At 65.8% G+C, this 922,746-nt stretch carries 809 protein-coding genes, 7 tRNA genes, 7 rRNA genes, 1 other RNA gene, 10 pseudogenes and 1 riboswitch (1 of these 835 running past the window's edge); of the genes and pseudogenes, 373 read left to right on the forward strand and 461 right to left on the reverse strand.

The window, feature by feature from the left end:
• Positions 1–9: 9 nt before the first annotated feature.
• Both BJ997_RS13930 and BJ997_RS13935 read right to left on the reverse strand, forming a co-directional pair.
• Positions 10–993 carry a Gfo/Idh/MocA family protein gene (locus tag BJ997_RS13930; protein WP_035840095.1) on the reverse strand — a complete coding sequence of 328 codons (984 nt, stop codon included), beginning with the start codon at positions 991–993 and terminating at the stop codon, positions 10–12.
• Between the two features lie 134 nt (positions 994–1,127).
• Positions 1,128–2,519, reverse strand: a complete 1,392-nt coding sequence (locus BJ997_RS13935) for a DHA2 family efflux MFS transporter permease subunit (RefSeq protein ID WP_183323533.1) — start codon at positions 2,517–2,519, stop codon at positions 1,128–1,130.
• Positions 2,520–2,624: 105 nt separating this feature from the next.
• Here BJ997_RS13935 and BJ997_RS13940 point away from each other — a divergent pair.
• The 4 genes and pseudogenes from BJ997_RS13940 to BJ997_RS13955 all read left to right on the forward strand — a co-directional run bounded on the left by BJ997_RS13940 (position 2,625) and on the right by BJ997_RS13955 (position 5,359).
• Positions 2,625–3,374, forward strand: a pseudogene (locus BJ997_RS13940) (SDR family NAD(P)-dependent oxidoreductase).
• A gap of 43 nt (positions 3,375–3,417) precedes the next feature.
• Positions 3,418–4,293 (forward strand): class I SAM-dependent methyltransferase, encoded by an 876-nt coding sequence (locus BJ997_RS13945; protein ID WP_084141804.1) that lies wholly within the window; start codon positions 3,418–3,420, stop codon positions 4,291–4,293.
• Between the two features lie 107 nt (positions 4,294–4,400).
• Positions 4,401–5,051 carry a DedA family protein gene (locus BJ997_RS13950; RefSeq protein WP_035840490.1) on the forward strand — a complete coding sequence of 217 codons (651 nt, stop codon included), beginning with the start codon at positions 4,401–4,403 and terminating at the stop codon, positions 5,049–5,051.
• Between the two features lie 38 nt (positions 5,052–5,089).
• A complete protein-coding gene (locus BJ997_RS13955; RefSeq protein ID WP_035840488.1) occupies positions 5,090–5,359 on the forward strand; it encodes a hypothetical protein in 270 nt (89 codons plus the stop codon).
• On the opposite strand, the gene BJ997_RS13960 is transcribed toward BJ997_RS13955, so the two are convergent.
• The gene (locus BJ997_RS13960) at positions 5,319–6,218 is read right to left on the reverse strand and encodes an EamA family transporter (RefSeq protein WP_052542777.1); all 900 of its coding nucleotides are present in this window, start codon (positions 6,216–6,218) and stop codon (positions 5,319–5,321) included. The genes BJ997_RS13955 and BJ997_RS13960 overlap by 41 nt on opposite strands.
• A 44-nt stretch (positions 6,219–6,262) precedes the next feature.
• Here BJ997_RS13960 and BJ997_RS13965 point away from each other — a divergent pair, with 44 nt between their 5' ends.
• On the forward strand, positions 6,263–6,754 hold the full coding sequence (locus tag BJ997_RS13965; RefSeq protein ID WP_035840484.1) for a MarR family winged helix-turn-helix transcriptional regulator: 492 nt from the start codon (positions 6,263–6,265) through the stop codon (positions 6,752–6,754).
• A 35-nt stretch (positions 6,755–6,789) separates the two neighbouring features.
• Here BJ997_RS13965 and BJ997_RS13970 read toward each other — a convergent pair whose 3' ends face one another.
• From BJ997_RS13970 to pdhA, 3 genes are read right to left on the reverse strand one after another with little or no spacing between them, the layout of a single operon-like run.
• Complete coding sequence (locus tag BJ997_RS13970) at positions 6,790–8,070, reverse strand: dihydrolipoamide acetyltransferase family protein (protein ID WP_183323535.1); 1,281 nt, start codon at positions 8,068–8,070, stop codon at positions 6,790–6,792.
• Positions 8,067–9,083 carry an alpha-ketoacid dehydrogenase subunit beta gene (locus BJ997_RS13975; RefSeq protein ID WP_035840527.1) on the reverse strand — a complete coding sequence of 339 codons (1,017 nt, stop codon included), beginning with the start codon at positions 9,081–9,083 and terminating at the stop codon, positions 8,067–8,069. The genes BJ997_RS13970 and BJ997_RS13975 overlap by 4 nt, the downstream gene beginning before the upstream one ends.
• The gene (pdhA, locus tag BJ997_RS13980; RefSeq protein WP_084141814.1) at positions 9,080–10,162 is read right to left on the reverse strand and encodes a pyruvate dehydrogenase (acetyl-transferring) E1 component subunit alpha; all 1,083 of its coding nucleotides are present in this window, start codon (positions 10,160–10,162) and stop codon (positions 9,080–9,082) included. The genes BJ997_RS13975 and pdhA overlap by 4 nt, the downstream gene beginning before the upstream one ends.
• A 129-nt stretch (positions 10,163–10,291) precedes the next feature.
• Here pdhA and BJ997_RS13985 point away from each other — a divergent pair, with 129 nt between their 5' ends.
• Positions 10,292–10,906 (forward strand): TetR/AcrR family transcriptional regulator, encoded by a 615-nt coding sequence (locus tag BJ997_RS13985; protein WP_236629169.1) that lies wholly within the window; start codon positions 10,292–10,294, stop codon positions 10,904–10,906.
• A 175-nt stretch (positions 10,907–11,081) separates the two neighbouring features.
• Positions 11,082–11,474, forward strand: a complete 393-nt coding sequence (locus tag BJ997_RS13990) for a VOC family protein (protein ID WP_035840529.1) — start codon at positions 11,082–11,084, stop codon at positions 11,472–11,474.
• Positions 11,475–11,483: 9 nt separating this feature from the next.
• Here BJ997_RS13990 and BJ997_RS13995 read toward each other — a convergent pair whose 3' ends face one another.
• Together BJ997_RS13995 and BJ997_RS21560 are read right to left on the reverse strand one after the other, a co-directional pair.
• A complete protein-coding gene (locus tag BJ997_RS13995) occupies positions 11,484–11,774 on the reverse strand; it encodes a DUF4287 domain-containing protein (protein ID WP_035840531.1) in 291 nt (96 codons plus the stop codon).
• An 83-nt stretch (positions 11,775–11,857) separates the two neighbouring features.
• Positions 11,858–12,304: pseudogene (locus tag BJ997_RS21560) on the reverse strand (amino acid permease); the annotation flags it as partial.
• Positions 12,305–12,822: 518 nt separating this feature from the next.
• Here BJ997_RS21560 and BJ997_RS14005 point away from each other — a divergent pair.
• Both BJ997_RS14005 and BJ997_RS14010 read left to right on the forward strand, forming a co-directional pair.
• Complete coding sequence (locus BJ997_RS14005) at positions 12,823–14,289, forward strand: HNH endonuclease signature motif containing protein (RefSeq protein WP_183323539.1); 1,467 nt, start codon at positions 12,823–12,825, stop codon at positions 14,287–14,289.
• A gap of 401 nt (positions 14,290–14,690) precedes the next feature.
• The gene (locus BJ997_RS14010; protein WP_244962821.1) at positions 14,691–15,731 is read left to right on the forward strand and encodes an IS110 family RNA-guided transposase; all 1,041 of its coding nucleotides are present in this window, start codon (positions 14,691–14,693) and stop codon (positions 15,729–15,731) included.
• Positions 15,732–16,063: 332 nt separating this feature from the next.
• On the opposite strand, the gene BJ997_RS14015 is transcribed toward BJ997_RS14010, so the two are convergent.
• The 4 genes from BJ997_RS14015 to BJ997_RS14030 form a co-directional block, all read right to left on the reverse strand.
• A tRNA-Thr gene (locus BJ997_RS14015) sits at positions 16,064–16,136 on the reverse strand.
• A 46-nt stretch (positions 16,137–16,182) separates the two neighbouring features.
• Positions 16,183–16,818 carry a TetR/AcrR family transcriptional regulator gene (locus BJ997_RS14020; RefSeq protein WP_183323543.1) on the reverse strand — a complete coding sequence of 212 codons (636 nt, stop codon included), beginning with the start codon at positions 16,816–16,818 and terminating at the stop codon, positions 16,183–16,185.
• Between the two features lie 65 nt (positions 16,819–16,883).
• Positions 16,884–18,419 (reverse strand): alpha/beta hydrolase, encoded by a 1,536-nt coding sequence (locus tag BJ997_RS14025; protein WP_035837576.1) that lies wholly within the window; start codon positions 18,417–18,419, stop codon positions 16,884–16,886.
• A gap of 21 nt (positions 18,420–18,440) precedes the next feature.
• Positions 18,441–19,592 (reverse strand): DNA polymerase III subunit delta', encoded by a 1,152-nt coding sequence (locus BJ997_RS14030; protein ID WP_035837574.1) that lies wholly within the window; start codon positions 19,590–19,592, stop codon positions 18,441–18,443.
• Between the two features lie 108 nt (positions 19,593–19,700).
• Here BJ997_RS14030 and BJ997_RS14035 point away from each other — a divergent pair, with 108 nt between their 5' ends.
• The 3 genes from BJ997_RS14035 to BJ997_RS14045 all read left to right on the forward strand — a co-directional run bounded on the left by BJ997_RS14035 (position 19,701) and on the right by BJ997_RS14045 (position 21,787).
• A complete protein-coding gene (locus tag BJ997_RS14035) occupies positions 19,701–20,006 on the forward strand; it encodes a hypothetical protein (RefSeq protein WP_035837572.1) in 306 nt (101 codons plus the stop codon).
• Positions 19,951–21,228 (forward strand): phosphotransferase family protein, encoded by a 1,278-nt coding sequence (locus BJ997_RS14040; protein WP_084141336.1) that lies wholly within the window; start codon positions 19,951–19,953, stop codon positions 21,226–21,228. The genes BJ997_RS14035 and BJ997_RS14040 overlap by 56 nt, the downstream gene beginning before the upstream one ends.
• A gap of 103 nt (positions 21,229–21,331) precedes the next feature.
• Positions 21,332–21,787, forward strand: a complete 456-nt coding sequence (locus BJ997_RS14045; protein WP_035837568.1) for a hypothetical protein — start codon at positions 21,332–21,334, stop codon at positions 21,785–21,787.
• Positions 21,788–21,860: 73 nt separating this feature from the next.
• Here BJ997_RS14045 and BJ997_RS14050 read toward each other — a convergent pair whose 3' ends face one another.
• The 4 genes from BJ997_RS14050 to topA all read right to left on the reverse strand — a co-directional run bounded on the left by BJ997_RS14050 (position 21,861) and on the right by topA (position 27,828).
• Positions 21,861–22,517, reverse strand: coding sequence for a response regulator transcription factor (locus tag BJ997_RS14050; RefSeq protein WP_035837567.1), 657 nt, complete (start codon positions 22,515–22,517; stop codon positions 21,861–21,863).
• The gene (locus BJ997_RS14055) at positions 22,514–24,016 is read right to left on the reverse strand and encodes a sensor histidine kinase (protein WP_035837566.1); all 1,503 of its coding nucleotides are present in this window, start codon (positions 24,014–24,016) and stop codon (positions 22,514–22,516) included. Before BJ997_RS14055 ends, BJ997_RS14050 begins: the two co-directional genes overlap by 4 nt.
• Before the next feature lie 183 nt (positions 24,017–24,199).
• The gene (gene tmk / locus BJ997_RS14060; RefSeq protein WP_035837565.1) at positions 24,200–24,817 is read right to left on the reverse strand and encodes a dTMP kinase; all 618 of its coding nucleotides are present in this window, start codon (positions 24,815–24,817) and stop codon (positions 24,200–24,202) included.
• On the reverse strand, positions 24,814–27,828 hold the full coding sequence (gene topA / locus BJ997_RS14065; protein WP_035837563.1) for a type I DNA topoisomerase: 3,015 nt from the start codon (positions 27,826–27,828) through the stop codon (positions 24,814–24,816). Before topA ends, tmk begins: the two co-directional genes overlap by 4 nt.
• A 195-nt stretch (positions 27,829–28,023) precedes the next feature.
• Between topA and BJ997_RS14070 the strand changes: the two genes are divergently transcribed.
• Entirely contained in the window at positions 28,024–28,260 is a 237-nt protein-coding gene (locus BJ997_RS14070) for a hypothetical protein (protein ID WP_035837561.1), read from the forward strand.
• Between the two features lie 19 nt (positions 28,261–28,279).
• On the opposite strand, the gene BJ997_RS14075 is transcribed toward BJ997_RS14070, so the two are convergent.
• From BJ997_RS14075 to BJ997_RS14085, 3 genes are read right to left on the reverse strand one after another with little or no spacing between them, the layout of a single operon-like run.
• Positions 28,280–28,633 (reverse strand): Rv3654c family TadE-like protein, encoded by a 354-nt coding sequence (locus tag BJ997_RS14075; RefSeq protein ID WP_035837559.1) that lies wholly within the window; start codon positions 28,631–28,633, stop codon positions 28,280–28,282.
• Positions 28,633–28,950 (reverse strand): TadE family type IV pilus minor pilin, encoded by a 318-nt coding sequence (locus BJ997_RS14080; RefSeq protein WP_236629046.1) that lies wholly within the window; start codon positions 28,948–28,950, stop codon positions 28,633–28,635. Before BJ997_RS14080 ends, BJ997_RS14075 begins: the two co-directional genes overlap by 1 nt.
• Positions 28,951–28,972: 22 nt before the next feature.
• Entirely contained in the window at positions 28,973–29,179 is a 207-nt protein-coding gene (locus BJ997_RS14085) for a DUF4244 domain-containing protein (RefSeq protein ID WP_052542405.1), read from the reverse strand.
• A gap of 145 nt (positions 29,180–29,324) precedes the next feature.
• On the opposite strand from BJ997_RS14085, the gene BJ997_RS14090 reads away from it, so the two are divergent.
• Positions 29,325–29,972, forward strand: a complete 648-nt coding sequence (locus BJ997_RS14090) for a hypothetical protein (RefSeq protein ID WP_152602255.1) — start codon at positions 29,325–29,327, stop codon at positions 29,970–29,972.
• Here the strand turns inward: BJ997_RS14090 and BJ997_RS14095 are convergent.
• Positions 29,969–31,021, reverse strand: a complete 1,053-nt coding sequence (locus tag BJ997_RS14095) for a type II secretion system F family protein (protein ID WP_035837555.1) — start codon at positions 31,019–31,021, stop codon at positions 29,969–29,971. The two genes, BJ997_RS14090 and BJ997_RS14095, sit on opposite strands and share 4 nt — an antisense overlap.
• A complete protein-coding gene (locus BJ997_RS14100; RefSeq protein WP_338080928.1) occupies positions 31,022–32,116 on the reverse strand; it encodes a TadA family conjugal transfer-associated ATPase in 1,095 nt (364 codons plus the stop codon).
• Positions 32,117–32,597: 481 nt separating this feature from the next.
• Here BJ997_RS14100 and acs (BJ997_RS14105) point away from each other — a divergent pair, with 481 nt between their 5' ends.
• Positions 32,598–34,574 (forward strand): acetate--CoA ligase, encoded by a 1,977-nt coding sequence (acs, locus tag BJ997_RS14105; protein ID WP_035837553.1) that lies wholly within the window; start codon positions 32,598–32,600, stop codon positions 34,572–34,574.
• 61 nt (positions 34,575–34,635) lie between these two features.
• Here acs (BJ997_RS14105) and BJ997_RS14110 read toward each other — a convergent pair whose 3' ends face one another.
• Together BJ997_RS14110 and BJ997_RS14115 are read right to left on the reverse strand one after the other, a co-directional pair.
• On the reverse strand, positions 34,636–35,106 hold the full coding sequence (locus BJ997_RS14110; protein WP_035837551.1) for a RidA family protein: 471 nt from the start codon (positions 35,104–35,106) through the stop codon (positions 34,636–34,638).
• Positions 35,107–35,108: 2 nt separating this feature from the next.
• Positions 35,109–35,282, reverse strand: a complete 174-nt coding sequence (locus BJ997_RS14115) for a Sp36 family protein (RefSeq protein WP_169743175.1) — start codon at positions 35,280–35,282, stop codon at positions 35,109–35,111.
• Positions 35,283–35,332: 50 nt separating this feature from the next.
• On the opposite strand from BJ997_RS14115, the gene BJ997_RS14120 reads away from it, so the two are divergent.
• The 4 genes from BJ997_RS14120 to BJ997_RS14135 all read left to right on the forward strand — a co-directional run bounded on the left by BJ997_RS14120 (position 35,333) and on the right by BJ997_RS14135 (position 42,154).
• Complete coding sequence (locus tag BJ997_RS14120) at positions 35,333–37,906, forward strand: transglycosylase domain-containing protein (protein ID WP_052542404.1); 2,574 nt, start codon at positions 35,333–35,335, stop codon at positions 37,904–37,906.
• Positions 37,903–38,961 carry a metallophosphoesterase gene (locus BJ997_RS14125; RefSeq protein ID WP_084141334.1) on the forward strand — a complete coding sequence of 353 codons (1,059 nt, stop codon included), beginning with the start codon at positions 37,903–37,905 and terminating at the stop codon, positions 38,959–38,961. Before BJ997_RS14120 ends, BJ997_RS14125 begins: the two co-directional genes overlap by 4 nt.
• A 99-nt stretch (positions 38,962–39,060) precedes the next feature.
• Positions 39,061–39,537: a hypothetical protein gene (locus tag BJ997_RS14130; RefSeq protein ID WP_152602254.1), complete on the forward strand. Its 477-nt coding sequence runs from the start codon at positions 39,061–39,063 to the stop codon at positions 39,535–39,537.
• A gap of 280 nt (positions 39,538–39,817) precedes the next feature.
• Positions 39,818–42,154 (forward strand): glycoside hydrolase domain-containing protein, encoded by a 2,337-nt coding sequence (locus BJ997_RS14135; RefSeq protein WP_183323545.1) that lies wholly within the window; start codon positions 39,818–39,820, stop codon positions 42,152–42,154.
• 95 nt (positions 42,155–42,249) lie between these two features.
• Here BJ997_RS14135 and BJ997_RS14140 read toward each other — a convergent pair whose 3' ends face one another.
• Positions 42,250–43,062 carry an ExeA family protein gene (locus BJ997_RS14140; RefSeq protein ID WP_183323330.1) on the reverse strand — a complete coding sequence of 271 codons (813 nt, stop codon included), beginning with the start codon at positions 43,060–43,062 and terminating at the stop codon, positions 42,250–42,252.
• Positions 43,059–44,585, reverse strand: a complete 1,527-nt coding sequence (locus BJ997_RS14145; protein ID WP_221243938.1) for a DDE-type integrase/transposase/recombinase — start codon at positions 44,583–44,585, stop codon at positions 43,059–43,061. The genes BJ997_RS14140 and BJ997_RS14145 overlap by 4 nt, the downstream gene beginning before the upstream one ends.
• 179 nt (positions 44,586–44,764) lie before the next feature.
• On the opposite strand from BJ997_RS14145, the gene BJ997_RS21215 reads away from it, so the two are divergent.
• From BJ997_RS21215 to BJ997_RS14170, 5 genes are all read left to right on the forward strand, one after another.
• Positions 44,765–45,001 (forward strand): hypothetical protein, encoded by a 237-nt coding sequence (locus tag BJ997_RS21215; RefSeq protein ID WP_035840832.1) that lies wholly within the window; start codon positions 44,765–44,767, stop codon positions 44,999–45,001.
• Positions 45,002–45,606: 605 nt separating this feature from the next.
• A complete protein-coding gene (locus BJ997_RS14155) occupies positions 45,607–45,954 on the forward strand; it encodes a hypothetical protein (RefSeq protein WP_152602375.1) in 348 nt (115 codons plus the stop codon).
• A complete protein-coding gene (locus BJ997_RS14160) occupies positions 45,941–46,558 on the forward strand; it encodes a hypothetical protein (protein WP_035840973.1) in 618 nt (205 codons plus the stop codon). Before BJ997_RS14155 ends, BJ997_RS14160 begins: the two co-directional genes overlap by 14 nt.
• Positions 46,559–46,660: 102 nt before the next feature.
• Positions 46,661–46,734 (forward strand) — tRNA-Pro (locus BJ997_RS14165).
• A gap of 83 nt (positions 46,735–46,817) precedes the next feature.
• Positions 46,818–48,323, forward strand: coding sequence for an MFS transporter (locus BJ997_RS14170; RefSeq protein WP_183323547.1), 1,506 nt, complete (start codon positions 46,818–46,820; stop codon positions 48,321–48,323).
• Positions 48,324–48,562: 239 nt separating this feature from the next.
• On the opposite strand, the gene BJ997_RS14175 is transcribed toward BJ997_RS14170, so the two are convergent.
• Positions 48,563–49,744: a hypothetical protein gene (locus BJ997_RS14175; RefSeq protein ID WP_183323549.1), complete on the reverse strand. Its 1,182-nt coding sequence runs from the start codon at positions 49,742–49,744 to the stop codon at positions 48,563–48,565.
• 285 nt (positions 49,745–50,029) lie between these two features.
• Between BJ997_RS14175 and BJ997_RS14180 the strand changes: the two genes are divergently transcribed.
• On the forward strand, positions 50,030–50,521 hold the full coding sequence (locus tag BJ997_RS14180; protein WP_052542512.1) for a VanZ family protein: 492 nt from the start codon (positions 50,030–50,032) through the stop codon (positions 50,519–50,521).
• A gap of 197 nt (positions 50,522–50,718) precedes the next feature.
• On the opposite strand, the gene BJ997_RS14185 is transcribed toward BJ997_RS14180, so the two are convergent.
• The 3 genes from BJ997_RS14185 to BJ997_RS14195 form a co-directional block, all read right to left on the reverse strand.
• The gene (locus BJ997_RS14185) at positions 50,719–51,498 is read right to left on the reverse strand and encodes an HAD-IIB family hydrolase (RefSeq protein WP_035838277.1); all 780 of its coding nucleotides are present in this window, start codon (positions 51,496–51,498) and stop codon (positions 50,719–50,721) included.
• Between the two features lie 276 nt (positions 51,499–51,774).
• On the reverse strand, positions 51,775–52,809 hold the full coding sequence (locus tag BJ997_RS14190; RefSeq protein WP_035838279.1) for an ABC transporter permease: 1,035 nt from the start codon (positions 52,807–52,809) through the stop codon (positions 51,775–51,777).
• Positions 52,806–54,320, reverse strand: coding sequence for a sugar ABC transporter ATP-binding protein (locus BJ997_RS14195; RefSeq protein ID WP_035838281.1), 1,515 nt, complete (start codon positions 54,318–54,320; stop codon positions 52,806–52,808). The genes BJ997_RS14190 and BJ997_RS14195 overlap by 4 nt, the downstream gene beginning before the upstream one ends.
• Positions 54,321–54,529: 209 nt before the next feature.
• Here BJ997_RS14195 and BJ997_RS14200 point away from each other — a divergent pair, with 209 nt between their 5' ends.
• The 3 genes from BJ997_RS14200 to BJ997_RS14210 all read left to right on the forward strand — a co-directional run bounded on the left by BJ997_RS14200 (position 54,530) and on the right by BJ997_RS14210 (position 57,852).
• Entirely contained in the window at positions 54,530–55,576 is a 1,047-nt protein-coding gene (locus BJ997_RS14200; RefSeq protein WP_035838283.1) for a substrate-binding domain-containing protein, read from the forward strand.
• Between the two features lie 66 nt (positions 55,577–55,642).
• On the forward strand, positions 55,643–56,842 hold the full coding sequence (locus tag BJ997_RS14205; RefSeq protein ID WP_183323551.1) for a Gfo/Idh/MocA family protein: 1,200 nt from the start codon (positions 55,643–55,645) through the stop codon (positions 56,840–56,842).
• Between the two features lie 8 nt (positions 56,843–56,850).
• A complete protein-coding gene (locus BJ997_RS14210; protein ID WP_035838285.1) occupies positions 56,851–57,852 on the forward strand; it encodes a sugar phosphate isomerase/epimerase family protein in 1,002 nt (333 codons plus the stop codon).
• A gap of 260 nt (positions 57,853–58,112) precedes the next feature.
• Here BJ997_RS14210 and BJ997_RS14215 read toward each other — a convergent pair whose 3' ends face one another.
• Both BJ997_RS14215 and BJ997_RS14220 read right to left on the reverse strand, forming a co-directional pair.
• Complete coding sequence (locus BJ997_RS14215) at positions 58,113–59,309, reverse strand: ROK family transcriptional regulator (protein ID WP_035838288.1); 1,197 nt, start codon at positions 59,307–59,309, stop codon at positions 58,113–58,115.
• Positions 59,310–59,525: 216 nt separating this feature from the next.
• The gene (locus BJ997_RS14220; protein WP_052542513.1) at positions 59,526–60,533 is read right to left on the reverse strand and encodes an IS1595 family transposase; all 1,008 of its coding nucleotides are present in this window, start codon (positions 60,531–60,533) and stop codon (positions 59,526–59,528) included.
• Between the two features lie 248 nt (positions 60,534–60,781).
• On the opposite strand from BJ997_RS14220, the gene BJ997_RS14225 reads away from it, so the two are divergent.
• Positions 60,782–62,944 (forward strand): PQQ-dependent sugar dehydrogenase, encoded by a 2,163-nt coding sequence (locus BJ997_RS14225; RefSeq protein ID WP_201771743.1) that lies wholly within the window; start codon positions 60,782–60,784, stop codon positions 62,942–62,944.
• A 35-nt stretch (positions 62,945–62,979) separates the two neighbouring features.
• On the forward strand, positions 62,980–63,960 hold the full coding sequence (locus BJ997_RS14230) for a sugar phosphate isomerase/epimerase family protein (protein WP_035838290.1): 981 nt from the start codon (positions 62,980–62,982) through the stop codon (positions 63,958–63,960).
• A gap of 272 nt (positions 63,961–64,232) precedes the next feature.
• On the opposite strand, the gene BJ997_RS14235 is transcribed toward BJ997_RS14230, so the two are convergent.
• The 6 genes from BJ997_RS14235 to BJ997_RS14260 all read right to left on the reverse strand — a co-directional run bounded on the left by BJ997_RS14235 (position 64,233) and on the right by BJ997_RS14260 (position 70,893).
• Positions 64,233–65,630: an alkaline phosphatase family protein gene (locus BJ997_RS14235; RefSeq protein ID WP_035838292.1), complete on the reverse strand. Its 1,398-nt coding sequence runs from the start codon at positions 65,628–65,630 to the stop codon at positions 64,233–64,235.
• Positions 65,627–66,493, reverse strand: a complete 867-nt coding sequence (locus BJ997_RS14240; protein ID WP_035838294.1) for a TatD family hydrolase — start codon at positions 66,491–66,493, stop codon at positions 65,627–65,629. The genes BJ997_RS14235 and BJ997_RS14240 overlap by 4 nt, the downstream gene beginning before the upstream one ends.
• Before the next feature lie 2 nt (positions 66,494–66,495).
• Entirely contained in the window at positions 66,496–67,230 is a 735-nt protein-coding gene (locus tag BJ997_RS14245) for an EboA domain-containing protein (protein ID WP_052542514.1), read from the reverse strand.
• 46 nt (positions 67,231–67,276) lie between these two features.
• Positions 67,277–68,155 carry an SCO3242 family prenyltransferase gene (locus BJ997_RS14250; RefSeq protein ID WP_221243972.1) on the reverse strand — a complete coding sequence of 293 codons (879 nt, stop codon included), beginning with the start codon at positions 68,153–68,155 and terminating at the stop codon, positions 67,277–67,279.
• 215 nt (positions 68,156–68,370) lie between these two features.
• Positions 68,371–69,006 carry a hypothetical protein gene (locus BJ997_RS21565; protein WP_236629072.1) on the reverse strand — a complete coding sequence of 212 codons (636 nt, stop codon included), beginning with the start codon at positions 69,004–69,006 and terminating at the stop codon, positions 68,371–68,373.
• Positions 69,007–69,069: 63 nt separating this feature from the next.
• Complete coding sequence (locus BJ997_RS14260) at positions 69,070–70,893, reverse strand: FAD-dependent oxidoreductase (RefSeq protein ID WP_052542485.1); 1,824 nt, start codon at positions 70,891–70,893, stop codon at positions 69,070–69,072.
• A 231-nt stretch (positions 70,894–71,124) separates the two neighbouring features.
• Between BJ997_RS14260 and BJ997_RS14265 the strand changes: the two genes are divergently transcribed.
• From BJ997_RS14265 to nagA, 12 genes are all read left to right on the forward strand, one after another.
• Positions 71,125–72,093, forward strand: coding sequence for an ROK family protein (locus BJ997_RS14265; protein ID WP_052542484.1), 969 nt, complete (start codon positions 71,125–71,127; stop codon positions 72,091–72,093).
• A 76-nt stretch (positions 72,094–72,169) separates the two neighbouring features.
• Entirely contained in the window at positions 72,170–73,201 is a 1,032-nt protein-coding gene (locus BJ997_RS14270; RefSeq protein WP_152602281.1) for an ROK family protein, read from the forward strand.
• Positions 73,202–73,373: 172 nt separating this feature from the next.
• Complete coding sequence (locus BJ997_RS14275; RefSeq protein WP_035838055.1) at positions 73,374–74,654, forward strand: sugar ABC transporter substrate-binding protein; 1,281 nt, start codon at positions 73,374–73,376, stop codon at positions 74,652–74,654.
• A 5-nt stretch (positions 74,655–74,659) separates the two neighbouring features.
• Positions 74,660–75,637: a carbohydrate ABC transporter permease gene (locus BJ997_RS14280; RefSeq protein ID WP_035838054.1), complete on the forward strand. Its 978-nt coding sequence runs from the start codon at positions 74,660–74,662 to the stop codon at positions 75,635–75,637.
• On the forward strand, positions 75,634–76,458 hold the full coding sequence (locus BJ997_RS14285) for a carbohydrate ABC transporter permease (RefSeq protein WP_035838052.1): 825 nt from the start codon (positions 75,634–75,636) through the stop codon (positions 76,456–76,458). The genes BJ997_RS14280 and BJ997_RS14285 overlap by 4 nt, the downstream gene beginning before the upstream one ends.
• Positions 76,455–77,996, forward strand: coding sequence for a glycoside hydrolase family 3 N-terminal domain-containing protein (locus tag BJ997_RS14290; protein ID WP_183323553.1), 1,542 nt, complete (start codon positions 76,455–76,457; stop codon positions 77,994–77,996). Before BJ997_RS14285 ends, BJ997_RS14290 begins: the two co-directional genes overlap by 4 nt.
• Entirely contained in the window at positions 77,993–79,252 is a 1,260-nt protein-coding gene (locus tag BJ997_RS14295) for an anhydro-N-acetylmuramic acid kinase (RefSeq protein ID WP_052542482.1), read from the forward strand. Before BJ997_RS14290 ends, BJ997_RS14295 begins: the two co-directional genes overlap by 4 nt.
• Positions 79,249–80,163 (forward strand): N-acetylglucosamine kinase, encoded by a 915-nt coding sequence (locus BJ997_RS14300; protein ID WP_035838048.1) that lies wholly within the window; start codon positions 79,249–79,251, stop codon positions 80,161–80,163. Before BJ997_RS14295 ends, BJ997_RS14300 begins: the two co-directional genes overlap by 4 nt.
• Positions 80,156–81,121 (forward strand): N-acetylmuramic acid 6-phosphate etherase, encoded by a 966-nt coding sequence (gene murQ / locus BJ997_RS14305; protein WP_035838046.1) that lies wholly within the window; start codon positions 80,156–80,158, stop codon positions 81,119–81,121. Before BJ997_RS14300 ends, murQ begins: the two co-directional genes overlap by 8 nt.
• On the forward strand, positions 81,111–81,992 hold the full coding sequence (locus BJ997_RS14310) for a MurR/RpiR family transcriptional regulator (RefSeq protein ID WP_052542481.1): 882 nt from the start codon (positions 81,111–81,113) through the stop codon (positions 81,990–81,992). Before murQ ends, BJ997_RS14310 begins: the two co-directional genes overlap by 11 nt.
• A 46-nt stretch (positions 81,993–82,038) precedes the next feature.
• Positions 82,039–82,824, forward strand: a complete 786-nt coding sequence (locus BJ997_RS14315) for a DeoR/GlpR family DNA-binding transcription regulator (RefSeq protein WP_035838042.1) — start codon at positions 82,039–82,041, stop codon at positions 82,822–82,824.
• Positions 82,821–84,008 carry an N-acetylglucosamine-6-phosphate deacetylase gene (gene nagA, locus BJ997_RS14320; RefSeq protein ID WP_035838040.1) on the forward strand — a complete coding sequence of 396 codons (1,188 nt, stop codon included), beginning with the start codon at positions 82,821–82,823 and terminating at the stop codon, positions 84,006–84,008. The genes BJ997_RS14315 and nagA overlap by 4 nt, the downstream gene beginning before the upstream one ends.
• A gap of 87 nt (positions 84,009–84,095) precedes the next feature.
• On the opposite strand, the gene BJ997_RS14325 is transcribed toward nagA, so the two are convergent.
• Both BJ997_RS14325 and BJ997_RS14330 read right to left on the reverse strand, forming a co-directional pair.
• Positions 84,096–84,503, reverse strand: coding sequence for a hypothetical protein (locus BJ997_RS14325; RefSeq protein WP_152602280.1), 408 nt, complete (start codon positions 84,501–84,503; stop codon positions 84,096–84,098).
• 25 nt (positions 84,504–84,528) lie between these two features.
• Complete coding sequence (locus tag BJ997_RS14330) at positions 84,529–85,047, reverse strand: hypothetical protein (RefSeq protein WP_035838036.1); 519 nt, start codon at positions 85,045–85,047, stop codon at positions 84,529–84,531.
• 246 nt (positions 85,048–85,293) lie between these two features.
• On the opposite strand from BJ997_RS14330, the gene BJ997_RS14335 reads away from it, so the two are divergent.
• The 5 genes from BJ997_RS14335 to hutI are packed head-to-tail and all read left to right on the forward strand — an operon-like array spanning position 85,294 to position 91,518.
• Positions 85,294–85,947: an IclR family transcriptional regulator gene (locus BJ997_RS14335; protein WP_035838034.1), complete on the forward strand. Its 654-nt coding sequence runs from the start codon at positions 85,294–85,296 to the stop codon at positions 85,945–85,947.
• A gap of 27 nt (positions 85,948–85,974) precedes the next feature.
• Positions 85,975–87,675, forward strand: coding sequence for a urocanate hydratase (gene hutU, locus BJ997_RS14340; RefSeq protein WP_052542480.1), 1,701 nt, complete (start codon positions 85,975–85,977; stop codon positions 87,673–87,675).
• A complete protein-coding gene (locus tag BJ997_RS14345) occupies positions 87,672–88,934 on the forward strand; it encodes an allantoate amidohydrolase (RefSeq protein WP_152602279.1) in 1,263 nt (420 codons plus the stop codon). Before hutU ends, BJ997_RS14345 begins: the two co-directional genes overlap by 4 nt.
• Positions 88,931–90,349, forward strand: coding sequence for a formimidoylglutamate deiminase (locus tag BJ997_RS14350; protein ID WP_183323555.1), 1,419 nt, complete (start codon positions 88,931–88,933; stop codon positions 90,347–90,349). Before BJ997_RS14345 ends, BJ997_RS14350 begins: the two co-directional genes overlap by 4 nt.
• Entirely contained in the window at positions 90,346–91,518 is a 1,173-nt protein-coding gene (gene hutI / locus BJ997_RS14355; protein WP_183323556.1) for an imidazolonepropionase, read from the forward strand. The genes BJ997_RS14350 and hutI overlap by 4 nt, the downstream gene beginning before the upstream one ends.
• A gap of 276 nt (positions 91,519–91,794) precedes the next feature.
• On the opposite strand, the gene BJ997_RS14360 is transcribed toward hutI, so the two are convergent.
• Together BJ997_RS14360 and BJ997_RS14365 are read right to left on the reverse strand one after the other, a co-directional pair.
• Positions 91,795–92,049, reverse strand: a complete 255-nt coding sequence (locus BJ997_RS14360; protein WP_035838588.1) for a hypothetical protein — start codon at positions 92,047–92,049, stop codon at positions 91,795–91,797.
• 78 nt (positions 92,050–92,127) lie between these two features.
• On the reverse strand, positions 92,128–93,927 hold the full coding sequence (locus tag BJ997_RS14365) for a DUF4012 domain-containing protein (protein ID WP_084141546.1): 1,800 nt from the start codon (positions 93,925–93,927) through the stop codon (positions 92,128–92,130).
• A 174-nt stretch (positions 93,928–94,101) separates the two neighbouring features.
• Between BJ997_RS14365 and BJ997_RS14370 the strand changes: the two genes are divergently transcribed.
• From BJ997_RS14370 to BJ997_RS14390, 5 genes are read left to right on the forward strand one after another with little or no spacing between them, the layout of a single operon-like run.
• Complete coding sequence (locus tag BJ997_RS14370; RefSeq protein WP_035838585.1) at positions 94,102–95,370, forward strand: nucleotide sugar dehydrogenase; 1,269 nt, start codon at positions 94,102–94,104, stop codon at positions 95,368–95,370.
• Positions 95,371–95,385: 15 nt separating this feature from the next.
• Positions 95,386–96,315: an NAD-dependent epimerase/dehydratase family protein gene (locus BJ997_RS14375; protein WP_035838582.1), complete on the forward strand. Its 930-nt coding sequence runs from the start codon at positions 95,386–95,388 to the stop codon at positions 96,313–96,315.
• 4 nt (positions 96,316–96,319) lie between these two features.
• Positions 96,320–97,666, forward strand: coding sequence for a lipopolysaccharide biosynthesis protein (locus BJ997_RS14380; protein ID WP_183323558.1), 1,347 nt, complete (start codon positions 96,320–96,322; stop codon positions 97,664–97,666).
• On the forward strand, positions 97,663–98,916 hold the full coding sequence (locus tag BJ997_RS14385; RefSeq protein ID WP_035838577.1) for a glycosyltransferase: 1,254 nt from the start codon (positions 97,663–97,665) through the stop codon (positions 98,914–98,916). Before BJ997_RS14380 ends, BJ997_RS14385 begins: the two co-directional genes overlap by 4 nt.
• Positions 98,906–100,939 (forward strand): acyltransferase family protein, encoded by a 2,034-nt coding sequence (locus tag BJ997_RS14390; RefSeq protein WP_035838574.1) that lies wholly within the window; start codon positions 98,906–98,908, stop codon positions 100,937–100,939. Before BJ997_RS14385 ends, BJ997_RS14390 begins: the two co-directional genes overlap by 11 nt.
• On the opposite strand, the gene BJ997_RS21800 is transcribed toward BJ997_RS14390, so the two are convergent.
• Both BJ997_RS21800 and BJ997_RS14400 read right to left on the reverse strand, forming a co-directional pair.
• Complete coding sequence (locus tag BJ997_RS21800; RefSeq protein ID WP_052542545.1) at positions 100,936–101,568, reverse strand: acyltransferase; 633 nt, start codon at positions 101,566–101,568, stop codon at positions 100,936–100,938. The genes BJ997_RS14390 and BJ997_RS21800 overlap by 4 nt on opposite strands.
• Positions 101,558–103,957: a glycosyltransferase family 4 protein gene (locus tag BJ997_RS14400; RefSeq protein WP_052542544.1), complete on the reverse strand. Its 2,400-nt coding sequence runs from the start codon at positions 103,955–103,957 to the stop codon at positions 101,558–101,560. The genes BJ997_RS21800 and BJ997_RS14400 overlap by 11 nt, the downstream gene beginning before the upstream one ends.
• A gap of 209 nt (positions 103,958–104,166) precedes the next feature.
• Between BJ997_RS14400 and BJ997_RS14405 the strand changes: the two genes are divergently transcribed.
• Positions 104,167–105,378, forward strand: a complete 1,212-nt coding sequence (locus tag BJ997_RS14405) for an O-antigen ligase family protein (protein ID WP_160175906.1) — start codon at positions 104,167–104,169, stop codon at positions 105,376–105,378.
• 8 nt (positions 105,379–105,386) lie between these two features.
• Here the strand turns inward: BJ997_RS14405 and BJ997_RS14410 are convergent, their stop codons facing one another.
• The 17 genes from BJ997_RS14410 to gmd all read right to left on the reverse strand — a co-directional run bounded on the left by BJ997_RS14410 (position 105,387) and on the right by gmd (position 126,012).
• Positions 105,387–106,895, reverse strand: coding sequence for a hypothetical protein (locus tag BJ997_RS14410; protein ID WP_035838568.1), 1,509 nt, complete (start codon positions 106,893–106,895; stop codon positions 105,387–105,389).
• Between the two features lie 11 nt (positions 106,896–106,906).
• Positions 106,907–108,043 carry a non-hydrolyzing UDP-N-acetylglucosamine 2-epimerase gene (gene wecB / locus BJ997_RS14415; RefSeq protein ID WP_035838590.1) on the reverse strand — a complete coding sequence of 379 codons (1,137 nt, stop codon included), beginning with the start codon at positions 108,041–108,043 and terminating at the stop codon, positions 106,907–106,909.
• Positions 108,044–108,048: 5 nt separating this feature from the next.
• Positions 108,049–109,161, reverse strand: a complete 1,113-nt coding sequence (locus BJ997_RS14420; protein WP_183323562.1) for a polysaccharide biosynthesis C-terminal domain-containing protein — start codon at positions 109,159–109,161, stop codon at positions 108,049–108,051.
• The gene (locus BJ997_RS14425; RefSeq protein WP_035838077.1) at positions 109,158–110,213 is read right to left on the reverse strand and encodes a polysaccharide biosynthesis protein; all 1,056 of its coding nucleotides are present in this window, start codon (positions 110,211–110,213) and stop codon (positions 109,158–109,160) included. The genes BJ997_RS14420 and BJ997_RS14425 overlap by 4 nt, the downstream gene beginning before the upstream one ends.
• Positions 110,206–111,474 carry a glycosyltransferase family 4 protein gene (locus BJ997_RS14430; RefSeq protein WP_052542486.1) on the reverse strand — a complete coding sequence of 423 codons (1,269 nt, stop codon included), beginning with the start codon at positions 111,472–111,474 and terminating at the stop codon, positions 110,206–110,208. The genes BJ997_RS14425 and BJ997_RS14430 overlap by 8 nt, the downstream gene beginning before the upstream one ends.
• Positions 111,471–112,115, reverse strand: coding sequence for a NeuD/PglB/VioB family sugar acetyltransferase (locus BJ997_RS14435; protein ID WP_035838079.1), 645 nt, complete (start codon positions 112,113–112,115; stop codon positions 111,471–111,473). The genes BJ997_RS14430 and BJ997_RS14435 overlap by 4 nt, the downstream gene beginning before the upstream one ends.
• Positions 112,112–112,735, reverse strand: coding sequence for a sugar transferase (locus tag BJ997_RS14440; RefSeq protein WP_035838081.1), 624 nt, complete (start codon positions 112,733–112,735; stop codon positions 112,112–112,114). The genes BJ997_RS14435 and BJ997_RS14440 overlap by 4 nt, the downstream gene beginning before the upstream one ends.
• Positions 112,732–113,865: an aminotransferase class I/II-fold pyridoxal phosphate-dependent enzyme gene (locus BJ997_RS14445; RefSeq protein ID WP_035838084.1), complete on the reverse strand. Its 1,134-nt coding sequence runs from the start codon at positions 113,863–113,865 to the stop codon at positions 112,732–112,734. The genes BJ997_RS14440 and BJ997_RS14445 overlap by 4 nt, the downstream gene beginning before the upstream one ends.
• Positions 113,862–115,703, reverse strand: coding sequence for a polysaccharide biosynthesis protein (locus BJ997_RS14450; protein WP_236629074.1), 1,842 nt, complete (start codon positions 115,701–115,703; stop codon positions 113,862–113,864). The genes BJ997_RS14445 and BJ997_RS14450 overlap by 4 nt, the downstream gene beginning before the upstream one ends.
• Positions 115,694–116,626 (reverse strand): hypothetical protein, encoded by a 933-nt coding sequence (locus BJ997_RS14455; RefSeq protein WP_035838086.1) that lies wholly within the window; start codon positions 116,624–116,626, stop codon positions 115,694–115,696. The genes BJ997_RS14450 and BJ997_RS14455 overlap by 10 nt, the downstream gene beginning before the upstream one ends.
• 170 nt (positions 116,627–116,796) lie before the next feature.
• Positions 116,797–117,342, reverse strand: coding sequence for a hypothetical protein (locus BJ997_RS14460; protein ID WP_035838088.1), 546 nt, complete (start codon positions 117,340–117,342; stop codon positions 116,797–116,799).
• Between the two features lie 55 nt (positions 117,343–117,397).
• A complete protein-coding gene (locus BJ997_RS14465) occupies positions 117,398–119,221 on the reverse strand; it encodes a DUF4012 domain-containing protein (protein WP_052542487.1) in 1,824 nt (607 codons plus the stop codon).
• Positions 119,222–119,576: 355 nt separating this feature from the next.
• Entirely contained in the window at positions 119,577–120,890 is a 1,314-nt protein-coding gene (locus tag BJ997_RS14470) for a UDP-glucose dehydrogenase family protein (RefSeq protein ID WP_035838091.1), read from the reverse strand.
• 220 nt (positions 120,891–121,110) lie between these two features.
• A complete protein-coding gene (locus BJ997_RS14475; RefSeq protein ID WP_035838093.1) occupies positions 121,111–121,641 on the reverse strand; it encodes a hypothetical protein in 531 nt (176 codons plus the stop codon).
• Between the two features lie 462 nt (positions 121,642–122,103).
• Positions 122,104–123,897, reverse strand: coding sequence for a DUF4012 domain-containing protein (locus tag BJ997_RS14480; RefSeq protein WP_035838095.1), 1,794 nt, complete (start codon positions 123,895–123,897; stop codon positions 122,104–122,106).
• A gap of 46 nt (positions 123,898–123,943) precedes the next feature.
• Positions 123,944–124,945 carry a GDP-L-fucose synthase family protein gene (locus BJ997_RS14485; protein WP_035838097.1) on the reverse strand — a complete coding sequence of 334 codons (1,002 nt, stop codon included), beginning with the start codon at positions 124,943–124,945 and terminating at the stop codon, positions 123,944–123,946.
• Positions 124,942–126,012 carry a GDP-mannose 4,6-dehydratase gene (gene gmd, locus BJ997_RS14490; RefSeq protein ID WP_035838100.1) on the reverse strand — a complete coding sequence of 357 codons (1,071 nt, stop codon included), beginning with the start codon at positions 126,010–126,012 and terminating at the stop codon, positions 124,942–124,944. Before gmd ends, BJ997_RS14485 begins: the two co-directional genes overlap by 4 nt.
• 344 nt (positions 126,013–126,356) lie before the next feature.
• Between gmd and BJ997_RS14495 the strand changes: the two genes are divergently transcribed.
• The 8 genes and pseudogenes from BJ997_RS14495 (at position 126,357) to BJ997_RS14535 (ending at position 136,453) form a co-directional block, all read left to right on the forward strand.
• Entirely contained in the window at positions 126,357–127,793 is a 1,437-nt protein-coding gene (locus BJ997_RS14495) for an oligosaccharide flippase family protein (protein ID WP_084141451.1), read from the forward strand.
• A gap of 46 nt (positions 127,794–127,839) precedes the next feature.
• Entirely contained in the window at positions 127,840–128,820 is a 981-nt protein-coding gene (locus tag BJ997_RS14500; protein ID WP_035838103.1) for a polysaccharide pyruvyl transferase family protein, read from the forward strand.
• A 214-nt stretch (positions 128,821–129,034) separates the two neighbouring features.
• Positions 129,035–131,161, forward strand: a complete 2,127-nt coding sequence (locus tag BJ997_RS14505) for an acyltransferase family protein (protein WP_084141454.1) — start codon at positions 129,035–129,037, stop codon at positions 131,159–131,161.
• Between the two features lie 86 nt (positions 131,162–131,247).
• The gene (locus BJ997_RS14510; protein WP_221244209.1) at positions 131,248–131,547 is read left to right on the forward strand and encodes an acyltransferase family protein; all 300 of its coding nucleotides are present in this window, start codon (positions 131,248–131,250) and stop codon (positions 131,545–131,547) included.
• Positions 131,548–131,617: 70 nt separating this feature from the next.
• Positions 131,618–132,792, forward strand: a pseudogene (locus tag BJ997_RS14520) (DDE-type integrase/transposase/recombinase); the annotation flags it as partial.
• A gap of 153 nt (positions 132,793–132,945) precedes the next feature.
• Positions 132,946–134,499: an IS21 family transposase gene (gene istA / locus BJ997_RS14525; RefSeq protein WP_183323570.1), complete on the forward strand. Its 1,554-nt coding sequence runs from the start codon at positions 132,946–132,948 to the stop codon at positions 134,497–134,499.
• The gene (locus BJ997_RS14530; RefSeq protein WP_035840942.1) at positions 134,496–135,245 is read left to right on the forward strand and encodes an ATP-binding protein; all 750 of its coding nucleotides are present in this window, start codon (positions 134,496–134,498) and stop codon (positions 135,243–135,245) included. The genes istA (BJ997_RS14525) and BJ997_RS14530 overlap by 4 nt, the downstream gene beginning before the upstream one ends.
• 425 nt (positions 135,246–135,670) lie before the next feature.
• Entirely contained in the window at positions 135,671–136,453 is a 783-nt protein-coding gene (locus tag BJ997_RS14535; protein WP_221243973.1) for an acyltransferase family protein, read from the forward strand.
• A 32-nt stretch (positions 136,454–136,485) separates the two neighbouring features.
• Here BJ997_RS14535 and BJ997_RS14540 read toward each other — a convergent pair whose 3' ends face one another.
• From BJ997_RS14540 to BJ997_RS14600, 13 genes are all read right to left on the reverse strand, one after another.
• Positions 136,486–137,472, reverse strand: coding sequence for an acyltransferase family protein (locus BJ997_RS14540; RefSeq protein ID WP_052541870.1), 987 nt, complete (start codon positions 137,470–137,472; stop codon positions 136,486–136,488).
• A 104-nt stretch (positions 137,473–137,576) separates the two neighbouring features.
• The gene (locus BJ997_RS14545; RefSeq protein WP_035834741.1) at positions 137,577–138,389 is read right to left on the reverse strand and encodes an alpha-1,2-fucosyltransferase; all 813 of its coding nucleotides are present in this window, start codon (positions 138,387–138,389) and stop codon (positions 137,577–137,579) included.
• Positions 138,390–138,421: 32 nt separating this feature from the next.
• On the reverse strand, positions 138,422–139,129 hold the full coding sequence (locus BJ997_RS14550) for a glycosyltransferase family protein (protein WP_420827199.1): 708 nt from the start codon (positions 139,127–139,129) through the stop codon (positions 138,422–138,424).
• 377 nt (positions 139,130–139,506) lie between these two features.
• The gene (locus BJ997_RS14555) at positions 139,507–140,706 is read right to left on the reverse strand and encodes a glycosyltransferase family 4 protein (protein WP_152602047.1); all 1,200 of its coding nucleotides are present in this window, start codon (positions 140,704–140,706) and stop codon (positions 139,507–139,509) included.
• Positions 140,707–140,709: 3 nt separating this feature from the next.
• Positions 140,710–141,858, reverse strand: coding sequence for a glycosyltransferase (locus BJ997_RS14560; RefSeq protein ID WP_084140984.1), 1,149 nt, complete (start codon positions 141,856–141,858; stop codon positions 140,710–140,712).
• Complete coding sequence (locus BJ997_RS14565; protein WP_035834735.1) at positions 141,855–143,177, reverse strand: O-antigen ligase family protein; 1,323 nt, start codon at positions 143,175–143,177, stop codon at positions 141,855–141,857. Before BJ997_RS14565 ends, BJ997_RS14560 begins: the two co-directional genes overlap by 4 nt.
• Before the next feature lie 102 nt (positions 143,178–143,279).
• A complete protein-coding gene (locus BJ997_RS14570; RefSeq protein WP_052541868.1) occupies positions 143,280–144,143 on the reverse strand; it encodes a glycosyltransferase family 2 protein in 864 nt (287 codons plus the stop codon).
• Positions 144,140–145,267 carry a glycosyltransferase family 4 protein gene (locus BJ997_RS14575; RefSeq protein ID WP_052541867.1) on the reverse strand — a complete coding sequence of 376 codons (1,128 nt, stop codon included), beginning with the start codon at positions 145,265–145,267 and terminating at the stop codon, positions 144,140–144,142. Before BJ997_RS14575 ends, BJ997_RS14570 begins: the two co-directional genes overlap by 4 nt.
• On the reverse strand, positions 145,260–146,420 hold the full coding sequence (locus BJ997_RS14580; protein ID WP_152602046.1) for a glycosyltransferase family 4 protein: 1,161 nt from the start codon (positions 146,418–146,420) through the stop codon (positions 145,260–145,262). The genes BJ997_RS14575 and BJ997_RS14580 overlap by 8 nt, the downstream gene beginning before the upstream one ends.
• A gap of 9 nt (positions 146,421–146,429) precedes the next feature.
• Positions 146,430–147,218, reverse strand: coding sequence for a WecB/TagA/CpsF family glycosyltransferase (locus BJ997_RS21805; RefSeq protein WP_221243974.1), 789 nt, complete (start codon positions 147,216–147,218; stop codon positions 146,430–146,432).
• Between the two features lie 287 nt (positions 147,219–147,505).
• Entirely contained in the window at positions 147,506–148,432 is a 927-nt protein-coding gene (locus tag BJ997_RS14590; protein ID WP_035834734.1) for a beta-1,6-N-acetylglucosaminyltransferase, read from the reverse strand.
• A complete protein-coding gene (locus BJ997_RS14595; protein WP_052541864.1) occupies positions 148,432–149,925 on the reverse strand; it encodes a sugar transferase in 1,494 nt (497 codons plus the stop codon). Before BJ997_RS14595 ends, BJ997_RS14590 begins: the two co-directional genes overlap by 1 nt.
• A gap of 302 nt (positions 149,926–150,227) precedes the next feature.
• Positions 150,228–151,487 carry a pentapeptide repeat-containing protein gene (locus BJ997_RS14600; protein WP_183323576.1) on the reverse strand — a complete coding sequence of 420 codons (1,260 nt, stop codon included), beginning with the start codon at positions 151,485–151,487 and terminating at the stop codon, positions 150,228–150,230.
• Between the two features lie 379 nt (positions 151,488–151,866).
• On the opposite strand from BJ997_RS14600, the gene BJ997_RS14605 reads away from it, so the two are divergent.
• On the forward strand, positions 151,867–152,337 hold the full coding sequence (locus BJ997_RS14605; protein WP_183323578.1) for a hypothetical protein: 471 nt from the start codon (positions 151,867–151,869) through the stop codon (positions 152,335–152,337).
• Between the two features lie 59 nt (positions 152,338–152,396).
• Here BJ997_RS14605 and BJ997_RS14610 read toward each other — a convergent pair whose 3' ends face one another.
• From BJ997_RS14610 to BJ997_RS14625, 4 genes are all read right to left on the reverse strand, one after another.
• Positions 152,397–153,236 (reverse strand): hypothetical protein, encoded by an 840-nt coding sequence (locus BJ997_RS14610; RefSeq protein ID WP_035834729.1) that lies wholly within the window; start codon positions 153,234–153,236, stop codon positions 152,397–152,399.
• Positions 153,237–153,674: 438 nt separating this feature from the next.
• Positions 153,675–154,646 carry a RodZ family helix-turn-helix domain-containing protein gene (locus BJ997_RS14615; protein WP_035834728.1) on the reverse strand — a complete coding sequence of 324 codons (972 nt, stop codon included), beginning with the start codon at positions 154,644–154,646 and terminating at the stop codon, positions 153,675–153,677.
• Positions 154,647–154,648: 2 nt separating this feature from the next.
• Entirely contained in the window at positions 154,649–155,500 is an 852-nt protein-coding gene (locus tag BJ997_RS21575) for an arsenate reductase/protein-tyrosine-phosphatase family protein (protein WP_052541863.1), read from the reverse strand.
• Complete coding sequence (locus BJ997_RS14625; protein WP_035834727.1) at positions 155,497–156,921, reverse strand: tyrosine-protein kinase domain-containing protein; 1,425 nt, start codon at positions 156,919–156,921, stop codon at positions 155,497–155,499. Before BJ997_RS14625 ends, BJ997_RS21575 begins: the two co-directional genes overlap by 4 nt.
• A gap of 391 nt (positions 156,922–157,312) precedes the next feature.
• On the opposite strand from BJ997_RS14625, the gene BJ997_RS14630 reads away from it, so the two are divergent.
• The 5 genes from BJ997_RS14630 to BJ997_RS14650 are packed head-to-tail and all read left to right on the forward strand — an operon-like array spanning position 157,313 to position 160,836.
• Positions 157,313–157,555: a hypothetical protein gene (locus BJ997_RS14630; protein ID WP_035834726.1), complete on the forward strand. Its 243-nt coding sequence runs from the start codon at positions 157,313–157,315 to the stop codon at positions 157,553–157,555.
• A 33-nt stretch (positions 157,556–157,588) separates the two neighbouring features.
• A complete protein-coding gene (locus tag BJ997_RS14635) occupies positions 157,589–158,371 on the forward strand; it encodes an ABC transporter ATP-binding protein (protein WP_052541862.1) in 783 nt (260 codons plus the stop codon).
• Entirely contained in the window at positions 158,368–158,658 is a 291-nt protein-coding gene (locus BJ997_RS14640) for a hypothetical protein (RefSeq protein ID WP_035834725.1), read from the forward strand. The genes BJ997_RS14635 and BJ997_RS14640 overlap by 4 nt, the downstream gene beginning before the upstream one ends.
• A complete protein-coding gene (locus BJ997_RS14645; RefSeq protein ID WP_035834724.1) occupies positions 158,655–160,151 on the forward strand; it encodes a hypothetical protein in 1,497 nt (498 codons plus the stop codon). Before BJ997_RS14640 ends, BJ997_RS14645 begins: the two co-directional genes overlap by 4 nt.
• On the forward strand, positions 160,144–160,836 hold the full coding sequence (locus tag BJ997_RS14650) for a zinc metalloprotease (protein WP_035834723.1): 693 nt from the start codon (positions 160,144–160,146) through the stop codon (positions 160,834–160,836). Before BJ997_RS14645 ends, BJ997_RS14650 begins: the two co-directional genes overlap by 8 nt.
• Positions 160,837–160,896: 60 nt before the next feature.
• On the opposite strand, the gene BJ997_RS14655 is transcribed toward BJ997_RS14650, so the two are convergent.
• Together BJ997_RS14655 and BJ997_RS14660 are read right to left on the reverse strand one after the other, a co-directional pair.
• Positions 160,897–161,136, reverse strand: coding sequence for a zf-TFIIB domain-containing protein (locus BJ997_RS14655; RefSeq protein ID WP_035834722.1), 240 nt, complete (start codon positions 161,134–161,136; stop codon positions 160,897–160,899).
• Between the two features lie 95 nt (positions 161,137–161,231).
• Positions 161,232–162,908 (reverse strand): DUF4012 domain-containing protein, encoded by a 1,677-nt coding sequence (locus tag BJ997_RS14660; RefSeq protein ID WP_160175831.1) that lies wholly within the window; start codon positions 162,906–162,908, stop codon positions 161,232–161,234.
• A 214-nt stretch (positions 162,909–163,122) separates the two neighbouring features.
• Between BJ997_RS14660 and BJ997_RS14665 the strand changes: the two genes are divergently transcribed.
• Genes BJ997_RS14665 through BJ997_RS14680 form a run of 4 tightly spaced genes read left to right on the forward strand, consistent with a single transcriptional unit; the run spans position 163,123 to position 167,146 of the window.
• Positions 163,123–163,710: an acyltransferase gene (locus BJ997_RS14665; RefSeq protein ID WP_035834721.1), complete on the forward strand. Its 588-nt coding sequence runs from the start codon at positions 163,123–163,125 to the stop codon at positions 163,708–163,710.
• Entirely contained in the window at positions 163,707–164,810 is a 1,104-nt protein-coding gene (locus tag BJ997_RS14670; RefSeq protein ID WP_236628704.1) for a DegT/DnrJ/EryC1/StrS family aminotransferase, read from the forward strand. The genes BJ997_RS14665 and BJ997_RS14670 overlap by 4 nt, the downstream gene beginning before the upstream one ends.
• Positions 164,810–165,796: a Gfo/Idh/MocA family protein gene (locus BJ997_RS14675; RefSeq protein ID WP_035834720.1), complete on the forward strand. Its 987-nt coding sequence runs from the start codon at positions 164,810–164,812 to the stop codon at positions 165,794–165,796. The genes BJ997_RS14670 and BJ997_RS14675 overlap by 1 nt, the downstream gene beginning before the upstream one ends.
• A gap of 51 nt (positions 165,797–165,847) precedes the next feature.
• On the forward strand, positions 165,848–167,146 hold the full coding sequence (locus tag BJ997_RS14680) for a nucleotide sugar dehydrogenase (RefSeq protein WP_035834719.1): 1,299 nt from the start codon (positions 165,848–165,850) through the stop codon (positions 167,144–167,146).
• Positions 167,147–167,186: 40 nt separating this feature from the next.
• On the opposite strand, the gene BJ997_RS14685 is transcribed toward BJ997_RS14680, so the two are convergent.
• The 7 genes from BJ997_RS14685 to BJ997_RS14715 form a co-directional block, all read right to left on the reverse strand.
• Positions 167,187–168,263 (reverse strand): glycosyltransferase, encoded by a 1,077-nt coding sequence (locus tag BJ997_RS14685; protein WP_152602044.1) that lies wholly within the window; start codon positions 168,261–168,263, stop codon positions 167,187–167,189.
• On the reverse strand, positions 168,256–169,668 hold the full coding sequence (locus BJ997_RS14690) for an O-antigen ligase family protein (RefSeq protein WP_084140980.1): 1,413 nt from the start codon (positions 169,666–169,668) through the stop codon (positions 168,256–168,258). The genes BJ997_RS14685 and BJ997_RS14690 overlap by 8 nt, the downstream gene beginning before the upstream one ends.
• Positions 169,665–170,525: a lipid II flippase MurJ gene (locus BJ997_RS14695; RefSeq protein WP_183323580.1), complete on the reverse strand. Its 861-nt coding sequence runs from the start codon at positions 170,523–170,525 to the stop codon at positions 169,665–169,667. The genes BJ997_RS14690 and BJ997_RS14695 overlap by 4 nt, the downstream gene beginning before the upstream one ends.
• An 834-nt stretch (positions 170,526–171,359) precedes the next feature.
• Positions 171,360–172,445 (reverse strand): glycosyltransferase, encoded by a 1,086-nt coding sequence (locus BJ997_RS14700; protein ID WP_160175829.1) that lies wholly within the window; start codon positions 172,443–172,445, stop codon positions 171,360–171,362.
• A gap of 143 nt (positions 172,446–172,588) precedes the next feature.
• Complete coding sequence (locus BJ997_RS14705; protein WP_084140978.1) at positions 172,589–174,994, reverse strand: glycosyltransferase; 2,406 nt, start codon at positions 174,992–174,994, stop codon at positions 172,589–172,591.
• A gap of 2 nt (positions 174,995–174,996) precedes the next feature.
• Positions 174,997–176,793, reverse strand: coding sequence for a polysaccharide biosynthesis protein (locus tag BJ997_RS14710; protein WP_338042541.1), 1,797 nt, complete (start codon positions 176,791–176,793; stop codon positions 174,997–174,999).
• A 292-nt stretch (positions 176,794–177,085) separates the two neighbouring features.
• Entirely contained in the window at positions 177,086–177,613 is a 528-nt protein-coding gene (locus tag BJ997_RS14715) for a hypothetical protein (protein ID WP_035834772.1), read from the reverse strand.
• 423 nt (positions 177,614–178,036) lie between these two features.
• Between BJ997_RS14715 and BJ997_RS14720 the strand changes: the two genes are divergently transcribed.
• A complete protein-coding gene (locus tag BJ997_RS14720; RefSeq protein WP_035834714.1) occupies positions 178,037–179,080 on the forward strand; it encodes an acyltransferase family protein in 1,044 nt (347 codons plus the stop codon).
• Between the two features lie 14 nt (positions 179,081–179,094).
• Here the strand turns inward: BJ997_RS14720 and BJ997_RS21580 are convergent.
• Together BJ997_RS21580 and BJ997_RS14725 are read right to left on the reverse strand one after the other, a co-directional pair.
• Positions 179,095–179,214: pseudogene (locus BJ997_RS21580) on the reverse strand (fumarylacetoacetate hydrolase family protein); the annotation flags it as partial.
• A 103-nt stretch (positions 179,215–179,317) separates the two neighbouring features.
• On the reverse strand, positions 179,318–180,118 hold the full coding sequence (locus BJ997_RS14725) for a hypothetical protein (RefSeq protein ID WP_035834713.1): 801 nt from the start codon (positions 180,116–180,118) through the stop codon (positions 179,318–179,320).
• Positions 180,119–180,209: 91 nt separating this feature from the next.
• Here BJ997_RS14725 and BJ997_RS14730 point away from each other — a divergent pair, with 91 nt between their 5' ends.
• The gene (locus BJ997_RS14730; protein ID WP_035834712.1) at positions 180,210–181,046 is read left to right on the forward strand and encodes a hypothetical protein; all 837 of its coding nucleotides are present in this window, start codon (positions 180,210–180,212) and stop codon (positions 181,044–181,046) included.
• Positions 181,047–181,064: 18 nt separating this feature from the next.
• Positions 181,065–181,448, forward strand: coding sequence for a hypothetical protein (locus tag BJ997_RS14735; protein ID WP_035834710.1), 384 nt, complete (start codon positions 181,065–181,067; stop codon positions 181,446–181,448).
• 159 nt (positions 181,449–181,607) lie between these two features.
• On the opposite strand, the gene BJ997_RS14740 is transcribed toward BJ997_RS14735, so the two are convergent.
• The 3 genes from BJ997_RS14740 to BJ997_RS14750 all read right to left on the reverse strand — a co-directional run bounded on the left by BJ997_RS14740 (position 181,608) and on the right by BJ997_RS14750 (position 184,828).
• Complete coding sequence (locus tag BJ997_RS14740) at positions 181,608–182,369, reverse strand: SGNH/GDSL hydrolase family protein (protein ID WP_160175828.1); 762 nt, start codon at positions 182,367–182,369, stop codon at positions 181,608–181,610.
• Between the two features lie 175 nt (positions 182,370–182,544).
• Positions 182,545–183,666 carry an OpgC domain-containing protein gene (gene opgC / locus BJ997_RS14745; protein WP_035834709.1) on the reverse strand — a complete coding sequence of 374 codons (1,122 nt, stop codon included), beginning with the start codon at positions 183,664–183,666 and terminating at the stop codon, positions 182,545–182,547.
• 205 nt (positions 183,667–183,871) lie between these two features.
• A complete protein-coding gene (locus tag BJ997_RS14750; protein ID WP_160175827.1) occupies positions 183,872–184,828 on the reverse strand; it encodes an FRG domain-containing protein in 957 nt (318 codons plus the stop codon).
• Between the two features lie 327 nt (positions 184,829–185,155).
• On the opposite strand from BJ997_RS14750, the gene BJ997_RS14755 reads away from it, so the two are divergent.
• The gene (locus BJ997_RS14755; protein ID WP_052541857.1) at positions 185,156–186,622 is read left to right on the forward strand and encodes an HNH endonuclease signature motif containing protein; all 1,467 of its coding nucleotides are present in this window, start codon (positions 185,156–185,158) and stop codon (positions 186,620–186,622) included.
• 166 nt (positions 186,623–186,788) lie between these two features.
• Positions 186,789–187,565 (forward strand): SDR family NAD(P)-dependent oxidoreductase, encoded by a 777-nt coding sequence (locus tag BJ997_RS14760; protein ID WP_035834707.1) that lies wholly within the window; start codon positions 186,789–186,791, stop codon positions 187,563–187,565.
• Between the two features lie 131 nt (positions 187,566–187,696).
• Here the strand turns inward: BJ997_RS14760 and BJ997_RS14765 are convergent, their stop codons facing one another.
• The 7 genes from BJ997_RS14765 to BJ997_RS14795 form a co-directional block, all read right to left on the reverse strand.
• Positions 187,697–188,497, reverse strand: coding sequence for a DeoR/GlpR family DNA-binding transcription regulator (locus tag BJ997_RS14765; RefSeq protein WP_052541856.1), 801 nt, complete (start codon positions 188,495–188,497; stop codon positions 187,697–187,699).
• A 3-nt stretch (positions 188,498–188,500) separates the two neighbouring features.
• Complete coding sequence (locus BJ997_RS14770; protein WP_035834706.1) at positions 188,501–189,991, reverse strand: GntP family permease; 1,491 nt, start codon at positions 189,989–189,991, stop codon at positions 188,501–188,503.
• Between the two features lie 298 nt (positions 189,992–190,289).
• The gene (locus BJ997_RS14775) at positions 190,290–191,015 is read right to left on the reverse strand and encodes a 4'-phosphopantetheinyl transferase family protein (protein ID WP_052541855.1); all 726 of its coding nucleotides are present in this window, start codon (positions 191,013–191,015) and stop codon (positions 190,290–190,292) included.
• Positions 191,012–191,488: an anthrone oxygenase family protein gene (locus BJ997_RS14780; RefSeq protein ID WP_035834705.1), complete on the reverse strand. Its 477-nt coding sequence runs from the start codon at positions 191,486–191,488 to the stop codon at positions 191,012–191,014. The genes BJ997_RS14775 and BJ997_RS14780 overlap by 4 nt, the downstream gene beginning before the upstream one ends.
• Positions 191,489–191,576: 88 nt before the next feature.
• Positions 191,577–192,329, reverse strand: a complete 753-nt coding sequence (locus BJ997_RS14785) for a 3-oxoacyl-ACP reductase family protein (RefSeq protein ID WP_035834704.1) — start codon at positions 192,327–192,329, stop codon at positions 191,577–191,579.
• The gene (locus BJ997_RS14790) at positions 192,326–193,318 is read right to left on the reverse strand and encodes a 3-oxoacyl-ACP synthase III family protein (protein WP_035834703.1); all 993 of its coding nucleotides are present in this window, start codon (positions 193,316–193,318) and stop codon (positions 192,326–192,328) included. The genes BJ997_RS14785 and BJ997_RS14790 overlap by 4 nt, the downstream gene beginning before the upstream one ends.
• Positions 193,319–193,321: 3 nt before the next feature.
• Positions 193,322–193,579: a hypothetical protein gene (locus BJ997_RS14795; RefSeq protein WP_201771683.1), complete on the reverse strand. Its 258-nt coding sequence runs from the start codon at positions 193,577–193,579 to the stop codon at positions 193,322–193,324.
• A 220-nt stretch (positions 193,580–193,799) separates the two neighbouring features.
• On the opposite strand from BJ997_RS14795, the gene BJ997_RS14800 reads away from it, so the two are divergent.
• The 5 genes from BJ997_RS14800 to BJ997_RS14820 all read left to right on the forward strand — a co-directional run bounded on the left by BJ997_RS14800 (position 193,800) and on the right by BJ997_RS14820 (position 200,447).
• Complete coding sequence (locus BJ997_RS14800; RefSeq protein WP_201771682.1) at positions 193,800–195,371, forward strand: flavin-containing monooxygenase; 1,572 nt, start codon at positions 193,800–193,802, stop codon at positions 195,369–195,371.
• On the forward strand, positions 195,368–196,930 hold the full coding sequence (locus tag BJ997_RS14805; RefSeq protein WP_052541854.1) for an FAD-binding protein: 1,563 nt from the start codon (positions 195,368–195,370) through the stop codon (positions 196,928–196,930). The genes BJ997_RS14800 and BJ997_RS14805 overlap by 4 nt, the downstream gene beginning before the upstream one ends.
• Entirely contained in the window at positions 196,927–198,270 is a 1,344-nt protein-coding gene (locus tag BJ997_RS14810) for an alpha/beta fold hydrolase (RefSeq protein ID WP_052541853.1), read from the forward strand. The genes BJ997_RS14805 and BJ997_RS14810 overlap by 4 nt, the downstream gene beginning before the upstream one ends.
• Before the next feature lie 139 nt (positions 198,271–198,409).
• The gene (locus BJ997_RS14815) at positions 198,410–199,204 is read left to right on the forward strand and encodes an NAD(P)H-binding protein (protein ID WP_035834702.1); all 795 of its coding nucleotides are present in this window, start codon (positions 198,410–198,412) and stop codon (positions 199,202–199,204) included.
• Between the two features lie 7 nt (positions 199,205–199,211).
• The gene (locus BJ997_RS14820; RefSeq protein WP_035834701.1) at positions 199,212–200,447 is read left to right on the forward strand and encodes a hypothetical protein; all 1,236 of its coding nucleotides are present in this window, start codon (positions 199,212–199,214) and stop codon (positions 200,445–200,447) included.
• Here BJ997_RS14820 and BJ997_RS14825 read toward each other — a convergent pair.
• Entirely contained in the window at positions 200,401–203,784 is a 3,384-nt protein-coding gene (locus BJ997_RS14825) for an ATP-binding protein (protein WP_052541852.1), read from the reverse strand. The two genes, BJ997_RS14820 and BJ997_RS14825, sit on opposite strands and share 47 nt — an antisense overlap.
• A gap of 47 nt (positions 203,785–203,831) precedes the next feature.
• Positions 203,832–204,359: an anthrone oxygenase family protein gene (locus BJ997_RS14830; protein WP_052541851.1), complete on the reverse strand. Its 528-nt coding sequence runs from the start codon at positions 204,357–204,359 to the stop codon at positions 203,832–203,834.
• A 110-nt stretch (positions 204,360–204,469) separates the two neighbouring features.
• Here BJ997_RS14830 and BJ997_RS14835 point away from each other — a divergent pair, with 110 nt between their 5' ends.
• The 16 genes from BJ997_RS14835 (at position 204,470) to fmdA (ending at position 218,729) form a co-directional block, all read left to right on the forward strand.
• On the forward strand, positions 204,470–205,393 hold the full coding sequence (locus BJ997_RS14835; RefSeq protein ID WP_035834700.1) for an AraC family transcriptional regulator: 924 nt from the start codon (positions 204,470–204,472) through the stop codon (positions 205,391–205,393).
• 130 nt (positions 205,394–205,523) lie between these two features.
• Positions 205,524–206,789, forward strand: a complete 1,266-nt coding sequence (locus tag BJ997_RS14840) for an aminotransferase class I/II-fold pyridoxal phosphate-dependent enzyme (protein WP_084140974.1) — start codon at positions 205,524–205,526, stop codon at positions 206,787–206,789.
• A complete protein-coding gene (locus BJ997_RS14845; protein ID WP_035834698.1) occupies positions 206,786–208,009 on the forward strand; it encodes a beta-ketoacyl-[acyl-carrier-protein] synthase family protein in 1,224 nt (407 codons plus the stop codon). Before BJ997_RS14840 ends, BJ997_RS14845 begins: the two co-directional genes overlap by 4 nt.
• A complete protein-coding gene (locus tag BJ997_RS14850) occupies positions 208,006–208,884 on the forward strand; it encodes a MaoC family dehydratase (RefSeq protein ID WP_084140973.1) in 879 nt (292 codons plus the stop codon). Before BJ997_RS14845 ends, BJ997_RS14850 begins: the two co-directional genes overlap by 4 nt.
• Complete coding sequence (locus tag BJ997_RS14855) at positions 208,881–210,395, forward strand: AMP-binding protein (protein WP_052541850.1); 1,515 nt, start codon at positions 208,881–208,883, stop codon at positions 210,393–210,395. Before BJ997_RS14850 ends, BJ997_RS14855 begins: the two co-directional genes overlap by 4 nt.
• Before the next feature lies 1 nt (position 210,396).
• Positions 210,397–210,732, forward strand: coding sequence for an acyl carrier protein (locus tag BJ997_RS14860; RefSeq protein WP_084140972.1), 336 nt, complete (start codon positions 210,397–210,399; stop codon positions 210,730–210,732).
• A complete protein-coding gene (locus BJ997_RS14865; RefSeq protein ID WP_052541849.1) occupies positions 210,729–211,766 on the forward strand; it encodes a hypothetical protein in 1,038 nt (345 codons plus the stop codon). Before BJ997_RS14860 ends, BJ997_RS14865 begins: the two co-directional genes overlap by 4 nt.
• Entirely contained in the window at positions 211,753–212,649 is an 897-nt protein-coding gene (gene trpA / locus BJ997_RS14870) for a tryptophan synthase subunit alpha (protein WP_221243976.1), read from the forward strand. Before BJ997_RS14865 ends, trpA begins: the two co-directional genes overlap by 14 nt.
• 15 nt (positions 212,650–212,664) lie before the next feature.
• Complete coding sequence (locus tag BJ997_RS14875; RefSeq protein WP_035834696.1) at positions 212,665–213,039, forward strand: ectoine synthase; 375 nt, start codon at positions 212,665–212,667, stop codon at positions 213,037–213,039.
• A 13-nt stretch (positions 213,040–213,052) separates the two neighbouring features.
• Positions 213,053–214,198: an acyl-CoA dehydrogenase family protein gene (locus tag BJ997_RS14880; protein ID WP_052541848.1), complete on the forward strand. Its 1,146-nt coding sequence runs from the start codon at positions 213,053–213,055 to the stop codon at positions 214,196–214,198.
• Entirely contained in the window at positions 214,195–214,971 is a 777-nt protein-coding gene (locus BJ997_RS14885; protein ID WP_052541847.1) for a phosphoribosylanthranilate isomerase, read from the forward strand. The genes BJ997_RS14880 and BJ997_RS14885 overlap by 4 nt, the downstream gene beginning before the upstream one ends.
• Complete coding sequence (locus BJ997_RS14890) at positions 214,968–215,696, forward strand: beta/alpha barrel domain-containing protein (protein ID WP_035834695.1); 729 nt, start codon at positions 214,968–214,970, stop codon at positions 215,694–215,696. Before BJ997_RS14885 ends, BJ997_RS14890 begins: the two co-directional genes overlap by 4 nt.
• Positions 215,693–216,433 (forward strand): thioesterase II family protein, encoded by a 741-nt coding sequence (locus tag BJ997_RS14895; protein WP_035834694.1) that lies wholly within the window; start codon positions 215,693–215,695, stop codon positions 216,431–216,433. Before BJ997_RS14890 ends, BJ997_RS14895 begins: the two co-directional genes overlap by 4 nt.
• Positions 216,434–216,511: 78 nt before the next feature.
• On the forward strand, positions 216,512–217,144 hold the full coding sequence (locus tag BJ997_RS14900) for an AmiS/UreI family transporter (RefSeq protein ID WP_035834693.1): 633 nt from the start codon (positions 216,512–216,514) through the stop codon (positions 217,142–217,144).
• Positions 217,145–217,153: 9 nt separating this feature from the next.
• A complete protein-coding gene (locus BJ997_RS14905) occupies positions 217,154–217,444 on the forward strand; it encodes an FmdB family zinc ribbon protein (protein WP_035834692.1) in 291 nt (96 codons plus the stop codon).
• A gap of 28 nt (positions 217,445–217,472) precedes the next feature.
• Positions 217,473–218,729: a formamidase gene (gene fmdA / locus BJ997_RS14910; protein WP_035834691.1), complete on the forward strand. Its 1,257-nt coding sequence runs from the start codon at positions 217,473–217,475 to the stop codon at positions 218,727–218,729.
• Between the two features lie 62 nt (positions 218,730–218,791).
• On the opposite strand, the gene BJ997_RS14915 is transcribed toward fmdA, so the two are convergent.
• From BJ997_RS14915 to BJ997_RS14950, 8 genes are all read right to left on the reverse strand, one after another.
• Positions 218,792–219,427, reverse strand: coding sequence for a hypothetical protein (locus BJ997_RS14915; RefSeq protein ID WP_052541846.1), 636 nt, complete (start codon positions 219,425–219,427; stop codon positions 218,792–218,794).
• Entirely contained in the window at positions 219,424–220,008 is a 585-nt protein-coding gene (locus tag BJ997_RS21960; protein WP_052541845.1) for a DUF6286 domain-containing protein, read from the reverse strand. The genes BJ997_RS14915 and BJ997_RS21960 overlap by 4 nt, the downstream gene beginning before the upstream one ends.
• Positions 220,005–220,355, reverse strand: coding sequence for a hypothetical protein (locus BJ997_RS21965; RefSeq protein WP_035834690.1), 351 nt, complete (start codon positions 220,353–220,355; stop codon positions 220,005–220,007). Before BJ997_RS21965 ends, BJ997_RS21960 begins: the two co-directional genes overlap by 4 nt.
• Positions 220,352–220,543, reverse strand: coding sequence for a DUF2273 domain-containing protein (locus tag BJ997_RS14930; RefSeq protein WP_035834689.1), 192 nt, complete (start codon positions 220,541–220,543; stop codon positions 220,352–220,354). The genes BJ997_RS21965 and BJ997_RS14930 overlap by 4 nt, the downstream gene beginning before the upstream one ends.
• On the reverse strand, positions 220,540–220,965 hold the full coding sequence (locus BJ997_RS14935; RefSeq protein WP_035834688.1) for an Asp23/Gls24 family envelope stress response protein: 426 nt from the start codon (positions 220,963–220,965) through the stop codon (positions 220,540–220,542). The genes BJ997_RS14930 and BJ997_RS14935 overlap by 4 nt, the downstream gene beginning before the upstream one ends.
• 143 nt (positions 220,966–221,108) lie before the next feature.
• A complete protein-coding gene (locus BJ997_RS14940) occupies positions 221,109–221,438 on the reverse strand; it encodes a hypothetical protein (protein ID WP_035834687.1) in 330 nt (109 codons plus the stop codon).
• Positions 221,431–222,090, reverse strand: coding sequence for an Asp23/Gls24 family envelope stress response protein (locus tag BJ997_RS14945; RefSeq protein ID WP_052541844.1), 660 nt, complete (start codon positions 222,088–222,090; stop codon positions 221,431–221,433). The genes BJ997_RS14940 and BJ997_RS14945 overlap by 8 nt, the downstream gene beginning before the upstream one ends.
• Positions 222,081–222,656, reverse strand: coding sequence for an RNA polymerase sigma factor (locus tag BJ997_RS14950; RefSeq protein WP_035834686.1), 576 nt, complete (start codon positions 222,654–222,656; stop codon positions 222,081–222,083). The genes BJ997_RS14945 and BJ997_RS14950 overlap by 10 nt, the downstream gene beginning before the upstream one ends.
• A 120-nt stretch (positions 222,657–222,776) precedes the next feature.
• On the opposite strand from BJ997_RS14950, the gene BJ997_RS14955 reads away from it, so the two are divergent.
• On the forward strand, positions 222,777–222,950 hold the full coding sequence (locus BJ997_RS14955; protein WP_084140971.1) for a CsbD family protein: 174 nt from the start codon (positions 222,777–222,779) through the stop codon (positions 222,948–222,950).
• On the opposite strand, the gene BJ997_RS14960 is transcribed toward BJ997_RS14955, so the two are convergent.
• Complete coding sequence (locus tag BJ997_RS14960; protein ID WP_035834684.1) at positions 222,940–223,812, reverse strand: hypothetical protein; 873 nt, start codon at positions 223,810–223,812, stop codon at positions 222,940–222,942. The two genes, BJ997_RS14955 and BJ997_RS14960, sit on opposite strands and share 11 nt — an antisense overlap.
• Before the next feature lie 182 nt (positions 223,813–223,994).
• Between BJ997_RS14960 and BJ997_RS14965 the strand changes: the two genes are divergently transcribed.
• Positions 223,995–224,735, forward strand: coding sequence for a response regulator transcription factor (locus tag BJ997_RS14965; protein ID WP_035834682.1), 741 nt, complete (start codon positions 223,995–223,997; stop codon positions 224,733–224,735).
• A 130-nt stretch (positions 224,736–224,865) separates the two neighbouring features.
• A complete protein-coding gene (locus BJ997_RS14970) occupies positions 224,866–225,165 on the forward strand; it encodes a GIY-YIG nuclease family protein (RefSeq protein WP_035834681.1) in 300 nt (99 codons plus the stop codon).
• Positions 225,166–225,307: 142 nt separating this feature from the next.
• On the opposite strand, the gene BJ997_RS14975 is transcribed toward BJ997_RS14970, so the two are convergent.
• From BJ997_RS14975 to BJ997_RS14990, 4 genes are all read right to left on the reverse strand, one after another.
• Entirely contained in the window at positions 225,308–225,943 is a 636-nt protein-coding gene (locus BJ997_RS14975) for a nucleoside/nucleotide kinase family protein (protein WP_035834679.1), read from the reverse strand.
• Between the two features lie 155 nt (positions 225,944–226,098).
• Positions 226,099–226,356, reverse strand: coding sequence for a hypothetical protein (locus BJ997_RS14980; protein ID WP_035834677.1), 258 nt, complete (start codon positions 226,354–226,356; stop codon positions 226,099–226,101).
• Positions 226,357–226,366: 10 nt separating this feature from the next.
• Positions 226,367–226,741 carry a hypothetical protein gene (locus BJ997_RS14985; RefSeq protein WP_035834675.1) on the reverse strand — a complete coding sequence of 125 codons (375 nt, stop codon included), beginning with the start codon at positions 226,739–226,741 and terminating at the stop codon, positions 226,367–226,369.
• A gap of 36 nt (positions 226,742–226,777) precedes the next feature.
• On the reverse strand, positions 226,778–228,232 hold the full coding sequence (locus tag BJ997_RS14990; RefSeq protein ID WP_035834674.1) for a tyrosine-protein kinase domain-containing protein: 1,455 nt from the start codon (positions 228,230–228,232) through the stop codon (positions 226,778–226,780).
• Between the two features lie 164 nt (positions 228,233–228,396).
• Between BJ997_RS14990 and BJ997_RS14995 the strand changes: the two genes are divergently transcribed.
• Both BJ997_RS14995 and BJ997_RS15000 read left to right on the forward strand, forming a co-directional pair.
• On the forward strand, positions 228,397–229,116 hold the full coding sequence (locus BJ997_RS14995) for a CPBP family intramembrane glutamic endopeptidase (protein WP_035834672.1): 720 nt from the start codon (positions 228,397–228,399) through the stop codon (positions 229,114–229,116).
• A 226-nt stretch (positions 229,117–229,342) separates the two neighbouring features.
• The gene (locus BJ997_RS15000; protein WP_035834671.1) at positions 229,343–229,663 is read left to right on the forward strand and encodes a DUF7882 family protein; all 321 of its coding nucleotides are present in this window, start codon (positions 229,343–229,345) and stop codon (positions 229,661–229,663) included.
• A gap of 18 nt (positions 229,664–229,681) precedes the next feature.
• On the opposite strand, the gene BJ997_RS15005 is transcribed toward BJ997_RS15000, so the two are convergent.
• Positions 229,682–230,752, reverse strand: coding sequence for an acyltransferase family protein (locus tag BJ997_RS15005; protein WP_052541843.1), 1,071 nt, complete (start codon positions 230,750–230,752; stop codon positions 229,682–229,684).
• 194 nt (positions 230,753–230,946) lie between these two features.
• On the reverse strand, positions 230,947–231,537 hold the full coding sequence (locus tag BJ997_RS15010) for a hypothetical protein (protein WP_035834670.1): 591 nt from the start codon (positions 231,535–231,537) through the stop codon (positions 230,947–230,949).
• A 147-nt stretch (positions 231,538–231,684) separates the two neighbouring features.
• On the opposite strand from BJ997_RS15010, the gene BJ997_RS15015 reads away from it, so the two are divergent.
• Together BJ997_RS15015 and BJ997_RS15020 are read left to right on the forward strand one after the other, a co-directional pair.
• Positions 231,685–232,143, forward strand: a complete 459-nt coding sequence (locus BJ997_RS15015; protein WP_035834669.1) for a DUF6325 family protein — start codon at positions 231,685–231,687, stop codon at positions 232,141–232,143.
• Positions 232,144–232,154: 11 nt separating this feature from the next.
• Positions 232,155–232,316, forward strand: a complete 162-nt coding sequence (locus BJ997_RS15020; RefSeq protein WP_169743158.1) for a hypothetical protein — start codon at positions 232,155–232,157, stop codon at positions 232,314–232,316.
• A gap of 200 nt (positions 232,317–232,516) precedes the next feature.
• Here BJ997_RS15020 and BJ997_RS15025 read toward each other — a convergent pair whose 3' ends face one another.
• Positions 232,517–232,966, reverse strand: coding sequence for a hypothetical protein (locus BJ997_RS15025; RefSeq protein ID WP_183323582.1), 450 nt, complete (start codon positions 232,964–232,966; stop codon positions 232,517–232,519).
• Between the two features lie 160 nt (positions 232,967–233,126).
• Between BJ997_RS15025 and istA (BJ997_RS15030) the strand changes: the two genes are divergently transcribed.
• Together istA (BJ997_RS15030) and BJ997_RS15035 are read left to right on the forward strand one after the other, a co-directional pair.
• Entirely contained in the window at positions 233,127–234,716 is a 1,590-nt protein-coding gene (istA, locus tag BJ997_RS15030; RefSeq protein WP_035840902.1) for an IS21 family transposase, read from the forward strand.
• Positions 234,716–235,483, forward strand: coding sequence for an ATP-binding protein (locus BJ997_RS15035; protein WP_183323584.1), 768 nt, complete (start codon positions 234,716–234,718; stop codon positions 235,481–235,483). The genes istA (BJ997_RS15030) and BJ997_RS15035 overlap by 1 nt, the downstream gene beginning before the upstream one ends.
• Positions 235,484–235,536: 53 nt before the next feature.
• Here the strand turns inward: BJ997_RS15035 and BJ997_RS15040 are convergent, their stop codons facing one another.
• The 26 genes from BJ997_RS15040 to BJ997_RS15165 form a co-directional block, all read right to left on the reverse strand.
• Entirely contained in the window at positions 235,537–236,127 is a 591-nt protein-coding gene (locus BJ997_RS15040; protein WP_183323586.1) for a hypothetical protein, read from the reverse strand.
• A 78-nt stretch (positions 236,128–236,205) separates the two neighbouring features.
• Complete coding sequence (locus BJ997_RS15045) at positions 236,206–236,469, reverse strand: WXG100 family type VII secretion target (protein WP_035835432.1); 264 nt, start codon at positions 236,467–236,469, stop codon at positions 236,206–236,208.
• A 132-nt stretch (positions 236,470–236,601) separates the two neighbouring features.
• On the reverse strand, positions 236,602–241,068 hold the full coding sequence (locus BJ997_RS15050; protein ID WP_035835433.1) for an FtsK/SpoIIIE domain-containing protein: 4,467 nt from the start codon (positions 241,066–241,068) through the stop codon (positions 236,602–236,604).
• 1 nt (position 241,069) lies between these two features.
• Positions 241,070–241,810 (reverse strand): FHA domain-containing protein, encoded by a 741-nt coding sequence (locus tag BJ997_RS15055; RefSeq protein ID WP_221244213.1) that lies wholly within the window; start codon positions 241,808–241,810, stop codon positions 241,070–241,072.
• Between the two features lie 5 nt (positions 241,811–241,815).
• Positions 241,816–243,420: a serine/threonine-protein kinase gene (locus BJ997_RS15060; RefSeq protein WP_035835434.1), complete on the reverse strand. Its 1,605-nt coding sequence runs from the start codon at positions 243,418–243,420 to the stop codon at positions 241,816–241,818.
• Positions 243,417–244,742: an FHA domain-containing protein gene (locus BJ997_RS15065; RefSeq protein ID WP_035835435.1), complete on the reverse strand. Its 1,326-nt coding sequence runs from the start codon at positions 244,740–244,742 to the stop codon at positions 243,417–243,419. Before BJ997_RS15065 ends, BJ997_RS15060 begins: the two co-directional genes overlap by 4 nt.
• Positions 244,739–245,623, reverse strand: a complete 885-nt coding sequence (locus BJ997_RS15070; RefSeq protein WP_052541965.1) for a PP2C family protein-serine/threonine phosphatase — start codon at positions 245,621–245,623, stop codon at positions 244,739–244,741. The genes BJ997_RS15065 and BJ997_RS15070 overlap by 4 nt, the downstream gene beginning before the upstream one ends.
• A complete protein-coding gene (locus tag BJ997_RS15075) occupies positions 245,620–246,927 on the reverse strand; it encodes an RDD family protein (protein ID WP_052541966.1) in 1,308 nt (435 codons plus the stop codon). The genes BJ997_RS15070 and BJ997_RS15075 overlap by 4 nt, the downstream gene beginning before the upstream one ends.
• Complete coding sequence (locus BJ997_RS15080; RefSeq protein WP_052541967.1) at positions 246,924–249,239, reverse strand: transglutaminase-like domain-containing protein; 2,316 nt, start codon at positions 249,237–249,239, stop codon at positions 246,924–246,926. The genes BJ997_RS15075 and BJ997_RS15080 overlap by 4 nt, the downstream gene beginning before the upstream one ends.
• On the reverse strand, positions 249,236–250,543 hold the full coding sequence (locus BJ997_RS15085; protein WP_052541968.1) for a DUF58 domain-containing protein: 1,308 nt from the start codon (positions 250,541–250,543) through the stop codon (positions 249,236–249,238). Before BJ997_RS15085 ends, BJ997_RS15080 begins: the two co-directional genes overlap by 4 nt.
• Positions 250,540–251,514 (reverse strand): AAA family ATPase, encoded by a 975-nt coding sequence (locus BJ997_RS15090; RefSeq protein ID WP_035835437.1) that lies wholly within the window; start codon positions 251,512–251,514, stop codon positions 250,540–250,542. Before BJ997_RS15090 ends, BJ997_RS15085 begins: the two co-directional genes overlap by 4 nt.
• 25 nt (positions 251,515–251,539) lie before the next feature.
• The gene (locus tag BJ997_RS15095) at positions 251,540–257,533 is read right to left on the reverse strand and encodes an Ig-like domain-containing protein (protein WP_035835438.1); all 5,994 of its coding nucleotides are present in this window, start codon (positions 257,531–257,533) and stop codon (positions 251,540–251,542) included.
• A gap of 296 nt (positions 257,534–257,829) precedes the next feature.
• Positions 257,830–260,346: a sensor histidine kinase gene (locus tag BJ997_RS15100; RefSeq protein WP_035835439.1), complete on the reverse strand. Its 2,517-nt coding sequence runs from the start codon at positions 260,344–260,346 to the stop codon at positions 257,830–257,832.
• A 33-nt stretch (positions 260,347–260,379) separates the two neighbouring features.
• Complete coding sequence (locus tag BJ997_RS15105) at positions 260,380–261,033, reverse strand: response regulator transcription factor (RefSeq protein ID WP_035835440.1); 654 nt, start codon at positions 261,031–261,033, stop codon at positions 260,380–260,382.
• A gap of 292 nt (positions 261,034–261,325) precedes the next feature.
• A complete protein-coding gene (locus BJ997_RS15110; protein WP_035835441.1) occupies positions 261,326–261,946 on the reverse strand; it encodes a thymidine kinase in 621 nt (206 codons plus the stop codon).
• Positions 261,946–263,184: a hypothetical protein gene (locus BJ997_RS15115; RefSeq protein WP_035835442.1), complete on the reverse strand. Its 1,239-nt coding sequence runs from the start codon at positions 263,182–263,184 to the stop codon at positions 261,946–261,948. The genes BJ997_RS15110 and BJ997_RS15115 overlap by 1 nt, the downstream gene beginning before the upstream one ends.
• Complete coding sequence (locus tag BJ997_RS15120) at positions 263,181–264,401, reverse strand: sensor histidine kinase (RefSeq protein WP_052541969.1); 1,221 nt, start codon at positions 264,399–264,401, stop codon at positions 263,181–263,183. The genes BJ997_RS15115 and BJ997_RS15120 overlap by 4 nt, the downstream gene beginning before the upstream one ends.
• A gap of 192 nt (positions 264,402–264,593) precedes the next feature.
• On the reverse strand, positions 264,594–265,649 hold the full coding sequence (locus BJ997_RS15125) for an Rv2578c family radical SAM protein (protein ID WP_035835443.1): 1,056 nt from the start codon (positions 265,647–265,649) through the stop codon (positions 264,594–264,596).
• 104 nt (positions 265,650–265,753) lie between these two features.
• Positions 265,754–266,515 (reverse strand): SDR family NAD(P)-dependent oxidoreductase, encoded by a 762-nt coding sequence (locus BJ997_RS15130; RefSeq protein ID WP_035835444.1) that lies wholly within the window; start codon positions 266,513–266,515, stop codon positions 265,754–265,756.
• A 114-nt stretch (positions 266,516–266,629) separates the two neighbouring features.
• On the reverse strand, positions 266,630–267,628 hold the full coding sequence (locus BJ997_RS15135) for an acetamidase/formamidase family protein (protein ID WP_035835445.1): 999 nt from the start codon (positions 267,626–267,628) through the stop codon (positions 266,630–266,632).
• 152 nt (positions 267,629–267,780) lie between these two features.
• The gene (locus BJ997_RS15140; protein ID WP_035835466.1) at positions 267,781–269,259 is read right to left on the reverse strand and encodes a malate:quinone oxidoreductase; all 1,479 of its coding nucleotides are present in this window, start codon (positions 269,257–269,259) and stop codon (positions 267,781–267,783) included.
• Between the two features lie 59 nt (positions 269,260–269,318).
• Positions 269,319–270,611, reverse strand: coding sequence for a PP2C family protein-serine/threonine phosphatase (locus BJ997_RS15145; protein ID WP_236628815.1), 1,293 nt, complete (start codon positions 270,609–270,611; stop codon positions 269,319–269,321).
• Complete coding sequence (locus BJ997_RS15150) at positions 270,584–270,991, reverse strand: ATP-binding protein (RefSeq protein WP_035835446.1); 408 nt, start codon at positions 270,989–270,991, stop codon at positions 270,584–270,586. The genes BJ997_RS15145 and BJ997_RS15150 overlap by 28 nt, the downstream gene beginning before the upstream one ends.
• Position 270,992: 1 nt before the next feature.
• Entirely contained in the window at positions 270,993–271,325 is a 333-nt protein-coding gene (locus BJ997_RS15155) for an STAS domain-containing protein (protein WP_035835447.1), read from the reverse strand.
• A complete protein-coding gene (locus BJ997_RS15160; RefSeq protein ID WP_035835448.1) occupies positions 271,310–273,265 on the reverse strand; it encodes a glycosyltransferase in 1,956 nt (651 codons plus the stop codon). Before BJ997_RS15160 ends, BJ997_RS15155 begins: the two co-directional genes overlap by 16 nt.
• A 169-nt stretch (positions 273,266–273,434) precedes the next feature.
• Complete coding sequence (locus BJ997_RS15165) at positions 273,435–273,887, reverse strand: DUF1801 domain-containing protein (protein ID WP_201771691.1); 453 nt, start codon at positions 273,885–273,887, stop codon at positions 273,435–273,437.
• Positions 273,888–273,973: 86 nt separating this feature from the next.
• Here BJ997_RS15165 and BJ997_RS15170 point away from each other — a divergent pair, with 86 nt between their 5' ends.
• A complete protein-coding gene (locus BJ997_RS15170; RefSeq protein ID WP_035835449.1) occupies positions 273,974–274,789 on the forward strand; it encodes a response regulator transcription factor in 816 nt (271 codons plus the stop codon).
• Positions 274,790–274,801: 12 nt separating this feature from the next.
• Here the strand turns inward: BJ997_RS15170 and BJ997_RS15175 are convergent, their stop codons facing one another.
• The 10 genes from BJ997_RS15175 to BJ997_RS15220 all read right to left on the reverse strand — a co-directional run bounded on the left by BJ997_RS15175 (position 274,802) and on the right by BJ997_RS15220 (position 291,451).
• Positions 274,802–275,152 (reverse strand): hypothetical protein, encoded by a 351-nt coding sequence (locus tag BJ997_RS15175; RefSeq protein WP_035835450.1) that lies wholly within the window; start codon positions 275,150–275,152, stop codon positions 274,802–274,804.
• Positions 275,149–275,346 (reverse strand): hypothetical protein, encoded by a 198-nt coding sequence (locus tag BJ997_RS15180; RefSeq protein WP_035835451.1) that lies wholly within the window; start codon positions 275,344–275,346, stop codon positions 275,149–275,151. Before BJ997_RS15180 ends, BJ997_RS15175 begins: the two co-directional genes overlap by 4 nt.
• A 105-nt stretch (positions 275,347–275,451) precedes the next feature.
• Complete coding sequence (locus BJ997_RS15185; RefSeq protein WP_035835452.1) at positions 275,452–276,621, reverse strand: GGDEF domain-containing protein; 1,170 nt, start codon at positions 276,619–276,621, stop codon at positions 275,452–275,454.
• A complete protein-coding gene (locus BJ997_RS15190) occupies positions 276,621–278,273 on the reverse strand; it encodes a sensor histidine kinase (protein WP_052541971.1) in 1,653 nt (550 codons plus the stop codon). The genes BJ997_RS15185 and BJ997_RS15190 overlap by 1 nt, the downstream gene beginning before the upstream one ends.
• Entirely contained in the window at positions 278,270–280,783 is a 2,514-nt protein-coding gene (locus BJ997_RS21970; protein ID WP_152602078.1) for a GGDEF domain-containing phosphodiesterase, read from the reverse strand. Before BJ997_RS21970 ends, BJ997_RS15190 begins: the two co-directional genes overlap by 4 nt.
• 201 nt (positions 280,784–280,984) lie before the next feature.
• Positions 280,985–282,049 carry an aspartate-semialdehyde dehydrogenase gene (locus BJ997_RS15200; protein WP_035835453.1) on the reverse strand — a complete coding sequence of 355 codons (1,065 nt, stop codon included), beginning with the start codon at positions 282,047–282,049 and terminating at the stop codon, positions 280,985–280,987.
• Positions 282,050–282,288: 239 nt separating this feature from the next.
• On the reverse strand, positions 282,289–283,566 hold the full coding sequence (locus BJ997_RS15205) for an aspartate kinase (RefSeq protein WP_035835454.1): 1,278 nt from the start codon (positions 283,564–283,566) through the stop codon (positions 282,289–282,291).
• A gap of 190 nt (positions 283,567–283,756) precedes the next feature.
• Complete coding sequence (gene recR / locus BJ997_RS15210) at positions 283,757–284,356, reverse strand: recombination mediator RecR (RefSeq protein ID WP_035835455.1); 600 nt, start codon at positions 284,354–284,356, stop codon at positions 283,757–283,759.
• A gap of 3 nt (positions 284,357–284,359) precedes the next feature.
• On the reverse strand, positions 284,360–286,873 hold the full coding sequence (locus tag BJ997_RS15215) for a DNA polymerase III subunit gamma and tau (protein WP_035835456.1): 2,514 nt from the start codon (positions 286,871–286,873) through the stop codon (positions 284,360–284,362).
• Positions 286,874–287,053: 180 nt separating this feature from the next.
• Positions 287,054–291,451 (reverse strand): IPT/TIG domain-containing protein, encoded by a 4,398-nt coding sequence (locus BJ997_RS15220; protein ID WP_160175840.1) that lies wholly within the window; start codon positions 291,449–291,451, stop codon positions 287,054–287,056.
• 397 nt (positions 291,452–291,848) lie between these two features.
• Here BJ997_RS15220 and BJ997_RS15225 point away from each other — a divergent pair, with 397 nt between their 5' ends.
• The 5 genes from BJ997_RS15225 (at position 291,849) to BJ997_RS15245 (ending at position 295,475) form a co-directional block, all read left to right on the forward strand.
• Positions 291,849–292,475 carry a SipW-dependent-type signal peptide-containing protein gene (locus tag BJ997_RS15225; RefSeq protein WP_052541974.1) on the forward strand — a complete coding sequence of 209 codons (627 nt, stop codon included), beginning with the start codon at positions 291,849–291,851 and terminating at the stop codon, positions 292,473–292,475.
• A gap of 5 nt (positions 292,476–292,480) precedes the next feature.
• Positions 292,481–293,125: a hypothetical protein gene (locus tag BJ997_RS15230; protein ID WP_236628817.1), complete on the forward strand. Its 645-nt coding sequence runs from the start codon at positions 292,481–292,483 to the stop codon at positions 293,123–293,125.
• 24 nt (positions 293,126–293,149) lie between these two features.
• On the forward strand, positions 293,150–294,472 hold the full coding sequence (locus BJ997_RS15235) for a signal peptidase I (RefSeq protein WP_084141065.1): 1,323 nt from the start codon (positions 293,150–293,152) through the stop codon (positions 294,470–294,472).
• Positions 294,469–294,975 carry a hypothetical protein gene (locus tag BJ997_RS15240; protein WP_035835457.1) on the forward strand — a complete coding sequence of 169 codons (507 nt, stop codon included), beginning with the start codon at positions 294,469–294,471 and terminating at the stop codon, positions 294,973–294,975. Before BJ997_RS15235 ends, BJ997_RS15240 begins: the two co-directional genes overlap by 4 nt.
• Before the next feature lie 131 nt (positions 294,976–295,106).
• Complete coding sequence (locus BJ997_RS15245; protein WP_035835458.1) at positions 295,107–295,475, forward strand: VOC family protein; 369 nt, start codon at positions 295,107–295,109, stop codon at positions 295,473–295,475.
• 1 nt (position 295,476) lies between these two features.
• On the opposite strand, the gene BJ997_RS15250 is transcribed toward BJ997_RS15245, so the two are convergent.
• The 6 genes from BJ997_RS15250 to ffs all read right to left on the reverse strand — a co-directional run bounded on the left by BJ997_RS15250 (position 295,477) and on the right by ffs (position 304,305).
• Positions 295,477–295,923 (reverse strand): flavodoxin family protein, encoded by a 447-nt coding sequence (locus BJ997_RS15250; protein WP_035835459.1) that lies wholly within the window; start codon positions 295,921–295,923, stop codon positions 295,477–295,479.
• A 95-nt stretch (positions 295,924–296,018) separates the two neighbouring features.
• Positions 296,019–297,320, reverse strand: a complete 1,302-nt coding sequence (locus BJ997_RS15255) for an acetate/propionate family kinase (RefSeq protein ID WP_035835460.1) — start codon at positions 297,318–297,320, stop codon at positions 296,019–296,021.
• Positions 297,317–299,533: a phosphate acetyltransferase gene (gene pta / locus BJ997_RS15260; RefSeq protein ID WP_035835475.1), complete on the reverse strand. Its 2,217-nt coding sequence runs from the start codon at positions 299,531–299,533 to the stop codon at positions 297,317–297,319. Before pta ends, BJ997_RS15255 begins: the two co-directional genes overlap by 4 nt.
• A 513-nt stretch (positions 299,534–300,046) precedes the next feature.
• A complete protein-coding gene (locus tag BJ997_RS15265) occupies positions 300,047–301,462 on the reverse strand; it encodes an IS1182 family transposase (RefSeq protein WP_152602377.1) in 1,416 nt (471 codons plus the stop codon).
• 166 nt (positions 301,463–301,628) lie between these two features.
• Entirely contained in the window at positions 301,629–304,088 is a 2,460-nt protein-coding gene (locus tag BJ997_RS15270; protein WP_052542834.1) for a phosphoketolase family protein, read from the reverse strand.
• A gap of 120 nt (positions 304,089–304,208) precedes the next feature.
• Positions 304,209–304,305: signal recognition particle sRNA small type (ffs, locus tag BJ997_RS15275), an RNA gene on the reverse strand.
• Between the two features lie 77 nt (positions 304,306–304,382).
• On the opposite strand from ffs, the gene BJ997_RS15280 reads away from it, so the two are divergent.
• From BJ997_RS15280 to BJ997_RS15290, 3 genes are all read left to right on the forward strand, one after another.
• Positions 304,383–304,958, forward strand: coding sequence for a hypothetical protein (locus BJ997_RS15280; protein ID WP_035840786.1), 576 nt, complete (start codon positions 304,383–304,385; stop codon positions 304,956–304,958).
• A gap of 37 nt (positions 304,959–304,995) precedes the next feature.
• Positions 304,996–305,083: transfer RNA gene (locus BJ997_RS15285), tRNA-Ser, on the forward strand.
• Positions 305,084–305,834: 751 nt separating this feature from the next.
• On the forward strand, positions 305,835–306,875 hold the full coding sequence (locus tag BJ997_RS15290) for an IS110 family RNA-guided transposase (protein WP_244962821.1): 1,041 nt from the start codon (positions 305,835–305,837) through the stop codon (positions 306,873–306,875).
• A gap of 286 nt (positions 306,876–307,161) precedes the next feature.
• On the opposite strand, the gene BJ997_RS15295 is transcribed toward BJ997_RS15290, so the two are convergent.
• The 10 genes from BJ997_RS15295 to BJ997_RS15340 all read right to left on the reverse strand — a co-directional run bounded on the left by BJ997_RS15295 (position 307,162) and on the right by BJ997_RS15340 (position 313,722).
• Complete coding sequence (locus tag BJ997_RS15295; RefSeq protein ID WP_052542773.1) at positions 307,162–307,590, reverse strand: DUF805 domain-containing protein; 429 nt, start codon at positions 307,588–307,590, stop codon at positions 307,162–307,164.
• 84 nt (positions 307,591–307,674) lie between these two features.
• The gene (locus BJ997_RS15300; protein ID WP_035840410.1) at positions 307,675–308,025 is read right to left on the reverse strand and encodes a hypothetical protein; all 351 of its coding nucleotides are present in this window, start codon (positions 308,023–308,025) and stop codon (positions 307,675–307,677) included.
• Complete coding sequence (locus tag BJ997_RS15305; RefSeq protein WP_152602361.1) at positions 308,022–309,080, reverse strand: DUF6177 family protein; 1,059 nt, start codon at positions 309,078–309,080, stop codon at positions 308,022–308,024. Before BJ997_RS15305 ends, BJ997_RS15300 begins: the two co-directional genes overlap by 4 nt.
• Before the next feature lie 26 nt (positions 309,081–309,106).
• On the reverse strand, positions 309,107–309,424 hold the full coding sequence (locus tag BJ997_RS15310; RefSeq protein WP_035840416.1) for a hypothetical protein: 318 nt from the start codon (positions 309,422–309,424) through the stop codon (positions 309,107–309,109).
• Positions 309,421–309,735 (reverse strand): hypothetical protein, encoded by a 315-nt coding sequence (locus BJ997_RS15315; RefSeq protein WP_152602362.1) that lies wholly within the window; start codon positions 309,733–309,735, stop codon positions 309,421–309,423. Before BJ997_RS15315 ends, BJ997_RS15310 begins: the two co-directional genes overlap by 4 nt.
• Before the next feature lie 2 nt (positions 309,736–309,737).
• On the reverse strand, positions 309,738–310,475 hold the full coding sequence (locus BJ997_RS15320) for a hypothetical protein (protein WP_035840424.1): 738 nt from the start codon (positions 310,473–310,475) through the stop codon (positions 309,738–309,740).
• Between the two features lie 8 nt (positions 310,476–310,483).
• Positions 310,484–312,625, reverse strand: a complete 2,142-nt coding sequence (locus BJ997_RS15325) for a hypothetical protein (protein ID WP_035840427.1) — start codon at positions 312,623–312,625, stop codon at positions 310,484–310,486.
• Entirely contained in the window at positions 312,625–312,984 is a 360-nt protein-coding gene (locus tag BJ997_RS15330; RefSeq protein ID WP_035840430.1) for a DUF6507 family protein, read from the reverse strand. Before BJ997_RS15330 ends, BJ997_RS15325 begins: the two co-directional genes overlap by 1 nt.
• A 60-nt stretch (positions 312,985–313,044) precedes the next feature.
• The gene (locus BJ997_RS15335; protein ID WP_183323587.1) at positions 313,045–313,365 is read right to left on the reverse strand and encodes a pore-forming ESAT-6 family protein; all 321 of its coding nucleotides are present in this window, start codon (positions 313,363–313,365) and stop codon (positions 313,045–313,047) included.
• Between the two features lie 12 nt (positions 313,366–313,377).
• Entirely contained in the window at positions 313,378–313,722 is a 345-nt protein-coding gene (locus BJ997_RS15340) for a hypothetical protein (protein ID WP_420827186.1), read from the reverse strand.
• A gap of 158 nt (positions 313,723–313,880) precedes the next feature.
• On the opposite strand from BJ997_RS15340, the gene BJ997_RS15345 reads away from it, so the two are divergent.
• The 7 genes from BJ997_RS15345 to BJ997_RS15375 all read left to right on the forward strand — a co-directional run bounded on the left by BJ997_RS15345 (position 313,881) and on the right by BJ997_RS15375 (position 322,724).
• Complete coding sequence (locus BJ997_RS15345; protein WP_035836132.1) at positions 313,881–314,963, forward strand: RDD family protein; 1,083 nt, start codon at positions 313,881–313,883, stop codon at positions 314,961–314,963.
• On the forward strand, positions 314,953–315,246 hold the full coding sequence (locus BJ997_RS15350) for a hypothetical protein (RefSeq protein ID WP_035836133.1): 294 nt from the start codon (positions 314,953–314,955) through the stop codon (positions 315,244–315,246). Before BJ997_RS15345 ends, BJ997_RS15350 begins: the two co-directional genes overlap by 11 nt.
• Entirely contained in the window at positions 315,243–316,559 is a 1,317-nt protein-coding gene (locus BJ997_RS15355; protein ID WP_035836134.1) for an EsaB/YukD family protein, read from the forward strand. Before BJ997_RS15350 ends, BJ997_RS15355 begins: the two co-directional genes overlap by 4 nt.
• Entirely contained in the window at positions 316,560–317,456 is an 897-nt protein-coding gene (locus tag BJ997_RS15360; protein WP_035836135.1) for a P-loop NTPase family protein, read from the forward strand.
• Complete coding sequence (locus BJ997_RS15365; RefSeq protein ID WP_035836136.1) at positions 317,453–321,385, forward strand: type VII secretion protein EccC; 3,933 nt, start codon at positions 317,453–317,455, stop codon at positions 321,383–321,385. Before BJ997_RS15360 ends, BJ997_RS15365 begins: the two co-directional genes overlap by 4 nt.
• Positions 321,382–321,966, forward strand: coding sequence for a hypothetical protein (locus BJ997_RS15370; protein ID WP_035836137.1), 585 nt, complete (start codon positions 321,382–321,384; stop codon positions 321,964–321,966). Before BJ997_RS15365 ends, BJ997_RS15370 begins: the two co-directional genes overlap by 4 nt.
• Before the next feature lie 89 nt (positions 321,967–322,055).
• A complete protein-coding gene (locus BJ997_RS15375) occupies positions 322,056–322,724 on the forward strand; it encodes a dihydrofolate reductase family protein (RefSeq protein ID WP_084141140.1) in 669 nt (222 codons plus the stop codon).
• Positions 322,725–322,812: 88 nt separating this feature from the next.
• Here the strand turns inward: BJ997_RS15375 and BJ997_RS15380 are convergent, their stop codons facing one another.
• From BJ997_RS15380 to BJ997_RS15395, 4 genes are all read right to left on the reverse strand, one after another.
• Positions 322,813–323,874, reverse strand: a complete 1,062-nt coding sequence (locus tag BJ997_RS15380; protein WP_052542123.1) for a sulfate/molybdate ABC transporter ATP-binding protein — start codon at positions 323,872–323,874, stop codon at positions 322,813–322,815.
• A complete protein-coding gene (locus tag BJ997_RS15385; RefSeq protein WP_052542124.1) occupies positions 323,874–324,704 on the reverse strand; it encodes an ABC transporter permease in 831 nt (276 codons plus the stop codon). The genes BJ997_RS15380 and BJ997_RS15385 overlap by 1 nt, the downstream gene beginning before the upstream one ends.
• Positions 324,705–324,813: 109 nt before the next feature.
• Entirely contained in the window at positions 324,814–325,569 is a 756-nt protein-coding gene (gene modA / locus BJ997_RS15390; protein ID WP_035836138.1) for a molybdate ABC transporter substrate-binding protein, read from the reverse strand.
• Positions 325,566–325,970 (reverse strand): TOBE domain-containing protein, encoded by a 405-nt coding sequence (locus tag BJ997_RS15395; protein ID WP_035836139.1) that lies wholly within the window; start codon positions 325,968–325,970, stop codon positions 325,566–325,568. Before BJ997_RS15395 ends, modA begins: the two co-directional genes overlap by 4 nt.
• 135 nt (positions 325,971–326,105) lie before the next feature.
• On the opposite strand from BJ997_RS15395, the gene BJ997_RS15400 reads away from it, so the two are divergent.
• The 14 genes from BJ997_RS15400 to BJ997_RS15465 all read left to right on the forward strand — a co-directional run bounded on the left by BJ997_RS15400 (position 326,106) and on the right by BJ997_RS15465 (position 337,900).
• Complete coding sequence (locus BJ997_RS15400) at positions 326,106–327,317, forward strand: ThiF family adenylyltransferase (protein WP_084141141.1); 1,212 nt, start codon at positions 326,106–326,108, stop codon at positions 327,315–327,317.
• 3 nt (positions 327,318–327,320) lie between these two features.
• Positions 327,321–328,745, forward strand: coding sequence for a molybdopterin molybdotransferase MoeA (locus BJ997_RS15405; protein ID WP_084141142.1), 1,425 nt, complete (start codon positions 327,321–327,323; stop codon positions 328,743–328,745).
• On the forward strand, positions 328,742–329,254 hold the full coding sequence (gene moaC / locus BJ997_RS15410; RefSeq protein ID WP_035836140.1) for a cyclic pyranopterin monophosphate synthase MoaC: 513 nt from the start codon (positions 328,742–328,744) through the stop codon (positions 329,252–329,254). The genes BJ997_RS15405 and moaC overlap by 4 nt, the downstream gene beginning before the upstream one ends.
• Before the next feature lie 221 nt (positions 329,255–329,475).
• Positions 329,476–330,111 carry a molybdenum cofactor guanylyltransferase gene (gene mobA, locus BJ997_RS15415; RefSeq protein ID WP_035836141.1) on the forward strand — a complete coding sequence of 212 codons (636 nt, stop codon included), beginning with the start codon at positions 329,476–329,478 and terminating at the stop codon, positions 330,109–330,111.
• Positions 330,108–330,383 carry a DUF6457 domain-containing protein gene (locus tag BJ997_RS15420; protein WP_035836142.1) on the forward strand — a complete coding sequence of 92 codons (276 nt, stop codon included), beginning with the start codon at positions 330,108–330,110 and terminating at the stop codon, positions 330,381–330,383. Before mobA ends, BJ997_RS15420 begins: the two co-directional genes overlap by 4 nt.
• A complete protein-coding gene (locus tag BJ997_RS15425; RefSeq protein WP_035836143.1) occupies positions 330,383–330,622 on the forward strand; it encodes a MoaD/ThiS family protein in 240 nt (79 codons plus the stop codon). Before BJ997_RS15420 ends, BJ997_RS15425 begins: the two co-directional genes overlap by 1 nt.
• 147 nt (positions 330,623–330,769) lie before the next feature.
• Positions 330,770–330,875: riboswitch (TPP riboswitch) on the forward strand.
• A 47-nt stretch (positions 330,876–330,922) separates the two neighbouring features.
• The gene (locus BJ997_RS15430) at positions 330,923–331,729 is read left to right on the forward strand and encodes a 3-oxoacyl-ACP reductase (RefSeq protein ID WP_052542125.1); all 807 of its coding nucleotides are present in this window, start codon (positions 330,923–330,925) and stop codon (positions 331,727–331,729) included.
• Positions 331,726–333,102: an LLM class flavin-dependent oxidoreductase gene (locus tag BJ997_RS15435; RefSeq protein WP_052542126.1), complete on the forward strand. Its 1,377-nt coding sequence runs from the start codon at positions 331,726–331,728 to the stop codon at positions 333,100–333,102. The genes BJ997_RS15430 and BJ997_RS15435 overlap by 4 nt, the downstream gene beginning before the upstream one ends.
• Positions 333,095–334,261: a glycine oxidase ThiO gene (gene thiO / locus BJ997_RS15440; protein ID WP_035836144.1), complete on the forward strand. Its 1,167-nt coding sequence runs from the start codon at positions 333,095–333,097 to the stop codon at positions 334,259–334,261. The genes BJ997_RS15435 and thiO overlap by 8 nt, the downstream gene beginning before the upstream one ends.
• On the forward strand, positions 334,254–334,478 hold the full coding sequence (thiS, locus tag BJ997_RS15445; protein WP_035836145.1) for a sulfur carrier protein ThiS: 225 nt from the start codon (positions 334,254–334,256) through the stop codon (positions 334,476–334,478). Before thiO ends, thiS begins: the two co-directional genes overlap by 8 nt.
• A gap of 2 nt (positions 334,479–334,480) precedes the next feature.
• On the forward strand, positions 334,481–335,281 hold the full coding sequence (locus BJ997_RS15450) for a thiazole synthase (protein WP_035836146.1): 801 nt from the start codon (positions 334,481–334,483) through the stop codon (positions 335,279–335,281).
• Positions 335,278–336,438 (forward strand): molybdopterin-synthase adenylyltransferase MoeB, encoded by a 1,161-nt coding sequence (gene moeB, locus BJ997_RS15455; RefSeq protein WP_035836147.1) that lies wholly within the window; start codon positions 335,278–335,280, stop codon positions 336,436–336,438. Before BJ997_RS15450 ends, moeB begins: the two co-directional genes overlap by 4 nt.
• Positions 336,435–337,094: an ECF transporter S component gene (locus BJ997_RS15460; RefSeq protein ID WP_084141144.1), complete on the forward strand. Its 660-nt coding sequence runs from the start codon at positions 336,435–336,437 to the stop codon at positions 337,092–337,094. The genes moeB and BJ997_RS15460 overlap by 4 nt, the downstream gene beginning before the upstream one ends.
• A complete protein-coding gene (locus BJ997_RS15465; protein WP_035836165.1) occupies positions 337,091–337,900 on the forward strand; it encodes an energy-coupling factor transporter transmembrane component T family protein in 810 nt (269 codons plus the stop codon). Before BJ997_RS15460 ends, BJ997_RS15465 begins: the two co-directional genes overlap by 4 nt.
• Here the strand turns inward: BJ997_RS15465 and BJ997_RS15470 are convergent.
• Together BJ997_RS15470 and BJ997_RS15475 are read right to left on the reverse strand one after the other, a co-directional pair.
• Positions 337,897–338,328, reverse strand: a complete 432-nt coding sequence (locus BJ997_RS15470) for a molybdenum cofactor biosynthesis protein MoaE (RefSeq protein ID WP_035836148.1) — start codon at positions 338,326–338,328, stop codon at positions 337,897–337,899. The genes BJ997_RS15465 and BJ997_RS15470 overlap by 4 nt on opposite strands.
• On the reverse strand, positions 338,328–338,843 hold the full coding sequence (locus BJ997_RS15475; RefSeq protein WP_236628897.1) for a MogA/MoaB family molybdenum cofactor biosynthesis protein: 516 nt from the start codon (positions 338,841–338,843) through the stop codon (positions 338,328–338,330). The genes BJ997_RS15470 and BJ997_RS15475 overlap by 1 nt, the downstream gene beginning before the upstream one ends.
• A gap of 297 nt (positions 338,844–339,140) precedes the next feature.
• Between BJ997_RS15475 and BJ997_RS15480 the strand changes: the two genes are divergently transcribed.
• Positions 339,141–340,466 (forward strand): MFS transporter, encoded by a 1,326-nt coding sequence (locus BJ997_RS15480; protein WP_052542128.1) that lies wholly within the window; start codon positions 339,141–339,143, stop codon positions 340,464–340,466.
• 85 nt (positions 340,467–340,551) lie between these two features.
• Positions 340,552–340,695, forward strand: a complete 144-nt coding sequence (locus BJ997_RS15485) for a hypothetical protein (protein WP_160175856.1) — start codon at positions 340,552–340,554, stop codon at positions 340,693–340,695.
• A 5-nt stretch (positions 340,696–340,700) separates the two neighbouring features.
• Here BJ997_RS15485 and BJ997_RS15490 read toward each other — a convergent pair whose 3' ends face one another.
• The 11 genes from BJ997_RS15490 to BJ997_RS15540 all read right to left on the reverse strand — a co-directional run bounded on the left by BJ997_RS15490 (position 340,701) and on the right by BJ997_RS15540 (position 355,335).
• Positions 340,701–342,698: an acyl-CoA dehydrogenase family protein gene (locus BJ997_RS15490; protein ID WP_183323591.1), complete on the reverse strand. Its 1,998-nt coding sequence runs from the start codon at positions 342,696–342,698 to the stop codon at positions 340,701–340,703.
• Positions 342,699–342,815: 117 nt separating this feature from the next.
• Entirely contained in the window at positions 342,816–343,178 is a 363-nt protein-coding gene (locus tag BJ997_RS15495) for a DUF488 domain-containing protein (RefSeq protein WP_035836149.1), read from the reverse strand.
• 221 nt (positions 343,179–343,399) lie between these two features.
• The gene (gene narI, locus BJ997_RS15500) at positions 343,400–344,158 is read right to left on the reverse strand and encodes a respiratory nitrate reductase subunit gamma (RefSeq protein ID WP_035836150.1); all 759 of its coding nucleotides are present in this window, start codon (positions 344,156–344,158) and stop codon (positions 343,400–343,402) included.
• A complete protein-coding gene (gene narJ, locus BJ997_RS15505) occupies positions 344,155–344,874 on the reverse strand; it encodes a nitrate reductase molybdenum cofactor assembly chaperone (protein ID WP_236628899.1) in 720 nt (239 codons plus the stop codon). The genes narI and narJ overlap by 4 nt, the downstream gene beginning before the upstream one ends.
• Positions 344,875–345,010: 136 nt before the next feature.
• The gene (narH, locus tag BJ997_RS15510; RefSeq protein WP_052542129.1) at positions 345,011–346,714 is read right to left on the reverse strand and encodes a nitrate reductase subunit beta; all 1,704 of its coding nucleotides are present in this window, start codon (positions 346,712–346,714) and stop codon (positions 345,011–345,013) included.
• Positions 346,715–350,464, reverse strand: a complete 3,750-nt coding sequence (locus BJ997_RS15515; RefSeq protein ID WP_052542130.1) for a nitrate reductase subunit alpha — start codon at positions 350,462–350,464, stop codon at positions 346,715–346,717. It lies immediately after the preceding gene.
• 75 nt (positions 350,465–350,539) lie between these two features.
• Complete coding sequence (locus tag BJ997_RS15520; RefSeq protein ID WP_052542131.1) at positions 350,540–351,241, reverse strand: helix-turn-helix transcriptional regulator; 702 nt, start codon at positions 351,239–351,241, stop codon at positions 350,540–350,542.
• A gap of 58 nt (positions 351,242–351,299) precedes the next feature.
• Positions 351,300–351,527, reverse strand: coding sequence for a putative acetyltransferase (locus BJ997_RS15525; RefSeq protein ID WP_035836151.1), 228 nt, complete (start codon positions 351,525–351,527; stop codon positions 351,300–351,302).
• A gap of 66 nt (positions 351,528–351,593) precedes the next feature.
• Positions 351,594–353,132 (reverse strand): M20/M25/M40 family metallo-hydrolase, encoded by a 1,539-nt coding sequence (locus BJ997_RS15530; protein WP_035836152.1) that lies wholly within the window; start codon positions 353,130–353,132, stop codon positions 351,594–351,596.
• A 144-nt stretch (positions 353,133–353,276) separates the two neighbouring features.
• Complete coding sequence (locus BJ997_RS15535) at positions 353,277–353,975, reverse strand: potassium channel family protein (protein WP_052542132.1); 699 nt, start codon at positions 353,973–353,975, stop codon at positions 353,277–353,279.
• The gene (locus BJ997_RS15540) at positions 353,968–355,335 is read right to left on the reverse strand and encodes a TrkH family potassium uptake protein (RefSeq protein ID WP_052542133.1); all 1,368 of its coding nucleotides are present in this window, start codon (positions 355,333–355,335) and stop codon (positions 353,968–353,970) included. The genes BJ997_RS15535 and BJ997_RS15540 overlap by 8 nt, the downstream gene beginning before the upstream one ends.
• A gap of 296 nt (positions 355,336–355,631) precedes the next feature.
• Here BJ997_RS15540 and BJ997_RS15545 point away from each other — a divergent pair, with 296 nt between their 5' ends.
• The 3 genes from BJ997_RS15545 (at position 355,632) to BJ997_RS15555 (ending at position 357,621) form a co-directional block, all read left to right on the forward strand.
• Complete coding sequence (locus tag BJ997_RS15545) at positions 355,632–356,177, forward strand: hypothetical protein (protein ID WP_052542134.1); 546 nt, start codon at positions 355,632–355,634, stop codon at positions 356,175–356,177.
• 112 nt (positions 356,178–356,289) lie between these two features.
• Positions 356,290–356,823 carry a hypothetical protein gene (locus BJ997_RS15550; RefSeq protein WP_035836154.1) on the forward strand — a complete coding sequence of 178 codons (534 nt, stop codon included), beginning with the start codon at positions 356,290–356,292 and terminating at the stop codon, positions 356,821–356,823.
• Between the two features lie 198 nt (positions 356,824–357,021).
• A complete protein-coding gene (locus tag BJ997_RS15555) occupies positions 357,022–357,621 on the forward strand; it encodes a hypothetical protein (RefSeq protein WP_183323593.1) in 600 nt (199 codons plus the stop codon).
• On the opposite strand, the gene BJ997_RS15560 is transcribed toward BJ997_RS15555, so the two are convergent.
• From BJ997_RS15560 to BJ997_RS15585, 6 genes are all read right to left on the reverse strand, one after another.
• Entirely contained in the window at positions 357,618–358,409 is a 792-nt protein-coding gene (locus BJ997_RS15560) for a hypothetical protein (RefSeq protein ID WP_052542136.1), read from the reverse strand. The two genes, BJ997_RS15555 and BJ997_RS15560, sit on opposite strands and share 4 nt — an antisense overlap.
• Positions 358,410–358,450: 41 nt before the next feature.
• On the reverse strand, positions 358,451–359,164 hold the full coding sequence (locus BJ997_RS15565) for a phosphatase PAP2 family protein (RefSeq protein ID WP_035836155.1): 714 nt from the start codon (positions 359,162–359,164) through the stop codon (positions 358,451–358,453).
• A 269-nt stretch (positions 359,165–359,433) separates the two neighbouring features.
• Positions 359,434–360,672: a multidrug effflux MFS transporter gene (locus tag BJ997_RS15570; protein WP_244962852.1), complete on the reverse strand. Its 1,239-nt coding sequence runs from the start codon at positions 360,670–360,672 to the stop codon at positions 359,434–359,436.
• Positions 360,673–360,863: 191 nt separating this feature from the next.
• A complete protein-coding gene (locus BJ997_RS15575; RefSeq protein WP_152602323.1) occupies positions 360,864–361,292 on the reverse strand; it encodes a hypothetical protein in 429 nt (142 codons plus the stop codon).
• 148 nt (positions 361,293–361,440) lie between these two features.
• The gene (locus BJ997_RS15580; protein ID WP_035839213.1) at positions 361,441–362,844 is read right to left on the reverse strand and encodes a dihydrolipoyl dehydrogenase family protein; all 1,404 of its coding nucleotides are present in this window, start codon (positions 362,842–362,844) and stop codon (positions 361,441–361,443) included.
• 325 nt (positions 362,845–363,169) lie between these two features.
• A complete protein-coding gene (locus BJ997_RS15585; protein ID WP_183323595.1) occupies positions 363,170–364,507 on the reverse strand; it encodes an ROK family protein in 1,338 nt (445 codons plus the stop codon).
• A 111-nt stretch (positions 364,508–364,618) separates the two neighbouring features.
• Between BJ997_RS15585 and BJ997_RS15590 the strand changes: the two genes are divergently transcribed.
• Entirely contained in the window at positions 364,619–365,623 is a 1,005-nt protein-coding gene (locus tag BJ997_RS15590) for an aldo/keto reductase family protein (RefSeq protein WP_035839190.1), read from the forward strand.
• 147 nt (positions 365,624–365,770) lie between these two features.
• Entirely contained in the window at positions 365,771–366,616 is an 846-nt protein-coding gene (locus BJ997_RS15595) for an NAD-dependent epimerase/dehydratase family protein (RefSeq protein ID WP_035839193.1), read from the forward strand.
• 124 nt (positions 366,617–366,740) lie between these two features.
• On the opposite strand, the gene BJ997_RS15600 is transcribed toward BJ997_RS15595, so the two are convergent.
• Genes BJ997_RS15600 through BJ997_RS15610 form a run of 3 tightly spaced genes read right to left on the reverse strand, consistent with a single transcriptional unit; the run spans position 366,741 to position 369,396 of the window.
• Positions 366,741–367,703, reverse strand: a complete 963-nt coding sequence (locus tag BJ997_RS15600) for a sugar kinase (RefSeq protein ID WP_035839197.1) — start codon at positions 367,701–367,703, stop codon at positions 366,741–366,743.
• Positions 367,700–368,365, reverse strand: coding sequence for a bifunctional 4-hydroxy-2-oxoglutarate aldolase/2-dehydro-3-deoxy-phosphogluconate aldolase (locus BJ997_RS15605; RefSeq protein ID WP_084141628.1), 666 nt, complete (start codon positions 368,363–368,365; stop codon positions 367,700–367,702). The genes BJ997_RS15600 and BJ997_RS15605 overlap by 4 nt, the downstream gene beginning before the upstream one ends.
• Positions 368,362–369,396 (reverse strand): LacI family DNA-binding transcriptional regulator, encoded by a 1,035-nt coding sequence (locus tag BJ997_RS15610; protein ID WP_052542603.1) that lies wholly within the window; start codon positions 369,394–369,396, stop codon positions 368,362–368,364. The genes BJ997_RS15605 and BJ997_RS15610 overlap by 4 nt, the downstream gene beginning before the upstream one ends.
• Positions 369,397–369,478: 82 nt before the next feature.
• On the opposite strand from BJ997_RS15610, the gene BJ997_RS15615 reads away from it, so the two are divergent.
• Positions 369,479–371,038 (forward strand): UxaA family hydrolase, encoded by a 1,560-nt coding sequence (locus tag BJ997_RS15615; protein ID WP_035839200.1) that lies wholly within the window; start codon positions 369,479–369,481, stop codon positions 371,036–371,038.
• Between the two features lie 139 nt (positions 371,039–371,177).
• On the opposite strand, the gene manD is transcribed toward BJ997_RS15615, so the two are convergent.
• Both manD and uxaC read right to left on the reverse strand, forming a co-directional pair.
• Complete coding sequence (manD, locus tag BJ997_RS15620) at positions 371,178–372,410, reverse strand: D-mannonate dehydratase ManD (RefSeq protein ID WP_035839203.1); 1,233 nt, start codon at positions 372,408–372,410, stop codon at positions 371,178–371,180.
• On the reverse strand, positions 372,407–373,891 hold the full coding sequence (uxaC, locus tag BJ997_RS15625; protein ID WP_035839206.1) for a glucuronate isomerase: 1,485 nt from the start codon (positions 373,889–373,891) through the stop codon (positions 372,407–372,409). The genes manD and uxaC overlap by 4 nt, the downstream gene beginning before the upstream one ends.
• 245 nt (positions 373,892–374,136) lie before the next feature.
• On the opposite strand from uxaC, the gene BJ997_RS15630 reads away from it, so the two are divergent.
• The 6 genes from BJ997_RS15630 to BJ997_RS15655 all read left to right on the forward strand — a co-directional run bounded on the left by BJ997_RS15630 (position 374,137) and on the right by BJ997_RS15655 (position 380,988).
• Positions 374,137–375,147, forward strand: coding sequence for a LacI family DNA-binding transcriptional regulator (locus BJ997_RS15630; RefSeq protein WP_183323597.1), 1,011 nt, complete (start codon positions 374,137–374,139; stop codon positions 375,145–375,147).
• Positions 375,148–375,220: 73 nt separating this feature from the next.
• A complete protein-coding gene (locus BJ997_RS15635) occupies positions 375,221–376,447 on the forward strand; it encodes an extracellular solute-binding protein (RefSeq protein WP_035838392.1) in 1,227 nt (408 codons plus the stop codon).
• A 3-nt stretch (positions 376,448–376,450) separates the two neighbouring features.
• Entirely contained in the window at positions 376,451–377,578 is a 1,128-nt protein-coding gene (locus BJ997_RS15640; RefSeq protein WP_035838390.1) for an ABC transporter ATP-binding protein, read from the forward strand.
• Positions 377,575–378,507, forward strand: a complete 933-nt coding sequence (locus BJ997_RS15645; protein ID WP_035838388.1) for an ABC transporter permease — start codon at positions 377,575–377,577, stop codon at positions 378,505–378,507. Before BJ997_RS15640 ends, BJ997_RS15645 begins: the two co-directional genes overlap by 4 nt.
• Complete coding sequence (locus tag BJ997_RS15650; protein WP_084141509.1) at positions 378,507–379,448, forward strand: ABC transporter permease; 942 nt, start codon at positions 378,507–378,509, stop codon at positions 379,446–379,448. The genes BJ997_RS15645 and BJ997_RS15650 overlap by 1 nt, the downstream gene beginning before the upstream one ends.
• Positions 379,438–380,988 (forward strand): mannitol dehydrogenase family protein, encoded by a 1,551-nt coding sequence (locus BJ997_RS15655; protein WP_236629083.1) that lies wholly within the window; start codon positions 379,438–379,440, stop codon positions 380,986–380,988. Before BJ997_RS15650 ends, BJ997_RS15655 begins: the two co-directional genes overlap by 11 nt.
• Positions 380,989–381,096: 108 nt before the next feature.
• Here BJ997_RS15655 and BJ997_RS15660 read toward each other — a convergent pair whose 3' ends face one another.
• Complete coding sequence (locus BJ997_RS15660) at positions 381,097–382,356, reverse strand: FAD-binding protein (RefSeq protein WP_035838386.1); 1,260 nt, start codon at positions 382,354–382,356, stop codon at positions 381,097–381,099.
• A gap of 121 nt (positions 382,357–382,477) precedes the next feature.
• Here BJ997_RS15660 and xylA point away from each other — a divergent pair, with 121 nt between their 5' ends.
• On the forward strand, positions 382,478–383,668 hold the full coding sequence (gene xylA, locus BJ997_RS15665) for a xylose isomerase (RefSeq protein WP_035838384.1): 1,191 nt from the start codon (positions 382,478–382,480) through the stop codon (positions 383,666–383,668).
• Between the two features lie 74 nt (positions 383,669–383,742).
• Here the strand turns inward: xylA and BJ997_RS15670 are convergent, their stop codons facing one another.
• From BJ997_RS15670 to BJ997_RS15700, 7 genes are all read right to left on the reverse strand, one after another.
• A complete protein-coding gene (locus BJ997_RS15670; protein WP_035838382.1) occupies positions 383,743–384,441 on the reverse strand; it encodes a response regulator in 699 nt (232 codons plus the stop codon).
• Entirely contained in the window at positions 384,438–386,936 is a 2,499-nt protein-coding gene (locus BJ997_RS15675) for a sensor histidine kinase (protein WP_035838380.1), read from the reverse strand. Before BJ997_RS15675 ends, BJ997_RS15670 begins: the two co-directional genes overlap by 4 nt.
• Positions 386,937–386,939: 3 nt before the next feature.
• Positions 386,940–387,548, reverse strand: a complete 609-nt coding sequence (gene kdpC, locus BJ997_RS15680; protein ID WP_035838378.1) for a potassium-transporting ATPase subunit KdpC — start codon at positions 387,546–387,548, stop codon at positions 386,940–386,942.
• Positions 387,549–387,590: 42 nt separating this feature from the next.
• Positions 387,591–389,753 carry a potassium-transporting ATPase subunit KdpB gene (kdpB, locus tag BJ997_RS15685; protein ID WP_035838376.1) on the reverse strand — a complete coding sequence of 721 codons (2,163 nt, stop codon included), beginning with the start codon at positions 389,751–389,753 and terminating at the stop codon, positions 387,591–387,593.
• 5 nt (positions 389,754–389,758) lie between these two features.
• Positions 389,759–391,432 (reverse strand): potassium-transporting ATPase subunit KdpA, encoded by a 1,674-nt coding sequence (gene kdpA / locus BJ997_RS15690; RefSeq protein ID WP_035838374.1) that lies wholly within the window; start codon positions 391,430–391,432, stop codon positions 389,759–389,761.
• Complete coding sequence (gene kdpF / locus BJ997_RS21975; protein ID WP_152602300.1) at positions 391,432–391,521, reverse strand: K(+)-transporting ATPase subunit F; 90 nt, start codon at positions 391,519–391,521, stop codon at positions 391,432–391,434. The genes kdpA and kdpF overlap by 1 nt, the downstream gene beginning before the upstream one ends.
• A 539-nt stretch (positions 391,522–392,060) precedes the next feature.
• Positions 392,061–393,488: an HNH endonuclease signature motif containing protein gene (locus BJ997_RS15700; protein WP_183323599.1), complete on the reverse strand. Its 1,428-nt coding sequence runs from the start codon at positions 393,486–393,488 to the stop codon at positions 392,061–392,063.
• Between the two features lie 290 nt (positions 393,489–393,778).
• Between BJ997_RS15700 and BJ997_RS15705 the strand changes: the two genes are divergently transcribed.
• Together BJ997_RS15705 and BJ997_RS15710 are read left to right on the forward strand one after the other, a co-directional pair.
• The gene (locus BJ997_RS15705) at positions 393,779–395,095 is read left to right on the forward strand and encodes a GNAT family N-acetyltransferase (protein WP_035837638.1); all 1,317 of its coding nucleotides are present in this window, start codon (positions 393,779–393,781) and stop codon (positions 395,093–395,095) included.
• Between the two features lie 112 nt (positions 395,096–395,207).
• Positions 395,208–396,089, forward strand: coding sequence for a thioredoxin domain-containing protein (locus tag BJ997_RS15710; RefSeq protein WP_052542414.1), 882 nt, complete (start codon positions 395,208–395,210; stop codon positions 396,087–396,089).
• A gap of 31 nt (positions 396,090–396,120) precedes the next feature.
• Here the strand turns inward: BJ997_RS15710 and BJ997_RS15715 are convergent, their stop codons facing one another.
• Positions 396,121–397,098, reverse strand: coding sequence for a CPBP family intramembrane glutamic endopeptidase (locus tag BJ997_RS15715; protein WP_052542415.1), 978 nt, complete (start codon positions 397,096–397,098; stop codon positions 396,121–396,123).
• Positions 397,099–397,214: 116 nt separating this feature from the next.
• On the opposite strand from BJ997_RS15715, the gene BJ997_RS15720 reads away from it, so the two are divergent.
• Positions 397,215–397,565 carry a CHY zinc finger protein gene (locus BJ997_RS15720; RefSeq protein ID WP_183323601.1) on the forward strand — a complete coding sequence of 117 codons (351 nt, stop codon included), beginning with the start codon at positions 397,215–397,217 and terminating at the stop codon, positions 397,563–397,565.
• A gap of 62 nt (positions 397,566–397,627) precedes the next feature.
• Here BJ997_RS15720 and crcB read toward each other — a convergent pair whose 3' ends face one another.
• The 4 genes from crcB to BJ997_RS15740 form a co-directional block, all read right to left on the reverse strand.
• Positions 397,628–398,005 (reverse strand): fluoride efflux transporter CrcB, encoded by a 378-nt coding sequence (crcB, locus tag BJ997_RS15725; RefSeq protein ID WP_035837640.1) that lies wholly within the window; start codon positions 398,003–398,005, stop codon positions 397,628–397,630.
• Positions 398,002–398,445: a fluoride efflux transporter FluC gene (locus BJ997_RS15730; RefSeq protein WP_152602259.1), complete on the reverse strand. Its 444-nt coding sequence runs from the start codon at positions 398,443–398,445 to the stop codon at positions 398,002–398,004. The genes crcB and BJ997_RS15730 overlap by 4 nt, the downstream gene beginning before the upstream one ends.
• Positions 398,446–398,556: 111 nt before the next feature.
• Positions 398,557–399,066: a universal stress protein gene (locus BJ997_RS15735; protein WP_035837642.1), complete on the reverse strand. Its 510-nt coding sequence runs from the start codon at positions 399,064–399,066 to the stop codon at positions 398,557–398,559.
• A gap of 151 nt (positions 399,067–399,217) precedes the next feature.
• Complete coding sequence (locus BJ997_RS15740) at positions 399,218–399,589, reverse strand: ArsR/SmtB family transcription factor (RefSeq protein ID WP_084141351.1); 372 nt, start codon at positions 399,587–399,589, stop codon at positions 399,218–399,220.
• A gap of 85 nt (positions 399,590–399,674) precedes the next feature.
• Between BJ997_RS15740 and arsB the strand changes: the two genes are divergently transcribed.
• From arsB to BJ997_RS15760, 4 genes are read left to right on the forward strand one after another with little or no spacing between them, the layout of a single operon-like run.
• A complete protein-coding gene (arsB, locus tag BJ997_RS15745) occupies positions 399,675–400,793 on the forward strand; it encodes an ACR3 family arsenite efflux transporter (RefSeq protein WP_052542416.1) in 1,119 nt (372 codons plus the stop codon).
• On the forward strand, positions 400,790–401,200 hold the full coding sequence (locus BJ997_RS15750; protein WP_035837644.1) for an arsenate reductase ArsC: 411 nt from the start codon (positions 400,790–400,792) through the stop codon (positions 401,198–401,200). The genes arsB and BJ997_RS15750 overlap by 4 nt, the downstream gene beginning before the upstream one ends.
• Positions 401,201–401,202: 2 nt before the next feature.
• Entirely contained in the window at positions 401,203–401,874 is a 672-nt protein-coding gene (locus BJ997_RS15755; RefSeq protein ID WP_035837646.1) for an arsenate reductase ArsC, read from the forward strand.
• Between the two features lie 12 nt (positions 401,875–401,886).
• Positions 401,887–403,206, forward strand: coding sequence for an FAD-dependent oxidoreductase (locus tag BJ997_RS15760; protein WP_035837648.1), 1,320 nt, complete (start codon positions 401,887–401,889; stop codon positions 403,204–403,206).
• Positions 403,207–403,450: 244 nt separating this feature from the next.
• Here BJ997_RS15760 and BJ997_RS15765 read toward each other — a convergent pair whose 3' ends face one another.
• The 3 genes from BJ997_RS15765 to BJ997_RS15775 are packed head-to-tail and all read right to left on the reverse strand — an operon-like array spanning position 403,451 to position 405,727.
• A complete protein-coding gene (locus BJ997_RS15765; RefSeq protein WP_035837650.1) occupies positions 403,451–403,729 on the reverse strand; it encodes a metal-sensitive transcriptional regulator in 279 nt (92 codons plus the stop codon).
• A 1-nt stretch (position 403,730) separates the two neighbouring features.
• Positions 403,731–404,033: a rhodanese-like domain-containing protein gene (locus BJ997_RS15770; protein WP_035837652.1), complete on the reverse strand. Its 303-nt coding sequence runs from the start codon at positions 404,031–404,033 to the stop codon at positions 403,731–403,733.
• A complete protein-coding gene (locus tag BJ997_RS15775; RefSeq protein WP_183323602.1) occupies positions 404,030–405,727 on the reverse strand; it encodes an FAD-dependent oxidoreductase in 1,698 nt (565 codons plus the stop codon). The genes BJ997_RS15770 and BJ997_RS15775 overlap by 4 nt, the downstream gene beginning before the upstream one ends.
• A gap of 239 nt (positions 405,728–405,966) precedes the next feature.
• On the opposite strand from BJ997_RS15775, the gene BJ997_RS15780 reads away from it, so the two are divergent.
• Positions 405,967–408,087: a heavy metal translocating P-type ATPase gene (locus BJ997_RS15780; protein ID WP_420827200.1), complete on the forward strand. Its 2,121-nt coding sequence runs from the start codon at positions 405,967–405,969 to the stop codon at positions 408,085–408,087.
• A gap of 24 nt (positions 408,088–408,111) precedes the next feature.
• On the opposite strand, the gene BJ997_RS15785 is transcribed toward BJ997_RS15780, so the two are convergent.
• A complete protein-coding gene (locus tag BJ997_RS15785; RefSeq protein WP_035837653.1) occupies positions 408,112–410,367 on the reverse strand; it encodes a heavy metal translocating P-type ATPase in 2,256 nt (751 codons plus the stop codon).
• Positions 410,364–410,588, reverse strand: a complete 225-nt coding sequence (locus tag BJ997_RS15790) for a heavy-metal-associated domain-containing protein (protein WP_035837656.1) — start codon at positions 410,586–410,588, stop codon at positions 410,364–410,366. The genes BJ997_RS15785 and BJ997_RS15790 overlap by 4 nt, the downstream gene beginning before the upstream one ends.
• A 90-nt stretch (positions 410,589–410,678) precedes the next feature.
• Between BJ997_RS15790 and BJ997_RS15795 the strand changes: the two genes are divergently transcribed.
• Positions 410,679–410,993, forward strand: a complete 315-nt coding sequence (locus BJ997_RS15795; RefSeq protein ID WP_052542418.1) for a metal-sensitive transcriptional regulator — start codon at positions 410,679–410,681, stop codon at positions 410,991–410,993.
• Positions 410,994–411,098: 105 nt separating this feature from the next.
• Complete coding sequence (locus BJ997_RS15800) at positions 411,099–411,752, forward strand: response regulator (protein ID WP_035837658.1); 654 nt, start codon at positions 411,099–411,101, stop codon at positions 411,750–411,752.
• A 60-nt stretch (positions 411,753–411,812) separates the two neighbouring features.
• On the opposite strand, the gene BJ997_RS15805 is transcribed toward BJ997_RS15800, so the two are convergent.
• The gene (locus BJ997_RS15805; protein WP_035837660.1) at positions 411,813–412,673 is read right to left on the reverse strand and encodes a universal stress protein; all 861 of its coding nucleotides are present in this window, start codon (positions 412,671–412,673) and stop codon (positions 411,813–411,815) included.
• 220 nt (positions 412,674–412,893) lie between these two features.
• On the opposite strand from BJ997_RS15805, the gene BJ997_RS15810 reads away from it, so the two are divergent.
• From BJ997_RS15810 to BJ997_RS15825, 4 genes are all read left to right on the forward strand, one after another.
• Entirely contained in the window at positions 412,894–413,949 is a 1,056-nt protein-coding gene (locus BJ997_RS15810) for a zinc-dependent alcohol dehydrogenase family protein (protein ID WP_035837662.1), read from the forward strand.
• 51 nt (positions 413,950–414,000) lie between these two features.
• Positions 414,001–414,852: a universal stress protein gene (locus BJ997_RS15815; RefSeq protein WP_035837664.1), complete on the forward strand. Its 852-nt coding sequence runs from the start codon at positions 414,001–414,003 to the stop codon at positions 414,850–414,852.
• Between the two features lie 184 nt (positions 414,853–415,036).
• Complete coding sequence (locus BJ997_RS15820; RefSeq protein ID WP_052542419.1) at positions 415,037–415,549, forward strand: hypothetical protein; 513 nt, start codon at positions 415,037–415,039, stop codon at positions 415,547–415,549.
• A gap of 89 nt (positions 415,550–415,638) precedes the next feature.
• Positions 415,639–416,547, forward strand: a complete 909-nt coding sequence (locus BJ997_RS15825; protein ID WP_052542420.1) for a hypothetical protein — start codon at positions 415,639–415,641, stop codon at positions 416,545–416,547.
• Positions 416,548–416,575: 28 nt separating this feature from the next.
• On the opposite strand, the gene BJ997_RS15830 is transcribed toward BJ997_RS15825, so the two are convergent.
• Together BJ997_RS15830 and BJ997_RS15835 are read right to left on the reverse strand one after the other, a co-directional pair.
• Positions 416,576–418,147, reverse strand: coding sequence for a hypothetical protein (locus BJ997_RS15830; protein ID WP_035837667.1), 1,572 nt, complete (start codon positions 418,145–418,147; stop codon positions 416,576–416,578).
• Complete coding sequence (locus BJ997_RS15835) at positions 418,129–418,965, reverse strand: ABC transporter ATP-binding protein (protein WP_084141349.1); 837 nt, start codon at positions 418,963–418,965, stop codon at positions 418,129–418,131. Before BJ997_RS15835 ends, BJ997_RS15830 begins: the two co-directional genes overlap by 19 nt.
• Positions 418,966–419,215: 250 nt before the next feature.
• On the opposite strand from BJ997_RS15835, the gene BJ997_RS15840 reads away from it, so the two are divergent.
• Positions 419,216–420,631, forward strand: coding sequence for an IS1182 family transposase (locus tag BJ997_RS15840; RefSeq protein ID WP_152602377.1), 1,416 nt, complete (start codon positions 419,216–419,218; stop codon positions 420,629–420,631).
• A 341-nt stretch (positions 420,632–420,972) separates the two neighbouring features.
• Positions 420,973–422,127, forward strand: coding sequence for a coiled-coil domain-containing protein (locus tag BJ997_RS21220; RefSeq protein ID WP_201771740.1), 1,155 nt, complete (start codon positions 420,973–420,975; stop codon positions 422,125–422,127).
• A 6-nt stretch (positions 422,128–422,133) separates the two neighbouring features.
• On the opposite strand, the gene BJ997_RS15850 is transcribed toward BJ997_RS21220, so the two are convergent.
• Positions 422,134–422,871: an NUDIX hydrolase gene (locus BJ997_RS15850; protein ID WP_035838188.1), complete on the reverse strand. Its 738-nt coding sequence runs from the start codon at positions 422,869–422,871 to the stop codon at positions 422,134–422,136.
• A 320-nt stretch (positions 422,872–423,191) separates the two neighbouring features.
• On the opposite strand from BJ997_RS15850, the gene BJ997_RS15855 reads away from it, so the two are divergent.
• The 6 genes from BJ997_RS15855 to BJ997_RS15880 all read left to right on the forward strand — a co-directional run bounded on the left by BJ997_RS15855 (position 423,192) and on the right by BJ997_RS15880 (position 429,221).
• On the forward strand, positions 423,192–423,959 hold the full coding sequence (locus BJ997_RS15855; protein ID WP_035838194.1) for an MBL fold metallo-hydrolase: 768 nt from the start codon (positions 423,192–423,194) through the stop codon (positions 423,957–423,959).
• 57 nt (positions 423,960–424,016) lie between these two features.
• Positions 424,017–424,445, forward strand: a complete 429-nt coding sequence (locus BJ997_RS15860; protein ID WP_035838186.1) for a DUF1801 domain-containing protein — start codon at positions 424,017–424,019, stop codon at positions 424,443–424,445.
• Between the two features lie 188 nt (positions 424,446–424,633).
• Positions 424,634–425,596 carry a hypothetical protein gene (locus tag BJ997_RS15865; protein WP_035838184.1) on the forward strand — a complete coding sequence of 321 codons (963 nt, stop codon included), beginning with the start codon at positions 424,634–424,636 and terminating at the stop codon, positions 425,594–425,596.
• Positions 425,597–427,192 (forward strand): efflux RND transporter periplasmic adaptor subunit, encoded by a 1,596-nt coding sequence (locus BJ997_RS15870; protein WP_052542499.1) that lies wholly within the window; start codon positions 425,597–425,599, stop codon positions 427,190–427,192. It abuts the gene before it with no gap.
• On the forward strand, positions 427,189–427,869 hold the full coding sequence (locus BJ997_RS15875) for an ABC transporter ATP-binding protein (RefSeq protein ID WP_035838182.1): 681 nt from the start codon (positions 427,189–427,191) through the stop codon (positions 427,867–427,869). Before BJ997_RS15870 ends, BJ997_RS15875 begins: the two co-directional genes overlap by 4 nt.
• The gene (locus BJ997_RS15880; RefSeq protein ID WP_236629075.1) at positions 427,866–429,221 is read left to right on the forward strand and encodes an ABC transporter permease; all 1,356 of its coding nucleotides are present in this window, start codon (positions 427,866–427,868) and stop codon (positions 429,219–429,221) included. Before BJ997_RS15875 ends, BJ997_RS15880 begins: the two co-directional genes overlap by 4 nt.
• A 66-nt stretch (positions 429,222–429,287) precedes the next feature.
• On the opposite strand, the gene nrdF is transcribed toward BJ997_RS15880, so the two are convergent.
• From nrdF to BJ997_RS15945, 13 genes and pseudogenes are all read right to left on the reverse strand, one after another.
• On the reverse strand, positions 429,288–430,265 hold the full coding sequence (gene nrdF / locus BJ997_RS15885) for a class 1b ribonucleoside-diphosphate reductase subunit beta (protein ID WP_035838180.1): 978 nt from the start codon (positions 430,263–430,265) through the stop codon (positions 429,288–429,290).
• A 37-nt stretch (positions 430,266–430,302) separates the two neighbouring features.
• Positions 430,303–432,408 carry a class 1b ribonucleoside-diphosphate reductase subunit alpha gene (gene nrdE, locus BJ997_RS15890; protein WP_183323820.1) on the reverse strand — a complete coding sequence of 702 codons (2,106 nt, stop codon included), beginning with the start codon at positions 432,406–432,408 and terminating at the stop codon, positions 430,303–430,305.
• A 26-nt stretch (positions 432,409–432,434) separates the two neighbouring features.
• Complete coding sequence (gene nrdI / locus BJ997_RS15895; protein ID WP_035838176.1) at positions 432,435–432,839, reverse strand: class Ib ribonucleoside-diphosphate reductase assembly flavoprotein NrdI; 405 nt, start codon at positions 432,837–432,839, stop codon at positions 432,435–432,437.
• A 30-nt stretch (positions 432,840–432,869) separates the two neighbouring features.
• The gene (nrdH, locus tag BJ997_RS15900) at positions 432,870–433,103 is read right to left on the reverse strand and encodes a glutaredoxin-like protein NrdH (RefSeq protein ID WP_035838174.1); all 234 of its coding nucleotides are present in this window, start codon (positions 433,101–433,103) and stop codon (positions 432,870–432,872) included.
• A gap of 417 nt (positions 433,104–433,520) precedes the next feature.
• The gene (gene mmsB / locus BJ997_RS15905) at positions 433,521–434,759 is read right to left on the reverse strand and encodes a multiple monosaccharide ABC transporter permease (protein ID WP_035838172.1); all 1,239 of its coding nucleotides are present in this window, start codon (positions 434,757–434,759) and stop codon (positions 433,521–433,523) included.
• Between the two features lie 30 nt (positions 434,760–434,789).
• Positions 434,790–436,319, reverse strand: a complete 1,530-nt coding sequence (mmsA, locus tag BJ997_RS15910; protein ID WP_035838170.1) for a multiple monosaccharide ABC transporter ATP-binding protein — start codon at positions 436,317–436,319, stop codon at positions 434,790–434,792.
• Positions 436,320–436,422: 103 nt separating this feature from the next.
• The gene (gene chvE / locus BJ997_RS15915) at positions 436,423–437,568 is read right to left on the reverse strand and encodes a multiple monosaccharide ABC transporter substrate-binding protein (RefSeq protein WP_035838168.1); all 1,146 of its coding nucleotides are present in this window, start codon (positions 437,566–437,568) and stop codon (positions 436,423–436,425) included.
• A gap of 43 nt (positions 437,569–437,611) precedes the next feature.
• Positions 437,612–439,129 (reverse strand): annotated as a pseudogene (gene araA, locus BJ997_RS15920) (L-arabinose isomerase).
• The gene (locus tag BJ997_RS15925) at positions 439,129–439,839 is read right to left on the reverse strand and encodes an L-ribulose-5-phosphate 4-epimerase (RefSeq protein WP_035838165.1); all 711 of its coding nucleotides are present in this window, start codon (positions 439,837–439,839) and stop codon (positions 439,129–439,131) included. Before BJ997_RS15925 ends, araA begins: the two are co-directional and overlap by 1 nt.
• Positions 439,836–441,529 (reverse strand): annotated as a pseudogene (gene araB, locus BJ997_RS15930) (ribulokinase). Before araB ends, BJ997_RS15925 begins: the two are co-directional and overlap by 4 nt.
• Positions 441,530–441,789: 260 nt before the next feature.
• The gene (locus tag BJ997_RS15935; RefSeq protein ID WP_183323822.1) at positions 441,790–442,797 is read right to left on the reverse strand and encodes a LacI family DNA-binding transcriptional regulator; all 1,008 of its coding nucleotides are present in this window, start codon (positions 442,795–442,797) and stop codon (positions 441,790–441,792) included.
• A 219-nt stretch (positions 442,798–443,016) separates the two neighbouring features.
• The gene (locus BJ997_RS15940) at positions 443,017–444,171 is read right to left on the reverse strand and encodes a cystathionine gamma-synthase (RefSeq protein WP_035835369.1); all 1,155 of its coding nucleotides are present in this window, start codon (positions 444,169–444,171) and stop codon (positions 443,017–443,019) included.
• Between the two features lie 37 nt (positions 444,172–444,208).
• On the reverse strand, positions 444,209–445,573 hold the full coding sequence (locus BJ997_RS15945; RefSeq protein WP_035835370.1) for a cystathionine beta-synthase: 1,365 nt from the start codon (positions 445,571–445,573) through the stop codon (positions 444,209–444,211).
• A gap of 279 nt (positions 445,574–445,852) precedes the next feature.
• Between BJ997_RS15945 and BJ997_RS15950 the strand changes: the two genes are divergently transcribed.
• A complete protein-coding gene (locus BJ997_RS15950; protein ID WP_035835371.1) occupies positions 445,853–446,524 on the forward strand; it encodes a DUF3105 domain-containing protein in 672 nt (223 codons plus the stop codon).
• A gap of 5 nt (positions 446,525–446,529) precedes the next feature.
• Positions 446,530–447,204: a DUF305 domain-containing protein gene (locus BJ997_RS15955; protein WP_035835417.1), complete on the forward strand. Its 675-nt coding sequence runs from the start codon at positions 446,530–446,532 to the stop codon at positions 447,202–447,204.
• Between the two features lie 183 nt (positions 447,205–447,387).
• Here the strand turns inward: BJ997_RS15955 and BJ997_RS15960 are convergent, their stop codons facing one another.
• From BJ997_RS15960 to BJ997_RS15975, 4 genes are all read right to left on the reverse strand, one after another.
• The gene (locus BJ997_RS15960) at positions 447,388–449,286 is read right to left on the reverse strand and encodes an ABC transporter ATP-binding protein (RefSeq protein WP_201771690.1); all 1,899 of its coding nucleotides are present in this window, start codon (positions 449,284–449,286) and stop codon (positions 447,388–447,390) included.
• 85 nt (positions 449,287–449,371) lie between these two features.
• Positions 449,372–450,340, reverse strand: coding sequence for a carbohydrate ABC transporter permease (locus tag BJ997_RS15965; protein WP_035835373.1), 969 nt, complete (start codon positions 450,338–450,340; stop codon positions 449,372–449,374).
• The gene (locus tag BJ997_RS15970) at positions 450,337–451,470 is read right to left on the reverse strand and encodes a carbohydrate ABC transporter permease (RefSeq protein WP_183323604.1); all 1,134 of its coding nucleotides are present in this window, start codon (positions 451,468–451,470) and stop codon (positions 450,337–450,339) included. Before BJ997_RS15970 ends, BJ997_RS15965 begins: the two co-directional genes overlap by 4 nt.
• Before the next feature lie 155 nt (positions 451,471–451,625).
• Positions 451,626–452,945 carry an ABC transporter substrate-binding protein gene (locus BJ997_RS15975; protein WP_035835374.1) on the reverse strand — a complete coding sequence of 440 codons (1,320 nt, stop codon included), beginning with the start codon at positions 452,943–452,945 and terminating at the stop codon, positions 451,626–451,628.
• Between the two features lie 297 nt (positions 452,946–453,242).
• Here BJ997_RS15975 and BJ997_RS15980 point away from each other — a divergent pair, with 297 nt between their 5' ends.
• Complete coding sequence (locus BJ997_RS15980; protein ID WP_035835375.1) at positions 453,243–454,265, forward strand: LacI family DNA-binding transcriptional regulator; 1,023 nt, start codon at positions 453,243–453,245, stop codon at positions 454,263–454,265.
• 134 nt (positions 454,266–454,399) lie between these two features.
• On the opposite strand, the gene rplL is transcribed toward BJ997_RS15980, so the two are convergent.
• A complete protein-coding gene (gene rplL, locus BJ997_RS15985) occupies positions 454,400–454,783 on the reverse strand; it encodes a 50S ribosomal protein L7/L12 (protein ID WP_035835376.1) in 384 nt (127 codons plus the stop codon).
• Positions 454,784–454,852: 69 nt separating this feature from the next.
• Positions 454,853–455,368 carry a 50S ribosomal protein L10 gene (gene rplJ / locus BJ997_RS15990; RefSeq protein WP_035835377.1) on the reverse strand — a complete coding sequence of 172 codons (516 nt, stop codon included), beginning with the start codon at positions 455,366–455,368 and terminating at the stop codon, positions 454,853–454,855.
• A 383-nt stretch (positions 455,369–455,751) separates the two neighbouring features.
• Here rplJ and BJ997_RS15995 point away from each other — a divergent pair, with 383 nt between their 5' ends.
• Entirely contained in the window at positions 455,752–457,449 is a 1,698-nt protein-coding gene (locus BJ997_RS15995; protein WP_035835378.1) for an MFS transporter, read from the forward strand.
• Positions 457,446–457,898, forward strand: coding sequence for a MarR family winged helix-turn-helix transcriptional regulator (locus tag BJ997_RS16000; protein ID WP_052541956.1), 453 nt, complete (start codon positions 457,446–457,448; stop codon positions 457,896–457,898). Before BJ997_RS15995 ends, BJ997_RS16000 begins: the two co-directional genes overlap by 4 nt.
• Positions 457,899–457,910: 12 nt before the next feature.
• On the opposite strand, the gene BJ997_RS16005 is transcribed toward BJ997_RS16000, so the two are convergent.
• A complete protein-coding gene (locus tag BJ997_RS16005) occupies positions 457,911–459,416 on the reverse strand; it encodes a sensor histidine kinase (protein ID WP_035835379.1) in 1,506 nt (501 codons plus the stop codon).
• A complete protein-coding gene (locus tag BJ997_RS16010) occupies positions 459,413–460,162 on the reverse strand; it encodes a response regulator transcription factor (RefSeq protein WP_035835380.1) in 750 nt (249 codons plus the stop codon). Before BJ997_RS16010 ends, BJ997_RS16005 begins: the two co-directional genes overlap by 4 nt.
• Positions 460,163–460,342: 180 nt before the next feature.
• On the opposite strand from BJ997_RS16010, the gene BJ997_RS16015 reads away from it, so the two are divergent.
• On the forward strand, positions 460,343–461,824 hold the full coding sequence (locus BJ997_RS16015) for an ABC transporter permease (RefSeq protein WP_035835381.1): 1,482 nt from the start codon (positions 460,343–460,345) through the stop codon (positions 461,822–461,824).
• 24 nt (positions 461,825–461,848) lie between these two features.
• Entirely contained in the window at positions 461,849–462,520 is a 672-nt protein-coding gene (locus BJ997_RS16020) for an ABC transporter ATP-binding protein (protein WP_035835382.1), read from the forward strand.
• A 130-nt stretch (positions 462,521–462,650) separates the two neighbouring features.
• On the opposite strand, the gene BJ997_RS16025 is transcribed toward BJ997_RS16020, so the two are convergent.
• Positions 462,651–463,451 (reverse strand): hypothetical protein, encoded by an 801-nt coding sequence (locus tag BJ997_RS16025; RefSeq protein ID WP_035835383.1) that lies wholly within the window; start codon positions 463,449–463,451, stop codon positions 462,651–462,653.
• 126 nt (positions 463,452–463,577) lie between these two features.
• Here BJ997_RS16025 and BJ997_RS16030 point away from each other — a divergent pair, with 126 nt between their 5' ends.
• From BJ997_RS16030 to BJ997_RS16040, 3 genes are all read left to right on the forward strand, one after another.
• Positions 463,578–463,814 carry a hypothetical protein gene (locus BJ997_RS16030; protein ID WP_152602072.1) on the forward strand — a complete coding sequence of 79 codons (237 nt, stop codon included), beginning with the start codon at positions 463,578–463,580 and terminating at the stop codon, positions 463,812–463,814.
• Positions 463,815–463,978: 164 nt separating this feature from the next.
• Entirely contained in the window at positions 463,979–464,635 is a 657-nt protein-coding gene (locus tag BJ997_RS16035; protein WP_420827187.1) for a YqaJ viral recombinase family protein, read from the forward strand.
• A 37-nt stretch (positions 464,636–464,672) separates the two neighbouring features.
• Positions 464,673–465,647, forward strand: a complete 975-nt coding sequence (locus tag BJ997_RS16040) for an NADP-dependent oxidoreductase (RefSeq protein WP_236628809.1) — start codon at positions 464,673–464,675, stop codon at positions 465,645–465,647.
• A gap of 15 nt (positions 465,648–465,662) precedes the next feature.
• Here BJ997_RS16040 and BJ997_RS16045 read toward each other — a convergent pair whose 3' ends face one another.
• The 6 genes from BJ997_RS16045 to BJ997_RS16070 all read right to left on the reverse strand — a co-directional run bounded on the left by BJ997_RS16045 (position 465,663) and on the right by BJ997_RS16070 (position 470,333).
• Complete coding sequence (locus BJ997_RS16045; RefSeq protein ID WP_052541957.1) at positions 465,663–466,268, reverse strand: signal peptidase I; 606 nt, start codon at positions 466,266–466,268, stop codon at positions 465,663–465,665.
• Positions 466,265–466,936 carry a hypothetical protein gene (locus BJ997_RS16050; protein WP_035835384.1) on the reverse strand — a complete coding sequence of 224 codons (672 nt, stop codon included), beginning with the start codon at positions 466,934–466,936 and terminating at the stop codon, positions 466,265–466,267. Before BJ997_RS16050 ends, BJ997_RS16045 begins: the two co-directional genes overlap by 4 nt.
• A gap of 402 nt (positions 466,937–467,338) precedes the next feature.
• Positions 467,339–468,070 carry a hypothetical protein gene (locus BJ997_RS16055; RefSeq protein ID WP_035835385.1) on the reverse strand — a complete coding sequence of 244 codons (732 nt, stop codon included), beginning with the start codon at positions 468,068–468,070 and terminating at the stop codon, positions 467,339–467,341.
• Entirely contained in the window at positions 468,067–469,068 is a 1,002-nt protein-coding gene (locus BJ997_RS16060; protein WP_035835386.1) for a fibronectin type III domain-containing protein, read from the reverse strand. The genes BJ997_RS16055 and BJ997_RS16060 overlap by 4 nt, the downstream gene beginning before the upstream one ends.
• Positions 469,065–469,652: a hypothetical protein gene (locus BJ997_RS16065; RefSeq protein ID WP_152602073.1), complete on the reverse strand. Its 588-nt coding sequence runs from the start codon at positions 469,650–469,652 to the stop codon at positions 469,065–469,067. Before BJ997_RS16065 ends, BJ997_RS16060 begins: the two co-directional genes overlap by 4 nt.
• Before the next feature lie 42 nt (positions 469,653–469,694).
• Positions 469,695–470,333: an alternate-type signal peptide domain-containing protein gene (locus tag BJ997_RS16070; RefSeq protein ID WP_035835387.1), complete on the reverse strand. Its 639-nt coding sequence runs from the start codon at positions 470,331–470,333 to the stop codon at positions 469,695–469,697.
• 384 nt (positions 470,334–470,717) lie between these two features.
• Between BJ997_RS16070 and BJ997_RS16075 the strand changes: the two genes are divergently transcribed.
• A complete protein-coding gene (locus BJ997_RS16075) occupies positions 470,718–472,127 on the forward strand; it encodes a cryptochrome/photolyase family protein (RefSeq protein ID WP_035835388.1) in 1,410 nt (469 codons plus the stop codon).
• Between the two features lie 15 nt (positions 472,128–472,142).
• On the opposite strand, the gene BJ997_RS16080 is transcribed toward BJ997_RS16075, so the two are convergent.
• The 4 genes from BJ997_RS16080 to aceB form a co-directional block, all read right to left on the reverse strand.
• On the reverse strand, positions 472,143–472,670 hold the full coding sequence (locus BJ997_RS16080; protein WP_035835423.1) for a GNAT family N-acetyltransferase: 528 nt from the start codon (positions 472,668–472,670) through the stop codon (positions 472,143–472,145).
• 10 nt (positions 472,671–472,680) lie between these two features.
• Complete coding sequence (locus tag BJ997_RS16085; RefSeq protein WP_183323606.1) at positions 472,681–473,166, reverse strand: signal peptidase I; 486 nt, start codon at positions 473,164–473,166, stop codon at positions 472,681–472,683.
• A gap of 81 nt (positions 473,167–473,247) precedes the next feature.
• Complete coding sequence (locus BJ997_RS16090; protein WP_152602074.1) at positions 473,248–473,934, reverse strand: hypothetical protein; 687 nt, start codon at positions 473,932–473,934, stop codon at positions 473,248–473,250.
• A gap of 253 nt (positions 473,935–474,187) precedes the next feature.
• A complete protein-coding gene (aceB, locus tag BJ997_RS16095; RefSeq protein ID WP_084141059.1) occupies positions 474,188–475,864 on the reverse strand; it encodes a malate synthase A in 1,677 nt (558 codons plus the stop codon).
• Between the two features lie 153 nt (positions 475,865–476,017).
• Here aceB and BJ997_RS16100 point away from each other — a divergent pair, with 153 nt between their 5' ends.
• Entirely contained in the window at positions 476,018–477,505 is a 1,488-nt protein-coding gene (locus BJ997_RS16100; protein ID WP_052541959.1) for a helix-turn-helix domain-containing protein, read from the forward strand.
• Positions 477,506–477,638: 133 nt separating this feature from the next.
• On the opposite strand, the gene BJ997_RS16105 is transcribed toward BJ997_RS16100, so the two are convergent.
• Genes BJ997_RS16105 through BJ997_RS16115 form a run of 3 tightly spaced genes read right to left on the reverse strand, consistent with a single transcriptional unit; the run spans position 477,639 to position 481,080 of the window.
• Positions 477,639–478,484, reverse strand: coding sequence for a transglutaminase family protein (locus BJ997_RS16105; protein ID WP_035835391.1), 846 nt, complete (start codon positions 478,482–478,484; stop codon positions 477,639–477,641).
• A complete protein-coding gene (locus BJ997_RS16110; protein ID WP_035835392.1) occupies positions 478,481–479,410 on the reverse strand; it encodes an alpha-E domain-containing protein in 930 nt (309 codons plus the stop codon). The genes BJ997_RS16105 and BJ997_RS16110 overlap by 4 nt, the downstream gene beginning before the upstream one ends.
• On the reverse strand, positions 479,410–481,080 hold the full coding sequence (locus BJ997_RS16115; RefSeq protein ID WP_035835426.1) for a circularly permuted type 2 ATP-grasp protein: 1,671 nt from the start codon (positions 481,078–481,080) through the stop codon (positions 479,410–479,412). The genes BJ997_RS16110 and BJ997_RS16115 overlap by 1 nt, the downstream gene beginning before the upstream one ends.
• Before the next feature lie 256 nt (positions 481,081–481,336).
• Between BJ997_RS16115 and BJ997_RS16120 the strand changes: the two genes are divergently transcribed.
• Complete coding sequence (locus tag BJ997_RS16120) at positions 481,337–482,155, forward strand: ABC transporter permease subunit (RefSeq protein WP_160175837.1); 819 nt, start codon at positions 481,337–481,339, stop codon at positions 482,153–482,155.
• A 14-nt stretch (positions 482,156–482,169) separates the two neighbouring features.
• Entirely contained in the window at positions 482,170–483,789 is a 1,620-nt protein-coding gene (locus BJ997_RS16125) for an ATP-binding cassette domain-containing protein (RefSeq protein WP_152602075.1), read from the forward strand.
• Here BJ997_RS16125 and BJ997_RS16130 read toward each other — a convergent pair.
• Positions 483,779–484,477, reverse strand: a complete 699-nt coding sequence (locus tag BJ997_RS16130) for a GntR family transcriptional regulator (RefSeq protein WP_084141061.1) — start codon at positions 484,475–484,477, stop codon at positions 483,779–483,781. The two genes, BJ997_RS16125 and BJ997_RS16130, sit on opposite strands and share 11 nt — an antisense overlap.
• A gap of 257 nt (positions 484,478–484,734) precedes the next feature.
• On the opposite strand from BJ997_RS16130, the gene BJ997_RS16135 reads away from it, so the two are divergent.
• The gene (locus BJ997_RS16135; RefSeq protein WP_035835396.1) at positions 484,735–486,168 is read left to right on the forward strand and encodes a gamma-aminobutyraldehyde dehydrogenase; all 1,434 of its coding nucleotides are present in this window, start codon (positions 484,735–484,737) and stop codon (positions 486,166–486,168) included.
• A gap of 176 nt (positions 486,169–486,344) precedes the next feature.
• Here BJ997_RS16135 and rplA read toward each other — a convergent pair whose 3' ends face one another.
• The 5 genes from rplA to BJ997_RS16160 form a co-directional block, all read right to left on the reverse strand.
• Positions 486,345–487,034: a 50S ribosomal protein L1 gene (gene rplA / locus BJ997_RS16140; protein WP_035835397.1), complete on the reverse strand. Its 690-nt coding sequence runs from the start codon at positions 487,032–487,034 to the stop codon at positions 486,345–486,347.
• A 92-nt stretch (positions 487,035–487,126) separates the two neighbouring features.
• Complete coding sequence (gene rplK / locus BJ997_RS16145; protein ID WP_035835398.1) at positions 487,127–487,558, reverse strand: 50S ribosomal protein L11; 432 nt, start codon at positions 487,556–487,558, stop codon at positions 487,127–487,129.
• Between the two features lie 89 nt (positions 487,559–487,647).
• Positions 487,648–488,604 (reverse strand): transcription termination/antitermination protein NusG, encoded by a 957-nt coding sequence (gene nusG / locus BJ997_RS16150; RefSeq protein ID WP_035835399.1) that lies wholly within the window; start codon positions 488,602–488,604, stop codon positions 487,648–487,650.
• 79 nt (positions 488,605–488,683) lie between these two features.
• Positions 488,684–488,953 carry a preprotein translocase subunit SecE gene (secE, locus tag BJ997_RS16155; RefSeq protein ID WP_035835400.1) on the reverse strand — a complete coding sequence of 90 codons (270 nt, stop codon included), beginning with the start codon at positions 488,951–488,953 and terminating at the stop codon, positions 488,684–488,686.
• A 42-nt stretch (positions 488,954–488,995) separates the two neighbouring features.
• Positions 488,996–489,068 (reverse strand) — tRNA-Trp (locus BJ997_RS16160).
• Positions 489,069–489,257: 189 nt separating this feature from the next.
• Here BJ997_RS16160 and BJ997_RS16165 point away from each other — a divergent pair.
• The 3 genes from BJ997_RS16165 to BJ997_RS16175 all read left to right on the forward strand — a co-directional run bounded on the left by BJ997_RS16165 (position 489,258) and on the right by BJ997_RS16175 (position 492,192).
• Positions 489,258–490,460, forward strand: coding sequence for a pyridoxal phosphate-dependent aminotransferase (locus BJ997_RS16165; RefSeq protein ID WP_035835401.1), 1,203 nt, complete (start codon positions 489,258–489,260; stop codon positions 490,458–490,460).
• 242 nt (positions 490,461–490,702) lie between these two features.
• Positions 490,703–491,965 carry a PspC domain-containing protein gene (locus BJ997_RS16170; protein WP_268871349.1) on the forward strand — a complete coding sequence of 421 codons (1,263 nt, stop codon included), beginning with the start codon at positions 490,703–490,705 and terminating at the stop codon, positions 491,963–491,965.
• A complete protein-coding gene (locus tag BJ997_RS16175) occupies positions 491,962–492,192 on the forward strand; it encodes a hypothetical protein (RefSeq protein ID WP_035835403.1) in 231 nt (76 codons plus the stop codon). The genes BJ997_RS16170 and BJ997_RS16175 overlap by 4 nt, the downstream gene beginning before the upstream one ends.
• On the opposite strand, the gene BJ997_RS16180 is transcribed toward BJ997_RS16175, so the two are convergent.
• Together BJ997_RS16180 and BJ997_RS16185 are read right to left on the reverse strand one after the other, a co-directional pair.
• On the reverse strand, positions 492,189–492,866 hold the full coding sequence (locus tag BJ997_RS16180) for a LuxR C-terminal-related transcriptional regulator (protein WP_035835404.1): 678 nt from the start codon (positions 492,864–492,866) through the stop codon (positions 492,189–492,191). The genes BJ997_RS16175 and BJ997_RS16180 overlap by 4 nt on opposite strands.
• Positions 492,863–494,125, reverse strand: coding sequence for an ATP-binding protein (locus tag BJ997_RS16185; protein WP_035835405.1), 1,263 nt, complete (start codon positions 494,123–494,125; stop codon positions 492,863–492,865). The genes BJ997_RS16180 and BJ997_RS16185 overlap by 4 nt, the downstream gene beginning before the upstream one ends.
• Positions 494,126–494,253: 128 nt before the next feature.
• Between BJ997_RS16185 and BJ997_RS16190 the strand changes: the two genes are divergently transcribed.
• From BJ997_RS16190 to BJ997_RS16200, 3 genes are read left to right on the forward strand one after another with little or no spacing between them, the layout of a single operon-like run.
• Positions 494,254–495,723, forward strand: a complete 1,470-nt coding sequence (locus BJ997_RS16190) for a PspC domain-containing protein (RefSeq protein ID WP_035835406.1) — start codon at positions 494,254–494,256, stop codon at positions 495,721–495,723.
• A 12-nt stretch (positions 495,724–495,735) separates the two neighbouring features.
• Positions 495,736–496,026 carry a hypothetical protein gene (locus BJ997_RS16195; RefSeq protein ID WP_035835407.1) on the forward strand — a complete coding sequence of 97 codons (291 nt, stop codon included), beginning with the start codon at positions 495,736–495,738 and terminating at the stop codon, positions 496,024–496,026.
• Between the two features lie 22 nt (positions 496,027–496,048).
• Positions 496,049–496,687: a DUF6518 family protein gene (locus tag BJ997_RS16200; RefSeq protein ID WP_052541960.1), complete on the forward strand. Its 639-nt coding sequence runs from the start codon at positions 496,049–496,051 to the stop codon at positions 496,685–496,687.
• A gap of 125 nt (positions 496,688–496,812) precedes the next feature.
• On the opposite strand, the gene BJ997_RS16205 is transcribed toward BJ997_RS16200, so the two are convergent.
• From BJ997_RS16205 to BJ997_RS16220, 4 genes are all read right to left on the reverse strand, one after another.
• On the reverse strand, positions 496,813–497,769 hold the full coding sequence (locus BJ997_RS16205) for a hypothetical protein (RefSeq protein WP_052541961.1): 957 nt from the start codon (positions 497,767–497,769) through the stop codon (positions 496,813–496,815).
• Between the two features lie 61 nt (positions 497,770–497,830).
• On the reverse strand, positions 497,831–498,967 hold the full coding sequence (locus BJ997_RS16210; protein ID WP_035835408.1) for a UDP-N-acetylmuramate dehydrogenase: 1,137 nt from the start codon (positions 498,965–498,967) through the stop codon (positions 497,831–497,833).
• Complete coding sequence (locus BJ997_RS16215; protein ID WP_035835409.1) at positions 498,964–499,386, reverse strand: MaoC family dehydratase; 423 nt, start codon at positions 499,384–499,386, stop codon at positions 498,964–498,966. Before BJ997_RS16215 ends, BJ997_RS16210 begins: the two co-directional genes overlap by 4 nt.
• On the reverse strand, positions 499,383–499,829 hold the full coding sequence (locus BJ997_RS16220) for an FAS1-like dehydratase domain-containing protein (protein WP_084141063.1): 447 nt from the start codon (positions 499,827–499,829) through the stop codon (positions 499,383–499,385). Before BJ997_RS16220 ends, BJ997_RS16215 begins: the two co-directional genes overlap by 4 nt.
• 90 nt (positions 499,830–499,919) lie before the next feature.
• Between BJ997_RS16220 and BJ997_RS16225 the strand changes: the two genes are divergently transcribed.
• The 3 genes and pseudogenes from BJ997_RS16225 to BJ997_RS16235 all read left to right on the forward strand — a co-directional run.
• The gene (locus BJ997_RS16225) at positions 499,920–500,420 is read left to right on the forward strand and encodes a GNAT family N-acetyltransferase (protein ID WP_160175838.1); all 501 of its coding nucleotides are present in this window, start codon (positions 499,920–499,922) and stop codon (positions 500,418–500,420) included.
• Between the two features lie 98 nt (positions 500,421–500,518).
• Positions 500,519–501,166, forward strand: a complete 648-nt coding sequence (locus BJ997_RS16230) for a HEAT repeat domain-containing protein (protein WP_052541962.1) — start codon at positions 500,519–500,521, stop codon at positions 501,164–501,166.
• Between the two features lie 22 nt (positions 501,167–501,188).
• Positions 501,189–501,938 (forward strand): annotated as a pseudogene (locus tag BJ997_RS16235) (SGNH/GDSL hydrolase family protein); the annotation flags it as partial.
• A gap of 23 nt (positions 501,939–501,961) precedes the next feature.
• Here the strand turns inward: BJ997_RS16235 and BJ997_RS16240 are convergent.
• Positions 501,962–502,897, reverse strand: coding sequence for a DMT family transporter (locus BJ997_RS16240; protein WP_035835412.1), 936 nt, complete (start codon positions 502,895–502,897; stop codon positions 501,962–501,964).
• A gap of 72 nt (positions 502,898–502,969) precedes the next feature.
• Here BJ997_RS16240 and BJ997_RS16245 point away from each other — a divergent pair, with 72 nt between their 5' ends.
• Entirely contained in the window at positions 502,970–503,869 is a 900-nt protein-coding gene (locus BJ997_RS16245; protein WP_035835414.1) for a LysR family transcriptional regulator, read from the forward strand.
• A 94-nt stretch (positions 503,870–503,963) separates the two neighbouring features.
• Here the strand turns inward: BJ997_RS16245 and BJ997_RS16250 are convergent, their stop codons facing one another.
• Together BJ997_RS16250 and BJ997_RS16255 are read right to left on the reverse strand one after the other, a co-directional pair.
• A complete protein-coding gene (locus BJ997_RS16250) occupies positions 503,964–504,311 on the reverse strand; it encodes a CU044_2847 family protein (protein ID WP_035835415.1) in 348 nt (115 codons plus the stop codon).
• 10 nt (positions 504,312–504,321) lie between these two features.
• Positions 504,322–507,138 carry a CHAT domain-containing protein gene (locus BJ997_RS16255; protein WP_183323608.1) on the reverse strand — a complete coding sequence of 939 codons (2,817 nt, stop codon included), beginning with the start codon at positions 507,136–507,138 and terminating at the stop codon, positions 504,322–504,324.
• A gap of 243 nt (positions 507,139–507,381) precedes the next feature.
• Between BJ997_RS16255 and BJ997_RS16260 the strand changes: the two genes are divergently transcribed.
• The 10 genes from BJ997_RS16260 to BJ997_RS16305 all read left to right on the forward strand — a co-directional run bounded on the left by BJ997_RS16260 (position 507,382) and on the right by BJ997_RS16305 (position 517,745).
• Positions 507,382–507,636, forward strand: coding sequence for a hypothetical protein (locus BJ997_RS16260; RefSeq protein WP_152602325.1), 255 nt, complete (start codon positions 507,382–507,384; stop codon positions 507,634–507,636).
• 197 nt (positions 507,637–507,833) lie between these two features.
• Positions 507,834–508,976: an ATP-binding protein gene (locus tag BJ997_RS16265; protein WP_052542606.1), complete on the forward strand. Its 1,143-nt coding sequence runs from the start codon at positions 507,834–507,836 to the stop codon at positions 508,974–508,976.
• Positions 508,977–510,232: 1,256 nt separating this feature from the next.
• A complete protein-coding gene (locus BJ997_RS16270) occupies positions 510,233–511,039 on the forward strand; it encodes a hypothetical protein (protein WP_035839233.1) in 807 nt (268 codons plus the stop codon).
• Positions 511,040–511,295: 256 nt separating this feature from the next.
• A complete protein-coding gene (locus tag BJ997_RS16275; protein ID WP_160175913.1) occupies positions 511,296–511,442 on the forward strand; it encodes a hypothetical protein in 147 nt (48 codons plus the stop codon).
• 241 nt (positions 511,443–511,683) lie between these two features.
• The gene (locus tag BJ997_RS16280) at positions 511,684–511,902 is read left to right on the forward strand and encodes a hypothetical protein (protein ID WP_052542607.1); all 219 of its coding nucleotides are present in this window, start codon (positions 511,684–511,686) and stop codon (positions 511,900–511,902) included.
• Between the two features lie 334 nt (positions 511,903–512,236).
• Positions 512,237–513,910, forward strand: coding sequence for a Mu transposase C-terminal domain-containing protein (locus tag BJ997_RS16285; RefSeq protein ID WP_476695899.1), 1,674 nt, complete (start codon positions 512,237–512,239; stop codon positions 513,908–513,910).
• 2 nt (positions 513,911–513,912) lie between these two features.
• Positions 513,913–514,821 (forward strand): TniB family NTP-binding protein, encoded by a 909-nt coding sequence (locus tag BJ997_RS16290; protein WP_035839261.1) that lies wholly within the window; start codon positions 513,913–513,915, stop codon positions 514,819–514,821.
• Entirely contained in the window at positions 514,818–516,017 is a 1,200-nt protein-coding gene (locus tag BJ997_RS16295; protein WP_052542608.1) for a TniQ family protein, read from the forward strand. Before BJ997_RS16290 ends, BJ997_RS16295 begins: the two co-directional genes overlap by 4 nt.
• A gap of 89 nt (positions 516,018–516,106) precedes the next feature.
• Entirely contained in the window at positions 516,107–516,748 is a 642-nt protein-coding gene (locus BJ997_RS16300; protein ID WP_035839236.1) for a recombinase family protein, read from the forward strand.
• Positions 516,749–517,154: 406 nt separating this feature from the next.
• Positions 517,155–517,745 (forward strand): hypothetical protein, encoded by a 591-nt coding sequence (locus BJ997_RS16305; protein WP_152602328.1) that lies wholly within the window; start codon positions 517,155–517,157, stop codon positions 517,743–517,745.
• Between the two features lie 190 nt (positions 517,746–517,935).
• Here the strand turns inward: BJ997_RS16305 and BJ997_RS16310 are convergent, their stop codons facing one another.
• Positions 517,936–518,163: a helix-turn-helix domain-containing protein gene (locus BJ997_RS16310; protein WP_035839246.1), complete on the reverse strand. Its 228-nt coding sequence runs from the start codon at positions 518,161–518,163 to the stop codon at positions 517,936–517,938.
• Positions 518,163–518,759, reverse strand: a complete 597-nt coding sequence (locus tag BJ997_RS16315) for a DUF2975 domain-containing protein (RefSeq protein ID WP_160175916.1) — start codon at positions 518,757–518,759, stop codon at positions 518,163–518,165. Before BJ997_RS16315 ends, BJ997_RS16310 begins: the two co-directional genes overlap by 1 nt.
• A 1,103-nt stretch (positions 518,760–519,862) precedes the next feature.
• Here BJ997_RS16315 and istA (BJ997_RS16320) point away from each other — a divergent pair.
• From istA (BJ997_RS16320) to BJ997_RS16340, 5 genes and pseudogenes are all read left to right on the forward strand, one after another.
• Positions 519,863–520,918: pseudogene (gene istA / locus BJ997_RS16320) on the forward strand (IS21 family transposase); the annotation flags it as partial.
• Between the two features lie 142 nt (positions 520,919–521,060).
• Entirely contained in the window at positions 521,061–522,650 is a 1,590-nt protein-coding gene (gene istA / locus BJ997_RS16325; RefSeq protein WP_035840902.1) for an IS21 family transposase, read from the forward strand.
• Complete coding sequence (locus BJ997_RS16330; RefSeq protein WP_035840905.1) at positions 522,650–523,417, forward strand: ATP-binding protein; 768 nt, start codon at positions 522,650–522,652, stop codon at positions 523,415–523,417. The genes istA (BJ997_RS16325) and BJ997_RS16330 overlap by 1 nt, the downstream gene beginning before the upstream one ends.
• A gap of 78 nt (positions 523,418–523,495) precedes the next feature.
• Positions 523,496–524,065: pseudogene (locus BJ997_RS16335) on the forward strand (AAA family ATPase); the annotation flags it as partial.
• A gap of 112 nt (positions 524,066–524,177) precedes the next feature.
• The gene (locus tag BJ997_RS16340; RefSeq protein ID WP_035835647.1) at positions 524,178–524,768 is read left to right on the forward strand and encodes a recombinase family protein; all 591 of its coding nucleotides are present in this window, start codon (positions 524,178–524,180) and stop codon (positions 524,766–524,768) included.
• A 3-nt stretch (positions 524,769–524,771) separates the two neighbouring features.
• Here the strand turns inward: BJ997_RS16340 and BJ997_RS16345 are convergent, their stop codons facing one another.
• Positions 524,772–528,314, reverse strand: a complete 3,543-nt coding sequence (locus tag BJ997_RS16345) for an SIR2 family protein (RefSeq protein ID WP_035835648.1) — start codon at positions 528,312–528,314, stop codon at positions 524,772–524,774.
• Positions 528,315–528,674: 360 nt separating this feature from the next.
• Here BJ997_RS16345 and BJ997_RS16350 point away from each other — a divergent pair, with 360 nt between their 5' ends.
• The 3 genes from BJ997_RS16350 (at position 528,675) to BJ997_RS16360 (ending at position 530,468) form a co-directional block, all read left to right on the forward strand.
• A complete protein-coding gene (locus BJ997_RS16350; RefSeq protein WP_052542013.1) occupies positions 528,675–529,208 on the forward strand; it encodes a DUF1643 domain-containing protein in 534 nt (177 codons plus the stop codon).
• A 119-nt stretch (positions 529,209–529,327) separates the two neighbouring features.
• The gene (locus tag BJ997_RS16355) at positions 529,328–529,759 is read left to right on the forward strand and encodes an Abi family protein (RefSeq protein WP_052542014.1); all 432 of its coding nucleotides are present in this window, start codon (positions 529,328–529,330) and stop codon (positions 529,757–529,759) included.
• 88 nt (positions 529,760–529,847) lie between these two features.
• Positions 529,848–530,468 (forward strand): Abi family protein, encoded by a 621-nt coding sequence (locus tag BJ997_RS16360; protein WP_052542015.1) that lies wholly within the window; start codon positions 529,848–529,850, stop codon positions 530,466–530,468.
• Between the two features lie 53 nt (positions 530,469–530,521).
• Here BJ997_RS16360 and BJ997_RS16365 read toward each other — a convergent pair whose 3' ends face one another.
• From BJ997_RS16365 to BJ997_RS16385, 5 genes are all read right to left on the reverse strand, one after another.
• A complete protein-coding gene (locus BJ997_RS16365; protein WP_152602092.1) occupies positions 530,522–531,517 on the reverse strand; it encodes a hypothetical protein in 996 nt (331 codons plus the stop codon).
• A 171-nt stretch (positions 531,518–531,688) separates the two neighbouring features.
• Positions 531,689–534,763, reverse strand: coding sequence for a hypothetical protein (locus BJ997_RS16370; RefSeq protein WP_152602093.1), 3,075 nt, complete (start codon positions 534,761–534,763; stop codon positions 531,689–531,691).
• An 871-nt stretch (positions 534,764–535,634) separates the two neighbouring features.
• Complete coding sequence (locus BJ997_RS16375; RefSeq protein WP_338080929.1) at positions 535,635–536,561, reverse strand: carbohydrate kinase family protein; 927 nt, start codon at positions 536,559–536,561, stop codon at positions 535,635–535,637.
• 60 nt (positions 536,562–536,621) lie between these two features.
• Positions 536,622–536,924, reverse strand: coding sequence for a putative quinol monooxygenase (locus tag BJ997_RS16380; protein WP_035835650.1), 303 nt, complete (start codon positions 536,922–536,924; stop codon positions 536,622–536,624).
• Positions 536,925–536,946: 22 nt separating this feature from the next.
• The gene (locus BJ997_RS16385; protein ID WP_035835651.1) at positions 536,947–538,035 is read right to left on the reverse strand and encodes a LacI family DNA-binding transcriptional regulator; all 1,089 of its coding nucleotides are present in this window, start codon (positions 538,033–538,035) and stop codon (positions 536,947–536,949) included.
• 203 nt (positions 538,036–538,238) lie between these two features.
• On the opposite strand from BJ997_RS16385, the gene BJ997_RS16390 reads away from it, so the two are divergent.
• The 3 genes from BJ997_RS16390 to BJ997_RS16400 all read left to right on the forward strand — a co-directional run bounded on the left by BJ997_RS16390 (position 538,239) and on the right by BJ997_RS16400 (position 541,248).
• On the forward strand, positions 538,239–539,255 hold the full coding sequence (locus BJ997_RS16390) for a substrate-binding domain-containing protein (RefSeq protein ID WP_052542017.1): 1,017 nt from the start codon (positions 538,239–538,241) through the stop codon (positions 539,253–539,255).
• 230 nt (positions 539,256–539,485) lie between these two features.
• Positions 539,486–540,475 carry an ABC transporter permease gene (locus tag BJ997_RS16395; RefSeq protein ID WP_052542018.1) on the forward strand — a complete coding sequence of 330 codons (990 nt, stop codon included), beginning with the start codon at positions 539,486–539,488 and terminating at the stop codon, positions 540,473–540,475.
• Positions 540,472–541,248: an ATP-binding cassette domain-containing protein gene (locus BJ997_RS16400; RefSeq protein WP_035835652.1), complete on the forward strand. Its 777-nt coding sequence runs from the start codon at positions 540,472–540,474 to the stop codon at positions 541,246–541,248. Before BJ997_RS16395 ends, BJ997_RS16400 begins: the two co-directional genes overlap by 4 nt.
• A 64-nt stretch (positions 541,249–541,312) precedes the next feature.
• Here BJ997_RS16400 and BJ997_RS16405 read toward each other — a convergent pair whose 3' ends face one another.
• A complete protein-coding gene (locus BJ997_RS16405; protein WP_052542019.1) occupies positions 541,313–542,317 on the reverse strand; it encodes a TolB family protein in 1,005 nt (334 codons plus the stop codon).
• A 361-nt stretch (positions 542,318–542,678) separates the two neighbouring features.
• On the opposite strand from BJ997_RS16405, the gene BJ997_RS16410 reads away from it, so the two are divergent.
• The 8 genes from BJ997_RS16410 to BJ997_RS16445 are packed head-to-tail and all read left to right on the forward strand — an operon-like array spanning position 542,679 to position 551,995.
• Positions 542,679–544,247, forward strand: a complete 1,569-nt coding sequence (locus BJ997_RS16410; protein WP_236628836.1) for a sugar transferase — start codon at positions 542,679–542,681, stop codon at positions 544,245–544,247.
• Positions 544,247–544,897: an acyltransferase gene (locus tag BJ997_RS16415; RefSeq protein WP_084141086.1), complete on the forward strand. Its 651-nt coding sequence runs from the start codon at positions 544,247–544,249 to the stop codon at positions 544,895–544,897. The genes BJ997_RS16410 and BJ997_RS16415 overlap by 1 nt, the downstream gene beginning before the upstream one ends.
• Complete coding sequence (locus BJ997_RS16420; RefSeq protein WP_084141087.1) at positions 544,894–546,309, forward strand: glycosyltransferase family 4 protein; 1,416 nt, start codon at positions 544,894–544,896, stop codon at positions 546,307–546,309. Before BJ997_RS16415 ends, BJ997_RS16420 begins: the two co-directional genes overlap by 4 nt.
• A 6-nt stretch (positions 546,310–546,315) precedes the next feature.
• Positions 546,316–548,202: an asparagine synthase (glutamine-hydrolyzing) gene (asnB, locus tag BJ997_RS16425; protein ID WP_035835654.1), complete on the forward strand. Its 1,887-nt coding sequence runs from the start codon at positions 546,316–546,318 to the stop codon at positions 548,200–548,202.
• 5 nt (positions 548,203–548,207) lie between these two features.
• Positions 548,208–548,888: a hypothetical protein gene (locus BJ997_RS16430; RefSeq protein WP_152602095.1), complete on the forward strand. Its 681-nt coding sequence runs from the start codon at positions 548,208–548,210 to the stop codon at positions 548,886–548,888.
• Between the two features lie 13 nt (positions 548,889–548,901).
• The gene (locus BJ997_RS16435) at positions 548,902–550,245 is read left to right on the forward strand and encodes an O-antigen ligase family protein (protein ID WP_160175846.1); all 1,344 of its coding nucleotides are present in this window, start codon (positions 548,902–548,904) and stop codon (positions 550,243–550,245) included.
• A complete protein-coding gene (locus BJ997_RS16440; protein WP_052542022.1) occupies positions 550,242–551,141 on the forward strand; it encodes a glycosyltransferase family 2 protein in 900 nt (299 codons plus the stop codon). The genes BJ997_RS16435 and BJ997_RS16440 overlap by 4 nt, the downstream gene beginning before the upstream one ends.
• Positions 551,138–551,995: a glycosyltransferase gene (locus BJ997_RS16445; protein WP_035835656.1), complete on the forward strand. Its 858-nt coding sequence runs from the start codon at positions 551,138–551,140 to the stop codon at positions 551,993–551,995. Before BJ997_RS16440 ends, BJ997_RS16445 begins: the two co-directional genes overlap by 4 nt.
• Positions 551,996–552,005: 10 nt before the next feature.
• On the opposite strand, the gene BJ997_RS16450 is transcribed toward BJ997_RS16445, so the two are convergent.
• The gene (locus BJ997_RS16450; protein WP_183323612.1) at positions 552,006–555,458 is read right to left on the reverse strand and encodes a DUF4082 domain-containing protein; all 3,453 of its coding nucleotides are present in this window, start codon (positions 555,456–555,458) and stop codon (positions 552,006–552,008) included.
• A gap of 41 nt (positions 555,459–555,499) precedes the next feature.
• The gene (locus BJ997_RS16455) at positions 555,500–556,162 is read right to left on the reverse strand and encodes a hypothetical protein (RefSeq protein ID WP_152602096.1); all 663 of its coding nucleotides are present in this window, start codon (positions 556,160–556,162) and stop codon (positions 555,500–555,502) included.
• Positions 556,163–556,401: 239 nt separating this feature from the next.
• Here BJ997_RS16455 and BJ997_RS16460 point away from each other — a divergent pair, with 239 nt between their 5' ends.
• The gene (locus BJ997_RS16460) at positions 556,402–557,841 is read left to right on the forward strand and encodes a DUF4082 domain-containing protein (RefSeq protein ID WP_236628838.1); all 1,440 of its coding nucleotides are present in this window, start codon (positions 556,402–556,404) and stop codon (positions 557,839–557,841) included.
• Between the two features lie 68 nt (positions 557,842–557,909).
• Here BJ997_RS16460 and BJ997_RS16465 read toward each other — a convergent pair whose 3' ends face one another.
• The 10 genes from BJ997_RS16465 to BJ997_RS16510 all read right to left on the reverse strand — a co-directional run bounded on the left by BJ997_RS16465 (position 557,910) and on the right by BJ997_RS16510 (position 569,775).
• A complete protein-coding gene (locus tag BJ997_RS16465) occupies positions 557,910–559,124 on the reverse strand; it encodes a glycosyltransferase family protein (RefSeq protein ID WP_084141091.1) in 1,215 nt (404 codons plus the stop codon).
• Entirely contained in the window at positions 559,121–560,293 is a 1,173-nt protein-coding gene (locus tag BJ997_RS16470; protein WP_052542027.1) for a glycosyltransferase family 4 protein, read from the reverse strand. The genes BJ997_RS16465 and BJ997_RS16470 overlap by 4 nt, the downstream gene beginning before the upstream one ends.
• Positions 560,294–560,444: 151 nt before the next feature.
• The gene (locus BJ997_RS16475; protein WP_052542029.1) at positions 560,445–561,893 is read right to left on the reverse strand and encodes a glycosyltransferase family 4 protein; all 1,449 of its coding nucleotides are present in this window, start codon (positions 561,891–561,893) and stop codon (positions 560,445–560,447) included.
• The gene (locus BJ997_RS16480; RefSeq protein WP_236628840.1) at positions 561,890–563,371 is read right to left on the reverse strand and encodes a lipopolysaccharide biosynthesis protein; all 1,482 of its coding nucleotides are present in this window, start codon (positions 563,369–563,371) and stop codon (positions 561,890–561,892) included. The genes BJ997_RS16475 and BJ997_RS16480 overlap by 4 nt, the downstream gene beginning before the upstream one ends.
• 107 nt (positions 563,372–563,478) lie before the next feature.
• Entirely contained in the window at positions 563,479–564,666 is a 1,188-nt protein-coding gene (locus BJ997_RS16485) for a glycosyltransferase (protein WP_160175847.1), read from the reverse strand.
• A 26-nt stretch (positions 564,667–564,692) separates the two neighbouring features.
• Positions 564,693–565,850 (reverse strand): DegT/DnrJ/EryC1/StrS family aminotransferase, encoded by a 1,158-nt coding sequence (locus BJ997_RS16490; RefSeq protein WP_236628842.1) that lies wholly within the window; start codon positions 565,848–565,850, stop codon positions 564,693–564,695.
• Positions 565,847–566,491: a NeuD/PglB/VioB family sugar acetyltransferase gene (locus BJ997_RS16495; RefSeq protein ID WP_035835659.1), complete on the reverse strand. Its 645-nt coding sequence runs from the start codon at positions 566,489–566,491 to the stop codon at positions 565,847–565,849. Before BJ997_RS16495 ends, BJ997_RS16490 begins: the two co-directional genes overlap by 4 nt.
• Positions 566,484–567,632: a DegT/DnrJ/EryC1/StrS family aminotransferase gene (locus BJ997_RS16500; RefSeq protein ID WP_035835660.1), complete on the reverse strand. Its 1,149-nt coding sequence runs from the start codon at positions 567,630–567,632 to the stop codon at positions 566,484–566,486. The genes BJ997_RS16495 and BJ997_RS16500 overlap by 8 nt, the downstream gene beginning before the upstream one ends.
• Positions 567,632–568,678, reverse strand: a complete 1,047-nt coding sequence (locus tag BJ997_RS16505) for a dTDP-glucose 4,6-dehydratase (protein ID WP_035835662.1) — start codon at positions 568,676–568,678, stop codon at positions 567,632–567,634. The genes BJ997_RS16500 and BJ997_RS16505 overlap by 1 nt, the downstream gene beginning before the upstream one ends.
• Positions 568,675–569,775: a Gfo/Idh/MocA family protein gene (locus BJ997_RS16510; RefSeq protein ID WP_183323614.1), complete on the reverse strand. Its 1,101-nt coding sequence runs from the start codon at positions 569,773–569,775 to the stop codon at positions 568,675–568,677. The genes BJ997_RS16505 and BJ997_RS16510 overlap by 4 nt, the downstream gene beginning before the upstream one ends.
• 619 nt (positions 569,776–570,394) lie before the next feature.
• Between BJ997_RS16510 and BJ997_RS16515 the strand changes: the two genes are divergently transcribed.
• From BJ997_RS16515 to BJ997_RS16540, 6 genes are all read left to right on the forward strand, one after another.
• Positions 570,395–571,927 (forward strand): sugar transferase, encoded by a 1,533-nt coding sequence (locus tag BJ997_RS16515; protein ID WP_035835663.1) that lies wholly within the window; start codon positions 570,395–570,397, stop codon positions 571,925–571,927.
• Positions 571,928–571,989: 62 nt separating this feature from the next.
• Complete coding sequence (locus BJ997_RS16520; protein ID WP_052542031.1) at positions 571,990–573,189, forward strand: DUF1972 domain-containing protein; 1,200 nt, start codon at positions 571,990–571,992, stop codon at positions 573,187–573,189.
• On the forward strand, positions 573,186–578,240 hold the full coding sequence (locus tag BJ997_RS21815) for a PKD domain-containing protein (protein WP_183323616.1): 5,055 nt from the start codon (positions 573,186–573,188) through the stop codon (positions 578,238–578,240). Before BJ997_RS16520 ends, BJ997_RS21815 begins: the two co-directional genes overlap by 4 nt.
• 80 nt (positions 578,241–578,320) lie before the next feature.
• Entirely contained in the window at positions 578,321–579,427 is a 1,107-nt protein-coding gene (locus BJ997_RS21980; RefSeq protein WP_052542786.1) for a glycosyltransferase family 4 protein, read from the forward strand.
• On the forward strand, positions 579,424–580,815 hold the full coding sequence (locus BJ997_RS16535) for a hypothetical protein (RefSeq protein WP_052542784.1): 1,392 nt from the start codon (positions 579,424–579,426) through the stop codon (positions 580,813–580,815). Before BJ997_RS21980 ends, BJ997_RS16535 begins: the two co-directional genes overlap by 4 nt.
• The gene (locus BJ997_RS16540; protein WP_084141809.1) at positions 580,812–582,257 is read left to right on the forward strand and encodes a tyrosine-protein kinase domain-containing protein; all 1,446 of its coding nucleotides are present in this window, start codon (positions 580,812–580,814) and stop codon (positions 582,255–582,257) included. The genes BJ997_RS16535 and BJ997_RS16540 overlap by 4 nt, the downstream gene beginning before the upstream one ends.
• Positions 582,258–582,264: 7 nt before the next feature.
• On the opposite strand, the gene BJ997_RS16545 is transcribed toward BJ997_RS16540, so the two are convergent.
• A complete protein-coding gene (locus tag BJ997_RS16545; protein ID WP_152602365.1) occupies positions 582,265–582,927 on the reverse strand; it encodes a hypothetical protein in 663 nt (220 codons plus the stop codon).
• Positions 582,924–583,751, reverse strand: a complete 828-nt coding sequence (locus tag BJ997_RS16550) for a CDP-alcohol phosphatidyltransferase family protein (RefSeq protein WP_084141807.1) — start codon at positions 583,749–583,751, stop codon at positions 582,924–582,926. Before BJ997_RS16550 ends, BJ997_RS16545 begins: the two co-directional genes overlap by 4 nt.
• A gap of 259 nt (positions 583,752–584,010) precedes the next feature.
• Between BJ997_RS16550 and BJ997_RS16555 the strand changes: the two genes are divergently transcribed.
• Positions 584,011–585,312, forward strand: coding sequence for an ISL3 family transposase (locus BJ997_RS16555; RefSeq protein ID WP_183323618.1), 1,302 nt, complete (start codon positions 584,011–584,013; stop codon positions 585,310–585,312).
• A gap of 35 nt (positions 585,313–585,347) precedes the next feature.
• Here BJ997_RS16555 and BJ997_RS16560 read toward each other — a convergent pair whose 3' ends face one another.
• Positions 585,348–586,313: a glycosyltransferase family 2 protein gene (locus tag BJ997_RS16560; protein ID WP_338080930.1), complete on the reverse strand. Its 966-nt coding sequence runs from the start codon at positions 586,311–586,313 to the stop codon at positions 585,348–585,350.
• A 54-nt stretch (positions 586,314–586,367) separates the two neighbouring features.
• Here BJ997_RS16560 and BJ997_RS16565 point away from each other — a divergent pair, with 54 nt between their 5' ends.
• On the forward strand, positions 586,368–587,459 hold the full coding sequence (locus tag BJ997_RS16565; RefSeq protein ID WP_236629112.1) for a glycosyltransferase: 1,092 nt from the start codon (positions 586,368–586,370) through the stop codon (positions 587,457–587,459).
• On the forward strand, positions 587,446–588,432 hold the full coding sequence (locus BJ997_RS16570; RefSeq protein WP_052542633.1) for a glycosyltransferase family 2 protein: 987 nt from the start codon (positions 587,446–587,448) through the stop codon (positions 588,430–588,432). The genes BJ997_RS16565 and BJ997_RS16570 overlap by 14 nt, the downstream gene beginning before the upstream one ends.
• A 40-nt stretch (positions 588,433–588,472) precedes the next feature.
• On the opposite strand, the gene BJ997_RS21820 is transcribed toward BJ997_RS16570, so the two are convergent.
• Positions 588,473–588,994, reverse strand: a complete 522-nt coding sequence (locus tag BJ997_RS21820) for an acyltransferase (RefSeq protein WP_035839491.1) — start codon at positions 588,992–588,994, stop codon at positions 588,473–588,475.
• A gap of 149 nt (positions 588,995–589,143) precedes the next feature.
• Between BJ997_RS21820 and BJ997_RS16580 the strand changes: the two genes are divergently transcribed.
• From BJ997_RS16580 to BJ997_RS16590, 3 genes are read left to right on the forward strand one after another with little or no spacing between them, the layout of a single operon-like run.
• Entirely contained in the window at positions 589,144–590,307 is a 1,164-nt protein-coding gene (locus BJ997_RS16580; protein ID WP_152602338.1) for a polysaccharide pyruvyl transferase family protein, read from the forward strand.
• Complete coding sequence (locus tag BJ997_RS16585; RefSeq protein ID WP_152602337.1) at positions 590,304–591,533, forward strand: Coenzyme F420 hydrogenase/dehydrogenase, beta subunit C-terminal domain; 1,230 nt, start codon at positions 590,304–590,306, stop codon at positions 591,531–591,533. The genes BJ997_RS16580 and BJ997_RS16585 overlap by 4 nt, the downstream gene beginning before the upstream one ends.
• The gene (locus tag BJ997_RS16590) at positions 591,530–593,053 is read left to right on the forward strand and encodes a lipopolysaccharide biosynthesis protein (RefSeq protein ID WP_084141676.1); all 1,524 of its coding nucleotides are present in this window, start codon (positions 591,530–591,532) and stop codon (positions 593,051–593,053) included. Before BJ997_RS16585 ends, BJ997_RS16590 begins: the two co-directional genes overlap by 4 nt.
• A 71-nt stretch (positions 593,054–593,124) precedes the next feature.
• Here the strand turns inward: BJ997_RS16590 and BJ997_RS21985 are convergent, their stop codons facing one another.
• Positions 593,125–595,575 (reverse strand): right-handed parallel beta-helix repeat-containing protein, encoded by a 2,451-nt coding sequence (locus BJ997_RS21985; RefSeq protein ID WP_152602336.1) that lies wholly within the window; start codon positions 595,573–595,575, stop codon positions 593,125–593,127.
• A gap of 400 nt (positions 595,576–595,975) precedes the next feature.
• On the opposite strand from BJ997_RS21985, the gene BJ997_RS16600 reads away from it, so the two are divergent.
• Positions 595,976–596,488, forward strand: coding sequence for an FAD synthase family protein (locus tag BJ997_RS16600; RefSeq protein WP_084141670.1), 513 nt, complete (start codon positions 595,976–595,978; stop codon positions 596,486–596,488).
• Between the two features lie 34 nt (positions 596,489–596,522).
• Here the strand turns inward: BJ997_RS16600 and pip (BJ997_RS16605) are convergent, their stop codons facing one another.
• The 15 genes from pip (BJ997_RS16605) to pip (BJ997_RS16675) all read right to left on the reverse strand — a co-directional run bounded on the left by pip (BJ997_RS16605) (position 596,523) and on the right by pip (BJ997_RS16675) (position 614,521).
• On the reverse strand, positions 596,523–597,479 hold the full coding sequence (gene pip, locus BJ997_RS16605; RefSeq protein ID WP_035839486.1) for a prolyl aminopeptidase: 957 nt from the start codon (positions 597,477–597,479) through the stop codon (positions 596,523–596,525).
• Between the two features lie 9 nt (positions 597,480–597,488).
• The gene (locus BJ997_RS16610; RefSeq protein WP_035839484.1) at positions 597,489–598,166 is read right to left on the reverse strand and encodes a response regulator; all 678 of its coding nucleotides are present in this window, start codon (positions 598,164–598,166) and stop codon (positions 597,489–597,491) included.
• Complete coding sequence (locus tag BJ997_RS16615) at positions 598,163–599,446, reverse strand: sensor histidine kinase (protein ID WP_183323620.1); 1,284 nt, start codon at positions 599,444–599,446, stop codon at positions 598,163–598,165. Before BJ997_RS16615 ends, BJ997_RS16610 begins: the two co-directional genes overlap by 4 nt.
• A gap of 10 nt (positions 599,447–599,456) precedes the next feature.
• Positions 599,457–600,311 carry an ABC-2 transporter permease gene (locus tag BJ997_RS16620; RefSeq protein ID WP_035840853.1) on the reverse strand — a complete coding sequence of 285 codons (855 nt, stop codon included), beginning with the start codon at positions 600,309–600,311 and terminating at the stop codon, positions 599,457–599,459.
• Entirely contained in the window at positions 600,308–601,267 is a 960-nt protein-coding gene (locus BJ997_RS16625; protein WP_035840851.1) for an ABC transporter ATP-binding protein, read from the reverse strand. Before BJ997_RS16625 ends, BJ997_RS16620 begins: the two co-directional genes overlap by 4 nt.
• A 158-nt stretch (positions 601,268–601,425) precedes the next feature.
• Positions 601,426–602,853, reverse strand: a complete 1,428-nt coding sequence (locus BJ997_RS16630) for an HNH endonuclease signature motif containing protein (RefSeq protein ID WP_183323622.1) — start codon at positions 602,851–602,853, stop codon at positions 601,426–601,428.
• A 289-nt stretch (positions 602,854–603,142) separates the two neighbouring features.
• A complete protein-coding gene (locus tag BJ997_RS16635) occupies positions 603,143–605,239 on the reverse strand; it encodes an acyl-CoA dehydrogenase family protein (protein ID WP_035837845.1) in 2,097 nt (698 codons plus the stop codon).
• A 284-nt stretch (positions 605,240–605,523) separates the two neighbouring features.
• Complete coding sequence (locus tag BJ997_RS16640) at positions 605,524–606,123, reverse strand: class I SAM-dependent methyltransferase (protein WP_236629057.1); 600 nt, start codon at positions 606,121–606,123, stop codon at positions 605,524–605,526.
• A 2-nt stretch (positions 606,124–606,125) separates the two neighbouring features.
• On the reverse strand, positions 606,126–608,147 hold the full coding sequence (gene recQ, locus BJ997_RS16645) for a DNA helicase RecQ (RefSeq protein ID WP_035837843.1): 2,022 nt from the start codon (positions 608,145–608,147) through the stop codon (positions 606,126–606,128).
• A 9-nt stretch (positions 608,148–608,156) separates the two neighbouring features.
• Entirely contained in the window at positions 608,157–609,230 is a 1,074-nt protein-coding gene (locus BJ997_RS16650) for an acyltransferase family protein (RefSeq protein WP_052542451.1), read from the reverse strand.
• A 107-nt stretch (positions 609,231–609,337) separates the two neighbouring features.
• Positions 609,338–609,976 (reverse strand): copper resistance CopC family protein, encoded by a 639-nt coding sequence (locus BJ997_RS16655; protein WP_160175895.1) that lies wholly within the window; start codon positions 609,974–609,976, stop codon positions 609,338–609,340.
• 7 nt (positions 609,977–609,983) lie between these two features.
• Positions 609,984–610,784 carry a YcnI family copper-binding membrane protein gene (locus BJ997_RS16660; protein ID WP_084141390.1) on the reverse strand — a complete coding sequence of 267 codons (801 nt, stop codon included), beginning with the start codon at positions 610,782–610,784 and terminating at the stop codon, positions 609,984–609,986.
• 65 nt (positions 610,785–610,849) lie between these two features.
• On the reverse strand, positions 610,850–611,476 hold the full coding sequence (locus BJ997_RS16665) for a hypothetical protein (RefSeq protein ID WP_052542449.1): 627 nt from the start codon (positions 611,474–611,476) through the stop codon (positions 610,850–610,852).
• A gap of 42 nt (positions 611,477–611,518) precedes the next feature.
• Positions 611,519–613,387, reverse strand: a complete 1,869-nt coding sequence (locus BJ997_RS16670) for an ExeM/NucH family extracellular endonuclease (RefSeq protein ID WP_052542448.1) — start codon at positions 613,385–613,387, stop codon at positions 611,519–611,521.
• Positions 613,388–613,561: 174 nt separating this feature from the next.
• A complete protein-coding gene (gene pip / locus BJ997_RS16675; RefSeq protein WP_035837839.1) occupies positions 613,562–614,521 on the reverse strand; it encodes a prolyl aminopeptidase in 960 nt (319 codons plus the stop codon).
• A gap of 122 nt (positions 614,522–614,643) precedes the next feature.
• Between pip (BJ997_RS16675) and BJ997_RS16680 the strand changes: the two genes are divergently transcribed.
• From BJ997_RS16680 to BJ997_RS16690, 3 genes are all read left to right on the forward strand, one after another.
• On the forward strand, positions 614,644–615,768 hold the full coding sequence (locus BJ997_RS16680) for a DUF3558 domain-containing protein (RefSeq protein WP_152602269.1): 1,125 nt from the start codon (positions 614,644–614,646) through the stop codon (positions 615,766–615,768).
• Between the two features lie 36 nt (positions 615,769–615,804).
• A complete protein-coding gene (locus BJ997_RS16685; RefSeq protein ID WP_052542447.1) occupies positions 615,805–617,007 on the forward strand; it encodes an LCP family protein in 1,203 nt (400 codons plus the stop codon).
• A gap of 199 nt (positions 617,008–617,206) precedes the next feature.
• On the forward strand, positions 617,207–617,743 hold the full coding sequence (locus BJ997_RS16690) for a DUF7010 family protein (RefSeq protein WP_152602268.1): 537 nt from the start codon (positions 617,207–617,209) through the stop codon (positions 617,741–617,743).
• Positions 617,744–617,762: 19 nt separating this feature from the next.
• Here the strand turns inward: BJ997_RS16690 and BJ997_RS16695 are convergent, their stop codons facing one another.
• The 8 genes from BJ997_RS16695 to paaA all read right to left on the reverse strand — a co-directional run bounded on the left by BJ997_RS16695 (position 617,763) and on the right by paaA (position 623,306).
• On the reverse strand, positions 617,763–618,152 hold the full coding sequence (locus BJ997_RS16695) for a type II toxin-antitoxin system VapC family toxin (protein WP_035837834.1): 390 nt from the start codon (positions 618,150–618,152) through the stop codon (positions 617,763–617,765).
• Positions 618,149–618,406, reverse strand: a complete 258-nt coding sequence (locus BJ997_RS16700; RefSeq protein ID WP_035837832.1) for a FitA-like ribbon-helix-helix domain-containing protein — start codon at positions 618,404–618,406, stop codon at positions 618,149–618,151. Before BJ997_RS16700 ends, BJ997_RS16695 begins: the two co-directional genes overlap by 4 nt.
• 286 nt (positions 618,407–618,692) lie before the next feature.
• Positions 618,693–619,466, reverse strand: coding sequence for an enoyl-CoA hydratase/isomerase family protein (locus BJ997_RS16705; RefSeq protein WP_035837855.1), 774 nt, complete (start codon positions 619,464–619,466; stop codon positions 618,693–618,695).
• A gap of 43 nt (positions 619,467–619,509) precedes the next feature.
• On the reverse strand, positions 619,510–620,640 hold the full coding sequence (gene paaE, locus BJ997_RS16710) for a 1,2-phenylacetyl-CoA epoxidase subunit PaaE (protein ID WP_052542445.1): 1,131 nt from the start codon (positions 620,638–620,640) through the stop codon (positions 619,510–619,512).
• 2 nt (positions 620,641–620,642) lie between these two features.
• On the reverse strand, positions 620,643–621,182 hold the full coding sequence (paaD, locus tag BJ997_RS16715; RefSeq protein ID WP_052542444.1) for a 1,2-phenylacetyl-CoA epoxidase subunit PaaD: 540 nt from the start codon (positions 621,180–621,182) through the stop codon (positions 620,643–620,645).
• Positions 621,176–622,003, reverse strand: coding sequence for a 1,2-phenylacetyl-CoA epoxidase subunit PaaC (gene paaC, locus BJ997_RS16720; RefSeq protein ID WP_035837828.1), 828 nt, complete (start codon positions 622,001–622,003; stop codon positions 621,176–621,178). The genes paaD and paaC overlap by 7 nt, the downstream gene beginning before the upstream one ends.
• The gene (paaB, locus tag BJ997_RS16725; protein ID WP_035837826.1) at positions 622,000–622,305 is read right to left on the reverse strand and encodes a 1,2-phenylacetyl-CoA epoxidase subunit PaaB; all 306 of its coding nucleotides are present in this window, start codon (positions 622,303–622,305) and stop codon (positions 622,000–622,002) included. Before paaB ends, paaC begins: the two co-directional genes overlap by 4 nt.
• Positions 622,302–623,306, reverse strand: a complete 1,005-nt coding sequence (gene paaA / locus BJ997_RS16730; protein ID WP_084141388.1) for a 1,2-phenylacetyl-CoA epoxidase subunit PaaA — start codon at positions 623,304–623,306, stop codon at positions 622,302–622,304. Before paaA ends, paaB begins: the two co-directional genes overlap by 4 nt.
• A gap of 221 nt (positions 623,307–623,527) precedes the next feature.
• Between paaA and paaI the strand changes: the two genes are divergently transcribed.
• The 3 genes from paaI to BJ997_RS16745 are packed head-to-tail and all read left to right on the forward strand — an operon-like array spanning position 623,528 to position 625,901.
• The gene (gene paaI / locus BJ997_RS16735; RefSeq protein ID WP_035837823.1) at positions 623,528–623,923 is read left to right on the forward strand and encodes a hydroxyphenylacetyl-CoA thioesterase PaaI; all 396 of its coding nucleotides are present in this window, start codon (positions 623,528–623,530) and stop codon (positions 623,921–623,923) included.
• Between the two features lie 18 nt (positions 623,924–623,941).
• The gene (gene paaK / locus BJ997_RS16740; protein ID WP_152602267.1) at positions 623,942–625,261 is read left to right on the forward strand and encodes a phenylacetate--CoA ligase PaaK; all 1,320 of its coding nucleotides are present in this window, start codon (positions 623,942–623,944) and stop codon (positions 625,259–625,261) included.
• Between the two features lie 37 nt (positions 625,262–625,298).
• The gene (locus BJ997_RS16745; protein WP_035837821.1) at positions 625,299–625,901 is read left to right on the forward strand and encodes a TetR/AcrR family transcriptional regulator; all 603 of its coding nucleotides are present in this window, start codon (positions 625,299–625,301) and stop codon (positions 625,899–625,901) included.
• A 190-nt stretch (positions 625,902–626,091) separates the two neighbouring features.
• Here the strand turns inward: BJ997_RS16745 and rrf (BJ997_RS16750) are convergent.
• The 3 genes from rrf (BJ997_RS16750) to BJ997_RS16760 all read right to left on the reverse strand — a co-directional run bounded on the left by rrf (BJ997_RS16750) (position 626,092) and on the right by BJ997_RS16760 (position 631,433).
• A 5S ribosomal RNA gene (gene rrf / locus BJ997_RS16750) occupies positions 626,092–626,208 on the reverse strand.
• A gap of 125 nt (positions 626,209–626,333) precedes the next feature.
• Positions 626,334–629,461, reverse strand: a 23S ribosomal RNA gene (locus tag BJ997_RS16755).
• 438 nt (positions 629,462–629,899) lie between these two features.
• Positions 629,900–631,433, reverse strand: a 16S ribosomal RNA gene (locus BJ997_RS16760).
• The 16S, 23S and 5S rRNA genes sit together here, the layout of an rRNA operon.
• 1,215 nt (positions 631,434–632,648) lie before the next feature.
• Here BJ997_RS16760 and BJ997_RS16765 point away from each other — a divergent pair.
• Entirely contained in the window at positions 632,649–633,224 is a 576-nt protein-coding gene (locus tag BJ997_RS16765) for a hypothetical protein (RefSeq protein ID WP_035838460.1), read from the forward strand.
• 54 nt (positions 633,225–633,278) lie between these two features.
• The gene (locus tag BJ997_RS16770; RefSeq protein ID WP_201771745.1) at positions 633,279–634,511 is read left to right on the forward strand and encodes a low temperature requirement protein A; all 1,233 of its coding nucleotides are present in this window, start codon (positions 633,279–633,281) and stop codon (positions 634,509–634,511) included.
• Positions 634,512–634,516: 5 nt separating this feature from the next.
• Here BJ997_RS16770 and BJ997_RS16775 read toward each other — a convergent pair whose 3' ends face one another.
• Both BJ997_RS16775 and BJ997_RS16780 read right to left on the reverse strand, forming a co-directional pair.
• Complete coding sequence (locus BJ997_RS16775; RefSeq protein ID WP_035838462.1) at positions 634,517–634,828, reverse strand: protealysin inhibitor emfourin; 312 nt, start codon at positions 634,826–634,828, stop codon at positions 634,517–634,519.
• Positions 634,825–635,934, reverse strand: coding sequence for a M4 family metallopeptidase (locus tag BJ997_RS16780; protein WP_084141530.1), 1,110 nt, complete (start codon positions 635,932–635,934; stop codon positions 634,825–634,827). Before BJ997_RS16780 ends, BJ997_RS16775 begins: the two co-directional genes overlap by 4 nt.
• Before the next feature lie 154 nt (positions 635,935–636,088).
• On the opposite strand from BJ997_RS16780, the gene BJ997_RS16785 reads away from it, so the two are divergent.
• Genes BJ997_RS16785 through BJ997_RS21630 form a run of 3 tightly spaced genes read left to right on the forward strand, consistent with a single transcriptional unit; the run spans position 636,089 to position 638,751 of the window.
• Complete coding sequence (locus tag BJ997_RS16785) at positions 636,089–637,069, forward strand: M43 family zinc metalloprotease (protein ID WP_052542533.1); 981 nt, start codon at positions 636,089–636,091, stop codon at positions 637,067–637,069.
• Positions 637,070–637,111: 42 nt separating this feature from the next.
• Positions 637,112–637,423 carry a hypothetical protein gene (locus tag BJ997_RS16790; protein ID WP_035838463.1) on the forward strand — a complete coding sequence of 104 codons (312 nt, stop codon included), beginning with the start codon at positions 637,112–637,114 and terminating at the stop codon, positions 637,421–637,423.
• A 35-nt stretch (positions 637,424–637,458) separates the two neighbouring features.
• The gene (locus BJ997_RS21630; RefSeq protein ID WP_052542534.1) at positions 637,459–638,751 is read left to right on the forward strand and encodes a M28 family metallopeptidase; all 1,293 of its coding nucleotides are present in this window, start codon (positions 637,459–637,461) and stop codon (positions 638,749–638,751) included.
• Between the two features lie 66 nt (positions 638,752–638,817).
• Here BJ997_RS21630 and BJ997_RS16800 read toward each other — a convergent pair whose 3' ends face one another.
• The 4 genes from BJ997_RS16800 to BJ997_RS16815 form a co-directional block, all read right to left on the reverse strand.
• Positions 638,818–639,324, reverse strand: coding sequence for a hypothetical protein (locus tag BJ997_RS16800; RefSeq protein ID WP_152602306.1), 507 nt, complete (start codon positions 639,322–639,324; stop codon positions 638,818–638,820).
• Positions 639,325–639,589: 265 nt separating this feature from the next.
• Entirely contained in the window at positions 639,590–641,644 is a 2,055-nt protein-coding gene (gene paaZ, locus BJ997_RS16805) for a phenylacetic acid degradation bifunctional protein PaaZ (RefSeq protein WP_035838466.1), read from the reverse strand.
• 52 nt (positions 641,645–641,696) lie between these two features.
• A complete protein-coding gene (locus tag BJ997_RS16810) occupies positions 641,697–642,587 on the reverse strand; it encodes a 3-hydroxyacyl-CoA dehydrogenase family protein (protein WP_052542535.1) in 891 nt (296 codons plus the stop codon).
• Positions 642,587–643,771, reverse strand: coding sequence for a thiolase family protein (locus tag BJ997_RS16815; RefSeq protein ID WP_035838469.1), 1,185 nt, complete (start codon positions 643,769–643,771; stop codon positions 642,587–642,589). The genes BJ997_RS16810 and BJ997_RS16815 overlap by 1 nt, the downstream gene beginning before the upstream one ends.
• A gap of 220 nt (positions 643,772–643,991) precedes the next feature.
• Between BJ997_RS16815 and BJ997_RS16820 the strand changes: the two genes are divergently transcribed.
• Positions 643,992–644,717: a P-loop nucleotide/nucleoside kinase family protein gene (locus BJ997_RS16820; protein ID WP_035838471.1), complete on the forward strand. Its 726-nt coding sequence runs from the start codon at positions 643,992–643,994 to the stop codon at positions 644,715–644,717.
• On the opposite strand, the gene BJ997_RS16825 is transcribed toward BJ997_RS16820, so the two are convergent.
• The 5 genes from BJ997_RS16825 to BJ997_RS16845 form a co-directional block, all read right to left on the reverse strand.
• On the reverse strand, positions 644,659–645,909 hold the full coding sequence (locus BJ997_RS16825; protein ID WP_035838472.1) for a hypothetical protein: 1,251 nt from the start codon (positions 645,907–645,909) through the stop codon (positions 644,659–644,661). The two genes, BJ997_RS16820 and BJ997_RS16825, sit on opposite strands and share 59 nt — an antisense overlap.
• Before the next feature lie 32 nt (positions 645,910–645,941).
• Positions 645,942–647,186, reverse strand: coding sequence for a metal-dependent hydrolase family protein (locus BJ997_RS16830; protein WP_035838473.1), 1,245 nt, complete (start codon positions 647,184–647,186; stop codon positions 645,942–645,944).
• Positions 647,183–648,268: a DUF2891 family protein gene (locus BJ997_RS16835; RefSeq protein WP_035838485.1), complete on the reverse strand. Its 1,086-nt coding sequence runs from the start codon at positions 648,266–648,268 to the stop codon at positions 647,183–647,185. Before BJ997_RS16835 ends, BJ997_RS16830 begins: the two co-directional genes overlap by 4 nt.
• A gap of 151 nt (positions 648,269–648,419) precedes the next feature.
• Positions 648,420–650,666, reverse strand: coding sequence for a DEAD/DEAH box helicase (locus BJ997_RS16840; protein ID WP_183323624.1), 2,247 nt, complete (start codon positions 650,664–650,666; stop codon positions 648,420–648,422).
• 275 nt (positions 650,667–650,941) lie between these two features.
• Complete coding sequence (locus BJ997_RS16845) at positions 650,942–651,997, reverse strand: GTP-binding protein (protein WP_052542693.1); 1,056 nt, start codon at positions 651,995–651,997, stop codon at positions 650,942–650,944.
• Positions 651,998–652,044: 47 nt separating this feature from the next.
• On the opposite strand from BJ997_RS16845, the gene ykgO reads away from it, so the two are divergent.
• From ykgO to BJ997_RS16860, 4 genes are all read left to right on the forward strand, one after another.
• Entirely contained in the window at positions 652,045–652,167 is a 123-nt protein-coding gene (ykgO, locus tag BJ997_RS16850; protein WP_035839829.1) for a type B 50S ribosomal protein L36, read from the forward strand.
• A 192-nt stretch (positions 652,168–652,359) separates the two neighbouring features.
• Complete coding sequence (locus BJ997_RS16855; RefSeq protein ID WP_201771753.1) at positions 652,360–653,613, forward strand: MFS transporter; 1,254 nt, start codon at positions 652,360–652,362, stop codon at positions 653,611–653,613.
• On the forward strand, positions 653,583–653,801 hold the full coding sequence (locus tag BJ997_RS21225; RefSeq protein WP_201771754.1) for a hypothetical protein: 219 nt from the start codon (positions 653,583–653,585) through the stop codon (positions 653,799–653,801). The genes BJ997_RS16855 and BJ997_RS21225 overlap by 31 nt, the downstream gene beginning before the upstream one ends.
• 183 nt (positions 653,802–653,984) lie before the next feature.
• Positions 653,985–654,974 carry an alpha/beta hydrolase gene (locus BJ997_RS16860; protein ID WP_052542695.1) on the forward strand — a complete coding sequence of 330 codons (990 nt, stop codon included), beginning with the start codon at positions 653,985–653,987 and terminating at the stop codon, positions 654,972–654,974.
• Between the two features lie 40 nt (positions 654,975–655,014).
• Here the strand turns inward: BJ997_RS16860 and BJ997_RS16865 are convergent, their stop codons facing one another.
• A complete protein-coding gene (locus BJ997_RS16865) occupies positions 655,015–655,800 on the reverse strand; it encodes an IclR family transcriptional regulator (RefSeq protein WP_035839832.1) in 786 nt (261 codons plus the stop codon).
• 90 nt (positions 655,801–655,890) lie between these two features.
• On the opposite strand from BJ997_RS16865, the gene hutH reads away from it, so the two are divergent.
• Both hutH and BJ997_RS16875 read left to right on the forward strand, forming a co-directional pair.
• Positions 655,891–657,474: a histidine ammonia-lyase gene (hutH, locus tag BJ997_RS16870; RefSeq protein WP_183323626.1), complete on the forward strand. Its 1,584-nt coding sequence runs from the start codon at positions 655,891–655,893 to the stop codon at positions 657,472–657,474.
• Positions 657,475–657,651: 177 nt separating this feature from the next.
• Entirely contained in the window at positions 657,652–659,208 is a 1,557-nt protein-coding gene (locus BJ997_RS16875; RefSeq protein WP_152602346.1) for a M23 family metallopeptidase, read from the forward strand.
• Between the two features lie 14 nt (positions 659,209–659,222).
• Here the strand turns inward: BJ997_RS16875 and BJ997_RS16880 are convergent, their stop codons facing one another.
• Entirely contained in the window at positions 659,223–659,717 is a 495-nt protein-coding gene (locus BJ997_RS16880) for an NUDIX hydrolase (protein ID WP_035839835.1), read from the reverse strand.
• 22 nt (positions 659,718–659,739) lie between these two features.
• Here BJ997_RS16880 and BJ997_RS16885 point away from each other — a divergent pair, with 22 nt between their 5' ends.
• A complete protein-coding gene (locus tag BJ997_RS16885) occupies positions 659,740–660,060 on the forward strand; it encodes a DUF1905 domain-containing protein (RefSeq protein ID WP_236629125.1) in 321 nt (106 codons plus the stop codon).
• A gap of 238 nt (positions 660,061–660,298) precedes the next feature.
• Here the strand turns inward: BJ997_RS16885 and BJ997_RS16890 are convergent, their stop codons facing one another.
• On the reverse strand, positions 660,299–660,946 hold the full coding sequence (locus BJ997_RS16890) for a dihydrofolate reductase family protein (RefSeq protein WP_035839838.1): 648 nt from the start codon (positions 660,944–660,946) through the stop codon (positions 660,299–660,301).
• Positions 660,947–660,997: 51 nt separating this feature from the next.
• The gene (locus BJ997_RS16895; RefSeq protein ID WP_035839841.1) at positions 660,998–661,444 is read right to left on the reverse strand and encodes a GNAT family N-acetyltransferase; all 447 of its coding nucleotides are present in this window, start codon (positions 661,442–661,444) and stop codon (positions 660,998–661,000) included.
• Between the two features lie 234 nt (positions 661,445–661,678).
• On the opposite strand from BJ997_RS16895, the gene BJ997_RS16900 reads away from it, so the two are divergent.
• Positions 661,679–663,094, forward strand: coding sequence for an IS1182 family transposase (locus tag BJ997_RS16900; protein ID WP_152602377.1), 1,416 nt, complete (start codon positions 661,679–661,681; stop codon positions 663,092–663,094).
• Positions 663,095–663,343: 249 nt separating this feature from the next.
• Here BJ997_RS16900 and BJ997_RS16905 read toward each other — a convergent pair whose 3' ends face one another.
• Together BJ997_RS16905 and yczR are read right to left on the reverse strand one after the other, a co-directional pair.
• The gene (locus tag BJ997_RS16905; RefSeq protein ID WP_183323628.1) at positions 663,344–666,577 is read right to left on the reverse strand and encodes an efflux RND transporter permease subunit; all 3,234 of its coding nucleotides are present in this window, start codon (positions 666,575–666,577) and stop codon (positions 663,344–663,346) included.
• Positions 666,578–666,637: 60 nt separating this feature from the next.
• A complete protein-coding gene (gene yczR, locus BJ997_RS16910) occupies positions 666,638–668,098 on the reverse strand; it encodes a MocR-like transcription factor YczR (protein WP_035837137.1) in 1,461 nt (486 codons plus the stop codon).
• Positions 668,099–668,161: 63 nt separating this feature from the next.
• On the opposite strand from yczR, the gene yczE reads away from it, so the two are divergent.
• Both yczE and BJ997_RS16920 read left to right on the forward strand, forming a co-directional pair.
• Positions 668,162–668,788, forward strand: a complete 627-nt coding sequence (gene yczE, locus BJ997_RS16915) for a membrane protein YczE (RefSeq protein ID WP_035837136.1) — start codon at positions 668,162–668,164, stop codon at positions 668,786–668,788.
• A gap of 26 nt (positions 668,789–668,814) precedes the next feature.
• A complete protein-coding gene (locus tag BJ997_RS16920; protein WP_035837135.1) occupies positions 668,815–669,288 on the forward strand; it encodes a pyridoxamine 5'-phosphate oxidase family protein in 474 nt (157 codons plus the stop codon).
• Between the two features lie 4 nt (positions 669,289–669,292).
• Here BJ997_RS16920 and BJ997_RS16925 read toward each other — a convergent pair whose 3' ends face one another.
• A complete protein-coding gene (locus BJ997_RS16925; RefSeq protein WP_052542341.1) occupies positions 669,293–670,462 on the reverse strand; it encodes an ArgE/DapE family deacylase in 1,170 nt (389 codons plus the stop codon).
• 80 nt (positions 670,463–670,542) lie between these two features.
• Here BJ997_RS16925 and BJ997_RS16930 point away from each other — a divergent pair, with 80 nt between their 5' ends.
• From BJ997_RS16930 to BJ997_RS16940, 3 genes are all read left to right on the forward strand, one after another.
• Complete coding sequence (locus BJ997_RS16930) at positions 670,543–671,352, forward strand: CPBP family intramembrane glutamic endopeptidase (RefSeq protein WP_035837134.1); 810 nt, start codon at positions 670,543–670,545, stop codon at positions 671,350–671,352.
• Positions 671,353–671,463: 111 nt separating this feature from the next.
• The gene (locus tag BJ997_RS16935; protein WP_035837133.1) at positions 671,464–672,315 is read left to right on the forward strand and encodes a DUF4097 family beta strand repeat-containing protein; all 852 of its coding nucleotides are present in this window, start codon (positions 671,464–671,466) and stop codon (positions 672,313–672,315) included.
• Complete coding sequence (locus tag BJ997_RS16940) at positions 672,312–672,935, forward strand: PadR family transcriptional regulator (protein WP_035837132.1); 624 nt, start codon at positions 672,312–672,314, stop codon at positions 672,933–672,935. The genes BJ997_RS16935 and BJ997_RS16940 overlap by 4 nt, the downstream gene beginning before the upstream one ends.
• A gap of 92 nt (positions 672,936–673,027) precedes the next feature.
• On the opposite strand, the gene BJ997_RS16945 is transcribed toward BJ997_RS16940, so the two are convergent.
• Complete coding sequence (locus tag BJ997_RS16945) at positions 673,028–673,294, reverse strand: hypothetical protein (RefSeq protein WP_152602220.1); 267 nt, start codon at positions 673,292–673,294, stop codon at positions 673,028–673,030.
• A gap of 55 nt (positions 673,295–673,349) precedes the next feature.
• On the opposite strand from BJ997_RS16945, the gene BJ997_RS16950 reads away from it, so the two are divergent.
• Positions 673,350–673,799, forward strand: a complete 450-nt coding sequence (locus tag BJ997_RS16950; RefSeq protein WP_035837131.1) for a MarR family winged helix-turn-helix transcriptional regulator — start codon at positions 673,350–673,352, stop codon at positions 673,797–673,799.
• 58 nt (positions 673,800–673,857) lie between these two features.
• Positions 673,858–675,996: an APC family permease gene (locus BJ997_RS16955; protein ID WP_084141279.1), complete on the forward strand. Its 2,139-nt coding sequence runs from the start codon at positions 673,858–673,860 to the stop codon at positions 675,994–675,996.
• Positions 675,997–676,119: 123 nt separating this feature from the next.
• On the opposite strand, the gene BJ997_RS16960 is transcribed toward BJ997_RS16955, so the two are convergent.
• Complete coding sequence (locus BJ997_RS16960; RefSeq protein WP_035837130.1) at positions 676,120–677,247, reverse strand: NAD(P)-binding domain-containing protein; 1,128 nt, start codon at positions 677,245–677,247, stop codon at positions 676,120–676,122.
• A 162-nt stretch (positions 677,248–677,409) separates the two neighbouring features.
• On the opposite strand from BJ997_RS16960, the gene BJ997_RS16965 reads away from it, so the two are divergent.
• The gene (locus BJ997_RS16965) at positions 677,410–677,670 is read left to right on the forward strand and encodes a DUF3073 domain-containing protein (RefSeq protein ID WP_035837129.1); all 261 of its coding nucleotides are present in this window, start codon (positions 677,410–677,412) and stop codon (positions 677,668–677,670) included.
• Positions 677,671–677,936: 266 nt separating this feature from the next.
• On the opposite strand, the gene purM is transcribed toward BJ997_RS16965, so the two are convergent.
• The 3 genes from purM to BJ997_RS16980 are packed head-to-tail and all read right to left on the reverse strand — an operon-like array spanning position 677,937 to position 681,049.
• On the reverse strand, positions 677,937–679,040 hold the full coding sequence (purM, locus tag BJ997_RS16970; protein WP_035837128.1) for a phosphoribosylformylglycinamidine cyclo-ligase: 1,104 nt from the start codon (positions 679,038–679,040) through the stop codon (positions 677,937–677,939).
• Positions 679,037–680,626 carry an amidophosphoribosyltransferase gene (gene purF, locus BJ997_RS16975; protein ID WP_052542340.1) on the reverse strand — a complete coding sequence of 530 codons (1,590 nt, stop codon included), beginning with the start codon at positions 680,624–680,626 and terminating at the stop codon, positions 679,037–679,039. Before purF ends, purM begins: the two co-directional genes overlap by 4 nt.
• A gap of 12 nt (positions 680,627–680,638) precedes the next feature.
• Positions 680,639–681,049 carry a hypothetical protein gene (locus BJ997_RS16980; RefSeq protein WP_152602219.1) on the reverse strand — a complete coding sequence of 137 codons (411 nt, stop codon included), beginning with the start codon at positions 681,047–681,049 and terminating at the stop codon, positions 680,639–680,641.
• 30 nt (positions 681,050–681,079) lie between these two features.
• Here BJ997_RS16980 and BJ997_RS16985 point away from each other — a divergent pair, with 30 nt between their 5' ends.
• The gene (locus BJ997_RS16985) at positions 681,080–681,988 is read left to right on the forward strand and encodes a ribokinase (RefSeq protein WP_084141277.1); all 909 of its coding nucleotides are present in this window, start codon (positions 681,080–681,082) and stop codon (positions 681,986–681,988) included.
• Positions 681,989–682,144: 156 nt separating this feature from the next.
• Here BJ997_RS16985 and BJ997_RS16990 read toward each other — a convergent pair whose 3' ends face one another.
• The 5 genes from BJ997_RS16990 to BJ997_RS17010 all read right to left on the reverse strand — a co-directional run bounded on the left by BJ997_RS16990 (position 682,145) and on the right by BJ997_RS17010 (position 690,682).
• Entirely contained in the window at positions 682,145–686,722 is a 4,578-nt protein-coding gene (locus BJ997_RS16990; protein ID WP_052542338.1) for a metallophosphoesterase, read from the reverse strand.
• Between the two features lie 364 nt (positions 686,723–687,086).
• Positions 687,087–687,446 carry a sterol carrier family protein gene (locus BJ997_RS16995; protein ID WP_035837126.1) on the reverse strand — a complete coding sequence of 120 codons (360 nt, stop codon included), beginning with the start codon at positions 687,444–687,446 and terminating at the stop codon, positions 687,087–687,089.
• Between the two features lie 17 nt (positions 687,447–687,463).
• On the reverse strand, positions 687,464–688,933 hold the full coding sequence (locus tag BJ997_RS17000) for a sugar porter family MFS transporter (RefSeq protein WP_035837125.1): 1,470 nt from the start codon (positions 688,931–688,933) through the stop codon (positions 687,464–687,466).
• A gap of 154 nt (positions 688,934–689,087) precedes the next feature.
• A complete protein-coding gene (locus BJ997_RS17005; protein ID WP_052542337.1) occupies positions 689,088–689,900 on the reverse strand; it encodes an IclR family transcriptional regulator in 813 nt (270 codons plus the stop codon).
• Complete coding sequence (locus tag BJ997_RS17010; protein WP_035837139.1) at positions 689,897–690,682, reverse strand: IclR family transcriptional regulator; 786 nt, start codon at positions 690,680–690,682, stop codon at positions 689,897–689,899. The genes BJ997_RS17005 and BJ997_RS17010 overlap by 4 nt, the downstream gene beginning before the upstream one ends.
• A 152-nt stretch (positions 690,683–690,834) precedes the next feature.
• Between BJ997_RS17010 and BJ997_RS17015 the strand changes: the two genes are divergently transcribed.
• The 4 genes from BJ997_RS17015 to BJ997_RS17030 are packed head-to-tail and all read left to right on the forward strand — an operon-like array spanning position 690,835 to position 694,907.
• Positions 690,835–691,728 carry a transketolase gene (locus BJ997_RS17015; RefSeq protein ID WP_035837124.1) on the forward strand — a complete coding sequence of 298 codons (894 nt, stop codon included), beginning with the start codon at positions 690,835–690,837 and terminating at the stop codon, positions 691,726–691,728.
• A complete protein-coding gene (locus BJ997_RS17020) occupies positions 691,725–692,657 on the forward strand; it encodes a transketolase family protein (RefSeq protein WP_035837123.1) in 933 nt (310 codons plus the stop codon). Before BJ997_RS17015 ends, BJ997_RS17020 begins: the two co-directional genes overlap by 4 nt.
• Before the next feature lie 17 nt (positions 692,658–692,674).
• On the forward strand, positions 692,675–693,622 hold the full coding sequence (locus BJ997_RS17025; protein ID WP_183323630.1) for a 1-phosphofructokinase family hexose kinase: 948 nt from the start codon (positions 692,675–692,677) through the stop codon (positions 693,620–693,622).
• 46 nt (positions 693,623–693,668) lie between these two features.
• The gene (locus BJ997_RS17030) at positions 693,669–694,907 is read left to right on the forward strand and encodes an MFS transporter (protein WP_035837504.1); all 1,239 of its coding nucleotides are present in this window, start codon (positions 693,669–693,671) and stop codon (positions 694,905–694,907) included.
• A 32-nt stretch (positions 694,908–694,939) separates the two neighbouring features.
• On the opposite strand, the gene BJ997_RS17035 is transcribed toward BJ997_RS17030, so the two are convergent.
• From BJ997_RS17035 to BJ997_RS17075, 9 genes are all read right to left on the reverse strand, one after another.
• Positions 694,940–696,412: an NAD-dependent succinate-semialdehyde dehydrogenase gene (locus tag BJ997_RS17035; RefSeq protein WP_035837505.1), complete on the reverse strand. Its 1,473-nt coding sequence runs from the start codon at positions 696,410–696,412 to the stop codon at positions 694,940–694,942.
• Between the two features lie 100 nt (positions 696,413–696,512).
• Positions 696,513–698,393 (reverse strand): 3D-(3,5/4)-trihydroxycyclohexane-1,2-dione acylhydrolase (decyclizing), encoded by a 1,881-nt coding sequence (iolD, locus tag BJ997_RS17040; protein ID WP_035837506.1) that lies wholly within the window; start codon positions 698,391–698,393, stop codon positions 696,513–696,515.
• 32 nt (positions 698,394–698,425) lie between these two features.
• The gene (gene iolB, locus BJ997_RS17045) at positions 698,426–699,268 is read right to left on the reverse strand and encodes a 5-deoxy-glucuronate isomerase (protein WP_035837507.1); all 843 of its coding nucleotides are present in this window, start codon (positions 699,266–699,268) and stop codon (positions 698,426–698,428) included.
• 92 nt (positions 699,269–699,360) lie between these two features.
• Positions 699,361–700,227: a sugar phosphate isomerase/epimerase family protein gene (locus BJ997_RS17050; protein ID WP_035837509.1), complete on the reverse strand. Its 867-nt coding sequence runs from the start codon at positions 700,225–700,227 to the stop codon at positions 699,361–699,363.
• Positions 700,224–701,234: an inositol 2-dehydrogenase gene (iolG, locus tag BJ997_RS17055; protein WP_035837511.1), complete on the reverse strand. Its 1,011-nt coding sequence runs from the start codon at positions 701,232–701,234 to the stop codon at positions 700,224–700,226. Before iolG ends, BJ997_RS17050 begins: the two co-directional genes overlap by 4 nt.
• 53 nt (positions 701,235–701,287) lie before the next feature.
• On the reverse strand, positions 701,288–702,355 hold the full coding sequence (locus BJ997_RS17060; RefSeq protein ID WP_035837513.1) for a Gfo/Idh/MocA family protein: 1,068 nt from the start codon (positions 702,353–702,355) through the stop codon (positions 701,288–701,290).
• Between the two features lie 5 nt (positions 702,356–702,360).
• Positions 702,361–703,248, reverse strand: a complete 888-nt coding sequence (locus BJ997_RS17065) for a sugar phosphate isomerase/epimerase family protein (RefSeq protein WP_035837515.1) — start codon at positions 703,246–703,248, stop codon at positions 702,361–702,363.
• A 52-nt stretch (positions 703,249–703,300) separates the two neighbouring features.
• The gene (locus BJ997_RS17070; RefSeq protein WP_035837517.1) at positions 703,301–704,497 is read right to left on the reverse strand and encodes a Gfo/Idh/MocA family protein; all 1,197 of its coding nucleotides are present in this window, start codon (positions 704,495–704,497) and stop codon (positions 703,301–703,303) included.
• A 290-nt stretch (positions 704,498–704,787) separates the two neighbouring features.
• Positions 704,788–705,804, reverse strand: coding sequence for a LacI family DNA-binding transcriptional regulator (locus BJ997_RS17075; RefSeq protein WP_052542401.1), 1,017 nt, complete (start codon positions 705,802–705,804; stop codon positions 704,788–704,790).
• Positions 705,805–706,026: 222 nt separating this feature from the next.
• Between BJ997_RS17075 and BJ997_RS17080 the strand changes: the two genes are divergently transcribed.
• The 3 genes from BJ997_RS17080 (at position 706,027) to BJ997_RS17090 (ending at position 709,078) form a co-directional block, all read left to right on the forward strand.
• A complete protein-coding gene (locus BJ997_RS17080) occupies positions 706,027–707,022 on the forward strand; it encodes a substrate-binding domain-containing protein (RefSeq protein WP_338042577.1) in 996 nt (331 codons plus the stop codon).
• Between the two features lie 62 nt (positions 707,023–707,084).
• Positions 707,085–708,164: an ABC transporter permease gene (locus tag BJ997_RS17085; RefSeq protein ID WP_035837520.1), complete on the forward strand. Its 1,080-nt coding sequence runs from the start codon at positions 707,085–707,087 to the stop codon at positions 708,162–708,164.
• Positions 708,161–709,078 carry an ATP-binding cassette domain-containing protein gene (locus BJ997_RS17090; protein WP_035837522.1) on the forward strand — a complete coding sequence of 306 codons (918 nt, stop codon included), beginning with the start codon at positions 708,161–708,163 and terminating at the stop codon, positions 709,076–709,078. Before BJ997_RS17085 ends, BJ997_RS17090 begins: the two co-directional genes overlap by 4 nt.
• A gap of 133 nt (positions 709,079–709,211) precedes the next feature.
• On the opposite strand, the gene BJ997_RS17095 is transcribed toward BJ997_RS17090, so the two are convergent.
• Entirely contained in the window at positions 709,212–709,415 is a 204-nt protein-coding gene (locus tag BJ997_RS17095) for a hypothetical protein (RefSeq protein ID WP_152602252.1), read from the reverse strand.
• A 56-nt stretch (positions 709,416–709,471) separates the two neighbouring features.
• On the opposite strand from BJ997_RS17095, the gene purD reads away from it, so the two are divergent.
• The gene (gene purD, locus BJ997_RS17100) at positions 709,472–710,737 is read left to right on the forward strand and encodes a phosphoribosylamine--glycine ligase (RefSeq protein ID WP_035837542.1); all 1,266 of its coding nucleotides are present in this window, start codon (positions 709,472–709,474) and stop codon (positions 710,735–710,737) included.
• A gap of 130 nt (positions 710,738–710,867) precedes the next feature.
• Here purD and BJ997_RS17105 read toward each other — a convergent pair whose 3' ends face one another.
• From BJ997_RS17105 to BJ997_RS17115, 3 genes are read right to left on the reverse strand one after another with little or no spacing between them, the layout of a single operon-like run.
• Complete coding sequence (locus tag BJ997_RS17105; protein WP_035837526.1) at positions 710,868–712,373, reverse strand: carboxyl transferase domain-containing protein; 1,506 nt, start codon at positions 712,371–712,373, stop codon at positions 710,868–710,870.
• Positions 712,370–713,602, reverse strand: a complete 1,233-nt coding sequence (locus BJ997_RS17110; RefSeq protein ID WP_035837528.1) for a CaiB/BaiF CoA transferase family protein — start codon at positions 713,600–713,602, stop codon at positions 712,370–712,372. The genes BJ997_RS17105 and BJ997_RS17110 overlap by 4 nt, the downstream gene beginning before the upstream one ends.
• A 38-nt stretch (positions 713,603–713,640) precedes the next feature.
• A complete protein-coding gene (locus tag BJ997_RS17115) occupies positions 713,641–715,008 on the reverse strand; it encodes an SLC13 family permease (RefSeq protein ID WP_035837530.1) in 1,368 nt (455 codons plus the stop codon).
• Between the two features lie 123 nt (positions 715,009–715,131).
• Here BJ997_RS17115 and BJ997_RS17120 point away from each other — a divergent pair, with 123 nt between their 5' ends.
• The 3 genes from BJ997_RS17120 to BJ997_RS17130 are packed head-to-tail and all read left to right on the forward strand — an operon-like array spanning position 715,132 to position 717,230.
• Positions 715,132–715,833, forward strand: a complete 702-nt coding sequence (locus BJ997_RS17120; protein WP_035837532.1) for a FadR/GntR family transcriptional regulator — start codon at positions 715,132–715,134, stop codon at positions 715,831–715,833.
• 14 nt (positions 715,834–715,847) lie between these two features.
• Complete coding sequence (locus tag BJ997_RS17125; protein WP_052542402.1) at positions 715,848–716,798, forward strand: phosphoribosylaminoimidazolesuccinocarboxamide synthase; 951 nt, start codon at positions 715,848–715,850, stop codon at positions 716,796–716,798.
• Between the two features lie 42 nt (positions 716,799–716,840).
• Complete coding sequence (locus BJ997_RS17130) at positions 716,841–717,230, forward strand: VOC family protein (RefSeq protein ID WP_035837534.1); 390 nt, start codon at positions 716,841–716,843, stop codon at positions 717,228–717,230.
• Between the two features lie 58 nt (positions 717,231–717,288).
• Here the strand turns inward: BJ997_RS17130 and BJ997_RS17135 are convergent, their stop codons facing one another.
• Positions 717,289–718,833 carry a family 10 glycosylhydrolase gene (locus BJ997_RS17135; protein ID WP_035837536.1) on the reverse strand — a complete coding sequence of 515 codons (1,545 nt, stop codon included), beginning with the start codon at positions 718,831–718,833 and terminating at the stop codon, positions 717,289–717,291.
• A gap of 246 nt (positions 718,834–719,079) precedes the next feature.
• Positions 719,080–719,784 carry a TetR/AcrR family transcriptional regulator gene (locus tag BJ997_RS17140; protein WP_183323632.1) on the reverse strand — a complete coding sequence of 235 codons (705 nt, stop codon included), beginning with the start codon at positions 719,782–719,784 and terminating at the stop codon, positions 719,080–719,082.
• A 166-nt stretch (positions 719,785–719,950) separates the two neighbouring features.
• Here BJ997_RS17140 and kynA point away from each other — a divergent pair, with 166 nt between their 5' ends.
• The 6 genes from kynA (at position 719,951) to panD (ending at position 724,529) form a co-directional block, all read left to right on the forward strand.
• Positions 719,951–720,805 carry a tryptophan 2,3-dioxygenase gene (gene kynA / locus BJ997_RS17145; RefSeq protein WP_035837691.1) on the forward strand — a complete coding sequence of 285 codons (855 nt, stop codon included), beginning with the start codon at positions 719,951–719,953 and terminating at the stop codon, positions 720,803–720,805.
• A gap of 35 nt (positions 720,806–720,840) precedes the next feature.
• Positions 720,841–721,668, forward strand: a complete 828-nt coding sequence (locus tag BJ997_RS17150; RefSeq protein WP_160175894.1) for an amidohydrolase family protein — start codon at positions 720,841–720,843, stop codon at positions 721,666–721,668.
• Complete coding sequence (locus BJ997_RS17155; protein ID WP_035837693.1) at positions 721,665–722,951, forward strand: kynureninase; 1,287 nt, start codon at positions 721,665–721,667, stop codon at positions 722,949–722,951. The genes BJ997_RS17150 and BJ997_RS17155 overlap by 4 nt, the downstream gene beginning before the upstream one ends.
• Before the next feature lie 55 nt (positions 722,952–723,006).
• A complete protein-coding gene (gene purS, locus BJ997_RS17160) occupies positions 723,007–723,264 on the forward strand; it encodes a phosphoribosylformylglycinamidine synthase subunit PurS (protein WP_035837695.1) in 258 nt (85 codons plus the stop codon).
• The gene (gene purQ / locus BJ997_RS17165) at positions 723,264–723,959 is read left to right on the forward strand and encodes a phosphoribosylformylglycinamidine synthase subunit PurQ (protein ID WP_035837698.1); all 696 of its coding nucleotides are present in this window, start codon (positions 723,264–723,266) and stop codon (positions 723,957–723,959) included. Before purS ends, purQ begins: the two co-directional genes overlap by 1 nt.
• A gap of 156 nt (positions 723,960–724,115) precedes the next feature.
• The gene (gene panD, locus BJ997_RS17170; RefSeq protein ID WP_035837700.1) at positions 724,116–724,529 is read left to right on the forward strand and encodes an aspartate 1-decarboxylase; all 414 of its coding nucleotides are present in this window, start codon (positions 724,116–724,118) and stop codon (positions 724,527–724,529) included.
• A gap of 3 nt (positions 724,530–724,532) precedes the next feature.
• On the opposite strand, the gene BJ997_RS17175 is transcribed toward panD, so the two are convergent.
• From BJ997_RS17175 to BJ997_RS17210, 8 genes are all read right to left on the reverse strand, one after another.
• Positions 724,533–726,056: a tripartite tricarboxylate transporter permease gene (locus BJ997_RS17175; RefSeq protein WP_035837702.1), complete on the reverse strand. Its 1,524-nt coding sequence runs from the start codon at positions 726,054–726,056 to the stop codon at positions 724,533–724,535.
• 1 nt (position 726,057) lies between these two features.
• Positions 726,058–726,588: a tripartite tricarboxylate transporter TctB family protein gene (locus tag BJ997_RS17180; RefSeq protein ID WP_084141364.1), complete on the reverse strand. Its 531-nt coding sequence runs from the start codon at positions 726,586–726,588 to the stop codon at positions 726,058–726,060.
• A complete protein-coding gene (locus tag BJ997_RS17185) occupies positions 726,585–727,571 on the reverse strand; it encodes a tripartite tricarboxylate transporter substrate binding protein (RefSeq protein ID WP_035837704.1) in 987 nt (328 codons plus the stop codon). The genes BJ997_RS17180 and BJ997_RS17185 overlap by 4 nt, the downstream gene beginning before the upstream one ends.
• Positions 727,572–727,715: 144 nt before the next feature.
• Positions 727,716–728,894, reverse strand: coding sequence for a thiolase family protein (locus tag BJ997_RS17190; protein ID WP_035837726.1), 1,179 nt, complete (start codon positions 728,892–728,894; stop codon positions 727,716–727,718).
• The gene (gene fabG / locus BJ997_RS17195) at positions 728,894–729,691 is read right to left on the reverse strand and encodes a 3-oxoacyl-ACP reductase FabG (protein WP_236629050.1); all 798 of its coding nucleotides are present in this window, start codon (positions 729,689–729,691) and stop codon (positions 728,894–728,896) included. The genes BJ997_RS17190 and fabG overlap by 1 nt, the downstream gene beginning before the upstream one ends.
• Positions 729,692–729,717: 26 nt before the next feature.
• Positions 729,718–730,926, reverse strand: coding sequence for an acyl-CoA dehydrogenase family protein (locus tag BJ997_RS17200; RefSeq protein ID WP_035837706.1), 1,209 nt, complete (start codon positions 730,924–730,926; stop codon positions 729,718–729,720).
• Entirely contained in the window at positions 730,923–731,363 is a 441-nt protein-coding gene (locus tag BJ997_RS17205) for an acyl-CoA thioesterase (RefSeq protein ID WP_052542425.1), read from the reverse strand. The genes BJ997_RS17200 and BJ997_RS17205 overlap by 4 nt, the downstream gene beginning before the upstream one ends.
• Positions 731,356–732,564, reverse strand: a complete 1,209-nt coding sequence (locus BJ997_RS17210) for a CaiB/BaiF CoA transferase family protein (protein WP_052542426.1) — start codon at positions 732,562–732,564, stop codon at positions 731,356–731,358. Before BJ997_RS17210 ends, BJ997_RS17205 begins: the two co-directional genes overlap by 8 nt.
• A 149-nt stretch (positions 732,565–732,713) precedes the next feature.
• Here BJ997_RS17210 and BJ997_RS17215 point away from each other — a divergent pair, with 149 nt between their 5' ends.
• From BJ997_RS17215 to BJ997_RS17230, 4 genes are all read left to right on the forward strand, one after another.
• Entirely contained in the window at positions 732,714–733,637 is a 924-nt protein-coding gene (locus BJ997_RS17215; protein ID WP_035837710.1) for a LysR substrate-binding domain-containing protein, read from the forward strand.
• 113 nt (positions 733,638–733,750) lie between these two features.
• Positions 733,751–734,917, forward strand: a complete 1,167-nt coding sequence (locus tag BJ997_RS17220; RefSeq protein WP_035837712.1) for an acyl-CoA dehydrogenase family protein — start codon at positions 733,751–733,753, stop codon at positions 734,915–734,917.
• Positions 734,918–734,926: 9 nt separating this feature from the next.
• A complete protein-coding gene (locus BJ997_RS17225) occupies positions 734,927–735,907 on the forward strand; it encodes a Bug family tripartite tricarboxylate transporter substrate binding protein (protein WP_052542427.1) in 981 nt (326 codons plus the stop codon).
• 3 nt (positions 735,908–735,910) lie between these two features.
• A complete protein-coding gene (locus BJ997_RS17230; RefSeq protein ID WP_035837714.1) occupies positions 735,911–736,363 on the forward strand; it encodes a MaoC family dehydratase in 453 nt (150 codons plus the stop codon).
• 117 nt (positions 736,364–736,480) lie between these two features.
• Here the strand turns inward: BJ997_RS17230 and BJ997_RS17235 are convergent, their stop codons facing one another.
• From BJ997_RS17235 to BJ997_RS17250, 4 genes are all read right to left on the reverse strand, one after another.
• A complete protein-coding gene (locus tag BJ997_RS17235; RefSeq protein ID WP_052542428.1) occupies positions 736,481–737,971 on the reverse strand; it encodes a S8 family serine peptidase in 1,491 nt (496 codons plus the stop codon).
• A gap of 268 nt (positions 737,972–738,239) precedes the next feature.
• Positions 738,240–739,106, reverse strand: coding sequence for a DMT family transporter (locus tag BJ997_RS17240; RefSeq protein WP_052542429.1), 867 nt, complete (start codon positions 739,104–739,106; stop codon positions 738,240–738,242).
• Positions 739,107–739,222: 116 nt separating this feature from the next.
• A complete protein-coding gene (locus BJ997_RS17245; RefSeq protein WP_084141368.1) occupies positions 739,223–740,884 on the reverse strand; it encodes an MDR family MFS transporter in 1,662 nt (553 codons plus the stop codon).
• Entirely contained in the window at positions 740,881–741,411 is a 531-nt protein-coding gene (locus BJ997_RS17250) for a hypothetical protein (protein WP_052542430.1), read from the reverse strand. The genes BJ997_RS17245 and BJ997_RS17250 overlap by 4 nt, the downstream gene beginning before the upstream one ends.
• A 254-nt stretch (positions 741,412–741,665) precedes the next feature.
• Between BJ997_RS17250 and BJ997_RS17255 the strand changes: the two genes are divergently transcribed.
• The gene (locus BJ997_RS17255) at positions 741,666–743,147 is read left to right on the forward strand and encodes an integrase core domain-containing protein (protein ID WP_052542431.1); all 1,482 of its coding nucleotides are present in this window, start codon (positions 741,666–741,668) and stop codon (positions 743,145–743,147) included.
• 248 nt (positions 743,148–743,395) lie between these two features.
• On the opposite strand, the gene BJ997_RS17260 is transcribed toward BJ997_RS17255, so the two are convergent.
• Positions 743,396–743,902: a SixA phosphatase family protein gene (locus tag BJ997_RS17260; protein ID WP_035837716.1), complete on the reverse strand. Its 507-nt coding sequence runs from the start codon at positions 743,900–743,902 to the stop codon at positions 743,396–743,398.
• Between the two features lie 120 nt (positions 743,903–744,022).
• Here BJ997_RS17260 and BJ997_RS17265 point away from each other — a divergent pair, with 120 nt between their 5' ends.
• Both BJ997_RS17265 and BJ997_RS17270 read left to right on the forward strand, forming a co-directional pair.
• On the forward strand, positions 744,023–744,484 hold the full coding sequence (locus tag BJ997_RS17265; RefSeq protein ID WP_035837718.1) for a DUF3817 domain-containing protein: 462 nt from the start codon (positions 744,023–744,025) through the stop codon (positions 744,482–744,484).
• 346 nt (positions 744,485–744,830) lie between these two features.
• The gene (locus tag BJ997_RS17270) at positions 744,831–746,246 is read left to right on the forward strand and encodes an IS1182 family transposase (protein WP_420827197.1); all 1,416 of its coding nucleotides are present in this window, start codon (positions 744,831–744,833) and stop codon (positions 746,244–746,246) included.
• Positions 746,247–746,451: 205 nt separating this feature from the next.
• On the opposite strand, the gene BJ997_RS17275 is transcribed toward BJ997_RS17270, so the two are convergent.
• Genes BJ997_RS17275 through BJ997_RS17295 form a run of 5 tightly spaced genes read right to left on the reverse strand, consistent with a single transcriptional unit; the run spans position 746,452 to position 752,045 of the window.
• On the reverse strand, positions 746,452–747,303 hold the full coding sequence (locus BJ997_RS17275; protein ID WP_183323634.1) for a phosphonatase-like hydrolase: 852 nt from the start codon (positions 747,301–747,303) through the stop codon (positions 746,452–746,454).
• On the reverse strand, positions 747,300–748,502 hold the full coding sequence (locus BJ997_RS17280; RefSeq protein WP_035836561.1) for a TIGR03364 family FAD-dependent oxidoreductase: 1,203 nt from the start codon (positions 748,500–748,502) through the stop codon (positions 747,300–747,302). Before BJ997_RS17280 ends, BJ997_RS17275 begins: the two co-directional genes overlap by 4 nt.
• A complete protein-coding gene (gene phnE / locus BJ997_RS17285) occupies positions 748,499–750,187 on the reverse strand; it encodes a phosphonate ABC transporter, permease protein PhnE (protein ID WP_035836562.1) in 1,689 nt (562 codons plus the stop codon). The genes BJ997_RS17280 and phnE overlap by 4 nt, the downstream gene beginning before the upstream one ends.
• Positions 750,184–751,050 (reverse strand): phosphonate ABC transporter ATP-binding protein, encoded by an 867-nt coding sequence (phnC, locus tag BJ997_RS17290; RefSeq protein ID WP_052542225.1) that lies wholly within the window; start codon positions 751,048–751,050, stop codon positions 750,184–750,186. Before phnC ends, phnE begins: the two co-directional genes overlap by 4 nt.
• Positions 751,051–751,085: 35 nt before the next feature.
• Complete coding sequence (locus BJ997_RS17295; protein ID WP_236628942.1) at positions 751,086–752,045, reverse strand: phosphate/phosphite/phosphonate ABC transporter substrate-binding protein; 960 nt, start codon at positions 752,043–752,045, stop codon at positions 751,086–751,088.
• A gap of 226 nt (positions 752,046–752,271) precedes the next feature.
• Between BJ997_RS17295 and BJ997_RS17300 the strand changes: the two genes are divergently transcribed.
• On the forward strand, positions 752,272–753,102 hold the full coding sequence (locus tag BJ997_RS17300) for a thioesterase family protein (protein ID WP_052542220.1): 831 nt from the start codon (positions 752,272–752,274) through the stop codon (positions 753,100–753,102).
• Between the two features lie 99 nt (positions 753,103–753,201).
• Here BJ997_RS17300 and BJ997_RS17305 read toward each other — a convergent pair whose 3' ends face one another.
• Positions 753,202–753,945, reverse strand: a complete 744-nt coding sequence (locus BJ997_RS17305) for a phosphonatase-like hydrolase (RefSeq protein WP_169743169.1) — start codon at positions 753,943–753,945, stop codon at positions 753,202–753,204.
• A gap of 152 nt (positions 753,946–754,097) precedes the next feature.
• Here BJ997_RS17305 and BJ997_RS17310 point away from each other — a divergent pair, with 152 nt between their 5' ends.
• Positions 754,098–755,687: an AMP-binding protein gene (locus tag BJ997_RS17310; protein WP_035836563.1), complete on the forward strand. Its 1,590-nt coding sequence runs from the start codon at positions 754,098–754,100 to the stop codon at positions 755,685–755,687.
• A gap of 134 nt (positions 755,688–755,821) precedes the next feature.
• Here the strand turns inward: BJ997_RS17310 and BJ997_RS17315 are convergent, their stop codons facing one another.
• Positions 755,822–756,187 carry a DUF4190 domain-containing protein gene (locus BJ997_RS17315; protein WP_052542221.1) on the reverse strand — a complete coding sequence of 122 codons (366 nt, stop codon included), beginning with the start codon at positions 756,185–756,187 and terminating at the stop codon, positions 755,822–755,824.
• Positions 756,188–756,312: 125 nt separating this feature from the next.
• Here BJ997_RS17315 and BJ997_RS17320 point away from each other — a divergent pair, with 125 nt between their 5' ends.
• Entirely contained in the window at positions 756,313–756,999 is a 687-nt protein-coding gene (locus BJ997_RS17320; protein ID WP_152602172.1) for a hypothetical protein, read from the forward strand.
• 201 nt (positions 757,000–757,200) lie between these two features.
• Positions 757,201–759,507, forward strand: coding sequence for a phosphoribosylformylglycinamidine synthase subunit PurL (gene purL / locus BJ997_RS17325; protein WP_035836565.1), 2,307 nt, complete (start codon positions 757,201–757,203; stop codon positions 759,505–759,507).
• 161 nt (positions 759,508–759,668) lie between these two features.
• On the opposite strand, the gene BJ997_RS17330 is transcribed toward purL, so the two are convergent.
• Complete coding sequence (locus tag BJ997_RS17330; protein WP_236628943.1) at positions 759,669–760,286, reverse strand: TetR/AcrR family transcriptional regulator; 618 nt, start codon at positions 760,284–760,286, stop codon at positions 759,669–759,671.
• 161 nt (positions 760,287–760,447) lie between these two features.
• Between BJ997_RS17330 and BJ997_RS17335 the strand changes: the two genes are divergently transcribed.
• The 5 genes from BJ997_RS17335 (at position 760,448) to BJ997_RS17355 (ending at position 766,675) form a co-directional block, all read left to right on the forward strand.
• Positions 760,448–762,064: an AMP-binding protein gene (locus tag BJ997_RS17335; protein WP_221243986.1), complete on the forward strand. Its 1,617-nt coding sequence runs from the start codon at positions 760,448–760,450 to the stop codon at positions 762,062–762,064.
• The gene (locus BJ997_RS17340) at positions 762,061–762,834 is read left to right on the forward strand and encodes an SDR family oxidoreductase (RefSeq protein ID WP_035836567.1); all 774 of its coding nucleotides are present in this window, start codon (positions 762,061–762,063) and stop codon (positions 762,832–762,834) included. The genes BJ997_RS17335 and BJ997_RS17340 overlap by 4 nt, the downstream gene beginning before the upstream one ends.
• Positions 762,835–762,861: 27 nt before the next feature.
• The gene (locus BJ997_RS17345; protein ID WP_035836568.1) at positions 762,862–764,097 is read left to right on the forward strand and encodes an acyl-CoA dehydrogenase family protein; all 1,236 of its coding nucleotides are present in this window, start codon (positions 762,862–762,864) and stop codon (positions 764,095–764,097) included.
• Positions 764,097–765,197: a phosphotransferase family protein gene (locus BJ997_RS17350; protein WP_236628944.1), complete on the forward strand. Its 1,101-nt coding sequence runs from the start codon at positions 764,097–764,099 to the stop codon at positions 765,195–765,197. Before BJ997_RS17345 ends, BJ997_RS17350 begins: the two co-directional genes overlap by 1 nt.
• 89 nt (positions 765,198–765,286) lie before the next feature.
• Positions 765,287–766,675: an MFS transporter gene (locus BJ997_RS17355; RefSeq protein ID WP_084141201.1), complete on the forward strand. Its 1,389-nt coding sequence runs from the start codon at positions 765,287–765,289 to the stop codon at positions 766,673–766,675.
• Between the two features lie 203 nt (positions 766,676–766,878).
• Here the strand turns inward: BJ997_RS17355 and BJ997_RS17360 are convergent, their stop codons facing one another.
• The 9 genes from BJ997_RS17360 to BJ997_RS17400 all read right to left on the reverse strand — a co-directional run bounded on the left by BJ997_RS17360 (position 766,879) and on the right by BJ997_RS17400 (position 773,898).
• Positions 766,879–767,832 carry an endonuclease/exonuclease/phosphatase family protein gene (locus BJ997_RS17360; RefSeq protein WP_035836569.1) on the reverse strand — a complete coding sequence of 318 codons (954 nt, stop codon included), beginning with the start codon at positions 767,830–767,832 and terminating at the stop codon, positions 766,879–766,881.
• 32 nt (positions 767,833–767,864) lie between these two features.
• Entirely contained in the window at positions 767,865–768,788 is a 924-nt protein-coding gene (locus tag BJ997_RS17365; protein WP_183323636.1) for an SDR family NAD(P)-dependent oxidoreductase, read from the reverse strand.
• Complete coding sequence (locus BJ997_RS17370; protein ID WP_052542222.1) at positions 768,785–769,126, reverse strand: chorismate mutase; 342 nt, start codon at positions 769,124–769,126, stop codon at positions 768,785–768,787. Before BJ997_RS17370 ends, BJ997_RS17365 begins: the two co-directional genes overlap by 4 nt.
• A 36-nt stretch (positions 769,127–769,162) precedes the next feature.
• Positions 769,163–770,131, reverse strand: a complete 969-nt coding sequence (locus tag BJ997_RS17375) for a DMT family transporter (protein WP_236628946.1) — start codon at positions 770,129–770,131, stop codon at positions 769,163–769,165.
• Between the two features lie 98 nt (positions 770,132–770,229).
• Positions 770,230–770,892: a GNAT family N-acetyltransferase gene (locus BJ997_RS17380; RefSeq protein WP_035836570.1), complete on the reverse strand. Its 663-nt coding sequence runs from the start codon at positions 770,890–770,892 to the stop codon at positions 770,230–770,232.
• 85 nt (positions 770,893–770,977) lie between these two features.
• Positions 770,978–772,264 (reverse strand): adenylosuccinate synthase, encoded by a 1,287-nt coding sequence (locus BJ997_RS17385; protein WP_035836571.1) that lies wholly within the window; start codon positions 772,262–772,264, stop codon positions 770,978–770,980.
• 2 nt (positions 772,265–772,266) lie between these two features.
• The gene (locus BJ997_RS17390; protein ID WP_035836572.1) at positions 772,267–772,752 is read right to left on the reverse strand and encodes a DUF3151 domain-containing protein; all 486 of its coding nucleotides are present in this window, start codon (positions 772,750–772,752) and stop codon (positions 772,267–772,269) included.
• A gap of 109 nt (positions 772,753–772,861) precedes the next feature.
• The gene (locus BJ997_RS17395; RefSeq protein ID WP_035836573.1) at positions 772,862–773,236 is read right to left on the reverse strand and encodes a hypothetical protein; all 375 of its coding nucleotides are present in this window, start codon (positions 773,234–773,236) and stop codon (positions 772,862–772,864) included.
• 29 nt (positions 773,237–773,265) lie between these two features.
• A complete protein-coding gene (locus BJ997_RS17400; protein ID WP_035836574.1) occupies positions 773,266–773,898 on the reverse strand; it encodes a TrmH family RNA methyltransferase in 633 nt (210 codons plus the stop codon).
• Between the two features lie 105 nt (positions 773,899–774,003).
• Between BJ997_RS17400 and BJ997_RS17405 the strand changes: the two genes are divergently transcribed.
• The 3 genes from BJ997_RS17405 to BJ997_RS17415 are packed head-to-tail and all read left to right on the forward strand — an operon-like array spanning position 774,004 to position 776,793.
• Entirely contained in the window at positions 774,004–775,269 is a 1,266-nt protein-coding gene (locus tag BJ997_RS17405) for an Nramp family divalent metal transporter (protein ID WP_035836575.1), read from the forward strand.
• A 26-nt stretch (positions 775,270–775,295) separates the two neighbouring features.
• Positions 775,296–775,964 (forward strand): metal-dependent transcriptional regulator, encoded by a 669-nt coding sequence (locus tag BJ997_RS17410; RefSeq protein ID WP_035836576.1) that lies wholly within the window; start codon positions 775,296–775,298, stop codon positions 775,962–775,964.
• Between the two features lie 28 nt (positions 775,965–775,992).
• Positions 775,993–776,793 (forward strand): HAD-IIA family hydrolase, encoded by an 801-nt coding sequence (locus BJ997_RS17415; RefSeq protein ID WP_035836577.1) that lies wholly within the window; start codon positions 775,993–775,995, stop codon positions 776,791–776,793.
• Positions 776,794–776,795: 2 nt separating this feature from the next.
• Here the strand turns inward: BJ997_RS17415 and BJ997_RS17420 are convergent, their stop codons facing one another.
• The 3 genes from BJ997_RS17420 to BJ997_RS21825 are packed head-to-tail and all read right to left on the reverse strand — an operon-like array spanning position 776,796 to position 778,631.
• Positions 776,796–777,923 (reverse strand): hypothetical protein, encoded by a 1,128-nt coding sequence (locus tag BJ997_RS17420; RefSeq protein ID WP_052542224.1) that lies wholly within the window; start codon positions 777,921–777,923, stop codon positions 776,796–776,798.
• Positions 777,923–778,477, reverse strand: a complete 555-nt coding sequence (gene pyrE, locus BJ997_RS17425) for an orotate phosphoribosyltransferase (protein ID WP_035836578.1) — start codon at positions 778,475–778,477, stop codon at positions 777,923–777,925. The genes BJ997_RS17420 and pyrE overlap by 1 nt, the downstream gene beginning before the upstream one ends.
• Positions 778,478–778,508: 31 nt before the next feature.
• On the reverse strand, positions 778,509–778,631 hold the full coding sequence (locus BJ997_RS21825) for a hypothetical protein (protein WP_268871363.1): 123 nt from the start codon (positions 778,629–778,631) through the stop codon (positions 778,509–778,511).
• A gap of 134 nt (positions 778,632–778,765) precedes the next feature.
• On the opposite strand from BJ997_RS21825, the gene BJ997_RS17430 reads away from it, so the two are divergent.
• The gene (locus BJ997_RS17430) at positions 778,766–779,686 is read left to right on the forward strand and encodes a LysR family transcriptional regulator (RefSeq protein WP_035836579.1); all 921 of its coding nucleotides are present in this window, start codon (positions 778,766–778,768) and stop codon (positions 779,684–779,686) included.
• A gap of 24 nt (positions 779,687–779,710) precedes the next feature.
• On the opposite strand, the gene BJ997_RS17435 is transcribed toward BJ997_RS17430, so the two are convergent.
• The 12 genes from BJ997_RS17435 to BJ997_RS17490 all read right to left on the reverse strand — a co-directional run bounded on the left by BJ997_RS17435 (position 779,711) and on the right by BJ997_RS17490 (position 793,209).
• Positions 779,711–780,985 (reverse strand): sugar ABC transporter permease, encoded by a 1,275-nt coding sequence (locus tag BJ997_RS17435; protein WP_035836580.1) that lies wholly within the window; start codon positions 780,983–780,985, stop codon positions 779,711–779,713.
• Positions 780,982–781,797 (reverse strand): ATP-binding cassette domain-containing protein, encoded by an 816-nt coding sequence (locus BJ997_RS17440; protein WP_035836581.1) that lies wholly within the window; start codon positions 781,795–781,797, stop codon positions 780,982–780,984. The genes BJ997_RS17435 and BJ997_RS17440 overlap by 4 nt, the downstream gene beginning before the upstream one ends.
• A 164-nt stretch (positions 781,798–781,961) precedes the next feature.
• Positions 781,962–783,005 (reverse strand): sugar ABC transporter substrate-binding protein, encoded by a 1,044-nt coding sequence (locus BJ997_RS17445; RefSeq protein WP_236628947.1) that lies wholly within the window; start codon positions 783,003–783,005, stop codon positions 781,962–781,964.
• A 163-nt stretch (positions 783,006–783,168) separates the two neighbouring features.
• Entirely contained in the window at positions 783,169–784,662 is a 1,494-nt protein-coding gene (locus tag BJ997_RS17450) for a CoA-acylating methylmalonate-semialdehyde dehydrogenase (protein ID WP_183323638.1), read from the reverse strand.
• A 114-nt stretch (positions 784,663–784,776) separates the two neighbouring features.
• The gene (locus BJ997_RS17455; RefSeq protein WP_201771731.1) at positions 784,777–786,105 is read right to left on the reverse strand and encodes an aspartate aminotransferase family protein; all 1,329 of its coding nucleotides are present in this window, start codon (positions 786,103–786,105) and stop codon (positions 784,777–784,779) included.
• Between the two features lie 74 nt (positions 786,106–786,179).
• Positions 786,180–787,331, reverse strand: a complete 1,152-nt coding sequence (locus BJ997_RS17460; protein WP_035837250.1) for an ABC transporter substrate-binding protein — start codon at positions 787,329–787,331, stop codon at positions 786,180–786,182.
• A 59-nt stretch (positions 787,332–787,390) separates the two neighbouring features.
• Positions 787,391–788,170, reverse strand: coding sequence for an ABC transporter permease (locus BJ997_RS17465; RefSeq protein WP_201771730.1), 780 nt, complete (start codon positions 788,168–788,170; stop codon positions 787,391–787,393).
• Positions 788,167–788,985, reverse strand: coding sequence for an ABC transporter ATP-binding protein (locus BJ997_RS17470; protein WP_201771729.1), 819 nt, complete (start codon positions 788,983–788,985; stop codon positions 788,167–788,169). The genes BJ997_RS17465 and BJ997_RS17470 overlap by 4 nt, the downstream gene beginning before the upstream one ends.
• The gene (locus BJ997_RS17475) at positions 788,982–789,872 is read right to left on the reverse strand and encodes an ABC transporter permease (RefSeq protein ID WP_052542368.1); all 891 of its coding nucleotides are present in this window, start codon (positions 789,870–789,872) and stop codon (positions 788,982–788,984) included. Before BJ997_RS17475 ends, BJ997_RS17470 begins: the two co-directional genes overlap by 4 nt.
• Positions 789,873–789,885: 13 nt before the next feature.
• Positions 789,886–790,902: a TIGR03842 family LLM class F420-dependent oxidoreductase gene (locus tag BJ997_RS17480; protein WP_035837248.1), complete on the reverse strand. Its 1,017-nt coding sequence runs from the start codon at positions 790,900–790,902 to the stop codon at positions 789,886–789,888.
• A gap of 16 nt (positions 790,903–790,918) precedes the next feature.
• On the reverse strand, positions 790,919–792,352 hold the full coding sequence (hydA, locus tag BJ997_RS17485) for a dihydropyrimidinase (RefSeq protein ID WP_035837247.1): 1,434 nt from the start codon (positions 792,350–792,352) through the stop codon (positions 790,919–790,921).
• The gene (locus tag BJ997_RS17490) at positions 792,349–793,209 is read right to left on the reverse strand and encodes a nitrilase-related carbon-nitrogen hydrolase (protein WP_035837246.1); all 861 of its coding nucleotides are present in this window, start codon (positions 793,207–793,209) and stop codon (positions 792,349–792,351) included. The genes hydA and BJ997_RS17490 overlap by 4 nt, the downstream gene beginning before the upstream one ends.
• 151 nt (positions 793,210–793,360) lie before the next feature.
• Between BJ997_RS17490 and BJ997_RS17495 the strand changes: the two genes are divergently transcribed.
• From BJ997_RS17495 to cofD, 5 genes are all read left to right on the forward strand, one after another.
• A complete protein-coding gene (locus tag BJ997_RS17495; RefSeq protein WP_183323640.1) occupies positions 793,361–794,728 on the forward strand; it encodes an aminotransferase-like domain-containing protein in 1,368 nt (455 codons plus the stop codon).
• Positions 794,729–794,901: 173 nt separating this feature from the next.
• The gene (locus BJ997_RS17500; protein WP_035837245.1) at positions 794,902–795,897 is read left to right on the forward strand and encodes a putative F420-0 ABC transporter substrate-binding protein; all 996 of its coding nucleotides are present in this window, start codon (positions 794,902–794,904) and stop codon (positions 795,895–795,897) included.
• 29 nt (positions 795,898–795,926) lie between these two features.
• Entirely contained in the window at positions 795,927–796,946 is a 1,020-nt protein-coding gene (locus BJ997_RS17505; RefSeq protein ID WP_035837244.1) for a putative F420-0 ABC transporter permease subunit, read from the forward strand.
• Positions 796,937–797,746 (forward strand): ABC transporter ATP-binding protein, encoded by an 810-nt coding sequence (locus tag BJ997_RS17510; RefSeq protein WP_035837243.1) that lies wholly within the window; start codon positions 796,937–796,939, stop codon positions 797,744–797,746. The genes BJ997_RS17505 and BJ997_RS17510 overlap by 10 nt, the downstream gene beginning before the upstream one ends.
• Positions 797,743–798,729, forward strand: coding sequence for a 2-phospho-L-lactate transferase (gene cofD / locus BJ997_RS17515; RefSeq protein ID WP_035837242.1), 987 nt, complete (start codon positions 797,743–797,745; stop codon positions 798,727–798,729). The genes BJ997_RS17510 and cofD overlap by 4 nt, the downstream gene beginning before the upstream one ends.
• Positions 798,730–798,811: 82 nt before the next feature.
• On the opposite strand, the gene cofC is transcribed toward cofD, so the two are convergent.
• Both cofC and BJ997_RS17525 read right to left on the reverse strand, forming a co-directional pair.
• Positions 798,812–799,438 carry a 2-phospho-L-lactate guanylyltransferase gene (gene cofC / locus BJ997_RS17520; RefSeq protein ID WP_035837241.1) on the reverse strand — a complete coding sequence of 209 codons (627 nt, stop codon included), beginning with the start codon at positions 799,436–799,438 and terminating at the stop codon, positions 798,812–798,814.
• A 97-nt stretch (positions 799,439–799,535) separates the two neighbouring features.
• Positions 799,536–800,027: a DUF2087 domain-containing protein gene (locus BJ997_RS17525; RefSeq protein ID WP_052542367.1), complete on the reverse strand. Its 492-nt coding sequence runs from the start codon at positions 800,025–800,027 to the stop codon at positions 799,536–799,538.
• 624 nt (positions 800,028–800,651) lie between these two features.
• On the opposite strand from BJ997_RS17525, the gene BJ997_RS17530 reads away from it, so the two are divergent.
• Positions 800,652–801,068, forward strand: coding sequence for a DUF1707 SHOCT-like domain-containing protein (locus tag BJ997_RS17530; protein ID WP_035837253.1), 417 nt, complete (start codon positions 800,652–800,654; stop codon positions 801,066–801,068).
• Between the two features lie 3 nt (positions 801,069–801,071).
• Here BJ997_RS17530 and cofE read toward each other — a convergent pair whose 3' ends face one another.
• Together cofE and BJ997_RS17540 are read right to left on the reverse strand one after the other, a co-directional pair.
• Positions 801,072–801,869 carry a coenzyme F420-0:L-glutamate ligase gene (gene cofE, locus BJ997_RS17535; RefSeq protein WP_035837252.1) on the reverse strand — a complete coding sequence of 266 codons (798 nt, stop codon included), beginning with the start codon at positions 801,867–801,869 and terminating at the stop codon, positions 801,072–801,074.
• A gap of 5 nt (positions 801,870–801,874) precedes the next feature.
• Positions 801,875–802,876: a TIGR03557 family F420-dependent LLM class oxidoreductase gene (locus BJ997_RS17540; RefSeq protein ID WP_035837239.1), complete on the reverse strand. Its 1,002-nt coding sequence runs from the start codon at positions 802,874–802,876 to the stop codon at positions 801,875–801,877.
• 91 nt (positions 802,877–802,967) lie between these two features.
• Here BJ997_RS17540 and BJ997_RS17545 point away from each other — a divergent pair, with 91 nt between their 5' ends.
• Complete coding sequence (locus BJ997_RS17545; RefSeq protein WP_035837238.1) at positions 802,968–803,804, forward strand: exodeoxyribonuclease III; 837 nt, start codon at positions 802,968–802,970, stop codon at positions 803,802–803,804.
• A gap of 8 nt (positions 803,805–803,812) precedes the next feature.
• Positions 803,813–804,403: a putative antibiotic biosynthesis monooxygenase gene (locus tag BJ997_RS17550; RefSeq protein WP_035837237.1), complete on the forward strand. Its 591-nt coding sequence runs from the start codon at positions 803,813–803,815 to the stop codon at positions 804,401–804,403.
• A gap of 14 nt (positions 804,404–804,417) precedes the next feature.
• On the opposite strand, the gene BJ997_RS17555 is transcribed toward BJ997_RS17550, so the two are convergent.
• A complete protein-coding gene (locus BJ997_RS17555; protein WP_035837236.1) occupies positions 804,418–805,134 on the reverse strand; it encodes a fumarylacetoacetate hydrolase family protein in 717 nt (238 codons plus the stop codon).
• Between the two features lie 141 nt (positions 805,135–805,275).
• Here BJ997_RS17555 and lhgO point away from each other — a divergent pair, with 141 nt between their 5' ends.
• Positions 805,276–806,463: an L-2-hydroxyglutarate oxidase gene (lhgO, locus tag BJ997_RS17560; protein ID WP_035837235.1), complete on the forward strand. Its 1,188-nt coding sequence runs from the start codon at positions 805,276–805,278 to the stop codon at positions 806,461–806,463.
• Between the two features lie 11 nt (positions 806,464–806,474).
• Here the strand turns inward: lhgO and BJ997_RS17565 are convergent, their stop codons facing one another.
• A complete protein-coding gene (locus BJ997_RS17565) occupies positions 806,475–807,395 on the reverse strand; it encodes an AEC family transporter (protein ID WP_035837234.1) in 921 nt (306 codons plus the stop codon).
• Positions 807,396–807,493: 98 nt separating this feature from the next.
• Between BJ997_RS17565 and BJ997_RS17570 the strand changes: the two genes are divergently transcribed.
• The 3 genes from BJ997_RS17570 to mmsB (BJ997_RS17580) all read left to right on the forward strand — a co-directional run bounded on the left by BJ997_RS17570 (position 807,494) and on the right by mmsB (BJ997_RS17580) (position 814,090).
• Positions 807,494–808,309 (forward strand): alpha/beta fold hydrolase, encoded by an 816-nt coding sequence (locus tag BJ997_RS17570; protein WP_152602231.1) that lies wholly within the window; start codon positions 807,494–807,496, stop codon positions 808,307–808,309.
• A gap of 117 nt (positions 808,310–808,426) precedes the next feature.
• Complete coding sequence (locus BJ997_RS17575; RefSeq protein ID WP_183323642.1) at positions 808,427–813,106, forward strand: SCO7613 C-terminal domain-containing membrane protein; 4,680 nt, start codon at positions 808,427–808,429, stop codon at positions 813,104–813,106.
• Between the two features lie 72 nt (positions 813,107–813,178).
• On the forward strand, positions 813,179–814,090 hold the full coding sequence (gene mmsB / locus BJ997_RS17580) for a 3-hydroxyisobutyrate dehydrogenase (protein WP_035840394.1): 912 nt from the start codon (positions 813,179–813,181) through the stop codon (positions 814,088–814,090).
• A gap of 8 nt (positions 814,091–814,098) precedes the next feature.
• Here mmsB (BJ997_RS17580) and BJ997_RS17585 read toward each other — a convergent pair whose 3' ends face one another.
• Positions 814,099–814,962 carry an SDR family oxidoreductase gene (locus BJ997_RS17585; protein WP_035840392.1) on the reverse strand — a complete coding sequence of 288 codons (864 nt, stop codon included), beginning with the start codon at positions 814,960–814,962 and terminating at the stop codon, positions 814,099–814,101.
• Positions 814,963–815,055: 93 nt separating this feature from the next.
• Here BJ997_RS17585 and BJ997_RS17590 point away from each other — a divergent pair, with 93 nt between their 5' ends.
• The 4 genes from BJ997_RS17590 to acs (BJ997_RS17605) are packed head-to-tail and all read left to right on the forward strand — an operon-like array spanning position 815,056 to position 820,003.
• A complete protein-coding gene (locus BJ997_RS17590; protein WP_052542770.1) occupies positions 815,056–815,952 on the forward strand; it encodes an ABC transporter ATP-binding protein in 897 nt (298 codons plus the stop codon).
• 38 nt (positions 815,953–815,990) lie between these two features.
• Positions 815,991–817,028: an aliphatic sulfonate ABC transporter substrate-binding protein gene (locus BJ997_RS17595; RefSeq protein WP_035840389.1), complete on the forward strand. Its 1,038-nt coding sequence runs from the start codon at positions 815,991–815,993 to the stop codon at positions 817,026–817,028.
• A 17-nt stretch (positions 817,029–817,045) separates the two neighbouring features.
• Entirely contained in the window at positions 817,046–817,972 is a 927-nt protein-coding gene (locus BJ997_RS17600; RefSeq protein WP_084141795.1) for an ABC transporter permease, read from the forward strand.
• Between the two features lie 3 nt (positions 817,973–817,975).
• Positions 817,976–820,003: an acetate--CoA ligase gene (gene acs / locus BJ997_RS17605; protein ID WP_183323644.1), complete on the forward strand. Its 2,028-nt coding sequence runs from the start codon at positions 817,976–817,978 to the stop codon at positions 820,001–820,003.
• Here the strand turns inward: acs (BJ997_RS17605) and BJ997_RS17610 are convergent.
• Positions 819,996–820,403 (reverse strand): hypothetical protein, encoded by a 408-nt coding sequence (locus tag BJ997_RS17610; protein ID WP_052542372.1) that lies wholly within the window; start codon positions 820,401–820,403, stop codon positions 819,996–819,998. The genes acs (BJ997_RS17605) and BJ997_RS17610 overlap by 8 nt on opposite strands.
• Positions 820,404–820,638: 235 nt before the next feature.
• Between BJ997_RS17610 and BJ997_RS17615 the strand changes: the two genes are divergently transcribed.
• Together BJ997_RS17615 and BJ997_RS17620 are read left to right on the forward strand one after the other, a co-directional pair.
• Positions 820,639–821,787 carry a methyltransferase gene (locus tag BJ997_RS17615; protein WP_052542373.1) on the forward strand — a complete coding sequence of 383 codons (1,149 nt, stop codon included), beginning with the start codon at positions 820,639–820,641 and terminating at the stop codon, positions 821,785–821,787.
• A gap of 2 nt (positions 821,788–821,789) precedes the next feature.
• Positions 821,790–823,136, forward strand: a complete 1,347-nt coding sequence (locus tag BJ997_RS17620) for an MFS transporter (RefSeq protein ID WP_035837289.1) — start codon at positions 821,790–821,792, stop codon at positions 823,134–823,136.
• A 13-nt stretch (positions 823,137–823,149) separates the two neighbouring features.
• On the opposite strand, the gene BJ997_RS17625 is transcribed toward BJ997_RS17620, so the two are convergent.
• Positions 823,150–823,326: a hypothetical protein gene (locus tag BJ997_RS17625; RefSeq protein ID WP_160175888.1), complete on the reverse strand. Its 177-nt coding sequence runs from the start codon at positions 823,324–823,326 to the stop codon at positions 823,150–823,152.
• A 541-nt stretch (positions 823,327–823,867) separates the two neighbouring features.
• Positions 823,868–824,770: a helix-turn-helix transcriptional regulator gene (locus tag BJ997_RS17630; protein WP_052542374.1), complete on the reverse strand. Its 903-nt coding sequence runs from the start codon at positions 824,768–824,770 to the stop codon at positions 823,868–823,870.
• 159 nt (positions 824,771–824,929) lie between these two features.
• On the opposite strand from BJ997_RS17630, the gene BJ997_RS17635 reads away from it, so the two are divergent.
• The gene (locus BJ997_RS17635; RefSeq protein ID WP_052542375.1) at positions 824,930–826,348 is read left to right on the forward strand and encodes an MFS transporter; all 1,419 of its coding nucleotides are present in this window, start codon (positions 824,930–824,932) and stop codon (positions 826,346–826,348) included.
• Between the two features lie 55 nt (positions 826,349–826,403).
• Here the strand turns inward: BJ997_RS17635 and BJ997_RS17640 are convergent, their stop codons facing one another.
• The 6 genes from BJ997_RS17640 to BJ997_RS17670 all read right to left on the reverse strand — a co-directional run bounded on the left by BJ997_RS17640 (position 826,404) and on the right by BJ997_RS17670 (position 831,766).
• Complete coding sequence (locus BJ997_RS17640; RefSeq protein WP_160175889.1) at positions 826,404–826,571, reverse strand: hypothetical protein; 168 nt, start codon at positions 826,569–826,571, stop codon at positions 826,404–826,406.
• Positions 826,572–827,430: 859 nt separating this feature from the next.
• Positions 827,431–827,760: a metal-sensitive transcriptional regulator gene (locus BJ997_RS17650; RefSeq protein WP_035837291.1), complete on the reverse strand. Its 330-nt coding sequence runs from the start codon at positions 827,758–827,760 to the stop codon at positions 827,431–827,433.
• 11 nt (positions 827,761–827,771) lie between these two features.
• Positions 827,772–827,957 carry a hypothetical protein gene (locus BJ997_RS17655; RefSeq protein ID WP_035837321.1) on the reverse strand — a complete coding sequence of 62 codons (186 nt, stop codon included), beginning with the start codon at positions 827,955–827,957 and terminating at the stop codon, positions 827,772–827,774.
• A gap of 287 nt (positions 827,958–828,244) precedes the next feature.
• The gene (locus BJ997_RS17660; protein ID WP_035837292.1) at positions 828,245–830,563 is read right to left on the reverse strand and encodes a heavy metal translocating P-type ATPase; all 2,319 of its coding nucleotides are present in this window, start codon (positions 830,561–830,563) and stop codon (positions 828,245–828,247) included.
• Between the two features lie 64 nt (positions 830,564–830,627).
• On the reverse strand, positions 830,628–831,422 hold the full coding sequence (locus BJ997_RS17665) for a DUF748 domain-containing protein (RefSeq protein ID WP_236629032.1): 795 nt from the start codon (positions 831,420–831,422) through the stop codon (positions 830,628–830,630).
• Between the two features lie 131 nt (positions 831,423–831,553).
• Complete coding sequence (locus BJ997_RS17670; RefSeq protein WP_035837294.1) at positions 831,554–831,766, reverse strand: heavy-metal-associated domain-containing protein; 213 nt, start codon at positions 831,764–831,766, stop codon at positions 831,554–831,556.
• Positions 831,767–831,913: 147 nt separating this feature from the next.
• Here BJ997_RS17670 and BJ997_RS17675 point away from each other — a divergent pair, with 147 nt between their 5' ends.
• The 3 genes from BJ997_RS17675 (at position 831,914) to BJ997_RS17685 (ending at position 834,468) form a co-directional block, all read left to right on the forward strand.
• Positions 831,914–833,353 (forward strand): MFS transporter, encoded by a 1,440-nt coding sequence (locus BJ997_RS17675; RefSeq protein ID WP_035837295.1) that lies wholly within the window; start codon positions 831,914–831,916, stop codon positions 833,351–833,353.
• Between the two features lie 337 nt (positions 833,354–833,690).
• Positions 833,691–834,161 carry a hypothetical protein gene (locus BJ997_RS17680; RefSeq protein WP_035837300.1) on the forward strand — a complete coding sequence of 157 codons (471 nt, stop codon included), beginning with the start codon at positions 833,691–833,693 and terminating at the stop codon, positions 834,159–834,161.
• Entirely contained in the window at positions 834,151–834,468 is a 318-nt protein-coding gene (locus tag BJ997_RS17685) for a transcriptional regulator (protein ID WP_035837301.1), read from the forward strand. Before BJ997_RS17680 ends, BJ997_RS17685 begins: the two co-directional genes overlap by 11 nt.
• 239 nt (positions 834,469–834,707) lie before the next feature.
• Here the strand turns inward: BJ997_RS17685 and BJ997_RS17690 are convergent, their stop codons facing one another.
• Positions 834,708–835,271 carry a tetratricopeptide repeat protein gene (locus tag BJ997_RS17690; protein WP_236629033.1) on the reverse strand — a complete coding sequence of 188 codons (564 nt, stop codon included), beginning with the start codon at positions 835,269–835,271 and terminating at the stop codon, positions 834,708–834,710.
• 98 nt (positions 835,272–835,369) lie between these two features.
• On the opposite strand from BJ997_RS17690, the gene BJ997_RS17695 reads away from it, so the two are divergent.
• Positions 835,370–835,909 carry a GNAT family N-acetyltransferase gene (locus BJ997_RS17695; protein ID WP_052542378.1) on the forward strand — a complete coding sequence of 180 codons (540 nt, stop codon included), beginning with the start codon at positions 835,370–835,372 and terminating at the stop codon, positions 835,907–835,909.
• A gap of 123 nt (positions 835,910–836,032) precedes the next feature.
• A complete protein-coding gene (locus tag BJ997_RS17700) occupies positions 836,033–836,278 on the forward strand; it encodes a hypothetical protein (protein WP_152602239.1) in 246 nt (81 codons plus the stop codon).
• 94 nt (positions 836,279–836,372) lie between these two features.
• On the opposite strand, the gene BJ997_RS17705 is transcribed toward BJ997_RS17700, so the two are convergent.
• Together BJ997_RS17705 and BJ997_RS17710 are read right to left on the reverse strand one after the other, a co-directional pair.
• Positions 836,373–837,128, reverse strand: a complete 756-nt coding sequence (locus BJ997_RS17705) for a DNA alkylation repair protein (protein WP_035837302.1) — start codon at positions 837,126–837,128, stop codon at positions 836,373–836,375.
• A gap of 9 nt (positions 837,129–837,137) precedes the next feature.
• Positions 837,138–838,526 carry an APC family permease gene (locus BJ997_RS17710; protein ID WP_268871394.1) on the reverse strand — a complete coding sequence of 463 codons (1,389 nt, stop codon included), beginning with the start codon at positions 838,524–838,526 and terminating at the stop codon, positions 837,138–837,140.
• Between the two features lie 253 nt (positions 838,527–838,779).
• Here BJ997_RS17710 and BJ997_RS17715 point away from each other — a divergent pair, with 253 nt between their 5' ends.
• From BJ997_RS17715 to BJ997_RS17750, 8 genes are all read left to right on the forward strand, one after another.
• Positions 838,780–840,180, forward strand: a complete 1,401-nt coding sequence (locus BJ997_RS17715; protein WP_035837304.1) for a DUF6421 family protein — start codon at positions 838,780–838,782, stop codon at positions 840,178–840,180.
• 8 nt (positions 840,181–840,188) lie between these two features.
• On the forward strand, positions 840,189–840,839 hold the full coding sequence (locus tag BJ997_RS17720; protein ID WP_035837305.1) for an SDR family oxidoreductase: 651 nt from the start codon (positions 840,189–840,191) through the stop codon (positions 840,837–840,839).
• A gap of 74 nt (positions 840,840–840,913) precedes the next feature.
• Positions 840,914–842,284 carry a sensor histidine kinase gene (locus tag BJ997_RS17725; RefSeq protein WP_035837311.1) on the forward strand — a complete coding sequence of 457 codons (1,371 nt, stop codon included), beginning with the start codon at positions 840,914–840,916 and terminating at the stop codon, positions 842,282–842,284.
• The gene (locus tag BJ997_RS17730) at positions 842,281–842,988 is read left to right on the forward strand and encodes a response regulator (protein WP_035837312.1); all 708 of its coding nucleotides are present in this window, start codon (positions 842,281–842,283) and stop codon (positions 842,986–842,988) included. Before BJ997_RS17725 ends, BJ997_RS17730 begins: the two co-directional genes overlap by 4 nt.
• Positions 842,989–843,089: 101 nt before the next feature.
• Positions 843,090–843,974 carry an ABC transporter ATP-binding protein gene (locus tag BJ997_RS17735; RefSeq protein WP_035837313.1) on the forward strand — a complete coding sequence of 295 codons (885 nt, stop codon included), beginning with the start codon at positions 843,090–843,092 and terminating at the stop codon, positions 843,972–843,974.
• Positions 843,971–845,083, forward strand: coding sequence for an ABC transporter permease (locus BJ997_RS17740; RefSeq protein WP_035837314.1), 1,113 nt, complete (start codon positions 843,971–843,973; stop codon positions 845,081–845,083). The genes BJ997_RS17735 and BJ997_RS17740 overlap by 4 nt, the downstream gene beginning before the upstream one ends.
• A 75-nt stretch (positions 845,084–845,158) precedes the next feature.
• The gene (locus tag BJ997_RS17745; protein WP_035837315.1) at positions 845,159–846,043 is read left to right on the forward strand and encodes an ABC transporter ATP-binding protein; all 885 of its coding nucleotides are present in this window, start codon (positions 845,159–845,161) and stop codon (positions 846,041–846,043) included.
• Positions 846,040–847,149: an ABC transporter permease gene (locus BJ997_RS17750; protein WP_236629034.1), complete on the forward strand. Its 1,110-nt coding sequence runs from the start codon at positions 846,040–846,042 to the stop codon at positions 847,147–847,149. Before BJ997_RS17745 ends, BJ997_RS17750 begins: the two co-directional genes overlap by 4 nt.
• A 62-nt stretch (positions 847,150–847,211) precedes the next feature.
• Here BJ997_RS17750 and rrf (BJ997_RS17755) read toward each other — a convergent pair.
• The 4 genes from rrf (BJ997_RS17755) to BJ997_RS17770 form a co-directional block, all read right to left on the reverse strand.
• Positions 847,212–847,328: ribosomal RNA gene (gene rrf / locus BJ997_RS17755) — 5S ribosomal RNA — on the reverse strand.
• Positions 847,329–847,482: 154 nt separating this feature from the next.
• A 5S ribosomal RNA gene (gene rrf / locus BJ997_RS17760) occupies positions 847,483–847,599 on the reverse strand.
• Between the two features lie 125 nt (positions 847,600–847,724).
• Positions 847,725–850,852: ribosomal RNA gene (locus BJ997_RS17765) — 23S ribosomal RNA — on the reverse strand.
• A gap of 438 nt (positions 850,853–851,290) precedes the next feature.
• A 16S ribosomal RNA gene (locus BJ997_RS17770) occupies positions 851,291–852,824 on the reverse strand.
• 948 nt (positions 852,825–853,772) lie between these two features.
• Between BJ997_RS17770 and BJ997_RS17775 the strand changes: the two genes are divergently transcribed.
• The 3 genes from BJ997_RS17775 to BJ997_RS17785 all read left to right on the forward strand — a co-directional run bounded on the left by BJ997_RS17775 (position 853,773) and on the right by BJ997_RS17785 (position 857,238).
• Positions 853,773–854,843: a threonine aldolase family protein gene (locus BJ997_RS17775; protein WP_035839782.1), complete on the forward strand. Its 1,071-nt coding sequence runs from the start codon at positions 853,773–853,775 to the stop codon at positions 854,841–854,843.
• The gene (locus BJ997_RS17780; protein ID WP_035839780.1) at positions 854,840–856,528 is read left to right on the forward strand and encodes a long-chain-fatty-acid--CoA ligase; all 1,689 of its coding nucleotides are present in this window, start codon (positions 854,840–854,842) and stop codon (positions 856,526–856,528) included. The genes BJ997_RS17775 and BJ997_RS17780 overlap by 4 nt, the downstream gene beginning before the upstream one ends.
• 104 nt (positions 856,529–856,632) lie before the next feature.
• Positions 856,633–857,238, forward strand: a complete 606-nt coding sequence (locus BJ997_RS17785; protein ID WP_035839778.1) for a nitroreductase family protein — start codon at positions 856,633–856,635, stop codon at positions 857,236–857,238.
• A 6-nt stretch (positions 857,239–857,244) separates the two neighbouring features.
• Here BJ997_RS17785 and BJ997_RS17790 read toward each other — a convergent pair whose 3' ends face one another.
• Genes BJ997_RS17790 through BJ997_RS17800 form a run of 3 tightly spaced genes read right to left on the reverse strand, consistent with a single transcriptional unit; the run spans position 857,245 to position 861,053 of the window.
• Entirely contained in the window at positions 857,245–857,715 is a 471-nt protein-coding gene (locus BJ997_RS17790; protein ID WP_035839776.1) for a hypothetical protein, read from the reverse strand.
• Positions 857,716–857,764: 49 nt separating this feature from the next.
• A complete protein-coding gene (locus tag BJ997_RS17795) occupies positions 857,765–858,814 on the reverse strand; it encodes a zinc-dependent alcohol dehydrogenase family protein (protein WP_035839773.1) in 1,050 nt (349 codons plus the stop codon).
• 52 nt (positions 858,815–858,866) lie between these two features.
• Positions 858,867–861,053, reverse strand: a complete 2,187-nt coding sequence (locus tag BJ997_RS17800; protein WP_084141727.1) for an ATP-dependent Clp protease ATP-binding subunit — start codon at positions 861,051–861,053, stop codon at positions 858,867–858,869.
• Positions 861,054–861,201: 148 nt separating this feature from the next.
• Here BJ997_RS17800 and BJ997_RS17805 point away from each other — a divergent pair, with 148 nt between their 5' ends.
• Positions 861,202–864,558 (forward strand): DEAD/DEAH box helicase, encoded by a 3,357-nt coding sequence (locus BJ997_RS17805; RefSeq protein ID WP_035839771.1) that lies wholly within the window; start codon positions 861,202–861,204, stop codon positions 864,556–864,558.
• 52 nt (positions 864,559–864,610) lie between these two features.
• Here BJ997_RS17805 and BJ997_RS17810 read toward each other — a convergent pair whose 3' ends face one another.
• The gene (locus BJ997_RS17810; RefSeq protein ID WP_035839770.1) at positions 864,611–865,027 is read right to left on the reverse strand and encodes a hypothetical protein; all 417 of its coding nucleotides are present in this window, start codon (positions 865,025–865,027) and stop codon (positions 864,611–864,613) included.
• 175 nt (positions 865,028–865,202) lie between these two features.
• Here BJ997_RS17810 and BJ997_RS17815 point away from each other — a divergent pair, with 175 nt between their 5' ends.
• A complete protein-coding gene (locus BJ997_RS17815; protein ID WP_035841044.1) occupies positions 865,203–866,597 on the forward strand; it encodes an IS1380 family transposase in 1,395 nt (464 codons plus the stop codon).
• A gap of 156 nt (positions 866,598–866,753) precedes the next feature.
• Here the strand turns inward: BJ997_RS17815 and BJ997_RS17820 are convergent, their stop codons facing one another.
• From BJ997_RS17820 to istA (BJ997_RS17830), 3 genes are all read right to left on the reverse strand, one after another.
• Positions 866,754–867,821 (reverse strand): Fic family protein, encoded by a 1,068-nt coding sequence (locus BJ997_RS17820; protein WP_236629185.1) that lies wholly within the window; start codon positions 867,819–867,821, stop codon positions 866,754–866,756.
• Positions 867,822–868,432: 611 nt separating this feature from the next.
• Positions 868,433–869,182, reverse strand: coding sequence for an ATP-binding protein (locus tag BJ997_RS17825; RefSeq protein ID WP_035840942.1), 750 nt, complete (start codon positions 869,180–869,182; stop codon positions 868,433–868,435).
• Positions 869,179–870,732, reverse strand: coding sequence for an IS21 family transposase (gene istA, locus BJ997_RS17830; protein ID WP_183323570.1), 1,554 nt, complete (start codon positions 870,730–870,732; stop codon positions 869,179–869,181). Before istA (BJ997_RS17830) ends, BJ997_RS17825 begins: the two co-directional genes overlap by 4 nt.
• 1,031 nt (positions 870,733–871,763) lie before the next feature.
• Between istA (BJ997_RS17830) and BJ997_RS21230 the strand changes: the two genes are divergently transcribed.
• A complete protein-coding gene (locus BJ997_RS21230) occupies positions 871,764–872,261 on the forward strand; it encodes a site-specific integrase (RefSeq protein ID WP_035835191.1) in 498 nt (165 codons plus the stop codon).
• A 480-nt stretch (positions 872,262–872,741) separates the two neighbouring features.
• Here BJ997_RS21230 and BJ997_RS17840 read toward each other — a convergent pair whose 3' ends face one another.
• Complete coding sequence (locus BJ997_RS17840; RefSeq protein WP_052541938.1) at positions 872,742–873,026, reverse strand: helix-turn-helix domain-containing protein; 285 nt, start codon at positions 873,024–873,026, stop codon at positions 872,742–872,744.
• A gap of 35 nt (positions 873,027–873,061) precedes the next feature.
• Between BJ997_RS17840 and BJ997_RS17845 the strand changes: the two genes are divergently transcribed.
• Entirely contained in the window at positions 873,062–874,045 is a 984-nt protein-coding gene (locus BJ997_RS17845) for a tyrosine-type recombinase/integrase (RefSeq protein ID WP_160175835.1), read from the forward strand.
• Positions 874,042–875,895: a hypothetical protein gene (locus BJ997_RS17850; RefSeq protein WP_035835195.1), complete on the forward strand. Its 1,854-nt coding sequence runs from the start codon at positions 874,042–874,044 to the stop codon at positions 875,893–875,895. Before BJ997_RS17845 ends, BJ997_RS17850 begins: the two co-directional genes overlap by 4 nt.
• A 275-nt stretch (positions 875,896–876,170) precedes the next feature.
• Here the strand turns inward: BJ997_RS17850 and BJ997_RS17855 are convergent.
• Positions 876,171–876,254: transfer RNA gene (locus BJ997_RS17855), tRNA-Leu, on the reverse strand.
• Positions 876,255–876,466: 212 nt separating this feature from the next.
• Between BJ997_RS17855 and BJ997_RS17860 the strand changes: the two genes are divergently transcribed.
• The 7 genes from BJ997_RS17860 to pknB all read left to right on the forward strand — a co-directional run bounded on the left by BJ997_RS17860 (position 876,467) and on the right by pknB (position 885,302).
• Complete coding sequence (locus BJ997_RS17860) at positions 876,467–877,192, forward strand: FhaA domain-containing protein (RefSeq protein WP_035835196.1); 726 nt, start codon at positions 876,467–876,469, stop codon at positions 877,190–877,192.
• Positions 877,189–877,767: an FHA domain-containing protein FhaB/FipA gene (locus BJ997_RS17865; protein ID WP_035835197.1), complete on the forward strand. Its 579-nt coding sequence runs from the start codon at positions 877,189–877,191 to the stop codon at positions 877,765–877,767. Before BJ997_RS17860 ends, BJ997_RS17865 begins: the two co-directional genes overlap by 4 nt.
• A gap of 5 nt (positions 877,768–877,772) precedes the next feature.
• A complete protein-coding gene (locus BJ997_RS17870) occupies positions 877,773–878,999 on the forward strand; it encodes a PP2C family protein-serine/threonine phosphatase (protein WP_035835198.1) in 1,227 nt (408 codons plus the stop codon).
• Positions 878,986–880,386 (forward strand): FtsW/RodA/SpoVE family cell cycle protein, encoded by a 1,401-nt coding sequence (locus BJ997_RS17875; RefSeq protein WP_035835200.1) that lies wholly within the window; start codon positions 878,986–878,988, stop codon positions 880,384–880,386. The genes BJ997_RS17870 and BJ997_RS17875 overlap by 14 nt, the downstream gene beginning before the upstream one ends.
• Complete coding sequence (locus BJ997_RS17880) at positions 880,386–881,837, forward strand: peptidoglycan D,D-transpeptidase FtsI family protein (RefSeq protein WP_035835201.1); 1,452 nt, start codon at positions 880,386–880,388, stop codon at positions 881,835–881,837. Before BJ997_RS17875 ends, BJ997_RS17880 begins: the two co-directional genes overlap by 1 nt.
• Positions 881,834–883,537, forward strand: coding sequence for a protein kinase domain-containing protein (locus tag BJ997_RS17885; protein WP_035835202.1), 1,704 nt, complete (start codon positions 881,834–881,836; stop codon positions 883,535–883,537). Before BJ997_RS17880 ends, BJ997_RS17885 begins: the two co-directional genes overlap by 4 nt.
• A 67-nt stretch (positions 883,538–883,604) precedes the next feature.
• Positions 883,605–885,302 (forward strand): Stk1 family PASTA domain-containing Ser/Thr kinase, encoded by a 1,698-nt coding sequence (gene pknB, locus BJ997_RS17890; RefSeq protein ID WP_084141037.1) that lies wholly within the window; start codon positions 883,605–883,607, stop codon positions 885,300–885,302.
• Positions 885,303–885,335: 33 nt separating this feature from the next.
• On the opposite strand, the gene BJ997_RS17895 is transcribed toward pknB, so the two are convergent.
• The 3 genes from BJ997_RS17895 to BJ997_RS17905 are packed head-to-tail and all read right to left on the reverse strand — an operon-like array spanning position 885,336 to position 886,975.
• Positions 885,336–885,974 carry an anthranilate synthase component II gene (locus tag BJ997_RS17895; RefSeq protein ID WP_183323646.1) on the reverse strand — a complete coding sequence of 213 codons (639 nt, stop codon included), beginning with the start codon at positions 885,972–885,974 and terminating at the stop codon, positions 885,336–885,338.
• Positions 885,974–886,132 carry a hypothetical protein gene (locus BJ997_RS17900; protein WP_035835204.1) on the reverse strand — a complete coding sequence of 53 codons (159 nt, stop codon included), beginning with the start codon at positions 886,130–886,132 and terminating at the stop codon, positions 885,974–885,976. The genes BJ997_RS17895 and BJ997_RS17900 overlap by 1 nt, the downstream gene beginning before the upstream one ends.
• 9 nt (positions 886,133–886,141) lie before the next feature.
• Positions 886,142–886,975, reverse strand: a complete 834-nt coding sequence (locus BJ997_RS17905) for a class E sortase (RefSeq protein ID WP_338080931.1) — start codon at positions 886,973–886,975, stop codon at positions 886,142–886,144.
• An 87-nt stretch (positions 886,976–887,062) separates the two neighbouring features.
• Between BJ997_RS17905 and BJ997_RS17910 the strand changes: the two genes are divergently transcribed.
• Complete coding sequence (locus BJ997_RS17910; RefSeq protein ID WP_035835260.1) at positions 887,063–887,308, forward strand: cell division protein CrgA; 246 nt, start codon at positions 887,063–887,065, stop codon at positions 887,306–887,308.
• 112 nt (positions 887,309–887,420) lie between these two features.
• Here the strand turns inward: BJ997_RS17910 and BJ997_RS17915 are convergent, their stop codons facing one another.
• Positions 887,421–888,122 carry a rhomboid family intramembrane serine protease gene (locus BJ997_RS17915; RefSeq protein WP_338042546.1) on the reverse strand — a complete coding sequence of 234 codons (702 nt, stop codon included), beginning with the start codon at positions 888,120–888,122 and terminating at the stop codon, positions 887,421–887,423.
• 165 nt (positions 888,123–888,287) lie between these two features.
• Entirely contained in the window at positions 888,288–888,827 is a 540-nt protein-coding gene (locus BJ997_RS17920; protein WP_035835208.1) for a peptidylprolyl isomerase, read from the reverse strand.
• A 111-nt stretch (positions 888,828–888,938) separates the two neighbouring features.
• Here BJ997_RS17920 and BJ997_RS17925 point away from each other — a divergent pair, with 111 nt between their 5' ends.
• Positions 888,939–889,466 (forward strand): hypothetical protein, encoded by a 528-nt coding sequence (locus BJ997_RS17925; protein WP_035835209.1) that lies wholly within the window; start codon positions 888,939–888,941, stop codon positions 889,464–889,466.
• A gap of 156 nt (positions 889,467–889,622) precedes the next feature.
• Here the strand turns inward: BJ997_RS17925 and BJ997_RS17930 are convergent.
• The 10 genes from BJ997_RS17930 to dnaA form a co-directional block, all read right to left on the reverse strand.
• Positions 889,623–889,695: transfer RNA gene (locus BJ997_RS17930), tRNA-Ala, on the reverse strand.
• 30 nt (positions 889,696–889,725) lie between these two features.
• Positions 889,726–889,799 (reverse strand) — tRNA-Ile (locus BJ997_RS17935).
• 96 nt (positions 889,800–889,895) lie between these two features.
• The gene (locus BJ997_RS17940) at positions 889,896–890,300 is read right to left on the reverse strand and encodes a DUF3566 domain-containing protein (RefSeq protein ID WP_035835210.1); all 405 of its coding nucleotides are present in this window, start codon (positions 890,298–890,300) and stop codon (positions 889,896–889,898) included.
• Positions 890,293–892,800 carry a DNA gyrase subunit A gene (gyrA, locus tag BJ997_RS17945; protein ID WP_052541942.1) on the reverse strand — a complete coding sequence of 836 codons (2,508 nt, stop codon included), beginning with the start codon at positions 892,798–892,800 and terminating at the stop codon, positions 890,293–890,295. Before gyrA ends, BJ997_RS17940 begins: the two co-directional genes overlap by 8 nt.
• Positions 892,801–892,879: 79 nt before the next feature.
• Positions 892,880–894,856 carry a DNA topoisomerase (ATP-hydrolyzing) subunit B gene (gyrB, locus tag BJ997_RS17950; RefSeq protein ID WP_035835213.1) on the reverse strand — a complete coding sequence of 659 codons (1,977 nt, stop codon included), beginning with the start codon at positions 894,854–894,856 and terminating at the stop codon, positions 892,880–892,882.
• 121 nt (positions 894,857–894,977) lie between these two features.
• Positions 894,978–895,499: a DciA family protein gene (locus BJ997_RS17955; protein WP_035835214.1), complete on the reverse strand. Its 522-nt coding sequence runs from the start codon at positions 895,497–895,499 to the stop codon at positions 894,978–894,980.
• Positions 895,492–896,706: a DNA replication/repair protein RecF gene (recF, locus tag BJ997_RS17960; protein WP_035835215.1), complete on the reverse strand. Its 1,215-nt coding sequence runs from the start codon at positions 896,704–896,706 to the stop codon at positions 895,492–895,494. Before recF ends, BJ997_RS17955 begins: the two co-directional genes overlap by 8 nt.
• 6 nt (positions 896,707–896,712) lie before the next feature.
• Positions 896,713–897,675, reverse strand: a complete 963-nt coding sequence (gene gnd, locus BJ997_RS17965) for a phosphogluconate dehydrogenase (NAD(+)-dependent, decarboxylating) (RefSeq protein WP_268871346.1) — start codon at positions 897,673–897,675, stop codon at positions 896,713–896,715.
• Positions 897,626–898,774 (reverse strand): DNA polymerase III subunit beta, encoded by a 1,149-nt coding sequence (gene dnaN, locus BJ997_RS17970; protein WP_035835217.1) that lies wholly within the window; start codon positions 898,772–898,774, stop codon positions 897,626–897,628. Before dnaN ends, gnd begins: the two co-directional genes overlap by 50 nt.
• Positions 898,775–899,149: 375 nt before the next feature.
• Entirely contained in the window at positions 899,150–900,568 is a 1,419-nt protein-coding gene (gene dnaA / locus BJ997_RS17975; protein ID WP_035835218.1) for a chromosomal replication initiator protein DnaA, read from the reverse strand.
• A 338-nt stretch (positions 900,569–900,906) separates the two neighbouring features.
• Here dnaA and rpmH point away from each other — a divergent pair, with 338 nt between their 5' ends.
• From rpmH to BJ997_RS18020, 9 genes are all read left to right on the forward strand, one after another.
• Positions 900,907–901,044 carry a 50S ribosomal protein L34 gene (gene rpmH / locus BJ997_RS17980; protein ID WP_010204566.1) on the forward strand — a complete coding sequence of 46 codons (138 nt, stop codon included), beginning with the start codon at positions 900,907–900,909 and terminating at the stop codon, positions 901,042–901,044.
• A 37-nt stretch (positions 901,045–901,081) separates the two neighbouring features.
• Positions 901,082–901,447, forward strand: coding sequence for a ribonuclease P protein component (gene rnpA, locus BJ997_RS17985; protein ID WP_420827202.1), 366 nt, complete (start codon positions 901,082–901,084; stop codon positions 901,445–901,447).
• Positions 901,444–901,755 (forward strand): membrane protein insertion efficiency factor YidD, encoded by a 312-nt coding sequence (gene yidD / locus BJ997_RS17990; RefSeq protein ID WP_035835220.1) that lies wholly within the window; start codon positions 901,444–901,446, stop codon positions 901,753–901,755. The genes rnpA and yidD overlap by 4 nt, the downstream gene beginning before the upstream one ends.
• An 8-nt stretch (positions 901,756–901,763) precedes the next feature.
• Positions 901,764–902,738 carry a membrane protein insertase YidC gene (yidC, locus tag BJ997_RS17995; RefSeq protein WP_035835221.1) on the forward strand — a complete coding sequence of 325 codons (975 nt, stop codon included), beginning with the start codon at positions 901,764–901,766 and terminating at the stop codon, positions 902,736–902,738.
• A gap of 92 nt (positions 902,739–902,830) precedes the next feature.
• Positions 902,831–903,352 carry a Jag family protein gene (locus tag BJ997_RS18000; RefSeq protein ID WP_035835263.1) on the forward strand — a complete coding sequence of 174 codons (522 nt, stop codon included), beginning with the start codon at positions 902,831–902,833 and terminating at the stop codon, positions 903,350–903,352.
• Positions 903,353–903,360: 8 nt separating this feature from the next.
• The gene (gene rsmG, locus BJ997_RS18005) at positions 903,361–903,990 is read left to right on the forward strand and encodes a 16S rRNA (guanine(527)-N(7))-methyltransferase RsmG (protein ID WP_035835222.1); all 630 of its coding nucleotides are present in this window, start codon (positions 903,361–903,363) and stop codon (positions 903,988–903,990) included.
• A 92-nt stretch (positions 903,991–904,082) separates the two neighbouring features.
• Positions 904,083–904,973, forward strand: a complete 891-nt coding sequence (locus BJ997_RS18010; protein WP_035835223.1) for a ParA family protein — start codon at positions 904,083–904,085, stop codon at positions 904,971–904,973.
• On the forward strand, positions 904,973–905,935 hold the full coding sequence (locus tag BJ997_RS18015) for a ParB/RepB/Spo0J family partition protein (RefSeq protein WP_035835224.1): 963 nt from the start codon (positions 904,973–904,975) through the stop codon (positions 905,933–905,935). The genes BJ997_RS18010 and BJ997_RS18015 overlap by 1 nt, the downstream gene beginning before the upstream one ends.
• 963 nt (positions 905,936–906,898) lie before the next feature.
• Positions 906,899–907,213 (forward strand): GIY-YIG nuclease family protein, encoded by a 315-nt coding sequence (locus BJ997_RS18020; RefSeq protein ID WP_244962599.1) that lies wholly within the window; start codon positions 906,899–906,901, stop codon positions 907,211–907,213.
• 632 nt (positions 907,214–907,845) lie between these two features.
• On the opposite strand, the gene BJ997_RS18025 is transcribed toward BJ997_RS18020, so the two are convergent.
• The 6 genes from BJ997_RS18025 to BJ997_RS18050 all read right to left on the reverse strand — a co-directional run bounded on the left by BJ997_RS18025 (position 907,846) and on the right by BJ997_RS18050 (position 915,675).
• Positions 907,846–908,838, reverse strand: a complete 993-nt coding sequence (locus BJ997_RS18025) for a D-alanine--D-alanine ligase family protein (RefSeq protein ID WP_236628778.1) — start codon at positions 908,836–908,838, stop codon at positions 907,846–907,848.
• A gap of 41 nt (positions 908,839–908,879) precedes the next feature.
• Positions 908,880–910,199: an aminotransferase-like domain-containing protein gene (locus tag BJ997_RS18030; protein ID WP_035835227.1), complete on the reverse strand. Its 1,320-nt coding sequence runs from the start codon at positions 910,197–910,199 to the stop codon at positions 908,880–908,882.
• Positions 910,200–910,321: 122 nt separating this feature from the next.
• Positions 910,322–910,645 (reverse strand): thioredoxin, encoded by a 324-nt coding sequence (gene trxA, locus BJ997_RS18035; protein ID WP_035835229.1) that lies wholly within the window; start codon positions 910,643–910,645, stop codon positions 910,322–910,324.
• A gap of 10 nt (positions 910,646–910,655) precedes the next feature.
• On the reverse strand, positions 910,656–911,630 hold the full coding sequence (gene trxB / locus BJ997_RS18040; RefSeq protein WP_035835230.1) for a thioredoxin-disulfide reductase: 975 nt from the start codon (positions 911,628–911,630) through the stop codon (positions 910,656–910,658).
• 156 nt (positions 911,631–911,786) lie between these two features.
• Positions 911,787–913,418: a murein biosynthesis integral membrane protein MurJ gene (gene murJ, locus BJ997_RS18045; RefSeq protein ID WP_035835231.1), complete on the reverse strand. Its 1,632-nt coding sequence runs from the start codon at positions 913,416–913,418 to the stop codon at positions 911,787–911,789.
• The gene (locus BJ997_RS18050) at positions 913,411–915,675 is read right to left on the reverse strand and encodes a DUF6049 family protein (RefSeq protein WP_183323648.1); all 2,265 of its coding nucleotides are present in this window, start codon (positions 915,673–915,675) and stop codon (positions 913,411–913,413) included. The genes murJ and BJ997_RS18050 overlap by 8 nt, the downstream gene beginning before the upstream one ends.
• Positions 915,676–915,767: 92 nt before the next feature.
• Between BJ997_RS18050 and BJ997_RS18055 the strand changes: the two genes are divergently transcribed.
• From BJ997_RS18055 to BJ997_RS18090, 8 genes and pseudogenes are all read left to right on the forward strand, one after another.
• Positions 915,768–917,201 (forward strand): CCA tRNA nucleotidyltransferase, encoded by a 1,434-nt coding sequence (locus BJ997_RS18055; protein ID WP_035835234.1) that lies wholly within the window; start codon positions 915,768–915,770, stop codon positions 917,199–917,201.
• 279 nt (positions 917,202–917,480) lie between these two features.
• Positions 917,481–917,849, forward strand: a pseudogene (gene rpsF, locus BJ997_RS21990) (30S ribosomal protein S6); the annotation flags it as partial.
• A gap of 282 nt (positions 917,850–918,131) precedes the next feature.
• On the forward strand, positions 918,132–918,644 hold the full coding sequence (locus BJ997_RS18065; RefSeq protein WP_035835235.1) for a single-stranded DNA-binding protein: 513 nt from the start codon (positions 918,132–918,134) through the stop codon (positions 918,642–918,644).
• Positions 918,645–918,709: 65 nt separating this feature from the next.
• Positions 918,710–918,973: a 30S ribosomal protein S18 gene (rpsR, locus tag BJ997_RS18070; RefSeq protein ID WP_035835236.1), complete on the forward strand. Its 264-nt coding sequence runs from the start codon at positions 918,710–918,712 to the stop codon at positions 918,971–918,973.
• A gap of 11 nt (positions 918,974–918,984) precedes the next feature.
• Complete coding sequence (gene rplI / locus BJ997_RS18075; RefSeq protein WP_035835237.1) at positions 918,985–919,434, forward strand: 50S ribosomal protein L9; 450 nt, start codon at positions 918,985–918,987, stop codon at positions 919,432–919,434.
• Between the two features lie 413 nt (positions 919,435–919,847).
• Positions 919,848–921,221 (forward strand): replicative DNA helicase, encoded by a 1,374-nt coding sequence (gene dnaB / locus BJ997_RS18080; RefSeq protein ID WP_035835238.1) that lies wholly within the window; start codon positions 919,848–919,850, stop codon positions 921,219–921,221.
• A 145-nt stretch (positions 921,222–921,366) separates the two neighbouring features.
• A complete protein-coding gene (locus BJ997_RS18085) occupies positions 921,367–922,506 on the forward strand; it encodes a Re/Si-specific NAD(P)(+) transhydrogenase subunit alpha (protein WP_035835239.1) in 1,140 nt (379 codons plus the stop codon).
• 100 nt (positions 922,507–922,606) lie between these two features.
• Positions 922,607–922,746, forward strand: the start of a protein-coding gene (locus tag BJ997_RS18090; RefSeq protein ID WP_152602067.1) for an HdeD family acid-resistance protein. It continues 490 nt past the right edge of the window; the window shows 140 of its 630 coding nt (coding positions 1–140); the start codon lies at positions 922,607–922,609; its stop codon lies beyond the right edge, outside the window.

The following is a 922,746-nucleotide window of genomic DNA, read 5'->3' on the forward strand; positions in this document are numbered from 1 at the left end:
CGACGGGCGCTACTCCCCGGGGTAGCGCAGCCCGATCTGGGCGCGCACGGCGTCGAGGGTCTCCATGATCGCCACGGATTCCGCCGGCGAGAGAATCTCGCCGGCCGTCTGGCCCGCCAGGATCAGCCGCTCCACCTCGCTCGCCTCGTAGTGCATGCCCCGCCCGGTGACCTCGCTCACGTACGTCTCGGTCACCTCGTTGGCGCTGTTGCATACCCGGAAGGTGGTGGGCGCGTACCAGATGGCGTCGATGTCGATCCGGCCGGCCGTGCCGAGGATGCTCGCTGTGTTCGGCCCCTTCGTATCGCTCGCGGACAGTGTCGTGGCGATCTGTCCGCCGGCGTACCGGAAGATCGTGGCGACCTGGGCATCCGCTCCGGTCTCCTTGAACGTGGCGCTCGCCAGAATGCTCTCCGGCGCACCGAACAGGTCGAACGCGAACGACACCGGATACACCCCGAGGTCGAGCAGCGCGCCGCCGCCGAGCGCGAGGTCGTTGAGGCGGTGCGCCGGGTCGTCGGGCAGCTTCTGGGTGTGGTCCACGAGGAGCGTGTGCACGTCGCCGAGCGTTCCGGCGGCGATGATCTCGCGGATGCGCGCCATGTGCGGCAGGAACCGGGTCCACATGGCCTCCTGCACGAGCAGGTTCTTCGACGCGGCGAGCGCCACGAGGGCACGGGCCTCGCCGGCGTTGAGCGTGAAAGACTTCTCGACCAAAACGTGCTTGCCGGCCTTCAGGGCGAGGGCGGCGTTGGCGGCGTGGAGCGGATGCGGCGTGCTGACGTACACGACGTCGACCTCCGGATCGTTCACCAGGGCTTCGTAACTGGCGTGCGCATTCGGGATCCCGAACTCAGCCGCGAACGCGTCGGCGGACTCCTGACTGCGTGACCCGACGGCCTGCACTGTGTGCCCGGTGAGCACGAGGTCTTCGGTGAAGGAGTGGGCGATGCCGCCCGTGGCCAGGATTCCCCAGCGGATGCCGTGTGTCATGTCCCGAGCCTAGGCGCTGTCCGCGCCCGCAACGCAGCATCCGCTCGCCCGGCGCGCGCCGCCGCGCCGCAACCGCCGCGCGCTACCGCCACAGCGACCGCACCCCGCCACAGCGGCGCCCCGGAATGGGTGTACTAGGCCGGGCCGGCGGCCTGCACCCGGGCGGGCTTTGCGCCGTTCACAATTCCGAGGCCGGAGACCACCCCGGCGATGACCATCAGCACACCGGTGGCGATCACGGCGCGGTGCAGTCCCGCGAGGTCGAGGGTCGAGCCCACCACGAAGCTCAGCGCCGCGATCGCCACGAGGCCCGCCACCCTGGACACCGCGTTGTTCACCGCGGAGGCGATCCCCGCCCGGGACGAGTCGATCGCACCGAGGATGGCGGAGGTGAGCGGGGCCACCGTGATGGTGAGGCCGAGGCCGAAGACCACGACACCGGGGAAGACCTCGCTCCAGTAGTTCACCTCGTCGCTGATGCGCAGCATGAGAAAGAAGCCCGCCGCGCTCACAAGCGGCCCAACGCACATGAACAGGCGCGGCCCGTGCACGCCCGCGAGCCTGCCGAACAGGGTCGACAAGAGGATGCTGAAAATCGTCACGGGCAGCAGGGCGAGGCCCGCGAGGGTAGCGCTGTAGCCGCCCACTTGCTGCAGGAACACTGCGAGCACGAACGACCCGATCGACAGCGCCCCGTAGAAGAAGGTCGTCGCCACGTTGCCCACCGAGAAGTTGCGCACGTGGAACAGGCTCAGCGGCATCATCGGCTGTGGTGGGCGCCGCTCGTGCAGGATGAACGCGACGAACGACACCACGCCCACGATGGCCGGCACGAAGATCACCGGGCTCGCCCAGCCGAAGTTCGGCTGCTCGATCAGCGCGAACACCGGCAGTCCGAGGCCGACCACGCCGAGAACGGCACCGAGAACGTCGACGCGAGCTCCGGCATCCGCTGGCCGATCGGCGGGCAACCGGGCCAGCAGCACGAGCGTCACCGCGATCGGCAGCACGTTGATGGCGAACACAAGGCGCCACGACGCGAGGTCGACGAGCAGACCGCCGATGAGCGGGCCGGCGATGAAGGCGGTGCTGGTCCACGCGGTCCAGGACCCGATGGCGCGCGCCTGCGCCGCGCCCGAAAAGGTGGACAGGATGAGGGCCAGGGAACTGGGCACGAGCAGCGCCCCGGCCACGCCCTGCAGGGCGCGTGCGCCGATGAGGAACGCCGCCGAGGGCGCCACCGCACAGAGTAAAGAGGCCACCAGAAACCCGACGAGTCCCCAGAACAGCACTCGCTTGCGTCCGAACGCATCGGAGAGCGAACCGGCGAGCAGGATGATGGCGCCGAGGGTGATGAGGTACGCGTCGACGACCCACTGCTGCGTGCTGATGCCGCCGCCGACTTCGCGGGTGATCGCCGGCAACGCCACGTTGATGACGGTGCCGTCGAGGAACGCGATGAACGACGCGAGCACCGCAACGGTGAGCACGAGTCGTTGCACGGATGTCGACGGCTGGAGGGTCATGAGAATAGTCTGCACCCGGCATCCGCTGTCCACACCCGGCAGGCCGCACGCGGGCCAGCGAACGGTGGCACACTGGCGCGTAATACACATCGAAGGGGACGGAACATGACAGGTTTTCAGTCCAAAGTTGCGCTCGTGACGGGCGGCGGCTCGGGCATCGGCGCCGCTATCGCGAGGTAGCTCGCCGCGGCCGGGGCATCCGTTGTGGTGACCGATATTCACCTCGAGGCCGCGCAGGCCGTCGTCGACGAGATCGAGGCCGTCGGCCAGATCGCCGTGGCCGTGCAGCAGGACACCTCCGACCCGGCGCAGTGACACCGGGCCGTTCAGGTGGCCGTCGACAGCTTTGGGGCCTTGCAGCTTGCGGTCAACAATGCCGACATCGCCCCCACACGCGCTCCGGTCGGTGAACTCGACATCGACGATTGGAAGCGCGTGATCAACGTGAACCTCAGCGGCGTGGCCTACGGCCTCCGCTACCAAATCCCGGCCCTGCTGCACTCCGGGGGCGGCTCCATCGTGAACATCTCGTCGACCCTCGGCACCAACGGCGGACTCAACGCCGCAGCCTAGGTTGCCGCGAAACATGGCGTCGTGGGGCTCACGAAGGCCACGGCGCTCGAATATGCCGCGCGAGGCATCCGCGTCAACGCCGTCGGCCCCGGTTACATCGAGACGCCCCTGCTCGCGGGGGTCCCCGCCGACATGCACGATGCCATTGTGGGCATGCGCACGATCGGCCGTCTGGGCACGGCTACGGAGGTGGCAAACCTGGTTCTCTTTCTGCTCTCAGAACAGGCGAGTTTCGTCACGGGCAGCTACCATCTCGTCGACGGGGGCTATTCGGCGCGCTGAGTGTCCCCTTTCGCCACGTGCGCGACCGGGCCACACTGTGCCTATGAAAAGTGCACAAGCGGCAGACATGAGCGCCCGGGTGGCGGCCCTCTTCAATCGGGTGGCCGACACATACGATGCTGTCGGCGTGCCCTGGTTCGGTCCGATCGCTGAGCGGCTCGTGGCAGAGCTCGAGCCCCGGCCCGGCGAACGCGCTCTCGATCTCGGAACCGGTCGCGGCGCCGCGCTCTGGCCCCTCGCCGCGGCGGTGGGTCCCACAGGTCACGTCACCGCGATCGACCTCGCCGAGCAGATGATTGCGGCCACCCACGTTGACGCGGCGGCGCTCGGCCTCGACACCGTCACACTCCTGGTAGCCGATGCCTCGAACCCGGGCCTGGCGCAGGAGTTCGACCTCGCCGTCGCGTTGCTCGTGCTGTTCTTCCTGCCCGATCCGGCCTCCGCACTCCGCGCCTGGCGCGGGCTGCTCGTGCCCGGCTGCCGCCTCGGCGTGTCCACCTTCGGCCCGCGCGACGCTGCGTGGGAATCCGTCGACGCTGTCTTCACCCCGTACCTTCCGAAGCAGCTGCTTGATGCTCGTACCAGCGGCACACGCGGCCCCTTCGCAACGGATGCCGGTGTCGAAGGCCTGCTCACGAACGCCGGTTTCGCGCACACCCGCACCACCCACATCTCCCAGCCCGCGCATTTCGACGATGTCGACCAGTGGCACCGCTGGTCGATGTCGCATGGGCAGCGGTCGCATTGGCTGGCGGTTCCGGAACCGGCCAGGGCCGACGTGCTCGCGTTGGCCGCCGAGCGGCTCGAAGCCGCCCGCGACCCGCTCGGCGGTTTCACGCTCACCCAGCGCGTGCGGTTCACGGTGGGAACCCGGCCAGCCCTGTCGCGGCACTCGTCTGAACGGCGGGCACTCGTCTGAGCGAGTGCCACCCGCGCACACGAGTGCCGCGACGGGGACGGCGCGACACGGCACGCAGCTGAACTCACGGATTCAGGGAGTAGACCTGAACCGATATGACTTCCCCGATGATTCTCTCCGCAGGCTTACTCGATCCCCGGACCCTGATCACGGGGGCCGGAGTATGGGGACTCCTGATCGTGTGCGCGGCGGTCTTCGCCGAGACGGGACTGCTGATCGGCTTCTTCCTGCCCGGGGATACCCTGCTCTTCTTCACCGGGCTCCTCACCTTCAGCGGCGCCATCGCACAGCCACTCTGGCTCGTGATGCTGCTCGTGATTGTCGCCGCCGCGGCCGGCGACCAGGTGGGGTACTTCGTCGGCCGGCGGTCGGGGCCGGCCATCTTCGAGCGCCGCGAGTCCGGGCTGTTCAGCCGGCGGAGCGTCGAGCGCACCCAGGCGTTCTTCGACCGCTACGGGCCCTCAGCCGTGATGGTGGCCCGGTTCGTGCCCGTGGTGCGCACCTTCGCGCCGGTGGCGGCCGGGGTCGGCCGCATGCCGCGTCGCCTGTTCACCCTCTTCAACATTATCGGCGGCACGGTCTGGACCGTCGTGATCGTGGGCTCCGGCTTCCTGCTCGCCCATATTGCGGGCGTTGCCGAGTTCGTGGGCCGCTACATCGACCTCGTTCTGGTGAGCATCGTCGTGCTCTCCGTGCTGCCGGTCCTGGTGCGAGCGCTCGTACTGCGTCGCCGCCGCACGGCGGCGGCCCCGCAATAGGGAAGACTGGAACCTCGATCATCCAGTAAGGAACTCCTATGATTACGCTGCACCAGGACGCCGACGGCTTCATCCGCATGAACCGGCACTTTCCGACGAAGACCCCCGTGTCCATCATCTTCAGCGACGGGTCGCAGGAGTCCTTCGTGGGCGAGCAGCTCAACGCCGTCTACGACCAGGCGCAGGCCGAATACCGCGCCGAGAACCACCTCGACGCGAAGGGTTTCTCCCGCCGCCCGGCAAAGACTGTGCAGGCCCAGACCAGTATCACGTTCGTGAAGGTTCAGCCCGGACTCGCGTCGGCGTAACACCCTTCGCTTTCAGGAGCGCGCCAGCGGCGACGGATGCCAGCACCACGACGACCCCGACGAGCTGCACCGCAGTGAGCACCTCCCCCGCCACGGCCCACCCCAGCAGAATCGCTGCGACAGGGCTGAGCAGGGCAAGGAATCCGATGCGAGTCGCCGGGAGCTGCGCGATGCCTCGGAACCACAGCACGTAGGCCACGGCGGTACCCAGCACGGACAGGTACGCGTAGCCCCAGAAGTTGCCCGCCGTGAACGGTTCGGAGGGAAGCCCCTCACACACCAGCAGCAAGACCAGCAGGGTGAGCCCGCCGGCGAGGAGCTGCCACGCCGTCGTGGCGAGCGGCGAGGCGGGTTGGCCCCACTTCTTGGCGAGCACCAGCCCGACGGCCATCGAGAGGGTACCGCCGGCAGCGGCCAGGAGTCCGAGGGAGTCGAGGGCCGCGCGGGATTGCAGCACGATGAGACTCACGCCGAGCACCCCGGCGAGTCCGGCTGCGAATACGCGCGGCGTCATGCGCTCGTGGAGGAAACGGCTCGCGAGAAGCGCGATAACCAGGGGCTGGATGCCGCCGATGATCGCCGCCGTGCCGCCCGGTAGCCGGTAGGCCGCCACGAACAGCAGCGCGAAGAAGGCACCGATGTTGAGCACGCCGAGCACCCAGGATTTCCACCACCAGCTGCCCCGTGGCAGCGTGCGCACGATGAGTAGTAGCAGCACGCCGGCGGGCAGCGCGCGCAGGGTCGCGGCGAGCAGCGGTCGATCGGGCGGCAGAAACAGTGTCGTGGTGAGGTAGGTCGTGCCCCAGAGCAGGGGTGCAACCGCGGTGGCCAGGAGGAGAGCGTATTTATTGCTAAGCACTTAGCTAGTATACCTAAGAGCTTAGCGTTTGCTACAGTGTAGATATGACCGGCCCTTTAGACCGCATCCTCGAACAGTGGCACGCGGAGCGACCGGACCTCGATGCCTCCCCGATGGCCGTCATCGGCCGGCTGAGCCGGGCATCCGTTGATGTCGACGCCAGGCTCGGGGCCACCTTCGCGCGCCACGGCCTGGATTCTTCGTCTTTCGACGTGCTCGCCACACTGCTGCGAACCGGGCACCCGCATCAGCTCGCTCCGGCCGACCTCGCCCGCGACGCCATGATCAGTACCAGCGCCGTCGCCCAGCGGCTGAACAAACTCGAGCAGCGTGGCCTCATCGAGCGCGGCGCGAACCCGCACGACGGTCGCGGCACCCTCGTGACGCTCACGACGGCCGGGCGTGACCTCATCGAGGAAGCCCTACCGGATCACCTACTCACGGAACACGCTATCGTCTCCGAGCTAAGCGCCGCCGAGCAGGCCCAGCTCGCTGCCCTGCTGCAGCGCGTCTCCGACGCCGCCCGTCGCCCCTGAGAACCTTCTCACGCGTCATGAGATGCGTGACCGGCTCAGGCCACGATGGTCCAGGGGTTCTCGATCAGGCGCGTCAGCGTCTGCAAGAACTTCGCGGCCAGCGCGCCGTCGATGATGCGATGGTCGGCCGACAGCGTGTAACGCATGCGGTAGCGCGCCACGACATCGTCACCCACCACCACGGCTTCTCGCGCCGTGCCGCCCACGGCCAGAATCGCGCCCTCCGGAGGGTTGATGATGGCGGTGAACTGCTCCACGCCGAACATGCCGAGGTTGCTGATCGTGAACGTGCCGCCCGACATCTGCCCGGGCGTCAGTTTCTTGTCATTCGCGAGCGCCACGAGGTGCCTGGTCTCGGCGCCGAGCTGGCTGACCGTCTTCTGGTCGGCGTCGTCGATCACGGGCACCATCAGGCCGTTCGCGGACGCCACGGCCACCCCCACGTTGATGCGGTTGTGCACGAGCATCTCAGTGCTCGCGTCGTCGATGTAGGAGGCATTCACAAGCGGATGCTCGCGCAGCGCGAGCGCGCTCGCGCGGATCAGCAGGTCGTTGACGCTCACCTTCGGCCGGCCGGCCGCAACGAGCTGTTCGTTGAGCTCGGCGCGCAGCAGCATGAGGTTTTCGGCATCCGCTGCCGCTGTCACGAAGAAGTGCGGGATGCTGCGGGCGCTTTCTCCCAGGCGGCGGGCTACGACGCGGCGCAGTGAGCTCAGCGGCACCGACTCGGGTGCGCGCTTGTCAGTTGGGGCGGGCGCGTGAGCGGATGGCGCTGCGAGCACGGGCGCGGCCGGCGCTGCAGATCCAGCGGGCTCCACCAGCGCGGGCGTTGCCGACGCGGCAGCATCGGCCGAGGACGAGAGCAGGTCAACGGTGTCGGCACGAATGATGCGCCCACCGGGGCCCGTGCCGCGCACGTGGCTGAGGTCGAGGTGGTTCTCGCGGGCGAGCTTGCGCACGAGAGGGGAGGCGAACATCCGCTCCCCCGTCTCGGGTACCGGGATCGGCACCGTCGGTTCGCCCAGGGCGGGCTCGACCGCGGCCTCGGGCGGAGCGGCGGGGGCCGACGCTTCGCTCGGCGTGCCGTCGTCGAGCAGCGCAATCGGGGCTCCGATCTTCGCGAGCTGCCCCTCTGGCACCAGGTATTCGCTGAGAATTCCGGCCTCGTAGGCCTCGTATTCCATGGTGGCTTTGTCGGTCTCGATCTCCACGAGGAGGTCACCCACCTCCACGCGGTCGCCGGGCTGCTTGTGCCAGATCACGATCGCGCCTTCCTCCATGGTGTCGGAGAGACGCGGCATAGTGATTTCGATCATGACTTCACACCCATCGGGTAGCGGCGACGACCCACGGCGTCAAGAGTCTGACGGATGGCGGCAATCACGTCATCTGCCGACGGCAACGCGGCCGTCTCCAGTGGTTTTGAGTACGGTAGGGGCACCTCGGCCATCGCGACGCGGCGCACGGGGGCGTCGAGGTAGTCGAAGGCGCCGTCGGAGATGGTGGCCGCGATCTCGGCGCCGATTCCGTAGGTCAGCCAGTCATCCTCAAGAATGACGGCGGAATGCGTCTTCTTCACGGATTCCACCACGGTCTCCCGGTCGAGCGGGCGCAGGCTGCGCAGGTCGATCACCTCGATGTCGAGTCCGTCGGACTCGGCCAGCCGCTCCGCTACCTGCGCGGCCACGTGGGCCATACGCGAGTAGCCGATCAGCGTGATGTCCCTGCCCGGGCGGGTGACGGCGGCCTTGCCGATCTCGGCCGGCTCGTCCGCGTCGGGAACCTCGCCCTTGGTGTTGTAGAGCGACAGATTCTCCAGGAAGAGCACGGGGTCGTCGTCGCGGATCGCCGCCAGCAGCAGCGCCTTGGCATCGGCCGGCGTGCTGGGAGCGACGACCTTCAGGCCCGGAACGAAGGCATAGAAGAGCTCAATGTTCTGCGAGTGCGTGGCGCCGAGCTGCTGGCCACCTCCGCCCGGGGTGCGGATCACGAGTGGCACCCGGGCCTGGCCGCCGAACATGCCGTAGATCTTGGCGGCGTGGTTCACGATCTGGTCGAGCGCGAGCAGCGAGAAGTTGATGGTCATGATCTCGACCACCGGGCGCAGCCCGAGCATCGCGGCACCGATGGCGGCGCCGGTGAATCCCTCCTCCGCGATCGAGGTGTCGCGCACGCGCTTCTCGCCGAACTCCTCGAGCATGCCGGCGGTGATCTTGTACGCGCCCTCGAAGAGGCCGATCTCCTCGCCCATCAGGAACACGTTCTCGTCGCGGAGCATCTCGGAACGCAGGGTGTCGTGCAGCGCCTGCCTGTAGGTCATGATGCTCATTTGTCGTCTCCGTACTCGGGAATTGGTTCCGGTTCGAACAGTGGCTGCCCCGGCAGACGGTGCGAGTCATTGGCAACCGGGGTCGCGTAGGTGTAGTCAAACAGGGTCGACACATCGGGAAACGGGCTGTTTTCGGCGAACCCCGCGGCCTCGGTGACCCGCGTTGTGGCGTTCTCATCGATTGTCGCGAGCGCGGCGTCATCGAGCAGGCCGTCGGCGAGCAGGCGCGCTGCAAGCGCGTGCACAGGGTCGCGTTCCATCACCAGGGTCAACTCCTCGGCGCTGCGGTACTTCGCCGGGTCCACCACGGAGTGCCCGCGCAGCCGCTCCGTGACGACCTCCAGCAGAAACGGCTTGCCACCGCGGGCCGAGGCGACGGCACGCTCGGCCGCATCGAACACGGCGAGGGGATCGAGGCCATCCACACGCTCGGAGGCCATGCGGTAAGCGGATGCCCGCTTGTATAACTCGGGTTCGGCCGAGGCCTTGTCCACGGTCGTGGCCATTCCCAGCCGGTTGTTGATGATCACGTACACGATCGGCAGGTTCCACAGCGACGCGATATTCAGCGACTCGTGGAACGCGCCGATGTTCGTGGTTCCGTCGCCCATGGTGCACAGCACGATCTCGTCGCCGCTCCGGTAGTCGATCGCCAGGGCGGCACCCGTGGCGAGGGGAATCTGGCCGCCGACGATTCCGTAGCCCCCCAGCATCCGCTTCTCGAAGTCGAACATGTGCATCGACCCGCCCCAACCCTTGGAAACGCCGTCGGCCCGGCCGTACAGCTCGGCCATCACCCGGTTGGGATCGATTCCGCGCGTGATCGCGTAGCCGTGCTCGCGGTAGTTCGTGAAGAGGTAATCGGTGGGGCGCAGGGCCGCCATCAGCCCGACGACCGCCGCCTCCTCCCCGAGATTGAGGTGGCAGTAGCCGCCGATGAGGGCCTGCGTGTATGACCGGGCCGCGCGTTCTTCGAACCGACGGATGAGCATCATCTGGCGGTAGAAATCGATCGAACGTTTCTGGGCTGCGGTGGGTCTGGGCTTGCGTGCCCGGGTTGCTGCCGGTCGAGTGGCCAAGGCGAAACTCCCTCCTCGACCCTTGTGGGGTCGGGGGTCAAAAGCCGTATCCTATTAATGATACGAATTAGTTTCATTCTATCGCCAAGGGTACGGTTATTCCAGACCATTTCGACGACTGGAAGGAGAATGATGGCCGAGGAAAGGCCCGTTCGCCGGCGTGGCAGGCCCACGGAGGCCGAGCGCGTCGAACGACGTGACGAGATACTCGACGCCGCCCTGCCGATCTTTCTCGAGTACGGTTTCGGCCATGCCACTCTGGACCGCATTGCGGGCGCGGCGCGGGTGACCAAGCGCACCCTGTACACCTACTTCGGCAACAAGGCGGGCGTCTTCACGGCGATGCAGCAGCGCCTCGCCGCGAACGTGAGCGGCGAGCCCCTCGCTCCTGACACGCTGGAATCCCTCGCGACACGCATCATCGCCGGGGTTCACTCGGCCGAGATCATCGGGCTGCACCGACTCGTTATCGCCGAATCGCTGCGGTTTCCCCACCTCGCGCGCCAGTTTCACGACGATGCGGACATGCGCCACGTGGCCCGGCTGGCGGAGCACATTGCCACGGAACACGGACCGGATGCCGCGCAGCGCGCCGAAGCCCTGTACGCCCTGCTGCTCGGTGAGGACTACCGGCGCCGGCTCCTCGGCCTGCTCGGCCCGATCACCGCCCCCGAGGCGGCACACCTTGCCCGGGCGGCCCTCGCCGTGATCAACCTGGCCGCACCGGCCGCGTACGAATCGTGATGCCACGCGCCTCCTGCGCTCTCTCATCGCCCTCGCTGCGATGGGTCACATGTCCGCCTGCGCGAGCCCTCCATCGCCCGTTCCTCGCCCCCGCGGTCTTCTGCACGCGAGGCGCTGCCTCACATTCTCGGGTGCGCTCGTTCCCCTGAGGCCGGCGCACGGGTATGGTGCCGGAATGAACGAGAAACTCTGCGCCTACCTGAGCTACGAGGATGCCCCGGCCGCCCTCTGGTGGATGACAGAACTCGGCTTCGCCGTGGTCCGCAGGCAGGACGGTCCGGCGAATGAGGTCATCCATGCCGAGGTTCGCCTCGGTGACGTGGTGCTCATGGTTGCCAGCACAGATGCGGCATATGCCAGGTTGCCGCTGATCGGACGCTCGACCGGTCGCGGCCTCTATCTGCTGGTCGACGATGTGGACGGGTACTTCGACAGGGCCTTGGCGGCCGGCGGGACCGCCGTCATTGAGCCGGAAGACACCGAGTGGGGAACCCGGCGCGCACGCGTTCTCGATCCGGAAGACACCGAGTGGACCTTCGGAACATACGAGCCCGGCGCCGCCTGGTGACACCGTGGCTCACGCGGGGCGGTTGTGCTTACCGTCCAGCCACAGCGAGTCGGACGTGTCGCTGTGCGTGGTTCCCGATCCCACGTGCTTCGCGTCGATCGTGGCGCCTTTCTTAATGACGTGCACCAACGCCATGGCGTGACCGCGGCCCAGATCGTAATCTGTCTTCAGCCAATCGACAATGACCCCGGCCTTCACGGACGGATCGTCGAAACCCCGCTCATGGGCGATCGCGATAAACTCCCGCGGGGTCAGCCCGGTCTTGTCTTCGATGTTGTCGAGGTACGCCTGGAAAGACATTTCTGCTCCTGTTCGGGCCAATGGGGTCGGGGATCGGCCATGCTCTCTCGACGGTACTCACTGTCCGCGGATCGGGCCAGTCCGAGTCGCGCAACACGGTAGCAAACGCCGACGGTGAGAACGAGGATTCCCCCGACGATCGAGGGGATCGGCAGTGTCGCGACCAGAACGAGACAGGCAACGGCCCCGCCGATCTGAAGGGTGCGCGGGTAACGGCGGTGCGCGCCGGTCTGGGTGCACGCGGCACCGTTGGCAACGAAGTAGTACAGGAGAACGCCGAAAGACGAGAAACCGATTGCCCCGCGCAGATCGACCATGACAACGAGGACGGAGACAACGACGGCCAGGGCGATCTCTGCGTGGCGGGGCACGCCATAACGCGGATGCACCGCCGCGAGCCAGACGGGAAGGTCTCTGTTGCGTGCCATGGCGAGGCTCGTGCGTCCGACACCCGTGATGAGCGCGAGCAGCGCGCCGATACCGACGATCGGCACGGCCCAGGCCCAGCCCGCCGCGCCGATCACGACGGCATCGGTCAGCCCGAGACGACGGGCGAGTGCGGGACCGGTCACGATGTCGTCATCCGCGTGGGCAGATTCGGTGCGTTCACCCCCGGAGCCTAATTCACCCGAGTTAACGGATGGGGCCCCCGGTCCGAGCCGGGCGTACGGAAGCACGCCTCACCACGTCACAATCGTTGGTTTCACGGGCTTTTTCGGTTCCGCGTGATCACCGAGAACAGCATCATTTCACTTCAAATGTGGGCACATTATGGGCACGGAAGATGACCCGCTCCGCGACCGCGGAAGCAGCCCGTGGCGAGGGTCGTGCGCGAGATGGTCTCGCCGTCAGCAACGTACCGCCTCTCCCATTCCGCGTCTCCGGCGGGCTCGCTGCCTTCCCGAGTCTGAGCACGTCAACCTGACCACGGTTGCCGAAATCTGGCAGGTCTGACCCTGACCCCACTCCTCAAAGATTAGTTCGATTTCTAGCGTTCATATCATAAAAATTCCTCGTTTTTGTCTTCGATTGGTGGGAGAATGGATGCATGTTGAAGACGCGGAAATCAGATGCCGAGGTGATCGCCCAGTTGGAGAGGGCCGAGGCCTCGGTTGCTGCTGCGTTGGCGGAGGTGGACTACGCGGGGCTCCGTGAGGAGGGCTCTCTGGCGGTGATGGGGGTGGTGGAGAAGATTGGTCGCCGGGTTGATGGGGCTCGGGTGGCGTCGGCGACAGATGTCGCCACCCGGGCCGATTCGGCGTTGGGTCATGAGTCGCTGGCGTATAAGAACGGATGCCGGGGTAAGTACGAGCTGATCACCGCCGTGACGAGGGTGTCGGGTTCTGAGGCGAAGCGGCGGATGCGGCTCGGCGGCTTGATCAGTGGGGCCGCGACCGCCGCCAGCGGGCTGCTGGGGCAGGAGGTGCCGGTGCAGCATCCCGCGGTCGCCGAGGGGCTCGCGTCGGGAGAGTTGGGGGTGGATGCGGCGGAGGTGATCGTGACCGCCCTCGAGCCGCTGTCGCGGCGGGTTGCTCCGGCGGACCTGGATCGGGCGGAGCGGGCGCTGGTGGCGTCGGCGACGGGGGCGATCACTCCGGAGACGGAGGGGTTGCCGGGGGCGGGGATCGCGTTCTCCGCCGACCTGATCCGGGCGCAGGCCCACGAGTGGGAAGCGCGGCTGGACCCGGACGGCGCTGCTCCCAGTGACGAGCAGACGGCGGCGAAGAGCACCGTCGGGTTCGGCCGCTTGAAGGCTGGCCTGTATCCCTTGCGGGGCGGGGTGACGCCGGAGCTCAAGGGCATCATGGACGGCATCTTCAACACGTTCCTCTCCGCCCACGCCGCACCCGCGTTCCCCAGCGAGGAGCAGCAGGCGTTGATCGAAGCGGGAGAGCTGATTCCCGGGGCGGAGGAGTTCGACGACCCGCGCACTGGCGGTGAGAAGCGAGCGGATATCCTCCGCGGGGTGTTCGAGGCCACAGCGAGGAATTCGAAGACGCCCACTATGGGCGGGGCGGCGCCAGTGGTGATGGTGCACGTAAATGCCAAGGATTTGAAGAGTGGGACCGGTGTCGGCTGGGTCGACGGGGTGGAGGCGCCCATTTCGCTGAAGGCGGTGCGGCAGAAGATGTGCGCCGGCGGGTATCAGAACGTGATCCTCGGGGAAGATGGTGAGGTTTTGCGGCTCGGTGAGAAGAAACGGTTCTTCACCCCCGCCCAGCGCCGGGCCATCGCAGCCCGCGACGGAGGCTGCGTCATACCGGGGTGCACGGTGGCGGCGGCGTGGTGCGAAGTTCACCACATCATCCCGTGGCAGCACCACGGAAAGACCGACATAAACAACGGAACTTTGCTCTGTTGGTACCACCACGCCACCATCGACACCTCCGGGTGGGAGATCCGCATGGTGCGAGGACGCCCCGAGGTACGCGGCCCGGTACTCTTCGACCCCACCCGCACCTGGCGGCCCGCCGCCACCCACCGCGCCAATACGGCCAGCGCCGCATCGGGCTAGAAGTGTGCCCGGTGCAGCGTTGCAGGGTTGGCCCACGGGGTCTACGAAGCCCGTTGGTCGAGGAGCGAGGTACGAGCGTCTCGAGACCGCGCAAGCCGACTCTCAGACTCGGCTCACGCGGTCTCTGTAATGGTTATAGCTGGTCTGGTTATCAGCTGGCAGGCTGGTCTTGATTCGTGTGGGTTGCGTGACTCTTTTGGTCTCTGACCCTCTTCACGGAGGTGTCTTCGTCTCGACATGTCCGCTCCACGCATCGAATCGAGGCCGGCCTGTGACCCTCAGAGTGACTTGATTAGAAGCCTGTCCGTACCCCCGACAGGGTCGTGACTCATTACAGAGATGTTCTCCGAGGAACCCCAGACCGGCACGACATAACACCCATCGAAGGAGTTATCGTGACCATGGTCTCACAGCAGTTCAGTTATGTCATCGGGGTGGATACCCATGCCAAGACACACACGCTGGTCGCCCTCGACCATCTGGGCGGGAAACACGGCACCGCGCAAACATTCCCGACAACTCCGCCCGGACTCAAACGGGCTCAGGCGTGGATCGAACGCGAAACAACGGGGCCGGTTTTGGTGGCCATGGAGGGCACCGGGTCCTACGGAGCCCAGTTCTGCGACCTCCTGACGGCCGCCGGCGTGCGCGTCACCGAAACCAAGCCGCCCAAGCGCGGCGTTCGCCGGGCCGGCAAAACCGACCCCATCGACGCAGAGCACGCCGCCCGCTACGCCCTCGCCCTGCCAATGGAGCACCTCATCACGCCCCGCAACCACGCTGGGCACCACGCAGCCTTGACGGTGCTACTGACCGCGCGCGCCGCCCTCAAGAAGGCCCACAGCGCCTCCAACAACCGCCTCACAGCGCTGCTGCGCGGGTACGGTTTCGGCCTGGACGTTCGCCTGGCCCTCACCGCCGAGCAAGTCAAAGTCGTCGCAGCCTGGCGCGCCCATCGAAACGATGACGTCGGCATGGTCACCATCCGCGCCGAGGCTGCCCGCGAAGCGCGAGAGATCCTCAGCCGTCAAGCCGAGCTCACGGCGAACGAGAAGGGCCTCCTCAAGCACGTGAAAGCCCTCGCCCCCTACCTGCTGCTTGAGCACGGCGTCGGCGCGATCGTCGCCGCGCAGCTGATCGTGTCGTGGTCGCACCAGGGACGCATCCGCTCCGAGGCCGCGTTCGCCCGCTTCGCGGGCATCGCGCCCATCCCCGCGTCATCGGGCAACACCATCCGCTACCGTCTGCACCGCGGCGGCGACCGGGCGCTCAACACCGCCATCTGGGTCACCACGTTCTACCGCTACCACCACGACCCGGCGACCGCCGCCTACGTCGAGAAACGGACGAAGGAAGGCAAGACACCCAAGGAGATCCAACGCGTCCTGAAACGCTACATCGCCCGGCACCTGTTCCGCGTCCTCGATAACCACACCATCTAAAACGTCACCACCGCCCAGCGGACAGGCCATCTTCGACGGCCCGCCCGCCACCCTCACGCGCCCAAAAACACGCCACACGACTCACAAAACATCATCAAAAAAGACCTCAACAGCTTGACAACTCCCATAGAAGCGTCGAGACGCTCGTGCCTCGCTCCTCGACCAGCGGGAGGTGAAGATGCGCTGCGTCCCGCCCGCCGGTCGAGGCGCGAGGTACGAGCGATCGAGACCACGCGAGCCGAGTCTGAGAGTCGGCTCACGGGTTCGGGACGCATGAGGCCCCGCACGAGCCGGTTCGGGGCGCACAAGGACCACGGCGAAGTCAGACAGGGAGCCGCCTGTCAGAATCGAACTGACGACCTTCTCATTACGAGTGAGATGCTCTACCAACTGAGCTAAGGCGGCGATACCAGATCACCCCGTGGGGCAGTCGGTGACACAGGAGTCAAGCTTAGTCGGTTCGGCAGGTCATCTCGTACACGTCGTCGAATGAGGCGCGAACCCGCTCCGACAGGGAGGGCGTGCCGCTCCCGTCAGCCCAGCATTGCCAGGCGTGCCGGATCGCCGCCGCTGCCACCAGGGTGAACAACAGCGCACGCTCCTCGAGCCGAACCGGGTTCTCGGCGAGGCCCGGATCATCCCGCAGAAATCGCTGAATCACGATCTGCCGCAGCTGCGCCTCGAAGTCGCGTAGGGTGGCCATCCGCATGCCGAACAGATAGGTGCTGTCTTTCATCACCTCGCGGCGCAGCTGGTAGAGCTCGTGGTCGTCTTCCGTGCGCTCCATGTTGGCCGCGAGCAGGGTGGCCAGCTGCGTGAGCATGTCGCCGTGCGGGCCGCCGTTCACGAAGGCCTGCACGTCGTCAGCGGATGCAATGCCGGGCGCGTCCCCTACGAACGCCGCGTCCTTGGACGGAAAGTAATTAAAAAACGTTCGCGCCGACACGTTCGCCACCCGGCTGATGTCGTCGACCGTGACCTTCTCAATGCCGTGTTCCTTGGCGAGGGTCAGGACGGCCAGCTGGATGGCCCGATGCGTGGCGCGACGCTTGCGTTCGCGAAGGCCAGGCTGTTGAGGGTGCGGCATGCTTGATTATTTCATAGCGTGCAATTGTACACAAAGCCCGCCGTGCTGAGCGCGAGTCGCCGCCATCAGCACATCGGATCGGCGTCGGGAACGATTCCCTTCACGAGGTAATTGTTTACCGCGTCGTTCACGCACTGGCTGCCCTTGTTGTACGCGGTGTGCCCCTCCCCCTGGAACGTCACCAGAGTGCCGCTGTCGAGCTGCTTCGAGAGACTTTCGGCCCAGGCGTACGGCGTGGCCGGGTCGTTCGTGGTACCCACCACGAGAATCGGGGCGGCGCCCTGCGCGTGGATTTCGTCCCGCTCCCCGGTGAACGTGTACGGCCAGTTGGCGCAGCCGATGTCGCCGAAGCTCATGTACTTGCCGATGATCGGCGCCGCGGCCTCAATCTCCGCGGCCTGCGCCCGCATGGCCGCGGGGTCGTCGTTGTAGGCATAGTCCACGCAGTTGATCGCCGAGAAGGCCTCGCTCGAGTTATCGAGGTACGTGCCGTCGGCCTGGCGACCGTTGTACGAATCCGCCAGCTGGAAGGCATCCGTCGCGTCGTTCTTCATGACGCTCTGGAACATTGTGGTGAGCAGCGGCCAGGCCGCCTGCTGGTACAGCGGGTAGATGATCGCCGTGAGCAGGGCGTTCGACCCGAGCTGACGTCCGTCGCTGTTGGTGAGCGGGCTGACATCAACGGATGCCAGCAGCGCGGATACCGTGGCCATCGAGTCGTCCACACTGCCGCGGAAGGCACAGTCCGTGCCCGCCAGGCAGTCGGTGAGGTAGGCGCGCAGCGCGTTCTCGAAGCCCTTCGCCTGCAGTTCGGTCACCTCGTAGTTCGTGGTGGACGGGTCGAGGGCACCGTCGAGGGCGAGGCGGCCGACCTTGTCGGGGAATAGCTCGGCGAACGTGGCACCGAGGTAGGTTCCGTAGGAGTAGCCGAGGTAGTTGAGCTTCGCGTCGCCGAGCACGGCGCGCAGCAGATCCAGGTCGCGGGCGGCGCTCTCCGTGTCGACGTGTTCGAGCAGGGCGCCCGTGTTCGCGGCGCACGCCGCCCCGAAGGCTGCCGAGGATGCCTCGAGTTCGGCGATCCAGGCATCTGTTCCCCGCGCGGCCGTGGTGAGACCGTAGAGGTATTCATCCATGTCGGCCGGCTCGTAGCAGGCCACCGACGAGGACCGGCCCACGCCGCGGGGGTCGAAGCCGACAACGTCGAAGCTCGCCTGCAGCGTGTCGTCCGTGACGAAATCGAGGGACGTCTTCACGATGTCGTAGCCCGACGCACCGGGGCCGCCGGGGTTCACGAGCAGGGAGCCGACGCGCTCACCGCCGGTCGCCGGGTGCCGCACGAGGGCGAGGTTCACGTCACCGGCGCTCGGGTCGCCGTAGTCGAGTGGAGCCGTGGCGGTGGTGCACTGCATTCCCTCGCCGCAGTCGTTCCACTTCAAGACCTGGCTGTAGAAGGGCTCGAGGGCCGCGTCAACCGATTCACCGGTGGGCGTGGAGGTGCTCGGGGCCTCCTGGGGCATGAACGCCGAGACGCAGCCGCTCAGGCCGAGCGTGAGCACGACCGCACCGGCAACGGCCGTGATCAGTCGGGTTCGGTTTGTCATCGGAATTCCTTTGGTCGGGCGTCAGCGCCGGATGGCGGACACGAGCATGGCCTCGAGGGCCAGGGCCGGTGCCACATTGGACTGGATTCTGGTGCGGGCCAGCGCGATGGCATCCATTGTGGCCACGGTAGCTGCGGGCGAGCTGGATGTCGATGCGTGCCGCAGGTCCGCGCTGAGTTCGAGGTTGATCACGGACTGCTCGCGGCCGAGCTGCACCATCATCACGTCGCGGTAGAGCGACGCGAGGTCCACCAGGATACGGTCGATGCCGTCGCGCAGGCTGCGCACCGCGCGTCGCTTCTGGTCGTCTTCGAGCGCCTTGATCTGGCTGCGCAGCCCCGCGGGCACAGACTGCCCCGGTTCGACGCCGAGGGAGCGCAGCACGCCCTCGCGCTCCGCGGCGTCTCGTTCGATCGTGATTGCCTTCGCGTCGTCGCCCGCGATAGCCAGCAGTCGCGCCGCAGCATGCACCGCCATCGACACCGAGCGGATGCCGAGGGCCGTTCGCAGGGTCTCCTCGCGCCGCTGCCGCGCCTCGGGGTTCGTGGCGAGGCGCCGGGCCATGCCGATGTGGCTCTGCGCGAGTCGCGCCGACAGTTCGGCGATGGCCGGGTCTACCCCGTCGCGCTTCACGAGCAGGTCGGCGACGTCGTCGATGCTGGGTACGCGCAGCCGCACTGTGCGCACGCGGGAGCGGATGGTGGGCAGCAGGTCGGCTTCGCTCGGCGCGCAGAGGATCCACACAGTGCGCTCCGGCGGTTCCTCGAGTGCCTTGAGCAGCACGTTGGAGGTGCGCTCCACCATGCGGTCGGCGTCTTCGACCACGATCACCCGGTAGCGGCCCACCGAGGGCGAGTATTGGGAGCGGGCGACGGCCTCTTTCACGGTGGCCATCTTGATGATGACCCCGTCGGTGGTGAGCACGCTGAGGTCTGGGTGGGTGCGTGCCTCGACCTGGCGGATGGCGTCGCGGTCGCCTTCGGGCGTGCCCGGGCACAGCAGGGCGGCGGCGAACGCGAAGGCGAGGTTGGAGCGGCCGGAACCGGGCGGCCCCGTAATGAGCCACGCGTGAGTCATCGACCCACGGGCCTCGTCGGCCGTTTCCCCGCTGGCGGCGGCGCGAAAAATCTCGATGGCCTCAGCCTGTCCCGTCAGGTTCTCCCACACTGCCATGATCCAAGGCTACCTTTTACGACCGACAGTGCCTCACGGGTGAGGCAGATGAGAGTCTTCTCATGATGGCCTTCGAGACATGTGCGCCGCATCCACCAGACTGGAGGAATGCAGATCCTCTGGAAGGCCGTGCTGGGAGCCGGCATACTGGCGACCCTCGGGGCCGCTTCCTTTGGCGCTGTCACCCTCGCATCCGCTCTCGCCCTGGACGACGAGCCGGGCCTCGTGCAGCTGATCGAACCCGTCGTCACGACGAGCCACCCCGCGGTCGGCCAGACAGTGGAGCCGACCGCCGCCCCCGGGGTGCCCGTCGTGGTGCCGCCGGCCGGATCTCAGGACATCGTGGACCCTGGGGACGATGACGACGACGACGACGACATCGACGACGACGACGACAGTGACGACGACGACTGATCCCGCCGCGCCGCTGGCGGACGCCGCAGACGTGCTCGAAGCCGTCGCCGAGTCGGTCGGCATGGCGCTCGTGTCGTTTCGGCGTTTCAGTCTGGAGACAACGGCGCGCGGATTCGCCGCCGGGTATGAGCTGCAACTCGAGTCCGCCGAGGACCGGCCTGAAACCCACACTGTGTACCTCGAGTCCAATCCCACTCGTCGAGAGCGGGCCGGCGTGCTCACATTTCATGACGAGGAATCCGGCGAGAGCATCGCCGCGTGGCTGTACCCAAACGACCCCGAGCTGCCGGCGCTCGCGGCGGCCGTCTACCCACAGGCCGCCGCCGTTCTGCTGGGCAGGCTCGGACTCACCCCCAGCGACCTTGAGCTCAGCGTCGCCGCGTACCGGCCGGGCAAACGCGCCGTCGTGCGCCTCGTCGCGCCGGAGTTCACCGTGTATCTCAAGGTGGTGCGTCCGGCAGCCGCAGCGGCTCTGCACGCCCGACATGAACTCTGGATCGGCCACGGAATTCCGGTTCCGCGCAGCCTGGGCTGGAGCGCGGACGGCTTCATCGCCCTGTCCGCCGTTGCCGGAGTCGAGTCGAGTCAGCTGGTGCACCGCCTGGCGCCCGATGAATTTCTCGACGCTCTCGACGGCCTGACCGACCAGATCAGGGATATTGCCAGCGTGGGTGATGCGCGCGCGTCGCTTGCGGTGCGCCTGCCCTGGTACCGTGACCGGCTGCTGGCTCTCCTGCCCCAGCACCGCGCCTTTCTGACGGCGATAGGGGCCGCCATCGAGCTCCTCCGCCTCGCGACCCCGGCCGCGCCGCCTGTGACCATCCACGGCGACCTGCATCTGGGGCAGATCTTCGTCGACCCGCGGCAGGTCCACAGCGCAGCGCGCATCACGGGTGTGCTGGACATCGACACCGCAGGTCTCGGCGACCCTGCCGACGATGCGGCCGCGCTCTATGCGCACCTCCTGGTGTCGGCGATGCACCACGAAGCACGGGGTGACGACTCCCTCGCATCCGCGTGCCGTACGCTCGCAGACCGCGCCCGCGGCCGGTGGGCCGACCGCACCGACCCTGGCTTCGCCGACCGTGCCAGGTTCATCTCCGCGACCCACCTTCTCGGCCACGCCCTCGGCCTGAGCCTGCACAGCGCCGCCCTGCTCCACGCGGCCGGCGAACTCGTTCACGTGACGCCCCCCACTGACACCGACGGCGCCGCAATATGAGAGCCCTCTCACCTACATCACCGAGGTGTCTCATGCGGGGCCGCGAGTCTTGAGTTACCAGGGACGGACACCACGCCCCACCGACTCACACCAAGGAGACATCATGAACCCGAAGATCAACACCAAGAAGCGTTGGATTGCCATGGGCGCTGGTTCGATTCTCGGCATCGGCCTGCTGGCCGGTGGCGCAGTCTCGGCCGCGAACGCGTTCGGCATCGAAGACACCGCCGGTACCTCCACCGGTATGACGGCCGTCAGCACCAACACGCCCTTCGGCGACGACAGCTCGATCTCCTCCGTCTCCGGAAACAACGACACGTCGGCCGGCTTCACCTCGGTGGCGTCCGCCGCCAGCGTGGCCTCCGCCGCGAGCGCGTCCGTTGTCACCCCGGCGTCCGTCGCGTCCGTCGCATCCGCGGCGTCAGTCGCCTCCGTTGCATCAGTCGCCTCCGTTGCATCAGTCGCGTCGGTCGCATCAGTCGCGTCGGTCGCCTCCGTCGCGTCGGTCGCATCCCCGGCCAGCCCCGTGTCGGTGCAGAGCCCCGCCTCGATCGACTAACGACGCCGGTACAGCAGCAGTGACGGGCCCTGGGCACCCGCCCGGGGCCTTCTGCGTGGTGCCGCTCGGCGGACTATTTCAGCCGATAGCCCATCCCACGCACAGTCTCAATGCGTTCGTGCCCGAATTTGGCGCGCAGGTAGCGTACGTACACGTCGACAACGTTGGAGCCAGGGTCGAAGTCGTAGCCCCAGACCCGGCTCAGCAGCTGTTCTCGGCTGAGCACCTGGTCGGGATGACGCAAAAATTCCTCGGTCAGCGCGAATTCCCGGGCCGACAGTTCCACCACGCGGTCGCCAACGGTGGCGCGCCTCGTGCGCAGGTCGAGCGACAGCTCCCCGTGCGTGAGCCCCGTGGGGGTGCTCTGCTGCGCGTCGCGCAGTCGCAAGCGGATGCGTGCGAGCAGCTCATCGAACTTGAACGGCTTCGCGAGATAGTCGTCGGCTCCCCCGTCGAGCCCCGTCACCATGTCTTCGACCGCGGATCGGGCCGTGAGCATGATGATCGGCAGGGGTAGCTGCTCCGCCCGAATGCGCTTCATCACCTCGAAGCCATCGATACCCGGCAGGCCGACGTCGAGCAGCAAGAGATCGAAGGTTCCCGACTGGGCGTAGCTGACGGCGTCGAGGCCGTTGCCCACGACGGTCGGACTGTACCCGGCCGCGCGCAGGCCCTTGCTCACGAACAGGGCGATTCGGGCCTCGTCCTCGGCCACGAGAATGCTCGTCACGACGCACCCACGGCGGTCGAACCCGGTGTATCGACAACGTCGACCGTGCGCCGCGGGACCAGCAGTCCGAAGCGCGAACCTGCCGGTGACGTGGTGAGGTTGACGTACCCGCCGTGGGCGCGCGCTATGGCGTCCACAATGGGCAGGCCGAGTCCGGAGCCTTCCACACCCCGCCCCGTGTCGACGCGCCCGAAGCGCTCGAAGATGCGGGCTTTCGCCTCGGCGGGAACGCCGGGGCCGTGGTCGGCGACCCAGAATTCCACCGCATCGGCGTGTTCGGTGCTGCCGACGGTGATGACGGTACCGGCCGCCGAATGTTTGGCCGCATTGTTGGCCAGCTGCAGGAGCGCCTGGGTGAGCCGGGCCGCGTCGATGGGCACCACGGCGTAGGCCCGTTCCGCGAGCACCCACTCGTGCCCCGGGATGGCGCTCACCTTCTGAAAAATCTGTTCGGTGAGATCCGCGGCATCCGTCGGCACCCGGGTGAGGTCGTCGCGCCGGGCGTCGGCGAGCGATTCGATGTCGTCAATGAGGCCGCTCATGCGGTCGAGCTCATCGATGGCGATGTCACGCGCGGCGGCCACATCCGTGGGATTCTGCGGGTCGACGAGTTCGAGGTGGCCACGCACGATAGTGATCGGCGTCTTCAGCTCGTGCCGCACGTCATTCAACAGCTGGCGCTGAGCCGTGATGGAAGCGTCGAGCCGCTCGAGCATGTCGTTCACTGTACGGGTGAGCTCAGACACGTCGTCGCGACCCACCACCGGAAGGCGTTCATGCAGGTCTGTTGCCGTGATGCGGGAGGCTGCCGCCCGCAACTGCCGGATCGGACGTAACAGGCGCCCCGCCACGAACCAGCCCACGAGCGCAATCGCGAGCAGCGCCCCCACGGCCACAGCGGCATAAATCTTGAATGCGCTCGTCAACTCGCCGAGTTCGGCGTCGAGGTCGAAGGCCGTCACGAAGATTCCGGGATCGCCGACCCCCTCAACGGTGACCGGAGCGGCGATGTAGCGCAGGTTTCCGAGGGTGCTCACGGCAGTGCCACGCACCACGTTGATGCCGGCCACTTCCGTGACGACGCGGTCGATGAAGGCGGGGTCATCTACGAGGTTGAACGACAGCTCGGTACCGGGAATCAGCGCCGGATCGCCGTCGATGATTCCGAGCGTGCTCTCGTTGCGTGAGGGCACGAGGCGAGCCATCACGGCCTGCAGCGCCTCCCGGCTCGATCCGTACGTGGCGTTCGACGCTTCCGGCAGCAGGGTCGTGTCGCCGAGATTCGTGGTTTGCACGCCGGTCACGATGAAGCGAACGCTCTCGATGCTCGCCGCGAGCCGCGTGTCGACCTCGTGCAGCGCGCGTTCTCGCTGGACGAGGTACGCCGTGCCCCCCGCGACAGTGAGCCCCACGGCGGCCACAAGCAGGATCGCGGTGAGGATTCGTACGCGCACCGACCAACCGCGTCGCACGGCCTCGGTCGTACTCTCCCCCGTCATGTGTCAAGTATCGCTGATCTGGCCTGACAAACGCCCCCGGGGCGACGCAGCATCCGCTTCGCTCGATTCCCGCCCTGCTCCGGCTGTCTCCCGAATTCGACGGAGATTCTGGCCAGAACAGGCCGCTGAACCGCGCAAACCGAGCTTAACCGCCGAAATCTCCGTCGAATTCGCGGGGCGGGGTCAGAGCAGGGCGGCGACGCGGGCGCGGATCTGCGCGGCGATGGCGTCGACGGATGCGGAGGCGTCGAGTACCAGAAACCGCTCCGGCTCCGCCTCGGCGAGCCCCAGGAACGCGGCGCGCACCCGGGCGTGGAACTCGTTCTTCTCGGCCTCGAGCCGGTCGAAACGTTTGTTGGCGGCGTCGAGGCGGCCACGGGCATCCGCTTCGTCGAGGTCGAGCAGAATCGTGAGGTCGGGCAGCAGCCCTTCGGCGGCCCAGAGCGAGAGGTCGCGCACCTCCTGGGCGCCGAGCACGCGCCCCGCTCCCTGGTAGGCAACTGAGGAGTCGAGGTAACGGTCCTGCACGATCACCTCGCTGCGCGCGAGGGCGGGGCGCAACTTGGTGGCCACGTGTTGGGCGCGGTCGGCGGCATAAAGCAGTGCCTCGGCGCGCGGGGCAATCTCGCCGCGGTGATGCAGCACGATCTCGCGGATCTCCACGCCCACCTCGGTGCCGCCGGGCTCCCGGGAGCGCACGACGGTGCGCCCCTCGCCTTCGAGCCAGTCGGTGAGCAGCTGGGCCTGGGTGGATTTGCCCGTGCCGTCGCCGCCCTCCAGGGTGATGAAGAGGCCGGTCACTCCCCCGTGCCCGTCGTCTTCGGAGCGGCCTTCTTCGCGGCCGGCTTCTTCACGGCAACCTTGGCCGGCACCGGCGTTGTGCCCGCGGCGGCGGCCTTCTTCGCGGCGGTGGCGGCGCGCGTGGCGGCAGCCTTCTTTGCGGTCGCGGCCTTCGCCGCGGCGGTGGGAGCCTTCTTCACGGCGGGCTTCTCGGCGGCAGGCTTCTTGACCGCGGCCTTCTTGGCCGGTGCCTTCTTGCGCGGCGCGGCCGGTCCCTTGGCACGTTTGTCGGAGAGCAGCTCGACCGCACGGTCGAAGTCGATCTCCTCCACGCTTTCGGACTTCGGGATCGTGGCGTTGGTCACACCGTCGGTCACGTAGGCGCCGAAACGGCCGTCCTTGATCTTGATGGCCTTGCCGCTCTCGGGGTCGGGAGCCTCGAATTCCTTGAGGGCGCTGGACGCGCGACGGGCCCCGTATTTCGGCTGGGCGTAGAGCTCCACGGCGCCGGCCAAGTCGATCTCGAAGATCTGGTCCTCGCTCGTCAGGGACCGGGTGTCGATCCCCTTCTTCAAGTACGGCCCGAACTTGCCGTTCTGCGCCGTGATCTCGGATTCAGTCTCGGGATCCACGCCCACTATGCGCGGCAGCGAGAGCAGGCGCAACGCTGTCTCGAGGTCGATCGTGGCGAGGTCCATCGATTTGAAGATCGACGCCGTGCGGGGCTTATCGGCGGCCGCGACCTTCTTGGCCGCCGGCTTGCGCTTGGGCTTGGGCTTGGTGACTGTCACCTCGCCGGTGGCGGGGTCGACAGTCTCGACAGGCTTCGCGGCGAGAGCTGCGGCGGCGGCCTCCGCGGCCGCGACGGCGGGATCGATGATCGGTTTCGGGTCAAGCTCGGTGACGTAGGGGCCGAAGCGGCCGTCTTTCGCCACGATCTCTTTGCCGTTGTCGGGGTTGAGGCCGATCACGCGGTCGGTGATCACAGGGGCGTCGATGAGCTCGTGTGCCTTGACGGCGGTGAGCTCGTCGGGCGCGAGCTCCGGCGGGATGTTGACGCGGCGAGGGGGTGCATCCGCTGCGGCATCGGGATCGATGACCTCGAGGTAGGGGCCGTATTTACCGATGCGCAAGGTGATTTCGTCGTCAATGGGCACCGAGTTGATGGTGCGCGCGTCGATCTCGCCCATGTTGTCGATCACGTTGCGCAGGCCGCGGTGCTTGTCGCTGCCGAAATAGAAGCTCGTGAGCCAGTCGAGGCGGTTGGCCTCTCCGCCCGCGATGCGGTCGAGGTCGTCTTCCATCTCGGCGGTGAAGTCGTATTCCACCAGGTCGCCGAAGAATTCCTCGAGCAGCCGCACAACCGAGAACGCAATCCAGTTCGGAACGAGCGACTGGCCGCGCGGGGTGACGTATCCGCGCTCGGTGATGGTGGAGATGATCGACGCGAACGTGGACGGGCGCCCGATGCCGAGTTCCTCGAGCTTCTTCACGAGGCTCGCCTCGGTGTAGCGGGCGGCCGGCGTGGTCTCGTGGCCCTTGGCTTCGAGATCGAGCAGCGAGAGCTTCTGGCCCTCTTCGAGCGGCGGCAGCTTCGATTCGGTGGCGTCGGTGGGCGCGTTGCGCTCCTCGTCGCGGCTCTCCTCGTAGGCGAGCATGAAGCCGCGGAACGTGATAACGGTGCCGCTCGCGGTGAATTCTGCGAGCGCACCGGATGCCGCGGGGTGCGTCGACGTGCCGGTCGGGCCGGCCGCAATGGTAACGGAAGCCGTGGAACCTGTAGCGTCTTTCATCTGCGAGGCGACGGTGCGCTTCCAGATGAGGTCGTAGAGCTTGAAGTCGTTGCCGCGCAGGCTCGAGGCGAGCGAAGCGGGGGTGCGGAACGTGTCGCCAGAGGGCCGGATGGCCTCGTGCGCCTCCTGGGCGTTCTTGCTCTTGCCTTTGTAGGCGCGCGGGGAGTCCGGAACTGTCTCGGGGCCGTACAGGGCAGCGGCCTGGGTACGGGCCGCGGTGAGCGCCTGCTGGCCGAGCGACGGCGAGTCGGTACGCATGTAGGTGATGTACCCGTTTTCGTACAGCGACTGGGCCACGCTCATGGTCTGCCGAGCGGTGAAGCGCAGTTTGCGGGCGGCCTCCTGCTGCAGGGTCGACGTGGTGAACGGCGCGGCCGGGCTGCGGCGATAGGGCTTGGAGGCGACCTTGGTCACCGTCAGGTTGACGCCGGGTTCCTGTAGCGCGGCGGTCAGGGCGAGAGCGGATGCCTCGTCGAGCGTCGCCGCCTTCACAGTGGGCTTGAGCCTGCCGGAGTCGTCGAAGTCGCCACCGGTGGCGATGCGTTCTCCGTTCAGGCGCACGAGCTTGGCGTCGAAGCCCTGCTCGGTGTCGGCAGCGGATGCCGCCAGCCGCGCGAGCAGGTCCCAGTAGCCGGCCGAGACGAACGCGAGGCGCTCGCGTTCGCGGTCGACCACGAGACGGGTGGCCGCGGACTGCACACGACCGGCCGAGAGGCCGGGACCCACCTTGCGCCAGAGCACCGGGGAAATCTCGTAGCCGTAGATGCGGTCGAGGATGCGGCGGGTCTCCTGCGCGTCGACGAGGGCAGTGTCAAGGTCGCGGGTGTTGTCCTTGGCCGCGAGGATGGCGTCTTTGGTGATCTCGTGGAAGACCATGCGCTTCACGGGAACCTTGGGCTGCAGTACCTGCAGCAGGTGCCACGCGATGGCCTCGCCTTCGCGGTCCTCATCAGTTGCGAGCAGGAGTTCGTCGGCGTTCTTCAGAGCTCGCTTGAGTTCGCTGACGGTCTTCTTCTTGGCATCGGAGACCACGTAGTACGGCTCGAAGCCGTTCTCCACATCAACCGAGAACCGGCCGAGCGTGCCCTTTTTGAGCTCGGCGGGCAGGTTTTTCGGCTCGATGAGGTCGCGAATGTGTCCGACCGAGGACAAAACCTCGTAACCGTCGCCCAGATACGCCGCGATCGACTTCATTTTCGTCGGCGACTCGACAATGACCAGCTTCTTAGTGCCTGGCACCAGACTCCTCTTTATACGTAGTGGCCAATTGATGGGCCAAGGCACACCATACACACCTGAATGGAGTACCCGCCTAATCGGGGGCCACTCGGGGCGCTCTCGGCGAGCTCCCGGCTGCCTCTCGGTTGGCCCCCGGTTGGCCCCCGGTTTGAATCCGGCCCTTGCGAGTTCCCCCGCGTTGAGGACAATGGTGCCATGGGAACAACGCAGGGCACCTACACCGCGAAGCTAACGGATGGCCCACTCGAAGGAAAGACCGTCACCACAGCGTTCCTCGACACCGGGGATCCGCAGCCGCGGATCGAGATCCCGGCCGAGTCGGGTAAGAGCTATCTGTACACGCGCGGAGCCGGCCTGGAATACGAGGGGTCGGAGACTCCCGTGCGGCCGACCGCCGTTGAGTACCGCTTCTCGGAAGCCGTGTTCGGATAGCGTCAGCTCCGGCTGAGCCTCAGCCGGACGGCTGGGCGGGTGGTCCTGCCCGCGCGGTCGACCCCAGCGTGAAGACGAGAAAGCCTCGCTGCACGCTCACCGAGGCGATCAGGCCATCCACGGAACATCTCGAAACGGATGCCTCGTTGAGCCTCGCCGCCTCGGCCGCCGCCGCGCACGGGTAACCGGCCACGAGCCCGGAGACGGTGTCAGCGGCGGCGAGCGCCGCAGCATCCGCTGCATTCTGCACCGACTGCGACACGGCGAAGGCCGCGAGCAACGGCAGCAACACCGCGGTGAGCGCCACCGTTGCGCCGAGCAGGGCCACCGCGAGCACAGACCCTGCCCCGGCCTCGCCGCCCGCCGCCCGCATCACAGGCCCCCGGCGAGGGCGCAGGAGCTCGCCTCGAGCCGCAACCCCCACGCCGAGAACGGCCCGAAACCGCTCGCGGCTTGGACCGTCGCGCAGAGGAATTCCCCGTTCGGGTGCGCCGACACGTGCGCGCCCGGAACCTGAGCCGCCACGAGGGCCGCCACCCGCTCGGTGGAATCCCCGCGGGCGAGCGCACGGGCCGCGTCGGCCGCCGCATCCGTGAGGCGAACCTGCTGGCCAATTACTTGCACGGCGCCGAGGCAGCAGCCGAGCACGAGCACCACGGCTGGCAGCACGGTGGCCAGCTCTGCGGTCACCGTACCGGCCTCGCCACTCGGGTTAGCCCACCGACAGCGCACGACGCACCAGGTCCGTGAGGATGGAGCGCACCTCGTCGCCGCGCAAGATCACGATCAGCAGGCCCGCGAAGCCCACTGCCGCCATCGTGGCCACGACGTATTCGGCCGTTGCCGCGCCCGTCTCGTCGAGGCGCCTCGGGAGCCAGTTCCCGGATCGCAGGCCCGTCTTCTGTCGCTGCACAATCATCGCTTCGTCTCCTTCTCTCGGTGTGGCGGCACGAGTGAGACCACTGTGGCCCACGCCGGGGCCGCGCGCTGCGGCATCCGCTGATCGGTGCACAAGTCGTGGTCCGAGCCCAGGGTGGAGGAGCAATGGGACTAATCTGGGCGGCATGAGCGCAGGATGGGTGTCTGCACGGGTTCGAGGGGCCAGCGTGCTGCTGCTCACGGGCGGCGCGCTGATGGCCGCCCTGTGGCTGATCTTCACGACAGTGCACGGCCCTACGTCATTCAACGAAGACAATCCGTTTCTTGGCGGATCGATGTTCTTCTGGGGCATGCTGCTCGGCGGCATTCCCAACCTGCTGATCGCGGCCGGGCTGATCAGCGTCGCCGCGCCCCTGTCCCTCGCGACCGGGCGGATGGCGCGGGCCGGCTTCATCCTGCTGCTGATCGGCCTGGTCGTGCCGGCGGTCATCGATCTGGCCATCCGTGCCCTGGGTGCGCCACTCCTTCTTCCCCTCGCCGCGGCAGGGGCCCTCCTGCTCGCAACAGGCAACCTGAGCAATCCCCGGGTGAGCCGGCCGAGCCGCCTCCTCGTGCTGTTGATCGGGGTTCTCCTCACGACCGCCTTCGCCTTCCCCCTGCTGCCGATGACCCTCACCGATCCCCTCGGTGGCTTCCGGATCTACGGCGCGCTCGCGCACCTCGGGGTCGGTATCGGCTGGGCGCTGTTCGGCCTCACCGTCCTGCGGGCGCCCCGAGCCGGGCAGAGCAGCCGGCCAGACCCTGACCGCTCCGTCACAGGGCACGGCGACTAGAAGGCGCCGAGAGTAGACGACAGGATCGACATCACGAGTGGCACCACGCCCACTAGCATAAACGCTGGCAGCACGCAGAGCCCGAGGGGCAGCATAAGGGTGACACCGAGGGACTCCGCGCGCCGCTGACCTGCGGTTCGCGCGTCGCGGCGCAGCTGCTGCGCCTCACTGCGCAGCAGCTCTGCAGCAGGAACCCCGGCACTCTCGGAGAGCTGCAGCACGCGGGTGACGGCTGGCTCATGACCCAAGATACCGAAGCGCTCCGTGACGGCGTGCACGATGCCGCGGGCGCGGGGAACCGAGCCGCCGCCAGCCATGGCGATGGCCGTGAGATCGAGCAGCAGGCCGGGCGTCGCATCCGCCTGGCCGGCCGAGCGCACGAGGGCACGATTCCACCGCTGGGCCACGAACATGAGCCCCGCTCCGGTGAGCAGGCACAGCCAGCCGGGCACCGTGAAGAAGAGCATGTGCAAGGCATCGAACCCCATGAGCACGCCGACGAGGAGTCCGCCCACCGGCAGCGCCATCACGAGGCGCGCGGTGGCGGCGGGCCCGGCGAGCGCCACCTGCAGGTCCCGATGCAGCTGGCCGAGCTCCCGAAAACTCGCCGAGAGCTCGCGCAGGCACGCCGCGAGGGGCGCTCCCGACTGGGTGGCCACCTCCCAGGCCGCGGCGAGGCCGAGCCAGGCGTCACCGGTCTGCCCGCCGAGCGCGCGGGCCTCGGCCGCGACCGCATCGGCGACGCTTTCGCCGTGGGAGCCCGCCTGGGCCGCCGCCGCAATGACGCGCACGGGCGCGGGTTCCGATGCGCTGCCACGGGGCTCCTCGTGGGCCCGCGGGGCATCGCCGCGCCCACGCTGCCCTGGCAGAGGCTGGTCTGCGTTTTCGCGAACCTTGAACGCGTCTCCCAACGGGCTCGTGGGGCCTGCCGGAAGAAGGTACCCCCAGGCGGAGACGGGCGACACCCCGGCCGAGAGCAACACGGCCAGCCGTTGGGTGACGGCCGCGATCTCGTCGAGCGGCGCGGCATCCGCTTGCCGACGCCTCATCTAGACCACGGTCAGGCGATCACGGGCGTCCAGCCGAAACCGGCCGGTCTGGGTGAGCCGACGCACCCCGCCTTGGCGTTCGAGGTGCAGCACCAGCCCGATGGCGCTCACAGTCTGGCGCGCCACGGCCTCCGGGCTCATGCGGGCGAGGGCGCCGAGTGCCTCCAGGCGCGCGCCCACATCGGCGAGCGAGTTGGCGTGCAGGGTGCCGGCCCCGCCGTCGTGCCCGGTGTTGAGGGCGGTGAGCAGCTCCCGCACTTCGGCGCCGCGGCATTCCCCCAGCACGAGGCGGTCGGGGCGCATGCGCAACGCCTCGCGCACGAGAGCCTCGAGGGTGATGCGCCCGGCCCCCTCCAGGTTCGCTTGCCGCGCCTCGAGCGCCACCACGTGCGGGTGCGCCACCCGCAGTTCAGCCACGTCTTCGATCAGCACGATGCGTTCGTCGGGCGGCGCCTCACCGAGCAGCGCCGCGAGCAGCGTTGTCTTGCCGCTGCCGGCCGCGCCCGTGATCAGCAGGTTCGTGCGCCTGACCACGGCCTCCTGTAATCGCTCGAGCAGAGCGGATGCCGCTGGCCCGGTGCCCAGCAGACCATCGGCGAAGAGGTCGTCGAGACTCAGACGCTCGCTGTGCGGCAGACGGATCGAGAGCAGCGTGCCTGAACTCGACGCCGGCGGCAGCACGGCGTGTACGCGGATTCCGTCGTTGAGGCGCACGTCCACGCAGGGGCTCGCCTCGTCGAGGTGCCGGCCGCCGAGCGCGATCAGGTGCACCGCGAGCTGCCGGGCCTGCGCCTCCGTGCACTGCCAGCTCGGTTCCGCCTTGAGGCCGGCGCCGGCGTCGATCCACAAGCCTGCGTTGCCGTTCACAAACAGATCCGTCACCCGAGGGTCGGCGGCGTACCGACCGAGCGGGCCCAGTCCCGCAACGTTCGGTCGCGCCGTGCGGTGGGCCCGCGCCCTCGCCGGTGGGAGAACCGCAACTGCCGGGAGCGCCTCGCCATCCGCCGGCACGAGAGCCACCGGCACGACGGGCGTCGGCACGGGCGCCGTCGACACGCGATGCTCGGCGTCGAACTCGGCAGGAGCAGGACTCACCGTATAAGAAGGTACCGCCACGAAAGGTTCGATCATGCGGGCGACATTACGTCGGATGGCTCCCGGCCGTACGGCCGGAATCTGATTCCGTGCGCAACCCGCTGGCCCTCCTCCTGTGGAGGAGGAGCCGTTCGCCGCGACCGAGAAAACAGTGGCAGTTGCCAGCTTAAAAAGAAGGGGGCGGCACCTATTGGGGGGAACAGGTGCCGCCTAGCGATGCGTAGATTGGGGGGAACCGTACGCATCGCTGGCCAGAACTTTCGCTCTGACGGATATCAGTGTACAAGGCATGAGCAGAAGTGCAAGTCCTAAAAGCCCCCCTAAATCAGGCCCCCTGCTTCGGGGGCCCGCGGCAGGCAAATTTGTGAGTACAAATAGGCGCGAAAATATCTCGTCGTGAAGACACCTTCGTTGGCGGTATGGTTCACTTGTGGCGAGCCCACGCCTGCAGTATCAGCATCGCAAAGGAGCGACACCTTATATGAGCGTTCAGATTGATCACCTCCACAGCGAATCCGGTTCACGTCGGTTCGCGCCCACGGCGGAATTCTCCGCCCAGGCCGAAGCCAGCCCGGAACTCTACTCCGATGCTCAGGCGGACCGCCTCGGCTTTTGGGCCGACCAGTCCCGCGAGCTGCTCCACTGGCACAAGCCCTTCACCAAGATCCTCGACTGGACGAACCCGCCGTTCGCCAAGTGGTTCGACGACGGAGAACTCAACGTCGCCTACAACTGCCTCGACCGTCACGTGGAAGCCGGCAACGGCGATCGCGTCGCGCTGCACTTCGAGGGCGAGCCCGGCGATTCCCGCGACATCACCTACGCGGAACTAACCGCAGAGGTCAAGCGCGCCACCAACGTTCTTATCAAGCTCGGCGTCAAGAGCGGCGACCGGGTAGCCATCTACCTGCCGATGATTCCCGAGGCCGTCATCTCGATGCTCGCCGTGGCCCGCCTCGGCGCCGTGCACTCGGTCATCTTCGGCGGTTTCAGCGCCGAGAGCCTGCGTTCCCGCATCGACGACGCCAACGCCGTTCTGGTGATCACGGCCGACGGCGGCTTCCGCAAGGGCCGCATCTCCGCCCTCAAACCGGCCGTCGACGCCGCACTGCAGTCCGGCGATTCCTCAGTGCAGAACGTGCTCGTCGTCAAGCGCACCGGCCAGGACGTGGAATGGAACGACCGCGACCTCTGGTGGCACGACGAGCTCGCATCCGTCGAAGCCGAGCACGTGGCCGAGGCCTTCCCGGCCGAGAACCCGCTGTTCATCCTCTACACCTCGGGAACGACCGGGGCGCCCAAGGGCATCCTGCACACGAGCGGCGGCTACCTCACCCAGGGCGCCTTCACTCACAAGAACGTCTTCGACCTCAAGCCCGAAACGGATGTCTACTGGTGCACCGCCGACGTCGGCTGGATCACCGGACACACCTACGTGGTCTACGGCCCCCTCGCGAACGGCGCCACCCAGGTGTTGTTCGAGGGCACCCCGGATTCCCCGCACCCCGGCCGCTGGTGGGAAATCATCGAGAAGTACAAGGTGAGCATCCTCTACACGGCGCCCACCGCCATCCGTACGTTCATGAAGCTCGGACGTCAGATCCCGCAGAAGTTCGATCTGACCAGCCTGCGCGTGCTCGGTTCGGTGGGCGAGCCCATCAACCCCGAGGCATGGATGTGGTACCGCGAGGTCATCGGCGGAAACATCACCCCCGTGGTCGACACCTGGTGGCAGACCGAGACCGGGGCCATCATGGTCTCCGCGATCCCGGGCCTCACCGAGACCAAGCCCGGCGCAGCCCAGGTTGCCATCCCCGGCATCGCGATCGACGTTCTCGATGACGACGGCACCCACGTGGGGCACGGCAACGGAGGACTCCTCGTGGTGACCGAGCCCTGGCCGGCCATGCTCCGCGGCATCTGGGGCGACCCCGAGCGCTTCAAGGAGACGTACTGGGACAAGTTCGAGGGCACCACGGGCGCCAAAGACGGCCCGCTGTACTTCGCCGGCGACGGGGCACGCCTCGACGACGACGGTGACATCTGGCTGCTCGGGCGCGTCGACGACGTGATGAACGTGTCGGGCCACCGTCTCTCGACGGCCGAGATCGAGTCGTCGCTCGTGGCGCATCCGCTGACCGCGGAAGCGGCCGTCGTGGGCGCCTCTGACGAGGTGACCGGCCAGGCCGTGGTCGCGTTCGTCGTGATCAAGTTCAGCCAGGCCGAGACGGCCTCGCACGAGGACATCAGCGCTGTTCTGCGGGCGCACGTGTCCCAGCAGATCGGAGCGATCGCCCGCCCGCGCGAGATCTTCATCGTGGACGAGCTACCGAAGACCCGTTCCGGCAAGATCATGCGTCGCCTGCTGCGCGACGTAGCCGAAGGCCGCGAGGTGGGCGACACGTCGACCCTCGCCGACACCTCGGTGATGCAGATCATCACGCAGAAGATGAAGTAACAACTTCACCGAGAAAGGCCGCTTCCCCAACCGGGGAAGCGGCCTTTTCGCGTTCGTCGGGTCAGGCGAAGGCGACGATGAACTCGATCTCCACGGGGGCGTCGAGCGGCAGCACGGCAACGCCCACGGCGGAGCGGGCGTGCTGGCCGCGCTCCCCGAAGATCTCGGCGAGCACCTCAGAGGCGCCGTTCACGACGCCGGGCTGGCCGGTGAACGCGGGGTCGGACGCCACGAAGCCCGTCACCTTGACGATCTGCGTAATGCGGTCGAGCGACCCGATCGCGCCCTTGATCGCGGCGAGGCCGTTGAGCGCGCACTGGCGTGCGTACTCCTTCGCGTCGGCGGCGGGCACGAGACCGTGGCCGTCGCCGACCTTGCCGGTGGCCGGCAGCGCACCCGCCACCATCGGCAGCTGGCCGGCGGTGTACACGAGCGAGCCGGCGACGATGGCCGGAATGTACGCGGCGACCGGAGCCACAACTGGGGGCAGCTCGATGCCGAGCTCATGCAGGCGCGCTTCAACCTGTGACATGGCTAGGCGCCCGCCACGGTAGCGGATGCGATGGGCCGCTTCATGTAGGCCACCAGCCCGCCTTCCGGCCCGGTGACGACCTGCACGAGCTCCCACCCGTCAGAGCCCCAGTTGTTCAGAATTGCGGCGGTGTTGTGAATCATCAACGGCGTTGTGAGGTACTCCCAGGTGGGCATGTGTCTCCTATTGAGGCGGATATCCAGATTTGTCGCTTACGCTCAAGTCTATGTCTGCCAAAAAACGCACGATGAGCGGGGCCCTCGCGGGGTTCCTGGCCTTCATCGGTATGAGTGTCGTCGCCGGGATTCTGGTCACCGCCGCCGTCACCCCCGCCCTGGCCCTGTCGGGTATGGCCGCCAGCAACACGATCAACGTGTTCGAGAACATGCCTGACTACCTGTCCATCGATCAACTGGCACAGAAGAGCAACATCTACGCCAAGCAGGCCGACGGCACGCCCGTGCTGCTCGCCTCCTTCTACGAGCAGAACCGCGTGGAGGTGTCCTCGGACGCCATCAGCCAGTTCGCGAAAGACGCCGCCGTCACCGGTGAGGATCCCCGGTTCTTCGACCACGGCGGCATCGACCTGCAGGGAACCGTTAGCGGCGCCGTCACCACGCTCGCCGGCGGAGCGACTCGAGGCGGGTCATCCATCACGCAGCAGTACGTGAAGAACGTTCTCGTGCAGAAGTGCGAGGCGCTCAACGACCCCGAGGCCCGCACCACCTGCTACGACGACGCGACCGAAATCTCGATCGACCGCAAACTCAAGGAGATGCGCCTCGCCATCGGCGTGGACAAGAACTACGCCAAGGAAGACATCCTGCGCCAGTACTTGAACATCACCGGCTTCGGCGGAACTGTGTACGGCATCGAATCGGCCGCGAACTACTACTACAACACCACCGCTGCCGCCCTCACCCTCCCCCAGGCCGCGAGCCTAGTGGCGATCGTGAACAACCCGGTGCGCTTCCAGCTCGACAAGCCCGACAGCGAGACCAACGGCGCCGCCAACGGCTACGCCGCCAACAAGGTGCGCCGCGACTACATTCTCGGCGAGATGCTCGAGTACAAGAAGATCTCTCAGGCCGACTACGACGCAGCCGTCGCCTCGCCCATCGAGCCCGTGATCACGACCTCGGCCACCGGCTGCCAGACCGCCGGCTCAAGCGCGTTCTTCTGCGACTACGTGACGCACATTCTCAAGACCGACCCCACCTTCGGTGAAGACGAAGACGCCCGCCTGGCGAACTTCCGTCGCGGCGGCTACAACGTGTACACGACCCTCGACCTCGACCTGCAGAACGCCGCGGTCGCGACCCTCGACGAGAACGTTCCGAAGTCCTTCACCAACTGGGACGTGGGCGGAGTGGTCTCGAGCGTGGGAGTGGGCACCGGCAAGGTTCTCGCGATGGCCCAGAACAAGGACTACACGCAGGACCCCAACCAGACCGGCGCCAACTTCACCGGCATCAACTACAACACCGATCAGAACGCCGGCGGCTCGATGGGATTCCAACCGGGATCGACCTACAAGGTCTTCACCCTGGGCGAATGGCTCAAGGAGGGACACACCCTCAACGAGCGGGTCGACTCGGCACGAAAGTCGAACTGGGGCACCTTCACGAATACCTGCGGCGAGACCTCTTTCCCGGGCTTCAACCCGCGCAACGACTCCTCGGGCGAGAACAGCCCCAACTACAGCGCCCTGCAGTCCACGATCGGGTCCATCAACACCGGCTTCATGGGCATGGCCAAGAAGCTCGACCTCTGCGGCATCATGAAAACGGCCGAGGCCTTCGGCGTACACCGTGCCGACGGCGGCGCGCTCGATAACCGCCTGAGCTCGGTGCTCGGAACCAACGAGATCGCGCCGCTCACCATGGCCACCGCGTTCGCCGGCATCGCCAACAACGGCTCCACCTGCTCGCCCATCGCGATCGAGTCGATGGTGGGCGCCGACGGCACCGAACTTCCCGTGCCGACGTCGACCTGCACGCAGTCGGTCGAGCCCGAGGCGGCCGCCGGAATGACCTACGCCATGCAGCGCGTGATGACGAGCGGAACAGCCCAGGCCTCCAACGGCTCCACATCCCCGCGCGTTCCGATGATCGGTAAGACCGGTACCACTGACGACGCGAAAGACACCTGGATGAGCGGCGCGAGCAGCAAGGTCGCCACCGTCGTGGGCGTCGTCAATGTCAGCGGAAAGTACAAAAGTCAGCGCAGCACCCGCTTCCCAAGTGGTATTCGCGCGTCAGATGCCCGTCACCGCATGTGGCCCGACATCATGAGCGTCGCCAACGCCAAGTACGGCGGAGACACCTTCCAGGAGGCGTCGAACACAGTGCTGCGTGCCGTTCAGGTGGCCGTTCCCGACCTTCGCGGCAAGACCATGGCCGAGGCCCAGTCCACGCTCACGGCGGCGGGCTTCACCTTCGCCGACGGCGGAGTGGTCGACTCCGAGATGCCCGCCGGAACCGTGGCGAGCACCGACCCGGCTGGCGGCTCGAACGCCGACCGAGGTTCCACCGTGACAGTCTCGTCGAGCAACGGCACCGGGGTAGTCGTTCCCGACGTGGTGGGCAAGACCGAGGCCGAGGCGCGAGCCATTCTCAGCGCCGCACCCTACAACTTCCAGGTGGCGACGGGAGAGCAGGCAGTCACGGAAGCCGGGCAGAACGGCAAGATCGTTTCGATTGATCCGGGTGCCGGAACGGGAGCCACGCCGGGTTCGACCGTCACGATCGTGATCGGCAAGATGGCGGCACCCGCCGCTGCGCCCGGAGGCAACGGATGACCCGGGTCAGCTCCGCAGACATCCTCGACCTTCTGAAGCTCCAGGACGCCGTGAACGCGGGCCGACCGACCGCGAAGCGCGTGGGCGGCGGCCAGATCGTGGCCGCGGCATCCGTTCTGGTGGGCGCCGCCGGCCTCGCAGCCTTCGCGTGGGGCTCGCTCGTGGAACGCAGCCGGTTCACCCTGCGCGAGGTAAGCGTTCCCGTACTCGCTCAGGGCTCCGCGCCCATTCGGGTGCTGCACATCTCCGACCTGCACATGGCCCCGTGGCAGAAAGACAAACAGGACTGGATTCGCAGCCTCGCCGACGTGAAGCCCGACCTGGTCGTGAACACCGGCGACAACCTCGGCCACGCCGACGGCATTGACGGCGTGGAGTACGCCCTCGCGCCGTTCCAGGATGTGCCAGGAGTCTTCGTGAACGGATCGAACGACTACGTCGGGCCGCAGGCGAAGAACCCGTTCCGCTACTTCGGCGGTCCGTCGAAGCGGCGTATGGGCAGCACCCACGAGACGCTCGACACGGACCGCCTGCGTGCAGTGTTCGCGAACCTCGGCTGGACCGACATCAACAACGCGGCCGAAGCGCTCGACCTGAACGGCACTCACGTGGAGTTCTTCGGCGTGGACGACCCGCACATCGGGCGTGACCGCCTCGACCTGATCACGCGCGCGATCGACGACCTGCGCGCCAATGACCCGCTCTCAGACGAACGCTGGCCCGACCCCGGCACGGCCGCCGAGCCGCGGCCCACGGTGACGATCGGCGTGACGCACGCGCCGTACCAGCGGGTGCTCAACTCGCTCGTGAACCACGGCGCGCAGCTGATCCTCGCCGGGCACACCCACGGCGGCCAAGTTTGCGTGCCCGGTTTCGGCGCACTCGTGACCAACTGCGATATTCCGCGCAAGCAGGTGAAGGGGCTCAGCCTCTGGAACCTCGGGCTGCGCACCGCGTTCCTGAACGTATCGGCCGGGCTCGGAACCTCCATCTACGCGCCGGTACGCTTCGCCTGCCGGCCAGAGGCGACGCTGCTCACCCTCACCGCCGCCTGACCCGGACGCCCCATCTGCGACTCTGTGGCCTTCTTGGGGTAGACGCGGGGTCTACACTGAGCGTGAGTGCAGATGCGCTCGCACGACAGGGGGATATGAATGAGTATTCAGAAGAAAATAACTATGTCGGCCGCCGCTCTGGGGCTGGGCATGGTCATGTTCGCGGCAACCGCCGCACCGGCGGCCACGGCGGCGCCAATTCTGGTCAAGACGGCCAACAGCACGCAGTACTGCAATGAGCACTACTACGACAACACGTGGCAGCAGTCTCCGCCAAACCAGGCGATGTGGTGCCAGGTACAGGGCGGACCGGCTGCCGCCGGTGGCTATGCGGGTACTCGCGACGGCGTCATGGGAACGAACAGCTGGATAGGGCTGCAGAGATTTCTGCAGGACTACGGCTATCAGGGCCCTCTGGACGGCTCCCCGGGAACCAACACCTACCGGGCCATGCAGAAGTTCGCAGCCGGGAGCGGTGCCGAGCCGTCCTACACCGGACCCCAGGACGGGGTGATGGGCCCCAACAGCTGGAAGGGCTTCGCCTACAACATGAGGATTCAGTTCTTCGGTCTCTAGATCCAAATAGGACGTTTCAGCGTGCAGCGGAGGGGCGCCACCACAGTGCCCCTCCGCGAGCGAATGTACGCTCGTTTGCCTTCGACCGAGGCATCCGAGTGTCGCCCATCCGCTGACTCCTAATCATCTCGTGGGCTATCGGCGCCCAAGCTCGTCGTACCGTCCAAGACCTGTCGTCACGCCAAACCGGGTCATTACTTCTCACAGTCCCGTGCCGATCCGACCGTCTAATCAGACCTGCCCACCGGCACTGGCATCGCTACGCCGAAAGGCCACCAACATGGACCCTAAAGTTCTCGCAGCCCAAACGTGGGTCAACGACACGTACGGTCAAGTGCTCGGTTATCAGCCGTGTCCCGAAGATGGCCACGTGGGGTGGTCTACCTCCTATTCGCTGATCATGGCCCTTCAGCACGAGCTCGGGATCTCGCCGGTCGTCGCGAGCTTCGGCCCGACCACAGTGGCGAGACTCGAAGCACTCGGCGAAATCGGCCCCGGCTGGAATGTCAACAGCAGAATCGTGCGAATTATCCAGCATGGGCTGTTCTGCAAGGGATATTGGGGAGCCAACACCTACGGGGAGTTCGATTCCACTACTGTCGACGGCGTCAGAGACCTCCGAGTCAATATGGGAGTTCCCTACGATGCAGCCGGCATCTCCTCCTCGACCGTCAACGCGAAGATATTCAGATGCATCCTGAACATGGATGCTTACGTCGTGCTCGCGAGCGGCACTGACAAAGTCCGGGTGATTCAGCAGTGGCTCAACGGACGATACTGGCACAAGGATGCTTACAGCATCGGTCCGTGCGATGGGATCTACTCTCGTGATGTGCAAAAGTCCTTCCTCATTGCTCTGCAGTACGAACTCGGGATCGCTGCTCCCAACGGGTACTTTGGGTCGGGGACCCAGGCTGGACTTAAGACGCACACAGTTCGCGAGGGCGATTCGGGGATCTTCGTGGAACTATTCTCGGCGGCCTGTGTGTTCAACGAGCCGGTTCCGGTGGGCGACGTGCTGTGGCGCTCAGCCCAGAGGTCCGTGTTTGATGAGCAGCTCGCACAATTTGTGGCAGCCTTCCAAGGCTTTTCACAGCTCTCCGTGAGCAAGGAAGGGGACTTCCCGACGTGGGCGCAATTGCTCGTCTCGATGGGAGACCCCGAGAGGCCGGCGAATGGCTGCGACACTCGGTTCGAGATCACGGCTTCTCGTGCCGAATGGTTGGCCAACAATGGCTACCAAATCGTCGGCCGGTACATCTTCGATCCGCCGGATTCCAGTCTGGACAAGGAAATCAAGCCTGGCGAGCTCGCAACCATCTTTGACGCGGGGATGCGCGTCTTACCCATCTATCAAGACAGCGCACGCATCCTTGCAGATTTCACCTACGCGCAGGGCTACCAGCACGCACTGAATGCGCATGAGCTCGCGTCAGGTTACGGTTTCAATCGAGGCACAGTCATCTATTTTGCTGTAGATTACGACGCCACCCAGGAAGACATCACGGCCTCGATCATTCCCTACTTTCAGGGCGTCCAGGGCGGACTGGCGTACAACGGCAAGCAGTACGTGCATGGGGTTTACGGCTCCCGCAATGTCTGTGCGAACGTCACAGAGAAGACGTTCGCACGCCATTCCTTCATCTCAGGAATGTCCTGGGGATTCTCCGGAAACCTCGGGTTCCCCCTTCCGACCAACTGGTCATATAACCAGATCAAGGAGTTTGAAGTCACGGTGGGATCGGACCAATTTGATCTCGACAACGATGTGTGGCGAATCGAGAACGGCGACCCTGGCCAGTCTTCGGTAAATGCACCCATTGGACCGGCGGACGAATTTATCGACTACGTGGATCGCTTGTACGACTGTGCCCTCGAGTACGGCACGGGCAATCCGAGCCAGCTCGTGATGGAGTACATACGCCACGTCCGCTATAACGATTGGAAGTGGGAGGGCCTGATCGGGGCCGTCGATGACGACTTCATCACCTACGCGAACGGCCGAGGATTCACCGTCATGACTGACTTTCAGGACCCGTTCACCGGTTACACGGTCGGCACGGAACACCTGATGGCCACGGCCAATGCCCAACTACTTGTTCCGCAGCCGGAAAACCCCAAGAGCGTCAATGCCGGGGACATCGGGGGCTGGGGCGGTGATCTTCTCACCTTCTACGCCGACTGGCGTGATGCAGCGGACAGCTATTCGTCCGGGTATACATTCTGCATGGAGAAACTTGCGACGCCTGGCGTGACGACCAGTTTCGGATTCACGGACTTGATCGAGGATGCCGACGGCTATCTCATGGCACGCAAGGTAATGGCCGGAACCGATATCGTCACGGCGGTCCGCCAGCACTACAACGAAGACGGGGGTCTTCGGCGGTTCTCCGACTACTACCAGCAACGGTTCACAAGCGCTGACGATTGCCACTTCTTGGCACACAATATATTGACCGCCGCCGATGACGGGAAAGTAGTCGCGGCGCAGGTGGGACTCATTGGCATGCACGAACCGCCGGCTGCTATGCCCTACAGCAAACTCGAGGAGTTTGAAAGCGGCTTCGCTGACACGTGTCGCCCGTCGCGTTGTTTGACGATGGCGGCGTCATCGTGAGTGACGATAGCCGGGTGTGAAAAGGCCCCGCCGGTGGATTTCGGCGGGGCTTTCATCGTGATGGTGACGTGGTGGTCGTCAGGGGTGACGCGACCTCATTCGCTGTTCTCGGTGATCGCCGATTGTGCGGCGGCCAGGTCGACGATTGCTTTGTCGGCGGCGTAGGTCGCGATCAGCGCGGCGACGGCGAGGTTGTTGACCGCCCGTGGATATCCCCTCGAGGCGAGGTGGATCGCTTGGATGGCGTCGTCGGAGAACAGCGGGTCTGACCGGCCAGCGAATTTGAGGTGTTGCCGGATGTAATCGGTTGTGTCGGCGGCATTCATCCCGGTGATTGTGTAGCATGTGGAAATGCGTTGATCCAATGCCGCGAGCACGGCAAGTTTCAGGCGGCGCCGCAGGGTGGGTTGGCCGATGAGGAGCATCGCGAAGTGCGACCCGGTATCCATTGCCACGTTCGTCAACATGCGTAACGATTCCAGGTCGGTGTTGGTGAGCAGGTGCGCTTCGTCGATGACGACGACGGGCAGGCGGGCTCGTTCGTCGAGTTCCCCGGCGAGTAGCGCCGCGGTTTGCGAGGACAGCACTCCGGAGAAAAACGCCGGGGTCCCGCCAAGCGCCGTGACGATCTGAGTGTGGATTCCACGCATCGTGATCGTCGGGTCGGGGATGTAGATGATCTGGTGCCGGGAGGGTTCCAACTGGGCCAGGGCCGCGCGGACGGCGACGGTTTTCCCGGCGCCGACTTCACCGCTGATCACGCCGAGCTGGCGTTGGCTGACGCACCAATCGATGCGGGCGATCGCTTCCCGGTGCGAGGGGTGCGGGTGCAAGGCCTGCGGCGGAATATCGCGGGCGAAGGGCATACGCGTGAAGCCGTAGTGCGATTGCAGGGTGTCGATACTCATCGGGCGGCCTCCGAAACTGTCGGCACGAAGACGACCTTCCTCGCCGCCGGGGTGGATGCTTTCACGAAACTAATCGGTTCCCCAGCCATCGTGCCCTTGTGCCGGGTCTCCACCAGGCGCAGGTAGTCAATGCCGGAGGCCGCATTCCGGGCACCGGTGTCGGCCTCGTCAGCCGCCGCGGTCGCGGCCTTCTTGTGAACGTGCCGGCGAATTTCACTCAGTACGGCGATGCCGGCCGGGACGCCGTTCCCGGCCGAGACGGTGATCAGCCCGGCGAGGTCGAAGGGGTCATAAACCAGCTCCACTCGTTTGCCGACGAGGAGCTGATCCACTTGATACGTGTTGGACTGCAACGACACCGTCGCGGACTTCGTCACCGTGCGGATCGCCGACCACTGGAACGCCTCCGCAATGACGGTTTTCTCCTTCCGCACCGGGCGTCGTCCCGCCCAGCCGGCATCCCAGCGCTGCACCGGTGTTTGCCCTGTCGTCGAATGCGTGGCCTGGTGATAGACCATCTCCACCCACGACGTGAACAGAGCATTCATCTCTTCCAGCGTGGTGACCATGCTGCCCACCCCGGCATCTACTACGCCGGTCGTGGTATCGACGGTGGTGATCTCGGTGAGGAACTGCGAGTTGACGGTGTTGAAGAACCGCTCGATCTTTCCGCGGCCCTGCGGCCGATACGGCTTCGAATGCGTCAACCGGATTCCGAGGCGCGCGCAGGTCCGCGAGAGCGACTCATCAACAAAAGCGCTTCCGTTATCGACGTAAATCGTCCCGGGAATTCCGCGCGCTTCCAACGCCGGGCGGAGGGCCGCGGTGAGGCGGACGGAGTCTTCGGCGTAAGCCCACCGGCCCGCCGTCACCATCCTGGAGTGGTCGTCGAGGAACGCGAACAGATACGTCTTCCGCCCATTGATCCGCGGCCCGTGCAACCCGTCACCGACCCATATTTCATTCGGGTAGTCCGCTTCAAACCGGCCGAAAACCTCCCGCACCCCGGTCGAAAGTTCCAGCGTGCGGAAGTGCCGCAGCAGCGTCGACTCCGACGGAGCATCACCGAGCGTGTCGATCATGATGCGCCGCACCTGCGCCGAGGTGCGGGCGGGCCGCTCCCTCTTCAACGTCGCCGCCAACGACAAGATCTGCGCCGGCGTCACCGCGCCCTGCGCCCGGCCTCGGGGTCTCAACGCGTCGAACCCTCCGCGCCGCCACTGCCTGATCCACCGATCAAGAGTGTCCTTGCTGACCGTCACCGTCCCGCCGAATGGACCCGGATGCACCAGCCCTGCCAGCGCTCGAACCATCGGGCCGCGCTGCCGCGTCGTCACACTGTCATCGGCGGCGTCCCGGATCAGGTGGTAACGAAACAGCGCGATCTTCTCCGTCCGTCCGCGGCGCACCGCCGAAGCAGACGGCGGTCCCGCCGGCGGCGGCGGGACGAGCAAAGCATCGGCTGGCTCCGCTGGGGAAGCCCGCGGCGAAACGGGGAGCAATGCCGGGGAAAGTGCGGGCATGAAGAGTCCTCTCAAACAGTGAACACACCCATCACAGGGATATGGCAGGCGCTCCTGCCACTGTTGCCGCCCACCACGGACGGCATAAGGGCCAGTTGGTGTTGGGGACCGCCGCCCACCAGCTCCGGCAAAAAAACAGCCCGTTGGTCTGAGCGATCGCCACCTGAACCCACGCCACCGTGACGGTCGCGACGAACCGGCGAGCCAGCCCCCGTGCATACGCCATCAACGCCGACAACGCCTCACCCGAAAAAGTCCCAGCAGGCCTTGGCCAGACGACCACCGCATCGGGAGCATCCCGCACCAACAACCCCGTGAACCGTTCACCCATCGCCGCGGCCGAAGCGGCGAAAGCACGCAACCAACCACGAACCGTCGAAACCGGTCTTCCGCAGTCCGCAGCGATCCTCCGATGACCCCAACCCAAAGCAGTCTTCGCCTCGATCGCCGCCGCAATCACCTCGGCGGTATCTGCTCGCCGCGCGGCCAACCGCACCTCCAGGAGCACATGCGTGCCCTGGCAGGCCGTGCACCGAGACCGACGCGGGCGAAGGCCCCGCGGCACCCAATCTGTGCCGAGGCCCTCACGGATCACACGCGCCCGAGCCCACCCCCACGGGCGCAAACGGCCACCACAATCGGGGCAGGCAACCCGCCCGACCCGAAGGTCCAACTCGACAACAACAGAATCATGACTTACCGTGAGCATCAGCGCGGCCTTACGCGTTAGAACGGCCCGGCGTGATCCTTCAAGATTGCACGCCGGGCCATTCGTCTATCCGGACATCGTCAGCCTGACGCCGCCGACAACCAGAAACCAAATCCAGGCGCACTAAACCCATCGTCACCGACCCCGACGCCTACGTCGTCACCCCACGAGACGCACAACAACACGCTGCTGGCCAGAACCGGAATGGAAGCGCAATTGATAACCACGTACACAGAAAGCCAAAACAAGTACCTTCGGCAAGCCACGGGACGTGCAGCGACGCGTCGGGCAGGCTGAACGAAGATGCGGCGGGTGCATCCCTTCATCTGGTTCGTCCTTGCCCTCAGCTCATTTGTGGTGATGGTGGCCACCTTTGTCGTTGGAGCTGCAGCGTCCGGTCTGGATGTCGTTGAGAAATGCGCAGAGGCCGGCCAGAGCATCGACAGGGCGTATCTCGAGGAACACAGGCGGGAGTTCACGAGAATATTCCCCATGCACAGCATGTGCAGCGCGACCTTTGATTTAGTCCCGGCCTGGGTCAATCCTGTCCTCCTCATAGCTGCTGTGCTCACCCTCGTGCTGTCCACTTCCTGCATCGTCTCCACTATCGCGCGCGCGAAATCACGCCACCAAGGAAGATCCGTTCATGAAGAATCTTGAATTCACCCGCCGCAGCTTTCTGGGTATAACCGTCGTTGTCTCAGCCGCACTAACGCTTCCTACCCGCACTCCTGCAGCGATCGCTGCCCCGATCAACGGATGGGGTGGGTCCCAGTCGGCGAATGGGTGGCCTATTCTCGCGACCGCCACGCTCTTTCGCGTCGAAGGATGCAACGAATCCGTCGGCTTGGCTCAGGGAGACTCAGCGACAATCCTTCTCTACGTAGCGCGCCGCCTCAACTATGAGATCAACACGCTGCGGGACGGCGAGATTACCGGGCACTCGACGAACCGTGCCGTCGCTCAATCGTATGAGTCGAATTATCTTTCCGGAACGGCGATCGCTGTGCACCCGGCGCTTTACCCGGTTGGGGCCAGCGGGCTCTATTACCCTAACGAACTCGCCGTGATCCGGAACATACTTGCCGAAGTCGACGGCACAGTCGATTGGGGTGGGGATGCAGCTGTGGCCAAGGAATCGCATTTCCAGATAGCTCTCCCCCCAGGAGACCGACGGATCACCAACACGGCAACAAGGATCCGTGGGTGGGACCAAGCACCCGGCCGCACGGGGGCCGGTGCTGTGAACGCGTTCGACGCCTAAAAAAGTTCCTTCGCGTGGGTCGTTTCCGGAGCGGCACGCATCACCCCTCGGTTCGCGGCGGAGGCCCCGGAGGCTCTATACTGATTGAGGCCCACGGGCCATCGGGGTATGGCGCAGCTTGGTAGCGCGCGTCGTTCGGGACGACGAGGTCGCAGGTTCAAATCCTGTTACCCCGACAGTAAAATATAAGGCCTCCATTCAGTCGAGTGGGGGCCTTATAGTTTTCCCCGACACCCTTAATTCTGAGCGAACGGCACCCATGTCGAAATCCGAACCAGAGCTCCGTTCCACCCCCGTGGTTTCCCGCCGGGCCTGGCAATCCCTGATCGTGCTGCTCGCCGGAATGTTCATGGCGCTGCTCGACACGACCATCGTGAACGTGGCGCTACCCACCATCCGCACCAGCCTCGACGCCTCCGAGGCGACGCTCTCCTGGATCATCTCCGGCTACGCGCTGGCGTTCGGTCTCGCGCTCATCCCGGCCGGCCGCATCGGCGACCGAATCGGGCACAAGTGGGTGTTCTTCACGGGGCTGGCGCTCTTCACGCTCGCGAGCCTGGCCTGCGGGCTCGCGCAGAACGACCTGCAGCTCATCGTCGCCCGCGTGGCGCAGGGCCTCGCCGGCGGCATCTTCGTGCCGGCCGTCACGGCCGTCATCCAGCTGATGTTCCCGCCCCAGGCCCGCGGCAAGGCGTTCGCCATCATGGGATCGGTCATCGGCGTGTCCACGGCACTCGGCCCGATCGTGGGCGGGCTCATCATCCAGGCATTCGGTGACGAGAACGGCTGGCGCCTGGTGTTCTGGGTGAACCTGCCCATCGGGATCGTGGCTCTCGTGGCCGCCGCGCGGTTGCTGCCGTCGCGCGCCGAGGCATCCGTTGCCGGCGGCGCGAAGCCCGGCACGCCGGCGCCCGCTCGCGTGGCGCTCGACTGGGTGGGCCTGCTGCTCATCTCGGCCGGGCTCGTGGCCCTGCTCGTGCCGCTGATCGAGGGCGAAGACCAGGGCTGGCCCTGGTGGACCTTCGTGTCCCTCGCCGTGGCCGCGCTGCTGATCGTGCTCTTCGGCTTCTGGGAGGTGTCGTACACAAAACGCGGGCTCAGCCCCATCGTGCCGCCGCGGCTGTTCAGCCACCCGGCGTTCACGGGCGGAGTCATTCTCGCGCTCATGTATTTCGCCGCGTTCACGAGCATCTTCTTCACCATCTCGATCTTGTGGCAGGCCGGGCTCGGGCATACCGCCCTCGAGTCCGGGCTCGTGTCGATCCCGTTCGCGATCGGCAGCATCATCGGCGCGTCGCAGAGCAACCGGCTCTCCCAGCGTCTCGGCCGCACGGTGCTCGTGATCGGTGTCACCCTCGTGACCGTGGGGCTCGTGTGGATCTGGCTCGTGCTGCTGCTCGTTCCGGTGGGCGACCTCACCAACTGGCACCTGCTGACCCCGCTGCTGATTGCCGGCCTCGGCAGCGGTCTGTTCATCGCGCCGAACGTGCAGTTCATCGTGGCCACCGTGGACCGCTCGGAGGCCGGAGCCGCGAGCGCCGTGGTTGGCGTGATGCAGCGCGTCGGCAGCGCGGTGGGCATCGCGGTGATAGGCAGCGTGCTGTTCGGGTCGCTCGTGGTGACCGGGCCGACCCCGGACGCCCTCGCGACTGCCTTCACGGAGAGCGCCACCCTGGCCATGGCCGTGAGCGCCGGGTTCAGCGTGGTGGCGCTCGTGCTCGTGTTCGCGCTGCCGAAGCGCGTGGCCGGGCCGCCGGCGGCCTAGGCTCTCGCGCCGCTCCGCTCCGCGCCGCGCCGCTCCGGCCACGCGCTACCGCCCCAGCGGGCGCGGGCCGCGACAGCGGCGCGGCTCGCGGCAGGTCGTGCGCGGCTCGCGGCGCTCCGGCCACGCGCTACCGCCCCAGCGGGGGCGGGCCGCGACAGCGGCGCGGCAGGCGGCGCGGCAGGCGGCGCGGCAGGCGGCGCGGCAGGCGGCGCGGCAGGCGGCGCGGCAGGCGGCGCGGCTCAGCCGATGCGGGTGAGCGCGGTGAAGCTCATGGTGGCGTTCGATCCGTTGATGCAGGTCTGGTAGAGCAGGTCGTAGCCGCGCGGGATGCTGGCCGTTCCCTGCGTGTTCGCGTTCAACACGGCCACGACGCCGCCCACCAGGTAGGTTCCCGCGCGTACGCCCGAGAAAGTGATCTGTCGGCCGGTCCCCGGAAACCGTGATCCGCCGCACGACCAGTGCTCGGCGATCGTGGCCACGCCGTAGTTGCCGGTCACGTCGACAGCTCCTCGACAGGCGTCGATCTCACTCTGAAATCCCGAGGTCCACACGAGTTTGTTGAACAGCGCGGGCACCGCAACGGATGCCGCGGCACCCGGTGATACCCCGGCCGCCGGCCTCGGGGCGGTCGCCACCGGCCGGGCGCCGCTCGCGCGCGGCGCGGCAACCGGAGCAGCAGCCGCCGCACGCGCCGCCACCCGAGCCGCCTCCGCCACCCGCGCGGCTTCCATGGCGGCCAGACGGGCCTGTTCGGCCTGCCACGCCGCAACATCCGCGTGCACGGCCTGCACCAGGCCCGCGAGCTCCCCCCGCACCGCGTCGAGGCTCGAGGCCCAGCCGAAACGCATGCCGTCGAGGGTGCTCGTAGCGGCCGTGAGGCTCGGCGGTTCGAGGCGGAACGGCCCGCCCGACCGCGAGGCCGCTGCGCGCACGTATGATTCGTCGATCTGCCCGGCGGCGAGCGTAAGACGCAGTGCCTGCAAGCGGATGCCCGCGGCCAGGGCCTGCCGGGACGCTTCGGTGAGCACATGTCCCGCGCTGGAATCGAGGGCAAGCTGCGCCGAGGCCAGGACGGATCGCGCGACAGCGACGCGCCCGATTGCCTGCAGGCGGTTGTCACGGAACCCTTCGAGAGCGTCGGCGTACTGCAGCTCGCTCAGGCCACGTCGCGCCGCGACGACGGAGGTCACGTGCCTCTCGCCCCTGGCATCCGCTGCCACGTTGCCCGGCACCGCTGAATCGGCCGCGGCCGCCACGGCGACCGCCGGAACCGGTGCCGGTGAGGGTGTTGCGCCTGTCAGGAGCGTGACGGACGCAACGAGCAGCGTGAGGACCGCGAGCATCCGCTGTCCAGCTCGCCGGCGAGACGAGCGATGGCGCGGCGTTTTCGCGGCGACGCTTACTGCAATCGGTTCGGTCATGGCAGTCCCCATTCGGGAAAGACAAACTGACCGAGCCAGTAAACCGCGCACGCGGCCGCCCGACCACCCCTTTTAGGGGACTAAGCGAGCACCGAACACCCCCAGTTCGTGGCTAGACACCGTGTCGAGCGAACCAGAAGCCTGGTTTGTGCCCGCCGATTCAACGCGGAACGTCGCCGGGGCCAACGCGGGCCGCCGGAGTGTCTATTATTGGCAGTTCAATGGTGAGCGCTCGGGCTGTGACGCACTCCAGACACCGACCGCTTTCCCCGTGGAGGTGAGAGCGTGAACGCGATCCGGGTAAGGCGGCACGCCGCCCTGCACCGAGCAGCGATCCTGCTGAGCATCGGCTACCTGGTTACGCTAGCCCTGATCGCCTTCTGGCCCACCCCGGTAGACCGCGGCGGGCACGATTCCCTGGTGTCCCTGCTGGGCTGGCTGCAACGCCACGGTGCACCCGGGTGGCTGAGCTACACGTTCGTGGAGTTCTCCGCGAACGTCGCGCTCTTCGTGCCGATCGGGCTTCTCGGCGTCATTCTGCTGGGTGCACGGCGCTGGTGGCTCGCCATCCTGGCCGGCTTTCTGGCCAGCTTCAGCATCGAACTCGGGCAGCTCCTCTTTCTGCCGGCCCGATTTGCCACGGTCAACGATGTGATCGCCAACTCGCTCGGCGCGGGGATCGGCACTGTGGGTGCGCTGCTGCTGATTGGGGTGTTGCATGTGCTGCCGACGAGGGACTCGCTGCCCCCGGTCACCCGCAAGGTGCCGGTGCGCTAGCCACGCGCCTGCCTCCTAGACTGGGGGTTGTGCTGGAGTCGCTGCGTCGTTCGTTTCGGCAACGGGCTGCCCGTCGCCGTCTGTGCGCGCTGTGCGGGGCTGACACGCCACATCCGGTCGCCCGATACGGGGCGTTCCGGTTCTGCTCCCACGACCACCTGGCCGAATGGCGCTCCAGCAGCGTTCTCTGAGTACGGCTAAGCGGATGCCGTGCGCGGCGCGAGCGTGGGGATGAGCTCGTCGAGGAACGCGGCAGTGTCGAGCCAACCTTCCACGGCCACGCACTCCACGCCGAGCACCTTCACGGGGTAGTCGTTGCCGTTCTCGTCGAGCCGGTCGCCCACGAACAGCATGTCGGAAAGCGGCACGCCCGTGAGCTCGGCCAGGCGTTTCATGCCGTAGGCCTTGTCGATGCCCCGGCGGGTGATGTCAACGGATGTCGACCCTCCCGACCGCACCTCGAGGTCGGGCAGCAGCGCCTGCACGGCCTCGCGCAGGGCATTCTTCTTGTCGCCGCTCGGGTCCCACAGAACCTTCTTCGCCACGGGAGCGGCCTGTCCGAGGGCGGAGAAGGTGATCTGCGAGCCGCGGTCTTCGAGAATGTCGCCCCAGGTCTCGCTCTCCCAGAATCCGAGGTCCCGGGCCGCGGTTTCGACGGCGGCGAGCGCACGCGCCTTCTCGTCGTCGCTGAGATTCTCGGCGTAGATCTGCTGCCAGGACCCCTCGGAGTGCCGGTAGTACTGCGTGCCGCAGGTGGGCAGCAGGTACAGGCGCGATAGGGCCTCTGCGCTGACGTTCTCGAGGTTGTCGATCAACTGCATCTCAAACTGGCTGAAGCGGCCACCGGAGATCACGCAGACATCGGCCACATCGAGCAGGCGCACGAGCAGGGCAGCCATGCGCGGGTCCAACGGGGACTTCGACGCGGCCAGGGTATCATCGAGGTCGAAGGCGACAAGACGAGGGAATTCGGGCATGAGTGCGTTTCCTTACGGTCGGCGCCCGCGCGATTCTCCGGCCCGCCGACCGCCTCGCATGAGCGACGTTCAGCATACCGGACGCCCCCGACGCGACGCTGGGGCGCCCGCTGCTCGAGGCTTGCCGCGCGCGACCAGCGCGAGATGGTGCGCACGAAACCGGCTCGCGCGAAGGGTCCGGCGCCCGAAACCGGCTCGCGCTCGCGGTATACCAAGCGCAGGAGCCGGATACGCCCGCACCACCTGAGTGGGCGCCTCGACCAACGGATGCCGCGGCTACTTACCTGGACTACCGCGGGAGGCGAAGCGCTGCTGCAAGAGCACCGCGACCACGATGATGACGCCCTTTGCCACGTTCTGCACCGAGGTCGAGAGGTTGTTCTGGGTGAAGACGTTGATGAGCGTGCTGAAGATAAGAATTCCGAGCACTGATCCCACAATGGTGCCGCGTCCGCCGATCAGCAGGGTGCCGCCCACCACGACTGCGGCGATCACGTCGAGCTCGTAGAGCAAGCCGTGTGTGGACGTGCCGACAGTGGTGCGGCCGAGCATCATCACGGCGGCGATGCCGGCAGTGAGGCCCGAGAGCATGTAGACGTAAACCATGTGGCGTTGTACTTTGATGCCGGCAAGTCGGCTGGCCTCGGCATTGCCGCCCACGGCCACGGTGCGCCGGCCGAAGGTGGTGCGGTTGAGCAGAATCCAGCCGGCCACCGCCACGAGCAGGAAGATCCAGATCAGGATCGGAACGCCGAGCAGGTCGGCGCGAAAGAACTCCAGGAAGCCCTGGTCGCTCACGATCTGGGTCGACCGGTTCGAGATGAGTTCGGCGAGACCGCGCGCGCCGACGAGCATGGCAAGTGTCGCCATGAACGCCACCACTCTGCCGTAGGCGATCACCACGCCGTTTACCAGCCCGGCCAGGGTACCAACGGCGAGTGCGATCACCACAATCAGCAGCCAGGAGGTCTGTGCGGAGGCGAGCTGCACAGCGGTGAGGCTCGCCATGGTGGACGCCAGGCCCATCACCGAGCCCACCGAGAGGTCAATGCCCCCGGCGGTGATGACAAATGTCATTCCCACGCACATCACGCCGAGGACCGAGGCGTAGCGGATGATGGTGACGAAGTTGTCGAAGCTGGCGAACCGGTCGCCTGCGGTGAGGGTTCCCACCAGGATCAGCACCGCGAAGGCGATGACCAGCCCGAGGTTGCGGCCGGCAGAGCCACCGAGCATCCGCTTCAGTAGTGAGGGCGGGGCGTCGTGCGCCTGCGGGGTCGGCGGGGCCGTCTGGGTGATCTGCTCGCTCATGCGGCACTTCCTCTCATGACCAGATCGAGCACGCCCGGCTCGTCGATGTCGTTGGCATTGGTGGTGGTGAGAACGTCGCCGTCGCTGATGACCAGCACGCGGTCGGCCAGGCCGAGCACCTCGTCGATCTCGCTCGACACGACGATGATGGCGGTGCCGGCTTCGGCGAGTCGACGGATGAGGCTGTAAATCTCGGCCCGCGCGCCCACGTCGACGCCGCGGGTGGGTTCGTCCAGCAGCAGCACGGCGGTGCCGTGCACGAGCCAGCGGGCGAGCAGGATCTTCTGCTGGTTTCCGCCGGACAGCGTGCGCGTGACCATGTCGGGATTAGCGGGTCGCAGCTCGAGGGCCTCGATCTGCTCCCGCGCGGCCTGGCGCTCGCGCCGCTCGTTCAGGAACCCGCTGCGGGCGAAGCGCCCGAACGACGAGAGCGTGACGTTTTTGAAGATCGGCTCGTCGAGAATCAGGCCCTGGCTCTTGCGCTCCTCGGGAGAGAGTCCGATGCCGGCGGCGACGGCGGCCGCCACCGAACCGGGGCGCAGCGCCTCACCGTTCACGGTAACGGTGCCGCTCGTGCTGCGGCGAGCGCCGTAGATGGCCTCGAGAATCTCGGAGCGGCCGGAGCCGACGAGGCCGGCGAGTCCCACGACCTCTCCGGCCCGCACTTCGAACGAGACGTTGCGGAATACGCCGCGCACGCCGAGCTCGTGGCAGCTCAGCACCACCGGGGCATCCGCTGCGATCGGCTCGGCGGCGGGAAAGACGTTGTCCACGTCGCGGCCGGTCATCAGGCGGATGAGTTCCGGAGTCGACGTGTCCGTCACGCTCAGGCCGGTGGCCGTGCTTCTGCCGTCTTTGATCACCGTGATGCGATCGCCGATACGGCGAATCTCGGCGAGGCGATGCGAGATGTAGACCACGGCGATGCCCTGGGCCGTGAGCTCCTTGACCACGCGAAAGAGGTTCTCCACCTCTTGCGAGTCCAGCACGGCGCTCGGTTCGTCCATGATGATGAGCCGAGTGTCGCGGGAGAGCGCACGGGCCATGCTGACTATCTGCTTGTTGGCCGCCGACAGCGAGCCCACCTCCGTGCGCGGGGAGATTTCGCCGTGGCCGAGGCGGGTGAGGATCTCGGCGGTGCGTGCGTTGGCGGATGCGACGTGCAGCAGACCGCCGGTGGCCTGTTCGTGGCCGAGGAAGATGTTCTCCGCGATGGTGAGGCCGTCGACCACGTCGAGTTCCTGGTACATCGTGGCGATGCCGCGTTCGAGTGCCGCGACAGGGCCGCCGATGGTGATTCGCTCACCCTGCCAGAAGATCTCTCCGGAGTCGGGCTGGTACGCGCCGGAGAGCGTCTTGATGAGCGTGGACTTGCCGGCGCCGTTTTGGCCGAGCACGCAGTGCACCTCGCCGGCACGCACAGAAAGGTCGACGCCCTGGAGAGCTTTTACCCCGGCGAAACTCTTTGTGAGCCCACGAACCTCAAGTAGTGGATGGTCGACAGTGATCATGCGAAAAACCTAACACAGGATCGGTACTTACGTCGATCAACATCAATAAGTTGCACGTGAACTGTCATCATCTGCTATCGTTCAACTCGTCAGCGTCGACGCCTCCTCAGTTGTTCGACAATTGCCCCGCATCGGCCGCCGGCAGCACAGCAGCACGACACAGCACCGCACCCGTACCTGCAGCAATTCACTGAGCCAGAGGGAACCACATGCTTGCACCACGCACTTTCCGCCGCAGAATGCTTTTCGCCGCCGGCACCTCGCTGGCCGTCGTCGGCCTGATCACCGGCTGCACGGCGGGCGGCGGCACCACGAACGCCCAACCCACGAACGCGAGCGTCGAAGGCAACGAAGCCCAGGGCGACACCATCGTGATCGGCTTCTCGGGGCCGGCGGCCGACCACGGCTGGCTCGGTGCCATCAACAACGCGGCGATCGCCGAGGCCGAGAAGTACGAGGACATCGACCTCATAATCGCCGAGGGCACCAACGACGCCAACCTGCAGATCAGCCAGGTAGAGGGCTTCATCAACGACAAGGTCGACGCTATCGTGCTGCTGCCCACCGACGGCGCCGCCCTCACCGAGGTCGCCATCCAGGCCATGGAGGCCGGCATTCCGGTGATCAACGTGGACCGCGAGTTCTCCAGCACCTTCGCCGCCCGCGCCACCATCCTTGGTGACAACTACGGCATGGGCGTGAGCGCCGGCACCTACATCTGCGAGGAACTCGACGGCAACGCCGACGCCGTGGTCGCCGAGATCGCCGGCATCGACTCGCTCCCCCTCACCCAGGAGCGCAGCGCCGGCTTCGCCCAGGCGCTCAGCGATTGCGGAATGTCCGTCACGAACCGCGTAGCCGCCGACTTCACAGTGGCGGGCGGTGAGGCCACCACGAGCCAGCTGCTCGCCGCCGCGCCGCAGATCGACGCCCTCTGGAACCACGACGACGACCAGGGCATCGGCGTGCTCGCCGCCATCGACGCCGCCGGACGCGACGAGTTCATCATGGTCGGTGGCGCTGGATCTGCCAACGCCATGCGCCTGATCCAGGCCGGCGACAGCGTGATGAAGGCCACCGTGGTGTACCCGTCCACCCAGGCCGCAGACGGCATCCGCTTGGCTCGCTTGCTCGTGCAGGACAAGGCCATGAGCGACCTCGTCGAGGTGGAGATCCCGAACCGGATCGTTCTCAACGCTCCCGTCGTGACGAGCGAGAACGTGGAGCAGTACCTGCCGACCGCCTTCGAGTCCTAACCGGCACGCCTCGTGGGGAGCGAGCCCGGCCCGCTCCCCACGACCACCAACAGAAAGAGTCTTCTCATGAGCGCACTGCCCCTCCGCGTGGCACTGATCGGCCACGGATTCATGGGCGCCGCGCACTCCCAGGGTTGGCGCGTGGCCCCCCGATTCTTCGACCTGCCCCGGCAACCGGAGATGAGCATTCTCGTCGGACGCAACGCCGCCACGGCCGCCGAGGCCGCCGAGCGCTGGGGCTGGGCCGAGTCGTCCACCGACTGGCGGGCCGTGATCGACCGGCCCGACATCGACGTGATCGACATCGTGACCCCGGGCACGTCACACGCTGAAATCGCGATCGCCGCCCTCAACGCCGGCAAGCACGTACTCTGCGAGAAGCCCCTCGCCAACACGGTCGCCGAGGCGGCGGCCATGACGGATGCCGCGGCGCGCGCCTTTGAGCGCGGCGTGTACGCCATGGTGGGATTCACGTACCGTCGTGTTCCCGCCGCCACCCTCGCGCGCGACTTCGTGGCCGCCGGCAAGATCGGCCAGATTCGCCAGGTGCGGGTGAACTACCTGCAGGACTGGCTCGTCGACCCCGAATCGCCGCTCACCTGGCGCCTGCAGAAGGAGCTCGCCGGCTCCGGTGCCCTCGGCGACATCGGCGCCCACGCCATCGACCTCGCGCAGTTCATCACCGGGCAGCGGCTCTCGAGCGTGTCGGGAATCATCGAGACGCTCGTGACCGAACGACCGCTCCTCGGCACGAAGCAGGGCCTCTCGGGCACCGCGACCACCGAGCGCGGCGCCGTGACCGTCGACGACGTGGCCCTGTTCACCGGGCGCTTCGAGGGCGGAGCCCTCGGCAGTTTCGAGGCCACCCGCTTCAGCACGGGTCGCAAGAACGCGTTCCGCATCGAGGTCGCCGGTTCCGACGGGGCGATCGCGTTCGATTTGGAAGACCTCAACACCCTGAGTTTCTTCGACGGCCACGCCGCGACCGGGCAGCAGGGCTTCACCCGCATTCTGGTGACCGAGCCGCAGCATCCGTATCTGGCTGCCTGGTGGCCGCCCGGACATATGCTCGGTTATGAGCACGGTTTCACGCACCAGGCCAGGGATTTCGTGCACGCGATCGCGGCCGGCGAGCAGCCGACCCCGTCGTTTGCCGACGGCCTGCAGGTGCAGCGCGTGCTCGCCGCGGTCGAGGCCAGCTCCGACAACGGCAGCGCCTGGACCCGCACGCACGAACCCGCCCCCGAACTCGCAACGCAGAACTAGGAGACATCATGGCTCGCCCGATCACCCTCTTCACCGGCCAGTGGGCCGACCTGCCCTTCGAAGAAGTGGCCAGGCTCGCCTCCGGCTGGGGCTATGAGGGCCTCGAGATCGCTTGCTGGGGTGACCACCTCGACCCGTGGCGCTGGAACGACGAGGAGTACGTGGCGGGCAAGCTCGCCGTGCTCGAGAAATACAACCTCAAGGTGTGGGCCATCTCCAACCATCTCAAGGGCCAGGCGGTGTGCGACGACCCGATCGACCAGCGACACCGCGACATTCTGCCCGACGTGGTGTGGGGCGACGGCGACCCCGAGGGCGTGCGTCAGCGCGCCGCCGAAGAGATGAAACACACCGCCCGCCTCGCCGCCAAACTCGGCGTGAAGACCGTGATCGGCTTCACCGGTTCGTCGATCTGGAAGTACGTGGCCATGTTCCCGCCCGTGTCGCAGCAGCTCATCGACGCCGGCTACCAGGACTTCGCCGACCGCTGGAACCCCATCCTCGACGTGTTCGACGAGGTGGGCGTGCGCTTCGCTCACGAGGTGCACCCGAGCGAGATCGCGTTCGACTACTGGACCACGGTGCGCACGCTTGACGCCATCGGCCACCGGCCGGCGTTCGGCCTCAACTGGGACCCGAGCCACTTCGTCTGGCAGGACCTCGACCCGGTCAGTTTTCTCTGGGACTTCAAGGACCGCATCTACCACGTGGACTGCAAAGACACCAAGAAGCGGATGTCGAATGGCCGCAACGGCCGCCTCGGCTCCCTCCTGGCCTGGGCCGACCCCCGCCGCGGCTGGGACTTCATCTCCACAGGGCACGGCGACGTGCCGTGGGAAGACAGCTTCCGCATGCTCGACAGCATCGGCTACGACGGGCCGATTTCGGTGGAGTGGGAGGACGCCGGCATGGACCGCCTGATCGGCGCCCCGGAGGCCCTCGCCTTCGTGCGTTCGCTCACCTTCGACCCGCCCACCGCGGCCTTCGACGCCGCCTTCTCCGCCCGGTAGCCGGCCCCGCCGACCCTCGCCGCTTCCGGCGTCCCTCTGGTCGCTCTCCCCATTCCGCTGGTCGAGCAGTGGGCCCGCTCTTGGCCCGCGCCCGTCGAGACCCCGTGAGCCGGCCCCGCACATTGGCTCACGAGGCCTCGACACGCTCGCAAGCTCGCTGCTCGACCAGCGGGGCGGAGGCGGGACGGAGGCGGGACGGAGGCGGGACGGCGCGGGACGGCGCGGACGCGCGGGACGCGCGGACTGCGGCGGGGCGGGGGTCAGGCGGTGAGGGAGGCGACCATGGCCTCGATGCGGTCAGGCGAGAGGGCGTGGTGGATGGCGAGCATGCTCGCACCGAGGATGGCGGCGTTGGCGCCAGCACTCGACTGGGTGATCTGCAGGTGCTGGGTGGCCAGCGGGTTGGAGCGCGAGTAGACGACCTCACGCACGCCGGCGATCAGGTGCTCTCCGGCCTGTGCCATCGACCCGCCGAGCACGATCACGGACGGGTTCACCAGGTTCACGCACATGGTGAGCACCTCGCCCATATCCCGTCCGGCCTGGCGCACGGCCCGGATCGCCTCAAGGTTGCCCTGCTTCACGAGGTCCACGACGTGCTGGCTCGTGGTTACCGGAAGGCCCTGGGCCGCGAGCAACCTAGTGAGGGCCGCTCCGGAGGCGACGGCCTCGAGGCAGCCCTCGTTGCCGCAGCGGCAGGGCACTCCAGCGCCGCGCGCGATCTGCACGTGCCCGAGGTCGCCAGCGATGCCCTGCGCCCCGCGCTGCAGAAAGCCGCCCGAGATCACGCCCGCGCCGATGCCGGTGGCGACCTTCATGAAGATGAGATGGCCAGTGCCCGACCAGGCGAATTCCCGCTCGCCGAGCGCCATCAGGTTCACGTCGTTGTCCACGAGCACGGGAACGTGAAAGCGCTGCTGCAGCCAGCCGGGCACGTCGAAGCGGTCCCATCCCGGCATGATCGGTGGGTTGATCGGGCGGCCGCTCGTGTGCTCGACCGGTCCGGGCAGGCCCACGCCGATCGCCAGCAGGTCGGCGGTGGAACGCTTGCTGTCGCCGAACAACCGCGCACCGGCGTCGATCACCCAGTTCAGCACGGCCTCTGGACCCTCGGAGATCTCCAGAAACGTGGAGTCCTGCACGAGAGTGCTGCCACCGAGGTCGCTCAGCGCGATGCGAACGTGGCTCGCGCCGATGTCCACCGCCAGCACGAACTTGTTACCGGACTGCAGGGCGAACTGCGAGGAGGGACGTCCCCCGGTTGACGTGGCGTTGCCGGCCGGGCCCACGAGGCCGAGGCGGGTGAGCGCGTCAACGCGCAGGGCCACGGTCGACCTGGCTAATCCGGAGAGGTCCGCGAGCTCGGTGCGAGTGCGTGGCTGACCATCACGCAACACCTGAAAGAGGTCACTAGCTCCGGCCGAGCCGAGGGCGCTGACGTGACTTATGTCGACCATCAGGCAATTCAACCACACGAATCGCCCGAACTCGTGACCTTTCGCAGCGGATGCCGCGGCGCGGCATCCGCCGGCACGTCACCGCGCCCTTCTGGCCGCGCGCTACCGCCACAGCGGGCGCGGCCACCCGAAAGACGCACCCATCGGCATCCGCTCGGCGCCGCCGTCGCCGGGCGCTACCGCCACAGCGGGCGCGATCCGCCACCCGGGCGCGCGTCAGCGCCAGGGCAGGGTCAGGGAGGCCGTGTCGGCCGACGGACCCGGCAAACCCGCCGAGCCGGGCAGCGGGGCGGGCCGGGTGCGGCCGGTCTTGAGCAGTGACTGGTAGGTGACCGGCTGCCCGGCCACGGCATACCCGAGCAGGGTATGGAACAGCTGGCCACGGCTGCCGGAGTGCCGCCGGTTGAACCTGAACACCCACTCGTCGACGTAGGCCGGCAGGTGCTCCACGCTCACCGCGCCCTGCCGCGGACCCATCAGCCAGTGGTTCGCCTGGAACACCACCCGACGCACGGCGGGCAGCACCTCACGGATGGGCGCGCCCGGCGCCACCACGGGGCGGGCCGCGTGCTCGTAACGGTCCCGAATTCCGGCGGGATACGCCGACCAGTCGTGCGTCACGACCCGACTACCGGGCTCTACCGATTCCAGCAGAAAGCTGGCCAGTTGCGGCGTTCCGGCGTTGGGGATGGCGGCGAGCCGGGTGCGGCCGAGCCCCGTGGCATCCACTTCCACTGCTACCGCGAAGAGCACCCGGCTGAGCGAACCGCGGCCCGGAACCGAGCCGCCGAGATAGGACACGTCCAGTTCCACGTTGCCGCGCAGGCGCTCCCGGCCGGGTTGCACCATCACAGACCGGTAGCGGTGCAGCATGGCCCACGCGGTCTGCAGGGACCCGAGTCCCATCTCGCGGTGCAACTGGGCGGCCGAGAGCCCGGCCTTGCTGTTCACGAGCAGCCAGGCCGCGCTGAACCACACGGCGAGCGACGTGCGAGTGCCGTGGAAGACTGTTCCCGCCATCGCGGAGACGCGCTTGCCGCAGCCCGCGCAGCGCCATCGCTGATCCACCGCGCGCCAGCCGTGTTCGTGGGCGCAGGCCGGGCAGGTGAATCCGTTCGGCCAACGCAACCAGTCGAGGTAATCGAGGCACTTCCACTCTTCATCGAACCATATGCGCAGGTCTGCATATGAGTTCGGGTAAGCGGGTCGTGCCACTGTCGGCATGTTCCCCACCCTAGGGCACCGAACGCGAAACCCCTTTCCGCCAAAAATAAGGGGGTTTCCACTTCGGTGCCCGAGAGCGGATGCCCTCTGCAGCATTCCCAGACGGGAATGAGTTTTCCTCAGGGCATCGAAGGGCAAATACATTCCGGTCCTTCTGGTTATTCAGACACGTAAGTGTGCACCTACCGTGGCGATAGCGGCCCGCTCACCTGAGAGTTGCGTCGCGATCTCAACGAGGAGAACCAGATATGCGCACGAAGCATGGACTTCGACTAACCGCGGGCATGGCCATGGCCACCCTGGTGGTCACAGCCCTCACCGCAATGCCGGCCGCAGCAGCCCCCGGCGACTCAGCTCCCCCGGGAAAGCCCGGCAAGCCCACTCCAACGGCCCCGGCCGACTCGAGCTTTCAGAAGGTCACCCTCGACGCGACGCCGGGCGAGCCCTTGGACCTGGCCGTGCTGCCCAACAGCGACGTGCTGCACACCACCCGGGGCGGCGACATCTGGCTGAACGACGCGAAGACGGGACTCAACACCCTCGCGGCTTCGCTGGACGTGTACCAGCACGACGAGGAGGGTCTGCAGAGCATCGCCCTCGATCCCAACTTCGGCACGGCGGGTAACAACTGGATCTACCTGTACTACTCCCCACCGCAGAACACCCCGCTCGACGACCCGGCGACCATCGGCGTGAATGAGGGCGACGCCCCCATCACTGGCACGGCCGAAGACTTCGCCCCGTTCCAGGGTTCGATCACCCTCTCCAGGTTCCAGTTCGACGGCGCGGTCTTCGATCTCGCGAGCGAACAGAACATCATGGAAGTCGACGTGGACCGCGGCATCTGCTGCCATGTGGGCGGCGACATCGTCTTCGACAAGGCCGGCAACCTCTACCTCTCCACCGGCGACGACTCAAACCCCTTCTCCTCCGACGGTTTCGTGCCGATCGACGAGCGTGAAGACAGCAACCCGGCCTTCGACGCGCAGCGCAGTTCGAGCAACACGAACGACCTGCGCGGCAAGATTCTGCGCATCACGCCCACAGCGGATGGCGGTTACACGATCCCCGAGGGCAACCTGTTCGCCCCGGGAACCGAGCTGACCCGCCCGGAAATCTACGTGATGGGCATGCGCAACCCGTTCCGCATCGAGCTCAACCAGAAGACCGGCGAGCTGTACGTGGGCGACTACTCCCCCGATTCGCGAACCGCCGATCCCCTGCGCGGCCCGTCCGGCACCGGCAAGTGGACGAGCATCACAGAGGCATCGAACTACGGCTGGCCGTACTGCGCTACCGCCGAGCTGCCCTACGTGGACTTCGACTTCGCCACCGGCGTCTCCGGCGACACCTTCGACTGCGCGGCTCCCGTGAACGATTCACCCCGCAATACGGGCCTGCGTGAGCTTCCCCCCGTCGCCCAGCCCGACGTCTGGTACGGCTACGATGAATCCGTCGACTTCCCGGAGCTCGAAACGGGTGGCATCGGCCCGATGGCCGGCCCCGTGTACGACTATGACGAGAAGGCGTCGAAGGGCAAGGCCCCCGTTGCCTGGCCCGAGTACTACGACGGCATGTCGATGATGTACGAGTGGACCCGCGACTACATCAAGGGCATGACCGTGACCGACGGAGAGCTCAAAAAGATCGAGGCCGTGGTGGATTCGATCATCACCGACAACCCGATCGACATGGAGTTCGGCCCCGACGGCGCGCTCTACGTTCTCGAATACGGCGACGGCTACTTCGCGCAGAACCCCGACGCGCAGCTCTCCCGTATCGACTTCATCGGCGACAAGGGCAACCGCTCGCCCATCCCGATGGCCTCCGGCACGCCGACCGCGGGTGCCTCGCCGCTCACCGTGGAGTTCTCGAGCGAAGGCACCATCGACCCCGAGGGCGACGCGCTCAGCTACGCCTGGGATTTCAACTCCGACGGGATCGTCGACTCCCGTGAGCTGAACCCGACGTACACCTACGAGACGGATGGCGCTTTCACGGCGTCCCTGCAGGTAACGGATGCCGGTGGTAAGGACCGCGGGCGCTACGCCTCGGCAGAGGTTGAGATCGAGGTGGGCAATCAGGCCCCGGTCGTGACCTTCATCACCCCCGTGGTCGGTCAGGACTTCCAGTTCGGCGACACCGTGGCCTACGAGGTTCTCGTGACGGATGACCAGGCAGTCGACTGCTCTCTCGTGACCGTGACCTACATTCTGGGCCACGACTCGCACGGTCACCCGATCACCACGTCGGGCGGCTGCACGGGAACCATCACCACCACGGTTCCCTCGGGCCACAACCCGGAGACCGACGACCTGTCGGGCGTCTTCAATGCCTCGTACACGGATGCCGGCGGCGACTCCTCTGGGCCCCTCACCGGCAGCGCCGAAGTCGTTCTGCGCTCCAACTAGTTTCTGCCTCACACACACTCACGAAAGGGATTGACATGTGTTTCGGATTTGACGGAGCGAGTGAACTGAACAAGTCGCTCGAAGGCACGAAGAACCTCAACCGCCGCAACTTTCTGCGCGGCGCCCTGGCGGTCGGCGCGGGCGCAGGACTGGCCGTGGCCGGAGCCGGCTCGGCGATGGCGGCGCCGGGCGGAGGGCCTGCGCACGGCCCCGGCGGCAAGCCCGGCAAGCCGGGGAAAGGCCGCAAGGTGCCACCGGGGCTGATCAGCATCCAGCTGTACACCCTGCGCTCGATCATGCGCGGCGACGGAGTGGACGCCACGTTCGAGGCGCTCGCCGACTACGGCTACACGAAGGTGGAGCTTGCCGGGCTGTACGGGCGTACCCCGGAGGCGATGCGCGCCTACCTCGACGAGCTGGGCATCACGCCGAGCTCGAGCCACGACGGCATCAGCGGCTCGCCCGCTGCGCTGCAGGCGAAAATCGCCGGGGCGGTGACGCTCGGCCAGACGTACATGAACGTGCCGTACCTGGCGTCGAGCGTGGCCGACGACTGGCGCCAGTGGGCGGACCAGATGAACGCAGAGGCATCCGTTGCCCAGCAGTCGGGCATCAAGTACGGTTACCACAACCACGCGCACGAGTTCACGACCGACCTCGGTGGCGGGCTCACGCCGTGGGAGGTCTTCACGAGCCGGCTGGACCCGAAGCTCGTGCACCTCGAGGTGGACCTGTATTGGGCCGTCACGGGCGGCGTGGGCGTCGGGGCGTCAGACCCTGTGCAGTTCGCCATCGACGTGATCCACGAGGCGCCGCAGAAGACGCTCGAGTACCACGTGAAGGACCGCGATGCGGCCGGCGGCTTTGCCGACCTCGGCACCGGCGAGATCGACTTCGCGCGCATCTTTGATGCGCACCCCGTGAAGCTCTACGCGGTGGAGAACGACCAGCCCGACGTGACCCCGCTGCAGACCGCGGAGGTGGGCTACAACTACCTGCGCGAGCTGCGCTTCTAGGTTCACGCGAGTCACACCGGCGGCGCCCCCACGCAGGGGCGCCGCTGTCGTGCGCCCAGCATGCCGTGCCCGGCCCTCGCCCAGCGAGGCGCGAGCGCCTATGAGGGAAGAGGCTGAACTTCCGCGGGTCGAAGCCACGAAGAAGCGATCAAGACCACGCCAGCCAACTCTCAGACACGGCTCACGGGGTCTCGATCGCTCGTGCCTCGCGCCTCGACCAGCGGGTTCCCGCATCCCCACGAGGGAAGAGGCTGAACTTCCGCTAGTCCAAGCTAGACGGGGGCGGGCTGCGTGAGGCCGGCGAGCTGCAGCAGCAGGTCGCGCACCTCGGTGGCGGCGATGGCGGCGATGGCGGCGCGGGCGGCGGACGGGTCGGAGCAGAGCAGCACGGGGCCGTCGGCAGCGTTCTCCGGCAAGCGCCCGTGCGAGCCGCGCACGCAGGAGGGGTCGAGCGGCACGACGTCCATCGCGTAGCGCAGGCCCACCTTCTTCTTCGCGAGGTTGCGGGCGGCGCGCAGCTTCACGAAGCGGTCGTCGGGGTCGAAGAACAGCTCGGCCGGGTCATAGCCCGGCTTCTTGTGGATCTCCACGCCGCGCGCGAAGTCCGGCGCCTGCGCGTCGTCAAGCCAGTAGTAGTAGGTGAACCAGGCGTTCTTCTCGGCCACAGCCACGAGCTCACCGCTGCGCGCGTGGTCGAGGCCGTACCGGGCCTGGCCCGCGGCGTCGAGAACCTCGGCGACGCCCGGGAGCGCCTCGAGCAGCGCGCGCACCCGGGGAATGTCGGCGGGATCCTGCACATAGACGTGCGCGAGCTGGTGGTCGGCGACCGCGAAGGCACGCGAGGTCCAGGGGTCGAGCAGCTCGCCGCTCGCGTTGGTGTGCACCTCGAGCAGGCCCTCGCGCCGCAGCATCCGGTTCACGTGAACGGGCTGGTCGACGTTCGTGATGCCGTATTCGCTCAGCACCACGATGGTCGTGCCCAGCCGCGCCGCGTCGTCCAGAAGCGGCGCGAGCACCTGGTCGAGCTCGCGGGCGGCCTCGAAGGAGCGCGGGTCGTCGGGGCCGAAGCGCTGCAGGTCGTAGTCGAGGTGCGGCACGTACACGAGGGTGAGGTCGTGGTCCGGCAGCACGTGCCGGGCCGCGCCCACGATCCAGCGCGAGGACGCCATGCCGGCCGTGGGGCCCCAGTAGGTGAACAGCGGGAAGTCGCCGAGCTTGGCCACGAGTTCGTCGTGCAGCTCGGGCGGTCGGACATAGGCATCCGGTGATTTGCGCCCGTCGGCGTGATACACCGGCCGCGGGGTGATGGTGACGTCGGTCGTAGCGCCCATGGCGTACCACCAGCACACGTTCGCCACCCTGTAGCCCGGGTTCGTGCGCCGCGCTGTCTCCCAGACCTTCTCCCCGCCCACGAGGCGGTTGTGCTGGCGCCACAGGTTGACCTCGCCGATGTCGCGCAGGTACCAGCCGTTGCCCACGATGCCGTGCTCGGCCGGCGTGAGCCCGGTGAGGAAGGTGGACTGCGCCGAGCACGTGACGGCGGGCAGCACGGTGCCGAGCTCGGCGGAGAAACCGCGGGCAGCGATGGTCTGCAGGCGCGGCATCACCGCGAGTAGCCGCGGGGTAAGGCCGGCCACGTCGATCACGAGCAGGGGCGTGGGCACGCTCATGCTCGGGCACCGCGCATGATGGAGTTGCCGGCGAATTCGGCCGGAACCGCGGCATCCGCTGTCTCGGTCGTATCGAGGTCGAGTCGGCCGCTCTGGCCGAAGAACTCCACGGGGTTGCGCCACAGGATGCGGTCCACATCGTCGTCGTCGAAACCGGCGGCGAGCATGGCCTCACCGGTGCGCCGGGTGGTGAGCGGGTCACTGCGGCCCCAGTCGGCAGCGGAGTTGACGAGAACACGGTCGAGGCCCACGTCTTTCAGCACGGCGACCATGCGCGCGGGGTCCATCTTGGTGTCGGGGTAGATGCTGAAACCCATCCAGCAGCCGGAATCGACGACCTCGTGCACGGTGACCTCGTTGAGGTGGTCGACCACCACCATGCCGGGCGCAATGCCGCTTTCGCTCACCACATCGAGGGTGCGGCGGGTGCCGGCCACCTTGTCGCGGTGCGGCGTGTGCACGAGTGCCGGCAACTCGTGAGCGAGGGCGAGGGCGAGTTGCGCGGCGAAAGCATGGTCCTCCTGCGGGGTCATCGAGTCGTAGCCGAGCTCGCCCACGGCCACGACGCCGTCTTTCTCGAGGTAGCGCGGCAGAATGTCGAGCACTCCGGCGAGGCGTGGGTCGCCGGCCTCCTTGGGGTTGAGGCCGATCGTGCAGAAGTGCCGGATGCCGAATTGGCTCGCCCGAAACGGCTCCCAGCCTACGAGGGCGTCGAAGTAGTCGATGAAGGATTCGACGCTCGTTCGCGGCTGACCGAGCCAGAACGCGGGCTCCACGACGGCGCGCACCCCGGCTGCATACATGGCCTCGTAGTCGGTAGTCGTGCGGGAACTCATATGAATGTGCGGGTCCATGATGCGCATGTCTATTCCTTATATACGTGGGTCGCGGGCAGCAGTGCGGAAAGCAGGTCAACGGAGAGGTCGGGACGGTCGAGGGCCTGGGGGAAGGCCCCGACCACGGCGTGAATGTCGGTCGGAATATCTCGGCCGGCGGCGGTTCTTTCGTGGGCGAGGTCCACGAGCATTCGGGCGAGCTCGGCGTCCTGGCGGTCGGCCAGATTCGCGATGGCCCCCAGCGGAATGCCCGTGAAGACACACTTGACGACCGCGTGGCGGTAGGCCTCCTGGCCGAGGTAGCGGGCACCGTACCCCTGCACTGCGGCAGCCACCAGGCGCACGTCGTTGGTGCGCAGGGCGTCTTCGACGATGGGGAGCAGGGCCGCGCCGATGCCGCCGGGTTCGCCGGGTGTGTCTCGCTCGCCGGGTTTCCCGGGTTCGTCGAGCCGGCGCAAGCCGCGCAGCACGCCGCGTTTCTCGCCGGCGTCGCCGTGACGATACAGGTCGTCGAGGAGATTGGCGCGGTCGGCGCCGCGCAGGGCGAGCGCGCCCATCAACAGGGAGCGAGCCGCGTCGTCGATGCAGCCGTGGCGCAGTCCCTGCGGGTCGTCGTCGCTGAGGGGGTCTCGGCCGCACCGACGCGACACCGCCGAGAAGTGCTGGGCCAGGGCGTCGGGGCGGCGCTCCACATCGGCCAGAGCGGCTTCGAGCCAGGTCGCCCCCGCCTCGGCCAGTCGGGGTTGCAGAGAACGGATGCTCACGGGTTCGCTCCTTCGCATTCGGTCGGCCGGGTGCGCGGTACGGACATCATGTGGCGGACACCCGCCGCGTGAGGCGGCGGCCCAGTGGAAGCAAGGCAGCCAGGGCGAGGCCGGTTCCGACGGCGCCCGACCGGGCGATGAGCGCTGCCTGCAGGCCGGTGGTGCCCATGACGGATGCGCCCACCGCGCGGCGAATGTCCGGCGCCGCTCTCGTCCGGCGCGCCACCACCTGCGCGGGGGCCACGGCCGCGAGGTAGGCGAGAGCGAGGGCTGCCCCGGCGACGCGAGGGAGCCATCCGTTGGCGGGATTGAGAGTCGGTCCTGCCGCGGCGGCCACGGCGGCGCACGCCGTGCCCGTGACGGCGAGGGTGCCCACGACCGCGCTCCGGGAACCGTGCACCTCGTCGCGGCTGAGGGTGGTGGTGCCGAGGGTATGGGTGAAGACAGTCAGGGCGGCCGGCAGAGCGCGTCGCCAGGACCCGGCGCCCGCGCCGAGCAGCACGTCGAGCAGCCGGGTGGTCGCCATCGACACCGGGCCGAGCGCGGTGGGCTTGAACACGACGTCGTACGCCCAGACGCTCGCGGCGAGCGGGAGCGCCACGGCCAGGCCGCGGCGTCCCCCGGCGAGCGTGGCGATGCCCACGCCGGCGGAGGTGAGAACGATCGCCACCGCGAGCGCCTCTACCGGGGTCACGTCCCCGGCCGGAATGGGTCGTTCGGGGCGCTCGATGGCGTCGAGGTCACGGTCCGCGTAGTCATTGAGGGCCATGCCGGCCCAATAGATGAGGGTCGACGAGAGCGGGAGGAGAGCCGTGCGGGCGCCGAACGGCCAGCCGGCTGCGGCGGCTCCGGCGAGGGTGTCGCCGGGGGCGGTCAGCGCGGCGGGGAGGCGCACGAGGCGGGCGAAGGCGGACGCTGTCATCATGGCGCGGGCGGCCTCGGCGTCTCGCTGTGGACTGTGGTCACGGATCCCCCTCGGTTTACCGACCGGTCCGCGCTAAATCGCGCCCGTGGGGCGCGAATTTCTCATCGTCACTGATCAGACTCTCGGATTCGAGTCTACGGACCGCATTTGTTGCCTGTCAAAACGAATACAGTGAATGTTCCGCGCGGCGCTCCTGAGCCGGTCGAATACCTCGATCATCGTCCCCCTTGTGGGCGAACCTTGGCCGGTGGCGAGAGGCCTGGACGTTCGGTGTTGCCCTGGCGCTCGCCCTCGAATCGGTACTCGCCCCAGCGGATCATGCGCGACTGCTCGTATTCGACCGCGGCCCACTCCCACCCGGTAAGAGTTGGGGAGTCGGCGCCGCATTGGGGCGGGTAAGACTCCATGATTGTCGTACAGAACACCGGTCCGTCTCCGTCATCGAGCACCATGCCGGCGAACGATTCCTCCGCGGGACCGCTCAACGCGATCAGCAGGGCGAGGATCGCAAGCGCGAGGGCAACCGGTGTCATCGCATACCGCTCCGGTGTGGACCGGGAGATCGCATTCATCACCACACCGAGGGTGAGGTAGGCACAGACCACCCAGATCCCCACCTGCGAGAACGCGTTCGGAAACACATCAGCGACACCCGCCCGGTCGAGGACGAGCAGGGCGATAAACCCGTAGATCAGGATGGAGACGCCGGAGGCGATCCGATACCCGAGCGGCAGCACGCCCGGATGCTGCCCGCCCCACGCGAATCGTCCCCACGGCGCGCCGAACGCGAGAAAGAGCTGGAAGAGAACCAGCAGGCCGATCAGAGTGACGAACGCGATGGTGGCGATCACGGATGCAAGCATACGGGGCGCAGGTAAACCCACCCTTGTCGGCCGGGAGCGACCCCGATCTCCTCAGGCGGGCTGGCCCACAAGCACCGACGCCTCGACGCGACTGAGCAACGCGGCCATCGCCTCGAACAGGGCGGCCTCAGGGTCGTCGGCCAGCCGGCACGCTCGCCAGCCGATGTGCTTGTCCGGGCGAACGAGCACGGCCCCATCTTCGGCCACCTCGCGCAGCTTCGCCCAGTCGAAGTACAGGTCGGTCACCGGCTGCCCCGGGCCGATGATCACAGTTTCGAGTCTGACCCCCAGCCGCTCGCCCACGAGCGCCGCGGCGTCCGCCCAGGCCGCGCCCGTGATGCCGGTGAACAGCGTGAACTGAGTGACGGGCGCGAGGTCGTGGGTGGAGAACTTGTGGGCACTGTCGCCCACCCAGGCGTGCGGCAAGCGCGAACCCGGCACCGTCGAGGCCTCGTAGTAGAGCTCCGGATCGCGGCGAGGGGCGGGGCGCACACTGCCGTCGGAGACAATCGCCGAGGAGTCGTAGAACTGCCCGATTTCCACCCCGTGCGCGTTGAACTCGTAGTTTTTCACCTCCATGGCCGCCTGGATGGCATGGCGCTTGGCCGCGCCGGCCGGCGTGTTCGCCTTTCGCTCCTCGATCGCCTCGATCATCTCGGCCTCCGTACGGGCATCCGTCACGCCGAGGGCATCGAACAGCTGGCCGAATTCCCGCGCCGATTTGTTGGCCCGCAACACGATCTGCCGGGCCACCGGCGCGCGCTCGGCGGAATAGGTCTCGAGCAGCTCGGGCCCGGACTGCCCGGCGATTACGGCGGCGAGCTTCCATGCGAGGTTGTAGGAGTCCTGGATTGACGTGTTCGAGCCGAGCCCATTGCTCGGCGGATGCTTGTGCACGGCGTCTCCCACGCAGAAAACCCGTCCACGCTGCAGCCGGGTGGCGTACTGGGCGTTGTTGCCCCACAACGAGGTTCCGGTGATTTCCACCTCGAGGTCGGGCATCCCGAGCAGGTTCCGCACGATTTGCGTGGCCGCCGCCTCGTCGATCACCGGCGCCTCCTCCGCGATGTCGTAGCCCCACACCACCAGCCACTTGTTCCACGGTCGAATCATGCGCACGAGGCCCGTACCGATCCCGCCGATGTTCGAACCAGGCTGCACCACCCAGTACAGCACCGACGGTCGATGCCCGACGAACGGGGAGATGTCGGCCGTGAAGGTGATGTTCATCGAACCCGCGATGTCCATCTTTCCCTCCATCGGCAGGTCAATATCGGCCGCCACCTGCGACCGGGCACCGTCACCGCCGATCAAGTACTTCGCACGGATGCCGAACTCGGCTCCCGTGAGCCGGTCGAGAACGCGCACGCTTACCCCCTCCTCGTCTTGAACGTGCGAGAGGTATTCGGTGGAGAACCGGGTCTGGGTGCCCCGCATGGTGGCGTTCTTCACCAGGATGGGCTCGAGGTAGGTCTGCGGAATGTCGCAGGTGAGCGATGGGGAGGCCAGTTCGTAGTCGGCGTGCCGGGCCGGGTGGGTGCCGAACGTGAGGATCCGCCCCAGCTCCTCGCCGGCGATCGACGTGCAGAAGACAGTGTCGCCCATCAACTCGTTCGGCGTGGACTCGGCACGCACTAGATCCTCGATGCCGATGTCGCGGAAGATCTCCATGGTGCGTTGGTTGGTGATGTGCGCCCGCGGGGTGTTGGCCGTCCATCGATACTTGGTGATCATGATGTTGCTCACGCCGAGCGTGGAGAGGAACAGCGCCGCGGACGCGCCGGCCGGCCCCGACCCCACGATGAGCACATCCGTCTGGATCAGCGCGAGCTCCGGAAGCGCGGTCTCTGCAATACCGTCGTTGAAAATCGCCATTGGTTTCCTTTTGTTGCGGCCGAGAACTTGTGCAGAAGCGTACCGCAGGCCGGAACGAGCGCATCTTGCGAGTTGCCCCCGTCAGAAACCAACCCATAGAATGTTTAGTGCCTGAATGTACACAACAAACCGCATCGAATGCTTTGGGGACCTAAGCTGGTCTCTGAACTCATCGCTAATTGGCTCGCAGAGCCCAATCGACACTTAAACACAGAGAAGTTCGAGGATCCTGTGAACCACCCAGACACGCCGGTCGGTGTGCAGCCCTGGCCCCTCGGGCCCGGTGCGGCGGTACTCACCTTCGACGTTCGCAGCACCCAGACAAAAGCGGCGCTGTTTGACACCGAGGGCGTCATGCTCGGCCTGAGCCGAACGATGATTCCCGCACCGACCGCGGCCCACGACGCCACGGAAGCACTGATGGCGCACGTGGAAGACCTCACGACGCAGTTCGCCCGCGATTTTCCGCTCGTCACCCCGTCAGCCACCGGCCTCATCGCCCAGGGGATCGTGGATGACAAGGAGGGCATCGCCATTCTCTCCGCAGGTCTCCGCTGGGCCAACGTTCCGTACAAGAGGCTTGCCGAGCACCGGCTTCGCCTACCGTCCTCCTTCTCGAACGTGGCCCGTGCCGTGGGCGAGGCAGAGTTCACCCTCGGCGCCGGGCGCACGCACCATAACGCCATGGTCATCAAACTGGGCAGTCGGATCGCCGCGTCCCTTTTTGTCGACGGACGCTCGCACGATGCGGGCGGCTTCGCCGGCGGTCTCGGGCATACGATCGTGAACCCCCAGGGCGACCGCTGTGTCTGCGGGTCACGCGGTTGCCTGCAGACCGTGGCTTCCAGCGGTGCCCTCCTGAGCCGGTACACCGACCTCACCGGCGAAACGCTCGCCGCCTGGGAAGACGTGCTCACCCTGTCCCGAAAGGGTGACGCCGCGGCGGAACGCGTCTGGAACGACGCCCTCGACGCCCTCGCGTTGGCCATTTCGCATGTCGCCGCCATACTCGCTCCCGAAGCCGTAGTGATCAGCGGCGGACTCGCGACCATCGGCGACGAATTCTTTGTGCCCCTGCGCCAGCGGGTGGACGCTCTCTTGAGCTTCCACCGCCGTCCCCTTCTCGTACCGGCCATGTTCGGGCAGAACGCGGGCCTCATCGGCGCCGCGCTGCGCGCCCGAGCCGCAACGACCGCCTAACCGACGAGACCCGTCGGTCTCACGTTCACTGGGTTCGGCACTGGCTTTGGGCGGCAGAATCGGTAAAGACGATACAGTGTACAGTCCGGCACGCTCAGCTAAACCGAACTCCGTCTGGCACGTGATTCTCGTGATTTCCGTCAAGAGTCCCCTCGACCCTGTGGTGTCGGAGGTGCTCGCCCTCGGGCCAGGACCCGCCGTCCTCACCTTCGAAATGCAGCCCACAGAGACGAGGGCCGCTCTGTTCGACTCGGACGGCGTAATGCTCGGCCTCACTCGCAGCCCTGCCCCGAACCCCGAAGGTGATGTCGGCGAGGTCATCATGGCCCACGTCGAGGACCTGACGACGCGGCTCGCCCGGGACTTTCCCCAGGTAACTCCGTCTGCAGTCGGCTTGATCGCGCCCGGCATCGTCGACGACCGCGAGGGGATCGCGATCCTCTCCGGTGACCTGCGTTGGGTCAATGTCCCGTACCGGGCACTCGCCGAAAGCCGCCTTCGTCTTCCCTCGTCCTTCTCCCACGACGCACGAGCAGAGGGACAGGCCGAGTTCCAGCTCGGTGCCGCCCGCCCGTTCTCCAACGTCGTCGTTCTACGCCTGGGAGCGCGCATCGCGGCAACCATCTACCTCGACGGCCGCCTCCATGACGGCGGCGGATTTGCTGGTGGCTTGGGGCACTCCATCGTGAACCCCGGCGGCTCCCCCTGCGCGTGCGGGTCCCGTGGCTGCCTGCAGACTGTCGCCTCAACTGGGGGCCTGGCGGATCGCTACGCCGAGCTCAACCCCGGCACGCTGGCAACGGGCGATGAGGTGCTCGAGCTAGCGCGCCGCGGCGATGTTGCCGCCAATTTGGTGTTGAGCAATGCCCTCGACGCCGTGGCCCTCGTAGTCTCCCAAATTTCGGCAGTACTGGCCCCCGAGGCAATCATCCTGAGCGGCGGCCTGGCCCTCACCGGCAGCCAGTGTTTTCTGCCGCTTCGCCATCGACTGAACTCGCTGCTGAGTTACCACCGTCGTCCCCTCCTGCTGCCAGCCGCCTTTGGCCGGGACGGCGGCCTCATGGGCGCCGCATTGCGCGCTCGCGCTGCCGCTGCCGCTGCCGCGTAGCTGAAGCGGCGCGCGGCGCGCGGCCGGAGTCGCCCCTCGGGTGCCGCGTTGGCCTCGCCCGCAGTCACGAAACGGCAACGCTAAGGAAAATAGTTTGTGTTTTATGAGACATAAGGCAATAATAATTTTCAGAGGCCGAGTCGCCTCGCATCCGTTTCATTGAGGAGACCGAATGAAGAAGCGCTATTTGTCCATCGCCATGCTCGCGGTGGCCGCGATGGGCCTCACGGCCTGCTCAAGCGGGGGCGGCGGTACCGACGACGCGAGCGGCGATACCCTCAACGTGTGGATCATGCAGGGCACGAACCCCGACACCGAGGCCTTCTTCGACACCGTCGGCGACGCGTTCACCGCGAAGACCGGCGCGACCCTCGACGTGGAATACGTGCAGTGGGCGGATGCCCACGACAGGTTCGTCACCTCGATCGCCGGCAACACGACCCCCGACGTGGCCGAGACCGGAACCACCTGGACCGCCAAATTCGCCGACTCCGGCGCCCTCGCCCCGCTCGATGGCTACGTGTCGGAGGCCGGAATCGATGACGACCTCGTGCAGGGCCTCGTTGACGCCGGCACCTACGACGACGAGCTTTACGGCATGCCCTGGTACGCCGGGGTGCGCTCGATCATCTTCCGCTCCGACGTGCTCGCCGAGCTCGGTCTCACCGCGCCGACCACCTGGCAGGAAATCGTGGACGTGGCCACCGTCATCAAGGCGCAGCGCCCCGAGCTGATCCCGTTCCCCGTTCCCGGCGACGCCGAAATGCTCGCCTACCCCTGGGTGTGGGGCGCCGGCGGCGAGGTGTCTGTGCAGGACGGCGACCAGTGGGTCTCCGGCCTCGCCGACGCCGAAGCGCGCGCGGGCATCCAGTTCTACACCGACCTCGCCACCGTGCACGGCTTCTCTTCGGCCGGCGCCACCACGTGGAAAGAGACCGACGTGCTCGACAACTTCGCGCAGGGCAACGTGGCCATGGCGATCAGCGGATCGTGGACCCCGGCCACCGTGCTCGAAAAGGCACCCGACCTCGCCGGCAAGATCGGCGCCGTGCCGATCCCCGGCCAGACGGCGGGCATCAGTCCCTCAGTGCTCGGCGGCTCTCACCTGAGCATGTTCAACACCGCTGAGAACAAGGACCTCGCCTGGGAGTTCATGCAGCTCATGACGACCGGCGAGTTCGCCCAGCAGTGGGCAGACCAGACCGGCTACTTCCCCGGCACCGAGTCGCTGCTGCAGACCACGATGGAGTCCGACGACCCGCTCGTGAAGCCCTTCGCCGAGCAGATGGTCGACGCCGGAGCCTCGCTCCCCGTCACCCCGAAGTTCGGTGCCGTGCAGGCCAAGAAGACCACAAACGCCATGATGCAGGCCATTCTCTCCGGCCAGAAGACGGTCGATGAGGCCACAGCGGATGCCGCGAAAGAGATGAACGACACCATGAACGGCAACTAGAACCCGTGGCCACCCTCCTCGAACGCTCGGCGAACGACGCACGCCCCCGTGCGTCGCAAGCCGGCGGCCGCGCGCCGCGCCGCAGGCGTCTGATCACCCTCGCGAAGGCACGCCCCTGGCTGCTGCTCACCCCGGCCCTCGTGTTGCTGGGCGCGCTGCTGCTGTGGCCGCTCGTGCGGGTGTTCCTGTTCTCGCTTCAGGACTACGGCCTGCGCGAGATCGTGAGCGGGGAGAGCAACTACATAGGTTTCGCCAACTACGCGGAGATCTTCGGCAACTCCACCCTCTGGACCGTGGTGCTGCCCAACACAGTGGGCTTCGCGGTGATCGCGGTGACGGCCACGGTGGTCTTCGGCACCCTGGTGGCGCTGCTGATGGCGTCGCTCGGCATGTTCTGGCGCACCATCGTAGGCAGCGCCATCATGGTGGCCTGGGCCATGCCGGCGGTCACCGGCACCTACGTGTGGATCTGGATCTTCGACGCCGACCAGGGTCTCGTGAATGAGACCCTCAAAGGCCTCGGCCTGATGGACGAGTCGTTCAACTGGTTCACCAACCCCTTCACGTTCTACGGCATCGTGGCGCTCAACATTGTGCACCACGGCTTCCCCTTCGTGGCCATCACGGTGCTCGCCGCACTGCTCGGTGTGCCCAAGGAGATGCTCGAGGCAGCCCAAATGGATGGCGCCGGGCCGATCCGACGCTTCTTCCAGATCATCTTCCCCACGCTCAAACCCGTGTTCGCCGTGGTCGTGATCCTCTCCACCATCTGGGACTTCAAGGTTTTCGCGCAGATCTACCTGATGCCGGGCGGTGCGGGGTCCAACCGCGAGGTGCTCAACCTCGGCGTGTGGTCGTACGTCGAGTCCTTCGGCCAAAACCGCTACGGCTTCGGAGCCGCGATCGCGGTGCTGCTCACTGTGCTGCTGCTCATCATCACCGTCGTGTACGTGCGCACCCTGTTCAAGGAGGAGAAGGCGTGAGGCGGCGCAAGGGCAACGTCACCAAGGGTGTGCTGATCGCCCTGCTGTTGGTGTTCACCCTCTTCCCCGCGTACTGGATGGTGGCAAGTTCCTTCGACGCGCAGGCGTCGAGCGGCGGGCAGTCGCTGCTGCCGAAGGAGTTCACCCTCGACAACTATCGCTTCGTGCTGAGCGAGGGCGGCTTCGGCACGTTCCTGCGCAACTCGGTAATCGTGGCGTTCTTCACCGTCGTGGTGTCCGGGACCGTCGCGCTGCTGGCATCCGTTGCCGTGGCCAGGTTCAAGTTCAAATTTCGTACGACCATCCTAATTCTGATCCTCACAGTGCAGATGGTGCCGCTCGAGGCCCTCGTGATTCCGTTGTTCGTACAGGTGCGCGATCTGCAGATGCTCAACACCCTGCTCGGCCTCGTGGTCGTGTACCTCGCATTCTCACTGCCGTTCGCCATCTGGATGCTGCGCGGCTTCGTGGCCGCCGTGCCCGTGGAACTCGAGGAGGCCGCGTACCTCGACGGCGCGAGCTGGTGGCGCATGTTCCGCTCGGTGCTGCTGCCGCTCGTGGCGCCCGGGCTCGTGGCCACGAGCGTGTTCTCGTTCATCGTGGCGTGGAACGAGTTCATCTTCGCCATGACCCTGCTCGGCGGCGCCACCGAGAATTACACGGTGGCCATCGGCCTCAAACAGTTCTTCGGCGTGAACTCCAACGACTGGGGCTCCGTGATGGCGGCATCGACCATCATCACGATCCCGGTGATGATCTTCTTCATCATCGTGCAGCGCAAGCTCAGCGGCGGGCTCGTGGCCGGGGCGGTCAAGGGATGACCCGCGACCCCGCCGCGCTGCGCCTCGTGAACGGCGTGCTGTGGCCCGGTTTCACCGGCCGCACGGTGCCCGACTGGCTCGCGCGCGCCCTCGACCGGGGCCTGGCCGGCGTCGTGTACTTCGGGCATAACATCGACGAAGCGGATGCCCACCAGCCGGCCCGCCTCTCGGCCGCGATTCGCGGCATCCGCCCGAACGCCCTGATCGGCATCGACGAGGAGGGCGGCACGGTGACGCGGTTGGAGGCGCTGCGCGGCTCGCGGTTCGCCTCGCACGCCCAGCTCGGCCGCCTCGACGATCTCGGCGCGACGCGACGCACCGGCCGGATGATCGGGGCGCAGGCCGCCACGGCCGGCGCCACGGTGGTGCTCGCGCCGGTCGCCGATGTGAACACGAACCCGGCCAACCCTGTGATCGGCGTGCGCTCCTTCGGCGCGGACACCGCCCTCGTGAGCAGACACGTGGCCGCCATGGTGCACGGCCTCGCCGACGCCGGCATTGCCGCGTGCGTGAAGCATTTTCCGGGCCACGGCGACACCCACACCGACTCCCACCTCGCGCTGCCGCGGCTCAACCTCAGCTGGGCCGAGGTGCAGCGCGACCATCTGCCGCCGTTTGTCGCCGCGGTCGAGGCCGGCGTGCGGGCCGTGATGACGGCGCACATCGTGCTGCCGCACTTCGGCGAGCTGCCGGCCACCCTCAACCCGCGCGTGCTCGGCCTGCTGCGCGAGGTCGGCTTCGAGGGCGCCATCGTGACGGACGCCCTCGACATGGCCGCGATCCGCTCCACGTTCGGCGCGGGCCCCGGCGCCGTGCGGGCCCTGCTGGCCGGCGCCGATCTGCTCTGCATCGGCAATCCCTCCAACCTCGGCCCTAACCAGGGCCGCACGACCGACCAGCAGGACTACCTCGCGGTGCGCGACGCCCTGCTCGCCGCCCTCGACGACGGCACAATCACCGTCGCCGCGCTCGAGGCCGCCGGCGCACGGAACGCCGAGCTGGCCCGGCCCGGGCCCGGGCCCGGCAGCGACAGCGACAGCGACACAGCGGATGCTCCGGCGACCGCCGAGCTGACCACCGCCGCCTTGGCTGCCCAGGACGCCAACAGCCGTCGCATCGTCCGCGCCGCGATCGAGGTGCGCGGCGAGCTGGCCCCCCTCCCCCGCGCCCTCACCGTGATCGACGTGCGCGACCGCCCGAACTTCGCCGAGGGGCCGCGGCCCGACGTGTTCTGCACCGAGCTGGCGAGCGCCTTCGACCTCACCCGAGTGGTCACCGGTTCGGCGCCCGGCGCCGCCACCGACACGGCACTGACCGTGCCAGCCTCGAGCGCCCTCGTGGTGCTCGCCGACAGGCTCGCCGTGCCGGGACCGCAGCGCGATGCCGTGTACGCGCTTGCAGCGCTGCGCCCCGACCTGGTGACGGTGAATTCAGGCCTCGCCGCGCCCGCCGGCGGCACCGCACTGATCGACTGCCTCGGAGCGTCCGCCGTCACCGCCCGCGTGGTTCGCGACCTGCTCGTGGGGGTGTCGGCGTGAGAATCCTCTCCCTGCAATCCGGCACCTCCGTGGACGGCATCGACGCGGCCATCGTCGACATCGACGCCGACGACGACTCACCCACGCCGTCGCTCACGTTGACCCCGCTGCACGCACGCACCTCCGCGTGGCCGCCGGCGCTGCGCGCCCGAGTGCTCTCGCTGGCCGAGGGCGCGCTCGTCGACGCCCGCGAGCTGTGCGTGCTCAACACCCTCGTTGGGCAGCAGTTCGCCCGCGCCGCCGCCGAAGCCCTCGCCGAGGCGGGCACCGCGGTGCACCTCGTGGTCTCCCACGGCCAGACCGCGTACCACTGGGTCGACGAGGGACGCGCCCGCGGCACCCTGCAGCTCGGCGAAGCGAGCTGGATCGCCGAGGCCGCCGGCGCCCCAGTGCTCTGCAACCTGCGCGCCGCCGACGTGGCGGCCGGCGGCGAGGGGGCCCCGTTGATGGGAGTGTTCGATCGCGCCTGGCTCGCGGCAACCGATCTCGGCAGCACGGCCACCCTCAATCTCGGCGGCATCGCCAACCTGTCCCTCGTGGCCGAAGGCCGCGTTCTCGCCTGGGACACCGGCCCCGGCAACGCCCTCATCGACGCCGCGATCGCCCGCGCCACCGCCGCCACCACGACAGAGGCCTACGACCGAAACGGACGCCGCGCCGCGGCCGGCCGGGTGCAGCAGAGCCTGCTCGACGCGCTGCTCACGCATCCGTTTCTGGCGCGCAGCGCGCCGAAGTCAACCGGCCGCGAGACGTTCGACCTCGGGTTCGTCGACGCGGCCGCCGAGCGGCTCGACCTCCAGCCGAGCCTCAACGACCTCGTGGCCACGCTCACCCGTTACACCGCACGCACGGTGGCGAACTCCCTCGCGGCCGAGGCTCCTGCCCTCCCCGCCCGGGTGATCGCTTCCGGCGGCGGGGTGCACAATCCGGTGCTGCTGAAAGACCTGCGCGACGAACTCGCCCGTCTCGGGGTGGCCCTCGACTCGAGCGCCCTGCACGGCATCGATCCCAATTTCAAGGAGTCCCTCATGTTCGCGCTACTCGGCTTTCTGAGCTGGCACGGTGTTCCGTGCGAGCTGCCGGGCACCCGGCCGGGCACGGCCCGGCTCGCCGGCCAGCTCGTGTTCGGGCCGAACGGGCTGGCGCGCCCGGGCGACCTGGGCGCGGGCCGGCTCACCGGCATCCGCTCCCTCCGAGTTCTGCAGGTCGCGGCGGCCAGGGCGAGCCCCGCGCACGCGCCGGTGGACGCCCGATGAGCGCGCCGGTGCTCCTGGCCATCGACCTCGGCAAGACGAGCTGTCGCGCCCGCCTCACCCGCGGGCCGCTTCTGCGCGGCCAGGCGAGCGGCCCAGGGTCCCCCGGCCTCGCCGACACCGACGGCGCCGCCCGCGCGCACCGCGCCATCGTCGAGGCCGTCGCCGGAATCGACCCCAGGCACCTCGTGGACCTGGCCGGGGTGGGTGTGGGGGCCGCCGGCGCGGAAGCCTCCCCTCTCGCCGCGCGCGAGCTCGTCGACCTGCTGCGCCGCAGCTTCGGCGTGCCCGTCGCGCTGCTCAACGACGCCCTCGCCGCCCACGTCGGCGCCTTCGCGGGTGCTCCGGGCACCGTGTTGATCGCGGGAACCGGAGCGGTGGCGTTCAGGGTTGACTCGACGGGCGGCATCCGCCAGGTCGATGGCCTCGGACCCTGGCTCGGCGACGACGGCAGCGGATGCTGGATCGGCCGGAAAGGCCTACAGGCCGCGCTGCGCTCCGCCGACGGCCGCGCCCCCGACACCCTGCTGCGCGCCGACGCCGAGGCACTCGCCGGCGGGCTCGACCGGCTGCCGCAGTGGGTGGGGGCGAGCGGTACGCCGGCCCGCACCCTCGCGAGCTTCGCCCCGCGGGTGCTCGACCGCGCCGCCGAGGGTGACCCCACGGCCGTCGGCGTTGTCGATGCCGCCTGCGCGCTCCTCTCCCGCACGGCCGGAGCGGCAGCAGCCACCGACACCACGGTGGCCGTCACCGGCGGCTTGATGTCACACCCCTACTTCTCCACCCGCCTCGACATCGCCCTCGCGGCGATGCATCTGTCCAGGGTTTCCGCCCTCGGCGACGCGCTCTCCGGCGCGGCGCTCGTGGCCGGCGACAGCGGGCTGCCCCACGAAAGGAAGGTCATCCGTGGCTGACGAACGCCCCAACCACGCCGCCCTGCGCGACTCCCTCGCCCTGCTCGCCACGGAGCAGGTGAACGAGCGCTACCCCGACCTCGACCGGCTCTCCACCGCCGAACTCGTGCAGGCCATGAACGAACAGGACGCCGGGGTCGCCGCGGCCGTGGCCGCGGTCACTCCTCAGATCACCGCAGCCGTGGACGGCATCGCCGCCCGCATGGGCAGCGGCGGCCGGCTGATCTACATCGGCGCTGGCACGGCCGGGCGTATGGGAATCCTCGACGCGAGCGAAACGCCGCCCACGTTCGGCACAGACCCCTCGCTCGTTGTCGGCGTGATCGCCGGCGGCCCTGGCGCCGTGCACACCGCGGTGGAGAACGCCGAAGACAGCGCGAGCGCCGGCGCGAACGACCTGCGCGCGCTCGGCCTCGGCGCCGGCGACGCCGTGGTGGGCATCTCGGCCTCCGGCCGCACGCCCTACGCGGTGGGCGCCCTCGAATACGCCTCGTCGGTGGGAGCGTTCACGGCCGGGGTCTCGTGCAACGCCGGGTCGGCGCTCGGCCGGGCGGCATCCGTTGCCATCGACGTGGTCGTCGGACCCGAAATTCTCACCGGGTCTACCCGGCTGAAGGCTGGCACGGCGCAGAAGATGGTGCTCAACATGCTCAGCACCATCACCATGGTGCGGCTCGGCAAGACCTACGGCAACCTGATGGTGGACATGCGGGCCACGAACGAGAAGCTGCGGGCGCGCGCCGAACGCACCGTGATGCTCGCCACCGAAGCGGATGCCGCCGCCGCGTCCCAGGCGCTGGCCGACACCGAGGGCTCGGTGAAGGCCGCCATCCTCGTGCTGAGCACCGGTGTGACGCCGCTCGCCGCTACGCTTCTCTTGGCCGGTCATCACGGTTTTCTCCGCGAGGCCATCGCGGACGCACCCTCGATCGGCGGAAGGACAGCCCGTGTCGCCTAACGCCCTGCTCACCCTGCGCCAGGCGCTGCCCGGGCTCAGCGCCACCGAGACCCGCATCGCCCAGGCCGTGATCGAGAGCCCCGCGCTCGTGGTGAACCGCACCATCACGCAGCTCGCCACCGACTGCGGCACGTCGCCGGGCACCGTGGCGCGCTTCTGCCAGAAGCTCGGCTTCTCCGGCTACCGCGAATTCCGCATCGCCGTGGCAGCGGATGCCAGCCGGGAGCAGGCACAACGCGACCGATTCGAGGTGGCCGACGGCGAGATCAACCGCACAGACAGCGCCGAAGAGGTGGTGGCCAAGATCGCCTACCAGGAGGTGCTCGCCATCGAGGAGACCGCGAAGGCTCTCGACCTGGCGACCCTCGACCTGGTGTCGGCGGCGATCGCCGCCTCCGGCCGCATCGACGTGTACGGCTTCGGTTCGAGCGGCCTCACCGCGCAGGACCTGCAGCAGAAGCTGTACCGCATCGGTCTCGCGGCCACCTGCTTCTCGGACATGCACCTCGCACTGTCGTCGGCCGCGCTGCAGCGGCCCGGTGGAGTGGCCGTGGGCATCTCGCACTCGGGCCTCACGATCGAGACCATCCACGCCCTGCAGACCGCCAGGGCGGCCGGCGCCACGACGGTGGGCATCACCAACTTCCCGGATTCTCCGCTCGCCGAACACTGCGACTTCGTGCTCACCACCCAGGCCAGGGAAAACCGCTACCGGTCCGGGGCCATGTCGAGCCGCATCGCGCAGCTCGCCCTCGTGGACATCCTGTTCGTGCGCATCGCGCAGTCGATGTACGACGACATGTCCGAGTCGCTGCGGCTCACCTACGAGGCCGTGCAGCGCCATCGGCTGCCATCGCCGCACGACGACTGACCCGATCCGGATAGGTTGGAGAACACCAGATCAGGAACGGGTACTCATGAATCGCGCCGACCGCCTCACGGCAGTGCTCGACCTGCTCGCCGAATCCGGCCAGCTCGAGGTCGACGACATCATCGAGAAGCTCGGCGTCTCGGCGGCGACGGCGCGCCGTGATCTCGACGCCCTCGCCAGCCGGCAGCTACTCACGCGAACGCGCGGCGGGGCGATCGGGCAGGCCGTGGCGTACGACCTGCCGGTGCGCTACAAGAACGAGGCCCGCGGACCGGAGAAACGCCGCATCGCGGCAGCGTCGAGCGCGCTCGTGACCCGCGGCGACGTGGTGGGGCTCTGCGGCGGCACCACGAGCACGGCCATCGCGAGCGCCCTCGGCGCCCGTGCCGACATCATGCAGGCCGCCCCGCACCCCAACCTCACCGTGGTGACGAACGCCATCAACATCGCCGCCCAGCTCGCCATGCGCCCGCAGATCAAGACCGTCGTCACGGGCGGCGTCGTGCACTCCAGGTCGTACGAGCTCGTCGGCCCCTACGTGAACGAGGTGCTCATGCAGGTGACCCTCGACCTCGCGTTTATCGGCGTCACCGGGATCGACCCGCTGATGGGCGCCACAGTTCACGACGAGCGGGAGGCAGCCATCAACTCGCTGATGGCCCGCCGAGCCACTCGGGCCATGCTCGTGGCCGACTCGAGCAAGATCGGCCAGACCGCATTCGCGAGCCTCGGCGATCTGGCCCAGTTCGATGCGCTCATCACGGACGAGGGCATCACCACCGAGCAGGTGGCCGCGTTCGCCGCCGCCGGCCTCGACGTGATCGTGGCATGAGCCTCCCGGCCCGCGCGCTCATCCACTCGGCACGGCTCGTCTCCGGCGGCACGCTGACACCCGAGGCCTGGGTCACCTTCGAGAACGGCGCCGTGGCCGCGGTGGGCACTGGATCGTCCTGGCGCGCGCTCGGCATCGACGAGGTTCAGACAACGGATGCCGCGGGTCGGCTGCTCACCCCCGGCTTTATCGACATCCACTGCCACGGCGCGGGCGGTGCCGCGTTCGACGACGGCACCGAGGCCATCCGGACCGCACTCGCCGTGCACCACCGGCACGGCACCACCCGCGCGGTGCTCTCGCTCGTGACCGCGGGCCAGGCCGATCTCGAGGGCCGGCTCGCCGTGGTCTCGGCGGAGGCGGAGCGCAACCCGCTCGTGCTCGGCGCCCACCTCGAGGGCCCCTTCCTCGACGCCACCTTCCGCGGCGCCCACGACCCGGCGCTGCTGCGCTCGCCCGATCCGGAGGGCGTCGAGCGGCTGCTCGCGGTGGGGCGCGGCCAGATCCGGCAGGTGACGCTCGCCCCCGAGCTGCCGGGCGCCGCCGACGCGCTCGCCCGCTTCGTGGCCGCCGGGGTGAGCGTGGCGGTCGGCCACAGCGCCGCCGACTACGACACCGCACGTGCCGCCTTCGATGCCGGCGCCACCATTCTCACCCATGCCTTCAACGGCATGAAGGGCATCCACCACCGGGCTCCCGGGCCGGTAGCCGCTGCGATGGACTCCCCCGGCGTCACGCTCGAGGTGATCAACGACGGCGTGCACGTGCACCCGTCCGTCGTGAGGCTCGCCTTCGCCGGTTCACCCGGCCGCATCGCCCTCGTGACCGACGCGATGGCCGCCACCGGCGCATCCGATGGCTGCTACGTGCTCGGGTCCCTCGCCGTGCAGGTGACCGACGGGGTGGCCCGGCTCGTGGACGGCGGGGCGATCGCCGGCTCGACCCTCACCCTCGACGCGGCCCTGCGGAATGCTGTCGCCGCCGGCGTCGCCCTGCCGGATGCCGTGACCGCCCTCACCGAGACCCCCGCGCGAGCGATCGGCCGCGGCCACGACCTCGGCCGGCTCTCCGTGGGTTACGCCGCCGACGCCGTGCTGCTCGGCCCCGACCTCACTGTCGACGCCGTCTTCGCCGCCGGGCGCCCGCTGCCCCGCTCGCCCTCCACCGCACTCCCCGAGGCATAACTCCTGCAGATTCCGGGCCGGGCAGAATTCGGCCGCGGAATCACGCGGGAGTGCTGCCGGACCGCCAGGATTTGCAGGAGTTATGCCTCAGGGAGCGGATGTCGCGGGGCTGCTGCCGCCGTATTCGAGGGTGCCGTCGGCGTGCCACACGGCGTACATCTCCATGGGCTGCAGGATTGCCTCTTCGTCTGGCGCACCGATATCCATAGTTCCGGACCAGTACAGACGCAGGCCGGAAGCCGGAAATCGCGCGGGTTCGGTGCAGCTCGCCAGGTAGCCGGCCGTGCCGCCCAACGCCACCAAACAGGTCAGGTTGGTCAGAGTTCGGGCGGCGTAGAGCGTGGCCGTTCCTGACGCCTTCGCTTCACCGGGCCGTTGCCCCAGGAGGCGATACGAATCGTCTTCGAAGGAGTCCGGGATGGCGTAGAGGGGAATATCCAGCGGCGTCTGGGGGCGATCAAGGATCTGCTCTGCGCCGGCGGCCGGTGTGGCCACGGCGGTCGCCACCGGCACCTGAGCCTCAACCGATCGGCGCTCGGTGAGCTGGCTGCCCGCGACTCCCCCCCACGGCCAGCGCCGCGACGAGCCCGGCAGCAACGAACCAGCGCACGCGCCGAGGAGCGGGCCGCTCTGCTGCGGGAGTCCCGGGGAGCGGGCTCGCGGCCTGCGCAGCGCCGTCGGCTACGGATGCCACGGCGAACGCCGCCGAATCGGGCTCGGCGGCCGGCCGCTCTCCGGTTCTGGCCTTCAGCAGCGCCGCCCGTTCGGCGCGAATCTCGTCGTCGAGCTGCCTCAGCAGTGTGCGGCTGGCAGTGTCATGCGCCGCGTCACCATCGGCCGCGAAGATCCGCCGCTGCAGCTCCTTCTGCCGGGCCAGCGGCGACGGGATACCGGCCGGGGACGTTTCTTCGGGTTGCGCTTCCCACCACAGGGCATCGAGCACGTCCCAGGATCCGACGTAGGCGGTGCGCATCCGCTCACGAAAAATCGGATCGACCTGAGCGCGTTCGTAGTCGTTGTCGTATGACACATCCGCCATTGAGACCCCCCGATCATCGTCTGAACAGCTTGGCACACACCCCACACGCCACCCTCCGGGGGGCTAACTCCTGCAATCTGCGGGCCGGCCAGAATTCGGCCGCGGAATCACGCGGGAGTGCGGCCGAGGCGTCTCGATGTGCAGGAGTTAGCCACATAAGCACGGGGAGACGGAGAAGGCATTGCCATTGGGTGAACTTCGTGTTTTACTAGATGCAATTCAGCAGGCATCTCGTCAGGACAGATCATGACCGAAACCGCACCCAAAGCGGACACCACCACCCGCACGGCCGAGCGGGCCCTCACGCTGCTGAGCGTGGTGTGCGAAAAGGGATCGGTGACGCTCGGCGAGGCGGCCAAGGCGGCCGATCTCTCGGCGAGCACGGCGCTGCGGTTGCTGCGCACCCTCGAGTCCACGAACTTCGTGCGCCGAGACGACGACGGCAGCTACCGCCCCGGGGCCACCGTCGTGCAGCTCGGCGTGCTCGCACTCAGCCAGGAATCCCTCGTGGCGCTGTGCCGCGACCCGATGACCCGCATCGTGGAGCAGACCGGCGAGTCGGCCTACCTCAGCGTTCCGGCGCCGGGGCGGCAGGGGCTCTACATCGCCATCGTGGAGGGCACCCACTCGGTGCGCCACGCCAACTGGGTGGGCCGCAAGTTTCCCGTGGAATCCAGCGCCTCCGGCTCCGCACTGCAGGGCGAGGTCGGCGACCACGGCTACTGCGTGGTGAGCGACGGCGTGGAACGCGACGTCACCGCGATCGCCACGCCCATTCGCGTGGGCGAACGCATCGTCGGGGCGCTCAGCGTGGTGGTGCCGAGCTACCGCATCACCCCGCAGAACATCGACAGCATCGGCCGCCTGCTGCTCATCGAAACCCATTCCCTCTACAACTGACCCGCCCACTTTCGCAAAGGACTCACAATGACGGATTCCACCACCACCACCACCACCACCACCCACACCGCCCACACCACCCGGCCGGTGCGCGCCGCCCGCGGCACCACCCTCACCGCGAAGAGCTGGCAGACCGAGGGGCCGCTGCGCATGCTCATGAACAACCTCGACCCTGAGGTCGCCGAGCGCCCCGACGACCTCGTGGTCTACGGCGGCACGGGCAAGGCCGCCCGCACCTGGGAATGCTACGACGCCATCGTGCGCACCCTCGAGACGCTCGAGAAAGACGAGACTCTGCTCGTGCAGTCCGGCAAGCCCGTTGGCGTCTTCCGCACCCACGAGTGGGCGCCCCGCGTGCTGATCGCCAACTCCAACCTTGTGGGCGACTGGGCCACCTGGCCCGAGTTCCGCCGCCTGGAGCAGCTCGGCCTCACGATGTACGGCCAGATGACCGCCGGATCCTGGATCTACATCGGCACCCAGGGCATCCTGCAGGGAACCTACGAAACCTTCGCCGCCGTGGCCGAGAAGAGGTTCGAAGGCACCCTCGCCGGCACCCTCACCCTCACCGGCGGCGCGGGCGGCATGGGCGGCGCGCAGCCGCTCGCCGTCACCATGAACGACGGCGTCATGCTCATCGTCGACGTGGACCCCTCCCGCCTGCAGCGCCGCGTGGACCACGGCTACCTCGACGAGATGACCGATGACCTCGACGACGCGATCGCCCGCGTTCTCGCCGCGAAGGCCGAGCGTCGACCGCTTTCGGTGGGCCTCGTGGGCAACGCCGCCACGGTGTTCGCCGAGCTGCTCGAGCGGAAGGTGCCGATCGATGTGGTGACCGACCAGACCAGCGCGCACGATCCGCTGTCGTACCTGCCCGAAGGCATCCGCTTGGAGGACTGGCACACCGAGGCCGCCGCGCACCCCGAGGAGTTCACGCTGCGGGCGCGGGCGTCGATGGCCAAGCAGGTCGAGGCGATGGTGCGCTTCCAAGACGCCGGAGCCGAGGTGTTCGACTACGGCAACTCGATTCGCGCGGAGGCCCAGCTTGGCGGCTACGAGCGCGCGTTCGACTTTCCAGGCTTCGTGCCGGCCTACATTCGCCCGTTGTTCGAGGAGGGCAAGGGACCGTTCCGCTGGGTGGCGCTCTCGGGCGACCCGGCCGACATCGCGGCCACCGACAAGGCCATCGTGGAGCTGTTCCCCGAAGACGAGCATCTGCGCCGCTGGATCACCAAGGCTCAAGACAAGGTGCACTTCGAGGGCCTGCCGGCTCGCATTTGCTGGCTCGGCTACCAGGAACGCCACCTCGCGGGCCTCAAATTCAACGAGATGGTGGCATCGGGCGAGCTCAGCGCGCCGATCGTGATCGGCCGCGACCACCTCGACTCCGGTTCGGTCGCCTCGCCGTACCGCGAGACAGAGGGCATGAAGGACGGCTCCGACGCGATCGCCGACTGGCCGCTGCTCAACGCGCTGCTGAACACGTCGTCCGGGGCCACCTGGGTGTCGATCCACCACGGCGGCGGCGTGGGAATCGGCCGCAGCATCCACTCGGGCCAGGTGATCGTGGCCGACGGCACCCCGCTCGCCGCCGAGAAGATCGCGCGCGTGCTCACGAACGACCCCGGCACCGGCGTGATGCGCCACGTGGACGCCGGCTACGAGCACGCGGCAGACGTGGCCCGCGAGCGCGGCCTGCGCGTGCCCATGTGGGAAGCCGAATGAGCGCCGGGCAAGCGGATGCCGCGAGCCAGGCCGCGCCGGCCGCGGGCGCTGTGAGTCTCGCCCACGGGCTACTCGCCGGCCTCGACGAGATCGCCGAGGTGGGCCGCGACGCGGCGCGCGGCGGCTACTCCCGGCATCTCTGGCAGGGCGCCGACCTCGAGCTACGCGAGTGGTTCACCGCGCGCGCCACCAGCCTCGGCCTCGACGTGGAGACCGACCGCAACGGCAACCTCTGGGCCTGGTGGGGCCTGCCCGGAACGGATGCCGTGGTGACGGGCAGCCACCTCGACTCGGTACCGGGGGGTGGCGCCTACGACGGCCCGCTCGGCGTGGTCTCCGCGCTCGACGCCGTCGCCCGGCTGAAGACGACAGGGTTCGTCCCCACCCGCCCGTTCGCGGTGCTCGTGTTCGCCGAGGAGGAGGGCTCCCGCTTCGGCGTGGCCTGCCTCGGGTCGAGACTGATCAGCGGCGCCATCGACGCCGACGCCGCGCGCGCACTCACCGACCGTGACGGGGTGACGCTGGCCGAGGCATCCGTTCGGGCGGGACTCGACCCGGCGCGCCTCGGCGCCGACCCCGCCGCGCTCAGCCGCGTTGGCCTGTTCATCGAGCTGCACGTGGAGCAGGGGCGCGGCCTGATCGACCTCGGGTCGCCCGTGGCCGTGGCCTCGTCGATCCTCGCCCACGGACGCTGGCGGCTGAGCTTCTCCGGCCAGGGCAACCACGCCGGCGCCACCACCATGGGCGCCAGGCGCGACCCGATGGTCGCCGCGGCGCGCGCCATCGTGGCCGTGCAGGACGCCGCCGTGGCCCAGCCCGGCAGCCGCGCCACCGTGGGCCGGTTCGAGGTGATTCCCGGCGGCACGAACGTGATCGCAAGCACCGTGCACGCCTGGCTCGACGCCCGCGCCGAGACCGACGCCGAGACCCGCGCGCTCGTGGCCGAGATCACCGCGCGCACTGCGGCCGAGGCTGCCCACAACGGATGCTCCGCTACGGTCACCGAGGAATCCTGGGCCCCGCGAGTGGCCTTCGACCCGGCGTTGCGCGAACGGTTCGCGCTCGCCCTCGGCGACGTGCCGCGCCTGTCGAGCGGGGCCGGCCACGATGCCGGCGTGCTCGCGAGCCGGGTTCCCAGCGCGATGCTGTTCGTGCGCAACCCCACCGGCATCAGCCACGCCCCCGAGGAATTCGCCGAGCCGGGCGACTGCGTGGCCGGGGTTGAGGCCCTCGAGCAGCTGCTGCGGAACGTGCTGTGACCGGGGCGTCGGGGACGACCGGCCCGAACGCCTCGTACTGGTGCGAGACTCTCGTGATCGACGGGGTTCCCGTGGCCGGTGTGCGGCTTGAGGTGGAGGCCGGCCGGCTCGCGCGGGTGTTGCGCGGGTGCCTCCCGGAACCGTTCGACGTGCAGCTCGGCACCGTGCTTCCAGGCTTCGCCAACGCGCACTCGCACGCCTTTCACCGGGCGCTTCGCGGCCACACCCACGCCGACGGCGGGGACTTCTGGCGCTGGCGGGAGCGCATGTACGGCGTGGCCGGGCGGCTCGACCCCGACACGTACTTCGACCTGGCCCGCGCGGTCTTCGCCGAGATGCTCGTGAGCGGTTTCACCGCGGTCGGCGAGTTCCACTACGTGCACCATCGCGGCGACGGTTCCGCGTACGATCCGCCGCACGCCATGGAACTCGCGCTGGTGGCGGCGGCGCGCGAGGTGGGCATGCGCTTGGTGCTGCTCGACACTGCCTACCTGCAGGGCGGGATCGGACGGGGCCTGGGCCCCGAACAGCTCGCGTTCGGCGACGGCTCGGCCACGGGCTGGCTCGCGCGCTGGCACGGGCTGCGCCACCGGCTCGGTGCCGCTCCCGACGGTGACGTCCTGCCGCCCGCCTCGGCGTGCGGCGACGGGCTGGTCACCCTCGGGGCGGCGCTGCACTCGGTGCGGGCAGTGTCCCCCGAGGCGATGCGCGAGATTCTCGACGGAGTGCCCTCCCACATCCCCCTGCACGTGCATCTGTCGGAGCAGCCGCAGGAGAACGCGGACTGCGTGGCGGCGTTCGGGCTCACGCCCACCGCCGTGCTGCACTCGCTCGGCGCCCTTGCCCCGCGGCTGAGCGTCGTGCATGCCACTCACCTCACCGATGCCGACAGGGCGCTGCTCGGCGCGGCCGCGGTCACGGTGGTGATGTGCCCCACGACAGAGGCAGACCTCGGAGACGGCATCGGCCCGGCCCGCGAACTCGCCGATGCCGGCGCCCCCATCGCGCTCGGTTCCGACCAGAACGCCGTGATCGACCCGTTCCTCGAGATGCGCGCACTCGAGATGGGCGAACGACTGGCGTCCGGAACACGTGGGCGCTTCACGCCCGCCGAGCTGCTCGCGGCCGCCTCCGCGCAGGGTTATGCCTCGCTCGGCCTGGGCGGCTCGGCGCTGCACCCGGGGGACCCGTGCGACCTAGTGGAGGTGGCGACCGCCAGCATCCGTAGCGTCGGTTCGAGCGCCGGCCAGCTGCCGCTCACCGCGACGGCCTCCGACGTGCTGCGGGTGATCGTGGCCGGCCGGATCGTGGCCGACGGCGGCCGGCTCGTGGGCACCGACGGCACCGCCGCGCGCCCCGAAGCCATGATGGCCGCCGCCCTCGCCCGACTCGACCTGCCGGGAGGCACTCGATGACCACCGAACTCGTGACCAACATCGGCGAGCTCACCACGCAGAACGACGACCGCAACCGCTTGCACAACGCGGCCCTCGTGATCGGCGACGGACGCGTGCTCTGGATCGGCCTCGCCGCCGAGGCCCCGGCCGCCGACACGAAAACGGATGCCGGTGGCCGCGCCGCCCTGCCCGGCTGGGTGGACACGCACAGTCACGTGGTTTTCGCGGGCGATCGCTCGGCGGAATTCGAGGCGCGCATGGCCGGCCAGGCGTATGCCGCCGGCGGCATCAATGTGACCGTCGAGGCGACGCGCGCGGCCACCGAGGAGCAACTCGCGGCGACCGCGCAGGGCTTACGTGACGAGGCCGAGGCCCAGGGCACCACCTTCCTCGAGACCAAGACCGGCTACGGTCTCGATCTGGCGAGCGAGGTGCGTAGTGCTCGCGCCGCCGCATCCGTTGCCGATGTGGTGACCTACCTCGGCGCGCACATCGTGCCGGCGGGGGTGGACCGCCGCGACTACCTCGACCTCGTGACAGGCCCGATGCTCGAGGCGGTGCGGCCGTATGTGCACTTTATCGACGCCTTCTGCGAGGCGGGGGCCTTCGACGTGGAGGAGACCCGCGAGGTGCTGCTCGCCGGGCGCGCGGCGGGCCTCGGCCTGCGCGTGCACGGCAACCAGCTCGGCTTCAGCGGCGGCGTGCGGCTCGCGACGGAACTCGGCTGCCTCAGCGTGGACCACTGCAACCACCTGGAACCTGCGGACGTGGATGCCCTAGCCGGGTGCGGCACTGTGGCCACGCTGCTGCCGGCCTGCGATCTGTCCACCCGGCAGCCGTTCCCGCCGGCGCGGCGGCTGCTCGACGCGGGGGCGTCGATCGCGCTCGCGTCCAACTGCAACCCGGGGAGTTCGTACACCACGTCGATGCCGTTCTGCGTGGCCACGGCGGTGCTCCAGATGGGCCTCACCCTCGACGAAGCGGTGTGGGCCGCCACCCGAGGAGCGGCGAAGGCGGTGGGCCGGGAACACGGAGCGGATGCCGTGGGCTCACTCCACGTGGGCGGCCTCGCCGACCTGCAGCTACTGAACGCACCCACGGTGGCGCACCTCGCGTACCGCCCCGGGGTGCCGCTCACGCACGCGGTCTGGCGCCGCGGTATCCGTCGCTGGGCCCCGGCCGCGTAGCGGCCGGGAGCGACGCTGGTGGTGCCCCGCTGATCGAGGCACGACGAAGAAGCGATCGCGACCCGACCCTCGGACCGCACTCAGGCCTGAGGAACGACTCGCCGGGTCTCGATCGCTCGTGCCTCGCGCCTCGACCAGCGGGTGGGAAGAAGCGATCGAGCACTCGCGACCCGACCCTCGGACCGCACTCAGGCCTGAGGATCGACTCGCCGGGTCTCGATCGCTCGTGCCTCGCGCCTCGCGCCTCGACCAGCGGGTGGGGCGGGGCGCGCTTGGTTAGGCGCGGGCGCGGCGGCGGATGATGGGGACCGAGACGAGACCGAGACCGAGGGCCAGGGCGCCGACGGCCGGCCACATGAGCAGCGTGGCGGCATCCGTTCCCGTGGAGGGCAGCGTGCTCGTGCCCGTACCCGTGCTGGTGCTGTTGCTCGCCGGCCCCGAGGGCACGTACGTCGCGGCGTTGGCAACTGACGGCACAGCAAAGAATACGAGACCCGCTAACGCAACTGCCGCGAAAGTCTTTCGAACCATGATGACAACTCCTTACCCGAATTGAAGAGCCCAATTGACGTGCAGTTTATGCCGATTGAGCGTGTCTCACTATAGGGGTCAGCGACAGATATTTTCGAGCACTTTCGGGGTCTGGCTCGTGACGACGGGGGTGCCGACGGCCGCCAGGTCACCGTCGAACGGCAGCTGCCCCAGCCAGTCGAAGCGCAGTACCGTGCTCTCCCCAGGTGCGAGGAGCACCTCCACCGTGCTCACCGGATACCCGCTGTCGGTCGCCTCGTTGTGCGGCACAGCCGCGTCATCACGCGTGAGTCCGACGTTTTTCATACCGGGCGCCCCGTACACCGAAATGATCGTCTGCACGTTTCCCGGCGTCACGCCGTAGATTCCGCCGCCGGTGGCCCGCGACGACAGGGTGGTGCCGGCGTCGGCCGGCGCCGTGTTCGTCAGCGTCACGCTGACCCCATAACTGGGGCGACCATTTGTGCGACATTCCTGCTGGCCTAACCCCATTTTTACGTCGAGGTAGGTGTCCATCTTGCCGCCGGTAGAGTCGTTGAGATACACCCCGAACCTGGTGATCTGGGCGTCGCTCACCGGCCGCGCCCCAGCCAGGGTGGTGTCAGCCAGAATCTGCTGTTCGGCCTCGTGCGCACTCCACACCAGCATGCGTCCCTCCGAACCGGCGCGCGCGAACGCTTCGATGAGCTTCACGGGATCGGCGTGCCCGGCCGAGACCTCGGTGAAAACGGATGCCGCGGCGGAGGCGAAGAAGACGTCCTGCTGCGTCTTATCGGCGTAGGTGGCGTACACGTCGCGCACGAGCAGCTGCACGGCGTTCTCGGCGGTGAGAGTCTCCCCTGTCGTCAGAACCATCGGGCCGGTGGCCTTCAACAGGTAGCCGAGGGTGGCCGGGTCGACCGTGAGCACGCCGTCGACCTCCAGCCCGAACTTGAGCCGCCACATCTCCCGGGTGAGTGCCCCGGTGAGTGAGAAGTCGGGCGTGAGGTTGGCGCTTTGCACGAACCGGCCGGTGGTGTCCCCAAAAATCGCCTCGGTGTCGGCCGGCAGCTCGAGCACGGGCTCCGCGGTGCTCTTGAAGTCTTCGCTGGAGGCCTGCTCCGCGAGGGTGATCCTGCCGTTCTCGGTGTGGATGATCGCCATCGCTCCCGAGACGCCGCCGGTGGCGCGCAGCTCTCCAGGGTTCTGCACCAGAAGGAGGTAGTTGCGCGCACCGTCCGCTCCGAGCATGTCGGGCAGCAGGCGCACGGCGCGGTCCAGGGTGTCCACGCTCGCCGCGGCGGCGGTGACCACCCTCTCAAGCTCGGCAACGGCATCCGTTACAGGGGCGAACGTGTGCGTGGAGTCGATGAGCTGCACATCGTCGCGGGCCTGCGCGAGGGCCACGTTCGCGGCGCTGATCTGCGGCTGCACGGCCACGAGGGGCTGCACGTCGAGGGCGCCGTCCACGGGTTTGAAATCGGCGATCTTCACGTCGCCCACGATCTGGGTGAGCGGCTCCGCGGCGTTCTGGGCGAGCTCATCGACGATGCCCGCGACCTGTCGCACTGAGGTGAGGTTGCTGCCGATGAACGGCACGTACTCGAAGGTGCGCCACACCGGGTCGCTCGTGAGCATGGCGGCGCGGGCGGCATGCGGGGCGAGCTCGGCGAATGTCTCGCCGGCGGCCTCGCCATCGCCCGCCACGACCTCGCTGCGTATCTGGGCGGCCAACGGAATGGCGCTCAGCAGCTCGTCCTTGGCCATCACAGCCCGAACCCCCACCCAGGCCGTGGCGGAGACCACCACGATCATGCCGGCCAGGACGATTCGCAGGACGACTTTATGCCCCGCAGATCGGCCTTTCCCGTGCGGTGTGAGTACCGAGATTGGTTCCATTCAAATATTCAACCAGAGCAAATGTCGCTATCGTGCGGGCCGATAACCCAGTTCGAGGGACATCTGGACGGCCAAGTTTATGATCTTGGCGGCCCCGTTTTCGCACTCCGCGAGTAAAATAACGCTGCTGAGCCGCCGAGCCGATCCACGACCACTAGCAAAGGACTGTGGCCCATGACACAACGCAAACTGGTCATTGTGGGGCAGGGCTACGTGGGCCTGCCGGTCACGATGCGGGCCATCGAGGTGGGCTACACCGTGGTGGGCATCGACCTCGACGCGGCCCGCATCGCCAATCTGCGCGGCGGCATCTCCTACGTCGACGACGTGTCCCACGATCAGCTGCGTGCCGCGCTCGCGACCGGCCGCTACCTGCCCACCACCGACTACGCCGACGTGGCCAACTTCGACGTCGCCGTGATCACGGTTCCCACTCCCCTGCGCGACACCCTGCCCGACCTGTCCTTCATCGAAGCGTCGAGCGCCTCCCTGTCGGAACACCTCACCCTCGGCGCCACGGTCATCCTCGAATCCACGACCTACCCTGGCACCACCGAAGAGATGCTGGTTCCCATCCTCGAGAAGGGGTCCGGCCTGCAGGCCGGGCGCGACTTCCACGTGGGTTACAGCCCTGAGCGCATCGACCCCGGCAACACGCAGTGGGGCTTCGTGGAGACTCCGAAGGTGGTGTCGGGGGTGAACGCCGCGTCGCTCGCCCAGGTGAAGGCCTTCTACGACGAACTCGTGAACGAGACGGTTCCGGTGAGTTCCCCGAAGGAGGCCGAGCTCACCAAGCTGCTCGAGAACACATTCCGTCACGTGAATATTGCCCTGGTGAATGAGCTCGCCATCTTCGCGCACCAGCTCGGGGTGAACGTGTGGGAGTCCATCGAGGCCGCCGGCACGAAGCCGTTCGGCTTCATGAAATTCACGCCGGGCCCCGGCGTGGGCGGCCACTGCCTGCCGGTCGATCCGAGCTACCTGTCCTGGCAGGTTAAACGCAAGCTCGGGCAGAACTTTCGTTTCGTCGAGCTCGCCAACGACGTGAACGACCACATGCCGCAGTACGTCGTGCAGCGGATGCTGGAACTTCTCAACGAAGACGGTAAGGCCATGAAGAACTCGCGTGTGCTCATGCTCGGACTGGCATACAAGAAGAACACCGGCGACATCCGCGAGGCTCCCTCCGTGCACCTCGCCGACCTGCTGCGCGGCTACGGGGCCACCGTGAGCGCCGTTGACACGCACGTGGAGAGCCATCGCTGGCCGGCTGGCATCGACTGCAGCGAGCTCACCCGGGAGACTGTCGCCGCCGCCGACATTGTGGTGCTGCTCACCGAACACGACGAATTCGACCTCGGCCTGCTCGGCGAAGGCAGCACGCTCGTGCTCGACACCAAGAACTGCGTGCCCGCCACCTCGACCCGCGTGCACCGGCTCTGAGGGGTGGCGGCGGCGATGGAGGTTCTGATCACCGGTGGGTGCGGGTTCATCGGCACGAATCTGGTGGACAGACTGTTGCGTGAGCCGGGGATCGACCGGGTGCGCACCCTCGACAACTACGCCACGGGCATCCGTCGTGTCGTGGCGGATGCGCGCGTGTGGGAGATCGAAGGAGACCTGCGCGACTACGACGCCGTGCTGCGCGCGAGCGCCGGCGTGCAGGCGATCGTGCATCTGGGCGCGCTGCCGTCGGTGCCGCGGTCGCTGCACGATCCGATGAGCACCAATAACGTGAACGTGACGGGCACCCTGCACGTGCTCGAGGCTGCGCGCGCCAGTGGGGTGAACCACGTGAGTGTGGCGTCCTCGTCGAGCGTCTACGGGGCCAACCCGGCCCTGCCGAAGATCGAGACGCTCGCCACGCTGCCACTGAGTCCCTATGCAGTGAGCAAACTCGCCACCGAGTCCTACGCCAACGCCTACGCCACAAGTTTCGGGCTGCACACGCTTGCACTGCGGTTCTTCAACGTGTTCGGACCGCTGCAGCGCGCCGACCACGTGTACGCCGCGGTGATTCCCCGGTTTCTCGCGGCGCTCAAGAACGACGAACCGCTCACGGTGTTCGGCGACGGCGAGCAGTCCCGCGATTTCACGTCGGTGCATGCCGTCACCGACGCCCTCACCAAGGCGCTGCTGCGCACGGTGACGAGCCCCACCCCGGTGAACCTCGCCTTCGGCACCCGCACCTCGTTGAACACGGTGATCGGGTTGTTGCAGCAGCTGCATCCGCGCCCGATCCAGGTGACCTACGCGCCGGGCCGGGCGGGCGACGTGGCGCACTCGCAGGCGAGTTCTGCTCTGCTCGGATCGCTGATCCCCGACGTGGAGCGGCCGGAGTTCGCGCTCGCGCTGCGGCAGGTCTACGACTGGTACATGGGGCTGTGAACGGATGACGTTGCCCGAGTCCACGCGCAGCGCGAGCGGGGCAGCCCTGCGCACCAGGGCGCTGCTGCTCGGGATCGCCACCGGCCTCGGCTCCCGGGTGCTCACCCTCGCGGCGCCGTTGCTCACGATCCCGGTGACGCTGCGCTACCTCGGCGCCGACCTGTTCGGCTTCTGGATGATCATCACGTCGATCACCGCGATCGGCATGTTCGCCGACCTCGGCCTCGGCAACGGGCTGCTCACCCGGCTGGTGTGGGCGGTCGCCGAGCGCGACGGCGCCAGGGCCAGGACCCTCGTGAGCACGGCCTACCTCAGCCTCGGCGGCATCGCCCTGCTGCTGCTCGCCGCGATCTGGCTCGTCGTGCCGAGCATCGACTGGCAGCGCATCGAGGCGCAGAGCGCCACACTCGCCCCGGCGACCGCGCAGGTCGTGGCTGGCCTGGCCCTCTCCGCCTTCGCCATCACCATCCCGCTGGCGCTCGTGCAGCGGGTGCAGTACGCCCTGCAGGAGGCCTGGAAGAGCAACATCTGGCAGGTTGCCGGCGCGATCGCCACGATAGCCGCCGTCTACGCCGCCGCTTGGCTCGACCTGGGCGTCGTGGCGGTGATCGCCGCGGCCGTCTTCGCCGGCCCGTTCGTGATTCTGCTGAACAACGTGTTCTACTACGCGGTCAGCCACCGCGAGCTCGCCCCCACCCTGCGCACGGCGTCGGCATCCGCTGCCGGGTCGCTGCTGCGCGTGGGGCTGGCGTTCTTCCTGCTGTCCATCCTCACGTCGGTTTCCCTCAACGTGGACAACCTGATCGTGGCCAGGGTCGCCGATCTGCCCACGGTTAGCCAGTTCGCGATCACCACCAAGCTCTTCGCGCTGCTCGCCCTCACCGTGACTCTCGTGGCGCTGCCGCTCTGGCCGGCCAACGGCGAGGCGTTGGCCCGCGGGGATCTGGACTGGGTGCGCAAGACCACCCGGGCCATGGTGCTGTTCTCGGTCGGCGCCGTGGCAGTGGGCGGCCTCGTGCTCGTGCTCGCCCGCAACCTGATCGCCCAGCTCTGGCTCGGCGACGGCCACGCCATCTCCCTCGGCCTCGCCCTCAGCCTCACCGTGTGGTCGATCGTGATCGCGTTCTGCTCACCGTTTTTCAGCGTGCAGAACAGCGTGGGCAACCTGGGGTACCAGTACGTGGGCTGGGGCCTCTTCGCCCTCGCGTCGATCCCGCTCAAGTTCGTGTTCTACCCGCTGTTCGGTCTCGCCGGCATTCCGCTCGCCGGCGCCGCTGCCTACGCCGTGTTCCTGGTTCCCACCGCCCTGCTCGGGTACCGGGCCACCCTCGGCCGGGTGGTGGTCCCGTGACTGAGCTGCACGTGGTCTATGTGGGCCCGGTCGACTTCGGCACGTCTTCGGCCGATGCCCAGCGCATGCTCGGCATCGCCCAGGCTCTGCTGGCCGCCGGCGACAGGGTGAGCGTGGGTTCCGCGGCCTGGACCACCGAAGCGCGTGCGCCGGGCGATGACCCGCGACTCACTGTCACCCCGCTCGGCGAGCTGCCGCTGCCCGGCTGGCGGAAGCTGCGCCGGGTCTGGCGCGGCATCAGCTGGGGCCGCGCCACCCGCGACTGGATCGAAGGAATGCAGCCCGCCCCCGACGCGATAGTGCTTTACGGCACCTCGATCGGCTACCTGCTGCGCCTGCTGCCGCTGGCCCGGCGGCGCCGGATTCCGCTCGTCATCGACGCTGTCGAGTGGTACCAGGCCTCGCACCTTCCCGGCGGGCGGTTCGGCCCGTTCGCCCTCGCCAACACCCTGTCCATGCGGCTCCTCGCCCCACGTTCCACCGGCGCTCTCGTGATCAGTCGCTTCCTCGCCGAGCACTTCGAGGGCCGGGGCGTGCCGGTGCTGCGCCTGCCGCCGTTGTTCCAGATCGACGCGGGAGCGCCCGTGCAGCCGGCACCGCAGCATCCGCTCACGCTCTCGTATCTCGGGTCCGTGGGCAAGAAAGACAGCCCCACCATCCGCAGCCTCGTGCTGTTGCCGGGAGCTCTCGGAGCGGATGCCGACCGGCTGAGCGTGAACATTGTGGGCCTCACAGCGGATGCCGCGGCGCGGCTACTCGGCCACGAAGCCCCGGTCGGCCACGCGTGCCTGCACTTTCATGGCCGGTTGCCGGCCGCCGAAGCCCGCCGGGTGATGGCCACGAGCCACTTCTCGGTGCTGCAGCGCGGCGAGGAACGGTTTGCGCGGGCGGGGTTTCCGTCGAAGGTGCCCGAGAGTCTCGTGTTGGGCGTTCCGGTGCTCGCCAACCTCACGAGCGATCTCGCCGAACACCTCGTGGAGGGGGTGAACGCCCGGGTGCTCACCGATGCTCGGCCGGAGTCTCTCGCGGCGGCAGTGATCGCGGCGCTTACCGAGCCGTACGTGTTCGACAGGGCCGCGATCGCCCAGTCGGCCCGGGAGGCTTTCTCCCCAGCCCGGTGCGCGCGGCCGCTGCACTATTTCCTGGTGCGCCTGGCCGGTGTCGCGGCCCGCCGCGAGCGGGAGACGCCCACGGAAACGCCGGAGCACCCGGAGCGTTTCGACCGGCGGGGCGGCTCCCGTGCCCACTGACGCGCCCCGGCCGGCGCCCGCCGCCCCCGTGGTGAAGCTGCATTTTCGCGCTGACATCAACGGGCTGCGCGCGCTCGCGATAGTTCCAGTGGTGCTGTTCCACGCCGGACTGCCCGGCTTTAGCGGCGGGTTCACCGGCGTTGACGTGTTCTTCGTGATCTCGGGATACCTGATCACCTCGAACCTGCTGCGCGAGGTGGATCGTACCGGCCGGTTGCGCCTCGGCGCCTTCTGGGCCGCTCGGTTACGTCGCCTCGGCCCCGCCCTGGCGGTGATGATCGTGGTCACCGTGCTCGCGAGCCTCGTGGTGCTCTCGCCGCTGGAATGGGCGGCGCTGGCGCAGCAGGCCGCGGCCGCGGCGCTCTACGTGTCGAACGTGCTCTTCGCGGCGCAATCATCGAACTACTTCGCGGAGGGCCTCGACCAGAGCGTGCTGCTGCACACCTGGACTCTGGGAGTGGAGGAGCAGTTCTACCTGCTGTGGCCGCTGCTGATTCTGGGCGCGTGCCGACTCGCGCGCTCCCGCCGCGGCGGCCTGCGTCGCACGCTTGTGGCGGCTTTCGCCATCACCCTGCTCGCTTCGTTCGCGTTGTCGGTCTGGCAAACGGATGCCCACCCCGCGTGGGCGTTCTACCTGCTGCCGAGCCGGGCGTGGGAGTTTGCGGCGGCGGGGCTGCTCGCCGCCATCCCCCTCGGCGCCCGGATTCGGCGTCGGCGCAGCCGCGTGCTGCTCGCCGCGGCCGGTCTGGCCCTCGTGCTCGCCGGGGTGTTTCTGCTCAGCGATGCCACCCCATTCCCGGGCGTCGCGGCCGTGGTGCCGGTGCTCGGCACTCTCCTGCTCATCGTGGCCGGCACCCCTCGCGGCGACGCAGTGCCCGAGCGCCCCGCCGGTGTCACCCGGCTGCTCGGCACCGCCGGGCTGCAGTGGATCGGGTCGCGGTCGTACTCCTGGTACCTGTGGCACTGGCCGGTGATCATCCTGGTGATGGCGGCGCTGCGCACCCAGTCGCCGGTCGTCGGCAGCATCGCGGCGCTCGTGAGCCTGGGCATCGCCGCGCTCAGTTACCGCTACGTGGAGCAGAAGGCACGGGTGAACGCCCGGCTCGTGCGGTCGGCTCCACTCACCTTCGGGGTAATGGGCACGAGCGTCGCGCTCGTGCTGCTGCTCTCGGGCGGGGTCTCTGCCGGCGCGGGCATAGCCACCGCGAGCGAGGCGCTCGCCCCGTACCAGGCCGCTGTCGCGGCGCGGGGGCAGGCCACCTGCAGCGAGCGGACGACCGCCGACAGCGGCATCCACTACTGCGTGGCCGGCGATGAGACTGCAGAGCGCACCGTGATGCTGGTGGGAGATTCCCACGCCGGTATGTGGCAGGAAGCCCTCTCAACGGCGGCGCAGGCGGAGGGATACCGGCTGGTGGCCAGGTGGTTGTCGGCGTGCCCGGCCATTCCGGTGGCGGTGGTGAACGCGGAGGGCGTGAACGATGCCGAGTGCACCCAGTTTCGCGCCGGCACCGTGCGGCTGATCGGCGAGGAGCGGCCGGCGGCCGTGCTGATCGTGAACGCAAACAGCTACCTGGGCCGGGTGATCGGCGACACCGGCGGCGCACTCTCTCCCGCGGCGCAGGGCGAGCGGTGGGCCGCGGCGTATGCCCAGTTCGTGTCGCAGGTGCGTGGTTTCGGTGCGGTGGCGGCGTCGATCGAAGACAACCCGCAGTTCAGTTTCGACCCAGTGATGTGCCTCACCCGGGTCTTCGGTTCGGCGGCGGCCTGCTCGCCGCCGCTCGAGTCTGCGCTCGCGACCACCGAGGCGCTGCGGCGGGCCGAGGCGGCGGCCGTGGAGGCGCTGCACGTGGCGCCGCGCCTTCTCACCGTGGAGCGCATGTGCGACGGCCGCTCCTGCCGGGTGCTCGTGGGCCGCGACCCGATTCTCGCCGACCAGGGCCACCTGTCCGCCGCGTTCACCGCGCTGCAGGCGCCCGACCTGCGCCGCTTCCTGTCACAAGCGGTCGCGGGCCGGGGTTAGTCGGCGAGGTGGGCGAGGTCGTGCGCGCCGAGCCGCTGGGCCAGCGGGTACAGCGCGCGCTCGTGCGCAAGCGCTTGCGTGAGCGTGAACCGGCCGCGAACCGGCCGCGCGGGATTGCCAGCCACCACGCTGTATGGGGGAACGCTGCGCGACACCACCGCTCCCGCACCCACGACGCATCCGCGGGAGATCACCACGCCGTGCAGAATCGTGGCGCCGCCGCCCACCCACACATCGTCCTCTATCCGCACGCCGCGGTCGTCGCTGTCCCGTTTCATTGAGTCGTCCACATTCACGATGAACTCCCCCACCACGTCGAACCGGTGGTTGCCGCCGCGCACTGTGACGCCGGGCCCGAACACCACGTTGTTGCCGATGTGGATCTCGGCCCGCGTCGCCATCAGCGTGGGCCGCACGCCCAGGTTCACGTTGTTTCCCACAAAGATCGTCCGGTGCGTGTACGTACCCGCCGGGTCGAACACGAAGTTGCGCCCCCGCGCCCCGAATCGGTCGGCCTGCGCGTAGCCGCTTACCACCCACCCGGCGTGCCCTGCCGCATGCCCCACCGCCTCGAGCGCGCGCGCGACGACCGCACCAGCGCGAGACGGATGCCCCGGCTCAATTCGCATCGTCGGCCGCCTCGCGACTCTTCCGCGCCCGTTCGTCGATCCGAAGCCGGGCCGAGCGCCGCGCCGCCGACCGGCGGGCCGACGCCGTAGCATCCGCGGACCGTCCGAGGCCCGCGACGAAACCGGCGATGCGCTGCCCCTCGACCCCGGTGGACTTCGCCTCGAACACGTAGCGACGCGCCCGGGCCGCCCGGGCCTGGGCACCCTCGGGGTCGGCGAGCGAGGCGGCGATCGCCGCTGCAAGCGCTGCCACGGAGTCGTCGGCGGTGAACTGCAGGTAGGGCCTGTAGTCGTCGGGGATGCCGGCCAGGCGGGTCGTGACCACGGGAACCCCGAGCGCGAGGTACTCGAGCAGCTTCGACGGGAAGGAGTATTTCACGAAGTCCTGCCCGGCGGGGCGGGGGTTCACGAGCAGCTGAGCGCCCCGGAGGGCGGGCAGCAGGTCTCGGTGGGCGAGCACTCCATGGTGGGTGATGCGCGCATCCGCTTCGCTGCACGCGCGCACCCAGGCATCGAGGGTGCCGCGCCCGTAGAGGTCGAGGCGCAGCCGCGGGTCGGGCAGTGCGCGGAAGGCGTTCACGAGGTTTGCCACTCCGTAGTCGGCGGTGATGCCCCCGGCATACGCCACGTGAATCTGCTCGGGGTGCTCGCTCGGCGCCGCCCGCACGGCGGCGAGCCCGGGGTCGACGAAGCCCTCCACCACGAGCCGGGGCACACCGGCGGCGAAGTCCTCGGCGAGCGCGGGCGTGAGCGCCACCACGCCGTCGAAACCGTGGGCCAGCCGGCGCACGAGCCGCCGGTCGAAGCCCTTGAGCAGGCGGGCGAGCGGCCCGTCGACCTGCCGCACCAGGCCGGGCGGGTCTGTCATCACGAGGCAGATGCGCACGCCGCGGGTGCGTCGCAGCAGCCGCGCGAAGAGGAGGAACGGCGTGTGGATGCCGTGCACGACTACGACGCCGGGGGCCCTCCGGCGCATGAAACGGGTTCCGCGCACGAGGCACGAGTACAGGCGCGTCACGTGCTTGAACACGAGCAGGTTGACGAAGCCGATGGTTTCCCCGGTCGCCCCGTGCGCGCCGATGCGGCGGGAGCGCACCAGTATCTGCGGGTACTCCGGGTAGTCGGGAACCGGCAGCGCCGACAGCAGCGACACCGTGGTGCCGGCCGATTGCAGCGCGCGCACGAGATTCCACGCGAAGTTGTGGGTCTGCGTGGGCAGCACGGTGCTGCGCCCGGCGATCTCGTTGAGCAGCCTGTCGTCGATGGTGAAGCCCAGCAGAACGACCTCGTTGCCGGTGGTCGGCGATACCCGCCCCAGGATCGCCGTGTAGACCGCCTTCAGCCGGGCCGTCATGCGGGCCGTCGTGTACCTGGCAGCGATCACCCCGCAGGCCTCGGCGCCGAGCCGGGCCCGCAAGGCCGGGTCATCGAGCAGCCGCTGCAGGCCGGCCGCGAGGGCCGCCGGGTCGCCGGGCGGCACGAGCAGGCCGCCGCCGCGCGACACGACCTCGGTGTTTCCCCCTACCCGGGTGGCCACCACGGGCAGCCCCGCGGCCATCGCCTCGAGCAGCGCGTTCGACAAGTTCTCGTGCAGGCTCGGCAGCACGAACACGTCGCACGCTCCCAGCAGCGCGGGCACATCGAGTCGACGACCCAGCAGGTGCACACGAACCGGTGAGACGGACGCCGCCCGCCGAGCGATCAGCGCCGCGTCGGGACCGTCGCCCACCACGAGAACATGCACCACGGCCGCAGGGGGCAGCAGCCGATCGAGCGCCGCGAGCAGATCGAGGTGCCCCTTACCGATCACCAGGCGGCCCACCACGATGAGCACGAGGTCGTCGGCGCCGATGCCGAGCGCGTGTCGCACGGCGCCCCGCGACGCCGCGCCCGCGGCATCCGCTGGAAGGTCGACGCTGTTGGGCACGACGCCCACAATCTTGCGGCGCACGGGCCGCAGGATGGGTTTGCTCAGGGCATCGTCGCAGACCACCACGACATGGGTGGCAAGGCGCAGCGTGAGGGGCTCGAGGATCCCGCCCACGATGAGACTCCGCGGGCCCCGTGGCCGCGGCACGAGGTCGCGCACCGAGCCATGCACCGACACCAGGATCTTCGGAACCCCGGCGAGCCGCGCGGCGAGCACCCCGTGGAAGCCCTCGTTTCCGAGACCGCGAATGTGAGCCAGGTCAGGGGTGAAATCACGCATCTGCCGAGCCAGGCTGCGCACGAGGCGCAGGTTGATGCCGCCGGCGGGGCCGGGCTGGGGCACGTGGCGAAACTCAAAGCTCTCGCTGAGGTCGGAGGACAGCACCCGGGTGAGGGCGCCGATCGGGCCGCCGGAGCCGAGCGAGCCGAATGAATGCTGCACGATGCGCGGTCTGGCCACGGGCGTTCCTCCAACCGGGCTGGGACCGAGCCTGTCGAGAGCACAACAAACACGGGCGTGCGATTCTGGTCACTGAGATGCTGCCACGAAAGGGCCAATCCCGGCAGGGCCAATTGTGCGCCACACCTTACATGCCCCGCCGGAGAGACGTATGGTGCTTCAAAGCCCTGCCGATTGTGAAGAGGGGTCGGGCATCTGTTGTGACGAAGATGAGTGCGCGAGCTGACCCACGAGTGCGCAGCCACGCCAGGGGCGCACACCGCACAGGCCTGTTCGCGGAGTGGCGTGCCCTTGCGGTCGCCGGCGTGGCATTCTTCGCGGCCGGCAGCCCCGACGTTGTCTTTCGCACCGGCGCGTTCGTGTGCGTGGTCGTGCTGGTCACCCGCCTGCTACACATCAGGATGGACGCCGCCAACCTCCTCGCGATTGCGCTCACGCTCTGGTACGTGCTCTCACAGGCATGGGCTGCCGACCGTGCGACGACAGGCCTGTCCATTCAGAACCAGCTCGCCGTTCTCGCCGTGTTCCTCGCCGTGCGCACCACGGTGACCACTCGCCGAAGCCTGCAGATCGTGGGCTGGGGGTATGTGACGGGCTGCGTCTATGCTGCCCTGCTGATCTTTCGGCAAAACCCGTCGACCGGTTTTCGGTCGGAGCTGTCCTTCGATCGCATCGTGTACGCGGGCGTGAACATCAACTATGTGGCGTACGCACTGACCGCGGGGCTCGCCGTGATTGTGTTGCTGGGGGCGGCATCCACCCGCCGGTCCTACCGGGTCTGGCTCCTCGTGTGCACCGGGCTCCTCCTCGTCGCCGTGTGGTACAGCGAAACCCGCGGGGCACTGCTCGCGGTGGGCATGATGGCCGGCTGGATCGTGGTCTACCGCATCGCGCCGGCGCTCCTGGTGCGGGTGGTGTGGGGTGCCGTCGCGGTGTCGGCGGCCGCTATCGCCACCGGTGTTGCCGATGCACTGCTGCGCACAACGGATGCCGGCTCCGCGGCCCGTGCCACCGGCGATCTGGCCGGCCGGCTCACGATCTGGCCTGAGGCGCGGCAGATCTTCGGCGAACACCTGATCGAGGGGGTCGGGGCCGGTGGATTCCGTGCCATCAACACGTGGGGTGTCGGCGCGCACGATGTGATTCTCGAGCTGGGTACCGGACTCGGGATTGTGGGGATCGTGCTGTTCCTCGGCGTGGTCGTGTCCTCGCTCACCTCGACGCACTGGGCTCATTCAGTGCGGCTGCGCCCGCTGCTGGTCGGCACGTTCCTGCTCTCGTGCGCGCCGCTCTACCTCTCCGGCCACTGGGAGCTGTCCCCGGCCGGCTGGATCGTGCTCGCGCTGTTCTCGTGCATGGCGCTCCTCTTCGAGCCTCCGCCGGGGCCGCCCAGCACCGAAGCCCCCGGTCCCGCCGCCTGATCCCTCGGCTACAGGGTGTCAGGCTCGGCCGCGCCGCCGCTGTCACCGTCGGGACGAGCGAGGGCATCGGGGGACGCGTCGGCGGGCTCGACCACCCTCGGCGAACGCTCCCGCCAGGGGGCGTTCAGACGCGGACGCTCGCCACCCACCAGACTCCGGGCAACGTAGACCACGAGCAGGGTGATGAGCCCGACGGCCGTGTAGCGGGCCGTCATCAGCTGGTTGTTGGCCGGCACGTACGCGATGAAGATCGCGACCTGGCAGAACAACACCAGCGACAGCGGATCTCGCTCCACCCGAGCCCCGATCCACATGCGCGCCATGAACCAGCCGACCAGCGCCATGAACATCGCCGCCCCGGGAAAGGTGAGGTCGGAGGCCAGCCACGGATACACGGTGGCCCAGAGCTTGCCGGCCGGCCAACCGGTGACGGCCTCGGTACGGCTCGGATACGACAGCTCGAGGGGGTCTGCACCGCCGAGATACTGCGTCTTGTAGCTGGCGAGCGCCGGCATCCCTCCGAAACCCTCCGCCCATTCGAAGGGTACCTCCAGGTTCTTCGACAGGCCGATGTACCCGTGCGTCGGGTAGTACGTGGCCACAAGCAGGCCGCGCGCAAACTTCTCACCGAACACTGACGTGAGAACGGGGCCCGGCGTGAACTGCGCGGCGAAGCTGGTGCCTTGCACGCGGTCGCCCTGGTTGTTGGCCAGGTAGCCGAAGAACCCGACACCCAACACCACGACCGCCACCGCGATCCAGCGGCTCGAACGCCGCGAATACTTTGAGCTCGACGTCGACCGAGACCGAGAGTCGTCCCGGGCCCGGGCCCGGCGCCTCTTCTCCAGCGGCACCGCGCTCACGGCGAGCGCCGCGACAGCCATCACCAGCAGGTCGCCGACGCCCTTCTGCGTGCCGATGTAGACGAAATACCCCAGATACGAGAGCATGCCGAGCAGGGCCAGGATGCGGGTGGGCACCCCGATCCGCCGCCAGAAATACACCGTGAGCGGCACCAACACCCCGTACAGCGCACCCGTCAGCACGGCGATTTGAATGGGCAGGCTCACCCTGCCGGTCGACTGCTGCTCGGCGTACACACTGAACTTGGCGTAATAGCTCGCCGACGGCGAGAACGCCGCCGAGAAGATGTCCCCCACCCCGGTGGCGCCGTATTCGGCGAGCGACGCGATGGAGAACAGCAGGAACCAGCCTGAGCTCAGCAGCAGAGCGGCCCTCACGGGCGGCGTCACGCGCCGGTCGGTGCTGCCGAACTGCCGATACGGCCGCGACTGCACGATGCTCAGGCGATAACCCGCGGCGAAGAACGCGATGGTGCTCAGCACGAACACCGCGAGTCCCGGCACGTTGTCGGCCAGGGCACGGCTGGGCCCGACCAGAAAGATCACAGAGGTGCCGAGCAGGTAACCCACCGACACCTTCAGCGGCAGGTACGCCTGGTTCGTGCCGGCCGCCGACCACGCGGCAACCGGGCCCCGCCGGGACAGATTACGCATCGAGACCCGACTCAGAGCGCGCGCGCCGACGGATGAATGCCGGCGCGGGCATGATGGCTGTGCACTGTGGAGCGCAAAAAGGCGAGCACCCGCCTCGACGTGTCAGTCACGTCGTACTCGGCGGGCGCACGGGCCGGACCGTCGGCAGCGAATTCGGCGAGGGCGATGCGCACGCCGTCGACGATGGCATCCGCTGTCACTCCCACGGTGAGCATGCCGCCCACGTCGAGCGCCTCCGGGCGTTCAATCGCGTCGCGCAGCGTCACGGCCGGAAAGCCGAGAATGAGGGACTCTTCGCTGATCGTGCCGCTGTCAGAGAGCACGAGCCGCGACATCTGCTGCAGCTTGACGTAGTCGTTGAAGCCGAACGGCGGGTGCAAGGCGAGGGCGTCAGCGGCGCCGGAGGGTTGACCGAGCAACCGGGCCCGGGTGCGCGGATGCGTCGACACCAGGATCGGCAGCGCGTAGGCCTCCGACAAACGGGTGAGCGCGGCGAGCGCCGCCGCGAGCCGTTCGGGGTCGTCCACGTTTTCCTCGCGGTGCAGGCTCACCACGAAATACCCGCCCGGCGCCAGGCCGAGCCGGTCGAGCACGTCGCTCGCCGCGATCTGCGCCGCGTTGCCGGCCAGCACCTCGCGCATGGGCGACCCGGTGAGCACAATCCGAGACGGATGCAGCCCCTCGGCCAGCAGGTTACGCCTCGCGTGCTCGGTGTACACGAGGTTGTAGTCGGCCACGTGGTCCACGAGCCGGCGGTTCACCTCTTCGGGCACGTTCTCGTCGAAACACCGGTTGCCGGCCTCCATGTGGAACACCGGAATCTTCATGCGCCGCGCCATCAGCGCCGCGATGCAGCTGTTGGTGTCGCCGAGCACGAGCACCGCGTCGGGCTTCTCGAGGGCCAGCACGGTCTCGACCTTGAGCAGGATCGAGCCGAGCACCGCGCCGAGGGAGCTCGTGTCGGCCTCGAGAAAATGGTCGGGCCGCCGCAGCCCCAGGTCGTCGAAGAACACCTCGTTGAGCTCGTAGTCGTAGTTCTGCCCGGTGTGCACGAGCACATGCCGGGTGTGCGCGTCGAGGCGTTTGATCACCGCCGACAAGCGGATGATTTCGGGTCGCGTTCCCACCACAGTCACGACCTTCAGCACCCCGGTCACGGCTGCACCTTCTCCGTGCTCGTGTCCGGTCTTTGGGGGTCGTAGGGTTCGTTGGTCCAGAACGACGTGAAGAGCAGGTCGCTGCCGGTGTTCCTGATGCTGTGCGCCCACATTGTGGGCATGTCGACGCTCACCGGGTCGTCGCCCGACACCGCGAACTCCACCACCTGCTCCGTGAACAACCGGCGCAGGGCGATCACGGCCTCGCCGTAGATCACGGTGAAGCGCTCCACCTTGCGGCGGTGAAAGTGGTCGCCGCGGCTCACGCCGGGAACCGTCGTGGAGACGGAGTACTGGCCGGGGCCCCCGTGGGTGCGCACGATCTCGGTGAAGGTGCCGCGGGCATCCGCTTGCCGGGTATGCGCCAGAGGTGTCTGGAGCCCCACAGTGTAGGAGCGGTAGGTGTTGAACAGGTCGCGGTGGAACGGGTCGGCGAGGTCGGGGATCTCGCCGGCCGCGTAGAGGGCGCTCATGTCCACGAGCTGGCTGAGCAACGTGCGCACACTCTCGTGCACCTGCCAGCCACGGGCTTCCTCGTGCGTGATGGAGCCGATGAGCACGTCGGCGGCGTGCTGGGCGTGCAGCAGCGTGAGCTCACGGTTGAATTGCACCGTGGGAGTGAGGCCGTGCACCAGCTGGTGGCAGAACGTGGCCGCCACCGAGTTGTAGTGGGGGCGGCCGTGCTCGCCGAACAGGTTGGGCAGGTGCAGGTTCTCGAACCGCGCCCCCACGTGCTCGGCCGCGAGGGTGAGCACCTCCGCGGCGCGGGCCTTGGCCTCGCCGTACACGCTGCCGGTGCCGGACTGGGTGGAGTTGGCGAACACCACCACCGGCGGGGGGTCGTCGGCGCGGAGCAGGGCGTCGGCCGCCTGCCGGGCGAAGAGCACGTTGCCCTCGGCCACGTCGTCTTCGGAGCCGCGGTTGATGCCGGCGAGGTGGATCAGCCGGGTGGCGCCGCTCACAGCAACGGATGCGGCGGGCAGCTCGAAACCTTCCCCCAGCGGCACGGCACGAAACTGCGTGCCGAGCTCCTGCAGGGCGGCCCGGGTGTGCCAGCCGAGGAACCCGTGCGCGCCGGTGATCGCGACCCGGCTCGGAATACCGTTCACAGTTCCACCTCTCCCAGCTCAACCGGCAGGCCGGCGGCGGCGAGCTCCGCCCGCACCTCCGGCAGCGTCAGCAGCAGTCTCTCGATGTCGGGCACTGTCATGCGCTCCACGCTGTGCGAGTCGTAGTCGTCGAATTGCCCCTGCGCGAGGTTGCCTTCTTCCACGTAGATGCCGTAGTTCAGGTCGCGATTGTCGGCGCGGATGCGAAAGTAGTCGCCGAGGTCTTCGGCGCGGGAGAGCTCCTCGCGGCTCGCGAGGGCCTCCGACACCTTCTCGGCGTGGCGGGTGCCGATCATGTCCACGCTGGCCGGGGAGCGAAACAGGGTGATCACAGCCTGGGCGAGGTCGCCCACGGTGCAGGCCCTGGCCTTGCGGATGAACAGGTCGCCCTGCCGCGCGTTGTGGAAGGCGAATTCCACTAGGTCGACGGAGTCGGCGAGGCTCATCATGAACCGGGTCATGCCCGGGTTGGTCACGGTGAGGTTGTGGCCGGACTGCAACTGGCGGATGAACAGGGGGATCACCGACCCGCGGGAGTACATCACGTTGCCGTAGCGCACGCACGACACTATCGTCTCGGCGTGGGGGTTGTTGAGGCCGTGGGAGCGAGCGACCTTCTCCATCATGGCCTTCGTCATGCCCATCGCGTTCACCGGGTACACCGCCTTGTCGGTGCTGAGACACACCAGCGACGTGACGCCGCAGGCCTCCGCGGCGCGCACCACGTTCTCGCTGCCCACGATGTTGGTGCGCACCGCCTCCATCGGAAAGAACTCGCACGACGGCACCTGTTTGAGCGCCGCGGCGTGGAAGACGAAGTCAACGTCGGTGGTCGCCCGCTCCACGCTCGTGAAGTCGCGCACGTCGCCGAGGTAGAAGCGCACCCTGGAGTCCGCGATCTCGCTGCGCATCAGGTCTTGCTTGGCCTCGTCGCGACTGAACACCCGCACCTCCGCCACGTCCCGCCGCAGCAGCTTGCTCGTGACGGTATGCCCGAACGACCCCGTGCCGCCCGTGATCAGGATGCGCTTGCCGGCGTAGCTGTCAGGCATGGTGCACTCTCCGCTTCGGTCGGGTTCGGGTGGCGCGGCTGGCGTCCCGCAGCACCTCACTGAAGCGCCACGCGCCGCTGGCCAGCGACATGTTGTTGCGATAATAGGCCTGTCCGGCCAGTCCCATGCCGTGGCGTTCTCCGGCGGAGAGTGCCATCAGTGACCGCACCGCCCGATCGAGCTGCACGGCGTTCTGCGGCTCGAATACCAGCCCGGCGCCGGCGTCCGCCACGATGCGCGCCGCGTCGCCGCGCACCCCCATCAGGATGGGCCGCCCGGCCATCAGGTAGGCCTGGGTTTTCGACGGCACCGTGATCGAAAACAGCGGATCGTCGCTCAGGTGCACGAGCAGCGCGTCGGAGAGCAGCAGAATCTCGCCGATCTCGGAGACCCGCCGACGTGGCATGAACACCACGTTGTCGAGCCCGCGCCGCCGGGCCTCCAGACGCAGGCGTTCCACCTCCATGCCGCCGCCCACCAGTAGAAAACGCAGCGCCGCTTCGTCGCGCAGTGATTCCGCGGCCTGCAGCACGGTCTCGAGGGCCTGCACGGGCCCCATGGTGCCGGCGAACGTGATGGTGAACGTGTCGTCGAACCCGAGTTGGGCGGCGCGATCCCCGGCGCGTGGGCGCAGGTCGATCTGTTTCTCGTCGGCCCAGTTCGGGATCACCGCGATGCGCCGGGCCGGCACGTGGCGCGCAACGAGCACCTGGCGAAACCCTTCGGACAGCACCACGATGCGCGCGGCTCCCCGGTAGATGCGGTCCATCACCCGGGTGACGATGCGCAGCGCGCGGGGGCTGGTGAGCATGCCGGTGGCGGCGAGGGTGTCGGGCCACAGGTCCTGCACGTCGTACACGTACGGCACGCCCTTGAGCGCCTTGAGCATCAGAGCCGGCAGCCCCACGGTGGCCGGCGGGTGGTACACGTAAGCCACGTCGGGCCGCCGCGTGAGCAGCGCCCCCACCGTCGCCGACACCGCGAAGCTCACGTAGTTGAGCACCCGCCGCACCGCCGAATGGTCGTGGCTCGGGTACAGCGGCACGCGCAGCACGGGTATGCCGCCCATCACTTCGCGCTGAAACACGCGGATGCGATACCCCGGGTACACGCGACCGTCCGGGTAGTTGGGAAAACCTGTCAGCACCCGCACCTCGTGTCCGAGCCGCTGCAGCTCCTGCGCAAACAGCAGTCCCTTGAACATGGGTTCCGGATCGAACCACTGCGTGATGATCAGGATACGTAACCTGGGCTCCGTCATCGGGCCGGAACCCCCTTCACGACGGTGTCGCCGAAGACGTGCCGCACCACGCAGGCGTTCGCGCCCACCACGGCGTCGGAGCCCACGACGAGGCCCTGCAGAATGACCGCGCCGGCGCCGATCAGCACGCGCTCGCCCACCTCCACATCGCCAGACACGATGGCGCCCGGGTTCACCGAGACGAAGTCGTGCAGCACGGCGTCGTGCCCGATGGCCACGTTCGGGTTGAGGTGAACGTGCCGGCCGAGGCGCACGTTCGTGGAGACCTGGGTGCCGCCGCACACCACGGTGCCGTCGCCGATCGCCGCCTGCGAGCCGATCGACGCCGCGGGATGCACCGCGGTGGCCGCCGCCATGCCGGCCGCGAGGAAGGAACGGTCGAGGCGCTGGCGGGCCACCGGGTCGCCGATGCCGATCAGGTACAGCGCGTGGTAGTCGAAGGCCAGCCACTCGGCCACCGTGCCGAGGTAGGCCACGCCGCGGTGCTCGAGGCGCTCCCGGTTGAGGTCGCTCGGGTTGGTGTCGACCACCCCGAGAACGTCGAAGACGGGCACATCGGCGGCCCGGTTGAGGGCCTGCACAACGTCGAGGGTCTGCCGCCCGAACCCGCCGGCCCCCACCACGATCAGCTCCGTACTCATAGCGCACCCTCCGTCGATTCGGCCAGGAATTCGGGCGCGGTCGAGTGACCGGCCTGAGAGATGCCCTCCCGGAGCAGCACCGCGCGCACGGTGCGGGCGAGGATGCGCACGTCGAGGGCGAAGCTGCAGCGCGCCACGTACTCGGCGTCGAGGGCGAACTTCTCGTGCCACGACAACGCGTTGCGCCCGCTCACCTGCACGAGTCCCGTCACGCCCGGCCGCACCTCGTGCCGGCGGGCCTGCTCCGGCGTGTACCGCGGGAGGTAGCTCACCAGCAGGGGCCGCGGTCCCACGAGGCTCATGTCGCCGCGCAGCACGTTCACCAGGGTGGGCAGTTCGTCGAGGCTCGTGGAGCGCAGCGCCCGCCCGAACGGCGTGAGCCTGTCGTCGTCGCTGGCCGGCCCCTCGCCCGGGGTCATGGTGCGAAATTTGTACAGCCGAAAGATGCGGCCGTGCAGGCCCGGACGGTTCTGCACGAAGAGCACCGGACGACCGAGGTTCACGGCCACCGCCACCGCCACGCCGAGCAGCACCGGGGACAGCACGAGCAAGCCGAGACCCGAGGCGAGCACGTCGAGCATCCGCTTCACCGGAAGGTAGCCGCGCGGCGCCCCCGTCATGAGTACACGGTGACGAAGTCGTGCACGGCCGCGGCTACGCGCTCTACCTCGGCGGCCCGCAGCGCCGAGCCGCTCGGCAGGGCGAGCCCGGTCTCGAACAGGCGCTGCGCGTTGCCGTTGAGCAGGCGGCGCGCCCCGGCGTACACGGGCTGCAGGTGCATGGGCTTCCAGAGCGGCCGGGTCTCGATGTCGAGCGCCCGCAGCGACGCGCCGAGCTCCTCGGCCGACCAGCCGGCCGTGTCGGGGTGCACCAGCACCGCGGTGAGCCAGCAGTTGTCGTCGGCGTCGTTCTCGCCGCCGAAGATCCGCACGCCGGGAAGGCCGGCGAACAGGCGCCGGTAGGTCTCCCGTATGCGCCGCCGCCTGGCGAGCATGCCGTCGAGCCGGGTTAGTTGGCCCCGGCCGAGTGCCGCCAGCAGATTGCTCATGCGGTAGTTATACCCCACCTCGGCGTGTTCGTAGTGGGTCACCGGCAGCCGCGCCTGGGTCGAGAGCGAGCGGCTGCGCGCGGCGAGCGCGGCGTCGTCGGTGAGCAGCATGCCGCCGCCGGAGGTGGTCATCATCTTGTTGCCGTTGAACGAGACAATGGATGCCGCCCCGAGCGACCCGACGGCCCGCCCGCTGAAGTGCGCGCCCAGCGACTCGGCCGCGTCGGCGAGCACGGGCACGCCGTACTCGGCGGCCACCCGGTCGATCGCGGCGTAGTCGGCGGCTTTGCCGAGCAGGTCAACGGGCACGATCGCGGCCACCCGCTCGCCGGCGCCGGTGAGGCGGGCGAGCGCCTGGCGCAGCAGGCCGGGGTGCAGGTTGCCGGTGGTCGGGTCGCTGTCCACGAAGTACGGTTCGGCGCCGGTGTACACGATGGCGTTGGCCGTGGCCACGAACGTGAGGGTGGCCGTCACCACCACGGTGCCGGGGCCGGCGCCCAGCCCGAGCAGCCCGAGGTGCAGCGCGGCGGTGCCGGAGCTGAGCGCCACGCCGTGCGCCACGCCCACCCGTGCGGCGAGTTCGGCTTCGAAGGCGTCCACGTCGGGGCCGAGAGGGGCGATCCAGCCCGAGCGCATCGCGGCGAGCACGTAGCGCTGTTCCACCTCGCCCACGTCGGGTGCCGACAGGTAGATGCGTGTCATTGGGTGCCTGGCCGGCCGTCGGCGTACGCGGCGCCGTGCCGGTGCGACGACCAGCGCGCCTCCCACTCGCCCTTGTTCAGGCCGTCGGGGGGCAGCGGGGTGATCTTCGCGTGCGAGATCTTCGGGTGCAGCGGGCGATCGTCGCTCTCGCCGTCGTCCATCAGCTCCTCGTGCAGTTTCTCGCCCTGGCGCAGCCCGGTGTAGACGATCTCCACGTTCTGCCCCGACAGGTCGATCATGCGCCGGGCCACGTCGAGAATCTTCACCTGCTCCCCCATGTCGAGAATGAGCACCTCGGCCGGCCGGCCGATGCCGCCGGCCTGCACCACGAGCTGGCAGGCCTCCGGAATGGTCATGAAGAAGCGCGTCACCTCCGGGTCGGTGATGGTGAGCGGCCCGCCGGCCTCGATCAGGGCGGTGAAAGTGGGCAGCATCGAGCCGCGGCTGCCGATCACGTTGCCGAACCGCACCGAGAGATACGTCTCGCCCGTTGCCTCGGCGGCCCACGCCGTGAGGCGTTCGGCCAGCCGTTTGGAATGACCGAGCACGCTCGTGGGCCGGGCGGCCTTGTCGGTGGAGATGTTCACGAACGTCGTCACCCCGACGGCAGCGGATGCCTCCAGCACGTTGAGCGTGCCGATCACGTTGGTCTTCCACGCCTCGTCGGGGTACTGCTCGAGCATCGGCAGGTGTTTGAGGGCGGCCGCGTGGAACACCACCTGCGGCCGGCGCTCCTCGAAGACCGCGCACAGCGCCTCGGCGTCGCGGATGTCGGCGAGCACCACGTCGTTGGTGTCGAGCAGGCCGTGCCCGCGAATGGAGATCTGCGAGGTCTGCAGCCCGGTCTCGTCGCGGTCGAGCATGATCAGCTCGCTGGGGGCGAAGCGGTAGATCTGCCGGCAGAGCTCCGAACCGATGGAGCCGCCCGCGCCCGTGACGAGCACGCGCTTGCCGCGCAGGTACCCGGCCACCGATTCCACGTGGGTGTCGAGCGGAGGGCGTCCCATCAGGTCTTCGATCGAGATGTCGCGCAGGTCGGTCAGGCCGGACCTGCCTTCGAGCAGGTCTTCCCAGGGCGGCAGCACCAACACCCGCAGCCCCGCGACGCGGGCGGCGTCGGCGACGGCGCGCATGAGCGTGGCGTCGGGGTGGGCTATCGTCACCACGAGGGTCGTCGCTCCGGTGGTCGCGGCGACGGCTGGCAGCGACTGCAGGGTGCCGAGCACGCGCACGCCGTCAAACCAGACGTTGCGTTTGAGGGGATCATCGTCGATCAGTCCCACCGGCCGGTACCCGGACTGCCGGTCAGTCTTCATGTGGCGCACGATTTCGGCGCCCAGGTACCCGGCGCCGAAGATGAGCGCGGGGCTTGCGTTCTCGTCGGGGGCGAGCGAACGCTCAAGCAACAGCCGACGTACGTAGCGCACCCCACCCATCAGCACGAAGGCGATGGGCAGAGCGATGAACACTGTGCTGCGGGGAATCTGCAGGGCGGTGCCGAACAACGCCACGGGCACGCCCACGACCAGGGTGACCACGAGCACCACGCCGAGCAGGGCACGCACCTCGGCGAAGCTCCCGTAGCGGTGGCGGCCCTGGTAGAGGAAGAACGACCACCCCACCACGAGTTGCAGCAGGCACGCGACCGCGGCCATCAGCAGCAGCGGCAGCCAGGAGATCGAGGACAGGTCGAACTCGTAGCGCAGGGCCTCCGCGGCGAACAGGGCCAGCACCCAGCAGGCGGCATCGAGCGCGAATTGCGTGACGAAGTGCAGCACCGCGGGGGCGGAACGACGCCTCGGCACGCGGCTTCCCGTGCCGAACATACCTAGGGCCATGTTGCGCCTCCGTCGCTGGATGTGGACATGATAGCCCCGGCCCACAACCAGAGAACCCCCGGCGAACTGGCAATGGCCACGTCGCCCGGTTCGAAGGCCGCCTCCCGGCAGCCGGCCACTGTCGGCGCCGCGTCGGCCGCGTCGGCCAGCGTGAGCACCTGCACTCCCGCGCAGCCTGCCTGTCCGGCCGCGGCGATCACGTAGCCGCCGCCGGCGAGCCCGGCGAGGTTCACCGCGCCGGGCACCGCGACCCCCGGTGTCCAGCTGGAGCCACCGTCTGTCGTGCGCACGAGCATCGGAGCGGATGCCGCGGCATCCGCTGGCTGTACAGGCGGGCAGAGCACGGCGCCGCTCGCGTCGCTCTGCGCGGCGAGGGTGATCGGGGCCGGGCAGGGTGCCGCAAAGGCCCCGAGGGGACTGTGCACGGTGGCGGGTTCGGCGGGGTTCACGTACCAGTTTCCGGTCAGTCGCAGCGGGAAGTCGTCCCAGTCGGCGCCGGCCACATAGGTGGCCATCAGGTGCGGGGTGCAATCCGCGGCGAGAAGAGTGACAAAGGATGCCTCGGAATCGCTCAGCGCCGTGATCACGAGCACCGCGGTGGCTCCCGTTTCACCGCCGGCGTCGAAGCCGGTCCAGGTGGCACCGGAGTCGGTGGACCGCTCGGGCATGGCCCGGGCGTCGGGGCAGCTGCCCGTGGCCGCGCGCCACGCGGTGGTGGCGTTGAGGGACGACAACACTCGGCGCGGAGTGACAGGGGGAACCACCGGCGCCGCGCTCGGCACCGCGCTCGGCACCGGGGTGGGAGTGGGGGCGGCGCTGGCCAGGGCGTCGACGGTCTTGCTGGTCACGAGCGGGTCCGGCGGTGTGATCACCGTGAGCGCGTAGACCACGAGGGCGATGTCGACCAGAACAAAGAGCGCCAAGGCCCCGCCCCACCAACGACGCCACCGGACAGCCTGACCGGGTTTCCGATGACGTCGTGGCGAATGCGGCAACTTGGCTTCTTCGTTCGGGCACAGCGCGGCTGACCAAGGGTCGGTCGTGTCACGGCAACCGGTGCGGGCTAGCTAGGCGCTACAGCGTGATCGTGTGTTCAGGTGTCGGCGTGTGTGCCGCGCCGGCGAGCCATCACCAGCACCACGAGCAGTGCGATCCCGATCATCAGCGCACCCACCGCAGACCACAGCAGCACACTCGGCAGCTGGTAGCCCGTGGCCGGCAGGCCACCCGACTCGGATGCGGCTCCACCGCTGGCGGAGGACACCACGATGGTCCACGTCACGACGTTGCCGGAAGTGAGCCCGGTTGCGGTGCCGTTGTAGGTGCCCGTTGCGTTACTCGGAAGCCCGACCGTGACGCTTGCGGCGCCCACCGGTGTGGCGTTCTTCGTGACGCTGGCGGTTGCTGCCTTCACGACCGCGATGGTCGGAGAACCTGAGCCGCTGATCGCGAACGCGACGGGTTCGTTCGGCAGGAACGAGTTCGCCGGGATACTCACGGTCACCGTGCCACCGGGTACGGCCGAGCCGGATACCGTAATGGCGCTGTCTGGAACGTAACCGGCGGCGAGAGCCGCAGCCGGAACCGAGAAGATTGCGAGGATTGCGAGCACGACGGCCGCAAGAACCTTTTTCACCATGATTGTCACTCCTTGTTTTTTTGGGTGGCCCCCCCTTTGGGCCGAATGAGAAGCACTAACACAATACGGCAGATTCACAGAAGTTTCCTACTATTTTTTTGTTTTCTAGATGTATGGCTGGGGTAATTTCCGTCACGACAAGCTCGGGGGCCTCATCCACCCCGAGCCAGCCAAAACTCAACGCCGTGCTCTGCCCGGGCGCAAGTTCCACATCGAGCGAACTCACCGGGTACGTCGCCCCGGCGGGGTAGGCGGAATCCGTGGTCGGGTGGTAGCCCACAACCGCGCCGTCGCGGGCCACCCCCAGGTTCTGCAGACCGGGGGCGCCGTAAACGGTCACGAGCGTCTTCACGTTGCCGCGGGGCACGCCGAACGACCCGTCACCCGTGATGCTCTCGGGAAGCGTGGCCGCGGCATCCGCCGGAGCCGTATTGGTGAGCGTCACCTCCACGGCGTAGGTGGGCCGGCCGTCTTCCCGGCACACCCGCTTCGCGGCGCCCACCTGAACACGTAGAAACGTGTCCATCTTGGCGCCGGTGGCGTCGTTGAGGTACACGCCGAACCGGGTGGTGTGTGCGTCGCTCACCGGCAGGCCGCCGCCGAGGCTAGTGGTGGAGAGCACAGCCTGCTCCTCGGGGTGCGCGCTCCACAGCAGCACGCGGTGTTCGGCGCCCGCACGCTGCAGCGCCGCGAGCATGCCGCCGGTGGAGAATCGGCCGGCCGAGACGACCTCGAAAACGGATGCCGCGGCGGCGGCGAAGAACGCGTCCTGCTGCAGGGGCACTGAGTAGCGCTCGTATACCCCGGTCAGCAGCAGCTGCACTGCGTTGTCGGCGGTGAGCACATCGCCGCTGGGAAGAGTGACGGGCCCGGTGGCCGCGAGCAGGTAGCTCAGCGCCACCGGATCGATCGCGAGCACGCCGTCCACCTGCACGCCGAAGCGGCGGTTCCACATCTCCCGGGCGAGCTCGGCGGAGAGGGCGAAGTTGGGGGTGAGGTTCACGTCGCCGACGTAGCGTCCGGTGCGGTCGCGGTAAAGGGCCAGGGTCTCGGGCGGCAGCGGAAGCACCGGGGAGTCGAAGATCGGCAGCTCGGTGGCGCCGGCCTGCTGCGCGAGCTCGAGCCGACCGCTTTCGGCGTGCACCACGGCGAGCGCCCCGGAGAGCCCGCCGGTGGAGCGCAGCTCGGCCGGGTTCTGAAACAGCACGAGATAGTTGCGGGGGCCATCGGCGCCCACCATCGCGGGGAGTAACTGCACGGCACTGTTCACGGCGCTGAGGCTGTCGGCTGCCCGCGCCGCCATGCCCTGCACCTGGCCGAGCGCGTCCCGCACGGGTGGCAGCAGCCCGGCCCCCTCGATGCCGGCGAGCCGTTGCTCGGTGGCGAGCAGCGCGGAGGTCGCCGCCGCGACCGCCGGCTGCGCCTGCACGAGTGGCTCGACGTTCACGGCGCCGTCGACCGGGGCGAGGCTCGCGGGGGTCACCGACCCGGCCACCTCCGTGAGCGGCTGGATCGACTGCCGGGCAACGTCGTCGACGCCCGCCGCGAGCTGCCGCACCACTGCGAGGTTGCGGCCGAACACCGGTACCGTCTCGGCGAGGCGCCAGACCGGATCGCTCGTGAGTTGTGCCGCCTCCGCCGCGTGGCCGGCGAGCCGGGTGTAGCTCACGCCGGCAGCAGTTTCATCGCCCGTCACGATCTCGTTCTGCAGTGTGGCCGCCACGGACTGTGCCTGGGCGAGCTCGCCGCGGGCCAGGAGCCCGCGCACGCCCACCCACAGCGCCGCCGCGAGTAGCACCGGGAGCAGGGTCAGTGCGCAGACGAGCACGATCCTGCGGGCGCGCGGCCGCGCGGGTGCCTCGTTCGCGGACGCCACCATGCGCCCATTCAAGCCAGCCGGGCCCCGCCCGTCAAGCCCATCCCGTTGGTCGAATCGCAACGAAGGAGCGTCCTCCCCTTTCCGCTGGTCGAGGCGAGACGAACGAGCGCGATCCCCCCTCCGCTGGTCGAGGAACGCCGTCTACGGCGTGTCTCGAGACCGGGTGAGCCGAATCTGAGAGTCGGCTTGCGCGGTCGAGACGCTCGTGCCTCGCTCCTCGACCAACGGGATGGGGAACACGAGCCAAGTCCGAGGATCGGCCCACGGGGTCTCGATACGCGCGCCAGCGCGCACTACTCGACCAGCGGAATGGTCGGCACGCGGGCCCGGGCGGGCCCGGGGGCGGCGACAGGGGTTAGGGGCGGCCGAGGGCTATGTAGTTCCAGCCGGCGGCGCGCCACGCGGCGGCGTCGAGGGTGTTGCGTCCGTCGATGATCGTGGCGGTGCGCACCAGGGTCTTCGCCCAGGCCGGGTCGATGTCCTTGAACGCGGGCCACTCTGTCACGAGCACCACGGCATCCGCTCCGGTGAGCGTCTCCTCGATACTCGTCGAATAGCTCAACTGCGGATGCCGCGCGCGGCTGTTTGCGATGGCCTGCGGGTCGGTGGCCATAACGTCGGCACCCAGGCCGCGCAACTGCACGGCCACGTCGAGCGCCGGCGAGTCTCGCACGTCGTCGGAGTGCGGCTTGAAGCTGAGGCCGAGCACGGCGACCTTCTTGTTGTAGACCGAGCCGCCGAGAGTGGAGACGGCGAGGTCGATCACGCGCTTGCGACGGCGCAGGTTGATCGCGTCCACCTCTTTCAAGAACGCGACAGACTCGCCACGGCCGAGTTCTTCGGCGCGGGCGGTGAAGGCGCGGATGTCCTTGGGCAGGCAGCCGCCACCGAAGCCCACGCCGGCGTTCAGAAAGCGGCGGCCGATGCGGGCGTCGTAGCCGATGGCATCCGCGAGCTGGGTCACGTCGGCGCCCGAGACCTCGGCGATCTCGGCCATGGCGTTGATGAAGCTGATCTTGGTGGCCAGGAACGCGTTCGCGGCCACCTTCACGAGCTCGGCGGTGGCGTAGTCGGTGACCACGAGCGGGGTGTTGGCCACGAGCGCTGCGGCGTAGACCCGGCTCAGCAGGCCGATGGCGTGCTTGCCGGCCTCGCCCTCCGGCACCCCGTACACGAGGCGGTCGGGGCTGATGGTGTCATGCACGGCAAAGCCCTCGCGCAGAAACTCGGGGTTCCAGGCGAGGGAGGCGCCGCTCCCGGATGCCTCCACCACGGCGGCAAGGCGTGCTGCGGTGCCTACCGGCACGGTGCTCTTGCCCACCACGAGGTCGCCGGGGTTGAGATACGGGAGCAGGGAGTCGATCGCGCCGTCCACGTAGGTGAGGTCGGCGGCGTAGCTGCCGGGCTTCTGCGGGGTGCCCACGGCGATGAAATGCACCTGTGAGCCGGCGGCATCCGCTATGTCGGAGCTGAACCGCAGCCGGCCTGAGGCCATCGCTGAGGTGAGCACCTCGGGCAGGCCGGGCTCGAAGAACGGCGGACGACCTTCGGCGAGGTGGGCGATCTTGGCGGCGTCCACGTCGATGCCGATCACCTCGTGGCCGAGTTCCGCCATGGCAGATGCGTGCACCGCACCCAGGTAGCCGCAGCCGATAACCGATATCTTCATGCTTTCAATCCCCATACGTTGAGCCTATCGGCGCGGAGTGCGCCACTTTCGCCGTGGTGCGTGCGGGGCCCGGTCAGCGGATGCCGCGGGCCGGGCCGGGATGACGGCCCGGGTGCCCGCACGCACAAAACAGGGCCCCGGGCTGGTGCCCTGGGCCCTGTTTCACGCTAGTGATCTCTCAGCGACCTCGACAGTGTCGGAAGAAGCCACCCGAAGAGTGCTACGCAGTTGCGCGCTGGCGGCGAACGATTGTGAGAACGACGACCAGCGAGATGCCGAGCAGCAGTGCGCCGGCTGCGCTCCAGATGAGAAGCACGGGTGCTTCGTATCCGGTGCTGGCCAGGCCGGTGTTGCTCACGCTGTCAGCAGCGATGGTGGTGATGGTTGCGGTACCCACGACACCGGAGGTGAGGCCGGTTGCGGTCACGTTGTACGAACCCGAAGCGTTCTTCGGAAGCGTGACCTGCACGTTGGTTCCACCCTCGGTCGAAGCGACCTTGGTGGAGGAGACGTTCGCGGCCTGAACGCTGCCGAGAGTTGCGGTTCCGGCGCCGTTGACGCCGAAGGAGACGGTCTCACCGGGGGTGAAGGATCCGATGTTGAAGATGATGTTGACAGTGCCACCAGCGGTGGCGTTTCCGACGATCGTGATGTTGATGACCGGAACGTAGCCGGCAGCGCTAGCTGCAGACGGCACTGCGAAAATAGCCAGGATCGCAAGAACGATCGCGGCGAAGGCCTTTTTTGCCATAGTGGTCCCCTTGGGATTGGATTGATGGTTTCGCCGACACTGGCTCACTTCGAGTGAAGCTGATCGTCAGCATAGGGACGTTCCCAGCGGTTATCCAGTCGCTTTGTGCATGCTGGGGCCACCCGAAATGCCGGATATTTCGCGTGGTTCCGGCGCACGGATAGCCACGTTTCGACCCCCCGTTTTGCGCGCCGTCTCCCGCCGTTCCGGGCGATTGAGCGAGCGGATGCCGTGGGGCTGGGCACGCAGTCGCGGGCTATGACCGGGACTGAGCTTGTCTCAAGTGTTGTTCGGCTCGCCTGGGGCGCCTGGCCAGCCGTGACCCCCATCACCGACCCCCGCGCTGCCGAGCGCGGCGTCATTTCAGAATGCGCGCCAGGCGCCCGGGCCGCTGCAACCACGCGTCTGCGCCCCGGATTGGGGGGCGGAATTCCGCGCTCCCCGAACCGATCTGAGCGGGGTTCAGCAGCGCGCGGCCAACTCCTGCGTCTCCGGCAGATTGATCAGCGGCGTGCTCTGCACGGTGAGGTCACCGTCGAACGGCTCGGCGCCGAGCCATTCGAAGCGCAGCACGGTGCTCTCCCCCGGCGCGAGCTCCACGTCGAGTGTGCTCACCGGGTATCCCCCGTCGGTGGCCGGGTGATACGGCACCACGGCGCCGTCGCGTGTCAGGCCGAGGTTGTCCATGTCGGGAGCGCCGTAGGCCGAGACCATCGTCTTGATGTTGCCCGGGGGCACGCCGAAGTCGCCTCCGCCCGTGACGTAGAGCGGCAGGGAGAGTGCGGCGTCGGCGGGCGCGCTGTTGGTGAGAGTGACGTCCACACCGAATGTGGGCCGCTTGTCCTGGCGACAGGTCTTCCGCCCCACGGCGTACTGCACGTCAAGGTAGAGATCCATTTTCGAACCCGTGCCATCGTTGAGGTACACACCAAAGGTCTTTTCGGCGGCAGTGCTCACCGGCAGCCCACCGGCGATGGTGGTGTCGGCGAGAACGGCTTGCTCGTCGGGGTGTGCGCTCCACACCAGCACGCGGTGTTCGCCGCCCGCTTCCCCGAGCGCCTCGATCAGGGCGACGGGGTCGACGTCGCCGCCCGACACCGCCGTGAAGACGGCCGCGGCGGCGCCGGCAAAGAAGTCATTCTGTTGGATGGGTTCGTACTTCTCATACGCGTCGCCCAGCAGCAGCTGCACGGCGTTGTCGGCGGTCAACACTTCGCCGGTGGGCAGCGTGATCGGACCGGTGGCTCGCAGCAGGTAGCTCAGCGTCACGGGGTCCACCGAAATCACACCGTCGGCCTGCAGCCCGAAGCGCAGGTTCCACATCTGCTGCGCGATCTGGCCGCTGAGCGCAAAGTTCGGGGTGAGGTTCACATTCTGAACGAACTGCCCCGTCACATCGCCGTAGATGCTCCGCGTGTCCGTGGGCAGGGTGATCACCGGGGCGTCATGGCGGGGGAAGTCGGTGCTCGAGGCCTGTTGCGCCAACTCGATCCGCCCGTTCTCGGTGTGGATGAGCGCCAGGGCCCCCGGGATGCCGCCGGTGGACCGCAGCTCGGCCGGGTTCTGGAACAGCAGCACGTAGTTGCGCGGGCCGGCGTGCCCCAGCATGGCGGGAACGATCTCCACCGCGCGATTGAGCGCCCCCACACTCACGGCAGTGTCCGTCACCGTCGTGCTCAGCTGCTGCGCGGCGTCTCGCACCACGGAAAGCGTGCGGGTCGTGTCGATTGCGAGCGCATTGCTCTCCGCCCTCACGAGCGCCGTGTGCGCCGAGGCAATCCGGGGCTGCGCTGCCACGAGCGGATCCAGGTTGATTGCACCGTCCACCGGCCGGAAGACCGTCGGGTCCAGGGCGCCCGCGATGGTCGCGAGCGGCCCGACCACGTTCTGCGACACGTCGTCGACGACGGCGGCGATTTCCCTGACCCCGGTGAGGTTGGTGCCCAGAAACGGCACCACTTCGAAGGCGCGCCAGATGGGATCGCTCGTCAGGGCCGCGGCACGCGAGGCGTGCTCGGCCAGTTGCTCCACCGATGCCTGCGCCGATTCGGGGTCGTCGCTGAGCACCTGCCCCTTGATCGCCGAGGCCAACGGGATGGCGCTTTCCAGCTCGGTCTTGGCCATGCTGCCGCGCACCCCCACCCACACGGCACCGGCAAACACCACGACGAGCACCCCCACCGCCCCGCGCACGATCATCTGTCGACGACGGGCGCGGCGGCGCGGGTCGGGGGCAGCGGGGTGGTGAGAGACCATCCGAATATCCAATCAGGGCCGCCAGATCGGCGGCGGTAAGCTTCCGCTACTGGCGGATGGTGTCGGCGTGGTCGCGGTACCACTCAACTGTGGAGCGCAGGCCGGCCGTCAGGTCGATCTGGGCGGTCCAGCCGGCCTCGGCGAGCTTGGAGACATCGAGGAGCTTCTGCGGAGTGCCGTCGGGCTTGTCGGTGTCCCACTCGGTCGTGCCGGTGAACCCCACCACCTGGGCGATCGTGTCCGCAATCTCCCGAATGGTCACGTCACGCCCGGTACCCACGTTCACCTGCTCGGGTCCGTCGTAGTGCTCCAGCAGGTGCAGGCACGCCTCGGCCATGTCGTCCACGTGCAAGAACTCCCGCCGCGGCGTGCCCGTGCCCCAGTTCGTCACCGAGCTCGCGCCATTCTTCGCGGCGTCGTCGTACCGGCGAATCAACGCTGGCAACACATGCGACCCGGCGGGCGAGAAGTTATCGCCCGGGCCGTAGAGGTTCGTGGGCATCGCCGAGATCCACGGCAACCCGTACTGACGCCTCACCGCCTGAATCTGCAAAATCCCGGCGATCTTCGCGATCGCATAGGCGTCGTTTGTGGGCTCGAGGTGCCCGGTGAGCAGGGAATCCTCCCGAATCGGCTGGGCCGCGAGCCGCGGATAAATGCAACTCGACCCGAGGAACAACAGTCGCTCCACGCCGTACTTCAGGGCCGCGTCGAGCACGTTCACCTGAATGCGCAGGTTGTCGCTCAAGAAATCGACCGGATAGGTGTCATTGGCGAGGATGCCGCCCACCTTCGCCGCCGCCAACACCACGTAGCGCGGCTTCGTCTCGGCGAAGAACGCGAACACCGCGTCACGGTCCTTCAAATCCAGGTCCGCCGATGACCGGCCGACCAGATCGGTGAACCCTTCGGCGTGCAGGCGCCGCCAAATAGCGGACCCCACCAGGCCACGGTGCCCGGCCACGTAAAACGTGCCGGTGCGCTCAAGCGGGCCGGACGTGAAGTCCACCTGGTCGCGGGAATCGGAGGTCGGCGTCGTCAGCGTCATGAGACCAGCGCGCTGTCTCGCACCGCGGCGGCGGGTTCCTGGGTTCCCCAGCTTGCAAGCTTGACCTCGTCGATCCACCGACCACCGGCGTGACCGAGCGCGGTGATATCGGCGTCCACCATGATGCGCGCCAACTCCGCGGTGTCCACGGTGGCCTTCCAGCCGAGCTTCGCTTCGGCCTTCGACGCGTCACCGACGAGGGCATCCACCTCGGTGGGGCGCAGGTACCGCTCGTCAAACCGCACGTGCTCCTCCCACTCCAGGCCCGCATGTTCGAACGCCGTCTGCACGAAGTCCCGCACCGTGAAATTGCCGCCGGTGGCCAGCACGAAGTCCTCAGGCTCATCCACCTGCAGCATGCGCCACATACCCTCCACATACTCGGCGGCGTAACCCCAGTCACGAACCGAATCGAGGTTACCGAGGTACACATGGTCCTGTTTGCCGGCCTTGATCGCCGCGACAGCGCGGGTGATCTTCCGCGTCACAAACGTCTCGCCTCGACGCGGCGACTCGTGATTGAACAAAATACCGTTCACCGCGAACATCCCGTACGCCTCACGGTAGTTCTTCGTAATCCAGTAGCTGTACACCTTCGCGGCACCATACGGCGAGCGCGGGTAGAACGGGGTCTCCTCGTTCTGCGGCGGCGGCGTCGCCCCAAACATCTCCGAACTCGACGCCTGGTAGAACCGGCAGTGAATCCCCGACATCCGCACAGCCTCCAGCAGACGAATCGAGCCCATGCCCGTCGTGTCAGCGGTGTGCTCCGGCTCATCGAACGACACCCGCACGTGAGACTGCGCGGCCAGGTTGTAGACCTCGTCGGGCTTGATCTCCGCGAGCAGCGTCGACAGGCGCGAGCCATCGCTCAGGTCCCCGTAGTGCAGGAACAACTTCGCTGTCGTGTCATGCGGATCGACATACAGGTGATCGATACGCGACGTATTGAACGTCGACGCACGACGAATCAAACCGTGAACCTCGTAACCCTTACCGAGCAACAATTCGGCGAGGTACGAACCGTCCTGTCCGGTGATCCCGGTAATAAAAGCACGCTTGGCCATGTGATGTTCTCCGATAGGTTCCGGTGGTGTCGTGCCGGGTTTTCGACCGCACGTCGATACCGTCTGTTTCTGGTTTTGACCCTGAGCTTATGGACTCGGAGGGATGTCCGCAAAGTGACCTGAAATCGCCGCACGCACCGCGACAGGCCAGTCATAGCCTGATGTAACTCGTCTGGGGGGCAAATGCGTCAGGCTGACACAGGCCTTCGCCAACGGATGCTGCGGGCCGGCCTCATGCCCCCAGAACGGGCGAGAATCGTCATCGCCACAGCGCCTATGATTCTCCTCGTGGCCACGAGTGCGCCGGTGCGGCCGAACCAAAACGAACATCGAACGGAACTTGCTTGAGTAAATCCAGAGCACTGATCAACGGGGCCGTTTGGAACTACGGAGCTCAAATTTCCACCGTGATCTTGCAGTTCGGTTATGCGGCCGTCACGACCCGCGCCGTGAGCGCCCAGGGGTTCGGAACGTACGGCGTTGCGCTCACAGTCGGCGCCTTCGTCAGCCTGCTCGCAAACGGCGGTCTCGGCCAGGCTGCCGGCCGTATGACCGAGCTCGCATCGGCACGCACCCGCGGCCTGTCCGCGTACGGTTCGATGTTGGGGATCGTCGGTGCGATCGCCCTCTTTCTCACCGCAGACTTCTGGGCAGCCATCTGGCAGACGCCCGAAGCGGCGGGGCCTGTTCGGTGGATGAGCCTGATGGCCCTGACCGGTCCCCTGTTCGGGCTCGTAACGGGCATGATGCGACGGCTCGGCTCTTTTCGCCAGCTCGCCATTCTCGTGTTCGTCTGCAACATCGTGGGGATGCTGATCGGCGCCTTCGCGGTGTCGATCTGGCGCACCCCCTCGTCACTGCTCATCTCGCCCATCATCGCCCAGTCGGCGGTCGTGCTCGTGGGTTTCGTGCTCTATACCCGGCTGCTCGTCGGCCGATGGAACTTCGCTGAGGCCCTGCATGACCTGTCATTCAGTTGGAAGCTCACGGCGGCACGACTGCTCTCCTACGTGAGCGGCAACGCCGGCAAGTACGGAGTGACGGTGAGCCTGGGCGCGTCAACGCTCGGCGTGTGGAACCGCACGGATGTCTTGACGTCAGTTCCCTTTAACCAGCTGCAAACCGCGATGGTTCAGGCTGTGTATCCGGAGTTCCGGCACGATATCTCGTCACCGAAACGCGCCTACAACACGTGGCCTGACCTACTGGGCCTGGTCGCATGGGTCGCTCTCCCGCTCGGCGCACTGGTGGCCGTCGTGGTTCCGTCTTTGGTGCCGATCCTCTTCGGTCCGGGGTGGGAGGGGGTTGCGGCACTCGTGCCGGTGCTGGCCATGGCGGCCGCCGTTCAGATGATCGTCATCATTCTGGGCAGCGCCATTGAGGCCTTGGGCCGTTTCAAGCTGATCTGGGCAACTCAGGCGGCACTTGTCATCATCCAGGTGGCCGCTGCCGGTATCACAGTCGCCACGAAGGACTGGACACCGGTCTTGGTCACTATCTTTCTGGCCTTTGGCGTTCAACATGTGTTCCATATCGTGTTCTGTTCCCGAACCGGGTACCTCAACGTTTCTCGCCTCCTCCGCCACTACGGTTCAGCCGTCGCCGCCATGTTGGTCATCGCTGCTGCATCGGCGGCGAGCGTCTGGCTCCTCCACGAAGCACCGCTTCCGTGGGGAATCTCCATCGTGACAACAGCGGTCCTCCTCAGTACGTGGGCTTTGTGGAGGCTCCGGGAAAAGCTCCCCCCATTCCGCATCGCCCGAGAATACGGAGTCTTCTAAAACTCCGTCACCACGCTGTGCCTTCTTGATAACACCTAGGGAAAAAATGTCATCGCTTGCTCTTCTCGACACGTCTTTGGACTCCACGAACGATGGGGACGGAATTATCGTCAACTCCATCACCGCCCTTTTTCCGGAGCTATTGGACCTTCCACGAGTTCCAACCCACCGACTCCCCCGCGCCTCGGAGCTGGCCATAGCCGAGAACGCTGCCGCTCTCGTTCTTACAGGCACAAACATCCTGTCCGCTCAGCTGGGAAAGTACGGCCAGTGGCCGCTGGACAAGGCCACGATAAGTGCTTATGAAGGCAAGATCGTCTTCCTCGGTGTCGGCTGGTGGCAATATCAAAACCGTGTGTCTCGGAGGGCGCGAAAGCTCCTGTCGGGGCTTGTTCATCCAGCCATCGAGGTCGCTGCGAGGGACGAATACACGCGGGTAAAACTCGAATCTCTCGGTATCCCGGCAGTGAACACCAACTGCCCCACCATGTGGAAGCTCCCGGAACGGCTCGAGCCCTTGACCGGTTCCGGCGAGTGCGTCTTCACGGTGACCGACTATAAACCCGATCTGGCCCAAGACACGGCAATCCTTGGATTGCTGTCACAACGGTACGACCTCGTGCACATTTGGCCCCAGGGCGATAATGACTTGGCATATCTGGCCAAGTTCGATTTGCCCACGAATTCGTTAGTGACCGGCCGCGGGCTCCCCGCATTGGAATCCGCCTTGAAGGGGCGGGATTACGTGGGAACGCGCCTGCACGCCGGCGTACGGGCCAGCCAGCTCGCACGACCGAGCCTGATTCTGGCGGTCGATAACCGCGGCATTGAGATCGGCAAAGACTCCAATCTGCGGGTGGTCCCCCGCTCATCGCCCCGAGCGCAGCTCGAAGCCGCTCTGTCGCTGCATGCCTCAACTTCCGCGGCGCTCACCTTGAATTCGGCGGCGGCTCAGGCCTGGAGCGAAAAGTTCAGGGCCGTCATCACTGAGTCACTCCCGGTCAGAGACGTCACAGTATTCAACTGAAGACCAGCACCCGGTTCTCCGGGAGTGAAGGTAATGAGAAAGCCAAATTGCCCGCCGGGTCCCCCCTTGGGGTATGGCGGGGCCGTGTGCAGCTCCGTCATAATCGGGGATATTGGCTGGCTGATCCCTCCGGGTTCACTCGTCCACGAGACGCAGCGCGGCGTAAGAGCAACTCCATCTCGGGACTACGCATCGCACCTCTGGGGGAACACGCATGACTAACCAAGCCACTTTTCTGACGTCGCCGGTAACGAAGACCGCTGTTGGACCAAACAAACATCGTCCCGACATACAGGGGCTGCGAATGGTTGCCGTCGTGGCCGTCATTCTCGACCACTTGCTCGGCTGGCCCACCGGCGGCTTTATCGGTGTCGACGTCTTCTTTGTGATTAGTGGGTTTCTCATCACAGGGCTGTTGCTCCGCGAGAACGCCACCACGGGTCGAATCTCGTTTCCCAACTTCTATCGTCGGCGAATCCGAAGAATCCTGCCGGTCTCAACGATCGTTCTGGTCGTCACAGCAATTGCTGCCTTCCTGGCCTTCAATTCGGCACGTGCACAGGCTGTCTTTGTCGATTCACTGTGGTCAGCGTTCTTTGCCGGCAACTGGCGCTTCGCGTCGATTGGCACAGATTATTTTCAGTCCGCAGGCCCAGTTTCGCCGCTTCAGCACTATTGGTCTCTCGCTGTTGAAGAGCAGTTTTACTTCATCTGGCCCTGGCTCATGATCGGGATCTTCGTCCTGGCCAGATATCGAGGTCTGACGTCACGGTACTCGCACGCCCTTGTGGGAAGCGCTCTTGCGCTCATCGTTCTCCTTTCGTTTGTCTGGAGCGTCTGGGAGACCGCCACGAACCCAACGGTCGCGTATTTCTCGACCTTCTCTCGCGCCTGGGAACTCGGCGTCGGCGCACTCATCGCTGTCGGCTCCGCACAGCTTGCGCTGATCCCGAATTGGGCGCGACCCGTGCTCGCCTGGGTCGGCCTCGTGGGAATTCTCGTGGCGGTCTTCGTTATTGGCGCCGACGACGGGTTCCCGGCGCCATGGGCCGCTCTGCCCGTCTTCTCGGCAGCACTCGTGATCGCAGCGGGAACCGGTGGGGAATTGCGTTTTCTCTGGCCTCTCACTAACAGAGTGAGTACGTACCTCGGAGATATCTCGTACTCCTTATATCTGTGGCATTTCCCCGTCATCGTGATCGGTGCGTCACTGTTCGGTGAGGGCCCCGTGCAGCAGCTCCTCTTCGCCGCGGTCTTTCTCCTGGCATCCATCTACACATTTCATCTCGTCGAGGATCCGATCAGACGGTCCAAGTGGCTCGAATCGGGCAGAAGGACCGCGAACGGCCGCGCTCGTGCGCGACGTAACAAACGTCCAGTGACTCCTTCCTTTGGGTACAAACTGATGGTTCTCAGCCTGGCAGTGCTCGTCACGGGAGCGTTGGCTGCATCGGCGATTGCCTTGCAGAAGCCTCCGGCGTCGAGCGTCACCCTTCCGGCCCCCGACACTGCTGGGTCTTCCCTCTCGACAGATCTGCCGGTCGATGACAGTCCGCCCGAATTGAAGAGTCTGCAGGCAGAAATCTCAACGGCACTTCAGGCCACCTCGTGGCCGAGCCTTTCTCCCACCTTGGACGTTGCCATGGTGAGCGCTCAGGCTCCGTCCGACGTCATGTGGTGCGGAACGCACCCGGTCGACGAGAGTCGTTGCACTTGGGGAGATCCGCAGGCAACGCATACCGCCATGACCGTTGGCAACTCCATCAGCATGACCTATGTCGAAGCCCTCCGCACCGCGATCGGCACGGATAGTGACTGGGACCTCATCTCGTATGGCATGTTCGGCTGCCCGTTCATGGACCCAGCAGACGTGGCCTCCGACTCCGTTGAAGGCTGCGCAACCCGCCTCCAAGACGCCACAAACGCGATCAATCGGGTGCAGCCAGACATCGTCTTCGTCTCCGGCATTGGTTCGTCAGAATCCGTCAAGTCGGTACTGGGTCAAATCGTGGGCCCCGTGAAACTCGTGTTCCTTCCGGGCCCTCCTGGCGACGAAGACATCCATTCCTGCTACACCGGCACAAGTGTCCCCTTGGATTGCGTCAGTTCAGTGTCACCCGCCTGGGCTGCGACAGAACGAAATCTCGCCAAAGAGCTCAATCAGACCTACCTGGACTCCAGCGAGTGGTTTTGTCAGAGGCAGCTGTGTCCCAGCTTCGTGGGAACCACCGTCTCCAAGATGGACGGGCGCCACATGACGGCAGAGTACGCGCGTCGAATCGCACCCGTGATTCGGGAAAGCCTGGTGCAGAAGGAAATCATGCCACTGGAGATCCGATGAATATTGTGCCGGCTCAGCCCAACACAAGCACGAGACTGGATCTGCCGGAACTACATCGAGCTCCCCTGCTCTCAGGATTGACCGGCATGAGATTCTACGCGGCCCTCATTGTCGTCATCATGCACGCTACTCACATGCTGCACCCCGGTGAGCTCGTGACGCGCGCCTTTGGCATGGGTGCGGTGGGGGTGAGTTTCTTCTTTATTCTGTCCGGATTCGTACTGACCTGGTCACGAAAGTCATCGCTCCCGAACCGAAAGTTCTACCAAAACCGTTTCGCACGCATTTTTCCGTTGCATTTTCTTACGTGGATTGCGGCGGGGGCTCTGTTCCCTACGTGTCAGGGTTGGGTGAGGCCAGTACCTCAGAGCAAGTCCGCCGTTTGACGTAGGGCGAGAATCAGGAATCATCACCATGTCCAGTCCGTCTTTGAGCGCAGTGCGCGACGATAGTCATATGAGTAGTCCCGGACCCCGAGCTGGTGGTCCGACCTCGAGAAGGTCGTTCACCCCAGCGCAGAAGCTTGCGTACCTCGCCGCGTATGACACGGCCATCAAGAACAACGAGGGCGGCACTTATCTGCGCACCGAAGGGCTCTACTCCTCGCAGATCACCGAGTGGCGAAAGCTGCGTGACGCTGGTGTCCTCGCGGGGAAGAAGCCCGGCGAGAAGATTGGCCGGTTAACTCCGGAGCAAGCTGAAATCGCCCGGCTGCGCCGCCAGTTGAGCAAGACCGAGCAGCGGTTGGAAACGACGGGGGTGGCGTTGGAGATCATGTCAAAAATGCACGAGCTACTCGAAAGTCTTTCGAAGAGCTCGCGGGACGAAACACCGCACACGAAGCCGTAATGACCGCGTACCGCGAACTGGCCAGTCGAGGGATCTCGACTCGCGTCGCGGCCGACCTGGTCGGGATCCCTCGAGCGACAGCCACAAGGAAACGACGCATTCCCGTGGCCCGGCCGGCGACGATTCCGGCGAACAAGATCGGCGATGAAGGCCGCCGCGAGATCCTTGACGTCGTCAATTCACAGCCGTTCGTTGACCTGCCACCGATCCAGATCTACGCCCAACTGCTCGACGCGGACACGTACTTGTGCTCCATATCAACGATGTATCGGGTGTTGAACGAGAATCAGCAGGTCAAGGACCGCCGCCGCCAGGCGCGCCATCCTGCCCGGGCGATCCCGGAACTGACGGCGACGGGACCCGGCCAGGTACTCAGCTGGGATATTACGAAACTCGCCGGCCCGATCAAGGGCAAGTACTTCGATGCTTACGTGATGATCGATATTTACTCCCGCTACATCGTCGGCGCCTATGTTCACGCGTCGGAATCCGGCGAGCTGGCGGTGGAGATGATGAAGGAGATCTTCGGCATTCACGGCGTCCCTCAGGTCGTTCACGCCGACCGCGGCACGTCGATGACGTCCAAGACCGTCGCGGCGCTGTTGTCTGACTTGGAGGTCACCAAATCGCACTCGAGGCCTCGGGTGAGTAACGATAATCCCTACAGCGAGGCCTGGTTCAAGACCCTGAAGTTCGCTCCGACGTTCCCCGAACGCTTCGGCTCCCTTGCCGACGCGAAGACGTTCATGGCCTCGTTCGTCGACGGCTACAACCACGTGAATATTGGCTTCCGAGGGAGCCGGGGGTGGTGCCTGTGAAGGCCGCTGTACCAAACCATGAATCGTGTCGTTCAGAGCCACAGTTGGTGTTGTTGAGAGCCACCTGAAAAGCTCCTTCCATCACGTGAGGGCCACGTGATGGAAGGAGTACCGGTAATGGTACGGAAGATCAAGGCGAAACTCGTCTTGCAGTTACGCAACCAAGGCTTGTCGGGCAGAGCGATCGCGTCGGCGCAGGGCATCGCCCGCAATAGCGTCCAGACCGTGCTCGAGACGGCGGACAGGCTCGGCCTCGGCTGGGACGACGTCGAGGAGATGCCGGAGGCCGAGGTCTATACGGCGTTGTTTCCCGGCCGTGGAGTGCACGAGTCCGTGTTCGCGCAGCCGGATTGGGGGCGGGTGCACACCGAACTAGCCCGGGTCGGGGTGACGTTGAAGCTGCTGCACCAAGAGTACGTCGACACATCGGGTCAGGCGCAGGCGGTGATGAGCTATGACCGGTTCTGTCGGCTCTATGGCGACTTCGCTGCCGTCTCGGGCGCGACGTCGCGCGTGGGTCACAAGGCCGGCCGCAGCATCGAGGTTGACTGGTCTGGGCCCACGATGCAGCTGCTGGACCCGACGACGGGCGAGATCTCAAAGGTGTATTTGTTCGTCGCGTGCCTGCCGTTCAGCCGATACGCCTTCGTGGAGGCCACGTTGGATATGCGGCAGGAGTCGTGGCTGCGCGCCCACGTGGCGATGTTTTCCTTCTTCGGCGGCAGCGTCCCGCGCCTGGTCCCCGACAACCTGAAGACTGGGGTGATCTCTCACCCTCGAGAGGGAGAGGTCGTTCTCAACGACGCCTACCGTGAGATGGCTGCGCACTACTCTGCCGCGGTGCTGCCGGGCCGCGTCCGGGCACCTAAGGACAAGGCGAGCGTTGAGAACACAGTTTCGCATGTCGCGACCTGGGTCATCGCTAGCCTCAGGCAGGAGCAGTTCACATCCCTGCCCGAGCTGCGGGTCCGGATCTACGAGCAAATCGATGCTTACAACCGCCAGCCGTTCCAGAAACGGGACGGGTCCCGGTTGAGTGTCTTCACCGCCGAGGAGAAGCCGTTGATGCAACCGTTACCGGCGGCCCCGTTCGAGATCAGCACGTGGACCTACAAGCGCAAAGTGAACAAGAACGCTCACGTGGTCTGGGCGAGGAACTTCTACTCCGTTCCGTTCCGCCACATCGGCGCTCAGGTCGACCTTCGCGTCACGGACACGATGCTGGAGGTCTATCGCAACGACGAACGCTTGACCAGTCACCTGCTGCTGCCAGCAAGCACGACGAACCAGCATCAGACAAACGACGCGGACCTGCCCGAGGGCCGCAGCTTTCAGGCCTGGGATCGGACCCGGATCGACGAGTGGGCGGCCCGGATGGGACCTGCCACGGTCACAGTGATCGGGAAGATCTTTGAAGCTGCGTCGATCGAGGAGGCCGGTTACGACCCGGCGTTGGCAGTGTTGCGGCTGTCACGCCGGTTCTCGCCGACTCGGGTCGAGGCCGCCTGCGCACTGGCCTTGCGAGGTCCGATCCGCTCGCCGAGGTATGCGCACCTTCGGCCGATCCTCGACACCGGACAAGACAAAACTGGCCACGTCCCTGACAAGCCGGAACCCGATGACGGTGGCTACGTCCGCGGCAGCGCCTACTACGCCGGAGGCACCCGATGAGTCCGCTGGACACAGAGACCAAGCGCAAGCTGCGGGAGATGAATGCTGGCGAGTTGCTCGCGGCGATCGACACCCAAGACGAGACGCTGAGCATCAGTTTGTCGTTTGAAGAGCGGGTCCGGTTGGTCGTCGATGACGCCTACTCCGCCTTCACGCACTCGAAGGTCGCCGGGCTGATCCGGCGGGCGGGGTTGCGTTATCCCAACGCGGATCTCCGCCGCATCGACCTGCTCGACGAGCGGGGCTTGAACCGGCAGCTGCTGGCCCAGCTCGGGACGTGTTCGTTCGTTGCCCGGCAGCAGAACGTTGTGTTTCAGGGGTTCACCGGATCGGGGAAGTCGTATTTGGGCTGCGCGATCGCCAAACGCGCTTGCGAGCATCGCATCCGCGCTCATTACGTCCGCATGCCCGACCTCGAGGAAGCCTGGGTGGCCGCCCAAGACACCACCGGCGGCAGCGGGAAGTTCTTGCGCAAATATGCTTCCTTCACCCTGCTCGTCATTGATGAATGGTTGCTTGACCGCCCGACGGAATCGATGCGCGGCATGCTGCTTGAGCTGATGGAACGTCGCTATGGCGAGAGCTCGACGGTGTTCTGCACCCAGTATCAGCAGAAGGACTGGCACCAGCGACTCGGCTCCGGGGTTCACGCCGACGCGATCATGGACCGCATCATCCACAACACTGTCTGGGTCGAGACCGGCACCTACAACATGAGAGAGCAAGCGGCCCTCACCAGCGCCTAACGAACCGGCGAAGAGAGCCAGTGGCTCCCAGCCGGACCACCACTGGCTCTCTTCCGCACGAACGGTGGCTCTGAACCGCACGATCGGGTGGCTCTCAAGGCATCAAATACTCACACGAGCATCGCCATTCCGGGATCGGCCTCAACACGCCAGCAGACGTTCATTACGGCCTCGCCGAGGCGAAGGCCATCGAACGGGCAGCGACGCTGGACGCGGCACGCGCACGCTTCCCAGAGCGATTCAGCACCAACAAGGCGCCGCAGATCCTGTCCATTCCCAAGACGGCATGGATCAATAAACCAGCCCCCAAACCTATCGAGAATGAAGGGCTCGAACTAGCCGCCTAAACTCCCACTGGCCTCATCCACCTTGACAAATTCCGGTTCGCCTATTTCGGCACACCCGAATCCGCGCCGGTGATGATAGTGACGTTGCTTCTTCTGCAATCGTGGGTTCCCGTGTCATCGGTTTATTTCGGCATGAACGGACCCAGCTGGTCGCTCGCGTGCGAGGCATTCTTCTACGCGGTGTTCCCTTTTCTCGTCCCCCGAGTCAAGCGGATGACCGTCGCCAGCACGGTCAAGTTCATGGCAGTGATTTATGTTGCAGCGGTCCTGCTCGCAGTCGTTTTACACGTCCTACTCCGAGACGGCCCGACTGTCGGGATTCTCTATGTAAACCCGCTCTATCGACTCTGGGAATTCGCGATCGGGATCTGTCTCGCCCATGCAGTCTCGAAAGGGTGGAGGCCACGAATTTCCATGCGTTGGGCAGTGTTGGGCGTTCTCGTTGCATTCGCAGCCGTAAATGCCCTCAGTACGGCTATTACTCTGCACGTCGGTCCATTTGCTCGCCTCCCCATGAGCGTGCTGCCTAACGACCTCGCGTCACTCGTGATGGTCCCGTTCTTTGCACTTCTGATTGCCGCTGCGGCACGGCGGGAGCTGGATGGCCATGTCACCTTTTTCATGCGTCCTTGGCTCGTGACTTTGGGCAAGTGGTCATTTGCCCTCTACCTGACACATGCCTTCCTTCTCGCGGCGGCTGCGAGAATCTTGCCCGACACTCTCAACGAGGCCCTTCGGTACGGCATAACCGGCGCTGTCGTGATCATGGCGATCGGCTTCTCCGGCTTGGTCTATCAGTGGGTCGAAATGCCGTTGGAACGGCGCCTGAGGGCACGACAGTTCCCGGCGAGGGTGGATTGAACCAGGAGCGAAATGTTCAGGACGTGATTCGATCACACGACGGCCGGCACCCGGGCCTCACGCCCCTTGGATGAACGCTTTCGAAGCCTCAGGACGAAGAGGCCGTCAATAAGAGTGAACTTGCGCATGCGGCAGACGATAGCGCTGACGACCAAGGACACAACCAGAGACAAGACCAGAACGGCGAGAGGATAGCCGGGGACCGCTTGCCGAGCGACGGTCGTGAAGATGAGTAGGACTGGCATATGCACAATGTAGAAGGTGAGCGAATCCCGGCCAATCGACTTCAGAGCCCTGCAACCGCCGGGGAGATCAAATCGGGACGCGATGGCGCAGACGGAGACGATTCCCAGCAGGACAACGAGACTGTACTGAGGTTGGTAGCTCGCTACTCCCGGCAGGATCGCAAGCGCAACGAGGGCTGAAGCGGCGACAGCGGTGGTAGTTCCTAGAACGAGCGGACTCTGAATCATCTTGGTCCAGGCATTCGTGTACACCGCGGACGAGACTCCGAGGGAGAAGAACAGCGCCAGAGTCGTGAACTCTTGCCAGGCACTGCCGAAAGCAACAACCGAGGCAGCGGCAGCCAGCAGGACGGGCACATACGCGGGCAAGGATCGCATCAGTAACGCAAGAATGAAGTAGATGAAGAGGTACGCGAGGAACCACAGGTGTTCTATGGGGCTGTAGAAGATTCTCCCGAAGAGCCCCCACCCGAATCCGCTTCCTCCCGCAGCAGTCATCAGGTACAGGAGCAGGATGAAGATCAAAGACCACACAAAATAGGGCCACAAGACGGCTTTCACCTTGCCCGCCACGAAGCGCTGTGCACCCTTCGTCAGGGCGCGCGGTACCAGCATTCCGGACAGGAAGACCATGAGGGGCATCCGGAGCGGGCCTGTGATGGACAGGAAGAATTCAACCGCCGGCGGAGGCACCACCCCGGTGTCATGGAAACTGGACGCGAGCGCGTGACCCGTCGCAACGAGGATGATGGACAATCCTCGAAGGGCGTCCATCCATTCCATTCGTGGCCGAGCCGGCGATCGGTCAGTATTCGGCGAAGCAATCATCAGACCCCCTGGTAAACAAAACGAACTAGACGAGCTTCCCGATGCCCTCTCTAGCGACTCACGGCCAGCCACCCCTCCATGTCCAGGGGCAGCTTTTGACGAGGAACGAACGGGTCAGGAGCCACGACCGAATCGGGAGCGCGGTGGGTGAGGCTGGCGGCCCACCAGGAAAAGGTGCTGCCTGACAGCACCAGGAATTCGTGCTGTGCGAGAGCGGCCAGGTCGCCGGCAGCCGTGAGTGGCTCTGGGTACTGAGCGGTCGGCAATTCCAGATTGTCTCTGCACCACTGCGGATCGTCGGAGAAGATCGTCACGGGCTCTGACGCTGGGAGGCGATGGGCCTCTCGAAGTTCACGCACAGCGCGAGCGTAGTAGTCCGGGCCCAAAATGGCGCTGTGGACGACCATGTCCCCCCTCCGAACGTGCACTGCAATGCGTGTGGTAGGCAGGTTGTCGCCCACGGTGCGGGCCTCAAAATCTGCTTGTAGCGATCCCAACACCTCGCGCACCATGTGCGGATGCTGCCAGTACCCGTAATACCACGAGCGCTTCGTCATTTGGAGGGCGCTCGGGAGACCGTGCAACTCGCGTTCGAAACGAACCCGCGCCGGTCCAATGATCTGCCTGACACCTCGGGCTGCGCGAGGAAAACGACCCCCGGGGAACGGAAGTTTCGAGACGGATTTGAGTGGCTTGCCCAGATTGAAGCCGAATTCCGCCAACCCCAGATAATCTGGCCTGCCACGATAAGCCGACAGGTCAAACTGCGTGGGCGTTCCCGTACGCATCTCGAGCCAACGGCCAAATGAATACTGGAACAGCTGATTGCCGAGTCCGCCGATGAGTCCCACTACGTTGGCCATTTTGTTCTCGTTCCTCTTCTCTGCCGGATTCGCTAGTGGGCTGTCAACGTGGCGACGTCAAGTCGACGGGCTTCGACACCCGCGGCCTCGTCTATCTGCGCACCGCCGGCATTGAGGAGTTCGACCAGCTGTGTGTCAGCGCGAAGGCGAGCATCGACCCACAGCCGGCCAGCATGAATGGCGGACAACCGCTGATCCTCAGAAGTTCCCGCCAAGGTCTCCTCAGCCACGGCGACAAGGTGTTCTGGCGAGTCGGCGAAACGCAGGAACGGAAGGTCATCCGTGAAGTATTCCCGGTATCCAGGGTGGCGCCCGGTGATGTGGATCGAGCCTGCAGCCAAGGAAATCGGCAGCCGGTTCGAGAAATAGTCCGCCTCATTCGGGTAGTGATCCCAGTTCACGCTGATCCAGGCGGACGAGATGGCCTCCTCCTGCTGCCAGAACGGAACCTTTCCCTGGGCAGAAGGCCCTTCCCAGCCCGCACCGAAAATGGCAAACCTCGAGCCGAACTTCTCCTGCATCCGCTCGACAAGCTCAAGCCGCTGGCGGGCCCCCGGCAGCGCCCGGAAGGCGAATCGCGGCGTGCTCCGATTCGCAATCATGACGAAGTCGTAAGGCCGGTCCGCATTAATAGGAAAGTACCCAAAACTGTCCGGATCGTAGCGATGGGGCGCCCACCGCACATCCTTGGCACCAGCGCGTTCGAGATTGCGGCGAAACTGACCGGACCCCACGGTCATCGCCACATCGGAAGCCTTCGCTGCGGCACGCGCAGCCGCAGGTAGGCGATGCGTGAACCTGCCGTACGGGTCTCCTTCGTGGTAAACCAGTGTGAAGTCATGCACGCTCCGCAGGAGAGACAACGAGCGCGCGTCGAGACCGGATCGAACGGGGTGCTGCAACAGCACGATTGTGGGCTTGAACTCCGCAACTCGTGTGCTCAATTCATGAAACGCCGCCGACGGGCCATCGCGGAGGTTGCGGAGCTGCAGGCTGCATACGTCCGCGGCCTCGATCACCCCCGCCGCTTCCAGGCGCGCCAGACCCAGCCTGCTCGACCGCTGGGGGTGTTCTGCACTCTCATTGGGCACCAAGAGAACGCGGGCCAATCGCTGGCTCATCCGGCCACCGTGGATTGTGAGGGCCGACTGTCGGCTGCCGCCGTCTGAGTAATGCGTGCATACTCGCCGAGGTATTGCTGGGCAATTATCTCCGGCGAATACCGCGCACCCATCAACGTAACTGCCCGGTCGGCTCTGGCTGCAGCGTCTTCGGGCCTCGTCAAGGTCTGGAGGATTCCCTTCGACAGAGCATCCACAGCACTCACATCAACAAGGATTCCGGCCTCGCCCTCGAAAAGGGTCCACGGGACGCCACCCGAGCGCACACCGGCGACGATAGGAAGTTTTGCGCTCATTGCTTCCAGGAGACACATCGGCTGCGCCTCTTCCAGGGATGAGTGGCAGAACATCGTCGCTTCTGCATACTGCCGGGCCACTTCCGTGCGGTCCAAGGAACCCAGGAAGGCCACGCCATGCCCCAGGTTTTCTCCCTGCGCCCATACTGCCAACGGGCCCCCTGCCTCCAGGCCGTTCCCGACCAAGCGCAATTCGCTCAGCGGAAACTCGACTCGGACCAACTCGAAGGCACGCAGCAGAACCCTGACGTTCTTACGAGCCGACCCATCCGCGACATCCAGAATGACTGGATGGCCGAGAGCCTCTAGGTCGGGGAGGACTAGCTGCGGGATGGGGTTGGGGATCACCGTGATGTGTCGACGAAACCACATCTCCTTTTCCCAACGCTGCGCCAGGTACGGAGCGACCGCGGTCAGGTTCTTGATGGAGATCCGCGCGCGCAGCGCCATGAGCGTTCGGAAAACTCGATAGCTGTCAGGCATGTGGCGCAGGATGGTGAACGGGGCATCATGAGCGGTGACGAGCAGAGGCTGAGCTCGAGCGTCAATGCACGCGAGCGTGAATTCATAGGTCCAGTGGGCGTGGAATACGTCGGCGTCGCACTCACGGAGCGCCTGGGCAAGCGCCCTGCGTTCCACCTTGAAGAAGTCCAGGGCCCGATTCCTGGCACGCACGCGAAAGGGAACGGCCACGATGGTCAGCATCGGGCCCTGTGCTTTCCAGACCGTCGTCGCGCCCGGAGAGGCCGTGATCAACGAAACCCTGTGACCAAGGTCCAACAGCGAGCGAACCAGCCCGTTGACAGGTATTCCTCCCATGCCGGCGGGGAACGACGTTACGGAATCCAGATCTGCTGCGAACTCGCTGGGGTTGCTTGGTCCAACAATGGCGATGTGCAACTACTACTCCTTCTCATCGCCGGCTGCGCCGACGGATGACGTGACTCGGGCGAGCTTCGGAGCAGCGGTGCGCCGCAGCGAAGCAATCTTGACTGTGCTGGCTGCTCGGTAGATATCCGCATACTGGCGGGCTCCTCGCGCTGCCGAGAAGTCGACGGACCCTGCTCCAGCTACCGTGGCACCCACGTTGCCCGACTGGAGTGCATGCATCCATGCACCATCATCTTCCGCCAGGCAGGTTACCCCGGTAAGCCCTTTCGCCCAGCGCAGGCCAGGCGCATCGGAGACGAAAGCCGGGACACCGGACACCAGGGCTTCCGCCAAGGCCACGGGCATGCCTTCGTTTCGACTGGGCATGGCGTAGTAGTCGGCCACCTTGAGCGCGTCGTCTGGCGCGTGCGTTCCTCGGCCGACCAGCCGATGCTGAAGATCAAGTGCATTCAGAAGGTCAATCTCCTCCTGGCTTGCCCCCGCCTCGTTTCCGAAGTGAATCAGGTGATGATTCGTCGCGGAGATTGCGCGAAGTGCCCGTGAGTGATTCTTGATGTCTGAACAATTGCCCACGATGAGGGCCAGAGGCTGTTCGTTCGCCTTCCGACCACTCCGGAGCGATGCGAGTTCACTGTATCGATCGTCTACCCAGTTGTAGATGACCTGGGCCGAGCGGCCAAGCGTGCGCTCGTTTGCAGCCACATCGGGAGAGGGCGCGATGAGTGCGAAAACCAGGCGATCAGCGAGAAGCGCCTGCGCGAAGCGTTTGACCCTCCAGAACCCTGTGGCCATGAACACGTTGTGCACTGTGCGAATGACCTTGCCGCGCGGGCCCAAGGCCAGGCGACAGGCGAGGACGGTTTGCAGGTAGTTCTTCTCCGTATGAACGTGCACGACGTCGATTTCACGAGCCTTCACCAAGTCACGCAGAGACTTGCGGCTGCGCCGAGACAGGTCGATGTTGGGCAGCACATGCACGGCGTAGCCCGCCTGACGCAGGTCATCCGCAAAGGGATGCGTTTCTCCCTGGCCCAGGATGCTGTTGATTATGTTCTCGTTCGAAAAGTGCTTCCCAGTGGAGATGAACATTCGCTCCATCCCGCTCGGCTGCAGAGGCCCCATTATGTGCAGCACGGATAGCTTTTCACCGCGGTCGTTCATGCCACCCCTGATCGTGCCGTGTTGAGCAGATTCCGTGCACTGTCCGGGGTGATCAGACCATCAGTCTCACCGGTCCGTGGAACCAAGGCGGAGTAGGCCGCCCAAATGACAAAGGGCATAGAAATCCATTCCAAACTGTACGGCCACATATAGAGGAGCGTTGCGACCAGGATCGCCAGAGCCGGTGGATCGTTCCGGAGCTTGAACGACTTGCCGAGCGCGGCCACCATGACTGCGAGGAAGAGGCCTAGGCCGACAAGGCCTGTTCGCAGAAAGACTGTGAGGTACCAATTGTGTGGTGAGAAGTTCACGTAGCCGGAGCCCTGCACGCGCTCCCACCCATGCCCGAACGGAAAACCAAAGAGCACAGTCTGGAATGAGCGGAATGCATCCTGCGTGAGAGCCACCCATCCTTGCATGCGGGCGTCGTACGTTCGTGAATCGCCAGCGGAGGTGAAGATGGACGCAAGGATCTGATCAAACGTTCCAAAGGAGGCTAGGACGGCCAGAATGAGGGCTGCGCAGGACCCCAAGATCACCAAGTGAAACTTCTCCCGGCGCCTTGCCATCAGAAAATAGGCCAGGGCTCCGACACCGGCCGCCGCCCACACGGAGCGATGCTGCACAATCACGCAGATGAAGAATGAGGCCCACGCCAGAACACGGTAGAAGCGGTTTCCCGTTTTCCCCGCGGCCGCAAGCAAGACGAATCCGGACAGGGCCAGAACCAGGGCTTGACCGGAATTGATCGGCCTTCCCGAGATCGCATTGCCAGCGGCGTCGATGGTGCCTTCTGCGCTGGAGCCAATCCCGTTCACGGCAATCCCATAGCCGGCGACGACAACAAGCCCCACTGCAACGGTTGCTGACAGCAACACCATGTTGCGCCCAAATCGAGCACTGAGCGGATCAACGCTGACCAGCCAGGCACCACACGCTGCAATGTAGATCCAGGTTCGCGCCTCATTGACGGCCGGGGCGAGACCGAATTCTTGCGCACCGCGAAGCAGAGCAAAAACCACAGCGACAAGAATGAAACCCATGGCAAATCTCATCCAGGCGCGCGATCTGGGCTTTCCGTGTTGCCGCGCAGTCACGAAGTTCAGCACCGCGGCCGCCGCGAAGACCATCGACATGATGTCGAAGAGACCGATCGTCAGCCCTCCAGCGGACAGCGATGGGAGCCCACGGGTGTCTTTCATCACGAGAATGGCGCCACCGATGAGAACGAACCCCAGCCCCGGCCAGCGCTTCAGTGCCCACAGCATGTAGGCGATCAGGAGGACTCCCCCGAGGCCTCCTGCCAGCAGTACGATCACAGGGCACCCCCGCAGTCGCTTCGCGTTCGTCGGGGAGTCTTCGTCATGTCGCCGTCACTGTAGAGGGGTCTGAGGGAGGTCAAATCGTGGATTCTGTTCGCGCTATCGGCCACTGTGAACCGCACTTCGACGTTGTTGCAGCGGCGCAGACAGGTGCCGCACCCACCAGAAGATGTACGTGGCAGAAACGTAGAGCGGCCATTGCCTGGGCGCGCCCTTTTTCACCATCCGCGTCAACGACGACAGATGTCCACCGCCCTTCACACCGACGAAGCGCCTCCATTGACGCCGCACGCCGTCGTTGGGTTCCGGCGGGTTTCTGGCGCAGACTCCGAGGCTCGAGGGCAGGAGCAAGACGGGAATATTGCCTCGCCCGCAGCGCAGGCCGTAGTCGATGTCCGCCAGCGCGTGGGAGTATTCTCCGTCGATGCCACCGAGTCGAACCGCCACGTGCACAGGCACGAAGACGAGGTTCCCGTTGAACGAGTCAATCGGCAGCGGCTGCGCTCCCGGGTTCACTCCGTCGAATCTGAGCGGATGCCAGCCCGTCTTCACGAGACCGCCGTACGTGATCTCACCCGAGGTTGCGTCGCGCATGGCCCCCACGCTCACGGCGTCGGGGCCTGTCGCATCCACGGCCTGAAATGCGGTTTCGTCGAGAATGACATCGTCGTTGAGCCAGACGATCCTGTCGTCGGGGCGAGCGTCGGCGCCTACGCGCGCCAAGACATCCGCTTCGGCACGCGCCATGCTGCGGGCCCAGAACGCCGAGCCATCGCCGGAGAGCACCGTGATGTGCGCCCCCAGATTCGCCAGCGCCTCGGCGGTGCCATCCGTGGAGCCGTCGTCGTAGATCGTGAAGTCGACGGCCACATGGGCCGCTTTCGCGGCCAGAACGGCAGATCGAACGGCCCCGACCGTGAGGTCGCGCCGATTGTGGCAGGCCATGATCACGTGCAGTTTCATCGTTCCACCTCCAGTGCGCTCAGTATTCCGGCCACGTAGTTCTCCACCATCGCCTCGAGCGTGTACTGCTCGCTGCCGGCCTGGCACGCCTCCGCGAAGCCGGCGAGCCGCGGGGCGTTCGCGAGCGTCTCCGTGAGGGCGTCGGCGAAACTGCCCACGTCGTCTGCGGTGATGACGGCGTTGACTCCATCGACGAGGTATTCGCTCTCCGGCGCGTGCCAGGCCCAGTCGGTCGTGACGATCGGCGTGGCCGCGGCGAAGCTGTCCACAGCCACCAGTCCGACCCGGCCCGGCATGGCCATCACCTGAGCGGATGCGAGCACCACGGATTTAGCGTCGCCACCGACCTGCCCGAGGTACGTGACCCAGCTCTCGGTGCGGGCCCATGATTCGATCTCGTCACGCAGGGCGCCGTCTCCGGCCACGATGAGACGAAAGTCGGCATCCTCGTTGTGAACGAGCTTCGCGGCTTCGAGCAGGAAGGGCAATCGCTTCGACTCGTCGAGGGCCCCGACGAACAGGGCCGTCTTGCCCCGCAGGTCGTGGCGTGCGCGGAAGGAATCGGTGTCGGTCGTGGTGACGGCCGAGATCTGCTTGCGCAGTCGTGTGGTGTCGATGGAGTTCTGCACGAGGGTCGTGCGTGATCTCGGGTAGCCCTGTTCGGTGACCGCGGCGACGCCGCCCTCCGTGTACGCGAAGAACCAATCCGCGCGCCGGGTGAGCCACCTCTGAACGATTCGATCGAGGGATTTCGTGCGCCGCGTGTAATCTCGGCCATGGCCCCACAGGGCGACGCGCGTTGTGCGCCTGCGCGCCGGGCCCAGCAGCCAGTATGAATCCAGATTGCGCCGCGCCTGCTCCAGAATCACCAGGTCCGCGCCCCGAATGGCTTTCGACACCCGCCTGAACACGACCCGCCGGCCGAAGACCGAGACCTCGCGCTGCGGAAGGTGCTGCACGAACTCGACGGTGCTGGAGTCACCCCGCAGATCCTGGGCGCCGTTGGGGCGGCCACAGGCCACGACCACGTCGATCTGTTCCTTCGCCGCGCGCGCACGGAGGGCTTCGAAAAAGGGTACCCGGTAGGTGGGAATGTACTCCTGCAGAATGACGACCCTACGCATGCGTTGCCCCCGCCCGCGAGTGAGCCACGAGTCGACGATAGAGGTCGTCGGTTCGCTGGAGGAAGGTCTCGCGACGGAAGTTCTCTTCGTAGTGGCTTCGCGCGCGCCGCGCGAACACCTCGGAGTGCGCACAGGCCTCATCGAGCGCGGCCGCGAGCCCCGCCCAGTCACGAAAGATGCTGCCGGCGCCGGCGGCCTCGAGGTCGTCGGCTCCGCTGCTCCCCGCCATGGCGACGACCATTCGCCCCGCGGCGAGCGCCTCCACGTAGGACAGCGGAATTCCGCCCTCGGCCCATTCGCTGGGAAACACCAGGCCCCGCGCGCCAGCGAGCACGCCGGCAACCGCGTCGTGCTCCAGTCGCCCGAGGTAGGTCACGTTGCCGCGGGCCTGAGCCTCACTCTCCACGTGCTCGCGCAGCGGACCGTCCCCGTAGATGCGCAGCGTGTGCGTCTCGGGCCAATGCTTGATCAGGTTGGCGATGCCCTTCTCTTCCGTGAGCCGGCCGATGTACACCCAGTCCGTGCCGGGGGTACTACGGGTGAACCCCACGTCGTCCACGAAGTTGGGGATCAAGGAGATCTTCTCCGCCGGCAGCCCGAAGCCTTCGTACAGACCGCGAGCTCGCTCTGTCAACAGGATTACGGCATCCGCTCTCGACAAGAGCGGGTCGCCGGCCACACCGTTGCGGCTGCGGATCGCCAAGGGAATCGTGGCCACCTTCGAGCCCCGATAGCACGCATGCTTCACCGCGGCAAACGTGTTCGTGGCCGGGCACAGGGTACATTCCGCGCCGTCTCTGAAGAGGGTGCCCGCAGCACAGACGGGGCGAAAGTTATGCACCGTGGCCACGAGCGGCCCGTGCCAGCGGTTGAGCCAGGCCGTGCCCCAGTTGGGGAAAAGATTGTGCACGTGCACCAGATCCGGTGCGAAATTCTCGAGTTCACGCACGGGTGAGGGGCCGCGCCCCGTGGCCACCGTGACGGCGGTGGACAACTTATAGGCGCGGCTGGTCTCCAATTCATCTGTGCGCGCGGCGACGACGCGCACATCGAACCCCCACTCGCTCAAAGCGGATGCCTGAGCGTCGACAACGACATTCTCTCCGCTGGGCTGACGGCTGGAGTAGTAACTATGAACAATGGCGATCTTCATGCCGGACACCTAGTCGTCGTCAGACCGTCTGGCACCGGAATTGACGAGGGCAGCCTTGATGAAGCGAGCGTTGCCGAACACGTACCTTTTCCACAGTCGCCGGGGTTCGTGCGCGAACCGGAAGGTCCACTCCAGACCGCAGCGCGTCATCCACGCGGGCGCCGACCGCAGAGTGCCGGCGGCGAAGTCGAACGCCGCGCCGATCGCGATGGCGACGACCGGCAGCCCGTCGGCAATGCGGTGCGCCTCCACGTCTTGCTTGGGAGTACCCAGACCAACCCAGACAATCTGTGCGCCCGTAGCCTCGATCCGAGCGTCTTGGTCGCGGTGCTCGGCCGTGGTCAGCGCGCGGAAGGGCGGGCTTTCCAGCCCCACGATCTTGATTCCGGGAAATTTCACCGTAAGCTCACGCTGCAGGGCACTCAGCACCTCGGGGGTTGAACCCAGGAGGAAATGTTTGATTCCGTGAAAGCGACCCTGATCGAACACATCCAGGAAGAGTTGCGGACCGCGCACCTGGCGCAGCCGCGGCGAGTGCCGACGCAGTTTCGACAACCATCCGATGGGCTTGCCGTCCGGAAAATTGAGTGCGGGAGCGGCGAGAGTGGCGCGGTAGTCGGGCGACTCGTCGGCCAGCGCAACCGTGTACGCGTTCGCGAGGTGCACGTGCCGACCCTCAGATGCCAGGGACAGTGCGATGATGTGGTCGCAGGCATCTTGGGGTGTGCTGGAAACGAATTCGACCGGCCCGATCCACTGCGACGCGTGGGCAACACCGTGGTGGGGTGTTACGTGCACGCCGGTATCTGAACTCACGGGCAGACCTTTCGCTTTGGGTTCTGCGGAATTCGTCGCGAATGCGGTCAACGGGCCCAAGACTTCATCGAGCGAACGGTGAACGATCCAGCACCGGAGGCATTCATACGGTCTTCACTCATCGCCACTCCCCACTAGTTCTCGGCTCGTTTCATGCCTTCGAAACAGCAACGATGCTCGGTAACTTGGGCGGCTAACACAGCACAGCGTATGGGTGATCGAGCACGCAAAACACCGCCCGTCCGGGGGTATTAGGGCTGAACCCCCCTTCACTGGGGGGCTTTTGTGACCTCGCCCGCCCGCTGATCGAGAGCATCGAGAAGCCCTGCAGACGTGGACGATCGCACCTTGCGCACGAAGTACATCGGGGACTGGGTCACCATCTGCAGATCGCCCGGCCCGAACCATTTGGTGAGGCTGGGATCGACCAGATGAAGATTCCCCATGCGGTAGGTTCCCCGCCCCAGGAACTCCTGCGGCCCCGTGCTGCACTCCGCGAAGGAGGAATTGCCGATGATGGTGTGGAAGAACTGTTCGTCGCTCGCGAAAGCGCGGCGATAGTATTTCTCCAGTGCCTGCCCGCGCGAACCGGCGACGGTATCGAGAATGTGCTGCCCGGCCTCGGGCGTGATGGCCCAGTAGGCGCTGCCGTGGAACGGAGTCCAGCCGGCGAGTGGCTTGCGCGTCACGAGGCTGCTGGCCTTCTCCAGACACTTGCGCAGCACGCGCTCGGCGAGGAGAAGAGCTCTCGACCTGGTCGTGGCACGCCAGGGAAGGATGCCGCCCCGAAAGTACACGTGGTCGATGAGCGTGGAGAGGTGCGCGGATTCGCGAACGTGCACGTACTTGATGAAGTTGCGGCCCGGATTGGTGCGGAACAGGTCTTCCAGTTCAGGTAGCGGCCGACTCGGGTAGCACGCGCCGGACAGCAAAACGATGCGGTCGTAGACGGTGTTCGTGGCGAGGGCGGCCTTCAGCAGTGCGAGGGTCGCGTGCACCTGGGAAAACCCGGCCCAGTACACCGGCACTCGATTGGGAATGAGCTGTGCGTCGACCTGCGCCCACGCGGCATCAAGGGTGGTCTTGGCGTCAACGTGGATGAAGACGTCGTGCGGTTTCAGCCGCGCGACAAGCCGTTTCACCTGTTCGGGGTCGGCGTGGGCCAGCACCAAGAACGCGATCGCGGGAGCGGGCATCAGAAGGCGCCGTCCCTGGCCATCACGGCGCTGGCCGTGCGCCAGAGAATGACGATGTCGCCCATGATCGACCAGTTCTCCACGTAGTACAGGTCAAGGCGAACCGTGTCTTCCCACGAGAGGTTGGAGCGGCCGCCCACCTGCCACGGGCCGGTGATGCCGGGCTTCACGAGAAAACGGCGGTGCACATGCGTTTCGTATTCGCTCACTTCGCGTTCGAGCGAGGGGCGCGGCCCCACGAGCGACATGCTGCCCCCGAGCACGTTGAAGAGCTGCGGCAGCTCATCCAGGCTGAACCGACGCAAGACCCGGCCGGCCGGGGTGATGCGCGGGTCGTTCTCCATCTTGAACAGCACGGCGTTTCCCGCGCTGCGCTTCTGCGCTTGCAGCGTGGCCAACTGGCTCTCGGCATCCGTCACCATCGATCGAAATTTGAGCATGGTGAACTGTTTGCCGTTGAGGCCCACGCGCTTCTGGCGAAACACCACCGGCCCGGGGGTGCTGAACCGCACGATGAGGGCGATCACGGCGAGCGGAACGCTGAGGAGCACGATCAGCAGGAACGACGCGACCACGTCGAAGCCCCGCTTGGCGAAGAGCTTGCCGCCCTCGTACCGGGGAGTTTCCACGTGGATGAGCGGCAGGCCGTTCACGGGCCGGGTGTGGATGCGCGGGCCACCGATACCGGTGAGGTTGGGGGCCACGACCAGGTGCTGACGGCCCGGTTCGAGGCTCCAGCTGAGCTCACGCATATCGTGCGGGGACATTTCGGCGTTGCTCGTGACGATCACGGTGTCGGCCCGGTTCTCGGCCATGAACTGCTGCAGCAGAGTGACGGAGCCGAAGACTGGTACGGCGCTGCCCGGCAGCACGTCTCCCGCGAACCCACTGGGGATGCACGCGCCCACCACGAGGTAGCCGGCCTCCGACTGTCGCGCCAGTTCCCTGTGCAGCAGCGCGACGGAGGAGGGCGACCCGATCAGCACGACCCGCGAGGAGTACTGGCCGTTCAGGCGCTTGACGCTGAGCCACTGCCGCCAGATCCAGCGGGAGAACACCAGCACGACCAGCCCCATGGGGAAGGCAATGAGAATGTACCCCCGTGCGAGGTCGATCTGAAAAAGGTACGCGGCTAGGGCAACGAGACCGAACAACCGCACGGTGGCGCCGGCGATCGCCCGGTATTCCTGTGAGCCGGTGCCGATCACCCGGTACCCCCGGGAACCGTAGATGCCGAGAATGACCATCCACGCGGCGATGAGGATCACCGAAATCGCCGTGTAGTTCACGGCCACGGCGTAGAGCTCCCCCCGAAACTGCACGTCGGAGACGGTGAAGCCGAACCACGCGATTTGCACGCCGAAAACGACCCACACGAGCACGAGCAGGTCGGTGACCCGGAGCCCCCAGGCGTAGGAATCGCGCCAGTCGCCCGGGGAGGGCGTCTCGTGGCGAGGCGCGACAGACGGATGCTGCAGCGCGCTGGCGCTCATGATGCATCACCGTGGATGGTGTTCGGTGCCAAGGCGCTCCCTAGTGGACGTCCCACAGCTGGAGGTACCCACAGTGTCGTGGGTTGTGCCTCTCCTGCGCTGTAAGCGTCTCAGGGTAGCGCTACATTCGGGCCCGCACGATCGGACGTTTAGGGGGTAGGCCGCGCGCTGGCCACACATGAAAGGGGCCAGGTCGGCCGAGCTTCCACACCCCCCGAGGTTTACCCACGAAGCGAGTGGTTACTCTCAATCCGACCCAGCTTGCGACCATTATGAACCCGCCCCGGCCGACCGTCAACGGGCTAATTCGAGATGCCGGCGATCTCTTTCAGCCGCTGCAGAACGGGCGGGTCGAAGTGGGCGTCTTGCCAGTGGTGCGCCCCCAGGGCGATGCTGCGCTTCGCCGCTTCATCGAGGTCTGCGCCCTGAAAGTAGGCGTCGTTGACGTTGGCCCCCTCGAAGCGCGCCCCGCGCAGGTCGCAGTGCCGAAACTTAGTTCCCTGCAGGTGGGCGCGCTGAAACTCGGCGCCGGGCAGGTGCGCGCCGTCGAAAGTCGCGCTCACGAGGGTCGTCTCGTGAAAGTGCACGGGTTTCACGATCGCGTGGGCCTCATTGAACCGCGCCTCGTTCATGATCGTGCGGGAAAACCGTGCGCCGTCGAGGGTGGCCTGCAGTCCCTGCGCCCGTGCCATGGTCATCTCGCTGAGGTCGGCGTTTTCGAGGGTGGCATAGGCGAGGTCGAGAATCAAGCCGTCCGGCAGCTTCAGCCCGTGCAGGTCGAGGCGGTTGAGGTTGAGGCGCGTGAGGTCGACGGGGCTCGGCACGTCTGGGTTCGGTTGGCCGCCCGCGAAGAGCAGGCCGAGCACCCGGGCGAGGTCATCGCGCAACAGATCCGCGACCTCCGCAGTGGGCGTCGCCTTCAGGTTCGCGATGATGATGCGCAGCAGATCGGCATGCAGCTCCAGGTACCGCGGCTTCAGGAAGAGGCCGAGCGCAGCGGCGCCGTTCAGGCTCAGGCCCGGGTTGTCCGACGATATCTGCGCTGAGACTCGGCTGAGGGTCTCGTCGAACCGGCCCAGCTCTTCCTGCTCTGCGGCGGCCCGGTCGAGCTGCTGCTGGCGCAGAAACTCCTGCCGCCACTGCTCGTTCTTCGCCGCCTCCGCCTCCTGCTGCAGGGCAAAGTCCGCGCGCCACTGGGCGGCCTCGGTTTCGGCCGCGAGCCGTGCCGCGGCGAGATCCGTGGACTGCTTGTAGAGGGCGGCGCCGAGCGTGGCGACCGCGATCAACACCGTCACGAACGGCGCGAACGGCAGAAGCCCGCCCAGCCAGCCCTCGGCCTGACTGTTGGTCAGCCGCAGCTGCCGAACCTCTTCCTCGAGTTTCTGGCGCTCGAGCTCTGCCGTGGTGGGAGCCGGCTGGTCGGTCGCCGCCGACACACTCGGCGCGGGTGTCGCGGCGCCGGCCTGCGCGGTCGCCCCGACCAGCAGCATCCCGCCGCACAGCAGAGCGGATGCGACACCGCCCGCCATCCGTCTGCGCCAACCCGAACTGAGCGTTCCCATTTCGACCTCCCGGCACGCGCGTGCACGCTGTCAGTGTGCTCCGGCACCACCGGAAAGGGAACCCCTCGTGGCGGTACCCGCTGGTCGAGGAACGCCGTCTACGGCGTGTCTAGAGACCCGGTGAGCCGAGCCTGAGAGTCGGGTCGCGGGGTCTCGATCGCTCCTTCGTCGCGCCTCGACCAACGAGATGGGGAGAGGCATCGCATTTCCCTACTAGGGAGATGAACCTGGGAGTCGGGTCGCGGGGTCTCGATCACTCCTTCGTCGCGCCTCGACCAGCGAGATGGGGAGAGGCATCGCATTTCCCCAATAGACCTGGCGAGACGCTCCTCGTCGGGGTCTCGACGAGCAATAGGCTGGGGAAGGCAAGGGGGACAATATGCCGACGTCCGGTCAGAAGACACGCAGCATCCGCTTGGTTGCGGCCGGGGTGCTCACACTCGTGCCGGTTGTCGCCATTCTCGCGACCTGGTTGATGTGGCGCGCGGGCCTGCCCGGCGCCCTCCCCGCCCAGTGGTCAGGTGGCGAGGTGGCCACGACACAGCCCACGTGGGTGCTTCTCGGCATCACCGGGGTGACCGCCCTGATCACCGGCGTGTTCGGGTTTGTCGCCGGGCTGACTCCCGTGGCCGACCGCCCGCCCCGCCTCACGCTGCTGGTCACCGGCCTCGTCGGCAGCATCTGCTTCATCATCTGGACCGTCAGCGCGAGCCTGGGGGCCGCCGCCGGCAGCGCTGCCGCGGAGCACAACCTGGCGCTCTGGGTCTCGGCCGCTGCCGTCTTCGCGTTCGTGCCGGCGCTCATCGCGCTCACACCCGCCCGAGCGGATGCCGCGAGCCCGGCCAGTTAGGCCCGCACCCCGTGGCTGACCAGGCTTGACAGTATCAACGTTGGCGAAGCGATTCGAGCTCACAGGAGGTGATCCGACTGGTGACCCCTCCGCTTCGCCCGCGCGGCTCGGGAGAAGTAGCGTTCCCACCACAGGCCCACGGCCACGACCGCAGCGGCCAGCGCTCCCGTGATCGCCAAGAGCGGCTGCCACTGGGTCTGGAACCAGTACGACACGCGCTCCACCGGTGTGGCATCCACCTGCACCCGGCTCGTGAATGACGCGGCGTTCGCCTCCGAGAGGGCTGGCAGCGCATCCGCTTGCCGCACCGCTGGCTGCAGCTCAAGCTGTAGTTCCTGGTCTACGGGGGTCGTGGCCACGATGCTCCACGACCATTCCGCCATGCCGAGGGGCGAGAAGGTGCGCAGCACCCAGCCGTCATAGCCTGTCGTGGACGTTTGGGTGATCTCTACGCCATCGCCAGCGGAGGTGAGACGCGCGGCAATATCGCACTGCACCATCACCTTCTCCCCCCGCGCCACGCCCCGGTCGAGCTGAATCATCTGGTCGGGCGGCAACTTCACGTCTTGCACGTCGACGACCACGTTGTAGATCTTCGGGTTGTTCAGCGCGACCTGGATGGTGAGCGGGTACGACACCTGGCCGGAGGTCCACTGATTGACGCCGGCCTCGCACTGGCGTTGGAACTTCTCGCTCTCACTCTCGCGCGCGGTGTCCTCAAGCTGCTGGGACCTCGCACCCAACCCAGGAGGGAGCGCGCTGCGCGGTCTCCCCAGCATGCGGGGTTCGCTCGACGGGGGTGCCTGGGCAGACGGATTCGCGGCCGTGCAGCCCGCCAGCCCGATGAGCACGAGCGCGAGTGAGACCCCCGCAACAACGGTTCGCCAATTGGTCTGCATCGGAAGGCACATCCCTCGAACTGTGCGTCGCACGACTCCGCAAGTCTCGTGTGCGATCGTACTCCGCTGGGCGGGCGGGACAACCCCGGGAGCAGGGCGGGGTGTCCCGCTCGTCGAGGAGCGAGGCACGAGCGTCTACTAGGGAAACGCATCGTGTTCCCCATCCCGCTGGTCGAGGAGCGAGGCACGAGCGGCTCGAGACCGCGCAGGCCGACTCTCAGACTCGGCTCACCCGGTCTCGAGACACGCCGTAGACGGCGTTCCTCGACCAGCGGAGGGGGCGGAAAACCGCGACGCATTCCGCATCCCCCGATGGCGCGAAGCACCTCCTCAGCTCGAGACCGCGCAGGCCGACTCTCAGACTCGGCTCACCCGGTCTCGATCGCTCCTTCGTCGCGCCTCGACCAGCGGGATGGGGGCGGCGGTGAGGGGCGGGGGCTAGAGCCAGGCGGCGCCGGCGGTGGTGCTGCGGGCGAGGGTGTCGTTGGCCCAGAGCCACAGGGTGTCGCCGGTGGCGGAGAGGGTGACGTTGCCCGGCAGGTCCCCGGCCACGGGCAGGCAGCCGGTCACGGTGGGGGCGAGCTCGGGGGTGAGGGTGACGACCTGCACTCCGGCGCAGTCGGCGGCACCGGCGACGGCTGCCACGTAACCGGCGTCCGATGCTGCCACGTTCACGGCACCGGCCAGCACGGCGGCGGCGGACCAGGTGGCCGCGGCATCCGCTGTGACGTACAGCTCGTTGGAGGAGCAGAGCACGGCGGCCTCGGTTCCGCTACGGGGCGCGAGCGCCAGCACCGACGCGCACGGCGCGGCGCTGTCGCCGGCGGGCGAGTGCACCACGGCGCGGTCGGCGGGATCCACGTACCACTGCCCGTCGAGCTGCTCAGGGTAGGAGCGAAAGTTGTCGCCGCCCACGAAAGTCTTCACGAACAGCGGCGCGCAGTTCGCCTGGTCGAGTCCCACGAACTCCACCACGCTGCCGCTCTGCGCGGCGATGCTCTGCACGGCGCTCACGTCGGTGGGGCCGGAGGCGTCGGTCGACGTCCAGGTGGCGCCCGAGTCGCTGCTGACTTCGGGCGAAACGGATGCCGTGGGGCACTCCCCCGACACCGCCCGCCAGGCCGTGGTGCCGTCAACGGCGGAGATCATGCGACTGGGTGTGACGGCCACGACGGTGCTCGCTGTGGGCGCGGCGGGGCTGGTGCTCGCCACCGGTTCGGCACTGGGCGTGGAAGCCTCGGACGAGGTGGGGACGGTGCCGGGGGTGACGTCGGCATCCGCTTTGGTGGTGCTCAGGGCGAAGCCGATGAGGGCGAGGTCGAAGATGATGAACGCGGCCACGGCGGCGTAGACCCACACGCGGCGACGCGAGGAATCTTTCGGTACGTGACGAATGGGACGACGAGCCATGATTACCGTTTTCCGAGGGAGGCAGCGATGCCCGCAGTGATGGTGGTGACAGCCGCGTCGATGGCGGCGGCCGCGCTCGCGTACACCGCGGCGGACCTGCGGTACGGGTCTTCGATGTCGTCGTCGGTGGCGTCGGCGGGGGGAGGCGTCATGCCCCGCGACGCCGCGATGCTCTCAATGAACGAGTCGATGCCGGCCGGCTGCGGCTCGCGTGACGGGGTCTCGACCTCCGGCATCAGCCGGGCGAGCTGGTTGAGGGTGAACGTGTAGCGCGTGCTCTTCGGGTACATCGACACGGCGGCGCTGCGGTGCTCGCGGGTGGCGGTGAGCACGAGATCGGCGTGGGCGATGAGCTCCGGCGTGAGCAGCTGCGCGGAGTGCGGCGCGTCGACGGCGCCGTAGTCCACAGCGAGGGCGGCGGCTTCGGCCGTCATGTCGTGGCCGACGAGCGCGCGGGTTCCGGCGCTGCTCACGGTGGCGGAGATGCCGGCGGCGGCGAAGCGCGCGCGCAGCAGGTGCTCCGCGAGCGGGGAGCGGCAGATGTTGCCGGTGCAGACCACGAGCACGGAAATCTCGCTGGTTGAGGAGCGGGCATGCTCCTCGCCCGCGTCTCGAAACCCGGTGACCGCGTCTCGAGATCGGATTGCGGGGTCTCGATCGCTCGTTCCTCGCGCCTCGACCAGCGGTTCGCTGGTTGAGGAGCGGGCATGCTCCTCGCCCGCGTCTCGAAACCCGGTGACCGCGTCTCGAGATCGGGTTGCGGGGTCTCGCGGGGTCTCGACAAGCTCGACCAGCGGGACGGGCGGGGCGGGCGGTTTGGCGGCGCGGCGGCCGTGCTTGGGCGCTTCGGTCACGCCTTCACCCGGGTGCGGCGCGAGCCCTTGGGCGCGGCGGCCTCGGCCTCAACGTCGGAGCCGTAGCCGTACCCGTAGCCGTAGTTGCCGTACCCGTACGCGTCGGGTCCCTTGGTCGGCAGCATCGTGAGCACGAGCCCCGACACCGACGCGCCCACGGTGGTGAGCGCGGCGATGGCGCCCTTCAGCTGGTTCTTGTGCGTGCGCCCGGCGGCCACGATGATGATCGCGCCGCCCACGTTCTTGGCGAGCACCGCGGCATCGGTCACCGGCAACAGCGGCGGCGAGTCGAAGAGCACCACGTCGAACGCGCGGTTGAATTCCGCGATGATGTGCGTCATGCGCGCCGAGCCGAGCAGCTCGCTCGGGTTGGGCGGAATGTGCCCGGCCGGCAGCACGAACAGCTGTGCTCGCCCCCAGGGCTGAATCACGTCTTTCAGCTCGGCCTTGCCGATCAGCACGTCGGTGAGCCCCACGGCGCCCTCGATGCCCATGTAGTCCGAGATCTTCGGGCGGCGCAGGTCGGCGTCCACCAGCAGCACGCGCAACCCGGAGTCGGCCAGCGCAATGGCCAGGTTGGCCCCGGTGGTGCTCTTGCCCTCGCTCTCAATTGAGGAGGTCACCACGAAGGCGCGGTCGGTGCGCTCCACGTCGAGAAACTGCAGGTTGGTGCGGAGGGTCCTGAACGACTCGGCGCGTGGGCTGCGCGGGTCAACGTGCACGATCAGCGGGCGCTCGCCGGCCTTCGGGTCGAACACAATACCGCCGAGAATGGGGGTGTCGGTCACCTGCTCCACGTCGCGTTCGTTGCGAATGCGTGTCTCGAGGGTTTCGCGCAGCACGGCGATTCCCACGCCGAGCGCGAGACCCACGAGCGCGCCGAGCGCAATGTTCAGCGGCACGTTCGGGCTCACCGGAACCGACGGCACGGTGGCCTGCTGCACACGGGTGAGCTTCACCGGGGAGACAGCGTCGGCGCCGCTCGACACCTCGATCTCGGCCACCACCGAGGTGAGGCTCTCCGACACGGCGTTCGCGGTTTCCGCGGCGCGCACCGGGTCGGTGTCCACCACGGTGATGTCAATGATCGACGTGTCCAGAGGAGCGGATGCCGTGACCTTGCCCTTGAGGGCGTCCGACGTGACCTGCAGGTCAAGCGACCCGATCACCGGAAGCAGCACCAGAGGAGTGGTCACGAGGTCGGAGTACGTCTTCACACGCTGCACGGTGAAGCTGTTGCCCTGGGCCAGCTCCGAGGTGGTTCCACTCGACTGCGTCGACACGAAAACCTTCGACGTGGCACTGTACTGAGGCGTCTGCAGAATGGAGAAAGTGGATGCTGCGCCCACGGCAACAAGAGTGAGCAGCACGATGAGCACCCAGCTCTTGCGCAGAATGCGAATGTAGTCGCGGAGTTCCACTCAACGGCCTTTCCTCGATGACAGACGGAAGCTCAAAACAAACCCCAGAGTCATTTTCACATACTTCCGGTGTTTCCCCGGTTTGAGCAGCGTCTCACCCGCTGCTCAAGGCGCGAGCACCCGCTGGTCGAGGCGCGAGCACACGCTGGTCAAGGCGCAAGCACCCGCTGGTCGAGGCGCGAGGTACGAGCGATCGAGACCTGGTGAGACGGTCTGAGGAGCGGCTCACGGGGTCTCGATCGCTCCTTCGTCGCGCCTCGACCAGCGAGAGGGGCGCGGGAGCGGAGGGCGCACGGGGCGGACAAGCCCCCGTTGGGGGTGGGGAAAGGGACGTAGGGTGACCGCGTTCGAAAGTCCCGCACCAAAACCTCATGCAACGGAAGGAACCAGCATGCCAACATTGGCGTTGAAAGCACTGGAACTGCACGAGCAAGCGTCGAACAGCATGATCCGTCTCTCGGCGGTCCGAACAGATCGGTGGGTGGTGCTCGTGATTATCGCGCTGGCCCTCATCGTGGCGTTCGGGCTGCTCACCGCGTGGTGGATCGTGTGTCAGTCGAAGGGCATGTATCCCGCTCTCGACATGCCGTCGTGGGCTAACGGCGGCACGTGGAAGGCATACTGCCGTCGGTAATTTGGCTCACACACTGATGTGGAGGCACCAGAAATGCACCCGATACTCGAAGTACACAACGTGTCGAAAAGCTACCGGTCCGCCGTCGCCGTCGACGACTTCTCCCTGGCCATCCGTCCAGGTGTCGTGCACGGCCTCCTCGGACCGAATGGCTCGGGCAAAACGACATGCCTCCACATCATTGCGGGGCTGATCTCCCCCAACGACGGCGCCGTCAGCATCTCCGGCGTACCGATCGAGTCCAAGGCCTCGCGCCGCCTCATCGGGTTCGCGCCCGACGACCTGCCGCTGCCCAACTCGCTCACCGGGCGTGAATACCTCACCTTCCACGATGGCATGCGCAGGCGCCACGACTCCGCTCGCGCGGTGCAACTCGCGACCGCCCTCGGAATCGACGCCGACCTCAACAAGCTCATCGGCGAGTACTCCCACGGCATGAAACGCAAGATCCAGGTGATCGCGGCACTCATGCACGAGCCGGAGATTCTCGTGCTCGACGAGCCGTTCCGAGGGCTTGACCCCGACGCGGCTTCCGTTCTCAAATACACGATCGAGACGTTTGCGAAGAGCGGCCGGGCCGTGCTGATCGCCACGCACGACATGATCCGCGCGCAGCGTGACTGCGGCGAGGTGACGATCGTCAGCGCGGGGCGCACCGTGGCCTCCGGCACCCCGCAGGCGCTCATCGAGCAGACCCACGCGGCACAGACCCTGGAAGACGTGTTTCTCGCTGTCACCGGCCTGGCCCACGACAACGAGACGCGGCTCACGTGCATCAACACCATGTTCACTCACCTTCAGGAGGAACTGTCATGACCGCAACACTGAAGATCATCCTCAGCGTGTTCACCGGTCTCGTACTGGGCGTCACCCTGGTGTTCCTCACCCTGGTGGCCGCCGTCACGTACGCGTTCGCCACCGGCACCACGGCCACGGTGCCGGGAATGCTCACGGCCTGGTTCACCACCGAGAACAATCTGCCGGCGTTGAACTTCGAGCCCAACGGCACCGGCCTCATGGTTGCCGTCTTCATTGTGACGGCCATCGTGGTGGCGCTCGCGGTGCGCCTTACCCTGAAGCACAAGCACTCCCCCGCATCATGAGCGGTGCCCTCGCCGAAACGGCGCAGATCTCCGCGGTCACCCTGAAGCTGTGGACGAGGGAGCTCGCCTCCATCTTCCACACCACCGAACGCAGGGTGCGCGCCTCGGTGCTGTGCGTGGCCGCCGCAGCCGCCGCCTTCGGGCTTCTGCTGGCTGTGGCCAGCGCCGCGCAGCTCACCCAGAACATCCCCGAGGTGCTGCGCCTCAACATTGTGCGCACGGCGTTCGGCAGCGCCATCCTCATTCCGGCGATCGTGACGACGATTCTCTGCGTGACCATGCCGGCGCGCACGTCGTTGCAGACCCTGCTCGACCTGCTGCCCGTGGCCCGCAGGGTCTCCCGGGCCGGGCAGGTGGGGCCGTCGTTCGTGCTGGGGCTGGGGTTCAGCGCCGTGCTCTGCTCCACCACCATCGCCGTGGTGGCAAAACTCTACCCCGACCCGTTGCACATCGCGCTCGCCCTCGCCCTGCTCGTAGCGGTGATCGTGATCGTGCAGGGGCTGTCCATGGGCATCTTCACGCTCATCGCCTCCGGTCTGCGCCGATACGGGCGGCTGCCACAGCAGTACAGCGCCGCCGTGGCCGGGTGCTCGGTGATCGCGCTCGGCGTGGCCGCGATAGCGGCCGACCTGCTCACCTTCCGACCGGCCGTGGTGGGCGAGTTCACCGCTGCCGACCTGCTGCTCCACCGCGCGGCAGCCGGCGTGCTCACCGACCCAGCCGCCCCGGGTCCATGGCTGGTCATGCTGGCGTGGGCCTCCCTGTCGGCGGCCATCTTGACCGCGTCGTTCAGCGTGTACCGGCAAGAGCAGGGAACGGATGCCATCCGGCTGTTCCGCGGAAGCCGCCCCCGGCACACCCCGGCGTCCGCAGCGATCTGGCTCGAGGAGCTGCTCTCCGTGCGCAACCCGCAGGCCATCATGACCGTCGTGATCCTGGTTCCCGCGGTGTTCGCGCTGCACCTCATGGCGGCCGTGCCTCCGCTGCGCGACCTCGCGCACACCCTCGCGTTGAGCGCGCCGGTGTTCCCCTTCTTCCTGGCCGTGTACGCCGTGGGTCGCACCCTGCGAGTCCATTGGCTGGGCGTGCACCTGATCGCCCGGCCGCTGTGGTGGGTGAGTCCCAAGATCGTGGCCTACGCGGTGGGCGGAACGGTTCTCGGCTCCCTCGTGTTCGCCGTCGAGGTGCTCATCGGGTTGGCCGAGCCCTCGAGCGCCGCCCAGGTGGGTGCCCGGGCGGTTCTCGCGCTCGGTGCCGCCCTGCTCGCCGGCACGGTGGTTCCGTACAGCGACGAGCAGCCCCTGTCGATGACGGTGTCGGGCTTCTTGGCGGCCTTCATCTACCTGGTGATCGTGAGCCTGCTGGCGTGGTTGCAGGACTTCACCCCGGATGCGCTCATCTGGTTGATCACTCTGGTCTCCGCCGCCGGGTTGTTGCTGGCGTACGCCGGGGTCGCATCCGCCCACAGCACCGACGACGTGCGTCGTGCGTGAGCGCACGCTGGTACCCTCGGCCGGGGTCGAGGTGGTGAACGGCGCCTGGTGCTGCGCCGGCCTGGACCTGGCGACCGACGACCCGGCGGCGGCCTGCGAGCTCGGTCTGGTGAGCGTGGACTGGCACTGGGTGGGCAGGTCGCGCCGCGTTCGGCTGGCGCTGCCGGGCCGGTGGCGCAGCCGGCCCGTGCCGCGCGGTGCGATGCGGGCCGCCGCGGCGTCGGTGGCGCACAACGCCTGGGGAATGCTGCCGTGGTTCGGCGCCGTGGCGGCGCTGCTGCTCTGCGGGCTGGTTCCCGATATCGCCGCGCTGGCCGGAGTGGGCTGGGGCTTGGGCCTGTTTCTGCTGTCGGTGCTCGTGCACGAGGCCGGGCACGTGGTGGCGTTTCGCGTGGTGGGCGGACCCAAGGCGGCGGGCTTTCTGGTGAGCCGCGGCATGCGTTCTCACCTGGTGCGGCCGCGCCTGAGCAGGCGGGCAGACCTCACCATCATTGTTGCCGGGCCGCTCAGCCCGCTGCTGGCCGTGGGGGTGCTGTGGCCCGTGGTCTTCGCCTCGCCCGTGCTGTTTGTGGTCTGGTGCGTGCTGGCGCTGAGCCACGCCCTCACGCTGCTGGTGCCCGTGGGCGACGGCGCCAACGCCCGCGATGCCCTGCGCACACCAGCGAGCGCGCCCCGCCCCACCTGAATTGCTCGTCGTAGCGGATGACGACGTGGTCACCCGCCCGTTAACGGTTGAGCGGGTGCTCTATTCGTCGTCCAGCACCTTGAAGACGTCGGGCAGCAGCACGGTCAGGCCGCACGCCGGGCATCGCTCGCTGATGACGAGACGCTCCTTCACGAAGCGCTGTTCCGGCACCATCTCCGTGCCGCACGATGGGCAGCTCGGGCCAATGATGCCGTCACCGTCAAATGTGATCTTCAGCCCGGAACCGATGTCTTCCGTGAAATCGAACAGGTCGGGTGGTTGCTCATCCTCTGGCGTCATGTCGCTGAGTATGCCCGGATGGCCTCGCACCCGTGCACCCCACGTTCGGGGCGTCTCGGAACGTCTGACCAACGGCCCGACGTCACGCGTGCCTATTAGTGGAGTGCCTCGTCGCAGCTCAGGTCGACGTCCGCCACCGGGTTGGTGGTGATCAGCGGCGTGCTCACGGCCTCAAGCGCCCCGTGCTCCGCCGATCCGCCCAGCAGGTGAAAGCGCGTCGTGACGGACTCGCCCGGTGCCAGTTCAACACCGAGTTGACTCACGGAATATCCCATGTGCGCCGCCGGGTGGTACGGCACGGCCTCTCCCCCACGGGCCACGCCCATGTTCTCCGAACCGGGCGGTCCGTAAACCAGAATCAGGGTTTTCACGTTCCCCTTAACCACACCGAATGTGCCCGGTCCGGTCACCGACGGCGGCAAGACCTCCCCGGCATTCGGCGGGGCGGTGCTCGTGAGCGTCACGTCAACCGCGTAGTACGGCCTCTCGTCTTCGCGGCACGTCACTTCGCCGAGGCCGATTTGCACGTCCAGGTATGGGTCCATCTTGGCGCCCGTGGCGTCATTGAAGTAGATGCCTATTCGCTCGGCGGCGGCATCACTCACCGGAAGGTCGCCCGTCAGGGTGGTTCCGGCCAGCACGGTTTGGTCCTCCTCATGTGCGCTCCACAGAAGTATGCGTCGTTCATCGCCGGCCTGAGCCAGCGCCGAAATAAGCGCCTTGGGCTCTGCCTGGCCTCCCGCTAGCGCCTCGAAAACAGCGGATGCCGCCGACGCAAAGAACGCGTCCTGCTCGGCAGAGCTATCGTACTTTGTGTACACGTCCGTGAGCAGCAGCTGCACGGCATTTTCGCTGGTGAGCACGTCGCCCGTCGCCAGCGTGATGGGCCCGGTCGAACGCAACAGATAGCTGAGCGCCACCGGGTCCAGGGAGATGACGCCGTCAACCTCCGCGTCGTATTTCTGTTTCCACATCTCTCGAGCGAGCCGTCCCGTCGTGGGGAAGTCCGGAGTGAGCGTGACGTCACCCATAAAAGTACTGATTCGATCGGTGAAGAGCCCGCGTGTTTCAACCGGCAGGTCAAGCACTGGGTCGGGGAATATGATGCCGTTCGCCGACTCCTGGCGAACGATTTCAATCCCGCCGTCGTTGGTCGCAATTTCCGCGAAGGCTCCGGGGAGCCCGCCGGTCGCTCGAACCTCCGCGTTGTTCTGAAACAGAAGCAGATAGGAACGCGACCCCCCGGCACCAAGCATTGCCGGAACGAGCTGGGCCGCCCGGTTCGCTGAGTTCACTGTGACGGCTGTCTTTTCAACGAGCTGCGAGAGCTGGCGCGCTGCGGCGTCCACCTGCGGAATGGTTCCGGACGTATCGATCTCGCCCAGGTCCGACTGGGCCTTCTCGAGGGTGCGATCCGCGTTAGCGATGTTCACTTGTGCCTCCATGATGGGGCCCAGATCGACGGTTCCGCCGGTCGGGCTGAAGGCGTCAACGCTGAACCCATCCGCGAGCGACACCAACGGCGTGACCGCCGACTCGCTGATGTCGTTCACGACCTGAGCCAGCTGACGGACGGCCGCCAGGTTCGGTCCCAGAAACGGCAGGATCTCAAACGCCCGCCAGACCGGATCGCTTGTGAGCGCCGCGGCCGAGTTCGCATGTGAGTTGAGATCAGCAACGGCTCGTTGCGCGGAGGCAACGTCACCATCCGTGATGCCATTTTGAATCGATGTGGCCAGGGGCATTGCGGCTTCGAGCTCGCTCTTTGCCATCAGCGCGCGGGCGCCAACCCATGCGCACAGGAGAAGGAGCAGAAATACCGCTGCGGCGATGCCAAGCACCCAGATTGGGCGGTCTTGTTTGCGCGGTCGCGTTCGGAGCTTTTGGGGGCTTGACACGACCCTATTCAACCAGATGCTTTCCGCACTCACACAGCAGATAGACTCAACTGAAATATTTCGTAAGGACCTCGGGGGCGGGCATAAAATGCACATCGCAGAAAGTGCGACGGTTTCTGATCGCGCAACCATGGGAACAGGCGTCAAGGTCTGGGATCTGGCACAAGTTCGAGAAGAAGCAATCGTTGGCGACAATTCCATAGTCGGACGTGGCGCCTACATCGGCGCCGGAGTGAAGATCGGTGCGAATTCTAAGATACAGAATGATGCTCTGATCTACGAGCCTGCCGTCTTGGGAACAGGTGTCTTCATCGGCCCGGCCGTGGTCTTGACGAACGACACGTATCCACGCGCGATCAACCCCGATGGTACCCAGAAATCCGCTGCCGATTGGATCCCCACCGGCGTCATAATCGACGAAGGTGCGGCCATCGGCGCGCGCGCTGTGTGTGTCGCACCGGTGCACATTGGACGATGGGCAACCGTCGCGGCAGGGGCGGTCGTGATCAAGGACGTACTGGATTTTGCGCTGGTCGCGGGGGTACCCGCGCGACAAATTGGTTGGGTCGGAAAAGCAGGTTACCCACTCACCGCCGTGGGCGACATCTGGGTTTGTCCACAATCAGACGACCACTATGAGGTGGCCACCAACGGGCTAACGGAGAGAGCAAAGTGATTTCAGCTTCCATTCCTAATTTCATTCCCGCCGCTCGCCCTCTTATTGGCGACGACGAACGACGAGCAGTCGATGCCGTCCTCGTGTCCGGGCAACTAGCGCAGGGCAATGAGGTCAAACTTTTCGAAGAAGAATTTTCTCAGGTCCTCGTGGATGGTCGATCCGCCGTCGCTGTAAATTCGGGGACTTCGGGGCTTCATCTGGGGCTCCTGGCCGCGGGGATCGGTCCGGGAGACGAAGTCATCGTGCCGTCCTTCACCTTTGCGGCGACCGCCAATTCAGTAGCTCTGACTGGCGCAACACCCATTTTTGCGGACATTGAACCGGATCACTATTGCCTTGATCCTGATTCGGTAGAAGCCGCTATTTCCAGCCGAACTGCAGGGATCCTGCCCGTGCATCTTTACGGTCACCCCGCAAATATGCCTAGCCTTCAGCGAATCGCAACCGCCAATGGACTCAAACTTTTTGAAGACGCTGCCCAGGCACATGGAGCAAGCCTTAACGGCGAACGCGTTGGTTCATTCGGTGACTTTGCCATGTTTAGCCTGTACCCGACGAAAAACATGACGTCTGGCGAGGGCGGAATGGTCACGATGAACTCACCAGAGATCGAACGGCGCATGCGGTTGCTTCGCAACCAAGGCATGGAACGTCAATACGAGAACGAGCTCGTCGGGTTCAATGCGCGCATGACCAACATTCACGCGGCCATCGGACGCGTCCAGCTCACCAAGATCTGGGGATGGACCGAGCAACGCCGCCAGAACGCCGCCTTCTTGTCAGAGCACTTGACAAACGTTGTCATCCCGAAGACCGCACCCGGAGCTGAGCCCGTCTATCACCAGTACACAATTCGAGTGCTCGAGGATCGAGATCGCATCGTTGCGGCGCTCCGGGACGAGCACCACATCGGGACCGGCGTGTACTACCCCATACCGAATCATCGTCTGCCCTCCTTTCAACAGGCTCTGGACTTGCCGGAGACCGAAGCAGCATCGCAGCAGGTGCTCTCTCTTCCTGTGCACCCCTCTCTTACATCGAACGATCTTGAACGAATCGTTTCCGCAGTGAACAAACTCACCAAGGCAGGTTCCTAATGACAGAGCTTAGAGCTGGCCTTATCGGCTTAGGTATGATGGGTCGCCACCATGCGCGGGTTCTTCGCGAGATCACGGGAGTTGAGCTTGTCGCCGTGGCTGATGAAATGGGCGACCCCCACAACGTGGCAGGCAGCACCCCGTTCTGCCGGACCGTCGACGAATTGCTGGAGCACAACTTGGACATGGCCGTTGTGGCCGTCCCCACCGCGTTCCATGCCGCCGTCGGCCTCGCGCTAGCCGAAGCCGGCGTGCACGCCCTCATCGAAAAGCCAATCGCCAACACAGCAGAGGAGGGCGCCCAGTTGGCCGCCGCCTTCGAATCCCGTGGACTCGTCGGCGCTGTTGGCCACATCGAGCGTTTCAATCCCGCACTGCAGAGTATGAGAGAACGCATTTCGGCTGGAGACCTCGGTGCGGTCTATCAGATAGCGACTCGTCGGCAGGGACCATTTCCGGCTCGAATCGCGGACGTCGGCGTCGTCAAGGATCTGGGCACCCATGACATAGATTCAACGGCCTGGCTCGCGCAGAGCGCATACTCGTCCGTATTCGCACAAACCGCGCTCAAGAGCGGTCGCCCACACGAAGACCTCGTGGTCGTCACTGGCCGCCTCGCGAACAACGTCATTACAAATCACCTTGTAAATTGGCTTTCCCCTCTAAAAGAACGCGTCACCATCGCCACTGGGGAGAAGGGATCGTTCGTGGCAGACACACTCACGGCGGACCTGACCTTCTTCGAAAACGGCACGGTCGAAACCCTCTGGGACCCGATCTCAGCATTTCGGGGCGTGGCCGAGGGCTCGATGATTCGGTACGCCTTGAAGAAGCGCGAACCGCTTCTCGTTGAGCATGAAGCCTTCCGCGACGCAGTACTCGGTCTTCGAAATGACATCGTCACTATGCGGGACGGCCTCGCAACGCTGCGGGTTGCAGAGGCTGCGATCAAGTCCTCCAAGAATGGCCAAGTTGTTTCTCTCTAGAATTCCCGCCGTGAAGCCCGCAAAGGTTTCTTATTTCGAAAGTTTCCTCCCGTGAAGATCGCCGTAATTGCCTTAGGAAAAATTGGTCTCCCCCTAGCTGTGCAATTTGCCAGCAAGGGGCATGACGTAATCGGAGTGGACGTCAACCAAACGGTTGTTGATTTGGTCAACGCCGGCAAGGAACCCTTTCCTGGCGAGCACCTACTCCAAGAAAAGCTCACGGAGCTAGTAGCAGCGGGCAGGCTCACCGCCACGACCGACTATTCAGTTGCTGTCCCCACCGCCGACGCCGTCGTGCTTGTCGTGCCGCTTTTCGTCGACAAGGAAGCCAAACCAGATTTCGCCTGGATGGATGCCGCCACGAAATCTCTATCTGAGCACTTGACCAAAGACACGCTCGTTTCCTACGAGACCACTTTGCCTGTTGGAACAACGCGGGATCGCTGGAAGCCACAGCTCGAAGCTGGGAGCGGCCTCACAGAGGGTGCCGACTTCCACGTCGTCTTTTCTCCCGAGCGGGTTTTGACTGGTCGAATTTTCGCTGACCTACGCAAGTACCCCAAACTAGTCGGTGGCCTGTCCCCACTAGGAGCCGCACTAGCAGTCGAATTCTACGATTCGGTGCTGGACTTCGACGACCGTCCCGATCTGAAGCGGACAAATGGTGTCTGGGATTTGGGATCTGCCGAGGCCGCTGAGCTCGCAAAGTTGGCGGAGACGACGTATCGCGACGTAAATATCGGCCTGGCCAACGAATTCGCTCGATATGCCGACCAGACCGGTATCGACGTCTACCAAGTCATCGACGCGTGCAACTCACAGCCCTTCAGCCACATCCATCAGCCAGGAATCGCGGTCGGGGGCCACTGCATCCCCGTGTATCCGAGGTTGTACCTGTGGAATGACCCGGAGGCCACCATAGTGCGCGCGGCCCGGGCGCGAAATGCCTCCATGCCAGAATACGCGGTGGACCAGCTGGAGCAGGCTCACGGCTCACTCAGAGGCGCCAGCGTCGTTGTCCTCGGTGCTGCATATCGCGGTGGTGTAAAGGAAACGGCGTTCTCGGGCGCGTTCGATACGGTGGCGGCGCTCGAGAAACGCGATGCACACGTAAGCGTCCACGATCCCCTATATTCAGATGTCGAACTTGAAGCCTTGGGCTTAACCCCGTTTATGCAGGGTACAGCCGTCGATGTGGCCGTAGTTCAGGCGGATCACACCGAGTATCGGACTTGGGGTCCTGCCGATGTGCCCGGAATTCGCACGTTGCTAGACGGAAGACACTTTTTATCGCCAGAACAGTGGCCGAATGTTACCTTTGCTGTGCTCGGCAGCCCGCTGGCGTACTGAATACTCCACAATAAAGAGCCGGGATGCAATTGACCTTCGTCTAGGTCGACGTAAAACTTCGAAGGGCCCCTGCCGACGCACAGCCATCGTGCCACTTCCCAACGAACGCCTTCCCGTCAGAAGCAACAGCGCGCATTTCGTCTTGCCGCGAGAGTACCTCCAACATCACTCGCCTGAAAGTTACCGGGTCTGCATTGACAATAGGAACATTGTCGCCAATCACGCCGCGCGAGAATTCTGAGACGTTCCCCACAACGAGTCGACCAGCGGCCATCGCTTCAATTGCGGCAACTCCGTAGGAACCAGTCTGGATCTGATCCACGACGATATCAACTTTCCGAACGAGGGCTCTCATTTCAGAATGTGGAACTGCCTCCGACCTAACGTATGTAATGAGCCCCTCCGACTCAAGCTGTCGAAGGACTGGTTCGATGTACTGCGTACCTTTGATCGGCGGATCGCTTCTGCTCGGGCGATGCAGGACGCGCGGGACATCACGCACAAGCACCTCATCATCGAGGTTCCAGCGGTCGATATTGACGCTGAGGGGGAGCCATCTCGCGGCGGGAAGATCTGCAAGCAAATCTGGAGTGCTGACGAAAAGGGGCACCCCCGCCCCTCCGATCTCAACTCGATTCTTGGCCGCCTTCACCGACAGCCGGTGCACCCACTCTTCAGGCGCATCACGGAAGAACGAGTGCTCGTTTAACTCCATATGCAGCCTCGGGTCCCTGATATCACTCCCGTGGAAGACGACACCAACGCGAACCTCTGTTTCTTGAAACCGATGAATCTCGTCACGAAAATTGTCTGACCGGGCATCTCCAAAAATGGCGCTATTGGATTCGTTGAGTAAATGCGAGGTCCCCTGGAGCACGCGGTCGATCCAGAGACGGCGAATCCAAGATGGAGTGACACGATAATGAGGGATCGTTTCCTGGGCTTTGTCCTTAATTGAAACGCCTCGCAAACGTGATGCGATGGTGCCATCGCGGGCAAACGATGATGCGTCAAACTTCAAGCTCTTCGAAACAGCATCGGCCCATTCATTCGCCTGCCCTGCCTGGTTTAACGGACCAATAGCCAATCGGGAAGTTCCATCTACTCGCTTAGCCATGATTGGCCCCGCCGTGCGCATTACTACTGCTGTCAACTGGAACGTCGTTCGCCAACCCGATGGCTGGGCTCTTCAGAGCCAGCCCTATGAGCAACAACGCCGCTAAGAACAACCACGAGATCGAGGGCTCAAGGAAAGAACTATTCATCGTCGAGAGGATGGGGAAGATTCCGACCAGGGCCACTAGGGCGAGGCCTGCAACCCGCGTTGAACGATCATTCGCATTCTGGGCGACTGCTTTCCATCCGTTGGCCCACAAGGCAAGAAGAAGGCACAAGAATAAAATGAAAACCGCCACCCCAAATTGAGAAAGTATCTCAATAACGCCATTGTGAGGGTTGATTATACCTTGCGTTGGGTAGGCCGCATCTCCAGACAGCATGCGGGCTTCAAACCCGCCTAATCCAAGGCCAGTGAGATAGGTCTCTAGCGAAAAATCAAGTCCGTTTTGCAGTAAGTGCACGCGAATCATGGCGGAATTATCGTCGGATATGTTGGAAATCACATTTCGGAACCAAAAGGAGTCACCGGCGAAAAACAATGCGAGTGGCTGGATCGCTGATAAGAATTCCGACCGTACCACTTCGGAAAATGCCAATGCTGAAATGAAACCAAGCCCCAACGCAAGCACTACCCGTCTCGTATTCAGAAATACAATTGCCGACAGCAGGGCGACAAAGACAAGAGTGACGAAGCCAATACGGCTCCCAGTGGCCAACATGAAAACTGGCAAGGAACATAAGGCCATGACATAGCCAACTCGCAACATTCGAGATTTGGCACCTACCGCGCCAAGACAGAGGATCGGATAGGAAATCACGAGGAAGAGAGCATAGTTGTTCGGATTTCCAAGACTACTCGCACTACCGAATCCGTCGAGGATCGGATTCGTAGACTGCAGTCGATAGTAGTTCTGAAAAGGAATGCCAAAGAATATTTCTCTCACGGCTACCATCGAGGTTCCGATATAGGCAATCAGCCACCCAACCAGCAATGCGGCCTGAGCCTGGAGAGGGACTCTAATGGCCGCAATCGCGAGAAGGAAAAGTGCCCCGGTAAATACTGAAACTCCTTCGGCCCAAGCGAAATCGGACGCGCCCCTGAAAAGCAGCAACAGCAAAGCAACAAGCAACCATACGAAAACAAGGAGGAGAGCCACTGTCCTGAGCGCCGAGCGCTCGGGTGCATTGCGTCGCTGAAACACTGTAGCCAGAAAGAGCACGATTACTGCGACCCTGAACGCGAACAAAGGCCCGAAAAGAGGAATTGTTGGTCCAAAGCAAGCCAAGATGGGGATCAACATGAGCATCACCCGCGGCACCCAATGAAGAACGTCCTCCAGTGCCGGTTCGCCTTGCGGTGAGCAAGTTGCTTCAACCGAAGGTCGCCCATGCACGGTCGTCATGCAAGTGCCTTTCTTGGCCGGTCGTGGCCGCCGAATGAACTGCGTAGCAATCGTAAGATTTGCTTCACGTTTTTGACTCTAAGCGCCGACCAGAGCACTAAGAAGAGAAGTGCCACACTAGCCTGAACCCAAAAGGGAGCAAGCACGACGTCAAACAGAACTATGAGCGAGACGATTCCCGTCAATACCGAGACAATTACAAGAGTTTGCCCCAGCCAAGGGAGTTGGTACCGTCTCCAAATAATAACGTAGGGGATACCGGCAATGGTGCTCGCTCCAACGAGGTAGCCGATGGGCACGGCATGCTCCGGGAGCGTTGGCACGAGAGCAATCCATACTGCGATACCAATCGCGAAACCGATGAGGCTCGATATCGCCGATGTTGCCATACCCCGATTTGATTGCGTAGTGAGCAAATTGACCGATGGTACGGCAATCGTCCCAACGACAACAGCGAGAAGTAGAAACATCAAGATCTCATCAGTGTTTTCCTGGAAACCCTTGCCCCATACCAGGAGCGTGATTGGGCCAGCAAGAATTCCGATGACTCCGAACGCGGCGATCATGAGCGTGACCAACGTTTGGGTCGCCAGTTGCGTTCGTTTCTTGAGCGACGCCAAATCGTCACGGCCGTGGTCACGCGCCATCGCCGGGAACAAAGCCAAACTCGTGGCTCCGGCAATCAGAGAGATCGGGGTCGTGAGGGTGAGGGCAGCCGCATACTCGCCAGCGTAGGAGAGTCCATTTACTGCTGTGGCGACGAGGATGGAAGTTTGCAGAAATCCGGCGCTAGATACTGTGCCCACAACACCGAGCATCATGAAACGATCTATCGCGCGGCGTGTGTCCCTGCTCACGCTGCGGCCGCTCCCATACGGCCACGAGAAGATCGCGAATAGGAGTGTAAGCACAGCCAGCGGAGCCAAAACCCAAGCATTGCGAACCCCGAGGAAGAGAAGAAGCAACGCCGCTAGAAAGCTCACTACACTCGCTGTAATCTCCCATCTGACAAGTCGCCCAACCTGCCCAGTACCGTAGTGCACTCCCCTAATGTAGGCATGCGCGCACATACTAAGCAGCAGAAGAATGGTCACGAGGACAATGCCTGTCCCGCTTGCGCGGAACAGGCAGATGATAAGGATCACCAGCGAAACCAGAAATGTCGACTGAAAAGTGCGCAGCCCTATGAATCTTGCGACGGCTTGAGCACTCTCAGAGTCCTCTTTGCCCCGGAAGTACGCAATGTACCTGCTAGCTGCACTCCCCGCAGAAGTTGGTAAGAACAAGGCGCCGAGGCTGGCTGTGGACGTTACGTTCTGGACGACACCCAAGAGCTCGGTCCCGCCCAGCCTGCCAAGGAGTACATTGGTTGCGAACCTGGACCCACCTTGAAACACAGTAGAGGCCAGCCCCAACGCTCCGACTCTGCCAGTTCGACTGGCGTCGAAGTTATCGAACCGTACACGCTCAAAGGCGACGGTCTGATTCGTTACAGACTTCCGACGGGTCATGCCGCGAGCCGTCGATTCCTCTGTCGCCGGCGCAACTCGATCGCTAGTTTAGGGGCCGAAGTCACTCCGGCAATTTCTGACAGCAGTTTCAAAACGTCAAGAGCCTCTCGCGTCGCTTCCTTCGGTAGGCTGCAGGGTCGATCGAAGTCGTAGTTGTAGTGCGGGATGGTTGCGGGCTGGTCAACGACATATCAATCTTTCGTAGACGCTGAGTAATACAGATTCTTCTTGCGCCCAGGTGAAGGATTTCGCTGCTTTGCGCGCGTTATTGCCATGGAGTTTCAGAAGGTCCGGGTCACTTGCGTAGCGATCGATCGCGGCTGTAATTGATTCGACAGACGTCTCGTCGACCAAAACACCACAGTTGTGCTTCTCAATGATGTCGCGCCACAACGGAAAATCGGAGGCAATGATTGCCGTTCCTGCCGACATGTATTCGAACATCTTGGTCGGCAATGAATCCAAATATGCAGGAGTCGACTGCAACACCACGAGCCCGATAGGCACGGAGGCAACTAAGAGACGAGCGTCTGACGGAGACACTTGCCCGTGAAAATTCACGTGCGCCCAGCCTGCACGCAATTCAAGACGTTTACGAAGCGAGTCGTCCGCGATGGGTCCAGCCAGCTCCAACTTCCACTGCGAAGCCGTGGCTTGGCTCCCCGCAGCATCCACCATCTGCAACGCGCCGCGATTGACGTCAATTGCGCCGACGTAGACGGCCCCGAAAGGTCTTTCCGCAGCCGGAGCGGCCCTCGAATCCGAGGCACTCCCCTTGGGATAGTTATGGACTACGGTCACCCTAGCGGGATTGTATCTGGCCGCTATCGTCTCTGTGGCCGCGATTACGTGGTTGCTGAACTTTGAAAGCCACACGACTATCAGTGCTAGGCGGATGAAGGCAGGCATCACCTTCTGATTTGCGTAGTGCTTGCCGAGCACCTGAGTGGGGAGATCTTCGTGAGCGTCGTAGATGACCTTCTTGCCCAGCAGCCTGAGAAGCGGCACTGACCAGACAAGTTCAGGATCATGGAGGTGAAATACGCTGGCGCGAGTTCGCAAGCCCGCAACCACGGCGGCAAGTGTCCCTAAGGTGACCCTGTTGAGTCGGCGTCGTTTGGGCAATCGAACGACGCGCACACCCGTCTCAGGCACGGTGCCGTCACTGTCCACGGCGATCAAAGAGACGCTGTAGCCGGCTGAAGCTAGGCTGGCCGCCTCCCGGAGATGCACACGATTATCTGTCCACGGGTGTGCAGAACTCACGTGAACGATTCTGACAGGCTCTACTGACGCGGGGGAATGCACGTGGACCATCTTTTCATCTAATTTCGTTACACACTTAGCTTCGCTGGATATCTCTGCGCACTGGATCGTTACGGCGTGACTCTCAATCGCGCACTGATGCGCTAGCTTGCGGCAACGGCCGGAAGCGGCTCCTCCAGAAACGTCGCACTCGCCCGGTCTAGAGCGCGACCAAACGTGCCAGCCAGTTCCAAGTAGCTGTATTCGCTCATGACATGGGCGCGCGCCTTGATACCCATCTGCAACCGCATTGCAGGCGTCATCGCCTGAATCTGCGACATGGCTTGGGCAATCTGCTGTTGGTCATTAGGTCGAACGCAAATCCCGCCGTCGCTCTCAAGAATGGGATTGTTCAAGGCCTTAGCGGCAAAAATGATGGGTCGGCCCGCGTACATATAGTCGAAGAGCTTATTCAAGCTAATTCCGTACTTGTAGATTTCCAGATCGAACATGTTTGCCACGAGACAGTCGGCCTGATTCGCCATGTAGATGACATCACTCTTGGGTACGGGACCCTCGAAAGAAATCCGTTCACCACAGGCCAGGCCTGCTGCTAGGTCGGCCAGTTCAAGTCGCTTGGGACCATCGCCGATCATCCGGAGGCGCGCCCGTTCATTTCCGGGGAGAGAGGCGAAATCATTGAAGGCCAACAGAATTGGTTCAAGTGCATTCGCGTTGCCCATCGCGCCCAAATACATGCAGGTAAAGTCTCGATCTTCCACAGCGGCAATATCCGGGAGGTGCGTGGGCACATCCACTCCGTTGGATACCCAGGAGAACGGCTTGTCGATTCCCAGGCCCTCAATATACTTTCCGACCCCGGGCAACGGCGACACAACACCGACGGACCCGCGAATCAGCTTCAACTCAAGCTTGCCCAGAAGGATTTCTAGAGCACTTCCCCTCTTCAACCGTCCCAGGGCGACAAGGCTCTCGGGCCACAAGTCCCGCGGCTCAAAGATGAATGGCACTGCGTATCTCTTCGCAAGCCGCATTGCTCCCCATGCAGCTAGGGGATGTACGGAGCTACCCACAATAGCGTCGGGTCGCTTCAGGCCACGAAGGCTTCCGGGCGCCAGGAGGGACGCCGTAAAGAGAATCATGTTCAGAACGCGCAAGGGGCCGTTGCCCTCGTAACTATTTGACCGCAACCACACGAACAATGCCGCTCCACTCTTGAGCATCCGCCTCTGCTGAAAGCGGCGGTGAGTCTGTTTGCCTCTGGGATGCGTGGTGCTGGCCGCGATGATCGTCGCCTGCCAGCCAACGGAGGGCAGGTGTTGAGACAGGAAGTAGTGCCGGCCAGCTTGCAGGTCCTTTGCTGGTTCGGTTGCGTAGTGGTTAACGATCCAGATTTGCTTCGGCTCACTCATGTATTCATTGCCTTTCGCTGTAAAGATTTCAGTCGACGTCTCAGTTCGCATCCGGCGCGACAAACTCCCCGCCGAATGGCCTTCGCCTGAGTTCATGAGATCTGACCGAGCCCCGACGCCAGCGACCCCAGGTACCAGACGTTCCCCCGGAGAACGAAGGATCCAAGCGCCAATGGCAAGGTAAGCGGCTGTGACAGCTAGGACTCCCAACGCACTGACCCACCACCCACTGAGGTTGACCGCAGCGACGAGTCCGAAGCCACCTGCCACAGCACTCAAACTGGCAGTAAGTACGGCAACCCGAAGGTGAGCAATCCCGGAGCCTTGAATTCGTTGGTATAGGTGTTCACGATGGGCTTCAAACCAGCGCGCGCGTTTCAAAATGCGTTTCAACAGCGTGCCCCCAGCATCGACGAGGTAGATCGTCAGCGGCGCAAGCACAGCCACTAAGGGCACCCCGTGCATCAAAGCAGCGACCGCCACAATGCCGATACTGCCGCCGAGCAGGTAGCTGCCCACATCGCCGAGGAAGACGCCACCTCGCATCAGGTTCCAGGGCAAGAAGCCCAGAAACGCAACGGCTAGGATTCCCCCCGCTGCGATGAGCCACGGGAATCCAAAGATGAGACCCAGCACGCCGTACGTCGCACCCACGACTACCCCGTGTAAACCCGAGATTCCGTCCAGACCATCCATGAAATTCGCGACGTTAATGTAGCCAGCAATGCCTATGGCGAAGATTGGAACGAGCCACATCGGGGTCGATCCTGAGCCCTGAAGCGCTGCGGAAGCAGCGACTCCGATGGCAAGTTGTGCCGCTGCTCGCACTCGAACGGGTAGCCCCCGCACATCCTCAATCCAACCGAGCAGTCCGGCGGCAAGGGATAGAACTCCAACTGAAACTATGATGCTATCGGCGCGCGTGGATGCAAGCAGCAGAACAAAAGACATATAGCCCGCAAGCATCGCCATAAGCGGCGCCAGCCCCATTCCCCGAAGAACTGGACGCTCGTGCGACGACCGCAGGTTGGGGACATCTACAACACCAAGACGTGTCAGAAGTGGGCGGAGAACGAAGGGAAGGAGCAGGCTGACGATCAGCACGACAATCGCAGATATCGCAAGTGCAGGAATCACTCTTAGGCCTGACGCACGGCGAGAAGAGGCGGATCTTCAGCCACGATTTTCCCACACCGCGCCTCCCACGCCCGTCTGTCCAAGGCTTCCGGAGAGATTGGATTGATGCTCGTGTGCGATATCTTCGGGTGGATCGGGCGCTCATCTGTTTCATCGACCCCGATGAGCTCTTCGTGCAGCTTCTCGCCCTCGCGCAGGCCCGTGTAGACAATCTCAATGTCCCGACCGGACTGCGCAATCATGCGGTTGGCCACGTCGAGAATGCGCACGGGCTCGCCCATGTCGAGAATGAGCACTTCGCCCGGGCGACCGATGCCGCCGGCCTGAACCACGAGCTGGCAGGCCTCCGGGATGGTCATGAAGAAGCGTGTGACATCGGGGTGCGTGATGGTGAGGGGCCCGCCAGCCTCGATCAGCGACGTGAATGTGGGCAACATGGAGCCGCGACTGCCGATCACGTTGCCGAACCGTACCGACAGGTACGTGAAGCCGGTCTCCTCGGCCGCCCACGCGGTGAGCTTCTCGGCCACACGCTTGGAGTGCCCGAGGATGCTCGTGGGGTTGGCGGCCTTGTCGGTAGAGATGTTCACGAACGTGGTGACGCCGGCAGCGCGGGCGGCCTGAAGCACATTGCTGGTTCCCAGAACGTTGGTTTTCCAGGCTTCGTCGGGATACTGCTCGAGCATGGGGAGGTGTTTGAGGGCCGCCGCGTGAAAGACCACCTCGGGCTTGCGGTCCTTGAAAATGGCTGCCAGCGCGTCGGCATCGCGGATGTCCGCCAGAACGACATCCTTCGTGTTCAACAAGCCGTGCCCGAGAATCGAAATCTGCGCGCTCTGCAGACCGGTTTCGTCGCGGTCAAGCATCATGAGCTCGCTCGGGCCGAACTTGAAGATCTGGCGGCACAGCTCGGAGCCGATCGAACCGCCGGCACCGGTGACAAGCACTCGTTTGCCGGCGAGGTAGCCCGCAATGGATTCCACCTCGGTGTCCACCGGGTGACGGCCGATCAGGTCTTCGATGGAGATGTCGCGCAGGTCGTTGAGGCGCATCTTGCCCTGGAGCACATCGTCCAGCGGCGGAAAGACCTTGACGCGCAGCCCCGCGGCATCCGCTGCGTCGGAGATTTCACGCAGAAGCGCGGCATCCGCTCGTGCGATGGCCACGATGAGGATGGAGGCGTTGGTGGTCTTGGCTATTTCAGCGAGCGAATCTCTCGTGCCGAGCACGTGCACGCCGTGCAGCCAGGCGTTGCGCCGAAGCGGGTCGTCGTCGATAATACCCACGGCGCGGAACGACGAGTGGTGGTCGGTCTTCATGCGGCGCACGATAGAAGCGCCCAGGTAACCGGCGCCGTAGACGAGCGCATTGCGCGCGTCTGCGGCCGGCTGGATGGAACGCTCCACGAGCAGTCGTTTGACGTAGCGGATGCCGCCCATCATCACGAAGGCGAAGGGCAGGGCAGCGAATACCGTGCTGCGGGGAATGCCGAGCAGGGTGCCCGAGACGACGACGGGGATGCCCAGAAAGACCGTGGTGGTGAGTACGGCCCAGAGGAGGGCCCGAACCTCGGCGAAGCTGCCGTAGGGGTGGCGCCCCTGGTAGAGATAGAAGAACCAGCCCACGAAGAACTGCACGACGACGGCGGCGATGCAGAGAATGACGAGCGGCAGCCACGAGATGTTCGACATCTGAAAGTCGTAGCGCAGTGTCTGAGCGAGGATGAGTGCGACGACCCACGACACGGCGTCCCACGCGAACTGGGTGCCGAACCGCACGAGTGGAATCGACCGATTCAATGCCTGAATTTGGCGCGTGGCACCATCTATTATTCGCACTCGACTCCCCCGCCGGTTACATGCTGAAACAGCGCTCCCCCGGAGTCGCTTGCATACTGTGACAGCAGCACGTGCATTGTCATGGCGTTGCGCACGTGACCGTGCTGGCTGTCGATTCAGTGTAACTCAACAGGGGATACCCTTCGGGCGGCTGCCGCTGTGCGGCAGGGGCGGAGGACTTCTGGTGGATCCAAGTCAGCCCGCGCCGACAAAAAGTCGGCGCGGGCTGCGAGTGGTGGTGCGAACTACTCGACTACGCGTTGGCGCGCTGGCGACGCAGAACCGTGAGAACTACAACCAGGGCCAGGCCGAGGAGCAGGGCGCCGGCTGCAGCCCAGATGAGAGCAACGGGAGCGGCGTAACCGGTGTTGGCGAGGTCGCCGGCTCCGGCGTCCACTGCCGTGATGGTCAGTGCCGAGGTGGAGATGTTGCCGGAGGTGAGGCCGGTTGCGGTGACCGTGTAGGTGCCCGTGGCGTTGGCCGGCAGGGTGACGTTTACGGTTGCTGCGCCCTGGGCGGTAGCGGTCTTGGTGATGGACGCGGTGGCGGCCTTGAAGACCGAGAGGGTTGCGGTTCCTTCGCCGGTGACATCGAAACGAACCTGCTCGCCAGCGGCGAAGGCTCCGTCATCGAACGTCACAGCAACGGTGCCGCCGGCGACGACTGCACCGGAAACGGTGATCGCGCTGTCCGGAACGTAGCCAGCTGCGTTAGCGGCGGCCGGAACTGCGAATACTGCGAGAACCGCGAGTGCGATTGCCGCGAAGGTCTTTTTCCCCATGATGTAGCCCATCTGATTAAGTGAGAGTTGGTCACGTCGTCAGCTGGCGCCGAACGAAGTCAACCCCTACTTTAGGGGACTTTCTCAGGTTCGCAAGTTACAGGAGGCAGAAAACCTAGTCCATATCGTGGAAACATCGGGGATGTGGGCGTGTTGTGTGGCGCTACGCCAATGATTTGGCGGCCACGCGGGCGAAAGTGTCCAATTCATTAACTTAATCTCACAAGCGTTAATACCCCAGAACAGGGGTGATCAGCGCCGGTGTGGTACTCCGGGAGCTGGCCATGCTCTGCCCATGGAACGCAACACGCTGACGGCGTGCGAAGAATTTCCGATCGTGTACGGGGCATCCACTTGCGCAGCATCACCCCCAGTGGGAGTCAGACTCGGCTAACGGGGTCAGGCCTCCGATAAGTTCAGAAAATGCAGACGCCGGGAAACACAACTCGCAACGCACGAGTCCAGTGGATCGATACGGCAAAGGGCGTGGCGATTCTGCTGGTGGTGCTCGGGCATTCTGTGGCAGTGCTAGCCAGCGAGGGTGTGGGTGTTGGCCCGTGGCAGGAGGTGAATGCCCTCTTGAGCACGGCACGAATGCCGCTGTTCTTTCTCGTGTCGGGGCTGCTGGCATCGAGCAGCCTCTACCGCCCTCTGCCCCGGTTCGTGGACTCAAAGATTCTGCTTCTCGTGTACCTCTACGCTCTGTGGGTGGTGCTGCACGCGATCATCGCGGGCATTCGGGAGGGCGGGGACGGCTTTGTCGCGGCGGTACTGGCAGCGCTCTCTGATGGGCTGATGCTGCATTCGTCGCTCTGGTACCTGCCCGCCCTGGCAGTGTTCTACGCGGCGGCGCGGGTGATGCGTGCCGTGCCCGTGGCGGCGCAGCTGAGCGTGGCCGTGTCCAGCTACGTGTTGTTCGCCTCGTTCGTGCTGGAAACCGGCAGCACGGGAGTAAACGGGATCGGGCACTACTTCGTGTTCTTCCTCGCCGGATGCTGTGGGCGCCGGCTCATCGCAGGCTTCATGGCACGACTCACCGTGATGCGTGCGGTGCTGATCTGCGCGGCCCTGATTCTCGTTGCCGGCGCGACGGCAGTTGCTGACGCAACGTGGGACGCCGCGTCCAACATCGGGGCGGTAGCTCTCGGCCCCCTCGGAGCGGCCACAGGACTGGCCGTGGCCGGAATTGTGGCGCGTGCCCGGTGGAGCCGCGCAATTATGTGGGTGGGCACGCGAACCATCCCCGTGTACGTTCTCCACCTGCAAATCGTGTTGGCCATCGCCGCGTTGACCGCCCCCGTGTTCATGCTCAGCCAGGGGCTCGCGCTGGCAGCGCCCGTGCTCATTGCCGGGGTGGCCGTGCTGGCGAGCTACGCAATCTGGCGGGCTACTCGACGGGTACCCGGGCTATACACCGCGCCGAGCTGGCTGCGTGTGGAAAGGGTGCCGCAGCGCGTGGCGGCGTAGCCGGTCTCGACCACGGCCGCGACCAGGCGTTGGCGCTGGGCACCGAGGCCGTCAATGCCGACCTCCATCACGTCGCCCGCGGCCAAGTAGGGGAAGCGACCCGACAGGGCAACTCCCTGCGGCGTGCCGGTGTTGCGGGGAGCGTGGGGGAAGTCGAGGGCGCGGGAATGGGGTCTAGATAGGCTCAATCAGCCCAGGGGACGGGAAAGGATTGAGGCGGATGTTCGCGGCCGGGTCTTACTGGGTGGGCAACACGACGGCCTGTCCGGGCGCGGGCACCCAGGTTGCCCCGAACACGCAGCCAGCGCCGGTCACGGCCAACGTCGGGGCGTCCCACGTGCCGCCCACCGCATAAAACTCGGCCTGTGTCGGGTCGGTACAGTCGGTGACATCAGCGAGGGCCTCTGCGCCGGAGGGCCCGAGGGTCACGATCACCGGTGTCGGCTTCGAAATGGGCGCACCCGTGCCGAGCTGCGTAACAGCGACGGCGATCGCCACGCTGATCAGCACCGCGCCGAGGCCGATCGCGCCGACGAACCAACGGAATTGCCGTCGGGTTTCGGTGAAGATGTGCCATTCTCGCAGCGACTCGAAAGCAGAGAACAGCCGGTCACGGTCATCCGGAACGGGTTTGCCGGGTTCCAGGTCGGCATAGAAATTCTGCATCGTGGTGGTGAACGACGGCTTGGTCAGAAAGTCCGGGGCCAGAATGCCTACGCCGAAAGCCGACTCCACGGCCCGGGCCGTTCGGGGGTTCTTGTCGTTCAGAATCTTGACGACCTCCTTCGGCTCGACGCTCAGAACGCACGCGGCCCGCCACAGGATCGCGCCGACGGAGAGAAAGATCACCACCCCGCACTCGACCAGCAGCAGATTGCGCCCCAGCCACTCCCCCGCGTCGGTAGCGCCCGCCAGACTCGCCCCGACCGGCGCACCGGTCACGATGACCGCGGCCAAAATGGCTGTGACCGGCGTGAACGCCGCCAGCCACTTGGTCGTGTCGCGATAGGCGTCGACACTCGATTTATAGATCGACATGCGACCCCTTCCCGCTTGACGAACATTTTTCTGGATTACCGATATATATCGGGTAAACTGTTCGGAGATATCTTGACAGAAGGAGAGCGTGATGGCCACGGTGGACTTTGGGCCCGTACCTGTCTCGCGTTTCAAGAGCGAGATGCCGAACGTGCTCACTGCTCTTGAACACCAGCGCCGCGTGCTGCTGTCCCGCCATGGCAACATCGTGGCCGCGATCGAGCCGCCGGCCGAGAAGCATGCCCGGCTGTTACTCGATTTCACCACCCGAACGAGCCTGGCGCGTGAGGTACCCGTGCTGACGATGACCGACATCGGCCGGGGGTCGCCATCCGCTTCAATCCGCAATGCGGAGAACGGGGTGCAGTCACTCTTGACTCACCGCGGGATCGTCCGTGGCGTTCTCACGTCACGGCCGGAGGCGGAGCCGCTGGAGGTAGTGGACCAGCGGGCCGCTGCCCTGAGCGCCTTCGCGCTCACCCATCCGAACGCCACACCCGAGCAATTCGCTGATTTCTCCGATTCACTGTCCGCCGCCGATGACGTGACTGCCGTTGCTCAGGAGCCGGTGGCATCGCAGTGGCTTGCACTGCTGTCACAGCTCGGGACTGCTCCAGTGCGCACTCCGGAACTGGTGACATCCGGTTACGTCACGTCCGTGAATTTCACCGAATACAGAGACCGCGTGATCAGGAAGCTCGAGGTGAGTTACGACGAAGTCGGCCTGCTGACCAATGCTGCGCAATTGCTTCCCGATATCCTGCACAGCGTGCGACCCCTGGAAACGTATACGTCCCCGGATCGGGCGGCCCTGCTGCGTACGGCCCTGAAATTTGCTGAGCAGTCCGTTCTTCGCGCCGGGCAGGCGGTTCGGCTGGGGCCCGATGCCCGCATAGGCCTAGACTTCGAGGATTCTACGAACACCTAATTTGCGGGGAGAGGCGACGTGGGCGACGCAGTCCGATCGATCCACGGCCAGAATGCGCTGGACACCTTCGCCTGGGTGCACGACTTCATCCACGAAGAGCTGCTTGACGCCGTGGTGACGCTGATATCCGGTCAGGCGCTCCATCTCGACGACGATCTTGAGATCCACACGCTCACCCTCCCCGATGACCGAGTCAAGCTCACGCTCCTGCGCCCGGGCGGATCATTCACGGTCGATATCGACCTGCGCGCCCTCCGGCATCCGGTGTCTCACGGTGATGCGCGAAGCTCGGTGCCGGTACCGGACCAGTGGCGAAGGACGAGCACCGTGTTGGGCACGCCGGTTTGGGAACTCTTCAACTGCACCGTGCACAACGTACAGCCGCATCGCAACGCGCCCTGAGCGCGTGACACCCGGCCGCACCCGCGGGGCGCGGGAAAGAACCTCCGCAGGCGGCGTGGAACGCGTGAGGTGAGGCTCGGTGAGGCCGGGCTGCGTCTGGGGCGGCCCGCCCCGCCTACATGACGGTGGCCGAGCGCATCCGCTTGTCTATTGGTGTGACTAGTCGAAGAATTTCTGGGCCTGAAGACTTGTGTTCAAGAGCGCCGCGAATTGTTCGTTGCCCTTCGGGCTCAGGTGAATGCCGTCGACATAGTTGTCGTCGGGGTCTGGAAGCCAGCCTTCGGCAGCGGGATCCACAAAGCTGACGCCCGCGCTCGCGGCGGCCGCAGCTATGGCGGTGCGGGCACGGTCGATGCTGTCGCGATTGCCGGCCGGCGGATAGCTCGGCCCCACCGCAACGATGCGAGCCGACGGAGCCTGCGCCTGCACGGCAGCGAAAAGCTCGGCGGCGGCGCTCTGAGTTCTGGCCACAGGGCCCTGATCGTTCAGGCCGCCCTGCACAAAAACAATGTCGGGAGCCGACTCAGCTACCGCGGGTACCCGGCCGAGAAACGTGGTCTCGTTTTCTGCAGCCTGACCCGGGTTGGTGTAGCCGGTGCCGCCCTCCCCGAACGGCACGACATCCCAGAGCGGATGCATATCGGCCAGGTACTCGATGTAGTTGTTCACGGGGTCAACCCCGGCCCGACCCGTGTACGAGTCACCGATGAAGGCGACCTTCGTGCGCTCGGGTGGAGCCGTGGCTGTTGGCGTGCTGGCTGGCGGGAGCACGTACGACGACGCGGGCGGCGGGCCGCTGAGCGCCAGAACTGTGAGACCGAGGGCGGCGACTGTCGTGAGCCCCACTATTCCGAGCTTGATCCTGCGCGTTCTCGTGGACTCCGGACCATTGCGTGCACTGCGTTTCTTCCCCCATGACATGCGTTCGAGCCTAGGATTTTTCCGCGCCGGGATGGCCCATTTATACCCCCCAATGGGAGTGCCCATGGAACAAACACCTGCGAAATGAGGCGCCACGGGCGTGGCTTCTGCACCCATGCCGGCGGTGCGAACGGATGCCGCGGCATCCGCTCTGAGACGAGGGCAACCTGGGCGCTCAACCGGGCTGCGGCGCGGCCTCTCGCCCCGAAGTGGACCTTCTCACTCGCCACCGCGCCCATTCCCAGCACGCGACCACGGTCACCACGGCGAGGAGCTGCGATGCCGGGCTGTGAGGATGCAGAACGATGAAGCTCGGCACAATCACCGCAACGCTCGCTTGGATGATGTACGAGTCGAGGCTGCGTTGGCCGATGAGCTCGATGGGCCGCACCACGGCGCGGGGAGTGACCGGCAGCACGATCTCGACGGCGGCGTACAGAAACGCGAGCGTGGCATACGCCACCGCAATTCGCAGAACGGTGACGTCGATCTTGTCGAAGAGCTCGGGGGCCAACCTCCCCGCCAGCAGCACCACGCCACCCACGGGAAGATAAGCGACTAGGAGCGCCCAGCGCCACCGGCGGAGGAAGTGATCCGCGCCCAGTCGCTCCCAGTGCCACCCGAGCACGAGTGCCGAGATGAACAGGAGCTGCCACATCGCCCAGTTAGCCCCGCGGGTTTCGCCGTCGAATGCCACGAACGATGTGTACTCGCGACAGGCGATGCCGAGACCATAAACGGCGCCGGATGCTGCCAGCACCTCGACCCACCGGCCACGCTTCAATAGCCAATACGCCCCCATGGCGAGGAGCAGGAACACCACGTAGAGCCGGAGCACGCTGCCGGCGGGTGGCGCCAGAGACATGGTGATTGCACTGAATGTGAGTTCGGCGAGGCCTCGCCCCTCTGTCGGCGGCACGTTCGCGTGCGTTCGGGTACCCAGCAGGAGCAGCGCTAGGCCGAGCAGCACGATGGCCGACTGGGCCAGGTAGATCAATGCCACCCGGGCCAGCGTTGCGCACTGGATGCGCCGCAGCTGCACACGATGAACGCTGCGGCTCTGCACTATCCCGAGCACGAGGCCGGAGAGCAGCACGAAGCCGGAGGCCCCGTCGAACTGCGGGAAGACGTGCGTGGCACGGGCGATGAGAGATCCCGCCGCGAGGTGCCCGGTGATCATGCTGACGATGCAGTACCCGCGGATGATGTCGAGTGCCGGTATGCGCGCGGATGCGCCCCTGGCAGTGTGATGCCGATCCCCCAGCGCATTTTTCCGCGCCAAATTGTGTTCCCCCATTTGGCGACCCTACCGCGTCGCGGTCGCGCGGCGGGGGCCACGTTCACGCGTCCCCCGCTCTCGCTGGTCGAGGCGCGACGAAGGAGCGATCGAGACCACGCGACCCGACTCTCAGACTCGGCTCACCCGATCTCGAGACACGCCGTAGACGGCGTTCCTCGACCAGCGGAAAGGGGCTGCGCCTCTCTCCGCGGGATGGCGGGGCTCAGAGTGCGTAGAGTTCCTTGCGCGCGGCATCCACTCCGGTCCACGAGACGTGCGACAGGTCGGGGTAGATCGTGTTGTGGTTGATGCCCTCTTCTGAATCGAGCAGGTCTCGGAGCCGCGCCTTCCAACCGGCGGGAATTCGAATCGACCAGCCGAGGGCTGGCCAGGACGTGTCGGGGTTGGCCTTCCGTTTCAGGAAGCCAATCGTGAGCATGCTCACGTCTTGCAGCTCGGCGGCGTTGAGCGCTTGGCCGTCGAGGTTCACGTTGAGGTCGCTATAGGACCGAGTCACGCCGCCCACCAGGAACCGACCGCGCTGCGCGCTCATGCGTGCATCGAGGGGCCGGTCCTCGACCAGTTTCACGGCCTGGGTCCACGTGGATGTCGATTGCTGCACACCGCGCGCATTGTTGGCCCACGGGAGTTCCGTGGGCTTTGACAGCGAGGTCTCGTCCTCGCCGGTGAGGGTGAGAATGAAATATCGTCCATCAGTGGCGTCGTTGCCTTCGACGGCGAAGTACAGGGCTTCCAACGGCCGGTCGCTGACATCAATCATGCGTGTGGGCGCTCCGTGATGCTGAAGCAGCATCAGGAGTTCACCCTGAGTCATGCCGCGGCCCAGGCCGCGGTTCTGCATCTCGAGGATCACCGACTTCTCCAACTGCGCCAGCATGCCCTCGGTGATGGTCTCATCGGTTTCGGCGCGCATGAAGCGATGCAGGGAGGCCGACAACCCGTATTTGTGGTTGCTCTGCCCCCGAAAGAGAAGCGGTGCTGCGGACGTCTGCTGCCGCATGGCAGTGGGCGTTGGCTGCTGGCCGGTGATGAATTTCTGCTCCGCTTGGAGCATCTCAAAGAACGCTTCGGGCTGCAGGTACGTGGCGGGATGCATCTTGTTCAGCTCGCGGGAGCTAAAGAGGGCCTCGGCAGTAATCGTCGTGCGTGGTGTCGACATGAATATCCTTTGCTGGCGGCTGTTCGTGATGAACAGCATCTGCTTCGCGCGCAGTCCCCCCGACCGCCCGCCCCATGGAGGTTCTCGTTCGTTCGGCGCCACGCACGCCTGACTCCATTCAAACGGTTTCAGGTCTGCGAAAGATGCTGAGCGGTCTCTTTTTGGGCCCCCACTTCGGGAGGAACCTTGCGGTAGAGGGCTTGGGCCTGCCTGGCGTGGAGGGCATGGCGCATCGGGCCCGAAATTGGAAGAAGAAAGGTTCTATTTTGAAGACAGTTAACATGAGTTATCCTCGCTTTTGTGTTCGAGTGGTGGGAGAATAGAGGCATGTCAACGATGCAGAAGTCAGGTTCCGAGGTGATCGCCCTACTGGAGAGGGCAGACGCCTCGGTAGCTGCTGCGTTGTCGGAGGTGAATTATCAGCAGTTCACGGGGGATGAGGCGCTGGCCGTGATGGCGGCGGTGGAGAAGCTGGGGCGCCGGGCAGACGGGGCCAGGGTGGCGTCGGCGACAGATGTGGCGGCGCGGGCCGATTCGGCCCTGGGCCACGAGTCCCTGGCGTACAAGAACGGATGTCGCGGTAAGTACGAGCTGATCACCGCCGTCACGAGGGTGTCGGGTTCGGAGGCGAAGCGGCGGATGCGGCTCGGCGGCTTGATCAGTGGGGCCGCGACCGCCGCGAGCGGGCTGCTCGGGCAGGAGATCCCGGTGCAGCACCCGGCCGTCGCAGAAGGGCTCGCGTCGGGAGAATTGGGGGTCGATGCGGCGGAGGTGATCGTGACGGCCCTCGAACCGCTGTCGCGGCGGGTTGCTCCGGAGGTTGTGGATCGGGTGGAGCGGGCGCTGGTGGCGTCGGCGACGGGAGCGATCACGCCCGAGACGGAGGGACTGCCGGGGGCGGGGATCGCATTCTCCGCCGACCTCATCCGGGCGCAGGCCCACGAATGGGAAGCCCGCCTCGACCCCGACGGCGCCGCCCCCAGTGACGATGCGACGGCGGCGAAGAGCACCGTCGGGTTCGGCCGGTTGAAGGCCGGGCTGTATCCGTTGCGGGGCGCGGTGACGCCGGAACTCAAGGGCATCATGGACGGTATCTTCAACACCTTCCTCTCCGCCCACGCCGCTCCCGCGTTCCCCAGCGAGGAACAGCAGGCACTGATCGAAGCCGGAGAACTGATTCCCGGGGCTGAAGAGTTCGACGACCCGCGCACCGGCGGTGAGAAGCGAGCGGACGTTCTCCGGGGGGTGTTCGAAGCTAAGGCGCGCGACGCGAAGACACCCACTATGGGAGGCGCGGCGCCGGTGGTGATGGTGCACGTGAACGCCAAAGACCTCAAGAGCGGGCAGGGTGTCGGGTGGGTCGACGGGGTCGAGGCGCCGATCTCACTGCGAAACGTGCGGCAGAAGATGTGCGCCGGCGGGTATCAGAACGTGATCATCGGGGAGAACGGGGAGGTACTGCGCCTCGGTGAGAAGAAGAGGTTCTTCACCCCCGCCCAGCGGCGGGCGATCGCCGCCCGCGACGGCGGATGCGTCATACCGGGGTGCACGGTAGCGGCGGCGTGGTGCGAAGTGCATCACATCATCCCGTGGCAACACCACGGAAAGACAGACATAGACAACGGAACTTTGCTCTGCTGGTACCACCACGCCACCATCGACACCTCCGGGTGGGAGATACGCATGGTGCGAGGCCGACCCGAGGTGCGAGGCCCCGTGCTGTGGGACCCCACCCGCACCTGGCGTCCCGCCGCCACCCACCGGGCCAATACGGCCAGCTCCGCATCGGGCTAGAAGTGTGCCCGGTGCAGGATTGCAGGGTTGGCTCACGCGGTCTCGAGACGCTCGTGCCTCGCTCCTCGACCAGCGGTAGGGGGCAGACATCAGACATCAGATCTCGCGATAGGGTTGCAGAACGGGTCGACACAGAGGTTGACGCGTGAAAACACAAGGAGTCGCCATGACCAGCGCACCGAACTTTCCCGCCGACCGCACCGTTGTTCTCACCGGAGCCGCCTCCGAACGCGGGATCGGGCGCAGCACCGCCGACAAGCTCGCCTCCCTGGGCTGGAGCGTCGCCATCGTGGACATCGACGCCGACGCGGCCCGCACTGCGGCATCCGCTATCGAAAGCGCCCGCGGAATTCGCGCCATCGGCGTGGGCGCCGACGTGTCCGACAAAGCTTCCGTCGACGCGGCCATCGGCGAGATCGAAGCCACGATGCCTCCCATCGTGGGCCTGGTGAACCTTGCCGGCATCAGCTCCCCCACCGAGTTCATGAGCGAAACCGTGGAAGCCTGGGACCGCGTGTTCGCCATCAACATGCGCGGCTCCTTCCTGGTGTCGCAGCGGGTTCTCGGCGGCATGATCGACCGCAAGCTCGGCCGCATCGTGAGCATCTCCTCGGTGTCGGCCCAGCGCGGCGGCGGCACCTACTCGAAGGTGGCCTACAGCGCCTCCAAGGCCGCCATCATCGGCTTCACCCGCGCGCTAGCCCGTGAAATGGGCGAACACAACATCACGGTGAACGCCGTGGCGCCCGGACCCATCGACACCGACATCATGGGCGGCACCCTCACCGACGAGCGCAAGAGCGAAATGTCGGCCGACATTCTGATGGGCCGAGTGGGCACCCGCGACGACGTGGCCGCACTGATCTCCTTCCTGCTGAGCGCCGACGCCGGCTACATCACAGCCGCCACCTACGACATCAACGGCGGGCTGCAGGTTTCGTAACCCGTGTGGCCGTGGCGTCGGTCTCGCACGTTGGCTCACGAGGTCTCGACACGCTCGCAAGCTCGCTGCTCGACCGGCGGGACGCTCGACCAGCGGGACGCTCGACCAGCGGGACGCTCGACCGGCGGGACTTACCCGGTCGAGATCACATCGACCCCCTCTGCTCGGTACAGGTTGAGAACGAGGTCGTCGACCTCGTTGGTCACGAGTGTCCACCCTGCGGGCAGGGGCGCCCACGCGGGCACCGAGCCGCGGTGCAGCTTGGTGGCGTCGGCGAGCACCACGGTGCGGCGGGAACGCCGCGCGGCCGTCTCCTTCACGTGGGCCTCGGGTAGCGTGGGCTCCCCCACGCCGTCGGCGGGGTCGACAGCGTCGACGCCGAGAAACGCCACGTCCACCATGTAACGCCCGAGGGCGAAGTCGGCGAGCGGACCCTCGAGCCCGTGGCTCGTGCGCGCCACCTTGCCGCCGGTCACGATCACCTCGATGCCGGGTGACGACGCCAGAAACGTGGCGGCGTCCAAGGAGCGGGTGAGCACGGTGATGCCCTCCCGCCCCCACAGATGGCGGGCCAGCTCGCCGCAGGTCGACCCGGCGTCAAGAAAAATGGTAGCCCCGGCCGGAATGAGCTCCGCGGCGCGCGCCGCGATGGCCGCCTTCGCGGGATGCTCCACGGTGACGCGTTCGCTCAGCTCGCGTTCCTGAAACGGCGCCGCCGCGCTCGCTCCCCCGTAACTGCGCGTGATCGCGCCGATCGCGCTGAGGTGCGCCAGGTCACGGCGCACCGTCGAGCTTGAGATGCCGAGGGTGGCCGCCAGCCCGTCGACGCCGGAGGATCCGGTGCGCAGCAGTTCGAGCAACCGCTCGTGCCGGGCGAGGGTGCCGCGGCGATAGTCGGTGGCGGCATCCGCTTTACTCACCCTGGCCGTCATGGGTCAGCCGATCACCGCGTTGGCCAGGAACAACAGCGGGATGGAGCCGGCCCAGATGGCCGTGGTCATGCCCGACCAGCCCTTGAGTGCTGCCGTGCCCTCGAGGCCGGTGAACGTGGTGACCACCCAGAAGTAGGAGTCGTTGAAGTAGCTGAAGATCATCGAGCCCGCGGTGCAGGCGAGCACAGCCACGACGGGGTCGATGCCGAGGGTGATCACGAGCGGGGCCGAGACGGCGGCCGCAGTAATCATGGCGACGGTACCGGAGCCCTGCGCGATACGCACGACGGTGGCGATGATGAACGGAATCAGGAAGGCGGGCAGGCTGGTAGACGCGATCGCTTCGGCGAGGGCATCGCCCACACCGCTCGTGCGCAGTACCTGGCCGAGCGCGCCGCCCGCTCCCGTGATGAGCAGAATGAGGCCAGCGGATGCCGCGGCCTCGGCCAGCCAGCCGTTCACTTTGCTGCGTGGGGTCCAGCGGGGCAGCAGAACGTAGACGGCGAGGAGCATGCCGAGCATGAGGGCGATCACCGGGTTGCCGATGAACGCCAGCGGCACGACCCAGTCGCTCGGCACGTAGTCGCCGGTGAGGGCGCCCTGCGCGCTCTTGTCGATGGCGGTGCCCACTGTGTTGAGCAGGATCAGCAGCAGGGGAACGGCGAGCGGAAGCGAGGCGACGAGGCCGTTGACCCGGTGCGGCTTGGCACCGGACGGCGGGGTGCCGAGGTCGTGCTCGCCGGCGGCCGGGTCGGTAGCGTGCTCGGCGGCATCCGCTTCTCGTTCGAGCGTTGCCGTGGCGGTGCGGCTGGTGCCGTGCACCTGCTGGGTGAGGTCGGTGGTGCCGTAGACGGCTTCGCGCACGCTCTCGGTGACGGAGGACTCGAGCTTGGGGCCGACCCATTTGGCGTAGAGCACCACGATGGGGAGCAGGAGAACCGTGAAGATTCCGCCGCCGAGGATGACCAGGCCGAGGTCGGCGCCGAGGATTCCGGCGACGGCGAGCGGGCCGGGGGTGGGCGGCACGAGGTGGTGGGTGAGGGTCATGCCGGCGCCGAGGGCGAGGGCGATGGTGACGTAACCTCCGCGCTTGACGCGGGCGATGGAGCGGGCGAGGGGATTCATAATCACGTAGCCGGCGTCGCAGAACACGGGAACGGAGACGAGGGCGCCGACGCTGCCCATGGCCCAGGGCTCGCGGCCCTTGCCGAAGAGCTTGAGGAAGGACTGGGCGAGGGACTTGGCCGCGCCGGAGACTTCGAGCACTTTTCCGATGCCTACACCAAGGCCGATCACGATGCCGATCGAGGCGAGGGTGTTACCGAACCCGGTGGTGATGGCGGTGATGATTTCGAGGGCGGGCTGGCCGGCCACGAATCCGGTCACGAGGGCGGCCGCGAGCAGGGCGGCGAAGGCATCGAGTCGGGTGCGTAGAACAAGGACGATGATCGTCGCTATCCCGAGCACCAGAGCGGCAATAAGTCGTATATCCACAGTGATATCTTCCTGGCTGGTCAAGGCCCGAGCAGCGGTGCTGGAGCCTCCTCAGTATGACTGCTGAACTTGCGCAAAGCAATCATGTTGGTGCGGTTTGATGCGCATGTAGTGCAGGTGGCGTGAAAAGGTGTGCAACTTGGCGGGCGGGCCGGGGCGACGCCGCACCGAAGCGGCGGATGCGGCTCGGCGGGATGGTCACCGGGGCGGAAGAATTCGACGACCCGCGCACCGGAGGTGAGAAACGAGCCGACATTCTGCGGGGAGTGTTCGAGGCCAGGAGCGGCGCCGGTGACCCTCAGCCGGATCCGGCACCGTTCGGAATCCAGGCGACAGCGAGGAGCAACCCGCTGCTCACCCGCCATCTGCCGTGGATCGCGGGCCACTGCTTCGCGGCGACCTCCGGGTGTGCAGTCGCGTCGATGCCACGCGGCCGTGGAGTCACGGTGAAGGAACCGTCGGTTCCGATCCTGGCCTCGGCGTGCTGCATGCCGAGCCAGATGCGCGTGCACGGGAACCACGCCTTGAATGCTGCCTCCTTGGCGCAAAACAGTGCGAGCGTCACCGGAAGGTGCGCCGGCAACCGAGCCAGATGCGCTTGCTCGGACGGAGAGGTGAACGTGTTTCTGACTCCAGGCGACACCTTCCGACAGGGCTCGGCGTCGATCCCCAGGCCCGCAAAATGGCTCGCGCGCGCGACGATCGCCGCCCGGTATCCCGCCGTGTGCGTCAAACTGCCCACGATTCCGGTCGGCCACACGGGTTCGCCGGTGCGCGAACGCGGTATGGGCACCGGCGGTTCGCCCAACGTCACCAGGGCCGCTCGAGCGCAGTCCCGCGCCCGGATGGATTGCAGTCGGTTCGGCGACACCTCCGGGCCAACGAGATGCGTCTCCTCTGGCAGCCGCCGGGCTGCCAGCCCGGTTGGCCGCTCATCGTCAGCGGTCGACTCCATCGCGACGGCACCCGCCGGCGCCAACGCCCCCACGATCCCGGCATTCGACCAGCAACGCACTGTCGTCACGTGGCTGATACCAGCGCGAGACCCAGACTTGCCACGGCGGCCGTCGCCGTGACCGCGCGGACGCCGTTCCAGTGCGCCCACGACGTCTCGAACCCGCGGCGGGCATCCGCTGCGCCGCGAGGCACAGCCCCTTCGAGTCGAAGATTCAGGGGGATGTTCTTCGCGAAGGTGATGACGAGCGTGGCGACGTAACACGCCAACGCGACAGCCGTCGCGGTGACGCTGCCCGCGCCGGTTGCGATGCCGATCACCAGGGCGCCTCCCGTGAAGAAGAAGGCGCCGAAGAAGGCTAGGGCAAAAAGCGGATTCTGGATCGACGTGTTGATCGAGACCATCGCCGACGTAAATGCCCGGTCGTCTACTCCGGACAGCCCGGGCATGACGCCGCACACAAATGCAAAGAACAAGCCTGCGATGAGCGCCGTTGTGACTGTGGCGAGAAGGAGGAGAATAACAACGGAGAACTCGGCCATGGCCACACTTTCACTGGGTAAACGGGATCGGGAGTGATCGCCACCGCGATCCGGCCGGACGGTTCGAGCGCCGTCCGGCCACGGTCGGTCAGGTGATTGACACACCGCCGTCGATGCTCACGACCTGACCCGTCATGTAATCCGTCTCCACGAAGAAGCCTACCGATCGTGCGATTTCGTCGGTCGTGCCGAATCGCCGCATCGGGCATTTCGCACGGATGCCGTCCTTCACCTTGTCGGGCAGCCCCTCGGTCATGTTCGTGATCATGAAACCCGGGGACAGCGCGTTGACCGTGACTCCGCGCGCGGCACATTCCGCCGCGAGCGTGCGGGTCAGTCCGATCAATCCGGCCTTCGATGCCGAATACGCCGTCTGTCCCGGGGTCGCGATCAATGCCGACGGCGACACGATGTTGAGGATGCGTCCCCATCTCTGTGTGAGCATCGAGGGAAGACAGAGTCGGCTGATGTGGAAAGCTCCCAACAGATTCGTGTCGATCACGGAACGCCACTGCTCCGGATCCTGCATGGCCATGAGCGAATCATGCCGCACCCCGCCGTTGTTCACGAGAACGTCGACAGGGCCTAGGGCCTGCACAATCTCGTCGTGCAGACGGAAGGAATCCGCCCATGACGCAATGTCGCCGCTCACGACGACCGATTTGTTGGTGAGCAGCTCGGCGGTCTCGCGCGCTGCGGCCTCCGACGAGTTGTAATGCACCGCAACGCGGAAACCCAACGCGTCGAGCTGAATGGCGAGGGCACGCCCGAATCCGCCGGAGCCGCCCGTCACAAGCGCGACGGGGCTCACTCGACGAGAGCCCCGCTCCCCTCCGCTCATGCGGCCACCTTCGTTCCGCCCCAGCGCAACAACATCGACGCCCAGGTCATGCCGGCGCCGAACCCCGCAAGAAGCACGACATCGCCCTCGGTCACCCGGCCTGATTCGATCGCCTCGGTGAGAGCGATTGGAATCGAGGCCGACGCCGTGTTGCCGTAGCGGTCGAGATTGGTGAACAGTTGCTCCTGCACCATGCCGGTGTGCTCAGCAATGGACTTGATGATGCGAATGTTCGCCTGGTGCGGGATGACGACATCAATGTCGGCAACATCCACACCGGCGGAACTCAAGGTGCGCCGAACAGTGCCGATGGTGAGGCGCACGGCGTTGAGATAGATCTCATTTCCGTTGATCTGCGCGTAGTGCAGACCATCGCGCACGGTCTGCTCGCTGGTCGGCAGCCGGCTTCCTCCCGCCAGCACCTTGAGACTGTTGGTGCGGCTGCCATCGGCGCCCATGTCCCAGCCCAGGAGCCACTCGTCCACCCCGGGGGTCAGCACCACGGCTCCCGCGCCATCGCCCACCAGGATACCGAGATCCCGGTCCTCCGGGTTCGTGGTCAGCGAATGCGTGTCACTGCCGATGATCAAGATAGGCCGCGGATCCATCCGCATCAGCGCCGCGGCCATGATGAGCGCGTAGACGAATCCCGCGCACTCGGCATTCACGTCGTGCGCGCTTCCCGCGATCCCCAGTTCGTGATGAACAAAAGCAGACGTGGCCGGGGAAGGTTGCTCCGGAGTCGCCGTGGCGACGATCAAGTGAGCCACATCAGCACCGCTGAGGCCTGCCCGATCCAGGGCGGCCCGCCCGGCATCGGTCGCCAGCGAAGCGGTGGTCTGACCCGCTTCCACCCAGCGCCGTTCCCGAATTCCGCAGCGGCTCACGATCCAGTCCTCGTCCACCCCGAACTTGACGGCCAGTTCGGCGCTCGTCACAACCTTCTCCGGCAAGGCCGATCCCCAGCCCGCGATCTGAAACGTCGACATGGCTCAGCCCACCGCGTCAGCGGTCACGAGCAGGGTGAGGCGCTCGTGCACGATACGAACTGTGAGCAGGCTGTCTTCGTTGTCGAACACATTCGCGTCGGCGCCGGCGTCAGGGTTCGCGGACTGGAAGCCGTACAACCACTCCATCAAATCCATGGAATCGACGTCGGCAATGTCAGTCAGCGGAACGTCGGCATCGATGGTGAGCGCACCGGAGACGGCCTTCATCTGCTCGATGAGGTCTTCGAGGGATGGAATCATAATGTTTTCCTCTTCGTCTGTTAGCTGGCGGGCCGGAAAAGCCGGCCCTGGAAGTAGCCTCGCGGCCGGTAACACGGTAAGCCGGCCTGCGCAATCGCGACGCAAGTGAGCCTGTCGTTCGGCGACGGCACCCCCTTGCGGTTTGCTTGCGCCCCGGGGACACACTGAAAACGGACCCGGTCGACCGATGACTCGCGTCTTCCCAACGAGAGGACTTCACGTGGCACAGCAATCACTGCACCGGCCGATTGACCCGGAGCTGGACGCACCGGCGTCCAGCCCGGACTCGCGGCGTACGCCGCACACGCGGGTGGCGATCATCGGGGCGGGCTTCTCAGGACTCGGCACCGCCATTCGGCTGGCGCAGAAGGGCGAAGACGATTTCGTCGTTTTCGAGCGAGCCGATGAAGTCGGTGGCACCTGGCGGGACAACATCTACCCGGGGGCCGGGTGCGATGTCATGTCGCTGCTCTATTCGTTTTCGTTCGCGCCGTACACCGGGTGGAAGTCGACATTTGGAAAGCGGGACGAGATCTTCGGGTATCTGCTGCGCGCCGCCGAGCAGTTCGACGTGCGTCGCCGCATCCGTTTCGGCCATGCCCTGGAACGCGCCCGATGGGACGACAGCCGCAAACTGTGGCGAATTCAGACCTCGCAGGGTGAGTGGACGGCTGACGTGCTGGTACTCGGCACCGGTTACCTCAGCGAGGCGTCCCTGCCGGACCTGCCCGGCATTGCGGGCTTCGAGGGCCAGATCATGCATTCGTCTCGGTGGGATCCGTCGATTGACCTCGCGGGCAAGCGCGTGGGAATCGTGGGTACCGGCGCATCCGCCATCCAAATCATTCCGAGTATCCAACCGCTCGTCGGCAGTCTGACGATCTACCAACGCACCCCGGCGTGGGTCGCTCCCAAACCCGACAAGACAATTGGCGCCGGAGAAGTGTGGCTTCGCCGGAACGCACCCGGGTACCAGAGATTCCGGCGGAATTTCAACAAGTACGGTCGAGAAATTGTCGTCGCCCTGCTGTCGAAACCCGAACTGATGAAGAAGACCCTGCAAGGCTCGGCGCTCTCGAACCTGCATGCCGTGATCCCGGAAGGGCCGTTGCGCGCCGCTCTCACGCCCGACTACGTGGCCGGCTGCAAGAGAGTGCTGTTCTCCAACGGGTATTACCCGGCAATCGCGAGCGACAACGTGAGCGTGGTCACCACGGGCGTCACGGCCCTCGACGGAACACGGGTCATCGCGGGCGACGACGACCGCGAGATTGATGTGCTCGTCTTTGCCACAGGCTTCCACACAGCGGAGCGACCTGTCGCCCGGCTCATCGAAGATGCCGACGGCCGCACTCTCGCGGAGCACTGGCAGAACGGGCCCGCCGCCTATCTCGGCACGACAGTGGCAGGCTTCCCCAATCTGTTTCTGATGCTTGGACCGAACACGGCGCTCGGGCATTCCGCGCAAACGGTGATGATCGAGGCGCAGATCGGCTACCTGCTGTCAGCGCTCGCCGTGATGAACAAACGCTCCGTCGCCTCTGTTGAGGTGCGACGCGACGTGCAGGACAGCTTCGATGCCACCGTTCGCGAGCGGTTCGCCGGAACGGTCTGGCAAGACGGCGGCTGCGCCAGTTGGTACGCCGACGCCTCCGGTCGCAACTCGTCAATTTGGCCCTCGACAACCACCCGCTACAGCCGCCTCACGCACCATTTCGACCCCTCCGAGTATCGCCTGACCACCGTCTCTGCGCGAGCACGAGACCTCACCATGGAAAGTCCAGCCCGATGAAGAGTCATAACCCCGCACAGGCCACTGATCTCACCCCGAACGCCGAAGCATCCGCTGCCGAACCGACGCCCACCGGCACGCTGTCCCGCCGTTCCGTGCTGCTGGCCGGGGGCGTTGCCATCGTGGGCTGGAGTCTGGCCTCCGGCTGGGTCACGGGCGACACAGCGCACGCCGGTCCGCGGCATTCCCGCGTACCCCGGCTGGACGGCACACTTGAGAAGTCCGCTCTCGGAGACTTCGATCACGACTTTGGCGGCTTCATCGCGGCCACGCCCTGGGCAGTCTTGCGCCCGGGTTCCACTGAGGATATCGCCACGATGATCAGATTCGCCCGCGACAACCGCCTCGCGATCGCTGTGAACGGGCAGAGCGGCGAAGATGGGCTGCTCGAATCCCACTCGAGCTACGGCCAGGCGCTGACGGAGGGCGGTATTCAGATCGATGCCCGGTCGTTCTCCTCGATCCATTCCATTGACGCGACGCGAGCGGTGGTCGGTGCGGGTGCAACCTGGGCCGAGGTCGTGACGGCAGCCCTGGCCATCGGCTCCACGGTGTCCACCCTTCCCGACTACCTCAAGCTCTCGGTCGGCGGCACGATCTCCGTCGGTGGCATCGGCGGGAACGTGCAGAGGGTGGGGCTCTCGGCCGACATCGTGCGGTCCATGGAAATTGTCACCGGAAAGGGCGACACTGTCAGGGCCTCGGCGCATCAAAATGCGGACCTCTTCCAGGCCGCACTCGCCGGAGGCGGCCAGGTCGGCATCATCACCAAGGTCGAGCTCGAACTCGTGCCGGCAGAGTCGACCGCGACGATTCGCATGTTCTACTACGACGATCTCACCCGATTCGTCGACGACCAGAAGCTCATCATGGCGTCGCGGCGCTTCGACCACCATTCCGGCTCCATCATCCGCAACGCTGACGACTCCGGCTGGCGCTTTGCGATCGAGCTGGGCAGCTACCATTCCACTGCGGAGGCCCCGAACGTCGACGACATCGTCCTTCAGCTGGGAGATGTGGCCAGTGACCGCGCGAGCTTCGCGCTTCCCTATCGAGACTGGGCATTCCGCCTCGAACCGCTGGTGCCCGACCTCCTCGCCGGAGGCTATTGGGGACAACGCAAGCCGTGGGTGAGCCTGTTGATTCCGAGCGACCAGGTGGAGGCGTTTCTGGCCGATGTGCTGCCCGGTTTGCGGGCGAGGGATCTCGGGGCGGGCTTCTGCCTCCTGTCGCCTCTCGACCCTTCCACCATCACGGCGCCGCTGTTCAAGGTGCCGGCCGGGCCCGACGGAGTCGCGTTCTTTTTCGACCTGCTCGCGTTTCCCGACCCGGCAGAGCCCGCTGCTGAAATCGCCATGATGCTGGAGCGCAATCGAACCATGTTCGATCGGGTCGTGGCCCTCGGCGGCAAGCGGTACATCATCGGTGCGGTGCCGCGCATGACCGTGGGCGATTGGCAAACGCATTTCGGCTCCGAGACCTACACGAAGCTCAAGCAGTTGAAGAGACGGTACGACCCTGACGGAGTGCTCACGCCCGGCCAGGGCTTCTTCCGATGAGCGCACCGCACTACTCGGTTCGGGACGAGGTTGAGCTGGAGGCTCCTCCCGCCCAGGTGTGGGCCCAGCTCCTCGCCGAACTCTCGGGCGCGGCACAGTGGTGGCTACCCAACAACACGTTCGTGCCGCTGGCGGCCGGCCTCGACCGAATCGGTTCCAGCGTACGCGTGGAGGTGCGCCCGAACGGTCGAACCTCGCGGGGCCCGGTGCTCAGCTTCGTCGCGACGACTCGGGAATCGGTGACGAACCGCACACTCGCAATGCACTTCGTGAGCGGATGCTTTCGCGGCGAGTGGACTTTCGACCTGGAGCCGCTCGCAGGAGGGCGGGCCACCAAATTGGCACTCACGATGGAAGCCGAACCGCAAGGATGGGTGCGCACACTGGCCCGGCTCACCGACGTGGGAGAGCAGCATTCGCAGGGCGTGCGCGTGGCCTTTGAGCGACTGGCGGCCGTGTTCTCCGGATCGGAGGTCGCGAATCCGGCCCGAGACACCGCGGCGCTTCCGTCGGAGATCGACACTGTGCGGAGTGATTCCTTCGTCGTTGCTCAAGACGGAGCATCCGTTCATGTAACCCGCATCGCGCCACACAACCCCACGACGGCCGTTCATGCCGTGCTCCTGCACGGTTGGGGTTCTGACGCCCAGCTCTGGGCTGATACCGCCGCCGAACTCATCGCGGAGGGAGTGCCGGTGGTGTGCCCGGACTTCCGCGGTCACGGTGCGACGGCGATCAGCGGAGCAGTGCTCAGCCTGGACCTTCTGGCCGGCGACATAGAAATCGTCATCGATTCACTCGGGCAGACCGATTTCGTGCTGGTCGGCCACTCGGGCGGCGGCCTGGTCGCCCTCGAGATAGCCGCCCGGCGGCCGGCAGGGCTCCGTGGCCTCGTACTCGCCTCGTCAGCGGCCAGACAGGACCAGATTTCTCTCGTGGAGCGTTGGGTCATCGGCAGCAGCCTCCTCGGCTGGGCGCTGAGGTCCGCGCGCGGCGCTGAATTCATCCTCTCCCGCACGATGGGCCCCGGCCGCACGTTTCCGGGTCGCCTCTCGGTTGCGCGTGCCTTTGCGGCTACCGCCGCCCCCGTGAGATCGGCATACTTCGCCGCGTCCAGCGCTGCCGACCTTCGGCATCGCTTACCGGCAATCGACGTGCCCGTCGCCGTTTTGGGGGGCAGTGAAGACAAGACGTTGCCCCCTCGGGACGTTCGTGCCACAGCACGCGAGCTGGGCCTCGTGGGGCCCATTGAGCTGTTGGGCCGAGGGCATGCGCTGCCGGTCGAAGCGCCCAGAGAACTGGCCGCTGCCATCCTGGCCATCATGCGTTCCGCCGCCTGAAGCGGGACGGATGCGATACGCCCTCTTATGGCCGTGAGTGGCTGACGCATTCCGTACTGCGTCGTTGTTCGCTTCTATTGAAAGTGCGGCGGGAAACCCGCACCGCACAGCGCAGGAGCAGACAAGGAAGAGGCACATCATGCTAGTTATCGGTGGAACGGGAAAAACCGGTCGTCGAGTCGTCGAACGGCTGCGCGATCAAGGAATCGACGTGCGCGTCGGCTCTCGCACGGCAACTCCCCCCTTCGACTGGGAGGACAGAACTACCTGGGCGGCCGCAGTTCACGGCATGAAAGCCGCCTACGTGACGTACTACCCCGATCTTGCCTTTCCGGGCGTTTCCGACCTGATCGCGGATTTCTCCCAGGTCGCCGTTGACGCCGGGGTCGAGAGGCTCGTGCTGCTGTCGGGCCGCGGCGAAGAAGGAGCCTTGGCGAGCGAGCGCGCCCTGCAGGCTGCCGGCGCGCAGTGGACCATCGTGCGCTGCAACTGGTTCAACCAGAATTTCAATGAGAGCTTCTTCCTCGAGCCCGTGCGCGAGGGAGTCATCAGTATCCCCGCCGGTGAGGCTGTGGAGCCCTTCGTCGATGCTGAGGATATCGCCGACGTCGTCGTGGCTGCACTCACCGAAGACGGCCACAACGGCGCAACCTACGAGCTCTCCGGCCCGCGCCTGCTGAGTTTTCACGACGTCGCTCAGGAACTGAGTGCGGCGACCGGGCGGTCGATCGTGTACGAGCCCGTGACCCCCGATGAATACGGCGCCATTCTGGAGAAGGAGGGACTGTCGCAAGACTTCGTGGAACTTTTCACGGTGATCCTCGACGGCCGCAACGCCAGCCTCACCGACGGAGTCGAGCGAGCGATCGGCCGCCCGCCCCGCGATTTCCGGGTGTACGCCGAGGCGGCCGCCGCCACGGGCGTCTGGGCCTAGCCCACCCATGAACGCCGTCGCCGCACAGACCGCATCCGTCGACCACTTCGATGCCATCGTGCTTCCGCCTGGCACCGCCGCGGCGGTCGCCATGGTCAGCTGCCCGTCGCTGGAGTCGGCAGAACGACACTGTGAGCAGTGGAGCCGCCTGGGTGGTAATCGGCTGGCATGCGTGAGCGGCGACGGTGCCGAGGTGATCGTGAGTGTCAGGTTTTCCAGCGTCTTCGATGTGCTCCTCGCGGTCGGTGCCGTGGCGGGCGGGCCCATGGACGGCGCCGGGCACCGCACCGCTATTGTGCTGGGCTCGATCGGGGCAGAAGACCTGACAGCTTCTGAGTGCGTGGTGCTGCAACGGGTCGCGCTCATACTGGCGATGGCCAAGCCCGGGCAGTGCCTTCTGGGGGCCGAGGTGGGGCTCGTCGCGGGATCCCTTCTCGGCCCAGGACTCGACCTGATCGATTCCGGTGAACGAGAGGGCGTCGACCGTGGCTCGATCGTGTACGACATTCGCGCCACGGATCTGGCCAGCCGGGTGAGCTTCTGCCCACGGCTGGAATGGGCACGCCGCAGCGTGCACGGAGCGGGCGGGTTCTCGAAGGTCGAGTACGTCGACCCTGACCTGGTCGACGACGCTCGCATCACGTGCTTCGTGGCCGAAGACGAGGGCTCGTTGCAGGTCGCAGTCGCGCGAGCCGCCCTCGGCGCGCACGCCCGGGGCGCGCACGTGCTGCGAATACACGCCGGTGGCGGCAGCGGACCAGTGCTGTCAGGGGTGGTCCAACTCATCTCCACCTATGCTCATGATCGAGGGGCGACCCTCTCCACAAACGAGCTCCCCCACGAGTGGGCGGCTATTTCCCACACGCTCCCCGAGCTCGCCAGCCAGGTCGATGTGGCCCTGTCCTCGGGCTTCCCTGCCCGACGCCGCTATCGCAACCGGGGAAGCGACCGCCTGGACCTCATCGACCGACTCCTGCGAACTATCGCGAGCAACGGGCCCGCTCTCATCGTCGCAACGGGAATCGACTCCCTCGATCCGCTCAGCCAGATTCTGCTGGAGCGCGTGCTGGGCGATCAACGGCTCGGAGGCATCCGGCTGGTCTGCGGCGCAGTGGGCCAGCCACCCGCGCTTGTCGATCGACTGCGCAAACGCCTCGGTCAGGCCGGGATCGACGAGGTCACGCTCCCGCCAGCGCTCACACCGCGTCAAACACTGACAGCGAGACAATCCGTGGGTCGATGATTCGGCGGGCCTCCTCGCGAAAGGCCTGGGCGGCAACGGCATCGCCGCTGGTGCGTCGTCGATCGAGGATCGCCGCTATGCCGAGCTGATGCACCGCCACCCACACGCGCGAGCGAGCTCGCGAGACCGTCGTCAAGCCCGATATCAGAAGCCGCTCGGCATCGTCCAGATCGTGTTCGGCCATCGCGAGTCGAGCAAGGTGGAACGACACGGGGCCGACCGACGTTCGGTACCCGTGTGCGGCCGAGACCAGGGCGAAGGGCTGCAGCTTCTCTCGCACCTGCCCGATCAGGTCGGGCTCACTGGAATCCACTGCGATTATCGCCATGACCGCCGCGTCGTGCAACGAGGCGTCATCCACGGCGAAGGGTCCGCCGGCACTCAGCATCATTCTCAGGCGGGATCGAGCCGCGGACGCCCGGCCAGCCAGCACGTCTGACAGCCCGGCGTCCGCGGCCCGCAGCCCGTGAGCAGACGATGTGCTCGATGACCAGGCATCGGGGTTTCGAAAACCCAGCCAACGTGCAACGAGCCGCTGACGCCCCAGGAGATCGCCGGCGAGAGCGGAAGCGATGTCTCGGCCCTGGATAGGTGGCGACACGGACGGCTGCGCGGACCGCACGCCGTTCGTCGCGGCGACCAGGTGACGTTCTGCCCACAGGTGCGTGTACTTTTCCGGCGTGGGGTGCATGCGCATGGCCTCAGCCCACACCCCGTCGAATTCTCGGGTCTCGTCGGGGCACTGACGGATCGCCGCACCGGACGCGCCATGGTGGGCGGACAACACGAGCGCTTCGGGATCGCCCACCCGGCGTGCCAGGTGCCCAAGTTCGCGCGCCAGCTCGATGCGCGTACCGGCCTGCAGCGGATCACCCACTTCTTCGGTGAGCTCCGTGAGAGTTCCAATACTGCGGCGCATCAGATCCGGCTCAACGACACCCGCCTCGAAACGCACGTGGCGAGCCAGAAAGCGGGCGAGCGGCCGCTCGATGTTCTGCTCGGCGAGTGCCGGCAGTCCGAGGAGTCGCAAACTGTCGAGAACCTGTTGGCACGTGGAACGCGCATCGTCAGCCAGTGACGGATCGATGGCGAGGTCATCGACAAGCCTGGACGCCGCCGCCAGGGCCACACCGACAGCGTTCGAGCCGAGCCCGAGCATGGTCGCCTCCATCAGGTGCATGCGCGCGTGGGGGCTCCCGGCCCGCAGCTCGTCCACACCGAGGAGGCTGAGCGCGCGGGCTCGGAGGCTCTCGTCATGGGGCGGCACGAGATCGAGGGCGTCTCGCCGGAGCCGGATGGCACCGTCAAGGTCTCCGTTGTCAGTCGCCTGCTCGGCCGCGTGCCAGCGAGACTCGATCGCCGGGTCAGCGCTGTCCGCGACCGAGATCGCGCCGATCCCCCAGGGGCCGCGCACCCGGTGCGACTCCGGAAGTACCAGGGACCCCCGTTGGCCCAATTCCTCGGCGAGTCGGCGATGGAACCGCACTCGCTCGGTCTTGGGCAGGTCGGAGTACACGGTGTCGCAAATCGCGCCGTGCAGGAACCGATATTCTTCCGGCCGAAGCCCCTCTGGTGAGCAGGGGCTGACGTCGTCGGCGCTGATGAGCTCGGAACGCACGAGCTCATCGAGCACGAGCGCGATCTCGTTGATGTGGACTTCGGCGGCCCGAGCCACCAACTCCGCGTCAAAGGCCGGTCCGGCGACTGCGGCAACGCGCAGGAATCGGGCGGAAGACGGAGCGAGATCCGCGGTTCGGATGCGGGTATAGTCGCGCAGCCCGCCGACGAGGGTCGCCAGGAGATCGTGGCGACGGGAATCCGTTTCGACCAGGCGGGCCAGCAAATAGGGGTTGCCGCCGGAGGCGGTCAGCAGCCTGCCCAATTGGGCTGCATTCTCTTGCGCGACCGCCGGCAGGGTGGAGATGAACTCATGCGCGTCAACGAGCCCGAACCGCGGCAGATCGATTCGGCGCACCGAGCCCTCGCGTTCGATTTCGTGCAGGAACCTGAGAGCGGTGGAATCGAGGCGGGATTTCTCAGCCGTGGCCAGAACGAAAAGCCCGCAGGGTTGGGCTGCGGGATCACGAAGAAAGAGCGCGTGCAGCACTTCGAGGGTCGTCTGGTCGACCTCGTCCACATCATCGATGATGAGGACCAGGGCCCCACCCCGGGCGACCCTGCAGATGACGGAAACGAGGGGGCCGATGGGAATCGGCGAATCGTCGGTGAGGGCGCGCTGGGCGTCCCCGAGCACGGGTTCGACCTGCAGGCGCACCGAGGAGGTAAGAGTGGGGAGCAGCTGGGCGACAGCGTCGACGATGGCGGACCGGCGCCGGTCGGTGGCCCGGCCGACGCACGCCACGACGGCCGTGCCGCCGCTCATCACCGTGCGCGCGAACTCGTTAGCCACGCTCGTCTTGCCGAGGCCGAGTTCGCCCGTTATCAGCGTCAGCGCCGGGCTACCGGGAATGACCGCGCGCCAGATCTCGACCAGCTCCGTGATCACGCCACCACGCGCGACGAACGGGCGGGTGGGCGCACCGTGCGCTCGCGGTGACTCAGGGGCACGGCTGTCGTCAGATCCCGCCGATAACATGCGAAAGTACACGTCTTCGGTTTCGGGGGCGGGATCGATACCGAGTTCATCGCTGAGTATCGACCGGAGCCGCGCGTACACGGCGAGCGATTCGGCCCGGTTGCCCGCATCGAGGTGGGCCTCCATCATGGACCGATAACCGCTTTCCCGAAGCGGGGCCGATTCGATGAGCGCCCGGGCAGACACGAGGGCGGCCGCCGGATCGCCGTCTGCCAGAGCGGCGCGTGCTGCGATGTCGTGCGCATCGGCCAGAGCATCGGCGAGCTGCTGGTGAACTGTATTGGCCCACGTCGATTCGTGGTCACGCAGGAAACCGTTGCCAAAGGCTGAAATTGCCGCGGCAGCAAGCGCCCGAGCCGTGGAAAGCCGCCCCGCGGCGAGATCGTCTCGCGCCTGCGCAAGCCCGTGCAGGGCGTCTTCGAGGTCGATGCGCACGGCGCACGGAAGGCGCAGAATATAGCGTCCCCCCACCGACTCCAGTGACGCCTCAGGCCCGAGCTCTTCGACGAGACGCCGCACGCGGGTGATGACGCTCCGGAGCGCGGAAGCCCAGGTGTCCGGCAGCTCGTCTGGCCAGATCGTTGAGGCGAGTTCGCGTCGACTCGTGCCGGATCTACGACGCTCCAAGACGAGTCGAGCAGCAGCGATTTGAGACTGCGAGCTACTGAGCGACATGAAGTCGCCGTCCGCACCCACAATGCCCACCTCGCCAAGCAACTGAAGTCGAACTGGTCCTGCCATGACGCCCCCCTGTCGATTTTTCTTCGTGCTGGCCGTGCTGTCCGCTGCTACCGGAGAGTCGGCCGGGGTGCGGTGCGCTGCCGCTTAACATCGGGGCGGAGGGCCGGCACCGTAGCGCACACGAAAGCCACAGTGGCTATGGTTGACAGCACGGCGCGCGCAGTGTTGCCCGCGGTCCATTCGCTGAGGAAGGTGGCCCACGGTGCTGCGGAACCGGCCGAGCCGGCGTCGAGGGCAGCAATGGAATAGTTGCGCGGCACGTGGTACAGGATCGTGAGCAGGAACCCGGCCAGATAGAGCACGCCGCCGATGATCACATACCGCGAGCGGGTCGAGCGCGGCTTACGCACCTCCGCCACGAGGGCCACAACGCTCAGCACGGCGGCACCAAAAAAGCAGGCCATGAACGGGGCCTGCTCCGCGTTGCGATTGAATTCCTGCATCCGTGCCAGGCCCTCTCCCGGTGGCAGTTCGGCGAGCGCGGGCATGGTTCTGGCGGAGAACACCGTGTACACGCCGGCGGTGACACCGGCCGCGAGCGCGGCCGCTCCGGAAAGAATGCGCGAGGCGAGCATGTGTGGGTCCTTTGCATCAGGTTTAGGGTCGAACTCTAACAGGCTCACACATCTACGCGAATAACGGAGTATTTACCCGCATACATGCGCGATCGTCTATTCTCCTGACTATGGACCCTCTTTCAGAATTTCTAGATGGGCCTCGCGCCCGCAACGCGTTCCTCCTCCAGGTCACGATGAGCCCCCCGTGGTCCATTGATGTCTCGGACGGCGCGCCCCTCACCGTGGTGGCTGTTCTGCGCGGTCACAGCTGGGTTGGACGTGAGAACGCCGAACCTGAGGAACTCGCTGCCGGAGACGTACTCGTGGTGTGTGGCGACGTTCCGTACCTGTTGTCATCCGAACTCGGGCTGGCACCGACCGTGCATATCGGAGCCGAACAGGCCTGCACGGGACCCGACGGACGCGACCTGCAAGATGAATTGGCAAGCGGCGTGCGCACCTGGGGGAATGACCTCGACGGTGAAGACGTTCTGCTCGTGGGCACATTTCGAAGCTCAGGCGAGGTCGGCAAGATCCTGTTGTCGGCCCTGCCGTCGAGTTTCGTCGTGAGAAATGCGGACAGCTCCATGGTGAGCGTGCTCGCCGATGAGATCACCCGTGACGGAATCGCACAATCGAGCGTGCTCGACCGGCTCCTTGACCTGATCTTGATCCAGACGGTGCGCTCCTGGTCGGCCACGGTTCGAGAGACGCGACCGACCTGGATGGATTCTGCCCACGACCCCATTGCCAAGCGGGCGCTCGACCTCATCCACGAGCATCCCGACCGCGCCTGGACCATCGATTCCCTCGCCCGATCCGTGGCCAGCTCGCGTGCGTCCCTGGCCCGGCGCTTCCACGAGGCCGTCGGCACTCCCCCCATCGCCTATCTGACGCAATGGCGGCTGGCGCTGGCTGCCGATCTGATGACTGATCCCACCCTCACACTGAGCGCGATCTCCCAGCAAGTGGGCTACGCGAGCCCGTTCAGCTTCAGCACGGCCTTCAAGAAACACTACGGAGTGAGCCCCCGCATCTATCGAGCCGGGTGAATCGAGGGCACCGCTGCTCCATCGGCATATTGCGCTCCCCTCGCACCACGATTGTCATTATTGCGCTCGCCTTGCGTACACGTCGTTACATAAGAACCAGTCACGATTCACCGTACGAAGGACGAGGCCCATGACCGTACTCACACGCACTGATGACCCCAGCGTTCTCCCCGGAGCCGCACCTCGAAGCGCGTCCTTAGACGCCCTCGAGAAAAAGCTCGCGGCGACTCGACGCCGCGTGGGAATGCTCGAGTCCACCCCCCACCGTCGCAACAGCTTCATGCCCTACGTTCCGATCGGGGGCACGCCGTACGTCGACGTCGAGGGCCAGCGACTGCTCATGATGTCGGGCTACAGCTACCTCGGACTGGCCGGGGATCCGCGCCTGGCCGCGGCCGTCAACGCAGCCGTGGACGTGTACGGCACGGGGGCTCACGGGGTACGCGCTCTCGCCGGGACCACTCCCCTCCACCAGGATCTCGAAAGCGAAATAGCCCGGTTCACCGAGCGTGAGGCCGCCCTCGCATTCAGCTCCGGCTACGCGGCCAACGTGGGCACAATCGGCGCACTGTGCGGCGCCGGTGACCATGTCTTCGTCGACAAGCTCGACCATGCCAGCATCGTCGACGGCTGCCAGCTCAGCGGCGCCACGGTGACTCGGTTTCGTCACAACGACCCGGCCCATCTTGACGCACGACTGCGTGCTGCGGGAACCGACGGCGTTCGCCTCGTGATCGTTGACAGCGTCTACTCCATGGACGGCGATGTTGCCCCCCTGCCGGCCCTCCGGGAAGTCTGCGATGCCCACGGGGCGCTCCTGATGGTCGACGAAGCGCACGCGCTGGGCGTCATCGGAAAGACAGGGCGGGGAATTGAGGAGCACTACGACCGCACCGTGCGCGTCGACATCAAGCTCGGCACCCTGTCCAAGGGCATTCCCTCGATGGGAGGCTGGGTGTCAGGGACTCCCGACCTGATCTACCACCTTCGCTACGGAGCGCGGCCGTTTCTTTTCTCGGCCGCACTCGCTCCCGCCCAGACCGCCGCGGCCGCGGAGGCCATCCGCATTCTCGATGCCGAGCCACAGCGGGTGTCGCACATCCAGGCCGAATCCGGCCGTTTCCGCACCGCTATGGCCGACGCAGGGTTCAATATCGGGCAGAGCACGACCGCGATCGTGCCCCTGATCATCGGAACGGACGCACAGGCCTACGACTACGCCACGACGTGCCGCGAACACGGCGTCGTCGGGCTGCCCGTGGTGACCCCTGCGGTGCCCAACGGCATGGCCCGCCTGCGCATCGCGATCACCGCGGCGCACTCCGCCGAGCACATCGACACCGCAATCGAGGCGTTCGTCGCCGCTGCCGAACAGCGCGTTCCGGCCGGCGAATGACACGCGGGGCAGTCGTCATCACAGGAATCGGCGTGCTGACGCCGGCGGGCAATACAGTCGATTCGCTGTGGGACGCCCTCCTGACCGGGGAGTCCACTGCACAATTCATCGACCGCTTCGACGCATCTGCGCACCCGATCCGAATCGGCTGCCAGGTGCCGGTCGCGCCGGCGCCCGCAGGCGTCTCCGAGAAACAGCTTCGACGCCTGGATCCGTTCGCCCGGTTCGGCCTGACCGCCGCCCTCGATGCCTTCACCGATGCCGGATCGCCGCAGACCGACCCCGGGCGAACATCGATTCTGGTGGGCAACGCGGTCGGGGGACGCACAACCAGCGATACCGAGAGCATCCGCTTTGCCCAGGGCGGCCCCCGATCCGTTAGCCCGCTGATGCCTGTGGTCACGATGCCCAATGCCGCTGCCGTGGCCATCTCGATGGCCCTGGGCTCGACGGGGCCGGCGCTTACCATTGCCACGACCTGCGCCAGCGGCGCGGACGCTATCGGCCTCGGTGCCGCTCTCCTCCGCGGGGACACAGCGGATGTGGTGGTGGCCGGCGGATGCGAGGCGACACTCACGCCCGTGACACTCGCCGCGTTCGCCGCTCTCGGCGCGCTTTCGGCACACACCGGTAACCCTGGACGCGCCTGCCGGCCCTTCGATTCGGCCCGCGATGGATTCGTGATGGGGGAGGGAGCGACCTTCGTGGTGCTCGAACGTGAGACCGACGCTCTGGCTCGGGGCGCCCGTATCTATGGCTCGGTGCTGGGATACGCATCGGGTTCCGATGCCCATCACCTCTCCAGGCCACATCCGCAGGGCGACGGAGCGGTCAGCGCCATGACTTCTGCGCTGCGCGACGCTGATCTGGCCCCGTCAGCCATCGGCCACATCAACGCGCACGGCACGTCGACCCGGCTGAACGACGCCGTCGAGGCCCTCGCAATCAGACGAGTGTTCGGCGACGCGTCGGTACCGCCCGTGACCGCGCCGAAAGGGGTCACCGGCCATCTCCTGGGGGCCTCCGGTGCCGTGGAAGCGGTGGCCGCGCTTCTCGCGGCCCGGCGAGGAACCGTGCCGCCGGTGGCCAACCACGACATCACCGGCCCGGAGATCGGCCTGGACATCGTGGCGGGCGCCCCGCGGCGCATACCGGTGGCACCCGCACTCAGCAATTCGTTCGGTTTCGGGGGGCACAACGCGTGCCTCATCGTGGCATGACTCTTCGTAGTGAGGCAGACAACATGACAAGCGCACAGCTCTCGGCCCCCGTTGCCGAGGTATCCACCGCGGCATCGCCGGCCAGCGCGCCGGCCGACCCCCTCCGCAGGCTAGTGAGATCAGCCATCCACGCACCCCAGCCCCTTCGGCCGGGCACAGACGACGACCTCAACCCCGTTTCCGCTTTCCTGCTGATCCACCCGGAACTGGGAAGGTTTCTCGACACCCGAATCCCCGGCATCGAATTCATCGTTCATCTCTCCCAAGAGCTCCGCGTGCACGCGCCCCTCGACGGGCACGACGACCTCAGCGTTCACTGCGCAATTCGCGAGGTTCGCCATGATCCACGCGGCAGCCGGGTTCGGGTGGACAGCATTCTCGTTGCCCCGGGCGGCGCGACGATTGCGAGTTCGGTGTCGGAGATCCTGGTCGGCGGCGTCACCGTGCCGCCGATCACCTCCGCCCCGAAATCCCCACCGCTCCGCGTGGTGACCGACACCCTGCCGCTCATTCGGGCGGCGAGGGTCTCGGCCGGCTTCAGCGCGCAGTACGCCTTGGTCTCGGGTGACGACAACCCCATCCACGTGGACCAAGATGCAGCCCGCGCCGCCGGCTTCGCCGGAACGATAGCGCACGGAATGAGCGTGGTGGCCATTGCCTGCGAGATCGCCTCCGATGCCCTCGCCGAGGGCGACATCGGTCGCCTGCGCGCACTCGGAGTGCGCTTCTCGGCCCCCGTGCTCTGCGATTCGGACGTGACGGTCGAGCTGAGCGAGTGCGCCACCCCGGGACTGTTCGCTCTGCGGGTACACACGGGCCCCGCGTTGGCACTCAAGTCAGCGTGGCTCGAAATCGCGCCCCACGTGCGCGCATGAACTCGCGCATCGGACAAGAAGAGGACGGAAACGCGGGCAACCTGCCACTCGCTCGGCGCATCCTCGCCCACGCGCAGGAGACCCCGCAGGCCCCCGCCGTGATCGACGACGGCCGCGTGTTCAGCTACGCCCAGCTCCTCAGCCTCGCGCAGTCCCTGGCTGCCGGTCTGCCCGGTCCCCACGGAACGGGCATCGGAATCATCGCCCACAAGAGCGCCCGCACCATTGCGCTGATCCTGGGCACCCTGCTCGTTGAGCGGCCGGCGTTGCTCCTCGCGCCCACGATGTCGACCGAGCGACAGCTGTCCGTCATGCGCACCGCCGGGATTCGCACGCGGATTGAACCCGGAACGCGGGGGGAAGCGACAACGGTCTCCGACGCCGACCACTCGCAACCTGACGACGAAGAGGTCGCCGGCGTGCGCGGCGGCGACCTGCTGTTCACGACCTCCGGCACCACGGGCACCCCGAAGGTGGTTCCGCTGCAGATCGATGCCATTGATCGATTCGTCGCCTGGGCGACCGCTGAATTCGAGTTGGGCCCCGCCAGCACGCTGCTGAATCTTTCACCCCTGAATTTTGACCTCACCCTGCTCGAGGTGTGGACCACCCTGGCGAACGGAGGATGTGTGGTGCTGGTTCCGCCGGAACGCGCCGTGCTTGGCAGCCAGGTGCTCGATCTTGTCGAGGAGCACGCCGTCGACGTCATCCAGGCAGTCCCGACATTCTTCACCCTCATGCTGGCGAGCGCGCGAGGGCGACGGATGACTGGTGTGCGAACACTGATCCTGACCGGCGATCGAGTCGACCACGCAACGGTGGCTGAGCTGCGTGAGACCTTCCCGGTGGCGCGCATCGTCAATATCTACGGCATGACAGAGACTAACGACAGTTTCCTCCACGTCATCCGCGATGTGGAACAGGTCGATCGCGCCCTGCCGATCGGCCAGCCTCTGCCGGGTGTGCGCGTGCTCGTACGAGGTGACGACGGCTCAGTGTCCCCCTTCGGCGTGGGTGAGTTGTTCGTGAGCACGCCCTTCCAGGCTCAGGGGTACCTCGACCCGGTGACAACGTCCACCGTCTTCGTGACATTCCGCACCGCGGAGGGCCCCCGGGTTTACGTGCGCACGGGCGACCTCGTGGACCGGCAGCCCGATGCTCCCACCCACCTCCTCGGACGAATGGACCGCCGGGTCAAAGTACGCGGTGTCGCCATTGACCTCGCCGACGTGGAACGCATTTTTCAGAGCCATCCGGGAATTGCCGCCGCAGCGGCCATTGCCGAACCCGATGTCGTCGAAGGTAATCGTCTCGTCGTGGTGGTTCAGCGGGCGACGCCGAGCGACGTGGACCTGCTCGAGCTGCGGTCCTTCTCTGCCCACCGGCTCGCCCGCGGAAGCGCTCCCTCCGAATTCCACCTCACCGACTCCGGATTCCCCATGACCATCACAGGAAAAATCGACCGACCACGTGCGCTTCTCGCTGCTCGTGGCACGTTGGAAAGGAACTGACATGACAACCAACATCCACACCGTGAGCGAGATCGCTCCGCCCACCGCAGGGACGGACTCCTCGGAGGCCGGGACCGCGGCGGTCATCACCACCATCCGGGAATACATCATCGAGGAGTTTCTGCCGGGCACCGACCCCGCACGCATTAGCACGCAGATGGACCTGCTCAACAGCGGCATCATCGACAGCCTGGGGCTCCTCAAGCTCATTGCCTGGCTCGAAACGCATTTCGAGGTCGGCATCGACGACACCGATCTCGACCCGGTCAACTTCGGTAGCCTCCAGGCAATCGCAGAGTTCGTGGAGCGCCCGCGCTCCGGCCACGACCTGCCATGAGCACCGTGCCGGGCGTTCTGGACCTGCTGGGCTTGCTGGCCGAGAACGCGCCGGTTCCCGTCACCGCGTGGGCCGCATTCTGGCAGCGCGTCGCCGACAATGCCAGTGACCCCGCAGAATTCGTTGACGTGCTCACCGCACTCTCCCGCGAGCTCCCCCGGGACGAGACCCTCGTCTCCTTCGTGACGTCAATCTCCGGCCCCGCACCGGAGAGGCTCATCGAGGCCGTCAACATCGTGGGCATCGGCGGTGGCCCGCCGACCATGAATCTGTCGACGGCCGCGGCACTCGTCGCCGCCGCCAGCGGCGTGCCGGTCGTGAAAGGCGGCTCACGCGCGTACACGTCATCGCTGGGATCGACCGAGCTCATTGGCCGCGCCGGTATCCCCACGACGACCTCGCTCGCCGACCTGCAGGGCTCTCTCGCAGCGACGGGCATCGCCTTCGCCGGCCAACATGTGTATCCGACCGAGTTCACCCGGCTGGCGCGACGCATTGTGCCCGTCGGCATGAAAGAGTTCGGGGCGTTCCTGAACGTCATCGGGCCGTTCGCGGCACGGATTCCCGTGCGGGCACTGGTCACCGGGCGCTCGTCGCGGGCATCTACGGCGACTCTCCGGGCGTTGGGGTCAGCGGACCCGACTCGTTCGCTGTGGATCTGCTCCAGCGAATTCGGTGCCGACGAGCTTCTCAGCATCTGCCGCAGTACCATTCTGGCTCCGGACGGGCAGGCGCACGTGATCGTGCCAGGAACTCTCACCTCGGGGCGAGGGTCGCTCCATGACCTTGCTCCGGCGGATCCCGACGACGCGGTCGAACACTTCGCCCAAGCGCTGGCCGGGACCCTCGCCGTGGCCGTGACCGAAACGCTGTGCCTCAACGCTGCGGTGGTCATTCTCGCGAGCGGTGCGGAGCACGATCTGTCTTCCGCCTACGCCCGAGCCACGGCCAGCGTGGCCTCGGGCGCTGCGAGCCGTTTGCTGGGCGCGCTCCACTCCCCGGTCACCGTTCAGCCGGCCGGTGCTCGTGTCTGACGTGCTCACCGCGCCCGAGCCCCGCGCATTCTTCGCCGGTCCCACCCACGACCGATCGGGAGTTGTGCTATTTCTGAACGCCGGAGACCCGCCGGATGACACCATGGTCGAGATCGTGCGGATGATGGACGAGGCCCGTGTCGATTGTCTGGAACTCGCCGTGCCGTTCCCCGACTCCTTTACGGACGGGCCCGTCGTTCGGCGCAGCGCTGACCGCTCCCTGCACCAGAAGGTCGACCTGTCGAGTGCGTTGGCGCTCGTCAGCCGGCTGCGTGCCGTGACGACCCACACCAGGATCGCCCTCCTCGTGGATTGGAGCCATTCCCTCAAACGGCGCGACCTCGGCGAAGCCGTGAGTGCCGTGCGCGCCGCCGGCGCCGACGCCCTGCTCGTTCACGGCCTCCCTCCCGTGCTGCGTTCCCCCTTTCTCGACGCGTCGACCGCAGCCGACCTGCCTGTCGTGACCACGTGTTATCACGGCACATCCACTGACGAGACCGTTTCGGCTGCAGCCCGGGAGGCCAGTGCCTACGTGTACCTCGTCGCCCGCTACGGACGGAGCGGCACGCGTTCCGCGGATGCCCTGAGGTCAGTCGACGCCTCGATCGCACGGATCCGCTCTCTGACGGCTGCGCCCATCGCCGTCGGTTTCGGCATCGCGACCGCCGAGGATGTGGCGGCCGTTCGCCGGGCGGGTGCCGATGCGGCAATCATCGGCACGGCCTGCGTGGAGTCGATCGAACGTGGCCTGCGTGAGGGCGATGTCGTGCGGTCTTTCTCCAGGTTCCTCGACTCGCTGGACCTCGAACATCCACAAGCTGATCCACCCCGAATCACGCCCGGAACAGAACCGGGCCCCACCATCCGCACCACACAACACTGACGAAAGGATCAGCGCATGCTCATCAGAAAACGTGACGAAGTGAACACCGTCGATTGGGGAAACGGTACGAGCAGTCGGCTCGTCAACGAATCGGACGGCCTCGGTTTCGCGGTCGCCCACACGGTTGTTGCCGCCGGCACCAGCTCCAAATTGCAGTACCGACGACACCTTGAGGCCTGCTATTGCCTCTCAGGTTCGGGGTCCGTGATCGAAGCCGACGGCACCCGGCATGAAATCGTGCCCGGAACCCTGTACGCGCTCAATGAGCACGACCCGCACGAATTGCGTGCGTCAGAACGGGAAGATATGCACCTCGTGTCTATCTTCAACCCGCCCATCAACGGCACCGAGAGTCACAAGCTCGACGCCTCCGGCTACTCACAGTACTAAGAAGGCAGCTCCTATGACGATCGTCGCATCCATCGGCGAATCGCCGGCACGCGTGGTCGAGGATTTCCTCGACCACGCTTTCGGCGAGCACCCGGACCGGCCGGACGACGAGACAGAGTTTGACCGGACGGGCTGGGACCGTGTGCGGGCCTCCGGGCTGCTCGGCGCCCCCTTCTCACCGGAGGTCGGCGGCCTCGGCCTGTCCCTGACCGAGAGCCTGGCCCCGCTGGAACGGCTCGGCTACCTCAATCCCGATGCCGGGCTGTCATTCGCCGCGATGACCACGATGGCCAGCACGGCAGTGGCGCTGTCGAGATTCGGCACCGATCAACAGCGCCACGGTTACCTGCCGGCGGTTGTCTCCGGCGATCTCATCGGAGCGCATGCAATCACGGAAACCGAGACAGGCTCTGACGCCCTGAGAATGAATACCCGAGCTGTCAGGGATGGTACCGGCTTTGTGCTGGATGGCAACAAGAGTTTCGTCACCAACGCCGGGATTGCCGATGTCTACGTTATATATGCGCGCACAGCAGAGTCGCCTGGCCCACTCGGCCTGACCGCATTCCTGGTTCCGGCCACGACCCCCGGATTCACGGTGGGTCGTCGCCTCGAAACGATGGGCCTGCGCGGAACACCATTGGCGGAGTTGAGCTTCACGTCGTGCCGTCTTCCGGCAAGCAGCGTCGTGGGCCGAGTCGGAGGAGGCTTTCTGGTGCTCGACCACGTGATGGAGCGGGAGATTCTCTTCTCGTTCACCGTCAACGTCGGGGAGATGCAACGTCGGCTGGAGCGCGTGATCGCCTGGTGCCGGGAACGGCGCCAATACGGGCAGCCCATCGGCACCTATCAAGCGGTCGCGCACAAAGTGGTGGACATGCGCATCGCGGTCGACTCCGCCCGCATGTGGCTGCACGCCGCGGCCGACAAGCTCGACGCCGGCATGTCGGCCACGGCAGAAATCTCGATGGCCAAACTGGTGACGAGCCGGGGAAACCTGCAGTCGAGCCTCGATGCGATTCAGATCTTCGGCGGTCGCGGGTACCTGACGGAACATGGAGTCGAGCGAGATCTGCGCAACGCCGTGGCGGGCCCCATCTACTCGGGCACCAACGAGATTCAGTACAATCGCGTCGCAGCCATGCTGGGGCTGCGGTGACGTCCGCGCGCACAACGTTCGTGGGCCACGCGACAGGTACCGTGGGCACCGACGATCTCCACCGCCGATCACCGGCTGCCCTCGTGGTGAAGATATGTGGACTCGTCACCCCGGGCGAGCTGGACCTTGTCGCCTCCGCAGGGGCATCCCTGGCCGGGGTCTGGTGGGGCGTGCCGGGCTCGGCCCGTTCGCTTGACCACGCGGGCCTCCGGCGAATGCGCACGGCCGCGGCAGTCGAACGGTGCCTGGTGACCTTCTCCTCAGACGCCCAGGCAATCGCGGAGGCGCGCGATGCGCTGCAGGCAGATTGGGTGCAATTGCACGCATTCCAGTCACCAGCGGTGGTCGCCGACGTGCGACGCCGCCTGCCCATGGGCACTCGGCTCGTCAAGGTGCTGCACATTGACGGCGAGACCCTTTTGGAGAGGCCCTTCCTCGGTGCCTTTGGCCGGTCGGGTGTCGACGAGTACATCCTCGACACCGTCTCGGGCCGTCAGATCGGCAGTACGGGCACACAGTCCAGCCCCGAGACGGTGGAGAAATTTGCCGGCCAGCTGACGCATCCGTTTCTGATCGCGGGCGGGATCGACTCCGACCGGGCCGAAGAGTTCGGTCGTGTCCGTGCCCTTCCGGGCTGGCACGGAATCGACGTAGACACCAATGCGAGATCCGCAGACGGCGCACTCGACATCGACCGCATCGCCTCGATCGTCGACGCGTGGGGACGTTCCTCGCCGACACGCAGTCTGGTGACGGCAGGTGCCCCCGCATGACGGATCGAGACCTGGTCGGCTCTGCGCATTCGCCGTTCATTGCTGCCGTGCTTCGCTCGGAAACACCGCTGATCATGGAGGTAAAGCGCCGCTCCGCCACGGGCGCGGACCTCACCGGCGGCCGCTCACCGAGCGAACTGGTGCGACTGTTCGAAGCAGCGGATGCTCCGTGCATCTCGGTCGTGTCGGGCCGCTGGTTCGGTGGCGACGCGGCTCTCGTCGACGAGGTTGTGCGGACAACCAGCCGGCCCGTGTTGCAGAAGGACTTCTTCATGCGCCGCGAGCAGCTCGTGGCCGCTCACCGGGCGGGAGTCTCCGCAGTGCTCCTGACCGCCCAGCTGCTGCACCGGGACAGCCTGAAGGCTCTCGTGAACCACGCCCTGGACCTCGGGCTTACACCGTTCGTCGAAGTCGTGACCCTGCAGGAAATCCACGACGTTCCACGGGCTGAATCGTGTGTCATCGCCGTCAACAACAGGGATATCCGCAACAAAGAACAGGGGCCCTCGAACCTTGACCGCAGCCACGACCTCTTCGGGGCCGTGAGAGATACCGGAACTCCGTTGCCGGTGAGCGCAAGTGGCATCGATTCGGCGGAAGCGGCCGCGGCACTCCTGGCAGTCGGGTATCGCGGTCTCCTGGTGGGCACCGCGCTTCTGGCCGGCGAGGGCCTCCACGGAAGGTGGGGCAGCGCGGTCACCGGCGCTCGAGGGAACGCCTCATGATCACGTCTGTGGAGCACCGACCGCAGGTGGTGTTGATTCCTCCCGCCGGGGGATCCGCCGTCTTGGGCAGGGCGTGGACCGAGGGCCTCGCAGACCGCGCACATGTTGACCTGCTGAGGCTGCCCCGGCTGCACGACGGCTCGCTGATGGCGAGCGCCCGTCTGCTCGCTGCCGCCACACCTCGATCGGGCCGCTGGGTGCTTGCCGGCCACAGCCTGGGCGGTCTGATCGCGTTTGAAATCGTGAGAGCGCTCCAGCTCGCCGGCGGGCACCTCCCTGAACGCCTCATCGTCATGGGCAGTCAGGCTCCCGATATGCTGAGCGGTCGCGCCTTCGCCGCACTTGTCGACCTGCGCGACGACGCCATGCTCGATGCCCTCGTCGAGATGGGCGCTGTCGACACCGCCTTACGGGAGCACCCCATGCGAAAACTGTTTGTTCCGGGATTGCGACGAGATCTCCGTCTCCTCGTGTCCTACACACCGGATCCGGTCAACGACTCCGTGGGGGTGCCTCTGCATGCCTGGCATGGGGAGCACGACCGGCTGGCACCTCCTGCACGGGCGGCGGCGTGGGCACGCCACACGAGCGTGCAGTTCCACACCCGCACGTTTGCGGGTGGGCACTTCTTTCCGGTGGAACAACTCGCGGATGTTCTGCGGGCGCTGCCCTTGACCACGCCGGCGGAGTGCCCCCGATGTGGGGTGGAAGCTCGCATCGTGCCGACAATTCGTTGACACCGGATAGTTTGTTTCGCTACATTCAGGCCATGGGCGATGGGGCCCGTGAACGGCACTGACTGAGGAGTTCGAGCTATGAGCAATGTCGGCTTGTTGTACGTGGGGGCCATTCTCTTCATCAACGGGCTCATGCTCATCGGCGTGATTCCCGGCAAGTCCGCCGCCATCCTCAACTTCTTCGTGGGCGGCATGCAAGTGGTGCTGCCCACCATCATCCTGATCCAGGCGAACAACGACCCGGCCATCATCTTGGGGGCCGCCGGACTTTACCTCTTCGGGTTCACCTACCTCTACGTGGGCATTCTGCAGGTGACCGGAGTGAGCGGAGAAGGCCTCGGCTGGTTCTCCCTCTTTGTGTCGGCGTGCGCGGTGGTGATCGGCGTAATTCAGTTTGCGCTCGGCGATGCGGTCTTCGGCGTGATCTGGTGGATCTGGGCCGTGCTGTGGTTTCTGTTCTTCCTGCTGCTCGGGCTGGGCAAGGAGTCGCTCGCCCACACCACGGGTTGGTTCGCGATTCTGATCAGCCACCTCACCGCCACCATTCCCGCGTTCATCCTGCTACTGGGCCGCTACGAGTCCAACGCAGCTTTCGCCCTCGGCATGGCCGCCCTCGGCGTGATCGCACTTGTGCTGTCGCTGGCCCTCGGGCACCGAGCGAGGGGAACCACGGCACCCGCGACATCCGCTACCGCATCGATCGCAACCTGATAGGGAGCCATGCCCACCTACGAATACCGCTGCCCCGACTGCGCAGACTTCGATCTGGTCTTTGAGATGAAGACGGTACCCGACTCGGTGAGCTGCCCGAGTTGCCCGGGTACGGCCCGGCGCCGGATGAGCGCTCCTCGCATCTCGTCGGCCGGTTCGGCGGCGTTTCGACTGATCGACTCGACTAAGCGCAGCGCTCACGAACCGACCGTGGTGAACTCGCCCGGGCCCGGGCAGCGCTCGGGCGCCGCACAAAAATACACCTCGAACCCACTGCACAAGAAACTTCCCCGACCGTAACCGCAGAAACCCGACGAAGGAGAACGAGATGCCCGAACTGCTGTTTCCGTTAGATTCTTCCAAGAAATTCGAAGACCAGGAGAAGGTGGGCCACAACCGCTGGCATCCCGAAATTCCCCCGGTGGCCACCGTGAAGCCTGGCACGTCATTTCGGGTGGATTGCCGCGAATGGTTCGACGGTGCCATCGTGAACGACGACTCGGCCGAAGACATTCTCAACGCGCCCCTCCTGACCGTGCACAAGCTCAGCGGCCCCTTCGCCGTGGAGGGCGCCAAGCCCGGCGATCTGCTCGTCGTCGACATTCTGGATGTGGGGCCGATCCCGATGGAAGACTCCGGACCCCTCGCCGGCCAGGGCTGGGGATACACCGGCATCTTCGCGCGGAACAACGGCGGCGGGTTTCTCACCGACCAGTTTCCCGACGCGTACAAAGCCATTTGGGACTTCACCGGGCAGACCGCAACCTCACGCCATATCCCTCACGTGTCATTCACCGGGTTGATTCACCCGGGACTGATGGGCACGGCGCCGTCGGCGAAGCTGCTGGCCACCTGGAACAAGCGGGAGGGCGATCTGATCGCCACCGACCCGCACCGGGTGCCGCCGCTCGCGCTTCCGCCGGAGGCAGAGCACGCCGTTCTCGGGTCGCTCGCCCCCTCGGAGTTCGCCCGGGTGGCCGGCGAGGCCGCCCGCACCGCACCACCGCGCGAAAATGGCGGCAACCAAGACATCAAGAACCTGTCAAAAGGCAGCCGCATCTTCTACCCCGTCTTTGTGGACGGCGCCAATCTCTCCCTCGGCGACCTGCACTTCTCGCAGGGCGACGGCGAGATCACGTTCTGCGGGGCGATCGAGATGGGCGGCTTCATCGAGCTGCGCGTGGACATTATCAAGGGCGGAATGGAGACGTACGGGGTGAGCGAGAACGCCATCTTCATGCCCGGCAACGTGGAACCCCAGTTCAGCCAGTGGCTGGCGTTCTCCGGAACGTCGGTGACCCTCGATGGGGAGCAGCGCTACCTGGACTCGCACCTGTCGTACCAGCGCGCATGCCTGCACGCCATCGATTACCTCACCAAGTTCGGCTACTCGCCCGAGCAGGTGTACCTGCTGCTCGGTGCGGCGCCCATTGAGGGCCGTTTGTCGGGTGTGGTCGACATTCCGAATTCATGCTCGACTGTGTACATCCCCACCTCGATCTTCGACTTCGATGTGCAGCCGTCGGCGGCCGGGCCGTTCCAGATCAGCCCCGGAATCGGGGCGCCGCGGGCGGCCAACCGTTGAGATGAGCGCCCAGCGAGCCGGCACACCTGTGCGGGGCTACGGTCACGGGTGGGCAACCCGATTCACTCGGGTCTGAGGGGCATCTCGCGAGGCCTCGATCGCTCGTCCCTCGCGCCTCGACCAGCGACGGGGAGGCGGGTGGGCTTGGCGAGGCGACTGGCGATGCCGCCGTTGATCCTGATGAACACGGGAACCTGCTCGCCGAGCAGGTCGTCCCAGCGAGCGACGAGGATGTCCACGTGGTCGCGGATGTCCCGCGGCGACGCCCCGCGGCGCGCGGCGACGGCGATCTTGAGCGCGGGAACGCCGCGAACCGTGAACGCTGTCACCGAGGCCGAGGCCGCGCCGGAGTACTCGGCGAGCGCGGCGCCGATGGTCTGCGCGGCGAGCGCCGACGACACGACCACGCACCCGTCGCCGGTCTTGGTGAGCAGGGTGGCGGTTTGTCCGCGCCCCTGCCGCGCGATGAACACGATCAACAGCGCGATCAGCACGGCGGCCACTCCCACGGCCAGCAGCAGGCCGTTCGGTGCGGTCACCATGTCGAGCTGACCGGAGGCGCGCTCCGCCTCGGCGGTCCAGGCCGCGAGCGCGTCGGGCAGCAGCGCCGCCGCGGCAACCGCCCCGCCCACCGCCACGAGCACGAGGCCGAACACCAGGATGCCGATACGGTTCAGCGCCCGGTTGGTGTTGTTCATGCACCCACCACACCCTGCTTCGACACGATCACCCGGTGACGCAGAGTGGGCGTGAGGGCGAGGTGTGAGAGCTCGTCGGCCACGGCATCCGCTATGGCGTCGCGGTTCACGGGCCACCCCGAGGCGGGCTGCACGCGCACCTCGGCCACTCGTCGGCTCACGGACACCACCACGCGGTCGGGATCGAGGTCGGCGGCGTGCGACGCCCGCCGGGCGAGCGCCGACGCGATGGCGCGGTTGTCGACGACGAGCGCCGTGCGGCTGGTCTCCCCCACATGGTCGAAACGCCGCCCCGGGGTGAGGGCCGCCACCACGAGCACCACGCCCACGAGCGTGGCGAGCGCGCCCGCGCCCAGCAGAGCGGATGCCGCCACGCCCGCCGGCAGCTCGGCCGCCGCCGCGAGGGCCTCGCCCGGTGCCACGAGCAGCGGGGGGCGTTGCAGGAAGGCGAGCACACACTCCACCGCCACGTAAGCGAGGGCGAGGATGACGATGGCCGCGAGCGTGATGGCGAGCGCGGACTTGGCGGAATGGGTCTCCCGGCGAACGATGCGCTGGTACGTGCTGCGATGTTTGATCACTGCACTCTCTCCTGAGCCTGAATGTTTGCGTCGTTGAGCCGAACTGTGACCTGTCCGATGGACGAGCCGGTGAGGTGCAGCACGCGGTCGCGAATGGTGGCCTGCGCGGCGGTAGCACGCGCGAGGATCGAGCCGGCGGCATCCGCTGCCCGACGTGGTGCGGTCAGCGAGAGCACCCGGATCGGCGCTATGGCTGTCACCTGCAGCAGGCCGTTGGCGTCGGCGAGCTGCACGCCTACCTGGCGGGCCGGCACACCCATCGCCTCGGCGGCGACGGCCGATACGACCTGTTTGAGCGCGCGCGTGGTGATGCGGTTGCGGCCGTGGGTGGCTTCGGGGATGGTCACGACGACGAGCGCCGACCACGGAAGGCGTCGGCGACGCGGCGCAGGTCGAGGTCGCCGTCGAGCACGCGGGCCACAACTGCTCCCACGCCCATGGCCACTGCCACCAGCAGGAAAGCCCAGAACCCGAGCATTACCGCGGTAAGGGCGAGAATCGCACCGACCGCGATGCCGATCGTGGTGTGGCTCACTGCAGGCGGGACGTGCTGTCGGCGGTGTCGTCATCGTCTTCGGAGGGGATGTGCACGTCGTTGACGGTCACGTTCACCTCGGTGACCTGCATGCCGATGAGGTCGCGGATGGCGGTGGACACGGCGTCGCGCACGTTGTCGGCGATGGTCTGCAGCGCCATCGGGTACTCCGCCACGATCGAGATGTCGACGGCCACCTGCGTTTCGCCGACCTCCACGCTGACGCCCTGGGTGAGATCGGTCTGGTTCATGGCGTCGCGGATGGCGCCAAGCGCACGCGCCGCGCCGCCGCCGAGCGCGTACACGCCGGTGACGTCGCGGGCGGCGATGCCGGCGACCTTGGCGATCACACTGTCGACGATCACGGTGGTTCCGGTGCCAGCCGCGGTGAGAGCGGTGGTGGAGGGAACGGATGTAGCCATGGTGGTCTCCTCGGGAATGGTATCGATGGTTCGAAACCGCCCCGGCAGCGGATTGCTACCGATCGGGCCTTCACGACTAAGACGAGCTGATCGGCCTTAATGTCACGCGCCAGTGCGCACTTTTTTCGAGCGGATGCGGCGGGTCAGCCGATGCGGGCCACTGTCACGGCGATCTCGGCGACCTGCTGCTCGGTGCTCTCGGTGAGGTGGTTCTGGAGGGCTTCGTAGACGCGGCGGCACACGTCGGCGGCGGCATAGCCATCCGCTACCCCGATCTTGACCGTGACGGAGAGGGCCTCGTTCTGGCGGGCCACGAAGACGGAGTTCGGGGCGGCCGGGCGGCCGACCAGGGCGCCGAGTGCCGTGCCGATCACGGTGGCGGCGAGCGGCGTGGCGGCATAGAGGCCGTCGACTCCGGGCACGGCGAGCACGATCTGGTCGAGCCGGTCGGTGGAGGGCAGCACATCACTCATCGGTACTCGATTTCGGTAGGGGCTGGCGGAGGTAGACGTCGCGGATGGTGATCTCGATCGTGGCCACATTGAGGTCGGTGTGCTCGCGGAGCGCCGCGTAGACGGCCTCGCGGAGGGTCTCGGCCTTGGCGGGGATGTGCTCGCCCTGGCTCACGGCGGCGTCGATGCGGATGGTGATCGGGTCGCCGGGCACGCTCACGTCGCCGTCGAGGCGACACCGGCCCACGATAATGTTCTCGATGCCGTCGCCCGTGGCGCGGAGGATTCCGCGCACTGCGCCCTCCGTAACGACGAGGTGCGCGGTGGGCGAGGGGTGACTGAGCGGGATATCGCGGCCGGAATGCGCCTCGAGGTTGATGTTCTGCAAGATGCTCGTCACCCAGCTGTCACCGCGGTCGGTTTCACGCTCCACGTCTTGGGTGAGCAGGGAGCCCTGCACGGTGCGGAGGCGTTGCAGGCTGCGCAGGGCAATCTGACATTCGGGCGAGTCGTCGATGCCGGGGTCTGCGGGCGTGCGGCCTCGGTCGAGGTAGTCGCTGAGCTCCTCGATGGTGTGGCCAGCGAGGTGGGCCACCTCGCGATCGGGCGAATCGACGTCGAAGGCGACGAAGGGCTCGTTGGGCGCGTCTGGTGTGGGTGGGGTCATCGCCATGCCTCCATCTCCCGGAGAAGAGTCTTGCGCGCTCGAGCGAGCAGACCGCGAACCGTGGACACCGGCAGGTCCAACTCTTCCGCAATACCAACGTAGCTGCTGCCCGCCAGCTCGCGCAGGGTCCAGCAGCGACGCTGGTCCTCTGGCAGGTCGGCGAGGGCGCGGGACAGCGCCTCGGTCTGGGACTCCGCTTCGGCCAGCCGGTGCGGAGACTGGTGCTCGGGAGCGATCGGTTCGTTGAGGTCGATGTCGGCGCGTTCGCGGCGCGCCCGCAGCCGGTCGATGCTCTTGCGACTCACGATGCGCATCAGCCAACTTTTCACGGCGGCACCGTCGTCGAGCGTGGAGAGCTGCTTCCAGGCGGTGATGAACGTCTCCTGTACGACGTCGTCCATTTCGTCGTTCGACCCGAGAACCCGCGAGGCGTAGACCCGCATGAGCGGACCGTATCGACGCACGATCACCTCGAACGCGCGCACGTCCCCGTCTGCCGCGCGGCTGGCCAGGGTGAGGTCGGAGGCGGTGTCCAGCGGGGAGGCCACGTGCGGTCGCAGCGATGTTGGCATGACGTTCTCCCCTCACTTCTCTCGTTGCCGGAAAATTCTTTTGCGAAATGCTGTGACAAATATGCCACGGGTTTCGTCTTCGTGGTGAACACAGACAATCGATGTGAAGGAGAGAGCACGATGAGCGCATCCGACAAGATCAGCAACGCCGCCGAAGACCTCAAGGGCAAGGCCAACGAGGCCGTTGGCAAGGCCACAAATGACGACTCGAAGGTGGCCAAGGGCAAGGCCCAGCAGGCCTCCGCGAATGTGAAGAAGGCCGGCGAGAACGTGAAGGACGCCTTTAAGGGGTAGCGAGGCGGCCGGCTGGTATCCCGCCGGTCAAGGCACGACGAAGGAGCACTTGAGACCGCGCGACCCGACTCTTAGACTCGGCTCGCCGGGACTCGAGACACGCCGTAGACGGCGTTCCTCGACCAGCGGAAAGGGGAAGCCGCGGCGCATATCCCCAACTCGCTGGTCGAGGAGCGAGGCCCGAGCGCCTCGACCAGCGAGGCGGGAAAACCGCGGCACTGGGCACCGTGACCGGCGTGTTCAGCGCGCCGGTCACAGCGATCGGATCGGTCGCCCACGCCTGACCACTGACTGTGGCGACGGAGCCGACCGAGGTGATGGCGAGGTGTGATGCCGCGATGTCCGCGGCATCCGTTGCCGAACCGCCGGGCGCCGACCAGACGAAGGCGCTCACCTCGCTGGCGATGGCCCAGCCCGCGGCGGAGTCGGTACTGGCGCCGGCGGCAACCTGGACGGTGCGTGAATAAGGCACGGCGCCGAAATCGATGCCCTCAAGCGACGCCGTGCGGGGGCCAGCCAGCACGACCGCCGAGGCGGTGGCGGTGGAGACCACGTTGGGAATGATGGGGTCGAGCGTGGCCAGGGTCGACTCGCCCGTGTCGACGACGTCAACCCGGTGGGTGAGCGGGTTCACCGCCACCGTTTCGGGGGTGAGGCCTGCAGGGCTCGCCTGTGTGAGGGCATCCGTGTGGCCGGTGATCCCGCGTGGGGCGGGACGGAGTTTCGTGACGGTGACGACAACGGATGCGGGGCGCTGCGTGGCGTGAAGCAGGCCAGCGGCGGAGTGCGCGGCCACGGCCGCCGGCGTGCCGTCGACCCCGATGGCGGCCGTGGCAATGAGGCTCAGGGTGCAGCTGTTCATGGGATCACCTTCGCCGGGTCGTTGCCTAGTGTGTGTGTGTGTGTGTGTGCTGAGCCTGTTCCTCACGCATCAAGGTTCTCAGCAGAAAATGTCGAGCAAACCTCAGGGTATGCCGAGTTTTTTGTGGCGCGCAGGTGGCCATCTGTTATGTAATGGATTTGTAACCTGTTTGGGGGTCACTCATGAGCGATAGTCGGGCGAATCGACGTGCTGTCGTGATCGACGATGACCCAGACGTGGGAGGGCTGCTCGCCGCAATTCTCGGCGGTGCCGGATTCGACGTGAAGGTGGCTGCGGACGGGCCGACGGGACTGCACCTGGTGCGGGACTTCGCACCGGAGATCACGACGCTGGATGTGAACATGCCCGGCGTCGACGGGTTCGAGACGCTGCGGCGCATCCGTCTGCTGAGCTCGACCCGGGTGGTGATCGTGTCGGGACGGGTGGACGAGATCGACATGGTTCTGGGCCTCAGCGCGGGGGCCGACGACTACATTGCCAAGCCGTTTCGGGCGCGGGAGATGCGCGCGCGCATCGAGGCTGTGCTGCGCCGCTCGGCGGAGTACGGGCCGGTTTCCGTCGCGGTGCCGGAGACGGGGTGGCTGAACGCGGGCGCGGTGCGGCTGTGCGTGGCGCAGCGGGAGGCGCGGCTTCACGGTCGGTTGGTGGCTCTCACGCGCAGCGAGTTTGAGCTGCTCGCCGGGCTCGCGATCGCGTGCGGCAAGGTGTGCAGCAAGGAGCAGCTCGTCGGCACGCTGCGGCTGCGCGGCGAGGCCGGGTCGGGCCTCGTGACGGACTCGGATCGGCGGGCACTTGAGGTGCATGTGGCGAACCTGCGCAGGAAGCTCGACAATGCGGGCGCGCACGAGCTGATCGAGACCGTGCGCGGCATCGGGTATCGGGTGGCGGCGCTGGTGCGCTGAGGTGCGCTCGTCATGCAGACCAAGTCGCCAGGTCTCGATCGCTCGTTCCTCGCGCCTCGACCAGCGAGGGGGCGTCGAATTCCCCTGTGGACAACTCCCGCAAATCCCCTGGACGTGCCACGATCGCCGCATGCCGTATATGTACATCGTTCAGTGCGCCGATGGCTCCTTCTACGTCGGGAGCACCTGGAACATCGAGCGTCGGCTGTGGCAGCACACTGCCGGCGACGGCGCGGCCTACACGAGACGGCGCCGCCCCGTGACGCTCGTCTATCTCGAAGAAGGCCCTCGAATAGAAGATGCCTATGCCCGCGAGAAGCAGGTCCAGGGGTGGAGCCGCGCAAAGCGATTGGCTCTCATCGAGGGAAGACCGGCCGATCTCGCGCCGCTCAGTGTTCGCCGGCATCGCCCCGAGAAGTCCCCGCCTTGACGCGCCAGTCACCCCACCCCGCCGGTCGAGGCGCGACGAAGGAGCGATCGAGACCCCCCGCCGGTCGAGGCGCGACGAAGGAGCGATCGAGACCCCCGCCGGTCGATCGCTCGTGCCTCGGGTCTCGACCAGCGAGGGCGGATCAGACGCGGAGGGCGGCGCGGGCGGCTGAGCGTTCCACGATCAGGGCGTTGGCGGCGTCGACGGTTTCGGCCCAGAGCCGGGCGTCGTGGGGACTGCGGCCGTGACGCTCGTGGCGGTCGACGAGGCGACGCATCCGCTCGGGGGACGGGGTGTCGCAGAACCAGACCTCGGCGGCAATCCGGGGGATCTCCGACCACGGATGCCGGTCGACCAGCAGGTAATTTCCCTCGGTGACGACGATGCGCACGGACGGATCGATGGCGATGGCTCCCGTGACGCCTTCGTCGACGGCGCGGTCGAAGCTGGGGGCAAAAACGGTGTGCTCGCGTTCTGTCGCCAGGCGGCGGAGCAGGGCGACGAAACCGTGGGCGTCGAAGGTGTCGATCGCGCCCTTGCGGTCGTGCCTTCCGAGCCGGTCCAGGGTGGCGTTGGCGAGGTGGAAACCGTCCATGGGGAGATGAACGGCGGTGCCCGGGGCGGTGTCGTTGAGACGGGCCACGAGGGTGCGGGCGAGGGTGGTCTTGCCGGCTCCGGGGCTGCCGGCAATGCCGAGGACGACGCGGGCGCCGTGCGACGGCTCGAGCAGACCGAGGGCGCGGCGCGCGAGGGAGTCGAGGGCGGGTGGGTCGGTCATCCCCCCATCCTGCCGCACGGCTCCTGGTGACGGCGCCGCGCGGCTCCCGCGCGCCCGAAACCGGCTCGTGCGCAGGGCGCTGCGCCCGAAACCTGCACGGGCGCCCGCAATACCGCCCGCCCGAGCAGTTTTCGGGCGCGCCACCCGCCGGGAGGTCAGGTCTCGGGGTTCCGGCGGGCGATGTCGGCACGCAGGGCCGCTTCGCGCAGCAGGGACGCCTCGAGCAGGGCCTTCGTGGCGTCCAGCTCGGCCTGCACCCTGACCAGACGCGCGGCCAGCAGGGGGTCGGGGGTCGGCGACATCCGCTCTCGGGATTTTTCGACGACGGCGGGCTCGTGAGTGCCGCCGAGGCCGAGGAGCAGCGAGCGGAGTTCCCGGGCCGATCGACGAACATCATTTTCATGAATAGTCACGGGGCGCCCTTCATTCGAGTCCCAGTTTAGTCGCGATTTGTAGGGCATACTCCCTGTCGGCGGGGGTTGCCCAGGGAGCGACGACGAGGCGCTTCAGCATCTCGAGCCCGAGGAATTGCTCGGTGGGAGAGGAACTTTCGGCCAGGTGGGCGGCCCATTCGAGGCGTTCCATGAACTGGCCGCGGGCGTCGACGGGCTTCTGCGCGTGCAGCTGCTGCTCGAGGAGCGCCTGCTGCGCGGCGATCTGCTTGTCACTGAGGGCGTTGGCGTGGTTGCGGGTGAGGAACCAGGCGCGGATGGTCCAGGTGAGGGTGGTCAGGGCAGCGATCGCGGTCACAATCGACGCGGCAAAAATGCCGTCCCACGGCACGCCGAGGAGGGTCATCGGGCGCACCCCGGCTCAGACACCGCGACCCGCGCGCTACTTGCGGAGCTTGGTGCGCCGCGACATCGGCACGCGAGCGGATGCCGGCGCCGAGCTCGGCGACGTCTCCGCACCGGTCTCTTCCCCGTAGCCGTAGCCATACCCGTAGCCGTAGTGGCCGTAGCCGTAGGCGTCGGGTCCCTTCGTGGGAAGCATCGTGAGCACCAGGCCCGAGATGGGAGCGCCCACGTTGTCGAGAGCGGAGATCGCGCCGCGGAGCTGGTTCTTGTGCGTGCGCCCCGCTGCGACGATGAGGATGACACCGCCGACGTTCTTGGCGAGGATCGCGGCATCCGTTACCGGGAGCAGGGGCGGGGTGTCGAAGAGCACCACGTCGAAGGTGCTGTTGAGTTCGGCGATGAGCAGGCTCATGCGCGCGGAGCCGAGGAGCTCGCTCGGGTTCGGCGGCACATGGCCGGCCGGCAGTACGAAGAGCTGGCCCTTGCCCCACGGCTGGATGACGTCCTTGAGCGCGGCGCGCCCGATGAGCACGTCGGTGAGTCCCACGGCGCCCTCGACCCCCATGTACTCGGCGATCTTGGGGCGGCGCAGGTCGGCGTCTACGAGGAGAACGCGCGCGCCGGCATCCGCCAGGGCGATCGCGAGGTTGGCGCCAGTGGTGCTCTTACCCTCGCTCTCGACCGAGCTCGTGACCACGAAGGCGCGGTCGGCGCGACCCACGTCCAGGAACTGCAGGTTGGTGCGCAGCGTGCGGAACGACTCGGCACGCGGGCTGCGCGGGTCGACGTGCACGATGAGAGGACGCTCTTGCGCCTTGTTGTCGAAGACGATGCCACCGAGGATGGGCACCGCGGTGATCTGCTCCACGTCGCGCTCGTTGCGGATGCGGGTCTCGAGGGTCTCGCGCAGCACCGCGATGGCCACGCCGAGGGCGAGTCCCACGAGGGCGCCGAGCGCGATGTTCAGCGGCACGTTGGGGCTCACCGGCGTGGACGGCACCGTGGCCTCCTGCGCGCGGGTGAGCTTCACGGGCGACACGGCGCCGTCTTGCTCGGGCGTCTCGATGTTCTGCACGACGGCGGTGAGGCTCACCGAGATGGCGTTGGCCGTGGCCGCCGCGCGTACGGGATCGGTGTCGATCACGGTGATGTCGATGATCGACGTGTCGAGCGGCGCGGAGGCGGTGACGCGGCCCGCGAGCTGGTCACTCGTGATGCCCAGCTGCAGCTTGCCGATCACGGGAAGCAGCACGATGGGCGTGACCACGAGGTCGGAGTAGGTCTTGACGCGCTGCACCGTGAAGCTGTTGCCCTGGGCGAGTTCCGAGGTGGTTCCGCTGGACTGGGTGGACACGAAGACCTTGCTGGTGGCGCTGTACTTCGGCGTCTGCACAATGGAGAAAGCGGATGCCCCGGCCACCGCCACAAGGGTCAGCAGCAGGATCAGAACCCAGCTCTTGCGCAGGATGCGAATGTAGTCGCGAAGTTCCACTCAACGGCCTTTCCTTGGGCATGCCGGACGCATGTGTCAGTGCATTTTTGCATAATTGAGATTTTCCGGGGCTTCCAGTTTTGGGTGGTTTACACGGCGGCGCTACGGGTGTATTAGGACAAGCGTGAGGCTCGACATCCGCTGGCTGCACTAGTTTGGGGAGCATGAGTGAGGTCACGAAACCGCGGGTATTCGATGCGCAACGCGGGCTGACGGATGCGACGGTGGGCGTGGTGTTCGCGGTGCTGTTCGTTCTCGGCGCGAGCGCCGCCGTCGTGGGCTTCTGGATCGCCGACCCGAACCTGAGCCTGTTGCTGGGCTATCTCGCGGTGTGGATTCCCTTGCTGGGTGCCGTGGGCGTGGCCTGCTATTTTCACGGCCACGACATCGGCCTGCGGTTCCGCTGGCTCGACCTGCTGTGGGGGCTGTCGATCGGGCTGCTGGCTCGCTCCGTGGCGAGCGCGGTGGAGATTCTCGGCTACGGACAAATGGGGTCGTCGGCGGTGACGTTCGGCGAAACCGTGTACGACGGATGGTGGCTGTTCGGCGCGCTTGCGGCCCCCGTTCTGCTCGCCCCGCTGATTGAGGAGCTGTTCTTTCGCGGGCTGCTGCTGCGCTCGATGCTCGGGGTGACCCGCGCGGGCGGCGGCACGCGGGGAGCGTCGGTCGTGATCGCCGTGCTCGTGAGCGCTAGCGTGTTCGCCCTCGTGCACGTACTCACGGTTGGCACCGTGACCGGGGTGTGGGTGGTGGGCATATCCACGTTGCTGTTCGGGTTGGGGGCGGCCTGCCTGGCCGTGCTCACCGGCCGCCTCGGCGGTGCGGTCCTAGCCCACGTGACCTTCAATGCGCTCGTCGTGGTTCCGGCGCTGGTCGTTCTGTAGGCGCTTCAGCGGAGGTCGTTGTCGGGGTCGGCACACCCACGTACCCCCCGATTTGGGGCTGATCAGAGGCCCTTTCGGAGGAGTTTGCAGCCTCTGCATTTACTAAGCTCAGAGTGCCTCGAGAAAGTGTACTTCCGCACTGGGAGTGAGGCCATGGGCTGCGCATTCTGCTGCGCGGTGGGGTTGCTACTGATCCGCAGCCCGTCCAAAATAGTGGAGCATTTTTATGGGAAAGCTGACCTACGACTCGAGTCTGACGGCCGACTTTGACGATCGGGTGCTGGCCCACATCCAGCTTGTCATCGGCACGAAACTTCGTCGCGGTGAAAGTTTCTACTTCTCGTGGCGCGACGACCCCCTGGCCGGCGGCGGGCGAAGCACGGTGTGGCTGCACCCCGGCATCCCCCTGGCCTTCAAGTACTTCGGCAGCCGTGTTCCCTCACTGAATCGCGAATGGGTCGAGGCGCTCTCCCTCGCGGCCAACTCCTCGGCCGGGCTGCAAGTCGTGCCGGAACCGACCGCCGCCACCGTCACGGTCACCGTCTAGGTTCGCGCCGCGCGGGCGTCAGAGGCCGTCAGCCGGCGCGAGCGCAGGTCGGGGGCCGGCGACCCTGCCACCGCGCGGAGACTTGAGAGCCAGCGCCGGACGTTCCACGACGAACCAGCTCGCCACGGCGAACGGCAGCGCGGCCACCAGGGACAGCACCGCGAACACCCCCACCGGCACGGCCGTCGACCCGAACAGGCCGTTCAGCCCGAGGAACAGCAACTGTTGCACCGGAAATCCATACACGTACAGGCCGTACGACACGTCGTTGCGGGCCCCCACCCCACGAAGCGGCAGCACCACGCTGAGGTATAACAGCAGGTACGCGAGCGGGAAAGCTGCGAGCGGTTTGAAGAGCCCGAGCGCTGTGATCAGCACCATGAACGACGCCGCAACGAGGGCGAGCGGCGCGGCCAACGGCATCCGCTGCCTCAAGATGTACAACACGACCCCCGCGAAGAAGAAGGTCGCCATGGCGAGCAGGTTCACCGCGAACGTCGGGGTCGCCGGGCTCAGAGTGAGCAGCGTTCCCGCCGTGAGGGCCACGAAGAGCGTCACGGAAGCCGGCGCGAAAGCGCGACGCGGCACAACGGATGCCAGCACGCCGACCCCGAGATAACAGAGCGCCTCGAAGACCAACGACCAGAGCGGGGCGTTCCAGTTGGGGGTGCCGGCGGTCTGCAAGGTGCCGTCGATCCCCCACTGCGTGATGTGCAGCGACGCATTGCCGAAGACGTAGCGGGCGGCGCTGCTCCACTCCACGGCACCGCCGCCGAGCAGCGCGGACACCGGGGCGAAGACCACGGCGGTGACCACGAGCACCACGAGGAACGCGGGATAGATCCGCAGGGCGCGATTCACGAGGAAGCGCGTCAACGACGGCGTGGACAGTCGGCTGCCGGCGATCAGGTAGCCCGAGATGGCGAAGAATCCGGCCACGGCGAACATACCGAGGTCGGTGCCCGCGAGAGCGGGCGGATACCCGAACCCGGCCACGATCCAGGAATGCGAGATGATCACGCACGCGGCCAGCAGCAGGCGCAGGGCGTTGAGGGAATTGCGGCGGGGATCGAACCTCGTGCCGAGCATGGAACCCCCGTCGTCTGTGCTGATCCTCCCAAGTTCGCGCGCGGAGCGGAAGGGTTCGACGCAGAATGTGCCCCGAGTTGGTGACAACCGGGAGCGGATGCCGTGGCGCGGGTTAGGCGCGACGGCTGCGGCGCACCGTGGTGCGCAGCCGGCTAGCGCGGCACCCGGGGTAGACAGGTAATCTTGCACGCCCGCTAGGCAAGGTCACGCAGCACAGGGTGCAGCAGCAGGCCGAATGCCGGGGCGTCCAGGCGAAGATCGGTGCTGACGAGAACGCGGGTGGGCGCCACCCGCCACAGTCTGGTGTCGGCGAGAGACAGAACCTCGATCGACAGACTGAACGGCCGAGTCGGGCGCCGCAGGGTCGCCGAGACGTCGGCGACGGCGTGAGTGATGGACAGGTCTCCCGGGAACCGCGCCGCCGCACCCGCACGTTCATTCATCTGCTCGGCGCACGCCCGAATCTGCGGCCAGTGCTGCAGCACGAAGGCGCTGAGGTGGGTGCCCTGTGGCATGGCGGGCCCGGCCGCGTCCCGGAAGTCGGCGTTCACCGGGCCCGGTTCCTCGGCCACGCACCGGTTCCACCACAGGCGCCACTCATTCGCGAGTGTGCGCGCGAGCCGCCGAGGGATCCCCGGAACTACGCCGACGGATGCCGCGGTGCGCGGCAGCCGCAACGCGTCGAATTCGCGGGCGCCCACCATGTCACGCACCACCAGGTGATGCGCGAGCGGGCTCCCCCAGTCTTCCGCCACAGACCAGTGCGGACCGGGCCCCGAGTGCATGCAACCTCCTCCTCGAATGCCTCCATTGTGGCCGGAAAGTGCTTCGCGCGGGGCCCGCGCTGCGTCCAACGTGGTTGCCACCGGGACCTGCCCAATACCGCGAGCCGGGCGTATCATGTGCGGCACACTCTGACGATGGGATTGATAATGACGGAGACTTCACTCGACGCTTTGGGACCGGTCGACTTTTTGATCGTGGAGTTTCCCGAGGGCCAGTCCAACTTCACCGGCGAGATCGCCGACGAACTTGTCAAACTCGTGGACGCGGGCACGATCCGGGTGATCGACATGCTGATTCTGGCCAAGGACCAGGACGGCGTCGTCGAGGCCATGGAGCTGTCCGACCTCGACGAACTCGGCCCGCTGCAGGCGATCGAAACCGAGCTGGCGGAGCTGCTCGCCGAGGAAGACGTGGACAAGCTCGCCGCTGCGATGGGCCCCGGCAGCGTCGCCGGTGTGCTGGTCTACGAGAACCTGTGGGCGGCGCCGTTCGCGTCTGCCACCCGCCGCGCGGGAGGGCAACTGGTGGCTAACGGGCGGATCCCCATCCAGGCCATCGTCGCGTCTCTCGAAGCCGACCAGATTTCCGATGATTTCCGAGACTGAAGGAGAATGAGATGCCGCTACGGCCCGCACGAGTAGGAAGAGTCGGCGTCGTTCGCGCGCCCGTCGCCAAGGCGGCCGTTGTGGGGGCCGCGGTCACACCGGGTCGGTCGCCCGTGGCCAAGGCCGCCGTCGTGGGCGCGGCCGTGACCCCGGGTCGCCGCCGCCGAATCTAGCCACGCGCGCTCGCTGCGGCTTGTTGTCCGTCAGCCGCAAATCTCACCGCGAGGCCGCGCGCCCGGCTCGTGATTCGCGGCACGAGAGCGATCCCGGCCGTGTAGATGCCGGTGACCCGCGACGGCCTTGCTGTTCCCCCGCTAAACCTCCTGAACTGACCCCGGCCTATCCTCCGTCATTCGTGGGGCGGCTGGAGGAACTAATACGTGTCGGACACGACCGTCCCGTGAAAGCGTTGTTGACTCGATCTTGAACTGAGTATTTCGGAGTTCACGCTTTTGTCGTACTCGTCAGCAATTTGCATGTATTTGTCCGGGGCATGGGAGGTTACATCGAAATTCCCCGCTCTGAAGTTGATGCTGCTGCCCTTCTCGGGCAATTCCTCACCCAAGACAGCAGTTAAAATTGACGATGTAGTTTGAGTCACGACGTTGTTCGTGAGCCATTGGAATCCGGGTACAGGATCGCCGTTGTGCATCAGGCGCACAACATTCGCCCCACCAAAGTTTCGGTGCCCCACCAATTCCGGTGTGCCATATGTAAGCACTTCCTTGATGTTGAAGCTTTGATCATCAGCAAGCGTCTGCGCGATGAATCCACCCTGGCTGAAACCGACCACCATCATTTCGGCACCAAAGTCATCGCCCATCGCAGCTTGAATGTCAGTGGCGAGTAGCGCTTGTAGGTAGCGGTAGTCCAGCGACTCGGTAGCAGGATTCCGGGAACACGGTAGCGCTGGCGCTAATGAACTGCTGGGCTGTGGAAGGACAACGCGCAAGGCGTTGTCGTTCCATTGTTAAGGGCGGGTCATGGCGGATTATCGGAAAATATTGGGGTTGTTGCTCGAGGGGCGGAGCTACCGCGAAGTCGTAGAGATCGCTGGGTGCTCGCATCGCGACGTCGCCCGGGTCCGGCAAGAGGTCCAGGAACGAGGTGTCACCTCGGCGGTCGCGGTCAGCGACGCCGAGCTGACGGAATGGTTCCCCGACGGGCGCCGGAAAGTGTCGGCGGAGTATGACCAGCCCGACTTGTCTCGGGTTCTGGCATCAATGAAGGCGAACCGGCACTTCACGTTGCTGCTGGCGTGGCGTCGGTACGTCGACGCCAAGGACGCCGGGAAAAAGTACGGGTACTCGCAGTTCTGCGCCCTGTTCACCGGCTACCTCCGCACCCACGATCTCGTCGCGGTGCTGCGCCATGAGCCGGGTCGGGCGATGCTGGTCGACTGGGCCGGCGACACGATGGACATCGTTGACACGATCACCGGCGAGGTGGTCCGAGCGATCTTGTTCGTCGCGGTGTTGCCGTTTTCAGGGCTTCTGTTCTGCCGAGCTTACGCGGATATGAAGTCCCCGGCGTGGCTCGATGCGCACGTTCGAGCGTTCGCATTCTTCGGCGGCGTGACGCAGATCGTCGTGCCGGACAACCCGACGACCTCCACTCACCAGACACATAAGGGCGATGCGGAGCGGGTCGTCAACGCGAGGTATCAGCAGCTCGCGGATCACTACCAGACCGCGATTGTCCCGGCCCGAGTGAAGAAACCCCGCGATAAGGCGGCTGCGGAGAACGCGGTGAACGTGGTCAACAAACGAGTCATCGGCTACCTCGAGGACGACGTCTTCACGACGCTGAGCGAGTTGAATACGGCGATCGAAGAGCGCGTGCGTGAGATCAACCATGACATCCGCCGCGCCGACGACACGACCAGGTGGGAACGCTTCGACATGGAGGAGCGCGAGTTGCTCGGCCCTTTGCCCGATGCCGGGTTCGAGGATGTGCAGTGGAAGGAGCTGAAGGCGGCCCGGAATTACCACGTCACCGCGGACACGCAACGGTATTCCGTGCCCTTCGGGTTGGCGGGCAAGCTGCTGCGGGTTCGGCTGACGTCGTCCCTGGTGACGGTCTTCGACGGGCACGAGAGCATCTGCGAACATCCTCGGCTGACGGGGAGGAAAGGCCAGTACTCGACTCTTCCGGACCACGTCCCGCCGCAGCACCGCGATATCGACGGGTTGTGGTCAAGGCGGTGGTTCATCGACCGGGCGCGCAGCGTTGGGCCGGCCACCGTCACGGTGATCGAGCACATCCTCGACAGCCAGGTGATCGAGGCGCAGGGCTACCTGGCCTGCCAGAACATCCTCGACGGGCTCGGTAAGAACAACCGGGAACGGCTGGAGGCGGCCTGCCAGGCACTCGTGAACCGAGGCACCCATCCGACGTATTCGACGCTGAAACGGTTGATGGCGGCGATCGATAGTGACGCGAAGAAGCCCCGGCCGGTGACCCCGGCAGCCTCGACAGGCAAACGCAGCAACACGGTCGTGTTCCGCGACACCATCTCGGACGTTTACGTCCGCGATGCCTCCCACTACGCAGGCGACGAGGAGGGGAAGTGATGTTCACCAGCATCGATTACGACAAGTTCCGGGCCCTGCGCGTGACCCACGTCGCGACGCGCCTGGAGGAACTCATCCAAGACGAAGGCAACGACACCCTCACCCCCGAGCAGCTGTTCCTGACCGCGGTCGACGACGCGTTGGAGTCCCGTCGTATCAACAAGGTCGACAAGCTCATCCGCCAAGCTGCTTTCCCGATCCCGGGGGCCACGGTCGCGGAGGTCGACTACCGCGACGGGCGCGGGATCACCCCAGTCAGAATGCGACGCTATGCCGCCCATGACTGGCGCTCCGATGCGACGAACCTCCTCATCATTTCGCCCACCGGAGGCGGGAAGACCTACCTCGCCTGCGCGCTGGCCATCGGCGCCTGCCAGAGTGAGCACTCCGTTCTCTACTTCCGGATGGACGACCTCGCCCGAAGGCTTGTCATCGCCCGCGGCGACGGAATCGCCCATCAGAAGCTGTTGAACGAGCTCTCCAACATCGACCTGCTCATCATCGACGACTTCCTCACAGTCGACATCGACAGCGACGCCGCCAGCGACTTGTTCGCGATCCTCGCGAACAGGGAACACCGACTACCCACGATGATCGCCTCGCAGACCGGGCCAAAGCACTGGGTCGCCGAGCTGCCCGACCGGGTCGCCGCGGACTCGATCGTGAACCGCCTCGCCAACAACGCCCGGATCATCAACCTCGGCCAGATTGACATGCGCCGGCACCGCAACGACCAAGCCCGCGCCCACGAGACCTACTGGGAGTGACCGAAGCGGCCCGGGCGCAAAACCCGGGCCGCTACCGGCTCTTCAGAACTGCGCTACCAGGTGCCTGGACTACCGCTACCATCAAGCGCCACTCGCCAGTCAGCGCGAATTCCAGAAAGGGTGTCCGTTTGAAGGCTGTTGAGTGCATCAGGATTATTTCCCCATGACAACCGACTGCCTTGTGTCGATCCAGATCCATCGATATAGACGATGTACCGGGGCGCTCCGTCTGCGCCGATAACTTTCTGGACCCGAAGGCCATCTTCACCAACGTGCATGCCCGATACATTTCGAATGTAGTCCGCTGTAGAAACCGGCGCCTGAGGCAAGGGCGCAGCTGATCCGCCTGCACCCGGGGCACCACCCGCGCCGGCGTCGACGGCGCTGGCGAGTGCCTGTTCGTCGGCGTTTTGGCGCAGCAGGGTGGCGTTCTGCGTCAGGATGTGGGCAGCAGCCAACACCCGGCGGCTGTGGTCGGACTCCCACTCGAGCCTGAACCGCACGGCAACCGGGCCGACCCAGGCACTGATCTTGATCTGGTTTCCGACAGTCATTCGATGACGTTCGAGCGTCTGGCCTGCCTGATCGAGCGCCCTCGCAAGATCACGCAGTTGCTCGACATCGGCACCGTATTTTCCCGACATGGCCTATCCCTTCACATACGTAGCGGGTGCATGAGGTGCGCGGGGCGCGACCTCTCGGCCGCGCCCCGCCTCGAGGACTTACGCGGAAGCGGTTTCCTGGTCCTGCGCGTTCTTGCTTGCCTTCGTTGCCGTATCGCGCAGTGCCTGAATGACGTTCTTGAGCGCAGCCGTGTGCTGGCCGGACCAGTCGCCACGGAATGCGGTCGCGTCGGGACCGGTCCACTCCGTGCTGTTGAGCGCGGTCGTGAGGGTGGTCAGAACCGATTCGATATCACCGGCTTTGGTGTTGAGCTGAGTGCTGAGCTGACGAACCTGCTGTACATCGAGACCCCAAACGGCCATGGCCTTACTCCTTTGCATCGTGGCCCGGAAAATCCGGAACCGATATTTGCACTGCTTCGAAGTGGAACAGTGCAAAACTATTGCGGCTGCACCGCGGCGTCGATGGGGTCAATTCCCCATGCACGACGGATCTCACGTGGCCACCGCAATCTGCGCCCGCACGGCACGGCCGCCGGCAATGAGAAATCCCCGACCTGGGGGAAAATCGCCATTCTTAATGCGTCCGAGCGGGGTGCCCAGCAACATGTCGCCGTCCATCTCGCCGGGAACGAGGAGCAACCCGCGGCGGCCCGCCTTGAACGGTGCCGCGAGGGTATACGCCTGCTGCCACGTGGAGCTTTCCGATTCGCCGACCACGAAGGTATCCGCTCGCACGGCAGCCTTCACGAGCCGGTCAACCGCTGACTCTGCGTCGGTGGAGGTGAAGTCGGTGATGCCCTCGATCAGCACGGCGAGGGCACCGGGCGCGAATTCCCCGGCCTCTATCCGCTCGGTCAGGCGGGTGGCCGCGAGCAGCACGGCGTCCACGGTGTTCGCCACCATTCCGAACCCGGCGGCCTGCGCCAGCGGGGTACGGCGAGAGCCGAACAGCGCCAGAAACGGATGCCCCGGCCCGCGTTCGAGCGCCGCGGCGAACGTGGCGAGAGCGGTGGTTCGCCCACTGCCGGGAGGCCCCGATAGCAGGAACGCCCCGCGCGCCTCCACGCCGATGGGCGCGAGATTCACGTCGGCGAGGCCGACGACCGCCAAGCCACGGGCATCCGTTGTCGGCAGTTCGGCGAGCGGCGCGCGTTCGGGCAGCCGACCCACGCCCGGCGCCACGGCAAAGTGCTGGCGCCGCATACTCGCTGCGAGGCGCTCCACCTCACGCGACTGCACTGTGAGGTTCGAACTCGCCCCGAGAATGGCCAACTGCACTTCGTTGCCGTCGATGATTCCGCGGCCGGGCGGCGACGTAACGCTCAGCACATCTTTGGGCACACCGAGCATCAGGTAGTCGTCGTCGGTGGCGAGGCGCAGCACCAGTCTCTTCTGCACGGTGGAACTGATCGATGTTGGCACCGAATTGGGGCGGTCCCCCGTCATCACGACGTGCACGCCGAGCTGGCGCCCGTCGACCGCAATCTGCGCGAACACCGCGAACCACTGGGAATTCGAGGCGAACTCGTACGCCTCACGAAACGCCCCGATACCGTCAACCAGCAAGAGAATGCGAGGCTCGTCTGGCTTATTGGCGAGCCGACGGTATTCGCCGATGGTACCGGCCCGCACGGCGGCGAACCGCACGGCACGGTCGTCGACGATGTCGCGCAGGCTGCGCAGCAGCCGTGTGACGCGCTCGTCGTCGTCGCCGCTGATGATCGCGCCTACGTTGGGCAGGTCTTCGAGCATGCTGAGGCCTCCGGCCCCGAAGTCGAGCCCGTAGACCTGCACCTGGCCGCCCTGTGCGGCGAATGCGGCGGCCACGGCGATCGTGCGCAAGGCCGCGCTCTTTCCCGAGCCGCCCGCGCCGAAGATGGCCATGTTTCCGTCGCGGTCCGGCCGGTAGAACAGAGTGGGCTGGGCCTGCGTGGCCGGGTCGTCGATCACCCCGAGGAGCAGCTCGCCGTCTACCCGGGTGTGGGCCTGCACCGAGAAATCGTAAACCGCGGCGAGTTCGTCGAGCCACGGCTTGCGCGGCGCAGGAACCCCCGCGCGCGCGGCCGCTTCGGTGATGGTGGTTACCATCCGCGAAATGTCGGTCGGTCCTGGTTCGGCCACCTCGTCGAGTTCCACCTCAGGCATGTCCCAGTCCGCCCCCGAGCCGAAGCCCAACTCGTTCACGTCGATGCGCGGGCGCGGCGGCGTGTCGGTGGTCCAGCCTCCGGCGTAGCCCGTCTGGAACGTCGTGATGCGCCCTGGCCCGGTCTTCGCGGCGCCCCGCCCGGGAATAGCAGGGTCGAACTGGGCTGCCATCGGTGTACCGAGAATGTCGCTCGAGTCCTCGGCATCCGCCATGCGCAGGGCGATTCGCAGGTTCGTGTTGGCGCGCAGATTGTCCTTGATCACGCCCGCCGGACGCTGGGTGGCGAGAATGAGGTGCAGTCCGAGGGAACGCCCGCGCTGCGCCACATCCACGACGCCATCGACGAATTCGGGCACCTCGGTGGCCAGCGCCGCGAATTCGTCCACGATGATCACGAGGCTCGGCGGCGTCTCTGGGTCGCCTGTTTTCTCAAGCGATACGAGGTCTTTGGCATTCTTGCGATTGAGCAGATGTTCGCGGTAGCGCAACTCGGCCCGAAGAGAGGTGAGAGCGCGACGCACGAGGTGCGGAGAGAGGTCGGTGACAAGTCCCACCGTGTGCGGCAGGCCGACGCACTCCGCGAACGCCGTACCACCCTTATAGTCGACGAACAGGAACGTGGCCCGGTCGGGGCTGTGCGCCGCGGCCATGCCCAGCACCCAAGACTGCAGGAATTCGCTCTTGCCGGCCCCTGTGGTTCCGCCCACGAGGGCGTGCGGCCCCTGGCTGCGCAGGTCGAGGTGGAAGGGCTCGCTGCCGGCATGACCCACGAGGGCACGCAGATTGCCATCCTTTTTTCGCCGCACGGGCGCGGAACCGTCCCGCGGCGTCAGGGAATTGTTCTCGCGCCACCTCTCGGTTACGGCATCCGCTTCGTTCACCAGGTCGAGGCCGCTGAGGCTTGCGTACGAGACCGACCGTGGCAGGTCGGAATCGTCGCTGACGGGCGACCCCACATCGACAACAGGGGCCAGCGCCCGCGCAAGACGCTCCGCTGCGGCGAGCGTGAGGGTCTCCGTTGCCACGGGAAAGCTGCGCTCGCCCACGCGAACGTGCCCCACCAGCGGCCCCGGCACCCCCGGTACCGTGTCCAGCACCAGAAAGCTGCGGCACACGGCCGGAATTCGATCGACCGACGCGGCGCACCAGATCACGTGCACGTTAGCATCCGCGCCCCGCTCGGCCAGCCGGGTGATGCGCCCGCGGTCGACCGGGGCATCGTTTTCGATCAGCACAATGACCGCCGGAATGCGGGCTGGCTCCTTCTCCTCGGTGTCGGAGCCGCGATCGCGCGTGGGGAGCGCCCCTCGCAAGGCGGCCTCGTCAACGCGCTCATCCACGAGCGCCTCGAGGCGTGCGAGCAGCGCCTGCGCGCCTCCGGGGTTGTCGGCGAGATGGTCTCCCGCGATCGGGCTGTGCGGGGAGCTCGTGTGCGGCAGCCACTGCAGCCAGCCCCAGGTGGCTCGCGATGACGGTGAGGTGAACGCTGTCACCACGAGTTCAGCCGGCGAATGCAGGCCGATTGTCTGCAGCAGAATGCCGCGGGCCACGCCATCGAGTTGCTCGCGCGCTCCCACGAGCCCGAGGGCTCCACTTGAGCGCCAGTCCACGGTGATGGGCACGTCGTCGATCACGCTGAACCGCAGGGCAGCCGCCTCTAGTCGCTCCCAGTATTCGGGCAGCGAATCATTCGTGCCCGGCAGTGCGAGCACGCTGCGCGAGGGAGCCTGACCGAGGCCGAGGCGAGCGGTGAGGAATCCTTCATGCTCCGGCCGGTGAGTCCACATGATTGGCCCGCGCCGCCGCACGGCGTCGATCACCTCTGCCAACGACGGGGACTCCGCCAACCGGGCCAGCCGTTCAGCCTCGTGCGCACGAACCTGGCTTTTCTCACTCGCCAGCAGGGCGGCCTCGAACTGCTTGATCTGCGCTTTCAGGGTGCGACGGGAGGTGATGGCACCGTCAACGAAAGCTCCGACCACAAGCAACGGGCTTAATGCGACGAACGCGAGGCTCAGCAACTGTTTGGTCACAAGGAACAGCACGACTCCCATGATTATCGGGGCCACGATCGACAGGTAGGGAAAACGCTGCTTCTGTGGCGCCTTCGGGGCCGTGGGCGCGAGGAGCTCGATCCCCGGGTAGCGGCCCACCACCCGCGGGCTGCGCACAAATTCCACCACGGGCGCGCTAGCCACAGCGGATGCCAGCTGCTGCAGCGGTGAGACGCTCAGTTCCGTGTCGCCGAGGTTCACCACGTCAGCCGCCGACAGCTGGGTGCGCGACACCAGCTCACCGCCCATCAGAATGCCGTTCGCCGACCCGAGGTCGAGGATCTCCACCCCGTCCGCAACGTTGATGCGGGCGTGCCGCTTCGACACCAGAGGGTCACCGAGGCGCACGTCCACCCCGTAGTCGCGGCCCACGGTGCTCGCGCCGAAGGGGATATCGAAGTCCCGGCCGGCATCCGGTCCGGACAGGATCGATACCCGAGCGGCCGCCGGACCGCGGTTTTCGCCGGGCCGCACGAAGTCCTCACTCGCCTGAACGAGTTCCACCACGGCTCCAGACCTCAGCCCCGCCTCCGTGAGATCGATCGCGGGGTCGATCACGCGCACCGGAAGGGGCGCGCCGTCGACAGAGTCCCCCCGCACCTGAAGTGTGAGCCGCTCGGGGATGAGCGCGCCCGCCCTCAGCGGATCGGCCGCATACAGGGTTGTGGCGATGTCGCCCACGTACGCCGTGGCATCCGCTGTCAGCGATACGTCGATGTCGAAGAGGCCGGCCCTCTGCAGAGTGAGTTTCAGACGCATGTCAGCTGCCCTCGCCAGGTTCCACGGCCTGCGGGGCATCGAGCAGTGGCAGGTCGATGCGGGTGACGATTCGTGACGCGATCGCGTACTCCACAAGCCGCGCCCGACGGTTGGTGGCGTAGGTGGTCACGCCGCCGCGCAGGCCCTGCACCCCCGCTCGATCGAGCTTGTCGCACACGTTGTCGAGCTTGCGGTTGAACTTCGTGGTGGCCCAGCCGAGCCGTTTGGCGGCGAGAGCCGACGTGGGAATGTCGCTGCGCCCTGTTCCCTCCCGCGCGAGCATGGGTTCGGCGAGCGCGAGCACCAGCAGGCGCTGAGACACCGTGAACGTTACGGTTCCGACAGTGGTGATGCCGTTCGACGTGGCCACGGGGTCGTTCTCGGTGAACGCGGGCTCCGTCGAGTGAATCGTGCACTCATACGTAGTGGGGCCGGCCGTGAAAATGAGGTGCAGCATCTGAAAGACGATGGGCAGCCGTGCTCCCGGCGCGAGCCAGGCCTGTACCCGTCCGCCGCCATCGGTTACCGTGGCGGCCAGTCGCGAGCCCACATTGGCAAGCCACCACATTCCGTCGACCTGACTGATCTGCAGAAAACGGCGGTGCAGGAACGGGTTGTCGTCGACGCTCAGGTCCGCCTGCCTGCCGATGGAGAACAACCCGTCGGGTTCGGCCCGATACCATTCACCGCAGTACTCGATGCTGATGCTGCCCTCGCCCACGGCGGTCTCAACCGTGCTCAGATCGCTCACGGTGCGCACCCCGTGGACGGAGCCGTGGAGCTTCGTCCGTCGGCTCTGCGCAGGGACACCTCGATGCAGGTTCGTCCCGTTTCGCTCGGGGGCACGACCACCGTGGCATCCACGACACTTTTCACCACGCCCTCCTGCCCGGCCGCGACTTCCCGCCAGAGGTAGAGGTCGCCGTCCAGCGGAGAGGGGTTGGTCCACGTGAACACCACTCCTGAGCTGCCGACGGCGCCGACCAGATCGGTGAGGGCGGGCACATCGGACTCGACGATGGCGTCTACTGGCGCCACCGGGCTGCCGCTCGGGTCGGCAGACACCGGCCCGGGCGCTCCGCCCCCGAGCACGAAGGCGAGAGCGACCCCCCCGGCCACGAGCAGGCCGACGCCGCCGAGCACGGACGGCACCAGCCAGCGTCGCCGCGAGCGGGTGGGCACCGCTTCCGTCACCGGAGGGAGAGTGTGCTCCGGTCGTCGCGATGTGTCGTCGAGCGCAGGTGGCTGCATGCTGTCGTGCGCGAACCCACCAGATTCGGCGCGTAGCGCGGTTTGTGCAAGATCCGGCACGACACCGATGGGCCCGCGATCGGTCCAGTGGCTCGCGTCGTTCAGCGGTCGGCGTGCCGTCACGGGCTCGGGTGCCGGCATCGGAAGCTGCTCGGGGTCGATGCTCACGATCTTGCGCACGCGCGTGAGTCCGTCGTCGTCATCGCGCTCGTCGGGGGCGTCCGGAGAGTCGTCAAGCAGGTCAACCTGCGTCACTGACATGGCGAGTTCGATCTGCACCTTTTGCAGGGCCCTGGCGAATTCGAGGGCGGAGACGTACCTCTCCTCCGGCCGCTTTCTCATGGCGTGGGCGAGCACCTCGTCGAGCGACGCGGGCACATCGTCACGGCCGAGCGGGGGAAGCGCCGCCTGCGCGATGCGGTGGATCATGGCATCGCTGGAATTGGGCCCGCCGGGAAGGTGAAACGGCGCCCGCCCCGCCAGGAGGGTGTAGATGGTCGCGGCGAGAGCATAGACGTCGGAGGCCGGGCCGCTGTCAGGAGGGGTGTGGAAGGATTCCGGCGGCGACCAGGGAATGGACATTCCCACGAGGGCGTCCCCGCCGCTCGCCGTCTTCGCGGATATGCCGAAGTCGGTGAGTGCGGGGCGGTTGTAGCCGGTCACGAGAATGTTGGCCGGCTTGATGTCGCGGTGCAGGATACCGGCCCGGTGCGAGGTCTCCACCGCCCCCGCTACCTGGATGGCGATGCGTAGCGCCTCCCCCACCCCGAATCGTTCTTTCCGGTACCGCACCTGCAAATTGGGCCGCGGGCAGTACTCCATCACCAGATACGGTCGACCGTCTCGAGAGACGCTGGCCTCATAGATGGTCACGATCGAGGGATGCGTCGACAACATCGCCATCGCGTTCGCCTCTCGCGCGAACTCGTCGACGCTGCCGTCAGCGAGTTCCGCTTTCAGAAGCACCTTGATGGCGACCTGGCGCTCTGGCCGTGCCTGCTGGTACAGGAAGACGTCGGCGAAGCCGCCGGATCCGAGAACGGAGAGAAACCGGAACCCTGGCAGGTCCGGTGGTGCGCTCGGGGCGCGATTGGCCGTCATACGAGCTCGAGGAAGGTGACCGTGATCTCGTCGCCGAGGTCGAGCACGTCTCCGAAAACGAGCATGGTGGGCTCCTGCGGATGCAGCCTTTCCGGTTCCTTGCCGGCCCGCAGCAGCCGGGTTCCGTTGGTGGTACCGAGGTCGAGGGCGAGCACCGTCGACCCCTCGCACCGGATCTCCACGTGGCTGCGCGAGATGTCTTGCTGGGGGCTCGGCACGGTGATGAGGTGCGGCATCCTGTCGGCGGCAAAGCGCCCGGCACTCGGTTTACGGCCGATAATCGCTCCCCGATCAAGCCGCACCTGCCCGCCGCTGGAGATCAGCAGACTCCCGGGAGGAGCGGATGCGACGGCGGCCGCCCACAGGGGCGGCGTGGGCGACGAGCGCATCAGGCCGCGAACCTGCTCCACCGAGAGTGTTTCTCCGTCGTGGTCGTGGTCGAAGTCGCTGTCGTGATCGAGGTCGATCTCGACCGCCGCCTCGGCGTCGCCGGCGACGGACGGGGGAACAAACGCGGGAAGCCCATCGATCAGCGTTGAACGGGCCGCGGCCGGCCGGTAGGCAGGGGTCTCACCTCCGGGCGTGAGCCCGCTGCCATCCCAGAGCCCGTCGTAGTCCCGGCCCATCGTGTGCTCCGGAACGGCCAGCGTCTCACTCGTCACGACGACCGGCGAGGGTACAGGTGCGGGAGTTCGGGCCGAGACCGACGCGTTGGCGTGGGCGCGTGCCGACACCGGCCCGCTCGGTGCGGCAGCCGGTTCCCGCACGGCCACCGGTTCCTGCGCTGCTTCCGGCTCCGGCGCTGCTCCCGGCTCCGGCGCTGCCTCGATCTGCGCCACCAGGTCCATCTCTGGAACGGCGTCAGGAGCGGAGTCCTCCGGCCGCAGCGTGATGCGCACCGAATCGCACCAGACCACGCCGGTCGCGATCGGGAGCAGTGCGGAGACGTCGCCAGCGGCATCCGTCACAATCTCGATCGACGCCGGATTCACCGACACGCTCTCGCTCCAGGTGGTGACCCTGGCACCGGACACGAGCATGCGACCGTGGTCGGCGTCTCCCTGCACGGCAACGGAGAGCGCACCTCGCACGGCGATGCGGGCCTCGTCGGCACCCAGCGTGACGATGGCAAAACTGGGAATGAGCGCGAAACTTGTGCCGAAGGATCCGGTCAGTGCATCGAGCAGGGCGCCGAGACCGGCACCCTCGAGGAGCGACTCGTAGACATTCGCGAGCATGGCGGGAGTCGTATCGCCGGGAAGCACGGCAACACCGTTCTCGGTGACGACACCGAGCCAGGTTCCGGAGGAGTAGCTGTTCATAGGTGGTTGACTCCATCGGTCAGTCGGTCACGCGGAATAGTGTCATCAAAATCGGGTGGGGTGTCAGCCACCGCGGTGAGGTGCCGAGGTATCGTTTCGTCACCCTCGAGATCTCCGAGGATCGACAGGGCGTCGACGACGACCACGGTCACGTTGTCGCGGCCCCCTCGCTGCAACGCCTCCCGCACCAGGCGTGCTGCGGCGGCCTGCGGCTCGGGCTCGGCGTTCAGGATGGAACGGATGTGCTCATCGCTCAGCTCGCCAGTGAGCCCGTCGGAGCACACCAAAATTCGGTCGCCCGGCTCGGCCGGAATGAACCAGTAATCCGGTTCGCTGCGACTGCCCGCCCCGATCGAACGGGTGACGATATTGCGTTGGGCATTCGTGGCCGCCTGCGCCGCAGTGAGCTCGCCGCTGTCAACGAGTTCCTGCACAACTGAATGGTCGACGCTGATCTGCTCAAGCACCCGAGAGCTCAGACGATAGGTGCGGGAGTCTCCAAGGTTGAGTACGATCCAATACGCGTTCTGGTCGAGCGACCCGATGGCCACGCCGGTGAGCGTCGTACCCGCACCTGCCCCCGCGCCCACGGGCAGGGCCGCCACCCGCGCCACGGCGTCGGCAAAGGTTTCGCGCAGCCGATCGAGCGTGACGCTCGGTCGCAGCGACAGGTCGGTGAAGGCGGAAATCACGGTTGCGCTCGCGATCTCGCCGGCCACGTGCCCGCCCATCCCGTCGGCCACGAGGTAGAGAGAGCCCTGCGCCAAATAGGCGTCCTCATTGCTCTGGCGGCGCAACCCGACATCCGTTGCCGCGCCGACGCTCACCGCAATGGGAGCAGCCTCCCGCACGGGAGCGGGAGCGCGTCTGGGCTTCCTCATCGTGTCGCCACCCAGATGCGGCGATCCCCGAGCGCGAGCAGGTCGCCGGCTTCGAGGAAGATTCGCGCGTCGATCGCGACCGCGCTCACGGGCTGCCCCGCGCGAATGAGTGATGTGCCGTTGGTCGAACGGCGATCGGTCACCCAGAGCTGCCCATGCTCGAGGCCGAAGCTCAGGTGGGTCTTGGAGATTGACTTGGTGGTGTCGGCGTAACTGATCAGCTGAGTCGGCGATCCGTCGGCCGTGCCCGGGTTGCGACCGATCAGGCCGGCACCATGCACGTCGACCGCTTCACCGGTATCCAGCCGCAGGATCCACTGCACGGACGCGGTCGACGGAGGGAGCGCGGCGATTCGAGTACGGTCGAGGTCTTCATTTTCGCCGATCCGGGCGGGCTGAGGCGCCACCGGCGCCGGCGCCGGCGCCGGTGCCGGTGCCGGTGCCGGTGCCGGTGCCGGTGCCGGTGCCGGCGTGCGGCGCATCGACTGGATACCCGGCACTGCGGAGATCACACCGGGTTCCGTCGACACGGAAGGCGACTGAGCCAGCAGAGCTGGCGGATGGGTCGGTGCCCGCTCTGCTGTCGGTGCGGGCTCGACTGTCGGTACCGGTGCGGGAGGTCGCTGCGGCACCGGGGGGCCGACGGGAGTCACGGCCGAGGCTGAGGGAACCGCCGGTCGCGGCGGCGCCAGCACCGTTTCGGTCGCAACTTCGGCAGGCACTGCGGGGGCGGTGCTCGGCGGGGCCGGCGGCGGTGCGAGTCGCTGCACCGGCTCCCAGGAATGGCTCTCGTGGGCGGTGAGTGGGGCATCCGTTGTCGTCTTGACCATCCAGGTACCCGAGGCCTTATCGTGCCAGCCACGACTCGCGCCGGTGCCGTCGAACAGCGGGGAGAACGGCCCCACGATGATGTAGATGCTCAGTCCGAATACAAGACCGCGACCGAGGGCTCGCAAGAAACCAGGCTCGTTAATTCCAGACGATGCCCCGGAATCGAGCACGACAAGACGGATGCCCGCCGCCTTCATTCCCGGAGTCTGACCGTGCCCTAGTGTCACGTAATACACGATCGCGAGCACGATTCCCAAGGCCGCTGCCACGATTTGGCCCGCTGAAACCAGGCCGATCGCGGTGGAGTAGTCTCCCGCGCTGAGCATCGACATTGCCACGCCATAAAGGATGCCGTAGGCCACCACGATCGGAGCGGACAGCCACAGCACATCGAGGAGGTATGCACCCACTCGGGAGCCGATGCGGGCGTTGGATCGACCGCTGAAGTGAAGGGCGGGACCGGGCTGACTCATGATGTGTGTCTCCACTTCTGCGTGAGCACGATCGCTCCTTGTGTCCAGCTATTCCAAAACGAGCGCACCGAAAGCCGGGCCCGCAACCGCGACCACGGACCGACGGATGCCGACATCGACCCCACGAGGCGGTCGACGTCGTGCCAGAACTCGGCCAGCTGCGCATCCGTGGCTTCGGTGGGGCCGAAAACACCGGCGTCCACCCGGTTCGCGAGCAACGTGACACCCGATCCCGGGTAGTGGCCGTCGAGCGCGATGGAGCCCTCCGTGCGCGTGAGGCCCGGTGTGAACGGCACACCGAGGTCGGTTGCCGTGTCGACGACCTCGCTCCAGCCTCCGCTCAGCCGATCGCTCGGCCGCACGGCGGCGAAGCGTCGACGGCGACGACGGGCCTTGAGCGCCCCGACGAAGATGAGAGGGCCGAAAACGACCAGGAGCAGGAGCAGCACGCCGCCGGTGATGCCCGCGATGAACCAGACGGTTGCCCAGATCCCGGCACCGTTCTCGTCGAGCGCTTCATCGGGCAGTACCGTGGGCGGAACCTCGACCGGCGCCTGTGGGGGAAGCGGCGGCTGCAGCACCTGGGCCTGCGGCTCGCTCTTGGGCTGGGGTTGCTCGGCCTGCGGAATCTGGTCTTCCGGCGGCGTGGGATCAAAGCTCACCCAGCCGAGACCGTCGAAGGCGACTTCGACCCAGGCGTGCAGGTCGCTGCCGGTGATCTGCACCGTGCCCGCTTTCGCATCCGCCTGGTAGAAGCCCATCACGACGCGGGCCGGTAGACCAAGCTGACTCACCTGCAGGGCCATGGCCACCGCGTACTGTTCGTCGTCGCCCACCATTTGCGGCGAGCCGAGAAGGGTCGAGATGCGCTCGGCGCCGTGCCCGGCGCGCGAAGCGGTTTCGCCCTCGAGCCCATGACTGAGAAACCCGGTCTCGTGCAGGGTCTTTTCGATAGCCCGAACCTGAGCGAGCGGAGTCTCTGCGTCGCCGACCGCCGCGGCGGCCGCGGTCGCGACCAGGTCGGGAATGCCGTGTGACTCCGGCATCGACAATGTGGCGCCCGACCGATCAGCGAGCTGCTCGTCCCCCGGAATGTCCGGCACGATCACGTTCGCCGTGTAGGAGTCCCCCGTCTGCAGGGGCAGCGTGCTCATGGCTGCGCCGGTCGTGCGGTTGTAGTGCAGGGAATCCCCGAGCTCCTTCGTACGATCGCCGTGGAAGGCGAGCGAGGTCAGATAGCCGGCGTCGGGAACCCAGACGCCGGTGAGGCCCTCCATGGTGAAGGTGAGCCGCGCCGGGCGCCCGCTACGCGTTTCGGCGATTTCGGTACCCACCCGCGCGAACGTGCCGGAGCCGGCGCTGCCGTCACCCGAGACGTTGTACACGACGCCATCGTAGAGATCTAGGGTCGCCAAACGCAGCCGGGCGCCATCGGGAAGGCCGGCCACGGTGAGCAGGGGCTTGTCTTTGAAATCGCGCACGTACTTGCGGAAAGACACGAGCGGGCTCGGATACGCGCGAAGGTCGAGGGGCGGCACAACGGTATCGCGCAGCACCTGCCGCGCGGCTGCCGGTGCGCCGACATCGCCGGTGACTACGCCGGCCACGAGCGCCACGGCGACGAGCGCGGCGCCCACAAGCAGCCGGCGATTGCCGGCCGAGGTGCTTCCGGCCGCGGCGTCATCACCGGCCGTTGCCCGCAGTGTGGCCGCGCGGGCGTCGGCGAGGCGCCAGGCGCACCAGGCGATGCCGCCCGCGGCGAGCGCCACACCGCGCACCACCGGCAACACGGCCTCGCGGGTTCCGAAGCTGATGGAGATGACGAAGAGGAGCACGACCGGCATCAGGGCGAAGCCAGGGCGCGGGGAACGCAGGGCCACGCTGCCCGCGACGACGGCCGTAATGAGAGAGGCCAGCAAGGGCACGATCAGGAGGGTGTCGAATCCTGCCACGGGCGCTTCCACCGTAAGCAGCTGCTTCCACGAAAACACGACGCCGAGCGCGAGCTGGCGCAGCGTCTCGAGGGACGGCACGAATCCGAGCAGAGTGCTCGACCGCAGGGCGAGCACTCCCCCGCACACGAAGTAGGCCACAACCGTGGCGAGGGCTACCGTGAGGGTTCCCCACCGGAGCTGTGCTCCCGTCCACGCCACACCGAGGCCGAGGACCACCCCGCCGAGACCGGCGAGAAGGTAGCCAGAACCACCGAAAACCGGCCCGAACCCCATCACGCCCAGGCCCAGCAAAGCGAACAGCGCAGCCACATCGCCGAGCTGCGCCGTGAGGCGGCGGGGCCTGATGCGGGGCCTCATTCGGTCACCCGCCGAATGCCGAGGGGGAGCTCCGCGAGGTCGCCGACGGTGAGCACGGTCGTGTCGCCGATGGCGCGACGGGCCAGCGCTTCACCGGGCACGCAGCTGACTGCGATCACCCGAACGCCGTGGGGAATGAGCATGGCGGCCGCGCGGATTGCCGCCGGTGCCACGGTGCCGCCGAACAGCAGCACCACAATTGAGGCATTCGGAACGGTATTTCCCACGTGTCTGGCCAGCTGCACGAGACCGTCGCGGCTGTCCTGCTGTTCCACTGCGGAGAGCCCGTCGAGCAGCCGTCTCGGGGAATTCGTGGGAAGCGATAGTTCCTGGGCACGGATAGTGAGCTGTTTTTCCTCCAGCAGTGCCTGCACGCCAAGCGAGCCGCACACCGACACTGCGAGCTCGAACTGCTCGGCGTCCGCGTAGTCGGCGGGATTGCGAGAGAGAACGATGGCAAGGTGCGAGCGACGCGTCTCTTCGAACTGGCGCACCATAATCTTCGCCGTGCGCGCCGACGACCTCCAATGCACATTCCGAAGGTCGTCGCCCGGCACGTATTCGCGCAGCGCGTGGAAGGCCACGTCGTCGTTGGCGAGGTCCTTGGTGGGAAGCCCCTCGAGGTCGCGCAGGAAGCCCGATGACGCATTCTCGAGGCGCACCGTTCGTGGGTGCACGTACAGATCGACCGCAGCCGTCCAGGCGACCTCCAGGCGACACAGGCCCAGGGCATCGCCGCGCACGGATCGCACCGGGCCGACCCGCAGCACCATGCGTCGCCCGGTGGGAATGCTGAAGAGGTCTTCGTGGATGGCCCCTGGAGCGAGGCGGGGCAGGTGGAACGCGGCGAGTCCCCGGCCAACCGGCAACTCAATGCGTGCGGGCAGAAGGGGGCGCCGGAAGGCGTTCGTCACGGTGACCCGGCCGACGGCGCGCTCACCCACGACCACACGGCTCTCGGCCAGGCCGAGATCGATCGAGTAGACGCTACGTCCGAGCACGAAGGGAACCGCGGCGGCCAGCATGACGAATCCCACGACGGCCAGGGCCGTGAACTCGTGCCAGCCGAGACGCTGGCCCACGATCCAGGCCACAACGGATGCCGACAGCAGCACCCAGCCGAACGGCGTCACCACGCGCAGCACCCGTGTGATGACCGCGATACCGGGAGCCACGAGGGGCAGTGCAACGCGCGCCCAGAACACCCGGACGGGTTCGAGCGCCTGCCCGGCTCGTTTTGCCCCTGCTACGGCGCGGTCGGCGATGCTGCTGGGAGCCGACCGAATCGCCCCCGCAAAACTCATGCTGCCGGTCTCCGGGACAAGGGGGCCGCCACGTCATTCATCACTCTGGACAGCACCTTTTCGGCCGTCATCCCGGCGAATTCTGCCTCTGGGTCGATCACGATCCTGTGGGTCCAGACGGCGGCGGCGAGGTCTTTTACATCGTCGGGAAGCACGTAGTTTCGGCCCTGGGCGGCCGCCCACACCTTGGCCGCACGCATCATGACGATGGCGCCGCGCACGGAGACCCCCACGCGCGTCTCCGGCGCTACGCGGGTTTCCTGCGTGAGCTCGGCGACGTAGCGCAGCACGGAGCTGTCTGTGTGCACCGTGGACGCCAGATCGGCCATGTCGGCCACGGCACTCGTTGTGATGACCGGTTCGAGGTCTGCGGCCGGGTTGCGATTCGCGGAGCCCGCGAGGATCAACTCGGTCGACGCGAGGTCTGGGTAGCCGATCGAGGTCTTGATCAGAAAGCGGTCGAGCTGGGCCTCCGGCAGCCGGTAGGTGCCGGCCTGCTCGATCGGGTTCTGAGTGGCGATCACCATGAACGGGCGCCCCACTTCATGGCCGATGCCGTCGATCGTGATGCGTGACTCCTCCATCACCTCGAGAAGCGCGGACTGAGTCTTGGGCGAGGCGCGGTTGATCTCGTCGGCAAGCACGATCGAGGCAAAGATTGGCCCACGGTGAAACTCAAACGTGTGACTCTGCTGGTCGTAGATCGTCACACCGGTCACGTCTGAGGGCAGTAAATCGGGGGTGAACTGGATGCGCTGGTTGGTGCCTTGCACCGTGGCGGCGAGGGCCTTCGCAAGCGAGGTCTTGCCGGTGCCTGGGGCGTCTTCGAGCAGAACGTGCCCCTCGGCGAGCATGGCCGTGAGCACGAGCCGCACCACCCGGTTCTTGCCTAGTACGGCCTTCCCCACGTTATCGACGAGCTTGGTGAACGTGCCGGCGAACCACTGAGCCTGCTCCGGTGTCATAGGCATTCTTGTTCTCCTCTGCAAAGGGCGATCATGGGATATACAGCTTTTCGGTCGTGTAGGCGCCAACGACTTCGATGTAAACCCAGCCGGTACGCCACAGGATGGTGCACGGGGTGATCGTGCCGTTGGCGGGAACGTCCATCTGCTTCGCCGTGAGCTGCCCATCCTCGTCTGTGAAGCACTTGACGATGTAGCTGCCGGCCGGAAAGTTGCTGGTGTTCAGATTGAGTTCGTAAACATTGCCGCCGATACTCGAGCCCTGAGTCGCGGAAGCGAAGGCCGGCGGGGCGTCGTTGGCCTGACCGGACCAGGTGGCAGACGCCGACAGGCCTCCCTCATTGGTGTACTGCACAGTCAGCGACGTCGTCTGGCTGGGCTGCAGTCCCGAATTCGTGACGGCCCCGTTGCCGTTGCCGTCGATGCCCGGGTCACCGCCGGTGATGACACGCCCGTTGCCGTTGACGTTCCAGACGAACTGCACCGCGTTGTCCTGGCGATTGATCGCCTGCAGGGTGATGATCGGGGAACCGAACGGGATCACCGCGCCAGAGGACGTCTCGGCACCCGGCGATACACCCTCCACTGACGAGATGGCCCATACGCTGATGGAGTAACCGGTGCCGTTACTGAGACCGCTTATTGTTCCGCCTCCGGCCGCGATCGTACCTTCGCTCCCCGTCTGGTCGACGCGATACCGGTAGCTGACCTCGTCGGAGCGGTTGCCGTTAAGGGCTCCGGCGGTAAACGACACCCCCACGGCTCCGTCGAGCGGTGAAGCCAGGACGTTCGTCGGCGCGCCGGGCGGGATGGCGCCGCGACGCGGACTTGAGGACGCACTCGAGGCCGACTCCCCCGCCTTATTGCGGGCAGTCACCGCGAACGTGTAGTCGGTGTCCGACGCCGCCACGACGACGGTGGCCGCGGTGCCGGAAACTGGGAGCGTGCCCACGACGGCCCCGTTCTGCATCGTGCTGAGAGTGTACTCCGACACCAGATCGCCGTTCGCGGCCGGCGAATTCCACGACACCGAGATCTGCGCCTGGTCGCCCACGGGCGTGGCCGGCGATGTCGTGGGAGCGTTGGGGGCGTCGGGCACACCTGCGGGAACCATGCCCGCCGAGAACACACTGAAAGTCGACGGTTCTGGGGCTCGGTTGTGGGCTTGCACCCGTACCGCATAGGACGTGCCGTTTTCAAGACCGGTCCACACCGTTGAGGTTCCGGTGACGTTTCGCTGCTCGCCCCCCGGGGTGATCTCGAGCGTGTACGACGTGATGGGCGAACCCGTGCTCCGTGGAGCGTCCCACGACACGGCGAGGCTCCCGTCGCCGAATGTCAGTGTGGGGGCCTGCGGGGCGTCGGGCCGCGCGTCGGGCCGCGCCGAGGCAGAGGCTCCCGAGGCGGCCGACTCTCCGACCGCGTTGCTCGCCGTCACCGTGAATGTGTATTCCACGTCGTTGGTGAGCCCGGAGAGGGTGCAGGTCGTGGAGGCGCAGGTCGTGGAGAGCCCGTTGGCAGACCGCACGGTGTACGACGTGATCACGGCGCCGTTGTTCGACGGCGGGTTCCACGACAGCACAATGGTGCTGTCCTGAATCGAGGTCACGGTGGGTGTCGATGGGGCGTCTGGCTTGCCCTGCACGGTGAGGCGAATGCGTCCGTCAACCTCACGCTCGACGTCTCTGGTGACGTCGGCCACGCGGTAACGCACCACCATGGTGCCCACGAAGTCCCCGGCTGGCGTGACCACGACGTCGCTGCCCCGAACGGATGCCGTGCCCGCGCCGGTCTCTACCGAGGCGGCCACGACCGTAAGCGCTTCGCCCTCGAAGGGGCTGATGTCGTTGGCGAGAACCGAGACGGCCGAGGTCTGGCCCTGGCGAGCTTCTGAGACCACGTCGTCGGTTGTCGTGGCGAGCGGCTGGGTCGAGGCTACGACCTTGAGTTGCAGCGATCCCGTGATCGGCTCGCTCGTGCCGTCGGTGATTTCGAGCGAAACAGCAGCGGCCGTGCCCTTCGGCGTGTTCGTCGCGACCCGCGCCTCGAACGTCTGGCCGCGCACGTTCAGGCTGAAGCCCGCTGGCACCGCCCCCACCAGACGGAATTCGAGCTTCTTGAGGTCACCGGGATCCACGTCCTGCGACATCGCCTGCAGGTCCGCCGTCACGGGATCGCCGCCGGGCGCGACCTCGATCGTGCCGCCCACGAAGGTAGGTTGCTGGTTTTCCGGCGCCAGCACGGTGACCGGAATCGATAGCACGGCAGTGAGGCCGGCCGGGTCGTCGGGGCCGGTGCCGTCGGTCACCTCAAAGCTGATCGCGTCGGGGCCGAAGTAGTCGGCGGCCGACGTGTACACGAGCGTGGTCTCGTCTTTGATGAGCGCGTCACCATTCGCGTGGGTGGCCGTGACGCCGGAGGCCACCGTGATGCGCGGCTTCTTTCCGTCGGCGACGGTGACGTAGTCGTCCAGGGCGAGTGTCACGGTCTCACCGCTCTTCACCTGCACGGGTTTGACGTCGGCTGTGAGCGTGGGCCGGAGATCGTTGCGCCCGGGCACCAGAATGAATGCAAAAGCCGTGAGGCCGTCGGCATCCGTTACCGTGTAGACCACGATCTGCGCTTCGCCAGCCAGGGTGACCCGCACCACGCCCCCTGGGCGAACCCGGGCGGCGGGATCATCGACCGACACGGCGAGGGCGGAGGCCGAACCGTCGGGATCTTCGTCATTGACGAGCACGGGCACATCGACGCTGTCCTGGCCGGCGATATCTGCCACGGCCACGCGATCGTCGCGGGCGATCGGCTGACGCAACGGCGCCGCCTCGGTGATGCTGAGCTGGAGGGTTCCGATCGCAGTGGCGCCCCAGGGGTCGCTCACCGTGTAGCGGATGCTGAATTCGCCCTCGGTGCGCGGCGTCTCAAGCAGGATGCGGTCGCCCACGACCTTCGCCACAAGGCCGTCCGGAAGCTCGAGTCCGTCTTTCTCGAGCGTGAGAATGTCCCCGTCAGGGTCGGTGTCGTTCACAAGCACCGGAACCGACAGCTGGCGGGCCGTGCGCGCGGTGACGGCGTCCTTCACTGCGTAGGGCTTCTGGTTGACGGATCCCGGCGGCGCGATTCCCACCTGAATGGTCGCGGTGGCGCGTGCGCCGTTCCGGTCCCGCACGACGTAGGTGAACCTGTCGGTTCCGCTGGAGGCCTCGTAGGCCTCGTATTCGAGCCAGGACGCACCGACCTCGACGATGCGGCCCTTGGTGGGAGCGGATCCCTGCCCCACAAGTTCGACAGAGTCGCCGTCGGGGTCGATCTGGTCCAGCGGGATGGGGATGCGCACCGAGTTGCCCGACAAGACCCGCGCGATGAGGTCCGTCGGCCGGGGTGCTGAGTTGGTGTCGGCCGCCGCCAAGATCTGGATCGTGACGTAGCCCGCATCCTTCTGGCCCTGGCTGTCTATCACCTCGTAGGTGCCGTAGACGGTTTTCGCCGTCGCGCCCGCCTTGAATCGCAGGGTGTTCTCGGAGATGAACAGGTCACCGTCGGCAGGGTCCACAAGCGGTGCGACCAGGGTCGGCGAGAGGGAGATGGTGTCTCCGTTGGGGTGCGAGTCGTTCGCGAGTACGTCGATAGTCAGGATGTCGCCGACTCGAACCGTGGCGGAGTCGTCGACGGCGACTGGGGGCATGAGCTTGGTTGGTGCCGGCACTGGAATCACCAGCACCTCGCCCTCAGCGGTGAGCGTGCCGTTCGACACCGTGTAGCGGATGCTCACTGGCTCGGCTAGTCCGGACTGGTCGGCCACCCGCAGGATACGGTGCTCGAGAACCGACACCGAGATTCCGAGGTTGTCGGGGATGCTGAGCGACTGCACCACGAGGATGCCGCCGGCCGGATCGGTGTCATTCTGCAGCACGTCGACGAGCACCACCCCGCCGGTGGGGAGCAGGGCCACGTCGCGAACAGCCACCGGCGGGAGGGCGCTCGGCGAGGCATCCGTCACGTCAATGCGCACGAGGCCGAGCACGGTGTTCGGGCCGTCGGTCACGAGGTACTGCACGTAGAACGTACGAGCGGCATCGGCTGTGAACGTGAACGTGCCCGCCGTGAAATCAGGCACGACGCTGGCGCCCGGCACGTCGTCGATTTTGGCTAGGCGCAGCGGGGCGCCGCTCGGGCTTTCATCGTTCAGCAGCGGGGAGACCGTGACCGTGCGGCCGACAACTGTCGTGGCGTGATCGGGGTTGGTGAGCGGCTTCGCACTTCCGGCGGCGCGAACGTCGGCGCGGAGCAGACCCTCTACGCCTTCGAAGCCGTCTGACACGACAATGCTCACGTTCTTGCGGCCGATGTTCGCACCGATCGCTGCGTAGGTGACCTGGCCGTCGGCCGCGAACTGCACCACATCATCGTCGGCGGAGGCGGCACCCTGCAGGAAGAGGTCGTCGCCGTCGGGGTCGCTCCAGTCGGAGAGCACATTGCGCGTCACTGTCGCGCCCTGTTCGACCACGAGCGTGGACGTGCGCTTCTGAACCGGTGGCTGGTTTGTGCCGGGCGCGCTCACCGACAGGGTCACGGTCGCTTCGGCGGTGCCGCCTCGGCCGTCATCGATCTGGTAGCGAACAGTGGCGCCACCGGAGGCATCGTCGGCGACGGAGATCTGCAGGGCAGTGCCACCGAGAATGGGCTGTACCACCCCGATGCCAGGCGATTCGCCCAAGAGGCTCGCGGTGAGCAGGTCGCCGTCTGCGTCGCTGTCGTTTTCGAGCACCGGCAGGATGACGCTGCGCCCGGGGCGCACGCCGAAGTCGTCGTCGACGGCGACGGGCGGCGTGTTCTCCTCCTTGCGCACCGGGAGCGCGTTCTCCACGGTCTCTTTCACTGCGTCCTGCTGCTGGTCGGGGTCGGTCTGGTCGGAGGGAGGCGTGATCTCGTTCCAGTTGTCAACGAGCATCATGTTCTGGTCCACCAGCCAGACGAGCCCCGAGTTGAGGTCGTTGAGCACGACGACGTTTCGGTTCACCCGAAAGGTGAGTTCACCGGCGGCCTTCGCCTGCAGGCTGTCCACAGTGCGGGAGACGTCGTCGGCGGATGCTGGGCAGTCGCGCACATAGCGCGCGGAGCCTGCCCAGGCGGCGTAGGCGCATCCATTCAGGAAGACCGGCGCGGCGGGCACACCCGGCGTGACTCCCTCGGAATCCGTCGTAGCGGCGGCGCTCCCATCGAGAGGATGGGTCACCAGGCTCGTGGGGGTGGCAGTCAGCACCGCATTGGACGCCGGACCGCTTTGCTGCAGAATGGACTCGGCCGCGGCCGGGACTGTTGTGCCGCCAGGCAGGTAGAGCAGCGCAGACGTGGCATCAAGCACCACCGACTCTGCTCCGATGGCGGCGATGGAGACTACGGCCGCGTCGGGCAGCGCGGGCAGATCTGTGGTGGCCGGCTCGCCGAACCCGCCCTCCTCGCGGGTCTCGATTGTGACGATCTGCTTGTCGCGAGCCGAGACGGCCCGCACAGCCCCGTCTGAGCCCACCGCGACCGCGGCGCCGGCGCCGAGACTCACCGCAGGCTCTGCTCCCTCGAGCGTGAAGGAGGTCAGGTCGTTCACCGTGCTGATGAAGACGTCTCCCGTGGCCTGGTCGAGTATCGCCACGGTCGTGGCGCCGAGGGCAACGGATCCCGCCGGCGGCACGTGTACCTCGCTGCCGAACACCACGTTGGCTGGGTCGACCAGGCTTAGCGTGGCGTTCGCCCGGTCGTGGGTGATGACGGTAGTGCCCGACTGCAGGATGTCAAAGTCGTTTGCCTTGGTTCGCAGTCCGGAGTCGAGAACCTGCGACTGGTAGTTGAGGTGCCCGACCAGCAAACCCGACGGTTTGGTCACCCACACGCCGCCGTCATTGAGTTCGACGTCGGCGGTGGTGAACCCTGGGTACAGGAACGCCACGAGAGTGAGCACGAGCGACGACGACGTGAGAACGCCGAGCGTGGCCAGGGAACGGCGTCGGAGCATGAAGCCTCGAAGCATGCCGTACCCCCCTCTGTGTTTCCACAACCTCTGTGTTCGTAATCACTGGATCACCAGCATCATCGGCAGGGTGAAAACTAACAATGGGTCATTTTCCCCAGCCACGCAGCGCGCGACCATGGCCCTACTCCCCGGGTTGTCGGTTCGGAGACGTGAATCTTTTTCAGTGTGGCGGTTCGACGCCCGGAGGACACGCCCCAGAACTGGGGTTGAGCAGCCGCTCACGCGGCCCGGTGGGGCGGCACGGCGGGCCGGCACGGCGGGGCTTCGAGGCGCGGCGTCGCGTCGCGGGGCGGTTAGGCGTCGCGGGCGGTGCCGTCGGCGTCGACGACGAGCATGCGGTGCTCCGCCGATTCGACCACGATGGTGGCCAGCTCGGCGCGTGCCACGGGCAGGAGGCGCAGCGTGAAACGCCCGAAGCTCAGGGCGTCGAGCTGGTCGGCCACCAGCCGGGCGAAGAGGCTCACATCGGTGGGCTGGTTGTCGCCGCTGTCGTCGAGCAGGGTCACCTCCACGCCGCGGGTTCGCGCGTTGCGGGTGGCCGTGATGATAGGTTCCACGAACAGGCTGCGGCCGCGAATGGCGTCGCGCAGGCTGCCCTCCACGAGCAGGCACTCCGCGCGCTCGGCGTCGTCGAGTTCGTGCGCGCTCATGAGCCTTGTCAGCGCGGGACGGGCGAGCGCATTCACGCGAGCGAGCTGCACCTCGCGCTCCTCCACGACGGCACCGCTCGTGGCCTCACTCGACGCCCGTTCCCCGCGCTCGCGGATGAGCACGAGCAGGGTGCGGCCCGACCGGCGCATGCCCATGGCGAACAATGTTCCCACCAGGAGGGTTCCGCCGTGCCGAACCACGAGGTTCACGCCGTCAACCAGGGCCAACCCGTTGGCAAGCGTCCACGCCACCGTAGCAGCGGCGAGGGCGGCGTAGCCCACCCACGCCCAGCCGGTGCGGCCCCGCGCCACGAGCACGACCAGCACGAGGGTGACGGCCCCGAGGTGCCAGTGCGCGAACGGCCGAGCATCGAGCGGCGAGATTTGCAGGTACATGAGCCCCGCCGTCACACTGCACAGCACCAGGATTCCAAACGTGCGCGAGGGCGGAAACGGGTCTTTCGCCGGCAGGGTGATCCACAGGGCCGCCGCAGACACCGCCACGAGCGCGAGCAGGTCGAGCGGGATCCCCAGCGGCTGGCGTGCCAGCGATTCACTGTCGGCAAAGGCCAACAGGGCGTGCACGGCCACGAACAGCACGAGCACCGCGAGGGCGAGCGGTGTGGAGAGACCGAGAGTGCCGGAGAGCGAGAGCGTGCCGCGCCGGTCCCGCGCCGGGAGCGTCTCCGTCACGGCGACGGAATCAGCGCGGCGATCCGGCTCGACTCGGCGGCGCTCCTGCCCGCGGGCATCCGCTCGTCGGTCGCCCGGCACCCTCCTGTCGCCACCAAGGCGTCGGTCGCCGTCGGGGCGATCGGTTGGGGCCGGCGCACGAGCTGGAGCGGGAGCGGGGACGCCCCTGATGGCGGTGGCGGGAATCCAGGTGATGAGTACCTCTGTGCCCTGGCCAGGGCGGGAGCGCACCACCGCCGCACCACCGGCGATTCTGTGCATGCGTCCCACGATGCTCTGCGCGATGCCGAGCCGCTCCTGCGGTACGAGCGCCGGGTCGAAACCGGCGCCGTCATCGGCCACGAGCACCTGGATTCCACCGCCCGCCGGGCGCACGGTGACGCGACGGATGACGGGGTGCCGGTGCCCGACACCGGCGGCGGCCATCGAGTTGCGCAGCGCCTCCCCCACCGCGCCGACCACGGCATCGCCGACATGCACCGGGATCAGTCGCTCGAGGTGCAGCTCCGAGCGCAGGATCACGTCGGGGGCGAGGTCCCTGGCAACCGCCGAAAGCCGCAGCCACAGCCCGGACCGCAGCACGACGTCGACCGACGTCGGATTGCTCAGCGCGTCGAGTTTCTCGATGGTCGTGGCGGCCTGCCGGGCGACCACGGCCGGGTCGGCCCGGCCGAGCCCGGCCACCAGCAGGGTGGAGATCACACTGTCGTGCACGAGGGCGTCGATGATCTGGCGCTCCTGCGTTCGTGCCGTGCGTGCCGCCCGCCCGGCATCCGCTGCCCTGGACAACCGGGCGGCCGCCTCGATGCGCCCGGCGCTGCGACGAAGGGCGAGGGTGAATCCAGCGAAGACACTGATCAGTAGGAGCGAATACAGCCCGTCTTCAACCCCCACGAGGGCCGGGCGGTAGTTGGGCGTCGTGACGGCGCGCACGAGCCCGCTGAGCGTGCACGCCAGCACAATGAACGACCACGCCACCCAGCCGCGCTCGGCCACCGCCACCGCCACGCAGGGAATGCCCGTGAAGGAGAGCACCCAGGGGATGCCGAGTTCCTGGGGCAGCGCGCCGGCCCCGAGGATGAGCCAGCCCACGAGAATGGCGATGAACACGAGGCCGTGCAGCAGAGCCAGGCGGCGAAGGAGCGACAGCGGAGCATGCCGGGACAACACCGCCGACAGCAGCGGCAGCCCGAAGACGAGCAGCCACGCCGTCCACGACAACTCAAGGGCGGGCTCGTGGGCCTGGGCCAGGAACGGCTGGATGGACAGACCACCGAAGATGATCGCGCCGCCGCCGACCGCGAGGTACAGCATGCGGGTGAGGCGGTCCCGGGCTCCGTCGGCTTGCACCGGCAGGTTGATGACGGCGGAGGGTGTGCGACGCACCGCGAGCAGCGGGGAGGTGAAGGCCGCGTGCACGCTCGGGCGCGCCGACTCCGCATCGACGGGCGTTGGCGGCAGGGTCACGGGGTGGTCAGCTGGGGGGCGAATTCGACCCGGTCAGCGCTGACCGGGTATGGGCAGGATACCGTCTTCGAGCGCGCGCTTGTAGAGGTCGATCTTCGTGTTGGCCGGACGTCCTACCCGCTCGTACTTGGACCGCACCCGACGGATGTAGTCGATCACGGTCGACTCCGACAGCCCGGTCTTCGACGCCACGAGGGGTGCCTTCGCCCCCGCCGCGTAGAGGGACAGCACCTCGCGCTCGCGTGGGCTGAGCGCCGCGTTGGAGATCTCGGGGTCGCCGTCGAGGGCCGCGGCCCAGTCCGTCGACGCGATGGTCTCGCCGAGCGCCGCCCGGGCGACGGCGTCGAGCAGCACGCCGGTGGGTTCGGATTTGCGCACGACGCCGAGCACTCCCGAGCGCGCCGCCGCGCGCATCAGCTGGGCGTCGTCGCCGCCGGTGAAGGCGAGCACCTCGGCGCCGCGCTCACGCAGGCGCAGCACGTTGCTCGTGACCGTCGACCCGTCGGAGAGCCGCAGATCGAGGATGACGAGGTCGATCTTCTCCTCGGGCGCCGTGGCGCCCAGAAGTTCGGAGACCGTCGCGACTGTCGCCACGACATGGATGTTACCGATGGTGGAGAAGAGTTCCGCGAATCCGCGAGCGACGATTTCGTGATCATCGATGAGGGCAACCCTGTAGCGGTACATGTTCCTAACCCTAACGGGGGGACAGACCGGTACGTGTTTCCGCCTGCCCAGAGCGGCCAGACGGGGTGTAATCGTGACCCGCTGCTCATAATTTAGCGTACATGCGGCCAAAAGTGCATAAAAGCACTCGACTGAACCTCAATTTGGGGGCCACTAGAAGTGACGGCTACCCAATTATTTGGGGTGTACCTACAGTTGACCCTGGGGAACATTACGGGGGGTACCGGGGGTGTTGAGGCGCTCGCGACTTCCGAACAGGAGGCTTGCGGGCGCCTCACCTACGATCCGACGCTCAGGCGCGGCTGCGGGTGTTGAGAACGCCGTGGCTTTCTTCGAGATAGCACGACCCGCACAGCGACTCGTAGGTCACCTCGGTGCCGTCGATCGCCACCTGGTCGCCGTCGAACACATACACGCCGTCGATCTTGCGTCCGTTAAACACGGCCTTGCGGCCACACCGGCAGATCGTTTTGAGCTCCTCGAGACTGTGTGACACCTCCAGCAGGCGCCGGCTGCCCGGGAACGCCACGGTCTGGAAGTCGGTGCGAATGCCGTACGCGAGCACGGGAACGTTCTTCAGGATCGCGATGCGCAGCAGGTCGTCCACCTGCGTCTCGGTGAGGAACTGCGCCTCGTCGAGCAGCAGGGCACTCACGTCGAGTCCGGTCTCGGCGAGCACCCGCTCGCGGTGCTGCTGGAAGGTGGCGAGGGCATCCGTTTCGGGGGTCAGCAGGTAGTCGACCGCCCGGGTGACGCCGAGCCGGGAGAGAATGCCGCGGTCGCCCTTCGTGTCCACGGACGGCTTCGCCAGCAACACCCGGTGCCCGCGTTCCTCGTAGTTGTAGGCCGCCTGCAGCATGGACGTGCTCTTGCCGCTGTTCATGGCGCCATAGCGAAAGTAGAGCTTCGCCATCAATACTCGTTTCTGGTTGCGGCCGCAGCCAGGGTGGGTCGGCCGCCGGCCGAGCCGGAATCCATTCGCATGTCGAGAGTCTGCCCGCGCACGGTGACGCGCACCTGGCCGAATTCCACCCTCAACACGGCGACGAACGGATGCACGAGGCGGCGCAGCCGATAGGGCGACAGGGCAACGGATGCCTCGAGCGCCACGGTCGTGAACGACTCGGCTTCCGCGCCCTCCGACTGCCGACCGGACAGGCGCAGCGAGAGCGCGGCGGGGTCGAACCCCGGCTGACCGAAAAGCATCACGAGCAGCGCGCCCAGCGCGGCCCGCTCGCGAGCGCTGAACCGGGCCGCCCGACGGTCGGGGTCGTCGGCTGCGGGGAGGGTGAGCGCTGGGCGGCCGTCAGCGACTGCCAACGCCGACCGCTCGCGGGCGAGCAGGTCGTCGAGCCAGGTGTGGTCGGTTTCGGCCACGAGGCTCTGCCGCACCTGCTCGGCGAGCGAACGCGCCCGCTCGATGTCGGCGGCGGTCACCGTGCCGCGGGCGAGTATCTCGTCGAGGAACGGCAGCACGCTCGCGTTGAGGCTCGCCATCCTCTGCTGCACGACGGCCCTGGACGTGGCCGCTCGGCTCTCTTCGGTGTGCAGGTGAATGGACCGCTGGGCATCCGTTTGCCAGATCCGAATGGCCTTCACCACCTGGCGGCAGTAGGCGGCACCGGCCAAGGCGGGCGCGAGCAACTGCACCGCGGCGAGAATGGCGAAGATTGCCGGCGGGGTGGCGCCGCCGAGGGAGTCCGCCTGGGCGAGGGCGCCAAACGCCACGACCAGTGTCGCCCCGAGCGCCACGGCGACCATTTCACGCCAGGGCCGGAACGGCGCGAGCGCCATGATGAGCAGGCCGAGGCCGATCTGGCCGAAATCGTTGTGCACTGACTCGTTGTGGCCCCACATGCCGAGCTGCTCGAAGACGTAACCCAGCAGCGCGAGGCTCACCATGAGCACGGTCGAGCGGCGCTCGAACGGAGCACTCTCCGGCAGCGCAGCCCACACGAGCACGCCGGCAGCGAGGGACATCGCCACGACGCCGAGGGCCGTGAAGAGCTCGTTCTGCACCTCGCCGGACTGGGTGAGCGTGGAGAAGACCGCGTAGGCCACCACGATCAGCGCGGTGACGGGGGCGAGCGGCCAGGCCGCGAGCCCGCCGATCGGGTCGAGGCGCTGCTGCGTGGCGTCTGGCGCGCTCATCGGCTGGGCCGAGCGGCGAGGGCGAGGGTTGGCACGGCGTCCGGCACGGCGACGGGCACCGTGAGGCGCACCGTGGTGCCGGCGCCCGGCCGGGTCCAGATCTCGACGGAGCCGCCTACCCTGTCGACACGGCGACGCACCGACTGTCGGAGGCCGAGCCGGCCGCGACTGGAGCCGGTGAGAGTGAAGCCGCTGCCGGCATCCGCTATCATCACCGAGACGGTGTCGTCGTCGCTTTCAACGCTCACCTCGGCGGCGGTCACCCCGGCGTGCAGGAGCACATTGCCCAGGCAGTGCTCGGCCGCAAGGGCGAGCTCGCGGTCGACCGCAGCGGTGAGGCGGTCGAGGGCGTTGCTGTCGCCCGTGATCTCCACGATGAGCCCCCCGGATCGACAGCGGTCGATGGCGCGGAACAGTGCGCTCGCGGCCAGGTCGCCGGGCTCGTGAGGGTCGGCGTCGGTGAGCCAGTCGGTATCGCGCAGTACGTGCAGCGCGCCCGTCAAGCCCATGTGCAGGTGAGGGCTCACGGCGCCCGGAACGGCGTTGGCCAGCGCCACCAGCTGGGTGACGGTCGTGTCGTTGATCAGGGCGATCGAGCGATTGTCGAGGGCGTCCCGGAGCGTGCTCGCCGCATCGTCCTCGGCGGCGCGGAGCAGGGCGGGCTGGGCGAGCCTGCCCCGACGACGACCGAGCCCGGCCAGCAACAACACCGTGGTGAGGAAGACGTAGGCGGAGACGGTGAAGAAGTCCCGGCCCCCGATCACACCGGCGTGCGCCATGGCCAGCAGGGCCGCGCCCTCGGCGAGGAGGAAGCCGGCCGTGCTCCACAACGCGCCGAGAAACAGGCCAGAACCGGCGCCACCCACCATGACGAGGGCCATCTTGGGCAGGGCGACGAGAAAGATTATGGAGGCCGGCAGCACCGCCGGAGCACTCAACACGGTGTCGGTATAGAGGTAGACACACGCCGTTCCGGTGAGCAGATAGGCGAGGGAGACCAGCACGGTGCGGCGCCGGGCGAGCACCACGAGGAGGCCGGCCATACCCAGGATCACGGCGACGGTGACGGTGAGTTCGGAGCCGGCGCGGGTCATGCTGAGCAGCCCGACCGCGGCAAGCGCACCGAACAGGCAGATCAGGCCGAACCAGTGCGTGGCGCGGGCGAGGGCGCGACTGAGCGCTGACTGTACAAGATGGCCCGGTAATCCAAGAGTCATGGAATCCCCCTCATTCTGAGTATGCCACCTGAGACGTGGAGTACGCCCCGACGGGCGCTGGCACTGCTCGGCCCGGTCGCTGCGCCGGGTACTCCCCCACGCCGTAAAACCGGTAAAACTCGCAACACGCCGCTCGCGCCACCCCACCCGGCGTGTGACCAAAGAAGCCGGTTTTGCGGTCGGGCCTGATGGTCAGAACAGGGTGGGGGCGAGCTCTGGCGGGATTTCCTGCGCGATGAGCGAACCGGACGATGCGAGGCCGCTCGAGCGCGGGCCGCCGGTGGAGGGATCAGTGCGGCCACCCTCGAGCCCGTGCGCCCTGATCAGCGGTTTGATGCGCGCGGCGAGCCAGGCGCGGTACTCCTTGGGCGCGTAGGTGCCGCCGGCGAAGAGCTCGAGGTAACGCGGCAGCAGTTGAGGGTGGTCGCGCTCAAGCCACTGCAGGTACCACTGCTTCACCGTGGGCTTCAGGTTGAGCGCGCAGTAGAGCACGCTCGAGGCGCCGGCGGCCTTCGCTTGGCGGAGGGCGTCGTCGAGGTGCGCGCGGGTGTCGGTGAGAAAGGGCAGGATGGGCATCATGAAGACCCCGCAGTCAAGGCCCCGCTCGCGAACCGCGGTGACAGCGGCCAGTCGCGCCTTCGTCGAGGGGGTTCCGGGCTCGACCGACTGCTGGAGGTTGTCGTCGTAGATGGCGATGGACAGCGCGATGTCGACGGGCACGCGCCGGCTCGCCTCGGCCAGCAAATCCAGGTCGCGGCGCAGCAGGGTTCCCTTGGTGAGGAGCGACAGCGGCGTGCCCGACTCGGCCAGGGCGGCAATGATGCCGGGCATCAGCCGATAGCGGCCCTCGGCGCGCTGATACGGGTCGGTGTTGGTGCCCAACGCAACCGGATGCTTGCCCCAGCCGGGCTTAGCCAGCTCCTTTCTCAGCACCTCGGCCACGTTCACCTTCACGATGATCTCGCTGTCGAAGTCCTTCCCGGCGTCGAGATTGAGGTACTCGTGGGTGGGCCGCGCGAAGCAGTAGGCGCACGCGTGCGAGCAGCCCCGATACGGGTTGATCGTGTAGCCGAACGGCAGGGCGGACTGGCCGGGCACTCGGTTGAGCGCGCTCTTGGCGAGGATCTCGTGGAAGGTGATGCCGGCGAACTCGGGCGTCTGCACACTGCGCACGAAGTTGTTGAGCTTGGCGAGACCGGGAAGGGCGCCGGCCTGCTCCGTCGTGAGTTCCTGACCGGTCCAACGCATGACCTTATTCGAACACACCTTCGAGTAAGGCGCAAGCGCTGGCCGCGACATCCGCTCTCCTTGCAGTGTCGTCTTGCCTGGGGCGGGCAGGCAGGGGCGGGGCGCTAGAGCTGGATGCCGCGGGTCAGGGCGCCGTCAATGAGAAGGTTCGCACCCGTGGTGCGGCTCGACACCGGGCTGGACAGGAAGACCACGCTCGCCGCGATCTCCTGCGGCGTACCCAGGCGGCCCGTGGGGTTCAATGCCACCGCCGAGTCGAAGAACTCGCGATCACTCGCCTCGAGGCTCTCCCAGACGCCACCCGCGTGATAGGTGTTGCCCGGCGACACCGTATTGGCGCGGATGCCTCTCCCGGCAAGCTGTAACGCGAGCCCGGCGATGTACCCGATGATGGCGGTCTTCACGGTGCCATACGGTCCGGAGGCGAAGTCGACCTCGCGCCCGGACACGCTCGAGAGCGCCACAATCGACCCCGCGCTGCTCTTCTCGAGGAATGGCAGGCTTGCCTGCACGAGATTGACGGTACCCATCAAGTCGATCTCGAGAGAGTCGACCCAATTCTGCGCCGTGTCGGGGATAGCGAGGGCACTCACGTTGCTCACGATCATGTCGAGGCCGCCGAAGCGCTCCGCGGTGTCATTCACCCACGCCGTGAGACAGGCGGTGTCGCGCACGTCGAGCACAGTGCCCACCACGGTGACCGGAGCGGATGCGAAAGCGGCTTCCGTCGCCGCCACCTCGTCGGCACTTCGGGCACAGAAGGCCACGTTGGCGCCCTCTGCGACGAATGCGTCGACGATCGCGCGCCCGATTCCTTTGGTGCCGCCGGTAACGAGGGCTGTCTTATTGGCAATTCGCAGGTCCATGGTCATTCCTTCGATTGGGTGAAGCAGTGAAGCAGTGAGGCGGTGAGGCGGTGAGGACAGGGTGGCCATTCGCGCGCCAGTTCCTCCGGGATCCTGTGCGGGGGTGGGGCCGCGTCAGCGGGTCGCGGCCCTTGAGCGCAGGTCGCGGTGCATCCCGTCAAAGGCATGGGCCGCCGGGAAGAGCGACTTGCGCACCTTCACCACCACGCTGTAGTTCGGGTCGACCACGTTGGCAATCGGTGCCTCGGCCACCTGGCTGAGCAGCTGGTAGGCATCCATTTCGTGCAGGTCGAAGAGTTCGCCGAACCAACGGATCATCTCGAGCTGCGCGATGCGCCATGAATCTTCCATGGGCCGGGAGGATCCCACGATCATCCAGTAATCGTCGGTTTCGAGTCGGGGCCAGAGCGGCGCCCGACCCTTGATAAGGTCCACGAGAATGGTGGAGTTCATGGCGCCCTCCACCGCGGTGCCGCAAGCCTCTCCCTCGCCCTGGCGGTAGTGGCCGTCCCCGATCGAGAACAGCGCTCCCTCCACGTTCACCCCGAGGAACACCGTGGTGCCGGCCTTGATCTCCGGGGTATCCATGTTTCCGCCGAATCGCTCAGGCACGAGCGACGAGCGCACCTCATGGCCTGCAGGCGCCACTCCCACGGTGCCGAGCATGGGTTCGAGCGGCAGCGCCACCTCGAAGTCACCGAAGCGGGCTTGAAATCCCACGGTTCGCGCCGCCGTGTCGACCTCATAAACCCACGTGGCTTCCGGCAGCGCCTGCTGCAGCAGCGCGGTGCGATCCGTGCTGGTCATGCCACCGAAAAACGGAATTGCAGCGGATGCGCCCCAACTTCGCGCCGGAACCAGGTCGACCACGTGGATGGCCAGGGTATCCCCCGGTTCGGCGCCCTCAACGTAGAACGGTCCGGTCTGCGGGTTCAGGTAACGGAAGTCGATCACCTGGCTCGCCACATCGTTGACGGAGGTGATGGCATGGTTGAAGGCGTCCTCCGACCACAGAGTGAGCAGGGTGCCGGGCCTCACGCGTTTCACCGGGTCCGCACCCCCGAAGGTGTAGACGTATTGGCTGCGTTCCGGCCTGAATTCGACAGAGTCCATGCAGTTCAGCGTATCGGGCCGACGTCCGTCCCCGCTTGCTGGGGCATCCGCTCCCGCGCGGTAGAACCGAAGAAATTCAGGACACTCCGCCCAGCGTGGCAGCGCGGGCGGCGTGTTTCACCATGACCGGTTGTGCGAGCGGATGCGGCGGGTCAGGCGGTGAGGTTCAAGACCTCGGCGGTCGCCGCGAGCGACGCAGCGGCCGCTGCTGGATCGTCGGAGAGCTTCGTGCCGTAGCTCGGGATCATGGTGCGCAGCTGGGGTTCCCAGCCCGCAATGCGGTCGGGGAAGCAGCGCGCGAGCAGGTCCACCATGATGGGCGCGGCGGTCGAGGCCCCAGGGGAGGCCCCGAGCAGGCCGGCGATCGTGCCGTCGGCGGAGGTGATGACCTCGGTGCCCATCTGCAGCACGCCGCCCTTGGCGGCATCCTTCTTCATGACCTGCACGCGCTGGCCGGCCGTGATGAGTTCCCAGTCGGCCATCTTGGCGGTGGGCACGAACTCCTGCAGGGCCTTGAGTTTGGAACCCCGCGAGGCGAACACTTCGCCGATCAGGTACTTCATTAGGTCGAAGTTGTGGCGGGCCACGGCGAGCATCGGGCCGAGGTTGTGCGCGCGAATCGAGAACGGCAGGTCGAGCCACGTGCTCGTCTTGAGGAACTTGGGGCTGAAGCCGGCGTACGGGCCGAACAGCAGCGACATTTCGCCGTCGACCACGCGGGTGTCAAGGTGCGGCACCGACATGGGCGGGGCGCCGACGCCGGCCTTGCCGTAGACCTTCGCCTGGTGCTGGGCCACGAGCTCGGGGTTCGTGGTGCGCAGGAACTGGCCGCTGATCGGGAATCCGCCGAAGCCCTTGATCTCGGGGATTCCGCTCTTCTGCAGCAGCGCGAGCCCGCCGCCGCCGGCACCCACGAAGACGAACTTCGCGTTGACGGTGCTGCGGGTCTGGCCCACCTGGCGCAGCAGCTTGATGCGCCACGATCCGTCTGTGTTCTGGGTGAGGTCAGTGACCTGCTGGTTCATCTTCACCTCGACGCCGTGGCGGGCGAGGTCGTCGAACATGAACGAGGTGAGGGCGCCGAAGTCCACGTCGGTGCCGAGGTTGCTGCGCGTCGCGGCGATCTTCTGCCCGGTGGGGCGCTTCTTGGTGATCAGCGGGGTCCAGCCGCCGATGACCGCGGGGTCGTCGCTGAATTCCATGCCGGCGAACAGTGGCTGGTTCTTGAGCACCTCGTGACGCTGGCGCAGGTAGGCAACGTTGGCCTTGCCCTGCACGAAGGTCATGTGCGGCGTGGAGTTGATGAAACGCCCCGGCTCGGGCAGCGCGCCGGTCTTCACCAGGTGCGCCCAGAGCTGACGGCTGATCTGGAACTGCTCGTTGATGCTGACGGCCTTGTCAGCGGTGAGCTTGCCATCGGGCGATTCGGGCATGTAGTTGAGCTCACAGAGCGCGGCGTGGCCGGTGCCCGCGTTGTTCCAGGGGTTCGAGCTTTCCTGGGCGAGCTCGCCGAGACGCTCGTAAACTTCGATTCTCCACGACGGCTGCAGTTCTTTGAGAAGCATGCCGAGGGTGGCGCTCATGATACCGCCGCCGATGAGAACGACGTCTACGGGTTCCGTTGAATTCACGCTTCCGAGTGTACAGTCGACCACGACGGGCTTCGGACGCGCCCGTCACCCCAACCGGGTCACGAGCGCGCACCCGTCTCCGCGGCCTGATCGCCCGCTCGCCGTCGCCGGTCCACCCGACGAATGACGATCGCCGTGACGTCGTCGGGCGCCGTTGTTCCGGCCAGAGCCAGCAGAGCATCGACGGCGGTTTGCGCGGTCGCGGACCGGCGCACAATCTCGTCGACATCCCGGAGCGATGCGAGAGTTCCGTCGAAGAGGTCGAGAACTCCGTCACTGACCGATACCAGAGTGTCGCCCCAGCCGAGCGTGACAGCCCGTTCCTCCCACTCGACGTCACCGCCAAAGCCGAGCGGCAGGCCAAGAGAGGTCAATCGTTCGCTCGAACCATCAGCGTGAAGCACGAGCGAGAGACCATGCCCGGCATCAACGAATCGCACCGCACCGGTGTCCATGTCGAGACGGGCATGAAAGAGCGTGACGAAGCTGCCGGCTTCCTCGAGGTCTTGCTCGAGCGTCGACGCCGCCACAGCGACAGCGTCACCCACCGTTCCGAGCCGCGATCCCGCCCGCAGCACCGCGCGCACGGTGGCCGCAATGATCCCCGCGCCGAGCCCCTTGCCCATGACATCGGCCAGGGTGAACGCCGCTCCCTCCCCCACCGGATACCAGTCATAGAAGTCGCCGCCCACGGCGCGAGTCGGCGCGCACCCGCCGGCAACCTGAAACCCGGGCAGGCTGATGAAGGCCTTCGGCAGGAGACCGCGCTGCACCTCGGCGGCCCGGTCGAGCTCAGTGGTCGCCGACAGCTCGTTCTGCACCCAGTGCGCTAATTCCCGCAGAAGCACCGCCTCCGCGTCGGTGAACGCCCGCGGCTGAGAGTCGATCAGGCAGAGAGCACCGAGGCGTTCGCCGCCGGGAGCCTCGATGGGGTACCCCGCATAGAAACGAACGCCCGGGTTCCCGGTCACGAGGGGATACTCCCTGAACCGTGCGTCCTCGTGGGCGTCCCCCACGACAAGGGCCCCCGCTTGGCTGATGGTCGTCGAACAGAACGCGACGTCCCGCGGGGTCTCGCGATTTCCCGATCCGGTGCCGGACAACAGCCACTGACGGTCGTGGTCGATCAGCGATATCTGCGCCACGTCCACCCCGAAAATCTGCTTTGCGAGACGGGTGACACGGTCGAAGCGTTCCTCGTGCGGGGTGTCGAGCAGATGCAGGTCATCGACGGCCTGCTGCCGAATGTTTTCCGCGACATCGGCCGGCCCGCCCGTTGCCGGTTCGGGCGTCACAGGGTGAACGGATGCCGCACCGGTCGTCGTTATTCGCGCCTTCGTGTGATGTGCCACTCGTTCATGTTCCCATCTCGGTTGTAATCAAGTTCGTGCACGAGTGCCTGGATCAGCGGGATACCCCGACCCGATTCGGCGGACTCGTCGGGCATGTCCACCGAGGGCAGCCCCACCAGTCCGGCCGTGCCGGTGTCGCGCAGCGTGGCCTGAATCCGGTCTGCTGAAATCTCCAGTCGGAGGATGCAGGTGATACCGGCGTCGGTATCCGCTTCGGCGTGCCGGATGATGTTCGAGGCGAGCTCGATCACAGCCGTCTCGAAACTGATCCGGTCGATCAGCGAGACGTCGGGCTCATCCGCCCAGACGTTTTCGAGCAGGTCGTGCACGGCGTTCACCGTATCGGGTGGCACGTGCAGACGGAGCGTGTGCAGGCTCACGTCAACTTCCGTATGCCGAAACCGAGTCGGGGTAGCTCGTCAGCACACGCTCCATGTTGGTGAGCTGCAATACCAGGCGCACCTGTTCATTGGGTGCTGCGATGCGCAGATCGCCGCCGGCCTGCCGAGCGGTCTTGAGCCCGCTAATGAGCGCGCCGAGTCCGGAAGAATCGATAAACGTCACCTTGGACAGGTCCACGACAACGCGGATGTCCCCCTTCGCGACGGATGCCGACACGACTTCCCGCAAACGTGGAGCGGTCACCATGTTCAGCCGCCCATCCACCTGCACGACGGCCACGCCCCCGGAGAGGTTCTTTACTGAGAATTCCATGCGGCTGCTTCCTTATTGGGTTCGAATCCCTGAAACCGTACTGCGGACACGAGGACGCTGAGGATAACCAGGTCGAAGAAGACCCAGGCGAGGTTGACGAAGGTACCGATCGGTTCGCCGATGCCGACCGCCAGCCGCACGACACCGATCACGCTGGCGATCACGAGAACGGTCGCCGCGACGATCTGTGGGGTGATCAGGCGCCACTGCGGCCCGGTGCCTTGCCGGGTCTTGGCCGTCACGGCAAAGTCGAGCGGCACCCGGAACAACACGTTGGCGACGGCGGATACGGTGGCGTTAATCCACACGGGGAAGAGGGCGAGGCTGTATTGCTGGCCGCGCCAGGTCGAGATGCCGTGACTGGCCACCACAAAGAGGAGCTGATTGATCACCATGACCGGCAGGAAGCGCAGGAAGAACTCGAGTGCGGTCGTGTCCACGGGGAGCACGCCGAAGATGAGGAAAACCGCCGGGGCGGTGAAGTAGACGACCGCTGCGAACCCGCTGAGGTAGCTCCACATCGTGGAGAAGTACATCAGTCGTTGCGGGGTGCTCAGCCCTCCCTGCAGGAGCGGGTTCTCACGCAGGAACACCTGCATGGTGCCCTGTGCCCAGCGCAGACGCTGGGTGAGCATGGTGCCCAGGTCTTCCGGCGCAAGCCCGACAGCAAGTAGTTCGTTGTGGTAAACGGTGCGCCAGCCCAGTCCGTGAAGGCGCATGGACGTGGCCATGTCTTCCGTCACGCTGATCGTGGCCAGTGGCATCAGCGGCTGGGCTTCGTGGGCACGGTCCATGTCTATCGAGCGCAGAAGCGCCTGCACGGATTCGAGGGCGCCGAGCGGAGAGAGATCCCGGCTCGACAGGGCGTCGACGGTCTTATCGACGTCGAGCAGTACATCCCACCCGGCATCCGTCTCGGTGTGCAACTCCCGGATCGCCACGAGGTCCAGGGCCAGCAGTCGCACGTCGGACTCCACCATTCCGCGGGTGTACGCGCCGATCCGATGCTGCAAATCGTACGTCGCCTGCCCGATGCTCATGCCATCGGTGATGGCCCGACGAGTGTCTTTCACTGCCTCCTCCACCTCCACGAGCACGGTCTGCGCCACCGGGTCCTGAGCGTCCGCCGACCGCCTGGCACGTCTCAACACCCGCGCCGATCCGGCCAGGGCACGAGTAACGGCAATTTCCGTCTCCAGCACATAACGGGTGATGCCGAGTTGCATGAGCGATTCCCGACGCACGACGGCGTTCGACCCGCAGAAGAACGCGGCGTTCCAGCCGTCTTTGCCCTGCTGGATCGGGCCGTAGAACAGCGGGGCCTGACTGCCGAGGGGGTCGCCGGTGGCCACATTGCCGAAGACCTGCGGCGTTTGCACCAGCGCCACAAGCGGGTTAGTGAAGTAGCCGAGCGTGCGGTGGAGGATATCCGGCAGCGGTACCTGATCGGCGTCGAGGATGAGCATGAACTCACCCTCCGTATTCATCAGAGCGTTGTTGAGGTTGCCGGCCTTGGCGTGCAGGGGACGGCCTGACCAGTCGTCGCCGCGCGTGATGTACCCGATATCGAGGTCGCGGGCGAGCGCGGCCATCGCCGGACGCTTGCCGTCGTCGAGAATCCAGGTCGTATGGGGATACCGGATGCCTCGTGCCGCCCGCGCCGTGCCGGAGACGAGGTCGACGGACTCGTTGTAGGTCGTGATAAACACGTCAACCGTGAGACCGTCGCTCGCCTCAGGGGGTGCCGGGCGTTCACGCGCCCGCCACATCGTCATGCTGAACAGAGTGACATCAATGAGGCTGTACGTCTCGGCGATCACGAGCGGCACGGCGACCCACCAGGCGTCCCAATTCAGCGAGAACAGCCAGCGCCACGCGATGTAGTTCACTCCGAGCAGGACTGTGAGAATCACCACCAAGCGCAGCAGAATCATGCGCATCAGTCGTCTGCCTTCACACTGGACGAGCAGACACCCGTCGGGGGTTTCTGTGTCATCGTTCTCCCGGGGCCAGGCCTCACAATCGGGCCGTACCTTCATTATGCATCAGCCGGGAAGGCATGGCGAGTCAAAACGTCTACCCCCAGAAAAGGGGCACAAAAGGCTTGCCTCAGGACGGGTGTTTGATGCGTTCGTACTCGCCGAGGTAGTCGTGCACGCTCGTGCCGGCCACGGTGCGCGCAATGATGTCGAGATCCACGTCGGCGAGGCTACGAAAGCGCAGACAGCTTTTCCCCATGTTGAGCGCGCGGCCGGTGGCGGCCCACTCGGCGCGGAATGCGGCATCCCGTGCCGGGTTGCTGTAGAGCCCCATCAGGTAGAGGGAGTGATAGTTTTTCTGCGCCGCAAGGCTCACGTACGCCAGCGGCTGACCGTTATAGGTCTTCGGGTAGCGTGTGAGCGGAATCACCCAGCCCGGCATGCCGAAGTGCATACCCAGCTCGTACCCGGGCGGCATGGCATCACGCACCGCATCGATCACCGGGTACAGCACGGCGCGAGCGGCCGGCAGCAGATCGTCGAAATAGTTCTCGACCTCGACCGGGACGGGTTGTTTTCTCACGCACTAACGCTACTCGCAGAACGGCTGCCACACTCGGTTCGACCGCAACCCGCACGATGCCCCTTGTCCTGGGGGATACTGGGTCTATGGGGACGGAAACAGACGAGAGACGCGTGGCCGTCATCATCGAGGATGACGCCGATATCCGCGACCTGCTCGAGGCCGTGCTCACCCAGGCCGGCTTCGAGACCGTGCCCACGAGCAACGGCCTTGACGGGGTGCGCGCGGTGCGCGAGCACAACCCGATCGTGACCACCCTCGACGTGAGCATGCCCGGCATCGACGGATTCGAGACGGCCCGGCGCATCCGCTCCTTCAGCACGACCTACCTGGTGATGCTCACAGCGCGCAGCGAGGAGATCGACACACTGCAGGGTCTCGAGTCCGGAGCGGATGACTACCTCACCAAGCCGTTCCGCCCGCGGGAACTGCGCGCCCGCATCGACGCCATGCTGCGTCGCCCGCGTCGCAACGTCGCCACCGAAACCGTCGAGGAGGCTGCGGCCCAGTCGGCGGCCCCGATCGACGGCTCGGCCGCGTCGGCCGACGCCGCAGACCAGACCTCCGACGACTGGATTGACCACAACGGCCTGCGGCTGAACAGTTCGGAGCGGCTCGTGAGCCTCGAGGGCAGCCGGCTTGAGCTGACCCGAACCGAGTTCGACCTGCTCGCCACCCTGCTGGAGAGCCAGCGACGGGTGCGCAGTAAGGCAGACCTCGCCCTGCTGCTGCGAGGCGATACGTATTCGGATGCCTACTTCGTGAACGAGGCCGACAAACGGGCCGTCGAGGTACACATGGGGAACCTTCGCCGCAAGCTCGGCGACAGCATCACGGCGCCGCGCTGGCTCGAAACCGTGCGTGGGGTGGGCTACCGCCTCGCCGCCCGCGAAAAGGTCTGACCCCAAAGACACCTAGGCCGGGAACAGGGCGGCGAGCTCGATGCAGGTCTGCTCGCCGATTCCGGTGAGGGTCGCCAGGGAGAGGCGGCAGCCGGGCAGGTCGCACTGCGACAGCGCCCCCAGCATGCGGGCGGACTCCGCCTCGAGCGGCAGCGCGCCGAGCATGCAGCTGCTGCTGCGAATGCTCAGGAGTACCACGTCAGCCTCCACGGCATCGGGGCCTGCGAGCGCCTGCTCAAGGCGTTCCGCGCGGGCCGTCCAGTGGTTCACGAAATTCCAGGCGAACCGCCGCACGGTGGCGGCATCGCCGCCGAGGTCGTTGCGCAGGCGTTCCAGCACGGTCTCGTCTACGTAGCCGGTCATCGGGTCGACCGCCGCGCATCCGGCTTCGCATTAGCCCCGGTTCGAGTCACAGCCGACATGACGGCGGCCGCGGCGCGGATCGGCTGGAGCAACCCGAAACTCGCCGATTTCGTGCGCAGCTGCGTGCGGATGCGGCGGGAACCGGGCGTGACGGCCTGTCGGGATCGCTGCAGGTAGCGGGTGCGTGTGCTCACAGTTCGAGAGTGCCACCCGCGCATGCTGCTCACGCCCACCCCATGCAAGGGGTAGCACAAGAGTTGCGCAAGATCCGATCAAGACCCACATTCGGGGATGGACGATCACTCAGGGGCGGGCACAACCGGCGCCGGGGCGACGAGCGCGTCGTTGCCGCCGGACTTCTGCACGGTGCCGAGCGCGGCATCCGCTGCCGCACACAACGCCTCGAAATCGTGCCCGTGATCGAAGCTGTCGGCAATGCCAAAACTGGCGGTGAGGCGGATGCTCGACAGCCTCGAGAGCGGATTCTGCACCATGGCCGTGCGAATGCGGCCGGTGAGCACGAGCGCCTCCGAGGGAGACGTGGCCCGGGCGAGCACGACGAACCGCCCGGAATCACGATGCCCGATCAGGCTCATCACCGGCAACGCGAAGCGCAGCGTGCGCGCGAACTCGTTGATCGCATCGTCGCCGGCCCGGCGCCCGAAGGCCGCGTTGATCGCGGGCAGATTGTCGATCTCGGCGCCGATCAGCGCGAGGCCGACGCCACGTTTGCAGGCCCTGTCGAGATGGTCGGTTCCGGCCTGGGCGAATGCGGACGGCGAGAGCACTCCCGCGGCAGAATGGATGCCTGTGGTCTGGTCCCCAACAGCGCTTCGCCCGCCCTGTTCGGCTCGCAGCACCGACACGGCGATCGTGGCCGCAATCACAAACGACATGTTCAGCAGCGCCGTGACCCCCTCGCCGAAGGAAGCGACGACGAGATCGTTCGCCACGACGAACAACACGGTCCGCACGAGCCCGAAGATCGCCACCGCTCCGAAGGCGCACGCGAGGATACGGCCGTTCAGATTGCGGCGCAGGGCACCCCTGGCTGCTTCGGCACAGCCCAGGCCGCTCAGCAGCGCCACCGACGCCGGCAGCTCGGCGGCCGCCGTCCATTCCCGCTCGCCCGGCCCGTGCAGCAGGGTGGCCGCAAGCACGAAGCCCGCCACGAGCAGCACGACCCACAGCAGCGAACTCCGTCGGTTGTCAAGCCGCAGCCCCGACCAGAGCGCCCCGACCGCGATCACGATCGTGACGTGCCCCACCACCATGGGCCACCAGCCGTCGGGGCCGTGCATGTGCAGGTTGTACGACACCGCGGACATGACGGCCGCAATGTAGGCGACGCTCCAGATGCGACCCGGGCCGTCACTGCGCAAATAGGCGGTGTTGACCACGAACGAGACCCCGCAGACGACCGTGACCAGGCCGCTCACCAGCATGAGCGTCGCCGCGTCGAGCGGCATCAGGGGGCCGCCTCTGCGTGCGCCGCCCGGATGGGCAGCGTGGCGATGGCTGTCGTGCCCACCCCGAAGGTGGATTCGAGCCGCAGGTCCCCGCCGTGCCTGCGCATGATCTCCCGGCTGATGTTGAGCCCCAGCCCGGTGCCGTGCACGCTCGAGCCCCGCACCGAGTCGGCCCGATAGAACCGATTGAAAAGGTTCTGCTGCTCGTCGTCTGTCATTCCCCGGCCGGTGTCGGTCACGCGCAACTCGGCCGAGTCAATCGTCGCGCTGAGCGTCACCGAGATACTGCCGGCGGCCACGTTGTACTTGACCGCGTTCGAGAGCACGTTGTCGACCACCTGGCGCAGCCGAAAGGCATCCGCCGACACCTGCACAACGGGCAGGAGGCCCTGCACGAAGCGGATGCTGCGCTCGGCCGCCAGCGGAGCGAGCGACTCGACCGCCTCGGCCACGATGGTGTCTAGGGTGCACGGAGCCGACACGATGGTCAGTTCGTTCTTGGCGGTGCTCGCGGTGGTGAGCAGGTCGGCCACGAGGGCCAGCAGGCGGTCAGCGTTCTTCGACGCCACCTCCAGCATGCGGCGCGTGGACGGGTCGAGGCTGTCGTCGTCGAGCGAGAGTTCGAGGTAGCCCAGGATCGAGGTGAGCGGCGTGCGCAGCTCGTGGGAAACGGATGCCACGAGGTCATCCCTGGCGGTGATCGCCCGGATCTCGGCGGTCACGTCGCGCGTCACCATAATGCCTCCGTCGGTGTTGCCCTTCTCATCGAGGATGGGGCGGGCCGAGATGAGCACGGCTAGCTGCGGTGTGCCCGGCTTCCCCAGCCACACCGTGAGCCGGTCGATGGTTTCCCCACGGAGGGCCCGCTGGTAGGGGGTGTCGGCGATCGAATACGGGGTGACGCGGTCTTCGTGGAACACGACGTGATGGGCGAGGTGGCCGTTGTCGTCGGCGCCGAATCGGCTGAAGAGCTCCCGCTGCGCCCGGTTGATGAAGTTCGTGCGCCCGGCGATGTCGAACCCGACCACACCGAAGTCCACGGAGTTGAAGAGCGCATCAAGGATCGACTTCTGGCGGGTGGAGCGCCGCAGGGCGTCTTCGAACAGCACCGCCTGCTGGGTGAGAAGCACCCGCTGCGCCGCCGCCCGCCGGGTGGTGGCATACGTGGTGGCCGCCAGGAAGGCCAGGACGACCGGAAGGATGGCCAGACGCGGGATTTCATCCGGCGGCAGGTCTTCCCCGCGCAGGAAGAGCACACCGTAGAGCAGCAGGGTCGCCAGAACGACGCTGCCGGCGGCGCCGCGCGCCCCGAAATGGGTGGCGAGCCAGATCACCGGGAAGACCAGGAGGAAGGTGACACCGAGCAACGGTGCACCCTCGCGGGCCACGATGATGCCGATCAGGTCGAGAACCGGAATGACGGCGATCCAGCGTTTGTCCAGCCGGTGCCAGGGCACACCGGCCGACAGCCCGGTGGCCAGGAAGATCAGCATGACGCCGCCGAAATAGAGCGGATCGCGCAGCAGCTCGGGGAAGACCACCGTGGAGACGAGCACGAGCACGAGAGTGGCCCCGGCGACGATCAGCTGGGTGAGGAAGACCGCTCGATTGATTGCCGTGCGACCCTCGTCGCGCGCCGCGCGAGTGGTCACGACAGCGGCCGCGAGACGGGCTCGGCCGGCTCGGCCTGGGTGTCGAGCACCGAGTCGAGGTCGTCGAGGTCGTCGTGGTCGGCAGGCTCGACGGGCTGCAGGGCCTGCACGGCCTGCACGGCCTGCACGGCCTGCACATCCTGGGCATCCTCTCGAACGTGTTGGGGAAGCACGGCGGCCAAGCCGTATTCGTCGAGGCGGGCCAGGGTCTCCTCGAGGCTCTGCGGCACTCCGTAGTGGAAGCCCTGAGCGCTGCGGATACCGAGCTCGACCAGCGAGCGCGCCATGGCTGCGTTCTCCACGCCCTCGACGATCATGGAGTACTCTAATTTGTCGCCGAAGCCCTGCAGGGCGGTGAGGACTTCGCGCTGACGGATGTCTGCCAGGTCGTCCACGAGGCTTTTGTCGATTTTGAGGATGTCCATCGGCACGCGCACAAGGGAGTCCACCGAGGAGTCCTCCGAGCCGTAGTCGTCGAGGGCAATCATGATTCCGATGTCACGCAGGTGGTCGACCTGCGCCCTGACCGCCAGCGAGACTTTGGCGACCGAGCGCTCATTCAGCTCAAGACACAGCGAGATGTCGGGATACCGGTGGGCGAGTTCCTCCAGGAAGGTGCCCAGGCGTTCCGGCATCACCTGCAGGGCCTCCACGTTCACCGTCATGCACACGATGCCCGGCTCGAGCAGACGAAATTCGGCCGCCGCAGCCATGGCCTTCTCGGCCACCTGGCGGGTCAGCGCGTCGAGAAGTCCCAGTCCCTTGGCCTTGGCCACGAGCGAGGGAGGCGAGAGCGCGCCGAGCTCCGGGTCGGTGAATCGCACGAGCGCCTCGAAGGCCCAAATCTGGCTTGTCACGAGGCTCACGATGGGCTGGTACGCCATTTCGAGCAGACCTTCCCTGATGGCTTCGGCCACGCTGTCGTTCACCTGCGGCGAGCCGTGCCCCGAAATGCTGATGCTGCTCTCGTGGGCGGGACCACCGCTGCGGCGGGATTTCTTGACCGCCAGCATGCTCTGGTCGGCATCGAGAACGAGCTGGGAGACATCCGTTTCGCGGTGCGCCGAATAGGCCAGGCCGATGCTGAGCAGGGGGCGCACGGTGTTCTGCCCGAGAATGAGTGGCTCGCCGGATGCCACGAGGATAGTTTCGGCGACTCCCTTGGCCTCTGCGAGGGACGACAGCCGGGTGAGGATGATGACGAACTCGTCTCCACCAACCCGGGCGACCACGTCGAAGGGGCGAACGGCGAGGCGGAGCCGGTTACCGAGGGCGCGCAGCACGTCGTCGCCGGCCTGGTGGCCCAGCCTGTCGTTGAGCCGTTTGAACTCGTCGAGGTCGAGGAAGAGCACCGCGAGGGCCTCGGAGTAGCTGCGGTGGTCGTTGATGTTGGCGAGCGCCTCTTGGAAGGCACCGTAATTCGGCAGTCCGGTGAGCGGATCGGTGTTAGCCCGCAGGGTGAGGCCGCCGATATCGTCGCGGGCGCGCACCACCACGTCGGTCGTGTGCGCGAGGGCGTCGAGGGCGCGCTGATCGTCGGTGTTGAAGGCAACGTCCATGGCATCGCGGTGCGCCACGATGAAGAGCAGTTGGCCTTCCACGAGGGTGACGGCCGCGGCGATCTCGCGCGGGGACCCCGGATGGTTCTGGATGGTGACGGACTCGGCGCCGATCGCCTCGGCCACGGCGCGGCGCACGAGGTCGGCGAAGGACGCAGAGTCGGCCGCGTGGCCGAACGACTTCGCGTTGAGAGCGGCGGTTCCGCGGATGAGTCCGTTGAAGCGTCGGCGCATGTCCACGAGGCGCACGCTCGACTTGGTCGCCACGGCGAGCACCGTGAGCAGCAGCAGCACGGCGATGGCGTTGCGGGTCTGCACCTCCGCCCTGAAATACGGCAGGGCGGGGTCGTTCCAGAAGGCGGCGAGCGCGGTCAGCGACGCGGCGCCGGACAAGATGACAGCACCCCGCAACCGATTGGCCTGCGTGAACGCGCCGAGATCCCACGGCGCTGCGATGCTCAGCCTGCGGAGGGCCTCCACCAGCAGGGTGGCAACGACATACGAGAGGGCCGAGAGCAGCACGGCGAGCAGGATGGGGACATCCGCTGAACGCAGCCAGGAGAAGATGGTGAGGTTGAGGGCGGCTCCTGCCCCCACCAGACCTCCCGCGTAGAGGGCGATCGACCAGCGTCGGGTGCGGGCGAGGGCGCGCAGCAGTGCCCCGAGGGCGAGCACGCCCACCGCCGCTTCTGCGCCCAGGACCGGGGCCAGAATGGGAAGGGCGATGATGGGAAGGCTGAAGGACATACTGCGAAACGGCACCCAGCCCACCCAGAACCGGTTGGATTCCAGAGCGACTACGCAACCGAACCCCACGAGGGCGATCAGCCAGTGCGCGTCGGATTGCCTGAGCATCCGCATCGCGGCGTCGATGATGACGGCGGCGCCGAAGGTCGCGAAAAGCACGAACCCCGCCCGTCGCACGCCATCCCACACCCGATTGTGACTCACACGACCAAAGTTTAGTCCAGAGGGGACCCATTTCGGGGGCCAGTTCGCGCCACCGCCCCCGACCCGCTGCCCTCGTCGGTCGCACGGCGCCGGTCGCCCCCGCCGGGCGAGGCTCGACGGAGGAGCGCTTGGATCGAGCTCGTCGAGATGAGACCCCGCAAGCCACCCCCGACCCCGCTGTGACGAGGTATGCGGGGCGAGCTAGGCCCTGACGAGCTCGGCGGCCACGAGCTCCGCGATCTGCACCGCATTGAGGGCGGCACCCTTGCGCAGGTTGTCGTTGCTGATGAAGAGGGCGAGGCCGCGGTTGTTCGGCACTCCAGGATCCTGGCGGATGCGGCCGACGAAGCTCGCGTCCTGGCCGGCGGCCTGCAGCGGGGTCGGAATGTCCGTGAGCTCGACACCCGGGGCATCCGTCAGCAGCTCGCGGGCGCGGGCGACGGTAAGCGGGTGCGCGAATTCCACGTTGATCGACAGCGAGTGCCCGGTGAAAACCGGAACGCGCACGCACGTGCCCGAGACGAGCAGGTCCGGCAGCTCGAGGATCTTGCGGCTCTCGTTGCGCAGCTTCTGCTCTTCGTCGGTCTCGAAGGTGCCGTCGTCGACGATCGAACCGGCGAGCGGAATGACGTCGAAGGCGATCGGGCGAGCGTAGATCGTGGGGTTCGGTAGTGCCACGGCGGTGCCGTCGTGCACGAGTCCGAGAAGGTTTTCGTCCTGCACGGCCACGCGCACCTGGGAGGCGAGTTCGAAGGCGCCGGCCAGGCCGCTGCCAGAGACGGCCTGGTAGGTGCTTACGATGAGACGTTCGAGACCGGCCTCGTCGTGCAGCACCTTGAGCACGGGCATGGCGGCCATCGTGGTGCAGTTCGGGTTGGCGATAATGCCCTTGACAGCGAGCTTGATGGCTTCGGGGTTGACCTCGCTCACGACGAGGGGAACCTCGGGGTCTGTGCGCCAGCCGGACGAGTTGTCGATCACGGTGACACCGGCGGCGGCGAAACGGGGCGCCTGCGTCTTCGAGAGGGTGGCGCCGGCCGAGAAGATCGCCACGTCGAGCCCTGAAGGGTCGGCGGTGCTCGCGTCTTCGATCACGATGTCGGTGCCGTTCCACAGCAGCGTGTTGCCGGCCGACCGCGCAGACGCGAAGAAGCGGATGCTCGCCACCGGGAAGTCACGCTCGGCCAGCAGCTTGCGCACGACGGCTCCCACCTGGCCGGTGGCTCCGACGACGCCGATGTTGATTCCTGCGGTGCTGCTGGTCACGTGGATTCCTTACGTCGAGCGCGGTACTGCGAGTGTCTTCGGGGGGCTAATTCAGGAGATTCTGCCAGATAGTGATCTGAAGGGGCTGAACTGGACCCGCCCGGTGCGTTCTTCCTGAATTAGCCACCATAACTCCTGCAATTTCTGAAGCCGAAGAATCAGATCCGCGTAATGACGCGGGAGGTGGAAACTCAGCACTCAAATTGCAGGAGTTATGACGTGGGGGGAGGCGAGGGTGGCTAGCGGCCGGTGCCGCCGTGTACGGCGGCCGGCACGTCGCCGTCGAGCCCGAACGCCGTGTGCACCACGCGGAGGGCCTGGTTAATGGTGTCGGCGCGGGTGACGACGGAGATGCGGATCTCGCTCGTGGAGATCATCTCAATGTTGATTCCGGCTTCGTACAGCGCTTCGAACAGCTTCGCCGACACGCCAGTGTTGGTGCGCATGCCACCGCCCACGAGGGCGAGCTTGCCGATCTGGTCGTCGTACTGAAGGCTCTTGAAACCCACGTTCGACTGCTCGTTGGTGAGCGCCGTGAGCACCTGCTGGCCCTCGGACTTGGGCAGCGTGAACGAGATGTCGGTAAGACCCGTGGCCGCGGCGGAGACGTTCTGCACGATCATGTCAACGTTGGCGTTGGTTTTGGCCACGATCTTGAAGATGAGCGCGGCCTTTCCGGGAATGTCGGGAACGCCCACGACCGTGACCTTCGCTTCACTCAGGTCGGCGGCGATTCCGGCGATGATTGGCTCTTCCACTGTCTCTCCATTCGCGCGGGCAGTCTCGGCATTGAAGACGATGGTGCCGGTGTTGTTATTAAAGGACGACCGCACGTGCAGCGTCACGCCGTGGCGGCGGGCATATTCCACTGCACGTATATACAGAACCTTTGCGCCGGCGGCCGCGAGTTCGAGCATCTCTTCGCTCGAGACGCGGTCGAGCTTACGGGCATTCGGCACGACGCGAGGGTCCGCGGTGAAGACGCCATCGACATCCGTGTAGATCTCGCAGATATCTGCGTGGAGGGCCGCCGCGAGAGCCACGGCTGTGGTGTCCGAGCCGCCGCGGCCGAGGGTCGTAATGTCTTTGGTATCACGGTTGAAGCCCTGGAAGCCAGCCACGATGGCGACGGCGCCCTCGTCGAGAGCGTCACGGATGCGACCCGGGGTCACGTCGACGATACGCGCGGAGCCGTGGCTCGCGTCGGTGATCATGCCGGCCTGGCTGCCGGTGAACGAGCGGGCGTCGTAGCCCATGCTCTTGATGGCCATCGCGAGCAGGGCCATGGAGATGCGTTCACCGGCCGTGAGCAGCATGTCGAGCTCGCGCGGGGCCGGCAGCGGCGTGACCTGGTGGGCGAGGTCGAGCAGCTCGTCGGTGGAGTCGCCCATGGCCGAGACAGCCACCACAACCTCATTGCCGGCCTTGCGGGTGTCGACGATGCGCCGCGCAACCCGTTTGATGCTTTCGGCGTCGGCGACGGATGATCCGCCGAACTTCTGCACGATCAAAGCCAAAGTCACTCCTGAGCTGGGGGGATTGGGGCTGCGCCCAAGCCCCCAGTATAAATGTCACGCCTGATCGGTGCCCACCATGTGACGCCTCGCGACGTGCCGGGGCATCCGCTCGCTGGGCCCACCTTGTGAACGCAGGCCCAGTTTCTAGACTGGGCCCGCGTTCCGGGCCCGGGCCCCGTGCAGAGGGAGGCTAGTGGGTGACCTCGCGGCGGCCCTCGAAGGCGCGGCCGAGGGTGACCTCGTCGGCGTATTCGAGGTCGCCACCGACCGGGAGGCCCGATGCGAGGCGGGTGACCTTGATCTCGAGTGTCGTGAGCAGGCGTGACAGGTAGGTGGCGGTCGCCTCTCCCTCAAGGTTCGGGTCCGTGGCGATGATGACTTCCTGCACGGTGTTGTCGGCGAGGCGCTGCATGAGCTGGCGAATGCGCAGGTCGTCGGGCCCGACCCCGTCGATGGGACTGATCGCCCCGCCGAGCACGTGGTACAGACCTTTGAACTCGCGGGTACGCTCGATCGCAACGACATCCTTGGCCTCTTCAACCACGCAGATGAGCGCGGGGTTGCGGCGCGGATCCCGGCAGATCAGGCAGGTGGGCTGCTCCGACACGTTGCCGCAAATGTCACAGAATCGCACCTTGTCCCGCACCTCGAGCAACACGTTGGCGAGGCGCGTCACATCTACCTTCTCGGTCTGCAGAATGTGGAACGCGATGCGCTGCGCTGACTTCGGCCCGATCCCCGGCAGCTGCCCGAGCTCGTCGATCAGTTCCTGAACGATGCCTTCGTACATGGCCTAGTCGCCTCTCGGTCGCGGTGCGGCCGCGAAGTACGGCTGTTCTTCAATGAATGTCGCGCCGAGGATCTCGCGCACTACGGCCTCGCCGTAACGCTGCTTCTCCGCGAAGCTCGGGCCCGGAGTCGAGCGCGCCTGGGCAGCCTTGCCTGGCCTCGTCGGAGCGGATGCCGCCGGCGCGGTGGAAACGGCCGTCACGGCAGCTGGCACCGGGGGTTGGGTTGGCCGGGAATCCGGGCCGGCCGAGCCGTAAGCCGGCGCGCGTTCGCTGCGGGGAGCGTCCCGCTCCGGCGGCACGTCGTCGTCGAAGGGCGGCGGCACATCGTTGAAGGGCGGCTCGTCGTCGCGAAAGGGCGGCTCGGAGTCGTCGTCGCGAGACACCGGGGATGGAGCGACAACCGGCACCGTTGGCGTGGGTGCCGGCGTTGCAGCCGGTGCGGGAGCGACAGGCGCCGGCGCGGGAGCTACAGACGTCGGTGTGGAGGCGCCGGGGATGGCCACGGTGGTCCAGCCGTTCGTGGCCACGGGGGCGACGGGGGCCGGGGCCGCAGCGTCGGCGGACGCAGCGTCGGCGAGCCCCGTAGCGTCGGCGACCGCGATCGGGGCCGCGGCTGCGACTGCGACTGGGTCCGCGGCTGCGACTGCGACTGGGTCCGCAGGCGAGGCACCCGAATCGGCGGCCGGTGCGGGGACCGAAGCCGTTGCCCACGGTTCGTCGTCGACCGCATCATCGTCGGCAGCATCGACCGGGGCGGCAGGCGCGGCCGGCGCCGGTGGCGCGTCGGGCGTCGGCGGCTGGGGCGGGCGCGGCTCCTCTCTGGCGATGAATTTCACCTTGAGACCGAGCACGGCCACGATCGCGGTGCGCAGAAAGTCGCTCACGCCCATTCCCGGCGCCGGCGAATGCTTGAAACTGGCCACATCGGCCTCGCTCGGGAAGGACAGCACGAGGATGTCGTCGCCGCGCAGCTCGATCAGATGCGCCGTGTACGCCACGAGCCACGCACCCACCTTGGCGGTGCGCACGGCCTCGAGAATCTCCGGCCAGGAATCCTGCAGCTGCGCAAACGTCACGGGCCCAACGGGCATCGTGCGCACCGGCGGCGGTGTGGCTTCCACAACGGATGCCGCAGCGCGAGCCGGCGTGTCGCCCTCGGCTCGGTCTCGGCTCGGTGCGTCCGCCACGGGAGCAGCGCCCGCGGCCGCGACCGGCCAGTCGGCCCGGGCCGGCGCGGCGGGAGCGACAACCGGCGCCGCGGGTGCCACCGGCGCGGCCGCAGCAGGCCGGGCGGCCCGCGGCAACACCGGCGCCACCGCACCAGCACCAGCACCAGCACCAGCCTCGCCGTCCACGCCGATGCGCCGCTCCAGCCGTTCGACGCGCGCGAGCGCCCCGCGGGTGGAATCGTCGGTGGCCGGAATCAGCGCGCGCGCGATCATTAGCTCAAGGTGCAGTCGCGGAGAGGTCGCGCCCGACATCTCGGTGAGGGCGGCGTTGAGAATGTCAGCGGTGCGGGAGAGTTCGGCCGGCCCGAACTGCGCGGCCTGCCCCGCCATCCGGTCGATTTCGTCCTGCGGAACCCCACGCAGCACGGCCGCGGCCCCGGCAGCGGATGTCGCCGCCACCACGATGAGGTCACGCATCCGTTCGAGCAGGTCTTCAACGAACCGGCGCGGATCCTGCCCGGTCTGGATCACGCGATCGGCCGCGTCGAAGGCGGCCCCGGCGTCGCGGGCGCCGAGGGCGTCGATCGCGTCGTCGAGCAGCGTGGCGCTCGTATAACCGAGCAGCGCCACGGCGCGCTCGTACTCCACGGTGTGCCCGTCGGAGCCGGCCATGAGCTGGTCGAGCAGGGAGAGCGTGTCGCGCGGCGAGCCTCCGCCGGCACGCACCACGAGGGGCAGCACCCCTGGTGCGACCTGCATCTTCTCGGTCTCGCACATCTGCTGCACGTAGTCGAGCATCGGCGCCGGCGGCACCAGCCGGAACGGGTAGTGGTGGGTGCGCGAGCGGATGGTGCCGATGACCTTCTCGGGTTCGGTCGTGGCGAAGATGAACTTCACGTGCTCCGGCGGCTCTTCCACAATCTTGAGCAGGGCGTTGAACCCCTGCGGCGTCACCATGTGCGCCTCGTCGAGGATGAAGATCTTGTAGCGATCGCGGGCCGGCGCAAAAATCGCCCGCTCGCGAATGTCGCGGGCGTCGTCGACGCCATTGTGGCTCGCCGCGTCTATTTCCACCACGTCGAGCGATCCCCCGCCGTCGCGGGCGAGTTCGACGCAGCTCGGGCACACGCCGCAGGGCGTGTCCGTGGGGCCCTCGGCGCAGTTCAAGCAGCGCGCCAGGATGCGCGCCGACGTGGTCTTGCCACAGCCGCGCGGCCCGCTGAACAGGTAGGCGTGATTGACGCGGTTGGTGCGCAGCGCCGTCATCAGCGGTTCAGTCACTTGGGACTGACCGATCATCTCGGCAAAGGTCTCTGGCCGGTAGCGGCGATACAGTGCGGTAACCACAGATCAATGGTACTTGGCCCCGCCGACACCGCAGGCAAGAGCGGCCGAGCCCGGAGCATCCGCTGGCAGAGAGGCCCGCACACGGTAAGGAGCCTCGGGGGCCGCCCGAAGGCGACCCTCACGGCTCAGGGACGGGGATCGTGTGACCCCGGCGGCGGGGACGGCCGAGGCCACACGAGTTTAGGAGAGGGAGTCGCGGCGGCGCCGAGCTACCAGCAGGACCGCACCTCCCAGGAGCAGAGCGAGAATGCCGAACCCGAGTGCCGGCAGCCCCGTGAATCCGGTGCTCGAGAGAGCCGCCGGTGCCGCAGTCGTCACCACGGTCGCGGCCACGTAGCTGAACGCGCCCCCGATCGTGCCGACTCCACAGGTTCCGCCGCCCACGACCGTGACATCCACGACTCCGGTGCCGGCCGGAGAGACCGCCGTGATCTGCGAGTCACTGCCCACCGTGAAACTAGTCGCGGCCGTTGTGCCGAAGAACACGTCCGTCGCTCCGGTGAAGCAGCTGCCGGTGATGGTCACCGTCGTGCCGCCCGTTGCCGGGCCACTCGGCGGATCGACAGTGGTCACAACTGTCACCGGCGTGAACGTGAAGTCCAGCGGAGCGGATGCCCCACCCGGCGTGGTCACCACCACCGGCACCAGACCCGCGGTGTGCGCCGGGGTGGTGAGGGTGATCGTGGTGTCATTCACGAAGGTGAACGGAACCGAGGCGCCGTCGATCGTAACAGCCGTGGTGCCGGTGAATCCGGTGCCCGTGATCGTCACGACCGTTCCGCCGGTGACCGGACCCGTGTTGGGCGCGAGCGACGTGGCCACCGGGACCGGCAGGTAGGTGAACCCGTCCGGCAGCGTGCCGCTTCCGCAGGTTCCCACGCCCACGACGGTGACGTCGACCGTACCCAGGCCGGCCGGAGCCACCGCGGTGATGGTCGCGTCATCCACGACGGTGACACTCGTGGCCGGCGTGGTGCCGAACAGAACCACCGTGGCCGCCGTGAAGCAGACACCCGTAATGGTCACCGTGGTGCCGCCAGCTTCAGGCCCCGAGTTCGGAACCACCGTGGTGACATCTGTCACCGGGGTGAACGTGAAGTCCAGCGGAGCGGATGCCCCACCGGGCGTGGTCACCACCACCGGCACCAGACCTGCGGCGTGAGCCGGGGTGGTGAAGGTGATCGTGGTGTCATTCACGAAGGTGAACGGAACCGAGACTCCCCCGATCGTGACAGCCGTGGCGCCGGTGAATCCGGTGCCCGTGATCGTCACGACCGTTCCGCCGGTGACCGGACCTGTGTTCGGCGTGAGGGACGTTGCAACCGGAACCGGTATGAACGTGAATCCGGCCGGCGCCGAGTTGCCGTTCGGCGCGACCACGACGACGTTCACGAGACCCGGCGCGTGCACCGGGGTCGTGACCGTGATCTGCGTGTCGGAGTTGACGACGACCGTGGCCGCCGACGTGCCGCCAAAGGTCACGTCCGTTGCCGCGGAGAAACCGGTGCCCGTGATCACAACGCTCGTGCCGCCGGTCTCCGGCCCACTAAGGGGAACCAGGCCGGTGATGACGGCGTCGGGAACGTCGGTGAACGTGAAGTCCAGCGGAGCGGATGCCCCACCCGGGGAGGTCACTACCACCGGCACCACACCCGGCACGTGGGCCGCGGTGGTGAAGGTGATCGTGGCGTCATCGACGACCACAAACGGCACCGAGACACCGTCAACCGTGACGTCGGTCGTGCTGGTGAACCCCGACCCGTCGATCGTCACGGGCGTGCCGCCGGTCTCCGGGCCGTTGTCGGGCGTGAGGGAGGTGGCAACAGGGATCGGGTCGAACGTGAAAGCGCCCGGAGCCGAGTTGCCATTCGGGGAGAGCACGATCACATTCGTCGGTCCGGCGGCGTGCGGCGGCGTGATCACGGTGATCTGCGTGTCGGAATCCACCGTCACGGTGGGCGCGAACGTTCCGTTGAACGTCACCGCCGTGGCGCCGGTGAATCCGGTGCCCGTTATCACGACGCTCGTGCCACCCGCGACCGGCCCATGATCGGGCACGATTCCGGTGATCACGGGGTCGGGAACGTCGGTGAACGTGAAGTCCAACGGAGCGGATGCCCCACCAGGCCCTGTCACCACCACCGGCACCACGGCCGGCAGGTGCGCCGGAGTGGTGAACGTAATCGTGGCGTCATCGACGACCACGAAGGGAACAGAGGCACCATCGATGGTCACCGAGCTGGCCCCGGTGAACCCGGACCCGTCGATCGTCACCGCTGTGCCACCGGTCTCCGGACCGTTGTCCGGAGTCAGCGAGAGGCCAACCGGCAGCGGCGTGAACGTAAAGTCCGCAGGGGCCGAATCGCCATTCGGCGACAGCACCACCACGTCTACGAGGCCCGGAGCATGCGCAGGGGTCGTCACCGTGATCTGCGTGTCGGAGTCAACCACCACCGTGGCCGCCGACACACCGTCGAAGGTCACATCCGTTGCGCCGGTGAACCCGGTACCCGTGATGACTACCGTCGTGCCACCGGCCTCCGGCCCATTATCAGGCACCAGACCGGTGATCACCGCGGCCGGCAGGTACGTGTAGGCATCGGGCAGCGTGCCCGTGCCGCACGTTCCGCCGCCGGTCACCGTGACGTCCACGAGACCCACGCCGGCCGGAACGACAGCAGTGATGGTCGTGTCATTCACCACCACGAAGCTCGTGGCGGGAGTGGCCCCGAAGAGTACGGAGGTGGCGCCGGTGAAGCAGACGCCGGTGATGGTCACGGTGTTGGCGCCCGCCTCCGGGCCCGTGTTGGGAACGACGGTGGTCACCTGGGTGACCGGAGTGAACAAGAAGTCGAGCGGAGCGGAGTTGCCGGCCACGTCGACCACGACCACCGGCACGACTCCGGGCGCGTGCGCCGGGGTGGTGAAGGTGATGGTGGCGTCATCGACGACGACGAAGGGAACGGATGCGCCGTCGACGGTGAGGTCGGTGGCTCCGGTGAACCCGGAACCGTTGACCGTGACCGGCGTGCCTCCGGTCTCTGGGCCGTTGTCGGGCACGAGGGACGTGGCGGTGGCCGCCACGGCGAGCGCGTTCACGCCAACGCGTCCTGTGCCGAGGTCGAGGGTGAGGGCGTTCGCGAGTGGAAGGACCGTGACCCGCAGAGCCGTTTCGGTGAAGACACCGGCGGTCGTGGACTGGTTGTTCACGGTGAGGGTGAGGGTTTCATCGAGCACGGGCGCGAGCGCCGGCAGCACGTTCGCGACCACGGGGGCTAGCACGGTGTCGCTCAGCGCGTTCACCGCATCCGTCACGAGAGTGATCGGCGCCGCGAGCGCGGTAACGACGGAGGCGAGACCGCCGCCGAGGCCCAGGCCGAGACCGGCAAGGGTGATGCCGGTGGTGTCGCCGGCCAGCAAAGCGGCGGCCGTGGTGTTCACGGTGAGGATAGGGATGCCGAGGATCGTAGCGCCGCCGGTGACGGTGATGGCGTCGACCGCGGCGAGCAGGGCGGCCTCCACGTTTGTGGTGAGCCCGGTGACAAGCCCGAGGATGTTCGCGGTGATGGTGTTGATGACGGCGGCGGTGAGGATCTCGGTGTTCGCCGGCAACCCGTTGAGGGCGGTGATCTGGTCGAGATCGACCGTGACGGTGCCGGTGGAGAGGTCAATCGAGACACCGGGGAAGGCCGGGTCGGTGAGCGGAACCGCGAGGAGGCCGGCCACGGCCGCGGCCAGGTCGGGAGTGCTCGCCGTGATGTTGGTGCTCACCAGTGGGCTGAGGCCGCCGAGGAGCGTGTCGATGTCGACGGTGAGGTCGGCGCTGAGGCCGTTCACATCTGTCTGCAGGGCCGCCACGAGGGTGTTGATGTCGGCGCTCACGGCGGCCAGCGTGGGGCTCGTGAAGCTGAGTTGGGCATCCGCTATCTCGTAGGTGCCCGTGGCAGCGCCAGGGGCGGCCTGCGCGGCGCGGCCGGCGACGGCTCCCACCGTGAGGTCGAGGTTGGCGACCTCGGCGAGCAGCGTGGGCGAAAGGCCGAGGGAACCGACAACCTCGCTGAGACTCAGCGACAGCGGCCCGGGGGCGACGCCCGGAGCCGGGGTGATGCCGGTGCCGATGGTGCCGGTGTCGGAGACGAGCCCGGACGCTCCCACCGACGACGCATCGGCGAGCGCGCTCGCGTACTGCGACACGACGCCCGCCGTGGCGAGGTCGAGGGGAACCTGAATGCCGCCGGGAACGGCGATGTTCACCAAGCCGAGGGCGGTGAGGTCGAGGTTGTTGGCGTTGGTCTGGTCGGCAGTGCCGTCGCTCGTGGCGGTTTCTCCTGCGAGGCTGGCCGCGAGCGCGAGGTCGAGGTCGATCAGGGAACCGGAGAGAAACTGCCCTTCGGCATTGGACGTGTCGCCGGGGGCGGCCTGCGCCGACACGGCTCCGGCACCCACGAAGAGGGCGGTGATGGCCACAACAGACGCGAACCTGAGAACGCGATGGCCCCGGGCCGGTTCGACGCGCTTGTGTCGCGCCGCCCCTCCGGGAGTTGCGCTGGTGTTGCCAAAGTAAGCGGATTTAGTCACAGGGTCCACCTTGGGTTGGGCCACGTTCGCAACTTCAAGGCCCCCGCCCCACGAATCGTGGTTTCACACTGGCGCTCACGCTACGCTCCCACATCATCACAAATCAAGAAAATTTACGTCAAATATCAAGCCCCAGTACGGGGATTTTTCAGCCGCGAGAACTACGTCACTGAGTTTTTTTCAGAAACCCTATGCCCCCCGTTCGGGGGACAGTAGGCTGTGTCCACAACTCGAGGCAATTTCGACCTGCGAGGCGCCGCTCCACGACACGCGAAGGCGAACATGCTTGCGGGATACCCCCATTCGGGGACCTTAGGACAGATCACCGCGATGAGGAACCCTTAGCCACTAAGGCACCCGCGGCAGCACGGCCCACAAAGAAAAAAGCGGGACAATAATGAACACGACCGAACCGACCTCCACCCGCACCCTCGGCCGAAAGGCGAGGGCCCTTCTGGCGGGCGGCCTCGTGCTCGGCGTCGGCGCTGCCATCACCCTCGCCGTGTGGAACGACTCCGAGTTCGCCACCGGAACCTTCACGTCGGGCCACTTCAACATGCTCGGCAGCGTGGACGGCACCACCTTCACCAACCACCCCTCCGGCACCCCCGGCGCCCTGAGCTTCAGCGTGGGCTTCGACAACCTCGCACCGGACGAGGTCACCTCCGCGCCCTTCGTCGTGCACCTCGACGCCGACACCACAACGGATGCCGTGGTGAGTGTCAACTCCGCAGGCGTCTCCGGCACGGCCGCCGCCGACCTGACCTACGGGATTCGGCAGGTCGCCTCCGTCGTCGCCTGCACACCCACGACGACCGCCGGCACCGTCATCGTTCCCGCCGGCACCCTGCTCAGCTCCGTGACGGGCGCGTCGACCTTCGACCTCCCGATGAGCGTTGACGGCATCGTCGTGGGCGCCGACGCGTTCCTGTGCATTCAGGTCACCGGCAGCTCGACACTCGAACAGGACACCACCGCCACCGGAACCTGGGAGTTGCTCGCCACCTCGACGCCCGCCGTCTGATAGTCATGTTCCCCGCCGCACGACGACCGAGGGGCCGGCACGCCCCCGGCGCCGACGACGACCGAGCACGCTCCCGTCGGCGCCCGCGCCTGCGCGCAGTGCTCGCCGGCGGCCTCGTGCTCGGCATCGGCCTGACCGCCACGGTGGCGGCCTGGACCGACACTGAGTACTCGGTGGCCACTTTCACCGCCGGCACCTTCTCGATCGTGGGCGCCACCGACGGGGCCACTTTCACCGACCACGCGAGCGCGCCGGGAGCCACCCTGTCGTTCGCTGTCGCGCCCACCGCTCTGGTGCCCAACACCACGGTGTACGCGCTCTACTCCGTGAAGACGGCGGCCACGAGCGTGGCGGGCACTGTACAGCTGACAGCGGATGCCGCCAACAGCACCGGCCTCGGCGCGTACCTCACCTACGGGGTCACATCGATCGCCGGCACGACGTGCAGCTCGGGCACCTTCGCGGGCGGCACCGTGATCGTAGCCACCGCTTCGGCAACGACAGTGAGCGCGGCCGGCTCGCAGTCACTCTCGGCGGCGGGCGGGTCCGTGGTGAACTATTGCTTTGCGGTGACGCTGCCCTCGAGCGCGTCTAATGCGGCGCAGGGAACCACACTCACCGCCCACTGGACCTTCGCCGGGGCAGCGTAGCCGGATCGTGGCGGGGGATCTGACATGACCAGTCGCGGTCGCGGCGTTGCCGGCTTCGTCGGCAACGCCGCGCTCAACCTCGCGGCCATCGGCGGGCTGATCTGCATCCTGCTGGTGGCGGCCGCGTTCCTCCTCAACGTGACGCTCGTCATGTTCAAGACCGGGTCGATGGCGCCGACCATTCCCACCGGGTCGCTCGCCCTCGTGCGGGAGATCGCGGCGCCGGAGATTCGGGTAGGCGACGTGGTCACGGTGTCGCGCACCGATGCCCTGCCGATCACGCACCGGGTGACCTCCGTGACATCGGGGCCTTCGGCGGCCGAGCGGGTGATCACCATGAAGGGCGACGCGAACCTGGCAGCGGATGCGCACCCCTATAGCGTGAGCACCGTGCGGCGGGTGCTCGGCTCGCTACCCGGGCTCGCGCGCGTCGTGGTGTGGTTCTCCAATCCCCTCGTACTCGGGTCGCTTGCCCTTGGCGCCTCCGCGCTCGTAACGTGGGCGTTTTGGCCGCGCGATGACCGCGGCGGCCCCGGCGGCCCGTCCCCCCTGACCGGTGTCGGGGAGGGCAACGTGCCACCCGCGGAACGGAACCCGCGTCGGCGGGCCTCCTCCGGCATCCGTCGCCGAATGGCTCACGTGTGCGCCGTCGCGCTCGTGGGGGCGGCCCTCGCTGTGGCGGGGCCGGTGAGTGCCGCAACCGCGGCACTCACCGCCTATGACGCACCGCCACCCGACCTGACCCCCGACCATCCCACCGAGCAGGTGATCGTGGGCGGCGGGCTGCGGCTCGACGTGATCGGCGACCAGAAGCAGATGCACAACCTGGATCCGGACGGCTCCGTGCTGTGGCAGGTGGGCGTCACCGCCAACGAGGCCGACCCCGGCGCCGTGCACGTGACCCTTGCGGGAGTCGGAAACGCCGGCCTGCGCCTGTTCTCCATCGTGCGGTCGTGCCCGGAACGCTTTGTGGGGCGCGACTGCCGCCCGGGGGTGACGCTCGAACAGCCGGCCGCGGCCGTGGCGATCGATGGCGTCGAGCGCTCGATCGCCACACTCTCGGCCACGGAATCTCGCTGGTTCTTGTTCGAGCTGTGGCGGCACGACACCGAACTCAGCGCCGATGACGACACGGTGTCGCTGGCTCTGCACGCCTTCGGCTCGAGCGACTCCGTCTCCACCGCGTCCGGGCGGCTGAGCGGGTTGCCGCGCACCGGGGTAGATGCGCTGGCACCGATGCTGTACGCCGTGGGGGCGATCGGCCTCGGGCTGCTGGTGGCCTTCGGAGCCGGAGTGCGGGCGCGGGCGCGCACGCCCGTGCCCGCTCCCTCGCGGAGCCGACCATGACGCGCCGTCGGGTCGCGCTCACGGTCGCCGGCCTCGCGCTCGTGATCAGCGTGACGCCGGGGCTCACCGAGGCGACCTGGGCGGATTCGGAGCACGGGTCATCCGTCACGATGACCGCCCTGACGATTCCCGCCCCCTTCTTCGACACGTGCACGGCGTCGAGCGTGCTCGTCTCGCTCAGCCTCACGCCGCGAGTCGTCGTGACCTGGCACTATCCGTCCGGCATGTATGACGGCACGAATGCGCGCTACTACAACTCCGACTCCGGCATTCTGGGGCTCACGCCGATCTCCCTCGGCAGCGGTGTGACCACGACAGGGCCGGTGTCCGGAACATACACGTCGACGTTCCAGGGCAACCTGCTGAGCGGCCTGCTCGGCGGCTCGGCCGACGTGGGCATCTCGACGACCCACTCGAGCGGCTGGACGAGCCTCATCTCGAGCGGGCACGCGACCTTCCCCCTGCTCGTGGGTGCCGGCACCTGCACGATCACGAACAACTGACGCGCAGGAGCCGCCGGCTGCGGCGCGAGTACGCGAGGCCCGCCGCGCAGTCCCCGGCCGCAGTATCCGTTGTACGCTCGCATCACCTGTTGCACAGTCGTGCCGCGCCGGACCCCCAGAAGGAGCACCTCATGGACATGCGACTCGAACTCGTGCCGTTGCCCTCGACCGATGTGGACCGCAGCAAGGCCTTCTACATCGACCGGGTGGGTTTCGTTCTCGATCACGACATCGAACCGGGCAACGGCATGCGCGTAGTGCAGCTGACGCCGCCTGGATCGGCCTGCTCCATCGTGGTCGGTGTCGGTATCAGCGACCCGAACGCCGGGCCCGTTCTCGGACTTCACCTCGTCGTGGACGATGTGGATGTGGCCCGCCAGGTGCTGCGCAGCAACGGGGTCGACGTCTCGAACGTCAGCGACATGGGCGGTGGCGTGCGCTACGCCTACTTCAGCGATCCCGACGGTAACTCCTGGGCGCTGCAGCAGATCTCCCGATGACTCAGTCGGCGAGTTCCTTGAGCAGGGAGTCTGCCCACTGCGACGCCTTGGCTCCTTCGCCCACATCCAGCGGGCCCTCGGACTTCTGCACGTAGAAGGCCTGCGGCGGGGCGATGATCTCCGCGCCGTGCTCCTGGAGGGACTTGCTGATCTTCTTCGCCGCGTCGCCGTGGATGAAGATGTGCAGCCGAGTGTCGAACGCTGCGGCCTTCACGCCACGGAGTTGGTCGGCGCCCAATACGCTCAGGGCCTCGGTGATTCTGGCCGTGGGGCGCCATCCGTTTATCGGGCTGCCGACCACGAGCAGGTCGCCGGCGTGCAGCTCCTGGGCGTTGAAACTGGCCACCGGCACCGCCTTGGCCGCCATCCCGTTGAGGGCGCCCGAGATGGTCTCCGCGATCGTCTTGGTGTTGCCGTAGTTGGAGTCGTACAGAACCACTGCCTTCATGAGATCTCCTCGTTTTTCCACAGGGTACCCGGCTCGCCGCACTCCCACCCAGGCCCGTCGAAAATCACGGGTTTTAGCGCGGCGCGCGGCGGCAACTAGCCGACCTTGGAGAGGGTCTGGCGGGCGATCTCGAGCTCTTCATTCGTGGGAATCACGAGAACGGTGACGGCGGAGTCATCGGCCGAGATGCGCCGCGGCCCGCGCACACGGGAGGCGTTGCGCTCCGGGTCGATCCTGATACCGAGCGCCTCGAGGCCCTCGAGGGCACGGGCCCGCACCAGGGCGCTGTTCTCACCGACCCCGGCCGTGAACGAGATCACATCGACCCGGCCGAGCTGCGCATAATACGACCCGACGTAGCCCTTGAGCCGGTGCACGTACACGTCGATGGCGAGCTGCGAGGGCCCGTCTCCGGAGTCCGCGGCCACGATGACGTCGCGCAGGTCGCCGCGTCCGGTGAGGCCCAGCAAGCCACTCCCCCGGTTGAGCAGCACGTCGAGCTCGTCCACGTCGAGGCCGGCCCGGCGATGCAGGTGAAAGAGCACGCCGGGGTCGATGTCGCCGGAACGCGTTCCCATCACCAGGCCTTCGAGCGGGGTCATGCCCATGCTCGTCTCCACCGATCGTCCGGCGCGCACTGCACACACCGAGCCACCGTTGCCGAGGTGCAGCACGATCTGGTTGACATCTTCGACCGGGCGCTCGAGATACTCGGCCGCTGCCCGCGCCACGAAGCCGTGCGAGGTGCCGTGAAAACCGTAGCGCCGAATCCGGAAGCGCTCGGCGAGGTCGGCGTTGATGGCGTAGGTGAACGCCTCGGGCGGCAGCGTCTGGTGGAACGCGGTGTCAAAGATCGCCACGTGCGGCACGGCCGGGAAGGCCTCGATCGCGGCGGTGATGCCCTGCAGCGCACCAGGGTTGTGCAGCGGGGCGAGCCCGGACAGCTCGTCGATGTCGCGCTCGACCGACTCGGTGATCACGGTGGGCTCGTGAAAACGCGCCCCGCCGTGCACGACGCGGTGCCCCACGGCGACCGGCACGTGTTCCACGAGCGAGGGACCGTGTTCGCGGAAGGCCTCGAGCATCACCGCGAACCCGGCGGTGTGGTCGGGAATCGGCAGCTCCCGCTCGGTCGACGACTCCGGGTAGGGCGTCTCGGTGACGAGGCTCACGCTGGTGTGCAGGGAGACGGATGCCGCGGCATCCGCTGCCGAAACGTCCACGGTTTCGGTGACTCCCGTGCGGGACACACCGGCCATCACCGTGTGGGAGGCCTGCCCCATCAGCTCGCCGATGCGTTCGACGAGGCCGCTCGCGAGGGTGGTCTCGGAGTCCATCTCGATGAGCTGGTATTTGAAAGACGACGACCCCGAGTTCACCACGAGCACGGCGGTCATGAGCGTGCCCCGGCCCCGATCGGCGCGGCTGCGGCAGCAGCCTCGGCGGCCTCATCGAGGGACGCGGCCTGGATAGCCGTGATGGCGACGGTGTTCACGATGTCCTGCACGAGGGCTCCGCGGGACAGGTCGTTGATCGGCTTGCGCAGCCCCTGCAGGATCGGTCCGATCGCCACGGCGTTGGCCGAGCGCTGCACCGCCTTATAGGTGTTGTTGCCGGTGTTCAGGTCGGGGAAGATGAACACCGTGGCGCGGCCGGCCACCTGCGAACCGGGCATCTTCGTGGCCGCCACCGCGGCATCCGCTGCGGCGTCGTACTGGATCGGGCCCTCGACCAGCAGGTCGGGACGACGCTTACGCACGAGGGCCGTCGCGGCGCGCACCTTGTCGACGTCGGCGCCTTCGCCGGACTCGCCCGTGGAGTAGGAGAGCATGGCGATGCGGGGCTCGATGCCGAATTGCTCCGCGGTCTCGGAGGCGGAGATGGCGATGTCAGCGAGCTCCTCGGCCGTGGGGTCGGGGATGATCGCGCAGTCGCCGTACACGAGCACGCGGTCGGCAAGTGCCATCAGGAACACGCTCGACACCACGCCAACGCCGGGCCGGGTCTTGATAATCTGGAAGCTCGGCCGGATCGTGTGGGCCGTGGTGTGTGTGGCGCCGGAGACCATGCCGTCAGCGATGCCGAGCTGCACCATCATCGTTCCGAAGAACGACAGGTCGGTCACCGTGTCGCGGGCCTGGTCGATGGTGACGCCCTTGTGGGCGCGCAACCGGGCGTATTCCTCGGCGAAGCGCAGGCGCAGCACGTCGTCGAAGGGGCTCAGAATGTGCGCCTTCGAGATGTCGAGGCCGAGGCCGATCGCGCGGGAACGCACCTCGATCTCCTCGCCGAGAATCGTGAGGTCAGCCACGTCGCGGGCGAGCAGGGTGGCGGCGGCGCGCAGCACGCGGTCGTCGTCACCCTCGGGCAGCACGATGTGGCGCCGCTTGCTGCGGGCTCGTTCGAGCAGGGCGTACTCGAACATCAGCGGGGTCACCACGTCGGCGCGGCTCACCTCGAGGCGTTCGAGCAGAGCGGATGCGTCGATGTGTTTCTCAAACAACGCCAGCGCCGTGTCGTGCTTGCGCTGGCTGTCTGCGGCAAGGCGCCCGCGGGTGTGGGTGACCCGCAGTGCCGTCTCGTAGGAGCCGAGCTTGGTGCTGATGATCGGCAGCGAGGGGGTGAGGCCCTCCATTAGGCGCTGGATCTGCTCGGGCAGCTCGAAGCCGCCGTTGAGCACGATGCCGGCGATCGACGGGAAGGTGGCGGCCGAATTGGCCATCAGCACGGCGAGCAGCACGTCTTCGCGGTCGCCAGGCACCACCACGACGGAGCCTTCGATGAGCCGCGGCAACACATTGACCATCGACATGGCGGCCACGACAACGCCGAGCGCCTCGCGGGCCAGCAGCTCTGGGTCGCCCTTGATCAGCACGCCGTCGACGGCGTCCATGATGCTCTTCATGCTCGGCGCCACGAGGTAGGCGTCTTCGGGCACGGCCCACACCGGGATACCCGCGGTGGACTCGGCCCGGTTGCTCGGGGCATCGACAACGGCGCGAACGGCGGCGACGACCTCGTCGAGCTGGGAGGCATCCGCTCGGTTGACCACGATGGCGAGAACGGATGCGTGCTCGTCGCGCAACTCGGCGAGCGCCACGTCGGTCTGCTGGCGGATGTCGCTCGTGGTGCGGGGGTCGCTCTGGCCGAGCCATTCGCCCTGGCCCTGGCCCACGCGGCCGCCGAGCACGAGCAACACGGGAGCGCCGAGGTTGGCGGCGATGCGCGCGTTGAAGGCGAGCTCGGTGGGGCTGCCCACGTCTGTGTAGTCGCTGCCGATGATGACGACGGTGTCACAGAGCGCCTCGACGGCCTTATAGCGCTGCACAATGCGGGCGAGTGCGGCGTCGGGATCGCTGTTCACGGCGTCGTAGGTGACGCCGATGCTCTGCTCATAATTCTGCGGGGAGGCCGCGCCGGCCGGCTCACCGGCCTGCAGGTGGCGCAGGAGCAGCTCGAGCACGTAGTCGGGCTCGCTCGTGGAGCGGGCCACCGGGCGGAAGACGCCGACCCGCTGCACCGAGTGGGTGAGAGTGTCGAGGACGCCGAGCGCGATGGTTGACTTGCCGGTGTTGCCTTCGGCCGACGTGATGTAGATGCTTCGTGCCACGGTATCCATTCAATCTTATTGAGGATGGGAGAGTGCCCGACGCGGTTTTCTCCGCCCGTGGAACGGGCAGCCTCGACCGAATCGCATAACAATACCGGCAACGCTCCGCGAGCGGAACGCACACCAGGTGAACGTGTCAACAGGCGGTTCCAACGGCGAATCTCGGCGGCCTGGGCGGGCGCGGATCGCCGCATACGAACGCGGGGTCAACCTGCCTAGTATGCACCCCTCGGTTGACACCCGGGGTCAGGTCCCCCGTTCTGGGCACCCGGCGGGGCCGCGCCACCGCCCCCGCCCCGCGGCTCGGCTAGGAGCGTGTGTCAGTAACGCCTATTCGACCTTGGTGTGAGGAATTGCCGTTCAGGACCGTCTGTGCGGTCGGGGGTTTCTTGTCCGGTGGTTGAGTCGTTCGGGTTGGCGTTGTTCGTGTGCCGACTGAAAATAGGGCCAGTGCTGCGTTGACGGCGCAGGCCGGGGCCGTTGCCGCCCGCCGGGGCAGTCCCGCCTTGATGTTTAGGTGGCCGTTCGGGCTGTTAGGGCGCTTGGCGCGGCCAGCAGCGCTTTAGTTTGCATGGTGTGTAGCTTCATCAGGTTGTGGCAGGCCGCGATCAGGTCCCATTCGTGGGCGGCTTGCTCCAACCCGCGCAGCAACACGAATTTGCCTTGCCGAGTGTGGATCTGACCGAACACGGGCTCCACGATCGCTTTGCGCCGCGCATAAACGGCGCGGCCTTTCTTCGTCTTGAGCTTCCGCGCCATGCGTTCCCGCAGCGTCGCATTGGCCGGGATCCGGCCCCGAGGAACTTCAGGAACACGCTCGCCGTGCTTGACCCGGCCGGTCGCGATGAAAAACTCGGTCCGGCCGTCGCTGCCATCTTCAACAGTCTTCGCGTAGTCCAGATTTGTTGCGGAACAATACCCGGCATCCGCCAGGACCTGCCGGGGCAGGACGCCGGTCGTGGCGTGGAGTTTCTCGACCAGCGGCACGACCTGTTCAACATCCACGCCAATATTCGTCAGCGTCGTCGCGACGATGATCTGATGGTCGGCATCAACGATGGCCTGTGCGTTGTAGGCGTAGTGGAACGATCCGTCGGCGGTCTTCATGATCCGTGAATCCGGGTCGGTGAAGTTGCGTTGAGCCTTCGGAGCAACAACGGCGTTCTTCGCCGCGTCGTCACCCTTCTGCGCCACAGTATCGTCATCGTCGCCCTTGTCCCTGGCCTTCTTCTCCGCGTCTTTCCGCGCCCGCGCCGCTGCAGCTGCCTCCAAGCCAGCGCGCGCTTCGGCCAGTTTCACCAAGCGTGACTCCCGCCGGGCAAGCTCCGGCGGCAACTCATCACCGCGTTTGTCCTTTCCGAAACGAGCGTCCTCCGCGTCATCGATCGCGTCCGCCTCCGCCAGCAGCGCAGAGACTTCGTCGGCGAGGACTTTCTGCTTCTCCGTCAGGCGGGCGTAACTCATCGCCTTGCGCCGAGAGGCATTCGCGCGCACTTTCGTGCCGTCCAACGCGACCTGCCCGAGCGAGACCATTCCGGCCGCACGGCACAGTTCCAACGCCTGCAAGAACACGTTCCCCAGACTGGAGAGGTGGCGTTTTCGGAACCGGGCGATGGAACGAAAATCAGGTGCCTGCTGCGCCGCCAACCAGCGAAACGCGACCACGTCCACGCACACCCGCTCCAACTCCCGTGACGAGCGAACTCCGACACAATACCCGTAAAGGAGCACCCGGACCATCAACCGTGGGTCATAGGGCGGCTGCCCCTTCGACTTCGCGTAAGAGGCGTAGAACTTCTTCAGATCCAGCTGAGTTTCAACGATATCCGCGATGAACCGAGACAGGTGATTCTGCGGCAACCACTCATCCAACGACGGCGGCACCAACATCACCGCCGCCGGCTCAAATGCCCGGAACCGTTTGTTCACACCGGCCCCCGCCTCAACACCGTCATCCACGACCACGTCAACGTGCTCAAGTTCCGTCGCGGGGAAGAGGCCATCAGAATCGCTCATACGCAATTTTCCCAGACCAACACCCCAAGCCCGGGAAATCGACCGGCGTTTTAAACTTTGGTGTTACTGACCCACGCTCCTAGGCGTTGTCGCCGCCGGTTGACCCGGCAGTCCCCCCCGCTGACGATGCCGCCGCACCCCAGGCCCAGTCCGTGATCTCCGGCGCGTCTTCGCCGTGGTCGCGGGTGTACTGCCGCGCGTGCAGGCGGGCGTCCTGCATCTGCTGGCGGAGCAGCCCGGCGCGGGCACCGAGCCCGGGCACCCGGTCGATGACGTCCATCACGAGGTGGTACCTGTCGAGGTCGTTGAGCATCACCATGTCGAACGGCGTCGTGGTGGTGCCGATCTCCTTGTAGCCGCGGGCGTGCAGGTTGTCGTGCCCGCTGCGCTTGTAGGTGAGTCGATGAATGAGCCACGGGTAGCCGTGGTACGCGAACACTATCGGCTTGTCTGGCGTGAAGATCGCGTCGAACTCGCCGTCGGTGAGCCCGTGCGGGTGGTCGTCGGCCGACTGCAGCCGCATCAGGTCGACCACGTTCACCACGCGTACGGCGAGCGAGGGCAGATGCTCGCGCAGGATCGCGGCGGCCGCGAGCACCTCGAGGGTGGGCACGTCGCCGGCGGCGGCGAGCACCACGTCGGGCGACACCCCTGGCGTCTCGGAGCCGGCCCAGTCGAAGATTCCGAGGCCGCGGGTGCAGTGCGCCACGGCCTCCTCCATGGTGAGCAGGTTCGGTGCGGGCTGCTTGCCGGCCACCACCACGTTTACGTAGTCCACGCTTCGCAGGCAGTGGTCGTAGGTACTCAACAGCGTGTTGGCGTCGAACGGCAGGTACACCCGCACCACGTCGGCGCTCTTGTTCACCACGTGGTCGATGAAACCTGGATCCTGGTGCGAGAACCCGTTGTGGTCCTGTCGCCACACGTGCGAGCTCAGGAGGTAGTTGAGGCTCGAAATCGGCTGCCGCCAGCCGATGTCGGCGGTCACCTTGAGCCACTTGGCGTGCTGGTTGAACATGGAATCCACGATGTGGATGAACGCCTCGTAGCAGTTGAACAGTCCGTGCCTACCCGTAAGCAGGTAGCCCTCGAGCCAGCCCTGGCACTGGTGCTCACTCAGCATCTCCATCACCCGGCCGGCCCTCGCGAGGTTCAGGTCGGTCGGGCGCACCTCGGCGTTCCACTGCTTGTCCGTCGCCTCGTACACGGCGGGCGCCAGCCGGTTCGACGCCGTCTCGTCCGGCCCGAAAATGCGAAAGTTGTCGGGGTTCAAGCGGATGACGTCGGCCAGGTAGCCGCCGAGCACTCGCGTGGCCTCGGCCAGCGTCGCCCCCGGCGCGGGCACGGGCACCGCGTAGTCACGAAAGTCGGGCAGGCGCAGCTCCCGGCGCAGCAGCCCGCCGTTCGCCACCGGATTCGCGCTCATGCGCAGGTTGCCCGAGGGAGCGAGATCGCTGATGCGGGCGACTGGGGCACCGGATTCGTCGAAGAGCTCCTCAGGACGGTAGGAACGCATCCACTGCTCAAGCAGTTGCGTGTGAGCCTCGGTGTCACGGGCGTTGCCGAGCGGAACCTGGTGCGCGCGCCAGGTTCCTTCCACCGGCAGGCCGTCGATCACAGCGGGGCACGTCCAGCCCTTGGGGGTACGCAGGATGATCATCGGCCAGCGCGGACGGGCGAAGTCCTCCCCCGCCGCCTGCGCGGTGGCGGCGGAACGCTTGATCTCGGCGATCTCGTTGAGCACAAGGTCGAGGGTCTCGGCCATGCGGGCGTGCACGAGCAGCGGGTCTTCGCCGTCGAACCCGCCCGACACGATGTGCGGCGTGTGACCGTAACCGCGCATCAGGTTCAGCAGCTCGTCTTCGGGGATGCGCGCGAGCACAGTGGGGTTCGCGATCTTGTACCCGTTGAGGTGCAGGATGGGCAGCACGACGCCGTCCTGCACAGGGTCGATGAATTTGTTCGAGTGCCAGCTCGTGGCGAGCGGGCCGGTCTCGGCCTCGCCGTCGCCCACGACGGCAGCCACGAGCAGGTCGGGATTGTCGAACGCGGCGCCGTAGGCATGGCTCAGCGCGTAGCCGAGCTCGCCGCCCTCATGGATGGAGCCTGGGGTCTCGGGCGACGCGTGGCTCGGGATTCCGCCGGGGAAGGAGAACTGCCTGAACAGCTTCTGCACCCCCACCTCGGTCTGCTCGATATCCGTGTAGATCTCGGAGTACGTGCCGTCTAGCCACGCGTTCGCCACCATGCCGGGGCCGCCGTGACCGGGGCCGGTCACGTAGAGCGTGCTCTGCGAGCGCTGGCGGATGGCGCGGTTCAGGTGCGCGTACAGAAAGTTGAGTCCCGGCGTGGTGCCCCAGTGCCCGAGCAGCCGCGGCTTGATGTGGTCGCGGGTGAGGGGCTCGCGGAGGAGGGCATTGCCGAGCAGGTAAATCTGCCCGATCGAGAGGTAGTTCGCCGCCCGCCACCACGCGTCGATGCTCGCGAGCGCCTCGGCGCTGAGCGGGGCCGGATCGACGGTCGGCCACGGGGAAATCATCACTTCAGGCACACGGTCTCCAAACGCTCGGGAGGGTTGAATGCTCCCATACTAGAGACGGCGTGTGACATTCGCGGCGAAAGCAGGTGCGGGCGAATCGGGGTGCGGCACCGCTTAACGAATAAGGACCCCTCGCGCACCCGCCAGAGCCCGGTTACCCTTGCTACGTTTCCGTCCTGGGGGATTTGGCCTGGGTGGCGCCACGCGAGGAGCCGTCCACTAGCTTAGGCGAGATTTGGGGCCTCCACGACATCCGCTCCAGCACGAATCCGCGCTCGGGCCTACAGTGCAGGCATGAAATGGAGTGTTCTGCTCGCCCTCTGCGTCGGAGCTGTTCTCGTGGCAACCGTTGCGCTCGGCACCACCTACCTCGTCGCGCAGCGCATCGAGCGCGAAGGGGCCGACGACGCAGCCTGGCGGCTGGCCAGCCAGGTGGTCGGGGAGCTGAAGCTGGGATCCACGACAACCGTCGACGCGCTGCCGCCGGTGGATCTCTCCACGAGCCTCGCCCCGTTCGTGATCGTGTTCGATAAAACGGATGCCGCAGTGGCCGGCACCGGGTTCCTGCACGGAACGCTCGCCTCAGTTCCCTCCGGCGTGCTCGATGCCGCGCGCGCGAACGGAAGCCACCACGTGTCGTGGCAGCCGGAGCGGGGGCTACGCTTCGCGACCTCGGGAGTAGCGATCGGCCGCTGGGTGATCGTCGCGGGGCAGTCGCTAAAACCGGCGGAAGCCCGCACCGATTCGATCGGAATTCTCGTGCTCGCGGCGTGGCTCAGCCTCATGATACTGGTCGCGACCGGCCTGATCCTAGGCAGGATTTTCGCGCCGGAGCGGGCGACGGCAACGAAGGCCGCAATAAACAGATAGGATTCTCTGGTGCCGTTCCTTCGGGAAACGGTGGCCAGGAGAATTCGCCTAGTGGCCTATGGCGCACGCTTGGAAAGCGTGTTGGGTGAAAGCCCTCGGGGGTTCGAATCCCCCATTCTCCGCCAGAGATCCAGAACAGCGTGTTGGGTGACGCACAAAACCCACTCACGGGGCACGAATCCCCCACTCTCCGCCACAGATCCAAAACAGCGTGTTGGGTGACGCACAAAACCCACTCACGGGGCACGAATCCCCCACTCTCCGCCACAGATCCAAAACAGCGTGTTGGGTGACGCACAAAACCCACTCACGGGGCACGAATCCCCCACTCTCCGCCACAGATCCAAAACAGCGTGTTGGGTGACGCACAAAACCCACTCACGGGGCACGAATCCCCCACTCTCCGCCACAGATCCAAAACAGCGTGTTGGGTGACGCACAAAACCCACTCACGGGGCACGAATCCCCCACTCTCCGCCACAGATCCAAAACAGCTACTAGGGAAATACATCCCATCTCCCCCTCTCGCTGGTCGAGGAGCGAGGCACGAGCGTCTCGAGACCGCGCAAGCCGACTCTCAGACTCGGCTCACGCGGTCTCTGTAATGGTTATAGCTGGTCTGGTTATCAGCTGGCAGGCTGGTCTTGATTCGTGTGGGTTGCGTGACTCTTTTGGTCTCTGACCCTCTTCACGGAGGTGTCTTCGTCTCGACATGTCCGCTCCACGCATCGAATCGAGGCCGGCCTGTGACCCTCAGAGTGACTTGATTAGAAGCCTGTCCGTACCCCCGACAGGGTCGTGACTCATTACAGAGATGTTCTCCGAGGAACCCCAGACCGGCACGACATAACACCCATCGAAGGAGTTATCGTGACCATGGTCTCACAGCAGTTCAGTTATGTCATCGGGGTGGATACCCATGCCAAGACACACACGCTGGTCGCCCTCGACCATCTGGGCGGGAAACACGGCACCGCGCAAACATTCCCGACAACTCCGCCCGGACTCAAACGGGCTCAGGCGTGGATCGAACGCGAAACAACGGGGCCGGTTTTGGTGGCCATGGAGGGCACCGGGTCCTACGGAGCCCAGTTCTGCGACCTCCTGACGGCCGCCGGCGTGCGCGTCACCGAAACCAAGCCGCCCAAGCGCGGCGTTCGCCGGGCCGGCAAAACCGACCCCATCGACGCAGAGCACGCCGCCCGCTACGCCCTCGCCCTGCCAATGGAGCACCTCATCACGCCCCGCAACCACGCTGGGCACCACGCAGCCTTGACGGTGCTACTGACCGCGCGCGCCGCCCTCAAGAAGGCCCACAGCGCCTCCAACAACCGCCTCACAGCGCTGCTGCGCGGGTACGGTTTCGGCCTGGACGTTCGCCTGGCCCTCACCGCCGAGCAAGTCAAAGTCGTCGCAGCCTGGCGCGCCCATCGAAACGATGACGTCGGCATGGTCACCATCCGCGCCGAGGCTGCCCGCGAAGCGCGAGAGATCCTCAGCCGTCAAGCCGAGCTCACGGCGAACGAGAAGGGCCTCCTCAAGCACGTGAAAGCCCTCGCCCCCTACCTGCTGCTTGAGCACGGCGTCGGCGCGATCGTCGCCGCGCAGCTGATCGTGTCGTGGTCGCACCAGGGACGCATCCGCTCCGAGGCCGCGTTCGCCCGCTTCGCGGGCATCGCGCCCATCCCCGCGTCATCGGGCAACACCATCCGCTACCGTCTGCACCGCGGCGGCGACCGGGCGCTCAACACCGCCATCTGGGTCACCACGTTCTACCGCTACCACCACGACCCGGCGACCGCCGCCTACGTCGAGAAACGGACGAAGGAAGGCAAGACACCCAAGGAGATCCAACGCGTCCTGAAACGCTACATCGCCCGGCACCTGTTCCGCGTCCTCGATAACCACACCATCTAAAACGTCACCACCGCCCAGCGGACAGGCCATCTTCGACGGCCCGCCCGCCACCCTCACGCGCCCAAAAACACGCCACACGACTCACGACTCACGACTCACGAAACATCATCAAAAAAGACCTCAACAGCTTGACAACTCCCATAGAAGCGTCGAGACACGCTGTAGACGGCGTTCCTCGACCAGCGGAAAGGGAAAACCGCGACGCATTCCGCATCCCACGATGGCGCGAAGCGCCGGAACAGCTCGAGACCGGGTGAACCGAGGCTGAGAGCCGGGAGGCGCGGGGCTAGCTCAGGCGCTGCGAGTTCCACGCCGGGGCGGCGTTTTTCGCGACGACCTTGTCGAAGCGGGCGCCCGCGGGGTTGCTCGGCAGCAGGGTCATCACGAAGACAGCGATCGAACCGGCGCCGACCAGCAAATTCAGCAGGTAGAACCAGCCAGACAGGTTGGCGTCGTGCAGGCGTCGCACCGTCACGGAAATCGTGGGCACGATCGCGCCCAGCATCACCACCGCCCACACACAGGCGATGGCCACGGCTATCGGGCCGGCCGCGTCGAACCTCAGCACGGACAGCACGACGATCGGAATGTAGAAGGCGATGTAGACCGCGGCCACCCACATGGCCCACCACCAGTATTCGCTGCGCGGCGCACGTCCGGAGAATCCCGCGTACTGGTCCAGAACCGACCGCAAGGCCATCTTCGGTGTCATCATGTTCGTGCCCCTCAAAAATGACCAGCGCAGTAGACGACTAGTTCACTGCAAGGCTAGCAGGGGGCACCCACCCGATCCAGCGACTTATCCGGCGACTCCGCGCACGAACAGCTCGCCGTCGACCACACCGGCGAGCGCCCGCGCGAACAGCTCCCCCCGCTCGCCCTCGGCACCGCGCGGCGCGTACAGCTCGGTCCAGAACACCTGCTCGGCACCGAGGCGAACGCCGAGCAGCCGTTCCACGTCGTCGGCCACGTCGAAGCCCTTCGTAACCAGCACTGTCACGAGCGCCGTGCCGTCGGCCGAGCACACCTGAGTGCCGCCGCCGCTCCAGGTCGAACGCAGCCCGAGGTTCGGGTCGATCTCCACCGCCGCCATCAGATGGTCGGCGAGGTCGATCGGCCTCGGCGACACGATCACGAGCTCCCGGCTCATCGGGCGCCTCCCTGGCCGGCATCAGAACCCGGCAGGCCGAGCGCCTTCGTCACGTCGACCGTGTTGAACTCGCCAGCCAGGTCGACGAACTGCTGCCAGCTGCCCTGTCCTTCGCGCGTGAAAGGCAGCACCAGCGACGGGATGCGAGCCCGACCGGCGCGGAATGCACCGAAGCGAGCGGCGACATCCGCCAGATCAATGCCCAGATCCTGCACGGCACGCGGCCCGAGCACGACCGCCACCGGCACGGGCGGCGCGGCCAGCACGGGATCGATCGACAGGTCGGCGCGACCGCGCAACAGGAAAGCGGATGCCACCAGCACCGACTGCGCATTGGCCAGCCGCCCGAGCACGGCCGGCGCCGCGTCGATGAGCGTGCGGGCCACGGCCTCGTCGCCGCCGAGGGCCACGAGCATCTTGGTCTCCTCTGTGACGCCGCGCGCGCTGCGGCTCACGCGCATCGTGGCCGTCATGGCGCGTTCGCCGCGCCCGGCCACGTAGATCTTGGATTCGCGCGGCATGCGGCCCCGCACGAATCGCGTCACGTTCTCGCGGGTCCAGTGCAGGCCCGCCGGCTCGTTCACGCCCCAGGCCACAGGCGCCGCTTGGGCGAGCTGCGCCGCGAGCAGCTCAACCGTGGCGCCGAGCGTGGTCTCCTCGCGCGCCGGGTGGTTCACCGACGCGGTGATCTGCAGCCAGGCCTGCGCGTGAGGCACCGGCGCGAGGAAGTCGGCCGCGGCATCCGCCGTCGACGTCGTGAAGGCCTCGTCGAAGTTCGCGATGGCGTGGCCGGCGAGCCCGTCGCGCAGGGCACCGTCGGAGCGGCGCACCACCCACCCGCCCCGCACGGCGGCCAGCAACTGGAGCATGCCGAAGGTCACCCGCGACTCCGGCCCCGTCACGAGCAGCACGCGCTTGCCCACCCCGGCCGCATCGATCGCGAGACTCGCCAGTCCTTCGGTCGCTGCCACGAGCGGCGCGTCGCTGATGGTGGCCACGTACCCGTCGCCCGCAAAGTCGACAAGCGGATGCTCCAGGCTCGCGTTGTCAGTCACCGATTCCCCCGCCCGCATCGCGCCTGCTATGCGCCGGAAGAGGCGAGGAATTTATCGGGAAGGCGCAGTCGGCAATAGCGATCGACGATCTGCAGGTTTCGCAGGATTGACTCCCGGTCGGTGTTGAAGGAGAGCCGCTCGTTCAGGAAGACCGTCAGGTACTTGCCGGTGTCGTATTCGATGCCGCCCGTGAACGTTCCGTGCTCGCCGTTGAGGCCACAGGTGAACACGAACGAGTCGTACAGAACGCACGTCGCGACCGAGCCGGACGGGTCAACCGTGACCTGAGTGGCTTTCGCACCAAAGAAATCTCGGACTAACGCAAGAAACTCGTCGCCGTTCACGTCTGACTCCCTAGCTTGAGTAAGGACGGAGACGCGGCTCGTTCCCGCGGGTCGTAAATATAGCCATGCTGCAGCAGGTACTCGAACTGGCGCCCCAGAAAACCCGGGTCGCCGACAGGGTCGGATGCGAACCGGATCACCTGACGGCGTTGAATACTGTCGTCCAGAAACGGCACGATGTAGGCGGCGAACATGTCGTCATCGGTCAGACCCTGCTCGGCCTTGATCTTCTGCCAGTCCCGACCCAGATCAAAGTATTTGTGTCCCTCACGCGGATCTCGCGAGGGTGCGCCTGCAGCGTCTTGAGCCACGCTCACCTCTCCCGCACGACACTCGAGGTGCCGTGCACCTCATCAAAAACGTCCACATACGTGCTCGGAAGCCGCAGGCGACAGTAGTCATCGACGAGCTGGAGGCTCTCCCCGATCGACTCTCGATCGCTGTTCATCGACGCGCTGCGACCCAGGAAGCTGCCGGTAACACGGCCAGGACCCACGTGAATGGCCGCGCTGAACATCGAGCTCTGCTCGTCAAAACCGCAGGAGAACAGCAGCGAGTCATACAACACGCCCCGCAATGTTCGCCGGCTCTCGTCGCTCGTAGGGAACGACAACCTCGGCCCGAAAAAGTCGAGGGCGAAGCCATAGAATTCCCCGTACGGCATGCTCGGAGCCGGCGGGCGAGTGCTCCGCGGCCCAAAAATGCGCAGGTTCTTGTCGAAGGGCACGTCAAAGGTGGCCAGGTAGTCGTCCGGAAGTCGCAAGCGACAGGACTCATCCACGGCGCGCAAGACGTCCACAACTGATTCCCGATCACCGGCGCACTCGAAGTGGCCTCCCGGGCTCCTGACGACTTCGTGTGCGGCACCGACAACGATTGCCGCGCTGAATCTGTCCTCCTCGAGGTTCAGCACGGCCCGAATGAGTATCGCCCCGTACAGCACGCCCGTGACCGTCTTCGATCCAGGACTGTACGTCGGCACGTCCAGCCGTTGACCAAAGTAGGCCACAAACTGGTCATAGAGCTCATCGAACGTCAACTGACCTGCCATCTCCTCGCCTAGTCTCCCGATCGTATCGTAGGTGGTGTCGCCGTCATCGTCTCCGGATCGTAGCGATAGCCACTGTCCTTCAAATACTCGAATTCCTTGAGCAGCGACCCCGTGTCGCCAATCGGGTCATGAGAGAAGTGGAACGTCTTGCCCGCGGCGATCGCGTCGTCCAGGAACGGAACGTTGTAGGAGGTGAACATGTCGGCCATGTCCAGCTTCTGAGCCTCCATGATGGGGTCCCACTTGTCGCCGAGGCTAAAGTACTCGTACCCGCCCTCCTCGGCCCGGGACACGTAGTTTGTAGGTCCGCCGCCATCCCACTTGCCCAGCATGACCTCTGCGGCATCCGCATTGTGCACGCTGGCCGCGAGCGTTTCCTGATAAATGGCGTGGTCGATAGTCTTCTCGGTGCCCGGCACGTGAAAATCGGTCTGGGCCGGCGCAGGCCCCGTCACGTCAGTCGCGGCACTATCAGGCACAGCACCATCAGGTGCCGCACCATCAGGCACAGCACCATCAGGTGCCGTCACATCAGGCACAGCACCGTCAGGTACAGCGGTGTGGGTGCCCCCGGCCGGCGCATCGGCGACCGTGCTCGGTGTGGCGTTCGTGGGGTTCACGTCGACGTGGCTCGGGGCGGCAGGAACGGGCGCATCCACGCGCGGGGCGTCGACGCGGTCGGCGATGGTGTGCAGGGCGTGGCCGCCGCTGCCGGGCTCACCGATGGCGAGGCGAGGCGGAGCTCCGAAGACGGCGCCGTCGGAGGTGACCGCGGCAAAGCCCGGCTCGATGTGCACGGTGGGAATCTGGTCGGCGAGGGAGTGCATCGCCTGGGCGAGCGACGCGCGACCGATCGAAGCGCCGCCGGCGATGTTCAGTTTCGCGGCGTCCGCGAGCACGGTGAGGCCCTGGCCCGCGTGCAGGGTGAGGGACGCGGCTCCTCGGGACACAACGTTGACTCCGGGCAGGACTACCTCGGCCACGTGGGCGACGACCAGCCCGGCCTTGCCGCCGATCGATGCGACCTTCGCGCCGCCGGCCGCCACGCCGGCACCGGGAATGAAGAACGAGCCGATGTTGAACGTCGTCGCGCCGAGGGCGCCGGCGGGGTTCTCGGCCCACTGGTCGGAGGCGACCATGCCCTTCACCCCGGCGAGGAGCTGTTCCTGCGAGCCGTTGATGAAGTCCTGAGTGCCGTGCAGCCACTCGGGCACGTTCTTTTTCGGGATGAGGCCGGCGGTGATGCTGATCGGGCCCGCGAGTACGAGACCGGCACCGAGCATGCCCAGGCCGGACCAGGCCTGGCCTGCCATATCGCCGTCGCCCCAGTTGCCGGTGGCCGCGTTGTACGAGAACAGCGCGCCGAGGCCCTCGACCGATCCCACGACGGCCCCGCCGAAGCCCTTCCCGAAGTCGACGACCGCGTCGCCGGTGGATTCCGAACAGGAGCGGTCGCCGTCGGTGGCCGCGCCCCACGGCAGGGTCACGCCCTCCGCGTTCAGGTCCGCCGCCGTGTACGCGACGACGCCGGCCACGCACTGATCGGTGCGCAGGGCGTTGATCGCATTCACGCAGTCGGCGCGCGCCTGGTCGAGGGCCGCGGCCTCGGCGTTCACCCGGTGGATCAGGTCTGAGTTCTCCTGCACGGATGGCTTGTGCTCACGCCAGGTGATCGTCTGCGGTCCCATGTCGGCGAAGTCGGTGACCATGAAGCTGAAGATGCCAGCCTCGCGGGCAGGGTGGTCACTGTCCCAAATGTCCACGGTCACGCCGTCGGACACCCGAGCGACGAAGGCGCGGGCATCTTCGCGGATCGCGGCGAGGCGGGACTTCAGGGGCGCCACCTGGTCGGCGAAGTCCGCGATGATCTTCGACACGGAGGTCAGTGTCTGGCCCAGGGCGGCGGAATCGACGGAGACCGGTGTCATCACGTCGAGAAGTTCGGGGGCTTCCGGTGCCACGTACACGCCGGACAGCGCCGCCCACTGGGTGACGACGGCCGCGCCCTTTTCGGTGACGGCGGTTCCCGCGGCGGAGAATCCGCTCGCGGAACCGGCGATTGCCGCCGGGTCAATGTCGTCGCCGGGAATCATCTCGGGCTTGATCAGGTCGCTGTCGACCTGACAGACCGTGGCTGTGGCCGCAGCCATCAGGGCGTTCCGGTCGAGGAGAAGAACGACAGGTCTCCGGATGCCGCGGCCTGGCCGGCCGCCGTCTGCGCGGTGGCTGCCATTTCTTCGTCCCCCTGGATGTAGCCGATCGTGGCCGTGCTCGCACCCAACGATCCCGCAGTGATCCGGTTACCGATCGCCGTGAGGCGGCCCTGCTCGCTCTCCATCAAGGCCTGGATCGCTGCGGGGATGTCGGCCATGTTCGGACCGGCACCGGTTGCGAGTTCAGCAAACGAGGTCGATGCGGAGTCGAGGGCCGTGCGCAACTCGGCCGCCGCGGTTTCCACGGACGCGAGAACAGATTGCACGCCGGACGGGTCAATGCTCCAGCCGGTCATGTGCCCTTCCCGCTGGGCGTCGACAGGTCGCGCGGTCTCGACCAGCGAAGGAGCACGGGACTATCCGATGTTCTGAACGGCGGAACGACCGCGAGCAAGAGCCGCCTGCGCGGTCTCGTCGTTCGACGCGAGCGACGAACGCAGCGACGTGATGATCTGCTTTACCTGCCCCGCAACCGTGTTCCAGCGAATTTCCTTCGACGCGTACTCCTCCGACACACCATCGGCCTGGTAGTCGGCCATCAGGGCCTTCACGTCGGCGTCACGCTGGTCGATGAGGGCCTCAAGCCGCCCGGCTATCGCGTTGAAGTTGTCCTGAGCATTCTGCGATGCCGCAATGTCATAGTCGCGACGATCCGCCGCGTTTCCACCTGTTGCCATGAGAGTGTCCCGCTATCCCCGTGAACCGAACCGTGCCGAGTCGAAACCCGCCCCGGATTGTGCTGATGTCGTCTGGTCGGCGAGCTCCTGGTCTGCCTGGCCGAACGCGAGGTCCTGCCCGGCGATGCCGGTGAGGATCGATCCCAGGGCGCCGTTCAGCTCCGCGGAGATCGAGTCGGTCTCGTTCTTGAAGCGGTCGAACGCGGCACGACCGGCACCGTTGAATCGCCCCTCGAGCGGCGCGGCCGCTTCGAACAGCTGCTTCACGAGCGACCCGAGGTCGTCAGACGAGGTACTTGTCTTTTTGGTGAGATGCGACAGCACGTCGGATCCCATTGCAAACTTCATGCCAGCCATCGAGAGCCCCCAAGGTTTTGGTGAAACCTCAGGATAGGCTACTCATATTAATAAGGGGTACCGCTTCGCGAAGTTTTTGTACATGTCCAGTAGGACTTAAGAATCGCCTGCACCAACACCCTGCTCGGCCAGCAATCTGAAATTGGGGTGCGTCTCACGTGGGTAACGCACTGATCGGCGCCCTCAGCTGCGGCCGATGCGGAGCACGCCTGCTTGTGCAAAACGACTATTGCAGCCGCTGCGGCGTGCTGCGGGTGGCCGCCGTGCGGGGGGCCGCCCTCGGCGCGTATTCGGGCATGCTCGGCGGGGTCGTCACCGCATCCGCCACACGGCGCAACTGGGCGCACGTCATCGACACGGCCCCGATCACGGCGCTGCTCACCCTCACGATCGTCTCCTTCTTCGCCGCAGTGGTCAGCCAGCACTCCACGCCTGCACTGCTCTGGGGCGGGGCGCTCCTTGCGCTGGTCGCGGTGCAGTCCGTGCTGCTCGGCCGGTTCGGCCGCACGCTCGGCCGCTTCCTGCTGCGACTGCGCACCGTCGACGATCTCACCGGCACACCCGCCGGCATGCGCGCCCTGTCGCCGGCCCGCACCACGCTCACCGCCGACCTGCGGCGCGGCCGCGATCCGCTGACGAGCGCGCGAGCCGCGCTGTCCACGGGCGAACTCGGCCTCGGCGCCCCCGCCACCGCACCGGTCTCCGCGGAGACACCGCGTTCCGCAGCCGCTCTGCCCCCTGCCGTTGCCGACCCTCGTCGGGCCGACGCCCTGCGGCCGCGCCGGGCCAAACCGGAGCCGGTGAGTGACGGCTACGCGCCAGAGGAACTCACCTCCCCCTCGGTGCTGATCGTGCTCGACAACGAGCAGATCCTGCAGGTGGACGTGTCGCTGCTGATCGGCCGCCGGCCGGAGAATCGAGCGGATGCCACGGTGCATCCGCTCTTCGCCTGGGCCGACCTCTCGCGCACCCTCTCCAAGACGCATGCCCTGCTCACGTGGTCGGGGACACTGCTCTGGGTGACCGACTTCGGCTCCGCCAACGGCACGACTCTCGTGACCGATGGCGGCGAGCGCCGCGTGCTGATTCCGGGAATGCCCACTGCCGCCGCCCCGGGCTGGAGCGTGGAACTCGGCGACCGCAGCTTCGAGGTGCGCGCAAGCGGCATCGTCACCGCCGGCGAATCGGCAGCCGCCGGGCCGGCCGACACCCTGGACAGGAGGACGGCGGATGTCTTCTGACCACGATGTCGTACTGCTCGAAACCGTCAAGACCCACCGGTCCCGGCTGCGCGCCGCCTTCCTGTTCGGTGAGCTCTCCGAACGCCGGGTGGCCAACGATAACGTGCGGCGCGTGATCGGCAGCATGGTGCTCGCCGCCGTGCTCTGCGCCAGCTGCATCGGGGTGTCCTTCGTGGTGGACCTGCTGCAGCAGCGCGCCGCCGCCGCGCAGACCCAGATCGTGCAGACCCCCACACCCGCCCCGTCGACCCCAGCGACCCCAGCAGAAGTGGACACCCCGTGAGTGGATTCACCCGGCTCACCATTGTGGGCCGTACCCGCAAGGCCGAGATCGTCGTGCCCAACGAGGAGACGATCGCCGCGCTCATCCCGCAGCTGATGGACCTTCTCGACGAGCACACCGGCTCGGTCGCCCGGCCGCTCACCCTGATGCGCGCCACCGGCCAGCAGCTCGACACCGCACTGACCCTTGCCGACCAGAAGGTCGCCGCCGGCGAGCTGCTGCGTCTCCTGCGGGTGGACGAAGCGCCAGCCCCGCCCGAGGTCGCCGACGTGACCGATGTCGTGGCGGAGGCGCGCGACGACCGGCGCGGGCTCTGGGGCCTCCCGCACCGGCAGGGCGTCGGTTCGGTGATGATCGGCGCCTTCACCGGTACGGCGGCCTGGCTCGCCGCCGACGCTGCCCCTGGCTCGTACCTGCTGTTCGGGGCGCTGTTCCTCGGCTGCGTCGCGATCGCCGCGATCCTCGGGTACACCACGCGACGCTGGACCGCGATCGGGTTCACGGCTGCCGCGTTCGGACTCGTTCCGGCCACCGCACTCGCCGTGGCGCAGACATCCGTTTGGATCTCGGTCCCGCCACTCGCCGTCGCGGTCATCGTGGGTTTCGGACTGGCGTGGCTCACGGTGGGTATCGCCCTCGGTGTGGGTCTCGCCGTGCGGCCGGCGCTGCGGGCGAGCGCCCTTGCCCTGGCCCTGTTCGCCCTCGCCGTGCTGCTGCCGCTCACCGGCATCAGCGTGCTCGAAACCGCCGGCATCGTGGGCGTTACGGCCGCCGTGATGTGCGGACTGCTGCCCTGGTACGCCATGAACAGCTCGGGTCTCACCGGACTCGACGACCTCGTGATCGCCGGCCGCCTCACCCACCGCGACGTCGTGCTCACCACCGTGAACGACGCCTACCGCTCCCTCACCTGGTCGACAGTGGCCGTGGCGCTGCCGCTCGCCGGCACCGCGAGCCTGCTCGCCGTGTCGGAGAACGGCTGGGCGATCGCGCTCGGCGCCGCCCTCGCCGTGGTGACCGCGCTGCGCACCCGCGCTTTCCCGCTGGCCGTGCAAGCGATTGCACTGTGGGGCGCCGCCCTCGTGGCCGTTGTCGTGGTGGCCGTCGCGCACGACGACGGCGCCGTGTCGATCGCCGCGCTCATCGTTCTCGCCGCGATCACGCTCATTTCAGTGGCCCTCACTCCCCCGCCGCACACGCGTGCCAGGCTGCGACGCTTCGGCAACGGCATCGAGATGCTCGCCGTGGTCTCCCTGCTCCCGGTGCTGCTCGGCGTGTTCGGCGTGTACCCCGATCTGCTCGGAACCTTCTAGGTGTCCCGCCTCGCGGCCGGGCTGCGCTCGCTCCCCCTCGCCCTCGTGGGAAGCGCAAGCGCGCGCCTGCACGACCTCACGGCAGCGGATGCCGCGGTGCGCGCACCGCTCACCCTCAACCGGCGCATCGGCGTGGTGCAGGCCGCGGGCGGAAGCGGCGCCTCCACCGTGGCGGCGAACCTCGCGAGTATCGTGGCGCACCGGCGCTCCGGACTCGTGCTCGCGGTCAACGCCTCCGCCGGAACCCACAACGTGCTCTGGCACGCTGGGGTGCCCACGAGCGATGCCGGGCGCCCCGTGGGCCGCACGCTGCCGACCGCGCCGCGTTCCGCCGAGCAGGCCACAGCGCAATTGCCCGTCTCGCCCACGGGGCTGCTCGGGCTCGACCTGCGCCACCCGGCGCATCCGACCACGCCCGCGCCGAGCCGAACCTGGTTCGACCACATCAATCCGGTCTCCAGGTTCTTCGACCTCGTCGTGACCGACTGGGGGGTGCGGGGCTGGCAGGTTGACCTCTCGCAGGTGGCCCTCGCGAGCCATGTGATGTGTATTGTCACCCGCTCCGAACGCCACGCCGTGGAGGAGGCGGCGGCCATCGTGCCGGCGCTGCAGGGACAGGGCGATGGGCTGCGCATCGTGTTCGTGATCGTGAACGTGAGCGGCACCCGCGGTTCGGCCCCCACCATGAACCTCACCCGCACCCTCGGCGTGCCGGTGATCCGCATCCCGCACGACCCCGCCGCCGGCGCCGCCACCCCGGTGGCGAGCGTACACACCACCGCGCAGACCCGCATCAGTCACGCCGTGCTCGCCGGCACCATCATGGCCGAGGCGCAACGGTCCCTGCTCGCCCCCGGCACGCCGAGCACCCACCAGACACTCGAGGCCATTCGATGACGCTCAAGCTCGTTCACCGCCCCACCCGGGTGACCCGCCCGCTGCGGCGGCCCGAACCCGAGATCATCTCCCCGCCACCCGCCATGCAGGACGGCGCCCAGGGCGGCGTTCCCATCCAGGCGCTCATTCCCGTGCTCGGCGCCGGAACCAGCGTGATCATGATGGTCACCCTGCGCGGCAACGCCCTGTTCATGGTGATCGGCGCGCTCATCCTGATTGTCGCGATCGTGGGCGGCCTCGCCATGGCCCTCACCCAGCGCGGCAACGCCGCCCGCACCCGCCGCGTGCAGCGCGAGCGCTACCTCGACTACCTCGAACGCCTGCGTGCCCGCATGCGGCAGCGCGGCAAGGACGTGCGCAACCTCGCCGGGCTGCTGGGCCCCGAGCCGGCCGCCCTGATCGAGCTCGTGCGCGACCCGGGCCGCCTCTGGGAACGCCGCCGCCACCACACCGATTTCCTCTGCCCGCGCCTCGGCGTGGGCGACCGCACCTGGTTCGACCTCGCCATTCCCGCCGAGCAGAATCCGGTACAGCCCTTCGACCCGATCCTGTCCGGGGAAGCCGGCCAGGTCGTGGAGCACTACTCCACGGTGCGCGGCATGCCGATAGACCTGCGGCTCAACGGTGCCGGCAAGGTGGCCATCATCGGCGACCGAGCGGATGCCGTGCGGGCGGCCCGTGCCCTCATCCTGCAGCTCGCTGCGTTCCACGCCCCCGACGACGTGCAGATGGCCATCGCCTACCCGTCCTCGGCCGCCGAGGACTGGCGCGGCGTCGACCTGCTGCCGCACTTCGTCGACGAATCCACGTTCGACGGACCGGTTCCCGCGCGGCGAGTGGCACCCGACACGCAGTCTCTGCGCAAGGTGCTCGGCCAGGAACTCGGCGACCGTGCCCAACTCGCCGCCACCGCCAAACGCAGCGGCAGCAACGGCGCCGCTGCCGAGAATTCGCGGCTGATCATCTTTGTGGACGACTACGGTCACGTGGCATCCGCTCTGCCGGTGCCCGACGCCGACCTCACGCCGACCGACCTGCAGATCACCATGATTCACCTCCTGAGCGACCGGCTGCACGAGCCCTCCGACGTGACGATTCGCGTGACTGTGGGCAAAGGGCAGGCCGATATCACGGATGCCCGCGACGACGCCGAAGGCCAGGTGCCGGTTCAGCACGCAGTGCTCGACCAGATCTCGGGCGCGCTGTTCGAGACCGTGGCGCGCATGCTCACGCCGCTGCGGCTCAACCTCACCCGCCAGGACGAGGTGGAATCGGCCCGCGCGGTAGACATTGCCGAGCTGCTGAAGATCGACGACATTTCGACGTTCGACACGGCATCCGCGTGGGAAACCCGCTCGCCGCGCGACTTTCTGCGCGTGCCGATCGGCCTCGACGACTTCGGTGAGCCCGTGCTGCTCGACCTCAAGGAATCCGCCCAGCTCGGCATGGGCCCGCACGGCCTGTGCATCGGCGCGACTGGTTCGGGCAAGAGCGAGCTGCTGCGCACCCTGATTCTCGCGCTCTCGCTCTCGCACGGGCCCGAAGACGTGAGCATGGTGCTCGTGGATTACAAGGGCGGCGCGGCCTTCGCGCCTTTCGCGGGTCTGCCGCACGTGGCCGGCATCATCGACAACCTCGCCGACGACCCGCAGCTCACGCAGCGGGCGCGGGTGAGCATCGCCGGGGAGGTCGTGCGCCGCCAGCAGCTGCTGAAAGACGCCGACAATTCGCCGTCGATCACGCACTACCGCGAGCTGCAGGCCACCCGGCCCGACCTGCCCGCGCTGCCGCACCTGCTGATCGTGATCGACGAGTTCGGCGAGCTGCTCGCCGCCGAACCCGATTTCGTGGACCTGCTGCTCACGATCGGCCGCATCGGCCGCTCGATCGGCGTGCACCTGCTGCTCTCGAGCCAGCGCATCGAGGCCGGCAAACTGCGCGGCCTCGAAACCTACCTGTCGTACCGGGTGGGCCTGCGTACGTTCTCCGCCTCCGAGAGCTCGATCGTGCTCGACACACCCGACGCGTTCCACCTGCCGGCGATCCCCGGTTACGCCTACCTCAAGGTGGACACCTCGGTGTATCGGCGGTTCCGCTCCGGCTACGTGTCGGGGCCGGTCTCCGAATCTGACGTGGGGCCAGCGGATGCCACCGGCGAACGCCTCGAGGCCCGCCCGCTGCCGCTCTACAACGGTCTCGGCCGCCGCGACGACACCGTGACGGCGGAGGAGGCCCTCGCCCGGCCGACCACCGGGCGCGTGCTCGTCGACGCCGCGGTCGATGAACTGCGCAGCTCCGGCACGACGGTGCCGCCCATCTGGCTCTCCCCCCTGCCGGAACGCTTCGCGCTGGCCCGCATCGTCTCCGATGAGACCCCGGCGGCGCTGCAGGTGGCGATGGGGTTGCTCGACGAACCTGAGAAGCAGCGCCAGGACCCGTGGCTGATCGACCTCACCCGCAGCGGCGGCCACCTCGCCGTCTTCGGCGCCCCGCAGACCGGGCGCAGCACGTTCTTGCGCACGATGGCCGTGTCGCTCTCGCTCACGCACACCCCCCGGCAGGTGAGCATCTACGCAATGGACTTCACCGGCTCAGGGCTCACCCGCATCGCGGGCTTCCCGCACGTGGGAGGCGTCGCCACCCGTTCCAACCGCGACAGGCTGCGGCGCCTGCTCGAGGAACTTGCCGCTATGCTCGCCACCCGCGAGCGGCTGTTCGCCGAGCGGGGCATCGACTCGCTCGGGACCATGAGGGCGCTGCACGCCGCCGGCCAAGTGCCTGAACTGGTGGCCGCCGACATCGTGCTGCTCGTGGACGGCCTCGGCGCGTTGCGCTCCGAGTTCGAGGAGCTCGAGCCCGCGCTCTACGATCTGCTGCAGCGCGGGTCGAGTTTCGGCATACACGTTGTCATGTCGATGACCCGCTGGAACGAGCTGCGTATGGCGCAGCAGCCGCTCGTGGGCACCCGCATCGAGCTGCGGCTGAACGACCCGATGGATTCGCAGATGGGCCGCAAGCTCGCCGCGACCCTGCGGGTGGACCAGCCCGGCCGGGCCCTCACGGACACCGGCCTGTTCGCGCACATCGCCCTGCCGGTGCTCGACGACACCGCCGACGAGCTCGTGGGCGACGAACTCGAGGCCCTCGCTGCTCGGGTGGCCCACAGCTGGGAAGGCCCGTCGGCCGCGCCGATCCGGCTGCTGCCGGAGAGCTTCTCTGCCGAGGAGTTGCCGGATGCGATCGACTCGCCCGACGCGGTGCCCTTCGGCCTGCGGCAGGACACCATGGAGCCGGCGTACCTCGACTTCGCCTCGGCCGACCAGCACCTGCTGGTGTTCGGCGATCAGGGCTCCGGCAAGTCGACCCTGCTGCAGGGCGTGATCCAGGGACTGACCGACCGGTACACGCCCGACGAGCTCGTGATCGCGATCATGGACGTGCGCGGGCAGCTCTCGTCGGCGTGCCCCGACGAGTACCTCGGCGGCCTCGCCGAGTCCAGCGGCCAGGCCCGCACCCTCGCCACCGCGATTGCCGAAGAACTCGGCCGTCGGCAGGCATCCGCTGACCGATCGGTGGGGCCGCGCATCGTGGTGATCGCGGATGACCTCGACATTCTCGCCTCGGGCGGAACCGAACCCCTGAACCCCTTGCTGCCGTTCCTGCCGAGCGCCCGCGAGCTGCGCCTGAACGTGTTCGTCACCCGGCCCGTCGCCGGCGCCACCCGGGCGCTCTACGACGTGGTGCTGCAGTCGCTGCGGGACACCGGCGCCACGAGCCTCATTCTGAGCGGCGAACGCTCCGAGGGTCAGATCTCGCCCGGCGTGTATGCCGAGCAGCTGCCGCCCGGTCGCGGTCGGCTCGTGCGCCGCGGCGACCGGCCGCGCATCGTGCAGATCGCCCAGGCCCGGGTGCCGGAGGTGGTCTCGTGAGCCTGTCGCCACTGCGGATCGTGCTCTCGAGCACGGCCGGCGGGGTGGGAACGACCACCCTCACCGCGCTGCTCTTCGACCTGCTCTCGACGCCCGCGGGAGTACCGTCGCTCGGCGACCACACCTCCGGATACCTCGGCGCCCGGCTGCCCCGCGGCGACGACGCGGAGGTCATCGACGCCGACCTCCTGCTGCACGACCTCGGCCCGCACGCCGACGGCGAGGGCCTCGACCTGCTCGAGTCGCCCACGACCCTGGCCGTGCTCGTGACGGCGAACACCCCTCTCGGGCTCCTCGCCGTCACCGGGGTGCTCGAGGCCATCCGCAAACGTTACGGCCAGGCCGGCCTCGCCAGGGTCACCGTGGTGTGCACCTCCACGTTCGGCCGCCCCCGCACCCGGGCGCTGATCGAGACGGTGCACACGAGCTACGGTCGCGGAATCATCCTCGTCATGCCGCACGACCCCGCCCTCGCCGGGCCGGGGCGCATAGCCACGCACCGCCTGCACCGGCGGACCCTGGCCGCCGGTGATCTGGTGGCCCGTCGCATCCGCTCGCTGATCGGGTTGTATCGGAGGTAATCGGCACTCCCCAGAGCGAGCGAACGGCGGTATGGTCGGCGGGAAACCCGCAGCCGCGCGGCTGCGTCGCCGCCGAGGAAAGGCCTTCCGTGAGCATTCTCACCATCACCACTTTTCTGTCGATCGACGGAATCATGCAGGCACCCGGCGGGCCGGATGAAGACCGCAGCAATGGTTTCGACCGCGGGGGCTGGCAGGTCCCCTTCGCCGATGACGAGGGGTTCGGGTGGGTGGCCGAGTGGTTTTCGCAGGCCGACTGCTTTCTGCTCGGCCGCAAGACCTATGACATTTTTGCGAACTACTGGCCCCGGGTGACCGACGCCCACCACCCGGTGGCCGGGCCCCTCAACGCGCTGCCGAAGTACGTGGCCTCGAGCAAGCTGCAAGATCCGTTGTGGCAGAACACGACGGTGCTACGCGGCAAGGTGGTCGACCAGATCCGGGAGCTCAAGCGTCGGCCGGGCCGGGAGATCCAGGTGCACGGCAGTGGCGACCTCGCCCAAACCCTGATCGAGCACGACCTCATCGACGAGTACCGCATGTGGGTGTACCCGGTGATGCTCGGGGCGGGTAAACGGCTCTTCCCCACGCATCCGCTCACCAAGTCCCTGCGCCTGGTCGAGACCCGGATCACCGGCACCGGCGTGGCCGTTCACGTCTACCGGCCAGCGGGCGCCTTCACGACCGGATCGTTCGCCCTGTCGGGTGCCGCGCAGGTCGCGCGGGCCGTCTCCTCCGCCTCGGCCTCCCTCGCCTAAAACCGGTGTTGCTCGAGACACACCGTGTGGGGTGGCTGGGGTCACCCGCGTGGCTCAGAAACTCCGGTTGTGCCTGAAGTGCAGAAGGTCAGAGCGGGTAGGTGACGGCGTCGACGGAGTCGAACGAGAAGTAGGCGCGGGTGCCCGGCTCGAGATCGAGATCGGCGATGGCCCGCGGAGTGAGGTCGGCGAAGAGTGCGTCGGTTCTCACGCGCACGACGTCGCCGCGGGGTTCGAGGTCTCGAACCAGGGCTGGGAACACGGTGAGGTTCAGGCCCCTTGGTTCGAGGAGGGAGACCTCGACGTTCGCGGGGCGAACGGCCACGCCGACCCGCGTGCCCAGCGGGGTGTCGGTGGCGAGGGGCAGGATGACGGATGCGCCGGCATCCGTCATCACTCCGACGTGGGTGCGCGTGCCGGTGACGAGGTTGAGGGCTGCGAGGTCGGCGGTGAAGCGAGTGCGAGGGCGTTCGAGCACGTCACGGGTGGGGCCTTCTTCGATGATGCGCCCGTCGTGCATCACGACGACGCGGTCGGCGAGGGTGAGGGCGTCGAGCACATCGTGGGTCACGAGCAGCACGGTTTGGTTGGCGAGCACGCGGCGCAACATGCGGCGCACGAGCGGGGCCGCTGCCACATCCAGGGCCGAGAGGGGCTCATCGAGCAGGAGGAGTTGTGGTTGCGCCGCGAGGGCGCGGGCCACGGCCACGCGTTGCGCCTGCCCTCCGGAGAGTTCCGTGGGGCGACGGCCGGCGAGTTCGACGGCATCGACCTCCCGCAGCCAGTGCAGGGCCTGGGCATGCGACTCCCGCCGACCGGCACCGGCGCTGCGCGGGCCAAAGGCCACGTTGGACGCGGCCGTGAGGTGCGGAAAAAGCAGCGCCTCCTGCGGGAGCAGGGCCACACCGCGTGCGTGCGGGGGCACCCAGCACGGTGCGGGGCGGGCCGGGCCGGGCGCTCCCAGGTCGAAGAGGGTACGGCCCGCCAGGTGGGCGTGGCCGGACTCCGGGCGCACCAGGCCGGCGAGAATGCCCAGTACGGTGGATTTTCCGGCGCCGTTCGGGCCGAGAATGGCGACAGTTTCGCCCCGCTCGACACGCAACGAGATGTCGAGGCCGCGCTCGGGCATGGTCGCGTCGATGCTGAGCATCAGGCGTCCCTGCGCAGAAACCCGGTGGCCGGGTTGGCGCCGCGGTGCGCGAAGCCCACCACGAGCACCGCCACGATCACGAGCACCAGAGAGAGGGCAACGGCTGCATCCGGGTCGGTCTCGCGCTGCAGGTAGATCTCCAACGGAAGCGTGCGGGTGACGCCCTGCAGGCTACCGGCGAAGGTGAGCGTGGCGCCGAATTCGCCGAGTGCGCGGGCAAACGAGAGCACGGCGCCCGACACCAGCGCCGGCAGCACGAGCGGTAGGGTGACCCGGCGCAGCACCGTGGTGGGCGCCGCGCCGAGAGTGGATGCGACAGCTTCGTAGCGGGTGCCGACAGCCCGCAGCCCGCCCTCGAGACTCAAGACCAGGTACGGGAGGGCCACGAAGGTCTGGGCGAGCACGACGGCGGTGGTCGAAAAGGCGATCTGGATGCCCAGCACATCTAAGGTCTCACCGAGCAGGCCGCGGCGTCCGAAGGTGTATAGCAGGGCGATGCCGCCCACGACGGGCGGGAGCACCAGCGGAAGCAGCACGAGCGGTCGCAGCAGCCTTTGCCCGGGAAACCTGGTGCGAGCCAAGACGAGGGCCATCGGCACGCCGACGACGACGCAGATAATCGTCGCGACGCTCGAGGTTCGCAGGCTCAGCATCAGGGCGGCAACGGATGATTCGCTCGTCACGAGCTCGAGAAAGCTCCCCCAGTTGACCCTGCTCACCATGGCCACCAAGGGCAGCAGCACAAAGAGCGCACCGACTGCTGCGACGCCGAGCACCCAGCGCGGAACCGCGTCGATACGGGTGTGACTGCGCCGTCGGCGGGATGCCATGAGACCGGGGCGCCGACGAGACGAGGTGACGCGCGAGCCCTGATTGCGCGCGGGGCCAGCGGCAGGGTTCACTCCGGCGCCTTCGGGAGAGCCCGCACGGCGCGGGTCTTTAGGGTGCGCCAAAGCCCGACTCCTGCAGGATCTTCTGCCCGAGTGAACCGGTCACGTACTGCGTGAACGAGCTAGCCAGGGCCGGGTTCCTCGACGCCGCCAGCGCGGCGATCGGATACCGGTTCACCGCTTCCGTCGATTCGGGGAAGGGTATGCCCTGAACGCTGGTGCCCGCCGAGCGCACATCCGTGACGTAGACGAGGCCGGCATCCGCTTCTCCCGAGCTCACCTTGCCGAGAACATCGGTGACCGACGATTCCTCGCTGACCGGGGTGAGGGTGACCCCGGTGGTGGTTTCGAGTTGTGCGGTGGCGGCGCCGCACGGTACCTGCGGGGCGCAGACGACGGTCTTGACCCCGGGGCGGGCGAGGTCGGCGAAGCCCTCGATGCCCGCGGGGTTTGCCGGCGGCACGGCGATGGTGAGAGTGTTCGTGGCGAAGTCGATGGGCTGTTCCGCGAGATCGGAGTCCGTGAGTTTGGCCATGTTGATGCTGTCGGCTGAGGCGAAGACGTCGGCGGGGGCGCCCTCGGTGATCTGGGTGACAAGGTCGGATGACCCCGCGAAGTTCAGGGTGATGGTGGTGCCGGGGTGTTCAGATTCGTAGGCGGTCGCGATCTGCGTGAACGACGACTTCAGGGAGGCAGCCGCGAACACCGTGATCGTCTGGCCGAGGGTCGTGGCCGCGGGGGCGCAGGCCGTGAGGACTACCAATAAGGCGGCAGCGATCAGGGGAAGTACCCGCCGGGCTGTCATGACGTGCGGCCGGGGGTCTCGACGATCACGTTGGTGGCCTTGATCACGGCGACGCTGAGCGAGCCGACTTCGAGGCCGAGTTCGCGCACCGCCTCGCTTGACATGAGCGAGACCACGCGGTGCGGGCCGCACTGCAGCTCGACCTGGGCCATGACCGTGTCCATGGTGATGCCGGTGACGATGCCGACGAACCGGTTGCGGGCGCTGCGGCCGACCGTCGACGGGTCGGCCGGGGTGCTCGCCTGCACCACCGCGAAGGCGGCGAGCTGGACGCCCTCGATGGCGAGGCGTCCGGCGGAGTCCGCCGCGGCATCCATTCGCCCGGTTTCGACCCACCGTCGAACCGTGTCGTCGCTGACGCCCAGCAGCTCGGCCGCCTCACTGATCCGATAATGCGTCATGAATTAAACTTTATCACCGCATCTGCGCCTTGCGACAGGTCTTCTGGCTTGTGCCGCCGTCACCAACCCGCGCGAGCTGGGGCGCCGACCAGGCCCGGGTCGCACGCGCGGCCGCGAACGCCTAGCCTTAACAACATGGCTATTCCTCCTCTCGTCGAGCCCGTTGATCGGCTCAGCGCCGCCGAATCCGTACGCACCGCCCGCCAGCGCCGCCTGCCGCAGCTCAACGAGCTCGGCCAGCGCCGGCTGGCCAACGCCCGCATCCTCGTGCTCGGTGCCGGCGGGCTCGGCTCGCCGGCCCTGTTGTACCTCGCGGCCGCCGGCGTGGGCACCATCGGCATCGTCGACGACGACGACGTGGAACCCAGCAACCTGCAACGCCAAATCGTGCACGGCACAGCGGATGTCGGTCGCCCCAAAGCGGCGAGCGCCGCCGAGGCGATCGCACGTATCGCGCCCGAGGCCACGATCATCCAGCACAGCGAGCGCCTGGTGGCCGCGAACGCCGCAACCATGCTCGGCGGGTACGACGTGGTCATCGACGGCACCGACAACTTCCCCACACGTTTTCTCGTAAACGACACCTGCGCGGCGCTCGGGATTCCGCTGGTGTGGGCATCCGTTCTGCGGTTCGACGCGCAGCTGACGGTGTTCTGGGCGACCCCGCCCGCGGGCAGCGGCGTGACCGGCGTGCACCTGCGCGATCTGTTCCCCACGCCGCCCGCCGAGGGCGAGGTGCCCAATTGCGCCGACGCCGGCGTGCTCGGCGCGCTCTGCGGCCAGGTCGGTTCGCTCATGGCCACCGAGACCATCAAGCTCGTGACCGGCATAGGCACGCCGCTGATCGGTCGGATCCTCGTGATCGACGCACTCTCCGGCCGGTTTAGCGAGGTTCCACTGGTGGGCACCGGCATTGCCGCGGCGCCGACACCGGGAGAGGCGGCCGAGGCCGCGCGGCTGCCCGCCGTCACCACGCACGACCTGGTCACCCGGATGGCCGCGCGCGCCGCCGGGCACGACGACTTCCTCGTTGTCGACGTGCGTGAGCCGAGCGAGCACGCCGAGATCTCGATTCCGGATGCGCGCCTGCTGCCCCTCGCCGACCTGCTGACCGCCGACGGCCAGGCGACGCTCCCCCGCGACCTGCCCCTCGTGGTGCACTGTCATGCCGGCACGCGCGCGAACCGGGCCGCCGCCGCCCTACTCCAGGCCGGATTCACTGATGTATCGGTGCTCACCGGCGGCATCGTGGCGTGGGAAGCTGCCGTCGCCGCAGGCGAGGTTCCCGGCCTCGGCGGTCGCTGGGCGACCCTGCCGACCGCCGGTTCGCCGACGAGCGGGCGCTGACCAATGGCTGAAGACCCGGCCACGGGCAACCCGACAGTGGATGCCTGCGCGCCGGCGGCATCCGCTCGGAGTGTGGCCGAACAGCTCGTGGCCGTGCTGGAGGGCTGTCATGTACTGGCCCCGAGTGTGGTGTCGCTCGACGCCGCTCTCGGGCTCGTGCTCGCCGAGGACGTGGTGAGCGCGACCGACACCCCGCCCTTCGACAACTCGGCCATGGACGGCTATGCAGTTCGCCGCGCCGATCTGCTGCTCGCCAGCGCTGCGAATCCCATCGTGCTGCCGGTGATCGCCGACCTCGCCGCCGGCACGGCCGAGAACCCGTGGATAGACCCCGGCGAGACGGCACGCATCATGACCGGCGCGCCGCTGCCCGATGGAGCGGATGCCATCGTGCCGATCGAGGACACCGACCAGGGAACCGAACGGGTCACCGTGACCCGGGCGCCGGCACCGCACGCCCACATCCGGCGTGCCGGCGAAGACGCCCACGCGGGCGACACGGTGCTGCGCGCCGGTTGCGTGTTGTGGCCCACGCGCGTGGCTGCTGCGGCGAGTGCCGGCACCTCGATGTTGCTCGCTCATCCCGCACCGCGCGTGGCCGTGATCTCCACCGGCAGCGAGCTCGTGACTCCCGGTGACCCGACGCGGCGCGGGCAGATCCCCGATTCCAACTCGTACCTGCTCGCCGCCGCGGTCGCGGAAGCCGGCTGCACTCCGATCCGGGTGGGCGCGGTGCCCGACGACGAACGCACCCTGCGAGAGCTGCTCGCCTCCCTTGCCGACACCGTGGACGCGATAGTGCTCTCCGGCGGCGTGAGCGTGGGCGCCTACGACGTGGTGAAGGCCGTACTCGCCCCGCTCGGCACTGTGCGCTTCGGACCGGTGAAGATGCAGCCGGGCAAACCGCAGGGCTTCGGGCGTTGGCCGAGCCCGGAACCGCAGGACTCTGCAGACGAGGGAGAATTTCCCCGGCTGCCCGCGCTTGCGGATACACCCGCCTCGGACCTTCCCGGCGCGGCAGGGTCGAACGACGAGGCATCCGCTCCGCAGGCGACCGGTGACGGCATGCCCGCGCCTTTCGGGCCCGTCATCTTCGCGCTGCCGGGAAATCCGGTGAGCGCTTACGTGTCATTCGAGGTGTTCGTGCGCCCCGGGCTGCGCCGCATGCAGGGCCACACCGACCTGCACCGGCCCACGGTCGTGGCGACCGTCACCGACGGCTGGCGATCCCCGGCCGGACGCGCGCAGTACATGCCCGTGATCGTCGAACACGACGGCGACCGAACCGTCGTTCGGCGTGCTGCCGCGGGGGGCTCTGGTTCGCACCTCGTGGCCGGGCTCGGCCAGTCGAACGGTCTGGCCATGGTGGCTGAAGACACGACTCAGATTAGCGGGGGCGACCTCGTGACTGTCATGCTGACATCATGAACCCTGCCGCCGACGCCACCGCCTCCGCGGCCGCCCAGCCCTTCACCCACCTCGACTCCGCCGGCCAGGCCCGCATGGTCGACGTCACCGAGAAGACGCCGACAGTGCGCAGCGCCACCGCCGCCGGCTTCGTGCGCTGCGGCCAGAAGGTGATCGCAGCGCTGCGTGACGGAACAGCGCCGAAGGGCGACGTGCTCGCCGTGGCGCGCATCGCCGGCATCCAGGGCGCCAAGAAGACCGCGGACCTGCTGCCCCTCGCACACGTGATCGGCGTGCACGGTGCCGTCGTCGACCTGATCGTGGGCGACCACGGGGTGAGCGTCACCGCTACGGTGCGCACGGCGGACCGCACCGGAGTGGAAATGGAGGCACTCACCGCCGTCTCGGTGGCCGCCCTCGCGGTGGTCGACATGGTGAAGGGACTCGACAAGTCCGTCACCATCGAAAACGTGCGCTTGCTCGCCAAGACCGGCGGTAAGTCCGGCGACTGGCACCGGGCCACCGACTAGCGGATGCGCGCCCTCCCGCCGCGACGCGGCATCCGCTGCCCGTCATCTGCGGAGCGCCACCGCAGGCGCGCCGCTCCGGCCGTGCGCTACCGCCGCTGCGGCAGCGCCGCGCCATGCCGGTCGCACGCCGAATTCGCGCCGTCCGCCCCCGAGTGCCTCCGCGCCGCTACCGCGCCCCGCGGTCGCCGTGGCGGTAGCGCGCCGCTACAAGGGGCGCGACCATGAGCGCCGCGCCGACGGTGGACCTCATCGTGCTCGCCGGCGGGCGAGGCAGCCGGCTCGGCGGCGCCGTCAAACCGGCCGTCGAGGTTGCCGGGCGCACCCTGCTCTCGCGGGTGCTCGACGCCCGCGACCTCGTGCGACGGGTCGTCATCGTAGGCCCCGAGGAGGCCCGCCCGGCCGCGGGTGCCGCCGATACCCTCTGGGCCCTCGAGGATCCCCCGTTCGGTGGTCCGGTCGCCGGCATCGCCGCGGGCCTCACTGCGCTTGAGAACGACCGGCCCGACTGGCTGCTCGTGCTGGCGTGCGACCTGCCCTGGGCAGCGGATGCCGCGCGCAGCCTGCTCGCAACGCTGGCGGACCTACCACATGCCGTCCAGGGCATATACCTCGAGGACGCCAACGGACAGGCCCAATGGCTCGCCGGCGCCTACCGAACAGAAGCACTGATTGAGGCGATGAACAGCCTCGAGTCGCGCGTCCAGGGCGCGAGCATGCGCCAGCTTCTCGGCGGCCTCACGCTGCGTGGCATCCGCGACGAAGCCGGCGCCGCGCGTGACGTGGACACATGGCAGGATGTTTTAGACAGCACTGCGCGATTGACCGGTGCACCCGAGAGCCCGAGGAGCCCAGAATGAGCACCCCAGCACCCCTGCCGCCCGAAGCCCTCGAGGAGTGGCTCGTGGCCCTGGCCGCACGGCTCGGGCTCGACGCCGATGAGGTCCCCATTGCTGCCCTGCTCGACGTGGCCCGCGACGTGGCCCACAATGTGGCCCGGCCGGCCGCCCCGCTGAGCACATTCTTGGTGGGCCTCGCCGCCGCACAGAACGGCGGCACCCGTGAGGATGTGGAGCGGGCCTGCAGCGACGCGACGAAGCTCGCCCTCGGCTGGACCGGCGAGAAGCACTGATGGCCACACTTCGATTCTTCGCCGGCGCCGCCGAGGCCGCCGGGACCGACGGCGCCGCCGTGGACGCGAACAGCATCGGCGACCTCCGAGCCGAACTCGTGAGGCTCTACGGCGCCGAATTCGCGCGCGTTCTCGGCCTCTGCTCGCTGCTTGTGAACGGTGCCAGGGCCTCGGATGATGCGGTGCAGCTCACAGCGACGGATTCGGTCGACGTGCTGCCCCCGTTCGCCGGCGGCTGACCCGCCGGGCCCGGCCCGCGGCATCCGCTTCACCGTGGCATAACTCCTGCAGAATCTGGGCCGGCCACAATTCCTCCTTGGAATCCCGCGGCAGTCCGGCCAGGCCGTGCCGATTTGCAGGAGTTATGCCGACGCAATATGGTCGGTAGCAGTGACACGGGGTGCCACGTCGGCTGGACCGACACGTGCTGAGATAACACCCGTCGAACCTGATCCAGTTAGCACTGGCGAAGGGATGTCCGCGGTCGGTTAATCATCGAACGCACGGGTCTGCCTTCGCCACCGGTTGAAAGGCACCCGATGACGACAGCAACACTCGACGCAGCACGAGCCACGGCGCAGGCCCCACCCATCCGCGACCAGATCGTGCTCGTGACCGGCGGAGCCCGCGGGCTCGGCGCCCACCTCGTGCAGGCGTTCCTCGGTGAGGGGGCCCGCGTGGTGATCAACTACCTGGGCAGCGCCGGCGCGGCTTCAGACGCCGCCGACCAGGCCGGCGAGCGTGCCATCGCCCTGCGCGCCGACGTGCGCGACCCTGCGCAGGTCGCCGCCCTGGTCGAGCAGGCCGGCACGCACTTCGGTGCCCCCGTCACGACCGTCGTGAACAACGCCCTTGCCGACTTCTCGTTCAACGGCGACGCCCGCCCGAACGCCGAGCAGCTGCGCTGGCAGCACCTGAGCGCCCAGTTTGAGGGCACCGTGCGCGCAGCCCTCAACACAGTGCAGGCCGCCCTGCCCGGCATGCGCGCCGCCGGTTTCGGCCGCATCATCAACGTGGGTACGAACCTGTTCCAGAACCCCGTCGTGCCGTACCACGACTACACCGCCGCGAAGGCGGCGCTGCTGTCGCTCACCCGAACCCTCAGCCATGACCTCGGCCCGCACGGCGTCACGGTGAACATGATCAGCGGCGGCCTGCTCCGCACAACGGATGCGAGCGCCGCCACCCCTGAGGCCGTCTTCGACGTCATCGCCGCCGGCACCCCGCTGCGCCGAGTGACCACGCCCGCGGAGTTCGCCGACGCGGCCCTGTTCTTCGCCTCACCCTGGAGCCGCGCTGTCACCGGGCAAAACCTCATCGTCGACGGCGGCCTGGTGAAGGGATGACCCGCCGCCTGCACCTCAACCTATTCATCACCGGCTGCGGGCACCATAAGGCCGCGTGGCGGCATCCGCTCTCCTCGGTGGAGCAGCTCGGGTCGATCGCCTACTTCGAGGGCCTCGCGCAGACCGCCGAGCGCGGCCTCTTCGACGCTGTGTTCTTCGCCGATGGGCAGGCGGTGGGCCCGGTCGCCGACGGTCCCACCGGGTTTCTCGAGCCGATCACCGCCCTCGCCGCGATGAGCCGCGCCACCACCCGCATCGGCCTCGTCACCACAGTGTCGAGCACGTTCTACACCCCGTTCCACGCCGCCCGCCTGCTAGCCTCCCTCGACCACATCTCCGACGGCCGCGTGGGCTGGAACGTCGTCACCTCCATGTGGCACGCCGAGGCCCGCAACCACGGCCTCGAGCGGATGCCCACCCATGCCGAGCGCTACGCCCGCGCCGAGGAATTCGTTGATGTCGTACTGGCGCTCTGGGATTCCTGGGCCGACGACGCCCTGCGCTACAACCGCGCGGGCGAGTTCGCCCATCCGGCCGGGGTGCGCGCGCTCAACCACGTGGGCGCGCACTTCCGCGTGGACGGCCCACTCAACGTGCCCCGCCCGCCGCAGGGCAACCCCGTGCTGTTCCAGGCCGGCGCCTCCGACCCCGGGCGCGCCCTCGCCGCCCGCCGCGCCGAGGCCGTTTACGCTGTCGCGGCCGACCTGCCGAGCGCGCAGGAGTACTACCGCGACCTGAAACTGCGCATCCGCCGTGCCGGCCGGCAAGCGGATGCCGTGCCCATCCTTCCCGGGCTCGTCACCTACGTGGGTTCCACCGAGGCCGAGGCGGCCTCGAAGCAGCGTGAGCTCGACGCGCTGCTGCCCGCCGCGGATTCGCTGCGCCAGCTCGGCCAGTTCGTCGGGCTGGACTGCTCGAACTGGGAGCTCGACCAGCCGATGCCCAAGCTCGTGCCGCTCGCGGAATTCACCGGCCCGCAGGGCCGCTATGCCACCATCCTGCAGATCTGCGAGACCGTGCCGGGGCGCTCGGGTGGGAGGCTCAGCGTGCGTCAGCTGCTGGGTCGCCTCGCCGCGGGCGGCGGGCACGCCACCATGGTGGGCACGCCGGAGCAGATCGCCGACGAGATGATCCGTTGGCTGCACCAGGGCGGCGCCGACGGCTTCAACCTGATGCCGCCGACCCTGCCCGGCGGCATCGAGGACTTCGTCGACCACGTGGTGCCGGTGTTGCAGGCTCGCGGGGTGTTCCGCCGCGAGTATGCCGGCCGCACATTACGCTCGCACCTCGGACTCGAGCGCCCGGCGGGGCGGCCGGCGGGGCGGCCGTCAGTCTGGGCGGATCTGGCGCCGGCGGGGGCGGCACGTGGCTGACCGTCCAGCGGACGTCACCGTGGACGTGGCCGTGATCGGAGCGGGCATCGTGGGTCTCGGCATCGCCTGGCAGGTCTGCCGCTCCGGCCGCACCGTGGCCGTGATCGATCCGGCCCCGGCCACCGGCGCAACGTATGCCGCCGCCGGAATGCTCGCGCCGATCAGCGAGCTGCACTACGAGGAGGAAGACCTGCTCGAGCTCACGCTGGCCTCCGCGGCCCTGTACCCCGGCTTCATTGCCGAACTCGGCCCGGCAACCGGCTACCGCACCACCAGCACCCTCACCGTGGCATCGGATGCCGCGGACCGTCGCGCCCTCGACGACCTGCGCCTGCTGCAGCAGGCGAACGGACTCGGCGTGCTGCCGTTGACCATCCGCTCGGCCCGCGAGGCCGAACCGCTGCTGAGCGCGTCGATCTCGGCGGCCTTCAGCGTGCCGAACGACCACCAGGTCGACCCGCGGTTGCTCGCCGAGCGGCTGCGGGCTGCCCTGGAGACGGCCGGTACCGGCATGATTGCGCAGAGTGCCACGGAGGTGTTGCACGAAGACCCCCGCGACGCGGGTTCGCCGACGACCGGGGTCGCCCTCTCCCGCGGAGGCGTCGTGCGCGCCGCCGAGGTGATCGTGGCGAACGGCCTCGGTGCCCTGCACCTTGCCGGCCTGCCGGTCGCGCTCCCGCTGCGCCCGGTGTTCGGCGATATCCTGCGGCTGCGGGTACCCGACCACCTGCGCCCGCTGCTCACCTGCACGATTCGCGGGCTCGTGCGCGGGCTGCCGGTGTATCTGGTGCCGCGCACAGACGACACCGTCGTGATCGGCGCCACCTCCCGCGAAGACGGGCGCCCGGGCGTCTCGGCCGGCGGCGTGCATCGGCTCTTGCACGACGCCCAGGTGCTCGTGCCCGCCGTCGCGGAACTCGAGCTCATCGAGGTCACGGCCCGGGCCCGCCCGGGCACGCCGGACAACGCACCCCTGATTGGGCGGGTCGCCCCCGGTCTCCTGATCGCCACCGGATTCTTCAGGCACGGCGTGCTTCTCACTCCGATCGCCGCGCGAATCTGCGTCGAGCTGCTCGACGGCGCGCCAGACCCGCGCTGGAAACGCTTTCACCCCGACCGCTTTCGTGCACCAGCTCCCCAGGAGGTATCCCATGCCTGAATCACCGCCCACCGTCACCCTCAACGGCACCAGCCGGGCGATCGCCGCCGGTGACACCGTCACGCACCTGGTGGCCGAAATTACCGGCGACCCGGCCAACACCCGCGGCATCGCCGTGGCCCTCAACTCCCGGGTGGTGCCACGCAGCCGCTGGGCCGACACCGCGCTCAACCCCGGCGACGAGATCGAGCTCGTCTCGGCCGCCCAGGGAGGCTGAACATGAACGTCACAGATCTACGCACCCACCCGGCCACCGACTCCCTCGTAATCGACGGCGTTCACCTCGGCTCGAGACTCATCATCGGAACCGGCGGTGCGCCCAGCCTCGACGGTCTCGGCGCCGCCCTGCTCGCCTCGGGCACCGAGTTGACCACCGTGGCCATGCGCCGCTACAGCCCGTCGGTGGCCGGCTCGCTCTTCGACCTGCTGCGAGAGCAGCGCATCCGGGTGCTGCCCAACACGGCCGGCTGCTTCACGGCCCGCGAGGCCGTGCACACAGCGGAGCTCGCCCGCGAGGCGCTCGAGACGAACTGGATCAAGCTCGAGGTGATCGCCGACGAACACACCCTGCTGCCCGATGCCGTGGAACTCCTCGACGCGACCGAGCAACTCGTGGCCCTCGGCTTCCAGGTGTTCGCCTACACCAACGACGACCCCGTGCTGGCACTCCGGCTCGAACGGCTCGGCGCGGCCGCCGTCATGCCGCTCGGCGCCCCGATCGGCACCGGCCTCGGAATCCTCAACCCGCACAACATCGAGCTGATCGTGAGCCGGGCCTCGGTGCCGGTGGTACTGGACGCGGGCATCGGCACCGCCTCCGATGCCGCCCTCGCCATGGAGCTCGGTTGTGACGCGGTGCTGCTCGCGTCCGCGGTGACCCGCGCGCAGCATCCGCTCGCCATGGCCGAGGCCTTCAAATACGCCGTGCGCGCCGGCCGGCTGGCGCGCCAGGCCGGGCGCATTCCCAAACGGGAACACGCCCTCGCCTCCTCCGCCATGCAGGGCCGGGCCGACCTGTGAGCGCCCTCGTCGAGCCCGGCGCGAGCCTCACCGCCGCCGAGCAGCAGCGCTATTCGCGGCACATTCTGCTGCCCGAAATCGGCGCGATCGGCCAGCGTCGACTGAAGAACGCGCGGGTGCTCGTGATCGGCGCGGGCGGCCTCGGCTCCCCCGTGCTGCTCTACCTCGCCGCGGCCGGCGTGGGCACCCTCGGCATCGTCGACGACGACGTGGTCGACCTGAGCAACCTACAGCGCCAGGTGATCCACCGGCAGGCGGATGTCGCCCGTCCGAAAACCGCGTCAGCCCGCGACGCCATCGCTCGGCTGAACCCCCTCGTCGACGTGCGCGAACACGACACGAGGCTCACCGCCGCGAACGCCCGTGAGGTGTGCGCCGGGTACGACCTCGTCGTGGACGGCAGCGATACCTTCGCCACCCGCTACCTCGTGAGCGACACGGCCACCCTGCTCGGCATCCCGTGCGTGTGGGGAGCCCTGTCGCAGTTCGGCGGGCAGGTCAGCGTCTTCCACGGGCCGTCCGGGCCGAGCTACCGCGACCTGTTTCCCGAGGCTCCCCAGCGGGGATCGGCACCGTCGTGCGCGGAGGGCGGGGTGTTCGGCATGCTGTGCGCCGTCGTGGGCGGCACGATGGTGGCCGAAGTCGTCAAGCTCGTCACGGGCGTCGGGCGCTCGCTGCTCGGCCGGGTGCTGCTGTTCGACGCCCTCGACGCCTCGTGGCGGGAAATCGGCCTCACGAAAGACCCGCACGCGCCCGTGGTGACCGAGCTAGTGGACGCTGCCGGCTTCTGCGGCACGTCCGAGCGGGACCTCACCGTTCAGCAGCTCGTGGCTCTGCTTGACGATCGCGGCCGTGGTCTGTGCGACTTCGACCTGATCGACGTGCGCGAGCCGCAGGAATTCGACCTGGCCCGCATCCCGGGAGCGCGCTCGGTCCCCCAATCCCGGATCGGAACCGGCTTGCAGCCCACCGGCACGATCGATCTCAACCGTGACCGCGACATCGTGCTGCACTGCACCGCCGGAAGTCGCTCGGCCGCCGTGTTGGCCGTTCTCCTCGAACGGGGCTACACCCGCGTGCGCCATGTCCCCGGCGGTATGCGCGCGTGGGCCGCCCACCAGACAACCCCCCATTCGTATTCCAGGAGGAACACATGACCGACGTGACACCCACCGCCGAAGCACCGTCCGCCGAGGCACCGTCGACCGAGGCGCCCACGCCCGCGACCCGAAAGGTGCGCGAGTGGCGCGTGGTCGACATCATCGTCGCGTCGGTGGTCTCCGTCGCCGTGGGCGTGATCTTCTGGGCCTGGTCGGCCGGGTACGCCGGAATCGCCGTGCTCACCGCCGCCTTCCCACCGCTCGGCGGGCTGTACGGCGGAGGCTGGCTGATCGCCGGGGTGATCGGCGCACTCGTGATCCGCAAGCCCGGGGCAGCACTTTTCTGCGAGGTGCTCGCCGCCGTGGTCGAAGCCATGCTCGGCTCGGCCTTCGGCCTCGGGGTGATCATCGCCGGGCTCGTGCAAGGCGTCGGAGCCGAACTGGTGTTCGCAGCCGTCCTGTATCGCCGCTTCACACTGCCGGTCGCCCTCCTGGCCGGCGCCGTGTCGGGAGCGTTCATGGGCGTGCACGGCAGCGTCACCTCCCACGTGGCCTGGGCCCTCGAATGGAAGGCCGTGTACGTCGCACTCGGAGCCGTCTCCGGGGCGTTCGTTGCCGGGCTGCTGTCATGGCTGGCCGTTCGCGCGCTGAGCCGAACCGGTGCGTTGACGAGCCTGGCCTCCCGCCGGGCGCACACCGAGCGCGCACTCTGACCGTCGTGCCGGCGGAGCGGAAGAAGGCGGCGTCCCCCACGCGCCCGTTCCTCGCCCGAGCGAACCCGCTGTCCACGCTCGGGGCGGCCCTGCTCCTCACGGTGGCGCTGTTGCTCACGGTGGATTGGGCATCCGCTGCCGTGGCCCTCGCCTGCGAACTCGCGCTGCTGCCCCTCGCCGGCCTGCGGCTGCGCACCCTGCTCGCCCGAGGCTGGCCCATCCTGGCCGCGGCGATCGTGGGCGGCTACGGCACCGCCCTGCTCGCGCCGAAAGTCGGCACGGTGCTGCTCGTCTGGGGGCCAGTCGTGTTCACCGGGGGATCGCTCGAATCGGCGGCCGCGATCGTGCTGCGCGGCCTCGCGATCGGGTTGCCGGGCCTCTTCCTGATCGCGAGCACCGATCCCACCGACCTCGCCGATGCCCTCGCGCAGAAGCTGCGACTGCCGCACCGCTTTGTGCTCGGAGCGCTGGCAGCCCTGCGCCTCGTGGGGTTGCTCGTTTCGGAGTGGCAGACCCTCGGGCTCGCGAGGCGGGCGCGGGGTGCCGGGTCGCATGCCGGCGCATTCGGGCGACTGCGGGCATCCGTCGGCCAGGGGGTGGCCCTGCTTGTGCAGGCCATGCGCCGGGCCACGAAGCTCGCCGTGGCCATGGAAGCCCGCGGATTCGGCGGCAGAGAGCGCACGTGGGCCAGGCAGTCTACGTTCGGCCGGCTCGACGCCGCGGTGCTTGCCGTCGGAGTGTTCATCACGTCCGGGGCACTCGGCTCCGCGGTGGCACTCGGCACCTGGAACCCGATCTGGAGCTAGGTCAGGCCCACCCACGTGTGTGCGCCGTCGGCCTCGTACTGCTTCTTCCAGATGGGAACCTCGGCCTTCACAGCCTCCACGAGCGCCTCGCAGGCAGCGAAGGCCACGGCGCGGTGCGCGCTCGACACCGCCGCCACGAGTGCCAGGTCGCCCACGTCGAGATGGCCGATACGGTGGCTCACGCACAGCGTGACAAGCGGATGCTGCGCCCGCACCCTGCCCGCGATCTCGCCGATGATTCGCCCCGCGTCGGGGTGCGCGCTGTAGTCGAGGCCGGTGACCCGACCGGCGGCGTCGGGGTCGTGGTCCCGAACCTGGCCGATAAACGTCACCACGGCGCCGGACGCGGGCGTGGACACAGCCGCCACGTGTTCGTTCACGTCGAGCGGGGCATCCGTCACGAGGGCGAATCCCAGCGGGCCGGGCATCAGTGGTCGCCGCCGTCCAGCTGGTCGAGCACATGCCGCACGAGCGGGGCCACGAGGGCCACGCCGTCGCGCACGCCGCCCGTGGAGCCGGGCAGGTTCACCACGAGCGCGCCCGCGTTGCCCGCCGATTCGGCCACTCCGGCCAGACCTCTGGAGAGCACTGCGGTGGGGATGGTGGCGGCGCTCTGCGCGCGGAGGCGCTCGGCGATGCCGGGGAGCAGCACGCGCAGCAGCGGGCCGGTTCCTTCGGGGGTGAGGTCGCGGGCGCTCACACCGGTGCCGCCGCTTGTAATCACGAGACGGGCGCCATCGGCGAGGGCCGCCGCAATCGCCCCGGCCACACTCTCGGCGCCGTCGGGCACCACGCGCGCCGCTCCGCAGGGAATTCCGGCGGCGGAGAGCGCGTCGACGGCAGCCGGTCCCGACAGGTCGGGCCGCTCGCCGCGGGCACACCGGTCGCTGACGGTAATCACAACGGCGTGCACGTCGGCGCCGAGTTTGAGCTGTGTCTTCACAGTTCCAGAGTACCAACCGGCCCCGACACCCCGGTGTCCGCCATCCACCGCTCAGAACTCGGCCGCTCCCCGCGTGGTCAATTCAGGAGATCCTCGGCACGATCCGGGGCATCCGCTTACCTGCCGCGAGAGCGGATGCCCCGGGCCGCGTTTTTCCTGAATTGGCCGCCACCCCGCACGGTTCGACAGGCTGAATCATTTTTCACGGTGTTTGCGCGTTGAGAGCCGAGGCCGACCCGATCAGGATGGCATCAAGCGGGCCGCCGGTGCCCGACTTCACTAGTGCCGAGGAAGCATATGTCTGCCGTCTCTCCCCCACTCGCTCCGAGCATTCTCAAGCCGGACCTTTCCAATTGGGATCCGGAACACGCGGAGACGTGGGACTCCAAGCTCGCCTGGCGCACCCTGTGGATCACGACCTACAGCCTCACTCTCACGTTTGCCGCCTGGTACCTGGTGAGCGCGATCGCGCCGCGGCTGAACGGCATCGGCTTCGACCTGTCGACAGAGCAGCTGTACTGGCTCGTGGCCCTCCCGGGCCTCGCCGGCGGCCTGCTGCGCCTGGTCTTCATGTTTCTGCCGCCGATTCTCGGCTCCCGGGTGCTGGTCGCGCTGTCGTCGGGCCTGCTGCTGCTGCCGATGATCGGCTGGACCCTCGTGGCTCGCGACACGTCGACGCCCTACTGGGTGATGCTCGCGCTCTCGTTCTCCGCCGGCATCGGTGGCGGAGCGTTCTCGGGGCTGATGGCTTCCACGAGCTACTTCTTTCCCAAGCGCCTCGCCGGCACCGCCCTGGGCCTCCAGGCCGGTATCGGCAACTTCGGGATCGGTCTCATCCAGTTGCTCACGCCGTGGGTCGTGGGCTTCGGACTGCTCGGTACCGCCGCACTCACCCCGCAGAGCGAGGAGAACGGCCAGTTCGTCTGGCTGCACAACGGTGGGCTCGTGCTCATCCCCTGGGTGCTGCTCGCCGTGCTGCTCTCGCTCAAGTACCTGCGCAAGGTGCCGATCACGGCGAACTTCCGCCAGCAGATGGACATCTTCACCATCAAGCACACCTGGATCATGACCGCCATCTACCTGATGAGCTTCGGCGCCTTCAGCGGGCTCGCCGCCCAGATGGGCCTCATCATCCTCAACGTTTACGGCGACTTCGAGAACGCCCCAGACCCGCTCGCCTTCGCCTTCATCGGCCCGGTGGTCGGCGCCCTCGTGCGCGCCGCGAGCGGCCCGCTCTGCGACCGGTTCGGCGGGGCGATCTTCACATTCATCGGCGGCGCCGGCATGGCCGCAGGAACCGTGTTCACAGCCTTCTTCCTCACCCCGACAGACGTGGGCGAATTCTCCGGCTTCCTCGGCGGGATGATCGCCATCTTCTTCTTCTCCGGGCTGGCCAACGCCGGCACCTTCAAGCAGATGCCGATGATCTTCCCCAAGCGCCAGGCGGGCGGCGCCATCGGCTGGACTGCCGCGATCGCCGCCTTCGGACCGCTGATCGTGGGGCTGTCCCTCACCGCCATGAGCCCCACGGCGTTCTTCGTCGGTTGCTCGGTGTTCTGCGTTCTGTGCACCGGCCTCGCCTGGTTTTACTACGCCCGGCCGGGCGCTCCGTTCCCGAGCTGAGCCCCTCAGGCCGCCCGAAGCCTCAGCGGGGCTTCGAGCCTGTCTCGGTCAGCCGAGGTACATACTGAACGGGGAAGGGGACTCGATGACGAACGACAGCGATGCGGAGCCGATCGGCGGCGACCCGGTGTGCTGGCTCGAGCAGGTCTGCCCCGACTGCGGCGCCTTCGTGCCCGGTGAACTCCCCGTCGCCTGCTGGCGTTGCGGGATTGTCCTCTCACCCTCCTAATCCCGTCAGCGGTAGCGCCGCCGCACATTTTCGCGAGAGGAAGCCCCGGGTGGGGTAGCCGCGATCCACGGTCCGGTTCCTTCCGAGCCGTCGAGCACTCCCCGTTCGATCGCGAGGAACTCCCCGTCGAGCACCCGGCCGGCCAACCGGCGATCGGAGCGGTCCGAGTTGTGGGTGAGGCCGTGGAACAGCGCGTCGACGCGCACGCGGGATTGCTCGCAGAACGCGTCGGCGAGGCTATACGCGGCGAGGCCCTCCGCCGGGTCGGCGGCCCTGATGGCGTCGGCGTGGGTGCACGCCGCGCTCATGGCGAAGAGCTCGGCGCCGATATCGACGATGCGCCCGAGCAGCGCCTGCTTCTTCTCGAGCCCAGCCTGCCAGCGCCCCATGGCGTAGAACGTGCGCCGCGCGAGCGAGCGCGACTGCCGCTCCACGAATCGCAGGTGCCGCGCGAGCTCGCCGAACTCGCCATAGGAGCCGGGAAGCGAGCCTTTGCCGAGCACGAGCTGCGGCAGCCAGCGCGCGTAGAATCCGCTCGCCTTGCCGGCCGCCCGCGCCTTGGCCCCGACACTAGCGTCGACCGATGCGAGGTCGCCGGCCGCCGCAAGGTGCGCGTCCACGGCCTCCCGGGCGATCATCAGGCGCATGATCTCGCTCGATCCCTCGAAGATGCGGTTGATGCGCAAATCGCGGAACAGCTGCTCCGCGGGAACGGCGCGTTCCCCTCGGGCCGCGAGCGAGTCCGCCGTTTCGAAGCCGCGCCCGCCGCGGATCTGCACGAGCTCATCGGCGATCAGGCAGCCCATTTCACTCGACCACAGCTTCGCGAGCGCCGCCTCGATGCGGATGTCCGTGAGCTCGGCGTCGGCGAGCGCCGCGGATACCTCGAACACGGCCTCGAGGGCGAACGTCGTGGCGGCGATGAACGCGAGCTTGGTGGCGACGGCCTCGTGCCGGCCCACCTGCTGGCCCCACTGCACGCGCTCCGCCGACCACTCCCGCGCGATCTTGAGGGCGAGCTTGCCACCGCCGGCGCAGATCGCCGGAATGGACAGCCGCCCGGTGTTGAGCGTGGTCAGGGCGATCTTCAGCCCCTGGCCCTCGCGGCCGAGCCGGTTGGCCACCGGAATGCGCACGTCGTGGAACCTGGTCACCCCGTTCTCGATGCCCTTGAGTCCCATGAAGGTGTTGCGGTTCTCCACGGTGATGCCCGGGGCATCCGCTTCCACCACGAAGGCGCTGATGCCGCCGCGCGCACCCTCCCGCGGCGGTACCGCAGCCATCACCACGAGCAGTTCGGCTATCACGCCGTTGGTGGTCCAGAGCTTCACGCCGTTGAGCACGTACTCGCTGCCGTCGTCGCTGAGCACGGCGGTGCAGTGCATGCGCGCCGGGTCGGACCCCACGTCGGGTTCGGTGAGCAGGAACGCCGAGATCGCGCCGGCCGCGCAGCGCGGCAGGTACTCCTTCTTCTGCTCGGGGGTGCCGAACATGTGCACGGGCTCCGGCACGCCGATCGACTGGTGCGCCGAGACGAGCGCGTCGATGCTCGGGTGCACGGAGCCGAGCATCATGAGCGCCCGCCCGTAGTACACGAGGGGCAGCCCGAGTCCGCCGTATTCGTCGGGAATTTTGATGCCGAACACGCCGAGTTCCGTGAGGCCCGCGATGTACTCGTCCGGGATGCGGTCTTCCCGCTCGATGCGGCCGCCGTCCAGGGCGACGCAATATTCCTCGAGATCGGCCAGGAAGGCGTCGCCGCGGGCCGCGACGGCCGCCGAGGGCTGCGGAACCGGGTGGATCAGCCCCACGTCGAAGGCTCCGAGGTAGAGGCCCTTGGCGAAGCTCGGTCTGGTCCACTCCGTTTCGCGCGCCGCCTCGGCAATCGCCCGCGCTTTCTGCGCCCCGGTGCCGGATGCCCCGCCGGTGGATGCCCCGGTGTCGAATGCCCCGCGCCGGCCGGCCGATTCGCTCGCGGTTTTCGCGCCCGTGTTGGTGCTCATGAGAACCCCTCTTCCGCGGGTGCGCCCGTGCACCCGCTGACGTTGCCTGTGATGGTACTCGCGCCCGCCGACATGCGCTCTGCCCCATTCGGAGCGCCCTGCGAAAGCGGGCTCCGACTACTCGGGGGACTCCGCCAGGTACTCGGCGAGGATGCGGGCGTGGTTCACGTGCGGGTCCTTCGCTCCGTACACGAGGGTGGTGGCGCCGGCGGCGGCGAGGGCGCGCAGTTCGGCGACAGCGGCCACGGTGAGCGGATGCCCGTCGAGCTCGGCCCGATAGCGCAGCGCGAAGTCGTCCATGCGCTCGGGATCGTGGTGCCACCAGGTGCGCAGCGCGGGTGAGGGCGCCACCTCCTTGAGCCAGGCATCGAGGTGCGCCCGCTCCTTGGAGACGCCGCGCGGCCAGAGTCGGTCGACCAGCACGCGGGATCCGTCGTGGGAGGAGGCCGGCTCGTAGGCGCGCTTGATCCGTATCGTCATGCTGAAAGTCTCTCGCTGATTACGCCCATCACGGAGCGAGATCGCCTCACGGGGTCTCGATCGCTCCTTCGTCGCGCCTCGACCAGCGAAAAGGAGGGTGCGGGTGGAGGTGGCTCTTTCCGCGCAGCCCCCGCACCGCTGGTCGAGCAGCGAGCTTGCGAGCGTGTCGAGACCTCGCGAGCCAACGTGCGAGACCGGCTCGGGGGGTCTCGACGGGGGCGTCAGCGGCGGGCGCGCTCCAGGGGGCGCTCGCTCTTCTCCCAGCCGCGGCGCGGCGCGCGAGAGCCGGCGCCGCGGGGATCGTCGCGCGAGCGGTAGACCACGTACGGGCGCACGAGGTAGCCGAGCGGTGCCGAGAACACGTGCACGAGCCTCGTGAACGGCCACAGCAGGAACAGCGCCGTCGCGGTGAGCACGTGCAACTGGAAGAAGAACGGCACGTCGCTCATCAGCGAGGGGTCGGGCTGGAACCCGTATAGTGAACGGATCCACGGCGATATCGAACCGCGATAGTCGTACCCGCCGCCGAAGATTTGGTAGAGCACCGTGGCCGTCGTGCCGAAGGTGATGGTGCCGGCGAGCAGCACGTACATCACCTTGTCCATCACTGTGGTCACGAGTAGCACCCGCACCGTGCGGCGGCGCCGATAGATGAGAATGGCAAGGCCCGACACCGTGAGGAGGGCCGCGAAACTGCCCAGCCAGGTGGCGCCGAGGTGGTACATGTGCTCGGTCACGCCGAAGAATTCCAACCACGGCTTCGGGATGAACAGACCCACGACGTGCCCGCCGATCACCATGAGAATTCCGTAGTGGAACAGGGGCGAACCCCAGCGGAGCAACCTGTTCTCGTACGTCTGGCTCGACTGGGAGGTCCAGCCGAACTGGTCGTAGCGGTAGCGCAGCAGGTGACCCACCACGAACACCCCGCTCGCCGCGTAGGGGAATGCCACCCAGAGCAGGTAATCCCAAGCGTTCATACTCGTGCCTCTTCACTCATGCCGAACGGTTTCAGATTGCCGAGGAACGTCATGCCCACGGTCTCCGTCGGCGGCCCCTCGTTCACGAGATCGAGGTAGCGCTGGCGGGTCTCCTCGTCGATCTCGGGAAGTGACAGCGACACCGCCTCCACGACGTGCGCGTACGGACTCCGCACGGCCTCGAGCGCGCTGCGCAGCACCTCGATACCGTCGCGGTGCGCCGAGAGCAGCTCCTGCGCGATCGGCGAGTCGGAGCGGGCCGAGAACTCGAGCACCATCGGCAGGTAGTCGGGCAGCTCGTCGGCCGCCACCTCCCAGCCGGCCGCTCGATACGCCTCCACGAACCGCACGAGCGCCATGCCCCGCCGCCGGGTGTCCCCCGCGGCGTAGTACGAGAGGTAGGGGCAGCACTTGCGTTTCAGGTCGAACGTCGCCGTAAAGTGCGCCTCGAGCTCCTGGTGAGTCATCGGGTCGATCCCCGCAAAAAACTGGTCGAACGCGGCCCGCAGGGCAGACGGCAACGTGAGGACGGATGCCCGCACCACCGCGAAGCGTTCCCGCCGTTCCGCAGACGGGTAGTCGAGCAGAATGGAGGCCGCCATCTGCGCGATCACGCCGTCCGAGTGCGAGAGCGGCAGGGCAGCCACCCGGCGCGGCGCCACCTTGGGCGCACGAAAGCCGAAGTTGATCATGCCGGCACCGCCGCCGCGCGGCATCCGCTCCCCTGTCGCGGGGCGCTACCGCCACAGCGGGCGCGGCCCGCCACACAGGCGCGCCCGTCCAGGTCGGCGCGCCGGAACCGCGGGGCGCTACCGCCCCAGCGGGGGCGCGCGGCCAGAGCGGCGCGGGCGCTCATGCGGGCGCCCCGGGAGCCGCTGCGGGCGATGCCGCGGGCGGGAACAGGCCCGAAGCAGATGCCGCGCCGTTCCAGTTGAGCAGGTTCACGCGCCCCGGTGTGGTGGGGGTGCTCGCTTCGCCGCGCAGCTGGTTGTAGTTGTCGACCGTGGCGCCAAGGGGCATGCCCACGGTGTTGCCGTACGGACCGGAGTGCCCGGCCGAACCGGGTCCGCCCATGCCGGGGCCGCCCATGCCTGGGCCGCCCATGCCGGGGCCGCCGTCGGTATCGAGCGAGCAGCCGAGCTCTTCCAGCTCGCGAGCGGTCTCCACGTGCGCCTTCGGAATTACGTAGCGGTCCTCGTACTTGGCGATCGCGAGCAACCTATACAGGGCCTGGATCGACTCCCCGGTCATGCCTACCGCTTCGGGGATCGACTCGTCGAGATCGTTGCCGAGGTTCACGTCGCGCATGTAGGAGCGCATCGCGGCCAGCTTGCGCAGCGACGATTCCACCGGCACTACGTCGCCGGCCGAGAACAGCCCAGCGAGGTATTCCACCGGGATGCGCAGCTTGTCGATTGCCGCGAACAGGGTGCGGGAATCCTCGCCGTCGCTGCCGGTCGTGCTCACCACGTCGACGACGGGCGAGAGCGGCGGGATGTACCAGACCATCGGCATGGTGCGGTATTCGGGGTGCAGCGGCAGCGCGATCGTGAACTCGGAGATGAGCTTGTAGATCGGGCTCTTCTGGGCGGCGAGAATCCAGTCGTCGGCCATGCCGGCGGCTTTTGCCGCCGCGATGACCTCCGGGTCGAACGGGTCGAGGAAACACGAGCGCTGGGCCTCGAGCAGATCGTGGTCGTTTTCGACGGTCGCCGCCTTCAACACCGCGTCGGCGTCGTAGAGCATTAGGCCGAGGTAACGCAGGCGCCCCACACAGGTCTCTGAACAGATGGTGGGCTTGCCCTGCTCGATCAGCGGGTAGCAGAGCGTGCACTTCTCGGCCTTGCCGGTCTTGTGGTTGAAGTACACCTTCTTATAGGGGCAGGCGGAGACGCACATGCGCCAGCCGCGGCATCCGTCTTCATCGACGAGCACGATGCCGTCTTCTTCACGCTTGTACATGGCGCCGGAGGGGCACGCGGCCACGCACGCGGGGTTCAGGCAGTGCTCGCAGATGCGCGGCAGGTAGAACATGAAGGTCTCCTCGAACTCCATCTTCACCTTCTCGCTCATGGTCGCGAGAATCGGGTCGGCCGCCGCGGTCTCCTGCGAGCCGCCGAGGTCGTCGTCCCAGTTGCCCGACCACTTGATGTCCATGTTCTTGCCGGTCAGCAGAGATTTCGGCCGGGCGACGGGGCTCTGGTTGCCGGCCGGCGCAGTGGTGAGCATGTCGTAGTCGTAGGTCCACGGCTCGTAGTAGTCGTCGATCTGCGGCAGGTCGGGGTTGTTGAAGATGTGCGCGAGGCGGCTGATTCGGCCGCCGGAACGCAGCTTCAGGCGGCCGCGCTTATTTCGCACCCAGCCGCCTTTCCACCGGGCCTGGTCTTCGTACTGCCGGGGGTAGCCGAGCCCCGGGCGGGTCTCGACGTTGTTGAACCAGGCGTATTCCACGCCGGTGCGGTTGGTCCACACCTGCTTGCAGGTCACCGAACAGGTGTGGCACCCGATGCACTTATCGAGATTCATGATCATCGACGTCTGAGCCATTACGCGCATTTAGTACTCAACCTCCTGGCTACGGCGACGGATCACGGTGACCTCGTCGCGTTGGTTCCCGGTCGGGCCGAGATAGTTGAACGCAAACGAGAGCTGCGCGTAGCCACCGATCAGGTGACTGGGTTTCAAGAGGATGCGGGTGAGCGAGTTGTTGGTGCCGCCGCGCTTACCGCTCGTCTCGGCCACCGGCACGTTGATCGTGCGGTCCTTCGCGTGGTACATGTACACGGTCCCTTCCGGCATGCGGTGAGACACCACGGCCCGCGCCACGACGACGCCATTTCGGTTGTAGGACTCGATCCAGTCGTTGTCGCGCACGTCGATCTTCTCGGCGTCCTGCGGGCTCATCCAGATGGTCGGCCCGCCGCGACTGAGCGAGAGCATCAGCAGGTTGTCCTGGTATTCGGAGTGGATCGACCACTTCGAGTGCGGCGTGAGGTAGCGCACGGCCACCTCGGCGCGGCCCTTCGCGGCCGGGTCGCCGGTGGCTGCCGTTGATCCCACGATCGAGTCGTTGAACAGGCGGTGCATGTCGAGCGGCGGCCTGAACACTGGCAGGGATTCGCCGAGCTCGATCATCCAGTCGTGGTCGAGGTAGAAGTGCTGGCGTCCGGTGAGGGTGTGCCACGGCTTGAGGTGTTCAACGTTGATCGTGAACGCGCTGTACCGGCGTCCGCCGTGCTCCGAGCCCGACCACTCCGGGGAAGTGAGCACCGGAACCGGCGCGCCCTGCACATCCGGGTAGCTGAAGCGGCGCCCGGCGTTGTCGCTCGCCAGGTGCGCGAGCTTCGTGCCGGTGCGTTCCTCGAGCGCTCGAAAGCCCTGGGTGCCGAGCCGGCCGTTCGTGGTTCCCGACAGCGCGAGCACCATTTCGCAGGCGTGGATCGCTGTCGTCAGTCGCGGCCGGCCCTTAGCGGGCCCGTCGGGCATGAGCCCGTTCACGCGCCCGAGGTACTCGACCTCCTCGTCGGGGGTGAACTTTACGCCCTTGGTCACCATGCCGTGCGCGGCGGTGAGCGGCCCAAGCGCTCCGAGCTGCGCGGCGAACGCTGGGTAGTCCCGTTCCACCACCGCGAGCTTGGGCATCGTGAGACCGGGGATCAGCGGCTGGTCGTTGAGCACGGTGCCGTGCGGCGTGGCCATCGCGTCGGGGGTGTCGTGCAGCAGAGGCGTGGCCACGAGGTCGTGGCGTACTCCGAGGTGGCCGACCGACAGCTCCGAGATCTTCTGCGCGAGAAAGTGAAAGCTGTCGAAATCGGTCTTGGCCTGCCACGGCGGCGCGATCGCCGGGTTGAACGAGTGGATGAACGGATGCATGTCCGTCGTCGACAGGTCATTCTTCTCATACCAGGTGGCCGGCGGCAACACCACGTCGCTGTAAATGGTGGTCGAGGTCATGCGGAAGTCGCTCGTGACGAGCAGGTCGAGCTTGCCCTCCGGGGCTTCCTCATGCCACTTCATGGTGCTCGGCCGCTTCTCCACCGGCGACTCGGGGGCGCGCACGGCGGAGTCGGTTCCGAGCAGGTGCTTGAGGAAGTACTCGTTGCCCTTGCCTGAGGAACCGAGAATGTTCGCGCGCCACACCACGAGCACCCGCGGAAAGTTCTCGGGGGCGTCGGGGTCTTCGCAGGAGTACTCGAGGCTGCCGTCTTCGAGGGAGTCGATAACGTACTGCGCGGGTTCGACCGCGGCCGCGGCGGCGTCGTCCACGAGGTCGAGGGAGTTGCGATTGAACGTGGGGTAGCTGGGCATCCAGCCACGCTTAGCCGATTCCACGAGGCAGTCTGCGGTCGTGCGTCCGGCGAAGGTGCCGTTGCCGAGCGGGGTCGACAGCACATCGGCGGACAGCCCGTCGTAGCGCCATTGGTCTGTGGCGAGGTAGAAGAACCCTGTTCCGATCATCTGGCGCGCCGGCCGCACCCAGTCGAGGGCGAAGGCGTACTGGCCGTAGCCGGTGAGCGGGCGCACCTTTTCCTGGCCCACGTAGTGCGCCCAGCCACCGCCGTTCACGCCCTGGCAGCCTGTCATCGTGGTGAGCGCGAGGAACGCGCGGTAGATCGTGTCGGAGTGGAACCAGTGGTTCGTGCCGGCACCCATCAAAATCATCGAGCGCCCACCGGAGTCCTCGGCGTTCTGCGCGAACTCGCGGCCGATACGCGCGGCGGCCTGCCACGGCACCGAGGTGATCTCTTCCTGCCAGGCCGGGGTGCCCGGCGAGGAGGCGTCGTCATAACCGGCGGGCCACACGCCAGGCAGGCCGGGCCGGCCCACGCCGTACTGGGCGAGGAGCAGGTCGAACACCGTCGTCACGAGCTGGCCGGCCACCGTGCGCACGGGAACGCCGCGGCGGATGATGCCCGCGCCACCGGCGTGCTGCACGCCCTCGTCGTCGGTCTCGGGTGACACGTCGAAGCGGGGCAGGTCGACGGCCACTGATGCACCGTCGTGGTCGGCGGCATCCGCTATCGACAGAAGCGGCTCATGACCCTCAAGGTCGAGGTTCCACTTTCCCTTGTCGGTCTCGCTGAAGCGGTGCCCGATCGAGCCGTTGGGCACGAAGGGGGTGCCGTCGGCGTTGAGCATCACGGTCTTGAAGGCGGCGCTCGCCACGGATGCCGCCGCTCCCGGCAGTGCGTCGGCGGTGACGAATTTGCCGGGAACGTAGGCGTCGCCGCGTGGTTTCAGGGCGATGAGGTACGCCGAGTCGCTGAACTTCGTGAGGTAGTCGACGAAGCGCGGGGTGCGGCGGTCCACCAGGAATTCGCGCAGCACCACGTGACCCATCGCGAGGGCGAGGGCGCCGTCAGTGCCGGGGTGCACGGCGAGCCACTCGTCGGCGAACTTGGAGTTGTCGGCATAGTCGGGCGAGACGGTGATGACCTTCTGGCCGCGATACCGGGCCTCCACCATGAAGTGGGCGTCGGGCGTGCGCGTGACGGGCACGTTGGAGCCCCACATGATGAGGTAGCTCGAGTTCCACCAGTCGGCGGATTCCGGCACGTCGGTCTGGTCGCCGAACACCTGCGGGCTTGCCACGGGCAGGTCGGCGTACCAGTCGTAGAACGAGAGCATGGTGCCGCCGAGCAGCGAGATGAAGCGGTTGCCCACGCCCTGGCTGACGATCGACATTGCCGGGATCGGGGAGAAGCCCACGATGCGGTCGGGTCCGTACTTCTTGATGGTGTGCACGTGGGCGGCGGCCACGATTTCGGCCGCCTCGTCCCAGCTGGCGCGCACGAGCCCGCCGTGCCCGCGCGCGCTCTTGTAGGCGCGTGCGGTCTCCGGATTCGCCGTGATCTCGGCCCACGCCAGCACGGGATCGCCCAGGCGCGCCTTCGCCTCGCGATAGATGTCGAGCAGCACGCCGCGCACGTAGGGGTAGCGAACGCGGGTGGGCGAGTAGGTGTACCAGCTGAACGCGGCGCCGCGGGGGCAGCCGCGGGGCTCGTACTCGGGGCTGTCCGGACCCACGGAGGGGTAGTCCGTCTGCTGGGTTTCCCACGTGATGATGCCGTCTTTCACGTAGACCTTCCACGAGCAGGAACCCGTGCAGTTCACGCCGTGGGTGGAGCGCACCTCTTTGTCGTGCGTCCAGCGGTCACGGTAGAACGAGTCGGCCGCGCGCCCCCCGGAGAGGAACACACTGCGCAGGTCTTTCGAGGTTTCGCCGCGGCGGAGAAACCGGCCGAGGCCCAGCAAGGCGTCGGCCACGGGCCCGTCGGTGCCCGTCTTGAGTGTCGTGCGTGTCACGTGCGTGCCCCCTGCGATACCCGGGGAGGCCGATCGGCCGCCCGTATACCCCAGCCTCGCCGCCGGCGAAAAACGCTACAAGCTCAGAACACCGTGAATAATGTTTTGCTCGGGTTCGGTTCCGGCTTCGGTCTTGGTTCCGCAGTGCTGCAGATCGAGCGTGCAGTTCTGCGGCGCCTGAACGAGGTGCAGCTGTCGCGCGCGCAGCGGGCCCTCTGCCTGGTCGAGAACGCCCTGAATGAGCGTGAAGTGCACGCGGCAGACCTCGGGGTTCGACTTCACCATCTCGGAGTACGGGCAGTCGCGCAGGTGCACCTGCAACCCACCGGGGTCGACGCTCGCATCAAAGCCGGACTGGTCGAGGTGGTCATCGAGGGCGTCCAGCTGCCGCTGCACCGGCGTGAGGGCAGCGGATGCCGGCTCGTGGCCGTGGGCCGATGTCGGGGTGGCGGGCGGCAACATCCGTCGTACCTGCTCGGCGCGTTGCAGCGCCGCCTCCACCTTGCGCCCACGAATCGAGCCCTCGGCACGATCGACCCCTTCGGCCGCGGAGTACAGCATCCTGGGGCGGCCCTTAATGTCGCGGCGTTCAGGTTCGCAGGTCACGAAGCCGTCGTGCACCAGACGGTCGAGGTGTTCCCGCGTGGTGTTCTGGTGCAGGCCCGTGGCCTCGGCGAGATCGCCGATGGTCATGGTGCCGCGCCGCTGCAGCTGGTTGAGCAGGGTGATTCGGCTCAGACTCGCGAGAGTCTTAAAGCCCGGCGGGTGCGCGGTCATCTGTCAAGTATGCGGGTCGAAAACCCGGTGAGCACGGTTTTTTTGGGGGCGGGGCGTATCAGCGGCGAGGTGCCCGCGGGGCTGGCGGCGGGGGAACTTCCTTGGCGGCCTCAACGTCGGAGAGGGCGAGCGTGACGAGCCCGCGTTTCGTCTCGACCACGACGGATGCCGGCGGGGCCTCACGAAGGTAGCCCACGGCATCCGTGTACCCGCCCTCGATTCGGGTGCGCACCACCACGCGGGTGCCGAGCGCGGCGCCGGCGAGGAAGGTGACGGGATCGGGCATGACCCGAGTGTATGCCGTGTCGGCCCGACCGAGGGGTGAGCCTCGGTCGGGCCGGAACGGGACCGCCTACCGAACCAGGCTGCTGCCCTTGTAGTCGAATACTGTGTCGGGAACTGACTGCGTGGAGCGTGGTGCCATGCGACTGCCGTCTTCGAAGAAGCCGGCCTGGCTGCGGGCCAGGCTCATGATCGCGTGCACCGCGGCGTCGCCCAGCTCGTTGATCGCCTTCGTGTTCAGGTTGGTGATCGAATCACACGCCTGGTGATAGCAGGCGTCGTAGGCCACGCCGGCCGTTCCGCCGTAGGCCACGGCTTCCTCCGGCGTCTTCAGGCCCTCCGCGCCGCTGAACAGGCCGCCGGCCGGAATGCCCGCGGCGATGAACGGCCCGTAATCCGAGCGGCCGTCGAAGGCAGTGGGTTCGGTGACGAGTCCCTGCGCGGCGAAGTACTGGGTGAAGACCGCTTCGATCTGCGCAGAACCTGGAGGGCCTGCCGGGGCGCCCGGGTCGGCGGAGCCGTCACCGTCGTACACGAAGCGCACGTAGTTCGGCGAGGCGAGCATGTCGAAGTTGAGGTTGGCGTAGATCTTGGCCAGATCCGCGTCGCTCGCCGTTGCCACGTAGTTCTCCGAGCCGAGCAGCCCGAGTTCCTCGCCGCCCCAGAATGCGAAGCGCACTTGCTGTCGCGGCTGGATGTTGAGCTTGGACATCTGGATGGCGGTTTCGAGAATCGTGGCCGTGCCGCTGCCGTTGTCGTTGATCCCCGGCCCGGCGAGCACCGAATCGAGGTGCGCCCCCACCACAATCACCTTCTCTTTGTTGCCCTTACGGGTGTCGGCGATGATGTTTACCGTCGTGCGCGTCTCGGCGATCACCTCGGTGCTCACGGCCACGGTCGTGGACCCGGCCTGAGCGGATGCGTAGAGCGCCGCGCCGTCGGCGTAGCTCAGACCCACCACGGGCACTGAAACCGTGGCGCCGAGGGTGCCCTCCACGAGGTCGGTGCGGCCCGGGTTGCCCTCATTGAAGATGATCACGGCGTCGTAGCCGGCCGCGATCGCGTTGGCCGCCTTGCTGGCGAACGTGCACGTGCCGCGCTGGATCAGGGCGACCTGGGGCTCGGTGGCCGAGGCCGGCACGAAGTCGGTCGCCGCGCAGCCGGCCGCAGAGCTCGGGGTCGGCGTGGCGGGAACCACGGTGTTCGTGGCGGCCACGATGCCGCCCACCACGTCGCCGCTCCCGGAGTAGGTGAAGGTGGCTGTGTCGTAATCCTGCGGGGCGGGTGAGACCTGGCTGAGTGAGGCCGGTGTCACTTCCTGGTAGAACTCGAATTCGAAGGGCTGCTCCGTCACCTTGTAGCCCGCCTTCGTGAGTTGCTCCTTCACGTAGGCAGCGGATGCGTCGTAGCCGGGAGTGCCCGCGGCCCGCGTGCCGTCGTTACGGTTCGCGATGCGCTGCAGCGCGCGTTCGTGTTGCAGGATTCCGCTCACCGTCACCGCTTGTCGCAGTTTCGTGGTGTTCACCTCGTCGATTGCCGCCGTCGCGGAGAGGGGAACCGTGAGGCTCCCCACTACGACGATGGCCACGAGCAATGCTTTTCTTCTCACAATGCCTCCCGATTCGGGCGGGAGGCCGGCCGCCCGGTTGGGTGACCACGCGTTCCCGCAACGACCATGCACCCGCAACGGGCTACGGGGTGGACTCGGGTGCGGTCGTTACCCAATCGTGATACGAAGCCCCGCGTTCGGGGGTCAGCGCAGCTGGCTGAACGCCTCCACGCGCGCGGACTGGCCGGCGATCAGGATCACGTCGCCGTCGAGAATCACGGTGTCGAGGCTCGTGTAGCTCCAGCCCACGCCCTCACGGTGGAAGGCCGTCACGGTGACACCGTGCTTGGCGCGCACCTTCGCCTCGCCGAGTCGCACGCCGATGAGCAGGGCGGGCGGCGTGGTCTTCACCAGTGCAAAGTCTTCGCCGATCTCGATGTAGTCCTGCATGGCGCCGCGCACGAGGTGGGCCACGCGCTTGCCCATGTCCTTTTCCGGGTAGATCACGTGGTGCACGCCCAGCTGGGTGAGGATCTCGCCGTGCGGATCGCTCACCGCCTTCGCCCAGATGTTGCCGATGCCGAGTTTGAGCAGCAGCGACGAGGTGAGGATGTTGGCCTGGATGTCGCCGCCGATTGCCACGACGACGCTCGTGAAGTCGGGCACCGAGAGCTCGCGCAGCGTCGCTTCCTTCGTGGAGTCGGCGCGCACCACATGGGTGAGCAGGCCGTTGTGCGCCTGCACGATCTCCTCGTCGCCGTCGATGCCGAGCACGTCGGTGCCGCTGCGCATCAGCTCGAGCGCGAGGGAGCTGCCGAATCGGCCGAGGCCGATCACGACCACAGACGACGCCTCGGTGAGGCGCGTGGTGTCGCGGCGACCGAATAGTGAATACCTAGCCAATGATCGGCCTTTCCTTCGGTAGTTCGTAGGTGGAGCGACGCTCGCGCAGGGCGAGCGCCGACGCGAAGGTGATGGGGCCGAGGCGGCCGATGAACATCAGCAGAATCAGGATGACCTGCCCGGCTGGCGGGAGCCCAGCGGTGATTCCAGTGGACAGACCAACGGTGCCGAAGGCCGAAATGGCCTCGAACAGCAGGGCATCCAGTGAGATGTCGGTCATCACCATGAGCGCGGCCGTCGCGGTGATCACCACGGCCACTGCCAGCAGCACAATCGTGATGGCCTGGCGGTGCACCGCGCGGGAGAGGCGTTTGCCGAACACGTTCACGGCCACGTCGCCGCGCACCTCGGCCCAGAGAATGAAGAACAACACGGCGAACGTGGTGATCTTGATGCCGCCGGCCGTGCCGGCCGGGCCGGCTCCGATGAGCATGAGCACGTCCATGCCGAGCAGGCTTGCGGAGTCCATCTGGCCGATGTCGATGCTATTGAAACCGGCTGTCCGCGTTTGCACCGACTGGAAGAAGCCCGCGAGCAGCTTGCCCTGCCAGTCCATCGGTCCGAGGGTGTTGGGGTTGTTCCATTCCAAGGCGGTGATGTACACCGAGCCGAACACAAGGAGCACGATCGTGCCGGCCACCACGATGCGGGTGTTCATCGTCCATTTGAGCGGGGTGCGCAGGTGCTTGCGCAGCTGCATGATCACCGGGAATCCGAGCCCGCCGAGGATGATCGCTGCACAGATGGGCAGGCAGATCCACGGGTCGGTCGCGTAGGAGATCATGTTGTCGCTGAACAGGGCGAAGCCGGCGTTGTTGAAACTCGACACCGAGTGGAACACTCCCAGCCACACCGCGCGGCCGAACGGTTCGCCGTAGCCGAACAGGAATCTGATCGTGAGCAGCACCGCGACGGCGGCCTCGATGATCAGGGAGATCTTCACGACGCCGACCACGAGGCCCTTCACGTCTTCGAGGCCCACGCTCTTCGCCTCGGCGGCCGCGTTGATGCGCGAGCGCAGTGAGAGTTTGCGCACCACGGCGAGGCCGATCACCGAGGCGAAGGTCATGATGCCGAAGCCGCCCACCTGGATCAAGGCGAGAATTACGATCTGGCCGAACGGCGTCCAGTAGGTCGCGGTGTCGACCACGGTGAGGCCCGTCACGCACACAGCCGAGGTTGCGGTGAAGAGCGCCTCCATGAAGGTGGCACTGTCGGGACCGACCCGGGCATTCGGCAGCATGAGCAGGGCCGTGCCCACGAGGATGGTGAACGCGAAAGCGGATGCGACGACCTGCGCCGGGTGCAGCCGCCGCCGCTTGGCGGCCCTGCCTGGTTCGCGAGTCGCCGGTGAGTGCACGCATTTACTCTACGTGTGCCGCGGCGAATTGGCTCTCGGATGGGCAGGGAATGCCGGTTGCCAGCTTCCCGTAAGAACTCTCCCGCGCCGGCCGCGCAGGCCAGTCATGGCGGCGATCGTGGCCGACTGAAAGTGGCGCACTGCGGCATCCGCTGCCCGAATCGGTCTCTCCGGAGGGCGCCGGACCAAACCCCATTGCGGGGTGCTCCGGACCATTACCGTGCCCCGGATGAACTTCCGGGCCGTGTGGCTCGAGAACATCGGGCCGAACAGAACAACGACTTGAGGAGTTCTCCATGAACACGATCACCAAGCGCATCGCAGTACTCGGAGCTACCGGCGCAGCAGCAGGCGCCCTCATCATCGGCGGCCTCGTGGCCCCGGCCCAGGCCGACAGCCTAGACCGCACGAGCACCACCACGAGCACCGTGACCGACAGCTCCAGCGACCAGGCGCACACCGACCTGATCAACGACCTCTTCAACGGCGCGACCGGCAACGGCGTGCTCGGCAACGACATTCTCGGTGGCGGCGTGCTCAACGGAGGCCTCGTCAACGGCGGAGTCGCCAACGGCTCGCTCAACCCCGAGGTCGGCGACGTCGCCTCCGGAACCGAGCTGGGCAACGGCAACGCCGTCGCCTCTGGCAACGACACCTCCGTCGACGCCCCGGTGACCGCACCGATCACCGCCCCTGTGGAAGCGCCCGTTGAGGCTCCCGTCGGAAACGGCACCACGACAGACGTGGACGGAGTCGACACCGGCAGCATCGACAGCGACGTGAACAACCTCGTCGACGACGTGCTCGGCGACACCGGACTCACCTCGATCTTCGGACGCTAAGCACCACCTGCACGACCTGCACGACCGAATCGGGGGATTCCTCTCGGGGATCCCCGGTTCGTGGCCCGAAGACCTTCCGGCCGACACGCAACACAGACTTGAGGAGTACCCCATGAACACCATCACCAAGCGCATCGCAGTATTCGGAGCAACCGGCGCAGCAGCAAGCGCCCTCATCATCGGCGGCCTCGTGGCCCCGGCGCAGGCCGACAGCCTCGACCGCACGAGCACCACCACGAGCACCGTGACCGACAGCTCCAGCGACCAGGAGCACACCGACCTCTTCAACGGCGCGACCGGCAACGGCGTGCTCGGCAACGACGTCGCCAACGGCGGCGTGGCCAACGGCGGGCTCGTGAACGGTGGAGTCGGCAACGGCTCGCTCAACCCCGAGGTCGGCGACGTCGCCTCCGGAACCGAGCTGGGCAACGGCAACGCCGTCGCCTCTGGCAACGACATTTCCGTCGACGCCCCGGTGACCGCACCGATCACCGCCCCTGTGGAAGCGCCCGTTGAGGCTCCCGTCGGAAACGGCACCACGACAGACGTGGACGGAGTCGACACCGGCAACATCGACAGCGACGTGAACAACCTCGTCGACGACGTGCTCGGCGACATCGACCTCAACTCGATCTTCGGACGCTAAGCACCAGCACCAGCACCAGCGAAACGGGCGATTCCCTCCGGGGGATCGCCCGTTCTTCGTGCGCTGCGCGCCGGCCGCGCGGATGCCGTGCCCCCATTTTTAGTGCCACCCAAAGTGAGTCTGTGGGGGCGGCCAGATATGGGGCATACTCGGTGTACACGGGCAAATCAGTGCCTGGTGCACGTCATGGGGGGCGATGTGGGTCGAATCATCGTTTTGCGTCCGTACAAGCACCTGTTGCGAGACACTCTCACCATCTTTCTGGCGTTCTGCGCCCCCACCTTCGCGGTTCTGTACTGGCTCAATGTTCCACAGGGCACGTGGGCTCCCGTGCTCATCGTGCAGGGCTTCATCACCGTCATCTACGCCCTGAGCATGATCGCCGCGTACCGCGTGCTGATTCGCCTGGACGAAGACGGCATCACGGAGCGTGGGTTCTTCCGGCCCTATGAGACTTTCCCGCTGGAAACCGTGGGCAGCGTCGTCCTCCTCGATCTCTACGCAAGCAGTGCCCTCGACACCAACCGGCAGCTCTTCATTACTGATCACGACGGCAAACTGCTCATTCGCATGCGCGGTCAGTTCTGGTCCCCCGACGACATGGACTCGCTCGCCGACGAGATGGACGTGCCCGTCGTGCGAGTACCGGAGCCGATGACGCTCGCCGACCTCAACCGCCTTCGCCCCGAATTGCTCTACTGGTTCGAGCGTCGGCCGTCGCTGCGCACCGCGCACGAGCCGCTCACGGTCGATTCTTCGGTCGCCGCCGCACTAGCCGTGCAGCCCCTGCGCAACTAGGCGGGCTTCGGGGAGCCGTCCGCGGCATCCGTTGTGAGCACGTAGTCGTTGTCGACGTTGACCTCCGGGCGCAGGCCGGAGGTGAGCCCGTCGGTGAAGAGTCGGCGCGACTCCGCGCGCAGCCGAGCGGCCGCCTCGGGGTCTGCGGCGCGCAGCTGCTCGAAGTCGACGTCGAGGCGCAGGCGTTCCACACCCGTCCACGCCGGGGGCGTCGCTCCGGCGAGGGCGTTGCCCACCCGAGGCGAGTCGAGTCGCCAGGTCACCTCGAAGCGGTCGCTCTGATCCGTGCCGGTGATGGCGTCGTCGAGCCGACCGTAGAAATCCGGCAGGAATTTCGTCACCTCTGCGCCGAGTTTCACGAGGTTAAAGTGGGCGTTGCGGCGGATGAGCGGGTCGAAGGTCCAGCGCATCTCCGTGACCCCGCGCTCCAGGCAGGCCGCGCGCTGGAAGAGTTTGAGGGCATAGCCCACCCCGTGGCTGCGGCGCCACGGCACGACCGCTGCCATGTGGGAATGCAGGTGCAGTCCGCCGGACCAACCCAGAAAACCGAGCGCGGCACCGACGGGACGCCCGTCGCCGAGCGCCACCAGAACTGTGTTGCCGGCGTAATCCAGGGCGAGCAGCATCGAGCGGTCGGGGCCGTGGCCCACGCCCCAGGTGCGGTCGAACAGGCCGAGAACCCCGGTGATGTCGCTCGGGTCTGCGGAACGTACGGTCACGCCGGCGGCGCTGGCCGCGGCATCCGCGCGCCGAAAGGCCTCTGTCACGGTGATCGGGTCAACGGTCATGCCACTGAGTAGACCACACACGGCACCGGTTGCGGCAGCCGCTACGGGCTTTCGGTCGGTTTGCTCCCTCGTTTTCGCAGCGGATGCCGCCGGGCCAGTTGCCGTTCACCGTCCAGCTTGGCCGCGATCGGCGCCCAGAGCACCACGGCCACGCCGGCGCCGATCAGCAGGCCGCCGAACGTGTCGGTGAGCCAGTGCGCCCCAAGATAGGTGCGGCTGAGCAGCATGATCAGCGTGTAGGCGAGGCCCGCCACCCAGACCCACACGCGCGGGAAGATGATTCCGAGCACCACGGCCATGGTCGCCGCGTTGGCGACATGCCCCGAAGGGAACGAACCGAAATCGGACGTGACCAGGATATCCAGCGGCCGGGCGCGGCCGAAGGCATGCTTGAGCAGCTGCACGATTCCGGCGCTCACGATCGTGGCGACCAGAAAGTAGGCCGCGGCCCAGGGGCGTCTGAGGTACAGGAGAACGAGGACTACGGCCCCGGGGATCACGAACACGCCCAGCACGCCGGCGCCGAGATAGTTCATGAACAGCGACGGAACCTCCCACACCGGGGCGCGGTGCTCGACGATCTCGTTCATCCACTCGGTGTCGATCTCGAGCAGCCCGCTCGAACGGGCCACCACGAGCGAGCCGAGCGCGGCCGCGAGGGCCAGGGCGAGCACGCCGCTGATGAGCGGCCAGCGCCGGGAGATGCGCCGGGCGCTCGGGGTCGCGGCGCGCTCCGGCGCCTCAGGACTCGTCATGCTGCAATGTTAGGCGCGAGTCGCGCTCTTCGAGCGGATGCGGCGGCGCCGGCCTCGCGCGCGGCTCGCGCCGTCGCGCCGCGGCCGCGTGGCGCTACCGCCACAGCGGGCGCGCGCCGCGACACCGGCGCTCCACACGGGAGGCTCGCGCCGCGGCCGCGTGGCGCTACCGCCACAGCGGGCGCGCGCCGCGACACCGGCGCTCCACACGGGAGGCTCGCGCCGCGGCATCCGCTCACAGCGTGATCCGCGCCCGCACGGCGCGGCGGCTAGTGATCGAGCGCGGGAACCGTGCGCGGACGCACGATCAGCCAGAGCGCGAGGATTCCGAGCACCGCCGTGGTGCCCATGACTGCCGACATCGGAACCGCGTTGTCCACCCCGAACCAGCCGACCACCGGGGAGATCAGTCCGGCCACGCCGAAGTTCGCGGCACCGAGCAGGGAGGCCGCTGTTCCGGCCTCGTGGCCGTGCCCGTTGAGCGCGATCACCTGCACGCTCGGCAGGGTGAAACCGCAGGCCGCGATGAAGAACCACAGCGGAACGAGAGTTCCCCAGAGCCCGGCTCCGGCAATGTCGAGCACCATAATAGCCAGCGCCGTCACGAGGAGCACGACCGTGGAGACCGAGAGTATCCACTGCGGGCCGATGTTCAGCCGGTGCATGAGTCGGGAGCTGAGCTGCACACCGGTGACGATGCCGAGCGAGTTCACGGCGAACAGGATGCCGTACTGCTGCGCGCTCAGGTCGTACACCTGCTGGAACAGGAACGGCGAGGCCGACAGGTACGAGAACAGTCCGGTGAACGTCATCGCGCCGATGATGGCGACACCCACGAAGGTGCGGTCGCCGAGCACCGCACGGTAGCGCTGGCCGAGGGTGTTGTGGCCACGAACATGGCGCTCGGTCTTGGGCAGGGTCTCCACGATGAAGAACGTCACGGCCAGGATAACCACGGCGCCGTACGCGGCGAGCACCCAGAAGATTCCACGCCAGGGCATCACGAGCAGCAGCTGCGAGCCGATCACCGGGGCGAGCACCGGCGCGAGCCCACTCACCAGGGCGAGGCGGGAGAGCATCTTCACGAGCGGCTTGCCGCCGAACAGGTCGCGCACCATGGCGAGCGCCACGACCGCACCGGCCGCCGCACCGAACCCCTGCAGCACGCGGAACACACCGAGCCACACGATGTCGGTCGAGAGCGCGGCTCCGATGCACGCCAGAATGTGGAACGCCGTCGCGAGAATCAGCGGCAGCTTACGCCCCACCTTGTCGCTCCACGGGCCCACCACGAGCTGGCCGAAACCGAAGCCGATCATGGTACCGGTGAGGGTGAGCTGAATCGCGGCCGGAGACACCCCGAGATCGCTCTCGAGCGTGGGGAACGCCGGCAGGTAGAGGTCGATCGTGAACGGGCCGAGCGCGGTGAGCATGCCCAGGATCAGGATGTAGACGAGGCGCTGACGGCGCGAGAGGGCATCGCCGGGGTGGCGTGCGGTCGAGCGCAGTTGGGCTGCGCTGAAAACTGGGATGGCGGCAGTAGTCACGTAGGTGATGTCCTCAAAGATGTGATTCGAACGGATGCTGGCCCAGCTGTGTGCGGGCGGCGGCACCACGCGCAAATTCTCGGGCCGCACTGGGGGCTAAGCCGCGCCGGGCGTGTCGTATTCCCATTCTGGCCAATTTGTTGTGCACATCGTCAAAAAACCTTCCAACCGCGGGCCCGCGCCACGGATGCCTGCCGGCCGTCGTCCGCGCCAAACCCGAGTTTCTCGCCAGCGTCGGCCAGCTGCGCGAAGCAGAGCTCCGCGGCGGCCACGTGCCAGGCGTGTGCTGCGCCGAGCCCCTCCGTCTCCGCCAGTGCGTGGGCGCGGTCCTCAGCCTCGCCGGCCTCCTGCTCGACGATCTGCACGAGCCCGGATTCGGAGTCAACGAGGTCAGCGAGGGTTGCGAGGGCGCCCTCGGGCGTCATGCCGCGCGCCACACCCTCGGCCACGGCATCCGCTGCACACTCGGCGAGGGCCTGCGGCGTGGAGACGAGCTGCACCTGAGAGGACCCGGCAAAGCTCGTGGCGCGTCCTGGTTCGAGCAGCCGCACCAGCAGCGACGGCCCCGCATAAATGATCACGAGGTCATCTGGCCGGTGCCGGTGCCGGTACCGGTACCGAGCCTGCCGCTGGCGCGCCCACAACATGCACCCGCGGCCGCGATACCCTGAGCATGAGCAGGAAGCGGGCGCGGCGACGGGGCGGCGGAAGTCGGAGTGTGGGAACGCGTCATGCGGGGCGGCGCCGCACCGCATGCACGGCGAGAAGTTCGCGGGCGGCCAGCCCGATGATGGCGCTGTAAGTGGGGTAGGCGAAGCGCACCTGTGCGAGTGTGGCCACGTCGACACCCGCCGCCATGGCCGTGGTCAGCGACTGAACCACCTCGACCGCGTTCTCACCGGTGGCGTGCGCTCCGAGCAGAAATTCGCCCCGACGGTCGGCGATGAGTTTGAGAAAGCCTCGTTCGCGGTTGTCAATTACCGCGCGGTCCAGCCGGGAGTACGGCACCAGCACCACGATGGCCTGCTCGTCACGCCGCAGCGATTGCTCCTCGGTGAGGCCGACCCCGGCATAGTCGGGATCCGTGAACCCGCCGGCCGGCAGCAGATGTGGCGGCGTGCGCCGGTTCACGCCCAGAACGGCATTCTCGGCCGCCGCTTCCCCCTCGAACTGCGCCGCCTGCACGAGCATGTCGCGTCCGTTCGCGTCGCCGACAGCGTAAATGTGCGGCACCGAGCTGCGAAAGAAGGCGTCGATCATGATCGATGACCGAGCCGTGTCGACCCCGGCCGCCTCGAGGCCGAGGTCGAGCACATCCGCTGGCCATCCAGTGGACATGATCACGGCGTCGAAAGAGCCGGTCATGGGCTCGCCGCCACGGGTGAAGTGCAGGGTGATTGAGGCATCCGCTTCGCGCACGAGCGAGGTGATGCCGCCGATTCCGAGGTGCACGGTGACCCCCTGGTCGACGAAGGCCTCGACGACGGCGGTCGAGACGGAGGCGTCGGAGTTGACCAGGATGCGCGGCGCCAAGTCGAGCAGGGTCACCGCCGAACCGAACGACGTGAAAACCGTGACGAGCTGGGTGCCGGTGTTGCCACCTCCGATGACGGCCAGGCGGCGAGGAATGTCGGGCAACGACAGAATGTGTTCGGGAACGACTGCGAGCTCAGCCCCCGGAATCGGCAGCCGGCGGGAGTGCCCGCCGACGCACACGATGAAAGATGCCGCCGTGAGAACGCGCCCGGAATCGAGCACCACCGCCGAATCGCTCGTGAAGCGGGCACGCCCCTCGAGCACCAGGGTGACTCCCGCGTCCGCAAATCGAGCGGCTTCGTTCTTGAGGGACCGCACCCGGTTTACCGTGTGGGTCACCCGCGCCACGGTCGCCGGCCAGTCGATGGGGCGCTCAATGACGCTGATGCCGTAGGTGTCGGCGGTGCGAATCTCACGCATCAACCGCGCGGTGGTGGCCAGCACGCGAGTGGGAACGCAGCCGGTGTTCACGCAGGTGCCGCCGAGCCGATCGGCTTCGAGCACCGCCACCGTCGCGCCCAATTCGGCGGCGCGCAGGGCGGCCGCGGTTCCGGCCGGACCAGCACCGATCACGATAACGTCGAACTGATCCGGCATGCTGATCTCCATCCGCTGAGGGGTACTCAGCCTCGCAGAACAGGCTGGGAATCTGCGCCCACTTTTCGGGCGATGAGGGCGCGTCGCAAGCACCCCAGTACACGCGGAAAGAGCGGATGCCGCCGGCTCGGCCGAGAGCCAGCCCTGACAGCCGGTCGCGCGGCAATGCCTCGCGTCCCTGGGAAATCGGCCTGCGCTGCAATGCCGCCCCCTCGCGCGTCCTGCGCCCGAAAGCGGCTCCCGCGCAAGATCATGCGCCCCAAAACTGCACGCGCGCCCGCGATACCGCCAGCCCGTGCAGGTTTGCGGCGCACGGACGTGCGCGTCACGGCCGGGAGCCCCGCACAAAGGCCTGCGGGTTGCCCAGCACCTCGTCGAAGGCGAGCTCCGCCGCTCCGATCATAGGCAAATCAGAGCCAAGTCGCGCGGAGTCGATGTGCACGTCCGCCAGCAGCTCACGAAGGGTCAGCTCCGCCACGGCTGCCTGCAGTCGCTCCGGATCCACCGCCCGAAGTGCCGCGAGAAACCCGCCGAGCACCACGAGCTGCGGATTGAGAACGTTGATGGCGCTGGCCAGCGCTACGGCTAGGTAGTCGATCTGACGGTTGACTTCGGCGCGAACGCGCGGCGACGTGGAGGCGAGGAGCGCGCGTTCGAGCTCGTCGGCATCCGCTGCCTCAATCCCGAACGCGCCGAACCGCTCGTCGTCGCCTTCGTCAGACTCACCCGATCCGCCGAGCCCGCCCTGCCTCCGGCCGTCACGACTGTCCAAGTCGCCGAGCCCGTCGAGCCGGTCAAGTCCGCCGAGCCCGAACCCACTCTCGTCAGCACCGCCCGAGTCGCCCGCGAGCGCCTCGAGCAGCCCGCGTCGGGTGACCTCAGCCTCGAGGGTGCCGCGGAAGCCGGCCGAGTCCAGGGCCTGGCTCTCACTCACCCGGGTGTGCCCGAATTCGCCCGCATAGCCGGCGTGGCCGCCCACGACCCGGCCGCCCACGATGAGTCCGCCGCCGATGCCCGACGCGCCGCCGTTGAGGTACACGAGGTCCGTCAGCCCGCGACCGGCTCCGAAATAGCGCTCGGCGAGCACCCCGAGGCTCGCATCGTTCGCCGCGACAACCGGGTAGCCGGTCGCGTCCGCGAGCCGTTCGGCGAACGGTTCGTCCACCCAGCCCAGGTGCGGCGCGTGGCGCACAACCCCGTCAACGGTGCGCACCAGCCCCGGCACGGCCACGCCCACGCCCACGACGTCGAAGAGTTCAAGGTCGCCGCGCAGCCCCTCGATCACGGCGGCGGCCAGGCTCACCGCCTCGGCGGCGCTCGGCGAGTGCTCGACCACCGAGCGGATGCGTCGGTGCACCACGCCGTCGAGCCCGACGAGTCCCACTGTCACCGCGTCGATCTCGGGATGAACCGCCAGCGCGGCCACCCGCCCGCTCGCCTCGACCACCGGGCTCGGCCGCCCGACCTGCCGGGTGGCGTCGGGCTGCCGTTCCCCGACGAGCCCCAACTGCACGAGCTCGGCGACGAGAGCGGAAATGGTGGAACGGTTCAGCCCGGTGAGGCGGGTGAGGTCTGCCCGGGATGAGGGACCCCCGCGGTGCACGGCGCGCAGAATGATCGACAGGTTGTGCCTGCGCACGTCATCATGGTTGTTGCCTTGCACGGTCGTCTCCATACCTTTGAAAATACAGGGTACCCCGGGCAATCCCCGGACTCACGTGTTAGGTTGCCCGAGTCAACAAATCATCATCGATGCTGAAAGACACAGGACATCATGGAATTTCGTTACCTCGGAAACAGCGGGCTCAAAGTCTCTGAAATCACCTACGGCAACTGGCTCACGCACGGTTCGCAGGTGGAGAACGACACGGCCACCCGCTGCGTGCGCGCGGCTCTCGATACCGGCATCAGCTCCTTCGACACCGCCGACGTGTACGCCAACACCGTGGCCGAGCGGGTGCTCGGCGATGCGCTGCGCGGCGAGCGCCGCGAGTCCCTCGAGATCTTCACGAAGGTCTTCGGCCCCACGGGCCCCAAGGGCCACAACGACACCGGCCTCTCCCGCAAACACATCCTCGAGTCGATCAACGGCTCGCTCACCCGGCTGCAGACCGACTACGTCGATCTCTACCAAGCCCATCGCTACGACGTGGAAACCCCGCTCGACGAAACCATGCAGGCCTTTGCCGACGTGGTGCGCCAGGGCAAGGCCCTCTACATCGGCGTGAGCGAGTGGAACGCCGAGCAGCTGCGCGCCGGCCACGCGCTCGCCCGAGAGCTCGGCATCCAGCTCGTGTCCAATCAGCCGCAGTATTCCATGCTGTGGCGGGTCATCGATGCCGAAGTCGTTCCGGCATCCGTCGAGCTCGGCGTCTCGCAGATCGTCTGGTCACCCGTGGCTCAGGGCGTGCTCACGGGCAAGTATCTGCCGGGTGCCGCGCCGCTCGCCGGAAGCCGGGCCACGGATGCGAAGGGCGGCGCCGACATGATCAGCCGCTGGATGAGCGACGAGGTTCTCACGGCGGTGCAGAAGCTGCGCCCGATCGCCGACGACCTCGGACTCACCATGGCGCAGCTCTCCCTCGCCTGGGTGCTCGCGAACCCGAACGTGGCCTCGGCCATCATGGGCGCGTCCCGTCCGGAGCAGGTGGCCGACAACGTGAAGGCCGCCGGTGTGAAGCTGGATGCCGGGGTGCTCGCCGCCATCGACGAGGTCACCCGCGACCTCGCCGAGTTCGACCCGCGCAAGACCACCTCCCCCCAGACGCGCCAGGCGTAGTTGCGCCGCCGAGGCATCCGCTCTCTCCCGCCACTAAAACCGGAGAAACTCGCGACACGCCGGGTCACCCCACGCCACCCCACTCGGAGTGTTGCGGAAATCCCCGGTTTTACGCAGCGCACCCACCCCCGAACCCAGGAGTAGATCATGAGAATTGCCGTCACCGGTGGCAGTGGCAAGCTGGGGCGCAGCGTTGTCGCGCGCCTCGCGAGCGAAGGCCACGACGTTACGAACCTCGATGTGTCGGGCGAACGCGGCTCGGCCTTCACGAAGGTCGACCTGACGGACTACGGCCAGGTCGTCGACGTGATGTTCGGCATCAACGACCGCACCGACGGTTTCGACGCCGTGGTGCACCTCGGCGCGATCCCCGCACCGGGCCTGCACGCCGACGTGGCCACCTTCCACAACAACATGCTCTCTACCTATAACGTGTTCCAGGCCGCGCGGCGGGCCGGCATCAAGCGCATCGTCTACGCCTCGAGCGAGACCGTGCTCGGGCTGCCGTTCGACGTGAACCCGCCGTACATCCCCGTCGACGAGCAGTACCCGGCCCGGCCGGAGAGCACGTATTCGCTCGTGAAGCACCTCGAGGAGCAGATGGCGATCGAGCTCGTGCGATGGGATCCGCGGCTGAGCATCACCGCGCTGCGCTTCTCGAACGTGATGAACCCCGAGGATTACGCAGCCTTCCCGGCGTTCGACGCCGACGCGACCCTGCGCAAGTGGAACCTCTGGGGCTACATCGACGGCCGCGACGGCGCCCAGGCCGTGTCGCGAGCGCTCGAGAAGTCGCTGCCAGGCTTTGAGGCGTACATCATTGCCGCCGCCGACACCGTAATGAGCCGCTCGAGCGCGGCCCTCGCAGCCGAGGTCTTCCCGGGCGTCACCATTACGAAGGAGGTCGGCGAGCACGAGACCCTGCTCTCGATCGACAAGGCCCGCCGCCTGTTGGGGTTCACCCCGCAGCACAGCTGGCGCGACCACGTGTAGGTGTCCCCTCCCGCTGGGGCCAACTCAGGTAGTCCACGGGCCCGGCCACCGGCATCCGCTCCCTGCTCGCACAGCGGATGCCTCCGGCCCGCGCATTTCCTGAACGCGCCACACGCCCGGCGTCCTAGCGACTGACGGGCTCGCTCGCCCCCAGGGCGGCGAGTTCGCTGCGGCGCGGCATGCCCTCCCAGTCCCCCGGAACCAGGCAGGCGTAGGCGCCAACCGTCACGGCGGTGGTCAGACGGGTGTCCACGTCGTGGCCCAGCAGGTAGTCGGCGAGGTAGCCGGCTACGAAACCGTCCCCGGCGCCCACGGTGTCCAGCACCGTTGTGGGAATGGCCGCCCGCGTGTATTCCCGCCCCTGTACGACCGCGACCGCGCCGCGCTCGCCCAGTTTGACTATCGCGTCCCCGGCTCCGGCCTCGATCAGCCGATGGGCAAGCAGAAGCGGGGTCGCCGCAGCACCCACCGCGATGGCGGCCTCGTCATCCCCCGCGAAGACCACGTCAACGAGCGGCAGGATGCGCCGGTATACGACGCCGGCCTGCTCCGCCGACCAGAGCTTGCCTCGAAAGTTGAGGTCGAAGGACACCGTGACGCCGGCCTCCCTCGCCACCCGGATCGCCTCAAAGACGGCGTCGGCAGCGGTATCGGAGAGCGCTGGCGTAATGCCGGTCAGGTGCAGCAGCGACGCCGAGCGAATGAGCTCAGGATCGATGTCCTCTGGCCGCAGCCGCGATCCCGCATTGCCGCGGCGGTAGTACCAGACGCGGGTGTCCCGGCTCGTGCGGCGCTCCTTGACCATGAGGCCGGTCGGGGCCTCCGGATCGCGGATTCCCACCACGCTCACGCCCTCCGCGCTGATCTCGCGCAGCACCATGTCGCCGAGGGAATCCTCACCTACCCGGCCGATCCAGGTGACCGGCGTGCCGAGGCGCCGCAGCGCTATGGCCACGTTGCTCTCCGACCCGCCGATGCCGAGAGTCATCGCCCGGGTGTGCTGCAGCGGCCCGAACGAATCGGAACTCATCAGGGCCATGGTTTCGCCCAGGGTCACAACCGACCGGGCAGCGGATGCCGCGCTCATCGCTGCGCCAGGGCATCCGCTGCCAGGCGGGTCACCCGCTGCGCCCGCTCGGCGAGCGCCGGGAGCGACCCACCCGTCAAGGCGTCGCCGACGAGCGGGCCGCCGAGGCTCACGGCGAGGGCGCCGGCCTGAAGCCAGCGCGGAATGTCGTCGAGGCCGATGCCGCCGGAGGGCACGAACTCGAGGTCGGGAAACGGCCCGCGCAGGTGCGAGCCGTATTGCGGTCCCACGGTTTCGGCCGGGAAAATCTTCACCGCGGTCGCGCCGGCGGCCCAGGCACCGTAGAGCTCGGTGGGCGTCAGGCCGCCGGGGAACACCGGCATGCCCTCACGCACCGCGAGCGCGATCACATCGAGGTTCACGATCGGCGTCACGAGGTAGTGGGCGCCGGCTTCAATCGCGAGCTCGGCCTGCCGCACGGTCACGATGGTGCCGATCCCCACCTCCACATCGGCGCCGACCCTCGCGAGCAGGGCGGGCAGATGTTTGAAGGTTCCCGGCGTGCTGAGGGTCAGTTCGATCGAGCGCACGCCGTTCTCAGCGAGCACGTCGACCACGGGGTCGTAGTCTGTCGCGGCGTTCGCGCGCAAGACGGCGATGATCGGGCGCTGGCGCAGCCGAGCGGATGCCGGCACGCGGGCCGGCGAGGGGGCGAGGGTCACGAGGGCTCCTGGGTTGTGTCGTCGCGGTGGGTGGAGTGTGGGAGGGCGGCTGCGACCGCGGTCGACCGGCGCACGATGAGCCGGGTGGGCACGCTTCCGGTCGGATGCGATTCGGGGTCGAGCACGGCGGCCGCCGCGAGTGCACCGAGGGCCCGGCTGGAGCTGTCGACGGTGGTCAGCGCGGGCCAGGCCAGGCCGTCGGGGAGGGAATCGTCACAGCCGATCACGCTGATGCGGCCGGGAACGTCGATTCCGCGGGCGCGGAGCGCGGCGAGCGCGCCGAGGGCGACCTGGTCGTTGAAGGCGAGTACCGCCGTGGCCCGGTCGGGGTCGAGATCGGCACACGCCGCGAGGCCCGCCGCGAAGTCGGGGCGCTCGATGCCCACAACGGTCAGGGCCAGGCCCAGTTCGCCGCAGACCCGGCTGAGCACGGTGCGCTTCTGACGCGCGGACCAGGAGCGGGCAGGCCCGTCGAGGTAGGTGAGTCGGCGGTGGCCGAGCTCGTGCAGGTGGGTGACGGCCGCCGTGAAGCCGGCGTCGACGTCGATGACCATCTGACTCAACCGCGGCGGCACGACCACGTCGCCGCCGAGCCGTCGGTTGGCCAGCACGACGGGGAGTCGGCCGGCCGCGGCCACGATCTGCTCGTCGGTGAGCCGGCTGGAGGTGAGCACGAGCCGGTCGACCTGAGTCGACATCTGGCGCACCAGGGCGAGCTCGCGGTCGGGATTCTCGTGGGAGTCGCCGATCACAATTCCCATGTCGTAGGCGCCCACGAGGGACTCGAGTTCGGCCAGGAACGAGGTGTAGAAGGGGTTGGTGATGTCGGGGAAAATCAAGCCGATGTTGCCCGTCGTTCCGGTCACGAGGCCGCGCGCCAGCCGGCTCGGCGTGTAGTCGAGCGCGGCGGCCACCCGCAACACGCGGTCCCGGGTGGCGGGCACGACGGCGTCCGATCCGCTCAGCGCGCGGGACGCCGTGGCGATCGACACCCCGGCGGCGTCCGCAACCTGCCGAATCGTTGTCGCCACTTGACCCGCCCGTCGGAAAGAAGAAGAATAGGGAATGAAATCGTTTACATTCACTCTATAGCAGCCACAAGGATCCCGCCAGATGCCCACCAGAGTCTTGCTCCGCGACGTTGCCCTGCACCTGAACGACCGGGACGAGGTGGCCGTCGCCCTGCGCCCGTTGCCCGCCGGCACGCTCATCGACCTCGGTCCCGGGCCTGGGCCCGGGACCGAGCCCCTCACGCTTCCGGCCGATATTCCGCGCAGCCACAAGTTCGCCCTCGCCGCCATCGCCGCGGGCGCACAGGTGCACAAGTACGGGCAGCCCATCGGCCGCGCCACCGCGTATATCGCCGCCGGCGAGCACGTGCACAGCCAGAACCTCGGCATGGACGACACCTCGCGCGCGCACGAGTTCGGCACGAGCCGCACCGAGCTCGCCGTGCCGAGCGAGCCGATGCCCACGTTCCTCGGCTACCCCCGCGCCGACGGGCGGGCGGGCACCCGCAACTTCGTGGGCATTCTCACCTCGGTGAACTGCTCGGCCACAGCCGCGAACCTCATCGCGGAGGCGTTCCGCGGCTTCGCCCTCGACGAGTTCGAGAACGTCGACGGCGTGATGGCCCTCACCCACCAGAGCGGATGCGGCCTGGTCCCCACGAGCGAGGGCGCCCAGGTTCTGCTGCGTACCCTGCGCGGCTACGCCGCGCACCCCAACTTCGGCGGCCTGCTCGTGGTCGGCCTCGGCTGCGAGATGGTTCCGGTGGAGTCGCTCGTTACGGGCTATGACCTGCCGACCGACACCCTCGTGTCCACCATGAACATCCAGGGCGAGGGCGGCGTGCGCGCCACGGTCAAGGAGGGCATTGCCCGCATCCGCGCCATGCTGCCCGAGCTCAACAAGCGCACCAGGATTCCGATTTCGGTTTCCGAGCTCGTGCTGGGCCTGAACTGCGGCGGCTCCGACGGCTTCTCCGGCATCACCGCCAACCCGGCCCTCGGCGTGGCGTCCGACCTCCTCGTGGCGTACGGGGCGACATCCGTTCTCGCGGAGACGCCCGAGGTCTTCGGAGCCGAACACCTGCTCACGAGCCGCGCCGTCTCGCCCGCGGTCGGGCAGCGTCTGCTCGACCGCATCGAGTGGTGGCAGGGCTACGCCAAGCAGGGTGGCGGCAGCCTCGACAACAACCCCTCGCCCGGCAACAAGGCCGGCGGGCTGACCACCATCTTGGAGAAGTCGCTCGGCGCCGTCGCGAAGGCCGGGCAGGCCGATCTGTCGGCCGTGTATGAATACGCCGAGCGCATTACCGAGCGTGGCCTCGTGTTCATGGACACCCCAGGCTACGACCCGGTGTCGGTGACCGGAATCATCGCCGGGGGCGCGACCGTCGTGTGCTTCACAACCGGCCGCGGCTCGGTGTTCGGCTCCAAGCCCACGCCTTCGATCAAGCTCGCCACCAACTCGGAGACCTTCAACCGCATGCCCGACGACATGGACCTCAACGCGGGCCGCATCGTCGACGGCACGGCGTCCCTCGCCGAGGTCGGAGCCGAGATCTTCGACCTCATCATTCGGGTGGCCTCTGGCGAGCAGACCGTGAGCGAAGAACTCGGCGTGGGCCAGGAGGAGTTCATCCCCTGGCAGTTCGGCACGGTCACCTGAGTACCCGGTCTGCCCGGGCCTAACTCCTGCATATCGAGACGTCCGAGTCGGACTTCCGCATAAATCCGGGGCCGAATTCTGGCCGGCCCCGGATCTGCAGGAGTTATGCGCGTGCGCCCGATGGAGCGGATGCGGCGGGCTACCAGTCGTGCATGGTCCCGTCGCGCTGCAGGCGGTTCACCGGCAGGTACGCGGGCGTGTAGTCGAAGGTCGCGGCGAGCGCCTCGTCGTACTCGACGCCGAGGCCGGGGTTGTTGCCCGGGTGCAGCAGCCCGTTCTCGAAGGTGTAGCTGGTCTGGAACACCGAGAGGGTGTCCTCCGAGTGCTTCATGTACTCCTGAATACCGAAGTTGTGGATCGCGAGGTCCAGGTGCAGGGCAGCGGCCTGACCGACCGGCGAGATATCGGTCGGTCCGTGAAAACCAGATTTGATCTGGTAGATCGCGGCAAAGTCAATGATCTTCTTCAGCGCGCTGATACCGCCGGTGTGGGTGACGGCGCTGCGCACGTAGTCGATGAGCTGCTCGGTGATCAGGGTCTGATAGTCGAAGACCGTATTGAAGACCTCCCCGATGGCGAGCGGCGTCGTCGTCTGTGCCCGCACCCGCCGCAGCGCCTCCTGGTTTTCCCCGGGCGTGCAGTCTTCGAGCCAGAACAGGTCGTACGGCTCGAGGGATTTGCCGAGGATGGCGGCCTCGTTCGGCGTGAGGCGGTGATGCCCGTCGTGCAGCAGGGGAAGGTCGTAGCCGAATTCCTCTCGCACTGCCGCGAAGATCGTGGGGATGTGGCGCAGGTACGCGCGACTGTCCCACTGCTCTTCGGTAGGAACGGAGGTGCGCTTGGCGGGTTCGTAGTCGTAGCGCTCTCCGGGCTTCTGGTTGGTGGCCACGCCGTAGACCTGGCCGAGGCCGGGCACTCCGGTCTGCACACGGATGGCCTTGAAGCCCTGGTCGAGGTGGTTCTGAATGGAGGCGAACAGCGAGGGCAGGTCGGAGCCTGACGCGTGGCCGTAGGCGAGAGCGCCCGTGCGGGAGGCCCCGCCGAGCAGCTGGTACACCGGCTGGCCGGTCACCTTGCCCAAGATGTCCCAGAGCGCCACGTCCACGGCCGCGATCGCGGCCATCGTGACGGGTCCGCGGCGCCAGTACGCCCCGCGGTAGAGGTACTGCCAGGTGTCTTCGATCGCCTGCGGGTCGCGGCCGATCAACAGCGGCACGATGTGTTCCTGCAGGTAGGCGACCACGGAGAGCTCGCGCCCATTGAGGGTCGCGTCGCCGAGGCCCGTCACGCCGTCCGACGTGGTGATCTTCAGGGTGACGAAGTTGCGTCCTGGACTCGTGAAGAAGACTTCTGCGTGTTCGATGACGCTCATAGTGCTGCTCTTTCTCCTGGTGCGGGGATGGTCGCGGCTGCTCCGGCGGCGGCAGTATCGCGTCGCGCGTAGGCCGTCAGGGGCAGGGTGTACGCGAGGTCGACCGCTGTTTCGGTGGCCTCGTCGAGGGTGAGTCGGTGTTCGGCCACGAGCCCCGCGAGGTAGCCGGCGTCGATGCGTCGGGCCAGGTCATGCCTGGCCGGTATCGACGCGAACGCCCGCGTGTCGTCGACGAAACCGCTCGTGTTGTAGAAGCCGGCGGTCTCGGTGACGAGTTCACGGAACCGCGCCATGCCGCCGGGCGAATCGAGGAACCACCAGGGGGCGCCGAGCCGCACGGAGGGATACGCCCCCGCAATCGGCGCGAGTTCCCGCGAGTACACTGTCTCGTCGATCGTGAACAGGATGATGCGAAATCGCGGGTCGAGGCCGAAAGCGTTGAGCAGCGGTTGCAGCCCGCGGGTGTAGTCCACGGGCAGGGGAATGTCGAAGCCGTTGTCTGGGCCGAAAGCCGTGGCAATAGCGTCGGAGTGATCGCGTTGCACTCCGGGGTGAAGCTGCATCACGAGGCCGTCTTCGACCGACATGCGGGCGCTCTCAAAGAGCATGTTTGCCGCGAAGGCCTCGCCCGTGGCCGCGTCCACCGGGCCGACGAGCGCCTGCGCGAAGATGCGCTGGGCATCCGCTGCGGAGAGCGGGGTGGTGTCAGCGGTGAGGTGGCCGTGGTCCGTGGCACGGGCTCCCGCCGCCACGAACGCGAGACGGCGCTCCTGCACGGCCACGAGAAAGCTCGCGTAGTCCGTGATGTCCGAGCCGTTTCGGGCGGCGAGTGCGCGCACGGCGGCCCGCCAGCCGGCGCGATCGGGGTAGAAGATGCCGTCGGGCCGGAAGGTGGGAACGACCCGTTCGCCCCAGCCCTCCGCGGCGAGCGCCGCGTGCTCGGCCAGGTCGGAATCCGGCGCATCCGTGGTGCTGAGAATCTCGATGTTGAAACGGTCGAAGAGTGAGCGGATGCGATACTCCGGCGTGGCCAGGGCGGCCGACAGCTGGTCGTAGATCGCGTCGGCCGTGGCGGCGGAGGGCTCGTCGGTGATGCCGAAGACCAGGGCCAGCTCGTGTTCCATCCAGTAGCGGGTGGGGGTTCCGCGGAAGAGCTTCCAGTTCTCGCAGAAGCGCCGCCAGATGAGCCGATGGTCGGTCTCGTAGGAGGAATCACCGTCCAGGGGGCGAACGCCGAGGTCTTCGTGGCGATAGCCCTGGGACACCAGCATGCGTACGAGATAGTGGTCGGGAATGATGAAGAGCTCCGCCGGATCCCCGAAGGCGTCGTTGCGCCGGATGAAGCCGGCATCGATGTGCCCGTGCATCGACACGATCGGCAGGGCGGCGACGCTCTCGTAGATCTCCCTGGCGATCGTTCGCTGCGTCGGCTCGGCCGGGAGGGCCCGGTCGGGGTGAAGTTTCCATGGCGTCTTCGCCATTTTCTGCCTCCTCATTGAAACAAAATGATTGTTGTTACAGTCGGTCAAGCCCGGTCGAGGCGTCGCCTTCAAGCTCGTTGAGACCACTATATGCAGGTATTCAGGCCGAGCGCGAGACCTTGGCGTGGCATTCGGGCAAACTTTCTGCCGTAATAAAACTGTGACTTGACGAAACACTGCAAAGGTTTGCAGAATGTAGCCACGGCCCACAACCATGCGGGCCCGTACACAGGGTGGTGTTCAACATGGTCGTGACTATTCGCGATGTGGCCCGGGTCACTGGAGTGTCGATCTCCACGGTCTCCCGAGCGCTCGCCAACCCGGAGCAGGTCGCAGAGGCTACCCGCCTGCACGTGCAGGAGACAGCCCGCAGCATGGGATACCGCCCGAACCGTGCCGCCAGGGGACTCGTCACCGGTCGCACGGGCAGCATCGGTCTCGTCGTTCCCGACCTGGAAAACCCGTTCTTCGGCTCGATCTGCAAGGGCGTGCAGGCCCGCGCCCGCGCCGCAGGCTACGCGGTGTTCATCGCCGACACCGACGAAGATCCCCTCCTCGAAGACGAGGTGGTGCGCAGCCTGACCAAGCAGGTCGACGGCGTGATCCTCTGCTCCCCCCGCGGCTCCGACGAGGCCGTCGGTCGGGTCGCCGAAGACAGCTCGCTCGTGCTCGTCAACCGCACCCTGGCCGGCGTGCCCTCGATCACCTTCGACAACGGCGGCGGCGCCCGGGCCGTGATGAGGCACCTCGTGGCGCTCGGTCACCGAACGATCGCCTACGCGGCCGGCCCGATCACCTCGTGGTCGAACCGGGAACGCGACGTGGCCCTGCGCGAGTTCGCGGACGAGTCCGACGATGTCACCCTGATCGAACTCGGCAATTTTCCGCCGTTTTTCTCCGGGGGAACCCAGGCGGCAGACCTCGCGCTCGCGAGCGGCGCCACGGCCATCGTGGCCTTCAACGACCTGGTCGCCGCCGGGCTCGTCGACCGGCTGCGCCACCGCGGCATCAACGTGCCGACCGACATCAGCGTCACCGGGTTCGACAACGTGCCGATGTCCACCCTGGTCTGGCCCAACCTCACCACGGTGGACTTTCCCCGCATCCAGATGGGGCGCGCCAGTGTCGATGCCCTGCTGGACACAGTTCTCGGCCGGTCAACCGGACCACGACCCAACGTGGAGATCGCCGTCGAACTCGTCGTACGACAGTCGACCGGCGTCGTGCCGGCCGGCACCACAGCATCCGCTCAGTAGGCAGCACCTGCGTCAGCGTTCCCACAGCTTCCAGACACAGCCGTTTGGTCAGAACAGAAGGAAAGAAATCGAAATGAGAGCTTTCACCCGCACCTATGTCACAGCGGCAGTCGCCGTGGCAGCGCTCGTTCTCACGGGGTGCAGCGCACCGAACTCCGGAGCCGCGCCCGCCACGCCGGCGGCCAACGCCTCCGAGGTGCCCGACAAGCCGTCGGCACCCGTCACGCTGAACATCCTCGACGTGGCCGGCAACCAGAAGCTGACCGGCCCCATGGTCGACGCCTTCGTGGCGGCGAATCCCGACGTGATCTCCGCCGTCACCTGGGAGAGCGCAGGCGCTCCGGACCTCGTGGGGTCCATCAAGCCGCAGGTCGACAGCGGAAGCCTGTCCATCGACCTCGTGATGACCGGAACCGACGGCCTCGCCGCGGGCATCGGCCAGGACCTCTGGATTCCGCTCGTCACCGACTACGCCGACCGCCTGTCCAACCAGGCCGACTACATCGAACCCGCCGCGAACATGCAGGAAATCGCCGAGGGCTTCGGAGTCGTCACCACCTACTACCCCTCCGGGCCGCTGCTGCAGTACGACCCCGAGGTCGTAACCGACGTTCCCACGACGCCCGAAGAGGTGCTCGCCTGGGCTGAGGCCAACCCCGGCAAGTTCGGCTACGCGCGACCGGCCAACTCCGGCCCCGGCCGCACCTTTCTGCAGGGCCTCCCCTACATCCTCGGTGACTCCGACCCGACCGATCCCGTGAACGGCTGGGACAAGACCTGGGCCTACCTCAAACAGCTCGGCCTCACCATCAACAACTACCCCACCGGCACCGGGCAGGTCATCTCCAACATGGCCGACGGCACCTGGGCCATGATCCCCACCACCACCGGCTGGGACATCGAACCACGCGCCACGGCCAAAATGCCCGCGAGCATCGAGGCTGCCCCTTTCGACGACTTCACCTGGGTGACTGACGCCCACTACGCCGTCGTCCCGCAGGGCCAGACCGCCGACAAGATGTCCGCCATCCTACTGCTGCTGCAGGACATGCTCACCCCGGAGACCAACGCCATGGCGTACGACACCGGCTACTTCTACCCCGGCCCGGCCATCGAGGGCGCCACGCTCGACAAGGCACCCCAGGCCAGCCAGGACGTGATCGCCGAGTTCGGCCGCGACTGGTATGACGACCTGATCGAGGAGATGCCCAAGGCAGCTCCGCTCGAGCCTGCCGCTCTCGTGCAGGCGTTTGACATCTGGGACCGCGAAGTCGGCTCGGGAAAATTTGAGGGGCAGTAACTCATGACACGGTCGACCAACACATTTGACACCCTCGAACTGAAAAACGTCGGACGCAGCTTCGGCGGCCACAATGCGTTGGTCGACCTGAACCTCACGGTTCGGGCGGGCGAATTCATCGCCCTGCTCGGACCGTCGGGCTGCGGCAAGTCCACCGCCCTCAACTGCCTCGCCGGCCTCCTGCCGCTCACCCACGGTGAAATCCTGATCGACGGCAAGCGCATCGACGTGCTGCCCTCCGAGAAGCGCGACTTCGGCATGGTCTTTCAGAACTACGCCCTCTTCCCCCACCTCTCGGTGGAGAAGAACATCGCCTTCGGCCTGCAAATGCGCAACCTGCCCAAAGCGGATGTCGCCCGGCGAGTCGCCGACGGCCTCGCCCTCGTGAAGCTGCAGGAACAGGCCAAGAAGCTGCCGGGCCAGCTCTCGGGCGGCCAGCAGCAGCGCGTCGCCATCGCCCGCGCCGTCGTGCTCGAACCGCGCCTCGTGCTCATGGACGAGCCTTTGTCCAACCTCGATGCCAAGCTGCGGCTGGAGATGCGCACCGAGATCCGTCGACTGCACCAGTCCCTCGGGCTCACCACCATCTACGTCACGCACGACCAGGAGGAGGCTCTCTCGCTGGCCGACAGGCTCGTGGTGCTGCGGGAGGGACGGGTGCAGCAGATCGGCACGCCCGAGCAGCTGCACAACAACCCCACCAACTGGCACGTCGCCGACTTCATGGGGTACCGCAACATCGTCGACCTCCAGGTCGAATCCGTCGTGGGAGACCTCGCCAGGGTAACCGGCCGGGGCATCTCGATCATGGCGACCCTCGCCCAGCCGGCGGCCGTCGGCGACACCGTTCGCGTCGCCATCCGCCCGTCGGACCTTCTCGTGGCCGGGCCCGACACACCGTCGGGTCGCGACACCGTGCAGGCCACCGTGAACGTCGTCGAGTACCAGGGCCGCGAGTTCGCGGTCGAGGTCACCACCACCCAGGGCCAGAACCTCTTCGTGCACGCCTACACGGCGCTCGTTCCCGGTTCGACGGTGCAGCTCACCGTCGATCCGGCCCGAGCGCTCGTCTACCGTACGAGCCTCGACGGTGTCGCCGCGCCCCGGGAACTCTCAGTGGTGCGGTCATGACGTCCGCCACCAATACGGGCTCGCGGGCGCGGGGGTCGGCCAGCCTCAAGCACCGGCTGGCCGAACGCGGAGTCGACACGAAGCTCCTGCTGCTCGTGCCGGCCATCGTCTTCGCGCTGCTCTTGTTCGTGTATCCCTTCGCCTACGGCATCGGGCTCACCTTCCAGCCACTCGCCGGTACGCAGGATCAGTGGGGCGGCGGAATCTTCGCCAACTATGTGGCGTTCTTCAGGGACGACTTCATCTTCGACTCCGTCTGGCTCACTCTGAGGCTCGCCCTTCCCGCCGCGCTGTTCAACGTGCTCGTCTCCATCCCGATCGCCTTCAAGCTGCGCAGCAAGTTCCGCGGAAAGCGGATGCTGCAAACCCTGCTCGTGCTGCCCATCACGCTGGGTACCGTGCTCACCGCCCAGGGGCTGCTGATCTTCGCCGGACGCCAGGGCTGGCTCAACCGGTTCCTGCTGGAAAACGGCATCATCGACCAGCCGCTCCAGCTCGTGAACAACTACCTCGGCGTGATGCTGTCGCTGATCATCTCGGGCTTCCCCTTCGCGTACCTGCTCATCTCGTCGTACCTGTCCGGCATCGATCCCTCGCTCGAAGCCGCGGCGAAGACCCTCGGCGCCAACTGGAAGCAGCGCTTCCGCCGCATCACGCTGCCGCTGCTCGCGCCAGGACTGGCCACAACGTTCATCCTCACGTTCGTGCTCGCGTTCAGCGTGTTTCCGTCCGCACGACTCGTGGGTGACGCGTCCGGTGAAACCCGGGTGCTCGCGCTGATGGCCTACCGGGCGTTCTCTGAGCAGCTGGACTACAGCATGGCATCCACTATCGCAATGATGATGGGGGTGGTGGAACTCATCGTGATCGCGTTCGTGTTCCTGGGCCGCTCCTTCCTCTATAAGGGTTCAACGGGAGGGAAGGGCTGATGTCCAACTCACAGCTGACGTCCACACCAACACCGCAGGCCGCTCCACCCACCGAGGTGGTCAACATCGTCAAGAACCGCAATCGTGGCAAGCTCGCGCCCGGCGAGAAATCCCTCGTGGCCTCACCCGGCACCTGGTTTGTCTGGTTCGGCATCGCGGCCTTCTTCATCTTCCTGTTCGGCATCGTGCTCAGCGTGCTCGTGGACTCGCTCGGCAAGCCGTGGTTCAACACCTGGCTGCCGGAGAGCTTCACTCTGGGCTGGTACCAGGAGTCCTGGGCGCGATTCGACCTGACGCACATCATCGGGGTGACACTCCTGGTGGCCTTCTCCGTGATCGTGATCTCGGTGATCATCGGGGTGCCGGCGTCGTACGTGCTCGCCCGCAGCAACTTCCCGGGTAAGAAGCTCGTGATGCTGTTGTTCCTGCTGCCCATCCTGATCCCGCCGATCACCTTCGGCATCCCGCTCGCAACCGTGATGTACAACTTCGGCCTCGGCCGCACCGTGCTCGCCGTCATCCTGGTGAACCTCGTGCCGTCAGTGCCGTTCGTGATCATCACGATGACGCCGTTCATCGAGCAGATCAACCCGTCCATTGAAAACGCGGCCCGCATGTGCGGGGCCAGCATGTACCGCGTCTTCACCAAGATCCTGGCCCCCCTGTTGATCCCGGGAATCCTGGCCGCGAGCATCCTCGTTCTCGTGCGCACCGTCGGCATGTTCGACCTCACCTTCCTGGTGTCGGGTCCGAGCTCCGACACCCTGGTCGTGGCCATCTACCGCGCCATGACGAGCGCCGGCGGCGGCGAGTCCCGCCAGCTCATCTCCTCGATGGGCGTGATCTACACCGCCATGATGCTGCTCATTCTGATCATCGCCCTCCGCTTCATCAATCCGACCCAGCTGGTGGCCCAGGTCAAGGACTCCCGTGAAGACTGACCCGACCGAACGGACCGACACGACAGGGACGGCCAAGCGGCTGTCGCTCGAAACGGTGGGCGGCGAGCACCCGGGGCCGGCCACCGGCCCTCGCGTCGACCCGGCAACGCTCACGATCGGCATCGTGCACTTCGGAATCGGGGCCTTTCACCGGGCGCACCAGGCCGTCTTCACCGAAGACGCCGCCGCCGCCACGGGCGACACCCGGTGGGGCATCCTCGGGGTCACCGGGCGCACGGACTCTGTGGTTCGTCAGCTGCAGCCCCAGGACTGCCTCTACAGCGTGCTGCAGAAGGGTGCCGCCGCCACCTCGCTGCGCATCGTCGGCACGGTTCGCGATGTGGCCTGGCCGGCTCGGGACTCCCACAAGGTCGCCGCCACGCTGGCCCTGCCCACGACCCACATCGCCACCCTCACGATCACGGAAAAGGGCTACCTCCGTGCGGGGGACGGCATCGACCTGAGCCTTCCGGTCGTGCAGCACGACCTCGCCCTGATCGAGCGAGAACTGCTCGGCGAAGGGGGCCTGCCCGCTTCCGGCAGTCCGATCGGACTGCTTGTGCGTGGCCTCGCCCGTCGTTTCCGCAGCGGCGGGGAACCCTTCACCGTACTCTCGTGCGACAACCTCGTGAACAATGGCGCCATCGCCAGGGCCCTGGTGTTCTCGCTGGTGCAGGCGCTTGCGCCGAGCGCCGGGCGAGATGACCTGCTGGCCTGGCTCGGGGCATCCGTTTCGTTTCCGTCGAGCATGGTGGACCGCATCGCACCGGCAACAACGCCCGCCGACCGGGCAGAGGCCTTCGGAATTCTCGGCCTGCGCGACGAAGCGCTCGTGGTGGCAGAACCCTTCACCCAGTGGGTGATCGAGGACGACTTCGCCGGACCGCGACCCGAGTGGCAGCTGGCCGGAGCCATCCTGACCGCCGACGTGACACCGTACGAGCGCGCCAAGCTGCGCATCCTCAACGCGACGCACACCCAGCTCGCGTACCTCGGCGCGCTGTCGGGCCTGGCGACCATCGCGCAGGCGATCGCCGACCCGGCCCTCCGGGCGGCGGCCCGCGGCACGATTGACGGCGACATTCTGCCGACCCTCGATGTGCCGCTCGGGATGGACCTCGAGGAGTACCGCGACAGTGTTCTCGAGCGCTTCACCAACCCGAACCTGCCGCACACCACCCTTCAGGTGGGAATGGACGGTTCGCAGAAGCTGCCCACGCGCATCCTCGGTACCGTGGCCGACCGGCTCGCCGCCGGCCACACGCCAGGGGGGCTCGCCCTCACCGTGGCCGCCTGGATCACGTTCGTGACGTCGACCCTGGCCCCGCACGGTCCCGCCCTCGACGACCCGCTCGCCGCCCTGTTGCAGACGACAGCCGGGTCCGTCGACGCCGCGGTCACGGAACCGGCCGCTCTCGTGGACCGCTTCTTCGCCCTCGCGGAGGTCTTTCCGCCTGCCGTGGGCACGTCGGTCGCCTTCCGCGACGCCGTCGTGGCGCAGCTCGCCGCGGTGCAGCGCCTCGTAGGCCACTCCGGCTGAGGCTCGCGCCCGGAACACACCCGGCCCCGGTGGCCAATTCAGGTAATCCTCGGGCCGGGCCGGCGGCCTCCGCTCCCCGCTCTCACGGCGGATGCCGCGGGCCGCAGCTCAGCCGCCGAAGACGGTGCGCTTCAGGAAGTCGTTGCGGAACGTGTGCTGCGGGTCCATCCGCTCGGCGAGGTCCCGAAAATCGGCGAACCGCGGGTAGAGCGGTGCGAGGTCGGCGGCGCGCAGCTCGAACAGCTTGCCCCAGTGCGGGCGCGCGGCGAACGGCGCGAGCGCTGCTTCGATGAGCACGAGCACCTTCTCCACGGCCGCCTGCTCGGGCTTCCAGGTGAAATGCAGGCCGATGCCGTCGCGCCCCTGGTTGGCGCTCAGCCACAGGTCGTCGGCGGCCACCGTGCGCACCTCGCTCACCAGCAGCAGCGGCGTGATCACGCTCGACAGGCCGCGCATCGCCTCGATGGCCACCACGGCGTGCTCGCGGGGCACGAGGTATTCGCTCTGTAGCTCCGCTCCATTGCTCGGCGTGAACGCGAGGCGAAAGTGCGCCAGCCTGTCGTGCCAGGGGCCCCACGCCCCGAGCTGCTCGGTGCAGTTCGACCCCGAAATTCCGGGCAGCGGATGCCGCGGCACTGTCGCGGGCGATCCGCCGAAAAACTCGGGACGGCCGGTGAACGGCGCCCGGCTCTTCAACCACGCCTGCTCGACGGCGTCGCCGCTCCAGTCCGTGAACAGGCTCACGCTGTAGGCGGCACCCGTAACCTCATCAAAGTCGGCGAGCACCCGTGACCAGGGCAGGTTCTCAAACACGTCCTGGCGCACGTCGAACGTGGGCTCGATCGCCAGGGTCACCCGGGTGACGATACCGAGCGCGCCGAGCCCCACGACCATGCCGGCGAAGTCGGGGGTGACCTCCCGGGTCACTCTCATGAGCTCCCCCGAACCGGTCACGAGCTCAAGTGCCCGCACGGCGGTCGCGAGGTTGCCGTTGCGGTCGCCGGATCCGTGCGTGCCGGTGGCGATCGCCCCGGCTACCGAGATGTGCGGCAGGGACGCGAGGTTGTGCAGCGCGAACCCACGGCGCGAGAGTTCTTCGGCAAGCACCCCGTACCGGGTGCCGCCGCCCACGGTGACGGTCAAGGCCGCCTCGTCGATGTCCAGGTCAGCGGGGATACCCGCGAGGGAGACGAGCGTACCGGGAGTGTCCGCGCTGTCATTGAAGGAGTGCCGGGAGCCGAGCGCCCGCACCCTGTCTGCCGCGGCCACGGCCTCCTGCAGCTCGGGCACGGTGGCAGGGCTTACCAGGCGCACTGCCTCGTAGCGGTAGTTTCCGGCCCAGTTCAGTTCAGTAGTCACAATCCGCATCCTTGCCCGATCGAATATTAGGTGTTCACAACAACATAACCGGCCTGAGCCCCTTGACATCACCTCTGCATCGAATATGTTTGGAGACAGAACAATTCACGTACATCACCGGGAGCACTTAATGGCGAACCAGCCCACGCGCGACGACAAATTTTCCTTCGGCCTCTGGACGATCGGCTATAACGGCACTGACCCGTTCGGCGGCCCGACGCGTCCCGACCTCGACGTGGTCGACGCCGTCACCAACCTGGCCGAGCGCGGCGCCTACGGTCTCACCTTCCACGACGATGACCTGTTCGCCTTCGGCTCCACGGATGCCGCGCGCCAGAACCAGATCGACCGCCTGAAGGGCGCCCTCGCCGACACCGGCCTGATCGTACCGATGGTCACCACTAATCTTTTCAGCGCCCCGGTCTTCAAGGACGGCGGCTTCACCTCGAACGACCGCGCCGTGCGCCGCTTCGCGATGCGCAAGGTGCTGCGCAACATCGACCTCGCCGCCGAGCTCGGCGCGAAGACGTTCGTGATGTGGGGCGGACGTGAGGGCGCCGAGTACGACGCGGCCAAGGACATCCGCTCGGCACTCGAGCGCTATCGCGAGGCCGTGAACCTGCTCGGCGACTATGTCACCGACAAGGGCTACGACATGCGTTTCGCCATCGAGCCCAAGCCCAACGAGCCGCGCGGCGACATTCTGCTGCCCACGGTGGGGCACGCGATGGCGTTCATCACCACGCTCGAGCGACCCGAGATGGTGGGAGTGAACCCCGAAGTCGGCCACGAGCAGATGGCCGGGCTCAACTTCACGGCCGGCATCGCGCAGGCGCTCTACCAGGGCAAGCTGTTCCACATCGACCTCAACGGCCAGCGCGGCATCAAGTACGACCAGGACCTGGTGTTCGGGCACGGCGACCTGCAGAACGCGTTCTCCCTGGTCGACCTGCTCGAGAACGGCGGCCCCAACGGCGGCCAGTCCTACGACGGACCGCGTCACTTCGACTACAAGCCCTCGCGCACCGAAGACATCACCGGCGTGTGGGACTCCGTGTCGGCCAACATGCGCACCTACCTGTTGCTCAAGGAGCGCGCCGCGTCGTTCCGCGCCGACCCGGAGGTGCAGCAGCTGCTCGCCGCGAGCCAGGTCCCCGAGCTCTCGCAGCCCACGCTCAACCCGGGCGAAACCTACGACGACCTGCTCGCCGACCGCGCGTCGTACGAAGACTTCGATACGGATGCCTACTTCGGCGGCCACGGATTCGGCTTCGTGCGCCTGCAGCAGCTGGCCCTCGAGCACCTGCTCGGCGCTCGCTAGCCCATCACGAGCGGATGCCGCGGCGCCGGTGAGGCGTTGAGCCCAGTTCCGTCCCCGGCGCCGCGCACCTGTGGTCAGGCCGGCTCTGCGCCGGGGTCGAAGCGGTAACCCATGCCGGCCTCGGTGAGCAGGTACCGGGGTCTGGACGGATCCGGCTCGAGCTTCTTTCGGAGTTGCGCGAGGTAAAGACGCAAGTACCCGGTGTCGCTCGTCGCATGCGCACCCCAGACGGCGGTCAAGAGCGCCTGCTTGGTGACCAACTTGCCGGGGTTGCGCACCAGCACCTCAAGAATCAGCCATTCCGTCGGGGTCAAACGGATCGGCTCGCTGCCCCCCGCCTCGCTTCGCACGACACGTTTGCCGGGCAGATCGACCGTGATGGGGCCGAACACGATCACGGGTTCGTCTTCCAAGCCCGCCACCCGGCGGGTCAGCGCACGGATGCGAGCCAGAAGCTCGTCGATGGAGAACGGTTTCGTCACGTAGTCATCGGCTCCCCTGTCGAGCGCCTCCACCTTGTCACCGGATCCGCTTCGGCCGGAGACCACAAGAATGGGCACGCTGCTCCAGCCCCGAACAGCATCGATGACAGCGAGCCCGTCGAGTCTGGGCATGCCCAGGTCGAGAATCACCAGGTCGAAGTGGTGCTCGATCGCCGCGTTGAGCGCCTCTTCCCCGTCTCCCGCGGTGACGACGTCGTAGCCGCGGGCACCCAGCGTGATCCGCAGGGCACGGAGGATCTGCGGATCGTCGTCGGCAATCAGGAGTTTCATGTGGGTTCCTCGCTCGGTGGGGTGTCGGCGGCGGGCAGCGAGATCACCATGGTCAGGCCACCGCCGGGGGTGTCATCGGCTTCGAGAGTGCCGTGCATCCCCTCGATGAATCCCTTCGAGAGCGCGAGTCCGAGTCCGAGTCCGGACAGATTATCGGTGTCCCCGAGGCGTTGAAACGGCACGAAGACGTCATCCCGCCGGTCCGCGGGAATTCCGGGGCCCTGGTCACTGACCCGAATTTGCACGGTACCGGCAAACTGGCTCGCGGCCAGCCGCGCCGGCTTGCCGGGTGGGGAGAAGCGGATGGCGTTGGCCAGCAGGTTCACGACGGCCCGCTGCAAAAGTCCCGCGTCCGCGAGAACGAGCGAAACGTCGGGTGAGATGTCGAGTTCCACGCTGTCCGGCCCCAGATTCAGTTCGTCCAGTGCCGGGAGAACGATATCGAGCAGGTCGACGGGTCCGATGGAGATGGCCAGCTCCCCGGCCTGGAGTCGGCTGACATCGAGGAGATTCGTGACGAGCGCAGAGAGGGTCTCGAGGCTTTCCCCGGCCGTGGCGAGCAATTCTTTGCGGTCGGCCTGAGAGAGCTCAACCTCCGTGGAGCGGATGCCGCTGATCGCCGCTGTCGCTGCCGCGAGCGGTCTGCGCAGGTCGTGACCGACAGCGAGGAGGAGGGCACTACGCATGCGGTCAGCTTCCGCAAGGGGACCGATCCTGCTCGCCGTTTGGGCGAGATCGGTGTGTTCGAGTGCCGCGTCGATCTGAATCGCGATGACCGAGAGCAGGCGCCGCTCCGAGGCCTCTAAATCGGGTCCGTACAGCTCGAGCACAGCGCGGCTTCCCACGGGTACCGTCGTGGCTGGCGGCCCGTCACCGGGTTCGCCGTCGCTCGCGAGTGCCGTCGAGCCGGCGACGAGTCGCACCGCAGTGAGCCGAAATGCTTCCCGCGTCCTGGTGACGAGCGCGTGCAGCGCGTCCTCGCCCCGGAGCACGCTGCCGGCGACTGTGGCGAGCAGCGCCGACTCCGCGGCCGAACGTTGGGCGGTGCGCGATCGTCTCGCGGCCTGGTCCACGACGTAGCTCACGAGTCCGGCGTTGACGAGATAGAGAACGAGAGCGACAGCGTGGGTGGGTTCGGCGATGGTGATCGTGTGCACGGGGTCGACGAAAAAGTAGTCCAGTGTCAGGCCGGACAAGACAGCCGCAAACAGTGCCGGCCACAACCCACCGACCAGGGCGACGAGAACCACGAGGAGTTGATAGCTGAGGACATCACTCGTGATGGACTCGGTGCTACGGAGCAGCACGAGCGCCCAGGTCAGCAGCGGGCCGCCGACGATGGCCAGCGCAAAGCCGGCCATCCGGCGCCGCGCACTGAGAGCACCGCCCAGCCGAGGAAGCGTGAACTTGCCGCCGGCAGCGGAGTGGGTGACGATATGCACGTCGATGTCACCGGATTCCCGCACGATTGTCGCACCGATACCGGGTCCGGCCAGTGCTGCGGTGAGCCTGGCGCGCCTGCTCACCCCGATGACAAGTTGGGTGGCATTGGCGGCCCTGGCGAAGTCGACGAGGGCACGGGCCGTGTCGTTTCCGACCACCTGGTGATAACTTCCGCCGAGTTCTTCGACCAGGGCGCGTTGGGCCGCCAGCGCACCGGGATGCGGGGCGCTGAGACCGTCCTGGCTGATCACATGGGCGGCGACTAGTTCGCCCCCGGCCGATCGCGCGGCGATCCGGGCCCCGCGTCTGACGAGGGTTTCACCCTCCGGCCCGCCGGTCAACGCCACGACGACGCGTTCGCGTGCCTCCCATTTACTGTCGATGCCGTGTTCCGTGCGGTAGGCCTGCAGGGCGGTGTCTACCTCGTCGGCGAGCCACAGCAGGGCGAGTTCGCGGAGGGCGGTGAGATTGCCCAGGCGGAAGTAGTTCGACAGTGCGGCGTCGATTCGGGCAGCCGGGTAGACGTGACCTTCGGCCAGCCTGTCTCGCAGGGCCTGGGGCGCCAGATCGACGACCTCAACCTGATCGGCGCGTCGGAGCACGGAATCCGGCAGGGTTTCTCGCTGAGGTGCGCCAGTGATCTGCTCGACGACGTCGTTGAGAGACTCGATGTGCTGAATATTGACGGTCGAGATCACATCGATCCCAGCGTCGAGGATCGCCTCGACGTCTTGGAAACGCTTGGCGTGCACCGACCCCGGGGCATTAGTGTGGGCGAGTTCGTCGACCAGGGCGATGTCCGGCCGACGAGCGAGTACGGCCCCGAGGTCCAGATCGGTCAGCTCGACGCCACGGTGTTCGACCGTGATCCGCGGCACGACCTCGAGGCCTTCGAGCATCACGGCGGTCGCCGCCCGCCCGTGGGTCTCTACGACGGCGACGACCACATCTTTGCCTGCGTCGCGAAGGCGGCGACCTTCCTCGAGCATGGTGTACGTCTTGCCCACGCCCGGGGCCGCCCCCAGCAGCACCCGCAGACGACCGCGTTTCATCGCTCAGCCTTTCAGCCCGGCAAGGGCGCTGTTCAATTCGAGTACGTTGACGGTCGGTTCGCCCAGGTAGCCCAGGTCACGTCCCTGAACGTGGGATTCGACCAAGGCGCGCACGTCCGCTTCGGCAAGTCCTCGTTCGCGGGCGATTCGGGTCACCTGAAGCTCAGCATAGGCGGGGCTGATGTGGGGATCGAGCCCCGACGCAGACGCGGTGAGCGCGTCTGCAGGGATCTGCCCGGCTGCCGCGCCATCGGACTCCTCGATGGCCTTCGTCCGCTCGGTGATGGCTTGGATCAGATCCGCGTTTTCTGGCCCATAGTTGCTGCCGCTCGAAGCGGCCGCGTCGTAGCCGTCCCCGGCGGCTGACGGACGTGGCTGGAACCACTGCGGCAGTGGAGCGCCGTCCGCATCAGAGAAGGACTGCCCGATCAGGGTCGACCCGACCGTTGCGCCGCCGACGGTCATCAGCGAACCGTTCGCCTGTGACGGCAAGGCGAGCTGGCCGATGGCGGTGATGGCGAGGGGGTAGCCGAGCCCGAGCCCGACAGTGAAGACGAGCATGGCGCGGATGGCGACCCAATAGGGCCGGGCCGCTGTGCGTGGCGAGCTCATGGTGTGGTGTCCGTTTCCGTTGTGGGGTGAGTCATGGGGTGCCTAGAATCCGGGGATCAGGGAGACCAGGAGGTCGATCAGTTTGATACCGATGAACGGGGCGATGACGCCGCCGAGGCCGTAAATCAGCAGGTTGCGGCCCAGAATGCTCGACGCGGCGGCCGGTCGGTACTTCACGCCGCGGATCGCGAGCGGAATCAGCGCAACGATGATGATGGCGTTGAAGATGATCGCCGACATAATCGCCGACGCCGGGGAATTCAGCTGCATCACGTTGAGCACCGCCAGCCCAGGGAACACTCCGGAGAACATCGCCGGGATGATCGCGAAGTACTTGGCCACGTCGTTGGCGATCGAGAAGGTGGTCAGCGCCCCGCGCGTGATCAGGAGCTGCTTGCCGATACGTACAACGTCGATGAGTTTGGTCGGGTCGGAGTCAAGGTCGACCATGTTGCCAGCTTCTTTCGCCGCGCTCGTGCCCGTGTTCATGGCCACTCCGACATCCGCTTGGGCGAGCGCCGGGGCGTCGTTCGTGCCGTCGCCGGTCATCGCCACGAGGTTGCCGCCTTCCTGCTCGCGGCGGATCAGGGCGAGTTTGTCTTCAGGTGTCGCCTCGGCCAGGAAGTCGTCGACGCCGGCCTCCGCGGCGATGGTTTTCGCTGTGAGGGGGTTGTCGCCCGTGACCATGATGGTGCGGATGCCCATGGCCCTCAGCTCGGAGAATCGCTGGGCGATCCCTTCCTTGACGATGTCTTTGAGGTAGATCAGTCCGAGGATGCGGCGGGTGCCGTCGGCATCGCCCGATGCCACCACGAGCGGGGTGCCGCCCACGCCGGAGATCCTCTCGACCTGTTCGCCGAGTTCGGCCAGGACCGTGCGTGCAGCGGGAGCGGATGTCTCGACCCATGCGATCACGGCCGACCCGGCTCCCTTGCGAATCTGGGAGCCGTCGGGCAGGTCGACGCCGCTCATGCGGGTCTGCGCCGTGAAGGGCACGATGTCCCCCGCGAGTGCCCCTTCGTGGCGAAAACCGCTCTCGGCTGCCAGGTCGACGATCGATTTTCCCTCCGGCGTCGGGTCGCTCAGCGACGACAGCGCCGCCGCCCGCATGAGGTCCGCCACGGTCACTCCTACCAATGGGGTGAATTCCCGAGCCTGTCGGTTGCCGTAGGTGATCGTGCCGGTCTTGTCGAGGAGCAGGATGGTGACGTCCCCCGCGGCCTCGACGGCGCGACCGGACATGGCCAGCACATTGCGCTGCACGAGCCGGTCCATGCCGGCAATGCCGATCGCCGAGAGCAACGCGCCGATCGTGGTGGGGATGAGGCAGACCAGCAGGGCCACGAGAACGGGAAGGCTCACCGCCGCGGCAGAATAGCCGGCAATCGGATTGATGGTGAGTGTGACGATAACGAAGATGATGGACAGGCTCGCCAGCAGGATGTTCAGGGCGAGCTCGTTGGGGGTCTTCTGCCGAGACGCGCCCTCGACGAGGGCAATCATGCGGTCGACGAAGGTTTCGCCCGGTTTACTCGTGATGCGCACCACGATGCGGTCGGAGAGCACGCGAGTGCCTCCGGTGACGGCGCTGCGGTCGCCACCGGATTCCCGAATCACCGGCGCCGACTCACCGGTGATGGCGGATTCGTCGATCGAGGCGATGCCCGACACGATGTCGCCGTCTCCGGGAACGAGTTCGCCGGCGACGACCACGACGACGTCGCCCAGAGTGAGGTCGGCGGAGGAGAGCTCAGTTACAGTGGCCCGCTCGGCCGCGGCATCCGCTGCTGGGTCGTAGCCTTCGACGCGGTGGGCGGTGGTACTCGTGCGGGTCTGGCGCAGGCTGTCGGCCTGGGCCTTGCCCCGCCCCTCGGCCACCGACTCCGCCAGGTTCGCGAAAACGACGGTAAGCCACAGCCAGACGGCGATCCCCACTGTGAACGACGCAGGGACTGCCGCTCCCCCGGAAGCACGCGGTCCACCGAGAAACGGCTCGGCAATGGCCAAAGCCGTCGTCAGGGCGGCGCCGATTTCGACGATGAACATCACTGGATTGCGCCACATTTGCCGAGGGTCGAGCTTGCGGAATGCGCCGGGCAGAGCGGCGACGAGCTGGGCGATGCTGATCGCGCCTTTCGGCGCGGGGCGGTGGTGCCCGTGTTCGGGCGGCTTCGCTGAAGCGGATGTTTCGGTGAGAGTTGTCATGGGAGTTACTGCAGCCCTTCCGCCAGGGGTCCTAGCGCGAGTACGGGGAAATAGGTCAGTGCGGTGATGATGATCGTGACTCCGATCAGCAAGCCCACGAATTGCGGCCGGTTCGTGGGCAGCGTGCCGGCCGTCGCAGGCACCTTGTCCTGGGCGGCGAGAGAGCCGGCCAGCGCCAGAACGAACACAATCGGCAGGAATCTGCCGAGGAGCATCGCGACGCCCAGGGCGGTGTTGAACCACGGGGTGTTCGCGGTCAGCCCGGCGAAGGCTGAGCCGTTGTTGTTGGCGGCGGAGGTGAACGCGTAGAGCACTTCGGAGAGGCCGTGCAGCCCGGGGTTCCAGATCGACGTGCCCTCGACATCCGCTCGCACCGCGGGGATCGCGAAGCTCAGCGCCGTTCCAGTGAGCACGAGCGTCGGCGTGATCAGGATGTAGAGGCTCGCGAGCTTGATCTCCCGCGGGCCGATCTTCTTTCCGAGGTATTCCGGGGTACGCCCCACCAGGAGTCCTGCCACGAAGACGGCAATCACGGCGAGGATGAGCATTCCGTAGAGCCCGGAGCCGACGCCGCCGGGGGCGACCTCGCCGAGCATCATGTTGAGCATCGGCATCATGCCGCCGAGCGCCGTGTACGAGTCGTGCATGGAATTGACCGCGCCGGTCGATGTGAGGGTGCTCGTGGTTGCGAAGAGAGTAGACCCGGCGATACCGAACCTGGTCTCCTTGCCTTCCATCGCGCCGCCGGCGAGGCCGGGTGCGGTTCCGGCACCGTTCAGCTCGAAGATCGTCAGGGCGGTCAGTGAGACCACGAAGATGGTGGCCATCGTGGCAAGGATCGCGTAGCCCTGCTTCCTGTCACCCACCATGGTGCCGAAGGTGCGGGGCAGGCTGAAGGGGATCGCGAGCATCAGGATGATCTGGAACAGGCTCGTCCACGCCGTGGGGTTTTCGAACGGATGCGCCGAGTTCGCGTTGAAGAAGCCGCCACCGTTCGTGCCGAGCAGCTTGATCGCCTCCTGGGAAGCGACCGGGCCGCCGGGGATGGACTGCACTCCGCCGCTCAGGGTCGCCACATCGGTGAAGCCGTTGAAATTCTGAATCACTCCGCCGACGATCAACACAATCGCGGAGACAATCGCGAGCGGCAGCAACAGCCTGAGGATGCCGCGGGTCAGGTCGACCCAGAAGTTGCCGATCGTTCCCGTGCGTGTGAGGGCGAAGCCACGCACGAGGGCGATGGCCACAGCGATCCCGACAGCGGCGGAGACGAAGTTCTGCACGGCCAGACCAGCGATCTGCACCGAATAGCCCATCGTCACGTCCGGTGAATAGGACTGCCAGTTCGTGTTCGTGACAAACGACACCGCAGTGTTGAACGAGAGACCCTCCGGGATCGCCGGAAAGCCGAGGGAGTAGGGCAACACCGCCTGGGCACGCTGGAGCGCGTAGACGAACAACACACCGACCGCCGAGAATGCGAGCACCCCGCGCAGGTACGACTGCCAGGTCTGTTCAGAGCGTGAATCCACGCCGACCAGCCGATAGAACCCCCGCTCGATCCTGAGGTCGTGGGTGCTGGTGTTGATCGTCGCCATGTAGTCGCCGAGCGGCCGATACAGGGCGGTGAGAACGACGGCCAGGGTGAGCACCTGAAGGATCGCGAGCCAGATGTCCACTAGAACCGCTCCGGCTTCACGAGTGCGAGCACGAGATAGCCCACAGCGGCCACGGCCAGAACCGCGGCCACGATGTCAAATACGATCACAGCTTCGCCACCCCCCAGGCCACGACAGCGATCAGGGCGAAAACGGCGATGATGCCGAGAACATAGACCAGGTCCAACATGAAACAACTCCATCCGTAGGCCGACGATTCGTCGTGTCAGCTGGCGCTCCCCTCAGGGAGCACCAGCTGATTAGACACCCGAATCTCGGGCTGTGGGAGGAAACAAACGATTCCCTAACGCCGCGGGCGAAAACCCTCACGCTTTCCTGCTGCCCCCACCCGCCGGTCGAGCCCCACCCGCCGGTCGAGCCCCCACCCGCCGGTCGAGGCGCGACGAAGGAGCGATCGAGACCTCGTGAGGTGATCTTCGTGCGCGGTGTGCGCTGGCAATAATGTCTCGCGAGGTCTCGATCGCTCGTACCTCGCGCCTCGACCAGCGGAGGCAGGGCCTCGATCGCTCGTACCTCGCGCCTCGACCAGCGGAGGCAGGGCCTCGATCGTTCGTACCGCGGGATGTTCGCCTCAGGAGAAACGGCGGGCCGGCGACGACCGGTCTGTTCGGTCGTCGCCGGGTGGCCGTTATCGCTTGTAGTGCGGGCCGTCGTGGCCTTTCGGTGTCGGGACCGGCGGTCGCCCGCCTCGTCGCGGAGTTCTCCTCGGATCGACACTGGCCGGTGGGATGAAGTACACCACGTTGTCTCTGACCACCACGTCCCAGCCCTCGCGGTGGATCCTGTGGTGGCACGCACTGCAGAGCATGACGCAGTTGGCTTGATTTGTGGGTCCGTCATGCGCTTTGTACCAACGAATGTGGTGACCCTCCGCATAGCTCGGCGGCCTGTTACAGCCCGCCGTGGCGCACCCGCCGTCCCTCTCGATGGCGGCGAGCTTTTGCGCCGTTGTGAAGAGCCGTTTTCGGAGGCCGAAGTCGAGAACCTCGCTCTTGCCGCCGAGGACCATCGGGATCAAACACGCCTCCGCCGCCATCCGTCTGGCCGTCCCGGCGGAGATCGGCTGTTCGATCCCGTCCAGCTGGGCCTCCCCGAGCCCGGTCTGCAGGGATTCGAGGGTCATCCTCACGATGATCGTCGTGTGATCCAGGGCCCCGATCCCCTCCGTGCAGGAGAGGGCGTGACGCACGATGTCAATGAAGGCATCGAAGTTCAGTTGCGGCATCGTGCGCCCATCGCCGATGATCTCGTGGTTGTCGCCGCACCCGTCCGGGTCGTCTTTCGCTTCAAACCGCGGTTTGCGCAGTTCCGCGCTGGTCATCCCGTCGATCGCGGTGTCCAGGTACGCCGCTGACACCGGGTCGGCGTCGAGCACGTAGCGTTTCATGCCGTTGGGCAGCACCATCCGCTTCAACCCCCGCCGCGACACGAGTACCTCTTCACGGGGTTCCACCCCATCCACGTCGAGGGCGTCCCGGTAGCGAATCGACAGCTTCCGCACCGAATCGACCGGGTTGGTTACCGCGAACTCCACCAGCTCTTTCTCCGCCGCGTCGAGGTCTTCGGTCGTCGCCCGAGGGGCGGCCTGCTCGAGGTTCGCGGTGATATACAGCGCCGAATCCACGGTGAGCTCCCCGGCATTGACTGCCCGGGCGACCTCCGCGTACTCCGGTGGCAGGTGCTCACCGATCAGGCTCATCCGGGGCTTCGTCGCCTTCCCCACCCTCACCAACCGCCCGGCCTCAGCCATCGAGATGTGACCGATATCGGTGAGGGCGGCGGCGGCGTTTCGGTTCCCGGTTCTGGCGGCGATGCCCGAGTCGTGGTCGAAGCGGTCGTCCAGCTCACCCGCTGCTCGAACCAAAAGGGCCTGCGCCTGTCTCACCACCTCGAAATTCGAGTTCAACACGGCCAACAAACCCCCGTCGGTCATCCGCTGCAGGTCCAACCCTGCGTTGGGTTCCTCCTCCGAACAGACTCCACCGCCCAAGGAGTGAGAGTACGTATCGGCGAGTGCCGCCGTACTCTCCACGAGAAGGTCCGTTGAAGTGGTCATGGCCTAATTTTCCCAGCGACCACCGACATTCACGGGCCCTAAACAGCCCTGATCGGGCCATTCTGTGGAAAACTCCCCAAGATTCTCACCTGTGGAGGAGAAGACTCCTGCGCGGATGCGTCGTCTCCGCGCAGGCACCCCAGGCTCAGCCGCGCAGGTCCTCCCCTTCGTCTCGGTGATCGTGAAGACGCAGGCGAAGCTGGGGTGAATGCTCAACCCCGACGGGACCGCCACCGGCGAAGTCGTGCCGCCGCGGGCGCCAGCGCCCGCGTGACGGCTACGCTCGAACCGTGACCGAACACACTTCCCTCCCCGTCGACGCCGACTCCCGCGAGGCCCTGGCCGCGAACGGCCTCGACCTGCTCATCCTCGATCCCACCGACGAGGCGGCGGCTCGACACTGGTTGCAGGCGGATGCCCGCGGCTTCCACGACCCGGCGCGCAGCGACGACCTGCTCGGTGTGCTGGCCCGTGAGATCTCCATCGACAGGGTCACCGCGGTGCACGATCGCTCAGGAGCCGATCCCGACTCGCCCGTGGCAACCGTGCGATCGTGGCAGATGGCGCTCACCGTGCCCGGCGGCGCCAGCCTTCCGGCCTGGGCGATCAGCTCCGTGACGGTGGCGCCCACGCACCGCCGCCGCGGAATCGCGCGCGCCCTGCTGCCCGCCGAGCTGCGGTACGCCCGCGCCCTAGGGCTGCCGATGGCCATGCTCACGGTATCGGAGGCCACCATCTACGGCCGGTTCGGCTTCGGCCCTGCCGCTTACCAATCGAGTTATCGCGTCGACACGGCCCGCGCCCGCTGGACCGGCCCCACGCCGCCCGGCCGCGTGCATTTCGTCACCGCCGCGTCGCTGTTCGACGATGGCCCCGGCATCTTCGAACGCTCCCGCAAACCCGGCGAGGTCGACCGCCGCGAGGTGTGGTGGAGCCACGCTCTCGGCCTCGTACCGCAGGATCCCGACTCCGAGAAGCGCAGCCTGCGCTGCGTGCGCTTCGACGACGACAACGGCACCGCCCAGGGCTTCGCTGTGTACTCGATCGTGCTCGGCGACGAGGGGTACCCCGCTCGGTTGATTCTCGCCGATCTGGTGGCCGCCACAGACGAGGCCTACTCCGCTCTCTGGCGCTTCGTCATCGACATGGACCTCGTCACCGAGGTGAGCGCCCTGCTGCGCAGCACGAGCGAACCCGTGGCCTGGCAGGTTCTCGACCGCCGCGCCGTGCGCAAGACCCTGGAGAGGGACCACCTCTGGCTGCGCATCCTCGACGTGCCGGCTGTGCTCACTGCTCGGTCGTATTCCGCACCCGGCATATTCGCACTGACTGTCACGGACGACCTCGCGTTCGCCGCGGGCGAATACCTCCTCACGGTTGATGCCTCAGGCGGCGGCGTGGCGCATCTGCTCAGTGGCGCGGCTCCCGACGATGCCGTGCGCGTGTGCCTTTCCGTCGCCGACCTCGGGTCTCTCTACCTCGGTGCCGGCAAGGCCGTCGACTTGGCGCGCTCCGCCCGCCTCATCGAGCAGACAGCGGATGCCGCGGCGCGCCTCGACGCCGCCTTCCACGGGTCGCACACGCCACGCCTCAGTACCTGGTTCTAGGCCTTGTCCCGCGCTCCGCACCTCCCAGCGTGCGTACAGGCCGCGAGAACCACGCACACAGGCGCGCTCCCTACTGTCGAAGGGCACCCTCGACGAAACGGTGAATGCGCGCATGACGAGCCACGCTTCCGGCCAGCCCCGGCCGACCAAGGCGGAACGGCGCGAGCACGCGCGCGAACAGGCGCGGCAGCAGCGCGATCAGGAGGAGAAGCGCACGAAACGCCGCCGAGTACTGTGGCGCGGAGGAATCGGTCTCGGCCTCGTGGCGGTCACGGCGGTGGCAGCACTGCTGATCGCCAACCAGGCCGGCCCGAGCGCGGCCGGACCCCTGAACATGTCCAGCGACGGCATCTTGCTCGGCGGGGACGGCACCTTGATCACCGCCGCAAGGACCGCAGCGCTCGCTCCCGGAGCGAAACCTGTTGCTACCGACCAGTCCGCCCTCACCGACATGGTGAAAATCGCCATCTACGTTGACTACCTCTGCCCACTCTGTGGACAGTTCGAGTCGACCAACGCCGCCCAGATCACAAGCTGGGTGACCGCGGGAAACGCCACCGTCGAACTGCACCCTATCTCGGTTCTGGACGCTTCGTCACTGGGCACGAAGTACTCCACGCGCGCGGCGAACGCTGCCGCGTGCGTGGCCAACTTCGCCCCCAACAGCTTCCTGACCGTAAACGCGGCCCTCCTCGCGAACCAGCCGGCCGAGAACTCCGGCGGCCTCTCCGATGCCGAACTGCAGCAGGTGATCGAGGACGCGGGTGTCGGGGACGCGAAGATCGCCGACTGCATCGGCAACCAGACGTTCGCCACCTGGGTTGCCGCCGCCTCGGACCGCGCCCTGAGCGGCCCGCTGGCCAACGCCGACATCGAGAAGATCACCGGCACTCCCACCGTGCTCGTGAATCAGGTCTCGTACACGGGTTCTCTCACCGACGCCGCCGCCTTCGAGGCATTCGTCACCGCGCAGACGGTCGTCTCCGACAACTAACGCCGCCGCACGCGCCGTCGCGGAGCATCCGCTAGGAGACGGTGGGTACCGTGCGGCGAACGAGGCTCGGCTGCCGGCGGAACTGGCCGAAGCCGAGCAGTATCACGATGACCGCGGCCATCATGATCCACGCCACCCAGCCCAGCGGGCCGGAGGCCACGGGGTCAGGGGTGGTGTCGGCGAGCACGACCAGCAGCAAGAATCCGCCGGCCGCGTTGAATGCGCCGTGCGCGAAGACCGACGGCCAGATGGATCCGGTGCGCAACCGTAACCAACCGATGAGAACACCGTAAACGGTGCACCCGGCGATCATCATGGCCACACCGAACAGGTTGGGCTGGGCAAAGTTGTAACCGAGCAGAATCAGCGGGCTATGCCACAGACCCCAGATCGCGCCAGAGAGCAGCAGCGCCGGCCAGGTCCCGAGCGGCAGCAGGCTCGGCAGCAACCAGCCACGCCAGCCGATCTCCTCGCCGAAGGCGAGCACCCCGTTGATGAGGGCGGCGAAGGGGATGAGCAGCAGCTGCAGCAGGATGACGGTTTCCACCGGCACGGGCAGCTCCACACCCGGCGCCGCGGCCGCCAGCACGGCGGCAAAGCCTGAGAAGTTCACGAGGTCGAGCTGCACGATTCCGAGGCCCGCCGCGAGGAAGACGCCAGAAATCACCAGCAGCGCGCTGCCGAAGATGCCGGCGAGGGTCATGCCGATCGTGCGCCAGACCGGGCGCAAGGGCCACATTCCGAGGAATTCGGCGACAGGGCGTGGCCGTGGTTTCTGCACGAAGAGCAGCACCAGAAGGGTGGCGACGAGCGGCGTGAACATCATCAGCGGCAGCAGCAGCCCGGCCAGCGGGTTGCGCAGCCCGTCGCCGCCGAGCCACATCGGCATGGCCACGATCCACGCAAGCCCACACGCCAGGAGCACGTAGATCACGACCGCGCGCCACGGCACTTTCACCAGCGGCCGAAGGCCCGTGTCGTGCGGCGTGGTCTCTGTTTCCGTGCTCATGTCGCGCTCCCCCGTAATGTGTGCCCGCCAGCCCGTGAAAAAATTCCGCTCGGACGGTTTGTCCAGCGTAGTGGCTATTGTGGGCGAACGGGGAGGGAAGATGAAAGACTGGACGCATGCTTCCCCGCCCTCACGTCTACGGTCCCGTGGTCGATGACCAGACTCGGTGCGTGCACTATCGCACGCCTCAGGACGTGATCGCGATCAAATTCGAGTGCTGCCGGCGCTATTACCCGTGCTTCCAGTGCCACGCCGAGAGCGAGGCTCACCCGGCGACGCAGTGGCCCGAATCCGAGTGGTCGGAGCGGGCGATCCTCTGCGGAGTCTGCGGCACGGAGATGAGCATCCTCGCCTACCGCGCGGCAACCAACTGCCCGAGTTGCGCCGCCGAGTTCAACGACGGGTGCCGCCTGCACGCCCACCTGTACTTCGCGGTGCCCGCCCCCGCCACGAACCCGCGGGAATAGGCCCCCCTCGCAGCGACAGTCTCACCAGCCCGCCAGCCGCCCCAGAGACCCTGCGCATCCGCTCAGAGGGAAAGACCAAGCCAGAGGCCGAGTGCCGCGACGATAACGGATGCAACGAGCATGCCGAGCCCGGTGGCCAGTGCAGGCAGATACCGGCGTTCCTGCAGCAGGCGCACCGTCTCCACGCTCGCCGTGCTGAACGTCGTGTAGCCGCCGAGCAGCCCGCCACCGAGGATCAGGTGCCAGTCCGCAGACACCAGATTTGCGAGCGCGAGGCCGGTGACGACGCCGAGCAGCAGGGATCCGGAGACGTTGATCACCGTCGTGCCCAGCGGAAATGGCGTACGCAGCCGCGAACGAATCACGCCATCCACGACGAACCGCACGGTGGCGCCGAGGCCGCCGGCGAGCGCGACCGCCAGAAAGGTGAGGGCGCTCATGCCACGCCGCCCGCCCGGCTCGTGCCCCGGCGATGCCGAGCTGCCGACGCGGCGATGCCGAGCCAGGTCGCGAGGGCTCCGAGAACAAGTGTGCCGCCGGCATACAGCAGGGCCGCCCCCACGTTGCCGTCGGCGAACAGCAGGCTCGTGTCTGTCGCGAGTGCGCTGTAGGTTGTGAAGCCGCCGAGCACGCCGGTGCCGAGCAGCACGCGGGTACCACGGCGGCGACCGGCATCTGGCCCGCGCCGCACGAGAGCTTCGAGCAGGGCGCCGAGCAGGAAGGCCCCGGTCACGTTGATGCCCATCGTCGTGAGCGGGAACCCACCCGACGGCGTGAGCAGCCCAACGGCCTCGCGCAGCGCCGTTCCCGCTGTTCCGCCCGCGAATACGAGCAGCAGATACTGCCAGCGCAGGTGCACGGGCTTCGCTGTGTCGTGCATGGGTCACCTACCAGTTCTCGCGGGGCGAAGAGGGTAGGAACCATTAGCGGGCGGGCTGTTCGAGCGGATGCTCCGGCGGGATCCATCGCCACGGTCCAGATTACACGTGGCTCAGCTCGGTTCCCAGGGCAGCGGCTCATCGAGGGGAACGGGTGCGAGGGGAATCACGACCACCGGCCGATGCTGGCGGTGTGCCAGATGCACCGCGACGGACCCGTTGAAGAACTCGCCGAGGCTGGCACGCACTGTCGCCTCGCGCGTGCCGATCACGATCATCGCGGCACCGAGGGTGTCGGCAAGTCCGCCGAGGGCGAGCGCCGGGTCGCCGGCGAGCGAGCTCGTCGACCACACCACGTCGACATCCGTTAGCAGATCGGTCAGGTGCGCGAGCAGCGCCGGGTCGAAGCCGGGCTCCTCCGGGTGAACGAGATCCGGATCGATCGGGAAGGTCGTCATCGACCCGTCGCCGAGGTCGAAGATCATATACCGGTTCACGTCAACCGAGGCGCAGACGAGCTCCGCGTTGAAGCGCTGGGCGAAGGTCGCAGCCTGAAGTACGACGGCATTGGGTTGGCCGGGCACGACCCCAACGATCACCCGGGCAGTCGGCTTCGCAGTCATGGCAGTCCCGCTTTCGATGGTTCGACGGATGCGCCCGCCCTGGCCCCAGCCTGTCAGATCCCGCGCGCGGCGGCTAGAGCGGCGGCGCACCCTCCGGCACCCGCAGCGCACCTTCCGGAACCCGGCATCCAGGCGGATGCCGCCGCGCCGGTCAGACTGTGGCGAGAACCCCGGCCACGGAGTCCAGCGACCCGGGCACGAGCCTGTAGTAGGACCAGGTGCCGCGTTTGGACCGGGTGAGGAACCCGCCATCGACGAGCACCTTGAGGTGGTGGCTAATGGTGGGCTGCGAGAGTTCGAGCTGCTCGGTGAGGTCGCAGACGCACGCCTCGGCGTCGCTGTGCGCTGCCACGATGGAGATGATGCGCAGCCTCGACGGGTCGGCGAGCGCCTTGAGCTGGCGGGCGAGGGTGTCGGCCTGTTCGGGCGCGATCGATTCCTGCACGAGCGGCGAGCAGCAGAGCACGGCATCCGCTCCGGCTCCATCCGTCACGTCGGTCAGGGGCACCACATCAAACGTCATGTGAACATCATCCCGCATATATTGACATTTGTCGATGTAGTGACCTAGCGTTGGCATCGACAACGATCAATATAGACGGAGATACGTGAGCACCCCACCCCACCCCACCCGCCTGGGCACCACCGACCGGTTTCTCCCGGTCTGGATCCTCGCGGCAATGGGCCTCGGCCTGCTCCTCGCGGTGTACGTTCCCGCAGTCGGCGATCTGCTGCACGCTTTCACCATCGGCTCGATCAGCGTGCCCATCGCCATCGGCCTGCTCGTGATGATGTACCCCGTGCTCGCGAAGGTACGCTATACGGATGCCCGCGCTGTCGCAAGCGACAAGAGGCTTCTCGTCACGTCGTTGCTGCTCAACTGGCTCGTCGGCCCCGCCCTGATGTTCGCCCTCGCGTGGATCTTCCTCCCTGACCTGCCCGAATACCGCACGGGCCTTATCATCGTGGGCCTCGCCCGCTGCATCGCGATGGTACTCATCTGGAACGATCTGGCGTGCGGCGACCGCGAGGCCGCCGCCTTCCTCGTAGCCGTCAACTCCGTCTTCCAGGTCGTGGCGTTCGGCGCCCTCGGCTGGTTCTATCTGCAGGTACTGCCGGCCTGGCTCGGCCTCCCCACCACGAGCGCCGAATTCTCCATTTGGGCCATCACCGGGAGCGTGCTCGTCTTCCTGGGCATCCCGCTGCTGGCCGGATACCTCTCCCGTCGCATCGGCGAGGCCCGCCGCGGCCGCGACTGGTACGAAGCGACGTTCCTGCCCAAGGTCGGCCCGTTCGCCCTCTGGGGCCTGCTTTTCACCATCGTGATGCTCTTCGCCCTGCAGGGCGACCAGGTCATCGCCAACCCCGGCGACGTGGCCCGCATCGCCCTGCCGATGCTCGTCTACTTCCTGCTGATGTTCCTCGTGAGTTTCGCCGCCGGCCGCCTGCTCGGCATGACCTACGAGCGCACCACGACCCTGGCGTTCACGGCCGCCGGCAACAACTTCGAGCTCGCCATCGCCGTGGCCATCGGCACGTTCGGCGCCCTCAGCGGCCAGGCCTTGGCCGGCATCGTCGGTCCGCTCATCGAGGTGCCCGCGCTCGTCGCCCTCGTCTACGTGGCCCTGTGGCTCAAGCCTCGCCTCTTTCCCACCCCAGCGGATGTCGTGGCCACGCCGCCGGCATCCGTCGTCCCGACCCTCCTCTCAGCAAAGGAACCCTCATGACCGACAAGCCCACAGTCCTCTTCGTCTGCGTGCACAACGCCGGACGCTCGCAGATGGCCGCCGGCTACCTGCAGGCCCTGTCCGGAGGACGCGTCGACGTACTCTCCGCCGGCTCCGAGCCCAAGGACCAGATCAACCCCGTGGCGATCGCCGCAATGCTCGAAGACGGCATCGACATCGCGAACAACGTGCCGAAAATCCTCACCACCGAGGCAGTGAAGGGCTCCGACGTCGTGATCACCATGGGCTGCGGCGACGCCTGCCCGATCTTCCCCGGCAAACGTTACGAAGACTGGAAGCTCGACGACCCGGCAGGCCAGGGCATCGAGTCGGTGCGCCCCATCCGCGACGACATCAAGGCACGCATCGAGGCCCTGCTTGCCGAGATCCTGCCCGTCGAGGCCTGATCATGAGCGAGTTCAGCGGTCGCCGGGCACTCCCCGGCCTCACCTACCCCGAAGAGTCACTCAAACGACTGGCCACCGAACTCAGCGGCTCGTTTCATGGCGTGTTCGCCGCGGAAACCGTCGAGCGCTACGTGCTCGAGAGCTACACGGCGCTGCTGCGCACGTCCACCGTGAAAGCGCATCTCACCACGCGCACGGCGCGGTTCGCGACCGAACGCCTCACCGCGCTCGCCCAGGCCAAGGGAGCGATCGCGCGGACGATTCCCGAGGTTCTGTTCGTGTGCGAGCAGAATGCCGGCCGTTCACAGATGGCTGCCGTGTTCGCAAGCGCGCTCTCCGGCGGCGCCGTTCACGTGCGCTCGGCCGGTTCCGCGCCGTCGAAGGAGTTGCACCCTGCCGTCGTCGCCGTGATGGCCGAGCTCGGTCTTTCCCTGGACGAAGCCTTCCCCAAGCCCCTCACCGATGATGTCGTACAGGCAGCGGATGTCGTAATCACCATGGGTTGCGGCGACGCCTGCCCGATCTACCCCGGCAAACGCTACGTGGACTGGGAGCTCGTCGACCCGGCCGGTCAGTCGATCGACGAGGTGCGCCGCATCCGCGACCAGATTCGCCACAACGTCATCGAGATACTCGACTCCCTCGGCGTGCCGTCCGTCACGACCATCGCTTAGAAGGAGTACGCCATGACCCTGTCGCCCCTCACCCTCACCAGTCGGCCCGTCGTGGCGCCGAGCCGCCTCGAGGGCCTTCCCGTCGCGATCATCGGCGCCGGACCGGTGGGGCTCGCCGCGGCCGCCCAGCTGCTCGAGCGCGGCATCGCCGTGGTCGTCTACGAAGAGGGAACGCAGGCCGGCAGCGCCATCGCGCGCTGGGGCCACACCCGGCTCTTCACCCCCTGGCAGTACCTCGTCGATTCCGCGGCGGCACGACTGCTCGCACGCTCCGGCTGGCACATGCCCGACGAGGCATATCTCCCCACCGGCCGCGAGTTGCTCGATGAATACCTGCTGCCGCTCGCCGCGCTCCCCGACCTGGCCGCCAGCATCCGTTACGGCTCAACCGTGCTCGCGGTGAGCCGTCAGGGCATGGACCGCACCCGCTCCGGCGATCGCGCCGGCACCCCCTTCGCGCTGCGCGTCACAACGGATGCCGGTGTCCTCGACGCCTCTGCCCGGGCGGTCATCGACACCTCTGGCACGTACTCGTCGCCGAATGGCCTGTTGGCCTCCGGCCTGGATCCGGCGCGGGTCGATGCCCTCACGGAGCAGGTCGTGCACGCGCTGCCCGATGTGCTCGGCGCCGACCGCGCGCGCTTCGCCGGGCAGCACACCCTCGTGGTGGGCGCCGGGCACTCCGCAGCGAATACCCTGATCGCGCTCGGCACGCTGGCCGCGGAAGCCCCGGGAACGCGCATCAGCTGGGCCATCCGCTCGGCCAACCCGGTGCGCGTGTACGGGTCTGACGACGACGAACTGGCCGCACGGGCATCGCTCGGCGCTCAGGTGCAGGCGCTGGTGCGCTCCGGCGTCGTGACCCTCCTGGAGCGGTTCGAGATCGACGACGTGCTTCCCGCCACGGACGGCGTGAGCGTGACGGGCCGCCGCGCCGGCGAGAGTTTCGCCGTCGCCGTCGACGTCGTGGTGAGTGCCACCGGGTTCCGGCCAGACCTCGCACCGCTGCGCGAGATCCGCCTCTCCCTCGACGAGATCGTGGAGGCGCCTCGCGCGCTCGCGCCGCTGATCGATCCCAACCTGCACAGCTGCGGCACGGTTCCGCCGCACGGCGTCGTGGAGCTCACGCACCCCGAGCCCAACTTCTATATCGCCGGCATGAAGAGCTTCGGGCGGGCGCCCACGTTCCTGCTCGCCACGGGCTACGAGCAGGTGCGATCGATCGCCGACGAGCTCGCGGGCAACGTGGCGGCGGCCCGCCTCGTGCAACTCGTGCTGCCCGAAACCGGCGTGTGCTCCACCGGGGGCGACTCCGGATCCTGCTGCTCCTGACCCGCGCCTGGCTCGCGCCCCCTTCCCGCTGGTCGTGTCCGCTAGGAAGGGCCACCTTCGCGCGCACCCCCTCCCGCTCAAGCAGCGGGCCCGCTTTTGGGCGCGCGTCGCGCCGCCCCCGCGCCACGCCGCCGCGGTAGCGGGCGCGACGCGGGACAGCGGCGCGTCGACCTCGTGAGCGAATCTCGCGGCGAAGCACAGGGCGAAGAGCGGGGTCGACAAGGCGACCAACTGCAGGGGACGGCTAGGCGAGGGTCAGGAACAGCTTTTCGAGCTCGTCGACGCTGAGGGAGTCCTTACCGTCCGGCGTCTCGATGCACTCCCGCATGGCGGTGGAGACGATCACGAAACCGGCACGGTCGAGCGCGCTGGAGACCGCGGCGAGCTGGGTGACAACGTCCTTGCAGTTGGCCCCGCTCTCGACGGCGGTGATGACCGCGCCGAGCTGACCCTGCGCCCGGCGCAAGCGGTTCACGATCTTCTTCTGCTTGGCCGCCCTGTCGAATTCGACGGAATCAGGCATCTCAGGCTCCGTGCTGAACGGGGAGGCCGGCCTGCTGCCAGGCGATGGTTCCGCCCGCAACGTTGACGGCGTCAAAGCCCTGCGCCTGGAGGTACGCGGCGGCCTGCGCGCTGCGGCCACCGGCGGCGCAGATCACGTAAACGGGGCTACCTTCCGGAATCTCGCCGGTGCGCGCCACGACCTCGCCGAGCGGAATGTGGGTGACGCCGGCCACATGTGCGGCGGCGTACTCGTCGTTCTCGCGCACGTCGACCACGACGACATCGGAGAGGGCGGCAAGTTCGGTTACGGTGATTTCGGTCATGCGAGGATCCTTTCGGGGATTTCAGGGATTTCGGTGGTCTCGGGGATCTCGGTGGAAACAGAACGGGTGCCAATCGCGTCGCCGGCGAGCCAGGTTCGGTAGCCGCCGTCGAGGTTGCGCACGTCGAAGCCGTGCTGGGTAAGAATACGTGCCGCCGTGTGGCCGCGCTGACCCACCTGGCAGTGCACGATCAGCGGGGCGTCGGGCAGGCCTTCGAGCAGGTCGCGCAGCTCGTCGAGCGGCACGTTGATCGCCCCCGGAATGCTGCCGGCCTCGAATTCGCCGGGGTTACGCACGTCCACGAGTACGCCGCCGTCGGCCAGCGCCCCCGCCAGTTCATGCCACTGCACGTTGCGGCTCGTGCCGGCCCGCAGGTTGTCGGCCACGTACCCGAGTTGGTTCACAGGGTCTTTGGCCGAACCGTATTGCGGAGCGTAGGCGAGTTCGAGGCGGGTCAGGGCGGATGCTGCGAGCCCGCCGGCCATCGCCGTGGCGATCACGTCGATGCGCTTGTCCACGCCGTCGCCGCCCACGATCTGCGCACCCAGGATGGCGTCCGTCTCCGCGTCGATCAGCAACTTCATGCTCATTCCCTGCGCTCCGGGATAGTACCCGGCGTGCGAGGACGGATGCGTGTGCGCGATCCGGTGCGCCCGGCCGGCGGCGACGAGACGCTTCTCGCTCCAGCCGGTCAGGGCAACCGTGAGGCCGAAAAGCCCCAGAATCGAGGTGCCGAGCGCCCGTGACGACGGTTCGGGCTCGCCCGCGATGCTGTCTGCCGCCGCGCGTCCGTGCCGGTTGGCGAGGCCCGCCATGGTGACAAGCAGAGGGTCGCCGGACACGGCATCCGTTTTCTCCACACCGTCGCCGACCGCGTAGATGAAGGCATCGCTCGTGCGTTGAGTCTCGTCGACCCACACGCCGCCACTGGCGCCAATGCGCAGGCCGGCCTGCGCGGCGAGGGTCGTCGCCGGGCGCACGCCGCTCGCGTCGATCACCAGGTCGGCCGGCACGCTCGTGCCGTCGCTCAGCTCGATGCCGCCGCCAGCGGATGCGCCGAGCACGGTGGTGCCGAGCCGCACGTCGACGCCGTGCTCGCGCAGGGTGGCGAGCACGGGGGTGGCCATCTCGGGGTCGAGGGGGGTGAACACCTGCATTCCGCGCTGCACGAGAGTGACGCGCACGCCGCGGTGCACGAGGTTTTCCACGGCTTCGAGGCCGATGAAGCCGCCGCCGATCACGACTGCGGAGGCGCCAACCGGTTTGGCCGCGAGCACGGCCTCGATGTGGTCCACGTCGTCGACCGTGCGCAGGGTGGTGGTGGGCACATCGTGCGCCCCGGCGTGCGCGGCGGCGCCGGCGGCCAGAATCAGCCGATCGTAGCTCTCGGTGGAGGTTTCGCCGGTGAGCGCGTGGCGCACTGACACTGTCTTCGCCGCGGGGTCGATACCGGTCACCTCGTGGTTGATGCGCACGTCGAGGCGAAACCTGGCCGTGAGCGATTCCGGCGTCTGCAGCAGCAGCTGGGCGCGATCCTCGATCACACCGCCCACGTAATACGGCAGCCCACAGTTGGCGAACGATACGTACTGTCCGCGCTCGAACACCACGATCTCCGCAGTTTCGTCGAGCCGGCGCAGCCTCGTGGCCGCCGACATTCCGCCCGCTACCCCGCCCACAATCAAAGTTTTCACGTGTAACCTCCTGCCTGAACTATACCCCAAGGGGTATACCCGGCGCTACCCTGAGCATCCGCACCCCTCCCGCCGCGGCCTACCCCCGTGGCCAGTTCAGGAGATCCGGGGAGTTCGACACCTGGCACCCGCAGGCTACTGCCCCGAAAGCGAATGCCGGCGGCCGATTTCCTGAATTCGCCACGGGTCCGGCCTGCAAACGGTACCCCATGGGGGTATAAACTGGGCGCATGAACGAGATGCATGGAGACCACGGCACGATGGAACACGGTGCGATGAACCACGGCAAGAACCACGGCACGGTGGAACACGGTGCGATGACCCACGCGGGCCACGGCGACCACGTGGGCCAGTTCCGCCGCCTGTTCTGGATCATGCTCGCCTTCGCCGTGCCGACGATCCTGTTCAGCGACATGTTCGCCGAGATCATCGGCTACGACCTGCCCGACGGGGCGGCCTTCGCCTTCGTCTCCCCAGTGCTCGGCACCGTGATGTACGTCTGGGGCGGCCGCCCGTTCCTCACCGGCGCTGTCAGCGAGCTGCGCAGCCGCGCGCCCGGCATGATGCTGCTCATCGCCCTCGCCATCACGGTGGCGTTCCTCGCCTCCTGGGGGGCGAGCCTTGGCCTGCTCGACCACGCCCTCGACTTCTGGTGGGAACTCGCCCTGCTCATCGTGATCATGCTGCTCGGCCACTGGATCGAAATGCGCTCCCTGGCCCAGACCAGCACGGCACTGGAATCGCTTGCAGCCCTGCTCCCCGACGAGGCCGAGCGCATCGACGGCGATCAGACCGTGATCGTGCACCCGTCGGAGCTCGTGCTCGGCGACCTGGTGATGGTACGCCCCGGCGGCCGTATTCCCGCCGACGGCACGGTGACCGAAGGCACCGCCGACGTGGATGAGTCCATGCTCACCGGCGAATCGCGACCGGTGTCACGCGGCCCCGGCGATCGCGTCGTGGCCGGCGCCGTCGCCACGGACTCGGCGTTGCGGGTGCGCGTCGACGCGGTCGGCGACGATACCGCCCTCGCCGGCATCTCCCGCCTCGTCGCCGAAGCACAGGGCTCGTCGAGCCGGGCCCAGCGCATTGCCGACCGGGCGGCGGGCTGGCTGTTCTGGTTCGCCCTTGGATCGGGGCTGCTCACATTCCTCGTCTGGACCCTGCTCGGCTACCCCGACGACGCAGTCATCCGAACCATCACCGTGCTCGTCATCGCCTGCCCGCATGCCCTGGGACTGGCGATTCCCCTCGTGGTGTCGATCGCCACCGAACGGGCCGCCCGCGGCGGGGTGCTCGTGAAGGACAGGCTCGCCCTCGAGAGCATGCGCCTCGTGACGAGCGTGCTCTTCGACAAGACCGGAACCCTCACGAAGGGCGAACCCGTCGTCACCCGGGTCCTGGCAGCCGCCGGCCAGACCGAGGCCGACGTGGTGGCTCTGGCGGCGTCGGTGGAGGCCGACAGCGAGCATCCGCTGGCGAAGGCGATCGTGGCCGCTGCGGTCACCCGCGGCCTCGCGGTGCCGAAGGCGACCGAATTTCAGGCCAGAGCCGCCGTCGGCGTCACGGCGGTCGTCGCCGGTCGACAGATCGGCGTGGGCGGACCGGGACTGCTGCGCGCGCGCTTCGCGGCCCCGATCGAGGCCACTCGCGCCTGGTCCGCCGCGGGCGAGATTGTGCTGCACGTACTCGATGGCGAGAGGGTGCTCGGCGCGATCGCCCTCGCCGACGAGGTGCGAGAGGAGTCCCGGCAGGCCGTCGACGAGCTGCACTCCCTCGGCGTGCAGGTGGTCATGATCACCGGCGACGCCGAGGCCGTGGCCCGGTCGGTGGCCGCCGAACTTGGCATTGACCGCGTCTTCGCGGGCGTGCATCCCAGCGACAAGGCCGCCAAGGTGGCCGAGCTGCAGGCCGAAGGCCACTCGGTGGCGATGGTCGGCGACGGCGTGAACGACGCTCCGGCCCTCGCGCAGGCCAACGTGGGCATCGCCATCGGCGCCGGAACGGATGTCGCGATCGCGTCGGCCGGCGTGATCCTCGCGAGCGACGACCCGCGTTCGGTACTCTCGGTGATCGAACTCTCCCGGGCGTCGTACCGCAAGATGAAGCAGAACCTGTGGTGGGCGGCCGGTTACAACCTGATCTCTGTGCCGCTCGCCGCCGGGGTGCTCGCCCCGATCGGGTTCGTGCTGCCCATGTCGGTCGGGGCGCTGCTCATGTCAGTGTCCACTGTGGTCGTGGCCCTCAACGCCCAGTTGCTGCGTCGCCTCGACCTGCGCCCGGTCCTGACCACCCCTCGCATAACTCCTGCAGATTCTGGGCTGGCCACAATTCACCCCCGGAATGACGCGGCCGTGTGACCAGCCCGTCCCGATTTGCAGGAGTTATGCACCGGCAACCCTACGAGCGGATGCCGCGAGCGCTCGGAACCGCCGAAGACGCAGGCTGTTCGTCACCACGAACACCGACGACAGGGCCATGGCCGCCCCCGCGATGAGCGGGTTGAGCAGGCCGAGCATGGCAAGCGGAATCGCCGCCACGTTGTACGCAAACGCCCAGAACAGGTTGGCCTTGATCGTGCCGAGCGTACGGCGGGACAGCCGGATGGCATCCGCTGCCGCCATCAGGTCGCTGCGCACCAGGGTGAGGTCGCTCGCCTCGATGGCCACGTCGGTTCCCGTTCCCATGGCGATGCCGAGGTCGGCGGTGGCGAGCGCCACCGCGTCGTTCACGCCGTCGCCGACCATGGCCACCACGGCTCCGCGCGCCTGCAGCGCCCGAATGAAGTCAGCCTTGCCCGCCGGCAGCACGCCGGAACTCACCTCGGTGATGCCTACCTCGGCGGCCACTGCCCGCGCCACCACCTCGTTGTCGCCGGTGAGGAGCAAGGGGGTGAGTCCGAGGCTCCGAAAGTGCGCCACCGCAGCGGCACTCGTGGGCTTGACCACGTCGGACACGCCCAGAATGCCGCGGGCCTTGCCGTCCCAGGCCACGACCACCGCGGTCTCGCCGCGACTTTCGGCCATGCCGAGCACGGCCTGCAGCTCCACCGGGAGCGCGATGCTCCACGAATCAGCGAGCCACTGAGGCCGGCCCACGAGCACGAGGTGCCCGTCGACGACGGCCTGCACGCCGAGCCCCCGCTCCGAGGCGAAGGAGCTCAGGGCGGGCAGTTCGCCGATCCGGGCCCGGGCCCCGGCCGTGATGGCGGCGGCGATCGGATGCTCGGAGCCGCTTTCGGCGGCGCCGGCGAACCTCAGCAGCTCGTCGACGCTGCTGCAGGAAATCGCCATCGTCGTGGCGAGGGTCATCACGCCGGTCGTCACCGTGCCGGTTTTGTCGAGCACTATCGTGTCGACCCGGCGGGTGGATTCGAGCACCTGCGGGCCCTTGATCAGGATGCCGAGTTGGGCGCCGCGGCCGGTGCCCACGAGCAAAGCGGTGGGCGTGGCCAGCCCCAGAGCGCAGGGGCAGGCGATGATCAGGGTCGCCACCGCCGCCGTGAACGCGAGCTCCGCCCCACCGCCGATCAACAGCCAGGTGGCCAGGGTGGCGAGAGCCAGAATAATCACGATCGGCACGAAGATGGCCGAGACGCGGTCGGCGAGCCGCTGCACGTCGGCCTTGCCGGTCTGCGCCTGTTCCACGAGGCGCCCGATGTGCGCGAGTTCGGTGTCCGCTCCCACCCGGGTGGCCTGCACGACCAGTCGCCCGCCGGCGTTGAGGGTGGCGCCCACCACGGCATCGCCGGGGCCCACCTCCACCGGCACGGATTCTCCGGTGAGCATGCTCGCGTCCACGGCGGAGTTGCCATCGACGACGTTGCCGTCGGTGGCGATCTTCTCGCCGGGACGCACCACGAACCGGTCGCCCACCACGAGGGTCGACGTGGCGACCCTCGTCTCCACGCCGCCTCGCAGCAGAGTGGTCTCCTTGGCGCCGAGTTCGAGCAGGGCGAGCAGCGCCGCCCCCGAGCGCCGCTTCGCACGAGCCTCCGCGTAGCGCCCGGCCAGAATGAACACCGTGACAGCGGATGCCACCTCAAGGTAGATCTCGCCGGCCCCGCCGTGCGGTGACGCGGTAAAACTGAACGCCATCGTCATGCCGACCATGCCCGCGGTGCCGAAGAACAGGGCGTAGAGCGACCAGCCGAGGGCCGCGAGCACGCCGACGCTCACGAGGGTGTCCATGGTGGCGGCACCGTGGCGGGCATTCGTGAACGCCGCGCGGTGGAAGGGCCAGGCTCCCCAGACCGCCACGGGGGCGGCGAGGGTGAGTGCGAGCCACTGCCAGTTGTCGAACTGCAGCACCGGAATCATCGAGAGCAACGCGACCGGAAGTGACAGCGCCGCCGACACGAGTGTTCGCCGTCGCAGCTGCTCCACCTCGCCGTCCGGGCCGTCGGCGGGATCCGCGGTCGCGTCGGGCGGCAGCGGCAACACGGCCGTGTAGCCGGTGGCCTCTATGGTGGCGATAGCGTCGGCTACCGAGGTACCGACGGGCATGGAGACGGTGGCCTTTTCCGTGGCGTAGTTGACAGTGGCCTCGACCCCTGGCATCCGGTTCAGCTTCTTTTCAATGCGCGCCGCGCACGAGGTGCAGGTCATCCCTCCGACGAGGAGATCGACCTGGGTGCTCATGAGTTCTGCAGAGCGAGCTGGTAGCCGGCTTCTTCAATCGCGGCCTCGACGGCCGTCGGGTCGAGGTCATGCGCGCTCGTCACAGTGACCGCTGATTCGCCGCCTTTCACGAGCTCCACGGTCACCTCTTCGGCGCCCGCGATCAGGCCGATCTCTTCTGTGACGCTCGCGACGCAGTGCCCGCAGGTCATTCCGGTTACGAGATACGTGGTGGTGGTCATGGGATCCCCCTCATTCTTGTCGTGCGCCCGGGAAAGAGCTAATCTTGAGCATACCCCTCGGGGGTAGCAAACACGAAGGGCTCACAAACCATGCCAGACGACATACCGAACGCGCACACCGGGGCGCACGGGTACATTTCGAACAAAGACGACTACCTCAAGCGCCTGCGCCGCATCGAGGGCCAGGCGCGCGGGCTGCAGGGCATGGTGACCGATGACAAGTACTGCATCGACATCCTCACCCAAGTCTCAGCCATGACCAGCGCGCTGCAGTCGGTCGCCCTGGGCCTGCTCGACGACCACCTGAACCACTGTGTGCGCCACGCCGCCGAGGCCGGCGGCCCCGAGGCCGACGCCAAGATCCAGGAGGCCTCTGCCGCCATCGCGCGGCTCGTTCGCTCCTGAGTTCTCGGCGTCTACGGCCATTCGGCCCTACCCGCCTGCGCCCCTGCGGGGGACAATAGGGATTCCGAGCGGGCCGCATGCGCCGCCGGGTATGAGAGGAGCACAATGGCCGACCGGCCCAGCACGACCACCCCCACCCGGGTTTTCATCCTCGACGACCATGATCTTGTGCGCCGTGGCCTGCGCGAACTCCTCGAGGGGGAAGGCTTCGAAATTGTCGGCGACACTGGACTGGCCGAAGAAGCCACCCGCCGCATCCCCGCGCTGCACCCCGACGTCTCTATTTTGGACGCCCGACTCCCCGACGGCACCGGCATCGAGGTCTGCCGCGATGTCCGGTCGATCGATCCCACGCTGCAGTGCGTGATCCTCACAAGCTACGACGATGAGCACGCACTGCGCGGCGCCATCCTCGCCGGCGCCGCCGGGTACGTGCTGAAGGAGATCCGCAGCGACGATCTGCTCGACACCATCCGGCGAGCCGCCGCCGGAGAGAGCCTGTTCGACCCCGCCGTTCGTGCCGAGGTGATCCAAGGCATGGCAGACCCGCAAGATGCCCGGCTCGCCTCACTCACCCCGCAGGAACGCAAGGTTCTCGATCTCATCGGGGAGGGCCTCACCAACCGCGCTATCGCCCAGTCCATGTTCCTCGCCGAGAAGACGGTAAAGAACTATGTATCGTCGATGCTCGCCAAGCTCGACTTCCAGCGTCGCACCCAGGCCGCGGTGTACGTGGTCACCCAGCGCGGCGAGCGCTAGGCGCTCAGCAGAGCGGATGCGGCGGCCCGTCTGGCCGCCACATCCACTGCCTGCAAGCGGTTACGCCTTCTTGCGCCGGGTGCGCGTGATCACGGTGGGGCACGGCGCCTGGCCGAGCACCTCGTGGCTGACCGAGCCCATCCACAGTCGACTGAGCGCGCCGCGGCCATGGCTGCCCACCACGAGAAGCTGCGCGTGCGCGGCCGCGTGCAGCAGCGCCCGGGCCGGGGTATCGTCGGTGACGAGAACCTGATGAACCACGAGATCCGGGTAGCGGCTGGTGAGTCCGGCCACGGATTCGGCCAGCACCACGCGTTCCTCGTCGAGGCGTTCCGCGATGCTCTCCTCCGGAATGTGCTTGAGCACGCGCTGGGTGGGAACGCGCGCCGCGTACACCGCGGTGAGTTCCTGGCCGGTGCGGTCGGCCTCCGCTGCGGCAAATTCCACGGCGTCAAGAGCGTCTTCGGAACCGTCGACTCCCACGACCACTCCGGTGCGGTCACCGAACGGCAAGTGGGGAATCACGGCCACCGGACAGGCGCTCTGCGCCGCGATCTGCAAGCTGACGCTGCCGAAGAAGTCCCCGTCGAAACCGGTCTTGCGGTCGGTGCCCACGACGATGAGACTCGCGTCTTCCGACAGCTCGCTCAGCACGTGCGGTGCCGTCCCCGTGCGCAACGTGGCCGTCGCGGTCACCGTGGGCGCGAGTTCTGCCGCGCGCGATTCGATCTGGCGCACCAGGGCTTCTTCCTCATTGATGATGGTGTTGTAGTAGCCGTAGCCCTCGGCCAGCCACGCGGCCTGCACCGTGTGCACGAGCGCGACGGGAGCGTCGAGCTCTTCCGCCCGGCGCAACGCCCATTCCAGCGCCGCCCCACTGGGTTCCAATTCATCGACGCCGACGACAATCTTCCGGTTCACGGGTCTACCTCGTCTTTCGAGGGGAGTGTCGTCGCTGACGGCCTCCCGGTTGGGGCAGCCGAGTCGCTGCTCACGCTCACTATCCCGCATCTGCTCGGGCACGGCTAGGGGCAGAGGTCCCGGTACGGGACCGATATGACTTTTGGCCCTAGGCCTGCGTCGCTCGCTACCCCTACTGTGAGCCTCACCGCTTCCGTGCGGCTCGATGAGGAGAAACCCAATGAAGGCACTCGTTTACGGCGGCCCCGGTCTGAAGAGCTGGACCGAGGTTCCCGATCCGACGATTGAAAACCCCACCGATGTCATCGTGCGCGTAGACACCACCACGATCTGCGGAACCGACCTGCACATCCTCAAGGGCGACGTGCCCGCCGTCGCCGTCGGGCGTATCCTCGGCCACGAGGGCGTGGGCACGATCACCGAAATCGGCGCCTCTGTGTCGAGCCTGGCGGTGGGCGACCGGGTCATTATCTCGTGCATTAAGTCCTGCGGTCATTGCGTCAACTGCAGCGCCCAGCTCTTTTCACACTGCCTCGGCGACGAGGGCGCATCCGGCATCGGCTGGGTCTTCGGCCATCTCATCGACGGCACCCAGGCCGAGCTCGTGCGCGTGCCGTACGCCGAAAACTCCCTGCACAGGGTGCCGGATGGCGTCAGCGACGACCAGGCCGTGATGCTCTCGGACATCTTGCCGACCGGTTTCGAGATCGGCGTGCAGTACGGCAGGGTCAAGCCCGGAGACGTCGTCGCCGTGATCGGCGCCGGCCCGGTCGGCCTCGCTGCTATCGCCACCGCCGGGCTCTACGGCGCTGCGACCATCATCGCGATCGACCTCGACGAGAACCGTCTCGCCCGCGCGCGCGACTTCGGTGCAACGGATGCCGTGGTGTCAGGTTCCGCAGACTGGAAAGAGCAGGTGCTCGCCCTCACCGACGGAGCCGGCGTCGACGTGGCCATCGAAGCCGTCGGCATTCCGCAGACCTTCACGATGGCCACCGAAATCGTGCGCCCCGGCGGCAACGTCGCCAACGTGGGCGTTCACGGCGCCCCCGTCGACCTGCACCTCGAAAACCTGTGGATCCAGAACATCAACATCAGCATGGGATTGGTGAACGCCAACACCACCAAGATGCTGCTCAAGCTCGTGGCCAAGGGCAAACTGCCCGCCGAGAAGCTTGCCACGCACCACTTCACGTTCGATCAATTCCTCGAGGCGTACGACACCTTTGGCCGTGCTGCCGAAACAAAAGCACTTAAGGTCGTCATCGCCCGCTAGCATTACCGTCGAGTGCGTCGTCTCCTGTGTTTCCGGTGGAAGGAAGAGAACGTGATTGAGAAGTCGATCGTGGCCTGGGATGGCCGTCCGCCCTCGAAGGCAGCGCTGGAGTGGGCGCTCGAACGCTCCGCCGGGGGCGAACTCGTGATGGTTCGCGTGGTCGACCGCACGAGCGAATCCGCGGACTACTTCATGCCGGAATCCGTTGCCGCGTCGGCCCCGATCGCCCTGAAGAACGACGCCGATCGCGTGCAGGAGGCCCACCCTTCCGTGCAGGTGCGGTCAGAGCTGCTGCCGGGCGATCCGATCGAAGAACTCAAGCGTCTCTCGACCGAGAACGCGCTCGTGGTTGTGGGCACCCACCGCCGTGAGGGGCCGACCGTGCGCTACGAATGGTCGGTGGGCGCCCGCCTCGCGGGAGCCGCGAACGGGCCGGTCGCCATCATCCCCGAGAGCAACGGGGTGCAGGGCGTGGGAGTAGTCGTCGGCGTCGACGGCTCCGCGGCCGCCAACGCCGCGGTGCAGTTCGCCGCCGCCGAAGCCAACCGCACCGGCGACGAACTGCACGCCGTGCACGCCTGGCAGGAGCCGCTCGTGTGGCCGGAGTCGGCCATTCCCGACCTGGAATTTCTGCAGTCCCTCGAAGACATCCATCAAAACGTGCTCGACGAATCGGTGGCCCTGGCCCAGGTGTCGTACCCCGACCTGCGCGTGCGGTCCTCACTCGTGCGCGGGGCCGCGCAGTGGGCTCTGCTCGAGGCCGCCCGCAGTGCCGCCCTGCTCGTGGTGGGAAACCACGGCGTGCACGGCATCAAGCGATTCCTCCTCGGGTCGGTCAGCCACTCCCTCGTGCTCAACATCCAGTCCCCCACCGTGGTGGTGAACGCCTCCTCCACTCCCTGACGCGCCTGACTGCCGCTCGCGGCACGTCTCTGCCTGCCCGGCACTCGTCTGAACGAGTGCCGGCCGAGCAAACGAGTGCCGCGACCGGAGGTGGGGCCGAAAGGCCCTGTATTGGTGCCGCCCGGCGGCCGTAACCTGATCGGTGACGGGGTCAGACAAGCGACAACCTGAAGGGCGGAAACGCGTGCTTTCTCACACATTCGTGACGCGTTTACTCGTGAGCCTACTGGTCTTCGGCGCCATCTCGGCGTTCGCCGGGGCCGCGCTGGGAATTGTCGCCAACGGTGCCGGCGTTCCGCTCAGCTATCTCGCCGGCACGCCGTTCGCCTCCTTCGTCGTACCGGGGGTCATCCTGGGCGTCGTCGTGGGCGGCACCCAGCTGGCCAGTGCCATCGCGCTGCTCGCGAGGCGGCGAGCGGCCCTGATCCTGGCGACGATCGCCGGCTTCGGCATGGTGATCTGGGTCTTCGCGGAGCTGGCGATCCTCACCGAATATTCCTGGCTGCAGGCGCTCTACTTCGCGCTCGGCGCACTGCAACTCATCGGGGTACTCGGGCTGCTCGGCGTGGCCCCGAAGCTGGTCGAGGCACCGCGTCAGCGAATGGTGCGGCCCGGCATCGGCGCACGGCCCGCTGCCCGCACCGACCCGCGCGAGCCGGAGCCCGACGGCATGGACGTGGCCGAGCTCCCCGGCTAGCCGAGCCTCCATCGCGGCGCCACCACCTCGCACAACGGGCCGGCCGGGGTTCCCAGCGTGGTCGGATCGGGCCGAGCTAGGGTTTTTGCATGAGGACTCTTGCCGCGGCGCACCACCGGTTCTTCGCCTTGGCGACCATCGCGGCCCTGATCGGCACCGCCCTTGTGGTGGGGATGCCGCCCGCGCCCGCTCACGCTGCACCGCAACATCTGCTCGTCGCGGCCGACGAACCGTCGACCTTCGACCCGGGTTCGATCGTGAGCGACTACAACTTCTTCAACCCCGACGCCATGACCGAGGACGAGATCCAGACGTTCCTTGAGGAGCGCAGTTGCGTACGCACCGACGCGTCCCCGTGCGCGTGGGAGTACCGGGAAACCACGACGGATGAGCCGGTTCAACAGCTCGGCCACTGCGACGCCTACCTGGGCGCGCCGAACGAGAAGGCCAGCCGCATCATCGCGAAGGTCGCCGAGGCCTGCACCATCTCGCCGCGGGTACTGCTTGTTCTGCTGCAGAAGGAGCAGTCCCTGCTCACCCGCCCCACCGAAAGCGGGTACCTGCGGGCCACCGGCTACGCCTGCCCGGACACCGCCGACTGCAACACCGAGTACTTCGGCTTCTTCAACCAGGTGTACAACGCGGCCTGGCAGTTTCGGCAGTACACCCAGGAACCAGACCGGGCGTACCAGCGCGGCCCCGTGAACGTGGGCTTCAACCCCAACGCCGAGTGCGGGGACAGTACTGTCGACATCCAGAACCAGGCCACCGCGAACCTCTACAACTACACGCCCTACCAGCCCAACGCGGCCGCCGTCGCGAACGTGGGCGACACCGGCGACGGATGCTCGACGTACGGCAACCTCAACTTCTGGGCGTTTTACGAGCAGTGGTTCGGCGACCCTACGGCAATGCCCTACCCAGCTGTGCTCGGCGAATGCCTGAACTACCCCTCCGGCCAGACCTGCCGCACGCCGGAGCTGCTGCCCGCACTGTGACGCGGGCGGCAGCATCCGCTGGGTGACGCTACTTCTGCAGAGCGAGCGACTCGAGCAGCTCAGGGGCACGCCGGTCGAGGCGTGCGGCTCCCCAGCGAATGCCCAACGTGAAGAACGCCGGACCGAGCATGAGACCTACGGCGAGCGCGAGCCAGCTGAAGAGCACGGTGCCCGTGGCCGCGGCGACGATCAGCAGGATGAGCTCGGGCGCCACGAGCACGGCGAGGATGCCCCAGGTGGCGAACGACGACACGAAGGTCGTGAAGCCCGAGCCTGGCGGCGTCTTGAACGGGCTATCGCCCGGCGCCGGAACCGGAACCACCACGGTGGCCGAGGACACGCTCGAGAGCCCGAGCCCGCTCAACAGGATGCCGATCGAGAGCCCGAGGATGCCCGGCAGCAAGGTCCACGAGCCGGACAGCCACACCGACACGACCGAGAAGATCACCACCACAGGTCCCGCAAAGACCAGTACGGCCAGGGCTCGCCCGGTGCGATCGGCAAGGCCGGTGACACCGAGCGACATGTGGGTGGCGAATGCTGTGTTGTCGTAGGAGAGATCGGTGTAGATGGCGAGGGCCAGGAAGAGCGCCGCGATCGGAGCCATCGCGTTGAAGAAGGCGAGCGAGTCGTTGGTGGAGCTGTAGAACCACAGGAGCGCGGGCATCAGCGGCACGAGGATGAGCTGCTTGGAATACCGCGGGTCGCGAATCCAGTAGGTGAGCGACCGCGCCAGCACCGCGCCGGTGGGCGTCTCGGGTACGAACGCGAAGAGGCCGATATTGCCCTTGTTCGTCTTTCGCGACGTGGATCGGGCCGGCGTGACGAGCACGACGGCCAGAGCGCGCCGCCAGACGAACGCCATCACCACGAGCGTCGCGATTCCGATCAGAAACTTCAGCCCGGCGATGCCGTAGTGGCCGAGCGCGAGCTCCGAGGGAACGGCCCACAGTGCGCCGAGCGGTGTCCAGGACAGCGCCGCGGCCGCACTCGGCAGTGCGTCCTGCGCGTCCTGGATGCCGCTGAAGGCACCGGCGAGGATGGGCCCGGCGAGGAACAACGGGATGAGGATGAGCGTTCCGCCCACTTCACGAAACCGGCGCCCGGACGTGAGCGTGGAGCTGAGAGACGTCACCATGCGGGATCCCACCACACAGGTGAGTGCGGCGAGCGCCGCACAGACGAGTGCCACCGCGGCGATGAGCGGATGCCTCCACCAGGTTCCGGCCGTGGCGAGCGCCGCGAGCACCGTGACAATGCCGGGAATGCCGAGCACTCCGGCGATGGCGAGGCCGACCAGCAGCTGGCCGAGCGGGATCGGAAAGTTCACCAGCCGGGCGGTGTCGAGGGTCTGGTCGATGCCGGAGACCACGAGAGGGAGTACGAGCCAGCCGAGGATCGTGGCGGACCCGGCCAGCACGACGACAGTGCGGGCGAGATCGACCGGCGCGTTGCTGAGAGCGAAGAGGCCGAAGGTCACGCCGGCGAGCAGGCCCAGCCCGTAGAGGGCGCCGAAAATGACGGCCACGAGTTGCCACGGACTGCGGCGCAGGGTGTTGCGCAGCAGAAGCAGCCGCAGGGTTACGAGATGTTTAACCACGTCGGCCCCTCTGCACGGTGGCGGCCGCCCACGAGTTCCACGAAGCGGTCCTCGAGGGTGGACCCGTTGCGCACCTCGTCGATGGTGCCGGCGGCCACGACACGGCCGGCGGCGATCACGGCGACGTGGTCACACATCCGCTGCACGAGGTCCATGGCGTGGCTCGACACGATCACGGTGCCGCCCGACCGCACGTAGCCCTGCAGAATGTCGCGGATGTTCGCGGCAGACACCGGGTCGACCGATTCGAATGGCTCGTCGAGCACGAGAAGCCGCGGGGCGTGCACGAGTGCGCAGGCCAGCGCGATCTTCTTGGTCATGCCGGCCGAATAGTCCACGACGAGGGCGCCCGCGGCGTCTTGCAGGTCGAGCAGGCGCAGCAGGTCGGCCACGCGCTCGGCCACGGTTTCGCGGGTCATGCCCGAGAGCAAACCGGAATACGTGACGAGCTGTTCGCCGGAGAGCCTGTCGAAGAGCCGTACGCCGTCGGCGAGGATTCCCACGAGTCGCTTGGCCTCGAGAGGGTTCTTCCACACGTCGACGCCCTGGATCCAGATCTGGCCCACGTCGGGGCGCAGCAGCCCGGTCGCCATCGAGAGGGTCGTGGTCTTTCCGGCGCCGTTCGGACCCACGAGGCCGTAAAACGAGCCAACGGGAACGTCGAGGTTGATGCCATTCACGGCCACGGTCTCGCCGAAGCGCTTGCCGAGCCCGCGGATGGAGAGCGCCGCCGTGGCGTCCGCTGGCGGGGGCGAGGGGGCCGGCAGGGCTGCGTCGCCCCGCTCGGCGACCGGCTCGGTTTCGGTGAACTCCGGCATGGGCTGGGCCTCTTCCTGATCACATTCGTCGTACTGCGAGCCTGCCGTGTTCCCCCCGACATTCTGAACTCCTTCTCAGGCTAGGAGCGTGGGTCAGTAACACCAAAGTTTAAAACGCCGGTCGATTTCCCGGGCTTGGGGTGTTGGTCTGGGAAAATTGCGTATGAGCGATTCTGATGGCCTCTTCCCCGCGACGGAACTTGAGCACGTTGACGTGGTCGTGGATGACGGTGTTGAGGCGGGGGCCGGTGTGAACAAACGGTTCCGGGCATTTGAGCCGGCGGCGGTGATGTTGGTGCCGCCGTCGTTGGATGAGTGGTTGCCGCAGAATCACCTGTCTCGGTTCATCGCGGATATCGTTGAAACTCAGCTGGATCTGAAGAAGTTCTACGCCTCTTACGCGAAGTCGAAGGGGCAGCCGCCCTATGACCCACGGTTGATGGTCCGGGTGCTCCTTTACGGGTATTGTGTCGGAGTTCGCTCGTCACGGGAGTTGGAGCGGGTGTGCGTGGACGTGGTCGCGTTTCGCTGGTTGGCGGCGCAGCAGGCACCTGATTTTCGTTCCATCGCCCGGTTCCGAAAACGCCACCTCTCCAGTCTGGGGAACGTGTTCTTGCAGGCGTTGGAACTGTGCCGTGCGGCCGGAATGGTCTCGCTCGGGCAGGTCGCGTTGGACGGCACGAAAGTGCGCGCGAATGCCTCTCGGCGCAAGGCGATGAGTTACGCCCGCCTGACGGAGAAGCAGAAAGTCCTCGCCGACGAAGTCTCTGCGCTGCTGGCGGAGGCGGACGCGATCGATGACGCGGAGGACGCTCGTTTCGGAAAGGACAAACGCGGTGATGAGTTGCCGCCGGAGCTTGCCCGGCGGGAGTCACGCTTGGTGAAACTGGCCGAAGCGCGCGCTGGCTTGGAGGCAGCTGCAGCGGCGCGGGCGCGGAAAGACGCGGAGAAGAAGGCCAGGGACAAGGGCGACGATGACGATACTGTGGCGCAGAAGGGTGACGACGCGGCGAAGAACGCCGTTGTTGCTCCGAAGGCTCAACGCAACTTCACCGACCCGGATTCACGGATCATGAAGACCGCCGACGGATCGTTCCACTACGCCTACAACGCACAGGCCATCGTTGATGCCGACCATCAGATCATCGTCGCGACGACGCTGACGAATATTGGCGTGGATGTTGAACAGGTCGTGCCGCTGGTCGAGAAACTCCACGCCACGACCGGCGTCCTGCCCCGGCAGGTCCTGGCGGATGCCGGGTATTGTTCCGCAACAAATCTGGACTACGCGAAGACTGTTGAAGATGGCAGCGACGGCCGGACCGAGTTTTTCATCGCGACCGGCCGGGTCAAGCACGGCGAGCGTGTTCCTGAAGTTCCTCGGGGCCGGATCCCGGCCAATGCGACGCTGCGGGAACGCATGGCGCGGAAGCTCAAGACGAAGAAAGGCCGCGCCGTTTATGCGCGGCGCAAAGCGATCGTGGAGCCCGTGTTCGGTCAGATCCACACTCGGCAAGGCAAATTCGTGTTGCTGCGCGGGTTGGAGCAAGCCGCCCACGAATGGGACCTGATCGCGGCTTGCCACAACCTGATGAAGCTACACACCATGCAAACTAAAGCGCTGCTGGCCGCGCCAAGCGCCCTAACAGCCCGAACGGCCACCTAAACATCAAGGCGGGACTGCCCCGGCGGGCGGCAACGGCCCCGGCCTGCGCCGTCAACGCAGCACTGGCCCTATTTTCAGTCGGCACACGAACAACGCCAACCCGAACGACTCAACCACCGGACAAGAAACCCCCGACCGCACAGACGGTCCTGAACGGCAATTCCTCACACCAAGGTCGAATAGGCGTTACTGACACACGCTCCTAGGGGAAGCGGATACCGCCGCGCGTCGGCCGCCGGGATGTTTCGGCAGCCGACCACGTCAGACCTGGGTACCACCGCGGTTTTTCTCCTCGGCAGGTTTCCCGACTAAACTCGCTGTCCTGAGGTGGGGGCTGGCACATGGGCGGACTGGGGCGCGTGATGCGCGGGGCGACCCTGGCCGCGTTCGTGGCCTCGACTCTGGTGTCGGGCGTGTCAGCAGGAGCAGAGGAGTACCCCTCCTGGGCCGAGGTCGACGCCGCCCGATCGAGCGAGGCGGCCACGGCTGCCGAGGTCGCGCGTATCGAATCCGCCCTCGACGGGTTGCAGGCTCGCGCGGCCGAACTCGGTGACGAGGCCGTCACGCAGACCGCCTTGCACGCTGACACGCAGACCCGGCATACGGAGGCGAGCGCCCAACAGACGCTGCTGACCGCCCAAGCGGATGCGGCATCCGCTCTCTCCGAGGCCAGCGGCGCGCGCCTCGGGACGCTCGGCGCCCAGCTGTACCGCTCCGGCGGCAGTGGCCTCTCCCTCGGCGTTCTCTTCGACGGCGAGCACGCCGACGACCTGCTGTTTCGGCTCGGCACCATGACGCGGCTCACCGACCAGGCTGGCCGGCTCACCGAACAGGCAGACGCCGAGCGGAACGCGGCAGAGGCCCTGACCGCCCAGGCCGAGGTGGCCACCCGTGAACGCGACCTGCTACAGGTCGAGGCCGCTGCCGCGCTGGCCGCCACGCGCACGGCGCAACGTGCGGCGGATGACGAGGTGGCCGTGAAGCGGGCCGCGAGCGCGACCCTCTACGCCCAGCTCGCTTCGTTGAAGAACTCGTCTGCTGAGGCGGAGCGGCAGTACCGCACCGGCGTTGCCGCGCACCAACAGTACGTGGAGCAGCAACGGCAGTCCGCCGCACTCGCCGCCGTCCAGGCAGCTGCGCCCACCGCGCAGCCTGGCGTTCCCAGCCCTCCCCCCAGCAGCGGCGTGGTCGACCGCGGCGGCGCCCAGCAGCTTGCCGCGGCCCAGGTGGCCGCACGAGGCTGGGGCGTGGGCGAGCTGAGCTGCCTCGTGTCGCTGTGGCAGCGCGAGTCGGGCTGGCGCGTGAACGCGCACAACGCGAGCAGCGGCGCCTACGGGATTCCGCAGTCCCTGCCCGGCAGCAAGATGGCGACCGCCGGCGACGACTGGCAGACCAACCCCGCTACCCAGATCAGCTGGGGCCTCGGGTACATCGCTTCCCGCTACGGCACCCCCTGCGGCGCCTGGGCTCACTCCGAGGCCAAGAACTGGTACTAGCTCGGCTCAGTCCGGGCCGCTCCTGCTGTACACCCACGGTGGGTCGCCGATTTCGAGGCGGTGCCGCCCGCCGGCGTGCTCGGCGAGGGCCTCGTCGTCGTAGGCCACATCGCCCGCCCAGAACAGGGTGGGCCCGCTCCCACTCGCCCCGAGCCGCGTCTCGTACCGCGCCCGCCCGCGCCGCGCAGCACTCGCTATGATCCCGGCGACCGAACCGAACCCGCACAGCCCGTGCAAGGTCACCCAGGTCGGCGCCACGAGCATGAGGGCAGCGGATGCGTGCCGCTCCAGCGCCGCCTCCGGCCGAAGCCACGCGTAGTCGATCACCTCGTCCTCGGCGAGCACGATGGCGCCCGCCGGCGCGGCCGTGAGGTAGAACCAGGTGCGCAGCCGCTTCGGGGCGCTCGCGGGCGGAATCCATAGTGCGGTGCACACGAGGGAGCCGGGCGAGACTTCAAGCCCGGTCTCCTCGCGCACCTCGCGCACGGCCGCGCGGCGAGCTGCGAGCTCTTCGGCCGCATCGGGGTGCGAGGCCGCGTCGGGCGAGGGCGCCGCGGCATCCGTCGGCACGCTGTCTTCGGGGTCGACGCCACCACCGGGAAACACCCACGCGCCGGCGAACGAGCCGCGGTGGCGGGGCCGTTCCAGCAGCAGTACCTCGGGGCCGCCAGCGCCGTCGCGCAGCAGAACGACGGTGGCGGCCACCCCGATGGGAGCAGGGACAGTGTCTGCCGTTCTCGTCATCGCGGTGACCTCGTATCTTTGGCGGTGTTCAGGTTTCACCACCCTAACGCGACGCTCATCGTTCGACGCCGAGGCATCCGTTTACACTCAGCTCGCCGCCCCGCGGCCGCTGACGACGTTGTTACGTGCCGGGCTTCTTCTTTTTTGCCAGGGCACGGGCTCTCGCCGCGGCAGCATCGGCTGCAGCGCTGAACCGTTCGTTCCGCATGCCGGAGCTTGCCGATCGTGCAACTTTGTTGCTCTGCTTGGGGTTTTGGGCCATGGTGCATTCTCCCATCAATTGCGGTGCCCCCGATCGGCCGACGCGTAAGCTGCGAACCATGCCTCACGACCTCGCCCGCACGAGCCCGCTCACCCGCACCCTGCTCGCGCCGAACGCGGGGCCGATGACGCTCGAGGGCACCAATAGCTACGTGATCGGTGCGTCCGAGGCGGGCCCGATCGTGGTGGTCGACCCGGGCCCGCTCGACGAGGGCCATCTCGCGGCACTCGCCGCGGTCGGCCCGATCGAACTCGTGCTTGTGACGCATCGGCACCCCGACCACTCGGCGGCCAGCGTGCGTTTCGCGAAACTGACCGGAGCCCCGGTGCGGGCGTTCGATGCGGCCTACTGCGTCAACGGCGACCCGCTCGTCGGCGGCGAGCTGATCGCTGCCGCGGGCACCGGCATTCGCGTCGTGCACACCCCCGGGCACACCGACGACTCGGTCTGCCTGCACCTGCCGGGCGACGGGCCCACCGGGTCGGTACTCACCGGCGACACTATTCTCGGCCGCGGAACGTCGATCATCGACGGCACCCTCGCCGACTACCTCACCTCGCTCGATGCCCTTCGCGCGCTCGGCCCCGCTACCGTGCTGCCCGCGCACGGCCCGGTACTACCCGACCTCGCGGCCATCTGCGCGGCCTACCTTGCGCACCGCCGCGAGCGCCTCGACCAGGTGCGCGCCGCCCTCGCTACGCTGGGTTCCGACGCGAGCGTCGGCCAGGTCACCGACTCCGTTTATGCCCAAGCGGATGCCGCCGTGCGGTTCGCCGCCGAGGCATCCGTTCGCGCGCAGCTCGCTTACCTCCGCGGCGAGGCCTGAGCGAACAATTCTCAGTCGGCCTGGCCCCATCGACTTCGCTCGCGGGATACTGGGGCCATGGCCGAGAACAAGACGCAACCGACTGATTCCCGCGTCGAGGATTTCCTCGACGCGGCGACGTCGGCGCGGCGCCGCGCCGACGGCAAGGTCCTCGACGCGATTTTTCGCGAGGTAACGGGTGTCAACCCCGTGATGTGGGGGACGTCGATTGTGGGCTACGGAACGTACCGCTACGTGTCGCCTGCCAACCCCCGCACGCACGGTGACTGGATGAAGACAGGGTTCTCACCCCGCAAGGCCCAATTGTCTATCTACGGCCTCAAAGACCTCCCCGAGGGTGCAGCGCTGCTTCCGCAGCTCGGCGTCTATACCGAGGGCGCGGGGTGCGTCCATGTGCGAAAGCTCGACGACATCGACCTCGATGTGCTGCGCCGGCTCATCGCCATTGCCGCGTCCCGGGGAGACGACCCCGCGGCCGCGCGGTAGCCCCAGCCTCGACCGACGCAATCTGGCCTTGCGCCCGAAACAAACCGAACGGTATGGTTCCTGTAGCGCTGCAATCCGGAGATCACGCCCGGCGGGTCGTTCCGATGCGCTACCGTATGGGGAAACCGGGGGACGGTTCACTCGCAGCGCTGCTTAGACATCGTGATCATCACTCAAAGGGGAACTTCATGCGCCACCGCTCACTGGTCACGGCCGTCGCCGTCGCCGCCTTTCTCTCGCTGACGCTCGCCGGGTGCGGCGCTGAGAAGCCGGCCGCCACGCTCGACCAGGCCGAGAGTCCGCTGTCCACGTACATGTCAGTGATGAACGAGGGGTACGACGAAGACTCCATGCTGGCGCAGCAGCAAGAGCAGGAAGAACTCATCGCGAGCTGCATGTCCCAGGAAGGCTTCGACTACGTGCCGGTCGACAGCTCCCAGTACAGCGGCATGATGAGCTCAGACGACGGTACGGAATACGGCACCGAGAAGTGGGTTGCCGAGAACGGCTACGGCATGAGCCAGTCGCCGGAGCAAATGGCGGCGCAGCAGGAGCAAAGCCAGGAATTCATCGATCCCAATCAGGACTACGTGATGTCCCTCTCCGAGGGGGAGCAAACCGCCTACTACGAGGTGCTCTCCGGTGTGCAACCCACCGAGGAGGAGATGGGCGAAGACGGATCCTACGAGTACAACTGGGAGACCGCGGGCTGCCAGGGTTTCGCGTCCCACGAGGTCAGCGGCGACCAGCCCTCACAGGAGGAGCACGCGGCGCTGTTCGAGGCCATGAGCGCCATGTACGAAACCGCGCAGTCCTCCCCCACGCTCGTGAAGCTCGACTCCGAGTGGGCCGCGTGCATGGCGGACGCCGGATATGCGACTTTCACCAAGAAGGCCGATGCCCAGGACTCGATCATGAATGAGCAGAACGCGATGTACGAAAGCCAGTCCGAAACCGGCCCCACCGACACGGTCCTCGCCGAGATGCGCGAGAAGGAACTCGCCCTGGCCATGGTCGACTTCACCTGTGCCGAGAAGGTCGACTACACCGATGCCTCGATGAAGGTGCAGTTCGATCTGGAAGAACAGTTCATCATCGACCACAAGGCCGAGCTCGACGCTCTCATCGCAGACACCGAGCAAGGCAAGTAGGTGTCACGCCGCCTCGGTCGACCGCACCCCGCCGCCGCGCCCGAGGCTGCCGACGCCGCAGCCGAGGTTGCACTCGACGACACGAGCGTAGACACCGGGCCGGCCGCGCGCTCGCGCAGCCAGGGCTGGCGCCGCCTGTTCGCCGGCAACCGGGCGATCTGGGTGATGGCCACGGTGGCCATCGTCGCCCTCGTGGCCGGTCTCGGGCTCGGTCAGCTGATCGTCTCCCCCGGGCAGGCCGCAGCGGATGCCGACGCTCCCGCGGCGGGGCTCATCACGGTTCCGGTCGAAAACCGGCAACTCGCCAACGATGTCACCATGCGAGGCGACGCGACGTACGCGGACTCGGTGGAGGTCAGCATCGAGACCGGCGAACTCGCGGGTGCGCCGATCGTCACCGGCCACGTTCCCGACGTCGCCGCCATCTTCGACACGACTTCGATCGCGCTCGAGGTCACGGGTCGCCCGGTGATCGTGCTTCCGGGTGATCTTCCGGTCTACCGCACGCTCCGGGTCGGCGTGTCCGGCCCCGACGTGCTGCAGTTCAAACAGGCCGTGAGCGCAGCCGGAATCGACCCAGGCGCCCTCGACTCCGATGTGTTCGATGCCCAGACGGCGAGCGCGGTCACGGCACTCTATGCCAAGGTCGGCTACCCGGCCCCCACCGGCGGCTCCGAGGTCACCAGCGCGGTGAGCAGCGCCGAAGCCGGAGTCACGAGCGCGCAGGCATCCGTCGACAGCGCCGCCGGCGCACTCTCCCTGGTGCAAAGCGCCGCGTCGAATGTTGACGTGGTCGAGCAGGGCAATCTCGTGCGCAGCGCCCAGCGCTCCCTGGCCCTCGCCCGGGCCGAGGGCACCCCGAACGAGATCGCGGATGCCGAGGAGGCCGTCACCCTGGCGGTCGCACGCCACGATCAGGCCCTGGCGCCACGCGACGCGAGCGCCGAACGCGCGGCCGTCACAGCGGCCAAGGTGGAGCTGACCCGCGCGGGCGACACCCTCAGCGACGCGCGCGATGGCGCGCTCGCCTACCTGCCGGCCGGCGAGGTGCTGTACCTGCCCGGCCTACCCCGCCGAGTTGACGAGATCAGCGTGAAACGCGGATCCAGCATCACCGGGCCGGTCATGCGGGTCTCGGGGGCGACCCTTGTTGTGTCTGGTTCGGCCACCGCGAGCGATGCCGCGCTGCTCGAGGTCGGCGCCCCTGCAATTCTCGCGATGCCCGACGGCGACCACGGTGCCACGATCACCTCGGTGCTCCCCGCCGAACCGGCCAGCGGCGAACCGGCGAGCGGGCGGTTCACCGTTCTGTTCGCCCCCGACGAACTGACCGACGAGCAGATTCAGGCGGTGCAGGGCAGCAACGTTCGGGTGCGCATCCCGGTCAGCTCGACCGAGGGCGAGGTGCTCGCCGTTCCGCTCGCGGCCCTGACTGCCGGGCCCGGCGGGGAATCTCGCGTTGAGCGTGACCCCGGCGACGGCTCCGACACTGTTTTGGTTGAGGTGACGACCGGCCTCGCCGCCGAAGGATTCGTCGAGATCGTCGCCGTCGACGGCTCGATCGGAGCTGGAGACCTCGTGGTGGTGGGTCGGTGAGCACGGCCCCGGTCGTCGAGCTGGTCAACGTCACGCGCTCCTTTCCCGGCCCGCCAGAGGTGCAGGCTCTCAAATCGGTCAACCTGCGCGTGGAACGCGGCGACTACCTGTCGATCGTCGGCCCCAGCGGATCGGGCAAGTCCACGATGCTCAACCTTCTCGGCCTGCTCGACCGGCCGAGCGTCGGCGAATACCACCTCGACGGCACCTCAACGAGCCTCCTCGACGAGAAGCAACGCGCCATCGTTCGCGGTGGCACCATCGGTTTCGTCTTTCAGTCTTTCCACCTGTTGCCGCATCGCACAGTGCTCGACAACGTGCTGCTCGCCACCCTGTACAGCGGCGTGCCACGCGCCGAGCGGGAGGATCGGGCCCGCGCCGCCCTCGACCGCGTAGGTCTCAACCACCGGCTCGATTTTCTTCCCAGCACGCTCTCCGGCGGTGAACGCCAGCGGGTCGCGGTCGCACGCGCCGTCGTGGCCTCGCCCGAGCTGCTCCTCGCCGACGAACCCACCGGAAACCTCGACGAAGCGACCGGCGGCGAGGTGATGGACCTGTTCGAGGAGTTGCACGCCGACGGTCTCACCCTCATCGTGATCACCCACGACCAGGCCGTGAGCGATCGGGCCGAACGCCGTGTGCGCATCACGGACGGTCGCCTGAGCGAGCTGTCATGACCTTCTTTCGCCAGCGGATGCTGCGCCGCCGTGCCGCCCGCGCCGCCGCGCCCGCCGCCGCCTCCGCCCCGCCCCTCGGCGACTCGGCCGCGACCCCTGTCGGGCCGCCGAGCATCGTGCCGGTGATTAGCCGCGCCGATCGCTTCTCGCTGCAAGACCTCCTGGTCGAGGCCAGCTACGGTGTCGGTGCGCGGCCCAGCCGACTCGTGATGACGACCCTCGGCACCGTGCTTGGCATCGCCTCCCTCGTGGTCACCATCGGCTTCGCGCAGACCGCCGCCGGGCAGATTTCCAACCAGTTCGACGCCGTCTCGGCGACCCAGATCCTGATCGAACCGGCTTCCACCCGCAACTCGAGCGGGGAAGAACAAGCGACCGGTCGCCTGCCGTGGGACGCCCCGGAGCGGGTCGACCGTCTCGCCGGGGTGAAACGCGCGGGGCTCGTGGCCGATGTCGATGTGGCCGGCCAGCCCGTGACATCCGTTCCGGTCAACGATCCCTCGGCCGCGCAGACCCTGAGCCCAGCCGTCATCGGCACCTCGCCGGGGCTGCTCGCCGCCGTGCGCGGGGAGATCGTCACCGGTCGCTACTTCGACGCCGGCCACGATGAGCGCGGCGACCGCGTTGCGGTGCTCGGCTCCCGGGCCGCCGACGCCCTCGGCGTCAACCGCGTCGACAGCCAGCCGTCGATCTTCATCGGCGACGTGCCCTACACCGTGATCGGCATCATCGACGGGGTGGAACGGCGCACCAACCTGCTGGATGCCGTCATCGTGCCGTTGAATACGGCTCGCGCCGACTTTGGACTGACCGCTCCGGCCGAGCTGCACGTGCAGATCGATGTCGGCGCCGGCACGCTCGTGGCACGGCAGGCCCCCATCGCACTCGACCCGAGCGCGCCCGAGAACTTCACGGTTCAGGCGCCCGCCGCCGCGTCCGCGCTACAGGACAATATTCAGGCCGACATCAACATCGTCTTTCTCACGCTCGGTATTCTCGCCCTGCTCGCCGGCGGCCTCGGCATCGCGAACGTCACCCTACTCTCCGTGATGGAACGGGTCGGCGAGATCGGCCTGCGCCGCGCGCTCGGCGCGACCAAGCGCGACATCGCCCGGCAGTTCATTGTGGAGTCGGCCGTGATCGGCTTGCTGGGTGGCCTGATCGGCTCGGCCCTCGGGGTATTCGCGGTCGTCGTCGTGTCTCTCCTGCAGGGGTGGACGCCCATTCTCGACCCCGTCGTCGCCATCGGCGCCGCTCTGCTCGGGACCGTCGTCGGCCTGGCCGCCGGCGCCTATCCCGCCGTGCGCGCGTCCAACATCGAGCCGATCACTGCCCTCCGCGGGGGAACCTGACGCGCTCCCTGCCCAACACGAGAAGGCCCCCGAAACATCGGGGGCCTTCTGCATTGCTGCGAGGGTTTAAAAGTCCCAGTCGTCGTCTTCGGTGACCACTGCCTTGCCGATCACGTACGAGGAGCCCGACCCGCTGAAGAAGTCGTGGTTCTCGTCGCCATTCGGTGAGAGCGCCGACAGGATCGCCGGGTTCACGTCGCAGACGTCCTTCGGGAAGATGGCCTCGTAACCGAGGTTCATCAGCGCCTTGTTGGCGTTGTAGTGCAGGAACATCTTCACGTCTTCGGTCAGGCCGACCTCGTCGTACAGGTCCTGCGTGTACTGCACCTCATTCTCGTACAGCTCGAAGACGAGGTTGAAGGCGTAGTCCTTGATCTCGTCGCGACGCTCCTGAGTGACCTTCTCCAGGCCCTTCTGAAACTTGTAACCGATGTAGTACCCGTGCACAGCTTCGTCACGAATGATCAACCGGATGAGGTCGGCCGTGTTGGTGAGGCGGGCCCGGCTGGAGAAATACATCGGCAGGTAGAAGCCCGAGTAAAACAGGAAAGACTCGAGCAGAACCGAGGCCACCTTGCGCTTCAGGGGGTCGTCGCCCTGGTAGTAATCCATCACGATCGAGGCCTTGCGCTGCAGGTTCTCGTTCTCGGTCGACCAGCGGAACGCCTCGTCGATGTCCTTGGTGTTGGACAGGGTGGAGAAGATCGACGAGTAGCTCTTGGCGTGCACGGACTCCATGAACGCGATGTTCGTGTACACGGCTTCCTCGTGCGGCGTGATCGCATCCGGAATCAGCGAGACGGCACCGACGGTGCCCTGGATCGTGTCGAGCAGGGTCAGTCCCGTGAACACGCGCAGGGTGAGCTGCTGTTCCACGGGGGTGAGCTGGTTCCACGACTGGATGTCGTTGCTCAGCGGGATCTTCTCGGGCAGCCAGAAGTTGTTCGTGAGGCGGTTCCACACCTCGACGTCTTTCTCGTCTTCGATCTTGTTCCAGTTGATCGCGTCAACGTGCGACACCAGTTTGACCTTGGGGCTACTCATGATTCGTCCTTCATCGATCCGCTCACGTTCAGAAAATTTACAGCGCGCACGAGACGCAGCCCTCAACCTCAGTGCCCTCGAGGGCCATCTGACGCAAACGGATGTAGTAGATGGTCTTGATGCCCTTTTTCCACGCGTAGATCTGGGCGCGGTTGATGTCGCGGGTCGTGGCCGTGTCCTTGAAGAACAGCGTCAGCGAGAGGCCCTGATCAACGTGCTGCGTGGCCGCGGCGTAGACGTCGATGACCTTCTCGTAGCCAATCTCGTAGGCATCCTGGTAGAAGTCCAGGTTGTCGTTCGTCATGAACGGCGCCGGGTAGTACACGCGGCCCAACTTGCCTTCCTTGCGAATCTCGATCTTCGCCGCGATCGGGTGGATCGACGCTGTGGAGTTGTTGATGTACGAGATCGACCCTGTCGGCGGCACGGCCTGCAGGTTCTGGTTGTAGATACCGTGTTTCACAACGGATGCCTTCAGCTCCGCCCAGTCGGCCTGCGTCGGAATCGATACCCCGGCCTGGCTGAACAGCTCGGCGCCGCGGGCGGTGGCGGGCTCCCACACCTGGTCGATGTACTTGTCGAAGAACGCACCGGAGGCATAGGTGGACTTCTCGAAGCCCTCGAACGTGCGACCTCGCTCGATGGCGAGGGCGTTCGAGGCGCGCAGCGCGTGGAACAACACCGTGTAGAAGTAGATGTTGGTGAAGTCGATGCTCTCTTCGCTGCCGTAGTAGATGCGCTCACGGGCGAGGTAGCCGTGCAGGTTCATCTGGCCGAGGCCGATGGCGTGCGAGCGGTCGTTGCCATCTTCGATCGAGCGCACCGAGCTGATGTGGCTCTGCTCTGATACGGCGTTCAAGCCGCGGATCGCGGCGTTGACGGTGCGGCCGAGGTCGCCGGAGTCCATCGCCAGGGCGATGTTCATCGACCCGAGGTTGCAGGAGATGTCCTTGCCGATCTCGTTGTACGAGAGGTCCTCGTTGTACGTCGTCGGGGTGTTCACCTGCAGAATCTCGGAGCACAGGTTCGACATGTTGATGCGACCGTCGATCGGGTTGGCCTTGTTCACGGTGTCTTCGAACATGATGTACGGGTAGCCGGACTCGAACTGGATCTCCGCGAGGGTCTGGAAGAACTCGCGCGCCTTCATCTTCGACTTCTTGATGCGGGGGTTGTCGACCATCTCGTGGTACTTCTCGGTCACCGAGATGTCCGCGAAGGGCACGCCGTAGACCTTTTCCACGTCGTACGGCGAGAAGAGGTACATCCACTCGTCGTTCTTGGCGAGCTCGAACGTGATGTCGGGAATGACGACACCGAGCGAGAGGGTCTTGATGCGGATCTTCTCGTCGGCGTTCTCACGCTTGGTGTCGAGAAAACGCATGATGTCCGGGTGGTGCGCCTGCAGGTACACCGCGCCGGCGCCCTGGCGGGCACCGAGCTGGTTGGCGTAGCTGAAGGAGTCTTCGAGCAGCTTCATCACGGGGATGATGCCGCTCGACTGGTTTTCGATCTGCTTGATCGGGGCGCCGGCCTCGCGGATGTTGCTCAGCAGCAGAGCCACGCCGCCGCCGCGCTTGGAGAGCTGCAGGGAGGAGTTGATGCCGCGGCTGATCGACTCCATGTTGTCTTCGATGCGCAGCAGGAAGCAGGAGACGAGCTCGCCGCGCTGGGCCTTGCCCGAGTTGAGGAACGTGGGGGTGGCCGGCTGGAAACGGCCGGCGATGATCTCTTCGACGAGCTCGACGGCGAGCTTCTCGTCACCGGATGCGAGACCCAGCGCGGTCATCACGACGCGGTCTTCGAAACGCTCAAGGTAGCGCTTGCCGTCGAACGTCTTGAGCGTGTACGAGGTGTAGTACTTGAACGCGCCGAGGAAGCTCTGGAAGCGGAACTTCTTCGAGTACGCGAGGTTGTTCAGGCTCGTGATGAACTCGAACGAGTACTGGTCAAGCACGGCCTGCTCGTAGTACTCCTTCTCCACCAGGTAGTCGAGGCGTTCGCGCAGGCTGTGGAAGAACACCGTGTTCTGGTTGACGTGCTGCAGGAAGAACTCGCGCGCGGCTTCCTGGTCTTTGTCGAACTGGATCTCCCCGTTCGGCCCATACAGGTTGAGCATCGCGTTGAGCGAGTGGTAATCCATGCTCGGCGCATCCATGGGGGTGACTTTCACGGCCGTAGTTTCCAAAATTCTTCCAATCCGTCGTGAACGATGCGCACATCATCCGCTGTTCCAAATACTTCAAAGCGATAAAGGTTGGGGACCGTGCACTTAGCGGCGATGATGTCCCCCGCGAGGCAATACGCCTCGCCGAAATTCGTGTTGCCGGCGCTGATGACGCCGCGGATCAATGCCCGGTTGTCCGGGTCGTTCAGAAACCGAATCACCTGCTTCGGCACGGCCCCGCCGAGCCCGCCTCCGCCATAGGTGGGCAGGCACAGCACGTAGGGCTTCGTGACCTTCAGCGGCGCATCCTTCGCGTGGAGTGGGATGCGAGTGGCCGGCCGGCCGAGCTTCTCAATGAAGCGGTGGGTGTTTCCGGACGTGCTCGAAAAATACACGAGCTCAGTCATGACACACCTTTCCGCATCGTTGGCGGCAGGTTACGCCAGACGCGCGGCGAGCGCGTTGATCTTGTCGGGACGGAAACCGCTCCAGTGTTCCTCATCCGTGATGACGACGGGGGCCTGCAGGTAACCGAGAGCCTTGACCGCTTCGAGCGCGTTCTCGTCAACCGAGAGGTCGAGGATCTCGTACTCGATGCCCTTGTTGTCCAGGGCGCGGTAGGTCGCCGTGCACTGTACGCAAGAGGGCTTGGTATAGACCGTAATTGCCATAGCAGATGGCCTTTCTATCGTTCGGAATTGGTGTTTTACGACTGCAAAAGTGAGGAAGATTTTCGCCGGGGACTTGTGCCGGGCTGATCTTCTAATACTACATCTAGTGATGGGAAATGGATATGGCCACTACATGAGGTAATTACAATTATGTAGTTATCCACCGACATTCCACGGAGTTACCCACAGGGTCGCGTCGGGAAAACGCCTGTTTCTGCGGCACCCCGTGAAGTTATCCACAGGGGGGGACGACCGGTGCCTTTTTGCCTGTGGAATCTCGGGCGGCGTGTCGGCAGCCGCTGGTCGAGGCGTGACGAAGGAGCGATCGAGACCCCGCAGGCCGATCCTCAGGTCGGGCACGCGTAAGGCCCCGGTGTCCGAAGACGACCGGGGCCTGTGCGGCAGAGCGCAGAGTGGCTAGCGACCGCCTGCGCGGCGCTTGTTGTACACGTCGAAAGCGACGGCGAACAGGAGCACCAGGCCCTTGACGGCTTGCTGCCACTCGATGCCGATTCCGAGGATCGACATGCCGTTGTTCAGCACACCGATGATCAGGCCGCCGATGATGGCGCCGCCGATGGTGCCCACGCCGCCCGTCACCGCGGCTCCGCCGATGAAGGCGGCCGAGATGGCTTCGAGCTCGAAGCCATCACCGGCCTTCGGGCCGGCGAGGTTCAGGCGGGCCGTGAAGATGAGCCCGGCCAGCGCGGCGAGGATGCCCATGTTGACGAACAGGTAGAAGTCCACCTTGCGGGTCTTGATGCCCGACAGCTCCGCCGCGTGGCGGTTGCCGCCGATGGCGTAGATGTGGCGGCCGAAGACGGTGCGGTTCATGATGACGCCGTAGATCAAGACGAGAACGGCGAGCACGATCAGGGTGACCGGAATGCCCTTGTACGACGCCAGGGCGAAAGCGAACGATCCGATGGCCAGGGTGATGAGCACGAGCTTGAGCACGAACCACACGATGGGCTCGACGTCCTGGCCGTACTTGGCCCGGGCAACGCGAGTGCGAACCTGCTGCACGATCAGGGCGAGGATGGCGATGGCCGCGATGCCGAGGGTGAACGGGTCGTAGGTGAATTCACCGAACACGTTCGTCAGGAAGCCATTTCCGAGCGCCCGGTACTCCGCAGGGAAGGACCCAATGTTCGCGTTACCGAGAACCGCTAGCGCGAGACCGCGGAAAATGAGCATGCCGGCGAGAGTCACGATGAAGGCCGGGATGCCGACATAGGCGATCCAGAAGCCCTGCCACACACCCACGAGGGCACCGATAGCGAGCGACAGAATGATCGACAGCCACCACGGCAGCCCCCACGTCACCGCGAAGACGCCGGAGCAGGCTCCCACGAACGCCGCGACCGACCCAACTGACAGGTCAATGTGCCCGGCGATGATCACCATGACCATGCCGACGGCGAGCACGAGGATGTACCCGTTCTGCACGATCAGGTTCGAGATATTCTGCGGACGCAGGAGGATGCCGTCGGTCAGGATGCTGAAGAGCACCACCACGACGATGAGGGCGATGAAAATACCGTTCTTGCCCAGGTCCGCGAGGAGATGGGTGAGCCACGACGCGGCCTTGTTGGTGCTGGGGTTGGACTGGAAGCCTGCGGCCGTATCGGCCGGCAGCTTGGTCTGGTTGCTCATGAGCGTTTCTCCTTTACCGCTGCGCCGACGCTAGCGGGCCTTTTCCATGGTCATGTGTTTGATGAGGAGTTCCGGGCTGGCGTCCGCGATGGGAAACTCCCCGGTGATTCGACCCTCTGAAATTGTGTAGACGCGGTCGCTGATGCCGAGCAACTCCGGCAGCTCCGAGGAGATGACGATGACACCCTTTCCTGCTGCGGCGAGCTTGTTGATGATCGTGTAGATCTCGTACTTCGCGCCCACGTCGATGCCGCGGGTCGGTTCATCGAGGATGAGCACATCAGGGTCGGAGTAGATCCACTTCGATAACACGACCTTCTGCTGGTTGCCGCCGGACAACTTGCCGACCTTGGCCAGCACAGACGGAGCCTTGATGTTCATGCTCGTGCGGTACTCGTTGGCGATCTTGTATTCCTCGTTGTCGTCAACGAGGCCGCCCTTGGCGAGTTTGCCGAGCGAGGCCATCGAGATGTTGCGCTTGATGTCGTCGATCAGGTTGAGGCCGTAGGTCTTGCGGTCTTCGGTGACGTAGGCGATGCCGTTGTCGATCGCTTCGGACACCGTGCGGGTTTTGATCTCCTTGCCGTATTTGAAGACGCGACCGGAGATGCGCGAACCATAGCTACGACCGAAGAGACTCATCGCGAACTCCGTGCGCCCCGCCCCCATCAACCCGGCGATCCCCACGATTTCACCGGCGCGCACGTTGAGGTTGACGTTGTTGACCACGACACGTGTCACGTCCTGCGGGTGGTGGGCCGTCCATTCCTCGACCCGCAGAATCTCTTCGCCGATGATCGGCGTGTGATCCGGGTAGCGGTGCTCGAGGTCGCGCCCGACCATGTCCTTGATGATGCGGTCTTCGGTCACCTCGAGCTTGGCCATCGTCTCGATTGCCCGGCCGTCGCGAATCACGGTCACCGAGTCGGAGATCTTCTTGATCTCGTTGAGTTTGTGGCTGATGATGATGGACGTGATGCCCTGGCCCTTGAGGTGCAAAATCAGATCGAGCAGATGGTCGGAATCCTCGTCGTTGAGGGCGGCCGTCGGCTCATCGAGGATGAGCAGCTTCACGCGCTTCGAGAGGGCCTTGGCGATCTCGACGAGCTGCTGCTTGCCCACACCGATGTCCATGATGCGGGTAGTGGGCTGCTCACGCAGCCCCACCCGGGCGAGCAGCTTGGCTGCCTCCTGATTGGTCTTGTTCCAGTCGATCAGGCCGAGCGCCCCACGCTGTTCGTTGTTGAGGAAGATATTCTCCGCAATAGAGAGGTACGGGCTGAGCGCGAGTTCCTGATGGATGATCACGATGCCCTTGGCCTCGGAGTCGCGAATGTCGCGGAATTCCACGATCTCGTCTTCGAAGACGATGTCGCCCGTGTACGTGCCGTGGGGGTAGACGCCGCTGAGCACCTTCATGAGCGTGGATTTGCCGGCGCCGTTTTCCCCGCAAATGGCGTGGACGTCGCCGCGGGCGACGTTGAGCGAGACATTGGCCAGCGCTTTCACGCCGGGGAACGTCTTGGTGATGCTGCGCATCTCAAGGATGTTCGTGGTCACGGAGTACCTTCTTCAGGTGTCTGGGTAAAAACTGTGTGAGGGGCGAATCCGCCGGCGGGGTTGCCCCCGCCGGCGGATTCAGACTGCCGAGGCAGTGGGGTGATTAGCCGTTGATCTCGGCTTCGGTCCAGTAACCGGAGTCGACCAGCACGGAAGGAATGTTGTCCTTCACGACGATCTGCGAGTCGAGCAGCATGGACGGAACGTCGATCTTGCCGTTGTTGTAGTCCGTGTCGTTGTTCGTCTCGGGGGTGTCTCCGTTGAGCACGGCGATGGCCATCTTCACGGCAACGGCGGCCAGCTCGCGGGTGTCCTTGAAGATGGTGCCGTACTGCTCGCCCGAGTTGATTGCCTTGACCGAGTCGATTTCGGCGTCCTGGCCGGAGATGATGGGCCACGTCGGGTCAACCGTGTAGCCGGCGCCTTCGAGGGCGGAGATGATGCCTCGTGAGATGCCGTCATACGGGGAGAGAACTCCGTTGACCTTGCTGCCATCGGAGTAGGTCGAGGTGAGGATGTTCTCGAGGCGGCTCTGTGCTTCCTCACCATCCCAGCGGAGGGTTGCCACCGTGTTGAAGTCGGTCTGCCCGCTCTTGACCACGACAACACCGGACTCGATGAAGGGCTGGATTTCCTGCATGGCGCCGTTGAAGAAGAACGTGGCGTTGTTGTCGTCGGGGCTGCCGGCGAAGAGCTCCACGTTGAAGGGGCCGGCGGGGGCGCCCTCGATCGCGGTGCCGTCGAGCTCGGTCAGGCCGAGCCCGTTCAGAACCGACCACGCCTGCTGCTGGCCCACCTTGAGGTTGTCGAAGGACGCGTAGTAGTTCACGTTCTCGGAGTCGCGAATCAGACGGTCATACGCGATGACGGGGATGTTGGCATCCGCTGCATCCTGAAGCACGCTCGTGAGCGTGGTGCCGTCGATCGACGCGACGATGAGAACCTCGGCGCCCTTGGTGATCATGTTCTCGATCTGGGAAACCTGGGTGGGGATGTCGTCTTCGGCATACTGCAGGTCGACCTTGAAGCCCTCGGCTTCGAGCTGGCTCTTGACGGCGTCGCCGTCGGCGATCCACCGCTCGGAGCTCTTGGTGGGCATGGCTACTCCGATCAGGCCACCGTCGCCGGCGCCTCCGGAGGCAGCGGGGGTTCCGCTCGAGCAGGCGGCCAGGCCGATGATCATGGCGCCGGCGGCGAGTCCGGCGAAGAGTGCTTTCTTCTTCACTGTGTTTCCTTCTTTTATCAACATTGATGGTCAAGCGGGGTGGTACAGCTGTGTCGTGCGGAAATGCTTACAGGCCTTGCGCCAAGCGGTAGTAGGCCTGGTTCCAACGCACCTCACGCGTGAAATCACGCTGGGTGGTGGTCTTATCGATCACGAGAAGCTCGGTTCGAGCTATCTCGGCGAAATCGTGGAACACCTCGATGCCGACGGCGGTCGACATCACGGTGTGGTGGGCGGCGCCGGCGGTGAGCCAGGCTGCCGCAGAGGTGGCGAAGTCGGGTTCGGGGCGCCAGACGGCGCGTCCCACCGGCAGGTTCGGCAGCGCAGCCGTGGGCTCAACAACCTCGACCACGTTCGCCACCAGGCGGAAGCGGTCGCGCATGTCGCTCATAGCCACGACCACGGCGGGGCCGGGGTCCGCGTTGAAAACGAGCCGCACGGGGTCTTCGCGACCGCCGATGCCGAGAGGGTGGATCTCGAGCGTCGGCCTCTACGTCGTGAGCGAGGGGCTCACCTCGAGCATGTGTGCGCCGAGTATCAACTCGGCGCCGGGGGTGAGGTCGTAGGTGTAGTCCTCCATCAGGCTCGCGCCGCCGGGAAGGCCGGAGCCCATCACGTTGGCGACACGAACGAGAACGGATGTCTTCCAGTCGCCCTCGGCGCCGAATCCGTAGCCCTGGGCCATCAGCCGCTGCACGGCGAGGCCTGGCAGCTGGCGCAGGGCGCCGAGGTCTTCGAAGCTCGTGGTGAACGCTGCGAAGTCGCCGGACTCGAGAAAGCTCTTCAGCCCCAGTTCGATCGCCGCGCCGTAGCGCAGCGACTCGTGCCGCTCGCCGCCCTTGCGCAGTTCGGGGACCACGTCGTACAGGTCGTCGTACTCGGCGATCAGCGCGTCGATGTCGACATCCGTTGCGGAATGTACGGCCTCGGCGAGCTCGTTGACGGGCCAGGTGTTGACCTGAACGCCGAAGCGAAGTTCCGCTTCGGTCTTGTCGCCTTCGGTCACGGCGACGTAGCGCATGTTGTCGCCGAAGCGGGCGAGCTTCATGCTGCGGCTCGCGGCCCAGCCGGCGGCGGCGCGGGTCCAGGAGCCGATGCTTGCGGACACGGCCGGGTTGGACACGTGGCCCACGACGGTCTTGCGGGTCACTCCGAGGCGGGTCTGGATGTAGCCGAACTCACGGTCGCCGTGGGCGGCCTGGTTGAGGTTCATGAAGTCGAAGTCGATTTCGCCCCACGGCAGTTCGACGTTGGCCTGCGTGTGCAGGTGCAGCAGCGGCTTGGTGAGCGCGTCGAGGCCGGCGATCCACATTTTGGCCGGGGAGAACGTGTGCATCCAGGCGATCAGGCCGATGACCTTGTCGTCGGAGTTGGCGTCGAGGGCGGCGCGACGGATGGACTCGGAGTCCTTCAGCACGGGCTTCCAGACAATCTTGACGGGAACATCGGAGCTCTCGTCAAGGGAACGGGCGATCTGCAGGGACTGCTCGGCCACCTGGCTCAGGGTCTCTTCGCCGTAGAGGTTCTGGCTTCCGGTGAGGAACCAGACCTCGTAGTGGTCGAGGGTCGTGGTGAGAGGTGCCATTACTTCAGTGCTCCCTGCGGTGCTTGTCCGTAGACGTTCTGGTATCGGTCGAACAGGGCATCGATGGACTCCTGCGGGATGGCCACGAGGGCGCCGCCGGCGCGGGCAAGCTGCACCGTGCGAGCCACGTCCTCCACCATGACGGCGGCCTTGACGGCGTCGCGGGCGTCCTTGCCGATCGTGAACGGGCCGTGGTTGGCCATCAACACGGCGCGCGAGCGGTGACCGGTGAGGGTCTCCACGATGCCGCGGCCGATCGAGTCGTCGCCGATGATGGCGAACGGACCCACCGGGACCGGACCGCCGAACTCGTCGGCCATGGCGGTGATCACGCACGGGATGGCTTCGTTGCGAGCGGCCCAAGCCGTGGCGTAGGTGGAGTGCGTGTGCACGACCCCGCCAACATCGGGCATATTCCGATAGACGTATGCGTGTGCGGCGGTGTCGCTTGACGGCGAGCGGTCGGCGCCTGGCGTGCCGGCGATGACGTTGCCGTCGAGGTCGCAGAGGATCATGTTCTCGGGCGCCAGGTCGGCGTAGTCAACACCGCTGGGTTTGATCACGAAGAGGTCGGCGCCCGGCACGCGGCCGGACACGTTGCCGCCGGTCCAGACCACGAGGCCGTTGCGGAACAGCTCGGCGTGCAGGCGGGTGATCTCAGCGCGAACGCGAGCCACCGCGACCTCGATCTGGGGTCCGTAGGTGCTCATGCCGACACCAGGTCGGCGCTGTCCGTCACGGCCGATGCGCGACGTTTGAGCGCCTTCAGGCGGTGCATGACATCGTTCTCGCCGCGACCGAAGTAGTCGTGCAGCTGGGTGTACTCCTCGAACAGTTCGTCGTAGGCCACCGAGGATGCCTCGTTGGGCATGTACACGTTCTTGTTGAGCTTGCCCATCTTCGCGCCCGCGGCACGCACGTCGGGGTACGCACCGGCCGCTACGGCGGCGTGGATCGCGGCTCCGAGGGCCGGGCCTTGATCGCTGGCGATGGTGCTGATCGGCAGACGAAGGATATCGCTGTAGGTCTGCATCAGGAACGCGTTCTTGAGCAGGCCGCCGGCCACGATGAACTCCGTCACGGGCACGCCGCTCGCGTTGAAGGTTTCCACGATGGTGCGGGTGCCAAAGGCGGTGGCCTCGAGCAGAGCGCGGTAGATCTCTTCAGGGCGGGTGGTGAGAGTCGTGCCGATGACGAGTCCGGAGAGTTCGTGGTCGACGAGCACCGAGCGGTTGCCGCTGTGCCAGTCCAGCGCCACGAGTCCGTGGCCACCGACGGGCTGGTCCTTGATGAGCTCTGTCAGGTGTTGGTGCACGCTGCGGCCGAGCGCGCGGGCATCCTGCGTATAGGAGGCGGGAACCTGGTTCTTGACGTACCACGCGAAGATGTCGCCCACACCGGACTGGCCGGCCTCGTAGCCGTAGAGCCCGGAGATGATGCCGCCGTCAACGACGCCGCACATGCCCGGCACCTCGGCCAGCTGATCGGAGTTCATCACGTGGCAGGTGCTCGTGCCCATGATGGCCACCATCTGGCCGGGGTTCACGGCCTGGCGGCGGGGGCTGTCACGTGGGCGTCCACATTGCCGACAGCAACTTGGATGCCTGCGGTCAGTCCGGTCCATGCCGCAGCCTCGGCCGACAGCGTTCCGGCGGATGCGCCGAGCTCGCCGATCTCGTGCGCCACCTTATCGAGGGCGAAACGGGCGAAGGCCGGGTTGAGGGCGCCGAGGAAGGCCTCGCTCGGGTACTCGCCGTCCTGCAGGATTCCCTTGTAGCCGGCGGTGCAGGCGTTGCGCACATACGTGCCGGTGAGCTGCCAGACGATCCAGTCGGCGGCTTCGACCCAGTGGTCCATGCGGTTGTAGAGTTCGGAGTCTTCCTCGAGCAGTTGCAGGCCCTTGGCGAATTCCCATTCGCTGGAGATCAGCCCGCCGTAGCGCGGCAGCCAGCTCTCGTCACGTTCGAAGGCGAGGTCGTTGATGCGGTCGGCCTGGCCCTGCGCGGCGTGGTGACGCCAGAGCTTCACGTAGGCGTGCGGGCGGCCCGCGTACTCGGGGAGTTCATTCAGCGGCGTGCCGTCGGCGAGCACCGGAACCATCGTGCAGGCGGTGAAGTCGGTGCCGATTCCAATGACGAGCGCGGGGTCGATGCCGGCGTTCGCGACGGCGGCCGGAACAGCGCTTTTCAGCACGGCCACGTAGTCGGCGGGAACCTGAAGCGCCCACTCGGGAGGAAGCGCATCACCGGTCGCAGCGAGGGTCGTGTCCATGACGGCGTGCGGGTAGTCCAGAACGGCGGATCCGAGCTCTACCCCGTCGGAGACGCGCACGACAACGGCCCGGCCGGAGAGGGTTCCGTAATCGACGCCGATCACGTAGGACTCGGCGTGCGAGAGCACTGCGGTTGTACTCACGGAATCGACTCCTATGTCAGGTCTGTGCGCGGAGGGCCCGCGAATGGTTCTGGGTGACAGGGCAGCCGATGAATCGATCTGCATGTGCCGACCGAATGTGATCGGTCACATTGCTGTGCGTTTATGTTAGCCGCAAGGGGACTTGCCATGTCAAGTGCGACTTTGTCTCGGTTGGATAACGCTCGAGAATCACGGATCCCACGGCGGGGATTCCGCTGATCGAGATCCCGCAGCGACGCATCCGCTCAAAAGGCTGGGGGCGCCGTAGAGGCCCGCACGATGAGTTCGGGCATGATGGCGCCCTGGTTTTCGGCGGTGGTGCCGGCGATATTGGCCAGAAGGAGCGCGACACACCGACGCCCGAGTTCGGGGAAATCTTGGCGCACAGTCGTGAGCGGCGGCCAGAAATGCGAGGCCTCCGGGATGTCGTCGAAGCCCACGATACTGATATCGCGGGGAACGTCGAGGCCAGCTTCCCGGATGGCGTGCATCAGCCCGAGCGCCATCTGGTCGTTGGATGAGAAGATCGCCGTGAAGTCCCGCACCTGCAACAGCTCACGCCCGGCGTGATAGCCGAAATTCGCGGTCCAGTCACCCAAGATCGGCGCGGTCGTCGGAACATCCCGCGCCCCCATCTCCTCGAGGAACCCGTGCATGCGAGCCTCGGCCTCGATCCAGTCCTGTGGCCCGGCCAGATGGTAGATGTCGCGGTGCCCCAGTTCTATCAGGTGCCGGGTGGCCAGTCGCGCGCCGGCGATCTGGTCCACGGAGAGCGCGTTCGCGCCCACGATCCCGGTCGACTGCAGTGTCACATAGGGCACATCGATCGAGAGCAGTTTGAGGGCGTTGAACACCCGAACCTGCGGCGCGATCACCACGATTCCTTCGACGGACTGTGACATCAGGTGATCGACGGCCGCGGTAATCGACCCGGGGTCCCCACGGTTGAGGTTGGCGGTGTTCACGAAGTACCCGGCGTCGCGCGCGGCGTCCTGGATAGCGGCGATACTGCTTGCCGGACCGTATTCGGCGCTCGAGGCCGACAGCACCCCGATGGTGCGCGACTTGCCCCTCGACAGGGCACGGGCCGCGCGATTAGGCCGGTACTGAAGTTCCTCGATGACCTCGAGCACCCGCGCTTTGGTCGAATCACGGATGCTGGGGTGGTCGTTGAGCACGCGGGACACGGTCTGGTGCGAGACCCCGGCGAGGCGCGCGACGTCGCGAATGCTCGGCGCGCGCCCGTTGGACATGTCGACAGTCACTGAACAACCCTGCTCGAGTGTGAACGGTCACAAATATGCCCGCGTCTACATTATGCAGTCCCCGAACGGAATGTGACAGTCACATCCCGCCGCTCCCCCTCTCGCGCCCCGCCCTCTCATGCACGGGGCCCGGGCCCCGAACGCAGGCCCAGCTTCTAAACTGGGCCCGCGTTCCGGGCCCGGGCCCCGTGCCGGAGTGACCGACGCTTAGGAGTTCGGCAGCGCACCCGTGAGGTCGGCGATCAGGTCGGCGACGTCTTCGATGCCCACCGACAGGCGTACCACGTTGTCGGCCACCTCGAGGTCTGTGCCGCGCACCGAGGCGTGCGTCATCTCGGCGGGGTAGTTCACGAGCGACTCCACGCCGCCGAGGGATTCGGCCAGCTGGAACAAGTGCATCGACTCGCAGAACGTGCGCGCCGCCTGGGCACCGCCCCTGAACGAGAGGGAGATCATGCCGCCGAAGCCGCTCATCTGCGCCTTCGCGAGCTCGTGGCCGGGGTGGCTCGGCAGTCCGGGGTAGTACACAGTGTCTACCGCGGGGTGGCCCTGCAGGAACTCCGCGATGGCCTGGGCGTTCGTGCAGTGGCGTTCCATGCGCACCGAGAGCGTCTTGATGCCGCGCACCGTGAGCCAGGCGTCGAGCGGTGCCGACACCGGCCCGGCCGCGAACTGCAGAAACTTGACGCTCTCGAAGAGCTCGTCGTCGTTGATCACGAGAGCGCCGCCGATCACGTCGGAGTGGCCGCCGAGATACTTCGTGGTGGAGTGCACCACCACGTCGGCGCCGAGGGCAAGCGGATGCTGCAGCGCCGGCGACGCAAACGTGTTGTCGACGACGACGACCGCGCCGGCACCGTGTCCGAGGCGAGCGAGCGCCGCGATGTCACTGATTTTCATGAGCGGGTTGCTGGGCGTCTCGATCCAGAGGATCTTCGTCTCGCCCGGGATGATCGCCTGCTCGACGGCGCTCAGGTCGCTCATCTCCACGGTGGTGTTGCGCACGCCCCAGGCGCCGTGCACCTTTTCGATCAGTCGGTGCGTTCCTCCGTACACGTCGTTGCCGAGCACAATGTGGTCGCCGGGCTTCAGGATCGCGCGCAGCAGGGTGTCTTCAGCGGCGAGGCCGCTCGCGAACGAGAGGCCGTGCTTGCCGCCCTCGAGCGCTGCGAGCAGCGTCTCCAGCGAGGTGCGAGTGGGGTTTCCGCCGCGGCTGTATTCGTAGCCGCTGCGCAGGCCGCCGATGCCGTCCTGCACGTAGGTCGATGTCATGTAGACCGGCGGGATGACGGCGCCCGTGGTGGGGTCGAACTCCTGTCCGGCATGGATGGCGACGGTATCGAAATTCTGGTTCTGGGCCATGGTGTTCCTTTGCTGCTGGTGAAAAGCCGGTGAAAGTTTAGGAGCTCAGGTAGGTGAGCAGGTCGTGGCGGGTGAGCACGCCGAGCGGCTTGCCGCCGTCGGTCACGAGCATGGCGTCGTGGTGCGCGAAGGCCGCGCGTGCGGTGGCGACCGGTTCGTTCACGCCGATGAGCGCGAGCGAGTCGCCCACGAACGACCCCACCCGGGCGGTGAGCTTGGCCTCGCCGGAGAAGACGAGCTCCATGAGCGTGCGCTCGTCGAGGGCGCCGAGCACCTCGCCCATCACAACCGGGGGCTTGGCCGACAGCACGAGCAGTTGGCTCACGCCCTGGCTTGTCATGGTGGCGATCGCGTCGTGCACAGTGTCGCTCGGGTGCACGTAGACGAACGGGGGCAGCGTGCCGGTCTTCGCCTCGAGCACGTTGGCGACCGTGTGGCCACTCGGCGCGTTCGTGAAGCCGTAGCTGCGCATCCACCCGTCGTTGAAGATCTTGCCGAGGTAGCCCCGGCCGCCGTCGGGAAGCAGCACCACAACGGTGTCGTCGGCCGTGAGGGTTGCGGCGAGGCGCAGGGCCGCGACGACGGCCATTCCGCTGGAACCGCCCACCAGGATTCCCTCCTCGAGCGCGAGACGCCGGGTCATGGCGAAGGAGTCGGCGTCTGAGACGGCGATCACCTCGTGCACCACGGCGGGGTCGTACGCGCCGGGCCAGAAGTCCTCCCCCACGCCCTCCACGAGGTAGGGACGGCCGGTGCCGCCGGAGTACACGGACCCTTCCGGGTCCGCGCCCACGATGCGCACGGTGCCGTTCGACACCTCACGCAGGTAACGGCCGGTGCCGGTGATGGTGCCACCGGTGCCCACGCCGGCCACGAAGTGCGTGACCGTTCCGTCGGTGTCGCGCCAGATCTCCGGCCCGGTGGTTTCGTAGTGGCTCAGCGGGCCGTTCGGGTTGAAGTACTGGTTGGGCTTGAACGCGCCGGGAATCTCGCGGGCGAGCCGGTCGGACACGCTGTAGTACGACTCGGGGTCGTCGGGCGCAACGGATGTCGGCGTCACGACGATCTCGGCCCCGTACGCCGTGAGCACATTGCGTTTGTCCTCTCCCACCTTGTCCGGCAGCACGAAGACGCACTTGTATCCGCGCTGTTGCGCCACGAGGGCCAGACCAACTCCCGTGTTGCCGGAGGTCGGCTCGACAATGGTTCCACCCGGCAACAGCAGCCCGTCGCGCTCCGCGGCGTCGATGATGCGTACCGCGATGCGGTCCTTCGCGGAGCCGCCCGGGTTCAGGTACTCGAGTTTCACGAGCACTGTGGCCGTGACATCGCCGGTGACCTTGTGTAGCTTGACCAGCGGGGTATCGCCGATGAGGTCGATGATGGTGTTTGAGATCTTCATGGAGTGTCCTTTATGCGCTCGGTGTGGGACAGAGGATTTGTCGTGGGCAATGCACGGGCCAGCGGGCCTACCTGCAGACGACAGGCATCCGTTCTGCTCATTTCGGTGCGGGCGGTCACGACGGTTCAGAGGGTCGGCTGGAGACAGCAGCAACACGAACACGAGGTGAGCACAGGCACACCTCCACCCTACCGGCCCGACTTGGGGCATACACAGACGATCACCGGGTCACACTGATACGTTCGAACAGATACTGCTCCACTATGAGAGGCCACCTCGATGCCCCAGCCCGGCTCGCCCGTGAACAAAGCCACCGTGAAGGAGCAGCGCGCTCAACAGCGCGCCAAGAAGCTCGAGGTCTACCACCGCCAGCAGAAGCGCTCCCTGCGCAACCGCCGCATCGGCATCACGTCCGCCATCGTGGGCGCCGTGGCCGTGATCGGCCTCGTCGTGACGATGGTCGTGCTGACGCCGCAGGCCCCCAACTACGCCGGCGGCGGCGACGGGGCCGAGATTGACGGCGTGCTCACCTATGAGAATGGCAATGGTCACGTGGAGACCACCGTCGACTATGAGCAGACGCCTCCCGTGGGCGGCGAGCACAACCCCGCCTGGCTGAACTGCGGCATCTACGAAGAGCCGGTTCCCAGCGAAAATGCCGTGCACTCCCTCGAGCACGGTGCCATCTGGGTCACCTACGACGCGTCGATGAGCGCCGACGAGCTCGACGCGCTGAAGGCGCTCATGCCCTCGAACTACGTTGTACTCTCCCCGTTCGATGGACTGCCCTCCCCCATCGTGCTGAGCGGCTGGAACGTTCAGCTGCAGGTCGAAACCGCCGAGGACCCCCGCATCGCCTCGTTCTTCGAGCAGTACTGGAAGAGCGGCACGGCACCCGAGCTCGGCGCGTCGTGCTCCGGCGCCATCGACGCGCCCGGCAAGGTCTCCTGACCAGCATGACCGAGCGAGCGGATGCTGCGGGTGCCGTCGCATCCGCTCCCCGGAAGCACCGGCGTGTGGCGTTGCTGGTCGCGATACTGGTGACCGCGCTGGTCGTGGGTATTTCGGCGTTCTCCGTGGGACGCTTGAGTACGCTCGGCGACCCGAAGCCGCTGTCCACGAGCGCCGAGGCCGGTTTCGCCCGGGACATGCAGGTGCACCACGACCAGGGCGTTCAGCTCGGAGTGCTCATTCGCGACCGCTCGATCGATGAGGACGTACGGCTGCTCGCGTACGACATCGTGACCACGCAGGGCCAGCAGTCGGGCCAGATGTTCGGCTGGTTGAGTGTGTGGGGCCTGAGCCAGGCCTCGCCCGAACCGTCGATGACCTGGATGACCCGGCCCGGGCGCACCGCGGAGCCGCATTCCGAAGGACACGAACCCGGCCAGCGGATGCCTGGGCTCGCCACGGATGCCGAGGTCGCGTCGCTCACCGCGGCATCCGGTGAGGAAGCCGACCGCATCTTCCTCACGCTCATGATCGCGCACCACCAGGGCGCGATCGACATGGCCGACTCTGTGCTGGACCGCACGAACAATTCAACGGTTCGCACGTTCGCGACCGCGGTCGTGGCGAGTCAGCAATCTGAGATCGACCTGATGACCGACATGCTCGCCGCCCGCAGCTAACGCATTCTCCCCGCGTCCCGTTGCTCATTCAGGAAATCCTGTCGGTGTGCAGGTCTCGGTCGCGCTGCCCGGGGCCTGATACGACGCCGGGACACGCTTTTCCTGAATTCGCCACCGGAGGAGAGCGGATGCCGTGACGCGCGAATCGAGACTCTGGACGGGCGAACGTGACAGCGGATGCCGTCAGTCCACGGGCAGGACCTGCGGTGACGCCGTGATCTGCCGCGCGTAGAGGCTCGCGTAGACGCCGCCGCGGGCGAGCAGCTCTGCGTGCGTGCCGTGCTCCACGATATGGCCGCCGTCCACGACGAAGATCACGTCGGCGTTCACCACGGTGGACAGCCGGTGGGCAATCGCGATCGTGGTGCGGCCGTGGCTCGCCGTGTCGAGAGCCTGCTGCACGACCTGCTCCGAGAGGGAGTCGAGGGCGCTCGTCGCCTCGTCGAGGATGAGCACTGGGGGATCTTTGAGCAGCACGCGGGCGATGGCGATGCGCTGCTTTTCGCCCCCGGAGAGCCGATAACCACGCTCCCCCACGACAGTGTCGTACCTCGCGGGGAAGGAGGCGATCGTGGCATGGATATTCGCGGCCCTGGCTGCGGACTCGAGCTCGGCATCCGTTGCCTCTGGCTTGGCGTAGCGCAGGTTTTCGGCGATCGTGGCGTGAAAGAGGTAGGTCTCCTGGCTCACGATGCCGATGGAGGAGACGAGCGATTCCTGAACCAGGTCGCGCACGTCCTTGCCGGAGAATCGCACGCTGCCGCCCGTGGCCTCATAGAAACGCGGGATGAGGTAGGACACCGTGGTCTTGCCGGCGCCCGACGGTCCGACGAAGGCCGCGAACTGGCCCGGCTCGATGCGAAACGACACGTCGTCGAGCGTGGGAGGGGAACCGGCGGCGGCATCCGGGTACGCAAAGGTCACCCGGTCGAACTGCACGCTTCCGGCGGCAGCGTCACCGACGGGCACCGTGAGCGCGTCGGGCTTGTCGGCGATGGCGGGCACGAAGTCGAGGTACTCGAAGATGCGCGCGAACAGCGCGCTCGAGGTCTGCAGATCGAGAACGACCCGCAGCAGGCCCATCAGCGGGAAAAGTAGCCGAGCCTGCACGGTGGTGAAGGCCACGATGGTGCCGGGGGTGATGTCCGCGGTGCCGTTGCCCATCAGGTACCCGGCCACGAGGTAGACGATGGCGGGAATGCTCGAGAGGAAGATACTGACCATCACGAAGAACCACTGACCACTCATGGTCTGGCTCACCTGCAGGCGAATCTGGGTGCCGTTCTCCTTCTCGTAGCGCGCGATCTCATTGGGCTGCTGTGTGAAGCTCTTGGAGAGCAGGATGCCCGAGACGCTGAGCGACTCCTGCGTGATCGCCGTCATGTCGGAGAGCGATTCCTGTGTTTTCGCGGCGATGCGGGCACGCACCTGCCCGACCCGGCGCTGGGCGATCACGAGCACCGGCATGAGCACGAGCGCCACGATCGTGAGCTGCCAGTTCAGCAGGAGCATGGCCACGAAGGCTGCCAAAACAGTGACGGTGTTTCCCAGGACGCTTGACACCGTGTTCGTGAGCACGCTGGCGACGCCGCCCACATCGTTCTGCAGTCGCGACTGGATGACGCCGGTCTTGGTCTTGGTGAAGAAGTTCAGCTCCATCGACTGCAGGTGTGTGAAGAGCCGCACGCGCAGAGCGCCCATCACCTTGTTGCCCACCGTGGACGTGAGCCACGTCTGCCAGACGCCGAGCAGCGCCGAGGTCACATAGATCGCCATCATCAGGCCCACGAGAGCGGCAAGCACAGGGAGGCTGGGGGTGCCGCCGGGTGGAAAGAGCCCCTCGTCGAAGGCACGCTGGGTAAGCAGCGGGGGAATCACCGAGAGCGCAGCCGCCACGAGCACCAGAACGACGGTGGCGCTCAGCGCGAGCCGGTGCGGCGCAAACAGCGCAACAATCCGCGGGAAGAGGTCGGGCACCCGGGGTGCCTCCGCGTTTCGGGCGCGTTGGCCTGCAACGTCGCCGCGCATCACCCTCGCACGTTGACCCTGTGGAGTCGGACCGCCTCCGCCCGAACCGTGCATTGAACTCATGAACTCACTCTAGGCTCCGCCACGGACGCCCTCACACGCCCGGGCGGAGCACCGATACAACGGATGCGAAGTCGCACTACCCCTTGGTGGCGCCGGCCAGCAGGCCGCGCACGAAGTACCGCTGCAGGGCGAGGAAAACGATCACCGGAACGAGGATGGAGAGGAAGGCCGCCGCCGTAAGCAGATACCAATCCTGACCGCGCGTGCCGGACAGATCCGCCAGCAGCTTGGTCATCGGCGCGACCGCCCCGTCAGCAAAAATCAGCGCCACGAGGAGGTCGTTCCAGACCCAGATGAACTGGAAAATGGCAATCGAGGCGATGGCCGGCATGTTGAGCGGCAACACGATTCGGAAGAAGATCTGAGCGTGGCCCGCGCCGTCGACGCGTGCGGCCTCAATGACATCTGCCGGAATTTCCGAGACGAAGTTGTGGAGCAGATAGATGGAAAGCGGCAGCGCGAACATCGAGTGGGCGATCCACACCTGCGCGTACCCGCCTGACTCAAGGGGTGCGACCGAGGGAAATCCGAAGAACTCACCCTGGGAAAAGAAGAGCAGGAGCGGCACGAGAGCCATTTGGATCGGCACGATCTGAAGCGCGAAGACGCCGATGAATAATATGTCCTTGCCTCGGAAGTCTATCCAGGCGAATGCATAGGCCGCCATGCTCGCGATCATCAATGGGATCAGCGTCGCGGGAAGAGTGATCGCGATCGAATTAATGAACGAACCCGCCAGATCGAGCTGGCTGTTTCCGGCGGCGAGGGCCGTGGCGTAGTTGTCGAGTGTGAAGCCAGGGTTCTGAAAGATGGTCCACCACCCGGTGGTGCGCACCTCCTGAGCGGGACGGAATGAGGAGATGAACAGGCCCAAGGTGGGAATTGTCCAGACCACCGCTATGACAAGCGCAGCAATGGTTGCGCCCCGGCTTGTGAGTCGTCGTTTGGCGCTCTTGGCTACCGATTCCTCGGCGCGACGTTCTCCCCGGCGCAGTTGCCGTTTCGTGGCTTCGTCGAGGGGGATTTCTGCGGGTGTGACCGTCATCGGATTTCCCTCTGCTTCTTGATCTGGCGGGCGTTATACACAACGATCGGCACGACGAGCACGAACAGGATCACTGCGAATGCGGCCGAACGCCCCAGCTCGAAGTTCTTGAACTGGGTGTACATCTCATTGGCGACGACGCTGGTTTCGTTTGCGCCACCCGTCATGGTTCGAACGATGTCGAAGACTTTCAGCGAGACGATGGAGATCGTCGTGAGTACGACGATCAGCGCGCTGCGGATGCCGGGAACCGTGACGTTGACGAACCGCTGCCACGCGTTGGTCCCGTCGAGTTCCGCTGCTTCCAGCTGTTCCACGGGCACGCCCTTGATGGCGGCGGAGAGCACCACCATGGCAAATCCGGTTTGCGCCCAGATCAACACGATGATGAGGAAGAGCGTGTTCCACGGCGACTCGGCTATGAAGTCGATCGGCTGACCACCGAGGGCCACGACGATGCCGTTCAGCAGACCGATCTGTTCCTGGTCGGCCGGGCGGGCCGTGTAAACGAAGCGCCAGATAATGGAGGCGCCCACGAATGAGATGGCCACCGGCAGGAATACCAGGGTTTTGAAGTACTTCTCGCCCCGGCTCTTGTCGATGAACACGGCGTAGGCGAGTCCGGCGATGGTGGAGACGGTGGGCACGATGAGCACCCAAATGATCGTGTTGATGATGATGCGCACGTTCTCCGGCTGGCCGAACACCCAGATGAAATTTTCAAAGCCCACGAATCGATCACCACGGGCGTTCATGAACGCCTGCACGGTGGTCGAGATCGTGGGCACGATCAGGCCGATGCTCAGCAGGAGCACGGCCGGCGCGAGAAAGCCCACGAGTTGGAAGAGGTATCCCGCGCCCTTGCGTGAGCGATAGTCGAGGAGAAAGAAGAGACCTCCGAGCACCCCAGCACCGGCGATGGCCCACCAGTAGGACCCCCCGACCGCCAGGATCAGGACCGGGGCCGCCACGCAGACCGCCAGCCGGATAGCCGTGTAGATCCGCCCTGGGCGCGGCGCGATCTCCACAAAGAAGAGCACAAGCGCCACCACCGCGGCAAAGGCCCCGATGACGATGGGCACCTGCACCAGGGGTGGCAGTTGCGACAGCCACGCAAAGAATTCGGACATCTGAAACCTTTCGAGTACAACGACGGACTCTTGGTTATCGCCCGCTGCCCGGGAACGCGGAGCGGTTCAACGTCGGTGGTTCGTACGCACACGATACACCGGCAAGAGCGTGGGCCGCCCGCTTCGGGGCGGGCGGCCCACGGTGGGCTAGCTGGCTATTCCGAGGGCCAGCCTGACTCGATGCTGGTCAGGACCTCGTCGGTCGGCGTGCCATTGATCCAGGACACGATTCCCTTCCAGAAGGTTCCGGCGCCCACAGTTCCCGGCATCAGGTCAGAACCGTCGAAACGGAACGTCGTGTCCGGGTCCTGCAAGATCTTGATCGATTCCTGAAGGATGGGGCTGGTCGCATTCTCCGGGTCAAGTCCGGTGTTTGCGCTCAGGACTCCACCGAGGGCGACCCGGCTGTTGGCCCACTCCGGGCTCGAGAGGTACGCCTGCACCTTCTGGGTGTCGGCGTCATCGGAGAACGCTCCAACGAATTCGCCACCACCGGTGACCGCCTGGCCGCCCTCTTCGACGGGAGGAGTGATGAAGGCCCATACGTCAGCGTCGGGGCCGACTTCGCCGCCGGCATCCGTGATGAAGCCGTCCAGGAACGAAGCCTGGTGATGCAGGGCGCAAGTTCCGTCGGCGATCGGAGTGGCAACGTCACCGAACGGGATGCTGTTGATCGACTTCACGTCACCGAAGGTGGCGTTGACATAGGCCGGGTTCAGGAGAATCTCGCCGACGGAGTCGAACGCCTCCTTGATCTGAGGATCGGTGAAGGGTATCTCGTTGGTGACCCACTGGTCGTAAACGTCGGGACCGGCCTGTCGAAGAACGAGGTCTTCGACCCAGTCCGTTCCCGGCCAGCCGGTGGCGTCACCCGAGGAGAAGCCCGCGCACCACGGTGCCGTTCCGGTCTTCTCCTGAATGGTTTTCGTGACAGCGAGGAGCTCGTCCCAGGTCTTGGGGACCTCGACGCCCCACTCCGTGAACTTGGCCGGCGAGTACCAGATAAATCCCTTTACGCTGGCCATCAGGGGAGCCCCATAGAACGTGTCGTTGACCGTGCCGTAGGCCTTCCAGTCGGCGGACCAGTACTCGTCGACATTGTCTTCGACAGCCTGCGGGGCCGGCTTGAGGAAGTCGCGGCTGGCCAGGTCGGCGAACAGGCCCGGCTGCGGGATGATCGCCAGATCGGGGGCGTTTCCGCCCTGGGCGCGAATGGCGATCTGGGCCTCGAACTCCTTTGAGGACTCCAGCTTGATCTCGATCCCGTTCTCGGCTGACCAGTCGGCCCAGGACTGTTCGAGCAGCTCGGCTTCGGTGCCGGAAATGCCGGTGTAGACACTCACCGATCCGTCGCCCTCAGCGCCGGCTTCGGCGTCAGCGCCACCGGGGCCGCCGGAGCAGCCGGCGAGAGTAATGCCAGCGATCGCCGCGATGGCGATCGGAGTGATGATACGACGGTGCAGGGAAGACCGCATCTTTTATCTCCTCATTGAGTATTCGTGATCTGCAGTGACCGGCAGTAGTGACCTGCCATCAAGCGGTGGTACTGGGATGGAACTCGGGAACCGGTTCCACACCATAAAGTACGGCACCCTTCCCGGGTATGCAAGCCCGTTATGTTACAGAATGGCAACCATGACGGTGCGCGGGCAGCTGGCGATGATTTCTTGCGCCGACGCACATCCGTTGCATGCCGTGTCAAATGGAACCGGTTCCAGAAACTGAATTAAGTCGCTATCCTGTGCATGACGGATCCAAGGACGGAGGCTGGTGTGAGCACGATAGCGGATGTTGCCCGCCTCGCCAGTGTTGCAAAGGCCACCGCCAGCAGGGCACTGAGCGGCCGGGGGTATGTCTCTGAGGAGACACGAACCCGCGTTGTCGCGGCGGCACGTACCATCGGCTACGTTGTCTCCCCTAATGCGGCCAGCCTGGTGACCGGACGCACCAAGAACATCGGCGTGATCATCCCGTACATCAGCCGCTGGTTTTTCGCGGAGGTGCTGGAGAGCGTCGAACAGGCACTGCTCGAGCAGGGGTACGACATGACGCTTTACAACCTGCCGGCGCCCTCGCCGGAACGCGTTCGGGTATTCGAGTATTTTCTCGCGCGCAAACGCTTCGACGGCGTGATTTCCGTGGGCGTCGAGCTGAGCGACGAAGAGGTCGACCACCTGCACCACATGCGGCGTCCACTCGTGGGCATCGGCGGTCCGATTCGCGGCGTGCACAGCATCGCCATCAACGACGTGGCGGCCGCCAGGCTCGCCACGGAGCACCTGCTCAGTCTGGGCCACACGGACATTCTCCACGTGGGCGGCAGCCAGGAGGAACAGATGGATTTCGACGTGCACAGTAAGCGCCTTGCCGGCTTCAACGCCGCCATGCTCGCCGCGGGGCACCCCCTCGCCGGCACCTTCTACGCCTGCGAACTCACAGTTCCCGGCGGCTACGAGATGGGGCGCAGCGTGCTCGGGGACCCCCGTCGCCGCCCCACCGCCATCTTCGCCGCGAGCGACGAGATCGCCATCGGGCTGATCGTGGCGGCGCGCGAACTCGGCATTCTCGTGCCGTCGGAGCTCTCGGTCATCGGAATCGACGGGCACCCCTATGCCGAAATGTTCCGCCTCACCACCCTGGAACAGCACCCGCGAAACCAGGGACGACTCGCAGTCACGTCGCTTCTCGCTGACCTCGAGTCCCCGACTCCCGCACCCAGCGCGGAATCGACCGTGCTCCCCACCAACCTCGTGATGCGCTCCAGCACGAGCGCCCCACGCCCACCGCTCCCCTGATCCCCGGCGGATGCCGCGGCGAAGGCCGCGGAAACGACGAACGGGCGCCATCTCCGGTGGAAATGACGCCCGTTCTAGCTTGTCGAAAGACAGGCCGTAATTCTCGTGAAGCACGGCCCCGTGAGGGGCGCCGACTACTTGAGGGTTACGGTTGCTCCTGCAGCTTCGAGGTCTGCCTTTGCCTTCTCGGCTGCATCCTTGGCAACGCCCTCGAGGACGGCCTTCGGCGCGCCATCGACAACGGCCTTGGCCTCGCCGAGGCCCAGGCTGGTGAGCTCGCGCACAACCTTGATGACCTGGATCTTCTTGTCGCCGACAGCGTCGAGGATGACGTCGAAAGCGGTCTGCTCTTCGACCTCTTCGACGGCTGCTGCGGGGCCGGCTGCGCCAGCTGCTGCAACGGGAGCTGCTGCGGTGACCTCGAAGGTCTCCTCGAACGCCTTGACGAACTCGGAGAGCTCGATGAGGGTGAGGCCCTTGAACTGCTCAAGCAGGTCTTCAGTGGAAAGCTTTGCCATGATGTACTCCTTCTATTTCTTTAAAAAGTGTTGACTTGAAAATTGTCAACCGCAACTAGAGGCAGATGCCTAGTTCGCGGACTCCTGCTTCTCACGCAGCGCGTCGATGGTGCGAACAGCCTTCGACAGCGGTGCCTGGAAGAGATAAGCGGCTCCGAACAGCGATGCCTTGAAGGCGCCGGCCAGCTTGGCCAGCAGCACCTCGCGGGACTCGAGGTCGGCAAGCTTGCCAACCTCGGCTGCGGTGAGCGGGCTACCGTCAAAGTAGCCGCCCTTAACCACCAGGAGAGGGTTTGCCTTGGTAAAGGCACGCAGGGTCTTCGCGACGGCGACAGGGTCTCCGTGTACGAAGGCGATAGCAGACGGTCCGACAAGTTCCTCGTCAAACGAGGTGATGCCGGCGTTGTTGGCCGCAATCTTGGTGAGCGTGTTCTTTACCACGGCGTACGTGGCGTCCTCACTGATGGACTTACGCAGGCTCTTGAGCTGCGCAACAGTGAGACCGCGGTACTCGGTGAGCAGAACGGCGGTCGAGCTTTCGAATTTCTCCGTAAGCTCGGCGACCGTTGCTTCCTTGTTCGCCATGGTGCTCCTCTTAGTATTCATGTGCCGGGTAGCCCCCGGTGCAGACATGAAAAAAGCTCCAGCGCAGGGCGCCGGAGCTGGGTCACAATCCATAAGACTGAAAACTGAACTTCGAACACCTGCGCGGGCCGTTCACGTGAATGAACCTTCGATCACCCCGAGCATTTCTGCGCAGAGCAACAACCGGCGGTCTGTGGCTACGAATCAGTCTATGTCACCGGAGCCCTCGAGCGCAAACCGGCAGCATCCGCTCGAACTAGTTGATAACTGTCCACTACGTGTATATAGTTGATTTTTATCAATTACATCTTGGGAGATTCATGTCACGCGCGTCACGCCGCACCCCAGCGAAACCTCGCCGGCCTATCTCGGCCGACGGCACCATGACCCACAGGCAGGTGCTCGAAGCGCTCTCCGGCCTTCTGCTCGGCATGTTCGTGTCGATCCTCGCCGGCACCGTCGTGAGCACCTCGCTGCCCGTGATCATCGCCGACCTCGACGGCAGCCAGTCCTCTTATACGTGGGTGATCACCGCCACCCTGCTCGCCACCACGGTCTCGACTCCCATCTGGGGCAAGTTCGCCGACCTGTTCAACCGCAAACTGCTCATCCAGCTCTCTCTCGTGATCTTCGTGCTCGGTTCGGCCCTCGCCGGCTTCTCCCAGGACACCGGCACCCTTATCGGCTTCCGGGTACTGCAGGGCCTCGGCGCCGGCGGGCTCGCCGCACTCAGCCAGATCATCATGGCCGACATCATCAGCCCGAGGGACAGAGGCAAATACGCCGGGCTGTTCGGGGCCGTCATGGCCCTCGGCACGGTGGGCGGCCCACTGATCGGCGGGGTCATAACGGATGCCTTCGGCTGGCGCTGGAACTTCTTCATCGCCCTGCCCGTGGCCATCGTCGCAATCGCGCTATTGCAGCGCACGCTGCACCTGCCCGAGAGGGTGAAGCGGGTCGTGCGTATCGACTACCTCGGCGCCGTGCTCATCGCCGGCGGGGTCTCCCTCCTGATGATCTGGGTGACACTCGCGGGATCCGACTTTGAGTGGGCATCCGTCACCTCGTTCGTGATGGTGGGCGGCGCCGTGCTGCTGCTGATCGCGGCCGTGATCGTGGAGGCCACGGTGAAGGAACCGATCATTCCCCTCACCATGTTCAGAAACCGCACGTTCAGCATCGCCACCGTGGCGAGCGTGTCGGTGGGCGTCTCACTGTTCGGCACGTCGCTCTTTCTCAGCCAGTACATGCAGCTCGCCCGCGGGGCCACGCCCACCGAGTCCGGCCTGCTGACCATCCCCATGATGGGCGGCTTCCTGGTGTCCTCGACCGCCTTCGGCATGCTGATCACCCGCACCGGCAAGTGGAAGGCCATCATGATCATCGGCAGCGTGCTCGTGATCGCCGGCCAGCTGCTGCTCGGCACCCTTACGTCGACCACCAACCTCGTGCTCGTGGGTGTGTTCATGTTCGTGCTCGGCGCCGGCCTCGGCTCCCTCATGCAAAACCTCGTGCTGGTGGTGCAGAACGCCATCGACGTGAAGAATCTCGGCGTGGCCACGAGCGGCATCACCTTCTTCCGCAGCCTCGGCGGCACGGTGGGAGTGTCTGTGCTTGGCTCTGTGCTCGGCACTGTCGTGGCCGATAGCATCCGTCGCGGAATCGGCACGCTCGAACCCGCCCAGCAGGCCGTTGCGAGCGCCACGCTCGGGTCGGGCACCATCCCGAGCATCGCCGAACTGCCGGGAGCCATCCGAGTGATCGTCGAGGCGGCCTACGGCTCCGGCGCCGGCACCGTGTTCCTGCTCGGTGCCCCGCTCGCCGTGATCACCCTCGTGATGGTGTGCCTCCTTCCCAACATTCCACTCGGCGGCAAGACCGCGATCGCGCGCGCGCACGCCGAGGGCGAGCAGCGCGCAGCGGATGCCCGCGCCCGGGCCCAGCGCGAGCTCGCCGACATGGAGGACAGCCTCATCGACGCGAGCTCGGCATCCGCTGGGCTCTCACCCGTGGGACTGAACAATCCGACCGGGTCGATTCGCGTGGTCGACCCCTCCGAACGCCCTAGCCTGAAGGGGTGACCGTGCCTGCAGATGAGACCCCTGATACGTCGATCATGATCGCAGAAGTCATCGAGGAGATGAACGTGCTCGCCGGAAGCATTCGCGCGAGCCAGCGCGAGGCAGCGGCTCGCATCGATCCCACGTTGCAGGCCTTCGGGCTGCGCATACTGCGGCTTCTGGCCCGCAGCGGCCCGACCCATGCCGGAGCCGTCGCGAACCTGCTCGCAGTGGACAAGAGCGTCATCAGCCGGCACACCAAGCCGCTCTGCGAATTGGGGCTCGTGGAGACACAGCCCGACCCGAGCGACGGTCGGGCGCATTACCTGGCCATCACCCCGCTCGCCATTGCCAAACTCGAAGAACTCCGTGCGGGCGACACCGCGATCGTGCACCGGCGCCTCTCCAGCTGGTCTGTGTCTGACCTGCACGAGCTCGCCCGCCTACTCGCCCAGCTCAACACCCCGTAGCCGGTAACGAAGTCAGGCGAGGGGAAGGGACACTCGGAACTCGGTGCGGCCGGGAACGCTTGACGCTGTGACCTCGCCATGCAGGGCAGCAACGACCGCGTGCACGATCGCGAGGCCGAGACCGGTGCTGCCCGTTCCCCCGCCGGCGGAATCGCGATAGCGCGAAGTGTCGCCCCGGGCAAAGCGCTCGAACAGCCTGGCTTGCAGATCCACCGGAATGCCGGGTCCGTCGTCGCGCACCGTCACGATCGCGCGGTCATTCTCCGCGGCGAGCGCCACCGTCACGGTCGTGCCGGCCGGAGTGTGCACTCGGGCGTTGGCGAGCAGGTTGGCGAGCACCTGGTGCAGGCGGGCCGGGTCGCCGATGGCCTCGATCGGCTCTTCGGGCAGGTCAAGATCCCACACGTGGTCCCGGCCGGCAGCGTGCGCGTCGCTCACGGCGTCGATCAGCAGGGGGGTGAGATCAACCGGCTCAAGCTCGAGTTCCCGGCCTTCGTCGAGACGTGCCAGCAGCAGCAGGTCTTCCACGAGGCCGGTCATGCGAATGGATTCCGACTCGATCCGGCCGAGAGCGTGAATCGTGTCGGCCGGCAGCTCCTGGCCGCTGCGCCGGGTGAGCTCGGAATACCCGCGAATCGAGGCGAGGGGGGTGCGTAGTTCGTGGCTGGCGTCCGACACGAACTGGCGCACCTTACGCTCGCTCGCCTGCCGGGTTTCGAGGGCCACATCCACGTGGTCAAGCATGCGGTTGAGTGCGAGACCCACCCGGCCCACCTCGGTACGGGCATCGGTGTCTGCCTCGGGCACCCGGTCCACAAGCGACACCTCACCGCGGTCGAGAGGAAGGGCAGACACTCGGGACGCGGTTTCGGTGACCCTCTGCAACGGCCGCAGGGCAATGCGCACGATCCAGGCGGCGAGCCCGGCCACGAGCAAGATGCCGGCGAGTGACACGAACGCGATGATGGCGGCGAGCTGGGTGGCCGTGGCATCCACGCCGGACAGCGGCAGCCCCACGAGATAGAGCGTACCGGTGGGGCTGGTTTCAGCCACGACGCGGTATTGCCCCAGAGTTCCTTCGAGGTCGACGGTCACCGGCGTCGACTGCTTGATCTTGTCGGCGAGCAGCTGCACCTGGTGTGCTTCGAGCGTGCGGATGGCGCCGCTCTCGTTATCGGTGTACCCCGTGGTGATCGTGGAACCGTCGAAGACCAGGGCGAGCAGGCCGGGGGGCTGCGCCGGGCCGCCGAGGATAGCATCCGCTGTCGGGGCGCCGAAGAACCCACCGCGGCTATCGTTGTCGCCGTCACCGCCGATAACAACCCCGGAGCGGCCGGCAGCGGATGTCAGCTGCGCGTCGAGCCGGTCAACGAGCGAGCTGCGCAAAATGGCCACGCTCACCGCACCGATCGCGATGCTGACGAGGGCGAGCAACCCCACGACGGTGAGCACGAGGCGCCGACGCAGGGTCCACGGCGCGCGACGGCCGAGCTTCGGGGCGGCCGCCGGAACGCTCATTCCGCGATCTTCAGCATGTAGCCGGCGCCACGCACGGTGTGGATCATGGGGTCGCGGCCAGCATCGATCTTCTTGCGGAGGTAGGAGATGTAGATCTCAACCACAGATGATTTTCCGCCGAAATCGTAGCTCCATACCCGGTCGAGAATCTGGGCCTTGCTCAACACCCGGCGGGGATTGCGCATAAGAAAGCGCAGCAGCTCAAATTCGGTGGCCGTGAGGTCAATGGAATCGCTGCCGCGGAACACCTCGTAGCTGTCTTCGTCGAGCATGAGGTCGCCGACCGTGATGCGGGGATCGCTCGACTCCGCCACGGCGAGCGTGGAGCGGCGGATCAGGCCGCGCAGGCGCGCAACCACCTCTTCGAGGCTGAACGGCTTGGTGACGTAATCGTCGCCGCCGGCAGTGAGGCCCGCGATGCGGTCGTCGAGGGAATCTTTCGCGGTGAGGAAGAGCACAGGGGTCTCATAGCCATCGGCGCGCACCCGCTGCAGCACCTGCAGGCCGTCGATATCGGGCAACATGATGTCGAGCACGATGGCATCCGGGCGAAATTCCCGTGCGATCGTGAGCGCCTGCCTGCCCTCGCCCGCGGTGCGCACCTCCCAGCCTTCGTAGCGCAGCGCCATGGACAGCAGATCGGTGAGGGTGGGCTCGTCGTCTACGACGAGCACGCGGATGGCGCTGCCGTCAGCCTTGCGAAGGCGCGGGCCGTGCGTGGCGGGGCTGCTCGTGCGTGTGCTCATGTTCCCTAGTATCACCAGTTTTCTATGAATCAGCCGTGCGTGACCCATTCGGAACCTGTGAGCGTAGCCGAGGCCGGTTTTCATAAGGTTCTCCTATCTGCGCCATGTCTCCCCCAGAGGAGTGCTTCATAGGTTCATTCCCGGCGGCCTCGATCGGCGGTGCCCCGGAACTGGAGACACATGTTCATCACTTACCTGCGGCGGGAGCTTGCCGGACGTCGCAAACAGACCGCAATTGTGGCCAGCGGCATGGCCCTGGCGATCGCCCTGGTCATCATCGTGAACTCGGTCTCGAGCGGAGTTCAGGTTGCTCAGGCATCCGTTCTGCACACTGTCTACGGCGTGGGCACCGACATCACCGTGAGCCAGGAAGCGGCGGCACCAGTAGACGGCGAGGCACCGACCGGCGGGCCCCAACGCTTCGATTTCGGCCAAGACGATGGAACGACGACCGACGGCACCACCTCGGTGAGCCAGTCCAGGCTCGAGGCCGAACGAGGCACCGTCACCTTCGACGCAGCGGCGCTCGAGACCGTCAGCGAAGTCGACAACGTGTCGGCCGCGGCCGCCACCCTGTCGCTGAGCAACACCAGTTTTGACGGTGCGCTCCCTGACATGGCTTCGACCGGCACTGCCGGCACGGCTCCCGGGGCTGGCGTCGCTCCCCCGTCCGGCGGGCCCGATGGCGCAGGTGGAAGCGCTTTCAGCGTCGACTCCTTCTCCGTGCTCGGCCTCGACCCGGCCGATGACGCGGTCGGTCCGCTTTCGGCCGTCAGCCTCACCGACGGTCGATCGATGGCCACGACGGATGCCGGCACCACCGTGGCCGTGCTCGATTCCGGATACGCCACCACCGCCGACCTGGCCGTGGGCGGAACCGTCTCGATAGCCAGCACGGACTTCGAGATCGTCGGACTCGTCACAGCCGCGACCGCGGATGCCGCCACCGCCGCACACGTGTATATCCCGCTCGACGTGGCGCAGAGCCTCTCCGGCCTCACCGGGCAGCTCTCCGACATCTACGTGCAGGCCGCGTCGTCGACCGACATCGCGCAGGTGCAGGCCGACGTGGAGGCGGCCTTGCCCGACGCCACAGTGAAGACGCAGGCCGACCTGGCCTCGAGCGTGTCCGGATCGCTCTCGAGCGCCGGCGACCTCGTGAAGGACCTCGGCCTCTGGCTCTCCCTGCTCGTGCTCGGTGCCGCTTTCCTGATCGCCATCCTCTTCACGATCTCGGGCGTCACCCGCCGCACCCGCGAATTCGGCACCCTTAAGGCGATCGGCTGGTCGAACGGCAGGATCGTGCGCCAGGTGGCCGGCGAATCGCTCGTGCAGGGTCTGATCGGCGGGGCCGCGGGCATCGCGATCGGCCTGCTCGGCATCCTTGTGATCAACCTCGTCGCCCCCACCCTCACTGCCGGCGCTGTCGTGACGGAGGCCGCAGGCCCCGGAGGCGGTTTCGGCGGCCCGGGCGGCGGAGGGTTCGGCCAAGCCGCAACGGCCGCAGCAACGAGCGACATCGCCCTCACCGCCCCTGTCACGGCCTCGGTCATCCTGATCGCCGTCGGCCTCTCGGTACTCGGCGGCCTGCTCGCCGGCGTCATCGGCGGATGGCGCGCCTCGCGTCTGCGCCCCGCCGAAGCACTCCGCAGCATCGCCTGATCCCACCGCACTCAAGGAGAAACCATGTATGAACTGACGAACGTGACCAAGAAGTACGACCAGGGAAAGCGCAGCGTCACCGCGCTCAACGACGTCACCCTCGCCATCCCCGACGGCCAGATGGTGGCGATCCAGGGCCCGACCGGCGGGGGCAAGTCCACCCTGCTGCAGATGCTCGGCGCCCTCGACCGCCCCACCCGTGGCACGGTGACACTCGGCAGCTCCAATCTCTCTCGCCTCGGTGACGGGCCACTCGGCACGATCCGCGCGACAGAAATCGGGTTCGTGTTCCAGGGCTTCAATCTGATTCCCACGCTCACCGCCCAAGAGAATGTGGAGACCGCGCTCGCCCCGCTCGGGCTTCCGTCCGCGCAGCGCAAGGAGCGCGCGGTCGCGGCACTGGCCTCGGTTGGTCTCGGCGAACGCCTCACACACCTGCCGGCCGAACTTTCCGGTGGGCAGCAGCAGCGCGTGGCGATCGCCCGAGCGATCGTGAAGGAACCGGCCGTGCTGCTCGCCGACGAGCCCACCGGAAACCTGGATGAGGATACCCGGGATGAGATCATGGATCTGCTCGAAGGTCTGTGGCGCGACCGCGGGTTGACGCTTATCGTGGTGACGCACGACACTGCCGTCGCCAACCGCGCCCAGCGTCGGCTGCACATCGCGAAGGGAATCCTCAGCGAGGTCGCGTAGCCCCTCGGGCCCGAACGCATGGTGAGCCGCGCTCGGACCCGAGGAACGGCCTGCGAAGTCTCGATCGCTCCTTCGTCGCGCCTCGACCAGCGAGATTCGTCGCGCCTCGACCAGCGAAGTGTTCCGTACGTTACAACGCGGCGAGGGTCGCGAGCAGCTCCGGCGGCAACACGAGTGCCTCGAAATCGGGCGTGTACAGGCGGCCGCAGCCGTCAAGTTCCACGCTGATCGGTGCGTCGATGCGTGTGTTGTAGCGCTCGGGCCAGACCACGGCGAAGCGGGTAACCTCGACCTCGCAGGGCGGCGCGAGCGCCGAGACAGCGGATGCCGCGGCTCCGACCCGCGTGATGACATCCGGAGTAAGCACCGCTGCACCGGAAAAGTCGAAGGACTGCGTGCTGATCAGTCCCTCGAGCTCCGGGAGTTCAACCGAATCGACGTCGTCACTCGGCGGAGCTTCAGTGTAGAGGCAGACATCTGCCGCGTCTGCTCCCGCCCAGGACGGCGCCGGAGCCGGGCGCACCGGTTGCACAGCACTCGGCCCCGACGTGGACCCAGATTGGGCTGGCATAGTCTGCACCGCCATGTTCTTCTGCATGAGCGCGCGTTCGGCGGGCGGGCCTGCTGTCATGGTGCAGCCCCCGTCAAGGGCAGCCCGCGATTCCACGAGTCGCACCGGCAAGGTGGTCGTTTCTGTGAGGTCGAGGCGCGTGAGCGCGACGGCGACGGCCGGCTTGGTCTTGAGGCAGGCGTCTCGGGGCCAGGCCACCCGAACGGCCTCGCCGGCGGCGTTCTGCAGCCAGAGCTCCGGCACGATCTGGGCGTCGGCGGTGCACGCCTGGGTGAAACCGAACCTGTCGTCCGGCGCAGCGAGGGCGTGTACGAGGGGCCGAAGTCGCCCTCGAGCTGGTCTACCTTCACGGCCGACCACCGGCCCTCGTGATCTTCGAACGAGGCCATAAAGCTGCACAGATAGGCTTTCGTGGGAACGAAACCATGCGGCACACGGCCGGGGGCTGGCGCGTCGGGGTGACTCGGGGCATCCGTTGGCCGGGCCGTGTCTGGCAGCACCCACCCGCCGAGGTTGGGCGCCTGGCAGTCCACTCCGTCGACTATCGTCGCCACCGGCGCCTCACTCTCGGGCGCGAACCCCGGCACACCCGCGCAGCCGCTCGTGCCGACGATGAGCGCCACGACGACCGCGACACCGGCAGAAAACGTACCACTGCGCTCCATGACAGACCCCCGGCTGTTGTTCAGCCGACGCTACCCCACACATGTCACATCGACATAACGACATAACGATGGTGTCATCTCCCGCACAGCGGTCGCTTTTCACGGGTTGTCCCCAGATTTACCTCGCGCTGGTCGTAGACGCGCCGGGGACGGCGTCTCGTGGAGCCGAGTAGCCGCGTGGTGCGCGGGGCCCCGGCGCCGCGAGAGTGACATAGTTAAGTGGTGACTGATTCCGTGTTCTCCCTCTTTGAGCTGGAGCAACCCGTCACCCTCGTCGCTGCCCCGCTGGCCCACACCCGGCGCATCGTCGCCAATTCCGATGACCGCGTTGGGTGGTTGCGCGCCCGAGCGCGGGGAATCACGGCAACGGATGTCGCCAAGCTCGCCACTCCCAAGTCCGTGCAGAACGCGGCGTTCGAGAAGCTGAACGGTAGTAGTTTCAGCGGCAACACCTATACAGACCACGGCCGGGCACGTGAACCCGAGATCGCTACCTGGGTACTCGACAACTACGGCATCGAGCCGAGCAACAACCTCTTTCACGCGGCAGACCAGCCTCGCCACCTCGCGACCCCCGATGGCGTGGGCCGCTGCGAGAACGGGGTTCTCGAACTCGCTGAGATCAAGACCACGAGCAAGCCTTGGCGCAGCATCCCGCGTTCCTACCTCCGCCAGGTGTGGTGGCAGCAGTACGTGCTGGGTGCCGACCGCACTCTGCTCGTGTGGGAGCAGCATGTCGACTTCGTTCCGGTGAATCCCGTGCCGGAGTTTCGTTGGATCGAGCGTGACGAAGACCAGATCGCCATTCTGATCGGCTTCGCGAACGACCTGATCGGCATTCTCGAGCGCGACTACCTCGACCGGCACCCCGCTCCCTGACTCCTCGGGCAACGCGCCGGCGCGGCAGACTGTAGTCATGACCGACCTGCCGAAGTACATGCGCGCCCTCGTGATCGACCGACCCGGCGCCGCCGACGAGCTTCACCTCGCCGACGTGCCGCTGCCCGTCCCCGTGCTCGACGAGTTGCTGGTGCGCGTTGTCGCCGCGGGCGTCAACCCGATAGATGCAAAGACTCGCGCCGGCGGCGGCGTCTCGGCCGCCATCACGGGGTATCCGGTTATTCTCGGCAACGATTTCAGCGGCGTCGTTGTGCGCGCGCCCTACGCGGCCTTCCCCCTGCAACCCGGCGACGCGGTCTATGGCATGGCCCGGGTCCCGCGCACGGGCGGCACCTACGCCGAGTATGTGGCGGTTTCGGCCCTGAGCGTGGCCCGCAAACCGGCCCGTCTCAGCCACACGGAGGCCGCGGCCTTGCCCGTGGCTGCCCTCACCGCCTGGGGCATGGTCGTGGATATGGCCGAGGCCGCCCCAGGCCAGCGGATGCTCATTCACGCCGGCAGCGGCGGCGTCGGCCACCTCGCGGTTCAGTTCGCCGCATCGTTGGGGGTTCATGTGACGGCAACCGGATCCACGGGCAGTCTCGAATTTCTGCGTGAACTCGGAGCCGCCGAGGTGATCGACTACTCGACCACCCGCTTCGAAGACGTGGTGCACGACCTCGACGCCGTAATCGACCTGATCGGCAATGTGCACGACGCTACCGGGTCCAGGTCGATGGGCGTGCTGCGTGCCGGCGGAATTCTCGTGAATGCCCCCACCGGGAGCTGGCCCACCATGCAGGCGGATGCCGCGGCAGCCGGCATCCGCTCAACGGGCTACAAGGTTTCGGCCGACGCCCGCGCCCTCGACCGCATCAGCGCGCTGATGGATTCCGGGGCAGTGCGCGTGCACATCGACACCGTGTTCGACCTGACGGACGGGGCAGCCGCACACCGGGCCGTCGAGGGCGGGCATACCCGCGGCAAGGTGGTCCTGCGCGTCAGCGACTAGGCGTGGCCGCCCGTGTCACGGCTGCGCGCCGCGGCGTTTCTTCACCGCGGCGAGCGCGCCGGAGGCGACCATGTATCCGGCGTAGGAGAAAAGCAGCACGGCACCGACCGGAATGATCCACGCCCGGTTCTCACCGTTCACCGCGCTGTTCACAAAACCGATGAAGGGTACGGAGTACCAGAGGCGGCCCTGGATCTGTTCAGCCAGCACCTCTTCAAGGTCGGGCTCGCTGTTGTTGTCGCCCTGGAGCACGAAGGTTAGATCCCCCGCCGAGGATGAGTTGATCGCCATGATGCGGTGCGTGATGACGCCAGGCTTGCCGGACTGCATTTGATAGGTGATCACGTCTCCGAGGCGGAGGTCGCTCGGATCGACGGGCCGCACGATGATCAGCGTACCTGGGGGGAAGCCCGGCTCCATCGAGCTCGTCAGCACCGTCAGCGGAATCGATCCGGTGGCTTTGGGCACCACGATCAGCATCACGGCGAGCGCGATCACGAGCAGCAGCACCGCGGCGCTGAGCACGAGGCCGAGGTAATGCCACAGACTCTTCTCGGCCGCCACAGCAGGTGCAGGCGTCACCGCCGTCGGTTCCGACCCCCCGGCATCTGCCTCTGTCATCGTGCCTCCCCCGATCGCTGACGTCGTGCCGCGACCAACCTACCGCCGATGCCGAGCAAGAGGCCGGCCACGGCGAACAGGGCCATCGGCGCGCCCACCCCCGTAGTGGCGAGTGTACTCACACTCCCCGTGGTCGAGGAGATGAGCAGGCCCTCGTCGGTGCACGCCACCTTGCGAAAGCTCCCCGCGTCGGCGTCGCGCATGGAGACCATGAGTCCGAGGTCGGCACTTTCGCTCTGACCGGTGGTCCCCGGCATGTCGTCCAGGGTAAAGGCCACGCTCAGGGTGACGATGGCCCCAGGCGCCACGATCTGCGCGGGCAGCAAAATTTCGCACTCCTGCACGGAACGCAACGTGGACGCCCGGCTACCCGCGACTCCCCGCCCGGAAGTCGAGACCGTGACTGCGTCGGCGAAGACATCCGACGAAAAGGCAACTCCTCGAGCGCTCACCCGCAGCTGTGCGGGTGTGTTGCTCGGATTCTTGATCCACAGGCTCGAGCGCACGGTTCCACCGGGCACGAGCAGCCCGACGTCATCGAAAATCCCGCCGTGCAGTGCCGTGTCGAAATGCTCGTCATCCGAGCTCACGAGCACATCCACCGGCGCGGCCCCGGCGGGCATCGCGCCACCGATGACAACGGATGCCGCGGCGGCGACCGCGAGCACAGCGCCGCCCCGCCCCGCCGCGCGAGAGCTTCGGGCATCGTTACCGCACCTTCGTCAGGAAGAAGAGCCTTTCGGGGCACAGGCGTGCCGAAGCTGACCGCGAACGGTCATGATTTTTTCTGCGCTGCGAGATCAGCGTGAACGGCGCATGCGCGCTTGGCTCTCCTGCTGACGTCTTTCCCGACACCTGCCGAAAAAAAATGCGCTGGAATCGTTCCGCCTTCGGGCGGTTCCGGCTCCAGCGCCATCGCCTGTTAGAACTATATGGACGACAGACAGAACTGTCTATCCGCACATTGTCCCCAATTAAAGGGTAGAAATTGCGTCTAGCTATGGACTTATGGCCCTAGTAGAGGGGAAAACCTCCCGTATGCTGTGTCATTCCCGTTGTGGGCACGTGAATCAGTTGGAGGGTCGCCGGCCGCGAATCCGTCCCACCAGTGCCAGCGCGGCCGCACCCGTCGCCACGAGAAATCCTCCCGCGAGGAGCAGCCGTCCCACACCGGCCGTCCCCGTTGCGGCCAAACGCTCGAATTCCCCGGCTGTCGATGCGAGCAGGGTCCCCGTGTCCGAGCACGCCGAGGGAGCAAACGGCCCGGCCTCGGCGTCGCGCATGGCCACGAGAAGGTTCAGGCTCGCAGTGTCGCCCTGGCCGACTGTTCCCGTGAGGTCGTGCAGCTCGAAGGTGACGCTGACCTTCGCCACCGCGCCGGCGGCAATCGGGCGTGAGGGCACCAGCACGTCACACTCCGCCACGGAGCCCAGGGCACGAGTGCCGTTCTCCGCGTCGGGCGCGCTGCCGACTGTCGAGTGTGAGGCAGACAGCTGAAGCGCCCGAGCAAACGCGTCGGAGGAGTGCGCCACGTCTCGGGCGCTCATCCGCAGCTGGGCCGCCGAGTCCGTGGCATTCTTTATCCACACACTGGCCGTAACCGACCCGCCCGGTATCAGCGGACCGAGGCTGTCGAAGAGCCCGGCATCCAGACTCGGCGCAAACGTCACTCCGTCGGCACTTACCAGAATGTCGGCCGAACCCGCGGCGGCGGCGGGAGATCCTCCGCAGGCAACGGATGCCGCCAACACTGTGCCCACAATCGCTGCGCCGACCCCCCTGCGGGCACCCAACGCGGTCATGCTGACGGCTCCGGGGCATCCGGTGTGACGGCAGTGTCGGCGTCCACCGGAGGGTCCGACTCGACCGCAGGCTCGGGGGCGAGCGTCAACTGCTCGGCACCGCCGGTCTTCGGGCAGGTGTTCCCGTGTGGCGCGTCGCAGGAGGCTTGGGGCTTTTTCGCGGTTGTCACCGTGACACGCTCAGAGTCGCCGGAGGTATTTCCGACGGCGTCGCGCGCTTTCACCAGGTAGACATACGTGGTGTTCGGCGCGAGCCCGGTTAGCGTCCGGGGGCTCGTCACATCCGCATGCACGAGCACTGCTCGTCCCGCGGGGTCAGTCTGGTAGAGGTCATAGGTGACGGCACCGGAATTGTCGGTGGACGCCGCCCAGGTGAGCGTGGTCGCCGTACTCGTGGTGCCGGTCGCCGCCGGCGCGCCCGGTCTGCTCGGCGGCGTCCAATCGGTCGTGGCCTGCACGATAGTGGCCGGCACGGTGGTCGCGGCCCAGCGGCCGTTTGTGAGGGACGAGGCGAGCGTGAGCGACACCTGCACCGAGCCGATGGTGTTCGCGGCGCCCGCCGCCGGCGCCGTGCGCACGCAGTACACGATGGAGCGGCCCGCGCCGAGCGTGCCCGTGAGTGCCGGGACGTTCGCCCAGGTACTGCGTGCGGCCTCGGCCGGCACGGCGTCACAGGTCGACGCGGCGCGCGGCCACACTCGCACCTGAGTTTCCGCGGCCAGATTCGTCGGCGACGACGCACTCCCGAGTCCAAGCGTGTAAGCGGCAGCGAGTGTTCCGGAGTTCTGCACGGTGATCGCCGTCGAAACGGCCTGGCTGCCGGTGGAGTACACCGCCCCGAGGGTATCGAAGCCCGTCTGGCTCACGGCGACGCTGCCTGCCGAAACGGATGCCGAGGCCTCTACCCTGTCGCTCCAATACGCGTGTCCCGCGGAGGTTCCGGCCAGAGCGAGGAAAACCGTGAGCCCTGCCGCGGTGGCCACCTTGCCCCGGATCATCGCGGCACCTGGTGTGCGTCGAGGATGAGCGCGAAGGCTGTCGTTCCGCCTTGAACACTCGCCGGGGCATCCGCTGCCAGGAAAATCTCGAGGCAGTAGGCAGCGCTGGCACCCGTTTGCAACGGCAGCGGCGTGGTGGTGAATCCCACCAGGGGGGCAGCGGATGCGCCTGCCGAGCCGGCCACGCACGCCTCGGCGGGAGCGAACCGCAGCCGCAGGAAGTCGGCCAGGCCGTGAGACTGAGAATCGACGGTCGCGGACGATACGAAGACGGTCACTGGAGTGGTCCCCGTGTTGGCGAGGGTGACCGGCGCCACCGTCGATTCGCCCGGTGCAAGCAGACTCAGGTCGGTCGCCACTGTCGAATGTGTGCCGCCGTTCACGGTGACGCTCGTCGAGCCCGACGTAATGGTCGAACCTCTGATCGCCGCCGCGCTGTTGAGGAGCGCGTAGGTGGTGCCGGTTCCCACCAGCGCCAGCACGATCACGAAGATGACAGTGCTGGCGCTGAGCAGGTTTCTCTTGATGGTGCCGCCCCGCATTTTCCCCGCAGGGAGAGTCGGGTGCACAGTGGGAGTTGTCACGCGACTCTCCTTTCAGGTGTGGGGCGTGATGGTGCGAACGGTCTAGCTGAGCGGGAGCAGAACCTGGTTGAGCGTGACACCGAAGTTGTTCAGGCTGACGGCGCCGTTCTTGGCCGCGTTCTCGGCACCCAGGTCGCCGCTCGGGAAGTCGATGGTGACCGTGACGAGGTACGTGTTGTCGCCGTCGTCGGGCGTGATGGTCAACGTCTCCGGGCCGGACGAGTCGCCCGGCGTTCCTTCGTCATCGCCACCGGGGCCACCACCGCCAGGTCCGCCGCCGTGGCCGCCGTGACGCGATCCATCGGGGTAGACCACGGTGAGTGTGGTCGACTCCTCAAGAAAGGTCTTGAGCGCCGCACCCTGGGAGCCTGCCGCGGCCACGATCATCCGATCGTCCACGCTCAGCTCGGCCGACAAATTGTCGCCGACAGCTTCAACCTGAATGGCCGTGGTGTACGTGAGCGTGTCGCCGGGAACGATGCGGTAGTCACCGATGCTGCTGATGGAACCGAACTGGTCCGACCAGGCGCCGTCGCCCGTGTCCACCGTGAGGGTGCCAGCCGTGATGGTGCCGCCGGCAATGGCCGCCGTGTCGTTCCACAGGGCAAACGTGCCTGCGCCGCCGATGAGCAGGGCAACGCCGGCGGCGCCGGCAATTGAGCCCTTGAGGAGCTTGTTCATGTGAGTGTTCCTTTCGCGGCATTTTCGGATGCCGTGTTGTTGCCCGCCTAAGTGCGGCCTATCGTGCGGTGAATGGGCGCTGCGAAGCAGCTCTGGCCAGCGAAAAACGTGCGGACCGTCAAGGCGTGTGTTCCAGCCGAACGAGGTCGAAATGACGCGCACAACCCGCGGCTGCCTTCTGGCATATCCGGGTGGTGCACCTTCCCCATCACCCACCGTATGACGGACAGACAGAATCGTCTATCCGCATGAAACCCCCAGCACTGGCGTAGAAATTCAGGTCTAGTTCTGTAGTTCTACGGGCAGACGCCGGCGTCCATCACCCACACGCGGGGTGCGGTCAGGGGCATGCGTCAGAATGGAAGCCAGACCACGAGGAGATGCATGTTGGAAGCAGACCGCGCCACCGGTACCGGGCCATCAGTCGTGTGGTTCCGCGACGATTTGCGGCTTGCCGATCATCCGGCCCTGCACGAGGCGCTCGTGCGCGGCGCCCCAATCGTGGCCGTGTTCGTGCTCGATGAGGAGTCGCCGGGAGTGCGGCCCCTCGGCGGCGCCTCCCGCTGGTGGCTCCACAACAGCCTGCGCGCCCTCACTTCCTCCCTCGCCGACCTCGGCGTGCCGCTCGTGTTGCGCCGCGGACCGGCCGAGGCGATCATCACCGAGGTCGCCGCGGCCACCGCAGCATCCGCCGTCTATTGGAATCGCCGCTACGGCGGGGCGGAACGCGATCTAGACACCCGAATCAAGGCGGAGCTGCGCAACACCGGCGTCGCGGCCCACAGCTTTGCGGGCTCACTCCTGTTCGAGCCGTGGACCATACAGACCGGCCAGGGAAAGCCGTACTCCGTGTTCACGCCCTTCTGGCGCGCCTGCCTCGCGGCCCCGCTTCCGCGCGACCCGTACCCGGCTCCGACCGGCTTGGATGCCTGGCCGGGCGACCTCCCCTCCGACGACCTCCAGGCCTGGACCCTCGAACCGACACGGCCCGATTGGGCCGAGGGCCTGCGCGCCACCTGGCGGCCGGGCGAGGCATCCGCTCACACCCGTCTCGCCGAGTTTCTGCAAGACCGACTCCCGCGATACGCCGACGACCGTGATCTACCCGCCGAAGACGCCACCTCGGGGCTTTCCCCTCACCTGCGCTGGGGTGAAATCAGCCCGTACCAGGTGTGGCACGCCACCCGCAGAGCGAGCGAGAGCCTCACCGGATCAGCCGCGAAGGGAGCCGTGCGCTTTCTCACCGAGCTGGGCTGGCGAGAGTTCAGCTATCACGTGCTCTTCCACGCGCCCAATCTCGCCAGCCACAACTGGAAGCCCGATTTCGATGCCTTCCCGTGGCAGCCCCTCGACGAACAAGCGCTCCACGCCTGGCAGCAGGGCCGCACCGGGTTCGCGCTCGTCGACGCCGGCATGCGCGAGCTGTGGCGCACGGGCACGATGCACAACCGCGTGCGCATGGTCACCGCCTCGTTCCTCACCAAGAACCTGCTCATCGACTGGCGCGAAGGGGAACGCTGGTTCTGGGACACCCTCGTCGACGCCGACCCGGCCAGCAACCCGGCGAGCTGGCAGTGGGTCGCCGGCTCCGGGGCGGATGCCGCACCCTACTTTCGTATCTTCAACCCCGAGCTGCAGTTCGCCAAGTTCGACCCGCACCAGTCGTACGTGCGCGCCAACGTGCCGGAGTGGGGAACGGATGCCTACCCCACGCCCATCGTGGACCTCGGCGAGACGAGGCGCGCGGCCCTGGCAGCCTACGAGACCGTCAAGGCCGCGAAAGCCTCGGCCTAGACACGCGGGACCACGTCACAGCGGGCGCTCGAGCACGTAATCGTTCTCGAGCACACCGCCGAGCAGGAAGGTCTTACGGCCCACCCGAGTGAAACCCTGCTTTTCGTAGAAGCGGATGGCGCGGGCGTTGAGTTCATTCACCCCCAGCCAGGCACCGACCGCTCCGCGCTCCCGCGCCACATGCAAGGTCGCCGCCATCAGCGCCGCCGCGAGCCCCCCACCGTGATTGCCCGCACGCACGTAGCACTTGCTCACTTCGGCCGTCGGCCGGATTGCGATCGCGGCGCTCACATCGGGGTCGGTCGGGTCGCCGAAATTGACCATCGTGTAGCCGAGCAGTGTGTGCCCGACCTCGGCCACGAGAAGCAGCCGATCGGGATCGGCGAGGTAGGTCACAAAGTTGCCCTCGCCCAAGACATCTCGCAGAAATGCTTCGACGGCGGCGGCCGTGGTTTGGGGCGGGCACGCCAGCTCGAAGGTGGCGGCGGCCAGCTCGGCCAAGCCAGGGGCATCCGCTGTGGTCGCGACCCGTATTGTGCTCACCGGCTCCACACTAGGCGGCGGCCGTGGCAAGAGTCACAGGTTCCTCGTCGTCGTCGCTCGAAAAGGCCACCCAAAAGCTCAGCACGCACAGCACGAGTGACCCGAGGGTCAGTGGGTTCTGAAAATAGACGACCCAGAACCCGACCTTCGGCGGCGACGCCACGACCCCGCCGATCACGTCGGCGACGGCAACAGAGCTGGCATCGTCGGCCTCATTTGCGTCCCCCCTGGTCACGAGGCTGCCGTCGGCGTTGACTGACATGAGCCGGTGCGTCACGACCGCACCCTCACGCAGGAACGTAATCACCTGGCCAACGGCGTACTCCTTGACGTGAACGACCACGAGGCTCTCGGGAGGAATCGCCGGAATCATCGACCCCGTCTGCACCACGTAGGCGCGGTACGGCAAGACCCCCGTCGCGATCAGAACGACAGGCGCGCCGACGAGGGCAAATACGGTGACGACAATGGCCACCATTCTCACAATGCTCGCCACAGTCCTCGTCCCTCGATCTTCACCGAAAATCGGGAGCGGATGCCGACTGCTGTTGGCGGCATCCACTCCCGGCGTACTTACCTAGGGCGTCTGACCGACCTGCGTGGCCACGATCTGGTACGGGAGTCCGTAGCCTGCAATCGTGGGGGCAGGTTGGTTTTTCTGCGCAACGGGGTATGCATTCCAGGTGCCGCCGCCGGCTTCAGTCTGCTTCACGGACTTCCCCGCGTAAGCGAACGTGAACGACACGTTTCCGGTCACACCAGGCGCCATGTCGGAGGCGAGCTTGTAGGACGGCAGGAGAGGGTTACACAGTCCGGCGCCCGGGCCAAACGGTCCGCAGGTGTTTTCCGTCACCGCAACGTTGGACTTCCCGTCGTTCAAGTTGGTCGAGTCCAACAGCGCCGTGCCGTTTGCCGCGAGGTGGAACTCGCCGTAGGTGCCGAGGTCGTTCAGCGCGCGCAGGGCTTCGGGGTTGTTGAAGACGACCCACACATCTTGGTTGTTCAGGCCGGTATTGGTATAGCGCGAGGTCACGGTCTGCGGAGTGCCGGGAAGCAGGTTTGTGAATGCCAGCCCCAGACTGTCCGTCCCCGTGCCGTCGGCACCGGCAACCTTGATCGAGCCGACGGTGCCAGAGATCTCCCCCTGGGCGGTGTCGCTGAAATACGCCCCCGTTGGTCCGAGCGCGGCCAGCGCCATGGACAAAGCCACCGCCACTCCCCCGGCTCCGAAAATCATTCTCTTGCGGTTTTTCGTCATATTCACGTTCGTTCTCTTCTCTTAATTGAGCTGTACAGAACTGAACGACAGTGTGGATCCCCACCATCTCCAATGAAAACCCTATGAACTCGCCATGGGCACGTCTGTCCCCTTTCGGCCCCCATAAGACGGGTGGACCGATTCCTTACTACCCCCAGAACGACCGAAAAAGCGGGCAATCGCCCCCTGGAGAACCAGGGGGCGATTACCCGCTTGCAGCGATGTAGGCGCTTGAGGAGTCAGTCGGAGCGAGCCTGCGTTAGAAGAAGCGGGCATAGGCTCCCACGGTGAGGAAGCTCGGAAACTCCGGCTCGAGCGCCGCCGTGCGCAGCACCATGAGTGCGTCGTCGTAGCGATCGCCGTCCGCGCGTTCGAGGCCGGCAACGGTCTCGGCGAGGAGCTCGTCAACCCAGGCGGAGTCGATGCGACGACCCTCCACAGTGACCGAGTTCTCGTGGATCCACTGCCACAGCTGCGAGCGGGAGATCTCGGCGGTGGCAGCGTCTTCCATGAGGTTGTCGATGGCCGCGGCACCGACACCGCGGAGCCAGCTCTCGATGTAGCGCAGGGACACGAGCAGGTTGCTGCGCACGCCGTCTTCGGAGATGGTGCCGCCGATCGAGCCCACGTCGAGCAGCTGTGCCGCCGTCACCTCAACCTCGGGGCGCGTGCGCTCGAGCTGGTTCGGGTTCTCGCCGAGCACCTGGTCGAACTCGGCCTGGGCGGTGGGGATGAGGTCGGGGTGGGCCACCCAGGTGCCGTCGAAGCCGTCCGTCGCCTCGCGACGCTTGTCGGCGGTGACCTGGGCGAATGCACGCTCGGTGACCTCCGGGTCGCGGCGGTTGGGGATGAACGCGCTCATGCCGCCGATGGCGTATGCGCCACGGCGGTGGCAGGTTGCCACGAGCAGCTCGGTGTACGCACGCATGCAGGGCACGGTCATGGTGATCTGTTTGCGGTCGGGGAAGACGAAGCGGCGACCGCGGGCACGGAAGGTCTTGATGATGCTGAAGATGTAGTCCCAGCGGCCGGCGTTCAGGCCGGCACAGTGGTCGCGCAGCTCGAAGAGAATCTCGTCCATCTCGAAGGCGGCCTGGATCGTCTCAATGAGCACCGTGGCGCGAATCGTGCCGTGCGCGATTCCGAGGCGGTCTTCGGAGTAGCTGAAGATGTCGTCCCAGAGGCGGGCTTCCTTGTGGCTTTCGAGCTTCGGCAGGTAGAAGTAGGGTCCGCTGCCCTTTTCGATGAGCTTCTGGGCGTTGTGGAAGAAGTACAGTCCGAAGTCGATGAGGCTCCCGGACGCCTTCATCCGACGGTTCGCGCGGTCGACGAAGGTCACGTGCTTCTCAACGAGGTGCCAGCCGCGCGGACGCATAACGATGGTGGGCGTCTCGTCGCCGACGGTGTACTGCTTGCCTTCGGGGCTCGTGTAGCTGAGCTGGTCGCGCACGGCGTCGATCAGGGTGATCTGCCCTTCGACCACGTTGGCCCAGGTAGGGCTCGTGGCGTCTTCCTGGTCGGCGAGCCACACCTTGGCGCCCGAGTTCAGCGCGTTGATGGCCATCTTGCGGTCGGTCGGTCCGGTGATTTCCACGCGACGGTCTTCCAGGCCGGGGCCGGCGCCGGCGACGGTCCACTCGGCGTCGTTGCGGATGTGCGCGGTTTCGCTGAGAAATTTGGGGTCGCGACCGTTCGCAGCATCCACCCGGGTCTGCAGCCGAGCGGCCAGCAGGTCGTGCCGGGTGCCGGCGAAGCGTTCGTGCAGTTCGGCGAGAAACTCGAGCGCCTCTGACGTGAGCACTTCGTCATAGCGGTCGCCGAGCGGGCCGGTGACTTCGAGGTGCGGACGAATGGTGGCGAAGCTGCCGGTGTTCGTCTTGACCTGCGTCGAGCCAGTCACCGGGCGATCGATCGTCGCAGGGTTTGTGGTGGTCATGGTAATTCTCCTCAGTTATTGGTGTGCTGCGTTGGTGATGCCGTGTGCCTACGCCATAACTCTCTCGCTAACGCAAGCGGTCGAACCGAAAAGGTTTGGGTGAATAAACGCAGTTCTTCTGTTTTGTGAAACTTTTTCGTGCGACACTGATGCATGGTCACTTCCGGCACCGTCACCCTGCCCCCGCTCATCGAAGAGAAGTCAGAGCTCGATGCGCTTACCCTCGGGCGACGCATCCGCGAGCTGCGCACGGAGAAGCGAATGACCCTCGACACTCTGGCCGCCGCCATCGACCGCGCACCGTCGCAGCTGTCGATGATCGAGAACGGCAAGCGCGAACCACGCCTCTCGATGCTGCGCACCATTGCGGTCGCCCTCGACACCACGGTCGACGAGCTCTTGAAAACGGATGCCCCTTCCGAGCGTGCCGCCCTGGAGATTTCGGTCGAGCGCGCCCAACGAGGTCCGGTCTTCGAAGCCCTCGGGCTGCCCCGCATCCGAGTGTCCAAGGGACAGAGCGACGAAACGCTGCAGACCATCCTGAGCCTGCACAACGAAATTGACCGCCTGCACCGCGAGCGGGCTGCTACCCCTGAACAGGCTCGACGAGCGAATGCGGAGCTGCGCGCGATCATGCGCCAGCAGGACAACTACTTTCCCGAACTCGAGGCGCTCGCCCTCGAACTGCTCGGGGCGGTCGGTCATTCCGGCGGCCCGGTCTCGCAGCAGGTTGTCGCGGACATGGCCACGCATCTCGGATATTCACTGCACTATGTGAACGACCTGCCGCATTCCACCCGTTCGGTGACCGACAAGCTCAACGGACGCATCTACCTGCCGACCGAACGGTCGGCCTCCAGAGACTCCCGCCCGCCCATCCTGCAGGCTTTTGCGAGCCACCTGTGCGGGCACGATGAACCGAAAAATTACGCGGATTTTCTGCGACAGCGGGTGGAGACGAACTACCTCACCGCGGCCATCCTGCTGCCGGAACGTGATGCCGTGCGCCTCCTCACTGAGGCGAAGACCCTGCGCCGCATCTCGATGGAAGACCTGCGCGACGCGTTCTCGGTGTCGTACGAAACCGCGGCTCATCGCTTCACGAATCTCGCCACGGCGCGACTCGACATTCCGGTGCACTTCATGAAGGTGCACGAGTCGGGCACGATCATCAAAGCCTACGAAAACGACTCGGTGCGGTTTCCGAGCGATGCCCTCGGTGCGGTCGAGGGCGCCACAGTCTGCCGCACGTGGACGGCCCGAACCGTGTTCGACGTGGCCGACCGGTTCAGCGCCTTCTACCAGTACACCGACATGCAGGCGGGAACGTTTTGGTGCACCTCCCGCATCGAGAAGGCCAAGGAGGGCGAGTATTCGGTGAGCGTGGGGGTCCCCTTCAACGAGGTCAAGTGGTTCCGTGGCCGCGAAACGCCGCACCGCTCTGTGTCGAAGTGTCCCGACGAGTCCTGCTGCCGCATGCCCCCGAGCAACCTGGCCGACCGTTGGGCGGCCAACTCCTGGCCGGCCGCGCGCACGCCCACCAGCCTGCTCGCGGCGCTGCCCACCGGCACGTTCCCCGGCGTCGACCAGACCGAGGTCTACCAGTTCCTCGAGAACCACTCCCCCAAAGTCCCTGCGTAGCCACAACCCACCCTCCGCAAAACCGGTGATTCTCCAGAAACGCCGTTCGCGACGCCTTGGGTCACCCCGGCTACCCCACACGGCCTGTCGCGAAAAGCACCGGTTTTGCGGGAGAGCAACGTGGTCCGGGGCATCAGCGCTCTCGGGTGATCTCCACAGTGACGAAGAGCTGGGAGCCGAACGGGCCAGCGTAGACCCCGCGCAGGGGAGCAACGTCGTTGTAGTCGCGGCCGCGCCCCACGGCGACATGCCGGTCACCGATATCGATGGAGTTGGTGGGGTCGAATCCGCGCCACTGCCCGCAGAACCACTCGACCCAGGCGTGGGACTCGCCCACGACAGTCTCCCCGATCTCGGCATCCGGTTTCGGGTGCAGGTACCCCGACACGTAGCGCGCCGGAATCCCGACAGAGCGCAGCGCCCCGAGCGCAATGTGGGTGATGTCCTGGCATACTCCGCGGCCGTCGACCCAAGCTTCCCTCGCGGTGGAATGCACACCGGTGACTCCGTGCATGTATTGCATGTGGTCTCCGATGGCCTCACAGATTTCGAGGGCGGCTTCGGTCGGGCTGAGGTGCAGGGCGGCGATCTCCGCAGCCAGGCGTTCCACCTCCGGGGCCGGCTCCGTGAGCAGGGTCTGCCAGGTGTGCTCGATAGACGCCGTCGATGCCGCGGACACGGCCCCCAGCTCGGGCCACAGCACAGCGTCACTCGGATGCGGAACCGGATGCACCTCCACGAGGCTCACGGCCGTGAGCGAGAGCTCCCGGTGAGGCGTCAGCACCTCGAACGACGAGACCTTGGTTCCCCAGTAGTCCAAATACCCGTGCTGACCGGAGACCGGGGAAATGTCCAAGTGGGAGAAGAGCACAAACTGGTCACTTGAACTCACGGGGAGCATGCGGGCTTCGTTGTACGACGCCCCGACTTCCCCTTCGTATCGGTAGCCCGTGACGTGGCGGATACGCAGCCGGTTCATGAGGCCTCCCCTGTCCAGCTCTGCGAGGCATGCGTGGGAAAGTAGCGGTCCCCAATGGCTTCCGCCGCGGTGCTCGTGGCCCGTTGCACGATGGCCATCTGCCCGGGCAGGTCGCTCAGCACCTCTTTGATGGGCTTGTATTCCAGCTGACTGCGGATGCGGCCCAGCAGCCGCAGCGACCGGTCGGAGACGCCGACCCGGTCCAGGCGCGGTTCCATTTCCCGGAGGCAACGCTCGGCCTGCGTGATGGAGTACACGACGGAACGAGGAAACAGCCGGTCCAGGAGCAGGTATTCCGCCGCGTTCTGAGCCGACGAGACCCCTCGATAGGTGCGCAAATAAGATTCATAGGCGCCGCACGAGCGCAGGATCGTGGTCCAGGACGGCGCGCTCGCCTGGGTGAGCGATCGAGTCGCCAGGAGCCTCGACGTCATGTTGGCCTGCTCAAGGCTGCGGCCGAGAGTGAAGAACAGCCAGGCTTCGTCCCGGCTGGCGCTGGACTCCACAATTCCCACGGCGAGCGCGGCCCGTTCACGCACCCAGGCGAAGTAGTCGTGTGTCTTTTCGCTCGCGATCTTGCGCGGCATCCGGGTATGTGTGGCGTTGAGACACTCCCATAGTTCCGTCGACACAATTTCGCGGGCTCGGCGAGCGTTTTCTCTAGCCGCGCCCAGGGAGTAGGCAATTGATCCCGCGTGCGCCCGATCGAGGGCCAGGGTGGCAAGCACGTCTGCACGGGTCAGCGACCGGCCCTTCGGCGCGTCATGACCCATCAGCTGGAGCAAAGATCGGCAAGCGGTGTTTTCATCGATCCACGGGTCTTCGAGCAGCAGCTGAAGGTGTACGTCGAGGATGCGCGCGGTGCCGTCGCTGCGCTCGATGTAGCGTCCGATCCAAAACAGGCTCTCTGCAATGCGACTGAGCATTACGCTGTCCCCTCCACTGACCCTTGTTGTTGCATCTGCGGCTGCCCGGTGGTGGCCAGTGGCGCCTGGGCGGGCGGCTGGTCCACCGGCACATGGTCGACCGGTGCCCGAATGATCGGGATCGACTGTGTGGTTGCGGCCTGTTCAGCCACGAGTTCGGGGATACCCCTCCCGGCCACTGCCACGAAGTCGCGAGCCGCGCCGAGCACCCACGTATCTTTGGATCCTCCGCCTTGGCTGGAGTTGACCACGAGTTCACCCTCCGGCAGCGCAACGCGCGTGAGGCCGCCCGGAAGCACCCACACGTCAGTGCCGTCATTCACGGCGAAGGGCCGGAGGTCGGCGTGACGCGGCCGTAGTCCCTCTTCGACCAGGGTGGGAATCGTCGACAGCTGAACGACCGGCTGCGCGATCCACCCGCGCGGATCTCTGATGAGCTGGCCACGCAGCGCGTCCAGCTCAGTCCGGGAAGCAGCGGGGCCCACGACGAGCCCTTTGCCGCCGGAACCGTCAACGGGCTTGATCACGAGCTCGTCGAGACGGTCGAGCACCTCCTCGAGCGCGCCCGGATCTTCCAGGCGCCAGGTGTCGACATTGGGGATGATCGGGTCTTCACCGAGGTAGTACCGGATCAGGTCCGGCAGGTACGTATAGACCAGCTTGTCGTCTGCCACACCATTTCCCACGGCGTTGGCGATCGTCACGTTGCCGAGTCGCGCGGCCATCATGATTCCCGGCGATCCGAGCTCGGAATCAGCTCGGAACTGCAGTGGGTCGAGGAACTCGTCGTCGACGCGCCGGTAGATCACGTCTACCCTGGTGGGGCCCGCCGTCGTGCGCATCCACACGTGTCCGCCGGAGCAGAAGAGGTCGCGGCCTTCCACGAGCTCAACGCCCATCAGCCGAGCCAGCAGCGTATGTTCGAAATACGCCGAGTTGTAGATTCCCGGTGTCAGCACCACGATCGTCGGATCGCCGCCACACGCCGGAGCCGCCGCCCGCAGTGCCTGCAGGAGCTTGCCCGGGTAGTCGCCCACGGGCCGGGTAGACATGGACGAAAAAAGTTCCGGCAGCGTCTGGGCCATCACCCGGCGGTTCGAGATCACGTAGCTCACGCCACTGGGCACGCGGACGTTGTCTTCGAGCACGCGCCAGGCGCCCTTCTCATCGCGAATCAGATCAATTCCCGACACCTGGATGCGCACGTTGTTCGCCGACACGATTCCGGCCGCCTGTCGGTGGAAATGCTTCGACGAGCTGATGAGTCCGGCCGGTATCACCCCATCACGCACGGCCGCCTGTGGGCCGTAGATGTCCTCGAGGAAAGCTTCCAGCGCCAGCACTCGCTGGGAGATCGCCGATTCAACGGTCACCCACTCGGGCTGCTCGATCACTCGGGGTACGGCGTCGAGCGGGAAGGGGCGCTCTTCACCGGCAAAGTCGAAGGTGACCCCCTGGGCGAGATATGACGTGGCCAGGGCGTCCGCACGTCCGCGCAGTTCCTCCTGGGTCATCCTCGCGAGAGCGGCGTACACATCCTTATACGCCGCTCGGGCTTCACCCCGATCGAGGGACGACGTGTCGGGGAACATTTCATCCCAGGGGCGCGCGGAATCTCGGCGGCTACGGGGGGCAGTTGACCTGCCATATCCAGCGAACAGATCGACCATGAGGCGAGCGTAGTGCGCGAGTGTTGCGGCAGTGTTTCGGGCAAAAGGGGGCGTGGACATACGGTTATTTCACACTTTTGCACTGTCAACAAACCACTGCCCCCAGTCCGGGGGCCTTTTGTATGCAAAGCTCTTACCTACCGGATCTTTTCTTAGTTAAAAGTGCCGGTTTGCCACAGAATTGCCAGAGATTGCATACAGTAAATCCGGCCGCCCTGCGACCCGATACACCCGAACGATGAAATGTGAACCGTCCATGACTTCTGCCGTGCCTCGCAGCAGCCGTACGGATGGAACGTATGCCGTACTTCTCCGTCGGGTGCGCATTCCCGCGGCAGGTGTCGGCGTGTTCACCACCTTGGGTGTCGCGGCGCTCTATCTCCTCCCGCTGGGTGACTCCGCCGGCTGGCTCCTGCAGCGGATGCCTCTCACGGCAGGTGTCGCCCTCGCCACGACCATCGTGACGGCCGTCCTGGGTCTTGGCGTCGCCCCCCTCGCCGCTCACCACGGCCGCACCCTGGATCGCGTCCTGCACGGCGTCGTCCTCGGCGGACAGGTGGTGCCCGCGCTCTGGGTGGGCCTCGCGCTGTCGACCGTCCTGATGGCCACGCCCGCTGGCGTCTCCACGGTGCGGTACATCCCTGTGATGGAGTCGGCCACCGGATGGCTGGTTTCCTTAGCCATTCCGGTGGCAGCCCTCACGCTGGGGTCGGCCGCCGCCCTCGCTCGCCAGCTCGCGCAGTCGTCGGCGGTACTGCTGGAGTCCGATCTCGTGCTCACCCAGCTCAGTCGGGGGCTACCCGCCGGATACGTCTTTCGTCGACACGTGATGCGGCATGCCCTCCCGGCCGGCGCGAGCCTGCTCGCCCTGCATTTCCTCGGTCTGTTCGTGAGCATTCTTGCCCTCGATGCCGTCGTCGTGCACGAGCTCGACCCCGCCTCACTCCCGGCGCAGAACCCCGAGCCTTCAATCGCGCTCATCGCCGGCGTCTCCGTCATTGTCGTGGCCAGTGTCGTGTACCTCGCACAGCGCGCCCACCTGGGCTTTCTCCGAGCGCGCGGAACAGCGCTGTGAAAGCCGCCGGGCGCGTGACCGACCTCCTGCTTCGTCGCTCGGCTCGGCATCCGCTCGCTGCTGCCTCCCTTGTCGTTCTCGCCGTACTCACGGCCCCCGCGTTGGCCGTCTCCTGGATCACGAACGGCATCTGGCCACCCAACGATTTCTCCGACCTGATGCAGGGAGCCCCCGCTTCCCTGCTCATCCCCCTGCTCGGCGTGGCCGTGTCCGTCGTAGTGGGGACATCCTGCGGGCTGGTCGCAGGCGTGTATGCGGGACACTTCAATTCCCTCGTTGGCTGGGTCGCCTATGTCACGGCGTCGGTGCCGGCGCTGATCTTTCTTGTCGTTGTGATGGTTGATTCCAGCCGGAGCCTGACCGGGGCCATGGTGATCTTCGGCGCGCTCCTCACGATTCCCTTTTTCCTGCTCGCCCGCAGCACCGTGGTCTCGGTGGAGCATCGACCCACCGTGCACGCCCTCCGTGCGCAGGGCCTCACCGCCGTGCGCCTGCTGGTTCGCTCGGTCTTTCCAGCCCTGCGCTATCCGCTTCTTGCACTGGTCCTGATCGAGTCCAGCGTTCTGGTGAGCATTCATGCCCTGCTGACATTTCTGGGGCTGGGGGGAGAGACCGGCCCATCGTGGGGTGCCCAAGCCAGGGAAGCCCTGCAAAACATGCCCACAACGCCCCCCTACAGTTGGGGGCCGAGCGCGCTCCTGCTGCTCACTGTGGCCGCGCTGGCCACCTTGGGTCTCTCCATTCTGCGAGCCCAGCGGCTCCTCACGCCGACGGGGTCACCCGTGCGATCAGCCGACGGCGAGGAACAGTGGCTTCTCGACGAGCCGTTGCCATCGACCTGGTTTCGTTCATCGGCGCTGCTCGACGTGCGCGGTCTGAAGATTCGTTCCGAATCCAATCCGGAGTCGCCGGAGATCGTGAGCGGCATCTCGCTCACCATTGCCCGCGGCGAGGTGGTGGCTCTGCTCGGCGAAGCCAACTCCGGTGCCCTCGAAATCGCGCTGGCGATAGCCGGACTTCTCGGACCCCGCACCACTATCTCCGGCGGCTCCATCCTCTTCGACGGCATCGAGGTCGTCGGCATGACAGAACGTTCCCTCTCCCGACTGCGAGGAACGGGCGTTTCCTATCTCCCGAGCGATCCCCTCTCGAGCCTCGACCCGGCGTTCTCCGTGGCACGTCACCTGCAGGCCCCGCTAACGAAGACCGTGGGCCTGTCGAGGTCCGGTGCGGCCGCACGTTCCGTCGAACTTCTCGCGCGGGTCGGATTCCGTGATCCGCGTGCCATCCTCGCGCTTCGTCCGGCTGATCTGACGCCGATCATGGCCGCACGGGTACTGATCGCCGGTGCTATCTCCTGCGATCCTCACCTGGTGATAGCGCACGAGCCCACGTCAACCCTCTCCGGGGCGGACGAGGCCGACATTCTCCGGCTGCTGCACGGCCTGCAGGAAGAGCGCGGGCTCACGGTCATTGTGGTCACCCACAGGGTTCGGCTGCTGGCCGCGAGTTGCCGCCAGGTGGCGGTGGTGCAGGCCGGCATGATTGTGGAGCACGCGTCGGTCAGCGACCTTTTTGACGCCCCGCAGCATCCGTATACGCGCGAGCTTCTGTCTCGCGACGCTAGTCGGTAGAAGATTCCGCGACGGGAGTGCCTGACGCTTCAACGCTCTGCGACATCATGTTTCGTGCGGCCAGGATATGCGAGCGCATGGCGACTTCGGCCCACAGGGCATCCCCCGACGTGAGCGCGCTCACGATATCCCGGTGCTGATGATTGCTGCGTGCTCGGTATTCGGCTCCGTGGGTGCGAAATCGGCTTTCCATCATCGGCACACGAGACACCGACTCGGTCAGGGCGAGCAACTGGGCGCTGCCCGCCGCCACGACAATCGTTTGATGGAATTGGGCGTTGAGCAGCGCGAGCGACGCTATCCCCGCGTCGTCGGTCGCCAGCACGAAATCCTCCATACGCTCGATGAGCAGCTCGAGAAGTTGGAGGTCCGCCGCCTCGATACGCACCGCCGCTAACCCGGCGGCCCGACTCTCCAACGCCGCTCGCATGAAGTAGGTCTCTCGCATCTGTTCGATCGTCCAGGCGAGCACCGTGGCACCGCGGTTGGGCACGAACTCGACCAAGCCCGCCGCATCGAGTCGCCGCAGCGCTTCGCGCACGGGCGTGCGGCTCACCCCGAGTTCCTCGGCCAAGGCCTGCTCGCGCAGCGTGGCGTGCGCCGGCAGCTCGCCGGACAAGATCCGGGCGCGCAAAGTTTCGAAGGCCGCCTGCCCACCCGTCTGCGGCACAGATGACAACTCAATCACTACTCGCAGCCCCCTAGTGCACTGACACTGGCCGGGTCAGCTCCCGGCTCAGATGATTAATTCTGCCACATCGAACGATTTCCCCTAAGGGGGTAGACAAACAGTACATATTTGTGCTTCGAATAGGACACGGCGTCCTCGGCCGCAGCGTCGCCGTGGGGTATCGTCGCCCTAGGGCCAATTAACCCGAGGCGACAGGGCAGTCACCATAGCGATGCCCCCGCGCGCCGTCTGTACATCCTCGTGAAAGGACCGCCATGGCCATCCGTGAACTCCACAACTTCGTGAACGGCGACTACGCGGAATCCACCGCGACCGAACGACTGGACATCGTCAACCCGGCCACAGAGGTCGTCTACGCCACGAGTCCCATTTCCACAGAGGCGGATGTCGCTGCCGCCTACTCCACAGCGTCCTCCGCCTTCGAAACGTGGGGCGACACGACTCCCGGCGAACGCCAGAACGCGCTCCTCAAGTTTGCGGACGCCATCGAGGAGCGCTCGGAGGAACTCGCCGACATCGAGAGCGAGAACACCGGCAAGCCCCGCCCAGGCCTCGTCGGCGAGGAGGTCGACATGATGCTCGACCAGCTGCGATTCTTCGCGGGTGCGGCTCGCATGCTCGAGGGCAAGTCCGCTGGCGAATACATGAAGGACCACACCTCATTCGTGCGCCGCGAGCCCATCGGAGTCGTCGGCCAGGTCACGCCCTGGAACTACCCCATGATGATGGCGATGTGGAAGATCGCCCCGGCCCTCGCCGCGGGAAACACCATCGTGCTCAAGCCCTCCGACACCACCCCCGTCTCCACCCTCCTGCTCGCCGAGATCGCCGCAGAGTTCCTCCCGGCCGGCACGTTCAACGTCGTGCTCGGCGACCGGCACACCGGCCGCCACCTCGTCACCAACCGCACGCCACAACTCGTCTCGATCACCGGCTCCGTGCGCGCCGGCATGGAGGTGGCCGGCGCCGCCGCCCTCGATCTCAAGCGCGTGCACCTCGAACTCGGCGGCAAGGCGCCCGCCATCGTCTTCAACGACGCTGACATCGCATCCGCTGTCGAAGGCATCGTGGGCGCGGCCTTCTACAACGGCGGGCAGGACTGCACCGCAGCCACTCGCATCCTTGTGCAGGAGGGCATCCACGACGAGTTCATGGCCGCCCTCGCCGCGTATGCCAAGGAGAACGCCCGCACCGGAGCACCCCTCGACGAGGGCATCCTCTACGGCGCCCTCTCGAGCGCCGACCAGCTCGCCCGCGTGCACAGCGTCGTCGAGAACCTCCCCGACCACGCCACGATTGAGCTCGGCGGCAACCGCCAGGGCAGCGTCGGCTACTTCCACGAGGCCACGATCGTCTCGAACCTGCTGCAGACGGATGACGCGGTGCAGAACGAGATCTTCGGCCCTGTCATCACCGCCCAAAAGTTCACCGACGAGGCGCAGGCCCTCGCCTGGGCGAACGACGTGCAGTACGGCCTCGCATCATCCGTTTGGACTTCGAACCACGGAACAGCGATGCGCATGGCCAAGAACCTCGACTTCGGGTGCGTCTGGATCAACACGCACATCCCGCTCGTTGCCGAGATGCCGCACGGCGGGTTCAAGCACTCCGGCTACGGCAAGGACCTCTCGATGTACGGCATGGAGGACTACACCCGCATCAAGCACGTCATGAGCTACATCGGCTAACGACCCGACCGCCGCCGGTCGAGGCGCGACGAAGGAGCGATCGAGACCCCGCGACCCCGCACTCGGGTGTGAGGAACCTGTCGCCAGGCCTCGATCGCTCGTGCCTCGCGCCTCGACCAGCGGACACAGAGAAGGGCCCGTCCGAAGACGGGCCCTTCTTTTGATCTAATTCAAAATTAGATGGCGTTCACATCGAGCTGGATGCCAGGTCCGAAGGTGGTCGAGACGACACCCTTCGTGATGTAGCGGCCCTTGGAAGAGCTCGGCTTGAGGCGAACAACCTCTTCGAGGGCGGTGGCGATGTTCTCGTTGAGCTGCTCAACGGAGAAGGATGCCTTGCCCACGACGAAGTGCACGTTGGCGTGCTTGTCAACGCGGAACTCGATCTTTCCACCCTTGATGTCGTTGACGGCCTTCGCGACGTCGGGCGTCACGGTGCCGGTCTTCGGGTTCGGCATGAGGCCACGCGGGCCGAGTACCTTTCCGAGGCGTCCGACCTTACCCATGAGCTCCGGGGTCGAAACCGCGGAGTCGAAGGAGGTGTAACCGGCGGCCACCTTCTCGATGAGCTCGTCGCCACCAACCTCGTCGGCGCCGGCAGCGATAGCTGCCTCGGCGGCCGGGCCGGTTGCGAAGACGATGACGCGTGAGGTGCGTCCGGTGCCGTGAGGAAGAATCACGGTACCGCGAACCATCTGGTCTGCCTTGCGGGGGTCCACTCCGAGGCGCAGGGCGACCTCAACTGTGGAGTTGAACTTGGACGAGCCGGTCTCCTTGGCGAGAGCGACGGCTGCGGCCGGGGTGTAAAACGTGTCGGCGCCGATTTTCTCGGCAGAGGCGCGGTAGGCCTTTGACTTAGTTGCCATGTGAAATCTCCTGTGTACAAATATCGAGAGTGTGGTGCGAGCCTGGCTGGGCTCTTCCACGTCATGCTGAGGGGTGCGTGAGCTGGTGAGGCTTAGGCCTCGACCGTGATGCCCATGGAACGGGCGGTGCCGGCAATGATCTTCGACGCGGCGTCGAGGTCGTTGGCGTTGAGGTCTGCCATCTTCGTCTCGGCGATTTCGCGGACCTGTGCCTGTGTGAGCTTGGCAACCTTGACGGTGTGGGGGGTTCCGCTGCCCTTGGCAACGCCGGCAGCCTTCTTGATGAGCTCCGCCGCGGGCGGGGTCTTCAGGATGAACGTGAATGAGCGGTCGTCGTACACGGTGATCTCAACCGGGATGACGTTTCCGCGCTGGGCTTCCGTCGCAGCGTTGTATGCCTTGCAGAACTCCATGATGTTCACGCCGTGCTGGCCCAGTGCCGGCCCGATGGGCGGTGCGGGGTTGGCGGCGCCGGCCTTGATCTGAAGCTTGATCAGACCTGTTACCTTCTTCTTCGGTGCCATTGTTCTTCCTTCTTTGTAAGTTTCGAGCCGCCCCGAAGGGTTGCTCTCCCGGTGGCCCGGACGGGCCCCGGTGGTTGGGGGATGCGCTGTTAGAGCTTGGTGACTTGGTCGAAGCTGAGCTCGACCGGTGTCTCACGCTCGAACAGCGACACGAGCACGATGAGCTTTCCGCTCTCCGGCTTGATCTCGCTGATCGATCCGGGCAGGCCCGCGAAGGAGCCTTCCTTGATGGTGATCGTTTCGCCGATTTCGTAGTCGACCTCGGCGGCGATGACGCGCTGGGCAGACTTGCCGCCGTGTGCGCCACCCTTGGCGGTAGGCGCCTCGACGATTTCGACGAGGCCCTTCAGCATGCCGAAGGCCTCCTCGAAGCGAAGCGGCGTGGGGTTGTGGGCGTTGCCCACGAAGCCCGTGACACCGGGAGTGTGGCGAACCACCGACCAGCTGTCTTCGTCGAGGTCCATGCGAACGAGCACGTATCCGGGGATGCGTACGCGAGTGACCATCTTGCGCTGGCCATTCTTGATCTCCACGACATCTTCCATCGGAACCTCGACCTGGTAGATGAAATCTTCCATGGCCATCGACTGCTTGCGGTTCTCGATGTTCGACTTCACGCGGCGCTCGAAGCCGGCGTAGGAGTGGATGACGTACCACTTACCCGGCAGAAAGCGCAGTTCCTTGCGGAAAGCGTCGTAGGGGTCTACGTCGACATCTTCAGCGGCGGCCTCTTCGTTGACGAGCGATTCTTCGTCTTCGACGGCTTCCACCGAAGCATCCGCTTCCTCAGCGGAATCGATGTCCAGGGCGTCGTCGACGATGGAGTCGGCCTCGGGATCCGCGGACTCGGCCAGTGCGTCGAGGGCGGCGTCGAGGTTGACCTCAATGTCGTCGTTCTCGTCGATGACGTGCAGGGCGGCGTGCTCGGCGGCCTCGACCGAACGCTCTTCGGCGGCCAGGGTGTTGCCCTCCTGTGCCTCGTCGTCCTCAGCGGACTGCTCGGCGGCAGTGGCCCAGTCGACATCGTCGTGTTTCGTCTCAGTCACTAGATCTCAATCCTTCTCATGTGGTGCTCAATCTTCGGCAGAAAAACTACCGGTACGGCGAATGCGCGTGGGCGAGGTGTTACGGCGTTCCGAACATGTAGGTCACGGCCAGCGCGAACACCCAGTCGAATGCGGAAACAATGGCCATCATGATCACAACGAACACAAGCACGACTCCGGTGTAGCTCAGCAGCTCCTTGCGGGTCGGTGTGACGACCTTACGGAGTTCGGCAATGACCTGCCGGAAGAACAGGGACAACCGAGCGAAAGGACCGCGTTTGGACTCGCGGGCCATTCTTGCGTTCGCGACGACTTCCTCACCGGGTTCGTCGATAACTTTTCGGGCCACCTGTTACACCTTTCATGGGCCGATGGAGTTACCACCGACTTGCAGGGCGGACAGGACTCGAACCTGCAACCTGCGGTTTTGGAGACCGCTGCTCTACCAATTGAGCCACCACCCTATGGAGCGAACCACACCCGCTTCACAACACCAGAAATAGGCGCAGAAAAGCATGGCAGAGTTCAACTACCTCGATCAAGTCTAGGGCACGCAGGGCCGGGTGTAAAGCTGGGGCCACCCCGGGCGGGTTCGCCCAGATTCGCACCCCAACTTCCGGCCGAGGAATGCCCTCTCCCCGTATGCTCGTAGCGTGGCACACGAACTCAAGCGAATTTCCACTCGGATCGGCTCCATTGCAGAGTCGGCGACCCTCAAGGTTGACGGAAAGGCCAAGGCCCTGCAGGCGGCCGGGCGACCGGTGATCAGTTTCGCGGCCGGAGAGCCGGACTTCCAGACGCCGGCACACATCGTGGAGGCGGCCCTGGCGGCCGTACACGACCCGAAGAACTACCGGTACACGCCGGCGGCCGGACTGCCGGAATTGCGCGAGGCGATCGCCGCCAAGACGCTGCGCGACAGCGGTCTCGCCGTCTCCGCCAGTCAGGTCGTCGTCACGAACGGGGGCAAGCAGGCGGTCTACCAGGCCTTCGCCACGCTGCTCGATCCGGACGACGAGGTTCTCGTGCCCACCCCGTACTGGACCACGTACCCCGAAGCGATCCGCCTGGCCGGCGGCGTGCCCGTCAACGTGTTCGCCGGCAGCGACCAGGGCTACCTAGTGACGGTTGAGCAGCTCGAAGCCGCCCGAACGCCCCGCAGCAAGGTTCTGCTCTTTGTCTCCCCCTCCAACCCCACCGGCGCTGTCTATTCGCCCGAGCAGACCCGCGCCATCGGCGAGTGGGCCGAGGAACACGGCCTCTGGGTGATCTCCGACGAGATCTACCAGAACCTCACCTACGACGCAGCGCGCGCGGTCTCGATCGTCGAGGCCGTTCCGGCACTGGCCGACCGCACCATCCTCGTGAACGGCGTGGCCAAGACCTACGCCATGACCGGTTGGCGCTTGGGCTGGATGGTCGGGCCGCAGGACGCCATCAAGGCGGCGGCCAACCTGCAATCGCACCTGTCATCCAACGTGTCGAATATTTCGCAGCGCGCGGGCATCGCGGCCCTCAACGGACCCCAGGAGGCCGTGCAGGAGATGCACGATGCCTTCGACCGGCGCCGCAAGCTCATCGTCTCCGAGCTCAACAAGATTCCGGGCGTCATCACGCCCACGCCGAAGGGTGCGTTCTACGTGTACCCCGACGTGACCGGCCTGCTCGGCCGTTCCTGGGGCGGTGTCACCCCCACGACATCGCTCGAGCTCGCCGACCTCATCCTCGACCAGGTCGAAGTAGCCGCGGTGCCCGGAGAAGCCTTCGGTCCGAGCGGGTTCCTGCGCCTCTCTTACGCGCTCGGCGATGCCGCTCTTCTCGAGGGCGTACAGCGCCTCCAGCGCCTCTTCGCCTAGCCTTCCGGCGCTCTCCCCGCAACATCGACGGACTTTTCGAGGGGAAGTGGCCATTTCGGACTAGAAATCCGCGATTTTTCGTACGACCTCCGTCGAATTTGCGGGCCGGAACGCCAGCCCGATGACACACTCGTGGCCTGACCGATGCGCTGAACAGTGCTCCCCCGCCACCCGCCGACCGCGTCACCCGCTTCTTCGACGCCATTCGCTCGGCCGGCATCGCGCGCGGCCAGGATCGCTGGATCGCCGGCGTCTGCGGCGGCCTCGCCGCTCGCGCTGGCATTCCCCAGTTTGTCGTGCGGCTCATCGCCGTGATCCTCGTGCTGCTCGGCGCACCGGCTGTCTTCGCTTACGCCGCCGGCTGGGCCTTGCTACCCGACGCAGACGGTCGCATTCATGCCGAGGATGCCATACGCGGTCGTTTCGAGCCGGTGATGATCGCGATCGGCCTCCTGCTCGTGGTGTCGTTCGTGCCGTTCTCGCCGAACTATTGGTGGAGCGCTGGTTCCGCCAACCCGGTGCTGCCCGTCTGGCTTGCGACCACGTTCGCCGTTGTGTGGTCCGTCCTCATCGTGGGCGCGATCGTCTGGCTCATCATCTACCTGTCTGTGAAATCCACGACGGGCGCGACAACCACATCCGTGCCGGCATCCGCATCCGCACCCGCCGAATCGACGACGGATGCCGCGGCGCCCGCTCCGGCCCCGACAAGCAACTGGCAGGCCACCATGCGCCAGAACGAAGCCCGCGCGGAGCAGAACCGCCTGCGCCGGGAGAGCTACCAGGCCGGGCAAGCAGAGCGCGCGGCCGCGCGGCGAGCGCGACGTCCCGGTGCGGGGCTCACGGCGATCGTGCTCGGCATCGCCCTGATCAGCGGTGCGGTCGCTGCCCTCGTCTTCTCCGCCGGCGTCTGGTCACAGGCGGCGCTGACCCTCGGCATCGCCGTGATACTGGGCCTGATCGCACTGGGAATGGTTGTCCTGGGATTCCGCGGGCGCGAGAGCGGCGCGCTGAGCGGCTACGCCTTTCTGGCCGTGGTCGCCCTGCTCGTGGCGGGAATAGTGCCCGCCAATGTGCAGTTTGTGCTCATTGGCAGCCCAACCTGGTTCGCGATCGCACCGACCGAGGTCGACGCCCACAGCGGTTACGCGCTGCTCGTCGGACAGGCGACCCTTGATCTGTCCGGCCTCGACGACGGCCCGATGATGTTCATGCGCAGCAACGCCTCCCAGTCCATCAATGTGTGGGCCGGCGTGGGACAGACGCGCATTATTCTGCCGGAGCATGCACCGGTTCTGGTCGACACCACCGCTGTTATCGGCGCTGTCGACTATTCGGGCTCCCGGTCCGGGCAGGACCAGCAGGGAATCCTGCTGCACGACGCGCGACTGTTCAACTCGAACAACAGCCTCGTGCCCACTGTTGTGCACGTTCGGTCCTTCGTGGGCCAGGTCAGCATCATCATCATCATCAGCGCAACCACTCGAGGGGAAGTCACGCCATGACAGGTCCGGGGCCAGCCGCGGCATCCGCTTCATCCCAGCGTCGCCCTCGGTTCTCGACCATCGTCTGGGGTGTGATCCTGCTGCTGTTCGCCGTGTACATGGCCGTGCAGAGCGTGGCGCCCGGGTCATTTGATCCCACGCTCTGGTTGCCTGGCGTGGTGATCATCCTCGGGCTCGTTCTCGTGGTTGCCGGCGTCATCGCCGCAACCCGGCGCAACGAGGGCTAGAGAAGTTTGCGTTCGAGCGCCCAGGCCGTGAGTTCGTGGCGGCTGGAGAGCTGTAGCTTGCGCAGCACCGCCGACACGTGGGTTTCCACGGTTTTCGGCGAGATGAACAGGCTACCGGCGACTTCCTTGTAGGCGTAGCCCCGGGCGATGAGGCGCATCACCTGCTGTTCCCTGGCCGAGAGCCGGTCGAGTTCCTCAGTGGTGGCGGCGGTCTCGCCCGCCACCGCCCCGAAGGCGTCGAGTACGAAGCCGGCGAGCTTGGGCGAGAACACAGCGTCGCCCTCCGCCACCCGCCTGGCGGCGTGGGAGACCTCTGCTCCCGAGGCGCTCTTGGTGATGTACCCGCGCGCGCCGGCACGGATCACGCTCACCACGTCTTCGGCCGCGTCCGACACGCTCAACGCCAGGAACAGCGTGTTCGGCGCGCCGGGAGCCGCCTCTCGAATCACCTCGGCACCGCCGCCGCCCCGGCCGCCGGGCAGGTGCACGTCGAGCAGCACCACGCGGGGCTGCAATTCGGTGACGAGTGCGACCGCCTCGTCGACGGTGGCGGCCTCGCCGAGCACGCGGATACCTGAGTCGAGGTCGGAGCGCAGCCCGGAGCGGAAGATCGAGTGATCGTCGACGATCACGACCGGAAGGGGAGCGGATGTGTAGGGCGTTGCGTCGGTCATGGGTGTGCCTGCTCACTCGGGGAGTCGATCGGGGTACCGGGAAGGCTCAAGAGAATTTCGGTTCCGGACCCGCCGGGCCCGGGGCCCACGACAGCCGTACCACCGGCGCGGCGCATGCGGCCGAGAATCGATTCGCGCACGCCGAACCTGTCATCGGGCACATCGTCGAGGCGGAAGCCGGGGCCACGGTCGGTCACGCTGAGTTGGGTGCCGTCACGCCCGCACTCGAGGTAGACCGACACCGTGCCGCCGGCGTGCCGGGCTGCGTTGAACATGGCTTCCCGGGCTGCGGCCAGCAACGGTTCCGGGGCCTCGTCGGGAACGTTCCCGACGGCCACGACATCGAACTGCACGGCGAAGTCGGCTTCGATCAGGCTCGCCGCCCGGCGCAGCTCGGTCGCCAGATCGACCCGCTCGTCGTTCGACCCGATAAACAGCCACTCGCGCAGCTCGCGTTCCTGCGCTCGTGCGAGCCGTGCCGCCTCGCTGTGGGGGCCCGCCTTCTGCTGGATGAGGGCGAGTGTTTGCAGCACCGAATCATGCAGGTGGGCTGCGATGTCGGCTCGCTCTGCTTCTCGCGCCCTAGCCGCGCGTTCGTCGGCGAGGTCGCTCGACAGCCTGACGAACCAGGGCGCCGTGACGATCGCGAGTCCGAGCAGCACCGACACGGCCGCGGCAAGCACGGTCCAAATGCTCGGATTGTCACCCGTTACGAAGAAGAGCACGATGCCGACCGCAGTGAGGAGCAGCGCGCCGAGGGTGCGCACGAAGGCCGCGGAGGAGCTCGGGGCGGCGCCGCTGCGGAGCTCACCGAACTGGCGCCAGGCGAAGTAGACCCCCGCCAGCACCACGACGGTGGGAATGACGAGGGCGAACGAGATGGTCGCGCCGAGGCGGTTGGCGAGCAGGGCCGCGCCGGTGAGGAGCAGCGCGGCACCGAGCACGATGCCGGCCAATGGAACCGGCCGGGTCGCGTCGGGGGCCCGCGCTCCCGCCACGGGTGGCGCATCCGCTGGGACGGGAGCGGGGCTGGGAGGTACGGACGCCGCCCGCGTGAGGCTGAGCTTGGGTATGGCCGCGCCCAGATCTGCTGAGCCACTCGGCGTGGTGGCCCAGAGCCAGGCGTAGAGCAGGGCACCGGCTCCCCCGCAGAACGCCAGCAGCACCGCGGCGACGCGCACTGGGCCCACACTGAGCCCGGTGTGTTCGGCGAATCCCGCACAGACGCCGCCGATCAGGCGCAGCCTCGGTCGGGACATCCGTTCTGTTATCACCTGCTTATCAAAGCACGGCGGGTGGATCCCCGAGCTGTTACGTGCAGGAAGTCAGGGTGCGGTCAGGGTGATACCCCATGGTCGTGGCGCGAATGTACTGCCACGCTTGAACCATGACCGATGCACCGCACACTCCGCCGACCACGGCGAGCACCCCCACCTGGCGCGACCAACTCACCCGCTTCTTCACCTGGATCCGATTCTCTGGCCTGAACCGTGACACCGACCGTTGGTTGCTCGGCGTCTGCGGCGCGGTCGCCCGTCGCACCGGCCTCGACCCGCTCATCGTGCGCGGCGTCACCATCGTGCTCGCCATCGTGGGCGCCCCGGTCTTCTTCGCCTACGCACTCGGCTGGGCTCTGCTGCCCGACACCTCCGGGCGCATCCACGCTGAAGAGGTTGTGCGCGGAAACTTCACGGCTCCGTCCGTCACGAGCATCGTATTGCTCGTGGCCACCACATTCTCCTTCCTTCAGGGCTTCCACTGGGGCGGCATCGACACCGGCTGGATCCTGCCGGAGTGGCTCACCGTGTTCTTCAGCGTGGCCTGGTCAATCGCCATCACGGTGGGCATTGTCTGGCTCGTGGTGTACCTGGTGCGCCGCGGCAAGAACCGGCGGCCCGGCGGACCCGGCTCCCCGCTCGGAACCCCGGAGACCCCCAGCGCTGCCACCCGAGACGATGCCGGCTCGGGCCCCGTGCAGAACACGTCAGCGGAGGTTGCCGTGGGTGTGCTCACGCCCGAGACGCTACCCCTGGTCGCCACTCCGCTCCCATCGACCGGTCCGTCGTCGGGTTGGGAGCAGACTGCATCGGGCTGGCAGCCCACGGAGCAGAACCGCATCCGACAGGAACAGCAACGCGTCCGTCAGGACGAGCAGCAGGCCCGCCGGGCGGAACGTGCCGCGGCCCGTCGCGCGAGCCTGCCGGGTGCCGGCTTCACCGCGATCGTGCTGGGACTCGCCCTGGCCGCCGGCGCCGTGACGGCCGGTCTGGTCGCCTCAGGGACCACGGCCGCGGCTACGGGATCTGCCCTCGCCGTGGGACTGGCCGTGACTCTGGGGGTCATCGCAGTGGGCATCATCGTATCGGGCATTCGAGGACGTCGGGGCGGAGCACTCAGTGGACTTGCTTTCCTCGCCGGGGTCTCGCTTGTTGCCGTTGGCATCTTTCCGGCCGGAACCCAATTCGTGGCGGCCGGCGACCCCCGCTGGCAGGTCGCGGCGGCGAACTCCACCGACTACCGCCCCGGCTACGCCCTGGTGGCCGGTCAGGCCACGATCGACCTCGGTTTGCTCGAGGACGACAGGCTGGCCGACGAGCGCATCATCGACGTGTGGGTGGGGCTCGGCGAGACCCGAATCATCCTTCCGGAAAGCACGCCCGTGCGAGTGGAGTCCCACGCGATCGTTGGCGGCGTAGCCGACGGCGGCACCGAGGGCACCCAGCAGCAGAACGGTTTGCTGCTCAACGAAACCCACACCTTCAACGGCGGCACCGACAGCACACTGCCGGTGATCCGCGTCTGGTCCTACATCGGCCAGGTCACCATCATTCAGCCCGTCAGCACCACGAGCCGCTAGGACCATACCCCCATGACCACATTCCCCGGCGACGAGCCGACACCAGAGACCATGCCCGTCGAAACGGATGCTGCACCCGTCCCGACCGCGGCAACCGCGGCCCAGGTATCACCGCGCCGCCGCCCCCGGTTCGCGCCCATCTTCTGGGGCGTCGTGCTGCTCGCGTTCGCCGTGTACGTGGTGGTGGCCCGGCTGCTGCCCACTCCCCCCGACCCCACGTTCTGGCTGCTCGGCGGCATCATCGCCGTGGGCCTCACCCTCGTGGTGGCGGGAATCGCCGCCGCCGTCCGCCGCGCCGGCTAGGGCTCGGTGGGATCGAATGCCTGTGAGCGCGAACACCACAACACTGAGCACCACGGCACGGGTCGCCCGAAGCGCGTCGATCGTTCTGGTCGTGGCCGTCGCCTCTGTGATACTCGGAGGTGCGACCTCGTTTGCCCAGGGCGGATTTCTGGGGCCGCTCGCCCCCTTCGCGAACTCCTCGAGCGGGTGGACGCTGCTGACCGCACTGGTCGTCTGGAGCGCCCGGCGCGGTGCCGGGCTGTCCGGCTTGCTCGGTGCCGTGTCGTTCATCGCGCTCATTGAGGGATACATTCTGACCTCGCACCTACGCGGGATAGTCGACTCAGAGACCTTCTTCCTCGTGGCCGCAGTCGTCGTCGGTCCGTTCGTCGGTGTCGCCGCGTCCTGGCTCCATCGGAAGGGGCGTCGAGCAGCGCTCGGCATCGGGCTGCTCTCCGGCATCGGCATCGGGGACGCTGCGAACGGACTCGCCACCCTGGTTCCCTATACGGGCTGGTTCTACTGGGCGCTCATCGGAGTCATCGCCATCGCACTGCTTGTCGTTGTGCTTGGTCGCCAGGTTCGCGAGCCCCTCGACAGGGTGCTCGGAATTCTCGTCACCCTTCTCGTGGCGGGGGCATTCGTCGGCGCCTTCTTCATACTGAACGGTTCCTCCGTGTAGATCGCGCCCTCCGAACGACCGAAGCCCGCCGCGGCACTCGTTTGGCGAGCCGGCACCCATTCAGACGAGTGGCCGTCTGGCAGACGAGTGCCACGAGGGTGCGGGGGCACTGCCCCGCCAGCGGGCTACGGACACGCCTCGGCGAGGGGCGCCCGGCGACGACGGAGCACGGCCTTGAACGCGAGCACGGCGGCCGCGACGATGATCGCGGTAAGGATGGGTCTGAGCGTCAGCTCAGAGATCCCCAGCACCTGCTGGAACACCTGAACGCCATACTCGAGCATCTCCGCGGGGTAGCGGGCCAGAACCCGCGTGCCGGTGGCCGACGAGACAGCGGTCGCGATGGCCGGACCGATCACCGCCGACGCGAGTGCTGTGACGGCTGCGACGACCCGGCCAACGGTGTTCACGCCGCACCAGCCAATCGCGACGCCGCACAGGATCGCGGGCACCCACCGAAGCAGTCCGAGGAGCGCGGTCTGCGTCTCGGTCACGAGCCCCGGGCGGTGAACGACAAGAGCGCCCAGCCACCAGCCCACCGCGACGGCCGCGATACCGAGGCCGATGAGGGCACCCGCCCTCGGCATCCGGGCTATCAGCACGAGAACGAGCGCGCCGACGACGAAGGACGCCGTGGCGACCGAGACGACCGCAACGAGGTAAATCAGCGACTCCCGGCCGGGCCGAAGACCGTTCCCCACAACGACGGCGGCCTGCACGGTCGCGATCACCTGCGTGACGAGTACGCCCGCGGTGAGTGCGGCCAACCCGAACCGGCCTTGGCGGGCGCGCGTCGATCGGGCCACCACACCGGCGATCGCGGCCCCCACGACGATGATCCCGGCGATGAGGGTGATGGAGTATTGGCTGAACGGCAGCAATGCGATCGGCATCTCAGCCGGCAGCGTGTCGGTGCCCCAGAGGTTCTGCAGCGGAAGGCGCATGCCCGTCAGTATCCAGGGGAGCAGGCCGACCACCGCCGAAGCCACCCCGATGCCGAGCCACGCCCAGGTACCAATCTGGCGGGCCGCCGGCGCCGCCGTATCTACCTGCGATTGTCCGTTTTCCCCCGCCACAGTCATCTCCGAACCCTAGCAGTGGCCGCATCCGGCGCCGCAAGCACGTCGCAGCGGAGCGCGGGGGCTACAGGTCGAGGCCCACCAAAACGGGCTCGGGCTGCAGGTTCACGCCGAACTCGGCCTGCACACGGCCCAGCACGAAGCGGGCGAGCTCCGCGATCTCGGCAGCGGATGCCCCGCCCGTGTTCGTGAGCGCGAGCGTGTGCTTGCTCGACACCGCGGCCCTCGAGCCCGGCAGATGAAACCCCTTGCGCACACCGGAATGCTCGATGAGCCAGGCAGCGCTGAGCTTCACCGGGCGCACGTCGTCCACGCCGGGAATCGGGCCAACGCCGGCGTACTCGTCGAGCGGAATGACACGGTCGGGCAGCTCGGGCGCAAGCACCCACCGCGGCGCGGCATCAGGCAGCGTGCGCGCGAACGCCTCGGTGACTATAGGGTTCGTGAAGAAGGAGCCGGCGCTGTACGTGTCGGGGTCGGTCGGGTCAAGAACCATGCCCTTGGCCGCGCGCAGGTCAAGCACCGTGGAACGCACGGTCTCAAGCGCCACCCTGTCGCCGAGCTGCACACCGAGAGCGGATGCCAGCTGGCCGTAGCCGATCGGCTGGCTGAGGGCCAGGCCAAGAACGTCGGCCTCGTTGCGGGTGTCGCGCAGGTCGAGCTCGATCGCGAGCACGATACCGCGCAGGCCCTGCTTGAGCGCCGAGGTGCGGTAGTCGAGACGAAGTTCGGCGGCCTCCATGCGGCGCACCTCCCCGGTCTCGTAATCGAGAAAGTCGACGGCGGCGAGGCTGTCGGAAAGTTCTTGGCCGTAGGCGCCGATGTTCTGCACCGGTGCCGCGCCGCAGGAACCGGGAATGCCGGAGAGCGCCTCGATTCCGGCCCAGCCTTGTGTCACGGTGTGCGCCACGAGCTCGTCCCACGGCTCGCCGGCCTGAACGCGCAGGCGCACCGCGCCGGCAGCTTCGGAGTCGAGCCGTTCAACGCCCCGCGTCACCACCCGAATGACGATGCCGTCGAACCCGGCGTCGCTCGCGACAGTGTTCGAGCCGCCGCCGAGCAGCATCCAGTCTTCGTCCATGCCCCACACGACGAGCGCCTCCTTCACGAGGTCCTGCTCGGTGACCGGCGCGACCATTGCCGCCGGGGGCCCGCCGACGCGCATGGTGGTGAGTTCGGAGAGCGGTACGGGCGCGATCATGCGAGGCTGACGCGCGCCTGCGCCTTGCCGAGCACGGTCTGGCTGTTGAACGACACCACGAGGTCGACTCGTGCCACCCGGGCATCCGCTTCGAGGGCGCCCACCTTCGCGATCACGGTTACGAGGGCACCTTCGACGGGGTCCACGAACACCGGGCGGGTGAAGCGCACCTGATAGTCCACGACCCGGGCGGGGTCGCCGGCCCAGTCGACGACAGGCTGCACGGCGAAACCCATCGTGAGCATGCCGTGCGCGAGAACGCCGGAGAGGCCCACCGAGACCGCCACGTCGTCGCGGTAGTGGATGGGATTGAAATCGCCGGATGCCCCGGCGTAGCGCACGAGAGAATCGCGCGTGAGAGCGAAGCTTGCCTCGGCGATCTGCTGTCCGACGACGAGGGAATCGAATTCGGGGGTCATTCGTCTCCCCTGACGACGAGGGTGGAGGTGGCGGTCACGACGTGGCCGCCTGCGGAATCGACGATCGTCGACACTGCCGTCACCATGGCGTGGCCGCCGAGGCTCTTGATGCTCGCGACCGACAGGGTGGCGGTGAGTTCGTCGCCGGCCACGATCGGACGCGTATAGGTGAAGCGCTGGTCCCCGTGCACGACGCGGCTGAAGTCGATGCCGGCGTCGGGCTCGGCGAGCAGCTGAGCGAGCGTTGCCTCCTGCACCACCACGGCGAACGTGGGTGGTGCCACGACGTCGGCGTGGCCGGCCGCGCGGGCCGCCTCCGGGTCGTGGTTGAAGGGATGGGTGGCGAACACTGCGCGGGAAAACTCGCGCACCTTTTCGCGGCCCACGAGATACGGAGCGACGGGCGGAAAGACACGCCCCTGCAGGTCTGGGTTAACTGACACGCTACGAGTTTAGGGGCGCGTACCTGCGTCCCGCCCGGTGCTTGACGCACGACCAGCGGTTTCACGGCCGCATCGTGCACAATGGTCTACGTGCAATTTAGTCTCGTTCGCCTCACCTCCCCCGAAGCCGCCCCCCTCCTGGCGGGGCTCCGCCTCGAATACGACGCGCGTTACGGCGAGGGCGCTGGCGACTCGGTCGACGAGATCGGCGCCTCCGAATTCGACGCGCCGCACGGCGGGTTTCTCGTGCTGCGGGACGGCGAGCACACCGTCGCGGGCGGGGGCATCCACCGGTACAGCGCCGACACCGCCGAGATCAAGCGCATGTGGACCAACCCGAACTACCGCCGTCAGGGCCACGCCACCATCGTGCTCGCCCAGCTGGAGCGGCTCGCCCGCGACCTCGGCTTCGCCCGGGTGCGCCTCGAAACCGGTTACGCACAGCCCGAAGCACTCGCCCTCTATCGCAGCCTGGGCTACACCGACATCGGAAACTACGGTGTCTATGAGGGCGCTTATGGGTTCGAACGCACGCTCACGGCTCCGGCCGACATGCTGCGAACGGATGCCGTGGCATCCGTTCTTGCCTGACTCGCGCTCCCCCTTCTTCCCCTCCCTCCCCGCAAATTCGACGGAGTTTAGCGCCGGAAAGTCGTCGCCGGCCCTCGGTGTTGGTACCGTTAATACAAATGCGCAAGAATTCGTCTTCAGAGCCCGTCGTTCCCGTTGATCTCCCCATTGCCGACCGCCTCGCAGCGGCCGTCAAGCGATACGGAGAGCCAGCGGTCATCGAACGTTCCATCGCACTCCTGAAGGGCGAGAACGCGGGCGAAGACTTTCTGCTCTACGTGGGCGGCGACCACGCCAAGGGCATCCTCGACGGCGCACCGTCGCTGTACTGGCCCGAGCTGTGGGGCGCTCGCGCGCTCATGCACGTGTGGAGCGAATCCGCCAACGAAGCCGTGATTGCCGGCCTCGACAACCAGTCCTGGCGCGTGCGCGAGATGTGCGCCAAGGTGATTCTGCTGCGCAAGCTGCACTGCCTCAAGCGCCTCGTACGCCTTTCGACCGACGAGGTTCCGCGCGTGCGGGCCGCCGCGGTGCACGCGCTTGCAGCGCTCGGAACCGTCGAGCACCTGCCCACCATCGTGCAGCGCCTGAAGGACCCCGACGTGGAGGTTCGCCGCGCTGCGCAGCAGTCCCGCGACGCGCTCACCGCGCGCCTCGGCCTGCCGACCGCGCCAGACTCACATTCCCCCGCCGCAACGGCGGCAGCAGCAGAGGCCGCCGAGGTCAAGACCGAGGCACCTTCCGCCGAGGCACCCGACGCCGAGTAGCGACGCGCGCGCGCCGTTCGCTCGGTACGTCGCCCTCGGCGACAGTTTCACAGAGGGCGTCGGCGACGAATTGTCCTCCGGTGAACTGCGCGGCTGGGCCGACCTGGTCGCGCTCGGACTTGCTGGCGCCAGCGCATCCGCGCCACAGTTTTGGTATGCGAACCTGGCCATTCGCGGCAAGTTGCTGCGGCCTATCGTCGAGGGGCAGCTCGTTCCCGCGCTGAGACTCGGGCCGGACCTGCTCTCGATCTGCGGCGGCGGCAACGACGTGATGCGGCCCAAGGTAGAGATCTCCGGCGTCGTGGCACTGCTCGACCGGGTCGTTGAACGAGCTCTGGCAGAAGGCGTGCACGTGCTGATGCTCACCGGCGCGAACCCCACGAAGCACCTGCCGCTCGGTGCGCTCATCGAGCGCCGGGGCGACCGTCTGGCGAATGCCGCGCGCGCGTCGTTCGCCCGGCGCCCCGGCGTGACCTACGTCGACAACTGGGTCGACGCTGAACTCGCGCGGTCGCAGTACTGGTCACCGGACCGCCTGCACCTCAACGCTCTCGGCCACGCCAGGGTCGCCACTAATGTTCTGACGGCCCTCGGCGTGCCCGTGCCTCGGGAACTCTCCGGCACAGAGCCCCCCGCGCCGAACAGCAGGGTACGTACACCGGCTTATTACCGCGAGCACGTGCTGCCGTGGATCGGGCGCCGCCTCAGCGGCCGCTCGTCCGGCGACGGGCGCACGGCCAAACGTCCCGAACTCGCGCCCATCGAGCCGTAACGGGAGTACCTGCCGCGGCGCCCCTACGACACGGGCAGCGGATGCCGCGGCTCGGCGGCATCCGCTCTAGCCCGGTGAACGGCCTCCACGCGCTGCCCCCAGTAGGTGCTTGCGATGATGAGCACCGCGCCGATGACGCCCACGATTCCGAGGGTTTCCGCGCCGATGGTTACTCCGACGAGTACGGCCCAGACCGGCTCGGTCCCCATGAGCAGACTCGCGCGTGCCGCCGAGGTGCGCCGGATCGCCCACATCTGCGCCAGGAACGCGAAGACGCTGCACGCCAGGCCGAGGTACAGCACTCCGAGCCAGGCAGCCCAGCCAAACGTCGTGACGGCGTAGAGGAGACCCGGAACATCCGTTGCCGTGAAGATGATGGACCCGACAACGGCCTGGATGAGCGTGAGGGTGATCGTGCTGTACCGGCGGCCTCGAGTGAGGTGGCCCACCATCGTGACGTGCACGGACCGCACGAGCGCCGCGGCGAGGATAAGCAGGTCGCCCACGTTGGGAGCGTGGAAACCGTTGCCCGACACGAGAAGGGCCACACCGACGACGGCCATCACCGCCGCGACGAAAAACGGGCGCGGCAGCCATTGACGACGTGCGACCGACTCGAGGATGGGCGTGAGAATGATGGTGAGGCTGATGATCAACCCGGCATTCGTGGCCGAAGTGAAGGCAACGCCGAGCGTCTCGAGCCAGAGAATGGCCGATTGCGTGACGCCCAGCAGCACACCCACCGCGAGCTCGCCGCGGGTCGGGCGTCGTTCGCGACGCACGAGCCAGACCACGTAGAGGGCGGCCGCGGCCACGAGAAAGCGCAGGGCGAGAACCGCGCCCACGCTCGCCTGCTCCGTGAGTACCTTGGCGCTGAGATAGCTGCCGCCCCAGACGATGGCCACGAGCAGCAGAACGGCGTCGACGCGGTAGCGTGCGAGGAGCCCGGAAGAGATCATGGTCTTATGCTTCCGGTCGGCATTAGTTAAGTCTAGACGGCAGTTTATGAACGGATGCTTTACCATTCGCTTATGGATCTGCATCAGTTGGTCGTGCTGCGCGAACTCGGCGAGCGCGGCAGCGTGGCCGCAGTGGCCCGTGCGCTGTTCGTGTCGTCCTCGGCCGTGAGCCAGCAGTTGTCGGCCCTGCAGCGGGGTGTGGGTGTTGCTCTCACGGAGAAGAGCGGGCGCCGGCTTGTGCTGACGCCGGCCGGGCGGGCACTCGCCGCCGCGGCCGCGCACGTGTCGACTGCGATGGCCGAGGCCGAGGAGGCCGTGGCGACGTTCTACTCCGACCCGACCACGATCGTGCGCCTCTCGGCGTTCCACAGCGCCGGGCTGGCCTGGTTCGGGCCACTGATCGCGCGCCTTGGCGCGACGGGCGGGCCACCCCTGAGCTGCGGCGACGAAGACGTGGCCCGCTCCGATTTTCCCGGGCTGGTGTCACACTACGACCTGGTGATCGCGCACCGGGTGCCTCACGACCCGTACTGGCCCGAGGGTGTGTCGGTGATGCCACTGCTCTACGAGCCGCTCGATGTGGCGCTGCCGGCGGGGCATCCGCTCGCGTCACGCCCCTCCCTGTCGGTGGCCGACGTGGCCGACCAACCCTGGATCGCCGGACACGAGGGGTACCCACTCGGTGAGGCCGTGAACGTGGTGGCGGCGGCCGCGGGACATCCGCTCCGGGTGACGCACCGCATCAACGAGTTCTTTGTGTCGGCCTCCGTTGTCGCCACCGGTGCGGCTATCGCGCTGCAACCGAGGTACACGATGGCACCCGCCGTGGGCTCCGGAATCGTGCTGCGCCCCATCACGGGGTTGCGGGTGGGCCGGCAGATCGACGTGCTGTCGCGCCCGGAAGCGCTCGCGCGGGCATCCGTTCGCCGCGTACTCGACGAGTTGCGCGCGGTCGCCGACCCGCTCTCCTGACCCATTTCGCTGCTCGAGGCGCGACGAAGGAGGAGCGATCGAGACCCCGCAAGCCGATCTCACGCCCCTCATCGCGGCCCCTCGCGGCGCAGCCTCACGCGCCGGACTGCCCTGGCCCGGGTGCCCGAGCGTGCCACGTGAGGGTCACCGTGAAGTTCGCTGTGGTCGACGCGGCCGCGATGAAAGCGCCAGCCTCGGCGTGCAGGTCGAGGCCAAAGGTGACAGAAACATCGTCCGGCCTTTCCGCGAGCGTCAACAGCTGATCGATCACCGCCTCAACGGCCGGTTGAATGGTACCGACGGCTTCCTCAAAGCTCTGCCGAGCCCGGGCGAACACCCCCGACCTGTCCATCCCTCTGGTGAGCACACCGCCGGTGCCGTCGGCCGCCTGCACGAGCACGACTCCGCCATCGGCGAGGGAAAATTCCACAAGTTGAGCCATGCTGTGCTCCCTAAAGACTCGAAACGTCCCAGATTCTCGCCGTCTTGTCGTAGCTGCCGGTCGCGAGCCGGGTACCGTCGCCGCTGAAAGCAACGGCGGCAACCAGATCATCATGCTGCCCTTCCCAGAGCGGCTCGCCGGTGCTCGAGTCCCACACCCGCGCAGACCTGTCCGAACTTGCCGTGGCCAGCCGGGCGCCGAATGGGCTGAATGCCACCGACGCTATCGGCCGGGAGTGGCGCACCTCCAGGAGTTGCCCACGCGTCGCCACGTCCCACACTCGCGCGATGCCGTCATAACTGCCGGTGGCCAAGCGGGAGCCCCCCAAGGCAAAAGCCACCGAGGAGACGAGGCCATCGTGACGTACCTCCTGCGCGAGATCGCCCGTCGCCGCGTCCCACACTCGCGCTGTTTTGTCGTAGCTGCCGGTGGCGAACAACGCGCCATCCGGGCTGAAGGCGACCGACGAGATCAGGGCGCTGTGCTGCACCTTGACGAGTTCAGCGCCGGTTCGAGCATCCCAGATGCGCGCGGACTTATCATCACTCGCCGTGGCGAATCGGGTTCCGTCCGCGTTCCACGCCACCGCGTAGACCCGGGTCAACCAGCCCGAGTGCCGCACGCTGAGGAGTGGTGTGCCGCTTGTCATGTCCCAGATTCGCGCGACCCTGTCGTCGCACCCGCTGGCCAGTCGCGTGCCGTCGGGGCTGACAGCCACCGAGTTCACCCAGGCCTGCCACCCCTCGTGCTTGAGGTGCAGCATCTGCTGCCCCGAGGCCGTGTTCCAGAGTCGCGCCGCCTTGTCATCACATCCGGTGGCGAGTCGCACCCCGTCCGGGCTGAACGCCACAGCGCGGACGGGAGCTGGATGACGCAGCACAAGGAGGGGGGTCGTCTCCGGCTGGTCGGCTGGAGCGACGTGCGCGCCCGCGGCCACCGGTGTCTCCGGAATCGACTGGCGCTCTGACGTCTTCATTCGCACCGGACCTCGCTCTTCGGCGATGCGCCGAAGTCGCTGGAGCCGCGGGTTCGGCTCTGGTGTCACGTCGGGCTGTGGTGCCGGCACTGGGGTCGGCTCGGCGTCGGGCACGCGCGCTACTCCGTGCTCGATGACTGCATGAAGCTCCAGCTCTGGCTCTGGCTCTGGCTCTGGCTCTGGCTCTGGCTCTGGCTCTGGCTCCCGAGCCATCGGCGGGGGCTGGGGCGGGGCCAACTCCCCGCGTGCGCGATCGGCGAGACCATCGGGGTTGGCGTCCGCTGGGCTGAGCTCGCGCAACTGGGCATCGACCTCGAGCACGGCCTGCGAGTTGCCTTCATCGGCGTGGTAGCGAAGCTCGTTTTGCAGGTCACTGACCTGCAGGAGCAGCTCACTCGCCAGGCGTCGCTCCGCCGCATCCGGAAACACAGCGTCATTCTCGACCCTGGCATACCAGCGGATGGCCTCGGCCCAGTCTCCGGATTCCTCGGCTTGGCGCGCAGCTCGATAGTTCTGCAGGGCGGACTGCCTGCCCCGAACCTTATCGCGCAGCACAACCGCCTCGCGAAAATCGGGATCCAGCTCGAGCAGGTCATCGAGAAGCGAGAGGGCACCCGCGTAGTCCTGAATGCGCGACTTGGCTTTGGCCTCGATGTACATCGCGCGCAGCGTCGGCTGCCGCACGGCCCCCTCCCATGTTGGGCCAGTTGCCGGGGGCATCGCGGCCGAGACGACCGGTCGCGTCGGGCGCGCGATCGTGAACAATCGGGTGGACCCGCCGCGAACGTAGAGCACTGGAGTCACCCATTCCAACGTGCGGCCGAGCCCCAGGATCGATCGCCGACCGCTGCCGGCGGCCTCGTCAACCTCCCGGCCGGCCGCGATCGCCCCGTAAAAGCCACGCGCGAAGGCGATGGCGGCCCCGTCGCTCACCATGAACTGCATGGCGGCAACGGCGCTGATTCCGCCGCGCACGAGGGCCGCAGCGGATGCCGAGAACAGGTCCTCCTGCCCGGACTCGCCCGACGAACAGGAGTTCAGCACGACGAGCCGCGGGCTCGGGCTCGCCTCCCGAAGCAGGTCGGCGAGTCCAGACGCCTCGACCATGTGGGACCGCCCCTGGGGCGATACCAGGGCAACCCTCCCCTCGTTGCCGCTCACGTCGTAGTCTCCGTGGCCGATGAAGTGCACCACGTGCCACGGGCCGTTGCGGAGCTGCGCCTGAATTCCGTCCCAGGTCGCTTCCGGAGCCCACACCAATTCGACGAGGCCCTCGTCAATCGAGGGCCGCAGAGCCTCCGTGAGGTGCAGCTTCTCGGCATCCGTGTCGAGCGGCGGCAGATCCCGGGGCGCCGAGACAATTCCCAGCACGCGCAACGGGGGGTCGACCTGCATGGGATTGGGGTTGTAATCACTCGCGGGAATGTGGCGGAGCAGGGATTCACGCCGGCACAGATACGATTCATCCTCCGGGTCGTAGAGCGTTTCCCACGGCAGAGCGGCCAGCTCCGGCGCGGCGAGCCTCAGCACTAGGCGCAGCTGCTGGCCGCTCTGCTGCACCGCACCCTGGCTGGCGTGATACGCGCCACTAATCGGGCCGGAGAACAGCGCCTCGAAAAGCTGCTGTCCCACCTCGTGCAGAGGCTGCTCCTGCACCGGGATCGCCCGTCTGCCGTGGGCAGCGGATGCGAGAACCGTGAGTTCAAGCTCCGGCAGCCGGTCGAGAATCGCATCGACGTCAAGATGGAGCGTGCCGCTCGGGCGCCCGCTCGTGGGCGCACGAACCACGTCGACCCGATAGTCACCCCGGGTCGATCCCGGTCTGATCAGTAACTCGATGTCTCGATCCACCTGTGTCCACCCGAAAATGGCCCTCTAGCTCTGAGATAAAGTGTGGCCCACCCGCGGCGAAACTTCAATGGAGCCGTTGGTAAGAGAAAAGCGCAAAAAGCCGATCGGCGCCTGAATCCACGGCAATCGCGGTGAGGAACGCCCTTCACGACGCCGACGGCTACGGGCCTTCGGCCCCAATGGGCCACGCCGGCTGCACAGCGTGCCAGTATGTTGGCCGACCACGACGTGAGGCGCCGGACAATGACAAGTTGGACGATCGAGTACGAGGGTGAGGCGTTCGCCCGCTTCTTCTTCAGCCTCAGGGACTACGAGCAGGCCGTCCTGACGGCCGCCATCGAGCATGTCCTGGCGGTGCACGGGATCAATGTCTGTCATGGAGAGTGGGACAAGCCCCTGTCCGGCGGGCTCTATGAGTTCCGCGTTCGCAAGTCGCTTCACGATGCTGGTGGCAGACGCAAGACCGCAAGACCCTCAAACGCATCAATACGCTCCTGAGGGATGGACAACGACCGCTCGCAATGGTGGAACGGCACCGCTCAAGATAGTGCACTAGCTACGCTCAAAATGGTGTCTTGCATACGTTCAAAACGGTGCACCAGATGCGAAGCACGGGAGTTAATCCAAGCAGATCCCAAGTATTTGAGCAGAGCAGACCCCCTGTCCTTATCGATGAATGGCAACATGTTCCCGAGGTGTGGGATCGAGTTCGCCGCCTCGTCGACAGTGATTCGACCGGCGAACGATTCATCTTGGCCGGCCGCGCTGCACCCGTTGGCACCCACCTCCACTCCGGCGCCGGCCGCACCATCAGATTCCGGATGCGACCTCTCTCCATCGCGGAGCGCAGCCTGGCGACGCCCACCGTCCGCCTCCGCGATCGGCTCAGCGCAGACACCCCGGACATCCAAGGCTCCAGCGACGTCGACCTGCGTCACTACGTCCGCGAAATAGTCGCCTCGGGATTTCCGCAGCCTCGGCAGATGAGCGATTGTGCCCGCGGAGTTTGGCTGGATGACTACATCGAGCGAGTCATCACCCATGACTTCGCCGAACAGGGACACCGCATTCGCCGGCCTGAGCTGCTGCGAGGTTGGTTGCGCGGTTACGCCTCGGCAACGGCCTCGGCAACCACGTTCGCGAAGATCGGGGCCAGTCTCGACCCAGGTGAACCAACAGGACCGACGCAGAAGACCTCGATCGCCTACCGGGACGTTCTCAGCAGCCTGTACTTGCTCGACCAAGTCGACGCCTGGTCGCCAAGCCAGAAGCTCCTGTCGCGAACTGCCCTCGCGCCGAAGCATTTTCTCGGCGATCCGGCACTCGCCGCGCGCCTGCTCAACCTCACCGAGGTCAAGCTGATGTCCGCCGTCCAACCTGCGATCAACAACGGGGACCGCTCTCGCCTCGGTGACTTCTTCGAAGCACTCGTCTGTCTCAGCCTCCAGACCTATGCACAGGCGAATGACGCGCACGTGTCACAATTCCGCGACCACGATGGTCGGCACGAAATTGACTTCATCGTGCACCGAGGACACGCACAAGCTGTCGGTGTTGAAGTGAAACTCAAGTACGCGATCAATGACCACGACGTGCGGCACCTGATCTGGCTGAAAGAATCGCTCCCCCAACCAAATAGTCGACCTCGTCGTCATCAACACCGGCGCCCACGCATATCGTCCACGGGATGGCGTCGCGGTCATCCCCCTCGCGTTGCTCACCGCCTGAGGCACGCCCCCTGGCGGGGGTCGGAACTGGTGCAGTGGCTCCTGGCACGTTACTCACGAGGACCGCCCGCACGAGGAACCTCGACTGCGACAGATCTACGGCTGATCTAGGCAGTTGTCTAAGGCGGAGAGGCTGTGTAAATGTGAGCCTCGACCGCGGTGATAGACGTTTCCGGCGGCCAAGAGGCAATCACACGAAGCAGAAATCGCGGGTTGGGTTGATGCTCCCCCCGCGCTCAGAACACAACGCTGCAGGCCCATAACGAGCTGAATTATCCCTAAGGCCCGTCCTTTTCATAGTCGGACAGCGATGGTTTTCCAGGTGGATATTCGGTGGTTGATCGGATAGGGCTTACGTTACTGCGGACCGTCCCGCTAGATTATGAGCGACCGCAAGTCACCCTCGATTCAGAGGGAGAGCGCGTCGTCACATTTTCGCCGAACCGGAAGGACGGAACGCATATGGCTATCAGTCTCACCGATCTCGAACTCTCGACCCTGGACAGCCTCATTACCCCTGTCGACCCCAAAGACGATTGGATCGTCACGGACGGCGGTTCGGCTATCCGTTGCGACATAGAGGGTATGAACGAAGAGCTTGCAGACGTTCCTGTTGAGCACCAATCGGCACAGACGTTGGAGGTCCTTCGGACATACCGGGCGAACGCGCGTGCCGCCCGATCGTCATGACCCGAATCCTGCTTCGCATTCTCAAATCATCAGCAGCGACCTTCTACTGGAATCGGTAAACGATCCCGTCACGCGTTCGTTCGTCACGTCGCTTCCATCACCAACCTATTCGCCGACCGATCCCATTTAAGGACGATTCCATAATGGATGATATTGCCAGCTCCGTATTCGCCGTTATTGGAATCGTAGTTTTCTGTGCCTGGTTCTTACTGACGATCGCATTTCAGAAGAATAATGGGCTCAGTCGGCTTACTAGGCGGTTTGACCGGTTCACACTCATACCAAAATGGTCGTTTTTTACGCCAGATCCCGGTGCGAGCAACTATCACTTTGTTTATCGCAGTCGCGACGAGGGAACGAGTTTCAGTCCATGGTTGGAGTTGAATTTATCCCCAAGAGGAATTCTCTATCCACTTTGGAACCCTCGAAAACGCTACCGAGAGGGAATGATCGAATTGTTTCAGCTGCTGGCACTTTCACGTATCAACTGCTCTGCAGAGCGGCTTCAGTTCACCTCGCCGTACATAATCTTGCTCGACGTTGCGCGCACGCGACTCGGAGGTTCATTGTCGCCGCAGGCGTTGTACCAGTTTGCTCTGGTTGAAACTCGCGGTCCAAGCGGAGCGTCTGCGCCCCTCGTTCGTTTTTATTCACTGACTCACCCGGTGTCATAAGCCATGCTGACAATCGAAACCGCCGCGCGAATCACCGCCGTCATCGTGGGCATAGGCATTCTTCAAGGCTCCCTGCAATTGCTTTTGAGCTTGAAAGAATTCGGCACAATCGGGATGTTTGACTGGAATAGCAGACAGATCCTTGCCAGGTCACACGGTGCATCACGTGGGTGGATGGTCGGGCAAAGCGGCTCCCTGTGGCTGCGCATTGTTGTGGTTGTTCGAATCGTCTGTTCTATAGCTCTAATCACTCCGTTTCAAAGCAATCTGCTCTATGCCAGTTACGCAGCGGTCATTTTGCTATCAAGCCTTTTCCTCGCCTATCAAATTCGCTATGGCAAAGATGGCTCCAATCAAATATCCGTCATCATCCTTGCGGGCTTGGCATTCACCTTCCTGCTCCCAACGTCGAGCCCTTTTCAAGCTGCGGGTTTGTATTTCATCGCGGCGCAGGCTCTGTTGGCGTATTTCGCTGCGGGAATATCGAAGATATCAAACGCACAATGGCGTCAAGGAACAGCGATGCAAAGCATTCTCAACACCGCTACTTACGGACACGCCACGGCGGCAGCCGCACTTCGTCGACGACCTTGGCTTGGAGGCTTCGTAGGATGGTCAGTTATCGTCGTGGAGATCATTTTTCCCGTAGCCCTTGTGGCGCCCCCTGGCGTACTGGTCGCGCTGCTTTTCGCCGGGGCGATGCTCCATCTCGGCACAGCCGTTCTGATTAGCCTCGACACTTTCTTTTGGGCCTTCACCGCGACATTTCCGGCGATCATCTTCGTGCACGGGGTTCTCCTCGGAGGATAGAACGGCACTGAAATGTCTCGACCTGTCATCGCCTTTTTCGATAAACAGATGCTGGTGAGTGAACGACGTATTGGTTATCGATCCAGGCGTTCCTTGAGCAGCTGATCTGCGCCGCAGATCGCCGCCGTTCCCGTGTTCTCCATTCCAACATCAGCTGTCCGGCTCCCAGAGGGACGACCAGCTCGACAGATCTGCGGGCCCAGACAGGACAGGCAGGTCACTGTACAATTCCACCAGTCGTTCCGCTGAGGAGGCAATGATGAGACCCACCGATATCTTCTTCGCTGATCAGGCCAAGGACAAGAAGCTCTGTGCTCAATGGGGAGCAGCGACCACCGTATTCCTGGGGATCTCGTGGTTCTCGCTGGGCCTCTTCGTGGCTTCCACCATCGACGCGCCGTAGCTAAACGTCATCATCCCGGTTGCGGCGGCGCTCATGGTCATCCTCGGAGTCGTCGACTGGCGCAAAGGGAGCCGCGTTGACTAATAGCTTGCGACCTACAGCCCTGTGCCTCTCTTTGATCCGACCAGGCATCGGAGACCCGGCCAACACGGCTGAGCATCCAGAAAGTTCACCTCAATGCCGTGCGTAAGACGCACCTCTACCGGGCAACAAGTGAGGCGGTCAGGGTACCTTGGGAGACATGACTAAAGGCATCGGACGGATGACCTTGATCACCGTCGGCGTGATAGCTCTGATCCTGGGTGGAATCTGGACTGGGCAGGGCCTGAACCTGATCCCGGGAAGTTTCATGACGGGTAGCAGGATGTGGCTTTCAATCGGGCTCATCCTCGCCACCGTTGGCATCATCCTGATTGTGCTCGGTCTACGACGTCCGGGGCACGGCCACACGAACACGTGAGACATGCCTTCCCCGCAGTCACTCAGCGAAGCCGACCGACGCCTCGTCGCGACGCAGTCCCGCTCCCGTAAAGTCTCGCCATCGCGACCAAGGACAGTCTGGTCGACGGAGCACGTACGCGGATGTTCAACATCGGCCACGGCCGTCCCGTAAGCCGGACCTCCTGCGGGAATGGCCCTGCTCAGCTGAAATGTCATTTTCCGTTCACGTCTGCACAGGATGCCGCGTGTTTCCGGGGTTGTGCAGGCGAGTGTTGAGCGATGGATTTTCCATACTCCTCTGCACTAAAGTCGTTTTTGCTTAGTACTCCTCTGCACAACAGGGAGGTAGCGGGGTGGACGCAAGACGTGAGCGCATTGGAGCGTTTGGCACGGTGACGATGCCGGATGCTCTGTGGGATCGAACGAAGAAGATTTCCGCCGTGATCGCACCATTGGCGGCACAGAGCACTGTGGGCACGGCTGCGGTCGATGCGGCTGCACTGTCGTTGGGGATTTCGCGCCGCCAGGTGTACGTCTTGATCAAGCGATACCGAGACGGCACGGGATTGCTGACAGATCTGGCTCCGGCGCGTTCCTCGGGCGGGAAAGGCACCTGGCGGTTATCTGCTGAGGTGGAAGACCTTGTCCGCGAGATGGTGCGGAAGCAGTACCTGACTCGGCAGAAGCGCAGCCTGGCGGCGGTATATCGCGACGTCGTCGCCGCGTGCCGGCTGCGGCAGCTTCCTGTCCCAGCCCGCAACACGGTCGAACGGCGGATCCGGGAGTTGAGTCCGGTGGAGGTAGGTCGGCGCCGCGGCGGTCCAGATGCGGTTCGGTCCTTGCAGTCCGCTGGCGGCGATGTCCCGGTGATCGGCAAGATCCTGGAGCAGGTGCAGATCGATCACACCGTTATCGATGTCATCGTCGTCGACGAGCGGGAACGACGCCCCATCGGGCGGCCCTACTTGACCGCGGCAATCGACGTTTTCAGTCGATCCCTGGTGGGCATGGTCGTCACGTTAGAGGCTCCGTCGGCCGTGTCGGTGGGTCTGTGCCTCGTTCATGCGGCCACCGATAAGCGGCCAGGGCTGGAGAGGTTGGGAGTTGACGTGCAGTGGCCGATGAGCGGGAAGCCACGGCAGTTGTATCTGGACAACGCCAGCGAGTTCAAGAGCGAAGCGTTACGCCGCGGGTGTGAGCAGCACGGAATCGAATTGGCGTACCGCCCGCCGGGCCGACCCCATTACGGCGGGATTGTGGAACGGGTGATCGGCACGGCAATGCAGCAGGTTCATGAGCTTCCTGGCACCACGTTCTCCAACCCTGCCGAACGCGGCCGGTACGACTCCGACCGGAGGGCGATGCTGACGCTGCCCGAGTTGAAAAAATGGTTGACCCTTGCCGTAGCGACCTATCACGGCAGCATTCACAGCACGCTGGGCCAGACACCGGCAGGCCGGTGGGCTGAGGGCGTGGAGCAGACGGGAACACCGGCGGTGGTGTCGAACGCGAGGGCGTTCCTGGTCGATTTCCTCCCTGTCATTCGACGGACATTGACTCGAACGGGATTCGTCATCGACCACGTCCACTATTTTTCCAACTCGCTGAAACCGTGGATCAGCCGGCGCAGCACCCTCGACCCGTTCCTCATCCGACGCGACCCCAGAGACATCAGCCGGATCTGGGTGTTGGAACCAGAAGGACACGCCTATATAGAGGTGCCGTATCGAACGATGGCCAACCCGGCGGTGAGTCTCTGGGAGCACAAGCGCGCCGTTGCACGGCTGCATGAACGCGGTGTCACGCAAGTGGATGAGGCCGCCCTGTTTCGGATGATCGAACAGATGAGACAGATCACCGACACCGCCTCAAGGACCACCAAACGGATGCGTCGCGATGCCCAGCGGCGCGCGTTGGCTCCCCAGCCCACGACCGCTACCCGGTCGGCGGGTGCTGAGCCGCCACTATCTGGCGAGGTGTCATCAGAACCGGCGGCGGTTCGATTCGATCAGATTGAACAGTGGTGACGATGACCGACGACGCGGCCCCTGACCTGTCCCACCTGCATCCCGCGATGCGCCAGGTTGCCCGGCTGCCGGCGGGCGAGCGGATCGAGCATATTCGTGCGGACCGCTGGATCGGCTACCCGCGAGCAGTCGCGACCGTCGCCCGGCTGGAAGCCCTGCTGGCGTGGCCCGATAAGCAGCGGATGCCGAATCTGTTGATCGTGGGACCGACGAACAACGGGAAGTCGATGATCGTGGAAAAGTTTCGCCGCGGTCACCGGCCGGTGACCGAAGCGGAGCGGGAACACATCCCCGTCCTGTGCGTGCAAATGCCCTCGGACCCGTCGGTCGTGCGGTTTTACATCGCGCTCCTCGCCGCGCTCGGCGCGCCCCTGCAACCGCGGCGACGCGTGGCCGAGGTGGAACAATTGTCGCTGAGTTTGCTGCGCTCGACAGGGGTGCGCATGCTCGTCATTGACGAGTTGCACAATGTTCTCGCCGGACAGAGCAACAGCCGCCGAGAATTCCTGAACCTATTGCGGTTCCTCGGCAACGAGCTGCGCATCCCGATCGTGGGCGTTGGAACGCGGGAAGCCTATCTGGCCATCCGCTCCGATGACCAGCTCGAGAACCGATTCGAACCGGTCGTTCTTCCCCTGTGGCACGCCGACGCCGACACGTTGTCGTTGCTGGCCAGCTTCGCCGCGGCTCTTCCACTGCAGCGCCCGTCCGTCATCGCCACCGACGACATGGCCCAGTATCTGCTCACTCGATGCGAGGGCACCATCGGGGAACTCACCCGACTGCTGACCGCTGCGGCGATCGCAGCAGTCGATAGCGGTGAGGAAAGCATCAACCGGCGCACCCTGATCCTGGCCGACTACGTCGGTCCCACGGAACGGCGCCGGCTGTTCGAACGGGAACTGTTGTGACCGCACCCCGCCGATGGCCGCTGCATCCCGTGCCTCTTCCTGGTGAGGCGCTTTCCTCCTGGCTTCGGCGTATTGCGGCGTGCTACAGCGCAGAACTTGAGGTGCTCGGTGATGACCTCGGCTTCACCCTCAGACCCGGGAGCCATGAGGACATCGACCTGGCACCGCCGCCGGGCATGATCGACGTTCTCACCAGTCGCACCGGCGTCGCCCCAGACCGGTTGCGGCAGATGAGTGTGGCCGGCTGGGTTCCCTGGCTCCTGGACGACATGCAGCCCAGCCCCGAGAGTTTCGCCACCTACACCCGACAGCTGTCGGTGCTGCGACCCGCTAACAGATTCAAGCCACGCCTGGTCCCCAGCTGGCGGCCGTGGTTATCCTCGCATCTTCACTCTCGAGCGTGCCCAAAATGCGTCGCTGCCAGTGACTCGCCGAAACCATATCTGCTGCTGTGGGCACTCCCTCTCATCTCCACCTGCCCCATTCACGGCTGCTGGCTTGAGGCGACCCGCGCGCCCCGTGGCTACTTTCGTCTCTGGGATTTCGATCCGCCGGTGCTACGAGCTGCTCCGGAACACCTCCTGAAGATGGACCAACGCACGCAGGACGCCTTCACCATTGGCCAAGTCGAACTGCCGCGACGCAGTGTGCACGCCGGGATCTGGTTCCGGCTGCTGCGCACCATCATCGACGAGCTCAGCTGCCCCCTGTCGGAGAACCACCCCGCCGACGCCAAGATCATCCGGCAGATCTGGACACAGACCGGATATCGCGTCCGCGACGGGCAATCATCTTGGCACCCTTACGAACAGCACGCCGAATCGGTGCAGCAGCACACCATGGAGGCCGCTGCGACCGCCGTCCTACTTCTGGAATCTGATGCCATCACCGGCTCGGGCACTGACGCAGCCCTCTTTCATCCGCTGCCCGAAATCACTCTCAGCGACGGAACGCTGCCGCATCCAACATCCATCCCAAACGGTGCCCTACCCACTCTGATGGATGCCCTCCAGGAGGCCGTCGAAGCAGCACGCCTCGATCCCGCCGATGCACGCACCCTCTTCAACCTGGCAACCTACAAGCAAGACGACGCCGAACAGATCCACTACGCGGTGAGCCTGTTCCTCGAACTCGGCATCCCCCTCGATTTTCATCACACAACACAAACCGGGGTGGGTTTACAGGACGTAGACTGAATGACGGGTTAAGTGACAATTTTTGACGCTGATCAAGTCGACTGCACATTGTCACGTATTCGACCGTATAAATGACAGGGGTCTCCACCATGCTCGTGGGGTATATGCGCGTATCCAAAACTGACGGATCACAAAGCACCGACCTGCAACGTGATGCGCTGCTCCTCGCCGGCGTCGACGCAGACCACCTTTATGAAGACCATGCTTCCGGGAAGAAGGACGACCGCCCGCAGCTGGCGGCGTGCCTGAAAGCGCTTCGAGACGGTGACACCCTTCTGGTCTGGAAACTCGATCGCCTCGGACGTGACCTCCGCCACCTGGTCAACACCGTGCACGACCTCACCGACCGCGGCATTGGCCTGAAAGTCCTCACCGGGGAGGGCGCCGCGATTGACACTACGACCGCGTCCGGCAAGCTGGTCTTCGGGATCTTCGCTGCGCTGGCCGAGTTCGAACGAGCGCTGATCTCGGAGCGCACCATCGCGGGACTTACCGCGGCGCGCGCCCGCGGACGCAAAGGCGGCCGCCCATACAAAATGACCGCAGCCAAAGTGCGCACAGCAATGGCCGCGATGGGCCAGAAAGAGACGAAGGTCGGCGACCTGTGCAAGGAGCTCGGCATCACCCGGCAGACCCTGTATCGCCACGTGTCCCCGTCAGGCAAGCTCCGCCCAGACGGGAGCAAAGTCCTCACCAATCGAGAAAAGCCCACGCCGGATCACAGCAGGTAGGCGCTACCATGCCTGCGCCGACAAGCCAAGTTGCGAGACCGGTGCTGCTGACCTCGCCGGTCGCGGTCCCCAACGGCGATTGAGCGTCTTCGAATCAGCGGCGCGTGGTGGTCCCGGTTTCAGCAGCACGGACCCGTTGCGCACCGTGGGCGTCCCGCACCTAGGTTGAACACGTGGTGAATCGAGCGTTGGTGCCAGGACTTTATCGAGTCACTCGGCTGGTGTTTGCAAGGACTAGTAGTTGGCCCGTTCTGAGCATTCTGTGTGCACGCGCATGTACGTCAAGTCGGCCCATATGTGGACAGCGCCCTCCGCTGCAACGGGAGTAAGTTTCGGATCACGGACAGTTGCACTGTATTGCGATTATGTCCGCAGAGGGAACCTAAATTTGGCCACTATGGTGCAGATGGCCGGTTCTCCACTTGAGGGGGATGGTTCACTGATGAGGTTTAACAAAGGCAGCGCCGTGTTGGCGTTGGTTGTTGCGGGTATAACGTTCGCCGTTTCGCCTGCAATTGCAGATGAGGGCTCAGGCACGGTTGACGACTCCGGCACAGTTATGGTGGGTGGCCGCGAGTTCGGCCCCGAAGATGGCGTCTCTGTCACGACGGAGTCAATCGAAATCACACCTGGGACGGGAGCGACCGTCGGTGTTGAATACGGCTCAACTGCTACTCCTCCGAAGGGTATGGTCACGCCGCAGGTTTACTGGGGCACAAGCTATGCCTACTCAACTGAGTACGCATATTTGTTTTATCGCGGCGTAGCGAAGGCAGGGGGAAACGTGTACTCAAGCCAGCGCATCATCCAGGTCTGCATTCATTACACGCGCAATGGCGTTTCCGTCGCTGACAAGAGGTGCTCGAACGCCTCAAGCAGCGGAGGCTGGCACGCCGGATCTGAAGTCGTGTCGAATGCCGCTGATTCACCCGCATGGACAGGGCCTCCCACAATTCTCAACATCACGACGACTCGCATCAACCCGGGCATTCTCTGATAAGCAGCCGCTATTTATCGGGCGTTGCAACACGACTGCCCGTCCGTCAGAAACTAACAAGTTCGCAAACGCTCGGCTGGAAATTCCCAGTCGAGCGTTTGCGTGGGCGACCGTTGACGAAAACATGATCGTTAAGGTCGTAACGATCGCCATAGTACGGCTCAACCTCGGCGACAGTTAACGTCTAGGTTCAGAAACCCGAGATTTCGCTCGAGTCGGTGCGATACTTCAATATGTCCCCGGGCTGACAATCGAGAACTTCACAGACTGCGGCGAGGGTGGTGAATCGAACCGCTTTCGCACGGCCATTTTTGAGCACAAATACGTTGGCTGGCGTTATGCCAATTGCCCAGGCCAGTTCAGCTACGGTCAGGTTCGATTTTTCAAGTTGCTCATCGAGGTGCACAAAAATTGGCACTATATCACCTCCGCAAGCTCATCGTGAAGCGCTGTCGCCCGACGTAGTAGTCCGAGCATGGTTCTCATAATCAGCACGAACGTCAGGCAAAGCAAAGACAACCCGATTAGTCCGTACATGGCTGCCGGGGGCGTGAAACCGAGGATATTTGCGACGATAAATGCGGAGATGAGAAGTGTTAGTGCTCCTACAGAGATTACGATTATCGCTCGAACCCAGGGCAGCGCAGCTGCCGTGAAGATTCGCCTTTCTACGACGAACGAAATTAGCCTCCAAACGACAACCAGAATTGCTTGCCCACAGCCCATGATGAGTACAACCCAAACAAACGCCGGAATGAAAAAGGGCCTGGCCTCGGGAAAGTCGCTAATGATGCTTTGTCCGATCAATGGCACGAAAACGACTTCGATCAGAAACGAAAAAACCACTAACAGGGTCAGCAAAAACCGTACGAACCGAGCGGTAACTACCGTCATTTTATCCTCCGAGTATCGTAAAGCAGTATATCGATAAACGATACCATTAAATCGTTTGCCGTGGTGCTCGGGTTCATCCTCGATCCCGCTAATATTTCTGAGCAAGCTCACCCGGCGCATGGGCCACCGCCTGGTCGAAGAAATCTTCAAGCTCTCTCCGAACAGACCGCCGTCGGCGGCAACCCAGGCGCCTCGAGCATTGGTGCTGTCACTTTCCGAAGTCGACTGCACAAGGACCCGTGTGTTTGCGGAGGTTGTGTAGCCGAGTATTACGGCTGACTTTTCCGTCCTCCTTTGCACGAGTGTCGCTCTTATTCGTACTCGTCTGCACAAGCAAGAGGCAAAGAGCGGACGCCGACTAGGCCAGATGGGCGGTCCGGATGCGATCACAGTCGTTGCGCCGCGAAGGGCGACGAATCCAGAGACCATCTGAACGACAAGGGGCCCGTGGCACGGTCACTGTTTTAGTTCTGCAAGCGAGTACGAACATATGTGCAGACGACTTCGAAAATAACATCCCCCTGCAGGCATACAGTGACGATCAATGTTGGTGTAATGAGCTGTGCAGACGAGTACGGAAATTCGTGCAGACGGGTACGGAAAATGACATGAAAGGTACCGCCCACCTCGGCCAACTTGTCGCGTTTACCCCGCCCGCAAGGACGTCCCGCTCACATGCGTCTTACGGGACAACTACTCTCGGGCCTGACGTTCTTACAACCCATGGGCGACAAGAAATGCGCGGCGAGGTTGGGGTCACGCGTCCGCGCCCGCTTATCGGGCCTAAAGTTGGGACGCCCCTACGGGCACCCCACTCCAAGCGCCCAGAGAGTGAACACCCGTCGCCGCCGACGACATCGCATACCCGCTCTCCGGATCGTATTCGCGGTGCCCGTTCAAGGATCCCTCATTCAACGGCACGCTCAGTATGGTCGGCGAGTGGAATGCGGCTGACAGCCGTGCGACTCCCCTCCGCTCCTACAAGAGGTGACGCTCGGACGCGACCCCACAAGGCATAAGCATCCAGAGCTCTGCAGACATCATCGAGTGCTCGATCGTTGTATGTGAATATTGGCTTCCGAGGGAGCCGGGGGTGGTGCCCGTGAAGGCCGTTGTGCCAATCCATGAATCGTGTCGTTCAGAGCCACAGTTGGCGTTGTTGAGAGCCACCTGAAAAGCTCCTTCCATCACGTGAGGGCCACGTGATGGAAGAAGTACCGGTAATGGTACGGAAGATCAAGGCGAAACTCGTCTTGCAGTTACGAAACCAAGGTTTGTCGGGCAGGGCGATCGCGTCGGCGCAGGGCATCGCCCGCAATAGCGTCCAGACCGTGCTCGAGACGGCGGACAGGCTCGGCCTCGGCTGGGATGACGTCGAGGAGATGTCAGAGGCCGAGGTCTATGCGGCGTTGTTTCCCGGCCGTGGAGTGCACGAGTCCGTGTTCGCGCAGCCGGATTGGGGTCGTGTGCACACCGAACTGGCCCGGGTCGGGGTGACGTTGAAGCTGCTGCACCAGGAATATGTCGACGCGTCTCGTCAGGCGCAGGCTGTGATGAGTTACGACCGGTTCTGTCGGCTCTACGGCGAGTTCGCTGCCGTCTCGGGCGCAACGTCGCGTGTTGGTCACAAGGCCGGCCGCAGTATCGAGGTGGACTGGTCCGGTCCGACGATGCAGTTGCTGGACCCGACGACGGGCGAGATCTCGAAGGTGTATCTGTTCGTCGCGTGTCTGCCGTTCAGCCGATATGCCTTCGTGGAGGCCACGCTGGACATGCGGCAGGAGTCCTGGCTGCGCGCCCACACGGCGATGTTCTCCTTTTTTGGCGGTTCCGTCCCACGCCTGGTGCCCGACAACTTGAAGACCGGGGTGATCTCCCACCCGCGCGAGGGTGAAGTCGTTCTCAACGATGCCTACCGGGAGATGGCGGCGCATTACTCTGCTGCGGTGCTGCCGGGCCGCGTGCGGGCGCCTAAGGACAAGGCGAGCGTGGAGAACACAGTTTCGCATGTCGCGACCTGGGTCATCGCCGGCCTCCGGCAGGAGTAGTTCACCTCCTTGCCCCAGCTGCGGGTCCGGATCTCGGAGCAGATCGAGACTTACAACCGGCAGCCGTTCCAGAAACGGGATGGGTCCCGATTGAGTGTCTTCACCACCGAGGAGAAGCCGTTGATGAACCCGCTGCCGGCGGCCACGTTCGAGATCAGCACGTGGTCCTACAAACGCAAGGTGAACAAGAACGCCCACGTGGTCTGGGCACGGAACTTCTACTCCGTGCCTGGCGAGTAGCGCTTGTAGGTAGCGGTAGTCCAGCGACTCGGTAGCAGGATTCCGGGAACACGGTAGCGCTGGCGCTAATGAACTGCTGGGCTGTGGAAGGACAACGCGCAAGGCGTTGTCGTTCCATTGTTAAGGGCGGGTCATGGCGGATTATCGGAAAATATTGGGGTTGTTGCTCGAGGGGCGGAGCTACCGCGAAGTCGTAGAGATCGCTGGGTGCTCGCATCGCGACGTCGCCCGGGTCCGGCAAGAGGTCCAGGAACGAGGTGTCACCTCGGCGGTCGCGGTCAGCGACGCCGAGCTGACGGAATGGTTCCCCGACGGGCGCCGGAAAGTGTCGGCGGAGTATGACCAGCCCGACTTGTCTCGGGTTCTGGCATCAATGAAGGCGAACCGGCACTTCACGTTGCTGCTGGCGTGGCGTCGGTACGTCGACGCCAAGGACGCCGGGAAAAAGTACGGGTACTCGCAGTTCTGCGCCCTGTTCACCGGCTACCTCCGCACCCACGATCTCGTCGCGGTGCTGCGCCATGAGCCGGGTCGGGCGATGCTGGTCGACTGGGCCGGCGACACGATGGACATCGTTGACACGATCACCGGCGAGGTGGTCCGAGCGATCTTGTTCGTCGCGGTGTTGCCGTTTTCAGGGCTTCTGTTCTGCCGAGCTTACGCGGATATGAAGTCCCCGGCGTGGCTCGATGCGCACGTTCGAGCGTTCGCATTCTTCGGCGGCGTGACGCAGATCGTCGTGCCGGACAACCCGACGACCTCCACTCACCAGACACATAAGGGCGATGCGGAGCGGGTCGTCAACGCGAGGTATCAGCAGCTCGCGGATCACTACCAGACCGCGATTGTCCCGGCCCGAGTGAAGAAACCCCGCGATAAGGCGGCTGCGGAGAACGCGGTGAACGTGGTCAACAAACGAGTCATCGGCTACCTCGAGGACGACGTCTTCACGACGCTGAGCGAGTTGAATACGGCGATCGAAGAGCGCGTGCGTGAGATCAACCATGACATCCGCCGCGCCGACGACACGACCAGGTGGGAACGCTTCGACATGGAGGAGCGCGAGTTGCTCGGCCCTTTGCCCGATGCCGGGTTCGAGGATGTGCAGTGGAAGGAGCTGAAGGCGGCCCGGAATTACCACGTCACCGCGGACACGCAACGGTATTCCGTGCCCTTCGGGTTGGCGGGCAAGCTGCTGCGGGTTCGGCTGACGTCGTCCCTGGTGACGGTCTTCGACGGGCACGAGAGCATCTGCGAACATCCTCGGCTGACGGGGAGGAAAGGCCAGTACTCGACTCTTCCGGACCACGTCCCGCCGCAGCACCGCGATATCGACGGGTTGTGGTCAAGGCGGTGGTTCATCGACCGGGCGCGCAGCGTTGGGCCGGCCACCGTCACGGTGATCGAGCACATCCTCGACAGCCAGGTGATCGAGGCGCAGGGCTACCTGGCCTGCCAGAACATCCTCGACGGGCTCGGTAAGAACAACCGGGAACGGCTGGAGGCGGCCTGCCAGGCACTCGTGAACCGAGGCACCCATCCGACGTATTCGACGCTGAAACGGTTGATGGCGGCGATCGATAGTGACGCGAAGAAGCCCCGGCCGGTGACCCCGGCAGCCTCGACAGGCAAACGCAGCAACACGGTCGTGTTCCGCGACACCATCTCGGACGTTTACGTCCGCGATGCCTCCCACTACGCAGGCGACGAGGAGGGGAAGTGATGTTCACCAGCATCGATTACGACAAGTTCCGGGCCCTGCGCGTGACCCACGTCGCGACGCGCCTGGAGGAACTCATCCAAGACGAAGGCAACGACACCCTCACCCCCGAGCAGCTGTTCCTGACCGCGGTCGACGACGCGTTGGAGTCCCGTCGTATCAACAAGGTCGACAAGCTCATCCGCCAAGCTGCTTTCCCGATCCCGGGGGCCACGGTCGCGGAGGTCGACTACCGCGACGGGCGCGGGATCACCCCAGTCAGAATGCGACGCTATGCCGCCCATGACTGGCGCTCCGATGCGACGAACCTCCTCATCATTTCGCCCACCGGAGGCGGGAAGACCTACCTCGCCTGCGCGCTGGCCATCGGCGCCTGCCAGAGTGAGCACTCCGTTCTCTACTTCCGGATGGACGACCTCGCCCGAAGGCTTGTCATCGCCCGCGGCGACGGAATCGCCCATCAGAAGCTGTTGAACGAGCTCTCCAACATCGACCTGCTCATCATCGACGACTTCCTCACAGTCGGCATCGACAGCGACGCCGCCAGCGACTTGTTCGCGATCCTCGCGAACAGGGAACACCGACTACCCACGATGATCGCCTCGCAGACCGGGCCAAAGCACTGGGTCGCCGAGCTGCCCGACCGGGTCGCCGCGGACTCGATCGTGAACCGCCTCGCCAACAACGCCCGGATCATCAACCTCGGCCAGATTGACATGCGCCGGCACCGCAACGACCAAGCCCGCGCCCACGAGACCTACTGGGAGTGACCGAAGCGGCCCGGGCGCAAAACCCGGGCCGCTACCGGCTCTTCAGAACTGCGCTACCAGGTGCCTGGACTACCGCTACCATCAAGCGCCACTCGCCAAAAGACACTGATGAGTGACATTGACTACTGGCAAAGCAAAGTTGGCATCTGCGTCGAACAACACCAGCACACCGTCGGAAAGCTCGCCGGAATGCGACCCAGCAATTCGTTCACCAAATGGGTCGACCTCCTCATCATCGACGAAGCCGAACGACTCACCCCAACAGCCCTGGAGTTACTAAGGGACCACCACGATCGCACTCACCTCGCGATAATCCTGATTGGCATGCCCGGAATCGACCTACGCTTCCGGCACTACCCCCAGCTCTACAGCCGTCTCGGCTTCTCCCACCACTACCGCGCCCTCGGCCGCGACGAACTCATTTTCGTTCTCGACCGACACTGGACCCGGCTAGGCAAAACCCTCGACCCGGAAGACTTCACCGACGCGCAAGCCATCGCCGCGATCGAACGCATCACCCGCGGCAACTTCCGACTCCTTGAGCGACTTTTCCCACAAATAGCCCGAGTGCTCAAAATAAACCAGCTCGAAGCCATCACGGACGACGTCATCGAAGCCGCCGCAAGCATTCTCGTCATCGGCACCTGACGACATATAGCGAGCAAGAACCGCCGCCAAAAAGCGACCAAGTCCACAAGAAGCACGTCAATCAGGGTCAGTGTCCGGTATTATTGGACATAAGCGACGGGGGATCTTAGACATGACTGAACACAAAGGGCAAGTGGTTGGCTACGTGCGCGTCAGCACCGCTGACCAGAACGAAGCGCGGCAGGTTGAAGCGCTCGGCCCGGTGGACAAGATGTTCTCCGAGAAAGTTTCGGGCAAGAACACCCACGACCGAGCCCAGCTCCAAGAGATGCTCACCTACGTGCGCGATGGCGACCGGGTTCGGGTGAAGTCACCGGACCGCCTCGCACGTTCAACGACTGACCTCCTCGCGCTTGTCGAACAGCTCAAGGCGAAGGGTGTCGCGCTGGAGTTCGTCGACAACCCGGCGCTAAATTCAGATACCCCTCAGGGCGAGTTCATGCTCACTGTTCTCGCCGCCATTGCTCAGCTTGAACGCAAGACCATCCGCGAGCGACAGGCAGAGGGCATCGCCATCGCCAAGCGAGATGGGAAATACGAGAAGGCTCCGAAGCTCACGCTGGAGCATATCGCTGAAGCCCGCGCGAGGGTCGATGCCGGCGTGCCGAAGGCTCTGGTGGCTAGGAACCTCGGGGTATCACGACAGACCCTCTACGCCGCCCTGAGCGGCTCAGGGAAGTATGCTGCGTTGGCGGCAGTCTAGGGACTAGAGCCCGAGCCACTGACTTGCGTGGTGAATTCCAATTCCGAGTGCAGCCTCAACGAGCTCCCGCAGCACCACCGGGTCCGCCCCAGCGTCCTTCAACCTTCCGACCAGTGCTCCAAGTTCGTGGACAACGTGCCAGCCTGGATCTGAGGTCACAATCGTTCGCCGCTGGACGACGCCTGCAATTAGGTCTGCATTTGCCCTAATGAACTCCTCGGGCAGATCATCGAAGTTGGTCTTTGATCCGAGCGGGCCAGGAATGGCATCGGTTAAGGTCAAGGCGTCCGCGGCGGCAGGACCGCATCTGAGAGCCAGATCCCCCCACGCCGTCTTTTCGGAGCTGGACAGAGATCCTGGTACGAGTTGTGTTCGCCCTCGGAGGATCTCACGTAACCAGGCGTTCCACACCCGCATGCTTTCGGCCGAATCCAGCTCAGAAAGTGCATAGGCGAGAGCCTCAAAGAAGCTTGCGAGGCCAGCGACTTCTCCGGCGGCTAGGAAGTCGATGAGCGCAGGTTTGTCGACAGAGGTTGCTGAAGACTGCGTGGCGATCGCTGCGAGAAGTTGCCAATACTGCTCTTCCACGCGGCTGTCAATCGCGCCGTGAGCGAGGGTGCTGGCATTAAGCAGCAGCTCCCAGAATCCGTCATCGAGCATACGGTCGTCGAGTCGAGGATGATAGAGAAAGCTCGTCCAAGCTTGATTCGCATGTGCCGCGTTTACGCTGTCGAAACCGGGGAAGACTTCTTGTTTCGTGTACTCCGGATCTGCTGCATAGAGAAAATACACCTCTCCGGCGATCATTGCGAGGGGGCCCTCACCTGCCGCAGACGTTGTCCCGAGCATGGTGGACAGTGCTTCGCGCTCATTATCTGAGAGGCAGCTCCAATCGTCCCTCGACACGCGCCACCTGAGCCGTATCCGGTTTACCCAATATTGCGCAATTAGGCCTGGCCACGTATTCAGCCCTATGGATGTCCAGTCGTCAGTATCTGGCTGTTCGAACGCATCAACATTCTGGTCCCAGACAAGTCTGCAAAGTCGGTCCAGCCGATCTAGTTCGTACGGAGGGCGCGAGTCGATTTTCTGGTCTACAGCCCCCAGCGCGAACTCGGCGATAGCCCGAGCGAGGTCGCTGTTGTCGCTGAGGCGTTCGACGCTACCTGTAGCCGTTGCAAGTTGAGTGTCACTGAGCGTGCCGCTCGCCCACCCACGCAGGACTGCGGACGCGATGTCGGTCGCACGGTCGCCGGCCGGCACTCCAAGCAGATCCGCGCCAAGATCCGGATGCTTCTCAACTACCAAACGAACCAACGACAAGGCATCGTCCCAGTCTGGCTGGCCGAATTCCCGCTCACTGTAGTCGCGATCAAGCAATGCGCTCATTGCGGCCGTCGCTCCCGAAGCCCTGATCAGGTTAACGAAGTCGTCCACTTCGAAGGGGAGGGTGCCACCCCAGACACCTGAGGTCATGAAACGATCAAGGTCTGGGTGTGGCCGGATGCCCATGTCCGGTTCCTCCACCAGGATCGCCTCGAGAGCCACCTGAAGTTCAGGCCAGTCAGTGACGGAACGCGTCAACCATTCAAGAATGTCGAAAATGCCACGTCGTCGAAATCTCTCAGCATTTGGCAAGTCGACAGGCGGCGCGCCTTCGAGGACGCGATTGAGAATTTGCTCGCGGTGTTTGCTGTCCAGTCCGGGGCTGGCCTTGGCGAGAAATCTAAAAATTTCGTGTTTGGCTTGGCGGTCGAAAAGCGAGACGGCGGACAACAGTATGTCCGCCTTGTCGTTGCTCTCCGTTTGCGCGTCTTCTGTCAGCGCATGAACCGCGAGCCGCCGGAAAATCGGGAAGGGATCCCTTAGCCAACGATTCACGATAGAGGTGTCGGAGGTTCCGAGCAGCACACTCACATCACGGAGGCCATCGATTAGCGCGCTTTCGAAATCGCGCCCATCGTCTTGCGTGTGAGGCTCTATTGCTGATCGGCGGAAGGACCAGCTGTCCCAAGTGGAATCGGGTTTGAAACATTCCAGAAGGTCATAACCGTCTCGGAGCGCCTGTTCCAACACCTGCAGAACATTCACCGCGCCTGCTTCGAAGTCGGTGCGTGCAGCATCCAGCATCACCTTGACATCGCTTTCATTACCGGACCAGGCAATTTTGGCATCAATGATGGGCGGCGCGTCGGCGTCGGGCGATGCGAGCCATGAACGGGCTTCGGCGAGCACGAGCCGCGGAAGAACCGCTCGGCGCAAGAACGGCATTACTGATGCACTGCCCAACGGCGCCGCCTGGGCAATCATCCAGCTCTGCTCGGGCTCGATTGCATCCGTCCGCAACGCCGCCGAAAATATCGTCGCAACCCGGACAGAGAGAGCTGGGTTGGATTGCCGGAGGTCGTACGTGCCATAGGACAGTGCCTGCATGAGGACCTGGTTTGCTACTGGCCCCAAACGAGCAATCGTCCCAAGCGCAAGCTCGACGGAAGATTCGTTGAGAAGGTAGTTCCCAGCGAACCAGTTTGCGAGCTGCCTCGACGAATCCGAAGTGAGGCTGCCAGCGGCGAACAGGTCAGAGAATGAACGCTGTTGCTCAGCCCAGGAAAGCCAGTCCCGACCTGTAGCTTCATCAGCGAACGCTCGCACGCCCACCGGCGTAGTGATCGCACTACGCAGGTAGTCCTCATCGACAGGAGTCTTCGGCAGACCACCACCGACGATAGATTTCACCCGCGACCGGTGATCGAGATGTCCCATTGCCAGCCGGTCGGACCATGCGTCCAGGACCTGCGGCAGAGCCTCATGGTCGTTATCAGCTGGATACTGAACCGGCGTGATGTGAAGATCTATCCACTTGTGGTGTTCTCCGATGTCGGTCAGTACAAAGCGCTTTGTGGTCGGGGGCAGGCCGCGAGCGATGTACTTCATCACAGTGTCGTCGTGTGAGTATCCGATGAACAACACCACACGATTCAGGAAAAGTTCCTGCACAAACCTCCGCGCCCATCCATCAGTCAGGTAAGCGCGCCCAAAGTCACCATCAGTGAGCACCAGCTCATTTGCGGGTCGTAGAACGGTCCCGTGAAGGTGCACGATTCCGGAGAATTCACGGGCGAGCGGAACGGCTGGCCCGTTGAAACGATCGCCCAGGTCGATTCCTGCCGCGGTAGCGGCATACGTAAGATGCTCGTCGAAATTGGTGGTGACGAGCCGGGTCGACGCTGTATTGCTGACGAGTCGGACGATCGCGGTATGGGTCTTGTTGTGCAAAGACGCGGGTGATCCAAGAATTCCTTTCGCCTGCTCTCGGGCAATCGGGGCGCGATCGATGAGCCTACCGAGGTAGGCATCAGCCGACATTGTCTCTTCGCTGAATGTCTCCCCGTGAAGCTCTGCAACTTGGGAAGCGAGCCCGTTGAACAAAGGCAGGTTGGAGGGGGCGTTTCGTGAGACACCGGCGCCCACGAACAGCACGAGAGAACCGTCTAGAGAAGAGGCCACTAGTTCCTCGGGAACGTCGACGTCCGCAGTAAATCTCATGTGCTCATAATCACACCATTCCGCTTGGGAAATTTGACAGGGTTAGCGGAGTGGCCGTACGGATGGGGAATACGGTTGCCGATGGTCGCGACACACTAGCGGCCACCTAGGTGTCGCACAATGGGCCATCGAGGACGCTTCGGCGGAGGCAAATCACGCGCCCATTCGATCCCCAACGACGTCCAGATCACTGTCTGGGACCCGGCTGGCACCGGACGTGTGCCGAGTACGGACGTGGCTTCGTGCCTGAGGCGATGGCGACCGTAGAAGGAATGAAGATCGCGTTTGTCTGCGCCAAGCACGGCGTTCACAGCCTCGTGGACCCGTTCGAGGACGCGCGTTAGTGGGAGACTACGAGCCATGACTGACTATTCCCCGGGACAGACGCCCACGTTCTGGGACCCCAACCCCAGTGCGATGACATACAGATTCTTGCTGGGATGCACGACTCATGCTTCGCTGACCGATCCCCCGCTCGTCGCCATCGGGATGAACCCCTCCCGTGCCGACGAGCACGCTTCGGACAAGACGGTCAATCGGATCATCGAAGCGAGCGTTGATCACGGCTTCCCGGGGTGGATCATGCTCAACCTGTATCCGGAGCGAGAGACGTCACCGGGGGATCTCTCAGACTTCGACCCCGCACTTTCGGCAGCGAACTGCGCTGCAATCGAACGGGTCATCGTCGCTTACAGAGTCTCCGAAGTCCTCGGCGCCTGGGGGAATCCCAACTCGACGATACGTCTCGCTAAGGCCGACGTACTCGCAACGCTGACACGGCTCGGAGTGCGGGTCTTCTACCTCGACGACCTCACTGCCGCAAATGAACCACGGCATCCGACTCCACGTACAGGCCGGCTACCCATGGCAGGACCGAAGCGCTATCTGACCTGATGGAGGTCGTCATCTTGGCGCGTCGTTGATCTGTGTTATGGTCAAATCACTACATCCCCCACGCCTCTCCTTGGAAGCGCACTTGGGGGATTTTCTTTGCCCGGACATAAGGAGCACTGATGCGTCGACCGCCTCGAGAGCCGCGGCCGCGCGGCACTCTTCACTACGACAAATCAGCTCTGGGCCTCGACGAATTAGTCGATCGGCTGTCCGAACGCGGCCTGCTGATTCCAGATCCGGACCGGGCCTCACGATATCTGCGGCACATTGGCTACTTCCGTCTCTCGCCTTACACGATCCCATTTCAGCAGGGACAGCCAGATCATCTGTTCCGCGACGGAGCGGCATTCGATGACGTACTGGATCTTTACATCTTTGACCGCGCACTGCGGCTTCTCGTCATGGACGCATTAGAGCGTGTCGAGGTCGCAGTTCGCGCGGCGCTCACCGATCATATGGCGACGACGTACACAGATCCGCACTGGTACGTCGACCCGTCCCACTTCCGTGATCTCAGAAGGCATGTCCCCTTTACGATTTCAGTGAGATAGCGATTGCTCCATTGCAGACGGTCATGCGCCACTTAGATATGGGCATCTCACTGAAATCGTAAGGGGGAGGCATGTACGACTTCTGGACATGGTTCGTGAGACTTCCGAGAAGAGGCTTTCTAGCACCGCCGAGCGGGTAGGAGTGTCCCTTGATTTTGAAGATGACGAGCTCCTTCTAGACGATCGCGCGGTGGTCCACCGCTCCGCGCTTGAACACTATTTACTGACCTACGGCACCCCTGAACTGCCGCCCTCGTGGCTCATGGTTAAGGCGCTTACTATCGGTCAGCTCAACGGCGCGATCGACAACTTGCGGCTGCGTTCGGACAAGAGCGCGATAGCAGCCCGCATCGGCCTGACCGAGCCGGTGCTCCTGTCATGGATGCGAACGTATGTGCGCGTCCGAAATATTTGCGCACATCATGGTCGCCTATGGAACGTTGGAATCGGTGTCAACCCTGCGATCCCGAACTCAAGTTCGATCTCCTGGCTGAAGGATGACCATGCCCTGCCTGCGCGCTCGGAAAAGCGCCTTTACCTGGTGCTGGTGTCTCTCCAAGCAGTCCTCGACGTAGTATCACCACGCAGCACCTGGGCACAGCGCCTGCATGACCTCGTGAGCGCGCGTCCAGCTATGAACCTGGCAAGTATGGGCATTCCCAAGACGTGGACGGACGATGAATTTTGGGCTCGACATCTCGCCAAATAGGAGAGTCGGTCGTAAGCCCACCTGCACTGCGCGAGATCCCCGCAACAGTCAACTCACACCAGACGCCAGGTCTCGCAGTCAAGCAAGTGGAGCACGGCTTGCGGGTTGCCGACCAGCTGGACGAGTCCGCGCAACTTTGCGGGATACGCGCTGGGTTCCGTGTGAAAATTCGCTTCCTCGAAGGCTGCACTGATTCTGTCGCGCAGCTCCAACGGCAAATGTGTGGACGCGTCCGTTTCTATTCTCTGTGCTTCCACGGCGAGAGCTGAAGGCATACGTCGCAGACGTTCTACGGCTGTCTTTGGAAACGGCGCGGGCCTCGAAGCCGCGTCAAGCAGCCGTTCAGTGCCCTCAACCACCCACGGGTCACTCAGAGGTACTTCTAGGGGTATCCGGATCCGCTGGACCACGTGTAACGCATCGATCTCAACTGCAAGGGAGATGCTTGAGGGGTCCTCGTGTGTATTCACGTAGCGGAACGTGTTCACTCCCACACCGCACACGTCGGCCAAGTGAGCATCGCCCACGAAGTCAGTCGGTTCCTCTTGCACTCCGAACTCGATAACGCAGTCCGGGCTGAGCCGCACTCGGTAGAGGTAGAACTGTTCAGCTGATCCGTCTTGGTTTCGCATTCGCCTGAACATATTCTCTACCGCGGCCTCATATGTACCGATGTGGAGCGCCTTCGCCCTCTGCCGTTCTGCCCATCGTCCGAGACCCCCGCCCCCACTACCCAGCTGCTCCATGCGCTTCTTGGTTACGTCTGACAGCAATGCAGTTGGGTCGAAGTCCCTGTTCGGCCAATCGGCGTGGGTCGTCGAGTGATACCAGTATTGTTTGCGCACCAGCGAATCATCATGCGCTGCATCCTCTTGTGCGACCCAGAAGTTGGGGTGATCCTCGCTCTGGCAGTCGGTGCCGCAGCACGGGCAGCCGACGAGCGCCCGATCGAAGCGTTCCAGCCACTCGGCGTTGACGCTCCACTCAAGGCGACAGGACCCACACCGCATTCTGCGGGGTCTTGCAAAGTCGATTTCTCTCTCGATCACAGTTCGAGCATGACATGCGCCGCCTACGACCAAGATCCTGGGCCCAAGCTCTCGTCATCGATATTTCGTACACCCACGTGCGTTCAGCAGTCGTCGTCAGTTGCGCAACCCGCCGCTAACCGTGAGGGGCACGTTCGACGATCGGGAGGCCTAAGGCGGAAGTGATCGCCTTTAAGTAGGAACGTCGGGGTCCGTGTCATACGCGACCGCGCGGAGTGCGGCCGGCACGCCGCCTGTTTCACTAGCCAAGGCCGAACGAGTTGCCCGAGCTGCGGTCGCGATGTATCCCACGAGCGGGTCCTCGTCCTCGACGAGGGCGTCCATGACGCCAACCGGCGCGTCGGGGTTCATCGCGACCAGAAGGGCAAGGTCGATGCTCCTTCCCGCGAGTGCGGCCAGAACCTCGGGTGGCGTCACACCGTTGAATGCGACTGCTTGTCGCACTTCCGCGTCCGTATCGTCGGCGAGAAGAGCGAGGGTCAACGCAGGCGTATTCGGGTTGGCAGCGACGGCGCGTCTCACCCGCGCGCTACCCCGCTCGCCACCGAGAAGGCAAAGGATGTCCGGGGGCGTGCGGCGGTCGAGGGCGACGTGCACCCTCACTTCGGCGCGCGTGCTTGCGGCCATTTCCTCGAGCTTTGCTCTGCTCGTGGGTGACACCGGGTGTGCTTGGTCCCAGGCGGCCGTGGCCTTCTCGCGGTACTCCGCGGTCGTCGCGGGATTTCTGAACGCAGCTGTCCGCACGGCCCGGTCGTCATCGACGAGCAGGTCACCCAGCACAGAAGCATCAAGCCGCGGGCATTCCGCGGCTCGTGCCCGCACTGTGGGTTCGTCGTCGAACGCCAAGACAACTACCAGGGCTAGGTCTAGGCTCTCGTTGCCCGCCGCGGCCGCCCGCACCTGATGAACCGAATCGGCAGCCAGTGTTGAAAGCATCTCAGATGGCGTCCGGGAATTCCCCGCGACGACGCTGCGCACGTACTCGTCGGCACTCCTGGCGAGACGCACCAGGGTCCGAGTGCCCGTGCGTTCGTGTTCGGCTGCGATTCGGCGGAGGTCTGGGTCACGAACGCGGCTCTTGGAGAGTCGCTCAAGTGAGTCTTCAAACAGTTCGTCCGTCAGCTCGAGGTCAGCACGTGTTGCGACGGTTCTGAGCACATCGAGCAACTCCTCGTCGGTGATGGTCTTGAGGAGGGTCTCGGCAGTGGGGGCCGCGAGTGCGACAGGCGCTCTCGGGTTTGCGACAACCGCTAGGCGGACAGACAGGTCCTGATCTTCAGCCAGGCCAACGAGCGTCTCGAAGGGCGTTGCCGCGTTTCCCGCCACTGCTACGCGCACTCGAGCATCTCGGTCGCGGGCGAGGAGCCTCGCGGCTGCAGAGGGGACTTTACTCGAGGCTGCGAGCCGTTCGCGAGGCTCGAAGGACTTCGTTGAACGCATCCGTGGCAAAAGAAGAGCGAGATCTTCTGCAGGCAGAGCGGAGTTCTCGATAAGACCCACGAGCACGTCGCCAGATTTCGTTCCCGCAAGGTCGCGGAGATGGGCAAGAGGCGTCGAGGGGTGAGATGCGACAAGCTCCAGGGTCTGCTTGTCGAACTCGCCAGGGGTGCGGCTGCGAACCCAGGACGGCGGGTTGTCCCCCTCCGTCCGGAACCGGATGCGCTCCTTCCGAGAGGCCGCAAGCTCACCGAGCAGACCACCGAAGAGATCGTCTGGAACGTCGACACTGCGCTGAAGCGCCGACCAGCGAATCTCGGGATCGGCATCAGCGAGAAGCGCGGCCAGCGCTGAGGACTCCATGACGGGCAGGTCCACAGCGACTATCTGTCTCACCCAGTCCGGGCGGTCCCTACGGATGAGGTCCATCTTCACGATGTCGGGGATTCCCACCATTAGCGCGTCGGGAATAGCGGTCGACCGCTTCATTTGCCCTGCCCAGTAATCACTGGCCATCGGGAGAGGAATGCGAGATCTAATGCCCGACGTGGCACCCCTCGTGAGAGCCAGGAACTGCCAAAGCCATCGCCTGTCGATCGCCCCGTCATCGCGGTCCTGCAAGATCCGTACGACGGCGCGCCCTGAACCGCGGGGCTGGACAAGGTCATCGCCGGTCACCGATTCGATGGGCAGGTGCTCCGGTGAGAAACTCATGATGACAGGTGCCGCCCCCAACGACTTGGGTTGAGCTTTGGGCGTCCGGGGATTGGCCGTCGCCACACGTCGGACGACGCTGCTTCGATCTTGGGCCAGCGCTGTCAGCACGTCCGTTGGCGCGCTTTCATTACCCGCTACGCCCTCGCGGACTGATGCGTATCTGTCCCGCGCTAGCTCCCGCATCGTCGCCTCGGGGAGCGTCGCGTTCCGCCCGATACGAAAGCGGATGCCCGAATCAACGTGCCTTGCCAATTCAATGAGCATGTATTGCGGTGTGTTCTTGTTATCCGCGAGGATCTGGATTCTGCGATGCTGCGTGACTGGGGCGTGGATACCCATCTGCTGACCGTCAGCTGCCTTGAGAAATCCCTGTCGCAGCGTGGGCAGCAGCTCATCAGGGTCTCCGCCGAGGAGTATCTCTAGCCCCCACGTCTTCGTCAGGCCCTGTCTGGGTAGCCAGACTCCGACAGTCCGGATGCGCAGGGAGTCGTCACAGTCGAGCATGACGTAGCCGAGGAGTTGACGGAGGAAGTCGCGCAGCTTCGGAACTGTGAGGTCCGCGTACGCCTTGCTGTCGATGAGTACGTCCCCGATGATCCAATCGGCATCCGCGCCACCGACGAGCATCGAACCCGTGAACACTGGGTTCGGCTCGAAACGCTCACCACTGGCTATCTGCATACGCCATTGGTCTACCTGAGCGCCGTTTGACTCCATCATCGAGCGGAGATCTTCCAAGGAGGGCGTATCGAGGTTGTCCGCGAACTCCCGGCCGTCGGCGGCCAGATCGCACGCTTTCCCGACCGACCCGTTGAGCACTTTTTTCATGTCGCGATGCATCTGTTCGCAGTGGGCGAGCAAAAGCGCCGCACGGTCCAGGTCGGCGTTGCTGGAGGGACTCTCGAGGATCTGCACGGCCACGTCGAACACCTCCGAGATGATCTTCGCCCGGTGGGAGCCGTTCTCGACTTCATCTTGGTGCATGTACAGCTCTGCAACGCCCGTAGCTGCAGCCGAGTTATGAGCATCGAATCCCCCCAACGCGATGCGCACACGGAAGTCGATGGCCGTTCCCGCCCGTGCAACATCCACCCCAGAGAGGGGTAAAAGGATCGCCCTTTTCGCCGCGAGCTCGACAAGGCCCAGCGTTTCGGCCGCCGCTTGCCTCCCGTCTTTTCCGCCCCTATCCGTTGACAAGACCGGTGAGATCCCGTCGATGTACGCGCGTATAGGCGAACCAGAATCCCCTAATTCATCCGTGAGGCTCACGAGTCACGACCGGGGGACTGCAGTCGCTCAAGAATGCCTAGCGAGCGTGCCATTCCAGGGGCGCCCTGGGCCATCGATGTAGACATAGACCAACGCTAACGTGCTCCTTCTAGCGAGGAGGGTGACCTGCTCGGATGAGAATCGGGTGCCGCGGCCGTTATCGTCACCACGTTCAACCGGCGGCACTGCGAAGTGGCGGGGACGCGTGTCCAATGACTAGCTCAACCCCGATGCTCGAAGGACGCAACCGCATGCGCTGCCGGGGCCTCTCAGCGAACTTCCGCCCCCCTCCTCGCGACGAAAAGTGTTGCGCCAGACCGACTGCGCGCCCCAAGACTTTCACCGAACCCCGCATCTATTCCGCAGATTCAGTGATAGGCAACGAAAGCAGATGACATAAGAAAGTACCCTTGATCTGGGTAAATCAAAGAAGCTGATAGCCCGCAGAAACCCCTGATAGAGCGATACTCTTACTCGAAAGGTCACCGGATCGACGCCGGTCGGGGCCACCACAGCCACTCCCTAGTTTCCCAGGGCGTGGCCTTTTTTATGCCCCGCGTCCCCGACCCCGCACCCCGCACCCCCGTGGCGAATTCAGGAAATCCTGCTCGCTCGGCTCGCGCCCCGGCGCTGTGTCGGGGAAGACCGCCACGTGCACACGTCGATTTCGTGAAGGCGCCACTGGGCGCGCGGGTCAGACGGGGCGGAGCTCGGCGAGAACGGGCGGATTCGCTCCCGTGCGGGAGACCGTGATCGCGGCGCAGGCGGCGGCGAAGGCCCCGAGGCGCTCCAGTTCGGCTCGGTCCAGGGCGCTGCCGTCGCGGATGGCGGATGGCGCGACACCGTCCGCCAGCAGTTCCGCCAGGCGGTGAATGACGGCGCTCATGAACGAGTCGCCGGCGCCGATGGTGTCGGCGACGGTCACCCGCACGCCAGGTTCGCTGACGCGGTCGGTCGCGGTGGCCAGGATGGCCCCGTCGCCGCCGCGAGTGATGATGACGAGGGCCGGGCCGAGATCGAGCAGGCGATCCAGAACCTGGTCAAGGGTCAGCTCACCGTAGAGCCACTCGGCGTCTTCGTCACTGAGCTTCACTATGGTCGCGAGCCCGGCCAGGTCCTCGACGACCCGTCGTGCGGCCTCGACGGAGCCCAACAGCGATGGCCGAATGTTGGGGTCGAAGGTCACGATGGCGTCCTCCCCCGCTTCCGATAGCAGTCGGCGCACATCGGCTGCGCCGGGCGCCAGGAATGCGGCTATGGAACCGGTGTGTAGCACCCCCACCTCGGGGAGCGTGCCTATGGAGTCCAGCGACCAGCGAATATCGAACTGGTAGGTCGCGGCCCCCGTGGCATCGAGAACTGCTTTCGCCGTCGACTGGGGCTCGTCGACCATCGAGCCGGCAAATATTCGCGCCCCGGATTCCTCCACGTGGCATGCAATCTCGGCACCCCGCGCATCCGACCCGATGCGTGTGACGAGTGCTACCGCATGGCCGAGCCGGGCGAGGCCGATGGCGACATTCATAGGCGAACCGCCCGCATACTCGGCGGCGCCGTCGTCCGTTTCGACGATGTCTGTCAGGGCTTCACCGATGACGATGATTTCGGGCGTGGTCTTCACGAGGCTCAATTCAGTGTGTGTGTTGTCAACGGATGGTCTGACTGTCGGGCCGGCACGGGGCTACAGAGAGATGCTGACCGGGGCAAGCATTGTGAGAGTCGAGCCACCTCCTTCAACGAGGTCGGTCAGCGCCCGGTTGAAGACTGCCCCGGCCGGCGCTGCCAGGTGAGCCTCGAAGGCGGCTGGGTCTCGATAGAGCTCATAGACGAAAATGCTGGCGGGATGCGCCTCCACGGAGTGCGCGTCGAAGCGGATGTTGCCGGGCTCGGCACGAACGACGCCAGCGAATTCGTCAATGAGGGTGCGCACCCGCTCGAGGTTTCCGGGGGTGGCGGTAAATTCTGCATACAGGGCAACGGTCATTGGCGCGGCTCATTCTCGGGGTCTAGGCGGTTCGGAGGTCGGCTACGGATTCCCGCAGGACCAGGTTCATGGGCAGCTCAGCTGAGCCGGCGTCGGTGGCGGCCGAGATCTGGCCGATCAGGTTCTCCACGGCAACCCGGGCCATTTCCTCGATGGGAACGTTCACGACGGTGATGCTTGGCGTGATGATGGACGCCCACGGCGCATCATCGAACCCGACGAGCGAGAGGGCTCGTCCGATCAGGAGGCCGCGGGCCTTCGCAACCTTCAGCACCGCGAGGGACATGTTCCCGTTCGAGGCCAGCAGAGCCGTGGGGGCGTCTTCGGCGTCCAGAATGGATCCGACAGCTGAGTACGCCGAGACGTCGGCGTCGCCGGTGAAACGCACCCAGTCCGGATTCACGGGAAGGCCCGCAGCGGCCATGGCGCTGTAGTACCCCTCGATTCGGTCATGGATGGACGAGATGAGGCCCAGCGGCTGGTGAGCGGTCTCGCCCTCGACGTTGGCTGTGAAGACAACGAGGCCGATCTTCGTGTGGCCGTTCGCGATGAAGTGAGCAACGGCATCCACGGCGCCCTGTCGATTGGCGCCAGTGACGCTCGACAGTCCGAGCGGCGCGAGAGTCCTGTCGAGAAGGACAATCGGTCGCCCCTGCAGATTTCTCGGGTTCAGGAAGTCCAAATCGGTGACGGAGCTCGACACGACGATGAGCCCGTCGACCTGCTTCTCCAGCATGACTCGGATGGCGGTGCGCTCCGCCTGGAGCTCTTCGTTGGTGTTCGACACGAGCACCTGATAGCCATAGGCGCGGGCGGAGTCGATGACGACCCGCATCGCAGTATCGAAGACGCTCAGTCCGATTTCTGCGATGACCAGGCCAAGAGTCAAGGTCTTTCCAGCCCGCATGGACCGAGCGATGACATTCGGAACGTAGCCCAATCGAGCCGCCGCGGCCAAGACGATCGTTCGGGTTTCAGCCTTGACCGTCCCGTAATCCCCCAGCACCCGCGAAGCCGTGGCTCGCGAGACGGCCGCCAACTGCGCCACATCATTGATCGTCGCAGGGGCTTCGAGAGTAGGCAGCAGGGCGTCGTTACCCGATTGTTTCATTTGAGAGGTCCTCGTTGTTTGACAGCGTCGTTCAATAATGTAATCATCATATCCATCATCAGTGAGATCGTTCTCAACAATTTCTGAGATCGTTCTCAACACCCGGTGTGATCTACAACATCCCCTTCAATCACAAGGAAGCGATGAAGAGGCCGGTCCGCAGGGATCTGCCCCCATGTGCGCTCAAAGGAGAGTAAACCCGAATGAACAGCTTCACCAGGACCGCCGGCGCTGTCGCCGTTGCCGCCACACTCGTGCTCGGCGCCTCCGCCTGCAGCACAGAAACCACCCCGGCCTCCACGACGACCGCCGACGGAGCCGCGGGACTCACCATCGCCTTCGTCATGGGCGCCGAAGCCGACCCGTTCTTCAAAGCGATGAAGGTCGGCGCCGACGCCGAAATCGCTGCCAAGGGCGACACGCTCATCTGGCAGGGTGACCCTTCCGTCTACTCCCCCGCCACACAGATTCCGATCGTTGACCAGGTGCTGGCACAGAAGCCCGACTGCCTCGTTCTGATCCCGACCGACCCCGATGCCCTCCAGGCCTCCGTCACGAAGGCGACCGCGGCCGGCATTCCCGTGGTGAACGTCGACACCCACGTGACCGACCTCTCCGACGTGGTCTCCTTCATCACCGGTGACAACACGCAGGGTGGCGCCGCCGCCGCAGACGCGATGGCCACGGCCATCGGTTACACGGATGGCGGCTCGTACGAGGTCGTCGTCGGACTGACCTCCGAAACGGCCACCACGAACGTCTCCCGTCTCGAGGGCTTCCAGGAACAGGTTGCCGCGAAGTACCCGGGCATCGAAATCGTCGACACCGCCTACAGCCAGTCACAGGCTGCGACCGCGAACAGTAACGTGAGCAACTGGCTGACCAAGTACCCCGACCTCGCGGGCATCTTCGCCATCGACGGCACCAACGCCACCGGTGCATCCTCGGCACTTCAGGCCAAGGGCCTCACCGGCAAAGTCGCGCTCGTCGGCTACGACGCCTACAAGGACAACGTGGACCTGCTGACCGAGGGCGTCTTCACCGCCCTCGTTGCACAGGACCCGGCCACCGAGGCCAAGCAGGCCATCGACACGTGCCACCAGTACATCGAGAGCGGCAACAGCAAGGACGGCATCACTGCCGAAGTCACCCTGCCGAACATCGTTCTTGACAAGTCCACCTCTACAGCGGACCTGGCCAAGTACACCTACGTTCAGTAGCTGGGACCGACCGGCGTCGTCCGCAGCTCGACGACGGTAAGCCCGCAATCCCGCACAGTTCCGCCGGCGCCTCGTTCTGTGAGGCGCCGGCGGGAGCACTATTCCTTGGAGCGAGTGCGACGCCGGGGATACTATTTTCTTCAGTAAAAACAAGCGTCCCCGGACGCGAAGGGCGAATCGTGGCACAACTAGGAATGTTACCGACGGGGCTGACACAAGTAATCACTCCCGTGCAGCCGCGCACCACGCGCATCAAGGATCTCCTGATCAACCAGCAGACGATTCTCTTTCTGGTCCTCGTCGCGATGGTCATCGTCTTCACGGTCCTGGACCCGATCTTCTTCTCAGTGGGGGTATTCGGCAATATCTTCCTCGACTGGGGGCCCATCATCCTGATCGCCATTGCTGAGACCTTCGTCGTGATCTCCGGTGGAATCGACCTCTCGGTGGGTGCCAACCTCGGCTTCTCCGGTGTCATCGCGGCCTACGCCATGCAGGCGCTCACCGGTGCCGGCGTCGGCGATACCCTTGCGATCACGCTCGGCATCCTCGTCGCTGCCGGCACGGGATCAGTCGTCGGCTATGTCAATGCGCTGCTGATCAACCGCGCGAAACTTGTTCCATTTATCGCGACCCTGGCGACTCTCGGCGCCGCCGGCGGCATGTCCATCGTCCTCACGGGCGGCGCCCCCATCGGAAGCGGCCCGTCGAGTGCCATCGCGCTCAGCGTGCCGTGGCTCGGCCCGCTGTCCTGGCCGGGGATCGTCGTCGTCCTGATCGTGATCATCGCGGGCCTCTACCTGCACAAGTCGCGCTTCGGCCGTTACACGTACGCGATCGGCTCGAATTCGTTCGCCGCCCTCGCCGCAGGCATCAACGTCAAATTGCACCTCACTCGCATTTATGTTCTCTCCGGGTTGCTCTCGGGCCTCGCCGGAATGTTCCTCTACATCCGCCTCGGCTCCGGCGCCCCGACCTCGGGAACCGGCAACGAGCTCGTGGCCATCGCCGCGGTCGTCATTGGCGGCGTAGCTCTCGCGGGCGGTGTCGGTCGCATGTCGGGCGTCGTCATCGGCAGCCTGATCCTCGCCGTGGTGCCCAGTGGCCTGATCATCGTCGGCGTAGAGCCGAACTGGAAGCAGGTCGTCATCGCCTTCCTCATCGCCGCGGCAGTTTCGCTGCAGGCGCTGCGCACCTCATCACCCCGGAGAAACAAATGACCACGAACGACACCGCGCCCCTCTACGAAGTCCGCAACATCTCCAAGAGCTACGGCAGCGTCGTCGCCCTCGACGGCGTCAGCCTGTCGGTGCGGGCGGGCGAGGTCATCGGCCTCGTCGGGGACAACGGCGCCGGCAAATCCACGCTCGTCAAGGCGCTCTCGGGAGCCCACCTGCCAGACACCGGAGACATCCTGCTCGACGGTGAGGAACGCCGTTGGAAGAGCCCCCACGACGCCCTTGAGGCCGGAATCGAGACACTCTACCAAGACTCGAGTCTTGCCCCGGATCTGTCCGTTTCCTCCAATGTGTTCCTGGGCCGCGAGATCGTCAAGCCGGGCATTCTTGGCAAGCTGGGTTTCCTCGCGCAAGCGAAAATGGATTCGGAGGCACACGCGGACCTTGAGCGCGTCGGAATCGCGGTTCCGGCCTCCAACCGTCCGGTTGCGCAGCTTTCAGGCGGTCAACGTCAGGCAGTCGCCATCGGCCGCGCCGTGTCGTGGGCCCGCAAGGTCATCATCCTCGACGAGCCAACCAACCACCTCGGGGCCCGTCAGGCCAAGGAGGTACTGGAGGTCATCCGTGCGGCGAAGGCGAAGGGGCTCGGTGTTATTTTCATCTCACATACCCTGCCCCATATCCTCGAGGTGACCGACCGCATAGTCGTGCTGCGCCTCGGCAAGGTCGTTTGCGACGCCCCCACGAGCGACTTCGACGTCGACACTCTGCTTGGAACGATCACCGGCCTGATCATCAGGCCGCCAGGCGAATAATTCGTCTCCGACGATGGCACATGCCCGTGCGGGCGTGTGCCATCGGTGTGACCAGCGGATGCCGCTACTCGCGCACTACTGACGGCGACCATCCATGCTCAATCTCCAGCCGGGCGTCCGCTGAGCCATCGACGGGCGCCGACCAGATGTCACTGTCCCCTATCGAATCCGCTCGCACGATTCCGTAGAGAATCGTGGAGTTGTCGAGCCACTCCACCTGATCGTCGATGTTGCGAGCGTCGGGCAGCAGGGTCTCCTCATTCGTGGCCAGGTCGAGCACCGCAATATTCCACAGCGGCGCGGTCGTCCCGGACATGTTCTTCTTGTACGCGATTCGGGTGCCGTCCGGCGACACGGATGGGCACTCGGCCCCCTCGCTGATGGCGGTGAGCGTTGCGGCGGCCCGATTGCCCCGCACGAGCCAGGTCTGGCCTTCCGACGCCGCCGTGGCGTAGAACACGTTGGGGTCGCTCGTGAAGGTGACACCCCACAGGTTGCGGTCGGCGGCGGTTACCGCAACCCCACCCACCGACAGCGCGAAGGTCTCGAGATTGACCGACTCCGGCCCGCCGATCTCGGCGATGACCGTGGCAATCGAGAATCCCACGGTGGCATACGCCTCCGCAGTGATGAACGCGCTGAAGGCCACGAGGGTGCCGTCCGCGTTGATCCGCGCGCGGCTCGGAACCCCGGGCAACGGCCAGGACCGCACGAGCTGTCCAGCCTGATCAAGCAAATCGGCGGTAAATGTCGTGTGGTCGTTACGGTTCAGACGCAGGCAGATCTCAGAAGCATCCGCTGCGTACACGCGCTCGCACGATACGTCGCTGAGCTTGCGCGGTCCGCCGCTGTCCGCCCACGGCACGGCGGCGATCAGGCCATAGTCCGAGCCGAGCTCCGTATGGCGAAAGACAATCCGTGACCCTTCGATCGGAATTGTCCGGGTGCCGACAGGCGCCTCCGCGAGCGCTGCCGGACCGGTGCGGACTGCCGTCGACGACCAACCGGCATAGGCAAATGCGCTGCCTAACGCCGTCAGGGCAACCACACCGATCAGAACTGTGCTCACTCGGCGCACGGGCCAGCTCTTCCCTTCGTGTCGATGAAGCGCCGGTTAGGGAGCGCTGCGACCCGGCTGGGGCCGAGCCTAGCGTGACAAGAATGCTGGTGGGGCGCCATTCTGCCCCCCTAACTGGCTGCAGCGATGCGCGTTTGAACCGATGTATTGTCTCGATGTGCCTAGATGAGGATGAATCACATACCCGAATGTGGTCCCCTCAAGCGATCGTTGCCAAGGCATATCCGCCATGTGACCTGTAACCCCTAGATGCAGGGAATGAAACCGTGAATGTGTCCGCATTGGGTCGACTGCGCCGTCGCACCCGCCTTGCCCATCCGCCCCGATCGGGCTCCTATTCAGTGGCCGCACGATGAGCGAACCCACGTCAGACATGCGGCCCTCCTCCTCCATGGGATCGGCCACCACCTCCGGCCCGCGCGGCCGTTTGAGCCTGGTGGGGCTCCCCAGCACCGGTTCGCCGATGGCAGTGGACTCCCCCGCCTCCGGCGCAGTGTGGGCTCGCCGCTACCGCGCGAGGCTCCTCGCGAGTGATGCGCTCGTCGTGACGGCGGCGCTCACCATCGCCCTGTTCGCCCGCTTCGGCATAGATGGTGCCTCGACGCCGATCGGGCCGCTGCACACCGAGTACTGGGTCATTTCCGCTGTGATCGGTGCGACCTGGCTCACCAGCCTCGGCGCGCTTCGCACACGGGATAGTCGCGTCATTGGTATGGGCGTCACCGAATACAAGCGCGTCTTCAACGCGAGTGCCATCACGTTCGGCCTGCTGGCCATCACCTTTCTGATATTTCAGGTCGATATCGCCCGCAGCTACTTCATCCTGGCCTTCCCGCTCGGTGCGGTAGTCCTGACCCTGGAACGGTGGCTGTGGCGCAAGTGGCTGAGCAAGCAACGGAGGTTCGGCCACTACCTGTCGCGTGTGCTCGTCGTGGGACAGCGCGACGACGTGGAATACGTCATCACTCAAATCAGTGGAGAATCAGCGGTTGCCTACTATGTCGTCGGTGCCGTACTGGACGACGCCGACAGCACCGTTCGCGTGTCCGGGATGGACGCCGGCGACCATGTCGTTCCCGTCCTGGCCGACTTCGACAACGTGGCCGATACTGTGGGAGCCCTCGGTGTCAATATCGTCATCGTCGCCGGCCAGCCGAGCGGCGGGGCGCCATTTATCCGGAGTCTCGGCTGGGAGCTGGAGAACACTGCGGCCGAACTCGTACTGTCGAGCCGACTGACCGACGTGGCCGGTCCTCGCATCCACTTTCGCCCCGTTGAGGGCCTACCTCTCATTCATGTGGAGATCCCGCGCTTTGATGGATTCAAGCACGCATTGAAGCGTGGCCTCGATCTGACGACGGCCGCCTGCGCCCTCGTGGTGTTGTCTCCGTGCCTTCTGTTGGTCGCGGCCCTGATCCGCCTCGACAGCCCTGGGCCGGTGCTGTTCCGCCAGGAACGATGTGGACGCGGCGGAGAAACCTTCCGCATGGTCAAATTTCGCTCGATGGTGCCCAACGCCGAAGACAACTTGACGGGCCTCCTCGACCAGAACGAAGCCTCCGGAACGCTCTTCAAGATTCGCAATGATCCGCGCATCACCCGCATCGGCGGCTTCCTGCGCAAGCACTCCATCGACGAGTTGCCACAGCTGTGGAACATCCTCGTGGGTGACATGAGCCTCGTCGGGCCGCGGCCTTCTCTGCCGCAGGAAGTGCAGAAATACGAGACCCACGTACATCGTCGGCTTTATATCAAACCCGGCCTCACCGGCATGTGGCAGATCAACGGTCGCTCGGATCTCAGTTGGGAAGAAAGCGTTCGCCTCGACCTCTATTACGTCGAGAACTGGTCCCTGGCCGGCGATCTCATGATCATCTGGCGCACCATCAAAGTCGTCATTCACCCCGTAGGAGCGTACTGATGAACACCACCCCGGTTTCCGTCCCAGCCGCCCCGTCCGATTCCACGCCGACGATCGATGCCCCCGCGCGGATCGCCGTCACCGCAGACATCGACGCGCGCGCCGTCATCGGCGTGAACAGCCAGATCTGGCACCTCGCCCAGGTCAGGGAACATGCGCGAGTAGGCCCGGGCTGCATCGTGGGGCGAGGCGCCTATATCGGCCCGGGCGTCATCCTCGGGCGCAACTGCAAGGTGCAGAACTATGCGCTCGTCTACGAACCGGCCGTGCTCGAGGACGGGGTCTTCGTGGGCCCCGCGGTGGTCTTCACGAACGACGTCTTTCCCCGTGCCATCAATGTGGATGGCACACGCAAGACCGCCGATGACTGGCCCATGGTGGGTGTGATCGTTCGCACGGGCGCCTCAATCGGTGCCCGCGCCGTCTGCATTGCTCCCGTCACGATCGGCCGCTGGTCCATGGTGGCCGCCGGCTCTGTGGTCACCAAGGACGTTGCGGAATTCGCCCTCGTGGCCGGAGTGCCTGCCCGGCGCATCGGCTGGGTGGGGCGCAGCGGCGTTGCCCTGCAAGAAGCCGGAGACGGGCAGTTCGTGTGCCCGGCTACCGGTGAAAAGTACACCGAGACGGAAGGGAATCTGACGCTCTCATGACACGCCAGACGCGCCTGAAATCAACCGACAAGCCCCCCACCCCCGGCACACGCGTTCTCATCATCGTGCAGAACCTGCCCGTTCCGCTGGATCGTCGGGTCTGGCTCGAATGCCAGGCCCTGCGCGCCCAGGGGTACTCGGTGTCCGTGATCTGCCCGAAAGGTCCTGGTGACCCCGCCAGACAGATCATCGACGACATCGCCATCTACAAGTACCGGCCAGCGCCTGAGGCCAAGGGCGCCCTCGGTTTCGCGATCGAATTCGCTCTCTGCTGGATCCGCACCGCCGCGCTCTCCCTCACGGTTCGTCGTGAGCGCGGCTTCGACGTGATCCAGGCGTGCAACCCACCCGACACGTACTGGCTTCTGGGACTCCTGTGGCGACACTTCGGGGTACGCTTCATTTTCGACCACCACGACCTCAACCCAGAGCTCTTTCTATCTCGCTTCGGACGGCCGCGCGGTCTTGCCGCGCGATTTCAGTACAAGACTCTGCTGTGGCTTGAGCGCATGACCTTTCGGGTGGCCGACCATGTCATCTCAACAAACAATTCGTATCGGGCCATCGCCATCCGTCGTGGTCGACTGAGCCCCGACCAGGTCACGGTCGTTCGCAGCGGCCCGGACACCCGGGTGATGCGGCCGATCCAGCCGTTCGGCGACGTCGCCCAGATGCAAGAATCACTCCTGGTCTACCTCGGCATCATGGGCCCGCAGGATAACGTCAACCAGGTTCTGGAGGTCGTGAGCGAGCTCGTGCACAAGCGGGGGCGAACGGATGTCCGTGCCGTGCTGATGGGGTTCGGTGATTGCCTCGAGGCGCTGAAAGCGCAATCCATCGCCATGGGCCTCCAGCGCCACGTGCACTTCACGGGCCGGGTTGGCCCCGAGACGATCGCCAATTTCCTGAGCGCGGCGGACGTCGGCCTGGGCCCGGACGAGAAAACTCCCCTGAACGACCTGTCCACGATGAACAAGACGATGGAGTACATGGCGTACGCCCTGCCCTCGGTGTCGTTCGACCTCACCGAGACGCGCGTGTCGGGTGGGGACAGTGCCGTCTATGTTCCCTCCGGCGACATCCCAGCCTTCGCGGATGCCGTGGAACTGCTGCTCGACAACCCCACGGCTCGTGCCGACCTCGGCCGGGCCGCCCGCAGCAGGGTGGTCAGCGAGCTTGACTGGCAGCATCAGGCGCAGGCGTACGTGGGCGTTTTCGACACCGTTCTCGGCCGCAGGCAGACCGCCGCTCGTACCGCGGCCTGGCCGTTCGCCATGATCGAAGTTCCCGCCAACGATGCACGCATCGATCTCCAGAACGCCAGTGCGTACGAGCACTTCCTGCTGACCCGAGGTCGTCGAATCCAGGTGCCCGACACCGCCGAATTCATCACACTGACCACGAAAGCCTAACGATATATGTGCGGAATTGCCGGCATTCAACGCTTCGACGGTGCTCCCGTCGACAGCGGCGTTCTCGGTGCGATGGCGCGAACCCTCGCGCATCGGGGCCCCGACGGCCACGGATTCTGGCAGGTAGGGCCCACCGGCTTCGCGCACACTCGCCTGTCGATCATCGACCTGAGCGGCTCGAGCCAGCCCATGCGGAGTGTCGACGCGCGCTGGGTACTCACCTTCAACGGAGAGATTTTCAATTACCGACAGCTGCGGGCGGGCCTCAGCTATCCGTTCCGCACCGACGGAGACACCGAGGTTATCCTCGCCGGGGTCAGCCAGCATGGAATCGGCTGGATCGACAAACTCGTGGGGCAGTTCGCGTTCGCCCTGCACGACACCGTGACAGGAACGACGCACCTCGTTCGTGACCGGCTCGGCGTTCTGCCCCTGTACTACACGCGAACCGCCGAACAGCTGCTTTTCGCCTCGGAGATCAAGGCCCTGCTCGCGGCCCTCCCCACCGCACCGGGGGTCGACCTGCTCAGCCTCGATGCCTACCTGGCCGCACGCTCCGTGCCTTCCCCCAGCACCCTGTTCGAGGGAGTGTCTAAGCTACCTCCGGCTCACCGAGCCGAGCTCACCAGCACGGGCACGCTCACCATCATCCGCTACTGGCAGCCGCCGGAAGCAGACCCGCGGGGGATGTGGACCGATGCCGCGGCGATCGATGCCGTCGACGCGGCGGTCACCGAGGCCGTCGACTCGGCCTTGGTCGCCGATGTGCCCGTGGGCGCCTACCTGAGTGGTGGAGTCGACAGCAGCCTCATCGTGGCGAAAATCGCCGCGCTGCGACCGGAACACCGGGTGCAGACCTTCGCCGCAGGCTTCGGCGACGCGCGCACCGACGAACTGCCGTGGGCCCGCCGGGTGAGCGAGCACGTGGGTACAGACCACCACGAGGTGCAGGTCGACTCGAGCGACTTCGAATCGCTCTGGCCGAGACTCACCTGGCACCGGGACGCCCCCATCTCCGAGCCGGCCGACATCGCGGTCTACCGCCTCGCGCAGGCGGCCGGGGAATCAGTGCGTGTCATCCTGTCCGGCGAGGGCGGGGACGAACTCTTCGCCGGGTACCCGAAGTACCGCGCCGCGCGAGCGGTGGCCGCTTCGGCTCTGCTCCCTGCCGGGCTCCGGTCCAAGGTAGTCGACTCTCTCGAAAGACGGATGCCCGCCCGCCTGTCGCGGGCACGCATAGCCCTGCGCGCGGCTGGCGCCGCCACCCGCGAGGAACAGTACCGCACGTGGTTCGCCCCCTTTACCCAACCCGAACGCACCGGCATGTTGGGAACGCTTCCCGCGAGACCGGCTCGTGCGACGGGCGGAACCGGGACTGACGTGATCCGCAACATGCTGCTCGGCGACCTGGACGGCTGGCTGCCCGACAACCTGCTTGAGCGGGGTGACCGCATGTCGATGGCGGCATCCCTGGAACTCCGCCCGCCCCTGCTCGACCACCGGCTCGTCGAACTCGCTTTTCGGCTGCCATCGTCACTCAAGGTGCGAAACGGCACCACCAAATGGGTGCTCAAGGAGGTGGCCCGCCGCTACCTACCCGCAGAGGTCGTGGACCGGCGTAAGGTCGGCTTCCGCGTGCCCCTGGACCAGTGGTTTCGAAGCGGGCTGCGCGACTCGATGTGGGACCGACTAACCGGCACGGATTCCTTCGTGGCCAACACCTTCGACCGCAAGGCCGTGCGCGACCTCCTCGAACGCCACGAAAGCGGAAGGTTCAGCGAGGAGAACCGCATCTGGACCCTGATGTGCCTCGAGGTCTGGCACGAAACATTCTTTGGCGCTCGGACATCACCGACGCCCGAACTGGAAACACACGTGGGGATTGATCAGTGAATTTCATGGAACTTCCGAAAATCATCGCGCGACGCTGGGCAGTGACCCTGATGGGGGTTCTCATCACCACCGGCCTGTGTCTCATTCTGGTGTGGAGCGTGCCCATCTCCTACAGCGCGAGAACAAGCATCGTGCTCTTGCCGCCCGTCACTGTGGTCGCGGATGGCGGGAATCCCTACCTGTACCTCGGAGGATTGGGGCAGGCCCTCGATGTGCTGACCCGCAAACTCAATGCAGATGAGTTCCGGGCTCCGATCGAGGAAACAAAATCTGGGATGACGTACTCGGCCTACGCTGACACGACGACAAGCGGCCCGATTCTCATCATTGAAGGCACCGGACCGACCGCTGCCGCGGCCCTCGACGAGATGAACGCTGCCGTGAGCGCAGTTCCTTCTGCTCTCGAAGATCTTCAAGGCAGCCTGTCTATCCCTGACAAGGCTCGAATAACGCTCGCGGCAGTTGCAGTGGACACGAAGCCGAAGGCAGATCTCAAGAACCGCATTCAGGCGGTCGGCGCGGTCGGGGCGCTCGGGATCGTACTCACGCTGATGGCAGCGGCCTATCGGGACGGCGTGCTGGCGACACGTCGAGCGCGAGCGCTCGAGGCGGATGCCAACCCCCCTGCTTCCGGGGCGGAACCGCACCGGGAACCGGAGAGCCAACCGGCTGTTCTCGGCCGCTGACATGGTGGCCACCATGCAGAAACGTGCGAGGTTCGCGCCCTCTCCGAGGACGACAAGTTTTCCGGACGCCACGACCTTTCTTACGGTCTACGTCGTGCTCCTGCTCGCGATTCCCTCCAACCGCTCGCTTGCGGACCTCGGAAACGCCGGGGCGCTGTCGGTGATCTGGGGGCTGGGCGCCGGCGTGCTCTGGGTCATTGCGTGGGTTCAGCGTTCACGCCCCGAGCCCCCGCAGTTGCGTCCGGTTCGCGTCGCCGTGCTGGTCTTCTCTGTCGCCGCGATGGCAAGCTACATCGCCGCGATGACTCGAGCGCTCCCTCCTGACGAGGTGAGTGTTGCCGACACCGGCCTGATCCGGCTCCTCGCCTGGTTCGGAATCCTGTTCATCGCCCATGACGGCATCACAACACTCGACCGGCTCCTCACCCTGCTGCGACGGTTGGTCGTCGCAGCAGGGTGCCTGGGCGCCCTGGGCATCGCCCAATTTGCGACAAAGCTGTCCTTTGTGGACTTGCTCCCGTTGCCCGGCCTGTCGATCACCGAAGGTTACGCCTCGGTGGAGACTCGCGGCGGCCTCGTGCGCGCAGCGGGAACGGCCACGCATCCCCTCGAATATTCACTGGTCCTGGCGGCAATTCTTCCCATTGCCCTGACGCTCGCGCTTCGAGAGCGACACCGATCCTTCCTCGCCCGTTGGCTTCCGGTCGCTCTCATCCTGATCGGGCTCCTCCTCTCTGGCTCTCGCTCCGCCGTTGTCGGAATCCTGGCCGGAGCCCTGGTGCTCCTTCCCACCTGGTCCCGCCTCATTCGCGTGTCATTGGCTCTGGCCGGGGCCGCGCTCCTCGGCGTAATATACCTGGCCTCCCCCCTTGCCATCACCAACCTGCGCTACATGTTTCTGGCGGTATTCGACGACCCGAGCGCAGCCTCCCGCACGAGCAGTCTCGACCTGTTCAGCCAGCTGTTCCTGCTTAATCCGGTGTTCGGCCGAGGATTTGGCACCTTCCTCCCGCAGTACCGAATCCTCGACAACCAGTACCTTCTGCTGCTGCTGGAGATCGGGGTCGTGGGGCTCGCGGCATTCGTATTCCTCGCCGTCACGGCGGCCGTGTGCGCGGTGCGAAGCGGGCTTCGTCAGTCGAACCCGGCTCTGCACGACATGGGCTTCGCACTTGCCGGGTCGGTGGCTTCCGCCGGCGTTCTTCTCGCGCTGTTCGACGCTCTGTCGTTCCCGCAGTCGGCCGGCCTGCTGTTTCTGCTCTTCGGACTGTGCGGTGCGTTCTGGCGCCTCAGCCACCCGCTTGAGTCAGCTCTCGACGACCCGACGAGCGTCGGTCGTTCCGTGGTGCTCCGGTGATCGATGTCGTGTTGGTGATCGTCGCGTTCAAGAGCGCCGTCGACCTCCCCCGCCTCCTCGACTCGGTGCCCGATGCGCTGGGATCGTTGAGCTGGCACGCGCTCGTGGTCGACAATTACGGACAGGACAACGTCGCCGATTCCCTGGCCTCCCGCCCCCACGTCACTGTGGTCTCGTCGGGCAGCAACCTCGGCTATTCCGGCGGACTCAACATCGGACTGAGCAGCTCTCCGAGTTCTCGTTTCACGGTCTTCCTGAATCCCGACGTGGTGCTGCTCCCCGGGTCGCTGTCCCAGCTCGTGCGAGCCTGCTCTGTCGACGGCGTGGCCGCGGCAGTTCCGGTGGTCATCGATGAAGAGGGGGTCACGCAGCCGTCCCTCCGTCGCGAACCGTCGGCGTTGGGGGCCCTGGGTGAGGCGCTGTTCGGCGACCACTGGCCGGGTCGGCCGACCTGGCTCGCGGAGATGATTCGCGATCCCCGTGCCTATCGCCTCACTCATGACGCTGAGTGGGCGACCGGAGCCGCGCTGGCGGTTCGATCCGATGTTCTGAGGGCCATCGGCCCCTGGGACTCTCATCGCTTCTTTCTCTACTCCGAGGAGACCGACTACTGTCGGCGCATCCGCGCGCTCGGGCATCGGATCTCGTTCAGCCCTGAGGCCGTCGTCCGCCACCGGGGCGCCGGTTCCGGCTCATCGCCCGAGTTGAATGCCCTCATGGCCATAAACAAGGTCCGGTATTTCCGAAAGTGGCACGGTTCCGCCGCCAGCGCTCTGTTCGCGTGCATCACCGTTGTGCACAGTGCGCTGCGGCTCGGTCGGCCCGAATCGCGCCTGACGATCCAGGCGCTGTTCTCTGCCCCGGCACGAGCAGCCTTGCCCGGGGGAAGCGCATGACTGGAGAACCGTTGGGCTCCGTGATCATTGCCGCCCACAACGAATCGCTCGTGATCAAGAGATGTCTGGATGCCCTGGCGCCGGGCATTGAGACGGGTCAGCTCGATGTGATCGTCGTGTGCAACGGATGTGTCGACAACACCGCCGAAATTTCACGTGCCGCGACGAGGATACGAGTCGTCGAGCTCTCGCAAGCATCAAAGATCGCTGCCCTGCGAGCCGGGGATGAAATTGCCTCCGCTGGACCACGCATCTACCTCGATGCCGATGTCGTCATGACGGCGCGGGCAGCGCTCGACATCATGGCAGCGCTCGCGGGCGACAGTCCCCTCGCCGGACGCCCCCCGGTGAGCTTTGAATCCACGGGATCGCAGTGGCCGGTCAGGCGATGGTATCGCGTGAGGGCACAGTTGCCCTCGATCCAGAACGTGCTCTGGGGAGCCGGAACCTACGCCCTGTCCGCGAGCGGTCGGGCGCGCTTTGCCGAGTTCCCTGACATCGTCTCTGATGACCTCTTTATCGATAACCTCATGGCGGAGCGGGAGCGGGTCATCGTGAAAACGGACCCGGTCATTGTTCGGGCACCTCGCCGATCGGCTGATCTGCTGAAGATCCTCAAACGCACCTACCGCACACAGAGCGATGTGCCGCTCCGTGCGCCCACCCGCCGAGCGGTGTCAAGTGGACAGCGCGGCCAACTCACCGATGCCCTCAACCTCATTCGGCGTGATCCCAGTCAGTCGTTCGATGTGCTCCTGTATGTCTCCCTCATCGCTGTCGCACGCGTCCAGGCGAGGCTGAACACCGGGGGCGCCTCGTGGGAACGCGACGAAAGCTCGCGAACCGGCACGTAGGAACGTTCCTTCAGCTGGCGGCGGGTGCGAAGACCACATCGACGAAGTAGTTCGTGGAGTTGTAACTCGACGTCGGATACCCACCGGTGCCATAACGGAACAGCCCGTTCAGCCCGGCACCTGCCGTCAACGAACCACTCGTCTTCGTCGACTGGAAATAGGCCGACGTATAGGCGTAACCGCCCCTCGGTGCCAGATACGACACCGTGTAGACCTGCCCAACGGTCAGCGCCACTGGAGCCGCCAAGACCGCAGTTTGCCAACCCGACGACGTCTCATCGACAAACGTCACCGAAGCCAGATTCGCTCCCGACGACGACCACAGGTTCCCCGTGTGAACTCCCGAGTTCCCCACTCCTTTATAGAAGCGAATGGCCGTCACCGAACCCGCCGACGATGACGTGAAAGACATCCCCAACTCCACGGAAGCCCCATCATTGGCCTCCGACTCAATCACCGGAACCTCAACACCCAGCAACGTCGTTCCCGCAGCCTGCGTCGGCGTCGGAGTCGGCGTCGAAGTTGCTGTCGGTGCGAAGACCACATCGACGAAGTAGTTCGTGGAGTTGTAACTCGACGTCGGATACCCACCGGTGCCATAACGGAACAGCCCGTTCAGCCCGGCACCTGCCGTCAACGAACCACTCGTCTTCGTCGACTGGAAATAGGCCGACGTATAGGCGTAACCGCCCCTCGGTGCCAGATACGACACCGTGTAGACCTGCCCAACGGTCAGCGCCACTGGAGCCGCCAAGACCGCAGTTTGCCAACCCGACGACGTCTCATCGACAAACGTCACCGAAGCCAGATTCGCTCCCGACGACGACCACAGGTTCCCCGTGTGAACTCCCGAGTTCCCCACTCCTTTATAGAAGCGAATGGCCGTCACCGAACCCGCCGACGATGACGTGAAAGACATCCCCAACTCCACGGAAGCCCCATCATTGGCCTCCGACTCAATCACCGGAACCTCAACACCCAGCAACGTCGTTCCCGCAGCCTGCGTCGGCGTCGGAGTCGGCGTCGGAGTCGGGGTCGGGGTCGGGGTCGGGGTCGGGGTCGGCGCAGCCGTGTCCGTGAAGAGGGCATCCACGTAGTAGTTCATGCCACGGAATGACGCGGTGGGAAAGGAGTCTTGGGTGCTGTAGACCCCAGCGGGTGCGGCGCCATACCCTCCGCGCACGGTGAGCGGACCCCGGTTATCCTCCCGGTATCCCCAGTAGTCGGCATCCGCCGAATAGTGCCCGGATGGCGTGAAGTAGGACACGACGTAGTTCTGCCCGGCCGAAACGGGCACCGGGGACGCGAACGCCACGCTCTGCCAGCCCGACTCCGTCTCATCGCTAAAGGTTGCGGTGGATAGCAGGCTGCCAGACCCCGTCCACAGGGAACCCGTGTGGAGACCCGTATTCGCAGCGCTCTTGAAGAACCGAACCCCGGTGATCCAGCCGGCCGTGGAGGGAGTGAACCGCAACCCGAGCTGCACAGCATCGGGGTCCCCCGAGTCCGAGGTCTCGGGAACCGAATCTCCGAAGACCGATGCCGGCGCCAGCACGTTGAGGTTCAGCGTCGTTGGCGTCGCGGAGAAGTTCGCGCTATCGTCAACGGCACGTACCTCCACGGTCTGGCGGCCCAGGCCACGCTGGGGGAAGCTGTAGGACCACGACTCCGTACCGGCAGCCAGACGCCACGTCGATCCGCCGTCCGTTGAGACCTCGACTCCGGCCACGACGCCGACCGAGTCAGAGGCGGTTCCCGTCAGAGTCACGATGCCGCCACTGGCGACCGAAGTTCCCTCCGTCGGCGACGTGACCACCGTCTGCGGCGCCGCCGCATCTGAAGTCCTGTGCGCAAACACCAGCGAAGCGTCCAGGGACTCGGGAAAGGCGCCCATGTCGGCAAGCAGGTTCACTTGAGCCTGCTGCATGCTGGCATCGGCGGCGGCACCTGCGCCATCGTGAACCTGGTCAAGACCCCACGTCCATTGGATACTGCCGGCAGAGAAAACGAGTCCACCACCCTCTGCTCGATACAGAGTCAGATGATGGGTGCTCGCGCCCGGTTCGACCGTGCTGCCGAAGTCCTGCAGAATTTGCGGCACATCGCCCACTGTCGTCGAGAGGTGAACAAGTCCGGCCGGTCGAAACCCGTTATCCACGTCTTCATTGGACTCATATCCGATGGTGTGGGCCGCCAACGTACCCGATGTCCCTGGGGCCAGCTGGGCGAGCCGGGTGTCCCGCCACAGACGGAGCTTGCCCTCAGCGGCGCTCACTGTTACGGCGAGGTCCGAGAAATTGGCTCTGTACATGGTCCCTGAGAGCGCGTTCTCCGGCCTTCCCCCACCGTCTGAGGCCGATGCAAACCGTGGATCCCGCCAGGTGCCTGTCCACTCCGTACTCGGATCGATCTTCGCGCTGTTCCAGGTTTCTTTATACGACACGAGGGTGCGGTACGGGGTGCTCGAGCCATCGACGGACGGTTCATACCTGGTGCGCCAGTAGGCCTCGTTGCCGGAGAGGAATTGCAGGTTGACCCCGGCATCCCGAGCTGCTTCCACACTGGCGCGCTGACCACCAGACCAGTACTCGTCGTGACCCACGGACAGGAAAACTGAGTGGTTGAGAAGGCCTGCGCCTAAACGGTGCGTGTCAACTCCGCTGTAGTACGTCACATCAAAGCCGTTCTTTTCCAGGAAGCGCACGAGCGGGTACTCGCTACCGAAGTAGAAGTCCCTGCCGTCAGCCGTTCCTCTGGTCGAAAGAGGCCGGTTGTAGCTGACCTTGTGGGACCGGCCGTTGGCTGCGCCCTGATAGAAATCGCTGCCGCCATAGGCGTTGTATGCCTGCCACGTCGGATCCGACGTCTGGAAGAGCACGGCCGCCCTGCTCGATTCGTCTCTCACGATGAACGTGACGTGGCTCACACCACCGGTGTCTGCCCTCTTTAGGAGTGCGACATACACGCCGGACACCGCATCATTGGGCACGTTCCACGACGCAGACAGCGCCCAGTTTCCACAATCGTAGAGTTCGGTCGTCACATCGGAGATGCACGGGGGCTGAATCTGCGGCAGTGCTGCCGTGGCCGAAACACTGGCAATGTGGCGAGCCCCCAGCCCCTGGTACCAGCCGGTGCGGAACATGTCGATGGAGTACACCGGCGCACTCGTGTCAATCTTGAAATCAATCTGGTCCCCGACGTTGACGCTGATGTCGGTTGAAAAACCTTGGATTGAGGGGTCTCCGGAGCCCTCGATGTCCCAGAATTCAGGGTCCGTTCCTGGCTTGCTGTTCTCGCACACGATGGGGTTCGCTCCGGTACCGCACGGGTCCTCGGAGGCACCTGCCGTAGCGCCCGGAGCCACCAGGAATCCCACCACTCCGGCCGTGACGAGGAACACGCGGAACAGCCCTGTCGGTTTCACGGCCCGCTCCAGGCGTGAAACTCGATTTAGACTCATGTCGCCCAGAGTGCCAGAACGCCGTCAACGCGCGCGCGCCCCTAAAATGGGCTCGACTCCCTGTTCCGTGCGCGGCGGGTGAGAAAGCGATCGGCGCCGGCCGTCACAGCACCGGCCAGGGCGAGTCCCAGCACCAGCACGGCCAGTCCCGCACGAGTTCCCTTGCCTTCCGCGCGAGAAATGACCGCCTGCTGGGGCGACGCGAGCGTCGTGATCTGGCTCGACTGAGGCACGCCGGCGTCCGCTTGCTGCTCCGCGGATATGCGGTCGATGTGCGCCAGCACAAGACCCAGGGTGGACCGAACTGCAGTCTCGCTCGAATCGACGACCTCGACGGACAACACGGGACGAGTGAAAGCGTCAGCCCACTGGCCGCCGGTGTTGGCCAGGGACACCCGGCTCCCCTGTCGAACACCGGCTCCATAGAGCGTGGACTCGACATTGGAGAACCGTGGCGTGTCGAGATTGCCGTTGACCTGCCGTTCGACCAGCGCAGCGAACGCCACGAGGTTGCCGCCGGTACCCGCTCGCAACGCATTGGGGTTCGCGGACGATGACGGCTCAAGGAATATGACATCCACTCTGGTCCAATAAACCCCGCCCGCTCCGGCGGCCAGAACGGCGCCGAATCCGGTCAGGATAGCCAAACCGAGCAAGATGTACCAACGCCTAGCACACGCGCGAAATATCTGATTGAGTGTCACGCTGAGGAGGTTACCGCGTCCCATCGACTTTTGAATCATTTTGTTGACTTATTCTCATGGACGGGTAATATTATCAGAATTGGTCGGTGGCCCCCTACGGTTGCAAAGCTTCGCATGCGCCGAACACGTGCGCCACACGAAATCAGCTAATGTTCCCTCATAACTCACGTTCAATACACCCACAATCGGTCGCGAAAGACACCACGCGAATTGGTCGTTTCACTCCATTGGTCGCCCTCGTGGCAATCACCGGCTTACTCTTCGCGGGCGCCTCCTCCGCCCAAGGGCTGGGCGCGAATCAGGGCGGCCAGACGGCCTCCGCCGTTCGAACCGCAGTCACGGCCTCCTCCACGCTTTTCGGCACAGAGACGCCCGTCGTGACGGCTGCGACGGACGATACAGCGGCCGTCGAGCTGGGAGTGTCTTTCACCCCCTCGCAAGCCGGATCCGTCACAGCTCTGCGGTTCTACAAAGGCACCGGCAACACAGGCACCCACACAGGTCGACTGTGGTCCAGTGGCGGATCCGTGTTGGCAGCAGTGACGTTCACGAATGAGACCTTGACCGGATGGCAACAGGCTCAGCTCTCCAAGCCCGTGGCTCTGACCGCCGGAAAGACCTACGTGGTCTCGTACCTCGCCCCGAAAGGCCGGTACGCCTTCACGACAAACTACTTCGGCAGCGCGAAGACAAGCGGCCCGTTGACCGCCCCGAGCGCGGGGAACGGTCGCTACAAGTACGGTTCCACCGGTGGGTTCCCCACGTTGAGCTGGCAGAAGTCGAACTACTTCGTGGATGTCGTCTTCGCGCCCACGCCGGCACCGACGCCCACGCCGGCACCCACTCCCACTCCGGCGCCCACACCCACGCCGGCACCCACACCCACCCCCGCGCCCACACCCACTCCCACGCCCACAACGGGATGGCCGAGCGCTCTGAACACGGGAGTACCGAGCGGAACGGTGCTGACGCCGTCCGGCGCATTGAACATCACGACGAACGGAACAATGATCGACGGACGCGACATTTCCGGTGGTATCCAGATTCGCGCAACGAACGTGACGGTCAAGAACTCACGGGTCGACGGCCGGATCGAAGTATTCCAGGGATCCACGAATACGCTGATCCAGCGCGTGGAGATCAAGGGCCCTGGGCTGTCGTCGCCGGAAAGCGACCGACCGGGAATAGCCTCCTATGACTTCACCTGCGATGCGTGCAACATCCACGGCTGGGGCAAGGGCGTTTACGCCGACTCGAACGTGGTCATCAAGAATTCCTGGATCCATGACATTCCGGTCTACGGCGATCCCGGAAATGGGGGAAGCCACAACGAAGCCATCCTGAGCATCGGTGGCAGAAACCTGACCATCGTCGGCAACCGTCTCGATGCCGGCAGCCAGGGTAACTTCTCGGCAGCACTTGCCCTGTACAGCCAGGGCTCGCAGACGCAGAACGCGCTCGTGCAGGGAAACCTGTTCAATGGCGGCGGCTACTGCCTCTATGCGGGTTCCGACGCAAACATCAACGCGAGTGATGTTCGGATCATCGGCAACACGTTCGGCACGTCAGTGTCGCCGAAGTGCGGCGGATATGGGCCCGTAACGGCGTACTACCCCGGCAACGGCAACCAGTGGAGCGGAAACGTCTGGCAGAACGGCACGGTTCTGCCCGCGCCCTAGGCACGACCGCAGCTGAACATGCACCGGCTAGCCCTGGGCCTCACAGAGGCCGGGGCCGGCCGGTGCATTCATCGTCGGCGGGCCTGCTCGACCGCCTCGACAATCGCCGAGGAGACCGCTTCCTGGGTCGGCCCCCACCCGTCCCGAACCGATCGGGCCATGAGGCCTCGTTGCTCAGTGGTGACCGGAACTTCCACTGCCTGGCAGAGCGCATCGGCAAGAGCGCCCGGTGTCGCTCGAGACCACAGCACGTGTGGGTTAGGCAGCACGTCTCGAGCAAAGGGAACTTCCGTCACGACAGGGATGGCACCGGCAGCCAACAACTCTTCTGCAACGAGCGTGATGTTCGTGAACGAGATTGCCAGGCCCGCTCGAGTCTGATTGTAGAGGTCGTTGAGCGCCTCCGGTGAGAGGCGGTGGTGTTGCACCGTGGGGATGTTCCACTCATCACCGGCGTCCCCATACAGGTGCACGCTCTCTTCAGGGTGGCGCCGGTGGAATTCCTCCAGGGCGAGTCGACCCAGGCGATATCCGCGCCGGTCAGATCCCGGCTTGGTGTAATACACAACTCCCGACCGTGGGCCGGCGGGATTTGTGAGGTGATACACCGCAGTGTCGCATCCGAAGGGCGCGAGAACGTGGTCCGCGCCGATCACCGTGAGGTGCTGCGCCACCAGCTCCCCGAGAGCAATATTGACAAAGCCGAACCGATAGCTGTCTTCCGCAAGCGCATAGAGGGTTCCGCGCGCGTGGAAGAAGGGTTCGAAGTCCTGGATGAAGTAGAGCCGAGCGGCCGGGCCCTGCACTCTCGACGCGAGCACGTGCGCACTTTCCCAGGAACTGGCAACGTAGGCATCCGCACCCGTCATCCCGTTCGCCGCATCCCTGATCTCGGCCGTGATCTCGGGCCAGAACTCTCGAATCACGGCGCGGTGGCGGTCAATATCGCCGCCGTGGCGGTCATAGAGGTAGATCACGCACCGATCCCCTCGCGCTTCCATGCCGGCGACCATCCGGAACAGGGTTGTGTGCCCGCCGGAACCTGGGCTAGGAGGCGTGCATATCCAGGCGACCGTGAGTTGCGATCTGTGCCCGCGACTCCACTGGCCGGCAGTGGCGGGTAGCCGGCTGGAATCCGCCACGTCTTCGTCGAGGAGAGGGAATTCCAACTGTGCCGAGTCGAGCGTGTTGTACAGGCGCCTGGCGACCCGACGACCGGCATCACCGATACCGTCGCGCTGCGCGCGTTTCATCATCTCGATAATTCCGGGTGTGGTTCTCATTGCCCTGGTCCTTTCATCGCGATGGGTTCCTGTGCGCCGTCTGGGCGCTCTGCCTGTGCCGAGATATCAATGACCTGGAGAATTCGCCCAGCCACGTCGTCCCAGCGTGACGATGCCGCCACCTCTGACGCTCTGGCGCCCATCGACCGAGCCGTCTCGGGAACGCTCAGCCTGGCGAGCGCATCCGCCAGGCCACGATGATCATGAGGGTGCACCGTGATCGCTGCACGACCGAGCATTTCAGCCGCGCCCCCCTCGGACGTCGCGACGACGGGCAGCCCCGCTGATGCCGCTTCAAGATACGCGATGCCGGCAGGCTCGAATCGACTCGGCAGCACAAAGGCGGTCGCGGTGGCAAACAGTCGGTCGAGAACGGCCTGCTCCGCCGGAATCTCTCGCGAAAGAAACCCGTGACCGGCGACACCCGCCTGATCCACTCTCGGATGGTTCCCCACCAGGTCGAGGGTGGCGCGCGGGTCACGTCGGCGAATCTCCTCGAAGGCTCGAAGAACAGCGTCGCCATTCTTCCGACGCCAGTCGACGCCCACAAAGAGAAAGCGGGGAACACTCCAATCCCGCTCTGTTGCGAGGTCGATCCCGCGAGGACGGTGCCCCATCCCCACGACATGCACGCGCTCAGGAGGAACTCCGTAATCCTTGACATAGGAGCGACCAGCCCAGTCGGTACTCACGCAGCATGCCGTCGCCGCCAGGCTGGAGGCTTTTTGGCGTGAGAACCAGCGGAGCACTTCGTCGTCGGGGAAGCCCGAGCTGCGGATATCGGATTCCGGATGCTGCCACATTTGTTGAAGCGTCGAGTCGTCGTAGGTCACAATCGGAATGCCACAGGCAGCGAGTCGGCGCAGGTCGAACGTCTCGTTACCCATGGACACGATCGCATCCAGCGGTCGGGCGTCCCGGATGCTTCGAGCCAGTGCCCAGGTGCGCGAACTCTGACGCACCAGAGTGCGGTCGGCAATGGCCCCGCGCTTGCCGCCAATGCGCGAGAGAACGGCAACCGCCTGATGCAGGCCTTGAGGCAGCCTGGTACCGAGGGGCACAACCTCAACGTCGTGCGCCAGCAGCCCGTCAGCAATCCCGCGGGGTGTCCCTGACCAGTTCCTGGACGTCAGGGGATCCGGCTGGGGATTGAGAACGCCGATTCTCATAGTGTTCCTAACTCGGTCGGGGTCGACCAAAACTGGGAAGGTGCTTGGCTTCGGTCAGCCGCACCCGTCCGGCGGGAGGCGCGCTCCGGAACATAGGACGGGTGCCCGGACAGCGCTCGGCACATCTTTCCCGTTGATTCCGCACCTTGGCTCATCTCGTGACCGCTCCTCCCAATTGATCGCCCACGACGCGAACCGGTTGGAGCGAAGGGTCGGTGGGCTTAGTTTGTGCTGCTTTACGGATCACGTGCGCATGCGCAGCGATCATGGTGGAGACGCCGTCGGATGCATCGCGCGGTGCGCGCGGCTCACCTCGTTCGCGATGCACGGTGTTCACAACCCGCCGCACGGCGGTCGCGAGTTCCGATGAGTTTCGCTGGCGTCCGGCCCGCCACCTGGCGCGTTCAACGCGTGCGTCCGTCACGTCACTAGCGGCGCCCGACGCATTGGGAATCAGTACCGATCGCGTGGGATCGCGCTCGATCAGCTCCCGTGCCCCGCCGACATCACTCAGGATCAGGGGAAGGCCGGCGGTCCATGCCTCGGTCGCCGCGACGGGCCAGCCCTCAAAAAATGAGTTGAGCAGGAAGGCGTCAGCGGCTGCGAGAAGTGTCCGTGCGTCGGAGGTGGCGAGCAAATGCACGCGACCGGCGTGGGGACTGCCCCGTCGGATCGCGTCAGATCGCCTGAATTCGACCCAATCTGAGGGATCACCTGCGATCACAAGCTGCGCGGGCACGCCCGCGGCCACGCACGTCAGAAACGATGCAATCGTTCCGGCGATGTTTTTCTGTGCGTCGTACCGCGCCAGACACAGGAAGACGACATCATCGCCGAAGCATCCTCCAACGGCGCGCTCAAGGATATCTCGGGCGACCTGGCGCTCATCACCGTCAGGTGCGGTTTGACCTGGCGCGGCATTGGGGATCACCGCGATCCGGGACCGGAGAGGTTCCGGCACCTGACGGGCGTGGAACGTGCGCACCAGGTCACTGACTGCAACCGCTGAGACCGCCTGCCCGAGCAGGTCCAAGAAGGTGCGCCAGCGGTCACGCGAATAGTGGATCTCGCTGTTATGCAGCACGGGCACCAGAGGGGCTCCAGTTTCTCGTGCAGTGGCTTCGAGAAAGGCTGGCACGCCATGCAGCTGGATGACGTCAGGGCACAGATCGGCAAACGCGCTCAGAGCTGACGCGCGATCTGACACGCAACGCACCTGGATACCCATGTCGCGGAGGCGTTGTGCGCGAACTCCGTCTCCGCAGCAGACGACAGCGGTCACGATCCCCAGCTCCGGCAGCCGGGTGGCCAGAAGCTCCACGACGGAGCCAATTCCGCCCCCGACTTCCACGGCGGTCACCCCGAGAACGCAGGTGAGCTCTCCAGTGTGTGTGACCGGTTCGGTCGACCCCGATATCGGTCCGGCGTCGGGCGAGTGTATTGCCGGGAGCGGCCTGGCCAAAAGGGCTCGGGTGAAGGGGTGCACGTACCCGTAGCGCACACGCGGCGGAAGCGTACCGATCGTGCCGATAGCTGCCCCGAGCACGACGGCGCTCACTCGAGCGCCCAGTCGAGCGGCCAATCCAGACGAGCCGATCATGACTGCTCTTGAACTCGTGGAGAGAAGCCGAGACGTGAGCCCAGCCGGAGGCGACTTGCCATACTGATCATCTGACGAATGGCGGACCGGGCCATGAGCAGCGTGATTCCGACATGAACCACTGAAATCACGAGCACGATCAGAACGAGCGACAGCCAGGTGGGAATCTCCGCAGTCCAGAGCTTGCAGCCCCAGCCGGCCGCTCCCATACACACGCTGACGGTGACCAAATAGATAAACGGTCGAGCAATGACGCCCGGCGTCGTCTGGAGCGCCCGTGAAACCAGGAACCAGCGGACCACGGTCGCCAGTGTCGCGACGCACAGAAAACCCACGGCGATGGACACGAGCCCCCATCGCACCGCAACGACGGTGGTGGCCAATGTCAGGAAGTCGATAATCAGGGCGTAGACGAACCACGCACCGGGTTTACCCAATCCGTAAAACAGCCCTTGGTCAAGCCATGCCCCCAAGGACAGCGTGCCGGCGAGCACAAGTACCTGCGCAACCTGATAACTCTGCTCCCACCCGTCACCGAAAAGTATCGGGATCATCAGCGGCGCCGCGACCGCAACGATGATGAGCGGCAGCGACAAAACGACGTAGGTGAGTTGGAGGGCACGCAGATAAGCGTCACGCAATCTCACCGCCGAGGAGCGAATCTTGGCGAAGGCTACGTTGGTCACCGGAACAATGGCACTACCGGTGAGGTCCTGCAGGATTTGCACGAGGCGCTGCGCGATACTCATATATCCCAAGGCGGTCAAGCCCAGCGTTGCCGAGATGACCGCGGACTCGCCCACTGCCCGGAGCATTGCAACGAATTCCACGCCCAGAACTTGCCCTCCGAAGCGCGCCATCAGCATGAAGTGCACCCTGGAAAACACCCACGTCGGATGCCACTTAACCGTCAGCAACGCCAGCGCCGTCGAGATGACTCCAGCCACAAGTGACTGTGCGACCAGTGCCCAGACTCCGAAGCCCGAGAAGGCCATGATGATCGCCACGATCTGGGCGACTATGGCCGCCGCCGCGCCCTGCGCTGCGATGGTTGCAAAACGCATGTCGCGGCGCAAGAGCGCCATCGGAACGGAGCCAACCGCTGTCACGACGACCCACAGGGAAAGCACCTGCAGCACAGGAACCACGCCGGAGGAGCCGAAGACCACGCCGAGCAGCGGCGACAGCACGAAGAGACATCCGCACAGGAGCACCCCTGCGGTCATCGAGAACCAGAACGCAGTGCTCAACATTCGCTGGTCGGGCTTCTCGACCTGAACGATGTACGCCGCGAATCCGAGATCGGCGAGCAGGAAGAAGAAGGGGAGAACTGTCGACGCTGCCGCCACCGTGCCGAAATCTTCAGGTGTCAGCAGCCGCGTGAGCACCGCAATCGTCACGAAGCTGAGTACTCGGATCGCCCACTTCTGAATGGTCATCCACACGACCCCGGCGGCGGCGCTGCGCCCGACGTCCATCTGGGGGATCCCCGATTCAATCGCCGGATCAATACCTTGAATCACCTCGATCTCGGGTACGTCACTGGGGAAGTCGGGGCGGGCATTCCCCCTCCGCTGGGCACCCATCACTTCGGAGAGAGACGCAGCGCGTGTCGGCTCAGTCGGGCGACCTTCGCTGAGAGCATTCGCCCTTCGAGCGGGAGATCAGCGAACCAGTCTCGGCTCGAGTATTCGCCCTTCACGATCCGGTAGAAGTCAACAAGCCTGTCAGCCATGGCAGTGAGGGCGAAACGCTCGCTGGCGAAGGACCGTCCGAAAAGCCCTAGTTCGGTGCGACGCTGGGAATCAACGAGGAGGGGCTCGATCAGTGCAGCAAGCCGGACCGCAGGATCGGGTACGGCATCCGGGCTCCAGAAACTGGACCGCGCGAGCTTCTCGGCGGATGAGGGTTCGAACAGTGAGGACCATCCGGCCTCGCCTTGCACGACGAGCGGCTTCGCGAATGCCAGCGACCTTGCCGCTGACCCTCCCATCCCGAGCATGATGTCGGCCGCGGCATAGGCCGGTCGCGGGTCGGCTAATGCACCGATGAGCCGAATCGCGTCTCTGCCTACCTCTCTATTGACAGCATCCGCTCGAGACCGGATCAGGACCACGTTGTCTCCTGTCCCGATGATCGCAAGGGTGGCCCCGAGTGGAGGAAGTACACGCATCGCGTCGATAGCAGCAAGAATAGGGACGGTCTTCATGCTCGCGTCGAGCCGGCTGACGATGACCAGCAACAGACCATCCTCGATGCGGTGTGTCGCGCGAAACTGTCTGCCGTCCTGAACCTGCGGGTCATTATCGATGAGATCGACGGGGGGACTAATGAGAATGGTGCGCCCCGGTCGGTCATGCTGTTCATCCCGTTGATAACCCGTTCCAACGATCATCGGCATGTGACGGTAGAGCTTGTCCGACACACTCATTTCGTACACTGTCTGCACCCACGGCGTCCGCCCGAACAGGGATGGTCCCCAGAAAGTGGGTCGAGCACCGCCGCCCCATGATCCGTAGACGTGAACAAGATCGATCTTGTGGCGACGCGCCAAGGCTGCGATCTGGCGTGCGCGCGGAATGATAGTCGGCGCGGGATCGTACAGGGAGATCTCTACGTCACGCGCCGCAGCCACCTCGATGAGCGACGGGCCATCCGGAATGGTGTCTCGGGCTCCCACCAGGATCGACTCGACGCCGCGACGCCGCATTTGGGCCGCGAGGTCCACCGCATTGATCTGGGTCCCACCCAACTCAAGACTGTTCAGATGCACCAGTACCTTCAGTGGCGACTCCCCGGTCATTGGACTATTCCGGCCACAGTCGTGGCTTCGGCGAGCGCGCTCACTATATACCGCTGCTGCTCGGCGGTGAGGTGCGGGAACATCGGAAGCGAGAGGATGCGGTCGGCAGCGGATTCCGCGACCGGGAACTGGCCTTGCTGATATCCCAGGTCGCCATAGGCGGCCGTCAGGTGCAACGGCGTCGGATAGTGGATGCCTGCGCCCACGCCCGCGGCGCCGAGCTCGGCGAGCACGCGGTCGCGCTCGTCGACCTGCACGACGTAGAGATGCCAGACGTCCTCGTTACCGGGGCGCACTGTCGGCAGGTGCACGCCGGGTACATCGGCGAGCAGCTCGGCGTACCGGGCGGCGGCGGCGCGGCGCGCGACGTTCCAGCCGTCGAGGCGTCGAAGCTTCGCGCGAAGCACCACGGCCTGCACCGCGTCAAGACGGGAGTTCATTCCCACGCGGTCATGCACGTACTTCACAGAGCTGCCGTGGCCACCGAGGTTGCGCACGAAGTCCGCGACCGCCGGGTCGTCGGTGAGGACCGCACCGGCATCGCCGGCGGCACCGAGGTTCTTGCCCGGGTAGAAGCTCGTTGCGGCGACGCGGCCAAGCGCACCGGCGCGGCCTGCGGTCGAGAACGCGCCCTGCGACTGCGCGGCATCCTCCACAATGACGAGCCCGTGCCGCTCGGCGAGCATGAGAAGCACATCCATGGGCGCGGTTTGGCCGTAGAGGTGTACCGGGACGATCGCACGGGTGAGCGGGGTGATCGCGTCTTCGACGGCGGCCGGGTCCATGAGCAAATACTCGGGATCGACGTCGACGAATACGGGCACGGCGCCGATGCGGGATACCGCCTCGGCGGTGGCGATGAAGGTGTTGACCGGAATGATGACCTCATCGCCCGGGCGAACGCCCGCGGCACGCAACGCCAACTCGACTGCATCGGTGCCGTTGCCCACCCCCACGCAATAACCCACACCGATGAACTCGGCGTACTCACGCTCGAACCCGTCGACCTGCTCCCCCCCGATGAAGCCCGCCGTGGCGAACAATCGTTCCCACACGGGAAGTACTTCGTGTGCGATCTCGGCCTGCTGGGCGGCCAGATCGATGAAGGGAACCCTCATGCTCGCGCGTTGCGCCACTGTCGGGGAGGTATTCATATTCTCGATCCAATCAAGTGGCTGCGTGCGGGCACGCCGATCCAGGTGTCGTGTGGCGGGACGTCACCGAGCACCGCCGCGGCCATGCCGATCGTGGCGCCGACGCCGACGGTGACCCGCTCCCGAACGCCGGCCTGCATGCCGAGGTAGGCGCCAGAACCGATGTGCACGTCGCCTCCGAGGGTGACGCCGGCGCACAGGGTTGCGAAGGAATCGATTCGGTTCCCGTGGGTAAGAGTCACGTGCGGCATCACGACGACATGGTCACCGATCTGCACGTCAGCGGTGAGGACAACGCCGGCGAGCACGATGCTGCCCGTGCCGATTCGGCAGGAGTCGGGGATTTCGACCGATCGGTGGATCACCCTGGCGTATCTCTCTTTCGCCACCCCGAGCCCGGTGAGCCGGTCCACAAGGGCGGCGCGACCCGCCCCGCGCCCCACGCACAGCACGATCTGGGCGGTGGGGTGCTTCGCTACCTCCGGAAGCCCGCCGGCGATGAGAACCCCATCGATCGAGGTTCCCCACAGGTCGGGCTGGTCGTCGATGAAGACGACCTGTCGAGGGTCGGCCTGGGCCCGCAACAGGCTCAGCACCTCACGGGCGAGGCCGCTCGCCCCGATGAGCAGGATCTCAGGCACGCGAGATCGCATTCTCGAGCTGGAGCACCTCGATGACGCGCTCCTGATCTTCCAGCGTGAGCTGGTGGTAGATGGGCAGAATCAGGGTGTTGTCGTTCAGGTGTTCGGTGACCGAGAGCGAAGCTGTTCCGCCATCGTGGTCGAGGTACGCGGGCTGCCGATGGGCGGCCATGATGCCCCGTCGGGCCGAAATGTCTGCGACGGCCAGACGCTCGAGCAACTGCTCGCGGTCGAGCGCATACTCGGGCCCCACCTCGATCCAGAAAGACTGAAAGTTCGTTGTGCCCCAGGCGGGGTCGGCGACGGCGCGCAACCCGGGGATTCCGGCCAGCGCGTCCGCGTAGCCGGCCGCGATCTCCCGGCGGCGTTCCACGATGGCGTCCAGCCGACCGACCTGAACGATACCGACGGCGGCCTGCAGGTCCGTCATCCGAAAGTTGAATCCGATCTCGCGATATTGCTCAGGAGGCGAGAGTACGGATGCATGCCTGTCGGTAGCCGAGACGCTCATCGAGTGCTCGCGCAACTGGCGGGCACGCTCTGCCCACTCCGGGCGTGAGGTGGTCAGCATGCCACCCTCACCGGTCGTCAGGATTTTTCGCGGGTGGAACGACCACGCCGTCAGTTCGGCGCCGGCACCCACCGGGCGCCCTCGATAGGTGGAACCGGCCGCGCAGGCCGCATCTTCGATGACCACGATTCCCAGGGGATCGCACAGTGCCCGAATCGGGTCGAGGTCAACCGGCATACCGCCCTGGTCCACCGCGATGACCGCCCGGGTCGCGGGCGTGAGGGCCGCCCGAACGGTCTCGGCAGACACGTTACCCGTGAGGGCATCGACATCGCAAAAAACGCTGCGCGCGCCGACATATGACGGGGCGTTGGACGTGGCGATGAAGGAGAACGAGGGCACGACCACGTCGTCGCCAGCACCGATTCCCGCGACAACCAGCGCGAGGTGCAGGGCTGTCGTGCAGTTTGACGTTGCGACCGCGAACGGTATCTGCATCGTGCGCGCGTACAGGTCCTCGAAGGCGGCAACCCGGGGACCTTGGGCCACCCAGCCTGATTCGATGACTTCCGTGACCGCAGCCACCTCTTCGGCGCCCATCCACGGCTTCATCACGTTGATCCGCGACATCAGACGGCCTCCAGCGCAACCCAGTTGCGGTCTTCGATCTGCGCCAGGCGGTCCGGGTTCTCGCGCCCGGACGCTTCGAACCACGCGACGAGTTCGGCAACGCCCCGCTCGAACGGCACTGTCTGGGCGAAGCCGGTGAGCGAGGCCATAAGCGTGGGGTCGCCGAGTAGTCGGCGCACGTCGCCCGGCCGTGCAATGTCGTGCACGGGCACCAGGTCCGGGCGCCCAACGGCCACGGCCACGGCGGCGCAGAGCGCGTTCATGGTCACTTCGCATCCGGAGCCGAGATTCAGGGTTTCGCCTGCCAGGCCGGGGCCCTGCGCCAGGAGGGCGAGCGCCGCCGAGGTGTCAGACACGTGCATGAAGTCCCTGGTCTGCTCCCCGTCGCCGAAGATGACCGGTCGTTCCCCAGCAAGAAGCCGCACGATCGTGCGGGGCAGTACTTCGCCGCTGTCTCCTTCGAAGTGGCTCCGGGGGCCGTAGGTATTGAACGGCCGCACCACAACGGTGTCCATGCCATAGGTGCGAAAGTACGCCCGACTGTAGGCTTCGCCCGCGAGCTTGCTTCCGCCGTAGACCGTTTCCGGCCACGTGGGGTGCCGCTCGTCCATTGGCGCATACTGGGCGGTGCCGAACACCTCGCTCGTGCTGACATAGATGAAACGACGGATGCCCTCGGCCCGGGCGCTTTGCAGCATCACCAGGGTTCCCAGCGCGTTGACCTCGTGGTTCTCGACGGGATCGTGCAGACTGTGCCGAACGCCAAGGCACGCGAGGTGATAAACGATGTCGATGCCGTGAAGCGCCTTTTCGCGCACGACTCCGTCGCGAACATCGCCCACGACGAGCGTGAAGCGCGGGTTGGCGCTCTGGCCGGCCAGATTCTGGCGCGTGCCGTTGGTGAGGTTATCGAGAACGCGTACCTCGGCTGCACCCCGAGCAAGCAGGGTGTCCACGAGATGGCTTCCGATGAATCCAGCGCCTCCAGTGACGAGGATGCGCAGGCCAGTGAGGCTGTCGGCCCCGGTCTCGTCCCGGCCGGTCATCGGACGACCGCCACGAGCGCGGCATCCGCTGCCGCCACTCTAGTGTCTGCCACGACGCTGCGCCTGCCCTCGTCCGCGAGGCTGCGACTGGCCGCCTCCAGTACGGCAAGAACGCGCAAACCCGCCTCGCCGTCTGTGCGCGGAGCCCGGCCCTCGCGGATGCTCGCTGCAAACTCAGCCGCCATCGCCCCGAGTGCCTCGCGCTCGGGAAGCGCCGGCGACCACGTGTCACCGAGTCGGTACGAGACCATGGAAGCAGCGGCATCCGCACCATCGACGGACTGTTGTGTGAGGTCGACTCCGCGGTCGTAGACGCTCAGCCGCTGCTGGGGATTCAGATCGTCCCAGACCAGCGTGCGGGTCGTGCCCCCGATGACCATCTGGCGGATCTTCGTGGGGCTGAGCCAGTTCACGTGAACGTGGGCGATGGCGTCGTTCTGCAGCGGGATCGTCAGGTAGCCGATACACGCCTTGCCGGCGCCGAGTGGGTCGGCGCCCTGTGCCGACACGGCCGTCGGCCGCAGACCGCCGGGGAGTATGAAGTCAATGATCGAGAGGTCATGCGGGGCGAGGTCCCAGAACACATCGACGTCAGGCTGCACGAGCCCGAGGTTGATACGCACCGAGTCGATGAAGAGGATGTCGCCGAGCGCGCCTTCGGCGATGAGCTCGCGAATTTTCAACACCGCCGGGGTGTAGCAATACGTGTGGTCGGCCATCAGCGTGAGTCCGCGCAGAGCGGCCTCCCGTACCATCTCGGTCCCGTGCTGTTCGCTGTCGGCTAATGGCTTCTCGACAAGCACGTGCTTTCCGGCGCGGAGGGCCGCCAGCACGATGCCGTGGTGGGTCCGTGCCGGCGTCGCGATCGCGACGGCGTCGAGATTGTCGAGTGCCAGGAGGTCCTCGAGGTCGGTGTACACGGCCACCGCGCCGCCCAGCCTGTCGGCCAGGGCCTGGCCGCGCCCCGCATCAACATCACAGATGGCAACCAGCTCCCAGTCCGCACCGGTGCTGAAGTTGCGGGCCAGATTCGGACCCCAGTAGCCTGCGCCGATTACGGCAACTCGCAGTCGCGTTTCTGTGTTCAGTGCCGTCATAGCTGTCCCTCGATCGGTGGCGGTTGACTGTCGAGACCGACAGAGAGGTATGAAACCGTCGACTCAGGGCCGAAGACGAACCCCCAAAGCACGGGGGTTTTTCAGATTCCGCCTCGATACCCATAGGTCATGAGGTTGCCTCACGAATAGAACAGTGCCATACGATCTGACGGTTCGCGGCCCCCCAACAAGGGCTATTCACGGCCGCGATCGTGCCGATTCGACCCTTTTCACCCCCACCCAGGGTGCGTCGCGCGACCTGCGCGCACGGCCGCCGAAGCGGGCGCGGAAACCTACTCACATTCCCGCGCTCAAAAGCTGTCTGACTACCCCCAATTAGGTCACAGCGAGGCATTCTGAAACCGAGGTATGGTCATCTCAAAGATCCCAAGAACTGATCAATTGCTCCGAGCCACTGGCTAAGCGAAGAGCGCTGCTCGTCTCGACGACACACGTTCGATGGACTCTTTTTGAACCTGTAAGACCTGAAAGCAGGGAACTATGCGCACCTTCGTGACGGATTGGAGCGGTTGCCGCTCCGGGGAAAGCGCAATGTCGATCCGTGACGCACTCAGGCTCACGCGGGTGGGGAGTGGTGTCCGCGGGGAGGTGGAGAGACATGGCTGATCCCGCCACGTCGGTAAGCACGGGGCCATGGCCCCAGGCCGCGCCGTCTGCACGATCCGTTCCTGGCCAGGCGACCTCGTCGCGTGCCGATTCGTTCACGTCCGGAGCCATCTGGGCTCGCCGCTATCGCACGAAACTTCTTGTGACCGACACGTCGGTAGTTATTCTCGCCGTGAGCATCTCGCTCCAGGCGCGTTTCGGCCCCAGCGCGCCAACTCTGGCCTGGGGCACTGTCGCGACCGATTACTCCCTGGCCGCGCTCGTAATCTCTGCCACGTGGATCGCAGTCCTCGGCGCCTTCCGCACGCGGGATACCCGAGTGGTGGGCGTCGGACCACGGGAGTACAAACTTGTCGTCAACGCGAGCGCTGTGGCTTTCGGACTGCTCGCGATCGTCTTCGTGATCCTGCAGGTCGATATCGCACGTCGGTTCTTCGTTCTCGCTCTGCCGATCGGTGTCTTCGGCCTTCTGTTCGAACGCTGGCTGTGGCGCAAATGGTTGCTGCGCCAGCGAAAGTTCGGGCATTACATGGCGCGGGTCATCGTTGTAGGCAATCGACGTGACGTCGAATATGTGGTCGGACAGGTGGAAGCGAAGACTGGTCCCACGTTCCACATCGTCGGCGCTGCCCTCAAGCAAGCACACGGAAGCGCAATTGCGGCCCCCGGCCGCCCTATTCCGATCGTTTCGGATTTCGAGCACGTCGCCGACGCTGCCATCGCCTTCGACGTCGATACAGTCATTGTCGCCGGGCAACCCAGCGCGAGCCCCGACTACATCCGCACCCTGGCCTGGGATCTCGAGGGCACGTCCGCTGACCTCGTTTTATCCACACGACTGACCGACGTCGCTGGCCCCCGGATCCACTTCCGCCCAGTCGAGGGACTCCCGCTCATTCACGTCGAGATTCCCAAATTCGAGGGTGCCCGCCACGTGCTCAAAAGAACGCTCGATGCGACGAGCGCCGGGCTGGCGCTCATCGTGCTGCTGCCCGTCTTCGCCCTCCTCGCTGTGCTCATCAAACTCGACAGCCCCGGGCCGATATTGTTCTGCCAGCAACGCTGCGGACGCAACGGACGCACCTTCACGATCGTGAAGTTCCGGTCGATGGTTCAAACGGCTGAGGACGACCTCGCCGGCCTCCTCGACCGAAACCAGGCCGCAGGCGTGCTCTTCAAGATGCGCAATGACCCGAGGATCACCAAGATCGGACGCGTGCTCCGCAAGTACTCCCTCGACGAACTCCCCCAGCTGTGGAATGTGTTCATCGGGGAAATGAGCCTCGTCGGACCGCGCCCGCCGCTCCCCTCGGAAGTCGAGAGCTATGACCCCCACGTTCAGCGTCGGCTCTACATCAAACCGGGTCTTACCGGGATGTGGCAGATCAACGGCCGCTCGTCATTGAGCTGGGAAGAGAGCGTACGGCTTGATCTGTACTATGTCGAGAACTGGTCTTTGGCCGGCGACCTCATGATCATCTGGCGCACGTTCAAGACACTCGCCCGACCCATCGGGGCGTACTGATGAGTCTGAGGACCGAGCCCGGGTTTGCCTCCGTTCCTGCCGGAGGTCCACTTCGGATCGTCATGATGGGCACCCGAGGCGTGCCTGCCGCTTACGGCGGCTTTGAAACCGCCGTCGAAGAGATCGGGCGACGTCTCGTGGAACGCGGACACGACGTCACCGTGTACTGCAGAATTTCGCACCACCCCGTGCAGAAGAGCCACCTCGGCATGCGCCTGGTCCACCTGCCCTCCTTGCGTATGAAGGTTGCGGAGACACTCAGCAACACCGCCCTCGCCGCCCTGCACGTGATGCTGCACCGCAAACCCGACGTCGCCTTCATTTTCAATGCCGCCAATTCTCCGTTCCTGCCCGTACTGCGCCTGCGGCGCATCCCAACCGCCCTGCACGTTGATGGCCTCGAATGGAAACGTGGCAAGTGGGGCGAGTCTGGCCGCCGGTACTACCGGTGGGCCGAGGCCGTCGCCGTTCGATGGGCGGATGCCCTGATCGCTGATGCAGATGGGATCTCCGCGTACTTTCGGCGGGAATTCGATGTCCCCACGGAGCTTCTCGCGTACGGAGCACCGATCCTGCGCAACGTCCCTTCGGCTCGTCTGGCCCCCCTCGGACTCGAACCAGGCGGTTTCCATCTGCTGGTCGCTCGATTCGAGCCGGAAAACCACGTCGATCTCATCGTTGAGGGCTACCGCCGAAGCGGTTGCACGCTCCCCCTCGTGGTGGTCGGCTCTGCGCCGTACGCAGCGGCCTACACCGCACGGGTGGAAGGACTGGCCGCACCGGACCCGCGGATACGCATGCTGGGCGGCGTCTGGGACCAGGAACTGCTGGACCAGCTCTATGCGCACGCCCTCAGCTATCTGCACGGCCACTCGGTGGGCGGCACAAATCCTTCTCTCCTCCGCGCCATGGGCGCAGCCACGGCGGTCATTGCCTGGGACGTCAATTTCAACCGCGACGTGGCCGGGCCTGACGGGCTCTACTTCACCAGTGCGGAGTCGCTGAGCTACCTGCTCGACGAAGCAGAGGACAACCGTCAAGACATGATCGACATCGGCCTCGCGCTGCAGGAGCGAGCCGAATTCCGCTACACCTGGGAATCGGTCGTCGACGGCTACGAGGCACTCGCCCGACGCCTGACGGAGGGCTACAGCACACACGGGGCCAATCACCCCCGGGCTCTCGAATCAGCATGGCCGGTGAGCGCGCCCGCTCCTGCCGGCATTCTCGCGTCGATGAAAACCCGGAGGCGAGCGACATGACCAGGTCGGCTGCGGCGCGCGCGCGGCTTGCGGCCCTGATCGTGGGGGCCTGTCTGATCTGCGGAGGAACGTTCTCGGTTTCGCCTGCGCGTGCCGATACCGCTCCGGTGAACCCTGCTGATCCGGCCAGCCCGCTCACGGTCAGCGCCGACGCGCTCCCCACCACCCAGATCGACGGCGTCGCCTGGTCCCAGGTCGTCGTCGGAAACACCGTCTACGTCGCCGGAAAGTTCACCACCGCGCGCCCCGCCGGCGCCGCCCCCGGCACCAACACCGTCCCCCGGAACAACCTCCTCGCCTACGACATCACCACCGGCAAACTCGTCGACGGCTTCGCTCCCAACCTCAACGCCCAGGCCCTCGCCGTCACCGCCTCCCCCGACGGCACCCGCATCTACGTCGCCGGAGACTTCACCAGCATCGACGGCGCCGGCTACTACCGGCTCGCCGCCTTCAGCACCGCCACCGGCAAAATCATCCCCGAGTTCCGTCCCATCATGGGCAGTCAAACCCGCGCCCTGGCCGCCACCAACAGCACCGTCTACGCCGGTGGAACCGCCCAAACCGTCAACGGCCTGCCCCGCACCAACCTCGCCGCCATCAACGCCACAAACGGCTCAACGCTCAGCTGGACGGCCAACACGGACGCCCCGGTCTACGCGCTCGCCCTCACCAAGGACGGCACCCGGCTCGTGGTCGGCGGCCGCTTCGAGAACCTTGGAGGATCCCCGGCCTACGGCCTCGGCGCGGTTGACCCTGTCAGCGGATCGGTGATTCCCTGGGCGGCGGCGGCGCAGGTTCGAAACGCCGGCACGGCCGCATCGATCACGTCCCTGACGGCAACGGACGACCGAGTCTACGGCTCGGGCTACGTCTTCGGCGCCGGGGGGAACCTGGAGGGGATCTTCTCGGCGGACCCGGGAACGGGGAAAATCGCCTGGGTCGAGGACTGCCACGGCGACACGTACTCGGTGTATCCGCTGGGGGACTCCGTGTACGGTGCGGGCCACCCGCACTACTGCGGAAACATCGGCGGATACCCCGAGACGAATCCACGCACCCAGCGCTATATGTTGGCGTTCAGCAAGGCGGCGACTGGCACAATCACCCGAGATCCGCACGGGTATTTCAACTGGGCCGGCACCCCCGCTCCCACACTGCTCAATTGGTTCCCGTCCTACGTTCCCGGCACGTTCTCTGGGCAGGGCCAGTCCACCTGGACCGTTGCCGGCAACGACGAGTACCTCGCAGTGGGGGGCGAGTTCCCCTTCGTCAACGGGGTCGCCCAGAGCGGACTCACACGGCACGCAATCACCGCTCTCACCCCTAACGCGATCGGTCCCAGCGTGAACCCTGAGCTCGTACCGACCGCGGTCTCCATCACCGCCGGCGCCGCACGCATCAGCTGGGCGGCCACCTTCGACAACGACAATTCAGTGCTCACATACGCACTCGTGCGCGACGGCGACCTCGCCGCACCGGTCTACACGACCACCCAATCATCCAACTTCTACACGCGCCCGTTGATGGGATTCGTCGACAAGGGGCTCGCCCCCGGCAGCGAGCACTCCTACCGGCTCTACGTCACGGATCCGTGGGGGAACTCTGTCAGCCGACTGGGCAATACGGTCACGATCGTCGCGGCGGATGCGAGCGACACCTATTCCGCCGCCGTGCTCGCGGACCAGCCCCGTTCCTACTGGCCGCTCAGTGAAGCCTCGGGCAGCGCGGGCCTCGACCACGCTGGACTATCCGACCTGCAACTCGGCACGGGCGTGACCCGCGGCGCACCAGGCATTCAGGGCTCGGTGACAGCGTCGCGTTTCAGCGGCAACACCACCGGGTTCGCTGCCACGCAAACCGCCCAGGCCGCACCGAACACGTTCAGTGTGGAATCCTGGTTTCGAACCTCCTCGACCACGGGAGGCAAGATCGTGGGCTACGGCAACAACAACACCAAGCCCTCCACGAAATATGATCGCCACGTCTATATGGACAATTCCGGGCGTCTGTTCTTCGGGGTCAATCCCGGGTCGGCACGCACGATTTCGAGCCCCGGCGCCTACAACGATGGAGTCTGGCATCAGGTCGTCGCCACTTTGGGTCCCGAGGGGATGCGTCTCTTCGTCGACGGCAAGCAGGTCGCCGCCCGATCGGACATCATCGCGGGTGAGGCTTTCGACGGCTACTGGCGAGTCGGCGGCGACAGTCTGGGAAGCTGGGCCTCGCATCCGCTCAGCTCCTACCTCAACGGCGATATCGCCCAGGTCTCGGTCTATCCGGCCGTACTGACCCGGCAGGCGGTCCGCGACCACTTCGTGGCGTCGGGTCGCGCCGCCACCACAACGCCCACACCGACGGATGCTTATGGGGCCGCCATCTCCGCGTCGGATCCCCTGCTGTACTGGCGACTCGGAGACGCAGCGGGCGCCCGTGCGGCCGATTCCGGATTGGCCGGCAACACCGGAACGTATGCGGGTACCGTGACCGCAGGAGCAACCGGGTTGGTCAACGGCACTACTGACACGTCGGCCTCGTTCACCTCGGGCGCGGTCGTGAGCGGCGTGCAGGACTACGCGCCACGTGCGTACTCTCTCGAAACCTGGTTCACCACGACGACGACTGCCGGCGGCAAGCTGATCGGTTTCGGAGATACCCCGAGCGGGCTCTCCAAGACCTACGACCGGCACGTCTACATGCAGAACGACGGAACGCTGGTTTTCGGTACGTGGACTGGGATCGCCAACACCGCCAAGACAACGCAGGCCTACAATGACGGGCAGCGCCATCACGTGGTAGCCACGCAATCCGCAGACGGCATGAAACTGTACGTCGATGGCGTGCTCGCCGGGACCAATCCGCAAGTCTCGGCGCAGAGCTATGCCGGGTACTGGCGCATCGGCGGCGACCCCACGTGGGGTTCGAGCAGCCCCTACTTCACCGGTGTCCTCGACGAGGCAGCCGTCTATCCGCGGGCGCTGAGCGCGGCGGTCGTGAAGAGCCACCACGACCTCGGCACCTATGTAGTGCCGCCGAATGTGGCGCCGACGGCGGCGTTCACCGCGACCTCCACACTGCTCACCACCGCATTCGACGCCTCCACCTCCACCGACACCGACGGAACCATCACCGGCTACGCCTGGAACTTCGGCGACACCACCACCGACACCGGGCCCACACCCACCCACACCTACGCCGCAGCCGGCACCTACACAACAACCCTCACCGTCACCGACAACAGCGGAGCCACCGCCACGACCACCCGCACCATCACCGCCACCGCACCACCCAGCAACACCATCGCCCAAGACTCCTTCAACCGCACCACCACCAACGGATGGGGCACAGCCGACGTCGGCGGCCCCTGGGCCCACACCGGAGCAACCAACATCTACACCACCAACTCCGCAACCGCCCGCGTGCTCAACGCCACCGGATCCACCAAAATCAGCACCCTCACCAACGTCGCCTCCACCAACACCGACACCCAAGTCACCCTCTCCGCCGACAAAACCCCCACCGGCGGAGGCACCTACGTCTCCGTCCTCGGACGCGTCGCCGGCGGCACCGACTACTCCCTGCGAGCCTGGCTCCGCAACGGCGCCACCATCCAAGCCCACCTCCTCCAAGGAAACACCTCACTCCAAGCCCTCAACACAGACCTCACCTACACCCCCGGAACCCAACTCCAACTGCGCCTCCAAACCTTCGGAACCTCCCCCACCACCATCCGCGCCAAAATCTGGCCCACCGGTCAACCAGAACCCACCACCTGGCAACTCACCACCACCGACACCACCCCCGCACTCCAAACCCCCGGCGCCATCGGACTCCGCACCTACATCTCCGCCTCCGCCACCAACGGCCCCACCACCCTCACCTTCGACAACCTCACCAGCGTGCCTTCGCCGTCGAATGTGGCGCCGACGGCGGCGTTCACCGCGACCTCCACACTGCTCACCACCGCATTCGACGCCTCCACCTCCACCGACACCGACGGAACCATCACCGGCTACGCCTGGAACTTTGGCGACACCACCACCGACACCGGGCCCACACCCACCCACACCTACGCCGCAGCCGGCACCTACACAACAACCCTCACCGTCACCGACAACAGCGGAGCCACCGCCACCACCACCCGCACCATCACCGTCACCGCACCCCCGTCGAATGTGGCGCCGACGGCGGCGTTCACCGCGACCTCCACACTGCTCACCACCGCATTCGACGCCTCCACCTCCACCGACACCGACGGAACCATCACCGGCTACGCCTGGAACTTTGGCGACACCACCACCGACACCGGGCCCACACCCACCCACACCTACGCCGCAGCCGGCACCTACACAACAACCCTCACCGTCACCGACAACAGCGGAGCCACCGCCACCACCACCCGCACCATCACCGCCACCGCACCACCCAGCAACACCATCGCCCAAGACTCCTTCAACCGCACCACCACCAACGGATGGGGCACAGCCGACGTCGGCGGCCCCTGGGCCCACACCGGAGCAACCAACATCTACACCACCAACTCCGCAACCGCCCGCGTGCTCAACGCCACCGGATCCACCAAAATCAGCACCCTCACCAACGTCGCCTCCACCAACACCGACACCCAAGTCACCCTCTCCGCCGACAAAACCCCCACCGGCGGAGGCACCTACGTCTCCGTCCTCGGACGCGTCGCCGGCGGCACCGACTACTCCCTGCGAGCCTGGCTCCGCAACGGCGCCACCATCCAAGCCCACCTCCTGCAAGGAAACACCTCACTCCAAGCCCTCAACACAGACCTCACCTACACCCCCGGAACCCAACTCCAACTGCGCCTCCAAACCTTCGGAACCTCCCCCACCACCATCCGCGCCAAAATCTGGCCCACCGGTCAACCAGAACCCACCACCTGGCAACTCACCACCACCGACACCACCCCCGCACTCCAAACCCCCGGCGCCATCGGACTCCGCACCTACATCTCCGCCTCCGCCACCAACGGCCCCACCACCCTCACCTTCGACAACCTCACCACGATTGCCGTGCCCTGATGACCGGCAAGCCGCGGAGACCGGCTGTACATACTGGGCCTGCCGGGGCTCCGACCGAACGGAGAGAAACCGCGCTGTCCGTGGTTTTCGACGCGTACTGGTGGGACAGTGGCCCTCCCTCACTGCGTCATGTCCTGCGAGAAATCATCCTCGCGTGGCGGGAGGAGTTTCCGCATGACGACCTCACACTCGTCATGCGCACGAAGGCCGCGCGACCCGAACGTGACCTCCTGCCCGGGCCGGTGCGGGTGGCACGCACCGCTCTGTGGCCACAGGCCTTCGCCGCGACGTGGGCCGTTCGTCGGGTTGCTCGACGGGCCGGCGCCGATCTGGTTCTGACGCACAATTTCGCGGCCAGAGCACCGGGGGCCGTGAGCGCCGTCTACCTGCACGATGTTCTCTTTCGAACCAATCCGGAATGGTTCACCTTGACCGAACGCGCGTACTTCTCTCTCATGACACGCTGGGTCAGCCGCGCGGATGTCGTCTTCACGTCGAGCCGTTCGGAGGCGGCTCGCATCACGAAGTTCAGCCGCGCGCGGCGGGTGTGCCCGGTCGGCCTTGGCCTGAGCACGGAGCTGGTGGCGCGAAACATGCTCGAAGACGCCGATCCTCGGCTGCAGGGCTCCCGGTATTTCCTCACCGTCGGTCGGCTCAACGTGAGAAAGAATCTGCAACACACAGTGTTGGCCGCTCTGCAGTCCGGTGAACTCAGCCCGCAGACGCCGCTTGTCATCGTGGGCGAGGCAGACGGCAAACTCGGTCTTGTCGACCGTCAGTGCCGTGACGCCGTCACCTCGGGAGCAGTCATCTTCACCGGATTCGTCTCGGAAGCGCGGCTGCGCTGGCTGTACCGCAATGCGTCGCTCTTCCTTTTTCTCTCTCTCGGAGAAGGGTTCGGAATGCCGCCCCTCGAGGCCGCGTATTTCGGCGCCCCCCTCCTCGTGAGCGACCTGCCCGTCTTCAGAGAGACCCTGGGCACCCGCGCGCGATACGTCGATCCGACACACATCACGACAATTGCGCGGGCAATAGCCGCCAGCACGGTTCCGCGGCAACGCGGTGATGCCTTCGACCCGGGCGAGCTGGCGCAGGAGCATAATTGGCAGACGATAGTACGTGCCATGAGGACAATTGCCTCCGAAAGCCGAACCAGTCCGACGAAACGGAGGAAATCGACCTCATGAGCGCAGCTCTTGATCTCGGCATTCCCGGCCCACTGGTGGACCGTTCGTTGCTGGCCGCGGTGTCGTTCACCTTCGCGGCACTGCTCTATCTGGTGCTGCGCCGATCGCCGCGCCTCGCGATCGCCCTGTGGATTTCAGTGCTGTGTTTCGTGCCCGTCTGGGTGGGAATCGGGTTTGGCGCCGGCTTCGCGCTCGGCGTGAACGGAAAATACTACCTGTCGGCAGCCACCATCCTGGCGATGGTCGTCAGCCTTGCTGTTTTCTCCACGCCGTCCTGGCAATTCAGCATCGTGGACGGGCTGGTCGCCCTCCTGGTCTTTGTGGGCCTGGCCTCGCTGTTCACGGCCGGAGGGGGTATCGCTCTGGCATTCATGTTTACCCTGGTGACCTATTTTGTTGTCGGTTTCGTCCTCGGCCGACTCGCGCCGCTCGCGGTCGACATCCGTTGGATCTATGGAGCCGTCGCGGTCGCCTTCACGATCGTCGCCGCACTCGCGGTGCTGGAATTCGCCACGGGCTGGAATCCGTTCGTGGGTATCCCCGGCAACGGCGCGCTGTATTCCACGTGGGCTGGCCTGCAGGGCCGAGGCGGAATCGTGCGCGCCGAAGGAGCATTCGGACATTCGATCGCACTCGGTTCGAGCCTCGCCATGGCCATCCCGCTGGCGCTGTCATCGCGCTTTCGCCTGTCGATTCGTGCGGCGATGGTCGCACTCATGCTCGTGGCCACTGTGGTCACGTTCAGCCGTATCGCCATCGTAGGGGCGGTTCTCGGCCTCACCCTGTCCATAGTCTTTCTGCGCGACGCCATCTCCCGGCGACTGCGGGTTATCCTGGTCTCCTCGCTCGTGGGCGTTTCCGTGGTGGCCGTGCCGTTTTTGAGTACAGTCTTCGAAGACGCGGGCACCGAGGCATCCGGAAGCGCTGCCTACCGCGGCGATCTGTTGTCTCTCCTCACCGAGATGAACATCATCGGGCTCTCAGACTCGGCGCGGCGAAGCCCAGCCGGGCAAACGTACTTCGGAAATTTTCGTTCCATCGACAGCCAACTCATCCTGACCGGATTGACCAGCGGAATCCTCACTCTTGCTTGCGTCGTCGTACTGTTGCTTGCCGCGATCGCCCTGGTGCTCCGTCGTCGAGCGACGGCGGCGACGATCGCAATCGTCGCCCAGATCCCGGCCCTGGCCACGGTGGCGCTGATTACCCAATACTCGATCTTCCTCTGGTTTGTCGTCGGTTTGGCGGCGGCCGGTCAGGTGAGGTCGTCTCTTTTCGAGCCGCAGGACGGTGACCGCCACGGCTGGAGCCGCGACCCCAACCTGACAGCGCAGGGCCCGCCTGCGGGCAGTGGCACACATCAGTTCAAACGAGGGATTTTACGATGAATTTGCAGCAGCATCTCGCCACAATTCGGCTTTACTGGTACATTGTCGTACCGATCACGCTCCTCGGAGGCGTCCTGGGGTGGGGGCTCTCCCAGGCCGCGACGCCGAGCTACACGTCGACGGCCAGCCTGTATTTTTCGCTGAACCTCAGCGGTTCAGCGACTGATTTGAACCAGGGCTCTGCGTATACGCAAAACCAGATTTTGTCGTTCGCCCAACTGACCAAGTCATCTCTGGTGCTCGCTCCAGTTATCGACCAGCTCGGTCTTGAGGGCACGGCGAAGGCTCTCGCGAACTCCGTCAATGTCAGCACCCCGCAGAACACCGTGGTGCTCGACGTGGCCGTGGACAATGACGACCCGGAGCGAGCTGCGCTCATCTCCAACGCCGTCGCGGCGAGTCTGAGCAAGAACGTCGAGCAGATCGCGCCCAAGACCGTCGATGGCACACCGTCCGTGTCCGTGCGGGTGATTGAACCGGCAACGGTTCCCACCGAGCCCTCGTCCCCGAATGTGCGCATCAACGTGCTCGCCGGCTTTCTGCTCGGCCTGTTTCTCAGCATCCTGATCATCGTTCTACGACAGGTGCTCGACACCCGTGTGCATTCAGTCGCCATCCTCACAGCGCTGACGGACTTGCCACTGCTGGGGTCCATCGAACAGTCCAAGAAGAAGATGGACCCGCTCGTGATGCTTCGTGACCCCCGGTCGCGCACGGCCGAGCTGTACCGGCAGATGCGCGCAAACCTTGCTTTCGTCGCGGTCGACTCCACGTCGCTGAGCATCGTGGTGACGTCTTCGATTGCCGGCGAAGGCAAGTCAACGATTACGAGCAACCTCGCCCAGGCCCTCAGCGAGGGTGGCCAGCGTGTTCTGCTGATCGATGCGGACCTGCGACGGCCCGCCATCGCGAACTACGCCGGTCTGGAGGGACAGGTCGGGCTCACGACGGTCCTGGTGGGCCGCGCCGACTATCGCGACGTGATTCAACCGTGGGGAACCAGCGGCCTGCGGGTCCTGCCTTCCGGACGCATACCCCCGAATCCGAGCGAGCTCCTCTCCTCCCGGGCGATGTCAGACCTCGTCGCCCTGCTGAAAGACGAATACGACGTCATCCTGATCGATGCCCCGCCGATGTCGGGTGCCGCGGATGCCGCCATTCTCTCTCGTCTCGTCGATGGCGCACTGGTCGTCGCGGATCGTACCCAGGTCCACCGGCCACAGCTGCTGCAGACCCTGGATTCCCTGTCGAAGTCCGGCGTTCACATCCTCGGTATCGTCCTCAACCGGCTGGCACCGAATAACGACCGCCAGGCCTACTATCAGTTGCCCGAAGGCAAGGCCACGACATCCGGATCCGGCGGGGACAGACGGGGATCCGCCGTGCGGCGCACACCGACGGCCCTCCCCGACGGCACGGCCACCAAACCGACGAGCGCCTAGCCGTGGGTCAGCCGAAGACGACGATCGGCGAGCCCGCTGCCTTGCTCACCGTGACGGTGAGTGCTCCCTGCTCGTCAGTCGGCACGCTGAAGGAGTAGTGCGCCCTCGCGCTCGCGCCGGCGGCGAGGGTCCCGCTGAATTCTTCCGCATTCTTGTTCGCCAGAATCGGAGAGGCTGGCACCACATCGGGGCCGAAATAGGCGTTCACGGTCACCTCGGCGAGCGCCAGCGGCTGCGCGGTGCCGTTGACGAGCTCCACCTCGATTCGCACGGATGGCCCGCTGACCTCGCCTACCCCGGAACCCACGACGGTGTCCGGCGTGATGTCGGTGATGCGGGCAGTGACGAGGCCGCCGAGATCTGCCATGGCGTCGATGGGCACGGTGCTGAGGACGATCTCGCCGAATACAGGCTCGACGGACGCGGAGGGGAGAGGAGCAGCTTCGATCGCTGGCGCCCGCGAGCTGCTCGGCTCCGAGGTGGGACGTGACGTCCCGAGCACGGGCGCATCCGTCGAGGATCTGGACGTGGTCTCGGTTTGCCGGGGTGATGACCCACTCTCCACGCCCTGCGATCCCGCCCAGGCGAAGCCGCCGCCGAGCACGAGCACCACACCGGCCGTCACCCCGATGGCCAGGCGTCGTGCCCGACGTTTCGGTGATGTGGTCACGGTCGGCCCGGCAGCGGATCAGCAGGCGCCGTCGTGGCCGTCCAGGACCGCAGCTCCCTGAACCACTTCACCAGCGCGAGCAAGAGGAACGCCGACGTGCCGGCAAAAATGAGAGTGTAGACGACGGTGAACACCGGGACGGACCCGAGGAAGAGGAACGACAGGCAGAGAACGCCGTAGTCCATGGGGGCGACGAGTAGCGCCCGGATCCACGACGGCTTGCCCGGACGGTCCTCGGCCAGTGGCATGGCGTTTCGGGGTCGCCTGAGCTGCTCCGTGAGAATCATCGCGAAGAACATCACTGCCGAGACGATGGTGAACGTGAGAGGCACGAGGAGCCAGACGACCGGAACCACGTCGAATCGGTAGAAGCCGATCACGAGAGCGATGGGCATGGTCGAGACCTTGACGGCGTCGACAACGTGATCGAGCCATTCTCCCGCAGGGCTGCTGCTCTGGCGAAGCCGTGAGACCTGACCGTCGGCCGAGTCGAAGGCGTAGCCGATGACCAGGCACAGCGTGACGGCCACCCCCAGGAGCCACGACGGCGGAAACAACGCCAACAGAAGGATGCCGCTGAATGTCCAGACTGCGCTGATGCCCGTCACGGCGTTCGGGGTGAGGCCAGCCCGGTAGGCCCATGCCGCCAGGTATCGACCCAGCCGCCGGTTGACGAATCGAGAGTAGGCCGGCGCACTCCGCGCCGCCGGTTTCTGCGCCGCCGACAAGCGGCGCACGACGCCCAGGTACGACTCGTCGAGGGCGCTCGTGGCAACCCGATCCGGGTTCTCGCCGGCCGATCGACTGTGCCCCACCGCAGTCATCCGTTCTCGCTTTCGTCTGATTCCGCACGTTCGTGCTGATCACTGCGTGACCTGATCACGACGTGATGTGATCAACAATCTGACACTCGCCCCTAATGCTAGATGCAGTTCTTTTCCGATGCGGCCCCACAAACAGGGGCAATTTTTGGCTCTCCTGACATAACCGTGGGTCGTTTCCGAGCGCCTTAACGAGTGCACGCCGCTCTCCGCCTAGGTTTCTAACTGACAAAGGTAAGAAACACAGGGACGAGAAAACGGCGTGCAAAACTTAACACTATGGCGAACTCTGCTCGGAGTCGACAAGACAGTTGTCGAGGCAGTGGATCTCGACATGGAGACGGGCATTCTGGTCGCGTCGGTGCGTCCGACGGCGTCGATGCGGAACCGTTGCGGGTCCTGCCGGAAGCGCTGCCCCCGCTACGACGCTGGTGAGGGTCGGCGGCGCTGGCGATCACTGGATGCTGGCTCGGTGCAGGTCCAGTTGGAAGCTGCGGCGCCGCGGGTGAGGTGCGGTGTTCACGGCGTGACCGTCGCCGCCGTGCCGTGGGCTCGGCATCAAAGCGGACACACGCTGTTCTTCGACGACCAAGTCGCGTGGCTGGCCACGCAAACATCCAAAACGGCGATCACGGTGTTGATGCGCATCGCGTGGCGCACCGTCGGCGCGATCATCACCCGGGTCTGGGCAGACACGGAGAAGCAATTCGACCAGTTCGCCGACCTCACCCGGATCGGTATCGACGAAATCAGCTACAAACGCGGCCACAAGTATTTGACGTGTGTCGTGGACCACGATTCCGGCCGCCTCATCTGGGCAGCACCGGGCCAGGACAAGGCCACCCTCGCGACGTTCTTCGACGCGCTGGGGCCGGAGCGCTCGGCGATGATCACGCATGTTTCCGCGGACGGCGCAGCCTGGATCGCCACTGTCGTCAAGGAACGAGCCCCTAACGCCGTTCGTTGCGCCGACCCGTTCCATGTCGTGAAATGGGCCACGGAGGCCCTCGATGAGGTCCGCCGAGCCGCGTGGAACGACGCCCGCAAAGCCGCCCGGCACAACGAGGCCGGACGAGGCCGTGGCCGACCTCCAACCGGAGCGCCGGCCCGCCCGGATAGCGCCCGGGCCATGGGCATCAAGAACTGCCGATACGCGCTCTGGAAGAACCCGGAGAACCTCACCGAGAAGCAACAAGCGAAGCTCGCCTGCATCGTGCAGACCGACCCGCGGCTGGCCCGCGCTTACTACCTGAAGGAAGGCCTCCGTGTCATCTTCAAACTGCCTCTCGACGAAGCGACTGAAGCGCTGGACAAATGGGTCAGCTGGGCCCGCCGCTGCCGAATCCCATCCTTCGTGAAACTACAGAGAAGCATCGTCAAACACCGCACCGCGATCCTGGCTTCCATCGAGCACGGCCTCTCAAACGGGCGGGTCGAATCCATGAACACCAAGATCCGCCTCATGACTCGCATCGCGTTCGGCTTCAAAGCACCCGACGCCCTCATCGCCCTCGCGATGCTCAGCCTCGGCGGACACAAACCCGTACTTCCGGGCCGGGATTAACCCACGGAAGAGTCAGGAGAGCCCAATTTTTCTCGCTATTCGGCTCGCGCGCGCAGCTCGCGCCTGGCGATCGTGAGGCCGTCCCGCACCCCGCGGCCGCCGGCGAGAAGGGGACGAAGGGATCGCAGGAATTGACGTCGGCCTCCGTGGAGCAGCACTTCCCACGCGATGGGGAGGCTCGCCCGACGCCACCGTCGCAGGTCGTCGCTGCGCAGGTGCCGCGCCCCAAACAAGAGACGGTTTCGAATGTTGTAGTAGTAGTAGGCTTCCGACTTCGGACTTCCGTGGCCCTGCACGACGGCCTGCTGGGTTCCGCCCTCGTCGTGCACAGCCACGGCGTCTCGGCAGACCTCGGTGACGCCGCCCGCCCGTTCGACTCGATACGAGAAGTCGACGTCTTCCCAGTAGAGAAAGTATTCCTCACTGAATCCGCCGACGCGGCTCCAGAGCTGGTCGCTCAGCAGGAGGCAGGCCCCGCTCAGCCACGGTTCGAACCGGGCTGACCGGAATTCGTTCCGACGCCGGGTGGCCCTGATCCGGCCATCATCCAGATAGAGGTCCGCCCCGTCGAACCACACGGATCCGTCGGATCGCACGATGCGGGGAGAGACGAGTGTGAGCGGATGTGTGCGCACGCGCTCCAGAAGCACACCCACTTGGTCCGCCGCAATGGTCGCATCCGGATTCAGAAGCAGGAATGCCCCGGCGCCACTCTGCTGCGCCCGGTGCACTCCAGCGTTTACCCCGACGCCGAAGCCGGTGTTTGAGGCGGGCAGGACCGTGAGCCATCCCTCAGTGTCGGCGAGCGCACATACCCGCTCGCGCTCTGATTCCGACGTGAAATTGTCCACCACCACGACGCGCGCCGCGGGCAGTGAACGCGTCAGGGGTACAAGATTCCTCTCGAGCAGCTCTGACGACCCGTAGTTCACGACAACGATAGCCAGGCTCTCGATGTCGGCCGATGTCCACTCGTTCTCCACCTCAGACGCACCTTTCACTGCCAGTCGACCGTTCGCTGACCAGTGTTGCAGATTGCACTATTATTCAGAACCATGAGGATTCGGAACGCACGATCAGTGGCGTCGCGGTGGGGCCAGGCCCTCCCCGCGGACGACCGCGAGCCAGCGACGGCGCTGACCGTGCTGCAGTCTTTTCCGGTCCCTCGCAAGATCACAAACCCTTACATCGTGATGCTCGCCGGGTGTCTGCGCACGTTGCCCGACGTGACGGTGCTCAATTTCAGTTGGCGAACGGCCTTGCTCGGACGCTATGACGTCTTCCACTCGCACTGGCCGGAAAACCTCGTCGATGGTCACAGTCCGCTCAAGAAATTCGTGCGCCAGATCTTTACGCTTGCGCTCGTCGCGAGGCTCACGATCACGCGCACACCGATCGTCCGCACGATGCACAATGTGGAACGTCCACAGGGTCTGTCCCGGCGGGCGAGTCTTCTCCTCGATCTCATCGATCGCGAGACGACCCTGCGAATCCGCCTCAACACCACGACCATCATCGACTCCGCCGCACCCAGCGCGACGATACCTCACGGCCATTACCGGGACTGGTTTGCCCGGTACCCGCCCTCGACCGTCGTGCCCGGCCAGATTGGCTATACCGGCCTGATCCGTCGGTACAAGGGCGTCGAGACCCTGGTCAGTGCCTTTCGCGACACCGAAGGGACCGGCGGGGGCCTGTCGCTGCGCATCGGGGGCAATCCGTCGTCGCCGGAGCTGGCACAAACCGTTTCCACGCTCGCGAGCGGCGATGACCGAATCTCCCTAACGCTGAACCTGTTGACGGATGCCGAACTCGTGGAGATCGTCACGTCCTCCGAACTGGTGGTTCTCCCCTATCGTTTCATGCACAACTCAGGGGGCGTCTTGGCTGCCCTGTCCATGGGGCGCCCCGTGCTGGTTCCGGAGAATGCGGTGAATCGCGCACTCGCGTGCGAGGTGGGGGCCGGGTGGGTGCACTGCTACGCCGGCGAGCTGACCGCCCGGCATCTCACGGACACCCTTCACGAGCTGAGGACCCACCCGGCACCGCGTCCCGTCGATCTGCAGGCACGTGAGTGGAACCACACCGGCACGAATCACGTCGACGCCTACCGGCAGGCGATCGCGATCCTTCATGACGGACACTGACGGGGTGGCCTCCGCTAACGTCGCCGTTCCCCGGCTGCGGCTCACGGTGGCTGTCGTGACCTATCGGCGGCCCACCGAACTGGCCAGGGCTCTGCCCGTGATCCTCGACCACGTCCGGGCGCTGAACGCCCTGCCGGAGGGCGCACTCGACGCAGACGTGATTGTTGTGGACAACGACGCCGCCGCGACGGCGCAACCCGTGGCGCGGGCCCTCGACTCTCCCCTCGTTCGCTATGTCGTGGAGCCGCTGCCGGGCATCGCCGCGGCCCGTAATCGTGCTCTCGACGAAACCCTCGGTTCGGACCTCCTCGTTTTCATCGACGATGACGAACAGCCGCGCGATGGTTGGCTCGCCCACCTCGTAGCAACCTGGCGGACCACCCGAGCGGCAGCCGTCTCCGGTCGTGTCATCTCGGAGTTCGCCGACGCGCTCGACCCGTGGGTAGCGGCCGGCGACTTCTTTCGTCGGCGCAGCCTGGAGACCGGAACCGAGATCCGTGTCGCGGCGGCCGGAAATCTGCTGCTCGACCTGCACCAGATTCGGGAGCTCGGAGTGCGCTTCGATTCCAGTCTGGGACTGAGCGGCGGCGAAGACACCCTGTTCAGCCGCGAGCTGCATCGGCGGGCTGGCCGCATCGTGTGGTGCGAGGAGTCGGCCGCGACCGATTTCGTTCCCCCCGCTCGAACGACGCGGCGCTGGGTCTTGCGGCGGGCGTGGAGCCATGGCAACACTGAAAGCGTTATCGACCTCTACCTGGCCGGCTCGGCGTCCAGGCGTTTGGCCGCGCGGTTCAGCGGCACCGCGCAGGGTCTCGTACGCATGATCGGCGGTGGTGGTCGGTACGTCCTCGGGGTGCTCACCCGGTCCCTGCGACATCAGGCCAGGGGCCTGCGCGCCGCGTGCCGCGGAACCGGAATGGTTTCCGGCGCATTCGGTGTGGTCTATGAGGAATACGGCAGGACGAAAGCCTGACGGCTCGGCGCAATCTGGCGGCTCGGCGCAATCTGACGGCTCAGTCCCATCTCTCGAGCCGCGAGATGGCCCGCGCCGGGTTGCCGGCGACGATCGTTGCGGCGGCAACCGACGAGGTCACCACGGATCCGGCGGCCACCACGGCGCCGTCGCCGATCACGACTCCCTTGAGGATCAGCGCGCCGGTTCCGACGAGCACGTGATCTCCTATCGCCACAGCTATGGTGTGTGGGAGCACGGTGCCGTCCGTGCCGGTTATGCGGTGAAAGTCTGTGTCCAGAATCTGGGCGTCCCAGGACACCTGCGACCCTGTCCCGATCGTGAGCCCCGACTCCACATTGATGACCGTCCGTGCACCGATCCCACCCCCGCGAGCCAACGCCAGGGTGGCGCCTGGGCCCACCCAGATGCGCACACCACGGTGGATCCGGCTGCCACGGTCGAGATGATAGCGACCCGGCCCACCGAGCTTCACCCCGGCCGCGATCCGCACCCCGTGATGCCCGCTCAGGGAACCGCGCGCCAGTTCGACGACACGCCGCACCCGACCGAGAAGAGTCATAGACCATTCATATCAGACCGCCGTCTCGGGTCGACACGGCCTCCCTTTGGGGGGTCGCCGTCATCCCCCTCGTGTGGATAACGTGAAACTGCAGGCCTGACCCAGGTAATTTGCGCGCCTCGAGTGTGGGCCGGCCCACCCAACTTCGGGTGACTACAGCCTTACTCGATACCGGAGTCTCCATGCGCATCCTCGTTTTATGGGCCGACACCGGCTCGCCCAATTTGGGCGTGCGCGCGCTGGGCGCCGGAACCGCGGCCCTCGTGCACCGGATTTGGCCGGATGCGAGCATCACCTTTCAGAATTACGGGCATCGGGCACCAGAGCTTCCGTTCGGCCGACTCCGGTCGCTCGCGAAGGAGCGACTGACCGCAAGCCTCGGCATGCAGCAGTGGTTGGCCGGTTTCGACCTCGTCATCGATTCGCGGTCCGGTGACAGCTTCTCCGATATCTACGGGCTTCGCCGGCTTGCCGTCATGGGCGCTGTCTCGGAATTCGCCAGCCAAGCGGGCGTGCCCGTGGTGCTGGGCCCGCAAACAATCGGCCCGTTTCAGACCCGTTCCGGCCGGGTGCTCGCCCGACGGTCCCTTACGCGCGCGTCGGTGGTGATGGCGCGCGATTCCGCGAGCGCCGAGTGCTCGTCGGGGCTCGGACGCCCGGTCGACGTGGTGACCACGGATGTTGTCTTCGCGATTGCGCGACCCCGGGTCGCGCGCACTCGCGACGTCATCTTCAACATTTCAGGCCTACTGTGGCACGACAACCCGCACGTGGATTCGGCGCGGTACCGAGATCTGGTGACGCGCGTCTATCGATCTCTCGTGAGCGAAGGTCGAGAGGTCACGCTCCTGGCCCACGTCGTCAACCCGAGCAGCCTGACTCAGGGCAGCCTCGATCTACAGGGCCCCCAGCCGGCCACTTCGCCCAATCTGGACAACGACGTGCCCGCGATCCAGGACTTTGCGCGCCGGGTAGCCCCCGACTGCGAAATTATCATTCCCACGGGGCTGTCGGATGTGCGTTCCACCATCGCCTCCGGGCGGGTCGTGATCGGCTCGAGGATGCACGCCTGCCTGAACGGCCTGTCCGTCGGAGTTCCCGCCGTGCCACTCGCCTATTCCCGAAAATTCGCTCCCCTGTTGCAGGGGCTCGGCTGGCATCACACCGTCGACCTGCGCGGCGGTGATACACGGGTGGGCGAGGTCATGCGCGAGGTCAACGGCGACGCACTGACGACGGACGTCACCGGGGTGCTCGAACGCGCGCACTCGTCCCTGGCCACCGCCGAGAATGCACTGCGGAGCCTCGCGTGATCGAACACCCCGCGCTCGACCGTGCCATCGACCGGGTGGTGAGGTCTGAGAACTGCACGGGCTGCGGGCTGTGCGCCCTGCTCGATACCGGCCTGGACATGACGCTTGACCCAGCGGGATTCTCGCGGCCGGCACGGATCGGTCCGTCGACCGCCGACGACGATGCCGCGAGGCGTTTTCGTGCGGCGTGCCCCGGCATCCGCGTGGACGCTCAACGCCCGGCCGGAGCGCGCCGACACGCCACACTGGGACCGATCCTCCAGGTCTGGCAGGCCTGGGCGACGGATCCGGCCGTGAGATTCGCGGGCAGCAGCGGCGGCACTCTGACAGCCCTCGCTGCGTGGCTCGCCGAGACCGGCGAGGCGGCGCAGGTGATCGGGGCACGAGCGGCTAGCGATAATCCCCGTCGAACGGTGAGCGTACGGATCCAGAGCCGCGAGGAAGCGCTGGCGTCAGCCGGGTCCCGATATGCGCCGACCTCCAGCTGCGCTGTTGGCGGGGCAGCGGATGCCGATTCCGCGTTCATCGGAAAGCCCTGCGAGGTCTCGGCGCTTCGTGCGCTGCCGTCGCCGAAGGGAAGTCCCCCCACAGAGCCTCCTTTGCTGCTGTCCTTCTTCTGCGCCGGTACGCCCAGCCAGAACGCCACGGATTCCCTCGTGGAAGGGTTGGGAGTGCCGAGGGACGAGGCTGTCCGCGACCTGTGGTTCCGCGGTCACGGCTGGCCCGGTCGCTTCACGGTTGTTCGGGCCGACGGCACCACCGTTGACACCAGCTATGAGAACTCCTGGGGCACCAGCCTGGGTCCAGCCGTGCAGTGGAGATGCAAGATCTGCCCCGATGGTGTCGGAGAAAGTGCTGACGTCACCGCCGCCGACCTGTGGCGTGCCGATGATCGCGGCTACCCGGATTTCACTCCGGGGCCCGGGGTGAGCGCGCTGATCGCTCGCACCATTCGCGGCCGGGACCTCGTGCTGCGTGCCGCGGCAGCCGGCATCCTCACTGTTGCGCCGCTGGATATCGATGAGCTTGCTGCGGTACAGCCGCTGCAGCGCACCCGTCGGCATACCCTTGCCGGTCGTCTGGTCGGCACGAGGCTGGCCGGCGGCCGGGTGCCACGGTTTCGTGGTTTCGCCCTGCTGCGGTTGGCGGCGCCCCGGCTGCGCGAGACGTTCCGCACCCTGCGGGGAACCTATCGCCGCCGCCGTGCCCTCCGGCTCCACTCGTGAAGCGCCCCAGCCGTTCGAACCGGTCCGAACCCAAGCCGACAAGCGGACTCGGGGTTCGCGCCGCCCGCGGTGCAGCCGTCACCCTGAGTGGCCAGGCCGGAAAGGTTCTGATCCAGCTGGCATCCGTCGTGGTGCTCGCGCGCATCCTGTCGCCGACGGACTATGGACTCATCGCCATGGTGGTCGTGATCATCGGAGCGGGTGAGATCTTTCGCGATTTCGGGCTCTCCTCCGCAGCGGTTCAGGCCCCCTCGCTCAGTGTGAAGCAACGGGACAACCTCTTCTGGGTCAACACCCTGCTGGGAACCATCCTGTGCGTTCTCGTATTCGCCGCCGCGGGCCTGATCGCAGAATTGTACGGTCACCGGCAACTCGTCCCCATCGTGCACGCCCTGTCCCTGATTTTCCTCCTCAACGGCATTGCCACGCAGTACCGTGCCGATCTCGTGCGACGACTCAGATTCAGGTTCCTGGCCACCGCCGAGGTCGTCGCCCCGGCAGTAGCGTTCGTGCTCGCGCTGTGCGCGGCACTGCTCGGATGGGGCTTCTGGGCCCTGGTGATGCAGCAGCTCGCCCAGGCTCTCGCCCTGCTCATCATGATGATCGTCGCCGCCCGCTGGATCCCCGGCCGCCCGCATCGCCACGAATCGATTCGCGGATTCCTCAGATTCGGTTGGAATATGCTCGCGACCCAATTGGTGGGATACGTGAGCAACAACATCGACACCGCGCTGATCGGGCTGCGATTCGGTCCCGCGTCCCTGGGAATCTACAGCCGCGCCTTCCAACTTCTGATGACGCCGCTCAACCAGGTACGCGTACCGCTCACGACCGTGGCGCTCCCAGTGCTCGCCCGGCTCCAGAACGAGACTCAACGGTTCAACGAGTGGATCTGCCGGGGCCAGCTGGCGCTCGGCTACACGGTGGTGCCGCTTTTGGGCATCGTGGCCGGCACGGCCGAACCGCTCACCCAGCTCTTGCTCGGCCCCCAGTGGATGGAAGTCGCCCCCATCCTGCGCCTGCTGGCCCTCGCCGGCATCTTTCAGATCCTGGCTTTTGTGGGCTACTGGGTCTACGTTTCTCGAGGACTCACCGGCGACCTCCTGCGATATTCTCTCGTCAGCGCGCTCATCAAGGTGGTGTGCATCGTGGGCGGTTCGTACTGGGGCGTGATCGGTATCGCAGCGGGCTATGCCCTGGCTCCGGCACTCTCGTGGCCGATATCCATCTGGTGGTTGTCCAGGCGCACCAGCCTGCCGACCCGACGGCTCTACGCTGGAGCCCTTCGAATCCTGGTGCTCGTGGCCGCGGCCACCTGCGCGGCGGGCCTCGCATCCTGGGGTCTTGCCACCGCCGATGCCATCCCCCGACTTGCCGCCGCTGTGGCGGCGGCAACGACGGTTTACGGTCTCGCCGGGTTGGCCATCCCTCCCATCCGCCGAGATCTAACCGGCGTGATGAGCATCGTGCGGTTGGTGCCCCGGGCCCGTGGCACCTCCTCCCTGCCGAAAAACAGGTGAGCGCCAGACGGGGCCACCGCCGCAACGAATGCGGTGGTGGCCCCGTCAACCGAGGTCGTGCAGTGTCTCCTCTAGTTTGCCCACGCGCCCAGGTTGAGGGTTCCAGTCGCTCGTGAGACGAGGGCGGCTACATCGGCCGGCAACGGCAGCGCAACCGAGGGGATCGCGTTGACAACGGCCGCGGTGGGCTGTGATATGCCGGTCAGAGCGGCGCTGCCATCAAGGCCCAGGCTGCGGGCTTCCTGTCCGGTCGCCGCCTTGAATCCCGCGAGGTTGAAATACACCGCCGGGTTGCCGGGGCCACGCGACCAGGCGACCAGCCAGGTGGGTGCCGACGTCGAGTTGCGCTGATAGACGTTGCCGTTGGTGGTTACGCCCATCTGCTCCGCCGTGCTGATGTGACCGTAGTCTTCAACTCCCAGCACCATGTTGCCGGTGCTGTTGGCAATGATGTTGTTGCGGATCACGATGTCGGTGACAACCCAGGTCATGGTCGGGTCTGGCAAGACCTGACGCGGGTCATGCCCAGCTGTCGCGAGGTTGCTGGCCCGACGGTCGCCCTGAGCGACCTTGATCGGACGACTGGCACCGGTGATGGTGTTGTTCCAGATGTGCACCGAGGCGGTGTCACCCACGAGGATTCCCACGAGGGTGTTGTTGGCAATGACGTTGTTGGCCACCTCGAACTTGGCGGAGATCTCCAGCACCAGCGCATTTCCCGTATTACCGATGATGTCGTTACCCGTGACGATGCCGTTGTAAACAGACTCGTCGAACCAGAGGGCGTTACCCAGGTTGCGAAGGAACGCGCTGTTGGTGACAGAGACTCCACGCGAGCGATGGATCTTCAGGCCGCCGGACACAGGCGCCCGGTTGAATCGCTCGGTGTTGTTATCGGCGGAGAGCATCTGGGTGACCTTGAGTCCGTCGGCGTACGAGACCGTTCCGCCGAGCATGCCGTTGCGGGCAAGCGTGATGTTCTTGAAGGTAGCGTTTACAGTTCCCAGGCCAAGACCCGTGGTCGAATTGTCAGTGATCTCGAGGTTGTCCAGGGTGACGTTGGTTGCGTAGACGGTCATGGCTCCCATGTCGGGAACGGAAGGAGCATAACGCCTCACGCCGAAGCCTCGGAGCACGCTGTCATTACCGCTCACCGTGATGGCCTTGACCAGGTCACTGGCGCGAACACTCTTTCCCGTGGGATCGGTGCCCATGTACATGGCCTTCGCCGTGTAGTCGACGTAGAACTTGCCGGCGGTCACCTCGGCAAGGGAACCCACCTGTGCGAGGGATGAGCCATCCGCCCAGAGCTGGTCCGGGTGCGCTGCCATGGGATAGGCCGGGTTGACGAAGGCCCAGGCCCCGGTCCCGTCGAGCGCACCTCGCTTGTACGTGGGGCTGGCATCGAAAGTCACGTTCCAGTTGCTGGACACCCACGTGGCGCCGGACTTCACCCAGTTCGTGACAGCTCGGCTGCCGTCAAACCAGGCCGGCTCGTTCGGGTAGGACTGGATGGTCAGCTTCTTGGTCTTGGGAAGCAGGATCGTCTCGTGGTAGGTACCGCCGCGCAGCACGATGGTGGCTCCGGTGGGGGCGACGTTGATTGCCTTTTGCACGGTCAGGAACGGCTGTGCCAGTGCCCCGGATGCGGTGTCAGAGCCGGTGGGTGAGACGAACAGCGAGCCGCTGGGAATGGCGTAGGCCGTGGAACCGACCCGAGCGGCCCCGAGAACACGACGCACTCCGGGGACCGGAATGGTGGGGTTGGGCGACGGCAGCACGGTCGGTGTGACGGTCGGTGTCGGCGTCGGAGTCGGCGTCGGCGTCGGCGTCGGAGTCGGCGTCGGAGTCGGCGTCGGCGTCGGAGTCGGCGTCGGCGTCGGCGTCGGCACTACTTCGCGGGTTGCTCGGTAGGCCGTGAGGTTGTCGAACTCCGTCGTGACGGGGACGTTGGTGGCCGAAGCCGACAGATACGTGCGCAGTCCCATCGAACCGGCAGTCTGCAGGCCGGCGGTCGCGTCAGTGGTGGCTGCCTGCCAGGCTGCGGGTTGTGCCTGCCCGGTCGCCCAGACCATGGCCCGCAGCGTGGTGGGTGACGTGCCGAAGGCCTGCACCCGCACCTGCAACTTGGTCCCGGCGGTGTAGGTAATGCCCAGATTGACGGCGACGAGGGATGTCGCGCCGCGCATGAGGTGCAGCTGTGCGGGGACGCCCTGTCGCAGCCAGACACGAGCGGAGTAATCGGAGCCCCCGGCGGAACGGGCGACCTCAGTCACGTAGATGCCGCCGCCGGTGGGCGGTTTGTCCGCGGACACCGTGACCTGCATGTCTACATCGCTCGAAGTAACGCTCGGCAACATGCTGCTCTTGGTTGACCCGGTCGGCACGACCTGCCGTCCGGTTACGGTCGTGCCATATGCGCTGAGGTCACCGGTATGCGTCCAAGCCCCGCCGATCCCGGCGGTACCCCAGCCGTTGGCGGTCGTGCGCTGGAAGGCGTCCTGCACGGTCGGCGGTGCCACGGTCGCCGCCTGCGCAGGAGACGCGGACAGGCCGGCGACCAGCATGAGAATTGCAGCGGCAGTAGCCGTGGCCCTGGTGCGAAGTCGGTGGAACTTTCTTGTGGTCCGACTGTCTCGAGTTAGTGGTGAATCGTTAAATTCCGAACGTATTGCAGGAGGCATTAGCTGATTTCAGATGGCGCACGTTCGGAGAATGCTGGTCTATGCAACCGTAGGGGGCCACTGAGTGAACATAAGACTCCCTCATGTTCCGCCCAAAGTCAATGAAATTCCGAATGCTCGCGGTATTTCCCTGATGGAACCACGACAAAGCAAGCCCTATCCCCCGCTAATTTGTGGGTCTAACGTTAAGTGATCTAAGTGTGAACAGCTGCCTCTCCACCCCCACCGCTGCGGGCTCATGTCGGCGGCCCGAGAGAAAACCGAGCACGCCGTGACACCAGACCTAGCAGTTGAAGGATCCAGAGCAGCAGCCGGCCGAGTCGGCTATGCGGCCGGCGGTTTTGACCTGTTTCATGTGGGCCATCTCAATATTCTCAAGCACGCCAAGAGCCAGTGCGACTACCTCATCGCGGGCGTCGTCTCTGACGAAATGCTCACGCTCACCAAGGGCGTCAGCCCCGTGGTGCCGCTGGCCGAACGGCTGCAAATCGTTCAGCACATCTCCTACGTGGACGAAGCCGTCGCCGAGATTCTCGAAGACAAATTGCAGACCTGGGCCGAGCTGAAATTCGACGTGTTCTTCAAAGGCGACGACTGGCGCGGCACGCCGCGGGGCCTGCACCTCGAACGCGAATTCGCCGCCGTCGGCGTCGACGTGGTCTACTTTCCCTACACCGTCAGCACCTCGAGTACGGCCCTGCGACGTGCGTTGATTGCGCTTTCTCAGTCCGAGGCTGAGGCGCGGGCCTAGCCTTCGCCGCCTCCGTTGCGCATTCGCACGCGTGTTAGGCGGCGAACCTGTCCGTGGCTGTGATGATGGCGTCGAGGATTCCGGGCTGGTCGAAGGCATGGCCGGCATCCGGAATGAGGTGGAACTCGGCTTCGGGCCAGTTCTTGTGCAGGTCCCAGGCGGTGAATGCCGGCGTGCACATGTCGTAACGCCCTTGGATGATGACGCCGGGAATCTCGGCGAGCTTTCCGGCGTCCCGAATGAGCTGGTTCGGCTCGAACCAACCGCCGTTGCGGAAGAAGTGGTTCTCGATGCGGGCGAACGCCACGGCGAACGACGGTTCGGTGAAGTGCGCGATCTTCTCGGGCTCCTGCAGCAGGGTGATGGTGGACGATTCCCAGGTGGACCACGCAACACCTGCCCGTTCGCGCACAAACCTGTCGGGATCATTCAGGAGCCGTCCGTAGGCCTCAATGAGGTGTGTGCGCTCCTCGACGGGAACCGGCGCGATGAACGCCTCCCAGAGGTCGGGGTAGATCGCTGCGGCCCCACCCTCGTAGAACCAGTCGAGTTCCACGGGGCGCAGAGTGAAGATGCCACGCATCACGAGCTCGGTGACCGCCGCAGGGTGCGTTTCCGCGTAGGCGAGGCCGAGCGTGCTCCCCCACGATCCGCCGCACACGAGCCAGCGTTCGATGCCGAGGTGTTCCCGAAGGGTCTCGAGGTCGGCCACGAGGTGCCACGTGGTGTTGGTGGCCAGGTCGGCTTCGACCGCGCTCGCGTGTGGCGTGCTGTTGCCGCAGCCGCGCTGGTCGAACAGGATGATGCGGTATTTTTCGGGGTCGAAGACTCGACGCTGCGCCGCGCTGCTCGCGCCGCCGGGTCCGCCGTGCAGATAGACGGCGGGCTTGCCGTTCGGGTTGCCCGAGGCTTCCCAGTACAGCGTCTGTCCGTCGCCAACGTCGAGCATGCCGGTTTCGTACGGTTCAATCTCGGGGTAGAAAGTGCGCATACCCCGAGCCTATTCCCCCACGAGGCCGAGCTCGTAAGCCAGGATGACGGCCTGCACGCGGTCGCGCAGCCCGAGCTTCTGCAGGATTTTGCCGACGTGGGTTTTCACCGTCGACTCCGAGAGCGAATATCGCACGCCCAGCTCGGGGTTTGACAGTCCTTCCGCGATGGCGAGAAAGACCTCGCGTTCGCGGGTCGTGAGAACGCAGAGCCGTGCCGCAGCGGCATCATCCGATGGATTCTCGGCGGGCAGCTTCGACCCGAACAACTCGAGCATGCGTCGGGTAACACGCGGAGAAACTGATGCTTCCCCCGATGCCACCGAACGGATCGCCGCGATCAGTTCCCCCGGTTCGGTGTTCTTAAGCAAAAAACCGCTCGCGCCGGCGCGCAGACCGCCGAATGCGTACTCGTCGAGGTCGAAAGTGGTCAGGATGATGACTCGGGTGTCCGGGTTCGCCGACGTGATGACGCCCGTTGCTTCGATACCGTCCATCCGGGGCATGCGAACGTCCATGAGCACAACGTCCGGGCGTTCCCGAGCCGCGAGCGCGACAGCCTCTGCGCCGTGGCCAGCCTCGGCGACGACCGTGAGGTCATCCTCCGCCTCGAGCACCATGCGGAAGCCCACGCGCAGCAGGGCCTGATCGTCGACGAGCATCACGCGGATGGGTGGCGTCGACGTCATCGGCGGTCCTCGGGGTCGAAGCTCATGGTGCCCTTCACCCGCCAGCCGCGGTTCGCAGCGGCCCCGGCCTCCAGCGTTCCGCCGTACAGGGCCACCCTCTCCTGCAGACCGATGATTCCGCGTCCAGACCCCTGCGAAGGCCCTGGCACATGCAACAGTCCGTTGTCGGTGACGACTACCTCCACGCTGCCCGACGTCGCCACGATGCGCACGGTCACGAGGGTGGGGCTGTCGGCGTACCGCAACACGTTCGTGAGCGACTCTTGCACGATTCGATAGATCGTCAACTGCACGCCGGTATTGCTCGGACCGCGGCCATTTTGTTCGAGTCGGATCGGTACGTTGGCGGAGCGGAATGATTCCACGAGTTCCACGAGTTGCTCCGTGCCGGGCTGCGGCGCGAGCGGGGCCGGGAGGGCGGCCGCGGTCGGTCGGTCCTCGGCATCCGCTTCGGGGTCCTCGGCGAGCACACCGAGCAGGCGGCGCATCTCCTGCATGGAGCTGCGGCCGGTCTGCGCGACCTCGAGCATGGCGGCGCGTGAGCGTTCCGGGTCTTTCAGGGCGATCGCATGCGCACCATCGGCGAGCGCCACCATGACGGAGAGGCTGTGGGCGACCACATCGTGCATCTCACGGGCGATGCGCGCGCGCTCCGAGACCCTGGCGAGCTGCGCCTGCTGGTCGCGCTCCCGGGCAAGCTGCTCGGCCAGGTCAAGCAGAGCGACGACGTAGCGCTTGCTGTTGCCCATATTGACGCCCACCAGAGTGGCCGCCAGCATCATGATCGCCACCTGGATGGCCACGGGAATCCAGGGCACATCGACCGGATCGTCGGTGAGCCAGGCTGCAAGACCGGCCAGGGCCAACGACGCGCTGAAGCCGATCCAGGCGCTGCGCGCGTCGGAGTACACCGCGACCGCGTAGAGCGCGAGAAGCTGGGCGATCAGGTGCACCTCGCCATAGTCGGCGAAGGTGAGCAGGCCAATCCAGGTCAGGGCCAGAACGAGCCGCGGCGCGCGGCGGCGAAAGAACAGGGCGATGGCCAGCAGCACCATAATGGCGGCGTTGAGCAGCACATCCGGCAGCGGAGCCGGGTCGTCGTCCACCAGGTTGAAGGCGAGCGTCAGGGTCATCGGCACGACGTAGAGCGCCGCGATCAAGCCGTCAGCGAGGTGCGGGTGCCGGGACCAGAACCGGCGCACGACGCCCGGCGGGGTGGGCAGACGCAACTCTCCCCCGGCCGGGGCGACCCGTCCGGGGGAGAGTTGCGTTGCGCTCATTTATCTGATGTTACGCGTCGCGTCGCTTCAGCAGGGTCGCGGCCAGGCCGAGTGCCACGGCAATCCAGCCGAGCACCACGAGCAGGCCCTGCCACGGCTCCATGCCGGTCGGAGAGAACAGTGCGGTGCCCGCGTTTGAGATCAGGTACGGCGAGGCGTCGGCGGCCCACTGTCCGCCAATCAACGCCAGCACAGTCGGCAACAGCAGGATAATGCCGAGGGCGGCGGCGATGCCACCGGCACCGCTGCGCAGGATCGCTCCGATACCGAGCGCGAACACCGACACGAGAGCCAGGTACAGCGCGGCGCCGAGCAACGGGAGGGTGATCAGCGGGTCGAAGAGGCTGATGCTCAGGCCCAGCGGGGAGAGCATCGGCACAGCCACGAGAAGGGACGCCATCACGCTCACGAGGCCCACGAGGAACGTGCAGACCAAGAGCACAACGGCCTTGGCCGCGAGCGCCCCGAGACGGCGGGGCGCTGCAGTGAGGGTGGACTTGATCATTCCGGTGCTGTACTCGCCGCTGATCACGAGAACGCCGAGCACGGCAACAATCAGCTGGCCGAAGAGTACGCCGATGGTGGCGGACTCCAGAAGGATGCCGGCTTGGTCTGCGGCCGGCAGACCGCCGAGGGTGCCGGCGCCTCCCGAATTCTCGAAAAGCGCGCGGTTGCCCGACGCCGTGAGCGCCGCCATGCCAAGGGCGACGAGCACGAGGATGGCGAACGACCACGCCGTGGAACGCACGCTCCACAGTTTGATCCATTCGGAGCGGATGAGGCCGGTGAAGCTGAGGCCCGAGCGCGCGGGCACGTAAGATTCGCGCGCCGGCGCTGGCGTGGTGGGGTGGGTCAGAGTGGTCATCGTGCCGCCTCCTGAAGTTCGGGTTCGGTCGGTTCGGGCTTGTCGGCCGCGGTGCCGCCGGTGCGATACTCCAGCTCGTCCTGGGTGAGGGACATGTAGGCCTCCTCAAGCGACGCGCTCACCGGTGTGAGCTCGTGCAGCACGATTCCGGCGGCGGCCGCCTGGTTGCCGATCTCCGCCGCGGTCACGCCGACGATTTCGAGCAGGTCCTGCTCGAGATTGGCCACGGTCACGTCCGGTTGGGCGAGCAGACTCGCGAGTGCGGCGCTGTTCGGTGTGCGAACCCGCACAGTGCTGCGGGTGGACGAGGAGATGATGTCGGCCACCGGGGCATCCGCTATCACCCGACCGCGGCCGAGCAGAATGATGTGATCGGCGGTGAGGGCCATCTCGCTCATCAAGTGTGAGGACAGCAGCACGGTGCGCCCTTCGGCGGCGAGCTGGCGGGTGAGGCGTCGCACCCATTGGACTCCCTCGGGGTCGAGGCCGTTGACGGGCTCGTCGAGGATGAGGGTGGCGGGGTCGCCGAGCAGTGCGGCGGCGATGCCGAGGCGCTGGCCCATGCCGAGGGAGAAGCCGCCGACGCGCTTGCGGGCTACCGGCTCGAGCCCGGTGAGGGCGATGACTTCGTTGACCCGGCTCGAGGGGATGTTGTGGGTGGCGGCCATGGCGCGCAGGTGACTGTAGGCGCTTCGACCGGTGTGCACGGCCTTCGCGTCGAGCAGCACGCCCACTTCGCGAAGCGGCGCCTTGTGCTCGGCGTAGGGCTTGCCGTTCACGATGACGGATCCGGAGGTGGGCCTGTCGAGTCCTACGATCATGCGCATCGTGGTGGACTTACCGGCGCCGTTCGGACCCAGGAATCCGGTCACCTTGCCGGGCTGCACCACGAAGTCGACCGAGTCGACCGCCGTCTTGCTTCCGTAGCGTTTGGTCAGGGACTGTGCCTGAATCATCCGTTGCCTCTTTCGTCGTGGTGGGCCACACCAGCGGTGCGGCCCACTCAAGACGTTACGGAGAACGGATGCCGCGGCGCATCGGCCGCAGGGAGGGTCTTGCTGCGGCCGCCTCATACCCCGGTATGACGCCCGGCACCTCCCGCTGGTGCCGCCCGTTAGCGCTTGTAGTGGGGTCCGTCGTGTCCTTTCGGTGTCGGGACCGGTGGTCGGCCGCCTCTGCGCGGCGTTCTCCTCGGATCGACACTGGCCGGAGGGATGAAGTACACCACGTTATCCTTCACGACCACGTCCCAGCCTTCGCGGTGGATCCGATGATGGCACGCACTACAGAGCATCACGCAGTTGGCTTGATTTGTCGGTCCGTCATGCGCTTTGTACCAACGAATGTGATGCCCCTCCGCATAGCTCGGCGGCCGGTTACAGCCAGCCGTGGCGCACCCGCCGTCCCTCTCGACGGCCGCGAGCTTCTGCGCCGTCGTAAAGAGCCGTTTTCGGAGGCCGAAGTCGAGAACTTCACTCTTGCCGCCGAGGACCATCGGGATCAAACACGCCTCCGCCGCCATCCTTCGGGCCGTTCCGGCGGAGATCGGCTGTTCAACCCCATCCAGTTGCGCTTCACCGAGGCCGGTTTGTAGGGATTCGAGGGTCATCCTGACGATGATCGTCGTGTGATCCAGCGCCCCGAGCCCTTCCTTGCAGGAGAGAGCGTGACGCACGATGTCGACGAAGGCATCGAAGTTCAGTTGCGGCATTGTTCGGCCGTCGCCGATGATCTCGTGGTTGTCGCCACACCCGTCAGGATCTTCCTTGGCTTCAAACCTGGGTTTGCGCAGTTCCGCGCTGGTCATCCCGTCGATCGCGGTGTCCAGGTACGCCGCTGACACCGGGTCCGCATCGAGCACGTAGCGTTTCATGCCGTTGGGCAGCACCAGCCGATTCAACCCCCGCCGCGACACCAGCACCTCCTCCCGCGGTTCGACCCCGTCCACGTCGAGGGCGTCCCGGTACCGAATCGACAGCTTCCGCACCGAGTCGACCGGGTTGGTCACCGCGAACTCCACCAACTCCTTCTCCGCCGCGTCGAGGTCTTCGGTCGTGGCCCGAGGGGCGGCCTGCTCGAGGTTCGCCGTGATGTACAGCGCCGAATCCACGGTGAGCTCCCCGGCATTGACCGCTCGAGCGACCTCCGAATACTCCGGTGGCAGGTGCTCACCGATCAGGCTCGTCCGGGGCTTCGTCGCCTTCCCCACCCTCACCAACCGCCCGGCCTCAGCCATCGAGATGTGACCGATATCGGTGAGGGCGGCGGCGGCGTTTCGGTTCCCGGTTCTGGCGGCGATGCCCGAGTCGTGGTCGAAGCGGTCGTCCAGCTCACCCGCTGCTCGAACCAAAAGGGCCTGCGCCTGTCTCACCACCTCGAAATTCGAGTTCAACACGGCCAACAAACCCCCGTCGGTCATCCGCTGCAGGTCCAGCCCGGCGTCGGCTCCCTCCTCAGTGCACACACCACCGCCCAAGGAGTGAGAGTACGTATCGGCGAGTGCCGCCGTACTCTCCACGAGAAGGTCCGTTGAAGTGGTCATGGCTTAATTTTCTCAGCGACCACCGACATTCACGGGCCCTAAACAGCCCTGATCGGGGCATTCTGTGGAAAACTCCCAAAGATTCTTACCTGTGGAGGAGACACCACTCTCCGCCGGTCGAGGCGCGACGAAGGAGCGATCGAGACCCCGCGACCCGACCCTCGGACCGCACTAGGGTCTGAGGAGCGTCTCGCGCGGCCTCGAGACGCTCGTGCCTCGCGCCTCGACCAGCGGGATGGGGAAACCGCGGCGCATTTCCCCATCCCAGGATGGCGCGAAGAATGAGACGCTACTTCTTGGAGGCCTTCTCCTCACGCGGGGCGTGACCGGAGGCGCGCAGGTCCGCGTAGTACTCGCGGGCCTCGTTCTGGCGTTCGCGCTCGATACCACTCGCGATCGGGGCGCGCAGGTGGTCCTGCGTGTAGCCGAACGCGTCGACGAGGTCCTGCGCGTGCGGACGGATGCGCGCAATCAACCTGTCGATGTAGGCCGTGACGGCCTGCGCGCGCTTCGCCGAGAGGCGCCCGTTGATGAGGTACCACGCGAGATTCTTCTCCACCAGGCCGAGGCCGAAGAGGTTCCGCAGCCAGGTGAGCACCTGCTTCGTTCCCGCGTCGTCGGTCTTCTCCAGCGCCCGGGTGAACGACTCCCACTGCAGCAGTTCGGCGTGGGCACGCGCCGCTTCGATGAGCTCGTTCTGATGGGCGTTGAAGAGATCGGCCGCTTCCTTCTTGGGCAGCTTCGTGGCCGCGCGCAGCTTGCCTGCCACGTCGGCGATCATCGTCTCGACGCGGTCGGTCAGCAGCTCGCGTTGCACCTCAGTGTCGCGGAGGGCGCCGACGGAGCGCGCCGTCGACCCGCGGTCGGTCATCAGCTGGCCGAGGCTGCGCAGGCCGCTGCCGCTGTAGGCGCGACCGGCCGCCTGCTGCACGACGTAGCGGGCGAGGGCGCCGGCATCCGCTTTGGCGAACTTGCGGCTGTAATCCGTGAGCAGGCGTTTGGCCACAAGCTGCAGCAGCACATTGTTGTCGCCCTCGAACGTGGCATACACGTCGAGGTCGGCGCGCAGCCCGACGAGCCGGTTGGCGGCCATGAACCCGGCGCCGCCGCAGGCCTCTCTGGCCTCCTGGAGCGTATCGAGGGCATGCCAGGTGGAGAGCGGCTTGAGTGCGGCGGCGAGGGTCTCAAGGTCCTGGCGATCAGCATCCGTGTCGGCCTTGCCGCTAAACACGTCGTCGAACTTCACCAGGAACTCGTCGTGCGCGAAGGTCTGCGCGTAGGTCGTGGCGAGGCGCGGCAGGAGGCGGCGCTGGTGACGCTGGTAGTCGAGAATGACCTCTTCGTCCACGGGACTGCCGGCTGTGAATTGGCGACGCTGGTTGCCGTAGGTGACGGCGATCGTGAGCGCCAGAGCGGATGCAGCGGTCGCGGCACCGTCGAGCGACACGCGACCCTGCACGAGCGTTCCGAGCATCGTGAAGAAGCGGCGCCCGGGGCTCGAGATCGAGCTCGTGTAGGTACCATCGGCGGTGACGTCGCCGTAGCGGTTGAGCAGATTCTCTCGCGGGATGCGCACGTGGTCGAAGTGCAACCGCCCGTTGTCGATGCCGTTGAGGCCGCCTTTAAGGCCGTCGTCTTCGCCGCCGATGCCGGGCAGGAAGGCGCCGGTCTCGTCGCGGATGGGCAGGTAGAAGGCGTGCACGCCGTGGTTGACGCCCTGGGTGATGAGCTTGGCGAACAGCACGGCGGCGATGCCGTCTTTCGCGGCGTTGCCGAGGTAGTCCTTCCACGCCGCACGGAACGGCGTGTGGATGACGAATTCGTCGGTTTCCGGGTCGAAGGTGGCCGTCGTGCCGATGCTCGCCACGTCGGAGCCGTGGCCGATCTCTGTCATCGCGAAGGCGCCGGGCACGGTGAGGTTCATAATGTCGGGCAGGTACTTGTCGTGGTGCACCGTGGTGCCGAGGTGCAGCACGGCGGCGCCGAACAGACCCCACTGCACGCCGCCCTTGATCTGCAGGCTCGGGTCGGCGATCACCAGCTCCTCAAAACCGGCGATGTTGCCGCCGTGGTCGTCGGCCCCGCCGAGGTAGGTCGGGAACGCGCGCAGCACGTGACCGTTGTCGGCGAGCACCTTGAGCTGGCCGAAGACGCGGGTGCGGTGTTCGGCCATCGACAGGCCGGGGATCCCCTGCATGTCCGGGCGTGCGGAGAGCTCGCGGGCCGCGATGCGCACGTCGGCCCAGGTGCCGAGAAGCTGCCGGCCGAGAGTCGCCACGTTGATCCGTGGCGGCGTCGTCACGCCGTCGAGGGCGACCGGTCCGGTGTCGGTGTCGGGTTTGCTGGGAACGGTAGTGGGGGTGGGGCGCTGAATGGTGTCGGCCATCGTCGGTCCTAACTGTTTCGCGCGAAACGTCGCTGTCCGCCCACGCTAGGGCTCCCGCTGCGGCGAGTGAAATGGTGCGTGACGGGCCTACAAAGAAGCATGCGCAGCGCGGCATCCGTTTTGTAGGTTTCCGCAACTCTCGCAGTGATCTCTCAGCCATCCCCCACAACGGAACTTCGCGCCCCGCCCGACGAAATCGACGGAATTTTAGGCTCCAAAGGGGTGGGGCAGTCTAAAACCTGTGTTCCGGGCCGAGATCTCCGTCGATTTTGCGGACGGGCGGGTCAGGCGGGACGGCGGGCGGAGATGTGGAAGACGTGCCAGCGCTTCGGGCCGGAGAAGGACTGGCCGGGGCGGTCCTCTTCGACCAAGCTCGCCACCTCAAGGCCGGTGAGCAGACTCTCGACGTTGGCCCGGTCGTGAAAGTTCATGGTGGCGTTGTCAGCCCACTCGTCGTGAGGTCCGAACATTTCGCCGGCGAACCACGCGCCGGGGGCGAGGGCAGAACGGATGCTCGCCCACAGTGCCGGGAATGCCTCCGGGTGACAGAACGGCAGCGCAAACGACGACAGGACGAGGTCTGCCGGGGGCAGGACGCCGAGGTCTTCGAAACGACTCGCCGTGAACGTGAACCGGCCGAGCTCGTCGGCATCGAGGCCGGCGCGCACGCGCGCCCCGGCTGCGGGGTCGGCGTCGTAGGCGAGCACGCGCCATCCGTTGTGCAGCAGGTAACGCGTCTCGGTGCCCTCGCCGCAGCCGAGGTCGATCGCGATGCCCGGCTCAGGCATGCCTCGGCGTGCGAGGGTGTCCGTGAGCACGGAACGCACGCGGCGGCCGGCCTGCGCGTCGAAGTACCCGGTCCAGTCGAGGTTCGACATGTCCATGCTCAGGCGCCGGGCCCGGCAGCGACAACCTCGAGCAGCGCCTCGCCGTAGGCTTCGAGTTTCTTGGCGCCGATGCCGGTGATGCCGTCGAGGTCGCCCATGCTGGCCGGCTTCGCGGCTGCGACGGCGAGCAGTGTCGCGTCGCCGAACACGATGTACGCCGGAACGCCCTGCTCCCGCGACTGCGCGGAGCGCCATACACGGAGGGCCTCGAACAGGGTCGCCTGCTCCGGCGACAGGTCCGCGGCTGCGGCCTTCTTGCTCGAGGTGCGGCCGGCGGCGGAGCGCGCGGGCCGGTCGGGCTCTGTGCGCAGCTGCACCTGTCGGCTGCCGGCGAGCACCTCGGCGGCGGTGTCCGTGAGAATCAGGGTGCCGTACTCCCCCGACGTGGCGAGGTAGCCCTGCGCGAGCAGCTGCCGCACCACGCCGCGCCACTGCTGGTCGCTCAGGTCGGCGCCGATGCCCCAGGTCTTGAGCTCGGTGTGCCGGTGCTGGGTGGCGCGCGGGGTTTCCTTGCCGCGCAGAATGTCGATGAGGTGACCGGCGCCGAATTTCTGGTTGCGCTCGCGCAGCAGGCGCACGATCGTGGACAGCAGTTTCTGCGCGGGCACAGTGCCATCCCAGGCCTCCGGCGGCTCAAGGCAGGTGTCGCAGTTGCCGCACGGCTCGCTCGTCTGGCCGAAGTAGCGCAGCAGGTTGACGCGGCGGCAGTGCACGGTTTCACAGAGCGCGAGCATGGCGTCGAGGTGGGCGGACAGCTTGCGCCGGTGGCTCATGTCGCCGGGCGACTCGTCGATCATGCGGCGCTGCTGCACCACGTCGGACAGGCCGTAGGCGAGCCAGGCATTGGCGGGGGCGCCGTCACGCCCGGCGCGACCGGTCTCCTGGTAGTAGCCTTCGACCGATTTGGGCAGGTCAATGTGGGCCACGAAGCGCACATCCGGCTTGTCGATGCCCATGCCGAAGGCGATGGTCGCCACGATGATGACGCCCTCGTCGCGCAGAAACTTCGACTGCGTGCGGGCGCGCAGTCCCGCGTCGAGACCGGCGTGGTACGGCAGCGCGTTCAGCCCGCTCTGTCGCAGGAACTCCGCGGTCTGGTCCACGGTCTTGCGGCTGAGGGCGTAGACGATGCCGGCGTCGTCAGGGTGCTCCGTCTTGATGAACGACAGCAACTGCTTGCGCACCTCAGACTTACCCACAATGCGGTACTGGATGTTGGGCCGGTCGAAGCTCGCCACAAAGTGCTTCGCGTCGCCCATCTGTAGGCGGCTGGTGATTTCCTGATGCGTCGCATCCGTCGCCGTGGCGGTGAGGGCGATGCGCGGCACGTCGGGCCAGCGGTCGGCGAGCTCGGACAGCGCGAGGTAGTCGGGCCTGAAGTCGTGGCCCCACTGCGAGACACAGTGCGCCTCGTCGATGGCGAACAGTGCGATGGTGCCCTGGTCGAGAAAACGCTTGGTGGCCTCGCTCGAGAGTCGCTCGGGAGCCACGTAGAGCAGATCGAGGTTGCCGGCGAGGTAGTCGCGCTCTACCTGGCCGCGGGAGGCTGAGTCCTGGCTCGAGTTGAGGAAGGCGGCCCGCACGCCAACCGCGGTGAGCGCGTCGACCTGGTCCTGCATCAGGGCGATCAGCGGGGAGACCACGATGCCGGTGCCCTCCCGCACGAGGCTCGGAATCTGGTAGCACAGGCTCTTGCCGCCGCCGGTGGGCATCAGCACCACGGCATCCTTGCCGTCCACAACCTGCGCGATGATCGCCGCCTGGTCCCCGCGAAAGGAGTCGTAACCGAAGACCGTGTGCAGAGCCTCTGCCGCCGTGGCGAATTTGCGGGTGGCCGGGGCCGTGGCACTGAAGCGGGCAGCGGATGCCTGCCGGTCGGCGTGCGCGGGACCGCCGGACGGAGAGCCTCCGGACTGCGGTGCGGCCGCGTACCCGCCGAAGTCGGGCGGTGGCGGTGCATCGAAATCGTCCGGTGGTTCGAACTCGTCAGGATTCCAGGGGATTTCGGCGTTCCAACTCACCGTGCGAGTCTACCTGCGCCCGGGTGTCCCGAGTCGAGGTCGACGCCGCCCCACGACCCGTGGCCGCGCACGAAACCCTTTCTTGAAGGTCTGCGCCGGCTTCTCGATCAGCCACCAGCTCGCCACGGCGAGCGGCGCCGTGCTGAGAAAACTCGCCGCGATGAAGAAGACAATTCCGAATTGGGTTGCGCCAGCCAGCACGAGCAACTGCTGCACGGGAAAGGCATAGACATAAACGCCGTACGAATAGTCGTTGCGGCTGCCCAATCGCCGCAGCACGGCCGGAAGCACGGTAGCGACCCAGATCATGGCGTAGGCCAGCGGGAGGGCAGCGAGCTCGCGGCCGACGCCGAGAACGCAGAGCGCCACGACCAGCAGGCTCGCTGCGACACCGAGCGTGCCGCTGAGCGGCACGATATCGCTGTACACGAACACGACCGCGCCGGCCAGAAAGAACGGGACGAGCAGGGCGATGTTCTGCAGGTTTCCCGAATCCTGGCGAAATCCCTCGATGAACGCGAATGCCGTCGCCGCCGCGAAGAGCGCGAGCAGCGGCCACCGACGCGCGCGCACGAAGCCGCTGAGGAGCAGCAGCCCGACCAGTACGTAGCAGCCGATCTCATAGCGCAGGGTCCAGAGGGAACCGTTCCAGATGGTGTCAATGGGCGATCCCACCAGAGTGTCTCCCACGAGCAGGTCGCCGTTTCGCATGTCTGCGTTGCTGACGACGTAGTGCAGGCCGTCCTGCACGCTCCACCCGCCGTTCAGGGCTCCAGCGATGGCTGCGGCGACGAAGCCAGTGAAGACGAGGCACACCCAGTACGCCGGGAGAATACGCAGGGCACGACGCCAGAGATAGGGCCACAGCGCAGTTCGCATGCGACTCTTCGTGATCAGGAACCCGCTGATCGCAAAGAACCCACCGACCGCGAACATGCCCAGTTTCATGTCACCGAGTTGCGGGTCCTGTCCGAACCCTGAGATGGGCCAGGAATGCGACACGATCACGAGCGTGGCGAGCACGAGGCGAATCAGATTGAAGGCGTTGTCGCGCGGCTGGTGAGCGTCGGCGATGCTGGCCATGATGATTCCCCCGTCCGGTGTCGCCGCACCACACTACAAGTGCCCCCGACCGAAAGATCAGGGGCACTTGGGGGGTAACCGACCCAGCGCCCGAAGACGCGTGGTGATTACTGCTGCGGTGTGCGGCGCACGAAGAACACCGTGGCCCCGACTGCAATCAGCACGACGGCTAGGGACCCGCCGATCCAGGCCAGATCGCTCAGGGCCGGGGCAGCGGATGCGTCGGCCGGGGCCGAGCCGGTGACCGGGGCATCCGTTGCCTGACTTCCGGCGCCGCCACAGTCGGGCTTGGCGGTTGACCCCTCTGCGAGCACCTGACCCGCGGCGGGCTGCCAGGTGAAGGAGAACTCACCCGAGACGGCGTGGCCGTCGGTGGACACGGTCTGCCAGACCACCGTGTAGTCGCCGGCCTCACCGAGCTGCGCCTCGGTTTCCACAGTGGCGCCGGAGACGGCGGCGCACCCATCGCCGTAGTAGAGCGGTGTGGCAGCCGACGTGGGGCCCGTGACCTGCATAGCGCTTGCCGCGCCGGTGCCATCGAGGTCGAGCAGCAGGTCGTTCGTGGTCACGGAGAAGACCTCCGGCTGCTCCGTGACGACGGAGTCCTCGGCCGGGGAATAGCCCACCGGGTAGTTGTGCGCCGAGGCCGGGCCCGCGAACAAGCCCAGCGCCACGGCCGTGATGATGCCACCCAGCGCCGTGCCGCACATCAGGCGGAGTGCGGACCGACGAGTTGCCTCCTTCACGCCGGGCCTACGCCGACTGCTTGCGGCGCGCGGTGACGGCGAGCACAATGCCCACCGCACCGACCGCGAGGCCGCCGACGCCGAGCACTCGGGCGAGCACATCATCCGAAGATGCGGCTGCCGCCGTCGTGTCGGCCGCCGCGTCGTGGGTGTCGACGACGGCTGCCGCGTCATGACCGTGCTCGTCCCCGGTCGCCGCGGTCACCGTGATGAACGGCGCCGGGCTCGCGGGCTCGTCTTCTCCCTCTACGGTGCTGTCGCTCCAGTCGTTTGCGCCCACCTCACACGTCTGCAACACCGGGAATTCCAGGGTCTCACCGGCGGCATCGGCCGGAAGCGAAACGCTGAGCGCGAAGGTGGTGCGGAAGCCGTCTTCAAGCGGCGTCTGCGCCGTGTAGACGATCTGGCCGGTGCGGGTGGTGACCTCGTTGCCGTGGCCGTCGTCGATCGGGGTCGCCAGGTCGACGGCCACCTTGGCGACATCCCAGCCGGGGGTGATCGTGGGGGAAACGCTCGCGATGCTCTCGGGAATGGTGAAAGCCATGCTCGTGGTGGGCGAGCCCTCGCAGCCGTGGGAGGTGGCGAACGTCACGACGGACGACGAGCCGGCGGCGGTGGACGATGGGACGGCAGAGACGTGAGCGCTCGCGGCGAGCGGCGCGCCGAGGGCGAGCAGTACGCCGGCGGCGAGAGCGGATGCGGTCAGTGCGGTGGTGCTGCGGGTGATCTTCATGATGAATCCTTCAACGTTGGGGTGCACGGCGGCCGTCACAGCCACGGCGAGCGCAGCGCTATGTCTGCTACTCATTCGGTGCGGAGTGGGTATTGGTCTGGTGGCGACCGAGACACTCACGCCGGTGACCGGCGGGTTGCTCAGGCGACGCGAATACCCAGCGGCGGCCCACGGCGCCGAACTGACGAAAGCAGAACAAGCAGGTCGCGGGGTACGCTGACGCGCGCCGTGGTGGGGCGACGCGCCAAGACGGGCGGAACAACCACGGTGAGACCGGGCGAGAAAAGCGCACGAATGAGGAGCCGTGCCGTGTCGAACAGGCTCCAAAAGGCGCGTTCTCCAAATCGCAGCGCGGCAATGGTCACGACGGCGGCCACGAGGTGGGCCGCCCACATGGCGGCGCCATCGTGGCCGGCGCCGTGCGTCGTGGCGGTTCCGGTGGCCTGGATGACGCCGGGCAACAGGGCGTGCTGGTGGGTCGCCGAGGCCGCTATCGCGTCGGGCGAGAGGGCGCCGCCCGAGCCACCCAGGGAGAACAGCCCGTGGAAGATCAGCTGGCTCGCCAGCACCGCGAGGGCACCGCGCCAGAGGGACAGGGTGCGCCCGGCGAGCGCGACACAGATCATGCCGGCGAAGGCGAGCGAGACAACGATGGGCAGCAGGCCCGGACCGGAGCCACCACCGAGGGTGTGCGACACGGCGGCCACGAAGGTGGAGACGAACGCAACGATCCAGCCGCGAGTGAAACGTGCCCACCGAGTGGTCATGTTTCCTCCTTTGCCGGCCACCTCAACGATACCCGCTCCCACCTACGGCGAGATGCCCACGAGCACGGGGTCGTGGTCGCTCGAGCGGAACGGGCTTGCCGGGTCGGCGAGCCCAGACGCGTAGCCTCGGCCGGCCCATTCGGCCGAGTTGATCGACCACACTGCGGCGCCCGAGACAGCGGCGGCGAGTGACGGAGTGGCGAGCGCGTGGTCCAGGGAGCCCATTTCTCCGTCGTATAGGTAGGTGTACTCGCCAGGGGCGAGGTCGTGGAGCAGGTCCACGAAGCCCGCCTCGCTGAGGACCAGGATCGGGTCTTCTTCGGCATAGGCGTTGAAATCGCCGAGCATTAGCACGTCGGGGCTGCCGGATGCCGACTGCAGCTCCCCCACGAGTGCCACCAAAGAACGCGACTGGCGCACACGCTCGGCGCTGGAGTGCCCTTGGCCGTCGGAGGGATCCGGGCCGTCACCGCTTTTCGACTTGAAGTGATTGGCCACGACCGTCACCGTGCGATCCGACATCTGGAACGTCTGCGCGATCGGGGCGCGGGTGTTCTCGAGGCCGGCCGCGGGCAGTCGGGTGACACTGGGACCGACGGGAGTCACGGCATCCGCTTTATAGATAAGGGCTGTCGTGATGAAGTCAGTGTGGGCGGCGTCGTGGAGTGACTCGGGTGTGGGCACGAAGGCCCACGTCGGCGTGCCGAGGGCCGCGTTGAGGCCGCCCACCAGATCGGCGACGGCGGTGTCGATCGGTTCGCCGAGCCTGATCGAGTTCTCGATTTCGAGCAGACAGACCACGTCGGCACCCAGACCATTGATGGCGGACACGATCTTCGACTTCTGCACACGAAACTGGGCGGGCGTCGCCGCGCCGCGCGCCTGCGGGTTGTCGCTGGACAGGGTCGTGAAGTAGTTCTGCACGTTGAAGGTGGCCGCACGCACGCTCCCTCCCACGCTGGGCGGGCCGAGCGGGCGCGGGTTGGTCTGCGCGAATGTGGGCGGGGCGGGGTCGCCCGCAACCTCGATCGGCGTGGCCGGCTGCAGGCGCCAGTCGTCGAATCCATAGGAGAGCACCCACGCCTGTGCCGGCCATACAATGGTGTCGCCGGCACGCACGACTGTGGCACCGGAAAAGTACGGTTGCTCGTCGCCCTGATTCAGGCGTGCACTCGACCCGTCGTCGAGCACCAAGCGTCGTGCCCGGTTCTTCTCACTCGCCGCGGCGGCCAGCGGCCCGGGTCGGGCTTGCTCGGTGCCGGTCACCGGAGTTTCCGGACCCGCGGTGAGCCAGAGGGAGCCGAACTGGTCGAGCTCGTGACTGTCGCTGACCCGGAAGGTTCCCGCCGGGTGCACGAGCATGCCCTCGAGGGCCTCCCTCTCCGCGTCGATCGCGGTATCGGGCAGGTCCGTCGCCGCCGGCGTGACACCGCCCGACGGCACGACGTCGATGGCACCCGGCGTCGCGGCGGTGATTTCGGTGAGCCCCTGATGTTCGCTCACAGGTCCAGTGACGCGCACGAGATCGCCGAGGGTCGCTCCGGTGGACGCCGGGTCTGCGCCCGAGCCGAGATACACGAAGACAGCGTCGGAGGCGCCGGGGGTCGCATCCGATTCTCCGCCGGACCCGGCCGTCTGTACGTAGAAGCCGGCAAACCCGCCCGCCCGAAGATCGGCCGTCACCACGCCCTCGACAGTGACGACGGAACCGACCAGCGGGCTCTCTGCGCCGGTGCCCTGTACCTCGGAGATCGTGCGCGCGGCGGTGTCTGCTGCGGTGGGCAGCGCGCCCCGGTCGGCCACAAACGTGACGACAGCCACCGCGAACAGCGCCGCGAGCCCGACGGCAATCAGCCCACGCCTCCTTCTCCGACGCTCGGAGGGGTATGTTGCCGGTTCACTCTGACGCATGCGCTTCTCCTCACCGCTTGACGCCCCAACTGGGGTTAAGGCAGAGGGTATCGGCGGCCACCGACATCGCCATTGCCGCGCCCGCATGCCGGGCCCCCGCGCGCGCTTCACTATCCCGGTGCGCCCACGCGGCCACGGAGGTCATGGGGCGGAACGTGTCAGTTCACCACGCGACTAGGGCGAGGTCTCGAACCGGGCGCTCGCCTCCAGGATGAGCTGCAGGGTACGTGCGCTGCCGTGGTGGCCCGCTTGCCCCACGACGGTCAGCTGCGCATCGGGCCAGGCCTGCGCGAGTTGCCACGGCACATCCACCGGACCGCCGATGTCCAAGGCGCCGTGTATCAAGACGCCGGGAATCCCCTGCAGGCGGTGCGCATCGCGGAGCACCTGGCTCTCCTGCAGCCAGGCGCCGTGCGAGAAATAGTGCGCCACGATTCGCGCAAACTGCATGCGAAAGTCGGCATCTTGATAGCGAATGCTCGGGCTCCAGCCGGGTTCGAGCGACACAGCGGCGTCTTCCCAGTCGCACCAGCGCTGCGCAGCGTCGGCTTGAATCCTGCTGTCGCCGGACTGGTTCAGCAGCCTGTCATAGGCCGCAACGAGGTCGCCATCGCGCTCTGCCACCGGCACGCCGGCCTGGAACGCGCGCCACTGCTCGGGAAGATACCGTGCGATGTCGTGATAGAGCCAGTGCACATCGCTCGGTCGAGTCATCGTCACGGAGACAAGGATGAGCGCCCGAACCCGATCTGGATGGGCCTCCGCATAGGCCAACGCGAGAGTGCACCCCCACGATGCGCCCCACACCACCCAGCGATCCACGCGGAGGTGTGCGCGCAACTGCTCGAGATCGTCGATGAGGTGGTGCAAGGTGTTCGTTTCGAGGGTCACGGCCGGGTCGCTCGCCGAGGGCGTGCTCTTGCCGCAGTTGCGTTGGTCCAGTTGCACGATCAGGTACTTCGACGGATTCCAGTTGCGCCGCCCACCGGGAGTGCTCCCCGACCCTGGACCGCCGTGGAGCATCACCACGGGGGTACCGGACGGGTTTCCGCTCGTCTCCCAGTACACGCCGTGCCCATCACCGACATCCATCATTCCGGTCGCGAACGGTTCGATCGGTGGGTAGCTCTCCATGAACAACCTCCAGTTGTGACGGTGCGGTCACGTTAGCCAACCAGACACGGTTGACCTAATCGGGACAGCAGCGAAATCGCCCCTGTTGACGGGCGGACCGATTGTGCTGATACGTTGCGGGCATGGGGAAAAGCAGCGTCGCTTCGGTTGTGGGGTTCGGTTGTGTCGTGATTCTGGCGTTGGCGGGGTGCACGAGCCCGACTCCGGCGCCATCCGCTTCGGCAGGCACACCATCGGTATCGCCCACGGCCGAGCTGTCGTCGGCACCGGCTTCGCGGTTCGATGTGGTCTGCGACGACCTGGTTTCTGCCGCCGAACTCGAAGCTCTTTTTGGTGGCAACGCCTACGAGGCGAGAATGAGCTGGGGGCCATCGGTGTCTCCCGTGACGTACGCGGTGCAGAACATCGGCGGGTTGAGCTGCACCTGGGGCAATGACGACGTGCCGGTCAGCGGCATCGCCAATCCGGCCTACGACGAACTCACCGTGCAGGTGATTCCCGATGCCACCGCCGCGCAGCTCGACCTGCATACCGGTGATCATCCGCTCGACGATGCTCCGGCGTTTGGGGACACGTCTGGCACGACGTGTTTCGCCCAAGCCGGCCTGTGCACGTCCAACATCGTGGTCGGGCAAGCCTGGATCGAGGTGTTCCTGCAGGGTGCCGACGTCGCCGACATTGCCTCAGACGCCGATGTGCAGGCGCTCGCCTCCCCGGCCTTAAGCGCGATCACCGAACGAGTTGCTGCGGCCGCTAACAGGGCCGCTCCCGTCGCCGCCGTCACTGCTCGAACCGACTGCGACGTGATCCTGCCCGCGGCAACAGTGCAGTCCGTCTTCCACACGGAGGAACTGCCCGTGCACTCGCAGTACAGCAGCGGCGGTTGGAGCGTGATGACGGGAGCGGCCACGCTCGCCGGCGTGGCGCGCTGCATCGTGGGGCCGGCCGGCTCTGAGGTGGCCCACGCCAACCTTGAGCTGCTGCCGCATGGCGCGTGGGTTTTCGAAGACGCCCAGGTGGCGAGGGGCGTGTGGGAAAACCACGAGGCCGTGAGCGTTGAGGGCGTGACCCAGCAGGCCTACCTCTCGTGCCCTGTCGGCACCGTCGCGGCGTGCGCCGTCGACTTCGTCGTGGGCGATGACTGGGTGCGACTGGGTTCGTCGATCAACGGCCAACGGCCGATTGAAGACGGCGACCGCGGCCAGGTTCTGGAGCTTGCGGGGCACGTCGCATCCGCTCTGGCGTGACCCGTGGCTGACGTGAGCAGGCGAAGCAAGCGGATAATGGGAATCGCCCGTCATGGACGCCTGAAGCGATCGAATCCCTACGCAACCGCGCTCAAGATAGTCGCCATCGCGATGGCCGTGGCCGTCGTCAGTACGTCTTCCGTGGCTGCCATCGTGGTCTGGAGCTTCAGTAACAAGGTCGACGAAAATGCCATCGACATCATGGTGGGCGAGACATCGACGCCTGCGCGAGAACTCGAAAGCTATGAGAACGGTTTCAATATTCTGCTCGTCGGCATCGACAACGATGAGGCTCAGAGCGCTGCGTACGGAGAACGCGACGGAACCCTAAATGACGTGAACATTCTCGTGCACGTGTCCGCCGACCACACCAACGCTGTCGTCGTGAGCATCCCCCGCGACCTCATCGTGCCGCATCCCGTGTGCACCGACCCCGAGACCGGAAACGATTTCTCGGCGATGGCCGCACGCCCGGTCAATGAGGCCATGTCGCGGGGCGGGCTGCCCTGTGTGGTCAAGACCGTGTCCGAGTTGACGGGGCTCGACATCCCCTACGCCGGGCTCGTATCCTTCAACGACGTCGTGCAGATGAGCGACGCCGTCGGTGGAGTTCCCATCTGCCTGAACGCCGCCATCGACGACCCCGCCGCAGGCCTCGACCTGCCGGAAGGAACGAGCGTCGTCGCCGGGGAGACTGCGTTGGCGTTCCTGCGGAGCCGGAAGGGCGTCGGCGACGGCAGCGATCTGGCGCGAATTTCGTCCCAGCAGATCTACCTGGCGTCGCTCATGCGCACGGTGCAGGGCGACGGCACACTCACGAGAATCCCGACGCTCGTGAACCTGGCCAACGCTGCCGCCACCAACATCAAGCTGTCGACCTCGCTCGCCGACATCGACACCATGGTGTCCATGGCCCTGGCGCTCAAGGATATCGACCTGGAACGCCTCCTCTTCGTGCAATATCCCGGCACGACCGGAGATGCCGATTTCCCGGGCAAGGTCATGCCACTCGAAGCTGTGGCTGACGAAATGTTCGCCAAGCTCGCCGCCGACGAGCCGTTCGCCCTGCCCGGATCCAACCCCGAGCCGACAGCGGATGCCCCGGCACCGGTCGAAACGTCAACCCCGGCCCCGGGCGACACGGCCTCCCCCATCCCGGAACCGACCGTCGAGGCCTTGGATGGTCTGACGGGCCAAACGGCGCAGGACGATTCCTGCGCCGAGGCCTTCAGCGGATGACACTCGCCGCGCCGGTACTCGCCTCCGTCCGTGCTCAGTCCGCGACGACCACAGGGCTACTGCCGCGGCCCCACGGTCTCTCAGCCTTCTGGCGGTCGATTGGTTGCGCACGTGTCGCCTACGCCATGATCGGGTTGGAGCGTTGTGCTCAGGGCATCCAATTCTGCCGATCGGAATCGGCTCGACCGTGGGGGACGACATGGAATTCTTGCAAGCCCAAGCTGACGTACGACGCATTTACCACGCCGGATTCGCCGGCCCTTTAGTCTCTGCAGTCGTCTGGGCTGGGGCCAGCGCGGTCTTTACGTGGGGCTCCGTCGCGGTGGGGATGGCCGCTCTGTTCCTGGGCGGTATGTTGATCTTCCCCTTGGGCACGCTCGTCCTGAAAATCATGGGCGGCCCGACCGGCCTGCCAAAGGGGCACCCGTCGGCTGCCCTGGCCATGCAATCCGCGTTCACCGTGCCCTGCGGGCTGCTGGTTGCAATCGCCCTGGGCAGCTACGAGCCCGTGCTCTTCTTTCCCGCATCGCTCATCATCGTGGGGGCGCACTATCTCGTGTTCATTTCGCTGTATGGCATGAAAACATATGCCGTCTTGGCCGGTGTACTGATTCTGCTCGGCGTAATCGGTCTGTCCGCTGCACCAGAACTCGGAGCCATCAGCGGCTGGCTCGGCGCCGTTGCCTTCCTTCTCTTCGCCGTGGTGTTGTTTCGCGCTCGAGACACCGGCCGGTAGGCTCGCCCACTGGGAACACCTACAGCACCTCGATCCGCACGCTGTGTCCGCCGGATCGGGCGAGCCTCACGTCGCGGGTGAGAAGAGGACAGTCCAGGGCTTCGGCCAGCACGACGTAAGCAGCGTCGTAGGCGGAAACATTGTCGCGCAGTTGGATGGCTCGCCGTCGCAGCGCATCCGCCGACGGCCAGCGCTGGATCGGAACGTCCTCGAAATCCGTCAACAGGTCTTGCGCCCGATCGGCACTCAGATACCCGGCCAGAGTGAGCCCGCGCAGCGCAGAGACCACCTCGTAGTCCAGCAAGCTCGGCGCGTGCAGCTCCTCCTCTGCCAGCCGGGCGCGGAGTTCCTCGGTGCCGGCCAAGGCCGTCAACGCATCAACCACGGCGGCGCAATCCACCACGATCACGAGCCGGTTGGCTCCTGCACCTCCGCGAGGCGCTCCACACGCGCGGCGCCGAGTGGCTCTAGCGCAGATGCCTGCGCCTGTTCGGTGCGACGAACGGCCCGCTCGAGCACTTCACCGACCGTCGGGCGCGCCACGTCGCGGGAGACGAGCTCGAGCAGGTAGGTATTCAGTGACTCACCCCGGGCCGCCGCCCGTGCCTTCAGCGCCCGACGCGCCTCGTCCGGCACGTTCCTAATCTGCAACAGTGAACTCATGCATACATAATAATTCACTCTCCATACATTCTGTATTGATTCTGCGATAGGTACCGCAGCGACCTTGGCCGCCACCGACCGGTGAGCTCAGGACTTCAGTTTTCGCCAGCCGCCGGCACGGTTGTTCGGGATAATCTGCCGGAACATCTCGGTGAGGGCTCGGACATTGATCCTCTCGCCCCCGACACGCTGACTCGACGCGGGGCTCCGTGCGCTCGAATGCTGCTCAGGCGCCTGTGATTGCAGGAGCATCAGCAGCTTTGGAGCGCATGGCCTCGGCCGCGGGTCAGGCGATGCCGGTGAAGGCGGGCTTGCGCTTCTGCTGGAAGGCTGCGAATCCCTCGCGATAGTCCTCGGTGTCGCAGAGCGCGGCCTGGGCGAGCGTCTCCGCCGTCATGCTCTGCCAGAGTCCGAGGCGTTCGTCGCGCAGCGACTGCACGAGGGCCTTGCTTGCCAGGAACGCCTGCGTGGCGCCGGTCGAGGCCCTCACGGCCGCCGCCGCCGTGGCATCCGCTAGCTCGTCAGCGGGGAAGACCTGGCTGAAGAGTCCGCTGGCCACAGCCTCGGCGCCCGACATGAGTCGACCCGAGTAGATGAGGTCGAGCGTGCGGTGCGCTCCGAGGCGTTCCACGAACAGGGCATGGCCGCCGGAGTCGAGGGTGGCGCCGAGGTTGGCGAACGGCGAGCCGATCTTGGCGGTGTCGGCCACGTACACCACGTCGGTGGCGATGAGCAGGCCGAGGCCCACGCCGAGGCACGCGCCGTGCGCTGCCGCGAAGGTGGGCGCAGGGAACGAGCTCATGCGGTGCATGAGCCCGGTGACGAGACCGCCGAGGTAGCCCTGCACATCGTCGGTGCGCGGGTCGACGGCCGAAATGTCGCGTCCGGCGCAGAAAGCACGGCCCTCGCCGCGCAGCACGAGGGCGCGCACTCCGGCTTCCTCAGCGGATGCGTACGCCGCGTCGAGTTCGACAACCGCCGCCTCGTTGAGGGCGTTCATTTTCTCCGGTGCGTTGAGCACCACGTACGCGACGTTGTTGTCGATGGTCAGCTCGATCACGGGCATCCGCCTTTCTGGTTCGGCTGGAACGTGCGGAATACGGCTAGACGTCGTAGTCGACGACAACCTTCTCGGTGGTGGGGTGCGACTGACAGGTGAGCACGTAGCCGCGCTCGATCTCGTCGGGCTCGAGGGCGTAGTTCTCCGTCATGGTGACGTCGCCGCTCACGAGCTTGGCGCGGCAGGTGCCGCAGACTCCCCCGGCGCACGCGAACGGCACATCGGGCCTCACGCGCAGGGCCGCGTTGAGAATGCTCTCGTTAGCGTTCACCGGCGTGGTCACAGTGTTGCTCTGCCCGTCGAGGGTGAATTCGATCTGGAAGGTCTTGTCCCCCGCCGCCACGATGACGGGCCGGCCGATGTCGCCGCTCGCGCGGTTGGTCTCGCCCGTGGTGAAGAGCTCGAAGCGCACGCGCGAGGCGGCAACGCCCACGTCTTCGAGGGTGTCGCGGCAGAGCTGCACGAGCTCGAACGGGCCGCAGAGAAACCACTCGTTGACGGTTCCGGGGCGCAGGATCGTCTCGAGCATGCGGCGGAACTTGTCTTCGTCGATGCGCCCGGTGAGCAGAGAGGAGGACCGCTGCTCCCGCGACAGCACGTGGTACAGCGCGAGGCGGGCCGGGTAACGGTCTTTCAGGTCGGCCAGTTCGTCGAGAAACATCACGTCGAGTGCGGTGCGGTTCGTGTACACGAGAGTGAAACGTGAGGTAGCGGATGCCGCTAGCACCGTGTGCGCGAGCGACATCAACGGGGTGATGCCCGAGCCCGCGGCCACACCCACGATGTGCTTGTCGTCAAGGTCGGGCAGCGTGGAGGTGAACGTGCCCTGCGGGCTCATCACCTCGACTTTTTGGCCGGCCTTCAGCTCGGTGTTCGCCCAGCTGGAGAACACCCCACCGAGGTCGCGCTTGATCGCCACGCTGATCGTGCCCTGGCCCTCGGAGTCGACGCTCGGCGGGCGGCAGATCGAGTAGCTGCGGCGCAGCTCGTGGCCGTCGATGGTGGCGCGCAGGGCGAGGTGCTGGCCCGGCGCGTAGTCGAAGGAGCCGCGGAGCTCATCGGGAACCGCGAAGGTCACCTCCACGCTGTCGGCGGTGAGCTGGCGCACATCGGAGACGGTGAGGGTATGGAAACGCGCACGGTGCTTCGTCGCACCCAGATTCGTTGCAGTCATGGTCACAGCACCTTGAAGTAGTCGAAGGGTTCGAGACACGCCTTGCACTCGTAGAGCGACTTGCAGGAGGTCGAACCGAAATGGGCGAGTTCACGCGTGTTCAGGGAATTGCAGCGCGGGCACTTGACCGCGAGCTGGAGGCGCACGGGGCCCGCGGGGCCGGAGGGCCGGGCGGTGGCGTGCCCGGTCGGAGCGGCAATGCCGTACTCCTCGAGCTTCTTCTTGCCGTCGTCGCTCATCCAGTCCGTGGTCCACGCGGGGCTCAGCACGAGCCGCACCGAGACGTTTTCGTAGCCGGCAGCGGTGAGCGCCGCGAATACGTCGTCGCGCATGGCGTCGAGGGCGGGGCATCCGCTGTAGGTAGGTGTGAGGGAAACGTCGACGCCGGTCGCGGTGACGCTCACCGAGCGCAGCACGCCGAGGTCTTCGATCGTGAGCACCGGGATTTCCGGGTCGACAACAGTTGCGGCCACGGCCCAGGCCCGCAGCGAGGCGTCGTCGGTGGGCCGGGGCCGGGCGGCGGTTTCGTGAATGGTCACCATGATGCGCCCGGGTGTGCCCGCGCGAGAACCTGCATCTCGGCGAGCATCAGGCCGAGGTGCTCGGAGTGCACGCCGCGGCGACCGCCGCCCTGGGCGATGAAGCCGCGGGGTTCCTCGAGTTCTGCCTCGGCGAACACCGGCGCGATGGCCAGGTCGAAGACCTCTCGCAGGCTCGACGGCCGCACGGCGACGCCCTCGAGCCGGTCGAGCAGGGGCTCGTCGCGGAACATCTCGTCCACGTAGGGCCACATGTCGGAGAAGGCCACGATCATGCGGCGGCGGGATTCGTCGGTGCCCAGCGAGAGCCGCAGCACCCATTGCACGGAGTGATCGCGGTGGTAGTCGACCTCCTTGGCGGCCTTGTCGGAGATCGCCGCGAGGGTGGCATCGGAGGAGTCGCGCAGCCGGGTGTAAAGCTCGAAGAGGAAGTGCGACACGATGAACTGCCGCGCGATGGTGTGCGCGAAATCGCCGTTGGGCTGCTCGACGAGCTGCAGCGAACGCCACTCGGGCTCGTCGCGCCAGTAGGCGAGGTCGTCCTCGGTCTTCCCCGAGGCCGAACCTGCATAGTGCAGCAGAGCGCGGGCGTGCCCAATCAGGTCGAGGGCGATGTTTCCGAGGGCCACGTCTTCCTCGAGCTCGGGGGCGCGGGAGATCCAGGAGCCTAGGCGCTGCGAGAGTACGAGGGAGTCGTCGCCGAGCCAGAGCGCGTATTCCGCGACGTCGGGCGAGGCAACGGATGCCGAGGCGATCAGTTCGTCGGGAAGTATTGCCACGTCTACCTGGGCGTGACCGTGCACGTCGTCGGTGTGTGAACTCATAGGTGCTTCACGCCCTCGCTCTTGGAGTAGTAGCTCGCGTGGCGGTAGTTCTTGCCGGCAGGCGACTCGAAGAAGGCGCCCTTGGCGTCGGGGTCGCTCGTGGTGATGGCCGCGGCGGGTACGACCCACACCGACACGCCCTCGGCACGACGGGTGTAGAGGTCACGGGCGTTGCGCACGGCGAGAATCTCGTCGGGGGCGTGTAGCGAGCCGACGTGCACGTGGCTCAGGCCACGGTTGGAACGAACGAAGACTTCCCAGAGGGGCCAAATTTCAGCTGCGGAATCGCCGGGCGCGGTCATGAGGCCACCATTTCAGATCGTTCGGACTGTTTACGGGCATACTCTGCGGCGGCTTCGCGAACCCAGGCGCCTTCGTCGTGGGCGTCGCGACGACGCTGCAGGCGCTGGGCGTTGCTCGCGCCGCGGCCCGCGAGAACCTCGTGGAACTCGGCCCAGTCGATCTCGCCGAGGTCGTACTGCTGGGTTTCTTCGTTCCAGCGCAGGTCGGGGTCGGGCAGCGTGACGCCGAGAACGGCGGCCTGCGGCACGAGCATGCCGACGAAACGCTGACGCAGCTCGTCGTTGGAGTGGCGCTTGATCTTCCACGCCATCGACTGGGCGGAGTTGGGCGAGTCGTCGTCGGGCGGGCCGAACATCATGAGCGCGGGCCAGTACCACCGGTTCACGGATTCCTGCGCCATGGCGCGCTGTTCCTCGGTGCCCTGCATGAGCTCGAGCAGAATCTCGAAGCCCTGGCGCTGGTGGAAGGATTCTTCCTTGCAGATGCGCACCATTGCACGGCCGTAGGGGCCGTAGCTCGCGCGGCAGAGGGGCACCTGGTTGCAGATGGCGGCGCCGTCGACGAGCCAGCCAATCGAGCCCATGTCGGCCCAGGTCGGGGTGGGGTAGTTGAAGATCGAGGAGTAACGCGCCTTGCCAGCGATGAGCGCTTCCGTCATGCCGTCGCGAGTGGCGCCGAGGGTCTGGGCGGCGGAGTAGAGGTAGAGGCCGTGGCCGGCTTCGTCCTGCACCTTGGCCATCAGGATCGCCTTGCGCTTCAGGCTCGGGGCGCGGGTGATCCAGTTCGACTCCGGCTGCATGCCGATGATCTCGGAGTGCGCGTGCTGCGAAATCTGGCGCACGAGTGACTTGCGGTAGGCCTCGGGCATCCAGTCACGGGGCTCAATGCGCGAGTCCGCGGCAATGAGATCGTTGAACTGCTGCTCGTCAGCCGAAATCGCAGAACTCTCCGCGGAGGCATCCGGTGCAAGGGCATACGGCCCTGCGGGGGTTGTCATCATTGACTCCTGGTCGTCGTTGGCGCTCGTGAGTTTTACAGACGGCGGGGAAATCTTTCCCAACCGATCGTTCAGTTAGTATATAGTCACACTATCGGCGCGGCAAGCCCCGCCGCCAGCACAAAGTTTTCACACACCGGTCACTCAACGAGGAGAACCCCCACTTGGATGCATCACCGCAGACAGCAGCACCGGGCGACCCTACGGTGCCCGCACATCACGCCATGATGAAGCGTGATCGGGCCTCCGCTGCCCTCGGCATGGTCGTGGAACACACCGAGCCCGGCGGCGCGATCGTCTCCATGCTTATCCGAGACGACATGCTCAACGGATTCGACGTCACCCACGGCGGCATGGTCTTTGCCCTCGCCGACACTGCATTCGCTATTGCCTGCAACGACGACCACCACGTCACGCTCGCCGCCGGCGCCGACATCAGCTTTCTGAAGCCCACCACGCTCGGTCAGACTCTCACCGCAACCGCCGTACTCCGCACCAAGAGTGGGCGTTCCGGACTGTACGACGTGCGCGTAACCGACGAGCACAACGTTCCCATCGCGGAATTCCGCGGTCGCAGTCGCACCACGAACCTCGCTACGCCCACCCGCGCCCACAACTAACCTGCTCCCGGAGGCACCATGTCAACGCTGACCAAGACTCGCCTGCACGCCCCGTCCCTCGACGAACTCGACCCGGAAGAGCGCATGTCCAGGGACGAGATTCTCGCCCTGCAGCTGCGCCGCATACAGCAGACCGTGCGGCACGCCTACGCGAACGTGCCTCTCTATACGCGCAAGTTCGATGCTGCCGGCGTGCACCCCGACGACATTCGCACCCTCGACGATGTGCAGCGCCTCCCCTTCACCACGAAGGAAGACCTCCGGGTCTCGTACCCCTTCGGCATGTTCGCTGTGCCGATGGACCAGGTCGCGCGCATTCACACGTCTTCAGGCACCACCGGGCTGCCCACCGTCGTGGGCTACACCAAGCAGGACCTGCGCAACTGGGCCGGCCTCGTGGCCCGCAGCTTGCGAGCCTCGGGCGTTCGCCCGGGCATGAAGGTGCACAACGCCTACGGCTACGGCCTCTTCACCGGCGGACTCGGCGCCCACGCGGGCATCGAAGCCCTCGGCGCTGTTGCCATCCCCATGTCAGGCGGGCAGACCAACAAGCAGGTCCAGATGATCAATGACTTCCAGCCCGACGTTATCCTCTCCACCCCCAGCTACCTGTTGACGATAACGGATGCCATGGTGGCCGCCGGTCTCGACCCTCGCCGCTCCAGCCTCAAGGCCGGCGTGCTCGGCGCCGAGCCGTGGACCAACCAGCTGCGCCTCGAGCTCGAAGAGCGCCTCGACTTCGATGCGCTCGACATCTACGGCCTCAGCGAAGTGATGGGCCCGGGAGTCGGTAACGAGTGCATCGAGTCGAAGGACGGCCCGCACCTCTGGGAAGACCACTTCTACCCTGAGATCATCGACGGCGAATCCTGCCGCACACTCGGCGAGGGCGACACTGGTGAGCTCGTGTTCACGTCGCTCACCAAACAGGCATTCCCCGTTATCCGCTACCGTACGCGCGATCTCACCCGCCTGCTCCCGGGCACGGCCCGACCCGGCATGCGCCGCATGGAGAAGATCACGGGGCGCAACGACGACATGATCATCCTGCGCGGCGTGAACCTTTTCCCCACCCAGATCGAGGAGATTGTGCTCAGCATCGAGCACCTCTCTCCGCACTTCATTCTCGAGCTCACCAAGCCCGGACGCATGGACGAGCTGACCGTGCGCATCGAACGCCACGAACACGCCGACGGCGCTTCGTCCGACACCGCGCGCCGGGCGCTGATCAACCGCATCAAGGACCAGATCGGCTCCAGCGTCAATGTAGAGATCGCTGAGCCCGGCACCCTCGAGCGCAGCGTCGGCAAGCTCAAGCGCGTCTACGACCTGCGCTAACCGGGGGTTTCGCGCCCTGCGTGAGAGAATGTGAACAATGTCTGACGTGACCACAACCAAGCGCGGGCGCCCCGGTTACGACCAGCGCGCAATTCTCGATATCGCGGTCGCGGCCTTCAACGAGTATGGCTACGACGCCACCTCGATGGGAGTCCTGGCGGCACGCCTCGACCTGTCGAAGGCCGCCATCTACCACCACTTTTCCTCCAAGGAAGAGCTGCTGGCCTTGGCCCTCAACGAGGCCCTCACCGGCCTCGAGGGTGTCCTTCTCGAAGAGGGCGCTCTCGACGGCGCCGCCATCGACCGGCTGGCCTACGTGCTTCGCGGCGCCGTTCAGGTGCTGACCGCGAAGCTGCCTTCTGTGACCCTGCTCCTTCGAGTGCGAGGCAACTCCGACGTCGAGCGACAGGCCCTCACACGCCGGCGCGCTTTCGACCGCGCCGTCTCGGCCCTGGTCGTACAGGCACGAGAAGAGGGCACCATTCGAGCGGATGTCGACCCCCGGATCGTCACCCGCCTCGTCTTCGGCATGGTCAACTCCATCGCGGAGTGGTACCGGCCCGAGGGGCCCGAAGATGCGGCGGAACTCGCCGACGACGTGCTCAAGCTTGCCCTCGACGGCCTGCGAATGCCCCGCTAACCCCGCGCCTGCCGTCCCATCCCGCTGGTCGAGGAGCGAGGCACGAGCGCCTCGAGACCACGCGAGCCGACTCTCGGACTCGGCTCGCGTGGTCTCGATCGCTCCTTCGTCGCGCCTCGACCGGCGAGCAGGGGGGTTAACGAGAGAAGGCCACCCCGTGGGGTGGCCTTCTCTGTTGTTTCTAAGTTAAGTCCGGCGGTGTCCTACTCTCCCACAGGGTCCCCCCTGCAGTACCATCGGCGCAAAGAGTCTTAGCTTCCGGGTTCGGAATGTGACCGGGCGTTTCCCTCTTGCTATAGCCGCCGAAACATCTTTCGATGGTTCGAACAAACTTATACAAATGTATATTCAGTTCATATGAACTGTGTTGTTGTTCTCGACCGTACATCGAGAACCACATAGTGGACGCATAGCAGCTTCTTCAAACTGAGTGTTATCAAATTATCGGCTTATTAGTACCGGTCAGCTTCATGGGTCTTTAGTCCCCACTTCCACATCCGGCCTATCAACGCAGTAGTCTAGCTGCGAGCCTCTCCCCCTAAGGGATGGAAATCTCATCTCGAAGCCGGCTTCCCGCTTAGATGCTTTCAGCGGTTATCCGTTCCGAACGTAGCTAATCAGCGGTGCTCCTGGCGGAACAACTGACACACCAGAGGTTCGTCCATCCCGGTCCTCTCGTACTAGGGATAGATCTTCTCAAATTTCCTGCGCGCGCAGCGGATAGGGACCGAACTGTCTCACGACGTTCTAAACCCAGCTCGCGTACCGCTTTAATGGGCGAACAGCCCAACCCTTGGGACCTACTCCAGCCCCAGGATGCGACGAGCCGACATCGAGGTGCCAAACCATGCCGTCGATATGGACTCTTGGGCAAGATCAGCCTGTTATCCCCGAGGTACCTTTTATCCGTTGAGCGACAGCGCTTCCACAAGCCACTGCCGGATCACTAGTCCCGACTTTCGTCCCTGCTCGACTTGTCAGTCTCACAGTCAAGCTCCCTTGTGCACTTACACTCGACACCTGATTACCAACCAGGTTGAGGGAACCTTTGGGCGCCTCCGTTACTTTTTAGGAGGCAACCGCCCCAGTTAAACTACCCACCAGGCACTGTCCCTGAACCGGATCACGGTTCGAAGTTAGGTATCCAATATGACCAGAGTGGTATTTCAACGATGACTCCACCTGAACTAGCGTCCAAGCTTCACAGTCTCCCACCTATCCTACACAAGCCACACCGAACACCAATACCAAGCTGTAGTAAAGGTCACGGGGTCTTTCCGTCCTGCTGCGCGTAACGAGCATCTTTACTCGTAATGCAATTTCGCCGAGTTCGCGGTTGAGACAGCTGGGAAGTCGTTACGCCATTCGTGCAGGTCGGAACTTACCCGACAAGGAATTTCGCTACCTTAGGATGGTTATAGTTACCACCGCCGTTTACTGGGGCTTAAATTCTCAGCTTCGCCTTGCGGCTAACCGTTCCTCTTAACCTTCCAGCACCGGGCAGGCGTCAGTCCGTATACATCGTCTTGCGACTTAGCACGGACCTGTGTTTTTAGTAAACAGTCGCTTCCCACTGGTCTCTGCGGCCTTCGAACGCTCCCGGAGCTAGTCCGTTCACGCCTCAGGCCCCCCTTCTCCCGAAGTTACGGGGGCATTTTGCCGAGTTCCTTAACCACGATTCTCTCGATCTCCTTAGTATTCTCTACCTGATCACCTGAGTCGGTTTGGGGTACGGGTGACTAAAACCTCGCGTCGATGCTTTTCTTGGCAGCATAGGATCACTGATTTCACCCTTACGGGCTACCCATCGGGTCTCAGGCATCATGAACGACGGATTTGCCTATCGTTCGCCCTACATCCTTAGACCGGGTCAACCATCGCCCGGCTCAGCTACCTTCCTGCGTCACACCTGTTAATACGCTAACCGCACCAGCATAGGGTCGCACGCTAGGCCCCACGCTTCACCCCGAAGGGATCCATCTAGGGGATTCAGATGCTTAGCATTACTGGATTAGCTTGGGCGGTTTTTCGTCAGTACGGGAATATCAACCCGTTGTCCATCGACTACGCCTGTCGGCCTCGCCTTAGGTCCCGACTTACCCAGGGCGGATTAGCCTGGCCCTGGAACCCTTGATCTTTCGGAGGACGGGTTTCTCACCCGTCTTTCGCTACTCATGCCTGCATTCTCACTCGTGTAGCCTCCACGGCTGGTTTACACCGCCGCTTCGCTGGCCACACGACGCTCTCCTACCCATCAACACGGCTGAACCAACCACACAAGGTGGCGGCTTACCAAAAATATCAATGCCACAACTTCGGTGGCGTGCTTGAGCCCCGTTACATTGTCGGCGCGGAATCACTTGACCAGTGAGCTATTACGCACTCTTTCAAGGGTGGCTGCTTCTAAGCCAACCTCCTGGTTGTCTGTGCAACTCCACATCCTTTCCCACTTAGCACGCGCTTTGGGACCTTAGTTGGTGGTCTGGGTTGTTTCCCTCTCGACGATGAAGCTTATCCCCCACCGTCTCACTGCTGCGCTCTCACTTACCGGCATTCGGAGTTTGGCTGACGTCAGTAAGCTTTTGGGCCCCATCGGCCATCCAGTAGCTCTACCTCCGGCAAGAAACACGCAACGCTGCACCTAAATGCATTTCGGAGAGAACCAGCTATCACGAAGTTTGATTGGCCTTTCACCCCTATCCACAGCTCATCCCCTCCATTTTCAACTGAAGTGGGTTCGGTCCTCCACGACGTCTTACCGTCGCTTCAACCTGGCCATGGATAGATCACTTCGCTTCGGGTCTAGGACATGCGACTGAATCGCCCTATTCAGACTCGCTTTCGCTACGCATTCCCCTCTCGGGTTAAGCTCGCCACATATCACTAACTCGCAGGCTCATTCTTCAAAAGGCACGCTGTCACAGCAACAAGGCTGCTCCAACGGTTTGTAAGCAAACGGTTTCAGGTACTATTTCACTCCCCTCCCGGGGTACTTTTCACCTTTCCCTCACGGTACTTGTTCACTATCGGTCATGTAGGAGTATTTAGGCTTATCAGGTGGTCCTGACAGATTCACACGGGATTTCTCGGGCCCCGTGCTACTTGGGATACTTCTCGAGTGATTGCTGCATTTCGACTACGGGGTTCGCACCCTCTATGACCAGGCTTTCAATCCTGTTCGTCTATACAACGTTCTAACCCTCACCGCCTCGGTAGAGACAGCAGAAAAGTCCCGCAACCCCGACCATGCAACGCCTACCGGCTATCACACATGATCGGTTTAGCCTCATCCGGGTTCGCTCGCCACTACTAACGGAATCACTATTGTTTTCTCTTCCTGTGGGTACTGAGATGTTTCACTTCCCCACGTTCCCTCTACCCGCCCTATATATTCAGGCGGGAGTCACCAGGTCACCTCACGGGCCTGGCGGGGTTTCCCCATTCGGACATCCTCGGATCACAGTTCGTTTATCAACTCCCCGAGGCTTATCGCAGATTACTACGTCCTTCTTCGGCTCTACATGCCAAGGCATTCACCGTTTGCTCTTAAAAATTTGAAATCACATGAGTTTGAATCGATTAAGTACCCTGAATAAATTCAGAGTCGAAATTGACCAATGATCTAATTGCTTAGATCTTTGTAATTTGTCGTATAAATACGATCAAATTTAAGATGCTCGCGTCCACTGTGTAGTTCTCAAAGTACGGGCGGTACCCCTCCACGCCGGCAAGTGATGCCAACGAAAAAAGGTCCAGAGGAAAAGTCCAACACACACCAAAGTGCGTGATGTTCCGGTCCCTCAGGACCCAACAGCGTGCATATGCGATTCTCCCTGACCCCCACTTTTCCAACCCCCGAAGGAGCGTACCGAGTGAAGACCAGTCGTCTTCGCATCAATGTCAATGTTCCACCCATGAGCGCCATCCAAACCGTTCGGCCTGGTATGACTGGCAATCGTATTCCGCTGTATACAGACGGGACTGCACGTGCTCCTTAGAAAGGAGGTGATCCAGCCGCACCTTCCGGTACGGCTACCTTGTTACGACTTAGTCCTAATCACCGATCCCACCTTCGACAGCTCCTTCCCCAAGGGGTTAGGCCACCGGCTTCGGGTGTTACCGACTTTCATGACTTGACGGGCGGTGTGTACAAGGCCCGGGAACGTATTCACCGCAGCGTTGCTGATCTGCGATTACTAGCGACTCCGACTTCATGAGGTCGAGTTGCAGACCTCAATCCGAACTGAGACCGGCTTTTTGGGATTCGCTCCACCTTGCGGTATCGCAGCCCTTTGTACCGGCCATTGTAGCATGCGTGAAGCCCAAGACATAAGGGGCATGATGATTTGACGTCATCCCCACCTTCCTCCGAGTTGACCCCGGCAGTATCCCATGAGTTCCCACCATTACGTGCTGGCAACATAGGACGAGGGTTGCGCTCGTTGCGGGACTTAACCCAACATCTCACGACACGAGCTGACGACAACCATGCACCACCTGTATACCGACCTTGCGGGGCGACTGTTTCCAGCCGTTTCCGGTATATGTCAAGCCTTGGTAAGGTTCTTCGCGTTGCATCGAATTAATCCGCATGCTCCGCCGCTTGTGCGGGCCCCCGTCAATTCCTTTGAGTTTTAGCCTTGCGGCCGTACTCCCCAGGCGGGGAACTTAATGCGTTAGCTGCGACACGGAGACCGTGGAATGGTCCCCACATCTAGTTCCCAACGTTTACGGCATGGACTACCAGGGTATCTAATCCTGTTCGCTCCCCATGCTTTCGCTCCTCAGCGTCAGTTACGGCCCAGAGATCTGCCTTCGCCATTGGTGTTCCTCCTGATATCTGCGCATTCCACCGCTACACCAGGAATTCCAATCTCCCCTACCGCACTCTAGTCTGCCCGTACCCACTGCAGGCCCGAGGTTGAGCCTCGGGTTTTCACAGCAGACGCGACAAACCGCCTACGAGCTCTTTACGCCCAATAATTCCGGACAACGCTTGCACCCTACGTATTACCGCGGCTGCTGGCACGTAGTTAGCCGGTGCTTTTTCTGCAGGTACCGTCACTCCCAGGAAAACCCAGTCGCTTCTTCCCTACTAAAAGAGGTTTACAACCCGAAGGCCTTCGTCCCTCACGCGGCGTTGCTGCATCAGGCTTGCGCCCATTGTGCAATATTCCCCACTGCTGCCTCCCGTAGGAGTCTGGGCCGTGTCTCAGTCCCAGTGTGGCCGGTCACCCTCTCAGGCCGGCTACCCGTCGTCGCCTTGGTGAGCCATTACCTCACCAACTAGCTGATAGGCCGCGAGCTCATCCTTGACCAAAATTCTTTCCACCCCCAGAGATGCCTCCAAAGGTCGTATCCGGTATTAGCTACAGTTTCCCGCAGTTATCCCAGAGTCAAGGGCAGATTGCTCACGTGTTACTCACCCGTTCGCCACTGATCAAAGAAGCAAGCTCCTCATCACCGTTCGACTTGCATGTGTTAAGCACGCCGCCAGCGTTCGTCCTGAGCCAGGATCAAACTCTCCGTAAATGTTTGAATAGCTCCCGAATCCATATAAATACAAACACGGTGCCCATCTAGTGCAATAACCAGCCGGAATAGGCCAAGAAACTGCAAGTTTGAAACTGACAGAACAAATCATTACTGACTTGCTTTGTTTGTTTGCGTGATCGAAACCACGACTTTCAATTGTTATTCCAAAGGAATCTCATTGGCTGCTACCCGCTAGAAACGGGACCACAACCACGAGGTTTTTTGGCATTTGACATTGTGCACGCTGTTGAGTTCTCAAGGATCGGACGCACCCAGCCGCCGGCCACACAGACCATTGCACTGAAGCACTTCACTTGTTTCGTGTAGCCCCACCCACACCCAAAGGCCTGGAATGAAACTTCATCAAGCCAAACACACCTGCAAAGCAGAAGATTTAGACTTGGGATTGGTCCCGCATGAGGCCGAAAAGCTAAGCAGCTTTCCGCACCTGTGGGGTGACTTAGATGACATTACGGCCAATCCCCCCACCACGCAAATCAGCCCCCCCTTTTCCCCACATCCCGGGCGCGTCGCCCCCAACCCACCGAACCCAACACCCGCTCACCCGGTCTCGACACGCGCGCCAGCGCGCACTCCTCGAACAGCGACAGCGATAGGACATGCGCCCCGCGGCTTCCCCGCTTCCGCTGGTCGTGTCTCGACAGCTGAGGAGGCGCTTCGCGCCATCGTGGAATGCGGAAACAGGCCGCGTTTCGCTTTCCCCCTCCCGCTGGTCGAGGCGCGACGAAGGAGCGCTTGGATCGAGCTTGTCGAGATCGAGACCCGGCAAGCCGAGTCTGAGAGTCGGCCTGCGCGGCCTCGAGACGCTCGTGCCTCGCTCCTCGACCAGCGAGACGGGAAAGACGCCGCACTTCCCCAGAAGACCCCGCAAGCCAACTCCGCGGGTCGACTCACGACGTCTCGACACGCGCGCCAGCGCGCACTCCTCGACCAGCGACAGAAGGGGGGACCGTCGCTCGCGGCGACCGATGCGAGGGAGGGGGCGCCGGGCGCGGCGACCGGCGCGGAGAGTGGGCGCGGGTCCGGGAATGGGGCGGCCCCGAATGGGGGGCGTGGGTCCTCATTCATGCCGACTGTGGGCACGTGGGGACGGCTGATAAATTGACGGAACAGGGGCAATCGGGCGCCGAACGTCGCGTCCAGTCAGGAACGCAGCACGCCACTACGCCGGAACGATTGAGGAGCACTTCCATGAGAATTACCTGCCCGTACTGCCATTCGGATGCCACTCTCGCGCCGAACGCCGCTCACATCGAGAATGGCCCTCTTCCCCTCTACGCGCTGGCCTGCTCGGGGTGCGACCGCTCGAGTGTGCGGCGCGACAACCAGGATTTGCTCGTTGCCGCCCTCGTCGGGAGCCGCCACGGGAGCGGCACCCACGAACTCACTGTCACGGCCGAGCACGGTGGCCTCGTCTATTTTCATACCGACCCGACCGGTCGCAGCACCCCCACGCTCGAGCACTCCGACTTACTGGAGTTCGTCACGCGCAGCATCGGTGCCTCGCAATCATTCACCCTGCTCCTTCGCACCATGGAGGTAGGGGCACGTTTCGCGTCGCCTCACGGCAACATCCCGTACAAGGCCGTGCGCGGTTGGGTCGTTGTCGATGGGGAGATCCATGCGCTCACTCGCCATGAGGCATGGGCGGAGTCCTGCCGAGAGGCGGACTTCGAAATGCCTCCCGGGCCCGAAGACGGCGTGCACTACGTCGACGCCGACGCCATCAACCGTCCGTACCAGTGGAGGATGACCGCCGTCAGCTGACCTGATGACAGGGTTCTGCGTGACACGCGCAGCGTCGTAATGCAGACTGAAGCGGTGACGCCCCCACAGATAGCAGCCCTCGCCCCGCGCGCTCAGCACTGGGGATTTCGCCGCAACCTGTTGCGGCCGGCAGACTCCCATCGGGCCGACCGCGTCACCTACATCGAGCTCTTCTTTGACCTGATCTTTGTGCTGGCGCTGACGCAGTTGTCGCGCTCACTCTCGGAGAATCAGACTCTGGTCGGGGCTCTGGAATTCGCCATACTCATGCTCGCCATCTGGTGGATCTGGGTCTACACGACCTGGGTGACGAATTGGCTCAACCCGGTCCGCCTTCCTGTTCGGGGCATCGTCATCGGGCTTTCGTTCATCGGCCTGGTCATGAGCGCCTCACTCTACGAGTCCTTCGGCGACCGGGGCATCATTTTCGCCGCGGCGTACGTCAGCGTCCAACTGGGCAGAACCGTCTTCATGCTCCTCGCTGTCGTTCGCCACGATCCCGTGCTGCACCGCACCTTCGTGCGAATTCTCATCTGGCTCTCGGTCGCCAGCATCTTCTGGATCGTCGGTGCATTTCTTCCACCGGAACCGCGCCTGCTGCTCTGGGCAATCGCTCTCGGAATCGAGTTGTTGTCGGCCGGCCTCGGTTTTCGGGTACCCGGCCTCGGACGCTCTGGCGTCGAGGACTGGGATCTCTCCGGACCCCACATCGCCGAACGAAGTGCCCTCTTCGTCATTATCGCCCTCGGCGAATCACTCCTGGTGACCGGCTTTGCCTTCGTTGAAGAAGACACCTCCCCTCAGACCATCACCGGCATGTTCTTGGCGTTCGTCACGGGCGTGGCGATGTGGTGGTTGTACTTCGACCACGCCGAACGAGTTGGCCGTCGGGCGATCGCGGCGTCGACCTCTCCGGGTCGGGTTGCACGGCTCGCCTACACCTACGTGCACGCCATCATCATCGCCGGAATCGTGCTGACGTCGGTTGCCGACAAGGCGATAATCCTCCATCCGGACGACGAGATGACCACTGCCACGACTGTTCTTGCGGTCGGCGGTCCCCTGCTCTACATCGCGGGATTACTCGTGTTTCGACTGGTCGTCGCGAATGAACTTCTCGTCGCGCATCTGGTGGGCATCGGGCTGCTCGTAGCCGTCATCCCGTTCGCTTCCCTGCTGTCTCCCCTCGGCCTGGGCATCGTGACGACAGGGATCCTGGTGATCACGGCATCATGGGAGACGATTGTGCGGCTCCGAGAGGGAACGACCGACACGGATGCGGGCTGAAAACGTCACGGCTCGATGGATTCGACGCGTTCGGGGCGGGCGTCGACCCAGGCCAGGAGCGTGCGAACGCCCTCCGGCAGCGATTCCTCGCTGCAGTGGTAATGGAATTCCAACGAGTCATCGGTCAGGGAGATGTCGTACAGGAGCGAGTCCGGCCACGTTCGCCCACCGGGTGGGTCTGTCAGTGAGCGCAGGCCCGCACGGTCGACCTCGGCGGCGAGCGCCGCGGCATCCGCTTGCGACAGGGTATCGGCGTCCAAGTCGGTGCGCGCCACGATGCCCGCGAAACCGCCACCCCTTCGTACGCTGAGCCTCATCCCAGAACTCCAACCTCCGTCCAGGCGGAGCGAACAGCTGCCTGTTCGGCCGCGCCGAAGAGTTCTCCGGCTGAATCGATCGTAAACTGCGCGGCCTCTACAAACTGCGTGTTCGGACCCAATTTTGTGGTCAGGGCGTTGTACCAAATCTTTCCGGCCTTCTCCCACGCAGAGCCGCCGAGGGCGATGGCCGCCAGGTAGAAGGCATGGTTGGGAATGCCGGAATTCACGTGCACCCCTCCGTTGTCGTTGGCCGGGTTGTTGTCGTCCGGGAGGTCGACGTAGTTGTCCATGTGTCCTGGCTGGTGATCTCCCGCGAACGCGGTTCCCGGGCTCTGCATCGATCTGAGAGCCAACCCGAGTGTGGGCACCAGAATGCCCTCCCCAATGAGCCACGTGGCATCCGCCGCTGTCTGTTTGAGGTTGTATTGCTTCACGAGGGAGCCGAAGACGTCGGAGAAGGATTCGTTAAGTGCACCCGATTGCTTGCTGTAAACGAGTCCGGCGGTGAATTCCGTCACGCCATGCGTGAGCTCGTGCGCGATGACATCGATCGCTCTGGTGAGTCCGCCGGCTTGGAAGATGCGGCCACTTCCATCGCCGTAGACCATCTGGCTGCCGTCCCAGAAGGCGTTGTCGAAGCCGACGCCGTAGTGCACTGAAGAGATCAGTTCCATGCCGGCGTTGTCGAGGGAGTTGCGCTCCAGCACATCGCGATAGAAGGCCGCCGTCTGCGAGCTGCCGTCGAAGGCCTCGTTCACGGCGGGGTCGGCCGCGAGCGGGTCCCCCACGGCCCGCTTCTTGACACCGGGAAGAAAATTACGACCGTTCTTCTCGTTGTCATAGACGCTCACCCCCTGCTCGGTCATCGACACCACACCGATCAGGCCGATGTTCTGGTTGAGTTCCCGGCTGAAGTGACCGAGCACAGCGCGCCGGGATCGCATTGCAGCGGACGTGGCGATCGACTGGATGGCGGCCTCACGCTGTTCGGTCGTGCCCTGGGTCGCCAGCCAGGCCAGCAAATCGGGTGGCGCGATGCTGCAGAACTGCCGAGCGGATGCCGTCGGGGTTCCGGACTCGGACAGGAATTCAGACTCTGGCATGGTTTCCCCTTTGCTTGCGATCCGGTGCACAGTACGCCCACAGTATGGCCCGGTGTCGCCGGTGCGCGCTACGGTGACTGCAGTAACGCACGAGTAACGCCGAGGCGGCCACAATGCCAGCTGAAGTGAACAACTATCTGGAAAGGAACCCATCATGGCTGAAGCTGTCGCACACGACCTGCCCACGACGCGCTACTGTGCTACCCCGGATCTGTACACGAAACAACTGAAGGAACAACCGGGCTTCGCGGCCGCCCGCTTCGCCATGGATGTCCAGTCGCGGGAGATCGTTGCCCGAGGCATCATGGCAGCGCGATCCGGCATCACCCACATCCCCGTCGTGGTTCACGTGATCTACAACGAAGACGACCAGAACATCTCCGATGAACAGATCGCCAGCCAGATCGACGTGCTGAACCAGGATTTCCGCAAGACAAATCCCGACGTCGCCAACCTTCCCGATGTCTTCCTGTCCTTGGCAGACGATGCTCAGGTCGAGTTCGCTCTGGCCAGCACCGACCCGGAAGGCGACCCCACCGACGGGATCACGCGCACGTACACCGACACGACGTCATTCACCTACGACGATGCGATCAAGTTCGACGCGTCCGGCGGGCACGACGCCTGGCCGGCCGACAAGTACCTCAACCTCTGGGTCGGCAGGCTCGGCGGCGGCCTTCTGGGCTACGCCCAGTTTCCCGGGGGCGAAGCATCCACAGACGGTGTCGTCATCCTCGATACCGCTTTCGGCACGGTGGGCACCGCATCCCCGCCCTTCGGGCTGGGGCGCACCGCCACTCATGAAATCGGGCACTGGCTCAACCTCAACCACATCTGGGGTGACGAAGACGGCTGCGTCGGCACTGACAAGGTCGATGACACGCCCAACCAGGCCTACGCGAACACGGGCAAGCCCAATTTCCCGCACGTCACCTGCAACAACGGCCCAAACGGCGACCTGTTCATGGACTACATGGACTACGTGGACGACGATGCGATGGTGTTGTTCTCGGCCGGTCAGGTCGACCGCATGCAGGCGTGCCTGGAAGGACCTCGCAATACCTTCGAACTGGTCGAGGACAGCGCTCTCGCTCAGAAGGCTCGCGAGCGGGTGGCCGGCACAGACACAACCTGAGTGGGAACGACCGAAACGACGCCAGTTCAAGGAGAGTCATCAATGTGTCCGACAAACCAGGCTTCTGCCCTTCCCGCCGGCGAGTGGACTCACTCGCACGAGGAAGACCAGGCCGGAGTGCTGGTCTATCGGCGCACGGAGTCTTTCCCTTTCCCGCCCACGCGGGGCGGGAGAGACTCCCTCCGAGTCGACAGTTCCGGACAGATTACGGCGCTCGCACCGGGCCCCGACGACCGTCCGCGGCCCACGGGCATCCGTGTGCTGGCGGGCGGCACCGCCGAGACCGCAGCACCCGACAGCTCGATCGAAATCATTGAATCCACCGACAACGTACTCAAAATCCGCCGACGGTGACGCATGCGCCCCGCCGCGCAGTGAAAGCAGGAGCCGTGTACACCTACGCCATCGTTCCCGCCTCAGTTGATCCGGCCGCGGGGAGGTCTGCCCGGCGCGAACCTGAACTCAAGTGGAGCCGTTTCGGGGACCACGTCATCTACTGGACCACCGGTGTTCCGGATTCCGCGGCCGCCCGCCGGGTGAGCACGCTCGGAACCGTCACCCAGTCCAGCCGAGGGCTGCCTTTCCTCGTGGTGCAGTCCGGAAACGCTTTCCGTGAGGCCTTTCCCCATGTTCCCGTAATCCTCGACAAGGGCCGTCACCTCGCCGTGGAACTCAATGACGCCGCCATCGCGAGCCTCTCCGCGGCCAATATGGCCGAATTCGGCTTCTCGCCGCTGCCGCAGAATTCCGCGGTCGTCATGGAGGCTCCGCGGGCCGGCCGTCGGCTGCGGGCGGTAGACCCCGCGCTCACGGTGCTGGCTGATCAGGTTTCTGCGACGCACCTGCGGCAATCTCTCGTGGCCCTCACCGGTTTCGGCACCAGGCACTCCGTGAGTGAGTCCTACAAGCGGGCCGTCGAGTGGGCTGAGGACTCGCTGCGGGCGCTCGGATACAGCGTGACGCGTGCCACGATTTCAGTGGGCTCGGGCACGAGCTTTTCGGTGATCGCCGACAAGCCCGGCACGATCGCCGACCCCCGCCTTGTGATGGTCACCGCGCACCTGGATTCCATCAATCACGTCGACGGGCCGCTGGCACCAGCGCCGGGAGCCGATGACGACGGAAGCGGATGCGCGGGCGTGCTCGAGATAGCCCGCATCCTGGCATCGAGGGCGGACGACCACGACCTTCGGCTCGTGCTGTTCGGCGGCGAGGAGCAAGGGCTCTTCGGCAGCGAGCAGTACGTCGCGACACTGAGCGAGCAGGATCGCGATCGCCTCACGGCAGTGGTCCAGATGGATATGGTGGCCACGCTGAATTCGGTGGAGCGCGGAGTGCTTCTCGAGGGGGCGCCGGTGTCGCAGTCGTTGATAGACCAACTCGCGGCGAGCGCGCAGGATTACACGTCCCTGCACGTCGACGTTTCCCTGCATCCGTTTGCGAGCGATCATGTGCCGTTCATCAACGCCGGTTTGCCTGCCGTGCTCACGATCGAGGGGGCAGACTCGGCGAACGACAATGTCCACAGCAGCAGGGACACACTGGACACGATCGACTACCCGCTCGCGTGCGAGATCGTCAAGATGAACCTCGTGACCGCCGCGCAGTTGCTCGGAACGCGCACCTCCATCGACGATCTGGAGCGCTGGCGACAGTCAACGTCGACGGCCGACAGCGACTGACGGCAACCGGGCCGCGCACCATGCTCGGCCTGGTTCGGGCGACAGTTCCTTTGGAAGTGAGTTCCTTCAGAAGTGATCGGAGCGCAGTTCGCGAACCCGCGCACGAAGGCCGTCTGCTTCGCGCGCGGCGTGCCTCGCGTCCTGCTCGTTGCCATATTCGCGCCAGCAGTGCGCAAGCGTCTCGAGCGAATCGGCCAGATCAGTGTGTGCGTCGACCTGTCCCTGGTCACCCTCCGGAGCGTCGCCCAACGCGTCGACACGCATCCGCCTCATCGAAACGGACCGCTGGCTCTCGAAGAGCGCCTTGTCACGCCGACCCACCTCTACTAGGCGAAGGGCGAGCACATTGAGCGCCCGGGCGAGCGCGGAGTCGTCCAGGTCTGGATGCATATCGGCCAGCCGCTGGTAGATGCGCACGGCCTCCTCCGCCACGACGAGTGCCTTGCGCGGGCTGAGGGCCGCGGAGAGGCGGTTCGAGAGCCGGGTGAGGGCCAGGGCAAGGTTGGGTTCTGTGGACGGATCGACCGCGGCGAGCCGACGGCACTCCGCTACGGCTTCTTCACTTGCACTCACCGAGTTTTCTTTCAGAATCTCCGGTCGCACTACTGCCTCCTGCGTGTCAGATACCGAGCCGAACTGGTCCGGTGACCGCCAGTATGGTCCCCTACTCCCCGGCTGCATAGGCGCGACGAGGGTATCCCGACCGCGCGGCCGGTGACCAATTCAGGAAATCCGGTCACCGAGGAGGACACCTGCCCCGGACGAGTGCGACGGCGTTCACGCCAGCCGGCGGATTTCCTGAATTGGCCCCTGCAGCCGCTGCGGGTGGCGGTGGTCGCTACTCCTTGGCGACGAGGGTGAGCACGTCGTAGGAAGCCACGATTTCATCGTTCTGATTGCTGAGCACGGCGTCCCAGCGAACCTCGCCGTACTCGTCGGTCTCGCGGGGCGTGATCTGCTTTGCGGTGAGGGCCACGCGGATGCTGTCGCCCGGAGATACGGGGGTGATGAAGCGCAGGTTCTCGAGGCCGTAGTTCGCCAGCACGGGGCCAGGCTCCGGGTCGACGAACAGCCCGGCCGCCCACGACACGAGCAGGTACCCGTGGGCGACCCTGCCCGGGAAGAACGGGTTGGCCGCGGCGGCCTCCTCGTTCATGTGCGCGTAGAACGTGTCTCCCGTGAACTCGGCGAAATGCTCGATGTCGTCGAGGTTCACGGTGCGCGAGGCGGACAAAATCTGGTCGCCGAGCCTGAGTTCCGCGAGGCTCTTTCGGAACGGATGCCGGTCACCGGCCTGGGCAGCCGCCCCCTGGTGCCAGATGCCCGTGATCGCGGTGAGCATCTCGGGAGAACCCTGGATAGCGGTGCGCTGCATGTGGTGCAGCACGGCACGGATACCACCGAGCTCTTCGCCGCCGCCAGCCCGGCCGGGTCCGCCATGCACGAGCTGCGGCACCGGCGAGCCGTGTCCGGTGGAGGTGCGCGCGTCGTCGCGGTCGAGCACGAGGACCCTGCCGTTGAACGCGGAGATGCCGGTCATGAGCGCCACAGCCACCTGCGGGTCGTGGGTGGCGATGCTCGTCACGAGCGATCCACCGCCGCGACGCACGAGGGCGATTGCTTCGTCGAGGGTGTCGTAGCCGAGCACGCTCGAGACCGGGCCGAACGCCTCGACCTCGTGCACGGCATCCGCTGTCTGGTCGAAGCGCAACAGCATCGGGGTGACGAACGCACCGTCGGGAGCTGGCGCGACAGTGCCGTCCGCGTGAACGACGGCAGGGGCATCCGTAGATCCCACGACCAACTCGCCGCCCGCGGCCTGCAAGCGCGCGACTTGGCGGAGCACCTCGGCGCGCTGCTCGGTGGAGGCGAGCGGGCCCATGGTCACGCCCTCTGCTCGGGGGTCGCCGAGCACGATGCGCTGTTCGATGCGCTGCTGTACGGCCGTAATCACGTCGTCCATGGCGGTGCGGGGCACGATCACCCGACGGATGGACGTGCACTTCTGGCCGGCCTTGACGGTCATCTCGGTGACGACCTGCTTCACGAACGCTTCGAATTCGGGGGTTCCGGCCACGGCATCCGTGCCGAGCACCGAGGCGTTGATGGAGTCGGTCTCATTCGTGAACCGCACGCCGCCGGTCTGCACCGACTCGCTCGCGCGCAGCTTCTCCGCGGTGGACGCGGAGCCGGTGAAGGCCACGAGGTCGCCGAGGCGCACGTCGTCGAAGAGGGTGGGAACACTGCCGGACACGAGCTGAAGCGAACCCTCCGGCAGCAGGCCGGAGTCGGCGAGGATGCGCACGAAGGCCTCGGCGAGGTAGCCCGACGGCGTGGCGGGCTTCACGAGAGTCGGCACGCCGGCGAGGAAGGCCGGCGCGAACTTCTCGAGGGCACCCCAGACCGGAAAGTTGAAGGCGTTGATCTGCACGGCCACTCCCGGCAGGCGCGAGTAGATGTGCCGGGCGATGAACGAGCCGTCTTTCGAGAGCTGTTCAACCGGGCCGTCCACGTAGACGCTCGAGTTGGGCAGCTCGCGGCGGCCCTTCGAGGAGTAGGTAAAGAGCACGCCGATTCCGCCGTCGATGTCCACCCAGGAGTCCACCTTGGTGGCGCCGGTGCGGCTCGACAGCGCGTACAGCTCCGGCTTGCGCTCGGTCAGGAGCAATGCCATTTGCTTGAGCAGCAGCGCGCGCTGGTGAAAGGTGAGCCTGCCGAGCGAGGCCTGGCCCACAGTACGGGCGTAGTCGAGGGCCGCCGCGAGGTCGAGCCCCTTCGAACTCACGCGGGTGACGATCTCACCGGTGGAGGCGTCGCGCACGTCAACGGCAGCGGATGCGTCGGTGGGCGTGAACCAGGATCCCTGCACGTAGCTGGGCAGAATATTCGTCATTTCGAGAACTCCTCGGCGTTGAGTGTGGATGTGGCGGGGAGGGCGGCGGAAATCATTCGTCCCACGTGTAAAATCCTTGGCCCGACTTGCGACCGAGCTTGCCCTCGGCCACGAGGCGGCGCAGCAGCGCCGGCGGCTCGAAGCGCGAGCCGAGCTGCGCGTGCAGGTACTCGGCGATGCCGAGCCGCACGTCGAGTCCAACGATGTCGGTGAGTTTCAGAGGGCCGACCGGGTGCTTGTAGCCGAGCATCATGGCCGCGTCGATGTCTTCGGCGGAGGCCACGCCCTCTTCGAGCATGCGGATGGCCTCGAGTCCGAGCGCCACTCCGAGGCGCGAGGAGGCGAAGCCTGGAGCGTCGCTCACCGTGATGGGAGTCTTGCCGAGCGCGCTCACCCAGCCCTGGGCATCCGTCACGAGTTCCGTCGAGGTCTCGCTGCCGGTGACGAGCTCCACGAGCATCGACGCGGGCACAGGGTTGAAGAAGTGCAGGCCGAGGAAACGGGCGGGCCGAACGAGCTGGGAGGCGAGGTCGTCGATGGAGATCGACGATGTGTTGCTGGCCAGCGCGGCATCTTCACCGAGTTCCGCCTCGACCCGCTGCAGAGCATCGACCTTGATCGCGCGAATCTCGGGCACGGCCTCCACGACGAGTTCGCGGTCGCCGAATGCGGCGAAGTCGATTCCGACGGCGAGGCGGTCGGTGAGTTCGGCATGCGATTCGCCGGTGGCACCGCGTTTGATGCTCGCCGCGACGGCACGCACCACCCGATCACGGGCGGCGTCGGCCTCAACCTCGTTGCGCTCGACGAGGGCAACGTGGGCTCCCGCAAGCAGGAAGGCGTGTGCGATTCCGGCGCCCATCCGGCCCCCGCCGAGCACTCCGACACGGTCGGGAACGCCGTTTTCGCCGCGGTCGCCCAGTTCGAGTCCCACTGTGGTCATCAGACACGCTCCAAAATCAAGGCCGAACCCTGGCCGACGCCCACGCACATTGTTGCGAGGCCGTGCTCGGCATTTTCACGTTCCATGCGTCCCAGCAGGGTGACGACGAGTCTCGCCCCGCTCGAACCGAGGGGGTGACCGAGCGCGATCGCACCGCCGTCGCGGTTGACGATCTCGTCGTTCAGACCCAGGCGGCGGATGCACGCGAGCGACTGGGTGGCGAAGGCTTCGTTGAGTTCGATCGCGCCCAGGTCCTCGATGCGCAGGCCGCTGCGGGCCAGTACCTTTTCGGTGGCCGCGACCGGACCGAGGCCCATGATTTCGGGAGCAAGGCCCACGCTGGCGCCGAACACGATCCGGGCGCGGGGAATGAGTCCGTAGCGTTTCACGGCCTCGCCGCTGGCCACGACGACGGCCGAGGCGCCGTCGTTGAGCGAACTCGCGTTGCCTGCTGTGACGACAGAACCGCCGCCGACGATCGGTCGCAGCTTGGCGAGGCCCTCGAGGCTGGTGTCCCGGCGCGGTCCCTCGTCGACGAGAACCTCGCCGGCCTTGGTGGGAACCCCCACGATTTCGTCGACGAAATGGCCGGCATCGATCGCGGCGGCCGCACGCTGCTGGCTGCGGAGGGCGAAGGCATCCGCTTCGTCACGGGTGATGCCGTCGATGCGCGCGACCTCCTCCGCCGTTTCCGACATGGAGAACGTGGCCTTGTCACGGGCGGCAAGCTTCGGGTTGATGAAGCGCCACCCGATGGAGGTGTCGAACTGGGGCGCCGGCTTGGCCCAGGCGCGGTCTGGTTTTCCCTGCACCCAGGGTGCTCTGGTCATCGATTCCACGCCACCAGCCACCATCAGGTCGGCGTCGCCGGCGCGGATGGCTTGGGCGGCCATGGTGATCGCCGACAGGCCCGAGGCGCAGAGCCGGTTGACCGTGATTCCCGGCACGTGGTCGGGCAGGCCGGCCAGAAGGGCGGCCATGCGGGCCACGTTGCGGTTGTCTTCGCCGGCCTGCGTGGCGGCCCCGAAGATGATGTCGTCGATGAGCGCTGCGTCGATTCTGGCCCGGCGCACCGCTTCCGCGACGACGATCGCGGCGAGGTCATCGGGGCGCACGCTTGACAGCACTCCGCCATAGCGACCGACGGGCGTGCGTGCTCCTCCAACGAGGTAGGCCTCTGCCATGTTTTCTCCTGACGACGATGTCTGCGCGGTGTCTGCTCGAACGAGAATTAGTAACCGACCGTTCGGAAAGTAATTCTGGCAGATGCCGGCGCGCACGGCAACCCTTGAGTTCGCCCATGAGGCGACAACCGCCCATTGACAGGCGCGGACGCTGGGACATAATCGAATCAGTTGAACGCTCGCTGCACATTTTGGGAACTCTCAGCATCAGGAAGAGGACATGACAGAGGACGCGAGCGCCGACGGCTGGACGGACACCGAATCTGAGGAAGCCGAATCCGTCGATGCAGAATCCGTGGACACCCAGCCAATTGACCTGCAGCCATTCTTCACGGAAACGTTCTTCTCCACACCGACACAGCCCCGTGCCCAGTCTTTCGCCGGTGTGATCGGCATCGACGGGCACAACGGCACGGGCAAGACCACGATCGCTCAGGGTGTCGCCCGTGCCCTCAATGCCTCCTACCAGCGACCGTTCGCCGGTGAACACGGCGCGCTCCTGGCCGACGCAAACCGGGCCGGCGACGGGGAGGCCGTTCTGCGCATTGGTTCCTCCGCGCTGACCGCGGCCATTCGGCGCAACGGGCCCACCCGGCCGATCGTGCTCGATCGCTCGTGGATCACTGTCGGCTCCCTGCTGACCGACGAGGAGTTCTATGACCGCTGGAACATATGGGTGCCGACAATTCTGTGCTGGTCTGACCTGCCCACCACACTGGAAAGGCTGGGCCGTCGAGGCGAGCAGACCGAATCCGCGGACTGGCATGAGCATTACATCGATCGTTACAGGTGCATGGCCGAGGACAGGGGCTGCCTCATCGTGAACACCGGGCAATGCTCCGACGCCGAAGCGATCGCCGAAGTGGTTCAGGCGGCCCGTCGCCTGCTTAAATGGTCTGCACCAGGATCGACGCAACCACAATGGATGCCGTCGTCACCGTGGTGAAGCCGCCCACGAGCATCGGCGTAATGAGCTCATCAAAGATGGCCTTCTTCTCTCGCTCATCGCGCCCGACGGATCGACTGATCTCTTCGCAGAGAACGTAGTCACCGGGAAAACCGAACATGGCTGTCAACGCCACCGGGATGCCCTTGAGCGGGTCCCAGTGGAAGAGCCTCGACCCGATCCAGCCGCCGGCCACAATGCCCATTCCTCCGACCCCCAGAATCAGCAGAACGGGCCAGAACGCGTTCACGAGGTCGTTCCAGGTGACCGAGCTCATGCTGGCGAGAACGACCACGATCACCGTGGCCATCGCCAGGCCGAACGCATTGGCGCGTTCCATCGCTTTCTCCGGAAAAATTCCGAGGACGCGACCGAGGATTCCGATCAGGAGCGCCCAGATTCCGTAATTGACGCCGGTCAGCGACCCCATCCACGTGGCGAAGCTTCCTGCGGCGAGGAGGAGGAGCAGAATGATGGTCGGCTGCTGGAACCGCTCCGGAACGAGCTGGAACCGTCGCGTGGCCACGAGCGTTGCCGGCTGGGTCACGGTTGCCGTGGCGACGCCGGAGCCGTTCAGAGGCCGTGCGTCGTGCCCTGTGCGCCCGCCCGGCACCCCGTCGGCGGCGTCATCGTCGGCGGTGTCATCGAAGTGTCCACCGTTACGCAGTTTGATCGCGTATTTGCGCAGGAGGATGTTCGCCAACGGCATGCCGATCAGGCTCTGCACGCCCAGAACCAGCGCGGGAATGACTACAAGCTGATTCAGCCCGAGTTCGGTGAGCCTCTCCGCGGTGATGATGTACGCCAGGATCCCGCCCGTCACCGGACCGGCACCGGCTACCGCCGTGGCATAACCCAGGATCGGTGAGACGACAAGCAGAATCAGTCCTGCCGCCAACACGATGCCGATGAGGGAAATCAGAATCGCCTTGTACTGCGAACGCAGTTGCTTCAGGGGAATCAGGGTTCCCATATGGGTGATGACGGCGGCCACGAGCAGGGATCCCACCGCGGCGAGCGCTGAGTTCGGCACGAGGTCCGCCGGCAACACCCCGGTCCAGATCAGCACGAGGTAACCCACGAAGACGATCAGCAGGGAGGGAATCCACGCCCGCGACAGAATTGAGATCACCTCGCCCACGGCAAGGAGCAGGATGATGACTGTGGCGACATAGATGGGCTGATCTAGCACGGTGCTGTTCTCTCTCTACGCTGAGCGGGGGATCACACTGGGAACTGGTTGCTGCCGTCTTTCCAGACCTGGTCGATCATGGTGCGGAGCGAGCCGAGCTGCTCGACCGAGTCGAGCCTTCCGTTCAGCACCACAGCATCGGCGACGTAGTTCGGCGCGAGCCGGCCGACCGAGGTGAGGGGCGTGATGAGTTCACCGGCTACCGATGTCGTTGAGGCGAGCACCTGCTCGAGGTTCATGCCCACGTCGGCCAGCAACGCGAGTTCCTGTAGGTTTTCGCCGTGCACTCCCACGCCGGAGTCGGTTCCCATCGCGATGCGCACCCCGGCGGCCACTGCTCGCGCGATGGACTCCCGGTGAATGTCGACCACCTTGTGCGCCTTCTCGATCACGAGCGGGGAGAGCCCGCTCGTGCCAGATGCGCCCTTGCGAATCACGGCCTGCGGAGCCGCGAGGGTGGGAACGAGATAGGCGTTCTTCTCAAGGAAGAGGTTGATCGCCTCGTCGTCGAGGTAGATGCCGTGCTCGATCGTGCGAACACCCATCCGCAGGGCGTTCTTGATTCCCGCCGCACCCTGGGCGTGTGCCATCACGTACTTGCCCTGCGCCTCCGCCTCCTCCACGATCACCCGAATCTCGGCCTCGGTGAACTGCGAGTGGCGAGGATCATCGGTCGGAGAGAGCACGCCGCCGGTCGAGCAGATCTTGATCTGGTCGGCTCCGGCCCGCAGCATCCGTCGGGTCACCTTGCGCACCTCCTCAACGCCGTCGGCGATTCCGCTCGGTCGGCCGGGGTGAGAGCCCATGGTGGGTGAGTCCACGCCGGAGGGCTGCCAGAAGTCTGCGTGGCCTCCGGTCTGCGACATGATGCTGATGGCGAGGCGCAGGCGCGGGCCCTTCACCAGGCCTGAGTCGACGGCCACCTTGGTACCGAGGTCGGCACCTCCGGCGTCGCGGGCCGACGTGATTCCGGCCCGCAGGGTGGCCTCAAGGTTGCGCACGGACTCGTAGAACTGCAGCGAGAACGGTTCGGTGAAGGCCTGCAGCGAGCCCGGGTTAGAGGTCGTCGCGTGGATGTGCAGGTCGATCATTCCCGGCAGGACTGTTTTGCCTGTGCAGTCGATCACCGTGGCGCCCGCATACTCAGGGGCGGAACCGGCGCTCGGACCGACGGCGGCAATCTGCGCACCGGCGAAGACCACGTCGGCGGGTTCCGGCAGAAACCGTTCGCCGTCGAAGACATGGGCGTTGCGGAAAACCGTGGAGGGGACAGTCATGATGACCTTTCGTGGAGGGCGGAGATGCTGAGCAGGCTGTCCCACGCGAACGTGGCCAACCAGTGCGTGGACATGAAATCGGGTGAGAGCGCGCCAGCCAGGCCGGCCTGTAGCAGCGGGTCGAGGGCCCGGCTCAGCGGGGCGGACTGCGCGTCGGAGCGGATGCCAGGGGCTGGTTCGCCCGCGTGGCCGAGCGCGCCGAGAATGCGTGCGATCTGGCCGGCACGCGACAGATTAAGTCCGTGCAGGTGCACGAGGGAGCCGTCGGTCTCGTCGGTCACCCGCATGGGCCGGAGGATTCGCGAATCGGCGCGCAGGCCGGGCAGAAAGCGTGCAAACCAGACCGCGAATTGCTGCGGCGACAACACGCGGCGCATCAGGTCGGCCTCGCTCAGGCCAGCGGAGAGAAAATCCTGACCGCTGAGCTCCCACTCGCCGGGCCAATCGGTATCAGCGCCGAACCAGGTGAGCGCGAGCGCCTGCGCGGTGCGGGCGGCATCCGCTCGCCCGAGCGTCTGGAAGGCGTCGACCATGAGGGCCAGCCCGAAGGCCGAGTTGGTGTGCACGCCGTGCCGCACGGGGTGCTCGGCCGTCGCAGCCCAGCCGCGAAAGAGTTCAGAGACCGCGTCGACGAGCGGGCCGAGGGCCACTGCCCACGCGCGAGTGCGGGCGTCGGAGGCGGAAGCGCAGGCGGCGGCAAGGCGTACGAGCCATGCCCAGCCGTAGGGACGTTCCCAACCCGGGTTGGCGCGCAGGTAGGCGGCCTCCGCTCTGAGCTTCTCGGGGGTGAGGTTCTCGTCGATCGCGGCGCGCAGGGCGGTGTCGCGGTCGACGTCGAGTCCGTGTTCGAGCAGCATCACGCCCAAAACATGCATGTGCACGCAGGAATGCCAGTCGTAGGAGGTGAAAAAGGCCGGATGGAGCTGCTCGGGCACCGCGCTGTCGAGCGCGGACCGCGCTGTGTGATGGGCCGAATACGGGAACGGCCGGCTCAGGTTTTCGAGAACGATGTCGGCGAAGGTCGGCGCGAGGGCATGGAGCTGGGAGACGGTATCACGCCGCCCGGTCGGTGTCTGATTCATCGCACTCCGCATCATTGCCTGTGTTCGATAGTCCCCTGCACAGTGCTTAAAAGCAAAATCAGCCACGCAGTGCGCCGCAATGTCTTAAAAGCACAATGGGCACCCACCGCGAGGTGGATGCCCATTCGGGAGCTGGAGAAGCTAGCGGATGCTAGATGCTCGCGAGCTCACGCACAGCAGCGTCGCCGGGAGCGGCAGACGTGTAGCTGGCGTCGATCTCGGCACGGTCGAGCAGCTCGTCCATGCGGCGCTTGCGCTGCTTCGGGATGAGCGTGACGACGGTTCCGGTCTTGCCCGCGCGGCCGGTACGGCCGGCACGGTGCAGGTACGTCTTGTACTCGTCGGGAGCGTCGGCCTGGATAACCAGGTCGATGTCGTCAACGTGAATACCGCGAGCCGCGACATCCGTTGCCACGAGCACGTTGACACGGCCGCTCGTGAGCATCTGCAGGTTGCGGGTACGACGGGCCTGGTTGAGGTCACCGTGCAGGCTCGTGGCCTTCACGCCGGCATCTTCGAGCTGGTCGGCAAGCTGCTCGGCGTACGCACGGGTGCGGCTGAAGATGAGCGTCTTGCCGTCGCGGTTGACGAGCTCCTCGATGATGCGGCTCTTGTCACGGTGCTCAATGACGAGCACGCGGTGGTCGATCGTGGAGGAGGCCTGGTCTTCACCGGCAACCTCGTGCACGGCCGGGTTGGTCAGGAATTCCTTCACCAGCGAGGCAACGCCCTTGTCAAGGGTTGCGGAGAAGAGCAGCTTCTGGCCGCCGGTCTTGGTCTGACGCAGGATGCGCTGAACCGGCTCGAGGAAGCCAAGGTCGCACATGTAGTCGGCCTCGTCGAGAACCGTCACGATGACCTCCGAGAGGTCGAGGCGACCCTGCTCGATGAGGTCTTCAATGCGGCCGGCGGTGCCGATGATGATGTCCACGCCGCGCTGGAGGGCGCTGACCTGGCGGTACTGCGGAACGCCGCCGTAGATCTGGGTGGTGAAGAGTCCGACGCTGCGGGCGATCGGCTGGATGGTGCGGTCGATCTGCAGCGCGAGCTCACGGGTGGGGGCGAGGATGAGCGCGCGGGGCTTGCGGGCCATCTTGCGGTCCTTGGCGCCGTTGTTCTCCATCAGCTTCTCCACGAGGGGAGCGCCGAAGGCGATCGTCTTGCCGGAGCCCGTCTTGCCACGGCCGAGCACGTCGCGGCCGGCGAGCACGTCGGGGATCGTTGCCGCCTGGATCGGGAACGGTGCAGCCGCGCCCATGGTGGCGAGCTCGCGCACGATGTTCTCGCCGAGGCCGAGGTCGCCGAAGGTCACACCGACGACATCGGATGCCGTCGTCGCGATGGCTTCGAGACGCTCGAGGACGACGTCATCGCCGCCGGCGAAGGTGGGCTTGACGCCGTCTTCGCTGCGCTTCGGGTAGAACTTGCTGTCGCCACCCTCTGTGCGGGCCGGACGGTCGCTTCCGAAGTCGCGACGGGGAGCGCGCTCGGCGCGATCACCGTAGGAGGGACGCTCGGTGCGAGCCGGACGGTCGCCGTAGGAGGGACGCTCGGTGCGATCGGTGCGGGGAGCGCGGTCGCCGTACGACGGGCGCTCGGTGCGAGCCGGGCGGTCGTTGTTGTAGGCAGGACGGTCGGTGCGCGGAGCGCGGTCACCGTAGGCGGGACGCTCGGTGCGCGCCGGACGCTCGCTGTTGCGGTCGTTGTTGTACGACGGGCGGTCGTTGTTGTAGGCAGGACGGTCGGTGCGCGGAGCGCGGTCACCGTAGGCGGGACGCTCGGTGCGAGGACGGTCGTTGCCATAGGACGGACGATCGGTGCGGGGCGCGCGGTCGCCGTAGGACGGACGGTCGGTGCGAGCCGGGCGGTCGTTGTTGTAGGCGGGCCGCTCGGTGCGCGCCGGACGCTCGCTGTTGCGGTCGTTGTTGTACGACGGGCGGTCGTTGTTGTAGGCGGGACGGTCGGTGCGCGGAGCGCGGTCGCCATAAGACGGACGCTCAGTGCGAGGACGGTCATTGCCGTAGGACGGACGATCGTTGTTGCGGTCGTTGTTGTACGCAGGACGGTCGCCCCGCGGTGCACGGTCGTTGTAGGACGGGCGGTCGCTGTTGCGGGCCGGACGGTCGTTGTTGTAGGCCGGACGCGATCCGGTGGCCGGGCGGTCCGTGCGTGCTCCATGGGACGGACGGTCGCCGTAGCTGCCGCGGTCGCTCGCGGGCCGCTCTGCGGCACGCGATGCGCGCTCGTCGGCGTTCCAGCGTGCCTTCTTGGGCGTGCCTTCGTCGGCCTTGAAACCACGGTGTCCGGGGCTCTTGCTGCCCTGGTTGTTCGATCCGCCACGGTTCGGGCCGCTCTTGGAAGCGTATTTGGGATCGTAATTGTTCTTGCTCTGAGGCATAGAGATATTCCTGGGTTGTGTTCAGTACATGGCAGAACAACGACGCACTCGCGACGTAACTGAGAACCCGGGCAGTCTATGGCCGGGGCCGTTCACATACAGTGATTTTCCCCAGCGGATTACTGGGAAACCGGCCCAACTTGACTTACAAACCCATCCGCGCACACGTGAAGAAAGCGCGGTGTCAAGAGCCGACTTGTCCACGCTACCCGATCAGGGCCGAAATGTCACGGCCGGGGCGCATCTGTGTTCTCGAGTGGCCTATGATCCGCACGTCAGTCCTCATCACTGTCCCCGAGCCTCCAGCGCGGAAACGGGTCGGCGAGAACCTGCCACTGCAGGGGGCCCGCGAGGAATTCATCGGTCGTGAGCAGGCATCCGTTCAGGTTCTCGGTCAGCCGGTGGGCGTCGAGGTCGCGGCCGAAAAACGCGATCTCCTGCCCGAGCACGGATTCGGGGTCACCCGTGCACATGCCGGTCGGCTCGAAGGTGATGGTGGGCCCGGCGCTGCTCCAGGATCCGACGCGGCCCGGGCGTGACGCAAGGGTGAAGAGCCCGCGCGAGCGCAGGATCTCGCCGGCCTCAGCGGCCCGATCGCGCAGAAACTCCGCCAGTCGCAGCGGATGGAAAGGTCGCACCTCTCGGTACACCACACAGGAGAGACCGAGCGGACTGCGGGTCAGCAACGCCTCGCCGTTGAGCTGCCCCACCCACCCGGGACTGCGCTGCAGCCAGGCGAACATGTCAGCGCGCGGTGCGGGCCAGGAGGCGGCCGAGCCACGGCCGTGTTCGGCGAAGACCACATGGCTCGAGGGATTGAGCAAACGTACGAAGTCCCGGATGTCTTCGCAGACGATCGGCCGCACGAGGTCGGTCTTGTTGATGACCACCGCACTGGCCCATTCGATCTGCTCCACGAGCGCATCCCCGACGGTATTGCCTACCTCGTCGTCGGGAGCCGCGCCCTCGTCAATCGGGGCGGGCGCCTCGCTGCGCAGGTCGTCCCAGAATCGCGAGGCGTCAATCACCGTGACGAGGTCGCCGAGCCGCACACTGTGGCCGTCGGCGAGCTGGCCGGGTGAATCGGGCACCTCCATAAGGGTGCTCGCGATTTCCAGCGGTCCAACGAATGCCGGGGCCTCGACGAAAACCTCGATGGCCGTCGCCGGCGTGGTCACCTCGGCCGCGGGGAGGACAACTGTGCGGAGTGCGTCGTGAATGGAACAGCCCATCGCGATGGGCAAGGATCCGAGCCGTCGTGCCACGGACGACTTGCCGGCGCCGGGCAGCCCACTGACGACGTTGACCCTGAGAAATGATTCTGTCTGCATGCCTGTTAGCCTAATTGATATTTGTTCTCAATAAGAAATGGAGAGTCATGAAGGTACGCAATTCACTGAAGGCGCTGAAGAAGGTTCCGGGTTCACAAATCGTGCGGCGGCGCGGTCGCACGTTCGTGATCAACAAACTCAATCCGCGGGCAAAGGCGCGCCAAGGCTGAGGCGCGCCAGGGCTGAGGCGCGCCAGGGCTGAGGCGCGCCAGGGCTGAGGTCGGGACAGGGGGCCCGGCTGCTGGTAACATTGCAGCCTGCCTGGCCACCTGGCTCGGGGCGGTTCCGTGCCTGTGAGCACGTAGATCCGAGGCTCAAAACCTCCAGCGACTTCATTTCTCAGAAGCCTGGAGGGTTTCCTGATGTCCACACTGCTCCACAGTCACGTTGCTCGATGGTGGGGCCTTGGCGTCCTGGCCATGGTCGTGCTCGGCACCACCATCGTGACGATCGCCCTGCCGGAGGCGCAGGCCGAGCTGGGCCTGACAGATGGCCAGCGCCAGTGGGTCATCACCGCCTACGCTCTGGCTTTCGGCGCCTTCCTCCTGTTGGGCGGCCGCATCGCCGACTACTGGGGTCGAAAGCGCAGCTTCATGCTGGGTATCATCGGCTTCGGGATGGCTTCGGCGTGGGGCGGCGTTGCCCAGACCGGCGTCGAGCTCATCGTCGCCCGCGGCGTGCAGGGCGTTTTCGCGGCCCTGCTCGCTCCAGCCGCGCTCGCGATGGTGACCGTCACGTTTCCGCACGGCCGCGAGCGTACCCTCGCCTTCGCGATCTTTGGGACCGTCGCCGGAACGGGTGCCGCGATCGGCCTGCTCCTCGGCGGCGTTCTCACGGAGTTCGCGAGCTGGCGCTGGTGCCTCCTGGTGAATGTGCTCTTCTGCGTTGTGGGCCTGATCGGCGGAATACTCCTGCTGAACGAAAGCAAAGCCGACGGCAGGAACCGCTACGACGTGTGGGGAACGATCACGGTAACGCTCGGCCTCGGCTCTCTCGTGTACGGTTTCACCCTCGCCGAACACGGATGGGGTTCATTCGACACGATCGCGTTCCTCGCCGTGGGCACGCTGCTCTTGGCCGTGTTCGCCCTGATCGAATCCAGGGCCCGGCAGCCGCTGCTTCCGCTGCGGGTCATCGTGAACTCCGTGCGCGGTGGCGCTTTCCTGATTCAGTCCGTGATCGGCGCCGTCATGATCGGCTCGATGCTCTACCTGACATTCTATTTTCAGATCGTACTCGGCATGAGCCCGTTCATCTCTGGGCTGGCCAACGGGGCGATGACCGTGGTTATCTTCGCGTGCACACCGGTCGTCACGAAACTGCTCGACCGCGTCGGCCCGCGCCCACTGATGATCGCCGGCCCGCTCTTCTCTGCCGCCGGCCTGCTCTACCTGACGGGCATCACCCCGGGCGGCAGCTATTTCACCCAGGTACTGCCCGCACTCGTGCTGCTCGGGATGGGCCTCTCGATGCTGTTCGTTCCCGTGCAGAACCTGGCCCTGAGTGGTGTCGACCCAAAGACGCCGGCGTTGCGTCCGCAACTGTCAACGCGACCTTCAACGTCGGCGGTTCCATCGGCCTCGCCGTGTTCACAGTGCTCTACGGCAACACGGTGACCGACGCGCTCGCACGAGGCGGAGACGCGCTCACGGCCTTCACAAACGGGTACTCGGCGGCATTCTTCGCCTCCGGTATCGCCATGGTTGTGGCGTCTGTGATCGGCACGGTCTTCATTCGGGGTAGGAAAGAAGACCTGATGCCGCAGTGGGAGCCCGACGAGGCCGTGCCGGCGTTCACGCACTGAGCAGGGGACCGGATTGGCTCGCGTGCAGCCAGACGTTCTAGTCTCGGAGCTGTCCTGTTCGCACACACATCCCCTTTACGATTTCAGTGAGATAGCGATTGCTCCATTGCAGACGGTCATGCGCCACTTAGATATGGGCATCTCACTGAAATCGTAAGGGGGACACACATACTCGGAGCCCTCGTGACACCCGGCCGTCGATTTGCTCGCCTCGCCACCATACGCATCCGCCTGGTGGCGATTCTGAGCGCCGCCGTTCTCACCGCGCTGGGAACGGTCGCCTTCGTGAGCTTCAGCGAGGAGGCGGCCCCGCCGGAGGGAACAAGCGAATCCACGCTCAAGCCGGTCATCGGCATCCGCACGTTCGTCGCGCCCCAGGATATAACCGTGACAACGGATGTGACGTACGGCGCCCGTCCGAACGGCACGCCCCTGCACTTGGATGTGTGCTCCTCCTCGACGGCCGGGCCAGAGCCGCGCCCCGCTGTCGTGTCAATTCACGGCGGCAGCTGGACGCGCGGCGACAAATCGAGCGATGACTGGCGCGAGGTCTGCCAATGGCTCGCTGCGGAAGGATTCGTGGTCTACTCCGTCGACTACGGGCTAACCCCGGCGGCCCCGTTCCCTGCCGGCATCGACAACCTGCAGAGCGCCGTGGAATGGATCCGCACCCCGGAGAACGCGGCGCGCTTCGGAACCGACCCTGATCGCATCGGCGCCTTCGGCGGCTCCGCCGGGGCCAACCTCGCCGCTCTTCTCGGCACGCGCGGCGAGGGCCCGCTCAACGAGGGGTCCCGGGTTGCCGCCGTCGCCGAGCTGTCGGGCCCGAGCGATCTGCGCGGGGAGGCCATGACCGCCGACGGTGTCACCGAACGCCTGCAGAATCTGGTGCGGCGCTACCTCGATTGCGACACGATGAGCGACTGCCCGCAGGCCGCGGACGCCTCGCCGCTCGCGCAGCTCGACGCGAGCGATCCGCCGGTGTTCGTCGCCAACTCGGCCGAGGAGTTTGTGCCCCTCGCGCAGGCGACGCGCTTCGCATCCGCTCTGCAGGCCCTCGGCGTGCGTCATGAACTCGTGACGGTGCCGGGCGGCGTGCACTCAATCGGGCTACTGGACGCCGACATGCGCGCCCAGGTCGCGGGCTTCCTGCACGCCACACTCGGCGACTGAAGCGCCGCCGTCTGCGCACCCGAAGCGCAGGGACGGGGCGCTACGCGGCGCGCCCTCGGATGCGGCGGGACAGCTCGACCGCCGTGCCGATCAGCTGCCCGGCGAGCGTCGCCGACTCCGGTGCCGCCACGCTGTCCCGATCAAACGTCACGGCTATCGCGGCGGCGGGCCAGCCGGCATGGTCGCGCACGACAACGGCAACGGATGCCATCCCCGGCGTGATCTCGCCGTCTTCCTGCGCGAAACCCAGCGTGCGCACTTGGTCGAGAAGGCGCCGCAGCTCACTTGCCGTGCGAGGTCCGGTGCCGTTGCGCGTGGAAAATGCCGCCGCGTTCGGGTACAGAGCCCGCAACTGCGCGGGCGGCAGGGCGGCGAGCATGGCCCGGCCGCTCGCGGTGAGGTGGCTCGGCAGACGCACCCCCACGTCGGACACGAGCGAGGGGCGGCGGGGCGCCCTCTCTTCCACGAGGTAGATCACGTCGCGCCCGTGCAGCACCACGAGGTGCGCGCTCTCGCCCAACCGATCGACGAGCTGGGCAATGAGTGGTCGGCCGAGACGCGAGAGCGGCTGCTGCCTCGAGAACCCGCTGCTGAGTTCGAACGCTGCGACGCCGAGCCCATAGCGGCGCTCCTCCGGCAGGTGCAGCACGAAGCCGCGGTCGGCGAGTACGGCGAGCAGCTGATACACCGTGGACCGTGGCAGGTCGAGGGCGGTCGCGACGGCGGAGGCGGGAACCGGTCCGCGTGCGGTCGCGAGGTGGGAGAGGATGCGCAGGGTCGCGTCGGCGGCCGGCACCTTCGACCGCGCACTGGCCAGGTTGGGCATGTCACTCCTCGCAGGCAATTTGTCCGGGATACCGGACTGTTCCCAGCGTACGGGCACCCGGGCCGTGCCGACAGGGTGTGGAATCGAGGTATGACCCTCGTTCCCGCACCCGCCACCCCCGCACAGCCCGCACCCGCCGCATCCGTCACCGTCGGAACTGAAGCCGTGACGTTCGCCGACGTCGTGGCCGTCGCCCGGCACTACGCGCCGATCGTGCTCGACCCGGCCGCGCTCGACGGAGTGGCCGCGACCCGCGCCATCATCGACGCGCTCGCGAGCGACCCACACCCCCACTACGGAATCTCCACAGGCTTCGGAGCCCTGGCCACGACGTACATCACCGCGGACCGGCGCGCGCAGTTGCAGGCGAGCCTCGTGCGCTCGCACGCCGCCGGCAGCGGCCCCGAGGTGGAACGCGAGGTCGTGCGCGCCCTCATGCTGCTGCGCCTCTCCACCCTCATGACGGGTCGCACGGGTGTGCGCCCGCATATTGCCGAGACCTACGCGGCCGTGCTGAACGCCGGCATCACGCCGGTCGTGCGCGAATACGGCTCGCTCGGCTGCTCGGGCGACCTCGCCCCGCTCGCCCATTGCGCCCTCGCGATAATGGGAGAGGGCGAGGTGCGCGACGCCGCCGGCTCGCTCATGAGCGCCGGGGTCGCGCTGGCCGCCGCGGGCATCACGCCCGTGGTGCTCGCCGAGAAGGAGGGCCTCGCCCTCATCAACGGTACCGACGGCATGCTCGGCATGCTCGTGCTCGCCCTCGCCGACCTCGCCATGCTGCTGCAGACCGCCGACATCGCCGCGGCCATGAGCGTCGAGGCGCTCCTCGGAACGGATGCTACCTTCGCGGCCGACCTGCAGGCCCTGCGGCCCCAGCTCGGCCAGGGTGTGAGCGCCTCGAACCTACGCGCCCTGCTGGCCGGATCCCCGCTGCTCGCGAGCCACGCCGGTCCCGAAGACCCCACGGTGCAGGACGCCTACTCGCTGCGCTGCGCACCCCAGGTGAACGGTGCGGCCCGAGACACCGCCGACCATGCCGCCCTCATCGCCGGGCGCGAGCTCTCGAGCGCCGTAGACAACCCCGTCGTCACCCTCGACGGCCGCATCGAATCGAACGGCAACTTCCACGGCGCGCCGGTCGGCTACGTGCTCGACTTCCTCGCCATCGCAGCGGCCGACGTAGCGAGCATGAGCGAGCGCCGCACGGACCGGCACCTCGACGCGAGTCGCAACAAGGGCTTGCCACCGTTTCTCGCGCACGAGGTGGGCGTTGACTCCGGCCTGATGATCGCGCAGTACACCGCCGCCGGCATTGTCTCCGAGCTCAAGCGACTCGCGGTGCCGGCATCCGTCGATTCCATCGTGAGTTCGGCCATGCAGGAAGACCACGTGTCGATGGGCTGGCACGCCGCCCGCAAGCTGCGCCGCTCGATCGACGGCCTCGGCCGGGTGCTCGCGATCGAGATCATGACCGCGGCCCGCTCGCTCGACCTACGCGCCCCCCTCGTGCCGGGTGCGGCAACGGATGCCGTGCGTCGGCTGGTGCGGACCGTGGCGGACGGCCCAGGCCACGATCGCTTCCTCTCCCCCGAGATCGAGGGCGTCGTCGGCCTCGTGCAGTGCGGTGCCGTGCGCGATTCCGCTGCCGGCGTCACGGGAGGTCTGCGTTAGGACTTGGCCGTTCGGGGCAGTTGCGGGCGGTGCACCACGGTGGAATACTGGCGCCACGCCGGTGCCGGAGTGACGCTCGCGCCTGCAGTCCCTCGCTCGATTCTCGCCCGCGAGGGGGTGAAGCGCTCGCTCCACGAAACCGGAAATCACGTGATGACCGAGTGAGACGATGCCGAGTTGAGTGTTCTTCAGGGTGGGGGCGGAGGAAGGCGTCGGGGCCTTCTGATCCTCGCCGCCAGCGCGGCCACGGCCTTCGCTGTGACTCTGGGGGCGACGTCGGGTGCCGCAGTCGGAGCGGGCCGCGGTGATCGAATCGTGTCGTGGGGCTCGGAGCAGACGCCGTCCATTCCGCCCGCCGCACCTACCCCGACACCTACGGCGGCAGCTACGGCGACACCCGAATCCCTCTCAGAGCCGACACCGGAACCGACTCCCGAGTCCACGTCAGTGCCGCCGCCGGAACCATCCGACGGTCCCACAGCAACTGCGACACCCCCGCCGGCACCCACAGAGCCCGTACCAACCGAGCCGGTACGCCCCGAGCCCGTACCCACCACGGCACCGGTTCCCGTCACCGAGCCGACGCCCCCGCCCGCCGTTGTGCCGCCACCCGCAGCCCCGCAGCTGCCGGAGCCGGAGGGCGACGTGATTCCGCCCCAGATTGCCCCGTGGGGTGCCGGCCCAACGGAAACTCGAACTCGGGCCGCCCTCGCGGCGCAACAACGGGAGGCCGAACGGGCCTACGCATCCGCTCGTTCGGCGGTCGATTCCGCCTTGGCCGTCCTGGACAGCGCCCAACGAGCCCTGGACTCCGGGCAGGCCGAGCAGGCCACCGACCTCAGCCTCGCCGAATCGTTGCGGGTTCGCGCCGCAGGTGCCGCCGCGCAGGCCGAGGCTTCCCAGCGCCTGCTGAGCGGGCTCATCCGGCAGTTGGCGCAGCAGCGCGCGGGTGGCGCATCTGTTGACGCCCTCACCAATGCGCCCGGAGAAAACCTGCTGTCCGCACTCGGCAGGCTCGACCGCATGCAGAACCTCACCGGCAATGTGTCGGGCATCCGGGACCGGGTCGCCGAAGAAACGGCGCTCGCGCATTCCCTCGCCAGCCAAGAGGTGGCCGCGCGCGAGGCAGCGGCACGTGTGCCCCTCGACCAACTCCGGTCGCAGTTCGAGTCTGCACAGGCCGCTCTCGACGAGGCAGAGGTCGCGCTGACCGACCTCGAGGCGCTCGCCGTGGGCGCCCCGGCCCGTGTGTCGAGCGCCGGTGCTGCCGCCGCCTGGCTGGCCACCCTAGACACCGGCCAGCTCAGCGTTCAGGGCTGGGCGCTCCCCGCGGCCGGGGGCCTCACGGATGTCTTTGGACCGCGACCCGTGCGGCCGATGCTGGGCGTTGGTGCATTCCACTACGCCACCGACATCGGAGCGAGTTGCGATACCGCCGTGCGTGCGGCCACCTCGGGGATCGTCACTGCCGTCGGCGCTGTCGGAGGGTACGGCAACTGGATCCTGATCGATCACGGGGCTGGCGTGCAGACCGGCTACGCGCACCTCGCCACCGGGGAACTGCTCGTTGCGGTCGGCGACGCGGTAACTGCGGGACAGGTGATCGCGGGCGTCGGCAGCACAGGAGCATCCACCGGCTGTCACCTGCATTTCGAGGTGCGCGTTGACGGCACCCGAGTGGACCCGCAGCCGTTCCTCGCCGCTCGCGGGGTGTCCCTCGGCGTTGCTGGGTAGCCGGCGAAGTCGCGTTAGCTCTCGGGAGCAGCCACGGGCATCCGTTGCTCAAACCGCGCGGGGCCGTCGCACTCGACGGCCAGGCGGATGCGCTCCGCGTACGTTTCGGGCATCGGCGGCAGGTCGGACAGGGGCCACCACCGGGCGTCGGTGTTCTCGCCATCCGCGGGCGCGGGCGTTCCGCTCAGCCAACGGCAGGCGAAGACCAGGTCGAGGTATTGCGAGTGGTCTCCGTTGGCGTAGACGATCGGGTCGAGCACGTGAACCCACACGAGCCGTTCGGCGCGTGCGAACACGTCGGCCTCCTCGAGCACCTCGCGCACGGCGGCGTCGGCCGGTTCTTCGCCGGGGTCGATGATGCCGGTCACGGGCGTCCACTCCCCAGTGTCGGCGCGGCGCACGAGCAAAATCTCGGTGCCGCGCAGCACCACCGCAGTCACGCCCGTCAGCCACAGCGAAACGTGGCCGATCTTCTCACGAAGAGCAAGCACAAAATCTGGAGTAGCCATGCGCCGAGCCTAGCCGTGCGTCATGAGCAGCTCGGAAGCCGGAACGTCTATCATCATCGTTATGAGCAGCGGCCCCATCGACGTCACCTTCACCGCCCCCATCGGGCTGGAGATCAAGGGTGACGTCTGGTCCTGCGTGGAGGTACCAGACTCCGTCGAACTCTTTGGAACCGGAAAGGCCATCAGAGTGGTTGCACGTATTGATGACGAACCACTATCAGTCGCCCTGATGCCAACCGGTTCGGGTGGCCACATGCTCTCGATCAACGCCAAACTGCGAAAGAGACTCGGCAAAGAGGTAGGAGACGAGGTCACGGTGCACCTGTCAGAGCGCCTCACTTAAGCCACAACAAGCAGTCGCCATGTGAACCCCGCGGGTACCCGGCCTGCCTGACCGCACAGTTTCCGTGCTCCGAGCTCAGACCGGGCGGGGGTTGTTGGGCTTCGGGTGGGGTGTGTCGAAACCTGTGTGGTCGGTGTCGCAGAATCTCGCGGCCTTGTTGCAGCCGGGAGCCCGGCACGTGGCGTCCGCAGGTACCTCTTCAGCGCCCGCGGCACCGCGCGCTGCTCCACGGCCGGCATCACTCCACGTGCTCTGTAGCTGCGATCACGTCGGAAACACCGTGGTACGTGGCGTGCTGGGGACGCCCGACCCACTGATAGGTCTGGATGACGAGTCCACCCGGTGTGGATTCGTTGCTGACGAGGCGCAGCCCCGCCCCCGCGCCACCATCGGGAAAGAGGCGACGACCCCGGCCGATGACGACGGGAGCGACCACGAGCCTCACCTCATCGATCAGCCCCGCTGCAAGCAGGGATTGGGCGAGCCGGGCGCTGCCGTGAATCTGAAGTTCACGCCCAGGCTGCTGTTTGAGCTCTGCGACCTGGGCCGCGACGTCGCCGGATAGCACCGTGGTCGGAGCCCATCCGCCCTCCGTCGAGGCGTGTGAGGCAACGTATTTCGGCAAGGTGTTCATGAGTTGGGTGAAAGGGTCGCTCGGGTCGGTGATCTCCGGCCAGTCCCTCGCGAACGCGTCATAGGTGCGTCGGCCCAACAGCAGCGCGTCGGCCTGACCGAGCCATTCCGCGGCCTTGCGAATGAACACCTCGTCCATGTGCGGCACGAACCATCCCCCGTCCACGAACCCATCGCTGGTGTCTTCCTCGGGTGATCCGGGACCCTGCGACACTCCATCAAGAGTGACGAACTCGGTCAGTGTCAGTTTCATGAACTTCTCCCTGGGAAATCTGCCGGTGGATCGCTGATGCTGCGGTCGTGGCTACGGATTCGGTATGGGCTGGTATCGAAACACAGCCGAATCGCGCCGCACGAATCCGGACGCCTCGTAGAGCCGGATCGCGGATTCCCGCGACGGGCGCGACGTCAGATCCAGACTCCGCACTCCCACGGCTTGCGCCCTGGCGATCATCGCGTTGAGAAGTTCACGGGCGATCCCCCGCCCACGGACTCGTCCGTCAACCACAACGTCATCGATGTGGCCCCGAAGGCCGGTGGGGATGGGAAACGTTACGAGAGTAGCCATTCCGACAACTGTGCCAGCAATCCGCGCGAGGAACAGATCGACTGACTCGGCTGCCAGCATCCGCGTGAGAACAGCCTGATCGAACACCGCTGTTTGCGACAGCTGCGGAATCAATCGGTGAATCTCCTCCGCGATTCCATCGTCGGCGTGGGTGGCAATCGATATGGTCAACTCGTCTTCCATGGGGACAGGCTACCTCGGCCGATTGTGGCTGGGCGAGATCACGTGAGCTTCGCGCGATGGGGCACTAGGAGCGTGGGTCAGTAACACCAAAGTTTAAAACGCCGGTCGATTTCCCGGGCTTGGGGTGTTGGTCTGGGAAAATTGCGTATGAGCGATTCTGATGGCCTCTTCCCCGCGACGGAACTTGAGCACGTTGACGTGGTCGTGGATGACGGTGTTGAGGCGGGGGCCGGTGTGAACAAACGGTTCCGGGCATTTGAGCCGGCGGCGGTGATGTTGGTGCCGCCGTCGTTGGATGAGTGGTTGCCGCAGAATCACCTGTCTCGGTTCATCGCGGATATCGTTGAAACTCAGCTGGATCTGAAGAAGTTCTACGCCTCTTACGCGAAGTCGAAGGGGCAGCCGCCCTATGACCCACGGTTGATGGTCCGGGTGCTCCTTTACGGGTATTGTGTCGGAGTTCGCTCGTCACGGGAGTTGGAGCGGGTGTGCGTGGACGTGGTCGCGTTTCGCTGGTTGGCGGCGCAGCAGGCACCTGATTTTCGTTCCATCGCCCGGTTCCGAAAACGCCACCTCTCCAGTCTGGGGAACGTGTTCTTGCAGGCGTTGGAACTGTGCCGTGCGGCCGGAATGGTCTCGCTCGGGCAGGTCGCGTTGGACGGCACGAAAGTGCGCGCGAATGCCTCTCGGCGCAAGGCGATGAGTTACGCCCGCCTGACGGAGAAGCAGAAAGTCCTCGCCGACGAAGTCTCTGCGCTGCTGGCGGAGGCGGACGCGATCGATGACGCGGAGGACGCTCGTTTCGGAAAGGACAAACGCGGTGATGAGTTGCCGCCGGAGCTTGCCCGGCGGGAGTCACGCTTGGTGAAACTGGCCGAAGCGCGCGCTGGCTTGGAGGCAGCTGCAGCGGCGCGGGCGCGGAAAGACGCGGAGAAGAAGGCCAGGGACAAGGGCGACGATGACGATACTGTGGCGCAGAAGGGTGACGACGCGGCGAAGAACGCCGTTGTTGCTCCGAAGGCTCAACGCAACTTCACCGACCCGGATTCACGGATCATGAAGACCGCCGACGGATCGTTCCACTACGCCTACAACGCACAGGCCATCGTTGATGCCGACCATCAGATCATCGTCGCGACGACGCTGACGAATATTGGCGTGGATGTTGAACAGGTCGTGCCGCTGGTCGAGAAACTCCACGCCACGACCGGCGTCCTGCCCCGGCAGGTCCTGGCGGATGCCGGGTATTGTTCCGCAACAAATCTGGACTACGCGAAGACTGTTGAAGATGGCAGCGACGGCCGGACCGAGTTTTTCATCGCGACCGGCCGGGTCAAGCACGGCGAGCGTGTTCCTGAAGTTCCTCGGGGCCGGATCCCGGCCAATGCGACGCTGCGGGAACGCATGGCGCGGAAGCTCAAGACGAAGAAAGGCCGCGCCGTTTATGCGCGGCGCAAAGCGATCGTGGAGCCCGTGTTCGGTCAGATCCACACTCGGCAAGGCAAATTCGTGTTGCTGCGCGGGTTGGAGCAAGCCGCCCACGAATGGGACCTGATCGCGGCCTGCCACAACCTGATGAAGCTACACACCATGCAAACTAAAGCGCTGCTGGCCGCGCCAAGCGCCCTAACAGCCCGAACGGCCACCTAAACATCAAGGCGGGACTGCCCCGGCGGGCGGCAACGGCCCCGGCCTGCGCCGTCAACGCAGCACTGGCCCTATTTTCAGTCGGCACACGAACAACGCCAACCCGAACGACTCAACCACCGGACAAGAAACCCCCGACCGCACAGACGGTCCTGAACGGCAATTCCTCACACCAAGGTCGAATAGGCGTTACTGACACACGCTCCTAGGCGCGCGTGCCGGGCGGTCGGAGTGGGCGCGGGGCGGAACATGTCAGGTAGCGCGCTCTTTCTTCGCGAGCTCGCGCGCCGCGCGGCGGTCGGCCCGGCGTTCCCGGCCGCCCTCCACAAGGAAGTACAGCACGGGCAGCACCACGAGGGTGAGCACGGTCGACGAGACGAGCCCACCGATCACCACGAGAGCGAGCGGCTGGGAGATGAAGCCTCCGGTGCCCGTGAGGCCTACGGCCATCGGCAGCAGCGCGAAGATCGTGGCGAGGGCCGTCATCAGGATGGGGCGCAGCCGTCGCGATGCCCCGTTCACGAGGGCGTCATGAACCTTCAGCCCACGCCGGCGGTACTGATTCACGAGGTCGACGAGCACTATCGCGTTGGTGACCACGATTCCGATCAGCATGAGCACGCCGATGAGCGAGGGCACGCCGAGAGGAATGCCGGTGATCACCTGCAGGGCGATCGCCCCGGTGGCCGCGAACGGGATCGACACGAGCAGCAACAGGGGCTGCAGCAGTGACCGGAACGTCGCCACCATCACGATGTACACGATGAGGATAGCGATCAGCATCGCCACTCCGAGCTGCTGGAAGGCCTCGGTCTGGTCGGCCGTGACGCCACCGAGCGTGGCGGTGGCCCCGGTGGGTAGCTCGGTGTCCGCGAGAACGGTGGCCAGTTGCGCGTTCGCCGTGCCCAGATCATCGCTGTTCGGTGTAGCCGATACCGTCGCGGTCCGCAGGCCCTTGGCCGTGGTGATCTGCGCCGGGCCGTTGACCTGTGCCACGGTGGCGAGGGTGTCAAGGGACACCGGTCCGGCTGCGGTGGGTATCTGCAGGGCCGCCAGCTCCGCGGTGCTGGCCGGTGTGGTCTCGGCCTGCAGGTAGAGGGACAGGCTCGTCTCGTTGATCACGATCGTGCCGACAGCGTTCGGCTGCATGGCCTGCGACACGAGGGTGCCCAGAGCGAGCTCGCTGAGCCCGGCCTGAGCAGCCGCCGGCCGGTCTATCGTGACCGCGATGTAGGGCCGGTTGGCGGCAAGGGTGTCGGAGCTTTGTGTGATGGAGGTCTGTTTGGCCACCTCGGTGGCTATCGACTGCGTCGCGGTCACCAGGTCGGCATCCGTTGCCGCCGTCACGTTCACTTCGATGTCGCCCGACGACCCGAACCCGCTCGCCGCCGCCACGGAGATGTCACCCACGTCGGGAAGCGCCTCGAGCTCTTGCTGGGCTGTCACCTGAACCTGGTCGGCATCCGCGCCGTCGGCCGTGGTGATGGCGTAGCTGACCGTGCTCGACGACGGCGCCCCACCGCGGAAGGCACTGGCCGCCGCAATCGCTCCGCCTCCCCCGCCAATCGACACCTGCACGATGTCGATGCCGTCGATGGCGCGCAGGGTGGACTCGACCTGCTGGGAGGCCGCGTCCTGGGCGTCGAGGCTCGTGCCCACGGGCAGGGTTTGGGTCACCCGAAAGGTGTCCTGTCCAGTGGAACCCAGAAAGTTGACTTTCATGAACGGCAACAGCGCCACCGTGGCGCCGAGCAGAAGAACCGCGAGCAGCAGGGTGGCGACGGCGTGCTTGAGCGTCCAGCCGATCACCGGCAGGTAGCCGCGCTGGAGCCGGCTGGGATGTTCCAGCTCGCTCGGCACCCCGCCGAACTGCGAGTCAGCGGATGCCGCATGTCGCGTGTGCGCGGGAACGACCGGAGCAGGGGTATCGGCCGAAGCCGCACCGACCGCCACGGGAACCGGCTCAGCCACGGCCTTCGCCTGTGGCGTGCGCAGGAACCAGTAAGCGAGCACCGGCACGATCGTGAGGGCCACGAGCAGGGAGGCGAGCAGCGCGATCGTCACCGTGAGGGCGAAAGGGCGGAACAGCTCCCCTGTCGACCCGCCCACGAAGGCGATCGGCAGGAACACAGTGACCGTCGTGATGGTGGACGCCGTAATGGCCCCCGCGACCTCGCGCACTGCATAGACGACGGTCTCCGCCCGATCGACCCCGGCCACCAGGTGCCGCTTGATGTTCTCGATCACCACGATGGAGTCGTCGACGACTCGCCCGATCGCGATCGTGAGTGCCCCGAGAGTGATGATGTTGAGCGAATACCCCACGGCTTGCAGCGCGATAAAAGTGATCAGCACACTCGTGGGGATGGAGATCGCGGTGACGAGAGTGGCGCGAACTGACAGCAGGAAGGCGAGGATCACCAGCACCGCGAACAGGAGACCGAGCATGCCTTCCTGGGTGAGCGCGTCGATCGACTCCTGAATGTAGGGCGCCTGATCGAAAACAACCGTGAACGTGGCGCCCGCAACAGCGGCTTCAAGCGAGGGAAGGATGTCCCGCACGGCATGGGAGACCTCGACGGTATTGGCGGCGGGAACCTTGGTGACCGAGATGGTGAGCGCTGGTTCGCCGTTCACCCGCGAGATGCTCGTGACGGGGTTTTCGGTGAGGGAGACGGTGGCAACGTCGCCGATGGTCGTGGCCGCGGCATCCGCGCCCGGGATCGACGGCCCCGCGAACGCGCTCGCGCCCGTGAGCAGTGGCAGCGCTGCCACGTCCTCGACCGTGCCGAGCTTGGTTCCGGCCTGAACCGAAAGGGTTTTGTCCCCCTCGGTGAGGGCGCCAGCGGGAATGAGCGCGCCGTTCTGCTGCAGCGCGTCGCGAATGGACTGCGTCGTCAGGCCTGCCGCGGTGAGTTCAGCGGGATCGGGTGTGATGCTGACGCGCTGGCCCGTGTCGCCGGAGAGCGCGGCCTCGCGCACCCCGGGCAGATCGCGAAGATCCCCCAGAACGCTGCGTCTGAGCTCGTCGGCGAGGGTGGCGGGATCCCCGCCGGCCACTGCGAGGGAGATGATGGGAAAATCATCGATGCTGCCGCTGATCACCTGTGGGTCGAGGCCGTCCGGCAGCGCGGACTTGATGCGGTTGATGGCCTGGGTGATCTTCGACTCGGCCTTCACGAGGTCCGTGCCATAGGTGAATGTGGCGCTCACAAGCGAGGAATTGGTGTTGCTTGTCGTCGAGGTGGATTCGAGGCCGACGAGGCCCTGGATTGCGGTCTCGATCGGCGTCGACACATCGTCGTTCACGACCTCGGGCGACGCGCCGGGATAGCTCGTCGATACGAGCAGCTGCGGCAGCTGGAGCGACGGGATCAGCTCCTGCTTGTGGCTCGACAGGGCAAGACTGCCGAACACCGCCGCAACGATGGTGATGAGCGCGATGAGCGCCCGGTTTCGCATGCTCAGAACAGCAAGAAAATACACGCGCTAATTCTTGCCTGCACTGACTGCAAAATCAACGGGCCGGGCACGTTGTGGGGGTGATCACACCACTTCGGCGAGGGAGCCGGTGTCGGCGAATGGATGCCTGCCCAGCGAACCCCAAGCCGCCTCGAGCGCATCCACGGCGCGATCAGTTTCCGCCACGGAGTGCGAGAACGGCATACGCAGGAACCGCTCGAAGGCTCCATCGAGCCCGAACCGTGGACCTGCCGGTACGAGCAGGCCGTGGCTGCGCGCGGCCAGCGCGAGTTGCGAGCTCACAGGGCTGCCGAGGTTGACCCAGGCGGTGATGCCACCGTCGACATGCGGCACATGCCAATTGGGGAATGTATCGGCGAGGCGGCGTTCCAGGTGGTCTCGCCCCACGCGCAGCAGCCCGCGGCGGCCGGCCAGGATGGCGGGCATATCGGTAAGAAGTCTCGCCACGATGAGTTGTTCCAGGATGGGTGTTCCGAGGTCGTTGGCGCACCGGGCGGCGACCAGCTTGTGGATCAGTCCGGGTTCGGCGCGGATCCAGCCGATGCGCATACCGCCCCAGACTGTCTTGCCCACCGATCCGACGCTCACGATGTGGGGCGCCGACCGCGCGTCGGCGCAGGCCGCGAACGGCGGAAAGTCGCCCTGCCTATCGATCGTGAGCTCGGCGATGGTCTCGTCGATGATGAGCGTGGTGCAGGAGTCCGCTGCGGCGGAGGCCACCAGTTCGCGCTGTTCGACCGGCATGCTCTGCCCGGTGGGATTGTGAAAGTCGGGCATGAGGTAGCCGACGACGGGGCTGCTGCGCTGCAGAGTCTGCAGGAGTGAGGGTTCATCCCAGCCACGCGTGCCAGGGTCCTCCTCGGGGCCGCCGGCAGACACGCTCACGGCGGCGAGGCGGGCGCCGGCCGCGCGCAGCGCCTCGGCGGCATGCGGGTAGGTGGGGGTCTCGATGAGGGCGCGGTCGCCGCGCCCCACGAGCACGCGGGCGAGCAGGGCGATGGCGTGCTGGGCCCCGAGCGTCACCATGATCTGCTCCGGACACGTCGGAAGTCCGCGCGCCGTGAAGCGGTCTGCGATAGCCGCGCGGAGCTCGGGAATGCCCACGGGGTCGAACCCGGAGTCGCCCAGGTGCCGAGGCAGCTCGGCGACGGCGTACGCGGCGGCATCCGCCAGCCCGGGCAGTGCCGGCATGGTGGCCTTGCTGAAATCCAGAATTCCGTCTGCCTCGGGAGTGGGGGCCGGAGCCGACGCCCCGGGCAGGCGCACTACGCTGCCAGAACCGCGCACGCTGTTCACATAGCCGGCCTCGCGCAGTTGGCGGTAAGCCGCGGTCACGGTGGTGCGGCTCACGCCGAGCCGCAGGCTCAGGTCGCGTTCCGCCGGCAGACGACTGTCGCTGGGGAGTCGGCCATCCAGGGCGAGTAAGCGGATGCGGTCACTCAGGGCCAGATAGGCGCTCGCGCCCCCGCGCCACTGACCTAGCAGTGTCTCCAAAGCCCGCGCGCTCACGTGGTTCTCACTCATGAGGCCACTCTAGCCAGATTGGCTACTTGATAACAGACCAGTTATGCAATTGGATTGGTGACTATGACGCGTCGAATCACACAACTGCTTATTGGCCTCTTCCTGTACGGAATCGGCATTGCGTTGATTGTGCGCGGCGGCATCGGCGTGGCCCCCTGGGACGTTCTCACCCAGGGCATCGACAACCACACGCACCTCGGCTTCGGCCTGATCACCATTCTGATCAGCGGGGTCGTGCTGCTGCTGTGGATCCCCATCCGGCAGAAGCCCGGCGCGGGCACTGTGCTCAACGCGGTACTCGTGGGCCCGTCAGCGGATGTTGGTCTCTGGCTCATTCCGGCGGACCTCGACCTGTGGGCGCGCATCGTGCTGTTCGCGGCGGGGCTGCTGATGGTCGCGGTCGCCACCGGCCTCTACATTGGGGCGCACTTCGGTCCAGGCCCCCGCGATGGCCTGATGACAGGCCTGCACAGGCGCACCGGCTGGAAGATCTGGATCGTGCGCACCGGCATCGAGGTGACGGTGCTCGGCATCGGCTGGGCGCTCGGCGGCAACGTGGGAATCGGCACCGTGCTCTTCGCGCTACTGATCGGACCGCTCTGCCAGCGCACGATCCCATTCTTCTCGGTCACACGTCCCGGTGTCGTGGCCCCCGTAGCCACCGATCCGGCCCTCGCCGCAACCCCCTGACCGCCCGCCGAGGGTAGTCTGCGAGCATGTCAACCTGGCGAGACGTTCAGCGCGAAGCCCCCGAATTCGCGGCACGGGTGCGTGCCCGCTTCGACGCCGGCACCAACAAGACTTTGGCCACGCTGCGGCGCGACGGTTCCCCGCGCATCAGCGGCACCGAGCTCGTTTTCACCGGCGACGGGGTCTCCGCCCCCAGCATCACCCTCGGCATGATGACCGACTCCCGCAAACTGCACGACGTTCTGCGCGACCCGCGCGTGGCCATCCACTCCCCCACGCTCGAACCGCCGACGGGTTCCCCGTCGGACTGGGCCGGGGACGCCAAGATCGCCGGCACGCTCGTGCCAACCCCACCGGCGGCCACCGATCCACCCCACACGTCGAGCTTCGAGTTGCACCCCAACGAGGTCGTGCTCACCTATATCGACTCCGACAACACCCATCTGGTCGTCGAGTCCTGGCACGAAGGCCGCGGCTGGGAGCGGTTCAGCAGGCTCTGAACCCCTACCGACAGAACTCGGTGATGGTCCCCTCGAGAATGTCGGTGAGCGCCACCACGGATGCCGCCTCGGCCCACTCGACGTCGGCATGTGCCCCGCCGCCGTCCACGCCGAACACCAGGCAGGGGATGCCCGCTTCGAGCACGAGCCCTGCATCGGTCCAGAACGGCTCGCCGCGCACGACGGGAGTCGCGCCCAGAATGCGCGCCGCGTTGCCCGCAAGCGCTTGCACCACCGGCCACTCCGGGTTCGCCTCGAAGGCGGCGCGCGCCACGAGGCAGGTCAAGGTGTAGGTGAACCCGGAGACGGTGCTCGCCAGGTGCTCCAGAACGCGCCGCAGCTCTGCCTCCACGTGCTCGGGCGACTGGCCCGGCAGCATCCGTCGTTCGAGGGTGAGTGTGCAGGTGTCGGCCACCGTGGCGGCGTCCTCGCCGCCGGAGATCATTGAGACCCGCACAGTGCCGTGGCCGAGCGTCGGGTGTAGAGCGGCAGACTCGAGCCGGGTCCGCAGTTCGTCGAGGGCGCGCATCACGAGCGCGGCATGGGCGATGGCGTCGACACCGCGCTCCGGTTGCGACCCGTGAGCGGCCACCCCGCGCAGCTCGAGCTCGAACCAAGCGAACCCGCGGTGGGCGAGCGTGAGCTCGAGCCCGCTTGGCTCCACGATCACCGCGGCATCCGCTTCGACGCTGCGCAGCACCTCCTCGGTGCCGAGGCTGCCGAACTCCTCGTCGGCCACGAGGGTCACGATCACGTCGCCCGACAACTGGCGAGCGGATGCCCGTGCTGCCGCGACGAGAATGGCTGCGACACCGCCCTTCATATCGAAGGCTCCCCGGCCGAATACGCGTCCGTCGCGAAGTTCGCCGCTGAACGGATCACCCTGGTAGCTCGCGACGCCCACGGTGTCGAGGTGACCGTTGAGCATGAGCGAGCGGCCGGCGCCGGTTCCTCGCTTCACTCCCACGACGGAGGGGCGGCCCGGGCGCTCCTCGAGCATCGACACGTCGAAGCCCCAGTCATGCAACCACGCGGCGCACCACGCGGCGATCTCGCCCTCCCCGGCTGCTCCCGGTACGAGGTCGGGGTTGATCGAATCGATGGCGACCAGCCGCCGCAGCAGCGCAATCGGGTCGAGCGTGTTCACGGCGGCGGTGCTCGGTGCGGTGCTCATCAGTCGAATCTACCGTCGCGTGCGTTTCGCGCTCATTTCGCGCCCAGAAACTCCACGGTTTCGCCGGGTTAGGGTTGAGCATGGGCACTTCCACGGTACAGCGGGCGGGTCCGTGGGGACTCGTCGCAGCAACAGGAGTCTCGGCATCCGCTGTGCTGCTCTTCGCGCTACGACTGCAGCTACCCGGGTATGCCGTGCTCCTTGCAGCCCTCGTACTCGCCTATGCCACCAACCGGGCGCTGTTCCGCGACCTGCTGCTGATTGCCGTGGGCCTCGGCATCATCAGCACCATCTCCGTCGAGGCGAATATCGACTACGCGAACATCGCGCTCATGGGCACGGTTTTGAGCCTCTCGGTGCTCGTGCCGTACCTGAGCTCGCGCTACGTGTACCGAGAGCATGCGATCCGGTTCCCCATCCACACCGGACAGCGATGGACCACCCTCGAGAAGGCCTACCTGCCGATCGTGGTGCTGCAAGGTTATCTCATCCTGCCGAGCTACTTCATCGGTTCCGGCGCGTACCAGAACTGGCCTGTGGTGAGTGCTCCCGACGAGATCGCCCGCCTATTCGTGGGAGTGGGGTTCGTGGGCATCTGGGACGAACTCTTCTTCATCTGTGTGGCCTTCACCCTGCTGCGGCGTCATTTTCCCGATTGGCAGGCCAATCTGCTCCAAGCAGTGATTTTCTGCTCCTTCCTGTGGGAACTCGGCTACCAGAGCTGGGGGCCGCTCCTCACCTTTCCGTTCGCGCTGCTGCAGGGCTACACCTTCGCACGCACCCGCTCGCTCACCTACGTGGTGTGCGTGCACCTACTCTTCGACGCCGTCGTGTTCCTCGTGCTCGTTCACGCGCACCACCCGGAGTGGCTCGATATCTTCTGGTATTGATTCCCCGGGAATCCACCACGGAACGCACTTGCGTGATCCACTAACGCGATATAGCGTGTCTTAACACACACGCGATATATCGCGAAATCACACACGAAGGAAGGACCCACGGTGTCCCTGGAAAAATGGCTCGTCACCCCCGGGCAGACCAAGGTCATCGATATCGACCTCGTGCGCAAGCTGAAGGTCAGCCTGATCGGTGGCACCGTCGATATCATCGGGCACGATGAGCCCGGCGCGCGCATCGAAGTACACAGCGTGACCGGCAAAGACCTCAAAATCTCGATGGACGGAGACGCCCTCGAAATCGACCATCCCCAGCTGCGCTGGGACAACTTCATCGACGTCTTCGCGTCATTCCGCGGAACGGCCAAAGCAGAGGTGAGCATCGTGGTTCCCCGCGACGTGGCCATGCGCTTCGGCGTGGTCTCGGCCGACGCCCTCATCTCCGGCCTGCACAATGACGCCAAACTCAGCACCGTCTCCGGCGACATCGTCGTGGACGCCGGCGAGGGCGACCTCGAGGTCAACGCCGTGAGCGGCGAGGTCTCGGTGCGCAACCACGTGGGAACCATCAACGTGCACACGGTGTCGGGCGAGATAACGGCCAGCGGCAGCATCCGCCGCTTCACGCTCGACGGCGTCACGAGCAACGTCTTTCTCGATGTGGAGGGCGTGCCCGACGAAATCGTCACGAACACCGTGAGCGGCAACCTCACCGTGCGCCTCGGGGCCGACGTGGCCGCCCGTTACAACCTGAACACGCTCTCCGGCACCCTGCAACTCGACGATCAGACCGTGCGAAGCACTCTCGGCAAGGCCTACGACGGCTCGAGTGGCGCCCTCGACGGCGCCTGGGTGGAGTTGCGCGCCAACTCAGTCTCGGGCGACATCTCCCTCGTGCGAAGTGCAAGCGCTTCCACAGCGGACGCCCCGGGCGCGGCCGCCGAGGCGTCCTCATGACTCCGGTCTTCGCGCACGGCAGCCTGCGGCTCTACCTCTTGAGCTTGCTCGCCGAGCGCCCGCAGCACGGGTACGAGCTGATCCAGGCGCTGAGCGAACGCTTCGGCGGAACGTACAGCCCGAGCGCGGGAACCATCTACCCGCGTCTGGCCAAGCTCGAGGAAGAGGGCCTTGTCACGAAAAGCGCCGACGGGCGCAAGACCGTGTACGAAATAACCCCGACCGGCCGCGCCGAACTGGCAGCTCGTGAGGGCGAACTCGGCGCGATCGAAGACGAGGTCACCGATTCCGTGCGCCGTTTGGCCAGCGAGGTGCGCTCCGGAGTGAACGCTGCCATGAAGAGCCTCCGGGCCGATCTCGCGTCTGCCGCGCGGCAGGCCCGCACGGAAGGGACCGCCAGCGGACCGACGACGGCCGAGAACGATCCCGGGCCCAGCTCGCACGTCAACTCCAACCAGGCCCTGCGTGAGGCCGACATGGTGCTCAACGAGTTCCGCCAGCAGCTTCGCGCGGACCTGCGCACCCAGGCTTACCGCGCCACGGTTCCGGCCGACACCGTCTCCACGCTCCGCACACAGCTCGCCGATGTTCGCGCCAGAATCCTCGCCTCGCTGGACTAATCGCGCCGGGCTGATCACGCCGAGCCGGGCCCGGCCGGACTGATCGCGCTGGGCCGGGCCGGTCGAGCTGGGCTGGCCGAACAGAGACTCGCTCAGAGCAACGCGGAGCGCTCGGCCACCTGCTCGGGCGTGGGGTGGTGGATCTGGGTGCGTTCTCCGGAGCGGTCAACCTCGTGCAGGCTCATCAGGGCACCGCAAATGGGGCAGACCGAATGCGCCTTCCGGTCGGCCACCTCGGCTTCGACGATCACCGGGTATGGCCCCATGGGCGGCGGTCCGATCCAGGGAAGGAGGGTTCTGTTGATCCAGGCCGTCCACTTGCCCCGGCCCGAGGGACGCTGCGCTCTGTTGTGCTCCATATTAGTTAGTATACTAACTAAAGCGCGCGTGCACGTAGACCGACAGGAAACTCAGATGACAGTCGACACCGATGAAACCGACCTGCTGCGACTCGAGAACCAAGTGTGTTTCGCGCTCGCAATCGCCTCGCGCAGCGTCATCTCCCTCTACCGGCCCATTCTCGAGCCGCACGGTCTCACCCATCCCCAATACCTCGTGATGCTGGCCCTCTGGGAGCGCAGCCCCCGCTCCGTCAAGAATCTGGGCGAGGAGCTTCGTCTCGAACCGGCCACCCTCTCCCCGCTGCTGAAACGTCTCGAAGTGGCCGGCCTCGTGGCCAGACATCGCAGCGCGTCGGACGAACGACAGCTCGACATTTGCCTCACCGAAACGGGCGCAGCGCTGCGCGCCGAGGCCGAGACCATTCCCCCGCGCGTCGTGGAGAAACTGGGCATGAGCCTCGCCGAACTCACGGATCTGCGCACATCACTCTGGCGCGTCATCAACACCGCAGCACCCGCGTGACACTCGCGTCTACCCGCTCTATTTGACGGGACGCCTCTTAGGTGTAGTGTCATCCCTCGTGACACCCGAGGCAAACGCCCCCGTACCGGAAAGCCGATCACCCAAGAGGTGGATCATCGGCGACCCGCTGCCGACCGAACATCTGGAAGGCCAGCTGCTGCCCAAGCATTTGGCGCTTCCCATCTTTGCGAGCGACCCGCTGTCGAGCGTGGCCTACGCGCCGCAAGAACTCCTGATGATCCTGACCCTTGGCGGGCTCGCGTTCCTGAGCTTCGCGCCATGGGTTGCCACCGTGGTCGTGATCCTGCTTATCGTCGTGGTCGCCTCATACCGCCAGCTCATCAAGGCCTACCCTTCCGGCGGCGGCGACTACGAGGTGGCGCACCGCAACCTGGGCGAAAAGGCCGGCCTCGTGGTCGCATCCGCTCTGCTGGTCGACTACGTGATGACCGTCGTCGTGTCAGTCGCGAGCGGCGTGGACAACATTATTTCTGCCATTCCGGCCCTCGATCCGTTCCGGGTCGAAATGGCCGTCGTGTTCATCATCCTGCTGGCCGCCGTCAACCTGCGCGGCGTTCGCGAGTCGAGCAAGGCCTTCGCCATTCCCACATACCTTTTCGTGGCCAGCGTGCTGTTCATGATCGTCGTCGGTCTCGTGCGCACCATTATGGGCGACCCGCCGGTGGCCGAATCGGCTGGCTTCGGCGTGGAGGGCCAAGACCTGTCCCAGGCCGCCTTCATCCTGCTGCTGTTGCGCTCCTTTGCCAGCGGATGCAGCGCGCTCACCGGCGTGGAGGCGATCGCCAACGGCGTTCCCGCCTTCAAACACCCCAAGGTGAAGAACGCGCAGACCACGCTGACCCTCATGGGCGGCATCGCGATCGTTTTGTTCGTGGGTCTCACGACCATCGCACTGGTCTCCAACGTGCACTACGCGGAAGACCCCTGCGACTTGATCGGGTGGGCGGAGTGCGCCACGGAACCGCAGCGCAGCCTGATCGCTCAGGTGGCCGCCGCCACGTTCGGCAATTCCTCGATCATGTTCTTCGTGCTGCAGGCCGCTACCGCAGCGGTGCTGCTGCTCGCTGCCAACACGGCCTTCAACGGATTCCCGCTGCTCGGCTCCGTGCTGGCCCGTGACTCCTACGCACCCAAGTCGCTCAGCACGCGCGGCGACCGCCTGATCTATTCCAACGGCGTCGTGCTTCTCGCACTGGCCGCCTGCCTGATCATGATCGTCTACCGGGCCAACCTCACGCTCCTGATCCAGCTGTACATCATCGGCGTTTTCGTGTCGTTCACTCTCGGACAGACCGGCATGGTGAAGCACTGGCTCAACCTGCTCAAGACCAACCCGCCGCACCGGGCCTCCATCATCTGGAGCCTGTCCATCAACGGCTTCGGCGCAGCCCTCACCGGCGTGGTGTTGATCGTCGTCACGGTGACCAAGTTCACCCACGGCGCCTGGCTCGTCTTCGTGCTGATGCCCGTGCTGTTTGCGCTCATGATGGGTGTCAACCGGTACTACCGCGACGTGGCCAAGGAGATCGAGGTCGACCCAATCACCACCTTCGGCTCCAGCGGTGACCACGCCATCGTGCTCGTGGGCAAGATGCAAAAGCCCGTGCTCAAGGCACTCGACTACGCGATCGCCGCCCGCCACGAGTCCCTCGAGGCGGTACACGTGTCGATCGACGATGCGGAGACCAAGATCCTCAAGCGTGCCTGGGTGAAACAGAATATCCAGGTGCCGCTGCGCATCGTCTCGTCGCCGTACCGGGACATCAGCTATCCACTGATCAGCTACATCCGCGGGCGCCGCGAAGACCACGGCTCCGAGGTTGTCACCGTCTACACGCCAATCTACATAGTGGGCCACTGGTGGGAGGGGCTGCTGCACAACCACAAGGCCCGCCGGTTGCGCCAGAAACTCATGCTCGTGCATGGAGTGACAATCGCCCTGGTGCCATGGCTCCTGGATTCCTCCGAGCTCATCTACGGGCGTCGTTCCCGACCCATCCCTGGCCAGGATCGCCGCGGCGAGCCCGTGCGCACGGGTGCCGTGCTGCGCAAACCGGTGCCGCGCAAGCCGCTTGCTCCAGCGGCCGGTGAGCCGACCACCCGGTCGAACCCCATCGTGACGGGCGTCTCCACCCGGTCGCGCCCCTCCGCGTCTCGCCGCCGCAAGCGCAAGTAGCAGCCCGCCGGGCGCGCGGCTGGGTGAGACCGTATGGCCAGTTCAGGAAATCTGGAGGGCGTAGCCCGACACCGCCGCACACGGTAGCGGCTGAGGAGCGGTGCGGCGGGCGGTCTTCCTGAACTAGCCCCGGGGCACAGGCAGCTCGGGCGCGTCGGGTTCTGCCAGCTTCGCCATGATCCGCCGGGCAGTGACGCGGCCAGCGCGGTTGGCCCCGATCGTGCTTGCCTGGGGGCCATAACCCGCAAAGAATATGCGCGGATCGAGAACGGATGTCCCGGCCTCGACCGAATAGCCGCCAGCCTTGGCCCGCAGCTTCAGTGCCGCGAGGTGCCGCAGTTCCGGCCGGAAGCCAGAGGCCCAGATGATCACGTCGGCCGCGCTCAACGTGCCGTCGGACCAGCGCACGCCACCGGGCTCGACTGCCGTGAACATAGGCCGGGCCACCAGGAGTCCGCTCTCAATTCCCTGCCGGATACGGGGAGTCACCGGCACCCCTGTGCCGCTGACGATGCTCGGCAGGGCACGCCCGGCACGAGCCGCCTGGTCCTGCAGGGTGACCGCCGCCACGGCACCCTCCAGGTCGAGATGCTCCGAGTGCCTCCAGTCGATCGGGCGGCGGGCAGCCCACGTGAGACCTGCCGCGATACCGTCGAGCTCAAGCATGAAACCGATGGCCGATGTTCCGCCGCCCACCACGATCACCCGCTGGCCGGCGAATTGCTCGGCCGACACGTAGTTCGCGGTGTGCACCTGGTGCCCCTTGAAGGTCTCGGCGCCCGGGTAGTGCGGGATGAACGGCGCACCCCAGGTACCCGTGGCGTTCACGAGCACCCGCGTGCTCGTGGTGCGTTCCCCGTAGGCCTCAGAGGACGTGGAAACCACGAGGCGATCGTCGTGGTCGGCCACACTGGTCACCGTGACGGGCCGCACCACGGCCAACCCAAAATGCTCCTCGTACCGACGGTAGTACTCCGCTACGACCTCCCGGGCCGGCCTGGACTGGTCGGCCGTGTCGAAACTCAGCCCCACTTCGGGCATTCCCGGGAGGTCATTCACGCGGTGCGCCGCGCCCAATCGCAGCGATTCCCAGCGATGCTGCCAGGCGCCACCCGGACCGGGCCCGCGGTCAAAAATGACAAAATCCCGGCCAGGAGCCAAATTCAGGGTACGGAGGCAGTAGGCCACCGAGAGGCCTGCCTGGCCCGCGCCAATGATGACGACAGACGCGCTAGAGTCGCTTATCGTCACACCTTAGTGTTACATGTGCGCCTGTGATCCGCGTCGGCGGCTGGCGACGCCCGTCATGCTAAACTGGCATTTAGTTTTTTGAACATGTTTTTCACACATTTTGTTCGGCAATCTCCCGAGTGACTCCGGCTCACTCGGCCTGGCATCGTAAGGGGGTCACGCATGGGGCGCGGCCGTCAAAAAGCAAAGCACACCAAGGTCGCTCGGGAGCTGAAGTATTTCAGTCCCGATACGAACTACAACGCGCTCGAACGCGAGCTCACCGGGCATCCGTCCGACCCGCGTCTCGACGAGGACCTGGCCAAATGGCCGGAGTACGAAAAAGACAAGGCCGAGAAGGCCGCAGCAGCAACGGATGCCGACGAGGACGACGACCAGTACGTCGATCACTACGCCACCGAAGACGAGCAGCGGCGAGCCTGACAGGTTTCCACACCTCACACATTCGGCCCTCAGCGATTCCCTCGCCGAAGGCCTTTCGTGCGCGCTGAAGCCCCGTCTCGCTCTCGCTCTCGCGGCGCGCTACCGCCATAGCGGCAGCGCGCCGCCGTTCGGGCGCGAAGTGAACGCGTGCGACCTGCCGCCGCTCTGCTACCGCGGCGCGCTACCACTACTGCGGCAGCGCGCCGCCACAGGGGTGCGAAACCCGCGCGTGCTCCGAGGATAGCGGCCGCGGCATCCGCTGACCGCTAGCTCGCGAAAGCGCCGACGAGGCGCACGGCCCCGCCGTTGACGCCCTTGGCGCCCTGCTCGAAGCCGGTGATGTCGTGCGGGGCCATCGAGACACGCCCGGTAACCCAGGCGGGGATACCGCTCGTGGCCAGGCGGGCGATAACGGATGACGCGGAGCCCGCGTCGACGACGGCGAACATGCCCACGCCGAGGTTCCAGGTTCCTTCCGAGCTCTCAAGGGAGCTGCCGGCCATGTCGCTGAGCACGCGGAACACCGGAGCGGGCGACCAGGTGGAACGGTCCACCTCGACCCAGGATCCCACCGGCAGCACGCGGGCGAGGTTCGCCGCGATGCCGCCGCCGGTCACGTGGCTGAGCGAGTGGATGGCGCCGGCCAGGTCGGTGTCGGCGAGCACGTCGAGCAGCGGGCCTGTGTAGAGGCGGGTGGGCTCGAGGAGCACCTCACCGACTACGCCGCCCAGCTCAGCGGACCTATCCGTGTAACCGATGCCGCGCTGCGCCAGGATGTGCCTGACCAACGAGTAGCCGTTGGAGTGCAGCCCCGAGGAAGCCATCGCGATCACGACGTCGCCCGAACGCACCTTGTCGGCGCCGAGCACCTGGTCGGCCTCGACAACACCGGTGGCCGCTCCGGCCACGTCGTAGTCGTCCACGCCGAGAAGGCCGGGGTGTTCGGCGGTCTCTCCGCCAACGAGCGCCGTGCCGGTCTCGGCACAGGCGCGGGCGATCCCGGCCACGATCGAGGCGATGCGCTCGGGAACGACCTTGCCGCAGGCGATGTAATCGGTCATGAATAGCGGGCGCGCGCCGACCACGATGATGTCGTCGACGACCATGCCCACGAGGTCCTGGCCGATGGTGTCGTGCTTGTCGATGGCCTGCGCGATGGCGACCTTCGTGCCCACACCGTCGGTCGACGTGGCGAGCAGCGGCTGGCGGTACGACGTGAGGAAAGACACATCGTAGAGGCCGGCGAAGCCGCCCACGCCACCCCAGACCTCCGGACCGTGCGTCTTGGACACGGCTGATTTCATCAGCTCAACGGCAAGGTCACCGGCCGCGGTGTCGACTCCGGCTGCTGCATAGGACGAATTCGTCATTCTTGTCTTCCTGGATCGCCGAACGGTACCTGTCCGAGCGCCGCGAGGGCACTCTCCCGCTGCACGGCCGGCGCGAGCACGGCCTCCAACTCGGCGTCGGGGCCCGGGTCGCATCCGTTGCTTGCCGGTTCACGCTCGAGCAGGTTCTTGCCGAGGTGCTGCGAATCGGGCAGTGCAATGGGGTAAATTCCGGTGAAGCAGGCCGTACACAGGCGCTCACGCGGCTGCTCGGTGGCCTCGATCATGCCGTCTTCGGAGAGGTAGCCGAGCGAGTCGGCGCCGATCGACTGGCGCACCTCGTCGATCTCGAGGCCGGTGGCCACGAGCTCGGCCCGGCTCGCGAAGTCGATTCCGTAGAAACACGGCCACGTGATGGGCGGGCTCGAGATGCGCACGTGCACTTCCGCCGCGCCGGCCTCCCGCAGCATGCTCACGAGGGCGCGCTGCGTGTTGCCGCGCACGATCGAGTCGTCGACCACGATCAGGCGCTTTCCCTTAATCACGTTCTTGAGGGGGTTGAGCTTCAAGCGGATGCCGCGCTGCCGGATGGTCTGCGACGGCGCGATGAAGGTGCGCCCCACATAGGAGTTCTTCACGAGGCCCTGGCCGAACGGGATGCCGGAGGCCTGCGCATAGCCGATGGCCGCCGGCGTGCCGGATTCCGGCGTGGGGATCACCAGGTCGGCCTCGACCGGGTGCTCGGCGGCGAGCCGGCGGCCCATCTCCACGCGCGCCTCGTGCACTCCGCGACCCGCGATCGTCGTGTCGGGGCGGGCGAGGTAGACATACTCGAAGACACAGCCCTTGGGGTCGGCTTTCGCGAAGCGCTGCGTGCGCAGCCCGTTCTCATCGATAGTGATGAGCTCGCCGGGCTCGACCTCGCGCACGAAGCTCGCGCCCACGATGTCGAGGGCGGCTGTCTCGGAGGCCACCACCCAGCCGCGCTCGAGGCGGCCGAGCACGAGCGGACGAACGCCTTGCGGGTCACGGGCGGCGTAGAGGGTGGTTTCGTCCATGAACACGAGGCAGTAGGCACCGCGCAGCCGCGGCAGCACCTCGAGGGCCGTGGCCTCGAGGGTGTGGTCGAGGTCGCCGGTGAGGAGGGCGGTGATCACGGCGGTGTCGGTGGTGTTGCCGCGGGCCAGCTCGCCGTCGACCTTGGGGTAGCGCTCGCGCACGAGTTCGAGCAGTTCGGCCGTGTTGGTGAGGTTGCCGTTGTGACCGAGGGCCACGGTTCCGCTCGACGTGCGGCCGAGGGTGGGCTGGGCGTTCTGCCAGCTCGACGACCCCGTGGTGGAGTACCGGGTGTGCCCCACGGCGATGTGGCCGAGAAGGGTGCTCAGCGAGGCCTCGTTGAAGACCTGCGACACCAGTCCCATGTCTTTGTAGATGAGAATCTTCGAGCCGTCGCTCGTGGCGATTCCGGCGGATTCCTGGCCACGGTGCTGCAGCGCGTAGAGCCCGAAGTAACTGAGCTTGGCCACCTCTTCGCCGGGGGCCCACACTCCGAAGACTCCGCAGGCATCCTGCGGACCCTTCTCATTGGGAAGAAGATCGTGATTTAACAGTCCGTCGCCGCCGGCCAAGGTGCAGCCCCTCTACTCTGATTTCTCGGTGAAATGTTGGGTGTCGGTTGACTCATCCACCGCAGGGGTGGCGCGTGAATCATCTCGTGTCAGTCTATCGGCGACCACTCTATGGCTACGGCGGCCGATGGCACGGTCGAGAACAAGGGCAACGATGCTTCCGAGAAGCACGCCCGCTGCGAGGCAGGCCAGCAGCAGGAAGCCGAAGATCTGGGCCTTGTTGAAGTCGGCGCTGTCGGGGAAAGCCACGGTGAGCACGAGCGCGGAGACCACTCCGACGACGGCGCCCAGAATCATAAAGTTCTTGTAGCGCGGCGAGCGGTGTACCGAGAGTGTGTCTTCGGCGATCACGGACTCCGTGTCCGCGGGCCTGTCGTTAGGTGGGGGCGTGGGCTGCTGTTCTGGCTGTTCGAGAGAACTCACCCGGTTATTCTCCCATGACAGACTGAGTCGGTGAACAGAATTGCGGTACTGGGCAGCGCCAACATGGATCTCGTCGTACGCCAAAGCCGACTCCCCCGCCCCGGAGAGACCATTTTCGGCACCGGATTCGACACCGTTCCCGGCGGCAAGGGACTCAACCAGGCGGTTGCCGCGGCGCGACTCGGCGCCTCGGTCGACTTCGTGGGTGCGGTGGGAGCGGATACCTACGGCGCCGAGCTGCGCGCCCTGCTCGCGGCCGAGGGCATCGGCTTTGACGGCCTGTCGTCGTCGAGCGAGCCCACCGGCACCGCGCACATCTCCGTGGTGGACTCGGGCGAGAACTCGATCGTGGTGGTGTCGGGCGCTAACAGCACCGTGACGACCCTCGACGCCGAACAACGCGAGACCATCTCGGCCGCGGCGTTCCTGGTGATGCAGTGTGAGCTGCCTGTTCCCGTGCTCGTGGAAGCGATTGCCCTGGCCCGGGAGGGCGGCGTCTTCACCGTGCTGACCCCCGCGCCGGTCGTTCCGCTTCCCGAGGGTTTTCTCGCGTCGGTCGACCTCGTGGTGCCCAACCAGATCGAGGCGCAGGAGCTCACCGGCGAGGCCGACCCCGTGCAGGCCGCCGAGGCCCTGAGCGCGGACATGACCTGGGCCATCGTCACCCTCGGTGCCGAGGGCTGCGTCGTCGCCTACGACGGCGAGGTGCTGGGCCTCGCCCCGGCGCGCCCGGTTGATGCCGTGGACACGACCGCGGCCGGCGACACGTTCGTGGGCGCACTGGTGGCGCGCCTCGCCGCGGGGACCGGTGCACCCACCGCGGAGAGCATGGTCGAGGCGCTGCGCTGGGCGACTGTCGCCTCCTCGGTGTCGGTCACCCGCGTGGGCGCCACCACCTCGATGCCGTCGTTCGACGAGGTCGCCGCGATCCTCGCCTGACTCGCGCGCAGCCTGACCCGCCTCGCCCGACCCGCCTCGCGCGCCGCCTCCGCGTGAGCGGGGCCCGGGCCCGGAACGTGGGCCCAGCCTAGATGCTGGGCCCACGTTCACAAGGTGGGCCGTTGTCGCTTTCGCGGACGGGGCGGGGAGTGATGGTCAGGGGCGAGAGCGAATGCGGCGCGCAGCGATTACCGCGAGCACCCCCACCCCGAGCAGTCCCAGCAGAGCGAGGGCGATGGTCCAGATGCCCAGCGCGCGTACCTCGTCGACGGCGGCGAGGTGCGGGTCCGAGGCCCCGGCATCCGCGTTCGCCGCGTCTGTACGCTCGGTTGCCGCATCGGTGGCGACCTCCGCGGCGAGCGCTGCCGCCGCGGTGTCGGCGAGGGCCTGCGATTCGGCGCTCAGCACGAACGCGGTGACCGCACTGCGCGCGGCCGGCGGGGTGCCCGCCGCCCCGGGAGCGGATGCCTCGGGCCCGGCCTCCGGCACCACGACGGCCGGCTCAACGACGGGCGGCTCCGCCACGGTGACCCGGCGAACCTCGGAATAGGCCGTGGCGCCGAACGGATCCGCGGAGAAGGCGTACCAGCCGTGTGTGCCGGCACCGGGGGTCCATACGGCGGTCACCTCCGAGCCGCTCGCCACGTCGGCGAAGGCCGCGATCTCGGTGGTGGTCAGGATGTCGACGGTGAAGGAATCCGTCGCGAGAGTCTTGACCATCGGGGTGAGGCCGAACGCGGCGTAGGGCACGGCAAACTCCTGGTGCGCGAGGTCAAGGGTGGGGTCGTCGGAGTTGTAGGCGTCGAGGTACGGCGAGTACGTGCGCACGCCGATCTGTTGGCTCTCATTGTCGAACTGCAGCAGGCGCAGGAACGACTGCCCGCCCTCTGGCAACCCCTGATAGTCGAAGAGCATCTGGTACACCGAGCGGTCGGGGATGCCGTCGCCGGTGTCGTCGAACTGATCGATGCGGGTGAAGGCGTCGTGGTAGTGGCCGGAGAAGACCATGGCCACGTTCGCGTTGGGGGCCACGACCTCGTCGTAGATCTGCTGCGGCACCTCGCCCAGACCGCCGGTGGTGAGCATGTATTCGTGCAGGTTGAGGATCGCCGTGCGCTCGGGGTACCTGGCGAGAACCTCGTTGAGCCAGTCGATACCCTCCTGGCTCGGCGCCCAGCCCTGGTAGAGCATCAGGAAGTCCATGCCGCCGGCCGTGATCAGGTCGTAGTGACCGCGGTTGTCTTCGAAGCTCTCGCCGAACCAGGGGTTGGCGTCGTAACGGGCGGCGCCGAAGTTGGCCTTGTACGCGGTGTAGTCGTCGTCTTTCTGGCCCACATCGTGGTTGCCGGCCAGCACGCCGTAGGGCAGCTGAGCATCGTCGAGCATGGAGTAGGCCGCGTTGGCGTTGGTCCACTGGTTCTCGTCGAGGTTGTTGTCCACGATGTCCCCGGTGTGAAACAGGTACTGCAGGTTGGTGGCCTCGCGTTCCTCGAGCAGGTAGTTGTGGATGTCGAGCTGGCGTTCATAGTACGACGCGTTGTAGTACTGCGTGTCTGATTCCCAGGCGAGGGTGAAATCGTACGCGGACCGCGGGGTGTCGTTCACGTTGTTGGCGGGCAGCTGGCTCGCTCGGTCGCTCAGGTTCTCCCCGGCGAATCCTTCCGAGTGCTGGATCAGCACGGTGATCACCTGCCCGGTCAGGTGGTTCGCTGCCGGCACCATGGCGTCGAGGGTGAACGCGGTTGTCCCCTCGCCGATCGTCACGTGACGGTCGACCTCGTCCCAGGCCCCTGTAGTCACATTCTGCACGTACATGAGCACCTTGGCGTCGGCGTTAGCGGTTCCGTCCCAACGCACCCGGGCCGTGAAATCGACCCCGGCATCGGCCGGAACGTCGACCTCGAAGAGTTGGTAGGGAAAGGCATCGTCTGAGAACACCGGTTCGGCGGCCCCGTCGAGGCGCGCCATGGCGATGACCTGGTCACCCGTGAGCAGCGTCTTTCCCGCTCTGTCGGTGTCGGTGGCGATGCGGGTCGTTCCCGAGTACGGCCGCACGGTGTTGTCGGCAACGGATGCGACGAATCCCTCGTTGAGGGTGACCTGCAGCCGGTCACCGGTGGGGTCGGTGGCCCGCGCAGTGAGGTCCACCGGCCCCGCCGGCACCGTCGCGCCGTCGAGCGGGGTGATCAGTTCGTTGCCGGGTTCCTCCACAGGCGTGGAGAAAACCGTGCTGAGCACGCTCTGGTTGCCCACCCGGTCCAGCGCGGTGAGGGCGAGCGTGTGGTCGCCGTCGGCAAGTTCGATCGATGAGGTGGCGAACGGCAGGGTGATCGGGCGACCGTCGAGGGTGGCGACGAGAGTGTCGAGGCCGGCGCCGGCATCCGTCGCCTCACCGTCGACCATGAACTCGCCCTGATAGAGCTGCCCGTCGACAACGGATGTCGCCACCTGCGGAGCCGTGTTGTCAACCGTCACCTGTCGGGTCAGCGTGGTCGTGCCGTTGCTCGCGGTCACCGGGTGGGTGCCGTCTTCGACCGCGGTGGTGTCCCACTCGTGCGCGACGGCCATATATGCGTCTTCCGGAATACTGAAGCTCGCGTCGTAGAAGTCGAACTTGCCGGGGCTGTCACCCATGTTGAGCACGAGTTCCGGGTCGGTGTAGCCGGTGGGCTGCAGGCTGCGGCCATCGGGCAGCACGAGGCGCAGGTTGCGAATCTGGAAGTCGTCGTTGTTCTCGTCGAGGTTGATCTCTGGCGCGACCTTCGTGCCGGCCCAGACGCTCACCACGAGGTTGTCGCCCCGGGTCACGTTGGTGAGCGGCACGGGTGTCGCGATGGTCTCCCAGCCCTCCGGGATGCCGTCGTCGAAGATGCGCAGCACGTCCTCGCCCACGAGCACGCCGTTCTTGAAGAACGTGTTCACCGCCGTCACGTCGAAGACGAACTGCGGGGCGGCCTCGAGCTCGGGCTGGGTGGCCACCGGGGCGCCGTCGATGCTGAGCGAGACCGGAGTCGCCGCGGGGCCTGCGTCACCCGCGGCGGAGATCACGGTGGTGCCGGTGAGGAATTGCCCGTCGGTCACGTTCAGGCGCACCGGGGAATCGTCCACACCCGTGAGCGCGACCCGGGTCACGGGGGTGCTGCTGTCGTTACGGCCGTCGCTGGCCGTGAAGAAGTACTCGAACCAGCGTTTGGCCGTGAGGTCTACCTGCTGGAGGTCGTGGCGGTAGGCGCCTGCGGCATCCGTCGTGAGGTTGAATGGCGTGAAATCGGCGTCGAGGTTGCTCTTGAGGTGCAGGGTCACCGTGCGGGCCTGCACATCGTCATTGACCGTGGCCTGAAGCGCGAAGTTCTGCGCCGGGTCGATCTCGCCGAGGGTCTGGTCGGCGGTGACCGGCGCGGTCGTGTCGGCCGCGACGACCATGAGGCCCGCGGGAACCTGCGCCGCGTAGACGGCGCCGGGGGTCGCCGCAACCGTGCCGAGCTTGAGCTGCCGGCCGAGGTTGGTGGCGTCGGCACCGTATTGGATGCCCACGTTCGCCTCCACATCGTCGACGCCGTCGAGGTTGTAGTACGCCGTGTTCACGCTGAAGCCGGTGTTCGTCAGGATCTCGATGCCGCGCGGCGACCCGTTGGCGAGGCCGCCGGCAAAGACCTCCACGAGGTCGGCGCCGGGAGTGAGGCTCGTGCCGAACTGGGCGTTGAAGTCGGCCGCGGTGAGCGCGTCGTTCGGGCCGTTCTTGATCCAGAACACGAGGGCGGCCCCGGGGTCGATCACGGTGTCGGCGGGGGTGCTCGGCCAGCGCACGGTGGAGCTGTTGGTGAGATCGGAGAGCGGGTACAGGTAGTTGAGCGTGTAGTCGGAGAAGTCGATCGGCTCGGCGGTGGCGTTGTATACCTCGATGAACTCGAAGCCGTCGCCCGATCCCACGTTGGTGGTGTCGGGGGTGATCTCGGTGATCTGAAGCGCCGCCGTGACCAGAGTCGGGTCGGGGGTGGGCGTGGGGGCCGGCGTCACGGTGGGCGTGGGGGCCGGCGTCACGGTGGGCGTGGGGGTGGGGGTCGGGGTGGGCGCCTCGACCGGACTGGGGTGACCGGGCGTGGGAACGCCGAGCCGATGCGCGAGCGCTTGGGAGGGCGACTCGCTTGAGGCGGGGGCACCGAAGTGCGCGCTCCTGTCCACGGCGACAGACCCCGCCGGGTAGACCGCCCAGCTGATCGACACATCGGTGCCATCGACAATACGGATGCCGCGGCCACCGCCGTTCGCCATGCCAGGCTGCCCGGTGACCCGCACGACCGCGTACTCGTCGGCGGGGCTCTCCGAAGTCGCGAAATGCGCCCGGAAATCCTGCTCGGTGAACGCCTGGGTGTCGACGGTCGAGGTGGCATAGTCGAGCCAGAACACGGTGGACTCCCCCGCCGCGATCACCGTTCCGGCCGGCACGGCGAAGGGCACGTCCTTCGCGCGGTCGTCAGAGTCGGCGTAGATGTAGCTGAGGCCGATGCCCGCGGCGTCCATGTCGATGTCGACGGTGGTGGTGTTGGTCACCTCGAAGAATTCGAAGTTGTCGTAGCCCACATTGTCGGGGGTGATCTCCGTCACGAGTAGCGGCGCGGACGTCACCGTCGGTGCGGCCGCGGCGGGAGCGGCCGCAGCCACTCCACCGCCCAGAAGTAGCACGAGCCCGAGGGCGATCGGTGACGGACGGAAGGGACGACGGAGAGTGCGCACTGAGCAGGCCTTTGGTTCGGGAGCGGGCTCGCTCAACCTAGGGAAGTCCGGGGTGTTGCCTGTGTCCTTTCGATGAACACTCGGGGTGTTGCCTGTGGCGCGAGGACAAGAACGCTCCCCGAGCGACGCCCACCGGCAGCACAACAGAGCACCCCCTCCGCGGCACCCCTTCCGCGAGAGCGGGTGCGATGTCGCCTCGAGCACCCCCAAGCGACGAACCACCCGCTCTCGCGGAACAACCCCGCGTCGTCTCTCCCGCGAGAGCGGGTCGTTCGTCGCCTCGAGGGGCTCCAACCGACAACGAGCCCGCTCTCGCGGAGGGGGGGGTACGGGGCGGGGGGGCGGGGGTGCGGGAGGAGCGCGCCTACAGAACCGGAACGTGACCCGTGAGGTCGGCGCGGGCTCCGGAGGCGTGGATGAGGCCCGATGCGATTCCGTCGGGCCAGCTCAGGGCGCCCGTTGCGAGGGCGAGCCAGGTGGCGACATCCGTTTCGACGACGTTCGGCGGCGTGCCGCGGGTGTGGCGGGGGCCTGCCACGCACTGCACGGCGCCGAACGGCGGCACCCGCACCTCGAGGGTGTTGCCCTCGGCCTGCTCGGCGAGCAGCTGCAGGGTGTATCGAACGGCCTGCGCACGGATGTCCCGGCTCGCGCCCGCACCCTCGGCGAGCGCCGCGCGCACGGCCACCCGGCCGGCTCCGTCGTCGATTCTCGCTCGTGCCATGGTTCCAGTCTGCCGGATCAGCGCGACGGCGGGTACTCGGCGGCGGGCACGCGGGGACGAACAACATAGATCGCGCCGGTGGACACGTCCTCCTCGATGGCCTCGAGGGTGCGTCCTCGAGTCTCGGGAACCTGGGTGGCAACGAAGAGGATCGCTGCCAGCCCCACAAAGCCGAATATAAAGAACGTCCCCGAAATACCGATGGCCTCCACAGCCGTGGGGAAGAACAGCCCCAGCAAGGCATTCACCGTCCAGCCACAGAAGACCGAGATGCCGATTGCGAGGCCGCGGATGCGCAGCGGGAAAATCTCGGACAGCATCACCCAGATCGCAATGTTCAGGAACGTCTGCATGGAGCCGACAAACAACACGACAAGCAGGAGGATGACAAAGGGACGCGCCGAGTTACCCACCGGGAGCGCGAGGGAAGCGCTTCCGATGAGGAAGTGAGCCGTCGTCGTGAGAATAAAGCCCAGCAGCAAGGTGGTCCGGCGGTTGATGCGCTGCATGAGCGAGAGCCCAATGATGCCGCCGATGACGGCAATCACCCCGGGTGCGATGTTGGCGATCAGAGCTGTGTCCTGATTGAACCCAGCCTCAGTGAGGACGGATTGGCCGTAGTACATGATCGAGTTGATTCCGGTAAGTTGCTGACCGACGGCCAGCCCGATTCCCACCAGAAGAATTCGGATGACCCACTTCTCCTTGAGCGCACGCCATCCGGGGCTGACCAAGGTCGACTGTTCGTTGGCCAGGTGAACGATTTCGTCCAGTTCCGCGCGCGCCCGCTCGGGGCTGCGAACGCTCTCGAGCACAGTCAGGGCATCATCTACCCTGCCCTGTGAAATCAGCCAGCGCGGTGATTCCGGTACCCGCATCATCCCGATCAACAGCGCGACTGCGGGAAGGGCAGCGACGGCGAGCATGTACCGCCAGACACCCTCGTGGTCGCTCCATACCGTTCCAATGACGGCGTTGACGACGAAAGCGGCGAGTTGTCCGATGACAATCATCAATTCGTTCCGCCCAGCCAGCGCGCCCCGAATTTCGAATGGTGCCAGTTCCGACAGGAACACCGGGACAACCACGGATGCCCCACCAACTGCCAAGCCGAGGACGATTCGCCCTGCGACCATGAACTCGAGATTGGGTGTGAAGACACAGGCAAGTGCGCCAGCGATGAAGAAGACGGCGATCAGGATGATCATTTTCCGACGCCCGATCGAGTCGGACAACCTGCCCCCGGCCAACGCCCCGAACGCGGCGCCGACAAGAAGAGAGCTTGTGACCACACCTTCGGTCAGTGCCGTGAGCCCGAGTTCCGCTTTCATGGGCGCCAAAGCGCCGTTGATCACACCCGTGTCATATCCAAAGAGGAGCCCACCCAATGTCGCGATCAAGGCCACTGTTCGCAGCCTATGCGTGTGGCGTCCGATAGTGAGTGGCGGAAGCGGATGCGCCTCAGTGGTGGACAGTGCCCGGCTCATATGACTCCCTCGTCGATGCGACCGGCGAATATTCCGCCGGGAGAGGCGATTTTGGCTGCATCGCCCCGCTGGCTCAACCCTAGACGTTTCTCATATATTGGACAAATCGTCCGTTTTACGAGCGGTCCCTCCCCCTGAAGCCTCGCGATTCGAATTACCGAGTGAACCCTTGGTTGCGTTCACGCTTGGCAACGCGCGCACTCCCACTTGAACTCTCCTCGAGCGCGTCGGCCGAAGCAGAAAGCGCCGAGGCGGCGCGATCCAGCGCCGCGAGGTACTCGTCCCGGTGCGCTCGCATGTCCTCGGCCAGCCCCCCGATCGACACGCAAGCACGCACTTCGCCCGACGGATCGAGAATCGGCCTGCCGAGTGCGCCAATCCCGACCGTGGCATCCTCATCGGAGACCGAGAACCCGCGTTCGAGGGTCCGCTGAATGTCGTCGCGCAACTCGTCTGCCGCCGTCAACGTCGATGGTGTCAGCTTGGCGAGCGGAGCACGCTTCATATAGTCGTCGAGGTCGCCGGCGTAGGCCAGCAGGAGTCGACCTGCCGCACCTGCGTGCAGAGGAAGAGCTCGACCCGGCTTAAAGGTCAGCACACCGATTCCTCGACCCGGCACCCAGTCAATGCACACGGCGTTGTCGTCGCGCAGGACACTCAGGAATGCGGTCTGGCCCGTCGCGTCCACCAAGTCCAACAGCGCCGCTTTCGCTCCCGCCCACTCTTCCATGGCGGAACGAGCCTCGTCGGCAATATGAAGCCAGCGCAGGCTCAAGGCGACTCGTGCGTCCGGAAGAGTCTCGGTGAGATTAATTGCATTGAGGCCATCGACCAGGCGATAGATACTGGGGCGAGGGACGTCGATCCTCTCGGCTATCTCGGCCGGAGTGAGGGGCCCGACTTCTGACAGCAGATCGACGAGATCGCGAGCGTTCGCCAGGACGCGAGTTGGCTTGATCGATTTCATGGCTCTCCTCCGAGATAGCCCAGTGCCCGGCTGCTCGTGAGGGCCGCATCGAGGACGAGGTCAATTGTCGAACGGTCCTCCGACAGGACCAGAGCGCGCAAGCCGCTAATCGACAGGGCGGCCTCGATCTCCCCTCGATGATTGAAGACAGGCGCCCCGATGGCCGCGATGCCCGGCGTCACGTCTCCATCAGAAATGGAGTATCCCCGCACTCGAGTTTCCTCAGCGATTCGATTCAGTTCGGCCCGGCTGGGGATCGAGGCATCGGCAGCCCGGGAGGAATCCAGCTGTTCGATCACAGCCCCCCTCTCGCTGTCAGGCAGGTGAGCGAACAGCGCAACCGGTGCCGCACCGAGGTAGAGGGGCAACGAATCCCCCAGCGACATCGCCAGGGACCGAACATCGCGTCCCTCGAATCGTTCGACGCACACTGCTCGAGTGCCTCGACGCAAGCACAGGAAGCTGGTCGCGCCCGTCGACGCCAGGAGAGCCTTCAGTGACGGAACGGCTGCGTCCCGGACGCTGATCTGGTCTTCCAGACGCCCGCCGATCCGCATGAACTGCACGCCGAGTCGAAACAGGCCGCGACGCGAACCCGGATCCACCCAACCAATAGACGCGAGATTGGTGAGCAGGCGGTAGGTGGAGCTCATTGGTTCATCGACCGCCACGGCGATGGCAGCCGCGGTCAATTCGCCTTGCCCCTCGAGAGCCTGGATCACCGCGTCCGCTTTGGCGAGGATCTCTAAGCCACCACCCTGGGAAGATTCCGTGCTGCTCATACAGTCATCTTCCCACATGCCGGACACGGGTGCTGCCGCGCGGGGAAAGAAAACTATCCAAGCGCACATTTTTCTCATAAGATAGACATGTAGTTCATTTTACGGTATCTTTTACTCAAGGCAAGGTAGCCTCGACCAGACGAAAGAGCGACATGAGCCTAAGCATCGAGAACGATCTCACTACCGCGAATTTGGCCAACATTGCCCAAGAAGCCCGGTGGCGCGTAATAGAAACGGTCACCTCCAGCAAGGCCGGCCACGTCGGCGGTCCCCTGTCCGCAATCGACATGCTGGTTGCCCTCTACTTCCATCAAATGAGAGTGGATCCCGCCAGCCCCCAGAATCCGGACCGCGATCGCTTCATTCTGTCCAAGGGACACTGTGCCATCGGCCTTTACTCAGTCCTGGCGCTGCGCGGCTATTTCCCCGTTGCAGAACTCCTGACATTCGATCACGGCGACTCTCGGCTTCAAGGACATCCCGACATGCTCCTCACCCCGGGTGTTGATTCTTCCTCCGGATCGCTGGGACAAGGGCTCTCCGCAGGTGCAGGGATGGCCCTTGCAGCGAAGCGTCTGGGAAAGGAGTTCCACACGTGGGTCATGGTCGGCGATGGCGAAATTGAAGAGGGCATGGTGTGGGAGACGATCATTGCCGCGCCTCGGTACGGCCTCGACAACCTGACCCTGGTCATCGACCTGAATGGCCTGCAGCAGTACGGTTGGCCGGCCGGCAAGGGCGACCGCTTCGACAGGAGCGAACCTATGGGCCACGTCGATCTTCCCGCCGTGCTCGGCGGATTCGGCTGGAACGTCATCTCGATCGATGGGCACGACTTCAACGACATCCTGGCCGGCTATGCGCGGGCAGAGGAACACCGAGGCGTCTCCGGCAAGCCCACCGTGATCATCGGAAATACGACGAAGGGAAATGGCATCTCGTTCACCAGCGGAACCTACAAGTGGCACAACGGTGTCGCAACCCCCGAACAGCTCGAGACAGCCCGCGCCGAACTGCGCGACACGGAGACAGGAATGTACGCATGAAGGCTCAGCGCCAGGTCTGGGGAGAAACGCTCGCCGAGCTCGCCCAAGTCGACTCGCGAGTAGTCGTTCTGGACGCGGACCTCGCCACGTCAACCAGGGCCGACATCGTCGCCGACAAGGCTCCCCATGCATTCATCCAGATCGGCATCGCCGAACAGAACATGGTCGGTATGGCCTTCGGCATGTCGACCCTGGGCTACCGACCGTGGCTCTCCACGTTCGGCGTCTTCCTCACCCACCGAGCCCTGGACCAAATCCGGATGCTCGTCTCGCAGACCAAAGCGCCGGTACGCATCGCGGCTGCATACAGCGGGTTGTTGAATGGCTCCAGCGGCAAGACCCATCAAGACATCGAAGACCTGGCCATCATGAGGGCAATGCCCAACATGACCGTGCTCGCTCCCGCCGATGAATTCGAGGCTGCCGCCATCATCCGCTGGGCCGCCGAGCATGACGGCCCGGTTTACATCCGTTTCGCCCGCGACGCAGTCCGGCCCGTATTCGACGCCAGCTACACATTCGTCCCTGCGCAACCGGTCGAACTGCTCGCCGGGCCCGACATCACCCTGATCTCCACGGGCGTGCAGACCTCGCGCACATTCGAGGCCGCTCAGCTCCTCGCGGCCGACGGCATCCAAGCGCAGCTCATTCATCTGCCCTCCATCAAACCGCTCGATGAGGCGGCGCTCCTGTCGACCGTCGGCGACGCGAAGCACGTCATCACCGTCGAAGACCATAGCCGCATCGGCGGACTGGGTGGGCTCATTGCCGAGATAGCCGCAACTGCCGGCAGCTTCCGCGTCACGCGGATTGGCCTCGATGACCGATGGGCGGAATCTGCACCCAATGACTTCCTTCTGGACAAATACGGACTGTCGCCAGAGCGCGTCGCAGACAGCATCCGTGGCGCCCTCAAGCAGTCAGGGTGAGGTCCCGAGTCGTCACGTTGACCCCCTCTCCCGCGATCGATCGCGTGTACACCGTCGGATCAATGGTCCCGGGAGCCGTCAACCGAGCAGTAGCAGTTGAGTCGTACCTCGCGGGCAAGGGGATCAACGTGGCGAAGACCTTGCGCACCGCAGGAAACCAGATCATCGCCGTGGCCCCCATGAACCTCAGGGACGTGCGCTCGCTTCTCGATGACCCACGCCTGTACCGTACCGTGGGCGTCGAAGCGCCGACGCGGGTCAACGTTGTGATCATCGCCGAAGACGGTTCGACGACGAACATCAACCAGTCTGCGACCGAACTCGTTCCCGGGGTGTGGCTCGGGCTATGCGCTGCCGCCGGCAGCGAAATGAGACAGATGGACGCGGATTGGATCGTCGTCGCTGGGAGCATGCCGCGCGAGGCCGGAACCGGGGCTCCTCTCGACCCAGAGCCACTGATGAGTGAGGCACGCCGGGCGGGCGCGCGGGTGTGCCTTGATTCCGGCGGAACGACTTTGCGTCGATGGATCCGTTCGGGGTATGCACCGCACCTGGTCAAACCCAATGTGCACGAGCTGTCTGCGACGGTCGGGCGAACATTGAGGACTGTCGGGGACGTGGTCATCGCGGCGCGCCAACTTGTGGACGTCGGCGTGGAGACCGTGCTTGCAAGCCTCGGTTCAGACGGTGCGGTCGTCGTCACTGATTCAATGGCCCTATGGGCGCGCGCGCCTCGTACCGAAGTCGTGAACACTACCGGTGCCGGCGACGCTGCGTTGGCGGGCTTTCTCAGCGGGTGGACGGGAGAGGATTCACAGCAATTGGCTGCCGCCCTCGTCCGTGCCGTGAGCTGGGGATCCCTCGCAGTGGGCGAAGCCACCCCGGTCCTGACCGAACTCAGATCGGTAGCCGGCATCGAAATCGGCGAACCGATGGCCGTCCGTGAGCTCACTGACGCGGCCTGAGGACGCGGGCTCTCCGTATTCCGCCCAACCGAAGGACTTCGCTCGGATGAACATTCGACCGTTTCGATGGCGTTTCCACGCTGCCGTGCCTGTGCTTGGCGTGATTATCCTGATCGGCTTGGTCTTACGCGGTCCCATCGTCGCTGTTGCTCCGATCGCTGCCACCATCCGGGCGGACACTGGCCTGAGCTCGGCCGGCATCGGCCTGCTCACCAGCCTGCCCATCCTGTTGTTCGCCATCGCGACGCCGTTTGCCGCGGCACTGATCGGGCGGGTCGGTCCCAACGCCGCGACCACGATATGTCTCCTCGGTGTGATTCTGGGATCAATAGTCCGATCCACCGGCGGGGTCACCGCCTTGTTTGTCGGGGCCGCACTCATTGGCCTGTTCATCACAATCGGCAACGTTGTCATTCCCGTCCTCATCCGGCGAGACGTCGATCCGAGGCGAGTCGGGTTCGCGACCGGGGTCTATTCCTCGGCGCTGAATATCGGATCGATGGTCACGTCCTTTGCGACAGCGCCTCTGGCGGAGGCCTGGGGATGGCGGGTCGCCCTGCTCTTCTGGGCGACCTTCGCCGTGGTTGCGACCGCGGGGTGGATGTCGAGCGTGGGGTGGCGTGGGGGGTTCGTGTCAGGTGAGAGACCCCGCCTACGAATGCGCGACGACCGCACGGGCGGAATGCGTATGACGGCGCGAACTGACCGGCCCCGATTAGGCGGCACGGCCGCGCTCCTGGCGATTGCGTTCTCCGGACAGGCCTTCGCCTACTACGGGACCACGGCTTGGTTGCCGCAGATCTTGCACGACGAGCAGGGCTACTCGCAAACGTCGGCTGGCTCGTCTGCGTCGCTCTTCCAAATAGCAGCTCTCATCGGCGCGATGGGAATTCCGGCGCTTGTCGCACGCACCAACGCGACGTGGGGTGTCCTCGCAGTATTCCTGGGGTGGCTGACGATCCCGCTCGGGCTCCTACTCGCCCCAAGCCTCTACCTCCTCTGGGAACTCATCGGCGGCGCGGCCCAGGGCGGCGGCTTCACGGCGGTCTTTATTATTGTTCTGCGGATGGCGACCGACGACCGGCACGCTCGGAGACTGTCGGCGCTTGTGCAGGGCGTCGGCTACGGAGTGGCGTGCACAGCACCATCCCTCTTGGGTGCCGCCCACGACTTCAGCGATGGATGGACCGTTCCCATCGTGCTGATCTCCCTCGGCGTGGCCACCTTCGGCAGCTGCGGCCTCATCGCGTCCAGGCGGCAATCTCGCGATCTTTCAAGCCTGTGAGACCGCCCGCGTGGCTGGCCGAGTTGTGCGTGCTACCACGAGACGGCGATGTACTGGCTCTCCAAATACTCAAGCAGCCCCTCGGCGCCGCCTTCGCGGCCGATTCCACTTTGCTTCATGCCGCCGAAGGGCGCTGCGGGGTCAGAGACCAAGCCACGATTGAGCCCGACCATGCCGCATTCGATCTGCTCGCTCACACGCAGTCCGCGCGCGAGGTCTCTCGTGTACACATACGACACCAGCCCAAACGCGGTGCCATTTGCCAGACGAACGGCGTCTGCTTCGCTGCGAAACGTGACGATGGGCGCAACAGGGCCAAAAATCTCCTGGTTGAGGATTGAGGAAGCGGCTGGCACGTCTACCAGGACTGTCGCCGGGTAGAAATAGCCCTCGCCACCGGGGATGTCACCGCCGATGAGCAGGCTTGCCCCCTCCTCTACGGCGCCGCATACGAGCCTGTGGATGTCTTCACGGGCGTCACCGTTGATGACCGGGCCCAGTTGGGAATCGTTGCTACGCCCCGGGCCGACACGCAGGCTACCCATGCGAGCCGCGAGGCGACGGCCGAACTCAGCGGCTACACCTTCTTGCACATAGAAGCGGTTCGCTGCGGTGCAGGCTTCGCCACCGTTGCGCATTTTCGCGATCATGGCGCCATCAAGTGCCTCGTCCAGGTCTGCGTCGTCGAAGACGATGAACGGGGCATTGCCGCCGAGCTCCATGGAGGTGTTCACGACTGTTCTAGCAGCCAGCTGCATGAGTGTGATTCCAACCTCGGTCGAACCGGTGAAGGAAAGCTTTCGCACACGCCCGTCGTTCACCATCGCCTCCACAACTTCCCCCGACCGCCGGGTCGGTAGAACGTTGACTACGCCGGAGGGAACGCCGGCCTGCTCAAAAATGCGCGCAATTGCAAGCGCGGTGAGCGGCGTCTCGCTCGCAGGCTTGAGAATGACCGTGCAGCCAGCCGCGAGGGCAGGACCGATTTTGCGCGTAGCCATCGCCGCAGGAAAGTTCCACGGAGTGACGAGCACGGCAATACCGACCGGGTGGTGGGTGACAAGAATCTTGTTCGTTCCACCGGGTGCCGTCTGAACAGTCCCCGGGATCCGCACGGCCTCTTCGGCGTACCAACGGAGGAATTCGGCGGCGTAGGCGACCTCGCCGCGGGCATCGGCGAAGATCTTGCCGTTCTCGGCGACAATCAGGCTTGCCAGGTCGTCGCCAGCCGCAGTCATCAGCTCGAATGCTCGTGACAGAATGATTGATCGCTGCCGAGGAGGTGTCTGGGCCCAGGACACCGCTGCGGCTTGGGCGGCGTCCACGGCCGCGATCGCATCGTCGACCGTGCCACTCGCCACGCGGGCGAGCATCTTGCCGGTCGCCGGGTCAACCACATCGAATTCGGCGCCGTCGGATGCGGAGCGGACGGCCCCGCCGATGAAGAGTCCGGTCGGGACGCGGGCGATGATCTCGTCGATGGGAGACAGGGTTGAGATGGTCATGCGTGAACTCACTCTCGTATGGGTGGATCAAATGTAGATAGGAAAAATGGGGCGGATGGACCGCCACGGCCATCCGCCCCATCGTCGTTCGCGTGAGGTGTTAGAGGTATAGGTGTTGCGCTTCGCGCTCCCGGTCGTACTCCTGTCGGGCCAAAGTGGCCGACTCCAGCGTCGAAACCTCAGCGACGGGAACGTCCCACCACGCGCCGGAGCCGCCAAAGCGCGCCTGTTCGTCTACTTGCACGTAGACAACGCTGGTGCCGTCGAAGGCGACGGCCTCGTCGAGCGCTGCCTGAAAGGACTTGGCGCTGTCGGCGCTCCATACCGAGGCGCCATAGCTCGCCGCGTTTGAGGCGAAGTCGACCTCGATGCGGGCGCCGTCATGGCGCTCGCCTTCTCCGCGTTCGTTGAATCGGCACGCGAAGCCCTGCGATCCGCGGCTTTCTGAGAGAGCGGCGATGGAGCCGTAGCCGTAGTTGTCCACGATCACGATCGTCATATTCAGCTGCTCTTGAACGGCCGTCATGATCTCCTGAGAAAGCATCAGGTAGGTGCCATCCCCGATCAGGCAGAAGACGTGTCGGCTCGAGTCGGCGAGCGCATTCCCGATCGCGCCCGGGATCTCGTATCCCATGCAGGAATTGCCGTACTCCAGGTCGTACCCTTTGACCGATCCTGCACGCCAGAGACGGTGCAGGTCACCCGGCATTGATCCGGCGGCGTTCACGATCACATCGCGCTCACCCGCTGCGGCGTTCAGGACGCCGATCATCTGAGCCTGCGACAGCGTGGTGCTTGTGCCGAGGTCAATGATTCGGTCGACCTCGCGTCGCCAGCCGGCCGCGGCGGCCATCGTGCCGGACCGCGTCGTGTCTGACACCTTCCAGCCGTCCAGCGCGTCCAGCAGATCGAGCAATGTCTCGCGCGCGTCACCCATGAGTGGCGTCGCCGTTTCCTTGACCACGTCGATCTCGGCGACGTTGATGTTGACGAAGCGGACGTTCGGATTCTTGAACATCGTGTTCGAGGCAGTTGTGAAATCCGTATAGCGCGTTCCAATGCCGATGACAACGTCGGCGCTGCCCGCGATGTCGTTCGCAAAGGCCGAGCCGCTGGCGCCGAGAGCGCCGAGAGCGAGCTCGTGGTCGTGAGGAATGGAAGCTTTGCCGGCCTGGGTGACACCCACGCCGATACCTGTCGCTTCCGCGAACGCGACGAGCTGATCGCTTGCGTCCGAGTAGATGACCCCGCCGCCGGCGATTATCACCGGATTTGTCGAGGACGCGATGATTTTCGCAGCCCTGGCGATAGCTGCCCGGTCGGCGCGATTCCGGGCCACATGCCACACGCGGTCGGCGAATAGGGCCCTCGGGAAGTCGTAAGCCTCGGCCTGCACGTCCTGTGGCAGTGCGATGGTGACGGCACCCGTGTCGGCGGGACTGGTCAGCACTCGCATCGCCTCGAGCAGGGCCGGTGCAAGCTGCTCGGGGCGCCAGATGCGGTCGAAGTATCGCGAGACAGGCCGGAAGGCATCGTTGGCGGTGATGTCGCCCGCGTACGGCATCTCCTGCTGCTGCAGCACTGCGCCCGTCGAGCGCGTTGCAAAGACGTCGCTGGGCAGAAGCAGCACCGGGAGGTGGTTGACCGTTGCGGTCCCCGCTCCCGTGACCATGTTCGTGGCACCCGGCCCGATCGAAGTACTGACCGCGAGTGCGCCGAGACGGTTTTTCATTTTTGCGTAGCCGATGCCGATGTGGACCATGCCTTGCTCATTGCGGCCCTGGTAATAGCGGAACTCGTCCTGGTATTGCAACATCGCCTGGCCGATTCCGGCCACGTTGCCGTGCCCGAAGATGCCAAAGGCACCGCCGAAGAACAATTCGGTCACGCCGTCGCGCTCGACGTACTGTGCCTTGAGAAATTGAATCACGGCCTGACCGACGGTGAGGCGAATGGTGGGAACTGCGGTTGTGTGCGTCATCGCATTAGTCCTTTTCGTGTGCAGTTCTTGTGCTACGCCTGCGGGTATCGCGGGATGAGCGGAAGGCGTGGGTCCATGTCCATCTCGGGCCAGGCATTGGCCAGCTCGGAGAGCTTGGGGTCCTGAGCGGCCTGCAAGGTGCGCTGCAGGGCTGGTCCAGCCATCACGTTGAGATAGTAGAGATCGTGACCGTGCGCGGCGACGGTGGTGTGATACGCCCACGGAAGCAGACAGATATCACCGTCACGAACAGTTTCGGCCAGCTCGAAGCCGCGCTCTGGACTATAGGCGCGCTGCATCGCCCACCCGCTCTCTGGCTTCCTGAGACGGTAGTAGTAGGTCTCCTCGAGCTCCGCCTCACCGTCGTGGTCGTGCTCGTGCTTGTGTGGAGGGAAGCTCGACCAGTTGCCGCCGGGAGTCCAGACTTCGATGACCAACAGACGGTCCGCGGGGAATGCCGGAGGAATGAGCGTGGAAATCTGTCGCGAGGCATTGCCTGCGCCTCGAGTATCCAGAGGGAGGTCGGCCGGCGTGACGAGGACGATCTCATGCTTCGTTGTCGCCGGAGTTGATGCGATCGCGAGCTCGGCGCCTGCGCTCGCAGTGACCGTGGCAGCGGTATCGCGGGGAATGTAGAGGCAATGGCCAAGCCCGTCAAAGACGCTGGTCCGACCGCCGAACACATACTCGACACCGTTGATGGTGGCCGTGACCGTGCCGGACAGCGGCACGAGGGCGCGTTCATTGGTGTCGGCGTCAAAAGAGAGGGTCTGCCCGTCGAAGACAGTGACTTCGAAGGAGACGAACTCCCATCCGGCAATCTCGGGCGTGATTTTGTCCCACGTGCCGTGTTTCAGGATTTGGGGTTCAGACATGGGGCAGTCCTTTCTCGGCGACGCGTTCGCGCCGACACCTAAACAATATTGCTTACCGGACGTGATGTCCAGTGTGTGATACTTTTCGACATTTAGTACGTTCCGAGTTCGGCACGATAGAAAACCTCGAGGGTGGTGGACCGAGCCAGCTCGAGTGCCGTTTCCAGGGAGCGCGCACGATGTTCGTCGGAAATGACCTCCACTCCCCACGCGCCCACGTACCCCATGCTGCGGAGAGTACGGACGAATCCGACGACGTCCTGCTGACCACGGCCCACGAGGGTGCGCCGGTTGCGGGTGTCCTCAAAGAGGGTGCCGACAACCTCGCTCGGCGCGTCGCTGAGCTCGACACCAAACACCTTCTCGATCGGAACCAACGCGGCAAAGTCCCCCAGCGACGTTCCCGCACGGAACACATGCCAGAAATCCACAATGAGGCCAGCGGCCGGATGGTCCACGGCACGGACGAGTTCGGCCCCACGCGGCAGCGATTCGATCACGGAAAAGGGTAGGGGCTCCAACGCGATCCGACAGCCGATCTGGGCGGCCTCCTCTGCCAGTCGGCGCAGCGGCTTCACATAGGAAGCCAAGTCCGTGGCCGGAGCGCCCGCTGCGGGACCGGCCTTGATAAACGTTGCGCCGAGAGTCTCAGCGGCCTCGAGCAACATTTCCCAGCGGGGCCGCCAGGACCGTTCATCCGGATCGGACCAGTTGGTCACCAGTTCGACCTCAACATGACTGAAACCTGCCGCGTCGATCTCGTCGCGCAACGCGGCGAATCCGATCGTGTCGCGCACGACGGCGAGATCCTCGTGAGCGAAGCCGAAGCCGTCCCATCCGGCGGCAGCGATCGCGTGGAGGCGATCCGCCGGGGAATGCGGGCTGACCTCGGAGCGGTCGAGCGGCCCCACGTTTCCGGCGCTCGTCCAGCATGTCGCGACAAGGCGTGGGGCGTTCATGCGCGCAGGTCGACGTCGACGGTGCGTCCGGTGCGCGCGGACAACTCTGCGGCGTCTGCCAGGATGAGCGCAGCTCGTCCGTCCTCGAAGCCAGGGCTGCGCGACGGTTCCCCGGCTACCGTGTCGATGAATGCCTCGAGTTCGAACCGGTAGGCGTCTGCGTATCGTTCGAGGAAGAACGAATGATAGGCACCCTGGGCCTCAACGAGGGACGTGGAGTAGGACCTGATGACGCTGGGCCCAATGTTGCCGACCTGCAGCATGCCCTCGGAGCCGAAGGCTTCGAAACGCTGATCGTATCCGAAGGCGCTGTGACGCGAGTTGGTGATGGTGACCAACTCCCCACCCTCCGCTTCCAAGGTGACGACGACGGCATCGAAGTCGCCGGCTGCGGCGATGGCCGGACTGAACTGATTCGCGCCGCGGGCGGTGACGGAGACGATATTAGGCAGGAAGAACCGAGCCATGTCGAAGTCGTGAATCGTCATATCGCGGAAGATTCCACCGGAGACCGCGACGTAGGCGGCAGGTGGTTCTGCAGGATCGCGACTGACGATGGCGAGCTGTTCGAGGGCGCCGATCTCGCCGCTGGCGACGCGGCGTTGCAGCTCGGCAAAGTGCGGGTCGAAGCGACGGTTGAAACCGAGGACGACTGGCACCGTCGCCGCGTCCGCCTTCGCTCGCAGCGCATCGACGCGCGTGATGTCGAGGTCGATCGGTTTCTCGCAGAGTACCGGAATTCCGGCGTCGAGGGCCTGATCGATCAGTTCGACATGTGTCGGTGTCGATGAGGCGATGATAAGCGCGTCGATGTCCTCAGCCGCAAAGAGATCGGCGGGTTCCGCCGTGGCGCGCCCACCATATTTTGCGGCCGTCGCGTTGGCACCGTCGACAAATGGATCGCACACCCATTGGAGGCTGGCGCGAGGAGAGGAGGCGATGCTGGCGGCGTGTACTTGGCCGATCCGGCCGGTACCGAAAAGACCGAATCGCAGGGGCGTGGTCATGTGGAGTTCCTTACATCGTGGAGCGTGGGCGTGAATTCGAGGGCGGTAATCGACTATCGGCTGGGAGCCGGCAGGAGGACTGGTGCAGCCGTCAGCCGGGACAGCGCGGCGGCCTCAGCGATTTCTATCGCATGGATCCCCGAGCGTGGCTGCGTGAGATTTGCGTCTTCGCCGCGAACGAGTCGGAGGAAGTGGGCGATCTCGCTGCGAAACGCGATCTCGAAGCGATCGATGAACTGAGGGTACGGTCGTTCGGGGCCGGGGACATCGGGTTCCGTGGAGGTCACAGCCATACGCGGTTCAAGGCCGACCGAGAAAGTGTTGTCGGAACCGCACACTTCCAGGCGAACGTCCTGGCCCGCACCGTTGCGGCGCGTCCCACTGACCAAGGCAAGTGCGCCGGACTCGAGGGTGAGGATCGCCGCGGCCGTGTCGGTGTCACCGTACTCGCCGTATAGAGGTTCGTCGAGAACGGATCCAACCGCCTGCACTCGCACCACGCGCTCCCCCGTGACCCAAGGAATTGCATCGAAATCGTGGATCAACATGTCGTGCCACATCCCGCCCGACTTGGGTATGTAGTCCAAAGCCAGAGGGAGGTGATCGTGACCCGTTGCTCGCACGATCCGGAGTCGACCCAATTCGCCGGCGCTGACCCGCCGGCGCAAACTCTGGTGCGCAGGGTCGTAACGACGATGGAACGCAACCATCACCTGCGCCGAGAGCCCGTCCAGCTCGTCGGACAGCATCTTGAGCTCATCGAGATCGAGTGATAGCGGCTTTTCCACGAGAACAGGCAGTCCGGCTCGCGCGGCCTGCCGTGCAAGCTGTGGGTGCGATGCCGTCGGCGAGGCGATGACCAATCCATCGATGTCGGCGGCGATCGAATCGATGGAACCGGTAGACCATGCCAGATCGACCTCGGCCGACGCCGGGGCATGCTCGCCGGCGATATCGGCGGGGGAACCGGGCGCGATGCTGTCCAGCAGACTCTGGGCAACTTCCGCCAGGCGAGTGCCATCCCGTCCAAGCAGTGTGATCCGATCGACGTCGGGGTTCTGCGCAAGGTTGCGGGCGTGCATCAATCCTGCCCGTCCGACTCCGATCACACCGATGTGCATTCCCGTCACGACACGGCAAGCGCGGACAGGATTCCGCGCAGGTAGTTCACACTGGCACGGGCATCCTCGATCGGCCCCTCACCCAGTTCCGGGTATTCCTGCACGATCTTGTCCTGCTCAAGAACGATCCAGCCGTTGTAGCCGCTCTCCACGAGGCTCGTAACAATGGCGCGCACGTCCACGTCGCCCTGGCCGACCGGCGTGTAGAGGCCGGCAATGCACGCGTCGTAGTAGCTGATCTCGCCATTCTTGACCTTGTGCATCCACTCGAGGGACACGTCTTTGAGATGTGTATGAGCAATACGGTCGGCGTGCGCTGCGGCAAAGGCTACGGGATCGGTGCCACCAATCATGAGGTGTCCGGTATCGAAGCAGAACGGAATCGTCGACCCCTCAAGCACGCGCGTCACATCATCTGCCGTTTCAACGACAGTCCCAACGTGCGGATGAAGAGCCGCCCGGACACCCTGTGCCGAGGCCACGCGGGTGATGCGGTCAAGGTTTCCGAAAAGGGTTGTCCACTCGCCATCCGTGAGGACTTCCCGTGTCGCGTCGTAGCCGCGGAGCCCGGTGACAGCGCAGACCACAAGAACGTCTCCGCCGGCCGCAGCGTACGCTTCGAGCTCACGCTCAAGCCGCGGCAGCGGGTCGACGTCGGCTCTGTGCATGACGACCGGCACGAAGCTCCCGATCGCTTCGAGGCCGTATTCCCGCAGTGTCGCGGCCTTGTCGGCCGGCGCTTCGGGGAGAAAGCCATCCGCTCCGATTTCCGTGGCAGTGAAACCGAGTTCTGCCATCTCGGAGAGCACTCGTTCCGGAGGGAGCTGGACACCCCAGCCGGGGACTTCGCTGACTCCCCAGGAGATGGGAGCGGTTGCGATCTTGGCGCTCATTGTGGATCCTTACTCGCACCCGGACGGCGCGGATTGTCGTTGCGGGGAGAAGTTACTGCGCGAAGGCTGCGGTGCTGCCGGCGATGATGGGCAAGGACACCCACAAGCCGGATGCGGCCGATTCCTCGGCAGCGTCGAGCACGCGAGCCGACGCCACCGCGTCATGGATGTTTGAGGATTCGGCCGATCCGCCGGTGACAGCGAGGAGGAATTTCTTCGCCTCGATGGTCTTGAGGTCGTCATACCCCATTCCCGTGCCTGAGCTGGGCTGGAAGCGTTCGAACTCGGGGAATGAACTGTTGGCGAGCACGGTGGTGAAGCCGATGAAGGGTCCTGTGCGGGTGAGCGCCACATCCAGTTCGTTCATGCGGGCGAAGTTCCAGCGCACGGATCCTTCGGTTCCGTTGATCTCGAAGCCATAATCTGAGGAGGAGCCGACCGCGATTCGGGATGCCTCCAGACTGCCCAGTGCGCCGGCGGCAACCGCGGAGTCGTGGAAACGAATCAGCATGCTCGCGAAGTCCTCGTTTTCCACGGGCAGGAGGCCGGTCGCCGTGGAGCCGGGCAACGCCGGCCGCTCGGCTATATAGGTTCCAGTGGCCGCCGTAACGGCAGAGATTGGTCCCAGCACATGGTGCATCAGGTCGACCAGATGGCCCATGAGATCGCCCAGCACGCCACTGCCGGACATGGAGCGAACGAAGCGCCATGCCAGGGGGTCTTCTGGATTGGAGGAGAATCCTCCGAAGAATCGTCCGCGGACGTTGGTAACGCGGCCGAGCTGACCTTCGGCGATGAGCTTTTTGGCCAGTTCGACCGCAGGCACGTGACGATAGTTGAAACCGATGCACGTCACGACGCCCGCCGCGTCGGCGGCGGCCTCGACCGCTGCCGTCTCTTTCCCGCCACGCCCGACCGGCTTTTCGACCCAGAAGGGTTTTCCCGCCTTCGCGGCGGCGATGCTGACCTCAGCGTGCAGGAAGTTCGGAGCACAGATCGACACGACGTCGACCTCTGGGTTGGCGAGGACGTCGCGGTAGTCGGTTGTCGTGGTCTCGTACCCGAGGACGTTCTCGGCGTAATCGCGCCCGGCTTGGGCGGTATCAGCGGCCTGCACGAGGCGTGGCTTGAGCCCGAGCTCTGGATAGATAAGCGGTAGCGCGGCGTAAGCGCGGCTGTGGAGCCGTCCCATCCAGCCGACGCTGATGAGGCCGACACCGATGGTGCGTGTCTGGGGACTTGTCGACATTGAGATTCCTATCAGGTGCGGCGACACGCCAGGTCGCGGGCGAAATGGAAAATCGCGGGCGCGTGCGGAGGGCAGACTTGCGGCGACACCAGCAGGGCCCGGATTGGGTCTTCTTCGGAGTAGACCGGAGGTCAGTGAAGATGCTCACATCGTGCGCGCATCCTCGCGCTCTACCTTTTGAAAAACCATAATCGAGGTCAAATTGGACCGGTCCGAAATCTTGGATTGGTCCAAAGCTAAGGGTGGATCCTCTCCATGTCAAGTCAAAGGTCGACTGTCTGCTCGAAGGTTCAGAGAATCCGTCGGGTCGAATTCCTGACTCGCAACGTCGGTGCGATGAGCTCCTGATGGTCTTGGGCATTCCCCACCAAACCGTCGGCAAGGATCTCGGCCGAGCGTCGGCCAATGGCCTCGTTTCCCGGGTCGACTGTGGTGAGAGAGATCTGTCGGAGCGCTGCCAGGTAGGTGTCGTCGTAGCCCGTCACGCTCATCACGACACCGCGTTCACCGGCAGAAGACAGGGCGCCGATGGCAGCCAGGTCATTGACGGCGGTGATCGCCGTCGGGGGGACGGCGGCGGTCAGAAGCAGCTCGGCTGCGGCGTGCCCAGACGCTTCCGAATAGTCGGCAGGTGAAATCCGGCTGAAATCGCCGAGTCCGTGTTCAGCCATGGCCAGTTCGTATGCGCGGGCGCGGGCCTCGGCGACGGAGCCTCCCCGGCCGCCAATATGCGCGATATTGCGATGGCCCAGGCCCACGAGATGGTCGATGACCAGGCGCATACCGGCCAGGTCATCCCCGCGAACGGTGGGCGCCTCGGGAAGGTAGTCTGCGATGGCGCTTGCGACGACGATCGTTGAGTTCGGAGCCAGTTCCGCGATGGCAGGCATGTCCGGCACCGAACCCACGATGAGAATCCCGCGTGGGCGAAGGTCTCGGAAAAACGCGAGCAGTCGGTCGTCGAGGACGTGCTGGCTCGCCTCTCCCGGCAGGGTCGCGCTGGTCATGAGGCTAGCCTCCCCGACTCGGGCGAATTCTCGCCGGGCGGCGTCAACGATATCGGCGAAGACCGGGTTGTGGAGATCGGCGACAAGAATCACAATAAAGTTCCCGTCACCCCCGGCCAGAGACCGAGCGACGACATTCGGCGTGTAGCCGAGCGCTGCCGCCGCGTCGAGCACTCGCTTGGCACGTGCAGGGCTAACACCTGACGGGCGGGCATAAACCAGGGCGGCCAGAGATTTCGACACTCCAGCCGCGTCCGCAACATCTCGGATCGTCGGGCGCTTGCTGCGGTTGGTGACCATGATTTGCCCATTCTGCCGGACGGAACGAGATCCTTGAGTCGAATGGGGCCAGGTAGGCGGTCGAACCTTCCAGTTCGAGAACAGCAAAGCAGTCTTTAGTTTCATGCAGCGAACATCTTGTCTGCCGAACGGGAATGCACTATGTTGGCATCAGTCCCGGTCGAGCGGCCGCAGCCGCTCACTGACTCGGGTGCCCTTTCACGGCAAACAAAGGAGATTTTCGTGAAGAAATTCCGTATGGCAGCTGGCCTCGCCGCATTGGCGCTGGTCCCCGTTATCGCACTCGCTGGGTGTTCCAGCGCCGGTGGCCGAACCGAGCCCGCGTCCGGGAGCGGCGACACAGGAGCAGCTGCAAGCACTCCCCCGATGACGATCGCGATGATTACACACGCGGCGGCGGGTGACACGTTCTGGGACATCGTCAGGAAAGGGGCCGAGGCCGCAGCCGCCAAGGACAACGTCAAGCTCGTCTACTCGGGAGACGCCGACGGTGGACGGCAGGCCCAACTCGTGCAGCAGGCCATCGATCAGAACGTCGACGGCATCGCACTGACCTTCGCCAAAGCGGACGCGATGAAAGACGTGGTGCAGAAGGCACTGGATGCGGGCATCCCCGTCGTCGGGTTCAATGGAGGTCAGCAGGAGGCCCTGGCTGCGGGCGCGCTCACCTACATCGGACAGGACGACAAGCAGGCCGGCGTCGAAGCCGGCAAGAAACTCGTCGCTGACGGATTCACGCAGCCGATCTGCATGATCCAGGAGCAAGGCCACGTCGGCCTCGAGGCGCGCTGCGCGGGCATCAAGGAGCAGATTCCGGCTACAGAAATCCTTTACGTGACCGGGACCGACATGGCCCAGGTGTCTTCGACTCTGACAGCGAAGCTTCAGGCCGACACCAGCGCGGACGTAGTGATGGGCCTCGGCGCACCGTTCACGCTCGCAGCCATCGACGTGGTCGCCCAGACCGGGTCCAAGGCCAAGATCGGATCCTTCGATATGAACGCCGATCTCGCGCAGGCGATCATCGACGGAAAGGTCATCTTCACCGTCGACCAGCAGCCATATCTGCAGGGCTACGAATCCGTCGATGCGCTCTGGCTGAAGAAGAACGGTGGCTTCGCGCTTGGTGGCGGCGGCGCAGTCGCAACCGGTCCCACCATCGTTACCCCGGGCACCGCGGAGGCCGTCCTCGCGGGCGCCAAAGAAGGCATCCGCTAACCCCAGGCAATTCGGGGCCGGGCGGAGCATTCCGCCTGGCCCCCGGACCTAAGGACACACTCATGGCCACCACCACTACCACCACTCCCCCAGTTCCCCGGGCTGCCAAGGCGCCGAAGAACCAGTTCGACGAACGGGTCGGTCAGCGCTCGCTGATCTCCACCCTCCTTGGGCGACCGGAAATGGGTGCCGTCGTCGGTGCCATCGTCGTCTTCGCCTTCTTCGCCATTTTCGCCCCGACCTTCACCCAACCGAACTCGATCGCGACCGTCCTGTACGGCTCATCCACCATCGGCATATTGGCCGTAGGAGTGTCGCTCCTCATGATCGGCGGCGAGTTCGACCTGTCTACCGGTGTTGCCGTCATTTCTTCAGCGCTGACCGCGTCGATGTTCTCCTGGTATTTCTCTACGAATATCTGGGTCGGCATCTTCGTCGGACTGGCGTTTTCCCTGCTCGTAGGATTCGTCAACGGCTGGCTTCTGATCAAGACCAAGCTCCCTTCCTTCATCGTCACGCTCGCGACATTCCTCATGCTGACCGGCATCAACCTTGGTGTCACGCGACTTGTCGGTGGCGGCGTCGCGTCGCCATCCATCTCCGACCTGGACGGATTCGCTTCCGCCAAAGCCGTGTTCGCCTCGGACATCCCGATTTTCGGCATCAACGTGAAGATCACTGTATTCATCTGGATAGCTCTCGTGGCGGTTGCCACTTTCATCCTCATGCGAACCGAGATCGGCAACTGGATCTTTGCCGTGGGTGGCGACGAAAACGCTGCTGCGGCAGTAGGCGTCCCCGTGGCGAAGACCAAGATCGGCCTCTTCATGGCAGTCGGATTCTGTGCCTGGATCGCAGGCATGCACAATCTTTTTGCATTCAACGTCGTGCAGTCCGGTGAAGGTATCGGAAATGAGTTCCTGTACATCATCGCCGCGGTAATCGGCGGATGCTTGCTGACTGGCGGATACGGCTCCGCCATCGGTGGCGCGATCGGCGCACTGATTTTCGGCATGGCCAACAAGGGCATTGTCTACGCGCAGTGGAATCCGGACTGGTTCAAGTTCTTCCTGGGACTGATGCTGCTGCTGGCCACCATCGTCAACCTCGTTGTAAAGAAGAGAGCGGAGCAGAAATCATGACGAAGAACACCACATCACAGCATGACGAGTCGGAGGCCTATGACGTATCGACCGAGAACGCCGGGACGGGTCTCACGCACGTTCCTCACCTGCTCTCGCTGAAGGGCGCAGGGAAGAGCTACGGCAACATCATTGCCCTGTCCGACGTCGACATGGACGTCGACGCGGGGCGGGTCACCTGCGTTCTGGGCGACAACGGCGCCGGCAAGTCCACGCTCATCAAGATCATCGCGGGGCGGCACGAACACACAACCGGAACGTTTGAAATCAATGGCGAAAGTGTCACGCTGAAGTCGCCCCGAGAGGCGCTGAACCTCGGGATCGCAGCTGTCTATCAGGACCTCGCAGTAGTACCGCTGATGCCCATCTGGCGCAATTTCTTCCTCGGATCTGAACTCAAACGAGGGTGGGGGCCGCTCAGAATCCTCGACGTGGAGGAGATGAAGAGGATCACCAAAAGAGAACTTCTCGAGATGGGCATCGACCTACGAGACGTGGACCAGCCGATTGGGCAGCTCTCTGGCGGTGAGCGCCAGTGCGTGGCGATCGCCCGCGCCGTCTACTTCGGGGCGAAAGCTCTCATTCTGGATGAACCCACCGCCGCCCTGGGCGTCAAGCAGTCCGGGGTAGTGCTTCGGTACATTCTCCGTGCCCGCGACCGTGGTCTCGGCGTGATCTTCATTACGCACAACCCGCACCACGCATTCCCCGTCGGCGACCGATTCCTACTTCTCAAGCGCGGTAAATCCATCGGCTACTACGAGAAGAAGGACGTGACCCTCAACGAACTGACAGCGCAGATGGCGGGGGGTGCGGAACTGGAAGAGCTCGCCCACGAGCTTGAGCAGGTCGGCGGGAACACCGCACTGATTCACCAGATCCGCGAGGCCGAAGTCACGTCCCCGACAGTGTGAGGAGTTGCGTCCCGCGCGAAATCGACCGTGCGCGCGGGACGGCGCCTTCACCACGGAGGCGCAGTAGCTGCCACGACAGCCTTGAAACCTCCGTCGTCGATTCTCGCTCGTGCCATGGTTCCAGTCTGCCGGATCAGGTCGCGGGCGTGTACTCCACGACGGCGAGCAGGGAGATTTTACCGAAGAGCGCGCTCGTCCAGTTGGTCTGCAGCGTCAGGGCGACGATGCGCGCGTCAGGAAAAGGAATCAGCGCCAGGCGCAGGGCGTCCGAGGCGGTCTCCAGGCTATAGCCGGGAACTGTGACTGTAACGAGGGTCTGGGAAGGGATGAGTGCCATGGCCACACCTTATTGCCCCGGCAATCCCCACCCGCGGCATCCGATAACCTGAAATGGTGAAAATCTTGGTTCTCGGTTCCGGTGCCCGCGAGCACGCCATCATTACCGCGCTGCTCCGCGAGGAGCCCCGGCACTCGATCACGGCCGCGCCCGGCAACGCCGGCATCGCTGTCGACGTGCCCGTCGTCGCGCTGGATGCAACGGATGCCGAGGCCGTCAGCAACTACGCCATCCGCGAGAATGTTGAACTCGTTGTGATCGGGCCGGAGGCTCCACTCGTGGCCGGAGTCGCCGACGCGCTGCGCACCCGCGGGATCGCGGTGTTCGGCCCCGACAAGGCCGCCGCTGCCCTCGAGGGCAGCAAAACCTTCGCCAAGCGCATCATGGACGAAGCCGGGGTGCCCACCGGTCGCGCCGTGCGCGCCGGCACCCTCGCCGAGGTCGAGGCCGCCCTCGCCGAGTTCGGTGCGCCCTATGTCGTGAAGGCGGACGGCCTCGCCGCCGGCAAGGGCGTGCTCGTGACCGACGACCTGTCCGCCGCGCTCGAACACGCCAGGTACTGGCTCGAGCACGGCAGCATCCTCGTGGAGGAGTTCCTCGACGGCCAGGAGATCTCCCTGTTCCTGCTGAGCGACGGCCACACGGTTCTCCCGCTCTCCCCCGCCCAGGACTACAAGCGCCTCGGCAACAACGACGCCGGCCCGAACACCGGCGGCATGGGCGCCTACTCGCCGCTGCCCTGGCTCGACGCCGAGTTCGGCAGCGAGAAGGAGTTCGTGCAGCAAATCATCGACACCGTCGCGCTGCCCACCGTGCGCCAGCTCGCCCGGGAGGGCACGCCCTTCGTCGGGCTGCTCTACTGCGGCCTGATCGTGACGAAGGCGGGCGTGCGGGTGATCGAATTCAACGCGCGCTTCGGCGACCCGGAGACCCAGGTCGTGCTGCCTCGACTCGTGACGCCGCTCTCGGAGCTGCTGTTCGACGCCTCGACCGGAGCCCTCGACGGCCGCGACTGGCCCGAGTTCTCAGCCGACGTGGCCGTGACCGTGGTGCTCGCGAGCGAAAACTACCCCGAGACGCCGCTCACCGGCCGGGTGATCACCGGCTTGGACGACGCCCTGCAGGTGCCCGGCGTCACCATCGCGCACGCCGCGACAGGCGTGCAGGGCGATTCGCTGGTGTCGACCGGCGGACGGGTTCTGAGCGTCGTCGCCATGGGCCCCTCGTTCGCCGAGGCCCGCGCTCGCGCCTATGAGGCACTCGGCCACGTGCAGCTCGAGGGCGCCCAGTTCCGCACGGACATCGCCGCCCGCGTCGCCTAATACTGCGTTCACCTGGCGGGGTCGGAGAGTGGCTCGCGGGATCTCGAGACACGCCGTAGACGGCGTTCCTCGATCAGCGGAAGGAGAACGATCCTTCGTCGCACCTAGACCAGCGGACGAACCGACCCGGTTAGCGGCCGAGCGAGTGGTAGCGGGCCACTCGGCGCGGCAGCAGCTCCTCGACGGGCACCGCGGCGAGCTCTGACAGCTCGTACTCGATGGCCCCGGCAAGGCGCTCGCAGAACGCGCGGCCCTCCTCGGCCGCGTCGGGGCGCTCGTCCACGATGTGGTCGACGATCCCGTTGGCGTAGAGCGAGGCCACGTTCACGCCCTGCGCCTCCGACATGGCCGGCGCGAATTCCGTGCTGCGGTGCACGATGGCGCTCGCCCCCTCGGGAGGCAGCGGTGACAGCCAGGAATGCTGCGCGGCGATGGTGCGGTCGGCGGGCAGCAGCGCGAGCGCCCCGCCGCCGGCGCCCTGCCCGAGCAGCACCGACACGGTGGCGGACTTGAGTCCGATGAGCTCGTGCAGGGACCGGGCGATCTCGCCGGCCATCCCGCCCTCCTCGGCCTCCTTTGACAGCGCGGCCCCGGCCGTGTCGATCACGGTGAGCAGCGGGATGCCGAGCTCCTCGGCCAGCCGCATGCCGCGACGGGCCTCCCGAAGCGACCCTGGGCCCATCTTCGTGTCCTGCGAGGGCCTCGGCCGGATGTGCCCGAGCACGATGCAGCTCTGCTGCCCGAACCGCGCCATCGCGAGCATGAGCCCCGGGTCCTTCTCTCCCTCGCCAGTGCCGTTGAGGGGCAGCACGTCGTGCGCACCGTAGGCGAGTAGCTGGCGCAGGTCGGGTCGGCGCGGGTTACGCGAGATCTGAATGGATGCCCATGCCCCGGCATCCGCCGGCCGCACATTAAGGGTGTCCGGGGCCGTCACCGGCGCGGAGGCCCGGCGAGTCAGAATGGTCAGCGCTCGGTGCACGATCTCAGGCAGCTGCTCCGGCGGCACGACAGCGTCGATCAGTCCCTGGTTGAACAGGTTCTCGGACACCTGCACGTTCTCCGGGAACTTCTTGCCGTAGAGCGCCTCGTAGACCCGTGGGCCAAGAAACCCAAGCAGCGCGCCCGGCTCGGCCACGGTCACGTGCCCGAGCGAGCCCCACGAGGCCATCACTCCGCCCGTCGTGGGGTGCCGCAGATACACCAGATACGGATGCCCCGCCGCGCGGTGCGCACGCACCGCCGCCGTGATCTTCACCATCGACAAAAAGGCCAGTGTGCCTTCCTGCATGCGGGTACCGCCCGATGCCGGTCCGGCCAAGACCGGCAACCCTTCGCGTGTGGCGCGTTCGATCGCCTCCACGATGCGGTCGGCCGCGGAGAGGCCTATCGACCCGGCGAGGAACGCGAACTCGCTCACCACGATCGCCACCCGGCTGCCGCGAATCAGGCCCTCGCCGGTGAGCACAGACTCGTCGGTACCCGCCTTTGCACGCGCCTTCGCGAGGTCGGCCCGGTACGCGTCGCTCGGCTCTGGATCGACCACGGTCCGGTCCCAGCTCGCGAAGGAGCCCGCGTCGAGGACAACGTCAATGAGTTCTGCGGCGGTGAGGTGGCGTACCTCTTCCTGGGTGGTCATCGTGCGATTCCTTCCAACGAGCGGTTGAGCCAGCGACGAATGTCGGGACCGTGCTGGTCGAGCACTGGCGGCGCCGAGTGCGTCGTATTGGTGGTTTCCACGGTATCGGCGGGGCCGAAGAAACGGAGCGGCGGACCGGGGAGGCTGATCCGGCCGAGTACCTCGTGCTCCACGTCAATCAGCAACCCCTGCGAGAGAACCTGATCCCATTTATAGACCTCATCGAGGGAACGCACCTTGCCGGCCGGTATGCCGGCGTCGGCGAGTTTCTGCAGCAGGGTCGCGGCGTCGAAGCGGGCGAAGGCATCCGCTATCGCTGTTTTGAGCCCCGCGCGGTTGCGTACCCGGTGCGCGTTGGTGGCCCACTCGGCCCGTGCCGCATCGAGGCCGAACTCGCCGGCGAAGGCGGCCCAGAGCTTCTCACTGCCGATGCTGATCTGCACACTGCCGCCGCGGCAGGGGAACAGACCGTACGGCGCGATCGACGGATGGTGGTTGCCCTGCGCCTCCGGCACCTCGCCGGCCACCGTGGTGCGGGTGCCCTGAAAGGCGTGCACTCCCACGAGGGCGGCAAGCAGCGAGGTGCGCACCACCTGCCCCCGCCCGGTCCGTTCGCGTTCGAGCAGCGCGGCGAGCAGCCCGAACGCGCCGTACATGCCCGAGAGCAGGTCGGCGATGGGCACGCCCACGCGCTGCGGGTCGTCGGGACCGGAGCCGGTGAGCGACATCAGACCGGCCTCTCCCTGCAGAATCTGGTCGTAGCCGCTGCGACTCGATTCCGGGCCGTCGTGGCCGAAACCGGTGATCGACAGGATCACGAGGGCCGGGTTGAGTGCGTGCATCGCCTCCGGCGAGAAGCCGAGGCGGTCGAGAACTCCTGGCCGAAAATTCTCCACCACCACGTCGGCGCGCAGCAGGAGTTCGCCGAGCACCTCGCGCCCGTCGTCGCTTTTCAGGTCGAGGGCGATCGACTCCTTGTTGCGGTTGCAGGAGAGGAAGTACGTGGACTGCGGATCGTCCGCGGGTCCCACGAAGGGCGGCCCCCACCCTCGGGTGTCGTCCCCCGTGCCGGGAGTCTCCACCTTGATCACGCGCGCGCCGAGGTCGGCGAGCATCATGGTCGCGTGCGGCCCGGCGAGTGCGCGGCTCAGGTCCACGACGAGGTAGCCCGCGAGCGGCCCCTGCGAGCGGGTGTCGGCACGCGTGTCAGTGTAGGTTTCGGTGCTCATGTTCGGTCCTTTCTCGATGTCGGGCAGGCTGCGGCGGTTTACAGCCAGCCGGGCAGCACCAGCACGGCCCAGGCGATGGCCGGCCCGGCCACGACCACAATCCCGCTGTAGGCAAGGATCTGCTTGTAGAAGCGGTCCTTGTCCACGTCGTCGGGGGCGTTGGCCAGCACGAGTGCGCCGTTGGTGGAGAAGGGCGACACGTCCACGATGGTCGAGGCCACGGCGAGAGCACAGATAACGCCGATGGCGCTGATTTCTCCGGTGGCGAGGAACGGCACGGCGAGCGGGATGAGCGCGGCCAGGATGGCTGTCGACGAGGCGAAGGCCGAGACCACGGCGCCGATGTAGCAGATCAGAAGCGCTGCCAGCAGCGGCATGCCGAGGGTCGCGACCGCCTCCGACACGAACTCGATGGTTCCGGCCTCTTCGAGCACGCCGACGAACGTGAGCATGCCGCAGATGAGCAGCACTGTCGACCAACTGATCTTGTTGACCGCGCCCTTCTGGGCGGCGGGCGAGACGAGCGCCAGAATGACGGCGATAGTGATGGCCACGAAGCCCACGTCCACCTTGAAGCCGAGGGCGATCACAGCGAGGGCGATGAGCCCGGCCACGGTGACGAGCTGAGGGATGCGCTCCCCGCGGGTCGCGGTGGCCTGCACGCCGTCGCCGGCGGGGTCGCGGGGGCCATAGATGCCCGAGCCGAAGCCCTTGAAGTCCACGTCGCCGCCGACGCGCGCACCCACACTCACCGACATACGAGCTTCGGCTGCCTGCTCCACGAAGTGTCCGACCCGGCTCGACATCAGCTTCCGCCCGCCGAGCACAACGAACAGGACGACGGCGATCAGGAAGTTGAAGATCAGGCTCGATAGGAACACCGCGGTGGGGCTCGCATCGAGTCCAGTGGTGGCGATGAGACTGTTCACGATCACGCCGTAGACGGCGATCGGCGAGAACCCGCCGCCCTGCGCGCCATGGATCACCATCATGCCCATCAACAGCGGGCTGATCTTGTATTTGCGGGCGAAGCCGAGCGCGATCGGCGCCACGATCGCGACGGCTGCTGGGGAGAGCGCCCCGACCGCGGTGATCACGGCGGTGATCACGAACATCACCCACGGGATGAGGGCCACGCGGCCGCCGACGAGCCGCACGGCACCGCGCACCAGCAGATCGATCGTGCCGTTGCCCTGTGCAATCGCGAAGAGGTACGTGACTCCCACGAGCGTGAGGAACAGCCCGCCAGGAAAGTTGGCGAGAATATCGGTGGTTTCCATACCGAGGAAGACGGCACCGAGCAGGAATGCACCCACGAAGGCCAGTGCACCCATGTTGACGGGTAGGAGCGTGGCGATCAGAAACATCACCGCCAGGATGATGATCGAGATAACGGGAGCGGACATCGTTGTTCCTCCATTGGTTCAAGCGGATGTGGGCTATTGGCTCACTGGACTAGCCTCCTAGACAGTAGGTGAGTTTGTCAAGAGCCGTGTAACCTTGGGGCCAAGAGGCACCGGGAGGCAGGCATGAAGCAGCAGGCGACACCGCAGCCATTGATGCGCGTCACGAAACCACGCCTCTACGAGCAGCTCGTGGCCCAACTACTCGCCTACATCGAGTCGGCCAGCCTCGGCCCGGGCGACCTGCTGCCCGCCGAACGCGACCTGGCGGAGCGACTCGGCGTCTCCCGCGCCACACTCGCCCAGGCGCTCGTGGCCCTCGAGGTGCTCGGCGTCATCGACGTGCAGCACGGCACCGGCGCCGTGCTTGTCTACCGGCCGAGCATCGCCACCGTCATCAAAGGCCTCCGGGAACACCGCAACCGGCTTCCCGAAATCGTCGAAGCCCGCAGCACCCTTGAGGTGAAACTGGCCGAGCTGGCCGCGGAGCGCCGAACGGATGCCGACCTGGCCGCGATCGAGAATGCCCTCCAGGTGATGTCCGAAGAAATCGCCGCAGGCGACCGCGGAGCACACGGCGACGAGCTCTTCCACCAGGCCGTCACGACCGCCGCGCACTCCCCCGTCCTCGCCCAGCTCATGACGTTCATCGCCGAGATGATCCTCGAGACCCGACTCGAATCCCTCGCCCAGCCGGGCCGCCCGGAGCAGTCCCTCGCCTCGCACCGCACCATCACCGCAGCCATCCGTGCCCAGGACCCCGCAGTGGCGACCGCGGCGATGCTCTCGCACATCGAGCTGGTCTCCGACGTGGCCCTGCTCAAGTAGGAGAGAATAGGCGGGTGACCGAATCCGCGCAGCCCCCAGCATCCGTCGCCCTCGATCTGCCGGGGTGGCGACACGCCTACTCGGGCAAGGTGCGCGACCTCTATGTTCCGACAGACGACACAACGGATGCCCCGGCCGACTTGGCCAGCGCCCAGCGTGTTCTCGTGGTCGCGAGCGACAGAGTGAGCGCATTCGACCGGGTGCTCGAACCCGGCATCCCGGGCAAGGGCGAGCTGCTCACCACCCTCAGCCTGTGGTGGTTCGACCGTCTCACGGCGGTGCCCAACCATCTGGTGGCAGACCACGAACTCGTGGGCGACACCGTGCGCGAGCTGATTCCGGCCGCCGTCGCCGGCCGGGCCATGCTCTGCAAGACGCTCGACATGTTCCCGGTGGAGTGCGTTGTACGCGGCTACCTCACCGGCTCCGGCTGGAAGGAGTACCAGGCCAGTCAGTCGGTCTGCGGCGTCCAACTGCCCGCAGGGCTCACGAACGGTGACCGGCTGCCCGAGCCCATCTACACTCCGGCGTGGAAGGCACCGATGGGCTTGCACGACGAAAACATCTCCTTCGAGCGCACTGTCGAACTCGTGGGCGCCCGCGTGGCAGCCGAGCTGCGCGACCTGTCGCTCGCCCTGTTCGCCACCGCCTCGACGATCGCCGAGAGGGCCGGTGTGATTCTCGCCGACACGAAGTTCGAGTTCGGCGCCGACCGTGCGACCGGCGCCACCACCCTCGCCGACGAGGTGCTCACGAGCGACTCGAGCCGTTACTGGGATGCCGCGGCCTGGCAGTCGGGAACGACCCCCGAGGAGCGCATGGCCAGCTTCGACAAGCAGATCGTGCGCAACTGGCTCGCGGCACACTGGGACGGCATCGGAATCCCACCGCTGCTGCCCGCCGACATCGTGGAGCAGACCGCCGCCCGCTACCGCGAACTGCTCGAACGGCTCACCGGGGCGTAACTTCCGATCCGGGCGTCGTGGGCCTTCTGTAGTGTTCACGGTATGAGAATCAAAATGTGCAGCGTGCACGTCACCGACCCATCCTCGGCGTTCGTGTTCTACACGAAGATCCTCGGTTTCGAAGAGCTCGTGAAGATGCCGGAGCACGAGCTCTACATCGTGCGCTCACCCGAAGACCCCACGGGCGTGGGTCTGCTGCTCGAGCCCACCGACACCAAGGTGGGCAAGACCTACCAGGAGGGGCTCTACCGCCTGGGCATTCCGGCGATCGTCTTCGGCGTTCCCGACGTGCAGGCCGAGTACGACCGCCTCGTGGCCCTCACGGTGCGGTTCGTGGAGAAGCCCAACACCGACGCCTCCGGCACCTCCGCCGAGTTCGACGACACGTGCGGCAACCTCATCCAGCTGCACCAAGACGAACCCAGCGTCTAACCGATGCCGCGCGCCAGTGCCCGGCCCGCGGCATCCGCTGGCCAGGCACCGGCCGCCGCTACCTCGGAGCGCGCAGGCGAATGTCGGCCTCGGCGATCTGGCCTGCCTTCACCCGGACGACGGTGAACCCGGGGGTGCCGGCATTCTGCACCTGCACGCGATACGTGCCGGGAGCGAGGTCGACGGCGGCGAACCAGCCAGAGCCATCCGTCTGAAGCGTGATCGCCTCGCCGAGCGTCTTGTCCGTCGGCCGCGACACCGGGGTGACCTGCACGGCGACCTGTGCGGCTGCGACTCCCGACGTCGCGACAGTTCCCGCCAGGAGGCCGGTCGTCGGCGTCGCCTTCCACTCCATCACCGGCACGTCGGCGTCGGTCGTGAACACGTCGGCGCGAAGAGCCGCGGCGAGGGCGTCGCGTTCCGCCTCCTTCACGGCCGGGTCGGCGGATGCCGTGGCATCAAGCGACACGTTCGCGTACGAATAGCCCATCCAGCCATCCAAGCCGGCGTCGACCACGTCGTGCGCCTGCTGCACGGAGTCGTCGATGCCGTTCAGGTAGAGCGCCGGACCACTCACGACATGGCGACCGGCGCCGTACTCGGCGAGGGCGGTATTCCACTCGTCGAACATGCGGGCCTGTTCGGGCATCCACTCGCGCTTGTAGTTCATGGCAGTGACGGTGTCAACGATGCCCTCGTCGAGCCAGCCCTTCCAGTCCTGCATCACGTTGGCATAGGGGCGAGCGTTCTCCCAGCCGCCGTAGCTGGCCGGACCATAGGCGTACGTGATTCCGTTGATGCTGAGTCGATCGCTCGCATCAACGTCATACATGGCCACGTAGATCTTGCGCACGAGGTTGGAGACCTGATCTCGGCGCCAGTCGCTGAACTGCGCATCCGTGGGTTCCGGGATATCCGTGCGACCTGTCGCCGCCGCGAACCGGGCCAGGGAGGTCTCGGAATAGCCCCAATCGTTCTGGAAATCTCCCGAGTTGAAGTCGGGGTACCGAATGTAGTCGAGGTTGACCCCGTCGACGTCGTAATTGCTCGTGATCGAGGCCACTGCGTCCACGATGTAGTCCGTGGCCGCCGGGTTTGCCGGGTCGATATAGGTGTTTGTACCCACCTGTTCGACTCCGTCGTGGCGTTTGTTGAGCCAACGATCGGCTCCAGTCTCGGTGAGCCCGTGCGCGTTGAAGGCGTGGTCCGCTGAGACAGGCGGCGTCGCGGAGTTCCAGAGCGTGGTGGCGTTGACCCAGGCGTGCACCTCGATCCCCGCGGCATGCGCCTGATCTATCACCTCAGCCAGCGGGTCGTAGGGCGCCGCGGCGATGGCCGCGTCGGTACGCGGGTAGAGGGCGTCGTTGCAGAAGCAATCGAAGCGGCGCGCGACCTGAACGACGAGGGCGTTCGCGCCGGCATCCTGAGCGTCGTCGACGAGGCCGGTCACCTGCTCCGGCGTGTAGACCCCCACATTGAAGGCGTCTACCCAGTAGCCGCGCCACTGCTGCTCTGGCTCGTCGGCGCCGGCGGGGGCGGCAAGCGCCAGGGCGGGCAACAGGGACAGGCCGGCTACGGCCGTGAGCGTTCGTTTCATCTTCATGCGGTCTCCTCATCGAAACGCAGAAGGAGCCGATCGACCCCCCTATGAAAATAAGCATGCCTGTCTAGGTCACTTTACGCAAACTATTTTCGCATGGGATGCCCGCGCCGGTGTCGCCGCGCGCGGCAGCCACAGCGGGCGCGCGCGGCCTTCGGGCGCGCGCCGAGGATGCCCGCGCCGCTATCGTGGGACGCTACCGCCGCAGCGGCAGCACGCCGCCACACCGGCGCAGCGGGCGGGGGGAAGCTAGGCGGCGGGGCCATGGCCGGAGCGGCCGGCGCGCTTGGCGCGGCGGGTGAGGCCGTGCAGGGTCGCCCGGAACTCCTTGGCGTTGAGCGGTCGGCCAGCGAGCTTCGGCCTCGCGTACCCGGCCGGGCGCAGTCCATCGAGCACGATCGACAGCTGCCGGCGCCACTGGCCGGCGTATTCCTCGCCGAGGCTGCCGAGCGAACCCACCATAGTGACGAGGATGGCGATGTCGACAGCGTCCACGTCGGGGCGCAGATCGCCATCCTTCTTTGCCTGGGTCACGAGCGCCGCGATGAACGTGTCGAACTGGGCCGCCGGGCGATTTGCGGGGTCGATGAGCGCCATCCGCTTGAGAATGGACGGCAGGGACGGGTCGGCCACCAACCACTCGGCCACACGTTCGGTGTAGATCACCACGCCGTCCCAGGCCGTGGCCGCGGCCTCCATCTCGCCGCGCACCGAGGCCAACTCGGCCAGGGCCAGGTCGTAGAGCGCCCGCACGAGATCGTCACGGGTGGGAAAGTTTCGGTAGAGCGTTGCCACGCCCACGTCGGCACGGCGGGCGATTTCCTCGAGGGAGGCGTCCACGCCGTCGGTCGCGAACAGCGCGCGGGCCTCGGTCACGAGGCGTTCCCGGTTCTGCCTGGCGTCACGGCGCCGGGGTTGCGAACCTTCCTGGGGCGCGCGAGGGGACGAAGTCATGCAGTTGATTCTAGGACCCCTGGCTCCATGTTCACGGAGGGAATCCTCCGTGATGCCCTCGGGCGGGGCATCCGTCTTGCATCGGCGACGCCCAGCACGCACAATTCAGGGAACGGAACTGGCATTGTCGCCGCACGCGCAGCCGGTTCGGAAACGGAAAAAACGCATGCCCGTCGAGAACAACACCCGCGACTTCGACCCCGAAATCATCACCGATTTTCGCGAACGGATGAGCTACGGCTCCTACCTCGACCTGCCCACGCTGCTGGCAGCGCAGAAGCCGGTGAGCACGCCGGAGCACCACGACGAACTGCTGTTCATCATCCAGCACCAGACGACTGAACTCTGGCTCAAGCTTGTGCTGCACGAGCTGCGCGCGGCCACCGAGTCGCTGCGCGTCGACGACCTCGCGCCGGCCCTTAAACGCATCGCCCGAGTGAAACACATCCAGCGCACGCTCACGGAGCAGTGGTCTGTGCTCGCGACGCTCACCCCCACCGAGTACGCCGAATTCCGCGGCTTTCTCGGCAATTCCTCCGGCTTCCAGTCATATCAGTACCGCGCCGTCGAATTCGCCCTCGGCAACAAGAACAGGCGAATGCTGAGCGTGTTCGAGAGTGACCCCGCGGCACACGCGCTGCTCACAGCGGTGCTCGAGGCACCGAGCATCTACGATGAGTTTCTGCGCTACCTCGCGCGCAACGGATTCGACATTCCCGCCGAGGTGCTCGAGCGGGACGTGACGGAGGCCTGGGTGCTGCATCCCGACCTCGTGGCCGTGTTCCGCACCATCTACGAGAACGCGAGCGAGCACTGGAGCGCCTACGAGGCCTGCGAAGAGCTCGTCGATCTCGAAGACAACTTTCAACTCTGGCGCTTCCGCCACCTCAAGACGGTGCAGCGCATCATCGGTATGAAGCCGGGCACCGGCGGATCGAGCGGCGCCGCGTTCCTACAGAAGGCGCTCGAGCTCACGTTCTTCCCGGAGCTGTTCGCGGTGCGCACGGAGATCGGCCGGTGACGGTGCTCCCGCCGTTCTTAGACGCGCATGTTCACTTGGCCCTAATAAATCCGACGATCCTCCTCGCCGGCGGAATCTCCAGGGTGCTCGACCTCGGCGGCCTGCCCGGGCCATTCGCCGACAATATGCCCGAAACGGCATACGCCAACCAGTTCCTCACGGCCCCGGGCGGCTACCCGGCGAGGCAGCCGTGGACGCCGCCCGGCAGCGTGTGCTCGGTGGCCACGCGAGCGGATGCCGCGGCCGCGGTCGACCTGCAGGCCGCCGCCGCCGCATCCGTTGTGAAGGTCACGCTCAACTCGGACGCCGGCCCGGTGCTCGCCGACGACGTGCTGCGTGCCGTCGTGGAACGGGCCAGCGAAAAGCGCCTGCCCGTGGTCGCCCACGCCCAGGGCGCCGGCCAGGCCGGGCGCGCCTTCACCGCTGGCGTCGACATGCTGGCGCACACTCCCTTCAGCGAACGGCTCGACGACGACCTCGTGGTCGCTATGGCTCCCCGCATGGCCTGGATCAGCACCCTCGACATCCACGGGTGGGGCGACCGAAACGATGACTTTGCTCGGGCGAGCGACAACCTTGCGCGATTCCACGCGGCCGGTGGGCGGGTGCTCTACGGCACCGACCTCGGCAACGGTCCGCTGCCGGTGGGTCTCAACCGGCGCGAGATCGAGGCCCTTCTCGAAGCCGGCCTCTCCCCCGACGCCGTGATCTCGGCCCTCACGAGCACGGCGGGACTCGAGTGGACCTCCGACCGGGTTACCGTTATGTCGGGCCTCCGCCCCGCCGACCCCGCCGGTTTCGTCGACTGGCTATGCACCGCTCGCGCAGTCTCGACGAGCGCTCAGATGAAGGAAGACGCATGACTCCCCCAGAGCCCATCGGCCTCGACGCTCACCTCACGTTCGCGCGCCGCATGGACCGCATCGACGGCCTCGCCCACTACCGGCCCCGGTTCATCGGAACGGATGCCCTGCCCGACGACGCCAACCCGCTCGCCTACCTCGACGGCAACTCCCTCGGCCGGCCCACGAAGGCCAGCGCGGAGCGGATCGCCGAGTTCATCACCCACGCCTGGGGCGAGCGCCTCATCCGCGGCTGGGACGAATCCTGGATGGAGCTGCCGCTGCGCATCGGCGACGACCTCGGCCGCTCCGTGATCGGTGCCGCGCCCGGCCAGACGTTCGTGGGCGATTCCACGACGGTGCTGCTCTACAAACTCGCGCGCGCCGCGGTGGATTCCCGTCCCGGCCGCACGGAGATCGTACTGGACTCCGACAACTTCCCCACCGACCGCTACGTGCTCGAAGGAATCGCCGCCGAGCGCGGGCTCAGCCTGCGCTGGATCGTCTCGTCGACCGAGGGAGGCGTCACGCCAGAGCAGGTGCGCGATGCGGTGGGGCCCCGCACGGCCCTCGTGGTGCTCAGCCATGTGGCGTACCGCTCCGGCTACATCGCCGACATGCGTTCGATCACACAGATCGCGCACGAGCACGACGCCCTCGTGCTGTGGGACCTCTCCCACTCCACTGGGTCAATTCCCGTGGAACTCGACCTCTGCGACGTGGACCTTGCCGTGGGCTGTTCCTACAAGTACCTCAACGGTGGCCCTGGGTCGCCGGCCTTCGGCTACGTGCGCGCCGACCTGCAGGAGGTTCTCGTGCAGCCGATCCAGGGGTGGATGGGAACCAAAGACGTGTTCGCGATGGGCCCGGAGTATGTTCCGGCCACCGGCATCCGTCGTTTCATGAGTGGCACGCCGGCCATCGTGGCGATGCTCGCCATGCAGGACACCATCGGCATGATCGAGGAGGCCGGCATCGAACAGGTGCGCGCCAAATCGGTGGCGCTCACCGAATTCACCATCACACTCGTGGACGAGTGGCTCGCTCCGATGGGCGTCACCGTGGCGTCGCCGCGCGAAAGCTCGCACCGCGGCGGGCACGTCACGATCAACCATCCGGCGATGCGACAGGTGACCACGACCCTGTGGGCGCACGATGTGATTCCCGATTTCCGCAGCCCGAACGGCCTGCGCATCGGCCTGTCGCCGCTCAGCACGAGCTTCGTCGAGACCTATGACGGCCTCGCCGCCATCCGCGATGTGCTGCGTGGCGTGCTGCTCGGCCAGAGCGGGCTGACCGCGTAGCCGCGTCGGCCTGTAGAATCGACCCATCCACCCTCGAATCAAAGCGGAGTGCGCTGTGCCAACAATCGTTGTAGAAGTTATGCCCAAGGCCGAGCTGCTTGACCCTCAGGGCAAGGCCGTCGCCGGCGCCCTCGGTCGCCTCGGTCAGACCCAGTTTTCCGGCGTGCGCGTCGGCAAGCGTTTCGAGATCACCATCGACGGGCCAGCGGATGCCGCGGCCCTCGCCGCCGTGGCCGAGCTCGCCGACACCGTGCTGTCCAACTCCGTGATCGAGGATGTCGTCGGCATCCACGTCGTCGAACCGGCCAACTAGTGCGCATCGGCGTCGTCACCTTCCCCGGTTCGCTTGACGATCGCGACGCCCAGCGCGCGATCCGCCTGGCCGGCGCGGAGCCCGTTGCCCTGTGGCACGGCGATCACGACCTGCACGGCGTCGACGCCCTGGTGCTCCCGGGCGGCTTCAGCTACGGCGATTACCTGCGCTGCGGCGCGATCGCGAGCCTCTCGCCCATCATGACCGAGGTCATCGACGCGGCGAACACGGGCATGCCCGTGCTCGGAATTTGCAATGGCTTCCAGATGCTCGCCGAGGCGCACCTGCTCGACGGCGGACTGATTCGTAACGAGGCCGGCCGTTTCATTTGCCGTGACCAGCAGCTGCGCGTGGAGAACACCTCGACGGACTGGACCGGCGGCTTCGCGACCGGCCAGGAGATCACCATCCCACTCAAGAACGGCGAGGGCGCGTTCATCGCCTCAGCGGACACCCTTGAACGCCTCGAGGGCGAAGGCCAGGTGGCGTTCCGCTATCTCGGAGTGAACCCGAACGGCTCGCTCAACGACATCGCCGGCGTCACGAACGCGCGCGGCAACGTGGTGGGGCTCATGCCGCACCCTGAGCACGCCGTCGAGGCCGGTTTCGGACCCGACACCGCCGACGCCATGCGCAGCGGCATCGACGGGCTCACCTTCTTCACCTCCGTGATCGAGCGGGCCCTCGTCCACTAGCCCGTTGGTCGAGGCGCGACGAAGGAGCGATCGAGGCTCCGCACGCCGAACCTCAGACTTCGGATGCGCTGTCAGGAATACCTCACCTGGTTTCGATCGCTCGTGCCTCGCGCCTCGACCAGCGTGGGTGGCTCGACAAGGGAAAGGAGTACCGCCATGTTGCGAACGATGTTCACCGCCAAGATTCACCGCGCCACCGTCACCCACGCCGACGTGAACTACGTCGGCTCGGTGACGATTGACCGTGACCTGCTCACCGCCGCAAACATTCTGCCCGGCGAGAAGGTCGCCATCGTGGATGTGACGAACGGTGCCCGCCTTGAAACCTACGTGATCGAGGGCGAAGCGGGCAGCGGCGTGCTCGGCATCAACGGCGCCGCCGCGCACTTGGCGTTCCCGGGCGACGTCGTGATCGTGATCGCCTACGGTCTCATGAGCACCGAGGAGGCCCGGGAGTACACCCCCCGGGTTGTGCACGTCGATGCCGACAATCGCATCGTGGCCACCGGCATCCGTCCCGCCGAATCTCTGACGGAGGGCCTCGCGTCACCCCCCTTCGCCATCGTCTGAGGGCTACTCCGCCTCCACCCGTTCCCGAGTCGGCGCAACCGCCGTCTTCGCCCGGCGGCGTCGGCGGCTGACGAAGGAGTAGGCCAGGAACACCGCGAGAAGCCCAAAGATCGTCGCCGAGATCGGGTCGGTCACGAAAATGTCGAGACTGCCGCCCGAAATCAGCATTGACTGCCGGAACGACCGCTCCAGGATCGGCCCGAGAATGAACGCGAGCACGAGCGGCCCCGGATCGAAACCGGTCTTGATCATGATCCAGCCGAAGACGCCGAAGATCAGCACGACCCACATATCGAACGGGTTGTTGTTGATCGAGTACACGCCCACCATGACCACCATCAGGGCGAAGGTGGCCAGAATCCCGGTTCTCACCCGAAGCATCTGGATGAAGATACCGATCAGCGGGATATTCAGAATCACGAGCATGAGGTTGCCGATATACATCGAAGCGATCACGCCCCAGAAAATGTCGGGGCGATCCTCGATCAACGACGGCCCAGGCGTGATCCCCTGCAACAACAGGGCGCCGTAGAGCATCGCGAGCACCACGTTGGAGGGAATCCCCAGAATGAGTAGGGGTATGAAAGCGGATGTCGACGACGCGTTGTTCGCCGTCTCCGGCCCCGCGACCCCCTCGATCGCTCCCTTGCCGAACCGGGATGGGTCCTTCGCTCGGCGCTTTTCGAGCGCATAGGAGGCGAGCGACGAGATGACCCCTCCGCCACCGGGCAGCACACCGATCACGAAGCCGAGCAGCGAGCCACGAGCGATGGCACCTGAAGAATCGCGGAAATCCTTGCGGGACGGCCAAATGTTCTTGATCTTGGTCGTGATCGCCTGCGCCTTCTCGGTGCGTTCGAGGCTGTGCAGCAGCTGACCGACACCGAAGAGGCCCATCGCGATCGCCACGAAGTCGAACCCGCCGAGCAGTGAGGGAATGCCGAAGGTGAAGCGGGCCGTGCCTGTGATCGGGTCCTGGCCCACTGTCGAAAGCAGCAGGCCGATCGCGGCCATGCAGAGGCTCTTCATCGTGGAGCCGGTTCCCAGCGAGGTCACCAGGAAGAGCCCGAGCACCATGATCGCCACGTAGGAAGCGGGGCCGACGGCCACGGCGACCTGCGCGAGGAGGGGGGCCAAAAAGGTAAGGCCGATGATGGCCACGGTGCCGCCGATGAAGCTGCCGATCGCACTGATGCCGAGCGCGGGGCCGGCGCGGCCCTGCTTGGTCATCTGATACCCGTCGAAGGTCGTCACAACGGATGCTGCCTCCCCCGGAATCCGCAACAGCACCGAGGTGATCGTGCCGCCGTACATCGAGCCGTAGTAGATGCCCGCGAGCATAATCACCGCTGTCGTGGCGTCCATCGTGTAGGTGATCGGCAGCAGGAGCGCGATCGTGGCCGTGGGCCCGAGGCCCGGCAGCACCCCGATGGCGGTGCCGATGACGACCCCGATGAAGACGAACAGCAGGTTCATCGGGTCGAAGGCGACGGAGAATCCGAGGCCCAGGTTGTTGAAGACGTCCATGTCACATTCCGATCAGTCGGGTGATGGTGCCCACGACGATGTCGTCGGGAAAGGGGACACCGAGCAGAACGGCGAACCCCACGTAGAAGACGGCGGTGCCGCCGACGGCGAGCACGAGGGCGAGCCGCCAGGATTCCTCGCCGAAGACCCGCAGCCACAGCAGGAGGAGGAGGAACGCGGGAACGACGAAGCCGATCGCTGTGAACAGCAGGATGAAGACGACGAGGCTCAGCACACCTCCGGCGAGCAGCGTCGTGCGCCTGGTCCACTTCTCGTACGCCTCAGTGTCGGGAACGATGGTGAGGATTGCGGCCGTGACGGTGACCGCAATCGAGACCACGAACGGCCAGAGACCGGGCTCTGGATTGGTAAGCTCGCCGAGGCCGAGCCGCCAGGACTCGACTACGGCGCCGACTCCCGTGATCAGGAGAACAACGGGAACAAGTCGGTAGCGACCGCCATTCCGGGCGGCCCCGCTGCTCACGGCAACGGGCCCGGCCACCTCGGTGGCCTCGAGCGTGGCGTCGCTCATTCTTGGCCGAGGATGGGTTCGTAAAGCTTCTGCATGTCGGCGAAGATCGTGTCGAGGGCGGCCGCATCGCCGAATTCTGCCGGCACGAACATCGTTCCCACCTGGTCGATCACCTTCGGGTCTGCAGAGCAGGTCTTGAGTTCGGCCTCGAGCGTGGCGACGAGCGCGTCGGGCAGGCCCTTGGGCCCTACGACCCCGAAGACGGAGACAGCGTTGACGAGTTCGGGGAATCCCTGTTCCGCCAGTGTCGGCACGTCGGGGTACCAGTCGGCACGCTCCGGGCTGCTTACGGCGAGCGGCACAAAGGAGCCGTCGTCGATGCGCGCCTGCACGTCCTGGTGGTCGGTGATGAACAGTGCGTCCACGTGCCCGCCCAGCAGGCTCGTGGTCATCTCGGCGTTGCCGACGGCGGGAACGGCCGTCACCTCGATGTCGTATTCGTCGTTGAGCCGCTGCAGCTCGATCGCCGCCGACGTGGTCGCTCCCGGAATGGCGACGCTGAGCGTGCCGGGCTTCTTCTCGGCGGCGGCGAAGAATTCGTCGGCGCTCTCGTAGGGGGAATCCTCGCCGACAACCAGCACGGTCGGCATCTGCGCCATGACCCCGACCGAGGTGAAGTCCTCAATGCCGTAGTTGAGCTTGTTGATCATGGGGTTCATCACGAGCGGACCGTTCGTGCCGAGCGTCAGCGTGTAGCCGTCGGGCTTGGCGCTCGACACCTCCTGCATGGCAAGGCCGCCGCTACCGCCCGGCTGGTTCTCGATCACGAAGGTTTGGCCGAGGCCCTCTTCCAGGCACGAGGCGTAGGCGAGTGCGGTCACGGTGGATGGGCCCCCCGCGGCGAACGGCACCACGAAGGTCACGGGTTTCGAGGGGTAGTCGGCTGCCGGCTCCTGGGCGCCGGCGGCTGCGCTGCAGCCGACAAGGCCCAGCATGGCCAGTCCGGCGAGTGCGGGCAGGAATACAACGGTGTTCTTCTTCAAAGCTGACCTCATTGTCATCTGTCTTGTGCCTCATGGTGGGGTGATTTGCGCCAGCCCATTTCACTGTCGCAGAATCATAAATTCATTTCCAATACCATTTTGGGGCCGTATTGATACCCCAAATGCATAAAATCGTGTCCGTGGTCAGACCCGTTCGAGCAGCATTGCCGTGCCCTGGCCGAGGCCTACGCACATCGTTGCGAGGCCGCGGGGGGCGTCTGCGCGCTCCATCCGACCCAGCAGGGTGATGGCGATGCGGGAGCCGGAGGACCCGAGCGGATGCCCGAGGGCTATCGCCCCGCCGTCGCTGTTCACGATCCGCGGGTCAAGCCCGAGGCGACGGATGCAGGCGAGCGCCTGGACCGCAAAGGCCTCATTGAGCTCGATCGCCCCCACATCGTCGAGGGACCACCCTGCGCGTTCGAGCACCTTTCGGGTCGCCGGGACCGGCCCGATGCCCATGATCTGTGGGGGCACCCCGGCCGAGGCGCCGTCTACGATCCGCGCGCGCGGAGTGAGGCCAAACCGGTCGATGGCGCGTTCACTCGCCACGAGCACGGCGGAGGCTCCGTCGTTGAGCGTGCTGGAGTTGCCGGCAGTCACGATCCCGCCGGGTCGCACGACAGGGCGCAGGCCCGCGAGGGCCTCGAGCGTGGTCTCACGCCTCGGCCCCTCGTCATGCTCCACGATTCCATTGTGTGTGGCCACCGGAACGATTTCGGCGGCGAAACGGCCCGCATCGATCGCGGCGGCGGCCCGCTCCTGGGAGCCGAGGGCGAAGGCATCCGCTTCGTCGCGCGTGATGTTGTCGACCCGGGCGAGCTCCTCCGCCGTCTCCGGCATGGAGAGGGTGGTCGTGGGCGCAAATCGGGGGTTCACGAAGCGCGCGCCGATGCTGGTGTCGGAGATCTCGCCCGGTCGCCCGAAGGCCTTCTCGGGCTTCGCGAGCACCCACGGTGCCCGCGACATCGACTCCACACCGCCCGCCAGTACCACGTCGGCGGCTCCGCTCCTGATCATCTGAGAAGCCAGGATGATGGCACTCAGACCCGAGGCGCACAGCCGGTTAACCGTCAGCCCGGGGATCTCTTCGGGAAAACCGGCCAGCAGGCTCGCCATTCGCGCCACGTTGCGGCTGTCTTCGCCGGCCTGGTTGGTGTTGCCCATAATCACCTCGTCGATCACGGCGGGGTCGATGCCGGTGCGCGTCACGAGCTCGCCGAGCACGAGCGCCGCCAGGTCGTCGGAGCGGATGCCTGACAGGGCTCCGCCGTATCGGCCGACGGGGGTACGCACCCCGCCCACCAGAAAGGCCTCGGGAATCACCGCGCGCCCCCGTTGATGTAGAGGGTCTGGCCGGAGACGTAGGAGGAATCGTCGCTCGCAAAGAAGGCGATCGCTGCCGCGACCTCCTCCGGCGCACCCACCCGGCCGAGCGGTGTACGGTCGGCGGTGGCCTTCTGGTGCTCCTCGGCGGTTCTTCCGACCCGCTCGGCGGTGGCCGCGGTCATGGCCGTTGCGATATACCCGGGTGCGACGGCGTTCACGGTGATGTTGAACGGCCCGAGCTCGAGCGCGAGCGTGGCGGTGAGCCCCTGGATGCCGGCCTTGGCCGCCGCGTAGTTCGCCTGTCCCCTGTTGCCGAGCGCCGAACGACTGCTGAGGCTCACGATCCGGCCGTAACGGGCGGGAACCATGAATTTCTGCGCGGCCTGGGCGCAGAGAAAGGCGCTCGTGAGGTTGGTCACGAGCACCGAGTCCCAGTCGGCGCGGCCCATTTTGAACAGCAGGTTGTCGCGAGTGATCCCTGCGTTGTTCACGAGGATGTCGAGGCGGCCACCGGTCTCGAAGACCTGCTGGAACGCATCCGCTACCCGATCTTCGTCGGTGACGTCGCACACGAGGCCGCTGGCCGATCCGCCGGCCGCGACGACGGCGTCCGTCTGGGAAATCTGCTCGGCTGTCGCGGCTGCGCGTTCGCCGTTCAGATCGAGGATGGCCACGTGCGCGCCTTCCGTGGCGAGTCGCAGGGCCGTGGCCGCTCCGATCCCCTGGGCGCCGCCGGTAATCACGGCGACTCTGCTGTTGAGCCGGTTCATCGAATCTCCCTGGTCATTCATGGTCGGACTGTCGCGGGCGGAACGGCTCACGCGAACGCCGAAATTCCGGTGATGTCGCGGCCGATGAGCAGCGATTGGATGGAGTCCGTGCCCTCGTAGGTGTGCACGACCTCCATGTCGGTAAGGTGGCGAGCCACGTGGTTCTCCAACAGCAGGCCGTTACCGCCGAGCATGTCGCGGGCCTCCTGGCAGATCCAGCGCCCCTTCTGCGCGGTGTGCATCTTGGCGAGGGAGGCCATAGCCCCGGTCATCTTCCCCTGGTCGGCCAGCGTCGCCAGTCGGAAGCAGATGAGCTGCATCGCGGTGAGCTCGGCGAGCATATTGGCGAGTTTGTTCTGCACGAGTTGGTAGCTCGCGATCGGCTTGCCGAACTGCACGCGATCGCGGGCGTACGTGACGGCGGTCTCGTATGCGGCCGTGGCGTGGCCGAGGGCCTCCCACGCTGCCCCGCCGCGGGTGGAATTGAGCACGCGCACAGCGTCTTTAAAGGAGTGGCCGTCGACGAGCTTGTTCTCGGCGGGAATTCGTAGATTCGTGATTGTAATGTCGGGCTGCAGGATGGCGCGTTTGCCGATCTTGCCGGTGATCACGGTGGCGTCGTAGCCCTCGGGGAAGGATCCGTCGGCGTTCTTCTCCATCACGAAGGCCTTCACCTTTCCGTCGGATTCGTCGCGCGCCCAGATCACGACGACGTCGGCGAAGCTCGCGTTGCCGATCCAGCGCTTGGCGCCGTTGAGCACGTAGTGCGCGCCGTCGAGCCGGGCGCTCGTCTCCAGGGCCACCGAATCGGAACCGTGGTTGGGCTCGGTGAGCCCGAACGCGCCCACGAGGTCGAGCGCCGCGAGGCCGGGCAGCCAGCGCTGCTTCTGCTCCTCGCTGCCGAGCATGTTGATGGTGCCCATGGTGAGACCGGACTGCACGCCGATGAAGGTGTTGATCGAGCCATCGGCCCTGGACATTTCCAGCGACACCATTCCGGCGCCCAGGCGGCTCAGCCCGGGGCATCCGTGGCCTTCGATCGTGCCGCCCACAATGCCGAGCCTGGCGATCTTCGGAACGAGCTCGAACGGAAACGCGGCGCGGTCCCAGTAGTCGTTGATGATGGGGAGAACTTCGGCGTCGGCGAAGGCGCGCACCTTGAGGCGGATGGCCCGCTCCTCGTCGGTGAGAAAATCGTCGACCAGGTAGTAGTCCATATTGACTGCTGTTTCACTATTGACTGCTGTGTCACTCATGCTGTGCCTTTCTGTTGGTGCGTCTGCTGCGGGGCAGCGGCGATAAGCCACCGGGCGAGCGAGGTGCGCTCCTCGGCGTCGAGCGGTCGGGACTCGCCGCGCACGGGGTGTACGGGAACCATCACTGTCGAGGCGTCCAGCACCGGGAGGCCGGCCTGAACTCCCGAATACCGCAGGGTGTACGACTTTGACCCCACCCGGCCGACCCACACGTCGATCTCGACGTCGGGGCCGAACTCGATCGGACGGAGAAAACTGAGCTGGAGGGCAGCCACCACCGTCGGGGAAGCCGCATGGTCATACCCGGTGAGAGCGTGCGTCCGCCACGCCATCCGGGCCTCTTCGAGCAGGGTCGCCACCCGGGCATTGTTGACGTGTCCGTTGAGGTCCTGGTCGCTCCAGCGAACGCCGACTCGCGCTCGGAACGGCTCAGTCAACGAGCTGCGCCTCGCGCGTGGCCAGCCACGACCGCACAAGGTCTGAACTCTCGTTGAGGCGCGGCGGAGCCAGATCGTAGGTCACGGGTGTCTGGGAGAATTTCACCGGATGCCGCACCGTGGGGATGCGGCGATCCCCGGTTCCCGCGAGCACCACCGGCTCGAGGCCGAGCTTCTCGGCCAGTTCGATGCCCCCCTTCACATCCTGGATGGGCGCACACGGCAGGCCCAATTCGGAGAGAAACTCGAACCATTCCGCGGCCGATCGCCGGGCGAGTTCGCGCTGCAGGATCTCCCGCAGCGCGGCGCGGTTCGAGTTGCGGTGCTGGGGCGAGCAGAAGCGTGCATCCGTTGCCGCCTCCGGAATGTCGAGCGCCGTGCACAGCTTGCTGAATTGCGGGTTATTGCCCGCCGCGATGATGAGCATGCCATCGCCCGTGGGCATGGGCTCGTAGGGATAGAGGCTCGGGTGCTCGTTGCCCATACGGGTGGGGATGACGCCGCCCGTCACGTATGCGGCCGACTGGTTGACCATGCCGGAGAGGGCGGAGGAAAGCAGGTTGAGCTCCACCCGCTGTCCGCTGCCGGTGAGGTCCTTGTGGTGCAGCGCGCCGAGCACACCCATCCCCGCATGCAGCCCGGTGATCACATCGAACATAGCCAGACCCGCGCGGTAGGGTTCGGTGTCCTGCCCTCCGGTGAGGCTCATCATGCCGGAGACGGCCTGCACGAGCAGGTCGTACCCGGGCAGCCCCGCCCCGGCTCCGGTCCCAAACCCCGTGATCGAGGCGTAGATCACCTCGGGGTTGCGCCTGACGACGGAGTCGTAGTCCAGGAAGAATCGGTCGAGACCGCCCGGTTTGAAGTTCTCCACGAGCACATCGGCCCGAGCCGCGAGCTCGTGGGCTACGTCGAGGTCGGCGGGATCGTTGAGGTCGAGTGCGATCGAGTGTTTGTTGCGGTTGACCGAGAGGTAGAACGTGGCCTCGTCGTCGCGCACCGGCGGAATCCAGCCTCGGGTGTCGTCTCCCTGCGGGCTCTCCACCTTGATGACCGTGGCACCCATGTCGGCCAACAGCATCGTGCAATACGGGCCGGCGAGAACGCGGCTGAAGTCCGCCACTATGACGCCGCTGAGCGGTCCGCTCCCGGGTCTACCCAAAATACTGTGCAGCCTCGTTGCTGCGCCAGATTCATCCATTGAATGGCTCCCTGTTCGTCTGTCGTGCCTCCACTGTTGCAAAGGGAATTACTCCACGTCCAATATCAATTCCGCCGCGCATTGATACCCTTGGAGCAATAATGTATGAATACTTGACGGTTTCATGCGCCCATCTGAAGGGGAGAAGCATGGAACTGCAGCAGCTCCGCGCATTCCTGGCCGTGGCTGAGGAGCTGCATTTCGGCCGCGCGGCCGAGAAGCTCTTCATCGCGCAGCCACCGTTGAGCCGGGCGATCCAGAATCTTGAACGAGAGCTTGGAACCTTGCTCTTCGCGCGCAGCACACGCTCGGTGCGGCTCACGCCAGCGGGCGAAGCGCTCGTGCAGCCGGCCACCGATATCCTCGACGGCGTGCGCCGGGCCGGAGTCGCCGTGGCATCGGCCGGCAAGGGCGAGACGGGAAGGGTGCGGGTGGCCTTCGCCGGGGCCTCGTCGCACGTGATGGTCGGCAAGCTCGCCAAACTCGTGCGCGAAACGCACCCGGGGATCGAGTTCGAGCTCTACAGCTCCAACTTCGCGATCCCGGCGCTCGACAAGGTGATCAACCGGGAGATGGAGATCGGGCTCGGGCGGTGGAACTTCATTCCGGCCGGCATTGAGCGCCGGGTGATCGCCTATGAAAACCTCGTCATCGCGGTTCACTCCAGCCATCCGCTCGCCGATCGCCGTTCGGTGTGCATGAAGGACCTGGTCGGCCAACCCTTCGTGACGCTGCCCCAGGACCCCGGCGCCATCTTGCGGGACCACCTGCTGCGACTCGCGAGCACGGCGGGCTTCGTGCCCACCATCGTGCAGGTAGCGCCCGATACCTGGACCCTCGTCTCCCTTGTGGCCGCCGAGATCGGCATCGCGCTCACCGTGTCGACCGTGGCCGAAAACGTGTACTACCCCGGCGTCGTCTTCCTGCCCCTGGACGACGAGACGCAGCCCATCCTGTTACAGCTCGTCTGGCGGGCCGACAACGACAGTCCGGCGCTGCGCGAGGTCTTGCGGCTGTCCGAGGCAGTACTCCCCACTCCCCCAGTGGCGCCCGACGCCGAGATTCATACCTGAACAGAAAGCAATACCTCCAGGATTTGGTATTGGATCGAAAATAGATTTGCTGGCACAGTCGAGAGCGTGCAGCTGGTCACCCAGCGCGCCAACTCGGCAAAGGAGCCACTGATATGCCCGCGACTACCTCGGATGTTCTCAACCTCGACGGGCTGTTGAGCCCTGTGGAACTCGAACTGCGTGACACCGTTCGCGCCTTCGTTCGCACCAGCATCGCGCCGCACATCAAAGGCTGGTACGAATCGGCGTATTTCCCCCTCGAGCTCGTGGAGCAGATCGGCGGTCTGGGGCTGCTCGGCATGCACCTCACGGGTTACGGCTGCCCCGGCCGATCGAGCGTGGAATACGGCCTCGCGGCCATGGAGCTCGAGGCCGGCGATTCCGGCCTGCGCACGTTTGTGAGCGTGCAGGGCTCGCTCGCGATGAGCAGCATCCACAAGTGGGGTTCCGAGGAGCAGAAGAATCACTACCTGCCCGACATGGCAGCCGGCCGCGTGATCGGATGCTTCGGGCTCACTGAGCCGACCGCGGGTTCCGACCCGTCGAGCATGGCCACGACGGCCCGCCGGGATGATTCCGGGGGCTGGATACTCGAGGGGTCCAAGCGGTGGATCGGTCTCGCATCCGTTGCCCAGATCGCGATCATCTGGGCGATGACCGACGAGGGCGTGCGCGGCTTCATCGTGCCCACCGACACCCCGGGCTTCACGGCGACGCCGATCGAGGCGAAGTTGTCGATGCGGGCCTCCATCCAGTGCGACATCCTGCTCGAAGACGTTCGACTGCCGGATACCGCGCTACTGCCCGACGCGCGCGGCCTGGGCGGGCCGTTCGCCTGCCTCAACGAGGCCCGGTACGGCATCATCTGGGGCGCGATGGGTGCTGCGCGCGACAGCTACGAGGTGGCGCTGGCATATTCCCTCGGGCGCCCGCAATTCGACAAGCCCCTCGCCGCGTACCAGATCACGCAGGTGAAGCTCGTGGACATGCTTCTGGAGATCCAGAAGGGCACCCTGCTCGCCATCCACACAGGACGCATGAAGGATGCCGGCACTCTCGAACCCGTACAAATTTCGCTCGGCAAACTCAACAATGTGCGGGAGGCCCTCTCCATTTGCCGGGAGGCTCGCTCCATCCTCGGCGGCAACGGCATCACCCTCGACTACTCGCCGCTGCGCCACGCTAACAACCTCGAGTCTGTGCGCACCTACGAGGGTACGGACGAGGTGCACACCCTCATCCTGGGCAACCACATCACCGGCATTCCGGCGTTCCGGTAGGCGTTCGTCATGCACAAGACCCGCAGATATCTCGTGATCCCCGCCGCCGCTCTCGGACTGTCGGCAGTTCTCGCCGGCTGCCAGTCCGGCGCGACCGGCAGCCCCGACCAGTACCCGTCGAAGCCCGTCACGGTACTTATGCCCTACGCGGCCGGCGGTCCCTCCGACCTCACCGCCCGGTCGATTTCCGCCTGTCTGGGAGACAGCCTCGGCCAGACTTTCGTGGTGGAGAACAAGGCGGGAGGTAGCGGCGCGGTGGCCATGCAGGAACTAGCGAGCGCGATGCCCGACGGCCACACCCTCGGCCTGGGTACCGCCGGAACGCTGGTGATGACGCCGATGGTGAACTCGCTGACGTATTCGATCGACGACTTCACGCCGATCGGCGTGATGGCAGAGAACCCCACGCTCATCGTGGTGGGCGAGGACTCGCCGTACCGGAGCGCGGAAGAGTTCTTCGCTGCGGCCAAGAAGAAGCCGGGCACGCTCACCGTGGGCGTTCCCGGCGCCACCAGCCCGGCCGCGATAGAGCTGAAGCGCCTGGCCGACCAGTACAACGTTGAGGTCGTGGCCGTGCCCGCTGCCGGGAATGCCGAGATGACTACGAACCTGCTCGGCGGGCACGTCGATGCTCTGTTCATCAACGATCACCCCGACGTCGATTCTCGAATCGACGAGGGATCATTCCGGGCGCTGGCCGCGACCACGCCGGAACGGCTTCCGTGGCTTCCGGATCTGCCGACGCTTGCGGAACTCGGGTACACGGATCTCGTGGATGCGACATCCGTTTTCGGGCTGTTCGGCCCGCACGACCTGCCAGCGCCCGTCGCGACGGCGCTCGAGGGCGCGCTTGAGGGCTGCCTCGCCGACCCCGCGGTGCGGAAACAGCTCGGGGAGACCCTCGTGCCCGCTGAATTTCGGGACGGGGCGGCCCTTGGCGGAAGCCTCACCGAGATCCAGGCGCTCTACCGATCCATTCTGGAGGGCTGAGCCGTGCGCGAAATTCAGGGCCTCTCGCAGCTGTCGGCTCTCGTGGGCGAGGAGCTCGGAGTGAGCGACTGGCACACTGTGACGCAGGATCAAGTACAGGCCTTCGCCGATTCGACGGGAGACCAGCAATGGATTCACGTTGACCCGATCGCGGCGGCGGCGGGACCGTTCGGCCGCACGGTGGCTCACGGCTACCTCACGCTGTCGATGATCCCGTTCTTGACCAAGCAGGTGTACAGGGTCAATGGGCTGCGAATGGTCGTGAACTACGGGCTGAACCGGGTGAGGTTTCCGAACCCGGTCCCCGTGGGTTCCCGGGTGCGCGACCGGCTCACGCTGGTGTCGGTGACTCCTGCGGAGCGCGGCCACCAGGCCGTCATCCGCCACCAGATCGAGCTCGACGGCCCGGGCAGGCCCGCGTGCGTCGCCGAAACCGTGTCGCTCTTGGTCGAGTAGCCTCCCCTCCCGCCCCGAATTCGACGGAGATCTCGCCCCAAACGGGCCGCTTTTGGCTAAAACCGGTCCTGAGAGCCAGAATCTCCGTCGATTTCGCGGGCGGAGAAGCGTGTGGCGCTACTTCTGCACGGCGGCCAGGGCGTTCACCATCCCGGCGCCGAAGAAGCCGTTGTCGGCGGGACTGCCGACGCACTGCACCGAGCCGACCGGGCACGGCACATCCGTGGCCTGGCCGGAGAGCAGGCCGGCGAGAGCCTGGCCAGACATGTCAGGGTGCGTGGATTTGATCAGCGCAGCCACACCGGCGGCGTGCGGTGAGGCCATCGAGGTGCCCGAGTAGAGGGCGTAGCCGCCACCCGTGACGGTCGAGAGGATCGCCGAGCCGGGTGCTGCCACGTCAACCACATCGAGGCCGTAGTTGGAGAAGCCCGACTTCGCGCTCGTGTTCGTGGTGGAGGAGACCGTCACGACGCCGTCGAGTTCGGCGGGAATGTCGGCGCAGCCTGTGTCAATCGCACGCAGCAGCGGAGTGGTGTCGTTGGGACTCGAGGCATCCGTCGTCTTGTTCGCGAGGTCGATGTTCGAGTTGCCGGCGGCGGCCACGTTCACGACGCCCTTGCTCTGCGAGTACTGAACGGCACGGTCTACAGCCGTCTTGACGGCGGCCTGGTCTGCGTCGTTGTCGCACCAGAACATCCACGGGTCGATGTAGTAGCTGTTGTTGGTCACATCGGCGCCGGTCGAAGTTGCGTACATGAAGCCGCAGATGGCGGCCTCGGGGTAGATGAAGCCGTCATCGTTGACGACCTTCACCGACGAGAGCCGAACGTCCGGGGCAACGCCCACGATGCCCACGCCGTTACGGGCCGCGGCAATGGTGCCGGCCACGTGCGTGCCGTGTGAGCTCGTGCTGGGCTGCCACGCCTCCGGCGCCGTGTTCGGCACTCCGCTGTTACAGCCGGCCGAAACCGTCGCGTCGACGTTGGCGGCCAGGTCGGGGTGTGTGGCCTCGATGCCGGAGTCGAGAACGGCCACGAGAACGTTGCGGTCACCGTCAGTGATCTGGTGCGCTGCGTCGGCGCCGATCAGTGACATGTCCCACTGCTCGGACTCGCGGGGGTCGGCGACGACATCACCCGCGGCCTCGACGCCCATGTCCTTGGTCACCGCCGCGCTGCGGCGCTCGGGAGCGGTGGTGGCCGCGTCACCGCGGTAGGTGGCATCCGCTGTATCGACGGGTGCCGTGCGGGTGGCCCCGACCGATTCGACGGCCTTGTCGAGGCGCAACGTGTCTGCGAAGACTGTGTTGTCGGACTGGGCAATTACGACGCCGATCTCGGCATAGGAGGCCACGACCTCGCCGCCAGCCTGTTCCACGGCTCGCTCGGCCTTCTGGGTCTGGCCGTTGTTCGCCTTGGTCACGTTGATCGCGTAGTTCATCACGTCACCGTGGATGATCTCCGCCTGCGGCGGTGGCTTGGGCGCCGCATTGGCGATGCCCGGCGCCAGGAAGGCGGCACTCAGCGCGGCCGTCAGGGCGATGCCCGCGGCCGTACCGCGCCGGCGGCCGGCGGTCTTCGAAATGCTACTGGTAGGGGGACTGAACATCCTGCTCCTCATCTGTAACGGCTCCCAATAAGCCGTCACCCGGCCCCGCGCCCGCGCCCGCAGGGCGACAGAAACAGCCGACACTGGCAGACAAGAAAGGCGACGCGGCGATCGGTGTCCGGGGCACGACCCGACGAGCCTGCGGTCACGAGCCCCCGGCGATCGTGGCCAACTCCTAAGCAACGCTAACGATTCTCAGGACCGGTGTATAGTCCACACAAAGGCGGACACAGCATATATGCAGGTCAAGCGCGACATTACAAAATGCTTACCCGTTCACTGCGATGGCGGCGATGGCCGTGAGGGCAAGGCCCATGCCGACAAGCTGCATTCGCCCCACACGCTCCTTGAGCACGAGGACCGCGAGCAACACGGTCACGGCCGGGTAGAGCGAGATGAGCACCGACACGAGGGACAACAGGCCACCCTGAAAGGCGTAGAGCATGGTGACGACGCCGATAACGTCAAGCACGGCCACCAGGATTGCGAAGCCGATGATATCGCCCGGCGGCCTCACGAACTGACCCGTTCCCGCCGCGATGGCGATCACGATAACGGATGCCACGGTGCGCGCCACGACCAGCGGCCACAGTCCGGTTCCGACCTCGATCTGGTGCGTGAATACAAAGCTCAGCGCGAAGCAGACGCCCGCACCGACCGTGAACCAGGCAACGCGGCGTGTGAACTGCGGCGCCTTCGCCCCCGAAACTGTGTGGTCTCCCACTCCGGGAGGCTCCCGGCTCACCAGGATCACGGCCACAATCGCGAGGGCGATGCCCCCGTAGGAGACAACCGACGGGCGCTCCCCGCCAACGACGCCCACGATCACCGGTATTCCGGCCACGATTACGGCGGTCAGTGGCGAGACGACGCTCATCGGCCCCTCGGCCAGAGCGATGTAAAACCACCACATGGCAAGTGCCATCACGAGGCCCGACGCCGCGCCGAACAGCATCGACCGCCACGAGAATTCGCCGCCCACGAACGCCGCGGCGATGGCGATGATCACCGCGGAAATCGGGTAGGACACGAGCACAACCCGCAGGGCCGCAATCCGTCGCGATGCGATACCGCCGAGAAAATCGCTCATGCCGTACGCCGCAGCCGACACAAGGGCGAGAACGACGCCCATCATAAGTCGTGACAGGGTCGGAGGGTTTGCATGGGATCACGTTAGCGCTCGACGCGCCGCGCACACGACTGCGCCCCCGCCGACAGTGGTCGGTGGGGGCGCAGCCGTGCTGGGTGTCTCTAGGTCCTCGGCGCGAGCGGGCGAGCGGATGCCGCGGGCTTTTCCTCGACTCCGTCGGCGGCCGTGGAAGCCTCAAGGCGCACGTAGGTTGCGCCGTCCGTTTCACGTGTCTCGGGCAGGATGTCCCGCTCGATCGTGGTGGCGAGCGGCTTCTCCGTGACAAAGCAGAGCAGAATAACAGCCACGATGATCAGCGGAACCATGTAGAGGAAGACCGGCGTGAGAGCGTCGTTGTAGCCGCTGATCACGACCTGGCGAGCCGCCTCCGGAAGGTCACGCACCATGGCCGGGGTGAACGAGTTCGCGGCTCCGGCGCCTGAGGCACCCGCCGGCATCCGCTCGGTCAGCAGTTCGGTGAGGCGAGCGGCGAACAGGCTGCCGACCACGGCGGCGCCGAGAGAGGCGCCGATCTGTCGAAAGTAGTTGTTCGACGCGGTGGCCGTGCCCACCTCGGAGTTGGGGAAGGAGTTCTGCACGATCAGGATGAGGATCTGCATGCTGAGGCCGAGCCCGATGCCCATGATGGCGAGATAGCTGCACAGCACCCAGATGGCGAGCGTCGGGGTCATCGTCGACAGCAGCACGAGGGCGAAACCGACGATGATGGTGCCGGCGATCGGCATCCACTTGTAGCGGCCGAACTTACTGACCAGCCAGCCCGATCCGATCGAGCTGATGAGCAGTGCGGCCATCATGGGGATCATCAGGAAGCCGGCCTCAGTCGCGTTCGCGCCGGTCACCATCTGCAGGTAGGTGGGCAGGTAAGCCAGGGCGCCGAACATGGCGATGCCTGTGATGAGACCGGCGATCGTGGTGAGGTTGAAGTTGCCGTCCTTGAACAGGTGCAGGGGCATGATCGGTTCGACCGCTCGGCGCTCGACCATGACGAAGGCCACGGCGGCCACGAGAGTGGCGATGATGAGGGAGATGATGAGCAAGGAGTCCCAGGCGTAGGTCGTTCCGCCCCAGGTCGTGGTGAGCACAAGAGCCGTTGAGGCGATGGCAAGCAGGCCCATTCCGGCCACATCGAGCTTCGGGCGGGTGTTCTCCACCTTGGGCAGGCGCAGGAAGAAGATGGCTGTGACGATGGCGAGGGCGCCGAGGGGGATGTTCATCCAGAACGCCCAGCGCCAACCGATGCCCTCGGTGAACCAGCCACCGAGCAGCGGGCCGGCCACGGAGGAGAGCGCGAAGACGCCACCCATGATGCCCATGTACTTGCCGCGATCCCGGGCGGGAACGACGTCGGCGATGATCGCCTGCGAGAGGATCATCAGGCCGCCGCCGCCGAGGCCCTGCACTGCGCGGCCGATGACGAGCCAGGTCATGTCAGGGGCGAGACCGCCCACGATCGACCCGAGGATGAAGATGCTGATCGCGCCGATGAACAGCCCCTTGCGACCGATCAGGTCACCGAGCTTTCCGTAGACCGGCAGCATGATCGTAGAGGCGAGAATGTACGCCGTGGTCACCCAGAGCATGTGGTCGACACCGTTGAGCTCGCCCACGATGGTGGGCAGGGCGGTGCTGAAGATGGTCTGGTCAAGGGAGGCGAGCAGCATCGTCACCATGAGGCCGGCGAAGACCAGCAGAATGTGGCGCTTGCCAGGGATCGCGGCGGGTGCCGGGATGGAGGGTGGCGCGGTGAGTGTGTCGGTCATCGGAGTCTCTCTAAAAGGTCTGTCGCGAGCGCGATCGCTCGTCGTTCAAGTTCGTGGGTGCTGCTGTCGCGGGGTGACTCCGGGGCCGCGGCCCATTCCTTCACGGCCGCGCGCACGGCGCCTCCGCACAGGGCCAGCACAAGGTCAGCGGATGCCGCGCGGTCGGCGACCACATCCGTCTCGAAGCGCGGATCCCGCATGAGGAGAGCCTGCACGGCGTCGGTCAGTTCGGCCGTCAGTCGCGTGAACTGCGCGAGCTGAGCCGACATGAGGTGCGGGTGGCGACGGAGAATCTCGAGACGGTCCTCGCGCATCGTCGCCCGGGTGTACGGAGGTCCCATCACGGCGATCAGCAGGTGAACCACCGTCTCGATGATGCCGTTTTCCTCGACGCGCTCGCACTGGGCTGCGAGGCCCTCGGCCCCGATCTCCACGTAGCGAAGCCCGATGATGGCGGCATCCTTGGTCTCGAAGTAATTGAAGAAGGTACGCGGCGACACGTCGGCGAGCTCGCTGATCGCATCCACTGTCGTGTGTTCGAGGCCGTCACGAAGTACGAGCGTGACCGCGGCGTCTTCCAGGCGTGCCCGCGTCTCGAGGCGCTTGCGGTAGCGCAGTCCCGGATTCGGCGCGTGTGTTGTCTCTTGACCTTGTTTACAGTCTGTCTCAGGACGTTGTTTACACGCTGTCTCAGCTCCTTGTTAACACCATGTCTCACGACCTTGTTGACAGTTCCACGGGGTGCGAAATCTAGGACTGATCTCGGTTTCGATAATGGGGAGTGCCCAAATCCCTTAGTCCCTCCGTCCGTCGCCAGATCATCGAATACGACCCGATTGCCGTTGATGGCCCGAGCGTTTCCGAGTTCTGCCAGCGCCTGGGCATCAGCCGCCCATCGTTCTATAACCTCAGGCGTCGCTTCATTCACGAAGGGAACACGGCGCTGAACCCGCGCTCGTCAGCACCGATCAACCCGGTGCGGATCTTCGACTCGCACACGACCGAGATCGTGTTGCGGATCCGCGCCCGGCTGAAGAAGGAGGGCTGGGACCACGGGCCCAAATCGATCTGGTTCACCGGCATCGACACCAGCGAATTCACCGAGAATATCCCTTCGGTGGCGACGATCGCCCGCATCTTGGCATCCTCCGGCGTCACGAACGCTAACCCGCGGAAGCGACCGCGGTCGGCGTGGCTACGGTTCTCCCGAGCCGCCGCAATGGAGATGTGGCAGCTCGATGCGTTCGAGTACCGCCTCGCCGACGCGGCAGGCCCGACCCCGTTGGGTGCCAAGGTCACGGTGTATCAGCTGCTGGACGATTCGACCCGGTTCGATGTCGGGACCCTGGGCTTCGCCGACCCGGAGAACGGCACCGATGCCATCACCACGCTGGACGCCGCGTTCACCGCGCACGGGGTGCCGCGGGAGTTGCTCAGCGATAACGGGCTGGCGTTCAGCCAGGCCCGGCGCGGCAACATCTCTGCCACCGAACGCTTCCTCGCCGACCGGGGTTGCTTCGGGATCACCGGCCGCGACCGCCATCCTCAAACCCAAGGCAAGAATGAGCGCAGCCACCAAACCATCCTGCGGTTCCTCGATGCCAACGCTCCCGACACTCTCGAACGCCTCAACGCCCTCATCATCGATTACCGCACCTATTACAACTATCGTCGCCGGCACCAGGCGCTGCCCGGCTCGATGACGCCGGGACAGGCGTGGGACGCTGCCGAGCACAACCCCACCGACGGCACCCCGATCAGCCACGACGTGCTCCAAGCGCGGGCGGATTCCTACCGGGACAAAACCCTCGCCACCGTGGGTGATGATCCTAGAGCTGTCGATCTGCGAGAGACCACGATCCCGACCGAGCATCGCGAGCCGTCCAAGCCCCACGGCGGGCGACTGCGCGATTCCCCCGACCACGTCGTCATCACCCGCAGCAACCCTCAGATCTACTTCCAGAGCATCCGGATCAAAGTCCCCACCACTTTGGTCGGCACCTATCAGGTCGTCACGACTGAGACCGAATTCATGATGTTTGACGTGATCAGCGGGGTCGAGAGCATCTATTTCCCGTTGCCCCTGCGCACCGAAGCCACCCAGGAACCCTTCCCGCTTTGGCAAGTCGCCGGGGCCCGAATACGCGACCCGAAACCGGCCTGGCTCCACAAACGTCAGGCCTACGAGACCGAGCACTTTCCTGCAGATCGTGATCTTACGAGCCCGCAGCTTCCGCTGGCTGGGCGGTTCCGCCGGTTGTAAACAACGTCGTTAGGTCGTGTGTAAACAACGTGGTGACCTCGACTGTAAACAACCTAACGAGAGAGGTTGTAAACAAGGTGGTGAGAGCGTGTGTAAACAACCTGATGCGAGAACACACCCGGATTCGGCGCGTTCGATTCGGTAGCCATAAGTGCAATTCTTGCGCGCGCTGCGTTATTGCGCAACTGCAAATTTACAGGACTGCAATTTTCAGGGCGCGTGTTCAGCTTCGCGCCGCGGCCCCGGGATCAGTCGACGGGCAGAGGCGCCGGAGGCCGGCCGAACGCGCGCATCACGGCCGGGGACGCGTCGAGACTCGACCACGGCGCATCAAACCCGATCACAGCGAGCGCGGAGGTGGCCATCGACACCGATCCGTTGGTGAGGAGGGAGGCGAGGCCCTCGATTCCGGGGTTGTGGCCGACGACAATCACGGTGCGCGCGTCGTCGGGCAGCCCGCGCAGGATGTCGAGAAGCTCAGCCGGCGACGCTCCGTAGGCGACGTCGTCGAACCTCGCAGGCGGCGGGCCGTCGAGTTCCGCCGAGACGAGCTTCCACGTGCTTCTCGTGCGATTAGCCGGCGACACGACGGCCGCATCGACGCGGCCGATGTTGCCGGCCACCCAGGCGCCCGCGATCGGCGCTTCGCGCAGACCCCGCTTGTTCAGTGGCCTGTCGACGTCGGCCTCGCCGCCGGACCAATCCGACTTCGCGTGACGCAACAGGATCAAGGTTCGCTCGGGCATCCGTGACATGGTCACAGTGTGGCACCGCCGCGCGCCGCTCGATAGCCGCCCGCCGGGCAGATGCGGAGGCTGGTCTGCGACGATGGGGTGCACCACCCCACCTGCCATCCCATCTGGAGTGTTATTCACGTGTCTCCCCGCCTGCTGTTTCGAACCGTCGCCATCGCGGAAGCCATCACCTGGACCCTGCTGATTGCCGGCATGCTCATGAAGTACGTACTGGAGGTCGGCGAGGTCGGTGTTCAGGTCGGCGGGTTCCTGCACGGTTTGGTTTTCATCGCCTTCGGCATGACGGCAGTTCTGATGGGCGTGAACCAGCACTGGGGCCCTAGACTCACTGCCATCGCGGTGTTCACCGCGATAGTTCCATTCGCCACGATCCCCCTCGACCGCAGGCTCGAGAAGGCCGGGCGGCTCGACGGCGACTGGCGCCGCACCCGCACAGACGATCCCCGCGACCACACCGGGATGAGCGCGATGCTGCGCTGGATGCTCGCGCGCCCAGTGCTCTTCACGACCGTGCTCGTAATCGGTCTCATCACAATCATGACGACGCTGCTCTTCGTGGGCCCTCCCGGCGGCGCCAGCTAGGTGAACCGAGCCATCAGGTTGGTGGCGCCAGCCCGGGCCTGACGATCGACTCGCGGGTCTACCAGGAAAGTGCAGCCCATTTCCCCATCCCACGATGGCGCGAAACGCCTCGCCAGCTCGAGACGCGCGCCAGCGCGCACTCCTCGATCAGCGGGATGGGGAGAGCCCGAACCGCGCTAGGAGCGTGGGTCAGTAGTACCAAACTTTAAAACGCCGGTCGATTTCCCGGGCTTGGGGTGGTGGTCTGGGAAAATTGCTTATGAGCGATTCTGATGGCCTGTTCCCCGCGACGGAACTTGAGCACGTTGACGTGGTCGTGGATGACGGCGTTGAGGCTGGCGGTGGCGTGAACAAGCGGTTTCGGGCTTTCGAGCCGAATGCTGTGATGTTGGTGCCGCCGGATTTGGGTGAGTGGTTGCCGCAGAATCACCTTTCCCGTTTCATCGCGGACATCGTCGAAACTCAGCTGGATCTGAAGAAGTTCTATGCCTCTTACGCGAAGTCGAAGGGGCAGCCGCCGTATGACCCTCGGTTGATGGTCCGGGTGCTCCTTTACGGGTATTGCGTCGGGGTTCGTTCGTCACGCGAGTTGGAGCGGGTGTGCGTGGACGTGGTCGCGTTTCGCTGGTTGGCGGCGCAGCAGGCACCTGATTTTCGTTCCATCGCCCGGTTCCGAAAACGCCACCTCTCCAGTCTGGGAAACGTGTTCTTGCAGGCATTGGAACTCTGCCGCGCGGCCGGAATGGTCTCACTCGGGCAGGTCGCGTTGGACGGCACGAAGGTGCGCGCGAATGCGTCCCGGCGCAAGGCGATGAGTTACGCCCGGTTGACGGAGAAGCAGAAGGTCCTCGCCGACGAGGTGTCTGCACTGCTGGCTGACGCGGACGCGATCGATGACGCGGAGGATGCTCGTTTCGGAAAGGACAAACGCGGTGATGAGTTGCCGCCGGAGCTTGCCCGGCGGGAGTCACGCTTGGTGAAACTGGCCGAAGCGCGCGCTGGCTTGGAGGCCGACGCGGCCGTCCGGGCGCGGAAAGAGGCCGAGAAGAAGGCCCGGGACAAGGGCGACGATGACGACATTGCTGCGCAGAAGGGTGATGATGCGGCGAAGAACGCGGTCGTGAGGCCGAAGGCTCAACGCAACTTCACCGACCCGGATTCACGGATCATGAAGACCGCCGACGGGTCGTTCCACTACGCCTACAACGCACAGGCCATCGTTGATGCCGACCATCAGATCATCGTCGCGACGACGCTGACGAATATTGGCGTGGATGTTGAACAGGTCGTGCCGCTGGTCGAGAAACTCCACGCCACGACCGGCGTCCTGCCCCGGCAGGTCCTGGCGGATGCCGGGTATTGTTCCGCAACAAATCTGGACTACGCGAAGACTGTTGAAGATGGCAGCGACGGCCGGACCGAGTTTTTCATCGCGACCGGCCGGGTCAAGCACGGCGAGCGTGTTCCTGAAGTTCCTCGGGGCCGGATCCCGGCCAATGCGACGCTGCGGGAACGCATGGCGCGGAAGCTCAAGACGAAGAAGGGCCGCGCGGTTTATGCGCGGCGCAAAGCGATCGTGGAGCCCGTGTTCGGTCAGATCCACACTCGGCAGGGCAAGTTTGTGTTGCTGCGCGGGTTGGAGCAAGCAGCGCACGAGTGGTATCTGATCGCGGCCTGCCACAACCTGATGAAGCTGCACACCATGCAAACCAAGGCGCTTCTGGCCACGCCGGCCGCGCTGATAGCTAGCCCGGCAACCTAAAGAGCAGGGCGGAACCGCCCTGACGGGCCGCGGCAACAACCTCGCCTGAACCACCAACGCGACCGTGGCCCTCTTTTCAATCGGCACAACCACAATCCCTGCGCCACAGGCCTTGATTGCCAGGCCAGCACCGCCCAACCCATCCCGAGGCTTGGACCCGTATTTCGCGGCACCAACCGTAAATAGGCGTTACTGACTCACGCTCCTAGTGGATGAACTCGGCGCGCAGCCCGAGCAGCTCCGCGAGATCGGCCACGCTGTCGATCACCACGTCGGCGCCGGCGGCCTCCAGGGTTTCACTGTCGTGCGTTCCGGTGCGCACGCCCACGACCAGTCCGGCGCCGGCACTCGTACCGGACAGCATGTCGCTCGCGGTATCCCCCACCACGACCAGTGCGGCGACGCTCGACACGCCCATACGCAGCAAAGCGGTGAGCGGCAGGTCCGGGTGCGGGCGTCCGCGCCCTGCCTCCGACGGCGAGAGACTCAGGTCGATCAGGTTCGCCCACCCGAGCGAGTCGATCAGCGCGTCCTGCGTGGCGCGGGAGAAGCCCGTGGTCAGCGCGATCTTCACGCCGGCGTCGCGCAACTCCTGGAACAGGTCTTCGGCGCCTTCGATTCCGCTGACACCCACGCGTGCGATGAGCTCGCCATACGCGGTCTCGAAGGCCGCGTTTGCCTTGTGCGCCTCTGCCTCCGTATCGGTCAACTCGCGGAACACATCGATCTTCGACTGCCCCATCGTCTCGCGCACATAGGCGAGGGCCTCCTCGAGCGCGGTTTCCGTGGCGGCGATCCCGCTGCGCTGCGCGGCGAGCACGAAGGCTCTCTCCACGAGGCCGTCATCCTGGACGGTCGTTCCGGCCATGTCAAACACGACGAGCTCGATGTCGAGATCCTCGAAATCGTCGAAATCACTGAGGGCCTGCTCGACCGCGTCGCGGGTCGCGAGCGAGGAGGGCGCGCCGCGCGGGTCATCGTCGATGTCGATCTGTGCGGGATTCACGCGGCTGTCGCCGCGGGCGCCGATCGGCGAGAGGTCTGGGGTCGATGTCATGAGAAGCCTTTCACTGGAGTGGAGAGTGCGGTGGTCGGTGGCACAGAAATTGCTGAACCGTAAACGCCGCCCACGACGCGTTCGGACAGGCCAAGCCCGGTGGTCATGCCGATGCCCGTCGTCGCCGCAACCAGGTGCACGCCCGGCTCCGGCCGCTCGATGAGAAAATCGCTCATGCCGGAGGCGTAGACGCCCTGCCAGCGCTCGAGCACGCGCGGGCGCGGCACCCCGAACAGTTCCCCGGTGAGTCGCAGCAAGGCATCGAACGCATGCTCGTTCTGGAATGGAGAAACGGATGCCCCGCGATAGTGCGTATCCCCCACAATGAGCGAGCCGTCCGGCAGCTGGGTGTACATCTGGTTGAGGTCGAGGGCCGCGAGTTCCGGAAACTCGCCACGTAGCCTGTCCCCGAGCGCCGCGGCCGTGGGAAGCGAAGCGAACGCCCCGTAGCGCAGCAGCGACCAGCCGGTGAGCAGCGGCGCGGGGAGAGGAGCGCGCAGCCCGGCATCGACGCGCAGCATGTCCAGTCCGCAGCGACGGATGCCCGCCCGCTCGGCAACCTCCGGATAGAGCTGATCGATGTCGTGATTCACCGCCACGATGACGGTGCCGGCCGAAACCGGTCCGCGGGTGGTGGTCACCGACCCGCTGCGCACCCCGGTCACCGCGGTGCGCAGCCGAAACGCCACGCCCCTGCCCGCGAGATACGCCGCCAGCGCCGTGCAGGCCTGCCGAGGGTTAACCTGCAGGTCCCACGGCAGAAACGCGCCACCGGCGCTCCGTGCGGCCACCGGAACGAGCGCTCCGACCTGGGCTGCTCCGAGCAACTCCACCTCCGGCCGTGCGGGGCCGGCCCCGTGCGCGAACGCCGGCGCACTGCCACGCGAGCGCGCGAACTCGGTCAGCACCGCGAGTTCGTCGGGGTGCCGGGCGAGCACCACGGTGCCCGATTCGCGCAGCCAGACATCGGCATCCGCAGCCAAACGCAGCCAGATCTCGCGGGAGGCCAGCGCGAATTCCCGGGCAAGCCCGTCTTGCGGCGTGAAGCACAGGTGACCGAAGTTGCGAACGGATGCCCCGCTCGGCTCGCTCGCCCGGTCGATCACGACCACGCTCAGGCCGCGGTCGACGGCGGCGAGCGCGGCCCCGAGGCCCACGATGCCCGCGCCAACGACTGCAACGTCGAAGCTCGCCGTCATCGGAACACCCGCCGCATCCACATGCCGAGCCCCTCGACCACGAGCACTGTGACCAGAATCATCAACACGATCGTGGTCACAAGGTCGTAGCGCGAACCCTGACCGGCGTTGAGCAGGTAGTACCCCACCCCGCCGCCGCCCACGAGGCCGAGGATGGTCGCCGCCCGAATGTTGGTGTCGAGCATGTAGAAACTGTGCCCGATCAGGGCCTTCATTCCCTGCGGCAGTGTCGCGGAGGCGTACACCTGGCCGCGCGAGGCCCCGGTTGCCTTGAGCGCCTGCTCGGGGCCCGGCTGCACCTCCTCGAGCGAGTCGGCGAGCAGCTTGCCGAGCAGCCCCACGCCGCCGATGGCCAGGGCGATCGTGCCGGCCTGCGCGCCGAGCCCCGTCACGACGATGAGCACAATCGCGAGGATGATCTCGGGAATGCCGCGAATCGACACGAGCACGAGGCGCATACCGGCGCGCACCCGCGGGGTCGGCGCTACGTTGCGGGCGGCGAGCGACCCGATCACGACGGAGGCGATCACGGTGAGAATCGTGGCGGCAAGCGCGATCGCGATGGTTTCGCTCATCGCCTCGAACATCACCGGCGCGGAGTAAGCAGCGAAGCTCGGCGGCCAGAATTTGGCGGCCGTTTCGGGCAGGTAGCCCCATACTGTGAGAAAGTCGCCCCACTGAATGTCGCAGATCCACACGCTGCCGGCGACGACGGCCACAGATGTCCAGCCCCACAGAGCGTTGCGGGTGCGGGCAGACGTCCAGGGGCGGCGGGCATCGTCGGCGGCACGAGGCCGTCGTGGCAGGCGGCGCAACAACCGGTCGCCGAGTCCGCGTCCGGTGGGTTGCATGCCGAGCATGGCCGCGCGCACGACGCTCGACACGATCTCCATCACGACGCACAGCGCGAAGATCACGAGCGCGATGCCGAGGCCGAGCGAGTAGTTGAGCGACTTGAAGGCGTACGACATTTCGAGGCCGAGTCCGGCCACACCCACGTACCCGAGAATCACCGATCCTCGCAGGTTGATGTCGTTGCGGTGCAGCACCGTGGCCACCCACGACGGCAGCACCTGCGGCAGCACGCCAGCGGTGAACTGCTGCAGCCGCGAGCCGCCGGTCGCGCGAATCGCGAGTCGCGGCCCCTCGTCGATCTGCTCGATCGCGTCCGCGAACATCTTCGAGATCATGCCGATCGAGTGGATGCCGATGGCCAGAATTCCGGGCAGGGATCCGAGCGAGAACATCAGCACGAACACCATGGCGAGCACCACGTCGGGAACCGCCCGGGTGGCCACGCCGAGAAAGCGCGCGGCGGCCATCCAGCCGCGTCCGGGCGTCGTGTTGGCGGCGGCGAGGTACGCGATCGGCACGGAGAAGAACGCGGCGAACAGCGTGCCACAGAGCACGAGTCCCACAGTGAGCGCCGTCAGGTAGAGCAGTTCGCCGGGCTCGGGAAAGCTGATCACGCCCACCCGGTCGAAGAACCGCTGCGCGTTCGACCAGCTTTCGAGCATCTGCGGTATCGAGATGTCGATGCTCACGAGCGACACAACGGATGCCACGACGAGCGCCACGAGGGTCAGGAGGGCAGCGATCTTCTCGGGTGCGGCCCGGCGGCGGGGTGTTGGTTCGGGCGCGGAGCCCGGGTCGGCCGCCGCCGGTCGTTCGAGCGTGAGCGTCACCGGCGGTTGTCCCGCGCCGAGGCGAAGGTGTGCAGGTCGAGCGCGTCGTCGGAGGACTCTGGCTCTGCCGGTGCGGGCGCGGTCGTATCCAGCTCGGCCGCGATCACGCCCAGCTCGGCCGTCGTGGTCGCCACGCGGCCGTAGATCTCCATCACCTGCGCCTTACTGATCCCCGCAGTCGGGGTGTCGAGCACGACCTCGCCGTGCCGCAGGCCCACGATGCGGTCTGCCCACGCGAGGGCGAGGTCCACCTGGTGCAAGCTGCACACGACTGTGAGGCCGCTGTCTCGTGCAATGTCCTTGATCAGGGTCATGATTTGGGCACTCGACTCGGGGTCGAGCGAGGCCACAGGCTCGTCGGCGAGCAGAATGCTCGGGTTCTGCATGAGCGCCCGGGCGATTGCCACCCGTTGCTGCTGCCCGCCGGAGAGGGTGTCCGCCCGTTGGTAGGCCTGTTCCCGCAGCCCCACTCGGTCCAGGTGCGCGAACGCGGCGAGCTTGTCGGCCCGACCGTAGCTCCACAGGCCCAGGCGTGGCCCGCTGATGCGGAACAGCGCGCCGGTCAGCACGTTTTCCAACACTGTGAGCGGGCCCACCAGCTCGAACTGCTGAAAAACAAAGCCCACCTTGCCGCGCAGGGCCCGCAAAGCGCGGCCACGGAGGAGCGGCACCTCGTCGCCGAGAACGCGCACCGCGCCATCCGTTGGCAGCTCGAGGCCGTCGAGGTGGCGCAGCAGCGTTGACTTGCCCGATCCGGAGAGGCCGAGCAGTACGACGATCTCGCCGGCCTGCACGGTCAGGGACACCCCGTGCAGGGCCGTCGTCTCTCCGAAACTTTTGGTCAAGGTGCGCACGTCGATCACGGCGCCGCCGCCGGTCGACGCGGCGGGATGGCCGACTACTCCTGGCACTGCGCGGCCTGCGTCTTCACGCAGATGTCGCGGATGGTGTCGTAGTACTCATCGCTGACCGGCTCTGTGGAGTAGAACGTGGCGCGGAAGGCATCCGTATCTGCAGAGGTGATGCCCGACGCGATGATGTCGTCGATAGTCACCTCGGCGAGCAGGTCGGTGAGCTGCGTCTTCATCTCGTCGGGAAGCGTGTCGGAGACTACGATCGGGGCGCCGGGAACCATGGTCTCGGCGATCACCTTCACCGAGTCGTTCTTGGCGACCTCGCTGTCTTCGGCGAAGCCCACCTCGCACTCCTTGCCCTCGCCCACCTTGGTGACGCTCACGTCGTGCTTTCCGGCGAAGACCGGCGTCACGTCGGCGACAGGGTCGATGCCAGCTTCGAGCAGGTTGTACGAGGGGAAGAGGTAGCCGCTCGTCGACGACGGGTCGACGAAGCACACCTTTTTGCCGGCGAATTCGTCGATCGAGGTGATCGGGCTGTCGGCGGGAACTATAGCCTGCGAGAAGTAGCCCGGCTCCTGGCCCTCCTCGGTGACGATCGAGGAGATCGGCGTGATAGCCGCGCCATTCGTCGTGGCCGTGAGATAGGTGAACCCCGAGAAGGAGGCCACGTCGATCTTGCCGGCGATGGCCGCCTCGATCAGGGCCGCGTAGTCGGTGGACTCGTGGTACTCCACGGTCTTGCCCGTCTCGGCCTCGATATAGTCCATCAGTGGCTGGTAGTTGGTCTGCGTGTCGACGGAGTCGGGCACGACGCCGAAGACGAGCGTGTTCTCGTCGGCCGCGTAGCTCGCGGTGCTGTCTGTGGCCGTGGCCGAAGCATCGGCGGCTGAGCAGGAGGCCAGGCTCAGGGTGAGCAGAACGGCGGCACCGGCGGCGATCGCGGTCTTGGTGGCAATGGTGCGGGCGTTGCTGCGGTGAGAGAGGGAGCTGGTGATAGCCACGTGAAACCTTCCAAAAGTCGAGGGCAGTACGTTCAGCTACGTTAGGCAGCCCACGCGAACGGCCATGTCGAGGGCGGTAACCGGCAGGTGAACAGGGCGTGACCGGCGCTTCCCGCCCGAGAACAGCCAGCAGGTGAAGTGTTGAGGCCCCCGAAGGTGCGCGAACGGATCTGGTGCGGTTGACTGGGCTCACCTCCCAGCTCACCAACCAGAAGGCGGAACCGGCATGACGAGCATTGATCACGACATCCCGGCCCGAAGCACACTGCTCCACGGCGCATACTTCGAGCCCATCGCCCCGGGCCGCTACCGGCCGACCGAGCATGCCGGCGGAGCGTGGAACGCCGACGAGATCCACTTCAGCCCGCTGGGCGGCCTGATCGTGCACGCCATCGACCTGCACCGAGCCGCCGAAGAAGGCGGCGCCAACGGCATGGAGCTCGGGCGCATCAGCTTCGACATTCTGGGCTTCCTCGCCGCCGAGGAGTGCGAGATCCAGGTCACGACCATCCGCCCCGGCCGCACCATCGAGCTCGTGGAAGCGACCGTGATCATCGCGGGCCGTACCGCCGTACTCGCCCGCGCGTGGTTCATCGGAACGGCCGACACCACGACTGTCGCCGGCGGCGAACCGGAGCCGATGCCCTCACCCGACAGCGCCTCCCCCTGGCCGATGGCCGCGACCTGGCCGGGCGGCTACGTCGCCTCCCTCGAGCCGAGGACCGTGGCGCCGCCGCTGCCCGGAAGAAGCGGCGCGTGGCTCCGATCCGAGATCGCCCTCGTCGCCGGGCAGCCCAGCAGCGCGCACGCCTCATACATCGCCCTCGTCGACACGGCCAACGGGGTCGCCGTGCGCGAGTCGCCCACTGAATGGATGTACCCGAACCTCGACCTCACCATCCATCTGCACCGCCAACCGACCGGCCACTGGGTGGGCCTGGACACCACGGTCACGTTCGGGCCGGCCGGCCATGGCCTCACCAGCAGCGTGCTCCACGACGAGGACGGCCCCATCGGCCGCGCCGAGCAGATCCTCACCGTACGCCCGATGCGCTGACCCCGAACACGCGCCACGCGCTCGCGAGAGCGGGCTGGTTGTCGGCTTCAGGAGCCTGGGCCGACAACTACCCGCTGTCGCGGCGGGGGCGCGGCGCGACTAAAAGGTGTCGTCGTTGAGGCCAAGGAGCTCGGCGAGGTCCGCGATGCTCTCGATCACGGCATCCGCTCCGGCCTCCTCGAGGGTGTCGGCGTCGTGGGCGCCGCTCAGCACGCCCACCACGAGGCCGGCGCCGGCATTGACACCCGAAATCATGTCGCTCGCGGTGTCGCCCACGACGACCATGGCTGCCACGTTCGTGGCACCCGTGCGCAGCAGCGCCATGAGCGGCAGGTCGGGATACGGGCGGCCGCGGCCAGCATCCGTTGGTGAGAGCGCGAGATCAATGTGGTCCTTCCAGCCGAGCTCCTCAATGATGGCCTGCTGAGTGGCGCGGGAGAAACCCGTGATCAGGGCAATCTTCACGCCCACCTTGCGCAGGTCGCGGAACAGGTCCTCTGCGCCTTCGATGCCCCGGACCCCACCCTCCTGCAGGAGTTCGAGGTAGGTGCTCTCGAACACCGCGTTGGCATGCTGGGCCGCGTCCTCGTCGGTAGCGAGCGCGCGGAAGACCTCCATCTTGGATCGACCCATGGTCTCGCGCACGTAGTCGAGGGCCTCAGCGAGCGCCTCGTCGGTGTCGGCGATTCCCACGGTGCGCACGGCGAGCGCGAAGGCGCGCTCCACGAGGCCCTCGTCTTGCACTGTCGTCCCCGCCATGTCGAACACGACAAGTTCCACGTCCAGGGGGTCGAGGTCGTCCGTTTCGTATTCAGTGGTGACGGTTTCACTGATGGAGATCATGTTTCGCCTTTCGGTAAGGGTCGGCAGCTGAACGATAGCGCGGTCGCATGGGCGATCCATTCCCCCAATCGGGGAACTCTCAGCCGGCCCCCCAGCTCGCCGGGGTAGCCTGAGCGCGCAGCAGCCACACCGAAGATCACAGGAGATTATTCGTGTTCACCAGCCCTTACGCCCCCGTCGAGATTCCCGATCTCAGCATCTACGACTACCTGTTCGGCGACATCGACGAGGCAGATCTGGATCGTCCCGCGGTCACCGACGGCAAGAGCGGCGAGAGCACGAGCTACCGGGAGCTGATCACGCAGATCAACGCGGTCGCCGGCGCGCTTGCGTCACGTCGCGTGGCCGCCGGAACCGTGGTGGGACTGCTCAGCCCGAACAGCCCCGAGTTCACGAGCGTGTTCCACGGCATCCTTCGGGCCGGCGCCACGGTCACGACTTTGAACTCCCTCTACACGGCCGAGGAGATCGAGCGCCAGCTCTTGGATTCCGGCGCGACCTGGCTCGTCACGGTGACAGCCCTGCTGCCAGCCGCCGCAGCCGCGGCACGAGCGCTGGGCCTCGACGACGACCACCTCATAGTGCTCGACGGCGAGGAGGGGCATCCGTCGTTCGCGCAATTGCTGGCAGAGGATGCACCGGCACCGGTCGTGCGCATTCGCCCGGCCACCCACGTGGCCGTGCTGCCCTTCTCGTCGGGAACGACCGCCCGGCCCAAGGGAGTGATGCTCAGCCATACAAACCTCGTGGCGAACGTGCAGCAGGCCCGCGATCTGATCGGCGTGGTGCCTGAAGACCGAGTGCTCGCACTGCTGCCGTTTTACCACATCTACGGAATGACGGTTCTGCTCAACCTCGCCTTCAAGCAGCGCGCCACCCTCGTGACGATGGCCAAATTCGACTTCGTTGATTTCCTGCGCCTGATTCAGGATGAGCGTTGCACCTACGTGTTCATCGCGCCGCCGATCGCGGTGGCCGTCGCGAAGCATCCGCTCATCGATTCGTACGACCTGTCGAGCGTGCACACCATACTGTCGGGGGCGGCGCCACTCGATGGGGCGCTGGCCGCAGCTGTGGCAAGCCGCCTCGACTGCCGGGTGTTGCAGGGTTACGGCATGACCGAGGCGAGCCCGGTGACTCACCTGATTCCGATCGATGCCCCGCACCTGTCGCGGGCATCGGTGGGAGTGACCCTGCCGAACATGGAATGCAAGCTCGTGTCAACGGAAACCGGCGAGGAGATCGAGCTGCCGGCCGAGGGCGTGAGCGAGCGCGGCGAGCTGCTCGTGCGCGGGCCCAACGTGATGCTCGGTTACCTCGGCAATGTAGAGGCCACCCGGCACGCAATCGACGCGGAGGGGTTTCTGCACACCGGCGACATCGCCACGGTGAGCGCGCTCGGCGAGGTGACCATTGTGGACCGCAGCAAGGAACTCATCAAATACAAGGGGTACCAGATTGCGCCTGCGGAACTCGAGGCGTTGCTGCTCACGCACCCGCATGTGAACGACGCTGCCGTGATCGGCGTCAACGACGAGGACGGCCAAGAGATCCCGAAAGCCTTCGTGGTGATCGTTGCGGAGGCGGGAGTCACGGGCGAGGACATCATGACCTTCGTGGCCGAGCGGGTGGCGCCGCATAAGAAGGTGCGCAGGGTGGAGTTCATCGAGGCGATTCCGAAGACCGCCTCTGGCAAGATCCTGCGCAAGGACCTTCGCGCCCGCGAGGTCGTCGCCCCCTGACCCGCGCTTGGCTTGGTCTCGTCGCCCCTCCGGGCATAACTCCTGCAGATTGAGCGGCCCCGACCGGACTTCCGCGTAATTCCGAGGCTGATTTGTGGCCGGCGCGGAAGGTGCAGGAGTTATGAGCCGGGACGCTACCCGGAGACGCCCGGCGTCGACATCACGGCGAGAATCACGGCGAGAATGGCCCCACCGAAGAGCACCCAGAACAGCATGAACAGGCCGCCAATAACGATGCCGGTGATCGCCATGCCCTTGCCGGCCGGCTCACGCTTCAACGCGAGGATACCGAAGATCAGGGCGCCCAGCGGCACTAGGAAGGTGAAGCCGAAGAAGATGGATACCAGCCCGAGCACGAGCGCGGTGGCGCTGAGCCCGGTGGACTGGGCGGCGTAGACCGGCTGATAGGCGATCGGGGCGTTGTACGGCGAGTAACCGTTCTGCTGGTACTGCACGGGGTGCTGCGAATTGGGCAGCTGTGGGTTCGATGGGTTGGACATGGTTTCTCTCGCTTTCCGCCGCCCCAACCAACACGGGTTGCGGGCATGATGCGCCCAGCATATCGCCGCTCCGACCGGCTGAAAAGCACGCACACGCTCGCGGCTGCGCGCGCTACTCTTCGAGTGTGACTCCTCCCCCACACAGCCCGACGCACCCGCCGTCACGGGTCTGGCTGCCCGCCGATACGGCACTGTGGACCACCTGCCACATCGTCGCCGACACCGTTCACGGACGGATGCCCGAGCACCGCATCGACACACTCTTTCCCCTGGCCAACGATGAGGTGGCTCTTGCGGCCGGCAATCTGTTCATGGATTCCTTCCATGCCGCCGGAAACGGTTCCTACGACCGATCCTCAACCTTCGCGTGGGGCACCGGAGTGTTCGGGCTCGCACTGGCCGCGGGAACGCTCGCTGCGAGCGCGGCCAGCAACGCATCCCGGCGCAACCAGGCCGCCGCCGATGCGCAGCTGGCCTGGCGGCCGCTGTTCGGCGGCACGCTTTTCGTCACCAACGGCGGCTTCTACATCCAGACCATGCAGGGACTCTTCCCGTGGAGCTGGGAGGCAATCGACCTCATGCAGGTCGTGGGTTTCAACATGATCATCCTGCAGGCCCAGTCAACGAGCGGCCCGATCACCTGGCGCCTCACGTCTGAGTGGGCCGAACTCGTCTTCGTGCTCTGGGCGTTGCGCAGACACCCGAGCCATCCGCAACTGCGCGACGGCACCTGGCTGCCGGAGAACTGGCTGCCGTGGGCGACAGAGCAGGGCTATCGCGCGCACCTCGACCGCCCCCAGCTCAGCGCTTAACCGCCTGGCTTCCCCGCCACGTGGGCATAACTCCTGCAAATCAAGGCGGCCCAGCCGGAGTTCCGCGTGATTCCGGGGCCGAACTCTGGCCGGCCTGCAATCTGCAGGAGCTATGCGTCGGAGAGCAGGGACAGCGGCCAGGCCGGGGGCGACAGGTAGACTGAGCGGGTCAAGCATCCGCTATATCTGGGAGAACGCCACGTGACCGCTGTTACCACCACCCACTCCCGCGGCGTCGCCGACACCGTTGCGAACGCCGCCGCGACTCCCGAGAAGGAGCAGCCGTACGGCGCCCTCGGGCTGAAGACCGACGAGTACGCGAAGATCCGTGAAATTCTGGGCCGTCGCCCCACCTCGGGCGAGCTGGCCATGTACTCCGTGATGTGGAGCGAGCACTGCTCTTACAAGAGCTCCAAGATGTACCTGCGCCAGTTCGGCGACAAGGTTTCCCCCGCCATGAAGAAGAACCTCATGGTGGGCATGGGCGAAAACGCCGGCGTGCTCGACGTGGGCGAGGGCTGGGCCGTCACCTTCAAAATCGAGTCGCACAACCACCCCTCGTACATCGAGCCGTTCCAGGGCGCCGCGACCGGCGTGGGCGGAATCGTGCGCGACATCATCTCGATGGGCGCCCGCCCGGTCGCTGTGATGGACGCCCTGCGGTTCGGCGACATCCACGATCCAGACACCGCCCGCGTCGTGCACGGCGTGGTCTCCGGCATCTCCTTCTACGGCAATTGCCTCGGCCTGCCCAACATCGGCGGCGAGACCTACTTCGACTCCGTGTACCAGGGCAACCCGCTCGTCAACGCGCTCTCCGTGGGAGTGCTGCGTCACGAAGACCTGCACCTCGCCAACGCGCGCGGCGCCGGCAACAAGGTGATCCTGTTCGGTGCCCGCACCGGCGGCGACGGCATCGGCGGCGCCTCCATCCTCGCCTCCGACACGTTCTCAGCTGGAGGTCCCACCAAGCGCCCCGCGGTTCAGGTGGGTGACCCCTTCGCCGAGAAGGTGCTCATCGAGTGCTGCCTCGAACTGTTCCAGGGCAAGCTCGTCGAGGGCATCCAGGACCTCGGCGCCGCGGGAATCTCCTGCGCCACGAGCGAGCTGGCCTCGAACGGCGACGGCGGCATGTTCATCGAGCTCGACAAGGTGCTGCTGCGCGACCCCACTCTCACCGCCGAAGAGATCCTGATGTCGGAGAGCCAGGAACGCATGATGGCCGTCGTCACGCCCGAGAAGCTTGAGGGCTTCCTCACCGTCACGAAGAAGTGGGACGTTGAAACCAGCGTGCTCGGCGAGGTCACCGACACCGGCCGCCTCATCATCAACTGGCACGGTGAGGAGATCGTCAACGTTCTCCCGCGCACCGTGGCGGTCGACGGCCCGGTGTACGAGCGCCCGCTCGCGTACCCCACCTGGATCGACGCGCTACAGGCTGACACCGCATCCGTTCTGCCCCGAGCGCTCGATTCCGAGACGCTGCGCGCCCAATTCCTCGACCTGCTCGGTTCGCCGAACCTCGCCGACCCGAGCTGGATCACCGACCAGTACGACCACTACGTGGGCGGCAACACCGCGCTCGCGTTCCCCGACGACGGCGGGATGATCCGCGTCGACGAGGAATCCGGACTCGGCTTCGCAATCGCCACCGACGCGAACGGCCGCTACTGCCAGCTCGACCCGTACCGCGGCGCACAGCTCGCCCTCGCCGAGGCGTACCGCAACGTGGCTGCCACCGGCGCGATCCCGGCCGGCGTGAGCGACTGCCTCAACTTCGGCTCCCCAGAAAACCCCGAGGTCATGTGGCAGTTCCGCGAGGCGGTCACCGCCCTGGCCGACGGATGCCTCGAGCTCGGCATTCCCGTCACCGGCGGCAACGTATCGTTCTACAACCAGACCGGCGACCAGCCGATCCACCCCACCCCCGTGGTGGCCGTGCTCGGCGTGATCGACGACGTGGGACGCCGCACCCCGAGTGGCTGGCAGGACGACGGACACAACATCTACCTGCTCGGCACCACCGCCGAAGAGCTCGACGGCTCCGCCTGGGCCGGTGTCGTGCACAACCACCTCGGCGGTCGCCCGCCGGCCGTGGACCTCAGCCGCGAGGTCGCCCTCGCCGGGCTGCTGCACGCCGCGAGCAAGGAAGCGCTCGTCGACAGCGCGCACGACCTCAGCGAGGGCGGGCTCGCCCAGGCCCTCGCCGAAGCGGTGATGCGGTTCGGCGTAGGCGCCCGGGTGTGGCTCGGCGACATCTGCGAGCGTGACGGCGTCGACGCATCCGTTGCTCTGTTCTCGGAATCGGCCGGTCGCGTCATCGTGAGCGTGCCGCGCGAGGACGACGTGAAGTTCCTTGGTCTCTGCAAGGGTCGCGAGTACCCGGTGCTGCGCATCGGAGTGACGGATGCCCAGCTGCACGCCCTGGAGATTCAGGACCAGTTCTCGGTGAGCCTCGCCGACTTGCAGGCCCGTCACCGCTCCACCCTGCCGGCGGCCTTCGCCTAACCAAAATCTCGCTGGTCGGCCTGCGGGGAGCTTCTCACCTGGTCTCGATCGCTCGTGCCTCGCGCCTCGCGCCTCGACCTGCGGACTCGCTGGTCGAGGCGCGACGAAGGAGCGATCGAGACCTCGCAGGCCGACCCTCACCGGGCGGTTGCGGCGTGCCGCTACGCGAGGGCGCGGCGCGCGAGCGTGTCGTAGCGCACCGCCAATTCCTCCGGCGTGAGGGCGCCGTCGAGCCGGTACCACTGGGCGACGCCGGTGCACATCGTGACGATCGCGAGACTCGCCTCGTGCGGGTACTCGGTGCCAAAGGCTCCCACGGCGACACCCGCGTCGATGATTTCGTCGACCATGCGCTGCTGCCGGTCCCTGGCAGCAATGTGTTCGCTGCGCGCCTCCCCTTCGAGGCTGCGGATCTCGCTCGCGGCGATGAACGCGAGGTCGCTGCGGTGCGCGTGAAAGAGCACGAGACACTCGATCAGGAGTCGAAACCGGTCCTCGACGGCCGGTCCGGCCTCGGCCAGGGCGCTCTCGCACCGATCCAGCAGGTCGCGCATGGCAAACTGCACGATCGACACGAGGAGGGCGTGTTTGGACGGATAGTGGTGGTAGAGACCAGGCACCGACAGCCCCACCCTGGCGGCCACCGTGCGAATTTTCGTGCCGTGGTAGCCGTGCTCCACGAAGCAGTCGAGCGCGGCCTGCAGCATGGGCGGCGGAGCGCCGTCCGTGTAGTCCCGCCAGGCCCGCACGGGGCCGCCGACGTGGGCCATATCGGTCATCTGCGTCACATGCGGCTCACTCTCTCGGGGCTCTCACGGTAAAACCGATTGTGTGCACAACCTTGACACACAACATCCGTTCATCAATACTAAGGCTACCGAGCGATCGCTCGGTAGCGAATTCTTGAATCGTTTTCCCGGCGATGAGGCCAGGGAGAAAGGTGACACCGTTGACATTCGATTCCCTGGTCCAGGCGTGGCACGCGCGCACCGACGCCAACCCGCAGCAGGTTGCCCTGCGCTACTTCGACGGGGCGATGACCGCCGCCGAGGTCGACCGGGCCTCCGACGCCCTCGCCGTGGCGCTATGGGAGACCGGAACCGTCCGCGGCGATAGGGTCGGCCTCTACCTGCAGAACGTTCCGCACTATGCTCTCGCGCTGCTCGCCCTCTGGAAACTCGGCGCCGTTCCACTGCTGCTCAACCCCATGTACAAGCACACGGAGCTGCGCGCACTGATCGACGATTCCGGTGCCGTCGGCATCATCTGCGCCGACACCGACGTGGCCGAGACCAGCAACACGGTGGCGAACGGCACGGTGCGCTGGCTGATCAGTACCTGCGCTCGCGACTTTCAGACTGAAAACGATCCCCGGGCCTTCCCGGAAAAACCCGCGAAGCAGGAAACGGATGCCGTGGCATCCGCTGTCGCCGACATGGTCACCCTGATTCGGCTCCACGACGGCCAAGCGCCTGACCCAATCACCCTCACCCGCAGCGACCTGGCCCTGCTCAGCTACACGTCCGGTACGACCGGCCCACCTAAGGGCGCGATGAACACCCACGGCAACGTGCTCGAGGTCGCTACGACCTTCGGGGCGTGGGCCGGTCTCGCGCCCAACGACGTCGTGCTCGCGGTGGCCCCGCTCTTCCACATCACGGGCGCGGTGATCAACTGCGCGATCTCGCTCATCACCGACACCACGCTCGTGTTCACCGGTCGCTTTCACCCCGAGATCGTGCTCGAGGCCTTCCCCCGGCACGGGGTCACCTACACGATAGGGTCGATCACGGTCTTCAACGCCCTCCTCGAGCTGCCGCATGCCGGCACGGGCCACTTCGCATCCGTCAAGACCCTGTACTCGGGCGGCGCCCCCATCCCCCCGGTCACCGTCGAACGCTTCCGAGACCGCCTCGGTGCGTACATCCACAACGCCTACGGCATGACCGAGACCACCTCGGGCGTCATCGCCGTGCCTTCGGGCACGGTCGCCCCCGTGCACGAGCCGAGCGGCACGCTCTCGATCGGCCGACTCCTGCCGCAGATGACCGCCCGCACCCTCGACGCCGCCGGCTCCCCCACGCTGCCCGGCGAGCAGGGCGAGCTCGAGCTCTCCGGCCCGCAGGTCATTCCCGGCTACTGGAACAACGCGGCCGCCACCGCCGAGACCATGCCGGGCGGATCGTTGCGCACCGGAGATGTTGCCATCATCGACGACCTCGGCTGGGTGTACCTTGTCGACCGGCTCAAGGACCAGATCAACGTCTCGGGGTTCAAGGTGTGGCCGCGTGAAGTCGAAGACGCGCTGTACGCGCATCCCTGCGTGCACGAGGCGGCGGTGATCGGCGAAGCGGATGCCTACCGCGGCGAAACCGTGGTGGCCTTCGTCTCGCTGAAGGCCGGCACCCACGCCACGGAGACTGACCTCGTCACGTTCGCGAAAGACCGGCTCGCCGCGTACAAATACCCGAGATCCATCCACATCATCGACGACCTTCCCAAGACCGAGACCGGAAAGATTCGCCGCGCGGAGTTGCGCGGGAAAGGACATTCATGAGCAACGCCACTCCTCGTCTGGCGGGCAAGACCGCCCTCGTCACCGGAGCCAGCCGCGGTATCGGCCTCGCCATCGCGCACCGACTCGCAGCAGAGGGCGCCCGGGTCTGCATCACGGCGCGCGGCGCCCAGCCGCTGCAGCAGGCCGTGGCCGAGTTCCCCGCAGACAGCGTGATCGCCGTGGCCGGAAAGTCCCACGACCCTGCGCACCGCGCGGAGGTTCTCGACACCGTGGCGCGTGAGTTCGGATCGCTCAATATCCTCGTGAACAATGTGGGCATCAACCCCGTCTACGGCCCGCTCATCGACCTCGATCTCGACGCCGCCCGCAAGATCGCCGAGGTGAACCTGTTCGGCACCCTCGCCTGGGTCCAGGACCTGGTTCACCACCCCGGGCTGGACTTCGCCACCCGGGGTGGGTCCGTCATTAATATGTCGTCGGTGACCGGCGAGACAGCCTCGCCCGGCATCGGCTTCTACGGCATCACGAAGGCCGCTGTCGCACACCTCACTCGCACCCTCGCCGCCGAGATGGGGCCGACCGTTCGAGTGAACGCCGTGGCGCCCGCCGTCGTGAAGACCCAGTTCGCGAAGGCGCTCTACGAGGGCAAGGAAGCCGAGGTCGCCGCTCAGTATCCGCTCGGCCGCCTCGGCCTGCCCGATGACGTGGCCGCCGCCGTGGCCTTTCTCGCCTCCGATGACGCCGGCTGGATCTCCGGCCAGGTGCTGAACCTCGACGGCGGCCTGCTCGCCGCCGGCGGCGTCGCCTAACCACGCTGTTGCCCGAAAGGACCCCGAATGACTGATTCGCCCTCGACCCTCTCACCCGAACACCTCGAAGACCTGCGCCTGCGCACCCGGAACTTCATCCGTTCCACGGTCATCCCCGCCGAGCCCCACCCCGGCGAAGCGCTCGACGCGGCCACGCGCATCCGCTTGCAAATGGCCGCGAAGGAGGCGGGGATCTTCGCCCCGCACGTATCGACGCGGTACGGCGGCCAAGGGTTGCCCATCGAGCACTGGTCCGTGATTTTTCAGGAGGCCGGCTACTCACTGATCGGCCCGAGCGCGCTCAACTGCATGGCGCCCGACGAGGGCAATATGCATATGCTCGCCCTCATCGGCACGGAGGAGCAGAAGCAGCGCTACCTCGTGCCGCTCGCTAACGGCGACACCCGCTCGTGCTTCGGCATGACGGAACCACACCCCGGAGCGGGCTCCGACCCGGCCGCGCTGCTCACGACCGCCACCAAGGTCGACGGCGGCTGGTCGATCACCGGTCACAAGCGCTTTACGAGCGGCGCCCTCCTGGCCGACTTCTGCATCGTGATGACCCGCACCGAGGCCGTCGGCGGCTCGCCCGCCGGTGCCACCATGCTGCTCGTCGACCTCGCCAACCCTGGCGTTCGGGTGGGCAAACTCATCCATACCATGGACAGGGCCATCGACGGCGGGCATCCGCACGTGCACTTCGAGAACTGCGTCGTGCCGGATTCGGCTGTGCTCGGCGAGGTCGGCAAGGGCTTCACTTACGCCCAGGTTCGGCTCGGCCCTGCCCGGCTCACGCACTGCATGCGCTGGCTCGGCCTCGCCCGCCGCTCCCTCGATATCGCGCTCGACCGCATTGAACGTCGCGAAATCTTCGGCTCGCCCATGAAGAACCTCGGACTCGCGCAGGAACTCATCGCCCAGTGCGTGATCGACATCGAGACCTCCGATGCCATCATCACCAAGACAGCACTGCTTCTGGCGACGGACGCGAAAGCCGGCTCGGCTCTGTCCTCGGTCGCCAAGGTGTACGTCTCCGAGGCTGTCTGCCGGGTGATCGACCGTTGCGTGCAGCTCTGCGGCGGCGACGGCGTCTCCGACGATCTGCCCCTCGCCTCGTACCTCAACGAGGTACGTCCGTTCCGTATCTACGACGGCTCGAACGAGACTCACAAGTGGGCGATCTCGCGTCGGGCATCCGCTCGCCGTGCGGCGGCCGTCGCGGCTGGCGAACCCTACCTGGCCGATGTGGGAGATGAGTTCTGATGCCGATGATTCCGGACGGCGTCGAGGTAGTGCAGAGCAGAGCGGATGCCGCTCAGCTTGCCTCCCCTCCCCTATTGATCCTCGAAGCCGTCGAGAAATTCCTCGACGCACAGGGCCTCGGCTCGGGGCCGCTGCGCTGGGCACGCATCGGAGACGGGCAGTCGAACGTGACGTACCGCATCGAACGCGGCACCGACGTGTTCGTGCTGCGCCGCGGCCCTCGTCCCCCGCTGCCCAAATCTACCCACGACATGGTGCGAGAAGCGCGGATCCAGCAGCTGGTGGCGGCAGAGGGCGTGCCGGTACCGCGCATCCTCGCGGTGTGCGCCGACGAGTCAGTGCTCGGCGTTCCCTTTTACGTGATGAGCTTTCTCAGCGGTATCACGGTCGCCGACAAGGTGCCCGCGCTGCTCGGCTCGCCGGAGCAGCGCGCCGCCACAAGCGCGGCCGTGGTCGACACCCTCGTGCAGCTGCACCGGGTGCCCGTGACCGCCGGAGGCCTCGCCACCTTCGGCCGGCCGGACGGGTACCTGCGCCGGCAGGTCGAACGCTTCGGCAGCCTGTGGAGCGTCAACACCACCCGAGACCTTCCCGACGTGGCCAGGATCGGCCGCTGGCTGGGCGAGAACATCCCACAGAGCCAGACCGCCTCGGTGATCCACGGCGACTACCGCACCGGCAACCTGCTGTTCGCCGCCGACGCGCCCGCGCGCGTGCTGGCGGTGCTCGACTGGGAAATGGCCACCGTTGGCGACCCGCTCGCGGACCTCGGCTACCTCACCGCCACCTATTCCGAGCCCGGAAGCACCTCGACACCCCTCGAGCTCACCGGCGTCACCCGGCAACCCGGTTACCTCAGCCGGCACGAGCTCGTGGACCGATACCAGGAGCAGATGCCACTCGACCTGCGTGAACTCAACTGGTACCAGGCACTCGCCCTCTGGAAGGCGTCCATCTTCTGCGAAGCGATCTACACGCGCTGGCTCAACGGCGAGCGCCCGGACGACACCTCGTTCGGTCCGTCCCTCGGGGAGGGCATCCCCCGCCTGCTCGACGGCGCCCGCCAGTTCGCCGGCCGCTCGTCCGGCGTCGACTTCTAACTCCACCACCACGCTCCATCCAAGCGCGGCCGCACACGCGTGCCGCGTTCCTCCAGCACGCGCAGAACCAGGCAAAGGAGCCTCTTCTCATGACGCACCCCGCAACATCCGCTCAGCAATTGGGCCGGCAAACCGACCAGACGAGACGCCCCACGGCAGACGACGGCGGGCAGTCGAAACGAAAATCTCTCTTTTCGAGCGTTCTCGGCAACGTGCTGGAATGGTACGAATGGAGCGCGTACGCGGTCTTCGCCCCGTTCATCGCCGCAGCAATGTTCAACTCGGACGACCCCGTTTCTGCCCTGTTGGCAACCCTCGCGGTCTTCGCGGTTGGCTTCCTGATGCGGCCGCTCGGGGGCGTCGTGTTCGGGCACATGGCGGACCGTCACGGCCGCAAGATCGTGCTCGTCACGACGATGCTCATGATGGCCGGCGGTAGCCTCGCTATCGCCATCATGCCCACCTACGGAGCGATCGGCGCTTGGGCGTCGGTGCTCCTCGTGCTCGTGCGCATGCTGCAGGGGTTCGCGCACGGCGGTGAATCCGCCACGGTCTACACGTACGTGGCCGAGATCGCGCCCAAGAAGCGGCGTGGCCTCTGGGGCAGCGTCGTCTTCGTCGCCATCTTCGGCGGTTCCGTGCTCGCCTACGCCGTCGCCGGCGGCGTCACCACCGTGCTCAGCGCGAGCAGCGTTGCCGAGTGGGGATGGCGCATCCCGTTCGTGCTCGGCGGCCTGCTCGCCCTCGCCGCGCTCTACATGCGCCGCAACATGGAGGAGAGCGAGGTCTTTCACGCCCAGAAAGCGGATGCGAAGCAGGCGGACCTGAAGCAGGCGGACGTGAAGCAGGCGGACGTGAAGACAGCGGCGGTCAAGCCAGCCAAGCGATCGGGATCGCAGGTGACCCGTGCGATCCTCCTGATGATCGCGATGACCTCCGGCATCACCGCGGCGCACTACACGTGGACCTCCTATGCGTCGACCTACGCCATCACCGAGAAGGGGATGAACCCTGATACGGCCTTCTGGGTGACGATGGTCGCGCAGATGATCGCCCTCGTGACCTTGCCGCTCTGGGGCATGTTGTCCGACCGGATCGGCCGTCGCCCGATGATGATCGGGTTCTCCGTGCTGATGATCGCCGTCTCGATTCCGCTCAACACCATGATCACGAGCCAAGGCTGGACCCTGCTCGTGGCCTCTGCCACCGCCCTTGTCATCGTGGCCATTCCGGGCGCCCTACTCGCCGCGGTGTTGGCGGAGAATTTCCCCACCCGTGTGCGCACCAAGGCCATCGGCTTCGCGTATTCGATTTCAGTGGCGGTGTTCGGCGGCACGGCCCCGTACCTGAACGCGCTGTTCAATTCGATGGATCTGGGCTGGCTCTCCGGTGCCTACGTGATGGTGCTCTGCGTGTGCACCGCCGTGGCCTGCTTCATGATGAAGGAGACGAAGGGCATCGACCTGAAAGACGCCTAACCGCCCCGCGGCCATCTCGCTGGTCGTCTCTCGTTCGACTGTCGAGCTTGCGAGCTCCCATTCCGCCGGTCGAGCAGCGAGCGTGCGAGCGTGCCGAGACCCCGCGACCAACTTGCAAGACGGACTCACGAGGTCTCGACAGACGCGGGCCCAAAACGGGCCCGCTGCTCGATCAGCGGAAGGGCACGCACAGCATGTGCGGGTCAGCTGGCGAGGGCGAACTCCACCCACAGCGGGTAGTGGTCGGAGATGCGCCAGCTGAGTTTCTCCGGTGGCATGCCGGGGTAGACGAACCTGGGGAAGTCGAACGACCCGCCGTGGTTGGTGTATTCAAGCCCGGACAGCAGTGATTTCACCGGGTGGGTGTTCGTGGTGAACCAGGCGATCTGGTCGTAGAAGTGAGCGGACTTTTCGTCGTCGAAGATGGTGCGCGGCAGCTTGTTCAGCTCGGGCGGCGGGAACAGCCCGGTTTCGACGAAGGCGTTGTAGAGCGGGTTGCCGTAGCGGTCGATGTTGAAGTCGCCGAGCACCAGCAGGTTCTCGTTCCAATCATTTCGGCGGTCTGCCCAGTCCCGCATCCAGCTGGCGAAGGCGCGGATCTCCGGAATGCGTTCACTGACATTGGCCCAGATGATGTGCACCGTTGTCAGGATGAACTCGACTCCACCGCGGGTGAAACTGGCCGCGTACGGAGACCTCGCGAATTGCGTCGCGGTCGCTCGCCGCAGCCCGGTCGGCAGCACGATCTCGCCCACGAGGCCCGAGGGCTGAACCCGGGTCGTGTCGTACAGGAACGTCAGCCTCTCCCCATTGCCAGCGTCGCCCTCGGTGACGTCCGAGGTGAGCACCCGCCAGTGCGGTCCGAGGCTGTCCATCAGAAAACGGAGCGCGGCCACGTCGCGGCGAACTTCCTGGATGGCCGCGACATCCCAGCGGGAGATGATCTCCGCGATGCTCGCGACAGCCCGCCAGTCCCGTTGCGGTTTCGTGTCCGGCGTGGCCGACCACGTGCGAGAGACGCCCGCGAAACCCCGAAGGTTCCAGCTGCCCACGAGCAGGTTGGTGTCGGTCTTGTGCGGAACGACAGCGTCGACCGCGGCACCCAACTGCGTGAGTTCCGTTGCCACGTCCGCTGGCACATCTACCACGCTATCCATGAAAGCACCACTCGGCCCGTCGGGCTAGCCCTTTAGAGGAAGGGCTCCCCGATCAGCGTCTCGGCCCGTTCCCACAGTTTTGCGGCCACGCCGCGGTCACGCGACGTGCGGGTGGCCGGCTGGCGGGTCGGTTTGCCGCGGGTGAGGAAACGAGGGCCGAAGTAGTCGCCGCCGTGGGCATCCGGGTCGATCGCCGCCCGCACGGTGGGCCAGGCACCCTGCTGTTTGCTCTGCGCGCCCACGAGCAACTGCAGCCCGTCGATCACTCGCTTGGCAGGGGTGATCTCGTTGACAGATGGGATGGTGGGCGTCAACCCGGAGATGGAATACCCCGGGTGCGCCACGAGCGACTGCACCATACCCGCCCCGTTCGCGCGCAGGCGACGATCGAGTTCGAAACCGAACACCTGCATGGCGATCTTCGACTGAGCGTAGGCCTTCCACCCGTTGTACGTCGTGGCAAGCTGCAGATCATCGAGCGAGGAGTCCATCAGTCGTGAGATGACCGAGCCGAGCGACACCACACGACTGCCGGGCGTGCGGCGCAGCGCCATCAGCGTGCCCGCCGTCAGTGCAAAATGCCCGAGGAAGTTCGTTGCGAAGATGAGTTCGTTGCCGTCCAGACTCACGAGGCGGTCGGCCGACGGGTGCACGATTCCGGCGTTGAGGATGAGACCGTCGAGGCGCGGCAGCGCGCGCAGGGTCTCCGAAACGTCCCGCACCGATTGGAGGTCCGACACGTCCAGCTGCAGAAACGAGACGGATGCCGCGGGCACGCGCGCTCGAATGGCCGCAAGCGCCGCGTTGGCTCGCGCCTCGTTGCGGCAGGCCAGGATCACGTGGGCGCCCGCGCCAGCGAGCTGTTCGCTCGTAAAATACCCGAGGCCCGCGTTCGCGCCGGTCACTACGAAGGTCTTGCCCACCTGGCTGGGCAGGCTGCGCGGATTCCAGCTCACGACAGGTCGGTCGCGGCGGTTCCGGTGGCGATCTGCACGTGGTGGTGGATGACCTCGGCGATCACGAAATTCAGAAACTTCTCCGCAAACATCGGATCGAGGTGGGACTCGACGGCGAGGGCGCGCAGCCTGTCGATCTGCTCGAGCTCACGGCCGGGGTCGGCGGCCGGCAGCCCGTGCACGGCCTTGAGACGACCGACCTGCTGCGTGAACTTGAAACGTTCCGCGAGCAGGTGGATGAGCGCCGCATCGATATTGTCGATGCTCTCGCGAATGCTGTGCAACTGGTCAATTGCGTCCTGGCCCGCGTCGGCGGGCAGTTCCTCGTGTACGGCCATGCTTCGACGATAATGCATGCGCGTGGGCGTGGGTTCTCAGGGCGTGGCAACCGGCGTGCTGTCGACGATCGGTCGGCGGGAACGCCGGCTCAACCGCAGTCGTTTCTGCGTCAGCAGGATACCGAACAGCACGAGCACCGCGCCGGTCGGCTCATGCCAGGAGAAGGTTTCGGCGAGCACGATCACACCGAGGGTGACCCCTACTACCGGCGTGACGTAGGTCACCATGGAGGTGTTCGTGGGTCCCCAGGCACGCAGCACGTTGATATTCCAGATGTAGGCGAGGCCGGTGCCGAGCGCGCCGAGCGCCAGAAGGCTCAGCACGATCGACCAGCTGAGCTGCACAGGGTGCCAGGCGAGCACGGGCGTGAGGAGCAGCATCAGGGCGCCTGCGAGCCCGATGTTCAGAAAAGCGAAGGTGCTGCCGGCGATGGGACGGCCGCTCAGGAACTTGCGGGTGTAGCCGAAGGTGAAGCCGTAGCACACGGCCGCCCCGAGGCACGCAAACTGCCCCCAGAGGTCGCCGGTCAGCGCGGCATAGCGCCACGGGGCAATGATCACGACGACCCCGAGGATGCCGATGGCGACTCCCACGACCTGGCCGCGCGCCAGCCGCTCCACCCGGAAGGCGAGCGTGGCCATGAGCGCGGTCATAATGGGCGTCACCGCGTTGTAGATGCTCGCGAGACTCGACGACACGTACTGTTCGGCCCAGGCAAAGAGCAAGTGCGGCACGAGGCAGCCGGTGATCGCGATCACCAGGAAGTGCAGCCAGACGATGGGTTCGCGCGGCAACACCGGCGCGCCGTTCACGCGCGGGCGTCGGGCCAGCACGATCAGGCCCAGTGTCAGCCCGCCGAGCACCAACCGCGACCAGGCCACCTGCCCAAAGGAGACGCCGTCAAGCGCAATCTTCATAAACAGGAAACTCGCGCCCCAGATCAGGCCCATGCCGAGAAACTGCACGCTGATGAGGGTCTTATTGGAGGAGGGAGTTTGGCTCACCAACCGAGACTATCCCGAGCAGTCGGCCCGCCGACCCCGCGTCCGCCGCCACGTCCGAAATTCGCCGATGTGTGGCGCGAATGGGTCGCGCCACACGGCTACCGGCGCACGTCGTTGTTCGTGTGGGGCACGCTGTGGTAGGTAATCGAGCGGCGGGGGTACGCGTCGACGCGCGCCTGCAGGCCCACCCGAACGGCCTTCCATTCATCGGCGAGGATCGAATACACCGCGGTGTCCCGCCAGGTGCCGTCCGCCCGCGGCCTGTCCCGGCGCAGCACCCCCTCGAAGGTCGCGCCGATGCCCGCGATCGCGGCCCGCGATCGCACGTTGAGGCAGTCGGCCTGAATCTGGATACGACCGAAGCCGTTCCGGAAGGCCTCGTCGAGCAGCAGCAGCTTCGTTTCGGCGTTGACGGCTGTGCCCCACACCCTGGGGTCGTAGGCGGTCCAGCCGAGCTGAGCGGATTCGCGCTCGAGGTTGAGGTCGCCGAGAGTCGTGGTGCCCACGAGGTCGCCGTCGTTCAGACCGCCGAGCAACCGAACCGCATACGGCAGGCTTTCCCACTGGAAATAGTCACGGGCCCACGCGACGAAACCGTCGACATCCGTTCGAAGGGCCGACAGACCGCCGCCGTAGCCGCTCTCGAAGACCGCGCGGTGCGCGATGGCGGCGTGCAGTTCCGGAAGGGCGGCACTGCCGAGGGGCTGCAGCTGCACAAAGCGGCCTCGCAGGGTGGCTGAAGGCGGGCGTACGGCGGTCACGGAGATATTCTGCCAGCAAAGTGCGCACAATGATGGCCCCCACTTCACGAGAAATCGTGGAATGGGGGCCACCAGATGACTACAGTCAGTCGATCAGGTCGTGGCGCACCACGATCGCCTCGCGGTCGGGGCCCACGCCGATCGCCGAGATGCGGGCGCCACTGATGGACTCGAGCTTCAGCACGTAGTCCTTCGCGTTCTGCGGCAGATCATCGAAGTCGCGCACGTGAGTGATGTCTTCGGTCCAGCCCGGGAACTCCTCGTAGAGGGGAGTCGCGTGGTGGAAGTCTGACTGCGACACCGGAACCTCGTCGACGCGCACGCCGTCGACCGAGTAGGCCACGCACACCGGGATGTTCTCGAGGCCGGTGAGAACGTCGAGCTTGGTGAGCACGAAGTCAGTGACACCGTTGATGCGCGAGGTGTAGCGGGCGATGGGCGCGTCGTACCAGCCGCAGCGACGGGGCCGGCCTGTCGTGGTGCCGAATTCGAAGCCCTTGGCGCGCAGAAACTCTCCGGAATCGTCGAAGAGCTCCGTGGGGAACGGGCCTGAACCGACGCGGGTTGTGTACGCCTTGACGACCGCGATCACCCGGTCGATGCGGTTGGGGGCGATTCCCGAACCGGTGACAGCACCGCCCGACGTGGCGTTCGACGATGTGACGAAAGGGTAGGTACCGTGGTCCACGTCGAGCATGGTGGCTTGGCCGCCCTCGAAGAGCACTGTCTTGCCGGCATCGAGCGCCTGATGCAGCAGCAGCGCGGTGTCGGCGACCATCGGGCGCAGGCGCTCCGCGTAGCCGAGCAGCTCGTTCACGATCTCGTCGACCTCGATCGCGCGCCGGTTGTATACCTTCACGAGCAGGTGGTTCTTCTGGTCGAGGGCGCCCTCCACCTTCTGACGCAGAATGTTCTCGTCGAACAGGTCCTGTACGCGGATACCGACACGGTTGATCTTGTCGGCATACGACGGCCCGATGCCACGCCCGGTCGTGCCGATCTGCCGCTTGCCGAGAAAACGCTCCGAAACCTTGTCGAGCGTGCGGTGGTAGGCGGTGATGAGGTGAGCGTTCGCGCTCACCTTGAGTCTGGACACATCGACGCCACGTTCACTCAGCGCGTCGAGTTCCTCGAAGAGCACCTCGACGTCAACGACGACACCGTTGGCGATCACGGGCGTGACGCCGGGGCTCAGGATGCCGGACGGCAGCAGGTGCAGGGCGTACTTCTCGTCGCCGACCACCACGGTGTGCCCGGCATTGTTTCCACCGTTGAACTTGACGACGTAGTCGACGCGGCTGCCGAGCAGGTCTGTGGCCTTGCCCTTGCCCTCATCGCCCCACTGGGCGCCGATCAGTACGATCGCTGGCATATCTAGTTCTCTCCTCGAATGACAAAAGCTTCAGTGGGGGGCGCGGGATCGCTCCCGGGGTTCACTGCCGGAACGTCCTCGATCCGCGCGATCGCGGTGGGATCGGCATCCGTGAGAAAGACTGTGAGACGGGTGACCTCGTCGGTCTCCCCGATCTCCTCGGCGCCGCGGCGCAACGCGAAGAGAGCGCGCAAAACCCCGCGGTTCGGCTCGTGACTCCACGGCACCGGGCCGTGACCCTTCCAGCCTGCCCGGCGCAGGGCGTCAAGGCCGCGGTGGTACCCGACGCGGGCGAAGGCGTAGGACTCGAGGATTCGTCCGTCCGCGTAGGCCACGTCGGCGAGCGCCGCCCAAGCGAGGGAAGAGGTGGGATGCGCCCACGCCACGCGGGCAATGTCTTGCCTTGCGGTTCGGCTGAGTGCCGCGATCACCTCCGATTCTTCGGGGAGGAGGGTCGCTGGCTGGTCGAGCAAATTTTCGCCGGTCACACTAGATCCTATCGCGGCGCGGTTGAGGACCGCGTGACCAGGGCCGACGGGATGGATTCCCGCCCGGAAAGACGGGCCGGTCATCGCAGGATGGCCGGCCCCCAGCTGGCTACGCCAGCGTGCGCTGCTGCGCCGCGATGCACCATCCGCCGCCGTCATCGTCGAACACATACGTGGTCGACACGAAGTACTCGTGCAGGTGCTCGCCACGACGCACCACCACGCGGGACACCACGATCCCGGCGTGCTCGCCGAGGCGGATCACGGCCGGTTCGTGCACCTGGTAGTCGTCGCATGCCGCGAGGTCCACAATCGGTCCGGTGAGTTCGTCACGGCCGATGATGGCACCGGGTAGGATCAACAGGCCGTCGCGGGTCATGGAACGCTGAAAATAATCAGCACCCTGACCGGCCACAAGGGCTTGCCACCCCTCGTGTTCTTCGTGCAGCAGTCGGGCGGGCAGATCATCAGTGATCGCAGTCATGACCCCACGGTAGCCCTTGCGCCTGCTTTTCAGAAGTGGTGCTGCAGTACCCAGTTGTGCATCGTGACTGCGGCGGCCGCAGACGCGTTGAGCGATCGGGTGGAACCGAACTGGCTGATCTCCACGATGGCGTCGGCCGAGTCGACGGCGGCCTCCGACAGGCCGGGGCCTTCCTGCCCGAAGAGAAGCACGCAGCGCTCGGGGAAACTGTAGGTTTCGATGATCACCGAGCCGGGCACGTTATCGATCGCGATGATCGGCAGGCTCTCGGCCGCCGCCCACTCCACGAAGGTCGCCACATCCGGGTGATGCATCACATGCTGGTACCGATCGGTCACCATGGCGCCGCGCTTGTTCCAGCGCTTGCGACCGATGATGTGCACGGTATCGGCCGCAAAAGCGTTGGCGCTGCGCACGATCGAGCCGATGTTCATGTCGTGCTGCCAGTTCTCGATGGCAACGTGAAACGGATGCCGATGCTCGTCAAGGTCGGCCACGATCGCTTCCATGAGCCAGTAGCGATACCGGTCGATCACGTTGCGCGTGTCGCCGCGCTCGAGCAACTCCCGGTCGTAGATCGGCTCGGGGGGCCACTCGCCCTGCCACGGTCCCACTCCGTAGGTCGAAAGCTCGTTGGTGGGGTTATCCGCTGGCGTACTCACCGATCAACTTTATCGCGTCCCGCCTGTCCGGTTGTCGATCCTGTTGAGACGCGACCAGCGGGACGTGGGGTTTCGGTGAGCCGAATTATTCACTAGGGTTTCGGTATGACGAAAACCGATGCACCGCGGCGCGACAGGTCGATGACCCCCACAACAGTGGCGTCGTCGCGGCTGCTGTGGCTGCTCGGGCCTGCCCTGGTGGCCGGCGTGGCCTACCTCGACCCGGGCAATGTGGCGAGCAACATGACCGCCGGTGCCCGCTATGGCTACCTGCTCGTGTGGGTCGTGGTGGCCGGCAACGTGATGGCCTGGCTCATCCAGTACCTGTCGGCCAAACTCGGCATCGTCACGGGCCAGAGCCTGCCCGAGATCCTGGGTGTGCGCATGAAGCGCCCACTCGCCCGCCGGCTGTACTGGATCCAGGCCGAGCTCGTGGCGATGGCCACCGATCTGGCCGAGATCATCGGTGGGGCGGTGGCTCTCTACCTCCTATTCGGCCTGCCACTGATCGTCGGCGGCATAATAACCGGCGTGATCTCCATGGTCGTGCTGATGGTGCACACCCGTCGCGGCCCCAAGGTCTTCGAACGAGTGATCGTGGCACTCATGCTCATCATCACCGTGGGCTTCACCGTGGGCGTTTTCCTGTCTCCGCCGGACGCGGGGCAGATCCTCGGTGGCATGGTCCCCCGCTTCGAGGGCGCCAACTCGGTGCTGCTCGCCGCTTCCATCCTCGGCGCCACAATCATGCCGCATGCCATTTACGCCCATTCCTCTCTGGCCCGAGATCGCTTCCCCGAATGGCAGGGCACCACGGCCACCAGACGACTGCTCTGGGCGACGAAATGGGACGTGACAATTGCCATGGCGATCGCCGGCACCGTGAATCTGGCAATCCTGCTGCTCGCGGCATCCGCTCTGCAGGGTGTGGACGGCACCGACACCCTGCAGGGTGCCTACACGGCGATTCAGTCCTCACTCGGCCCGGCCGTCGCCACCGCCTTCGCCGTCGGACTTCTCGCCTCGGGACTCGCCTCCACCTCGGTGGGTGCCTACGCAGGAGCCGAGATCATGCAGGGCCTGCTCCACTTGCGAATTCCTCTGTTGCTGCGGCGGCTCGTCACTCTGATTCCCGCCCTGTTCATTCTGGGCGTGGGCTTCGACCCCACGGAGGCACTGGTGTTGAGTCAGGTCGTACTCTCGTTCGGCATTCCCTTCGCGCTCATTCCACTCGTATGGCTCACCGCGCAGCGCGGGCTGCTCGGAACCTTTGCGAACCGGTGGTTCACGACCGTGGCCGGCGCACTCTGCTCCGTGGCACTCGTGGCCCTCAACGTGGTGCTCCTCGTGCTCGTCTTTACCGGGGCCTGACCCTGCCGGGATACCCTGAGACTGCCATGAAGCACACCATTCGCGCCTCCGAGGACTACCTCAAGACCATCTACTCGCACACCGAGTGGCAGAACGAGCCGATCACCCCGAAAGCGCTCGCCACCCGCCTCGGCGTGTCCCCGTCGTCCGTCACCGAGATGGTGAAGAAGCTCGCCCTGGCGGGCTTGATCACGCACGTTCCCTACGGCCCGCTCTCTTTGACGGATGCCGGTGTGTTGCGTGCCACCGCAGTCGTACGTCGCCACCGGCTCATCGAAACCTGGCTTGTGAGGGAAATGGGCTACGACTGGGACCAGGTGCACGAAGAGGCCGAGGTGCTCGAGCACTCCATCTCCGACCGTCTGCTTGAGGCGATCAACATGCGCCTGGGCCATCCGGCGTGCGACCCGCACGGCGACCCGATTCCCTTCGCCGATGGCACCTCGCCACACCCTGACGCGATTCTGCTGGCCCGGGTTGGCATCGGACACGTGGGCACGGTTCTCCGGGTGAGCGACCGCGACTCGGCTGTGCTGCGCGAGCTCGCGGCAGACGGGATCGGGCCGGGGGTTGAATTCACCCTGCTCGAGCCGCTTACCCTGCAATTAACGGATGGCCAGACCCGCCGGGTGACGGCGGGGGCGGGAGACGCGGTCTGGGTTACGCATAACCGCATTGCCGCAGTGCCCAGCTAGGCTGAAACCCCGACGACAGGAGCGCCACATGGCCCGCCGTGACGAAATCGAATGCTGGCTCACCGACATGGACGGTGTACTTGTGCACGAAAACCAGGCCCTTCCGGGCGCCGCCGAGCTGCTCCAAGAATGGACAGACACCGGCACGCCGTTCTTGGTGCTCACCAATAACTCCATTTACACGCCACGGGACCTCAGTGCACGACTGCGGTCCTCCGGCCTCAATGTTCCCGAGGACCGCATCTGGACCTCAGCCCTCGCCACCGCGGACTTCATGCAGGCGCAGTTGCCGGGCGGCACCGCTTTCGTGATCGGCGAGATGGGCATCACCACGGCCCTGCACGAGGCCGGCTTCACGATGACCGAGACGAATCCCGACTTCGTGGTCGTCGGTGAGACGCGCAACTATTCCTTCGAGGCGATCACCAAAGCCATCCGGCTGATCCTGGGTGGCGCGCGGTTCATCGCCACCAACCCAGACGCCACCGGACCCAGCGCCGACGGCCCAATGCCGGCCACCGGTGCGATCGCAGCCCTCATCACCAAGGCAACGGGCATGGAGCCCTACATCGTGGGCAAGCCCAACCCCATGATGTTTCGCTCCGCCATGAACAAAATCGGCGCGCACTCGGAGAACACAGCCATGATCGGCGACCGAATGGACACCGATATTGTTGCCGGCATCGAGGCTGGCCTCCACACCATCCTCGTCATGACGGGCATCAGCGACGACGCGGAGATCGCGCGCTACCCGTTCCGCCCGGACGAGATCCTCGCCGGGGTTCACGAACTGCTCTCGACCGACCTCATCGAGTCCGACGAGATCTAGCGCTAAGCGCTCGGGCCGGGACCGGCCACGCTCGTGGTGAGCGGTTCGTCCGAGGACCGGCTTACGAAGCAGTAGTAGTTGCGCGCGGTGTCGGCCCACTGCTCCTCGGTGACCGGATAGCTGCCTTGCACCTGAAGGTCGGGATAGGCGCCGGCCGCGGCGAGGTCGAGCACGCCGGGAGCGCTGCAGAGTAGGTTCATCTGGGCAGCCAAGGCTGCCTCGCCGGGGAAGGCCGTGGCCGCGTCGCCGCCGAAGGACCCTCGGTAGACGAGTTGGGCGCCGTGAGCTGCGGCGCAGTTGGAGACGGTGAAATTCTCATCCCACGGAGACGAATAGGGCTGCAAGCACTCCCCACCGAACAGCGTGTTCCACGCGTGCTCTCCCGCCGGCTGCGCTGCCGTGACCTCCGGAGTGGGTGTGGGTGTTGGCGTTGGGGTGGGCGTGGCACTGGCCGTGGAGATGGCGACGGCGATCGGAGCTGCCGTGCCGGCAAGCCGTTGGCCCAGCAGGAATAGGCCCACGAGCACGATGACGGCAACGATGGCGACGCCGACCCAGATCACGATTCTGGTGGCCTTTTTCGCCGTGGGTGTCGACGAATGGCGGCTCGGAGGGCTCGGAGGGCTCGCGTCGAGTGTGACGCCTTCGGGAGCGGATGGTGCGGCGCCAGTCGTGCCGAGCGGAGCCGGAAGCGCTGTTCCCAATTCCAGATCTGCGGGAAGAACCTGGGTCGATGCCGCCTCAACTGCGACCTCGTCAGAAACGACCGAGGCCCTCTCATCCGCCGTTGCCGTCTCGGCAGTCGCGGCCGTCACCGGGGTGGTCCACCAGGGCTCGGGCTCGAGTTCGGCCTGGCTTCGGGCGGAACGCAGCACTGAGTCAAACTCGGACGGTGCGGGCGCGGGTGCGGGTGCCGGCGCCGGTTCCGGTTCCCGCGACGCAATAGGGTCAGGGGGCTCGACGGACCCGGCGGGCTCGACCTCCCGAAATGGGGCGATCGGCGGAACGGAGGCTGTCACCGACGGTACGACTTCAGGTTCGGCCACCGGCGCGGCCTCATCGGCCTCAGGCTGGCCGAACTGCGACGTCAACCAGTCGACGCCCTGGTCGGACTCGTCGTCTTTCGGCACTAGTTCAGCCCCAGGTCCTCAAGGGAGAGGGCCGCGTAGTAGGGGTAGCCGGCGGCCTCGATAATCTCGCGCGCACCGGTGTTGCGGTCGACCACCACGGCGACGCCGGCGATGATGGCGCCCACCTTGAGCAGGGCCTCGATCGCGGCGAGGGGTGATCCACCTGTCGTGGAGGTGTCTTCGAGCACGACGACGCGCTTACCCGCGAGATCGGGACCCTCCACTTGGCGGCCACGGCCGTGGTCCTTGGGCTCCTTGCGCACAACGAAGGAGTCGTAGCTTTTGCCTGCGGCCGCACCCTGATGCATCACGGCGGCGGCAATGGGGTCGGCACCCATCGTGAGACCCCCGACTGCGGCGATGTCCGGAATGTCCTTGATGAGGTCGAGCATGACCTGGCCGATCAGCGGGGCCACCCGGTGATCCAGGCTCACGCGGCGCAGATCCACGTAGTACGTGGCCGATTTACCGCTCGTGAGAACGAAGTCCCCCTGAAAAACGGCCTCGGCCGAGATGAAATCGATGAGTTTCTGCCGCGTATCCTTCACAGACACAACTTTAGGGCATCGATGCAGCGGGCAGAGCCTAGAAGATGCGAACCAGCGCGCGCTCGGGCAGACGGCGGTAGCCATCGCGGGCAACGACACCGACGAGGGCCGCGATGGACCCGATGGAGATGACAGCGAGGAGGACGAGAAGAGCGAACATGGGAGTGCCTTTCGAAAAGAGGTGGCTGGTCGTGGGACGGAAGCGCCATTGCTCGTGATCGACTCTTTTATTTGAGCACTGGAAACAGTGCAGCACAACCGTATTATTTAGCCTTAACTCTGTAGCCTTGCTACATGGATGTGCAACGACTTGAGCTGCTCCGAGAATTGGCCGAAAGACACACCGTGACGGCGGTCGCGAAGGCCACGCACCGCACCCCTTCTGCGGTGTCCCAGCAGCTCAAGGTACTTGAGCGCGAGGCCGGTCTGCCGCTCACCGAACGCAAAGGACGCGGCCTCGTGCTCACGTCGGCCGGTCGCGCACTCGCCCGCAGCGCCACCGATGTGGCGGTCGCGTTGGAGCGCGCGAACGCCCTCTGGGACGAGTTTCGCAACCTCGCCACTGGTGAGGTGAGTGTCGTCACCTTTCCCACCGCCGGCCAGATGCTCTTGCCTGGCGTGCTTGCCGACCTGGCCGACACACCGGGCCTCGTAGTGACTTGCGCCGACCTCGACCCAGAACTCAGCGACTTTCCGGCGCTCACCGCGGAGTTCGACATCGTGCTCGCGCACACGATGCGCGGCCAGCCCGCGTGGGGCGGGCGGGGCCTCAGCGTCGTTCCGTTGATGACCGAGCCTCTGGATGTGGGGCTCCCGTCGCACCACCGGCTGGCGGCACGGGCATCTGTTTCTGCGAACGATGTGGCTGGTGAACCCTGGATCGGCGTGCCGGAGGGATATCCCTTTGAACGAATCCTGCACGAGATCGAGCAGCAGTCCGGTGAGCGACTCACCGTGACCCAGCGATTCTCCGACCTGCGCCTGGTCGAGTCGTTCATTACGGCGGGGCTTGGCATAGCCCTCGTGCCGCGCTACACCTCGGGCGGCGGCCAGCCGGAACGGCTGGTGCTCAAGCCGCTGCGCGGTGTCGATGCCGAGCGCCAGATCGTGGCCCTGATGCGCCCCGACAGGGCCGAACGCCTCGCCGTGCGCACTGTCGTCGAGTCTCTGCGCGTCCAGGCCGCGCGGGTGCAATCGAAGCACACTCCTCGCTGAGCTGGCTGCGCCTCTACAGCCTGTCTAGGCACGCCCATGCGTCACGCGGGAGCGCCTCGACACCGAGTCGACGATCACGGCGAGCAGTAGCACGGCACCGGTGATCATGTAGCGGATCGATGAGTCGAGGTTGAGCAGGGTGAGCCCGCTGGAGATCGATTGGATCACGAGGATGCCGAGCAGGGCCGAGTACGCCGTTCCTCGGCCACCGAACAGGCTGGCCCCGCCGATCACTGCCGCCGCGATGGCGTTGAGGTTGGTGTCGCCGCCGCCGCTGCCCTGGTTAGCCGCCGCGAGGCGCCCGGCCGCGAGGATGCCGCCGATAGCCGCGAATGTGGAACAGAGCACGAAGATCGAGACGTAGACCTGCTTCACCTTGATGCCGGCCCGCCTCGCGGCCTCAACGTTGCCGCCGATGGCGTAGACCGACCTGCCCCACCTGGTGCGGGTGAGGAAGAAATTCATCACGACCACGAACACCAGGAACAGCAGGAACATGAGGCCCACGCCACGCCCCTGGTTCAGGTACCAGGTCGGAACGCCCAGCACCACGAGCAGGCCCACGCTCTTGGCCACGAGAACGGATGTCGCAGCAGCCGATAGTCCGGCCACCTGACGTTGCCGCGCGGTCACCCAGGCCTGGGCGGCAAACGTCACCACGACGAGAACCACGAGCACGTAGGCGAGCCACTCCGGAAGGAACCACTGGCTTGCGAACTGCACGATCCAGGAGTCGAAGGGGATGTTGATCGAGCCTGTGCTGCCGAGTACATACAGTTGCAGCCCGAGGAAGCCGAGCAGCCCGGCCAAGGTGATCACGAAGCTCGGCACGCCGAACCGGGTGTACAGGATCCCGTAGAGCAGCCCCACGAGGACGCCTGCTGCGACGGCGGCGAGCAATGCCAGCGCTAAAGGCCATTCCATATTCACGAAACCCACGGCGAGGATTGCGGAAGCCAGCCCGCTGACCGAGCCCACCGAAAGGTCGATCTCGCCGAGCAGCAGCACGAGCACGATGCCGATGGCGATGGTTCCCACGGCCGCGCACTGGAGGGTGAGGTTGACGAGGTTGGTCGGCGAGAGGAAGTTCTCGTTGAGCAGCTGAAAAGCCACCCAGATCACGATCAGTCCGATCACGACGGGCAACGAGCCGAGGTCACCCGTGCGAATTCGGGACCAGGCCGCCTGGAACGCGCCTCGCAGACCATTTCGTTGGATGAGGCGCTCGTCCTGCAGGTCGGCCGCCATGGCCGACAGTGACGGGTCGGGCAGGGCTTCGGCGGGCGTCGGGGTGGTCATGACTGGTTCTCCTCCTCGTTGCGCGCCTGGGCCCGTCGGGTCACGGCATTGTCTGAGGCTCCGGTGATGGCGGCGATGATCTCCTCGTAGCTCACCTCGCCCACGATGAATTCACCGTTGTTCCGGCCGAGGCGCAGCACGACGATCCGATCCGCCACTGCCTGCACATCGGCCATGTTGTGGCTGATCAGGATGACCGCCAGCCCCCGTTCGCGCAACCGCTCGATCAGGTTGAGGACCTCCGCGGTCTGGGCCACGCCGAGCGCAGCCGTCGGCTCGTCGAGTATCACGATTCCGGGGTCACCGATCAGCGACCGCGCTATCGCAACAGTCTGGCGCTGTCCGCCGGACAGGGACGCCACGACGATACGAACAGACGGAATCTTTGCCGACAGTTGTCGCAGCAACTGCCAGGCTCGCTGTTCCATTTCGACTTCCTTGAGCGTCACCGCGCCGAGTTCGTGTCCGAGGAACAGATTGGCCACCACATCGAGGTTGTCGCACAGGGCGAGGTCCTGGTAGACGGTCGCGATTCCGAGCCGGTTGGATTCCGCCGGGGTGTTGATGGAAACCGGTTTGTTGTCTCGAACGATAGAACCGGTGTCTGCGGGGTGTACTCCGGCCAGGATCTTGATCAGGGTCGACTTTCCGGCGCCGTTGTCTCCGACGAGAGCCACCACCTCGCCTGGGTAGACGTCCAGGCTGATATCGGTCAGCGCCTGCACCGCACCGAAGCTCTTGTTGATGCCACGCATCGAGAGCAGGGGCGTGCGTGTCGTCGCATTGCTGGGGGAAGGGGAGAGAACCGCCATTGGTCTGTCCTTAGTAGACGGGGCTGTGAGCCCGTTATGGATGAGCCCGTACGTGATGAGGGTTGCTGGCTCGATGAGCGGGCCTGGCGTTGCGGGGCGGGGCATTACTGGGCGGGCGGGAGAGCCGGCCGGGAACCCGCTGGGCCCCGGCCGGCAGGTCCTCTTTACTCGATTCCGGCGGCCGTGCAGGCCTCCGCGTATTCGGCCGTGCAGATCTGCTCCACGGTGTAGAAACCATCCGCGACGACAGTGTCCATGATGTTGGCAACTGTCACGACCACCGGGGTCAGCAGCGTCGACGGTGTTCCCTCGACCGTTGTGTCGCCCTCGGGTGTCTCGCCGGTGGCCAGTTGGTGCGCAATTTCTGCGGCCAGCTCGGCTTCGGCCTTAATGGCCTTGTAGACCGTCATGAACTGGTCTCCGGCGACGATGCGCTGGATGGCGGCAAGCTCGGCATCCTGCCCGGTCACGGGAGGCAGTGGATCGGTTCCGGCTGCCATGAGCGCCGCAATCGCACCCCCCGCGGTTCCATCGTTGGCCGCGTACACGCCGATGATGTCATCGCCGTACTGGGTGATCTGGCCGGCCATGAATTCCTGAGCCTTGTCGGGGCTCCAGTCAGGAGTGTCATACTCCGCCAGGATGGGGATACCGGACGGATCGATCACCGAATGGGCGCCCTTCTTGAACTGGGCCGCGTTGCCGTCCGTGGGCGAACCGTTGATCATAACGATGCCCTGGGGGTCAGTGGCACCGCCGTTCTCTTCGATCTTGTCCACGAGCGCGGTGCCCTGCAGCACACCGACCTGTTCGTTGTCGAAGGAGACGTAGTACGCGAGGTCTTCGCTCGTGATCAGCCGGTCGTAGGAGATGACCGGTACGTCCTGGGATCTCGCCGACGCCACAATGCTGGCCGCCGCCGCCGCGTCCACGGGGTCGAGCACCAGCACCGCGATTCCCTGCGTCAGCGCGGACTCGGCCTGTTGCAGCTGCTTGGCAGCGTCCTGGTCCGCGTTGGCATAGACAATCTCGTAGTTGCCGAGCGACTTCAGCTTCGCCTCGAAGAGCGGCCGGTCGAAGCTTTCGTACCTGGTCGTCTTGGACTCAGGCAGAAGCAGCCCGATCTTGACCGTCTCCCCGCCAGACACGTCCGTGGTACTCCCGGTGTTGGTCGTGGAACAGGCAGCCAACGTCCCGGTCGTTGCCATGAGGACAACGCTCAGTAGCGCGATTCTTACGCGTGCTTTTCTCATCGATATGCCTCCGCTGTGGCCATCCCGATTGATGGTGCAACCAAGGTCGTCCCGCCGGGCACAAGCGTCAAGCCCCCATGGCACCCCCCGACGGGGGGCAGAATGGAGGCTTGACGCACTAGTCGTGCTGCGGAAATCCGAGGTTGATCCCACCGTGACTCGGATCGAGCCAGCGGCTGGTCACGGCCTTCTCCCTGGTGAAGAATGCGATCCCGGCCGCGCCGTACGCCTTGGCGTCGCCGAAGAGTGAGTTCTTCCAGCCGCCGAACGAATGCGAGGCTACCGGAACGGGGATGGGCACGTTGATGCCCACCATGCCCACCTGCACCTCGTTCTGGAACCGCCGCGCCGCGCCGCCGTCGTTGGTGAAAATGGCGGTGCCGTTGCCGTACGGGCTGGCGTTGATGAGCTTGAGGCCCTCGGCATAGCTGCCCACCCTGATGATCGACAGCACCGGGCCGAAGATCTCGTCGATGTATACCCTGGACTGCACGCTCACCCGGTCGAACAGGGTGGGGCCGAGCCAGAAACCGGATGCCTCGCCGTCGACGGCCACATCGCGCCCGTCGACCACGACATCCGCTCCGTCGGCGGCGGCGAGGTCGATGTACGAGGCCACCTTATCGCGGTGCGCCTCGGTGATCAGCGGGCCCATGTCGCAGCCGCGCAGGCCGTCGCCGACCCGTAGCCCACCCATGCGTTCGGTAATTTTCGCCACGAGCTCGTCGGCGACAGGTTCAACCGCCACGATCACACTGATGGCCATGCAGCGCTCACCGGCGGAGCCGAAACCCGCGTTGACCGCGGCATCCGCTGCCAGGTCGAGGTCGGCGTCCGGCAAGACCAGCATGTGGTTCTTCGCGCCACCGAGCGCCTGTACACGCTTGCCGTGCGCCGAAGCGGTCTCGTAGATGTAGCGCGCGATCGGGGTGGACCCCACGAAGGAGATGGACTGCACATCGGGGTGTCCGAGCAGCGCGTCGACGGCCTCCTTGTCGCCGTGCACCACGTTGAAGACACCGTCGGGCAGACCTGCCTCGGTAAACAGGGCGGCCATCCAGTTGGCTGCGGTCGGGTCCTTCTCACTCGGCTTCAGCACGACCGTGTTGCCGGCGGCTATCGCGAGCGGAAAGAACCAGAGCGGAACCATGGCCGGAAAGTTGAAGGGGCTGATGATGCCGACCACGCCGAGAGGCTGGCGCAGCGTGTACACGTCCACTCCCGTCGACACGTTCTCGGAGTACTCACCCTTGGAGAGGTGCGGCATACCGAGCGCGAACTCCACCACCTCGAGGCCGCGGGTAATCTCGCCAAGAGCGTCGGAGGTAACCTTGCCGTGTTCGGCCGTGAGGATGTCGGCGAGCTCGCCCATGCGTTCGTTCAGCAGTTCGCGAAAGGCGAACATGATGGTCTGGCGGCGGGCCTGGCTGGTGTCCCGCCAACCCGGGAAAGCAGCGGCGGCCACGTCCACAGCACCGTCAACGTCCGCGCTGCTCGCAAGCAGTACGTTCTTGGCGACCATACCGGTGGCCGGGTTGTAGACAGGGGCGGTGCGGGTGGACGCCGCGGCGCTCTCGGCGCCGCCGATCCAGTGGTTGAGCACGGTTGTCATGTGAGTCCTTACAGTTCGTCGGTCCCGAAATCGACGGAGATTTCGGCGATTTGAGCGGTTTTCCCGCGTTGTAGGGCAGAAGCCCGCGAAATCTCCGTCGATTTCGCGGGCAGGTCACGCGAGCAGGTCGAGGGAGAGTACCTCGTCGTAGATTGCGAGGGCCTCGGCAACCTCGGCGTCGGTCACCACGCACGGCGGTACGACGTGGATGCGGTTCTCCATCAGAAAGGGCAACAGCCCACGGGCGAGTAGCTCGGTCTTGATGCGCGCCATCACTGCCGCGCTCACCGGTTCACGGGTGAGTGGGTCGGTCACGAGTTCCAGGACCCAGAACACGCCCTCGCCTCGCACCTCTCCGATGATCGGGTGGTTGGCGGCGAGCGCCGCGAGCCCGGGCGCGAGCACCGAGCGGCCGATGCGGGCCGCGTTCTCCACGATGCCTTCCTCCTCCATCGCGTCGAGCGCGGCCACGATCGAGGCCATGGCCAGCGGATGCCCGCTGTACGTCAGTCCCCCCGGGAATACGGCGGTGTCGAAGCCGGCCGCGATCGCATCCGAGATGATGACCCCGCCCGTGGGCACGTACCCCGAGTTGACTCCCTTGGCGAAGGTGATCAGGTCGGGCGTCACGTCGTAGCCCTCGAAGGCAAACCAGCGCCCGGTGCGCCCGAAGCCGCACATCACCTCGTCGAGGATGAGCAAGATGCCGTAGCGGTCGCAGAGCCCGCGCACCCCGGCGAGGTAGCCGGGCGGCGGCAGCATCACGCCGGCCGTTCCCGGCACCGATTCAAGCAGCACCGCGGCGATCGACGTCGATCCCTCACTCTGAATGACGCGCTCGAGGTGCTGCAGGGCGCGTTCCGATTCCTGCTCGGGCGTCGTCGCCCAGAACTCGCTGCGGTACAGGTACGGGCCAAAGAAGTGCACGTGTCCCCGCGCGTATTCGTTGGGCACACGGCGCCAGTCCCCGGTGGCCACGATGGCCGCGCCGGTATTGCCGTGGTACGACCGGTAGGTGGAGAGCACTTTGTCGCGACCGGTGTGCAGGCGGGCCATGCGAATGGCGTTCTCATTGGCATCCGCTCCCCCGTTCGTGAAGAAGACCTTGTTGAAGCCGTCCGGAGCCCGGTTTACGATTCGCAGGGCGGCCTCGCCGCGGGCGAGGTTGGCGGTGGACGGCGCGATGGTCGCGAGCAGGTTCGCCTGCTCCACGATGGCTTTCACGACCGACGGATGCTGGTGGCCGATATTCACGTTGACCAACTGGCTCGAGAAGTCGAGGTACTGGTGCCCCTCGTGGTCCCAGACCCGGCAGCCGAGGCCGCCGGCGATCACGAGGGGCTTGAGCGCGCCCTGCGCCGACCAGGAGTGGAATACGTGCGCGCGGTCGAGCTCGCTCGTGCGCTCGTTCAGGCCGAGCAGGGGGGTGGTGGTGTCGTTCACGCGGATGCTTCTTTCTGTGTTGGTGGTCGGGCGGCCCCTGTCTGGCAGCGGCCGCCCGACCGATATACGAATGCTTACTCGCCGCCCTCCGTGAGCGTCACGTCGATCGGGGTCCAGTCGGCGCCCATCACGTCGACGCCGTCCGCCTCGAGCTCATCGAGGGCCTGTTGTACGTACTCGTTGGAGTACGCGGTCGTGGGCGGCTCGGCGGTGATAATGGTGCTGCCGGTCTCGTTCTGGGTGTTCAGGGCGATGTCGACGGTGTTGGCCCAGGCGACCTCGTCGATCAGGCCCACGCCGTTTGTGGACGGCCAGATCAGCTTGCTGACCTCGTTGGTCATCCACAGCTGGTGGCCAGAAGGCAGCGCCGAACCGGCGGCGGTCACGATTGCGGCGGCTTCCTCAGGGTTGTTCGCGGCGTAGATCCAGCCCTCGATCGAGGCTTTGATGAACTTCACCGTAGTGGCGGCGTAGCCCTCATCGCTCTCGAGCTTGTCGGTGTTGGCCCAGATGCCGTCCTGGAGCATAGCTGTGCCCTCGGTGTTCCAGTCGATCACGTTGAGGTCATCGGGCTGGTACAGGTCGCCGGTTTCCGGGTTCACGGTCTCCAGAACCTGGGCGTACTCGTTGTAGGTCATGGCCTGCGCAGCGTCGATGTCGCCGGAGAGGAAGGCGTTCATGTCGAAGGCCTGCTGCACGAGGCTGATGTCGTCGATCGCGACCCCGGCCTTCTGCATGCCGGCGAAGAGCTCCCACTCGTTGCCGTAGCCCCAGCTGCCCACGTTCTTCCCGGCGAGGTCGGTGGCCGTGGTGATGTCCTTGTCCTTGAACGAGATCTGGGTCGTGGCACTGCGCTCGAAGATCTGGGCGACATCGGTGATGTTGGCGCCCTGTTCGATCGAGCCGAGCACCTTGGGCACCCAGGAGATGGCGTAGTCCACGTCGCCGGCCGCGAGCACGTCCTGCGGAACGATATCGGGACCGCCCTCCACGATCGTCACGTCGAGCCCCTCCGCCTCATACAGGCCCTGGTCGACCGCGGCGTAGTAGCCGGCGAACTGCGCCTGCGCCGACCACTGCAGTTGCAGGGTCACCGGGGTGAGACCGTCCGCCGCGTCACTCGCTGCGCCGCCCGAGTCGCTGCCCGCGCTGCAGCCGGTGAGTACGAGCGCGCTGACCGCGGTGAGGGTTCCGAACGTGCCGAGCCATCGTGTGCTGTGTTTCATGTTTCCTCCAGTGCCTGATAGGTGCCGTGCTGTGGCGGGATGTACCGTGATGGGTTGACCTACCCGCCGTGACGGCGGGTCAGCATCTTCTCCACGATGAGCGCGCCGCAATAGAACAGGAGGCCGAGCAGGATCGATCCGAGCACGAATGCCCACGCCAGGGGGTAGTTGCTGCTCGAAGCCGCCGAGGTGATCGACTTGCCTAGACCGCCGACCGGGCCGCCGAAGTACTCGGCGATCAGGGCGCTGATCACGGCCAGCGAGCTCGCGATCCGCAGACCGGTGAACACAAACGGCCGCGCAGTGGGCAGGGTCACGGTTCGCGTCGCCTGCCAGCGCGACGCCGCGGTCGCCCGCATGAGGTCACGGTGCACCCGCGGTACCTGCCGCAGCCCCTTGAGCGTGTTGAAATACACCGGCACGAACACGGCGAACGCGGCCACCAGCTGACGGGCGGTCTCTGCTCCGGCGCCGAACATCGTGTAGAGCACCGGGGCCAGGGCCACAATCGGCACCACAGCGATCGAGGCCACGATCGGGGCCGCCATCTCGTCGAATACACCCACGAGTGCCGACAGCACGGCGAGCAGAATGCCGAGCAGCGCCCCGATCACGAGCCCGATCAGGGCGTTGCGGCCGGTGACCGCCATTCCGTTCAGGACGTTCTGTAGGTTGGCACCGAACTGCTCTCCGATCGCGAACGGTCCGGGCAGGATGAAGGGTTTGATCCCCAGCCCTGTCACGGCGCCCTGCCAGAGCAGCACGACGGCGACCCCGAAGAGCACCGGAGCCAGTAGGGCCAAGGCCGGCGAGGGCATCCGTTCTGCGCGGCTTGTCATCGCGTCTCGACCCCGCGAGCCCCGGCAGCGGGTGCCCCATGCAGCAGTTCGCGCACCTGGCTCACCGATTGGAAGAACCCCTCGTCTTCGCGCAGGTCCTCGCCGCGGGCGGCCGCGCGGCCGAGGTTGACACTCAGCACAGAGCGGATGCGTCCGGGCCGCGGCTCCAAGACCACCACGCGATCGGACAAGAAGACTGCCTCGGGAATGGAGTGCGTCACGAACACGACGGCGGCGTTCGTTTCGGCGCAGATACGCACGAGTTCGTCCTGCATGCGCTCGCGGGTCATCTCGTCGAGGGCACCGAAAGGTTCGTCCATGAGGAGAAGGCTCGGGCGTTCGGCGAGTGCGCGCGCGATCGCCACCCGCTGCTGCATGCCGCCCGAAAGTTGGTCCGGATAGCTGCGGGCGAATTCGGTGAGGCCCACCAGCTCGATAAGTTCCGCCGCACGAGCTCGACGTGCCGCTGTGCCCACGCCGTGCAGTTCGAGCGGTAGCTCGATGTTGCCCGTGACCGTGCGCCAGGGCAACAATCCGGCCTGCTGAAAGGCGATGCCGTAGTCCTGGTCGATGCGAGCCTGGCGGGCCGGCTTGCCGAATACCTCGATGCTGCCGCTCGTGGGGGTGTCGAGGTCGGCGATGAGCCGCAGCAGCGTGCTCTTTCCGCAGCCGCTCCGCCCGATCAGCGACACGAACTCGCCGGGGGCCACCGTGAGGCTCACGTCGTCGAGCGCAGTCACGGATGCCCCCTTCCGCACCTCGAAGACTCGACTCACGTCCCGCACCACGACCGCGTCGTTCACATCCTGGTTCACGCTGAAACCTCTCCCCTGCGAAATCGACGAAGCACCAGCCCGAGCAGGGCCACGAAGCCCGCAGCCACGAGGCCCACGAGCACGGATCCGAAAATGGGTGCCCAGGGCTTGCCGGGGTCGCTGCTCGCGGCCCCGGCGTATTCCACGATGAGGCGCCCGATGCCGCCGCGGAGCCCGATTGAGACCTCGGCCACGACGCTGCCGATCACGGCGCTGGCTGCGGCGAGCCGCAAGGCGGGCAGCAGGTACCCCACACTCGCCGGCAGCCGCAAGCGCCACAGCGTGGTCCACCAACCGGCGGCGTAGCACTGCATGAGGTCCACGTGGTGCGCCTCCGGCGAGCCGAGGCCGCGCAGCGCACCAACCGACACCGGGAAGAACGCGAGGTAAGAGGCGATCAGCGCCACCGACATCCAGCTTTCCCAGCTGAAGCTGCCGAACTCAATCTGCGCGCCCCAGCGGCGCACGAGCGGTGCAATCGCGATCAGTGGCACCGTCTGGCTCAGAATGATCCACGGCAGGATCGCCGACTGGGCGAGCCGGAACCGCTGCATGAGCAGGGCGAGGGCGAGGCCGACGCTCACCCCCACGAGCCAGCCCACCGCGGCGATACCGAGGGTGAACAGGGCCGCCGACAGCACAGCCTGCCAGAGCGGCACAGCGGATACCGCACCGGTCACCGGCTGCACAATGCGCTCCGCCATCACCCAGAGGTGCGGCATGGCAAGGTCGCTGGTGCGCGGAAAGACCGTGACACCGCCGACAACCACTCCATCGGTCGGGCCGAGAAACTTGTAGGCCTCCCAGAGCAGGGCAAGCAGAACGAGCCCCAGTGCGCCGAGGAGCAGTCGGCGCACCGGCAGACCCGATCGACGCGCGAGAGTCATAGCGAACGCTGGGTCACGATGTGGCAACCACGTGCTGGGCCATCGCCGGAATCACGGTCTCGCCGTAGACGCACAGGGTTTCCTCCTTGTTATCGTGCTGGAGGTAGCCGGCGAACTGGTCGACGCCGATCTTCTGCAGGGCATGCAGCTTCTCGATGTGGTCAGCTGGGGTGCCGAGGAGGCAGAAACGGTCCACGATCTCATCGGGCACGAAGGCGGCATGGCTGTTCCCGGCCTTGCCGTGTTCGTTGTAGTCGTATCCCTCACGGCCGGCGATGTACTCGGTGAGCGCCTTAGGCACCTTCGAATCGGTGCCGTACTTCGCCACAATGTCGGCCACATGGTTTCCCACCATGCCGCCGAACCAGCGGCACTGGTCGCGCATGTGCGCCCAGTCGTCGCCGATATACATGGGCGCGGCCACGCAGAACTTGATCGCCTGAGGGTCGCGTCCCACGTTCGCGGCGGCTTCCCGAACGGAGCTGATCATCCACTCGGCCACGTCGAGGTCCGCCATCTGCAGAATGAACCCGTCGCCCACCTCGCCGGCAAGCTTGAGGGCGAGCGGACCGTAGGCTGCCACCCACACGTCGAGGGTCGACCCGGTACTCCAGGGAAACCGCACCGTCGCCCCGTTGTACTCCACCGAGCGGGAGTTTGCGAGTTCCCGGATCACGTGAACGGCCTCGCGCAGTGTCTTGAGAGTGGTCGGCGCCCCGTTTGTGGTGCGCACTGCCGAATCTCCGCGACCGATGCCACAGATGGTGCGGTTGCCGTACATCTCGTTGAGCGTCGCATAGGTGGAGGCCGTGACGGTCCAGTCCCGGGTGGCGGGATTGGTCACCATGGGGCCAACCGTGATGCGGTTCGTTTCAGCGAGGATGCGGCTGAAGATCACATAGGGCTCCTGCCAGAGCAGGTGCGAATCGAAGGTCCACACGTGGCTGAATCCGTGGGCCTCGGCGAGTTTCGCCAACTGTACGGTGCGCGCCGAGGGTGGGTTGGTTTGGAGTACTGCTCCGAAGTCCATCTGCTTCCCCTGTTCCCTAGATCAAGTACTGGCTCAGGCCGCGCTTGATGAAGCGACCATCGCCCTTCGCGCCGAGGTACGCGTTCTGGTCGATGACAACCTTGCCGCGGGACAGCACTGTGTCCACGTGACCATCGATCTCGTAGCCCTCCCAGGCTGAGTAGTCCATGTTCATGTGATGGGTCTTGGCCCTTCCCGTTTCAGGCATCCCAATGGATGTGTGGCCGTTCGGATCGTAGACCACGACGTCGCCGTCGGCGCCGGGCTGGATCACTCCCTTGCGGCCGTACATTCCGAACATGCGGGCGGGGGTGGTGGAGCACACCTCCACCCAGCGTTCGAGGGAAATCTTGCCGTCGACGACACCCTGGTAGAGCAGGTCCATGCGGTGCTCCACCGAGCCGATGCCGTTGGGAATCTTCGAAAAGTCCGCCAGGCCCATGTCTTTCTGGCCCTTCATACAGAAGGGGCAGTGGTCGGTCGACACCATCTGGATGTCGTTCGTGCGCAGGCTCTGCCACATGTGGTGCTGGTGGCCCTCGGCCTTGGCGCGCAGCGGCGTGGAACAGACCCACTTGGCGCCCTCGAACCCGGGCGCTCCGAGGTTGTCTTCGAGAGAGAGGTAGAGGTACTGCGGGCATGTCTCACCGAACACGTTTTGTCCGGTGTCCCTGGCTTGGGCGATCTGGTCGACCGCCTGCTTCGCCGAGACGTGCACGATGTAGAGGGGCGCGCCGGTGAGGTTGGCGAGCATGATCGCCCGGTGCGTGGCCTCTTCCTCGGCCTGCCAGGGTCTCGTGAGGCCGTGATAAAGGGGACTCGTGTTACCGGCAGCGACGGCCTGCTGCACGAGCAGATCGATGACGCTGCCGTTTTCGGCGTGCATCATGATGATGCTGCCGTTCGTCGCGGCCCGCTGCATGGCCTTGACGATCTGGCCGTCATCGCTGAGGAACACGCCCTTGTAGGCCATGAAGAGCTTGAAGCTCGAGACACCCTCGGCCACGAGCTCGTCCATCGCGGTGAGCGAGGAGTCCTGCACGTCCGAGAGGATCTGGTGAAAGCCATAGTCGATGGCACACTGGCCAGCGGCCTTTTCGTGCCACTTCTGGTACTGGTCGATCACGTTCTCCCCGGCGTACTGCACGACGAAGTCCACGATGCTCGTGGTGCCTCCCCAGGCCGCGGCCCGGGTTCCGGTCTCGAAGGTGTCGCTCGCCTGGGTGCCGCCGAACGGCATCTCCATGTGGGTGTGGGCGTCGATTCCGCCCGGAATCACGTACTTGCCCCGGGCGTCGATCACAGTGTCGACGTTGCTCTCCACGTCGAAGCCGAGAAGCCGGGAGCCGGGCGAGAGCACCGCTGCGATGGTTTCGCCGTCGATGAGCACGTCGGCGAGGGCAGTGCCCGTGGAATTGACGACGGTGCCGTTCTTGATGAGTGTTTTCATGGCGCCGTGATGGACTCGTAGGAGTCCGGGCGGCGGTCCCGGTAGAACTGCCAGGAGTTTCGCACCTCGCGGATCAGGCCGAGATCGAGGTCGCGAATCAGGATCTCCTCGGTGCCCGTGGAGGCTCGGTCGCCCACGTAGTTGCCCTGCGGGTCGACGAAGTACGAACTGCCGTAGAAGGTCACGGCCTCGTCGCCGAATTCATCCGCTTCATTGCCGATGCGGTTGTTCGCACCGATGTAGTACTGGTTGGCCACGGCCGCCGCGGGCTGTTCGAGCTCCCACAGCCGGTTCGACAGCCCCGGCTTGGTGGCCGAGGGGTTGAACACGATCTCGGCACCGTTCAGACCGAGCTCGCGCCAGCCCTCCGGGAAGTGTCGGTCGTAGCAAATGTAGATGCCGACCTTGCCCACCTTGGTGTCGAAGACCGGGTAGCCCAGGTTGCCGGGGCGAAAGTAGAACTTCTCCCAGAACTGCGGCAGGTGGGGGATGTGATGCTTGCGGTATTTGCCCAGGACCGTACCGTCCGCGTCGATCACCACGGCGGTGTTGTAGAGCACGCCGGGCTGTTCCTCTTCGTACACCGGCAGGACTATCACCATGTTGCACTCAGCGGCGAGCTTCTGGAAACGCTCGACGAGCGGTCCGGGAACCCGGTGCGCAAACTCGTAGTACTTCGAATCCTGCACGATTCCGAAGTACGGCCCGTGAAACAGCTCCTGGAAGCAGATGATCTGCGCGCCCTGTTCGGCCGCCGTGCGCACGAAGCCCTCGTGTTTCACGATCATCGATTCTTCGTCCCCGGTCCAGGTGGCCTGGGTTATCGCCGCTCGAACTATGTTGTTGCCGTCGCTCATGCTGTTGCCTCCACTGGTTCAGAACGTCAAAAACTTCTCAGACTGCGTTGTCCGGTTTTGTTATTATTTGACGTAAACATTTCAAATGTGTTTCTCTGTGTGACGCACGCGTTAATCATCCTGTCGGCCCACGGAGCCCGAGGCAAGCATTATGCAGATCTTCATCGACGGCATCGAAGACCGCACACCGGTCGCGATCGCGGCGCATGTGGCTCGTCTGATCTCCTGCGGCCGCCTGGCCCAGGGCGAGCGTCTGCCCACCGTTCGTCAGCTCGCGGGAGCACTCGCGGTGAGCCCGGCCACCATCAGCCACGCCTGGCAGGCCCTCGCCGCGGCGGGGCTCATCGTCTCCCGAGGCCGCAGCGGAACCTTCGTGCTCGGCACCGCGCCGCGCTGGCTTCCAGCGCGCAGCCGATCCATGGCCGGTCAGCCAAGCGAGGTGCGCTTCGATCTGTCCAGGGGCACCCCGGATCCCCTCCTGCTCCCCACTCTCGCGCCCGCGCTGTCGCGCCTGCAGGAACACGCCGTCACTCCCAGCTATCAGGCACTCCCGGTGATTCCCGAACTCCTAGCCGTACTGGAGCGCACCTGGCCTTACCGCGCCGAAGCGCTCACCGTGGTCGACGGCGCGCTCGACGCTGTGTCGAGAAGCCTCGAACAGGTCACCAGGTTCGGCGACCGCGTGATCGTGGAGAGCCCCGGATTCCCGCCATTCTTCGATCTGCTCGACCAGCTCGGGCTTCAACGGCTGCCCGTGACGATCGATTGCCACGGCATCGTTCCGGCCGCGTTCCACGCCGCGCTCCGGCACGCTCCGGCAGCCGTGATCCTGCAGCCACGAGCACAGAACCCAACCGGTGCATCCATGCCAGGAGAACGCGCCGCCGAGCTCGCCCGGCTGCTGCTCACCGTTCCGCAGGCCGCCGACACCATCGTGATCGAAGACGACCATTCGGGCGAGATCAGCATCGCACCAGACGTGAGCCTCGGAAGCTGGCTGCCGAGTCGGGTGTTGCACGTGCGCAGTTACTCCAAAACCCATGGTCCCGACCTGCGCATCGCCGCGCTCGGCGGGCCGACCGAACTGATCGACGCCATCGTCGCGCGACGCATGCTTGGCCCCGGCTGGACAAGTCGCATGTTGCAGAGCATCCTGCACGACCTGCTCACCGAGGGCGACAGCATGGCCCAGGTCAGCGAGGCGAGGCGCATCTACTTCGCCAGACAACGCGCCTTGCGGGTGACCCTCGGCGAATGCGGGCTGGAGCTGCCGCCGGCGGACGGCATCAACATGTGGCTGCCGGTGCACAACGAACGCGAGGCACTCGTGCGACTGGCGGCAGCCGGCATCCGGGTGGCCGGCGGCTCGCCATTTCTGGCGAACGAGCACTCCGGGGAGTTCATTCGTGTGACGGCCGCCGCACTGACGGCGGATGTGGGCTTCGTCGCGACGGCGCTGGTTCAGGCCGCGGTACCTCCGGCCTCGGCCGCGCAGGCCGCGGACCCACGATGGGCCTGACCTGCGCGGTCCTGGCCAGCGCCTTGGCCTAGGCTTATTCCAGACCGCTGGTTGGCTGTAACCGGTAGCGCAGGCTTTGATTTGAGCCGCAGGTCCCCCCAATCCTGCTCGTTCCTCCCCGCGTCCGCCTGCGCACCCTCTGCGCGGAAGCGCTCAAGCCTCTGCGAGAAACCATGAATCGTCGCATCGTCGCCGCGGCGGTACTCGCCGCCTCTGCCGTGCTGCTCGGCGGCTGCGCCGCGAGCCCTGCCCCTCTGGCGCCCGAAAGCGCATCCTCAGCACCCGGCTACCCGGTCTCGCTCACGAACTGCGGCACCGCCGTCACTGTTGCAGCCGAGCCCCGGCGCGTTGTCACCATCAAGTCGTCAGCCACCGAGCTCATGCTCGCCCTCGGTCTGGGGGACCGCATCGTGGGTTCCGCTTTCCTCGACGGGCCGCTGCCGGCCGATCTCGAAGCAGCCGGCTCGGCCCTGAACGTGATCAGCGATTTCCTGCCCGGACAGGAGGCCGTCCTCGGCCTCACCCCCGACTTCATCTACGGCGGTTGGGAGTCGAACTTCTCGGCCGACGGAGTGGGCGAACGCGACGCGCTCGAGAAGCTCGGCGTGGGCAGCTACGTGTCGCCAGCCGCCTGCAAAGGCGATGAGATGCCCGACCCACTGACCTTCGACTCCGTTTTCGCCGAGATCAGCGAGGCCGGCCAGATCTTCGGTGCGACGGATGCCGCCGCCAGCCTTGTCGCTTCCCTCCAGGCCGATCTTGCCGATCTGACGCCCGCCGCTACGAGCGATACAGCGAAGCCCACCGCCCTCTGGTATTCCAGTGGAACCGACACTCCATATGTTGGCGCGGGCATAGGTTCGCCCGAGATGATCATGGATGCAGCCGGACTCAGGAATATATTCCATGAGGTGCATGACACGTGGACCTCTGTGGGTTGGGAGTCCATCATCGAGGCGAACCCGAGTGTGATCGTGCTCGTCGACGCCACCTGGAATACCGCGGCAGACAAGATCGCCAACCTTGAGTCGAGTGCGGCCACCCAGGGCCTCGATGCCGTGGTCAATAAGCGCTACATCGTGCTGCCTTTCGCCTCTACCGAGGCCGGCATTCGCAATGTCGAGGCCTCAGCCTCGGCAATCGACCAGCTCGCCGCACTGAACAAGTAGCCAGCGAGGGCAACAGAAGTGGTGACGCGGTGACGCGCGGGCGTTATGTCGGCTGGCTGGCGGCTGCCACGGTGGCGCTGGTGCTGGCCTGCGCCATCGCTGTCACCATCGGCCCGGCGAACGTGACCCTCACCCAGGTGGTCGGCAGTTTCGCCGAGCGCCTCGGCGTGCCGTTCGGCGAGCCCGTGCCGCCCCTCATCGACTCGATCGTGTGGCAGTTGCGTCTGCCCCGGGTGCTCACGGCCGCGGCAGTAGGGGCCGGCCTCGCACTGAGCGGCGCCGTGATGCAGAGCGTCACCCGCAATCCGCTCGCCGACCCGTACCTGCTCGGCCTGTCGTCGGGAGCCTCGCTCGGCGCGGTCTGCGTCGTCATTCTGGGCGTGGGTTTCGCCTTGCCGGCTGCGGCGTTCCTCGGCGCGCTGATTGCCCTCTTCGCCACGCTCAGCATCGCCAGAGTGGGGGGCACGATCACACCCGCGCGGGCCGTGCTCTCCGGGCTCGCGATCGCCCAACTCGCCGCAGCAGGCACGTCATTCATCATTTTCTGGGCGGCCAAGGGGGACTCCTACCGGGAGATTCTCAACTGGCTGCTCGGCTCGGTCTCTGGAGCGACGTGGCAGAGCGTCGCCATCTCGATGAGTGCCCTGGTGGTCGTGGGTACGGCGATCGTGCTCTCAGCCACACGCCTAGACGCCTTTGCGTTCGGAGACACCTCTGCCGCGAGCCTCGGCATCAACGTGAACGCCACGCGCTGGGCCCTCCTCGGTTCGGTGGCACTCCTCACCGGTGCGATGGTGGCAGTGAGCGGCTCGATCGGCTTCGTCGGGCTGATCCTCCCGCACCTGGTGCGCGGTCTCAGTGGTCCCGGCCACCGCCGACTTCTCCCACTCGTCTTAGTGTGCGGCGCACTGTTCCTCGTGATCGCGGACACGCTCGCCCGCACGGTCTTTGATCCGAGGGAGCTCCCCGTGGGCATCATCACGGCCTTCATCGGCGTGCCGGTCTTCATCCTGCTGATCAAACGAAAGAAGTCGGCCGTATGGGCGTAACCACCGGCGTGACGATCACCGACCTGTCGTTCTCGATCGACGGCACCCGCATCCTGAGCGAGGTGTCGGCCGCCGTGTCCACCGGCACCATCACGGGCCTGCTCGGCCCGAACGGGGCCGGCAAATCCACGCTTTTGCGCCTGATCGCCGGCATCGAAAAGGCGGAGGCCGGCGCTGTCGCCCTCGACGGCGTGGCGATCGGCTCCCTACCCCGACGTGAGGTGGCCCGTCGCATTGCCCTGCTCGAACAGAACACGTCACCGAGTGTCGACCTGTCGGTCGCGGAGGTTGTGCTGCTGGGGCGAATCCCCCACCGCACGCGTCTGCTCGGCAGCTTCGGCGGAGACGACGACAAGCAGGTGGCAGCGGATGCCCTCGCCGCCGTTGGCGCCGCGGACCTCTCGGATCGCCTGTGGCACACGCTCAGTGGCGGGCAGCAGCAGCGAGTTCAGATTGCCCGCGCTCTCGCGCAGCGTCCGAGCCTGCTCCTGCTCGACGAGCCAACCAACCACCTCGACGTGAGCGCGCAGCTCTCACTACTCGGCCAGGTGCGCGATCTCGGGCTGACCGCCGTGATGGCCTTGCACGATCTGAATCTGGCTGCCGCGTACTGCGACAGTATCCTGCTCCTGCACGCCGGCCGGCTCGTGGCCGCCGGCACACCGCGCGAGGTGCTGCAGCCCGAGACGATCAAGGCCGTGTACGGGGTGGAATGCGACATCATCGATCATCCACGCGGCGGGCATCCGGTTATCGTCTTCTCCCCAATGGCCTCATCCACAACAGGGGGAACCCCATGAAGAAAATCACCGTGCTGGCTGGCGGCGTGGGCGGCGCACGCTTCACCCGCGGGCTCCTCGCGCACCTCGCCGAGGTCGAACCGTCGACGGAGGTCACCGTGGTTGTGAACACGGGCGACGACATGTGGCTCGACGGCCTGCGCATCTGCCCCGACCTCGACACCGTGATGTACACGCTCGGCGGCGGCATCAACGAGGAGCAGGGCTGGGGCCGACCGGAGGAGAGCCGGCGAGCGTCGGGCGAAATCGCCGCGTACGGTCGCGGCTGGTCGTGGTTCACGCTCGGCGACCTCGACCTGGCCACGCACATCGTGCGTACAGACCTGCTGCGCGGCGGATCGACGCTGAGCGAGGCGACAGAGTTCCTCTGCAGACGCTGGCAGCCGGGGGCCGTGCTGCTGCCGATGAGCGACCAGCCGGTGGAGACGCACGTGCGGCTGGCCGCAGATGTGGACGAGCATCGCGCCGGCGAACTTATGCACTTTGAGGAATGGTGGGTGCGCTACCGCGCCGGCATTCCGGTCACCGAGTTCGTGCAGGTGGGACTGGCTGATGCGGCGGCTGCGCCCAGGGTGGTCCGGGCCATCGAGAACGCCGACGTCGTGATCCTTCCTCCGTCAAATCCCGTGGTCTCGGTGGGCACGATCATGGCCGTTCCCGGCATCCGCTCCGCCCTCCAGGCCAGCAGTGGCCAGGTCGTGGGGGTCTCTCCCATCATCGGCGGGGCGGCCGTGCGCGGCATGGCAGACGCGTGCCTGCAGACCATAGGGGTAGAGACCTCGGCCGCCGCGGTGGGGCTGCACTATGGCTCGCGCACATCGGGCGGGCTGCTCGATGCCTGGCTCGTGGATGAGACGGATGCGGCGGCGCTACCCGCTCTCACGGCCGCCGGTATCCGCTCTGCTGCCGTGCCGCTCTGGATGCGCGACGTTCCATCCACGGCCGCAATGGCGGTCGCCGCGATCGCCCTCGCCCGCGCCTGACCGCGCGGTCATGCCGCGTCCGCGCCGCTCCCGCGCGGCGCTACCGCCGCAGCGGGCGCGCACGGCCACATCGGCGCGCGGGTCAGGCGTCCGCGCCCTCAACGAGAGCCCGCGTGAAACGGCCGAGGCCACGTGCGCGGGCGGCATCGAGGTCCGCGGGGGTGTCCACGTCGCGGCGGATAGATGCCGAGGGGGGAATGTTCAACGGAACGTGCCCGGCGGCCTCGTGCGCGCGTCTCGATCCAGGGCCGAATCGGGGCACGAACGGTACCCCGGCGAGGGCGAGCAACGTTGTGGTACCGGCGCCCCCGGCATCCGGAACCATCGATCGCGGGTGGACGGCGCCCAGGGCGAGCGCAGACTCGACCTCACTCCCCAAGAGTGCGGGCAGGTCACCCGTTAACACAGCCACGTTCGCGGCCGGGCATGCCTGCCTCGCCGCGGCCACCCCCTGCTCAATCGCCGAATTGAGTGAATCGACCGGCGTTCGCTTCTCGCGCACGATCACCGCCCCCAGGTGAGCGAGCAGTGGCGCCAGCCGCTCATCGCCGGTCACGACGAATACCCTCTCCACTGTGGATGCCGCCACCAGGGCCGCCACGGTGTCGAGCGCGAACGCGTCGGCGAGTGCCGCTCGCTCCGGCAGGTCCGCCAGTCGGCTCTTCGCCCCGGGATTGCCCTTGACCGGAACGACGGCGACCCAGCTCATCCGTTGGCCTCCGGATGTAGCAGCACGTACCCTCCCGAGTTTGGAGGATCACGAACATCTGCGGCGGCCATCCTCGATTGTCTCACCCGTGAGACACCTACACCCGGAGCGAGTAACGTCTCCCCTCCGGATCGCGCCCGAGCACACCAGCATCCACGAGGTAGCGGCGCAGGGTCGCCACGTCATGCGCATAGGCCTCCAAGGTGGCATTCACCTCAACTTCTGTCAGATGGCCGCCGGCAACAAATGCTCGTGCCGCGATCCAGCGCAAGAGCGCGGCACGCTGCTCCTGATTGGCCGGGTACTGGTCGACCCGACCGTCGGCGCCGAGAAATCTTTCAATGCCCGTGCGCTCCGGGCGAACCGGGGCCGTCTCGAGGAGGGCCCTGAGCCCGGACGTTTCGGCAACGAACTCACCGGATGCGGCTCGGCGAATCAGTCCAGCGTGCTCAAGCCGTGCCAGAGAGCGATCGCGGCGCTTCGGCACCATCCCCGAATCGCCCGCTGAGGCAATGACCACTTCCGCGTAGGCCGTGCGGGTGTCGTCATTGAGGAGGGAGGCAATGACACGGCGCCAGTCGTCTGACATAAGGTCCTTACTGTCGATCTAGGCGGGCATTGCGTGTGAGGACCGGATCGCGACAGCTACAACCCAGGCCAACCCGGCGAGGGCAAAGAAAGCCAGTCCAAGAAGTAAGGATCGCCGGGATACCCGGGACCGTTCATACTCGCCGCTCAATTTTGTCCCAACTGCCACCACGCAGGAGACAAGGCCGCCGCCCGCGAAAAACACCACGGACCCGTCAATCAGCGTCTCGAGCATGCCCCCCCCCCCATACGCCCCATACGTCATCTCCGTCATCTCCGTCATCTCCAGCCTCCCGCATGCCCTCTGACAGGGTCAATCGTGGCCGGCGTTTCGTTATCAACACGTGAGCCGGCGGTGCTGCTGCACGTTCACCCGAGGTTCCGTGGGCGAGGCAGTCCGGGCAGACGATAACGACGCACAGCTCGGACTCGGGACACAGTTCTAGCCCGCTGCGGAGCTGGCCGTATTGGCGCGGTGGGTGGCTGCGGGTCGCCCGGTGCTTTTGCTGGTGCTCCCCAGCGATCCGCCGACCCCGCAACGGGAAGATCGGGCCGAGCAACCTCGGCCACAAGTTGCCGCCCTGTGGCACTGTCCCCAACGGCGATGTCGCGCCACACTGGACGCATGCTCGACTACTCGAACCCCGCCACCGCCCCACTCCGCCTCAGCAACGGCGAACGCGATGATGCGATTGAGACCCTGCGTGCACACCTCGCGGAGGGCAGGCTTACGAACGGCGAGTTCGAGGAGCGCTCGAACACTGTTCGAGCGGCCAGCAACCGGGGCGACCTGGCACCAGCTTTCGCGGACCTGCCCACGCCGACCGGCGTCGTCGTGCAGGCCGAGCGCGAAGGCAGCCGGTTCGGCGGAACCCTCGTGGCGCTCTCGCCATTCATCGCCCTGATCATGTTCTTCGTCACCGGCGCCCTCACCGGCTTCGCCGGCGGTTGGGCGTACGCCTGGCTCTGGTTTCTGCTCATCCCAATCACCGCGATCGTGGTCTACGGCCCCTCAGGAAAACGCAGTTCGCAGCACCGCTAGAGCCTAACTTCGCGCAGCGCCCTCGGCGTAGCCCTCGTCATACCCTTCTTCATAGCCCGTGGCATAGCCGTCTTCATAACCTTCCGCGCGCGCTTCAGTCGACCCGAGGCGGAACATGTCGTTCTCGCTCGGCCGCTGCAAAGCGGATGCCCCGGCGAGCGAAAGCTCGCCCACCACGTGCGCGAGCCCTCGCACGACAGCCACAGGGTTGCCGCTCGTCTTGCCCTTCACGAGGTCCGCCGCGCCCGCGATCTCGTCGGCAACAGCGGCGACCGTTACGTCGAGGCGGCGACCCGAGACATCCGTCGTGCCGCGGAGGTCGTGGAGCACGGCGAGTCCGGCGGCGCCGATCGCGATGTCGGTCTGCCCTTCCCGCCAGGCCCGCCCGGCTGTGTCGGTGATGACGACACCGAGCTCGAGGCCCGTGCGTTTGCGCAGCTCGCTGCACAGGGCACGCGCGGAGGCGTCCGGGTCGACAGGCAGCAGCAGAACGATGCCGTCGGGGGCATTGCTCGTGTCCACTCCAGCAGCCGCGAGCACGAGCCCCTGCCGGTTTTCCACGATGCGGGTCACGCCGCCGGGGTGCGCCCGCGTCGCGACCACGCGCACGGTCTCGTCGGTGATCGCCTGCTCGCGATCCTCGGCGGCCACCTGGCGGCCCTCGGCTTTGGACACGATCTTGCTCGTGACGGCGAGGATATCGCCGTTCTGCAGCTGCGCCCCTGCCGCGCGCTCGATGAGCGCCGCGAGGTCGTCTCCCTGCGAAATCTCACCGAAGCCCGCCAGGGCAAAGACCGTCAGCACGTCTAGCGAACGAGCTTCGGCAGCACCTGCGCGCCGAACACGTCGATCCACTGGCGCTGGTTGCGGCCCACGTTGTGCAGGTAGATGCGGTCGAAGCCGAGGTCGACGAACTTCTGGATGTACTTGCGGTGCTCGTCGGGGTCCGCCGAAATGATCATGCGTCCCTCGAAGTCTTCGGGGCGCACGAGCTTGGCGATCTGCTCGAACTCAAACGGCGAGCGGATGTCGCCCTTCGGAAACTTCATGCCGCCGTTCGGCCACTCGAGCAGCGCGTTCTTCATCGCTTCTTCGTCGGTCTCTGCCCAGCTCATATGCAGCTGCAGCACCTTGGGCATGGTCGACGGGTCTTTGCCGGCATCGCGCGCGCCGTCGTCGAACTTGCCGAACAGCATGGAGATCTTCTCGAGTGGAGCACCCACGGTGATGAGCCCGTCGGCGTGACGGCCGGCACGCTTGGCCGTCACCGGCCCGGCGGTCGCGACCAGAATCTCGGGGGCGACCTCCGGCATGGTCCAGAGCCGCGTCGATTCGAGCTTGTAGAACTGGCCCGAGTGCTTCACGTCTTTGCCGGCGATCGAGGCGGTGAAGAGCTTCGAGATGATCTCAATGGCCTCGAACATGCGGTTGATGCGCTCGGGCGCTTCCGGCCAGTAGACCCCCACGATGTGTTCGTTGAGGGCTTCCCCGGAACCGAGGCCCAGCCAATGCCGCCCCGGATACATGGCGGCAAGAGTTGCGGAGGCCTGCGCCACCATCGCGGGATGCCAACGGAAGGTGGGCGCGGTCACGCCCGGTCCGAGGTCACCCGTCGTGCGCTCGGCGATCGCAGCCAGCACGCTCCACACGAAGGAGCTTTGTCCCTGCTGCGGTACCCAGGGTTGAAAGTGGTCAGCCGCCATCACTCCGCTGAAACCGTGCTCTTCGGCATACGCCGACAGGGCAACAGCCTCCGAGGGGGCGAACTGCTCCAACATGGCCGCGTAGCCAATCTGCAACTCCGTCATTGTGACCTTCCTGAGTGTCGGGTGATCCTCACCATTAAAGCGCAACACCGTCGCGCCCTTATTCGATACCCGGCCCGCCTAGGCTGGAGGCATGCGCATTGCCACCTGGAACGTCAACTCCATCCGTGCCAGAGTCGATCGCACCGTGGACTGGATGGTGCGCGAAGACATCGATGTGCTCGCCATGCAGGAGATCAAGTGCAAGCCCGAGCAATTTCCGGTGCAGCAATTCGAAGACGCCGGCTACGAACTGGCCATCCACGGCCTCAACCAGTGGAATGGCGTCGCGTTCGCGAGTCGCCATGAGATGAAGGATGTGGCGACAGCCTTCCCAGGGATGCCCGGCTTTCTGAAAGGCCAGGAAGGCCCTGACCAGCCCCTTGAGGCCCGCGCCCTCGGCGTCACCGTGAACGACATGCGCCTGTGGAGCCTCTACGTGCCCAACGGTCGCGCCCTCGAAGACCCGCATTACACCTACAAGCTCGACTGGCTCGCCACCCTGCAGCGGCACGTCCAAGCCGAGCTGTCGGCCCAGCCCGACCTCGCCCTCGCGTTGATGGGCGACTGGAACGTGGCGCCTTTCGACGAGGACGTGGGAGACCCCACTCTCGTGCCCGGCGTATCCACGCACATTTCGCCGCCGGAACGGGCGGCCTTCGAGGCCTTCGCGGCCGCAGGCCTCAGCGACGTGGTGCGGCCCCTCGTGCCGGAGGGCTTCACCTACTGGGACTATAAGCAGCTGCGTTTTCCCCGCAACGAGGGCCTGCGCATCGACTTCATTCTCGGCTCGCGGGCCTTCGCCGACCAGGTGACGGATGCCAGCATCCACCGCAACGAACGCAAGGGCGAGGTTCCCAGCGACCACGTTCCCGTTGTCGTCGATCTCGACGTTGAGGGTGAAGACGACGATCGCCCGATGATCTTTTAGGCCCGATCATGTCAGTACCCGAGTCGATTCCGCACTCGTCGGATTCCGTCACCGTCTCGATCTCACGCTGGGTTGACCCGAGCCGCATCGAAGAGGCGACTGGCTGGGTGCAGGCCGGCATGGACCTCGCCCACCAGTATCCAGGCTTCCTCGGCTCGGGTTGGGTGCGGGCGAGCGAGGATTCAGGGCACTGGCACATGCTCTACAAGTTCTCCAACGCCAAGCGCCTAGCCACCTGGGAGAACTCGATCGACCGCTCCGAGTGGCTGCACGCCGGCCGTGACCTCGTGCTCGACGCCCGCGAAGAGAAGCGCACCGGCATCGAGGGTTGGTTCGACGCCCCGCAGGAGGCCGAGCCCGGCGTCGTCCTGGTACCGCCGCCGCGTTGGAAGCAGGCCGTGAGCATCTGGCTGGGGTTCTTCCCCCTGAACCTGGCGTTCACTTTTCTCGTCACCACGCTGGTGCCTGGCTGGAACGACCTGTGGATCGTGGCGAAGGTGCTGCTCACGACCCTGGCGCTCACACCCCTGATGGCCTACGTCGTTCTGCCGTGGATCACGCGGATGCTGCGCCCCTGGCTTCAGAAGCAGCCCTCGTAACGATCACGATCGCCTCACACGATCGTAAAGGTGAGCTCACCCACTCCGGCGACTCCCCCGGCAACGCGGTTGCCGCGCTCGATCGCCCCGACTCCCGCCGGCGTTCCGGTGAAGATCAGGTCACCGGGCATCAGGGTAACCGACCGGGACAGAGCGGCAATCACATCCTGCACCGCCCAGATCTGGTCACCCAGGTCGCCGAGCTGGCGCGATTCGCCATCGACGCTCAACCAGATTCCACCGCGAGACGGATGCCCGATGGCCTCGGCCGGTACCAGCGGCGAGCAGGGGCCCGAAAAATCGAACCCCTTCGACAGATCCCACGGGCGCTTCATCGCCTTGGCCTGGTCTTGCACGTCACGGCGTGTGAGGTCGACCCCCGCGCCGTAGCCCCAAACATGACCGAGGGCATCCGCTGCATCTATGTCGGCACCTTCGAGGCCGATCGCGACGACAAGTTCCATCTCAAAGTGCAGGTTGGCGGTCTCCGGCGGGTACGGCACCTCGTGGGGAGCGACCCCACGCGCCGGAACGCCCTCCGCCACGGCGAACACCGCATCATACGGCTTGGCGAAGAAGAACGGTGGCTCTCTGTCCGGGTCATTACCCATCTCCCGCGCGTGATCGGCATAGTTGCGCCCGACGCAGTACACACGTCGCAGGAAGAATCGTTCGTCGGAGCCCCCGATGGGAAGACTCACGGGGATCGGAACGGGCGGAGCGGCAAGCATGTCGTCCTTTCGGTAGCGGTGGGCGTTTCGGGTACGGTTTGGCGTTGGTACAGCCCCAGTCTGGCCGTTCCACTGCAGGGTAAGTTTCACACGACACATCTCGGATGGCCGCTGTCGTGGTGCGAAGAAGGAGAACAGGTTATGGCGAGTCACGTCATCGTTGCCGGGGCAGGGATCGTCGGCTTATCTACAGCGTACGAGCTCAGCCGCCGCGGACACCGTGTCACAGTTCTCGAGAAGGAACCGGCCGTCGCGGTGCACCAAACGGGAAACAACTCCGGGGTGATCCATTCCGGCCTGTACTACACGCCCGGAAGTCTCAAGGCGACTCTCGGCCAAGCCGGGGCGATCTCGATGGAAAGGTTTGCGCGGGACCACGGAGTGGACGTCGATATCTGCGGCAAGCTCGTCGTGGCCACCAGTCCACAGCAAATTCCCGCTCTCGAGCGCCTCCACGAGCGGGGTCGAGCCAACGGCGTGAACTGCCGTTTGGTGTCATCCGAGGTGGCCCGGGAGTTCGAGCCCCACGTGAACGCGGTCGCGGCCCTCCGGGTGGAGGCAACCGGCATCGTTGACTATCCAGGGGTCTGCGCCGCCTTGCAGGGGCTGATCGAGGCCCACGACGGGGAGGTGCTCATCAACCAGCGCATTGTCGGAGTGGCCACGAACGACGATGCCGTCACGGTCACCACACCGCACCGCGAATTCCGGGCGGATGAGTTCGTCAACTGTGCAGGGCTGCACAGCGACCGCGTGGCGCGTCTGGCCGGGTTGCGCCCTGACGTGCGGATCATCCCGTTCCGAGGCGAGTACTTCGAGCTCGCTCCGGAGGCGACGTCGCTCGTGAGGGGACTCATCTACCCGGTTCCCGACCCGGCCTTTCCTTTTCTGGGTGTGCACCTCACCCGGATGATCGAGGGTGGCGTGCACGCCGGACCGAACGCGGTCTTCGCCCTGGCGCGTGAGGGATACACCTGGCTCGACGTGAATCCCCGCGATGTGTGGGAGAGCGCCCGCTGGCCGGGCCTCTGGAAACTCGGGCGCAAGTTCTGGCGAAACGGCCTCGAAGAGGTCGCTCGTTCCCTGTCTCGCCCGAAGTTCCTGGCAAGCCTCCGGGAGCTCGTGCCCGAGCTTCCGGATGACGGCCTGATCCCCACGCACTCCGGTGTTCGCGCCCAGGCCATGCGACGTGACGGCAGCCTCGTGGACGACTTCTACTTCGAGCGCGCGAAGCGGCAGATCCACGTGCTGAATGCGCCGTCGCCGGCCGCTACCGCCAGCCTCGAGATCGGCCGCACGATAGCCGATGAGCTGGTCGCCCAGCGATAATTACTGGGCCACTAGGCGAGGAGCGCGGCGATCACGAGCAGTGCAGGGATCGAGGCCACCGTGGCGAGCAGCACGGTGTCCCTGGTGACAATGATGGCCCGGTTGTAGCGGGCCGAGAAGTTGAAAATGTTCTGCGCGGTGGGGAGCGCGGAAACGGCCACCACAGCGAACAGTTCGGCGCTGCCGAGATCGAAGACGAATCGTCCGAGCAGGTACGCGATCACCGGCATCACGGCCACCTTGATGACGGTCGCCACCACCACTTGCTTGCGGCCGGTGCCCTTCTTCAGCAGGCGTTGGCCGTGCAGGGACATGCCGAAGGACATGAGCACCATGGGGATGGCTGCACCCCCGATGAGTTCGAGCGGGGCGAGCACCGGAACAGGCACCTCGATACCGAGGATGGCGACCACGATTCCCGCCACGGACGCGATGATCATCGGGTTGCGCAGTGGCTGCGTCAGGATAGATCCGAATGAGATGCGTCCGCTCGTGGACACGTCCAGGATGGCCAGGATGATCGGGGCGATCACGAGCAGCTGAAGCAGCAGCACCGGTGCCACATACGTTGCGCTTCCGAGCACGTAGATGGCCACCGGAAGCCCGATGTTGTTGGCGTTGACATACGTCGCCGAGCCGGCACCGAGCACGGTCTCCGCCACCGGCAGGCGGAAAAAGATACGGGCCACGACAAGATAGAGCACGACGCCCGCGACGATGGTGCTCAGGACCGTGAGCAGAAACGTGGAGAAGAGCAGCCCCGGGTCGGCGTGCGACAACACAGTGAAGAGCAGGGCAGGCGTCGCCACAAAGAAGGCCATCCGGTTGAGCACGATTCCCGCGCCGGAGCCCGCGATCCGGAACCGCTCGACGATGTACCCCACCAGGATCACGAATCCGATGATGCTGAACCCTACAAGTACACCGCCCATTTACCCGAGCCTAAGGGGCTGTGGCCGCCGGCCTGACCCTCCGGTACGGGCCAGGCGGGGGCTATACCGGGCACACGGCGCACGACTACGCTCGCACCATGCCTCATCTCGACGTTCCCGGAGCAGCTCTTTACTACGAGACGGCCGGTCACGTGTCTGCGCCGGCGCTGGTGCTGCTGCACTCGCCGATCGCGCACTTGCGCATGTGGGACCCGCAGGTAGCCGCCCTCGCTGCCCACCACTTCGTGATCCGGTTCGACGCGCGCGGTTTCGGAAAAACCGAGAGCGAGAACGTGCAGTTTTCCAACCGGGCCGACACCCTGGACCTGCTCGACCACCTCGGCGTCGAAACTGCCACCTTGATTGGCTGCGGGCGTGGCGGAACCATCGCGCTCGACATCGCCCTCGAGAGCCCGAATCGGGTGATGGGAATCGTTTCAATCGGTGGCGGCCCCAGTGGATTCCCCGAGATTCAGCTCTCCGACGCCGAAGATGCCCTCTTCGATGCGCTCGACGAGGCCTTCACAACCAACGACTCCGAGCGTCTGGCCCGACTCGAGGTGGCCCTCTGGGCCGTCGGACCACTGCGCGACGAGAACGATCTCGACGCCGACTTCGTGCGCACGGCCACCGGCTTCACCCTCGACAACGTGGCAAGGGCCGCGGAGCGTCCCGTGCCCCTCCCCCTCGACCCGCCGGCCGTCGACCGCGTGATCGAGATCGCTGCGCCCGCGCTCATCACCGTGGGCGAATACGACCTCACACCCGCGCTGGCCGAGTATGAATACCTGCTCGAGGTCATGCCACAGGCGAGCGGCTGCACGTTCCGCGACACGGCTCACCTACCAAGCGTCGAGCACCCGGCCGAGTTCCAACGCGTGCTCATCAGCTGGTTGGCCAGAAACGGTCTCTGACGCGAGGTCCTCCACAATCCGTACTGAGTGCAGGCATTCCCCCACTTCCTCTGTGCGCGCCCGTGGCCCCGATGAGGCACGTAACCTGTTGTCACAGGGCGAATCAGGGGGTAGACGATGACAGGCACTGACTCCGACGCATTCTTCACCGAGCAGGCAGGGCGAGTGTCCTGGCCCCGGATGGCCGCTGACCTCACCGATACGACGCGCTGTCCCGCCTGCCAAAGGATCCTCACGGGCTCCGTGTGCGGTACCTGCGGTCTGGATCTCGCGCATCCGGCCGCGACCGAGCTGCTGACCGTTTCACTGGATGCCGCGGCGAGTCTCGACCGACGCGTCGCCCTGATCGGCCGCATCCGCTACGACAGCGACCAGGCCTTCGATCAGGCAGCGAAGGCTGTTGCGGCGAGCCCCGCCTCAACCGACCAGCGGGACACCGCCACGGTCCCCCCGGTCCTACCAGTCCCACCGGTCCCACCCCGTGACGTTAAGCCCGAAGCGCCCGTCATGCGACCGGCGTTGATCCCGCTCCTGCCAACGGTCGAACCACCTGCGGCGCGTCCTGGCACCGGCCCGCTTCTCCCGTCCAGTGCGGCGCTCCCCAGCGGCTCGATCGGCTCGATCGGCTCGATCGGCTCGATCGGCCAGGATCGACCCAAGCGGTCGAGCGTGCAAATTCTCATGCTGCTGGTGGGCGTGCTGCTCGTGGCGGTAGCCGCCGTGTTCTTCCTCACTCTCGCGTGGCTCTTCGCCGGCCTCGCCGTGCGTTCCCTGATCGGCGTGGTGCTCACACTCGCCGCTCTCACGCTCGCGGCCGTTCTGCGGAGAAAGCGGCTCGTGGCGACCGCCGAGGGCATCGGCGCGCTGGCCGTGGTGCTTGTGCTGCTCGACGCCTGGGCTGTGCGCCAGAACAATCTTTTCGGGCTCGCCTCGGCCGACGTTCTTCTCTACTGGGGAATCGCCCTGTGCGCCTGCAGCGCACTGTTCTTCGTCTGGCACGCGCTCTCCCGTCTGCGCGTGGGGAGCGTGGCCGGTTTCCTGTTCGCCACACTCGGCCTCGGCTTACTCGCCGCCGGGCTCGCGTCCGCACTCTCAGACCCGACACGCCTCTTCCTCGCCTTCCTCGCGGCGGCGGCCGGCACCCTCCTGCACCGGGTGACGCTTCCGTCGAGCCCGCCGGAAGCAGCCGGCCGCTGGCCGTCAGTCGACCGCGTGCCGGAGCGGATGGCACTTGTCGCCCTCGGCTCCCTCGCGCTCGTGTCGGCCACCGTAACCGCGTCACTCATGCAGCCGGCGAGCACCCTCGCCCCGCTGTGGGGCCTCGGAGCGGTCGCGTGTGTGGCGGTGCTGCACGTGGTCGCCGTACTGACGGCCACGCCCCCACCGGGTTCCACGGCAGCGATCTACCGATTCTTCGCCTACGGCTGCGCTGTGCTCGCCACCGCAGCCGCCTGCTCGATCGCGCCGGTCGTGGCAGCCCGCGCGGCAAGCCTGCCGCTGCTCCTGACGGCACCCGTGCTGCTGGCCGTCACTCTGGCACTCACCCTCGAATTCGTCGGCCGACGCCTCCGGGTCGCGTCCCCCGAGCGTCGTGCGGTGCTCGCGTCCGCAGCGACTGCCGCGCTGCTGGCCACCTCTTCAGCGTTCCCTGTCGTCGGCTTTGCACTCTGGCCGTTCGGCACGGCTCTCGCGACTGGCCTCACCGGAAACGGCAGCCCCGTGGCCGAGCCGTCAATGGACAACTGGTGGGCGCTGCTCACCCTTGCCGCCACGGGAGCACTCGCCGGGCTGTTCTGGTGGCGAGGCGGCCTGCTCCGCACGCGGCGGCCCTTCATCTCGTGGCTTGCCCTGGCGATCGTCGTGGTGGCTGTGCCGTTCGCCGGGGCGCTGTGGCTTGTGCTGGGGCTCTACGTGCTGGTCGGCGCCCTCGCCCTCGCCGCGTTGCTGCGTTCGCGCGCGGGTTCGCACGCACTCGGTCCGATTCGCATGACGATTGTCGTTCTGCTCATCGCGGCCACGACGTGCGCCTATCTGATCAGTTGGGCGAGCAGTGCTACCTGGTGGGTGGGCACTCTCACCGTGGTGGCCGTGCTCGGCATCGCTCGCCTCCTGTTCGACGCCCACAGCGGGCAGGTCGCGCGAGGTATCGTGCTGTCGGGCGCCCTGCTGTTCGCCGTGAGCGCCGCCGGGATCGCACCGTGGGCACTCACCCTGGGCGAGAACCCGTCGTACAACTCCACCGCGATCAACGTGGTGGTGGGACTTGCGCTGGCGGCGGGCATGTTCCAGCTTCTCTTCGCCCTGTGCTCAGCGCGGGTGCTTTCCGACACCGAGCGATGCTGGGCGTTCTACACGCTGCTGCTGCCCACCGCGATTCTCGCCTTCGTACCCGTAGCAACGTTCGCGGGCCGTCTCACGAGCGAGGAGCGCGCGACGCTGTTGCTGGGCGATCCGCCGGCCGCCGTGCTGGTCGCGGCCCTGCTCGCCGCAGCCGCAGCGATCTGGGTATTTCGCGCTCCGGGTGACGGCGCCCTCCGTTGGCCACGACTCATCGCGGCCGTGGCCCTCGCCCCCACGCTGTTGCTGCTGGTCGCGGGGCTCGCCACGGCAACGGATGCCCCGGCCGCCTTCGCGGGTCTTGTCGCACCCCTCGTTGCTCTCGCGATTTGCGGCCTCGCGCTGGCCCGTGGAACGGACCGTGCACGGCCGGCCCTCGAGGTCGGGGCGGCCCTCATCCTCATCCCGAGCCTGTTCGTGAGCGTGGCCACCGACCGGCCGCTCGCCTGGCTCGCGCTTCTGATGGCCGGGCTCGTGGCCCTCGTCGTGGCGGTAGCTCCCGACGGGCTTTTCTCCTCCTACTCGGCGCGACGGCACTTCGGCTGGCTCGCGATAGTTCTCGCCACGGCTGGCCTCTGGCTGGGCCTGTCCGGCAGCGGCACGGAGGCCATTGAGCCGTACGTGCTGCCCGTCGCCGGATTACTGCTGGTGACCGCAGCCCTCGTTCGCCGCTTCGGCCGCGTGCCTCGGGCCGAGGCTGCGAGTTCGGTGGCCGGCCTGCTCACGTTTGTGGGCCTCGCGGTCGCGCTCGTGCCGCTGGCCGTTGTGGGCCAGTCCGGCTCGCTCGTGCGGCCCATCGCCGTGGGCGTGATCTCGGCTGTTCTGCTTCTGAGCGCCACCGCCATCCGCTGGACCCCGCCCCGCTCCGCGTACCTCGCCGCCGTCGGTGGCGCCGGCGGCATCGGACTGTTCGTGACTGCCGCCGGCCGGGTAAGGAGTGTGCTCGACGAGTCGGGAATACCCGACGGACGGCTCGAGCTGTGGCTGCTGCTCCCGTGTTCCTTTGCCATCGTGGCGGCGTTCCTGCTCGCCGGGCAGCGCCATGCTGCGGATGCGGCGCTGCGCGCGACCGCCAGCCGGGTGCTCGTGCTCGGGGCGCTTGCGCTGGTCGCCGCCGCGGAACTGGCCACCCTGGTCGCCGCCCCGCCTGCCGCCGATGCGACGCTTCTGGCCGTGCGCGCCGCGCTGCTCGTGATCGGGCTCAGCGGCGTACACGTTCTCGCTCTTCGACGACCCCGCGCACCGCTCGGCGCCGTGATCGCGTGGTCGAGCATCGGACTCGCCGGAGTGGCCGCGTTCGCTGCCCTGTACGTCGACGCCGTCGATCCGGTCGAACTCGTCACTGTGCCCGTCGGCCTGGCGCTCGTGCTCGGCCAACTGGGTCGCACGGTGTCGGCCGCCGACACACACCGCATCATTGTGACCGTCGGACTCCTGATCGCGCTGCTGCCGAGCGCCGTCATCGCCGGCGACGGCAGCGTGCTGCGCCCGCTTGCGCTCCTGCTCACGGGCGGAACACTCGCCATCGCGGGCGCGGTCCTGACCACTCGCCAACGCTGGGCCCACTTCGCCTGGCCATTCTGTGGCGTCGGCGTACTCGCGGTCGCGGTCACCGCAATCGCCCGAATTTCCCCCCTGCTCGCGGGCAGCCCCACCGGTCGACTGGAAGCCTGGTTGCTGCCAGCGGTCCTGCTGATCAGCGCCGCCGGGGCGGGACTGATTGTCGCCCATCGACGGGCGCAGGCGGCGACATCCGCTGCCCGGCCCGGCGGCGCCACCGGCATTCGAATCGGCTACGCCCTGATCGCCGGAGCCCTGATCGGCCTCGCGATCACCGAGCTGGCGACCTTGGACTTCACGCCGCTCGCCGCCACGCGGGTGATTTTCGTTGTCTGGCTCTGCGCCGCGCTGCGTCTGGCCCTGTTCTGGCTGGACCGCAGCACCGAAGGACGACAGCTGGGTTGGATCGCCGTAGGCATCGGCGGCTTCGCCGTCCTCGCGGGCCTGCTGTACGCGGTGCCAGACCCCGTCGAGATCGTAACTGTGCCCCTCGCGCTGGCCGTGCTCGGGTCTGGCTGGTTGCATCTCGAGCGCAATGCGACGTCGCGCAGTTGGCGCTGGTTGGCACCCGGCCTGCTCCTGCTGCTCGGGCCGTCACTCCTGTTCGATCTGGGCGACAGCGCCCTGTGGCGCATCGTCGCACTGGGTGTGGTGGCCGTGATCGTGCTCGTGGTCGGGGTCGCGCAGCGCCTGCAAGCTCCGTTCGTGATCGGTGCCGTTGTGCTCCTCATCCACGGTCTGGCCCAGCTGTGGCCGTGGATCTCACTGGCCTACGGGGCTGTCCCGTGGTGGCTCTGGCTCGGCGCGGGGGGAATCCTGCTGATCGTGCTCGCTGCGCGGTACGAACAACGCATCCGGAATTTCACGTCCATCGCGCTGAAGATCTCCGCGATGCGTTGACCGTCGCGCCCGCACCTGAGAGTGTGGGACGGCGGGGCGTGCTCTGCCCGCAGAAGCAAGGGAGCTTGAATCATGGCGGTAATTGGATGGATCGGCCTGGGAAACATGGGCGGACCTATGACGGCGAACCTCGTGAAGGCCGGACATGAGGTGCGCGGATTCGATCTCAGCAGCACCGCCCTCGAAGCGGCCGCAGCGGCCGGCGTCACCGTCGCCACGAGCATTGCGGATGCCGTGGCGGGCGCCGATGTGGTCTTCACGATGCTGCCCAAGGGCGAACACGCCCGTGCGGTGTACCTCGGCGACGAGGGGATTCTGGCCTCGGTCGCGGTCGGCACTCTGCTGATCGATTCCTCGACAATCGACATTGAATCCGCCCAGGCGCTGCACACAGCGGCGGCAACCGCCGGATTCCGATTCGTGGATGCCCCGGTCTCCGGGGGCATGACCGGAGCGCAGGCCGGAACCCTCACGTTCATGATCGGCGGCGAGGCCGGCGCTGTGGCCGATGCCAGTGTGTTCATCGGGCCGATGTCGGCCAACATCATTCCCACCGGGGGCGCTACCACCGGCCAGGCCGCGAAAATCTGCAACAACCTCATGCTGTTTATCAACCTCGCCGGGGTCTCGGAAGGCGCCGTACTGGCCGACAGGCTCGGCCTTGACAAGCAGGTGTTCTGGAACATCGCCTCCGTGTCCTCGGGTGACAGCTGGGCCCTGCGCACCTGGTACCCCATCCCCGGAGTCGTGCCGACCTCGGCCGCCAACAACGACTTCGCGCCCACGTTCACGGCCGAGCTGGCCAAGAAGGACATCGGGCTGGCCGTCTCCGCCGCGCAGGCCACCGACACTCCGCTTGAGATCGGCGAGCACGTGCAGCAGTTCTTCCAGCGAATGGTCGATGCCGGCCAGGGCGGCAAGGACTGCTCGATGATCGTGGAACTCGTTGACGGCACCCTGGAGCAGCGCACGGCGGCGCTGTAGTTCGGGGTCTAGTCGAGCTGGATTTCCTGGGGGGCTAGTGTCTCGCGTCCCACCCAGTCGTCCATTGAACGGTAGACGCCGAATGCCCCGGCCACTCCATCCCAGAGCGGCAGGGGCAGGGCGCCACGGAGCGCCTTGGCCAGCCCGACGGTCCACGGCATCATGAGCAGAGGTCGGCCGGCGAGCATCGCCCGCCACACCCGGTCGACGACATATTCCGGCGTCATGAGCGGGGTGAACAGGGGGCCGCGGGCACCGTCGAACATACCGGTGGAGATATAGCTCGGGCACACCGTGGTCACCTTGACCTGACCGTACCCCTGCTGGGCGAGTTCGAGGCGAAGCGAGTCGCTCCAGCCGATCAGGGCCGCCTTCGACGCCGCGTAGACGCTCATCCGCGGATTGGACAGGGTGCCGGCGGCCGAGGCAATATTCACGATGCGGGCCTCGCGCGTGCCGTTCGTCATCATGTGCGGCAGGAATTCCCGCGCGATGTACATGGGCGCGAGGGAATTGATCTTCATGGTGGGACGGATGTCGTCGCCGTTGTCATGGTCCCAGAAGAACTTGCCGCGAATGATTCCGGCATTGTTGATCACGATGTCGGGGTCGCCCACCTCCGTGCGCACACGTTGGGCGGTCTGCGCGATCGCGCCCAGGTCGGCGATGTCCACCACGAATGGCGCGACGAGCGTTCCGGGTTCAGCGCGCTCGTTCAACGCGGCGGCCGTCGACGCGAGCGCTGCGGCGTCCCTGTCCCACAGGATCACGGCCTTCGCCCCCTCGGCCACCGCCCGTTCGGCGTACAGGCGCCCCATGCCCCTGGCGGCCCCGGTAATCAACACACGTGCTCCAGCGACGGTTCGACTCATGTACCCATCTTCCCAACTTCTGCGCCGCATACTGTTACGTTTGGTTTCGCAATTTTCGGCGGGGGCCCACCCACCTTCGGTAGCGTCACAATCATGGCACGCACCCCAGTCCCCCGCACCCGGGCTGCGTCAACCACCGAGGCACCGTCGGCCGCATCAGCCAACACCGCGTTCACCGTTGAATTCGAGGGTGTCGGCCGTTCCTTCACCTCGTATCCAGTGCTGCGCGACGTGTCCCTCACCGTACGGCCCGGCGAGGTCATCGCCATCCTCGGAACGAGCGGATGCGGCAAGTCGACTCTGCTGCGAATCGCCGGCGGGCTTGACCACGCCAGTTCCGGATCCGTGCAGATCGACGGCACCCGGGTTGCCGGCATCGACGCCCGTTGCGCCGTGGGGTTCCAAGAACCCCGGCTTCTGCCCTGGCGCACCCTGGCCGCCAACGTGAGCCTCGGCCTGCCCGCCGGCACACCGCCGGCAGCGGGCCGCGCCCGGGTCGCCGAACTTCTCGAACTCGTGGGACTCACCGCCTTCGCGGAGCACCGACCCCGCGCGGTATCAGGGGGCATGGCCCAGCGCGCATCCCTGGCCAGGGCACTCGCCCGAAACCCCGGTGTGCTTCTGCTCGACGAACCCTTCGGCGCCCTCGACGCCCTCACCCGCCTGCAAATGCAGGATCTTCTGCTCGACGTGCACGCGGCCGCCCCCACCACGATCCTGCTGGTGACCCACGACGTGGATGAGGCCCTGCAACTCGCCGACCGCATCATCCTGCTCGGCGCCGACGACGACATCGATGACAGTTCGGGCCGTCGCACCGGCGCCACCATCGTGCAGCAGCTCGTGGTGCCCGGCGCACGACCCCGCGACCGCGGCTCTGCCGAACTCGCCGAACTGCGCGGTCGCCTTCTCGCCGGACTCGGCATCGACCGACACGGCGCAGCACGGGGTATCGCCGCCACGAGCACCATCCCCCTCTTCCCTTTCTAGTTCACCAACTGCCCGCACGCACCACACAGGAGACAGTCATGACCACACGACGATTCGTCACGACGGCGCTCATCGCCGGCGCCACCGCGGCCGCTCTGCTCCTGACGGGGTGCGTCGCGGGTGAGAACACGCCTGCCGCCGAGCCTGCTGCAGCCGGATCCGTCACCGAGGGCGGCACCCTCAACATCGACTTCGCCACCTACAACCCGCTCTCCCTCGTGATCAAGGAGAAGGGCTGGCTCGAAGACGCCCTCGCCGAGCAGGGCGTGGCCGTGAACTGGGTGCAGTCCGCCGGTTCCAACAAGGCCAACGAAGCACTGCGGGCGGGCGCCATCGATGTGGGTTCCACCGCGGGCTCCGCCGCGCTGCTGGCCCGGTCGAATGGTTCGCCCATCCAGGTAATCGACATCTTTTCCCAGCCGGAGTGGGCAGCCCTGGCCGTGCCTGCCGGCTCCTCAATCACGTCGGTGGCCGATCTGAAGGGCAAGCAGATCGCCGCCACCAAGGGAACCGACCCGTACTTCTTCCTGTTGCAGGCGCTCGAGGCCGAGGGCCTCACGCAGGACGACGTGACAGTTCAAAACCTGCAGCACGCGGACGGCTGGTCGGCCCTGCAGTCCGGCTCGGTAGACGCCTGGGCCGGGCTGGACCCGATCATGGCCGGCGCCGAGGGGGCCGGAGCCACGCTGGTGTACCGCAACGTGGACTTCAACAGCTATGGCTTTCTGAACGCCACCGAGGCGTTCATCGCCGAGAAGCCCGATGTGGCGCAGACCGTGGTCAGCGTCTACGAGCACGCCCGCGCCTGGGCCCTCGCCAACCCCGAGGAGACCGCGCAGATCCTCTCCACGGTAGCCGGCCTCGACTTGGCGGTGGCCACGACTGTCATCACCGAGCGCAGCAACCTCGACGTGGACAACGTGCCCGGTGACGCTCAGCTGAGCGTGCTCGAGAAGATCGGCCCCACGTTCGTGGCCATCGGCGACGTGATCGACCAGGCCACGGTCGACGCCGCCCTGGACACCATCATCAACGACGAGTTCGCCACCCAGGCCGACCCGACCATCGTCAAGTAAGCCGCAGGAGAGGGCAGATGCCGAACCGGGACACCATCACCACGAGCGAGTCGGCGCGCGTCGGGCTGCTCGGCGCGCCTGGCGAGCTCGTCGCGCCGACTGCCGCGGTGAGGGCTAGGCCCGAGGTGGCGGCTCGCACCGAGCGATCCGAACGGCGCGAGCAGAGCCGCAGCGGACGGCATCCGCTCACCGCGCGTCGCTGGTTCCGAGTGACAGCGGGGGCGGTGCTGCCGTTGATTCTGCTCCTCGTCTGGCAGCTCTCCACCGCACTGGGATTGGTCAGCACCGCCCAATTGCCGTCTCCCGAGATGGTGGGGGCGGCCGGGCTCGACCTGGCGCAGCGCGGGTTGCTCGGGCAGTATGCGGCAATTTCCACCCAGCGCGTGCTCGTGGGCTTCGCCATCGGCTCGGTGCTCGGCCTCGCGTTCGGTGCCCTGGTCGGCCTGTCCAAGGCCTCGGACGCCTTCTTCGCCCCGACCCTCGGCGCCATTCGCGCCGTTCCCTCGCTCGCCTGGATTCCGCTGCTGCTGCTCTGGCTCGGCATCCAGGAAGATTCCAAGATCACCCTGATTGCCATCGGCGCGTTCTTCCCCGTGTACACCACCGTCGCTTCGTCACTCAGACACGTCGACCGGCAGCTCGTCGAGGCGGGGCGCGCGTTCGGGCTCAACGGCCTGAAGCTCTTCCTCGTGGTTCAGTTGCCCGCCGTCATCCCCTCGGTCATCTCCGGGCTGCGGCTCGCACTCGCCCAGGCGTGGTTGTTCCTGGTGGCGGCTGAGCTCATCGCGTCGTCGATGGGGCTCGGCTTTCTGCTCATCGAATCGCAGAACAACGGACGCATCGACCGGATCTTCCTCGCCATCATCATGCTCGCCGTTCTCGGCAAGCTGACGGATGCCCTCGTGGGCGTCTTCGAGACGTGGGCCAACAAGAAATGGGCCTGAACTATGACTGACACCCAGCACACCATCCGCAACCTGCTTACTGAGACGCGCACGTATCCGGCCCCGGCGGGGTTCGCCGCGCAGGCGAACGTCGACGCGAGCTGGTGGGAGCGCGCGGCCGCCGACCCGATCGCGTTCTGGACAGAGCAGGCGGCCCGTCTCGAGTGGCAGGAGCCCTGGCACACCGCCCACACGTGGCAACCGGCTCTCCCCGACGCCGACGGCGTGCTGTCCATTCCGAAAGCGGAATGGTTCGCCGGCGGAAAGCTCAACGTGGCCGTGAACTGCGTCGACCGCCATGTGACCGCGGGCAGGGGCGACAAGGTGGCGTTCCACTTCGAGGGCGAGCCCGGCGACCGGCGCACGATCTCGTATGCCGACCTCGAACGCGAGGTGAACCGGGCCGCGAACGCACTGACCGACCTCGGCATCGTGCAGGGTGACCGCGTGGTGCTCTACCTGCCGGTGATTCCCGAGACCATCATCATCACCCTCGCCATCGCCCGCATCGGCGCCATCCACTCCCTTGTATTCGGCGGCTTCTCCGCGGAAGCCCTGCGCTTCCGGGTCGAAGACACCGGAGCGAAGCTTCTCGTGACCACCGACGGCCAATACCGTCGCGGCAAGGCTGTGCCCGTGAAGGCCGCCGCAGATGAGGCCGTGGCCGGGGTGAGTTCGATCGAGCACGTGCTCGTGGTGCGCCGCACCGGAGACGAAACTCCCGACGTCCCTTGGACCGCGGGCCGCGACGTGTGGTGGCACGACGTCGTCGACCCCGCGTCCGAAATTCACGTTCCGGGATACTTCGACGCCGAAACTCCGCTGTTCATCATCTACACGTCGGGCACGACCGGCAAGCCCAAGGGCCTGGTGCATACGAGCGGCGGCTACCTCGTTCACGCCAGTTGGAGCCACTGGGCCGTGTTCGACGCCAAGGAGACCGACGTGCACTGGTGCACCGCCGACCTCGCGTGGGTCACGGCGCACACCTACGTGCACTACGGCCCGCTCTCAAACGGCACAACGTCGGTGATCTACGAGGGCACACTCAACACGCCGCATCCCGGACGGCATCTTGAGATCATCCAACGGTACGGCGTGACCACGTATTACACGGCACCGACCCTGATCCGGACGTTCATGACGTGGTTTCCGAACGGCTGGCCGAGCGAATTCGACCTGTCCAGCATCCGCTTGCTCGGCACCGTGGGTGAGGCGATCAACCCGGAAGCCTGGGTGTGGTTCCGGGAGAATTTCGGTGCAGGCAGCGCGCCCATCGTCGACACCTGGTGGCAGTCCGAGACCGGGGCCACCATCATGTCGCCGCTGCCGGGTGTGAGCACCCTCAAGCCCGGTTCGGCCCTGCGGGCCATTCCCGGCCTCAGCACGCTCGTGGTCGACGACGCCGGGCGGCAGGTGCCGTATGGTTCCGGCGGGTACCTCGTGATCGACGGCATGTGGCCGGGACTCGCCCGCACGGTGTGGGGCAACCCGGAGCGCTACCGCGACTCCTACTGGGCGCGTTTCGCCGAGCAGGGCTACTTCTTCTCGGGCGACGGCGCGAAATACGACGACGACGGCGACATCTGGCTGCTCGGCCGGGTCGACGACGTGATCAACGTGTCAGGGCACCGGCTCTCGACCATCGAGATCGAATCGGCGCTCGTGGCGCACCCCGCTGTCGGCGAGGCCGGTGTGGTGGGCGTGAGCGATCCGACCACTGGCGAGGGCATCGCCGCCTTCGTCATCCCGGCCGTGTCCCCGCAGGACGCCGAAAGTGTTCAGGCTTGGCTTGACCTGCGGGCCGAGCTCGCGCCGCTCCTGCGCGCACACATCACCCACGAGATCGGCGCCATCGCGAAGCCCCGCGACGTATTCCTGGTGCCGGACCTGCCCAAGACCCGCTCGGGCAAAATCATGCGTCGGCTGCTCGGCGATATTGTGGACGGTCGACCGCTCGGGGATGTCTCGTCGCTGCAGGAGGAGAGCGCCCCGCGCCGGATCGCCGAGATCGTGGCGGCCGCTATATGAACATCAGGACAAAGCCGAAGATAGCGGCTATGACCCCCACGCCCACGAGGATGAGCCCGGTCAGGCGCAACGCCCGCCCATCGTGGCTCGGATCGTCCGTGCGGCAGCGGTCCGGCGAGCGCGGCACAAACCAGACTGGGATGTCGTCGCCCGGCACGAGGCCCTGCGACTCATGGGTGTTCTGGTGTCCGGCGTGCACGTCGCCCTCACCATCGAACCAGCGAATGACCGTTCCGGACTTGGACACGGCGATCACGCCATCCGTTTTGACCCAGCGATGACTGACCCCGCGCACGATGAGCCCCGTGATCAACAGCGGCACTCCAGCAGCAAGGCCCACGAGCGTCAGGATCTCGCTGATGATGCCGGCCATCGAGTTTCCGTCCAACACGCCCGCCATCCGTAATCGATATCCCTGTGAGTTCCTGTGACTAAATGTTATCGGCTTCGGTGGCGCGCATCTGCTCCCGTCCGCTGCTGCAGTTGTTTGCGCCGGCCGTTGCCTGCACCGAAGTCTGAAACTGCACGATGCGCGCTGTCCGGATGGCGCCGGCATGACGTTGCTGCCCTGAGGACGTTCGACGCAACCCGAGTGAGATACTCGACTTACGCGCCAAGTAACAGGAGTCACCGCAATGTCGAGCACGAAACCCGCCACGTTCGCCGAGGCACGCCTCATCCGCTGGCAGGAAGACGGGGCCGAGCATTCGGCGCTGTGGCGATCAGAGAGCGGCTGGGAACCGCCGAAACGCGTGGTGCTGGCCGACGACAGTCTGACGGCCGATGCGGCCTACCGGCTCGCGGCATCCGGCACCGGTATGTTGTGGCGCGGTGACTTTCACAACGCCCGCCAGCTGCTGAGCGCGCTCGCCCGCCGCGTCGACAGAGGGCAGCGAGGCAGGGACCGTGACCTGACGGCGGCCTTCCGCCGACACCGCACGGAGGCCGTGCGACGAGCTCACCTGCTCGGTCTGCTGCTGATCCCTCTCGACGCCGACTTCGCTGTGCCGCTGCGACGGGCGCCCGATGTGCGGCAGGCCTGCCTGGAGACCTACGGCGCGGCATCCGTCGACTCGGTTGTGGCACTGCGGGAGCTGATGGGTGTGATCGGCGCGCATGAATGGCGCACGAAGGGCGTGGAGATCGCGGCCCTTGGCGAGCGCATCCACCCGCACTACGGAGTGTTCTCGCCCATTCGCGGCGAGTATCTCGACCTCGTAAACACGGCTCCGCTGCCCGGCACCGCACTCGCCTTCGACATCGGAACCGGCACCGGGGTGCTCTCGGCCATTCTCGCCAGCCGCGGTGTTCAGCGCGTGGTCGGCACCGACCAGGACTCCCGCGCGCTCGCCTGCGCCCGGGAGAACGTAACCCGGCTCGGCTACGGCGGCAGGGTCGACATCGTGGAGGCCGACCTGTTCCCCGCCGGGCGAGCCCAGCTTGTGGTGTGCAACCCCCCATGGATTCCTGCGCCCGCCGTCACCTCGACCGACTTCGCCGTGTACGACCCGGACAGCCGCATGCTGCGCGGCTTTCTCTCCGGCCTCGCCGACCACCTCGAACCCGGCGGGGAGGGCTGGCTCATCATCTCGGACATCGCCGAGCGACTGGGCCTTCGCTCGCGCGGTCAACTTCTCGACATGATCGAAGACGCCGGGCTCGTTGTCGTGGCTCGCCTGGACACCCGCCCCGAGCATGCGCGGGCCTTCGACAAGACCGATCCCCTGCACGCCGCGCGCTCCGCCGAGGTCACATCGCTCTGGCGCCTGAGCGCGTTGGTCTAGCAATGGCTCCGGCAGAGCTGCGTGTCACCTCGGGCCGTTCCGCGCGCCTCGACGCGCTTCCGTTTACGCGCGAGCACCGCAAGCTGCTCGTGGGTTCCGGCACGGGCTGGGCCCTCGACGCCATGGACGTGGGGCTCATCTCCTTCGTGCTCGCCCAGCTCAACGTGCAGTGGCAGGCCACGAGCACGGAGCTCTCTTTCATCGCCTCATCGGGCTTCCTGGGCATGGCCATCGGCGCCGGCCTCGGCGGTCTGCTCGCCGACCGCATCGGTCGCCGTCAGGTCTTCGCCCTCACTCTCCTTATATATGGGCTCGCCACCGGCGCATCCGCGCTTTCGGGAACCATCGCGGTGCTCATCGCCTGGCGCTTCGTAGTGGGCCTCGGCCTCGGCGCCGAACTTCCGGTGGCCTCAACGCTTGTGAGCGAATTCGCGCCGCCACGCATCCGCGGTCGCATCATCGTGATTCTCGAGTCGTTCTGGGCCGTCGGCTGGACGCTCGCCGCCGTGATCGGTTTTCTGATGGTGCCGGCCTCAGCGGATGGCTGGCGTTGGGCTCTGGCCATCGGCGCCGCTCCCGCGGTCTATGCCGTTGTCGTGAGACTGGGGCTGCCGGAATCGGTGCGGTTTCTCGAGTCGAGGGGGCGCCACCGGGAGGCGGAGGCGACCGTGCGACGCTTCGAGAAGTCGGCCGGGGTGGCCGCGCCGGGCGCCGAGGTTGCTGCCCAGGCTCCTGCTCCGGTTGCCGTAGTGAAACCGCGGGTCTCCGCCCTCTGGTCTCCGGGGCTCCGGCGTCGCACCGGCGCGCTCTGGCTTGTCTGGTTCTGCGTCAACTTCTCCTACTACGGCGCATTCATCTGGCTGCCGACCATCCTCGTGGCGTCGGGCTTCTCCCTGGTGCGGTCGTTCGCGTACACGCTGATCATCACCGTGGCCCAGCTGCCGGGCTACGCGGCATCCGCTTACCTGATCGAACGCTGGGGCCGCCGCCGCACGCTCGCGGTGTTCCTGGCCGGGTCGGCTGTCTCCGCCGTGCTGTTCGGCCTCGCGGGCGACACCACGCAGGTGATCGGTGCGGGCATGCTGCTCTCGTTCTTCAACCTCGGGGCGTGGGGAGCGCTGTACGCGGTGACTCCCGAAATTTATCCCACCGGCATCCGTGCCACTGGCGCCGGCTGGGCGGCGGGAATCGGGCGCATCGCCGCCATTCTGGCTCCGCTCGCGGTGCCGCTGCTGCGCGATATGGGCGGCACGGGCCTGCTGTTCGCGGTGTTCGCCGCCTTCTTCGTGGTGGCCGCCCTCGGGGCCTTCGGCCTGCCCGAAAAGCAGGGCGAGGCCCTCGAGGACTGAAGCGCCCACTGCATCAACTTTTTGCCAAGTGGTAGCCGCTGAGGCTGGTGCGTCCGCCCACCACGTAGTCGCCGTCTCCCACGTCGATGCCGGCCATGTCGATGCCGCCCGGCGAGAACACGTCCGAGTGCAGGTCACCCCGATTGCCGTCGCACGGGTAGACGTCATTTCCCGCAGTGAACCTCACCATGTCTGCGGATCGGTCTCCAGGCTGGTCAGCCGAAACCCCGTCCCGGTATGTGGAGCAAACGTAGATCCCTCTCTTGGGTACGCGCGATTGGACGCCGGTCAGCAGTTCGAGTGTAACCACCGTTCCGCCGACGTCGACCGGTCGCTGCGTTGAGCGACTGTAAAACGATGAATCCCTCGCAAAGGCCGTCGTCGGGTCGTCCCCGAGCGGCACGGTCCATTCAATCCTTCCGGTTTGCCTGTCTACCCCGATGAGATCCATGTCAAGATGAGAAAAGCTGAAGTCGGCATTGTCCTCGCACCGACCAGGTCTGCCGTCACCGTCCAGGCGGGGCTGATCTCTGACTCAAAGTCACCAGCCGCCAGCGCAGGCACGCCGGCGCATCCGTTTAACAGACACCCGCCGACGGCGAGCAGTATGGCGAACGCCGAACCCTTGATCGGAAACGGATGCGTGCGCACGGTGACCTCCAGACTGGGCCGAGAATGCCTCAGCTCCAACGGTGGAGAGAGTGCCCCGAGAACGCGGGTTCCCGCTTCCCTCAGCCCAATCTGTGGAGAACTCCCGGTGCAGAGCCACCTGTGGACAACTTCGTGCCGGCGACCGCGAGCAGGTGCAGAGCCGCGGCATCCGCTGAACCGGGCACGGGCGCATAGGTCATCATTCGGTGGCCGTCATCACCCGGGAGGTGCATCACCTCGAAGTGCAGGTCGACGTCGCCGACCTCCGGGTGACGAAACTGCTTGGTGCCGCACACGCAGCGTTGCACCGGATGCTTAGCCCACAAGCCCGCGAATTCCGGGCTCTTGAGCGTGAGCTCGCCGACGAGCCGCATGAGTTGCGGGTCATCGGCGAATTGAGCTGCCACGAACCGAAGCGAGGCCACCGCGAGCCGAGCCTCGGCCGGCCAGCTGCGGTACAGGTCGCGGGTGTGCGCGTCAAGGAAGAGCAAGCGCGTGAGGTTCGGTCGGTCCAGCGGTCGCGTGGGGGCCTCGAATGCGAGGTGACCAGCCAATAGCAGGTGGCCGAGGCTATTCCAGGCGAGCACCTCGCTGCGGCGCCCGAGCACCACGCCGGGCACGTTCGTCATCGCCTCAAGCAGTTGCAGGGTGCCCGGTCGAGCGTGTTCCGCTTTCGGCACGGACCGGCGCCCTGCCCGAACCGGCGTGGCCAGGTCGTGCAGGTGCTCGCGTTCATCCGCGTTGAGGTTGAGTGCGCGGGCCAGCGACTCGACAACGGATGCCGACGCGTGCGTCGCCTGCCCCTGCTCGAGCCGCGTGTAGTACGTGGCCGAAACACCGGCGAGCTGAGCCAGCTCTTCGCGCCTCAGGCCGGGAACCCTGCGAGCTCCATACGAGGTGACCCCGGCAGCCTCGGGGGTGAGCGCCGCCCGACGGACGCGCAGAAACTCGCCCAGTTCGTCGGATGCTCCGGTTGCGTTCACGACTTTAGTCTGGCGGAACCGCGCACGTCCTGCCTATCCCTGTGGGTGCCAGGGTGTCCGGGCGTGGGCAAAGCCGGGCGTGGTGCCCGATCCCGCAGTCGCGGAGAGTCGGCTGCAGGTGCCCGAATCGTTTGGGCACGCATCAGAGAAGGGTCCGATATGCCCGACACGGACATCCGTCAGCTCCGCCCCGCACCGAAGGTAACCGGGCGACAACGAATCGTTCTCGCCGTCCTGCTCACGGCTAGCTTCACCCTCGCCATCGATTTTTCGATTCTCAACGTGGCGCTGCCTACGATCGGCGGCGACGTGGGTTTCTCGCTCGATCACCTGCAATGGATCTCGACCGCCTTCGCGCTGAGCGCTGCGGGCTTCACGCTGTTCTTCGGGCGCCTCGCCGACCTCGTCGGTCGCCGACGCCTCTTCTTGTTGGGCATGGCCCTGCTCGGTGCGTCATCGCTCGCCGGCGGGCTCGCTCACGAACCGGTTCTTCTCCTCACGGCCCGCGTTGCCCAGGGGCTGGCTACCGCGATGGTCGTTCCCTCCGCACTTTCGCTGCTCACGACGTCATTCGCCGAAGGCCCGATGCGCGCGCAGGCGCTGGGTCTCAACGGTGCACTGATGGCCGCCGGCTTCACGACAGGAGCGATCCTGGGCGGCCTGCTCACCGACCTTGTGAGCTGGCGTTGGGCCTTCTTTGCCAACGTTGTGGTGGCGATCCTCGTGCTCGTCATGGCCCCGCTCGTGATCACGGACTCTGCCCGTCGTGAACGCACGCCACTCGATCTGGCTGGCGCGGTCACCGTGACGCTCGGGCTGCTCGCCCTCGTCTTCGGCCTCACGACCGCGGGCGAGTCGGGGTGGGCGGCCCCGTTCGCGTGGGGCCCCATCGCGGGTGGTCTCGCGCTTCTGGGCATTTTCGGCATGGTGGAAAATCGTGTGTCTCGGCCACTCGTACCGCTTCGGGTACTGCGTCGGCCGACCGTCGCCTGGGCTAATGCGGCGGGCCTGCTCGCATTTGCCACCGAGACGTCTCTCGTGTTCGTACTCACGCTCTACCTGCAAAAGGTGCTCGACTACTCCGCCCTGGCCACCGGGCTATCCTTCGCCGTGCTCGGCGCGGGAACCGTCATCGGCGGCATCATTGGCCCGCAGGTCATCGGCCGGTTGGGATCCCCCCGGGCGATTGTCGTGGGTCTTCTCGTTCAGGCCGCGGCAACCGTTCCCTTGGTCTTTCTCGGCACCGACCCTGCGTGGATCGCCGTGATAATGGTCGCCACCTTCGTGGGCGGTGTGGCCAATCTCGTGGCGATCGTGGGTTACGTGGTGACCGCAACATCGGGTCTGCCCGACCACGAGCAGGGGCTCGCCACGGGCCTTGTGACTATGAGCCAGCAGGTGGGCATCACCCTGGGCATCCCCGTGATGTCCGCCATCGTCGCGGCGAGTCTCTCCACGCGCGGCGGCTCAGCCCTCCTCACCGGTATCACCTCGGCGATCGGCGTCAATGCGGCTCTGTGCGTGCTCGCCGCGGCATCCGTTGCCTGGTTCCTGCGGCCCTCGCGCACGGACCGCTAGCGGCGGCGGGCCTGGATGTCAGCGGGAAACCCCCCCAGCGGGAGCCTCTCACGCGTTACGTGCGGGCGGGCCCGTGACCTTGCTCCGGTTCGCCAGCCGCAAGGATCGCGCTCTTGCGCCGTCCCCAGCGGACGAAAAGCCCGAGAGCCACCAGGATCCCCACCACGACGAGAATTTGGACGATCACCCAGAAGTTCCACCAAGAAAAAGCACCGAAGTCCATATCGACCACCCTCGATTCACGGACACCTGAGAGTCCTACTTAGCCCGAGCTTACGACCCGACGGCCGTTCAGGACAATGCCGCCGTCGAGTGGAGGGCCGGGAGCGAGGCTCCCGAGCGGCCCGAAAGACGGACGGCCAACGCGACAGATCTAGGGCCAGACCACCCGGCGGCTGATGGCGCCGATGCCGTGTCACTTAGGAACCTCCACGGGGTCACGGGCAGGACGCCCGGTGCGTCAGGTACCGTCGGTAGTGAGCGGTCGAGATGTCGTTGGGAGCAATGAGTGTCGGGGGAACCCTCGATGGAACAAGTTGGTGACCGCTGAGCGGCAGCCGGACCTTGAAAGACACGGATCTTGACCAAGTCCCAGAGCCAAGGCTGGGCTCGTTCGGTGTTCCGAAGGGGAACCCCCTGCGGGACAAAAGCAGCATCCCGGAATACCTTAGTTTTGTAAGACATCACTTTGTCTTCCCCGCTGCCGTCAGCCCGCCAAGGCCCGAGAACTGCTTGAGAAGCTCAGAGGCCATACAGCGGTCACTTACAAGGGCGTCCCCGCGCCGGTGCAGGTCGGCAAACGCTGGGTCATTGAGCGCACCAACTCTTGGAACAACCGAGGTGTCACACGGATACTCGCGATCTGCACCGAACGACGCATTGAGGTCTTTAACGCCCTGATCGCATTGGCCACACGCGTCATCGTCATTCGCCAGCGTCGTCGAGCCTTGGGCGGGGAGCGCGGTGCTGCCACCAAGCGGGCAGCCCCGTGCTCGAAGGCTGATCCATCACTCTGGCGCTCTATTACAGTACAAGCTCTTGCGTCCGTCTGCCCGCGACTTCGTGCATTTGGCTGGCAGCGGTCAAGAGCGGACGAGGCGGGCTATGGCGGCGGAGGCTTCCTTCATCTTGATTTCTGCCTGCTCGCCGCCGAGCTTGGCGGCGTCGACGACGCAGTGTTTGAGGTGGTCATCGAGGAGTCCGAGTGCGACGCCTTCCAGCGCCTTGGTGAGGGCCGAGATCTGGGTGAGGATGTCGATGCAGTATATTTCCTCGTCGACCATGCGTTGGATGCCGCGGGTCTGGCCTTCGATGCGTTTGAGACGGGCGAGGTATTGGCTTTTGTCACCGATGTAGCCGTGCGTGATGTGGCACGCCTCTGTGGTGGCCTCGGCGGGAGTGATTGTGCCCATGTCGTTGTCCTTTAGCGGTTGCCCTCGTAATCGCGGAAGAGTTCTGCGGATTCGGCGTCTGCCTTCACGACCTGGCTTCCCGTCATGACAGGGCACTCCGCGAGGTCGTCGCTACTGGCGCCGAGGAGCGTCTGGGCAGACGGAGGCATGGTGGTGGCCTTGTCGGTGGCGTCGGTGCTGCAACAGCTGTTGCTCATAGATGGGTTTCCTTTCGGTGGGACGGGGAAAGTTCGAATGGACTGAGGTGGATGTCGCTACAAGCATACCCCCATGGGGTATAAACTCAACAGGTCTGAAAAGACCCGCTGGCGGGAGTGCCATGCGGCACTGTTCGGGTGGGGCCGGCCGTCTCGGCGTCAAGCCTGACGGCTGTGCGCCCCGCCATGACCGGACACTCGGCGCGGTCCACCTGGCAGTCACGCGTGAACTGCGATGCGGGCGCGTGGTCTTGGCACACAATTGATCTCTCTATGGGCGGGGATGGTTAAACGCCCTGCAGTTGCTGCACGGGACTGTGCGGCGCTGAGGTGGACGCCGTGGTGTTCGCCTTGGATTTGAAGGACCGTAGGCGAAGGCTGTTGCTGACCACGAATACGCTGGAGAATGCCATGGCGGCTCCGGCGAGCATCGGGTTCAGTAGTCCGAACGCGGCCAGCGGAATAGCTGCGACGTTGTAGGCGAAGGCCCAGAACAGGTTTGTCTTGATGGTGCCCAGGGTCTTGCGAGACAGGCGGATGGCATCGGCGGCAGAGCGGAGGTCTCCGCGCACCAGTGTGATGTCCGCGGCTTCGATCGCGACGTCTGTTCCGGTTCCCATTGCCAGGCCCAGGTCGGCCTGTGCGAGGGCCGCGGCGTCGTTGACCCCGTCGCCGACCATGGCCACGACCTTCCCTTCGAACTGCAAGCGGGTGATGACGTCGACCTTGTCTTGGGGCATCACTTCGGCAATGACCTCGGTGATTCCTACCTCGGCCGCGACTTGCTCGGCGACCGCCCGGTTGTCTCCGGTTAGGAGCACCGGAGTGAGCCCGAGCGCTTTGAGCTGGGCGATCGCCTCGGCGCTGGTGGCTTTGACCGCGTCGGCGACGACCAGAACCGCGCGGGCCTCACCATCCCAAGCGACAGTGACTGCGGTCTTCCCTTGAGATTCCGCGGTGGCCTTTGCGAGGGCGAGTGTCCTGGGAAGGTGTACGGACCAGTCCGCGAGCAGGCTTTCGCGCCCAACGAGCACGGCATGGCCCTCCACGGCGCCCTGCACGCCTTTGCCTTCAACATTCGTAAACGATTCCGGCATTGGAAGTAATCCGATCTGCTGGGTTGCGCCCTTGGCGATGGCTTGGGCGATCGGGTGTTCGGAGGCGTCCTCCAGGGCGCCGGCCAGCCTCAGGACATCCTCGCGGGTGGTTCCGTCGGCGGTGAACACGTCAAGCAGCGTCATCTTGCCCGTAGTAACCGTTCCAGTCTTGTCGAGCACGATCGTGTCGACCTTGCGGGTGGACTCTAGTATTTCCGGGCCTTTGATCAGGATGCCTAGCTGGGCGCCCCGTCCGGTGCCGACCAGCAACGCGGTCGGCGTTGCGAGTCCGAGGGCGCAGGGGCAAGCAATGATGAGTACCGCGACGGCGGCCGTGAACGCGGCGCTGAGCGGGTAGCCGGCACCGATCCAGGCGCCGAGCACTCCGACGGCGATGGCGATGACGATCGGTACGACGATTCCGGAGACCTTGTCGGCAAGGCGCTGGACCTCGGCTTTGCCGGACTGGGCGTCTTCGACGAGCCGGGCCATCTGTGCGAGCTGGGTGTCCGACCCGACCCGGGTGGCGCGCACGACCAGACGGCCGCCGGCATTGACGGTTGCGCCGGTCACAGCGTCGCCCTCACCGACTTCGACTGGGATTGACTCGCCGGTGAGCATACTTGCGTCCACCGCCGAGGTGCCCGCGACTACCACTCCGTCCGTGGCGATCTTTTCACCCGGGCGGATGACGAACTCGTCACCCACCGTCAACTGCTCGACGGGGATTCGTGTTTCCACCCCATCCCGGAGGACCGCGACCTCCTTGGCCCCCATCCCGAGCAGGGCGCGCAGGGCGGCCCCCGCCTGACGCTTGGACCGCTTCTCGAAGTAGCGCCCAGCAAGGATGAACATGGTCACTCCGGCGGCGACCTCCAGATAGATGTTCCCGGCCCCGTCTGACGGGTTGATCGTGAACGAGAAACCGTGGGTCATTCCGGGCTGTCCGGCTGTGCCAAGGAACAGCGCGAAGAGTGACCACAGCAACGCGGCAGTCGTGCCGACCGAGACCAGCGTGTCCATCGTGGCCGCGCCGTGGCGCAGGTTGGTCCATGCGGCCTTGTGAAAGGGCCAGGCAGCCCACACGATCACGGGCGCGGCCAGAGTCAGGGACGCCCACTGCCAATAGTTGAACTGCAGTGCGGGGATCATGGCCATCATGATGACCGGCACGGACAGCACGATCGAAGCGATCAGCCTGTTCCGAAGCGATGTCAGCTCTGTGTCGGGCGGCTCCGCATCTTCGCTCGTCTGGTGGGCTGTTTTCGGCGTGGGGAGTGCCGCCGTGTAACCGGTCTTTTCGACCTCGGCGATTAGCGCCAATGGGTCCAGGCTGGCGGGGGCGGTGACCTTCGCCTTTTCGGTGGCGTAGTTGACGGTCGCGATCACGCCCTCGAGCTTGTTCAGCTTCTTCTCGATCCGCATGGCACAGGAGGCGCAGGTCATCCCCCCGATTTCTAGTTCGATGGTGTTGTCCAGCGTTTGCGGCTGGGTCGATGTCGTGGACATGGTTCCTCCTCGGTGGTGCGCTTCCTGATCACGGGATCGGCGAGGCGCGCGGTGTCTATGGTGGTCAGTGCCCGGAATGTTCAGCAGGCTCGCCCGGATCCGCGGACGTGGCGAGCCCGGTGGCGGTGAGGACGAATTGGGCCGTGTGGACCTGTCCGTCGACCTGGAAGTCCAGGTAGAGCAGGTAGCGTCCCGGGGTCGGGGCCTCGGTCATGAATGTCACGTCCGGGCCGGAAACAGCCCCGGGCCGGGGTTCTTCGCCCTCGGGGTGGACGTGCAGGTAAGCCAGGTCTCCTTCGCGCAGGGCGACAAGGTGGCCGTAGGAACCCAGGTACGGCTGCAGCGTCGTGACCGGTTCGCCTTCACGGGAAACCGAGACTGTGAGCATGGCCTGTTCGCTGGCGCTCAGCGTGCCGGTGAGGTCCACGTTGTAGCCATCGACCGTATCCACGGCCGAAATTGGCGCCGGCGTGGCGGGGGCGAATTCTCCGGCCGCCTGAACCGTTCTGGTCAGCGTGATGTTCTGTCCCGTTGCTGCTGGGACGATATCCGCGTAGACCCGATAGCTGCCAGCGGCGTTCCACTTCCAAGGCAGCGACCATACGCCAAGGGCGTCTAGGGCTGGATGTACGTGGCGGAACTGGGTCCCGTCCGTGCGCACCACGATCAGATGGAGTTTCTTGTCATGGGAAGGCTCGAAGTCGGTGACCGGCTTTCCTGTGGCGTCGGAGATCGTGAACGAGAGTGTTCCCTCCTGACCTGCCATCCTGGGGGACGAGATCTCCCCCAGGAGGAACCCGTCCTGCTCTATCGACAGGCCTTGCACGGATGCCGCTGGCCGTGTGTCGTTTCTGTCCATGACCTGTCCTTCCGTTGGCTGTGCCCAGACCGCCGCGGCTTGGGAAGGGACCACTGCGCCTGCGGTAGCAAATGAAGCGATATATAAGGCCGCCAGTCCCAATCCAAAGAGTCCGAGCTTTACGGGGACATTCACGGAACACGCACCGCCCGGTAGCCGGCTTCCACGACCGCTGCGAGGACGGCTGTATCGTCCAACTCCCCAGGGCCTGTTAAGACAAGCATTCCGGTCTTCGCACTCACGTCAATCGACTGGATGCCTGCTATCTGACTGACCTCTTCCCGGATCGAAGTCTCGCAATGACCGCAGGTCATCCCGGTCACCTGATATTCGCGCTTGGTCATAAAGCTCTCCTTTGCTGATTCGAAGTTATACCCCTAGGGGGTACCAATACTGACAACCATATACCCACTGGGGGTATTCCTGTTACGGTACCCCCGTAGGGTATCTATCAGAATCGCCGTGATCGGCACCATCGAAGGGAATCTGGAATGTCTCAATCAATATCGGGATCGGGGAACAAGAGGCTCGCGCTCTTTCTCATCGCGCTCGCGCAGTTCGTCGTGATCATGGACACCTCAATCGTGGGCGTGGCGTTGCCCCGAATGCAGGAGGAGCTCGGTTTCAGCCCTGAGAACCTCTCGTGGGTTTTCAACGCCTACGTCATCACCTTCGGTGGGCTCCTACTGCTCGGTGGGCGTCTTGCGGATGTCTTCGGCGCCCGGCGGATGTTCACCACTGGCTGGGTCGTACTGCTCGCTGGCTCCGCAGTAGCGGGGCTCGCCGGAAACGTCGCGTTCGAGTTGATCGGGCGCGGCGTGCAGGGAGCCGGTGCGGCACTCATAGCACCCGCGGCACTCACGCTGCTGATGAAGACGTTCGGGTCGAGCCCGAAGGAGCTCGGCGGCGCGCTGGCCCTCTACGGTGCGGCCGCTCCGGCCGGGGGAACGGCAGGCGTCTTCCTCGGCGGGGTCATCACCGAGTACCTGTCATGGCCATGGGTCTTCTTCATCAATATCCCGCTGGCCCTCGTGGTCTTCGCCCTCGTCGGCAGGGCGCTCTCGGCCGACGGACCGCGGATTCGCGGCTCCATCGACATCGCCGGTGCCCTATTAGTTACCGCTGGACTTGCCCTCGGTGTCTTCGCGATCGTCCGAGCACCCGAGGCTGGATGGGCCAGTCTTGAAACGTGGGCAACTCTCGCCGGAGCGATCGCCCTGCTGGGATTGTTTGTGCTCGTTCAGGCTCGGAGGAAGCAGCCGCTGATGCGGCTGTCGATCCTCCGGATCCCAAATTTGGCCGCGGCCAACCTCGCCCAGCTGTTGCTTGCGGCCGCGTGGATCCCTATGTGGTTCTTCTTGAATCTCTACCTGCAACAAGTTCTGGGCTACTCGGCGTTCCCCAGCGGTGCCGCGTTGCTACCGATGACCGCATTCATCATGATCACCATGATTGTGCTTGCACCGCGACTGACGGCGCGATTCGGGTCGAAAGCGATGACGGTGAGTGGTCTTATCGCGCTCGCAAGCGCCCTGATGTGGTTGTCCTTCGTCCGCGTGGATGGAAACTTCTGGGTGGATGTCCTCCCTGCCTCGCTTCTGGCCGCACTCGGAATGTCTCTGGCGTTCATCCCGACCCTCGGCACGGCCATCTCCAGCGCCCCGCCGGCGGAGGGCGGCCTCGCTTCCGGCCTCGTCAACACCAGCTACCAGGTCGGATCCGCACTCGGCCTTGCGGCGATGACAGCACTTGCAGCCGCCAACGGTGCGACGGAAAGTGGGAACCCGCCGGCGCTGACCGCTGGATTCTCTTCAGTATTCATCGGCGCAGCCGTGATTGCCCTCGCCGGCGCTCTGCTAGCTGCGATCACGCTTCATGCGCCCACGCGCGCGCCAGTGATCGAAAAAGAAACCATCGCCATTCGCGACTGAAAGCGGTCGGGTGCGGTCACAGTATCCGTGACCGCACCCGACAGACCGTTACCGTGTTCATTGCCTTGGATGGTGTGAATCGGTAGTGATCTTAACCCCGGGTGGTGGAAACCTCAGTGCAGGAGAGCCGACCCCAGTCCACCGCCGCGCAGAACGCGCGGCGTTGTCGACTGGAATCATTCCCTGATCCTAGGGCAGTCGCGGAAACTCATATCTAGCGGCAGATCCGAGGGGTCCGTTGAATAGAATTCGGGCAGTTCGCTCGTCACCATGAGGAAAACCCTGAGCGGGAAAATCTCACTTGCTCGCAAGGAAAGCAACCAATAGACTTGCCTCTATGGAAAACAACTTGTCATCCGGCCAATCTAGTCAGCAAAGTGACGCCGCGGTTCTCTTGGGTGACCTTGAGTCTGACCGCGCGGGCCTTGTCGAGCGCCTCAAGGAGCCGAAGTGGTTCGCCCCTGCATTCGGCGCGTTGGCAGCGATCTTCATCTCGACACCGGTGCTGCCAGAGACGTTCAACCGCGGGTTTGTACTGACATCGATCGTCATGACTGGCGGCTTGCTGGTTCTCGGCTATCAGCGGGTGACAGGCATCAAACTCCTCCGCTTCCGGGTACTCGAAGGTGTGCTGTTCGGAATCGCCATATTGACCACACTGTTCTTTTTCAGCGTCTCGCTCGGACTTGCCGCCAGCGGGCTCCCCTTGTGGATCATTGCCTCCACGATCGCCGGGTTCCTGGCCGCGACAGGTCTTGCCCTACTCGGTGCCTCGGCTATGCGGGAGCGTGTACGCGATGTCGTCTGAAGGCTCTTTCAACGAACTCGTTCATGAACCGATACGACTGCGCATCTGCGGTCTGCTGCGCGCCGTCGATGAACTCGACTTCGCCGTACTCAGAGACACCCTTGGCATCAGCGATGCCGCTCTCTCGAAGCACCTCAAGGTACTTGCGACGGCAGGTTTCGTGACTTCGAAAAAGATCGCCTCGGAGGCACGCGCCGACGCGCGACGACTGACATGGCTTCGACTCACGGACGTTGGCAGGGGTGTCTTCGACGACCACATCCGGGCGTTGAGGAAGATTGCGGCTGGCACCGACGCCTTCGCCTAACAGGGCCGCTTGGATCGTGCTGACCAAGGTCGCGTCCCACTGGTGCGCCGTTTAGCGAACACGGAACGCCTCCCAAAAGGGAACCAAAAGCCACATATATAGATGTGGCTGAAGAGTGGCGGTGTACTTTCGCCGCAGAATGGTGGCATCGCTGCCCGCAAGCCGGACAGCTACTGCGACAGATCTATGCTGATCTATGTATCTGCCCAATGCCCTGAGTCCGTGTCAGAGGGGAACGTTTACGGGACGAGTGGCGACACCCTTGGGGAAGAGCCCGTCACCGTGCTAGGGAGTTCGTCCGCATACCCTCGCAAGGATCTCTTGTAGCTCTCGAGCGTTGGCACGAGAGCGAGAAGCGCTGTCCGAAGGGCGTCTCCGTAGCGACCCTCGCCGGACAGCGCCAGCGCGAGAAACGCCTGCCGCGCAGGTTCATCAACACCTGACATCGGAGCAGCTTCAAGCATCGATACCGCTTCGGCTGATTCCCCCACATTTCGCAGCGTGCTCGCCAATTGGATGAAAACCCGCGTCGCGCGTTCCCCTTCGAGCCCCGTCTCGAGCGCAGCTCGATACAGCGGGATCGCTTCAGGCTCCAACCCCAGAGAATCGTAGACGCCACCCAGCTCGAACAAGGCTGCAGCATCGCCTGCAGGGCGTTCCGCAACGAGGGATCGCATCCTTGTAATCGCGTTCTGCGGATCTGACTCATCGAAATCATGCTCGTAGAAGTCGTCGATCCTCTGGTCCCAAGCCGCGTCAATCATAAGTTCAGCCTCGCACAGCATCAAAGAAATGGTGCTCAACTGCCATCACTCCTGCCGCCTGTTCGCCGTCCCCGTATAGGGAACCCTCTACGGGACGCACGCAGCGTGCCACGAACATGCTCGTACTATTGGTGCGTATGAATACAAAGTTCACGGTTCGCCCGGCGATACCAGCAGACGCCGCGGCCATGGCCTATATTCACGTCGCGACCTGGCAAGAGACGTATCGGGGTCTCATGACTGACGAAATGTTGGACGACCCGGAGTTCGTATTGACCAGACAACAGTTCTGGACGATCGGACTGTCGGATGAGAGATTCGCTCATCATCGAGTTGCCGTTGCCGAGATGGACGGCAAACTGATCGGGATTGCTCAGAGCGCCGAGCCCACGGATGCCGATGCCACCTGGAGCCAGCAGCTCAACATTTTGTACGTGCTTGCCTCCGCGCACGGAATCGGAGCGGGACGAAGCCTTCTTCAGGCTGTGATTTCTAACGACACCGCTGCCGCGCTATGGGTAGCAGACCCAAATCCTCGAGCCCAGGCTCTCTACCGCAAGCATGGTTTCCTTCCGGACGGAACTCTTAAGGAAGAATATGGAATCAGGGAGATTCGAATGGTTCGACGGGTACGGAGCACGTCACCAGAGTCCGAAATCGCAGCCACTCCCGCCTGAAAACTCATCGTCGGCTTGCCTCTCGCAACGAGTGTTGAACGAGGACAACATGCCAGGAGCTCACTCGACGCGGATTCCGTCGGCAGGGCCGTTGAAGCCGCCCACCGACGCAACGCACGCACAGTGATCGAAGCTGCTCTCTCGACAGCTTCCCCCGAAGATATGGACTTCTTTCAGGCCATGGCCACAGACGACGGTCCGTCGGCCACCGGCGATATCGGGCGGCGGCTGGGCGCCAAGACGAACCTTGTCGCCAATTACCGGGCACGGCTGCTGGCAGCCGGACTCATGGAAACGGCCGGGTACGGAATAGTCGACTTCGCCATGCCCGGCCCGCGACGGTATCTCAGGTCGAAGCACACGGCCTGACCGACGGAGTCCAGGAAAGCCCGTCAACTACCCGTAGGCGGCACAGGAACGAGCGGCCGAAATTCGGCGTTGAGTGGCCGTCGCGCCAGATCGGTTAGCGGCGGGCGCGGTAAGCGGCGCGCACCTCCGGGCTGAGGTGTTCCGTGGCGTAGCTGAGCGCCGTGCGGGGCATCTCGGCCGCATGCTCGTCGAGGAACGCGAGCAGCAAGGCGCGGTCGATGCGCTTGCCGACCTCGCGCAACATCCAGCCGACGGCCTTGTGCATGAGTGGTTCCCGGTCGTCGAGCAGCCGCGCGGCCAGCTCGAGCGACGTGCTCGCGTCGCCACGCATGATGAGTCCGAGGCTGCCGACCATGGCGACACGGCGCTGCCAGAGCACTTGGCTAACGGCGAGCTCGAGCATCACGTCGCGTGGCCGGTCGAACAGGTAGGTTCCCACGAGCGTGGGGGCGGAGCAGTCCACGAGGTCCCAGTTGTTCACCCGGCCCCGACGCACGGCGGCGAGGTAGTCTGTGGCCAGTCGAGTGCGGGCGGCAGCGTCGAAGCCGGCGGGCTTGCTCGCGCGCTCGAACTGGGCTACCAGGATGAGCAGCCCGGTGAGGCGCTGTTCATGCACCTCACTGTCGAGCAGCAGGTCTATCTCGCGCTGGGGCAGCGCCGCAAAGGTCTTGACCACCGTGCGCACCACCGGCATCTTGAGCCCGATGAACACGTCACCCTCGCCATATTGGCCGGGTCCGGTCTGAAAGAATCGCGCAACGCCCAGCGCGAGTTCGGGGTCGGCCAGTGTTGCGAGCGTGTCTTTCACAGCGGATGCCGTAAGCGGTGAGTTGAGCGCAGCATCCGTCATGAATGCACTCTAATGCGACCCCAGGCTCGCGAGCAGACGCTCCTCGGCGTCGGCGCCCGGAGCGATTCCGGCTGGGATGCGGAGGTAGAAGAACAGCCCTCCGACCCACCACAGACCGAACAGAACCCATGGCTCGAACGACAACGCGGCTGGCATGCCGGGCATGTACAGGCTCAGCAGGGCCAGGCAGAGGGCTGCCGCGAGAACGCCGATCACGATCCCGCCATTTCCCTTGCCGCCGACACGCAGCGGGCGGTCCATCTTCGGTTCGCGGCGGCGCAGCACCACGAAGGCGACGGCCACAAGAATGTAGGCCATCACGATGCTCGGCGCACCGGAGTCAACGAGCCAGCCGAGCATTTGCGTGCCGAAGAACGGGGCGATGAACGACAGTGAACCGATGAAAATGAGAGCGTTCGTGGGCGTGCGAAACGTCGGGTGCAGCACGCCGAACCAGGCCGGCAGCATGCCTGAGCGTGCCATCGAGAACATCAGGCGGGAGGCGCCGAGCAGCAGCGAGTTCCACGAGGTGAGGATTCCGGCGATGCCGCCGGCAATCAGCACCTTGGCCATCACGTCGCTGCCGAACAGGGCGCCCATGGCATCGGCGGTGGCGATATCTGCCTGGCCGATCTCGGCGGCGCTCATCGACGACGAGGTGGTCAGCACGATCATGACGTACCAGATGGTTGCGAGGATGACGGCAATGACCACGAGCTTGCCGATCTGGCGCGGCGCCACGTTGACCTCTTCCGCGGACTGCGGAATCACGTCGAAGCCCACGAACAGGAAGGGCACCACAACGAGCACAGCGAAGAAGCCGCCCATGCCGCCCGTGAAGAACGGCTCCATGTGCACGGTGGAACCACCGGTGAAGGAGCCGAACATGAGCATCGCGCCGATGATCAGCAGGAAGAGAACGACGAAGGTCTGCACGACCCCGGCCAGTTTCACTCCGCGAATGTTGATGCCGGTGATGACGACGGCCGCGAGGGCACCCACGAGGGCCCACGTGAGGTAGACCTGCTCGCCGGCAATCTGCCAGAGCGGGATCTGGCTCAGGTTAGGAAAGAGATACCCGGCGGTGCGCGGCAGGGCGACGGCCTCGAAGGCCGCGATGGTGACGTAGCCGCCGGTGATCGCCCAGGACCCCACGAACGACCAGCGCGGCCCCATCGCCCGTAGCAGAAAGTTGTGCTCTCCGCCCGCCTTCGGCATGGCCGCGGTGAGTTCCGCGTAGGTGAGGCCCACGATACCCATGATGACCCCGCCGGCGATCATGGCCGAGACGGCACCCATGGTGCCGGCATCGTTGATCCAGCCGCCGGTCAGCACCACCCAGCCGAAGCCGATCATGGCGCCGAAGCCGAGAGCGAGCGCGTCTCGGTTGCCGAGCACCTTCAGCAGTGACGTATCCGGTTTGTGGTGCGTGGCAGCGATGGTGTCCCCCGTTGTTTTTCTTTGACTCTGTCATATACCGGCGCCGATTCTCGGCGTGCACGGACATTCTGCGCGATGCGGCGGGGTCGCGACGCGCAATTGCTGCGAGAAATTGCAAGAAAACGCCGGTCTTCCCTCGATACGCTTAGGACTTGCGCATTTACTGCGCGCCCAGTCGCAACCGCGGCGATTCACAGGACGGGAGGTTCCCATGTCGATGTCAATGAAAGAAACAAGTGTTGTAGAAGCACTAGTCGGTGAGCCCGAGGTTCTCGAAGACGCCGCCGCACTCACCACGCACCCCGCCTGGCTTCGCCTCAAGGCCGCAGCCACCGCGCTGCAGGCCATGCAGGCCCAGGACGGCTCGGTAGCCGACGCCGCACTCCACGCGGATGCCGCGGCATCCGTTGCGCAGATCACTACCGCTGTCGAGGAACTCGCGCCGCAGTTCCCCACAGACGCCGGGTACCTCACGGCACTCGTCGCCGACTTCGACCGCTGGGTGAGCGAAAGCTTCGGCGTGCCGGATTTCTTCGACGCGCTCTTGCAGTTCCAGCCGCAGCAGAATCGCATCGACGGCCTCGCGCACCTCGTGGTCTTTCCGATGTACACGCAGAACGGCAGCACGAACCGGCTCGTGGAGGCGGTGCTGATCGAGGTGATCTGGCCGCGTTTCATCGCCGAGCTCGAGGAGGAGTACTCCAACAAGCTGTTCGTGCCGATTCGTTTTCTGGACTTCACGCCCGGGTACGACACCAACTCTGCGGTGCTGTTTCCCGAGACCGTGGCGATGCGCGAGATTCCCACGTTCACGTGGGGAGCGATCTTCGCCGACCGCGAGGCCGCGAGGTTCCGGCGAGTCGTGCGGGCGGCGTCAGAGATCACCCGTCTGGAGCTGCCGGCCGAGGCAGCGAGCCTGCTCGATGACCAGCATCTCACCGAGGAAACCTTCGTGATGTGGGACCTCATCCACGACCGCACGCATATGCGCGGCGACCTGCCGTTCGACCCGTTCATGATCAAGCAGCGCATGCCGTTCTTCCTATATTCGCTTGAGGAACTGCGTTGCGACCTGACCGCGTTCCGGGAGTCGGTCACGATCGAACGCGACGACAAGGCGAGCCCCGAGGCACGCAAGCACGCGAAACTCGTGCAGTACGCCGTGATCTTCGACCGTATCTTCAGGTTCTCGATCACCGGCAGCCGGGTGCGCAACTACGACGGTCTCGGCGGCCAGCTGCTGTTCGCCTGGATGCACCAGCACCACGTGCTGCACTGGACCGACACGCGCCTCACGTTTGACTGGGATGCGGTGCCCGACGTGGTCATCGCCCTCGGCAAGCAGATCGACGACCTGTACTGGGCGTCGATCGACCGGCCGAAGAAGGCACACTGGCTCGCCGCGTACGCCATGATCGCCGAGACCCTCACCCCGAACCCGGCCTCGGTCTGGGCGCAGGGGCTGTCGCGCGAGGTGCTCGCGGGCCCGCCCAAGGGCTACACCGACGAGGTTCTCGACGACGAATTCCCGCTGTCAATGTTCTTCGAGGCGCTTGACAAGAAAATGAAAACTGTCATCGCGTCAACGGCTGGCATCACGGCCAATGACTAGGTCTGACGATGATTGAGGCTGTCGCTGGACGCACCGTGCTGATCGCCGGTGCGTCCAGCGCGGCCGGTCGGGCAACGGCCACCGCGCTCACGGAAGCCGGCGCGCGCGTCATCGCTGTGGGTTCCAACGCCGACAGACTGCAGTCCGTCTCGGCCGAGGCTCACTACGTGTGCAACCTCGCCGACTTCGCCGCCGTGCAGCACCTCGCTGAGACGGTTCACTCCGATCTCGGCGCGATCGATGGTCTCGTGCACCTGGTGGGCGGATGGCGCGGTGGCGGCGGACTCGCCGGCCAGACCGACGAAGACTACGCGTTCCTTCACGAACACGTGGTCACGACGCTGCGCAACACCACGCGGGCATTCAACGCCGACCTGCTGGCCTCCCCGGTCGGCCGCCTGGCGATCGTGTCGTCGGTCTCCGTGGACCGGCCAACGCCCGGCGGCGCGAACTACGCCGCGGTGAAGGCGTCCGCCGAAACATGGACGCGCGCCGTCGCCTACGGTTTCGCGAAGGCCGGGTCCGAAGCCGCAGCGGTCATCTTCGTGGTGAAAGCCCTCGAGGGCCTCGAAGCCGAGCTGGGTGCTCGCGTGATCGGCCTGTGGGACAGTGCTGCGGCGGACGTCAACAACACTCGCATCCCGCTCAGCACCGACTGACGTAGGGTGCCGTCCGGGCACGCGGCCAGACGGCCCGCCCCCGGGCGGTGCTCTGCGGAGACTAGCGTGTAGCCATGAGCACCTCCGATTCCGCTGCCCTTGACGTGTGGCGGCGACCCCGTCCGAGCAGACCGGAGTTCCGAACAGATCTGTGGGTCGCGCTCGTGCTCACCGGCGCCACCGCGTTGAGCGTGTCGCTGACGCGCAGCGCCGGGGTGTACGCGGATTCGCACGTGTTGCAGGTATCGCTTTGGGTCGCCCTGATCGCTCTTCCCCTGGCGCTGCGACGTCGCTGGCCGGAGATCGTAGCCATCACGGCATCCCTGGTGTTCGCCGGCGGCGTGATGCTCGAAACGGGGGACGCCCTGTTCTCCAATATCTGCCTCTATGTGGCCATCTACTCGGTCGGCGCGTGGAGCCGCCACAGAACCGGGGCACTCTGGGTGCGTGTCGGAATTGTGGCGGGAATGTTCGTGTGGCTCATTTCCCAACTCTTCGTCCAAGCCAACCAGATGACCATGATGCCGGACCTCTCGCGCGAGGGATTCTTCTCGCCCTACGCCGCATTTGGGGTGCTTCAGGTCTTCATCAACATGATCTACTTCGGTGCCGCCTGGTATTTCGGTGATTCAGCGTGGCACTCCGCGCGCACCGGCGCTGAGCTGGCCGGGGCCAACGCGGAGCTGGTCGCCGAACGCGAGCGATCTTCCGGACAGGCCCTCATCCTGGAACGCGTGCGCATTGCCCGCGAACTACATGACGTCGTCGCCCACCACGTGTCGGTGATGGGCGTCCAGGCCGGCGCTGCCCGCCGCATCCTGACCCTCGATCCGACTCAGGCGGCCGAGGCGCTGGCGAGTATTGAGCAGAGCGCGCGCAGCGCGGTGGATGAATTGCACACCATGCTCAGAACCCTGCGCACAAACGACCCGTCCATCACTGAAATCACCAGCCGGTCGGGAAGCACGCGCGGCCTCGACCAGCTCGGCGAACTCGCTGAACAGAGTCGAACCGTCGGCGTTCCGGTGCGGCTGTCCATCGTGGGTGAAGCGCGGGCCGTCCCTGCCACGATTGGCCTGAGTATTTATCGGATCGCTCAGGAAGCCCTGACCAACACCCGCAAACATGCCGGTCCCGGCGCCAGCAGCGAGGTTCGGCTCCGCTACGAAGCGGATGCCGTAGAGCTCGAGATCACCGATGACGGTATCGGCCCCCGACGGCAGTTCGCTGCCGTCGCACCGGGCGGATCCGGCGCCAACGGCACAGGCCCGGTGGGAGGGGCGGGGGCAGGGTCTGGGGCAGGCGCGAGCGCGATTGGTCTCGGTCAGCGCGGCATGCTCGAACGAGTCGCGGCGGTTGGCGGAGTGCTGCATCTGGGCGCGAGGCCCCGTGGCGGCTACCTCGTGCGTGCCCGTTTTCCGCTCGTTCGGGTGGAAAACGTATGAGCGACCAGACGAGATCATCGAACATCCGCGTGCTCCTTGTCGACGATCAGGCGCTGGTTCGAGCCGGCTTTCGAATCATTCTGCAGTCGGAGCCGGGGATCGTCGTGGTGGGCGAGGCTGCCGATGGCGCCGGGGCCCTCGATCTGGCCCGCTCGCTGCACCCCGACGTCATCTGCATGGACGTACAGATGCCCGGTGTCGACGGGCTCGCTGCCACCAGGTCGATCGTCGAGGATCCCTCCGTGCATTCGGCGGTACTGATCCTCACGACCTTCGACCGTGAGGACTACCTTTTTGCCGCGCTGCAGAACGGTGCGAGTGGTTTTCTGCTCAAGAATTCGACCCCCGAGGCCCTGATCCGGGCGGTGCAGGTACTCGCTCGCGGCGATGCCCTGCTTGCACCGGACGTGACACGGCGCGTCATCGAGCGGTGTGTGAGTCCCAGGGACGCACCCACCGTCACGAGGACGTCCGAAGTGAGTGGGCTTCCTGACCTGACCGAACGCGAGTCCGAGGTGTTCGCCCTCCTCGCTCAGGGACTTGCAAATTCTGAAATTGCCGGGCAGCTCTTTCTCGGCGAGGCGACGGTGAAATCCCACGTGTCGAAAGTGCTCATGAAGCTCCAGCTTCGCGACCGAGTGCAGGCCGTTGTTTTCGCCTACGAGCACGGCATCATCGTTCCCGGCGTGACACTCAACGATTGATTGCGCTCCCCCTCTCGGCGGAGGGTGGCCTCACCCGAGCGATGGATGTGCCGGTAACAGCTGCCCGTTAGCGTGAAGATACGCACGACGAAGGGGCACACATGCTTGATATCAGAGGCGTCACAAAAAGCTACGGCACCAGGCAGGTGCTCACCGACGTGAGCTTCGTTGTCGGAGACGGACGCATGATCGGTTTCGTCGGCGCAAACGGAGCGGGAAAGACCACTACGATGCGCATCATCCTGGGCGTGTTGAGCCCGGACTCCGGCACGGTGTTGATCGACGGGGCCCCGGTCACCGCGAGCGATCGCCGCCGGTTCGGCTACATGCCCGAAGAACGCGGTCTGTACCCGAAGATGAAGGTCGCCGAGCAGCTCGTCTACCTCGCCCGATTGCACGGCCTGTCGCCTGCCTGTGCTCGTCACAACACGGCCGCGTTGTTGGAGCAACTCGGCCTGGAAGCCCGGGCGACCGACACCGTGGAATCGCTCTCGCTGGGCAACCAACAGCGGGCCCAGATCGCTGCCGCGCTGGTGCACGATCCCGAATTCCTCGTGCTCGACGAGCCGTTCTCCGGGCTGGACCCGCTGGCCGTGGAAGTCGTGATGAGCGTTCTCGCCGGGTACGCTGCCCAGGGCGCGCCCGTGCTTTTCTCGTCCCACCAGCTGGACATCGTCGAACGTCTCTGTGACGACCTCGTGATCATCGCCGACGGCGAGGTTCGCGCCGCCGGCTCCCGGGATAGCCTGCGGGAGCAGCACAGCAGTGCCCGATTTGAGATCCGGACGGCGGGCGACACGGGCTGGATCCGGGACGTTCCCGGCATCACCGTGCTCGACTTCGATGGCGACTACGCGCTGTTCGAATCAGACGCGGATGCCGCCAGCCAGGACGTGCTGCACCGTGCGGTCAGGCTCGGAACGGTGCACACCTTCAGCCAGCAACGCCCCACCCTTGCCACGATCTTCAAGGAGGTCATCTCGTGAGCAGCATCACCCGCCCGGTGCACACCGCGCCCACCTTCGCCCAGAGCGTCTGGCTGGTTTCGAATCGTGAAATCACCGCCCGACTGCGCACCAAGTCCTTCCTGATCTCTACGGGAATCCTCCTGCTCATCTCCCTCGCGTCGGTCGTCGTCGGCAGCATCGTCAGCCAAAACGAGAACCTGACCACGGTCGCCGTCGTCGGGAGCGCCATGAGCGTCGTCGATGAAACGGCCGCCTTCGACATTATCGAGGCCGACACCACGGCCGAGGCCAAGGCTCTCCTGCGCGACGGGACCGTAGAGGCGGCCGTCGTGCCGTCCACGACCGCGGATTCCCTCCTCGACATCTCGGTCATCGCCTTGGAATCTGCGCCCAGCGATGTCGTGGGCTCTCTCAGTGTGACCCCGGACGTGGATATCCTGGAACCCGCTTCTCAGGACGGCTTCCTGGCCTATCTTGTCGCCATCGCCTTCGGCGTGATCTTTCTCATGTCCGCCACGACCTTCGGCGCCACTATCGCGCAGAGCGTCGTCGAGGAGAAGCAGACGCGCATCGTCGAGATTCTCATGTCCACGATCTCGGTGCGGGCGCTCCTCGCCGGCAAGGTGCTCGGGAACAGCCTCATGGTCTTCGGCCAGATCGTGTCGATCGGACTGCTGGTGTCCATCGGGCTGGCCGTGACCGGCCAACGCGTGCTGTTGGCCGATGTCGGCCCAGCCATCGGCTGGTTCGCCGTGTTCTTCGCCTTCGGCTTCGTGCTGCTGGCCGCACTCTATGCCGCCACCGCATCGCTGGTATCCCGGCAGGAAGACGTGGCGTCGGCAACCTCGCCGGTGCTGTTCCTGGTGATGATTCCGTATTTCCTGGTCGTGTTCTTCAATGACAACCCACTCGTGCTGGCCATCATGTCCTACGTACCCTTCTCCGCCCCGGTCGGCATGCCGGTGCGCATCTTCCTGGGGGACGCCCAATGGTGGGAGCCGGTGCTCTCCCTCATTGTGCTCATCCTCTCCACGTTCGTCGTGATCCTCCTCGGCTCCCGCATCTACTCGAATGCGCTGCTCCGCATGGGTGTTCGTGTGCCGCTCCGTGAGGCGCTCCACAAGTAGGGACACGGGCGTCGGGGCACCCCCAACGGTCGCCCGGTGACTACCCTGTAGAACACGGTCAACGAAAAGGTGGGCATGCTCGACATCAGGGGCGTCAACAAACGCTACGGCAGCAAGCCCGTGCTCACCGACGTGAGCTTCACGGTGGCAGCCGGACGCATGACCGGCTTCGTGGGCGCGAACGGCGCGGGCAAGACCACGACCATGCGCATCATCCTCGGTGTGCTCACTCCGGATTCCGGCACGGTACTCATCGACGGCACGCCGGTCGCCCCGAGCGACCGGCGCCGCTTCGGCTATATGCCTGAGGAACGCGGCCTGTACCCGAAGATGAAAATCGGCGAGCAGCTCGTGTACCTGGCGCGCCTGCACGGGCTCGATCGGACATCCGCTCGCCGCAACACCGACGATCTGCTCGAACGCCTCGGCCTCTCCGAACGGGCCGGCGACCTCGTGGAAGCGCTTTCTCTCGGCAATCAGCAACGCGCGCAGATCGCGGCTGCGCTCGTGCACGACCCCGAATTTCTGGTGCTCGACGAGCCATTCTCAGGCCTCGACCCGATCGCGGTCGAGACCGTGATGGGCGTGCTCACCGACTACGCCGCCGGAGGCGCTCCCGTGCTCTTCTCCTCGCACCAGCTCGACATCGTCGAGCGGCTCTGTGACGACCTCGTGATCATCGCGGAGGGCCAGATTCGAGCCAGCGGGCCGCGGGAACAGCTACGTGAGCAGTACAGCAGCCCCCGCTTCGAGATCCTCGCGCCAGGAGACATCGGGTGGATCCGAACCCTGCCCGGCATCACCCTCATCGACACGGCATCGGGCCGCGCTGTCTTCGAGGCCGAAACGGATGCCGCCAGCCAGTCGGTTCTCCGCCACGCCCTCGACCGTGGCGCGGTCAGTTCGTTCAGCCAGCAGCGACCCGGCCTCGCCACGATCTTCAAGGAGGTCGTGCAGTGAGCACGAATCGTCCCCTGCATACAGCCCCAACTTTCGGTCAGAGCGTGCGACTTGTCTCCAACCGGGAGATTGTGGCGCGGCTCCGCAGCAAGTCCTTCCTCATCTCCACCGCCATCCTGCTGCTGATCTCGGTGGCCTCAGTTGTCGTTGGCGGAATCGCCGCCCAGAACACGAGCGTGCCGCGCGTCGCCGTCGTGGGCTACGTAGGGCAAAACGTTGAGCAGATCAAGGCGTTTGACCTCGTGCAGGCCGACAACATGACGGACGCGGAGGGACTCGTGCGCGACGGCACTGTCGTGGCCGCGGTCGTACCCGCACCCGCGGACGCCTCGCCCCTCGGCGTGGCCGTGATCGCTCTCAGTGAGCCGCCCGCCGCGGTGATGAATGCGCTAAGCGTGAGCCCTGAGCTCCGCCTGCTCGAACCGCCCACCCGCGACAACAGCCTCGCGTATCTCGTGGCCCTCGGCTTCGGGCTCGTGTTTCTGATGTCCTCCATCACCTTCGGCTCCACAATCGCCCAGAGCGTCGTGGAAGAGAAGCAGACCCGGATCGTCGAGATCCTCATGTCCACCATCTCCGTGCGCGCCCTCCTGGCCGGCAAGGTGCTCGGCAACAGCATCATGGCCTTCGCGCAGATCATTGCCATCGGCCTCTTGGTGTCCGTGGGCATGGCTGTCACGGGGCAGACCAGCCTCCTCGCGGGCGTCGGGCCGGCCATCGTCTGGTTCGCGGTCTTCTTCGCGTTCGGGTTCGTGCTGCTGGCCGCACTCTACGCGGCCACCGCGTCCCTAGTGTCGCGGCAGGAAGACGTGGGCTCGGCCACCTCCCCGGTGATGATCCTCATCATGATCCCGTACTTCCTGGTGATCTTCTTCAACGACAACCCCACGGTGCTCGCCGTCATGTCGTATATCCCGTTCTCCGCACCGGTGGGCATGCCGATGCGCATCTTCCTCGGGTCCGCCGCCTGGTGGGAGCCGCTGCTGTCCCTAATGGTCCTGCTGGCCACCACGGCTGCGGTCATAGCGCTGGGCTCGCGTATCTACGCGAACGCGCTCCTGCGCATGGGGGCGCGCGTGCCGCTCCGCGAGGCACTCCGCAAGTAGCTCCGCTCCTTAACGAGGTAAGGCCACCCCGTGGGGTGGCCTTACCTGTCTTGCTAAGCGAAGTCCGGCGGTGTCTTACTCTCCCACAGGGTCCCCCCTGCAGTACCATCAGCGCAAAGAGTCTTAGCTTCCGGGTTCGGAATGTGACCGGGCGTTTCCCTCTTGCTATAGCCGCCGAAACACCTGTGCGACGCCGGTGCGTCAAGTCTTCCGAACAGTCCATGCTTCGTGTTTCTAGGATACAACACCGCAGCGCTCCAGGAGACCAGCGGTAGGGGGGTTAACGCAGGAAAGCCACCCCGTGGGGTGGCTTTCTGCTTGTTTCTAAGTTAAGTCCGGCGGTGTCCTACTCTCCCACAGGGTCCCCCCTGCAGTACCATCGGCGCAAAGAGTCTTAGCTTCCGGGTTCGGAATGTGACCGGGCGTTTCCCTCTTGCTATAGCCGCCGAAACATCTTTCGATGGTTCGAACAAACTTATACAAATGTATATTCAGTTCATATGAACTGTGTTGTTGTTCTCGACCGTACATCGAGAACCACATAGTGGACGCATAGCAGCTTCTTCAAACTGAGTGTTATCAAATTATCGGCTTATTAGTACCGGTCAGCTTCATGGGTCTTTAGTCCCCACTTCCACATCCGGCCTATCAACGCAGTAGTCTAGCTGCGAGCCTCTCCCCCTAAGGGATGGAAATCTCATCTCGAAGCCGGCTTCCCGCTTAGATGCTTTCAGCGGTTATCCGTTCCGAACGTAGCTAATCAGCGGTGCTCCTGGCGGAACAACTGACACACCAGAGGTTCGTCCATCCCGGTCCTCTCGTACTAGGGATAGATCTTCTCAAATTTCCTGCGCGCGCAGCGGATAGGGACCGAACTGTCTCACGACGTTCTAAACCCAGCTCGCGTACCGCTTTAATGGGCGAACAGCCCAACCCTTGGGACCTACTCCAGCCCCAGGATGCGACGAGCCGACATCGAGGTGCCAAACCATGCCGTCGATATGGACTCTTGGGCAAGATCAGCCTGTTATCCCCGAGGTACCTTTTATCCGTTGAGCGACAGCGCTTCCACAAGCCACTGCCGGATCACTAGTCCCGACTTTCGTCCCTGCTCGACTTGTCAGTCTCACAGTCAAGCTCCCTTGTGCACTTACACTCGACACCTGATTACCAACCAGGTTGAGGGAACCTTTGGGCGCCTCCGTTACTTTTTAGGAGGCAACCGCCCCAGTTAAACTACCCACCAGGCACTGTCCCTGAACCGGATCACGGTTCGAAGTTAGGTATCCAATATGACCAGAGTGGTATTTCAACGATGACTCCACCTGAACTAGCGTCCAAGCTTCACAGTCTCCCACCTATCCTACACAAGCCACACCGAACACCAATACCAAGCTGTAGTAAAGGTCACGGGGTCTTTCCGTCCTGCTGCGCGTAACGAGCATCTTTACTCGTAATGCAATTTCGCCGAGTTCGCGGTTGAGACAGCTGGGAAGTCGTTACGCCATTCGTGCAGGTCGGAACTTACCCGACAAGGAATTTCGCTACCTTAGGATGGTTATAGTTACCACCGCCGTTTACTGGGGCTTAAATTCTCAGCTTCGCCTTGCGGCTAACCGTTCCTCTTAACCTTCCAGCACCGGGCAGGCGTCAGTCCGTATACATCGTCTTGCGACTTAGCACGGACCTGTGTTTTTAGTAAACAGTCGCTTCCCACTGGTCTCTGCGGCCTTCGAACGCTCCCGGAGCTAGTCCGTTCACGCCTCAGGCCCCCCTTCTCCCGAAGTTACGGGGGCATTTTGCCGAGTTCCTTAACCACGATTCTCTCGATCTCCTTAGTATTCTCTACCTGATCACCTGAGTCGGTTTGGGGTACGGGTGACTAAAACCTCGCGTCGATGCTTTTCTTGGCAGCATAGGATCACTGATTTCACCCTTACGGGCTACCCATCGGGTCTCAGGCATCATGAACGACGGATTTGCCTATCGTTCGCCCTACATCCTTAGACCGGGTCAACCATCGCCCGGCTCAGCTACCTTCCTGCGTCACACCTGTTAATACGCTAACCGCACCAGCATAGGGTCGCACGCTAGGCCCCACGCTTCACCCCGAAGGGATCCATCTAGGGGATTCAGATGCTTAGCATTACTGGATTAGCTTGGGCGGTTTTTCGTCAGTACGGGAATATCAACCCGTTGTCCATCGACTACGCCTGTCGGCCTCGCCTTAGGTCCCGACTTACCCAGGGCGGATTAGCCTGGCCCTGGAACCCTTGATCTTTCGGAGGACGGGTTTCTCACCCGTCTTTCGCTACTCATGCCTGCATTCTCACTCGTGTAGCCTCCACGGCTGGTTTACACCGCCGCTTCGCTGGCCACACGACGCTCTCCTACCCATCAACACGGCTGAACCAACCACACAAGGTGGCGGCTTACCAAAAATATCAATGCCACAACTTCGGTGGCGTGCTTGAGCCCCGTTACATTGTCGGCGCGGAATCACTTGACCAGTGAGCTATTACGCACTCTTTCAAGGGTGGCTGCTTCTAAGCCAACCTCCTGGTTGTCTGTGCAACTCCACATCCTTTCCCACTTAGCACGCGCTTTGGGACCTTAGTTGGTGGTCTGGGTTGTTTCCCTCTCGACGATGAAGCTTATCCCCCACCGTCTCACTGCTGCGCTCTCACTTACCGGCATTCGGAGTTTGGCTGACGTCAGTAAGCTTTTGGGCCCCATCGGCCATCCAGTAGCTCTACCTCCGGCAAGAAACACGCAACGCTGCACCTAAATGCATTTCGGAGAGAACCAGCTATCACGAAGTTTGATTGGCCTTTCACCCCTATCCACAGCTCATCCCCTCCATTTTCAACTGAAGTGGGTTCGGTCCTCCACGACGTCTTACCGTCGCTTCAACCTGGCCATGGATAGATCACTTCGCTTCGGGTCTAGGACATGCGACTGAATCGCCCTATTCAGACTCGCTTTCGCTACGCATTCCCCTCTCGGGTTAAGCTCGCCACATATCACTAACTCGCAGGCTCATTCTTCAAAAGGCACGCTGTCACAGCAACAAGGCTGCTCCAACGGTTTGTAAGCAAACGGTTTCAGGTACTATTTCACTCCCCTCCCGGGGTACTTTTCACCTTTCCCTCACGGTACTTGTTCACTATCGGTCATGTAGGAGTATTTAGGCTTATCAGGTGGTCCTGACAGATTCACACGGGATTTCTCGGGCCCCGTGCTACTTGGGATACTTCTCGAGTGATTGCTGCATTTCGACTACGGGGTTCGCACCCTCTATGACCAGGCTTTCAATCCTGTTCGTCTATACAACGTTCTAACCCTCACCGCCTCGGTAGAGACAGCAGAAAAGTCCCGCAACCCCGACCATGCAACGCCTACCGGCTATCACACATGATCGGTTTAGCCTCATCCGGGTTCGCTCGCCACTACTAACGGAATCACTATTGTTTTCTCTTCCTGTGGGTACTGAGATGTTTCACTTCCCCACGTTCCCTCTACCCGCCCTATATATTCAGGCGGGAGTCACCAGGTCACCTCACGGGCCTGGCGGGGTTTCCCCATTCGGACATCCTCGGATCACAGTTCGTTTATCAACTCCCCGAGGCTTATCGCAGATTACTACGTCCTTCTTCGGCTCTACATGCCAAGGCATTCACCGTTTGCTCTTAAAAATTTGAAATCACATGAGTTTGAATCGATTAAGTACCCTGAATAAATTCAGAGTCGAAATTGACCAATGATCTAATTGCTTAGATCTTTGTAATTTGTCGTATAAATACGATCAAATTTAAGATGCTCGCGTCCACTGTGTAGTTCTCAAAGTACGGGCGGTACCCCTCCACGCCGGCAAGTGATGCCAACGAAAAAAGGTCCAGAGGAAAAGTCCAACACACACCAAAGTGCGTGATGTTCCGGTCCCTCAGGACCCAACAGCGTGCATATGCGATTCTCCCTGACCCCCACTTTTCCAACCCCCGAAGGAGCGTACCGAGTGAAGACCAGTCGTCTTCGCATCAATGTCAATGTTCCACCCATGAGCGCCATCCAAACCGTTCGGCCTGGTATGACTGGCAATCGTATTCCGCTGTATACAGACGGGACTGCACGTGCTCCTTAGAAAGGAGGTGATCCAGCCGCACCTTCCGGTACGGCTACCTTGTTACGACTTAGTCCTAATCACCGATCCCACCTTCGACAGCTCCTTCCCCAAGGGGTTAGGCCACCGGCTTCGGGTGTTACCGACTTTCATGACTTGACGGGCGGTGTGTACAAGGCCCGGGAACGTATTCACCGCAGCGTTGCTGATCTGCGATTACTAGCGACTCCGACTTCATGAGGTCGAGTTGCAGACCTCAATCCGAACTGAGACCGGCTTTTTGGGATTCGCTCCACCTTGCGGTATCGCAGCCCTTTGTACCGGCCATTGTAGCATGCGTGAAGCCCAAGACATAAGGGGCATGATGATTTGACGTCATCCCCACCTTCCTCCGAGTTGACCCCGGCAGTATCCCATGAGTTCCCACCATTACGTGCTGGCAACATAGGACGAGGGTTGCGCTCGTTGCGGGACTTAACCCAACATCTCACGACACGAGCTGACGACAACCATGCACCACCTGTATACCGACCTTGCGGGGCGACTGTTTCCAGCCGTTTCCGGTATATGTCAAGCCTTGGTAAGGTTCTTCGCGTTGCATCGAATTAATCCGCATGCTCCGCCGCTTGTGCGGGCCCCCGTCAATTCCTTTGAGTTTTAGCCTTGCGGCCGTACTCCCCAGGCGGGGAACTTAATGCGTTAGCTGCGACACGGAGACCGTGGAATGGTCCCCACATCTAGTTCCCAACGTTTACGGCATGGACTACCAGGGTATCTAATCCTGTTCGCTCCCCATGCTTTCGCTCCTCAGCGTCAGTTACGGCCCAGAGATCTGCCTTCGCCATTGGTGTTCCTCCTGATATCTGCGCATTCCACCGCTACACCAGGAATTCCAATCTCCCCTACCGCACTCTAGTCTGCCCGTACCCACTGCAGGCCCGAGGTTGAGCCTCGGGTTTTCACAGCAGACGCGACAAACCGCCTACGAGCTCTTTACGCCCAATAATTCCGGACAACGCTTGCACCCTACGTATTACCGCGGCTGCTGGCACGTAGTTAGCCGGTGCTTTTTCTGCAGGTACCGTCACTCCCAGGAAAACCCAGTCGCTTCTTCCCTACTAAAAGAGGTTTACAACCCGAAGGCCTTCGTCCCTCACGCGGCGTTGCTGCATCAGGCTTGCGCCCATTGTGCAATATTCCCCACTGCTGCCTCCCGTAGGAGTCTGGGCCGTGTCTCAGTCCCAGTGTGGCCGGTCACCCTCTCAGGCCGGCTACCCGTCGTCGCCTTGGTGAGCCATTACCTCACCAACTAGCTGATAGGCCGCGAGCTCATCCTTGACCAAAATTCTTTCCACCCCCAGAGATGCCTCCAAAGGTCGTATCCGGTATTAGCTACAGTTTCCCGCAGTTATCCCAGAGTCAAGGGCAGATTGCTCACGTGTTACTCACCCGTTCGCCACTGATCAAAGAAGCAAGCTCCTCATCACCGTTCGACTTGCATGTGTTAAGCACGCCGCCAGCGTTCGTCCTGAGCCAGGATCAAACTCTCCGTAAATGTTTGAATAGCTCCCGAATCCATATAAATACAAACACGGTGCCCATCTAGTGCAATAACCAGCCGGAATAGGCCAAGAAACTGCAAGTTTGAAACTGACAGAACAAATCATTACTGACTTGCTTTGTTTGTTTGCGTGATCGAAACCACGACTTTCAATTGTTATTCCAAAGGAATCTCATTGGCTGCTACCCGCTAGAAACGGGACCACAACCACGAGGTTTTTTGGCATTTGACATTGTGCACGCTGTTGAGTTCTCAAGGATCGGACGCACCCAGCCGCCGGCCACACAGACCATTGCACTGAAGCACTTCACTTGTTTCGTGTAGCCCCACCCACACCCAAAGGCCTGGAATGAAACTTCATCAAGCCAAACACACCTGCAAAGCAGAAGATTTAGACTTGGGATTGGTCCCGCATGAGGCCGAAAAGCTAAGCAGCTTTCCGCACCTGTGGGGTGACTTAGATGACATTACGGCCAATCCCCCCACCACGCAAATCAGCCCCCCTTTTCCCCACATCCCGGGCGCGTCGCCCCGCCCCACGGCAGCAACCAACGGCCGCGGGCGTGGCGAGACCGGGTCACGAGGTCTCGACCGGTGCTTCGTCGAGAGATTGGCTCGCGGGGTCTCGACGGGCGCGGGCCAAAAGCGGGCCCGCTGCGCGACCAACGGGAAGGGGTGCGAGCGGGCGTGCCGAGATCGGGTCACGCTGGCGGGTCGAAACCAGCGCGGGGGCGGGGTGTTCGCGGGGTGTCGAGTTATGAGCTTTCTCAGGCAGGGGCCGAGCGCCCCATCCGGCCCCTGCCTGAGAAACCTTATTGTTTGAGCTGAGGAGCGGACACCCCGCCCCCACGCGACCCACAAGAGAAGTGTCCGCTGGAAGCGGAGGGTCTCGACCTGCTCGACCTGCTCGACCTGCAAGTGAGGGTGCGGGACAATAGGGGGGTGACCCAACTCCATGATTTGAACCTGCGCGGTTTCGCCTCTGACAACTACTCCGGCATTCACCCCGAGATACTCGAGGCGATCACGAATGCCAACGGGGCGCATCAGGTGGCCTACGGCGAAGACGTTTATACGGCTCGCCTGCAAGAGGTGTTCGTCGAACAGTTCGGCGAGGGCGTCGAGGCATTCCCGGTGTTCAACGGAACCGGCGCCAACGTGATCGGCCTCCAGTCGATGCTTCCGCGCTGGGGCGCGGTCATCTGCACGGCCAACGCGCACATCCACATCGACGAGGGCGGCGCCCCGGAATACGTCGGCGGCTTCAAGCTGCTGCCTGTCGCCACACTCGACGGCAAGCTCACCCCCGACCTCATCGATCAGGAGGCGTGGGGCTGGGGCGACGAGCACCGCGCGCAGCCGCTCGTCGTGTCGATCACTCAGAGCACCGAACTCGGTACCGCCTATACGGTGGACGAGGTTCGCGCCATTGCCGACCATGCCCACAAGAACGGCATGACGCTGCACATGGACGGCGCTCGCATCTCCAACGCCGCCGCTACCCTCGGCGTTCCGTTGCGCGCGTTCACCCGCGACGCCGGCGTCGACGTGCTCAGCTTCGGCGGCACCAAGAACGGCATGATGCTCGGCGAGTGCATCGTGGTGCTCAACCCCGCGGCATCCACCGGCTTGAAATACCTGCGCAAGACCAACATGCAGCTGTCCTCCAAGATGCGCTTCATCTCGGCGCAGTTCATTGCACTGCTGAGCGACGACCTGTGGTTGCGCAACGCGAGCCACGCCAACGCCATGGCGCACCGGCTGCGCGACGCCCTCGAGCAGGGGGTAGCGGATGGCTCGGTGCCGAATATCGCGTTCACCCAGGCCACGCAGGCCAACGCGATCTTCGCCCGACTGCCGCTCGGGGTGGCCGACCGACTGCGCGAGAGCTTCCGTTTCTACGACTGGGACGCCCACACTGGCGAGGTGCGCTGGATGTGCGGTTTCGATACGACCGAAGCGGATGTCGACGCGTTCGTCGCCGCTCTCAAGCGTGAGCTCGTGGCCTCGTGAGCGTCTTCGCCGACCGTCCCTGGCTCGCCGCGTACGCGCCCGGTGTTCCGGGCACGATTGAAGAGCCCACCGAGACTCTGATCGACATGATGGAGGCGTCGACGAAGCGTTTCGGCCGAAACATTGCCCTGGACTTCTTCGGCTCCACGACCACCTACGAGGAACTCGGCGAAGACATCAGCCGTGCGGCGAACGGGCTGCGCAAGCTCGGCGTCACGCCCGGCGACCGGGTGGCTCTCGTTCTGCCCAACTGCCCGCAACACGTCGTGGCCTTCTACGCCGTGCTGCGCCTCGGTGCCATCGTGGTGGAGCACAACCCGCTCTACACCGACCGGGAGCTACGCCACCAGTTCGAAGACCACGGAGCCCGCGTGGCAATAGTCTGGGACAAGGTGTACTCCACGGTGCGGGCGTTCCCGAAAGACATGGGCGTCACCGAGATCGTCACGGTCGACCTCATCCAGGCCATGCCGCTTGGCAAGCGCCTCGCGCTCAAGCTGCCGATAGCGAAGGCGCGCACGGCCCGGGCAGCCCTCACATCCGGCCCCGGAAAAGGCGCCACCACTTGGGACACGCTCGTGGACTCCCGCCGACTGCACAAGTCGCATCCCCGCCCACAGCTCGAGGACACAGCCGTGCTCCAGTACACGAGCGGTACCACCGGAACGCCCAAGGGCGTAATCCTGAGCCATTACAACCTGCGTGCGAACGCTGCCCAGGGTTCGTCGTGGGTTCGTGGCATGCGGCCGGGCAACGAGACCGTCTACGCCGTACTGCCTATGTTCCACGCGTACGGCCTCACGCTCTGCCTCACCTTCGCGATGAGCATCGGGGCCAGGCTCGTGCTGTTCCCCAAGTTTGACGAGAAGCTTGTGCTCGATGCCGCACGGCACGCACCACCCACGTTCCTGCCGGCCGTTCCTCCCATCTACGATCGCCTCGTCACGGCCGCTGCCGCGCGCAAGGTGAGCCTCGCGGGCATCCGCTTCGCCATCTCAGGTGCGATGAACCTGCCGGTGTCGATCGTGGAGCGTTGGGAAGAGGCCACCGGCGGCCTGCTCGTGGAGGGCTACGGCATGACCGAAGCCTCGCCGATCATCGCCGGCAACCCGATCGGCCTCACCCGCCGGCCCGGCACCGTGGGCGTGCCGTTCCCGAGCACGGAGATTCGTGTCGTCGCCCCCGCCGATCCCCTGATCGACCTCGAGTTCGATGAGGAAGGCGAGCTTCTCGTACGCGGGCCGCAGGTGTTCTCCGGCTACTGGGATCGTCCGAGCGAGTCCGCTCAGGTTCTATTACCCGACGGCTGGTTGCGCACGGGCGACATCGTTCGCGTCTCCGCCGACGGCTTCATCACCGTCGTCGACCGCATGAAAGAGCTCATCATCACGGGCGGATTCAATGTGGCCCCGTCCGAGGTGGAGGAAGCCCTCCTGTCTCACCCCGACATCGTGGATGCGGCGGCCGTCGGGCTTCCGAGCGAAAGCGGCGGCGAAGACATCGTGGCGGCGGTCGTGCTCATCGGCGGCGCGCACCTCGACGTCGACGCCGTGCGCGAATATTGCCGCACCCGGCTGTCCGCCTACAAGGTTCCGAAGCGCATTGTGCAGGTCGATGACATGCCGCGCTCTCTGCTCGGGAAGATCCTGCGCCGCGAGGTGCGCACCCGGCTGCTCACCGAGTAGCATGACGGATGCCGTGGGCCGGGAATGGTCGTGCGGCATCCGCTGTTGAAAGAGGTGGGTCAGAGTTGCCCCGGCCAATTCGTCTCTTTCGAAGGATCTGACCCATGAGCCTCATCACCGATACGCACAGCCGCCGCGCCGACACCGACGCGCCGCTCATCCCCATCCTGATTGAGCGTTGGAGCCCCCGCGGCTACGACGCCGCCGCCGTCATCGACGAGGCCACACTCATGACCGTGCTCGAGGCCGCGCGTTGGGCTCCGTCTGCCAGCAACATGCAGCCCGCGCGCTTCATCGTGGCCCGCCGCGGTTCCGAAGCCTTCAACACGATCCACGCGAACCTGATGGGCTTCAACCAGACCTGGGCCGACTCGGCATCCGTTCTCATCGCCAACGTGGCCGAGCTCGCCATCGACAAGACCGCCGACGAGCTCAAGGAAAACCCGTGGGCTCGCTATGACCTCGGCCAGGCAGTGGCTCACCTCACCATCCAGGCCCAGCACGAGGGCCTGCACACCCACCAGCTCGGCGGGTTCGACGCGGCCGCCCTCGCGACGGCGTTCGGCCTCACCGACAACCAGGTGATCGTCACGATCACGGCTCTCGGCGTTCTGGGCGACGCGTCGGCCCTCTCCCCGGCCCTGCTCGAGCGCGAAGTTGCGCCGCGCACCCGCAAACCCCTCTCGGAGCTGCTGCTCGTCAACGACTAGGAGTGCCTAGCGCACGGCGCGTGGCCCACGCAGCAGCAGAAGTGGTATCAACGATCCCACGATGATCACGGCCGTGAGCCATGCGAGGTGCACCACGAGTGGGTAGGGCCAGTACATGGTCACGCCGACCCCGGCCAAGGTGACCGCAAGCGCCACCAACGCGGGCCACCACACGCGCCACCAGGCCAGCAGTAGGGCAGCGGCGGGCACCCAGTAGGCAATTTCGCTGGCCACACCCATCGCCCGAACCATGTCTGCGGGCGCCCGCAGAAACGCCACCGCGTCGATCCACGGGCCGAAAAACATCGCCGCGCAGTGGAAGACGAGCGCAAGCCCGCTCGCGAACGCGACGGCAGCCGACACTGAGCCCACGCGCAGCGAACGCCCCCTCAACAGCGGGCGCCCCACCACGAGACGAACGACGCCGGCGACCACGGCGAAAGCCAGCAGGCCACCCCAGAGCAGCGGTTGATTCACGACGTTCCTTTCAGGTCGGCCGGCCGGCCACGCACGATCTTGCCCAGCGCTACGGGCGCAGCAGCACCTTAATGGCGCGGCGTTCGTCCATGGCGGCGTACGCCTCGGCGACCTCCGCGAGCGGAAGCTGCAGGTCGAAGACGCGACCGGGGTTGATCGCTCCGGAGAGTACCTCTGGCAGCAGCTCGTCGACATAGCCGCGAACGGATGCGACGCCGCCGTTGACGCCGACGTTAGTTCCGAAAAGTGTGCGGATCGGCAACTCGGCGCCGCCGTTCGGCACGCCGACGTAGCCGACCATGCCACCCGGACGAGCCGACCGGATGGCCTGGTCCATGGATTCCGCGGTGCCGACGCACTCGAGAACGCAGTCGGCGCCGATGCCGTCGAGCAGCTCCTGCACGCGGGCGACGCCCTCGTCGCCGCGCAGCTCCACGATGTCGGTCGCACCGAATTCCCGGGCCACGGCCTGACGATCAGCATGGCGCGACATGGCGATGATGCGGGTCGCACCGAGACGCTTGCTCGCGAGAACGGCGCACAGCCCCACGGCTCCGTCACCCACCACGACGACAGTGCTGCCCGCCGTGACACCGGCGGAGATCGCGGCGTGGTGACCGGTTCCCATCACGTCGGCGAGGGTGAGCAGGCTCGGCACAAGCGAATCGTCGGGCTGCTCCGGAGTGGCCACGAGGGATCCGTCGGCGTGGGGAACGCGTACGCGCTCGCCCTGGGCGCCGTCGGCGAAGCCGCCCATCTTGTCGTCGGCTCCCCACCAGCCACCGTTGAGGCAGGAGGTGCTCACGCCGTTGCGGCAATTCACACAAGTGTTGTCACAGTCGTAGAACGGCGCAATGACGAAGTCACCCACCTTGATGGTGGAGACATCCGCTCCGATTTCTTCGACGACGCCCACGAATTCGTGACCGATGCGCTTCGGTTCTGCAGTGGGCGCGATCCCCCGGTACGGCCATAAGTCGGAACCGCAGACGCACGCGGCAACGACGCGCACGATGGCGTCGCCTCCGGTGGACAGCACGGGGTTGGGGACTTCTTCGAGGCGGATATCGCGTTCGCCATGGATCACAGTTGCAAGCATGGTTAAAGCCTAGGTGGCGTTCCTGAGTGGTTTCCTGTGCGCCAGCCGCCGGTCAGAGCAGGTCGTCGTCGAGGTCGTCGGGCAGGAGCTCCACGATGGGAGCGGATGCCACGGTGAGCTCCCCACCGTCGGCCGCGAGTTCGACGAGCACGGTTTCCCCGTCGCGGATGTCCCCCGCGAGCAGCGCCCGGGCCAGCCGGTCGTCGATCTCGCGCTGCATCAGACGGCGGAGGGGACGCGCCCCGTAAATCGGGTCGTAGCCTTCGTCGGCGAGCCAGCGGCGGGCATCCGGGGTCACCGCGAGTTCCAGCCGTCGCTCGGAGAGACGTCGTTGCAGGCGCTCGACGTAGAGTTCGACGATCTCGCCGAGCTCGTCGGTCGTGAGGGTGGAGAAGATCACGATGTCGTCGAGACGGTTGACGAATTCTGGCTTGAACGCCTGCCGCACCATCAGCTGCACGGCCTCTTCTTTCTGTTCGGTGGATAGCGTGGGATCCACGAGCACCTGCGAGCCGAGGTTGGAGGTGAGCACGAGAATCGTGTTACGAAAGTCCACGGTGCGACCCTGTCCGTCGGTGAGCCGACCGTCGTCGAGCACCTGCAGCAGCACGTCGAAGACCTCGGGGTGCGCCTTCTCCACCTCGTCGAACAGGATCACCGAGTACGGTCGCCTCCGCACGGCCTCTGTGAGCTGGCCGCCCTGCTCGTAGCCGACGTAGCCGGGAGGGGCTCCCACGAGGCGCGACACCGAGAATTTCTCGCCGTACTCGCTCATGTCGATGCGCACCATGGCCTTTTCGTCGTCGAAGAGAAACTCGGCGAGCGCCTTGGCGAGTTCGGTCTTGCCCACTCCGGTCGGCCCGAGGAAGAGGAAGGAGCCAGTGGGCCGGTCGGGGTCTGAGATACCGGCGCGCGAGCGGCGCACGGCATCCGCGACGGCGCGCACAGCGGGCTTCTGGCCGATCAGCCGGTGGGCGAGCTCGCTCTCGAGGCTGAGCAGCTTCTCGGTCTCGCCCTGCAGCAGGCGCCCCACTGGAATGCCGGTCCAGGCGGCGACGACGGCGGCGATGTCTTCGGCGGCGACCTGATCGTTGACCATGCGCGGGCCGTCAGATTCGGCCTGTTCGGCGTCGCGCAGCTCGCGCTCCATCACGGGAATATCGCCGTAGAGCAGGCGCGAGGCCTTCTCGAGGTTGCCCTCGCGCTGGGCGCGGTCGGCGTCGATTCGGGCCCCGTCGAGGCGCTCGCGCAGTTCGCCGACGCGGTTGAGCGTGGCGCGCTCCTTGTCCCAGCGTGCCTGCAGGTCTTTCAACCTGGCCTCACGCTCCACGAGGTCGGAGCGCAGCTTCGCCAGCCGCGCCTTCGAGGCGTCGTCCTTCTCCTTTTTGAGCGCGAGTTCCTCAAGCTTGAGCCTGTCGACGCCGCGGCGCAGCTCGTCGATCTCCACCGGGGACGAGTCGATCTCCATGCGCAGCCGGCTCGCGGCCTCGTCGATGAGGTCGATCGCCTTGTCGGGCAGTTGCCTGGCCGTGATGTAGCGGTTCGAGAGGGATGCCGCGGCCACCAACGCCGCGTCGGCGATCGTCACCTTGTGGTGGGCTTCGTACCGTTCCTTGAGGCCGCGGAGAATCGCGATAGTGTCTTCGACCGACGGTTCGTCCACAAGCACGGGCTGGAAGCGGCGCTCCAGCGCGGCATCCTTCTCGATGAACTCTCGGTATTCGTTGAGGGTCGTCGCGCCGATGAGGCGCAGCTCGCCGCGGGCGAGCATGGGCTTGAGCATGTTGGAGGCCGCGACAGACCCCTCGCCGCCGCCCGCGCCCATGAGCGTGTGCAACTCGTCGACGAAAGTGATGATCTCGCCGTCGGCGTCGTTGATCTCCTTGAGCACGGCCTTGAGGCGCTCCTCAAACTCGCCGCGGTACTTGGCTCCGGCCACGAGGGCCGCGAGGTCGAGGGCCACGAGCGTCTTGTTCTTGAGGGAATCGGCCACGTCGCCGGCCACGATGCGCTGGGCGAGCCCCTCCACGACGGCGGTCTTGCCCACGCCCGGCTCCCCGATCAGAACCGGATTGTTCTTGGTGCGACGAGTGAGCACCTGGCTGATGCGGCGGATCTCGGCGTCACGACCGATCACGGGGTCGAGCTTGCCGCTCTTGGCTATCTCGGTGAGGTTCACGCCGTAGAGCTCGAGCGCGGTCTTTGCCTTTTCCTGTGACGGCTGCTGTCCGGCTTGCATCGCGTTCCTCCCGAGGTGAGTCAAATTCGCTCAACTTTATCCCTCCCCTGGTGCCCGGCGCCACCAGGGGCGCGGGCATCTCCGAGCTGTCGCGCGGGCAACAGGTGCGACAATAGAGGTTGGCTAAAGACTGGAGCCCTTCTTACCCATGGCGCATACCCTCAGCACACACGAGATCGCACGACTCGTCGGCAGCCAGGCGTTCTCACGCGGCGAGCGCTACGCCCGCAACGGCCACGTCACCTCGCGATCCTGGTTCGGCTCGGGTACCCAACTCTTCGGCAACGTGCAAGGCACGAATGCCCAGCCCTACGCGGTGACTGTGTCATTTACCCTGAGCTCCACGGGCGCTGTGCTGCGGGCATCCGGTGTCTGCACCTGCCCCATGAAGAGCAATTGCAAGCACGTCGCCGCCCTGCTGATCGCCAGCGCGAGCGCCCCGGAGGCGAGCCAGCCGCGCTCCACGGGGTCGGCGCGCTCCCTGGGCGACCGGCGGCTGCCCAGGTTCGAGGCCACGCCGCAGCCACCGGCGGCCCCCGCCTGGCAGACCGCCCTCGGCTCCATCACCCGACAGGGTACGGAGGACTCCACCGGCACAGCTCTCGCCCTGCAATTCGATCTGCTCGAGGCCGCCTACGCCGGCCGTGCCGCCGCCGCCAGGGGCCCGCAACCCCAGCGCCTCGGCGCCCGCCCCATGCAGATGGGCAAGAAGGGCAAGTGGATTCGCGGCAACGTGACCTGGGACAACATCTCCTACCTCCCTGGCTCCTTCCTGCCTGCACACCGCAAGATCCTCAGCGCCATCTACGCGCTGTACGCGGCCGGATCACGGTATTACACGTACACCGATCAGTGGATTCACCTCGACGGCTTCGCCAACAAGGCGCTCTGGGAGCTGCTCGGCGAGGCCGAAGCCAGCGGCCTGCCGCTCGTGTCGACGAACGCCACGCAGTCCCCCATCGTGCTGAGTAAAACTGACGCCGCGCTCGAGATCGACATCAGCCGCACGAATGACGCCCTCATTCTCACCCCCCTCGTGGCTCTGGACTCCGCGCACCTCGAGCATCGCCAGTTCGGCTTCATCGGTGAGCCCGCGCACGGCATCTTCACGTGGTCGAACGCGGAAGACCTCGACGACGACAACCTCACGAGCCTCACCCTCGCCCCGCTCGGGCACCGGGTAAGCCCGGAGATGCGCGCCCTCGCCACGGCCGCGGACCCTCTGCACATTCCCCTCGCCGACGAACCCGCGTTCCTCGCCGACTACTACCCGTTCCTGCGCCGGCAGGTCGCTCTCACCAGCCTGGACGCTTCGTTCACCCTGCCGGAGACCCCGCGGCCGACGCTCGCCCTCGACGTGACCCATCAGGTGGGCCACACCGTCGAGCTGCTCTGGCAGTGGCGCTACGTCGACGGCGATGAGCCCGTCGAGCGTTACCGCATCGGCCTCTGGCCCGCTGCGCACGACACCAACTTTCGCGACGAGGGTGCTGAGACAGAAATTCTGCGCGGGCTCGAGACCGCGCTCGTGCCGTTCCCGTCGATCGCCCCCGAGTACCGCGGGCGCCCCCGGCTTAACACCCGGTCGAGCCTCGAAGGCTCCGCCATGATCGAGTTCCTCGACACCCTCGTGCCACGGCTCGAAGCCCGGCCGAACGTGGTCGTCACGATCGCCGAGGGCGCCCCGAGCTACCGCCCGGCCGATGAGGCCCCGGTGATCAGCCTCACCACGAGCGAGCGCGAGGGCAGCCGGGACTGGTTCAACCTCGATGTCACGGTGAGTATCGACGGCGAGGAGATCGCCTTCGACGAACTCTTCCGCGCCCTCGCCTCAGAGCAGGAACTCATGATCCTGCCCACGGGCACCTACTTCAGTCTCGACAGGCCGGAGCTGCACCAGCTGCGCACCCTGATCGAGGAGGCCCGCGGCCTGCAGGACGCCTCCTCCGACTCGCTCGGGCTGAGCCGTTTTCAGGCCGACCTCTGGGAAGAGCTGCAGCAACTCGGCGTGGTGGCGCAGCAGGCCGCCACCTGGCGTTCGGCGATCGCCGGGCTGACGGATGCCACCCAGATCGACGAGCGCCCGCTCTCCCCTCTCGTGCACGCCACGTTGCGCGGCTACCAGCAGGCCGGTTTCGACTGGCTCAGCTTTCTCTACGACCACCGACTCGGCGGCATCCTCGCCGACGACATGGGCCTCGGAAAGACCCTCCAGGCGATTGCGCTGATCGCCCACGCCCGGGATAACCAGCCCGCCGACGAGGCTTCGAAGCCCTTCCTCGTGGTGGCGCCCACAAGCGTGGTCTCCAACTGGGCCACCGAGTGCGCTCGCTTCGCCCCGGGGCTGAACGTGGCCACGGTCACGCAGACGGCCGGCAAGCGGGGCGACGGTCTCGCATCCGTGAGCAAGTCAGCGGATGTCGTGATCACGAGCTACACCCTGTTTCGACTCGACTTCGACGAGTACAACGGCATTGACTGGGCCGGCCTGCTGCTCGACGAGGCGCAGTTCGTGAAGAACCACCAGGCCAAGGCGCACCAGTGCGCGCGCCGACTCAACACCCCGTTCAAGCTCGCCATCACGGGCACGCCGATGGAGAACAACCTGATGGAGCTGTGGTCGCTCCTGTCGATCACGGCTCCCGGCCTGTTCCCAAGCCCCACCCGGTTCACCGACTACTACCGCAAACCGATCGAGTCCGACGGCGACAGCGAGCGGCTCGGGCAACTGCGCCGCCGCATCCGCCCATTCATGCTGCGCCGCACCAAAGATCAGGTGGCGGGAGACCTGCCCGAGAAGCAGGAGCAGGTGCTCGAACTCGACCTGCACCCCAAGCACCGCAAGGTCTACGACATGCACCTCGCCCGCGAGCGCCAGAAGGTGCTCGGCCTGATCGACAACATGAACGCGAACCGGTTCGAGATCTTCCGCTCGCTCACCATGCTGCGCCAGCTCAGCCTCGACGCGAGCCTCTACGATAAGAAGTACGACAACGTGCCGTCGACCAAGCTCGACGCCCTACTCGAGCTGCTCGAAGACACGGTGGCCGAGGGACACCGCACGCTCATCTTCAGCCAGTTCACGCAATACCTGGGCAAGGCGCGCGACAGGCTCGACGCCGCCGGCATCAGCTATTCGTACCTCGACGGCAAGACGCGCAACCGGGCGAAGGCGATCAGCGATTTCAAAGACGGCGACACGTCGGTCTTTTTGATCAGCCTTAAGGCCGGCGGGTTCGGCCTCAACCTCACCGAGGCCGACTACGTGATTCTGCTCGACCCGTGGTGGAACCCGGCGACCGAGGCTCAGGCCGTCGACCGCGTGCACCGCATCGGCCAGACCAAGAACGTGATGGTCTACCGCCTGGTATCGAAGGACACCATCGAAGAGAAGGTGATGGCGCTCAAAGCCACCAAGGCGCGTCTGTTCGAGAGCGTGATGACGGATGGGGCCGCTCGCGCGACAGCCCTGACGGCGTCGGACATTCGGGAACTTCTCGCCTGACGCCGTGATCTTCACGGACGGCGAATGGCCCAGCCAGGACTGAGCGGGCGGGCTACTTCGACACCCAAAGGTGCTCGGCGACTTTTTCCCAGTCGGGCGACGAACTGGGCAGTTCGTCGGCAAGCATCACTTCACGCGCGCCGGGTCCCGAACTGATCATGAGCGGCAGCGCCGTCGAGCAGGCGTTCGAGCTTGTTCCCGGGTCGCCATCGAGAACTATCATGCACGGGTCACCGTCGAGCGACAGAGCCGCGAAGTACCTCACGTCGCCGTCGGCCCACAAGAATCGGGTGGTGTCAGCGTCTGCGGTATTGGGCAGACCCTCGCTCACCGAAACGATATCTTCCGCCGATTGCTCCTCGGAGAAGATCCCCAGCTGGCCGTCGGTCGCGCACCCCGTCAACCCCACGGCCGCCACTACCCCGACGCCGATTGCTGCACCAACCCGAAACTTCCCCGATAGCTTCATGCCCCGAGCCTAGCGTGCTGGTTCATCGGGCTGAGGGGCGGCTCCCGTACCTAAGCCTGAATCCACCGGTCGACCTCAGATTCTGACGGCGCGTTAAACCGAGAATACCCCTCTGATCAGCTAAAATAGTTGTTACTTAGACAAACTATTCAACGATCAAGGAGGCATCTCGTAGATGCAACTTTCTCACACTCACCGGTCCTTTTCTGCATCCTTCGACGACCCCAATCTCGTGTCGTCGGCCGGACTGGTGCCCACGATGGCTCTGGCCGAGAAAACAGGCCTCGGCGCGCTGGTCGATGAGTGGGTGAAACTGCCCGGTTACTTCGGCGCGAATGCCGGCCTGAAAGCGCTGGCACTGGTCGCAGGAATGCTCACCGGCGCCGACTCCATCGACGATATGGCCGTGCTCCGGCACGGCGCTCTCCGGAAATTGTTCACCGGAACCTATGCGCCCTCGACCCTGGGATCGTTCCTGCGCGCGTTCGCTTTTGGCCATGTCCGCCAGCTCGACGCCGCCGCGTCCCGGTGGCTGCAGAACCTCGGCGCCGTCACGCCGATCGTGACCGGTATCGACGACCTCGCCCTGGTCGATATTGACGACACCATCAGGGAAGTGCACGGATATAAGAAGCAAGGCGCCGGGTTTGGCTACTCCGGTGTTCGCGGCCTCAACGCCCTGCTCGCCATCGTCAGCACCGGATCGGCCGCTCCGATCATCGTCAGCTCCCGGCTACGCAAAGGCCCCACCAACTCCGCCCGCGGCGCAAAGAAATTCGTCTCCGACACCCTCGCGACCGTGAAACGACTGCGCAGCCCAACCGCAAAAGGAATGCTTCTCCTCCGAGCCGACAGCGCCTACTACGTCAGCGCCGTCATCCAAGCTGCCCTCCGTGCCGGGGCGATGGTTTCGATCACGGCACGCCTGAATTCATTGGTGAAAGCGGGTATCAGCACCATCCCCGATACCGCGTGGACCCCGATCAAATACACCAATGCGATCTTCGACGACGCCACCGGGCGGTGGATCTCCGACGCGGAAGTCGCCGAAATCCCCTTCACCGCGTTCGGCTCCAAGAAGAAGAGCGAACAAATCCCTGGACGCCTCGTCGTGCGCCGCATCCCGGAACTGAACAAGACCGTCGCCGCCGGGCAAGGCACCCTTTTCGACCTGTTCCGCTTTCACGCGTTCTTCACCACCAGCACCCTGAACACCGTTGACGCCGACAAAACCCACCGCCACCATGCGATCATCGAAAATTTGAACGCCGACATGAAAGCGTCGGCGATGGCGCACTTCCCGTCCGGCGTATTCACGGCCAACGCCGCCTGGCTGGTGCTGGCCTGCATCACGTTCAATCTCACCCGCGCCGCCGGCACCCTCGCCAATCCCGCCCTCGGAAAAGCCGTCACCGCGACCGTTCGCCGCAAACTCATCAACGTCGCCGCCAGAGTATCCACGTCGGCACGACGCGTCACATTGCACCTGCCCGAAAGCTGGCCCTGGGAAGAAGGCTGGTCGGCGCTGTTCACCAGCGTTTGCAACCCGCCCGGCCGCGCCGCCACCTAACCATCGAGCCCGACCGGGCGCAACCAGGAACCCCAGTGGAACACCCAGGCATCAAGGCCCACAGCTCGACCGAGCCCAAAACCCCGAAAAAGGATCGCGCCCAAATCAAGAATTCATCAGAGGCCAACCGGTGGATTCAGGCTAAGCCAGCTTCAGCTATCGGCGCCTTCTGGCCCTTGCCGCGAAGTCTTCGAGGACTCTCACGACGTCCTGTGCGAGCCAGATTCGGTTTCTTCGCCCGTCCGTGATCTGAATCAGGATTCCGGCGTCCACGAGGTGGTCTATGGCGACCTGAGCATTGACGGGCGAGACGCCAAGCTGAGCGCCGACGCAGCGGGCGCCGATCGCGGGTTGGCGAAGGAGGAAACCCAAGAGGCGGTGGGCGGCAGAGTCTCGTCTTGCGGTGATGCGCCCGCGCCATCCGATCTGAATCGCTTGCAGATCGTTTACGAGGAGGTGTCCATTGTTCATCGCGACGAATGATGCATGCGCGATGGAGCGAATTATCGGAGTGACATCTCCGGTCCGGTAGGCGCTCAGGGCATCGAAATATCGGGTGGTGTCATTCAGTAGCCCTGCAGAGACCGGAACGACCACGTTTCGAGTGAGCCTTCCGGCCCGCAACCCCGCTTGCATGAGGGCGCGACCGACCCGACCATTGCCGTCGGGGAACGGGTGAATGGTTTCGAATTGGGCGTGCACGATCGCGGTCTGAGCGAACACCGGGAGATCCACGCGATTTGCGAAGGCAACAAGGTCGCTCATCAGCGAGGGCACCCGATCCTGATGTGGGGGCACAAAACGCGCGAGGTGCGGACCGCGGCTCCTGCCGCCGATCCACACCTGCTCGTCACGCCAACGACCAACGACGCCAGGATTGCTGCGCTCAAGGAGAGCACGATGCACTTCAAGGATGGCTTGGCCGTCGATAGCCTCGGACAACGCCAGCGCGGCCTGCATCGCGCGAGTATTGCCCATGATGAGCTGGGCATCCTCGGAGGCCCGACCACCGAGTTCCGCCAGTGCGATCTCCCGCGCAGCGCTGCGGAGGTGCTCGATCTCGGAGCTCGCGGCACTCTCGACGCACAGGAGGACGGAGGTAATTGGTCCCACGATGTGGCCGACCTCGGCATCGAAACGAGCCAACTCGCTCGAAGCCTCTTCCGTGAGCGCGTTCAGGTCATCGTTGAGCGGGATATTGAGATCGGCGATGAACGCAGGCACTGAGGCTGAGTACGGCTCCAAATCCCGTCGGCTCTGTGGCCGTGTGCCGACCTCATCTTGAGCCCCGTCCCATTGTCGTTCTTCATAGCCCACGGACGGCCAAGACGGCCTCTCCCTAAAGGAAGTCATGGGCGAGCATACCAATGCTTATGTGCTTAGGCATAGGCATGCCCCCTCGTTATTCTGATTTATAGCGCAGGCCTGCAACTCAGGCGACCAGGGCCGATAGCTGGCGCTGCAGCGCTCGGCCTCGTGAGAAGAAACGAATCTTGCTCCACTCCTCAGAATTCCTCGCCAGCCATACCTTCAATTCGCACGTAGAGAATGTATTCGTTGGCGATGTCAACGGCGATCCACCGCCCGCGAGCGAGGCTGTCTAGCTCGGCAGCAGTCAGCGTGAGTGCGTGGGCGTCGTAGCGTCGACCGAAGAGGAAAAGCCCATCTCTATCGAGGCGTGGACGGCGAACTATAATCCTATTCGCCTCACCCCTGGATTGCTGAGTATTTGATGCCTTGAGAGCCACCCGATCGTGCGGTTCAGAGCCACCGTTCGTGCGGAAGAGAGCCAGTGGTGGTCCGGCTGGGAGCCACTGGCTCTCTTCGCCGGTTCGTTAGGCGCTGGTGAGGGCCGCTTGCTCTCTCATGTTGTAGGTGCCGGTCTCGACCCAGACAGTGTTGTGGATGATGCGGTCCATGATCGCGTCGGCGTGAACCCCGGAGCCGAGTCGCTGGTGCCAGTCCTTCTGCTGATACTGGGTGCAGAACACCGTCGAGCTCTCGCCATAGCGACGTTCCATCAGCTCAAGCAGCATGCCGCGCATCGATTCCGTCGGGCGGTCAAGCAACCATTCATCAATGACGAGCAGGGTGAAGGAAGCATATTTGCGCAAGAACTTCCCGCTGCCGCCGGTGGTGTCTTGGGCGGCCACCCAGGCTTCCTCGAGGTCGGGCATGCGGACGTAATGAGCGCGGATGCGATGCTCGCAAGCGCGTTTGGCGATCGCGCAGCCCAAATACGACTTCCCCGATCCGGTGAACCCCTGAAACACAACGTTCTGCTGCCGGGCAACGAACGAACACGTCCCGAGCTGGGCCAGCAGCTGCCGGTTCAAGCCCCGCTCGTCGAGCAGGTCGATGCGGCGGAGATCCGCGTTGGGATAACGCAACCCCGCCCGCCGGATCAGCCCGGCGACCTTCGAGTGCGTGAAGGCGGAGTAGGCGTCATCGACGACCAACCGGACCCGCTCTTCAAACGACAAACTGATGCTCAGCGTCTCGTCTTGGGTGTCGATCGCCGCGAGCAACTCGCCAGCATTCATCTCCCGCAGCTTGCGCTTGGTCTCTGTGTCCAGCGGACTCATCGGGTGCCTCCGGCGTAGTAGGCGCTGCCGCGGACGTAGCCACCGTCATCGGGTTCCGGCTTGTCAGGGACGTGGCCAGTTTTGTCTTGTCCGGTGTCGAGGATCGGCCGAAGGTGCGCATACCTCGGCGAGCGGATCGGACCTCGCAAGGCCAGTGCGCAGGCGGCCTCGACCCGAGTCGGCGAGAACCGGCGTGACAGCCGCAACACTGCCAACGCCGGGTCGTAACCGGCCTCCTCGATCGACGCAGCTTCAAAGATCTTCCCGATCACTGTGACCGTGGCAGGTCCCATCCGGGCCGCCCACTCGTCGATCCGGGTCCGATCCCAGGCCTGAAAGCTGCGGCCCTCGGGCAGGTCCGCGTCGTTTGTCTGATGCTGGTTCGTCGTGCTTGCTGGCAGCAGCAGGTGACTGGTCAAGCGTTCGTCGTTGCGATAGACCTCCAGCATCGTGTCCGTGACGCGAAGGTCGACCTGAGCGCCGATGTGGCGGAACGGAACGGAGTAGAAGTTCCTCGCCCAGACCACGTGAGCGTTCTTGTTCACTTTGCGCTTGTAGGTCCACGTGCTGATCTCGAACGGGGCCGCCGGTAACGGTTGCATCAACGGCTTCTCCTCGGCGGTGAAGACACTCAACCGGGACCCGTCCCGTTTCTGGAACGGCTGGCGGTTGTAAGCATCGATTTGCTCGTAGATCCGGACCCGCAGCTCGGGCAGGGATGTGAACTGCTCCTGCCTGAGGCTAGCGATGACCCAGGTCGCGACATGCGAAACTGTGTTCTCAACGCTCGCCTTGTCCTTAGGTGCCCGGACGCGGCCCGGCAGCACCGCGGCAGAGTAGTGCGCAGCCATCTCACGGTAGGCGTCGTTGAGAACGACCTCTCCCTCTCGAGGGTGAGAGATCACCCCAGTCTTCAGGTTGTCGGGGACCAGGCGCGGGACGCTGCCGCCGAAGAAGGAAAACATCGCCACGTGGGCGCGCAGCCACGACTCCTGCCGCATATCCAACGTGGCCTCCACGAAGGCGTATCGGCTGAACGGCAGGCACGCGACGAACAAATACACCTTTGAGATCTCGCCCGTCGTCGGGTCCAGCAGCTGCATCGTGGGCCCAGACCAGTCAACCTCGATGCTGCGGCCGGCCTTGTGACCCACGCGCGACGTCGCGCCCGAGACGGCAGCGAAGTCGCCATAGAGCCGACAGAACCGGTCATAGCTCATCACCGCCTGCGCCTGACCCGATGTGTCGACGTACTCTTGGTGCAGCAGCTTCAACGTCACCCCGACCCGGGCTAGTTCGGTGTGCACACGACCCCAATCCGGCTGCGCGAACACGGACTCGTGCACTCCACGGCCGGGAAACAACGCCGTATAGACCTCGGCCTCCGGCATCTCCTCGACGTCGTCCCAGCCGAGGCCGAGCCTGTCCGCCGTCTCGAGCACGGTCTGGACGCTATTGCGGGCGATGCCCTGCGCCGACGCGATCGCTCTGCCCGACAAGCCTTGGTTTCGTAACTGCAAGACGAGTTTCGCCTTGATCTTCCGTACCATTACCGGTACTCCTTCCATCACGTGGCCCTCACGTGATGGAAGGAGCTTTTCAGGTGGCTCTCAACAACACCAACTGTGGCTCTGAACGACACGATTCATGGTTTGGTACAGCGGCCTTCACGGGCACCACCCCCGGCTCCCTCGGAAGCCAATATTCAGATTGCATCCCGGCGCGGTCTTTGTCGGCCTTGCTGGGCATCACACGTCCTCAGTAGTCGGGCTCTCAGCGCCCGGAAACGGTTCAATTGCCCTCACCTCTGTGGTGCGTCGGGTTGTCCGCATCACGCCAGGCACGTGCAGGTCGATGATCAGGTTCATGGGCCGCCCAACCGAGCACTGAACGAGAGAGATTATGTCGACGGGCTGGCCGTCGCGGCGCAGGGACCTGTCCGCAGTCATATCCATCGCAGGCACCCTGCTCATCACTGATCGGTCCAGGTCGATGAGATACACGGATCCTGAGCCGGTCGTCACGAGATATCGCCCGGTGTTCTCACTGTTCAAGGAGTGCATTTTATGCGCCAATTCTCTCGGAAGCCTCGCTTTGTGGTTATACTAATACACATCCTGATTTCCCGGGAGGTCTCCCGACAATGAGTGAATACGAGCCAGTGCTCGACTCGACGATTTGGGCAGAAGTTCGAGAATTTGTCTACGCGGCTGTGGCTGACTCGGTCAGGCGAACACCCTATGACGAAGCCGATCTGAACAACGCGGCATCGCACTTGGTCGCTTGGACTTGGCAAACCGCAGGATTGCCACTTGAGCGCCCTGCCGTCTTCAATCGGGACGTGATTGCGAGATTCGTGACCGTGGGTTGCCCCAATGTAAAGCCCGCAACCCGCGGAAACCTACGGTCCCAGCTCTTGAGAATGTCGGAAGCGCTCCTTGAGGCGAAATCGGTGCAGCGACGACTGAGCCCCTTACCGCCCTCAGATCCATCAATCCCCTACTCGGCGACAGAGTTGACGTCTCTCCGGAGCTGGGCGTCCACGCAGTCCACCCAGGCACGGCGGAGAAATGCTGAGGTATTGCTCGCGGCGGGCGCCGGCGCAGGGCTCTCGGCGTCGGAGATTGGTGAACTTCGAGTTCGTGACATCATCGTGGACAAGGTTGGTGTCGTTCTCACAGTGACCGGTGATCGGTCACGGCACGTTCCCGTACTGGAAGCGTGGGTGGAACCCTTGGCCATGACTGCCCGCTCACTCGAGCCATGCTCTTATGCATTCAGAGAGAGGCATACGTGCTTCTACCCCAACCTGATTTCCAATTTCGTCGACCGCAGCACCGTCCTCGGAGTACGTCCGCAAACCCAACGTCTCCGCGCGACATGGATCGTGCACCACCTGGACGCCGGCACGCCGGTCGGCATACTCATGCGTGCCGCAGGCCTTGAATCACTCGAAGCACTGACTCGCTATGTTCAATTCATGAACGACGTCGAACCAGAGTCGGCGCGCATCTGGCTCATGCACCCACAAGAAAGCCTCAAGAAACACAGTGCAGGGGCAGGCCGCCTACTCAGGTGAGGATCTCGAGGGCTGGGTGTGAACAGAAAGAGCGAGAAGGATCGCCGGGGCTGCATTCAAGTTTCGCTCCGCACTCACGATGTCTTCGAGGCGAATGATCTGGTCGCCCCGAAGCACGGCGCTTAGCCTCTGGTAGCTCAGGCCGAACGCGTCAGCATAGGCCTTCACCGAACCGTATCGGCGCATCGCCTCACCCCGAATGACGTAAGCCAATGCGTGCTGACGCTGGGACACGCCAAATTGATCAAGCCACCCAGTGGACGGCCCCTCAGGCACAGAGCGCCAGTCAACCACGACCGCCCTGCCAAAGGCAGCGGGGTCAGACAGATAGGAGCTTGGCTGAAAACGCGGACTGGACACGGTTCGACCCTACTTGAGTCAACGGGGTCGGTATGCCAAAAGCAAATACATTAACCATGGCATATTTGTTGCCTTGGGCATATCGGATGTGACGCATGGCTTACTCATATGACCCAGAAATCATTTCACGCTGCCTATTCGACCTGGCCACAGGTCCACACCAAAACCGAGCTCGAGCCTAGCGATGGTCGCGAGGTCCGGCCATGTGCGTCCCTGGAGCACAGCAACGATCGTCGAGTGGTCAACGCCGACATCTTGAGCGGCCGCACGAATACTGCGATCGCCTATGGCGGCGCGCACGTTCAGCGCAAATTGACGCGCCACCTCGCCGATCGGATCTACCGACACGACATCGGGCCAGCCCGCCGCGAGTTCGCGGGGGTGGAGTCGGGTGGGCCGGGACATGTTTCGAGCGTAGACGACCGCAGGGTGCTTTTCTCATGACAAACACCCCACTGGCACTTGGCAATGGGAACCATGCTGGTTATAGTAATACACAAAATGGCATTGCTGCCACCCTTACTATTCAAAACTACGCTCCGATGCTTCCCAAACGCCTCTGGAACCCAGTCGCGGACTTCACGCGATCTGCCGTCACGGACTTCGCGCCCCTGAACGGGCGCGAGGCCAGCAAAGTCATGGGCCACCTGGCGCGACTCGCCATCTGGACAATTGATGTCGCCTGCCAGCCCCTCCAACGCGACATCGTTTTCAACGGCCGGCATATCGAGGCATTCATCTCGAACGGCAGCATCGGGCTTACGGAATACGGAAACCGCTGCCGCCGTTCCCTCCTCCTCCGGGTCGCCTCAGAACTAGCCAATTTCGATCCCCTTCGCAGAGATAGCGGGAAGAAGCCACACACAGACTCATTTGCTCCGTATACCGCTGCGGAAATCGTCAGATTCCGAAGCCAAGGAAGCACCCGGTCCACCGCACTGCGTCGACACAACTGGACGGTTCTCCTTTCGCTGGCTGCGGGATGTGCTTTGACGACGTCGGAGATCGTCGGCCTCAAGGTCGAAAACGTCTCCATTTCACGGGACTCCGTAAGAGTCGCAATCCGCGGGGATCGAGCGCGCACAGTTGTCTGCTTGGAGGCATGGGAAGCTGACATTCGAGAGCTCCTCAGCTCGCCACTCGTGTCCGACTATCTGTTCGTCAAAGCGGAGCGACCCAAGATCCCTCCGATGTATGTCACCAATTTCCTCCGTACTGTCGCCCATGGCGGCGAGCAGTTCACTGTTGAGCGTCTGCGTTCTACTTGGATGCTCGGCCACCTTGAGGCCGGCACAGCACCAGTAGCCGTTATGCAGATGGTCGGCGTGAAATCATTCTCAACCTTCGAACGCCTCATCCCGTACGTCACCGCTCCGTCGCCAGCCGCCCACACAGCGATGTTCAGACGGGCGGCACACTCGTGAACACCACGCACCCAGCGGAGCCTGAAACGCTCGAGAACCTGTGGCAAAGTGTCCCCAGAGGCCGTTTCGTCGGGAATCATAGCCAGATCAGCAACGAACAGGTTCGCTTCATCGCCAACCTCATCGACAGTTCCGGAATCGCCGTTCAAATTGATGCTTGGCAGACCGAAGATCGCAAGAAGACCGGATCCGGCGGACGCCCCCGGCTCGTGCAAACCCGCACTGCACTCATCCTGCTCATGCTCCTCAGCTCTGAACACAGTGCTCTCTTCGTGGGTGAGATGGCCATCATCGCGGGTGAACGGCTCAGTAACGCCTCGCTCCGCGAACTCGGCCTCTGGGGGCTCACAAAGCAGGGCAAGTCTCGAAAAGCTCAGGATTGGTTCTGGCCTCTCTGGCACGCCCTGCACCGTGCGCTGCGAACAATCGACCCGAAGCCGGGACAGCGACGCAAATTCCCCACACCGGAAGAGATATTAGAAACCATCCGTCAGCGCGAGGAAGACGGGGCGCAGCTTAAGCAGGCCCGCCTGGACTGGGTCTGCAACCAACTCCTCGAAGCCACCCTCCGGCTTGTACCTGAGGTCTTTCGCTCGCAGTGGGCCGGCGATCTTTGTGTAGACGCCAGCGTCGTGCCCGCCTTCGGCAAACGAGGCGCTCCTTGGGGAAACAAGCATGGAGCGGTCGAATACGACGCTGGCTGGTATCGACGCGACAGTAGGCACAACGTTCCAAACGACCCAAAGAAGGCAAAGACCACGGTTTTCGGATGGGACGTGACCCTCGCCGTCCAAACGAACAACAAGCCCGAATCACTACCCACCTACCCCCTTCTTGTGGCCGGAATCTCATTTAGCATTCCCGGAACGGAACTAATTCAGGCGGCCCGAGGAATCTTTGAGTCGGTGGCCGAACGCGGGCACCCCGTGGGCCGTGCCACCGGCGACCGCGGATACGCGGCGGGCGCGAAAGAAGATGACTATCAACTCCCACTTCGCGCTCTGGGATACAAGATATACACCGACTATCGCGACGACCAGCTCGGAAAGAAGGACGGGTACGCCGGGGCGATTCAAGTAGAGGGAGCACTGTACTGCCCATCTATGCCTGCCATGCTCGTCAGCGCCACAACGGACATGCGGGCCGGAACCATAGACAAGAAGACGTGGCGTTTGCGAATCATCGAGCGCCGCAAGTACATGTTGCGACCGAAATCCCAGCCAGACTCTCGCGGAAGCGTTGCCATGATGTGCCCGGCCCGCGGCCCTGGAGCTACCGCCGCCTGCCCTCTCGTGGAAACCAGCTGCGGAGCCGTCGACGATAGCAAAGTCACCATTTTCAACCCGCCCGTCGAAGGCAGGAGAGACTCAATCTGCACCAACAGTCGCTCTGTGACGGTGCCCATAGAGGCCGGAGCCAAACTCGCTCAGGACATCCAGTACGGTTCCGCAGACTGGGAGACGATCTACTCACACGACCGCAACACTGTCGAAGGCACCAACGGCTTCCTCAAGGACGGAGCACACGAAGGAATCGACATTCCGAGTCGCCGACGGCTCCGCGGTTCCACCGCCCAATTCCTACTGATTGCCATGCTCGTCGTAACGGGCAACCTACGCAAACTCCAAAAATTCCGTGACGACATGACCCAAGGAACGCCCGAAGAGCTTGACACGCGGAAAGCTACCAAGCTCGCAACCAGGCTCAAGCGCCACAACAAAAAGAACCGGATCGCACCTTGGGACAGCTTCATCGCCAAGAACAAGGCGGATGACAAGGCCGCGGCCAACCCAAAACCCGCGCGGCATCGGAAGCGCTCCGCGAAAAAGCCCACGGCACCTCCCGGATAAACACCCATGGCCAAAGCCGCAAGGACTCAGGCACAGCACACAAGAAGCATCCCCGCCACAACGAGCGCTCCACCCTGCCAGAAAGACAATACTTCGCAGGGTGGAGCGCTTTCTCGTTGCCGAAAGCGGTCCGGTCGGGCGCATAAACAGTCCCGCCCAGCTCTACCGACGGAAAGGTCCGTCTGAAAGACGAAAGGCCCCCGATTTCTCGGGGGCCTTTCGCATTCGCTTAGGTTTTGCAAACAACTACGTTCTGTTCTGCAATAAACCCACTGTGCGCGAGGGGGGACTTGAACCCCCACACCCTTACGGGCACTGGCACCTGAAGCCAGCGCGTCTACCAATTCCGCCACTCGCGCGAACTCCCCGATGCTAACACTGAAACGGGGTCCGGCGCCATTCGAGGGCCCCCTCGCGCGATCCGCACGGCTCGGGAGCCCCGGCCCCCCAATTAACCGGCCCCCAATCAGCCCGGGTAGGATGACATTTCGTGCCTCCTGTGCCCTACAGGCGGGTTAACAACCGAGACAAGTAACATGCTCATAGCCAATCAGACCGGATCGGGAGACCTGTGGGCATTCTGGATAATTTTGAGAAAGGTCTTGAGCGTGCCGTAAACGGCGCCTTCGCCAAGACCTTCAGATCGGGGCTGCAGCCCGTCGAGATCACCTCGGCACTGCGTCGCGAGCTGGACACGAAAGCGGCAGTCGTGGCCCGTGATCGTATTCTCGCGCCCAATCGCTTCACCGTGCGCATGTCTCACGCCGACTACCTGCGCATGTCCGGCCTTGGTGCAACGCTCATCGACGAGCTCACCCAGCTGGTCAAGAAGCACGCCGCCGAACAGCGGTACCAGTTCACCGGCGGCGTCTCCATCACCCTTTCCGAAGATCGCAGCCTCAGCGAGGGCATGAGCCAGATCGACTCGAGCACCTTCAAGGGCGACGTCTCGTGGACCCCTGTGCTCGACATCAGCGGCAAGCGCTACCCCCTCACCAAGTCCCGAACGGTGATCGGCCGCGGCAGCGACGCCGACATCACTGTCGATGACTCCGGAACCTCCCGCCGCCACGTCGAGATCATCTGGGACGGGGCCCGGGCCCAGGTCAAAGACCTCGGCTCGACGAACGGCTCACAGCTGAACGGTTCGCCTGTTTCCCAGGCGATCCTAGAACCCGAATCGGTCGTCACCATCGGCCGCACCCGCATCGTCTTCCGGGTGCTGGCGCAGGGACAACCCACCGGAGACGCACACGAACGCCACGACATGGGCGGATTCTGGGGGCCCTCGAAATGAGCGTCAGTGAACTGACCCTTCTCGTTCTCCGCATCGGCTTTCTGCTCCTGCTCTGGATGTTCATCTTCGGCATCGTCTACGCCCTGCGCAGCGACCTGTTCGGCCAGCGTGTGCGCAAGCTGTCAGCGGATGCCGCGGCCGCCCCGACCACGCCGCCGGCGTTCCAGGTGCCGGTTGCGGCCATGTCCGCCCCGGCGGCAGCCGCCGCGAGTGCGCCCACGGAGCAGTTCACCAAGGCGAAGGCGCCGACTGCCCCCGCGGCCGGCGGCACAGCCACCGCGCACAACACCGGTCGGCTAGTCATCACGTCTGGCCCCAAGGCCGGCACCGAGTTTCCGCTCGGAACCGACCCGGTCACCATCGGCCGCTCCGGCGACTCGAGCCTGGTTATCCGCGACGACTACACATCCACGCATCATGCGCGCCTCATGCTGTGGAACGACGAGTGGATGATCCAGGACCTCGATTCGACCAACGGCACGTTCCTGGCCGGCAAGCGCGTTGCTGTGCCCACCCCCGTGCCGCTCGGCACCACCGTGAAAATCGGCGCGACCAGCTTCGAGCTTCGGCGGTAGCTTCAATGGCCACAGTGATTCACAGCGCAGCCGCGTCCCATGTGGGCAAGGTTCGCACCAACAACCAGGACTCCGGGTATTCCGGACACAACCTGTTTGTTGTCGCCGACGGTATGGGAGGCCACGCCGGCGGAGATGTGGCCTCCTCCATCGCGGTCAAACGCATCATCGAAGCGGACACCGAGTATTCCTCCGCGGCCGACGCGGAATTCGCCCTCCAGGCCGCCCTCATCGGCGCCAATGCTCAGCTTGCCGAGACGGTCTTTGAGCACGCAGAACTCACCGGCATGGGCACGACCGTCAGCGCGCTGGTTGTTCTCGACAACGAGGTCGCGATCGCGCACATCGGCGATTCACGCATCTACCTGCTTCGTGACGACGAGCTCTCCCAGATCACCATCGACCACACCTTCGTGCAGCGCCTCGTCGACAGCGGGCGCATTACCGAGCAGGAAGCCATGGTGCATCCGCGCCGCTCCGTGCTCATGCGCGTGCTGGGTGACGTGGACTCCTCCCCCGAGATCGACACGTCGATCCTCGCGACCCTGCCCGGAGACCGCTGGCTGATCTGCTCCGACGGCCTCACCGGAGTCGTGTCGCACTCGGCCATGGCCAACGCCCTGTCGAGCGGTCTGACCGCCCAGGATGTCGCGGACCGGCTGGTGAAGGAAAGCCTCGACGGAGGAGCACCCGACAACGTCACCGTCGTGATCGTCGACGTCGGTGACGCCGCCGAGCGCGACGACACCCCCACCGTGGTCGGTTCCGCGGCAGCTCCGCTCGCGTTCGGTGAAGAACCCGTGCGCAATCGTCCACTGCGCATCCCCGCGCTGCGGCTGCACCCCGTGCGTGAAACCCACTTCGAACCTGACTCGCAGGATTACCTGTCGGAGCTCATTGAGGAAGACGCCCGGCGCGCCCGGCGCCGCAAGATCACCTGGCTCGTGGCCGTGATACTGCTCGTGCTCGCCATCGCGAGTGCCACATTCCTGGGCTACCGGTGGACGCAGACGCGCTATTTCGTGGGCGTCGAAGGCAGTACCGTGGCGATCTACCAAGGCGTGCAGCAGGACATCGGCCCGATCCAGCTGTCGAGTGTTTACGAGGATACCAATCTGGAGCTGTCCAGCCTGCGCGTCTACGATCGCCAGCAAGTAGAAAAGACCATCAGCGCCGCATCCCTCGCGGAGGCACAACTCATTATCGAACGGTTACACAATGCCAGCCAGTAGCCGGGTCCAGGCACCAACCGCGCGCCCAGGGTCGAAGCCCGATAAGGTGCGCCGCTTGCACCTGCCCCAGAAGATGCGCAACCTCGAGCTGTTCCTGGTTCTCATCGCCTGCTCCATCAACGCGGGCGCCGTCGTTCTCGTGCAGCTCGGCGCGCTCGGACAGATCGACACCACGCTCGTGCTGCTCGGTGCCAGCCTCTCCATCCTTGTTCTCACCCTGCACGTGGTGATGCGCTTCGTCGCCCGCGACGCGGATCCGTTCATCCTGCCCATCGCGACCCTGCTCAACGGGCTCGGCATCGCCATGATCTACCGCATCGACATCGCCGACGGCGCCGCGGGCTGGAGCAGCGCGGCCGTGCGGCAGACCGCGTGGAGCGCCCTGGCCATCGCCTGCGCAATCGTCGTCATCCTCGTGATCCGCAATCACCGAATTCTATTCCGCTACACGTATATAGCCGGTTTCGTGGCCGTTATCCTGCTTCTGCTCCCCCTCGCACCTGGTCTCGGCCGCGAAGTCAGCGGAGCCAGAGTCTGGATCGGCATCGGAGAGTTCGCCACATTCCAGCCTGGTGAAATCGCCAAGATCGCTCTCGCCATCTTCTTCGCCGGCTACCTCGTGCGTAATCGCGATAGCCTCTCCATGGTCGGCAAGCGGTTCATGGGTATGCATTTTCCCCGGTTGCGCGACCTCGGCCCCATCCTGGTGGTCTGGGCCCTCTCCATGTCGGTCATCATCTTCCAGCGCGACCTCGGCACCGCTCTGCTCTACTTCGGCCTGTTCCTCGTGATGCTCTATCTCGCCACCGGTCGCCTCAGCTGGGTAGTCCTCGGCATGGCCCTCTTCCTTGGCGGGGCCATCCTCGCGAGCCAGACACTCACCTACGTGAATGGTCGCTTCACCAACTGGCTCGACGCCATGAACCCGGATGTCTATAACGCGCAGGGCGGGAGCTTCCAGCTCGTGCAGGGCCTCTTCGGGCTGGCCAAGGGCGGACTGCTCGGAACCGGCCTCGGTCAGGGTCGGCCTGACCTCACCCCGGTTCCCCAGAGTGACTACATAATCGCGAGCCTCGGCGAAGAGCTCGGCCTCGCCGGTGTCTTCGCCATCCTCGCCCTCTACCTGCTGTTCGTGGCTCGCGGCTTCCGCATCGGCTTTGCGGGCCAGGACGACTTCGGCAAGCTGCTTGCCGTCGGCCTGTCCTTCGTCGTAGCCCTGCAGTGCTTCATCGTGATCGGCGGTGTCACCCGAGTCATCCCGCTGACCGGCCTCACCACTCCGTTCCTTGCCGCCGGCGGCTCCTCGCTCGTGGCCAACTGGATCATCGCGGCTCTCCTGCTGCGCCTCTCCGACACTGTCCGTAATCAACCCAGGCTGGTGATCTAATGAATCGCGAACTCAAGCGAGTGAGCGTCGTTGTGATGCTCATGTTCGTCGCCCTCCTCTCTTCCACGTCGATCGTGCAGGCCTTCCAGTCCGACAATTTGTCAGCGGATGCCCGCAATACCCGTACTCTCCTCGACAGCTACTCCGTGGAGCGTGGCGCAATCCTGGTGAATGGCGACCCGATCGCTCAGTCAATGCCGGCCGACGACGACTACAAGTTTCTCCGCACCTACAGCAATGGTCCTTTGTACGCACCGATCACCGGGTTCATTCCCATTAACGGCGCGCCGACGGGGCTCGAACATGCCCTGAACGGTGAACTCACCGGCACCTCGAATGCCCAGTTCTTCGACAAAATCAGCGCCATCGTCACCGGCGTCGATCCCAAGGGCGCCGCCGTGGAAACCACCATCGACCCCGTCGCCCAGCAGGCAGCATGGGACGCCCTCGGCGACAAGACCGGCTCCGTCGTTGTTCTCGAACCCAAGACTGGTCGCGTGCTCGCCATGGTTTCCAAGCCCAGTTTTGATCCCAACCTACTGACCGTGCACAACAACACCGACGTGACCAACAGCTACCAGGCCCTGCTTGCCGACGCGGGCGACCCGCTGATCAACCGCGCCGTCAACAGCCTGAATCCCCCCGGCTCCGTCTTTAAAATCGTGGTCGTGGCAGCCGCGCTCGAGTCGGGCAAGTTCACACCGGACAGCGAATTTCCCAATCCGACCAGTTTTCAGCTGCCCGGTTCCAGCTCCCTGGTCACCAACTCCGGCGGCGGCACGTGCGGCGGCGGCGACACCGTCACGATCGCGACCGCGCTGCGCCTTTCCTGCAACATCCCGATGGCGGAACTGGGCCTCCAACTCGGCGACGATGCCATTCGCGCCCAGGCAGAGAAGTTCGGCTTCAACGAATCCTCCTCCATTCCCCTCGACGTGACCCAAAGCAAGTACCCGGCAGTGCTCGATGACGCCCAGACCGCGCTCTCGGCCTTCGGCCAGACGGATGTTCGGGCGACGCCCCTGCAGATGGCCGTTGTTTCGGCCGCAATCGCCAACGAAGGAGTCGCCATGAAACCCAATCTGGTGGACGAGATCTTGGCCCCCGACCTGAGCCCCCTCCAGACCTTCGAACCCGAGGTCCTGCGACGGGTGATGAGCGTCGAAACAGCCGCCACACTCAGCACCATGATGGTGAACGGCGTCCAGGACGGTGCCGCAAGCAATGCAAGAATAGACGGGGTCAAAGTGGCGGGGAAAACCGGTACTGCGGAGAACGGATCTACGGAGCCGTACACACTGTGGTTTACCGGATTCGCTCCGGCAGATGACCCGCAATACGCCATCACCGTGCTGGTTGAAGACGGTGGCGGAATGGGTCAAACGGGGTTCGGCAATCTTCTTGCCGCACCGGTCGCACAACAGGTACTAGAGGCGGTGCTTAACAAATGAGACCCACATCAGGGCTCACCTTCGGCGGTCGTTACGAGCTGCAGTCGCGCATCGCCATCGGCGGTATGGGCGAGGTATGGAAGTCGACCGACCTCGTGATCGGCCGGACCGTCGCCATCAAGATCTTGAAAGACGAGTATCTCGGCGACCCGGGTTTCCTTGAGCGTTTCCGCGCCGAGGCGCGGCACGCCGCCCTCGTGAATCATGAGGGAATCGCCAACGTCTTCGACTACGGCGAGGAAGACGGCAGCGCCTTCCTCGTGATGGAACTTGTTCCCGGTGAGGCTCTGTCCACCATCCTCGAGCGTGAGCATGTGCTGCCCACCGACAAGGTGCTCGACATCGTGGCCCAGACCTCCCTGGCACTGCACGCTGCCCACGCGGCCGGTCTCGTTCACCGTGATATCAAGCCGGGCAACCTGCTGATCACGCCAGAGGGCCGGGTCAAGATCACCGACTTCGGTATCGCCCGCATCGCCGACCAGGTGCCGCTTACGGCAACCGGGCAGGTGATGGGCACCGTGCAGTATCTTTCGCCCGAACAGGCGAGCGGTCACCCCGCCTCCCCCACGACCGACATCTACTCCATCGGAATCGTCGCCTACGAGTCGCTCGCCGGCCGCCGGCCGTTCACGGGCGAGTCCCAGGTGGCCATTGCGATGGCCCAGATCAACGAGACAGCGCCGGAACTTCCGGCAACGGTCTCCGAGCCCGTACGCAACCTGGTCTTTGCGTGCCTCGCGAAGAACCCAGCCGAGCGTCCGGCATCCGCTGCACACCTCGCGCGCGCCGCATCCGCTCTGCGTCGTGGAGATGTCGCCGCCGCCGCCGTGGCCGTTCCCGGTGTTCTCGGCGGGGAGTCGCTCACCGCGGCGACCATGCTGATGCCCGGCGGCAACGACCAGGCCACGACCATGATGCCCGCGTCTGCCGCAGGCACCCGATCTGACGCCGTCGCGGCCGATGCGAAAACGAAGAAGAAGGGCCCCTGGTCGTGGTCGCTGATCACGCTCATCATCGTGCTCGCGCTTGTGCTCGCCGGCGCCATCTTCGCCTTGGTCTCCCAGAACAACGACACACCGGCACCGACGGAGACATCAAGTTCACCCTCGCCGTCGGCGACACCGTCGCGAACACCCACGCCGGAACCCACCCCGACGCCCACCCCGACCAGCAACACCATGCAGGTCAACCTCGCCGACTTTGTCGGCCTCACGAGCGAAGAGGCCAGGACCAAACTAGATGGCATGGGCTTCGTCGCCAACGTGGAAGACGGCAACGCGTCGACGTCGGCCGAGCAGGTTGTGGGAACCGTGTACTCGGTCAACCCCACCGGACCCGTGCGCAAGGGTGAGACGATCGACGTGAAGGTTTACTCGGCCGCCGCAGCACCAGCCACGCCGTCCACCGCTCCGACGCAGGGAACACCTGCGGCGGGGACAGCCGTGGCCCCGGCCGGCACAGTGACGTTCAGCTGGCCTGCTCAGTCCTGCCCCAGCGGGCAGACGCTCGCTGGCTATGAGGTTGAAGCCACCAACGGGGCGACTGTCTCGAGCGCCAATCCGTCGGAGGAAACGACTGCGACGTTCGTTGCGGGAACCGAGAACTTCTACGTGTCCTACAGCTATTTCTGTGGTCAGGTTCAGTCCGCGTCTTCCCCCCAGTCCGCGAAGGTTCTGGTGACCGGGGCCACCAACTAGCGAGCACACAGCTTCGGACCCGGTAAAATAATGACCGTTGTGTCCACGAGCCCCGGGGAGTTCTGTTTTGAGTGATGACGGTCGTTTGCTAGCTGGTCGCTATCGCGTCGGTGCTCTCATTGGCCGCGGCGGTATGTCCGACGTACACATCGGCACCGATTCGCGCCTCGGGCGCACTGTGGCCATCAAGCTGCTGAAGTCCTCGCTCGCGGCGGATCCGGCCTTCCGCACCCGCTTTCGCCAGGAGGCGCAGGCCGCGGCCCGCATGGCCCACCCGACAATCGTGCGGGTGTTCGACGCCGGCGAAGAAACCGTCACGGACGACAACGGAACCGTGTCGCAGGTGCCGTTCATCGTGATGGAACACGTTGACGGCCGTCTGCTCAAGGACATCATCCGTGAGGGGCCGATCGACTCGGTCGAGTCCGTGCGCATCATCACGGGTGTTTTGACGGCCCTCGAGTACTCGCACCGAGCCGGTGTCGTGCACCGCGACATCAAGCCCGGCAACATCATGATCACCAAGTCCGGCCAGGTCAAGGTGATGGATTTCGGTATCGCCCGCGCCATCTCGGATTCGTCCACAACCGTGGCGCAGACCACAGCGATCCTCGGCACGGCCTCCTATTTCTCGCCCGAGCAGGCCAAGGGCGAGTCTGTCGACGCCCGCACCGACCTCTACTCCACCGGCGTTGTTCTCTTCGAGATGCTCACCGGGCGTCCGCCTTTCCGGGGCGACACTCCCGTAGCCGTGGCCTACCAGCACGTGAGTGAGACGCCGGTCAAGCCGTCGTCGATCAATCCCAAGGTCTCCCCTGCCCTCGACTACGTCGTGGCGCACGCCCTCGCCAAGGACCGTTTCTCTCGCTACCAGAGTGCAGTCGAGTTCCGTAACGACGTAGACACGGCCGGTGAAGGTCACATCCCCACAGACCGGTCCTCTGACGAGGCCGGCGGCGGGCTCTTCGGCTCGGCCCCCACCCTCGAGTCCGGCTCGGTGCTCGCCATCAAGCAGCTCAGCGAAGACCAAACCATGGTGCGAACGCAGCGCCGCCCACCCGTGATCTGGGTGTGGGCCGGCATCGTCGCCGTGGTCGTCATTGTGGTGTCGGTGATGTTCTGGGTCTACACGCTCACACCGTCCACGGAGATTCCCGACAACTCACGCCGCATTCCGGTGCTCACGGGCCAAACCTACGACCAGGCACAGAACACCCTCCTCGACCTCGACCTCGCGGCCACCAAGGCCGAGGAGACCAGTGCCACCGTGCCGGCGGACGAGGTCATTCGCACCGTGCCCCCGGCGGGAACAGTTGTGCAACCGGCCGAAGTCATCAAGGTGTACGTCTCCACGGGCGCTGTGCCGGTCGCTGTGCCCGACGTGGTCAACCTGTCGATAGCGGATGCCCAGGCTGCCATAGAGGCCGCAGGACTCGTCTCAGGGTCGGTCACCCGGGAGAACTCACCCACCGTGGCCGCCGATGTGGTGATGAGCACGGACCCGGAGGCCCAGGCCGCCGAGGTGGCCGGCGTCACCGTGAACTACATTGTCTCGAGCGGACTCGTGACCCTGAGCGACATGACGGGCCAGTCGCTGAGCGCTGCGACCGACCTCGTCGGCGGCGAGACACTGCGCCTCGTGGCCACGCCGGACCCCGACTACACCTGCGAGCAGGCGCCCGGTTCTCCTGTGACGAACCAGTCACTGGCGCCCGGAGACGTGCCCCAGAACACCGAGATCAGCCTCACCTACTGCGCTGGCTAACCCGCCGCCCCCGCCCGGCTCGCGGTGCCCGGGTCAGGTGAGGCGCAGTAGCGGGTGCAGGCCCTTCGCTTTCTCACGCGCCGCAGGCAGACCGGCGAGAGCCAGCCAGTTGCCCACCATGCGATAGCCCCCCTCGGTGAGCACGGACTCCGGGTGGAACTGCACGCCGAGGATGGGCGCCGACTCGTGCCGCAACCCCATGATCACGCCGCCTTCGGTTCGCGACGTCACCACGAGCTCCTTGGGTACCGTCGAATCGACCACGGCAAGAGAGTGGTACCTCGTCGCCGTGAACGGCTGCGGCACCCCCTCGTAAAAGTCGCTCTCGTCGTGGGTGATCCGGCTGGTCTTGCCGTGCATGAGTTCCTCGGCGTTGGTGACCGTGGCACCGAAGGCCTCGGCGATCGCCTGATGCCCCAGGCACACTCCGAACAGCGGTACGCCAGACTCGAGGGCGGCGCGCACCATGGCGACCGACACCCCGGCATCCGCCGGCTTGCCCGGTCCTGGCGAGAGCAGGACGCCATCGTAGCCGGCGAGCTGCTCCGCGGCCTCGCTCGGCGCGAAGGCGTCATTGCGCATGACCACGGTCTCGGCCCCGAGCTCCATCAGGTACCCATTGAGGGTGTAGACGAAACTGTCGTAGTTGTCGATGACAAGGATGCGGGCCATTAGCCACCCACCGTCGCTTCCTGGTTGTTGACGAATTGGTCGATCCAGGGGAAGACCCACGTGGAGAGCGCGAACAGAACTGCCGCGAGCAGGATCAGCACGAGAAGGAGCCGAACCCACACGGGTCCGGGAAGGATACGCCAGAGCGCTGCGTACAAGAGAGCCTCCTAGCCCTGCGCCTGGGCGGCGATGATGGGAGCGAGTTCGGCCGGCGCTCCTGCGGATGTCGGCTGCCACGATTCGTAGACGCCGTAGGCAATGATGCGCTCCGCTGTGGAAAACAGGGGGTTGCAGCTCGTCAGGGTGATGATGCGATCCACGGGGGCGACTCCGGGTTGGTTCGGCACAGGGGCGAGCACGCCGACGGCCGACGGCGGTACGTACTCGAGGTCGCGGAACCTGTAGGTGTAGTACCCGTCTGCTGTCTGCACGTAGATAGCGTCACCGAGCTGCAGCTCGTTGATCAGGTGCATCCCTCCCCCGTAGGCGCTGCGGTGCGCGGCCACGGCGAAGTTGCCCACCTCGCCGGGCATCTGGGTATCCGGGTAGTGGCCAATGCCGAGCGTCGTGCTGTTGAGCACGTTGTGGCCGGTGCCCTGCGCGACGGTGCGGTGGTAGTCGGCGCCGTAGCGCGGCACGTAGAGAACGGCGAAGGCCTGGGCGTCTCCCGGAGCGGCACTGACGATCGGGTCGCCATAGTCGACGGGCCCCGTTTGGTCTGCTGGCGGCGGCGTGGCATCGTCCTGGCTGTGCTGCTGAGCCTCGTCGATCCAGTTCTGGCTGATCTCCGCGGCGGCATTGGACTGCTCGTTCGCCATGAGCATGTCGTTCCACCACAGCTGCCACCCGATGAAGAGCATCACAAGAACGCCGGCGGTCATCAGCAATTCACCCATCACGCCCAGGACGCCCACGACACGCTTCAGCGGGCGGGCGTTCGGCGTGCTCGCTCGGCGACCACGCCTGGGCGCGACGGCTTCAGCTTCGGGCGAATTGGTCACGCTTAGAGTCTATTGAAGATGCGCACGGCAGAGGTCACGCACGGTGAACCCGCAGAATTGCCAGTCTGTGACGGTAAGATCAGTCTCATGGCTCGAACGAACCCCCGCACCAAGCCCGCCCGCAACGAGGTTGCCCGCTCTGGCGAGGAAGCACCCAACTCTGTCTGGTTCAAACCGGTCATGTTTGGCTTCATGCTGCTCGGCCTCGCCTGGATCATCGTGTTCTACGTGAGCCAAAGCCAGCTGCCGATCGCGGCGCTGGGTTCCTGGAACATCATGGTGGGCTTCGGCATCGCCTTCGTCGGCTTTCTCATGACCACGCGCTGGCGCTAGATCGCCCGTTCCACCCGCACGCCTGTCGCTAATGACAACCGTGTAATTATCCCCAGTTTGTGGATAACCTGTGGATAACTTAAGCCGCCTGTCGAGTCGGCGGCAGCTCTCGCTAGAGGTAGCTGAGCACCTTGAGGGTGCCCAGCAGAGCGAGCGCAATCACGAGGCCGGCTATCAGGGCAACCTGCAGCCAGGTCTGCTTGAGCCTGCGGGTCTTCATGAAGATGAGACCCATTAGCGCTCCCCCGATCAGGCCACCGAGATGCGCCTGCCAGGCGATGTTGAGACCGGGGATGAACCCGATCACGAAGTTGATGCCGAGCAGCACGAGCAACTGCGTGGCATTTCCGCCGAGGCCGCGTTGAATCACCAGGAACGCGCCCATCAGGCCGAAGATGGCACCGGATGCACCCACCACGGCCACGTTCGGCGCTGACAGCACCAGTACGCCCACAGAACCGGCGAATCCGCTCACGAGGTAGAGCGTGAGAAAACGTGCCCGACCGAGCATGCCCTCAAGCTGTTGCCCGAAGATCCAGAGCATATACATGTTGAGGAGCACGTGAAAGATGAAGCCCTGCGAGTGTACGAAGGCTGTCGTGAGCATACGCCACGGCTCAAAGTTGCCGGGAAAGGAATACACGCCGGCGTAGAGCAACTTGTCCGTGATGCCAAGGCCGGGGACCCACTGTAGGACGAAGACTACGAGGGTCAGGCCGATCAGAGCATAGGTGACCGTGGGGGCGCCACTGCCCGTGAGTCGGGTCATCACGACGGATTTGGTGCGGGGCGCGTTCTTGCGCTGTTCTTTCATGCATTCGGGGCAGACCACGCCGACGGCGGCCTGAGTCTGGCATTCCGGGCAGATCGTTCGCCCACAACGTTGACACAAGATGAAGCTCTGCCGCCCCGGGTGGCGGTAACAAAAATTCGCCGCCGAGGCAGGCAGATCACTCATCTGTGAGGTGAACGACCGTAGTTAGACGGACTCGACAGTAACGCTCTGAATCACGACGTCTTCACGGGGACGGTCGCGGCCGTCGGTTGCCACAGTCGCCAGCTTCGCGACGATTGCACGGGAGGCCTCGTCTTCGACGGCACCGAAAATGGTGTGCTTGCCCTGCAGCCAGGTGGTGGGAACAACGGTGATGAAGAACTGTGACCCGTTGGTGCCGTGGCCGCCCTGAATACCGGCATTCGCCATGGCCAGCACGTAGGGCTGCGTGAAGTCGAGGTCGGGGCTGATCTCGTCATCGAACTGGAAGCCGGGGCCGCCGGTGCCTTGGCCCAGCGGGTCGCCGGCCTGAATCATGAAATCCTTGATGATGCGGTGGAAGATCGTGCCGTCGTAGAGCGGCGTCGTGGACTTGACTCCGGTGGAGGGGTGCGTCCACTCGATATCGCCGGTCGCGAGACCCACAAAGTTCTTCACGGTCTTCGGCGCGTGATTGCCGAACAGATTGACCTGGATCGGTCCGAGGGTGGTGTTTAGGGTGGCGACAGCCGTGTGCTTAGACATGCTGACAATTCTTGCACAGGCCTCCACTAGGATTCTGATACCCAGATTGCTCCCAGTCGATTCAGTGGCAAGATGGACGTATTCGCCGCACGACAACAATGGAGGGTCCAGATGAGCCTGTCACGCAAGCGCCGCAAGGAACTCATTCGGCTGCGCAAGAGCGCCGACGAACTATGGAGCCAACAGGCAGAAGTCCTCGAACGTGCCAACGCCGTCGCCCGTGAGGCCGGCCACCAGGCCGGTGTCCTCACCCGTGAAGAGGTTGTGCCGAGGGTCAGGGAAGGCTATGACCACTACGTTCGTCCTCGTGTGGACGCGACGCAGCAGCTCGCTGGAGATGTTCGCCGCACCGTGGTGAACGACTTTCTGCCGGGGATCGGCAACGCGATCGGTACCGTCATGAGCGTTGGAGATGTTGCACGCGACGCGCGCGTGCGTGCCGCCCTGAGCCGCATCCACCTGCAGAAGCCCGTCGTCGTGCAGAAGAAGACCACCGGAGCTGCCACCTACGTGGCCGTCGGGCTGGCCATAGCCGCCGCCGTGGGTGTCGCCTATGCCGTCTGGCAGACCTTCCGCGCCGACGACGAACTGTGGGTTTCAGAGGACGAGAACGAGTCGAGCACCTCTCAGGAGGACTGAGCGCCACTCTCACACGCACAAGGCCCGCATCCGCTCTGGGATGCGGGCCTTGTGCGTTAAGTCCTGAGTCGCCGTCCTACGGCGTCTCAGTGGGTGGATGCAAAAAATGCCCGGCCGATGAACGGCCGGGCATTTTCATTGTTGTGGAACTGTGTGTGGAGCCACGGGGAATCGAACCCCGGACCTCCTGCTTGCAAAGCAGGCGCTCTACCAATTGAGCTATGGCCCCGAGTCGCATACGCGATCTCGTGTTGTTGCGTGGGGATACCGGGATTTGAACCTGGGACCTCTTCATTATCAGTGAAGCGCTCTAACCAACTGAGCTATATCCCCCTGTGGGCAGATTTGAGACTATCGGAATCTGCCCATTTCCTGAAATCGAGCGGAACATCCGCGCGTGTCAGAAAGCCAACAACTAGTTTGTACCGCCTAGTTGTTGGTGAAACCGACGAGCAACCCGCCGGTGATTTTGACGCTGAGGTTATACAGTACCGCAAAAATCGCACCGAGCGCGGTGATGACGACGGTGTTGAGCACCGCGACAACCACGGCGAAGCCCATCACATTGCCGACCGACAGGATGCTCAGCAGGTCAGCTGAGCTGCCGGAGATGTCGGTGTACAACGTGTTGGCCTTGTCGAGGATCTCGGTCTGTGCCAGCACCGTATACACCAGGAACGACGCCACGATCGTGACGACCGCCAGGCACAACGCCACCAGGAACGACAGCTTGACGGCCGACCAGAAGTCGATGTACACCAGCTTCAGGCGCACCTGCTTCGTGGACGGTCGACGATTCGACTTCTTGGCCAATTTCTCCGCGACGCTACTCATCTGGTGATTCTACTTTCCCCGAATCATCGTTCGGTGCTGCAGTGTCAGTTGTGGCTTCGGTTTCCTCCACCACGAGATTGCGCTCGCTGTTCTTGGCGATGGAAATGATTCGGTCTTCGGTCGCAAACTTCGCGAACACGACGCCCATGGTGTCCCGACCCTTGGCCGGAACCTCGGCGACGTCAGAGCGTACCACCTTGCCGCTGGCAAGAACCACAAGCACTTCGTCTTCCTCGTTGACGATCAACGCGCCCACGAGGTCCCCGCGATCGTCATTAAGCTTGGCCACCTTGATGCCGAGCCCACCGCGATTCTGCAGGCGATACTGGTCGGCGGACGTGCGCTTAGCGTAGCCGCCCTCCGTTACAACGAACACGTAGCCGTCGTTGTCGATGACGGATGCGTCCAGCAGCGTGTCCTCGCCGCGGAAGTGCATTCCAATCACGCCGGACGTGCTGCGACCCATGGGACGCAGCGCCTCATCCGTTGCCGTGAAACGGATGGACATGCCCTTGTGCGACACGAGCAGCAGGTCGGAATCATTCTCGACCAGAAGCGCGGAAACGAGTTCGTCGCCCTCGCGCAACTTGATCGCGATGATGCCGCCTGTGCGGTTCGTGTCGTACTCGCTCAGGGCGGTCTTCTTGATCAGGCCGTCACGGGTGGCAAGGGTCAGATACTGGGCCACGTTGTAGTCGCGAATATCGAGAATCTGAGCGATTTCCTCACCCGGCTGCAGCGCGAGCAGGTTGGCCACGTGCTGGCCCTTGGCGTCGCGTCCGGATTCCTGCGCCTCGTAGGCCTTGGCACGATAAACCCGGCCCGTGTTCGTGAAGAACAACAGCCAGTGGTGCGTCGTCGTGACGAAGAAGTGTTCGACCACATCGTCGGCACGCAGCTGCGCACCCTTGACGCCCTTGCCACCACGGTGCTGGTTGCGGTAGTTGTCACTGCGAGTGCGCTTGATATAGCCGCCGCGGGTGACTGTGACCACCATCTCCTCTTCGGGGATGAGGTCTTCGATCGACATGTCTCCGTCGAACCCGAACATGATTTCGGTACGGCGGTCGTCGCCGAACTTGTTCGTGATCTCGGCGAGCTCGTCTTTGATGATGGTGCGCTGGCGCTCCGGGCTCGCGAGAATCGACTTGAATTCGGCGATCTGCAGCTCGAGGGCCGCGGCCTGGTCGATGATCTTCTGGCGCTCGAGGGCTGCCAGTCGACGCAGCTGCATCGTGAGGATCGCGTCGGCCTGGAGCTTGTCCACGTCGAGCAGGGCCATCAGGCCTTCGCGTGCGTCGTCAACGGTGTTCGAGCGACGGATGAGCGCGATTACCTCGTCGAGGGCGTCCAGGGCCTTCAGGTAGCCGCGCAGGATGTGCGCCTCGGCCTCGGCCTTGTTGAGGCGGAACTGCGTGCGACGCACGATGACCTCAACCTGATGCGCTACCCATGCCGAGATGAAGCCGTCTAGGGCGAGTGTGCGAGGCACCCCGTCCACGATAGCGAGCATGTTCGCGCCGAAGTTCTCCTGGAGCTGCGTGTGCTTGTAGAGGTTGTTCAGCACGACCTTGGCCACGGCGTCGCGCTTGAGCACGATGACGAGGCGCTGGCCTGTGCGTCCGCTGGTCTCGTCGCGGATGTCGGCGATGCCGGTGATCTTGGCGTCTTTCACCAGATCGGCGATCTTGATCGCCAGGTTGTCCGGGTTCACCTGATAGGGGAGTTCGGTGATCACGAGGCAGGTGCGACCCTGCAGCTCCTCGATGCTGACCACGGCGCGCATCGTGATGGACCCACGGCCCGTGCGGTAGGCGTCCTGGATGCCCTTGACACCGAGGATCTGGGCACCGGTGGGGAAATCCGGGCCCTTGATGCGCTGGATGAGTGCCTCAAGCAGCTCTTCGCGGCTCGCCTCCGGGTTGTCGAGGTACCACTGGGCGCCGGCGGCGACCTCACGCAGGTTGTGCGGGGGGATGTTCGTCGCCATACCCACGGCGATACCCACCGAACCGTTGACGAGCAGGTTGGGGAAGCGGGCGGGCAAAACCGTGGGCTCGAGTGTGCGGCCGTCGTAGTTGTCCTGGAAGTTGACGGTGTCTTCTTCAATGTCGCGCACCATTTCGAGGGCGAGCGGGGCCATCTTCGTCTCGGTGTACCGCGGGGCGGCGGCGCCGTCGTTGCCGGGGGAGCCGAAGTTACCCTGGCCGAGAGCCAACGGGTACCGCAGGCTCCACGGCTGCACGAGACGCACGAGGGCGTCGTAGATCGACGAGTCACCGTGGGGGTGGAACTGTCCCATCACGTCACCAACGACACGGGCGCATTTGGAGAATGCCTTGTCCGGGCGGTAGCCGCCGTCGAACATGGCGTAGATCACACGGCGATGCACGGGCTTCATGCCGTCACGAACGTCGGGCAGGGCACGGCCCACGATCACGCTCATGGCGTAGTCGAGGTACGAGCGCTGCATTTCCAGCTGCAAGTCGACCTGGTCGATCTTGCCGTGCTGGGTTAGGTGCGCGGCCGCGGCCGCGGCATCCGCTGCCTCGACGGTGTTGTTGTCTTCCGGGGTGTCCTTAGATGTCAAGGAAACGCACGTCCTTTGCATTCTTCTGAATGAAGTTACGGCGGGACTCGACGTCCTCGCCCATCAGGGTGGAGAAAATTTCATCAGCGGATGCAGCGTCGTCAAGCGTGACCTGCAGCAGAGTGCGGGACTCGGGGGCCATCGTGGTTTCCCACAGCTCCTTGTAGTCCATCTCGCCGAGGCCCTTGTAGCGCTGGATTCCGTTGTCTTTCGGGATGCGCTTGCCGGCTGCGGCACCGTCGGAGAGCAGGGCGTCGCGTTCGGCATCGGAGTACACGTACTCATGTGGTGAGTTGCTCCACTTGAGTCGGTATAGCGGCGGCTGCGCGAGGTACACGTAACCGAGATCGATCAGCGGGCGCATGTAGCGAAAGAGCAGGGTGAGTAGCAGGGTCGTGATGTGCTGGCCGTCGACGTCGGCGTCGGCCATCAAAACGATCTTGTGGTACCGCACCTTGTCCGGGTTGAATTCTTCGCCGATTCCGGCGCCGAAGGCCGTGATCATGGCCTGCACCTCGTTGTTTCCGAGGGCACGGTCGAGGCGCGCCTTCTCCACATTGAGGATCTTGCCGCGCAGCGGCAGGATCGCCTGCGTCTCGGGGTTACGTCCCTGAACAGCGGAACCGCCGGCCGAGTCACCCTCCACGATGAAAATCTCGGAGAGCGACGGGTCTTTGCTCTGGCAGTCCTTGAGCTTGCCTGGCATACCGCCGCCCTCGAGCAGGCCCTTGCGACGGGCCGTTTCGCGCGCCTTGCGGGCCGCCATGCGGGCATTGGACGCCTGCAGGGCCTTGCGGATGATCTCACGCGCCGGGTTCGGGTTCATGTTGAACCAGTGGGCGAGTTGCTCGCCGGCCACGCGCTGAACGAACGTCTTCGCCTCGGTGTTGCCGAGCTTGGTTTTCGTCTGACCCTCGAACTGTGGCTCCGCGAGCTTGATCGACACGACGGCTGTGAGGCCCTCGCGCACGTCGTCGCCCGTGAGGTTGTCATCCTTTTCTTTCAGGATGCCTTTTTCTCGCGCGTACTTGTTGACGAGCGTCGTGAGCGCGGCGCGGAAGCCTTCTTCGTGTGTGCCGCCCTCGTGGGTGTTGATGGTGTTCGCGTAGGTGTGCACGCTCTCGGTGTACGCGGTGGTCCACTGCATGGCCACCTCGAGCGCCATCTTGCGCTCGTGGTCTTCCCACTCGAATGAGATGATCTCGTCATTGACGAGATCGGCCTTCTTGGCACGGTTCAGATACTCGACGTAGTCGACGAGGCCCTTCTCGTACATGAACGAGTTCGTGACGAAAGTACCGTCCTCGTTCTTCTCTTCTTCACGCTCGTCGGTGAGCTTGATGTGCAAGCCCTTGTTGAGGAACGCCATCTGCTGAAACCGAGCGCGCAGGGTTTCATAGTCAAAGATCGTGGTCTCGAACGTCTCGGCGCTCGGCCAGAACGTGATCGTCGTGCCGGTTGCGTCTGATGCCTCACCCTTGGCCAGGGGAGCGTCCGGCACACCGTCGGCGAACGATTGGCGCCAAACATGTCCCTGCCGACGCACCTCAACCTCGAGGCGCGAAGACAGCGCATTCACCACGGAGCTGCCCACGCCGTGGAGCCCACCGGACACTGAGTAACCACCGCCGCCGAACTTTCCGCCGGCGTGCAGCACGGTGAGAACGACCTCAACCGTCGAGCGACCCTCGGTGCGGTGGATGTCGACGGGGATACCGCGACCGTTGTCTTCAACGCGCACCGCGCCATCCGCCAAAATGCGAATATCGATCAGGTCGCAGTGCCCGGCGAGAGCCTCATCGACGGAGTTGTCGACAATTTCGTACACGAGGTGGTGCAAGCCACGGGGACCAGTGGAACCGATGTACATTCCAGGTCGCTTGCGAACGGCTTCAAGTCCTTCGAGAACCTGGATATCGTCTGCGCCGTATTCGTGCTCTGGCACGGTCGTCGGTTCAACTGTCATCTGAAATTTGGCTCCTGACCATCGCACGGGCGACCATTCAGTTTACCAAACGGGGGGCGCGTGACAGGCCATAATCGCCGTTTGACGCGTTTATTTCAGTCGGTTGACCTAATTTGCATGGCTAGCCGTAGGTATCGCGCGGACCACGCCCTGGAATTGATCTGGGACCCTTTTTCCAGGATGGGGCGTTGGGGCCCTGGAAACGGATCGACTGGATGCCGGCGTCTGGGTACTTGATGGCGATGTGGCTCATGATTTCGTTGCGCATGAGCCGCAGTTGCGTGGCCCACGCCGTGGACTCGCAGTGCACGGTGAGCACACCCTCATCGATGCCGGCCGGGCTGGAGTGATTGGCGGTCTCGGCCCCGGCCAGTTCGGCCCAGGACGCGAGTAGCTCGGACTGGGCCAGGGGAGAGTTCCAGCCCAGCTGCATGGTGAGCGAGTTGATCGTGTCCCCAATGCCGCGCGGGTCACGACCGGCACCGAACGGCACACTCGAGCCCTGCTCGTCCCGCGGGCGACGCCGGCTGCGGTTGCGGCGCGCATTCGGGTCACCAAAGACGTCTTTGAAACGCAGGAAGACGTTCGCCGCCTCGCTGTAGCGGCGGCCGGCGGTCTCAGCCGGTTCTTCGGGCTCAGCCATCGACGATGGCACCTCCCCGAATATGAATGGTGTGGGCGGTGAGGGACTCAGGCACGTCCTCGAGCACGGCCGCGGTGATGAGCACCTGCTCGTAGTCGATGATGGCCTCGGCGAGCCGCCGACGGCGCGACTGGTCGAGCTCGGCGAAGACGTCGTCGAGGATCAGCACAGGGTCGCCGCTGGCGGAATCGCGGCGCAGCAGCTCAGCGGATGCGAGTTTCAGTGACAGCGCGAACGACCATGATTCGCCGTGGCTCGCGTATCCCTTGGCGGGCAGGCCGTTGAGCATGAACACCACGTCGTCGCGGTGAGGGCCGGCCAGGGTGATGCCACGTTCGAGTTCCTTACGCCGCAGCCCCAGGAGCGCCGCCCGAAAGGCATCCGCCGTCGAGCCCCCACCGCTTGTCGCTTGGGTCGAGCTTGTCGCTTGGGTCGAAGTCTCGACAGGCTCGACCAGCGGAGAGGGGCGGGTTCCCGAGACAGGCTCGCCCACCGAGAACTCATCGGCACCCAGGATACTGAGCAATGGCAGGAGTTCCGGCCCGTGATCCTCGTCCACAACCGCCCGATACGCCGCTCGCAACGGCTCGCCGAGCAAGCGCACCAGCTCCGCTCGTTCGTCAATGATCTCCGAGCCGAGCGCCACCAGACGTTCGTCCCAGATATCCAGCGTGCTGAGCTGATTCTCTTTCATGCCCGATCCGCGCGCCGACTTCAGCAGCGTGTTGCGTTGCTTCAACACACGCTCGTAGTCGGCGATCACCCCGGACAGCCTGGGGGAGCGCAGCACAAGCAGTTGGTCCAGGAATCGGCGGCGTCCTGAAGGATCCCCGCGCACGAGCGCGAGGTCTTCGGGGGCGAAAACCACACTGGAGAAATACCGCGGCAGGTCCCTGGTGCGGATCGCAGACCGGTTCACCTGCGCGCGGTTCAGCCCCGCCCGATTCAGCTGGACCTCGGTGAGAATGTCCCGGCCGTTGTACGCGAGTCGCGCACGAATGACCGCCGCGGATTGGCCGGCCCTGATCATGGCCTTGTCGTCGGACACCCGGTGGGAGCCCAGGGTACTCAAATACCCCAAGGCTTCCACGAGATTGGTCTTGCCCTGCCCGTTCCGCCCCACGATGAGGTTGGTCCCCGCGAGCAGGGGAACCTCGGCCGCCGCATAGTTGCGGAAGTCAGTGAGCGACAGGTGGGTGACGCGCACGTCGAATCAGTCGGCCTTCTTGACGGCGTGGCCACCGAACTGGTTGCGGAGGGCGGCGACAGCCTTCATGGCGGGGGAGTCCTCCTCGCGTGACACGAATCGGGCGAAGATGGCAGCACTCATGGCCGGAACCGGAACCGCGTTCGCGAGTGCCTCCTCGATGGTCCAGCGACCCTCGCCGGAGTCTTCGACAAAACCCTCGATGCTGGCCAGCTCAGGGTCTTCCTCGAGGGCCTTCACGAGCAGCTCAAGCAGCCAGGATCGAACGACGGTGCCACGCTGCCAGCTCTTGAACGTGCCGGTGACGTCCTTGATCAGGTCGTCCCGCTTGGCGAGCATCTCGTAGCCCTCGGCATAGGCCTGCATGAGAGCGTATTCGATGCCGTTGTGCACCATTTTGGCGTAGTGCCCGGCGCCGATTTCCCCGGCATGCACGAAACTCTCGTCTCGGGGACCCTCGGGGCGCAGCGCGTCGAATACCGGCATGGCGCGCTCGATCTGATCGACATTTCCGCCGGCCATCAGGCCATAGCCGTTCTGGACTCCCCACACTCCGCCGGAGACCCCCACATCGATGTAGTTGATGCCCTTGTCCTGGAGCAAGGCAGCGTGCTTGAAGTCCTCGGTGAAGCGGGAGTTTCCGCCGTCGATCACCAGGTCGCCAGTTTCAAGCCGCTCCGACAGATCCTGAATAACAGCATCTGTGATGGAACCGGAGGGCACCATCACCCACACCAACCGGGGTGCCGGGAGAGCCTCAACCAGCTCCGCCGTTGAGGTGACATCAGTCACCTCGGGGTTGCGGTCATAACCGGTAACTGTAATTCCCTGGTTACGCAGGCGATCGCGCATGTTCGCGCCCATTTTTCCCAGGCCGATGATTCCGATGTGCATGGTTTTCTTTTCTTGAGTGTGACTACTAACGCAGCAGCAAATTGGGCTGCAACAGGTACTTGTAGCTGTCGGCACCGGACTGTTCGCGCGAGGTTTGGCTCGTGATGAGCACCGGCCCGGGCTTGTTCGGGTTTTCTGTCTTAGTGAACGAGATCCGAACGAATTCGGAATGCACCGCTCCCAAACCATCGAGGAGGAACTGGGGCTTGAGCGACACTACGGTGTCGCCTCCGGAGAGGATCGCGTCGATGGATTCCGAGGCTTGGGCCTGTTCGGAACCGACTGCTTCAAGCGTAAGCCCGTCAGCTGTGAACGTGAAGCGCAGTGCTGCCTCGCGTTCCAACACAAGCTGCACACGACGAGTGGCTTCGACCAGATCGGCAGTGTTCATCACGGCATAGTTGTCTACTGCGGTGGGGAACAACCGGCGAACCGGAGGAAAATTGCCCTTGATCAGCAAAGACGTGACGGTTTTCTTGTTGGCCGTGAAGGCGATCAGTTCACGGTCGTCGCTGTTGGTGATGGAGACCGAGATCGTGCCGCTGTGACCAAAGGTCTTTCCAACCTCCTGCAGGGTGCGAGCCGGCACGAGCGCCGTGATCGTTCCCTGGTTGGTGTTGCTGCCCGGATCCCAGTCGATGTCCCGCACGGCAACCCGGTAGCGGTCGGTCGCCACGAGGCTGAGGCTGTTCTCGGTGACCTCGAGCTGCACCCCGGTGATCACGGGCGTGACATCGTCGCGCGATGCGGCCACGGCAACCTGGGCCACAGCTGCCGCAAATTCCTCGGCCGGAACGAGCCCAGATTCGGCGCTGACCTGGGGAATGCTGGGATATTCCTCCACCGGCATAGACAGCAACGTGAAGTTCGCGGACCCGCAGCTGACCTTGATTCGAGAATTCTCCGTGCTGAAACGCACTGGAGCATTCGGCATACGGCTGGCGATCTCGGCAAGCAGGCGCCCGGAAACCAAGACCTTGCCGGTCTCCTCCACGTCGGCGGCAATCTCGGTTTGGGCCGAAACCTCGTAATCGAATGACGACAGGATCAGGCCTGTTGCGGTGGCCTCAATGAGAACTCCGCTGAGGATTGGCAGCGTCGTTCGCTGGGGCAGAAGTTTGACAGCGAAGGAAACAGCTTCACTGAAAACATCACGATTGGCCTGAAATCTCACGAAATGGCTCCTGTTCGATAAAAGGCCGAGGAATGGCGAGGGGTGGGCCTCAACCCTAGCTCGGTTCTGGGAGGGAGCGTGGAACACGCCCCGAGTCGTCAAGGTTGTCGGATCGAGAGAAATTTAAGTTAAACGTTAATGTTCTTAACCGCTGTGGAAACTGTGGATAACTTCGAAATTCTCTGTTAAACATTGGGAACTACACGAATGTAACTTGTTGACGGGTTGTGGAGAAGTTAACACTTCGTTGGAATGACCCGAGTTATTTTAAGTTGAGTTTCCACAGGCACCCTCCCGGTTTCAACAGGCTTTCACACGTTTAACTCTTAATTTCCACAGGGTTATACACAGGTGTGAAACTGCGAAATTTCGTCATTATTTGTAGCGGTGATCCTGTTTGATGCGATTGGTGAGCTCCGTGACCTGGTTGTAAATCGATCGACGCTCCTTCATTAGCTCACTGATTTTCTTGTTCGCATACATCACAGTCGTGTGATCACGGTTGCCGAACAGCTGACCGATCTTGGGCAGGGAGAGGTTGGTGAGCTCGCGACAGAGATACATCGCGATCTGACGCGCCGTCGCGATGGCCTGGCTCCGCGACGACCCATAGAGGTCGTCCACAGAGAGCTTGAAGTAGTTGGCGGTGTTGGTGATGATGTCCACGGGAGCAATCACGTTGTCATCGTCCAGCGTGATGAGGTCCTTCAACACAGTTTGAACGAGGTCCATATCGACCGGCGTGCGGTTGAGGCTGGCGAATGCCGTGACTCGAATGAGCGTTCCCTCAAGTTCACGGATGTTCGACGACACCTTGGACGCCATGAACTCGAGGATGTCGTGGGGCACCTGGAGCTTTTCGCTTTGTGCCTTCTTGCGCAGGATAGCGATGCGTGTCTCGAGGTCGGGTGCCTGCACATCCGTGATGAGGCCCCACTCGAAACGGGAACGCATGCGGTCTTCGAACCCGGTGAGGTGCTTGGGGGGAAGGTCGCTGGTGATAACGACCTGCTTGTTGTGATCATGCAGGGTGTTGAAGGTGTGGAAGAACGCCTCCTGAGTTTCCGCCTTGCCCTGCAGAAACTGGATGTCATCGATCATCAGGATGTCGATGTTGCGATAGCGCGCTTGGAAGGCGGACCCTCGGTTATTGGCGATCGAGTTGATGAAATCGTTGGTGAATTCCTCGCTACTGACGTAACGAACCCGGATTCCGGGGTAGAGGCTCATGGCGTAGTGGCCGATGGCGTGCAGGAGGTGTGTCTTGCCCAGGCCCGACGAACCGTAGACAAAGAGCGGGTTGTAGGCCTTGGCCGGCGCTTCGGCCACTGCCACGGCTGCGGCGTGCGCGAACCGGTTGGATTGGCCGATCACGAAGTTATCGAAACTGTATTTGGGATTCAGTCGTGTTTCGTGCGGGGGAGTGGGCGCTGTTCCTTCAAACACAGACTGCGCCGCTGCTGGGGCCGCCGCGTCGGCCGGCGTCGATGCCTGGTGCAGGGGACGCAGCGATTCCTGCTCGAGCTCAGGATTCACCACCACGTAAAACGTTGAGACCGCCGTGGCCTCATCGAGCTGGCCCATCGCCGTCAGCAGGGGAACCCGCATCCGCTGGTTGAGCATGCTGGCCGTGAACTCATTGGGGACCTCGAGGTAGAACGTGCCCGCCGCAATCCCCTTGGGCTCGACGAGGCTGAGGAAGCCGTAGAGCATGGGGGTAATGCTGGCGTCGGACTCGAGGGTGGTTAGTACCGACTGCCACGTCTGGGCAATGGGCTGTTCGCCGTCCGCCATGGTTCCTTCAATCTCTCAATGTCGACTTTTCACAAAGTTATCCACCACCTGTGTGCAAAAGCGATCGAATTTTCAGAAATAGTGCACAAACCTGTGGATAACTTCTGTCAACGCTAGCCAATCCCGTTCGGTGAGGCGAATTCTCGTAGCCATGCCTGTGCACTACCGGGCAAAACCTGTGGACATTATTGTGGATAACCTCGAGTTTGGGGCATTGAGTTTGACCAAAGGTGGTCGAGGCCGTAGTTTTAATCAGTTGACCCCATCCCGTGGGCTACAGACTTTTTTCGCAGCCGCTGTTTCGGCCAGCGGAGATCCAATCACGTGGAGATTGAATAATGAGCAAGAGAACGTTCCAGCCGAACAACCGCCGTCGCGCCAAGGTGCACGGATTCCGTCTGCGCATGCGCACCCGCGCCGGCCGCGCGATCCTCGGTGCCCGCCGTCGCAAGGGTCGCACCGAACTCTCCGCGTAGGCAGCGCCATGCTTGTGAGGTTCTCGTGCTTGCACATGTGAATCGCATTACGAGCGGGAGCGATTATCAAGGTGTCGTTCGGCGTGGAGTGCGTCGAGTAGGAGCACATACGGTCATTTACGTGCGGAAAAACTCTGCTGTGCCAACAGGCGCTGAGGGAATTCCCGCACGTTTTGGTTTCATCGTGGCCAAAAACGTTGGCAACGCGGTGAGGCGTAATAGCCTTCGTCGGCGCCTGAAAGCGGGGAGCTACGAGCTGCTCGCCACGGTGGAACCGGGGACGGATATTGTGGTTCGCGCCCTTCCGACTGCGAAAGATGCCGCCTGGGCGACGTTGAGAACTGAACTGGCTCACGCATTCGAGCAGTCCTTACAGGTACGCAAAGTATCGTCGAAGCGATGAACAAATTCGTGGTCACCGTGCTGCTGATACCCCGCAACATGGGTGTCATTCTTCTGCGCGTGTACCGCGCGGTCATCTCTCCCCTGTATGGGGACGTGTGTCGGTATTACCCATCCTGTTCGGCATATGCACTCGGTGCCGTTCAGGAACATGGCCTCACGATTGGTTCGGCCCTGGCCGCGCGTCGGCTCGCTCGATGCCACCCGTGGGCTGAGGGTGGAATAGATGATGTTCCCCTCAAACAGAAACGTCGCTATTCCGTGACGTCATTTGGTTTTGTTTTCTCACCAAGCCACGGAAAGGGCTGATCCGGAGTATGGGTTTCATAGATACGATCCTCTGGCCACTGAAATGGGCCGTCGAGCTACTGCTCGTTGCGTTCCACTCCCTGTTCTCGGCCGTTGGCATGGGCTTCAACGACGGGATAACCTGGGTCCTCTCCATTGTCGGTCTCGTGCTGGTGGTTCGCGCTGCGCTGATCCCCATCTTCGTGAAGCAGATCAAGAGCCAGCGCAAAATGCTCGAGGTCGCGCCGCAGCTAAAGAAGATTCAAGATAAGTACAAGGGCAAGAAGGACCAGTTCTCGCGTGAGGCAATGTCCCGCGAGACGATGGCGCTCTACAAGCGCACGGGCACCAATCCGCTGAGTTCCTGCCTGCCGTTGCTTCTGCAGATGCCCATCTTCTTCGCGCTGTTCTCGGTGCTCAACAACGCACAGCGTTCGGAAGCCGGCGTCGGGCCTCTCAACAGCGAATTGGCCCGCAGCTTCGGTAACGCCACTCTCTTCGGAGACGCCCCGCTGCACAGCTCGTTCGCCTCCCAGTGGACGCCGATGATGGCGGGGGACCCTTTCAACGGTTCGGTCATGATTATCGCCGCGGTCATGGTGGTTTTGATGACGGCCTCCCAGTTCATCACCCAGCTGCAGATCGTCTCCAAAAACATGTCGCCCGAAACCAAGGCGAGCCCGATGTTCAAGCAGCAGCGCATCATGCTCTACCTGCTCCCTCTCGTCTTCGCCTTCTCCGGTGTGGCCTTCCCACTCGGCGTCATGTTCTACTGGCTCACGTCGAACTTCTGGACCATGATTCAGCAGTTCCTCGTGATTCGGAACATGCCGACACCTGGCAGTGAAGCCGCAAAGGCACGCGAGGAACGTCTGGCGCGCAAGGGTAAATTGCTGGCAACGGATGGTGACATTATTGTGGTCGAAGAGCCCAAGAAGCCGGCCCAGCGACAGCAGCCGGTGAGCAAGAACCGTGCCAAGAAGCAATCCGGACCCAAGCAGTAAAGAGACGAGACGTCGTGACTGACAAGCTTGATGTGATCACAGGTGATGCACTGGCCGATGAGTCTGCCGATGGTGCAGATGTGGCACCCTCGATGGCTGCTGTGACGGCTGCCGACGAGAGTGCGGTTGTCGATGGCGACGCGGACCTTCCCACTCAGAGCCAGCTCGAGCAGGAAGGCGACATTGCCGCCGACTACATTGAGGAGTTCCTTGATATCTGCGATCTCGATGGAGATATTGACATCGATGCACGCAACGGACGCGCGTACATCTCCGTGAACACGTCGGACGAAGACAATCTGCGCGTGCTCTCCAAGCCTGAAACCGTGAACGCACTGCAGGAGCTCACCCGGTTGGCAGTCCAAAACAAGACCGGCTCGTTCTCCCGCCTCATCCTCGATATCGGGGGGTCCCGCGACGCTCGCGAGGCGGAGCTCGCGGCCCTGGTGGCTCGAGCTGTCGAGCGCATTGAGGCCGGTGCAACGGATGCCGCTTTGCCTGCCATGTCGTCGTATGAGCGCAAGCTCGTGCACGACCTCGTCGCTGCCCGTGGTTACCAGTCGGCGTCACACGGAGAGGGTCGTGACCGTCACACGGTCATCACAGCGGTCTAGCCCTACTCGTGACAGACGCACTCGAAGTCGAACCGGTCGCTGCAGCGTCCCTGTTCGGGAATCAACTCTCTGTGGCCCGTACTTTTACCACTAATTTAGCTGATCAGGGTGAAGAATTAGGGCTTATTGGCCCTCTCGAACTCCCTCGTTTGTGGAGCCGTCATATTTTGAACTGTGCGTTGATGGCGCCGCTGCTGCGCGTCGGGCTCGTGGGGGATGTGGGGTCCGGCGCCGGTCTGCCGGGACTCGTCCTGGCCATTGCGCGGCCGGACGTCACGTTCGTCCTGATCGAGCCAATGGAACGCCGTGTGGCCTGGCTGAACGACCAGACCGCGGTCCTGGGGTTGCAGAACGTCACCGTCGTTCGCGCCCGAGCCGAGGACGTGCGACTTGAGCATCCGCTTGATCAGGTCACGGCCCGCGCAGTGAGCGCTTTTCGCACACTTATTCCGCTGACGGCACCGTTGCTGCGTGCCGGCGGCGAGCTGCTCTTGATGAAAGGGGAGCGGGCATCGACGGAGGTTGATGGGGCCGCCAAGGCTATCCAGAAATATCGCGTGCGCGACATTGAAATACTGACTCTCGGTGAGGGCGTGCTTCCGGACGTCACGCGAGTAATCAGGGCTACAGTGAAGTAGTCCCCGGTGGTCTTTCTCACGCTTCATAATCGTAAAGGTTTCACGTGAAACATCCTGGTGAAGAGCAGCAACTCGGCAGCACAGCATCGGACATGGATGGTGCACCTCCATTGGCGCGCGAAATTGCCGAGCTAACACGTCGCCGACAGGTGATTGCGTCCGATCGCCTACCTAAGCCTGAGAAGACTCGCATTCTCACCATCTCCAATCAAAAGGGAGGGGTGGGCAAGACCACGACGGCAGTGAACCTGGCGGCCGCCCTGGCTCGACAGGGCGCGAGAGTACTTGTCATCGACCTTGACCCGCAGGGGAATGCCTCGACTGCGCTCGGTGTAGAGCACCACGCGGAGATGCCCAGCGTGTACGACGTGATCGTGAGTGACGTTCCCATGGAAGACGTCGTGCAGAAGAGCCCCGAATTCGGGGCACTCTATTGCGTTCCGGCCACGATTCACCTGGCCGGTGCGGAGATCGAGCTGGTGTCGCTGGTGGCGCGGGAGCAGCGCCTTCATCGCGCACTGGATCTCTACCTCAAGGGTCTTGACGACCCCTTCGACTATGTCTTCATTGATTGCCCACCGTCTCTCGGACTGTTGACGATTAATGCGTTCGTGGCGGCCCGAGAGGTCCTGATTCCCATCCAGTGCGAGTATTACGCCCTGGAGGGTCTGAGCCAGCTGCTCAAGAATATTCAGCTGATCGAGAAGCACTTGAATCCTGAGTTGACCGTGTCGACAATCTTGCTCACCATGTATGACGGTCGTACCAATTTGGCCAATCAGGTGGCGCAGGACGTGCGTGATCATTTCCCCAAACAGGTACTGGAAACGTTGATCCCACGTTCTGTTCGAGTCTCAGAAGCTCCGAGCTACGGCCAGAGTGTGATTAGCTACGACCTCAACTCAGCAGGATCGCTCTCCTACCTCGAAGCAGCGGCCGAAATTGCCCGTCGTGGGGCACCTAAAACAGGAGAACAGCAGTAATGGCAGCAAAACGCACGGGTTTGGGTCGCGGAATCGGCGCCCTTATCCCGATACAGGACGACCCCTCTGCCGACCGTCCCGTGGATGTGTTCTTTCCGCGTTCCGTCCCGGATGCAGCTGAGGCGTCGTCGGTCGAACTTGTAGCGGTGCCCGGTGCTCAGCTTGCGCACCTGAACCTCTCAGATATCGTCCCGAACGCTCAGCAGCCGCGCAGTATTTTCGACGAGGGCGACCTCGCTGAACTCGTGCACAGCATCCGCGAGGTCGGCGTTCTGCAGCCCATTGTTGTGCGACCGCTGTCGGATTCCGCGGGTCAGTTTGAGCTGGTCATGGGTGAGCGCCGCCTTCGGGCGAGTAAAATAGCAGGTCTGGACACCATTCCTGCTGTGGTTCGTGAAACAGCGGATGTCGACATGCTGCGGGACGCACTGCTGGAGAACCTCCACCGCGCTCAACTGAATCCGCTTGAAGAGGCGTCGGCATACCAGCAACTACTGGCAGATTTCGGCATCACGCAGGAGGAACTAGCGAGCCGTATCGGACGGTCGAGGCCGCAGATCACGAACACAATTCGTCTCCTGAAGTTGCCCGAATCGGTCCAACTTCGGGTGGCCGCCGGTGTGCTGAGTGCGGGGCACGCGCGCGCCATTCTGTCGGTGGGGGAGCACGACGGCATGCTTCGCCTGGCCGACAAGATCGTGAACGAAGATCTGTCCGTGCGAGCGGCCGAAGCGGCCGCGGCGGCCGGGCCAAAGGTTGAAAAGGCCAAACCCCTGCCAGGCAGGCGCCAAGGACACCTCGATGAGATCGCTGAGCACCTGGGCGACCGCCTCGACACGCGCGTTAGGATCAATCTGGGAGCACGGAAAGGCCAGATTACGGTTGATTTTGCCACCATCGGCGATCTGAATCGAATTCTTGGATCGCTCGGCGAGCCAGGGTACGGTCCCAACCAGGGCTAATCGCCCCGTTTCACGTGAAACACTCCCGCTAGCGTCTCCCACCCTCCGCCCTTCGAGCGTGTGAGACCCCGTCGCGGGCGTCCCGACCCTTCACCGGCCGCGCGTGTCGAGACCCCGCCGCCGGGCGTTTCCACCCTCCGCCGATCGAGCGTGTCGAGACCCGGTCGCGGGGCGTCCCCACCGTCCGCAGGCCGCGCTTGTGGAGACCCCGTCGCGGGCGTCGCCACCTCCCGCTGGTCGAGCGTGTCGAGACCCCCGTTTCGGTCCGTGTTCTGTCACGATGTGTCGTTGCAGAGCGACGGTCGAGCGTATCGGGACGCCCGTGCCGCCTTTGTTGGTGATCTGGGCGACTTCGATCATCCACGCTGGTCGAGCGTGTCGAGACCCCGTCGCCGAGCGTTCCCGTCCTCCGCTGGGCGACGGTGCGGAGACTCGTGTTTCGGTCGGGCCTGGCCTGAACGGGAGTCCCCACCTTCCGCTGGTCGAGCTTGTCGAGACCCTTGTTTCCCGGTCCTTCGGGCGCCTCTAGAGTGCCATGCGACGCAGCGCACGTGGCTTGACCTCGCCTGTGGAGAACTCGTCTGGATTGGCAGGACGCCAGGCCATCTCCCGGCGCCTGCCGCTTAACGGAATGTGCGCCGGCAATCGTTCGTACGCAGGCGTGAACGCAGCCAGTCGAGGTGAACTGCCCTGAGTCAATTCGTCTTGCAGCATCTGCTGAACGAGCGCACTTCCCTGTGTTTGACTGCCATGGACGGGCAGTGCATGCGCATAACTCCGGTTTGGGGACGGCTACCTACTGAGCGCGTCCACTAGTTGTTGCCCGCGGCGAAAGTGCTTCTTGAACGAGTTGCACTCTGGTTGTTTCACGTGAAACGTTACTCGTGAGCGAGCGACACGCGGAGGTTGTCCCTGTGGACAGAACCTGTGGACAACGCCGGTCCAGCCGCATTAAGTGCCATCATGGCCGCCATGCCATACATGTATATCGTCGAGTGTTCCGATGGGTCCTTTTACGTGGGGAGCACGTGGGTTCTCGAGCGCAGGGTGTGGGAGCACAACAACGGCGGGGGAGTGGAGTACACGAGGCGGCGGCGTCCCGTGCGGCTTGTCTACCACGAGAAGTACGAGCGAATCTCTGAGGCGTACGGGCGTGAGAAACAGGTGCAGAATTGGAGTCGCGCGAAGCGACAGGCGCTCATTGATGGGCGCCCGCAAGATCTTCCCATGTTGAGTAGATGGCCCTCAGACCCCGAAGATGAACCGAGCGTCGAGTGAGGCTTCCAAGGACTGATGATCTCGACAAGCTCGATCGACGGTGTGTGCGTTCGTCGAGTTTGTCGAGACCGCCGGTTGGGGTGATCGACGGGTTGATGGGTGGTGGGTGCGTTGGTCCAGCTTGTCGAGACCGGGTGTGGAGTGTGTGTGATGCGAATGGGGGATCTCGACAAGCTCGATCGGCGCTGGGCGCGCCGGGTGCGTTGGTCGAGTTTGTCGAGACCGCCGGTTGGGGTGATCGACGGGTTGATGGGTGGTGGGTGCGTTGGTCCAGCTTGTCGAGACCGGGTGTGGAGTGTGTGTGATGCGAATGGGGGATCTCGACAAGCTCGATCGGCGCTGGGCGCGGTGGGTGCGTTGGTTGAGCTTGTCGAGACCACTGGTGGGGTGATCGACAGGCTCGATCGGCACTGGGGGGAGGTGCGGTGGTGGAGCGTGGTGAGGGCGCGACGTTCCACAGGGCAGTGTTTCACGTGAAACACCGTGTGGGGACGGCCGAGGCACGAGGTGGACCTGCAGTGAACTGCCCAGGGCACGTTGGTCCCAAGCGCCTCACCAGGTTGAGACCCGACGGAGAACACGAAACCCCCGCCGAGAGTCTCGACGGGGGCCGGGGTGGTGCGGGGGAGTAGCTACACGGCATCCGCGATGGCTGCGCGAGCGAGTGCCGAGTACACGTCACCCAGCGTCTGCCCCGAGGCCTCGATCGCCTGAGGCACCAGTGACGTCTCTGTCAGCCCGGGCAGAACGTTTGCCTCCAGAAACCACGGTGTGCCCTCGCCGTCGACGATGAGGTCGATGCGGGAGATGTGACGCAAGCCCAATAACTTGTGGATAGCGACGGCGGTCGCGCTGACGCGAGCGGCAACATCCGCTTCGATGCGCGCGGGGGTGTAGAAGTCGGTCTCACCAGCGTTGTAGCGAGCCTCGAAACTGTAGACACCGCTCACCGGCACAATTTCGACCGCCGGAAGCGCCGCGGGACCATCACCGGTGTCTACAACGGCCACGGCAAGCTCTGTGCCGTCCACCTGGGACTCTACGAGGGCAACATCAGCGTAGGTGTACGCATCCACCATTGCGCGCGGCAGGGCGCCTGCGGTGGCAACTATCGTCACTCCCTGTGCCGATCCGCCCTGAGCCGGCTTCACAACCACGGGAGGGCTCAACGCACCCAGCAGGTGCTCGAGAACGCTTGATGCACCGAGATCCCGGAAGGTCTCTTTTGACAGCGCGATTGATGCGGGAGTGTCGTATCCCGCCCGGCGAACGAGCTCCTTGGCGACCGGCTTTGACCAAGCCAGGGCTGCCGCCTCGCCGCGTGCGCCGACGTAGGGGATCCCGGTGGTGCCGAGCAGGGACCGGAGCGCCCCATCTTCGCCGGTAGCGCCATGCAGGGCGGGCCAGATCACGTCGGGCCGCCGTGTGGCGAGCTCGGCCAACAGTCCAGCCCCGGGATCGAGCACGGTGACTCGATGTCCAGCGCCGGTCAGGGCATCCGTCACGCGTCGCCCCGACCGCATCGAAATATCTCGCTCGTGAGAAATGCCTCCGGCAAGCACGACAATGTCGAGGGTGGACTTCACGTCGGGTGAGGCGGCATCCATTGTTTCGGTTTCACTCATGATCAGGCCTTTTCCTATTTTCATTTCATCAGGAGTCATGCTCAGGAGATATTTGGCGCCCCGGCAGCGAAGCGCTCACTGTCGGGTGCTGGTGCGAGTGAACCGGTGCCAGCGAAGGTATCGAGCAGGTCAAGTTCACCGCGAATAACCGTTGCCAGGCGACGGATGCCAACCCGAATGTTCTCAGGGGTGGGATAGCAGAATGAGAGACGCATATTCTGTCGACCGGCACCGTCCGCGAAGAACGCCGTGCCAGGCGTATACGCCACGAGCTCCTTGACGGCCCGGGGGAGCATGCCCTTGGAGTCGAGCCGATCGGGGAGCGTCACCCACACGTAGAACCCACCGTTGGGGTTCGTCCAGGTGAGTTCGGGCAGATACTCCTGTAGGGCCGCGAGCATGGCGTTCTTGCGCTCGTGGTAGACGTCGCGGAAGGTGTTGATCTGCCCCTTCCAGTCGGCCGTCGACAAGTACTCGGAGATGACGAGCTGGCTGAATGAACTGGGGGAGAGTACGGCGGCCTCATTGGCAAGAACGAGTTTCTCACGAATCGCGTGCGGGGCGAGGGCCCAGCCGACGCGGAAGCCCGGGGCCAGGGTCTTGGAAAATGTACCGAGGTACACCACGCCCTCGCGTTCGATCGAGCGCATCGCATCGGGTGCCGGTCGGTCGAAGTACAACAGCCCGTAGGGATTATCCTCAAGCACGAGAATGTTGTTGGAGCGGCAGATCTCCAGGATCTCGAGTCGACGGGCCCACGAGAGGGTGACTCCAGCCGGATTATGAAAGCTTGGAATCGTGTAGAGGAACTTAATCGTTCTACCGCCGGCCTTCAGGCGGGCTATGTGTTCTCGTAGCGCCTCCGGGATCATGCCATCCTCGTCCATCGGCACGTGATCGACGTCGGCCTGGTACGAGCGGAAAATCACCATAGCGGTGACATAGCTCGGGCCCTCGGAGAGCACGACGTCGCCCGGGTTGAGAAACAACTTACTGACGAGCTCCAGGGCGTGTTGGGACCCTGTCGTGACGACGACGTCGTCGGCATTGGCACGAATCCCTTCGAGTGCCATCACGTCGAGAATCTGTTCTCGCAGCGCAGGAATTCCCTGACCAGAGCCGTATTGGAGAGCGGTAGCTCCCTGTTCCGACATGACCTTGGACATGGCATTGGTGACGAGATCGTGCGGAAGCGCTGCCACGAATGGCATTCCGCCGGCGAGCGAGACGACCTCGGGGCGACTGGCCACCGCGAAGAGCGCACGCACCTCGGAGGCCTTGAGCCCCGCGGCTCGTTCGGCGTAGTGGTGGTACCACGGGTCGAGGTTGTTACCGGCCTGGAGGGAGCCCTTGTTAGTCACGTCACGTCCGATCTGGTGAGGTCTTCATCGTATGGGGTGTGGGCAGTGCCGCCGGAACACCCCATAATCATGAAAAACCCGCCCGGCGTGAGCCGGGCGGGTTCTGTCAATCGAACCGGCGGCTACGCGAGGTAGGCGGCCAGGTCGGCTTCGAGGGCAGGCTTCGGCTTTGCGCCGATGACGGTCTTGACGACCTCGCCCTTCTGGAAGACCTTCATCGCGGGGATGGAGGTGATCTGGTACTTCGCGGCAAGAGCCGGGTGATCGTCGACGTTGAGCTTGACGATGTCGATCTTGTCGGAGTTCTCGGCCGCGATCTGGTCGAGGATCGGGCTGACGGCGCGGCAAGGGCCACACCACTCGGCCCAGAAGTCCACCAAGACGGTCTTCTCGTTGTTGATGACTTCCTGGTCGAAGTTTGCTTCTGTTACGGCGCGTGCAGTCATGTCTAGCTCCTTATTTGGTAACTGGTGCGAGTTCGGGTTCGCTGGCCGAGGCCAGCAGGTCTTCGGGGAGGGTACTGAGGTAGTGCTCAGCATCCAGCGCTGCGGCACATCCGGAACCGGCAGCCGTGATGGCTTGGCGGTAGTTGGAGTCGATGACGTCACCAGCGGCGAAGACACCGGTCTGGCTGGTCTTGGACGACCGGCCGGCCACCGCGATGGTGCCCTCCGGGGTGAGGTCGAGCTGGCCGTGCACGAGGTGTGTGCGCGGGTCGTTGCCGATGGCGATGAAGACACCCCCCACGGGGAGCGCGGTTTCGGTGCCCGTGACGGTGTCCCGCAGCTGGAGTCCATCAACGGCCTCGGCACCTGCAATACCGACGACTTCGGAGTTCCAGACAAATTCGATCTTGTCGTTCGCGAACGCGCGGTCCTGCATGATCTTCGATGCCCGCAGCTCGCTCTTACGGTGGATCACGTATACCTTCTCGGCGAAACGCGTGAGGAAGGTGGCTTCTTCCATGGCGGAGTCTCCGCCGCCGATCACGGCGATCGTCTTGCCCTTGAAAAAGAAACCGTCGCAGGTTGCACACCACGACACGCCGCGGCCGGAGAGGCGCTCCTCGTCGGGCAGTCCGAGCTTGCGGTAAGCCGATCCGGTGGCGAAGATCACCGAGAGGGCTTCGTGCGTCTCGCCGTTCCCCAGGGTAACGGTCTTGATGGCGCCGGTGAGGTCGAGGGTCTCGACGTCGTCGTACACGACCTCTGTGCCGAATCTTTCGGCCTGTTCCTGCATCTTGGTCATCAGGTCGGGGCCCTGAACGCCCTCGGGGAAGCCCGGGAAGTTCTCGACATCGGTCGTGTTCATCAACTCGCCGCCAGCCTCGACCGAGCTCGCAATGAGCAGCGGCTTCAGGTTGGCGCGGGCGGCGTAGATGGCGGCCGTGTAACCGGCCGGACCTGAACCGATGATGATGATCTGGCGCACGCGCACTCCTAGCAATCGGGGGAATAATTCGAGCAAAGGCGGTCTTTTTCGACCACTGACCGGTACAACACATCCTAATCGGCTCGTATTCCGATGCCCGGGCTACCGCCCGGCTGCACAGCGCGCACACAGGCGGCAGCGCACCCAGTACCTCCCCTACCTGCCCAACCGGCGGAAGCGGCGCTGCAGGGGCGTGAGGAACGCGCTGAGCTCCGCGCTACGCATGACAAGCAGCATGCCGAAGTACGCGGCAGCCATGACGATGCCGACGAGGGCCATTGTGAGGATGGCGGTCACGCGGCTGGAGAGCGCAAAACCGTCTTCCGTCGTGCCGCCGAGCAACACAACAAGGACCAGACCAAGCAGAACAGGCACGATTGCCGCCACGAAATACTTCACGAGGCTGCGCAAAATGCGGCGGGCGTCAATTCCACCGAGGCGCCGGCGCAGCAGGATGGCGGCGAGAGCGGCCTGCAGCGTGCCAGACACCGTGATGACAGCGGCGATTCCCACCGCAATCCAGTCGGTGGGGAGGAAGGCGCAGCCCAGAACGCCGATCACCAGGATAACCACCTGGAAGAGCGTGAAGAAGAAGGGCGTTCGGGTGTCCCCGAGTGAGTAGAACGTGCGCTGGAGAACGAAGAGGATACAGAAGGGAACCAGTCCGAGGATGAAGGCGATGATGACGTTCCCGACCCCCTGCACCTGATCGAACGGGCGCACGAACACGGCCGCGAAAGGGTACGCGCAGATTGCGATCACGGCGCTGGCCAGCACGATCAATAGGGCAGTGCCGCGGATGGCGCTGGAGGCATCCGCCTTGACGAGCGCCCATTTACTCAGCGCGGCGTGCTCGCTCATGCGGGTGAAATAGGCCGTGGCGACGGAGACTGTGATGACCGAGTGCGGCAGCATAAAGATCAGCCACGCAGTGGTGAGCACCGCAACGGATGCCTCGCCGTGCGCGCGCGTGACGACCTGCGTTTCGATGATGCCCGCGATCGTGGTGAGGATGAGCATGCCGAAGGTCCAGCTGGCCATTTTGCCGGCCGCGCCGAGGCCGACACCGCGAAAGTGAAAGTCGGGTCGGTAGCTCAGGCCGATGCGGCGCCAGAAGTAAAACAGAACGAGGGCCTGGGCAACCACGCCGAGCGTCGCGCTGCCGGCGAGAACGGCGACCATCGCCCCGGAGATCTCTGCGGCCGTGCGATCGCCATTGGGGTCTGCACCGAAAAATGCTGCGAAAAAGAGCAGACCGGCGATGGCGACGACGTTGTTGAGAACCGGAACCCAGGTAAACGGCCCGAATGATTTGCGGGCGTTGAGCACCTCGCCTAGCAGAGTATAGAGCCCGTAGAAGAACATCTGCGGCAGGCACCAGTACGCGAAAGCCACCGCGAGGGCCTTCTGGTCGTCGGGCAGGTTCAGCCCGATGAAGCCGGTGATGACGGGGGCGAGCAGGGTCGCGACGACGGTCGTGACGGCCAGTACCATAAGCGCGAGCGTGAGCAGCTTGTTGATATAGGCCGTACCGCCATCGGTGTGCAGACTGGCACGCACGATCTGGGGCACAAGCACCGCAGTGAGGATGCCGCCGGCCACGATCACATAGATCGTGTTGGGCAGCTGGTTGGCGATCGCGAAGGCGTCGGCCGTGGCGCCGAACTGGCCGATGATTCCCGCGAGCACGATGAGCTTCACGAACCCGAGGATTCGGGAGACGATCGTGCCGGACGCGAGGAACGCGCTGGCGCGCCCGATGCCGCCCGTCGTTGTCGTGTCAGTCATTCGCGCCGGCGGCGGGGAGGGGCGCCGCGATGGCGAGGGCGTCGGGTTGTGGGCTCACGCTCGGCTCCTTGCCGTTTCGGCGCTCCGTGCGCTCCTTGCGGCGGCGAATAATGTTGCGCCAGATGCCGAACCCGAAAAACAGGAAAGCAACGGATGCCACGACCCACGCCCCGATTCCCTCCCAGTCCGCGTGCACATTGACGGCAATCACAGCTGGTTGTCCCACGACGACACCGGTCGGCGAGAACATGGTCACCCGCAGGGCGACCTCGCCATTTCCCACGGCGGCGGTGACGGGAACTGTGATGGTCTGGGCCGAGTTGGCGTCGATTGTGGCCTCGATGTCGCTTTCCACGAGCAGGCGACCGTTGGACGGCACGACCTGTACCCGAACCGTGACCGGTTGGCTCAGCTCGTTGCGCAGCGTGATCGGAAAGTCGACCTTGTCGGCCGCAACGTTGATGGGTCCCCGTGTGGTCACCGTCACCGCATTCAGCACGGTGCCGGACAGCGCCAGGCTCGCGGTGACCTGTTCGGCCCACAGTTCCGGCTGCTCGCTCCACGAGGTGGACAGCAGGGCGAGAACATCGAGCCGGTGCGGAGCGGTGAGAAACAGGGGGTCGCTGATCGAGGCCGAGAATGCTGTGAGTTCGGCCTCGCGCTGCAGGAGCTGGCGGACCAGGGTCACGTCGGTGTCGGGCTGGGCCCGTGACCGGAACTCGACAGTGGTCGCCACCGGTGCGGCGAGGGCCTGCGTGAGGGTCGCGGGAATCTCCCAAGGCACGCCGGCCAAGGCATCCAGGGTCTGTGCGACCCTGGTGGCCGATTGCGGAGTGCTGCGGTCGAAGGCGGCCAGGAGGGTACGGGGTTCACGCGGGTCCTCCGCCGAAACGATCGCCAGCAGGGACCGCGCCTCGGCAACGTTCGCGCGCCACGCGGCATCCGTGGTGGCCACTGCCGCCCGGTTGATGGCGTCCCCGAGCGCGTCGTCGATCACGAGGGCGCGTCCGTCGGAGTACGTCAGAAGGCTGTTCGGGGTGACAGTGTCACTCTGTCGAACGTTGTCGCCCGAGAGGATCGTGGTCGTGAGGCCGCTCGCGGCGAAGACCGACAGGTCGGCGCGAGCGACGTTCCCTGACCGAGGCCAGCCAATGTCCGTGGAGGTGTACGGCCAGGCAAGAAGCTCGGCCGTGGTCGGCACTGTGCCGTCGAAGGGCGCAGGGGTGGCGGATGCCTCGGGTTCCGTGGCTGGGGCTTCCGTGGCCGTCGGGGCATCCGTTTCGGTTTCGACGTTCGGGGGCGTCGCGAACGCCGCGGGATCGATGAGGTGATCGAACGAGATCGGTGCAAGCAGGGTCGTGGCCCCGGCCTGCGACTCCAACGAGGAATCGGCATCTGCATACCCGAGAGGGAATATATCGTTGCCGGCCGCCGCGAGACGGTCGAGCCACTCAACGGCGCTCGGGGGAGCCGTGTTTCCGAGCACCCGGATCGAGGCGATGATCATGGGATCTATCGCAATCGTCGCCGGGCGGTCGATCACAGAGTCCAGTTGCAGCGAGAGCAACCCTGAGGGGGCCGTAAACGCTTGCAGTTCATCGGAGGAGATCACGCCCGACGACTTCTCCGGCACAGTGATGGGCAGCACGGTGGCGAGGTTGACCGGCGTCAGATCCTCATCGAGGTCCCATACGAACGTTCCGCGCCCCTCTGCCGTCACTCCGTCGGTTGCCAGAGTCGCGGCGATACCGCGGGCACCCCAAGCATTGCGAGCGGTGAGTCCCACGTCGTCGGCCGGCACGGTCAGGGGAAGTGTGAGGGTGTCACCCGCATCGATTGCTGAGGGTGTCGGGGTGCTGAAGAGAACATCGCCGCTGTTTGAGTCTCTGTCCGGCCGCAGCCACTCATCGAGCGCGGGCCGCGTGGTGAGGGCGCGCTGGGCCAGGGCGATGTCGATAGTGCCGACAGGCACGGTCTCGTCTGTGCCGTTCTCGATTGTGACGGTGAGGGCCAGGTCTTCATCGGGGCGGAGGGAGGCTGATGTCGTGGGGGTGACCGTGACCGTGACCTCGTCGGTCGCCGTGGCTGTGGCGACGGGCATCGCTGTGGCGGCAAAGGCTGGCGTGCCGAGAAGGCTGACGACGGCTGCCGCGGCAACGAAGGCCGCGAGTCGCCAACGCCGGGCCGGCCGGCGCGGCAAACTACTCCGGTTCGCCGTGGGCGCGGGCCGGCGCGCAGGTTCAAACTCGGCCATCATGTATCGGATTCTACGGCGTGCGCCCCGGGAGTGGCCTGCGCCCACGCAGTCCGGCGGTTCGTTCGCACGGTCTCACCCGATAATATGGAGCAATGCAGAGTGTCGCGGCAGCCCTCGAGCGCCTGGGCGATCTGGCTGCGTCCCCCACAATTTCCCGTCTAGCGAACGCATTTGCGGGCGCAGGACATGAGCTCGCCTTGGTTGGCGGTCCGGTGCGTGACGCGTTCCTCGGCCGTGCCACCCATGATCTCGATTTTACGACCGATGCGACGCCAGACCAGATAATGAGGCTGGTCAAGCCGATTTCCGACGCCCAGTGGGACATCGGTCGGGCCTTCGGCACTATTGGCGCCTTGATGGACGGCGAGACCGTGGAGATCACCACCTACCGCGCTGACAGCTACGACGGCACCACCCGCAAGCCCGACGTGGTTTTCGGCACAAACCTCGAAGACGACCTCATGCGCCGTGACTTCACCGTGAACTCGTTGGCGCTGCGGCTGCCCGAGGTTGCACTGGTGGATCCTTCCGGCGGTATCGACGACCTGCTCGCCGGTGTTCTTCGCACGCCCGCTGCCCCGGAGGTGTCTTTCGGGGACGATCCGCTGCGCATGCTGCGGGCGGCGCGGTTCACTGCCCAACTGGGCTTCGTGCTCGACTCCGAGACAGAGTCGGCCATGCAAGCGATGTGCGAGAGCATCCGCATCATCTCAGCCGAGCGTGTCGGGGACGAGATCTCCAAGCTCCTACTCGCCGACAACCCGCGCGCCGGCATCGAGGTGCTCATGCAGTCGGGGCTCGCCCACATCGTGCTGCCCGAGGTTCCGGGCTTGCAACTCGAGGTCGACGAGCACCATCACCATAAGGACGTCTACCAACACACTCTCACTGTGCTCGAGCAGGCGATCGGGTACGAGAAAAGCCGGGGCCACCTTGATCCCGCCGGCGACCTCGTCGTTCGCCTCGCCGCCCTGCTGCACGACATCGGCAAGCCAGCCACCCGCAAGCTCGAGCCCGGCGGAATCGTCAGTTTCTACCACCATGACGTGGTCGGCTCCAAGCTGGCCAAAAAGCGGCTCCGGGCCCTGCGCTTCGACAACGACACCATCACGGCCGTGGCGCGCCTCGTGGAACTGCACCTGCGCTTCTTCGGGTACACCGAAGGCGCCTGGACCGACTCCGCGGTGCGCCGCTACGTTCGCGACGCCGGTGAGCAGCTCGAGCGGCTGCACATTCTCACCCGCGCCGACGTCACCACACGCAATCGCCGCAAGGCCGACCGCCTGGGCTTCGCCTACGACGACCTCGAGGCCCGCATCGCCGATCTCGCTGAGCGTGAAGAGATGGACGCCGTGCGCCCCGACCTCGACGGTGCCCAGATCATGGCCATCCTCGATCTGAAACCGGGCCCGGAGGTCGGCGAGGCTTATCGTTACCTGCTCGAACAGCGCCTCGACGACGGACCCATCGGCGCGCCTGAAGCCACCCGCCGCCTGCAGGCCTGGTGGGCGGCCCGCTCGCAGTAGTCAGTCGTCCGCTCGCCGACTCTTCCTCCACAGGCCGCACCAGACGGATGCTTCGCACGGCTTCTCCCGTGGCCGCGCGAGCGCCGGCGAACGGTGAAACACTCGCTGTGATGGTCCCGGCGCGGAGGGCAGGCCATCGATGTGGTGAAATGAGGCGGCATCCGGTAGTCTGGGCAGGTTGTCTGTGCGCCGGATTCCCGGCCTCCACGTTTAACACATGCACAACCCTCCTGCTGTAGAAATTCTGCAGCCGTTTAGTCCGAAGGAGGTGGGTTAGTCATGCATCAGTACGAACTTATGGTAATCCTCGATCCCGAGATCGATGAGCGCACCGTAGCTCCCAGCCTTGACAAGTTCCTCAACGTTGTTCGCAACGATGGTGGAACCATTGACAAGGTTGATGTTTGGGGTCGTCGTCGTCTCGCTTACGAGATCAACAAGAAGACCGAAGGCATCTACGCCGTCGTTGACTTCACCGCGAACCCCTCTGCAACGGTCGAGCTCGACCGCCAGCTGAGCCTGTCCGAGGCAGTCATGCGCACCAAGGTGCTCCGCGCCGAAGAGGGCATCGCCCAGGTTGTCGTGGCCGGCAAGCTTGCCGCCGAGAAGGCCGCCCGCAAGGCAGCCAACCCGAAGGTCATCGCTGCCAAGGCTGAGGCCGCTGTTGCAGCTGCCGCCGCCAAGGTTGCAGCCGCTGCGAAGCCGGTTGTCGTCGAGGCTCCCGTCGCCAAGGCTCCGGCCGCCAAGGTCGAGGCTCCTGCCGCGACCGACGCTGCTGCAGCCAAGGCCGAGGCCGCTGCCACGAAGACGGCAGCTAACGTTGCCGCTAACGTTGCCGCACTCGCCGCCAAGATTGCTGCCGCTGCGAAGCCTGCCAAGGTCACCGAGGCTCCGGCCGAGGCGTCCGACAAGGCAAGCGACAAGTAGCCCATGGCCGGCGAGACCGTAATCACCGTGGTGGGCAACCTCACCAGCGATCCGGAGCTGCGTTACACGCAGAACGGACTGGCGGTTGCCAACTTCACCATCGCCTCCACTCCGCGCAATTTCGATCGCGCAGCTAACGAGTGGAAAGATGGCGACGCGCTGTTCCTGCGCGCGAGCGTTTGGCGTGAATTCGCCGAGCACGTGGCCGGTTCATTGACCAAGGGCTCGCGTGTCATCGCCTCCGGGCGTCTCAAACAGCGTTCGTATGAGACCAAGGAAGGTGAAAAGCGCACGAGCATGGAGCTCGAGATCGACGAAATTGGTCCTTCGCTGCGCTACGCCACTGCCTCTCTCACCCGTGCGCAGTCATCAGGTCCTCGCAGCGGCGCTCCCGCTACGCAGGGCCGGGACGAGCCCTGGGCTCCGACCGCTCCCGCTGCATCCGGCACACCTGCCGCATCCGGTGGAGATGTCTGGAGCAGCCCGGGTAACTTCAGTGACGAGACACCCTTCTAAGTCGAACCTGGGGCCCGCACGGCCCGTGAGTTCGGCTACATAACTCGTAAGAAAGTAAGGAAATCATGGCTGGAAAGTCTAGCGGCGACCGCCGCAAGCCGCTCCGCGGTGCTAAGGGTGGCAAAAACGCCGCTCCCGCGAAGTCGATCCGGGTTGGTGTCATCGATTACAAGGATGTCCCCACCCTTCGTAAGTTCATCTCCGAGCGTGGAAAGATTCGCGCGCGTCGCATCACCGGCGTATCCGTCCAGGAACAGCGCCTCATCGCGCGTGCCGTCAAGAACGCCCGCGAAATGGCTTTGCTGCCCTACGCCGGCTCAGGCCGGTAGGGAGCCCACACATGTCGAAATTGATTCTGACGCATGAGGTCTCCGGCCTCGGTGCACCCGGCGACGTCGTAGACGTCAAGAACGGTTTTGCTCGTAACTACCTCGTTCCCAAGGGCTTCGCTGTTGCGTGGACCCGCGGTGGCGAAAAGCAGATCGAGCAGATCAAGGCAGCCCGCGCAGCGCGCGAGCACGCCACCCTCGAAGAGGCTCAGGCTCTCAAGGTTGCCCTTGAAGCCACCAAGGTCTCGCTGGTCGTCAAGGCTGGCGCGGGCGGGCGTCTCTTCGGTTCCGTCAAGACCACGGATGTTGCTAACGCAGTCGCAGCCGCCGGCCTCGGTGCCGTCGACAAGCGCAAGATCGAGCTGTCCGCGATCAAGCTGACCGGCGAGCACAAGGCGACTGTTCGCCTCCGTGACGAGCTGAGTGCCACGATCACCCTTCTGGTGGTTGCAGCAAAGTAATTCGCTTCACCCGGTAGCGGAGCGCCCCTCAGGGGGTTCTCCGCTACCGGTGGTTAAGGCCCGCGATGCATACCCAATGGGCTTTTCTATGCACAGGTGAGCACCCATATCACTAACATTCAAGCCATGGTTGAAGCTACTTTTCCCACAGGCTTGTGGATAGATTAAAAGCCTGATCAAAAGCGATTAAATTTAAATTCTTCCGGTCTTATCCACAGGCGAGTGCACAGGTTGTGCACACGCAACGCGGCGTTTCGCGCAGATTACTCACAAGGTTATCCACAGGCTCGTTTGGCTGATGTGGAGAGCGGTTTTAGTGTGGGCGAGCGCCGAACTTTGACGTTGCTGGTGCGTCGGGGGCCGCTGTCGGTGGGTTCTGATACACCTGAAACACGTGAAGAAAGAGGTGCCGAGTGTCGATCGCTCAGCTTGGCCTGGCCAAACCCAACACTGCGGAGCCGCGACAGACGGAACGCATGCTGCCGCATGACCTTCTCGCGGAGCAGAGCGCCCTCGGCGGAATGATGTTGAGCAAGGACGCCGTGGCCGACGTCGTCGAGACGGTTCGCGGCGGGGACTTCTACGTTCCCAAGCACGAGATCATCTTCGACGCCATCCTGTCGCTGTATGCGCAGGGCGAGCCGACAGACGTCATCACGGTCACTGACGAGCTCACGAAGCTGGGCGAGCTCACCCGCGCCGGCGGGGCTGACTACCTTCACACACTCACGAGCCTCGTGCCCACCGCCGCCAACGCGGGGTTCTACTCCACGATCGTGGCTGAACGGGCACTGCTGCGTCGCCTCGTTGAGGCAGGCACTCGTATCGCGCAGATGGGCTACTCGGGTGAGGGCGAGGTCCTCGACCTCGTGAACACCGCCCAGGCCGAGATCTACGCCGTTACGGGCGGCACCCAGACCGAGGACTACGTTCCCCTCACCGACGCCGTGACGGCGGCCATCGAGGAGATCGAGGCGGCCAAGCTCAAAGACGGTCAGATGAGCGGCGTGCCCACAGGGTTTGCCGACCTCGACGAGCTCACCAACGGATTCCACGGTGGGCAGCTCATCATCGTGGCCGCCCGACCCGCGCTCGGTAAGTCCACGCTCGCCCTCGACTTCGCCCGCTCTGCGTCGATTAAGCACGATATGCCCAGCATCTTCTTCTCCCTCGAAATGGGGCGAAGCGAAATTGCGATGCGCCTGCTCGCGGCGGAGGCATCCGTTCCCCTGCAGAGCATGCGCAAGGGCATGGTCGAGCCGCGTGACTGGACCACGATCGCGGCCACCCGCGGCCGCATCAACGACGCGCCGCTGTATATCGACGACAGCCCCAACATGACGCTCGTTGAGATTCGAGCCAAGTGCCGCCGGCTCAAGCAGCGGGTGGGCCTCAAGCTCGTCGTAATTGATTACCTGCAGCTGATGACGTCCGGAAAGAAGGTCGAGTCCCGGCAGCAGGAGGTGAGTGAGTTCTCGCGTGCGCTCAAGCTGCTTGCAAAGGAGCTGCAGGTGCCCGTGATCGCTTTGTCCCAGCTCAACCGTGGACCGGAGCAGCGCGCGGACAAGATGCCGGCCATCAGCGACCTTCGAGAGTCCGGTTCGCTCGAGCAGGACGCCGACATGGTCATCCTCTTGCACCGTGAGAGCGCCTACGAGAAAGACAATCCGCGCGCGGGCGAGGCCGACCTGATCGTGGCCAAGCACCGTAACGGACCCACCCGCACCGTGACCGTAGCCTTCCACGGGCACTACTCCCGCTTCGCCGACATGGTCGCGGGCGGGTAAGTCGGCGAGTGCTGTCGTCACATCCTGCCACCGGCGTTCGTTCCGGCTACGCTAGTGGGGTGAAGGCGGCAACCGAGACGTTTCCGCACCTGCATAATCGATGCGACCAAGACGCCACCCGCAGCGCATCGGGAGGGAGCCACGAGTGAGAGTTGTCATCGCACGGGAGCGCAGAGCGGGGGAGCGCCGCGTTGCGGCGACGCCCGAGACGGTGGCGCAACTCGTGGCCCTGGGGCTCGAGGTTCTGATTGAAACTGGAGCCGGCGTTGCGGCGGCACATGGTGACTCGGCGTACGCGGATGCCGGCGCCACCGTGGTCTCCCAGCTCGCGATCGGGGATCTCGACGTCTTCCTGCACGTTCGGCCACTCGCCCCGGGGCTCGCGTCCCGGTTGCCCCGCGGGGCCATCACGATCGGCCTCGCCTCGCCGTCCACCGAACTGCCCACGGTGGCGGCGCTTGCGACTGCAGGCGTCACCTCTTTCGCACTCGAACTCGTGCCGCGCTTGTCCCGTGCGCAGTCTGTGGATGCCCTGAGCTCCCAGTCGCTCGTGGCGGGGTATCGAGCGGTGCTTGAGGCCTTCATCCGGTTTCCGCGGTTCTTTCCGCTGTTCATGACTGCCGCCGGTACGATTCCGCCGGCCCGGGTGCTTGTGCTCGGGGCCGGGGTAGCCGGGCTGCAGGCCATCGGGACCGCGAAGCGGCTGGGAGCCCGGGTCTCCGCCTACGATGTACGCCCCGCATCGGCCGAGGAGGTCGCCTCGATGGGCGCCACCTTCGTGAAACTCGACCTCGAAGCGATCGAGGGTGCCGGAGGCTACGCGCGGGAGCTGAGCCAGGACCGGGCGGCACGCCAGCGCGAACTCCTCGCGCCGCACGTGGCGGCCGCCGACGTGCTGATCACGACCGCGGCCATCCCCGGCCGGCCGGCCCCGATCCTCGTGACTGCGGAGATGGTGTCAGGTATGCGGCCCGGCTCGATGGTGGTCGACCTGGCCGCGGAGTCCGGCGGCAATGTGGAGGGCGTCGTCGCCGGAAGCGACGTTCTCGTGCCGTCGACGGCGGGGGAAGGCGTCGTGACCCTCGTGGGCATGAAGGACGCGGCATCCGCTCTTCCCACGGATGCCTCGCGACTGTACGCGAAAAACGTCGCCAATTTTCTGGCCCTGATGACAACGGCCGGCGAGGTCAGGCCCGACTTCGACGATGAGATGATTGCCGGCGCGTGCCTTACTCACGACGGTCGCGTACGGCACGCTCCCACCGCCGAGTTGCTCGGCACCTGACGGAGCTCCTCGGCCAGCCGGACTCAGAAACGGGAGCGTCGTGCCGCGTAGACTGGGGGCGTCGTATCCTGCGTAGTGAATGAAGTGAAAGAGGTCAGGCGTGGCCAACGCCCAGTCAGCATCCGCCGGCGGTAAGAGGTTCACCGGCGAACGGTCGAGTGGCGAACGGTACTGGACGGTACCGATCGCCCGAGCGGCGATCGCCGTGGTCCCCGGGGCCGTCATCACCTTCAATCGCGA

Source organism: Cryobacterium roopkundense (genome assembly GCF_014200405.1).
In the GTDB taxonomy this organism is placed as follows: Bacteria; Actinomycetota; Actinomycetes; order Actinomycetales; family Microbacteriaceae; genus Cryobacterium; species Cryobacterium roopkundense.

What these genes read in the sequence shown, in the direction of transcription:
- BJ997_RS13930 (WP_035840095.1), bottom strand. Translation starts at nt 993, where the DNA reads ATGACACACGGCATCCGCTGGGGAATCCTGGCCACGGGCGGCATCGCC.
- BJ997_RS13935 (WP_183323533.1), bottom strand. Translation starts at nt 2,519, where the DNA reads ATGACCCTCCAGCCGTCGACATCCGTGCAACGACTCGTGCTCACCGTT.
- BJ997_RS13945 (WP_084141804.1), top strand. Translation starts at nt 3,418, where the DNA reads ATGAAAAGTGCACAAGCGGCAGACATGAGCGCCCGGGTGGCGGCCCTC.
- BJ997_RS13950 (WP_035840490.1), top strand. Translation starts at nt 4,401, where the DNA reads ATGATTCTCTCCGCAGGCTTACTCGATCCCCGGACCCTGATCACGGGG.
- BJ997_RS13955 (WP_035840488.1), top strand. Translation starts at nt 5,090, where the DNA reads ATGATTACGCTGCACCAGGACGCCGACGGCTTCATCCGCATGAACCGG.
- BJ997_RS13965 (WP_035840484.1), top strand. Translation starts at nt 6,263, where the DNA reads ATGACCGGCCCTTTAGACCGCATCCTCGAACAGTGGCACGCGGAGCGA.
- BJ997_RS13970 (WP_183323535.1), bottom strand. Translation starts at nt 8,070, where the DNA reads ATGATCGAAATCACTATGCCGCGTCTCTCCGACACCATGGAGGAAGGC.
- BJ997_RS13975 (WP_035840527.1), bottom strand. Translation starts at nt 9,083, where the DNA reads ATGAGCATCATGACCTACAGGCAGGCGCTGCACGACACCCTGCGTTCC.
- BJ997_RS13985 (WP_236629169.1), top strand. Translation starts at nt 10,292, where the DNA reads ATGATGGCCGAGGAAAGGCCCGTTCGCCGGCGTGGCAGGCCCACGGAG.
- BJ997_RS13990 (WP_035840529.1), top strand. Translation starts at nt 11,082, where the DNA reads ATGAACGAGAAACTCTGCGCCTACCTGAGCTACGAGGATGCCCCGGCC.
- BJ997_RS13995 (WP_035840531.1), bottom strand. Translation starts at nt 11,774, where the DNA reads ATGTCTTTCCAGGCGTACCTCGACAACATCGAAGACAAGACCGGGCTG.
- BJ997_RS14005 (WP_183323539.1), top strand. Translation starts at nt 12,823, where the DNA reads ATGTTGAAGACGCGGAAATCAGATGCCGAGGTGATCGCCCAGTTGGAG.
- BJ997_RS14010 (WP_244962821.1), top strand. Translation starts at nt 14,691, where the DNA reads ATGGTCTCACAGCAGTTCAGTTATGTCATCGGGGTGGATACCCATGCC.
- BJ997_RS14020 (WP_183323543.1), bottom strand. Translation starts at nt 16,818, where the DNA reads ATGCCGCACCCTCAACAGCCTGGCCTTCGCGAACGCAAGCGTCGCGCC.
- BJ997_RS14025 (WP_035837576.1), bottom strand. Translation starts at nt 18,419, where the DNA reads ATGACAAACCGAACCCGACTGATCACGGCCGTTGCCGGTGCGGTCGTG.
- BJ997_RS14030 (WP_035837574.1), bottom strand. Translation starts at nt 19,592, where the DNA reads ATGGCAGTGTGGGAGAACCTGACGGGACAGGCTGAGGCCATCGAGATT.
- BJ997_RS14035 (WP_035837572.1), top strand. Translation starts at nt 19,701, where the DNA reads ATGCAGATCCTCTGGAAGGCCGTGCTGGGAGCCGGCATACTGGCGACC.
- BJ997_RS14040 (WP_084141336.1), top strand. Translation starts at nt 19,951, where the DNA reads ATGACGACGACGACGACGACATCGACGACGACGACGACAGTGACGACG.
- BJ997_RS14045 (WP_035837568.1), top strand. Translation starts at nt 21,332, where the DNA reads ATGAACCCGAAGATCAACACCAAGAAGCGTTGGATTGCCATGGGCGCT.
- BJ997_RS14055 (WP_035837566.1), bottom strand. Translation starts at nt 24,016, where the DNA reads ATGACGGGGGAGAGTACGACCGAGGCCGTGCGACGCGGTTGGTCGGTG.
- BJ997_RS14070 (WP_035837561.1), top strand. Translation starts at nt 28,024, where the DNA reads ATGGGAACAACGCAGGGCACCTACACCGCGAAGCTAACGGATGGCCCA.
- BJ997_RS14075 (WP_035837559.1), bottom strand. Translation starts at nt 28,633, where the DNA reads ATGCGGGCGGCGGGCGGCGAGGCCGGGGCAGGGTCTGTGCTCGCGGTG.
- BJ997_RS14085 (WP_052542405.1), bottom strand. Translation starts at nt 29,179, where the DNA reads ATGATTGTGCAGCGACAGAAGACGGGCCTGCGATCCGGGAACTGGCTC.
- BJ997_RS14090 (WP_152602255.1), top strand. Translation starts at nt 29,325, where the DNA reads ATGAGCGCAGGATGGGTGTCTGCACGGGTTCGAGGGGCCAGCGTGCTG.
- BJ997_RS14095 (WP_035837555.1), bottom strand. Translation starts at nt 31,021, where the DNA reads ATGAGGCGTCGGCAAGCGGATGCCGCGCCGCTCGACGAGATCGCGGCC.
- acs (WP_035837553.1), top strand. Translation starts at nt 32,598, where the DNA reads ATGAGCGTTCAGATTGATCACCTCCACAGCGAATCCGGTTCACGTCGG.
- BJ997_RS14110 (WP_035837551.1), bottom strand. Translation starts at nt 35,106, where the DNA reads ATGTCACAGGTTGAAGCGCGCCTGCATGAGCTCGGCATCGAGCTGCCC.
- BJ997_RS14115 (WP_169743175.1), bottom strand. Translation starts at nt 35,282, where the DNA reads ATGCCCACCTGGGAGTACCTCACAACGCCGTTGATGATTCACAACACC.
- BJ997_RS14120 (WP_052542404.1), top strand. Translation starts at nt 35,333, where the DNA reads ATGTCTGCCAAAAAACGCACGATGAGCGGGGCCCTCGCGGGGTTCCTG.
- BJ997_RS14125 (WP_084141334.1), top strand. Translation starts at nt 37,903, where the DNA reads ATGACCCGGGTCAGCTCCGCAGACATCCTCGACCTTCTGAAGCTCCAG.
- BJ997_RS14130 (WP_152602254.1), top strand. Translation starts at nt 39,061, where the DNA reads ATGAGTATTCAGAAGAAAATAACTATGTCGGCCGCCGCTCTGGGGCTG.
- BJ997_RS14135 (WP_183323545.1), top strand. Translation starts at nt 39,818, where the DNA reads ATGGACCCTAAAGTTCTCGCAGCCCAAACGTGGGTCAACGACACGTAC.
- BJ997_RS14140 (WP_183323330.1), bottom strand. Translation starts at nt 43,062, where the DNA reads ATGAGTATCGACACCCTGCAATCGCACTACGGCTTCACGCGTATGCCC.
- BJ997_RS14145 (WP_221243938.1), bottom strand. Translation starts at nt 44,585, where the DNA reads ATGCCCGCACTTTCCCCGGCATTGCTCCCCGTTTCGCCGCGGGCTTCC.
- BJ997_RS14160 (WP_035840973.1), top strand. Translation starts at nt 45,941, where the DNA reads ATGAAGAATCTTGAATTCACCCGCCGCAGCTTTCTGGGTATAACCGTC.
- BJ997_RS14170 (WP_183323547.1), top strand. Translation starts at nt 46,818, where the DNA reads ATGTCGAAATCCGAACCAGAGCTCCGTTCCACCCCCGTGGTTTCCCGC.
- BJ997_RS14175 (WP_183323549.1), bottom strand. Translation starts at nt 49,744, where the DNA reads ATGACCGAACCGATTGCAGTAAGCGTCGCCGCGAAAACGCCGCGCCAT.
- BJ997_RS14185 (WP_035838277.1), bottom strand. Translation starts at nt 51,498, where the DNA reads ATGCCCGAATTCCCTCGTCTTGTCGCCTTCGACCTCGATGATACCCTG.
- BJ997_RS14190 (WP_035838279.1), bottom strand. Translation starts at nt 52,809, where the DNA reads ATGAGCGAGCAGATCACCCAGACGGCCCCGCCGACCCCGCAGGCGCAC.
- BJ997_RS14195 (WP_035838281.1), bottom strand. Translation starts at nt 54,320, where the DNA reads ATGATCACTGTCGACCATCCACTACTTGAGGTTCGTGGGCTCACAAAG.
- BJ997_RS14200 (WP_035838283.1), top strand. Translation starts at nt 54,530, where the DNA reads ATGCTTGCACCACGCACTTTCCGCCGCAGAATGCTTTTCGCCGCCGGC.
- BJ997_RS14205 (WP_183323551.1), top strand. Translation starts at nt 55,643, where the DNA reads ATGAGCGCACTGCCCCTCCGCGTGGCACTGATCGGCCACGGATTCATG.
- BJ997_RS14210 (WP_035838285.1), top strand. Translation starts at nt 56,851, where the DNA reads ATGGCTCGCCCGATCACCCTCTTCACCGGCCAGTGGGCCGACCTGCCC.
- BJ997_RS14215 (WP_035838288.1), bottom strand. Translation starts at nt 59,309, where the DNA reads ATGGTCGACATAAGTCACGTCAGCGCCCTCGGCTCGGCCGGAGCTAGT.
- BJ997_RS14220 (WP_052542513.1), bottom strand. Translation starts at nt 60,533, where the DNA reads ATGCCGACAGTGGCACGACCCGCTTACCCGAACTCATATGCAGACCTG.
- BJ997_RS14225 (WP_201771743.1), top strand. Translation starts at nt 60,782, where the DNA reads ATGCGCACGAAGCATGGACTTCGACTAACCGCGGGCATGGCCATGGCC.
- BJ997_RS14230 (WP_035838290.1), top strand. Translation starts at nt 62,980, where the DNA reads ATGTGTTTCGGATTTGACGGAGCGAGTGAACTGAACAAGTCGCTCGAA.
- BJ997_RS14235 (WP_035838292.1), bottom strand. Translation starts at nt 65,630, where the DNA reads ATGAGCGTGCCCACGCCCCTGCTCGTGATCGACGTGGCCGGCCTTACC.
- BJ997_RS14240 (WP_035838294.1), bottom strand. Translation starts at nt 66,493, where the DNA reads ATGCGCATCATGGACCCGCACATTCATATGAGTTCCCGCACGACTACC.
- BJ997_RS14250 (WP_221243972.1), bottom strand. Translation starts at nt 68,155, where the DNA reads ATGATGACAGCGTCCGCCTTCGCCCGCCTCGTGCGCCTCCCCGCCGCG.
- BJ997_RS14260 (WP_052542485.1), bottom strand. Translation starts at nt 70,893, where the DNA reads ATGGCGATTTTCAACGACGGTATTGCAGAGACCGCGCTTCCGGAGCTC.
- BJ997_RS14275 (WP_035838055.1), top strand. Translation starts at nt 73,374, where the DNA reads ATGAAGAAGCGCTATTTGTCCATCGCCATGCTCGCGGTGGCCGCGATG.
- BJ997_RS14290 (WP_183323553.1), top strand. Translation starts at nt 76,455, where the DNA reads ATGACCCGCGACCCCGCCGCGCTGCGCCTCGTGAACGGCGTGCTGTGG.
- BJ997_RS14300 (WP_035838048.1), top strand. Translation starts at nt 79,249, where the DNA reads ATGAGCGCGCCGGTGCTCCTGGCCATCGACCTCGGCAAGACGAGCTGT.
- BJ997_RS14315 (WP_035838042.1), top strand. Translation starts at nt 82,039, where the DNA reads ATGAATCGCGCCGACCGCCTCACGGCAGTGCTCGACCTGCTCGCCGAA.
- nagA (WP_035838040.1), top strand. Translation starts at nt 82,821, where the DNA reads ATGAGCCTCCCGGCCCGCGCGCTCATCCACTCGGCACGGCTCGTCTCC.
- BJ997_RS14330 (WP_035838036.1), bottom strand. Translation starts at nt 85,047, where the DNA reads ATGGCGGATGTGTCATACGACAACGACTACGAACGCGCTCAGGTCGAT.
- BJ997_RS14335 (WP_035838034.1), top strand. Translation starts at nt 85,294, where the DNA reads ATGACCGAAACCGCACCCAAAGCGGACACCACCACCCGCACGGCCGAG.
- hutU (WP_052542480.1), top strand. Translation starts at nt 85,975, where the DNA reads ATGACGGATTCCACCACCACCACCACCACCACCACCCACACCGCCCAC.
- BJ997_RS14345 (WP_152602279.1), top strand. Translation starts at nt 87,672, where the DNA reads ATGAGCGCCGGGCAAGCGGATGCCGCGAGCCAGGCCGCGCCGGCCGCG.
- hutI (WP_183323556.1), top strand. Translation starts at nt 90,346, where the DNA reads ATGACCACCGAACTCGTGACCAACATCGGCGAGCTCACCACGCAGAAC.
- BJ997_RS14360 (WP_035838588.1), bottom strand. Translation starts at nt 92,049, where the DNA reads ATGGTTCGAAAGACTTTCGCGGCAGTTGCGTTAGCGGGTCTCGTATTC.
- BJ997_RS14365 (WP_084141546.1), bottom strand. Translation starts at nt 93,927, where the DNA reads ATGGAACCAATCTCGGTACTCACACCGCACGGGAAAGGCCGATCTGCG.
- BJ997_RS14370 (WP_035838585.1), top strand. Translation starts at nt 94,102, where the DNA reads ATGACACAACGCAAACTGGTCATTGTGGGGCAGGGCTACGTGGGCCTG.
- BJ997_RS14375 (WP_035838582.1), top strand. Translation starts at nt 95,386, where the DNA reads ATGGAGGTTCTGATCACCGGTGGGTGCGGGTTCATCGGCACGAATCTG.
- BJ997_RS14380 (WP_183323558.1), top strand. Translation starts at nt 96,320, where the DNA reads ATGACGTTGCCCGAGTCCACGCGCAGCGCGAGCGGGGCAGCCCTGCGC.
- BJ997_RS21800 (WP_052542545.1), bottom strand. Translation starts at nt 101,568, where the DNA reads ATGCGAATTGAGCCGGGGCATCCGTCTCGCGCTGGTGCGGTCGTCGCG.
- BJ997_RS14405 (WP_160175906.1), top strand. Translation starts at nt 104,167, where the DNA reads ATGAGTGCGCGAGCTGACCCACGAGTGCGCAGCCACGCCAGGGGCGCA.
- BJ997_RS14410 (WP_035838568.1), bottom strand. Translation starts at nt 106,895, where the DNA reads ATGCGTAATCTGTCCCGGCGGGGCCCGGTTGCCGCGTGGTCGGCGGCC.
- BJ997_RS14425 (WP_035838077.1), bottom strand. Translation starts at nt 110,213, where the DNA reads ATGCCTGACAGCTACGCCGGCAAGCGCATCCTGATCACGGGCGGCACG.
- BJ997_RS14430 (WP_052542486.1), bottom strand. Translation starts at nt 111,474, where the DNA reads ATGACGGAGCCCAGGTTACGTATCCTGATCATCACGCAGTGGTTCGAT.
- BJ997_RS14435 (WP_035838079.1), bottom strand. Translation starts at nt 112,115, where the DNA reads ATGAGTACGGAGCTGATCGTGGTGGGGGCCGGCGGGTTCGGGCGGCAG.
- BJ997_RS14440 (WP_035838081.1), bottom strand. Translation starts at nt 112,735, where the DNA reads ATGACGGGGGCGCCGCGCGGCTACCTTCCGGTGAAGCGGATGCTCGAC.
- BJ997_RS14445 (WP_035838084.1), bottom strand. Translation starts at nt 113,865, where the DNA reads ATGACACGCATCTACCTGTCGGCACCCGACGTGGGCGAGGTGGAACAG.
- BJ997_RS14450 (WP_236629074.1), bottom strand. Translation starts at nt 115,703, where the DNA reads ATGGCCCTAGGTATGTTCGGCACGGGAAGCCGCGTGCCGAGGCGTCGT.
- BJ997_RS14460 (WP_035838088.1), bottom strand. Translation starts at nt 117,342, where the DNA reads ATGGTGAAAAAGGTTCTTGCGGCCGTCGTGCTCGCAATCCTCGCAATC.
- BJ997_RS14465 (WP_052542487.1), bottom strand. Translation starts at nt 119,221, where the DNA reads ATGGTGGCGTCCGCGAACGAGGCACCCGCGCGGCCGCGCGCCCGCAGG.
- BJ997_RS14470 (WP_035838091.1), bottom strand. Translation starts at nt 120,890, where the DNA reads ATGAAGATATCGGTTATCGGCTGCGGCTACCTGGGTGCGGTGCACGCA.
- BJ997_RS14475 (WP_035838093.1), bottom strand. Translation starts at nt 121,641, where the DNA reads ATGGCAAAAAAGGCCTTCGCCGCGATCGTTCTTGCGATCCTGGCTATT.
- BJ997_RS14480 (WP_035838095.1), bottom strand. Translation starts at nt 123,897, where the DNA reads ATGGTCTCTCACCACCCCGCTGCCCCCGACCCGCGCCGCCGCGCCCGT.
- BJ997_RS14485 (WP_035838097.1), bottom strand. Translation starts at nt 124,945, where the DNA reads ATGACGCTGACGACGCCGACCTCCGATTCCCGCGACCAGGTGGACTTC.
- gmd (WP_035838100.1), bottom strand. Translation starts at nt 126,012, where the DNA reads ATGGCCAAGCGTGCTTTTATTACCGGGATCACCGGACAGGACGGTTCG.
- BJ997_RS14500 (WP_035838103.1), top strand. Translation starts at nt 127,840, where the DNA reads ATGTCATCGCTTGCTCTTCTCGACACGTCTTTGGACTCCACGAACGAT.
- BJ997_RS14505 (WP_084141454.1), top strand. Translation starts at nt 129,035, where the DNA reads ATGACTAACCAAGCCACTTTTCTGACGTCGCCGGTAACGAAGACCGCT.
- BJ997_RS14510 (WP_221244209.1), top strand. Translation starts at nt 131,248, where the DNA reads ATGAGATTCTACGCGGCCCTCATTGTCGTCATCATGCACGCTACTCAC.
- istA (WP_183323570.1), top strand. Translation starts at nt 132,946, where the DNA reads ATGGTACGGAAGATCAAGGCGAAACTCGTCTTGCAGTTACGCAACCAA.
- BJ997_RS14530 (WP_035840942.1), top strand. Translation starts at nt 134,496, where the DNA reads ATGAGTCCGCTGGACACAGAGACCAAGCGCAAGCTGCGGGAGATGAAT.
- BJ997_RS14540 (WP_052541870.1), bottom strand. Translation starts at nt 137,472, where the DNA reads ATGGACGCCCTTCGAGGATTGTCCATCATCCTCGTTGCGACGGGTCAC.
- BJ997_RS14545 (WP_035834741.1), bottom strand. Translation starts at nt 138,389, where the DNA reads ATGGCCAACGTAGTGGGACTCATCGGCGGACTCGGCAATCAGCTGTTC.
- BJ997_RS14550 (WP_420827199.1), bottom strand. Translation starts at nt 139,129, where the DNA reads ATGACCGTGGGGTCCGGTCAGTTTCGCCGCAATCTCGAACGCGCTGGT.
- BJ997_RS14560 (WP_084140984.1), bottom strand. Translation starts at nt 141,858, where the DNA reads ATGAACGACCGCGGTGAAAAGCTATCCGTGCTGCACATAATGGGGCCT.
- BJ997_RS14570 (WP_052541868.1), bottom strand. Translation starts at nt 144,143, where the DNA reads ATGAAACTGCACGTGATCATGGCCTGCCACAATCGGCGCGACCTCACG.
- BJ997_RS14575 (WP_052541867.1), bottom strand. Translation starts at nt 145,267, where the DNA reads ATGCGTAGGGTCGTCATTCTGCAGGAGTACATTCCCACCTACCGGGTA.
- BJ997_RS14580 (WP_152602046.1), bottom strand. Translation starts at nt 146,420, where the DNA reads ATGAAGATCGCCATTGTTCATAGTTACTACTCCAGCCGTCAGCCCAGC.
- BJ997_RS14590 (WP_035834734.1), bottom strand. Translation starts at nt 148,432, where the DNA reads ATGCCCGCTCCCGCGATCGCGTTCTTGGTGCTGGCCCACGCCGACCCC.
- BJ997_RS14595 (WP_052541864.1), bottom strand. Translation starts at nt 149,925, where the DNA reads ATGAGCGCCAGCGCGCTGCAGCATCCGTCTGTCGCGCCTCGCCACGAG.
- BJ997_RS14600 (WP_183323576.1), bottom strand. Translation starts at nt 151,487, where the DNA reads ATGGGAACGCTCAGTTCGGGTTGGCGCAGACGGATGGCGGGCGGTGTC.
- BJ997_RS14605 (WP_183323578.1), top strand. Translation starts at nt 151,867, where the DNA reads ATGCCGACGTCCGGTCAGAAGACACGCAGCATCCGCTTGGTTGCGGCC.
- BJ997_RS14610 (WP_035834729.1), bottom strand. Translation starts at nt 153,236, where the DNA reads ATGCAGACCAATTGGCGAACCGTTGTTGCGGGGGTCTCACTCGCGCTC.
- BJ997_RS14615 (WP_035834728.1), bottom strand. Translation starts at nt 154,646, where the DNA reads ATGGCTCGTCGTCCCATTCGTCACGTACCGAAAGATTCCTCGCGTCGC.
- BJ997_RS14630 (WP_035834726.1), top strand. Translation starts at nt 157,313, where the DNA reads ATGCCAACATTGGCGTTGAAAGCACTGGAACTGCACGAGCAAGCGTCG.
- BJ997_RS14635 (WP_052541862.1), top strand. Translation starts at nt 157,589, where the DNA reads ATGCACCCGATACTCGAAGTACACAACGTGTCGAAAAGCTACCGGTCC.
- BJ997_RS14640 (WP_035834725.1), top strand. Translation starts at nt 158,368, where the DNA reads ATGACCGCAACACTGAAGATCATCCTCAGCGTGTTCACCGGTCTCGTA.
- BJ997_RS14645 (WP_035834724.1), top strand. Translation starts at nt 158,655, where the DNA reads ATGAGCGGTGCCCTCGCCGAAACGGCGCAGATCTCCGCGGTCACCCTG.
- BJ997_RS14655 (WP_035834722.1), bottom strand. Translation starts at nt 161,136, where the DNA reads ATGACGCCAGAGGATGAGCAACCACCCGACCTGTTCGATTTCACGGAA.
- BJ997_RS14660 (WP_160175831.1), bottom strand. Translation starts at nt 162,908, where the DNA reads ATGGCAAAGAGCGAGCTCGAAGCCGCAATGCCCCTGGCCACATCGATT.
- BJ997_RS14665 (WP_035834721.1), top strand. Translation starts at nt 163,123, where the DNA reads ATGCACATCGCAGAAAGTGCGACGGTTTCTGATCGCGCAACCATGGGA.
- BJ997_RS14675 (WP_035834720.1), top strand. Translation starts at nt 164,810, where the DNA reads ATGACAGAGCTTAGAGCTGGCCTTATCGGCTTAGGTATGATGGGTCGC.
- BJ997_RS14685 (WP_152602044.1), bottom strand. Translation starts at nt 168,263, where the DNA reads ATGGCTAAGCGAGTAGATGGAACTTCCCGATTGGCTATTGGTCCGTTA.
- BJ997_RS14690 (WP_084140980.1), bottom strand. Translation starts at nt 169,668, where the DNA reads ATGACGACCGTGCATGGGCGACCTTCGGTTGAAGCAACTTGCTCACCG.
- BJ997_RS14715 (WP_035834772.1), bottom strand. Translation starts at nt 177,613, where the DNA reads ATGGGGAAAAAGACCTTCGCGGCAATCGCACTCGCGGTTCTCGCAGTA.
- BJ997_RS14720 (WP_035834714.1), top strand. Translation starts at nt 178,037, where the DNA reads ATGCAGACGCCGGGAAACACAACTCGCAACGCACGAGTCCAGTGGATC.
- BJ997_RS14725 (WP_035834713.1), bottom strand. Translation starts at nt 180,118, where the DNA reads ATGTCGATCTATAAATCGAGTGTCGACGCCTATCGCGACACGACCAAG.
- BJ997_RS14730 (WP_035834712.1), top strand. Translation starts at nt 180,210, where the DNA reads ATGGCCACGGTGGACTTTGGGCCCGTACCTGTCTCGCGTTTCAAGAGC.
- BJ997_RS14740 (WP_160175828.1), bottom strand. Translation starts at nt 182,369, where the DNA reads ATGTCATGGGGGAAGAAACGCAGTGCACGCAATGGTCCGGAGTCCACG.
- opgC (WP_035834709.1), bottom strand. Translation starts at nt 183,666, where the DNA reads ATGGGGGAACACAATTTGGCGCGGAAAAATGCGCTGGGGGATCGGCAT.
- BJ997_RS14750 (WP_160175827.1), bottom strand. Translation starts at nt 184,828, where the DNA reads ATGTCGACACCACGCACGACGATTACTGCCGAGGCCCTCTTTAGCTCC.
- BJ997_RS14755 (WP_052541857.1), top strand. Translation starts at nt 185,156, where the DNA reads ATGTCAACGATGCAGAAGTCAGGTTCCGAGGTGATCGCCCTACTGGAG.
- BJ997_RS14760 (WP_035834707.1), top strand. Translation starts at nt 186,789, where the DNA reads ATGACCAGCGCACCGAACTTTCCCGCCGACCGCACCGTTGTTCTCACC.
- BJ997_RS14765 (WP_052541856.1), bottom strand. Translation starts at nt 188,497, where the DNA reads ATGACGGCCAGGGTGAGTAAAGCGGATGCCGCCACCGACTATCGCCGC.
- BJ997_RS14780 (WP_035834705.1), bottom strand. Translation starts at nt 191,488, where the DNA reads ATGGCCGAGTTCTCCGTTGTTATTCTCCTCCTTCTCGCCACAGTCACA.
- BJ997_RS14785 (WP_035834704.1), bottom strand. Translation starts at nt 192,329, where the DNA reads ATGAGCGGAGGGGAGCGGGGCTCTCGTCGAGTGAGCCCCGTCGCGCTT.
- BJ997_RS14790 (WP_035834703.1), bottom strand. Translation starts at nt 193,318, where the DNA reads ATGTCGACGTTTCAGATCGCGGGCTGGGGATCGGCCTTGCCGGAGAAG.
- BJ997_RS14795 (WP_201771683.1), bottom strand. Translation starts at nt 193,579, where the DNA reads ATGATTCCATCCCTCGAAGACCTCATCGAGCAGATGAAGGCCGTCTCC.
- BJ997_RS14805 (WP_052541854.1), top strand. Translation starts at nt 195,368, where the DNA reads ATGAAGAGTCATAACCCCGCACAGGCCACTGATCTCACCCCGAACGCC.
- BJ997_RS14810 (WP_052541853.1), top strand. Translation starts at nt 196,927, where the DNA reads ATGAGCGCACCGCACTACTCGGTTCGGGACGAGGTTGAGCTGGAGGCT.
- BJ997_RS14815 (WP_035834702.1), top strand. Translation starts at nt 198,410, where the DNA reads ATGCTAGTTATCGGTGGAACGGGAAAAACCGGTCGTCGAGTCGTCGAA.
- BJ997_RS14820 (WP_035834701.1), top strand. Translation starts at nt 199,212, where the DNA reads ATGAACGCCGTCGCCGCACAGACCGCATCCGTCGACCACTTCGATGCC.
- BJ997_RS14825 (WP_052541852.1), bottom strand. Translation starts at nt 203,784, where the DNA reads ATGGCAGGACCAGTTCGACTTCAGTTGCTTGGCGAGGTGGGCATTGTG.
- BJ997_RS14830 (WP_052541851.1), bottom strand. Translation starts at nt 204,359, where the DNA reads ATGCTCGCCTCGCGCATTCTTTCCGGAGCGGCCGCGCTCGCGGCCGGT.
- BJ997_RS14835 (WP_035834700.1), top strand. Translation starts at nt 204,470, where the DNA reads ATGGACCCTCTTTCAGAATTTCTAGATGGGCCTCGCGCCCGCAACGCG.
- BJ997_RS14840 (WP_084140974.1), top strand. Translation starts at nt 205,524, where the DNA reads ATGACCGTACTCACACGCACTGATGACCCCAGCGTTCTCCCCGGAGCC.
- BJ997_RS14845 (WP_035834698.1), top strand. Translation starts at nt 206,786, where the DNA reads ATGACACGCGGGGCAGTCGTCATCACAGGAATCGGCGTGCTGACGCCG.
- BJ997_RS14850 (WP_084140973.1), top strand. Translation starts at nt 208,006, where the DNA reads ATGACTCTTCGTAGTGAGGCAGACAACATGACAAGCGCACAGCTCTCG.
- BJ997_RS14855 (WP_052541850.1), top strand. Translation starts at nt 208,881, where the DNA reads ATGAACTCGCGCATCGGACAAGAAGAGGACGGAAACGCGGGCAACCTG.
- BJ997_RS14860 (WP_084140972.1), top strand. Translation starts at nt 210,397, where the DNA reads ATGACAACCAACATCCACACCGTGAGCGAGATCGCTCCGCCCACCGCA.
- BJ997_RS14865 (WP_052541849.1), top strand. Translation starts at nt 210,729, where the DNA reads ATGAGCACCGTGCCGGGCGTTCTGGACCTGCTGGGCTTGCTGGCCGAG.
- BJ997_RS14875 (WP_035834696.1), top strand. Translation starts at nt 212,665, where the DNA reads ATGCTCATCAGAAAACGTGACGAAGTGAACACCGTCGATTGGGGAAAC.
- BJ997_RS14880 (WP_052541848.1), top strand. Translation starts at nt 213,053, where the DNA reads ATGACGATCGTCGCATCCATCGGCGAATCGCCGGCACGCGTGGTCGAG.
- BJ997_RS14890 (WP_035834695.1), top strand. Translation starts at nt 214,968, where the DNA reads ATGACGGATCGAGACCTGGTCGGCTCTGCGCATTCGCCGTTCATTGCT.
- BJ997_RS14895 (WP_035834694.1), top strand. Translation starts at nt 215,693, where the DNA reads ATGATCACGTCTGTGGAGCACCGACCGCAGGTGGTGTTGATTCCTCCC.
- BJ997_RS14900 (WP_035834693.1), top strand. Translation starts at nt 216,512, where the DNA reads ATGAGCAATGTCGGCTTGTTGTACGTGGGGGCCATTCTCTTCATCAAC.
- BJ997_RS14905 (WP_035834692.1), top strand. Translation starts at nt 217,154, where the DNA reads ATGCCCACCTACGAATACCGCTGCCCCGACTGCGCAGACTTCGATCTG.
- fmdA (WP_035834691.1), top strand. Translation starts at nt 217,473, where the DNA reads ATGCCCGAACTGCTGTTTCCGTTAGATTCTTCCAAGAAATTCGAAGAC.
- BJ997_RS14915 (WP_052541846.1), bottom strand. Translation starts at nt 219,427, where the DNA reads ATGAACAACACCAACCGGGCGCTGAACCGTATCGGCATCCTGGTGTTC.
- BJ997_RS14935 (WP_035834688.1), bottom strand. Translation starts at nt 220,965, where the DNA reads ATGGCTACATCCGTTCCCTCCACCACCGCTCTCACCGCGGCTGGCACC.
- BJ997_RS14940 (WP_035834687.1), bottom strand. Translation starts at nt 221,438, where the DNA reads ATGAGTGATGTGCTGCCCTCCACCGACCGGCTCGACCAGATCGTGCTC.
- BJ997_RS14945 (WP_052541844.1), bottom strand. Translation starts at nt 222,090, where the DNA reads ATGGCGATGACCCCACCCACACCAGACGCGCCCAACGAGCCCTTCGTC.
- BJ997_RS14950 (WP_035834686.1), bottom strand. Translation starts at nt 222,656, where the DNA reads ATGCCAACATCGCTGCGACCGCACGTGGCCTCCCCGCTGGACACCGCC.
- BJ997_RS14955 (WP_084140971.1), top strand. Translation starts at nt 222,777, where the DNA reads ATGAGCGCATCCGACAAGATCAGCAACGCCGCCGAAGACCTCAAGGGC.
- BJ997_RS14960 (WP_035834684.1), bottom strand. Translation starts at nt 223,812, where the DNA reads ATGAACAGCTGCACCCTGAGCCTCATTGCCACGGCCGCCATCGGGGTC.
- BJ997_RS14965 (WP_035834682.1), top strand. Translation starts at nt 223,995, where the DNA reads ATGAGCGATAGTCGGGCGAATCGACGTGCTGTCGTGATCGACGATGAC.
- BJ997_RS14970 (WP_035834681.1), top strand. Translation starts at nt 224,866, where the DNA reads ATGCCGTATATGTACATCGTTCAGTGCGCCGATGGCTCCTTCTACGTC.
- BJ997_RS14975 (WP_035834679.1), bottom strand. Translation starts at nt 225,943, where the DNA reads ATGACCGACCCACCCGCCCTCGACTCCCTCGCGCGCCGCGCCCTCGGT.
- BJ997_RS14985 (WP_035834675.1), bottom strand. Translation starts at nt 226,741, where the DNA reads ATGACCCTCCTCGGCGTGCCGTGGGACGGCATTTTTGCCGCGTCGATT.
- BJ997_RS14995 (WP_035834672.1), top strand. Translation starts at nt 228,397, where the DNA reads ATGAGTGAGGTCACGAAACCGCGGGTATTCGATGCGCAACGCGGGCTG.
- BJ997_RS15000 (WP_035834671.1), top strand. Translation starts at nt 229,343, where the DNA reads ATGGGAAAGCTGACCTACGACTCGAGTCTGACGGCCGACTTTGACGAT.
- BJ997_RS15005 (WP_052541843.1), bottom strand. Translation starts at nt 230,752, where the DNA reads ATGCTCGGCACGAGGTTCGATCCCCGCCGCAATTCCCTCAACGCCCTG.
- BJ997_RS15010 (WP_035834670.1), bottom strand. Translation starts at nt 231,537, where the DNA reads ATGCACTCGGGGCCCGGTCCGCACTGGTCTGTGGCGGAAGACTGGGGG.
- BJ997_RS15015 (WP_035834669.1), top strand. Translation starts at nt 231,685, where the DNA reads ATGACGGAGACTTCACTCGACGCTTTGGGACCGGTCGACTTTTTGATC.
- BJ997_RS15020 (WP_169743158.1), top strand. Translation starts at nt 232,155, where the DNA reads ATGCCGCTACGGCCCGCACGAGTAGGAAGAGTCGGCGTCGTTCGCGCG.
- BJ997_RS15025 (WP_183323582.1), bottom strand. Translation starts at nt 232,966, where the DNA reads ATGGGCGATGACTTTGGTGCCGAAATGATGGTGGTCGGTTTCAGCCAG.
- istA (WP_035840902.1), top strand. Translation starts at nt 233,127, where the DNA reads ATGGCGGATTATCGGAAAATATTGGGGTTGTTGCTCGAGGGGCGGAGC.
- BJ997_RS15035 (WP_183323584.1), top strand. Translation starts at nt 234,716, where the DNA reads ATGTTCACCAGCATCGATTACGACAAGTTCCGGGCCCTGCGCGTGACC.
- BJ997_RS15040 (WP_183323586.1), bottom strand. Translation starts at nt 236,127, where the DNA reads ATGTCGGGAAAATACGGTGCCGATGTCGAGCAACTGCGTGATCTTGCG.
- BJ997_RS15045 (WP_035835432.1), bottom strand. Translation starts at nt 236,469, where the DNA reads ATGGCCGTTTGGGGTCTCGATGTACAGCAGGTTCGTCAGCTCAGCACT.
- BJ997_RS15050 (WP_035835433.1), bottom strand. Translation starts at nt 241,068, where the DNA reads ATGCGTCTGAAACTCACTCTGCAGAGGGCCGGCCTCTTCGACATCGAC.
- BJ997_RS15060 (WP_035835434.1), bottom strand. Translation starts at nt 243,420, where the DNA reads ATGACGGCCAATCGCGCCCCGAGCGCACCACCGGACCTGCCAGGGTTC.
- BJ997_RS15065 (WP_035835435.1), bottom strand. Translation starts at nt 244,742, where the DNA reads ATGAACAGCTACTCCTCCGGAACCTGGCTCGGTGTCGTCACCGAGAAC.
- BJ997_RS15070 (WP_052541965.1), bottom strand. Translation starts at nt 245,623, where the DNA reads ATGAGGAAGCCCAGACGCGCTCCCGCTCCCGTGCGGGAGGCTGCTCCC.
- BJ997_RS15075 (WP_052541966.1), bottom strand. Translation starts at nt 246,927, where the DNA reads ATGAGTCAGCCCGGTCCCGCCCTTCACTTCAGCGGTCGATCCAACGCC.
- BJ997_RS15080 (WP_052541967.1), bottom strand. Translation starts at nt 249,239, where the DNA reads ATGAGGCCCCGCATCAGGCCCCGCCGCCTCACGGCGCAGCTCGGCGAT.
- BJ997_RS15085 (WP_052541968.1), bottom strand. Translation starts at nt 250,543, where the DNA reads ATGAGTTTTGCGGGGGCGATTCGGTCGGCTCCCAGCAGCATCGCCGAC.
- BJ997_RS15090 (WP_035835437.1), bottom strand. Translation starts at nt 251,514, where the DNA reads ATGCCTATGACACCGGAGCAGGCTCAGTGGTTCGCCGGCACGTTCACC.
- BJ997_RS15095 (WP_035835438.1), bottom strand. Translation starts at nt 257,533, where the DNA reads ATGCTTCGAGGCTTCATGCTCCGACGCCGTTCCCTGGCCACGCTCGGC.
- BJ997_RS15105 (WP_035835440.1), bottom strand. Translation starts at nt 261,033, where the DNA reads ATGTACCGCTACAGGGTTGCCCTCATCGATGATCACGAAATCGTCGCT.
- BJ997_RS15110 (WP_035835441.1), bottom strand. Translation starts at nt 261,946, where the DNA reads ATGGCGAAGCTCTACTTTCGCTATGGCGCCATGAACAGCGGCAAGAGC.
- BJ997_RS15115 (WP_035835442.1), bottom strand. Translation starts at nt 263,184, where the DNA reads ATGAGCGCGCCAGACGCCACGCAGCAGCGCCTCGACCCGATCGGCGGG.
- BJ997_RS15120 (WP_052541969.1), bottom strand. Translation starts at nt 264,401, where the DNA reads ATGACTCTTGGATTACCGGGCCATCTTGTACAGTCAGCGCTCAGTCGC.
- BJ997_RS15125 (WP_035835443.1), bottom strand. Translation starts at nt 265,649, where the DNA reads ATGCGTTGGACCGGTCAGGAACTCACGACGGAGCAGGCCGGCGCCCTT.
- BJ997_RS15130 (WP_035835444.1), bottom strand. Translation starts at nt 266,515, where the DNA reads ATGGACCTGCGAATTGCCAATAAGACAGCCCTCGTTACCGGCGGCACC.
- BJ997_RS15135 (WP_035835445.1), bottom strand. Translation starts at nt 267,628, where the DNA reads ATGGACTCTGTCGAATTCAGGCCGGAACGCAGCCAATACGTCTACACC.
- BJ997_RS15155 (WP_035835447.1), bottom strand. Translation starts at nt 271,325, where the DNA reads ATGGAATTCTCAGTAAAGAACCTCTCCGGGGGCGTGGCCGTCGTGCAG.
- BJ997_RS15160 (WP_035835448.1), bottom strand. Translation starts at nt 273,265, where the DNA reads ATGCGCATGATTCTGCTGCGCTTGGTGGTGATTCTCACAGTCCTGCTC.
- BJ997_RS15170 (WP_035835449.1), top strand. Translation starts at nt 273,974, where the DNA reads ATGGGGACGGAAACAGACGAGAGACGCGTGGCCGTCATCATCGAGGAT.
- BJ997_RS15175 (WP_035835450.1), bottom strand. Translation starts at nt 275,152, where the DNA reads ATGACCGGCTACGTAGACGAGACCGTGCTGGAACGCCTGCGCAACGAC.
- BJ997_RS15185 (WP_035835452.1), bottom strand. Translation starts at nt 276,621, where the DNA reads ATGCCGCTCGACGCGGCGACGCTCATGCTGGTGAGCGGCCTGGTCACG.
- recR (WP_035835455.1), bottom strand. Translation starts at nt 284,356, where the DNA reads ATGTACGAAGGCATCGTTCAGGAACTGATCGACGAGCTCGGGCAGCTG.
- BJ997_RS15225 (WP_052541974.1), top strand. Translation starts at nt 291,849, where the DNA reads ATGAACACGACCGAACCGACCTCCACCCGCACCCTCGGCCGAAAGGCG.
- BJ997_RS15230 (WP_236628817.1), top strand. Translation starts at nt 292,481, where the DNA reads ATGTTCCCCGCCGCACGACGACCGAGGGGCCGGCACGCCCCCGGCGCC.
- BJ997_RS15235 (WP_084141065.1), top strand. Translation starts at nt 293,150, where the DNA reads ATGACCAGTCGCGGTCGCGGCGTTGCCGGCTTCGTCGGCAACGCCGCG.
- BJ997_RS15240 (WP_035835457.1), top strand. Translation starts at nt 294,469, where the DNA reads ATGACGCGCCGTCGGGTCGCGCTCACGGTCGCCGGCCTCGCGCTCGTG.
- BJ997_RS15245 (WP_035835458.1), top strand. Translation starts at nt 295,107, where the DNA reads ATGGACATGCGACTCGAACTCGTGCCGTTGCCCTCGACCGATGTGGAC.
- BJ997_RS15250 (WP_035835459.1), bottom strand. Translation starts at nt 295,923, where the DNA reads ATGAAGGCAGTGGTTCTGTACGACTCCAACTACGGCAACACCAAGACG.
- BJ997_RS15255 (WP_035835460.1), bottom strand. Translation starts at nt 297,320, where the DNA reads ATGACCGCCGTGCTCGTGGTGAACTCGGGGTCGTCGTCTTTCAAATAC.
- BJ997_RS15270 (WP_052542834.1), bottom strand. Translation starts at nt 304,088, where the DNA reads ATGATTTCCCCGTGGCCGACCGTCGATCCGGCCCCGCTCAGCGCCGAG.
- BJ997_RS15280 (WP_035840786.1), top strand. Translation starts at nt 304,383, where the DNA reads ATGAAATGGAGTGTTCTGCTCGCCCTCTGCGTCGGAGCTGTTCTCGTG.
- BJ997_RS15290 (WP_244962821.1), top strand. Translation starts at nt 305,835, where the DNA reads ATGGTCTCACAGCAGTTCAGTTATGTCATCGGGGTGGATACCCATGCC.
- BJ997_RS15295 (WP_052542773.1), bottom strand. Translation starts at nt 307,590, where the DNA reads ATGATGACACCGAAGATGGCCTTGCGGTCGGTTCTGGACCAGTACGCG.
- BJ997_RS15300 (WP_035840410.1), bottom strand. Translation starts at nt 308,025, where the DNA reads ATGAGCCGGGAGCTCGTGATCGTGTCGCCGAGGCCGATCGACCTCGCC.
- BJ997_RS15320 (WP_035840424.1), bottom strand. Translation starts at nt 310,475, where the DNA reads ATGGCAGGTCAGTTGACGTTCGATGAGCTCTATGACCAGTTTGTGGCC.
- BJ997_RS15325 (WP_035840427.1), bottom strand. Translation starts at nt 312,625, where the DNA reads ATGGCTGCGGCCACAGCCACGGTCTGTCAGGTCGACAGCGACCTGATC.
- BJ997_RS15330 (WP_035840430.1), bottom strand. Translation starts at nt 312,984, where the DNA reads ATGACCGGCTGGAGCATTGACCCGTCCGGCGTGCAATCTGTTCTCGCG.
- BJ997_RS15335 (WP_183323587.1), bottom strand. Translation starts at nt 313,365, where the DNA reads ATGGCAACAGGTGGAAACGCGGCGGATCGTCGCGACTATGACATTGCG.
- BJ997_RS15340 (WP_420827186.1), bottom strand. Translation starts at nt 313,722, where the DNA reads ATGGCTGGCATGAAGTTTGCAATGGGATCCGACGTGCTGTCGCATCTC.
- BJ997_RS15350 (WP_035836133.1), top strand. Translation starts at nt 314,953, where the DNA reads ATGTCTTCTGACCACGATGTCGTACTGCTCGAAACCGTCAAGACCCAC.
- BJ997_RS15365 (WP_035836136.1), top strand. Translation starts at nt 317,453, where the DNA reads ATGACGCTCAAGCTCGTTCACCGCCCCACCCGGGTGACCCGCCCGCTG.
- BJ997_RS15380 (WP_052542123.1), bottom strand. Translation starts at nt 323,874, where the DNA reads ATGCTCAGCATCGACGCGACCATGCCCGAGCGCGGCCTCGACATCTCG.
- BJ997_RS15385 (WP_052542124.1), bottom strand. Translation starts at nt 324,704, where the DNA reads ATGGCATCCCGCCGACGGCGCAGTCACACCCGTATCGACGCGGTTCCG.
- modA (WP_035836138.1), bottom strand. Translation starts at nt 325,569, where the DNA reads ATGACAGCCCGGCGGGTACTTCCCCTGATCGCTGCCGCCTTATTGGTA.
- BJ997_RS15395 (WP_035836139.1), bottom strand. Translation starts at nt 325,970, where the DNA reads ATGACGCATTATCGGATCAGTGAGGCGGCCGAGCTGCTGGGCGTCAGC.
- BJ997_RS15400 (WP_084141141.1), top strand. Translation starts at nt 326,106, where the DNA reads ATGGCTATTCCTCCTCTCGTCGAGCCCGTTGATCGGCTCAGCGCCGCC.
- BJ997_RS15405 (WP_084141142.1), top strand. Translation starts at nt 327,321, where the DNA reads ATGGCTGAAGACCCGGCCACGGGCAACCCGACAGTGGATGCCTGCGCG.
- moaC (WP_035836140.1), top strand. Translation starts at nt 328,742, where the DNA reads ATGAACCCTGCCGCCGACGCCACCGCCTCCGCGGCCGCCCAGCCCTTC.
- mobA (WP_035836141.1), top strand. Translation starts at nt 329,476, where the DNA reads ATGAGCGCCGCGCCGACGGTGGACCTCATCGTGCTCGCCGGCGGGCGA.
- BJ997_RS15420 (WP_035836142.1), top strand. Translation starts at nt 330,108, where the DNA reads ATGAGCACCCCAGCACCCCTGCCGCCCGAAGCCCTCGAGGAGTGGCTC.
- BJ997_RS15425 (WP_035836143.1), top strand. Translation starts at nt 330,383, where the DNA reads ATGGCCACACTTCGATTCTTCGCCGGCGCCGCCGAGGCCGCCGGGACC.
- BJ997_RS15430 (WP_052542125.1), top strand. Translation starts at nt 330,923, where the DNA reads ATGACGACAGCAACACTCGACGCAGCACGAGCCACGGCGCAGGCCCCA.
- BJ997_RS15435 (WP_052542126.1), top strand. Translation starts at nt 331,726, where the DNA reads ATGACCCGCCGCCTGCACCTCAACCTATTCATCACCGGCTGCGGGCAC.
- thiS (WP_035836145.1), top strand. Translation starts at nt 334,254, where the DNA reads ATGCCTGAATCACCGCCCACCGTCACCCTCAACGGCACCAGCCGGGCG.
- BJ997_RS15450 (WP_035836146.1), top strand. Translation starts at nt 334,481, where the DNA reads ATGAACGTCACAGATCTACGCACCCACCCGGCCACCGACTCCCTCGTA.
- BJ997_RS15460 (WP_084141144.1), top strand. Translation starts at nt 336,435, where the DNA reads ATGACCGACGTGACACCCACCGCCGAAGCACCGTCCGCCGAGGCACCG.
- BJ997_RS15470 (WP_035836148.1), bottom strand. Translation starts at nt 338,328, where the DNA reads ATGCCCGGCCCGCTGGGATTCGCCCTCGTGACGGATGCCCCGCTCGAC.
- BJ997_RS15480 (WP_052542128.1), top strand. Translation starts at nt 339,141, where the DNA reads ATGTCTGCCGTCTCTCCCCCACTCGCTCCGAGCATTCTCAAGCCGGAC.
- BJ997_RS15485 (WP_160175856.1), top strand. Translation starts at nt 340,552, where the DNA reads ATGACGAACGACAGCGATGCGGAGCCGATCGGCGGCGACCCGGTGTGC.
- BJ997_RS15490 (WP_183323591.1), bottom strand. Translation starts at nt 342,698, where the DNA reads ATGAGCACCAACACGGGCGCGAAAACCGCGAGCGAATCGGCCGGCCGG.
- BJ997_RS15495 (WP_035836149.1), bottom strand. Translation starts at nt 343,178, where the DNA reads ATGACGATACGGATCAAGCGCGCCTACGAGCCGGCCTCCTCCCACGAC.
- narI (WP_035836150.1), bottom strand. Translation starts at nt 344,158, where the DNA reads ATGAACGCTTGGGATTACCTGCTCTGGGTGGCATTCCCCTACGCGGCG.
- narJ (WP_236628899.1), bottom strand. Translation starts at nt 344,874, where the DNA reads ATGCCGCGCGGCGGCGGTGCCGGCATGATCAACTTCGGCTTTCGTGCG.
- narH (WP_052542129.1), bottom strand. Translation starts at nt 346,714, where the DNA reads ATGCGCGTAATGGCTCAGACGTCGATGATCATGAATCTCGATAAGTGC.
- BJ997_RS15520 (WP_052542131.1), bottom strand. Translation starts at nt 351,241, where the DNA reads ATGACCGCGCACCCGCCGGGCTTTAAGACTCTCGCGAGTCTGAGCCGA.
- BJ997_RS15525 (WP_035836151.1), bottom strand. Translation starts at nt 351,527, where the DNA reads ATGCCCGATCCCGTCACCTTCCTCGCCGGCGCCGCGCTCGGCACCCGC.
- BJ997_RS15545 (WP_052542134.1), top strand. Translation starts at nt 355,632, where the DNA reads ATGAACACGATCACCAAGCGCATCGCAGTACTCGGAGCTACCGGCGCA.
- BJ997_RS15550 (WP_035836154.1), top strand. Translation starts at nt 356,290, where the DNA reads ATGAACACCATCACCAAGCGCATCGCAGTATTCGGAGCAACCGGCGCA.
- BJ997_RS15560 (WP_052542136.1), bottom strand. Translation starts at nt 358,409, where the DNA reads ATGACCGTTGACCCGATCACCGTGACAGAGGCCTTTCGGCGCGCGGAT.
- BJ997_RS15565 (WP_035836155.1), bottom strand. Translation starts at nt 359,164, where the DNA reads ATGACGAGTCCTGAGGCGCCGGAGCGCGCCGCGACCCCGAGCGCCCGG.
- BJ997_RS15580 (WP_035839213.1), bottom strand. Translation starts at nt 362,844, where the DNA reads ATGCCGGATCAGTTCGACGTTATCGTGATCGGTGCTGGTCCGGCCGGA.
- BJ997_RS15590 (WP_035839190.1), top strand. Translation starts at nt 364,619, where the DNA reads ATGGAATTTCGTTACCTCGGAAACAGCGGGCTCAAAGTCTCTGAAATC.
- BJ997_RS15595 (WP_035839193.1), top strand. Translation starts at nt 365,771, where the DNA reads ATGAGAATTGCCGTCACCGGTGGCAGTGGCAAGCTGGGGCGCAGCGTT.
- BJ997_RS15600 (WP_035839197.1), bottom strand. Translation starts at nt 367,703, where the DNA reads ATGAGCGCGGCATCCGCTGCCCGGTCGGTTGTGACCCTGGGCGAAACC.
- BJ997_RS15615 (WP_035839200.1), top strand. Translation starts at nt 369,479, where the DNA reads ATGCCCACCAGAGTCTTGCTCCGCGACGTTGCCCTGCACCTGAACGAC.
- manD (WP_035839203.1), bottom strand. Translation starts at nt 372,410, where the DNA reads ATGAGCGTCATCGAACACGCAGAAGTCTTCTTCACGAGTCCAGGACGC.
- uxaC (WP_035839206.1), bottom strand. Translation starts at nt 373,891, where the DNA reads ATGGCGAAGACGCCATGGAAACTTCACCCCGACCGGGCCCTCCCGGCC.
- BJ997_RS15630 (WP_183323597.1), top strand. Translation starts at nt 374,137, where the DNA reads ATGGTCGTGACTATTCGCGATGTGGCCCGGGTCACTGGAGTGTCGATC.
- BJ997_RS15635 (WP_035838392.1), top strand. Translation starts at nt 375,221, where the DNA reads ATGAGAGCTTTCACCCGCACCTATGTCACAGCGGCAGTCGCCGTGGCA.
- BJ997_RS15640 (WP_035838390.1), top strand. Translation starts at nt 376,451, where the DNA reads ATGACACGGTCGACCAACACATTTGACACCCTCGAACTGAAAAACGTC.
- BJ997_RS15645 (WP_035838388.1), top strand. Translation starts at nt 377,575, where the DNA reads ATGACGTCCGCCACCAATACGGGCTCGCGGGCGCGGGGGTCGGCCAGC.
- BJ997_RS15650 (WP_084141509.1), top strand. Translation starts at nt 378,507, where the DNA reads ATGTCCAACTCACAGCTGACGTCCACACCAACACCGCAGGCCGCTCCA.
- BJ997_RS15660 (WP_035838386.1), bottom strand. Translation starts at nt 382,356, where the DNA reads ATGCGGATTGTGACTACTGAACTGAACTGGGCCGGAAACTACCGCTAC.
- xylA (WP_035838384.1), top strand. Translation starts at nt 382,478, where the DNA reads ATGGCGAACCAGCCCACGCGCGACGACAAATTTTCCTTCGGCCTCTGG.
- BJ997_RS15670 (WP_035838382.1), bottom strand. Translation starts at nt 384,441, where the DNA reads ATGAAACTCCTGATTGCCGACGACGATCCGCAGATCCTCCGTGCCCTG.
- BJ997_RS15675 (WP_035838380.1), bottom strand. Translation starts at nt 386,936, where the DNA reads ATGAAACGCGGTCGTCTGCGGGTGCTGCTGGGGGCGGCCCCGGGCGTG.
- kdpC (WP_035838378.1), bottom strand. Translation starts at nt 387,548, where the DNA reads ATGAGCTCGCCACGCACAGCGGCCCGGCCCTATTGGGTCGCCATCCGC.
- kdpB (WP_035838376.1), bottom strand. Translation starts at nt 389,753, where the DNA reads ATGACAACTCTCACCGAAACATCCGCTTCAGCGAAGCCGCCCGAACAC.
- BJ997_RS15700 (WP_183323599.1), bottom strand. Translation starts at nt 393,488, where the DNA reads ATGACCACTTCAACGGACCTTCTCGTGGAGAGTACGGCGGCACTCGCC.
- BJ997_RS15710 (WP_052542414.1), top strand. Translation starts at nt 395,208, where the DNA reads ATGACGAGCCACGCTTCCGGCCAGCCCCGGCCGACCAAGGCGGAACGG.
- BJ997_RS15715 (WP_052542415.1), bottom strand. Translation starts at nt 397,098, where the DNA reads ATGAGCACGGAAACAGAGACCACGCCGCACGACACGGGCCTTCGGCCG.
- BJ997_RS15720 (WP_183323601.1), top strand. Translation starts at nt 397,215, where the DNA reads ATGCTTCCCCGCCCTCACGTCTACGGTCCCGTGGTCGATGACCAGACT.
- crcB (WP_035837640.1), bottom strand. Translation starts at nt 398,005, where the DNA reads ATGAGCGCCCTCACCTTTCTGGCGGTCGCGCTCGCCGGCGGCCTCGGC.
- BJ997_RS15730 (WP_152602259.1), bottom strand. Translation starts at nt 398,445, where the DNA reads ATGCACGACACAGCGAAGCCCGTGCACCTGCGCTGGCAGTATCTGCTG.
- BJ997_RS15735 (WP_035837642.1), bottom strand. Translation starts at nt 399,066, where the DNA reads ATGACTGCGAAGCCGACTGCCCGGGTGATCGTTGGGGTCGTGCCCGGC.
- BJ997_RS15740 (WP_084141351.1), bottom strand. Translation starts at nt 399,589, where the DNA reads ATGACGTTTGATGTGGTGCCCCTGACCGACGTGACGGATGGAGCCGGA.
- BJ997_RS15750 (WP_035837644.1), top strand. Translation starts at nt 400,790, where the DNA reads ATGACCGACAAGCCCACAGTCCTCTTCGTCTGCGTGCACAACGCCGGA.
- BJ997_RS15755 (WP_035837646.1), top strand. Translation starts at nt 401,203, where the DNA reads ATGAGCGAGTTCAGCGGTCGCCGGGCACTCCCCGGCCTCACCTACCCC.
- BJ997_RS15760 (WP_035837648.1), top strand. Translation starts at nt 401,887, where the DNA reads ATGACCCTGTCGCCCCTCACCCTCACCAGTCGGCCCGTCGTGGCGCCG.
- BJ997_RS15765 (WP_035837650.1), bottom strand. Translation starts at nt 403,729, where the DNA reads ATGCCTGATTCCGTCGAATTCGACAGGGCGGCCAAGCAGAAGAAGATC.
- BJ997_RS15770 (WP_035837652.1), bottom strand. Translation starts at nt 404,033, where the DNA reads ATGACCGAAATCACCGTAACCGAACTTGCCGCCCTCTCCGATGTCGTC.
- BJ997_RS15780 (WP_420827200.1), top strand. Translation starts at nt 405,967, where the DNA reads ATGCATGGAGACCACGGCACGATGGAACACGGTGCGATGAACCACGGC.
- BJ997_RS15785 (WP_035837653.1), bottom strand. Translation starts at nt 410,367, where the DNA reads ATGAGCACCCAGGTCGATCTCCTCGTCGGAGGGATGACCTGCACCTCG.
- BJ997_RS15790 (WP_035837656.1), bottom strand. Translation starts at nt 410,588, where the DNA reads ATGACCACCACCACGTATCTCGTAACCGGAATGACCTGCGGGCACTGC.
- BJ997_RS15795 (WP_052542418.1), top strand. Translation starts at nt 410,679, where the DNA reads ATGCCAGACGACATACCGAACGCGCACACCGGGGCGCACGGGTACATT.
- BJ997_RS15800 (WP_035837658.1), top strand. Translation starts at nt 411,099, where the DNA reads ATGGCCGACCGGCCCAGCACGACCACCCCCACCCGGGTTTTCATCCTC.
- BJ997_RS15810 (WP_035837662.1), top strand. Translation starts at nt 412,894, where the DNA reads ATGAAGGCACTCGTTTACGGCGGCCCCGGTCTGAAGAGCTGGACCGAG.
- BJ997_RS15825 (WP_052542420.1), top strand. Translation starts at nt 415,639, where the DNA reads ATGAGGACTCTTGCCGCGGCGCACCACCGGTTCTTCGCCTTGGCGACC.
- BJ997_RS15835 (WP_084141349.1), bottom strand. Translation starts at nt 418,965, where the DNA reads ATGCCGGAGTTCACCGAAACCGAGCCGGTCGCCGAGCGGGGCGACGCA.
- BJ997_RS21220 (WP_201771740.1), top strand. Translation starts at nt 420,973, where the DNA reads ATGGGCGGACTGGGGCGCGTGATGCGCGGGGCGACCCTGGCCGCGTTC.
- BJ997_RS15850 (WP_035838188.1), bottom strand. Translation starts at nt 422,871, where the DNA reads ATGACGAGAACGGCAGACACTGTCCCTGCTCCCATCGGGGTGGCCGCC.
- BJ997_RS15855 (WP_035838194.1), top strand. Translation starts at nt 423,192, where the DNA reads ATGCCTCACGACCTCGCCCGCACGAGCCCGCTCACCCGCACCCTGCTC.
- BJ997_RS15860 (WP_035838186.1), top strand. Translation starts at nt 424,017, where the DNA reads ATGGCCGAGAACAAGACGCAACCGACTGATTCCCGCGTCGAGGATTTC.
- BJ997_RS15865 (WP_035838184.1), top strand. Translation starts at nt 424,634, where the DNA reads ATGCGCCACCGCTCACTGGTCACGGCCGTCGCCGTCGCCGCCTTTCTC.
- BJ997_RS15880 (WP_236629075.1), top strand. Translation starts at nt 427,866, where the DNA reads ATGACCTTCTTTCGCCAGCGGATGCTGCGCCGCCGTGCCGCCCGCGCC.
- nrdF (WP_035838180.1), bottom strand. Translation starts at nt 430,265, where the DNA reads ATGAGTAGCCCCAAGGTCAAACTGGTGTCGCACGTTGACGCGATCAAC.
- nrdE (WP_183323820.1), bottom strand. Translation starts at nt 432,408, where the DNA reads ATGGATTACCACTCGCTCAACGCGATGCTCAACCTGTATGGGCCGAAC.
- nrdI (WP_035838176.1), bottom strand. Translation starts at nt 432,839, where the DNA reads ATGACTGAGCTCGTGTATTTTTCGAGCACGTCCGGAAACACCCACCGC.
- nrdH (WP_035838174.1), bottom strand. Translation starts at nt 433,103, where the DNA reads ATGGCAATTACGGTCTATACCAAGCCCTCTTGCGTACAGTGCACGGCG.
- mmsB (WP_035838172.1), bottom strand. Translation starts at nt 434,759, where the DNA reads ATGAGCAACCAGACCAAGCTGCCGGCCGATACGGCCGCAGGCTTCCAG.
- chvE (WP_035838168.1), bottom strand. Translation starts at nt 437,568, where the DNA reads ATGTTGATAAAAGAAGGAAACACAGTGAAGAAGAAAGCACTCTTCGCC.
- BJ997_RS15925 (WP_035838165.1), bottom strand. Translation starts at nt 439,839, where the DNA reads ATGAGCACCTACGGACCCCAGATCGAGGTCGCGGTGGCTCGCGTTCGC.
- BJ997_RS15935 (WP_183323822.1), bottom strand. Translation starts at nt 442,797, where the DNA reads ATGTCCAACGGGCGCGCGCCGAGCATTCGCGACGTCGCGCGCCTCGCC.
- BJ997_RS15940 (WP_035835369.1), bottom strand. Translation starts at nt 444,171, where the DNA reads ATGGCCCAGAACCAGAATTTCGATACCGTCGCCATCCATGCCGGACAG.
- BJ997_RS15945 (WP_035835370.1), bottom strand. Translation starts at nt 445,573, where the DNA reads ATGAAGATCTCAAACACCATCATCGACCTCATCGGCGATACCCCGCTG.
- BJ997_RS15950 (WP_035835371.1), top strand. Translation starts at nt 445,853, where the DNA reads ATGCCCCAGCCCGGCTCGCCCGTGAACAAAGCCACCGTGAAGGAGCAG.
- BJ997_RS15955 (WP_035835417.1), top strand. Translation starts at nt 446,530, where the DNA reads ATGACCGAGCGAGCGGATGCTGCGGGTGCCGTCGCATCCGCTCCCCGG.
- BJ997_RS15960 (WP_201771690.1), bottom strand. Translation starts at nt 449,286, where the DNA reads ATGCACGGTTCGGGCGGAGGCGGTCCGACTCCACAGGGTCAACGTGCG.
- BJ997_RS15965 (WP_035835373.1), bottom strand. Translation starts at nt 450,340, where the DNA reads ATGACGGTCACACCCGCAGAAATCCCCCTCGACGAAGCCACGAAACGG.
- BJ997_RS15970 (WP_183323604.1), bottom strand. Translation starts at nt 451,470, where the DNA reads ATGTCCGAATTCTTTGCGTGGCTGTCGCAACTGCCACCCCTGGTGCAG.
- BJ997_RS15975 (WP_035835374.1), bottom strand. Translation starts at nt 452,945, where the DNA reads ATGCGGTCTTCCCTGCACCGTCGTATCATCACTCCGATCGCCATCGCG.
- rplL (WP_035835376.1), bottom strand. Translation starts at nt 454,783, where the DNA reads ATGGCAAAGCTTTCCACTGAAGACCTGCTTGAGCAGTTCAAGGGCCTC.
- rplJ (WP_035835377.1), bottom strand. Translation starts at nt 455,368, where the DNA reads ATGGCGAACAAGGAAGCAACGGTCGCCGAGCTTACGGAGAAATTCGAA.
- BJ997_RS15995 (WP_035835378.1), top strand. Translation starts at nt 455,752, where the DNA reads ATGACCCACAGGCAGGTGCTCGAAGCGCTCTCCGGCCTTCTGCTCGGC.
- BJ997_RS16005 (WP_035835379.1), bottom strand. Translation starts at nt 459,416, where the DNA reads ATGAGCGTTCCGGCGGCCGCCCCGAAGCTCGGCCGTCGCGCGCCGTGG.
- BJ997_RS16010 (WP_035835380.1), bottom strand. Translation starts at nt 460,162, where the DNA reads ATGAGCACACGCACGAGCAGCCCCGCCACGCACGGCCCGCGCCTTCGC.
- BJ997_RS16015 (WP_035835381.1), top strand. Translation starts at nt 460,343, where the DNA reads ATGTTCATCACTTACCTGCGGCGGGAGCTTGCCGGACGTCGCAAACAG.
- BJ997_RS16020 (WP_035835382.1), top strand. Translation starts at nt 461,849, where the DNA reads ATGTATGAACTGACGAACGTGACCAAGAAGTACGACCAGGGAAAGCGC.
- BJ997_RS16040 (WP_236628809.1), top strand. Translation starts at nt 464,673, where the DNA reads ATGACCGACCTGCCGAAGTACATGCGCGCCCTCGTGATCGACCGACCC.
- BJ997_RS16045 (WP_052541957.1), bottom strand. Translation starts at nt 466,268, where the DNA reads ATGACAGAGGCAGATGCCGGGGGGTCGGAACCGACGGCGGTGACGCCT.
- BJ997_RS16055 (WP_035835385.1), bottom strand. Translation starts at nt 468,070, where the DNA reads ATGACCGCGTTGGGTGCCCGCAGGGGGGTCGGCGCAGCGATTGTGGGC.
- BJ997_RS16060 (WP_035835386.1), bottom strand. Translation starts at nt 469,068, where the DNA reads ATGATCCGGGGCAAGGTGGCCACCGCGGCAGGGCTCACGGTTTTCCTC.
- BJ997_RS16070 (WP_035835387.1), bottom strand. Translation starts at nt 470,333, where the DNA reads ATGAACAAGCTCCTCAAGGGCTCAATTGCCGGCGCCGCCGGCGTTGCC.
- BJ997_RS16075 (WP_035835388.1), top strand. Translation starts at nt 470,718, where the DNA reads ATGTTGGAAGCAGACCGCGCCACCGGTACCGGGCCATCAGTCGTGTGG.
- aceB (WP_084141059.1), bottom strand. Translation starts at nt 475,864, where the DNA reads ATGACCACCACAAACCCTGCGACGATCGATCGCCCGGTGACTGGCTCG.
- BJ997_RS16100 (WP_052541959.1), top strand. Translation starts at nt 476,018, where the DNA reads ATGGTCACTTCCGGCACCGTCACCCTGCCCCCGCTCATCGAAGAGAAG.
- BJ997_RS16105 (WP_035835391.1), bottom strand. Translation starts at nt 478,484, where the DNA reads ATGAACCGGCTGCGTATCCGCCACGTCACGGGCTACCGATACGAAGGG.
- BJ997_RS16110 (WP_035835392.1), bottom strand. Translation starts at nt 479,410, where the DNA reads ATGCTCAGTCGCATTGCAGAGAGCCTGTTTTGGATCGGACGCTACATC.
- BJ997_RS16115 (WP_035835426.1), bottom strand. Translation starts at nt 481,080, where the DNA reads ATGGTCGATCTGTTCGCTGGATATGGCAGGTCAACTGCCCCCCGTAGC.
- BJ997_RS16120 (WP_160175837.1), top strand. Translation starts at nt 481,337, where the DNA reads ATGACTTCTGCCGTGCCTCGCAGCAGCCGTACGGATGGAACGTATGCC.
- BJ997_RS16135 (WP_035835396.1), top strand. Translation starts at nt 484,735, where the DNA reads ATGGCCATCCGTGAACTCCACAACTTCGTGAACGGCGACTACGCGGAA.
- rplA (WP_035835397.1), bottom strand. Translation starts at nt 487,034, where the DNA reads ATGGCAACTAAGTCAAAGGCCTACCGCGCCTCTGCCGAGAAAATCGGC.
- rplK (WP_035835398.1), bottom strand. Translation starts at nt 487,558, where the DNA reads ATGGCACCGAAGAAGAAGGTAACAGGTCTGATCAAGCTTCAGATCAAG.
- BJ997_RS16175 (WP_035835403.1), top strand. Translation starts at nt 491,962, where the DNA reads ATGACAGGTCCGGGGCCAGCCGCGGCATCCGCTTCATCCCAGCGTCGC.
- BJ997_RS16180 (WP_035835404.1), bottom strand. Translation starts at nt 492,866, where the DNA reads ATGACCGACGCAACGCCCTACACATCCGCTCCCCTTCCGGTCGTGATC.
- BJ997_RS16185 (WP_035835405.1), bottom strand. Translation starts at nt 494,125, where the DNA reads ATGTCCCGACCGAGGCTGCGCCTGATCGGCGGCGTCTGTGCGGGATTC.
- BJ997_RS16190 (WP_035835406.1), top strand. Translation starts at nt 494,254, where the DNA reads ATGACCGATGCACCGCACACTCCGCCGACCACGGCGAGCACCCCCACC.
- BJ997_RS16195 (WP_035835407.1), top strand. Translation starts at nt 495,736, where the DNA reads ATGACCACATTCCCCGGCGACGAGCCGACACCAGAGACCATGCCCGTC.
- BJ997_RS16205 (WP_052541961.1), bottom strand. Translation starts at nt 497,769, where the DNA reads ATGACTGTGGCGGGGGAAAACGGACAATCGCAGGTAGATACGGCGGCG.
- BJ997_RS16210 (WP_035835408.1), bottom strand. Translation starts at nt 498,967, where the DNA reads ATGATCGCGCCCGTACCGCTCTCCGAACTCACCACCATGCGCGTCGGC.
- BJ997_RS16215 (WP_035835409.1), bottom strand. Translation starts at nt 499,386, where the DNA reads ATGACCCCCGAATTCGATTCCCTCGTCGTCGGACAGCAGATCGCCGAG.
- BJ997_RS16230 (WP_052541962.1), top strand. Translation starts at nt 500,519, where the DNA reads ATGCGCAAGAATTCGTCTTCAGAGCCCGTCGTTCCCGTTGATCTCCCC.
- BJ997_RS16240 (WP_035835412.1), bottom strand. Translation starts at nt 502,897, where the DNA reads ATGATCTCTTCCGGGCTCCTCGCACGCTACCGCGTCGACGCCGTTCTG.
- BJ997_RS16245 (WP_035835414.1), top strand. Translation starts at nt 502,970, where the DNA reads ATGGATCTGCATCAGTTGGTCGTGCTGCGCGAACTCGGCGAGCGCGGC.
- BJ997_RS16250 (WP_035835415.1), bottom strand. Translation starts at nt 504,311, where the DNA reads ATGGCTCAACTTGTGGAATTTTCCCTCGCCGATGGCGGAGTCGTGCTC.
- BJ997_RS16260 (WP_152602325.1), top strand. Translation starts at nt 507,382, where the DNA reads ATGACAAGTTGGACGATCGAGTACGAGGGTGAGGCGTTCGCCCGCTTC.
- BJ997_RS16270 (WP_035839233.1), top strand. Translation starts at nt 510,233, where the DNA reads ATGCTGACAATCGAAACCGCCGCGCGAATCACCGCCGTCATCGTGGGC.
- BJ997_RS16275 (WP_160175913.1), top strand. Translation starts at nt 511,296, where the DNA reads ATGATGAGACCCACCGATATCTTCTTCGCTGATCAGGCCAAGGACAAG.
- BJ997_RS16280 (WP_052542607.1), top strand. Translation starts at nt 511,684, where the DNA reads ATGACTAAAGGCATCGGACGGATGACCTTGATCACCGTCGGCGTGATA.
- BJ997_RS16290 (WP_035839261.1), top strand. Translation starts at nt 513,913, where the DNA reads ATGACCGACGACGCGGCCCCTGACCTGTCCCACCTGCATCCCGCGATG.
- BJ997_RS16300 (WP_035839236.1), top strand. Translation starts at nt 516,107, where the DNA reads ATGCTCGTGGGGTATATGCGCGTATCCAAAACTGACGGATCACAAAGC.
- BJ997_RS16305 (WP_152602328.1), top strand. Translation starts at nt 517,155, where the DNA reads ATGGCCGGTTCTCCACTTGAGGGGGATGGTTCACTGATGAGGTTTAAC.
- BJ997_RS16315 (WP_160175916.1), bottom strand. Translation starts at nt 518,759, where the DNA reads ATGCGCCGGGTGAGCTTGCTCAGAAATATTAGCGGGATCGAGGATGAA.
- istA (WP_035840902.1), top strand. Translation starts at nt 521,061, where the DNA reads ATGGCGGATTATCGGAAAATATTGGGGTTGTTGCTCGAGGGGCGGAGC.
- BJ997_RS16330 (WP_035840905.1), top strand. Translation starts at nt 522,650, where the DNA reads ATGTTCACCAGCATCGATTACGACAAGTTCCGGGCCCTGCGCGTGACC.
- BJ997_RS16340 (WP_035835647.1), top strand. Translation starts at nt 524,178, where the DNA reads ATGACTGAACACAAAGGGCAAGTGGTTGGCTACGTGCGCGTCAGCACC.
- BJ997_RS16345 (WP_035835648.1), bottom strand. Translation starts at nt 528,314, where the DNA reads ATGAGATTTACTGCGGACGTCGACGTTCCCGAGGAACTAGTGGCCTCT.
- BJ997_RS16350 (WP_052542013.1), top strand. Translation starts at nt 528,675, where the DNA reads ATGACTGACTATTCCCCGGGACAGACGCCCACGTTCTGGGACCCCAAC.
- BJ997_RS16355 (WP_052542014.1), top strand. Translation starts at nt 529,328, where the DNA reads ATGCGTCGACCGCCTCGAGAGCCGCGGCCGCGCGGCACTCTTCACTAC.
- BJ997_RS16360 (WP_052542015.1), top strand. Translation starts at nt 529,848, where the DNA reads ATGGTTCGTGAGACTTCCGAGAAGAGGCTTTCTAGCACCGCCGAGCGG.
- BJ997_RS16380 (WP_035835650.1), bottom strand. Translation starts at nt 536,924, where the DNA reads ATGACCGTTGCCCTGTATGCAGAATTTACCGCCACCCCCGGAAACCTC.
- BJ997_RS16385 (WP_035835651.1), bottom strand. Translation starts at nt 538,035, where the DNA reads ATGAAACAATCGGGTAACGACGCCCTGCTGCCTACTCTCGAAGCCCCT.
- BJ997_RS16390 (WP_052542017.1), top strand. Translation starts at nt 538,239, where the DNA reads ATGAACAGCTTCACCAGGACCGCCGGCGCTGTCGCCGTTGCCGCCACA.
- BJ997_RS16400 (WP_035835652.1), top strand. Translation starts at nt 540,472, where the DNA reads ATGACCACGAACGACACCGCGCCCCTCTACGAAGTCCGCAACATCTCC.
- BJ997_RS16410 (WP_236628836.1), top strand. Translation starts at nt 542,679, where the DNA reads ATGAGCGAACCCACGTCAGACATGCGGCCCTCCTCCTCCATGGGATCG.
- BJ997_RS16415 (WP_084141086.1), top strand. Translation starts at nt 544,247, where the DNA reads ATGAACACCACCCCGGTTTCCGTCCCAGCCGCCCCGTCCGATTCCACG.
- BJ997_RS16420 (WP_084141087.1), top strand. Translation starts at nt 544,894, where the DNA reads ATGACACGCCAGACGCGCCTGAAATCAACCGACAAGCCCCCCACCCCC.
- asnB (WP_035835654.1), top strand. Translation starts at nt 546,316, where the DNA reads ATGTGCGGAATTGCCGGCATTCAACGCTTCGACGGTGCTCCCGTCGAC.
- BJ997_RS16430 (WP_152602095.1), top strand. Translation starts at nt 548,208, where the DNA reads ATGGAACTTCCGAAAATCATCGCGCGACGCTGGGCAGTGACCCTGATG.
- BJ997_RS16435 (WP_160175846.1), top strand. Translation starts at nt 548,902, where the DNA reads ATGCAGAAACGTGCGAGGTTCGCGCCCTCTCCGAGGACGACAAGTTTT.
- BJ997_RS16445 (WP_035835656.1), top strand. Translation starts at nt 551,138, where the DNA reads ATGACTGGAGAACCGTTGGGCTCCGTGATCATTGCCGCCCACAACGAA.
- BJ997_RS16450 (WP_183323612.1), bottom strand. Translation starts at nt 555,458, where the DNA reads ATGAGTCTAAATCGAGTTTCACGCCTGGAGCGGGCCGTGAAACCGACA.
- BJ997_RS16465 (WP_084141091.1), bottom strand. Translation starts at nt 559,124, where the DNA reads ATGAGAACCACACCCGGAATTATCGAGATGATGAAACGCGCGCAGCGC.
- BJ997_RS16470 (WP_052542027.1), bottom strand. Translation starts at nt 560,293, where the DNA reads ATGAGAATCGGCGTTCTCAATCCCCAGCCGGATCCCCTGACGTCCAGG.
- BJ997_RS16475 (WP_052542029.1), bottom strand. Translation starts at nt 561,893, where the DNA reads ATGATCGGCTCGTCTGGATTGGCCGCTCGACTGGGCGCTCGAGTGAGC.
- BJ997_RS16480 (WP_236628840.1), bottom strand. Translation starts at nt 563,371, where the DNA reads ATGGACGTCGGGCGCAGCGCCGCCGCCGGGGTCGTGTGGATGACCATT.
- BJ997_RS16490 (WP_236628842.1), bottom strand. Translation starts at nt 565,850, where the DNA reads ATGAATACCTCCCCGACAGTGGCGCAACGCGCGAGCATGAGGGTTCCC.
- BJ997_RS16500 (WP_035835660.1), bottom strand. Translation starts at nt 567,632, where the DNA reads ATGTCGCGGATCAACGTGATGAAGCCGTGGATGGGCGCCGAAGAGGTG.
- BJ997_RS16505 (WP_035835662.1), bottom strand. Translation starts at nt 568,678, where the DNA reads ATGACCGGCCGGGACGAGACCGGGGCCGACAGCCTCACTGGCCTGCGC.
- BJ997_RS16510 (WP_183323614.1), bottom strand. Translation starts at nt 569,775, where the DNA reads ATGACGGCACTGAACACAGAAACGCGACTGCGAGTTGCCGTAATCGGC.
- BJ997_RS16515 (WP_035835663.1), top strand. Translation starts at nt 570,395, where the DNA reads ATGGCTGATCCCGCCACGTCGGTAAGCACGGGGCCATGGCCCCAGGCC.
- BJ997_RS16520 (WP_052542031.1), top strand. Translation starts at nt 571,990, where the DNA reads ATGATGGGCACCCGAGGCGTGCCTGCCGCTTACGGCGGCTTTGAAACC.
- BJ997_RS21815 (WP_183323616.1), top strand. Translation starts at nt 573,186, where the DNA reads ATGACCAGGTCGGCTGCGGCGCGCGCGCGGCTTGCGGCCCTGATCGTG.
- BJ997_RS16535 (WP_052542784.1), top strand. Translation starts at nt 579,424, where the DNA reads ATGAGCGCAGCTCTTGATCTCGGCATTCCCGGCCCACTGGTGGACCGT.
- BJ997_RS16540 (WP_084141809.1), top strand. Translation starts at nt 580,812, where the DNA reads ATGAATTTGCAGCAGCATCTCGCCACAATTCGGCTTTACTGGTACATT.
- BJ997_RS16550 (WP_084141807.1), bottom strand. Translation starts at nt 583,751, where the DNA reads ATGACTGCGGTGGGGCACAGTCGATCGGCCGGCGAGAACCCGGATCGG.
- BJ997_RS16565 (WP_236629112.1), top strand. Translation starts at nt 586,368, where the DNA reads ATGAGGATTCGGAACGCACGATCAGTGGCGTCGCGGTGGGGCCAGGCC.
- BJ997_RS16570 (WP_052542633.1), top strand. Translation starts at nt 587,446, where the DNA reads ATGACGGACACTGACGGGGTGGCCTCCGCTAACGTCGCCGTTCCCCGG.
- BJ997_RS21820 (WP_035839491.1), bottom strand. Translation starts at nt 588,994, where the DNA reads ATGACTCTTCTCGGTCGGGTGCGGCGTGTCGTCGAACTGGCGCGCGGT.
- BJ997_RS16600 (WP_084141670.1), top strand. Translation starts at nt 595,976, where the DNA reads ATGTCGGCGGCCCGAGAGAAAACCGAGCACGCCGTGACACCAGACCTA.
- pip (WP_035839486.1), bottom strand. Translation starts at nt 597,479, where the DNA reads ATGCGCACTTTCTACCCCGAGATTGAACCGTACGAAACCGGCATGCTC.
- BJ997_RS16610 (WP_035839484.1), bottom strand. Translation starts at nt 598,166, where the DNA reads ATGACGTCGACGCCACCCATCCGCGTGATGCTCGTCGACGATCAGGCC.
- BJ997_RS16615 (WP_183323620.1), bottom strand. Translation starts at nt 599,446, where the DNA reads ATGAGCGCAACGCAACTCTCCCCCGGACGGGTCGCCCCGGCCGGGGGA.
- BJ997_RS16620 (WP_035840853.1), bottom strand. Translation starts at nt 600,311, where the DNA reads ATGACCACTCTGACCCACCCCACCACGCCAGCGCCGGCGCGCGAATCT.
- BJ997_RS16625 (WP_035840851.1), bottom strand. Translation starts at nt 601,267, where the DNA reads ATGATTCAGGCACAGTCCCTGACCAAACGCTACGGAAGCAAGACGGCG.
- BJ997_RS16630 (WP_183323622.1), bottom strand. Translation starts at nt 602,853, where the DNA reads ATGACCACTTCAACGGACCTTCTCGTGGAGAGTACGGCGGCACTCGCC.
- BJ997_RS16635 (WP_035837845.1), bottom strand. Translation starts at nt 605,239, where the DNA reads ATGGCCGACACCATTCAGCGCCCCACCCCCACTACCGTTCCCAGCAAA.
- BJ997_RS16640 (WP_236629057.1), bottom strand. Translation starts at nt 606,123, where the DNA reads ATGGACATGTCGAACCTCGACTGGACCGGGTACTTCGACGCGCAGGCC.
- BJ997_RS16650 (WP_052542451.1), bottom strand. Translation starts at nt 609,230, where the DNA reads ATGGCCAGCATCGCCGACGCTCACCAGCCGCGCGACAACGCCTTCAAT.
- BJ997_RS16660 (WP_084141390.1), bottom strand. Translation starts at nt 610,784, where the DNA reads ATGAGTAGCAGACATAGCGCTGCGCTCGCCGTGGCTGTGACGGCCGCC.
- BJ997_RS16665 (WP_052542449.1), bottom strand. Translation starts at nt 611,476, where the DNA reads ATGACCACTCGGTGGGCACGTTTCACTCGCGGCTGGATCGTTGCGTTC.
- BJ997_RS16670 (WP_052542448.1), bottom strand. Translation starts at nt 613,387, where the DNA reads ATGCGTCAGAGTGAACCGGCAACATACCCCTCCGAGCGTCGGAGAAGG.
- pip (WP_035837839.1), bottom strand. Translation starts at nt 614,521, where the DNA reads ATGGAGAGCTACCCACCGATCGAACCGTTCGCGACCGGAATGATGGAT.
- BJ997_RS16680 (WP_152602269.1), top strand. Translation starts at nt 614,644, where the DNA reads ATGGGGAAAAGCAGCGTCGCTTCGGTTGTGGGGTTCGGTTGTGTCGTG.
- BJ997_RS16685 (WP_052542447.1), top strand. Translation starts at nt 615,805, where the DNA reads ATGGGAATCGCCCGTCATGGACGCCTGAAGCGATCGAATCCCTACGCA.
- BJ997_RS16690 (WP_152602268.1), top strand. Translation starts at nt 617,207, where the DNA reads ATGGAATTCTTGCAAGCCCAAGCTGACGTACGACGCATTTACCACGCC.
- BJ997_RS16700 (WP_035837832.1), bottom strand. Translation starts at nt 618,406, where the DNA reads ATGAGTTCACTGTTGCAGATTAGGAACGTGCCGGACGAGGCGCGTCGG.
- paaE (WP_052542445.1), bottom strand. Translation starts at nt 620,640, where the DNA reads ATGACTGCAACGAATCTGGGTGCGACGAAGCACCGTGCGCGTTTCCAT.
- paaD (WP_052542444.1), bottom strand. Translation starts at nt 621,182, where the DNA reads ATGGTGACCATTCACGAAACCGCCGCCCGGCCCCGGCCCACCGACGAC.
- paaC (WP_035837828.1), bottom strand. Translation starts at nt 622,003, where the DNA reads ATGAGTTCACACACCGACGACGTGCACGGTCACGCCCAGGTAGACGTG.
- paaB (WP_035837826.1), bottom strand. Translation starts at nt 622,305, where the DNA reads ATGACCGCGCCCGGCGATTCCGCAGCTGAAATTTGGCCCCTCTGGGAA.
- paaA (WP_084141388.1), bottom strand. Translation starts at nt 623,306, where the DNA reads ATGATGACAACCCCCGCAGGGCCGTATGCCCTTGCACCGGATGCCTCC.
- paaI (WP_035837823.1), top strand. Translation starts at nt 623,528, where the DNA reads ATGATGAAGCGTGATCGGGCCTCCGCTGCCCTCGGCATGGTCGTGGAA.
- paaK (WP_152602267.1), top strand. Translation starts at nt 623,942, where the DNA reads ATGTCAACGCTGACCAAGACTCGCCTGCACGCCCCGTCCCTCGACGAA.
- BJ997_RS16745 (WP_035837821.1), top strand. Translation starts at nt 625,299, where the DNA reads ATGTCTGACGTGACCACAACCAAGCGCGGGCGCCCCGGTTACGACCAG.
- BJ997_RS16765 (WP_035838460.1), top strand. Translation starts at nt 632,649, where the DNA reads ATGAGAATTACCTGCCCGTACTGCCATTCGGATGCCACTCTCGCGCCG.
- BJ997_RS16775 (WP_035838462.1), bottom strand. Translation starts at nt 634,828, where the DNA reads ATGAGGCTCAGCGTACGAAGGGGTGGCGGTTTCGCGGGCATCGTGGCG.
- BJ997_RS16780 (WP_084141530.1), bottom strand. Translation starts at nt 635,934, where the DNA reads ATGCCAGAGTCTGAATTCCTGTCCGAGTCCGGAACCCCGACGGCATCC.
- BJ997_RS16785 (WP_052542533.1), top strand. Translation starts at nt 636,089, where the DNA reads ATGGCTGAAGCTGTCGCACACGACCTGCCCACGACGCGCTACTGTGCT.
- BJ997_RS16790 (WP_035838463.1), top strand. Translation starts at nt 637,112, where the DNA reads ATGTGTCCGACAAACCAGGCTTCTGCCCTTCCCGCCGGCGAGTGGACT.
- paaZ (WP_035838466.1), bottom strand. Translation starts at nt 641,644, where the DNA reads ATGACGAATATTCTGCCCAGCTACGTGCAGGGATCCTGGTTCACGCCC.
- BJ997_RS16810 (WP_052542535.1), bottom strand. Translation starts at nt 642,587, where the DNA reads ATGACCACAGTGGGACTCGAACTGGGCGACCGCGGCGAAAACGGCGTT.
- BJ997_RS16815 (WP_035838469.1), bottom strand. Translation starts at nt 643,771, where the DNA reads ATGGCAGAGGCCTACCTCGTTGGAGGAGCACGCACGCCCGTCGGTCGC.
- BJ997_RS16820 (WP_035838471.1), top strand. Translation starts at nt 643,992, where the DNA reads ATGACAGAGGACGCGAGCGCCGACGGCTGGACGGACACCGAATCTGAG.
- BJ997_RS16830 (WP_035838473.1), bottom strand. Translation starts at nt 647,186, where the DNA reads ATGACTGTCCCCTCCACGGTTTTCCGCAACGCCCATGTCTTCGACGGC.
- BJ997_RS16835 (WP_035838485.1), bottom strand. Translation starts at nt 648,268, where the DNA reads ATGAATCAGACACCGACCGGGCGGCGTGATACCGTCTCCCAGCTCCAT.
- BJ997_RS16840 (WP_183323624.1), bottom strand. Translation starts at nt 650,666, where the DNA reads ATGCCTCAGAGCAAGAACAATTACGATCCCAAATACGCTTCCAAGAGC.
- BJ997_RS16845 (WP_052542693.1), bottom strand. Translation starts at nt 651,997, where the DNA reads ATGCAGACAGAATCATTTCTCAGGGTCAACGTCGTCAGTGGGCTGCCC.
- ykgO (WP_035839829.1), top strand. Translation starts at nt 652,045, where the DNA reads ATGAAGGTACGCAATTCACTGAAGGCGCTGAAGAAGGTTCCGGGTTCA.
- BJ997_RS16855 (WP_201771753.1), top strand. Translation starts at nt 652,360, where the DNA reads ATGTCCACACTGCTCCACAGTCACGTTGCTCGATGGTGGGGCCTTGGC.
- BJ997_RS16865 (WP_035839832.1), bottom strand. Translation starts at nt 655,800, where the DNA reads ATGCCCAACCTGGCCAGTGCGCGGTCGAAGGTGCCGGCCGCCGACGCG.
- hutH (WP_183323626.1), top strand. Translation starts at nt 655,891, where the DNA reads ATGACCCTCGTTCCCGCACCCGCCACCCCCGCACAGCCCGCACCCGCC.
- BJ997_RS16880 (WP_035839835.1), bottom strand. Translation starts at nt 659,717, where the DNA reads ATGGCTACTCCAGATTTTGTGCTTGCTCTTCGTGAGAAGATCGGCCAC.
- BJ997_RS16885 (WP_236629125.1), top strand. Translation starts at nt 659,740, where the DNA reads ATGAGCAGCTCGGAAGCCGGAACGTCTATCATCATCGTTATGAGCAGC.
- BJ997_RS16890 (WP_035839838.1), bottom strand. Translation starts at nt 660,946, where the DNA reads ATGAAACTGACACTGACCGAGTTCGTCACTCTTGATGGAGTGTCGCAG.
- BJ997_RS16895 (WP_035839841.1), bottom strand. Translation starts at nt 661,444, where the DNA reads ATGGAAGACGAGTTGACCATATCGATTGCCACCCACGCCGACGATGGA.
- yczR (WP_035837137.1), bottom strand. Translation starts at nt 668,098, where the DNA reads ATGAGTGAGAACCACGTGAGCGCGCGGGCTTTGGAGACACTGCTAGGT.
- yczE (WP_035837136.1), top strand. Translation starts at nt 668,162, where the DNA reads ATGACGCGTCGAATCACACAACTGCTTATTGGCCTCTTCCTGTACGGA.
- BJ997_RS16920 (WP_035837135.1), top strand. Translation starts at nt 668,815, where the DNA reads ATGTCAACCTGGCGAGACGTTCAGCGCGAAGCCCCCGAATTCGCGGCA.
- BJ997_RS16925 (WP_052542341.1), bottom strand. Translation starts at nt 670,462, where the DNA reads ATGAGCACCGCACCGAGCACCGCCGCCGTGAACACGCTCGACCCGATT.
- BJ997_RS16930 (WP_035837134.1), top strand. Translation starts at nt 670,543, where the DNA reads ATGGGCACTTCCACGGTACAGCGGGCGGGTCCGTGGGGACTCGTCGCA.
- BJ997_RS16940 (WP_035837132.1), top strand. Translation starts at nt 672,312, where the DNA reads ATGACTCCGGTCTTCGCGCACGGCAGCCTGCGGCTCTACCTCTTGAGC.
- BJ997_RS16945 (WP_152602220.1), bottom strand. Translation starts at nt 673,294, where the DNA reads ATGGAGCACAACAGAGCGCAGCGTCCCTCGGGCCGGGGCAAGTGGACG.
- BJ997_RS16950 (WP_035837131.1), top strand. Translation starts at nt 673,350, where the DNA reads ATGACAGTCGACACCGATGAAACCGACCTGCTGCGACTCGAGAACCAA.
- BJ997_RS16965 (WP_035837129.1), top strand. Translation starts at nt 677,410, where the DNA reads ATGGGGCGCGGCCGTCAAAAAGCAAAGCACACCAAGGTCGCTCGGGAG.
- purM (WP_035837128.1), bottom strand. Translation starts at nt 679,040, where the DNA reads ATGACGAATTCGTCCTATGCAGCAGCCGGAGTCGACACCGCGGCCGGT.
- BJ997_RS16995 (WP_035837126.1), bottom strand. Translation starts at nt 687,446, where the DNA reads ATGGCACGAGCGAGAATCGACGACGGAGCCGGCCGGGTGGCCGTGCGC.
- BJ997_RS17000 (WP_035837125.1), bottom strand. Translation starts at nt 688,933, where the DNA reads ATGAGCCGGGCACTGTCCACCACTGAGGCGCATCCGCTTCCGCCACTC.
- BJ997_RS17005 (WP_052542337.1), bottom strand. Translation starts at nt 689,900, where the DNA reads ATGAAATCGATCAAGCCAACTCGCGTCCTGGCGAACGCTCGCGATCTC.
- BJ997_RS17010 (WP_035837139.1), bottom strand. Translation starts at nt 690,682, where the DNA reads ATGAGCAGCACGGAATCTTCCCAGGGTGGTGGCTTAGAGATCCTCGCC.
- BJ997_RS17015 (WP_035837124.1), top strand. Translation starts at nt 690,835, where the DNA reads ATGAGCCTAAGCATCGAGAACGATCTCACTACCGCGAATTTGGCCAAC.
- BJ997_RS17020 (WP_035837123.1), top strand. Translation starts at nt 691,725, where the DNA reads ATGAAGGCTCAGCGCCAGGTCTGGGGAGAAACGCTCGCCGAGCTCGCC.
- BJ997_RS17030 (WP_035837504.1), top strand. Translation starts at nt 693,669, where the DNA reads ATGAACATTCGACCGTTTCGATGGCGTTTCCACGCTGCCGTGCCTGTG.
- BJ997_RS17035 (WP_035837505.1), bottom strand. Translation starts at nt 696,412, where the DNA reads ATGACCATCTCAACCCTGTCTCCCATCGACGAGATCATCGCCCGCGTC.
- iolD (WP_035837506.1), bottom strand. Translation starts at nt 698,393, where the DNA reads ATGACGCACACAACCGCAGTTCCCACCATTCGCCTCACCGTCGGTCAG.
- iolB (WP_035837507.1), bottom strand. Translation starts at nt 699,268, where the DNA reads ATGTCTGAACCCCAAATCCTGAAACACGGCACGTGGGACAAAATCACG.
- BJ997_RS17050 (WP_035837509.1), bottom strand. Translation starts at nt 700,227, where the DNA reads ATGAACGCCCCACGCCTTGTCGCGACATGCTGGACGAGCGCCGGAAAC.
- iolG (WP_035837511.1), bottom strand. Translation starts at nt 701,234, where the DNA reads ATGACCACGCCCCTGCGATTCGGTCTTTTCGGTACCGGCCGGATCGGC.
- BJ997_RS17060 (WP_035837513.1), bottom strand. Translation starts at nt 702,355, where the DNA reads ATGCACATCGGTGTGATCGGAGTCGGACGGGCAGGATTGATGCACGCC.
- BJ997_RS17065 (WP_035837515.1), bottom strand. Translation starts at nt 703,248, where the DNA reads ATGAGCGCCAAGATCGCAACCGCTCCCATCTCCTGGGGAGTCAGCGAA.
- BJ997_RS17070 (WP_035837517.1), bottom strand. Translation starts at nt 704,497, where the DNA reads ATGTCGACAAGTCCCCAGACACGCACCATCGGTGTCGGCCTCATCAGC.
- BJ997_RS17075 (WP_052542401.1), bottom strand. Translation starts at nt 705,804, where the DNA reads ATGGTCACCAACCGCAGCAAGCGCCCGACGATCCGAGATGTTGCGGAC.
- BJ997_RS17085 (WP_035837520.1), top strand. Translation starts at nt 707,085, where the DNA reads ATGGCCACCACCACTACCACCACTCCCCCAGTTCCCCGGGCTGCCAAG.
- BJ997_RS17090 (WP_035837522.1), top strand. Translation starts at nt 708,161, where the DNA reads ATGACGAAGAACACCACATCACAGCATGACGAGTCGGAGGCCTATGAC.
- BJ997_RS17095 (WP_152602252.1), bottom strand. Translation starts at nt 709,415, where the DNA reads ATGGCACTCATCCCTTCCCAGACCCTCGTTACAGTCACAGTTCCCGGC.
- BJ997_RS17105 (WP_035837526.1), bottom strand. Translation starts at nt 712,373, where the DNA reads ATGACCACCCAGGAAGAGGTACGCCACCTCACCGCCGCAGAACTCATT.
- BJ997_RS17110 (WP_035837528.1), bottom strand. Translation starts at nt 713,602, where the DNA reads ATGAGCACCGAAACCTACACTGACACGCGTGCCGACACCCGCTCGCAG.
- BJ997_RS17115 (WP_035837530.1), bottom strand. Translation starts at nt 715,008, where the DNA reads ATGTCCGCTCCCGTTATCTCGATCATCATCCTGGCGGTGATGTTTCTG.
- BJ997_RS17120 (WP_035837532.1), top strand. Translation starts at nt 715,132, where the DNA reads ATGAAGCAGCAGGCGACACCGCAGCCATTGATGCGCGTCACGAAACCA.
- BJ997_RS17130 (WP_035837534.1), top strand. Translation starts at nt 716,841, where the DNA reads ATGAGAATCAAAATGTGCAGCGTGCACGTCACCGACCCATCCTCGGCG.
- BJ997_RS17135 (WP_035837536.1), bottom strand. Translation starts at nt 718,833, where the DNA reads ATGAAGATGAAACGAACGCTCACGGCCGTAGCCGGCCTGTCCCTGTTG.
- BJ997_RS17140 (WP_183323632.1), bottom strand. Translation starts at nt 719,784, where the DNA reads ATGACTTCGTCCCCTCGCGCGCCCCAGGAAGGTTCGCAACCCCGGCGC.
- kynA (WP_035837691.1), top strand. Translation starts at nt 719,951, where the DNA reads ATGCCCGTCGAGAACAACACCCGCGACTTCGACCCCGAAATCATCACC.
- BJ997_RS17155 (WP_035837693.1), top strand. Translation starts at nt 721,665, where the DNA reads ATGACTCCCCCAGAGCCCATCGGCCTCGACGCTCACCTCACGTTCGCG.
- panD (WP_035837700.1), top strand. Translation starts at nt 724,116, where the DNA reads ATGTTGCGAACGATGTTCACCGCCAAGATTCACCGCGCCACCGTCACC.
- BJ997_RS17175 (WP_035837702.1), bottom strand. Translation starts at nt 726,056, where the DNA reads ATGGACGTCTTCAACAACCTGGGCCTCGGATTCTCCGTCGCCTTCGAC.
- BJ997_RS17180 (WP_084141364.1), bottom strand. Translation starts at nt 726,588, where the DNA reads ATGAGCGACGCCACGCTCGAGGCCACCGAGGTGGCCGGGCCCGTTGCC.
- fabG (WP_236629050.1), bottom strand. Translation starts at nt 729,691, where the DNA reads ATGAATGACCAGGGAGATTCGATGAACCGGCTCAACAGCAGAGTCGCC.
- BJ997_RS17200 (WP_035837706.1), bottom strand. Translation starts at nt 730,926, where the DNA reads ATGAGTGACACAGCAGTCAATAGTGAAACAGCAGTCAATATGGACTAC.
- BJ997_RS17210 (WP_052542426.1), bottom strand. Translation starts at nt 732,564, where the DNA reads ATGGATGAATCTGGCGCAGCAACGAGGCTGCACAGTATTTTGGGTAGA.
- BJ997_RS17215 (WP_035837710.1), top strand. Translation starts at nt 732,714, where the DNA reads ATGGAACTGCAGCAGCTCCGCGCATTCCTGGCCGTGGCTGAGGAGCTG.
- BJ997_RS17220 (WP_035837712.1), top strand. Translation starts at nt 733,751, where the DNA reads ATGCCCGCGACTACCTCGGATGTTCTCAACCTCGACGGGCTGTTGAGC.
- BJ997_RS17225 (WP_052542427.1), top strand. Translation starts at nt 734,927, where the DNA reads ATGCACAAGACCCGCAGATATCTCGTGATCCCCGCCGCCGCTCTCGGA.
- BJ997_RS17235 (WP_052542428.1), bottom strand. Translation starts at nt 737,971, where the DNA reads ATGTTCAGTCCCCCTACCAGTAGCATTTCGAAGACCGCCGGCCGCCGG.
- BJ997_RS17240 (WP_052542429.1), bottom strand. Translation starts at nt 739,106, where the DNA reads ATGATGGGCGTCGTTCTCGCCCTTGTGTCGGCTGCGGCGTACGGCATG.
- BJ997_RS17245 (WP_084141368.1), bottom strand. Translation starts at nt 740,884, where the DNA reads ATGACCGACACACTCACCGCGCCACCCTCCATCCCGGCACCCGCCGCG.
- BJ997_RS17260 (WP_035837716.1), bottom strand. Translation starts at nt 743,902, where the DNA reads ATGTCACGGATGCCCGAGCGAACCTTGATCCTGTTGCGTCACGCGAAG.
- BJ997_RS17275 (WP_183323634.1), bottom strand. Translation starts at nt 747,303, where the DNA reads ATGACATCGACCCCAGACCTCTCGCCGATCGGCGCCCGCGGCGACAGC.
- BJ997_RS17280 (WP_035836561.1), bottom strand. Translation starts at nt 748,502, where the DNA reads ATGACGGCGAGCTTCGACGTTGCAGTCGTTGGCGCGGGCATCGTGGGC.
- BJ997_RS17300 (WP_052542220.1), top strand. Translation starts at nt 752,272, where the DNA reads ATGACGAGCATTGATCACGACATCCCGGCCCGAAGCACACTGCTCCAC.
- BJ997_RS17305 (WP_169743169.1), bottom strand. Translation starts at nt 753,945, where the DNA reads ATGATCTCCATCAGTGAAACCGTCACCACTGAATACGAAACGGACGAC.
- BJ997_RS17315 (WP_052542221.1), bottom strand. Translation starts at nt 756,187, where the DNA reads ATGTCCAACCCATCGAACCCACAGCTGCCCAATTCGCAGCACCCCGTG.
- BJ997_RS17330 (WP_236628943.1), bottom strand. Translation starts at nt 760,286, where the DNA reads ATGACCGATATGGCCCACGTCGGCGGCCCCGTGCGGGCCTGGCGGGAC.
- BJ997_RS17340 (WP_035836567.1), top strand. Translation starts at nt 762,061, where the DNA reads ATGAGCAACGCCACTCCTCGTCTGGCGGGCAAGACCGCCCTCGTCACC.
- BJ997_RS17345 (WP_035836568.1), top strand. Translation starts at nt 762,862, where the DNA reads ATGACTGATTCGCCCTCGACCCTCTCACCCGAACACCTCGAAGACCTG.
- BJ997_RS17350 (WP_236628944.1), top strand. Translation starts at nt 764,097, where the DNA reads ATGCCGATGATTCCGGACGGCGTCGAGGTAGTGCAGAGCAGAGCGGAT.
- BJ997_RS17355 (WP_084141201.1), top strand. Translation starts at nt 765,287, where the DNA reads ATGACGCACCCCGCAACATCCGCTCAGCAATTGGGCCGGCAAACCGAC.
- BJ997_RS17360 (WP_035836569.1), bottom strand. Translation starts at nt 767,832, where the DNA reads ATGGATAGCGTGGTAGATGTGCCAGCGGACGTGGCAACGGAACTCACG.
- BJ997_RS17370 (WP_052542222.1), bottom strand. Translation starts at nt 769,126, where the DNA reads ATGGCCGTACACGAGGAACTGCCCGCCGACGCGGGCCAGGACGCAATT.
- BJ997_RS17385 (WP_035836571.1), bottom strand. Translation starts at nt 772,264, where the DNA reads ATGCCAGCGATCGTACTGATCGGCGCCCAGTGGGGCGATGAGGGCAAG.
- BJ997_RS17395 (WP_035836573.1), bottom strand. Translation starts at nt 773,236, where the DNA reads ATGACTGCGATCACTGATGATCTGCCCGCCCGACTGCTGCACGAAGAA.
- BJ997_RS17405 (WP_035836575.1), top strand. Translation starts at nt 774,004, where the DNA reads ATGACGAAAACCGATGCACCGCGGCGCGACAGGTCGATGACCCCCACA.
- BJ997_RS17410 (WP_035836576.1), top strand. Translation starts at nt 775,296, where the DNA reads ATGAAGCACACCATTCGCGCCTCCGAGGACTACCTCAAGACCATCTAC.
- BJ997_RS17415 (WP_035836577.1), top strand. Translation starts at nt 775,993, where the DNA reads ATGGCCCGCCGTGACGAAATCGAATGCTGGCTCACCGACATGGACGGT.
- BJ997_RS21825 (WP_268871363.1), bottom strand. Translation starts at nt 778,631, where the DNA reads ATGTTCGCTCTTCTCGTCCTCCTCGCTGTCATCTCCATCGGGTCCATC.
- BJ997_RS17430 (WP_035836579.1), top strand. Translation starts at nt 778,766, where the DNA reads ATGGATGTGCAACGACTTGAGCTGCTCCGAGAATTGGCCGAAAGACAC.
- BJ997_RS17435 (WP_035836580.1), bottom strand. Translation starts at nt 780,985, where the DNA reads ATGACCACCCCGACGCCCGCCGAAGCCCTGCCCGACCCGTCACTGTCG.
- BJ997_RS17440 (WP_035836581.1), bottom strand. Translation starts at nt 781,797, where the DNA reads ATGGCGGTTCTCTCCCCTTCCCCCAGCAATGCGACGACACGCACGCCC.
- BJ997_RS17445 (WP_236628947.1), bottom strand. Translation starts at nt 783,005, where the DNA reads ATGGCAACGACCGGGACGTTGGCTGCCTGTTCCACGACCAACACCGGG.
- BJ997_RS17450 (WP_183323638.1), bottom strand. Translation starts at nt 784,662, where the DNA reads ATGACAACCGTGCTCAACCACTGGATCGGCGGCGCCGAGAGCGCCGCG.
- BJ997_RS17460 (WP_035837250.1), bottom strand. Translation starts at nt 787,331, where the DNA reads ATGAAACACAGCACACGATGGCTCGGCACGTTCGGAACCCTCACCGCG.
- BJ997_RS17465 (WP_201771730.1), bottom strand. Translation starts at nt 788,170, where the DNA reads ATGACAAGCCGCGCAGAACGGATGCCCTCGCCGGCCTTGGCCCTACTG.
- BJ997_RS17475 (WP_052542368.1), bottom strand. Translation starts at nt 789,872, where the DNA reads ATGACTCTCGCGCGTCGATCGGGTCTGCCGGTGCGCCGACTGCTCCTC.
- BJ997_RS17480 (WP_035837248.1), bottom strand. Translation starts at nt 790,902, where the DNA reads ATGGACTTCGGAGCAGTACTCCAAACCAACCCACCCTCGGCGCGCACC.
- hydA (WP_035837247.1), bottom strand. Translation starts at nt 792,352, where the DNA reads ATGAAAACACTCATCAAGAACGGCACCGTCGTCAATTCCACGGGCACT.
- BJ997_RS17490 (WP_035837246.1), bottom strand. Translation starts at nt 793,209, where the DNA reads ATGAGCGACGGCAACAACATAGTTCGAGCGGCGATAACCCAGGCCACC.
- BJ997_RS17495 (WP_183323640.1), top strand. Translation starts at nt 793,361, where the DNA reads ATGCAGATCTTCATCGACGGCATCGAAGACCGCACACCGGTCGCGATC.
- BJ997_RS17500 (WP_035837245.1), top strand. Translation starts at nt 794,902, where the DNA reads ATGAATCGTCGCATCGTCGCCGCGGCGGTACTCGCCGCCTCTGCCGTG.
- BJ997_RS17510 (WP_035837243.1), top strand. Translation starts at nt 796,937, where the DNA reads ATGGGCGTAACCACCGGCGTGACGATCACCGACCTGTCGTTCTCGATC.
- cofD (WP_035837242.1), top strand. Translation starts at nt 797,743, where the DNA reads ATGAAGAAAATCACCGTGCTGGCTGGCGGCGTGGGCGGCGCACGCTTC.
- cofC (WP_035837241.1), bottom strand. Translation starts at nt 799,438, where the DNA reads ATGAGCTGGGTCGCCGTCGTTCCGGTCAAGGGCAATCCCGGGGCGAAG.
- BJ997_RS17525 (WP_052542367.1), bottom strand. Translation starts at nt 800,027, where the DNA reads ATGTCAGACGACTGGCGCCGTGTCATTGCCTCCCTCCTCAATGACGAC.
- BJ997_RS17530 (WP_035837253.1), top strand. Translation starts at nt 800,652, where the DNA reads ATGCTCGACTACTCGAACCCCGCCACCGCCCCACTCCGCCTCAGCAAC.
- BJ997_RS17540 (WP_035837239.1), bottom strand. Translation starts at nt 802,876, where the DNA reads ATGACGGAGTTGCAGATTGGCTACGCGGCCATGTTGGAGCAGTTCGCC.
- BJ997_RS17545 (WP_035837238.1), top strand. Translation starts at nt 802,968, where the DNA reads ATGCGCATTGCCACCTGGAACGTCAACTCCATCCGTGCCAGAGTCGAT.
- BJ997_RS17550 (WP_035837237.1), top strand. Translation starts at nt 803,813, where the DNA reads ATGTCAGTACCCGAGTCGATTCCGCACTCGTCGGATTCCGTCACCGTC.
- BJ997_RS17555 (WP_035837236.1), bottom strand. Translation starts at nt 805,134, where the DNA reads ATGCTTGCCGCTCCGCCCGTTCCGATCCCCGTGAGTCTTCCCATCGGG.
- lhgO (WP_035837235.1), top strand. Translation starts at nt 805,276, where the DNA reads ATGGCGAGTCACGTCATCGTTGCCGGGGCAGGGATCGTCGGCTTATCT.
- BJ997_RS17565 (WP_035837234.1), bottom strand. Translation starts at nt 807,395, where the DNA reads ATGGGCGGTGTACTTGTAGGGTTCAGCATCATCGGATTCGTGATCCTG.
- BJ997_RS17570 (WP_152602231.1), top strand. Translation starts at nt 807,494, where the DNA reads ATGCCTCATCTCGACGTTCCCGGAGCAGCTCTTTACTACGAGACGGCC.
- BJ997_RS17575 (WP_183323642.1), top strand. Translation starts at nt 808,427, where the DNA reads ATGACAGGCACTGACTCCGACGCATTCTTCACCGAGCAGGCAGGGCGA.
- mmsB (WP_035840394.1), top strand. Translation starts at nt 813,179, where the DNA reads ATGGCGGTAATTGGATGGATCGGCCTGGGAAACATGGGCGGACCTATG.
- BJ997_RS17585 (WP_035840392.1), bottom strand. Translation starts at nt 814,962, where the DNA reads ATGAGTCGAACCGTCGCTGGAGCACGTGTGTTGATTACCGGGGCCGCC.
- BJ997_RS17590 (WP_052542770.1), top strand. Translation starts at nt 815,056, where the DNA reads ATGGCACGCACCCCAGTCCCCCGCACCCGGGCTGCGTCAACCACCGAG.
- BJ997_RS17595 (WP_035840389.1), top strand. Translation starts at nt 815,991, where the DNA reads ATGACCACACGACGATTCGTCACGACGGCGCTCATCGCCGGCGCCACC.
- BJ997_RS17600 (WP_084141795.1), top strand. Translation starts at nt 817,046, where the DNA reads ATGCCGAACCGGGACACCATCACCACGAGCGAGTCGGCGCGCGTCGGG.
- acs (WP_183323644.1), top strand. Translation starts at nt 817,976, where the DNA reads ATGACTGACACCCAGCACACCATCCGCAACCTGCTTACTGAGACGCGC.
- BJ997_RS17610 (WP_052542372.1), bottom strand. Translation starts at nt 820,403, where the DNA reads ATGGCGGGCGTGTTGGACGGAAACTCGATGGCCGGCATCATCAGCGAG.
- BJ997_RS17615 (WP_052542373.1), top strand. Translation starts at nt 820,639, where the DNA reads ATGTCGAGCACGAAACCCGCCACGTTCGCCGAGGCACGCCTCATCCGC.
- BJ997_RS17620 (WP_035837289.1), top strand. Translation starts at nt 821,790, where the DNA reads ATGGCTCCGGCAGAGCTGCGTGTCACCTCGGGCCGTTCCGCGCGCCTC.
- BJ997_RS17625 (WP_160175888.1), bottom strand. Translation starts at nt 823,326, where the DNA reads ATGGTGAGGTTCACTGCGGGAAATGACGTCTACCCGTGCGACGGCAAT.
- BJ997_RS17635 (WP_052542375.1), top strand. Translation starts at nt 824,930, where the DNA reads ATGCCCGACACGGACATCCGTCAGCTCCGCCCCGCACCGAAGGTAACC.
- BJ997_RS17640 (WP_160175889.1), bottom strand. Translation starts at nt 826,571, where the DNA reads ATGGACTTCGGTGCTTTTTCTTGGTGGAACTTCTGGGTGATCGTCCAA.
- BJ997_RS17650 (WP_035837291.1), bottom strand. Translation starts at nt 827,760, where the DNA reads ATGGGCACAATCACTCCCGCCGAGGCCACCACAGAGGCGTGCCACATC.
- BJ997_RS17655 (WP_035837321.1), bottom strand. Translation starts at nt 827,957, where the DNA reads ATGAGCAACAGCTGTTGCAGCACCGACGCCACCGACAAGGCCACCACC.
- BJ997_RS17660 (WP_035837292.1), bottom strand. Translation starts at nt 830,563, where the DNA reads ATGTCCACGACATCGACCCAGCCGCAAACGCTGGACAACACCATCGAA.
- BJ997_RS17665 (WP_236629032.1), bottom strand. Translation starts at nt 831,422, where the DNA reads ATGGACAGAAACGACACACGGCCAGCGGCATCCGTGCAAGGCCTGTCG.
- BJ997_RS17670 (WP_035837294.1), bottom strand. Translation starts at nt 831,766, where the DNA reads ATGACCAAGCGCGAATATCAGGTGACCGGGATGACCTGCGGTCATTGC.
- BJ997_RS17675 (WP_035837295.1), top strand. Translation starts at nt 831,914, where the DNA reads ATGTCTCAATCAATATCGGGATCGGGGAACAAGAGGCTCGCGCTCTTT.
- BJ997_RS17680 (WP_035837300.1), top strand. Translation starts at nt 833,691, where the DNA reads ATGGAAAACAACTTGTCATCCGGCCAATCTAGTCAGCAAAGTGACGCC.
- BJ997_RS17685 (WP_035837301.1), top strand. Translation starts at nt 834,151, where the DNA reads ATGTCGTCTGAAGGCTCTTTCAACGAACTCGTTCATGAACCGATACGA.
- BJ997_RS17695 (WP_052542378.1), top strand. Translation starts at nt 835,370, where the DNA reads ATGAATACAAAGTTCACGGTTCGCCCGGCGATACCAGCAGACGCCGCG.
- BJ997_RS17705 (WP_035837302.1), bottom strand. Translation starts at nt 837,128, where the DNA reads ATGACGGATGCTGCGCTCAACTCACCGCTTACGGCATCCGCTGTGAAA.
- BJ997_RS17715 (WP_035837304.1), top strand. Translation starts at nt 838,780, where the DNA reads ATGTCGATGTCAATGAAAGAAACAAGTGTTGTAGAAGCACTAGTCGGT.
- BJ997_RS17720 (WP_035837305.1), top strand. Translation starts at nt 840,189, where the DNA reads ATGATTGAGGCTGTCGCTGGACGCACCGTGCTGATCGCCGGTGCGTCC.
- BJ997_RS17725 (WP_035837311.1), top strand. Translation starts at nt 840,914, where the DNA reads ATGAGCACCTCCGATTCCGCTGCCCTTGACGTGTGGCGGCGACCCCGT.
- BJ997_RS17730 (WP_035837312.1), top strand. Translation starts at nt 842,281, where the DNA reads ATGAGCGACCAGACGAGATCATCGAACATCCGCGTGCTCCTTGTCGAC.
- BJ997_RS17735 (WP_035837313.1), top strand. Translation starts at nt 843,090, where the DNA reads ATGCTTGATATCAGAGGCGTCACAAAAAGCTACGGCACCAGGCAGGTG.
- BJ997_RS17745 (WP_035837315.1), top strand. Translation starts at nt 845,159, where the DNA reads ATGCTCGACATCAGGGGCGTCAACAAACGCTACGGCAGCAAGCCCGTG.
- BJ997_RS17785 (WP_035839778.1), top strand. Translation starts at nt 856,633, where the DNA reads ATGAGCCTCATCACCGATACGCACAGCCGCCGCGCCGACACCGACGCG.
- BJ997_RS17795 (WP_035839773.1), bottom strand. Translation starts at nt 858,814, where the DNA reads ATGCTTGCAACTGTGATCCATGGCGAACGCGATATCCGCCTCGAAGAA.
- BJ997_RS17800 (WP_084141727.1), bottom strand. Translation starts at nt 861,053, where the DNA reads ATGCAAGCCGGACAGCAGCCGTCACAGGAAAAGGCAAAGACCGCGCTC.
- BJ997_RS17805 (WP_035839771.1), top strand. Translation starts at nt 861,202, where the DNA reads ATGGCGCATACCCTCAGCACACACGAGATCGCACGACTCGTCGGCAGC.
- BJ997_RS17810 (WP_035839770.1), bottom strand. Translation starts at nt 865,027, where the DNA reads ATGAAGCTATCGGGGAAGTTTCGGGTTGGTGCAGCAATCGGCGTCGGG.
- BJ997_RS17815 (WP_035841044.1), top strand. Translation starts at nt 865,203, where the DNA reads ATGCAACTTTCTCACACTCACCGGTCCTTTTCTGCATCCTTCGACGAC.
- BJ997_RS17825 (WP_035840942.1), bottom strand. Translation starts at nt 869,182, where the DNA reads ATGAGTCCGCTGGACACAGAGACCAAGCGCAAGCTGCGGGAGATGAAT.
- istA (WP_183323570.1), bottom strand. Translation starts at nt 870,732, where the DNA reads ATGGTACGGAAGATCAAGGCGAAACTCGTCTTGCAGTTACGAAACCAA.
- BJ997_RS17840 (WP_052541938.1), bottom strand. Translation starts at nt 873,026, where the DNA reads ATGTCCCGGCCCACCCGACTCCACCCCCGCGAACTCGCGGCGGGCTGG.
- BJ997_RS17845 (WP_160175835.1), top strand. Translation starts at nt 873,062, where the DNA reads ATGACAAACACCCCACTGGCACTTGGCAATGGGAACCATGCTGGTTAT.
- BJ997_RS17865 (WP_035835197.1), top strand. Translation starts at nt 877,189, where the DNA reads ATGAGCGTCAGTGAACTGACCCTTCTCGTTCTCCGCATCGGCTTTCTG.
- BJ997_RS17870 (WP_035835198.1), top strand. Translation starts at nt 877,773, where the DNA reads ATGGCCACAGTGATTCACAGCGCAGCCGCGTCCCATGTGGGCAAGGTT.
- BJ997_RS17875 (WP_035835200.1), top strand. Translation starts at nt 878,986, where the DNA reads ATGCCAGCCAGTAGCCGGGTCCAGGCACCAACCGCGCGCCCAGGGTCG.
- BJ997_RS17880 (WP_035835201.1), top strand. Translation starts at nt 880,386, where the DNA reads ATGAATCGCGAACTCAAGCGAGTGAGCGTCGTTGTGATGCTCATGTTC.
- BJ997_RS17885 (WP_035835202.1), top strand. Translation starts at nt 881,834, where the DNA reads ATGAGACCCACATCAGGGCTCACCTTCGGCGGTCGTTACGAGCTGCAG.
- BJ997_RS17895 (WP_183323646.1), bottom strand. Translation starts at nt 885,974, where the DNA reads ATGGCCCGCATCCTTGTCATCGACAACTACGACAGTTTCGTCTACACC.
- BJ997_RS17910 (WP_035835260.1), top strand. Translation starts at nt 887,063, where the DNA reads ATGGCTCGAACGAACCCCCGCACCAAGCCCGCCCGCAACGAGGTTGCC.
- BJ997_RS17915 (WP_338042546.1), bottom strand. Translation starts at nt 888,122, where the DNA reads ATGAAAGAACAGCGCAAGAACGCGCCCCGCACCAAATCCGTCGTGATG.
- BJ997_RS17920 (WP_035835208.1), bottom strand. Translation starts at nt 888,827, where the DNA reads ATGTCTAAGCACACGGCTGTCGCCACCCTAAACACCACCCTCGGACCG.
- BJ997_RS17925 (WP_035835209.1), top strand. Translation starts at nt 888,939, where the DNA reads ATGAGCCTGTCACGCAAGCGCCGCAAGGAACTCATTCGGCTGCGCAAG.
- BJ997_RS17940 (WP_035835210.1), bottom strand. Translation starts at nt 890,300, where the DNA reads ATGAGTAGCGTCGCGGAGAAATTGGCCAAGAAGTCGAATCGTCGACCG.
- gyrB (WP_035835213.1), bottom strand. Translation starts at nt 894,856, where the DNA reads ATGACAGTTGAACCGACGACCGTGCCAGAGCACGAATACGGCGCAGAC.
- BJ997_RS17955 (WP_035835214.1), bottom strand. Translation starts at nt 895,499, where the DNA reads ATGGCTGAGCCCGAAGAACCGGCTGAGACCGCCGGCCGCCGCTACAGC.
- dnaA (WP_035835218.1), bottom strand. Translation starts at nt 900,568, where the DNA reads ATGGCGGACGGCGAACAGCCCATTGCCCAGACGTGGCAGTCGGTACTA.
- rpmH (WP_010204566.1), top strand. Translation starts at nt 900,907, where the DNA reads ATGAGCAAGAGAACGTTCCAGCCGAACAACCGCCGTCGCGCCAAGGTG.
- yidD (WP_035835220.1), top strand. Translation starts at nt 901,444, where the DNA reads ATGAACAAATTCGTGGTCACCGTGCTGCTGATACCCCGCAACATGGGT.
- yidC (WP_035835221.1), top strand. Translation starts at nt 901,764, where the DNA reads ATGGGTTTCATAGATACGATCCTCTGGCCACTGAAATGGGCCGTCGAG.
- BJ997_RS18000 (WP_035835263.1), top strand. Translation starts at nt 902,831, where the DNA reads ATGGCTGCTGTGACGGCTGCCGACGAGAGTGCGGTTGTCGATGGCGAC.
- BJ997_RS18010 (WP_035835223.1), top strand. Translation starts at nt 904,083, where the DNA reads ATGGATGGTGCACCTCCATTGGCGCGCGAAATTGCCGAGCTAACACGT.
- BJ997_RS18015 (WP_035835224.1), top strand. Translation starts at nt 904,973, where the DNA reads ATGGCAGCAAAACGCACGGGTTTGGGTCGCGGAATCGGCGCCCTTATC.
- BJ997_RS18020 (WP_244962599.1), top strand. Translation starts at nt 906,899, where the DNA reads ATGGCCGCCATGCCATACATGTATATCGTCGAGTGTTCCGATGGGTCC.
- BJ997_RS18025 (WP_236628778.1), bottom strand. Translation starts at nt 908,838, where the DNA reads ATGAGTGAAACCGAAACAATGGATGCCGCCTCACCCGACGTGAAGTCC.
- trxA (WP_035835229.1), bottom strand. Translation starts at nt 910,645, where the DNA reads ATGACTGCACGCGCCGTAACAGAAGCAAACTTCGACCAGGAAGTCATC.
- murJ (WP_035835231.1), bottom strand. Translation starts at nt 913,418, where the DNA reads ATGACTGACACGACAACGACGGGCGGCATCGGGCGCGCCAGCGCGTTC.
- BJ997_RS18050 (WP_183323648.1), bottom strand. Translation starts at nt 915,675, where the DNA reads ATGATGGCCGAGTTTGAACCTGCGCGCCGGCCCGCGCCCACGGCGAAC.
- BJ997_RS18055 (WP_035835234.1), top strand. Translation starts at nt 915,768, where the DNA reads ATGCAGAGTGTCGCGGCAGCCCTCGAGCGCCTGGGCGATCTGGCTGCG.
- BJ997_RS18065 (WP_035835235.1), top strand. Translation starts at nt 918,132, where the DNA reads ATGGCCGGCGAGACCGTAATCACCGTGGTGGGCAACCTCACCAGCGAT.
- rpsR (WP_035835236.1), top strand. Translation starts at nt 918,710, where the DNA reads ATGGCTGGAAAGTCTAGCGGCGACCGCCGCAAGCCGCTCCGCGGTGCT.
- rplI (WP_035835237.1), top strand. Translation starts at nt 918,985, where the DNA reads ATGTCGAAATTGATTCTGACGCATGAGGTCTCCGGCCTCGGTGCACCC.